This window comes from Aeromonas sp. 160P, assembly GCF_055193095.1.
In genome coordinates this window covers 3886933-4552216 of record NZ_JBUXKV010000001.1, presented here as the reverse complement: position 1 = coordinate 4552216, position 665284 = coordinate 3886933, and the positions used below count along the sequence as shown (strand labels likewise).

Genomic DNA, 665284 nt, shown 5'->3' with positions numbered 1-665284 from the left:
AAAAAAGCCAATAAAAACAATGCCAGTCAGGCTTAACTGACTGGCATTAGGCCAATCGGCCTCCCTTTTTTGATGCAAGTGTTCAGTTATGAGATATGTGCACGACCCAGGTAGCGCAACAACCCGGGATGATTGCTGTTTTGCAGGATGTCGGGTTTGCCTTGCAGGGCGATGTGTCCCTCATCGACGAACAGCACCTGATCGGCGATGAGCTGGGCATCTTCCGGCATGATAGGGGAAGACCATCAGCTTGTTGGCCATTCACTGTGGTGCTAGAGCACGACCCAGGTAGCGCAACAATCCGGGGTGATTGCTGTTTTGCAGAATGTCAGGTTTGCCTTGCAGGGCGATGCGCCCCTCATCGACGAACAGCACCAGATCGGCGATGAGCTGTGCATCTTCCGGGTTATGGGAAACCATCAACACGGTAATGCCCTGCTCGCAGGCGAGGCGAGCCACTTCGGCCAGCATTTCCCGGCGCAGGGCCGGATCGAGGGCCGAGAAGGGCTCATCCAGCAACAGCAATGGCTTGCCCCGCACCAGCGCGCGGGCCAGCCCGACTCGCTGCTGCTGGCCGCCGGAGAGCTGCTCTGGCAGGCGGTTTAGCATCTCGCCAAGACCAACCCGCCCGGCCGCATCGATCACCTGTGCCCGCTGAGCGGCACTGAGGCGCAGGCCCGGGTGCAAGCCGATGGCGATATTGTCGAACACCGACAGATGGAGGAACAGGTTGTGATCCTGAAACAGGGTGGTGACCGGTCGCTCGGCGGGGCCCAGCGGCAGCAGATCTTCGCCAGCGAAACTGAGGCGCCCTGACTCCACCGGCACGAAGCCGGCGATCATCCCGAGCAGGGTCGACTTGCCTGCGCCACTTGGGCCGATCAGCGCGGTGATCTCCCCCTTGGGTAGGGTCGCACTGAAGCTGACGCGCCAGTCAGGGTAGCTGGTCACCAGTTCATCAATATTCAGCATCTTTTCCTCCTCAAAGGGTCTGTTCCACCAGCCAGAACAGCCGCAGAAACGCTAGCGCAGGGACACAAGGCTTTTTGTAGCTCAATGATGCTCGCCATTCTCTCCTCCAAGCCCCCGTTCCACCAGCCAGAACAGGGAGAAACAGAGCATGAGCAGCAGCAGGGCGGTGGCGGCCGCCTCGGTCAGCCGGTAACTGCCGAGCTGTTGGTAGAGCAGCCAGGGCAGAGTGGTGAGCTCCTGACTGCCAAACATGGCGATAGCGCCGAGATCCCCCAGCGAGAGGATCATCGACAGCGCCATCGCCAGTGCCAGCGGGCGGCGCAGCAGCGGCCACTCCACCAGTCGCAAGCGATGCAGACCGCGCACCCCCAGACTGTCGGCCAGTCGATCATATTGGCGAACCACCAGTTGCATGGGGGCAGAGAGGGTGCGCAGCACATAGGGCAGCGCCATCAGGGCGTTGACCAGCACCACCAGCCAGGGACCGAGGGCAAAGACATCGGTGAATGGCATAAACAGGATAAAGAGACCGGTGGAGAGCACCACCGCCGGGATCATCAGGATCACCGACCCGCTGGCCTCCCACATGGCCGCAGCTCGCCGTTGACGAGTGCGTACCTTGAGGTGGCGACTGGTGAGCAGCAGGCCGCTGCCGAGCAGAGTCGCAAGGGTGCCTGCCGCCAGCGCAATCAGCAGAGACTGGCCGCTCGCCTGCCACAGCTTGCTTGAGCTGAGCGCTGTCAGCAGGCCGGGGTGAAGACCGGCTACCACTATGGCCAGCAGGGGCGGCAGGAAGATGGCTAGCCCGATGCCGAGCGAGAGCAGATCCACCACGGCCGTACCCGGCTGATGGCGATCCGGCCGCAGACAGGGGCGACGGGGCGTCACCCTACTGGCTGGGGTGCTCTGTAGCTTGTGCTGCAGGGCGAGCAGGGCGGCGGTCAGGATCAGCTGTACCAGTGCCAGTCCGCCAGCAGTGGCGAGATCGAAGTCAAAGCGCAGCGCCTGATAGACCGCCACCTCCAGCGTGGTGGATTTCGGCCCGCCTCCCAGCGCCAGCACGGTAGTGAAGCTGGTGAAACAGAGCATGAAGATGAGGCTGGCCAGTCCCGGCAATATGCCGCGAATAAGCGGCCACTCCAGCAGCCGGAAGATGTGGGACGAGCGCATGCCGAGCTGGCTGGCAAGGCGCCAGCTCGATTCGGGAATGCTCTCTATGCTCTGCAGCATCAGGCGGGCCGCCAGCGGCATGTTGAAGAAGACGTGGGCCAGCAGGATGCCGAACAGGCCGTAAAGATAGTTGCCGGGATCCAGCCCCAGTGATCGCAGTAGCTGCGGCAGCCACCCCTGTTTGCCGTGAACCGCCACGATACCGAAGATGGCGATAATGACCGGCAGTACCAGCGAGAGGCCAAACAGCTTGATGAGCAGGGTGCGGCCAGTGAAGCGTCGCCGTGCCAGCGCGCGGGCTACCGGAATGGCCAGCCCGAGACTGAGCAGGGTGGAGAGCAGCGCCTGCCCCAGACTGAAGCCCAGCACATGACGCAGATAAGGGTCTGCGAGCAGGGTGCGTGGCGCCAACGAACCGGCCTGCCACAACAGGGCCGCGAGCGGCCCGAGGGACAACAACAGGATCAACAGGGTGGCTGCACTGCCCGGCAGCCACCAGAGGGGACGAGTCTGTAGTTTCAGGGCGTTACGGCTCACTGGGTGACGGCTTGCAGCCACTCGCGGATCCACCCTTTGCGATTGGCGGCCACCTCATCGGCGCTGAAGGCCAGCGGTTTGCTGACGGTGATCATCTGCTCGAAGCCCTTGGGCAGTTGGGTGTCGATCACCGGATACATCCAGTTGCCGGTAGGGATCTCGTTCTGGAAGGCGGGGCTCACCATAAATTGCAGGAACTGATCGGCCAGCTTGCCCTGAGTGGCACTGTTCAGCTTGGCGGCCACTTCTACCTGACGGTAGTGACCCTCTGAGAAGGCGGCAGCCTGATACTGGGGCTTGTTCTCGCCAATCAGGTGGTAAGCGGGGGAGGTGGTGTAGGAGAGCACCATGTCCGCCTCGCCATCGAGGAACATGCCATAGGCCTCTGACCACCCCTTGGTGACAGTGACCGTTTTCTTGGCAAGCTCGGCCCAGGCGGCGGGCGCCTTGTCGCCATAAACGGACTTCATCCACAGCATCAGCCCCTGCCCCGGGGTGGAGGTGCGGGGATCCTGATAGATCACCTTGAGGTCGGGCCACTCCACCAGCTCTTTCAGGCTCTTGGGGGGCTGCTTGAGCTTCTCCTTGTCATAAACAAAGGCGAAGTAGCCGTAGTCGTAGGGGACGAAGGTCTTATCCTGCCAGCCACCCGGCACCTTGATGCCGTCGAGCTTGGCGGGATGGGGGGCGAACAGGCCGCTCTGCTTGGCTTCGCTAATGAGAGCATCATCGAGCCCCAGCACCAGATCGGCCTTGCTGTGTTTGCCCTCCAGCCGCAGCCGGTTGAGGATGGCCACGCCATCTTCGAGGGAAACCAGATTGAGGGTGCAGCCGCACTCTTTCTCGAAGGCTTGCTTGATCTTGGGGCCCGGGCCCCACTCGGCAGTGAAGGAGCTGTAGGTGTAGACGGTGAGGGTGTCGGCGGCGAACGCATTGGCCGACAGCAGGCCGGTGGTGACCAGCAGCAGGGTTTTCATTGGTGGCACTCCCTATTACTTGTTAATAATGAGGTGCCAGCGGGTGAGGGCGCAAAAAATGAGCGCCATGCCTCAAATTCCTCCGCCAGCATTATCTGGATCAGGTTCACGGGTATAATCTCAGCGGTAAACCGCACCCCGTTTGAGAAACGAACCGCATTGTATTAACGTTCTTTTGGGTAGACCAGCACAATTGTGCAATACCCCTGAGATGACGCCCACCAAACAGAGGATGTTCGCGTGCTTACCAACACCAAGGAAAGGCGTGCCTTTGCACGCATGGTTATCAATGCTCCGGTCACTGTCTATCAGCAACAGCAGGTGCTGGAGGGGGTCTGTCGGGATCTCAGTGCCAACGGCATGGGGATTGCGGTATCTGAACACCAGCTCGACATCAATCTGCCGATCCGGGTTAGCCTGGCCACGCACAACAACCTGCTGCCCCCTTTCGAGGCGCAAGCCCGCATCATTCGGGTACTGGATGAGGATGATGGCTTGCTGTTGGCGATAGAGTTTTTACCCGTGGCTTGAGCTAGCGATCTAATCAATCGGTCGTCATGGGTCACAGTGTGAGCCTGAGATAGACAGGCTCACTTGTTGGCTTTAACCGGTTGCACACTGATTTGTTTACTATCGACCAGCGTTTTGCTGGTCGATGCTATTTGGCCGGCTGGCAAGGTGGCGGGGCCTGTGGGCTCGAGCAGCAGATAGGATTGCCCTTGCCAGCTGATGGTGGCATCCCCCGGTTTGGCGGGCAGATCAACGGCTAGCAGGGCATGGCCGGGGACGAATACCATGGCCTGTTTCAGCTCGGGAAAGAGTTGCGCCAGCATGGCGGCCATCAGGGCCACCTTGCTGTCGCAATCGCCCCGATTCTGCTCCAGCACCTGGCGAGGCGCGAGAAACCCCTTGCCCTGCCGTCCATTGAGATTATCCAACTGCTGGTAGGGGATGCTCTGGATAAAGGTGAGCATATGGGCCACGGTTTTCTGGCGCGCTTCCGTCTCGGTGCTGCCCTGCTGTTTGAGTTGACCCGCCAGCGGTGCCAAGGTGCTGCGGCTCTCCAGCGCAATGCGCGGATGATCTTGCTTGACCGCAAGTTGTCCGTCAGGGGCTGTGAAGTACTGGAAGTAGTGCTCGGTCAGCCACGCCAGCTCCTCTTTGCTGCGCTGTGATTCCAGCCAGGCCATCGCTTCACGCGCTTTATCCTGATTGCGACTTTTCAGATGCAGCTCCAGCGTGGGGCGGGTGAGGGTGAACTGCACATCGGGGTAGTTCTGGCGCACCTCCCGCAGCAATACCTGCAACACCTCCTCCTGCATTCTGGCCGGGCGATAGGCGATAAGGGGCGGCAGCTTGCTCTGTTCCAGCCGGTAGGTGAGCTGCTGGGGCTTGCCTTCGCTATCCCGCCAGCCGACGTTGATCTGACCGAGGCTGTTGTTGAAGCTGGTTTGGCTGGCGCCCGCAGGCAGGGTTAGCAGCAGGGCACAGAGTAGAGGGATTGCCGTCGGTCTCTTCATCATCCTTTCCTGTGGCACGGGCCAGTTCCGGTGGCCCAAAGTGGGAAGCGTAGCGGACAGTAAAACAGGGAGCCGAAGCTCCCTGTTGATTCTACTCGTTTTTTTGCAACTGGCGCGTTAAATCCAGCTTGGCTGCTTCGCCTCAAAGGCGCTGATGGCGGCTTTGTGTTGCAGGGTCAGGCCGATGGCATCCAGCCCGTTGAGCAGGCAGTAACGGCGGAACTCGTCGATCTCGAAACCGAAGCTGAGCTCACCGGCACGCACCTGATTGGCTTTCAGATCCACTTCAATTTCGATGCCCGGCTTGGTAGCGACCAGCTGGAACAGGGCGTCGACCTCCTCCTCCTTCAGGCGTACCGGCACCATGCCGTTGTTGATGGCGTTGCCGTAGAAAATGTCGGCAAAGCTCGGGGCAATGATGGTCTTGAAGCCGTAGTCGGCCAGCGCCCAGGGGGCGTGCTCGCGGCTCGAACCACAGCCGAAGTTCTCGCGGGCCAGCAGGATGCTGGCTCCGGCGAATTGCGGTTGGTTGAGCACAAACTCGGGGTTGGGCTGCTGTCCAGCATCGTCAAGAAAGCGCCAGTCGTGGAACAGGTGTTTGCCAAAACCGATGCGGTTGACCTTCTGCAAAAACTGCTTGGGAATGATGGCGTCGGTGTCGACGTTGGCGCTGTCGAGGGGGGCGACGATCCCTTTGTGTTGCTTGAATCCTGTCATCGTAATGTCCTCTTACAGTGCGCGAATGTCGGCGAAGCGGCCGGTGACGGCGGCAGCGGCGGCCATGGCCGGGCTCACCAGATGGGTGCGGCCGGCGCGGCCCTGACGCCCTTCGAAGTTGCGGTTGCTGGTGGAGGCGCAGCGCTCCCCCGGTTGCAGCCGGTCGTTGTTCATCGCCAGACACATGGAGCAGCCGGGCAGGCGCCACTCAAAGCCGGCCTCGATGAAGATCTTGTCCAGCCCCTCGGCTTCGGCCTGCGCCTTAACCTGCTCGGAGCCCGGCACCACCAGCGCCTGCACGCCAGCTGCCACCTTGCGACCGCGGGCGATGGCGGCGGCGGCGCGCAGATCCTCGATGCGGCTGTTGGTGCACGACCCGATAAACACCTTGTCGATGGCGACATCGGAGAGCTTCTGGCCCGGCTGCAGATCCATGTAGGCGAGCGCCTTGCGGGCGGACTGCTGCTCCATCAGATCGCTGAAGGATTCCGGTGCCGGAATCGGTTCATTGACGGCAATCACCTGACCCGGGTTGGTGCCCCAGGTGACCTGCGGGGCGATATCGGCGGCGTCGAGCACTACTTCGGCATCGAAGCGGGCACCTTCGTCGCTCTTGAGGCTCTGCCAGTAGGCGATGGCCTGCTCCAGTGCCTCGCCCTTGGGGGCAAACTCCTTGCCACGGATGTAGTCGATGGTGGTCTGGTCGGGGGCAATCATCCCCGCCTTGGCACCCAGTTCGATGGCCATGTTGCACACCGTCATCCGCCCTTCCATGGAGAGGCTCGCAATGGCCTCGCCAGCGAACTCCACCACGTAGCCGGTACCACCGGCATGGCCGACCCGACCTATGATGGCCAGCACCACGTCCTTGGCGCTGATGCCTTCGGCCAGCTTGCCGTTGACCGAAATCCGCATGGTGTTGGCGCGGCCCTGTTTCAGGGTCTGGGTGGCCATCACATGTTCCACTTCCGAGGTGCCGATGCCGAACGCCAGCGAGCCGAAGGCGCCATGGGTGGCGGTGTGGGAGTCGCCGCAGACGATGGTGGTGCCGGGCAGGGTAATGCCGAGCTCGGGGCCCATCACATGGACGATCCCCTGATATTTGTGGTTGAGATCGTAGAGGCGAACCCCGAACTCTTTGCAGTTGTCGGCCAGCGTCTCCATCTGGATGCGGGCCATCTCGCCGGAGGCGGCGATGTCCTTGCTGGTGGTGGAGACGTTGTGATCCATGGTGGCCCAGGTCAGATCCGGGCGGCGCAGCTGGCGGTTCATGGCGCGCAGGCCGTCGAATGCCTGCGGGCTGGTTACTTCATGCACCAGATGGCGGTCGATGTAGATGAGGGGCGTTTCCCCTGCCACTTCCCGTACCACATGGGCGTCGAATACTTTCTGATAAAGGGTCTTGGCCATTGCTTCTCTCTTCCTTGTTATGTGGCTCAGAGTTATCTGTTATGCGGCTCAGATCCGGGCTGCGATCTGGCTGCCCATCTCGGACGTGCTCTGCACCGGATGGCGGGCACTGGCCTGATGCAGGTCGGCGGTGAAGTAACCCTCGGCCAGGCTCTGGGCTACGGCTTGCTCGATGGCCTGGGCGGCAGCTTCCTGACCCAGGCTGTAACGCAGCATCAGGGCGGCGGAGAGGATCTGGGCGATGGGGTTGGCAATCCCTTTGCCAGCAATATCGGGGGCCGAGCCACCGGCCGGTTCGAACAGACCGAAACCCGATTCGTTGAGGCTGGCGGAGGGGAGCAGCCCCATGGAGCCGGTGATCATGGCGCACTCGTCGGAAAGAATGTCACCAAACAGGTTGGAGCAGAGCAGCACGTCGAACTGGGACGGATCCTTGATGAGCTGCATGGTGGCGTTGTCGATGTACATGTGGTTCAGTGCCACGTCCGGGTAGGATTTGGCAACCTGAGTCACCACCTCGCGCCACAGAATGGAGGAGGCGAGCACGTTGGCCTTGTCGATCGAGGTGACCTTGGCTTTGCGTACCCGGGCCGACTCAAAGGCAATCTTGGCGATGCGCTCGATCTCGAAGCGATGGTACACCTCGGTGTCGAACGCCTTCTCGTTCGCCCCTTCGCCCTCTCGCCCCTTGGGCTGGCCGAAGTAGATGCCGCCGGTCAGCTCGCGCACGCAGGCGATGTCAAAACCGCGATCGGAGATGTCGGCGCGCAGTGGGGAGAACTGCTCCAGACCGGTGTAGATGCGGGCCGGACGCAGGTTGCAGAATAGCTTGAAGTGGGCGCGCAGGGGCAGCAGGGCGCCGCGCTCCGGCTGGTCGTTCGGTGGCAGATGCTCCCATTTCGGGCCGCCGACCGAGCCAAACAGCACGGCGTCGGCCGCTTCGCAGCCTGCGATGGTGCTTTGTGGCAGCGGGGTGCCGTGGTTGTCGATGGCGATGCCGCCTACGTCGTGGCGATCATATTCGAAGGCGAAGCCGAACTTGGCCTGCACCTTTTCCAGTACCTTGACGGCTTCGGCCATCACTTCCGGGCCAATGCCGTCACCCGGCAATACTGCGATCCGATAACTGCTCATACACTCTCCATCCTGATATTGTCTTTGAGATCCCTCTGGCCGCTTTCCCCGACGCTGCGCGCGGTTGCCGGTTCAGACGCTCCCCGTCCTGATGTTGTCATTCCATGCCGTCTGTGTGGCTCCGGGCCCTGCTCAGACGGTTTCCGATTTGATGCTGTCATTCCATTCCATCTGTTTGGTTCCGAGTCCTGTTCAGACGGTTTCTGATTTGATGCTGTTATTGCGTTCCATCTGCTCGGCCACCTGATCGGCGCGCCAGATGCTGTTGATCACATGGAGCAGGGCATGGGCCGAGGATTCGATGATGTCGGTGGCCAGCCCCATGCCGTGGAATTTGCGGCCTTTGTATTCGGCGACAATATCGACCTGACCGAGGGCATCTTCCCCCTCCCCCTTGGCTTTGAGGGCGTACTTGTCGATGCGGATCTGGTAGCCGGTAATGCGGTTGATGCACTGGTAGACCGCATCCACCGGGCCGTTGCCGGTGGCCGCTTCACACACCAGATCTTGCCCCACCTTCAATTTGACCGAGGCGGTGGCCAGTACCGAGCTGCCGCTCTGCACCCCGAGGTATTCGAGCTTGAAGTGCTCCGGCTCTTCGTGGATCTGGCTGAAGAAAGCCAGTGCTTCGAGGTCGTAGTCGAATACCTGTCCTTTTTTGTCGGCCAGGGTCAGGAACTTGCCGTAGAGGTGGTCGAGGTCGTAGCTACTCTCGGCATAACCCATGGACTCCATCCGGTGCTTGATGACGTGGCGGCCGGAGCGGGAGGTCATGTTGAGGTTGTTCTGGGTCAGGCCAATGCTCTCGGGGGTGATGATTTCGTAGGTATTTTTCGCCTTCAATACCCCATCCTGATGGATGCCGGAGCTGTGGGAGAAGGCGTTGGCCCCGACGATCGCCTTGTTGGGCTGCACCGGCATGTTGCAGAGCTGGCTCACCAGCGTGCTGGTACGATGAATTTCGTTGTGGCGGATGTTGGTATGCAGCCCGAGCAGATCGGCGCGGGTCTTCAGGATCATCGCCACCTCTTCCAGCGAGCAGTTACCCGCCCGTTCGCCGATACCGTTGATGGTGCATTCGATCTGGCGGGCCCCCATCTGCACGGCGCCGATGGAGTTGGCGACCGAGAGCCCCAGATCGTCGTGGCAGTGCACCGAAATGATGGCCTTGTCGATGTTGGGCACCCGATTGAACAGGGTGTGGATGATGCCGGAGAACTCGGTCGGCACCGTGTAGCCCACGGTATCCGGGATATTGATGGTGCGGGCGCCCGCCTTGATGGCGGCCTCGACCATGCGGCAGAGATTATCAATCGGCGTGCGGCCCGCATCCTCGCAGGAGAACTCCACATCGTCGGTGTAGCGCAGGGCGTGCTTGATGGCGCTGGTGCCCATCTCCAGTACATCCTCGAAGCTCTTTTTCAGCTTGCTCTCTACATGGATGGAGGAGGTGGAGATAAAGGTGTGGATACGAAAGGCGTCGGCGACCCGCAAAGCTTCACCGGCGGCATCGATATCCTTGGGCAGGGCGCGGGCGAGGGCGCAGACCCGGCTGTGCTTGATGTGGCGGGCGATGGTCTGCACCGATTGAAAATCCCCGGGAGAGGAGACCGGGAAGCCCACTTCCATGACATCGACACCGAGCCGCTCGAGTGCCAGTGCGATCTGCAGCTTCTCCTTGACTGTCAAACTGGCCGCCAGGGCCTGCTCACCATCGCGCAAGGTGGTGTCGAATATGATGACCCTATCTGACATGTGACTTCCCTCTTCCTAAGTTCGGTAACGTGCATCCTGCTGCGGCATAAAAAAACCCGTGCAGGGTGCACGGGTTTTTGTAAATTCCGGCTATGCCTTAGCCCGGCTACAAGGATCCCGCGCGAGTTAACGCGATTAGGGAAAGTAGTAGTAGCGGGGTGGCGATATGCATGACGTTGTTATTCCTTCCAGTCGATAACGCTTTTACCAATATCGAGATTTTTATGCTGTGTCAACCTGGATTGTCAGGAGCAATCTGCTGAGATATTTAATCGGATTGTAAAGGACTGCAAATTTCCTTGTCCCATATTCGGCCTATGACCGATTATCTGGTCATTCCTGCTGTGCTCGATTATTTGCACAACCAGATCGACTTATCAGCATTGACTGCATTATCTGAGGTGTTTCATGGAAAAACGTAGACCTGGTCGTCCGGTCGGACGTTCTGACATTCGTGACAAGTTGCTTGCTGCTGCCCGTGAGCGTTTTCTCAATACTCCCTATAGCAAGGTGACTACCCGCGAAATAGCGGAGCTGGCTGGCTCGAATCTGGCCATGATCCACTACTACTTCGGCAGTAAAGAGGGTCTTTACAAAGCTGTGCTGGGCGATGTGGCCGAGCCGCTTGATCACGCCTGGCAAGATGAGCAGAGCAATCACAGCATCAATGAGATGCTCAATACTTACTATCAGGTGATGGCGCCCAACAGCGAGCTGACTTCCGCTATCTCCAGTGCATTGTCTAGTGAGAAGAGTCCTGGTCGGGATTTTGTGCTGAATCGCCTGCTGGAACGTCAGCTACCGCAGTTCGACGCCCTGCTGGAAACCATGAAGTCCAACGGCGAGCTGGCTCATAACCTGGATCCCGAGATGCTGAAGATCTCCTTCCTCAGCATGATGTGGCAGCCGTTCGTGATGAAAGATCTCTACGAGCAGGTGTTCGGCCTCAAGGTTGATGAGAATTTCATGACCCGTCTGGCGGATCACAACTGCCGTATGATGGAGACCGGTCTGCGCGGCAGCCACTGATCCCGCTGTTAGTCGAGATTAAAAAGGGCCATTCGGCCCTTTTTTCATAAATCTGTTATCCCCCGTTCAACGGAACGTCATCCCTCGGCTGCATGCTGCCAAGAGATTTCAGGGACGGAGGGGTTATGAACAAGATCCAGCAATGGGATCAGCAGGTATGCAGGGTTTGCCTGCTTCACGCCTACAACCGGCCGCAGGCGAGGATTAGCCGCCTTGTCTCCCGTACAGGTGATGGCCCGCTCTATGCCGTGCTAGCCGCCCTGCTCTGGTGGCAGGGGCAGGCAGAGCGGGAACTGGTGCAGTTGGCTCTGCTCGCCTTTGCCATTGAGTTACCCCTCTATCTGCTGCTGAAAAACAGCCTGAAACGGCAACGGCCAGTCGGTTTGCCGGTCTTTATCACCCCCTCCGATCGTTACAGTCTCCCCTCCGGCCACACCGCCGCCGCTTTTCTGATGGCCACCATACTGGCCAGCGGCTTTCCGCTCTGGGCGCCGCTGCTGTTTGGTTGGGCGGCGTTGGTGGGGGCATCGCGGCTGCTGCTCGGGGTCCACTACCTGAGCGATCTGGTGGCGGGGGCCCTGCTGGGTGGCGGCTGCGCCGTGTTGGCGCTCGGTTGGAGCCATCCATGAGGATACTGTTTGGGGTGCAAGGCACCGGCAACGGCCATATCAGCCGTAGTCGCACCCTGGCACGGGCGCTACGCACGGCCGGAGTCGAGGTGGACTATCTCTTCAGCGGCCGCCCTGCCGACCGCTATTTCGACATGGAGGAGTTCGGCGCCTACCGCACTTTTGCCGGGCTCACTTTTGTCAGCCACGAGGGGCGGGTCTCGCCGTGGCGTACCCTGCAGGCCGCCTCGCCGCTCACCTTCTGGCGGGATCTGCGGGCCCTCGACTGCAGCGAATACGATCTGGTGGTGAGCGATTTTGAGCCGTTGACCGCCCACTCCGCCCGCCGTTATGGCAAGCCGAGTCTTACCATCAGCCATCAAGCCAGTTTCAATTGGCCGATCCCGCGCTGGGGGGAGGATGGTGTCAGCCGTCAGCTGATGCGCCACTTTGCCCCGGTGGATCAGCCACTCGGGCTGCACTGGTTTCACTTCGGCCACCCCTTGTTGCCGCCGGTGATCGACCCCATCGCACTTGCGCCGGATAACGGCGAGATCCTGGTCTATCTGCCGTTCGAGCAGACCGAGGCGATCGCCGCCCTGTTGTCGCGCTTTGGTCAGCAGCGCTTCGTCTGTTTTCACCCCGCCATCCGCTCCCCCAGCCAGTGGCGCAACCTGCGCTTCGAGCCCCCGTCGCGGCAGGGGTTTATCGCCGTGTTGGCCGGTTGTCGCGGCGTCATCTCCAACGCGGGCTTTGAGCTCGCCTCCGAGGCACTCACCCTCGGCAAGAAGCTACTGGTCAAACCCCTTGGCGGGCAGTTTGAGCAACTGACCAACGGCAAGACCCTCGAGATGATGGGGCTGGCGACCCTGATGGACTGCCTTGATGCCAATCTGGTGCGCGGCTGGCTCGACAGCCCTGCGCCGGGGGCGATCAGCTACCCCGATGTGGCAGGGGAGCTGGCCCGCTGGCTGGCGGCCGGTGCCGATGAGAGCGTGGCGTCGCTGTCACGTCGGCTCTGGGCCCGCACCCTATTTCCGGAAGAGGTGAGTGATCGTTTGAGCGAGCTGGATGGCGGGGACTGTTTATCCAGTTGCTGGTTATCGCAAGTGAGCGTTGTTGACTAGACTGAAAGGCGATCCCACCAAGGAGAGGACGGAACACATGCGCTTTACCAATGAGAATGGCGAAACCATGACGCTGGCAGATAATCTGACCCTGCACGAACTGCTGGATATGGGCGTCAGCATTTCGGTCAGTGAAGAGACAGATCCGGATCAGCAGATCTGGCTGGCTGAGCCGGATCAGGACAACTGAGTCGATCATCCGGCATCAAGCCCACCGCTGACTGGTGGGCTTTTTTGTGGCCGCTGTTCCCCTCGGCGGGATGATTTGCTGGCCATTACCCGACTTGCTTCCCTTTTATCTCATGACTGCGATGCCAACTCTTTGAATGTTAATAGTGGGTTGAAATGTATGACTGTTCTGGTCAGGAAAAGCCGTGGACAACCGTTATGAAGCGGGTTAAGTTGGTTTTTCACCCGATTTTCGGGTGAATGATTGAAAAATCCTTTTTTTCACCGGTCAACGGGGCGGAATTAGCCCGATCTGCATTCAGATAACAACAAGAAACGGGTCGGGTTGTGCCGGGAAGCACTGCGCCGTTGACGGGATTCGCAAAACGGAGCAAAGCCTGGAGGGCTTTATCATGGAGATGTTATCAGGCGCCCAGATGGTGGTTAGAGCGCTGGAAGATCAGGGAGTGGAGCACGTCTTTGGCTACCCTGGTGGCTCGGTGCTCGACATCTATGACGCACTCTTCGAAAACGGCAAGATGGAGCATGTGCTGGTGCGCCACGAGCAAGCCGCGGTTCACATGGCTGACGGCTACGCCCGCTCCACCGGCAAGGTGGGGACTGTGCTGGTGACCTCCGGTCCCGGGGCGACCAACTGCATTACCGGTATTGCCACCGCCTATATGGATTCCATTCCGCTGGTGATCCTCTCCGGCCAGGTGCCGACCACCATGATCGGTGAGGATGCATTCCAGGAGACCGACATGATCGGTATCTCCCGCCCGGTGGTGAAGCACAGCTTCCTGTGCAAGAAGGCGAGCGATATTCCCGAGGCCATCAAGAAGGCCTATTACATTGCCGCCAGCGGCCGCCCGGGGCCTGTGGTGGTGGATCTGCCCAAAGATGTGCAGAACCCGAAAGAGAAATTCCCCTACCAGTATCCCGAGTCGGTGAGCATGCGCTCTTACAACCCGACCAAGTCCGGTCACAAAGGCCAGATCAAGCGGGCTGCCAAGCTGCTGGTGGATGCCCAGCGCCCGGTGATGTACGTGGGCGGTGGTGCCATCAACGCCAATGCGGATCATCTGGTGACCAAGCTGGCGGAGCTGCTGAACCTGCCGGTCACCACCACTCTGATGGGGCTGGGGGCCTTCTCCGGTATTCATCCGCAATTTATCGGCATGCTGGGGATGCACGGTACCTTCGAAGCCAACAAGAGCATGCACAATGCGGATCTGATTTTTGCCGTGGGTGCCCGCTTCGATGACCGTGTCACCAACAACGTGGCCAAGTTCTGCCCCAATGCCACCATAGTGCATATCGATATCGACCCGACATCCATCTCCAAGACGGTGCAGGCTCATGTGCCCATCGTTGGCTCGGTAGAAACCGTGCTGGAACAGATGCTGGAGGTGATCCGCGAGTGTGGCTTTGCTAACGATCATCAGGCAATGACGGATTGGTGGAGCCAGATCAACCAGTGGCGCTCCCGTCACTGCCTCGCCTACGAAAAGTCGGCCACCCAGATCAAGCCGCAGCAGGTGATCGAGACCCTCTACAAGGTGACTCAGGGTCAGGCGTTCGTCGCCTCCGATGTAGGCCAGCACCAGATGTTTGCGGCGCTCTACTACCCCTTTGCCAAACCGCGTCAGTGGATCAACTCTGGCGGCCTCGGCACCATGGGCTTTGGTATTCCTGCCGCCATGGGGGCCCAGTTTGCCAACCCGGATGCCGTGGTCTGCTGCGTCACCGGTGATGGCTCGGTGCAGATGAACATTCAGGAGCTCTCTACCTGCTTACAGTACGGGGTACCCATCAAGATCATCTCCATCAACAACCGAGCGCTGGGCATGGTCAAGCAGTGGCAGAAGATGTTCTACGGCGGTCGTCACAGCCACTCCTACATGGAGTCCCTGCCGGACTTCGTCAAACTGGCGGAAGCCTACGGCCACGTCGGTATCGCGGTGAGCGATCCGGCCGAGCTGGAGAGCGCCATGGAGAAGGCCTTCGCCATGAAGGATCGGCTGGTGTTCATGGATATCTCGGTCGACCCGGATGAGCACGTCTATCCGATGCAGATCAAGTTTGGTGCCATGGATGAGATGTGGCTGAGCAAGACGGAGCGAACCTGATGAGACATATAATATCCGTTCTGCTGGAGAACGAATCCGGCGCCCTGAGCCGTGTGGTGGGCCTCTTCTCCCAGCGCGGCTACAACATCGAGACCCTGACGGTGGCGCCCACCGAGGATCCCACCCTGTCGCGCATGACCATAGTCACCATGGGTGACGAGCGGGTGCTGGAGCAGATCCAGAAGCAACTGCACAAGCTGGTGGATGTGCTCAAGGTGTGTGACTTGAGCGAAGGGGAGCATATCGAGCGGGAGATCGCGCTGGTCAAGGCGCGTGCCGCCGGTGGAGCCCGTGACGAGCTGAAACGGCTGGCGGATATCTTCCGTGGCCAGATTGTCGACGTTACCCCCGAGCAGTACACGGTGCAGTTGGTGGGCACCAGCGAGAAGCTGGATGCCTTTATCAAGACCGCCGCCCAGACTAACGAGATCATCGAAGTGGTGCGCTCCGGGGTCTGCGGCATCTCCCGGGCTGACAAGGCGCTACGCCCTTAAGGTAGGGATACCGCTGCGGCTCGGTCAGACGGGTTGAAAATAAGATGGAAGGGGGCTCTGCGGAGCCCTCTTTGTTTGGTTTTCCTATACGAGGATGGAGTCTATGTTCGGTATTCATGATCTGGCGCTGTTTGTGGTCTCGGGGCTGCTGCTCAATATCATGCCGGGGCCGGACTCCCTGCTCATCATGCTGCGCAGCGGTTCGCAAGGGTGGCGTGCCGGTTCGGCGGCCGCGTTGGGGATAGGAACCGGCACCATGATCCATGTGCTGGCTGCCGCCCTCGGTCTGTCGGCGCTGCTCAGCGCCTCGGCCGAGCTGTTTACGGTCATCAAGCTGGCTGGCGCCCTCTACCTTGTCTATCTCGGCGTTTCCCTGTTTCGTCAACCGGCGGCGAATAGCGCAGCAGGTGCTGCAGCCACGCTGCCCGCCCTCTCCTATGGCCGGATCTACCGGCAGGGGGTGCTGACCAATGTGCTCAACCCCAAAGTAGCGCTCTTTTTCCTCGCCTTCGTGCCCCAGTTCATTGCGCCGGATGCTCCCGACAAGGCGTTCGCCTTTATCCTGCTCGGCTGCATCTTCAACCTGAACGGGATGATCTGGTGCCACTTGCTGGTCTTCAGCACGGCCTACGCCCGCAACAAGATAAAACTGCCTGCCCGGATTGGCCGCTGGCTCAACCGGGGCATCGGCACCCTGTTTGTCGGACTCGGGATCAAGCTCGCCAGCGACTAGCGCGCCGCTTTCTGACCTGGGGCAGGTTATCGTGCGCGGCGCTGTGGTATGGTCGGCGGCCAGGCGCGGGGTCAGCCCCGCGCTCTCTTTTTCAGGCCAGCCTCACTGGCCGCAGCAGCGAGATCCCTTGCCCAGATGAACATCGCCCGGCTCAAGAACTTTACCGAGATCGTGAAGAACAACTTCAACATCTCGGCGACGGCGGAGAAGCTCTACACCTCCCAACCGACCCTCAGCAAGCAGATGAAGATGCTGGAAGATGAGCTGGGGCTCGCCCTCTTTACCCGCAAGGGGAAGAATCTGGTCGGCTTGACCAGTGCGGGGGAAAAGGTGATGGAGCTGGCCAAGGGGGTGGTGGCGCAGGTGGAGCAGATCAACCAGTTGTCGCTGGGGGAGCAGCTGGCCACCAGCGGGGTGCTGCGTATCGCCACCACCCACACCCAGGCGCGTTACAAGCTGCCAGCGGTGATCACCGAGTTCAGCCGCCGCTATCCCGATGTGGCGATCCATCTCCATCAGGGGGCACCTGCCCAGCTGGCCCAGATGGTACAAAGTGGCGATGTGGATATGGCGATCGCCACCGAATCCATGTATCTGTTCGACGAGCTGGCCGCCGTCCCCTGCCATCGCTGGGGCCGCAGCGTGGTGGTGCCCCACGGTCATCCGCTGCTCGACTGTCAGCCGTTGTCGATGGTGGATCTGGCTCGCTATCCCCTCATCACCTATGTGTTCGGCTTTACCGGTCGCTCCAAGATGGACAAGGCCTTCAGTCGCCACGGCCTCTCGCCGAAAACCGTGCTGACCGCCACCGACACCGACGTGATCAAGCACTACGTCCGGCTCGGGATGGGGGTCGGGGTGATCGCCAGCGTGGCCTTTGACGAGGGGGACAGGGAGGATCTGGTGAGCCTCAACATCGACCACCTGATCGCCTCGAGCGCCACCCACATCTGTCTGCGCAAACATGCCCATCTGCGCGACTACATGTACGACTTTATCCACCTCTACGCCCCCCATATCAGTCGGGAGACAGTGCAGTTGCACCTTATCAACCAGCCGCCCACCGCCAATATGGCGGAGCTGCCCTGGCTGTAGGCTTCGGTTGCTTGCCGCGCAGAGATAGAGATAGAGCGCGGGGATAAAAAACGCAGAGACAAAAAAAGAGAGGCAGCGGCCTCTCTTCTGCTTTTTCAGGATGCGGGATTAAGCGCCGCGGGTCGCCAGATTGATAAAGATCTGGGCTCCCACTAACAGGCAGTCATCATCCAGATAGTAGGGATTCGCATGCAGGTAGTTGCAGATCCCCTTGGCCTGACAGCCGCTGCCGAGGAAGAACATGGCGCCCTTGCGGCCACGGCAGGCGTTGACCATGTAGCTGAAATCTTCGCTGCCGGTCATCGGCTGACCCTGAGGGTTGATCCCCTCGCCGGGCAATACGTCGGCGGCCGCTTGCAGCAGACGGGCGCAGGCATCGGCGTGGTTCTCCACCGCCGGATAACCGGCATAGACCATCTTGGTCTTGAAGCCGCGCAGTTCGCTCTGGGCCACGATCTCCTTGAAACTGTTCTTCAGGATCTGGTCGGTCTCGGCATCCATGGCGCGGATGGTGCCGCGCGCCTGCACATGGTCAGCGATGGCGTTGGGGATGGTGCCGCCGTTGATCATGCCGCAGCCAAACACCGCCGGGCTGAACGGACTGGTGCGCTTGGCGACGATGTAGTCCATATCCTCGATGATCCGCACCGCTTCACGGATGGCATCCAGCCCCTTGTGGGGAGTAGATCCGTGGGCGGAGATGCCGTGCACATCCAGCGTCCAGGCGGAGCCCCAGGAGGACATGACACCGTTGTTGAACTTGATGGTGCCGGTCTCCATGGCGCCGTCGTTATGGAGGGCATAGACCACGTCCACCCCCTTCATGCAGCCCAGTTCGACCATCTTCTCGGCGCCCGGCACCCGCATATCCTCTTCCGCCATCTGGAAGATAAAGCGGACGTTGTACTGCAGGCGCGCTTTGTTGGCGGCCAGAAACTTGGCGGCGGTCAGGGCAATCGCCATATGGGAATCGTGACCGCAATTGTGGGCCATCCCCTCGTGGCTTGACTTGAACGCAACTTCGCTCATGTCGTGCATCTCAAGGCCATCCATGTCGGCACGGAAGGCGATGGTCGGCAGTACTGGGTCAACCACCAGATCCCCGTGAAAACCGGTGAAGCCCGGGTAGTCGGTGAGGCGATAGCCGAAGCCCGTCATCAGCTCGCGGCAGTAGGCCGAGGTCTTGAACTCGACGCCGGAGGCCTCCGGAATGGTATGCAGGTGGTGGCGCACTTCGTGACTGAAGTCGCGCAGGGCCAGCAGGGCCGGTTCAATGTGGATGTTGCTCATCAGATGATCCCTTGCATGGTGAAGCCGATCTGGGCAACCAGCGAGGCGCCGAAGAAGCAGCAGGTGGAGACGATCATGAAGATCAGGATCACTTTCCAGGACATCTTCTTCAGCTCTTCCAGCTGACCGCCCACCGAGAGACCGGCAAAGGCCAGCAGCGGTACGCAGCAGGAGAGGAAGGAGATCTTGGCAACGGCATCAATAAAGAGGCCGCGCACCGGGGTCTCCGGCAGGCAGATCAGAATGCCGATGATGGTGGCATAGGCAAACGCCGGCAGGGAGGAGGGCAGGTAGCGCTTGGCAATCAACGAGGCGAACACCACCAGCGACATGGCGATAAAGCTGTCACTCATCAGCCAGAGCGGGGTGCCGGTGGTCAGGGTCTGGGTAAACATGGCCAGCAGGATCGCCAGAAAGACGAACCGCATATCCATTACGATGCTTTTCATGCTTTCTCTCCTTTGGAAGTCAGGGCATAGATTTTTTCAGCGAGTGGCAGACCCAGATAGGTGAGGGAGAGGGCGCCGAGGGCAGACGAGAGCAGATTCGAGGCAGCCGCGATACTCAGCACCTGCTGAGCCAGTGCTTCATCGAGACCGTTGATCAGGGCGCCGGAGGCGGCACTCAGCATGGAGCCTGAGCCCACGCCGGAACCTGCGGCCAGCGCCAGCGGATGCAGACCGGTGAGCGGGGCGATGCTACCCAGCACGCTGAACCAGAGGGTGCCGATGACGGAGCCGCACAGGTAGATGGCCAGCACGCCGATGTACTCCTGGGAGCCGGTGCCGAACTTGCCCTGAATGACCGCGACGGACGGCTCACGGCTGATGGAGGAGCAGGCCCCGATGGCGCGACGGCCAAAGCCGAACTTCACCGCCAGCGGAATGGCGATCAGGATCGGCAGCAGGTTGCCAATCTCCTGCAGGAACAGCGGCACGCCGACGCTCAGGATCATCTTCAGGTTGGGGATGATCATCCCGGCATACTGGGTGCCCAGGATCAGCAGGCTGAAGCCCACCATCTTGCCGCAGAAGCCCTCCTCTTTTTCGGTGAAGAGCGTCTTCCAGCCGGGGATGCGATCCTTGACCGGCTTGGCGGAGACGATCATGCCGATGATGACGGCAAAGAGCATCGGCAGGATCGGGATGATGGCGATGCCTATCTTGATCTCCTGCTTGTCTATCAGGTACTGGGCCACAAAGATCAGCATGGCGGTTGCCAATATGCTGACCGTGACCGTCTTGAGGGTGCTGGTTTGCTGCATGGTGTGTTCTCTTGTTATTCGTGAGTGTTCCACTTAGTGCCATCGCCAACTTGACGGGCTGGCGGATGATAGAGGAATGATAGGGAGGGTCGCGGGGGAGGAATGTGACCTCCATCAAGCTGGCCATATGGCATTTTTTCATGGGGTATGCCCTTTAACCCTGTGGATACCAAGGGTTAAATGCCGTTAACAGATTGCCAGCAATCCGGCGATATGGCGGCTGGTCTGGCCGTTGGTGGCCGCGTTTTGGTGGTGTTCTGCGGTGCTTTGCTTATCCAATCACACTTGGCAAGCGACCAGCCCGTGGCGATGCCCATACCTTGCAAGTAAAACGGGCCGGTCGCAAGGGCTGGTCGAGCACCCCACGGATCTTGATCCTGCCCACAGTTGAGGGGGCCCCTAGGCTGCGGTTGTTGTGCTGGGGAACAAAAGGGCGGCCTGTGGCACCATAACTTGTATCATCACGAACATGCCAAAACCCTTTATTGACCAGTCAGGTGGCCGTGCCCGATATGACATCCGATAGCGACATGCTCGAACAGTTGATCCGCCTCGCTAGCACCCATGCCCAGGTGCAGGTACTTTGGCTGTACGGTTCTCGTGCCAAGGGGACGGCTGGCCCTGCCAGCGACTGGGATCTGGCGGTGGCCTTCGATCCGGTCAAACAGAGTGGGCCGCTGGGTGCTGCACTGGAGAGCCGGCTGCGGCCCGAACTGCTGGCGCTGGAGTGGCAACGCGCCTTGGGGCTGGCGGAAGGGAAACTCTCGGTCGTCGATATCAATCAGGCCCCGATCCCGTTGGCTTTTGCGGTAGTCGATGCCAATCGCCCTCTCTATAGCCGTGATGAGGGGCGGCGCTTGCAGGAAGAGGCGCGGATCATGTCGCAGATGGAACTTGGTTATCCCCGTCGCCAGACAGATATCAGCAAGCATCAATCAAAGGAGTAGAGATGAGCGATAACGCCTATATCGGCGCTTTGCGCATCAGCCTGTCGCGCTATCAGGCCGAGCGGTCAGAGATCCGGGCTATTCTGGCGCAACGTGCGCTATCCAATCTGGAGTACCGGGCCGCCGAGCGAATCCTGCAGGTTTCTATCGAAGCGTGTATCGGGGTGGCAAAACACTGGGCCAGAGCGCTGGCGGGCCATACCCCGCAAGATGCCTATCAGGCATTCGAAATTCTGGCCCAGCGTGGCGAGCTATCTCCCGACACGCTGAGCGGCTGGCGCAAGATCATTGGCCTTCGCAATGCGCTGGTGCACGACTATCTCAATATCGACCCCGAGATTATTCGTAGCATGATTGGCCAGGGGTATAGCGACCAGCTGTTCACCTTCGGCAATCAGGGATTGGAGTGGTTGGCGTCCAGGCTGGATTAAGCCGCCGCGCCCCGCGTCCGCGTCGTGGTAATGCAACAGAGGGGCCTGCAACTGCAGGCCCCTCTGTTTTGGTTTTGTTCACCTGATCTGTGGTGTTTGCAGTGGGCGCCTAGTGAGCCGGTTTTAGCCTGCGGCTGCGCAGCAGCAGGGGGAGCTGGTAGAGCACCAGCGCACCGAGCACCAGTCCGGCTCCGGCCAGTTTGGCGCCGCCGAGGGGTTCGTTATATACAAGAGTGCTCAGCATCAGGGTCCAGACCGGTTCCAGCAGCATCATCAGGGCGGCGTGGGCGGTCGTCATCTTGCTCAATGCGTGGGTAAGCAGCCAGTAGCGCAGGGTGGTGGCGATCAACACGCTCGCCGCAAACCAGCCCCAGATGCCGTGGCTGACCCCGGCCTCGGGCCACTGTTCGGTCAGCAGGGAGAGCAGGGTGCCGAGCAGGCCGGTCATCGCCAGCTGGATGCAGGTAAGCCAGGTGGGGGGAATGGATTGGGCAAAGTGGCGATGGACGGCGAGCTGGATACCCAGCGACGTTGCGGCCGCCAGAAACCAGAACAGCGATAGCGAGACTCCCCAATGGGTGCTGCTGGAGAGTAACAGCAGGCCCGCGATGGCGATGGGCAGGGTGAGCCAGTAGTGGCGACCGGGTTTGGCTCTGAAGGCGGCCCAGGCGGCCAGCGGCGCCATCAGGGTGGCGACGCTCATGATAAAGGCGCCGCTGCCCAGCGCATCACTCTGGCTGATGGCGGTGACCCACAGCAACAGACTGGTGCCAAGCAGAGTGCCGCAACCAGCGGCACGCAGCAGCTGGGCGCGAGTTGGCGGCGGTTCGCGCAACCAGGCCAGCGGCAGCAGCAATAAGGCAGCCAGCAGGAAGCGGCTGCCGATAAAGGCGGCGGGGGGCAGTTCGTGGATCGCCTCTTTGGAGAATATCCAGCCAGCGGCGGCCAGCAGGGTGACCAGTACCATTAGCAGCAGGGGTGTGCGGTTCATTGGGGGCAGAGTAGTGAAATGGAGGGGAGAGCATAAAGGAAAGGCGCCAGGTATTGCTACCGGGCGCCTTTCATATCAATGGCTGACAGCCAACAATCAGTTCATGCCGTAACGCTTGAGCTTCTTGCGCAGAGTGCCACGGTTGATCCCCATCATCACGGCAGCGCGAGTCTGGTTACCACGGGTGTACTGCATGATCACGTCCAGCATCGGCGCTTCAACTTCGGAGAGAACCATATCGTACAGTTCAATCACTTCCTGACCGTTCAACTGGGCCAGGTAGTTACGCAGGGCCTGTTGCACAGAGTCACGCAGGGGGCGCTGGGTTGGCTCGGCGGCGTGATTGTGAGTAGTTGTTACCAATGCATCAGAAGTCAGGGTTTGTTCGAACATATTCGGTCGGCTCTTTAGTTATCTTGTTAACCTAATCCATCGAAATACGCTTCGAGTGCCTCTAGTTGTGCGTCTGCACAATCCAGGGCATTGAAGTGCTTGCGGAATTCTCGGCCCGTCTCTTCTTCATCCAGATACCAGCCCACGTGTTTACGGGCAATGCGCGCTCCCAAATAGGCACCATAAAAGCGGTGCAGGTTGGTTACATGCTCGTTCATCAGGGTGCGAACCTCTTCCCTTTCGGGAGGCGGCAGCTTGGTGCCCGTCTCAAGAAAATGACGGATTTCCCGGAAAATCCAGGGTCGTCCTTGCGCTGCGCGGCCGATCATCACGGCGTCGACACCGGTATAGTCGAGGACATACCGGGCTTTCTCCGGGCTGTCTATGTCGCCATTGGCGACAACAGGAATCGATACGGCCTGCTTAATCGCCCTGATTGTGTCGTACTCCGCTTCGCCCCGATAAAGGCAGGCACGGGTACGACCATGCACGGCGAGGGCCGCGATACCACAATCTTCGGCGATTCGGGCGATCTCCACGCCATTGCGGTTATCCGGATCCCATCCTGTGCGGATCTTCAAGGTGACAGGGACCTCTACTGCATCCACCACGGCCCGGCAAATTGCTTTGACCTGATCGGGTACACGCAGCAGGGCTGAGCCTGCCAGCTTCTTATTCACTTTTTTTGCCGGACACCCCATGTTGATGTCGACGATCTGTGCGCCCTGCTCCACGTTGTAGCGGGCAGCAAACGCCATCATCTCTGGGTCGGCCCCGGCAATCTGGACCGATCGCAAACCGCCTTCTGCAGAGTGATCCATCCTCATCCTGGTTTTCTGGGTATCCCAGACATCCGGGTTGGCCAGCAGCATCTCGGAAACGGCCATGCCAGCCCCCAATCGTAAACAAAGTTCACGAAACGGTCGGTCTGTTACACCGGCCATGGGAGCCACAATCAAGGGTGTTTCAAGCGTGTGGGGACCTATCTGCATTCCACGGTTACCATCGGCTTAGGGCGGCGTATATTACGCATTTTTTAGGCAGGAGAAAAGGTTAGTATTTGAGCGTCAGCCATTTTTTTCTGAAAAAAACGTCGCGCCAAGGCTTGCAAATTCTGGAGTTATTGAAAAACGGCCAGATTGCACATGCGGGATGGCTGTACTAGCTATGTCGGTTGTCTGCATAATTGACAGTCCACTTGTGGGCCTGCTTTGCGTTATGATAGCCGGCTAAAGTCGAGCAAATGCTCCAAACATTTATGCAACATATGCGCGTATGCAACAAAAGCGGATTGGGGAACTATGACGTCAAGGTTCATTAAATCACTCTGGCCGTGTCTGATGGGAGCCGTGCTGGGATCGGCGCAGGCACAGACCATCAGCTTCGGCGAAGCCTGGACCCGGGTCATCCAGCAGGATGAAGGGTTGGCCGCCGAGCAGGCAGGGGTGGACCGGGCCAAGCAACTGCGCGAGGCCGCCAAGGATATGTATCTGCCCAAGGTGGATTTGGGGGCCAGCTATACCCACCTCGATCAGCCGGTGGAACTGGATATGATGGATCTCAACCCCATTGCCAGCCATCCGGAGCTGGGTGCGGGTCTGAGCAAAATTCTTGGGAGTATGGGGGTGCACCTCAGCCCTGATGATTTCGTCACTCCGCTGACCAAGCAGAACGTGGTAACCAGCTCGGTCAAGATGCTGTGGCCGCTCTTTACCGGTGGTCGCATCGATGCAGCGCAGGATATCCGCCAGGCGCAGGTGAGCGAGGCGCAGCAGTTGCTGGTGCTCAAGCAGCAAGCCACTTTCGAGAGCCTCTCCCAGACCTATTTCGGGGTGGTGCTGGCCGCTCAAGTGGTGATGACCAAGCAGGAGATCGAGGAGGGGTTGGCCCACCATCTGGATCATGCCAAAAAGCTCGAGGCTCAGGGCCAGATCGCCAAGGTGGAGCGTCTCTCTGCCCAATCGGCTTATGACAGAGCCCGTATTGATACCCAGAAGTCCCGCCGTGGTCTCGAGATTGCCGAGCTGGCCCTCGGCCATATGCTCAAATTGCCGAGGGCAGAGCCGGGCAGTGGCCTGTTCGTCAATAAAGAGTTGCCCGGACTCGATGGGCTGGTAAGTCAGACGTTGGAGGTGCACCCCGGTCTCAAGCTGCTCAGCGCCAAGCAAGAGCAAGCCAAGGGGATGATCCGGATGGAGAAGGGCAAATATGCTCCCGAAGTGTTCATGTTCGGCAACTACAACCTCTATGAAGATGATTCGCTGGCTTCCAAGACCGCCCCGGACTGGCTGGTGGGGGTAGGCGTCAGCATGCCGCTGATCAGCCGCGATGGCCGCTCCGAGACGGTGCAGGCCGCCAAGAGCGCCGAATTGCAGGTCAATCTGCTGCAAGCAAAGACCCGCCAGGATCTGGAGTTGCTGGTAGAGAAGACCTGGCGCGAAGCGGCACAAGGGCTGGAGGAGTATCAGTCCCTCTCGTCTACCCAGGCGCTGGCAGAGGAGAACGTGCTGCTGCGGGATAAAGCCTTCGGGCAGGGGCTCTCTACCTCCCTTGATGTGGTGGATGCCCGTAACCAGTTGGCGGGGGTCAAGACCCAGCGCGCGGCGGCGGCTTATCAATATGTGGTGTCGCTGGCCCGTCTGCTGGCCCTCTCCGGCCAGATGAACAGTTTCAATCAATATCAGCATGGTCAGGTGATCGAGGTGAACTCGTGATCCCGGCCCTGTCTGTTCCTTTTTTCATGTCTGTTTCGACCGTCAAGGGTCGCCAGTTTGTCGAGGTGAAGTGATGAGCCATCCCCCCATCAAAAAGAAGATGAGCCAGGGTAAACCGCTGTTGTTGCCATTGGCGTTGGTGATCCTGGTGGTATGGCTGGGCTGGCGTTTCTGGCTGGCCTATCAGCCCGAGCCGGTGCATCTGCAAGGGCAGATCGAAGCGCAGCAATATTCAGTCTCCTCCAAGGTGCCGGGGCGTATTGACGAGGTGCTGGTGAAAAAGGGCGATCAGCTGAGTAAGGATCAGCCGGTCTTTACCCTGGCCAGTCCGGAAATTGAGGCCAAGCTGAGCCAGGCCAAAGCCGGTGAAGCGGCCGCAGGTGCCATGGCACAAGAGGCTGAAAAAGGGGCGCGTTCCCAGCAGATCGCCGCCGCCAAGGATCAGTGGCAGAAGGCCAAGGCCGCCGCCCAGCTGCGTGGCAAGACCTATGAACGGATCGCCAGCCTGCACCGCGACGGCGTGATGCCGCTGCAAAAGCGTGATGAGGCCTGGACTGCCTGGCAAGCCGCCAAGTACAGCGAAGGGATGGCGTGGCAGCAATATCAGATGGCGCTGGAAGGGGCGCGGGAAGAGACCAAGGTCGCCGCCCGTGAGAAAGCCAATATGGCGGCAGGCTCGGTGGCCGAGGTGGAGGCTTATCTGGCCGATACCCGCATCAATAGTCCCCATGGCGGCGAAGTGAGCCAGGTGCTGCTGCGCAGCGGTGAGTTGGCGCCACAAGGTTTTCCGGTGGTGACCCTGCTCGACATGAACGATGCCTGGGCCCAGTTCCATATTCGCGAAGATCTGTTGCCGCGCTTCACTGTGGATACCGAGTTTGATGCCCGTATCCCGGGCCTTGGCGACCAGATGGTGCGCTTCAAGGTGACCCATGTGGCTGTGATGGGGGATTTCGCTACCTGGCGTGCCACCGATACCCGTCAGGGCTTTGACATGAAGAGCTTTCAGGTGGAGGCCCGCCCGCTGCAACCGGTTGACGGGCTGCGGGTTGGCATGAGTGTGCTGGTCGAACTCTGATGGGACGTGAATTTCGGCTGCTGTGGCAGGACCCGTTCAGCCGCGCCCTGATGAGCTGGGTGCCGCTGCTGCTGATGGGGATCCTCTGCTGGATCTTCTCGGCAGGGCTGGCCCGCGACCTCAAGGTGGGACTGGTGGATCTTGACCGAAGCGTGCTGTCGCGCCAGCTCGCCTTCTCGCTGGATGGCTCGGCCGGGCTCAAGGTGGCCCGGCAGTTTGACTCCATCGATGCGGGGGCGCACGCCCTGCGCGGCGGCGACATCTATGCGCTGGTGGTGATCCCCAACCATCTGGAGCGGGATGCCCGTCAGGGCACCCAGCCGCAGGTGACGGTGTTCAACAACGGCCAGTTCATCCTCATCGCCAAGCTGGTCAACTCGGCGCTGGCGCAGGTGGTGGGCACCCTCAACGGCCAAGTGGGCGTGCTGGAGGCGATGGCCGATGGCAAGGCGCTGCCCGGGGCGCTCGGACAGTCTGTGCCCATCAGCAGTCAGATAACGGCGCTCTACAACCTCAACTCCAGCTACGCCCAGTTTCTGCTGAGCGCCATTTTGCCCGCGGTGTGGCAGATCCTGGTGGTGCTGTTTGGCCTCAATGCGCTGGCCCGCACCGATCGGCTGGGGCTGGACTGGACCACCCGCGGTGTCTGGTTCGGCCTGTGGCGCACCCTGCTGCCCCATGTGCTGATTGGCTGGGGCTGGGGGTTGGCCTGGACGCTGCTGCTGTTCAAGGGGTTCTCCTATCCCATGCACGGCAGCTGGCTGGTGCTGGTGGTGGGGCTGGGTCTCGCCTCGGCCGCCTGCGTTACCATGGGGGCCTTTTTCTACGGCATCATTCGGGATCCGGCGCGCGCCCTGTCGTTGGCGGGTGCTTACACGGCGCCCGGTTTCGCTTTCATGGGGGTTACCTTTCCGGTGAGCGCCATGGGGGATTTTGCCCAATTCTGGCGCAGCCTGTTGCCGGTCTCCCATTATGTTGAATTGCAGATTGGCCAGAGCAACTACGGTTTGCCGCTCGCATCGGCGCTGCCGCAACTGGGGGCGTTATTGCTGTTCCTGCTCCCCCTGCTGCTGGTGGTGCATCGCTATAAACAGCAGGCAGAGCTGGCCCGTCAATCAGCCGTAGTTGCAGTAGCAGAGAAGGAGCCGCAGTGATGCTTGGATTTGTTGATCTGTTGCGTTTAGAGCTGCGCACCCTGCTGGCGGATCGCGCCATCATGCTGACCCTGTTTGGCGGTGTGTTTTTCTACTCGTTCCTCTATCCCCAGCCCTATCTGCATCAGTTGCCGCGGGAAGAGGCGGTGGTAGTGGTCAACGAGGATGGCAGCCAGCTCTCACGTCAGCTGGAGTTTATGGCCGATGCCACGCCGCAGGTGAAGCTGGTGGCGCGGGCCCATTCGCTGGCCGAAGCGCGCCAGCTGATGATGGCCGGGGAGGCGAGCGGGATCCTGCACATCCCCAACCACTTCTATCGGGATCTGATGCAGGGCAAGAGCGTCACCCTGAGCTATGCCGGTGATGCCTCCTACTTTCTGGTCTACGGCACCATTGCCGAAGGGCTGGCGCAGGCCGGTGGCACCCTCGCCGCGCAGGTTAAGGTGGCGCGCTTGCTGAGTCATGGCGAGGCGCTGCCGCAAGCGACCATGGGCTGGAATGCGGTGGCCCTCAATGTGGTGCCGGTGTTCAACCCCACCATGGGCTACGTCAACTACGTGGTGCCGGCGGTGTTTGTGCTGATCCTCCATCAGGTATTGCTGATGGGGGCGGGGATCCTGGGGGCGACCCATAACCAGCGCAGTGGTCGTGGCGAAGCAGGTTACTGGCAAAGCGCGCCGGTACTGCCGCTGCTGCTGGCCAGAACGCTGGTAGTGGGGGGGCTTTTTGTGCTGCCAATTACCTACTTCCTCGGCTTCTGTTTCGATCACTACAATATCGCCCGTCATGCCGACCCGCTGGAGCTGTGGTTGTTCGCCCTACCGTTCTTGCTGGCGACCTGCTGGCTCGGGGTGGTGCTGGGGGCCCTGTTTACCCGCAGGGATCTGCCCACTCAGGTGGTGCTGCTCTCCTCCCTGCCGCTGGTCTTTCTGGCGGGCTTTATCTGGCCGCTGGAGCTGATCCCGGCCCCCCTCAACTGGCTGGCTCAGTGGGTGCCCACTATCCCGGCCATCGAGGGTTTTCTGCGCCTCAACCAGATGGGAGCGGGCTTTGAGCAGGTGGCACACTACTGGTGGCAGCTGTGGGGACTGGCGCTGCTCTACGGCGTGCTGGCCTGCCTGTTGTTGCGCTGGCGGCAGCAGTCGCTGCCGGTGGCCAGTCAGCCAGTCGTGCAGAGTGAATCGACCTCCGGTTAAGCTGCATGGTGCCAGCGCGCGTGAGATGGCGTGCGCAATAAAACGAGAAACGGTCAGCCGAAAGGCTGACCGTTTTGTTATGCGCCGGATCTGTGAAGATGGTGTTGATTCAACCGCGCTGGAGCTCGGGATCGCCGATGGCATAGATCTGCCCCACCGCCATCTCATCCGCCAACAGGCGCAAGCCTTGGGCGGCTACATCGGCGCGGCGCACCAGTCCGTGCACCTCCTTACCCTGACTCAGCTCGGCGCGGCCGGTGGCTTCGCCATCCTGCAGGCCCGCCGGGCGCAGAATGGTCCATGCGAGGCAGCTGGTCTGCAGCCAGCTCTCCGCCAGACTCTTGAGGCGCACCTCGTGGCCGAAGGCGGCGCGGGCCCGCTCCGGCAGATATTGCCAGCTGTCACCGCAGCCGAGGGAGGTGACCAGCAGCAGTCGCTTGAGGCCTGCCTGCTCCATGGCATCGATCACATGACGATTGCCTTGATAGTCCACCGGTGCTGTCTGGCGGAAGCTGCCAAGGGTGGAGACGACCTGTGCATCTTGCCCTGCCGCAATGCAGGCCTGCTGCACCGCAGCCAGATCCAGCGCATCCCCTTCGATCACCAGGGCTCCCAGCGCGCGCAGTTCGGTGGCCATCTCGGGGCTGCGTACCAGCGCCACCACCCGCTGACCCTCATTCAGGGCGTGGTGAGTAAAGGCGCGGCCCAGCCCGCGGCTGGCTCCGAAAATCAGTGTGGTTGGCATAGCTGAGCTCCCTTGGCAAAAGGGGTTAGCCTAGTGGCTTGATCGCTCGCTGTAAATGAGAGTTGTTTCTATTTGTGAGCTGACAGGGAGGAGAGAGTGCGAGCCGCCAGCGACTCGCACCCGATGGCAAGGGCATCAGCCGTTGTAGTTGCCGATGCTGGGGCGACGGCTGGGGCCGCTCAGGTGGATATCCACCGGGTTGAAGGCCTTGATCGCCTCGTAGCTGAAATCACCGATCGCCTGATGCAGGCTTTGGGGCGTATGGTTGGTGATGATGATGACGCTCTTTGACAGGTTGCGACGGCGGCGCAGCAGGTGGCCGAGGAAGCTGGACTGGCTCTCCGCCATCTTGGCGCGGTTGGCCGATACCTCGTCGATGATCAGCAGATCCACCTCTTCCAGCGCGCGGCGGTACTGGTTGCGCTCATCCTGATCGGGGATCACGTTGAAGAACAGCCGATCGACGATGGAGGCCCACTGCTGGAAGATCACCGATTTCTGATGCAGTGCGATCAGTTCATTGGCGACTGCGCCAGCCAGGGTTGATTTGCCGGTGCCGTAGTCGCCATAAATCAGCATGCAGCCGCCGCCGCTCTTCTCCCAGTGCTCGAAGCCGCTGATAAAGTAGCGGGCTGTCTCGATCGGATATTGCAGCGCGGGATCGTTGGCATCCATCTTGGCGAACACCCAGTCCGGGTTGAGGTCAGCCTGGGCAATCAGCTTCTGGATCCGCTCCTGACGGGCGGCCTTCTGCAGTTCGCGCACCTCGGCGTTGGCCTTGGCGTCGTACTCTTTACGCAGGGTCTCGTAATCATACTGGCCGCCACCGGTCTCGGCCTGCAGGCGACGAATGCGCTCCAGCAGGCCGCCAACGTGCTGGCTCAGCTCGGGATCGTGAATGCGATGATCCTGCTTGGCCTTGGCGATTCGCTTGCGCTTGGCTTCGATCTCTTCCAGCTCCTGGCGCAGGGGATCTTGCGGGTCAGTCATGGAATGCTCCTTCTGCTCGGTCAGGGATGGGTAGACAGGGGGTTGATTTTGCCTGCAGGCAGGGGCCGCTATCAATCATTATCCGGCTCCTGTTGCGGCGCTTGTTCCTGCGTTTGCTGTTGGGCCAGCCGCTTGGCCTCTTCGATCATCTGCTGGGCCCGTTTGCTCGGGCCCGCCTCGGCAGGGGCCGGCGTCACCTGCTGGTAACCCTGCTCCTCCATCGGCTTGCGGCGGGTATAGCGGCGGGTCTTGAGGGCCCGAATGAACTTGAGCATCCATTGATGCTGGGAGTCGAACACCTCGGGGCGCCCCAGCCAATAGGCGATAAACTCCCCCAGATCCTCTTCGCTGTAGCTGGCATCGATCACCCCGCACAGGCGGGCGAGGGCGGGCAGCTCCTCATCCGGTCGCCACTGCAGGTGCATCTGGAAGGGGCGCTCCGGTAGCGGGCTGCGCAGTTTCTGGACCAGTAGCGGCAGCAGAAACGGGCACTGATGGTAGTGCTCACTCTCTGCCTGTGCTTCGACCTGCAACAGCCCGGCCTCCATCAGCTCGTCGAACAGCTCGGTCAGCTGGCGGGCATTGACCTGAAACGAGAAACCGCTGGGATCACCCGGGTCGACCACCGCCAATGCGCGGCCAAGCTCGGGGTAGTTGAGCCGGGCCAGCTGATTTTCCTGCACCAGTCTGCGCAGTTGCAGGGTATAGAGGCTGCGCGCCGGATGGGACAATCTGGGGTGGGTAAGGGCGCTGTATTCGGCTGGGGTCATGGTGTTCTTTGTGATCCTACGTGGGGGCATTATCCCTTAAGGCGCCCACTTGCACAATTCAGATGGCGGTCTGAAGGGGTTGGATCACATCGCAAATGAACCGCTCGTGAACAGGGTTCTCCATTGAGCCATAACTGGATCCAGGTCTATTTTTGACGCAGGGTTTCCGCGCTGACCGCACTTTTGAGCTAGTCTTAGTATCTAAATAACCAGTTGACTAATAAGGTTTTTATCAAGATGCCAAAAGCCGGGCTACGGATCCTGGTGGTGGAGGACGAGGCCGTTTTTCGCCACTCGTTAGTGAGTTACCTCGCACGGGACGGGGCCACAGTATTTCAGGCCGAAGATGGCATTGAAGGGCTATCGGCGGCGGCGCTCTACCATCCCGACGTGGTGCTGTGCGATCTCAATATGCCCAATATGGATGGCCATGAGGTGATCGCCTGTCTCGCTGCTCGCTATCCCCATATTCCGGTCATTGTCATTTCTGCCCAGAGCACCATGGAGGCGGTCGCCAGCGCCCTGCGCGCCGGTGCGCGGGACTATCTGCTCAAGCCGCTTGAGAATTTCGCGCTGGTCGAGCGCAGTATCGAGCAGTCCCTTAACGGCAGCGCCAACCGGGCGCAGCAGCTGGAGCTGATGGATCACATCGATTATTTCAGTGCCCATGACAAAGCCGCCAGCCGTCTGCTGGCAGGGCTGAAACCGCCTGGTTTGCAGGAGTGGGGCCCCTGGCAGGTCACGTTCAAGGGGTTGGGTCACCTGTTTATCCCCGATACCTTCAAGGTGGAGGACAAGCTGCTGGTGCTGGTGATGGAGCTGCCCATCATGGGAACGGATGCGGCATTTTGCGGGGCGCTGGTGCGATCTCTGATGAATGTGCCCTATCGCCAGTTTCAACAGCACCAGAGTCGTTTGCTGAGCCAGCCGCACCGGTTGCTCGACTACCTTAACCATCAGCTGATGGCATCCGGTTTGCGCCACTCTTTTGCCATGGCGGCGCTGTTGTTTGATCAGCACGATGGCCTGGTGTTCGCTAATGCCGGACTCACCTCTCCCCACTGGTTGATGCGCTCCGGCGGCTTGCCCCTTGGCTTGATGCGCAGCAGCCACTACGCCCTGCACAAGCGCAGCTGGCATGAGCCCTTTGCTCTGCAGTTTCGTAGCGACAGCGGCGGATCGCTGGATGTGCAGGTACGCCATCACTGATGCCGCCTGACCACAGGCCAAAACAAACAGGGCGCCTATCGGCGCCCTGTTTGTTATTTACAATCCTGACCGTGTTAGACGGCGGCGGACTGCAGTTTCTTGTCGTGCGCTTGCGGCTCTTTGGCCGGGCCTTCGGCACCGTGCATCCAGTAGACCAGGCGGTTGGCCATGGTCAGCAGGATCAAGGCGCTCAGTACCGCCGCCAGGGCGATGCCACCGAAGATGGCAATCGGACCCGCTTCACCGACGAAGGAGCCGATAAAGCCGGCTGCATAGTTAGCCAGAGCAACGAAGCCGAACCAGGCACCCATCATCAGGGAGGCCAGACGCAGCGGAGCCAGCTTGGTCACCATAGACAGACCGATCGGGGAGAGGCAGAGCTCGCCCAGGGTGTGGAACAGATAAGCACCTACCAGCCAGAACATGGAGGTCTTGACTGCTTGATCGCCACCTTGCTGCAGCACTGCGCCGATCATGAACAGGAAGCCGACAGCCAGGAACAGCAGACCCATGGCAAACTTGACCGGAGAGTTCGGCTCTTTCTTGCCGAGCTTGATCCAGATGGCTGCCACGATCGGGGCCAGAGTGATGATAAAGAACGGGTTCAGGGACTGGAACCAGGCGGTCGGCACTTCGAAGCTGCCGATCATCCGGTCGGTATACTCCTGGGTGTAGAGGTTCATCAGACCACCGGCCTGCTCGAAACCAGCCCAGAAGATGATGGTAAACAGGCCCAGTACCAGAATAACTTTGATGCGATCCACCTCCTGCTTGGTCAGTGGCGCTTTTTGCTCATGGGTACGCAGGGCTGCAGCACGCTGGGCGGCGGTGACGCGACCTATGTTGCCGAGGAAACGCTGGGCCATGGTGGCCTGGATCACCAGAGAGAGCAGCATGCCGATACCGGCACCGACGAAGGCAGCTTGCCAGCCGTAGGCAGTGGCGGCAGCACCACAGATCACGCCTGCCAGCAGGGAACCCAGGTTGATGCCCATGTAGAAGATGGTGAAGGCACCATCACGGCGGTGATCGCCCTCTTCATAGAGGTCACCCACCATGGTGGAGATGTTCGGTTTGAACAGGCCGTTACCCACGATCAGCAGCGCGAGGCCGGCGTAAAACATGGTGTTGACCATATCCGGGAACATGGCATGGGGCAGTGCCAGAGTGAATTGACCCGCCGCCATCAGCACGGCACCGATCAGGATGGCGCGACGTTGACCCAGGAAGGTGTCTGCCAGCCAGCCGCCAATCAGCGGAGTGATATAAACCAGACCGGTATAGATACCGTAGAGTTTGAGGGCATCTGCCTGACTCCAGCCCAGACCGCCGTTGGCAGTCAGGTCAGTCAGATAGAGCACCAGCACGGCACGCATGCCGTAATAGGAGAATCTCTCCCACAGTTCGGTACTAAAGAGCAAAAAAAGCCCTTTAGGGTGACCTAAAAAGGTCCCTTTTGACGGGTTATTCATTGGAACTTCCACCTGTGTCTTATATTTTTTTGAGTTTTTTATGCAAGGGCGAGAAACACGCCTCAATCCTTATAGAACATGTGTGAATAAATTACAACATTATGATTTGCTGAGAATTTATTTGTCAGAGATTGATAAGATGTTGCATAAATGAAAAAGGAGCATCGAATGATGCCCCTTGAATACCTCTATAAAAAACAGATTTTTCAGCTATTACAACTGTTTGACGAACTGCTTCAGCCAATCGGTAAATTCACCATTCAGTTCGGCATGACGTACCGCATACTGCACATTGGCTTTCATATAGCCGAGCTTGCTGCCGCAATCGTGGCTCTTGCCTTTCATGAAGTAGGCGTTGACCTGTTCTTGCTCCATCAGCATGGCGATGGCGTCAGTTAACTGGATCTCGTCGCCAGCACCGGCCGGGGTTTTCTCCAGCAGTGGCCAGATATTGGAAGAGAGCACATAGCGGCCCACTACCGCCAGATTGGAAGGGGCTTCGTCCCGGGGCGGCTTCTCGACAATGGCTTGCATCGGCAGCGACATCCCCTCGCTCAGAACCTCGCCCCTGATGTCGGCAATGCCGTACTTGTCCACTTCGCTCGCGGGCACCGCTTCCACCATGATCTGGCTGATCTGGTTCTCTTCGAACATATGCACCATCTCGGCCAGATTGTCCTGCTTGAGGTTGCTGGCAACCTCGTCGATCAGCACATCCGGCAGCAGCACGGCGAAGGGGTTGTCACCGATCAGCGGACGGGCGCAGAGGACCGCGTGGCCCAGACCTTTGGCCTCGCCCTGGCGGACGTGCATGATGGTGACGTCTTTCGGGCAGATCTGTTGCACCTCTTCCAGCAGCTGGCGCTTGACCCGCTTCTCGAGGGTCGCTTCCAGCTCGAAGCTCTTGTCGAAGTGGTTTTCGATGGAGTTCTTGCTTGAGTGGGTGACCAGAATGATCTCCTTGATCCCGGCCGCGATCGCTTCGCGCACCACATACTGGATCAGCGGTTTGTCGACTACCGGCAGCATCTCTTTCGGGATGGCTTTGGTGGCTGGCAACATGCGGGTACCCAGACCGGCTACCGGGAGCACGGCCTTGCGAACAACAAGAGGAGTCTTTTTCATGGAAAACTATCCAGAGAGATGAAAGTGCCGCCATGATACTCCAAGAAAAATGGGGCAGCCACCGGCTGCCCCATTTGCAGCTGATCCATTCGACATTATTTGACGACAATCATCTCCCTGTTTGCATCTAGCGTGGCCGGACCTATGCCATTGACATCTGCCAGCTGATCGACCGAGGTGAATTTTCCCTGTTTATCACGGTAATCGATGATGGCTTGCGCCTTTTTGTCACCAATGCCTTTGAGGTTGGTGAGTTCGGCAAGGGTCGCCGTATTGATATTCAGTTTGCCGTCCTCCTTGGCGACAGCGGTTGTAGTGGTCTGCTTGGGCGCAGTTTTCTCCGCTGCCAGCACGGGTTGGCTGAACAGGGGCAAGCAGGCCAGCAGCATGACTGCAGAGAGCTTCTTCATCAGCATTTCCATTCCTCCTTGATGTGGATGTTGCCGAGCGGCACATTGAGAAATAGCGTATCGAACGGGTCTTTTTTACTGCAATTTCTGACAGGTCAGATCGCCATGCCGATGGTGGAAGATTTGCTATAAGCGCTCCGCTATGAATGCCCTCATACGTTCAACCTTATGATATTGAATGTATTTAATGTACATCTTTAATGTGGCGAGCACGCTTCCCCGAGATGCTCTGCTCAAGTCGTTGCTGGTGCGTCGGATGAGATTATTCTGCGCAACACTGCGCTGATGGCATGTATCACTGGTGTTCCAGTGATACTTAATAAAAAAGGCTGCTCACCAACGGTGAGCAGCCTTCGAGATCGGTTTTTTCAGGTAACGGGCTGATTACTCAGCCTGGGCAGCCTGAATACCGGTCAGGGCGATGGTGTAGACGATGTCGTCAACCAGGGCGCCGCGGGAGAGGTCGTTGACCGGCTTGCGCATGCCTTGCAGCATCGGGCCGATGGAGACCAGGTCAGCAGAGCGCTGTACCGCCTTGTAGGTGGTGTTACCGGTGTTCAGGTCAGGGAACACAAACACGGTAGCTTTACCCGCAACCGGTGAATTCGGCGCCTTGGACTTGGCCACGTTCTCCATGATGGCCGCGTCATACTGCAGCGGGCCGTCGATGATGAGGTCCGGGCGCTTGGCTTTAGCCAGCTCGGTCGCGGCACGAACTTTCTCTACATCAGCACCGGCGCCAGAGGTACCGGTAGAGTAGGAGATCATGGCTACGCGCGGCTCGATGCCGAAGGCGGCAGCGGAGTCAGCAGACTGGATGGCGATCTCGGCCAACTGCTCGGCAGTCGGATCCGGGTTGATCGCGCAGTCACCGTAGACCAGCACCTGGTCAGGCAGCAGCATGAAGAAGATGGAGGAGATCAGTGAGGCGCCCGGAGCGGTCTTGATGATCTGCATCGGCGGACGGATGGTGTTGGCAGTGGTGTGCACCGCGCCAGAAACCAGGCCGTCAACTTCGTTGCGCTCCAGCATCATGGTACCCAGTACCACGTTGTCTTCCAGCTGTTCGCGGGCAACCACTTCGGTCATGCCTTTGCTCTTGCGCAGCTCGACCAGACGCGGCACATAGCGCTCACGCACCATCGCCGGATCGATGATCTCGACACTGCTGCTCAGCACCACGCCTTGCTGTTCAGCAACGCGACGGATCTCTTCCGGGTTGCCCAGCAGTACCGGACGGGCGATGCCACGCTCGGCACAGATGGCGGCAGCCTTGATGGTACGTGGCTCTTCACCTTCCGGCAGCACAACACGCTTGTTGGCCTGACGGGCCAGCTCGGTCAGTTGATAACGGAATGCCGGCGGGCTCAGACGACGGGAGCGGGTAGAGCTGACAGTCAGCGACTCGATCCAGTGCTTGTCGATGTGGCCAGCCACATAATCCTGCACCAGCTCGATACGCTCGCGGTCATCTTCCGGAATATCGACGTTGAAGTTCTGCAGGCTGACTGCGGTTTGCCAGGTGTTGGTGCCGGTGATCATGATCGGCAGACCGGTGGCCATGGCCTGTTGACACAGAGCCATCACTTGCGGTTCCGGATGGTAGTTACCGGTCAGCAGCAGGGCACCCAGCTTGACGCCGTTCATGGCGGAGAGGCAGGCAGAGACGATGACGTCAGAGCGGTCGCCAGAGGTCACCAGCAGGCTACCCGGACGGAAGTGCTCAACCATGTTGTGGATGGAGCGGGCACAGAAGGTCACGGTCTGCAGACGACGGCTGTCCAGTTCACCCTTGTGCAGGATCTTGGCTGCCAGATGCTTGGCGAGATCCTTGGCACGGGGGGCGATCAGCTGGGTATTCCAGGGAATGCAACCCAGAATGCGCAGCGGGCTCTTGCCAAATACCTGCAGCACTTCCAGATTGTGGGCTGCTTCAGACATGTGGTGATGAGCTTCGAACATCTCGGTCAGGTCAGGGCGGGTCACGCCATGCTCGTCAACCGGGGCGCCGACTTTGTTGATGACGCAACCGACGATACGGGGGTTGTTGACACCACCGAAGTTGGAGCAGGCCAGCTCGATACGCTCTTTCAGCTTCTGGCTGGAGTCATGGCCCGGGTGGGTCACGAATACCATGTCAGCGTCCAGCGCTTTAGCGACGTCGTAGTTCAGCTTGTTGGCAAAGGGCTGCTTGTCGGTCGGCACCATACCTTCGACAACCAGCACTTCGGCACCACTGGATTTTACGTGCTCTTCGAAGCGAGCAACGATCTCTTCCAGCAGGATATCGGTATTGCTGGAGCTGATCATGTTCTCGGCATAGGAGAGAGTGAACGGCTCGGGCGGGTTGATGTTGGCAGCTGCACGGATAACGGCGGTGGAGCGCTCGGTACCGGTTTCACCCGGACGCGGCTGGGCGACCGGTTTGAAGAAGCTGACATTGACACCGTGACGTTCCATAGCGCGAACCACGCCAAGACTCACGGAAGTTACGCCGACACCAGTGCCGACCGGGATAAGCATAATAGTGCGTGCCACTTTATACCCCTTGTTCATTTTTGGGATCAGGAAAAGGCCGCCCTGGGGCGGCCTCGAGTTACTGCATCAATTAAGCGCCAATCAGTTCCAGCGCATCGTGGGCAATGACCCACTCTTCATTGGTCGGGATAACCAGGGCCTTGGTGGAGCCAGCCTTGGTGATCTCGCCACCCTTGCCGAAGCGGGCAGCCAGGTTGGCGTCGTGATCAACGTCAAAGCCCAGCAGACCCAGCTTGTTCAGGGTGATTGCACGGATCGGTGCGGAGTTTTCACCGATACCACCGGTGAAGACTACGGCATCCAGACGACCGTCCATGGCGGCGGCGTAAGCACCGATGTACTTGGCCAGGCGGTAGCAGTAAACATCCATGGCACGCTTGGCTTCTTCTTTGCTGTCGTAGTTGTCTTCAACGAAACGGCAGTCGGAGGTCACTTCGGTCAGACCCAGCAGGCCGGACTCTTTGGTCAGCATGGTGTTGATATCAGCAACGCTCATGCCCAGCTTGTCGTGCAGGAAGAAGATGATGGCCGGGTCCAGATCGCCGGAGCGAGTGCCCATCACCAGGCCTTCCAGTGGGGTCAGACCCATGGAGGTATCAACAGACTGGCCATTCTTGATGGCGCAGACGGAACCGCCGTTGCCCAGGTGGCAGTTGATGATGTTCAGCTCAGAAACCGGCTTGTTCAGCTGCTTGGCAGCTTCCAGGCTGATGTAGTAGTGGCTGGTGCCGTGGGCGCCGTAGCGACGGATGCCGTTCTCTTTGTAGAGCTTGTACGGCAGAGCGTACAGGAAGGCCTCTTGCGGCATGGTCTGGTGGAACGCGGTGTCGAATACGGCAACGTTCTTGTCAGCCAGCGCCGGGAATACACGGCGAGCTTCACGGATACCGATCAGGTGAGCCGGGTTGTGCAGCGGTGCGTACGGCACGGCGGCTTCGATGCCAGCGATGACGTCTTCGCAGATGACGACGGAGGAGGTGAAGCGCTCACCGCCGTGTACTACACGGTGACCGATAGCGATCAGGTTTTTGGCCAGTTCCGGATTGAGCGGCAGGATCTTGTTGACGATGAAGTCCAGCGCTTCCTGGTGAGCGGCACCAGCGCCCAGATCGGCACTGCCTTTCTCGCCATTCAGTTTCCACTTGATGCGGGCGTCGTCGAGGCCGAAGCACTCAGCCAGGCCGGACAGCAGGTCATCACCGGTGGTTGCGTCAATGACAGCAAACTTCAGGGAAGAGCTGCCACAGTTAAGAACAAGAACCAGCTTACTCATGAATAAATCCTATCGCAGATTGGGGGGTGTAGGCGGATGCGTTGGACGTTGTGCGTCCAAAAAATTTCAACTAATCCTTATGAGGGTTGGCAATCTATTGCTTGCCCCTTGTATAGTGATACAAGACCCGAAATCCAGACGTCCCTGACAGGTCAATAGCGAGATGCTTTTGACGCAAAAATGGGCGTACAAAGGATAACCCGATTGTTGAAAAATAACAAAGTCATCCTCAACCTTTGTTATTTTGCATCAAATTTTGTCGCGGTTTTGCCGTTGTTACGTTCAAAAAGCGCTCGGAGGTAGTATGAGCATGAACATTTTTGGAACCAAGTTACAGCAAGGGCGTCATTATATGACGCTTTGGCCGCGCCGTCCCGAGCTCAATTCGATGTTTCCTGAAAATCGGGTGATCAAGGCTACCGAATTTTCCCTCAAGGTTATACCTGCCTTGGCAGTGCTCAGCGTGATGCTGCAGTTCCAGTTTGGCGAGCTGCACTACTGGCCCTCCGTCATCACCTCAGTGCTGTTTCTGCTCAGCTTGCCGCTGCAGGGCTACTACTGGCTCGGGCATCGAGCAGATACTCGTTTGTCCCCTTCTCTTGCCAGCTGGTATCGGGAGATCAACGGCAAGATGAACGAGCAGGGGGGGCGCCGTCCGCTGGTCTCCCAGCCGCGCTATGAGGAGCTGGCCGATACCCTCAAGGCCGCCTTCCAGCAACTCGATAAATCCTTTCTCTACGAATAAACCCCCTTCTTATACAAAAAGGCGCCGCTGGCGCCTTTTTTGCTGTTTGGTGATGGCGTGAGGATCAGGCCGCCAGCACCTTGCGGATCTCTTGAATGGAGAGCTTGTACTGGCGCGGGCACTGACGCCATACCTGCAGCATCCGCTGGTATTTGTCGCGCATGGCGATGTCGCTGGAGAGTTCGTCGCACGGGCACTTGAGCTCTGGGAAGCGCTTGTCTACCTCCAGCAGGAAGCAAACATAGTCGGCCAGCTCACGCTCCTGGCTGCGGCTGTAGCCATTGAATTCCAGACGGCTGGCGTTGATTTCACCCTGATCGGCCCCATCCAGATTACCCCATGAGATAGCCAGCGCGTGGTGCAGCTCCAGGGTATCGATTACCTCCTGGCAGGTCGCCAGATCCAGATGGCTGAAGCTCTTCTCCAGCTCGAGGATCTGCAGGCAGTAGCCGCGCTCAATGATGGTGCTGGCACGTTGATAGAAAGCCGCTTTTTCAGGATTGAGTTTCGCCAGAATTTCGTACTGGTTGCTCAGGATCAAACGCTCGGTGTTGCTCATGTTCATGGGGTATCTCGCTGGAAGATGATTCTGGGGTCACGTTAACCCATATATAAAATGAATTTTTTGATCTGGGCGGGGATTGGTGAGAAAAATCAGCGGGCAAGAGGCTATTCGCCAGACAACAAAGGCCCGCGTGGCAGGCCTTTCAATGACGCAGGGGAGGGTTATCCCTTGAGGAAATTCAACACCACCTGATGGTGATCACTGGTTTTGAACTTGTCGAAGTGGTGGGCAATCTTGCCCTCTTCGTCGATCAGGAAGCTCTGGCGGTGAATACCGTCATACTCCTTGCCCATAAATTTCTTCGGGCCCCAGACGCCAAACGCATCGGCCACGGCGTGATCCTCATCGGCCAGCAGGGTGAAGTTGAGCTGGTCCCGCTCTTCGAACTTCTTAAGCCGTTTGGCTGGATCCGGACTGATGCCAAGTACCACCACATTAAGGGCGGCCAGCTCGGCGTTCACATCGCGCAGGCTGCAGGCCTGGGTGGTGCAGCCAGGGGTCATCGCCTTGGGATAGAAGTAGACCAGTACCTTCTTGCCGCGCAGGCCAGCGAGACTGACCTGATTGCCATTCTGGTCGGGCAGGGAGAAATCGGGGGCGGGGCTGCCAGCTTGTAATGGTTGCATGGGGTCTCCTCGGGTAAAACGCCCTCAGGCGTGTTTGCGATTGACGATAAACTCGAACGATTCGGCACCCAGTACACCACAGAATGCCGCGAAGGCGGTTTGTGAACCCTCGACTTCCCCTGCTCGGGCCAGATTGAGCTGAAAACTGATCTTGAGCAGGTTGAACGGCTGCTGCTCCAGGGTCATGGATTGCATCGCCTGGATGTTCCAGCCATGTTCGCTGAAGAACTGGGTGCACTGGCTTACGATGCCGGGCTGGTCGCGGATCAACAGCTCGGCACTGGCGCCGATATCATACTGCAGGGAGTGGTGGCGCTCGGTGCGCTTCATCATGGTGATGAGGTCCCACTCCTGGCTGCGCAGGGGCAGGCTGATCTCGAGTTGCATCATGCTGTTCCAGTCGCCCGAGAGCAGCATGATAAAGGTAAATTCATTGCCGAAGATGCCAAGGCGGCTGTCGACGATGTTGCAACCACAGCCACTGACGTGGCGGGTCACTTCATTGACGATGCCAGGCCTGTCCGTGCCGATGGCCGTTACGACCAGGTAATGAGTCATAAATCTTCTCTCGTCCATTATTTTGTTGCGAAAGCGACCGTGGCAAGCCAACCCTCTGGCCGTGATGACCACTCCCTGATGGGCGCTGCCGACTTTCGTTCATTACTTTTTGTGGCGGATGGTATCACGGCTTATCCCCTCTCTCCCTTGTTTTTAAAAGGGGGCAGCTTTACCATTACGCCCCTGAAAATCGGGAGAAATATCCATGTTACGCGGTAGTATTGTTGCGCTCGTTACCCCCATGCTGGCTTCAGGTGAAGTCGACTGGGCCAGTCTGGCCAAGCTGGTCGACTATCATGTCAGCGCCGGGACCAGCGCCATTGTTGCGGTGGGTACCACCGGGGAATCGGTGACCCTGAGCGAGCAGGAGCATATCGCCGTTGTTGAAAAGACCGTTGAGTATGCCGCCGGTCGCATCCCCGTCATCGCCGGTTGCGGCTCCAATAATACCGCCCATGCCATTGAATTGACCAAACGGCTGGCCAAAACCGGTGTAGTGGCAGGTCTCTCGGTTACCCCTTACTACAACAAACCTACCCAAGAGGGCCTCTATCGCCACTATTGTGCGATCGCCGAGGCTAGTGGTCTGCCCCAAATTCTTTATAATGTGCCCGGTCGCACCTGCTGCGATCTCAAACCGGAGACCGTAGCCCGTCTGGCCAAGGTTCCCGGCATTATCGGTTTGAAAGAGGCGACCGGTGATTTGAGCCGCACCCCGTTATTGCGTGAGCTGTGCGGGCCGGCGTTTGCCCTTTACAGTGGCGACGATGCCACTGGTTGTGATTTTATGCTGCAAGGTGGCGATGGTGTTATTTCGGTTACCACCAATATTGCAGCGGCCCAGATGGCCGACATGTGTCGTGCTGCGCTGACCGGTAATGCCGGACAGGCCCATGACATCAACAATCTCTTGATGCCGTTGCATCAGACTCTGTTCTGCGAACCGAGTCCTACCCCGGTGAAATGGGCCTGTGCCCAGCTGGGGTTGATTGCAACAGCAACCTTGCGTTTGCCGCTGGTTGACCTCACTGCCGAGGGCGAACAAGCGATGGCGCGAGCACTGACCACTGCGGAGTTGATGGCGAGTGTTTAAATCAAATGGAAAGGGAAATAGAGCCCGTCTGGTGCTGAGCGTTGCGACCGTAGCCGTATTGGCTGGTTGCAGCACCCCCCAGGATCGCAAAATGGCCAACCGGGGCTTCGAATATGAAGATGCTCGCCTCGAGGGCCGTGCGTTCTTGATCCCCGCAGGATTGAGCGCCCCCACTTTCAATAGCCAGTACGACATTCCGCCGTTGCCCGAGAGCAGCCGTGAAGGTGCCCTCGGCGCCAAGATTGACGTGCGTCCGCCAGCCCAACTATTGACCGTGGTACCGGGCAGTCAGGTGGTGCAGGCTGCAGCCGAACCGACCGTTGCCTTCTATGCCCTGAGCACCAGCCAGAGCGTGGAGCGCGATACCTGGTCGTTCCTGATGAACTTCCTGGCCAAATACAAGGTGACCACCGAGAAGCTGGATCAGCAAGATGGCGTATTGCAAACCGGTTGGTTTGACAACACGGTTGCCCTCGATGGCTGGGGTGAAGATGACGAAGATTTCAAAATCCGTCAGCGTTACCAGTTCACTTTGCGCAACGATGTGCAGCGCCATGCCGTCAACATGTCGGTACGGGTGCTGGATCATGAAGAGACCATTGATGGCGAGACCAGCAACAAGCTGACCCCTGCCGATGCCCAGCGCTATGCCGCCCGGGTGCTGAACCAGTTCTCCCTCTATTACGACCAGCAGTTGAAAGCTCGCGAACAGCACAAGTCCAACGATGGCATGGCGCTGCAACTGGGGCTGGACAACAACGAGCTGAGCGCCTGGATTGCTGAAGGCTCCTTTGATCAGGTGTGGCGTCGCCTCAATCAGGTACTGCCCGCTTACGGTTTCATCATCAAGGACACCCAGCAGTCACTGGGCTGGATCGACGTCGAGTACGAAGAGCCGGGCGCCAAGTTCTGGAAAGAGAAGGGCAGTGAACCGTTCAAACTGGAGGAGGAGAAGTTCCGCTTCCAGCTGGGCGAGATGGCGGGAGGCAAGACCTCCATCACCTTGTTCGACAAGGATAAGAAGCCGGTCTCGTCAGGGGTCATCTCCCAGATGTATATCAGCCTGTCCGAGGCGTTCGCCAAAGGGCTGGCCGATCAGGCAGCAGCAAAAGCAGAATAAATACAGGGGCCTTGTGCCCCTGTTTTTATATCGGGATCCCTCTGCAAACGAGGGCGAATGGTGCATGTTTTCAATGATGTGAGCCCCCTTGCCATCACGTGGTAACCCGTTGATGGGAAACGTGGCTTGCGATGTTTACCCCCCACAAACAGGAAGAGTTATCAGCCATGAGTCTTGCAGATCAAGTATTGGCGGTGAATGACGATTTGCCGATCCGTACCGATAAACCTGTCCATTCCGGTAAAGTGCGCAGCGTCTACTGGTTGACCCCGGCCGACAGTGCCCGGCTCATCAAAGAGAAAGACTATGATGTGCCAGCCGATGCGCCGCTCGCCCTCATGGTGATCAGTGACCGCATCTCGGCCTTCGATTGCATCTGGCAAGGTGTGGATGGCCTGAACGGCGTACCGGGCAAAGGGGCGGCGCTCAACGCCATCTCCAGCCACTGGTTCAAGCTGTTCAAGGAGAAGGGACTGGCCGATAGCCACATTCTGGATATACCGCACCCCTTCGTCTGGATCGTGCAAAAAGCCCGTCCGGTGATGATCGAGGCCATTGCCCGCCAGTACATCACTGGCTCCATGTGGCGTGCCTACAAGGATGGCGAGCGCGAGTTCTGCGGCATCACTCTGCCAGAAGGGCTCAAAAAGGATCAGAAACTGCCGGAGATCCTCATCACCCCCTCCACCAAGGGTGTGCTGACAGGGCTGGATGGCGTGCCGGAAGCCGATGACGTCAACGTCTCCCGTGCCGATATCGAGCGCCACTATAAAGGCTTTAACTTCAGCAAACCGGCCGACATCGACCGCTACGAAGTACTGCTCAAAGAGGGCTTCAACGTCATCAGCGACGCGCTGACCGCGCTGGATCAGATCTTCGTCGATACCAAGTTCGAGTTTGGCTACGTTCACGATGCGGCGGGCAACGAGAAGCTGATCTACATGGATGAAGTGGGTACCCCCGACAGCTCCCGTATCTGGGACGGCGCTGCCCTGCGCGATGGTCAGATTGTCGAGAAGTCCAAAGAGGGTTTCCGCCAGTGGCTGCTCAACCACTTCCCGGATCCGGACATCCTGCTCAACAAGAACCGCATGCCGGAACGTTTCGCCCTGGCCCGTGACAACAAGCTGCCCACCGAAGTGATGATGGATATCTCCAACACCTACGTCGGGATCGCCGAGAAGATCATCGGCCACAAGCTGGTGCGCTCTGCCAATCCCAAGCAGGAGATCATCGAGGTGCTGCGCGAACAGTACGGTCTGATCGACTAAGGGTTGCCCTCTTTTTTTGCCATCGAAAAACAAACGTTTGCTGGTGGCGAAAGAGAGAGGCAGAGAAACAGACGGGCCCCGCTGCGGGGCCCGTTTTTATTGCTGATCTGGCGGCAAGCGAGCGGCGATCAGCCGTTGACCCTGAACACCTGACCGGTCTGGATGCCCAGCACCGACTTCTTGTAAGCCTGCGCCACCTTGGCGGCGGGCACCGGCACGAAGCCCGGGAAGAAGTCGGCGTATTTGTCCATCGACTCCTCCAGCACGGTGGGGCTCACCACATTGATGCGCAGGCCGTGGGGCAGCTCGCAGGCGGCGGCTTTGACAAAGTGATCGATGGCACCGTTGACGGTGCTGGCGCTCACTCCCCAGTTGATTGGCTCCTCACTCAGGATGCCGCTGATCAGGGTGATGGAGCCCTTGTCATTCAGATAAGGGATGGCGGCGCGGGTCAGGTTGATCTGGCCCATCAGCTTGCTCTCCACTCCCACTTGCCACTGCTCGTCGGTCATCTCGGTCAGGCCGTTGAAGGCCACGCTGCCGCTGGCCACCACCAGTGCATCAAACTGGCCCACCCGGGCAAACAGCGCCTTGATGGAGACGGGATCGCGCATGTCGACCGTGGCATCGCCACGGCTGTGGCCGACCCGGATCACCTGATGATCTTTGGCAAGCAGTTCACTGACCGCGGAGCCGACGGTGCCGGAGGCACCCACAATCACAATTTTCATCTGCATCACTCCTGGTTGGGATGTATTGATTCTAGCGCAACAAAAAATGCGAAAAAGCGCATAAAATAAACCCATTGTTTCCATATTGGAGCTAATGATGGATATCGCCCATCTGGCCAGCTTTTATGAAGTGGTGCTGCGAGGCAGTTTCTCGGCTGCGGCCGATACGCTGGGGGTCAGCAAGGGGATGCTGAGCCGCCACGTCAGCGCGCTGGAGTCCTCCCTCAATGCGCAACTGTTGCAGCGCACCACCCGCCGCCTCAGCCTGACCGAGGCGGGCAAGACCCTCTATCAGCAGGCGGGAGAGATCTTCGCGCTGGCACGGCAGGTGGAACAGGATATTCAGGCACTGACCGAAGAGGATGGCGGCCGTCTGCGTTTTACCTGCCCGGTCAGCACCGGCGATCGCATGGTGAGCGAGCTGCTGACCAGCTTTGCCGCGCTCTGCCCGGGGGTTGAGGTGGAACTCAATTTCACCAACCAGATGGTCGACATGAGTCAGGGGGAGAACGACATCGCCCTGCGCGCCATGAACGAGGTGCCGGACAATCTGGTGGCCCTGCCGCTGGGTCGGCTCAAGGATGTGGTGGTCGCCAGTCCCGCACTGGTGGCGCGCGAGGGGCGTCCTGTCACTCCCTATGAGCTGAGTGGCCGCAGCTGCCTGTTGCAGGGGCACAATCCAGCTTGGGAGCAGTGGCACTTCATCCGCGAAGGGGAGGAGGCCCACATTCTGGTGCAGGGCAAGGTGCGGGCCAACCACTACAGCACTGTGCTGCAGTTGGCGCGCGCCGGTATGGGCTATGCCAAGTGCCCGTTGATGCTGGTGGAGCCCGCGCTGGCAACGGGAGAGCTGGTGACCGTGCTTGACGAGTGGCAGAGCGGCCTGCATCAGCTCCATGTGCTGCATGCCCAGCAGCGGCGGGTGCCGCGCAAGATCCGGCTGTTCAAGCAGGTACTGGCCCAGTGGTTTGCCGAGCGGCCCCGCTATCTGCTTTGAGCCACGTTATTTTTCTGTCATCTTCGACTGTTACCCTGCGCCCATCATCGGCATCAGGAAGATCAGCGGGAATGAAGAGCAATAGAGGGTTGACCGGGTTTGTGCTGCTCTGTGCAGTCTTGGGGGCAGGCAGTGTGCAGGCCATGGTGGAAGTGAAGGTGCCGGACAATTTCCGCATCCTCGCGGTGAGCAACGGCACCTTACAGGATGAGCAGCATGCCACCCTGGCGGATGGCGAGCAGCAACTGCTGGTGCGCTTCGAAGGGGTGATCCCCAGTCGCAGCAGCAGCGAGAATGATCGGCAGGTGCGCTCCGAGCCGCAGGTGGTGCGCTATCAGGCGAGTAATCAGCGGTTGCAACTGGTGGCGAGCGTACCGACCGATGAGCGGGGGATGCAGGCCTATGCCAAGGCCCCGGTGGTAGGGTTGCAGGATAATGGCCGGGCGCTTGCCATCCAGCAGGATGCGCTGGTGACTAGCGGCATGCTGCTTGGGGTTGACTGGAACGGCAAACTGGCGGAATACAACCGCAGCGGTGGCAAGGCGGCGCTGACGGCAGTCGCCCTTGCTGCGCAGCCAACGGCCACGGTCGCCAGTGGTGCTCAACCCGTTGTGGCAGCCAGCGAGCTGGAAGGGCAGTTGCAGCAGCTGTTCCTCAAGGCCGATCCGGCTCTGCGCAAGCGCTTTATCGGTTGGGCCGTGCCGCAGCTTTAAGTTTGTTGCCCGTTGCAGTAACGTGGACACGCCTTTTTCAGGCGCTCTGTTCATCGTACTCAACGAGGTTTTCATGTTTGAATTGCATTCACGCCTGCAGGCAGATACCCGGTTGCTCGGGGATCTGCCCCTCTGCCGTGTCTTGCTGGCCAAAGATAGCCAGTACCCTTGGCTGATCCTGGTGCCACGGGTCGCCAACTTGCGGGAAATTCACCATCTGGCACCGGAGCAGCAGCAACAGCTGATGCAGGAGTCCTGCGCCGTCGCCACCCTGATGGAACAGGGCCTCAGCCCGGACAAGATCAACATAGGGGCGCTGGGCAATCTGGTGCCGCAACTCCATCTTCACCATGTCGCCCGTTTTGCAACGGATCGCGCCTGGCCAGGCCCTATCTGGGGAGCTCATCCGACCGTGCCTTATGAGCCACAAGAGTTGGCTGAACAAGCCGATAGATGGCGTACCCGGCTCGCCAAGCTAAGCGGTTTCACCCCCTGTGGCTGCTGATAGCGGAGTCAACTGAGAGGCGTGTCGCTATTTCAGTCTCCGGGCCGCGCCATCTGTTAGAGTTATGGTATAGATAAGCCCATTTTCGATGTTCAGGAAGGTCCCATGATAGTAACAAGATCCGATGATGAAGCCGTATTGACCACTGAGGATGTGCTGCTCAGCCTGTGCAACTCGGTGACTCAGGTACTCAGTGCTGCAACGCAGAGTCAGGTTCGTTTTTCTGGCATGGTACAGCGGATCAGCAAGACCTGCCTCAAGCCGGATATCGGCTGCTTTGTGCTGTTTGATGGCGGTTTTTCCGGTCTGGTGGTGATCAACTTTTCCGCCGCCGCTGCCATGGAACTGTACGAGAGCTATATGCTCAGCATGGGGCTATCCAAGGAGGATCTTGCCATCTCTCACACCTCGGATGAGGTGAGCAACGTGATGGGCGAGCTGATGAACCAGATCGTCGGTAGCTTTACCGTCAAGGTGGGGCGTGATCTGCAGACCCATATCACCCAGAACCAGCCGAAAATGTTGGCCTTGAACAAGCAGGTGATGCTGAGTGTCGATACCAACCTCGATAACCCGGAAGCGCGCCGCGTCACCTTCTTCACCGCCCGCAACAACATCTTCTATCTGGAGCTGGCGATGGACAAAACTGAGTTCATCCGCATTCACAGTGAGGGGATGGAGCACGAGGAGCTGGATCCTGATGCCCTGATCGCCCAAACCAAGCTGGATGCAGCCAAGCCGGTTCAGGCTGCGGCTCCGGTCGCCAACGACCACGACGATCTGCTCGACTCTTTAGGGATTTGAGACGCAAGCAGACAGCAGCAAGGCCACTCTCGAGTGGCCTTGCTCTTTTTTGGCGGGTAACGCGTACTGCGCACTAGAAGTTGTAGAGCAGGCCGGTGCTGAAGCGGGTGGCTTGTGCATCATAGAAGCTGATATCGGAGCTGGATTTGGCATACGCCGCACTGGCGGTGGCCGAGAGGGCGCTGATGCCAAACAGGTTATGCCAGAAAAAGATGACGTTTGCGGCAAACTCGTCGGCATCGGCGTACTGATTGAAGAGGGGATTGGCCTCGTCATAGTTGCTTTGGCCGAGGTAGAGGTTACTGACCAGTGACCATTGGGCGCCCCGCTTGGCATAGGTCAGCTGCATGCCGCTCTGTTTGTAGCGCTGGGCGCTGCCATCAAGGTCTGCGTCGCGATAGATCAGCGCAGGTTCAAGCACTTGGCCGGGGGCAAAACGCCACTGATAGGAGAGTTCGAGAGCGTGGATCTTGCCATTGCGATCCAGCTTGGCTGCTGTCTCGGCACCATATTGGCTACCGCTGCGCTCTTCATCGACATCGATATTGCGGGTAGTCAGGCTAGCGTTGAAGTTGCTGCCCCAGATTTTGTCCCAGCTTGCCCGTGCCCCCGTGGAGTTGATATCGGTCGAGCTGCGGTCTACCCCCACGGCGAATGGATCGCTCCACTGCTCGGTTGGCATGGCGCTGAATACCAGCGAGCCACCGACAATCCCCTTGTCTCCCAGCTCCTGCCGCAGTCCCAGTTGCTGGGTGAAGTCGAAACGAATGGCATCCTGGATCAGGTTGCCAAGGAAGAGTTGGGTGCGCGTATCGGCAAAGGTGTAGCGGATATCGGCGTTGAGCAGTGGCGCAACGGTGGAGCTGCTTTGTGGGCCATTCAGACCGGCGATCGTGCTGTGGTCATCGTTGCCGCTATAAAAATTGGATTGGTAGTCAATGACATTGATGCCACCCAGCAGAAAACCGGACCAGCCGGACTGCTTGGGGATGGCACCCAAATCGGCGTAGGCACTGTTGGCAGCCAGCAGACCTAGGCCAAGTAGCGGAAGATGACGCATGGAATTGTGCTCCTGAATGCTGTGTATGGCGTACAGACTGGCGTTATGCCTGCGGTATTCGCCTATCAGCTCACACAATCGAGAGGTCGTTGTATGAGATTAAGAAGAGTTCACTCGGTTGTGCTGTTATTCTGTACCGCGAATATCGGGGGAAAACAACAAGATGAAGCAGATTAAATCCTGGGCGCAATATTACGTCGACTTGATGACCAAGCTGGGACTGGTGCGATTCAGCATGTTTTTGGCGGCGGGAATCATAGTGTTGGCGGTCGCCATCCAGATGGGGGTGACCCTGTTCCTGCGCGGCAATATCGATGTGATCGACTTCGTTCGCTCGGTGTTCTTTGGCCTGCTGGTAACCCCCTGGGCGGTCTATTTTCTCTCCATCGTGGTGGACCAGCTGGAGGACTCCCGCCAGCGCCTGACCAGAATGGTGCGCAAGCTGCAAGATATGCGCGAGCGGGATCTGGAACTCAATAGCCAGTTGCAGGAGAACATCAGCCGCCTCAATACCCAGATTGCCGAGACCAACCGGGCCGAGGATCTGCGTCAGCAAGCGATCGATGATTTAGAGAACGAGGTATTTCAGCGCGAGAAGGCCCAGTTGCATCTGGGGGAACGCACCGCGTTGCTGCGCTCCTTCATCGACTGCTCCCCCGATCTGGTCTACTACCGCAACGAGGATGAGCAGTTCTCTGGCTGCAACCGCGCCATGGAGGAGCTGACCGGCAAGGTGGAGGCCGAGTTGATCGGTCTGACCCCGTTCGATGTCTACAAGCAGGAGATTGCCAACAAAATAGTCGAGACCGACCGTCAAGTGTTCAGCAGCAACGAGCCGCTTACCTACGAGCAGTGGCTTGAATATCCGGATGGCCGCAAAGCCTACTTCGAGCTGCGCAAGGTGCCCTTCTTCGATCGTTTCGGCAAGCGGTTGGGTCTGCTCGGTTTTGGCCGCGACATCACCGAGCGCAAGCAGTATCAGGACAAGCTGGAGAAGGCGAGCCGCGACAAGACCACCTTCATCTCCACCATCAGCCACGAGTTGCGCACCCCGCTCAACGGTATTGTGGGCTTAAGCCGGATGCTGATGGATACCCCTCTCGATGCCAAACAGCATCAGCAGCTCAAGATCATCCATCTGAGTGCGGTCACCCTTGGCAATATCTTCAATGACATCATCGATCTCGACAAACTCGATCGCCGTCGCCTCGAGATTGCGCCGACCCGCATCGACTTGCCTGCGTTTCTCGACGAGCTGGAGACCCTCTCCCGCATTCAGGCGGAGCAGAAGGGGCTCTATCTCCATTTCGATCGCGATGGCGACATGCCGCAATTTGTGATGGCCGATGGCACCCGCTTGCGTCAGGTGCTGTGGAATCTGGTGGGCAATGCAGTCAAGTTTACCGATGAGGGAGGCGTGACCGTGCGTTGCCTCTCCCATCCCGCTGACCAGCCAGGCAAGCTGGCGCTGCACTTCGAGGTAGAGGATACCGGTGTCGGCATCCCGCGCGCCCAGCAGGAGAAGATCTTCGCCATGTACTATCAGGTGCAGGGCAAGAAGCACGCCACCGGCACCGGCATTGGCCTCGCGGTTTCCCGCCAGCTGGTGCAGGCGATGGGTGGTCAGCTCTATGTCGATAGCGATCCGGGCGAAGGCTCCTGCTTCACGGCCGAACTGGAGGTGGCCTGCGCCGAGCCTGTGCTGCCGGAGCCCGCTGATGAGATGCCCTCCCTCGATATCCTGCTGGTGGAGGATGTGGAGCTCAACGTGACGGTGGCCTGCGCTTTGCTTAACAAGCTGGGTCATCAGGTGCAGGTGGCGCGGGACGGTACCCAGGCGTTGGCGATGGCCAATCCGGATGATTTCGACCTCATTCTGCTCGATATCCAACTGCCGGATATGACCGGCTTCGATGTGGCCGCAAAACTGCTGGAGCGTTATGGCGACAGCCTGCCGCCCATGGTGGCGCTCACCGCCAATTCCACCGGCGATCGCCAGTATTATCGGGATCACGGCATGCAGGATGTGATCAACAAGCCGCTCGGCTCCAAAGCGGTGCGGGAGGTGATTGGTCACCTGTTTGCCGATCTGGCCGAGGATGAGGCAGACGAGCAGGCGGATGCGGGCAATCAGGATGCGCTGCTGGATCTACCCTTCCTCACCGACTACGCCGATACCGTGGGCAAGCCGGTGCTGCTCTCTAGCGTCGATCTGTTCGAGAAGATGCTCCCCGACTATATGGCAGTGCTCGACTCCAACATGATTGCCAAGGATCAGGCGGGGGTGGTGGAGGAGGCGCACAAGATCAAAGGGGCGGCAGGCTCCATCGGCCTGCGTCGGCTGCAGCAGACTGCCCAGCTGATCCAGAGCCCGGATCACCCCGCCTGGTGGGAAAACGTAGAGGATTGGATTGAGACGCTGCGCCGCGAATATCCCGGCGATATCGCCCGTCTGCGGCGCTGGTTGTTGTCTTGAGGCTGGAGGTTGTCTTGAGTCTGAGGGAAGTTGCTGGCAAGGAGCTGCAAGATGTATAGCCGTTTGATTACCCCCGAGCGCATCCACCCCTGGGGGGATGAGGATCTGCTGGAGGCGACCGAGCAGGATCGCGCCCGCATAGTGCAAGCGGCGCCGGTGCGCCGGCTGCAGCAGAAGACCCAGGTTTTTCCGCTCGATGTGAAAGCCTCGGTGCGCAGCCGCCTCACCCACTCGCTGGAGGTGCAGGAGACCGGCCGCCAGATCAGCCGTCGCATTCTGGCCAGCTTGCCGCCCGGTGAGGTCTGCGCAGGGGCTTTTATCAATCTGGTGGAGATGTCCTGCCTACTGCACGATGTTGGCAACCCGCCGTTTGGCCACTTTGGCGAGCAGGTGATGAGCCAGTGGCTTGGCGAGATGCTCGATCCCCTCTATCAGCAGGCGCTGGCGCAGCCTCCCTCGGCCCAGTGGGCGGAATTGCGTCACGATCTGCAGCTGTTTGATGGCAATGCCCAGAGCCTGCGGCTGGTACACAGCCTGCACGAGCTCAACCTGACCCTCGGCCAGCTGGGGGCGTTGTGCAAATACCCCCAGCAGCCCCAGCCCGGAGTGAGCTACGGCCAGCATCATGGCTGGAGCAGCAAGCGCGGTATCTTCTTTAGCGAGCAGCCGCTCTACCGCGCCCTCGGCCAGAGTCTGGGGTTGGCTCCCGGCTGTCGTCACCCGCTCGCCTATATCATGGAGGCGGCCGATGACATCTCCTACTGCATCGCCGATCTGGAGGATGCGGTCGATCGGCGGGTCCTGACGCTGGGCGAACTGCTGGCTGCGCTGCGAGGGGTCGATCAGAGCGACTACATGGGCACCTTGCTCGATGACGCGCTGGCCTCCAGCCGGGGCTTTTTCCCCCATTTTCGCCAACAGTTGACCCAGGATCTGGTGGCGCTGGCGGCGCAGAGCTATGTCAGCGAGCATCAGGCCATTTTGCAGGGCTCCTATCCGCAAGCGCTGCTTCACGGTCAGGCACCAGCGGCGCGGGTGCTCGATATCCTCAAGCGGGTGGCCCGCGAGCTGGTCTTTCTGCGCCCCGAGGTGGAAGCCCTCGAACTGGAAGGCTATGCGGCGCTGCGCGGGGTGCTGGCAAGCTATGCCTGCCTGCTGGCGCTGCCGGCGCCACAATTTGCCCGCCTGCTGGCCGGGGAGGGGAGTCCGGCGCTGTTCTTTGCCCGGCGGCTCTATCACCGCCTCTCAGCCCGTCACCTCAAGGCCTACCGGCTGGCGATCGCCACCCCTGATCCACGCTTTGCCTGTCACAACGAGCAAGAGTGGTATTACCGGGTGCGGCTGCTGCTCGATTACGTCAGCGGCATGACAGATACCTATGTATTGGAGGAGTACCGGCTGCTCTCGGGGATCTGATGCCCCGGGGTTGCTTCACGGGCAGCATAAAATGCCGCAAAAACGGTTAAAAAGGAGTCGGGAGAGGCTTGTTTTAAATTCGGATATTTTTTAGACTTCTGCAATCTGTTCAGCTTTCATCCGGTAAGGAGACGAATATGCAACATCTGATGCTCAATATTGCATTCTCTCGCGGCACTGCGTGCGGCGTGAAATCTCGTGCTCTTTTACCGCGTGGCGTAAACAGGTAACCCCTGTCTTTTTATCACCCGCGGTTCGTCCCGCAGGGTGATATCCACTTTCTCCGGGAGAACCGCATGTTCAACTGGAGAATGTCATGTCTATCGAACTGGTTTTACTGCGTAGTGTTGAATCCCTGGTCCAGCGACGGATCGCGCGGGTCGAGCGTCGTCTCGTGCAGGTCAATCTGTCCCCCGCCCTGCTCAAAGATATCGGGCTGGAAGGATATCAGGGTCAAATCGCCCTTGTTCGCGAGCGGGAGTATCAAACCGGCTTCCGGCTTGGGAATCGAATAACCTGATGAAAGGGGTCTGTATGACCCCTTTCCTGGTGCGAATGGCAGACCCTGGTCTGCCATTTTTAGTTGGTTAAGCTGGGGTTAAGTTAAAACGCGAATATCTATTCGCGAATTTTGCGGAAATCTCTATTATTTGCGGCCTATTTTTCTTTGGAGCGAGTTGATGAGCCGCCGCAGTTGCCGTCTATTCCAGTTTTTATTGCTGCTGCTATGGAGTGTGGTGGGTCAGGCGAGTACCAGTTTGAATACAGGTTTACTGAATGAAGCAGAGCGTGAGTGGTTATCCACACATCATGATCTGATCATTGGTATGCCGATGATGGGGTCTCCCCCCTATAGCTTCAAGGATGCGGTTCAGGGATTCAACGGTCCGGTGCCCGAGACGGCGCTATTGATCGCCAGAGCCCTGGGGGTCACCCTGCACTACAAGGAGTTTACCTCCTATGATCGTGCGCTTGACGCGTTGCGCGATGGCGAGATCCATGTGGTCATCAACTTTCCCCCCGGTGATCAGTGGCAGAATCACATCGCCTCGATTCCTCTGCCGTTCGCCATTCCCCGTGGGGTGCTGCTCAGTAGCGGCCGCACGGAGTTGTCACTGAGTGACGCGAAAAAAATGCGCTGGGTTTGTGTGGTGGGGGCCGACTCCTGTGATCAGCTCAAGGCGCTGGGGCTATCGCAAGTCACTGCGGCAGAACGCCGCAGTGAAGCCGTCTTTATGCTCAAGCAGCAGCTGGCTGATGCCTATCTGGCCGACATGCCCTCAATACTATCAGAGCTGGATCAGCACCCGAGTGCGGGGCTCACCATCCTCACGCCTGCGTGGGCGCCGGTCGCCTCGCTCTCGGTCAGTATCAACCGTGCTGACAAGGCGCTCATCAGCTTGATAAATAGCTTGATGCCCGAGCTTCCTATCTCTGACTTGCGTCCTATTCTCGAAACCATTAATGGGGGGCAGGCGACGGCATCGGGGCAGATCACTACCGTCAAATTTACCCCTGAAGAGCAGGAGTGGCTGCGCACGCATCAGACCTTGCGGTACGGCGTCTCGCCTCACTGGGTCTCGATGAGCGAGTTCAATTACCGTGGCCGACTGATAGGTTTCGTACCCGATATGGTGGCCCTGCTGCGTCGCTACTCCGGTCTGGAGTTCTCGCTGGTGCGCACCGACTCCTGGCGAGAGACCCAGGATCTGCTCAAACAACACGTAATCGACTTTATTCCAGTGATGACCCCGTCGGCAGAGCGCGAGCATCTGGGTTTTTATACCCCCAACTACATGTTTGTCGATCGCGTTATCGTCGGTACCAAGCAAAGTAAAAACCTGCCTAATATCGAATTGTTGCGCGGCTCGCGGGTCGGCATTGTGGATGCGTCCATTGACGAGGAGCTGTTGGCCTCGCTAGGCGCATACCCGGTAGCAGTTAAGGATGACAGTCGTCTGCTGCCCCTGCTTGATGATGGGCGGGCTGATTATGTGCTGCTCACCATGACCACCCTGCCTGCCGCACTGGGACGGGGCTTTGAAGATCGCTACCGGGTGGTCTACTCCGGGCAAGACTTGCGTATTCCCGGTGCCATGGGGATATCCCCTGCCGACCCTATGCTGCAGCAGGTCCTGACCAAAATTCTCTATGCCATCCCCCAGCACGAGATTAGCAAGCTTGAAGCTCGTTGGCTGACGATGCGACTGCAAACCGGCCTGGAGACCCAAACTGTGGTGCTGTGGTTTGTGGTTGGCTGTTCAGTATCTATGCTGTTTTTTGCCCTGTTCTGGGTCTGGAACCGTACCTTGCAGCGGCAGATCGTCCAGCGGCGCATGGCACAGAAGCTGCTCAATGAGCAGTTGGCATTTGTTCAGACCTTGCTCGACTCGTTGCCGAGCATGGTGGCGCTGCGGGATCGTCAACAGAACCTGACCTTGTGTAACAAGGCATACCGGGAGGCCTTTATCGGGGCCGAGTCCGGCGGGGATGGCTGGAGTTACATGTCGCCCGAGGAACGGGAAAAGATGTTGCTTGAGGAGCAGTCTGTTTGGGCTACCTCCTGCCTGCTGGAGGGTTCCGGCTATACCCGGCGGATCGATAACTCCCAGTTTCATGTGGTCTACGTCAAGCTGCCTTACCTGGGCCCCGACGGTGACATTCATGGTGTATTGACCGTGCTGACCGATGTCAGTGCCCTGAAAGCGGCAGAAAACAAGGTGCGGGAAGTGGAAGCCATGCTGCGGGATATGACCGACAGCATGCCGGGGGTGGTGTACCAGTATCAGTGGCATCGCTCCGGTCATGGCGCATTTCTCTATATCTCGCAAGGGGCGGGGGAGACCCTGGGTGTCTCTTCGCTGGCGCTGATGTCTGACTGCTCCGGGAGGAACGAGTTTGGTGTCAGCGAGGAGGTGCTGCAGGAGTTTGTCTGCAGGGTCGCTGCCAGTGCGCCGACCATGACCCCGATCGATTGGGAGGTCAAGGTGCCCCGTTCCGGCGGAGATCGCTACTTGCAGGTGCGTGGCACCTTTGTGGCACAAGGGGAGGAGACCCTGCTGCTCAATGGCATGGTGCAGGATATTACCGCCCTCAAATTGCAGCAATATGAGCTGCGCGAGGCTCGCATCCATGCGGAACAGGCTATGCAAGCTCGCAGCCGCTTTTTGGCCACCATGAGCCATGAGTTGCGTACGCCCATCTCGGGGATGCATGGCATGCTGGAGCTGCTGCGGATGAGCGACGTGGATGATGATCAACGTTACCTGCTGCGCAATGTAGTCACCTCGACCAATAACCTGCTCTATCTGGTGAACGATATCCTCGATTTTTCCAAAATCGAGGCAGGTCAGCTGCATATAGATTGTCATATGAGCCACCTTCAGACGGTGATATGCGATGCGATCCGCGGACATGCTACCCAGGCCCATGGCAAGGGGCTGCATGTTGACCTCTGCTGGGCGGGACATGTCCCGGATCGGGCTGATATCGATGCCGTCCGGGTGGCGCAGGTGGTTTCCAACCTGCTCAATAATGCGGTCAAGTTTACCGAGATCGGGGTCATTGCCATCAAGGTGGATTATCACGGTCAGCAGCTGGTGGTGACGGTGACGGATTCCGGGATCGGGATCGCGGAGGAGAAGCAGGCGCTGCTGTTTACCCCATTCGAGCAACTGGAATCGGATATCAATCGCCGCTTCGGCGGCACCGGGCTTGGGTTGGCTATCTGTGATCAGTTGGTCCGCAAGATGGGCGGTAGCTTGACCCTCAAGAGCCGTGCCGGTGAGGGGGCCAGCTTCAGCTTCACGATCCCCATTACCAAACCCAGGTGGGATACCCCCGTGCTGGCAGACAGTGAGTGGTGGTACTTCGGTGATGATCCGCAGTTACACGCAATGATGAAGCGCTTTGGTGCCACCTTGCAGCCGGTCAATGCTGCGTGCCTGAGCAGTGGCATCAGCGGGTTGCTGCTGGCCGATGAAGATCAGCTAGAGCGCGCGCTGGGCAGTGACTGGTTAGCGCAGATACAAAAGCCTGACCTCAAGGGGATCATCTTCTCTTCCCGCGAAGTGCTGCGCTCACGGCTGGGACCCGATCGCTGGTGGCGGCTTGGCCAGTCACCGCTCTATCCGGATTTGTTGCTCGAAAGTTGCCGCGAATTACTTGGCGGATCGGTGCATACCGTGATGGTAGAAAGCGAGCAAACATTGAGTGGTCGGGTGCTGGTGGCGGATGACCACCCGGTCAATCGTGCCTTGTTGATGCGCCAGTTGACCCTGCTGGGAGTCGATTGCGAGGTAGTAGAAGATGGTGAGAAGGCACTGAAAGCGTGGCAAGAGCAGCGTTTTTCATTGCTATTGACCGACTGCCACATGCCGGTAATGGATGGGTTTACCCTGACTCAGCAGCTACGGGCGCAAGGAGAGTCGGCACCCATCATAGGTGTCACCGCGGATACCTCGGAGGCATCGTCAGCCCGCATGGCGGCCGTGGGGATGAGTGGCATGCTGCTCAAACCTTACTTGCTGGAGGCCTTGCGCCAGACCTTGCTGCAGTGGCTGCCCGCCTCGCAACTGGCAGTGCCCGAGCCGATGGCTGAGAGTGCTGACAGCGAGTTAGCCGAGCGCTGGATCGCCCTGTTTAGTGATGAAGCGACTGGCCGTGCGATGGCCGGGGAGTATCTGGCCTCTAACCAGCAAGATGGCGAAGAGATGTTGGCGGCGCTCGCGACCCGTGATGCAGAGGCCTTGCTGGAGATTGCCCATCGTATCAAGGGCGCAGCCCGCATTGTCGGTGAAGACGAGCTGGCGGAGCAGGCTGAAAGCCTTGAGTCGGCAGCACGATTAGAGCAATGGGGGGCGCTGGAGGGCTTGGTCCAGCGCGTTGATGAGTGGATCGCTCGGGTAACCCATAAAACGAGGTTATGGCTAAATGCATAAAACAGAACACAACCCGGTCATCATGGTGGTAGAGGATCACGCTTTTCAGCGCAAGACTCTGCTGCACCAGATCCGTGGGCTGGGTCATCAGCAGTTGCTGGAAGCCAAAGATGGCCTGGAGGCGCTGGAGCTGTGTCAGCTGCACAATATCGATATCCTGTTTTGTGACTTGCGAATGCCTGGCATGGATGGCATGGGCTTGCTCCGTCGTCTCTCGTTGGCAGGGTTTCGTGGTGGCATTATTCTCTCCAGTGCGCTGGGGGGGGATGTGGTTGATGCGGTGCTGAGAATGGGCTCAGCCTATGGTTTGCAGGTGCTTGGCCGCATTGAAAAGCCCTGTCGGCCGGCGCAGCTCAAGCAGTTGATCGATGCCTGGTCTCCCGCGCTACCCCTTGCTCGCAGAGAGGAAGCCTACCGCCTGGATGTCGATGATTTGAAGTTGGCCCTTGATCGTGACCAGATTGTGCCCTGGTATCAGCCCAAGGTCAGTTTTGCGACCGGTCATTGGGTGGGGATGGAGGCGTTGGCCCGCTGGCAGCATCCGGAGTTCGGGCTGATCTCCCCGGGGCTCTTTATTCCGATGGCGGAGGAGCACGGCCTGATCGACCCGCTGACTGACCTCATCATCAGCAAGTCGCTGAGTGATGCCCATTTTTGGGGGAAAACCGGGTTATCGATCAATCTGTCGATGAATCTGTGTGTCAGTTCGCTCCATGAGGGAGGCGTGTGCCAGACCCTGGTTGAGCAATGTCAGCGCTGGAGCGTTGATCCTGAACTGATCACCCTGGAGGTGACCGAGAGTGCCTTTATTCGAGATATTGGTGCCATGCTGGAGGTGCTGACCCGGCTGCGGATGCACGGCTTTGGCCTCTCCATCGATGACTTCGGCACCGGTTACTCCTCAATGCAACAGCTGGCCACGCTGCCCTTTACCGAGTTGAAGCTGGATCGCTCCTTCGTCCATCGTTGCTATGCCGATCCGGCTCGTTTGGCTATTATCGAATCCAGTATTGAACTGGCCCGCAAATTGGGACTCAAATCGGTGGCAGAAGGGGTGGAAGACGAGGTGACCTGGCAGCTGCTGGCCAAGCTCGGCTGTGATCTTTGTCAGGGATTTTTCTCCGCCAAGCCGATGCCGCGCAGTGAATTGCAGCATTGGCACCGGACTTGGCAAGATAGATTGCCTACACTGATATCTATCTGAATCTTTAGGTCAAATCAGTCACGCTGAACAAGGATGTTCATGAAAATATCAAGCAAGTTGCTGCTCAGCTTCGGTTTTATCAACCTGCTGATCCTGCTCTCATCGACCCTGGTCTATTACCGGCTGACCCAGATCAATCAGGCCCAACAAACCCTGCTGGAGCAGGCGCTGCCCGCTCTGCAGCGGGATGAGGCGAGCCAGAAGGCGCTGGTTGCCACCGTTTCTGCCCTGCGTGGCTATCTGATCCTCGGTAAAGACCCTGCCCAGGCCTCCCGGCTTAAGCAGGAGTGGCAGTCGGCCTGGCAAGCCATTGCCCATCAGGCGTTCAGCCCGGCGCTCACTCAGTCCCTCGATACCTTCAAGCGCCATCAGGAGCAGGTCTGGACCCTGGCCCAGAGTGAAGAGAATCTGCCTGCCCATACCCTGATGCTGCAAGAGGCGGGGCCGCTGGCGGAGGCGGCGCTCGATCAATTGCAATCTTTTGCCAATGAGGAGGTCGCTACCCCGCAGGAGCAGCTCACGGGCGATCGCCGCATGCTGCTCAAGCAGGTGGGGGATGCCTACAACAGCCTCGCCAATGCGCTATCCGCTTTGCGGGACTTTCTTATCTCCGGCGATCCCGAGTACCGCCGCAAATATCAGGATTACTACCAGTTTCACCAGCAGCGGGTCGCCGAGGTGAAACAACAAGCCGCGCTCTTTACCGAGACCCAGCGCAGCCTCTGGCAGTTGTTTGAAGAGATGGCGACCCCTTTCTCAGAGCTGGTGGATCAGGTGATCAGCAAGCGGCAGGCGCCGGATTGGGATCAGGCTAATTTTCTGATGGCCACCGACATCGAGCCCATGCAGTCCCGTCTCAGTGAGCAGCTGGTACAGCAAATTACCAAAACCGGGGCCGAAGTGGAGGCGATCTCGCTCCAGATGACCCAAGCCGGGCAAACCATCAGCCAAACCCTGCTGCTGGCAAGCGGCAGTGCCATTGTGCTTGGCATGGCGGTCGCCTGGCTCTTTAGCCATCGTCTGACCCGTGACATCGCCAGTCTGGTGACCCGGGCGGGACAGGTCGCGGATGGCCGACTGGCAGCCGAGCCCCTGCCGATCACGGGGCAGGATGAGCTGGGGGTGTTGACCGGCTCCATCAATCGGATGTCTGCCCAGTTGCGTCATCTGGTCGGGGAACTGCAAGGAGCCGTGGGGCAGGTTGAGACCGCGTGCCACGATGTGGGCAGCACCACAGGTGCCATCGTGCGTGACTTAACTGCGCAAGATCAGCAGGTCGATGCGGTGGCAGTTGCCATCGATCAGATGTCGATGCGTGCCCGTGATGTGGTGGATAATATTGCCAGCGCGGCTGATAGCGCTCATCAGGTGCAGCAGCAGACCCGGCAAGGGCAGATCACCCTGGAGCGCATGACCGACACCATGCAGCAGATTGCCGCCATGATTGGGCAGGCCAACGAAGCCATGGGGCTGCTGGAGCAGCAAAGTGAGCAGGTGGGGCAGATCACCGAGGTGATTGCCACCATTGCCGAGCAGACCAATCTGCTGGCACTCAATGCGGCAATCGAGGCTGCGCGGGCGGGGGGGCAGGGGCGCGGTTTTGCGGTGGTGGCCGACGAGGTGCGCCAACTGGCGACCCGCACTCATCAGTCGACCGCCGAGATCAGCCAGACCATTGCAGCTATCTCCCAGCAGACTCGCCAGACGGTGCTCACGGTGAGCGGGGGTACTCGATTGGTTGAACAGGGGCGAGATGCGGTGGGACTGGTGACCGACACCCTGAGCGCCATGAACCAGCTGGTGCAGTCGCTATCGGGTCAGCTGGAGGCGATCACTGTGGCTAGCGAGCAACAATCCCGGGTTGCTGCGGAGGTGGCTGGCACCGTGGACCATATCGCCGGGCTCAGCCGTCAATCCTGCCAACGCAGTCAGCAGGGGGAGGAGATAGTTGCCAGGCTGGCTGGGGATACCGGCAAGCTGACGGCAGTGATCGCCCGCTTCGATCTCAAGGCGTGACATGGCGGGATGATCCCGCCGTTTTCCTTAATCGAGCCGTCTGAAGGTGTGGTTATCGAAGCTGCTGGTGGTCTCCTGATTGAGCAGGGTGACCAGCAAAATAGCCCGTTTTTCCCCATCCGGTTCCATATAGATGGCTTCAAATCCTGCCAGCGGCCCCTCTTCAATCAGTACCTTGTCACCCGTGATGGGCAGGTTGGCGTAGCAGGCTCTTGCCTCGTCGCTGTCATCACGACTCATCAACTGATAGACCAGCTTGCTGTTGATCGGGGTCCATTCACTGCCAAAGTGGATGATCCGGCTGATGCCGCGGGTCGATTTCAGGGTGATCGGTGTCACCTCTTCCAGATCGACGAAGATAAACAGATAGTTGGGAAACATGGGTTCCCGTACAGGGACTCGCTTACCCCGGCGTAGCTTCTCGATCTCCACCATGGGGTAATAAGATTCGATACCCTGGGCATCGAGGTGGGCGCGGGCGCGGGCCTCTTCTTTTGGCTTGCAGTAGGCCAGATACCATTTTTTCATGTTATGAGTATGTTCGTGTTGCCGTGCTCGCGGATATGATAGCGGCGTCAATAAAAAAGGCCACGCATTGCGTGGCCTTTTTTGCCAAGTGAGCAATTACCAACCTTTGACCAGGCCGCCTTTGAACAACTCGACACCCTTTTTGTAGACCTCGTCGGTCTGATAGGCCTGAACGAACTGTTTGACCTTCTCGTCATCCTTATTGTTGTCCCGTGCCACGATCAGGTTGACGTAGGGGGACTCTTTATCTTCAACAAACAGGCCGTTTTCGGTCGGGGTCAGACCAATCTGACCGGCAAAGGTGTTGTTGATGATGGAGAGATCCACATCTTCCAGTGAGCGGGGCAACTGGGCTGCTTCCAGCTCGACAATCTTGAAGTTGCGCGGGTTGCTGGCGATATCCAGCACAGTCGCTTCCAGACCGGCGCCATCCTTCAGGGTGATCAGACCCTGTTTGGCCAGCAGGATCAGCGAGCGACCCAGATTGGTCGGATCGTTCGGTACTGCGATCTGGGCGCCATCTTTCAGCTCGCTCAGCGCCTTGATCTTCTTGGAGTAACCGGCAATCGGGTAGACGAAGGTGTTGCCGACCGGGATCAACTTGAAGTCGCGATCACGTACCTGCGCATCCAGGTAAGGTTTGTGCTGGAAGGCGTTGACGTCGATGCTGCCATCGTTCAGCGCCACGTTCGGGGTGACGTAGTCGGAGAAGTTGACGATCTCGACGGTCAGACCGTATTTCTCTTTGGCTACCTTGGCAGCCATTTCAACCAGCTCGGTCTCGGGGCCCGCAATGGCGCCCACTTTCAGAACCTTGCTCTCTTCTTTTTGACCGCAACCGGTCAGAACCAAGCCAGCCAGCAACGCTGCCGCAACGGATTTGATGCCAAATTTCATAAAACCTCCTGTCAGAAATCGACGATTAACGATGATCATATTTGTGAACCAGGCGCTCACCTGCGCTCTGGATGAGTTGAACCAGTACTACCAGGATAACCACGGTCACCAGCATGACTGTGGGGTCAAAGCGCTGATAACCATAACGAATACCCACATCGCCCAGACCACCGCCACCGATGGCCCCGGCCATGGCCGAGTAGTTCACCAGGGTGACGAGGGTGATGGTGACGCTGTTGATGATGCCGGGCAGGGCTTCAGGCAGCAGCACCTTGGTGATAATTTGCAACGGCTTGGCGCCCATCGCCTTGGCCGCTTCCAGCAGGCCATCCGGCACCTCCATCAGGGCCCCTTCTACCAGTCGGGCGATAAAGGGCACTGCGCCAATGGTGAGCGGCACGATAGCGGCGATAGTGCCGATACTGGTGCCGACAATCAAGCGGGTGAGAGGGATGATCGCCACCAGCAGGATGATAAAGGGCACCGAGCGGCCCACGTTGACCACCATGCCGAGGCTGCGGTTGAGCAGCGGGTTGGCCAGGATTTGGCCCCCCTTGGTCACATGCAGCGCCACGCCGAGTGGCAGGCCCAGCAGGCAGCCAAACAGGGCGGAGCCTGCGACCATCAGCAAGGTGTTGCCCAGCTCGATAATGAGCAGATTAATCATGGCTTCGGACATAACCCATTACCTCCAGCTGAATATGGTTGTCAGTCAGGAACTGCTGGGTTGCCGCGCACTGGGCTTCATCCCCGAACAGCTCTGCCAGCAGAAAACCGAATTTAACGCCACCGGCGTACTCGATATCCGCGCTCAAAATACTGATGTCGATGTTGAAACGGCGGCTCGCCTCGGAAATCAGCGGGGTATCGACTGTGCTGCCGGTAAAACCGAGCTTCACCAGTGGATAACTGCCTGCTACCCGCTCGCTACTCATCCGATCCTGATACTCCTGCGGTACCTCCAGATGGATGGTGGAGTGGATGAAATCACGGGCCAGCTGGGTCTTGGCATTGCTGAAGAACCAGGCCACTTCACCTTGCTCGATCAGGCGGCCGTCACTGATGATGGCCACTTCGTCACAGATCCCCTTCACCACATCCATTTCGTGGGTGATCAGCAGTATGGTGAGCCCCAGCTTGACGTTGATCTCCTTGAGCAGGGTCAGGATCGAGCGGGTAGTCTGCGGGTCGAGGGCCGAGGTGGCCTCGTCACACAGCAGTACCTTGGGCGCCGGTGCCAGTGCCCGGGCGATGGCGACTCGCTGTTTCTGACCGCCGGAAAGCTCGGACGGATAGGCGTGGGCACGGGCTTCCAGCCCGACCAGCGCCAACAGCTCTTCGACCCGGCTTTTTATCTGTTCTTTGCTCCAGCCGGCCAACTCCAGCGGAAAGGCGATGTTGGCAAATACGGTGCGGGAGGCGAGCAGGTTGAAGTGCTGGAAAATCATCCCGATCTGGCGGCGGGCTTGGGTCAAATCCCGCTCACTCAGGGCGACCAGATCCTGGCCTGCGACGATGACGTGTCCCTCTGTCGGGCGCTCCAACAGGTTGACACAGCGAATGAGGGTACTCTTGCCGGCACCAGAGGCACCGATCACCCCGAATATTTTGCCTTGGGGTACATGCAGACTCACGTCACGCAGGGCGTGCACGGCGTCACTGCCGGTACCGTAGACTTTGTTGAGACCGTTCAACTTAATCATGGATTATTCCGTGCTCACAGCCTTACAGCACAGGGCGCTACAGGCGGGTAAATTGGGCAGAGGTTCCACTGGGTTACTCTGTCATCATGGAGGATGATGCTAAGATGTCTGGATGGCCGTGTCAACGCATGTTTTTACGTCTAGACGTCTAAAAAAGTGATAAGGATTTCTGTCTGGTAGATAACGAACAGGGTGGATAGGTTGCGCATCCAGATCCTGTTTCGCCTGTGCGGCATATAGCCGAATTAAAGATGGGTTATATCGGGTAAATGCTGGTTTTATTAGTGTGTCAGCCCGATTTTACTCATGTCAGCTGTCGAGCCTGACGCTTCTTCATAGTTGCACAAATATTTGCACAAATATTTGCACAAATAGCTGCACAAATCGTTCCCTCTTCGTGACCGGATCACTTGCCCGCCCTTTTGTCGTCGTCAACCTTGATGCAGCGCAAGGGCGGCTCGGATAGGGATTGGGTTACTGGTGGTTGTTTTTTATACTGGCGGTGTCGACAAACATAGAGGGCAGGGCGATGAGATTCCAACAGATCAAAGAGTTGCTGCACTATCTTGAGCAGGTTCATCACCAGCTCGGGCTCTGTTACGGGCGAATGGCCAGCCAGGTGGACAGCGAACGCAGCCGGATGTTGCTGGTCTATCTGCAAGGTCGCGAGGATGCGGCCAGCGCCCATCTGCACGAATATGCCGCTCAGTTGGGGGAGTCGGTGCGGGAGACCTGGCTGAACCAGAGTTTCAGCGAGGATATGCTGCCTGCCATCACCCGCTTCGAGATACAGGCCTCGGCCCAGACTCAGGATATCGTCACTCAGGTGTGCCGCTGGGAGGAGCAGTTGGTGGGGGAGCTGGGCCATCTGGCCCGGGAGTGCCCGACATCGGCCACCACCACGCTACTCGACAATCTGGCCGGGCTGGAGCAGACCCGCCTGACCCGATTGGTACATGGGGTGCATCGATTGGATGATATGTAACGGGTGATGGCGGTCAAACACACAAGATGGCCGACAAACAAAAGGGCCCGGCAGCAGTGCCGGGCCCTTTCCATTTGATAGCTGCTGATTTGCAGTGAGTGTCGGTCAGCCCTGCTGCTCGGCCGCGTAGAGGGCGGCCCCGATAATGCCCGCCTGATTGAGGCTGGCCGCCGGAATGAGCGGTGCCCGGGTCTCGATACGATCGACAAACTTCTCCAGCTTGGACGCGCTGCCACCCCCCAGAATGAAGATATCGGGGGAGAAGAGAAACTCGAGGCGCGCCAGATACTTGTTGAAGCGCTTGCCCCAGCGGTTCCAGGAGAGATCTTCCCGCTTGCGCACCGCATCTGAGCAGTAGTGCTCTGCCACCATCCCTTCCAGCATCAGGTGACCCAGCTCGGTATTGGGTAGCAGCTGGCCGTTGACGAACACGGCGGTGCCGATGCCGGTGCCGACCGTGATGAGGATGATCACCCCCTTGCGATCTTTACCGGTGCCAAAGCGCATCTCGGCCAAACCCGCCGCATCGGCATCGTTCAGCACATAGCAGGGCTTGCCGGTGACATCGGCAAACAGATGCTCGGCATCGGTCTCAATCCAGCTCTGGTCGATATTGGCGGCACTCTTGGCTACCCCGTTGTGGATGGTGGCGGGAAAGCCGCAACCCACCGGCCCTTTCCACTCGAAGTGTTCTACCAGCGCCTTGAGGGTATGGGCGATGGCGGCCGGAGTGGCCGGTTGCGGTGTGGCAATGCGATGGCGCTCGCCGATCAGTTCGCCGGTTTCGGTATCCACCAGACAGCCCTTGATCCCAGAGCCGCCAATATCCACTCCCAACATTTGCATCTGTGTTGTCCTTGTTGTGTGCCGACCAGCTGGTACTGATTACGGTGTGCTGGTTACTGCGGGTCGGCAGAGCATGAAAAAAGTGCAGCAATCCGGCAAGGGGCAGATCACTTATGCGTGATCCGGCAGACCTTTTTCGATGCAGCGGATCAGCAAACGGGTTTTCTTGTTCTCTTCATCCTGACGCCGGGCAAGGGTGGCCAGCGCCCATTCGATATGTTCGGCCACCATGGGCTCGGCGGTGGTCAGCCCCAATTGCAGGGCGGCGATGACCTCGGGCGTCGCCGGACCATTGCCGAGGGCAACCGCCAGATTGCGGCGCCAGCGTTGATAGCCGATGCGGCGGATCGGGCTCCCCTCGGTCTGTTTGAGAAAATCGCGCTCGCTCCAGCGCCACAACGCCAGCAGGGGCGGGCGGTGCAGGCTGGGGCGCGGGCTGAAGTCGGGCTCCGGGCTGGCATCGGCGTAGCGATTCCAGGGGCAGATAAGCTGGCAGTCGTCGCAGCCGTAGATGCGGTTGCCCAGCAAGGGCCTGAACTCTTCCGGGATCGGGCCGTCGTTCTCGATGGTGAGGTAGGAGATGCAACGGCGGCCATCCACCACATAGGGGGCGACAATGGCGCCGGTCGGGCAGATGTTGATGCAGGCGACGCACTTGCCGCACTGCGCCTTCTCTACCGGCTGGTCGAGCGGCAGCGGCAGGTTGAGCAACAGCTCACCGAGAAAGAAGAAGGAGCCGGCCGATTCGTTGAGCAGCAGTGAGTGTTTGCCAACCCAGCCGAGCCCCGCCTTGGCTGCCAGCGGCCGCTCCAGGATGGGGGCGGAGTCGACGAAGGGGCGCCACTCACCCAGGGTGTCAGGGGTGCCTTGAAACAACTCGGCGCAGCGCGCTTCGATGCGATCTCCCAGCTGTTTGAGCCGGTTGCGCAGCACCTTGTGGTAGTCGCGGCCGAGGGCATAGCGGCTGATATAGCCGAGGGTCGGATCGCGCAGGGTAGCGGCGAAGCCTGCCTCGAACGGCAGGTAGTTCATCCGCACCGACAATACCCGCACCGTGCCCGGCAGCAGCTCGTGGGGGCGTGCGCGCATCATGCCGTGACGGGCCATGTAATCCATGCTGCCGTGATAGCCCGCATCCAGCCAGGCCTGCAATCTTGGCTCTTCGCTACGCAAATCGGTGTCGGTGATGCCCGCCAGGTCAAATCCTAGCTCCCGTGCCCAGAGCTTGATATCGTGGGCCAGCTGGTGGAAGTCAGGTGCGCTCATGCGGCTTGGCCTGGCAGGCGTTTGCTGGCGAGGGCCGGTTGATAAGGGGCAGGAGCCGTCATGGTAGAGATCATCAGGGGCGCGTTGGGCATAAAAGAGGGGGGCAGTTTACCACAGGGGCTGTGGCAGACTGAACAGATCCGCGCACTGGAGCGCAACTGGGCCGCGCGCGAGGGGCAACCCCTCTATGCCCTGATGGAGCGAGCCGGTGCCGCGCTGCGCACCTATGCCACCCTGCATTGGCCCGACAGCCGCTGCTGGTGGATCTACGTCGGCCCTGGCAATAACGGCGGTGATGGCTATGTGCTGGCCCGTCTTGCCCGCCAGATTGGTATCGAGGTGGTGGTGATTGCCGCCAGAGCTGCTGACCAGCTGAAGGGGGATGCCAGACGGGCCGCAGATGAGTGGCAGGCGGCCGGTGGCCGGGTCTGGTTGGCCGAGCAGTTTGATGATGCCCAGCAGCCCGCCCCGGATCTGGTGGTCGATGCCCTGCTTGGCACCGGCGTCAACACCCCCCTCTCGCCGTTACTGACAAAGATCGTCGCAACAATCAATGGTTTGGCTGCCCCCGTGCTGGCGGTGGATCTCCCCTCCGGCCTCAATGGCGATACCGGCCGCGCCATGGGGGCCGTGGTGCAGGCTACTCGCACCCTCACCTTTATCGGTATCAAGCAGGGGATGCTCACCGGCGACGGGGTGGATTGCGTTGGCCAGCTCGACTGTGACCCCCTTGGCGTCACGCCGGATGACGCTATGTTGCCTGCCGCCTGGCGTATCGATTATCCACTCCTTAGCACGCAGTTGACCCCGCGCCAGCGCGCTTCCCACAAGGGCTGTTATGGCAAGGTGCTGCTGGTGGGAGGCAATCGTGGCATGCAGGGGGCCATAGTGCTGGCTGCCCGCGCCTGCCTGCGGGCGGGGGCCGGGCTGGTGCGGGTGTGTCAGCATCCGGAGCACCCGCCGGTCAGCCTCTATCAACCTGAGCTGATGAGCCTTATCACCGCAGATGACGAAGGGTGGGCGTCGGTGCGGGTCATCGGCCCCGGCCTCGGTCAGGATGAGTGGGGAAGGGGGCAAATTGCCCGTTATCTCACCGATCGGCTGCCACTGGTTTTGGATGCCGATGGATTGAATTGGCTGGCGCAATCCCCCCGCCATCAGGATAATTGGGTGCTCACGCCCCATCCCGGCGAAGCGGCGCGGCTGCTGGGATGCACCATTGCCGACATTGAAACCGACCGGTTTGCCGCCGTGCAGGCGCTGCAGCGGCGCTATGGCGGTGTGGTGATGTTAAAAGGGGCGGGGACACTTATTTATGACGGCGAGCGGGTCGCTCTCTGTTGTGAAGGCAATCCCGGCATGGCAAGTGGCGGCATGGGCGATCTGTTATCTGGTATAATCGCCGCCCTTTTGGCTCAGGGCTGCTCTGCCACCATGGCAAGCTGGCTGGGCGCCGTGATCCACGGCGAGGCTGCCGACTTGGCCGCCACCGACGGCGAGCGGGGCATGCTGGCGTCAGATCTGCTGCCGCTGATCCGCAAACTGGTTAATCCCGACACCATAACAAGTTAACAAGAAGAACATGGCAAAACAGTTGATGATGACACTGCCGGATGAGGCAGCAACAGTGGCTCTAGGTGGTCGTTTGGCACAAGCTTGCCAGCAGGCGACCACAGTATTTCTACATGGCACGCTGGGTGCAGGTAAAACCACCCTGACCCGCGGCTGGGTACAGGGCCTTGGCCATCCGGGCAAGGTAAAAAGCCCGACTTATACCCTGGTCGAGCCCTACGAGCTGGATGGCTGGCAGGTCTACCATTTCGATCTCTATCGCCTGGCTGATCCGGAAGAGCTGGAGTTCATGGGCATTCGGGACTATTTTGCCGCCAACACCCTTTGTCTGGTGGAGTGGTCCGAGAAGGGCGAGGGTTGGTTACCGGCCCCCGACCTTGAAATTACCCTCACTTATGTAGGCGAGCAGCGTGAGGTGCTGATAGAGGCCCGCACTGCTATTGGCGAAGCCATTCTGGAACGGTTGTCATCTACGTGCGCTTGATCCTTGTTTTTGCTCTCTCTTTGATGGCGTTACCCTCTTGGGCGAATCAGCTCAAGAGCGTACGAATCTGGCCATCACCGGATAACACCCGGGTGGTGCTCGATATGAGCAGCGCCCCCAATTTCAACTATTTCACCCTGAACGGCCCGGATCGGCTGGTGATCGACCTGAAAGGGGCGAGCAACGCCGCCAATCTGGCCCGGGTCGAGAACAACAGCGAGCTGGTGCGCAAGATCCGCCAGAGCACCCCGCTGGAGAAAGGGGGCTTGCGTCTGGTGCTGGATCTCAGCTCCACCATCAAGCCGGTGGTATTTCCGCTGGCGCCAGCCGGGCCCTATGGCCACCGTCTGGTGATTGACCTGCCTTATGAAGAGAAGCGATCCGCCGCTGCCGCGCAACCGGTGCCGGTGAGTGGCAAGCACCGCGGTGTGGTGATTGCCATTGACCCGGGTCATGGCGGGGAAGACCCCGGCTCCATCGGGCCGCGCCGTACCTACGAGAAACGGGTCACCATGGCCGTCTCCCAGAAGCTGGCTGCGCTGATTGATCGCGAGCCGGGCATGCGGGCGGTGCTGACCCGCCGTGGCGATTACTTCGTCGATCTCAACAAGCGCTCCGAGATTGCCCGGAAAGCCAAGGCGGACCTGCTGGTGTCGGTGCATGCGGACAGCTTCCACAACTCGACCCCGCGTGGCGCCTCGGTCTGGGTCTTGTCGACCAACCGCGCTAACCGCGAGATGGGCAGCTGGCTGGAAAAGCAAGAGAAGCAGGGCGAACTGCTGGGCGGAGTGGGTAAGGTGTTGGCTGAATCCGATCCCAATCCCTATCTGGCGCAAACCTTCCTTGATCTGTCCATGGATAAGTCCCGTGCCGAGGGTTACGACGTGAGTCGCCAGATCCTGCGTTCCATGGGCAAAGTCGCCAAGTTGCACAAAAGAGAGCCGGAACACGCCAGTCTGGCGGTGCTCAAGGCGCCTGATATTCCCTCTGTGCTGGTGGAGACCGGATTTATCTCCAACCATGCGGAAGAGAAGCTGCTGGCTACCGCCAGTTATCAGGACCAGCTGGCTCGCGCCATCTTCGAGGGGATCCGCAACTACTATCGTGTCCACCCGACCAAGGGGGCCATGTTGACCGGCAAGGGACAGGCCAGCCAGCCAGCCGCCGTTAGTCGGCCAGTCGCCCCCAAGCAACCGGTGAGCCGGCCACAACAGGCGCAATCGCAGCCGGTGGTGACCAACAAGATGCCAGCGACGACCGTGCGCGACGGCGGGGCGCCAGTCAGCAGTGTCAGCAGTGGCTCTGGTGCTGGGGTGATCAAACCCTATTCGGCTGCAACCGCATCACCGACCGCCCCGGTCAGCTCTGTTGGCGCCAATGACAAAGCGGGCATGACCCGCCACGTGGTCACCCGAGGTGAAAGCCTCTCTCGGTTGGCTGAAAAGAACGGGGTGAGTCAGGCGCGCTTGGTGGAGATTAACAATCTCAAGAGCCGTGATGTCCAGATTGGTCAGGTGCTTTATATTCCCCGTGCCGGGCAACCGGCTCAGGCGACTCGCACCCAGAGCAATAATCAGTCGCAGATGATCCGTCATGTGGTCGCGCGGGGTGAGAGCCTCTCCCGCCTGGCCGAGAAACATGGGGTGAGTCAGGCGCGACTGGTGGAGATCAACAAGCTCAAGTCGCGGGATATTCAGGTAGGCCAAGTGCTCTATATCCCCCAGAACTAACGCGCGGGAGCTGGCGATGCGGCTCCCCGTGTTGGCGCACACCATCTGCAAGATTGAAATTCAGGAGTAAGTGATGCCGACCTGTATTTTGCCACCCATTCTGGCCAACCAGATTCCTGTTGGTGGAGAGGTGGTGGATCTGCCCTCCTGGATGGTTAAGAGGCTCATCATCCGCAAGATTGAAATTCAGGAGTAAGTGATGCCGATCCGTATATTACCCCCGATCCTGGCCAACCAGATTGCTGCCGGAGAGGTGGTGGAACGGCCCTCTTCGGTGGTGAAAGAGCTGGTGGAAAACAGCCTGGATGCCGGTGCCGACCGGGTCGAGATCGACATCGACAAGGGGGGCGCCAAGCTGATCCGTATCCGGGACAACGGCTGTGGTGTTGCCAAAGAGGAGCTGGTGCTGGCGCTGTCGCGTCACGCTACCTCCAAGGTTGCCACGCTGGATGATCTGGAAGGGATCAACAGCCTCGGTTTTCGTGGCGAGGCGCTCGCCTCCATCAGTTCGGTCTCCCGTCTCACCTTTACCTCCCGCACCGCAGAGCAGTCCGAAGCCTGGCAAGCCGAGGCGCAAGGGCGCGAGATGAGCGTCACCATCAAGCCGGCGGCCCATCCGGTGGGCACCACGGTGGAGGTGGTGGATCTCTTCTTCAATACTCCGGCTCGGCGCAAGTTCATGCGCAGCGAAAAGACCGAGTTTGCCCATATCGACGAGCTGGTGCGGCGCATTGCCCTCTCCCGCTTCGACGCTACCTTGATCCTGCGCCACAACGGCAAGGTGGTGCGCCAGTACAAGGGCGCCAATACGGTGCAGGAGCAGGAGCGCCGCCTCGCTGCCGTCTGCGGCACCCCCTTTATGCACCATGCGCTGGCGGTGGAGAGCGAGCACAGCGATGTGCGGCTGTGGGGCTGGCTGGCGACCCCGGAGGGGGCAAGACCGCAAAACGATCTGCAATACACCTATGTCAACGGCCGGATGATGCGCGACAAGCTCATCAACCACGCCATTCGTCAGGCCTATGACGAGCTGCTGCCTCCCGATCGCTTCGCCGCCTATGTGCTCTATATCGAGCTGGATCCCCGTCAGGTTGATGTCAACGTCCATCCGGCCAAGCACGAGGTGCGCTTCCATCAGGCGCGGCTGGTGCACGACTTTATCTTTCAGGCGCTGTTTACTGCACTGCGCCGCGAAGGGGCCAGTGCCGCTCATCAGGAAGCGCCGTTGGCCGAAACCCAGGTCGAACTGCCGGTCAGCCCACAGATTGAATATCCCGGTCAGGCGCCACGGCCTGAATGGTACGGCGCCGAGCACAGCTATCGGGCGCCTGCGCAAGTGCGGGAAGGGGGAGCTGCGCGCGCCAGCAACTACCAACCGCCCGAGCCGCCAAGTCGCGAGGCGATGCGTGGCATGGGGTCGCTGTTAACTACCCTGCCCATCGCAACGGCAACGGCGGCTGAGCCAGACACCACCACGGTGACTCCGTCAAAACAGGGGGGATGCCGCGCGCTGACGTTGGTTGATCAGGCCTACCTGTTGATCGAGCGGGATAGTCAGCTGGCGCTGCTCTCGCTGGTGCGCGCCGAGCGGGTGTTGCTGCGAAGCTGGTTGCTGGATGCCTGGGGCCAGGGACTGGCGGCCCAGCCACTGCTGCTGCCGGTCTCCTTCAAATTACCGAAGAATCTGATTGCGCTGGTGAGCGAGCAGGAACGTTTGCTGAAACGGATGGGGCTGGAGTTGAAAAGCGGGGGGCGCGACACCATGATCCTGACTCGGGTGCCGGCCCTGCTGCGCCAGACTGATCTGGTGCGGCTGTTACCCGAATTGTTGCAACTCATTGAGGGCGGATCTGACAGTGATGCTGGTCAGCAGGCTGAAGTATTATGCCAATGGCTGGTGGAGCAGGGGATAAGCCGCGAGAAGATATACGATTTTTCAACTGCCAGTCGTCTGCTGACGGAACTTGTGGCCGATTTCAGTGACCAACTGGCAGACATTCGCATGGTGCGCCCGCTGTCGCTGGCGACCGTGCTGGAGGAGTTTAAACATGGCGAGTGACTTGCCGACCGCAATTTTTCTGATGGGGCCGACGGCCTCCGGCAAGACGGATCTCGCCATTGAACTGAGCCAGGCGCTGCCTTGCGACATCATCAGCGTCGATTCGGCGCTGATCTATCGCGGCATGGATATAGGTACGGCCAAGCCGACCGCCGATGAACTGGCACGGGCCCCGCACCGGTTGATCGATATTCTTGACCCCGCCATGAGCTATTCGGCGGCCGATTTCTGTAAGGATGCCCTGCGGGAGATGAAAGAGATCGCCGACCGTGGTCGCATTCCGCTATTGGTGGGCGGCACCATGCTCTATTTCAAGGCGCTGCTGGAGGGATTGTCCCCGCTGCCCTCCGCCGATCCCGCCATTCGTGCCGGGATTGAGGAAGAGGCTGCCCGCCTCGGTTGGCAGGCGCTGCACGACGAGCTGGTGCGGATCGATCCGGTGGCCGGGGCGCGGATTCACCCCAATGACCCGCAGCGGCTCAGCCGGGCGCTGGAGGTCTACCGCATCAGCGGCAAGACCCTCACCGAGTTGACGCAAGTGCAGGGGGAGGGGTTGCCCTATCGGGTGCAGCAGTTTGCCATTGCTCCCAGTGATCGCGCTGTGCTGCACCAACGTATCGAAATGCGCTTCGACAAGATGCTGCAAGGTGGTTTCGAGCAGGAGGTGCGAGCGCTGATGATGCGCGGCGATCTGCACCCGGATCTCCCCTCCATTCGCTGCGTGGGTTATCGCCAAATGTGGGACTACCTGTGCGGCGAAGTGGAGTATGATGAAATGCGTTATCGTGGCATTGTTGCCACACGCCAATTGGCAAAACGACAGATGACCTGGTTGCGCGGCTGGCCCGAGGTGACCTGGTTGGAATCTGGAGAGTCCGGCAATCTCGACCGTGTGCTTGCGCACGCTGGTGCGGCTTGACACTCCCTGTATAATCAGGTTGTTATATTGATATCCGGTGTTTAAAAACAACAAACTATAAGGAAAAGAACAATGGCTAAGGGGCAATCTCTCCAAGACCCGTTTTTGAATGCGCTGCGCCGTGAGCGGATTCCTGTTTCTATCTATTTGGTGAACGGCATCAAACTGCAAGGTCAGATCGAGTCTTTCGACCAGTTTGTCATTTTGCTGAAAAACACCGTGAGCCAGATGGTTTACAAGCATGCTATTTCGACTGTGGTTCCCGCGCGTGCCGTTAACCACCACCAGCCAATGCCTGATGGTGCGGCTGATGCACAGGATGAAGCTGAGGCGTGATATCCCCGGGTGAGTCGACTCGCCGATTCGGATTGGTCATGATCCCTGTTAAGGAGCAAGCGCTTGTTTGACCGTTATGAAGCTGGCGAACAGGCCGTTCTGGTGCATGTGAACTTCAGTGATGAAGGTGAGCGCGAGGATCTGGAAGAGCTCAAGATGTTGGTGAGCTCTGCCGGCGTCAATGCGCTAGGGGTTGTTACCACCAGTCGCAGTGCCCCCAGTGCCAAGCTGTTTGTCGGTAGCGGCAAGGCTGAAGAGATCGCGTCCCAAGTCCAGATGCTGGGTGCCGACGTGGTGATCTTCAACCATGCCCTGAGCCCTGCCCAAGAGCGTAACCTGGAACGTCTGTTCCAGTGCCGGGTGGTCGACAGAACAGGTCTTATCCTCGATATCTTCGCCCAGCGCGCCCGAACCCACGAAGGTAAACTGCAGGTCGAACTGGCCCAGTTACGCCATCTTTCCACTCGTCTGGTACGAGGCTGGACCCACCTTGAGCGTCAGAAGGGCGGGATCGGTCTGCGTGGCCCGGGTGAAACCCAACTTGAAACTGACCGACGGCTGCTGCGGGAACGGATCAAGGCGATTTTGCGTCGGCTCGACAAGGTAGCCAAGCAGCGGGAACAGGGCCGTCGCGCCCGTAATCGTAATGAAGTGCCAACGGTGTCACTGGTTGGTTATACCAACGCCGGAAAGTCTACTTTGTTCAACCAACTTACAGCTGCCAGTGTGTATGCTGCCGATCAGTTGTTTGCAACTCTGGATCCCACCCTGCGTAAACTGGTGATCCGGGATGTGGGTGATGTGATTTTGGCAGATACAGTTGGATTTATTCGACACTTGCCCCATGATCTGGTCGCAGCCTTCAAGGCGACCCTGCAGGAGACCCGCGAAGCGGATCTGTTGCTGCATGTGGTGGACTGTGCCGATGAGCAGATGCAGGAAAATATCGATGCCGTGCAGCAGGTGCTCGCCGAAATCGAAGCGGATGACCGCCCGCAGCTGATGATCTGCAACAAGATCGACAAGCTGGCGGATCGCCCTGCGGGTCTGGAACGTAATGACGAGGGGCGCCCGGTGCGTGTCTGGTTATCGGCCCAGACCGGCGAAGGCTGTGAATACCTGTTTATGGCGCTGACTGAATTGCTGGCTGGCTCCATGGTGCATCACACCCTGCAGTTACCCCCCTCTGCTGCTAGATTGCGCAGTGCGCTCTATCAGCTGAAAGGGATTGAACGGGAAGGTTTTAGCGAGGAGGGGGATTTTGTACTGGAAGTCCGCTTGCAAGTGGCTGACTGGAACCGCCTTGTAAAACTGGAAGGTGAGAGTTTACAACGCTTTATCCGACATTGATTGGTCGATGAAGATGAATGCTTAATGGCTTCATCAACGATTGATGGTCAGATAGAGATGATATCCATCTGCATGTATTAATGGAGACGCTGATGGCTTGGAATGAGCCTGGAAATAACGGCAAAGACCGTGACCCTTGGGGGAATAACGGCAAGAATCAGGGACCCCCTGATCTGGATGCGATGCTGCGCAAGGTGACCAGCCGGTTTGGTGGTCTGTTTGGCGGTGGCAAGTCTGGTGGTGATGTGGGTCGGTTTGGCCTATCCATCGCGCTGGTTGTGGCGGTGGTGGTGTGGGTCGTCAGTGGCTTCTATACCATTCGCGAAGCTGAGCGAGGCGTGGTGCTGCGTTTTGGGGAGTATTCCCATAACGTCGATCCGGGCCTGCGCTGGAAGCCGACCTTTATCGATCGGGTAATCCCGGTGGATGTGGAGTCCGTGCGTTCCTTGCCAGCGTCAGGTTTCATGCTGACTCAGGATGAAAACGTGGTGCGGGTCGAAATGGACGTGCAATACCGTGTCGTCAATCCCGAGCAGTATCTGTTCAGTGTGACCAATGCCGACGAGAGTCTGAGTCAGGCAACCGATAGCGCCCTGCGTTATGTGGTGGGCCATACCCGCATGGATGATGTACTGACCACTGGTCGGGAAAAAGTGCGTCAGGAAACCTGGCAGGTTGTCGATAGCATCGTCGAACCTTACCAGATGGGCCTGCAAATCGTCGACGTCAACTTCTTGCCGGCTCGTCCGCCGGAAGAGGTGAAAGATGCCTTCGATGATGCCATCTCCGCTCAGGAAGATGAGCAGCGCTTTATCCGTGAAGCCGAAGCTTATGCTCGTGAAGTTGAGCCAAAAGCACGTGGCTCGGTCAAGCGTCTGGAACAGGAAGCCGAAGGTTACAAGTCCCAGATCGTGTTGAAGGCCCAGGGTGAAGTTGCTCGCTTCAACGAGTTGCTGCCCCAGTATCAAGCAGCGCCTGAATTGACTCGTGAGCGTATCTACCTGGAAACCATGGAAGAGCTCTATCAGCAGACTAACAAGGTGGTTGTGGACATGCCTGCTGGCAACAACAGCATGATTTATCTGCCGCTCGACAAACTGTCTGGTAAAGCGAACGCGGTACAACCGGCTCGTCCGGCAGGCACGCCAGCTGTTGAATCGACCCCACCTTCCAACGAAGGGGCCAACTCTACACCGACCCCGCTGCGTGGCGGTGACCGTTTCAGCTCAGGGAGAAACTAATAGATGAAAAAAATAGCTATTGGTGTCATCGCTGTAGCGGCCATGTTCTGCTTCTCTTCTGTTTTCATCATTGATGAAGGTCAGAAAGGGATAGTGGTGCAGTTTGGCAAGGTGAAGCGGGTTGAGTCCGGTGAGCCACGGCTCTATGAGCCTGGTCTGCACTTCAAGGTGCCGCTCATCGATCAGGTTCGCAAGATGGATGCCCGCATCCAGACGCTGGAAGGCCAGGCAGATCGCTTTGTTACCTCCGAGAAGAAAGACCTCATCATCGACTCCTACGTGAAGTGGAAGATCGAGGACTTCTCCAAGTACTACCTGGCAACCGGTGGTGGCAACAAGATCCAGGCTGAAGACCTGCTCAAGCGTAAAATCAACAACGGTCTGCGTTCCGAGATCGGTAACCGTACCATCAAAGACATCGTCTCTGGTGAGCGCAGTACCGTGATGGAAGATGCGCTGATGAAGATGGCGCGCTCTTCCGAGCTCGGTATCAAGGTAGTTGATGTGCGGATCAAGCAGATCAACCTGCCGGTGGAAGTCTCCAGCTCCATCTATCAGCGGATGCGTGCCGAGCGGACTGCTGTAGCCCGTGAGCATCGCTCCCAGGGTCGTGAGCAGGCTGAAATCCTGCGTGCAGACATCGACCGCAAGGTGACCGTGATGATCGCCGACGCCGAGAGTAATGCGCGGCAACTGCGTGGTGAAGGTGATGCTGAGGCAGCCAAGATCTATGCCGACAGCTACAAGAAAGACCCCGAGTTTTTCAGCTTCGTGCGTAGTATGGAGGCCTATCGCAAGAGCTTCGCCGGTGGCAACGACCTGATGGTTCTGAAGCCGGACAGCGAGTTCTTCCGCTACCTCAAATCTCCTAACGGCACCAAGTAATTATCGCCGCGAGGTTATCTCAAAAGGGTCTGACACATCAGACCCTTTTGTTTTGAGTGCTAAAGCCACCTGTCGATGCGGGTGGCTTTTTTATTTAAGGGGACAAAATGCTGACATCTATGCTGGCAGGATTGGGGCTGTTATTGCTGTTTGAAGGGCTGGGTCCGCTGCTGGTCCCAAAAGCATGGCAACAGATGCTGCGTCTGCTGAGCGAGCTACCTCCGGAGCAGTTGCGCCGCATCGGAGGGTCCCTGGTGGTGGCTGGGCTGGTGATCCTCTGGATGTTGAACCACTGAGCCTTGATAGCTGGCGCTGGCCGTCGAATGACAGGCAAGTAAAAAAGAGGCGTGCGCCTCTTTTTTATTTGCCAAGGGAGTTGCAGGCTCAGGCGCTGCGTTGTACCGCCATGTGAGCCAGGGTTTCCAGCGCCTGCTTGTGGCGGGAGTCCGGCAGGATGGCGAGGGCGGCAATGGCCTTGTCAGCCTCCTCCCGGGCACGCATGCGTGAGTACTCCAGCGCACCGGTACGGTCGAGAATCCCGAGGATCTGGTCGAGATGCTCCATACCATTGCGGTGCTCGATGGCATCGCGCACCAGCTGGCGCTCTTCCGCACTGCCTACAGCCATGGCCCGCAGTAGCGGCAGGGTAGGCTTGCCTTCGGCCAGATCGTCACCGACGTTCTTGCCCATCTCCTCGCTCTGGGAGCAGTAATCCATCACGTCATCGATGATCTGGAACGCGGTGCCCAGATACTTGCCGTAATCGGTCATCGCCTGCTCGATGGGCTCGGGCTGATGGGTCAGTACGGCGGCGAGGCGAGTGGCGGCCTCGAACAGCTTGGCGGTCTTGCAGTAGATGACCGTCATGTAACTCTGCTCGGTGGTATCCGGGTCGTTACAGTTCATCAACTGCAACACTTCCCCTTCCGCAATGGTGTTGGTGGCATCCGACAGGATCTCCATCACCCGCAGGTTGGAGAGTTCGGCCATCATCTGGAAGGAGCGGCTATAGAGATAATCACCGACCAAGACGCTGGCGGCATTGCCAAACATGGCATTCGCCGTTTCACGGCCGCGACGCAGATCGGATTCATCGACCACGTCATCATGCAGCAAAGTGGAGGTGTGGATAAATTCGATGATGGCGGCCAGTTTCAGGTGATCCTCACCCTCATAGCCGAGCGCGCGGGCGGCCATCACTGTCAGCATGGGGCGCATTCGCTTGCCGCCGGCACTGACGATGTAGAAACCCAGCTGATTGATCAGACTAACATCGGACTGGAGTCGGGCCAGGATCAGTTCATTGACCGCCGTCATGTCGGCGGCACAGAGCGCACGGATAGTCTGTTGGTCCATAAGTCTCGTAACGTGACAGCAGCAATAACTGCGATTTTAGTAATGGCGGGGATTCTACACGATTTCACAATGGGTTACAGTTAGGTGTTTATCCACGGCGGCAGATATGCGCACAAAATAAACTTTTTGCTAAATTGGCCTTGCCTGAGCAAATCGATTTGCGTAGAATGCCCGCCCATTGTTATAGGTTTTTGCGCATGTCTAGCCTTGAGCAAAAGACATGCCTTTACGGAGTTAATCAAATGTACGCGGTATTCCAAAGCGGCGGAAAACAACACCGTGTGGCCGAAGGTCAAATCGTTCGTCTGGAAAAGCTGAACGTTGAGACTGGCGCTACCATCGACTTCAACGAAGTTCTGATGGTTGCTGCAGGCGACACTTTTAAAGTAGGTGCTCCTTTTGTTGAAGGTGGCAAGGTTGTAGCTGAAGTTGTGGCTCACGGCCGTGGCGAGAAAGTGACTATCGTCAAGTTCCGTCGTCGTAAGCACCATCGCAAGCAAGCGGGCCACCGTCAGTGGTTCACTGAAGTCAAAATCACTGGCATCAGCGCTTAATTAGAGGAGTCCGATAGATGGCACACAAAAAAGCTGGCGGTTCATCCCGCAACGGTCGCGATTCTGAAGCTAAACGCCTTGGCGTGAAGCGTTTCGGCGGCGAAACAGTTCTGGCTGGCAGCATCATCGTTCGTCAGCGTGGCACCAAGTTCCATGCTGGTACTAACGTTGGTCTGGGAACAGATCACACCTTGTTCGCGAAAGCGACTGGTAAAATCCTGTTCGAAGTTAAAGGTCCGCTGAATCGTAAATACGTAAGCATCATTGCTGAGTAATTACGGACCGCAAGGATCCGAAGCCCCGCCAACAGGCGGGGCTTTTGTTTTTCTGAATTGTTGACGAAAAAACGGAACGCAGATGACCCGTGCCTCGACAGAGGTGTGGATTGCCAAGATGCGTATCGCCCGCAGGGGTCTGTACCACTATAATCGCGTATCGGTTTTTCGAATTAAGGTGACGGTGCCTATGAAGTTTGTTGATGAAGTCCAGATTCGAGTCGATGCCGGCGATGGTGGTAACGGTTGCGTAAGCTTTCGCCGGGAATTGTATATTCCGAACGGTGGACCCGATGGTGGTGATGGTGGTGACGGTGGTGATGTTTATCTGCTGGCAGATGAGAACCTCAATACCCTGATCGACTACCGTTTCGAGCGCTTCCATGCTGCCGAGCGTGGGGAAAATGGTCGTAGTGCCAACTGTACTGGTCATCGTGGTAAGGATCGGGTGCTGCGCGTGCCGGTCGGTACCCGTGCCAGTGACGAAGATACCGGTGAGCGACTGGGTGACTTGACCAGTCATGGCCAGAAGCTGATGGTTGCCAAAGGTGGTTTCCACGGTTTGGGTAACACCCGTTTCAAGAGTTCCGTTAACCGTGCTCCCCGTCAGAAGAGTAATGGTACTCCGGGCGAAGTACGTACCCTCAAGCTGGAGCTGCTGCTGCTGGCCGACGTTGGCATGCTGGGTCTGCCCAACGCAGGCAAGTCTACCTTTATTCGCGCGGTCTCTGCTGCTCGTCCCAAAGTAGCCGATTATCCCTTCACCACCCTGGTACCGAATCTGGGTGTGGTGCGTGGTGAGAACTCCCGCTCTTTCGTGATCGCCGATATTCCGGGCCTGATCGAAGGTGCTGCTGACGGTGCAGGTCTCGGTATTCGTTTCCTGAAACACCTTGAGCGTTGCCGTGTATTGCTCCATCTGGTTGATATTTGCCCGGTCGATGGTTCTGATCCTGCGCAAAATGCCGTCACCATTGTGGGCGAGCTGGAGAAGTACAGCCCCGAGCTGGCAGGCAAACCGCGCTGGTTGGTGTTCAACAAGATGGATCTGATCCTGGAAGAAGAAGCCCAGGAAGTGATGGATCGCGTCAAGGCGGCCCTGAATCATGAAGGTCCGGTCTACGCCATCACCGCCATCAGCAAGGAAGGTACCAAGAAGGTCTGCTACGACATTCTGGACTTGCTGGACACCATGCCTCGTCAACTGGCGCAAGATGCGCAAGATGCTATCGAGAAGGTTGAGTTCAAGTGGGACGATTACCACAAGAATCAGCTGGCTCAAGCTGAAGCTGAAGCGCTCGCCGCTTCTGTGGCCTTTGACGAAGGGCTGGATGACGACGATTGGGATGACGACGAAGATGATGGTGTTGAAGTCATCTACGTGCGTGACTGATCCCCGTTACTGTCACTGAAAACCGGAGCCTTCGCAGGCTCCGGTTTTTTTATACCTGTCGAGCAACCACTCATTCGATGAGTCTGTTACATCAGCTATTGCCGAGCCTTTGGTACGGGTTATATCGCCCATAAAATTCAACAAAAATGAAACAATAATCTGGCGATGTCGATTGAATCGATATGCGTTGCCGTATCTGGTTTTTTTGATGAAAGGTTTACCTGTGGAAATATTTATGCGTAATTCACGCGACTAAGGGCTTGTTTGGGCATTTTTTTAGAGTATTCTTGCGCCCGCTATTGCTGGTCAATGGGTGAATATGCAGGTTGGCCACGCCAGGTAAATGTAACATTAGGGCTGTCATATCATGTTGGAAAAGAGTCTCGAAGCACCCGCGGTCAATACCCGCCGTAACTTGTTGATGTTTTTGGTTCCTTCACTTATCGGGATCCTACTGTTCATGACGCCGGTCGTCTATGACGGTAATGTCACCATCCCGGTTGCCGTGTTGGCCAAGCTGGTGCAGCGGGTGTTTGCCGATTATCTGGTGGCCATGGTCAGTGCGGTGATCACCACCACCATGCTGATGACGGTGATTGCCTGGTTGTTCAAACCGGCGATCCTGGTGCGCCGCCCTTTCCTCAACAGCCTGTTCAATGTCTCCCCTTTCTGGGCCTGTGTGCGGGTGTTGGGCGGTATCTTTGTGCTGCTGACCTTCTTCCAGGTGGGGCCCGAGTTGCTCTATTCCGGCGCAACCGGTGGTCTGGTGCTGCACGATCTGCTGCCGGTGCTGTTTTCGGTCTTCCTGTTCGCGGGTTTGTTACTGCCCCTGCTGCTCGATTTCGGGCTGCTGGAATTTGTCGGCACCATGATGACCCGTATCATGCGCCCGGTATTCCGCTTGCCGGGTCGCTCTGCAGTGGACTGCTTTGCCTCCTGGCTCGGTGATGGCAGCGTTGGCATCCTGCTTACCAGCAAGCAGTATGAAGGGAAGTTTTATACCCAGCGTGAAGCCGCTGTGATTGGTACCACCTTCTCTGCTGTTTCCATCACCTTCTGTCTGGTGGTGATCTCCCAGGTGAAGCTGGAGCACATGTTCGTCCCCTTCTATCTGACCGTCTGCCTGGCCGGTGTGGTTGCCGCCATCGTGGTGCCGCGTTTGCCACCACTGTGCTGGAAGAAAGATATCTATGCCGATGGCACGCCCTTGTGCCGCAAGCAAGAGGCCGTGCCACACCAGCACAGCGTGATGAGCTATGGCTTCGAGCGGGCCTTGACCAAGGCTGATAATGTGAGTGACCTGGGCGCGGTAGCACGGGAAGGGGTGAAGAATGCGCTGGATATGATATTTGGCGTATTACCGGTGGTGATGGCGATCGGCACCTGTGCTCTGATACTGGCCGAACACACCCCTGTCTTCAACTGGCTGGGCGCCCCGTTCGTCCCTTTGCTGGAGCTGCTGCAACTGCCGGAGGCGGAAGCGGCCTCCAAGACCATCATGGTCGGTTTTGCCGACATGTTCATTCCGGCGGTGCTGGCCTCGACCATCGAGAGTGAAATGACCCGCTTCGTGATTGCCGCCATGTCGGTGACCCAGCTGATCTATATGTCGGAAGTGGGCGCCCTGCTGCTGGGCAGCAAGATCCCGGTCAAGCTGTGGGAGCTGTTCGTCATCTTCCTGCTGCGCACCCTGGTCACTTTGCCGGTTATCGCTGCTGTGGCGCACCTGCTGTTCTGATCATGCCGTAGTGCTGAAAAAGGCCATCCCGCTTGCGGGGTGGCCTTTTTGCATCTGGCGCGTGCGCCCCTGCAGGGCAGATGTGTTCCGTTCGAACATCTCATGCTAGAGTGCCCCTCTGTTAGCAAATTGTGATGCAATGGAGTGTATTTATGTCTGCCATCCCTTATTCCGTGCTCGATCTGGTGCCTGTTGCCGAAGGTTCTGTGCCTGCCGAGTCGTTTCGCCGTTCGCGGGATCTTGCCCGCCATGCCGAGGGCTGGGGCTACCGGCGTTACTGGCTGGCCGAGCATCACAACATGCCGGGCATTGCCAGTGCCGCTACCTCGATCCTGATCGGTCATCTGGCCGAGGCCACCACCACTTTGCGGATTGGGGCGGGCGGCATCATGTTGCCGAACCACTCGCCGCTGGTCATTGCCGAGCAGTTTGGCACGCTAAGCTCTCTTTACCCTGACCGCATCGATCTTGGTCTTGGCCGTGCGCCCGGGACCGATCAGCGCACCATGCGGGCGCTGCGGCGTATGCGCAGCGGCGAGGTGGACGATTTCCCGGCCGATGTGCGCGAGCTGATGAGTTACTTTGGCGACGAGATCGGCGCGGTGCAAGCAGTGCCAGGTCAGGGGCTGCATCTGCCGATCTGGCTGCTGGGTTCCAGCCTCTATAGCGCCCAGCTGGCGGCGGCGATGGGCTTGCCGTTTGGCTTTGCCTCCCATTTCGCCCCTGCCATGTTGCTGCAAGCGCTGGAGATCTACCGCAGCCAGTATCGTCCCTCTGCTCGCTGGCCCAAGCCCCATGCGGTGGTCTGCATCAATATGATCGCCGCCGACAGCGAGCGGGAGGCCCGCTTCCAGTTCACCACAGTACAGCAGCAGTTCTTGCGCCTCCATCGCGGTGATGCGGGCAAGCTGCCCGCGCCGGTCGTCCAGCTTGGCGATGAGTGGGCACCCCGTGAGCTGATGGCGATGGAGAAGACCCTGGCCCGCTCTCTGGTGGGGGATCCGGAGCAGGTTCGTCACGGTCTCAAGGCGCTGCTGGCGGAAACCCGTGCCGATGAGCTGATGTTCAATGGCCCCATCGTCGATCATCAAGCCCGGTTGCGCTCTTTCGAAATCGCCGCCGAGCTGATGCAGAGTCTGTAAGCTGATTGTTTGAGCCGTGATAAGCACTATCTTGAAGAGAACGTGGTTGTTGGCTCGCTGTCGGGTGAGCGACACCAGCTTGTAGTCGCTACCAAGACGTTTGCACAATAGCGGTGCATACAAAGTTAATGTATTGATTTAAAAAGAAAGTCAGGTTGGTGTCAGGCATCTGTCGTGTCACCTTGCGCTGCGCAAGCCCTATGCTGGCCCTGTCAATTACCACAAGGAGTTCGCGATGATCGTCAGGAAGTTGAGATTGCAACGGGGTTGGTCCCAGGATCAGTTGGCGACGATGACTGGCTTGAGTGTCCGCACTATCCAGCGGATCGAGCAGGGGCAGCAACCCGGACTGGAATCTCTCAAGGCCCTGGCCTCCGTCTTTGAACTCGATGTGGCTCAACTGGATGGGTCAGAGCAACAGGAGCGCGAGATGAGAGGAAGTGACGCTATGGATCGGGATGCGGTGCAGGTATCGGCAGAAGAGCGGGAGGCCATGCGCTATGTGGAGGGGCTCAAGGGCTTCTATCACCATGTCGCCAGCTATGTGGTGGTGATCTGCGGGCTGTTTGTCATCAACTACCTGAGCAATCCGGAGTACATCTGGGCTTGGTGGCCAGCGCTGGGGTGGGGGTTGGGGCTTGCCTCCCATGCTGTTCGGGTGTTTCAGCCCTTCAAGCTGTTTGGCCCGGAGTGGGAGCGGCGCCAGATCGAGAAGCGGTTGGGGCGCAAGTTGTAACCTCATCCGCCCAGAAAACAGAAAACAAAAAACAGAAAGCCCGGCAGCTTGCCGGGCTTTGTTATTGATGCGGTTCTTGGCAATTAGTGCGGCAGCGACCGGCTTATTACAGCACCGCCCCTAGCTGGCGTGAACCGGGCAGGGGGTGGTGATCAACTCATCATCTTCGTAGCGCCACAGGGTGAGGCTGTTGCCCCAGACGCAGCCGGTATCGAGCGCCTTGATATCCTGTTTGCCGGTGTTGCCCATCAGGGCAGCCCAGTGGCCGAACACCAGAACGGGGTCATCCACGTGGTGCTCCCGCTGTTCGAACCAGGGACGCAGCCCCGGGGTCGACTCCTTGGGCCCCTTCTTGCATTTGAAGTCGAGACGACCGTCGAAATAGCAGAAGCGCATTCGGGTGAAGGTGTTGATGATGTAGCGGTAGCGGTCGATCCCGACCAGATTATCTTGCCAGCCATCGGGCTGATCGCCATACATGTTGTGCAGCAGCCACTGGTACTGATCGCCGCGCAGCAGGCTCTCTACCTCGCGGGCGCAGTTGCGGGCGGTACGGGCATCCCAGGCCGGGGAGATACCGGCATGCACCATCATGATGGGCAAGTCCGGATGCTCGGCCAGCAGCGGGCGGTAGCGCAGCCAATCCAGCAGTTCATCCCGATCAGGGGCATCCATCAGGCTCTGCAGCTTGTCTTTCTTCTTGAGCGGCGCAACGCCATTGGCGACCGCCAGCAGGTGCAGGTCGTGGTTGCCAAGGACGGTGACGGCGCGGTTGCCCAACCCTTTGACGAAACGCAGGGTATTGAGGGAGTCCGGGCCGCGGGCGACCAGGTCGCCGCAGAGCCAGAGTGTGTCATTGCCCGGATCGAACGCGGCAAGATCCAGCAGACGGCGCAAGTCGTCGTAACAGCCCTGGATGTCACCGACAAAATAGTTCGCCATGAAACCTCAGTTGATAATATTGGGGATGGCCAGCGTGAAGGGGGCTATGGGCGCCTCGAACTGCTGACCAGAGCCATCTTGCAGGGTATAGCTCCCTTCCATCACCCCAAGCGGGGTCGCCAGCGGCACGCCGCTCTGGTAGCGGTAGGTCTCACCTTCGGCGATGACGGGTTGTTCCCCGACCACGCCAAGGCCTGCCACTTCCTGCATCTTGCCATTGGCATCGGTGATGAGCCAGCGCCGGTGCAGCAGTTGCACCGGGCCGGGCCCCAGATTCTCAATCTCGATCAGATAGTGAAACTGGTAAGGGTCTTTGGACTCCGCCACATACACGGGGTATGGGCGGATCTCGATGTGCGGGTGAGTCACAGGATCAGGCCTGTTGCTGATCCGCCAGCCAGTTGGCGATCATGACAAACTGCTCGAGGGAGAGGTTCTCCGGACGCAGGTTGCCATCGATACCAAGCTCGGTCAGCTGGGCGTCGGTAATGAAGTTGGAGAAGCTGTTGCGGATGGTCTTGCGACGCTGGCCAAAGCCCTCGGTACAGACGCGGCTGAGGCAGCGAATGTCTTTGGCGACTATGGTCGGGTTTTTGTGCGGCATCAGGCGCACTACGGCAGAGTCGACCTTGGGGGCGGGTTTGAAGGCGCCCGGGCCCACTTCCAGCACCGGCACTACCTGGCAGTAGTACTGAACCATCACGCTCAGGCGGCCATAGGCTTTGCTGCCAGGACCGGCACACATCCGCAATACCACTTCCTTTTGCAGCATGAAGTGCATGTCTTCAACCCGGTCGGCGAACTCGCACAGGTGGAAGATCAGCGGAGTGGAGATGTTGTAGGGCAGGTTGCCGAAGATCCGCAGCGGCCCTTTGCCTTCACCCATCAGGGTGCCGAAGTCGAACCGCATGGCATCGGCTTCGATGACGGTCAGCTTGTCTTTGAGGGTCGGGTGCTCGCGCAGGCGCGCCGCCAGATCCCGGTCCAGCTCGACCACTGTCATCTTGTCCATCTGGGAGGCGACCGGCTCGGTCAGCGCAGCCAGACCCGGACCGATCTCCACCAGATTCTGACCCGGTTGCGGGTTGATGGCGGCGACGATCTGGTCGATCACATAGCGATCGTGCAAGAAGTTTTGACCGAATCGCTTACGGGCGGTGTGACCCATATGCACTTTATTGCTCTGCGCCTTACTGCTCATATCTTTTTTTCTCTACCATCTTGATGGCGTGGTTAATCGCGGTGATCAGACTGCCCGAATCCGCCAGGCCTTTGCCTGCCAGATCCAGTGCGGTGCCGTGATCCACCGAAGTGCGGATGAAGGGAAGCCCCAGAGTGATATTGACCGAACTGCCAAAGCCCTTGTATTTGAGCACCGGCAGCCCCTGGTCGTGGTACATGGCGAGTACCGCATCCGCATCCTTGAGGTATTTTTCCTGGAACAGGGTGTCGGCCGGCAATGGGCCGACCAGATCGATCCCCTCCTGGCGCAGATTGGCCAGAGCGGGTTCGATCACGTCAATCTCTTCACGTCCGAGGTGGCCACCTTCCCCGGCATGGGGATTGAGACCGCAGACGTAAATTCGGGGTTTGGCGATGCCAAACTTGGTGGTGAGATCCTCGTTGAGGATCCTGATCACCTTGCCGAGGCGATCCTCGGTGATGGCCATCGCCACGTAGGCGAGGGGGATGTGAGTGGTCGCCAGTGCGACCCGCAGCCCCTCGGTTGCCAGCAGCATCACCACATCGGCGGTATTGGACTGCTGGGCAAAGAATTCGGTGTGACCGCTGAACGAGACACCGGCCTGATTGATGATCCCCTTGTGCACCGGTCCGGTCACCACGGCGGCAAATTCACCGCTGAGGTTACCGTCACAGGCGCGTTGCAGGGTCGCCAGCACATAGGCGCCATTGCCTTCGTTCAGTTCGCCCGGCACCACGGGGGCACCGAGGGTGACCGGACAGATGGTCAGGGTGCCCGCCCGCTGCGGATGCGCAGGGGCGGTAGCGTCATAGAGTTCAAGCTCGACGCTGAGCCCCAGTAGGGCTGCCCGCTCGCGCAGCAGCAGCGGATCGGCGATCACCACCAACTGGTGTGGCCAATCCTGCTGGGCAATCTGCAGCACCAGATCCGGGCCGATCCCGGCCGGTTCGCCCGGGGTAACGGCAAGACGACGGCAGCTCATCAGCTGCTGGCGCCTTCGATCTGGATGTAGGCCTCGTCACGCAGCTCGTCCAGCCATGCCTGGGACTCTTCCACGAAGCGGCGGTTGTAGATCAGCTGGTAGGCACGCTGCTCCTGAGCCTTGTCGGTGGCATCCTGACTGCGGCGATCTTCCACCTGAACGATGTGCCAGCCATGGCTGGTACGGAACGGGGCGCTGATCTGGCCCGGTTGCAGGCGGTTGACCATGTCGCGGAACTCCGGCACATAGACGTTGGGATCAGACCAGCCCAGTTCGCCACCCTGCACCGCAGAGCCCGGATCTTCGGAGTGCTTCTCTGCCATGCTGGCGAAGCTGGCCTTGCCGCTCTTGATGTCGTGCAGAATACCGTCCAGCATCCCCTTGGCTTTCTCTTCGCTCAGGATGATGGAGGGCTTGATCAGGATGTGACGGGCCTTCACCTCGGTCTGCATTACTTGCTGCTGACCCTTGGTATCGAACACCTTGACGATGTGCAGGCCGGCACCGGAGCGCAGCGGGCCGACGATGTCACCTTTCTTGGCGCCCTGTACTGCTTCGGCCATCAGGGTCGGCATCTCTTGCGGGCTCATCCAGCCCCAGTCACCCCCTTCCAGTGCCTTGGGGCCGTTACTCTCGGCAATGGCTAGCTTGCGGAAGTCAGCACCTTGCTTGAGGGCGGCCAGAATACGGTCAATCTTGCTCTTGGCGGCATCCAGCTGGGCAGCGGTAGGGTTGTCCGGCAGGGCAATCTGGATATGACCGACGTGATATTCGTTCTGCTGTTGGCCCTGTTTTTTCAGAACCTCGACTACCTGCTTCACCTCCTGTTCGGAGATGTTGATGCGACGGCGCACCTGATTGCGGCGTACCTCGTTCATCAGGATTTCGCGGCGCACCTCTTCCCGATACTGGGCATAGGTCATCCCTTCACGGGCGAGTTGAGCACGCAGCTGCTCCAGGGTCATTTTGTTATCTGCCGCGATCCCCTGAATAGCTTGCTCCAGCTGGGTATCACTGATTTTCAGTCCCTGACGATCCGCCAGTTGCAACTGCAAGCTCTCCTGGATCAGTCGATCCAGCGCCTGTTTGCGCAGGGTGGCATCGTCAGGCAGGGATTGGCCACTCTCCTGAGCGGAGAGTTTTACCTTGTTGACCAGTGCGTCCTGTTGACTGGACAGCACCACGTCCTTGTTGACCACGGCCAGTACCTTGTCCATCAGCTCGGGCGCCGCTAGGGCAGCCTGACTCATGGCACCAAACATTCCCGCGGTCAGCAGGGCAATCAGGGTCTTTTTCATATCCATCTCTCAAGGCTGGACCAGCATCATTGCTGGTCTTTCAGATTAAACGGGCGAACATAGGGCAACAGCTCGGTATCCATGGTGACGCTGCGGCCACCGGTACCGACACTGCCAAGTCCCTTCATCTCGAACTGCAGACCAATGACTTTTTCCGAGCGCGACATTAGAACATTATTTTCCCACTGCGGCTGGTTGTGCCACTCCAGGCTCATATTGATGCTCCAGCAGCAGGAGTCATATTTGACACCAATCATCCGGTCAATGTTCACATCCTGCTTGATATCACGATAGTAACCGCCATACATCTGCCACTGATCGGCGATCGGCGCCATCATTACCAAACCTGCCTGGCTCAGATCTTCGGTAAGGGCGGAGTTGTTCGGGTCTCTGTAATCCCAGTTGCCATCCTTGATATAGCGGTAGTTGAGCTGGGTGGTCAGCTTGCCAGTCCGGTATTCCACTGCGCTGTTACCGGCGGTGAACTCCCCTTCCGCTGTGTCGTATTGGGCACCCGCATGGGCAAACCACTCATCGGTTATACGGGCATCCCCCTCGAACGAGAGCAGGGAGCGAGAGTTGGTGCTCTCTGGGTCGGACGGGTAGAGGCGCACCTTGGGCGGCGTCATTTCGAAGGCTTGCGCCACTGCCAGACGTAGCCGCTCATCACCGACATTGTCATAGACCCGGCTGGTCAGGCCAACGGTGATCCTGTTGGCATCGCTGATGCGGTCGAGACCGGCGTAGCGGCGATCGCTGAACAGGCTGTAGTAGTCCTGACGGGTGGTAGTGGAGTCATAGATCCCGATATCATCCTGATCCCGATAGGGAACATAGAGGTATTGGAACTCGGGCTCCAGGGTCTGGGTCCCTTTGCCATCATACCAGTTGAGCGGGCGGTCGAAGTTGACCCCCCCTTTGAGACGGAAGGAGGGCAAGGTACGGGTAACTGTGCCGTCTTTGAGGGTTAACTGCTTGGTATCCGCGTCGGTGAAACGGCTGCGATCCGTGTAGATTAGATCCTTGGGTACCTCCTGGTTGTAGGAGGTAAACATTAGCTTGTACTGGCTGGTCAGGTAGTAACCCGGCGCGTCCACTAGGGGGACGGTCAGAGTCGGTGCCAGATGCAGACGGGTGGCAGTGTAGCGCTCACCGGCTTGTTGAGTACTGGCGCTGCCGCTGTCGTAACCAAACTTGGTCAACTCGCTGTTCCAGGCCAGATCGAACCATTTTCCCTGCTGGAAGTAGTTGTAGTCGATACGGGGCAGCATTTCGTGGGGCAATAAAGCGGTTGGGCTAAGGATCTGGTAGCGGCGCACCTCAGAGGTGAGGTTCCAGTTGTGCTGGTAGTAGCCAGCGGTAAAAGATTGTTGCAACTGGCTGTCGACCTGGGTGCCCACTTGCGGGCTGAAGTCGTTGAAGTAGTTGTAGTCCTTGTCCCGCACCTGGGTGTAGTCGATACCGAAGCGCAGGGAGCCATCCATCAGGGCTGAACCATGACGGAGGTTCATCAGATAACGATGGCCATCTGAAAGATTGGGATCGCTTGGCTTGTACTGCTTGTCATCCGCCAGATTTTCAAAATAGAGGGTGCCGGTATGGGCGGGGTCCGGCATGTAGCGGAACTCCACCTGCTCCATCAGGCCGCGCTTGTCCATAAAGCGGGAGGTGATGGTGGCATCATAGTTGGGGGCAATGTTCCAATAAAATGGCTGGGTGATCTCCATGCCGTTGCTGGAACTTTGCTTGTAACCCGGGTAGAGCAGACCGGTTTTGCGCTCATCTTTGATGGGGAAGTTGATGTACGGGAAGTAGAACACCGGATAGTCATAGAGCCAGAGGCTGGCATTCCAGGCTTCACCGAACACCTCTTTCTGGTCGATGTCGATGCTGCCCGCCTTGAGGGTCCACACTTCCTGACCGGGGGGGCAGGTGGTGTACTGGGCCCCCTCCATGGTGATGTTCTGATTGTTGTTGGTCATCACCACGCGCTTGGCAAAGCCGCGCACCGGTGAGCCATGCACCTGATAATTGCCCTCTTCCAGCTCGGAATTTTTAGTATTGAGGTTGGATTTAAGGGTCTTGTCGCTGGTGACGGTCACTTGACCGTCGTTGTAATAGATGTTGCCGATGGCGATGACATCCCGGCTCTGCTGATCGAGCTGGGCATAGTCGGAGTCAAACTTGCGAACGCCTTGACGCACCTTGACGTCACCTTCGTAGACGGCGGTGCCGCCCTGTTTGGCCTCGAGACGGTCGGCATCCACCTCTACGGGCAGCGCGTTGGCCTCCTGATCAGATGCAGGCTTCACGATTTTGGGAACATAGTCATAGCAAAGACTATCGAGGATCCCGGTGGCTGGCGGCGGATCGAACGGTGCCGCCTGTACCATCATGGATGTCAGGGCGGGTGCCAGGCTGATAGTCAGGGCGATGGGATAGCCGTACCCCAGTGTCCATTTTTTCATGTGAAAGACTCGTGCAATCCGTGATAGATACGGTTGATCCAAGGCATGCATTTTACGACAGGTTTCATCGAGTTGACATTGCATGTCATTGCTTTATGTTAGCCGGCAATGATAAAGCATTATTGCAGCCAGGGCTAACAGCCAAGTGCTGCTTTCCACCTTGGTCCCCGACTTATGCACGATCGCGATTCCCTGCTTTTGCAGTGGGCACGCCATGTTTCTGGTGATGCCAACCTTCAGTTGACCCTTATTTCCGGTGATGCCAGCTTCCGCCGCTACTCCCGTGGTGGTGGGCTGGTATGGGTAGATGCCAATCCTAAAACCGAAAAAAATCATGAGTTTGTTCGTAACTCCGCCGCCTTGCTGGCGCGTCAGCTGCTGGCGCCAGAGGTCAAGGCGGTGGACTACGAACAGGGCTTGCTGGCGGTCAGCGACCTTGGCGATACCCAGCTGATCAGCTGTCTGAACGCGCAAACGGTGCAGGCCTGGTATGGTAAAGCCATTGATCTGTTGCCCCGATTGGGGGCGGTCGATCTGGTGCTTGAGCCGTTCGATGCGGCCTTTATGGCGCGAGAAAACAGCATCTTCCCCGAGTGGCTGCTGGGGCATCATCTGCAGTTGACCCTGAGCAATGAAGAACAGTTGTTGCTGGATGAGACCTTTGCCTGCCTCACCGCCTGCAATCTGGCCCAGCCGCAAGGGGTGATGCACCGGGATTTCCACAGTCGCAACCTGATGGTGTGTGGCGGTGATACTCCCGAGACCAGCACCCTTGCCATCATCGATTTTCAGGACATGGTGATCGGGCCCCTTAGCTATGACCTGGTCTCCCTGCTCAAAGATTGCTACGTGCGCTGGCCGGATGAGGTGATCGATGAGGGGATGCGACACGGCTTTGCCACCCTGCAACAGGCGGGGCTGCTTGGCGAGCTCGATTATGCCAGTTTCCGTCGTGATGCCGACCTGACCGGCATGCAGCGCCACCTGAAAGCGGCGGGGATCTTCACCCGCCTCTATCATCGTGACGGCAAGTCCGGTTACCTCAAGGATATTCCCCGCACCCTCGGCTACGTGGTGGATGTCTGTCGCACTCACGGTAGCGCCTATCCGGTGCTGGCCCGTTTTGGTCAGTGGCTGGAGCAGGTGGTGTTGCCTGGGATGGCTAACGCCGGGGTGACACCATGAAGGCGATGATCCTGGCCGCTGGCCGTGGCGAGCGGATGCGCCCGCTCACCGACTTGCTGCCCAAACCGCTGCTGGCGGTGGGGGGCAAGCCGCTCATCGTTCATCACATCGACAAGCTCAAAGCCGCCGGGGTGACCGAGCTGGTGATCAACCACGCCTGGCTCGGCCACAAGCTGGTCGAGAGCCTTGGTGATGGCAGTGCGCTTGGCGTGACCATCCACTGGTCGGCCGAGGAGAGTGCGCTGGAGACCGCGGGCGGCATAGTGCAGGCGCTACCGCTACTGGGCGCAGAACCTTTTCTGGTGATCAACGGCGATACCTGGCTCGATCTGGATTATCGCTCTCTGGTCAGCCAGCCCCTTGGCGATGATCTGGCCCATCTTTGGCTGGTGCCTAATCCACCCCAACACCCTACCGGCGATTTTGCCCTGCAACAGGGGCGGGTCATGGATACGCCAGCATTTACCTTCAGCGGGGTCGGACTATATGATCCGGCAGCCTTTGCCGGTCTCGCTGGCGGCGCGCACAAGCTGGCGCCGCTGCTGCGGGAGTGGATGGCACAAGGGCGAGTGGGCGGCAGCTTGCTCGCTGGCGAGTGGCGCGATATTGGCACGGTCGAGAGACTGCGCGAGCTGGACGACCAGCTCCAGGCTCGCACTCATTAACATCAAGAGGTCTTGAACCATGCGTATTTGGGGTAAGGTGCTGGGCGCCTTCTTCGGTTTTCTGCTCGGCAATATCATTGGCGCCCTGATTGGTCTGTGGATCGGCCACCGTTTTGATCGGGGTATGGGGCTGCAAGGGGCGTTTCGTCGCGGCCCGAACCCGCAACAACAAGCGGTCTTTTTTCATGCCACCTTTTCAGTCATGGGCCACATCGCCAAATCGAGCGGTCAGGTAACCGAGCATGAGATCCGGGTTGCCTCCAACCTGATGGATCGGATGCGGCTGGCCGGTGATCAGCGTGCCCGGGCGCAGGAGTCGTTTCGTCTAGGTAAAGAGGCCGATTTTCCGCTGCGCGAGACTCTGGCCGAGTTCCGTCGCGCCAGTCTGGGGCAGCGCGATATATTGCGCTTCTTCCTCGAGGTGCAGCTACAGGCCGCCTTTGCCGATGGGCGGGTAGAGGAGGGCGAGCGCGCCATTCTTCATACCATCGCCGACGAGCTGGGTTTCAGTCGCATCGAGCTGGCCCGCATTCTGGCGATGGCCGAGGCGCAGATGAACTTCTTCAATCGTTCTCATGGCCAATATCAGGGCGGTGGAGCGGGTGGCCAACAGTACCGGCAGGAGGCGCCCTCTGCGGATCGGCTCAAGGATGCCTACCAGCTGCTGGGGGTGAGCGAAAGCGACAGCGATCAGGATATCAAGCGCGCCTATCGCAAAGAGATGAGCAAGCACCATCCGGACAAGCTGGCCGCCAAAGGGCTGCCGCCGGAGATGATGGAGATGGCCAAGGAGAAGACCCAGGAGATCCAGCAAGCCTGGGAGTGGATCCGCGAGGCGCGCGGCATTCGTTAAGTGCCAAAGCCTGCCATACCGGTACAGCAGACAATAAAAAGCCCCGCAGCAATGCGGGGCTTTTGTTTTTGCCGTGTGGCGTCACGCCGGGTTATTTGGCCGGAATGGCTTCCAGCACGTGCACCAGCAGTTGCCAGAAACGCTCGACCGCCGGGATGTGCACCTTCTCGTCAGGGGAGTGGGCACCACGGATGGTCGGGCCGAAGGAGACCATGTCCCACTTTGGATAGGCGCTCTTGAACAGACCGCACTCGAGACCGGCATGGATCACCATCACGTTGGGCATGGTGCCAAACAGCGATTGGTAGCTGCTCCGTACCAGCGCCATCACAGGGGAGTCCACATTCGGCGCCCAACCCGGGTAGGCACCGGTGAATTCGCAGCTGGCGCCCGCCAGGGTGAACAGGGAGCGGGTCATCTGCTCGATGCTCTCGCGGCCGGAGTCGATCAGGGAGCGGATCAGGCACTGGACGTACACTTCGCCATCCCGAGTCTTGATGACCCCCAGGTTGGTAGAGGTTTCGGTCACGCCGGGCATGGCATCGCTCATGCGCATCACGCCGTTCGGGCAGGCCAGTAGGGCATCCAGCAGGCGCTGCTGCAGGGAGACGCTCATCAGCTTGGCAGGCTTGGCTGCACCATTGACCAGCAGGGTCAGGTTTGGCTCGGTGGCGGCCAGCTCGGTTTGATAGATACCGGTGTAACGGTCAACCAGCGCGTTGAACTCACTCACGCTGGCAGCGGGCACCAGCAGGGTGGCGCGGGCTTCGCGCGGGATGGCGTTGCGCAGGGTGCCGCCGTGGATCTCGGCCAGACGGATACCCAGCGGCTCAGCTGCTTTGAGCAGGCGCACCAGCAGCTTGTTGGCGTTACCACGGCCGCGATGGATGTCGCAACCGGAGTGGCCGCCACGCAGCCCTTTGACCGCCAGCTCGACAGCTTCGCCTTCGCTGGCGTCAACCAGCTCGAGCGGGAAGCGGATATTGGCATCCACACCGCCCGCGCAGCCCATGTAGACTTCGCCATCTTCTTCGGAGTCGGTGTTGAGCAGAATTTCGCCCTCCAGCCAGCCTGCTTCGAGGCCGAAGGCGCCGGTCATGCCGGTCTCTTCGTCGGTGGTCAGCAGCACTTCCAGCGGGCCGTGTTTGATGGTCTTGTCGGCCAGCACCGCCAGACAGCCTGCCATGCCGACGCCGTTGTCGGCACCCAGAGTAGTGCCACGGGCAGTGACCCACTCACCATCTATATAGGCATCGATAGGGTCGGTCGCGAAGTTGTGTTTGGTGTCGGCATTGGCCTGCGGCACCATGTCGATATGGGCTTGCAGCACCACGGCTTTGCGGTTTTCCATTCCCGGGGTGGCCGGCTTCTTGATGATGATGTTGCCGACGTTATCTTGCTTGACGGTCAGCCCTTCCCCCTGGGCCCATTGGATGATCCAGGCACTGAGTTTGGCTTCATGCTTGGAAGGGTGGGGAATGGAGCAGATCTGTTCGAAGAAATGCCAAATCAGTTGGGGGGTCAAGGAACTTAGTTGTGCCACGTCGGGACTCCTTACCAGCACGGAAAAAAACAGGGCCCCATCAGCGGGCCGAGGAAGAGGCTAACGATAATACAGTCAATCGCACAAAAATGTGAGCCGTCAGCGCAAATCGCAGGCTGATTGTGCTGGTGTATGACAACTGGACAGTACGATCGTCAGGTAAGAGCGATGCTGCGTGGTGCAAAAGAAATTTTTGTGACCGATCTCACAAAAAAGTTGAATTTACGGTGTCGACTGGTACATTAGCTCCCGTGGTTCGCCACCCGTCAGGATGACGATGAAAGCCTCCAGGGAACCGAAGCAAAGCAAGTGCGCCTCCATGGAACCGAGTGTTTGTTCAAGGATTTGAGCCCGCATAAAGGTACGTAACTTGTTAAGCAATCAGGAGTTTTAATATGCCAGGCAGCAACTCAACCTATTGGTTTGCCCCTTCTTTGTATACCCAGGGTTTCAGCTACCCTAACCCCTTCGTCACTCGTCGCTAAGACGAGTAGCCTGATTAGGCGGGGACGAGAAAGCAGCAGGTGCGTGAGGTCAAACCTCCCCCTGCTATTTTTTTATCTGCGATTTACCGCTGTGCCCTTTTTGGTGTCAGCAGCAGGGATGACAGGTTGGCCGTTTGGCTCTCAGGATCTGCCGAATGGAGAGGGTGATGCCGATTTTTCCTGTTTTTGGCATACGTTTGCCAGGCATTTTCTCTGCAAACGGTGCTATCATCTCGGCCCAACAGCTTGTCCGCGGTTTCGGCACTCTCTCTCTGGCCGATCGCCGGATATGTCAGTTTTGCTTCCATTGTATCCAGATCCGCTGCCGAGGCTTAGTCCTGAGGCAGCCGAAGTGCAATCTGAATTCAGTTGGGCGCGAGCCACATTTTCTGATCTCCGACAGATTTCTAGCGGGGGTCTTGCTTTAAGTCATTGTTTTTATATAACTATTCGAGATAGATAACATGCCGAAAAAGTTCTATGTGTCGTGGGATAACCTGCAACGTGAAGCTCGCCGTCTGGCCCGTCGTCAGCTGCCTGTCAGCCAGTGGAAAGGTATCATCGCGGTCAGCCGTGGTGGTCTGGTACCCGCAGCCCTGATGGCTCGTGAACTTGGCATCCGTAACGTAGAAACCCTCTGCATCTCCAGCTATGACCATAACAGCCAGCGCGAGCTGGTAGTGGTCAAAGGCGCGACGACTGCCGGTGATGGTGAAGGTTGGCTGGTGGTGGAAGATCTGGTGGATACCGGTACTACCGCCAAGGCAATCCGCGACCTCTACCCGAAAGCCAAGTTCATCGCGATCTTCGCCAAGCCGATGGGTGAGGCGCTGTTGGACGACTTCGAAGTGGCCATCCCGCAGGACACCTGGATCGAACAGCCGTGGGATATGGCGCTGGAGTTCGCCACGCCGATTTGTGAAGAAGAGTAACACCACGTTAGTGTGTCGCATTTCACAGTTATGGTTGCACTGGGCCCCAATTTGGGGCCCAGTTTTTTGTGTATCAATCTGTTGCAGGGTGGCTGATCGGCGTTAAAAGTGGTTAAGATGGACCATTGCCTGATTCTTAATGGGACATCATCTTGGACTTGAACGACGACCTAAACCTGACTGACAAGTTATTTACCCGCGTCAAGAAGGTATTGGAAACATCCGAGATTTCCAACTCCAGTGTGGCTGACGTGGCTGAGGCCCAGTCAGACCAGATGTTTATCGACGGCTCCATGTCAAAGAGCTGGTATCGTCTGTTACGCCGCCCTTCCTGGGCTTGGCAGGGTGCCGATCCCGTCGAGGTAGAGCAAACCCTGGCCCAGATTGCCATGGCAACCGGTGAGCGTACGCACGACTGCTATCTCGATACCATCAAGGGATACGTACCTGGCAACTGGATCTATGAGTGGAGCCAGCTGGCCGGGACTTACTTCAAGCGAGGCCGTGAACTGTGTGAGCAAGGTGACCCCAAGGGGGCGCTCAAACAGCTGCTGAAGGCCGTGCGTTACTACTCCATCGCCAGCTACCCCCACCTGAAAGATGACGAACTGGCCGATCAGGCCCAGTTGCTTGGCAACATGGCCTATCGTGAGGCGGGCAGGCTGTTCAAAGTGCCACTCAAAGAGATCCAGGTGCCCTTTCGCGGCAAACAGATTCAGGGTTATCTCCATCTGCCGACCACTGACAAACCGGTGCCGCTAGTGATCATCAGCGGGGGGATCGACTCCCTGCAGCTCGATTTTCTCAGCTTTTATCTCAAGCGGCTGGAGCCCAACGGCATCGGCATGCTCTCTCTTGATATGCCGGGGATCGGCTATGCCGAGCATTGGCCGCTGGTACAAGACACCAGTCGTCTCCACCAGGCAGTACTGCACCATCTATCCGATGTAGCCTGGGTCGATCACCAGCGCATTGCCATGGTCGGTTTTCGGCTGGCAGGCAATATTGCAGCCCGGCTGGCCTTTATCGAACCCTTCAAACTGCGCACCGTGGTCTGTGTCGGGGCCGGGGTCAATCAGTTATTTACCAATCAGGAGTTGTTTACCAAGTGTCCACGCATGATGCGTGATAGCTTGGCTAACCGGTTGGGGGCCGATGCGGCGCAGTGGGATGCCATGCGCACCAAGTGCCAGGTATTTTCACTTAAAACCCAAGGATTACTGGGGAGTCGCACCTCGGTGCCGATATTAAGTATCGGACACAAGAAAGATTTTATTTGTCCCGAGCAGGATGTACGGGCATTGGCGGCAGCCAGTCGTAATGGCAAGGCCATCGTATTCGATAAACAGCCTTTGCTGGAGGTGTATGACAAGGCATTGGACGAAATAGTCCAGTGGTTGAAGCAACATTTGTGTACCTGACATTGCGCTAAAAAACTGACGCCCTCATAAGATGGCGTGGCTTGTTTAACAGGGAGGTTAACATGTCTGAAAGAGTGACCTACAAGCGGCTGCTGAGGCAGTTTGCGGCTCTCGGCCCCTATTTGCGTGAGGATCTCTGCGAAGAGGGGCGCTACCGTTTTGACAGCCTTTCCGTTTGCGTCAGTGCCAAACCGGCGCCGGACAAACGGGAGTTCTGGGGCTGGTGGCTGGTGCTGGAGCAGGACGATCACCATTTCCGTTACCACTATGAGCTCGGTTTCTACAATGCCGAGGGTGAGTGGATCAATAAGGCGATCCCCAAGAAGCATCAGGCGGAGGTTGACCGAACCCTTAACCGCTTCTACAAGCTCATCAGTGACAAGTTGGCGGCGCTGGAGTGCCAGTTAGCACCCGCTGATCAGGTCACCAATGAATTGACCGTGACAGCTGCCTGAATCCTGATGCCCGGCGAGGAGAACCGACCCTTTCGCCGGGCTATCAGTTAACCCTTCGTCCAACCCTGCGAGCCACCTGAGCCGCGCATTTTCCCGCATCCCTTCGCTCCGGCGTTAATTGCCTTGCAGGCCACTATGGCCGTGGGTATAAAGATATTCCTTACTTTTTTAGCCTTTATGCTCCCATGGAAAACAAAACCATAGTCGTCAAGTTGGGCACCAGCGTGCTCACAGGGGGGTCTTCCCAGCTCAATCGTGCCCATATGGTCGAGTTGGTCAGACAGTGTGCGGCCTTGCACCGTCACGGCCATCGGGTCGTGGTCGTTACATCGGGGGCTATTGCCGCCGGGCGTGAACATCTGGGGCACCCGCCACTGGCGCCAACCTTGCCCAACAAGCAGATGCTGGCGGCAGTTGGCCAGACCCAGCTGATCCGGGTATGGCAGGATCTGTTTAACCTTTATGGCGTGCATATCGGGCAGATGCTGCTGACTCGCGCCGACCTGGAAGATCGGGAACGCTACCTTAATGCCCGTGATACCCTGCGCACCCTGCTTGATCACCACATCATTCCGGTGATCAACGAGAACGATGCGGTGGCGACCGCCGAGATCAAGGTGGGCGACAACGACAACCTCTCGGCCCGCGCGGCCATTCTGGCCGATGCAGATCTGTTGATCCTGCTCACCGACCAGAAGGGGCTTTTTACCGCCGATCCCCGTACCAATCCCGATGCCCAGCTGATCGAAGAGGTGCAGACCATCGACGATACCCTGCGCTCGCTGGCGGGTGACAGCGTCAGCGGCCTCGGCACCGGCGGTATGGCCACCAAGCTGCAGGCCGCCGATGTGGCGCGCCGCGCCGGTGTCAATGTGGTGATTGCTACCGGCCAGATGCCGGAGGTGATTGGTCGCCTCGCCAAGGGCGAGCGGATCGGCACCCTGTTCCCGGCGTTGGCTTCGCCGCTGGAAGGGCGCAAGAGCTGGATTTTGGCTGGTCCACCGCCTCACGGTGAAGTACATGTGGATCAGGGGGCTGTAGCTGCGATTCAGGAGAAAGGCTCCAGTTTGTTGCCCAAGGGCATAGTCGCGGTCAAGGGTGACTTTATTCGGGGCGATGTGGTGCGCATTCTCGATCCCAAGGGGGTTGAGCTGGCCCGCGGCATCTGCCGTTACGACCATCTGGAGCTGGAGAAGCTGCGCGGTGTTCACTCGGATCAGATTGAGCTGGTATTGGGCTATGGCTATGGCGCCGTCGCGATCCATCGAGATGACATGGTGCTGCTCTGAGTGGGTTTGTATTACTAACCCGGTGCCAACGATGGCTACGGGATCTGTGGGCGATCCATCGAGACGACATGGTGCTGCTCTGAGTGGGTTGGTACTACTAGCCCAGAGCCAACGATGGCTACGGGGTCTGTGGGCTATCCACCGGGATGATATGGTGCTGCTCTAATCAGGGCGGCACAGCATGAACAAAAGGGAACTGAGATGAGTCTGGAGAAAATGGGGCAGGCGGCCCGTGAAGCCGCCTATCAGCTGGCCACCATCAGCACGGCGCAGAAGAATCGGGCGCTGGCCGCCATCGCCGACGAGCTGGAGGCGCACAGCGAGCAGATCCTGGCTGCCAACGACAAGGATATCGCGGCAGGCCGTGAGGCGGGCCTCTCCGAGGCGATGCTGGATCGGCTGCAGCTCAATCCGGCACGGCTGGGCGGGATTGTGGCCGATGTGCGCAAGGTGATCACTCTGGACGATCCGGTCGGCGCTGAAATCGACAGCCGGGTGCTGGAGAACGGCCTGCGGCTCTCCCGTCGTCGGGTACCCATAGGGGTTATCGGCGTCATCTACGAGGCGCGCCCCAACGTCACCATCGACATCGCCAGCCTCTGCCTCAAGACCGGCAACGCCAGCATACTGCGCGGCGGGCGCGAGACCTTCCACTCCAATCTGGAGCTGGTGCGGGTGATCCAGCGTGCGCTAGCCGCCTCCGGTCTGCCTGCCGAGGCGGTACAGTACATCGACAACCCGGATCGGGCGCTGGTCGGCGAGTTGCTGCGCCTCGATCGTTATGTGGACATGATCATCCCCCGCGGCGGTGCCGGGCTGCACAAGATGTGCAAGGAGAACAGCTCCATCCCCGTTATCATCGGCGGCTTTGGCATCAGCCATATCTTCGTCGATGCGAGCGCCGATCTGGTGCGATCCCTGGCTGTGATCGACAACGCCAAGGTGCAGCGCCCCTCCGCCTGCAACGCTCTCGATACCCTGCTGGTGCACGAGAAGGTGGCTGCCACCTTCTTGCCGCAGCTGGTGGCGCTGATGAATGAACGCAAGGTGACACTGGTCGGTGCGGCCAATGCCATGGGGCTGCTGGTGGGCGCCGACAACCTGTGCGAGGCGGGGCCGGAAGATTTCGATACCGAGTGGCTGGGTCTGACCCTGGGGGTCAAGTTGGTGGCGGATGTCAACGAAGCGCTGGCCCATATGCGCGAGCATAACGCCGGTCACTCCGATGCCATCCTCACCAACGATCTGGCCAACGCCGAGCGTTTCGTCAACGGAGCCGGTTCGGCGGCGGTTTACGTCAACGCCTCGACCCGCTTTACCGATGGCGGCCAGTTTGGTCTGGGGGCCGAGGTGGCGGTTTCGACCCAGATGCTCCATGCCCGTGGCCCCATGGGGTTGACCGAGCTCACCAGTTACAAGTGGGTGGGGCAGGCGGATTACCTTATTCGCGCCTGATAACGCCATGTTTACCTGCAAAAATGCCGACCACTGGGTCGGCATTTTGTTTGGCTGGTATCGCGCAGATACCACGCAGTGCGCTATCCCTTGGGGTTATTCCCCCTGATAAAGCACCTTGTCACCGGACTTGAGCACATAACCCTTCCAGATAAAGAGGGTGTAGTCGCCGCCCAGCCAGGACCAGTTGCCTTCTGCACCCTGACGGGTCAGAGCAAGCATCTCGCCGCTGGGCAGATGCAACTCGGCCAGCGTCTGGTCGGCATTGAACAGCACGAAGGCGCTGCTGGTCTGGCTGGTGTCGGTCGGATTGAGCCGTACACCCTGTTCAAACAGGCGCACGCACTGGTTGGCCAGTGGTGACCACTGGTAGCCAGCACTGGCAAGGCAGCCGTGATTGTCGTGATCATTACCTACCATAGATGGCTCCGGTGCGCTGCAGGCAGCCAATAAGAGAGAGGCGGTCAGCAGGGTCAAGGTTCGCATGGTTACTCCTGATTATCTCGTTCAATGACGATGTTGGAAAATCCCAACTCTTTGAAGTAGTTCTCCTGGTAATCCTTTACGCTTTTCTTGTCACGACGACAAACCTGAGCCAGTTGGGCCTCCATGGCGTGGAAACTGGCGAGATCCAGCCCTTCGGCAGCGGCAATGGCATCGTAGATGCTGCGGAACTTGTCGTTCGCGTAGCCGAGCTCTTTAGCCTGTTTTTTATAGGTATAGGTAATCTTAAACGCCATCTGGCCCTTCCTTCTTCGATTTGGCTTGCTTGCGCTGGACGTAGAGGTAGAGGCTCTCCACCTTTTCCCGTGCCCACGGGGTCTTGCGCAAAAACTTCAGGCTGGACTTGATGCTGGGATCTTCAGTGAAACAGCGGATATTGACTTGCTGCCCCAGCTCTTCCCAGCCGTAGTATTCGACCAGTGCGGTGACGATTGCTTCCAGCGTCAGCCCGTGCAGCGGGTTGTTTTTCTGCGCAGAGCCTGGCTGTGCAGGGGGTTGCTGCTCGCTCATGCGTGCTCCGTCAGCTTGGCAAAGGGTTGACCCATGCGAGTGGTCACACCGTTGGTCAAGTGGGATTCAAAGCCAGCCAGCATCCCGGGGCCAAACAGACAGACCACGGTACTGCCCAGTTTGAACAGGCCCATCTCGGCGCCTTTTTGCAGAGTGATAGCCTCATCACCGCTGTAATCCCAGCGCACCACTTCCTTCTGGCCACACACACCTTTCTGCTTAGCCGGCGCAATGTTGCCGGCCCAGATGGTTTCGATGCTGGCGACGATGGTGGCACCGACCAGCACCAGTGCCATCGGGCCGTGCGGGGTGCGGAAAGTAGCAACCACCCGCTCATTGCGGGCGAACAGGTTAGGCACGTTCTCGGCAGTGAGCGGGTTGACGGAGAACAGATCCCCCGGCACAAACACCATGCTCTCCAGCACGCCATCGAGCGGCATGTGGATACGGTGGTAATCCTTGGGCGCCAGATAGATGGTAGCGAAATCGCCGCCTTGGAATGGTGCCACCAGATCCTGATAACCGCCCAGCAGCTCACGGGCGCTGTAGTCGTGGCCCTTGGCCTGAATGATGCGGCCCTGATGGATCGGGCCGAGCTGGCTGACGGTGCCATCCACCGGCAGCGCCAGGGTCATGGCATCTTCAACTATCGGGCGGATACCGGGCTTGAGCTCACGGGTGAAGAACTCGTTGAAGCTCTTGTAATGGGCCGGACTCTCGTGCAGCGCTTCACTCATATCGACCTGATACTGCTTGATAAAGGTCTCGATGACGCGGGTGGTCAGGTTACCGGCTTGCGCAGCCGCAAACTTGCCGACCAGACGGGAGAGGGCATGCTTGGGCAAACAGTATTGACCGGCAATTTTAAGGTTGTCAGTAATGCTCATGTTGATCATCAGCTCTTAGTCAAAAGAGGGGGTGAATAGCGGGTCACAGTCGGGCCTGTTGCCGACCGTGACGGGCTTCCTGCATGGTTTCCAGGATGCGGTGATAATTGTAGAATCGATCGGCACTGATTTGGCCGCTATTGACGGCACCACGCAGTGCGCAGCCTGGGTCATCTTTGTGGGTACAGTCGCGAAAACGGCACCCCCCCAGATAGTCGCGAAACTCGATAAAGCACCAGGTGATGCGATCGGCTTCCAGATGCCAGAGGGCAAATTCGCGGATCCCCGGGGAGTCGATCAGATCGCCACCGCTCGGGAAGTGATAGAGTCGGGCCGTGGTAGTGGTGTGCTGGCCGAGCCCCGAGTTTTCCGAGACCTCGCCAGTGAGCACTCCCAGCCCCGGCATCAAGGCGTTGGTCAGGGACGATTTACCTACCCCTGACTGGCCGACGAAGATGCTGATCTTGCCTTCGAACTGGGCCTTGAGCTCGTCAAGCCCTTCGCCGCTCTCGCAACTGACCAGGATCACTTGATAGCCCAGCTTGCGATAGGGGGTCAGCTGCTGCTCAATACGCAGACGCGCTGCATCATCCAGCAAATCGACTTTGTTCAGCACTATGAGTGGCTGGATCTCCACATCCTCGGCGGCCACCAGATAGCGGTCGACGATGTTGGTGGAGAACTCGGGTAACACCGCCGAAACGATGATGATCTGGTCGATATTGGCTGCGATGGGCTTTACCCCGTCGTAGAAGTCCGGCCGGGTCAGCACTGAATGACGGGGATGAACCGCCTCGATGACCCCGGCGGTCGCGGCATTGAGGCCGGGACGCCACACCACCTTGTCGCCACACACCAGGCTGCTGATGCTGCTGCGCCGCAGATTGCTGCGATGGATGGTGCCGTCAGTCGCTTCGACGTCTGCATGCTGACCGAAACGACTGATCACCATCCCTTCAATAGCCGGGCCAAACAGGGTGTCATCCACCACTGTGGTGTGATCTTTTTGCAGTCGCCGCTCGCGGTTAGCCTGGACGCGCCTTTGTTGACCCAGATTGAGTTTTGCTTTCTTTGCCACTCGATTCGCCAGTTTATGAACAGATCCAAAGCCAGTATGATACATGCAAATTGGCAAAATTCCGCCATTCCTCCCATATAGAGAGAGTAATCATGACAGTCAGCGCGCAGAACCTGGTATGGATCGACATGGAAATGACGGGTCTGGACCCTGAAGAGTGTGTCGTTCTGGAGATTGCCACCATAGTCACCGACAAGGATCTGAATGTGCTGGCACAAGGCCCGGTCATCGCCATTCACCAGAGCGATGAAGAGCTGGCCAAGATGGACGACTGGAACGTCAATACCCACACCAAGAGCGGTCTGGTGGCCCGGGTCAAGGCGAGCCAGCATGATGAAGCCAAGGCGGTTGCCGAGACCCTCGAGTTTATTCGTCAGTGGGTGCCGGAGCGTACCAGCCCGCTGTGTGGCAACAGCATTGGTCAGGATCGCCGCTTCATGGTCAAGCACATGGCCGAGCTGGAAGCCTTCTTCCACTACCGCAACGTCGATGTCAGTACCATCAAGGAGCTGGTGCGTCGCTGGCAGCCGGAGTTGCTGGATCAGTTCACCAAGAGCGGCTCCCATCAGGCACTGGATGACATTCGTGAATCCATTGCAGAATTGCAGTTCTATCGCAGCCACGTCTTCAAAATCTGAGTACCAGGTAAGGAGTTAGCCTGGTTTGGTTGCTAAAAGCGGCAGTTCGGCCAGCTTTTGAGCGAACGCGCGCAACCAGATAAAAAAGCCCTTGCAATTGGAACGACTGCTCTTATAATTCGGCTCCCGTACAGTAGCGCAAGCAACCAAATGCTGTACGACCTGTTTTAAGGTAGTTGCGGGAATAGCTCAGTTGGTAGAGCACGACCTTGCCAAGGTCGGGGTCGCGAGTTCGAGTCTCGTTTCCCGCTCCAAAAAGTGATGATGAAACTGGTTCAATCCAGCCCGATGCGGGAATAGCTCAGTTGGTAGAGCACGACCTTGCCAAGGTCGGGGTCGCGAGTTCGAGTCTCGTTTCCCGCTCCAATCATCATTGCACCTTCGAACACAATTTGTTGCGGGAATAGCTCAGTTGGTAGAGCACGACCTTGCCAAGGTCGGGGTCGCGAGTTCGAGTCTCGTTTCCCGCTCCAATACATGTATTGCCGGAGTAACAGAGTTGGTAGAGCATGATCTGTGCTTGCCAAGGCTGGGGTCGCGAGTTCGAATCTCGTTTGCCGCTCCAATCTATTTGCAAATGACATTCCGTTGCGGGAATAGCTCAGTTGGTAGAGCACGACCTTGCCAAGGTCGGGGTCGCGAGTTCGAGTCTCGTTTCCCGCTCCAAATTATTTGCAAGTGACAATCTGTTGCGGGAATAGCTCAGTTGGTAGAGCACGACCTTGCCAAGGTCGGGGTCGCGAGTTCGAGTCTCGTTTCCCGCTCCAATACGTTTTGCCGGAGTAGCCAGGTTGGTAGAGCATGATCCGTGTTTGCCAAGGCTGGGGTAGCGAGTTTGAATCTCGTTTCCTGCTCCAAAGAGTTTTACTAGATATGTGTAAGTGATATTCCGTTGCGGGAATAGCTCAGTTGGTAGAGCACGACCTTGCCAAGGTCGGGGTCGCGAGTTCGAGTCTCGTTTCCCGCTCCAATCACTTGCAAATGACATTCTGTTGCGGGAATAGCTCAGTTGGTAGAGCACGACCTTGCCAAGGTCGGGGTCGCGAGTTCGAGTCTCGTTTCCCGCTCCAATCTCTCTCCTCGAAGTACATCCATCCAATATCTCAAAACACTCACTGCCACATCCAGTTGGTAGAGCATGATCCGCGCCTTGCCAAGGTTGGGGTCGCGAGTTCGAGTCTCGTTTCCCGCTCCAATCTCTCTCCTCGAAGTACATCCATCCAATATCTCAAGACACTCACACCAATCCTTCTCTCTTCGTGGTTGCATTATCTATTTGAATTGCCCGTCACATCGCGCTGCGATGCTTTGTCGTATCTGGCGTTTACCCAGTGCGTCTCTGCCGCCTCCTGCAAACAGGGAGGGGATGGGGGCTCACACAGTGGGTTGAACGGGACAAGTGGTTGTGACCGAAGAGGGCAAATTGCGGGCAAAAAAAGAGGAGGGGCCTTGGCTCCTCCTGCATATTCACTGGCGTGGCTTAGAGCAGGGTAACGTTCTCAGCCTGAGGACCTTTTTGGCCCTGAGTCACAGTGAACTGGACTTTCTGACCTTCAGCCAGGGTTTTGAAACCAGTGCTCTGGATGGAGGAGAAGTGAACGAAAACGTCCGGTCCTTGGGATTGCTCGATAAAGCCAAAACCCTTGGTTTCGTTGAACCATTTTACCTGGCCGGTGCGAATGTCAGACATGTGCTAAATCCTATCAATTACGAAATGAAACTAAGCCCGAGGTGGGCTGCATTTGCCTTGCAAGCAGGGGTTGGCTCATGACTGACCACGTCTCTTTGTCCCAGTAGCACGTAGAACAATCCCCGTTTAAAGCACAAACGATTGTACGTTAGCGCAGATCCTTGTCAATTTGCCCTCTTTCGTTTTTCGAACAAGCTAAAAATATTGTGAAGTCAGTAGCTTATTTGAAGGCAATTGACCAAAAAACGGGAGGCCAGCGCCTCCCGTTTTGTTATTCCTTGAGGGCGAACCCTTCGCCCTGCCGGTCGTAGCGGTAGACCGCCTGACCGTAGGAGCGGATCTCTACCCGCTGGATGCGGCGAGTGTCGTCCACCAGGATGAAGATGGCGCGGCCCGATTGCAGGCGGGTCAATGGCCGATCTGGCCCCTCGATGGCGATCAGGCGGCTCAGCTCCGCACCCGGCAACTCGAATTTGCGCCAGATGGAGTAGAGGGTCTCGCCAGCCTTCACCTCATGTTGCAGCCAGGTACCGTTGACCTTCTCCTCGACCACGGGTTTGGCCGCCGCGGAGGTAACGTTACCGGCAGTCAGTGCTTGCGCCGGTACCGCCAGCGGCACATCAAGCGAACCGGATGGGGCCGCTTGGGGGGCGGTCGGGGCCGGCTCCCAGGCCAGCACCAGCAGCCAGAGCGGGAGCAGGATCAACAGCCCTATGGTGTTTTTGCGCGGCAGCGGGCTGGACAGCTTGAATTTGCCCGCTTTGGCATCCTGGCGACGTTGGCCCAGGCTGCTCATCCCTTGGCCAAAACGTTGGCGCAGGGACAGAGTCACGGCATTGATGCGATGGAGCAGGGATCCTTGAGATTCGTCTTGGCGACGCAGCTGGGCTCGTCTGTTATGGCCTCGTGGGCGACGGTCCGGGGTGGGCACGGCATTTACCTCTCACTACATTGCCTGCCATCAGGCAAATTCGTTGCCTATGGTAAACGTACTCGCCCCCGAGGGGGAGAGTACCGGAGAGGAAAATTATCAGCTGAGACGAAATTGTCCCAATAATTGCTGCAATTGATCGGCTGCCTGACGCAATGCCTGACTGGCTTTGGCCGTATCGGTTGCATCCTGAGCAATGTCGTTGGCCAGTGCATTGGTTTTTGACAGGTTGCCGGAGACAGTCTCGGAGACCGAGCTCTGCTCTTCGGCAGCGGAGGCGATCTGGTAGGTCATGTCGTTGATAGTGGCAATGGCCTTGTAGATGGTGCCCAGCGCCTCTTCCGCCAGATCCGCTTCGCTCACCGCCTGATGGGTCAGCTGCTGGCTGTGGGTGATGGTGTTGACCGCATTGGCGGAGCTCAAGCGAATTTTTTCGATCAGCTCCTGGGTATTTTGTACTGCTTGCTGGGTGTTACCCGCCAGTTTGCGCACCTCGTCAGCCACCACCGCAAAGCCGCGTCCCTGTTCACCCGCCCGCGCCGCCTCGATAGCTGCGTTGAGCGCCAGTAGGTTGGTCTGGTCGGCAATCCCCTGAATGACGGTGAGGATGCTGGTGATCTGGGTGCTGTCATGGGCCAGCCCTTCGACTACCTCCGCCCCTTTACCGGCTTCTGCCGCGACCTTGTGCATCGACTGGATCACCTGCTGGAAGCGTACCTTGCCCTGTTCGGCTGCGCTTTGCGCCTGTTTGGCCGAGTCGGCGGTGTTGTTGGCATGGGTAGCCACCTCCTGACTGACATAGGACATCTCCTGCACTGCGGTCAGCATCTGCTCCATCTCTGCCTGGTGATGCTGCAAGTTATTGTCGGTTTGACCGGCGATGCGGTCGGTATCGCTGGCGTGGCGGTTCACCTCGCTGGCCGTGTTCAGCACCTCCCCGAGCAGCCCCTGCAGCTTGTCGATAAAGCGGTTGATCCCTTTGGCCAGATCCCCCAGCTCGTCCACCGAGCGGGTCGCGAGGCGCTTGGTGAGGTCACCTTCACCATCAGCAATATCATCCACCAGGCTGACCATCTGACGGATGGGGCCTGTGATGCTGCGGGCGATCACCAGCATGGTGGCCAGTGCCAGCACCAGCACGATAACGGCGCCGACCAATTGCTGGGTCATGGCAGCCTGGTTCATGTCACTCAGCTGGCTCTCCAGTTGATCGGCCCCCGCCAGTACCACCTTGTAGGGCAGGGTGACGATGATGGCCCAGTTACGGCTCATCCCCGGCACCATGATAGGCACCGAGATGCGGAACGACTCGTCCAGCTCCTGACGCTGCACTTCCGGTTTAAGGTACTGCTGCCACTGGTTGCCAAGCACCTTCTCTGCGCTACTGCCAAGCAGGCTGGCATCGCCGCTGGTGCCGGTGATGACGCCGGCGGCGCTGACGATCAGCGTCTCGCCCTTGCCGTCATAGATGTTGCTGTTGAGGGACTGGGCCTGACGGCTGATGGAGTCCACCGCCAAGTCCAGCGCGGCGATCCCCTTGAACTGACCGCCCACCAGAATGGGGGTGGTGATGGTGCTCACCAGCACCTGTTGACCGTTGATATCCACCTTGAAGGGATCGATAAGGCAGGATTGCCCTTCCCGTTTCGGGCAGGAGTAGTAGTCATTGGCGGGATTGCCAAATTGGTCCGGATCAGTTTTTTCGATGGAGAGCAGCAGGTCGGTGCCGATTTGATCCTTGTCGCGATAGAAGTAGGGGACGAAGCGACCCTTGCCGTCACTGCCGAGTGCATTCTGGCCGGCGAAGGCGGCATCCTGACCGTCGAAGCCGTTTGGTTCGAAGCCAGCAAAGGCGCCGTAGAGCTGGGGTTCCAGCGCGAGCTGTGCCTTGAGCAGATCGATAGCCTGCTGGCGATCCAGTGGCAGCTTACCCTGTTGCTGCAACGCGAGGGCGCTGGCCATCTGCTGGGTATAGGAGAGTCCTTTTTGCAACAATTGGGTGATGGTGGCCGCCTCGGCGCGGGCGTTGGCGCTCACTTTTTGCCATGCCTCCTGCTGCAGCGCTGCGCGGCTGGAGCTGATGGTTATCTTTTGGGTCTGTTGGCCGGAGTATTGGTTGAGCAGGATCAGGATGACCAGGGCTGCGGTCATGGCGATCCCGGCCATCACTAGAATGCGATTCTGGATAGAACGAAATTGCATCGTCTCTTCCTTGTGCGTGAGATGTGTGGTGAGCGTTATTTGGGTATCGGCTGAAGGAGGCAGCTCTCCAGCGCGATGCATAGCAAATCTGAAACAGCACTTCTGTTTTGCGATCCCCTTCAAATATCAGGCGGTAAGCGAGCGGAGCACACATTTAATCCCGCTACTTTGGCCCACAACGGCTTCATGGTTTTCCCATCCGCGATGGTCGGTGCTAAAATGCGACGGTTTTTTCTAACGAATTGGCCCAAGGCCCTCTACACAAGGCTTAAAGATGAAAGTCAAAACCCGTTTTGCTCCCAGCCCGACCGGCTTTTTGCATGTCGGCGGTGCCCGTACCGCACTCTATTCCTGGTTGTTTGCAAAGAGCCAGGGCGGTGAGTTCGTGCTGCGTATTGAGGATACTGACCTGGAACGTTCCACTCAGGAGGCGATCGACGCCATTATTGAGGGAATGGGCTGGTTGGAGCTGAACTGGGATGAGGGCCCCTACTACCAGACCAAGCGTTTCGACCGTTATAACGCCTTGATTGACGAGATGCTGGCCGATGGCCGCGCCTACAAGTGCTACTGCTCCCGCGAGCGGCTTGACGAATTGCGCGAAGGCCAGATGGCCAATGGCGAGAAGCCCCGTTATGACGGTAAGTGCCGCGATCACGCTCACGACCATCCGGCCGATGCGCCGCACGTTATTCGCTTCCGCAACCCGACTGAAGGCTCCGTGGTGTTCGACGACCACGTCCGTGGCCGTATCGAGTTTGCCAACACCGAGCTGGACGATCTGATCATCCGCCGTACCGATGGCGCGCCGACCTACAACTTCTGCGTCGTGGTCGATGACTGGGATATGGAGATCACCCACGTGGTGCGTGGCGAAGACCACATCAACAACACCCCGCGCCAGATCAACATCTACAAGGCGTTGAACGCGCCGGTGCCGGAATTTGCCCACGTCTCCATGATCCTGGGCGACGACGGTGCCAAGCTCTCCAAGCGCCACGGTGCAGTCTCCGTGATGCAGTATCGCGATGACGGCTACCTGCCGGAAGCGCTGCTGAACTATCTGGTGCGTCTGGGCTGGTCCCACGGCGATCAGGAGATCTTCACCCTGGACGAGATGATCAAGCTGTTCAGCCTGGATGCCATCTCCAAGTCCGCCTCTGCCTTCAATACCGACAAGCTGCTGTGGCTCAACAATCACTACATGCGCACTCTGGATCCGGCCCGTGTTGCCACCTTCCTGGCATGGCACATGGAAAACCAGCAGATTGACACCCGCAATGGCCCGACCTTGCCAGAAGTGGTGACCCTGCTGGCCGAGCGCTGCAATACGCTCGTTGAGATGGCCGCCCAGAGCCGCTATCTGTTCGAAGAGTACGAAGCCATTGACGAAGCCGCTGCCAAGAAGCACCTGCGTGGCGTCGCGGCCGAGCCGCTGGCGCTGGCAAAGGCCAAGCTGGCTGCACTGGATAGCTGGACCACCGAAGCGCTGCACGAGCTGATTGAAGCCACTGCCGCTGAACTGGGTCAGGGCATGGGCAAGGTCGGCATGCCGCTGCGCGTTGCCGTGACCGGTCTGGGTCAGTCACCAGGCATCGACGCCGTGATGGCGCTGGTAGGCAAAGAGCGCGTTCTTGCTCGTATCGATCGTGCGCTGGCGTATATCGAAGCGCGCATGGCTGCTGAGTAAGCTCTGCCGATGTGGCAGGCGAGGGGATAACCCGGCTCTGCCATTCGCCGAATAGAAAAAATCCGAAACCACTGGTTTCGGATTTTTTTATGGCTGCGATTTGCCCTCCTATTGGGGCTCGGCGGCTGTTATGCCCGGTCAGTGAGCGCTGTCAGATGAGCTTGAAGGAGTGGATCTGGCTGTCGAGCTCCTTGCTGTGCTGCTCGACCAGTTCCGAGGCTTCCTGCAGTTCACGGAAAACCACCACGGATCCTTCCGCGATCTGTTTGACCTGCTCCAGATTGCCGCGCATCTCTTCGGCGACCGCGATCTGCTGTTCGGAGGCGGTGGCGATATGGCGATTCATGTCGGCCACCCCCAGTACCCGCTCCACTATGGTAGCGAGCTGGGTGCCTGCCTGTGTCACCTGTTCCACCCCCTTGTCGGCCTGGCGCACGCTCTGGGCCATCAGCTCGGCGGCCTGAGCGGCATTGCCCTGCAACTGTTCGATCATCTTCTGGATCTCGACAGTGGCGGCCTGAGCCCGGTTGGCCAGCTCGCGCACTTCGGAGGCCACCACGGCAAAACCGCGGCCGGCTTCCCCGGCGCGGGCCGCTTCGATGGCGGCGTTAAGGGCCAGCAGGTTGGTCTGTTCGGAAATACTGCGAATGGTATCGACCACTGAGCCGATCTGCTCGACCCCCTGTTCTACCTGATTAACCACGCTCGCCGAGCGTTGGATGTTGCCAGAAAGGGTGTCGATGGTGCTGACGGTGTCGGCGACGCAGCGGCTGCCTTCGTGTGCCAACTGGCTGGTTTCTGCGGTGGCACGGGAGGCCTGATCCGCATGGGCTGCGACCTCGCGAATAGCGCCCACCATCTGGCTCATGGCACTGGCCAGTTGCTCAATCTGGGTGAACTCTTCGCTGATCGCTTCGTGGGCTTCTTCCATGCAGAGGGTCACCTGGGAGGCGATGTCGTTGAGCTCCTTGCAGGCGATACGCTGATTGCCGAATACCTCTTTGAGGTTCTCTTGCGAGTGGGAGACCGCCTTGGCGATGTCACCGAACTCATCACGGGATCTGAGCAACACCTTGTGGCTGAGATCCCGCTTGGCAAAGCGCTCCAGCAGACCGACCAGATAGTTCACCTGTTTGACCATCAGCCGGGAGCCGGTGAGCAGCAGGATCACGAACAGCAACCCCATGATGGCTGTCTCCATCAAACCGGTCCAGAGCAGGCGATTGGAGATGGCGTCCGCTTTGGCAGGATCGAGCCCTTCGGCGAGCAGGGTCATCTCGAGATTGTTGGCATCAAACCAGAGTTTGGTCAGTAGCATCAGGGTACTGAACACCATCAGCAGCACCACTTTGGGTACCAGACGGATGTTGCTCATTCGCTTTTCCAGCAGGTTCAACTGCATTATCATTCTCCTTTTAAAATCTGCTTATCCTTTCCCGTCAGGGCTATCGGCATTATCTGCTTTTTTATTAATCCGTAATGTATTCAACATTGGAAAATGTATGCGAAGTCACTTAACTCATCTGCGGGCGATGGATCTGCTGATGGCATTTTTGTCTATTGTGTCGGTATTGCTGGTGACGGCCCGCTGGTGGGGGCACCAGAGTGTCACCCCGCAGACCTTGCAGCTCTTCTATGACATCGACAGCCTGATCTGCTACTTCTTCCTCGCTCACTTTGCCTATGGCTGGGTGCGGGCCAGCGACAAGTGGGCATTCTTCAAGGCCAACTGGATCTATCTGCCGGGCAGCCTGCCGATGGCGGAGCAACTGCGCTGGGCGCGGTTGATCCAGTTGTGGCGGGTCTATCAGCTGATCCGCGAAAACCCGGATATCTGGGGCATGTTCCGCCGCGAGCGCAACGAGACCACCATATCTGGCATCCTGTTCCTGTTCTTCCTGCTGCTCGGGGTGGGCTCCGGCGTCATGTACTGGATTGAGTCTGGCCAGCCTGGTAGCCAGATAGAGACCCCTTACGATGCCTTCTGGTGGACGCTGGTCACCCTCTCTACCGTGGGATATGGCGATCTGGTCCCCAAGACCGAGCAGGGGCGTTTCGTTGCCAGCCTGCTGATCCTGTTTGGGGTCGGTCTGTTCGGTGCCATCAGCGGTTTTATGGCCAGTTTGTTCCTGCAGCCCAACAAGGGGGATGGCGAGACCGACAAGTGGCGCCATCACTACAACAGCCAGCAGGAGCAGCTGTTGCAGGAGATCCGCGCCCTGCGCAGCGAGGTGCGGGAGCTGAAAAACAAGTAAGGCCACGGGCGGGTAAGTTGCGAGCTGACTCGCAACTCTGCGCGCTTTATTCGGGGGCAGGTGCTTTTTCTTTGCTTGTCCTTTAACCTGCAGGCGGCTTAACATTCAACCTCTTGTCCAAACCTGAAAAAGAGAACCGATCGACCATGCGCGCCCTTCTCGGGATTTTGATCTGCTTGTGTGCCCAACAGGCACTGGCCGATACCCGTTATGTTTCAGACAACATTTTTACCTTCATCCACAACGGTCCGGGCACCCAGTACCGGATCCTTGGCAGCATCAAGGCTGGTGAACCGCTGGAGGTAAAAGCGGTGAACAGCGAGGCCGGTTTCACCCAGGTGGTGGACAGTCGTGGTCGCGAGGGATGGATCAAAAACAGCGAACTGCAGAGCCAGATCAGCCTGCGTGAGCGGCTGCCCCAGGTGGAAAAAGAGCGCGATGAGCTCAAAGACCGCCTGCAGAATCTCAACGGTGACAACGAGAAACGCTTCACCGAGAAGGATGGCCAGCTCGCTGCCCAGAGCAAGGAGATTGCTGCCCTCAAGGCCCAGCTGGTCAGTCAGGGTGAGGAGCTTGGCAATCTCAAAGAGCAGAATGACGCTTTGACCCAGAGCTACGACAACCAGGAACACGACATGCAGATGGACTGGTTTATTCGTGGTGGTGCCATGGTAGGGGCGGGGATCCTGCTCGGCATTCTGCTGCCGATGCTGCCCCGTCGTCGCAGCCGCGGCGATCGCTGGATGAATTGACCGCACAGGTCTGAATAAACTGAAGGGTCGCCGTGGCGGCCCTTCTTTTTATCTGCCTTTTGCTGGCACCGGTTGCTGTCGCCTGCGCTCGGATAGCGAAAAGCAACGGCACAAGATCGTATACAAAATGATGCCAGTTGACCCTCTTCATAGTCGGAAGGGGGACTCGTAGAGGGAGAACAAGGCAGAATTAGCGATCTTTGTTAAAGAGTAGAAACAAATTCATTTCATATAGGGTGCAACATTGTATACATTATCGGCGTTTCGGCGGCGCGTCCGCCTTTGTCGATATCAGCCTTCGGGCGTACAGGAAGACCCCCTATGTTCAAAGCGACTCACGTGCTTGCTGCTGACTACATTCCCTCCGATCTGACCGCCCTGCGCGAAGCCATCACCCAGAACTATGTGGTGGATGAAAATACCTATCTGGCCGAGTTGTCGGCCATGCTGGCGGTGGATGGTGCCGCGCTGGAGCAGGTGACCCAGCGCGCCCGCATGCTGGTGACCAAGGTGCGCAAAGAGAGTGGCTCCGGTGACGGTATCGATGCCTTCCTGCAGGAGTACAGCCTCGATACCCAGGAGGGGATCATCCTGATGTGTCTGGCCGAGGCGCTGCTGCGCATTCCCGATGCCGAGACCGCCGATGCCCTGATCAAGGACAAGCTCTCCGGCGCCAACTGGTCATCCCATTTCCGCAAAAGCGACTCCACCCTGGTCAATGCTTCCACCTGGGGGCTGATGCTGACCGGCAAGATCATCAAGCTCGACAAGAAGCTCGACGGCAACCCGGCCAACCTGCTGGGGCGCATGGTCAACAAGCTGGGGGAGCCGGTGGTGCGCTCCGCCATGTACGCCGCCATGAAGATCATGGGCAAGCAGTTCGTGCTGGGTCGCGACATGAAAGAAGCGCTCAAGGCGAGCCGCAAATCCCGCGAGCTGGGCTACACCCACACCTACGACATGCTGGGTGAATCGGCGCTGACTTTGCAGGATGCCGACAAGTATCTGACCGATTATCGCAACGCCATCGAGGCGGTGGGCAACGAGCGGATTAGCGATGGCGGCCCGGCCCCCTCCATCTCTATCAAACTCTCGGCCCTTCATCCGCGCTATGACGTGGCCAACCGCGAACGGGTGCTCGGCGAGATGTGCGAGCGGCTGGTGGGTCTGGTGCGCCTCGCCCGCGACAAGGATGTGGCCATCAGCATCGATGCCGAGGAGATGGACAGACTTGAGTTGTCGCTGGATCTCTTTGAGCAGCTCTACCGCTCCGACGCCAACCGTGGCTGGGGCAAGCTCGGCATGGTGGTGCAGGCCTACTCCAAGCGCGCCCTGCCGGTACTGTGCTGGCTCACCGCACTGGCCCGCGAGCAGGGTGACCTCATTCCGGTGCGACTGGTAAAAGGCGCCTACTGGGACAGCGAGCTGAAATATGCCCAGCAGGCGGGTCTGCCCGGCTACCCGCTGTTTACCCGCAAGGCGGGCACCGATATCTCTTACCTCGCCTGCGCCCGCTACCTGCTGAGCGAGCCGACCCGCGGCTTTATCGCCCCCCAGTTCGCCACCCACAACGCCAATACCGTGGTCAGCATTCTGGAGATGGCCGGCGATCGCCAGTTTGAATTCCAGCGCCTGCACGGCATGGGGGAGGAGCTGCACAACGCCGTGCTGAACGACAATCCTGGTCTGCACTGCCGCATCTATGCCCCGGTCGGCGCCCACAAGGACTTGCTGCCCTATCTGGTGCGCCGCCTGCTGGAGAACGGGGCCAACACCTCCTTCGTTCACAAGCTGGTGGACCCCAACACCCCGGTGGATTCGCTGGCCGAACACCCGCTGCGTACCCTCAAGCGCTACTCCGGCTTTGCCAACGACCGCATTCCGCAGCCAGTGAACCTCTTCAGCGACCGCAAGAACTCCAGCGGCGTCAATATGAACATCCTCTCCATCCAGCGCCCCTTCTTCGCCCGCTTGCAAGAGCTGGAGAGCAAGCAGTGGCTGGCAGGCCCCATCGTCGATGGCGAGACCCTCAAGCGCAGCGAAGCGCGCACCGTGCTGAGCCCGCAGGATGTGAGCCTCACTGTCGGCAAGATCCACTGGGCCGACGAGCAGGCGGTGGAGCAAGCCTTGGCATCCGCCCACACCGCCTTCCCGCGCTGGCGCGCAACCCCGGTGAGCGAGCGTGCCGCTGCGCTGGAGAAGCTGGCGGATCTGCTGGAAGCGAACCGCGAGCAGTTCGTCTCCCTCTGTACTCGCGAGGCGGGCAAGCTGCTGCAAGATGGCATCGACGAGGTGCGCGAAGCGGTGGATTTTTGCCGCTACTACGCGGTGCAGGCCCGCAGTCTGATGGGGCAGGCCACCCTGCTGCCGGGTTATACCGGCGAGCAGAACGAGCTGTTCCTGCAGGGGCGCGGGGTGTTTGTCTGCATCAGCCCGTGGAACTTCCCGCTGGCGATTTTCCTGGGCCAGGTTGCTGCGGCGCTGGCCACCGGCAACACAGTTATCGCCAAACCGGCGGAGCAGACCGGCCTTATCGCCCATCTGGCGGTGACCCTGGCCCATCAGGCCGGTATTCCGGGCGATGTGCTGCAACTGCTGCCCGGTGACGGTGCCACCGTCGGCGCCAAGCTGACGGCGGACTCGCGCATCGGCGGTGTCTGCTTCACCGGCTCCACCGAGACCGCCAAGCTGATCAACATGACCCTGGCCCAGCGCGATGGCGCCATCCTGCCGCTGATCGCCGAGACCGGCGGCCAGAACGCCATGATTGTCGACTCCACCGCCTTGCCGGAGCAGGTGGTGCGCGATGTGGTGAGCGCCGCCTTCCAGAGCGCCGGTCAGCGCTGCTCGGCCCTGCGGGTGCTCTATCTGCAGGAGGAGATAGCCCCGCGGGTGCTGGAGATCCTCACCGGCGCGATGCAGGAGCTCAAAGTCGGCAATCCGGCCGAACACAACACCGATGTCGGCCCGGTGATCGATGTCGGTGCCAAGTTGGGGCTGGATGCCCATCTGGCCCGGATGATCCCGCGCGCTCGCCTGATTGCCCAGGCGCCGATGCCAGCCGCGACGATGGAGGGGCACTTCGTCCAGCCAACCGCGCTGGAGATCGGCTCCATCCGCGAGCTGGTGAAGGAGCAATTCGGCCCCATCCTCCATGTGGTGCGCTACGCCACCCGGGATCTGGACAAGGTGATCGCGGATATCAACGGCACCGGCTACGGCCTGACGCTGGGGATCCACAGCCGCAACGAATCCCATGCCGAGGAGCTGGCAAGCCGCATCAATGTCGGCAACGTCTACATCAACCGCAACCAGATCGGCGCCATGGTCGGGGTGCAGCCGTTCGGCGGGCAGGGGCTCTCCGGCACCGGTCCCAAGGCGGGCGGCCCCCACTACTTAAGCCGCTTCGTCACCGAGAAGACCCGCACCATCAACACCACGGCGGTGGGCGGCAACGCCTCCCTGCTGGCGATGGGCGATGCCTGATCCGCGTCGATAGAGGCCGGATACTGGATGCCGGATAACAGCGGGCCGCCTTCGGGCGGCCTCTTTATTTGCACCATCCGTTTTTTACGAATGGGACAATCGGCCACGGTGGGGTCGTCAGCGACCCGTGCTGGTCGTAAGATGGGAGCCATTCGCGCGGCGTTTGCCCCTTGGTCGGCCAGCCGTGGCCAGGGTTCTGTGTAACTGGACTTTGTGTAATTGGACTTAAGTGAGAGTGTTCATCTGATGTCATTAACCGAACAAGCCCGCTGGTGCGTGCTGGGGGGCGATCATCTGGTACTGCTCGATCAGCAGGGAGAGGTACCACAAGGAAGTAAAGCGTGCCTGCCCGCAGCGCTGGCTGACGCCCATTTCGAGCGTTTTGACGAGTGGCAGGGGCTGCCCTGTTATCTGCTGGATCTGGGGGCTGAGGCCGACACGAGCGCCATGAGTCCGCTGCGCCAGCTGATGGTGGCGGGAGACGAAGAGGGCTTTCGCCTCGCGGGCCGCGCCTGGCAGCTCGCCACCTTCCGCCGTACCCACCGTTTCTGCGGCGAGTGCGGCGCCCCCATGACCCCGAAGGCGGGGGAGTGGGCGCAGGTGTGCCACCACGGCCATACGGCCTATCCGCGCATCTCCCCCTGCATCATAGTGGCGGTGCGCAAGGGGCCGGAGATCCTGCTGGCGGCTCATCGCCGTCACTATCAGGCCGACGATCCCATGTATACCGTGCTGGCCGGCTTTGTGGAGGCGGGGGAGAATCTTGAGCAGTGCGTGGCGCGGGAGGTGTTCGAGGAGAGCGGCATCCGGGTGTGCAATGTGCGCTACGTGGCGAGCCAGCCCTGGCCCTTCCCCCACAGTCTGATGATGGGCTTTACCGCCGACTACCAGAGCGGCGAGATCAGGGTGCAGGATGACGAACTGGTCGCTGCCGATTTCTTTGCGGCTGATAGGCTGCCGCGCTTGCCGCCCCACGGCACCATTGCCAGGCGGCTGATCGAGTTGTCACTGGCTGGCGAGGGGTAACGAGGCGCTTATCTTTTCGCCAACCTTTTTGCTCTTCTTTTTACAAACGGGGCGATCTGGTTTGCGCCCCTTCACATCTTTGCAACCGCGTGCCCATTTGCCACGTTTGGGGCAGTCCGCTTGGCCGGGCAAAGTGGTATTATGGCCGCCATTTTATGCGTGATACGAACTCAGGAACTGGGATGAAAGAGCTGAAGAACGATCGATACCTGCGTGCCCTGCTGCGCCAGGACGTGGATATGACCCCGGTATGGATGATGCGCCAGGCTGGCCGCTATCTGCCGGAATACAAGGCGACTCGCGCCCAGGCGGGGGATTTCATGTCCCTGTGCCGCAACGCCGAACTGGCCTGTGAAGTCACCCTGCAGCCGCTGCGCCGCTACCCGCTCGATGCCGCCATCCTCTTCTCCGACATCCTGACCGTGCCCGATGCCATGGGGCTGGGTCTCTACTTCGAGCAGGGCGAAGGCCCGCGCTTCGAGCGCCCGATTAAATCCATGGCTGACGTGCAGGCACTGCCCATTCCGGATCCGGAAGATGAGCTGGGCTACGTGATGAACGCGGTGCGCACTATCCGCCGCGAGCTGAAGGGCGAAGTGCCGCTGATCGGCTTCTCCGGCAGCCCCTGGACCCTGGCCACCTACATGGTGGAGGGGGGCAGCTCCAAGGCGTTCACCAAGATCAAGCAGATGATGTATGCCGAGCCGCAAACCCTGCATCTGCTGCTGGACAAGCTGGCCGACAGCGTCATCAGCTACCTCAACGCCCAGATCATGGCGGGTGCCCAATCCGTCATGGTGTTCGACACCTGGGGTGGTGTGCTCACCCCGCGGGATTACCGCGACTTCTCCCTGCAGTACATGCACAAGATTGTCGATGGCCTGATCCGTGAAAATGAGGGGCGCCGCGTGCCGGTGACCCTGTTCACCAAGAACGGTGGTCAGTGGCTGGAGCAGATCGCCGCCACCGGTTGCGATGCGCTGGGGCTGGACTGGACCACCGATATTGCCGATGCCAAGCGCCGGGTCGGCGACAAGGTGGCGCTGCAGGGCAACATGGATCCCTCCATGCTCTACGCCAATCCGGCACGCATCCGTGAAGAGGTTGCCTCCATTCTGGCCGGTTTCGGTCAGGGCAACGGCCACGTATTTAACCTGGGTCACGGCATCCATCAGGATGTGAACCCGGAGCACGCTGGCGTGTTCGTCAACGCGGTGCACGAGTTCTCTGCTCAGTACCACGGCCGCTAAGGCTGGGTGAGCGAAGAGAGACTGATTGATATCCGGGGCCGCAAGGCCCCGTTTTACATTAAAAAAGGCACCGCGACGAAAAGAGCGTGGCGCCAGCGCAGGAGGCAAGATGAGCAGCAAATCACTGGATTGGGGTATCGATCTTGGCGGTACCAAGTGTGAGTGTGTGGTGCTGGATGGCGACGAGGTGCTGTTGCGCCACCGCATCCCCACCGAGCGGGCGGGCGGTTATGACCATATGATTGGCCAGATCGCCAAGCTGGTGGCGCAGTGTGTCGAGAAGGTTGGCCAGCGTCCGACCGTCATAGGCATGGGCACCCCGGGGGCGCGGGATCCGCAAACCGGCCTGATGAAAAACTGCAACACCACCGAGCTCAACGGCAAGCCGTTCAAGGAAGATCTGGAGCGCAAGCTGGGCGTGCCGGTGCTGATTGCCAACGATGCCAACTGCTTCGCGCTGGCAGAAACCCACCTCGGCGCAGTGCGTCAGCACCATCCCGATGCGAAAGTGGTGTTCGGCATCATCATGGGCACCGGGGTCGGCTCCGGCATCGTCATCAATGGCCAGATCCTCAATGGGCACCACGGCATCGCCGGTGAGTGGGGCCACAATGTGCTCGCCCCCGATGGCCCCGAGTGCTACTGCGGCAAGCGCGGTTGTGTCGAGACCCTGATCAGCGGCCCGGCGCTGGAGGCCTGGTACGAGGCCAAGGCCAAACGTCGCCTCTCGCTCGCTCAAATCGCGGCCGCCACCGCTCACGATCATGTGGCCAAGCTCACCATCGACCGGCTGCACCTGCTGTTTGGTCAGGCGCTGGCCAACGTGGTCAACATTCTCGACCCGGACGTGATCGTCATCGGCGGTGGGGTGGGTAACGTACAGAGCCTTTATAGCGTGGGACGGCAGACAATTTTGCCCTTCCTCTTTAATCCCCGCTTCGCAACCCCCATTATTGCTCCAGCCCTTGGTGACAGTGCCGGGGTATTCGGGGCGGCGTTGCTGGCTCGCGGTGAATTCAAGGAGGCCCTGCTGTCGTAGCCGGGGCTCCCGGGCGGCCGGTGCGCCGCCCTGTTGCTGGTTCAAGGAAACGGATTCTCGATGATCAAGATTGCCATCAATGGTTACGGACGGATCGGTCGCAATGTGTTGCGAGCCCTCTATGAAAGCGGGCGCGACAAGACCATCAAGATCGTCGCCATCAATGAGCTGGCGGCCCCCGAGGCCATGGTGCACCTGACCCGTTACGATACCAGTCACGGTCGCTTTCACCATCCGGTACAACTGGCGGGCAACAGCATGCTGGTGGGGGAGGATCTCATCTCCCTGTTTGCCGAGCGGGATCCGGCTAAGCTGCCGTGGCGGGCGCTGGGGGTGGATGTGGTGCTGGACTGCACCGGGGTGTTCGGCTCGCGGGCCGATGCCGAGCTGCATCTGGCGGCGGGGGCGGGCAAGGTGCTCTTCTCCCATCCGGCCGATGCGGATGTGGATGCCACCGTGGTCTACGGGGTCAACCATCAGGTGCTGACCGGACGGGAGCGGATCGTCTCCAACGCCTCCTGCACCACCAACTGCGTGGTGCCGGTGATTGAAACATTGCATCGAGAATTCGAGATAAATTGTGGTACTATTACGACAATTCATTCGGCCATGCATGATCAGCAAGTCATCGATGCCTACCACAGTGACTTGCGCCGAACCCGCGCTGCCAGCCAGTCCATCATTCCGGTGGATACCAAGCTGGCAAAGGGGTTGGAGCGTATCCTGCCCCACTTCGCCGGCAAGTTCGAGGCGATTGCGGTACGGGTGCCGACCATCAATGTAACAGCGATGGATCTCAGTATTACTGTTCGTAAAAAAGTGACAGTTACTGACGTAAATCAAGCCCTGCAACGGGCGTCCAGAGGTACATTACAAGGTATTCTGGATTACACGGAAGAGCCTTTGGTCTCCGTAGACTTCAATCATGATGCACACTCCTGCATCATTGATGGTACCCAGACCCGGGTGAGCGATGCCAACCTCGTCAAGATGTTGATGTGGTGTGATAACGAATGGGGCTTCGCAAACCGGATGCTGGATACCACCCGGGCCATGATGGCCGCAGGCTGAGCCTGCCCCGGGCGAATAGGTTACTGTTTTTAACATTACCTGAAAATATAGAGGACTGAATATGTCTGTTATCAAGATGACTGACCTGGATCTGGCGGGTAAACGCGTTCTGATCCGTGCTGACCTGAACGTACCGGTAAAAGACGGTAAGGTCACTTCCGATGCACGTATCGTGGCGACGCTGCCGACCATCAAGCTGGCTCTGGAAAAGGGCGCCAAGCTGATGATCACCTCCCACCTGGGTCGTCCGACCGAGGGTGAATACAACGAAGAATTCTCCCTGGCTCCGGTTGTTAACTATCTGAAAGACGCTCTGTCTTGCCCGGTTCGTCTGGCCAAAGATTACCTGGATGGCGTAGACGTCGCCGCCGGTGAACTGGTTGTGCTGGAAAACTGCCGTTTCAACAAAGGCGAGAAGAAGAACACCGAAGAGCTGGCCAAAAAATACGCCGCCCTGTGTGATGTCTTTGTAATGGATGCGTTCGGTACTGCTCACCGCGCCGAAGGTTCTACCTACGGTGTTGCCCAGTTTGCTCCTGTTGCTTGTGCCGGTCCGCTGCTGGCAGGTGAACTGGAAGCCCTGGGTAAAGCCATGCTCAAGCCCGAGCGCCCGATGGTTGCCATCGTTGGCGGCTCCAAGGTCTCCACCAAGCTGACCGTGCTGGAATCCCTCTCCAAGATCGCTGACCAGCTGGTGGTTGGTGGTGGCATCGCCAACACCTTCATCGCTGCTGCCGGTCACAACGTCGGCAAGTCCCTGTGCGAACACGACCTGCTCGACACCGCCAAGAAGCTGGCTGCCGAGACCAACATTCCGGTCACCACTGACGTGGTTGTAGGCACCGAGTTCTCCGAGTCCACTCCGGCCACCATCAAGTCTGTTGCTGACGTGACCGACGGCGACATGATCTTCGACATCGGCCCTGACTCTGCCAAGGCCCTGGCTGACATCATCATGAACGCCAAGACCATTCTGTGGAACGGCCCGGTCGGTGTGTTCGAGTTCGATCAGTTCTCTGCTGGCACCAAAGTGATCGCTGAAGCCATCGCTGCTTCTCCGGCCTTCTCCATCGCTGGCGGTGGTGACACCCTGGCTGCCATCGACAAGTTTGGCATCGCCGACAAAGTCTCCTATATCTCCACTGGCGGCGGCGCCTTCCTGGAGTTCGTAGAAGGCAAGGTACTGCCGGCTGTTGCGATGCTGGAACAGCGCGCCAAAGCCTAATTGACCCGAGACGGGGGGCAAACGCCTCCCGTTTCGTTTATCATGTGGCCGCTGTGCCGGTTCATGATGAACCTCCCATTTTTTATTAACGGCATACGAGACAGGACGATTAAACATGTCTAAGAAAATTTTCGACTTCGTAAAACCCGGCGTGATCACTGGTGATGACGTTCAGAAAGTGTTCGCCATCGCTAAAGAGAACGGCTTTGCTCTGCCAGCAGTTAACTGTGTTGGTACCGACTCCGTTAACGCTGTGCTGGAAGCTGCTGCCAATGTTAAAGCGCCGGTAATCGTTCAGTTCTCCAACGGTGGTGCCGTGTTCACCGCCGGTAAGGGTCTGAAGATGGAAGGCCAGAAAGCCGCCATCCTGGGTGCCATCTCCGGTGCCAAGCACGTTCACGCTGTTGCCGAAGCCTACGGTATTCCAGTTATCCTGCACACCGACCACGCTGCCAAGAAGCTGCTGCCGTGGATCGACGGTCTGCTGGAAGCGGGCGAGAAGCACTTTGCTGAAACCGGCAAGCCGCTGTTCTCCTCCCACATGCTGGATCTGTCCGAAGAGTCTCTGGAAGAGAACATCGACATCTGCTGCGAGTACCTGACCCGCATGGCCAAGATGAACATGACTCTGGAGCTGGAACTGGGTTGCACCGGTGGCGAAGAAGATGGCGTAGACAACAGCCACCTGGATCAATCTTCCCTGTACACCCAGCCGGAAGATGTTGCTTACGCTTACGAGCGTCTGTCCAAGATCAGCCCGCGTTTCACCATCGCTGCCTCCTTCGGCAACGTACACGGTGTATACAAGCCGGGTAACGTCAAGCTGACCCCGTCCATCCTGGACGCGTCCCAGAAGTACGTTTCCGAGAAGTTTGCGCTGCCAGCCAAGTCTCTGGACTTCGTATTCCATGGTGGTTCAGGTTCCACTCTGGAAGAGATCCGCGAGTCCATCTCCTACGGCGTAGTGAAGATGAACATCGACACCGACACCCAGTGGGCAACTTGGGAAGGTCTGCTGAAGTTCTACCAGAAGAACGAAGCTTACCTGCAAGGCCAGCTGGGCAACCCGGAAGGCGCTGACAAGCCGAACAAGAAGTTCTACGATCCGCGCGTATGGCTGCGTGAAGGTCAGACTTCCATGATCAAGCGTCTGGAACAGGCTTTTGCCGATCTGAACGCCATCAACGTACTGTAATTCGTTACAGCACCTTGATTGCATGAAAAGGCGCCCTTCGGGGCGCCTTTTGCATTTCTGTGATCCGCACCGGTTGGTGAGTGGAGGCGGAACTGGGTATTATCGAAACAACTTTGCTTATTTTATTAAACAATTTGCAACCAAAGCAGGATGCTGAGTATGCAGGCAGGAAAGCACAATGGACATCAGGAGCACGTCGCCTCCTACTACGCGGCCACTCGCAACGATCCGCAGCAGTGGCCGGAGCTGGAGGGGGAGCACAAGGCTGACGTCTGCATCATCGGCGGCGGCTTCACCGGCCTTAACACCGCCATCAATCTGGCGGATGCCGGTTACAAGGTGGTGTTGCTGGAGGCCAATCGCATCGGCTGGGGGGCGTCGGGGCGCAACGGTGGTCAGCTTATTCGCGGTATCGGCCACGATACCAGCCAGTTTGCCCGCTGGATTGGCGAGCAAGGGGTACGCGAGCTCGATCTGATGGGGCTGGAGGCGGTGCAACTGGTGCGCGAGCGGGTCGAGCGCTTCAATATCGACTGCGATCTCAGCTGGGGCTACTGCGATCTGGCTACTCGTCAGCGTCATCTGGCAGGTTTTGAGGAGGATCTCGACCATCTGGCGAGCCTCGGCTATGAGCATGAGCTGAAACTGGTCCCACGGGAAGATATCCATAGCGTGGTGGGGTCGGATCGCTACATCGGCGGCCTCATCGACATGGGCTCCGGCCACCTGCATCCCCTCAATCTGGCACTGGGGGAGGCGCGCGCCGCCGCCAGCCTTGGGGTTGCCCTGTTTGAACACTCTCGGGTGACCCATATCGACTATGGCAAGCGGGTCGAGGTGACCACCGCCCACGGCCGGGTCACTGCCGATTATCTGGTGATCGGCTGCAACGCTTACCTCAACGACCTCAATCCCGATCTGGGGGGCAAGGTATTGCCTGCCGGTTCTTACATCCTCGCCACCGAGGTGCTCGATCGCCGCTTGCGCCAGCGGTTGCTGCCACAAAACATGGCGGTGTGCGATCAGAATGTGGCCCTCGACTACTACCGTCTCTCCGCCGACGGCCGCCTGCTGTTTGGCGGCGCCTGCAATTACTCGGGGCGAGACCCGAAGGATATCAAGGCGTTCATGTTGCCCAAGCTGCTGCGGGTCTTCCCCGAGCTGGCCGAGACCGCCATCGAGTTCCAGTGGGGCGGCATGATCGGGATCGGTGCCAACCGGCTGCCGCAGATTGGCCGCCTCAAGGAATACCCCAACGTGCTCTACGCCCAGGCCTACTCGGGTCACGGTCTCAACGCTACCCACATGGCGGGCAAGCTGGTGGCCGAGGCGATCAGGGGCGAGAGCCGGGGTTTCGATCTCTTCGCCAGCGTGCCCCATATGACCTTCCCGGGTGGCCCGGCGCTGCGCTCCCCGCTGCTGGCACTGGGAATGCTGTGGCACCGGATGAAGGATATCTTCTGACCCGCCTTGTCAGCCGGTGTGGTGATGGCTGAAAGCACCCCTTGTACCGGCCCCTTGTTTATAGCGGGTTGGCACTATCGTTCCGCCTGATAGACCAAAAAATGCATCCGCGCCAATCCCTTCTGGTTGGCGCTATCTTTTAGGTGTGAGAGCGGTTATCTGCCAAGGGGACGAGGGCGTGTCCGCTTGCCGCAATACTTGCCGAAAAAGGGCAGAGGACGGAGAGAGAGGAGGGCTGAGATGGAGATGAATGTGGTAGCGTCAGGCGGGCTCAGCCCGCTGGCGCAACGGCAAGGGGCTCCCGCTGCGCAGGCACCGGAGGGGGCCACGCCGTCGCCATCGACAGGTAGTGATAGCCGGATGGTGCGCGACCTTAGCGCTGTGCTGGACGAGCTCGGGCTGTCGCCGCAAGGGGAGGATGGCGGCGGGAGCAGTGCTTCAATCAGGGATTCGATGGAGGCATTCATCAACACCATGATGGGGGCTCTGCAACAGCAGCAGGAGCAACAGCTGGCGTTGCAACAACAACAGCGGCAAGAGCAGGAACAGCGCAAGCTTGCCCTCGAAGCCAGCAGCGAGAACCCGCTGAAGCGGGATCTGGAGCGCCTGCTGGAGCAGCTGGATCAACCGGGCGAACAGGGAAGAGCGCGCGCGCAAGGATCAGAGAACGGGCAAGTTACAGAGAACGAGCAAGTCGCAGAGAACAAAGAGCTGAACCCCTTGCAGAGCCAGCTGACCAAATTGCTGGAGAGCAGCGGTGCGGCAGAGAGCGGGGTCACTCTCAAGGAGGTGTTGTCGGGGTTGGCCAGCAAGTTGCCGAACGAACCCGCTGAGCGGAAAGGGTATCGGGTCGATACCCAGGTCTGAACTGGCTGGCAACGGCAGGCCCGTCGTTGCAGAGAGTGAGGGTAGCCCTTTATTGAGCCGGTTCGGCCAGTCGCCACCCCTGTTCGTCCTTCATCATCCACACCTCTGCCTCTTGCGGCAACACCTGACCCGCCTCGAACGCGCCATATTTACGCTCCAGCTCCATCAGCCCCATCTCTTGCTGAAAGGGGCCGACCCGGTCATAAATCAGATCTTCGTCGTGTAACACCTGCAGCTGATCGATCCCCTGCTTGAAGTGGAGCTGGTAGCTCACCTTGACCAGATAGACCCCCTCCATCCGCTCCTCCTTGTCGAGGATAGTGAAGTCGCTGATCTCGAACAGGTTGGCGTCTGTCTCGGCCAGCAGCCTGGCGGTAACCTGCAGGCGGATATCCTCTTCACCGGGACCTGCACTGCAGCCATAGAGCCAGAGGGCTAGCAGGGGGATGAACCACTTTTTCATCAAAACTCCGGACGGGCGAGACAATGGAGGGGCAAATTCTGCCATGCTGCCGTTCATATACAAGGGATTGCCAGAAAAATCAGCGCGTAATGCATGAGGCGGCCCCTGTCTGCCGACAAGGGACGCCGTTGCTCAGCGTAGCTGATCAAGCTTGCCCAGAAACTCGGCAGGCCCCATAAAGCCGGTGACCCGCTGCCCGGTCAGCTCCTTGCCCTCGCGGTCGAAGAAGATAAGGGTCGGCAGCCCCAGCACATTGAGGCTGTTGAGCAGCGCGATATCGGCATCGTCGTTGGCGGTGACATCCGCCTGCAGCAGCACCATCTGGCCGAAGCGCTCCCGCACCGCGGGGTCGCTGAAGGTCTTGTGCTCAAACTCCTTGCAGGCGACGCACCAGTCGGCGTAGAGGTCGAGCAGCACCGGCTTGCCGCGGGCGGCGGCCAGCTGCACCTTGAGATCATCCAGCGTCTTGATGCGGATAAACTGCGGAGCGCTTTGGCTGGCGCCCGCCGTGACGGCGGCAGGGGCGGCTGGTTGCAGCAGATCCTTGCCCACCACCACGGCGCTGATCATCGCCAGCAACAGCACGAAACCGCGCACGCTTTTGGCCACCGAGTGGGGCTGGTGCTGGTTGTGGTGATAGAGGTAGCCGCACAGCAGCAGACCCCAGCCGAGCCAGGCGAGGGTGGCAAGCTGATCGCTCCAGAGTCGTGACAGCAGCATGATGGGCACCGCCAGCAGGGCGAAGCCAAACAGCTGCTTGATCACATCCATCCAGGCACCCGCCTTGGGTAGCAGCTTGCCCCCCGAGGTGCCGAGCAGTAGCAGCGGCAGACCCATACCCAGTGACAGCGCATAGAGCGCCGCACCACCAAGCCAGAGATCGCCGCTCTGGGCCACGTAGATCAGCGCCCCCGAGAGCGGCGCCGTGGTGCAGGGGGAGCAGACCAGCCCGGAGATCATCCCCATGATGGCGACCCCGACTACCGAACCGCCCTGCTGGCGGTTGGAGAGGCCGGAGAGGCGAGTTTGCAGGCTGCTCGGCAGTTGAATGGTGTAGAGCCCGAACATGGAGAGGGCCAGCAGCACGAACATCGCCGAGAGGCCGATCAGCACATAGGGGTGTTGCAGCGCCGCCTGGAATTTCAGTCCCGCTGAGGCGACCACCAGTCCCAGTAATGTGTAGGTCACCGCCATCCCCTGCACATAGACCAGGGAGAGCAGGAAGGCGCGGCCGGTGGAGAGGCGATGACCGGCACCGGCGATGATGCCGGTCAGGATCGGGTACATGGGGAAGACGCAGGGGGTAAAGGCGAGCCCCAGCCCCAGCGCGAAGAAGGCGACGATGCTGAGCCAGAATCCCTGATGGCCGAGGGCGGCGGCCAGCTGATCCTGTTGGCTCACTGCTGCGACGCTTTGTGCCGTTTCAGTAGTCGCTTTACTCGCTGTGGTCGCAGTAGTCGCGGCGGCCAGCGGGGCCACATCGATCAGCTTGTCGGTCGGCGGGTAGCAGAGGCCGTCGGTACAGCCCTGATAGCGCACCCGCAGGGTAGCGCCGTCGCCCACCTCCTTTAGCGGCACCGCGATGCTCACCTGCTGGTAGTAGACCCGGGTCTTGCCGAAGAAGTCATCCTGGTGCTCGGTGCCTTCTGGCAGGGTTGGCTCGCTGAAGCTGAGGTTGTTCCCCTTGAAGCGCAGGCTGTGGCGATAGAGGTAGTAGTCATCGGCGATGTGGAGGGTCAGCAGCAGCTGATCGCCGCGCTGTTCGCTCTCGACCTGAAAGGCCTCATCGGCCTGCAAAAACTTGGGTTTGGCATTGGCTGCAATGCCCAGCGAGCTGAGTAGATCGGCGCCGTTGGCCTGGGCCGAGGGGCTGCCCACCGCTGTCATCAGCAGGGTACAGAGTAGCAGCAGGGGAGAGAGCAAGCGGGTGCGGATCATGAGGTCTCCCCATTCAGCCAGTCGAGATAGGCGGGCAGACCGGCACTCACCGGCAGGGCCAGCAGCTCGGGCACCTCATAGGGGTGATGGGCTTGAATGCATGCCTGCAGCTCGGCAAAGAGTGGCTGGCGAGATTTGATGATGAGCTGGATCTCGGTGGCACGCTCCACCTTGCCTTGCCAGCGATAGATGGAGGTGACTCCCGGCAGCTGATTGATGCAGGCGGCCAACCGCTGGTTCAGCAGCTGTTCGCAGACGAGGTCGGCACTGGTTTGATCTGGGCAGGTGCAGAGCACCACAATGGCGTCGGTCATAAAGCGGATCTTCACCTCGTTGGGGTAAACCGGGCAGGCGCCCTTGCCGTGCCATCCCGGCTTGGCAGATGAACGTGAAAAAGCGCCCGAAAATCAGCGGCTACTATACCCCAGAGCCGCTTCAAATAGCATCTGTAGCCATTTGTGAGCCAGCGCCAAAAATTAGTGGGGGGCATGAGATAGACGCTGTCATGGGGACAGGGCAGAATGAGCGGGCTTGTTCCCAATTGACGTAAGGAAATGTATGACCCAACAGAATGAGCAGCAGAGAAACCGCATGTTGAGCCTGCTGCGCGAAGGTGAGCGCCGCATGTTGGTTCAATTGGCCGGGCTGCTGCGCACGACCGCCGATGAAATCAATGCCGAGCTGGAGAAAGAGGAGCTGATGGCCACCCTGGAGCAGCCCATCACGGTGGAGTATCTCAACGGCGTGGTGCAGCACCATCTGTTCGAGCGCAAACACAAGGGAGATATGGCGGTTGCCCAGCAGATCCTGAGCGATTATCAGAGCGAGCTGGAAGCACAGCAGGCCGCTCAGGCCCAGCCTGAAGAGGCTGCCGCTGCCGACGAGAGCGGCGAAGAGCTCAAGGCACAGGCCTGAGCGACGGGCAGGCCTGAATCCTTACCTCTGAATCAGCCGGCCTGCCAGCGCTGATCCCTCTTGCGGCACCATCATGTCTGCCATGATGGTGCCGTGTCGTTACTTCTGTTGCCCTCACTTGTCGACCTTCACCTTCCAGTTCCGGCCCACTCGATTCGAGCCTTAGTTTGCCCCTTGTGGCATGCCGTGCGGCACTGCGCGGGGGATGGGGAACACCTTGTCATAACCCCAGTTGTAGACGAAGGCATAGATCAGGTAGAAGGCGACGAAGCCCAGATCCAGCACCAGCGCCTCCAGCATGCTGACGTTCAGCCACCAGGACATGACTGGCAGCGCGACGATCAGCAGACCGCCCTCAAAGCCGAAGGTATGCAGCACCCGTTGCCACAGGGTCTTGTGGGTGTGGCCCTGATACTTCAGCAGCAGCTTGTCGACCCCGATGTTGTAGATGTAGTTCCAGACGGTGGCCAGCAGCGAGAAGAACAGTGCCAGCGGGCCCATATGGTTGAGCCCGACCCCGGTGACCCAGCTGGCCAGCGGGGCGGCAATCAGCAGACCAATAAATTCAAAGCCAATGGCATGGCGCAGGCGATCGTTACGGGTACGCATAAGTCACTCTCTCAATCAGGTTTATTCACGAATTGCTGGCTAATCTATAGATCTTTTGCGATAGATTCATGTTGGTATCCATCGCTAAAATAGATAGATGAACAGAGGCTTGCCGGAGGGCCATAAGATGACGCCATCACTGGAACAACTGAGGATCTTGCTGGCCGCCGCCGAAACCGGCTCGTTTTCTGCTGCCGCCCGCAAGCTGGGCAAGGCGCAGTCGGTGGTGAGCAGCGCCATCGCCAATCTGGAGATCGATCTGGCGCTCACCCTGTTCGACCGCAGCGGCCGCTATCCGCAGCTGACGGAGGCGGGGGCCCGCATGGTGCAGGAGGCGGGGATCCTGCTGGCGCAAAGTGAACGGCTTCAATCCATTGCCGGGGAGCTGGCGGCGGGGGTGGAGACGGGCCTCACCCTGGCCATCGATGATGATTCTCACCTCCCCTGGCTTGGCACCCTGCTGGAGGAGTTTGCCACCCGCTACCCGACCGTGGAGCTGGAGCTGCTCTTTCCACTGATGGAGGATGTGACCGAGCTGCTGGTGACCGGCCGGGCCCAGCTCGGCATCAGTTACCAGAAGGTGCATCCCCAGCGGGAGATCGTCGCCCGTTCGTTGGGGGAGGTGACCATGCCGCTGGTGGTATCACCGGCTCATCCGCTGGCCCGTAAGCAGCCGCTGCGAGAGGTCGATCTGCAGGGGGCGCGTCAGCTGATGGTGACCGGACGACGGGAAGGGAGCGAACGTCAACGTTTTCGCATCTCGGCTCAGGTGTGGTGGGTCGAGGGGGATCTCGGGGTGCTGGAGCTGGTCAAGCGGGGCCTTGGCTGGTCCGCTATCCCGGAATTTCTGCTGCATCAGCCGTTGGCGCGGGGCGAAGTGGTGGTGCTGGAACCGGATTTTATTGCCAGCCATGCGCTGGCGCTGGAGCTGCAGTGGCATCGCGCCCGCCCGCTGGGGCAGGCGGGGCGCTGGCTGAAGGAGGCACTGCTGGCGCGGGTGCCTCGCTAGCCGACCTTACTCGGTCAGTGCGTAAGGCAGGGGTTGCAGGGTGAGGCGGGAGCCTTCGTCCTGCTTGAGGCGGAATTGGGCGTCAGCCTCGGTATCTTTCGGCAATACCGCGGTGAGCCACACCTGCCCGGCCTGTTGCCAGGCGTTGAGCACCATGCCGCTGCGGCGCCAGTTGTCACCCAGTTGCAGCTCAAGGGTATCGCCGCTGGCGACTGGCTCGCCGCTGGTGCCCGCCAGCAGGAACAGGGCGCGGTTGTTGGCGCCGCGATACTTGGCGCGGGCTACCGTCTCCTGCCCCATGTAGCAGCCCTTGTTGAAGCTGATGCCATCCAGTGCCTGCAGGTTGAGCATCTGCGGGATGTACTCCCCCTGATGCACAGCTTCCATGTGCGGCAGACCCGCCTTGATCTCGAGCCCCCACCAGAGTGACTCGTCGCCCTGCGGCAGTGTCTCGGCTTGCTGATTGCTCACCAGCAGCCAGCGATCCTGTTCGATCTTCACCGCCATGCCGCCGTCGATGAGACCGCTCTGCGCCAGATCAAACTGCGTGGCGATCCACCCATCACTGCCCGCACCGGCGATCCCGGTGGCGTGGCGCTCATCGGCACAGATCTCCACCTTGGAGAAGACTGCGAACTTTTTCAGCTCCGGCAGTTGGCGCTCCAGCACCGAGGGGGTGGTCAGCATCAATAGGGACTCTTCCAGGCAGAGCAGGCGAAAATCACTCCATAGCTTGCCCTTGGGATCGCAATGACCACCCGGGGTCTGTTGCCCCGGCTGCAGGGCATTCACATCACAGGTGACCTGACCTTGCAGAAATTTTGCGCGATCCGGGCCACTGAGGCGGGTGATGGCCAGCTTGGTCAGGGGGAAACGGGTCGGTTCGGCAGGAAAAGCAGGTGGTTGCAGACTCACGATGGTATTCCAGAGAGAAAGTATGTGAGCTGCATGGTAAAGACGTAACTAATGTTTGTCAGCCGGAAAATCCTGCTGGTACCATCCCCCGGGTCTATGTAAGGAGAGTGCCATGTTGAGCCCAGTTGAAAAATCCCGTCTGAAATGGGCCTGCCGTCGCGGCATGCTGGAGTTGGATGTGATCTTTATGCCGTTTTATGAAAACGAGTTCGACGCCCTGAGCGACGCCGATCAGCAGACCTTTATCCGCCTGCTGGAGAGCGATGATCCGGATCTGTTCCGTTGGACCATGGGCCACGCCGTACCGGCCGATCCCGCTTTTGTCGCCCTGATCAAGATGATCCTGGAGCGTAATCAGGCCCGCCACGACCGTCAGTTGTAACGCTGTGGCGCGGGTGATCATCCAGGTTCACCCCTCCCGCCATCAGCAGATGTTGCTGGTGGCCCTCTTTCTGTTGCTGCTTTGGCCGGTGGCTGGTCTGATTGCCGGCTGGCAGTGGGCGCTGTTGCTGCCCGTCTGGCTGGTGGCGCTCTGCTTTAGCTGGCGGGCACTCGCCGCGCCCCCGTTTGAACTGATCTGGGATGGCCAGTGGCTGCAGTGGCAAGGGTGCCGCTACCAGCTTGGCAAGCAGAGCCGCACTCTGCCAGGTGTGCTGCGATTGTCCCTGTTCCCCGATCCGCAAGGCACTGGATCGGCGTCGCCACGACAACTGTGGCTCTTCTCCGATGCCCTTCCCCCTGAACACTACCGTCTGTTGGCCCGTGCCATTCACTTCCTGCCGTCTGGCCATCGAGGCTGATCCCCTTTTAGTGAGTAAGGCGCCAGATGATCGCCAGTGTTGGCGTGTCTGGCTCAGGCAGTGATCAATAGGCGGTAAGGGTGATCAGCCTTTCTGGCGACCAAACGCTTGAATCCCCCGCACCAGTACCAGCCAGCCGAGCAGATGGAAGGGCAGGGCCAGCAGGTAGAGCAGCAGAAAGTGTGACTCGTTGCCGCTGCTGTTGATGAAGTCGATCCAGGCGGCCAGCAGGGCCAGCATACCGGCGATCTGAAAACGGCGGCGCAACACCACTTCCACACCGAGGTTGGCAAGATAGAGGGTGAGCAGAATACCGGCAAAGCCGGTGAGCTGGGCGGTGCCATACAGCTCGCGATCCGGGTTGAACAGCAGCGTGACCAGTGGGGTAAGGCCCTGATCCAGCGGGATCAGGGCCAGCAGCCAGCATGCTATCAATAGCAGCGCTGTTCTCACTGCGTCAACCGGCCGGTTGGGTCGGCTTCACCAGACTCAGATAGTTGGCATCCATGGTGAGGAAGACCCCCAGCAGGCGCGCACAGGCGCCATAGAAGCCAAACTGGTCGGCAGCGCGACAGGCGGTTTCGAACTTGGCGAACCAGCCCAGCAGATGGGTGTGCAGCAGCGCCTCCTGTTCGTTCAACCAGCTTTCCCGCTCGGCAGCGCTCTTTGCTTCCGCCGCGCGGATGATGAGATTGCCCATCAGATCCAGCTCGATGGCCAGATGGTCGGCAGGCTCTTTGTATTTGTCGCTGACATTGATGCCGAGGCGATCGAGGCGGGCCTGCATCTCGGTCATCGGGGCTTGCATCATCAGCTTGGCATCGCCGCGGTAGAGCGATTCGTAGGGCAGGGCGCCCTGCTTGGGATCCACCAGAAACAGGCCGGCGAAGTCGGCGGCCAGCTCCAGCTGGCGATCCGGGCGCACCAGCAGGCGAGCGATGGCGTCGTTGAGTTCCGCCACGGCGTCGCGCATCGGGTCGAGGGTCGAGAGGCTTTTCAGGAAGCTTCGCACATCATAGGTGTCATATTCGGCGATCTGCTCATCGCTGAGCTCGGCGGCGAACAGGGTGGAGAACCACCAGTAGAGTTCGGCCCGGCGTTCGCTGGTAGCCATAAATTCCTGCATTTTTCCTCCGTGGATGGCAATCGGGAGCCTTGATGGCTCCCGATTCTAACGACTTTAAAAATAAAGGAAACTCAAGGGGGCGCTTTCGTCCCCCAAGGGTCAGAGAGCCGGGAACATGGGGTCGATGCCCTTGGCTGATTCCGGCGTGCCGAAGGCAGTGACAGCCGGTGCCTGCCCGCGGAACTTCTCGATCTCCACCAGCGCGGTGTGGGCCGTGGTGGCCTGCGCCAGGCTGGAGGAGCCGATGTCGGCAGTCAGCACGTTGGGGTCACCATAGGTACAAAGGGTGCCGACCTTGCCGCCCTCTTGCGGGCCATACCAGGCACCTTCCTGAATGCGCACCACGCCGGGGGCGTAGTCATCGCTTACCACCAGACCGGCCAATACCTGACCGCGGCCGTTGAACACCCGCACCAGATCGCCGTCCTTGAGACCGCGGGATTTGGCATCTTGCGGATTCATATAGACAGGCTCGCGCCCCTGCACCGTGTAAGTGGCACGGTAGTTGTCAGAGGAGCAGAGCTGGCTGTGCAGCCGCTTGTCCGGGTGGCAGGATTGCAGGTGCAGCGGGTACTGCTTGCTGCCCGGCCCGCCGTGGGAGCGCTCGTAGGGTTCGATCCAGACCGGGTGGCCCGGGCAATCCCCATAGCCGTAGTCGGCGATAGTCTTGGAGTAGATCTCGATAAGGCCAGACGGGGTGCCCAGCGGCTCCAGATCCGGCTCCTGACGGAACGATTCGTGGCGTACCCAGGGCTGGCCCGCCGGGAAGGTGACGAACCCTTCGCCATGCCAGAACTGGCTGAAACGGGGCAGACGAATACCGATGCCGCGACCCTGCAGGCGGGCGTCGTCATAAATGCTCTGGATCCACTCCAGCTTGCTCTTGCCGCCGGTGAACTCGGCCTCGCGACCGAAGCGACGGCAGAGATCGGCGAAGATGTCGTAGTCATCGCGCGCCTCGAACAGCGGCTCAACCACCTTGTGCATGGCCAGAATGCCCGCGTTGGAGTGGGAGCCCCACTGCTCGATGTCATCCCGCTCATAGGTGGTGGTGGCGGGCAGCACGATATCGGCAAAGCGGCAGCTGGCGGTCCACTGGTGATCGATGCTGACCACGGTTTCCAGCTTGCGCCAGGCGGCGACCATCTTGTTGCGATCCTGCTGGTGGTGGAACGGGTTGTTGCCGCAGAACACCGCCATCTTCATGTGGGGGTAGGTGATGGTCTGGCCGTTGAAGGCGATCTGCTTGCCCGGATTGAGGATGCAGTCGACGAAACGGGCCACCGGAATGTATTTGGAGTAGCCTTTCCAGTCGCCGTCATGGAGCGGCTTGACCCCGGGAATGACCGAGCTGAAACCGGACATGATGGGGCCGCTGGAGGTGATGGTGCCCGCACCGTTGTAGTGCCAGCCAAAGCCGTAACCGCCGCCTGGCAGGCCAATCTGGCCAATCATCGAGGCCAGTACCACCAGCATCCAGGCGTACTGCTCGCCGTGGTGCATGCGCTGGACACACCAGCCGCCGATGAGTTGGGTACGGCCGCTGCTCATGGCGCGGGCCAGCTCGCGGATGGTCTCGGCAGGTACGCCACAGATGGCGGCCGCCCACTCGGCATCCTTCACCTGACCATCGCTGGTGCCCAGCAGGTAGGGCAGGAACTTGTCAAAGCCGGTGGTGTAGTTCTTCAGGAACGCCTTGTCGTGGCGCTTCTCGCTGTAGAGGGTGTGGGCGATGCCCAGCATCAGCGGCACGTCGGTCTGCGGATTCAGAGTCACCTGATCGCAATTGAGGTACTTCTGGGTCTTGGATTTGACCGGATCGACGCTGATGACCCGGATCTCGCCCTTGGCCACCTTATCTTTCAGCTGCGCCCAGTAGTCGTAGACGCTGTGATCCGGCACCAGCCAGCCCACTTGCAGGTTCTTGATGGGATCGGAGCCCCAGATGACGATGGTCTTGCTGTGCTCCAGCACCAGCGGCCAGGAGGTCTGCTGCTCATACACCTCCATGGCGCCCGCCACGTGGGGCAGGATCACCTGGGCGGCGCCGGTGGAGTAGTCACCGGCTTTGGCCAGATAGGTGCCGTGCAGGTTCATGGCGCGTCCCAGCATGGCGCCAGCGGAGTGCAGCTTGCCCACCGACTGCCAGCCGGAGTGACCCGCATAGAGGGCGCTCGGGCCATGGTTTTTCTGCACCCGCTCCAGCTCGTGATAGAAAAAATCGAGCGCCTGGGACCAGGTCACCCGCACAAAGCGGTTCTGGCCACGTTCGCTGGTGTCGGACTGATGGCCTTTGCGCAGCCAGTCCAGTCGCACCATGGGGTAGCGAATACGAGACGGGTTATAAACCACTTCGCTCAAGGCTTTGAGCATGTCGGTGGGGTGCTTGTCATGCTGGAACGGCAGGGTATCGACCCAGCGGCCATCGACCACCCGGGCGCGGAAGGCGCCCCAATGGGAGCCAGATTGCACCAGCTTGTCGCCAGACTCGGCGGCCATCACGGCACGACCGAGCAGGGAGGGGCCGATCAGGGCGGAAGCACCGCCAGCCAGCAAGCCACCCAGAAAACCACGACGGGAAATATTGATCATCTTGTTATTCCTCTCTCGGATCCGGAACTCGAATCCGGAATTAGTGGCTACCCTGACCACCAGTATCGGCGGCATGGTTCTGCAGGTATTTGAGCAGGGTGCGCTCCTCTTCCTTGCTCAGGCGATAGTAGGCAGACATCGCCTTGAGTCCCGAGATCCAGCCGTTGGCAGTGAAGTGAGCGGGATCCGGCGCGCCGTGGCAGGAGTTGCAGGTGGATTTGTACATCTCGCCGGCGTAATCCCAGATCGGCTTGAGTGAGGATTCAAAGCCCTTGTTGTCGACCCAAGCCTGTACCTGTACCTGCTCCCAATTGATATGGGTGGCACTGTCGGTCTCTTTTTTCAGGATCTGTTCGCTGGCTTTCAGCTCGTCACGGATGGTGGCGACAAAGACCCGCTTGCCCATGTATTCGCTCAGCACCCGGCCCTTGCCGTCGCTCTCGCGCCACCCTTCGATGGTCACTTTGAGGCGATCGCCGCTACGTGCCACTACCTCGATGCGGGAGGCGGGCAGCAGTTTGCCGACCGGCTCGCTACTTTGTTCGCTGGCATAGAGATCTTTTTCACCCAGGTTGTAGAGGGTCTCGGCGGCTGGCGCCTCTTGCGCGTCGTTGACCAGGGTGGCGTAAGTGGCCCGGAAGCCGCCCGCCATGTTGGGCAGTTCGTGGGCGATGCCCTTGTGGCACTCGATGCAGTTCATGTTCTTCGCTGCCGCATCTTTCATCGCCAGCGCTGCCGCCGGGGACTGCTTGGCGTGATCCATGTTGTCGTAGCTGTGGCAGGACTTGCAGGTCTTGGAGTTCTGGCTGCTCATCCGGGCCCATACCTTCTCGGCCAGATGCAGGCGCCGGTCCTCGAACTTCTCCTGGGTGTCGATGCTGTGGCCGATGTACTCCTGATAGAGGTCGTTGGCCGCCTCCATCTTGCGGGCCACCTTGCCAACGAAATCCTTCGGCTGGTGACAGTCGGTACAGACCGCCTGTACGCCGGAAGCATTCTTGAAGTGGATGGACTCCTTGTACTCCGGATAGACGGTGTCTTTCATGGAGTGGCAGGAGATGCAGAATTCGAGGCTGCTGGTTTTCTCAAAGCCATAGTGCAGGCCGACGGTGCCCGCGAGGGTGACGCCGACGCCCACCAGAAGCAGCGCCAGTACCGACCAGCGACGGCTGGGGGTGCGCAGGAAGTGCCACAGTTTTTTCATCATGCTCTCTCACATCACTTTTTTGATGGGAGCCATGATAGGGCGGCGTTGTGAACAGGGCTGCCGCTACAAATTAATGAAATAGGGGTATTTATGACAAAATGTGAATAGAATAATCCTCCCTTGTCGACCATCGTGAACCCTGCCCATGAGCTACCACATTCTGGTTGTTGAAGATGATGCTGTTACCCGCGAGAAGCTGACCGGCTATTTCGAGCGGGAGGGCTATCGGGTGACGGCGGTCGAAAACGGCCAAGAGATGCGGGCCGTGCTGGCGGAGCAGACGGTCGATCTGGTGATGCTGGATATCAACCTGCCGGGGGAAGACGGCCTGCTGCTGACCCGTGAACTGCGGGCGCGCAGCACGGTGGGGATTATTCTGGTCACCGGCCGCAGCGATGCGGTGGACCGGATTGTCGGCCTCGAGATGGGGGCCGATGACTATGTCACCAAGCCGTTCGAGCTCCGGGAGTTGCTGGTACGGGTCAAAAATCTGCTGTGGCGGATCTCGCTGGCTGCCGCCACCCCAAGCGAGCCAGCGGAGGCTGACGATGCGGTGCGCTTTGGCCCCTGGCGTTTTGATATACCCCGCCGCCAGCTCAGCAAGGACGGAGTGCCGGTGCGTCTGACCAAGGCGGAATATGAAGTGCTGGTGGCCTTTGTCGCCCATGCCGGGCGGGTGCTGAGCCGGGAGCGGATCCTGACTCTCATCAGCCATCGTGGTGATGGCCCGAGCGATCGCACCATAGACGTGCTGATCCGGCGGCTGCGCGGCAAGATGGAGCCGGATCCGCGGGATCCCCAGCTGTTTGTTACCGTCCACGGTGAAGGCTATCTGTTTGCTGGCGAGATAGTCTCCTGACTCCGGCGTGGTAGCTTTGGCCTGTGTAAGGGGCGAGGATCAGACTGGTGGGCGGGTATCAAATTGCGGGCAGTCGTCGCCAATCTGGTGCCAGGGCGCCTTGGAGCCGACAAAGATGTGAAACGCGGGCCGCTGGCTTGGCACATCGTCCAGCACTCCGAGGCGCAGATTGATCTTGCCGCTGCTGCTCTTCTGGCTAAACAGGCTGGAGCCGCAGTGACGACAGAATGCCAGGGTGGTCTCTGCCGATTTCCGGTAGCGGCCGATGGCCTCTTCTCCCTTAACAATGGTGACCTTGTTGCCATCCAGTCCGCCGACCGAGGCGTAATCTCCCCCTGAAAACTTGCGGCATTCGCTGCAGTGGCAGTTCCCCATATAGTCGAACTGATCCGGCAGGGTCAGGGCGACGGCGCCGCACAGGCAGCTGGCATGTAACTCTTTCATCTCTTCTCCTTGAGTGTGTTAATCGGATTTGGGACGGCTATTCGACCCGATAGACGGGACGAAAAGCGCCATCCGAGAGGGAATCGACGGGGTCGGCCAGCGGTGCAGAGAGGGTCAGAATGGGTGGCCCCATCACCCGCGGGCACTGCTCGGCACTGGCATCCGGGTGTTGCAGCAGGCAGACCGCCTGAGCCACCGCAAGGCGCCCCTGCAGCCGCATCTGATCGCTGTTGGCGGCCAGGATCTTGCCCCGGCGCAGGCCGCGCTGTACGCCGTGGCTGAAGTAGGTGCTCAGCACTTGGGGCCTGTCGAGATGGCGCTGCGCCAGCTCGTTGACCGCCACTTCGGCGGCGATAGCGCCTCCCACCAGATAGTCGAGCGCTGGATAGCGGGCCAGGGTCTGCTGCACCAGGGTACGCTGGATTTCCCGGCTGTTGTCGCCGCGCTCGGTAGTGACCAGCTCGATGGCGCTCCCCTTGATGGCGTCGGCAAAGCCCGGTTCCACGAAGTTGTTGCCGCCGCTCGCTTGCGGGCCGGGGAAGAGGGCGACCGAGACCTGTTTGCTGCCGGCGGGGTGGCGCTGCGCCAGCCAGTGGCCAATCTGCCAGCCCATCTGGTACCAGGAGACTCCCACCTTGGCCTGCACCAGACCGCTGGGCAGATCGTTGACCAGACCAAAGACCGGCAGCGGCGTGACCTTGATGGCCTCGTGCAAGCCCTGATAGCTCACGGCGCCGAGCAAGATGGCGTCGCTCCCTTCCTGCGCGCATCGCTGCAACTGCTGGCGCTGCTCGGCGAGGGCGCCGTAGCCCCCCGCTTCGTGGATCTGCAACTTGACTCCCAGCCGCTTCGCCTCGTCCACCATGCCCTGATTGACCGACAGCCAGTAGGCGTCGCGCAGATGGGGGTAGAGGGCACAGAGGGTCAGCGGTTTGGTTGCGGCGGTGGGTTCCGGCCACTGCTGGCGTACCGGCTGGCCGCTGAATTCGCCGCCTCGCCAGATATCGACCGCAAAGGCGAGGGCGGCGCGGGGAAGCATTAGCAACCAGATCAGCAACAACGGGGAGAGATAGACGCTTCGCATAGTCAGGGGTTTTGTTAAAGTGTTGGGCCATATTATCCGGTCAAAGCCGACCACAACCAAGGGACTTCCCGTGAGAATCTTTTCCGGCCTGGGTGGCAAGTTGCTGCTGGCCTTCTCCCTGATGGCATTACTCACACTGAGTGCCTCCCTGCTGGGCTGGGTAGGGCTTAGCCATCTGCGCCAGCTGGAACAAGGGGTACAGCAGACTCTGGCCGATCAGGAGCTGGCACGCACACTCTCTCGCCTCAGCGGCGAGATCCAGAGCGCGTCACGGCTGCTGGCCACCGCGACCAGCGAGCAGGAGCGGGAGCATCAGGGACGTTTGCTCACCTTGCAGGGACAACAGCTGCAACAGGTGCTGGCGCAACTTGGCCGTGGTGGCCAGCCGCAGGGCCCGGCCACCCTCGATCAGCTCAGCCAGAGCATCATCGGCAATCTGGGTCAGCAGGGCTGGCTGGTGGGGGAACGGTTGACCCTGATGGCACAGGGTGAGGCGCAGCGGGCCCGTCTGGTGGCGGCTGCCGGGCAGATCGCCGAGTTGGCGCGCAGCCAGATGGAGAACGCCGAAACCGTGATGGTGGCGGGATTGGGTTCCCTCTACCAACAGCAAGGTGCGCAGGCGACCCGGACGCTGGACCGCCTGCTGGAGCAGGATCTCGACTGGCTGGAGCAGATGACCGAGTTGCGTCACCGCACCCTGATGCAGCAGCAGCGCATTGAGGAGATGTGGCGCAGCGAACAGCAGGGGCAATTGCAGACGCTGTTGCAGGAGGGGCTGCGGGAGCTGGCGATTTTGCAACTGCGGGCCGGGGCGGTGACCGATCCGGCCCGCCGTCAGGCGGTGGAGCAGGCGCTGACCGTGCTGGCGCAGAGTGAGAAGCTGGTGCAACTGCGCAGCGACTGGCTCGGCAAGGGGGAGGCGCTGAGGGTGCTGGCCAATGCCAATGAGGCCCTGATGAGCAGCCTCAACCAGCAGGTCGGTGAGCTGGTCAGCCGTGCCCGCGATTCGCTGGGGCAGAGCCAGCAGGCGCTAAGTCAGCGCCTCAGGCTGCTGGAGCAAGCGCTGATGGGCATTGGCCTGCTCACCCTGCTACTACTGATGCTGCTGATGTGGCGTATGGTCTACGGCCGGATCGTCTGGCCGCTGCAACGGGCGGTGGCGGGGATGAGTCGTTTGGCGCGCGGGGATTTGGCCCCCCTTGACCCGATTGCCAATGCGGGGCGCGATGAGCTGGCGGAGCTGGGGCGGGCCCTGCAGGTGTTTCGTGACAATGCGGTGGAGTTGGGCCGCTATCAGCGCGAGCTGGAGTCGCGGGTCGAGGAGCGCACCGGCCAGCTCAGCCACGCCAACGAGCGGCTCAATGAAGAGGTGGAGAAGCAGCGACAGGCCCGTGACGAGGCAGAGCAGGCCAACCGCGCCAAGTCGGTTTTTCTCGCCACCATGAGCCACGAGATCCGCACCCCTATGAACGGCATTCTGGGTGGCCTGACGCTGCTGGAAGATACCCGGCTGAGCGATACCCAGCAGCGCTATCTGGCCGCCATCGAGCACAGCGGCGAATCCCTGCTGGAGATCCTCAACGACATCCTCGACTACTCCAAGATAGAGGCGGGCCATGTGGAGGCGCGCCGCGAGCCCTTCCCCCTGTTCCAGCTGGTGGATGAGCTCAGCGCGTTGTTCCGGCCAAGGGCGGCGACCAAGGGGGTGACCTTGGCGCTGGAATATGCGCCCGAGCTGGCGCCAGTGGTCGAGGGGGATCTGGGCAAGCTGCGGCAGGTGCTCGGCAATCTGCTCGGCAATGCGGTCAAGTTTACCGCCCGCGGCCAGATTACCCTGGCGGTGGCGCCCCTTGTTTGTCACGGCCCTTGCGCCGAGCCCTGCATCCGCTTCGTGGTGCGCGATACTGGCCTCGGCATTCCGGCCGATGAGCAGGAGGCGGTGTTCGAGGCGTTTCGCCAACGCTCGCGGGACGTGGGTCATCAGGGAGGGACAGGGCTGGGGTTGGCGATCAGCCGCAAGCTGGTGGCCGCCATGGGGGGCGAGCTTATCCTTGCCAGCGAACCGGGCAAGGGGTGTGAATTCAGCTTCAGCCTGCCGTTGCAGCGCTCGAGCGCCCAACTGCCCGCCGAGGCGCAGCCGCTGCACCTTGGCCAGTCTCGCGACATCCTGCTGGTGGAGGATAACGAGATCAACCGGCTGGTGGCGCACGGCATGCTGACCCGCCTCGGCCATCGGGTGACTCTGGCCGAGGATGGTCGCAGTGCGCTGGCGCTGGTGACCGAGCGCCCCTTCGAACTGGCGTTGCTCGATATCAACCTGCCCGATATGGACGGCATGACTCTGCGCGAGGATTTGGCCGCTATTAGTGAGGAGATGCATGAGCGGCCGTTGCCCGCCATCGCCATCTCGGCCCAGATGTATCCGGAGGATATCCGCCACTGCCTCGCCGCCGGTTTTGTCGATTTTGTCGGCAAGCCGGTGCGGCTGGCGGTGCTGGCGAACGCCATCGAGCGGCTGTTTCGGCAGGAGGTTACCTCCATCGAGCCTCCCACGCAGTTATCTGTTGCCGCCTCTGCTAATCGGCCCGAGTGGGCCAATCCGGTGCTGGATGCCGATCTGCCCCTGCTCGGCATGGCGCGGATCTGCCAGCTTGTCGGGCTGTTTGAGTCGCAAGGGCGGGTGTTGGTGGACGAGTTGGCCAAGGGGGAGGTGAGTGAGCAACGTCAGCTGGCGCACAAGCTCAAGGGAAGTGCCCTGGCGCTGGGGCTGACCGAATTTGCCAGCCACTGTGCGGCCCTTGAGGCGGGAGGCGGGGAGCCTGCGGCAATCGGGCCGCAATTTGAAGCGGCGGTGAGCGGGTTACAGCAGTGGCTGGCGGCCAATAGGGATGCGCCGTCTTGATCCCTGCTGGCTATGCACAACGTTCAGAGGTGGTGGCCAGTCCCTGCGCCGTTATTCGATTTCGCGAAACAGCACCTGCTTGCACTTGGCGCAGACCCATTCACGGCGAAAATCGGCCAGATGCACCAGACCCACTTCCCGCAACTCGTGGTGGCCGCAGTGGTGGCAGAAGATGATGTCGCCATCGACCGCCTCCGGGTGGGCCGCCAGATATTGTGCCTTGGTGGGGAGATCCTCCCACGGGCAGGTGGCAATATGTTTGCGCTGGCTGGTGTAGTAGACCCAGTAAAACAGAAAAAAAATAGCCAGGATCGCGAATGTCAGCAGATGGTCCATCTTGAGTTCCTCCGGTCAGATGCCGCCCTTCGGGCGGGTGCGGCAATCAGCTCCATCATCATTAAATTTGTTTCGAATGAATATGTTACAGGATGGATCACCATGACGTTGTGATCCCCTTCGGGTTTTGCCCGCCCAACAGCGGGATGACAAATGTCTCTTTTGGCGGAGCGGCCAGGGTATTGAACGGGGAGGAAATCTTGTTTTTTACAACATAAAATCAACATTTTTTTAGGTTGTTGGACTGTCTCTTTGACCCAGCTCACGTTACAATGCCACGCCCATTACACCTACCGCGCAAACGATTTTCAGGAGAGAAACGGATGTTGAAACGTGACATGACCATCGCCAGCTATGACCCCCAGCTGTGGCAGGCCATCACAGACGAGACCCGTCGTCAGGAAGAGCATATCGAGCTGATTGCGTCTGAGAACTACACCAGCCCCCGTGTCATGGAAGCCCAGGGCTCCCAGTTGACCAACAAGTACGCTGAAGGCTATCCGGCCAAGCGCTACTACGGTGGTTGCGAGTATGTGGATGTGGTCGAAACCCTGGCCATCGAGCGCGCCAAAGAGCTGTTCGGTGCCACTTACGCCAACGTGCAGCCGCACTCCGGCTCCCAGGCCAACAGCGCTGTCTATATGGCTCTGCTGCAGCCGGGCGATACCGTGCTGGGTATGAACCTGGCCCACGGTGGTCACCTGACTCACGGCTCCCCGGTCAACTTCTCCGGCAAGCTTTACAACATCATCCCTTACGGTATCGATGAGTCCGGCAAAATTGACTACGACGAGATGGAGCGTCTGGCCGTTGAGCACAAGCCGAAGATGATGATCGGTGGCTTCTCCGCCTACTCCGGTATCGTTGACTGGGCCCGTATGCGTGAAATCGCTGACAAAATCGGTGCTTACCTGTTCGTCGACATGGCTCACGTAGCCGGTCTGATTGCCGCAGGCGTCTACCCGAACCCGGTGCCCCACGCCCACGTGGTGACCTCTACCACTCACAAGACCCTGGCCGGTCCCCGTGGTGGTCTGATCCTCTCCGCCGCTGACGACGAAGAGCTCTACAAAAAGCTCAACTCCGCCGTCTTCCCGGGTGGTCAGGGTGGCCCGCTGATGCACGTCATCGCTGGTAAAGCCGTTGCCTTCAAAGAGGCGCTGGAGCCCGAGTTCAAGACCTATCAGGCTCAGGTAGTGAAAAACGCCAAGGCGATGGCTGCGACCTTTATCGAGCGCGGTTACAAGATCGTCTCCGGCGGTACCGACAACCATCTCATGTTGGTGGATTTGATTGGCCGCGAGCTGACCGGTAAAGAGGCTGATGCCGCGCTGGGCAAGGCCAACATCACCGTCAACAAGAACTCGGTGCCTAACGACCCGCGCTCCCCGTTCGTCACCTCCGGTGTGCGGATCGGTACCCCGGCCATCACCCGCCGTGGTTTCAAGGAAGCCGAGTCCATCCAGCTGACCAACTGGATCTGCGATGTACTGGACAACCACGACAACGATGCCGTGCTGGCCACCGTACGCGAGCAGGTGCTGGACATCTGCCGCCGCTTCCCGGTTTATGCCTGATAACGGCGTTAATCCGGTTTGAGACCAATGCCACCTTCGGGTGGCATTGTTTTTTCTGGCATTTGGCAAGAGGTGAGGGCGGATGACGCTGAACAACGACGCACAAAGGTGCGATGAAAGGGGTGATGAGGTGTGGGAGGCGGCGCTCAAGCTGGCGATCCGCGCCCAGTATCACTTTCGTACCAGCGAGCAGGGGCTGCAGGCCTGGGATGTGCGCCGACTGGTGCGATTGAGCCGCGACCTGCCGCTGCAGGCGGTGGCCCTCGGCCGGATTGCTGAACTTGACCGGGTGCACTGGTACGGCCATGACGGCGCCAGCCCCACGGTGCGCAGCGTGGTCGAGCATTGCCAACTCATCATGGCGGCGGATCTCGCCTATCCGATCATTCTCGACAGCGCAGGGCGGGTGATGGATGGCATGCACCGGATCGGCAAGGCACTGCTGCTGGGTCATGACCATATCGACGCGGTGCAGTTTACGGTCGATCCTGCCCCCGATTATCTGGGTTGCGATCCCGATAGCCTGCCTTACGACGACTGAGCTGCCCCTTGGTGATAACGGACAGAAAAATCACGCTTTTGCGCTTTTTACCGCCCTTGTATGGCCGTGCTACACTGGCCGACCTAGATCCTGGCCCGCCGGGCCGGTACCTGTTCCATTAACGCCGGAGGTCCGATGCATTGCCCATTCTGTAGTGCGGTTGATACCAAGGTGATCGATTCCCGTCTGGTGGCAGAAGGCCATCAGGTGCGCCGCCGTCGTGAGTGTCTGCTTTGTCACGAGCGCTTCACCACCTTCGAGATGGCCGAACTGGTGATGCCCCGCGTCATCAAGTCCAATGGCTCCCGCGAGCCGTTCAACGAAGACAAGCTGCGCGCCGGCATCCTGCGGGCGCTGGAGAAGCGACCGGTGAGCATGGAGGCCATCGAAAAGGCGGTCAACCACATCAAATCCCGGCTGCGCGCCACCGGTGAGCGCGAAGTCGCCTCCGAGCTGGTGGGCAATCTGGTGATGGATGAGCTCAAGAGTCTGGACAAGGTGGCCTATATCCGCTTTGCCTCCGTCTATCGCAGCTTCGAAGATATCCGTGAGTTTGGTGAAGAGATCGCCAAGCTGGAAAAATGAACCTTCCCGGACGCAGGTTCGATTAGCGAAGCGTAACCGGACGCGGTAACGCAGTCAGTTACGTGATCGGATGCGGCTTGGGTGTTGTTGAAGACAGGAGTCCTGATGTTTAGTCAAGATGATTACCAATGGATGAGTCGGGCCCTCGAGTTGGCTCGCCGCGGCCGCTACACCACAGCCCCCAACCCCTGCGTGGGTGCCGTGCTGGTCAAAGATGGCGTGGTGGTTGGCGAAGGGTGGCATCAGAAGGCGGGCGAGCCCCATGCGGAGGTCTATGCCCTGCGCGCCGCCGGTGACAATGCCTGTGGCGCTACCGCCTATGTGACCCTCGAACCCTGCTCTCACCATGGCCGTACTCCCCCCTGCGCCGAGGCGCTGATCAAAGCCGGTGTGGCCCGGGTGGTGGCGGCCATGGTCGATCCCAATCCCGAGGTGGCCGGGCGCGGTCTGCGCATGCTCTCCGAGGCGGGTATCAAGACAGATTTTGGCCTGCTGGCCAGCGATGCCGAGGCGCTCAATCCGGGCTTTTTCAAGCGGATGCGAACCGCTTTTCCACGGACCACAATCAAGCTGGGTGCCAGCCTCGATGGCCGCACCGCCATGGCGAGCGGCGAGAGTCAGTGGATCACCTCCCCCGATGCGCGCCGCGACGTGCAGCGGCTGCGGGCTCGTCACGATGCGGTGCTCTCCAGCGCCGAGACGGTGCTGGCCGATGGCGCCTCCCTGACTGTGCGTTGGGATGAGCTGCCCCCGTCGGTCAAGGCCAGCTATTCCAAAGAGACCCTGCGCCAGCCGCTGCGGGTCATCGTCGATTCGCAAAACCGGCTCACCCCCGACTTGCCGCTGTTCCAGAGCGAAAGCCCGGTGCTGCTGGCCCGTCACAAGGCATCCGGCGAGTGGCCCGAGTGGGTGCAGCAGTTGGAGCTGCCGCTGCTGGATGGCAAGCTGGATCTGGTCAGCCTGTTCATGCTGCTGGCTAAACGGCAGATCAACTCGGTGCTGGTTGAAGCGGGGCCACGGCTGTGCGGCGCGCTGCTGGATAAAGGACTGGTGGATGAGCTGGTGCTCTATCAGGCACCAAAACTGATGGGTGATGAGGGGCGCGGCCTGTTCCATCTGCCCGGGCTGAGCCGACTGTTCCAGGCGCCCAAGCTCAACATCAAGGATGTGCGCATGGTCGGGCTGGATATTCGCATTACCGCCAAAATAGCCTGATTTATCAATGTTAAAGGGGGCAGTATCTGCCCCCGTCATCAGCAAGGTGATCTGCATGTTTACCGGAATTATCGAAGCGGTGGGAACCCTGGCCGAACTGCGCCGTCAGGGCGACGACATGGCCCTCACCGTCCATGCGCCGGATCTGGATTTTAGCGACGTCAAGCTGGGTGACTCCATCGCCACCAACGGCGTCTGCCTCACTGTGGTGGCGCTGGGCGACCAGCGCTATACCGCCGATGTGTCGCTGGAAACCCTGTCGCGCAGCGGCTTTGCCGCAGCCAGAGTGGGCGATCGGGTCAACCTCGAGAAGGCGCTGATGCCGACCTCCCGCCTCGGTGGCCATCTGGTCTCTGGCCATGTGGATGGAGTGGGGGAAGTGAAAAGCGTCTCCAGCAGCGGCCGCGCCATCGAGTACTGGATCAAGGCGCCGGGCGAGCTCTCCCGTTACATCGCCGAGAAGGGGTCGATTGCGGTGGATGGCATCAGCCTCACCGTCAACGCCGTGCAGGGGGATCTGTTCCGCCTGACGATCGTGCCCCACACCGCACAGGAGACCACCATCGCCAGCTGGAAGCCCGGCCACAAGGTCAACCTGGAGGTGGATCAGATCGCCCGCTATCTGGAGCGGCTGATGATGGGCAAACCTCAGGAGAGCAGCGCTTCGACCCTGACCATGGCGACCCTGGCCAAGGCCGGTTTTCTCTAACGGTGTGCGCTAAATCTGGCCACCAAAACGATTTTCTGTGATCCCGCTCTGATTGAAATGGGGCCGTGCGCCCCCATCTAGAGCAACATACACTCGCATTTTTATTGAGCCTGCGGGCTCAATTCCCAAGCACATTGATGGAGTAACCCATGGCGCTGAGCACAACCCAGGAAATCATTGCCGATATCAAGGCTGGCAAGATGGTGATCCTGATGGATGACGAAGACAGGGAGAATGAAGGTGACCTCATCATGGCCGCCTCCTGCGTCCGTCCTGAGGATATCAACTTCATGGCCCGCTACGGCCGTGGCCTCATCTGTCTGACCCTGACTCAGGATCGTTGCAAGCAGCTGGCGCTGCCGCTGATGGTTGATCGCAACAATGCCCAGTTCTCTACCGCCTTCACCGTGACTATCGAAGCGGCCGAAGGGGTGACTACCGGTATCTCAGCTGCCGATCGCGCGGTGACCGTGCAAGCTGCAGTGGCGCCCAATGCCAAGGCGGCCGATCTGGTACAGCCGGGCCACATTTTCCCGCTGATGGCGCAGGATGGTGGCGTGCTGACCCGTGCCGGTCACACCGAGGCGGGCTGCGATCTGGCTCGTCTGGCCGGTTACGAGGCGGCCTCCGTCATCGTCGAGATCCTCAACGAAGATGGCTCCATGGCCCGCCGTCCGGATCTGGAAGTGTTCGCCGAGCAACACGGTATCAAGCTTGGCACCATTGCCGACCTTATCGAGTACCGCAACCAGCATGAGACCACGGTCGAGAAAGTGGCCGAGTGCAAGCTGCCTACCGAATATGGCGAGTTCGACCTCATCACCTTCCGCGACACCATCGACAATCAGGTTCACTTCGCCCTGAAAAAGGGTGAGGTGCAGGCCGACCAGCCGACGCTGGTGCGGGTGCACCTGCACGATGTGTTGGGGGATCTGTTGCTGACCGACCGCCACGCTGCCCGCAGCTGGCCGCTGCCAAAATCCATGGCGCGTATCGCCAGCGAGGGTGGGGTGCTGGTGATTTTGGGTGCCGAGTCTCATGGTGATGAACTGCTGGCCCGGGTCAAGGGCTTTGAAGCCGCCGACAAGGGGCTGGCACCGGAAGGGGCCAAGTGGCAGGGTACCTCGCGCCGGGTTGGCGTGGGCTCCCAGATCCTCAAAGCCCTTGGCGTGAGCAAGATGCGCTTGCTGAGCTCGCCGAAGAAGTACCACGCCCTCGGTGGTTTCGGTCTTGAAGTGGTTGAGTACGTCAGCGAGTAAAGTTCTACCAGAGAAGTACCATCCCCTTCCGGGCGGTTTCGGTCTGGAAGTAGTGGAATAAGTCGGCGAGTGAGCTCGCCGGACTGGTTAAATCGCGATCATGGCTGTCTATTGCAGCCATGGTTTTTGTCGTGGGTCTGTTGTGCTAGAATGTGCGCACTTTTGACTCCGGCTCTTTTGATTGCACAGATACAGGATTTCCAATGAAAGTTATCGAAGGAAATATCGCCGCTCCTGAGGCGCGCGTTGCTATTGTTGTTGCCCGTTTCAACAGCTTCATCAACGACAGTCTGGTGAACGGTGCGGTGGACGTACTGAAGCGTCAAGGTCAAGTGCAGGACAGCAACCTGACACTGGTAAAAGTGCCGGGCGCGATGGAAATGCCATTGGTCATCAAAAAGTTGGCCAAGAGTGGTCAATACGACGCCATCGTGGCGGTCGGTACTGTCATCCGTGGCGGCACCTACCACTTCGATCTGGTGGCAAACGAGAACAGCAAGGGCATGGCTCAGGTAATGATGGAGTATGAAATTCCCGTTGCCTTCGGCGTGCTGACCACTGAAAACATTGAACAAGCCATCGAGCGTGCAGGTACCAAGGCGGGTAACAAGGGTGCAGAGGCTGCACTGGCAGCGCTCGAAATGATCAACGTCCTGAAAGAACTGGACGTGTAACGAGGAGAAGTACATTGAAACCGTCCGAGCGCCGTAAAGCCCGCCATTGCGCCACCCAGGCCATCTACCAGTGGCAGATGACCAAGGCTAACGTGGGTGACATCGAAGAGCAGTTCAAGATCGATCAGGACACCAAGGGTGTAGACCTGAGCTATTTCCGCGATCTGCTGTTTGGGGTAGCCCTCCACTGCAACGAGCTGGATAAGGTATTTGCACCTTTCCTCTCCCGTCCGCTGGAAGAAGTGGACATGGTGGACAAGGCGATCCTGCGTCTGGCGACCTATGAGCTGACCCGCCGTGATGATGTGCCGCCCCGTGTGGTGATCAACGAAGCGATCGAGCTGGCCAAAGCCTTTGCTGCCGATGACAGCCACAAGTTTGTCAACGGTGTATTGGACAAAGTGATCAAGACGCTGAGCAAGCGTTGATCCTGCTGTCCGTCAGCATTAAGAGAGGAGCCAGCCTAACCGCTGGCTTTTTACTGTATGGGTGAATTTGAGCTGATTGATAAGTACTTCAAGGTTCCTCACGCCCGCAAGGACGTGGTGATGGGCCCTGGAGATGACTGTGCCTTGCTGACCCTGCCGCCCGATACCCAGCTGGCTGTGAGCACCGACACCCTGGTGAGCGGCGTACACTTCTTTCCCGACATGGATCCGGTGGATCTCGGCTACAAGGCGCTGGCGGTCAATCTCTCCGATCTCGCTGCGATGGGGGCCGAGCCGCGCTGGGTGTCGCTGGCGTTGACCTTGCCTGCCATCAACGAGAGCTGGGTTGCCGGTTTTGCCGAAGGGTTCCTCGAACTGGCCGAGTACTACAATGTGGCGCTGGTGGGGGGGGATATGACCCGCGGGCCGCTCTCCATCACCATCTCGGTCAAGGGATCTGTGCCTGCCGGTCGTGCCCTGCTGCGCAGCGGTGCCAAAGCCGGTGATGGCATCTATGTGACCGGTACTCTGGGGGATGCGGCGCTGGCACTCTCTCACCTGCTTGGCAAACGCACCCTCAACGAGAACCAGCTGGCTGCGGTATTGCCCAGACTCGAGCATCCTCATCCCCGCATTCTGGCTGGACAGGCCCTGCGCGGGCTGGCGGGCAGTGCGCTGGATCTCTCCGATGGTCTTGCATCGGATCTTCGTCATATTCTCAAGGCCTCCGGGGTACGGGCCCAGATCGATCTCGATCTGCTGCCGCTCTCGCCAGTGCTGCGCGATGCAGTGAGCGATCAGGTAGCGTGGCAACTGGCGCTGGCCGGTGGCGATGACTACGAGCTCTGCTTCACCGTGCCACAGGAACATCACGGTGCGCTGGATACGGCGCTGGCCCACAGCGGGGTCAAGTTCACCCGCATCGGCCGCATCCTGGCGGGTGAGCCGGGTATCGATTATCTGCGTGGCGAACAAGTGGTGGAGCTGCAATTGAAAGGGTGGGATCACTTCGCATGAGCTTTTTTATGATAAAGCCCGAGTTGAAACGACTGAACCTGAAGAACCCGCTCCACTTGCTGGCGGTGGGGTTTGGCTCCGGCCTCTCCCCCAAGGCGCCCGGCACCATGGGCACCCTGGCGGCCATTCCCCTCTACCTGCTGGTGAGCGGTCTGCCGACCCACTGGTTTATCGCCTTGCTGGCGGTGGGGTTTGTGGTAGGGATCCGTATCTGCCAGAGCGCCACCGATGCCATCGGCATGGCAGATCATGGCGCCATCGTCTGGGATGAGGTGATCGGTTTTGGTGTCACCATGATTGCCGCCCCGGCTGGCTGGGAGTGGGTGTTGGCCGGCTTCGTGCTGTTCCGGCTGTTCGATGTGCTCAAACCCTGGCCCATCTGCTGGTTTGACCGCCGGATCCACGGCGGCCTCGGCATTATGCTGGACGATCTGATCGCTGGCCTGTTCGCCCTGTTTTGTATGCAATTACTGGCGTTCTGGCTCGGCTGAATGCTGCCTTCCGGGGGATGACCGTTCTGGCATCCCCCGATTTATATCTGCTTAATTTTCATTCACCGGCATATGCTGCCGTTTATCACCCATTTCACATAAATATTCACTACTCATTCGGGACCTGCACTCGCGTTTTAAATAGTGATAAATGCTACTTGTTGCGTTGTTGTTGAAATTAAAGTAATGATACCAATAGATATGCGGACGGACAGGCCATTTTTGTGATGATAGTCATCATTTGTTGCTATTGAACGGGTGGTTATCTGCACAAAACATTGCGGGATTGTATAACGCAAGCATTTACACCCGAGGTTAAACCGTCTAAGTTACTCGCGGGTTATTCCAAAAAAATGCAAAAAACCCGCCCGGATCGCTGGTTTCGCTGCCTCATGGATTGAGCGTTTTTTATTCTATAAACACTCAATATCAACTGCCCAAGGTAACAACCGGCATCTGCGGCTGATTTACGGACGAATTATTTGGGACGGATGTCCCCCGCAGAGGTAAACATGTCCTTGCTCGAAGTGAAAAACTTGCGGATCGAGTACCCCTCCCGCTACGGGGTGCTGGCCGCGGTGAAGGATCTCTCTTTCTCCATCGAAAAGGGTGAGATTGTCGGGGTAGTCGGAGAATCCGGCGCCGGCAAGTCCACCATCGGCAACGCCGTCATCGATCTGCTCAGTCCCCCCGGGCACATTGCCCGTGGCGATATCTACCTCAATGGCGAGCTCATCTCCGGCAAGAGCCAGAACGAGATGCGGGCCATTCGTGGCTCCCGGATCGGATTTATCTTTCAAGATCCCATGACCTCCCTCAACCCGCTGTTTACCGTTGAACAGCAGTTGGTGGAGACCATGCTGGCCAATACCAAACTCTCCCGCGAAGCAGCCTTTGCCAAGGCACTGGAGCTGATGGGGGCGGTGGGGATCCCGCAGCCGGAACTGCGCATCAAGCAGTATCCGCACCAGTTCTCCGGCGGTATGCGCCAGCGGGTGGTCATCGCCATCGCCCTGTCGTGCGATCCTGAGTTGATCATCGCCGACGAGCCGACCACGGCCCTCGATGTCTCCATTCAGGATCAGATCCTCCAGCTTATCCGCAACCTCTGCAAAGAGCGTCAGGTGGGCTGCATGCTGGTGACTCACGACATGGGTGTGGTCTCCAACGTCACCGACAAGGTGGCGGTGATGTATCGCGGCGATCTGGTTGAGTTCGGCCTGACCGAACAGGTATTGGGTCACCCCAATCACCCTTATACCCGCAGCCTGATCTCGGCGGTGCCGCGCTCCGACGTCAAGCTGGTGCGTTTCCCGCTGGTCTCCTATATCGAGGATGCCAGTGCGCCGGATACCAATATTGACCTCAAGACCCACTGGCTCGGCCAGAGTCAGGATGAGCGTGCCTATGAAGGGGCGCTGCTGCGGGTGGAGAACGTCGATCTGAAGTTCGTCACCAAGGACTCCATCTTCCCGAGCCGCCGCCAGTATGTGCGCGCCTGCAACAACATCAGTTTCGAGATCTTCGAAGGGGAGACCTTCGGTCTGGTGGGGGAGTCGGGCTCCGGCAAATCGACTATTGCCCGCGCCATCACCGGCCTCTATCCGCCTGATACCGGCCAGATCTTCTTTGAGGGGATCGACTTGACCGCCCTCAAGAGCGAGCGTGAGCGTCGCCCACTGCGTCGCCAGATGCAGATGGTGTTCCAGAACCCCTATTCGTCAATGAACCCGCGGATGAAGGTGCGTGACATCATTGCCGAGCCGATCCGCTTCCACAAATTGGCCCAGAGCGAGAGCCAGATCGAGGGGATCGTCAATGATCTGCTCGATCACGTCGGCCTTGGCCGTGGTGCCGGGGTCAAGTATCCCCACGAGTTCTCCGGCGGGCAGCGCCAGCGCATCTCCATTGCCCGCGCTTTGGCCACTCGTCCGCGCTTTCTGATCTGCGATGAGCCGACCTCGGCGCTGGATGTGTCGGTGCAGGCCCAGATCCTCAACCTGCTCAAGGATCTGCAGCAGGAGCTCAAGCTCACCATGCTGTTCATCAGCCACGATCTGCCGGTGATCCGCCAGATGTGCGACCGCATCGGGGTGATGCAACACGGCCATCTGGTGGAAGTGGCCGATACCGAGAAACTCTTTACCAATGCCGAGCATGAGTACAGCCGCAAGCTGATCTCCCTCATGCCTGCATTTAAAGGCATGTCCCGTGAGGGGCTGGAAATCGCCAGCTAGTAACGCGCCGGTTCGCCGGATGGTGAGTTAAGTACCTTGTCATTTAATAAAAAAGCCAAAAGCATGGAGAAAACGATGAAGAAAGGATTATCCAAAATTGCCCTGGCGCTGTTTGCCGCCGGTTTCGCCTTCAGTGTTTCAGCCGCTGATATCAAGGTCGGTGTCGCCTCTGACGCCACTTCGCTGGATCCGCAGGAGCAGCTCTCCGGTCAGACTCTGGAGATGTCGCACCTGGTATTCGATCCCCTGATGCGTTACACCCAGGATCTGAAATTCGAGCCCCGTCTGGCCGAGAAGTTTGAGCGTGTCGATGACAAGACCGTTCGCTTCCACCTGCGCAAAGGGGTCAAGTTCCACTCCGGCAACGACTTCACCGCCGACGACGTGGTGTGGACCGTCAACCGCCTGAAATCCTCCGTCGACTTCAAGGCGATTTTCGACCCGATCAGCGAAGTGAAGAAGGTCGATGACTACACAGTCGATCTGATCACCGCCAAGCCGTTCCCGCTGGTGCTGCAGACCGTCACCTACATCTTCCCGATGGACTCCAAGTTCTACACCGGCAAGACCGAAGCAGGTAAAGACAAGGCCGAGATCGTCAAAAATGGCGACTCCTATGCTTCAACCAACGTGTCTGGTACTGGTCCGTTTATCGTCAAGTTCCGCGAGCAGGGTGTGAAGCTGGACTATGCCCGCAACGCCAACTACTGGGACAAAGCCTCCAAGGGTAACGTCGAGAACCTGACCGTAGTGCCGATCAAGGAAGATGCGACCCGTGTGGCAGCCCTGCTGGGTGGCGACGTGGACATGATCTATCCGGTTGCCCCCAACGATCTGGAGCGCGTCAAGAATGGCAAGGATTCCCAGCTGGTGACCCTGTCCGGTACCCGCGCCATCATCATCGAACTGAACCAGAACACCAACCCGGCGCTGAAAGACAAGCGGGTGCGTCAGGCGATCAACTACGCCATCAATCAGGTGGGTATCGTCGAGAAGATCAACAAGGGCTTCGGGACTCCCGCAGGTCAGCTGAGCCCGAAAGGCTATGCCGGTCACAACGAGGCGCTGGTGCCTCAGTATGATCTGGCCAAGGCCAAGGAGCTGATGAAAGAGGCCGGTTACGAGAAAGGCTTCAAGATGACCTTCATCGCCCCGGCTGCCCGCTACGTCAACGACGTCAAGATTGCCCAAGCTGTCTCCGCCATGCTGGCCAAGATCAACATCAAAGTGGATCTGAAGACCATGCCGGTGGCCCAGTACTGGCCGGAGTTTGACAAGTGCGCCGCGGACATGCAGATGATCGGCTGGCACTCAGATACCGAAGATACCGCGAACTTCTTCGAGTTCCTGACCTTCACCAAGGATGCCAAGACCGGTATGGGTCAGTACAACTGCGCCGGTTATGCCAACGCCGAGGCTGACAAGCTGATCGAGCAGGCCAATGCCGAGACCGATCCGGCCAAGCGTGCCGAGATGCTGAAGAAGGTCGAAGCCATGGTGATCGAAGATGCTGCCTACGTGCCGTTGCACTGGGAAGATCTGGCTTATGGCGCCAAGAAAAACGTCGACATCAAGCCGGTGGTCAACGTGATGAACTTCCCTTACCTGGGTGACCTGGTGGTCGGCAAGTAAGCGAAGCACCAAGGAAGGACCGGGCGGGGTGGTCAGCTGGCCATTCCGCCCACTAACAGAAGCCTGTGCCAAGACACAGGCCACGTAGAAGGACAAGCATGTTTACATTCCTGCTGAAACGGTTCTATCAGGCCGTGATAGTGATGTTCGTCATCAGCCTGGTCGCCTTCTCCATCCAGGACAACCTGGGTGACCCGTTGCGCGAGATGGTGGGACAATCGGTCTCCGAAGCCCAGCGTCACGAGTTGCGTGAGAAGATGGGCCTCAATGATCCCTTCCTCATTAAATACAGCCGCTTTTTGAAAAATGCGGTGCACGGGGATTTGGGCACCTCCTATTTCTTCAAGCGACCTGCTCTCGAGGTGATCCTCGACAAGCTGGTGGCTACCCTTGAGCTGGTGTTTGCCGCTGCGTTGATCATAGTAGTGGTATCCATTCCGCTCGGTGTTTACTCGGCGATCCACCCGCGCAGCATTGGCACCAAGATCATCATGGCGGGGAGCAGTATCGGCATCTCGATCCCGGTGTTTTTGACCGCCATCATGCTGATGTATCTCTTCTCCATCCAGCTGGGTTGGCTGCCGGCCTATGGCCGTGGCGAGACTTATAACCTGCTGGGCTGGGAGTCGGGCTTCTTCACCTGGGATGGTATCTTGCACCTGATCCTGCCTGCGGTGTCGCTCTCCTCCATCATGCTGCCGCTGTTTATCCGGCTGGTGCGCTCCGAGATGCTGGAGCAGCTCTCCTCCGAGTACGTCAAGTTCGCCCGTGCCAAGGGGCTGGACAACAACAAGGTCTACTACAGCCACGCCCTCAAAAACACCATGCTGCCGGTGATCACCGTCGGTGGGGTGCAGATCGGCACCATGGTGGCTTACACCATCCTGACCGAGAGCGTGTTCCAGTGGCCGGGGACCGGTTTCCTGTTCCTCGAGGCGATCCACCGGGTCGATACTCCGCTGATCACCGCCTACGTCATCTTCGTGGGGCTGATTTTCGTGGTGACCAACACGCTGGTCGACCTGCTCTACGGGTTTATCAACCCTACCGTCAACCTGACCGCCAAGGGGTAACAGATGACTAATGCTGTAACTGCACGCCCAGGCCGTTGGGCGCGCTTCAAGAATTCTGACATCGTCTACTACTTCCTGCGGGACAAGGTAGCCATGTTCAGCTTTGCCATATTCGTGCTGTTTGTGCTGGCGGCGTTGCTGGCGCCCTGGCTGGCACCGCACAACGTCTATGACCAGACCAGTTTTGATCTGATGGATGCCGAACTGCCACCCTCCTGGCTGGAAGGGGGCGATGCACGTTTCTGGCTTGGTACCGATAACCAGGGCCGCGATATCTGGAGCACCATCCTCTATGGTGCCCGTATTTCACTCTCCATCGGTCTGTTTGCGGTGGCGCTGCAGCTGGTGCTCGGCATCGTTATCGGTCTGATCGCCGGTTACTTCGGCGGTCGCATCGACAACCTGCTGATGCGCTTTGCCGACGTGCAGCTGTCGTTCTCCACCATGATGGTGGCGATCATCATCTCCGCCATCTTTCAGGCAACCTTTGGCTCCGAGTTCTACTCGAAGTTCGCCATTATGATGCTGGTGGTGATCATCGGTGTCGCCGAGTGGCCACAGTACGCCCGCACCGTGCGCGCCTCTGTGCTAGCGGAGAAGAAGAAGGAGTATGTGGAAGCGGCCAAGGTGATGGGATTTCGTGCCCCGCGCATCATGTTCCGCCATATTCTGCCGAACTGTCTGTCGCCCATTCTGGTGATCTCCACCGTGCAGGTGGCCAACGCCATCATGAGCGAGGCGGCACTCTCCTTCCTCGGTCTCGGGATGCCGGTAGACCAGCCGTCACTGGGGTCGCTGATCAGCGTCGGCTTTAACTACATCTTCTCCGGCTCCTGGTGGATCACCGCCTTCCCGGGGATCTGTCTGGTGGTGCTGGTGCTGGTCATCAACCTGTTGGGCGACTGGCTGCGGGATGTGTTTAACCCGAAGATTTACAAGGGTTAACTCGGGTCAGAAGTGAAGATACAAGAAGGGCGCCATCAGGCGCCCTTCTCTTATTTACTCTTTAACTCGCAGCAGGTCAGGCTTGCAGCCAGCTTTCGATGCTGCGCTGGATGCCAGCATCGTCCAGACCGAGCAGGGTATAGATCTCCTGCTGGGTGCCCTGTTCCACGAAGCGATCCGGCAGGCCGAGGTTGAGCACCGGCTTGCACTGTTTATTGCGCATCAGCAACTCGTTCACCGCCGAACCGGCGCCGCCCATGATGGCGTTGTCTTCGAGGGTGACGAAGTGATCGTGGCTTGCCGCCAACGACAGCAGCAGCGCCTCGTCCATCGGCTTGACGAAGCGCATGTCCACCAGAGTGGCATCCAGTGCCTCGGCAGCTGCTTTTGCAGCGTGCAGCAGGGTGCCAAAGGCCAGAATGGCGGTGCCCTTACCCTCTCGCACTATGCGGCCTTTGCCGAGTTCCAGCGCTTGCATCTCTGACGAGACAGGGGCATCACTCAGGCTGCTGCCGCGGGGGTAACGCACGGCGGCAGGGCCCTGATGGAGATAGCCGGTATAGAGCATTTGACGGCATTCGTTCTCGTCGGACGGCGTCATCACCACCATATTGGGTACGGTGCGCAGGAAGCTGATATCAAACGCCCCCTGATGGGTCGGGCCATCAGCGCCCACCAGACCGGCCCGGTCAATGGCGAACAGCACCGGCAGACCTTGCAGCGCCACATCGTGGATCACCTGATCGTAGGCGCGCTGCAGGAAGCTGGAATAGATGGCGACCACCGGCTTCTTGTCGGCGATGGCAAGACCGGCGGCAAAAGTGACCGCATGCTGCTCGGCAATGGCCACATCGAAGTAGCGATCCGGATATTGCTGGCTGAATTTCACCAGCCCGGAGCCTTCACGCATGGCGGGGGTGATCCCGACCAGCTTCTCGTCTTTGGCTGCCATGTCGCACAGCCACTGGCCAAAGATGGCGGAGAAGGTGGGTTTGGCACCGCTCGCCTTGGGCAGGGAGCACTCATCCGGGTTGAACTTGGGTACAGCATGATAACCGATGGGGTCTTTCTCCGCCGGCTCGTAACCCTTGCCCTTCTTTGTCTTGACGTGCAGCAGCTGCGGGCCCTTGAGGTTGCGCATGTTGCGCAGGGTCTCGACCAGCGCCTCGATATCGTGACCGTCGATGGGGCCGATATAGTTGAAGCCGAACTCCTCGAACAGGGTGCCGGGCACCACCATCCCCTTGAGGTGCTCTTCGGCCCGCTTGGCCAGCTCCTTGACCGGTGGCAGACCCGCCAGCACCTTCTTGCCGCCTTCGCGGATGGTGGTGTAGAGCTTGCCGGACATGACCCGGGCCAGATGGTTGTTGAGTGCGCCAACATTCTCGGAGATGGACATCTCGTTGTCGTTGAGGATCACCAGCATGTCTTTGTGCACATCACCGGCGTGGTTGAGCGCTTCAAACGCCATCCCCGCAGTAATGGCTCCATCCCCGATCACCGCCACCACCTTGCGACCCAGCCCTTCGCTCTCGGCGGCAACCGCCATGCCGAGCGCCGCACCGATGGAGGTGCTGGAGTGGCCGACGCTGAGTACGTCGTACTCGCTCTCGCCACGCCAGGGGAAGGGGTGCAGACCATCCTTCTGACGGATGGTGTGGATCCGGTCACGGCGTCCGGTCAGGATCTTGTGGGGATAGGCCTGATGGCCCACGTCCCAGATCAACCGATCAAACGGCGTGTTATAGACGTAGTGCAGCGCCACGGTCAGTTCGACCGTGCCGAGACCGGAGGCAAAGTGTCCGCTGGATCGGCTGACCGAGCGCAGCAGATATTCGCGCAGCTCGTTGCACAGCGCCGGCAGCCGATCTTTGGGCAAGGAACGCAGCTCGATTGGCGTGTCCGCCAGGGCCAGGTTGGGGAAATTGCTAATATCAACGCTCATATTGTTACTGTTATCCAGCGTTTAGTGGGTTCGCTCGATGATGTAATCGGCAAACGCTTCCAGAATGTCGGTATTGTAGGGCAAGGATTGCAGGGCTGTTAAGGCTTTGCCGTGCAGTTCGCGAGCCAGCTCACGGGCATTTTCAAGACCGAGCAGGGCCGGATAGGTACTTTTCTCCAGCGCCAGGTCAGAACCTTGCGGCTTGCCGAGGGTGGCGGTATCACCGGTGATATCGAGGATGTCATCCTGCACCTGAAAGGCCAGCCCGATGGCAGCGGCGTAGCTTTGCAGCGTGGCCAGGGTAGCGTCATCCACATCAGCCTTGCACAAGGCACCGAGCGCCACGGCGCACTCAATCAGCGCGCCGGTCTTGTGGCGGTGCACCTGCTCCAGTTCGGCCAGCGAGATCTGGCGCCCTTCGGCCTGCAGATCCAGCGCCTGACCGCCACACATGCCGAGATAACCCGAAGCGTGGGCGAGGGTACTCAGCATCCGCACCCGGTTGGCCATCAATGTATCTGGCATGGGGTGGTCGGCCAGAATGGAAAACGCCAGGGTCTGCAGCGCATCACCGGCCAGAATGGCGGTGCCTTCATCAAACGCCTTGTGGACGGTTGGCTGGCCGCGACGCAGGTCGTCGTCATCCATGGCGGGCAGGTCATCGTGCAGCAGGGAGTAGGCGTGGATGCACTCCACGGCAGCGGCGGGGCCATCCAGCAGATCGCTCTTTACCCCAAGCATTTCGCCGACCGCGTAGACGAGAAACGGGCGAACCCGCTTGCCGCCCAGCAGCAGGCCGTAACTCATGGCATCGCGCAGCCGCGGCGCCATGGCGGGCAAGGATTCAAGTTGTGCTGACAGACAGTCGTCAATACGCTGACGATGCAGACGGGAAAAATGGTCCAGCGCCACTCACTCCTCTCCTTGTTCTGGCTGGAAGGGGGCAAGCTTATCACTGCCATCGGCTTGGCTGAGCAGGATCTGGATCTTCTGTTCGGCCAGTTCCAGCTTCTGCTGACCGGCCCGCACCAGATGGACTCCTTGCTCGAACTGTTTGAGCGCCTCTTCCAGGGGTAGGGAACCTTGTTCCAGCTGATGAACGATGGTTTCCAGCTCTTCCAGAGTGGCATCAAAACTCAGACGGTCGATTTTTTTACTGGCCATGTCCATCCTCGGGGATTGAAAAAACGGCTTATATTAACATCGACCGTCCGCAGGGGGGAGGCAGAAAAGCACTGGCCCCTCAAACTCTCGCTAAACTGGCCGATAATGAGCCATCATTCTCTGTGGGTTGAGGCTTGCTGCGTGGGACGCAATAGCAGAAAATTCAACAGACTATAATAGACATAAGAACGGGTGACAGGAGTAGGAACGTGGATCTAGGCAGTCTGATCGGGATAGTGCTGGGTTTCGGGGTGGTGGTTTACGGCATGCTGCTGGGCGGCCCCATGAGCATGTATGTGGATATGCCATCGGTCTATATCACCATTTTTGGTTCAATCTTCATCGCCATGATGAAGTTCAACATTGGCCAGTTCTTTATGGCATTCAAGGTTGGCGGCAAAGCCTTTATGTACAAGGGCGACAAGCTGGATGATTTAATTACCAAGGCGGTCGAACTGGCTGATGCTGCTCGCAAAGGGGGCTTTCTGGCACTGGAAGCGGCTGAGATCCCCAACCCTTTCATGAAAAAAGGGATCGATATGCTGGTGGATGGCCACGATGCCGATGTGGTGCGCAGTGTGATGGAAAAAGATATCGAGTTGACTGCCGAGCGTCATGTCACCGCCATCAAGGTTTTTCGTGCTTTGGCCGATTTGGGGCCAGCCATGGGGATGATAGGTACCCTGGTGGGGCTGGTGGCTATGCTGGCAAACATGAGCGATCCCAAGTCCATCGGCCCGGCGATGGCGGTTGCCTTGTTGACCACCCTTTATGGTGCGATTTTGGCAAACATGGTCGCGATTCCCATCGCGGACAAGCTGGAGCTGCGTAGCGGCGAGGAAAAACTGTGTCGAGCGTTGATTCTGGACGCCATTATGGGGATTCAGGATGGCCAGAACCCGCGGGTGATCCAGTCGATGTTGCAAAACTATCTGAATCAATCCAAACGTAATACCGGCACCGAGTAGGGGGCAGTATGTCCGATTGCAAATGTCCGCCGCCCGGCCTGCCCGCGTACATGGGCACGTTTGCCGACTTGATGTCACTGTTGATGTGTTTCTTTGTGTTGTTGCTCTCCTTTGCCGAGATGGACGTCCAAAAATTCAAGCAAATCGCGGGTTCCATGGAAAAAGCCTTCGGGGTGCAGAATATTCTCGAGGTAAAAGATATTCCCAAAGGTACCTCGGTGATTGCCCAGGAATTTCGGCCTGGCCGGCCAGAGCCAACGCCGATTGATACGGTGATGCAGCAGACCATCGACATGACCCAGACCGAACTGGAATTTCTGCCCGGTGAGTCGGATCAGGCTGGTGGTCAGGACAAGAGTGATGGCAAACAGACAGGGGGGGACACGGCTCAGGATGCGCAAAAAGCACAGCAGCAGTCCAATACCTTGGCTAAAGCGCTCGCCGAACAGATGAAAGATCAGATTCAGGACGGAGCCATCGAGATCGAGGCGTTGGGCCAACAGATCGTTATCCGGATCAGGGAAAAAGCGTCGTTTCCTGCCGGATCCGCTTTTTTGCAACCCCAGTTCTGGCCGGTTATTCGCAAGGTTGCGGCGTTACTCAAGGATGTACCGGGTGAAATAACCATTTCTGGTCACACCGACAACGTCGCAACCGAAGATGAGCTGTTCCAGTCCAACTGGGAGCTCTCCTCCCTGCGGGCGGTGGCGGTGGCGCATCAGATGGTCAAGGAGCCAGGTTTCGATGGTCAGCGGCTGGTGGTGCAGGGGATGGCAGATTCCCAGCCGCTGGTGCCAAACACTACCCCCGAGAATCGCCGGATGAACCGTCGGGTAGAGATCTCTATCCTGCAGGGTAAACCGACAGTATCGGCGCCTATCTCGGTACCGGAAGGGAAGTAAGTATTGCCGATGCAGGGCAACCAAGGCGGACTGGCTGCAGGGCGCTGACGTGGATTTTGTGTTGGCTTCATATTAAGATGCCTCATCCGAACCGATTGCTGCGGCTTCCTAGCAGATAGCCGCAGTGTCTATTTTCAAGCAACCCAGGTTTCGACTATGAATCATACTCCGATGACTGTTCGCGGCGCTGAGAAGCTGCGCGCAGAGCTCGACCATCTCAAGACCGAGCTTCGTCCCCAGATTATCGAAGCGATTGCCGATGCGCGTGAGCATGGCGATCTGAAAGAAAATGCCGAATACCACGCTGCCCGTGAGCAGCAGGGGTTCTGCGAAGGCCGCATCCAGGAGATTGAAGCCAAGCTCTCCAATGCTCAGGTGATCGATGTCACCAAGATCACCAATAATGGCCGTGTCATTTTTGGCGCGACCGTGACGCTGCTCAAGAGCGAGACAGAGGAAGAGGTCATCTACCGCATCGTGGGTGATGATGAGGCTGATATCAAACAGAACCTTATCTCTGTCAACTCACCGATTGCCCGTGCGCTGATTGGCAAGGAAGTAGACGATGTCGCCATCGTCAAGACTCCTGCCGGTGATGTGGAATACGAAGTGCTGAACGTAGCTTACGTTTAAGCGACGTCAGGTTATGACGAAACAGGGGGGCTGGTGCTCCCCTGTTGTATTTGGCTAAGGCTGAGATACTTGCTAGGACAGATAAGCCTCGGTAAAAGCATCCTGATGGCGCAGGAACAGCCACTGGCGTAGCCGTTCGATATCGCTTTCGCTCATCTGAAAGCTCAGTGCCCAGGTTGCATGGTTGGCATCAGATTTGATGCGCCGAACCAATCTGGCATCAAGGGGGAACCAAGCCTCTTGTGCGATGCAGAGTTCTCCACGGAGTGAGTCATCGGCTAGCATATCGGTTGGCAAATTTTCGACGATGAGGCCGTTCAGTGAGAGGCTTAATACTTGAAAGAGTCCTTTACTGCTGTGCAATTTGGCTTTTTGTTCGAGACGCCAGGCCCGTGGCTGGGTAAAGCCAAGCTCCCTGATCACTGGTGCGGCCAGACGTGGTTCGACCACACCCTCAGCGGCTTCGATAAAGGTAAGCGGAAAGCGTAACTGATGGCCTGCAAAGCGCGCTTCGAGTACCAGGTGTTCGGCTTTGTGCAGCAAGCCAAGCATGGGGGCATCAAGGTGACCACTCAGGACATGGGTGTCCTGATTGCTCCCCAAGTCCCGCAGCATGGCCAGCTCATCTTCAGTGAGAATTTGACGGTGAGCCATAATGCGTATCCAAAAGTATTCATCGCAGGTTAAGGGCTTTGCGACTACTTTGGCAAGCGACTCGGGAAGAAGTGGAATAAGGAAAGAGCGATGCTCTTTCCTTTTACTTGCGGGGCAGCTGGATTTTTGGCTCGGTGGCTTGACGATAAATAGTCAGCACGTGGCCCATGCTTTGCACCTTGATTGCAGCGGTTTCACGGACGATTGCATCCATAACCAGTTGCTTCATCTCGCGATCTTCAGCGGCAACCTTAACCTTGATCAGCTCGTGATGGTTCAGTGCCAGATCGATTTCAGCCAGTACACCTTCGGTCAGACCATGCTGACCCAGCAGGACGACGGGTTTGAGGCTGTGAGCAAGGCCCTTGAGGTACTGTTTCTGTTTATTGTTGAGAATCATCGCAATTTCTTCATAAGTCAGGGTTGAAAGGGGCGTATTCTAACCCCACTTAGCCCTTAATACTAATAACCCTTGTGGTTTTTTAAAGTCGATTATCATGACCCAGAAAAAGCGTTCCCCCAGTTCTAGTCGCTGGTTAAAAGAACATTTCGACGATCAATACGTCAAAAAAGCTCAAAAATTGGGCCTGCGTTCCCGTGCTGTTTTCAAGATTGACGAGATTCAGGGCAAGGATCGCTTGCTCAAAAACGGCATGACAGTTGTGGATTTGGGGGCGGCTCCTGGTGGCTGGTCCCAGTTTGCGGTTGAACAGGTTGGTGACTCGGGTCGCGTCATCGCATGTGATATTTTGCCTATGGATCCCATTGCCGGTGTCGATTTCCTGCAAGGGGACTTTCGGGAGGATGCTGTGCTCAGTGCCTTGCTGGGAAGAGTAGGTCCCGATAAGGTCGATGTTGTGATGTCTGATATGGCACCTAACATGAGCGGTACCCAGCAGGTGGATCAGGCGCGCGCCATGTATCTTGTCGAGCTGGCACTGGACATGTGTAATCAGGTATTACGCAGTGACGGCAGTTTCGTAGTGAAGGTGTTCCAGGGGGAGGGGTTTGATACCTATCTCAATGAAATACGTAAACTTTTTTCAGCTGTTAAAATTCGTAAACCAGACTCATCCCGTGCCAGATCTCGGGAAGTCTACATTGTGGCTACCGGTTTTAAACTGTAGTACCCTACCCTTCATCGTTAACTGTCAGTCTGCGAGGTTACTGATTTGAGTGACATGGCGAAAAACTTAATCCTGTGGCTGGTCATCGCCGTCGTATTGATGTCGGTGTTCAATAGCTTCAGCCCCAGCGATACCACCAGTCGCCAGCTGGACTATTCCAGCTTCGTTAAAGAAGTGACCCAAGAGCAGATCCGTGAAGTGCGGATGGATGGTAAGGTCATTAATGGCGTCAAGCGCACTGGTGAAAAATTCACCACCATCATCCCTGCACCGGATCCCCAGCTGCTCAATGATATGCTCAATCACAACGTTAAAGTGATGGGCGAGAAGCCGGAAGAGCCGTCTCTGTTGACCTCTATTTTCATCTCCTGGTTCCCGATGCTGTTGCTGATCGGTGTCTGGGTCTTCTTCATGCGTCAGATGCAGGGCGGCGGTGGCAAAGGTGCCATGTCGTTCGGCAAGAGCAAGGCTCGCCTGATGAGTGAAGACCAGATCAAGACCACCTTTGCCGATGTCGCAGGTTGCGATGAGGCCAAAGAGGAAGTGAAGGAGCTGGTCGACTATCTGCGTGATCCGAGCAAGTTCCAGAAACTGGGTGGCAAGATCCCGACTGGTGTGTTGCTGGTTGGCCCACCCGGTACCGGTAAGACCCTGCTGGCCAAGGCCATTGCTGGTGAAGCCAAGGTTCCGTTCTTTACCATCTCCGGTTCCGATTTCGTGGAGATGTTCGTTGGTGTCGGTGCCTCCCGGGTGCGTGACATGTTCGAGCAGGCCAAGAAGTCCTCCCCTTGCATCATCTTCATCGATGAAATTGATGCGGTAGGTCGTCAGCGTGGCGCGGGTCTGGGTGGTGGTCACGATGAACGTGAGCAGACTCTGAACCAGATGCTGGTTGAAATGGATGGTTTTGAAGGTAACGAAGGCGTCATCGTCATCGCTGCAACCAACCGTCCTGACGTACTGGATCCGGCATTGCTGCGTCCGGGTCGTTTCGACCGTCAGGTTGTGGTCGGTCTGCCAGATGTCCGTGGTCGCGAACAGATCCTGAAAGTACACATGCGCAAAGTTCCGTTGGCGGATGACGTCAATCCGGCGCTGATTGCTCGTGGTACCCCCGGTTTCTCCGGTGCTGACTTGGCCAACCTGGTCAACGAAGCGGCCCTGTTCTCTGCCCGTGAAAGCCGCCGTGTGGTTTCTATGGCTGAGTTCGAGAAGGCCAAGGACAAGATCATGATGGGCGCTGAACGTCGCTCCATGGTGATGAAAGAGTCCGAGAAGGAGATGACTGCATACCATGAGGCGGGTCACGCCATCATTGGTCGTGTGGTACCGGATCATGATCCTGTCTACAAGGTCTCAATCATTCCCCGTGGTCGTGCGCTGGGTGTCACCATGTATCTGCCGGAGCAGGATCGCTGGAGCCACTCCAAGCAGCATCTGGAGTCAATGATCTCCAGTCTGTATGGCGGTCGCTTGGCAGAAGAGCTGATCTACGGCGCCGAAAAGGTCTCGACCGGTGCGTCCAACGACATCGAGCGTGCGACTGACATCGCTCGCAAGATGGTGACCCAGTGGGGCATGTCCGAGCGTCTTGGTCCCATGCTCTATGCCGAAGAGGACGGTGAAGTGTTCCTCGGCCGCAGCATGGCCAAGGCCAAGCATATGTCTGACGATACCGCCCGCGTCATCGATGCCGAGGTCAAGCTGGTGATTGATCGCAACTACGCCCGCTCCAAGCAAATCTTGCTGGATAACATGGACGTGTTGCACACCATGAAAGATGCGCTGATGAAGTACGAAACCATCGACGCCAAGCAGATTGATGATCTGATGGCGCGCCGCGAGGTCCGTGCTCCGAGCAACTGGCATGACGAACACGGTGATACTCCGCAAGGTGGTTCTACCGTGGCAGCCGAGGCCAAGCCGGCCGATGAGGCAGCACCGGTGGCGGATGTCACTATCGACAAAGCCAACGACGCTCCGGCCAAATAATCGTGACTCTCCAAACCCCGGGCTTGCCCGGGGTTTTTCTTTATGCAAATGGACGCGAAGATGCAGTTAATCAGCAAGGGGCTCAGCCTCTCCCTCGATCGCCCCCATGTGATGGGGATACTCAACGTAACCCCTGACTCCTTCTCCGATGGTGGCAATTTCAATCAGATTGAACGGGCGATGGCCCATGCGCGTCAGATGGTCTCTGATGGTGCCACGCTGATCGATATCGGCGGCGAGTCCACTCGCCCCGGCGCGCCGGATGTGAGCGAGCAGGAGGAGCTCGACAGAGTCATTCCCGTGATCAAGCGAATAGCCGCAGAGCTGGAGGTGATGATCTCGCTCGACACCTCCAAGGCGGGGGTGATGCGGGAAGGCTGCCAGGCGGGTGCCCATCTGATCAACGATGTGAGGGCGCTCCAGGAGGAGGGGGCACTGCTGGCTGCCGCCGAAGCCCGGGTACCTGTTTGTCTGATGCATATGCAGGGGCAACCGAGAACCATGCAGGTCGAGCCACACTATGATGATCTGCTGGGGGAGGTGCGTGGCTTTTTTGATGAGCGGATCACGGCTTGCATGGCTGCCGGTATTGCGCGTGAACAGCTGCTGCTGGATCCCGGCTACGGTTTTGGCAAGACGCTGGCGCACAACTACCAGCTACTGGCGGCCCAAAAGGAACTGCTCGATTATGGCTTGCCGCTCTTGGTGGGGATGTCGCGAAAGTCTATGATAGGCAACCTGCTGGGCCGTCCGGTTGACGAGCGCCTGGCGGGCAGTCTGGCATGCGCCCTTATCGGGATGCAGCATGGGGCACGGATCATCCGGGTGCATGATGTGCGGGAAACCATGGATGCACTGCGTGTGGGCTGGCAGGCAATGACGGGACAAGATTTTATTTCCAGATAATAAAGAGAACAAACCATGGCAAGAAAGTATTTCGGCACCGATGGTGTGCGCGGCAAGGTTGGCGAGTATCCGATCACCCCTGAATTCGTGATGAAGTTGGGTTGGGCGGCTGGCAAGGTGCTCTCCAAGAAAGGCACCAAGAAGGTGCTGATTGGCAAAGATACACGTATCTCCGGTTACATGCTGGAATCTGCTCTGGAAGCGGGTCTCTCCGCCGCGGGTCTCAAGGCCATTCTGATGGGCCCCATGCCCACGCCGGCGGTTGCTTATCTGACGCGCACCTTCCGTGCCGAAGCCGGTATCGTCATCAGCGCCTCCCATAACCCCTTCTATGACAACGGCATCAAGTTCTTCTCCGCCGATGGCACCAAATTGCCGGATGATGTCGAGATGGCCATCGAGGCCGAACTTGATCACGAGCTCACTTGTGTCGAGTCTGCCCTGCTTGGTAAAGCGATGCGTATTGATGATGCGGCCGGTCGCTATATCGAATTTTGCAAGAGCACCTTCCCCTCTCATATGAACCTTGATGGCGTCAAGATGGTGGTGGATTGTGGTCATGGTGCCACTTATCACATTGCTCCGTCCGTTTTCCGCGAATTGGGCGCCGACGTGATCACCATGGGCTGTGCTCCGGATGGCCTCAATATTAACGATGGCGTCGGTTCTACCGCGCCTGAGGCGCTGGTTGCCAAGGTACTGGAGTGCAAGGCCGATCTGGGGGTTGCATTTGATGGTGACGGTGATCGCCTGATCATGGTTGACCATACCGGTTATCTCATCGACGGTGACGAAATCCTCTATATCATTGCCCGCGATGCCTTGCGCAACGGTCGCCTCAAAGGTGGCGTAGTCGGCACCTTGATGGCCAATATGGGTCTGGAGCTGGCCTTGCAGACCTTGGGTATTCCGTTTGCCCGTGCGCAGGTGGGTGACCGCTATGTGCTGGAGATGATGGAAGAGAAAGGCTGGCGTATCGGTGGTGAGAACTCAGGCCACATCATCTGCCTGGATCAAACCACCACAGGTGATGGGATCGTAGCCGCCTTGCAAGTGCTTACTGCCATGCGCAGTGCCGAGATGCCGCTGGCCAAGTTGCGCTCCGGCATGAGTAAGTTCCCGCAAGTGCTGGTGAATGTCCGCTTTGCCGAAGGCAATGATCCGTTGGCGGCTGATGCTGTTATGGAGGAGGTCGCCAAGGTAGAGCAGGAGTTGGCTGGTCGTGGCCGTGTTCTGTTGCGCAAATCCGGCACCGAGCCTCTCATCAGGGTGATGGTGGAAGGAGAGCATGAGCAGCAGGTACGTGACATGGCTCAGCGTATCGCACAACAGGTAAAGTCGGCGTTTTAATGAGCGCAAGGGGCGGCTTTTTAGCCGCCCTGGTTGTATCTTGTTCAAACGATTCAAAAAATTAAAAATAGCACTTGTCAGCTGAGCATCCTCTGGATATTATCAGCCCCGCTTTCGCAAGGGAGTTGCCGATGGGAAACCGCAAGCCGTTTGTAGCAGCCAATTGGAAGTTGCACGGTAGTAGGTCGCAGTTAGAGCAGTTTACGAGTCACTGCCTGAAAGGTGTTGATGAAAAAGTAGATGTAGTTCTCTGTCCTTCCCATGTGCATCTCGACTTTAGTGCTTCACTGCTCAATGAGCAGAAAGTAATAAGGTTGGGGGCTCAGAATGTGAGTCAGCACGGTGCTGGCGCTTACACCGGAGAAATCTCGTGTCAGATGCTGGTAGAGGCAGGGTGTCGTTACGTATTGGTAGGGCACTCCGAGCGCAGGCGTCTCTTTGGTGAGACCAGTTTTATCGTCGCAGAGAAGTTTGCGGCTGCCAGAGCGGCAGGCTTGATTCCCATCCTCTGTTTAGGTGAATCAGGTGCAGCGAGGCAGGCGAGAAGAGCCTTTGAGGTGATCGCTGAAGAACTGGATATCGTCATAGAGAAAAATGGCGCGATGGCTTTCGATAATGCTATCATCGCCTACGAGCCGATTTGGGCTGTAGGTACAGGTAAGTGCGCCACACCCGAGCAGGCACAAGAGGTTCATTCCTTTATACGCGGTCGCTTGGCGGAGGATACTCCGGTAATAGGTGAAAAAGTTAGAATCATCTATGGTGGGAGCGTAACGCCGACCAACGCAAGAGATTTGTTTGCCCAGCCCGACATTGATGGCGGTCTGATTGGTGGTGCAAGTCTTGATAGCGACACGTTTTTAGGAATTGTTGAAGCGGCAAAGGGTGCAAGTTAAATGTACGAAATTCTTTTAGTCGTTTATCTGTTGGTGTCACTGGCTCTGATTGGTCTGGTGATGATTCAGCAAGGTAAAGGGGCTGACATGGGCGCCTCCTTCGGCGCAGGGGCATCGAATACTGTATTCGGCTCCGGTGGTTCAGGTAGTTTCCTGACCCGAACAACAGCAATTTTGGCTACTCTGTTTTTCATTATCAGTTTGGTGCTCGGATCTATGTCCACACACAAGGTGAAGCAGGGTAGTGAGTGGGAAAATCTGCAACAAACCGAACAGGTTGAGCAGACTAAAGCGCCAGTGAACAAAGACACTGACGTTCCCCAGTAAGAGAGTTTTGCCGTGGTGGTGGAATTGGTAGACACGCTATCTTGAGGGGGTAGTGCTCTAGGGTGTGCGGGTTCGAGTCCCGCCCACGGCACCAATTAAGCAGTGAGCTCGGGTGACCGAGTATATTATAGTCAGTCTGTCTCTTGTACCAAGATGCTAGAGTGGCTATAATCTCGCACGATTCGGACGCGGGGTGGAGCAGCATGGTAGCTCGTCGGGCTCATAACCCGAAGGTCGTCGGTTCAAATCCGGCCCCCGCAACCAAATTTCACGCATTTCCTACGCTCAGGAAAGCGGTCGCTGCGAGGCGACAGTCAGGGTAAAGCGCCAAGCCCCGATTTGACATCGGGGCTTTTTGTTACGTGCGATTTACTCTGAATCGATATCTATCTGGGCTCTATGCCCTTTTTTTGTTTTTCGGAGGGTGACTTTGGCTACGTTGGAACAACGTTTGACCGATCTGCTCGAGGCTCCGGTCGTTGCCTTGGGTTTTGAACTTTGGGGTATTGAGTTTACCCGTGCGGGTAGCTACTCCACCTTGCGTGTCTACATCGATAGCGAGCAGGGTGTGACTGTCGAAAGCTGTGCAGCAGTCAGCCATCAGGTTGGCGCCATCATGGATGTCGAAGATCCCATTACCGAGGAGTATTACCTCGAGGTGTCCTCCCCGGGTCTGGATCGCCCCCTGTTCAAGGTTGCCCAATTCGAAAAATACGTTGGCCAAGAGGCGGCGGTTTCGCTTCGGATGGCAACAAATAACCGCCGCAAGTTCAAAGGCGTAATCAAAGCTGTGCAAGGCGACATGATCACCCTGACAGTAGATGGTAAGGACGATGTGTTGGCTTTCACCAATATCCAAAAAGCGAACATAGTGCCGAACTTTGGTTAACGAGGCTATCGGATATGAATAAAGAGATTTTGCTGGTCGTTGACGCAGTATCCAACGAGAAGGCGGTACCCCGCGAGAAGATCTTCCAGGCTCTGGAAACTGCGCTGGCGACTGCGACCAAAAAGAAATATGAAGGCGAGATTGAAGTTCGGGTTGAAATCGATCGCAAGACCGGTGACTACGACACCTATCGCCGTTGGGTAGTGGTTGCTGATCAAGCATCCATGGAAAACGCCTACGGTGAAATCACCCTGGAAGCTGCGCAGATTGATCAGCCGGAAATCCAGATCGGTGAGTATGTTGAAGACCAGATCGACTCTGTTACTTTCGACCGTATCACTACCCAGACCGCCAAACAGGTTATCGTGCAGAAAGTGCGTGAGGCCGAGCGTTCCCAGGTAGTTGATCAGTTTAAAGATAAAGAAGGCACCATCATCAGTGGTGTGGTCAAAAAGAGCAGCCGCGACAACGTGGTTCTCGATCTGGGCAGCAATGCCGAAGCCGTGATCTTCCGTGATGACATGCTGCCGCGCGAGACCTTCCGTCCGGGTGACCGCATTCGTGGCCTGCTCTACGCAGTTCGCCCGGAAGCCCGTGGTGCCCAGCTGTTCGTCAGCCGCTCCAGCCCTGATTTCCTGAAAGAGCTGTTCCGCATCGAAGTGCCAGAGATCGGCGAAGAGATGATCGAAATCATGGGCGCCGCCCGTGATCCGGGCTCTCGCGCCAAGATCGCGGTGAAGACCAACGATCGTCGTATCGATCCGATCGGTGCTTGTATCGGTATGCGTGGTGCCCGTGTGCAAGCTGTTTCAGCCGAGCTGAACGGTGAGCGTGCTGACATCGTGCTGTACGATGACAACCCGGCCCAGTACGTGATCAATGCCATGGCGCCTGCCGATGTGGCCTCCATCATTGTTGATGAAGATAACCACACCATGGATATCGCCGTGGAAGCTGCCAACCTGGCTCAGGCTATCGGTCGCAATGGTCAGAACGTGCGTCTGGCATCCCAGCTGACCGGTTGGGAACTGAACGTGATGACCGTTGAAGACATGCGCTCCAAGCATCAGGCTGAAAACGACCGCATCATGAACCTGTTCACCAGCACCCTGGATATCGACGATGAGTTCGCCGGTCTGCTGATGGAAGAGGGCTTCTCGACTCTGGAAGAGATCGCCTTCGTACCGGTTAACGAGTTGCTGGCTGTCGATGGTCTGGATGAAGACATGGTCGAAGAGCTGCGCAACCGTGCCAAAGATGCCCTGACTACCAAGGCACTGGCTAAAGAAGAATCTTTTGATGGCGTTGAGCCTTCTGAAGACCTGCTCAATCTGAATGGCCTGAGCCGTGAAATGGCTTACGCTCTGGCGGGCCGTGGTGTTGGCACTCTGGAAGATTTGGCTGAGCAAGGTATTGATGACCTTGCTGATATCGAAGAGTTGACTGCCGAGAAGGCTGGTGAGCTCATTATGGCTGCTCGTAATATCTGTTGGTTCGGAGAAGAGCAGTCCGAGTAAGATCAAACGGAGGAAAATGAATGGCAGAAGTATCAGTCAAACAACTTGCCACTGACATCGACACACCGGTTGATCGTCTTCTCCAGCAGTTTGTCGATGCCGGTATCAGCAAGAGCAAGGCCGACGACATGGTTAGCGAGTCTGAAAAGCAGACCCTGCTGGCACACCTGAAGAAACAGCATGGGGGTGACGAGGTCGCCACTCCTGCCCGCATGACCTTGCAGCGCAAGACCAAGAGCACCATCAGTGTTCAGGGTACTGGCGGCAAGAACAAGGAAGTGCAGGTAGAAGTGCGTAAATCTCGCACCTATGTAAGACGCTCGGCGCTGGAAGATGAACAGCGTCAGGTGGAAGCCGAGGAAACAGCGCGTTTGGAAGCAGAAGAAAAAGCTCGTTGCGAGGCCGAGAATAAGGCCCGTCTCGAAGCTGAAGAGAAGGCTCGCCGTGAGGCTGAGCAGGCTCGTCGTGACGCTGAGGAAAAGGCGCGGATCGAGGCACAATCAAAGGCTCGACAGGCTCCACAGCCCGCCAAAGCAGCCAGTAGCACAGCTCAGCAAGAGGCAGAAAAGATGGCCAAGCGCGAAGCAGAAGAACTGAAGCGCCAACAGGAATTAACCGCTTTGCAAAAAGCAGAAGAACTCGCCGCAAAGAAAGCCGAAGAGGCTCGTCTTATGGCAGAACAGAATGGCCCTCGCTGGGCTGAAGAAGAAGCTGCTCGCGCCAAAGAGAGCAGTGACTATCATCTGACCACCAACAAGCATGCGCAAGCCGCAGAAGATGAGTTGGACCGGAAGGAAGAGACCAGCCGTCGTACCGCTGCAGCTGCTGCGGTCAAGGCCCCGAAAAAGCCGGGTCGTCGTGAAGATGATCGTGACTCACGCAACCCGCGTGCCCGTAAAGGCAAGCGTGGCAAGGTGGCTACTCCTAACGCGATGAAGCATGGCTTCAACAAGCCCGCGGTAGTGGTAAACCGTGACGTGGTCATTGGCGAAACCATCACTGTAGCCGAACTGGCTAACAAGATGGCCGTCAAAGGCGTGGAAGTCATCAAGGCGATGATGAAGATGGGCGCCATGGCGACCATCAACCAGGTGATCGACCAGGAGACCGCTCAGCTGGTCGCCGAGGAGATGGGTCACAAGGTAGTGTTGCGTCGTGAGAACGAGCTGGAAGAGGCGGTACTGTCCGATCGTGACGAGACCTCCGAAGCCAAGCCGCGCGCTCCGGTCGTGACCATCATGGGCCACGTTGACCACGGTAAAACCTCGCTGCTCGACTATATCCGTAAAGCCAAGGTTGCTGCTGGCGAAGCCGGTGGTATTACCCAGCATATCGGTGCTTACCACGTCGAAACTGACAGTGGCATGATCACCTTCCTGGATACTCCGGGTCACGCTGCGTTTACCTCCATGCGTGCTCGTGGTGCCAAGTCCACTGATATCGTGGTACTGGTTGTTGCTGCCGATGACGGCGTCATGCCGCAGACCATCGAAGCGATCCAGCACGCCAAAGCGGCTGGGGTACCTATCGTTGTTGCAGTTAACAAGATCGACAAGCCTGAAGCAGATCCGGATCGCGTCAAAACCGAACTGTCCCGTTACAACGTGATGTCTGAAGATTGGGGTGGCGATAGCCAGTTTGTTCATGTCTCTGCCAAGTCTGGCGAAGGCATCGACGATCTGCTGGAAGCCATTCTGATCCAGTCCGAAGTACTGGAACTGAAAGCCGTCGTTGATGGTATGGCAAGCGGTGTGGTTGTTGAATCCTTCCTCGACAAAGGTCGTGGTCCGGTTGCAACTGTACTGGTTCAGCAAGGTACCCTGCGTCAGGGCGACATCGTCCTGTGTGGTCTGGAGTACGGCCGTATTCGTGCGATGCGTGACGAATTGGGTCGCGACATCAAAGAAGCAGGCCCGTCTCTGCCGGTCGAAATCCTCGGTCTGTCCGGGGTGCCGTCTGCCGGTGACGAAGCCACTGTTGTACGTGACGAGAAGAAAGCCCGTGAAGTGGCACTCTATCGTCAGGGCAAATTCCGCGACGTCAAGCTGGCTCGCCAGCAGAAGGCCAAGCTGGAAAACATGTTCGCCAACATGACCGAGGGCGAAGTGTCCGAAGTGAATGTGGTGATCAAGGCCGACGTACAGGGCTCTGTGCAAGCTATCTGCGATGCGCTGGTTCAGCTCTCTACCGACGAAGTTAAAGTCAAGATCATCGGCTCAGGTGTTGGTGGAATCACCGAAACTGACGCCACTCTGGCTGCCGCTTCCAGCGCCATCCTGGTTGGTTTCAACGTCCGTGCTGACGCATCTGCGCGCAAGGTCATCGAAGCCGAGAGCCTGGATCTGCGTTACTACTCCGTCATCTATGATTTGATCGACGAAGTGAAGCAGGCCATGAGCGGTAAGCTGGCTCCTGAATATCGTCAGGAGATCATCGGTCTGGCTCAGGTGCGTAGCGTCTTCAAGTCACCCAAGTTCGGCGCTGTTGCTGGCTGTATGGTCACTGAAGGTATCGTCAAGCGCTCCAACCGTATCCGTGTTCTGCGTGACAACGTGGTTATCTATGAAGGCGAGCTGGAATCCCTGCGCCGCTTCAAAGATGACGTTAACGAAGTCCGTAACGGTTACGAGTGTGGTATCGCGGTCAAGAACTACAATGACGTGCGCGAAGGCGACCAGATCGAAGTTTACGAGACTGTTGAAATTCAACGGACACTGTAAGCCGAGAGTCAGACAAAATAGGGGGCCACGGCCCCCTTTTATCGCAGGATAGAATATGGCCAGAGAATTCAGCCGGACCCGTCGGGTCGGACAGCAGATCCAGCGTGAAATCGCGCTGATCCTGCAGCGTGAGGTGAAAGATCCCCGCATTGGCATGGTGACAGTTTCCGATGTGGAAGTGTCCAAAGATCTTAACTATGCAAAAATTTACGTTACTTTTCTGCAGTTGGAGAATGACGGCGATCGCATCAAGGAAGGCCTGTTGGGTCTGACTGAAGCTGCCGGTTATATCCGCAGCCTGCTTGGCAGCGCCATGCGTCTGCGGGTAGTGCCTGAGCTGCGTTTCTACTACGACCAGACCCTGGTCGAAGGGATGCGTCTCTCCAACCTGGTGACCAACACTGTGCGCGAAGACAAGCGTCGCATGGCCGAAGCTGGCCGTGACGAAGAGACGGATGCCACACCCGATGACACAACAGAGGATAAAGCCTGAGATGTCACGCAGACGTCGTTTCAAGGGCCGTGATGTGCACGGCATCCTGCTGCTGGATAAGCCAACCGGTCTGACCTCCAACGATGTGTTGCAGAAGGTCAAGCGGATCTACAACGCAGCCAAGGCTGGCCACACTGGCGCCCTGGACCCGTTGGCGACCGGCATGCTGCCGATCTGCCTCGGTGAGGCCACCAAGTTCTCCCAGTATCTGCTGGAGGCGGACAAACGCTATGAGGTGACCGCCAAGCTGGGCGAGCGCACCAATACCAGCGACTCCGACGGCGAAGTGGTGTCCACTCGTCCGGTGAACGTGGCTATGGGTACCCTGATTGAGTCGCTGGATCAGTTCCGCGGCCCGATCATGCAGGTGCCGTCCATGTATTCTGCGCTCAAACACAATGGTCGTCCGCTCTATGAGTATGCCCGTGAAGGCATCACCATCGAGCGTGAAGCCCGTCCCATCACGATATTCGAACTCAAACTGCTGAGCTTCGAAGGTGATGAAGTGCGCCTCGAAGTGCACTGCAGCAAAGGCACCTACATCCGCACGCTGGTCGATGACCTGGGTGAAGTGCTGGGTTGTGGTGCTCATGTCACCCAGTTGCGTCGTACTCAGGTGGCCAGCTATCCCTATGATCGGATGCTGACCCTGGAGCAGCTGGAGTGCATTCTCGAGCAGTCCAAGGCCGAGAGTACCCCGCCGCGCGAGCAGCTCGATCCGCTGCTGTTGCCGATGGATACCGCAGTGGCATCTTTGCCTGAGGTGAACATGCTGGCGGTGGTCGCTGCCTATGTGAATCAGGGCCAAGCGGTACAGGTGCCTGGCGCACCGGCCAGCGGTCAGGTTCGCATGACAGTCGGCCCTGAGCGCGAGTTTATCGGCGTGGGTGACATTGATGCTGATGGTCGGGTTGCGCCCAAGCGATTGGTGCGTTATCACGACGATAACATCGAGGAGTAATCCTCTGGCGGTATCGGCGCGTCTTTCCCGTTGCGAAAATAGCCGGGGACGATTATGATACCGCCCTCATTTCACGGCTGAATTAGAGATTGGCTGTGAACCTTTAAACACTCTACTGGAGTACACACATGTCTCTAAATGCTGAGATCAAAGCGTCCATCGTTGCTGACAACGCTCGTTGCGCTAACGACACTGGTTCCCCCGAAGTGCAGGTTGCCCTGCTGACTGCCCAGATCAACCATCTGCAAGGTCACTTCAAGGAGCACTCAAAGGACCACCACGGTCGTCGCGGTCTGCTGCGCATGGTTTCCCAGCGTCGTAAGCTGCTGGACTACCTGAAGCGTAAAGATGTTCAGCGTTATGCTGCTCTGATCGCCAAGCTGGGTCTGCGTCGTTAATCGACCATCAGATTTCGCGAAAAAGGGGAACCGTGAGGTTCCCCTTTTTTATTGCTCTTCAAGTCGTTGCCTGCTTCACAGAATTCGTGTCCCCGCTTACCTTTTGCAGTGAATCAAGTATACTTGTGCGCGAATTTAAAGAGCCAAATTGTAAAAAAGGAAATTCACGTGAATCCTATTGTAAAGTCATTCCAGTACGGTCAACACACCGTCACGCTGGAAACCGGTGTGATGGCCCGTCAAGCCACTGCGGCCGTTATGGTCAGCATGGACGATACCTGCGTATTTGTGACCGTAGTTGGTAAGAAAGAGGCCGATCATGGCCGTGATTTCTTCCCGCTGACCGTCAACTACCAGGAGCGTACCTATGCTGCTGGTCGTATCCCGGGTGGTTTCTTCCGTCGTGAAGGCCGTCCGAGCGAAGGTGAGACCCTCACTTCCCGCCTGATCGACCGTCCTATTCGCCCGCTGTTCCCGGAAGGCTTCCTCAATGAGGTTCAGGTGGTTGCCACCGTCATGTCCGTGAATCCGCTGGTTTCTCCGGACATCGTTGCCATGATCGGTGCCTCTGCTGCGCTGGCCATCTCCGGTATTCCGTTTGGTGGCCCGATTGCAGCTGCTCGCGTGGGCTACATGAACGGTCAGTACATGCTGAACCCGACTACCGCTGAACTGCCGCAGAGCGATCTGGACCTGGTGGTTGCCGGTACTGCCAACGCGGTACTGATGGTTGAGTCTGAAGCGGCCATCCTCTCTGAAGAGGTGATGCTGGGCGCCGTGGTATTTGGTCACGATCAGATGCAGATCGTCATCAATGCGATCAACGAGTTTGCTGCCGCTGTTGGCACCAAGCCGTGGAACTGGACTGCGCCTGCCGTTAACGAGCCGCTGAAAGCCAAGATCGCCGAGCTGGCGACTGCCGAACTGGGTGAAGCGTATCGCATCACTGAGAAAGCAGTACGTTACGAAGCCATCGGTGCCATCAAGGCGCGCGTGGTTGAGCAGGTCATTGCTTCCGGCGTTGCCGACGATGCCAAGAAGATCGGTGAAGAGTTCCACAGCCTGGAAAGCCGCATCGTCCGTGGCCGGGTAGTGCGTGGCGAGCCGCGCATTGATGGTCGTGATCCGGAAATGATCCGCGCCCTGTCTGTCGGCACCGGCATTCTGCCCCGTGCTCACGGTTCTGCCCTGTTCACCCGTGGTGAGACTCAGGCCATCGTGGTTGCCACTCTGGGTACCGAGCGTGACGCTCAGAACATCGACGAGCTGGCTGGCCATCGCGCCGACCGCTTCATGCTGCACTATAACTTCCCGCCGTACTGCGTCGGTGAGACTGGCATGATGGGTAGCCCCAAGCGTCGTGAAATTGGTCACGGTCGTCTGGCCAAGCGTGGCGTTGCTGCCGTAATGCCGAGCGCCGCCGAGTTCCCGTACGTGGTGCGTGTGGTGTCTGAAATCACCGAATCCAACGGCTCTTCCTCCATGGCTTCTGTCTGTGGTTCCTCCCTGGCGCTGATGGATGCGGGTGTGCCGATCAAGGCCTCTGTTGCCGGTATCGCCATGGGTCTGGTGAAGGAAGAAGAAGGTTTCGTCGTGCTGTCCGACATCCTGGGTGACGAAGATCACCTGGGTGACATGGACTTCAAAGTAGCCGGTACTACCGAAGGTATCACCGCGCTGCAGATGGACATCAAAATCGAAGGCATCACCAAAGAGATCATGGAGATTGCCCTCAAGCAAGCTCGTGGCGCTCGCCTGCACATCCTTAAAGTGATGGATGAAGCCATCCAGGCTCCGCGCAGCGAAATCTCTGATTTTGCCCCGCGTATCCACACCATCAAGATCAATCCTGAGAAGATCAAGGACGTGATCGGTAAGGGTGGTTCAGTGATCCGTGCGCTGACCGAAGAGACCGGCACCAACATCGAGTTGGATGATGACGGTACTGTTCGCATCTCCGCCGTGGCCAACGAAGCTGCCATGGAAGCGATCCGTCGTATCGAAGCGATCACCGCCGAGATCGAAGTGAACCGCATCTATGAAGGTAAAGTGGTACGTCTGGCTGACTTCGGTGCCTTCGTCAACATCCTGCCGGGTAAAGATGGTCTGGTACACATCTCCCAGATCACCGACGCTCGCGTGCAGAACGTGGCTGACCACCTGACCATCGGTGACGTGGTCAAGGTGAAGGTACTGGAAGTTGACCGTCAGGGCCGTGTACGTCTCTCCATCAAGGAAGCGAACGCCCCGACTGAAGCTGCACCTGCCGCTGATGCTGCTCCGGCTGCTGAAGAAGTGCCTGCCGCAGAGTAATCTGCCGCTCTGATACCGGACTGGTTTCGGTTGACGTAAAAAGTCCGGCTCCCCTTGGGGAGCCGGACTTTTTTATGATCAAAATGCGCGCGGGAGAGCTTACTTGCCAAGGATGGCATATTGCATCTCTTGCAGAGGGAGCACATGGCGAGCGGCCCCCAGCTTTATCGCTTCTTTGGGCATGCCGAAGACCACGCAGGAGGCCTCATCCTGGGCATAGGTATTGGCACCGGCTTCCAGCATCTCGCGCAATCCCCGCGCACCATCATCCCCCATGCCGGTCATGATGATACCGGTGGCGTTCTTGCCGGCATATTTGGCGACGGAGCGAAACAGCACATCCACCGAGGGTCGATGGCGATTGATGAGCGGCCCATCGACCACCTCGACGTGATAGTAGGCACCGCTGCGCTTGAGCAGCATATGTTTCCCGCCGGGAGCAATCAGCGCGAGTCCGGGGATCACCCTGTCGTTGTTTCTCGCCTCCCGCACTTCTATCTGGCAGACCCCGTTGAGCCGCTCGGCAAACATGGCGGTAAATTTTTCCGGCATGTGCTGCACAATGACAATACCGGGACTGACCCGGGGCAGGGCAGTCAGCACCACTTCCAGTGCCTGGGTGCCGCCAGTGGAGGTTCCGATGGCAATGAGCCGTTCAGTGGTTTGTGCCATGGCATCTTGGTTGGGTGGCAGCATGGCATCCGCACTGAGTTTGGTGCTGCTCGTTGAGGGGGCAGGCTTGCCAACACGTTTAAGATTGGCCTGGGCGGCCGCCCGCACCGCCATGGCCAGATCGTGGGCGGATTCTTGCAGAAAGCTTTTTAATCCCATGGTTGGCTTGGTGATGATATCCACTGCACCTGCAGCCATCGCTTGCAGTGTGGTTTCCGCTCCCTTTTCGGTGAGAGATGAGCAGATCACCACTGGTGTCGGGTGTTCAGCCATGATTTTGGTGAGAAACGTGATGCCGTCCATGCGTGGCATTTCCACATCGAGCACGATGACGTCAGGCCACTCTTTCTTCAGTTTTTCCTGAGCAAACAGGGGATCCGATGCCGTGGCGATCACCTTGATGTCAGGCTCCTGCTCCAGCACCGCTTGCAATACCTGTCTGACGACGGCGGAATCATCCACCAGCATGACCCGGATCTGCTTCATTCTCGCGACTCCCGTTGATGTGGCAGACGATGATGGCGGAGCCAGACACTGCCGTTGCTGAGCTCAAAGAGCAAGCTTCGGTGGCCGCTATGGCCAAGATGATGAGCCTTGATATCAAGGCCAAGGTCTCTGGTCAGCTGCCAGGCTGCCTGAATATTTTTGATGGCGACATTGTTGTCGCTCTGTGCGTATTGCTGCTCGGTGAACATGTTGCCTCCCCCGAACAGCTTGGCTTCGTACTCATGAATGGGGGCGGGATAGTGACCTGCAGCCTGCACTAGCAAGGCGAGGGCCTCATCGGCATAGCGTCCATCAAGCCCGGTCGAGGGGTTGCCTCGCGTGGGTAACATGTAGTGACACATGCCCCCCTGTTTTTGCTCGGGATGCCACAGGGTAATGGCGATACAGGACCCCAGCAGGGTTTTGACCACCACATCCTCCTTGCCAAAAAAGAGTTCGCCCGGTTGCAGGATCACCTCCCGTGCCATGGTTCATCTCTTCTGATAAATGGAAGGGGACACCAGCTGCAGGCCGTGAGGCAAGCCGTGCAGGCTTTCAGCGTGGCTGACCAGCAGATAGCCGCCGGGTTTGAGCCTAGGTACCAGTCGCTGCAACACTTGCCCTTTGGTCTCCTTGTTGAAATAGATCATCACGTTCCTGATGAAGATCACGTCGAACATCCCCAGATCCGGCAGCTCCTGATTGAGGTTGATCTGCATGAAATTGACTTTGTCCCGTAACTTGCGGTCGATGATGAAGATACCCTCCTGCAAACCGATCCCCTTGAGGCAGTACTTCATCAAAAAGGGCAGCGGAATGTTGTGTGCCCGTTCGATCAGATAGCGCCCGCTTATGGCCTGTTCCAGCACCCGTGACGAAATGTCTGATGCCACGATTTCCCAGTTGAGGGTGCCGCGCTTCTCTGCCAGCGTCATGGCCAGACTATAAGGCTCTTCTCCCGATGAGCTGGCGGCACTCCAGATCCGTAAGGTGCGTTCTGTCGGGAAGTGGGCAAGTACTTGCCTGGTCAGAAACTCGAAGTGTTTGGGCTCCCTGAAAAAGTAGGTTTCATTGGTAGTGAGCAGATCGAGCGCCAGCTGTAGTTCGCTGCTACGGTCGTTCATGATGAGCTGGAAATAGTCGTCATAACTATCCAGCTCGTAGTGGCAGAGTCGTTTCGCCAGCCGGCTGGCAACCAAAGCCTTTTTGGCTGGAGACAGCTCTATTCCCGCCGTTTGATGAAGCCAGTGCTGGAAACGGGAGAACTCATCATCATGCAACTGGGTTTGATACAAAATCCTGCCCCTCTACCAGTGACGTCGGATGCAGGAGAGGCAAAGCCTCTCCCGTAGCTAGAATCGGACAAAATCGGCGTCGTTGAGCGGTGGTCGCGACTGACTTGATGGTCGTTCATTACCAGAGGCGTTGCCCTCGTTGATGAAACGCCCCTTGGTTATCGCATTGCGTGTCGTGGCGTGGGCCCGGCTATCCTTGCGCACTTCCTCCAAAGTGAAAAACTCCATGGCCAGCTGTAGCTGCTCGGCCTGGCTGCTCATCTCCTCGGCAGTGGCTGCAAGCTCTTCGCTGCAAGAGGCATTCTGCTGGGTGACCTGGCTTAATTGGTTCATGGCCAGGTTGATCTGGCTGACCCCTGTCGATTGCTCATTGGAGGCTGCGCTGATCTCCTGTACCAGGTCAGAGGTTTTGTTAATGGACGGCACCATCTGATCCAGCAAGCGACCTGCTTTTTCTGCCATCTCCACACTACTGGAGGCGAGCTCGCCAATCTCCTGTGCTGCAATTTGGCTGCGCTCTGCCAGCTTGCGTACCTCTGCTGCTACGACCGCAAAGCCTTTGCCATGGTCACCTGCCCGTGCCGCTTCAATGGCCGCGTTGAGCGCCAGCAGATTGGTCTGGTAGGCGATGTCGTCGATGATGCCAATTCGTTTGGCGATCTGTTTCATCGCATCGACGGTGAGTTTGACGGCTTCCCCTCCCTCGACGGCCTCTTTGGCGGCCTTGCTGGCCATGCCATCGGTGACTTGAGCGTTGTCGGTATTCTGGTTGATGCTGGCGCTCATCTGCTCGATGGAGGCGCTGGTCTCTTCCATACTGGAGGCCTGTTCACTGCTGGATTGGCTGATGGACTGGGCTGTCGCGCTTACCTGCTCGGCGGCGCTGGATAGGTTGTCAGAGGCGCTGCGAACTTCGGTGACGATTTTGGTCAGCGAGGTGATCGTGATGTTGAGTGAATCCTTGGTGGTACCAAAAATACCGGGATAGTCAGCCTCTATCTGTTGGGTCAGATCCCCTTTCGCCAGACATTGCACGACCCGGATAACCTCGTTGAGGGTGCGGTCGATCACTTCGGCAATCTGGTTGATCCCTTCACCCATCGCCTGAAAGAAGCCGCTCTTGCCAGCAAGCTCCATCCGGCGGTGCAGTTCACCATTGATCACTGCCTGCACGATGTCGGACATCTCTTTCTCTATCATCACCTCCTTGGTTCTGTCTGCCCATTCGACGACTGAGCCCATGCGCTCGCCGCTATCGCTGAAGACCGGATTGGCAATCAGGGAGAAGGTTCGTCCTCCCAGCTGGATCTGGGTTCGGAAGGTGTTGTTGAGTTTGGCCAGCATAGCCCGTTGATGGCTGGGATTTTTATGAAAACTGTCGATATTGGCGCCCATCAGCTGATTGGCATTGAAGCTGTAGAGCTCTTTTTTAATGTCCGTTTCAGCCTGATTAAGCATGCCGGTCACGGCCTCGTTCATATAGATAATGTCGAGATTGGTGTCGGCGATCATCACGTTGGTGCTGGCGCAGTCCAGTGCCTTGCGAACCAGTCTGTTCTCATGGAGCAAGGCCTGGCTGCTCCTGACTTCATCCCGGCTCTGCTCCAGCTTGTCGCTGAGCAAGGTCACCACGTCGTTGACGGCATTTCCTATCGTGCGCAGGGCATTATCCAATCCGGAAAGGTCGATCGGGACTAGGGGGCGATCTTCCACGATGGCGCGCTGGAGTTGCCCGATAGCATCGAGTAACAGGGCCTGTTGTCTTGCTTCTGCGGCATCGTTCCCGAAGAGTTTACCTAAGAGTGACTGGGTCATGAGCGTTTCCTTATGCTGCATGTCGTGGAGTATGTGGGCCTGTTCAGGAGTGCTGCAGATTGCCTTGCGGTAACCTTGCCTGTGGCTGGGCCAGTTCGTTGAGTTGTGCCATCTCATCGAGTGACAACACTTTTTCGGTATCGATGAGGATGACGAATTTACCGCTGACTTTGCCCATGCCGCTGATAAAGTCAGCCCTGATGCGGGCGCCAAAACTTGGCGGTGGTTCAATATCAGCTTGTGGAATACCTAACACCTCCGACACTGAATCCACCACGACACCTATATCCTGGCTGACAGGTTCATCACCCTGCTGCGCCATCCCCTCAATGATGATGATGCAGCTGCGGCGGGTAATATTTGAAGGGGTATTGCCAAAGCGCGCACTGAGGTCAACGACCGAGACAACCGCTCCTCGCAGATTGATGACGCCACGAATAAAGCTCGGCATCATCGGGATGGGAGTGATATTGCCGTATTCAATGATCTCTTTGACCCCCAGAATATTGATGGCGAACATCTCGTTGTTGATCAGAAACGTCAGGTACTGGGCATCGCCGCTGCTCTCGCCAGCGGCCAATAATGGCAGCGTGATGTCAGTGGATGTATGCATGGTCGCCTCCGGTTAGAAACGGACAAAATCCGCTTCAGCAATGGAATGGGATGATGGTTGATTGGGCTGACTGGCCCGTTGTGGCGGTGCGATGAAACTGCCTCTGGGAGGCATCCCCTTGTGGCTGGTTTCATGGGGCCTAGAGTTGAGCTGCACACTTTTTTCCAGAGCGAAGAAGGCCATGGTTTGTTGCAGTTCGCTGGCTTGCGAGCTCATCTCTTCGGCGGTGGCCGCCAGCTCCTCGCTACTGGCCGCATTCTGTTGTGTCACCTGATTGAGTTGGCTCATAGCCAGACTGATCTGGTTGGCTGCACTGGCCTGCTCACCCGAAGCGGCATTGATCTCTTGTACCAGATCAGAGGTCTTGCGAATGGAGGGGACGATCCTCTCCAGCAGGTTGCCGGCTCGCTCTGCCTTACTGACGCTGTCGGAGGAGAGCTCGCCAATCTCTTGCGCCGCGATCTGGCTGCGCTCCGCCAGTTTTCTCACCTCTGCGGCAACTACCGCGAAGCCTTTGCCATGTTCTCCGGCGCGAGCTGCCTCAATAGCCGCGTTGAGCGCAAGCAGGTTGGTCTGGTAGGCGATGTCATCGATGATGCTGACTTTCTTGGCGATTTGCTGCATGGCGGTAACCGTCTGTTGTACGGATTGGCCCCCTTCGCTGGCCTCCAGCACCGAGTTGCTGGCCATGCTGTCGGTGATCTTGGCGTTCTCGGTGTTCTGGTTGATGCTGGCGCTCATCTGCTCGATAGAGGCGCTGGTCTCCTCCACACTGGCCGCCTGCTCGCTAGTGGCCTGACTCAATGCCTGCGCCGTATTGCTCACCTGATTGGAGGCATTGGTCAGGTTGTCGGCGGCGTTGCGAACCTCTTCGATGATATTGGTTAGTGCGGTAATGGTCTGGTTGAGACCGTCTTTGGTCTGGCCAAAAATACCGGGGTAGGGCTCATCGATCCGCTGGGTCAGATCCCCCTTGGAGAGTGCGGTGGCGATGCGCATCACATCTTCCAGGCTGGTATCTGTCACATTGGAGAGGCGATTCAGTAGCTCGGATACCCGCTTGATATAGCCCTGGCGATTCTCCAGTGCAATCTTGTGGCTGAAGTCTCCCTGCTCGACGGCGGCAGTGACCAGGGTCTCGATATCCGTGATCAAAGCCCCCAGTTTTTTGACCATGTTGTCCATCGCCATCAAGAGCTGGCCCGCCTCGTCGTTGGATTCGATCTTGATTGAGACATCCAGATTGCCTTCGGCCAGGCTATTGGCCACGCGCAGGGCCTGTTCGATCGGGGTGATGATGCTCTTGATCAACATGGTGCCAAACCAGGCTGCGAGCACGATGCCGACCGCGATAACCACCGCCATGGTTATCAGCATCACGTCATACCAGGATTGCGCTGCGGTATATTCCGACTTGGCCACGTTGAGCTGCAGGTTGACCAGCTCGGTGATTTTGTTGCCTATCGGGTCGATGGAACCATACAGAGTGCCGTCAAAATTGCTCAGCATGCCGGCAATCATGCCGTGCTGGGTGGCGAGGAATTTCTCCAGTTTGCCAATATCGGTATCGGCCGCGTTGAACAGGGTTGTTGCCTCGGCTGACAAGCGCTGCTCATCGGGGGTGAGGGTGGTGGACTGGTAGTTATGCCACTCGTTCTTGATCGTCTGTTGGGCCTGTTTAATTTGAGTCAGGGCCTCTTCTGCCGGGATCAGCCCCGCATTGGCCTTGTTGAGGTTGTCGATGATCGACACGGCATAGCTGTCGGAGATGGTCTTCAGCTGCTTGAGAGGAACCACCCTGTCGTTGTAAACACGCTGCAACCCGGTATTGCTGCTCTGCATGTTGTATAACCCGAGGCTGCCAACGGCCAGCAGCAGCAGGCAGAGCATGCAGAGCAGCACGATGAGACGCAATTTTATGGTGGAGTTTTTGAACATGATGGTCCCCTCAGTTGATGCTGGATTGAGGCAGGTTGCGTGATACGGTCAACCTGTTGAGCTGACTGGATTCTTGAGTTATCGCGTGCTGGATCAGCGAGGGAATGTCGAGGATCAGGGCGACCTCTCCTCCCCCCAGAATGGTTGAACCACTGATGCCCTGCAGGCGCTGGAATAATTTCCCCAACGGCTTGATGACGGTCTGGAATTCTCCCAGCAGTTCATCCACCACCAGGCCGGATTTTTTGCCTGCGTGGCTGACCACGACAATGTTCTCGCGCCGCCCCTTGCTGCCATTGGTATCGAAGTAGTGTTGCAGGCGGATAAAGGGCAGCACCTCGCCACGCAAATTGATGTAATTGCGCCCTTGGGTGTCGGCCAGTGCACTCTGGGTCAATTCCACGCACTCGATCACCATATCGAGCGGAATGACGTAGTGGGTGTCGCAGACCCGCACCAGGAAGCCGTCGATGATGGCAAGGGTAAGCGGCAGGCGGATCTGCACGCGGGTTCCTTTTCCCGGGATGCTGTCCAGATCGACCGTGCCGCGCAGGGCTGTTATGTTGCGTTTGACGACATCCATCCCTACCCCGCGACCGGAGAGGTTGGTGACTGCCTCTGCGGTGGAGAACCCCGGCTCAAAGATCAGGTTGTATATCTCCTGATCCGTCAGCGTGGTGGTGGCGTTGATCAGACCGCGCTCGATGGCTTTTTGCTGGATCCTGGCTTTGTTGAGACCGGCACCGTCATCCCGAATTTCGATGACGATGCTGTTGGAGTCGTGATAAGCATTGAGATTCAGGGTGCCGCGGGGGGATTTGCCTGCCAGCAGCCGTTGCTCTGCCGATTCGATACCGTGATCCATCGAGTTTCTGACCAGATGCATCAGTGGGTCACCGATCTTCTCTACCACCGACTTGTCCAGTTCGGTCTCGGCTCCGGAGATCACCAGCGTAATATCCTTGTTCAGCTCCTGACTGACATCGCGCACCACTCGCTGGAAGCGGTTGAAGGTATCGCCGATAGGCACCATTCGCAGGCGCAGCGCACTGTCACGGATCTCTTCCACCAGCATGGCAATGACCGAGGTGGCTTCTTGCAGCTGGCTCTCCCGGGTGCGCTGGGCTAACAGGTTGGCCCCTGAGCTGGCGACCACCAGCTCCCCAACCAGATTGATCAGGTCATCCAGCTTGTCGGCATGCACCCTGACGTAACGACCCTCTTTACTCTTGCTCTCCTTGGTCTGGTTCTGTTTTTTCAGGGCGGCATCAACCACGGCTTCGTTGACGGCACCCTGCGCAATCAGGATCTCCCCGAGTTTGGTCGCTTGCTCTGGCGGGGTTGCTTGTTGTGCCTGCAGACCGTTGGCCAGCTCCTCTGCGGTCAGGGCACCGGTGTTGACCAGCAACTGCCCCAGCATGGCGTTATCTTCCGGCAGTGACTCGATCAGGTTGATAAACTCGGCGATCTTGCTGTGGGGCGGCAAGATGGTGATCTGGCAGTCATCTCTGACAAATTCAAAAACATCGCTGATGGCCGCCTTGTCTACCTGCGAGTCGAAGTCTATCTCGTAGCCGAGGTAGCAATTTTCCGGATCGAACTGTTCCCAATCCGGTAGCGCCTGCTGGATGGTCTCCATCGAGCAGATGGTGCCGAGTGTGCCGAGATAGCGCAGAAAGGCGGCCGGATCCATGCCGTTGCGCAGCACGTCGGGGCCAAAACGCAGGGAGATATGCCACAAGGAGGCGGAGCTGGTAATGCCGCCCTCTTTTTCGATCTTGGGTTCAGGTGTATGCACCCTATCTGGCAGCGTGGCATGGGGGACGCACTGATGACGGGTGAGGGCGAGCCTCAGCCGTTCATCCTGACAGGCATCGTTTTCGCTCAGTGCATCGCCCTGTTCTGCAACGACGCTGATAAGCATCTGGATGTGGTCGCAGCTTTCCAGCAAGTCTTTGATCAGCATGGAGGTGACGGTGAGCTGCTGATTGCGGATCTGGTCGAGCAGGTCCTCGATGATGTGGGTAAACCCGACGATTGGCTGCAGACCAAACAGGCCCGCAGAACCCTTGATGGTATGGGCTGCGCGGAAGATGGCGCCTATCAGCTCGCTATTGTCCGGGTCAGCCTCCAGTGAAAGCAGGGCTGACTCCATCTCTTCGAGCAACTCCCGTGCCTCGGCGATATAGGTGTGTAAAGCCTGATCAAGATCGATGCTCACGGTGACTCCTTGTCATGGTGGCTCAAGGCCGTTCGCCATGGGTGATGAGGGTAGGGTCGCCAAAAAAGGCCTCGAGCTGGCACAGCTCCAGCAGCTCCAGCACAACGTTGCTGTGCCAGATCAGTGCCAGGGATGAACCTTGCTGTAGTGCAGCTTTCTTTGCCGCCAGCAGCAGTTGCAGCCCGGCGCTGTCGATCTCGGATACCGCGGCCAGATTCAGCTCCAGTTCGCGCCCCTGATGCAGCAAGGGCGAGAGGGCATCTTTCAGCTCGCTGACCGTATAGATGGTGATCTCGTCCGGCATGGTCACCACCACCTTGTGGTCGAGCTGCTCACTCTGTAGTTGCATGATGTGCTCCGGATCAGGGCATGATGAGCTTGGCGACTGCGGCCAGCATCTGCTCGGGCTGGAAGGGCTTGACCACCCAGGCTTTGGCTCCTGCGGCTTGTCCCTCCTGCTTCTTGCTGTCTTGCGACTCGGTGGTCAGCATGATGACGGGGGTGAATTTGTAGCTGGCCAGCTTTTTGGCCTCTTTGACGAAGGTGATGCCATCCATGTTCGGCATGTTGACGTCACTGATGATCAGGTTGATCTTCTTGCCATCAAGCTTCTTGAGCGCATCTTTGCCGTCGTTCGCCTCCATTACTTCATAACCTGCTCCCTTGAGGGTCATGCCTACGACTTGGCGAATGGTTGCCGAGTCATCCACGATCAGGATCGTTTTGCCCATATCTCTCTCCTAGAAAAATGTGATGTCGGCGCTACTTGGCTGCGCTTTGACAGAACGGGTGGTGCGACCATGGTGAATATTGCGCTGCTCGTCAGTGGCATATGAGAGCTCCATCTCTGCCAGCCAGCGATTGGCATCGATCTGGATTGGTCCCCCTGCCTGGCTGTTCTGCTCGGAAGCAACGAGGTGGTTGGCGAGGCTCTCCATGTTTTGTCTGACGTGGCTGAGGATCTGGCTGACCCTGTCTTGGAATTGCAGCGAGACAATGACATTGGATATTTCGAGGTGGATCTCCGTGCTTTCGTTTTGCAGCAGGGACGCCGATTCCGCCAGGCTATCGGTGGCATGACGAAAACGCGTCAGCACTTGCTCTATGGTCTGCTCCGAATTGAGCGCCGAGGCGTGATCCCGAGCCGCCGCATTCTCGGCAATCTGGAAAGCACGGCCGATAGCGGTGTTGATGGTATCGACCTTTTCGGTCATCTTCTGGGCGGTCTCGCTGGAGAGGCGCGAGAGGTTGCGAACCTCATCGGCGACCACGGCAAAGCCACGACCGGCTTCGCCAGCGCGAGCCGCTTCAATGGCAGCGTTGAGAGCCAGCAGGTTGGTCTGGGAGGCGATTTTGGCCACATCCATGGCCATGGTGTTGAGCTCTATGGTGTAGGTGGTCAGGCTCTTGATTTCGGCCAGCATGGCATCACGGTTTGCCTGGGCAGAGTGCAGGATGGCAACCACCTCATTGAGTTGTTGCTGGCTCTCGCTCAAGACCCCGGCCATGCCACGGGAATTGGCATCACCCAGTTCACCAGCGGCCAGATGGGAGGCACTGACAGCCTCTTCCAGCTTGCTGGCCAAGCCGCTGAAGCGTTGAGTCAAATCGATCATCGCCGCTTCGGTCTGTTGGCGAGAGTTTTCAATCTGTTGTGACCAGATGGGCAGTGCTTTCTCGCACACCTGTTCGAGCCCGACGATGGAGTGGGCGAGGGTATTGGTTGTGGTGGGCTCTTCCCGCTCGGCACAGTTTCGTTGCAAGTGCCGGTGGAAGTGGCTTGATGTCCAGAGGGCGGCTGCAATGGCAACCAGCACATTGAGCAGCAGATAGAGAGGTGACAGCGCATCGGCGAGTTGCAGCAACAGGCAGCTCAGCAGAGCAAGCCCGATGCAGCAAATCCAGCAAACCGGTTCCCAAAGCGGTGTGTTCACGCCACTTTTGTGTTGTGCCATACGTAGCTTATCCCTGTGCAAGTATCTGGTAAGAGGTCAAGGAGCGGGACTGCGAGAGTCATGGTGTCCCTTGAAGCTCTTTTCTTTATTTATAGTTGGCTCAGTAAGGTTAGCGGAAAAAAATAAATTGGCTGCAAATCGGATTTGTTTGCATCAGCGATAGCACTATCGGGGGATGGCAAAGAGGATGGCGGGAGGCGAGAGCTGCGGGCAAGGAAAGAGAGAGGCGGGCAAGGAAAGAGAGAGAAGGAGCCTGATGATTCAGGCTCCTGATGAGGATCAGGCCTGGTTGACGTGGGCCTTCTTGCATCCTTCAACGGCGTGGGCAATCAGTTCCAGCGCACTCTGGTCGCAGGGGGGCAGTTCGGCATCGCATGAGTTGATGGGGGTGACGCGATCGCCCCACTTGATGATGGCTGCGCCCCAGGTCAGTCCTGCTCCGAAGGCGGCGGTCAGCAGATAGGAGTTCGGCTTGACGCGGCCCTGCTCCAGCGCCTCGCACAGGGCGATAGGGACGGTAGCTGCGGAGGTGTTGCCGTAGTTTTCGATGTTGACCATCACCTTGTCCATCGGGGCATTCATCCGCTTGGCCAGGGTCTCAATGATGCGAACATTGGCCTGATGGGGCACGATGAGATCGATCTGCTCAGGGGTGATACCGGCCTGGGTGAGTGCGCTCGTGGTAGCCTCGCCCATCCCGCGCACCGCGCGTTTGAAAATCTCCTGGCCTTCAAAGTTGAAGGTAAACAGACCGTCGATATCGGCGAAACGCACCCGATCGGTACCAAAGTTCGGTACGTGCAGGATTTCCCTTGCTTCGCTGTCACAGCCGAGTTTGTTGGCAATCAGGCCACACGCATGCTCGCTCGCCTCGATCACCACTGCCCCCGCACCATCACCAAACAGCACCGCGGTATCGCGACGGGTCCAGTCCAGCAGGTAAGTCAGACGCTCGGCACCGATCACCAGTACCTTCTTCATCATGCCGGTTTGTACCAGGGATGTGCCGACTGACAAGGCGTAGACAAATCCGGTACAGGCGGCATTGAGGTCGAACACGGCGGCGTTGACGGCCCCCAGTTTCTGCTGCACCGCAGAGGCTGCGTTGGGCGCGAGGGTATCCGGGGTTGCTGTCGCCAGTATGATGCAGTCGATATCGGTGGCATCCAGCCCGGCACAGGCCAATGCCCGGCGACTGGCCAAGGTGGCGAGATCCGAGGTGCTGACGTGGGAGATCCGGCGAGCCTTGATGCCGGTACGCGGATAGATCCACTCGTCTGATGTATCCATGATGGTGCTGAGGTCATCGTTGGTCAGCACGGAGGGAGGCAGGCATTTGCCCCAGCCGGTGATATTGGCGTATTTCATCTTGTTACCGCTTCTCAAAGTGGATCGCCCGCGGGCGGAAAATCGTGCGATTATGCCGTACGAGACAACCACTGTCATCTTGTGGTCATGGCTATGCGCAGGGCGAGCAGCGGCGCCATCTGGCCCGAAAGGATGGCAAGGTGCTGAACATGGCAGGAAATTTTGCTTAAAACGCGGGCCTCGGCTGCCCTAAGATAGGCGCTTCCCCACCGATGAGGGTATCCCTTGCACAGAGCCAATCTCAACTTGCTACCCACCCTCAAGGTGCTGCTGGAGACCCGCAATATCAGCCGCGCCGCCGAGCTGCTGCACCTGAGCCAGCCTTCCATCAGCAAGCAGCTTGCCCAGTTGCGCTGCGAGTTTGACGACGAACTACTGGTGCGGGAGGGGCAACGCTGGCTGTTGACGCCACGGGCCGAACTGCTGGCCGCCCAGCTGGCGGATTCTCTCGGGGCGCTGGAGCGGCTCTACGAGGCCCCCGGGTTTGACCCGAGCTGCTGCGAGCGGGTATTTCGGCTCGCTTCCTCTGATTATGTGGCCCAGCATATCCTGCCCGATATCTGCGCCGCGCTCGCCAAAGAGGCGCCGTTGGCGGCGCTGGAGTACAGCCTGTGGGATAAGCGTCAGTTGCCGCAGCTGTGGCAGTCCGAGCTGGATCTGGTCTCCACCATTACCGAGCAGGTACCGGATCAGATCCGCGGACTGCATCAGGGGGAAGATCGGCTGGCGGTGCTGATGGGAAGCCACCATCCGTTGGCGGGCAAGGCGCTGAGTCTTGATGACTATCTCGCATGGTCTCATCTGCAGGTGAGCGGCGGTGGCGACAAGGACAGCCCAGTAGAGCAGGTGCTGGCGCCGCAGGGGCTGAGTCGGCGCTGGTTTGCCAGAGTTCCCTTCTTTCAGGCGGCAGTGGAGGTGTTGCTGCGCACCGATTGCCTGATGACCACCCCGGCCCATATCGCCTGGCAGCTCTCCTGCGGCCATGGGCTCACCTTTGTCGATCTGCCGTTTGCTACCCGTGACCAGCAGTATCATCTGCTGTGGCACCAGCGCCACCATCAGGAACCGGCCCACCGCTGGTTTCGCGAGCTGGCCTACCCCTTCCTGCGGGATCACCTGCAACGCACCGTCGGCGAGAGTCGCAAGCAGCTCGATCACACAGGTTAGTCCCGGTCAGTTGTGTCGCACTATAGCCATTAGCTATGGAATCTATTCATAACTTTCACTACTGGCATAATGGCTCACCCCGTACCCTGAGTGCAGGTCGTCATATCGCGCACAAAAGAGGAAAAGCATGGAACTGACGAGTTGGCTGGCACTGGCCGCAATCTGCGTGATGGGCGCCATTAGTCCAGGGCCGAGTCTGGCGCTGATCATCCGCAACACGGTGCAGGGGGGGCAGGGGCACGGCGTCGCCACTGCGCTCGGTCACGGCCTCGGGGTTGGTATCTATGCGCTGGTCACCGCGCTTGGCCTCTCCATCTTGATCACCCAGACCCCGATCCTGTTTGACGTCATTCGCTATGGCGGCGCCGCATTTCTTGCCTGGCTCGGGGTGAAAGCCCTGTTGGCAAAACCAGCCAGTAGTGAAGCGAATGAAGAGGTACACCAGCTGCGTGGTCGGCAGGGGGCCTTTGAAGGCTTTATGGTGGCCTTTCTCAATCCCCAGCTGGCGGTGTTCTTTATCGCCCTGTTCAGCCAGTTTGTGCGGGCCGATACCGGCTGGAGCGAAGGGGGCATCATGATGCTCACCGCTGGCGGGATTGATGCCGTCTGGTACGTGCTGGTGGCGCTGGTGCTCTCCCGTGGTCCCGTACTGGCGTGGCTCAAAGCCAAATCCTTCGTGATCGACAAGGTCAGCGGGCTGGTACTGCTGGGATTGGCTTTGAAGGTGGTGCTTTAGTCCTGCAGTCCTCTTGTGGACGATCCGTTATTGGGGCTGGCACTCAAGGTAGTTATCTAATCCTGCATTTCGCAGATACCTTAAGCGGGATCAAGGCACGTGGGTGGTGAATGGGCTAGAGTAGCGCCCATTTGCTGTCCGCCCTGATCCCGAGACCATGCACCAGAACAAGCACCCGTTAAGCCACAACAACCGGTTGGAGCTGCTGGCTCCGGCCAAGAACCTCGCCTACGGCATCGAAGCCATCAACCATGGTGCCGATGCCGTCTACATGGGCGGCCCTGCCTTTGGCGCCCGCAGTGCGGCGGGCAACTCCCTCGAAGATATCGAAGCGCTGGCGCGCCACGCCCACCGTTTTGGCGCTCAGGTGTTTGTCGCCTTCAACACCCTGCTGCACGATCACGAGCTGGAGCAGGCCCAACGGCTGACCCACCAAATTTACGAAGCCGGTGCCGATGCGCTCATCGTGCAGGATATGGGGCTGCTGGCGCTCGATTTGCCACCCATCGCGCTCCATGCCAGTACCCAGACCGACAACCGCACGCCGGAAAAGGTGAAGTTTCTGCAGGATGTGGGCTTCTCTCAGGTGGTGCTGGCGCGCGAATTGTCGCTCCAGCAGATCCGCGAGATCAGTGCGGCGACCAACGTGCAGCTGGAGTTCTTTATCCACGGCGCGCTCTGTGTCTCCTACAGCGGTCAGTGCAACATCAGCCACGCCCGTACCGGCCGCAGCGCCAACCGCGGTGAGTGTGCCCAGCTCTGCCGTCTGCCCTGCTCGCTGCAAAAGCCGGACGGTGAAGTGCTGGTGGCCGACAGTCACCTGCTGTCGCTCAAGGATATGGATCAGACCGACAATCTGGAGGCGCTGATTGCCGCAGGCATTCGCTCGTTCAAGATTGAAGGGCGCCTCAAGGGGCTCGATTACGTCAAGAACGTCACCGCCTGGTATCGCAAGAAGCTCGACGCCATTCTGGAGCACCGCTCCGATCTGGTGGCCGCCTCTGCGGGCCGTTGCAGCTACAGCTTCGAGCCGGATCCGAAAAAGAGCTTCAACCGCGGCAGCACTGACTACTTCCTCAATGGCCGAAAGCCTGGGATCGACTCCACCAAGAGCCCGAAATACGTGGGCGAGCCGCTGGGCCGCGTTACCAAGGTGACCAAGGATGGCATCGAGATCGACGGCAAGCAGGTGACCCTCAACAACGGCGACGGTCTGGGCTTCTTCAAGCCGAACAACGAGCTGGTGGGGATGCGCCTCAACAAGGTCGAAGAGAAGGCAGAGAGTAAGCTGTTACTCCTGTCAGAACGTATGCCGGGGCTAAAAGTAGGCACCGAGCTCTATCGCAACCACGATAGTGCGTTCAGCAAGATGCTGGAGAAGGCGAGTGCGGATCGCCGCATCCGGGTCGATATGCAGCTCTCTGAATGCGATGAAGGCTTGTGCCTTACCCTCACCGACGAGCAGGGCATCAGCGCTGCGGTGACCCTGCCGTGCGACAAGCAGCCGGCTGACAATCCGGAGCGGGCGCTGCAACAGGCGCGGGATCAGCTTGGCAAACTCGGCAATACCCTGTTTGTGGCGCGCAAGATTGAGTTGGTGGTAACGAGGCCGCTATTTATTGCGGCATCACAGCTTAACGGGCTGCGCCGGGATGGCATTGCCGCGCTGGAGGCCGCACGTGTGGCCAGCTACCAGCGCCCCGAGCGACGCATCGCCCTGCGGGATATCAGTTATCCCCAGCACCGCCTCTCCTACCTTGGCAATGTGCTCAACAGTGCCGCCGAGCAGTTCTTCCGCGAACACGGGGTCGAGCGCATCGCTCCCGCCTATGAGGCGAACAAAGAGGAGGGGGAAGTGGTGCTGATGATCACCAAGCACTGCATCCGCTACAGCCAGAACCTCTGCCCGAAAGAGGTGCCCGGTCTCAAGGCCGAGCCGCTGGCGCTCAAGATGGGTAAAGACACCTTCCGCCTGCGCTTTGACTGCAACCGCTGCGAAATGCAGGTGATGGGGAGCCTGAAACGCTGATCAAACAGCCCCTTTCTCCGTCTGGAAAAGGGGCAACTTTTTATCGCAGGTTCTCTGTCCACCCTCCTTTAATTGCCAACCTCCCTTTAATTGCCCCTCTCCAGCGCCAGCAGCGCCTTTTTAATCTCCAATCCCCCCGCATAGCCGGTCAGGCTGCCGTTTTGGCCGATCACCCGATGGCAGGGGACGATGATCGAGAGCGGATTGCGGCCATTCGCCGCGCCCACTGCCCGCACCGCATTCGGTTTGCCGATGGCGCGGGCAATATCGCTGTAGCTGCGGGTCTCGCCATAGGGGATGTCGCACAGCGCTTGCCACACCGACTGTTGAAAGGCGGTGCCACGGGCGGCAAGGGGCAGGGAGAACCGCTGCAAGCGACCGGCAAAATAGGCGTCAAACTCGGCGAGGAAGGGGGCCAACGCCCCATGGTCTTGCTGCCAGCCACTCATATCGGGCAGTGCCCGCAGGCCCGCCACAAAGTCCACGTGCACCAGACCACATTCATTGATGGCGACCAGCAGGTCGCCGCAGCGGGTCGGCAGGATATCGTAGCGGATCATGGGGTTATCTCCTGTTGTCGGTTATCTGGCTGTTTTTCGTTGCCGGTGGAAGGGGGCCGCAAATTGGGTGCTTCGCTCATGGCGTGCCACAGCCAGCTGGCCGCATAGCTGCGCCACGGTTGCCATGCTGCGCTTTGCGCCAACACCTCCTTCACCGGCAGCTTGGCGCCGCCCCCCAGCGCTTTTTGCAGCACCAGATCGGAGGTGGGGAAAGCATCGGTATCCAGCCCGCAGCGCAGTCGCCAGTACGAGACCGTCCAGGGGCCTATGCCCGGTAGCGCCAGCAACTGCTCGTCTGTGGCCGTCGTGAGGGTCAGCTCGCCGCTGGCCAGTGCCTGCGCCACTCCCCGCAGGGTGCGAATGCGGCTGCCGGGCATGCCGATGCCGTCGAGATCGAGTTCGCACAACTGGGCGGGGGTCGGCAGTTGCGCCACCCCGAATTGCGCCTCGGTGCGTGCCACCAGCCGCCCGAGTATGGTGATGGCCCCCTTGACCGACACCTGCTGGCCGACGATGGCGCGCAACATCACCTCGTATTCGTCCCAGCCCCCCGGCAGCCGCACGCCGGGCCAGCGCCCCTGCAAACGGGCGAGCAGCGGGTCCTGACCAAGCAGATCGCCGATCCGCTGCATATCGGCGTCGAGATCCCACATCCGGCGCACCCGATAGAGCAGATCGGGCAGCGCCGCGAGCGGCAGATCATGGACGGTGAGCTGCAGGCTGTGCCCCTTGCCCTGTGCGATGCGCACCAGCGCGACCTGACCGCCGACCCGGTAGCGCCGCTCATATACCTCACCATCCACCCGCTCCAGCCCCGGGATCGCCCGTAGTCGATAGAACGCCAGCATGGCCGCCACGTCATAAGGGGGGCGATAGGGTAGTTGCAGGGTCAGGGTTGCGCCACGCGGCGCCGAGCCCATGTGGTCTGGCGCGTCATCGTGTGCCTCTTGTTGGCGCAGGGTGCGCGGGGCCAGCCCGTAGGCGTTGAGCCAGGCATCGTTGAAGCGGCGGATGCTGGCAAAACCTGCGGCAAACGCGATGTCGGTGATGGACAGCCCGGTTTCGGTCAGCAGCCTTTTTGCTAGCAGCAGGCGACGCGTCTGTTCCACCTGTTTTGGCGAGGCGCCAAGGTGCTGCTCGAACTGGCGGCGCAGCGTGCGTTCGCTTATCCCGGCCTCTTTAGCCAGTTCGGCGAGCGTGCCGTCTGCCAGCTCGCCGCGATCGATCCGCGTCAGCAAACGGGCGAGTTCGGGCGGCAGATCGCCACGGGCTGCGGGGGCCAGCTCTGGGCGGCAGCGCAAACAGGGGCGCAGGCCATGTTGCTCGGCGGCCGCGGCGCTTTGGAAGTAGCGCACATTGTGCTCGTGCGGTGGCCGTGCCGGGCAGACTGGCCGGCAGTAGATGCCGGTCGAGATGACGCCGGTAAAAAAGCGGCCATCGAAGCGGGCATCGCGGGCGAGTCGCGCGGCATGGCACTGTTCGCGGCTGAGGGTGTTGATCACCTCATCCGGTGACGACTCTGGGCTTGGCTTTGCATTCATGGCGTGGCGGCTTTGCTGGAATTGATGGCAAGAGAGTAAGGGCGCGCGGGGGCTATGACTAGCCAGAAACGGACAGGGACAGCAAAAATCGGTCGCACTCTTTCCTTTTATCTTGTGTGGCTCGGCGGGGCAATTTGGCAGGGCAGCTCGGTAAGCCATATGCACCGGATCTATCGAGTTGGTCGGCTACAGCCACTGCTACTGCATTGCTACCGCGCATCACCACTGACGAGTACCGCTTTCATCGCCGCGCTCATCAGTGTGCCCCGGATGATATAGTCACTGTCAGGATCCGCATTCAAGGAGCTTGTTGTGAAGAAGATCATCTACATAGTGTTGGGAGTGGTGGTCGCCGCCGTGGTTGCTATTGCCGCCCTGGTCAGTCTGATCGACCCGAATCAATTCAAACCCCAATTGGCGGAGCAGGTGCGCAACAGCACGGGCCGCGAGCTGGTGATGACGGGAGCGATTGGCTGGCGCTTCTGGCCGAGTCTCGGCCTCTCGCTGGAACAGGTCGCTCTGCGCAATCCGGCCGGTTTTGCCGAGCCGGATCTCGTTCGCTTCAAGCAGGGGGAGGCATCGGTGGCCCTGTTGCCGCTGCTCTCTCATCGACTGGAGATCGGCAAGGTGACCTTGAGTGGCGCCCATCTCTTTATCCAGACCAAAGCGGATGGCAGCTCCAATCTGAGCGGCCTGCTCAAAGACGCTGCTGCCTCAACGGCGACAGCAACGAGCGAGCCTGCAACTCCCGCTACCTCGCCCGCCCCGACAGGTGACAAGCAACCTTGGCAGATCAGCTTGCAGGGTGTCGCGCTGTCTCAGGCCAGTGCATTGGTGCAGGACGATCGCCGAGGTACTTCACTGCGGCTAGCGCGTCTCGATCTCGATATCGGGCAGCTGATTACGGGGCAGTGGGTTCCCGTGACCCTGGCCGCCAAGGGGAGTGCCGACAAGCTCGATTTCGATATCAAGGGTCAGACCCAAATCAAGCTGGCGCAAGAGGTGATGGCCAGTGAACTGAAAGATCTGGATCTAGGCGGTAGCCTGAGTGCACCAGCCCTGCGGCTCGATAGCTTCTCCATCAAGGGGGATCGGCTTGCTCTTGGCGAGTGGAGCAATCTCACTCTGGCGTTCAAAGGGGCCAAAGGTGATGCGCTGGCTGGCTCAATGGAAGGGACGCTCAAGGGGCGGCTCGACAAGGAGCTGAAGCTGGCAGAGCTCTCCGATGCGGTGCTGACCGCCGCGCTGGAAGGGGATGAGCTACCGCGCCCGCAGATGAAGCTGAAACTGGCCGGTTTTGCCCGCGCCGAGCTCGACAAGCAGCTGATAACCCTGAGCAAACTGGTGATGAGTGCCGATGAGGCGCTGCTGAGTGGCGATGGTGCCGTGCAGCTTGGTGCTGTTCCCGCGATCACCTTCGATCTCAAGGGGGAGAAGCTGGATCTCGACAGCTGGCTCGCCAAGCCGACACCGGCCACGACCGCACAGGCGAAAGAGGCCAAACCGGCGGCCAGTGCCGCCAACGCCGCGGCAAGCGGCAATAAAGCGGCAACCGGTAATACGGTAACCGGTAATAGTGAAGCCCTCTCTGCGGTTGAACCGGATCTGAGCGCGCTCAAGGGGCTGGATCTGGATGGTCGCTTGCAGCTCGGCAGCCTGCGCCTGAAAGGGCTGGATCTGGGGAGCGTTGACCTACAAGTTGCGCTGGCCGAGGGGCTGCTCACGCTCAAACAGTTCAGCGCTACTGTGGCTGGCGGTCAGGTGACGGTGAACGGGGTACTCGATGCACGGCAGCAGCCAGCCAGCTATCAGGTGCACAAGCAGATGGCCGGGGTGAACATTCGTCCCTTGCTGCAGACGCTGGCTCACAGCGATCTGCTGGAGGGCAAGGGTGATCTCGATGTGCAGGTGCAGGGCAGTGGTCTCTCTGCGCTGGCGCTGCGCAACCGGATGCAGGGCAAAGTCACATTGAAACTGAGCGATGGTGCCCTGCACGGCATCAACTTGCCGGAGATGATCCGCGAGGCGCGGGCTACCCTCACCGGCAAGGGGACCGAGCAGGTGAAAGAGGCGCGCAAGACCGACTTCAGCGCCCTGACCGCCAGCTTCCAGATTGCCGATGGCATCGCCCGCAGCAAGGATATCCAGCTCTTTGCACCGGCCTTGCGGGTTAAGGGGGAAGGGCAGACCGCGCTGGTGCCACAGAGCCTCGACTTCCTGTTCCTCACCTCCATCGTCGAGAGCAGCAAGGGGCAGGGGGGCAAGGATCTGGATGAACTGCAAGAGATCACCATTCCGGTGCGGATCGGTGGTCACTGGCAGGCGCCCAGCTATCAGCTCGACGTGAAGACGCTGCTCAGCAACAACAAGCTGCTGGAGGAGAAGGCGCGCAAGGAGGCCGAGCGCGGGCTCAAGAAGTTGCTCGGCGACAAGGCCGACAATGAGGCCATCAAAGGGGTGGCCGATCAGCTGCTCAAGGGGCTGTTCAAATAGGTGACGGTTCGCATGGGCTGGCGGGAGCTGCGCCACGGTTTCGACCGGCGGCTCTCTTTCGCCTAGCAGAGCGTGGGTCAGTTGCCAGGCACTGTTCGCGGCTGAGGGTGTTGATCACCTCATCCGGTGACGGCTCTGGGCTTGGCTTCGCATTCATGGCGTGGCGGTTTTGCCGGGATAGTTTGCTGGAATAGATGGCAAGAGAGTAAGAGGGCGTGACTCGCCAGAAACGGACAGGGATAGCAAAAATCGGCCGCATTTTTCTGTTCACTTTCTCTTTTCAGTCTCTCTTTTTAATCTCTCTTTCCGCGATTTCGTTTCACTCTTAGTCTCACTCTCCTCCTCATTCTCCGTCTCACTTTTATCCATTTGGCGCGGTTCCGGCAGGGGCGTGTAGAGCGAATGGGTCGGGGGCACTATTGGCTCAACTTTATTTGTTTGGCGAGATTAGTGGCAGTGCAAACTGCTTAAAAACTAATAACAGATCACATAATTATCTTTTTGTCGTTGAGTGAGGTGGCGTTGTATTGTTCAATCGAGTCAGTTAATTTTTTATGATTATTAAGTTAACTGTTTCGCGGCCCAAGGCCGACCAATAACAACAACACTTGCCAAGGATGATAAGTGAGCGACTGTACGGCATGGCCCCATTGCCGGGGCTTTAGTCTGATCGAGTTGCTGATCGCCATGACGGTTGTCAGTATTCTCGCGGCCATCGCGCTGCCAGCGTATCAGGGTTATCTGCAACAGGGACGTCGCTACGACGCGCAGCAGCAACTGCTGGAGCAGGCGCTCGCCCTCGAGCGTATTTATACCCAGCAGGGCCGTTATCCCGACAAGTTTGTCACCCCTTCCAACACTGATTTCTACCAATTCAGCTACAGCCAGCAAGACGCTGGCGACTACCTGCTCAAAGCCATTCCAACGACGCGACAACAGGATGAGTGCGGCACTCTGACCCTCGATCAAACCGGTTATCGCGCGGCCAATCGTCATGACTGCTGGGGATCATAAGATGAACGTGCGCGGATTTACCCTGATTGAGTTGATGATCACGGTCGGCATTGCCGCCATCTTGCTGCTGGTCGGGGTGCCCTCCATGAGCCAGCGCCTCGCGGCCGAGCGGCTCGATCGCAGTGCGACCGAACTCGCTTCCGCCTACCGTTTTGCCCGTAGCGAAGCGGTCAAACTGACCCTGCCGGTGGTGCTGCAGGGCACCGAAAACGGTGGCTGGGAGGTGATGGCCGACAGCCAACTGCTGCGTCAGGCGGCGGCGCCCGGTGGCGGTGTAGTGATCCAGCCGTTTGAGCCCATCCAGATCGCGCCAACCGGCAGCAGCAGCCACGCCGAGATCACCCTGGCCAATCGCCTCGGTGATCAGCGGGTGCTCTGCGTGGCCCCGAGCGGCCAGCTGTTGCAAGGGAGCTGCTCATGAGACACGCCGCGCCTGCCCGCCAGCAGGGCTTCAATCTGGTGGAGATCATGGTCTCCATGGTGCTGGCGGTGATGGTGTTTCTCGGTCTCGCCAAGGGGCAGGTGGTCTCGTTGCAGCAGGCGCACTACAGCTTGCAAAGCACGCTGGCCACTATCGAGGCGAGCAACAGCGTGGAGCAGATCTGGAGTTCGCTGTGCGAAGTGCAGCGCAAGCCGGAGCGGTTCACCCAGTCTGATTTTCTCAAGCGTTTCACCCTGCAGGATGGCCACCGGCTGGTGCTGCCCAACCGCTACAGCGACAACTTTGTGGTCGCCATCGAGTGGCAGGATGAGCGGGTCTCTGGTGCCAAGCGGGTGGAGTTGAACGCAGGATTCCCCCCCCTATGCTGAGCGCTCCCTCCCGACAGCGAGGCGTCAGTCTGGTCGAGCTGATGATCTCCATGGTGCTCGGTTTGATGCTGATGCTGGCGATTTTTGCCGGTTACGCCCCGATCAAGAGCACGGTCGAGCAGAGCAAGGCGCTGGAGCAGGCGAACGAGGTGCTGCGCTTTGCCACCCTCACCTTTACCAACAGCATCAAGCAGGCGGATCAGCTGATTGCCGTCACCCCTGATCGCCTGACGCTGGCCTTCAAGGTGGAGGGGGGCAGCCAGGTGCTCTCCTGCCTTGGCAACCAGAAAACTGCCGATTTTACCGAGCAATACCGCTTCACGCCGCCGGTACTCAGTTGTGATGATGGGGACGGGCCGCGCCTGTTGCTGGCGGATCTTCAGGATCTTGAATTCGGCCAGCAGGGTGTGCTGGTCAATATCCGCATCTTGCCCGAAGGGCTACCCAGCTATCTGGAGCCGGGGGTAGAGGTGCAGGTGGCCCGCCGCAAGGCGGTCTGGGCGGCAGCGCTGGCCACATCCGGTGCCAATGCCACTACAGGAGGTGCGGGATGAACAAGGGATTGCAGGGGCAGCGGGGAGCTGTGCTGCTGGTGGTGTTGGTGGTGAGCCTGCTGTCGAGTCTGCTGGTGTTTACCAGCATTCAGGAGAACCAGTTACAGACTCGCCTGAGCGGTAATTTTCACAAGAAGATCAATGCGCAACTGAGCGCCGAACAGGGGATGAACGACAGTTATCGCGCCCTGCATCAGGCGCTCGGCGCCGAACCGCGCATCGAGTGGGATCAACTGGTGCAGAAGGTGCCGGGCAAGGGCGAAGGGGCCATGGCGGGCAGCCGCTTCAGCATCGATCAGCTGAATGCCTCCACCGACAGCAAGCTGGCGTTGCAGAGCAATGGCCGCTATCTGGAGGGAAATTCCAGTCTCAACGCGCTGTTTGCCCTCAAGCGTGAGCCCGGCAATCTGGTCTTTCAGGATTCGGTGGTGGCGTGCGAGGGGCTAAGCCTCTCCGGCAGCGGTTTGATCGACAGTTACGATTCGCGCAAGGGCAAATATGGCGGCAGCAACATCAACCAGAATGCCAAGGTGGCGACCGTCAGTGACAAGGCCAATGTGGTGCTCGATGGCAATTCGCCAATTTGGGGAGATGTGCGAGCGACCGGGGCCGTGACGCTTAACGGCTCCTCACCCATCTCCGGCAACGTGAATGCCGGGAGCGATGTCATTATCTCCCCCTCTTCGGACAAGATTGTCCGGGTCTCCGGCAATGTGAAAGGGGGCGGCAGTTTGACTCTGAAAGGGGGGCGCATCGGTGGCCAGGTGGCGGTCAATGGCAATGTTGCCATGGATTGGGGCACCAGCATCGACAGCGGCAAGCTCAGTTATGGCGGCGCGGGCCTGTTTAAAGATCCGGTAAACCAGAAATATCTGGATCCCCTGTACCGTACTGACCCCAAGTTGCCACCGGTGGCCGGGCAGGTGTGTGACCCGCTCAATGTGGCGGCGCTGCCCAAATCCCCCAAGCTGGCCAATCTGCCGCCTAATGGCCCGCTGACGCTGGGGGCGACCCAGCAGATGGTGCTGACCACGGATCCATCCACCGGTTCGGTGACCAGCAGCAACCAGAGCAAGCCCGGGCTGCCGCTGCCCGGCAAGGGGGAGCTATTTGGCAAAGAGCAGACCGTTTACAAGCTCGACAGCCTCAATATGGGGTCGGACGCCACGCTCACCATCAAGGGGGATGTGGTGCTGCTGATCGGCAAGGATTTCACCATGGGCGGCAGCAACCAGTTAACGGTCGCGCCCGGCAGCAGCCTGACCCTGATCGTCAGCGGCAAGATCGATCTCGGGGCCGGTGCCGAGGTCACGGCGGCCAAGCAGGGGCTGACCCCGGCAGGCAACCCGGCCATCGCCATCTATTCCGCTTACAACGGTAAGGATGGGGTCAAGTTGTCGGGCAATACCCCGCTCTATGCCGCCCTCTATGCGCCGCTCACCGAGATGAAGATCGCCGGCAGTGGTGGCCTCTATGGTGCGGTACGCGCCAAACATCTGACCGAGAGCGGTGCCGGTGGTGTCCACTACGACGAGGCGTTGGGCATGGCAGACATGGGGGAGGATCAGGGGCCAGCTCCTACGCTGGCGCTGCGTCAGTGGCACTTTGTGCAGTGAGGCTGGCGAGCCGCTAACAAGGAGCGAACGGGGCGACCGACTGTCTACGATGCAGATCTAGCGGCGTCGCCCGCAGCAAGGATATCCCGTTCTTTGCGCCCGCCTTGCGGGTCAAAGGCGAGGGGCAGGTGGCACTGCTGCCAGCTCGACGTGAGTGACGGTTCAAATGATGTGGCGGGAACGGCGCCAATGCCGTTAGCGGTTGACCGGATGTCAGTGCCATTGAAGAATGGCGCTGACATTTTTTCTTGGGGCTAAGCATTTTTTTGTGTCGCCGCCTTCTATTGTACCTCTCCTATCCGGAGCCATGCCGAGTTGAACCCATGCGCCTGATCCTGCTGCTCTGCTCCCTGATCTGCTACGGCATGGCCTGTCCCGTGTTGGCCGGGCCGCTGGCGGATCGTCTGGCGGGTGAGCTGGTCAGACAGGCTCCCGAACAGGCGCTGCCCCTTGACGAGGTGCAGCGGCTCGACCGCCGCCTGATTGTTCCCGACTCTCTTCATCCCGGCTGGCAGCGCTATCCGCTGCGCCAGTTGCAGGCCATCTATCGCTATCAGCAGGAGTGCGGGGCGGATAATGCCTTGCCCGCCGAGTGGTTGCCGTTGCTGCGGGCGCTTTGCAAAGAGGGGCCTATGCCCTCGGCCAGCTGGTTCGTTACTCACCCCGTCTATCCGCTGGGCGGCTCCAGTGCCGCCCGCTGGCTGGCTCGCCATCCGGCGGCGGGGCTCGACGATCTGCGCCATGTGCGTGAGCGGCGCGATCAGCTGGGGCTGCTTGGGGAACTTGATGATGACAACCTCGACGCCCTGCTGCGGGGGGATCGCTGGCTGCTGCAATCCGGCCAGCTTTGGCTGCTTGCCGATGGGCAGTGGCGTCGCTATGGCACCGGCCAGTGGCAACCGCTGGCCGAGCGGCTTGGGGTGATGCTGGATAGCCGGGTTGATGGCCCCTGTCAGGAGTTGGTCGGCGTGCTCTGCTTCAACGAGCGCCCCACGCTGCATTGGCAGTGGCTGGCGCTGGCCAGCTCGCTCGGATTTATCCTGCTGCTGGGGTGGGCCAGCTGGCAGCGCTGGTGCCTGCTGCGGGAGCGGCGCGTCGCCTTGCAGATGCTGACCCATGAGCTGCGCACCCCCATCATGGCGCTCTCCGGCATCAGCGAGGAGCTGCGCCACGATTTCGACCGGCTGCCCCCTTCTGCCCAGCAGAGCGTGGGTCAGCTGCTCGGCAGTGTCGCCCGTCTGCATCAACTGGCGCAGGCGAGCCGTCACTATCTGGCGGCAGAGACTCTCAAGGATGAACGGGTGGCGGTCAGTCTGGCCGAGTGGCTCACCCGTGCCTGCGAGCGGCACGACGCCATCTTCTGCCTTGAGCGGGAGATGACACTGGCGCTCCCCTTCTACTGGCTCGATCTCGCCCTCGACAACCTGCTGCGCAACGCCAGCCAGCATGGCCGCGCGCCGGTTCGGGTCAGTGCCCGCTGGCAGGCGGGGCGGTTGATTCTCGCAGTCAGCGATGGTGGCGAGCTGCCGAATTACCGGCTCGCTACCCTGTTACGCCGTGGTGCCCGTGCCGACGGCCTGGGGCTGGGACTTGCCATCGTGCGCCATCTGCTGCGCCGTCTTGGCGGGCGCCTCGCCCTATCCGGCCCACCGACTACCTTCACCCTGACACTGCCCTGCCAACTCTGGAGCGACACCGAATCATGAAGACCATCTTGCTTGTCGAAGACGAGGCGCTGCTGGCGGAGAACCTGCAACGCTATCTGATCCGCGAGGGGTATCGCTGCCTCTGGTGCGACACCCTGACTGCGGCGGAGCAGCAGTGGCTGGCGGCAGATCTGGTGCTGCTGGATCGCACCATGCCGGAGGGGGATGCCCTCGACTGGCTGCCCCAGTGGCTGGCCCGCAAGGCGTTGCCGGTGATCGTGCTGACCGCAAGGGTGGAGGTGAGCGATCGGGTGGCCGGGCTCGATGCGGGGGCGCGCGACTACCTGACCAAGCCCTTCTCCCACGACGAGCTGCTGGCGCGGATCCGGGCCCAGCTGCGTCAGCTGGGGGATGGCACTCAGGTGGTGGGTGGCTTGCAGCTCCATCCTGCCCGAATGCAGGCAAGCTGGCAGGATGCGGAGGTGAGCTTCACCCCCACCGAGTTTGCCCTGCTCACTCTGTTGGTGCGGATGGCGGGGCGGGTGCTGAGCCGGGAGGAGATCCTCAATCGGGTGTGGGGCTATCAGGCGTTTCCCTCCACCCGCACGGTTGATACCCATATTCTGCAACTGCGTCAGAAGCTACCCGGGCTGGCCATCGAGACGGTGCGCTGCATCGGCTACCGACTCGAGGTGACAGCGTGAAGCACGTAACGCTGGCTACGCTGCGGTTGGCTCTGGGCGTTGGCCTTCTGAACATAGGCCTTCTGAGCGCAGGCAGCGTGATGGCAACCGATCGCCTCTTGGAAACCGAACGCACTGATCCGCTGCAACCGGCCACCCTGGCGCTGTTGCAGGGGGATAACCGGCACGGCTGGCAATCTTTACAGCAGGCGTGGCCCGCCCTCAACAGCGATGCCGAGCGCCGTAGCTGGCAGGGGATGCTGGCCGCGCTAAGTGCCCAGCACTGCGGCAAGGATTTCCCGCTCACTCTGCCCGATGGGGTGAGCGAGCTGCGCCTTGAGCTGATCCAGCGCGATGCGCCGCTGCTGCGGGACTATCGGGTGCAGCTGACCGGAGAGGGATTCATCAGCGCCGCTGAACTCATCGATCCTGCTGGCCGTAACCGGCTGGCAGGTGCTCAGTGGGAGGCCGAGGGGAGCAAGGGGGTCAGGGTTGTAGGCGCCGATCTGCCGACGCCCTTGCCAGCCGGACTTTATCAACTGCGGCTGGCGGTGGCGGGCAAGCGCTGGCAGGTGGCATTGCCGTTGCCTGCGGTGCAGGATCTGGATTGGCTCTCCCGCTCGCCGCAGGCGGTGGCCAATCCCCCCGTCAATCCCGCGTCCTGTACGCCGCTCTGGCTCGATCAGGCGGTGCTGGCCCGCCCGCAATACTCCCTGCTGTGGTGGCACCGCATTGCGCCCGATGAGCCGGTGAGCTGGCCTGCCGCCACCCCCGACAGCTGGCGCACCCTCTCGCTGGTGCAGACCAGCCAGCGCGGCCAGCTGGTGTTGCAGTTAAGCCACAGTCAGGCGGGGCCAGTGGACTAATGGCCATCATGATGGTCAGGTGCCCGCAATCCTGACATTGGCCTGACAATCGCAGTCCGCCGATCTGCTGAAATGGCGATTCCCGTGTGTTATCAGGAATCACAGATCATGACTCTTCTCCCCGAATTCGCGAGCCGGATCCGCCCGCTGCTGCTGTTGGCGCCGCTGTTCTCACTGCTCTCACTGCCTGCGGAGGCGCTGACCCTTGCCAACGAGCAGTGGCGTATCGAGCTGGATCCCGCCACCCTGGCGGCCGAGGCTGTGCTGCCCTCGGGCCAGCACCTTGCCATCTCTTCCCCCGGCCCGCGCCAGCCGGTCACAGCCCTGCAGCAGGAGGGGGAGCGTGCCAGCTGGCTGACCCGCGCCGATGGCGAGGTGCGAGCCTTGGCTCGTCTCGAGGGCAACCGGCTGATCCTCACCCTGAGCCGCGCGAGTGTTGGCGAGCTGGTATGGCCGCGAGTACCGGCAGGGGCGCAAGCGCTGATGCTGCCGATCCACGAAGGTTTTCGCATTCCGGCTACTCACCCCGCGTGGCGCAAGGCGCTGGCGCAGGAGTATCAGGGGATCAATACCACCGAGGATCTCACCCTGCCGCTGCTGGGGCTGGATCACGGGGATCAGCAGCTGGCGATCCTCTTTGCCAACCCCTTCAACAACCGCCTTGCCTTTACGCCCAAACCGGACGGCATAGCCATCACCGCGACCCACAGCGTCAACCGTCTTAATCAGGCCGACCCCTATGAGGTGGAGGTGTCGCTGCAACCGGGCAACGACTGGCTGGCGGCGGCCAAGGTCTATCGCAGCTGGCTGCAAGCGCGGGGCGAGCTGGTGTCGCTTGAGAGCAAGCTGGCAGCTGTGCCGGATGGCAAGCGGCTGATCGGCGCCTCTCACCTCTATCTCTGGGGTGAGCGACTGCTGGTGCCACAGGATGTGAAGAGCTGGTCCGCGCTGCGCCGCCTGATGCCCGCTGACTGGCTCAAGGGGGAGAGCAAGTTGGCGCTGCAGGCCCCCGATCTGGCCCGTAATCGTTATCTGCAGGAGCGGGTACTGCAAGGCCTGGAGGTCGCGCTGCGCCAGCGCCATCCGGGGCAGCGTCCCGAGTCGTTTATTGCCCCTCGTGAACTGGCTCGAGAGTTGTTGGGCCCGGCATTGAATCAGCCTGAAAGCTGGGGCGATGGCAGCTCCAGCAAATTGGTCAATGCCCTCAAGCAGGCTGGATTGCCCAAGCTCTGGCTGGGGCTGCCCCAGTGGACCGCCGGTTTTGCCGCGCCACAGGGGATTGAACTCGCCAAGCAGGCGGGTTATCTCATCGCCCCTTATGACTCCTACGACACCGCCCTGCCCGATGGTAATGAGCAGCAGAGCTGGCTCACCGCCCAGATGGGGCAGGATATCTACCTGCGCTGCGGCATCATGCAGGAGAACGGCCAGCGCAAGAGCGGCTTTCAAAACCGCGGCGTCTACACCAATCAGGCCTGCGTACGGCCGGTGATGGAGCAGCGCGTGCCCTGGTTGCAGCAGGCGAGCCACTACAACAGCTGGTTCCTCGATGTGGCGGCGACCGGCATGGTGTTTGACGACTTTGATCCGGCCAAACTGACCACTCAGGCGCAGGATGCGCAAAACCGGATAGATGGCATGGCGTGGATTGCCAAGAGTCAGGGGATCCTGGTGGGCTCGGAGGTGGGTGGGGCAGTGGCCAACCGCACTGCGGCCTTTGCCCACGGCACCCAGACCAGCGGCTTTGGCTGGCGAGATCCTGATATGCGCAGTAACAAGCGATCTCCCTACTATCTGGGGGCCTGGTATCCCGAGTCGCAACCTGCATATTTCTTTCGCCAGAGTCACCTCAAGCCCGAGTATCAGGCGCTCTACTTCGATCCTGCGCTGCGGTTGCCGCTGTTCCAGAGTGTCTTTCACGACAGCATAGTGACCACCCACCACTGGACGGTGGACAGCCTCAAGTTCAAGGAGAGCCGTCAGGTCACCGAACTGTTGCAGCAGCTCTACAACGTGCCGCCGCTGCTTAACCTCAGTCTGGATTCTGCCAGTGCACGCATTCCCTACCTCAAGAGGCTCGATGCCTTCTTCCGCCCACTGCACCAACGGCTCTACAACCAGCCCCTCACCGGTTTTCGCTGGCTCGACAAGAAGGGAGAGGTGCAGCAGAGCGAATTTGCCGATGGCACTCGACTGATAGCCAACTTCGGCCCGGCCACCGAGCTGGCAGGGATAACGCTGGCTGCCCAGAGCGTGCTGGCACTGCTGCCCGATGGCAAGCAGCTGCAGTTTGTCTCGCAAGCTGATGGTGCGCGTTGAAGTTGGATCTGGGTGGTTTGGGTACGTACTATCGTGGCGGGTAGCGATCGTGAAACTGATAGTGGAATAACAAGGATGCTAAATGAACAAAAATGTGCTGATCACCGGAGGTAGCAGAGGAATTGGTGCTGCCACTGCCCGCTATCTGGCGGGACAGGGGTATAACCTCTGCCTTAACTATCGATGTGACCGACAGGCCGCCGATGCGCTGGTGGCTGAGATCAAGGCTAACTTTGCAGTCTCCTGTATATCCGTGCAGGCGGATATCAGCATTGAGGCTGAGGTGGTGCATCTGTTTGAGGAGATGGACGAGCGACTCGGGGTGATCACCCATCTGGTCAACAACGCCGGCATCTTGCAGCCACAGATGAAGGTGCTGGAGATGAGCGCCGAGCGGATCAACAAGACACTGACCACCAATGTGACCGGCTATTTTCTCTGCTGCCGTGAGGCGGTGCGCCGCATGACGGTGGGTTGCGCCATCGTCAATGTCTCCTCGGCTGCCGCTCGTCTGGGCTCGGCGGGTGAATACGTGGACTATGCCGCCTCCAAGGGGGCCATAGACGTGCTGACCAAGGGCTTGTCGCTGGAGGTGGCGGCGCAGGGGATCCGGGTCAACGGGGTACGCCCTGGCTTTATCTACACAGAGATGCATGCCGACGGTGGTGAACCCGACCGAGTGGAGAGGGTGAAAAACCAGATCCCGCTGCAGCGGGGCGGTCAACCAGCCGAGGTGGCCGCCGCCATTGCCTGGCTGCTGTCGGATGAAGCCTCCTACGCCACCGGCACCTTTATCGATCTTGCCGGGGGGCGATAGCGCTTAATGCTACCGCTTATATCTGGATGAAGAAGGGGCGCCCAAGCGCCCCTTTCTCGTTGATCCTGCGGTGCTTTACCTTACTCCCCCAGCTGTTGTTGCCAGACCGCCAGCACATGGCTGCGTTCGTTTTGCAGCTGATCGTCGTTCACCTTGCGGGAGATCTCCGAGAGGTTGAGGCGATGGCCGAGGTTGCGGATCTCCAGATAGGCGTGCTTGAGCCCCTCAGCCTGCTCCAGCGTCAATACCCCCGCCATCACGCACTCATCGAAGATGCGCACGTTATCGGTCCAGCGGGTGAGGGCATCCGGTTCGCTAGCTGCGTAGGCCAGCACCAGATACTGGGCGATAAATTCGATATCCACCATGCCACCGGCGGATTGCTTGAGGTCGAACTCCCCAGCGCCCGCTTTGAGCAGGTGATCCCGCATCTTGTGGCGCATCTCGCGCACCTCGCGGGCCAGGGTCGGCAGTTCCCGCACTTTGGCCAGCACATCGCGGCGGATGCGGGCAAATTCGGCTTTGATCGCATCATCGCCATAGATGGGGCGGGCCCGCACCAGCGCCTGATGCTCCCAGGTCCAGGCTTCTTTTTGCTGGTACTGCTCATAGGCCGACAGGGACGAGACCAGCAGCCCCGAGTCGCCGGAGGGGCGCAGCCGCATATCGATCTCGTAGAGGATCCCGGAGGGAGTGCGGGTGCTGAACAGGTGCAGGATCCGCTGGGCCAGGCGCAGGTAGAACTGGCGGCTGTCGATGGGTTTGCGCCCGTCTGTGTAGCTGTTGGGGTCGCCGCCGTGCAGGAACACCAGATCGAGATCCGAGCCGTAACCGAGCTCGATGCCACCCAGCTTGCCGTAGGCCACCACCGCAAAGCCCCGCTGGCCGCTCACAGCCACCTCGGGCGGCACCCCGTAGCGCTCGCTCATCTGGGCCCACGCCTGATTGACCACCTCCTCGGTGATCGCCTCCGCCAGCCAAGTGAGGTGGTCGCTCACCTTCATCAGCGGCAGGGCGCCAGCGATGTCGGCCGCCACGATGCGCAGCAGCTGCACCTGCTTGAACTGACGCAGCGCCTCCATCTGCTGCTCCACGTCCTCTTCGGGGATGCGCAGCAGGAACTGGCGCAGCTGGGGCTTGTACTGGTCGAGCGGGGTGGGGTGGTAGAGGTGCTGGGGATCGAGCAGCTCATCGAGCAAAATGGGGTAGCGGGCCAGCTGTTCGCTCACCAGATGGCTGGCGTCGCACAGCCGCACCAGCTGGCGCAGGGCGCCCGGGTTCTCCGCCAGCAGTTGCAGATAGGCGCTGCGGGTGAAGATGCGAGTCAGCAACTCGCACACCCGCTCGAACAAGCGGGCGGGCTCACGGCTTGCCACCACCAGTCGCAGCAGCTCCGGCATCAGCCAGTCCAGCGCGATGCGCCCCTGCGGCCCCACCTGACGGCGTTTGTACTCCTCCTTGAAACGCAGCAGGGCGGTGCAGAGCGGGGCGGGCTCGGCCACCCCCTGCGCGGTCAGCAGTTTTTCCAGCTCGGCGGCGTCGAGCTCGGTGCGCCACAGATCGAGCCAGAGTTGCTCGAGATGGGCGGGGGCCTCTTTCTCTTCCCCCACCACGGCGGCGAACTCCTGATGGACGGCGGCCATCTCCTCGTCCAGATGAGCCATAAAGGCGCCCCAGTCAGCAAAGCCGAGGGCAGCGATCAGCCGCTGGCGATCCCGCGCCTCGGTGGGCAGGGTCTGGGTCTGCTGATCGCCGATCTCCTGCAAGATGTTTTCGACCCGGCGCAGGAAACGATAGGCCGTCAGCAAGCGGTCGCAATGGGCGGATTCGAGGGCGCCACATTGGGCGATGGCGGCCAGCGCTTCGGGCAGGTGGCGCACCCGCAGCGCAGGTTCACGGCCGCCGCGAATAAGTTGCAGCGCCTGGGCGATAAACTCCACCTCGCGAATACCGCCAGCCCCCAGCTTGATGTTGCCCTCCAGCCCCTTGCGGCGCACCTCGGCGGCGATCATCGCCTTCATCTGGCGCAGGCCGTCGATAACGCCAAAGTCGATATAGCGGCGAAACACGAAGGGGCGCAGCATCTCGGCCAGTTCCACTGCGTGTTCGCATTGGGGCCCCAGTACCCGCGCCTTGACCATGGCGTAGCGTTCCCAGTTGCGACCGTGGTGCTGGTAGTAATCCTCCATGGCGGCAAAGGAGATGGCGAGTGGCCCCGCATCGCCAAAGGGGCGTAAGCGCATATCGACCCGGAACACCTGACCATCCTGGGTGGGCTGGTGGAGGGCGTTGATGATGCGCTGGCCCAGCTTGATAAAGAACTGCTGGTTGGCCAGCTCGCGCCGCCCGCCAACCGTGTAGCCATTCTCGGGGAAGGTGAAGATAAGGTCGATATCCGATGAGAAATTGAGCTCGCCACCGCCCAACTTGCCCATGCCGAGGATGAGCAGCGGCTGCGGGTTGCCGTCGCCATCCATCGGGGTGCCCAGCTCGCTGCACTGTTTGGCGTAGAGCCAGTCGCGGGCGGAGCAGATCAGGGCATCCGCCAGCTTGGTGAGATGGATAAAGCTCTCTTCCACCGCGGAATGGCCCAGTAGCTCGCGCCAGGCGATCACCAGCATGCGGCTGCGGCGGAACTGGCGCAGGATGCGCTTGAGCGCCTCTTCATCACTCACCTCGGCGAGCAATGTGGTCAGATCGCACTGGTAGGCGGGCCAGCGCTCGGCCCGCTCCAGTTCCCCGGAGGCGAGCAGCTCGGTCAGCAATTCGGGCTGTTTGAAGAGGGAATCGGCGACAAAATCGGAGAGGCCAAGCAAGGTCATCAGGGTCTGGCGAACCGGCTCGGACAGGTCGCCATAGTCAGGGGCCAGCTCGACCAGCCGCTGCCACTGGCGCTCGGCCTGATCTTGCAGCAAGGGCGGGAAAGCGGTGATAGATGGGGAGATTGATGTTGAGGGAGAAGCAAAATGCTGGGCCACGGTTGCCGTCCTTGTGGTTCACGACAGGTGGTTAACGACACGGGGTTAACGAAACTGCCGGTTCAAAATGGTGGCTGCCAATCTAGCACTGTCAGGCCCCCGCGTCACAGCGCAGGGGAAGGAAGCCGGATGTTGGCCACAAAAATGGGCCCCCGATATCGGAGGCCCATTGTATTGGTGGAACAGCAGCTTAGTGGCTGTCGACCCAGACGAACTTGAGCACGAACAGCAGGGCAACCACCAGCACGCAGGGGTTGATCTCGCGCCAGCGGCCAGTGCCTGCCTTCATCACGCAGTAGGAGATAAAACCGATGGCGATCCCCTCGGTGATGGAGAAGCTGAACGGCATCATCACCGCGGTCATGAAGGCCGGTACCGCTTCGGTCAAATCTTCCCACTTGACCCGGGTCAGCTCGGAGCACATCAGCACGCCCACATAGATGAGGGCGCCAGCGGCGGCATAGGCCGGCACCATGGCGGCAACCGGGGAGAAGAAGATCGCCAGCAGGAACAGGACGCCAGCCACGATAGCGGTGAGGCCGGTGCGACCGCCGACGGCGACGCCGGAGCTGCTCTCGATAAAGGCGGTAACCGAGGAGGTGCCCATGAAAGCGCCGCCGACCGAGCTCACGCTATCCACCAGAAGCGCCTGCTTCATGCGCGGGAAGTGGCCACGATCATCGGCCAGCTTGGCGCGGTTGGTGACGCCAATCAGGGTGCCGGAAGAGTCGAACAGGTTGACCAGCATGAAGGAGAAGATGATCCCGGCGAGGCTGATATCCAGCGAGCCCATCAGATCTAGCTGGCCGAACACCGGCTCTATGCTGGGGGGCATGGAGACGAAGCCCTTGAAGGAGACATCGCCAAACAGCCAGCCCAGACCCGTGGTCACCACGATGGCGATCAGTACCGCAGAGTGAACGCCACGGGCGGAGAAGATACAGATGATAAAGAAGCCAAGCAGCCCCAGCAGGCAGGGCAGGGAGGTGAGGTTGCCCACGGTCACCATGGTGGCCGGGCTGGCCACCACGATCCCTGCGTTGTGCAGGCCGAGCAGGGCGATCAGCAGACCGATACCGGCGGTGATGCCGACCCGCAGGGTGAGCGGGATGTTGCCGATCAGCCAGTAGCGTACCCGCAGCAGGGTGAGGATCAACAGACCCATGGCACCCCAGAAGATGGTGCCCATGCCCACTTGCCAGGAGTAACCCATACCCGCGACCACCACGAAGGCGAAGAAGGCGTTGAGGCCCATGGCGGGGGCCAGGGCGATGGGCAGGTTGGCCAACAGCCCCATCAGGATGCTGCCGATACCGGCGATCAGGCAGGTAGTGACGAACACCGCCTGGGTGTCCATGCCCGCCGCAGAGAGGATCTGCGGGTTGACGAACACTATGTAGACCATGGTCAGGAAGGTGGTGCACCCGGCGATGACCTCGGTGCGGGCATTGGTGCCATGGCCCTTCAGAGCAAACAGGCGCTCAAGCAATCCTTGCCCGGCGGCCTGATTGGCAGCTTGGTGTTGTTGATTCATGTTGGATTCCAATAGATGACGTGAAATAAGCAGCAGGGGAACGGGCTATCCCATCCATGCGGGGTAAATTGCCCTGTTTCTGGTGGTTAAGTAACCAGACCCGTCCTGATACCGTGACAGCGCGCACATTTTCACACAGGCCGCCTCGTTTACAAACCCTGGATCTGCGAGGCAGATCAATGAATAGGGCAAAAATTAAAACGTTTGCTTTATGAGCAACAAAAAAGGTTCTCACCAGAGAACCTTTTATCGCCAACTTGCTATCGAGAATTTGATATCGAAAGCCAAGGCCGGGGATCAGAGGGTTTTGAAGTAACGCTCCACCAGCTGGGCCAGCACAGAGTCGAGCCGGTCTTGTACCTCACCCAGCTCCCGCCCGACGCGGCGCAGAAACAGGCTGGCCTGCTCCCCGGTCAGCTTGCGCCCCTCGATAAAGAACTCCTGCTCCGGCAGTTGCTTGTCGTAGCGGGGGATCAGTATCCAGCTCACCAGTTCGGGCTCCACGGCGGCAAAAATCTTGGCGGCAGCGGCACAGAAGGTCTCTATGTGCTCCTTGCCATCCGGCCCGAGGCAACCCGGTTCAACCCGGATCTGGATGGTCAGTTTTTTCTCTATTGGGGTCGTCATCGTGCTACATCCATGCAAAGGCATCCGTCTTGGATTGTAAGCTAAAAGGAAATAGAAAGGGGAGCCGAAGCTCCCCTTGTGACGCAGTCAGCCTTATTTGGTGATGCGTTTGTACTTCGCACGGTGGGGCTGGATAGCCTCGGCGCCGTAGGTCTTCTTCTTCCACTCTTCGTATTCGGTAAAGTTACCTTCGAAGAAGGCAATATTGCCCTCGTCCTGATAATCCAGAATGTGAGTGGCGATACGGTCGAGGAACCAGCGGTCGTGGGAGATGACCATGGCGCAACCCGGGAACTCCAGCAGGGCGTTCTCGAGGGCGCGCAGGGTTTCGATATCCAGATCGTTGGTCGGTTCATCCAGCAGCAGTACGTTGCCGCCGGTCTGCAGCAGCTTGGCCAGATGCAGACGACCACGTTCACCACCGGAGAGCTCGCCAACCCGCTTCTGCTGGTCGGAACCCTTGAAGTTGAAGCGGCCGATATAGGCCCGGCTCGGGAACTCGTAGTTGCCGATGCGCAGGATATCCTGACCGTCAGCGACCTCTTCGAATACCGTCTTCTTGTCATCCATGCTGTCGCGGAACTGATCCACGGAAGCCAGCACCACGGTTTCACCCAGGGTGATGGCGCCGGAATCCGGCTGCTCCTGACCTGACATCATGCGGAACAGGGTCGATTTACCGGCACCGTTCGGGCCGATGATGCCGACGATGGCACCTTTCGGAATGGCAAACGACAGATCGTCGATCAGCACCCGATCACCGTAGGATTTGCGCAGGTTGGCCACTTCCAGCACCTTGTCACCGAGGCGCGGTCCGGGCGGAATGAACAGCTCGTTGGTCTCGTTGCGCTTCTGGTAGTCGTTGGTGTTGAGCTCTTCGAAGCGAGCCATACGGGCCTTGGACTTGGCCTGACGCCCTTTCGGGTTTTGACGCACCCACTCCAGCTCTTTCTCGATGGACTTGCGACGGGCCGCTTCGGAACTTGCTTCCTGCGCCAGACGGGCGTCCTTCTGCTCCAGCCAGGAGGAGTAGTTGCCTTCCCACGGGATACCCTCGCCGCGGTCCAGCTCCAGGATCCAGCCCGCTACGTTGTCGAGGAAGTAACGGTCGTGGGTGATGGCGACCACAGTGCCTTCGTAGTCGTGCAGGAAGCGCTCCAGCCAGGCCACGGATTCCGCATCCAGGTGGTTGGTCGGTTCGTCCAGCAGCAGCATGTCCGGCTTTTCCAGCAGCAGACGGCACAGTGCCACACGGCGGCGCTCACCACCGGAGAGGTGCTGGATCTTGGCGTCCCAGGCTGGCAGGCGCAGGGCATCGGCCGCACGCTCCAGCTGGTTTTCCATGTTATGGCCACCCTGAGCCTGGATGATGGCTTCCAGCTCGCCCTGTTCGCGGGCCAGTTTGTCAAAATCCGCATCCGGATCGGCGTAGGCCGCATAGACCTCGTCGAGACGGGCCATGGCGCGCTTCACCTCGCCGATCGCCTCTTCGACCGCTTCGCGCACGGTCTGCTCCGGATCCAGCTTGGGCTCCTGGGGCAGGTAGCCGATCTTGATGCCGGGTTGCGGACGGGCTTCCCCTTCAATATCGGTGTCGATGCCCGCCATGATGCGCAGCAGGGTGGACTTACCGGCACCGTTGAGACCCAGTACGCCGATCTTGGCGCCCGGGAAGAAGCTCAAGGAGATGTTCTTGAGGATATGACGCTTGGGCGGCACAACCTTGCCAACCCTGTTCATGGTGTAAATAAATTGAGCCATTGGCTAATTCTCTTCCTTTTCAGCAGGTTAATGTCTTGGCACTAACAGACTGATGTCGTGGTGGGGCCAGGTCGACACGCCGTCAACCCGGTTCCAAAAAACCCGTCGATTGTAAACCAATGGACAGGGGTGGGCAAAGGTGGCGCCCGGTTGGCGCTCCCCTTTGCCGCCGCGGTCACGTCTTGCTGCATCAGCCGGACAATCTTGGCATGATGTGGCCTGCTGTTTTGTCCTGGAGCCATCATGACCCCATCCCCTCAGGCACCCACTCTGGCCGCCTTTCTCAGTGCCATGGGATTGGATGCCGCCCTGAGCGCATCCCTCTGCCTGCGCTTGCCACGGCTGATGTTGCGCGCCGGTCAGGCGCTGTTGGCGCAAGGGGCGGAGCAGGATTCGGCGTTTTATATCGAAGCGGGCATCGCCCGTGCCTGCCACTACACCCGGGATGGCCAGGAGCGCTGCAAGGAGTTCTACTTCGAAGGGGAGCTTTGCCTGCTCTATGACAGCTGGCTCACGGGGTCGCCAGCTCGCTATCAGCTGGAGGCGCTGACGGAACTGCAAGTGGTGCGGGTGCCGCTCGCCCTGCTCGACGAGCCCGTCTGGCAGCCAGTCTGCATGGCCCTGTTGCGCCAGCAGCTTGGTTACAAGGAGCGCAAGGAGGCTTTTTTGCTGCTCCACTCCCCCGAGGAGCGCTATCGGGAGCTCTGCCACACCTTCCCTCACTGGCCCGCGCGGCTCACTCAGGTGCAGCTCTCCAATTACATCGGTATCAGCCCGGTCACCCTGTCGCGGATCCGCCGCCGCATTAACACGGGTTAATGCCGTCTGCTGGTTGCCACTTCATGCTGCGCCATCCAAACGAAGGATGAGGTGTGGATGATGTCGCTGTTTCTGTGGTCGCAACTGGTGGTGAGTGTGGCGCTGCTGCTTGACCTGGCCTCTTTTCAATTGCGGGATCGTCGGGGGATATTGGCCTGTCTGGCCCTCTCCTGCGTGCTCAATGCTGGTCACTTTGCCCTGCTCGGGCAGTGGTCAGCCGCCAGCCTGTTGCTGTTGGCCAGCGTGCGCTTTCTGGTCAGCATCTGGCTGGTTCGCAGCATCTTGATGTGGTTTTTCATGGGGTTGGCCTGTGCGGCCGTGCTGGCGACCTATCAGGGGCCGCTGGCGCTGCTGGGCCTGTTGGGCAGCCTGCTGCAAACCCGGGCCGCTTTTTGTCCCGACGATCGCCTGCTGCGGCGCTGGATGCTGCTCGGTACCCTCTGCTGGCTGGCCAACAACCTGTTGGTGGGCTCACCGGTGGCGGCACTGATGGAGGGGCTGTTTCTGGTCAGCAATCTGGTGGGTTACTACCGCCACTACGGGCGCAAGGTGGCTGTCTGTTGATGATCGTTGCTGACTGATTTGAGAGGTATCTGGAGGATTGCGCTCTGGTTGGGCGGGTGGGGTGACCAGACAGAGAGGCCGCCATTGCGGCGGCCTCTCTGGCACTATCAAGCCTTGTTAAAGCTGTTGATCAGGGCGTTGGTGTAGTCGATGACGAATTGCTGGCAGTGGATAGCGGTCTGCGGATCGAACTCCTCGCCATGGAGGTCGGTGTTGGAGAGCACCCGGATCCCGACAAAGGGGACCTTGTAGGCTTCGGCGACCAGTGCGGCAGAAGAGGTTTCCATCTCCTCTGTGGCGGTGTTGTAGGTCTGGTGCAGCCAGTTGATACGCGCCACTTGGCGGTTCCACTCATCGGCAGTGCCGATGATGCCTGCCACCACGCGACCGTGCTGATAACGGTCAGCCATACCCAGGGCGCGGCCAACCAGCTCGGGGTCGCCCGCAAACGAGGTGTGTTCTACCAGCTTGCCGTTGTCGCGCAGCCGCATGGTCACATCGAAGTTGTGCCATTTACGCGAGTCAATCCCTTGATCTGCCGGGGTAAAGTCACTGCGATAGGCCCCCATGTTGAAGCTCTTGGTACCGATGACGATGTCGCCGCGATGGAGCGCCGGATCATGACCGCCTGAGGTGCCCTGATTGATGATGAGGCGCGGCTTGAAGCGTTCGATAGCCAGCGTGGTGGCTGCCGCCGCATTGGCCAGACCCACTTCAGTGCGGGAGATAACCACCGGATAGCCCGCCAGCGTGCCCTGCCAGAATGTCCATGCGCCGACAGTCAGCTCCTGCTTCTCTTGCAGGGCGGCGATCATGGTGTCCACTTCCACCTCCATGGCCCCCTGGATCAGGATGGGCGCGGCAGGGGTGTTTGGCGTGTTGGCGGCAAATAGCGGTGCGCTTACCAGAGCGATCAGACACGCCAAGGATTTAAAGAAATTCATGTTTTACCTGTCAGGGCTACGGGAAAGCGCCGGATTCTACTCGCAGGAAAACGATTGCGCAATTTTATTAATCAGTTTGTGATTAGAGCGATTTGTCTGGCTCCCCCGGTAGGGATAACTGCATCAGGGTTACTTGTGGCCGGCGAAATAGAGCACCCGTTTCACATACTGCTGGGTTTCGTCATAGGGCGGGATCCCGCCATAGCGCTCCACCGCTTTTTCCCCTGCGTTGTAGGCCGCCGAGATCAGCACCCAGTCGCCATCGAAGCGGCGATCGAGCCACTTGAGATAGGTGACGCCGCCCTTGATGTTCTGGGCCGGATCAAACGGTCGGGTTACCCCGAACCGCTGCTGGGTCTCGGGAATAAGCTGCATCAGTCCCTGGGCATTCTTCGGTGAAACGGCGCGGCTGTTGAGGTTGGATTCGGCGATGGCAATCGCCAGCACCAGCCGGGCATCCACCTTGTGGTGCTTGGCGGCGTGGCGCAGCATGGAGACCAGCTTCTGTTTGGCGGGTGGCTGGCGGGCAACCCAGGAGTCGACATTGAAGGGGGTGGCGGGGATCTGAGCCAGATAGCCACCCTGACCGCCACGGATCCCGATGCCGCACTGATCCCCCATTGGCGCATTGCCGATGCGGGCATTGTAGTAACGGGCGGCCTGCTGGTTGCCAAGGCGCATCGCCATGGCGAGGTAGCTGTTGGCCAGTTTGGCGCTGCGAAGCGAGGTGGGGCCGGTGGCGAGCAGGCGACCGATCCGGAAATACCCTTCAGGGTTGCCGGTGCTGGCGGCGACACAGTAGAGAGCGATGGCCTTTTGCAGGTTGCCGCTGTGTTGGGCGTTCTGGCCCTGCTTGAGCGCCGTCAGCGCTTTGGGGGCCTGTCTGAAATCCCTGCCTTGTGCCATCGCCCGCGGCGTACCTGCCAGTAACAACGACAAAAAAAGCAGCAAAAACAGTCCGTTTTCGCTGATGTCCCGCATGGGTTATCTCCTGTTTGAGTACAGAAGATATAGAGGAACATGGCTGCTATCGCCACGAACCCAGTGGATCCTGTTGTTATAGCCCGGAGATTTCAGAGATCAAAACGGTATGGAACTAATGGCAAAGGAGCCGTTTATCGAGGTTTTTCGGTCCCTTAGAAGTGGTGGTGGTACTCCTGTTCATCTGTGTTGGCATCGGAGAGGTCACGATAGAATTGGCCAACTTCGCTCACGACCCAGAGCGAGAGCAAAGTCAGCAGGCTGAGCAGTGGCAGCAGGGTATGGCTCTGTAGCAGGGCATAGGCCGCGATGGCGGCGCCGGTCAAAAGCAGGGTTCGGATCATTGTGGCTCCTTGTGGTCATGGGGCTGTTTCGTGGCCACGGACCGCTTGCCCGGTGTCGCTCCCGAGTAGCGCGAGGCGAGTATATCGCGCGGCGCCGCTGCCGATCCGTGGTGTTATCACACTTGTCGTCGTCATTTCGGCTCGTTGGGCGGGTTATTGAAGTGGGTGATCGAATCATCCGGTGTCGCTGTTCGCCCCCTGTTCACTACATCCAATCACCCCGCAAACCCATGCTGCCAGTGCGTTCAGCCATCCTAAAACCCATGGCACGACAGTGATATCGGATTAACCCATCAATGACCGAGGGGCGGCCCTGATCTCGTCAGGGGGCAGGCCGGTAGTAGTCGAGATACCAGCGGACAAACTCGGCGACCCCCTGCTTGAGGGGCGTGGCGGGGCGCAGGCCGGTAAGGGTATGCAGCGGCTCGCTGTCGGCCCAGGTGGCGTGCATGTCGCCCGCCTGCATCGGCAGCATCCGCTTGATGGCGGGCTGGCCGATGGCCTCTTCCAGCGCCTTGATAAAATCGAGCAGCCGTACCGGCTGGCCGTTGCCGATATTGAGGATGCGGTAGGGGACGGCGCTCTCGGCCGGGTTCTGTTCGCTGGCCTGCCAATCGGGATTGGCGCTGGGCGGCTGGTCGGCCACGGCGAGGATCCCCGCGACTATGTCATCTATGTAGGTGAAGTCGCGGCTGAGATCGCCGTGGTTGTACACCTCGATGGGCTCCCCCGCCAGAATGGCGCGAGTGAATTTGATGATGGCCATATCGGGGCGACCCCAGGGGCCGTAGACGGTAAAGAAGCGCAGCCCGGTGGTGGGCAGGCCATAGAGCGCCGAATAGGCGTGGGCCATCAACTCGCCGCTCTTCTTGGTGGCGGCGTAGAGGGAGACGGGGTGATCCACCTGCTGCGCGGTGGAATAGGGCATCTGATCCCCCATGCCATAGACCGAGCTGGAAGAGGCGTAGATCAGATGCTGGATACCGTGGTGACGACACCCTTCCAGCACCGTCAGCATGCCGGTGAGATTGCTGTCGGCATAGGCGAACGGATTGTCGATGGAGTAGCGCACCCCCGCCTGCGCCCCCAGATGGATCACCCGCTCGAAGTGGTGGCTGGCAAACAGGGCTGCCATCGCCTCGCGATCCGCCAGATCCAGCCGCTCGAAGCGAAAATGGGGGAAACTGGCCAGCTTTGCCAGCCGCGCCTCTTTGAGGCTCACCTCGTAGTAGTCGTTGAGGTTGTCGATCCCCACCACCTGATGGCCTGCGGCGCACAGCTGGCTGGCTACATGAAAACCGATAAAACCGGCGACACCGGTGACCAGATAGATCATGGTTGGGTCTCCGGGTTGCAGTTCGCGTGGGCGGGCCGCTTTTTGGCAGGTAGATGTGGCCGCCCGATGGCGTGATAGTCAAACCCGAGCTCGCTGAGCTGGCGCGGGTCATAGAGGTTGCGGCCATCGATGATGGCGGGCTGCTTGAGCAAGGCCTTCAACTGCTGGAAATCGGGGGCACGAAACGCCTGCCACTCGGTGCAGATCAACAGGGCATCGGCCCCTTCCAGTGCTGCTTCCTGAGTGGGGCAGAGCAGCAGATCCGGCCGCTGGCCGTAAAGCTCATGGGCACGCTCCATCGCCTTGGGATCAAAGGCCTGCACCCTGCCACCGGCAGCCCAGATGGCGGCCAGCAGCGGGCGACTCGGCGCATCGCGTATGTCGTCGGTGCCGGGTTTGAACGCCAGCCCCCACAGGGCGAAGGTGCGGCCACGCAGATCCGGCCCGAAGCGGGTCAGCAGGGTTTGCGCCATCTTCTGTTGCTGGCGCTGGTTGACCTGCTCGACCGCCGCCAGCAGCGGGGCGTCGCAGCCGACACTCGCCGCAGTATGGCGCAACGACTTGATATCCTTGGGGAAGCAGGAGCCGCCGTAGCCGCAGCCCGGGTAGATAAAGTGGTAGCCGATGCGAGGATCGGCCCCCATCCCTTGGCGCACCGCCTCGATATCGGCCCCCAGCTGCTCGGCGAGGGCCGCCATCTCGTTCATAAAGGAGATCTTGGTGGCCAGCATGGCGTTGGCGGCGTATTTGGTGAGCTCGGCGCTGCGCAGGTCCATCACCACGATCCGGTCGTGATTGCGGTTGAAGGGGGCATAGAGGGCGCGCAACTGCTCAAGCGCCCGCTCGCTGTCACAGCCGATGATGATGCGATCCGGCCGCATGCAGTCGTTGACCGCCGCCCCCTCCTTGAGAAACTCTGGGTTGGCCGCCACCTCGCAGGCGAGGGTTAGTCCACGGGCGGCCAACTGCTGCTCAATGTGCTCTCGTACTTGCTGCGTTGTGCCGACCGGCACAGTGCTCTTGGTCACCACCAGCTTGGGGCGGCTCATCAGTCGGCCTATGGTATCGGCCACCGCCAGCACATGTTGCAGATCGGCCGAGCCATCCTCGTCAGCGGGGGTTCCTACGGCGATCAGCAGCAGATCGGCGTGTGCCACGCCAATGGCGGGATCGACCGTAAAGCTCAGGCGGCCGCTGGCCAGATGGCTCTCGACCAGCGGGGTCAGCCCTGGCTCATAGAAGGGGATCTGCCCCTGCCTGAGGGCGGCGATCCGCTCATCATCCACATCCACGCAGCAGACCTGATGGCCCACCTCGGCCAGAACGGCGGCCTGCACCAGCCCGACATAGCCTGTGCCAAAAATGGTGACCTTCATGAAAAGTGCCTCGTGCAGTGAATGGGGTGATGGCGCGGTTAAACCGCGGCATGCTGCATCTTGGTGCAGCGAGTGTCAATGCCAGATGACAGGCACCAGAATGGGGCGTTCAGCCCGACTGTTGTGATCCTTTTCACAAAAAATAGACTGGACCCCATAACGAAGCCCTGTGGACAGGGCTCGCAGCCCGCCCGCAACGGCAGGCGACAGACACTCTCTCTTTACTTCGCTTGGATACAGGTTATGGACAACACCTCGATTCGCACTGCCCATCCTATTTATGAGGATGTGCTGGCCCTGCTGACGGCGGCCGGCTTTGTTTCCCTCGGCATCTTTCTGTTTCATCAGGTTGGCCTGCTCACTGGCGGTACCGCCGGGCTGGCGCTGTTGCTGCAAAAAGTGACCGGCATCAGCTTCGGCCTGCTGTTTTTCGGCATCAACCTGCCCTTCTATGCGCTGGCATGGCTGCGGATGGGGCCACGTTTTACCTTCAACACCTTCGTCTCGGTGGCAGCGGTCTCCTACATGACCGATCACCTCAACGGCGTGCTGCAGATCGGCAAGATAGAGCCACTCTATGCGGCGCTGATCGGCGGTACCCTGATCGGTATGGGGCTGCTCATCATGTTTCGCCACAAGTCGAGTCTGGGGGGCTTCAACATTCTGGCGCTCTTTATTCAGGATCGCTTTGGCATCCGGGCAGGCAAGCTGCAAATGGGGCTCGATTGCGCCATTGTTGTCGCCTCATTTTTCGTGGTTCAGCCTTGGATCCTGGCGCTCTCCATCGTGGCGGCGGTCATCTGTAATCTGGTGTTGACACTCAACCACAAGCCGGGCCGCTACCAGATCGCCTGACGGGCTTTATATCAGTGGAACAGGGAGTGCAGATCCTCATCTTTACGTGGCGAGGATATGCCCCAACGCACTCTATAAGTAAGCAAAACGCCCTCATTTTCCAGTCGCTCCAGGATCTTGTTAAATGCCATCAGCTGGTCCTGGTTAACCATCTGCTTGTTGAACGCTATGTAGTAGTTACCAACGTGACTGATTTTCAATAACTTGAGCTGGTGATTGCCGCTTTGCTCCATATAGTGAAGGGCCACATCGACATTGGAAAAATAGAACTGGTAGCGTGAGTTTCGCCGCAATTTTTCCAGACTGCGCATCGAGTCGGTGACGTTAGCGTCAATTTGCAACGGTTTTGCGCCCTGCAACTGGAGTTGCTTATCAAGCTTTAACAGCAAGTATTCGCTGAATGAATTTTGAGTGACGCCGACACTCGCACCGGAAAGCGCCTTGAAGGTCAGGTCGGTTTGTGGATTATCTGTATGGGAAAAAAATCCCCAAGCAGTACGACTCAGTGGGCGGCTAAACCAGAGTTCTTGGCTACGTTCCGGGTTTTTGGACAAGGGAAACATGCCATCAACCAGGCCTTTTTGCAGCATCTTGCGAGCTCGCAGATTGGGCAACTGAATAATGTCGCACCCGTCAGGCCACTCCTTGCAGGCAGCTTTCACCATCTCGGTATATGCGCCGGTGATGTTATTGTTTTTGTCAGTAAAAGTGTAAGGGGGGAATTGTTGTACTACGAATCGCAGAGGTTTTGCATTCGGAGCCAGGCTGACTATGAGTGCCAATATCGCAATGAGCCTGAGCATCTGAATCCCCGCGTGTTTTGGTCATGGGATGAGTATGGCAGTGCGGCTGCGGTTTTATAACTTCTGATTTAGCACCAAGCTTGCCTTCTTCTTCGTGGTGCAGCCCTGGATTTTGGCGTTATCCATCGTGGCGGCGGTTATCTGTAATCTGGTGTTGACACTCAACCACAAGCCGGGCCGCTACCAGATTGCCTGACGAGCGGCCGCCGTGACGCGATAAGAGAAGAGTGACCCGATAGCACGAGGCGGCCTGATGGCCGCCTCGTCTGTTTCTACCCTGATGCTTGTTCGCTGCGCCTAGCTCGCCTGCTCCAGCCTGTTGCCGCCGCTCATAGCGTTGCCACTGATGGAACTGCCGCTGATGGCGTGACTGCCGACGGCGAGCGGGGTGTGGCAGGCCACCTGATGATGGGCCTCGTCGCACACCTCAAGCCTTGGTGCCTTGCTCTTGCACAGCTCGGTGGCATAGGGGCAGCGCTGGTGGAAGTGGCAGCCGCTTGGCGGCGAGATGGGGGAGGGCACATCGCCGGTCAGCAGAATGCGCTGGCTGCGCTTGCGCGGATCCGGCACCGGAATGGCGGAGATCAACGCTTGGGTATAGGGATGGCGCGGCGCCAGATAGAGCGACTGGGCATCCGCCAGTTCGACGATCCGTCCCAGATACATCACCGCGATGCGATCCGAGATGTGTTTGACCACCGACAGATCGTGGGCGATGAAGATGATGGAGAGATTCATCTCCCGCTGCAGGCTGAGCAGCAGGTTGACGATCTGCGACTGCACCGAGACATCGAGGGCCGAGACCGCCTCGTCGCACACCAGCAGCTTGGGCTTGAGGGCGATGGCGCGGGCGATGCCGATGCGCTGGCGCTGACCGCCGGAAAACTCGTGGGGGTAGCGATCCACCGCGCTGCCCGGCAGACCCACTTTTGCCAGCAGCTCCTGCACCCAGCCGCGCCGCTGCTCAGTGTTGCCTTTTCCGTGGATGATAAAGGGCTCCTCCAAAATCTGGCCCACGGTGTGACGGCTGTTGAGGGATTCTGCAGGGTCCTGAAACACCATCTGCATCTCTTGGCGCAGGGAGCGCATCTCCTTCGGGCTGAGGGCGGTGATATCGCGCCCCTCGAAGGTGATGGTGCCCGCGGTCGGCTCGAATAGCTTGAGCAGGCTGCGCCCGAGGGTGGATTTGCCGCAGCCTGACTCACCCACCAGCCCCAGCGTCTCCCCCTGTTTCAGGTCGAAGCTGATGCCATCCACCGCGTGAACCGTATATTGCTTGCGCAGGAACCCGCCTCCCAGCCGGAAGTGCTGTTTCAGATCCCTGACCGATAACAGAGTGCTCATACGGTCAACTCCTTCCAGTAGTGACAGGCGACACGTGTTGAATGAGGGGGATTGAGCTGCACCATGGGCAATGCTGCCTGATTGCCCCAGAATAGCGGTCGCACATTTATGACCCGAGCAAGCGCGTTCATACGGTCAACTCCTGCCAATAGTGGCATGCAACATGGTGGCGCGGGTTTAGCTGCTCCACCGCCGGAATGGCGCTGATACAGAGATCGGTCGCGTGGGGGCAGCGGTTGGAGAAGCGGCAGCCAGCGGGCATTTCGTGCAGGGCTGGCACCTGTCCCTTGATGGTCTTGAGCAGGCTCTTGGGCTCATCCTCAAGACGCGGGATCGAGCTCATCAAGCCGTGGGTATAGGGGTGACGGGGGTGATCAAACAGCTCGAACACGTCGGCCTGCTCTACCGCCCGCCCGGCGTACATCACCACCACTTCGTCGCACAGCTCCGCCACCACCCCCAGATCGTGGGTAATAAAGATGATGGCCATCCCGGTCTGGGCCTGCAGCTCTTTCATCAGTTCGAGGATCTGGGCCTGAATGGTGACATCCAATGCCGTGGTCGGCTCGTCACAGATCAGCAGGTCTGGCTCGCAGGAGAGCGCCATGGCGATCATCACCCGCTGGCGCATACCGCCGGAGAGGTTGTGGGGATAGACCGCAAAGCGCTGGGCCGGTTCCGGGATACCCACCTTCTGCAGCATGGCGATGGCCGCGGCTTTGCGCTGGGCCTTGTCATACTCGGGGCGGTGGAGGCGAAACACCTCCATCAGCTGTTCCCCCACCGTCTGCACCGGGTTGAGGGCCGTCATCGGCTCCTGAAAGATCATCGAGATGCGGTTGCCGCGCACCTTGTACATCTGATCCGGCGCAAGCGACAGCAGCTCCTCCCCCTGAAAGCGGATGGAGCCGGCTACCACCTGACCGTGGGGTTTGGGCAAGAGCCCCATGATGGCGAGCGAGGTGACACTCTTGCCACAGCCGGACTCGCCGACGATCCCCAGCGTCTGACCCGGGGCCACCTTGAAGCTGACCCCGTCGAGCACCTTGATCTTGCCGTCGTCGACGCTGAACTCCACCTCGAGATCGCGCACTTCGAGGATCGGGGTCTGGTGCTGGCCGTTATCAGCGGCGAACTTCCCCCCGTTATCCGGTACGTCGAGGATCGAGGCCTGGTGCTGGCCGTTATCAGCGGCGAACTCCCCCCCGTTATCCGGTACGTCAAGAATGGGGGCCTGGGTGTTGGGCATAACCGCTGCTCCCTTCGCAATGGCCTGAATATCAATGACGTGCATAGGTCTTGTCGAGCAGGTTGATGGGCGCTATCGCTTCCCCTGCTTCCTTGGCGTTGCGGGTCTCTTCCTTCACCTTGGGATCGAGCCAGAGCAGACCGCCACTACTGTGAGGATAACCATCCATCGGCCAGTAGAGCAGATCCGGCGTGTTCTTGGTGGCAGGCACCTCCGGCAGCATCACATAACGCCAGCTGCTGGCCCGCACATAGTTGAGCTGCACCCCGGGCACGAAGATGGCGAGATCATAGATACGCTGCTGGATCTGCTGTGAGAGCGTGGCTCGCTTGGCCGTGTCGAATTCGACGTTGTAGGCATCGATCAGCGCGTCCAGCTCCTTGTCAGCCACGTTGAACAGGTTGTTGGTCTGCGGTTTGTTGGCGTTGGCGGAGTGGAACGACTCCCAATATTGCGGATAGAGACCACCGCCACCCCAGCCGAGCCAGGCCGCTTCGTGTTTTTTCTCCAGCATCACTTTGAAGCCGGTGGCGCCATCCACCAGGTTAAGCTCCAGATCCAGACCCGCTTTCTTGGCTTCTTCCCTGAGCACTGTCAGTCGCTTGGAGTGCTCCTGACTGGTGTAGGTGAGCGCCAGCGTCAGCCGCTCCCCCTTCTCATTTTGCAAGATGCCGTCCGGCCCCGGCTTGTTGTAGCCGCCCTTGGCAAAGTACTCCCGCGCCTTGGCGATATCGTAAGCCCGCTCCGGCAACGTGATATCGGTGAACTCGCCAAAGCCCGAGCCAAAGGTGGTGGCTCTGTCGTAGTCGCCGCGCAGCACGGTTTCGATCATCTTGTCGATGTTGAAGGCGTGCTGGATGCCGAGCCGCATGTTCACATCCGCCAGCTTGGGGTTGGCCACATTGAGGTGAACCCCCTGACCGCCCTGTTTGGTGTCGGTCATGGCCATCACCTTCTGCACGTAGCCTTTTTTGTACTCCGGGGTGACCGCTTTTTCATGCCACCAGTTGGGGAGGATCATCTCGAAGGCATCGATCTCCCCTTTCAGGAAGTGCCGGAAGGCGATGTTGTGGTCGCGGATCACCTGCACCTTGATGGTGTCGATGTTGAATCTGTGCTGGTTGTAGCGATCACTCTTTGCCCACCAATCCTTCTGTTTGCTGAAGGTGACCGACTTGCCCTTCTTGACGTTGCTGATCACGTAGGGACCGGTAGTGGGCACCACGGCCCAGTTGTACTGCTTCACCCAGTTGGGGGTCAGCTTGTAGTAGTGCTTGGGCTGTGGCCACAGCTCGGTGGTGTTGAGCAGATCCAGCTTGGCCTTGCGGTTGCCTGCTTTGACCAGAATGGTGTGGTCGTCGATCTTCTCTACCGCTACCACTTCAGTGGTGTAGTAGTTGTTGAACCAGGGCCCCTTGATGTCTTTTGATCGCATCATCTGGTAGCCGAAGGTGTAGTCGTCGGCATTGACCGGCTTGCCATCCGACCATTTGGCGCGCGGATCCAGCTTGAAGTAGACGGTCTGGCTGTCTGGCGCGATGGCCCAGTGGGTCGCCAGCGAGGGGATGGGGTTGCCTGTATTGGGGTGAAAGCTGATAAGCCGCAGCTGGTTATCGAGAATGAAGGAGCGAAACGATCCGTTGGAATCTGGCCCCACGGTGCGAAACGTCAGCGGAAAGCTGTCGACAAACATATTGAGGCTACCGCCCGGCAGCGCCTTGGGGGAGGCGAACACCGGATCCGTGTCGTTGGTCTCCCATTTGAGATCTGCGGGCAGGCTGGCCGCCCACACCCAGGATCCGTTCACCAGCACAAAGAGAGCACCTATCCATTTGATTTTATTTTTCATGTTTGACTTCCAGGTCTGGCCCCTGCACCGGGGGTCTTGATTGATAACGGGATTATCCCTTGCTCCCGGGACCGCCGATGGCGGCGGCCCGTCCTTCATTAAACTGTTGGTTAACCGACGCCTGCCGATGCACTGGCACCGGCTGGCTTATTGGTAACGGGTAAATTTGCGCGGATCGAACGCCTCGCGGATCGCCTCGCCGATAAAGGAGACCATGATCAGCACCAGACTCACCGCCGCCACCACCGAGCTGACGATCCAGATGGCATCCAGATTGTTGATGCCCTGGGAGAGCAGCTCGCCCCAGCTCGGGGTTGGCGGCGCCAGCCCGAAGCCCAGATAGTCGAGGGCCGTTAGGGTGGAGATATTGCCCACCACGGCGAATGGCGCCAGGGTGACGATCATCATCAGGGTGTTGGGCAGGATATGGTTGAAGATGATCCGCTTGGTGGTGGCCCCTTGCGCCCGCGCCGCCATCACATAGTCCCGCGCCCGCTCCTTGTAGGTGAGGGTACGCATATACCAGGTGATGCCCATCCAGCCGAACAGCACGTTGATGCCAACAAACAGGCCAAAGTTGGGCTTGGCCAGCGACACCAGGATCATGATGACGTAGAGAAACGGCACTTGGGACCAGATCTCGATAAAGCGTTGCAGGATGAGGTCAAAGCGGCCGCCAAGAAAGCCCATCAGGCAGCCGATGGTGACCCCGATGGCGTAACTGGCCGCCAGCGCGATAAAGGCAAAGCCGATGGCGATGCGAAAGCCGTAGACCAGCCGCGCCAGCACATCGCGGCCGCTGGTGTCGGTGCCGAGGAAGTGGCGCTCAGCCGCGCTGGGGGCGTAGGGCGGGTAGGCATCCTCTTTGAAATCCTGCTCGTAGGGGTTCCAGGGCACCGGCGGCAGCAGCACCCAGTCGCCCTTGCCCTCTGCGGCAAATTTGGCCTTGAGCTGGCGGTAGTTGGTTTCGTACTCGTAATCGAGTCCGAACTGCTGACCGGGGATCACATCGCCATAGGTGGGGAAGTGCAGCTGGCCCTGATAGCTCACCATCAGCGCCCGGCTGTTGACCAGCAGCTCCGCCAGCAGGGAGAGCAGCACCAGGGTGGCGAATATGATGAAGGAGTAGTAACCGCGCTTGATCGACTTGAAGCGCTTGAGTTTTTTCAAGGTAACCGGATTGAGCTTCATGGTCAGTCTCCAAACCGTACGCGCGGATCAACAGGAGGTGCAACGCAGATATCAGAGACGATATGGCGTGATATCAGCATCGGCATGGCAAGAGGGCTCTGGTTCATGGTCACTCTCCAAACCGTACGCGGGGGGCAACAGAAGGTGCAACGCAGATATCGGAGACGATATGGCGTGATATCAGCATCGGCATGGCAAGAGAGGTTTGGTTCATGGTCACTCTCCAAACCGTACGCGGGGATCGACAAGGGCGACACAGATATCGGAGACGATATTACCTATCAGCATCAGCATGGAGGTGATGGCCAGAATGCCCATGACGGTGGGGTAATCCCGCTCGACGATCGCCTCGTAACCGAGCAGGCCTATGCCGTCGATGTTGAAGATGGTCTCGATGAGGAAGGAGCCGCCGAAGAAGACGGTGAGCACAGACCCCAAGTGGCTGGCGATGGGGATCAGGCTGTTGCGCATGGCGTGGTCGGTGACCGCCTTGCGAAACGGCAATCCCTTGGCCACGGCGGTACGCACATAATCTGCCGACAGGTTCTCCATCAGGCTGTTTTTCATGGTCATGGTGAGGATGGCGAAATCCCCGATGGCATAAGCGATGAGCGGCAGCAGGGCGTGGGCAAAGACGGTGCGGATCTGATCCCAGCTGCTCTCCATGTACTCAAAATCATCCCCCGGAAAACCGCCCATGGGCAGCCACTCCAGATGGAAGGCGAAGACGGTGATGAGGAAGATCCCCACCACGTAGGCGGGCAGGGCATAGGCCATGTAGATGAGCATGGAGCTTAACGAGTCGAAGCGGCTGTTGTGCCTGAGCGCTTTCGCCACCCCGAGCGGGATGGAGACCGCATAGCTCAGCACAAAGGTAGCCAGCCCGAAGAAGGCGGTGACGGGGAGCTTGTCCTTGATGAGATCCCATACCGGTTCGTAGTAGCGGGTCGATTCGCCAAGATCCAGCACCGCCAGTTTTTGCAGCCACTCCCAATAGGCGACCAGCATCGGTTTGTCGAGGCCATAGAAGGCCTTTAGTTCCTCGATCTGTTCATCGGAGAGCGCCTGCGCCCCCTTGCTGCCGCTGGATCGGCCAGATTCATTCTGGGACACCTGGGCCTGCAGCAGCATACGTTCGACCGGCCCGCCCGGCACGAAACGGGTGATGGTGAAGACGAGCAGGGTGATACCGAGAAACGTCGGGATGATAAGAAGCATCCGGCGTAGGAAATACGACAGCATGGTGGAACCTCGTCCTTGTTGTTCTTTTTTGCGACCAGTCAAATCCGGTGACGGGCCTATCCTTCCTGGCATTACGCGCTGGATTGGTTGCCAAACAGCAGACAATCAGCCTGGCCACTGTAAAAGCTCTGCAACAAAAATCAAGTACAAGGAAATGGAAAACTGGGACAAATGACCCGCTGAGACCAAAAACGCAGAAAAATGATGTTTTTTATCTGAAAAGTGAAAATCAAAACAAAACGCTACTACTCAACATAATTTGAAAAAATATAAACAGCTGTTTTTAAAAGTCTGCTTTTTGTTTATGTAATTGAATTTATAGGTTTTTGTTGGTGTAGCTGAAAATGGGGAAAACGATATCATCTCGATGGTTTTATCTATCATCCCCATCAGTCGGTCAGGTTCAATCATCATGAAGTTAGTGTTTTATTCTTATTAAGGCCGATAAACCGAAATAAGATATAAGCGGACAGTACACCAACTAATAAGTTCATCAACTTTTAATTCAGCGCCATTTACATTCATTAACAATGTTTTCACATTGCATTGGTTGTTTTTGGCAGAGCTATTCACTAATTATGCCGGTAAAAATTAATACACTCCGCTTATTCTACGCCCGACCTTGCCACACCCCTACTCCATTGACGCCGCCAGTCAAAGATTGATAAGCCTTACACATCGCTCCAAAGAGGGCGGTATCAGGAAGCAAACAATAAACAACCAGGAAGGATATAAGCGATGCTTAGGAAGAGCAGAATCTCTGCTGCGATTGCGTTCGCCTTGGCGAGCCTTGCGGCGGCCCCATCCGTATCTGCCGAAGAAGGGCAGAACGTCGAAAAACTGCAGAAAATCAAAGTCACTGGCTCCCGTATCTCCCGTGTTGAAGTTGAGACCGCGCAACCTGTACAGGTGATGAGCAAAGCCGATATCGAACGAAGTGGTTTAACTTCAGTTGGCGATATTCTGCAGCGCATTCCAGCTATTTCTGGTCAGGCGCAAAGTACATCTGTGAACAACGGTGGCAATGGTACTGTTACCGTAAACCTTCGAGGTTTGGGCACTCAAAGAACGTTGGTGTTGGTGAATGGCAGAAGAATGGTGTATGGCGGGTCGGGCGCGAACTCGTCTGTTGATCTGAATACTATTCCTGTTGCGATTATTGAGCGTGTTGAGATCCTTAAAAATGGAGCATCTTCCATTTATGGTGCTGATGCTGTGGGCGGTGTGGTGAACATTATCACCAAGACTGGATTTGATGGATTTGAGCTGAATGGGCAAATTGGTCAAACTAGTAAGTCAGATGCAGAAGCGCATGATGTGAATATGGTCGCAGGTGGCTCAACTGATGTTTCCAACTATGTTTTCTCAGCAGGTCTCGTTGAAGAAAAAGAAGCGATGGCCGGAGCTCGCTCTTTTTCCAATGTCGATTATGAGCATGATGGTGCAGGAGGCCAGTATATTGGTGGTAGTAGTCGTGTGCCTTGGGGCTACTTCAAAACAAGTCAGGGGGTTCTGACAAAGGGGCCTGAAGGTAGCACTAACCTTCGGCCATATGATTCTGTCGCGGATGCCTACAATTATGCTCCGGAGAATTATTTAAAAACGCCAAGCAAGCGTTGGTACACATCCTTCTTCGGAGATCGTTCTCTGGGGCAATTGGGTGTACTGGGTGAAACAAGATTTTTCTCTGAGGCATCATATTTAAATCGTCAGTCAGATTATTTGTTGGCCGCGACACCATTGGCTTCTGGCACTGATGGTTTGAATCCAATCTCGAAAGATAATGCATTCAATACAACTGGTGAAGATATAGCTGATTGGCGGTATCGCACTATTGAAGCTGGTGGTCGAAATCGGATGTTTGACTCATCGACTAGCCGATTGGTATTAGGTTTTGATGGGCAACTTGAAAACTCCTGGACTTGGGATACCGCGTTTGTGTATGGCAAGACCAAAACCACCGAGTCTGAACAAAATGTATTCATGAAGGACCGCATTAATAATGCCATCGGTGCAACATCTGCGGATGGCAAGCAGTGCCTTGACTCCGGTGGAAAAGTGATTGCTGGTTGTGTGCCCTGGAACTTGTTTGGGGGTGGTGGCCTAAGTCAAGACGCGATCAAGTATGCGAGTTTTACCCGTAATGACAATGGTTCAAATGAGCAGCAGTCATTGGAGTTTAACTTGTCTGGTGATTTGCTCGAGTGGCAAGCAGGCACTATCGGGTTTGCTACCGGCTATCAGGTACGCAAGGAAAGTGGTGAAACTAATCCAGATGCATTGGTATCCCTGGGTAATGCAACTGGTAATGCAGAAACCGCCACCAAGGGGAGCTATGATGTTAACTCTTTGTATGGCGAGTTGATCCTTCCACTGTTGTCAGATAAGCCTTTTGTAGAGTCCTTGGAAGCGAGTGTATCTTCACGCTATGATAATTACAGTTCATTTGGTGACAATATCGCAATGGGTTATAGCATTACCTATCGTCCATATAGTGACCTGATGTTGCGTGGTACTTATTCTGATGTGTTCAGAGCGCCGACAATCTCTGATTTGTATAGCGGTAAATCACAGAGCTTTGATCCATTGACTGATCCTACAGGGCAAGATGATGACCCGCAAAAACCAGTTTACTACGGTGGAAATAGCGAGCTAAAACCAGAGCAAGGATATAGTACCTCTTTGGGAGCGGTATATTCCCCTTCGTATATAGAAAATGCATCTCTGACAGTCGATCTCTGGTCGGTTAAACTGGATGACGTCATTGATGTTGTTAATCCTCAGTATATGTTGGATCAGTGTTTTTCTAGTGGCCAGTTCTGCGACAAGATAGACCGAGCGCCAGATGGAAAAATAATGGGGATTGATGCCACCTATGCAAATTTGAATTCGTTGGAAACCAATGGCGTAGATTTTAATGTTAAATATGCCTACGATTTCGATTTTGCAATGCTTGCTGCTAACTGGGAAAACTCATATTTAAAGAAATATGAGGTGACTCAGCCAAATGGTGAAACACTGGATTATGCGGGCACATTTGTTAGCGACCAAATTGGCAACTATTCAAAGTGGCGCTCAACAATGTCACTGGATCTGTTTAATGAAAAAGTGGGAGGGAGTTGGTCTGCTCGTTATATTAAAGGTGTTACTTATACGGCAGATGACATAGATTTTAATGTCCCGAGTATGGTTTACCATGATTTGAATGCGCGTTATCAGGTGACTAAAGCCTTGCGTTTGACCACCGGGATTAATAACGTGTTTGACAAAACACCACCACTTATCTTGAATGCGCTGTCAGCGAATACCGATACCGTTACTTATGATGTGCTCGGTAGAACTTATTACCTGAGAGCGAACTACAAGTTCTAATCAACCCCGTTGATATACAACCTCAGCCGGCCCGGTCGGGCCGGTTGTGCCCAACGTCCAAGGAAGTTACGGAGATAGGGTAATCCTATGAAGACAAGGACCATTACAATGAAGAAAGCGCTTCTTGGCAGCCTGGTTTCGGCCGCCTTGTTGACCAGCTTCAATCTGAGTGCCGCTACTGCCGGTCAGGCCGTGGACGCTCAAGCCGCCACCAATAATGCATCCAAAGTTTCCCAGCAGAAGATCGACAGCTATGCCGACTCTGCCGAATCTGCGCTGGCCCAGTACAAGGCTGCCCTGCGTCAGGTTGACAGTCTGCGCAGCTACAACGAGCAGGTAGGCAAGATGGTCGATTCCCAGACCACCGAGCTGGCGTCGATGCAAAAGCAGATCGCCCAGATTGACCAGACCAGCACCGAAGTGGTGCCCTTGATGCTCAAGATGATCGACTCCCTCGAGCAGTTCGTGTCACTGGATCTGCCGTTCCAGAAGGGTGAACGCGAAGATCGGGTTGCCGCGCTGACCGACCTGATGAACCGGGCCGATGTCACCATCTCCGAGAAGTACCGCAAGATCCTCGAGGCTTACCAGATCGAGGAGGGCTTCAGCCGCACCATCGAGTCCTACAAGGCAAGCCTGGACAAGGATGGCAGCGAGAAGACCTACGAGTTCCTGCGGGTAGGCCGCATCGCGTTGCTCTATCAGTCTCCGGATGGCAATGAGACCGGCATGTGGAACAAGAAGACCCGCCAGTGGGAAGAGTTGTCCCAGGACTATCGCAGTGCGGTTGAGCAGGGTCTTCGCATCGCCAAGAAGCAGGCGCCTCCTGCGCTTATCAAGCTGCCGGTTCAAACTGCGGAGAAAGCATCATGAAAGGAATCAAACTTGCTATTGCCTCCCTGATTGCGGGAGCAACCCTGATCACCCTGCCGGTGACTGCCGCCGAAAAACCGGTGGATCTCAATGCGCTGCTCAATCAGGTCAAGGCCTCCAGCCTGAGCGAATCCGAGCTTAACAAGGAGCGGGAAGCCCGCTTCCTGGCTGACAAGAACGAGCAAGGGGCGTTGCTGGCCAAGGCCAAAGCGGATCTGGCTGCTGAAACCGCCAAGGGCGAGCAGCTCAAGGCGACCTTCGATGCCAACGACAAGCAACTGACCGAACTGACTGAAACCCTGCGCCAGCGTTCCGGCAACATGGGCGAGATGTTTGGTGTGCTGCGACAGTTTGCCGGCGAGTTCAAGGGGATCTTCAACGCCTCTGCCCGCCGGGTCGAGCATCCGGAGCAATCCGCCCTGCTGACCCGTCTGGCCGAGAGTAAAGAGCTCCCCTCCAGCGAGGATCTGGAAGCGTTCTGGACTACCACCCTTGGCCGCATGGTTGACGGTGGTAAGGTGAGCCAGATCCCGGCGACCGTGGTCTATGGCGAGGGCAACCAGGCCGAGAAAACCGTCACCCAGATCGGTGAGTTCAACACCGTCTCCGAAGGCAAGTACCTCACCTTCGTGCCGGAGACCGGCAAGTTCGAGCAGCTCTCCCGTCAGCCTGATAACGGGATACTGGAGCCGATCGCCGAGTTTGAACAGGGCGGTGACGGGGTCAAACCCATCTTTATCGACCCATCTCGCGGGGTGATCCTCTCCTTGCTGGTGCAGTCACCGACCTTCAAGGAGCGCGTCGATCAGGGTGCAGAGGTTGGGTATGTCATCATGGTGCTCGGTGTACTTGGAACCATATTGGCGATTTTCAGTGGTGTGCGTCTGTCGCTGATCGGTTCGTCCATGCGCAAGCAGCTCAAATCTGACGAGATCATCAAGGGTAATCCGCTTGGCGAGATGTTGACGGTCTATCAGGGCCATCGCGGTGACAACATCGAGGATCTGGAGTCCAAGCTCGACGAGATCATCCTGCGCAACGTGCCCAAGTTCGAGAAGGGCATCAGCATCATCAAGCTGATCGCCTCGGTCGCACCGCTGCTGGGCCTGCTCGGTACTGTGGTGGGGATGATTGCCACCTTCCAGGCCATCACCCTGTTCGGTACCGGCGATCCCAAGCTGATGGCGGGCGGTATCTCCGAGGCGCTGGTGACCACCATGCAGGGTCTGGTCGTGGCGGTGCCCATGCTGTTCCTCTACACCATTGTGCAGACCCAGAGCCGTCGTCTGATCCAGGTGCTGGAAGAGCAGAGCGCCGGTTTCGTCGCCCGTTATCAGGAACGTCTGCACGCCTCCAAAGCCGCAGCGTAAGGAGTCATCCATGTGGTTCTGGTTGATTGAAGAAGTTGAGTCGGTCCGCCGGTTTTTGGGATTGGGGGGCGACGTGCTGGTCGCCCTGTTCTTCCTGACCCTGATGATGTGGGCCCTGTTGCTGGAGCGCTGGATCTACTTCATGGCGGTCTATCCCAAGCAGGTGAAGCAGACCAAGGCCACCTGGCTGGCCCGCAGCGATCATCTCTCCTGGTCTGCCAAGCAGATCCGGCGTGAGCTGGTCTCTCGGGTTGCCATGGCGGTGGACAAGGGGATGCCGGTCATCAAGGTGTTGATCGCCCTCTGTCCACTGATGGGGCTGCTCGGCACCGTGGTGGGGATGGTGCAGGTGTTTGACACCCTGGCCATTACCGGCACCGGTTCGCCGCGAGCGATGGCATCGGGGATCTCCAAGGCGACGGTACCGACCATGGCGGGCATGATTGCCGCCCTTTCCGGCCTGTTTTTTGTCAATCAGCTCGATCACAAAGCCAAACTGGCGGTGCAAAAGCTGGAAGACAACCTGAAACACGGCTGATGCAGGATGCATACCCCGGCGAGGCCTGGCCTGCCGGGGGCACAGAACAAGCAAGGAGTTTCTGCTATGAGAAAACGTTACAGCGACAGCGGTGCTGATGAGGCGGCTATCGATTTGACCCCCATGCTGGACATAGTGTTCATCATGCTGATCTTCTTTATCGTCACCACCTCCTTCGTCAAGGAGTCCGGTGTCGAGATCAACCGTCCCAGTGCCAGCACGGCCGAGACGGTGAAGAAGGGCAATATCATGGTCGCGGTGCGCGAAAACGGTCAGGTCTGGGTCGACAAGCGCATCGTGGAAGTGGGGGCGGTACGTGCCAACATCGAGCGGCTGCGGGCCGAAAACCCGGAGAGCGCCGTGGTGATCCAGGCCGATACCGAATCCCGTTCCGGTCTGGTGGTGCAGGTCATGGATCAGATCCGCATGGCCGGTGTCCAGAACATCTCCATCGCTGCCAGCAAGAGCAGCTGATGCTGGAGAGAGACCTATGAGATACCTGATATCGTTAACGGTCTCCTGTGTGGTGGTGTTCTTTCTGTTTTTGGGAATGAACAAGCTGATCACACCGGATCACCGGGAGCTGGTGGAGAAGGATGATATCGCCATGACCGATTTCATTCGCATCAAGCCCCAGGAGACCCTGCAAGAGAAGCAACGGGAGCTGCCCAAACCGCCGCCGCCGAACCGTCCGCCGCCCCCTCCCGAGATGGAGGTGGCCAGCACGGATCGGCCGCAGATGGAGAGCTCTCCCATGGACATGCCCAAGCTCGACATCCCGGTCAACATCGGTGGTGGCAACGCCCTCGGTGCCTACAGCACCGGCGGTGGTGGTGGCGGAGTCGGTGGCAACAACGGTGCCATTCCGCTGGCAACCTTTGAGCCCATGATGCCCCGCAAGGCGGCACTGGCGGGTCTGGCCTCCGGCAAGGTGCTGGTGGAGTTCACCGTCACCGAGCGTGGCACCGTCAGCAACGTGCGGATCGTCAAGGAAGAGCCGCGCAGCTATGACCTCGGCAAAGAGGCGCGCAAAACCATCGCCAAGTGGACATTCAAGCCGTCCATGGTGGATGGCAAGCCGCAAGCGAGCCGGATGCAGCAAGAAATCGAGTTTGCGGTCAACTAAGGAAGGTGGCGATGAACAAGTTACACAAGATGATCCTCGCCCCGGTCGCCATGGCGGTGCTGCTCAGCACCGCCAGTTGGGCCGCCGAGCAGCCGGCCCTGTCGGATCGGGCCTATCGGGCGGTCAACAAGGCGCAGGAGCTGATCACCGAGAAGAAGTACGGCGAGGCCAATGCCAAGTTGCAAGATGCACTCTCCGGTGCGGGTGATCGGGTCTACGACAAGGGGGTCATATTGCAGACTCTCGGTTTCGTGGCCGCCCAGCAGGAGAAATACGGTCAGGCGACCAAGTACTTTGCCGATGCCATCGCGACCGGCGGCTTGCCGCCACCGGTGGCCCAGCAGGTGCGCTACAACCTGGCCCAGCTCTATATGGCGGAGGGCAACTACCAGGGGTCTATCAAGACCATGAAGGAGTGGTTTGCCAACCAGGGCAAGGATGACAAGCCCAACTCCCATGCCTATATCACCCTGGCTAACGCCCACGTGCAGCTCAAGCAGTACCGTGACGCGATCCCGGCGGTGGATCAGGCAATCAAGCTCTCGGCGGGTAAAGCGCCGGAGTCCTGGTATCTGCTGAAGATGGGGGCTCACTATGAGCTGAAACAGTACAAACCGGCGACCGAGGTGTTGACCTCCCTGGTCAACATGTTCCCGGAGAAGAAGAAGTACTGGACCCAGCTGTCGGCCATGCATATGCAGGCAGGCAACGATGCCAAGGCGCTTGCTGCGCTGGAGTCAGCCTACAACCTCGGCATGCTGACCGAGGCCGCCGAGCTGCAGCGGCTGGCCAACTACCTCGCCTTCACCGGCATTCCCCATCGCGCAGCAAGGGTGATGGAGAAGGGGATGAAGGAGGGGGTGATTGAGCAGAGCGCCAGCAACTACAAAACCCTGGCTAACTACTGGCATCAGGCCAAGGAGCTGGATCCGGCCATCGACACCCTGGCCAAATCCTACCTGCTGGCTCCGAACGCCGACTTGCAGCTGAAAATGGCGCGTATGATGATCCAGAGCAAGCGCTATCAGGATCTGGTGGCGCTGGCCACCAAACCGGCGGCCAATGCCAATGGTGAACAGCGTGCGGATCTCAAGTTCCTGACCGGAGTCGCCTATTTTGAGCAACAGAAGCCGAAGGAGGCCCTCAACGCCTTCACCCAGGCGGCTCAGAATGGCAACGTCAGTGGTCGGGCATCCCCCTGGATCAGCTTCCTCAAGGAGCAGAGTGGCGCAGGGGAGGCGACCGTCCAGTAATTCCAATGACAACACCTGTAGTCCCTTTTATGGTTGCCTGGTGGCTCCATTAACCGCTCTTCGGAGCGGTTTTTTTATCTCAATGGCAGCAAGCGCCTGCTGGTGGTCGATGCGCTGTTTCACCCTTTTTCACGCCAATAAGGCGCTACCGTCGACATTGGCTTATCTACTTGGGGGTGACAACCGTTTTGGCCTCTGCTTCCACCGTGACATCAGGTGGCGCAGTGCCCTGGTTGATGGAGGAGTGGGTGGCCGCTGGCAGTGGATCGGTGCTGTTCATCTTGCTCTCAGCGGCGACTTGCCAGGGTAGCTTTTGCCCTGTTGATAAGAGTCACACCGAAAACGGCCACTTTTAACAAGAAAAGCAACATATCGAAGTTGAAATTTTGGCCGACTCAGGAAAGAATGCGCGCTCGGTTATTGGCGCCGTGGTGCAGGTTTACCCGCCACCGGCAGACCGAGGATGAGACGGCCCACGGCCCATTTGGTACAGGAAACCACACAGGAATTTTATGAATCCCCTTCGCACTGCCGCTTCGGCCCTTTTATGCACATTTGCGCTGGTCAGCCAGCAGGCTGCCGCCGTCGAGTACCGTCTGCCTGCGGCCAACAGCCGCCTGATCGGTGAAAACCAGCAATACGTGGTGCCTGCGGACAACCGTCCGTTGGAGCAGATCGCTGCTGACTTCCAGCTGGGTCTGACCAACATCATGGAAGCCAACCCGGGCGTTGATCCCTATCTGCCGAAGGCGGGTAGCACCCTGATCATCCCCCACCAGCTGATCCTGCCCAACGCACCCCGCGAAGGGATCGTCATCAACGTCGCCGAGATGCGTCTCTACTACTACCCGAAAGGGAAAAATGTGGTGGAAGTGCTGCCCATCGGTATCGGCCAGCTGGGGGTAAACACTCCGGAGAACTGGATCACCAAGGTAGAGCGCAAGCGCGCCAACCCGACCTGGACCCCGACCGAGAACATCCGTCGCCGCTATGCCGCCCAGGGCAAGACCCTGCCAGCAGTATGGCCAGCTGGCCCGGATAACCCCATGGGTCTGCACGCCCTCTACATCGGCAACCTCTATGCCATCCACGGCACCAACGCCACTTTCGGCATCGGTCTGCGAGTGAGCAGCGGTTGCGTGCGTCTGCGTGCCGACGACATCAAGTATCTGTTCGACAACGTGCCGGTCGGTACTCGCGTCCAGTTCGTCAACCAGCCGGTCAAGACCTCGGTCGAGCCGGATGGCGGTCGCTATATGGAAGTGCACGAGCCGCTATCGCGCAACGAGGAGGAGTTCAACTCCACTGCCTCTGTGCCGCTCCCGATGACCCAGGCTACTACCCGCTTCATCGCCCACGCCGAGTCTGACTCGAACGTGGTCAAGCAGGTGCTGGAACAGCGTACCGGTATGCCGACCCGCCTCAATCCCTGATTGAGGCAGTTGGCAGTGCCGAGTGCACTGGCAGGATAAAGAAAACGGCGACCATCTGGTCGCCGTTTTTTTAGCTCGATTCAGCTCTTTATCAGAACAGGGTTACTGCACGCAGACCGGGCAGAAAGCGTAAGTGCCTTGCGGGTCGTTGAAGCGGGTGAGCGGGTCGAGGCTGCGATTCATCTCCAGCAGAGCCTTGCCAAGCCCGGTGGGCAGCCAGCTTTGCACCTGCGGAGCCAGCACTTGGGCGCTGCTGTCAAACAGCTGACGCAGGAACCTGTCTCTGGTTGACTCCTCCTGCTCGATGGGGGTCACCTGCCACTCTTTAAGGTTGGCCAGTTCGGCTGCGGCCTTGATGGCGTCATCCAGATTGCCGAACTCGTCCACCAGACCGAGGTTCTTGGCATCTTCACCGGTCCAGACCCGGCCTTCGGCCGCTTTTTCGGCCTCTTGCGGGCTCAGGCCGCGGCCCTTGCTGACCAGACCGATGAAGCGCTGGTAGGTATCTTCCACACTCAGCTGGATAGCCTGACCGACGTGATCCGGCAGGGCGCGGGTCGGGCCAACGCCAACGTAATCGGTAGTGCCGACCCCGTCGGTGTGGACACCGAACTGGGCCAGCGCCTTGTCGATGGTGGCGAACATGCCGAATACCCCGATGGAGCCGGTGAGGGTAGTGGGGGAGGCGAAGATCTTGTCCGCATCGGCAGAGATCCAGTAGCCACCGGAGGCGGCATAGCTGCCCATGGAGATGACCACCGGCTTGCCAGCCTGTTTCAGGGCCAGCAGCTCGGCGCGGATCTGCTCGGCGGCGAAGGCGCTGCCACCGGGGCTGTCGACCCGTAGCACCACAGCTTTAACCTTGTCATCGCGGCGGGCATCGGCCAGCAGGTCGGAGAGGCTATCACCGCCGATGGTACCGGCAGGCTGCACGCCATCCATGATGGCGCCGCTGGCGACCACCAGACCTACTTCATCCTTGCCACTCTGGGGATACTGTTCGGGTGCGGCGGCCAGATACTCTTTCAGGCCGACCCCTTTCCAGCCGTGATCGTCCGCTTCACCAACCTCTTTAATGACCGCCTGGGTCATCTCGTCGCGGGTGGCCAGTTGATCCACCAGACCGTTGTCGAGGGCGTAGTTGGCGGCATTGCCACCGGCCTTGCGCAGCAGCTCGAGGAAGCGCTCCTTGCCCGGCGCGACGGCATCGGGTTCGATCTCCCGCTGCTCGGCGACATCGGCCACATAGGATTGCCACAGCTGATCCAGCCAGCGCTGGTTCGCCTCTTTGCTTTCGGGGGACATCTCGTCGCGGGTATAGGGCTCGACGAAGGATTTGTAAGTGCCGACCTTGAACACGTGCGGGGTGATGTTGAGCTTTTCCAGCGCCGACTTGAAGTAGGTCTGGTAGACGCCGAGCCCCTCGATCACCACAGCGCCACTCTGGTTGAGCAGCACGTGATCGGCGTGGGCTGCCAGCAGGTAGGGGCCCTGCGCGTAGAAGTCCGCCATGGCGATCACCGGTTTGCCGCTCTCCTTGAACTGGTCGATGGCGTTCGCCACCTCCTGCAGTTTGGACAAGCTGGCGCCCTGCAGCCCTTGTGGCTTGATCACCAGCGCCTTGATGCGCTCGTCATCCTTGGCGCTCTTGATGGCCCACAGCAGGTCGGAGAGGACGATCTCGCTCGGCTGCTCGTCGCTGCTGTCCATCTGGCGCAGCAGCTGTACGGTGGGATCGGTCTGGGAGCGTTGCTCCACCAGTACGCCGTTGAGATTGATGGTCAGCGCCCCTTCGATGGGGGTCTCCGGGGCCTCTTTCTGGCTGACGCTGAAGACGATGACCAGCACTACGATGAGAAACAGCAGATTGACCAGCATCAGCCGGGTGAAATTGAGCAGGCGCCACATGCTGCGGAACAACCAACCCAGACCTTTGAAAATAGACATAGTCGCGTTATCGCCCTGTTAATGGGTAGAGAAGGGTCATTATTAACCAGTTGCGGGCGAAATTGCCATTTCCGACTGGCGGATCCCGGCTATCTTCGTTCAGGGCACGGCTGTTCGCTGAAAAATTGTCCAAACATTTGTTTGAAAAAGGATTTTCGATTCTTTACTCTAGCTTCAGTTTGATAACAAAAAATTAACTGGAGGCCTTGTGAGTCTTTACCCTACTTTGCTGACCCCCCTTGACCTCGGTTTTACCCAGCTGCGCAACCGGGTGTTGATGGGTTCCATGCACACTGGTCTCGAAGAGGAGAAGGGCGGTTTTGACAAGCTGGCCGCCTTCTATGCCGAACGAGCCCGTGGCGGTGTCGGTCTTATCGTCACCGGCGGCATCGCCCCCAACCTGCGCGGGCGGCTGGTGCCTCACGGTTCCCAGCTGAGCTTCCCCTGGCAGGTAAGCAAGCACAAGAAGGTGACCAGCGCCGTGCATCAGGAGGGGGGCAAGATCGCGCTGCAGATCCTCCATGCCGGTCGTTATGCCTACCATCCGTTCAGTCTGGCGCCGAGCGCCCTCAAGGCCCCCATCTCCCCGTTCAAGCCGCGCGCCATGAGTGAGCGGCAGATCCGCGGCACCATTCGTGACTTCGCTTCAACCGCTGCGCTGGCCAAGGCGGCCGGTTATGACGGGGTCGAGGTGATGGGCTCGGAAGGCTATCTCATCAACCAGTTCATCTGCGAGCGCACCAACAAGCGCACCGATGGCTGGGGTGGCAGCAATGAGAACCGCATGCGCTTCCCGGTGGAGATTGTTCGCGCCATCCGCGAGCGGGTCGGCATCGACTTCATCATTATCTTCCGCCTCTCCATGCTGGATCTGGTGGAGCAGGGCTCGACCCTGGAAGAGGTGATCGCCCTTGGCAAAGCACTGGAACAGGTCGGCGTGACCCTGATCAATACCGGCATCGGTTGGCACGAAGCGCGCATTCCCACCATCGCCACCAGTGTGCCGCGCGGTGCTTTTAGCTGGGTCACTGCCGAGCTGAAAAAGCACCTCACAGTGCCACTTATTACCACCAACCGGATCAATACCCCCGAGGTGGCCGAGCGCATTCTGGCGGGCGGTGAGGCGGACATGGTCTCCATGGCGCGCCCCTTCCTGGCGGATCCCGAGTTTGTCATCAAGGCGGCCGAGAACCGGGCGGATGAGATCAATACCTGCATCGCCTGCAATCAGGCCTGCCTTGACCATGTGTTCAAGCAAAAGCGCGCCTCCTGTCTGGTCAATCCCCGCGCCTGTTTCGAGACCGAGCTGACATTTGGTCGCGTGCCTCAGCCCAAAAAGCTGGCTGTGGTGGGGGCGGGCCCAGCCGGTCTGGCGTTTGCCTGCTACGCTGCCGAGCGCGGCCATCAGGTGAGCCTGTTTGATCAGGCGCCGATAATCGGTGGTCAGTTCAACTTCGCCAAGCAGATCCCGGGCAAGGAGGAGTTTCACGAGACCCTGCGCTATTTCGCCAAGCGACTGGAGAAGTGTGGCGTCGAGCTCTACCTCGGCCAGCGCCAGAGTGCCGAGAGCCTGCTCGGCGGCGGTTTTGACGAGGTGATCCTCGCCACCGGCATCCGCCCGCGCTCTCCAAACATTCCGGGCATTGAGCATGCCAAGGTGATGAACTACCTCGATGTGTTGCGGGATCACAAGCCGGTCGGCCAGAAGGTGGCGGTGATCGGCGCAGGCGGCATCGGCTTCGATGTGGCTGAATACCTTGTGGAGAACAAGGTGGCGATGGATGCCGACGGTCATCGTGATCACTGGCTCAAGGAGTGGGGCATCGACAAGCAGCTTGGCGAGCGTGGCGGCCTGATCACGCCGGAGATCGACGCCCCCGAGCGCCAGGTCTGGCTGCTGCAGCGCAAGGAGAGCAAGGTGGGTGACGGACTTGGCAAGACCACCGGCTGGATCCACCGTACCGTGCTCAAAAACCGCAAGGTGCAGATGCTCTCCGGGGTGCAATATCTGGGGATCGATGACGAGGGCTTGCACATTCAGGTGGGCGAGACCAAACAGTGTCTGCCGGTGGATCAGGTGATCATCTGCGCTGGGCAGGAACCCCTCAAGGAGCTGCAGGCCGGGTTGCAGGCGGCAGGCAAGCCGGTGCACATCATCGGCGGTGCCGACGTGGCGGCCGAGCTGGATGCCAAGCGCGCCATCCGGCAAGGGGCCGAGCTGGCTGCTGTTATCTAGCCAGCCATACCCCCTGACCCTCTATCGTGCGATAAACCCCTGAGCCTCAGGGGTTTTCTTCATTCGGTGCTGTGCTAAGGTAGCGCCATCATTGCCCCAGAGAAGGAATTGCCCATGGATGCCCTCACCCTGTTGCTCAACCGCCACTCCTGTGGCCGTCTCGCCGACCCCGCCCCGAGCGGTGAGGTGCTCGACAATATCCTCAAGGCGGGTCTGCGCGCGCCGGATCACGGCACCCTGACTCCCTGGCAGTTCATTCTGTTTGAAGGGGAGGGGCGTGAGCGGTTGGGTAAGCTGCTGGCAGAGGCGGCTCGCGCCCGTGGCGAGGATGACGATAGCGTCAAGAAGTGTAGTGAAGCGCCGCTGCGCGCCCCCTTGGTAGTCGCTGTGGCAACCCGTTATCAGGATCACCCCAAGGTGCCGAAGCTGGAGCAGGAGCTCTCTGCCGGTTGCGCGCTGATGGCGATGCAGATGGCGGCGCAGGCACAGGGTTTCAACGGCATCTGGCGCTCCGGCTGGTTTATCTTCGATGAGCAGATCAACAAGGGATTGGGATTGGCGGCAGAGGATCAGCTGGTGGGCTTCCTCTACCTCGGCACCCCCATGCTGGAAGCACGCAAACTGCGCGAACTGCCGCTCGATGAGTTTGTCCGCCGTTTCTGACGCGTCGGTCACATTGCGGTTGAGAAAAGCAAAGCCTCGAGAAATCGGGGCTTTGCTTTTTAACCGTGAATAGTAACCAGAGTGGTTGGGGAAAATAAATGGGTCAAAGGGGCTTCGCGCGCCGTAGCAGGTAATTATTTAAATAGTGCGATGTACCTCGCAATCCTGTTGTTTTTCACTACGTAAAACGTTTGCGCATTCGTTAATATCTCTCTCGCCAGTTTAGAAGGGTATCCCTTCTAATTTTTCTGCGATGAGAGTCGCAATTCCGTAGCACCTTTTAACAGCCCAACGTCTTCGTGACATTGGGCTTTATTTTTATGGGGTGTCGGGGCGGCTGGTGACCTGATGGCGGCATCGGCATACAACCCTGTTAGGTACCTTATGCCCTGTTTTTGGCTGGCAGGATCCGGGCCGGGTTGCCCGCGACTCTGACTCCGGGCGGTACATCTTTGGTAACGACAGCGCCGGCTCCGACGATCGCCTCCCGCCCAATGGTGACGCCGGGCAGCAAGATGGCGCCGCCCCCAATCCAGACCTTCTCTTCAATGGTGACCGGCAGCGCCGTCTCAGCTCCCTTGATCCGTTCATCGGCCTCCAGCGCATGAGCTGCGGTATAGATCTGCACATTTGGCCCAATCATCACGTTGGCGCCGATGCGGATGGGGGCATTGTCCAGCAGGGTCGCCCCCATATTGATGTAGGAGTCCTTGCCCAGCTGGATGTGGCGGCCATAGGTGCAGTAGAGGGGCGGGCAGATAAAGGCGTTCTCTGCCAGTTCGCCAACCAGATCCGCCAACAGCGCCCGCTGCTCTGCTTCCTCTTCCGCCTGATTGAAACGGCGATAGCGCCGTGCCGCTTCCCGGCGCAACAGTGCCAGCTCGGGTGCCATGCAGTTGTAAGGTTGGCTGCTGATCATCTTCTGGTATTCGCTCATGGCAGGGCCTCAATGATGTGGAAGAGCGATGTTAATCCCTCATTGGCCAGAGAAGCGTGAACCGTCCCCCAGAGTGGGCAAGGGGAGAAACAACAAGAGCACCCTCAGGTGCTCTTGTTTGATAGCGATAATGGCTTGCTGCTCTCGCAGCGGCCCGCGCTTAGCCGTGCTTGCGGCCAGAGAGGCGGCACCACTCTTCCTTGACTGCGGTCGGGTCCATGTCGAACCACTGGCCGTAGATGGTTTCCAGCTCTGGCGCCTGGCTCTCCAGCACGCCGGAGAGGGCCATCAGGCTGCCCGCCTTGCCGTGACCGGCGATAAGCGGTGCCAGTTCGCGTAGCGGGCCGGCCAGAATGTTGGCTACCACCACGTCCGCTTCGACGTCTTGCGGCTGGTCGGCAGGCAGGTAGAGTTCGATCTGGCCCGCCACGCCGTTACGCTCGGCATTGTCGCGGCTGGCCTGGATGGCTTGCGGGTCGATGTCGATGCCGATGACGCGGGCGGCACCCAGTTTCAGGGCGGCGATGCCGAGAATGCCGGAGCCACAGCCAAAATCGACCACGGTTTTACCGGTCAGATCCAGCCCGTCCAGCCACTGCAGGCAGAGTGCCGTGGTGGGGTGAGTACCGGTACCGAAGGCCAGACCCGGATCCAGCATGACGTTGACCGCATCGGGGTTCGGCACATCGCGCCAGCTCGGGCAGATCCAGAGCCGCTCGCCAAACTGCATGGGGTGGAAGTGATCCATCCACTCGCGCACCCAGTCCTTGTCTTCCAGCTGCTCAACCTTGTAGCCGACCTCTTCACCGAAGATCTGCTGGAAGAAGGCGATGGTGGGGGCCGGATCGGTTTCGGCATCGAACAGACCCATCACTTCGGTCTCACCCCAGAGCGGCGTTTCACCGGGCAGCGGCTCATAGACAGGGACATCCTGGGCATCCATAAAGGTCACGGCCTGGGCTCCACGCCCCAGCAGCATGTTGCTCACCTTGTCTGCGGTCTTGGCAGTGGCGTTGATTCGAATTTGTATCCAGGGCATGGCGTCGACTCTTCATAAATGTGAAACCGCGAGATTCTACCATCATGGGGCAGTGCTGTCGTGGTTTGCCCATGGCGTGGGGTGATATGGGGGCTTTTACCGGATTGGCACGGTTCCTGTATTGCTCTATGCAGGCGAAGACGACCGGTTTTCGCTGAACGCTTTGCTCAAGTTCCGTCATCTTTCACTGCCACCCTCGGGTGGCATTTTTTTATCTGCACTTGTTTGCCTGGTAAATAATCTGCCAGACAAAAAAAGAGCAAGGTCGACACCTTGCTCAAGGACGGGCTGACGCCGGTTTGGCGCAGTCATGCTGCTGTTGGCACGCCAGATGCAAAGACTAATGTGTCCTGCATAAGGATATGTGTGTGATTGTTACCCCAATGTTCAGGTATTCAGGCCATTTCTCGCGAAATGGCCTCTTTTTTGGCTGATTGTCGGACGTTGCCCTGCCACTGGTGGGCATGAGTGTCGGTTGCTGTGCCCGTTTGGGGCATCTCCTTGGTGAACTTATCCCATCATGGTGCGTTTGAGGGCTTAGTTGGCGAAGTTGCTCATGTCGATCACCAGCTTGCCTACCATGCGGCCCGCCTCCACCTCGGCATGGGCCTGAGCCAGCGTGACCGGGGTCAGCGAGGGGATGGTGCTGGTCAGGGTGGTCTGCAGTACTCCTTCATCGACCAGTGCTGCCACCCGGCCGAGCAGGCGGTGTTGCTCGATCATGTCCGGCGTCTGGAACAGGGATCGGGTGAACATGAACTCTTGGCTGAAGGTGACGCTCTTGCTCTTGAGCAGGGAGAGATCCCACGGCTCGTTCGATTCGGCGATGGTACAGATATGGCCGAACGGGCGGATCAGCCCGGCCATGGTGGCCCAGTGCTCGGCAGTGGCGTTGGTGCAGAAGATGGCATCGACCTGAGTGATGCCAAGAGCGGTCAGCTCCTCCTGCAACTTGTGGTGATTCACAACCTGATGGGCCCCCATCTCGAGGCACCACTCACGGCTCTCGGGGCGGGAGGCGGTAGCAATCACCTCCATGCCGGTGAGCTGGCGGGCCAGCTGGATGGCGATGGAGCCCACGCCACCGGCGCCGCCGATGATCAGCAGCTTGCCACGACTTTCGCGGGTGAGGGCGAAGCGCTCGAACAGGGTCTCCCAGGCGGTGATGGCGGTCAGCGGCAGGGCGGCGGCCTCCACATCGCTCAAGCTAGTGGGGGCGATCGCAGCGATGCGCTCATCCACCCGTTGCAGGGCGCTGTTGCTGCCGGGGCGGCTGATGTCGCCAGCATACCAGACCCGGTCGCCCGCCTTGAACAGGGTCACTTCGTTGCCGGTGGCGATCACTTCCCCTACCGCATCCCAGCCCAGCACCCGGGGTGTGGCTTCAATTTTGGCCTTGGGGGATCGCACCTTGGTATCCACCGGATTGACCGAGGTGGCGGTGACCCGCACCAGCAGATCCCGCGGGCCCGGGGTGGGATCGGGCAGGTTGGCGGCGATAAAGCAGTCGGGATGGTCACTTGGCAGGTAGTGAGTCAGGGCAATGGCTTTCATGGTTATTCCTTCAAATCGCTGTGTTCGGGATTGCCACTCACTCTAGTCTGGTTGATTATCAAGATTAAGATGGGTAATCGGTAAAGACTGTTTGAATATATGAACAATGTCGATCTGGAGTTGATGGGACTGTTCGCCACCGTGGTGGAGCAGGGGAGCTTTACCCGGGCCGCCGAGCTGCTTGGCATGCCCAAGTCATCGGTGAGCCAGAAGATCTCGCGACTCGAAGCCCAGCTCGGGGTGCGGCTGTTGCAGCGCACCACCCGCAAGTTGAGCCTGACGCCGCAGGGGGAGCTCTATGTGGAGCACTGTCAGGGGCTGCTGGCGCTGGCCCGCAGCGCCAATCTGGCGATGGCGCGGCTGCGCTCGGCTCCGGCGGGGCGGGTGCGGATCACCGCCCCCGAGGCGACCGGCACCCTGCTGCTTGGCAAGATCCTCGCCGAGTTTCGCGCCCTCTATCCCGAGGTGGTGCTGGAGCTCACCCTGAGCGATGAGCAGGAGGATCTGGTGGGGGAGGGTTACGATCTGGCGCTGCGGGCGGCGCCGCTGAAAGACTCCAGCCTCATCTGTCGGCGCATCGGTCAGGTGGCGCGTCATCTGGTAGCAGCGCCCGCCTATCTGGCGGCTCACGGTATGCCGCAACAGCTGAGTGAGCTGGGCCGTTATGCCTGTCTGGTGCACTCGGCCATGCCGGTGTGGCCATTGCAGGAGGGGGGCTGGCGGCCGCAGGGGGCCTGTGTCAGCAACAGCTTGTTGGCGCTGCGGGAGATGGCGATCCATGAAGGGGGAATCGCCCTGTTGCCCCACCATGTCTGTGCAGGGGATTTGGCGGCGGGGCGGCTGCAGAAAGTGTTGCCGGATCAGCCCATTCCGGCCAACCCGTTTTACTTGATCTATCCCAGTCGGGAGCATCTGGCCCCCGCCCTGCGTACCCTGATGGATTTTGTGGCCGAGCGGCTGCCGTTCGCCTGAGTTACCAGCTGCTTTCGCTGGCTGACTCCTGATTGGGTTTGAGGCCGAGGGGCACTGACTGGCGCTCCGCCAGCATGCGGATCTGCCCTTCGATCAGACTGGCGCTGGGACCCAGTACCAGCACCAGCTGGTGGTCGTTGAGCTCGATCCAGGAGAGGCAACCCAGCCCCAGCAGGCGGGATTGATCCACCAGTGAAATATCGCGCACCCGCAGGCTCAGACGGGTGAGGCAGACGCTCATCGCTTGCAGGTTGTCCATCCCGCCCAGCACCTTGAGGTACTGGATCGCTAGCATCTGCGGATCAGAAGGGGCGACGTTTGCCAGCCGTGGATGCTCTTTGGCAATGGGCTTACTCGGCATGCTGAGGGGGGCGCGCTCCAGCAGCTGATAGAACAGCAAGGTGTAGGCGACGAAGAACAGGATACCGACCGGAATCAGCCAGAAGCTGCGCTCACCGTACTGATAGCTCAACACCAGATCGAGCAGACCGGCGGAGAAGTAGCTGCCGACCTTGATCCCGAGCCCACTGCAGACCGCCAACGACAATCCGGTTAGCAAGGCGTGAGCCAGAAACAGCCAAGGGGCGGTGAAGGCGAACAGAAACTCGATGGGCTCGGTGATGCCCAGCAGTGCTGAGGTGAGCGCCAGGGTGAGCAGCAGTCCACCCTGTGGCAACCGCTGCATCCGTTGGCGGTGCAGCCAGATGGCAAAACAGGCGCCGGGCAAGCCGAACATGATGATGGGGTAGAGACCGGCTACATACCCTTCATGGAGCGGCTTGGCGGCGGCCAGTGCCTGCAGGTTGCTCTCGCCAAGGCCGATGACACTGCCCAGCACCTGATGCAGCCCGAGCGGGATCAGCAGCCGGTTGAGGGTGCCGTAGCAGAAGGCACCAAACGGCGTGGTGAGCAGCTCAGAGGTGAGCAGGGTCAGCCCCCGTTCCAGTGGCGGCCACAACAACGAGAGGGGGATGGCGATCAGCAGGCAGGCGAGTGCCGAGATCAGCAAGCTGGGGAACTCCCCCTTGGCGATCTGCAGCCTGCGGGGTAGTTTTTGCTGATGTACCCAGGGATAGATAATGGCGGTGGTGAGCCCTGCCAGCAGGCCGCAGATCATCTCTGCGTGCAGGTTGGGGGCCAGGGTGTTGAAGGCGGTACTGAGCAGCAGAAAGTTGACGGCTCCCGCCAGTGTTTGCCCGCCCAGCTCCTGTCGACTGAGGCCAAAAGCAATTGCCACCGCATAGATAAGCGGCATCTGGCTGAAGATCGCCTGCCCGGTGAGGGAGAGGATCGCCATATCCAGCACATCGGGTTGCCCAAGTCGGAAGATCAAGGCCGCCATCGGCAGGATGGAGACCGGCAGCAGCAGGGCATAACCGAGCCGCTGCAGGGCTTGGGTAACTAGGTGTCGAGTGGCTTTTACGGGCATACAGCGGCAACTTTTTGTGACTTGGCGCACAGTTTACCCGTAAAACACCTCTTTGGGGATAGTATTGAAACCCCTAATTTATCTTTTTGTTATTTCTGCTCGAAAAGCTCCTGCACTTCCTGCGATGGCGGCGCAGTCAGCAGGCTTACCACGATGAAGAGACCCAATCCCACGCCCAGACTCGGCACTATGGCATGCAGGCCTGCCAGCTTGATCCCCCACTGGCTCAAGATGCCATAGCTGACGATACCGCTGATCATGCTGGCCAGCGCGCCCGGGCCATTAGCCCGCGACCAGTAGAGACCGAGCACCAGCGGCCAGAGGAACACTGCCTGCAGACCGCCAAAGGCGAGCAGGTTGAGCCAGATGATCATCTCGGGCGGTTGCAGCGCCGCCAGCAGCACCAAAGTGCCGAGGATCAGGGTGCAGAGCAGGGAGAGGCGGGGGATGCGCACCTCCAGCTTTTCTTGCTTCGGATTGAGGTAGTTGAGGTAGAGATCCTTCACCAGGGTGGCGGAAGCCTGGATCAGCTGGGAATCGATGGTGGACATGATGGCCGCCATCGGCGCCGCCAGGAAGACCCCGGCGAGCCAGGGAGGCAGCACCTCCATCATCAAGGAAGGCATGATCTTGTCCGGGCTATCCATACCCGGCAGGATGGCACGGCCCAGCGCACCGGCCAGATGCATGCCAAACATCAGCAGGGCGCTCACCACAGTGCCGATCAACATGCCACGATGGAGCGCCTTGCTGTCGCGATAGCCAAAGCAGCGCAGCGCCGAGTGGGGCAACCCCACCACGCCGATACAGACCAGGATCCAGAAGCTCAGCATAAAGGGCTGGGTCAGCATGTCATCGGCCCCTTGCGGGCTGACCAGCTTGGGGTCGATCTCCTTTAGCTGATGGATAAGATTGGGCAATCCATCCCCTGTAATCAGGATCCCTGCCAGCAGGGCACCGGTGCCGATCAGCATGATGATCCCCTGCAGCGCATCGGTCATCACCACTGCCCGAAAGCCGCCGATCACCGTGTAGAGCAGCACGCAGCTGGCAAACAGCATCAGCCCGTGGTGGTAGGAGAGGCCAGTGGCGGTCTCCAGCAGGCGGGCACCGCCGATAAACTGCACCACCATGGTGGCGATAAAGGCCAGAATGATGGTAACGGAGCCGAGGATCACCACCGCCTTGCTCTGGTAGCGGGCCCACAGCATGTCGTTGATGGTCACCGCATTGACCCGGCGGGCGATGATGGCGAACTTTTTACCCAGCACACCCAGGGTGAGCCAGACGGTGGGCAGCTGGATCATCGCCAGCAACACCCAGCCAAGACCAATCTTGTAGGCCGCCCCCGGCCCGCCGATAAAGGAGGAGGCAGAGGTGTAAGTGGCCACCAGGGTCATTGCCAGCACCAGCCCGCCCATGCTGCGGTTGCCGATGAAGTACTCCTGTACGAAGTTGCCTTCCGCCCGATGACGGCTGGCCCAAAAACCCACGCCCAGCACCAGCACCAGATAGATAAAGAGCGGCAGCATCAGCTCAAGATTCATGGGATGACCCCTCGTTTTGGTGGGGCAGGGTATCGAGGGGGATCTCTATAAACAGCCGGTTCACCATCAGCGCACACAGCACGATGAACAGCAACGGCATCACCATGCAGCTGAGCAGGAACCACAGTGGCAGCCCCCAGAGCTCCAGTTGGAGGGGGGTAAAATAGGCTGTGCCATACCAGGCAAAGAAGTAGAGCAGGGTCAGCAGCAGGCAGAAAGCGGCTTCCCGGCGGGCGAGAGCAAAACGGTTCACCTTGGCCTCCGACGAATTTGAGGGGCGCAAGGATAACAAAAAAGGGCCATGTCGCCATGGCCCTTTTTCAGCAGAGGCTCCTTGCGGAGCTGACTTCTAACGGAAGTCCTATATCTATCAGCGATCCTTACAGACCCAACTTCTTGTGCAGGTAGTGGATATTGGTGCCACCGTGCTGGAAGTTTTCGTCTTTCATGATCTCTTTTTGCAGCGGTACGTTGGTCTTGATCCCTTCCACCACCAGCTCGTCCAGCGCATGACGCATGCGGGCGATGGCAATGTCACGATTCTCGCCGTAGCAGATCAGCTTGCCGATCATTGAATCGTAGTAAGGCGGTACCTTGTAACCGGCATAGATATGGGAATCCCAACGCACACCCAGACCACCCGGCGCATGGAAGCGCTGTACCAGACCCGGAGAGGGCATGAAGGTGGCCGGATCTTCGGCGTTGATCCGGCACTCGATGGCATGGCCATGGATGCGGATATCCTGCTGGGTGATCGACAGGGGCTGACCGGCAGCGATGCGCAGTTGCTCCTTGATGAGATCGATACCTGTGACCATCTCGGTAACCGGATGCTCAACCTGAATACGGGTGTTCATCTCGATGAAATAGAACTCGCCGTTCTCGTACAGGAACTCGAAAGTACCCGCACCGCGGTAGCCGATCTCGACACAGGCGCGTACGCAACGCTCACCGATGAACTTGCGCATTTCGGCAGTGATACCCGGCGCAGGTGCTTCTTCCACCACTTTCTGGTGGCGACGCTGCATGGAGCAGTCACGCTCGCCCAGATAGAGGGCATTGCCCTGGCCATCTGCCAACACCTGAATTTCGATGTGGCGCGGGTTTTCCAGGTACTTCTCCATGTAGACCATGTCGTTCTTGAAGAACTGGCCTGCTTCGGATTTGGTCAGGGCGATGGCCGCAGCCAGCTCGGCTTCGTTGCGCACTACGCGCATGCCGCGACCACCACCGCCACCGGCGGCTTTGATGATCACCGGATAGCCGATGCGCTTGGCAACGGCAGCATTGTGCTTGGCATCGCTGTCAACCGGGCCGTCAGAGCCTGGTACGCACGGTACACCCGCCTTCTTCATCGCTTCGATGGCAGAGACCTTGTCACCCATCAGGCGAATGGTCTCGGCACGGGGGCCGATGAAGACAAAACCGGATTTTTCGACCACTTCGGCGAAATCGGCGTTCTCGGAGAGGAAGCCGTAACCCGGGTGGATGGCCACGGCACCGGTTACCTCGGCGGCGGCGATGATCGCCGGAACATTGAGGTAGGAGTCGGTACTGGCCGGTTTGCCGATACAGATGGATTCGTCGGCCAGCAGCACATGTTTGAGCTCCCGGTCGGCGGTGGAGTGAACGGCCACTGTCTTGATCCCGAGCTCTTTACAAGCACGCAGGATCCGCAGGGCAATTTCACCGCGGTTGGCGATGACTACTTTGTCCAACATGGGTGGCAATTTCCCTTATTCGATGATGAACAGCGGCTCGTCAAATTCGACGGCCTGACCATTTTCAACCAGGATCGCTTTGATCACACCGGCCTTGTCAGACTCGATTTGGTTCATCATTTTCATGGCTTCGATGATGCACAGGGTATCACCGACGTTAACCTGTTGACCCACTTCTGCGAATGGCTTGGCTTCAGGGCTGGAGGAGCGGTAGAAGGAGCCAACCATTGGCGAGCGCATCAGGTGACCGCTCGGGGCGGCATCGGCGGCCGGTGCGGCGGCAGCAACAGGTGCGGCGGCAACCGGAGCGGCTTGCTGCATCATCATCTGCGGCATGGCGGTGGTCACCTGACCGGAGAAGTTGCGGCTGATGCGAACGGACTCTTCACCTTCGGAGATCTCCAGTTCGGCAATGCCGGACTCTTCAACCAGTTCAATCAGCTTCTTGATTTTGCGGATATCCATTAGCATTCTCTTTCTTCTTTATCTGATCAGTGATTAACAAGCCGCGCGCAGATGGTGCACGGCCGCGGTTAAAGCGAATTGGTAGCCATCGGCCCCCAGACCACAAATGACCCCTTTGGCGACATCAGACAGATAGGAGTGATGACGGAACGGCTCCCTGGCATGGACGTTTGACAGGTGAACCTCGATAAAGGGGATCGCCACACCCAGCAAGGCATCGCGGATGGCGACGCTGGTGTGGGTGAAGGCGGCTGGATTGATAATGATGAAATCCACCACGCCCATGGCCTGATGGATGCGGCTGACCAACTCATGTTCGGCGTTGGATTGCAGGTGTTCCAGAGTGACACCGAGTTCGCTGGCGTTTAGCTTCAGATCGGCGACGATCTCATCGAGCGTCTTGCTGCCGTAGATGCCCGGTTCCCGTTTGCCCAACAGGTTCAGGTTTGGCCCGTTGAGCAGAAGAATTCGGTGATTTTGCGACATATTGAGTACATCCTCGATGATAATGCTGCGATCTATCAGCTATCTTGTGGACTACCAGAAATCTAGCCATTTTCTGCGCAAATCGGTGTGCCCTGGCACACAGATTTCGCAATTATATTGATTTCGTGAAAATTAGCAGCATTTTACTGGTCTAATCTCTACATCTGCCTGTTTATTGCCCAATTCTGCTTGCTTTGCATATCCACGACAGCGTTTGCTTTTGCGGCTTCCTGAAAAGAGTAAAGCCGGCACAATGCCGGCTTTACGCAGTTGCAAAGGAAGCGGGATCAAGCTGCTTCCGACTTCTCGCGGATGAGTTTGTCCACGACTCCGGGATCCGCCAGGGTGGAGATATCCCCCAGACTGTCGGTCTCGCCGGTGGCGATTTTACGCAAGATACGACGCATGATCTTGCCGGAGCGGGTCTTCGGCAGTCCCTCGGCCCAGTGGATCACATCCGGGGTGGCGATGGCACCAATCTCCTTGCGCACCCACTCTTTCACCTCTTTGTGCAGCTCGCGGCTTGGCTCTTCACCGGAGATCAGGGTGACATAGGCATAGATCCCCTGACCCTTGATCTCGTGGGGTACCCCCACCACCGCAGCTTCGGCGATCTTGGGATGGGAGACCAGCGCCGATTCAATTTCGGCGGTGCCCATGCGGTGGCCGGAGACGTTGAGTACATCATCCACCCGACCGGTGATCCAGTAGTCGCCATCGGCGTCGCGACGGGCGCCGTCGCCGGTGAAGTAGCGGCCGGGGAAGGTAGAGAAGTAGGTCTGCTCAAAGCGCTCGTGATCGCCGAACACGGTACGCATTTGGCCCGGCCAGGAGTCGGTGATCACCAGGTTGCCCTCGGTTGCCCCTTCCAGCGGTTCGCCCATGTTGTCCACCAGCGCCGGTTGCACCCCGAAGAAGGGTTTGGTGGCTGAACCCGGTTTCAGGTCGGTAACGCCGGGCAGCGGGGTGATCAGGATGCCGCCGGTCTCGGTCTGCCACCAGGTATCGACGATGGGGCAGCGCTCGTCACCAATGGTGCGGTAGTACCACTCCCAGGCTTCCGGGTTGATGGGCTCGCCCACCGAGCCCATGATGCGCAGGCTCTGGCGCGACGTGTCGGTGACCGCTTCGTTGCCCTTGGCCATCAAGGCGCGGATGGCGGTGGGGGCGGTATAGAGAATGGTGACCTGGTGCTTGTCCACCACCTGGCTCATGCGGTTGGTCGCCGGGTAGTTGGGCACCCCTTCGAACATGATGGTGGTGGCACCATTGGCCAGCGGGCCATAGACCAGATAGGAGTGACCGGTGACCCAGCCCACGTCGGCGGTACACCAGTAGATATCCTGCTCGTGGTAGTCGAACACATATTTGAAGGTGAGGGTGGCGTAGACCAGATAGCCGCCGGTGGTGTGCAGCACCCCTTTGGGTTTGCCGGTGGAGCCGGAGGTGTAGAGGATAAACAGCGGATCTTCGGCGTTCATCGCCTCGGGCGGGCAGTCGCTGCTGACGGCGGCAGTTGCTTCATGCCACCAGACATCGCGGTGATTGTGCCAAGCGACGTTGCCGCCGGTGCGTTTGAGTACGATCACCTTGTTGACCTGGGTATCCGGGTTGGTGAGCGCTTCATCCACGTTTTTCTTGAGTGGCACCGGACGGCCGCCCCGCAGCCCTTCGTCGGCGGTGATCACGATGCGGGAACCGGAGTCGATGATGCGACCGGCCAGCGCTTCCGGCGAAAAACCGCCGAATACGATGCTGTGTACCGCGCCGATACGGGTACAGGCCAGCATTGCGATGGCCGCTTCGGGCACCATGGGCATATAGAGGCAGACCACGTCGCCGCGGTGAACCCCTTGTGCTTTCAAGACGTTGGCAAACTTGCACACTTCGCTGTGCAGCTCGCGGTAAGTGAGTTTGCGATCTTCGGCGGGGTTGTCCCCTTCCCAGATGATGGCGACCTTGTCCCCCCGTTCGGCGAGATGACGATCGAGACAGTTGGCCGAGACGTTGAGCTGGCCATCTTCAAACCATTTGATGGAGACATGGCCCGGATCGTAGGAGGTGTTTTTAACCTTGCTGTAGGGCTTGATCCAGTCGAGAATTTTTCCCTGTTCGCCCCAAAAGGTATCGGGATCCTCGATGGAGGCCTGATACATGGCGGCATAGTCGCCCTTGTCGAGCAGGGCGTTGTTGCTGATATGGGGCTTTACCGGGTAGACCTTGCTCTCGCTCATTGCTCACTCCTTTGCATACATTCCCTTAATGATTAAGTAACAACTTATACCTTTGGTTGATGGGGGCAATTAGACTTTTGGATAGGCGGCAACAGTTGGTTACAGGGCAAAGAGTGACAATTAATCGGTGAGCGGGTAAAAGGGGGCGTGTTGATTAATAGGAGGTGATTATGTTTTCCCTGTTGCTCTGTGCATCCCTCTGGCAGTTTGATGCGCCAGTTCCTGCTGGCGAACCAGTGAAAGAGTTTGCGATCACCCATCAGGAAGCCTCGCCCGCGCTGCGGGATCAGGTTGCCGATCAGCTTGGTCATGCATGGCAGGCCAAAGAGCCCACCACCAAACTTACCTTCAGCGAGCCTGCCCCCCGTTATGCTGGCGAATCACCGCTGACGCGCATGCTCAATGACCGTGATGATGGTTGGGAATCCCGCTTGCAGATTGAGTGGTAATCCGCTTGGTAGCCAGGAGGCGGATGCCTCCCGGCTGATGATGAGGATTGCCTACAGCTATGAGACATAGCGCTGATGCAGCCGATCCCCCATATGTTCGACATGCAGTGGTTTGCTGAACAGATAGCCCTGTCCTTCGCCGCAGTTGAGTGATTGCAAGAAGGCATGTTGTGCCCGGGTTTCAATCCCCTCGGCGGTGACCTCCATATCCAGACTGTCGGCCAGATTGATGATAGTGCGACAGAGCTCCCGACTGTTCTTGTCTTCCGGCAATGCCTGCACAAACGCCCGGTCGATCTTGATGCGATCAATCGGCAGGGTCTTGAGCAGACTCAGTGACGAGAAGCCGGTGCCAAAGTCATCGATGGCAATCTGAACGCCGAGACTTTTCAGGCGGGTAAAGAGATCCAGACTCTGTTCGACCCGCTGGATAATGCTCTCCGTCACCTCTATCTCCAGCCGCTCTGGCGGAAATCCGGTCTCATCCAATATGGCGGCGACCCGCTCAACGTAGCCGGGGGAGCGCATCTCCCGCACCGACACATTGACCGACAAGCGGGGCACCGGCAGCCCTGCGGCCAACCAGTTTTGCCCCTGCTCGCAGGCGTTGCGCATCACCCACTCGCCAATCTTCTCGATCAGGCCGCACTCCTCTGCCACCGGAATAAAGCGGGTCGGCGCTATCATCCCCTCACTTGGATGCTGCCAGCGCAGCAGCGCTTCCAGCCCGCTCAGGTGGCCGTTAGCCAGATTGGTCATGGGTTGATAGAAGATGCAGAGCTGTTCGAGCTCAAGGGCCTTGAGCAGTCCCTGCTCAATCTGCATCCGCTCACGAGCCTGTGCCGCCATGCCGGAGTTATAGAACTGGAAGCCGTTGCGCCCCTGATTTTTCGCCTCGTACATGGCGCTGTCAGCGGCGCTGACCAGGGTTTCCGGGCTATCTGCATGATCCGGATAGATGGCGATACCTATGCTCGCCGAGATAGCCACCAGTTCATGTGCCAGCTCAACCGGTTCACGCAACACTGTCAGCAGGGTATTGGCGAGGGTTGCCAGCTCGTCCGGTTCCTCCAGATAGGGGATCAGCACCAGAAACTCGTCGCCACCCAAGCGGGTTGCCAGATCATTGTGCTGCAGACAGCCACGGATCCGCTCTGCCAGCCGCTTGAGCAGCTCATCGCCGACCCCATGGCCCAGACTGTCGTTGATCAGTTTGAAGCCATCCAGATCGATAAAGAGCAGCCCCAACCGTTTGCGATTGAGCTGCGCGGTTTTCAGCTCAAGGGCCAACCGCTCCTGCAACAGATGACGATTGCCCAGCTCGGTCAGGGGATCGTGATAGGCAAGATGATTCAGCTCGGCCTCCACCTTGCGGATGGCGCTGATGTCGGAGAGGGCGATCACATAGTGGGTGGTGTTGTTGAAGTTGTCATAGACAGCGCTGATCTGCTGCCAGGAGGAGAAGTAGCTACCATCCTTGCGCAGGCAGACCATCTCGCCATGCCAGGCGTTGTTGCCGGGGCGCAGGTGATACCAGGGATAGTCGAGGTCGGTGTAGCGCTTGGGGTGCATGATGATATCCGGGGTGCGGCCGATCACCTCCTCGGCATTGTATTGGGTCAGCATGGTGAAGGCCGGGTTGACCGACAGAATATGGTGTTCGCTGTCGAGGATGATGATCCCCTCGGCCGTGGTATCGAATACCACGTTGGCCTGATGGAGTCGCTCCTCCTGACGGCGGCGGGCGGTGGCATTGTGAATGACCCCCATGACCCGGTGGCCGACCGACTCGGTGGCGGGCACATGGTCGGCATGAATATCGACCCAGTGCCGCTCTTTGAGGGGGGTGAGGTAGCTCAGGGTGAGATGGATGGGGTCATGGCTTTGCAGGGCAGCCTTGAGCTGGCTGCCTGCTCCCGGTTCAAAGCAGTCGACGAACGCTTGCAGTCCGCCGTGGAACTGGTTGGCCTCGATGCCCAGTAGGGGTTCAATCTGGCCGTCGAACAGCAATCTGTCCTCCGCCACATGCCACTCCCACACACCGATTTGGGCCGCTCGCATCGCCAGCTGCAGCCGTTGTTCGGTTTCGTACTGCTCGGTGATGTCCCGCACGATGGCGAGGATGCCGTTGAGTTCCCCCTTGTCATCACGCATCGGGCTGTAGGTGGCCTGAAAGCGTCGGGAGCTGCTGTCGTATGCTGCCGTTTGACCGGTGATGGCGATATCCACGTAGGGAATGCCGCTGCGCATGATCTGCTGAAACATGGGCTCCAGAGTCGGGGCCAGCTTGGGCAGCACCTCTCTGAGGTGCTTGCCCTGATGCTCCTCGATACTTTTGCCGTTGATGTCGGCCAGCACCTGATTGACTTTGCGGTAGCGAAATTCGCAGTCAAAGACGCCGATACCCAGAGGAGCGTTATCCATCAGCTGTTCCAGGACAGTGTGATCTGACAGCTGGCTCAACATTGCCTCGGCGTCGGCGTTGAAAAGCTTCCCATCCATGATGACCTCTGCATTGATTGTTTTATCACTTGCATCAGTTGTCAGTATGGCACGAGCTGTTTAGAAGGGAGTCAAGCGGAGTTATCTGGTTGTTATGTTGAACAAATGTTGCGCGACGTGTGGCCATTTGCTGCGTGCTGCCACAGAGTCGCAGCATCTAAAAGACCCCGCCGAAGCGGGGTCAGGTTTACTGCCAAACAGTGCAATGGAAGAGGGCTTAATCCCGATCCGGGGTCAGCACGGTCGGTTTGGAATCCGGCAGCATATCCGGATGATCCAGGTTGTAGTGCAGGCCGCGGGACTCCTTGCGCAGCAGGGCGCAGTTGACGATGAGCTCGGCCACTTGTAGCAGGTTGCGCAGCTCCAGCAGGTTGTTGGAGACGCGGAAGTTGGCGTAGTACTCCTGCACCTCCTGCTTGAGCAGGTCGATGCGGCGCTTGGCACGGGCGAGGCGTTTGTTGGTACGCACTATTCCCACGTAGTCCCACATCATCAACCGCAGCTCGTGCCAGTTGTGCTGGATCACCACCAGTTCGTCGGAATCGTCCACCTTGCTCTCGTCCCACACCGGCAGGCGCGGCGGCTCCACGCTCATCGGCAGCTTGGCCAGAATGTCGGCCCCTGCCTGATGGGCATAGACCACGCATTCCAGCAGGGAGTTGGAGGCCATGCGGTTGGCGCCGTGCAGACCAGTGTAGGTCACTTCGCCGATGGCGTAGAGGCCGGGAATATCGGTCTGGCCGTTGTTGTCGATCATCACGCCGCCACAGGTGTAGTGGGCGGCAGGCACGATAGGCATCGGCTCCTTGGTAATGTCGATACCGACCGCGAGGCAGCGCTCATGGATGGTCGGGAAGTGTTTGATGATGAAATCTGCCGGCTTGTGGCTGATGTCCAGATACATGCAGTCGGCGCCGAGCCGCTTCATCTCGTGGTCGATGGCGCGGGCGACGATATCCCGCGGGGCCAGCTCGGCCCGCTCGTCAAACTCCGGCATAAAGCGGCTGCCGTCGGGGCGGCGCAGATAGGCACCTTCCCCGCGCAGCGCTTCGGTCAGCAGGAAGTTGGGGTCGTCCGGGTGGAACAGGCTGGTGGGGTGGAACTGGTTGAACTCCAGATTCGCCACCCGGCAACCGGCCCGCCATGCCATGGCGATACCATCGCCAGAGCTGACATCCGGGTTGGAGGTGTATTGGTAGACCTTGGAAGCGCCACCGGTCGCCAGCGCCACGAAACGGGCGCGGATCACCTCGACCTGCTCGGCGTTGCGGTTCCAGACGTAGGCACCCAGCACCTTGTTGCCCGGCAGGTTGAGCTTGCGGGTGGTGATGAGATCGACCGCGTTGAAGCGCTCCATCAGCTGGATATTGGGGTGGGCACGCACCTGATCGATCAGGGTGAGCTGCACCGCCTTGCCGGTGGCGTCGGCCGCGTGGAAGATGCGGCGATGGCTGTGCCCCCCCTCGCGGGTCAGGTGATAGTGGGATTCTCCATCGGCGTCCTGCTCTTGATCGAAGGGAACTCCCTGCTGGATCAACCACTGGATGGATTCGCGGGCGTGGCGAGCGGTGAACTCCACCACGGCCGGATCACACAACCCTGCCCCGGCGTTGAGCGTGTCGCTCACATGGGATTCGATGCTGTCGGTTTCGTCGAAAACGGCAGCGATGCCTCCTTGCGCATAGAAAGTGGCCCCCTCACTGATGGGCCCCTTGCTCAGAACCAGGATTTTGGCGTGGTCTGCCAATCGCAACGCGAGAGACAGACCAGCGGCACCGCTGCCAATGATCAGTACATCGCAAAGGTATTCAACACTTGCTTTCATAAGTATCATTGGCCTGGATTAAGAACTGGCACCATGGTAGCCCAAGCGAGGGCGAGGATGCAGCCTGCGTCACATTTTTTTCAATTGAAGCGAACTTTCTCTGATTCTCCCTGTCTGAACTTGTGCGCTTAGGAAGGGCCGGAAAAGAAGAACGATAACCTGATGGGGGTTTTACGGCTCTGATGAGCGACCAGAATCTACTGGACGAACAGCTGGTTGAACGGGTCCAGCGCGGCGATAAAGCAGCATTCAACCTGTTGGTAAAAAAATACCAGCATAAGGTGGTCAACCTGGTGGCCAGGTATGTCAACAATCCCGGTGATGTGCCCGACGTGGCGCAAGAGGCCTTTATAAAAGCCTACCGGGCATTGCCGACATTCCGTGGCGAAAGTGCTTTTTACACCTGGTTGTACCGTATTGCCGTGAATACGGCGAAGAATTATCTGACCTCCCAGGGGCGCAGGCCGCCCAGCAGTGATGTGGAGGCTGACGACGCAGAGTCTTATGGTGGCGGTGAAGCCTTGCAAGAGGTGGCTACCCCTGAAAACCTGGCGCTGACCGACGAGATCCAGCGTACAGTGTTTGCCGCTATCGAGGCCTTGCCGGAAGACCTGAGGACAGCGATCACCCTTCGTGAGTTGGAAGGGTTGAGCTATGAAGAGATTGCCGAAATCATGGATTGCCCTGTGGGTACGGTCAGATCCCGTATCTTCCGGGCGAGGGACGCAATCGATAAAAAGCTGAAACCTCTGATCGAGAATTAACTGGGGAAAGACGGGTTAACTTATGGCAAATAAAGAGCAAATCTCTGCCCTGATGGATGGTGAACTGAGTGATGCCGAGGTGTTGAACGAGTTGGAGATGGATTCCGACTTGCAAGATACCTGGGGTCGTTACCACCTGATAGGCAATGCCATGCGGGGTGACCTGTCGGTCAATCTGCAACTGGATCTCAGCACCAGCATCATGGCTGCGCTGGAAGATGAGCCAACCATACTGGCACCCAAGCCGGTTGAGGCGGCTCCTGTGCTGCAACCGGTCGTTGCACCGGTCAAGACAGATTCCAATGTAATACCGCTGTTCCGTCGGGTCTGTCAGCAGCTTGGTCAATATGCCATTGCCGCTTCCGTTGCTGCCGCCGTTATCTTCGGGGTGCAGCAGTATCAGGGGCAGGATGGTCTACCAACCAACCCGGTACTGAATACTATTCCTGTTGGTGGTAGTGCTACGCCGGTGAGCGTTCACTATCCGCAACAAGACGGTACTCGTGCTCGTCAGCAAGGGCTGACCGAACAGCAAATGCAGGAGCAGCGGGAGCGCGTCAATGCCTTCCTGCGTGACCACCAGTTGCAGCAACGCCTGTTGCAAGACAGACAGATTCAACAATAACGTATTGTCAGGGATCACATCGTGCGCCAGTCCAGCCGTATTTTGCTGGCCTCTCTCCTGCTGATCAGTGCCAAGGCCTCGGCCGACGATAAGTCGGCCGAGGCCTTGTTGCAGCAGATGCAGAGTGCCGTGCAGCAGCAAAACTTTGAGTTATCCATGGTCAAGGCCCGTCAGGGGCGTCTTGAACCGATCCGCATCAGCCATGCGGTGATCGATGGCCAGGAAGTCGCCCATCTCAGTTACCTCGATGGCAAGGCGATCGAATATCTGCAGCGTCAGGATGAATACACCTTTTTCGAGAACAGCCACGAGCCTTATACCCTGAAAGATGCCCGTTTTCCCGGTGTCTGGTCGACCCTGGTGAATATGCCAATCGCGCGGGTGCTGGAGAGTTATGATCCGGTGCTGGCTGGCCGTAGTCGCGTTGCCGGTGTGGTGGCGCAGGTGGTCAGATTGGTGCCCAAAGAGGCAGACAAGTACGGCTTCGTGCTATGGATTGATGAGCAGAGCAATCTGTTGCTGCGGGTCGACATGGTGGAGCGGGAAGGCAATCTGGTGGAGCAGGTGTTGGGGGTTGAGCTGGCGCTGCAGAGCAAACCTGCCCCCTGGCTGGTGACCCTGGCCAAGAGCAAACAGCCTGCCGCCTTAGCGCTGGAAGATGCCTATCCTGCCCCCCAGCAAGCCCTGAACTGGCAGATTTCCTGGCTGCCAGATGGCTTCAAGATCCTGTCGCAAGACCGACATCAACTGGTGACCACCAGTATGCCGGTGGATTACATGATGCTCTCTGACGGGCTGGTGGATTTGTCGGTCTATGTCTCCCGGGTTGACCCCAAACAGGCGGTGCGTCAGCAGCTGATCCGTCAGGGCGCCACCTCGCTGGTGAGCTATGTCAACGATGTGGGGGTCGAGATCACCGTGGTGGGTGAAGTACCAGCCGAGACGGCCAAGCGAATTGCCGAGTCGGTCCAGCCGTTGGCCCGTAACGAAGCAATCCCCTGATGGGCGATGACCGGAACATCCCGGCTTGCCGGGCGCGGCGTGTTGTCTTCAGGTATCTTTATGCTTTTCCAGATCCCTTTGTTGAACCCGAGGTCTTGCCGTGAATGAGATGAGTGAAGAGTTGGCGACCGTGGTGGCCATCGAGGGAGACCATGTCTGGGTAGAGTGCGAGCGGCGCTCTGCCTGCAGTGGTTGCCAGCAACAGTCCAACTGCGGCACTGGCACCGTGGCCAAGGCATTTCCTCTCAAAGTACAACGCTTGCGGGTCAAAATGACCACCGAGGTAGGGGTTGGTCAGCAAGTTCGGCTGGGTATCCCGCAGCAGAGCTTGCTGCGTGGTGCCGCCCTGGTCTACGTCTTGCCGCTGTTTTGCCTGCTGGCAGGCGCTCTGTTGGGGCAGCTGTGGTTGGCACCGCTACTCTTGGGCGGGGAGGGGATCACCATTCTCTGCTGCCTGTTGGGGGGAGGGCTGGGTTTTTTACTGGTTCGTTACTTTTCCAACCGCCTCGATCAGGGCTGCTACGGCCCGCAGATGCTTGGCGTGGTGGTTCCTGTCCATATCCTCTCCTGACCGAACTCGCGCTATTTCACGGGTGCTGGCGACTAAAGAATGGCCGTCAGCCGGGTTATCCAGTAAAATCGCGCCTCCATAACTGACCTTAACTAATTTTGAGTGACTCTTGCTCGATGAAACACATTCGTAACTTTTCGATTATTGCGCACATCGACCACGGTAAATCGACCCTGTCGGACCGTCTGATCCAGACTTGCGGTGGCTTGTCCTCCCGCGAGATGCAGGCTCAGGTGCTTGACTCCATGGACCTGGAGCGCGAGCGCGGCATTACCATCAAAGCACAGAGTGTGACCCTGAACTACCAGGCACAAGACGGTAACACCTATCAGCTGAACTTTATCGACACCCCGGGCCACGTAGATTTCTCCTACGAAGTCTCCCGCTCGCTGGCGGCCTGTGAAGGGGCGCTGCTGGTGGTGGATGCCGGTCAGGGGGTTGAGGCACAGACTCTGGCCAACTGCTACACCGCCATGGAAATGGCGTTGGAAGTGGTGCCGGTGCTGAACAAGATTGACTTGCCTGCGGCCGAGCCGGAGCGGGTTGCTGAAGAGATCGAAGATATCGTCGGTATCGATGCGATCGATGCGGTGCGTTGCTCCGCCAAAACCGGTCTCGGTGTTGATCTCGTGCTGGAAGAGATCGTAGCGCGTATCCCGCCACCGGAAGGTGATCCGGATGCCCCGCTGCAGGCACTGATCATCGACTCCTGGTTCGACTCCTATCTGGGGGTTGTGTCTCTGGTGCGGGTCAAGAACGGCTCGCTCAAGAAGAACGACAAGATCAAAGTGATGACTACCGGCCAGGTATGGGGTGTCGATCGTATCGGTATTTTCACCCCCAAGCAGGTGGATACTCAAGGACTGGGTTGTGGCGAGGTAGGTTGGGTTGTCTGCGGTATCAAAGACATCCATGGCGCACCGGTGGGCGATACCCTGACCCAAGCCAAGAACGGTGCCGACAAGCCGCTGGCGGGTTTCAAGAAGGTCAAGCCGCAGGTTTATGCCGGTCTGTTCCCCATCTCCAGCGATGACTACGAGTCGTTCCGTGACGCCCTCGACAAGCTGTCACTCAATGATGCCTCCCTGTTCTTCGAACCGGAGAGCTCCACAGCGCTGGGCTTTGGCTTCCGTTGCGGCTTCCTCGGTATGCTGCACATGGAGATCATCCAGGAGCGTCTGGAGCGGGAATACGATCTGGATCTGATCACCACTGCGCCGACTGTGGTTTACCAGATTGAGTTGAATAATGGCGAGACTATCCACATCGATAGCCCGTCTGCGATGCCGCCGGTTAACAACATCAAAGAGATGCGTGAGCCGATCGCCGAGTGCAACATCCTGCTGCCGCAAGAGTACATGGGTAACGTCATTACCCTCTGTATCGAGAAGCGGGGCGTGCAGACCAACATGGTCTACCACGGCAATCAGGTTGCATTGACCTATGAAATCCCGATGGCAGAAGTGGTGCTCGACTTCTTCGACCGCCTGAAATCCACCAGTCGTGGCTACGCCTCGCTGGATTATGGCTTCAAGCGTTTCGAAACCTCCGAGATGGTTCGTCTGGATATCATGATCAACGGTGAGCGGGTTGACGCGCTGGCCATCATCACCCACAAGGAGAACGCCCAGTATCGCGGTCGCCAGGTGGTTGAGAAGATGCGTGAGCTGATCCCCCGTCAGATGTTTGATATTGCCATTCAGGCATCCATCGGCAACCAGATCATCGCGCGCAGCACCGTCAAGGCACTGCGTAAGGACGTAACCGCCAAATGCTACGGTGGTGACGTGAGCCGGAAGAAGAAACTGCTGAACAAGCAGAAAGAAGGTAAGAAGCGGATGAAGTCTGTTGGCCGTGTCGACGTGCCACAGGAAGCCTTCCTCGCGATTCTCCATGTCGGAAAGGACTAAAAATAGATGGCAAGCACGTTTTCCCTGATCCTGGTGGTGGTCTGTGTGATCACCGGTTTTATCTGGTGTCTGGACAAGATGATCTGGTCCAAGCAGCGCGCTGCCAAGATTGCCGTGGCCCGTGCCCATGGCGGTGCCCACCTGGATGAAAAAACGCTGGCCAAGGTTGCCCCCGTGCCGGTCTGGATTGAGCAGACCGCCGGGATCTTCCCGGTGATCACCTTTGTGCTGATCCTGCGTTCGTTCATCTTTGAACCGTTCCAGATCCCGTCAGGTTCCATGATGCCCACCTTGCTGGTGGGCGACTTCATCCTGGTGGAAAAGTTTGCCTATGGCTTGCGGGATCCGGTGACCAACACCAAATTCCTCGAAACTGGCGAGCCGGTGCGTGGCGATGTGGTGGTGTTCAAGTATCCCCTTGAGCCGCGCGTTGACTACATCAAGCGGGTGGTTGGCATGCCGGGTGATCGGATCATCTATCGCAACAAAGAGCTGATGATCCGGCCACGCTGTGCTGAAGCGGGTGGCGAGGAGCAGGAAGGGAAAACGTGCCCGGGCTTTACCAAGCTCGACATCAAGTTTGAACAAAGAGGCGAATTTACCCAGATGGGGATCCCCCTTGACCGCTATACCGAGCAGTTGGGTGATGTTGCTCACGAGACCCTGCGCAACCCGCTGATGCCGGATCTGGTTGGTCGTTACTATCGCCAGCCCGGCACTTATCCTGATGAGTGGGTGGTACCGGAAGGGCAGTACTTCGTGATGGGCGATAACCGTGACAACAGCACCGACAGCCGTTTCTGGGGCTTTGTGCCCGAGCAGAATCTGGTCGGCAAGGCGGTCGCTATCTGGATAAGTTTTGAATTTGAGCGCGAAGAAGGCTCCCTGCTGCCAAGTTGGGTACCGACAGGGGTGCGCTTCAACCGCATTGGCGGAATTAAGTAAATGAATATCAAGATGAACAGACTGCAGTCCCGTCTCGGGCATGTCTTTCAGGATCAAGAGTTGCTGACCCGCGCATTGACACATCGCAGCGCCGGTTCTCGTCACAACGAGCGACTGGAATTTCTGGGTGACTCCATTTTGAGCCTGGTGATTGCTGATGCGCTGTTCCACCGCTTCCCGCAAGCGGCAGAAGGGGATCTCAGCCGCATGCGTGCCACTCTGGTGCGTGAGAAAACCCTTGCCGAACTGGGCCGGGAGTTTGACCTCGGGGATCACCTGATCCTCGGGCCAGGTGAACTCAAGAGCGGTGGTTTTCGCCGTGAATCCATTCTGGCCGACACGGTCGAGGCGGTGATTGGCGCCGTCTATCTGGATACTGATCTTGAGGTGGTGCGGACACTGCTGCTGAGCTGGTACGCCAGCCGTCTGGACGAGATCAAGCCAGGCATTGAGCAGAAAGATCCCAAGACCCGCCTGCAAGAAATTTTGCAGGGAACCCGCAAATCCCTGCCAACCTACACAGTGACTAACGTCAAGGGTGAGGCCCACAACCAGGAGTTCACCGTCCAGTGCGACGTGGAAGGTCTGGATGGTCCGCTCAAAGGGGTCGGCACCAGCCGCCGCAAGGCCGAGCAGGCCGCGGCGCAGCAAGCGCTGGACAAGTTGTCATGACAGGTACGTCTGATTCAAAAAGGCGCTGTCTTTTAACACCACAAGCATTGGAACAACTGTCATGACAGATACTACCTACTGCGGCTTTGTCGCCATTGTGGGCCGCCCTAACGTGGGCAAGTCCACTCTGCTCAACAAGCTGCTTGGCCAGAAGGTCAGCATTACCTCGAAAAAACCTCAGACCACCCGTCACCGGATTTTGGGGATCGATACCGACGAGAACTATCAGACCATCTTTGTTGATACTCCGGGTCTGCACATCGAAGAGAAGCGGGCCATCAACCGTTTGATGAACCGTGCCGCCACCAGTTCGCTGGGAGATGTGGCCATGGTGGTATTCATGGTTGACGGTACCCACTGGACCAAGGATGACGAGATGGTGCTTGGCAAGTTGCGCCACTTGCCTTGCCCCGTGGTGCTGGCGGTCAACAAGGTCGACAACGTCAAAGAGAAAGAAGACTTGCTGCCCCACCTCGAGTGGCTGGGTCAGCAGATGAATTTCTCCCACATCCTGCCCATCAGTGCCGAGAAGGGCACCAACGTGGAGAAGATCCGCGAGTGGGCCAAGGATCTGCTGCCGGAGAACAACCACTTCTTCCCGGAAGATTACGTGACCGATCGTTCGTCACGCTTCATGGCCTCCGAAATCATCCGCGAGAAGCTGATGCGTTTCACCGGTGAGGAGCTGCCCTACTCGGTGACGGTGGAGATCGAACGCTTCAAGGTGGAAGAGAACGGCCTCTACCACATCCACGGTCTGATCCTGGTTGAGCGTGATGGCCAGAAAAAGATGGTCATCGGCAACAAGGGCGAGAAGATCAAGACCATAGGTACCGAAGCACGCCTCGACATGGAACGGCTGTTCCAGAACAAGGTGCACCTCGAGCTGTGGGTCAAGGTCAAGTCCGGCTGGGCTGATGACGAGCGCGCCCTGCGTAGTCTCGGGTATGGTGACGACTGATTGCTGAGCCCGGCTTTCGTCATCCATAGTCGGCCCTATCGGGAGACCAGCCAGCTGGTCGAGGTATTCACCCAGGATAGTGGCCGCTTTACCCTGGTGGCTCGCGGTTCTCGCGGGCCACGCTCCCCCCTCAAGGGGCTGCTGCAACCCTTTACCTTGCTCACCATCGCCTGGCGCGGCAAGGGGGATCTCAAGAACCTCACCCAGGTCGAATGCCCGGATCACTCCCTGCGACTCGGTGGCGACCGCCTCTTCTACGGCCTCTATCTCAACGAGCTGGTCTACTACCTGCTGGAAGCGCATACCCCGTTCCCCGAAGTGTTTGACGCCTATGCCCGTGCCATCATGGCGCTGGCAGATGGCGAGACGCCGGAGCTGCCGTTGCGCCGCTTCGAGTTCCTGCTGCTGCAGGCGCTCGGTTATGCGGTGGATTTCGAATACACGGCGGACGATGAGTCGGCCATCGAGCCAACCCTGCTCTATGGCTTCGAGCGTGAATTGGGCTTTGTCGCTTGCGAGCGGGCGCCAGATCCCCGTACCCTGTTTCTCGGTGCCCACCTGCTCGCCTTTGCCGAGGGGCGTTTCGATACCCCTCCCTTGCTGCAGGCGGCCAAACGTTTCAGCCGACTGGCGCTGCAACCCTATCTGGGCAAGCGCCAGCTAAAGAGCCGGGAGCTGTTTTTAAAACGTAAAGCCAGCATGCAAGGCTGACACACATTACAGACATACGGATATTGGCGCGGGGTGATTTGCTGACCGCGCAGTCAACAGATGAAGAGTTTCAAGGAGTTCTCAATGAGTGAAATCTATCTGGGTGTGAACATCGACCATATCGCGACTCTGCGCAACGCCCGTGGCACCCAGTATCCGGATCCGGTGCAGGCTGCTTTTGTCGCTGAACAGGCGGGTGCTGATGGCATTACCGTTCATTTGCGTGAAGATCGCCGCCACATCACCGATCGCGACGTGGAGATCCTGCGCCAGACTATCCAGACCAGAATGAACCTGGAGATGGCGGTGACCGAAGAGATGATCGGCATCGCCTGCCGCATCAAGCCGCACTTCGTCTGTCTGGTGCCGGAGAAGCGCACCGAAGTGACCACCGAGGGCGGTCTGGATGTGGCTGGTCAGCTGGCCAAGGTGACTGACGCCGTTGCTCGTCTCTCCGCTGTGGGAGCCCAGGTTTCGCTCTTTATCGATGCCGATCCCCTCCAGATCGATGCGGCAGCCGAAAGCGGCGCCCCCTTTATCGAGATCCACACCGGCCGTTACGCGGACGCCACCACTGATGCCGAGCGCAACGCCGAGTTCAAGCGCATCGCCGCCGGTGCCTCCTATGCTGCTGGCAAAGGCTTGAAGGTCAATGCTGGCCACGGCTTGCACTACCACAACGTCAAGGCCATCGCCGCCATCCCAGAGCTCTATGAGCTCAATATCGGCCACGCCATCATCGGCCGCGCCGCCTTCGACGGTCTGGCCAAGGCGGTCAGTGACATGCGCCTGTTGATGCAGGAAGCCCGTCAGGGGATCTGATCCGCCAGACTGGCCGCCAAAAATAACAAGGGACGCCACGGCGTCCTTTGTTGTTGCTGGCCCTATTCAAGTGGGGGCAATGGGCTTAGCGGCTCCCGCGCCGTAATAACCCAGTACAATCGGCTATAAGCAGTTGATGTCAAAAGGGTTACACTGGTTGACCCTGTGAGTTGGACGAGATTGTTATGGATCACCCCCTGTACCACCCTGATATCACCGACCTGGAACCTGTCGCCCGTGCTGCGGGGGCGGCCATCATGGCGATCTACCGCGAGCCCTTTGCGGTGGAGTACAAGAGCGACGAGAGTCCGCTCACCGCTGCCGACAAGGGGGCTCATGAGGTGATTGTGCAGGGGTTGGCGCGGCTGACCCCCGATATCCCTGTGCTGTCGGAAGAGTCGGGCCCCGAGGTGATGGCGGCCCGTCACGGCTGGTCACGCTACTGGCTGGTGGACCCCCTCGATGGCACCAAGGAGTTTGTCTCCCGCAATGGCGAGTTCACCGTCAATATCGCGCTGATTGAAGAGGGGGTACCGCGTTGGGGACTGGTCTATGCCCCTGTGCTGGACAAGCTCTGGTATGGCGGCAAGGGGCTCGGGGCTTGGCGCATTGCCGATGGCAAGCGCGAGGCCATCCAGACCCAGCCTCATCGGGAAGGAACGGCGTGGCGGGTGGTGGGCAGTCGCAACCACCTTTCGCAGGAGACCCTCGATTATCTGGCTCGCTTCGGGGATATGGGGCGGGGCGAGATTGAGCTGGTCTCCATGGGCAGCTCCCTCAAGTTCTGCATCATTGCCGAGGGGGGCGCCGAGCTCTATCCGCGCCTTGCTCCGACTTGCGAGTGGGATACCGGCGCCGCGCAGGCGGTGCTGGAGGGGGCGGGTGGCAGCGTCACCCAGCTCGATGGTTCCCCCCTTGCTTATAACAAGCCCGACATCCTTAACCCCTGGTTTGTCGCCAGGGGGGGACCTCGTCGGTGAGCTGAGCATCGCTCACATCGCCCAATAAAAAGAGGCCGGAGCGGGTTGCACACCCGCTCCGGCCTCTTTGCATCTGGCACTGTCTTAAAAGACTTTCTTGAACGGCTTGATGGTGACCTTGGCGTAGACACCGGCGGTCACATAAGGGTCGGCATCAGCCCAGGCTTTGGCGTCCGCCTGCGAGGCAAACTCGGCGATGACGGTGCTGCCGGTAAAGCCCGCATCGGCCGGATCTTCTGCATCGATAGCCGGGTTGGGGCCGGCGGTCAGCAGGCGCCCTTCATCCTGCAGCGCTTGCAGCCGGGCCAAGTGGGCAGGACGAACCTGCTTGCGCAGTGGCAGGCTATTGGGGACATCTTCGGAGTAGATGAGATACCACATGAGAGGATCCTTTTCTGATGAGGGTTATTTTTTCAGCTCGTTCTTTTGTTCGGCAGGGATGTGGCGGTAGAGATAGACGCCGCTCAGCAGGGTAAAGACCAGCGTCATCCCCAGCAGGCCGAACACCTTGAAGTTGACCCACATCTCTTGCGGCAGGCTAAACGCCACGTAGAGGTTGAGCAGGCCACAGACGGTAAAGAAGCCGACCCAGCCGAGGTTGACCTTGTCCCAGACGGCATCGGGGGCTTGCAGCTCTTTGGCCAGCATCTGTTTGATCAGGTTTTTGCCAAAGCCGTAGCGGCTGATCAGCAGGCCCAGCGCGAACAACACATTGATGATGGTCACTTTCCACTTGATGAAGGTGTCATCGTGGAAGAACACGGTGAGCCCGCCGAAGAAGCCGACCAGGATGAAGGTGAACAGCTGCATCTTCTCGACCTTGCGGTAGCGCACCCAGCTGTAGAGAAGTTGCAGACCGGTCACCACCACCAGTGCGCCGGTAGCCATGTAGATGTCGTAAAATTTGTAGACCGCGAAGAAAACGATAAGTGGAATAAATTCAATAAATTGCTTCATGTTTGGCGCATAGCCCTCAGAAATAGACCGCAAAATTTTGTCCAGTTTACCTGCAAGGTAAACAACGGCAAATGAATAAGACCTGCCATTTGCCGTCCAGCTTCCCGTCGCAGCGCTAGCCAAATAGCTGGCGGGCAAGGGGCTCGCCCAACCGTTTTTGATCCGCCAGCAGCTCGCGGATGTGGTGCTCTTCGATAAGGGGGTTGAGCAGCACAGCGCGCAGCAGGGTGAGCGGCTGGGCACCGTAGCACACCACCGCCCGCTGGGTGCGAGAGACAAAGCTGTGCCCCTCGGCCCGCTGGGCTTTTTGCAGGGCCACGTTGAAGTCGTTGATCTGCACGTTGGCCGCTTCGTCCAGCGCTTTGCCCTGCAGGTGGGGCGGGATGCAGCGGTAGGAGAGCAGGTTCATCACCGGCGCCGACATCAGCTCGAAGGCAGGATCGCTTTCGATGAGCTTTGCCATCAGCCGGGCACGGTCGTAGTTGGCCTCGATGAGGCGGGCGTAACCCTGCTGGCCAAACAGCTGGAAGGCGGCATCCAGATAGAGGGCGTTGGCCGGGCGGGTGCCCTCCAGCGTAAAGCGCCCCTGATCGAACGAGGTGGCACGAATGGCGTAGGGGGCTTCGCGCTTGACCGCCATCATAAGGTCTGGCTGGCGGCAGAGCAGCATGCCGGTACCGAGCGGCACCAGCAGTTGCTTGTGGCCATCCAGCGTGACGGTGTCGGCCCGCTCAATGCCGGTCAGCAGGTGTTGATAGCGGGGGGAGAAGAGGGTCGGGCCGCCCCAGGCGGCATCCACATGAAAATGGATCTGCTCGCGCTCGGCGATGGCTGCCAGCTCCGGCAGCGGATCGATGGAGCCAAAGTCGGTGCTACCCGCCACGCCGACCAGCGCCAGCACTTTGAGCTTCTGTTCCTTGCATTGAAGCAACGCTTGCTCCAGCGCAGCCAGACTGAGCCGGTTCTGCTCGTCGGTCTCAAGACGCCAGACGCTGCGGGCGCCCAGCCCCAGCAGATCCATCCCCTTGTCGAAGGAGTAGTGCATCAGCCGCGAGCCCAGAATGACTGCGCCGCGATAGCCTTGCTCATAAAGGGCGAACAGGTTGTCGCCGCAGGCGCGGTTGCGGGCCAGCCACAGCGCCGTGACGTTGGCGATGGTGCCGCCGCTGGTCATAACGCCGAGAGCGGCATCCTTGGCATGCATCTGCTCGCCGTAGAAGGCATCGTCCCTGCCATAGATGAGGCGGTGCAGCTTGGCCAGCACCTCCCGCTCCAGAAAACTGAGCAGGCGGGAGGACTCCATCTTCATCGGATTCTGGTTGAGCATCACCAGCAGGCGCGACAGCTCGGCGGTATAGGCCGGTAGTGGCGCCGTCATGTGGCCCATGTAGCGTGGCGAGGTGAGATGAGAGGCGCCGGGCACCAGGGTGGCCAGCCGCGCCAGATAGTGCTCGATGGAGAGGCCGACTGCAGGCATGCGGGATTGATCAAGCTGGTGGGTGAACTGGTCGCGCTGGTAGGGGGCCTGACTGTCATCCGAGTGGTGAAAATGTGCCAGCATGGCGCTCATCGCGTCGCCAAAGGCGGCATCCGGTTGTGTAAACAGCTCAGTCAACTTCATCAGGTTCTCCAGACCAGGTCACCGGGTAGGTGTCTATGCCGCTTGTCTCGGGCATCGGCGGCAGAGCATACACCAAAGGTTGGCTGGTGGCAGCCACCCCATTTTTTAAGCGAACACTTGTACTCTGAAATGGTGCTGGGTAGAGTGAGCCCATCAAAGCTGGAGTAAACGATATGAGTGGCGTGACAGATTATTCTCCCCGTGAAGAGTTAGCCAACCGGCTCAGCCACGGATTGGGATTGTTGCTGGGGGGGATCGGCCTGGTGCTGCTGCTCATCAAGGGATGGGGGCAGGGCACGCAGGCGCTGGTGAGTTACAGCCTCTATGGTGGCAGTCTGGTGCTGCTCTATCTGGCATCAACCCTCTATCACAGCATGGCTGAAGGACGGGCCAGACGCTGGTGCAAGGTGTTTGATCACTGTGCCATCTATCTGCTGATTGCCGGCACCTACACCCCCTTCCTGCTGGTGGCCCTCGATACGCCGCTGGCGAACGGCTTGATGATGGTGATCTGGGGCCTGGCGCTGGCCGGGGTGGTGTTCAAGCTGGTGTTCATCAACCGCTTCAAGAAGTTGTCGCTGTTTACCTACCTGATGCTGGGCTGGTTGTCGCTGGTGGTCATCTATCAGCTCTACATCCATCTGGCCGGAGAGGGGCTGCTGCTGCTCGGACTCGGCGGTCTTATTTACAGTCTTGGGGTCATTTTCTATGTGGCCAAGCAGATCCCCTACAACCACGCCATCTGGCACCTTTTTGTGCTGGGCGGCAGTGTTTGTCACTTTATGGCCATTTATGGCTATGTCGCTTGAATAGCCCTTAATTGGTATTTTTAGCGCGAAAAAGGATAAATTCGTGCGGTATCACACAGTTGGCTTCAGCGTTTGCTGACAAGCTAATGTCAGTTGAATTTGCAAAGGATGCACGAAATGAGTGATATCGCGCTTTCCATCAGCATGTTGTCGCTGGTGGCAGTGCTAGGGCTCTGGCTGGGAAACTGGCGAGTCTATGGCGTTGGTTTAGGGATAGGGGGGGTGCTGTTCGGTGGCATCATTGTGGGTCATTTCGCTGGTGCTTCCAATCTTGCGCTGGACGCGCAAACCCTTCACTTCATTCAAGAATTTGGTTTGATCCTGTTTGTTTACACCATTGGCATCCAGGTCGGCCCGGGGTTTTTCTCTTCGCTGCGCAGTTCGGGCCTCAAACTCAATGCCTTTGCCGCCCTGCTGGTGCTGCTTGGCTGCGTGGTGGCTGCGGGATTGCATCAACTGTTTGATGTGCCGCTGCCAGTGATCTTGGGGGTGTTCTCTGGCGCGGTGACCAATACGCCATCCCTCGGTGCGGGCCAGCAGATCCTGGCCGAGCTGGGGGCCGATCCTGGTTCGACCGGCTTGATGGGGATGGGCTATGCGGTCGCCTATCCCTTCGGGATCTGCGGTATCTTGCTCACCATGTGGCTGGTCAGGCTCTTCTTTCACATCAAGATCGACGAAGAAGCCGCCCAGTTCGAGCAACAAAGTGGCAAGGCCAAGGAGAGCCTACAAACCATCAATATCGCGGTGCGCAACCCCAATATGCATGGCTTGATGCTGCGTGAAATCCCCAGCCTCGACGAGTCGGACGTGATCTGCTCCCGCCTCAAGCGCGGCGAGGAGTTGATGGTACCGCGGCCGGATTCGCGCATCGAGCTTGGTGACCTGCTCCATCTGGTGGGTGAACGCCATGCCCTGCACAATGTGCTGCTGGTGTTGGGGGAGGAGGTGGCAACATCGCTCTCGACCCGTGGCACCGATCTGCGGGTTGAGCGGGTAGTGGTGACCAACGAGCAGGTACTTGGCAAGAAGATCCGCGATCTTGACATTAAACAGCGTTATGACGTGGTGATCTCCCGTCTTAACCGCGCCGGTATCGAGCTGGTGCCAACCAGCCAGACCAGTTTGCAGTTTGGTGACATCCTTAATCTGGTGGGACGCCTGGAGGCGATCGAGGCGGTTACCAATGTAGTTGGCAACGTGCAGCAAAAACTGCAACAGGTGCAGATGTTGCCGGTATTTATCGGGATCGGCCTGGGTGTGTTGCTCGGCTCCATTCCCTTCTATCTGCCAGGTTTCCCTGCTGCACTCAAGTTGGGTCTGGCTGGCGGCCCGCTGGTGGTGGCGCTGATCCTGTCGCGGATTGGCAGCATCGGCAAGCTCTACTGGTTCATGCCCCCCAGTGCCAACCTGGCGCTGCGGGAGATCGGTATCGTGCTGTTTCTGGCGGTGGTGGGCTTCAAATCGGGGGCTGGCTTTATCGATACCCTGATCAACGGCGATGGTCCGGCCTGGATGCTTTATGGCATGGCTATTACCCTGATCCCGCTGCTGGTGGTCGGTGTGCTGGCGCGCCTCTACGGCAAGATGAATTACCTCACCCTGTGCGGCTTGTTGGCCGGTTCCATGACTGATCCTCCCGCGTTGGCGTTTGCCAATGGCATGCACCCGACCAGTGGTGCCAGCGCGCTCTCATACGCGACTGTCTACCCGCTGGTGATGTTCCTGCGGATCATCTCGCCACAGCTGCTGGCTATCATCCTCTGGGCTGGCGCTTAGGGTTAATCTGAACAGGAGTATGCCTTGTCATGCTCCTGTCATTTTTTTGTAATGTATTGATAAGTTAGGTTTTTACCCTTCTGGCCTTGCCATTTCATATCCTCCTGCCTGGCTGAACGATTCAGCCTCAAATCAGTCTATCCTTTCGAATTTTCGAGCTGGTTATTTGCTCCATCTGTATGCACAGTAGGCTGTGGCTTATTGCATTCAAATCAGGATTCAGGAGAGAACATGATTACTAACACCGTTACCATGGAACAGGGCATCACCATTACCCAACTCAAAGGGCAGGCTTATCAGATTGCTGCCGATGGCAGTCAAAAATTGTTGGCTGAAGGTGATGTATTGCCGAAAGGTGCAGTGATCATGTCGCCAGATGGTGCCAGCTTTATGGGTGGCGGGCAGCCATTCAATGTGCAACCGGCCAGCGAGCAGAGTGAGCCCGCCGAAGAGGGGGATGCCCCCCAGCTGGCGCAAAACGGTGCAGCCGGTACTCCTGATGAGATTAATGCCTTGCAACAGGCGATTTTGGGTGGCGCCGACCCGACCCAGGCCTTTGAAGCCGCTGCAGCAGGTGGTGCACCTGCCGCCGGTGGTGGCGGTATTGGTGGTGTCGCCGGCGCCAGTGGCAACGGCGGGTTTGTCACCATCGACCGTACCGGTTCTGCAACTATTGCCGAAGCCACCTTCGATACCACCTACAACGCCAATGGTGAACCGCCGCTTGAGGCCGCTGGTGAAGATGATCCTCTGTTTACATCCGCCAACCTTGTCTTGAGTGCAGATACACAGGTGAGCGAAGGTGGACTTATCACCTTTACCGCGACACTTGATGAACCTGTTTTTGGTTCTGACTTGGTTATTCAGCTGTCCAATGGTGCAGTGATCACCATTCCCGTCGGTCAGAGTTCCGGTTCAGTCACTGTTGCTGCTCCGGCAGACAGCCCTTATGTCGATCCGTCAACGATCACCGTTTCGATTACCGGTACTCAGGGCGGTGGTTTCAACCAGATCATCACCAGCCCTTCAACGACCACCCAGATTAACGACACTGTCGACACCACCACTGTGACCCTGAGCGCTCCGGCGCAGGTCAACGAAGGGGGCCAGATCACCTACAGCGCCAGCGTCAACAACGCACCACAGAGTGATCTGGTCCTGACCCTGTCCAACGGTTCCAGCATCACCATCAAGGCGGGCGAGCTGAGCGGCAGCGTTACGGTCGATGCCCCAAGTGACGATGTGTACAAGGATGGCAGCAGCCTGACGGTGAGCATCACCGGCAGCAGCGGTGGCAACTACGAGCAACTGGACACCAGCAGCACTGTGGCCACCGGGGTGGCTGACACCGTGGACACCACCACGGTGACCCTGAGCTCGGCCACCAATGGCCAGACCGTGACCGAGGGTGGCAGCATTGTCTACACCGCCAGCGTCAACAACCCAGTGACCGGCAGCCCGCTGAGCGTGACCTTGAGCAACGGGGTGGTGATCACCATTCCGGTGGGCAGCAGCAGTGCCAACAGCGAGCCTGTGCCGGTGCGCGGTGATGACATTTATCAGCAAGGTGAAGAGTCACTGAGTGTCACTATCGACAAGACCAGTGGCGGCAATTACGAGAATGTGGTTACCACTGGCACCATCACCAATACAGTGGTTGATGATCAGGATGCCCCGACCCTGACCATGACCGGCGATGCCAATGTGGTCGAAGGGGGCAAGGCGAGTTACACCCTGACCATCAGCGACGCCCCGAAAACCGATCTGACCGTCAAGGTGGTGGTGGGCCACATCACCACCGACAACGGTGACGTGCAGGCGGTGACCCGTGATGTGGTCATCAAGGCGGGCGAGACCAGCGCCAAGTTTGATGTGGCGACTCTGGACGACGTCTATGCCGAGCCGGCCGAGAAGTTCGAGGTCAGTGTGAGCGGCAGCAGTGGCGGTGGCTACGAGAAGGCCCCGGCATTGCCGGTGGCGGTGACCACCACCATCACTGACGAGGATGGCAGCACTGACCAGCCGAAAGATGCCCCGACCCTGACCCTGACTGGCGATGCCAATGTGGTCGAAGGGGGCAAGGCGAGTTACACCCTGACCATCAGCGACGCCCCGAAAACCGATCTGACCGTCAAGGTGGTGGTGGGCCACATCACCACCGACAACGGTGACGTGCAGGCGGTGACCCGTGATGTGGTCATCAAGGCGGGCGAGACCAGCGCCAAGTTTGATGTGGCGACTCTGGACGACGTCTATGCCGAGCCGGCCGAGAAGTTCGAGGTCAGTGTGAGCGGCAGCAGTGGCGGTGGCTACGAGAAGGCCCCGGCATTGCCGGTGGCGGTGACCACCACCATCACTGACGAGGATGGCAGCGATCCGAAGAACCCGCTGGATGGCGTCACCGCGCAGATAGTGGTGGACAAGTCCAGCGTGGCCGAAGGTGGCCAGCTGAAGTACACCGTGAGCTTGGTGGACAAGGATGGCAACGTCGTAGCCCTGCCGGCAGGTAAGGCAGTGACCCTGAACCTGGCGTGGAGCGGCGACGCGGCCAACGACGGTGACACCAGCACCCGCCCGACCAGCGTGACCATTGGTAGTAATGGCAAGGCCGAATTTACGGTTACTACAGTAAACGACACCATTTATGAGGTGGATGAAAAGCTTGTTGTATCTATCAGTGGTGTGAAGAACAATTCAGCATTTGAAGCTATAGCGATAGCAAATGGAAAAGGTAGTGCTGAGTCCATCATTATGGACAACGATGCACCTCCTTCTGTGGTGATCAATAAGCCGGCAGTCGTGTCTGAAGAGGGACTGGCAAACGGATTGCGGGATGATGTAGGTAATTCGGATACCACCAATGCGAAGGCTGCTAGCGGCACTATTACTGTGGGGGATGTTGATAGTAGTAGCGTGACGGTCAGCCTCTCTGGCCCATCAGGGCTCAAGTCTGGTGCAGTGGATGTGAAGTGGAGCTGGGATCCTTCAGCCAAGGTGTTGACTGGGTATACAGGTACCTTGGGTGGTGCGGATTACAAAGCTGTGCTGGATGTCACACTGACGGCTCCGACTAATGGTACTAAAGGTGATTGGGGTTATGTGGTTACCCTGAAAGGTCCCCTTGATCACCCGACTGCCGATGTTGAGGATGTATTGCGCTTCAATATTGGTGTCTCTGTTTCTGATGGCCAGAGCACGACCGTCGGCTCACTGCCCATCACGGTCGAAGACGATGCCCCCATCGCTGGCGATGCTGCTGCGGTTTCGCTGGTGAAAACCAGTATTCCTGATGTATTGACCGGCAAGTTCAGCATGACCGGCTATAGCGGGAATAGCACCAGCATTGATGGTGGCAAGTTCACTATTACTGCTAAAGGGTTCCTCTCTTCAACATCTACGGCTCTGACTGATGCGTTGGTTAATGGCTCGGGCTACGGTATTGGTGTCAAGAGCTCGACAGCTCCATATCACAATATTGAAAACGAGGTCGATTTCCGCAAACTGACCGATGGTTCAGCTGTATCTGAAGAGTTAGTGATCAAGCTGGATGCTGGCACTGTGGCTTACGGTGCCAAGATCGAGTTCAGCAAGATGTTCGGTGGTGAGCTGGAGAGTGGCGTGGTCGAGTTCTACCGTGACGGGGTACTGATCTCAACACTTCCATTTAGGTCAGATGCCGCAGGGGGTGAGTACAACCAGAACTTCCAGGTTCAGCAGGGCGGTTTTGACACCATGGTGATCAAGGCAACCGATAACGGTAAATCGGCAAGCTGGGGTGACAACAGCGACTTTACCGTCAAGTCAATTGAATTCCTCGGTACGACCACTCCACAGGCTATTGCCTATGGCTCGGGGACTGTTGCACCGCAATGGGGGGCTGATGGCAAGGGGCATATAGATCTTTTGGGTTCCAATGAAGTGGGATTGATGACGGCTACTGGTAAAGAGATCTCAATTTCCAGCAAAGCTGGGTTGCCCAATACCCTGTATGGCGAAGCCAGTGATGGCTCTTTGGTGTTCCGTTTGGAATTTACCCCGGCCACCGGCAAGTGGGAGTTCTTCCAATACCAGAATATGTCCAAGCCTCTGGGAGACGGTGACATCGACTTCCAGATCAAGGTTGTGGACGCCGACGGTGACTACAGTGTGGGTTCTTTCGCAACCAAGCCGCTCTTTACGCCCATCGTTCAGGGGATTTCTGTCGACAGCGTGACCGAAGGCGGTAGCCTGGAACATACGGTGACCCTGTCCGACGCGACCCAGGAGGCGACGCAATATGACTTCGGCATCAAGGGCAGCGGCGCCAACCCAGCCTCCATTTTTGACTGGGGAGTGGCCCTGTTCAGTAACGGGGTAACCTACAACAGCACAACCGGCAAGATCACTGTTCCTGCCGGGGTATCCGGTTTCACCGTGACCATTCCGACGGTGAACGATCGTCTGGTCGAGGCGAATGAGACCCTGACCGTGACTGTTGGCGGCCAGAACGGCACCGGCACCATTATCGACAACGATCGTGCGCCAGTGACCACGGGTGGCTACAGTACTGGCTCGGAAGATGTCCCACAAATACTGAAGTGGTCTAATTTTGGCGCAAGCGATGATCAGGCTGCATCTGATCTGAGCGTGAAGATCAATACCTTGCCGCAAAATGGCAAGCTGGAGTATCTCAATGGAGCTGGCCAGTGGATTGCGGTGAAGGCGGGTGATCTCATCTCCTATACGGATATTGATAGTGGTCACCTGCGCTTTGTACCGGGACTCAATGAGTCGAGTTCCAGTGTCACCAATGGCAATGGCATCGAGATTGGTAACAAGCTGGGAGATTATTCCACTGTTGGTTATCAGATCAGCGACGGTGCCAACCTAAGCAATGGCAGCAAGCTGGTGATCGACGTGGCTGCGGTGGCCGACAAGCCCATGGTCAACGTCACCCTGACGGGGAATGGCATTCCGTCTTACAGCCCGAGTTTCCCGAGTGCGAGCGTCACCACGGAGCAGTTCCAATCCGGCAACTTCAACAAGACGGCCTTTGGCATCACCAACTCGCTGGCGGATAGCAGCAGTGGCCAGGAGCAGGTGCTTGGCAATAGTGGAAACGACTATATCGTCAGCACCCACGGCGGTGGCGATCTGCTCTATGGGCAGGGAGGGAACGATATCCTGGTCGGCGGCAATGCGACCCAAGGGGATTCACTCTACGGCGGTGATGGCAACGATGTGTTGGTATCCGGTCTTGGCAGCGACGGCCTCTATGGCGGTGCCGGTACCGATATCGCCGTGCTGACCGGCAACCGCGCCGATTACGCCATCAAGAAGGGAAGTGGATATTCGGTCAATGATCGCTGGTTCGACTTCTCCGTCACGGAAAAGGGCGCTGGCATCACCAAGGCGCTGCATGACGTGGAGTATGTCCAGTTCGCCGACGGCATCTACCAGCTCAACCAGAGCACCGGTGAGCTGACCCTGGTGCAGCCGGTGGTGGTCGATTACCCGCTGGAGCTGAGCGCCTCCTTGAGCGATCGGGATGGCAGCGAAGTACTCGATAGCCTGGTACTGAGTGGCATGCCGAAGGGGGCCGAGCTCTACAGCGGCAACCAGCTGTTGGGTACCGTCGGGGTTGATGGAAAGCTCACCCTCATCGCCAGCAGCGGCCTGTGGAGTGCGAGTGCACTGGATGTGAAGCTGAGCGGGCTGACCCTGCGAGTCCCCGGCAGCAGTGCCGGCCAGGTCGATCTCAAGGTTGAGGCTATCGCCAAGGAGGTGGAGACCGATCAGACCAGCTCCGCCACCGACGATGACAGCATCCGCCTGAGCTACTTCAACGCCACTGAAGGGGAGCCGGGCGATCAGAACCGCACCTATGGCAACGAGCACAATATCGTGGTCGGGGATCTGGATGGCAGCGTGGTACTACCGGGCCAGAACTACAACATCGCCTTTATGGTCGACAGCTCGGGCAGTATCGGCACCAGCGCCATGAACACCATCAAGAGCCAGCTGGCACAGGTGTTTGCAACCCTCAAGACCAGTGCCGGTACTGAGGGGGCAGGCAAGGTCAATATCTTCCTGGTGGACTTCGACAGTCAGGCCAACAAGTCCATCAGCGTGGACTTGAAGGACCCCAATGTACTGACCAAGTTGCAGTCCGTGCTCGACAGCATGGACGGCAGTAACTGGAACGGTGGGGCGACCAACTACGAGGATGCGCTCAAGACTACCTCCAACTGGTTCAACAGCGACAACGCCAAGAACAACACCAACGCGAAGAACTTGGCGTACTTCATTACCGATGGGGCACCAAACACCTATTACGACTATGAACAGATCAACCCTATCGTGAATACGAAGACCAACGAACGTCTCGATTCGTTTGTCAACGTCAACAACTATGTGGCAGGGGAGGCCTTCTACGCCAACATAGGTGGTACCAACAGGGTGCTGATCGATGCTAGTGGCAGGGTTCAACAGTGGTCGCAAAACAGCAATAACAAGTGGAGCTCGACCACCATCGGGACCTTGAAGGCACAGGGGGATGGTACCTTCGAGCTCTCCACCTCCTATGACAGCAACTACTGGGCATTGCAAAACGCTCTGGCTGTTCTGCCACTTCTGCTGGCCAATAACGTGACGCTGGAAGCGATCGGCATCGGCAGCAACGTCTCCATCGATACCCTGAAGCTGTTCGACAGTGATCAGATTGTGCAGTCCAACGTGTCAGCCAACGATCTAGCCAACGCCATCTTGGGCACCTCGGTGAATAACCTGCCGGGCAGTGACCGGATCGACGGCGGTGCTGGCGACGACATCCTGTTCGGGGATGCCATCCACTTCGCTGGTATCAACGGTGAAGGCTACGCGGCCATCAAACAGTATGTGGCCGGCAAGCTGGGCGCAGGCTCGGTGACCGATGCCCTGGTCCATGACTACATCACGGACCATGCCAGCGAGTTCGATCAGTCCTCCAGCAATGACAAGGCGGACGTGCTGATTGGCGGGGATGGCAACGACATCCTGTTCGGTCAGGGTGGTGATGACTTCCTGTTCGGTGGTGCCGGCAACGACATCCTGTTCGGTGGTGCCGGCAACGACACCCTGTATGGCGAGAGCGGCAACGATACCCTGTACGGTGGCAGCGGCAACGATACCCTGTTTGGTGGTATTGGCGACGATAACCTGATCGGCGGTCTGGGCAATGACATCCTGGTCGGCGGGCTTGGCAATGACATTCTCAAGGGGGATAGCGGTGCCGATACCTTCACCTGGCTGCAGGGCGATACCGCCGCAGGCAGCGTTGCCAAGGATTACGTGGTCGACTTCTCCAAGGCGGAAGGTGACAAGCTGGATCTGAGCGATCTGCTGGATCACGATGGTTCTCACAGTACGACTGATCTGAAGAGTCTGCTCTCGGTGTTCCAGGACAATGAAGGGGTGCACCTGCAGGTCAAGGAGAGCAGTACTGCGCCGGTGACTCAGGAGATTGTGCTGATGAACCATACCTTCGACAGTCTGACGGGCGGTTCTGGCACCACGGCCAATCAGGTGATCGATTACATGTTGACCAACAACATGCTCGATATCGACAAGTAAGCCCTCTTCGGGCAATAAAAAAGCGGCAGAGCAATCTGCCGCTTTTTTTATCTTTGCGGGGAAGCGAAATCAGTTGCCGAGGGTGGCAAACAGACTCTGCTCCAGAGAACCGCGGGAGACGCAGACCGGTTTGATGGAAGGGGCCGCTACCCGCTCGCCTGAGGATTCAACGAAGAACAGCTCGGTGTTGCCCTTGACGTTGACGGTGGCCACGCTGCTGTTGCCGCTCTGGGTGATGATCAGGTTGATCTGCAGGTTCGGGTTGCCCAGTGCAACTTTGGAACCCATGGTACCGCAATCGAGCCACTCCAGCCCATCGGCGGAGTGGTTGACGTTAGCGGTCATCAGGCCGGCACCACGCTGGCTGTTTTCGATGGTGAGGCCATGATCAGTGAACCACTTCTCGGCACGTGCCCACACCAGATCTACCGGGATCGCCATCTCCTGAGTGTTGTTGGTTGCCTTGGCAATCGGCGGGTTGTAGCGATACTCTTCACCGCCGTTATTGTCACCTGCACAACCAGCCAGCAGCAGCGCCAGCGCACTTCCCATTATTTTTTTCATTGTGTATCTCTCGTCCATATCACCTGGCCATAGGCCAACCGGCGCCTATTATCGCCGGAGCGACAACCTCTGTCAGCAAGCATCCTGAAACGGATGTCATGGGGGGGATCGGGGTGCTTTACAAAATAGGTTTGCTATCATAGATTTGCTCGAAATTCCTCCATAAGCGCCGCCGTGACCAACATGCTCACTCCAGATCTGCTGCAGCAGATCATCGACCAATTGCCAATGAGTATTTTTTGTCGGGATAGCCATGGGCGCTATCTGTTCGCCAATCGAATGTTTGTGCTCGAGGCGCAAATGGACTCCTCTGCCGAGGTGGTCGGCAAGACGGATGCGGATATGCCTTGGGGGGATGTCTTTCGCGGCGAGGATGAGCAGCTGCTGGCAGGTAGAGTCCCCTTGCTCTATCAGCAGTTGCACTGCAAGAGTGGCGGCAATACCTGTTGGGTCGAGATCCACAAGGTGCCGCTTTATAACACCCAGGGAGAGGCATATGCGGTGTTTGGGGTGGTCAACGAGATTGCCCAGCGTAAAAACCTCGAGCAGAGAGTCAAACAGCAGCAGCTACTGCAGCGTTTTCTGCTCGATGCCATTCCTGATCTGATCCGTTTCGATGATCACAACGGCATCTTGCTGGAGTGCAATCAGGCATTCCTCGACTTTATCGGTCAGGGGGTGGATGAGGTGCTTGGTCGGCAGCTGCCGTTCCGGCTGGCAGCGCCGCAGGGGATGGGTAATGGCGAGTGTTGTCTGCTGGATGCCAGAGGGCAGGGGCGACACATGGAGATCACCCGAGTCGATGTGCCTGATGGTGATGGCCACTCCCTCGGGGTTTTGACGCTGGGCCGCGATATCACCGGCCTGCGAACAACTCAGGCCCAGTTGCAACAGGAGCAGCACTACGACAGCTTGACCGGGCTGCTCAAACTCTCCCGCTTCTTGCAGACCTGTCGTCATCTGGGGGGACGCAACGCCACCCTGGTGCTGGTCGATCTGCACCATTTTCGCGAGATCAATGATCGCTTCGGGATCCGGATTGCCGATCGCCTGCTCAGTCAGGTAGCCAAGCGGTTGCAGCAGTTGGTTCCGCCGCGCTCCCTGCTTTGCCGGGTGGCAGCCGATGATTTCAGTCTGTTACTGCCAGACTTGAATGAACCGCTTCAAGACTGGAGCCAGCATCTGCAGCAGCAGTTGATGGAGCACTATCAGGTGGAAGAGCATCGTATCCAGATCCCGGTATTTTTGGGACTGGCGCAGGGGAAGGCAAGCGATGCCGAACGGTTGCTCAGCCATGCCGAGGCGGCGCTGGCGCAGGGCAAGCGGCAGCAGCAGTACTGCACTTTGTTTGATCCCGCGCTGCATGCCCGGCTCAAGCGGCGTCAGCTGATCACTGCCCAGTTGCCGCTGGCCATCAAGTCCGCCCAGTTGGTTGCCGTCTATCAGCCCATCATCTGTACTCGCACTCACCGGCTGCATGGTGCCGAGTTGCTTTGCCGCTGGCCTCATCCTGAGCTGGGGATGATCTCCCCCGAGGAGTTTATTCCGCTGGCGGAAGAGATGGGGGTGATTGGTCAGCTGGGTCAGCTGATGCTGGAGCAGGGGTGTGCCCAGTTAGCGCAGTGGCAAAATATCCAGCCAGAGATGGTGCTCTCCATCAATCTCTCTCCTTTGCAGTTTCGCGATCCGGCGCTCTGTGAGCGGGTATCCGCTTGTATCGCCCAGCATGGGCTCAAGGCTAGTCAGCTGGAGCTGGAGATCACCGAAGGGGTGTTGATGGAAGATGCCGACCAGATTGAGACCAACCTCGACAACCTGATCGCAGCGGGTTTTCAGTTGGCCATCGATGATTTCGGTACCGGCTACTGCTCGCTGGCCTATCTGCCACGTTTGCAGGTGGCGACTCTAAAGCTGGATCGCAGCTTTACACAGGGGCTGGCCAGCAATACCGCGACCACCGCCATCGTGCGTTCGGTGATCGGTTTGGGCCACGAGTTGGGGATCTGCATCACGGCCGAAGGGGTGGAGACGCCAGAGCAGCAGCAGTGGCTGACCGAGGCGGGTTGTGATCGGTTGCAGGGCTATCTGTTTAGCCGCCCGCTGCCACCTGCCGAGTTTGCAGCCAGTTATCTGGTGTGAGGGGGTCGCCGTGCTGAGGTGTGCAACCGAGGTGCGCAACTTGAAGGGTGAAAAACAATGAGGCCACCGAATAAGGTGGCCTCATTGTTTATTGCAGCAGCGGATCAATCCTGGAAGTAGGTGCCCCAGCCATCGTAATCCACCCCGTATTTTTCGAGGATAGGCAGCATCTTGGCGATATCGGCAACGATAGCATCGACATTCAGCTTGCACTCGATGGTGGCGTCGAAGCAGAAGATAGTTGCGCCGTCATCCAGCTCCATCTCTTCGGCATCAGTCACTTCAAAACCCGCCTTGAACAGGTCAACCGCGGCTTTCTCCAGACGGTCGAAGTCCTGGCAGGCGAAGTGGTGTTCAATTTCGTAATCTGCGTCAGGATTGCTACCATCGGCCAGCAGTTCGTTAACGATCTCGGCGGCTTCGTCGCGCCACTCTTGCATATTCAGACTCATGTTGCCTCCAGGCGGTATCATTGCGGCAAAGCATACTCGCAGAGTGGATTTGGCTCAATGCGGCTGAGCGACAGAGCGGCTATTTTCCATGAGATTGGCGGGGTATAAATACCGGATAACCATAGCTAAGGCTGTGAAATGATAAGGTTTTGGTGAATAAATGGCCTTGGCGTTCAGTTGTTGAGCGAACGCATTTTTTATCGTGGCATCTTGTTGACACCGTACCGCAGAAAGGGTTTAATGCGCGCCGTTGCCCAGATAGCTCAGTCGGTAGAGCAGGGGATTGAAAATCCCCGTGTCGGCGGTTCGATTCCGTCTCTGGGCACCAAAATTCCTCCTTAGTTCAGTCGGTAGAACGGCGGACTGTTAATCCGTATGTCACTGGTTCAAGTCCAGTAGGAGGAGCCAAATTCGAAAAAGCCCGCTCAATCGAGCGGGCTTTTTTTCATCTGTTAATTCCCGTTGCAGGCAGCTAAAAACACGGTCGCGCCGCAGGTGGCGCTGAACAGCAACATACCTGTTTGCAACATGCTGCCTGGGCATGCTTTTTTCTCTCTCTTTCTGGCCCTGACCCACTTTGGCTTCATCACATTCCCTTATCCGTTTTATGGCCTGAATACCTGAACTCCTGTTCAGGCAGGCCATCTTTGTTGAATGGCTGCATGGCGTCAATATCTCCCGAGAACAATTAATTCAGCAGCCGCGAACCGCAGTTTGTCAGGCCCCATGTTGGTATTTAAACCCTTGTTAATAATTTGAAAAACCGGAGTGACCCCGCTTTTGGCCAAGGTTATGATGGGGTGAGAGATGTTCCCATCCTGACGGAGAGATCCCTGATGAACAGCCCCTTGCGCTATGTACTGGACGGCATCCACTGCGAGCCGCACTTTTTTACCGTCCCCCTCGATCATGATGATCCGGATGGTGACAGCATCACCCTGTTTGCCCGCACCCTCTGTCGCAAAGACAAACTCGATGAGTCGCTGCCCTGGCTGCTGTTTTTACAAGGGGGGCCGGGGTTTGGCGCTCCGCGTCCGACCGCCAACAGTGGCTGGCTCAAGCGAGCGTTGCAGGAGTTCAGAGTATTGCTGCTCGATCAACGTGGCACTGGCATGTCGAGCCCCATTCACGCCCATGTGCTGGCCAAGATGACCCCCGTTGAGCAGGCGGATTACCTCAGCCACTTTCGCGCCGACAGCATAGTGCAGGATGCCGAGTTCATTCGACAGGAGCTCAGCCCCAAGCATCGCTGGAGTCTGTTGGGTCAGAGCTTTGGCGGGTTCTGCTGCCTCACTTATCTCTCGCTCTATCCCGACAGCTTGCGGGAGGTCTATATCACCGGCGGGATCGCTCCCATCGGTCGCAGCGCAGAAGAGGTTTATCGCGCCACCTATCAGCGAGTAGCAGACAAGAATCGCGCCTTCTTTGCCCGCTTTCCCCACGCCCAGGCCATCGCTAACCGGCTGGCCAACCATCTGCACTTGCATGATGTTCGGCTGCCCAATGGACAGCGGCTGACGGTGGAGCAGTTGCAGCAGCAAGGAGTGGATCTGGGGGCCAGCGGTGCGTTTGATGATCTTTACTATCTGCTGGAGGGGGCATTTATGGGCGACAAGCTGAACCCGGCCTTCCTCTATCAGCTGCAGAGCATGCAGCCATTCAATACCAACCCGCTGTTTGCCATCCTGCACGAGGCCATTTACGCCGAAGGAGAGGCAACCCGCTGGGCTGCGGCGCGGGTCAGAGGGGAGTTCCCGGCGGTTAACTGGACGGCGGGCAAGGATTTTTCCTTCACCGGCGAGATGATTTTCCCCTGGATGTTCGAGCAGTTCCGCGAGCTGCTCCCCTTGAAAGAGGCGGCCCATTTGCTGGCCAACAAGGCGGACTGGGGGGCGCTCTATGACCCGGCCCAACTTGCTCGCAACAAGGTACCGGTGGCCTGCGCCGTCTATGCCGAGGATATGTATGTGGAGTTTGACTACAGCCGGGAAACCCTGCGTGGCCTTGGCAACAGTCGCGCCTGGATCACCAACGAGTACGAGCATAATGGCTTGCGCGCCGATGGTGAGGTGGTGCTCGATCGACTGTTCGCCCTGAACCGGGACCGCTGAGGCACTGCTCGAATTTGCCAGGCAGGGGCTGTGGTCATGAGATGACGGCCCTTTGCCATTGGGCGCACACCATCTGCCAGATAGCCACAATCGACGATAGACATGACCGGGGATGAAATGAGAAGAGGCGGCCGATTGGCCGCCTCTTGCGTTATTACAGACCGATGGGCATGAAGCCTTACAGCTGCTCGATACCTGCGATATGCCAAGGTGCATTATCTTTGGCCAGATTACGCTCGAGGTGCCATACCTCTTTGATATCATCTTCGACCTGCTCCTGGCGGTCCATGTAGCGGCCGCTGAAGCGAACACTCACCTGGGCCCAGTCGCTGCCATAGTCAGCACGTACCAGCTGGGTATCCACATACATCACTTCGGTGTGCTGGTCGCCGCTCAGTTCGGCGCGCTCGGCTTTGAGCTGTTCAAACAGCTCCGGGCTCACGTACTCGCGCACCTTCTCCAGATCGTTCTTGTTCCAGGCTTCTTGCAGGGTGCGATAGTGATCGCGTGCCCCGGCCAAAAAGCCGTTCATGTCAAAGCCGGGCGGCAAGCGGAACGGCACATCGCTGTCAGCAAAGCCGGTGGCTTGCGGTGCGCTGTTGCTCTGCTCGAACTGCTGCGGGGCAGCGGATTGCGGTGGCTGATAACCCGCATAGGCTGCCTGCTGCGGCTGTGGCGTCGCGACCTTGCCCCGGCGCATGGCGCGGAACAGGAACACGGCACCCAACGCCAGTGCGGCGATCAGCAGCATATCCATGCCTTGCAGACCTTCAAAGGCACCGCTGCCCAGCAGGTAGGCAAACAGACCACCGGCCAACAGGCCACCCAGCAGGCCACCCATCATGCCGCTCTTTTTCGGCGGAGTTTGGGCGCCCAGGGTCGGATTCTTGTTGTCGACCGGTTTGGCCGCTGGTTGGGCCGGCGCAGTTTTGTAACTTTTACCAAAGGATTTGCCGCCACCAAATTTCTTGGCTTCGGCGTGAGGTGCCCCCAGGCCAATGGCCAGGATCATGGCAAACAGGGTCAGCATCTTTTTCATTTTGACTCTTTTCACTCTCGTCTGTGGGTGGGGCATGCTCTGCTTTGGCAAGCTCAGCAAGGCGCATTGCAGGCTGCCTGTCCCTAAATATGTCGCAGCCTGTATTGATCAATATCACCATTGGCATGAATTATTCATGAACGAGATCGTTTGGGATTGGCGTCAACGATAGGGAACACGCAGCATGAAAAACAGACGATTGAGTCGCAAGGCGCGCAAAATGCGTAGCAAAATCAAAACCGCTAAAGAGGAACAAGCCCTCATTTGGCCCTTTATGATGGTATGAGCCGCCAGATAGGGCTCGCCGTCTCTGGCTTTCTTTTGTAAAATTCCCGTCCCCTTCCCGCTGCGGTTTTTATGTGTATGGCAGAGCAAGTGACGGCGAAAAAAGACGCCAAGACACAACAGCTGAAAGTTCCTCCCCACTCTTTTGAGGCCGAGCAGTCAGTTCTGGGCGGTTTGATGCTGGATAACGACGCCTGGGATCGGGTCGCAGAGCGGGTGATCGACAAGGATTTCTACAGCCGTCCGCACCGGTTGATCTTCCAGGCCATGACTCGCCTCTCCAATGTGGGCAACCCCATTGATCTCATCACTCTGCAGGAGGAGCTGGAGCGCTCCGAACAGCTGGAGGAGTCAGGTGGCTTCGCCTATCTGGTGGAGATCGCTAAGAACACCCCGAGCGCCGCCAATATCAACGCTTACGCCGAGATCGTGCGTGAGCGGGCGGTAGTACGGGAGATGATCTCGGTCGCCAACGAGATAGTCGAAGCCGGCTACGAGCCCCAAGGGCGCACTTCAGGTGACCTGCTCGATCTGGCCGAGAGCAAGGTATTCAAGATTGCCGAGCAGCGCACCAGCGCCAATGAAGGGCCCCAGCCCCTCAAGGTCATTCTCGAGCAGACCGTCGACAAGATTGAAGAGCTGTTCAAGACCCCCCACAACGGCGTGACCGGGGTGTCGAGCGGTTACGGCGATCTCGACAAGATGACCGCCGGTTTGCAACGTTCGGATTTGATTATCGTGGCGGCCCGTCCCTCCATGGGCAAGACCACTTTTGCCATGAACCTGTGCGAACATGCAGCCCTCACCGCCGACAAACCAGTGCTCATCTTCTCGCTGGAGATGCCCTCCGAGCAGATCATCATGCGTATGCTCGCCTCGGTCGGTCGTATCGACCAGACCAAGGTGCGTACTGGTCAGCTCGACGACGAGGATTGGGGGCGGCTCTCTTCCACCATGGGCTTGCTGCTCGAGAAGGGCAAGATGTATATCGATGACGCCTCCGGCCTCACCCCGACCGATGTGCGCTCCCGCGCCCGCCGGATTGCCCGTGAGCACGGTGGCCTCTCGATGATCATGATCGACTACTTGCAGCTGATGCGAGTCCCTGCATTGTCTGATAACCGGACCCTGGAGATCGGCGAGATCTCCCGCTCCCTCAAGGCATTGGCGAAAGAGCTGCAGTGCCCGGTAGTGGCGCTCTCCCAGTTGAACCGAAGCCTGGAACAGCGGGCCGACAAGCGTCCGGTCAACTCGGATCTTCGTGAATCGGGCTCCATCGAGCAGGACGCGGATTTGATCATGTTTATCTATCGTGATGAGGTTTATCACGATGACAGTCCGGACAAGGGGATTGCCGAGATCATCATCGGCAAGCAGCGTAACGGCCCGATAGGAAGAGTTCGGCTTACATTCCAGGGGCAGTTCTCCCGGTTCGACAACTATGCCGGCCCGGCGTTTGACGACGACTATTGATGTAAACCCAAGGTGATGGCGGCTTAGCCATCACCACAACTGCCCTGACCGCTAGCCAACGTAGATAGTGGCCAACCGTCAGGGCCTGTTTTCCCGGTTCGACAATTATGCCGGTCCGGCCTTCGACGACGATAAGTGAGTGGCGGTCTTCGGCCCGATGAGGGGGAGACCATTTGTGCCCTCGTAAGGGAAAACCATGAAAGCGGCTACTGCCCAAATCAACACTGCGGCCTTGCGCCACAACCTCGCCGTGGTCAAGCGCCACGCTCCCGCTTGCAAGATCATCGCTGTGGTCAAGGCTAACGCCTATGGCCACGGACTGCTGCCGGTCGCCCGCACCCTGGTGGATGCGGATGCCTATGCGGTGGCCCGTATCGAAGAGGCGCTGATGCTGCGCTCCTGCGCCGTGGTCAAGCCTATCGTGCTGCTGGAGGGCTTCTTCTGTGCCGATGATCTGCCGGTGCTGGCGGCCAACAATCTGCAGACGGCGGTTCACACCTGGGAGCAGCTCGAAGCGCTGGAGCAGGTCGAGCTGCCAGCCCCCGTGGTGGCCTGGCTCAAGCTCGACACCGGCATGCACCGCCTCGGGGTGCGCGCCGACGAGATGCCCGCCTTTATCGAGCGCCTTGCCAAGTGCAAGAATGTGGTGCAGCCGTTCAACATCATGACCCACTTCAGCCGCTCCGATGAGCTGGAGCAACCCACCACCCGCGAGCAGATCGACTTGTTCAGCAAGTTGACCGCGCCGCTTCTGGGCGAGCGGGCCATGGCCAACTCGGCGGGCATTCTGGCCTGGCCGGATTCTCACTGCGACTGGGTGCGCCCCGGTGTCATCCTCTATGGCGTGTCACCCTTCCCCAACACGGTGGCGGCCGATTACGACTTGCAGCCGGTGATGACCCTCAAAACACAGCTGATTGCGGTGCGGGATCACAAGGCGGGCGAGCCGGTGGGCTACGGCGCCAACTGGGTGTCGGATCGTGATACCCGGCTCGGGGTGATCGCCATCGGCTACGGTGACGGCTATCCGCGCATGGCGCCCAACGGCACTTCCGTGCTGATCAACGGCCGCATCGTGCCGTTAGTGGGACGTGTCTCCATGGATATGAGCACCGTCGATCTTGGGCCCGGTGCTACCGACAAAGCGGGTGACGAGGCGGTGCTGTGGGGCGAGGGGCTGCCGGTGGAGCGGGTGGCCGACGAGATTGGCACCATCCCCTACGAGCTCATCACCAAGCTCACCTCCCGCGTCTTTATGGAATACGTCTGATGTGGCAGCAGTGCCTGTTGACGTTGAAGCCCCGTTCGCGGGGCTTTCATCTGGTGACAGACGAGTTGGTGGCCAAACTGCCGATGCTGGCGGATTACCGGATCGGCATGGCCCATCTGCTGCTGCAACACACCTCCGCCTCGCTCACCCTCAACGAGAACTGCGACCCGAGCGTGCGTAGCGATATGGAGGCCCATCTGCACCGGCTGGCGCCGGAGGATGCCCCCTACTATCGCCACACCTATGAGGGGGCGGATGACATGCCCGCCCACATCAAATCCTCCCTGCTCGGGGTGAGTCTTCTACTGCCAATCCGCGATGGTCAGCTGGCGCTCGGCACCTGGCAGGGGATCTGGCTTGGCGAGCATCGTGTCGATGGCGGCGCCCGCAAGGTGCTGGTGACTCTGCAGGGTGAGTAATCAGGCTGCAACCAGCTAACAGGCAAGGATAAAAAAGAGGGATGGCGCCGAGCCATCCCTCTTTTATTTCTGCGGTTTCATGAGCTATCCGCTTGCCGGTGGCGCTCAGCGCACCTTGAACGGCGTCAGCTCGGCCAGCGGGCTCGCGTCCATAAAGGCTTGCGGCTCCTGGCCATGTTTGAAGATCTTGAAGTCCTGATCGCGGGCGCTCCAGTACTCAACGGTGTCGCCGCTGATCTGCAACAGGCTCGCTTCGCGCAGGGCCACCACATATTCGCTCTGGTTGATGGCGCAGAATTCGGCCAGACGCTCGTCGCGGGTCTCGCCCATGTGGCCGCTGATGCTGGCGTCCAGATAGTGGGGGTTGATCTGCAGTGGGAACAGGCCCAGCGCAGGCAGCACGGCTGCGTTGCAGACCGGCATGTCGTTGGTGGTGCGGATGCTCGGGGTCGCCACGTTGCAACCGGCGCTCCAGCCCACATAGGGGACGCCCCGTTCGCGCACGGCACGCTGGATCGGCACGATCAGGCCATTTTCATGCAGCAGCTGGTTGAGGCGCCAGGTGTTGCCACCGCTGATAAAGATGGCGTCGGCCTGATTGATGGCATCGACCGGATCATCGAAGTGGTGAATGCTGATGGTCTCGATCCCGAGGCTCTCGGTGAGATCGTTGGCGCGGGCATCCCAGTCGCTGCGGATCACCGCATAGGGGATGAGCAGAATGCGCTTGACCGGTTTGCGGGCCAACAGGCTCTGTACCCGGTCGCGGGCCCAGCCGAGCAGACCCGGAAATTCATTGGCTTTACCATTGCTAAGCAGAAGCAGTTCCATCAAATCGTTCCTCAAAAAGTGAAAGCGGAGGAGGGAGGGCCACCGGATCCGCCGTGCGGCCGGATGGCAAGAGGGGGCATGCTACCACCATTGGCGCGGCGGTTCTGTGATCGAGAGGCCCATTCAACGGCTATGGATGGGTGATGGATGGATAACCCAATGCCAAACGGTGGATTAATGAGCCGTGGTCAACGCGCCAGCCAACGCCAATAAAAGACCCCGCCGCAGCGGGGTTATGTCAGGGGGAAAGCCACTTGCCTATCAGGAGGCGGTTGCTTCCACCACCTTGTAGGAGGGCTGCTGACGCAGCTTCCACAGCTCGCTCCATTTGCGCAGGGCGGAGAGCAGGATCAGCATCCCCAGCACCAGCATGATGAGGGAGATGATGCCGTTCATCGGGTTGTAGCCCTTGGCCGCGGTGTTGAAGTAGACGTTGCTCATCATCCAGTAACCGGCGTAGTTGACGGTGACGAACAGGTAGGCCAGCGGGATGAGGCAGGTCAGCATGTAGCGACGCTTGCTGGCCAGTCGCAAGATGATGGTGGCACCGATGATCAGGCCCACCGAGGCCATCAGCTGGTTCGATACCCCGAACAGCGCCCACACCGAGCCGATATCGCCGGACATCAGCAGATAACCCCACATCACGCAGGCGAGCACGCTGGCACCGATGGCGCCCGGCATCCAGTCGATGCGCTTGAGGGGCGGGTAGAACTCGCCGAAGAAGTCCTGAATGAGGTAACGGGAGACCCGGGTGCCGGAGTCAACGGCGGTCAGGATAAAGACCGCTTCAAACATCACCACGAACTGGAAGAAGTAGGAGGCGAGGTTACTGAACCAGGGCACCTTGGTGAAGATGTAGGACATGCCCACCGCCAGGGTGACGGCACCGCCGGTGCGACCGTTCAGATCCATGCCGATCTCCTGGGAGAGGAATGGCAGATCCACCACCTGCATCCCCAGTTTGGCGAAGGCTTCCGGGGTGGCGTTGATGGCGAAGTAGTCAGCCGGATGAAGGGCGGTGGCGGCGATCAGCGCCATCACGCCCACCACGCACTCGGCCAGCATGGCACCGAAGGCGACCGGCAGGATGTCGTTCCACTTGTCCACCAGTTTCGGGGTGGTGCCGGAGCCGATAAAGGCGTGGAAGCCGGAGATGGCGCCACAGGCGATGGTGATGGAGATAAAGGGCCAGACCGGGCCACCCAGTACCGGGCCGCCGCCGTGGACAAACTGGGTCATGGCGGGGAACTGGATCTCCGGGTTAATGCAGATAACGCCGATGACCAGCGCGCCAAACACACCGATCTTCATAAAGCTGGAGATGTAGCCGCGCGGGGTGAGCAGCAGCCAGACCGGCAGCGCGGTAGCGAAGAAGGCGTAGATGGGCAGCGCCAGACTGATGGTCTCGGCACGCAGGGTCAGCCAGGCACCGAAGGCGCTCTCCTGCACGTAGGGGCCGAAGAAGACGCAGGCCAGCACGGCGGCAAACCCGACCCAGGAGGCAGCTTGCAGGTTGCCGGTCAGCTTGTGCCAAATCCCCACCACCATGGAGATGGGGATGGTCATGAACACCGCGAACACGCCCCAGGCGTTACGTTCCAGCGCGTGTACCACCACCATGGAGAGACCCGCCATGGTGATGGTGATGATGAACAACATCGCCAGACCGGTACACCAGCCAGCGATGGGGCCAAGCTCGGCCTTCGCCACCTCGGAGAGAGACTTGCCCTGATGCTTCATAGAGGCGAACAGCACCACGGTGTCGTGCACCGCGCCGCCGATGACGCAGCCGATCAGCAGCCAGAGAAAGCTCGGCAGGTAGCCGTACTGGGCCGCCAGAACCGGGCCGACCAGCGGGCCAGCGGCGGCGATGGCGGCAAAGTGTTGACCGAAGTTGACCCACTTGTTGGTCGGCACATAGTTCTTGCCATCTTCCAGTTGGTGGGAGGGGGTGACTAGCTTGTCGTCGGCCATCAGCACCTTGCGCACGAAAAATACGCCGTAGAGGCGATACGCGATGGCGAGGATGCAGAGGGCCGCAATGACGAAGGTGATTGCGTGTTGCATGGGGGAGTTTCCTTTTCCTGTGGCCAGTCTGGCCGGGCTCAGGCTGCACTCTACCCATGCGGTGGGGAAAGGGGAGCGAAGAAAAGGTCAGTGGCCGGGTTCTGCCCGCGAGTGGCAGAAAAGCGACCCCGAGTGGTTTGGCGGGGGGGCCGACGGCCGTGGTAAGCAGGTGAGTGGTGGCTGGCAGGGCAGGAGCGGGGTGAAGCGCCCCGCCCCATCAGGGAATATCGAGCAGCTCCTTGAGAGGTTTGAGGTAGCGGCGGCTCACCGGTACCTTGTGGCCGCCCTGAGTGACCACCTCTGCCAGCCCGCCCTCCAGCAGCAGGATTTCGCGGATCTGCCCAGGGTTGAGCAAGTACTGGCGGTGGCAGCGCACGAAGCCGGTTTTCTCCTCCAGCGTGCGCAGGGTCAGCTCAGTGGTGCCCTGCTGCTGGCCGCTGATCACCCGGTTGCCGGTGAGGTCGCTGTGGATGAACTCCACCTCACCAAGGGGGAGCAGCAGAATGCGGTTGTGGCCGGTGCAAGGGATACTGCGCAGGGGCTGGGCGATGCGGGTCGGATCCGGCAGCGGCTGGCCAGCTAATTCACCTTTTGGGGAAAGCAGCCGCTGGATGCGCTCCAGCGCCCGGTTCATCCGTTCGCTGGTGACCGGTTTGAGCAGGTAGTCGAGGGCGTTTTCCTCAAACGCGCGCAGGGCAAACTCGTCGTAGGCGGTGATGAAGACGATGTGGGGGCGCAAGTCCGGATCCAGCATGCTCACCAGCTCCAGCCCGTTGATGCGCGGCATCTGGATGTCGAGAAACAGCAGATCGGGTTTGAGACGGTGGATGGCGGGCAGCGCCTCCATGGCGTGGGCGCACTCTCCCAGCAGGCGGATATTGCCCGCCTGCTCCAGCAGCAGGCGCAGCTCCTCGCGGGCGAGGGGTTCATCGTCAACGATCAGGGCGGTCAGCATGGGCTCTCCTGCAGGGGAAGGGTGATCCTCACCCGGGTTGATTGATGGGGGATGCAGTCGATGGCGACCCCGTACTCGGCGCCGTAACGGGCCTTGATGCGCCGATCCACTATGTTCATGCCAAGGCCGCTCCCCTCCTGTTTCGTCTGATAGAGCCCGGCGTTGTCGCACACCTCCAGCACCACCCGCTGGGCCTCAACCCAGGCGGTCAGGGTCAGCAGGCCGGGTTCGAACATCTGGGAGATGCCGTGCTTGACCGCGTTCTCGACGATGGGTTGCAGGGAGAAGGTGGGCAGCCGGTACTCCAGCAGCGGATCGGGAATGTCGATCTGCACGCTCAGGTGCTCGGCGAAACGGGCCTGCTCGATATGCAGGTAGGCGTTCACATGCTCCAGCTCATCGGCCAGGGTCACTTCATCCCCCTGCCGTTTGAGGTTCTTGCGAAAGAAGGTGGAGAGGTTGTGTACCAGGGTGCGGGCGCTTTCGGGATCGCGCCGGATCACCGCCGACAGGGTGTTGAGGGCGTTGAACAGAAAGTGCGGATTGATCTGCGCCTGCAACAGCTTGATCTCCGACTGGGCCAGCAGTCGCTTCTGCTCGTTGTATTTGCCCGCCAGGATCTGGCCGGAGAGCAGCCGGGCGATCCCCTCTCCCAGGGTGCGGTTGATGGAGGAGAAGAACTTGCGCTTGGGCTCGTAGAGTTTGATGGTGCCCACCACCGAGCCTTCTTCCCCCCGCAGCGGAATGACCAGCGAGGAGCCGAGCTTGCAGCCGGGGTGAAGGGTGCAGCTGTAGGGGATGAGGTTGCCGTCGGCATAGACCACCTCGTTGTGCTGGATCGCCTTGAAGGTGTGCTGGGAGTTGATAGCGGTGCCCGGCAGGTGGTGATCCTCGCCGATGCCGATAAAGGCGAGCAGCTTCTCCCGATCGGTGATGGCCACCGCGCCGACCCCGGTCTCCTCGTAGAGAATGCGCGCCATCTGCTGGCACGCCTGCTGGGTGAACCCCTTGTCCAGTACCCGCATCGCCCGCTCGGCAATCTTGAGGGCTCGGGCGGAGAAGGCGACCGAGTACTTCTCCAGCATGGCGCGGTGATCGAGGATCATCCGCATGAACATGGCGGCCCCCAGGGTATTGGCGATCAGCATGGGGGCGATGATGTTCTCGATAAGGTGGATGGCGTCATCGAGAGGGCGGGCCACCAGCAGGATGATCCCCATCTGCATCAGCTCGGCGACCAGCGCCACCGACCCCACCACCCAGGGGCTGAACAGCAGATCGAGCCGGTGGCGGGCGACGAAGTGGCGGTGCACCAGGCCGCCGAGCAGCCCCTCTGCGATAGTGGAGAAGGTGCAGGCCAGCGCAGTGAAGCCCCCCAGCGAGTAGCGGTGAATGCCGCCGGTCAGCCCCACCAGCAGCCCCACGGCCGGGCCGCCGACTATGCCCCCCAGCACGGCGCCGATGGCGCGGGTATTGGCGATGGAGTCCTCGACCCTCAGGCCAAAGTAGGTGCCCATGACGCAGAAGCCGGAGAAGATGAGGTAGCAGAGGAGCTTGTGGGGCCAGCTCAGGGTCACCTGAGTGAGCGGCATGAACAGCGGCGTCTTGGAGAGCAGCCAGGCGATCACCAGATAGACGCAGAGCTGCTGGAACAGCGAGATCACCAGAGTGAATTGTTCAAATGCCACGGCTCATTGCCCCGGTAATAGTTGGTCATTTAATGGACGCGGAGTATTAGCAAACCCCATACCCCCTTGCAAGGCAGGGTTATCGGAATGGTGGCGTAGCGCACGATTTGCAGAATCATCTGACGCAGTGGCGGGCGCTAAATGTCTGGTTAATCAGTATGGTGGCGGTGATGGCGGCTGCGAGGGGCTTATTGCGGCAACAAGAAGGGGGCCAAGAGGCCCCCGAATTGGCAGTCAGTGGGTGGCTCAATCGAGTTTGAAATCGACCCAGACCAGACGGTGATCCGAGCTGACCCCCTTGGCGATGCCGAGTTTCGCATCGTACACCAGGTGATAACCGGCTTCGAAGCTGGCAGGCCAGAAGATGCCACTTTTGACCGCATTGAGGTTGGCGGAGGGGATCACGTGATCCAGCTGCAAGCCGCTGCTGCTGGTGATCCGCTCCGGGTTGGGACGATTGTTGTTACGTGAACAGAGTTTGGGCTGAGTGGCCAGGCATTCGGGACCCCCTTCGCTCACCGGGATCAAGGTGCCATTGGTGACGGCCTGGTTCATCAAGGCATTATCCTGCAGCGCCTGGATGGCGGTCAGATCGCCGTCGCCGGTTTGCGGGTCTGCGTTGAGGTCGCCCGCGATGACGAACTTGGCGTTTTTGGCCAGTCCACCCTTGGTGCCCTTGTCATCGGTCATGTAGCCAAGACCCTTGACGTAATCGTTCCAGAAGGCGATCTCGGCGCGGTTGTGCTTGACGTTGTGGCGGGCTGCATTGCCGAAGATGGGGGGCGTCGGGTGGGAGATCAGGAAGTGAATAACCTCTTCACCCTTGTCGGTTTTGATTAGCACCGGCACATCGGCGTGGTTCTTGGAGGAGAGCGGGAACTGCTGCCAGGCCGCATCGTCATACCAGGCATCGCCACACTGGCGGCTGGCCGGGATCTTGGCCTTGGGGTTATTGCAGTCATCGATGATGGGGTTCTGCTCGCCCGGCATATCCTTCCACTTGAACTTCTGGAAGGTACGGATCTGCTTGGTATCAATCGGATATTTGGACATCACCGCAAAGGCGTACTGGCCGTGGTAGTTGCCAAAGCCCCAGGCATCGTCGCCAGTGGTCTTGCCGTCGAGATTGAGGTCATAACCGCTTTGCAGGCCGGTGTTGGTGGCGAAGTTCTGCATCACCGGATAGCTGATGGCAGTCACTTCACTGTGCTGGGCGTGGGCCAGATAGTTGTCGTTGAAGGCTTTCAGATCGGCGGTGCTTTCGCCTTTGCCGTCGTTGTCGAACTCGTTGAGCAGGAACACATCCGGCCGAGTGCGTTGGATGATCTCGGCAACATTGCGGATCTGCTGCACATTTTTGGCTTTGGTGATTTCTGCTGGGATCAGGCTGCTATCGCCATCTTTGTAGCGGGTCAGCAGGGCATCCTGCGCGGTGCGGGTCAGTGCCAGCTCACCGGTCAGCATACCGGCGGCGGTGCGGTCAAAAGCGACATTAAACGTGGCAAAGCGGATCATGATGACACCTGCGTCGGTTAACAGGCTGCCATTATAGGGTTGCGGTGGCCCGATCGAGCATCTCGTATCAGAAATAACGATTACACCACCATCGGCAGGCCGCTCTCGGGGTGGTGGATCACCTGAGCCGGGTAGTCATAGAGGCGGGCGATAAGTTCAGGGGTCAGTACTTCGCCCGGCGTGCCATCAGCCATCAGCTTGCCGCGCTCCAGCATCACCAGTCGATCGGCATAGCGCGCCGCCAGATTGAGGTCGTGCAGCACCACCAGCACCGCGGTATTGCGGCTGGCCAGGGCGCGCGCCATGGTGAGCAGCTGATGCTGGTATTTGAGATCCAGCGCCGCGGTGGGTTCGTCGAGCAGCAGCAAGCGGGGTTGCTCGGCTTGCGCGGCCGGGGAGGGGGCCTGCCAGATCTGCGCCAGCACCCGGGCAAACTGCACCCGCTGCCGCTCGCCGCCGGAGAGTCCCGGATAGAGCCGTTTGGCCAGATGCTCGACCCCGGCATGGGTCATGGCCGCCGCCACAATCTCGTCTCGCCGGGTTGCCGGTTCGCTGTGGGGCAAGCGTCCCATGGCGACCACCTCCTCGCAGAGAAAGGGGAAGTTGAGGGAGGAACTTTGCGGCAATACCCCGAGCCGGTGGGCCAGCTGCTTACCGCTCCACTGCTGGCGATTTTCGCCAAACAGGGTGATGGATCCCTCGTATTCCAGCTCGCCGGTCAGGCACTTGAGCAGCGAGCTTTTTCCCGCCCCGTTGGGGCCGAGCAGGGCGGTGAGGGTGCCGCACTCAAGGTTGAAATCGAGCCCATCCAGGATCTGGCGCTGGCCACGGCGCAGGCTGAGCCGTGAGCAAGCCAACAGGGGGGAGGAGAGTGAGGATGAGAGTGAGGATAAGAGAGGTTGCATAACAGTCCGTATCAGAGGGCGCGGCGGCCGGTGACCAGCAGCCAGATAAAGAAGGGGGCACCGATCAAGGCGGTGATAATACCCACCGGCAGTTCGGCCGGGGCCAGCAGGGTGCGCGCCAGCATGTCGGCCGCCAGCAGCAGGGCTGCACCAAGCAGGGCCGAGAGCGGCAGCAACCGGACATGGTTGGGGCCTGCCAGCAAGCGCACCAGATGGGGCACCACCAGCCCGACGAAGCCGATCATCCCCGATACCGCCACCGCCACCCCGACGCCCGCTGCAGTGAGCAGAATAAGGCGGCGCTTGAGGGACTGCACATTGACCCCCAGATGGCGGGCCTCTCCCTCGCCCAGCAACAGGGCATTGAGGGGATTGGCATCGCGCATAAAGAGCCACAGCAGCGCCGCCAGGGTGAGCAGGGCCAGTGCCACATCGGCCGGTTTGCCTGCCGCCAGCGTCCCCATTTGCCACAGGCTCAGGTTGCGCAGCATCTGATCGTCCGCCAGATAGGTGAGCAGGCCGATCACCGCACCGGAGAGCGCCGTGATGGCGACCCCCGCCAGCAGCATGACGGTGACCGAGGTGCCCCCTTCACGGGTGCCGAGCAGATAGACCAGGGTGGTGGTGAGCGCGCCGCCGAGAAAGGCGAGCAGCGGCAGCAGACCAACCCCTATGGTGGCTTGCAACTGCTGGCCATATTGTGGTGCAAGAGGGGCCAGCAGCACGATGGCGAGCGCAGCCCCCAGCGCCGCACCGCCGGAGACTCCTATGATGCCGGGGTCGGCCAGGGGGTTGCGAAACAGCCCCTGCATCACGGCGCCACACAGACCGAGAATGCCCCCTACCGCGATGCAAAGCAGGGTGCGTGGCAGGCGGATCCCCTGCACGATCAGCAGCTTGTGCGCTTCAATCCCGCTCTCCTGCCCGGCAAACAGCGCCCGCAGGCTTTCGCCAAAGGTGAGCGTCATGGGGCCGGTGGCCAGTGAACCGAGCAGCAGCAGCGCCAGTGCGGCCGTGGTGAAGGCCAGCAGCCAGGAGAGGGGCAAGCGCATCATGAACCCTGCTTGATCCACTGGGCGATCTGGTTCGCCTGTTGCAAGGATTTGAGGCTCAGCCCCCCTTGCAGGGCGTGGCCGTTGATGGCGTGAATGGCGTTGAGCTTGCCAGCCGGGGTGGCAGCCAGTGCGGGCACTTCTGCCAGCACCTTGGCTGGATCGGCATATTGCTGCCAGTCACGGCCGCTGACCAGCACCAGATCGGGTTGCATCTCGATGAGGGATTCGGCGGATACCGGCTTGTAGTCGCGCAACTCGGCGACCGGATTGATGCCCCCTGCCAGCGCTACCAGCGCGCTGGCGGTGGTGTTGCCCCCGGCGATGCTGGTGGGCTGACCCTTGTGCAGCAGCAGGAAGGCGACCTTGAGCGGTTTGTTCAGTTTGGCTTGCGCCGCCAGCTGATCGGTCTGGGCCTGGATCTCCGTCTTCAGGCGATCTCCAGCCGTTTTTTCGCCCAGCAGGCTGGAGAGGGTATCGATACGTTGGTTGAGGTTGGCGAGGGTCGGCGCAGTATCCAGCACTTCAACTTTTACGCCAGCACGGCGCAGCTGATCCAGCGTTGGGGCTGGGCCCATCTCGTCGCTGCCCACCAGGCGGGTGGGGGAGAGACTCAGGATCCCTTCGGCGGCCAGGGCCCGGTGATAACCCACCTTGGGCAGCCCTTTTGGCAATGGGCTGCTGACATCGGTGGCGATCAGGCTCGATTCACCACCAAGGGCCAGAATGAGTTCTGTGGTGGCCGGGCCGATACTGACGATACGCTCTTTCTGTCCCTCAGCCGCAACGGCAGAGAAGGGGGGCAATGCGCTGCAGAGCAGGGTGATGACGAGGGCAAAACGACGGCCCATGCTAACCTCCGAAAAGGGTGAATGTAACGGGTGTGCCGCCGAGAATATCAAGGCTTTAAATAAATTGCACTGATAATGATAGCAATTATCAATTGCATTGGTGTCGGTGCTTTATTAGAGTAGCGACCATGATAAACAGCGGGACGACCTGGTCTCGCAGAGGGAGAAAACATGAGCATTGCACAACGCATTCACGCGCTGCTGGAGCAGGATCCCGGCGCTCATCCGTCCACCCTGGCGGCCCAGCTTGCCATCAGTGAATGGGAGGTGGTTCGCCATCTGCCCGCCGAGCTGGTGACCCTGCTGCCCGCCGATCGCGCGCAAGGTCTGTTGGAAGATTTGGCCGACTGGGGCCCGGTAACCACCATAGTTGAATCTGATGGTTCTATCTTCGAGGTGAAGGCCCCCTTCCCGAAAGGTAAAGATGCGCGCGGCTACTACAACCTGATGGGCCGTGACGGCGAGCTGCATGGCCACCTCAAGCTCGACAACGTGGCGGGCATTGCGTTGGTCAGCAAATTGTTCATGGGCAAGGAGGGGCACTCCTTCCAGTTCTTCGGTCACTCTGGTCGCTGCATCTTCAAGGTCTATCTGGGTCGTGACGAGAAACGCCAGCTGCTGGCCGATCAGGTCACCCGTTTCATGGCCCTGCGCCAACAGTCTCAAGAGGAAGTCAAAGCATGAGTGAACGTCAGGAACGTCTGCAGAACCGTCTGCAACCGGAGATCCGCGAGTTTCGCGACAGCTGCCGTACCCTGCAGCTTGCCACTGTCGATAGCGAAGGTAACCCCAACGCCAGTTACGCTCCGTTCGTGCTGCAAGAGGATGGCTACTATGTGCTGATCTCCGAGATCGCTCGCCACGCCCGTAACTTGCAACAGGTGTCCAGGGTCTCCTTGATGCTGATCGAGGATGAGACCGGTGCTCGTGAACTGTTTGCCCGCAAGCGGCTGACCTTTGATGCGGTAGCTGAAGTGGTCGCCCGTGATGACGCCCGTTGGGGCAAGGCGGTGGCGGCGCTGGAAGGGCGTTTTGGCGAGATCGTCAAAGGACTTTCCAACCTCAAGGATTTCAAGCTGTTCCGCCTCAAGCCGGAGCAGGGGCTGTTCGTCAAAGGTTTCGGGCAGGCGTTCGCGGTCTCTGGTGACGAGCTGGTGGATTTCGTCCATCTGGTGGAAGGGCACAAGCGCATCGACAACGGTGCCGAGCTCACCAGCCCGGCCGATGCGCCGGTCTGACGATCCCCTGTCGATAACGACACCAACCATAACAAAACGGGCAGCCACTTGGCTGCCCGTTTTTATTGCGCTATCTCGTTTGGCTTGCGCTATCTCGTCGTCTGGTTTGCTTAATCTTGCCAGGAGGCCTTGTTGGGAAAGGTGCGGCGATCCGCATCAATTGCCGTCTCGTTACACTCGCCCCGCACTTTCCATGAGCTCTGGCTCAGCACTATGTACCCTTCCCGGCAATATTGCTTGCTCGCCAGGGTCTCGGTCAGCAAGTTCTCTTGTAGCGCCTCCCGTTGTTCCAGTAATCGCTGGCTCTGAACCGCAGATAGGCCGCGGGGCAAAGTATCGTTGGGCGCGGCTTCAAAGGTAAACCGCTTGCTTCCCTCCTCGTTGATGTGAGTCAGAAACAGTGGTTCGGGGCCATCATAGGCTTGCCCCGGCAGGCTGCTGCAACCATTGAGCAGCGGAAACAGCAACAACAGGCTAGCGGGCAACAAACGCACGACAGACTCCAGTGAAAAATGCAGCAAGATTAGTAGATTAACATGGCTGCAGGGCAGGAGTGACTGCCAGCAGCTCGTCGGTGGTGAGCAGGGTCACACGTCGCCCCTCCGGCAGGCTGAGGTGGCGCCACATCCAGTGATGATGCTCGACAATCAGGGCGGCGCTCAGGTGCGGGCGATCGGCGGTGGAGTGGCCATCGCTCAATACCAACACCTCGAAGCCATGGGTAGCAGCACTGCGTACTGTGGTATCGACACAAAAATCGGTGGCACAGCCACAGATAATGAGCCGATCGACCGGCTGCTCGGCTAGCAGGAAGGCTAGCTCGGTATCGAGAAAGCTGTCGCTCGCCGTCTTGCGCACCCGGCTATCTCCCTTGGCGGGTTGCAGTTCAGAATGGAGCTGCCAACCCGGCGTGCCGGGCTCCAGTTCGGTGCCGGGTGGCGAGTCATGTTGGATATAGATGACGCGTCCCTGTTGCTGTCTGATATGGGCCGCAGTCCGGTTGATATTGGCCAGCACTTGCTGTTGCTGGTAGTTGGTCGCTTTCAAAACCCCTTGCTGCACATCGATGATCAGTAATACATCCATATTTTACCCGCCGTATCCTGGAAAATTAGGGTTGTAGCCACTGGCTACAGTCACGACTGCGGGATTGATGCAGCGCACTCATATCTTGCTTCATTTCCGCATCGCTTTGCCAGCGCTGTGGCAGCGGCATCAGGCTAACCCGCACATCGGTTGCGCGATCTGCAACAGAGGTCTCATCTATCCGGGGAACCACCAGCGCGACTTTGAGTGACGGATTACGACTGGCGATGCGACTGGCCAGTCCAAGCCCCCCTTCGACATGGAAGTTGCCTGCAATGTGCATGATCTGCTGGCCCGGGTGCGTGGCGAGGTAATCCACCATGCTCTCGGCCATGGTGTCGTCCCAACTGGTCTGGGCGGCGAAGCGGCGAGCATTGCTGTCGGCATCGCCGTGGTGCATTGAGGCCATGAACTTCTGGCGATAGGGGTCATCCCCCAGGGTCAGTTGGCGGGCCAGTTGGCTGCGGCGAGTGACCGGCAGCTTGTCGAGCCACTCAGGCCCCTCCTGACCGACGCAGCTCACCAGCGGCTTGGGGGCGTTGGCGGCGATCACCGGCATCCGGTGTGCTTTGGCAAACTCTATCAGCGGGCGGTAGTCGCTGGGGTAGTTGGGCCAGGCGTTGCCGTCACGGATCAATGCCGCTTCGCCAATCTTGTTGGCGAGATAGGCATCCAGCGTGCCCTGATCGGCGCGGCTGAACTGCTCCATGGACAGTGCCAGCGGCCGCCCGTTTTGTTGACTGACGGTATGAAGTTCGGTCAATAGCCGTGATTGCAGCAGGTGCACACCGGGATGGCTGTGCAGCTCCCCTACTAGGATGATATCGGCGTCGGCAATAGGCGAGATCGCTTGTGTCAGCGTCAGATCCTCTTGGCGGTCATTGCTCAGCCGGTAGTCATAGAGCGTCTGTAGCTGTGAGGAAACGGTCGGTTGGGTGTGGGTAGCGCAGGCGGTCAGCAACAGCGGCAGGGCAAGCAGGGGAAGTCGTTTAATCATGGGATCTCACTGCTGATATGTCCGGATGCCGGTGCATCGCGGGGGCTAAACAAGAATATAGGGACAATACACGGCGACAGTGTAAAACCAATTCAGTTCAAAACAAAATGAGAATGATTTCGTTTATTGTTGACCTTTGTCGAGAGCTGGGTAATATGCGCTCTGTTTGATAACAGTTCTCAATAAGGATTCGCTGTGACCCATCAAAATGCACTCTCTCTGGTCGCCCTTGCCGTCGCTGCCAGCCTCTCTTCCCAAGCCTTTGCTGCCAGTCACAAGGCAGATGAAGTCATGGTCGTCAGCGGCTCACGGATGGAGCAAAAACTGGAAGATGTCTCCGGCCCCATCTCGGTGATCACCGCCAAGCAGATTGAAGAGCAGGTCGTCACCAATGTCGCCGATCTGTTCCGCTACGAGCCCGGTGTGGCCGTGCTCGGCGGTCAGGGTGATGCCCAGACCTTCGTCATCCGCGGCATGGGTGAAAATCGGGTCAAGGTGGTGCGCGACGGGGTTCGCCAGAACGATGCCTACAGCAAGGGCGGGGTCGGTCAGAGTTACTTTGATACCGACATGATCAAGCAGATAGAAGTGGCCAAGGGGCCAGCTTCTGCCGCCTATGGCTCCGATGCGCTGGGTGGCGTTATAGCCATCACTACCAAGGATGCCAGCGACTTCCTCAAGGGCAAGGATAGCTATCTGGATGTGACCAGCGGCTATGCCTCCAGCAGCCACCAGAAGATGGCGGGCTTTACCGGCGCCCTGCGCACCGGCGAGGTAGAGAACCTGCTGCGCTACACCTGGCGCGATGGTGGCGTGACCCAGAATTTCGACTCCAGCAAGAGCGACTTCGATATCGGCACCCACGCCCTGCTGCTCAAGAGCAAGTGGAACCTCTCTGATGAGCAGTTCCTCAAGCTGACCGTCGACTACCTGACCGATGGCGAGGAGCCGGATGCGGTCAAGTTGAACAAGGTTGGTAGCAGGATGGCGCAGGTCTTTGAGCAGCCCATTACCGACAAGCAGACCGACAACCTGTCGCTGGTGCTGGATCACGGTATCGCGCTCAATCAAAGCTGGGCCGATCGGATGGATTCCAAGGTCTACTTCGCCCGCACCAAGCAGACACTGGATCAGTACGCCTCATCCAAATATCCGGTTAACCCGAACAACCCCTATGTGACCAAAAATTCGCTGGATCACAACGTGTTCGATCAGAAGAACATCGGCGCCCAGCTGCAGTTCCACAAGGCCGTGGCCAACCACCGTCTGGCCTGGGGCGCTGAATACGAGCACACCGACAACGAACGTACCCGCTACAAGGGGCCGACCACCCCCGGTGATTTTGCTGGCTACAACGAGCTGAGCTTCCCGGCCACCACCAGCGAGCGCAGCGCCCTGTGGGCCTTTGACGAGATCAAATTTGGTGAGCGCTGGGTGCTGACCCCGGGTGCCCGTTACGACTACTACCGGATGACCCCGGACAACGATCCTGCCTACACTGGCGACCAGTTGCACAAGTTCTCGGAAGGGGAGCTGTCACCCAAGCTGGGTCTGGTGTTCAAGGCCCACGAGGCGGCCAACCTGTTTGCCCAGTACAGCCACGGCTTCAAGACACCCATGTATGACAGCGCCTTCTCCACCTTGAACCATCAGGCCTATGGCTACCGTATCGAGCCCAACCCGAACCTCAATCCGGAGAGCAGCGACGGCATCGATCTCGGCGTACGTGGCAACAGCAACGGCTTCAGCTATGAAGTGGCCAGTTTCTACAACAAGTTCGAAGACTTTATCGAGATGGTGGAAGTGGGCCAGCAGGGGCGCACCGCCGTCTACCAGTACCAGAACCTGAGCAAGGCGACTACCAAAGGGGTCGAAGCCAAGGCGGATTACTGGCTCAACGACATCGTCAATGTCTGGGGAAACCTCGCCTACATCGAAGGCAAGGATGGGGATGGCAACTACATCAACAGCCTGAGCCCGCTCAACGGCTCAGTCGGTGTGCGTCTGGAACAGTCCCAGTGGAACTTCAACACCGCCCTGCGCTTTGCCGACGACATGGACAAGGTGCGCAAGGATGCCAAAGGCAACGATTACGTGAAGGCGGCCGGTTGGGGTGTGGTGGATATGTATGCCCAGTTCAACCCGATGACCGATCTGCAGCTTAACGTCGGGGTCTTCAACCTGTTTGACAAGGAGTACACCAGCTACGAGCGCATCGCCGGTCGTGCCGAGGGTTCCGATAACAGCTTGATGACCGAACCGGGCCGCAACCTGAGTGCACGGGTTAAATACGTATTCTAAAGAGACAACACGCGCAGTGATTGAGGGCTGTTGCCCGAACCGGATCCCCGCCCTGACAGGCGGGGATTTTTCCATTCTAAAGTTGTCTGTTTGCAGAGGGCGCTGGGATGGGTAGGAAATATTTTACTGAAACTTAATGGAGTATACAAAAAAGGCCTCAAAAGAAGAGACCTTAATATATGTGGTTATAGATTATATAACTATCATGCTAAATAATTATATTTTATTGAAGTAGGAGTTGTCATCCGGGTTTTTAACTTTCCACTTGTTATATGCAAACATACAATAACCAAACACCGCGATGATACTAACAGGGCCAAGAATAAGTTGTATCAAAGACCCAACAAAATTCTCATCCCAGCTTGCAGGTCCAGGTACTAATGCTGCAATAGTCGATGCGATGAAAATAATGGCAATCGGGACGATAGATAGCAATGACCAGGTTCGACTCTTGCCAAGAAAGTGAAAATCACGTTCAAAATCAGGATTGTTGGATTTCCAGCGGAGCTTTACATAACCAACAATCATGAAGATAACCGGTAAGGTTGCAGCTCCACCATCAAGATTTCTTACTGCAATTAAAATCGAATTCATGCCAGAGTTGAATTGGCCAAGCATAAACAAAATGATGATGATTGTTACTACAACGCCTTGCATTTTCAATGCGTTTATTGGTGTGCCTTCACTGTTTACCTCGGAGAGTTTATGTCCAAAGATGCCTTTTGGTGCATCAACAAATAGCATTTTTACCGGGGCAGATGTCCACAGCATCAAAGATCCACATAATGTAGTTATCATGAGGAATAGCGCAATGACATTTGTCCACCAGATAGGGAAGTCCAACTGTTGAAAAGCGACATAAATAGCGGATAACAATCCAAGCTTTGATGCCTCTTCAGCAGGTAAAATCATATTCATTAGCAAAGAAGATGTGATAATTATTATTGAGAAAATAAATACATTAAGAATAAGTCCTATTTTGAAATTACGTTCACCACCTCGAATGTTTCGCTTATAGGCAGCAAGAGCTTCTAACCCTCCTAATGATTGCAAGGCCCAGGACATGGATGCAATTTTAGACCAAGATAAATCTATATGATGGACATACTCAGGAATGATTGGCGCGCCATTAAACATCACTGTGCCAGATGATAATTTATACACAGCGGATATGATAAAAATCATAGTTAATGCAAAACCAGCATACCCAGCAAATGACAGCAACCTAGATAGCCATTTTGGACCTTTCATAGAAACCCATGTTGCCAACCAAAAGAGAGCAATAGAGGCAATGCTTATAATTGGTTTAAACCAGGTTTGATTCAATAGTCCGCTAACAAAATCTACGTCGCTGGAGAAGGTATATATGAAATATGTAATGACATTAGGCAGTAAATCAACAAAATAAAATATATTAACGTAAAAGTAGAAGAACCCGGCAATGAACCCCATTTTTCTTCCTAACACGAGGTTTAGCCATGATTGATAACCACTTTCTGATTCACGTAATTTTTTTATTGATGAAAATTCAATGATCATGAATGTATAGGGTATTGCATATAATAATGATGCAAAGGCATACAGTAGCCAAGAGTTGCCACCCCATTCAGTATATTGGCTCACTACACCTTTAAGAACAAAACCACCTCCGGCTATGGAAAAAAACAAAAATGTCATTAATGACATTTTGTATCTTGAATCGGTATTTTCAGACATGTTACTACCACCTTTATCTTATATACAGTCGTTTTAATTTAGAGTGCTTAGATATAAGCACTCTAAATCACATATTTTAAATGGTGCTATGTTAACTTGTTCTTACTGGTCTAATATAAAATGCATAATGATATTTCTTTGCTGGTAGTTGATATTTTTCTGGTGGCAATGAGCGCCAAGAGTTTTGCCCGCCGGTGCCCATTTGAGTTAGATCTATATTCCAGGTGGTGATATTACCTGGTTGTACATCTACGCCATGTTTGCATGACATTGGTGTCAAGCCGGATGCACTGTTACTGTCAGTATCCGGGACAAAATCAAGTTCACTAGCCATAAATGGCCAAGCGCTAGAATTTAACAGATCATTTTCTGCGATAGCCTCAAGACCAAAGCCATCACGATTTAACAAGCGTACCCAACGAATGTCTGTTTTATTTCCGCTCTCTTGAGGTCTTGGATAAGGATGAAATTGTTCCCAAGTTGTACCACCATAGATTCCAACCTTTGCTCCTTTTCTATCAGAATAGGTTTCCACGGGGCCACGGCCAAACCATTGCATATATCTGTATTCAGCAGGTAATGTTAATTGTGTCCCCATACGCATCATGAGGGGTAACTCTTTATCTCCAGGGATGAAATCTACACTAAGATGTATTTCTCCATTGCTCTTAATGGAATAAGTTAACGTATATTTACTGGCGATAGTAGGCAGATCAAATGTAGTGGTGACTACGACATTGTCATTAGATGATTGTTCTATTTCAAGACTTGAGAGAATCCTTTCTTGGCTTGCACTCTGCCATACTTTACCCCACTGGAAAACTCTAGCCCCCAGATCATTATCTGTTAGTCCGCGCCAGAAGTTAGGTTCAAAACCTGTAATAATTAACTCTTTATTATCTACTATAAAATGATCCATTCGTCCATTATTGCGATTGAATGAAATTGAGAAAAATTCACCTTGCAAATGGATATCACTGCTGTCTTTTACCACTTCGATCGCTGAATAATTTTCAGTGCTGGAATGTGTGAATGTTGCTGGTGGAGTCAGGTTAAACTGATCCCAAGCAACCTCGTATCCTATACCAACTAAAGGCATGTCATTTTTAGTTAATGCACTTAGAGTGATGAGGTATTCTTTGCCTTTATTTATTTCAATCTTTTCAAGAGGAATGCTGATTGCTGTTCTCTGTGCAGGAGATACGGTGATAGAGCCCAGATTTCCTGAAGCAAAATCGTGACCATCTACAGATATATTATAGTGAATATCAAGATGTTCTAAATTGATAAAATCATAACGATTTTCAATTTCAAACAATCCTCTTGAGATATTCACAGGATGAAATCTAACCGGTTGGTAAACCTTCTTTACTTCGGCCATATGGGGATGAGGTGTCCGATCAGGAGCAACCAGGCCATCATTCATGAAGTTTCCGTCACTTGGTTGGTCGGGATGATAATCTTTACCATAACCCCAGAATTTTTCTCCCCTGTCATTGACGAGCTCCAGAGCATGATCCATCCACTCCCATATAAATCCACCCTGTAAATTACTATTCTTATCAATTATTTCCCAATAATCATTAAGAATGCCAAGGGAGTTTCCCATTGCATGAGCATATTCAATCATGATCATCGGGCGTTCACTGCCTTGCTTGGCAAACTCTTCTAAACGTTCGAGGGATGGATACATCGGGCAGACAATATCAGTATAAAATTCCTCACCTGCGGGTTCATACTGAATGGGTCTACTATTATCTTTAGTCTTGATCCATTTATATAATGTTTCAAAAACACAGCCAGTACCTGCTTCATTTCCCATTGACCATATAATGATACAAGCATGATTTTTATCTCGTTCAACCATTGCTTGAACACGGTCTAAATGTGCAGGAATCCAGGATTCATCATCACCAATTTGAGTCTCTGGTGTTAACGCTAAGGGATGTGACTCAATATTAGCCTCATCAACAATGTATAGGCCATATTCGTCACATAATTGGTACCAACGTGAATGACATGGAAAGTGACTAGTGCGCACGGCATTAATGTTATGTTCTTTCATTAGGCGAATGTCAGTCAGCATATTTTCTTCTGTAGGAACATGACCTAATGTGGGATGGAGTTCGTGGCGGTTTACTCCTTTTATTTTTATAGCTTTACCATTTACTCTTAATTGGCCATCTACAATTTCAATATGTCTAAAACCGATCTTATGGCTTGTGGTTTCTACAATCTCACCCTGCTTGTTAGTTAACGTGAGCAGCAGTGTATACAAGTCGGGTGTTTCCGCACTCCAGAGATATGGTTTTTCCACATATTCTGAAAAATGAAAAGATTGATTTATACCACTCTTTTCAAAAGTTATTTCTTTATCAATTAATACTTTGAAATCATCTTTATCATCAAGTAACTGGCAGCTTAATGTTAGATCATTTTGTTGATGATTATAGTGTTTAACATCAACATTGAGATCTAGAGTTCCTTTTGTGAAGGTACTATCAAGCAGCGGTTTGCAATGAAAGTTGTAGATCCGAGATGTGCCAGTCGCATAGATGAAAACTTCTCGTTCCAGTCCTGACATATCAAGCATATCTTGCTTTTCTACATAGCTGGCATTGGACCATCTGTAAATTTCAAGGGAAATGGAGTTTTCACCGGGCTTTACATAGGGTGTTATATTAAATTCAGCTGGATTTTTTGCATTTTGGCTATAGCCTACACGTTGACCATTTATCCAGATGAAAGATGCTGTTCTTGCACCGGCTAATTGTAGAAAAATTTGTTTTCCAGACCAACCTTGATCTAAACAAAAGTTACGGCGATATGAACCAACAGGATTATAATCACGCGGGACTTCGGGCCAGTTTGTAACAAAAGGAAAACGCTCGTCAATGTAAATTGCCTTGTCAAATCCTTGCGCCTCCCAGTTACCCGGAACTTGGATGGTAGCCCAATCAGAGACATCATAGGTTTCTTGATAAAAATTCTTTGGTCTCAATTCTGGATTTAGAGCACAATTGAACTGCCATAGTCCATTTAGTGAAAGGTAATTACTTGATTCATGAGGGGTGTTTTTTATAGCAAGATACTTGTTGGTGAACGGAAATATGTGTGGCCGTGGTTCTTCTTTGTTAATACCATTAATCCGATGATTTTCCATTACCATGGGAACATGATTATGTTCCTCATATAATGATATGATTTCTTGCTTGTCGAAAACTACAGCGCTCATGGTTGGTATCCTGTTTTATGAAGGTTTATAAATCTAGGTTGCAGAAAATGTAGTTAAGGAGCTAAACGACATGTAAAACTCTCTGCTGAATACCAACCAGTAGAATTCAGTATCAGCATCATTGATATTTGTGGTTGTCGTTTACATGATCTAATAAGTATCTGTCATCACTATTAAGGAGCTAAAAATAAAGATACACGGACACCATGTAGTGCACTGCATATGCTCGCCTCCTCAAGGTAAAGTTTGGTGTTATCTGGATTTGGTAAATCTTTACCTGTTATTTAAGTAAAATTTACCACTTGCAGTGGGTTGATTATGCGTGTCGTGTCACAAATTTTGAGTTTGTGCTTATCCAAGGGCGGTGTTGTTCGAATCTTTCGTAGATAGGCTGCGGGACGGCAGATAAAAAGAAACCCGCCATGGGCGGGTGGAAGGATTGCAACACTAACCAGGAGGAGGTGTTACCAAGTAGACCCAGCTTCTTCGGTAATAGTTCAATTTTATTGAAGTTTTTCATTTTCTTCGTGGGGTTTCCATCGGGATCTGCGGGGGAGGATGGGTTATCATTCTGCTCCCGTCATCCGGTTGCAGAGGATCTATGCCCGCGTTCTCCTGGTTAGCGCTCTTTTTCGGCGCCTTCTATTTTGTCTACGGCGCTTACTTGCCGTTCTGGTCGCTCTGGCTGGAGGGGGTGGGCGTCAGCGCCGAGATGATAGGGCTCCTGCTGGGGGCGGGGATGGCGATCCGCTTTGCCGGCAACCTGATGGTGATGGGGCAGATCAAGGGGGCTGGCCATCTGCTGCCGGTTACCCGATTGCTCTCCCTGCTCAGTCTGCTGGCGTTTCTCGGTTTCTATCTCAGTCATAACCTCTGGTGGCTGGTGGGCTTGACCCTGCTGGCGAACTTTATCTATCCGACCCTGATGCCGGTGGGGGAGGCGCTGGCGACCCGTATGGTGGTGCAGGCCCACCTCGATTACGGCAAGGTGCGGCTGTGCGGTTCCTTTGCCTTTATTGTCGCCTCGACCCTGGTGGGGGCGCTGGTGGGCAATTTTGGCAGCGAGTGGATTTTGCACACCATGGTGGCGGGGCTGGTGCTGATGCTGCTGCTCAGCTGGCTGCCGCTCTATCCGGCGCCACAAGATAGTCAGGGCGAGCGGACCAAGGCGTCCTTGCTGGTAACCCTGCGCAGCGCACCGGTGCGCCGTTTCCTGCTGCTGACCGCTCTGCTGCAGGGGAGCCACGCCGCCTATTACGGTTTCAGCGCCATCTATTGGAAGGCGCAAGGGTATAGCGGCACCATCATCGGCTATTTGTGGGCGCTCGGAGTAGTGGCGGAGATCTGCATGTTTGCCGCCGACAAGCGTTTCTTGCAGCGCTTTGGCGCCCAGAGCCTCTTTATCGCCGGTGCCATCGGTTGTGTGGTGCGCTGGGTATTGCTGGGGGCCTCGACCGAGCTGTGGGTACTGGTGCTGGGGCAACTGCTCCACGCGGTCACGTTCGGTATGAGCCATCTGGGGGCGGTGCGCTTCATGACTCGCCAGCTGCCCGCCGAGCAGTTGATCCCGACCCAGGCGCTCTATGCGGCCCTTGGCCTGGGCATGACGGTGGCGGCTTTGATGGCAGTCTGCGGCGTGCTGTTCGAGCCCCTCGGCGGCGGCATCTTCTTCCTGATGGTGCTGGTGGTGTTGCCGGTGTTCTTCCTGCGGCTGCGCCCCTTTGCGCAGTCTGCGCAGGAGAGTGCTCCGGCCTGATACCGGTCTATCTGAATCATCACCTAGCAACAGGGAGAGCCATGGCTCTCCCTTTTTCGTTGTCGCGGTTTGCGGCGTTACTGCTGCTCGCCAAGATAGTGGCGGCTGAGGCGGCGCCAGGTATCAGAGCCTATGGTGCCTGCAAGCAGCTCATTGGCGGCGGCATCAAAGCGGCCATCTGGCAGCCAGCCCAGTTGGGGTATCAGTCGCGCCAGGGTGGCGCCATTGTGTTGCAGCTCCCGCTCCAGCGCTTCCCAGAAGGCGCTCCCCTTGACGTAAAAGAGCGGGTAGTAGGAGCGATCGCCAGCCATCACCTCGCGAGCCGCCCGATAGAGGCCGCTCTCGTTATGGGGCAGTTGTTTGCCCCGCTCGGCCAGCTCGTTGACCGCTGTGACCTGATGCAGCCGAAAGCGGCGCAGTGCCTTGATGGCGAGGTACTCGGCGAGGCTCTCGTTGACCCAGGTGGGCTGTGGCGCAGCGTGGCGAGCGCTGAGGATGTGCACCGCCTCGTGGGCCGAGGTGCGCAGCAGGCGCAAGGGGGCCTGTGGCGTCGGTTTGCCAGCATCGGTGGGGTAATTGGCGACAAATACCTGTTCCCCGGCGGCGCCGCCGAGGGAGCGGGTCGCCACATCCCGCCCCAGCCACACCAGTTGCCACGGGTGAGTGGGTGGATCCACATCGAGCTGGAAGGCCAGATAGTCGATGATCTCATTCAGTTGCTGCTGCAAGGCCGGCAGATCGAGCTGATTGGCGGTCTCGTCATGGCTGAGCACCAGCCTCGGGTCCGGCTTGGTGACGGGCACTGTTTCCAGACCAAATGGCAGGATCAGCGGCGGCTGGTTGAGATCCGGCAACGGCTGGCAGCTGCTATCCGGCAGACAGATCTCCCCTCGGTGGCTCCCCTGCTGGCGCACCAGATTGCCCCACTCGGTCAATAGCCACTGGTTGGGGGCAAACAGCAGCGACTGTTGGGCCGAGGCATCAGCACCCACTGTCGGAGCGGGTGTGAGCGTGATCTGCCAGCCGATCTCTTTGCAGGATAAGGGTTGGTTGAGGGCAACCGGCTGGTTGTCTGCAAGGCAGACCAGCGCGGGGGAAACCGGCGCGGCACTGCTCGGCAACTGGCGAGCGGGGAGCAGGGTAAAAGGGGGCTCGCCCTGCATGGTGAGGCGCACTCGCAGCACATTGGCGTTGGCGCCCTGCTCGATAAGGTAGCGGGGGCCTTGCGTGCCATCGGCGGCGCAGGCCCATCGTGGCAGCAACCACTGTGGCAGCAGCCACAGGGCAAGCAGGGTGATATGACGGCTCATAAGGGGGTTAGCGCTCCTGCTCGTAGCCCAGCAGATCGCCGGGCTGGCATTTGAGTTCACGGCAGATGGCCTCCAGGGTGGAGAAGCGCACCGCCTTGGCGTGGCCATTTTTGAGGATCGAGAGGTTGGCCTCGGTGATGTCGATGCGCTGGGCCAGTTCGCGGGCGGTCATCTTGCGTTCGGTCAGCAGGGCATCGAGCCGGATGATAATGGGCATAGGATCCTCACACCGTCAGTTGCTGTTCGTCGGCCAGCAGTTTGGCCTCGCGCATCACCAGTGCCAGCGCCAGTACGATAAGTCCCGCCAGCAGTACCCGAAAATCGGAGGTACTCAGAGAGATGGTACCGAGTACTTCTGGGCCTCTCATGGTGAGCACCGTATCCAGCAGGGGGAGGTGGATCAACTCGACCACGAAGCTTGCACAGAGCAGCAGCCCGATCTGCCGGTAGCGACGGATCTGCTCGAAGGTGAACAGCAGACCGGCGCGGTAGCTGCGAAACAGCTGACGCAGTTGCCACAGCATCAGCATGAAGACCAGATCCGGCAGCAACTGCACCAGGGTGCCGAGCAGCCGGGTGGGGAAGTGAAGCGGATAGTCTGCAGGATTGATGCCGGGACGGTTCAAGATGGTATTGAGCTTATCCTGCAGCAAATCGGCGCCACCGAAGGGGGTCCACACCTCCAGCAACGTGATCAAAGGGGTAGCCAGCAGTGCCAACAGCAGCAGCCATTCGATCAGCATGCTCGAGCGTTCGAGTTTGTTGGATATCATCTCATTCCTCGCCGTGATGTTTTTATCTGAAAGGTAAAGTTTATCGTTTATCAATATTCACATCGGCGATGTTTATTGTTTTACGATATACAGTCAAGGCAAAACTTATTGAAAAACGATAATTTCGATCTGTCCGAAGGGGATGACTTTTGGCTGCCGCCTCTCTAGACTGGCGAGGTTGTATACAAAAACTCAACATGGACAAGGAGTTATCGATGCACCAGGGATGGCTGCTGATCGGATTGTCGCTCACCTATCTGGGGCTGCTGTTTCTGATCGCCTTCGTGGCAGACAAGCACAAACGGCACCGTCTCAAGGGGCAACCGCTGCTCTACAGTCTGTCGCTGGCGGTCTACTGCACCTCCTGGACCTTCTTCGGCACCGTGGGGCAGGCGAGTGAATCCCCCTGGTCGCCGGTGCCCATCTACCTTGGCCCCATGCTGGTCTTTCTGTTTGGTTGGCGGCTGCTGGCCCGCCTCATTCTGGTGGCCAAGCGCGAGCACATCACCTCCATCGCCGACTTTATCGCCGCCCGTTACGGCAAATCCCAACGGCTCGCCATGGTGATCTCCCTCATCGCCATCATGGGGATCCTCCCCTATCTGGTGTTGCAGCTCAAAGCCATCGTCACCGGGCTAGATCTGCTGATGGTCAACAGCGGCGGCATCAGCCCGACCAGCAATACCAGCGAGCTGGCGCTCGGGGTCACCCTGCTGCTGGCGCTGTTCAGCATCCTGTTTGGTACCCGCCATCTCGATGCCACCGAGCACCACAGGGGGATGGTGGTAGCCATCGCCTTCGAGTCGGTGGTGAAGCTGCTGGCCTTTATCGCGGTGGGGGGCTTTGCCCTCTGGCTGATCTTGAGCAAACCCGGCGTTGCCCACGAGCAGGTGACCCGCGACTTCTTTGCACAGGTGATGGCGGTGAGCCCCGGCAATCTGCTGGAGCTTGCCATCTATACGGTGCTGGCGATGTGTGCCGTTATCTGCCTGCCGCGCCAGTTTCATGTGACTGTGGTGGAGAACAATCAGGGCCAGGATCTCCACTGGGCGCGCTGGATCTTCCCGCTCTACCTGTTCGTGATGGGACTCTTTATCTGGCCGCTGGCGCTGGCGGGCAAGCTGTGGCTGGGGGCTGAGGTGGCTTCCGACACCTATGTGATCAGCTTGCCGATGGCCCTCGGTTTTGATGGCATGGCGATGCTGGCCTTTCTCGGCGGCACCTCGGCGGCCACCGGCATGGTGATCGTCTGCACCATCGCGCTGGCGATCATGGTGAGCAACGATCTGGTGCTGCCGGTGCTGCTGCGTCGCTTCTGGCGCCAAGGGCGTGACGAGCGGCTGGTGCGGCTGCTGCTGCAGGTGCGCCGTGGCGCCATCCTGCTGATCTTGCTGGCGGCCTGGGGGCTCTACCTCTGGCTCGGCGATCTCACCAGTCTCTCCCGCATCGGCTATCTCTCCTTTGGCGCGGTGGCCCAGTTTGCGCCGGCCTTGCTGCTTGGCCTCTACTGGCGCCACGGCAATCGCAAAGGGGTCTATCTTGGTCTTTTCCTCGGGGTGAGCCTCTGGTTCGTGACCCTGCTGGTGGAGAGCGGATTGCTGGCCGGTTCACCGTTGGCTGCGCTGCTGGCACCGCCGGACTGGCCCGCCTTTCGCGATCTCAGCCTGGGCGCCTGGTGCATCTTCCTGAGTCTCGTGCTCAACCTGCTCGGCTACGTGGTTGGCTCGCTGCTGTCGCGCCCGGCGGTGAGCGAGCGGTTGCAGGCGGCCAACTTCGTCGGCAAGCCGAGCCGTGATACCGCCGCTCTCTATCAGGCGCGGGTCTCGGTCAAGGAGCTGGAGATGCTGGCGGCCCGCTTTGTCGGTTCGAGCCGGGTCAAGCGTGCCTTTGGCCGTTTCGCCGGTGAGCGGGGCGGCACCCTTGCGCCGCAAATGCAGGCCTCGGCCGAATTGATCGCTCACACCGAGCGGCTGCTGGCGGGGGTGTTTGGCACCTCGTCGGCGCGGCTGGTGCTCGCCTCTGCCCTGCAGGGGCGCAACATGCAGCTTGAGGAGATCGCTACCATAGTCGATGAGGCCTCTGACGTGTTTCGCTTCAACCGCGGCCTGCTGCAGGGGGCGATCGAGCATATCGGGCAGGGGATCTCGGTGGTGGACAGGGAGCTCCGGCTGGTGGCCTGGAATCGCCGCTACATCGAGCTGTTTCACTATCCGCCGGGGCTTATTCAGGCGGGGCGCTCCATCGAGCAGATCATCCGCTACAACGCCGAGCAGGGGCTCTGTGGCCTCGGTGATATCGAGGATCACGTAGCGCGGCGGGTCGCCTTTATGAAGCGCGGCAGCGCCCATATCTCGGCGCGGGAGCGCCCCGATGGGCGGGTGATCGAGATGCAGGGCAACCCCATGCCCGCCGGTGGTTTCGTCATGACCTTTACCGACATCACCCCGTTTCGCGATGCCGAACGGGTGCTGCGCGAAGCGAACGAACATCTGGAGGCGCGGGTGGCCGAGCGTACTCACGAACTCTCCGAACTCAACCGCCAGTTGCTGCTGGTGAACCAGCAGGTGGAGCGGGCCAACCACTCCAAGAGCCGTTTTTTGGCGGCGGTCAGCCACGATCTGACCCAGCCTCTCAATGCCGCCAAGCTGTTTACCTCCTCCCTGCTGGAGATGTTGCCGCCATCTGGCGAGCAGGCCCGCATCGCCCGCCATATCGACGATGCGTTGGGGGCGACCGAAGATCTCATCACCGATCTGCTCGATATCTCGCGGCTCGAAGCGGGCAAGTTCAAGGCCAAGAAGATCGACTTCGCCCTGCGCGATCTGTTCGACAACCTCAAGGCTGAGTTTGGCGTACTGGCGCAGGCGGGGGGGATCCACTTCTCGGTGGTGGAGAGCAAGCATGCGGTGCACAGCGATGTGCGGCTGCTGCGGCGAGTGCTGCAGAACTTCCTCACCAATGCGTTTCGCTATAACCCGGCTGGCCGGGTGCTGCTCGGTTGTCGCCGGATCGGGGAGAAGATCCGCATCGAGGTGTGGGACAACGGCCCCGGCATCCCGCAGGACAAGCAGGAGGCAATTTTCGACGAGTTCTCCCGCCTCGATCACTCCCGCACCGCCAAGGAGCAGGGGCTGGGTCTGGGGCTCGCCATCGCCCGTGGCATTTCGCAGGTGCTCGGTCATCAGCTCACCCTGCAGAGCTGGCCGGGCAAGGGCTCGGTCTTTGCGGTGACCCTCACGCTTGCCACCCGCCCGGTCGTGCCCCATCAGTTGGCCGCGCCTGCGGTGCGCGATAGCCAGCTGGAGGGGGTGACCGTGCTCTGCATCGATAACGAGCGGGACATTCTGACCGCCATGAGCACCCTGCTCGGGCGTTGGGGCTGCGAGGTGCAGTGCGCCGTCGATCTGGTCGAAGCCGAGGCGCTGCTGGCAGAAGGGTTTGTGCCGAGACTGGTGCTCTCCGACTATCACCTTGACGACGGCAAGACCGGGCTGGAGGCGCTGGCTGCGCTGCAGCAGGTGTGTGGCGACGAGCTGGGGGGCATCATCATCAGTGCCGATCGCAAGAGCGAGTTGCAGGGGCAGATCCGCGAGAAGGGTTACGGCTACATCAGCAAGCCGGTCAAACCGCTCAAACTGCGGGCCCTGATGAACAGCCTGTTGCTGCGGTAGCAGCGCCCGGGGCAGCAAGCCGTGAACCGGCTCACAAAACCGTGCAAATATGGCGACAGCCATCGTCATGATGGCTTGTCATACATGGCCCCGGATTGGCGATGATCCCTTCACTATTTCGTGTGATAACGACCGATTGCCACTCTGGTACGCCACTTGTTGTGAAAGTCGACAGTAGCGCGGCAAATCCGCTCACTCTATAGTCGGGATGCGATTTTTTTTATCGCGAATGAAGTAGCTAAAGGGCAAACCGATTGTGAGGTCGGGACGCAAAGCTTCCGGTCCAGGGATGAGCCGTACTGAGATAGCGGGGTCACCACAGGTTGTTGTTGTGCACCTTTGCCAAGAGGCCGCACTGCAGTCTGCGTTACCTGTCAGACGCGTTGTCCTTTTTCGTTGTCCACATAACGAAATAGGGAAATATAAAAAAATGCCAAGTCCAAAACCTACCATGCTGGCCCTCGCGGTCGGTCTATGTTGTGCCTCGTCCGCTTATGCTGCGGCGCCCGGCAAGCCGACCATCGGCTGGGGCCCCACCAAGTTTTCCATCGTTGAAGTCGATCAGGCGGCCACTGCCTACAACAATCTGGTCAAGCGGAAGGATGCCGCCGATGTGGAGGTGAACTGGAACCTCTGGAGTGGCGATCTGGGCCAGAGTGCCAAAGTGTTGCTCAATGGCCTGGAGGTGTGGTCCGGCCCCTCGGCCGCGGCGGGGAGCGCCAAATTCAAGGTGAAGAAAGGGGGGCGTTACCAGATGCAGGTGGCGCTGTGCAACGCCGATGGCTGCACCCTGTCTGATGCCAAGGAGATCGTGGTCGCCGATACCGACGGCAGCCACTTGGCGCCACTCAAGGCCGCGCTGCAAGAGAACAACAAGCCCTACGCCAACAAGTCCGGCAAGGTGGTGGGGACTTATTACGTGGAGTGGGGGGTCTATGGCCGCAAGTTTACCGTCGACAAGATCCCGGCCCAGAACCTGACCCATATCCTCTATGGTTTCACCCCCATCTGCGGCGGGGATGGCCTCAACGACAGTCTCAAAGGGATCGAAGGGAGCTTCCAGGCGCTGCAGAAGGCGTGTGCTGGCCGCGCCGACTTCAAGGTGGCGATGCACGATCCCTGGGCTGCCATCCAGATGCCGCAAGGCCGCCTTACCGCCCATGACGAGCCTTACAAGGGCAACTTTGGCAACCTGATGGCACTCAAGCAGGCCTATCCGAACCTCAAGATCCTCCCCTCGGTCGGTGGCTGGACTCTCTCCGACCCCTTCTACTTCCTCGGTGACAAAACCAAGCGCGATGTGTTCGTCGGCTCGGTGAAGGAGTTCCTGCAGACCTGGAAGTTCTTCGACGGTGTGGATATCGACTGGGAGTACCCGGGCGGACAGGGCGCCAACCCGAAACTGGGCAGCCCGAGCGATGGTGCCACCTATGTGACCCTGATGAAGGAGCTGCGGGCCATGCTCGACGAGCTGGAGGCCGAGACCGGTCGCCAGTATGAGCTCACCTCGGCCATCGGGGCAGGGGGCGACAAGATCCAGGATGTGGACTACAAGGCGGCCCAGCCTTACATGGATCACATCTTCATGATGACCTACGACTACAACGGTGGCTGGAGCAACACCGAGCTGGGTCACCAGACCAACCTCTATGCGGCGAGCTGGGATCCCAATACCAAGTACACCACCGACAAGGCGGTCAATCAGCTGCTGGCGCAGGGGGTTGACCCCGGCAAGCTGGTGGTCGGGGCCGCTATGTATGGCCGTGGCTGGACCGGGGTGAGCGGTTATCAGGGCAACAACCCCTTCACCGGCAAGGCGACCGGCAAGGTGAAAGGCACCTGGGAAGATGGGGTGGTGGATTACCGCGACATCGTCAACAACCGGATGGGGGCTGGCTGGGAGCAGGGTTACGACGAAGTGGCCGAGGGGCCCTATCTGTTCAAGGCGGCGACCGGCGATCTCATCACCTATGACAACGAGCGTTCGGTCAAGGCCAAGGGGCAGTATGTGCTGGCCAACAAGCTCGGTGGCCTCTTCTCCTGGGAGATCGATGCCGACAACGGCGACATCCTCAACGCCATGCATGAAGGATTGGGCCACGGCAGTGGCATCACGCCGCCGGTCAACAAGCCGCCATTGGCCAACGCGGGCAGTGACCTCAAGGTGACCGGCCCGGCCGAGGTGACGCTGGATGGTTCGGCCTCTCACGATCCGGAGAACAGCGCTCTCAGCTACAGCTGGAAGCAGATCTCCGGGCCGCAGGCTGGCTTGCTCGATGCCACTCAAGCCAAGGCCCGCGTGGTATTGAACGCCGTGGCAGCCGACATCAATCTGGTGTTCGAGCTGACGGTGACCGATGACCAGCAGTTGAGTGCCAAGGATCAGGTGGTGGTGACCAACAAGGCGCCGCAAGCCAACCTGGCGCCGGTGGTGAGCGTGCCAGCCACGGCATCTGTAGAGTCGGGCAAGCAAGTGACCATCAAGGCCACCGCCTCCGATCCGAACGGTGATCCCCTGACCTATCAGTGGAGCGTGCCGGCAGGCCTCACCGCGACAGGCCAGAACAGCGCCACCCTGATAGTGACCGGCCCGAGCGTGACCAGCGACACCGGCTATGACCTGAGCCTCACCGTCTCCGACGGCGGGCTGGATGCCAGCGCGGCAACCCGTCTGACGGTCAAACCGGCCAGCGGCGGTGGTGGCTGCACGGCGACCGATCCGGATGCAGTCAATTGGCCAGTCTGGAAAGCGGCAACCACCTATAACAGCGGTGACAAGGTGAGCCACAACCAGCTGGTGTGGCAGGCCAAGTACTGGACTCAGGGCAACGAGCCGAGCCGCACCACGGATCAGTGGCTGCTGGTGAGCAAGGTGCAACTGGGTTGGGATGCCAATGTGGCCTACAACGGTGGCGAGATCACCACTTATAACGGCCGTCAGTGGAAGGCGCAGTACTGGACCAAGGGCAGCGAGCCCGGCAAACACGACGTCTGGCAGGATGTGGGGGCCGCCAGCTGTAAATAAGAGTTGAATGGTCACGGGGCATGCCAGTCATGCCCCGTTTTTTTTGTCTGGCAATCAGTGCCAGCGCCTCTTTACCCCACCGCGCTCTGACATTCAGTGGGCCACCACGCCACTTTTTGGTTAGGGGCGGTACTGGCGACCCCGGGCGTAAAGTCAAACGAACAATTTTGTCGTATCTGAATGGTCAATTGGGTGGGGGGAGGCTGCGGGGCCGGTGACAAAAGCGCGCTGATAAAACCATTATTAATTCATGTTCAGGGTGGTATTTCGTAAATGACACTTTTGTTAGTTATTGTTTTTTATCGGTTTATTTTATGGCTCGATCCATGGCCAAGCCATGGCCTCTGTTGTTGTGAACAAAGTGTATGTTTCAATCATCTGGCTTTAAACAATTAACCCTTAAAAATTAAACACTTGTGGCGTTTCTTTTCGAGGGAAAAGGCAATGGTCGGATTTGTTTAATCCCTTGAATACCCATATAGTCAATCAGTGATTATTTATCGCCGAGAATAAAGTTGTGCTAAGGGCAAACCGATTGAAAAGTCGGGACGCAAAGCTTCCGGTTTAAGGGACATGTTTACCTAAGATAGCGGGGCCACCACAGTGTTATGCAGACTGCCTTTGCCAAGGGGTGGTCATCTTTGTGTTACCTGTCGTGTTGCGTTGCCCTTTCGTTTTTCAATAACGTAAAGGAAAGCAATATGCTAAGTCCAAAACCTGCGTTGCTGGCCATGATGGTCGGTAGCCTGCTCGCCTCATCGGCCGCCTATGCCGCCGCTCCCGGTAAACCCGCCATTGGTTGGGGCCCTACCAAGTTTGCCATTGTCGAAGTCAATCCCTCCGCGAGTGCATACAACCAACTGGTGACCCGCAAAGACGCCGCCGATGTCACCGTTACCTGGAACATCTGGAGTGGCGATATTGGCCAGACCGCCAAAGTGCTGCTGGATGGCAAGGAAGTGTGGTCAGGTCCCTCTTCTGCGGCCGGCACCGCCACCTTCAAGGTGAACAAAGGTGGTCGCTATCAGATGCAGGTCGCGCTGTGCAACGGCGATGGTTGCACCCTGTCTGATGCCAAAGAGATCCTGATTGCCGATACTGATGGTAGTCACCTTGTTCCGCTCAAGCCGACTCTGCAAGAACACAACAAGCCCTATGCCAACAAATCCGGCAAGGTTGTCGGTACCTACTTCGTTGAGTGGGGCGTTTATGGTCGAAATTTCCCGGTAAACAAGATCCCGGCACAGAACCTGACCCATATCCTCTATGGCTTCACCCCTATTTGCGGCGGTGATGGCATCAACGACAGCCTCAAAGAGATCGAAAACGGCAACAGCTTCCGAGCGCTGCAAAAATCCTGTGCCGGTCGCGAAGATTTCAAGGTTGCGATCCACGATCCTTGGGCTGCGATACAAGCGCCACAAGGCACGCTGGGTGCCTGGGACGAGCCCTACAAGGGCAACTTCGGTAACCTGATGGCCCTCAAGCAGGCCTATCCGGACCTGAAGATCCTCCCTTCCGTCGGCGGCTGGACTCTCTCCGACCCCTTCTACTTCATGCATGACAAGGCAAAGCGTGACGTGTTCGTCGCCTCGGTCAAAGAGTTCCTGCAGACCTGGAAGTTCTTTGACGGCGTCGATATCGACTATGAGTTTCCGGGTGGTGACGGCGCCAACCCCAACCTGGGCGACAAGACCAAGGATGGGGCTACCTATGTGCTGATCATGAAAGAGCTGCGCGCCATGCTCGACGAGCTGGAAGCAGAGACCGGTCGCACCTATGAGCTGACCTCTGCCATCGGTGCCGGTTATGACAAGATTGAAGATGTGGATTACAAGGCTGCCCAGCAGTACATGGATTACCTCTTCGTGATGAGCTACGACTACAACGGTGGCTGGAGCAATACCCAGCTGGGTCATCAGGCCAACCTGTATCAAGCGACCAATGGCTCCGCCAACAAGCGTTACAACACCAATGAAGCGGTCAATCTGCTATTGGCACAAGGTGTCGACTCCGAAAAACTGGTGGTCGGTGCGGCGGCTTATGGCCGTGGCTGGAAAGGGGTGAGCGGCTATCAGGGCAACGATCCCTTCACCGGTACCGCAACTGGCAAGATCAAGGGTACCTGGGAAGATGGCGTGGTCGATTATCGCCAGATCGTCAATAACCACATGGGTGCGGGTTGGGAATACAACTACGACGAGACCGCAGAAGCGGCGACCCTGTTCAAGCCCTCCACTGGCGAGCTGATCACTTATGATGACGATCGCTCCGTCAAGGCCAAGGGCCAGTATGTGCTGGCCAACAAGCTGGGTGGCCTCTTCTCCTGGGAGATCGATGCCGATAACGGCGACATCCTCAACGCCATGCATGAAGGCCTCGGTCATGGTGAAGGGATCACCCCGCCAGTCAACAAGCCGCCGGTAGCCAATGCGGGCAGCGATGTGGCGGTGACCGGCCCGGCCACCCTGATGCTGGATGGTTCCGCCTCCCACGATCCGGAAAAGGGTACCCTGACCTACAGCTGGAAGCAGATCTCCGGTCCGCAGGCCGTACTGGGTGATACCACGCAAGCCAAGGTTCGGGCCGATGTGAACGCCGTCAGTGCCGATACCCAACTGGTATTCGAGCTGACCGTGACCGATGACCAGCAACTGGCTGCCAAGGATCAGGTGGTGGTGACCAACAAGGCACCGCAACCCAACCTGCCTCCGGTCGTTACGCTGCCTGCCAGCTTCAAAGTAGAAGAGGGCAAGCAGGTGAGCATCACTGCCAAGGCATCCGATCCCAATGGCGACGAGCTGATCTACCAATGGCAAGTGCCTGCCGGGATCACGGCCACCGGCCAGAACAGCGAGACTCTGGTCGTCACTGGCCCCGCAGTGGATGTCGAGACTGGCTATGACCTGACCCTGACCGTCTCCGATGGCGCACTCGACGCCAGCGCAGCAACTCGTCTTACCGTTACGCCGATTAACGATGGCGGTGAAGGTGGCGACAGCTGTACCACCACAGACCCTGAAGCTGCCAACCAGCCTGCATGGCAGGCCAGCAAGGTCTACAACGGTGGTGACAAGGTCAGCCATAACCAGCTGGTATGGCGTGCCAAATACTGGACCCAGGGCAATGAACCGAGCCGCACTGCGGATCAGTGGTCACTGGAGAGCCAGGTTGATCTGGGCTGGAACGCTGCTGTTGTCTACAACGGTGGGGACCTGACCAACCACAACGGTCGTCAATGGAAGGCCAAGTGGTGGACTCAAGGTAATGAGCCGGGCAAGCACGATGTCTGGGTTGATGTCGGTGCAGCAAGCTGCCGTTAAGTTGAGATCATTATGATTGTGGCGGGGTCTGTTCAGACCCCGTTTTTGTCTGCTAATAAAGTTAAGAGAGCAACAATAATGAAAAAAAATCGCATCACCCTTCTGCTTGCCGGCTTGATGCTGAGCGGCCACCTGTGGGCGGCCGAAGCATACGACATCAACAAATCCTATCCGGGCGGTAGCCAGGTCAACTACAACGGCCAGGTGTTCGAGGCCAAGTGGTGGGTCAACCCGGGCCAGACTCCCGGTATGGCGGCTGCCAACGAGTGGGATACCCCGTGGAAGCTGATCGGCGAAGGTGAAGTGACCCCGCCGGACAATGGCGACGGTGACGACAAGCCCACTCCGCCCACACCAACACCTACGCCGCCGGATGGCACCACAGCTCCTGTCTATATGAGCCAGGCAGAGCTGGATGCCAAAGAGCAGACGCTGACTGACTTCCCCGGAATGGAAGCGGTCAAGACATCTATCGCTACCCGCGACAATCTGGTGGTGGAAGCGGTGCAAGCGGGCCGTGCCGACAACCCGGATAACGTCAAGCTGGTGGAGAGCCTGCTCAGCGAGAGCCAGTTCAACTACCTGTTCCCGCTGCGTGCCCCCGAGTACAGCTATCGTGGTCTGCTGCAGGCGGCTGCCAAGTTCCCGGCCCTGTGCAGCAACTACAGCGATGGTCGCGATGCCGAGGCTATCTGTCGCAAGACCCTGGCGACCATGTTTGCCCACTTCGCCCAGGAGACCGGTGGCCACGAGAGCTGGCGTCCGGAAGCCGAATGGCGTCAGGCGCTGGTCTATGTCCGTGAAATGGGCTGGACCGAAGCGATGCGCGGCGGCTACAACGCCGAGTGCAGCCCCAGCGTATGGCAGGGTCAGCAGTGGCCATGCGGCACCTTCGACAATGGCGAGTTCAAGAGCTATTTCGGTCGTGGTGCCAAGCAGCTCTCTTACAACTACAACTACGGCCCCTTCTCCGAGGCGATGTTTGGCACGGTGCGCACCCTGCTCGACCAGCCGGAGCTGGTGGCTGACAGCTGGTTGAACCTTGCCAGCGCGGTGTTCTTCTACACCTATCCGCAGCCGCCCAAGCCTTCCATGTTGCACGTCATCGACGGCACCTGGCAGCCGAACGAGCATGACAAGCAGAACGGTCTGGTACCCGGTTTCGGGGTGACTACCCAGATCATCAACGGTGGCGTTGAGTGTGGCGGCAATGCCGAGCATGCCCAGTCCCAGAACCGTATCAACTACTACCGCGAGTTTGCCAACTACCTCGCCGTGCCGGTACCGGCTGACGAAGTGCTGGGTTGCAAAGGGATGAAGTACTTTGACAACGAAGGCGCCGGTGCCCTGCCTATCTATTGGGAGCAGGACTGGAGCTATGTGGCCGAGAATCCGAACGGCGGCAAGAGCTATGCGTGCAAGCTGGTGGGTTACCAGACCCGTTTCAGCGCCTTCAAGGAGGGGGATTACACCCGCTGCGTCCAGCACTTCTATCCCGAGCTGGTGATTGAAGATAATGGCGGTGGTACCAACCTGCCACCGGTGGCCAGCATCACAGGCCCGGCGCAGGCCGAAGGCGGCAGCAAGGTAACCCTGTCGGCGCAGCACTCCAGCGATCCGGAAGGCAAGCCGCTGGCGTATGCCTGGACCATTCCGGCTGGTGCTTCTGCCCCGGCACTGGATCAGGTCACGCTGGAGCTGACCCTGCCCAAGCCGGCCAGCGATACCAAGCTGGATATCAAGCTGATGGTGACCGATGAAGGGAACCTGAGCCGCAGCGCTAACCACGCTCTGCTGGTCAAAGGGGAAGAGGGGGGCGTAACCCCACCGGATGGTGACTACCCGGCCTACAAAGCGGGCACTCCCTATAAAGCGGGCGAGCGCGTCAGCAATGGCGACGCCAGCTACGAGTGCAAACCGCATCCCTACACCGGCTGGTGTTCCGGTGCAGCCTGGGCTTATGAGCCCGGCAAGGGAACCGCATGGAGCGATGCCTGGATTAAGTTGTGATCCGGCAATAAGCCAATGCAATAAAAGATGGGGCCTGCGGGCCCCATTCTTGTTTGGTGGAGTTCAGGTTTGGCCGAGGACTCTCTCTGGCCGGGACAGGACAGCACCTGATGGCGCTGCGATAGGATGTGTGATGTAGTTTTATTACTGTTATTTATGAAACACTTTCACGACTCACTTGCCGTAGCGAAAGTAGTATTCACGGGTGGACGGGGCATAGGCATCTTTCTCTACAATGCCGCTCTTGGTGGTTGCGCCCTTGAGGCGGAACAGGACTGCCAGATTCTCAAACATAGATTACCTCATCGCTCTGTCATTTATGGTTATGGTGTGTGATCTGGATCACGGTTTGATCCTATGGCTATCTGTGAGCTGGATCAACTTTTTATGTTGTAAATTTACCGAAATCATAGAAAGGGTTTTCAAATGCAACATTCTTTATGGAAAGGGTTTCTTGTTCATGGAGAGGGTTTATTGGGGTGATGAGGGCGAGTTTGTTGGCGCACCTGCAATATAAGGCAAGAGAACGGAAGCGTTGCATCGGAAAGGGGCCGGCTGCATAGGCTGCACTCTATCGCGGCTTGAGATCGGAGTTTGAGCCGATTTGTGACATAAAACAGAGAGATAGCATGCTCCTTGCTGGTAAAAACAGCGGACTGCTGCAATTTTGACTAAACGAATCAATGGCGGTTATTTTAGGGTTGACAGCAAAGCTCACGATGCCTATCATCCGCCTCCGTTGCCGGAGATAACTTCGTCAGCGCCGAGGTGAGTTGGGGTTATAGCTCAGCTGGGAGAGCGCTTGCATGGCATGCAAGAGGTCCGCGGTTCGATCCCGCGTAGCTCCACCAAATTCTCCTCGAACAATCTGGAATCAAAGGGGTTATAGCTCAGCTGGGAGAGCGCTTGCATGGCATGCAAGAGGTCCGCGGTTCGATCCCGCGTAGCTCCACCAGGTTCCTGATTGAAATGAAGTACCCAGGGCAGTGCGGTGTGTATCACCCAAGCCGACCTTTGTGGGGTTATAGCTCAGCTGGGAGAGCGCTTGCATGGCATGCAAGAGGTCCGCGGTTCGATCCCGCGTAGCTCCACCACTATTTGCAGTAACAGATGACGGGCCGCCAGAACCCGCTGTCTGAAAAAGAATTTGGGGTTATAGCTCAGCTGGGAGAGCGCTTGCATGGCATGCAAGAGGTCCGCGGTTCGATCCCGCGTAGCTCCACCAAATTCAGAATGACTTTAGGTCATTCACACAAATCGGGGTTATAGCTCAGCTGGGAGAGCGCTTGCATGGCATGCAAGAGGTCCGCGGTTCGATCCCGCGTAGCTCCACCAAATTCTTGTGACAAGAAACAAAAAGGCCACCGCATCGCGGTGGCCTTTTTGTTGTACGAAAATTTTATTTCTCCAGCCGAACAGTGTGGCCGCAGTGCTACCATATTGCATTCACACGTTCAGGAGGGCGGGTATCAATTATGGCAATTATCTCTAAGCACTATGCGCAGTTGGAAAGCGGCTACCGTGAAAAAGCCCTGAAACTCTATCCCTGGATATGTGGACGCTGCTCTCGGGAGTTCGTGTACTCTAACCTTCGCGAACTGACGGTTCATCACATCGATCACGACCATACCAACAATCCTGAAGATGGCAGTAACTGGGAACTGCTTTGTCTGTACTGTCACGATCATGAGCATTCAAAATACACCGAAGCTTATCAATATGGGTCAACGGTCGTTGCTGGCGAAGATGCCAAAAATGCTGCCGGTGGTGCGACCCATAACCCCTTTGCTGATTTAAAAGCGCGGATGAATAAGAAGTCGTAGAGGGATTGCTGACAGAATGGATTCATACCCCTTTGCGGGTCAGCTCCCTGTGGGTGGTGTAACAGGGACGCAGATGTTCCTGGCGTATGATTGAGCTAGGTGACCTAATTGTTATGCTGGCCGGCATCGTGTCTTCATCGGTTTCGAATGGAACTTTTCTATGCAGCGCATTCTTTTTGTTGAAGATGATCCCGAGATAGGCCAACTCATCAGCCGTTGGCTTGGTCGCCACGATATGGAGGTGATCCTCGAACCCAGAGGGGATATGGCACTGGCCCGGGTCGAGGCCGAACAGCCCGATCTGGTGCTGCTCGATATCATGCTGCCGGGGCAGGATGGCATGTCTCTCTGTCGGGATCTGCGGCCGCGCTTTGACGGCCCCATAGTGATGCTCACCTCGCTGGACAGCGACATGAACCAGATCTTGAGTCTGGAGCTTGGCGCCAACGATTACATCCTCAAAACCACCCCACCGCCGGTGCTGCTTGCCCGCCTGCGGGTGCAGTTTCGCCAGCACCAGCAAACATCAACCCAACCCGTTGCCATCAGCAGCGTTCCTCAGCAACTGCAATTTGGCCGATTGCACGTCGATGGACCGGGTCGGGATGTGCGGCTTGATGGCGAGAGCATTGCCCTCTCGACCGCTGACTTTGATCTGTTGTGGGAGCTCACTTGCCACGCTGGCCAAATATTGGGACGGGAAACTCTCTTTCGCAGCCTGCGCGGTCGGGAGTATGACGGCCAGGATCGCAGCATGGATGTGGCCATCTCCCGCCTGCGCCGCAAGCTCGGGGATGACCCCGACAACCCGACCCGGATCAAGACGGTCCGCCAGAAGGGCTATCTGTTCGTTCCCCACGCCTGGGAATAAACCTCTTTCGGGAGCACCGCCATGCGCCGTCTCTTTATCCAGTTCTATCTGTTGCTGATCGGCTGTTTTACCCTGGCCATCCTGCTGGTGGGCGTGGTCTATCAGGTGACTGCCGAGCGGGCGGGTGACCGCTACCTCGAGCGGATGTTGCAAGGTTCCCTTGGCCTGTTGACCAGCGAGTTAGCGAGAACTCCGCCACAGCGCTGGCCGGAGCGGCTGGCCGAGCAGAGCCGCCAGTTTACCCTGCCCCTCAAGGTCGGCAAACTGGCGCACCAACCACTGGCCAGCGAGGATCAGGCCTTTCTGGCCGCAGGGAACATCGTCATCGTCGAAGAGGATGACACCTTCCTGCAGCGTGTCCCCGATACCGATCAGGTGCTGATCGTTGGCCCGGTTCCTTATCTCTCCTATCTGCACGAACTCCACTGGGTCGATGTGGGGCTGCTGCTGGTGATCGGCCTCTCCCTCGGGCTGCCACTGCTGCTTTGGCTGCGCCCCCACTGGCGCGGCTTGCTCCAGCTCGAGCAAATCGCGCGCCGGGTGGGAGATGGGGATCTCTCCTGTCGTACCAACCTGCCGCAAGGCAGCAGCCTGGCCCGGGTCGGACGCACCTTCGATCAGATGACCGCCCAGTTGCAAGCGATGCTCGCTAGCCGCAAGCAGCTGACCGATGCCATCGCCCACGAGTTGCGCACCCCGCTGGTCAGGTTGCGCTATCGGCTTGCCATGCTTGACCCCCAACCCTCGGAGACCGAGCAGCAGGCACTGGAGCGGGATCTGGGGGCGCTGGACTCCCTTATCGAGGAGATGCTCACCTATGCCAGGCTGGATCGGCCCGAGCTGCCACTCAAGCTCGATGAGCTGGAACTGGTGGAGTGGGCGGAGCTCCACTTTGGAGACTGGCAGGCACTGCGCCCGGAGAAAGCACTGGCTTTGCAACTACCGCCCATCCAGATGCCCTGGTGCGGCGATCAACGGCTGTTGACGCGCGCCGTGGAGAACCTGATCGGCAACGCCCTGCGTTATGCCGAGAGTCGGGTCACCCTCTCGCTCTCCCGGTTGCAGGATCACTATCTGCTGGAGGTGAGTGACGACGGGCCGGGGATCGATCAGGCACTGGCCCCCCAGATCTTCGAGCCGTTTGTGCGCCTTGATCAGAGCCGGGATCGCCGCACCGGCGGCACCGGACTGGGGTTGGCCATCGTACGCAGCATTGCCCGTCATCACGGGGGCGATGTGGCGCTGCTGGCCAGTGACCGCGGCGCCCGCTTCTGCATCACCCTCCCTGTACATTTGGATACAAACCGTCACCAACCGCTCACTGAAGGACAGCCGCAACAGTCATAGGATGAAGTCATGGAGAAACGCTCCATAACATCAACCCGAATAAGGAAATTGAACATGAAAAAAATTATCCCCCTGACTTTGGCTGCCGTCTTCGCCCTCACCTCCGGTTTCACCATGGCAGCCACCCCGACCAAAGCAGCTGCACCGCAAGCCACCCAGACCAAAGTGGTGAAGAAACATCATAAAACCACTCACGCCAAAGCACCGGCGGTCAAAGTGGCTCCGAAAACCAAATAACAGCCCACCGCTCCCTGAAAGACGATCTGATCGGCACAGTAAGTAGTTAAGCGGAGAGATGACAAAGGGAGGCCTGATGCCTTAATGCCGATCAGTTAAGGATCCATTGACCGATCCTTCTGATGTGTGAAAATCCGAAACCTGTTGATTGGTTTCGGATTTTTTATGCGTATCGCTCAAGCTCTCGACTTCCTCCACGCCAGTAATGCCGCTCAGTTTGAGTCACTCTCCGACCTCATTCCCAACGAGCTCATCACCACTCTGCTCGGCGAAGAGGGCGTCGCTACCCTCCGCCGTCGCCGTATGCCCATGGAGCGACTGGTCTGGGCCATCATCGGCATGGCCATCTTCCGCAACGTCCCCATGACCCAGCTGGTCAATCAGCTCGATATCCTGTTGCCCGGTGACCGCCCCTTTGTCGCCCCCAGCGCCTTCCTGCAAGCTCGCCAAAAGCTCGGGGACAAGAGCATTGAGCGGTTGTTTCACGAGACCGCCTCGCTCTGGCACCAGCAGGCCAATCACCCCGGCTGGGCCGGGCTGCAACTGCTCGCCGTCGATGGCGTGATGTGGCGAACTCCCGATACTCCGGACAATGCCGCTGCCTTTGCCAAGCCCGGCACCCAGCATGGCGAGACCGCTTATCCGCAGGTACGCATGCTCTGCCAGATGGAGCTCACCAGCCACCTGCTTGTTCAGGCGGTCATGGAGAGCTGCGCCGTCAACGAGATGGTGTTGGCCGAACAGCTGGTCGCGCGTACGCCGAACCACTCGCTGACCCTGTTCGACAAGGGGTTTTACTCCCTCGGTTTGCTCCATGCCTGGCAGACCGCTGGCAGCGAGCGGCACTGGCTGCTGCCACTCAAAAAGGGCACGCAATACGAGGTGGTGCGCAAACTGGGGCGTCAGGATGTGCTGGTGCGTCTCAAAACCAGTCCACAGGCGAGAAAGAAGTGGCCGCAACTGCCAGAGGCGCTAGAAGCCCGCTTGCTGACTCGCACTATCAACGGCAAAGAGCGGCAAGTGCTGACCTCAATGGTCGACCCGATGCGCTTTGTGGGCGCCGATATCGTCGAACTGTATGGCCACCGCTGGGAAATCGAGTTGGGCTATCGGGAGATGAAGCACAGCCTGCAACAGCACCGGCTGACCCTGCGCAGCAAGAAGGCGGCGGGGATACGGCAAGAGCTATGGGGTGTGCTGCTGGCGTACAACCTGTTACGCAGCCAGATGGTAAAAATGGCGGCGAGCCTGAAGGGATACACGGCGAGTCAGCTGAGTTTTCACATGGCCTCGGTGTACCTCATCCATGAACTGAGCTGCATGTCGTATGTGTCGCCGGGGAATATCCCAGGACGCGTTGCGGAGCTGGAGAAACAGGCGGGCCAGTTTGTGTTGCCGGCCCGAAGGGATCGAAGTTACCCCCGCTGCGTGAAGCCAAGGCCACAGAAGTATGGAGTTAAAAAAACCAATAAAAACAATGCCAGTCAGGCTTAACTGACTGGCATTAGGCCTGATGCCTCCCTTTTCATCTTCTGCAACGACATCATCAGCCTCGTATACCGGGTTTGTTCCATGAAAAACATGATCGATATTCCATCTTGCGGCCCCCGAATCGACCATCTGGCACAGCGACACACCGCACCTTATCCCATATTGCCATGCATTACCGTAACGCTATAAAAATCAACTATTTGAATTAACAATAGGAACATGGAATGTGGCGTCATCTCGTTAAATGGTTAGGCCCTTTGTGCAGCTTGCTGCTGCTGGGCACCGCACTGACCGTGCTTTATCACCTGACCCATTCATGGCACTGGCATGATATTCGTGTCGCTATCTGGTCGCAGCCACTGCCCCTGTTGGCAGCCGCACTGCTATTGACCCTGTTCAGTTATGGCTGCCTCTGCTGCTACGATCTGCTGGCGCTCCACGCGCTGGGCAAGCAGCTCCCCTGGCAACAGGTCGGAATCACTTCGTTTATTGCCTACACCTTCTCCAACACCCTTGGCTTTGCCCTGCTGACCGGCACCTCGGTACGCTACCGGATCTACTCAAGCCTGGGGCTCGCCACCGGGGAAGTGGCCCGCGTGGTGCTGTTCTGCTCCATCACCTTCTTCCTCGGCTTGCTGGCTTGGGGAGGCGGCTCCCTATTGACCTGCGATGTGTCACAGTTGCTGCCAGAGTGGCCACTGTGGGCAGATACCTTGCTCAAGCTGGCTGGCGCCATGGCGCTGTTGCTGGTGGTGGCCTATCTCTGCTGGCCCCAACCCCGACTCTGCTGGCGGGAACACACCCTGACCCTGCCCGGATTCAAGGTGCGCTTGCTGCAACTGCTGGTTGCCCTGATCGACTGGATGGCAGCGGCCGCGGTGCTGTTTGTGCTGTTACCCGCCCAGAGCGTTCCATACCCCGTGCTGCTCAGTGCTTTCGTGCTGGCCAGCTTCCTTGGGGTGATGGCTCACGTGCCCGGCGGGATCGGGGTCTTTGAAGCGAGCATGAGTCTGCTGCTGGCCAATTATCTGCCAGCCGACAAGCTGCTCGCCTCGCTGCTGCTCTATCGCTGCATCTACTACGTGATCCCCTTTCTCTGCGCCTTGTTGCTCTTTACCAGTCAGGAGATGTTGCAGCAGAAAGTGCGCTGGCAACGGTTGCAGGGGATCATGAGTGCAGTGCGCGAGTTTCTGCCCGCCCTCATCAGCCTGGGCACTTTTGCTGCTGGCAGCCTGCTGCTCTGCTCGGGGATGATCCCCACCATGCGCAGCCGCATCGAAACGCTGCTGCAGGTGTTGCCACTCCATCTGCTGGAGCTCTCCCACATACTCGGCAGCGTGAGCGGGGTGCTGTTGATCCTGCTGGCCCGCAGCCTCTATCGCCGCCATGATGCCGCGTTTCGCATCAGCCAGTTGCTGCTGGTACTGGGGATGACCTTCTCCCTGCTCAAGGGGGGAGGCTGGGAGTCCACCCTGCTGCTCGGCAGCTTTCTGTTGATCATGACGCCCTGCCGCCCGCTGTTCTATCGCAAGGGATCCCTGCTGCATGCCCAGTTCACCCCGGGCTGGCTTGTCTCGGTCGGCGCCGTACTGCTGGGGGCCCTCTGGTTGCTGCTTTTTTCCTACCGTCAGGTGGAGTATGACCACGCCCTCTGGTTCCACTTCTCTCCCCACGGCGGTGCCGCTCGTGGCCTGCGCGCCATGGGCAGCGTGGTCGCCGTGCTGGCGGTGGTCGGGGTTGCACAGTTGCTGGCGCCGCTGCGCATCGTGGGCAACAAGCCGGATAAAGAAGCGCTGGCCCGCGCCCACGAGCTGGTGGTACGTGAAGGGGGGAACCACGGTTATCTGGCCCAGCTGAAAGATAAATCCCTGCTGTTCCACCCCGCCGGTGACGCCTTTTTGATGTATGGCATCGAGGGCAGCAGCTGGATTGTGATGGGGGATCCGGTCGGTCGCCCAGAGCTGATTGAGGAGCTGCTCTGGCAATTTCGGGAGCTGTGCGACGAGCACGACGCCAACCCGGTCTTCTATCAGGTCTCGGCCCGCTATCTTCCGCTCTATCTGGAGCTGGGGCTGATCCCCTTCAAGCTCGGTGAAGAGGCGATGGTGGATCTCACCACCTTCGATCTGGCGGGCAGTCGGCTGCGCAACCTGCGCCAGAGCCACGCCAAGGGCAAACGGGAGGGGCTGACCTTCGAGGTGGTCGAGGCGAGCGACGTGGCCGCACTGCTACCCAGACTGCAAACAGTCTCCGATAGCTGGCTGCAGAGCAAGATGGGCAAGGAGAAGGGCTTCTCGGTCGGCCGATTTGATCCCGACTACCTCACCCTGAGCCCGGCAGCGCTGGTGCGGTACGAGGGGCAGATCGTCGGCTTTGCCAACCTCTGGGTCAGCGATAACAAGGAGAGCCTCTCTATCGATCTGATGCGTTACAGCCTGGATAGCGGCACCGCTCCCATCATGGATTTTCTCTTCGTCGAGCTGCTGCTGTGGGGCAAGGCGCAGGGGTATGCCAGCTTCAATCTGGGGATGGCCCCCATGTCCGGTTTCAATGACCACCCGCTCGGCAGCTACTGGGATCGCCTCGGTAACACCCTGTTTATGCGTGGCAGCCGCTTTTACAACTTTCAGGGGCTGCGCCGTTACAAAGAGAAATTTTCGCCCCACTGGGAGCCACGCTATCTGCTCTGCAGCAGCAAGCTGGCGCTGCCCAGAACCCTGACTCACCTGATCACCCTGATTAGCCGCAGCCCGCTGGGGCTGATCAAAAAATAGGAGCATGGCCCATGAGAGCCTTGATTTTGCTGTTACTCAGTCTCGTACTGCCCATCTCGTCATTTACGGCGCAGGCCGCCCCGGTCAAGGATGATCTGAGCCTGATTGAACTGCCGGTTGGCCACCCCTCCGGCGCCCCGCTGGTGGTGTTTCTCAGCGGTGATGGCGGCTGGGCGGCCCTCGACAAGGGGCTGAGTACCCAACTGCAACAACACGGCATGCCGGTGGTGGGTTGGAGCTCCCTCAGCTACTACTGGAAGAAGAAAACGCCGGAGCAGGTGACCGCCGATCTGGCGCGGATCCTCGACGATTACCAAGCTCGCTGGCAACGCCCGCGCTGGCTGCTGGTCGGTTTTTCGTTTGGTGCCGAGATAGTCCCCTTTGTCATCAACCGGCTGCCGGAGCGCTATCGCCAGAGCCTGGAAGGGGCTGTGATGCTCTCCCCCTCTACCAGTTCGGACTTCGAGATCCACGTCAGCGACATGCTCACCCACAAGGCTCGCAGCTACCCGACCGAGCCGCAGGTCCAGACCATCCGTGGCCTGCCGATTCTCTGCCTGCAAGGGGCTGACGACGATGATGGCGACCGCCTCTGTCCGCGCCTCAACCAGGCCAATGTCACCACCGTCACGCTACCGGGAGGCCACCATTTTGAAGATGACTACCCTCAGCTCTATCAGGCCATCACCAAGCACCTCGCCCTGACGACACCCTGATCGGCAACCATGAAGAGGGGCGGCACTTGGCCGCCCCTCTTGCTATCTGGCAGTTGGCAAACGCCGCACGCCCACTCCCTTACCACCACCCAAGCAGGTTGCGCCCGGTTAGTGCGCCCCACACCAGCGCATTGAGCGCCAGTGCAATGAAAACGGCAGCGGAGCCCATGTCTTTGGCACGGCCGGAGAGTTCGTGATGCTCAGAGCCAATTCGATCAACGACCGCTTCAACAGCAGAGTTGAGGATCTCCACAATTAACACCAGCCAGCTGATGACGATCAGCAGCAATATTTGGTTAAGGCCGTCGCCAACGAAAAAGGCCAGCGGCATCAGTAACAAAATGAGCAGCAACTCCTGGCGAAAAGCCGCTTCATGCTGCCAAGCCGACGAGAGCCCTTTCATGCTGTAGTTGGTTGCATGAATGATGCGAGTGATCCCTGTTGCACCGGGTTTTGCCATTTCCTTTTCCTCTTTTCATGGTGAACACGCCCCTGCTGTATAGAAAACCTGAACCCTGGCAGGGGTGTTTACGTGACAAATTAAACAAATAGGGGGATGAAAAGGGGCGCATGATCGCCCCTTACAGGGTTTATTGCACTGTCCGGCACTGGCTGAAGATATCCAGCCCCTGATCGTAGACCGCCGTTTTGACATCCCAGATCCCCAGTACGGACGAGAAGAGATTGTCGTGGGAGTAGCGGGTATCAGTAGCCTTTTGCTGCAAACAGCTCATGTCCAGTCCCTTCTCTTTGGAGAAACCGGGAGACATCCAGACCTGCATCGGCACCCGGGTCTGGTCATCGGGGGCGAATTTGTAGGGTGTACCGTGCAGGTAGAGCCCCAACGCCCCCAGTGATTCGCCATGGTCGGAGACATAGATCAGCGCCGTGTTGTACTTCTCTTCATAGGTTTTCAGTTTGGCAATCAGCTCTGCGATCACGAAATCGGTGTAGCGGATGGTGTTGTCGTAGGTATTGACCAGCTCCTCATCCGTGCAGTTTTCGATGTCGCTGCGCGGGCAATCCGGCAAAAACTGACGATGGATATCCGGGTAACGTTTGTAATATGTCGGGCCATGGCTGCCGATCAGGTGGAAACCAACCAGCTTGTCTCCTTTCATCTGTGCCACTTCATCATCGAGGTTTTGCAGCACCACCTCGTCATAGCAGGTGGTATGGAATTTTTCCTGTGGTACTCCAAGCTAAAAACGACCAAGGGGTTGGCACCATGACGATGCCAACCCCTTGTTTTATATGGTGCTCCCGACTGGAGTCGAACCAGTGGCCTGTCCCTTAGGAGGGGACCGCTCTATCCTACTGAGCTACGGGAGCGTTGTGTGCCGGGCATTATACAAGAAGCAACTCCCTTTTAAACCCTTGATTCTTATTCCAATACTGCCAAATCCCCATTCTGGATGTTAAACGGCGAATATTTGTTCTGGCTGCTGATGATGGCGCCATCGTCGAATACCTGTACCACCTCGAACAGGCCGTCGGCCGGATTGCGCATCATGCGCGACTTGCCGTAGGGGTCGATGAAGTCGGCGTTGTGCTGGATGCGGAACTGGTCGCCGAGCTTGACGCCGTTGCGCCGTCCCAGATTGATGTAGGGGCCGCGCTCGTTCTGGCCGACCACCCGGGCGGTGACCGGGGCGCAGGTGAGCTGGGCCACCAGGTTCTGAGCGGCTTGCTGCAACTGGTAGTTGACCTCCTGGCCGTAGCTTGACTGCCAGAACTGGCCGCTGCTGCTGCCCACTTGCTCCCGCTTGCCAAAGGTCCAGGTGGCGCGCCCTTCGTAGACCTTGCGGTTGACCAGGCTGCCGTTGATGCCGTCGAACAGGTAGAGCTGCATGCGAAAGTTGCGCACCGGATCCTCATACCAGCTGGTCAGCTGGTTGCCCTGGGGCTCGATGGAGAGATCGTCGATGCTGCCGAGTACCAGATACTGGCTGTCGGTACGCAGGCTGAGCGCCTTGATCTCCTCAAGGGCGCTGCGATCCCCCTGTTGCAAGTGGAGCGGGTCGATGCGTAGGTTTTCATCCAGCCACTGGCGCACCGCGACCCCTTGCGGCGCATTGGCGAGGGTTTCGAACAGCCGGCGTGAGAGGTTTTCCGGCATGTCGTCCATGGCGCCATAGCTTGCCTGATCCGGATAGCGCATCCGCAGCCTGACCAGTGTCAAATCCTTGGCGAAGTGCTGGGTCTGGCAGATCTGGCGCTCGGCCTGAATGTCGGCCATCAGCGTGATGTACATGCGGCCGTTGCGCACCTCTTCCCGTTTGAGCCGGTACTGGCGAATATCGCCGCCGGAGCGGATCTGGATCTGCTCGGAGCGTAGGCTGCCATTTTCCAGCCGCTGAACGCTGGAGACAGCCGCACCGCTGGCCAGCAGGGCCTGACGCAGGGCGTCGCGGGTTGCCTGCTCGCGGGCATAGACTTCATCGCCCCCGATAATTGCGGCGCTGCCCTGCGCTTCGATAAGCTCGGCGCGGGCGCTCAGGCTGGCCAGCAGCAGGGTCAACAGCAGCGGTAATTTCATAGCAGATACCTTGAGTTGGCGGGCAGCCGCGCCACTTCCTGAGGAGATGACACCCACTGGCCGACATGGATCACAACACTTGCCGGGTGGCAGCGCACGGTTGCGCTGACGATGCTCATTAAAAAAGCAAGAATCATGCCTCATTCCTGACTCAAGCTTTGTCCGGCCGGTCCGATAACAAGTCAGGTGCAGATACAGGAAAGGTATCCATGAACAAACTCATCACGGCGTTGGCGCTTGCTCTGGCATTGACCGGGTGTGGCTCCGACCCTATCAATCGGGAGCAGGGTGACCCGCGCCAGGCGGCGCAGGGGATGGAGCTCAACTGGCTGGTGGCGCGCATGACCGATCAGCTGATGGAGCGCAAATCGCTTACCACCCTGACCGAGCCTATCGCGGTAGCCTCTTTCGTCGATCTCGATACCCTGCAGGACACCAACTGGATGGGTCAGCAGATTGAGGAGAGCTTTATCTACGAGCTTAACCGTCGCGGCGAGGTGGTGGTGGACTTCAAGCTGACCGGCAGCATCAAGGTGACGCAGCAGGGGGATTTCGTACTGAGCCGCAACTATAAGGAGCTCTCTTCCCGTTTGCCGATCTCCCGTATTCTGGTCGGTACGTTCAGCCGCAACAGCAAGGGGATCCTGGTCAACGCCCGCGTTATCGACATGCGCACCAAGATGGTGGAGACCACGGCCCAGAGTCTGATCCCGCAAAAATATCTGTTCGGCGCCAACAACTCGTTTGGCCGGGCATCGATCAATCGCGGTTATCTGATGCGTGACAGTCAGGCGAGGCCAGGCGGTCATCTGGTTAACCTGACCCCGTAAGGAGCGAGTCATGAAGATCCTGTTTGGTTGCCTGTTGGCCCTCTTGTTGACGGGTTGCAGCTACAACCGGGTGGTGGATTACACCCAGGGTGGCAAGCCCGATGATTTTCCGGTGCTCAAGGCGGTGGGCTATGCGGTGATCGACATCCAGCCCGGCCCCTCCCAGTCGGAGAAGATGCTGCAAGCCATTCGCGCCTCCAAGATGGATGCCTATCGTGAGCTGGCCGAGCAGCTCAATGGCCAGCAGGTGCGTGGCCAGAGCAGCTACCGCGATCTGACCCAGACTTCCAACTCGCTCGATGTGTCGGTGGCCGGTATGGTGCGTGGTGCCCGGGTGGTCGCTTCCTATCCGCGCGGCAACACCTACGCCACCGAGATGGAGCTCGATACCCGCGCTCTCTACAACATCAACCAGTTGATGGCCGGTCAGTTCTGAGTTGATTGCCTGACCTGAAAACAGGCATCAAAAAAAGGCGAGCATGGTGCTTAATGCCAGTCAGTTAAGCCTGACTGGCATTGTTTTTATTGGCTTTTTTAACTCCATACTTCTGTGGCCTTGGCTTCACGCAGCGGGGATAACTTCGCTCCCTTCGGGCCGGCAACACAAACTGGCCCGCCTGTTTCTCCAGCTCCGCAACGCGTCCCGGGATATTCCCCGGCGACACATACGGCATGCAGCTCAACTCATGGATGAGGTAGACCGAGGCCATGTGAAAACTCAGCTGACTCGCCGTGTATCCCTTCAGGCTCGCCGCCATCTTTACCATCTGGCTGCGCAGCAGGTTGTACGCCAGCAACACACCCCATAGCTCTTGCCGTATCCCCGCCGCCTTCTTGCTGCGCAGGGTCAGCCGGTGTTGTTGCAGGCAGTGCTTCATCTCCCGATAGCCCAGCTCGATTTCCCAGCGATGGCCATACAGTTCGACGATATCTGCGCCAGGGAAACGCATCGGGTCGACCATCGAGGTCAGCACCTGCCGCTCTTTGCCGTTGATAGTGCGAGTCAGCAAGCGGGCTTCTAGCGTCTCTGGCAGTTGCGGCCACTTCTTCCTAGCCTGTGGACTGGTTTTGAGACGTACCAGGGCATCCTGACGCCCCAGCTTGCGCACCACCTCGTATTGCGTGCCCTTTTTGAGTGGCAGCAACCAGTGACGCTCGCTGCCAGTGGTCTGCCATGCATGGAGCAAGCCGAGGGAGTAAAACCCCTTGTCGAACAGGGTGAGCGAGTGGTCTGGCGTACGCGCGACAAGCTGTTCGGCCAACACCATCTCGTTGACGGCGCAGCTCTCCATGACCGCCTGAACAAGCAGGTGACTGGTCAGCTCCATCTGGCAGAGCATGCGTACCTGCGGATAAGCGGTCTCCCCATGCTGGGTACCGGGCTTGGCAAACGCGGCGGCATTGTCCGGGGTATCGGGCGTGCGCCACATCACGCCATCGACGGCGAGCAGTTGCAGCCCGGCCCAGCCGGGGTGATTGGCCTGCTGGTGCCAGCCTGCGGCGGTCTCGTGAAACAGCCGTTCGATGCTCTTGTGGCCAAGCTTTTGGCGAGCTTGCAGGAAGGCGCTGGGGGCGACGAAGGGGCGGTCACCGGGCAAGAGGATATCGAGCTGATTGACCAGCTGGGTCATGGGGACGTTGCGGAAGATGGCCATGCCGATGATGGCCCAGACCAGTCGCTCCATGGGCATGCGGCGACGGCGGAGGGTAGCAACGCCCTCTTCGCCGAGCAGGGTGGTGATGAGCTCGGTGGGAATGAGGTCGGAGAGTGACGCAAACTGAGCGGCCTTGCTGGCGTGTAGGAAGTCGAGAGCTTGAGCGATACGCATAAAAAATCCGAAACCAATCAACAGGTTTCGGATTTTCACACATCAGAAGGATCGGTCAATGGATCCTTAACTGATCGGCATTAAGCATGGTGCTCGCCTTTTGTCATTCTGGTTTTGTCATTCAGGGCGGTTTAGCTCCCCATCAGCACCGGCGGCACTGCGGTGGGTTTGACATCCTCGCTCGGGTAGCAGCCAAGCACCTTGATATAGCGGGTGATCTTGGTCAGCTCCACCAGTGCGGCCTGCATCGCCGGGGTCTGCAGGTTGGCGGAGACATCGAGATAGAACATCTCTTCCCACGGGTTGCCCTGCACCGGACGGGATTCCAGCTTGGTCATGTTGATCTCGTGGCTGCGCAGCACCAGCAGCGCCTCGACCAGCGAACCCGGTTTCTGGGAGGTTGACATGATGAGGGTGGTCTTGGCAGGGATCTGCGGCGCCACGTCGATGGGCTTGCGTGCCACCACGATAAAGCGGCTGTAGTTCTCTTTCTGGTTTGCAAGATGTTCAGCCAGTACGTCCAGGCCATAGAGCTCGCCACCGGCGGCGCTGCCGATGGCGGCGGCCTCGGGGCTGGCCAGTTCTTTCACCTTCATCATGGCGCTGGAGGAGGAGTCGCAGATCTCGTGGCGCGCCCCTTCCAGCTTGCTCAGGTAGTGGGAGCACTGCTGGAACACCTGCGGGTGGGCATAGAAGGTCTTGATGCGACTCAGCTCGGTCGGCACGGCGGTGAGGATGCAGTGCTCGATGGGGTAGGTGAGCTCGCCAACGATGGAGAGGCTGGTGTGCTGCATCACGTCATAGACTTCGTTGATAGAGCCCGAGCTGGTGTTCTCGATGGGCAGCACGCCAAAGGCGGCGCGGCCTGACTCCACCGCATCCAGCACTTCGCGAAAATTTTGGCAGTTCACCTCGATCACCTGATCCTTGTAGCGGGCCAGATATTTGCGGGCGGCGAGGCTGGAGTAGGAACCGCGCGGCCCCAGATAGGCGACGCTGGTCATCGGCTCCTGCTGCTCCGGGTTGAGCAGGCTCTGCAGATAGGCCTGCTGGGAGAGTACAGAATCTTCGATGATGGTGTGGTAGATGCGGGTGATGTATTGGGCATCCAGCCCCAGCACGCGCCCTTTCTGGATCAGGGCGACCAGCAACTCCTGCTCCCGCTGGTGGTCACGGATGGGGCGGGGATTGGCCTGTTTGGCACGGGCCACCTCGATGCTGAGGGTCTTGCGTTTCGCCAGCAGGGCAAGCAGCTCCTGATCCAACCGGGTGATGTCTTGTCTGATCTCGTCGAGCGTTGCCATGATTGTTCCCTATCCAAGTAATCGATTGATATTAATGCAAAAAAAAGCCTCCGCTAAGGGAGGCTCGATTCGTCTTTGCTTGCTGCTCACATGACGACAGGCCTTCCCTCAAGTGGGCCGGATAAACGAGAAAGCAAAGAAGAATGTTGGCTGCATGGTCAGAATCCTGATTGTAACGCCCTAACCATTAAGGGATTTGTCGGTCTGATGCAAGTAAAACTTGCCCACGGGCGGGGATGGGGGCAGGGTATCCGGTTAAGAACGCGGCGTGTAAACGGGATATATCGATTCCGTTTGAATAACATTCAGAGGGTGAGGGAGGGGAAGCGGATGACCATTATTTTCGATCTGGGGCGGGTGGTGGTGAGCTGGGATCCGGTGGGCATAGTGCGTTCGGTGCGTGGCCCGCAAGGTGCCGAGCAGCTGGCGGAACAGCTCTTTAACCACCCGGACTGGCTGGAGGTGGACAGAGGCACCATGTCGCTGCATACCATGGCCCGGGAGGCGCAAGCGCGTACCGGCCTCTCGGCGGCGGAGAATCTGGCCATTTTACAGGCGGTTCCCGCATCGCTCTTGCCAGATCCCGCTATGCTGACCCTGATAGCCGGGCTGCACGGGGCGGGGCACACCCTTTATGCCCTCTCCAACATGGGTCACGCCAGCATCGATTGGCTGGAGCAGCATCAGGATTTCTGGCGCTTCTTCAGCGGCAAGGTGGTATCGGCGCGGGTGCGGATGATGAAGCCTGAGCCGGATATCTATCGCTATCTGCTGGTATCGTTCGATCTGACACCGGCAGAGTGCATCTTCATCGATGACAGTCCCGCCAACATTGCGGCCGCCGCGGCCCTCGGCATCAGGGGGATCGTCTTCACCGACGCGGCGAGTTGCCGCCAGCAACTGGGTGAGCTGGGCTGTTTGCCCACCACCGGCAAGGGGTGATGCCCCTGTGGGAGCACTATGGAGCATGGCCGGTTTCGCAACTGGTTGAGTCACTATCCCGAGGCGACCTTGATCATCGCCTGCAAGGATGGCAGCGGTTATCAGCTTTGCATCGAGGCGGAAGGGGAGAGCCTCTGCCTGACCGACAGCGAGGGAGGGCACCTGACCTTCACCTCGCTGGATCAAGCTCAGGGTTTTTTGCGGGCTCATCAGGTGTATCAGGCTCGTTTGCGAGTTTATGACGCTCAAAATGAAGATTTAGCGGCAGAATCACAGGAAATAACCATCAAGTTTTAATTTTAACCAGACTCTTTAAGGGTCTATTCAGCTAGTTTCCCCCACAATCGCGCACCTGTTCATCATCCGGAGCTGTTTAATGGGTGCCAATGTTGTTGTACTGAATCAGGGATATGATCACTCTTTTCAAGCCAGGGAACAGCTATTGATTGAGCGACTGGCGGGTTTTGACGAGCTGGTTGTCTCTTTTTCGGGACGGTTGGAATCCTGCTACAGCATCGATCTGTGCCGCGCCGCTGGCGTCAAGATCCACGCCATTACCCTCGATAATCCGACTCGCAGTCGCAGCGAAGTGGCCCGTGCCCGGCGTTATTGCCAGCGCTATGGCATCGACCACTGGATCGTCAAGAGCGATGAGATTGTCTTCTGTGATCGCCTGCCACACATGGAAGGATTGATCGATCCGGTTCGCCGCATTTATGAGCATGTGCAGACCCGTGCAGAGTGGTCTCACCTGCCGCTGCTGATCCCCGCTGCGGTGGAGGAGCGTGACGACTATCTGGCCCAGTTCGGTTCCCTGCCTGCCAATACCATCTGGTTCTTTGCTGACAACGGCTTGATGCGTCGCGATTATCGCTACGGCTTCAACAAACGCCAGCTCGGTCGCTGGGGCAAGGGGAGCAACGGTTGCCTCAGTAATCGCTTCGCCAATCCACGGCTGCTGGAGCAGCGCTATCTGCGGATGGTGGATCAGGCCGAGCAGATGCTGGCCGACATGGGGCTGGACGAGGCGCAGGTCTTTTTCCATACCCTGTGCGACTGCACCACCACCTTGGCCCGGGTGCGCCTGCCCGAGCATCAGCGTGCCCAGGCCTTTGATATGCAATCGGATATTCTGTCTGCCCTCAAGGGGACCGAGTTCGATCTGGTGACCCTGGATATGGCGCAGCAAGAGCGGCACGAGATCGCCATCTAGCCTGCAGGCGAGCGATGGGGGCGTCAGAACGTGAGTGCTGTCATAGGCAAGGGGCGACGGGACTGTTTATACTGTCGCCCTTTCACCCGTTACCGAGCTTCGCCCTATGAAACCCTTCTCCCGTCTGCTGATTGCCCTGTGCCTCTCACCCGTGCTGGTGCAGGCCGCCCCTCTATCTCAGGTGACGCTGCCCGATGGCCGGCAGGTTCAGCTCAACGATGACTTTACCTGGGAGTATTTGGTGGTCAAACCGGCAGACCCCGTGCAAGGCGTAGCGGCTGATGGGAAGGTAGGGGCCGTGGTCGCGGTAGCTGCCCCGGTACTGACCGATCAGGCCAAGGCCAATCCGGAACTGCTTGCCCAGATGGCGCGCGACGGCGTGCTGGTCAAGCTGGACAAGATCGAGGGATCTGACCCGCTGGTGCTGACCTTTATGGTGAGCAATAGCGGCAACCGCAATGTGGTTGGCGTGCGCGGCATGGTGACCCTGTTCAGCGCTGACGGTGTGCAGCTGAGCCGTCAGGAGGCCCGCTTCTGGGTCGCCGAGAACCGCCTGCCGGAGACCTATCTGCGCAAGGGGCAAGCCCGTCCGTCGCTGGCCATCGAGATCCCCCGTCCTGCCGGATTGACCGGTCAGCCGCTGGTGCGGGTCGAAATTGACGAGGTAGTCTTCCGCTGATTTTTTGCTGTTCCGGCCCATGCAAACCGTTTGGGCCGGCAACTTGTTGCCGCTGACACCCGCTGCAATATCTGCTTACATCTGACATGGTTCTGCAACAGCTTGCAGCTCGGCAAGCCGGGAACCTGGCCGCACAATGACTCCATACCAGCTCGCTAGCAACGGGCCCAATCACATGGAGTTATTATCATGAAAAAAGCAACAGTCTCTCTTCTGGTTCTGGCCGGGTTTGCCTCTACTTCCGCCATGGCGCAGGATGCCTTCAGCTATGCCAAGGGTTCCGCCACCTGGGCGCACACCAAATCCGACTATCTGAACAACAGCGTGCTGTTCCCCCGTGATGCCAGCAATCAGGGCACTCGCGATTTTGGCGGCGTGACGCTGGATCTCTCCAAATCGTTCGCCAACAACTTCTACGGCCGTCTGCTTTCAGAGGGCACCTCTGCCCAGCACGGCAATGACAGCATGGGGATCGGCAGCCTGGGTATCGGTGTCTTCACCCCGCTCAGCACCGGCCTGAACCTCTACGGTGAAACCGGTCTGATGGGTTACACCATGGAGCGCGAGCAGGCCTATGACGTCAAGGGCTGGGATCTGGTGAGCCGCAAGAGCAGCGGCAGCATGTACGGTGAAGTGGGTCTGCGCTACGACATCGGCGCCATCGAGCTCTCCACCGCCTATCGCTACGCCAACATGACTGACGATATGCACGACTTCAAGGTGGGCGGTGCCTACAAGCTCAACCAGAACTGGGCGCTGACTGCCGACTACACCTATCGCAACTGGGATCTGCAAAAAGGCTCCATCTCCAGTCTGGGTGTGAAGTACAGCTTCTGATTTTCCTTCCTGTATTCCGTAGTGTCTTGATGTTTACCCATGGCGTTTGCCATGGGTTTTTTCTTTTTCCGGTGATCCCTTTTTTCTCCTTGTGTCGTATCAGTCGCAAATAGTTATACAACTTCCATTTCTTTGTATAACTGCTATAACTGAATCAGTACTTATACAAGGAGTGTCATCATGTACAAGATTAAAGTCGGTATCAGTGCCTGCCTGCTGGGACAAGAGGTGCGTTTCGATGGGGGCCACAAGCGCTCCAGCTTCTGCGAACGGGATCTTGGCGCTCACTTTGACTATCACCCCGTTTGTCCCGAGATGGCCATTGGTCTGGGGGCGCCCCGTGCCGCCATCCGGCTGGTCAAGCGTCACGGCGAGATCCGCGCCGAGGCGAGCAATGGCAGCTTCGATGTCACCGAAAAGCTGATTGCCTTCAGCGAGCAGAAAGCCCGCCAGCTCGACTTTATCTCCGGCTATATCCTCTGCGCCAAATCCCCCAGCTGCGGCATGGAGCGGGTCAAGGTTTATGGCGCCAACAACGAGGGGAGCGCCAAGGAGGGGATCGGCCTGTTTGCCAAGGCGTTGATGGAAGCCAACCCCCTGTTGCCGGTCGAAGAGGATGGCCGCCTGTGCGACCCTATCCTGCGGGAGAACTTCGTGCTGCGGGTCTTTGCCTACCACGACTGGCAGCAGCTCTGCGCCCGTGGCATCACCGCCGCTGCGCTGGTTCGCTTCCACTCCCGCTACAAGTATCTGGTGCTCTCCCACGCGACAACTCATTACCGGGCGCTCGGCAAGCTGCTCGGTAATCTGGGCAAGGCCACCAATGTGCAGGAGGTGGCCGACAGCTACATCAAGGGATTGATGACGGCGCTGACCCTGCGGGCTAACCGCCGCAGTCATACCAATGTGCTGATGCACCTGCAGGGCTACTTCAAGCGGGTGCTGACCCCGGCCCAGAAGCAGGAGCTTGCCGATACCATCGACAAGTACCGCACCGGCATCTTCCCCTTGCTGGTGCCGCTCACCCTGATCCGTCACTACCTGCGCGAGTACCCCAATCCCTATCTCGCCGAGCAGGTGTACCTCAATCCGCACCCCGATACGCTCAAATTGCGCTACGGGCTCTGACAATACTGTTTTGTGCGGCCGAGCAGGTCTATCTCGACCTTCATCCCAACACGCTCAAGCTGCGCTACGGGCTCTGAGAATGCTGTTTTGTGCGGTCGAGCAGGTCTATCTCGACCTTCATCCCAACACGCTGAAACTGCGTTACGGGCTCTGAATCTGTTCTGTTACCCCGGTGCAGGCCCTGCACCGGGAAGCTCCACCCCTCTGTTTGATGGACGTTGTCATGTCTGATTTATCGCAAGAAGTTGCTCCTCTGGCTGATGAGGGGATCCACCCCATTCGCGAGGTCTCCCGCCTCACCGGCGTCAACGCCGTGACCCTGCGCGCCTGGCAGCGCCGCTACGGTCTGGTGCAACCGGCCCGAACCGAAAAGGGCCACCGCCTCTACAGCGAGCAGGATATTCGCCAGATCGGCGAGATCCTGAGCTGGCTGGATCGGGGGGTGAGCATCGGGCAGGTGAAGGGGCTCTTGAGCGAACCCCACGCCGAGCCGGTGAGCGATCACTGGCAGCAAACCCTGGAGCAGTTCAGTCAGGCGCTGCTCGCCTTTAACCAGCGCAAGGCAGAAGCCGAGCTTAACGATCTGCTGGCGAGCTACCCGTTCGAGCTGGTGCGCAGCCGGATTCTACAACCGCTGCTGGAGCGGCTGCAGGGGCTGTGGCGCGAGCGGCCCGATGGCGAGCTGCTGCAACAGGTGTGGCTGGGCTGGCTCCATACCCGCTTCGCCCGCCACCTGATTGAGCAGGAGAAGGGCGTGCCAGTCACCTTGGCAAGCTGGGGACAAGTCGGCCCCCTCGATCTGGTCTGGGCCGCTTACGAGCTGATCGGTCAGGGCTATGAGGTGCAACTGCTGGGAGCGGCCCTGCCGCACCATGCCAGCTTGCTGGAGGGGCGCGCCGTCACTCCCTGGCTGGTGCTGCTGGGGGCGGGGCTCGGCAAGCAGGAGCTGGCCGCCGGGTGGCCCGCCGGCACGCATCTGTTTGGCGAGCTGGGGCGCCTCTACGATGGTGATTGGCTGCAAGCCCACGGCTGGCAGGCGAGCCTTGCCGAGCTGATGGCAGACGTACCTGCTGCGGCTGGCGCCAGCGCACGCGGGAGGAAAAAGTCATGAAGCTGGTCTGGTTGCGCAATGATTTGCGCCTTGCCGACAACCCGGCGCTGCGTGCTGGTTGTGGCAAGAGTGCCTGCGCCGGTGATGAGCCGGTCGCCGCGCTCTTTATCATCTCCCCCACCCAGTGGCGACAGCACAAGATGGCACCCATCCGTCAGCGCTTTATGCTGGCGCAGGTGGATGAATTGGGCCGTGAGCTGGCGGTCCTCGGCATTCCGCTTCATCTGCTGCGAGTGGAGACCTTTGCCGAGGTGCCCGCGGTGCTGGCAGACCTCTGCCGCGAGCAGGGGGTGACCCGGCTCTATGCCAATCAGGCCATCGAGATCGACGAGCAGCGCCGCGACCACGCCGTCACCGCCGCGCTGGCTGAGCAGGCGGTGAGTTGCCACTGGCTCAACGGCTGCTGCGTGTTACCGCCGGGGCGGGTGCTGACCGGTTCGGGGGAGATGTTCAAGGTCTTCACCCCCTTCAGCCGCGCCTGGATCAAGGCTCTCGATGAGGAGGGGTTTGTCATTCATCGCGCCCCTGCGTCCCGTGGCGAGCCGTTACCGTGGCAGCCGCTGGCCGAGCGGGCGTGGGTTGATGAAGCGCTCGGCGAGCTGACGGCAGATCCCCGCTGGCCGGTGGGGGAGGCGGAAGCCTTGCGCCGTCTACACGCCTTTTTGGAGCAGGCGGTGCTCGACTATGGCGAGACCCGGGATTTTCCTGCCATCGCCGGCACTTCCGTACTCTCCCCCTATCTGGCGGCGGGCATCATCAGTCCCCGTCAGTGCGTGGCGGCGCTCCAGCAGCGGCTTGGCTATCGACCCCAGACCAAGGCCCAGCCAGGTTTTGTCTGGCTCAACGAGCTGGTCTGGCGTGAGTTCTATCGCCACCTGCTGGTGCTGATCCCTACCCTCTCGATGAATCGTCCCTTCAAGCCCGAGACGGCGGCGCTGCCGTGGAGCTGGGATCCGGATGCCTTTGCCGCCTGGTGCGAAGGACGCACCGGCTACCCCATCGTCGATGCGGCGATGCGCTGCCTCAACGCCACCGGCTGGATGCACAACCGGCTGCGGATGATAGTGGCGAGCTTTCTCACCAAAGATCTGCACATTCACTGGCGGCTGGGGGAGGACTACTTCATGAGCAGGCTGATTGACGGGGATCTGGCGGCCAACAACGGTGGCTGGCAGTGGGCGGCGGGTACCGGCGCCGATGCGGCGCCCTATTTTCGGGTCTTCAACCCCACCACTCAAGGGCAACGATTTGATCCACAAGGGGAGTTTATCCGTACTTGGGTAACTGAACTTGCCGATACTCCCCCGCCTTATGTGCATCAGCCCCATGACTGGCTACGACTCAAGGGGCGACAGGATTATCCGGCACCCATGGTGGATCACGCGGTTGCCCGGGTGAGAGCCATCGAGATGTTTCGAAATCAGGAGAAATAGGATGAAGGATCCGCTGGCCAGCTTTATTGCGCTCTATCAGCAATTGGACAAGCAGCAACTGCACCGCTTGCCAGAGGTCTATGCCGAGCAGGTCATTTTCGTCGATCCGGCGCATCGTATCGACGGGCTGGCAGCGCTTACTGACTATTTTGCTGCTATGTATCAGCGCCTCGCATACTGCCGCTTCGAGATCACCAGTCAGCAGCAGCAAGGGCAGGAGGCATGGATCAGCTGGATAATGCGTTTTTCTCATCCGCGGCTGGCCAGCGGTCAGACAGTCACGGTAGAAGGTGCCACTCGACTCACCTTTGACAAGCTTGGTAAGGTAGTGATGCACCGTGATTATTTTGATCTTGGCGCCATGCTCTACGAGCAGTTGCCGCTACTGGGCTCAGTGGTACGAGCGATCAGAGGGAGATTGGGTTCATGAATGGACGCGTATTGATCACCGGCGCCAGCTCAGGGATCGGTCGTCAGCTGGCGCTGGATTACCAGCAGGCCGGGTGGCAGGTGTGGGGCTGTGGTCGGGATGGTGAGCGGTTACAGGAGTTGGCGCAAGCGGGTATCACCCCGCTGCAATTTGATGCCCGTGACCTGGCTGCCATGAAAGAGCTGGCTAGCAGTTTGCCGCCACTGGACTTGCTGATCCTCAATGCTGGAAATTGTGAATACATGGATGTTGCCGAGGGCTTTGACAGCGCCCTGTTTGCCCGGGTGATCGAGACCAATCTCATTGCTACCGGCTATGCGCTTGACGCTTTTTTACCGCTGCTGCATCGGGGAGCGCGGCTGGCGCTGGTCAGCTCCTCTGTCAGCTGGTTGGCCTTGCCAAGAGCACAAGCCTACGGCGCCTCCAAGGCGGCGATTGATTATCTGGCCGCCACCTTGCGCCTGGATCTTGCCGTGAGGGGGATCGGCGTGACCCTGATCCGCCCCGGTTTTGTCAAAACCCCCCTCACCGCGAAGAATGATTTTCCCATGCCCTGTCTGGTGTCGGCGGCGCAAGCCTCCCGCATCATCATGACCGGGCTTGCTGCGGGTCACCATCAGATCCATTTCCCCCGTCGTTTCATCTGGTTGCTGCGCCTGCTTGGGGCGCTACCGGTGGGATTGTGGCTGCGTTTCGGTGGTTCGCTTACTTCGAAAGGACACCATAAATGAAGAAAAGGATAGCCATCATAGGCTCCGGAATTTCCGGTCTCTCCGCCGGTTTTCTACTGCACAAGTTGCACGATGTTACGTTGTTTGAGGCAGCGCCAACCCTGGGTGGCCATACCGCGACCGTTGATGTGAGTCTGGCGGGTCGTAACTACGCCATCGATACTGGCTTTATTGTGTTTAATGACCGTACTTATCCCCATTTTTTGAAGTTGCTGGCCCGGATCGGGGTAGAACGGCAACCCGCCGAGATGAGCTTTTCAGTCAAAAGCCCGGAGGGGCTTGAGTACAACGGTCACAACCTCGACACCCTGTTTGCCCAGCGCAGCAATTTGCTGAGCCCGCGTTTTTACCGTTTTGTTGGCGAGATCCTGCGGTTTAACCGGGATGCTCGCGCCTGGTTGGCCGATTCGCAACTTGAAGGGAATAGCGATCAGCTGACTCTGGGGGATTTTTTGCTGGCCGGTGATTTTAGCGATTACTTCGCTCGTCATTACATCCTGCCCATGGGGGCGGCGATCTGGTCTTCGACACTGGCGGATATGCGCGCCTTTCCGTTGGGTTTCTTTTTGCGCTTTTTTGCCAACCACGGCTTGCTGGATGTGGCAAATCGCCCCCAGTGGTATGTCATTCCGGGCGGTTCGCGGGAATACATTGGCCCGCTCACTGCCGGTTGGCAGCAACAGATCCGGCTCGCTTGTCCGGTGCAGAGCGTGCGGCGGGACGCGGACGGCGTGGTGATCCTGAGTAGTTACGGTGAGGAGCGGTTTGACGAGGTGATCTTCGCCTGTCACAGCGATCAGGCGCTGGCCCTGTTGCAAGATGCCAGTTCAGGGGAGCAAGCCATTCTCGGTGACATGACTTATCAGGCGAACGATGTCTGGCTCCACACCGATGCGAGCTGTTTGCCGAGCCGCAAGAAAGCCTGGGCCAGCTGGAATTATCAGCTCGATGGCAATGACGAGGCGCGGCCGCTGGTGAGCTACAACATGAACATCTTGCAGAGTGTTGAATCCCCGGAACCCTTTTGTGTCAGCCTCAACCCGCAGGGCAAGGTGGATGAGAGCAAGGTGCTGCGTCGCTTCGTCTACCACCATCCGGTGTTCAATCAGGGGTCCATCGCCGCCCAGCAGCGGCGCGCCGAGATTTGCGGTCAGCGCCACACCCATTTTTGCGGCGCCTATTGGTACAACGGCTTTCATGAAGACGGGGTGCATAGCGCGCTGGATGTAGCCGAACGCTTTGGGGCCAGTTTATGAGTACCGCTGCGGCTGAACAGACCATCAGTGCCATTTGGCAGGGGTCAGTGCGCCATCGCCGTTTTGCACCACGGGCGCATGCCTTCTCCTATAGCTTGTTTATGTTGGGGCTGGATCTGGACGAGGTCGCGGCGCTGGATCAGGGGCGCTGGTTCGGCGTGGAGCGGGCGGGGCTGCTCTCCTTTCATCGTGATGATTACCTCAAAGGCAGTCAGGGTAACCTCAAACAGGCGGTGTGGCAGAAAGTGGCAGAGTTAGGTGGCACTGCAGAGCCCGATGAGCGGGTGCTACTGCTTGGCAATGTGCGCTGCATGGGTTTTTACTTCAGCCCGGTCAATTTCTACTTCTGTTACCAGCAGGGAGAGGCGCGTTATCTGCTGGCGGAGGTCTCCAATACTCCCTGGAACGAGCGCCACTACTATCTGCTGGATCTGGCGGCGCTGGCCCCCCACGATAAAGATTTTCATGTCTCCCCCTTTATGGGGCTGGCCATGCGTTATCACTGGCGTATTCGCCCCCCGGTACAAGAGACGCTGATCCACATCGAGAGTCATCCCCAGTCTGGCGAGGCAAAGTTGTTTGACGCGACCCTGGCCCTGAGCCGTGAGCCGCTGTCACGCAAGGGGCTGATGGCGCTGCTGGTGCGCTGGCCGTGGATGACCCTGAAGGTGCTGCTCGGGATCTACTGGCAAGCCCTGCGTCTTTTTATCAAACGAACCCCCATTTTTAGTCATCCGGAGACTCGCTAATGGAATTAGTGCAAGCCACACAATCCGCCTCTTTCATTGAAAAAGGGGCAAAGCAGTTGCTACTCAAGCTGCTGGTGCGCCTCGGCCATGGTCAACTGATCCTGCGAGACGGTAGCGAGCGCCACAGCTTCGGGGTAGCAGGCACCGATCTGCATGCCGAGCTGGTGGTGCAGGATCCCGCCTTCTATCGTCGCCTGTTACTGGGGGGCAGCATAGCGGCTGGTGAGACCTGGGTAGAGGGGCTGTGGACCAGCCCGGATCCGGTAGCGCTGGTGCGGTTGCTGGCCCGTAATATGTCTCTGCTGGACAGCCTGGAGCGGCGCTTGAGCTGGTTGAGTTTCCCCTTCAACAAGGCGCGCCACTGGCTCAATCGCAATACCTTGACTGGATCGCGCTCCAATATCGCCGCCCACTACGATCTGGGCAACACCCTCTATCAGGGCTTTCTCGACAGCCATATGCAGTATTCGAGTGCCATTTATCCAACCGCCGAGGCCACCTTGGAACAGGGGCAGCAGGCCAAGCTGCATACCATCTGCGAGCGGCTCGAGCTGGGGCCGCATGATCATCTGCTGGAGATCGGTACCGGCTGGGGCGGCTTGGCAGTCTATGCCGCCCGTCATTACGGCTGCCGGGTGACTACCACTACCATCTCTCAGGCCCAGCATGACTATGCCAAGGAGTGGATCGCGCGGGAGGGACTGGGGGATCGCATCACCCTGCTGCTGGAGGATTACCGCAAGCTGGAGGGCAGCTATGAAAAGCTGGTCTCCATCGAGATGATCGAAGCGGTGGGCCATGGCTTCCTGCCCGACTATTTCCGCCAGCTGTCACGGCTGCTCAAGCCCGGCGGTCGCCTGCTCATTCAGGCCATCACCATTGCCGATCAGCGTCATGCCCAGTACCTGCGCAGCGTGGATTTCATCCAGCGTTACATCTTCCCCGGTGGCTGTTTGCCGAGTGCATCCCAGATGGCGGGCTTGATTGCCAAAGAGACCGACATGCAGCTGGTGCGGTTGCACGATCACGGCCATCACTACGCTCGTACACTGGCCCACTGGTGCGAGCGCTTTCTGGCGCTGGCACCCGAGCTGCCCAAGTTGGGCTATAGCCAGGATTTCATCCGGTTGTGGCACTTCTACTTCGCCTATTGCGAGGGGGGATTTTGGGAGCGGGCGATCAGTCTGGTGCAGCTGGAGGCGGCCAAGCCGGGGCCGTCTGGTTGGTCAGGTTCACTGCCAGTGAGCGGTCACTAATCATGTGGCAGTGGGCCCACCTGTTGGGGTTCAACCTCTACTGGTTGCTGGCGGTAAAATGGCAGCAACCGGGCCCGCTGCTGGTGATCTTGCTGCTGCATTTTCTCTTCTCACCCAGCCGCAAGGATGATGTGCGGCTTTTGCCCCTGGCGCTTGCCGGGTGTCTGCTTGATCTGCTGCTATGGCAGATCGGGCTGTTCCAGTTTCCTGCCGGTTTTCCAGTTTGGCTGGTGCTGCTCTGGCTCGGTTTCGCCCTCTCCTTGGCTCATGGTATGCGTTGGCTGCTGCGCTTGCCCCTCTGGCAGCAGGCGCTGTTTGGCATAGTGGGGGGCGCCTTCTCCTATGTGGCGGGTGCCGCCATGGGGGCAGTACACTTACCCTGGGGCATCTGGATTAGCGCGGCAGTGCTGACAGTGATCTGGATGTGGTGGTTACCCGTACTGCTGTGGGTAATGGTCAAACTGGAGGGTGAGCCAACATGAACACCTTTTCGAGCGACACTTTGTTGTTTTCCAAATGGACCAAAGAGAGCCAGCATGAGCTGACCGATCGCCACTATCTGGTCGTTGCCTGCCAGCGTGACGCGCAAGGGCAGCTGGTGCAGGTGGTGGTGCTGGATATCAACACCTTGCAAGAACAGGAGATGGACTGGCATGAACTGGAAGACCCCAACCATTGGCATATGGGGTGGAATTAGCCCACTGCTTGCGGCGCTGACTTTACTCATTGCAACGACCGTGCAGGCTTCTGCGGCCCCCTGGCAACAGCTGCGCCCGGTCGGACAGGGCGAGATGAACTGGCTCTGGTTCAAGCTCTACGATGCCACCCTCTACAGCCAGAGTGGCCGCTATCTGCCAGGGGAGTATCCACAAGCTATCACCCTCACTTATGCCAGATCTATTGCGCGAGGCGATTTGCTTAGCGCGACCGCCGAGGAGCTTGCACGGCTGGGGGCGGGTAACAAGGAGCAACGTCAGCGCTGGCTAGAGCAGCTGACTGCTTTCTGGCCCGATGTCGGCGCGGGCGACCAGCTCACCTTCTATGTCGACAAGGGCGGGGCAGGCCAATTCTGGTGGCACAACAAGCCCCTCGGCACCCTTGCCGATCCGCAATTCTCGGCTGCCTTCCTCGCCATCTGGCTGGCTGACAACAGTCGCGATCCTGCACTCACTCGCCGCCTGCGCGGTCAACTCTGAATATGGAGTCTCTGATGTCTTTCTACCGTGCGTACCGCTGGTTACTGTTGCTGCCCCTGTTGTTGCTGAGCGGATGTGGCGCCAGTCTCGATGATTATCGTGGTCAGGGGCCAAACTGGGATCTTGCTCGCTTCTTTAATGGCAAGCTGGTGGCACATGGTCTGGTGACCGACCGTAGCGGCGAAGTGAACAGCCGCTTTCGGGTTGAGATGGTGGGGCGTTGGCAAGATGGCAAGGGGGAGCTGTTCGAGCAGTTCTACTTTGACGATGGTCGTCAGCAGACCCGCACCTGGTATTTGAGCAAGGGCGCTGATGGTCACTGGCGTGGCACAGCTGCCGATGTGGTGGGGGAGGCGGTAGGCAAGACGGAAGGGTTTGCCCTCAACTGGCGCTATCAGCTCGATTTGGTGCTGCCGGATGGCGAGACGGTGCGGGTGAGTTTCGATGACTGGATGTATCTGCTGGATGAGGACCGTCTGATTAATCGTGCTGCAATTAGCAAATTTGGTATCCACCTTGGTGAGGTTATCCTCTACATCGAGCGCCAGCCCTGACGATTCAGGAACGTTACCTCAATGAAAAAGCGCGCCGATGGCGCGCTTTGTGTTTCGCATGGAAGGCCGGATCAGATGATGCGGTTATCTTCCAACATCTTGCGACGGGCCTCTTCTTTGGCCATCTTCTTCTTGCGGTTATCGCAAGGCTCGGGGCAATCGCACTCTTTCTCGATGCCGACCGTACCCAGGCCACCACAGGAGCCGGAGATGGTCTTCTTCTGGAAGATGTAGCCGATAGCCATGGCGGCTATCACCAGCATGAATACCCCGAAGGTGATCAGAAAAATCTGCATCTGTACCTCTTACTTCTTGACCAGATAGGGCTTGAAGGCATCGGAGTAGGCCTCTTCAAAGCCGTCGTCCGTTTTGGTGATCACGAAGATCGCCAAGCCCCGCTCTTTGGCATATGCCAGGCTCTTCTCGGTTCCCATTACCATGAATACGGTCGCCAGCCCATCTGCGGTCATGCAGGAGGGGTGGATGACGGTGACCGATACCAGCCGGTGCTGGATCGGCTTACCGGTGCGTGGGTCTATGGTGTGAGAGAAGCGCTGGCCATCGAGCTCGTAGTAGTTACGGTAATCACCCGAGGTAGCCACGCCGTTATGACCAGGAATGATCACCTCTTGCACCGTGCCGGAGCCCGCAGTGGGCTTCTCGATGGCGACGCGCCAGGGGTGTCCCTTGCTGTTGACACCACTGATCCGCAGTTCACCACCAATTTCTACCAGATAGTTGCGGCTACCGAGGAGTTCCAGATACTCGGCTACCTTGTCTACCCCAAAGCCTTTGGCAATAGAGGAGAGATCGACGTAGAGGTCCGGAATATCTTTTTGCAGGGTGTCGGCATCCACCGAGGTCACTACATGCAGATTACCCAGACCGGTCTTTTGACGGGTTTGGGTGATCAGCTCGTCAGACGGGATCTTGGTTGGCTTTTTGTCCGGGCCAAAGCCCCACAAATTGACCAGCGGGCCAACGGTGACGTCTAGCGCCCCCTGGCTCTCACGGCCAATGTGAATCGCCTCTGTCACCACTTGCGCCGTATCACGGGAGACCACGATCGGGGTGGCACTGCGATGCTGGTTAAAGCGCGACAGCTCGGAATCGGGGCGATAGGTCGACATCTGGTCGTTGACCCGCTCCAGCAAGACATCGACTTCAGCCTGTAATTTGGCGGGATCACTGATGATGCCATCAGCCACTTTGATCGAGTAGTAAGTGCCCATGGTGCTACCGGTGATGTGGATCTCCGGTTTGGTTTGGACCGTTTCCTGACCGCACCCAGTCAAGAAAAAGGCTAGCCCGAAGGCTAGCCAGGTCTTTACAACACTGTGCATGGATTAACCACCAAAGTCATCCAACAGGATGTTTTCGTCTTCAACGCCCAAATCTTTGAGCATGTTGATGACGGCAGCGTTCATCACCGGAGGTCCACACATGTAGAACTCGCAATCTTCCGGTGCCTCGTGGTTCTTGAGATAGCTCTCATAGAGCACGTTGTGGATGAAGCCGGTGTAGCCGTCCCAGTTGTCTTCCGGTTGCGGATCAGACAGAGCGACGTTCCACTTGAAGTTGTCGTTCTCGGCCGCGAGCATGTCGAAATCTTCGACATAGAACATTTCACGCTTGGAACGGGCACCGTACCAGAAGCTCATCTTGCGCTTGGAGTTCAGGCGACGCAGCTGGTCGAAGATATGGGAACGCATCGGCGCCATACCTGCACCACCACCGATGAACACCATCTCGGCATCGCTCTCTTTGGCAAAGAACTCACCGAACGGACCGGAGATGGTCACCTTGTCACCCGCTTTCAGGCTGAAGATGTAAGAGGACATCTGTCCCGGAGGGGCAGTCCAGTTGCTGGGCGGCGGAGTTGCGATCCGCACGTTCAGCAAGATCAGACCGTACTCTTCCGGATAGTTGGCCATGGAGTAAGCGCGGATGATCGGCTCATCGACCTTGGACTCCAGTTCAAAGATCTTGAAGCGATCCCAGTCACCGCGATACTCCTCGGGAATATCGAAGTTTTTGTAGCTCACATGGTGAGCAGGGGCTTCGATCTGGATATAACCACCGGCACGGAATGGTACTGTTTCACCATCCGGGATCTGCAGTTTGAGCTCCTTGATGAAGGTGGCCTTGTTATCGTTGGAGATAACAGTACATTCCCACTTCTTCACCCCGAAGATCTCTTCCGGCAGTTCGATATCCATGTCAGAGCGCACTGTGACCTGGCAGGCCAGACGTTCGCCATGACGAGCTTCGCCCTTGCTGATGTGATCCAGTTCGGTCGGCAGAATGTCGCCACCACCAGATTTCACCCGGACTTTACACTGGCCGCAGGAGCCACCACCACCACAGGCAGAGGAGACAAAAATACCGCTACCGGCCAAAGCGCCCAACAGTTTGCCGCCAGCAGGGCCTACAACAGCCTTGGCAGGGTCACCGTTGATGCTGATTGTCACATCGCCCGCAGTCACCAGCTTGGACTTGGCGAACAGAATGACTGCCACCAGTGCCAGCAGGATCACGGTAAACATGACCACACCCAAAATAATTTCCATCTATCGTTCCTTTCTGATTGCAGGAAAGCCGATTACAGGGAGATACCAGAGAAGGACATGAAGCCCAGAGCCATCAGGCCAGCGGTGATGAAGGTAATGCCCAGACCACGAAGACCGTGCGGAACATCAGAGTACTTCATCTTCTCGCGAATACCTGCCAGCGCAACGATTGCCAGCATCCAGCCTGCCCCTGACCCTACACCGTAAACCACAGACTCGACGAAGTTGTAGTCACGCTGCACCATGAAGGAGACGCCACCGAAGATGGCGCAGTTCACGGTGATGAGTGGCAGGAAGATGCCAAGCGCGTTGTAGAGCGCAGGGAAGTACTTGTCCAGCGCCATTTCCAGGATCTGTACCAGTGCCGCAATCACACCGATGAAGGTGATGAAGCTCAGGAAGCTCAGATCCAGACCGGATACCAGAGCACCATCTTTAAGCACGTAGTTGTAGATCAGGTTGTTGGCCGGAACCGCGATGGTCTGCACCACAATAACAGCAATGCCAAGACCCATAGAGGTCTTTACCTTCTTGGACACCGCCAGGAAGGTACACATCCCCAAGAAGAAGGAGAGTGCCAGGTTTTCGATGAAGATCGATTTAATCAACAGACTCAGATAGTGTTCCATACCTTAATCCTTCGCCTCCACCTGCTTGGGATCCTTGGTGCGAACGCCCCAAATGATCAGACCAATGATGAAGAATGCACTCGGCGGCAGCAGCAGCAGGCCGTTTGGCACGTACCAGCCACCATTGTTCACCAGCGGCAGCAGTTCGAAACCGAACCAGGTACCGGAGCCCAGCAGTTCACGGACGGTGGCGACGCTCAGCAAAATAGCGCCATAACCCAGACCGTTGCCGATACCATCCAGGAAGGAGGGCAGCGGGGCGCTCTTCATGGCGTAGGCTTCGGCACGACCCATCACGATACAGTTGGTGATGATCAGACCCACGAATACCGACAGCTGCTTGGAGATGTCATAGGCGTAAGCCTTGAGCACCTGGTCAACCACGATAACCAGTGAGGCGATGATCGCCATCTGGACGATGATCCGGACACTGTTCGGGATGTGATTGCGAATCAGAGAGATAAACAGGTTTGAGAAGGCGGTGACCGCCATGACCGCCAGGGTCATTACAAACGCTGTCTTCATCTGGCTGGTAACCGCCAGTGCAGAACAGACACCCAACACCTGCAAGGCGATGGGGTTGTTGCCAAGCACCGGCGTCAACAGCAACTTCTTCATTTCGCTCTTGTCAGCCATTGTTGATTTCTCCTGCACGAACCTTGGCCAGGAAAGGACCAAAGCCCTTGGGACCCATCCAGAAGTCGAAGGTATGCTGAACACCGTTACCGGTCAGGGTAGCGCCGGACAGACCATCGATATCATGCTCGGAACCTTCCGGAGCATGGCCCTTGATGACGCGCAGCGCCGGTTCGCCACTTTGGTTGAACAGCTTTTTGCCGACAAACAGTTCGCGCCAAGCCGGGTTTTCGATCTCGCCACCCAGACCCGGGGTTTCACCATGGTCATAGTAGGTGATGCCTTTGATGGTCTGGCCATCAGCAGCTATTGCAACGAAGGCATACATGGTCGACCACAGACCCTGACCGTAGACGGGCAGGATGATGCTGTCGATCTTGCCTTCGCTGTCTTTGGCGAAGAACACCGGGATCTGTTGGGAGATCTGGCGCAGGCTGGCTTTGTCGTCAGCGGCAGCAAGACGAATGCTGGTCGCTGGATTTTTGGCGGCCAGCTTGGTGTCGAAGTTGTCGGCATCCTTGCTGGTCTTACCTTCAACAAAGTTACCGGTCGCGAGGTCGACCAGACGAGCTTCGATATTGTTACCGTATAGCTTGGCGATATCACGCTTGGCTACATCGTTCACATTCACACCCGCTACCGCGAGAATGTTGCTCTGCTTGTCGATCGCCTTATTCTCTTCCTGAGTAGAGCGCAGGCCAACAGCGGCAACGGATACCACGATGGAACAGGCCAGACACAGGCCGGTAACCACGCTGATGGTGCCGAGGGTTGAATCTTTATTAAACGCCACGAGCAATCCTCCGCTTGATGTTTGCCTGAGCGACGAAGTGGTCCATCAGGGGAGCAAACAGGTTCGCAAACAGAATGGCCAGCATCATACCTTCCGGGAATGCCGGGTTGACCACACGAACCAGCACCACCATGACGCCGATCAATGCGCCATACCACCACTTGCCCTTGTTGGTAAAGGCAGCGGAGACAGGGTCGGTCGCCATAAAGGCCATACCGAAGGCGAAGCCACCCAGTACCAGATGCCAGTGCCACGGCATGCTGAACATGGGGTTGGTATCGGAACCGATGACGTTAAACAGCAGGGAGGTAGCGATCATACCGATCATCACACCGGCAATGATGCGCCAGGAGGCGATCCGCATGTAGACGATCATGGCGGCACCCAGCAGGATCATCAGGGTAGAGACTTCACCGATGGAACCTGGCAGGTTACCAAGGAATGCGTCCATCCAGCTGATAGCCTGGCCGGTTGCACCGTGGATCAGTGCCATCTGGCCGCCTTGAGCCCACTGGCTCAGGGCGGTAGCGCCGGAGAAGCCGTCAACGGCAACCCAGACTGCATCACCGGAGATCTGGCCCGGGTAGGCGAAGAACAGGAACGCACGACCCGCAAGAGCCGGGTTCAGGAAGTTCTTGCCGGTACCACCGAACACTTCTTTGGCCATTACCACACCGAAAGTGATACCCAGCGCAGCTTGCCACAGGGGCAGCTCTGGCGGCACGATCAGGGCAAACAGGATCGAGGTGACGAAGAAGCCTTCGTTGATCTCGTGTTTGCGCACCATGGCGAACAGCACTTCCCAGAAGCCACCGACCAGGAATGCGGTCAGGTATATAGGGAAGAAGTGGGTAGCGCCGATCAGCATCTTGCTGCCGATACCGGCGACAGCCGGATCGAGGGAGGCGCCCAGCATGGTCGCCAGCGCATATTGCCAGCTGCTGGCACCAGCAGCCGAACCCATATGGGCAATGGCGGCAATCGCCTGGTTACCTACGTTGAACATGCCCCAGAACATCGCCGGGAACACGGCCAGCCACACCATGATCATCATACGCTTCAGATCGAGCGCATCACGGACGTGGGCAGCATTACGGGTAACGGTACCCGGGGTGTAGAACAGGGTGTACGCCGCTTCGAACAGGACGTAGTACTTGGCGTACTTGCCACCCGGCTCGAAGTGGTGTTCCATATTTTCAAGAAGTTGCTTGAAACTCATTGCTTAACCTTCCAGTTCAATCTTGGTCAGGCACTCACGCAAGACTGGGCCGTACTCTGTCTTGCCAGGGCAGACAAAGGTACAGAGCGCCAAATCTTCCTCATCCAGCTCCAGGCAGCCCAGTGCTTGCGCACCATCGCTATCGCCAGAGATCATGTCTCGCAGCAGCAAGGTTGGCAGGATGTCGAGTGGCATCACCCGCTCATAGCTACCAATCGGTACCATGGAGCGGTCACTACCGTTGGTAGTGGTGGTGAAGTTGATCAGCTTGCCTTTCATCAGGTGAGAGAGGGTGGTGCGGGTGATGGAGAACTTGTTGGCGCTGGGGTTGATCCAGCCAAGGAACTCTTTCTCGCGACCTTCGCCCAATGCACAGACCTGATTGTGATAACGGCCGAGGTAGTCGTGAACCCCTTCGGCTTTGGCACCACTGAGGATAGATCCGGAGATGACACGGTTTTCGTCGGCACGCAGCTCATTGTTGGTCAACTGGCTGATGCAGGCACCCAAACGGGTACGCAACAAACGAGGTTTGAGCACGTTCGGACCGGCCAGCGCGATCACCTTGTCGGTGCAGATCTGACCGGTGGTGAACAACTTGCCGAATGCGATCACATCCTGATAGTTGATGTGCCACTGCACCTTGGTGCTACTGACCGGATCCAGGAAGTGGATATGGGTACCTGGCAAACCGGCAGGGTGTGGCCCGACGAAGATCTCTTCCTTGACCTGAGCCAGCGGAGAGTGGGGCAGACTGCCTTCGCCTTTACAGACATAGACGGTGCCGTCGGTCAGGCGGGTCAGGACGGCCAGACCATCGAGGAATGCCTGGGGCTGTTCCTTGATAATCAGCTCGGCACTGGCGGCCAGCGGGTTGCTGTCCATTGCAGTAACAAAGATGGCGCGCGGGGCAGAGCCTACCGCCGGCACTTTGCTGAATGGACGAGTACGCAATGCAGTCCATTGACCTGATGTGATCAGGATATCTTGCACCTTGCTGCGCTCGAGCTTGGCCAGCTCGGCAGAAGCAACATGCTCAAAGGTCACCTGTTCATCAGATCCGTCGAGGTCGATGACCACAGACTGGAGAATACGTTTGGCACCACGGTTGATTTCTGAAACCACACCGGTTGCGGGAGCTGTGAATTTAACGCCCGGATTCTTCTTGTCTTCAAAAAGATCCTGACCTTTGATGACGCGATCACCTACTTTGACGAACATAGTAGGTCGCATCCCCACGAACTCCTCGCCCAGTGTCGCAACACGGGTGATGGCGGGGCCATCGTAGATTACTTGCTCTGGCGCACCCAGCACGGGGATGTCCAGTCCTCTTTTGATTGTAATCATACTCAATTGCACTACCGTTACGGGAAGAGAGGTTGGTTAGCGCCGAGAAATACATCACGACGGGTGGTTGAATGAGTCGCTGCTGTGGTCACGCCAAATATTCCGGCCTAACAATTATTCAACATGCAAGGTCACTCAAAAGCGCTTGAGTTTACCACTTAAGGTGCATTTTCTGCCATGCCAAATGGGTAAAATCCCCGTGCCATCACAAAATTAACCTGCAATGAATAACCCTCTAACGCCTTGTAAGTCGTGGTTTTAAAGGTTTTTTTATTTGAGTACCTCGATAGGGGTATTTGTTGTTATCTCAGCTATCAACAAAAGTGATCACCCTGCAAAATATCCCTTTGGATGTAGCCTTTTACGGTCTAATTGGGGAAGATTGTTGCATTTTTGTGTGGCGACCCCCGGTGGGTGGATGAGGGCAGCGCTTTGCTCAGGAGAGGGACGGCTTGCCAATACAGCTTGGGGTGCGGGGGGCATTACCCTTCTCCTGCCACTCGTTCTCTGTGTAGGTATGCAGAGCCAGTGCATGAACAGCGCCTGCCAGCTCATCGGCCAGAATGGCATTGACCTGGCGATGGCGAGCCAGCAGCCGTTGCCCTGCAAATTGCTCGCTGACGATCACCACCTTGAAGTGGCTCTCTGAACCCGGTTCCACACGGTGCATGTGGCTTTCGTTGATCACCTCCAGCAGAGTCGGGGAGAGGGCGGTGGTCAGCTTGGCTGCAATCAGTTGTTGGATAGTCATCGGGTCTGCTTCCAGAGTGAATGTCGGGCCATTCTAGCGACAGTTGCGGTATGGAATAAGCCCCCGAAAGGGAGAAATCGCCGTCGTTCGCCCGCTTGATGCGCATCGAACTGGTGAAATTTCTGCTCCTCGCTAGAATAGCGCCACTTTGCGTCACCCCTGGCGCCTGTATACACGAACCAAGCCGAGGTTGGACTCTTCCTATGCAAACCCTTCTCGACACTCCCCACTGCCAGCTCATGCTCTACCGCTATCCGCGCCAGAGTCAGGAGACCCTGCAAGCCTGGGATGCGGCTGACGAATATCTGATCAACACCCTGGCTGAATCTCCCCTCGAGCAGGCGGGTCCGGTGATCATCATGAATGACGGCTTCGGGGCGCTGGCCGCCTATCTGCATCCTCACTCCCCCTGCTGCGTCACCGACTCCTATATCAGCGAGCGGGCAACCCTGGCCAATCTGGCCGACAACGGGCTCGATGCTGACGGAATAACGCTGCAGGATGGACTGGCGCCGCTGCCGAATGCCCCCGTGCTGGTGGTGATCAAGGTCTCCAAATATCAGGCGCTGCTGGAGCAGCAACTACTGGCGTTGCGTCAGGTGGTGACACCTGCAACCCGCGTCATCGCCGCTGGCAAGGCGAAGGATATTCATACCTCCACCCTCAAGCTGTTCGAGAAGTATCTGGGGCCTACCCGCACTTCGCTGGCCTGGAAAAAGGCGCGCCTCATTCACTGCGAGCCGCAGGCAGAGCAACCCGCGCTGGCCAATCCGTTCCCGACCGTATGGCCGCTGGAGGGGACCGACATGCTGATCCACAACCATGCCAACGTCTTCTCGCGCACCAGTCTCGATATCGGTGCCCGCTTTATGCTGGACAATTTACCGGTCAACAGTGCGCGGAAAGTGATCGATTTGGGTTGTGGTAACGGGGTGCTGGGCCTCTCGCTGCTGGCAAAAGACAGTGAGGTCGAGGTGACCTTTATCGATGAATCCTATATGGCGGTTGCCTCGGCACAGCTCAACGTCGAGCACAATCTGCCCGATGCACTGCCGCGCGCCTGCTTTATGGTCAACAACTGTCTCGATGGCGTGGCGGTCGGCTCGGCGGATCGGATCCTCTGCAATCCCCCCTTCCATCAGTTGCAGGCGATCACCGATCATATCGCCTGGCAGATGTTCAGCGATGCGCACCGGGTGTTGCCTCAAGGGGGTGAACTCTGGATAGTAGGCAACCGTCATCTGGACTATCACAACAAACTCAAGCGCTTGTTTGCCAACGCACAAGTCGTTGCGTCGAACAGCAAATTCGTTATTTTGAAAGCCATCAAACGCTAAAGCCAAAGGAAACCATGATGAAAAAGTCACTCTTGCTGCTGGCCGCCCTGATGCTGGGCGGGTGTGCCACTCATTGGCCGGAGACGGCGCTGCTCAATCCGCAGGTGATCCCCGCCAACCAGCAATACTACTCTGGCAATCGCATCACCATGGAAGGGGTAGACAAGCGTGAGGCTGCCTATGTCTTCTCCATCAAACATAAAGAGAAAGCGCCGGTGCTGGTCAATAGCGAGCGCCCGCTCAATCTGCTGATGGCCGAGCGGCTGGCCGAAGGGCTGCGCAGCCAGGGTCTGGAAGTGGGCAACAGTGGTACCACTAACCTGACACTGGTGATCTCCAATGCGGCGGTCAACGTGGAAGAGAAGACCTTTACCTATGTCACCAAGTCCCGCGTCAGCCTGCAGGTTATCGCCGATTTCCAGGGCAACCGTCTGACCAAGCAGTTCAACATGTCCTCCAGCAAGGAGAGCCCGAGCGAACCGGGCATGGCCGATCTGGAATCGACCCTGAACTTGCAACTGGGCAGCGTGCTGCAACAGATCATGGCGGATGACGCGCTGCGTGGTTACCTGAAAGGTCAACCGAACGGTGCAGGGGTCTGATGATGAAAAAACTCTGGTTACTGGCCATGTTGATCGCCCCGTTGGCATTTGCTGGCCCGAAAGTGAGATTGGAGACCAACCACGGCAATATCGTGGTGGAACTGGCGTCCAAACAAGCCCCCCAGACGGTGAAGAACTTCCTGCGTTATGTGGCTGATGGCAGTTACGATGGCAGCCTGTTCCACCGGGTGATCCAGGACTTTGTGGTGCAGGGGGGCGGCTACAACCAGCAGTTCCAGCAACTGCCCACCTTTGACCCCGTGATCAACGAGTCTCGTGGCGGTCTGCCCAACAAACGCGGCAGCATCGCCATGGCCCGTACTCAGGCAGTTGACAGTGCCACTCGCCAGTTTTACTTCAATCTGGTCGACAACAATAACCTCAACGCCGGTGGCGCAGCCGGTTATACCGTGTTTGGGCAGGTGGTACAGGGGATGGATGTGCTGGACAAGCTGGCTCAGGTACAGACCGGTTACAGCTCCATTCTGCGTGCCAACGATGTGCCAACCAGCCCCATCATTCTGAAGAAGGTGGTGCTACTGGCTGAAACCGCCGCAGACAAGAAAGCGAGCAAATAACCTCGCTGGAGGCTGCGAGTCACCGCGCTCTTGTCACGCACTATGCAAGGCACATCCCGCTTGGGATGTGCCTTTTTTCTATTCAGGCTTCTTTGCGCCTATCTCTTTGCTCGCCTTGGCTATCTGCCATCAACCTGCCAAAATGGCGCACTTTTCTAAAGTCGTCAGGTAGTTGAACATGGTCCGTAAGCCAAGTTGGAGAGAGTCCCTCGCCGTTTATCTCGAATTTCGGGTGTTTATTCTCTTTGCCATGGGATTCTCATCGGGCCTGCCGCTGTTGCTGGTGTTCGGTACCCTCTCATTCTGGTTGCGCGAAGCAGACGTCAGCCTGACCGATATCGGTTACATGAGCTGGGTGGCGCTGGCCTATGGTTTCAAGTGGTTGTGGTCACCGCTGGTGGATCGCATGCCGCTGCCACTGCTCTCGAGACTGCTGGGTCGTCGCCGTAGCTGGATGTTCTTCTCCCAGTTGCTGATCGCCGCGGCGCTGGTGGGCATGGCCTTTTGTGATCCCAAGACCGGGTTGGCCCAACTGGCGATGTTTGCCCTGCTGGTGGCCTTTGCCTCTGCGACACAAGATATTGTCATCGATGCCTATCGCATCGAATCCGCCCCCGAGCGGCTGCAGGCCGCGATGGCGGCCTCTTATATGACCGGTTACCGGCTGGCGATGATCATGGCAGGCGCAGGTGCGTTGGCGCTGGCGGCCTTATTTGGCAGCAATAGCGGTTATGACTATCGTGGCTGGCAAATTACTTATCTGGTGATGGCGGGCCTGATGTCCCTTGGGGTCATCACCACCCTGTTTTGTCACGAACCGGATATTGATCTGGCGGGGCAGGGCGAGCAACAGGCCGAACGCAAGGCGCTGCTGCTGGAGAAGGGGTGGCCAACGCTGTTGGCGAGTGCGGGGGCCTGGGGCTACGAAGCGGTCTGGTGTCCGTTTGCCGATTTTTTCCGTCGCTATGGTAGCTCGGCGCTGCTTATTTTGGCGCTGATCGCCTGTTACCGGGTGGCTGATGTGGTGATGGGGGTGATGTCCAACAGCTTTTACGTGGATATGCAGTTCAGCAAAACCGAAGTGGCCAGTATCACCAAGGTATTTGGCGTCATCATGACCCTGGTCGGTGCCGCGCTGGGGGGAATACTGGTGATGCGTTTTGGTACCTTGCGTATTCTGTTTCTCGGTGCATTGCTCACCGCCAGCACTAACTTGCTGTTCGCCCTGCTGCATCAGGTGGGCCACAACCTGGAGCTGCTGACCCTGATCATCTCGCTGGATAACCTCAGCGCGGGTATTGCAACCGCCGCTTTCGTGACCTATCTCTCCAGCCTGACCAATGTGGCGTTTTCAGCGACCCAGTACGCCTTGTTCAGCTCGGTGATGTTGCTATTGCCCAAGTTGCTGGCCGGTTTCTCGGGGCAGGTGGTGGAGCAAATTGGCTACAGCACCTTCTTTGTCGCGACCAGTGTGCTCGGCTTGCCGGTGCTGCTGTTGATTGTTTTGGTGGCCAGAAAGGGGAATCAGTTGCTATCCGCTGCTGACAAATAGCAAGCGTTTGCGTAAAATGCGGGGTGATTAGATTCACACTTCCGGATAAAGTTCCCGAGAAGTTGTTTCTACCCCTATTTTATTTGATTAGAATTGCTCTCGCTCCTTGTGGGCAGGCTACGGAAAACCTCAACTAACGTACAAGAGACCAATAAAATGGCCAAATTTACCAAGACTCTTATCGCTGCCGGTCTGCTGGCTGCTGCCGCTACCCCTGCCTTTGCTGCTGATTACAGCGGTGATATCCACAAGAATGACTACAAGTGGATGCAGTTCAACGTAATGCATACCATTGACCAGAAGCCTCATGGTCCGGATGGTTACAACGATACTTATTTCGAAATGGAATTCGGTGGTCGTTCCGGTATTTTTGACCTGTATGGTTATGTCGATTACTTCGATATCTTTGATTCCAACGACAGCGACAAACACAAGCAAGAAAACCTCTTCATGAAGTTTGCTCCCCGTGTATCGCTGGATGGATTGACTGGCAAAGATCTCTCTTTCGGCCCAGTGCAGGAAGTGTATGTTGCCACACTGTTCAACATCGGTGGTGTACAGGGCTTGAACGATGCATTCGTTGGTCTGGGTGCTGATGTGATGGTGCCGTGGTTCGGTAAAGTGGGTATGAACCTGTACAAGCGTCATGCTAATGAAACCTTCGATTTTAGTCCTGAAGCAAAGGGCTGGAATGGTCAGCAGTTCTCCATGAACTGGTTCAAACCTTTCTACACCTTCTCCAACGGCAGCTTCGTCTCCTACCAGGGTTATCTGGATTACACTTGGGGCATGAAAGAGACCACCCATTCCGATGGTCTGGGCACCTTCCACGGTATCTACTGGCACTCCGACCGCTACGCTGTTGGTTACGGTCTGAAGTACTTCAACGAAATCTACGGTATCGACAACTCCGATAGCCTGAAGTCTACCGGTTTCGGTCACTACTTCTCTGTTACCTACAAGTTCTAATAAAACTTGGGGTACAAAAAACCGGAGCATTTGCTCCGGTTTTTTTATGGCCGCGATTTATAGCGTGGCACGAGTCAATGAGTGCGCCACGGCTGAGTGGATAAATCAGTCGCGGAAGTTCTGGAACTGCATCGGTTGACCCAGCTCGGCGCCACGCACCAGTGCCATGGCTTCTTGCAGATCGTCACGCTTCTTGCCAGTGACGCGCACTTCATCACCCTGGATGGCGACCTGCACCTTGATCTTGGAGTCTTTGATCAGCTTGACCAGCTTCTTGGCGATCTCTTTTTCGATCCCCTGCTTGAACTTGACGGTCAGGTGGAAGCGCTTGCCGGAGTGAACGCTGTCCCCAGCTTCCATCGAGCTGTTCTCAATATTACGCTTGAGCAGGGCGGCGCGCAGGATCTCGACCATCTGCTTGAGTTGGAAGTCGGCATCAGCCTCCAACTTTACTTCTTCTTTGTTCAGCTCGAAGCTGGCTTCAACACCACGAAAATCGAAACGGGTCGCCAGTTCACGATTGGCGTTCTCGACGGCGTTCAACACCTCGTTCATTTTGACTTCTGAGACAATATCGAATGACGGCATGTCAGGGCTCCTCATGTTGCGCTATAGGTGGGCAAATCTACCAGAAAATCGGCAAATTTGCTGATTTTGATAGGGCCGCTCTGCTAGAATCCCCTGCGCACAGAACGGGTGGACCCGTTAGTGTCCATTCATGATATCTTCAATTTCCTTCGGTAACAGGTTGAGAGGAATGCAACCCTTACCCTGACAGAGTCACATCATGCCAAGCGGATTTAAGAGTTCCCGACAGCTTGCTATCCCTGCTGTTATTCCACCTGTTATCCCGCAGTGGTCACTGTTGGGATGCGGCGCCCTCGGCGGCGTGGTTGCCTCCCTGTTGACCATCAGCGGCCAATCAACCCGTGTCTTGTTGCGCGAGCACCATCAGTCCACGCTCCATCCGGGTACCGATTTCACCTCGCTGGAAGGGCAGGTGCAACTGCTCAATATCGAGCGCGGATTTGTCAGCAAACCCGGCAAGATCAAGCGTCTGCTGGTGATGACCAAGGCTAGCCAGGTTATTGCCGCTCTGACGCCGCTGGCAGGTAAACTGGACGCCGCGGTACCGATTGTGCTGCTGCACAACGGGATGGGGATTGCCGAGCAGGTAGTCGAGATGTTCCCGCACAATCCGGTGATTGCCGGGGTGACCAGCCATGGTGCCATGCGCTGCGGCCATTTTGTCTTCCGCCATACTGGCAAGGGTGAAACCTGGCTTGGCCCGATCAATGAGGCTGCCAAGGCTTATGCCGGATTGGCGGATGATCTTGCTGTTGCCCTCGGCCAGGCCGGCTGGGATGAGCATGTTTTGGCACGTCAGTGGCAAAAGTTGGCGATAAATTGTGCTATTAATCCGCTTACTGCGCTCTACAAGCTGAAAAACGGCGAGCTGGTTGGCCCCCGTTTTGCTGATGTCCTGCAGCAGATCTGTGTGGAAGTTGCAGATGTGATGTGCGCCGAAGGTATTGCCACGACCGCTGAAGAGCTGCAGCGCCGGGCGATGACAGTGGTCGAGTTGACTGCCGACAACTACTCCTCCATGTATCAGGATATGGAGCTGGGACGGGAGACCGAGATCGAGGCCATCACCGGCTTCCTGCTGAGCAAGGCGGCCAAACATGGTATCGCCGCACCGGTCAATCAGGGGCTCTATCAGGCGATCAAAGAGAAGAGTCAGAACGTCTGAATCCTGGCTATGGCAGGCAAGAAGCGAGGAGGCATAAATGAGTGTACTGGTGCTGGTGGCCCCCGGGTCTGAAGAGATTGAGACAGTTGCCATCGTTGATACCCTGGTGCGTGCTCGCATCGAGGTGCTGTTGGCCTCTTGTTGTCCTGCCGGGTTGCGGCAGATCCGCGCCTCGCGCGGAGTACAACTGGTGGCGGATTGCCATATCGACGAGCTTACCGGTCGGGACTTTGAGGCCATAGTGGTGCCGGGTGGCTTGCCCGGCAGCGAAGTGATCCGCGATACCCCGCTGGCTATCGATCTGCTCAAAGAGCAGGCCGCCCTTGGCCGATGGCGTGCTGCCATCTGTGCCGCCCCCGTGGTGGTGTTGCAACATCACGGCCTGCTGGATGGCGCCATCGTCACCTGCCACCCCGTCTTTCAGACGCAATTGCCCGCGTCGTTGTTGTCCCGTGAGCGGGTGGTCAGGGATGAGGCCCATCGCCTTATCACCAGTCAGGGGCCGGGCAGCGCCATCGAGTTTGCTCTCGAACTGGTACGAGTGCTGCGCGGGGATGAGCTGGCGCTGGCGGTGGCAGGCCCCATGGTGCTGCCCTGACCGCACTCTGCTGATGAATCAAGCTAGCCATGCTTTGAAAAACGGGCCCCGGTCATCTTGACCGGGGCCCGTTTGTTATCAGCTGTTGTCGATCACGCCACCTTGCCCGGCTCAGTAGTCGTACTGTTTGCACTCCTTCTTGCTAAACTCTGCGCGCCAGCGTGATAACTCCTGCTCTGTGCCCAGCGTGTCCCCTTTCTTGATCGCCTGTTCCAGTATCTCAATCCGGTCGTAGAGCCAGCGGCACTCTGCCGTCGGGTTGTTCTTGCTGATGCCGGCCATCGGCAGCAAACAGAGTCCCAGCCAAACATATTTCATCCCGAACGCTCCTTGTCATTGTGATGGTTAAGGTCTCCTTGGAGTCTATTATTCTAGCCACAATGAGAGAGATAGAGCTACTGCTATCCTTGGGGTAAGATGATGCCATGTCTGTTTATTTATACAGTGGTATGCGCAAGATCATCCATATCGACATGGACTGCTTTTTTGCCGCAGTAGAGATGCGGGACAACCCCGCACTGCGGGAGGTGCCGCTGGCCATCGGTGGTGCCTCCGAGCGGCGTGGCGTCATCTCGACCTGCAACTATGTGGCGCGCCGCTTCGGGGTGCGCTCCGCCATGCCGAGCGCACTGGCTAAAAAGCTCTGTCCGCCGCTGGTGCTGATCCCCGGGCGAATGGCGGTTTACAAAGATATCTCCCGCCAGCTGAGGGCTATTTTCCTCCGTTATACCGATCTGGTGGAACCGTTGTCGCTGGACGAGGCTTATCTCGATGTGACTCATAGCACCTGCTGCGGCGGCAGTGCCACCTTGATGGCCCAAGAGATCCGTCAGGCCATCGTCAGCGAATTGGGCCTGACCGCCTCGGCCGGGGTGGCACCGAACAAGTTTCTGGCCAAGATCGCCTCGGAGCAGCGCAAGCCGGACGGTTTGTTTGTCATTCGCCCCGATGAGGTGGCGCAATTTGTCTGCCAGTTGCCCCTTGGCAAGCTGCCCGGGGTCGGTCGCAAGACTGCCGAGCGGCTGGAGGCGCAGGGGCTTTATACCTGCGAGGATGCACGCGCCTTGCCTGCCGACGAGCTGTGCCGCCGTTTTGGCAAGTTGGGCGAGATGCTGACGAGCCGGATCTGGGGTCTGGATGAGCAGCCGGTGCAAGCGCACCGGATCCGCAAAACCATCGGAGTGGAGACCACGCTGGCGAGCGATCTGTCGAACGAGGAGGCTTGCCTGACGGTATTGCAGCAGTTGCTGCCGGAGCTGGAGCGGCGTTTCCAGGCGGCCTGTTGTGCCGAGCAGGTGATGGGGCAGGGGATTAAAATCAAATTTGCCGACTTCCATCAGACCACTGTCTATCGCAGCCAGGGCGGCTATCAGGCCAGCCTGTTTATCCCTTTGCTAAAAGAGGGTCTGCTGCGTGCGGAAGGGCGTTCAGTGCGCTTACTGGGGTTGGTGGTGGGGTTGCCAAAAGAGGGGGAGGTTAACCAGCTATCACTGGATTTGCTGTGAGATGGTTAAGTTTTTGTTTATAAAGTCGATAATCTACCCATATCGCTGTTTTACATAGGAACATTGGCATGAGCGTACTTTCTGTCCAGGGCCGGATTACCCTGATCGCTGGCTGCTGTCTGTTGGTCACCGCTGCCGCGCTGGTTGCTTCCTCGATTTATAACGCGGACAAGATGCAGCAGCAGGTGCGACAAGCCACCATGCAGGAGGCTCAGCAGTCAGCCGAGAACTGGATGAAGGCGATGGGCTCGGAGCAGGCGGCCAAGGTGACCAGCTATCTCGATGAGGCCTATTTCCGGGCCAGTTTGCTGGCCGAGAGCGTGTTGTTCCAGCGCAAGAATGCGGCCGACAACTTTGTTCATTCAGAGGCGCTGCGCAGTGCCATCAATCAGCAGTTACACGATGCTGCCGCCTCATCCACCAATTTGCTCGGGGTATACGCGGTGTTCGAGCCTGACCAGCTGGATGGAGAGGACAGCAATTATCAGGGGTCGACCGAGCTTGGCGCCAACGACAAGGGACGGTTCTCCTCCTACTGGGCCTATGACAATGGCAAGCTGGTTGCCGAGGTGCAGAACGAGGATGTGCTTGCTGACGAGACACCTACCGCTGCTGGCGGGGTCGAAAACGAATGGTATCGCTGCAGTATCCGCTCCCGCGGACTCTGTTTGCTGGAACCCTATCTGGACGATGTTGGCGACAAAAAAGTCTTGATGACCTCGGTCACTGCACCCTTGCTTGATCAGGGGACATTGCTGGGCATGGTCGGGGTCGATATCTCCCTGAGCACTTTGCAAAATCTGGTTTCAGCGATGGATAAGGAGCTCTATGACGGCCAAGGCAAGATATTGCTGGTGAGCCATGAGGGGCGAGTGGCGGGGGCGGATCAGTTTGAAGTGACCCTGGGGCGCGGATTGGGTCAGCAGTATCAAGGGCTGGCCACCGAGCTGCAAGGGTGGCTCAGCCAGGGACAAGAGTTGAGTCGCTGGAGCCGCGATGGTGCCCTGTTGCAAACCTTTATGCCGGTATCGATGCGGGGTACCGACGGTAAATGGGGTATCTACATTGAATTGCCACGGGCTGTGGTGCTCGCCTCGGCCCAGCAACTGCAGGATGATCTTGCCAGTGAAGCCCGCCGTAGCGTGGTCTCGCAGTTGATGATCGGGGTGCTGATTTCACTGGTGGCGTTGATTTTTATCTGGCTGATGGCACGCCAGATAGTGGCCCCTATTCGCGCAGTGGTGGCCCGCCTCAAGGACATCGCCACTGGCGAGGGGGATCTGACCCAGCGTATCGAGATCCAGCGACAAGACGAAATTGGCGAGTTGGCCAAGTGGTTCAACAGTTTCCTCAACAAGCTGCAATCCACCATCAGTCAGGTGATTGATACGGTTGCCGGCACCCGCAGCAGTGCCGAGCAGGCGGCGCAAGTTGCCGAGCGCACCAGCAGTGGTATGCAGGCCCAGTATCAGGAGATCGATCTGGTGGCAACCGCGTTTGAAGAGCTCAGTGCCACGGCGCTGCAGGTCTCAGGTAATGCCAGCTCTGCGGTCGCGGCGGCCAATACCACAGATGCTGCGGCGCAAGAGGGGAAATATGTGGTCGCAGATACCCAGGCAGCGATGCGCGAGCTGATGACCATCATCAACGATGCCCAGCCGGTGGTGGAACGGCTTGCCGCCAACAGTGGCAACATCAATGACATCCTTATCGTGATCCAGGGGATTGCCGAGCAGACCAATTTGCTGGCATTGAATGCGGCGATCGAGGCGGCGCGGGCCGGAGAGCAGGGCCGTGGTTTCGCGGTAGTGGCTGATGAGGTGCGTAATCTGGCTGGCCGCACCCAGAATGCCATCATCGAGATCCAGAATCTAATCAGCCAGCTGCAATCCGGTACCGGCGCCGTGGTCAAGGCGATCCGTGATGGCCATGGTCAGGCGGACGAGACCCTCGCCAAGGTGGATCTCTCGGTGCAGGTGCTGGAGCAGATCATCCAGTCGGTCTCCACCATCCATCAAATGAACGAGCAGATTGCCCGTGCAGCTCAAGAGCAGAGCCGGGTGGCAGACGAGATCAATCGCAACGTCAGCAATATTCGCGATGTGAGCCACATCATCCGTGCCGAAGCGGCGACCTCTGCCGAAAATGGTCGGGAGTTGTCGCTACTGGCAGATAAACAGCAGCAGTTGGTGGGGCAGTTCAAAGTGTAAAGGGATGAAAAAAGGCGCCATCCGACTGGAGGCGCCAAACACATTCAGATGACAGACGGGGTCAAATCGATAAGATTTGAGCCCCCCTTCCCGCAGAGGAAGTAACACAACACCACAATCACAGTCGAAAGAGTCACTAAAAACACATGTAAACCAACATGTAGTAGAAAATGTGAGCCATATGACGACTGATTGCTGGGCGAATTATGTTTATTCACTGGTCGGCCCGCAACCGACAAATTATAATGCGCCCCATTAGAAAAACTCATCGTCGGCTGGTGTCATGTCTCGTCGTTTACCACCGCTTAATGCCCTCAAGGCGTTTGAAGCAGCGGCTCGTCACTTAAGCTTTACCCGCGCAGCAGAAGAGTTGTTTGTGACTCAAGCTGCCATCAGTCATCAGATCAAGGCGCTGGAGGAGTATCTTGGTATCAAGTTGTTCCGCCGTAAAAATCGCTCCTTGTTGCTGACCGAAGAGGGGCAGGGCTATTTTCTCGACATCAAAGATATTTTTACCTCCATCTCGGAGGCGACCGACAAGTTGCTGGCCCGCAGCGCCAAGGGGGCGCTGACCGTCAGTTTGCAGCCGAGTTTTGCCATCCAGTGGCTGGTGCCACGACTGGTGCGCTTCAGCGAGCGTCACCCGGATATCGATGTGCGGATCAAGGCGGTCGATCTCGATGAAGGGGCGCTCACTGACGATGTGGATGTCGCCATCTATTACGGGCGCGGCAACTGGCCCGGCCTGCGGTGCGACAAATTGCATACCGAATACCTGATCCCAGTCTGCTCCCCCTTGCTGCTGACCGGGCCCAAGCCGCTCCGGACACCGGATGACCTGGTCCGTCATACCTTGTTGCACGATACCTCACGCCGCGACTGGAAGGCCTGGTTCCGCCAGCTCGATATCGATGCCCCCAACGTCAATCAGGGGCCTATTTTCAGCCACTCGACCATGGTGATCCAGGCCGCTATCCACGGTCAGGGGGTGGCGCTTGGCCACAGTGTGCTGGCGCAACCTGAGATCGAAGCGGGTCGTCTCATCTGCCCGTTTGAGCAGGTGCTGGTGAGCAAGAATGCCTTCTATCTGGTGTGTCAGGAACAACAGTCTGATCAGGGCAAAATCGTCGCCTTCCGTGACTGGATGCTGGAGCTGGTGGAGCAGGAAGAAGCCCGGCGCAGGGCGTTGCTCGGCGATGATTGATGTGCTGAGGGAGGGGGCAGTTGATGCCCCCGTTCGCATTTTGCTGGCCCACGGTGCGGGCGCCGGGATGGATCACGCCTTTCTTGCTGAGTTGTCACGCCTGCTGGCGGGGCCCGAGATTGAAGTGGTGCGCTTTAACTTCCCCTACATGACCAAACGGGCACAAGATGGCAAGCGCCGCCCGCCGGACAGGCAGCCGCTGTTACTCGAGCATTGGCGCCAGATGGTGCGGGAGTTTGCTCATCCGCGGCTATTTTTGGCAGGTAAGTCGATGGGGGGGCGGATGGCCGCCGAGTTATATCATGACGGTGGCGATGCGATGAATGCTGCAGGATTGCTCATTCTCGGGTATCCTTTCCACCCCCCGGCCAAGCCCGACAGTTGGCGGGGGGACGTGCTCAAGCAAATAAAGGTACCTACTCTGCTGCTGCAGGGAGAACGCGACACCTTCGGCAGTCGCGCCGAACTGGCAGAATTTCCCTTCTCACCCAACGTATCGGTCCATTGGTTGACCGATGGCGATCATGGTTTCAAACCACGAAAAGTCAGCGGTGTGAGCGAGCAGGAAAACATGCAGTATGCCGCGGATACCATCAAGCACTTTGTTGCCCTGCGCGGGTAGCCAAGTGGTGATGGCTGATGTGCCGGGCCTGACAAGACAGGAATAATGAGGATGCAGATCCACCGACATTGGCTGGTGCTGGCGGGCTTTTTTGGCCTGACCGGGACCATGCTGGGCGCTTATGGTGCTCACGGTCTGGCGGCGAGTGGTGTTACCCCCGCGCTGTTGGCCGCATTCAATACCGCCGTGCAATACCAGTTTTTTCACACATTGGCCCTGCTGGTACTGGGCTTTTGTGGCGTGCGCAGCAAGGTGATTAACCTGGCTGGCACCGCATTTGTGCTGGGGATCTTCGGATTCTCCGGCAGTATTTACGCCATGGTGCTGCTTGGCAGCAAAGGGTTGGGGCTTATCACCCCGGCTGGTGGCCTCTGTTTTATGTTGGGATGGGTAGCTCTGATATGGGCTGGCTGTCGTCTTGGAGGAAAAAATGAATAATCTGCTGCTTTATTGCCGCCCCGGTTTTGAGAAAGAGGCGGCGGCAGAGATCACCGAGCGTGCCAGTAGCATGCAGTGCTACGGTTTTGCCCGGGTCAAGGACGACAGCGGTTATGTGATCTTCGAGTTGTATGATGAGGAGCAGGCCGATCTGTTGGCCCGCAAACTGCCATTCAAAGAGCTTATCTTTATTCGTCAGATGCTGGTGGTGACCCACGAGCTGAAGGATCTGGATGTCTCCGATCGGATTTCACCGATCATTGAAGCGACCAGTGAGTACACCATTTGTGGTGATGTGCGGGTTGAGACCGCTGACACCAACGAAGCGAAAGAGCTGTCGGCTTTCTGCCGCAAGTTCACTGTGCCGCTGCGTCAGGCGCTGCGTAGCAATGATCGCCTGACCAAGAAGGAGACGCCGCACCGTCCGGTGTTCCACGCCTTCTTCATGGCTAACGATCACCTGTTGCTGGGTTACTCCTACTCGTTTAACAACTCCGAATTCCACATGGGGATCCCGCGTCTGCGTTGTCCGCCGGATGCACCGAGTCGCTCCAGCCTCAAGCTGGAAGAGGCGTTTTACGTCTTTGTTCCCCGTGAAGAGTGGGAGTTGCGCCTCTGCTCCGGCCTGAAGGCGGTGGACTTGGGCGCTTGCCCGGGTGGCTGGACTCATCAGCTGGTACGTCGTGGCATGATGGTAACCGCAGTGGATAATGGCACCATGGCCCAGTCCTTGATGGATACAGGTCAGGTCAAGCACCTGCGCGATGATGGTTTTGTCTGGCGTCCGAGCAAGAAGAATACCTACTGGCTGGTGTGCGACATGGTTGAGAAACCGGCGCGGGTCGTCCACATGATCGCGGACTGGTTCCGTGAGAATGATTGTCAGGAAGCGATGTTTAACCTCAAGCTACCGATGAAGAAGCGCTATGCCGAAGCGGTACACAACATTGAGGTGTTGCGTGGCATGCTTAAAGAGATCGATAACGCCTTTGTGATCCAGGCCAAGCAGCTCTATCACGATCGTGAAGAGATCACCGTACACGTTTATAACAAGTACTGGATCTCCAAGCTGCAAGCCAAGGAGTAAGCTCCTTCGCGAGAGGCTGATCAAAAAAACCGACCGCAGTGATGCGGTCGGTTTTTTTTGCTTGGCGGGATGGGCGAATCGTCAGAAGCGGTAATCTAGGCGCAGGGATGATTCATCATCGGTCAGCTTTAACTCTATTTGTAGCGGAATGGTCTTATCGAGCGGGCTGAACTGCATTTTGAGCCCATCACCGCGTAATCTGACGGAAGTATGCATCCCCCCTGCCTTGAATTTGACCTTGGGTCGAAAGCGCTCGACTGACAGGCTGACACTCTTTTCCGGGGTCAGATTAAGTTGCGGGTAGGAGGTAATCTTCTGATTACCAACGCTATCGGTAGACACCTCGATACCAAACGAGAGGGCTTTGGGGGCCTTGAGCAGGTCGTTGGTATCCAGGCTGGAACGCCAGACTTCGGTAGCGGCCCGTTTATCTTGCAGTGGCAGCCTGGCGCTTTGACTCTTTTGAGTCAATTCGAATGCCCCGACACCGCTACTGAGCAGTAGCCAAACCGGGATCAGATAGAGCCCACCTCCGTTCATAAACAAGCCTCCTTGCTATCCGTATCTTTAGAACATAGTTGCGGTCCAGTCTTCGGGAAAGGGGTAGGAGATATAAAAAAGGGAGCCGAAGCTCCCTTTTTAAATCAATGGATTAACTCACAGTCGATCGATGATCGCCTGGGTGAATTCGCTGGTGGAGGCGCTACCGCCCAGATCGCGGGTCACCCGATCACCGGATTCGATGGTTGCTCGTACTGCCTCGCGGATCCGCTCTGCTTTATCCTGCATGCCGAGGTACTCCAGCATCTGGATGGAGGCGAGGATCACCGAGGTCGGGTTGGCAATGTTTTTGCCCGCGATGTCGGGAGCAGAGCCATGCACCGCCTCGAAGATGGCGGCGCCATCGCCGATATTGGCACCCGGTGCCATACCCAGACCGCCCACCAGACCGGCGCAGAGATCCGAGAGGATGTCACCAAACAGGTTGGTGGTGACCATCACATCGAAGCGCTCCGGATACATCACCAGATTCATGCAGGCGGCGTCGACGATCATCTCTTCGCTCTGGATATCCGGGTAGTGGCCGGCGATTTCACGGGCCACTTCGAGGAACAGGCCAGAAGTCGATTTGAGGATATTGGCCTTGTGGATAATGGTGACCTTTTTGCGTCCCTCTTGGCGGGCCAGCTCGAAGGCGAACTTGACGATGCGCTCGGCTCCGTCGCGGGTGATGATGCTCATCGCCTCGGCGCTCTTGTTGTCATCGCTGCGCTTCTGACCGGCACCCGAGTACATACCCTCGGTGTTCTCGCGCACCGTGATGATATCGATGTTCTCGTAACGGCTTTTGGTGCCCTTGAAGGAGATAACCGGACGCACGTTGGCGTAAAGGTTGAACTTCTTGCGCAGGGAGACGTTGATCGAGGTAAAACCGCCACCGACCGGCGTGGTCAATGGCCCTTTCAGGCTGACTTTGTTCTTCTCAATCAGATCCAGGGTTGCCTGGGGCAGCAGCTCACCATGTTTTTCGAGGGCAACCAGACCGGCATCCGCATATTCGTATTCAAAATCGCAGCCCGCATGGGTCAGGATCTGGATGGCTGATTCGATGATGCTGGGGCCGATGCCATCGCCGGGGATCACGGTAATTTTTCTTTTGGACATGAGAGGGTTCCACTTCCAGGGTATAGGGGAGGATGGGGCTGCTTTATAGCATTTACTCAGCAAACCAACCACATTCCTTTACATTCTACTCACTTTCATCAACAGCGAGGGTGAGTCTCGTCATGGTTCGCGCCCTTGCCTGTATTTTTCTTCGGTGATTCACCCTGGTTGAGGCGGGTAACGGATGTCCCGCAGGTTGAACCCCAGCACGATATCCCGTTGCAAGCGCACCAGCCGCTGGGCTAGCAAGGCATCCTCCTGATGCTGGCGGAGCTTGAGCAGGGGCTTGCTGGCGTCCTCTTGCTGGCAAGCGGCCAGCATGGCCGTTAAATTCCCGTATTGCTGCACCAATTGTGTGGCGGTTTTGGGGCCAATACCGGGCACCCCCTTGATATTGGAGCCATTGATACCGGTCAGGGCCCAGAAGTCGACCAGTTGAGCGGGCGTTACCCCATATTGCTGCTGGACGAAGGCGGCATCCAGCCAGCGTTTGTTGAAGTAGTCGCGAACCTGGATCTGCGGGCAGATGAGCTGGCAAAACCCCTTGTCGGTGGAGATGATGGTCGCCTGATGGCCGTGACTGGCGATGCCGCTGGCGAGAGTGGCGATGAGGTCATCCGCCTCATCGGTCTCGGAGAGCAGGGCATCGACCCCGCACTCCCAGAAGGCATCCTGCAGGGTCGCCAGCCCTTCACGCAGCTCGGGGGGCATGGGCGTGCGCCCCTCTTTGTAGGCCGGATAAACCCCTTTGCGCCAGCTGTGTATCTCCCCATCGAACACGGCTATAACATGGGTCGGTTCGCTATTGGCGAGCAGCTTACGGCAGGTGTTGATCAGGTTGGCACGGGTAGCAACCAGCGCCTGGGCCGGTGTCAGTGCCTGCTGGGTTTGCACCGCATGCAGACGGCGAATGAGGTTGAGGGCATCGATGATAAGCAGATGTGGCATGGGGCACTCTTGGCTGTCAGGACGCGCTATTGTAGCAACTGCTTGGCTTGATGGGAGTTTTTCGGTGTAATCCGCACGCCAGAGAGTAAAAAGGGAGGGGCGCCAGTGCGCCCCTCCCTTCGTATTACGATGCCTGCTTGCTGACGATCGTCAGCGCACGATCTCGTAGCAGGGCACATACTGGCTACCCGGCAGCTTCATCCGCTGCTGTTTAACGAAGCTTTCCAGCAGCTTGTCCATCAGGTGCATCAGCTCCTTGTCGCCATGCAGCTTGAAGGGGCCCTTTTTCTCGATGGCGCGAATGCCCCCTTCCTTGACGTTGCCAGCGACTATGCCTGAGAAGGCCCGACGCAGGTTGGCGGCAAGCAGTTGCGGCGGCTGATTGCGATGCAGATCCAGGCTGGCCATGCTGGCGTGATCCGGCTCAAACGGTAGCTGGAATTCCGGTTCAATCTTGAGCGACCAGTTGAAGGAGTAGGCATCACCGACCGATTTGCGATATTCACGGATCTTCGGCATCGCCTCTTTCATGGTGCGAGCCACTTCCGGTGCATCGCCCACGATAATCCGATACAGCTTGGTCGCCGGTTCACCCAGGGTGGCCTTGATGAAATCATCGATAGCACGGAAGTAATCTTCGCTCTCTTTCGGGCCAGTCAAAATAATCGGGATCGGCTGCCGCTCGTTGGCTGGGTGCATCATGATGCCAAGCAGATAGAGCAGCTCTTCGGCGGTACCGACCCCACCCGGGAAGATAATGATGCCATGGCCCAGACGGACAAAGGCCTCCAGCCGTTTTTCAATATCCGGCAGGATCACCAGCTCATTAACGATGGGATTGGGCGGTTCTGCGGCGATGATCGACGGTTCGGTCAGACCTATGTAGCGACCGTTACGTACCCGTTGCTTGGCATGGCCAACCGTTGCCCCCTTCATCGGCCCTTCCATGGCGCCGGGGCCACAGCCGGTACAGATGTTGAGTTCGCGCAACCCCAGCTCGCTGCCCACTGCACGGGTGTACTGATATTCGATCTGATTGATGGAGTGACCACCCCAGCAGACGATCAGGTTGGGATCGGCACCCGGCAGGATCACCTTGGCGTTGCGCAGGATAGCGAACACCACGTTGGAGATATGGGTAGAGTTGGTCAGGTTGACCAGGCGGTTGGATTCGAGCTGATTGGAGACATAGAGAATATCGCGCAGTACCGAGAACAGATGCTCTTGAATGCCGCGGATGATCTCGCCATCGACGAAGGCGTGCTCGGGAGCATTAAACAGCTCCAGCTTGACCCCGCGTTCGCGCCGGATCACATGAATATCGAACGATTTGAAGCGCTCCAGGATCTCCTTGGAGCTGTCGGTATGGCTACCGGAGTTGAGCACTGCCAGCGAGCAGTTGCGAAACAGTTGATAGATATCGCTGGAGGCAGTTTGCTTGAGGCGATCCACCTCAAGCTGCGACAGCAAGTCCATGCTGCCGACGGGATTGATGTGCGTAATCATAGGTTCCCCTTACTCATCTTGTTATCGTTGTGTTTTTCCCTGGGGAGAAAAGGGGACGCCATGTTGCATCCCCTGAGGTTGATAGTAGTGGCAAGGATAGGGTGAGGGAAATAGGGGGGTGACTGATCGCTGTTTTTTTAGTCACCAATCAGGCCAGTGTCACTTGGTCTCGTCCGCCGTGTTTGGAGTGATAGAGCGCCTGATCTGCTCGCTCAAATACATCGGACGGATTATCACCCTCCTTGAACAGGGTGGCACCGATAGAGATGGTGATCTCTACCTTGGCATCACGAAAACGGAACGGGATGCTCTTGATGGTCTGGCGCAAGGTTTCAAGGGGAGTTTGAAATTTGTCAGGATTGATGTTGGGCAGCAGCACGACAAATTCTTCTCCACCAAAGCGGGCAATAAAATCGGTATCACGCAGGGCGCTTTGCAGGGCCTTGGCGACCACTTTCAAGGCTTTATCGCCGGCCAGATGGCCGTAGTTATCATTGATGTTCTTGAAGTGGTCGATGTCGATGATCGCCATGCAGAGCGGGCTGCCGTAACGTAGCCAACGTTTGTATTCCTGCTCAAGCCGTTCATCTAGTGCTGCCCGGTTGTGGACCTGAGTCAGGCTGTCGAGGAACAGTTTGTGTTTTTGGATGGTCAGCCGCTTTTTGTATTCGGCAGTCTCGTCCTTCATCAACCGCAACTTGGATTCCATGCTCGAGAGGCGGGTGAGCAGATGGCGCTCTCTGGTCGCTGTGTTATCGCGATCTTGCAACAGCAAATTGATGGCACCCATATGGCCGGAGATGGCCTGTTTGAGTGCATCGATGGAGTTATGGCTGGCCAGGGAGTGATCGATGGCCTGCAGCTGGTTGACCAGCGCTTTGCGCGTTTCCGTGGTTTCATTTTGCAGCGCTCGGCCTTCATCGAGTGATTCGGTAAACCCGATGTGGACTGCTGACAGACTCTCGTTGAGGGAGCTCAGGAACGCGCGGGAAGCGGTGCGCTCCTCACGGGTGCCTTCGATGATAAGCTCGATCACCTGCAAACAGGTTTCGGCCAACAGACCGGGATTGACCCCGACCAGCAGTTGGCGGCGGATATCCGCCAGGCTCTCACCGATGGATCCGGCAAAATCGAGTTCGGTGATCAGTCGCTGCAGCTCATCGGCAATGCGGGCGTGATCCTTGAGATCAAAGGGATCCGGATCTGGCTTGATGTCGTTACCGGAGGGATGACTGGCGGCTGATGGTTCGGTAGCGGAGGGCTGTAGCGGCTTGCTCGGCAGCAGCTGGATCTTGATTGCCTGCTGGTAAAACTCCAGCAGTTTGATCACCTTGCGCTGATGATCGGCAATGCCATAGCCCGTAGGGCTGGCCAGAAATTCCTTGAGGGATTTGCGGGTATCTTCGGGGAAGCCCTTGATGGTTTTCAGCTGTTTGGAGCCAAGTTCGATGGCGCTCTGGGTCAGGGTTATCGACTCTTCTAGCGCATTACTGTGTTGTTGCAGCAATTTTTCAATGGCCAGCAGATCGGTTTCTAACGCGGTGAAGGCCGGATTGCTATCGAGTTTGGATTTGAGTTTGGCGAAACGGTTGTCCAGCTCACGATCGAAGCCACGGCAGGAGAGCATCAACTTGTTGATAAACAGGATGCCGCGAGCCCGCTCAGCATCGGAGAAAGAGAGAACACCGTCTAGTTCCAGCTGTTTTTGCTGAAGGGATTCCCTGAGCCTGGCCAATTGTCCTGCTACGGCAGCGATGTCATTCATTATCAGGTCGCCCTGTTGTCATTATTGTTTTTGGTGTTTGATAGCAACAGTAGTAAAACCCGGTGTCGAGCTCTGGCTGTTATCTATATTGCTGGTCGGTCATCAATGACTTGCTTCCTTGCAAGCTGATGCCAATTAACCCATTGCTTTTCATGAGAAGAATTGACTTTTACCAGCCCCTTGTCAATTGCCATCAGGCCGCATTGCCACACATCCCCATTAAAAAATGCCGCCTGTTGACAATCGATGGCGGCGAGCTCCAGCCAGGCGTTTTGCTGGTGTTTTTCACTGAGCTGAATGGCTCCCGACAGGGCCAGGTAACAGAGATCAAACAGCCCATTATGATCAAGCGCTGTTGCCGCCTTGGGCAGGAAGGGGTGACTGACAATCCCCAGGCTTACCCGGCGATCGAGTAGGTACTGACACGGGAAGGCTGCGATAGCGAGTAGCAGGTCACTGGCCAACTGATGCAGGTTGGCGACATGGCGCTGTGGTACGACATAAAGGAGGTGCCCTTCCCGCAGGTCATAGATACGGCCATCTTGCGGGGTTAAGGTATCGACATAGGCCCCAAACGCCAGCTCAATCTCGCTGCTGGCCTGATAACCATGCTGCTCGAGCGTGTTGCTCAGAAAGGGGACGCGGAACAGCAGATAATGCAGCTTGTCATCAAACTCGCTGGAGGGCTGTTCACTGAGATACCAGCGATCTGATTTCAGCTGGCGTTTGGCCATCTCCCTCGGCCAGCGGTTCATCAATCGTTGCCAGTTGGCTAGTCCGGATCGTGGCTCGATCAGCAAGGCCTCACCGGTTCGTTTCAGTTGCAGGCGGGTGGTACGCAACTTGAGCCAGAGGGTGAAGAAGAGGTAGATAAAGAGTGCCAGTAGCAGGCTGGTGGTGATGCTTGACCAGAGATAGCGTTCCTGCTGGTGCTGGCTGTGGTTAAGCTGTTGCTCAAGTTCTTTGATATGTTGCACCCGCTCGACCTGGACATAGTTGTCACGGATTGCGGCTTGTTCCAGGGCAATCTCTTGCTGGCGCACCTCTTCACCCAGCCGGTGGAAACGTTTGTAGCTGTCGAGGGCCTGGCGCACATACCCTTTCTGTTCATATGCCAGCGAGAGCAGGCGGAATACCTCGAACTGACGACGGGTATCGCCAATCTGCTTGGCCAGCGCCCGCGCGTTTTCCAACTGCAAGATGGCGATGGCCGCTTCCTGCTTCTTGAGATAGAGCTCACCGAGTAATAGCAGCGTGTCGATCAGTGGTTCTTTGGCATCATTGAGCTCATGGGATTGACGCGCGGCGTTGAGGTAGTTGCTGGCCAGCGAGAGATTGCCACTTTGCAGATAGGTTTTGCCGATCTCGTATTTGAGCAGCGAGCTTTTGGACCGACTCGTCTCGTCATCGAGCAAGTCCAGCGCATTGAAAAAATAGACCAGCGCCATATTGAGGTCGCCCTGATCACGATTAAGTCGTGCCAGCACCATCAGAGAGTCACAAAGCAGCGACGGGTTGCCGATGGAGTGAAAATAGTTGGCGGCCTCATTGGCATATTGCAGCGCTTTCTGCGGTTCATGCTCCTGCTGATAGAGTTTGACGATCTGGTTCGATAGCAGACCGAGAAATAGCGGATCACTGAGGTTCTTGGCCTGCTGCAGGGCATCGATATATTCCCCCAGCGCCAGTTGTGGCTGTTGCAGCGAGCGATAAAGGTCACCACTGATGGCACTGACCCAGGCGCTGGCAAGGGGATCGGGGGTTTTGGCTGCCCAGATCCGCGCTTCGGCCAAATGGGCTTTGGCATCATCAAAATGTTGAGTGTCGATATCGTAGCTGGTGCGTTGCAGGCGGCTATACACCTGCAACCGACTCTGTTTTAGATTGGGTTTCGCCAGCAGGGTTTCCAGTTCGGCAAGTAAGCTGTGGCTGGTGCTTTGGCTATTTTGACGGAGTCCCTGACTGCGAATTTTCAGGTAGAGGCCGTGGGCCTTGAGCTCTGGTTGCTGCTCCTTGTCAGCCAGTGCCATCGCTTGATCGAGTGCCTGCTGGGTAGCCTGGTACTGGCCCAGTTGCAGCAGACACTCCCCCCTGAGCAGGTGAGCCCCGATAGTCTGAGCCACGGTGCTATAGCTCAGGATCGGCTCTCGATAGCCAAACTCCTGGCGATTATTGATGATTTGCTGAGAATTATTGGCCGCGCGGGTCAGGAAGGCTGAGGTGATCTGGACACATTTGGCTGGGTCGGTCAGTACCATTGATTGTGCTTGCTGCAGATCGATAGATAGCTGTTCTCGGTCCAGGTCCAGATTGGGGGCGGACAGAGAAGACATCATCATGGCCAGAAAAAACAGTTGATTCATTGGATTATGGACGGCGCGGAGGTGAAGGCATGTTATCCAAGCCTCCCCCTGCGAGTCCAGTGTTTACTGTGGGCAGGTTGTGGTTGCATCTGTCACTGTTCGCCCGGCGTGACGGGGGCACCTGGGGGATAGAGGGGCCAGTATCTGGCCCCATCCGCGCAGTCAGTGGTTACTGACGGATCAGGCGCAGGTTGGCAGGCACCGCTTCAAAATCGGAGCGGAACGGGTTGATGTCGAGACCACCGCGACGGGTGTAGCGGGCATAGACGGTAAGCTGCGCTGGCTGGCAGTAGTGCTTGAGGTCGATAAAGATCCGCTCGATACACTGCTCGTGGAACTCGTTGTGCTGGCGGAACGAGATGAGGTAGCGCAGCAGCTTCTCCCGATCGAGTTTGGGCCCCTTGTAGCGGATCACCACAGATCCCCAGTCTGGCTGGCTGGTCACCAGACAGTTGGACTTGAGCAGGTGGCTGTGCAGGGTCTCTTCTACCTGCTCGTTGCCCGCCGCCCCTTGCAGCAGGGCGGCATCAAACTGGTAGTTGTCTACCTCGATATCTTGCTCATCGATGCACTCGCCGGGCAGCAGGGCGATCTGATGCGGTGCCTGCTCGAGGGGGAACAGGGTGACCTTGACGGTTTCGCCGGCACAGGCGCTCAGATCCTTGGTCAGCATGGCGGCCACCGTATCGATGGAGTCGCAACGGGTCTGGTTGAAGGAGTTGAGGTAGAGCTTGAAGGATTTTGACTCGATCAGATTCGCGCTGGTGGCCGGAATGGTCACCTCACCGAGCGCAACCATCGGCTTGCCCTTGGCATTGAGCCAGGAGAGTTCGTAGAGAGTCCAGACATCGCAGCCGCTAAAGGGCAGGGCATCGCCCAGCTGGAGGTCATCCCGGTTCAGGCTGCGGGGCACCGGCTGCAGCAGGGAGGGGGTGTATTGGCTGATGTAGTCGGCTTGCTGGCCCAGGCTCAGGCCGGTCAGGGCGCTGGCCCCGGCGTATCTATCTTGTTTGTTCACAGATTTACTCACGTAATGTGCTCATAAAGAGTGGATGAACGGAAGGTGAAATGGGGCTATTGCACTGATACCTAGCGATTTTGAGCTGGCAAGGGATGAAGCCTGCCCCGTTATCGGGCGTCGAACGACTGTGGTCGGGCAGCCTTGTCTGTCACCCTGATTGATGGTGCAATAGCGGACTTTGCCAGCAATTGTGGGGATTTTCGATGTCGGATCAAGTTTTGTCTGCCCTGGAGCACTTTTTGGCCCGCTGGCAACGGGATGGCGAGGCCAGAAGAGGCCTGCCTCTGTGCGAGTGGGAGGCGGACTGGCGTTCTCCGTGCCAGCTTGGTGAGCCCGCTGATGGTCGAGTGGCCTGGCGCCCGTACCATCGCCCCGAGCCCGCCGATTTTACCGCCATGGCCGATGCCCTTGAGTTGACGATTCACCCCGGTGCCATCGCCCTGTTTGGGCATTGGTTCAGCCGCCCCATCCCCTGCCTTTTCAAGGGGCTGCGTCTTGAACTGATCCTGCCGTGGAACGAAGCGGATCTCGACCTGCTCAGGGAGAACCTCATCGGCCACCTGCTGATGTTGCGCAAGCTCAAGCGCACCCCCTCCATCTTCATTGCTACCACCCGCAACGAGATGACGCTCATCTCGCTGGATAACGAGAGTGGTCAGGTGTGGCTGGAGTGGCTCGACTCTGGCCGCCGTCTGCCGCTGGCCCCCTCTTTGCCCGCGTTTCTGGAACGGTTGGAAACCTTGCCGCAATAAGCACCCCGTCCAGCAGGAGTTGAGAGCAAGGGGTTGGTTAGATTAGCGAAGCGTAATCGGACATTTGCCATCTCAATTAGCGAAAGCAGCCTTCAAGTGAAGCCTCAATCCTTGAAATCCCAAGATAGATTAGAGACCAGGCGACAGCGGTCGCACTTGAAGTCGAAGATCTCGTGCAGCGGCGTTGCCAGCGCCCACTCACCGCCACAGCCGGGGCAGGGGCGCGCCTGCTCCTCGGCGGCGCTCAGGCCACCGACCCGGTAGAGGTAGTAGTAGGTGGGGATGCCGCTCAACACTTCCAGCCGTTTGGCGAGATCGCTACCGCGCCGGTAGAGGCGGCTGCCCACCTCGCCAATCTCGTGCAGCGCCGCATGCTCGGCGATGGAGCCGTTCATCTGCAGCTGATCGCACGCTTCCCAATCCTCTTGCCACTTGATGATCTGCTTCTGATCGCCATTGGCGACGGCGGGCAGTTGGTAGAGCGGAATGGGGGCGAAGTGGTCGCCACAGCGCAGCGGTGAGCAGGTGTGCAGAAAGCTGGTGTAGAGCAGCATCCAGCTCGGCCGCTCACCCAGCTCGCCGCAAGGGTCGGTACTGTCTGAAAGTAAATCTGCCCCCTGCAACTGCAGTTTCGGCGCCAGCAGTCCGGCCTGATTGAGCTGCTGTTCGGCCAGTTTTACCTGATCGCTCTGGTTGTCCGGGTGCAGGCTATCTTGCTCCGGGCAGACCACCTGGCTGACGAAATAGCCTTCTTGCATGCTGGTGGGGAACTCCCGCCCGAGGATCTGGCCCTGATAGCGCAGCATGTCGAGGTAGTTGACGATGGCCCGCTCGGCCTCGCCAAGGGAGGTGTCGCGGTAACATTCAAAGCAGAGTTCGACGATATACATGGCTCAGCGCTGCCCCTGCTGGATGAGCAGGTCGGTCAGCCGATCCACCTTCTGTTCGATGCGCGCGAGCTGCTCGGCGAGTTGCTGCAGGGTGAGCTCAGGCGCGGGCTGGGGGGCCACTTCCGGCAGGCGCTCGCGCTCGTGAGATGCGGTTGGCTGCTGCTTCCACTGGCTCAATACTTTCAGCAACTCGGCCATCGGCACCGGTTGGCTGAGGCGCGCTTTGACCATTGCGGTGGTGGGGGTGAACCCTTTGGCGGCTAACTCGTTGGCAATTCGGATGATCTCGTGGGCGGACATAAGCATGCTCTGGGTGAGAAGGGGAGGGCGATATCGGGGCGGGATCTTAACCAAAGCCGGCAGGGGAGGAAAGAGGCGGGCGGCTTAGCGGGGCTGGCGCAGCATCACATCAAGCAGGTCGATCGCCTCGCACCAGTCGGAATCGTGCCACAGGGCATCGCGCAGAAAGCTGGCCTGAGCGGCGCTCCAGAAGGTCGCCTCCGGCAGCAGGGTTTGATTGTCGAGGTGATGGTCATGCACAAAGCGGTGCAGGCTCAGCTCGTCGTTGGCCATCCCGAGCTGGGCAAACAGGGCTGGCAGATCGTGGACAAGGGGTTCCATCTCGTCTCTCCCTTAACTCATTGCTGAGATTATAGTCAGGCGCGCCCCCTTGGCGCAGAGACGAGACGGGGGATCAGACAGAGGGCATGCGATGGGGTGGTAGATCGACTCCCACGACGTGCAGACCTTGCATCTTGAGGGTGCCCTGATAGTGGCTCTCGCCATCGCTGGAAAATTCAAACTGGTAGTGGGTCAGCAGCCGCAGGGGATTGCGCGCCAACTCACGACGGCTGCGGGCCAGCGACAGCAGTTGCAGATCATGGTGCTGGCAGTAGCGGCGCATATATTGCCAGGCCAGTTCAGCCTGACGGCGTTGCAGCCAGAACAGACCGGCAACGGCAATCAGCAACAAAATGGCGAGCATATCTCCCATAGGCGGGCTTCCTTATCGTGATGTCGATAACCGGGAGGCCTGCTTGGCACACCCGGTTTCCTTGTTTTTTATTCCGCCGCTATTCCCGTGGTGCCAGGGGATCAGGCCGAAGCAAACAGGCGGCCAATGGCTTTGCCCAGCGCATCGCTGCGGTCGGGGTCGCGCAGTCTGGCCAGCATATCATTGCGCAGGGCCGGTAAAGTGACCAACTCGGCAAAAACCTGATTGAAGAACTGGGTCGGTTGCAGTGCCAGCTGTTCCAGATAGTCGCTGAGCAGATTGGCATCTTTCAGATCGGTCCAGAGCCGACCGGCAATGGCGAGCAGCAGTGCCGGGCTCGGCTGGGTTTGCAGCAGGGTCAGCAGTTTGTTACTGCGCAAGGTGCTGCCGGGGCAGGATGCCATGGCGCGGCACAGATAGGCCAGGGTCTCCGGGTTGGGGGCGGCGCACTCTTGTTCCTTGCCGATCCGCTCAAGCAAGGCCCCTTGTACTGCCGGTGGCAGCGGGGCGTTTTCAAGGCTCTGGCAGAGGGCATAGAGCGGCTCTTGCGGCAGTTTGGGCAGCGCTTTGCAGATCAGCGCCAGATTGCGTTCGTCATGCAGTCGTTCGGCCAGATCGGCAAAGCCCTGCAGCCCCAGCGCTTGCCAACCGCTGTCGTTGGGGGCGGCCAGATAGTGGCAGAGGGCATCGAAATAGGCAGAAGGCGCCTGCTCCAGCTGGCGGGCCAGCTTGGCGTGCAGACTGGCCATCTTGGCCTCCGCCGGGCGGAAGGTATAGGGATTGTCAGCCAGGCGCTGGGCCTTCTCTTCATCCAGCTCGCCGGTGAGCTGGTAGCCTAGGGTCTCCACCACCTGATCCATGAACAGCTTGGGGCCGTTTGACATCAACAGGCCGCGCTCATCGAGGGCAAACTTGAGGAACCAAAGGTAGTGGCGCGATTCGCTCGGCTGGAAGAAGTGCACGCCCAGCCAGGCGTGCTGCTGCAGCGGCCAGGGGTAGGGCTCCTGCTGCTGTTCGATGCGGACAAAGGTATCGCTTGCCAGTGGCCGCACCTGGCGGCCCATGTCAAACAGCTGGAACTGGGTGCCAGCCTGGGTCAAAAATTCGGTCAGAGTATTGATGGGGGTATTGATGGGCGTTGGCGTCGCAGACATGGTGAGATCCAGCTAATGGTGATGCGGGCCGATTATAAGGCCCTTGCCGTGGATAGCCAGTGGCAGCACTAGCTGGATACGGCAGAGATCAGCATGGCAGCGCTGCGGGGGGCGGTGTATAGTAGCGCCCTTTTTTACCGGCAGCTGGCCACCAAGGTCGTCGCTTGAGCTGGCATCTTACCAGCCATACCGGATCACTCTGTGGTAATGAGGATGAGTACGAGATGAATCAATATTTGCTGGTAGCCGGCCTGTTGGGGGAACTCACCGCCGAATTGCAACGCCTCGAACGCTGGCAAGCTGAACATCCCACTGACGATGCGTTGGCAAGCACTCTGCCGTTTTGTGTCGATACCCTGAGCTTTGACCAGTGGCTGCAGTTTGTGCTGATCCCGCGTATGGAGCAGTTGGTGATGTTGCAGGCCCCGTTGCCTACCAGCGTCTCCCTCTATCCCATGGCAAGCGAAGTCTATAAAAACGATCTGGTCGAGGCAGAAGCGCTGCTGCGCCTGATCGCCCGGTTTGATCTGCTTCTATCCGGCAAAGTGGCTGAGCAATGAGTGTTGCAGCCGTCACCGCTGAGCCAGTCGTGGAAGAGCCATCACTCAAGTTAACCCTGCTCTATCAGGATGAGTGGCTGGTGGCCGTCAACAAGCCCTCTGGTCTGCTGGTGCACCGCAGCTGGCTCGACAAGGCGGAGACCCGTTTTGCCATGCAGATGACCCGGGATCTGATCGGCGGTCGCCATGTCTATCCAGTGCACCGGCTCGATCGCCCCACCTCCGGGGTACTGCTGTTTGCCCTCAGTCCCGCGGTGGCGCGAACCCTGACCGAGGCGTTTACCCATCGTCAGGTACACAAAGAGTATCTGGCGCTGGTGCGGGGTTGGGCACCCGAGCAAGGGGTGATCGACTATCCCCTCAAGGAGCAGCTCGATAAAATTGCCGATGCCATGAGCGCCCCCGATCGTCCGGCGCAAGATGCCGTCACGACCTTCCGACGCCTGCATCAGGTCGAGCTGCCCCACGCGGTCTCCAAAAAGCACCCCACCAGTCGCTACAGCTTGGTCAAATTGTTCCCGAAAACCGGCCGCAAGCATCAGCTGCGCCGCCACATGGCTCACCTGTTCCATCCCATTGTTGGCGACACCAGCCACGGTGATGGCCGGCATAACCGTTTCTATCGCGAGCAGTATGGCTGTGAGCGACTGCTGCTGGTGGCCCGCACCTTAAGTTTTACCCATCCGGTGCTCAAGGTGCCGATGCGTATTCAGGCCCCCCTTGGCCCGCAGCTGTTGCAGCTTTTTGCGGAACTGGGCTGGCCCGCCAGCGAGAGCGATTACTAAGCCCCTGTTACTCGGGCCCTTATCGGGTGGCATCTGACGCCAGCTTGCTGATAGAGTTGCTCAAGAGAGTTGCTCAAGATAGCGACTAAAGCAGGGGGCAGAAAATGGCACAGATCGATATCGTGGTAGGGAGTGTCTATGGCGCAGCCATGCTGGTGGCCGAGACGCTGGCAGATGAGCTGGAACGCAAGGGCCATCACTGCACTCTGTATGAAGAAGCACGGCTGGCGGACATCGACCCCAGCCGTTTTTTATTGCTGATCAGTGCAACGACCGGGCAGGGGGATATTCCCCCCAATCTGCAACCCTTTGCCACTGAGCTCGCTGACAAGACGCCCTGGCTCAAGGGGTTGCGGTATGCCCTGATTGCCATGGGGGACAGCAGCTACACCCATTTTTGCGGCGCTGGCCGCCACCTCGACGGGCTGCTGCAGGAACTGGGGGCCGTACGGGTTATCCCCCCACTGGAACTGGATGCCACCTTGCACGATGAACCCGAACGGGTGGCTCTCGGCTGGTTGCAAAACTGGGATATTCAGCCCTGAATATTCTTTGAAATAGAGCCATATCAATCCCCTGATCTTTACCCGGCAGGGGATTGTTATTTGTACGATCTCTGCGTCTTGTATCCCGTATATTTCCCCCCTGATAGAGGAATATTCCCCTCACTCGGCATCCTGTCACAGGAATGTTTGCCAGCGTGTAGCGGACTAGTCATCTAAATAAAAGTTCAATCTTGAAAGCGATCTCAGTCATGTTTTTGTCATTGAATCGTAAAATAACAACTTATGTTCTATCGCGAATTAATGACTGACAACGGTTTCAGCGTGCCTTTTTGTGCGTTGAAGGCTTTTTTTTGGGGTTTTTATTGCGCCTAGGTGTGTTTTTTTGTTTGTTGTTGTTGCCTTGTCTGTATGGTGAGCTATTTGTCGCCATTTTGTGAGTCTGCTCATATTTGTGGTGTACCCCACTCCCTATAATCGACCTCGGTTATCACCAACAGGATTACGTGGTGATAAGAAGTTAAATATTAAGGATCACACTCCTCACTGCGGGAAATAAGGAATATGACAATGAAAATGAAGTGGCTCCCGATTGCAGCAGCTGTTACTGCCGCCCTGGCTTCCCAAGCCGCCTTTGCCGTAGATTTCCACGGTTACATGCGTTCCGGTGTCGGTGTTTCCGATAACGGCGATATGCAGACCATGAGCCAGAATCGTGTGGGTCGTCTGGGTAACGAGAGCGATACCTATGGTGAAGTTCAGTTGGGCCAAGAGGTCTACAACAAGAACAACCAGACCTTCTATGTAGATTCCATGATTGCCATGAAGGCAGGTAAACAAGGTCGTGACTGGGAAAATGCGAACGATAAGACTGCTGACTTTGCCTTGTCCCAATTTAATGTGCAGGCCAAGAATTTGTTTGGTGGCAACGAAACCTTGTGGGCAGGTAAGCGTTACTATCAGCGTCACGATATCCATATCACCGACTTCTACTATTGGAACGTCTCGGGTGCCGGAGCTGGTGTAGAAAATATCGAAGTAGGCCCAGGCAAGCTGTCTGTCGCCGTGGTTCGTAATGATCCGTGGGATGCTATCTATTCAGAGAATGATCCTCAATATAGAAAGGACTCTAACGGAAAGCAGGTGTTGGATGAAAATGGTGATCCGATCAGAATTGATGATCGTGTAAATACCAATACCTTTGATATCCGTTATGCCGGTATTCCGCTTTGGACCGATGCCTCTCTGGAAGTAGGTTATGACTATGCCATGGCAAACTTGACCGATGAGCAAGAGCGTCAGAATCCTGATTACAAAGATGGTCATATGTTCACCGCTGAGCTGACTCAGTCTATGTTGGGCGGTTTCAACAAAACAGTGGCGCAGTATTTTATTGACGGTTTGGCTGCCCAAGGGGTTGATTATGGTGCTGGTTCAGGTAGTAACCTAAGCCAAGCCGCATCCAGTGGTAATGGCTTCCGTTTGATTAACTGGGGTGTACTGCCCATTGGTGACAAGGTTGAGTTTGGCCACCAGATCCTCTACGCACAGGCTAATGGTCTGGATAAAGATACAACAGATAAAGATACTTTCTCCATTGTCGCTCGTCCGATGTACAAGTGGAACGATGTGATGAAGACCATCGCAGAAGTTGGCTACTTCAATGACAATAAAGATGTTAATGGTGTGAAAACCAGCACGGATGGCACTAAATACACCTTGGCGCAGGCTTGGTCTGCGGGTTCTGGCTTCTTTGCTCGCCCAGAGATCCGTGTATTTGCCTCCTATGTTCAGCAAGACGGCAACTTCCGCGAAAACAGCAACGGTGTTAAGCAAGATGATGCTTTGAACTTCGGTGTACAAGCGGAAGCTTGGTGGTAATCTCACCATCACCTGATACCAAGTCGCCCCCGCTTGTCGGGGGCTCTTTTTTTCAAGATGGCGCGTAGGGCTTGCAGATGAAATATACCAAGATAGCGTTGACGGTTTTGTGTTCCACCCTGATGACGGCATGTGCGTCTCTTGAGGCAACGGTGGCTCCCACTCAGGAGTACAAGAGCATCCTCGATAGTCGTGCCAGTGCACTGCAGCAACTCGGTACCGCGACTGTATGTTGCAGCAGTATCAGTGAGTTGCGCTATCAGTCGTTGGCTGCTGAGCAGAAAAAAGTGATCGCCATTGATGGCAGCTCAGCAGTGTTCAACTTCCCGGAAGGAAAGAGCTATTACGCAGCCTTCAAGCTGCCGACCAACTCCGGCGATCTCAAGATTACGGTCGCAGGTCTGATCGACAAGACGCTGTTTAACCCCACCGTGTTGCTGCTGGATTCCCAGTTCAAGCCGACCCGTACCATTGGTGCCGACATCATCGCTTACAAGCCAGCACGCATGCTGGATGGGGATCGGGTAGAGGGTGTCTTTACCATCGATCGCTCCTACGTGGGTAACCCGAACAACGAAACCTACATGGTGATTTACACCGCCGAGGCCACCCTGAGCCAGACAACTCAAGCCATGAGCCCTTCCAAGATGATGGCCAAGTCTTTGAGCGTACAGGATTATGGTGCCAAGGATCCGCTGATCCCGCACTCCGCATGGGGTGTCGTCAAAATTGATGTGGAAGATATGAGTGCCAGTGTGCTGGGCGATAACTTCTACAAACCGGTTTACCAGGAAGCGATCGATGCTAACGCGCCTATCGTTGACCTTACCCCAAATAAACTGACGGTGCCTGTTGCCACGGCAGCAACTGCCGGTGTGGTGGTAGCCAGTAAGCCTGCTCCGGTCATGCTGAATGAAACCGAAGCCTTCTATCAGAGCCAGATCGAAAAAGCGGTCAAGGCGAGGGATATCGACAAGGCGATGAAGCTGGTTAACGAGGCCGAGCGGGCCGGTTCAACCAAAGCGAAAACGGTGTTTGTCGATGCGGTAAAACGCTCGCAAAAATAGTGTTGTAGTGCTCGCTGTTGGCACAATATATTTATGAAGGCCTCCCTTGTTGGAGGCCTTTTTAATCGGTAAACTGTAATAAATAAAACCACTCAGTTACCTTTTGTTACGTTTTGAATTATTAAGATTTAATTGGTTTAAGTAAAATACAATCAGAAACTGTAGTTTATGTTTATTTGTAATAGAGTGACGATGAGAGCTTTTAACTTATAAACTCATGGTTATTTAGCCTTTAGACAAGTTGTGATCTCCCCTCCAAATTCAATATTCCCCCTTCTTCGAAAGCAGCAATTTACGACTCGCTGGGTTATATTCTGATGGTCAAAATAAACAAACCCGACTCGAAGATGTTTGGATGTAAATATTGCTATCTCATCCAGATCAATCGTTCAGGGAAGACGATCCATTCAGGAGCATACACACATGATGAAAAATGCGTTTTCTAATCTGCAAAAGGTTGGTAAATCGCTGATGTTGCCGGTATCCGTATTGCCAGTAGCAGGTATTCTGCTCGGCGTCGGTGCTGCAAACTTCAGCTGGTTGCCAGAAATTGTTTCCCATTTGATGGAACAGGCCGGTGGCTCTGTTTTCGGTCAGATGGCCCTGTTGTTCGCCGTCGGTGTGGCCCTCGGCTTTACCAATAACGACGGTGTTTCCGGTCTGTCAGCCATTGTTGGCTACGGTATCATGACCGCCACCCTGTCCGTGATGGCGCCAGTGATGGGTGTTGACAAGATCGACACCGGTGTCTTGGGCGGTATCCTCGCCGGTGGTGTTGCCGCCTGGGCGTTCAACCGTTTCTACAAGATCCAGCTACCAGAGTATCTGGGCTTCTTCGCGGGCAAGCGTGCCGTACCCATCATCACAGGTTTCGTCTCTATCGGCCTGGGTGTGATCCTGTCGGTAATCTGGCCGCCAGTTGGCGCTGCCATCGGTGCCTTCTCTGACTGGGCTGCCAACCAGAACCCGGTACTGGCTTTCGGTATCTACGGCGTAGTTGAGCGCTCACTGATCCCGTTCGGTCTGCACCACATCTGGAACGTGCCTTTCTTCTATCAGGCAGGTACCTGTGTTAACGCTGCCGGTGAAACTGTTCACGGTATCATGACCTGCTTCCTGACTGCTGATGACGCTTCCCGCGCTGCCGGTAACGGTTTTGGTCAGCTGGCTGGTGGCTACCTGTTCAAGATGTTCGGTCTGCCTGCTGCTGCGTTTGCTATCGCTCACGCTGCCAAGCCGGAAAACCGCGCCAAGATCGTTGGTATCATGGCCTCTGCCGCCTTGACCTCTTTCCTGACCGGTATCACCGAGCCGATTGAATTCTCCTTCTTGTTCATCGCTCCGGTACTGTACGCAATCCACGCTGTACTGGCTGGTCTGGCTTATGTGCTGACCAACTCCCTGGGCGTGGTACATGGTCACACCTTCTCCAACGGCTTCATCGACTTCGTGGTGCAATCTCCACGTGCCGACAACATGCTGCTGCTGGTAGGTCTGGGTCTGGTTTACGCGGCCATCTACTACGTGGTATTCAGCTTCGTTATCCGTGCCATGAACCTGAAAACCCCGGGTCGTGAAGACGAGACTGCTGAAGAGACCGTTAGCCAAAGCAAAGACGAGCTGTCTGCTGCACTGGTTGCCGCCTTCGGTGGTAAAGAGAACATTGCTTCTCTGGATGCTTGCATCACCCGTCTGCGTGTTGGCGTGAAAGACGTTGCCAAGGTTGACCAGGCTGGTCTGAAGAAACTGGGTGCTGCCGGTGTGGTCGTGTCTGGTTCCGGCGTACAGGCCATCTTCGGTACCAAGTCCGACAACCTGAAAACCGACATGGACATCTGGATTAAGAGCAACTAATCCTGTTGCCTAAATATCTGCGTGTTTGAAGAGGGAGGCGAAAGCCTCCCTCTTCTATTTCTGTCGCCCACCGATTTGGCGCTGTTCGATCTGCACAGAGGCAAGAATTGGCGTGGCAACAACTGATCTTATGATTCTGGGAGACTGGTGCAGGGGTGTTGTAGCTGGCTTATCCTGTTGGTCACGAGCTTGCAAAGGCCGTCTCTGCCAATAAGGTGCCCGCCAATAAAAAGAGCGCCAGGGTGGCGCTCGGATAATCGTGGGGCAGGGGTTAGAGTTTCTCCAGATCCCGTTCGATTTCGCTGATCTTGTTTTGTACCACTTTTTCCAGATGGCGCAGGTCGCGCAGGATCTTTTGCTTGATGTCCGGGTCGGCCTGCTGATGAACGCCCTGGGTCAGGTTGTCCAGCTCATCCACCACGTACTTGAGGTTGGCGTTGATCTCGGTGACATCTTTGTACTCATGGGTACCGGAGTCGACCAGCATGGTTTTGCGCTGGCGGGGGTACTTGAATTTGACACTCTTGGCGAAGAACTCCCCTTTCTGCTTCTTGAAGTAGATCTTGAGGATGTCGTGGTTGGCCTCCTGGCGCAGGGTATAGCTGTCGACGGAGGTGGGCTCCTGGATCCCCAGGCTCTTCAGATTCTCGTACATCAGGCTTCCTCGGTTGAAACGATCCTGTCCCGTCAATCTTAACCGAAGCCTGATGGCTTGCCTGTGACAGGGGCGCCAAAATCAAAAGGGCGCCATCAGGCGCCCTTTTATCACCGCAACGCTGATTACTCGTCGATGGAGCGCAGCAGGGCGTTGATGCCGACTTTGGCGCGCGTCTTGGCATCGACCTTCTTGACGATCACCGCCGCGTAGAGGCTGTACTTGCCGCACTTGGAGGGCAGGGAGCCGGAGACGACCACTGAGCCCGCCGGTACGCGGCCGTAGTGGATCTCGCCGGTTTCGCGGTCATAGATGCGGGTGGATTGGCCGATGAAGACGCCCATGGAGATCACGGAACCTTCCTCGACGATCACCCCTTCAACCACTTCGGAGCGGGCACCGATAAAGCAGTTGTCTTCGATGATGGTCGGGTTGGCTTGCAGCGGCTCCAGTACGCCGCCGATGCCGACGCCGCCGGAGAGGTGGACGTTCTTGCCGATCTGGGCGCAAGAGCCGACGGTGGCCCAGGTATCGACCATTGTCCCTTCATCAACGAAGGCGCCGATGTTGACATAGGAGGGCATCAGCACGGTATTGGGGGCGATAAAGGAGCCTTTGCGGGCCGTTGCCGGCGGCACCACGCGCACACCAGCTTCCTTGAACTGCTCGGCGGTGTAGTTGGAGAACTTGAGGGGAACCTTGTCGTAGTACTGGGCATCGTCGCCCTTGATGATGCCGTTGTCGTTGATGCGGAAGTAGAGCAGTACCGCTTTCTTCAACCACTGATGGACAACCCACTCACCGGCGATCTTCTCGGCAACCCGCGCCTTGCCGGAGTCCAGCAGGTCGATGGCTTGCAGGATGGCGGACTTGGTGGCGCTATCCACGGAGCCCGGAGTAATGGTGTCGCGGCGCTCGAAGGCCGCTTCAATGATCTGTTGCAACTCGGTCATGACAGGTTTCCTTTAAAAAATTCTGTTTGTTGTATCACACTTTTCCGACTGTTTTTAAGGGGTTGACCGGAATTCTTCCGGCCAGCGACCATTTCTTCAGCCGGTGTGCGCCAACCATTTGTTTAGCATGGCAAAAAACGCCCGATAAACAGCCTCTTTCGAATCACACTTCGCTTAATCCAGCACCGACTGCTGGGGATTGAGCTGGTGTACCAGCCGCTCTTCCAGCTGCTGTTGCTGCTCGGTGGTCAATGGCTCGCCATCGAGGCTGGTCAGGCTGAAAAAGTCTTCGACCCGCTCGCCGAAGGTGGCGATTTTGGCTGCGTGCAGCGACAGCCCGCACTGCTGGAATACCGCGCCGATCCGGGCCAGCAGGCCGGGGGTGTCGAGGGCGGTCAGCTCCATCAGGGTGTGGCGGCTCTCCCCTTTATGAGGCAGGAAGACCACCCGGGTCGGCACGCTGAACTGGCGGTGGCGCCGTGACAGTGGCTTGTTGCGCAGCACCAGCTTGCCCGGCTCCTGCAGCGCCTTCTCCAGCGCCTTCTTGATGGTGGCGGTGCGGTTGGGGCTGATGGGTTCGCCGCTCGGCTCCAGCACTACGAAGGTATCGAGCACGAAGTTGCTGCGCGAGTTCATGATCTGGGCGTCGTGGATATTGAGGTTCTTCTGATCCAGCGCCGACGCCACGGTCGCAAACAGATTCGGGGTATCGCGGCAGTAGATAAACACCTCGCTGCCACCACGGGTCGGGTGTTTGCCGATGATCACCAGCGGCGCCGGGTTGTCGCCATGTTCGATGATGTGGCGGCAGTGCCAGGCGATCTGCTCCGGGCTGTGGCGCAGGAAGTAATCTGCCTTGAAGTCGGCCCAGAGCAGGTTGATCGCCGCTTCCGATACATCCCGCTGTGCCATGAACTGCTTGGCCAGACGCTGGTTTTCGCGAATACGCAGCCGCATGTCGGGCGGATTTTCCAGCCCCTGGCGCAGCGCCTTCTGGGTGGCGAAGTAGAGCTCCCGCAGCAGGGTGCCCTTCCAGTCGTTCCACAGGGTGTCGTTGGTGGCGCAGATGTCGGCCACAGTGAGGCAGTAGAGCAGGTCGAGATGCTGCTCGTCGCGCACCTTCTGGGCAAAATCGGTGACCACGTCGGGGTCGTAGATATCACGGCGCTGGGCGGTGACCGACATCAGCAAGTGATGGCGCACCAGCCAGGCGACCAGTCGGCTCTCGTAGCGATCCAGCCCATGCAACTGGCAGAACTCCAGCGCATCGACGGCGCCGAGTTCCGAGTGATCGCCGCGCCGCCCCTTGGCGATGTCGTGGAACAGGGCGGCGATGCTGAGCAGCTCCGGTTTGCGCAGCCTAGTGAATACCTCGTGGCAGAGCGGGTGGCTCTGGCGACTGGCCGGATTGGGGAACTGGTGAATGTTCTTGAGCAGCCGGTGGGTGTGCTCATCTACCGTGTAGGCGTGGAACATGTCGAACTGCATCTGGCCGACAATCAGGTTCCACTGGGGCAGATAGGCGGCGAGGATGCCGTATTTGTGCATCAGAGTGAGCGGCAGGCCGATGCCGTTGGGGTGGCGCAGTAGCGCCATAAACAGGCGGCGGCAATCAGGCAAATCCTGTAGCCAGTTGTTGAGCTTGCGCCGCGCCTCGCGCAATTGGCGCAAGGTGGCCGAGTGAATGCCCGCTATCTCGGGATGCTGGGCCATCTGGTAGAAGAGGCGCATGATGGCGGCCGGTTCACGGCTAAACAGCTCCGCATCCACCGCATCGATGAGGCGGCCACGGATCTGGAACTCGTCGGAGAGGCGGCGCACATCCATGGCGGTGTTGCCGAGGATCGCCTCGTCAAACAGCTGCAGCAGCATCTCGTTAAGCTCGGAGACCCGCCGCACCGTCTGGTAGAAGCGCTTCATCATCTGCTCAACCGGGCTGTTGCCTTCCCCCTCGAATCCCAGCATCTGGGCCACGGTGCGCTGGCGATCGAACAGTAACCGGTTATCCCCCTTGTTGATGGCCATGTGCAGGGCAAAGCGCACCTTCCACAGGAAATTCTGGCAGTCGAGCAGCTCGCGGTACTCGGCGCGGTTGAGAAAACCGTGGCTGGTCATCTCGAACAAGGTGGTGGCGCCGAAATGGCGGCGGGCGACCCAGGCCAGGGTCTGAATGTCGCGCAGGCCGCCCGGATTACTCTTGAGATCGGGCTCCAGCTTGTAGGCGGTGCCGAGAAATTGCCGATGACGCTCCGCCTGCTCCTGGCGTTTGGCGCGAAAAAAAGCTTCGCTCGGCCAGAAGTGCTGCGGTTTGGTCGCCTGTTTGAGCTGCAAAAAGCCCTCTTTGCGGCCGGTAATGTAACGGGCCTCAATCAGGTTGGTGGCCACAGTGATGTCGGCGCGGCCCTGTTCAAGGCACTCCGCCACGTTGCGCACTGCCTGACCCACCTCCAGCTTGAGATCCCACAGCAAGGTAATGAACTCACCGATCCGCAAGCCCAGCACCTCGTCCAACTCCTCTTCTTGATAGAGGAGTAGCAGGTCGATGTCGGAGTGGGGGTGCAGCTCACCGCGGCCATAGCCCCCCACCGCGATCAGGGTCAGCTCGCTTTTGTCGAAGCCGAACTTTTGCCACAGCCGAATGAGCAGCTGATCCATATATTCGGAGCGGGTCGCGACCAGCTCGATGATATTGTCACCGGCATCGAAACGGGCGTGCAGCCAAACGAGAAAGCGGCTCAGGTACTCTTTGCAGTTGTCACGGGTGAGTTGGTCATCGGGCAACAAATGGGGGGAAAGCAGGCTGGCGTCCATGGCATCTCACACGCAAGTGGCAGGCATTGGGCTAAAACAGTCAACAAAAACCCCGGCGCTTGGGGATGTCAGGGCCGGGGTTCGATGTTAGCTGTGTTTGATGATGCGGTCGATAGTGTCATCGGGGCGCAGGGTGAGCACCTCGCAGCCATCCTCGGTCACCAGCAGGGTGTGCTCCCACTGGGCGGAGTCGCCGCCATCCTTGGTGGTCACGGTCCAGCCATCCTTCGGATTGACCTTGCAGTGATACTTCTTGCTGTTGACCATAGGCTCGATGGTGAAGCACATGCCTGCTTTCAGCTCCAGCTTGCCGCTGTTGCGGTAGTGAAGGATCTGCGGCTCTTCATGGAAATCGCTACCGATGCCGTGGCCACAATAGTCACGTACCACCGAGAAACCAGCCTGCTCGACGATAGGCTGGATCACTGCACCCAGCTCGGTGATGCAGGCACCCGGACGCACCTTCTTGATGGCAGCGTACAGACTCTCCTGTGCGACCTTGCACAGTTTGTTGCGTAGCGGGGTGGTCTCTCCCACCACAAACATGGCCGAGGTATCACCGTGATAGCCATCCTTGATGACAGTGATATCCAGGTTGATGATGTCGCCATCACGCAATTTTTTGTGGTTCGGAATGCCGTGACAGATCACATCATTGACCGAGGTGCAGATGGATTTGGGGAAGCCGTGGTAGTTGAGCGGGGCCGGAACCGCCTGCTGCACGTCAACCATATAGTCATGGCAAATGGTGTTCAGTTCGTCAGTGGTGACGCCAGCTTTGACATGGGGCGCAATCATGACCAGCACATCGGCGGCCAATTGGCCGGCAACGCGCATCTTTTCAATCTCTTCCGGTGTCTTGATTTTAATGGACATGGGATCTCTCTTGCGGCCTGCCGCTGCTGCCGAACACGGCAGACAGGACAGGTAATGAAAAATAGATGCGTTTGCAATCAGGGCAAAATTTTATCCGCAACCCCCGCGTACTTCCAGTGTGATTGTCATCACAACGTCAAATCGGCACCGCAGCCTGTTCGGGCGGGATCCATTTTTACACCTGTTTTGGTGGTCACTTGGTGGTGTCTCGAGCAAAGTTATGGTATAAAGCGCGCCGGAATGGGGAACTTGCGTCCGCATTTCATCACCCTTAATCAATAACACACACACATCGACACATATACCGGGGTGCCTTAACGGGTCGGTTATATGGGATGTGTGGAGGCCTAACCCCAATACAGAGGTATAAAATGGCTAAAGTTTCTATGCGCGACATGCTGCAAGCCGGCGTTCACTTCGGTCACCAGACTCGTTACTGGAACCCGAAAATGAAATCCTACATCTTCGGTGCCCGCAGCAAGGTTCACATCATCAACCTGGAAAAAACCGTTCCGTTGTTTGACGATGCCATGAACTTCATCAGCTCCGTAGCTGCCAAGAAAGGCAAGGTACTGTTCGTTGGTACCAAGCGTGCCGCCGCTGAAGCCGTCAAAGATTCCGCTGAGCGTTGCGACCAGTTCTATGTAAACCACCGCTGGTTGGGCGGTATGCTGACTAACTGGAAAACCGTTCGTCAGTCTATCAAGCGCCTGAAAGATCTGGAAATCCAGAGCCAGGACGGTACCTTCGAAAAGCTGACCAAGAAAGAGGCGCTGATGCGTACTCGCGAAATGGAAAAGCTGGAGAAGAGCCTGGGTGGTATCAAGAACATGGGTGGCCTGCCTGACGTTCTGTTCGTTGTCGATGCCGACCACGAGCACATCGCTATCAAAGAAGCCAACAACCTGGGTATCCCGGTCGTTTCCATCGTTGATACCAACTCCAACCCGGACGGCGTTGATTATGTCATCCCGGGTAACGACGACGCTATCCGTGCCGTACAGCTGTATCTGAATGCTGCTGCTGACACCGTACTGGAAGCTCGCGAGCAGGACATCGTTGTTCAAGCTGAACAAGATGGCTTCGTTGAAGCTCAGTAAGTGATAAGGACTGTAAAGCCCTTATTAACCAAGCTGATGTAAATTGGTTAGCAGGGGCCCTTGTGGCCCCTGTTTCTTGTCAATTGAAGACCGAGGAAACTGGAATGTCTATCGTTACCGCCGCCCTGGTAAAAGAACTGCGCGAGCGCACCGCCGCTGGCATGATGGATTGCAAAAAAGCACTGACTGAAGCCAATGGCGACATCGAGCTGGCAATCGAAAACATGCGTAAATCTGGTCAGGCCAAAGCCGCCAAGAAAGCCGGTCGTATCGCTGCTGAAGGCGTTATTTTCGCCCGTACCGAAGGCAACATCGCTGCCATGATCGAGCTGAACAGCGAAACTGACTTCGTCGCCAAAGATGCCAGCTTCATGGCAATGGGCCAGAAGATCGCTGATATCGCTGCGACCCAGAAAATTTCTTGCATCGATGCCCTGAAAGCGGCTGACTTCGGTAACGGCGAATCCGTCGAGCTGACCGTTACCAACCTGATCGCCAAGATCGGTGAGAACATGAACCTGCGTCGCGTGATGCTGGTTGAAGGTGACAACCTGGGTACCTATGTTCACGGTTCCCGCATTGGTGTTATCACCAAGCTGACCGGTGGTTCCAGCGAGCTGGCCAAAGATCTGGCCATGCACGTTGCTGCCAACAGCCCGCAGTTCGTCAAGCCTGAAGACGTGTCTGCTGAAGTCGTTGCCAAAGAGCGCGAAATTCAGATCGACATCGCCATCAACTCCGGCAAGCCGAAAGAGATCGCCGAGAAGATGGTTGAAGGCCGCATGAAGAAGTTCACCGGTGAGGTTTCCCTGACTGGTCAGCCGTTCGTGAAGGATCCTTCCATGACCGTTGCCGAGCTGCTGAAGAAAGAAGGCGCTGACGTTGTCTCCTTCACCCGTTTCGAAGTGGGCGAAGGCATCGAGAAGCAAGAGAACGATTTCGCTGCTGAAGTAGCAGCTCAAGTCGCGGCCGCTCAGAAGGCTTAATCGAACCGGTTTTTCCGTTTCCCCAGACCGCGACTTATGTCGCGGTCTTTATATGACCAGGAATCAGTGACATGAGTACCAATCCCAAGCCTGCATACAGACGTGTTCTTCTGAAGTTGAGTGGTGAAGCCCTGCAAGGATCCGAGGGTTTTGGCATTGATCCAGCGGTGCTGGAGCGGATGGCCCAAGAGATCAAGGAACTGGTTGAGTTGGGTGTTCAGGTCGGTCTGGTCATCGGTGGTGGCAACCTGTTCCGTGGTGCCGGTCTTGCCAAAGCGGGCATGAACCGCGTGGTGGGCGACCACATGGGTATGCTGGCTACCGTGATGAACGGTCTGGCCATGCGTGATGCCCTGCATCGTGCTTATGTGAATGCCCGTCTGATGTCGGCCATCTCCCTGCAGGGCGTCTGTGATTCCTATAGCTGGGCCGAGGCTATCAGCCAGCTGCGCGCCGGCAAAGTGGTGATCTTCTCTGCCGGTACTGGCAACCCCTTCTTTACCACCGATTCTGCGGCTTGCCTGCGTGGTATCGAGATCGAAGCTGACGTGGTGCTGAAAGCCACCAAGGTCGATGGTGTATACAACGAGGATCCGGTTAAGAATCCGGATGCCGTGCTGTATCATGAACTGGGTTATGATGAAGTTCTTGAAAAAGAGCTCAAGGTAATGGATCTTGCTGCGTTTACCCTGGCGCGTGACCACAATTTACCGATCCGGGTGTTCAACATGAACAAACCGGGTGCGTTGCGTCGGGTTATCATGGGTGAGCCGGAAGGCACGCTGATCCACCACGTTGGTAAGTAAGATAACGGCAAGCCACCAGGCGCTCTTATCCTATCCATCACGTCAGTAAATAAGATAGACACGAGCCGTGTGACGGCTCGTTCGCCAAAAGGAAAATCACTGTGATCAACGAGATTAAAAACGATGCCAAGGACCGTATGGGCAAGAGCGTAGAGTCGCTCAAGACCCAGATGTCCAAGATCCGCACTGGCCGCGCTCATCCAAGCTTGCTGGATGGTATTCAGGTTGAGTACTACGGTTCTGCCACTCCGCTGAAGCAGTTGGCCAACGTGGTTGCGGAAGATGCTCGCACCCTCTCCATCTCCATTTTTGACCGCTCGATGATCCAGGCGATAGAGAAGGCAATTCTGACCTCCGATCTGGGCCTGAATCCGTCCAGCAATGGCCAGACCCTGCGCGTTCCCTTGCCTGCTCTGACAGAAGAGCGTCGTCGCGACCTGACCAAGATCGTTCGTGGCGAAGCGGAAAATGCCCGTGTTGCGGTACGCAACATCCGTCGTGATGCCAACGCTGATCTGAAAGCGCTGCTGAAAGACAAAGAGATCTCCGAGGATGACGACCGTCGTGCCCAGGAAGAGATCCAGAAGCTGACCGACTCCTACGTCAAGCTGGTCGATGAGGCCCTTGCCGTAAAGGAGAAGGAGCTAATGGAAATCTAAGCCTTCGAAAGGTATATTACGAGCGCCGTGTAGTGCCCCTGCACGGCGCTTTTGTCTTTGTAGGAGAATTACATGTCACTTTTGGCTGCGTTGGGTGATTGTGCCAACTCGTCTTTGCCCCGTCACGTGGCCATCATCATGGACGGTAACGGCCGCTGGGCCCAAAACCGTGGCAAGATGCGGGTTTATGGCCACAAGGCGGGAGTCAAGTCGGTGCGTGAGGCCGTCACCTTTGCCGCGCGGGCCAAAATAGATGCGCTGACCCTGTTTGCCTTCTCCAGCGAAAACTGGCGTCGTCCGGCGGGGGAAGTGAGTGCCTTGATGGAGCTGTTCATCGCGGTATTGAGCCGGGAAGTGCAGAAACTGCACAACAACGGGATCCGGCTCAAGGTGATTGGTGATACTGCTCGCTTTAGTGAGCGGTTGCAGGCCAAAATCGCCAAGGCAGAGGCCCTGACCGCCAATAACAAGGGCTTGACCCTGAATATTGCGGCCAACTATGGCGGCCAGTGGGATATCGCTCAAGCGGCCCGCCGGCTGGCAAAGGCCGTGGCAGCCGGTGAACTGGCTGCCGATGATATTGATGAGTCCATGTTGACCCGTGAGGTTTGCATGGCCGATTTACCGCCGGTGGACCTGTTGATCCGTACCGGTGGTGATCATCGCATCAGCAACTTTGTGTTATGGCAGCTCGCTTATGCCGAGCTCTATTTTACCCCGGTATTGTGGCCTGACTTCAACGAGGCCGAGTTCAGTGAGGCAGTTGCCTCCTTCGTGGCCCGCGAGCGTCGCTTTGGCTGTACGGGTGAACAGATACGGGAATTGATCGCCGAGCAGCAGACCGGCTAAACCCCGCTCCCAAGAGAGAGGTTTCTTTTGCTAAAACAACGAATTATTACTGCTTTGATGTTGATCCCCCTGGTGTTGGGGGCGCTTTTCTTTCTGCCATTGAAATTTTTTGCCCTGTTGGCTGCGCTGGTGTTCTTGTTGGCCAGTCGTGAATGGAGCGGGTTTGTCTTTGCTACCCCGCAGCAATGGTTACCCATAGTGTTTTGCCTGTTACTCGGTGCCAGTCTGTTCTGGCTGCCGGTGGAGCAGCTCTGGACACCCCACCTGCACCCGTTGGTGATGGGGGTGCTTTGGACCGCGGTGAGCTGGTGGTTGCTGGGTCTGCTGTTGGTGCTGCGCTATCCCCAGAGCGCCAAACTGTGGAAAGAGTCGATTTGGCTCAAGTCGTTGTTTGGTCTGGTGACCCTGGTGCCCTTCTTTTGGTCGCTGGTCGCCATTCGTGGTTACAACTTTTACCATGACCCCATGATGGGCGCCTGGATCCTGCTATTCGTGATGGGACTGGTCTGGGCGGCAGATTCTGGCGCGTATTTTTTCGGCAAGGCGTTTGGCAAACACAAGCTGGCACCGGCCGTTAGCCCGGGTAAAACCATTGAAGGGATGTGTGGTGGCCTCTTCACCGCCAGCCTGCTGGCCATCGGTGTCACCTGGTGGATGGGGTTTGTGCCTGCCAAGATGGGGATTATTCTGTTTTGCTCCCTGCTGGCAGTGTTGGCGTCGGTGCTCGGCGATCTGACGGAAAGTATGTTCAAGCGGGAAGCGGGCATTAAAGATTCTGGCACCTTGCTGCCTGGTCACGGCGGTATTCTCGATCGGATCGACAGCCTGACTGCTGCCCTGCCGGTATTTCTGCTCAGTTATCTGCTACTTGGTCAGGAGTTTTGATGTTCAGCTTGCTGATGGTGTCGCGTGCACAGAGCGCTATTGAACTGTTATTGACGCAGGAGTGTTGATGCGCAACCTGGTGATTCTGGGAGCTTCCGGCTCCATCGGTCAGAGTACCCTCAAGGTGCTGCGCCATAATCCGGGCAGTTGGCAAGTGCTGGCGTTGACCGCTGCCCGCAGCGTGGATGCCATGCTGCGGGATTGTCTCGAATTTGCTCCCCGTTTCGCGGTGATGGTCGATGAAGAGGCTGCCCGTGAACTGGCCAGTCGCCTCAAGACCCACGGCAGTGCCACCCGGGTGATGTCAGGCGCTGCTGCTCTTTGCGATGTGGCGGCTCACCCCGATGCCCACAGCGTGATGGCGGCCATCGTCGGTGCTGCGGGTTTGGCGCCCACCATGGCGGCGGTGCGGGCTGGCAAGCAGATCCTGCTCGCGAATAAAGAGGCGCTGGTGATGTCCGGTGCTTTCTTTATGAACGCTGTGCGTGAGTACGGTGCTGAACTGCTGCCTATCGACAGCGAACACAATGCAATTTTTCAGTGCCTGCCGACGGCAGTGCAGCGTGAACCCGGTTTTTGCGATCTGGCGGCGGCAGGGATCAGCAAGATCCTGCTGACTGGTTCCGGCGGCCCGTTCCGGTACACCGAGATCGGCGAGCTGGCCAAGGTGACGCCGGCGCAGGCCATCGCGCACCCCAACTGGTCGATGGGGGCCAAGATTTCGGTGGATTCCGCCACCATGATCAATAAGGGGCTCGAATATATCGAGGCGCGCTGGCTGTTCAATGCCGCCCCCGAGCAGATCCAGGTAGTGATCCACCCGCAGTCGGTGATCCACTCCATGGTGCAGTACAAGGATGGCTCTGTGCTGGCCCAGCTTGGCAACCCTGACATGTGCACCCCCATTGCCCATGCACTCGCTTACCCCAATCGCATCCCCTCCAGTGTGGAACCTTTGGATTTCTTCAGTGTCGGAGAGTTCAGCTTTATCCGGCCTGATTACGATCGCTACCCCTGTCTGGCGCTGGCCATCAATGCCTGCCAGAAGGGGCAAGCGGCGACTACTGCGCTCAATGCCGCCAACGAAGAGGCTGTTGCCGCCTTCCTGGCCGGGCGTATCGGTTTTATGGAGATAGCCCGGATCAACGAAACCGTCATGCTGGCGCTGGAAAGCAGTGCCGTCAGTTCGCTCGATGATCTGTTTGCCCTGGATGGTGCGGCCAGAGCCCGTGCTCACAACCTGATTGAGGAGCTTGGCTGATGGGCGGAGTTTTGTGGAATATTGGTGCTTTTGTTATCGCCCTTGGCTTATTGGTTGCGGTTCATGAGTTTGGCCATTTCTGGGTTGCCCGCCGTTGCGGTGTTCGGGTTGAGCGCTTCTCCATCGGCTTTGGCAAGGCTATCTGGCGCCGGATGGGCAAAGATGGCACCGAATATGTGCTGGCACTCATTCCCCTTGGTGGCTACGTCAAGATGCTCGATGGCCGGGTCGATGAGCTCAAGCCCGGTGATGAGCAGTACGCCTTCAATCACAAGAGTGTCTGGGCGCGGATGGCGATTGTCGCGGCAGGCCCGTTTGCCAACTTTGTGTTTGCCCTGTTTGCCTTGTGGCTGATGTTTCTCATCGGGGTGCCGAGTGTCAAGCCGGTGATTGGCGAGGTTCGCCCTGCCTCCATCGTGGCCGAGGCTGGCGTGTTGCCCGGGATGGAGATTGTCGGGGTCGGCGATGAGCAGACCGGTGACTGGGAGAGTGTGACCTATGCCCTTATCAGCCATCTTGGGGATGATGCTGTCACTCTCAAGGTGCAGTCACCCGATACCAGCTATACCACTGACAAAGTGTTGTCACTGGCGAGCTGGACCTTTGATCCGGATAAAGAGTCTCCCATTGGCAGCCTAGGGATAGTCCCCCTCAGTGGCAAAGTGCTGCCGGTGGTCGCCGCCGTGGTGGCCAACAGTGCCAGTGAAAAAGCGGGGCTGCAGGTCGGCGATCGCATCAAACAGGTTGGTGATGAGCCGATCACTGCTTGGGCCCAGTTTGTCGAACGGGTGCAACAGGCACCGGGTGAACCGTTGCAAGTGGTGGTCGAGCGCAATAACAGTGATCTGGCCGTGACCGTGACCCCGGATACCAAGAAGGTACAGGGTCAAATGGTCGGCTTTGTCGGTCTCTCGCCGCAACTGGTTCCATTACCGGATGAATATCGAATTCTGTTACAGTATGGGCCGTTAGAGGCGCTGTGGCAGGGGGCTGACAAGACCTGGAGTCTGATCACCCTCACCTTTGACATGATTGGCAAGCTGGTTGCTGGCATAGTGTCGCTGGATAACCTCAGTGGTCCCATCTCCATTGCCAAAGGCGCTGGTAGCAGTGCCGATTATGGTCTGGTCTATTTCTTGAGTTTTCTGGCGCTGATCAGCGTCAATCTGGGGATCATCAACTTGTTCCCCTTACCGGTACTCGATGGTGGTCATCTGGTCTATTTCCTGATCGAAGCGGTCACCGGCAAGCCGGTATCAGACAAAATACAGGAAGTGGGTTTCAGGATTGGCGCCGCCATTCTGATGTTATTGATGGGCATTGCGCTGTTTAACGATTTCGCTCGCCTCTGAGGCCAGAGCATCAACAAGGACACATAAGAACAAAATGGCTGTTAAAAAAGCATTGGTGTTGAGTTGCCTGCTGGGTGCCAGTTTCCTGGCCCAGGCGGCCCCTGCCTCTTTTGTGGTGCAAGATATCCAGGTCGACGGTTTGCAACGGGTGACTCTGGGTGCCGCACTGTTGAATCTGCCGATCCGGGTCGGCGATACCGTCGATTCCATGGCCCTGGCCAGCGCCATCAAAAAACTCTACTCCTCTGGTAACTTCGAGGATGTGAAGGTTTATCGGGATGGCCAGGTATTGCAGGTGATGGTCAAGGAGCGTCCAACCATCTCCAGCATCGAGTTTGCCGGCAACAAGGATATCAAAGAGGAGCAACTGACCCAGAGTCTGGAGTCCTCCAGTATCCGTGTGGGTGATCCGCTGGATCGCACCGTGCTCACTTCACTCGAGAAGGGGCTGGAAGATTTCTACTACGGCGTGGGCAAATACTCCGCCAAGGTCAAGGCCATCGTCACCCCGTTGCCGCGCAACCGGGTCGATCTCAAGTTCACCTTCGTGGAAGGGGAAGCGGCCAAGATCGAACAGATCAACATCGTCGGTAACAGCGCGTTTGCAGAAGAGCGGCTGATTGCCCAGCTCTCCCTGCGCGACGAAGTGCCCTGGTGGAACTTCACCGCCGATCAGCGCTATCAGAAGCAGAAACTGGCCGGTGATATCGAGACCCTGCGCTCCTACTACATGGATCGTGGCTATATCCGCTTTAGCCAGGAGTCCACCCAGGTCTCCATGACCCCGGACAAGAAGGGGGTCTACGTGACCCTCAACATCAAGGAAGGGGAGCAGTACAAGGTCTCTGGCGTGCAAATCAAGGGTGATCTCATCGATCGCGGTAGCGAGATGAAAGGGTTGATCCCAATCACTGCTGGCAGCACCTACTCCGCCAGTCAGGTGACTCACACCGAAGAGGTGCTCTCCAAGTTCCTCGGCCGTTATGGCTATGCCTATCCGAAAGTGGTTACCTTCCCGCAAGTTAACGACCAGACCAAAGAAGTGGAGCTGATCGTCAACGTGGAGCCGGGCCCCCGTGTCTATGTGCGCAATATCAACTTCAACGGCAACGCCACCACTGAAGATCAGGTGCTGCGCCGCGAGATGCGCCAGATGGAAGGCACCTGGCTCTCTTCCGACAACATCGAGCAGTCCAAGAGCCGTCTCAACCGTCTTGGTTACTTCGAGAGTGTTGAAGTAGATACCAAACGGGTACCGGGCAACGACGATCTGGTAGACCTGGACTTCAAGGTCAAAGAGCAGCCAGCCGGTTCCATCAACGCCGGTATCGGTTACGGCACCGAGTCGGGTCTGAGCCTGCAGGCGGGGATCTCCCAGGACAACTTTATGGGGACCGGCAAAAAGGTCTCTATCAACGCCAGCACCAACGACTACTCCAAGAACGTTGATCTGAGCTACAACGACCCTTACTTCACCGTGGATGGTGTCAGTCTCGGTGGTCGGGTTTACTACAACCAGTTCCGTGCTGACGATGCGGATATCGTCGATTACGAGAACGAAACCATCGGTTTCCGTCTCTCCAGCGGCTTCCCGGTCAACGAGTTCAACCGTCTCGACTTCAGTACCGGTATTGAGAGCTCCAAGCTGAGTCGTCCCTCATTCAACGCCCAGAACTATCAGGATTGCTTGAAGGATAACCCGGAGTCAGACGGTAATACCTACTGCTGGGATCAGTGGAACGACAACCGTCAGTCGGTGCAGATGGATCAGTTTTGGGATGTCTACTCTCAGGATGGCTCCAACCTTGACTTCGTAACCGTCGATGTGACCGCTGGCTGGACCCGCTCCACCTTGAACAAGGGGATGTTCCCGACTTCCGGTGATCGTCAGCGGATCAATGCCAAGGTGACAGTACCGGGCATGGAGTTGCAGTACTACAAGCTCTCCGCCGAAGATGCCCACTACTTCCCGCTCGATGCAGATCACAACTGGGTAATGATCGGTAAGGGGCGAGTCTCCTACGGTAATGGCTATGGCGATGACTCCATGCTGCCGTTCTTCGAGAACTACTATGCCGGTGGTTTCGATACGGTGCGGGGCTTCAAGAGCAATACCATTGGTCCCAAGGCGATCTACAAGACTTACAGCAAACCGGGAACGCCAGGTTGTACCGGTGATCAACCGTGTGAAACCGGCAGCTATGAAGGTTCTGATACCTCGGTCGGTGGTAATGCGCTGGCGGTTGCATCGTTCGAGTTGGTGTTCCCGACCCCGTTCGTTTCCGAGACCTATCGCCCGCAGATCCGTTCCACGGCCTTTATTGATGCAGGTACTGTCTGGAGCACTGACTTTGCCAACGGGGCATACCCTTGCGCAGCAGGTGCTGATTGCAACTATTTGAGTCAGGACTACTCTAACCCGGGCAACATCCGGGTCTCTGCCGGTGTCTCCCTGCAGTGGTTGTCGCCGATGGGCCCGTTGGTATTCGCCCTGGCTAAACCTATCAAGAAATACGAGGGGGATCGCACCGAAGTCTTCTCCTTCAACATCGGTCGTACCTTCTAAATCGTGTATCGCCCCCAGCCATGGGGTGGGGGCAGGTAATGATGGGACGCGCGCTATGCGTGCCTCAGCAGGTAACAAGACGGTCTTAACGCCGCTTGCATAATCAGGTAAATCAGGTAGCCCTCACCATGAGGGAACAAGGAGTAAGTGTGAATAAAGCGTTGAAAGTAGCTGGTTTGAGCTTTGCACTGATGGCTGCCGGCATGGGTTCTGCCTTCGCTGAGACCAAGATCGCCGTGGTTGATATGGGTGAAGTTTTCCAAAAGCTGCCCCAGCGTGAAGCGGTAGCCGCCAAGCTGAAAGGCGAATTCGAGCCGCGTATGCGTGAGCTGCAAAAACTGGAACAGGATGGCCAGAAGTTGGTTGAAAAGTTCCGTAAAGATGAAGCCTTCATGAGCGCCGAGCAGAAGAAGCAGAATCAGGAGAAACTGGCCAAGCTGCAGATGGAGTTCAACCAGAAGCGTCAGGCGTTTGAACAGGACAACGGTCGCCGTCAGTCTGAAGAGCGCAACAAGATCCTGACCAAGGTACAGGCTGCCATCGATTCCATCGCCAAGAGCAATGGTTACGATCTGGTGCTGGAGCGCAATGCCGCCCCGTTCGCCGCCAGCAAGCTGGACATCTCTGGTCAGGTTATTTCTCAGGTAAGCAAGAGCAACTAATTGATGGCATTCACTCTCGCACAGCTGGCCCAGCAACTGGGGGCCGAGATCCATGGCGATGGAACCGTGGAAATCCGCAAGGTAGCGACACTGGAAAAGGCCGGGAAGGGTGAGATTACCTTCCTCTCCAACACAAAATACCGGCATTATCTGGAGCAGAGCAAGGCGAGCGCCGTGCTCATTACAGAGGCGGATTTGCCATTTTGTCCCACCCATGCACTGGTGCTCAAAGACCCTTATGTGGGCTTTGCCAAGGTAGCCCAATTGCTGGACACCACCCCGCAACCGGCCACGGATATCCATCCGAGCGCGGTGATTGCGGCGGATGTGCAGCTGGGCGAGAGAGTGGCCATCGGGGCCAATGCAGTGATCGAATCTGGCGTGGTGCTGGGAGATGATGTCCGCATTGGTCCGGGTTGTTTTGTTGGTCAACAGACCCGGCTGGGAGCGCGCTCCCGGTTATGGGCCAATGTGACCCTCTATCACAATGTCACCATGGGCACCGACTGTCTGGTTCAATCCGGCACAGTGATCGGCGCCGATGGTTTCGGCTATGCCAATGAACGTGGCGAGTGGATCAAAATCCCCCAAATCGGTGGTGTGACCATCGGCAATCGGGTCGAGATTGGTGCTTGTACCACCATTGACCGCGGTGCGCTGGAAGATACCCGCATCGCCGATAACGTTATCATCGACAACCAGTGCCAGATCGCTCACAACGTCGAGATCGGTTACGGTACCGCCATCGCAGGCGCGACCACTATGGCTGGTAGTCTCAAAGTCGGCAAATACTGTATCATTGGCGGCGCTGCTGTCTTTAACGGGCATATGGAGATCTGCGACCAGGTGACCGTGACCGGTATGTCCATGGTAATGCGACCCATCACTGAGCCCGGTGTCTACTCCTCAGGTATTCCTCTGCAACCCAATAAAGAGTGGCGCAAGACCGCCGCCCGGGTGATGCGTATCGAAGAGATGCACAAGCGGTTAAGCAAGCTTGAGAAGAAGCTGGTTCAAGAATAATCACGATTGGCATAGGGTGCTGTTTTGACTACTGAAAAGAAGAGCCTGGGGATCCAGGAAATTATGGAATTGCTGCCCCACCGTTATCCATTTTTGATGGTGGACAGGGTTGACGATTACGAAATCAGTGATGAGCGCAAAACCTTGCGTGCCATCAAGAACGTCTCGTTCAACGAGCCGATCTTCCAGGGACACTTCCCGGCCAAACCGGTATTCCCCGGGGTATTGATCCTGGAAGCGATGGCACAAGCCACCGGTATTCTGGCCTTTACTATGGTGGGGAAGCCGTCGCCCAACGAACTCTATTACTTCGCCTCAATCGATAACGCTCGCTTCAAGCGTCCGGTCGGCCCCGGTGATCAGCTGGTGCTCGATGTGGTGTTTCTGAAAGAGCGTCGCGGCATTGCCAAGTTCACCGGTGTTGCCACCGTTAATGGTGAAGTGGTCTGTACCGCCGAACTGATGTGCGCAAAACGCGAGGTTTAATACACGTGATCGACCAGACTGCCATCATTCACGATACTGCTATCGTCCATGAGTCTGCCGTGATTGGTAAAGGGGTTGAAATTGGCCCCTTTTCTGTCATCGGCGCCGAGGTTGAAATCGGCGATAACACCTGGGTCGCTTCCCATGTGGTGATCAAGGGCCCGACCAAGATTGGTCGCGGTAACAAGATCTTCCAGCACACCTCCATCGGTGAGGATTGCCAGGACAAGAAGTACGCTGGCGAGCGCACCTTTCTCGAGATTGGCGACAACAACGTTATTCGCGAGAACTGCACTTTCCACCGTGGCACCATTCAGGATCAGTGTCTGACCAAGGTGGGCAGTGGCAACCTGTTTATGGTCAACGTGCACGTTGCCCATGACTGCATCATCGGTGATAACTGCATCTTCGCCAACAACGCCACCCTGGCGGGCCATGTGGTGATCGGTGACTTCGTGATCTTTGGTGGGCTTTCTGCCATCCACCAGTTCGGCCGTGTTGGCTCCCACGCTTTTGTCGGTGGCTGCGCCGCCCTGAACAAAGACGTACCGCCTTATGTGATGGCGGCGGGCAACTATGCCAAGCCGTTTGGCGTCAACTCCGAAGGGTTGCGTCGCCGTGGTTACTCGCCAGAGGCGATCTCCGCCGTCAAGCGCGCCTACAAAGAGATCTTCCGCTCTGGCAAGACCGTCGAAGAGGTGCTGCCGGTGTTGATCGAGATGGCGGCCAGTGAACCGGCGGTTCAGCTGTACGTTGATTTCCTCAAAGATAACGAGCGCGGGATTATCCGTGCCTGATCCGGTTCGCATCGGTATCGTCGCCGGAGAAGTCTCCGGCGATATTCTGGCCGCCGGTCTGGTGCGCGAGTTGCAAGCGCGCTATCCGGATGCGCAGTTCGAAGGCATTGCCGGGCCGCGGATGCAGGCCCTCGGCGTCAAAGCGCTGTTCGAGATGGAAGAGCTCTCCGTCATGGGGATCACCGAGGTACTTGGCCGTCTGCCACGCATCCTCAAGGTTCGCCGTGAACTGCTGCGCCACTTTATTGCCAATCCGCCCGATATCTTCATCGGCGTGGATGCACCGGATTTCAATATCGGGGTGGAGCTGAAACTGCGCCGCGCCGGTATCAAGACGGTTCACTATGTCAGCCCCTCTGTGTGGGCCTGGCGTCAGAATCGCATTCACAAGATCAAGGCTGCCACCGACATGGTGCTCGCCTTCCTGCCGTTCGAGAAAGCCTTCTACGACCGTTTCGATGCCCCTTGCCGCTTTGTTGGCCACACCATGGCGGATGATATTCCGCTGGTGCCGGATCAGGCCGCCGTGCGTCGCAAGCTGGGTATCGATGCCAATTGTCGTTGGCTGGCGGTGCTGCCGGGTAGTCGCAGCGCCGAGGTGGGCTTTATGTCCCCCCTGTTTCTTGAGGCGTGCAAGCACCTGACGGTGCGTTACCCTGATCTCGGTTTTCTGGTGCCACTGGTCAATCAGCAACGACGTGAGCAGTTTATGGCCATCAAGGCCGAGCTGGCGCCGGATCTCGACATGGTGTTGTTAGAGGGGCAGGGGCGCGAGGCGATGATCGCCGCTGATGTGGTGATGCTGGCCTCCGGCACTGCCGCGCTCGAAGCCATGCTGGTGAAAAAGCCGATGGTGGTGGGCTACAAGCTCAAACCGTTCAGCTACTGGCTGGCCCAGCGCTTGGTGAAAACCGAGTTTGTCTCGCTGCCCAACCTGCTGGCGGGTCGCATGCTGGTGCCCGAGTTGCTGCAGCACGAGTGCACCCCTGAAAATCTGGTGGTTGAAGTGAGCAAGTTGTTTGAGCATGACAATAGCCAACTGGTCAATACCTTCACCGAGTTGCACCAGCGCATTCGCTGCAATGCGGATCTGCAGGCTGCCGACGCGGTAGCCGACTTGCTCGGTAGATAACCCTCTCCCGGACGGCCGATTGTGCTGCGCGTCGCAGCGGCACATCGTCGACGTTATGCCAGGCCCTGCGGGGCCTGTTTTGATTCAAGGTGGCAAGATGATGATCGATATTCCTGACGACAAGCTGGTTGCCGGTGTGGACGAAGTGGGCCGCGGCCCGCTGGTGGGTGACGTGGTGACCGCTGCGGTCATTCTTGATCCGGCCAATCCGATCATCGGGCTGGCTGATTCCAAGAAGCTTTCCGAGAAGAAACGTCTTGCCCTGTTTGACGAGATCAAGGAGAAGGCGCTGGCTTGGGCCATCGGTCGCGCCAGCCCGGAGGAGATCGACCAGCTCAACATCCTGCACGCCACCATGCTGGCGATGCAGCGCGCCGTGGCGGGGCTGAACGTGACGCCCGAACTGGTCTTTATCGATGGCAACCGCTGCCCGGCATTGCCGATGGAAGCGCGCGCCGTGGTCAAGGGAGATAGCCTGGTGGCCGCCATCAGCGCCGCCTCCATTCTGGCCAAGGTGACCCGCGATGCGGAGATGACCGAGCTGGACAGCCGTCATCCCGACTATGGTTTTGCCCGCCACAAGGGGTACCCTACCCCTGAGCACCTCGCCATTCTGGCCAGGCTTGGCCCTTTGCCGCAATATCGTAAAAGTTTTAAACCGGTGCGCCGCGCACTGGGGATCGAGTAGACCATGCAATTTAGCTTGAGCAACGAGAAGGTATGACGATGGCTGAACCCCGTTTTATCCACCTGCGGGTCCACTCCGACTTCTCTATGGTCGATGGGCTGCAGAAGATAGGCCCCATCGTCGGGGCTGCTGCGGCCAATCACATGCCGGCACTGGCACTGACCGACCAGATGAACATGTGTGGTCTGGTGCGCTTCTATGGCTCGGCCCACGGCAAGGGGATCAAACCAATCGTCGGTGCCGAGTTCCTGGTGCAGAGCGATGAGCTGGGTGATGAGCTGTTTCGTCTGACCCTGCTTGCCATGAATAATGACGGTTACCAGAACATCACCTTGCTTATTTCCCATGGCTATCAGCGTGGTCATGTGCAGGGGCGTCCGGTCATCGACAAAGCCTGGCTGGCCGATCACGCGAAGGGGGTTATCGTCCTCTCCGGTGGCCGCGAGGGAGATGTAGGCAAGTTCATGCTCAAGGGCAACCGGCAGATGGCCGAGTCGTCGCTGGCTTTCTATCAAGCCCATTTCCCCGATGCTTACTATCTTGAACTGTTGCGTACCGGTCGCCCCGACGAAGAGGCCTATCTGCATATGGCGGTGGCCCTTGCCACCGAGTTCGCCTTGCCGGTGGTGGCCACCAACGAGGTGGTGTTCCTCAACGCCGAGGACTTCGATGCCCACGAGATCCGGGTTGCCATCCACGATGGCTACACCCTGATGGACAAGCGTCGCCCGCGCCGTTATAGCCCCCAGCAGTACCTGCGTAGTCAGGAGGAGATGTGCGAGCTGTTTGCCGACATCCCCGAGGCGCTGGCGAACACGGTCGAGATCGCCAAGCGTTGTAACGTAACGGTGCGTCTGGGCGAATACTTCCTGCCCAACTTCCCGACCGGCGACATGACCACCGAAGATTTTTTGGTGGCCAAGTCGCAAGAGGGGCTCGAGGCGCGTCTCGAATTTCTGTTCCCGGATCCCGCAGTACGGGCCGCCAAGCGCGGCGAGTACGATGAGCGTCTCGATATCGAGCTGAAAGTGATCAACCAGATGGGCTTCCCGGGTTACTTCCTCATCGTGATGGAGTTTATCCAGTGGTCCAAGGACAACGGCATTCCCGTGGGGCCTGGCCGGGGCTCGGGTGCGGGTTCCCTGGTGGCCTACGCCCTCAAGATCACCGACCTCGACCCGCTGGAATTTGACCTGCTGTTCGAACGTTTCCTCAACCCCGAACGGGTATCCATGCCCGACTTCGACGTCGATTTTTGTATGGATCGGCGCGATGAGGTGATTGAGCACGTCTCCGAGATGTATGGTCGGGATGCGGTGTCGCAAATCATCACCTTCGGCAGCATGGCGGCCAAAGCGGTGGTGCGGGACGTGGGCCGGGTGCTGGGCCACGCCTACGGCTTTGTCGATAGGATCTCCAAGCTGATCCCGCCAGATCCGGGCATGACCCTGGCCAAGGCGTTCGAGGCTGAGCCCAAACTGCCCGAGCTTTATGAGCAGGACGAGGAGGTCAAAGACCTCATCGACATGGCGCGCCGGCTGGAAGGGGTGGTACGTAACGCCGGCAAGCACGCTGGTGGTGTAGTAATTGCGCCCACCAAGATCACCGATTTTGCACCGCTCTATTGCGATGACTCGGGCAATCATCCGGTTACCCAGTTTGACAAGAACGATGTGGAGTACGCCGGACTGGTGAAGTTCGACTTCTTAGGTCTGCGTACCCTAACCATCATCGACTGGGCTTTGGGGATGATCAACCCGCGCCTTGCCAAAGAGGGCAAGCCGCCAGTTGATATCGCCGCCATTCCCATCGATGACAAGAAGTCGTTCGCCCTGTTGCAGCGGTTCGAGACCACAGCGGTATTCCAGCTCGAATCCCGCGGCATGAAGGATCTGATCAAGCGGCTGCAGCCAGACTGTTTTGAAGACATGATCGCTCTGGTGGCGCTGTTTCGACCGGGCCCGCTGCAGTCAGGCATGGTGGATAACTTCATTGATCGTAAGCGCGGTCAGGAAGCTATCTCTTATCCCGATGAAAAATGGCAGCACGAGAGCCTCAAGCCGATACTCGAGCCCACCTATGGCATCATCGTCTATCAAGAGCAGGTGATGCAGATTGCCCAGACGCTGGCGGGTTATACCCTGGGGGGCGCCGACATGTTGCGCCGGGCCATGGGTAAGAAAAATCCGGCCGAGATGGCCAAGCAGCGCGCCGGTTTCGAGGAAGGGGCCATTAAACACGGCGTTGATGGCGAGCTGGCGGTCAAGATCTTCGATCTGGTGGAGAAGTTTGCCGGCTACGGCTTTAACAAATCCCACTCCGCCGCCTATGCGCTGGTCTCTTACCAGACCTTGTGGCTCAAGACCCACTTCCCGGCCGAGTTTATGGCGGCGGTGATGACCGCCGACATGGACAACACCGACAAGATAGTGACCCTGGTAGACGAGTGCCAGCGGATGGGGCTGACCGTGATCCCGCCGGATGTGAACACCGGTCGCTATCGCTTTAGCGTCAACGAAGATGGCCATATCGTCTACGGCATCGGTGCGGTGAAAGGGGTCGGTGAAGGCCCTATCGATGCCATTCTCAGTGCCCGGGATCAGGATGGCCCGTTTCGCGATCTGTTCGACTTTTGTAATCGGGTCGACATCAAGAAGATCAACAAGCGGGTGATGGAAAAGCTGGTCTACTCTGGCGCCATGGATCGGCTCGGCCCCCACCGCGCTGCCCTGATGGCGACGCTGGAGGAGGCGATGCGCGCTGCCGAGCAACACGCCAAGGCGCAAGCGGTTGGTCAGGTCGATATGTTCGGCGTGCTCACCGAAGAGATTGACGACGTCAAGAAGGCGTTTGCCAACGTGCCGCACTGGCCTGACAAGGTGTGGCTGGAAGGGGAGCGCGAGACCCTCGGGCTCTATCTCACCGGCCACCCGATCAACCAGTACAGCAGTGAATTGCGGCGTTATACCTCCGGTCGCCTGTGCGATCTGCATCCCACCTCCCGCGATACGGTTACCACGGCGGCGGGGCTGGTGATTGCGGCCCGTAGCATGGTGACCAAGCGTGGCAACAAGATGGGGATCTTCACCCTGGACGACCGTTCCGGTCGTCTCGATGTGACCCTGTTCAGTGAAGCGCTGGAAAAATATGAAGAATTGATGCAAAAAGACCGTATTTTGGTGGTTTCTGGACAGGTCAGCTTTGATGACTTCTCCGGTGGCCTTAAAATGTCGGCCCGTGAATTACTGGATATCAACGATGCGAGGGAGCGTTTTGCCAGAGCAATTCGCATCTCCCTCGATGAACAGCGAATTGATGATCGCTTTTTCCCGCGTTTGTGCGAGATTTTGGAGCCCGCCCGTGCCGGAGTCTGTCCGGTTCAGGTAAACTATCGTCGCCCCGGTTCCCGGGTGCGATTGACGCTCGGTACCGAGTGGCGGGTGACGCCCACCGATCAACTGATAGATGACTTGCGCGTCCTGCTTGGACGAGAGCGGGTGGAATTGGTTTTTGATTAGAGGATCTATAGGCCCTATGAGTCTTTTTCTGGATTTTGAACAGCCGATTGCCGAGCTGCAGGCGCAGATTGATGAACTCCGTCATGTGAGTGAGCACAACAGTGCTGTCGATCTCAACGACGACATTCGCCGGCTGGAGAAGAAAAACGAAGAGCTGACCAAGAAGATCTTCAGCGATCTGGGGGCCTGGCAGGTATCCCAGATGGCGCGTCATCCTCAGCGTCCTTACACCCTCGATTACATCGAGCACATCTTCACTGACTTCGATGAGTTGGCTGGTGATCGCGCCTATGCCGACGACAAGGCTATCGTTGGCGGCATCGCCCGTCTCGATGGCGAGCCGGTGATGGTGATTGGTCAGCAGAAAGGTCGCGAGACCAAAGAGAAGATCAAGCGTAACTTTGGTATGCCGCGTCCGGAAGGGTACCGCAAGGCCCTGCGTCTGATGGAGATGGCCGAGCGCTTCAAGATGCCGATCATCACCTTTATCGACACCCCGGGTGCCTACCCGGGTGTGGGTGCAGAAGAGCGTGGCCAGTCCGAAGCGATTGCCCGCAACCTGAAAGTGATGGCCGGTCTGACTGTGCCGGTGGTCTGCACCGTGATCGGTGAAGGTGGATCGGGTGGTGCCCTGGCTATCGGCGTGGGTGATCGCGTCAATATGCTGCAGTACTCCACCTACTCGGTCATCTCGCCGGAAGGGTGCGCCTCCATTTTGTGGAAGAGCGCCGACAAGGCGTCGGTGGCGGCTGAAGCCATGGGCATTACTGCCCCGCGTCTGAAAGAGCTCAAGCTGATCGACCATGTGATCGATGAGCCTCTGGGTGGTGCTCACCGCGATGTGGCAAAGATGGCCAAGAATCTCAAGGCGCGCATCAAGCAGGATCTGGATGCCCTGCGTCCGCTCGATACCGAGCAACTGCTGGAGCAGCGCTACCAGCGCCTGCTGGGCTACGGTTACTGTTAAGCTCTGCCGTTAGCGCATCAAGCACTGGAACCCCCGTTATCAACGGGGGTTTTTTATTACTGGCAGCGCCCATCCGGCCTAATGCTGCGGGTGGCTTGTCACCCGTTTTGTCAGTGTTTCATGACAGCTGTAGCAGGCTTGCGTGAGAGGGATTGGATGTTACCCAGCAGACATAAAAAAGCGCCCCGTTGATTGGGGCGCTTTTGTCGGTGTCAGGTGCTGTTACAGTTGAAACTCGTCTGTCAGACCTTCATACGCGATATCAATAGATTGCAGCTCCTTCTGCAAGCGCTGTTTGTCTTTGAGCGCTTCGATTTCACGCCATTTACGTTTCTTTCCCGTTGTCCCGCGGCTACGTGAACCGAGCTCAACTACCTCGTCATAATCGAAGTTGAACATTTCCATGGCTCCCTCCTTGGTTTTTATCGTTTTCATCACCCGTATAACATAACGAAGTTGAAAGTAAAACGTTTTCTTTACAGGGTTATGACAAGGCTGGAAAAGTCGATAAAAAAAACCGGGCGCCTTATCAGGCACCCGGTTTTACCAGAAAAATGAACCGATTACAGGCGGCTTGCCAGCATGGTTTCCAGCTTGCCCTGGTCGATGGCAAACATGCGAATGCCTTCACCCAGTTTCTCGTGAGCCATGGCGTCCTGGTTCAGTTCCCAGCGGAAGTCGGCTTCGGTCATCGGGGTCGGTTTCGCCTTGCGCTCACCGGTGTAGTTCAGCTTGCGTACCACGGCGCCTTCGGCTTTGCTCAGCTCTTCCAGCAGCGCTGGGCCAATGGTCAGGCGGTCGCAACCGGCCAGTTCCAGGATCTCGCCGGTGTTGCGGAAGCTGGCACCCATTACCACGGTCGGGTAGTCGTGCTGTTTATAGTAGTCGTAGATGGCGGTGACAGAGACCACGCCCGGATCTTCGCTTTGGGTGTAGTCACGGTTGTGCTTGGCCTTGTACCAGTCGAGGATGCGACCCACGAACGGGGAGATCAGGAAGGCACCGGCTTCGGCACAGGCACGGGCCTGAGCGAAGGAGAACAGCAGGGTCAGGTTGCACTGGATACCCTCTTTCTCCAGTACCTCGGCGGCGCGGATCCCCTCCCAGGTGGAGGCCAGCTTGATCAGAATGCGGTCGTTGCTGATACCCGCTTCGTTGTAGAGACGGATCAGCTTGCGTGCTTTGGCGATGCTGGCAGCGGTATCGAAGGAGAGACGGGCATCGACTTCGGTAGAGATACGGCCCGGAACGATCTTCAGCACTTCCAGACCGATGTTGACGGCCAGCTTGTCGCCCGCGTCGATGATTTGCTGTGCCTTGTCCTGGCTCTGGGCTTTGGCCCACTTGATGGCGTCTTCGATCAGCGGAGCATACTCGGGGATCTCGGAGGCCTTCAGAACCAGAGAGGGGTTGGTGGTGGCATCGATGGGCTGATAGCGTTTGATGGCTTCGATATCACCGGTGTCGGCAACAACAGTGGTCAGGGCTTTCAGCTGGGTTAATTTATCGGCCATAGCGAATATCATCTCTTAATGAGGGAGTCATCCCTGGGTTGCGGGCTTGAGACGGTGGTTCTGAAATAAAATTACAGGATCTTGATGCCTCAGGCTCAGAAAAGCGCGATGGGGGTGACCCATCGTCATTGCCTGCCTAATTAATACTTATGTGGTGCATCCTGCAATAGGGGCACTTGGCTGTTAAATATCCAAGCGCTCGGGTCATACCGTTTTAGTGCTAGAAACTATATGATTAATAAGGTTTTTTGTATTTTTCTGCGGGGCTTTTCCGGTTTGCTTGCAGATCAACTTTTTTAGCCAATATTCATATTTGTGTCGCCGATCACATAAATTACTGCATCACCTACTTGTAATTTTATTACTAGGAAAACGTTTGGCAAAATATCCCCATTTGAAAGCCATTTCAGGCAAGCGTTTGCCTTTGCAAATAACTCATCAGCGCGAGATAAAATGGTTTTCTTATGAGACTCCACCCTGGCGTGCCTGATTAAATTATTGGATTTGTTGAAAGTTTGCGATTTAAATGGCGCTTTATGAGCGTTTACCGTTCGTTTTTTGTGTCCACAGTGATCGGGATCACTATTCTGGACTCCTTCGCTATGCTAGATTCCGCCCCTTTAGCGAAACGCTAATTAAACAACAGACAGAAAACGGTCAGCGCAGACTGACCATGGATGTGAATAACAACGAGAGAATTATGGACACCTTGATTGCGATGCTAAACGACCTGATGTGGGGAGCTGTGCTCATCTACCTGCTGATCGGGGTCGGGATCTTTTTCACTTTCAGACTGGGTTTTATCCAGATCCGTCACTTTGGCCACATGTTTTCCGTGCTGAAAAACAGCCGTAAATCTGATAATGCTGGCATCTCCTCTTTTCAAGCGCTCTGCACCAGTCTTGCCGCCCGCGTGGGCACCGGCAACCTGGCCGGTGTGGCTGTTGCCATCTATCTGGGTGGCCCCGGTGCCATCTTCTGGATGTGGCTGATCGCCTTTATCGGCATGGCAACTGCCTTCGTCGAAAGCACCCTGGCCCAGCTTTACAAGGTTAAGGATGAGGATGGCAACTACCGTGGCGGCCCGGCTTATTACATGGAGAAGGGCCTGGGTATGCGCTGGATGGGGGTGCTGTTCTCGCTCTGTCTGATCCTCGCGTTTGGTCTGGTATTCAATGCGGTGCAGGCCAACTCCATCAGTCTGGCGATGAAGGTGGCGTTCGGTATTCCTGACTGGGTCAGCGGTCTGGCGCTGGTGGCGCTCTCCGGCCTCATCATCTTCGGTGGCATTCGTGGCATTGCCCGTTTTGCCGAGCTGGTGGTGCCGGTGATGGCGCTTGCCTACATCCTGCTGGCGCTGGTGATCGTAGCGATGAATATCACCGAGCTGCCCCATGTCTTCATGTTGATCATCAAGTCCGCTTTCGGGATTGAGCAGGCTGGCTCAGGCGCCATGGGTTACGCCATCTCCCAGGCGATGATCAACGGCATCAAGCGCGGTCTCTTCTCCAACGAGGCGGGGATGGGGTCTGCCCCCAACGCCGCCGCGACTGCGACGCCCTATCCGCCGCACCCGGCTTCTCAAGGGTATGTGCAGATGCTGGGGGTCTTTATGGACACCATCGTCATCTGTAGCTGTACCGCCGCCATCATCCTGATGTCCGGTCAGTTTGAGCCGGGTTCCGGTGTGACAGGGGTGGAGCTGACCCAGCGGGCACTCTCTTCCCAGATTGGCAATGGCGGCAATATCTTCATTGCGGCCGCTATCTTCTTCTTCGCGTTCACCTCAATCGTGGCGAACTACTCCTATGCCGAGACCAATCTGGTGTTCCTTGAGCACAACCACAAGGGCGGCCTGATGCTGTTCCGGGTGTTCGTGCTGGGTATGGTGATGTTCGGTGCCGTGGGTGAGTTGCCGATTGTGTGGGCCATGGCCGATGTCTCCATGGGATTGATGGCTATCGTCAACCTGGTGGCGATCTTGCTGCTGTCAGGGGTAGCGATCAAGCTGGCCAAGGATTACAACGATCAGCTCAGATTGGGTAAGGTACCGACCTTCGATGCCAACAAGTACCCGGAGATCCGCTCCCAGCTGGAAGCGGGGATTTGGGACAATTCACCCCAAAAATAATAATCTGCAAAGTCGATGAAAGGGGGGTGCGGATGGCGCCCCCTGTTTATTGGCTATGTTCCGATTAGCTGGGTGGTTGCAAGGGCTGAGTGCAACAGGTAATGGGGGCATAGCGATCAATATGCTCATGAAAAAAGCGCCACTCGGGCGCTTTTTTGTTGCTCGCAATCCATGCCGCCTAGCCAGCAGCCAGCGTACTCAGTGGGTCGCATACTGGTAGTTGAAGGTTGGCAGTCCCCACTTGAAACGTACCGCCAACAGTCGCAGCACAAAGCCGATACCGATGGCACCGAAAGCCGCCCAGTTGGTCGGCAAGCCCTGATCCAGCGCCAGACAGTAGAGCGCGGCAGTGATCAGCGAAATGGCCGCATAGAGCTCGCGGCGAAACACCAGCGGAATCCGCTGGCAGAGCAGGTCACGCAGCACTCCGCCAAATACCCCGGTCACCACCGCCATGATGCAGGCAATACCGGCGCCGTGGCCCATCTCTAATGCACGGGCAGCGCCAAAGATAGAGAACACCACCAGTCCCAGCGCATCGAGGGCCAGAAACAGCTTGCCGAGATAGCGCATCAAGGGGGCCGAGATCACTCCCGCCATCGCTGCGGCGGCAACCAGCAGCACATATTCCGGGTGTTCAATCCAGAGCAGCGGATAGTGGCCCAGCAGCACATCGCGAATGGTACCGCCACCGATGGCGGTCGCCGAGGCGATGATCACCACACCAAACAGATCCATCCGTCGCCGACCTGCGGCCAGCGCGCCTGTCATCCCTTCGGCTACCAGGCCGATCAAGAAGAGAGCATGTAACATGAGATATTCCAGGGTACGAGAAAGGCCCGTATCCTACCTACTCGGGTTATATGGGACAAGTAATCCAACCTATACATGAATTTAATTCATGCTAAATAGTAAAAAGGCACCGTTTCGGGTGCCTTTTTCTAATCAATGTTCAAGGGTTAGCGTCCCAACTGCTCCTGCCGGTAGTGATCGACCCACATGGCGGTGGCGCCACAGATGGCGACGGGCATCACAAACAGGTTTACCACCGGAATGGCGGAGAAGAGGGTGACCAAGGCGCCGAAGCTCAGGCTCTTGCCACGGCGCTGCTTGAGGGCGTCACGCATGGTGATGAAGTCGATCTTGTGGTTGTCGAACGGATAATCCACATACTGGATCGCCATCATCCAGGCACTGAACAGGAACCAGAGCACCGGTGCCAGGGTCTGGCCGACCACCGGGATGAAAAACAGGATCAGGCAGCCGATGGCCTTGGGCAGGTAATACTTCAGCTTGGTCCATTCGCGGCCGAAGGTGCGCGGCACATCCTTGACGATATCCAGCATGCCGCTGTCATTGGCGGGCTGGCCGGTGAGGATCTGCTCCACTTTTTCCGCCAGCAGGCCGTTGAAGGGGGCGGCGATCCAGTTGGTGACCGAACTGAAGATAAACGAGAAGACCACCAGTATGGTGATGAGCGCGATGGGCCACAGCAGGTAATCGAGCCAGTCTAGCCAGGCCGGGATCTGCTGATGGATCCAGGCGAACAGACCGTCAAGTTGCAACAGGAGGGCATAGAAGGCCCCGGCAAACAGCACGAAGTTGACTAACAGTGGGATCAACACGAAGGTGCGGATGCCCGGTTGGCGGATCAGGGAAAAACCGCGCAGGAAGTAGTCTGCACCACTGATTGACTCTTTGACCATATGGGGGGATTGGCTCATGTGAGCTCCATCTATGCATGGGAGAACAGCCAGCATATTACAAACATCCCTTTGATTTGGTAAAGTCGCCTGCCCGCCTTCCTTTTATTTCGCCACTGATACAGGTCGCCATGCGTCTGAAACTGATCAAACTCGCCGGCTTCAAGTCGTTCGTCGAGCCGACCCGCATTGAATTATCGGCAGACATGACTGCCGTGGTGGGCCCTAACGGCTGTGGCAAATCCAACGTGATCGATGCGGTGCGCTGGGTGCTGGGAGAGAGCTCTGCCCGCCATCTGCGTGGCGAGAATATGACCGATGTCATCTTCAATGGCTCCATCAATCGCAGCCCCCATGGTCGCGCCTCGGTCGAACTGGTGTTCGACAATCCCCATAACCGGGTCCCCGGTGAATTTGGCCGTTTTACCGAAATTTCGGTGCGCCGCGAAGTGCTGCGTGACGGCTCCAACTATTACCAAATCAACGGCCAGAAGTGCCGCCGCAAGGATGTGACCGACCTCTTCCTTGGCACCGGTCTTGGCCCCCGTAGCTACGCCATCATCGAGCAGGGCACCGTGAGTCGATTGGTGGAGTCGCGCCCTGCCGACCTCAAGCTCTTTATGGAAGAGGCGGCTGGCGTCTCTCGCTACAAGGAGCGACGCCGCGAAACCGAACAGCGGATTCGCCACACTCGCGAGAATCTGGAGCGGCTCGGCGATATTCGCGGCGAGCTGGGTGCTCGTCTCGATCACCTTAAATCCCAGGCCGAAACGGCCGAGCGCTACAAGCAGCTCAAGAGCCGTTCACGCGCCGCGCGCGCCGAGCTTATCGGCTCCGAGTTGTGGGCGCTGGAAACCCGTCTGGGCGAGGCGAAAGCCGAGCTGGCGCAGGCCGAGCAGGCGTTGGCCGCATTGGATGCCAAACGTACCGCCGACGAGGGGCGCCACGTTACCCTGTCGGTAGCCAGACAAGAGGCGCAAGCCGAGCAGGCGAGTCGCCAGCAACAGATTTTTCTCGGCGGCCAGGCTATCGCTCGGCTGGAACAACAGCAACTGCACCAGAGCGAACTGGGGCGTGACTGGCAGGCCCGCACCCAGGCGCTGGGCGAGCGGATCGCCACCCGCAAAGAGCAGCTTGCCAGCCAGCAGGAGCAGTTGACCGAAGGGGTATTGCGCGGCGAGCAGGAAGACGCTCGGCTGGAGCAGTGTGAGCAGTTGCTCACCGAGCAGCAGGAGACCCGCCAGCAGGCCAGCGAGGGACTGGAGCAGGCCCGTCAATGCCAGCAGCAGTGGCAGCAGCAGGTGACCCTGTTACAGGGCCAACTTAACCAGACTCGTGCCCGGTTGGGGGGTCTGCAGGAGCTGCAAGCCAAGACCCGGCTGGCCCGTCTCAAACTGGAAGATGAGCGCTCCGGCCCCCTTGGCGCAGAGGCCAACGATCTGCAACCGGCCCTCGATGCACTGAGTGGTGAGCTGGAGCTGACGCGGGCCGCCACTGGCGAGTTGACCGAGCAGCTGGGCTTGGCCGTCGAAGCCCATGAACAACTCAAGCTGCAGCATGGCCAGCAGCTAGGCCTGCAACGGGAGCTGCAGACGCGGCAGGGGACGCTGGATCAGATCCTCGGCGAGCAGATGGAGGGGGCGACCCTGGCCGATCGGCTGCAGGTTGCCCCCGAGTGGGCACCGGCGCTCGACAAGGTGCTTGGCCGCTGGCTGACCGCCACCCCTGCTGACGAGTGCAATTTGGCTCAAGAAGGTCTCTGGATTGGCCCGGCGCAACCGGCGGTTGCCGGCACCCTGGCGGCGCAACTGGGCGGCGAGCACACTCCCGCCTTCCTCAATGCCATCTGGCTGGTCGAAAGCCGCGAGGCCGCATTGGCCCGCCAGCATACCCTGGCCGCCGGTGAGTCACTGCTGACCAGTGCGGGCGACTGGTTCGGTCCCAACTGGGCAGATCTGGGGCAGGGCGCGGCGCTCGGCACCATGGCGTTGCTGGGGGAGCGTGAGCGGTTGCATACCGAGCAGGAGAGGGTTGCCGCGGGGCTGGCGCAACTGACTGAGCAACTTGTCACAGCCGATGCTTGGCGCGCGCAACACGCCAGCGCCCAGGAATTGTCGCAGCGAACCCTGCGCGAGCAGGAGCAAAAATGGCAACAACTGCGCGAAGCCTGGAGCCTGCAACAAGGCCAGCGGCAGGAGCGGTTGCAGCGGTTGGGCCAGCTTGGCGAAGAGCTGATCCGGCTCGATCAGGAACAGGCCGAGGAGGCAGATCGGCTGGCCAGCGCCCATGAACAACTGGAACTCGATGAGGCGCGCCTTGCCGAGTTGCAGGAGCAGGGGGAACCGCTGACCCAAGGGTTGCAGGCCGCCCAGGAGCGGCTGACCCGCTGCGAGCGGGCGGTGGAGGAGGCGCGTTTGCGCCGCGAACAGCAACAGGCTGCCAGCCAGCGTTTGCAACTGGAGCTGGTTAACTTGCGCCAGTTGCTCACCTTGGGCCAAGAGGAGCTGGCAAGGCTTGGGCTGGATCTGGCCGGGCTCAAGGGGCCTGCGAGTGATGCGGGGCCTGATCTGGGCCCGCTGCTGGCAGACCAACGCAGCCTGGAAGCGCTGCAACTGGCTTGCCAGCAACGCTTGACCGAGCTGGAGCGTCAGCTGAGCGAGCTGGAGCAGGCCAGAAGTGCCGATCACAAGCAGCTGGTGACCCTGCAGGAGAAGCTGGCGACCCTGCGTTTGGAGCGAGAGCGCAACCTCACCCGTCGGCAGGGGCTGCACGAACAGTTTGAAGAGCTGGGCGTCCGGCTGGTGGATCTCGATCAGGCGGTACTGATTGCCGCCGATCGGGGCAAACTGCGTCAGGAGATCCAGACTCTGGAGGCGCAAGTGGAGGCACTTGGCGCCATCAATTTGGCGGCGCTGGCGGAGTATGAAGAGGCGAAAACCCGGGCGACTTACCTGGAAAACCAGTGTCAGGATCTCGAGCAAGCGCTGGAAACCCTGAGCCAAGCCATTAAAAGAATTGATAAAGAGACACAAATACGGTTCCGGGATACTTTCGATAAGGTCAATGAAGATTTAAAATCCCTGTTTCCGAAAGTGTTCGGTGGGGGCAGTGCCTGGCTTGAGTTGACCTCCGATGATCTTTTGGAGGCCGGAGTGAGCATCATGGCGAGACCTCCGGGTAAGAAGAATGCTACCATTGCCCTGCTTTCCGGGGGGGAGAAGGCGTTAACCGCGCTTGCGCTGGTTTTTGCCATCTTCAGACTCAACCCAGCACCATTTTGTTTGCTGGATGAGGTGGATGCACCGCTCGATGAAGTGAACGTCGGTCGCTTCTGTTCTCTTGTCAAAGAGATGTCGAGCACAGTACAGTTCGTTTACATCAGTCATAATAAGGTCTCCATGGAGATGGCTGAGCAGCTGGTTGGCGTCACGATGCAAGAGCCCGGGGTTTCTCGCATTGTGTCGGTCGATATTGGTGCCGCCGTCGCTTTGGCTGAGCAAAACTAGAAAGAGAAGCAGCTAATGCAGGAATTGCGTTACATCTTGGTTGCCCTGGGCGGTATTGCTATTGCGGCATTGCTCATTCACGGGTTGTGGAGCAACAAAAAGAATCGTCAGGCGCCGATCAAAGAGAAACCGGCCGGACGAATGGACTCGAAATCGCGGGATCGTGATAACGACAGCTTCGACAGCGATGGCATCGGCCAGGTGCGCGTGGTCGCTGCTGGCCGTCGTGCCGAACCCAAATTGCACAACGAAGAGAGCCGCCAGCCGGAACTCGCTCGTCGTGCCACTGTTCCTGCGTTTGATGATGAAGACGAGGAAGAGGATCTGCCGCCGCCAGTGCTTCGCAAGCCTGCTGCCCGTCCGGTTCCACCGCCCCCTGTCTATCAGGAAGAAGAGGACGAATTTGACGAGCCTCTGCCAGAGCTTGCCGACGAGGTGCCTGCAGCCCCGGTGCGCAAGCCCGCTCAGGTGATCCGCCGCACCCCGGTACACCGTACTCGTCCCCAGCGCGAACCGATGATCCAGTCACTGGATGACGAACCGCTGGTCGAGCCTGCTTATGCTACCGCCCCGACCTTTGGGGTTCGTAGCGAGGCAGCCAGAACCGATACTGCCCGTAGCGAGACTGCCCGTAGCGAGAGTGTACGCAGCGAAACTGTGCGTGCAGAACCGGTCCGTGCCCCCGAGCCGCAATATCAGCCGCAGCCCCGTTATGTGGCGCCTGAGCCGGTATATGAAGAGCCGGTTTATGTGGCTCCTGTTCCCATGGTCGAAGAGCCGCGCATGGCGCCGCAACCGGTTGAGAAGATTTGGCAGGATGTCTATGTCATCAACCTGATGGGCCGTCCGGGTCATGATCTGCAAGGGGCAACCCTGTTGGCCTCTTTGATGGCGTTGGGCTTCAAATTCGGCGAGATGGATATTTTCCACCGTCACGAAGATCCCAATGGCAAGGGTGAAGTGCTTTTCTCGATGATCAATATGGTCAAGCCGGGTACCTTCAATCCGTATCGGATGGAGCAGTTCACCACACCGGGCGTGTCGCTGTTCATGCAACTGCCGCTGCGTAGCAATACCGCCTTTGCGTTCGAAGATATGCTGCAGGCGGCTGACCAGCTGGCCAGCGATCTCGATGCCATGCTGACGGATATGCATCGTAGCCCGTTGAGCGATGAGACCATCGCCCGCTACCGTCACGAACTGGCTACCTATGAGGCCAGTCGCGACTAATACGCCATGCGGGTCGAATGAATAAAAAATGCGGTACCCAGGTGCCGCATTTTTATTTCTACCCCTGGCCGGATTTTCAATCACACCTCGAGACTTCTCCATGAGCGAAACCCTCTCCCGCCACCGTCAATTGTGTGAACTGCTTACCGAATATGGTCATCAGTACTATGTGCTGGATAACCCCACAGTACCGGATGCCGAATACGATCGCCTGATGCGCGAACTGCTCGAACTGGAAGCGGCTCACCCCGAGCTGAAAACCCCGGCATCACCCAGCGTACGGGTCGGCGGCAAGCCGCTGACAGCCTTTAGTCAGGTGCGCCACGAGATCCCCATGCTGAGTCTGGACAACGTATTTAGCAGCGAAGAGCTGCAGGCGTTCGAGCAGCGGATGAGCGATCGCTTGAAGCGTGACGTGCGCTTCACCTTCTGCTGCGAGCCCAAGCTCGATGGTCTGGCGGTGAGCCTGCTCTATGTGGATGGTCAGCTGGTGCAGGCTGCCACCCGGGGTGATGGCGCTACCGGTGAGGAGATCACCGAGAACGTGCGTACCATCAAGGCGATCCCGCTGGTCTTGCGTGGCTCTGGCTGGCCTGCCCGGCTGGAAGTGCGTGGTGAAGTCGTTATGCCCAAGGCGGGTTTTGACGCGATGAATGCCAAGGCGCTGGCTGCTGGCGAGAAGGTGTTCGTCAACCCGCGTAACGCGGCTGCTGGCAGTCTGCGTCAGCTCGATTCGCGCATTACCGCCAGCCGTCCCCTGAGCTTTTATGCCTACGGGGTCGGCGTGGGTGGCGATCAGCTGGGGGATTCCCACTTTGGTCGTCTCAATCAGCTCAAAGCATGGGGGCTGCCACTCAGCCTTGAGGTGAAGCTCAACGAGGGGGCTGCCGGTTGTCAGGCGTTCCACGACGACATTCTGGCCCGTCGTGGCGAGCTCCCCTATGAGATCGATGGGGTGGTCTACAAGGTCGATGCTATCGCCCTGCAAGAGGAGCTGGGCTTTGTCGCACGCGCCCCACGTTGGGCGACTGCTCACAAGTTCCCGGCTCAGGAGGAGATGACGGAGCTGGAGAACGTCGAGTTTCAGGTCGGCCGCACCGGCGCCGTGACCCCGGTGGCCAAGCTCAAACCTGTGTTCGTTGGCGGCGTCACCGTCTCCAACGCCACCCTGCACAATGCCGACGAGATTGAGCGCCTTGGCGTGATGATCGGCGATACGGTGATCGTGCGCCGTGCCGGAGACGTGATCCCGCAGATCGTGGCGGTGGTGGAGGCGCAGCGCCCAAGCGACGCCCGCGCGATCCTGTTCCCGACCGAGTGTCCGGTTTGTGGCTCGGCGGTGGAGCGGTTGGAAGGGGAAGCAGTTGCTCGCTGCTCCGGCGGCCTGTTCTGCGAGGCCCAGCGTGCGGCGGCCCTCAAGCACTTCGCGGCGCGGCGCGCCATGGATGTCGATGGCCTCGGCGACAAGATTGTCGATCAATTGGTGGACAAGGAACTGGTGAAGACCCCGGCCGATCTGTTCAGCCTCAACGCCATCCAGCTGGCCGGTCTTGAGCGGATGGGGCAAAAATCGGCCCTCAATCTGGTGGCGGCTATCGACAAGGCGCGCAGCACTACCCTGCCGCGCTTCCTGTTTGCCTTGGGGATCCGCGAAGTGGGGGAGGCGACCGCCCTCAATCTGGCCAATCACTTCCTCACCCTGGATGCCTTGCGCGCAGCCTCGGTGGAGCAGCTGTTGACGGTGGCAGATGTGGGGGACGTGGTAGCCAAGCATGTTTACTACTTCTTGCGCCAACCCCACAACGTGGAGGTGCTGGAGGCCCTGCTGGCCGCAGGCATCCACTGGCCAGTGATCGAGCAGAAAGAGGCAAGCGAACAGCCCTTTGCTGGCAAAACCTTTGTACTGACCGGTACCTTGACCATCCTCTCTCGCAACGACGCCAAGGCGGCGCTGCAGGCGCTGGGTGCCAAGGTGGCGGGATCTGTGTCTGCCAAGACCGATGTGCTGGTAGCGGGGGAAGCCGCTGGTTCCAAGCTGATCAAGGCTCAGGAGCTGGGGATCACCATCTGGACCGAAGAGCAGCTGCAGCAGGCATTGCAGGGCTGAATCGCCTTCGCCCAGCCTGCTTACCGCAGCACCCGATAAAAGAGAACCCGGCATGGCCGGGTTCTCTTTTTGTTTCTGGGCCGTAACTCACTCACGCCAGAGGATCTTGTGGCGCCACTTGTCGGGCACGGTGAGTTGCCAGCGGGCCAGCTCGCTCTTGCTGAAGACATACTCGCCGCGCAGTGCCGCTCGTGGGGAGAGGGTGCGGGGCAGGGTGCCTGCCAGTATGCTGTTGATCAGGGCGGCTGCCTGATGCCCCTGATCGTTGCCGTCCAGCACCAGTCCACCGATAGCCATCCCCTTGCCGACGCTAAACTCCCAGAAACAGAACAGTGGCAGCGGGCTGTTGGCGCTGGTCCACGCCAGCACCGTCTGTTCGCTGACATGCTGGCCCTGCGCATCGACCAGCGCGTGGTAGAGACCGAGGAAAATGGCCTGATAGCCGTTCTTCTTGGCGTTGAGCACCGCCTCCTGCCAAAGGCCATAGTCACCCATCAGTTGACTATTGATCAGGGTTTGGCCAACCCGCAGTTGGGTCTGGGTTTTGAACTCATCCTCGATGGCAGTGAGCGCGACATTGCTGGAATCAAACAGCACCAGCGCCTTGTCGAGCCCCCCCATCAGCTGGCTTATCTCGCTGATGTTGCGTTTGAGCAGGGGCCGCTCCAGCACCCCGGTGATCTTGGGATGGCCGACAAAGCCCTTGAGGCGCGGATTCTCGTTCATGCCGAGAAAGACCACTGGCGTCCCGAGGGCGGCGATCTCATTGGCCAGATAGTTGATGGCGTTGTCATCCCCCAGCACTACCAGATCCGGTTTGCTCTTGAGATAGAAGGCGATTGCCCGTTGGGCGATGTCGTCGAACTCCTCCCGCTGATAGCGTTTGGTATCCATATAGAAGTGAGAAATCTGGTGTTCCCCGTGTAATCCATTGAGCAAGCCTTTGTTGTAGCTCTTGTCCCACAGGAATTCGGGATGGTAACTGCTGATCACCAGAATATGGGCGGCATAGAGCGGTAAAGATAGGCTGGTCAGCAGCAATAACAGCAGCGACTTGAGCATAACGGCTCCGGTATCAAGGGATAGTGTGTACCTGCTCAGTATGTGTGGTTTTGACTGGCACTGTCATCCCGAAATCGGTGCGGCGAGCCGCGATTTATTTTCAGGTATCAGGATCGGACGCCAGCCCGCACTACGCCTGATTTTGGGTTTATTTGGAGCTTGTTATGGTTGGTCGTGAACTGTCCCGCTAGCTGAAAAACCTGTTCTGGATCAAGAAATGAGGACGCGCTTTGGTGCCTAATAGACACCACATATGGGCATGCATTCGTTTTTAATCCCTATATGTTGTGTTATTAAGCTGTGCATAAGCTGTTCCCTTCCTATCTTCAGCCCGGGTTTGTCAAGCCTCGGCTGAATTTATTTGTGTCCAGGATGAGACGCCGGGAGGGGGGCCTAACAAGGGTGAGCCAAGGGCAGATTGCCTGGCCTTTTAACGGGGAAATTCGATGAAACCGGTTGTGATCAAACGTGACGGATGTCGCGCACCATTCAATGCCCAGCTGATTGCAGAGGCGGTCAGCCGTGCGGCGGAAGCGGTCAGTCAGGCCAGTTCGGCGCTGGCACTGCGTATCTCAAGCGCGGTCAGTCAGGAGCTGGAAGGGCGTGGTGAAGTCGATATCCACGAGATCCAGAACCGGGTCGAAAACCACCTGATGGCGTCCGACGACAAGGCCATCGCCCGTGCCTATATCGAATATCGCCACGATCGGGATCAGGCTCGCGAGGCGCGCGGTCGTCTGGCGCAAGAGATCCGCGGTCTGGTCGAGCAGACCAACGCCGCCCTGCTCAACGAGAACGCCAACAAAGACTCCAAGGTGATCCCGACCCAGCGCGACCTGCTGGCCGGTATTGTCGCCAAGCACTATGCCACCAGCCACATGCTGCCCCGTGATGTGGTACAGGCCCATGAGAGCGGTGATCTGCACTTCCACGATCTCGACTACTCTCCCTTCTTCCCGATGTTCAACTGCATGTTGATCGATCTGAAAGGGATGCTGACCCACGGCTTCAAGATGGGCAATGCGGAGATCGATACCCCGAAATCGATCAGCACCGCCACCGCCGTGACCGCCCAGATCATCGCCCAGGTGGCGAGCCATATCTATGGTGGCACCACCATCAACCGCATCGACGAAGTGCTGGCACCCTATGTGACCATCAGCTGGCAGAAGCACCGTGAAGTGGCCGAAGAGTGGGGGATTGCCGATGTGGACGCCTACGCCATGGCCCGCACCGAAAAAGAGTGCTACGACGCCTTCCAGTCACTGGAGTACGAAGTAAACACCCTGCACACCGCCAACGGCCAGACCCCGTTCGTCACCTTCGGCTTTGGCCTGGGCGACTGCTGGGAGTCGCGGCTGATCCAGCGCGCCATCCTCAGCAACCGCATCGCTGGCCTTGGCAAGAATAAGAAAACCGCGGTGTTCCCGAAACTGGTGTTCGCCATCAAGGATGGCCTCAACCATAAGGTCGGGGACCCCAACTACGACATCAAGCAGCTGGCGCTGGAGTGTGCCTCCAAGCGGATGTATCCGGACATCCTCAACTACGACCAGGTGGTCAAGGTGACCGGCTCCTTCAAGACCCCCATGGGTTGCCGCTCCTTCCTCGGCGCGTACGAGGAGAATGGCGAGCTGATCCACGAAGGCCGCAACAACATTGGCGTGGTGAGCCTCAACTTGCCGCGTATCGCCCTGAAATCCCGTGATGAAGCGGACTTCTGGGATCGTCTGGATGCCGCCCTGCGGGTGGCCAAGAAGGCGCTGATGTACCGTATCGAGCGGCTCGACGGGGTCAAGGCCCGGGTTGCGCCGATCCTCTATATGGAAGGGGCCTGTGGCGTGCGTCTGAAAGCAGACGACAACGTCAGCGAGATCTTCAAGAACGGCCGCGCTTCCATTTCGCTCGGTTATATCGGGGTGCACGAGACCATCAACGCCCTGTTTGGCGGCGACACCCATCTGTTTGATAGCGAGATGCTGCGCCAAAAGGCGATCGCCATCATCGAGCGCCTCAAGGCGGCGACCGATGCGTGGAAGGACGAGACCGGCTACGGTTTCAGCCTCTACTCCACCCCGAGCGAGAACCTCTGCACCCGTTTCTGCCGCATCGATGCCAAGGAGTTTGGTGTAGTGGCCGGCGTGACCGACAAGGGTTACTACACCAACAGCTTCCACCTCGATGTGGAGAAGCAGGTCAACCCGTACGACAAGCTGGACTTCGAGGCGCCCTATCCGCCCATCGCCAGCGGCGGCTTCATCTGCTACGGCGAGTACCCCAACATCCAGCACAATCTGGAAGCGCTCGAAAACGTCTGGGATTACAGCTATGACAAGGTGCCCTATTACGGTACCAACACCCCCATCGACGAGTGCTACGACTGCGGCTTTACCGGCGAGTTCGAGTGCACATCCAAGGGCTTTACCTGCCCGCGCTGCGGCAACCACGACCCGGCCAAGGTGTCGGTGACCCGCCGTGTCTGCGGCTATCTTGGCAGCCCGGATGCGCGCCCCTTCAATGCGGGCAAGCAGGAAGAAGTGAAGCGTCGCGTCAAACATATGTAAACGCACAAGCGATGAAGAGCTGGCCCCTGACCCAAGGGGCCATTTTCATTGGAGGGCGGCAGCCATGCCGCTGTGCCATGAGCGAGGCAGGAAACAAGCGATGCACTACCACCAGTACTACCCGGTCGATGTGATCAACGGCCCCGGCACCCGCGCCACCCTGTTTGTCTCCGGCTGCGAGCACCAGTGCCCGGGCTGCTACAACCAGAGCACCTGGCGGCTCGATGGCGGCCAGCCGTTCGATCAGGCGATGAGCGATCGCATCATTGCGGATCTCAATGACACGCGTATTAAACGGCGAGGTCTGTCGCTCTCCGGTGGCGATCCGCTCCACCCCGCCAACGTGCCCCAGGTGCTGGCACTGGTGAAGCGGGTGCGCGCCGAGTGTCCCGGCAAGGATATCTGGTGCTGGACCGGTTATCGGCTGGGCGAGCTCTCTGCTGCCCAGCGCGAGCTGCTTGCCTTGCTGGATGTGCTGGTGGATGGCCGGTTTGAAAAAGCGCTGGCGGACCCCGGTCTGCTCTGGCGTGGCAGCAGCAATCAGCAGATCCACGACCTCAATGGCTGGCGCGAGAGTGGAGAGCGGATCCCCTGTCTGGTTTGCAGTTGAAGCCCGGGATGTTTATGGTTAGCCCATCCCTATTTCGACGACATCATTGACGAGGAGAGCCGAGATGAACAATCTGCTCAAGATCCTGCTGGCCATTTTCCTGCCCCCTGTGTGCGCTTTTATTCAGGTGGGTTTTAGCCTGCACTTTTTAATCAACATTGTGCTGACCCTGCTGGGCGGTCTGCCGGGCATGGTCCATGCGCTCTGGCTGGTGGTGAGTGACAAGCGCGGCTGATGCCACCGGCTGACTAATGAGCTTATTGACGACAAAAGGGCCAACCTCTCGGGGTTGGCCCTTTTGTTCATGTTCATACGAATACTTTTTCGTTAGGATGGGTGACTGACCAATTGGGGCGCGCGTTGAGCGTCCTGCAGTCCGGCAACAAGCGCCGGCAAAGAACAGGGAGCGTTATATGAAGTGGAAAGTCGCAGTATGGTCAGGTCTGGCAGTGACACTGTTGTTGGGGTGTTCATCCCGTCAGGAGGTGGCGCGCGAGCGCGCTCCGATCGTTATCCCCCTTGAGCAGTTGTCCAGCTACTGGATTCAGGAAAATAAGTGGTCATGGTTCGGTGATGATCAACCGGTATTGCCTGCCAAACCGGTCAAGGGGTTCGTGGAAGTGCGTTACCAGATTGACTCCAACGGTACGCCAATCAAGCCGGAAGTGGTGGCCGCTGATCCCCCCGGCGAGCTGGAGCAGAGCGCGTTGGCGACCCTCTCGCGGATCCGCTATAGCCCGGCAGAGGGCAACCCGGATGCCATTCCGGTCGAGGTGATCAACCGCTTCGACATCGAGATCAACTGATCCCCTCCCGGCACTCTGATGCCAGCGAAATAGAGACCCCGGCCAGGCCGGGGTCACGTTTATTGCTGCTTGCAGTCACGATAGACGGTCTGCCACTCACCGTTTTTGTCACGCATCTCGACAAAGCCCTCACTCCCCTTGTTCCACCAGACGGCCTCATGCTCGTCCGTATAGCGGGCACCGGAGGCCGAGACGGCCTGGGGCAGGGTGTAATCTTTGCCGTCCGGCAGCGACAGCTTGATAAAGCTGAGGCTCTCGTCGGAGAGGGAGAAGTAGCGCACCTGCACCTTCTTGCCCTGCTCGCACTGGTAGCTGACCGCTTCGCCACCGGTGATGGAGAGGGAATTACCCTGATTGCAGCCCGCGAGCCCCCCCATCGCCAGCATGCCGATGGTCATCATATGAGCTTTTTTCATGATTGCAGTCCCATTTATGTCATCCGAGCATGAGACTAACAGCTTGATGATGATCTGCAATGGCTGGTCTGGCGTCTGCGTCGGTAGTTGTCCGGAACCTCATGCCAGCGCAGGCTCGGCTCGGGCGGTATTTGCCAGCGGTTGTGCCAGCACCCCTTCCAGAATGTCGAGGATCTGGCTGTCGATGGTCTCATCGAACTTGCGAGCGAACAGATGATCGCTTTGCAGCAGCGCCGTGGCATCTTCCGCCAGATAGTCCCGCGGCCTTAGCTTGATGTCTCCCATGGGGATCCAGTCGATGGCCCGCTTGTCGTCGTTGACGATGCGGCCCTGATAGCTGGTGTTCATGATCACTGTCTGGAAGAACCCCTCATCGGCGATCAGGGTGTTTTGATAGAACGTTTTGAAGCGATCCACCTCGGGGCTGTGACTGACAAATTCACAGAAAGCGCGGCTCAGGATCATCCACTGGTTGCCAATGTAGGGGATGACTCCCTCCAGATAGGGGCGGGTGGCGACCTGTTCACAGATCAGTTCCCGCTCAGTCTCGGTCACATAGTGATCGATGCGGTGCAGCGTATCGGGGCGTAGCTTGCGCTGATCGAGCACTTTGAGGAAATCTTTGCCGCTGTGGTCGCGCAAGAAGCTGTGGATCTGCTCCTGAGTGCGCAGCGGAAAGTCCTGAGCGCTCAGATTGATGAAAAACTCCCATTCCACCCCCTGCTTCAGCAGTGCCGCTATGCCGCGCAATTCGGCATCTACCAGGCTGTATCCTCCCCACAGCGCATTCTTGCTCGCGAGCAGCGAGGCATTGGGATAATCGCTGAGGAAGCTGGCGATCTCCTGCTGCAGCTCCGGGCCCGAGCTTTTATCGACGTGGATCAGGTAGTGATTACTGTCGTGGTAGATCGCCTTGAACAGGCGCTTGAACTGGTCGGGATAGCGATGAACCAGAATGAAGTAGGCAATCATGGCTGTGTGTCCTGTGTTGGCGGCAGGGCAGCGCCAAACAGCAGGCAGCTTCAGGCGGATGGCTTGAAGCGGGTTCCCGTCGGGCTGACCATTGTCGCAATAAAAGAGAGTGAAACGCATATGGCAACAGTGAGAACAAGCTGCGACAGGGGGAGATGCGCCTTATGGCATCGGGTCAATACAGCCGGTCTGGCAACGTCAGGTTGAGGATGAGAGGGGGGCAAGGGGTGCCCAGGCGGGTGACTCTTTTGCATGACAAGCCTGTCATCAGGTGCAGAGCGCAAGCAGCCGGTAAGTGAGGGGGCACAGTAGCACGGTTCGGGCAGGCGGCGTCATATATCGCCGCCGCCGGATAAAAACTGTTCAATGGAGTCCGAGTTTGGCCTCAAAATCTCGCACCAGCCACTCATAGGTGCCGTTGTTCTTGATCTTCTGCAACCCCTGTTCGAACCGTTTGGCCAGCGCTTCCCCTTGCGGATGGTGGCGGGAGAAGGCGAGCCAGAAGCCATCGGTGGAGAGCTTGCCAACCTTGATCACCTTGCCGGTCAGCAGCTTCTGCTGGATCTTGAGATAGCCCGGCATACCGTTCATCAGGATGTAGTCGACCCGGCCACGCACCAGCATCTCGAGGATCTGGGCATCTGATTTGGCCTGAAAGCGGGTGATCCTGGGGTTCTCCATAAAATCGGTGGGATAGGTGTAACCGAGCGTGATACCCACCCGCTTGCCCTCCAGCGAGGTGAGCTTGAGATCCCGTTGCGGGTCGCTGGCAAGGGCGAAGATGGCGAGATCCTCCTCGAACATGGGGGTATCGTGCCAGTGGTACTGGTAGCGGTTCTCTTCGATGATGGTGGCGTTGAAGCACCCCGCAAGTTTGCCATTTTTTGCATCGTGCATGCAGCGGGCGAAGGGGAGGGTGCGAAACACAATCTCGATCCCTTCGGCTGCGAACACTGCCTTGACCAGCTCCGGCGTCAGTCCGCGGGGCTGGCCATCCTCCTTGTTGCGCTCGCAATAGGGGGCCCAGTCATCTTCGGCACCAATGAGCAGCGGGGCGGCCCCGAGTGGGCTGGTGGCCAGCAATACCAGACAAACCAACCATTTTTTTAACAACGGAACCATAGGTACACCTCATCGACAGCAGCCTTACAAGCATAGCCACACTTCTGCGCTGACCTGTGGTGGCAGGAGGATTGGTGAGGGAGGTAAACGAGGGAGAGAAAAAACGCCCCGGCAGGCGACGGGGCAAAAACGAGCTCATCCATGGGCTGACAATAGTGTTTACAACAGGAAATCAATAGCCAAAGCGGGTCGCCTCGCAGCGGTTGAGCAGCCGGTGGACGAGGTAGCAGGCCAGCAGGGTGACCACGATGGCAAACAGGATGCTGCTCACCCGGTAGAGGGCGCTGAACACCAGATCGTTACCCGGGGTGAGGTATTGGCCAAACAGGATACCGAGGGTGGTGAGGGCGCCAAAGCCGACCCCCGAGCCGCCCGCCTCCTTGACGTGGGCATGGCTGAACAGCATGGCGCCGAGCCACAGCAGCGGGGCGACCAGCAGCAGTTGCCCTGACCAGTCATAAAGCACCAGCTGGCCGAGCAGGCCGAAAGTGACCCCCAGCAAGGTGCCCATCGCCCGTTTGCGGGCATAACTCAGCGCGCCATTCCAGTGCATGGGAAACAGCACCAGCAGGGTGGTGGCCTGAGCTGACATGGAGTCACGCAGATCAAACACCTGAAACACCAGAAACGACAGGGTCGCCACCGTGGCACCCAGCAGGGCTTCATGGCGCATCCGGTGTGGCGCTTTGGGGGTCGATACGGGTTTGGGTCTGGTTTCCACATCCGGGATCAGCATGGTCATCAGATAGGCGATCAGCACTGACAGCACATTCGCCCAGAGGTTGTTGACGATCAGATCGTTGAGGTCGGTCTGCGGATAGCTGGCAAAGTGCAACATGATGCTGAGGCTCAGCACCCCGTTGGCCCCGAACAGAAACAGGCTGCCCCGCGACATGGCGGCGAAGCGGTAGAGAAACAGCAGAAAGGCGATGGGGGTCATCAGCGCCGGATGGCCGCCAAACAGCCCCCCCAGCAGCCCGACTTCCACCCCACAGACCACCGCCGCCGCGATCAGCTGGCGCGCGGCATGGCCATTCATCACCGGCACCATCCCCAGCAGCAGCACCGGTGTGACCGTGTAGAAGACCCCGTAACTCCAGCCAAACAGCTTGCAGAGCAGAAAGCCCGTGGTGCAGCCAAAGGCGATGCGCAGGCACTGGCGCAGCTCGTTGCCGGTGAGGGGCCGATACCAGAGGTGGGTGGTTGTCCCGCCGCTGGGGTGGGCCGCGGCGGTATTGGCCGACGGGTGAGTGGCGTGGTTAGTAGACATAATGGAGCAGGCTGAGCAGGTGGATCTGGCCCCGTGCCAGCATGGCGGTCAGGGCATTATCCGGCAGCAGTTGCACCGTGGCCCGCGCACCGGCTGGCAGATGGTCGGGTAGCTGGTCCAGCTCGAGGTGCAGCCGCATCCGCTGGGCATCCCGAACCCAGCGATCCGACTCCACCGGCGCGGCCAACCGACCATTGGCATCAAACTGACCGGCACTCACCCCGGCATCCAGACTGCTCACCCGGGCAGGATAGAGCTGACCCGGCTCGCCATCGAAGGCGACCAGGGCGCGGGTGTGCTCGCCGACATGGCGCAGGCTCTTCTCCCGAAAATCGGCAATGACATCCACCTGTTCCGATACCAGCGCCAGCAGCGGGCTGCCCGCGCTGGCGATACTGCCCGGCTTGAGCTGCAGGTTGGTGATGGTGCCATCCTGATCCGCGTGGACCCGGCTGTAAGAGAGGGCCAGCTCCGCTTGCGCCAGCTTGTTGCTGGCCTGGCGCAGCAACAGATTGTCCTCACCGGTCACGCCACGGCTGGCCTTGATCTGGGCCAGTTTGGCCTGACTGGCCCGCAGGTTGGCCTGAGCGCTGCGCAGGGCGCTGTCAGTCTCATCTTTTTGTTGTAGCGAAACCATGTGGCGTTGAAACAGCGCATCGGTGCGCTCAGCCTCGCGCCACTTCTGGCTAGCCAGCGTCTCTTTGGCGTTGATGTCGGCAACGGCAGCGGTCAGCGCCGCATCCAGCTCGTTGTTCTGTTGCTCTGCCTGTGCCAAGGCCAAGCGGGCTTGCTCCACCGCCAGTGCGAAGGGCTCGGGATCGAGCGTAAACAGCAGATCCCCTTTCTTGACCTGCTGGTTGTTGTGCACGGCGACCTCGATCACCTTGCCGCTGACCTGGGGGGCCAGCTTGGTCACCACCCGGGTCGCCATCGCCTGAGGGGTGAGGGGCATCAGCAGGTCGGCTATCAGAAAATAGGCAAAAAGGGCGGCAAAGCCTGCCATGGACCATTTGATCCAGCGGGTAAATTGTTGATCCGGGGTCATCTTATTCTCTCTGTAGCATCGGTCTCGGGAGGGCTTGTATCGCCTCCGGCCTATCGGTCGTGGTGCTGTTCAATTTTGCTGAGGGCGTTGGCCGAGATCCGCTGCACCGTGGCTTCAAACAGTTGCAGGGTCTGTTCGTCGATGCCCCCCAGCAGCTCCCGGCGGATATTCATGATGCGGTCGGCGATCTGATCGAGCAGGGTCTGGCCAGCCGGGGTCACGCAGACGATGCGGGCCCGCTTGTCCTGACTGCAGCAGTGACGTTCGATCAGCCCCTGCTCTTCCAGCTGGCCCAGAGTGCGCATCAGGGAGGGGAGCTCTATCTCGAGGGCCTCGGCCAGGGTCTTCTGGCTGACATGGTTTCCCATGCGGGAGAGCTTCCACAGCGCGGTCCAGCGGGGATGGGTGAGGCCAAGGGGGGCCAGCTCCAGATCGGCGGCAGTACGCCATAGCCGGTGCATCCGCGCTATCTGCTCGGCGAGCGACAGCTCGCGCAACCTTTCCAGATCCGTCATCTTCTCATCCTCAATGTACTTAGCCTGCTAAGCATTCTACTTGTTTAGCAGGCTAAGTAAATAGTGTGATTCGGATCATATTTTTGGTCGGATCTTTCGTTGGTACGAGTAAGCAGCATTCGAGCCCCTGATATTATTTGCGGCACTGATCCGCTTGTGGCTCTTTTATCGCGCCGGAGATGGCGCCGTGAATGGAGGATATCCGGCGGATATTTTCATGAAATTTTCAGCTTCAGCGAGCAGCGCTTTTTTTATCCGCTAATATTGATTGGGTTATAAAATAAGGGGAAACCGGTTGTGGATGGATATGACAGTGGATGTGTGTATCTGGCAATTGAAACGCTGTTGAGTGATGGGGAATATGGTGCAGAGTCACATCATGGGGTGAATCGGGAGGGCGCTGTCAGAAGTACCGATATCAGTCATGATTTTGACCCCGCCAATATTTCTGTGTTATTGGCAGAATAGAGCTGATCGTGTGTGATCCTTGTGAGTTCAAGCCAGTGCTGTGGTGTTCGCTGGCTTGACTCATCGTTATTTTAATTATCTCCATTTGTTCTCATCTCCCGCCGCAATGCCCCCTCTTTGCCTTAAAAATCCAGTGTAGCCTGCGGTTACCGTCACTTCGCTCTTATGGTTAAACCTGCTGAATGGCACTCATGATGGGTGATAGGAGGGTATGGGCGCGAGGCTTTTCATCTGGCTCTGTTATTGCGTCAACATAACCCGTTCATTCTGGCGCTATTAGTCCTTTGCAATAAAACAACGGTCATTCAAGTCGCTCGATTTATCCCCCAAGCCCTTTGCCGGGTATCGCTGCCGTGACTTGCAGGGTATTGGATTACGAGCTGGGGTGGCACCATGATGTTTAAGTTTTTAATGTTTTTATATGGCTTTGCAGTCTGGCTAACCGACAGCGGGACGGGGGATCAATAAAGTAGCGGCCACAATCACACGCAGAGCACATAACAATGAAAAACCTCTCGACCCTACAAACCACACAAGAAAAGGCCGCCCTGCTGGGCGGCCAACAAATTGCCGGTATGCCGCTCTTTATATTTCTCGGGCTGGCGACCTGCGTTCTATTTTCCGGCTGGAATGGCTCCTTGCCCCTTGGCATGGTTGGTGCGCTGGCACTGATGTTCGTGCTGGGCACCCTGCTGACTGAGCTGGGTGAGCGAATCATGCCGATCCGCGAATATCTGGGGGGCGGCACCATTCTCGCCATCTTTGGCGGCGCCGCCCTGTTTGAATATCAGCTGCTGCCGGTGCAGGCGGGGCAGGTCATCACCAACTTCATGAAGGAGGGGGGCTTTCTCAACTTCTTTATCGCCAGTCTGGTGACCGGCTCGGTTTTTGGCATGAGCAGTGCTCTGCTGAAAAATGCCGCCATGCGCTATCTGCCGGTGATCCTCGGCGGCGTGACATTGGCCTTGCTGAGTGTCGGCTTGGTCGGCTCCCTGATGGGTTATGGCTTCAAGAATGCCGTGCTGCTGATTGGCCTGCCGATCATGGGCGGTGGCATGGGGGCGGGGGCGGTGCCACTGGTCGAAATCCTCTCCGGCCCGATGCAGATGTCCAGCGCCGATCTGTTGTCACGGATGGTGCCAGCGGTGGTGATCGCCAATACCCTGGCGATTCTGGTGGGCTCCCTGCTGGCACGGCTCGGTCGCCGTTACCCCTCCCTGACCGGCAACGGCAAGCTGATGATCAAGGATAATGGCGAGAGCCTTGCTGACGAGCAGGTGGAAGCACCGACCCTGCAGAGTCTGGGGATGGGGCTCTTTATCAGCTCCAGCATGTTCGTGTTGGGCTCCCTGCTCGGCAACTTTATCCCCATGCACCCCTTCGCCCTGATGATCCTGGCAGTTGCCTTTATCAAGGTGAGCGGCGTGCTGCCGCGCCGTTATGAGCAGGCGGCGGCCGACTGGTATCAGTTCGTGGTGAGCAACCTTACCCCCTCCCTGCTGGTGGGGATCGGTGTCGCCTACACCAGTATTCCTGAGCTGATTAGCGCCTTCTCCATCAGCTACTTCGTGCTGGTCATGGTCACCGTAATTGGTGGCGCCCTCGGTGCGGCGCTGGTGGGCCGGATAATCGGTTTCTATCCCATCGAGGCGGCCATTACCGGCGGACTCTGCATGGCCAACATGGGCGGCACCGGTGATGTGGCGGTGCTCTCGGCGGCCCAGCGGATGAAGCTGATGCCGTTTGCCCAGATCTCCTCTCGTCTTGGCGGTGCCGTGATGCTGATTTTAGCCACCGCCCTTATCTCTCTTCTCGCGTGATCCCCGGATACAGGAAACAGACATGAACGACATCATGATGGGCACCAGCCTGCCTTATGCAGAACGCAAGCGCCAAGGTGTGCGCGGTCGCATGCCCCACAAAGAGGAGTCCCTCTCCCAGCAGCGGCGCCGGATCTACCGCTTGGTCAGCGCCATGCAGAGCCCGTTCGATCAGCACCTGCTGCTGCGCCAGCTACAGGAGGACAACCCGGTGCTGTTCTACGATCTGGTGCGCCACCACCTGCCGGAACTGCTGCCGATCATCTACACCCCGGTGGTGGGGGAGGCGTGCCAGCGTCACAGTGACCTCTATCTGCGCAGTCACGGCCTTTATCTCTCCTGGCATGATCGGGACGATCTCGACGACATCCTCGAGTCGGTGGAGCAGGAGGTGGACGTGATCGTCATCTCCGATGGCGAGCGGGTGTTGGGGCTCGGCGATCTCGGTATCGGCGGCATGGGGATCTGCATCGGCAAGCTGGCGCTTTACTCCGCTGCGGGCGGCATCAACCCGGCGCGCACCCTGCCGCTCTGTGTCGATGTGGGCACCAACAACCCCGAGCTGCTGGAGGATGACTCCTACCTTGGCTGGCAATCCCAGCGGATCGACGGCGAGAGCTATTACCACTTCATGGACCAGGTGGTGGCCGCCATTCGCAAGCGCTGGCCGCAGGTGGTGCTGCAGTTTGAAGATTTCGCCGGCAAGCACGCCGCCAACCTGCTGACCCGCTATCGGGACGAGCTCTGCATGTTCAACGACGACATTCAGGGCACGGCGGCGGTGGCTTCTGCCTGCGTGCTGGCCGGCTTGCAGCAGGCGGGCACCTCGTTGAGTGATGCCCCTGTGTTGATTGTGGGCGCAGGCTCTGCCGGTTGCGGCATCGCCGCCATGCTGGCCCAACTGGCGGGCAGTAGTGATGGGGTCTGGCTGTTTGATCAGGATGGGGTGGTTTGTGGCGATCGTCCCAACCTGACCCGCGCCCAGCAGCCCTTTGCCCGTGCCGTGCACGAGGCCAACAGCTCGCTGCTGGAGACCATCCTGCAGGTGCGTCCGGCGGTGCTGATCGGAGTGAGTGGCCAGGGCGGCCTCTTTACCCGCGAGGTGTTGCAGGGGATGGGGGAGGTGTGCGAGCAGCCGGTGATCCTGCCGCTCTCCAACCCGACCCGCAGCGCCGAGGCAACACCCGAGCAGGTGTGGGAAGCCACCGCAGGCCGCGCCCTGCTCGCCACCGGCAGCCCCTTTGCGCCGGTGACGGTGGTAGGTGAGCGACGGGTGGTCTCCCAGTGCAACAACGTCTATGTCTTCCCGGGCATTGGTCTGGGGGCCTGCGCGGTCAAGGCGCGCCGCATCAGCGATGGCATGTTGCTGGCCGCAGTGCGGGCGGTCGGCGCCTATCCGTTGCTGGCGGGCCGACTGCTGCCCCCCATCGAACAGGTCGGGGAGGTGGCCCGGGCGGTCGCCAGCGCGGTGGCGCTGGTTGCCCGTGAGGAGGGATTGGCCGATTTTAGTGGCGATCCGGCACCTTTGATTGACCAGACCTGGTGGCATCCGCACTATTGGGTTGCATCCTGACGTTTTAAGGTTCTTGCATGAAACTTCGCCATCAGCTGGTCGCCCTTTCGCTCGGGCTCTCCCTGCTGCTGATCCTCATTTTGGGCAGCCTGCTGGCCCTCTTTATCCGCCATCTGCTGGAGAGCAACCTGCAGGAGAAGGGGAGCGATCTGGCCCGGATCATGGCGGCCGACAGCCGGGTGGTAGCCGCCTTGCGCGAGGGCGGTGATCCTACTCTGCGGGATTATATAGAGGGCGTAAGTAGCCGCACCGACGCCACCTATATGGTGGTGACCGACGAACATGGTCGTCGTCTCAGCCATCCCAATGCCGAGTTGGTGGGGCTGAAATTCCGTGGTGAGGATATCTGGCCTGCACTGCATGAGCGGAGCAGTTATTGCTCCAAGGCTCGGGGCACCATGGGGCTGGCGATCCGCTGCTTCTCGCCGGTGCTGGGGGCGGATGGCCGCACCATGGGGGCTGTGGTGGTCGGCTATTTGATGCAGCAGGTAGAGGGCATCTACATGGAGCGGGTGGCCCTGCTCATCAGCGCCATAGTAGCGGTGCTGGGGTGTGGCCTGTTGCTGGCGCTCTGGGTGCAATACCTGCTGCGCAAGACCCTGCTCGATCTGGAGCCAGAGACCATTGTGCGCCGCTTCACCCTGCAGGATCTGGTACTGGAGCACATCACCGAAGGGGTGATTGCCCTCGATAGTCGCGGCAACATCAACATGATCAACAGTACCGCCAGCTATCAGTTACGGCTGCCGGCCACCGGGCGTCACGCTCTGCAGGGGCAGTCGCTGGCGGAGCTGGTGCCGCCGCTCGCCCCCTGTCTGGATCAGGAAGCCGGGGAGGTGAGTTTCACCATTCAGGGGGAATCCTTCGTTGGTCGCTGGCAGGCGGTGCAGGGCAAGGTACCGGGTCGGCTGTTGATCTTCAGCCGTCCGGAGGTGGCCGCCAGTCTGGGGGTGCAGGTGACCCACTTGCGTCAGTATGCCGAGATGCTGCGGATGCAGAGCCACGAGTTTGCCAACAAGCTGAGCAGCCTCTCCGGCTTGTTGCAGCTGGGTCACGTAGATCAGGCGGTAGAGCTGATCCAGCAGGAGAACGAAGCGTGCCAGACCATGCTGCAGGAGTTGCTGCGGCTGATCGACAACAAGCCGGTGGCAGGGCTTATTCTTGGCAAGTTCAGCCGGGCCCGCGAGCTGGGGGTGACCCTGGAACTCGATCCCGATTCGGCGCTGGCGGAGTATCCGGCCTCGGTCTCGGCCGATCTCATCACGCTCATTGGCAACCTGCTGGATAACGGCTTGCAGGCGGCCTGGCGTAATCGGCAACAGCGGCCGCCCCGGGTGTTGTTGTCCCTCTGCGATGTGGGGCGACGGCTAGTGATCGAGGTGGAGGACAGCGGCGAGGGGGTTGACGAGGAGCTGGCTGATCATCTGTTTGATTACGGGGTGAGCCGCCAGAGCGGTGATCACGGGGTTGGCCTGTTCCTGGTCAAGGAGACCGTGGGGCGACGTGAGGGTGTGATAGAATGGCGACGAACCGCCGAGCAGACCACCCTGTTTGGTATCTACTTGAATAAAAACCAATTAATGTGAGCCATGGACCCAATAATCACGCTTGTTATTGAAGATGACGATCGGATCGGTGCCATCTTGGCAGAGTTGGTGGCGGCTACGTCAGGCTTCGCGCTGCTGGGCCGGGCCGGTACCTTGGCCCAGGCCGATGCCATGATGGCCGGTGCGGTGCCCCAACTGCTGCTGGTGGATGTCTCTTTGCCCGACGGCTCCGGCCTTGAGTGGGTGAGCCGTCTGCGCAGCCACAACCGCGAAGCCTACGTCATCATGGTGACCGCCTCGCGGGATGTAGAGACCATCCAGCAGGCCCTCAATCTGGGGGTTCATGACTACGTCATCAAGCCGCTGCGGCTGTTTCGCATCCAGCAGAGTCTGGACGAGATCCTGCAACTGCACCGCAAGCTGGGTGAACGGGGACGGCTGGAGCAGGAAGATCTCGACAAGCTGTTGGGCAAAGGTGGCCGCTCCCAGCCCAAGGAGGTGCGTATCACCCCCAAGGGGATCGACAGCATCACCCTGCGGCAGGTGCTGGATCTGCTGGCCGGTGAGCCGGACAACGTCTTCTCCACCGACACGGTGGCGCTGCGACTGTCCCTCAGTCGCACCACGGCGCGCCGTTATCTGGAGTATCTGGAGTCGGAAGACCGGGTCGATGTGGATCTCAACTACGGTCAGCGGGGGCGGCCGGAGCGGCGCTATCGCTGGCGTCGGGCGGGTTGAGTCGCCATATAGAAACAACAAGGGAGCCAGTGGCTCCCTTGTTGTTTTCAGCGGTTTGCCGATCAGGCGGCATGCCGCACCGGTTGAGGGGCGCGTTTTTTCAGCTGAGAGATCATCACTCCGCCCAAAATGAGCCCGCCACCCAGCAGATGGTAGCCATGGATTGGCTCCCCCAGACTGATGACGGCGATCAGTGCAGTACAGAGTGGCAACAGGTTCATAAAGACCGAAGTCCGCTCAGCCCCCATACAAGCGAGGCCGCGCATCCAACAATAAGCCGCCAGCAGGGACGACGCGAGCCCGGCAAACAGCACCAGTCCCCACCCTTGGGCCGGTACAACCAGCGAGTCGGCGCTGAGGGCCACCGGCACCAGCAGTAACACCGCCAGCAGGATCTGCATATAGAGGTTAAGCCAGGGGCCGAACGGCAGTTGCCAGCGGCGGATCAGCAGGCCGTAGAGGGCATAGCTGGCAGCACCGAGCAGCATCATGCCATCCCCCGGGTTGATGCCGTTGTGCAGCAGTGCCAGCGGTTGCCCCTGACCGAGCAGCCAGAGCACGCCGAACAGGGAGATGACCATGCCCAGCAGGGCTTGCTTGCCGGGGCGTTGACCGAAGAAGAGGGCACTCAGTAACAGGGTGAGCAGCGGCACCAGCGAGCCGATCACCCCCATATTGGTAGCCGAGGTGCTGTGGGCGGCGTAATAGGCCAGACACTGGAACAACACCATGCCGAGCGCCGCCAGCACCAGCAGTTTGCCAAACCAGGGGCGGATTTCGCTGCGGCGGCGCCACAGTTGGGGCAAACAGAAGGGGGTCAGTACCAGCGCGGCGATCACCCAGCGGTAAAAGGAGATGGCGGCGGGATCGAGCACGCTGGCGGCGGCCTTGGAAACCACGGTATTGGTAGCCCAGATCAGCACGGCCGTCAGCGGAAAGAGAAGGGGGGAAAAGATTCGCATCAGAGGCTCCTTATAAACAGGGAGCCAAGTCTACCCTTGTCTTTATATTATCAAGTAGCGTAAAACAGACAGATGACCCAGCAGAAAAGACAACTCTTTCTGATGCACCCTAGTTCGGCCCAACAGCATTGGTTTTGCCCGCAGCTTATTGCTGCCTGTTATCTGTGCCAGAGCCTGTGCCAAGAGGGATTTGTATCGCGCTCTCTATCCCTCTCGCTGGTAAGGAACACTGATGGCAACCCACCACTTTAATCCGGCAAATGTCGATCTGCCTGAGCCCAATCCGCTTTATTTCAGTTACCAGCAGATGTTGGCTGACAGCGCGACCGTGCTGCACTCCCACCCCTGGGGCCAGCTCAACATGATCAGCTTGGGGATCATGGAGATAGTGCTGGGGGAGCAGCGGCTGGTGGCGCCGGCCGACTACCTGATCTGGGTGCCGGCGGATCTGGAGCACACCTCCTACAACGAGCAGGCCCTCGACTACACCTCCATCTATGTCAGCCACCAGCTGGCGGCCAAGTTGCCGCCAGAGCCAAGATTGCTGCTGCTCACCCCCCTTATCCGCGCCCTGCTGGCCGATTTTTGTGAACGCCAGATAGGCCATATGGGGGATGCCTGGGATCAGCATCAGGCCGAGTTACTGGTGGAGCGGCTGGCGCGCACCCGCTGTCAGGAGAGCTACCTGCCGATGAGTCAGGACAAGCTGCTGGCGCCCATGCTGGCGGTGCTGCACGGCGATCCTGCCGATCCCCGCACCTTAGCGCAGTGGGCCGGGCAGTTGCATACCACCGAGCGCACCTTGGCGCGGCGCTGCCTGCGGGAGCTGGGGATGAGTTTTGGCCAGTGGCGGGTGCGCTTGCGACTGCTCAAGGCGCTGGCCTGGCTCAAGGGAGACATGCCGATTCAGGAGATCAGCTGGCGGCTCGGTTACAGCTCTACCTCGGCCTTTATTGCCATGTTCAACCGGGCGCTGGGGTGCTCGCCGCAACGTTATCGCCTACAGTCTGCCGGGCGCCATCCACAGGTAGTGGTGGGTAAACCCGCAGATGGGATGCTAACATATTGATGCTATTAATATTTGATTGAGGTTAATGGTTCTTTCAGGTTCCTTCATGATGGCTGGCACAGCTCATTGCGGGTCAATAATGAAGGGATGCATCCATAAAGGTGTGATGGGGTCAGCATGGCCAGGTTCAGTTCCCGTTTTACCGATTCATTGTTCTGGTCTCTGCTGATGCTGACCGGCTGTTGTATCTTGCTGTTCGAGTTTGGTCCGGAGCGGGTACTGGATATCAAGGCGTGGCCACTCTCGATCACAGTGCAGCAGGACGCGGACGCTGCGCCGGGGTCGGCCCGTTATGCGCCGTCTGCGGCTGGCCATCCCGGGGTGGAATGTCTCTTGTCTGCCCGCCAGGAAAGCTATCCTGGCTGCGGCCTTATCCTCACACTGACCTCCCCGGCGCAGGGGATCAATCTTGCCCGGTTTGGCACGCTGCGGGTGCGTCTGGGGTTTACCGGGAAGGGTGAGCAGGATTGGCGTTTTTACCTGCGCAACTATAGCCCGGAGTACAATCCTCCCGGTGATCCGTTGGCACCCAAATTCAACGAGATCATCTTCCGTCAGGCGGATTACGGTAAGACCCATGAGGTTCCGCTGGATGTCTTTACCCCGGCGACCTGGTGGATCAAGCGTTACAATGTGCCACTGCATCAGCAGGGGGCGAATCTGAATCGGGTCTATGCCATCGAGGTGGTCGCGGGTTCAGATATGCTACCTGGCAAGCACGGGGTAGTGGTCGAAGAGCTGCAGTTTCATGGCCCCTGGCTTGATGCCACCCTCTTTTACCGGCTGATCCTGCTGGTCTGGTTTCTCTATGGCTGTGCGGTCTTTGTCATCCATCACCTCTCGATGACCCGGCGCTTGCAGCATGAACATCAGGCCCGACTGGAGATGGAGGCCCTTAACCTCACCCTGAGCGAAGAGAGCCGCAGATCCCGTGAGGCGGCCTGTTATGATCCGCTGACCGGCGCGCTCAACCGGTTGGGTGGTGAACGTTTGTTAGCCGAGATAGACGAGCTGGCCTGCTCCTTTATCTATCTCGATGTGGATCACTTCAAGCAGATCAACGACACCCATGGCCACCCGGTGGGGGATGAGGTGCTCAAGCATCTGGTGAGCGAGATCCTGCGTCACTGTGATGCACTCTGCCATCTGGTGCGCTGGGGTGGGGAGGAGTTCGTGCTGGTCTGCTTCCATTACGATAGACTGCGAGCCGCCAGCTTGGCCGAGCGGCTGCGGGTCGTGCTGGCCGCCTATCCCCATTGGCCTTCAGGCTTGCGGGTCACCGCTTCGTTCGGGGTGGCCGAGCGTGCAGGGGATCCGCTGGAGCTGTTACTCAAGCGCGCCGATGAGGCGCTCTATCAGGCCAAAAAGCGGGGCCGCAACCGGGTGGAAGTGAACTGACCGCAGTGCCGCCAACCGCCGAAAAATCAATGAATGCGAGAGAGCAAGATGACAAAACAATCGATCGGGGCGCTGACCCTGCTGGTGGCCGACTACGACCAGGCCATCGGCTTTTTTACCGAAGGGCTCGGCTTTGAGCTACTGGAAGATACCCGCCTTGATGAGCCGGGCAAACCGGGCAAGCGCTGGGTGCGGGTTGCCCCCAAAGGCGCCCCCGGCTCTGCACTGCTGCTGGCTCGCGCTGCCAACCCGCAGCAGCAGGCCGCCATCGGCCAGCAGGGCGGCGGCCGGGTCTTCCTGTTTCTCGAGACCGATGACTTCTGGGGGGATTACCAGCGGATGCAGGCGTACGGTGTTCATTTTTGTGAACAACCCCGCGACGAGCCCTACGGCATGGTGGTGGTGTTCGAGGATATCAGTGGCAACCGCTGGGACCTGCTGCAACTCACTGCTGCCAACTGAATCTGAAAACCTTTATCATCCCGCCTGTCATAAAGTCATAAAAGTGTCACAGAAAGTTCTAATAATTGGCGCACCCATCTTCACACAGGAGAGAGAAGGGATATGGCTAAGCGAATTCTGGTGGTCGAGGACGAAGCACCGATCCGCGAAATGCTCTGCTTTGTGCTGGAGCAGAAGGGATATGAGACGATTGAAGCGGAAGATTACGCTGATGGACTGGCGAAGGTGTGCGAACCCTACCCCGAACTCATCGTGCTGGACTGGATGATGCCGGGCGGCAGCGGCATCCAGTTTATCAAGCAGCTCAAGCAGGATGAGGTGACTCGCCAGATCCCGGTGGTGATGCTCACCGCCCGTGGTGAAGAGGAGGACAAGGTACGTGGTCTGGAGGCCGGTGCCGACGACTACATCACCAAGCCGTTCTCTCCCAAGGAGCTGACCGCTCGCCTCCATGCGGTGATGCGCCGCGTGTCGCCCACTTCGGTGGACGAGGTGATCGAGGTGCAGGGGCTGAAGCTGGATCCTGTCTCCCACCGGGTCAGTGCCGAAGAGAAGGCGCTCGACATGGGGCCGACCGAATTCAAGCTGTTGCACTTCTTCATGACCCACCCCGAGCGGGTCTACAGCCGTGAACAGCTGCTCAATAATGTCTGGGGTACCAATGTGTACGTCGAGGACAGAACCGTGGATGTGCATATTCGTCGCCTGCGCAAGGCGATCGAAGAGACAGGGCACGACAGATTGATCCAGACGGTGCGTGGAGCCGGATACCGCTTCTCAACCCGTCTCTAGGGGCAGTTATGTTGCAACCTTACGCCTGGCGGCGACAGTTGTGGCGGGTGGTGTTCTTCTATACGCCGTTCGCATTGGTTGGTTGGTTGATTGATCACCTTCCGCTCTGCTTGCTGGTAGCCGCTGTGCTGCATCTGGGCTGGCACTACCGTTTCCAGAAGCGGCTATCTGACTGGCTGTGGCACGATCGCAGCCTGGTGCCCCCCAGCGGCAGTGGCAGCTGGGAGTACATCTTCAACGGTATTTACAAGTTGCAGCAGCGTCACCGCGCCCGACGCCGCGAGCTGGCGGGGTTGATCCGCCGCTTTCGGGAGGGGGCCGAGGCCTTGCCCGATGCCGCCGTGGTGTTTCGCACCGACGGCAGCATCCTCTGGTGCAACCGGTTGGCGGAGCAGCTGCTCGGTTTTCGCTGGCCGGAGGATTCTGGTCAACATATCGGCAACCTCATTCGCAATCCGGCCTTTAACGCCTATCTGGGCAAGGGGGCGTATGACGAGCCGCTGGAGATGCACTCCCCGATTAACGAGGAGAAGTTTCTCGAGTTTCGGATCATGCCCTACGCCTCGGATCAGGCGATGCTGGTGGTGCGGGATGTCACTCGCTTGCGCAGCCTCGAGAAGACTCGCAAACACTTTGTCTCCAACGTCTCCCACGAGTTGCGCACGCCGCTTACCGTGCTCAAGGGGTATTTGGAAATGACGGCGGAGATGGCCGAGGAACCGCTCTCGCCCGCCATGTGGGCCAAGGCACACCGGGTGATGATGGAGCAGACCATCCGGATGGATAATCTGGTCAATCAGCTGCTGATGTTGTCGCGCATCGAGGCCGCGCCCACCGTGGATCTCTCCCATCTGGTGGACATGCCCGCCATGCTGGGGCTGCTGGAGCAGGAGGCGCGGGCGCTGTCGGGGGATCGGACCCACCAGATCGAATTTATGGTACAGCCTGACCTGCTGGTGCGCGGGGATCAGGAGCAGATGCGCAGCGCCGTCTCCAACCTGGTCTACAACGCCATTCACTACACCCCGGCGGGGCGCAAGATCACGGTGGAGTGGCGCAAGCAGGGGGCGATGGCGCTGTTTGCCGTGAGCGATGAGGGGGAGGGAATCGCCCCCGAGCATCTGGCGCGGCTGACCGAGCGTTTTTATCGGGTCGACAAGGCCCGTTCCCGCCACACCGGTGGCTCCGGGCTCGGTCTTGCCATCGTCAAGCACGCCCTCAGCCATCATGACTGTCAGCTCGATATCGAGAGCCGGGTCGGCCTTGGCAGTCGCTTCAGCTTTCTCATTCCGGGTCGCATGGTGGTGATCAAATAGTCTTTTATGGCAATGGGTTAGCTTCAACAAGAGGGCCACTGAATGTGGCCCTCTTTTCATTTGTTCGAATCTGTCGCTATGTCATTAAAGTGTCACATTAAATCCATAAATTTGTCACTGCCAGGTCAGATACTGGCGCCGTCTTAAGAGCAGACCTTCTGCCATGTTGGCCAGAGGAGCCTGAATGAAACGCAACGATCTGATTGACTGACTCAGTCGGGTTGACCATCACAAGACAGTGTTAATCGGCGCCATGTATTGGCAATAACCTTCTGTCATTTTTGATAGAGGGGACAGAATGAAACTCAAGGCAGTCGCCTTCTGTAACTTTGGAGAGATTGGATGAAACTCAACAAACTGGCTGGTGTAATCGGATTCACCGCAGCAACCCTGTTTTCTGTCAGCGCTCTGGCTGCCGGTGTGGATAAAGATCTGCCGGATTACACTCCAACCAGCGGTATTTCGGGCAACCTATCCTCTGTCGGATCGGACACCCTGGCCAACATGATGACCTTTTGGGCCGAAGAATTTAAGCGTGTTTACCCCAACGTTAACGTGCAGATCCAGGCCGCCGGCTCTTCTACTGCGCCGACTGCCCTGACTGAAGGTGTTGCCCAGTTTGGCCCGATGAGCCGTGCCATGAAGGCCGGTGAAGAGGAAGCTTTCGAGAAGCGTTACGGCTACAAGCCGACCGCTATCCGCGTCGCGGTCGATGCGCTGGCGGTGTTCGTCAACAAGGACAACCCCATCAAAGGGCTGACCATGCAGCAGGTTGACGCTGTCTTCTCCAGCACTCTCAAGTGCGGCGAAGCCAAGGCAGCCACCAAGTGGTCTGATCTGGGTCTGGATGGCAACTGGTCTTCCAAGGATCTGCAACTGTTCGGTCGCAACTCGGTATCCGGCACCTACGGTTACTTCAAGGAGCACGCCCTGTGTAACGGCGACTTCAAGAGTGGCGTGAACGAGCAGCCGGGTTCTGCCTCCGTGGTGCAGTCTGTTTCTGCTTCCCTGAACGGCATCGGCTACTCAGGTATCGGTTATGTCACCTCCGGCGTGCGTGCAGTCCCGCTCTCCAAAGATGGCAAAACCTTCATTGACGCGACCTCTGACAACGCCATCACCGGCAAGTATCCGCTCTCCCGTTTCCTGTACGTTTATGTGAACAAGCATCCGAACAAGCCGCTTGCCCCGATGGAGCAAGAGTTTGTCAAAATGATCCTCTCCAAGGCGGGTCAGACCATAGTCGCCAAAGATGGCTATGTACCGGTGCCAGCCAAAGTGGTGCAGGCTGACCTGAAAAAGCTGGGCATCATCTAAGCGTCAGTTGCCTGCATGTTGTGATAAAGCGAGCCCCTAGCGGGCTCGTTTTGTTTTTGGCGATTATCATTTTTGTTAATAGCGTGAGCTGGCGGTTTTTACACCGGACGGGGGCGGGTTCTCTTGCGTCGCAGGGCGGCATTTCCGAGAATAGGACAACGTCACGGCAAAGGATCCCCTCATGATTGCGTCTCTCACCAAGTTTGGCCTGGTTGCCCTCTGCAGCTCCTTGCTGGTTGCCTGCGCCCAGTCACCCACCGGCCGCAGCCAGATGTTGCTCTACTCCCCCCAGCAGATGAGCCAGCTGGGCGCTGACTCCTTCGAGCAGATGAAGAAGCAGGAGAAGGTGAGCAAGGATGCCAAACTCAACGGTTATGTCTCTTGTGTCGCCAAGGCGGTGACCGCCCAGGTGCCTGCCAGCTACGGTATCACCAGCTGGGAAGTGGTGGTGTTTGACTCCAAGCAGGTCAACGCCTTCGCCCTGCCCGGTGGCAAGATCGGGGTCTACAGTGGCTTGCTCAAGGTGGCCAAGAATCAGGATCAACTCGCCACTGTTATTGGCCACGAGCTGACCCACGTATTGGCCCAGCACTCCAACGAGCGGCTATCTCGCAGCCAGCTGGCAGGTATTGGCTTGGCGGCAGCTGACATCGCCATGGGCACCAGCGAGTATCGCGGCGCCACCATGGCCGCTCTTGGCCTTGGGGTCGAGGTGGGGGTGATGCTGCCCTATGGCCGCACTCAAGAGAGCGAAGCCGACCGTTTGGGGCTGGAGCTGATGGCCCGTGCTGGTTTTAACCCTGCACAAGCGGTTCCCCTGTGGCAGAACATGAGTGCTGCTGCCGGTGGCAACGCGCCGCCACAGTTGCTTTCTACCCACCCCAGCAACGAGAACCGTATCGCGGAACTGCAGGCACAACAGGCGCAAGTGCAGCCGCTCTATGAGCAGGCTCGAGCTAACGGTCTGGTACCCCAATGCAAGGCATAAGCTTGCGCATGGCGCGCAGTGAAGATGCCGCCGCCATGACGGTGATGCAGCGAGCCAGCTGGCTCGCGGCTTATGGTCAGGTGCTCGGCGCTGACATGCTGGAGCAGCTCGATGTCACCGCTCATCTGCAGATCTGGCAGAGCCGTCTGGCAGAGTCGGGCCCAAGGCCCATGCTGCTCTGTCTCGATGAGGTGGTGGTTGGCCTGCTCTATTGGCAACCGCTGCAGGAAGCGGGGCAGACCCGTGCCCTGATCCGCGCATTTTACCTTCACCCTGATCACTGGCGGCAAGGCTACGGCAAGCGGCTGTGGCAGACGGTGGCGATGCAGATGCGCCGCGCCGGTTGCCATAGCGTCAAGTTATGGCTGCTCGACGGTAACCACATTGGCGAGGGGTTCTACCTGCGCCGCGGTTTCGTCTTTGACGGTGAGGAGCGCACCCTGACAAGCCTCGGGCACGCTTGTCTGCAGCGACAAATGAGCCGTTTGCTCTGAGCACTCTCCTGTTTTTCGCCCCCGGTCACTTTATTTTTTTTGCGAATTAATACAATGTCACCCCAGAACAGATCGGGATAAACACGGGCTGACAAGGGAGTGCTGGCATGTATTACGGCTTTGATATCGGTGGAACCAAGATTGCCTTTGCGGTGTATGACGGCGGGTTGAACCTCTGCCATGAAGAGCGCATGAGCACCCCGGGCAACGATTACGAAGGGTTGCAGCAGCTGATCCACTCTCGGGTCGAGCAGGCAGATACCCGCTTCGGCGCCAGAGGCTCGGTTGGCATCGGTTTTCCAGGCATCATCAACAGTCATGACCACAGCATAGTGGCGGCCAATTTGCCCTCCATCAATGGTCGTCATCTCGGCGCCGACTTGGCGGAGCTGCTAGAGCGACCGGTCAAGGTTGAGAACGATGCCAACTGCTTCCTCTGGTCCGAAGTGCATCAGGGCGCTGCCGACGGTGCAGGCAGTGCGCTCGGTGTCACCATCGGCACCGGGATCGGCGGCGCCGTCTATCTGGCAGGCACGCTGATCCAGGGCCGCAACTGGCTGGCTGGCGAGATTGGCCACTACCCCTTGCCCGCCACCATGCTGATGAAGTATCCCGACTTGCCCCGTCCCCGTTGCGGCTGCGGCCGTCTGGTCTGTTTTGAAACCTATGCTTCCGGCACCGGTCTGGAGCGTCTCTATCACCATTTTCATGGCCAGCGTGCCACGGGTCACCAGATTGTGGGGCGTTTCGAGGCCCATGAGCCCCATGCGGTCGCGACCGTCGATTGCTGGCTAGAGATCATGGCCGCCGGGCTTGCCACCGCTATCTCGGTGATTGATCCCGAGGTGGTGGTGTTGGGGGGTGGCCTGAGCGGCCTGCCCGCCCTCTATGAACAGTTGCCGCTGCGCCTGCCGGGCCATTTGCTGCCCGGTGTTGCCCTGCCCGAAATCCGCCAGGCCCGCTTTGGCGGCGCCGGTGGTGTGCGCGGCGCAGCCTTGCTCAATCTATGAGATCAGATGTGGGGTCTGATCTCCCCGAAAAAGGAGTCCTCATGACCCGTCTTGAAATCTGTATCGACAACCTGGAATCCCTGTTCACCGCCCAGCAATCCGGGGCGGATCGCATCGAGCTCTGCTCTGCACTGGGTCTGGGTGGCCTGACCCCCTCTTATGGCTTTATGCAGCTGGCAGCCCGCCACGCCAGCGTGCCGGTGTACGCCATGATCCGCCCCCGCGCCGGGGATTTTTGCTTCAGCGACGGCGAGTTCGAGATGATGCTGCTGGATATCGCGGCGGCGCGCGCTGCCGGCCTGCAAGGGGTGGTGGTCGGTCTGCTGGATGAGGAGGGGCGGGTACCGGCCGCCAAACTCAAACAGCTGGTGGATGCAGCAGGCCCCTTGGGGGTCACCTTCCATCGTGCTATCGATCTCTCCTCCGACTGGCGCCTCGATCTGGAGACCATAGTCTCTGCCGGTTGCGAGCGCATTCTGAGCTCGGGCCATGCGCCAACCGCGCTGGCGGGGCTGGAAACCCTGCAGGCGATGCAGCAGGCGCTGGCGGGGCGCGCCAGCCTGATGCCGGGGGCCGGGGTCAATGCCGACAACGTGCGCACCATCATCGAGTTCACCGGGGTGAGCGAAGTGCATATGTCCGGCATGGGCTGGCGTGGTGGCATGGTGCCCCATGGTGTGAATATGGGCACCTCGGATGACGGTCGGGTCAATATCACCGATGGTGCCAAGGTGGCGGCAGTATGTGCTTTGTTGGACAAGGCCTGATACGGGCCGCGCGGTGGCATGGTGTCTCTCCATACGGCGTCAATATGGGCACTTCTGACGATGGTCGGGTCAATATTACCGATGGCGCCAAGGTCGCAGCGGTAAGAGCCTTGCTGGACCGCAGTTAAGCAGGATCGCCGCCGATAGGCGGCGATCCTGCTCTTCTTGTGTGAAGTTCCTCCCACTGACGGGGAAATCAGGGGCGCCGCCGGCAGCACCCCGGCCAAAAGTCTGATATTATCCCGCCTCTTTACTACATGGATCTGGAGCAACATCTCAATGTCCCAATACGACTCTATCGAACAGAAGGCCAGCTATGGCATCGGCCGCAACATGGGTGAGCAACTGGCGCAGCAAGCGTTCGCCGGTCTGGATATCCCGGCCCTGCAACAAGGTCTGGCAGATGCCCTGAATGGTCTGGAGTTCGCGGTTAGCCGTGACGATGTCAATGATGCCTTCCAGGTGATCACTGCACGCATGCAGGAAGAGCAGGAAGCCGTTGCCAAGGCCGCAGCTGCCGATGGCGAAGTTTTCCTGGCTGACAACGCCAAGCGCGCCGAAGTGAACGTGACCGACTCCGGTCTGCAGTACGAAGTGATGGTTGAAGGCAACGGTGCCGTTCCGGTAGCCGGTCAGTCCGTGCGTGTGCATTACCACGGTACCTTCACCCACGGTGGCGTATTCGACAGCTCAGTCGCCCGTGGCCAGCCAGCTGAATTCCCGGTAACTGGCGTTATCGCTGGCTGGGTTGAAGCACTGCAGATGATGCCGGTTGGTTCCAAGTGGAAGCTCTACATCCCCCACGATCTGGCCTACGGTGCCCGTGGTGCCGGTTCCATCCCGCCCTACTCTGCACTGGTATTTGAAGTCGAACTGCTGGATATCCTGTGATCCTGCTAGTTTGATGCAAACGGCGACCTTCGGGTCGCCGTTTGTTTTTGGTGCGATTTGATAGACAACATTTGTCGCGGCCAGCGGGCTGGAGAGCAGAAATTGGCAGCTCTTTTGCGCCATTGACTGGTTTTTTCAGCAACGGGAACAGGCATACTGCGACTCATTCGACAGGATAAGGAGAACCCGATGAGCAAGAAGATGAAGAAGGTAGCGGCACTCACCCTGCTGCTGTTGAGTATTCCGGCCAGTGCCGATGCCATGCGCTGCAAGAACGCCCTGATCACCGAGGGTGACACTACCGCCGAGATGTTGCTCAAGTGCGGTGAGCCGATGTTGCGTGAAGAGCTCAACCGCAACGAGGAGAACCAGTTTGGCAACATGGTGCAGGTCAGATATGGCGAACGCTGGACCTACAACTTCGGCAAGAACGAGTTCATGCGCTTCGTCACGGTGCGCAACGGCATCATTACCGACATCGAAAACGGCCCGCGCGGCGACTAGCCGGCGGGCAAAGCATGGATGCACAACAGACAGTAGGGCAAGACCCTTTGACTCACATGTCCAGCAAGGGCTCGTTGTGACCAAGTTGGCTGACGGCCTGATTGATCTGGCGAGCCAGCCTTAACCGCTGGCGGCAGGTCAGGCCATGGATGCTGATCCTGCCGGCGCTGAATTCAAATGTCCCCAGCGACTCGATGGCAAAATAGCCTCGGTGAAAGCTCTTGATGTAGCGAGCGATCTGCCGCGGGGATAACTGCTTGAACACCTTCATCACACGGTTCCCTCATTGCTTGGACAGGGCACACTATGGTGTCAGTCGATGACACTGAGATGACGGTTTGTAAAGATTTGCATGAATCCTCATTCTGGCGACGGGAGCCAGAAAAGGGCTGCCCCGACAGAAAAAGTAGTGCCATGACAACGGGCTGCACCGATATACTGCGGGTTTGAATGGAACGAACAAAAGGGTCTGCGCGTGGAATGGGTTGATGTGGTGGACGGCAATAACCGGGTGATTGGCGTGGCCGAGCGAGCCAAGGTGCGGCGGGAGAATCTCTGCCATCGCGCCAGCTATATTCTGGTGCTCGACGACGCGGATCGGATCCTGGTGCAGCGACGCACCCTCAGCAAGGATTTCTGCCCCGGCATGCTGGATGCCTGCGCCGGTGGTGTGGTCACTACCGGTGAGGAGATGGAGCTCTCCGCCCGGCGCGAGCTGGCCGAGGAGCTGGGGATTGCCGATGTTCCCCTGCAGGGATTTGGCAGCTTCTACGCCGAAGGGGAGGGTTATCGGGTTTGGGGCGGCCTTTTCAGTTGCCGCTATCAGGGGCCGGTGCAGTTGCAGGCCGAAGAGGTGAGTGCGGTGCACTGGATGAGCCTGGCCGAGATTGCCGAGCGCGCCGCTGAATTTACCCCAGACTCCCTGCTCGCCATCGCCAGCTGGCAGGCGAGACGCTGATACGATTCAGATAGTCTCCTCGCCAGAGACAAGACGGGCAGCCTGATGGCTGCCCGTTTGCATTTTTGCATCTGTGCATGTCTGCATCGCTGTGGGTTGCTACACCAGCTTGAGGCACCGGTTGGTGCGCCCGCACCCGCTGGGTTTGGCGAGCCAATGGCCTTGCCAGTCGGTGACCAGCCGCAGCAGGGGGTACTCCAGATCGAGCCTTGTCACCACCAGTTGGCCGATTTCGTCGCCGCTCACCGGTTCGCCGCTAGCCAGATCGACTATCTCGACGATGCAGCTCTCGTTGACGATAAAGCCCTGACCGGGTTGGCTCTCGTAGGCCACCACCCCCACATCCTGCCATACCAGACAGTTGAGGGCCGCGATGCCGTGAATGGCGCGCAGCGGCGCAGTTTCAGGATGGGTGGCCTCGCACAGCAGGGCGCGGCGCAGCGAGTCGCTCGGGATCTCCGCCGCTTCGGCCGCCTCCAGCAGGTCGAGCAGGGTCACCAGCGGGCCGACGTAGCTGGTGGGCTGATAGCGCAACAGCGCTTCCAGCTGGCGCTGGGTATCGTGTGGCCCGCAGGGCACCACGGGAGCCCCCAGCTGACGGGCACCGTTATCGAAGATAAAGGCGGTGGGGCCAGCGTGATAGTCGTGGCCGTTGAGCATCACCTCCCCCGCCTTGAAACCGGCGGCAAACAACGCCCGGGCGGCGCCCCACCAGTCTGCCCCGGCATACTCGGGGATGGCCAGCTGGCCCGGACAGGAGAAGACCCGCAGCGCCTGACTGGCCGGACGGCCGGTGAGACCGGCAAAGGGGGGATGAGCCTGCTGGGCAGCAAACAGCTCTTTGCTGTCGAGCAGCGGCAGGGTGGCCAGCTCTGCCAGATCCTCGAGGCGACACTGGCGATAGGCGCTGGAGTAACCGGCGCAGTATTGACTGACATGGGTAAGCTGATGATTGAGCTGGTCCAGTTGCTGCTGTTCGCGCATGGTGGTGGGGCGAATTTCCAGACCATCGTAGTAGTGTTGCATGGGGCCTCCTGGCGCCGTGAAACCTGCTCAAGAGTAGTCTGCCCAAGGGAAAAATGCCTGCCGCCATCCGTGGCCCTGCTCCGTGTACCGGTTAGGCGGCGTCATCACGCTGAGATAAACTGGCCACTTTCCACCACGACTCAGGACGAGAACCCATGATTGCTGTAGGACAACCCCTGCCTGCGGGCGAATTTACCTTTATCACCGCCGAGGGCAAGCCGCTGCGGGATAGCCACACGCTATTTGCCGCTAAAAAAGTGGTGCTGTTTGCGGTACCCGGCGCTTTTACTCCGACCTGCTCCAATGCCCATCTGCCCGGCTATGTGGTGCTGGCCAATCAGTTGATGGCCAAAGGGGTGGATGCTATTTGTTGCCTCTCGGTCAACGACGCCTTCGTGATGCGGGCTTGGCAAGCGGCCCAGAATGCCGAGGCGATCACCATGTTGGCGGACGGCGATGGCAGCTGGACCCGGGCGTTGGGTCTGGCCAAGGATACCGGCGCTTTTGGCGGCATCCGTGCCCAGCGCTTTGCGTTGATCGCCAACGATGGTGTGGTCGAGCAACTGTTTGTGGAGGCGCCCGGCAAGTTTGAGGTCTCAGATGCCGCGAGCCTGCTGGCTGCGCTGTGAAATGTTAATCGTGGTTTGATTTTTCCTTGAAATGGGAGATCTGCCCGTTACACTGGGCCACATGTGTGAAAGGAGCCAGGCCAAGAGTCTGGCTCTGCTATTTTCTGGCGATGGGATGGAGAGATTATGACCCTGGCTTTTGTTGCCCTGATTGCCGGACTGGCGCTGCTGGTCTGGAGTGCTGACAAGTTTGTGGATGGCGCTGCGGCGACCGCCCGTTATGCGGGTATGCCGCCGCTGCTGATCGGCATGGTGATCATCGGTTTTGGCACCTCGGCCCCCGAGATGGTGGTCTCGGCACTGGCCGCCTCACAGGGTAATCCCGGGTTGGCGCTCGGTAATGCCTATGGTTCCAACATCACCAATATCGCGCTGATCCTGGGTCTGACTGCCCTGATCAGCCCGATCGCGGTCGCCTCTCAGGTGGTGCGCAAGGAGATCCCGATCCTGCTCGGCATTACCCTGCTCTCCGGCGCCCTGCTGCTCGATGGTCATCTGGGGCGGATGGATGCGGCCATTCTGGGTGTGGCGTTTGTTGGTCTGATGGGCTGGTCAATTTGGGCTGGCATGAGGGGCAAGGGGGATGCGCTGGACGCGGAGACCGCCGAGGATATCGAGAGCGAGGGGATGTCCCTCAAGCGCGCCATTGTCTGGCTCATTGTCGGGTTGGTGCTGCTGATCGGCGCCTCCCGTTTGCTGGTATGGGGCGCGGTGACCATCGCTCAGGCATTTGGCATCAGTGATCTGGTGATTGGTCTCACTATCGTTGCCATCGGTACCTCGCTGCCAGAGCTGGCCTCATCGCTGATCGCTATTCGCAAGAACGAGCACGACCTGGCGCTGGGCAACGTGATCGGTTCCAACCTGTTCAATACCCTGGCGGTAGTGGGGATTGCGGCGGGTATTCACCCGCTCGACGTGGCACCGGAGGTGCTGACTCGTGACTGGACCGTCATGATGGGGCTGACCCTGTTGCTGCTGGTGATATGTCTGGGCCGCAAGGGACAAGGCCGCATCAACCGGCTGGAGGGGGGCGTGCTGCTGAGCTGCTTCGTCGCCTATACCGGCTGGCTGCTGACCAGTCAGTTTATCTGACCGGTGCCGATGAAATGAGAGAGGGGGAAGCTCAAGCTTCCCCCTCTTGTTTTTGCTCGGTGAGCGGGTTAGTTGGTGAGCTGCTCGCTCAGGCAACCGCCACCAGCTTTTGCCCCTTTTGGCTGCTGTCCAGAATCAGGATGCTCGCCTTGGGGAAGAAGTTGAAGGTGGATGCCGATGCCCAGGTGTAGGCACCCATCACACGGCCAATCACCAGCTCGCCGATAGCCAGATCCGGCAGCATGATGCCATCGCGGATCACATCCACGCTGTCGCAGGTGGGGCCGGAGAGCACCGAGTTGTGCTGCTCGCCACTGGCATAGGGGGTGCTCACCGGATAGGTGACGTGGTCATAGAGCTGGCCGTTGTAGCTGCCGTAGAGGCCGTCATCCAGGTAGTACCAGATCTTGTCGCCGCGGTGGGCCTTGCCCATCACGCTGGCCACCGAGGTCATGGCCGGTGCGCTGATAAAGCGGCCCGGCTCGGCAATTTTCTGCACGGTTGCGGGCAGCTTGGCCAGCGCCTCGCGGATCGGCGCGCAGAAGCCGTCGATATCAAACTCGCCGCCATCATAGTCGACCGGGAAGCCGCCGCCGATATCCAGTACCCAGGGCTTGAGCCCGAGATCCCAGGCCTGCTCCATGATCTCGCGGCAGGCATCGATAGCCTGTACATGGCGCCGTGAGTGGGGCACCTGAGAGCCGACGTGGAACGACAGTCCCATCACCTTGAGCCCCTTGGCGTGAGCCAGCTGCAACAGTGGCAGGGCTTGCTCCGGGGTGCAGCCGAACTTCTTGGAGAGATCGACCTTGGTTTCCGGGTTGGGGAAACTGACCCGCAGCAGCAGTTTCACTTCGTCCTTGTAGGGAATGAACTTCTCCAGCTCCAGCGGGTTGTCGTAGACAAATACGGTACAGCCGAACTCCAGCGCATAACGGATATCGCTGTCGCGCTTGATGGGATGGGTATGAATGCAACGTCCCGGGCGAACCCCCTGACTGCGCACCAGATCCACTTCGCCATTGGTGGCGAGATCGAAACAGGCCCCCTCTTCTTGCAAGACAGAGACCACCGCCTCGTGGGGAAGGGGTTTGAGCGCATAGTGCAAGCGCACATTGGGCAGGGCAGCAGCCAGCGCCCGATACTGTTTGCGGACCGCTGCCTTGTCGAGCAGCAGCAGGGGGGAGCCGAATTGTTCAACCAGCTGACGGTAATCTTGTGCGACCACATCTTTTGCAACCACATCTTTTGCAACCAGAGTCTCGTTCATTCTCTTTTGGTCATCCTTAGGGGGCGTGATATGCCCAAGCCATATGCGATTGAACCGGCGACGGCCGGGTCAGGCGAGTGGTCCGGTGGGACCAACCGAACACAGTGCATAAATAGATGGCAAAGTGCTTGGTTATGCGCCGAATTATCGGCTTATTGATTCTGTGTGCAAGCATTTTGATTGGATATGTCGGCAAGATTTTCTTGGCGAAACGAGAGAGCGCACTGCTCTCTATCCGGCAGGATTCCCATTCGGAGCACGCATCACTCATTTACCCTTAACCTATTGATAGTTAACTAAGGTTTAACATTTTTGCCGGGGCTCAGCCTGCCGCTTAAAAAATACCAGTGGGGGTTTTCAAGTGCGAGACAGCTCACATTTTTTGGATTAACATGCCCGCTTCCTAATCCAAACTAGTTCGGATGAAGGTAGCAGGAGAGCGATGGGGGACCATCCACCGAAGAAGTAAATCTTTCAGGTACCGGGCAACCGGTGTGGACTGCTGCTGGACGATACTCTGGAGAGACCCGTTAGATCGGGCGCCGAAGGAGCAAGGCACCATGACGACCCGCAAGGGCAGACTGGTGTCGGAAACTCTCAGGCAAAAGGACAGAGGGGATGGGATGGTTGTACCTGAGCTTGGAACTGTTCACGATCTGTAACGAGAGGTCGTCAGCAAGGTAAAGAGCAGCGCAGGAACCGGAGTGTATGTGAATACATGAGCCTCTTGGTCCCACATAAGCGAGCTGCACATGAGCCTTGATCAGTAAGAGTGTGAACAAGTTCCTGGCCTGCATCCGATCGCCTCTGGCCGATCGCGACACCTATGGGAAGATCATCCTTCTCCTCCTTAATCTTTGTTTTTTAAGGAGGATGCATGTCATCAATTCAATCGGCGTTAACCGCCATCGATAGCTTTATCTGGGGTCCGCCCCTGCTGATCCTGCTGGTCGGGACCGGTATCTATCTCACCCTGCGTCTGGGTCTGCTTCAGGTAGTGCGCTTGCCGCTCGCCCTGCGGTTGGTGTTTGGCCGCGATCAGGGTCAGGGCAAGCAGGGGGATGTCTCCAGCTTCGGCGCCCTGTGCACCGCCCTCTCTGCCACCATAGGTACCGGCAACATTGTCGGGGTTGCCACCGCCATCAAGCTGGGGGGCCCGGGTGCCCTGTTCTGGATGTGGATGGCGGCGCTGTTTGGCATGGCCACCAAATACGCCGAGTGTCTGCTGGCGGTCAAATACCGCGAACAGGATGCCAACGGCCAGATGGCGGGCGGCCCCATGTACTATCTGGAGAAGGGGCTGGGCTCCAAGCCGCTCGCCAAGCTGTTTGCTCTGTTTGGCATCGGCGTGGCCTTCTTCGGCATCGGTACCTTCCCGCAGGTCAACGCCATCTCCGACGCCATGAGCCTCTCCTTCTCGGTGCCCCGTGAAGTGACCGCCGTGGTGCTGACCCTGATCGTGGCGCTGGTGACCCTGGGGGGGATCAAGTCTATCTCCAGCGTGTCGAGCAAGGTGGTGCCCTTCATGGCCATCTTCTACATCGTCGCCTGTCTGGGGGTGCTGGTGAACAACGCCAGCGCCTTGCCCGATGCCGTTATGCTGGTGATCGAGAGCGCCTTTAGCGGCCATGCGGCGACCGGCGGCTTCGTCGGCGCCAGCATCATGCTGGCGATCCAGTCCGGGGTGGCGCGGGGGGTCTTCTCCAACGAGTCGGGTCTGGGATCTGCGCCCATCGCGGCGGCGGCGGCCAAGACTGACTCCTGCGTCGAGCAGGGGCTGGTCTCCATGACCGGCACCTTCATCGACACCATCATCATCTGCACCATGACCGGCCTGACTCTGGTGGTGACCGGGGTATGGGGTGGTGACTTGAGCGGCGCCGCCATGACCAGCGCCGCTTTTGCCCAAGGATTGGATGCCCATGTCGGCCAGTATCTGGTGAGCATTGGTCTGCTGTTCTTTGCCTTTACCACCATCCTTGGCTGGAACTACTACGGCGAGCGCTGTACCGAGTACCTGTTCGGGGTAAGGGCGATCAAGCCCTACCGCTTTATCTATCTGGCACTGGTGGCGAGCGGTGCTTTTCTCCATCTGGATATGATTTGGTTGCTGGCCGATATCGTTAACGGCCTGATGGCGGTGCCCAACCTCATCGGCCTGATTGGCCTGCGTCATGTGGTGATCGCCGAGACCCGCGCCTACTTTAGTCGCGAACAAGATGGTGAAGCCGAACCGGAGCCGCAGACGGCCTGAACGCCTCAGCCCGTTTCACGTTCGCCTTGAAAAGAACAAGCCACGACTCCGGTCGTGGCTTTTTTGTGCGCTATCTCTGGATGGGTACTTTCCCTCTTCCTTAGGGATAAGATCAGGATGAGGAGGATAGCCCCTCGCTCAGCAGGCTATCCAGACGTGCTCGCACTTTCTCTACCAGTGCCTGATCGCTACCGCGCCAATCGATGCAGCTTGCCAGCGTGGTGGAGGTGCCGGGGACAAAACGGAGTTCGCCGCCCGCCAGCTCGTAGAAGCGGCTCGCCATTCTGGTTCCCTCATCCACATCACCCGCCACCAGCAGCATGGCTTGTGCCAGCACGGCACCCTGGTGATCCTGCCCCGGCGCCCCCAGCAGCCGGTAGTAGTGGGCGAGATCTGTGGTGGTACGGGGCAGCAGCAGGGATAGGTTGAGAATGCCCGCGCCGTGGGGCACGGCGGTGCCGCCGCTGTCGCGCACATGCACCGGCCAGCCTTCGGCTGCCAGCTGTTTGCAGGCGGCTGCGTAACGGGGCAGCCGGGTGTCCTTGCGGGTGACAATCAGGCATCGGGGTGCCTGCCAGAGGTGAGCGCGGGGCTGGCCGTCACGGGCACAGTCGCGCAGCCAGTGCTGCTCCCCGGCCAATATCTGGGCGGGGGAGCAGGTGTTTGGGAGGGTGGGGAGCAGGGCATAGGGCATGGTGACATCCTCGGGCAAGCGCTGCCAGCACACTACCCGTGGCCGTAGGCAAGGTAAAGCCCGCCGCGTGCCTGTCTGTTGATCATCATTGGCGTTTAAGAGACCGGCTGGGGGGCAGAACGGGCGATACAGCAAGGTGCCCCGCTACGATGCAGACCACCTGGATTGACCAAGAAAAGGGTGTTTGAATGGCGATCTGCCCTATCCCGAGCAATGCACTCGCGCAAAAAAAAACTCCCCACCGAAGGGGTGGGGAGTTGGGTATAAGCGACAGCGCCGAAGCGGGGTTGCTGATTAGTTGCGGTTGCCGCCAAGCAGGCTCAGCAAGCTCAGGAAGATGTTGTAGATAGAGACATACAGGGTGACGGTCGCAGAGATGTAGTTGGTCTCGCCACCGCGCACGATCTGCTGGGTAGTCAGCAGGATGGCACCAGAGGAGAACAGCATGAACATGGCAGACAGCGCCAGGCTCAGGGCACTCATCTGCAGGAAGATGTTGGCAACCATGGCCACCAGCAGCACCCAGAAACCGACGAACAGCATGCCGCCGATAAAGGAGAGGTCACGCTTGGTAGTCAGGGCATAAGCCGACAGACCGAAGAAGGTGAGCGCGGTGCCGCCAAGGGCTGTCATCACGATTTCGCCACCGCCATTGTTCATGTACATGTTGATGATCGGGCCCAGGCTGTAGCCCATCAGACCGGTCAGGGCGAAGGTGAATACCAGACCCATGCCGTTATTCTGGTTTTTCTGAGTCAGGAACATCAAACCGTAGACGCCGATCAGGAATACGGCCCAATGCAGCGGCGGCATGTTCATCACAGTAGCGACCCCTGCCACTACGGCAGAAAAGCCCAGAGTGAGGGAGAGCAGCATATAGGTGTTACGCAGCACCTTGTTGGTATCACGTACGGCACTTTGGGTGCCAGTGAAGATAGAACGGGTATCCATCTTGGGTGTCCTCTTGATGTCCGGGTGAGGCGGCGAGCGGCCGTCTCGTGATCGCTGTTTGTTACCGCTTGTTATACGCATTGTATGTAGAACAAATAGGGATGACGAGGAACAATTTCAAGCCACCTGCCATTTTGCTCCCGCACACTATCCCATAGGAAATATGTATTGCATATGAACGGGCCATTGACGTAGTATGCACGCCGTTCGGAGGGGTGGCAGAGCGGCTGAATGCACCGGTCTTGAAAACCGGCGATGGGTGACCATCCGTGGGTTCAAATCCCACCTCCTCCGCCATCTTAAGAGAAGGCCCAAGCGATTCAATCGCTTGGGCCTTTTCGTATCTGCAATTTGGCACATTCTGATGCTTGCCGGTTCAGCTGATGGCGTGCGGGCTATTGCCACTCCCGGTAGCTGGTAAGGCGGTAGCCGTGCTCGGCGATAAGGGCGGGCAGGGACGGGTCGGTCAGGATCGCCAGTTCGTTGAGGCGGGGCTGGCAGTAGGAGCTGCCCTGCATCTCCAGATCGATAAAGGAGGGGTGGCACATGATCTCAAGGGAATTGGCCCCCTGTTCACTGGCTTCATCGAGCAGTTGCAGCAGGTCGGCCCGGGTCAGCTGCGCGCCGTAGAAGCGGTCGTCAAACCGATCGCAGCTTTGCGGGTAGTTGACGGTCAGGCCGTGGCGGGCTATTTCGCCCCTGTCGATGCGAAGGGGCAGGTCATGGGCTTTGGCGAAGGCCTCCACCAGCGGGTAGATAGTCGGCAGCATATGAACATGGTGGTGGCTGTCGATATGGGTCGGTTTTCTGCCTAAGATCGCGACAAAGCGCTGATATTGACTCGCCAGCTCGCCGGATATCTCGGTCAGATCCAGCTCTCCCGCCTCGCTCTTGTGCCAGATCCCCTTGTTGAGCTCGCCCCGTTCGTTCACCAGCGAGGTGAGCGGCGTGAGCGGCTTTCCCCAGCTGAGCATAAAGTGCAGACCGACCGGCAATTCGGGGAATCGCCCGGCCAGCCAGGCGGCGTGTTCGATGGCGGGGGAGGTGACAATTGCAGTGGTGGAGCTGACGACCCCGTGCTCGAACGCCTCCACGATGCCGTAGTTTTGGGCGCGACAGAGGCCGAAATCGTCGGCGTTAATGATCAATCTCTTGCTCATGAGGGTTCCCTTGCGGTTAAGCGCCCCGCCGGTTCGGGCGGGGCGTGTTGGCCTCAGGCGAGGGCGTCGATGGCGGCGGCGAAGTTGGGCAGGTGTTCGCGGTGGGCCAGCAGCAGCTCGCGGGCGACGATGCGTGCATCGTTGTCGGAGTGGATCAGCGGGTTGAGGTTCATCGCCAGCAGCAGGTCGTCAAAGTCACCGCTGATGGCAGCCTTGGCGGCGGCGATCTCGAAGCTCTTGATCAGGTGCACCAGCCCGTTCACCTTGTCGTCAAAGCGGGTGAGACGCGGATGGGGAATAGCGCCGTCACGTCCGATCAGGCAGCTCATCTCCACTGTCCAGTCGGCCGGGATATTGGTGACATGGCCCTGATGGGGCACGATGACGTAGTGCTCGCTCTGCTTGTCGTTGTAGATGGCGCTGATCACCTCGCAGGCCGCATCGGAGTAGTAGGCGCCGCCACGCAGCTCCAGCTCCTTGGGCTTTTCGCACAGCTCGGGGTTCTGATAGAGCTCGAACAGCTTCTTCTCGACCTGTTGCACGACTTGAGCCCGGGCGCCGCCCTTGTAGAACTCGCCCATCTCGATCCCCAGCATCTCTTTCTCCTTGAAGTAGTAACGCAGGTAGGAGCAGGGGAGCAGGCGCAGGCCGCGGATAAAGCCGGGATCGAACGGCAGGCCGAAGATGTTTTTGACCGAGCTGGCACGGGTCAGGCTGCCATCGGCGATCCCTTCCAGCAGCTCGTCAAAGCGGGATTCGCCGTTGACCAGCACATCGCCGATAAAGACCAGATGGTTGAGGCCGAACAAGTCCATGGAGAGGTGATCCCGCTCGGTGAGCTGGAGGGCATCGCGCACAAACATCTGCATGCCGACCGGAATGTTGCACACCCCGATAAAGCGACGGAAGTTGGTATGACGGTGCACCGCTTCGGTCACCATGCCAGCCGGATTGGTGAAGTTAATCAGCCAGGCATCCGGGCAGAGCTCCTCCACATCGCGGATGATGTCGAAGATCACCGGAATGGTGCGCAGCCCTTTGAACAGGCCGCCCGCGCCGTTGGTCTCCTGACCCAGCATGCCGTGGCTCAAGGGGATGCGCTCATCCTTCTCCCGCGCCTGCAACTGGCCGACCCGCAGCTGAGTGGTGACGAAGTGGGCGCCCACCAGCGCCTCGCGGCGATCCAGCGTCTTGTGCAGGGTCATGGGGATGCCTGCCTGGCGGATCATCCGTTGGCAGAGGTCGAAGATGATGTTCAGTTTCTCTTCGCCAGCGGGAATATCCACCAGCCACAGCTCGCTGATGGGCAGCTCGGCATACCGCTTGATGAAACCATCGACCAGCTCGGGGGTGTAGCTGCTGCCGCCGCCTATGGTGACTACCTTGATCTTCTCGCTCATAAATCCCTCTTTCATCGATCTCTATCAGTTTGATGGTGGCCGCTCTGTCATCAGGGTGAGAGGGGCCGCAGCCGCCTGTGGCAGGGGCTGGTCAGGTTCTGTTCTCGGTATTGCAATCTGTTCTATTTACATGGCATTCACTGCCGGCATCAGGCCGGGCTTTCAAATTTCGGGTAGAGGTATTTGCGGTAACTGCCCGGGGTAAACGAGGTGAGCTTCTTGAAGTTTTTGATAAAGAGGCTGACGTCGTTGTAGCCGGTCTCGAAGGCGATATCGGCCACCGAGTTGTTGGTCACCTCCAGCTGCATCTTGGCGTAGTTGATCCGGATCTCGTTGATGATCTGCATCGGCGTCTTGTTGTAGTAACGCCGGGTGGCCCGGGTCAGATACTCCTGGCTCTTGCCACAGAGGGAGACCATGTTGGCCAGCGCATCCTCGGCAAAGAGGGGGCGATCGTGCATCCTCTCCACGGTTTCGTGGAGCCAGAGCGGCAGATCGTCGCTGGCGGAGGTGTCTTTGTAGTGACGCAGCCGGTTCATCACCGCATAGGTCACCACTTCGAGAAATTCGGTCAGTGCCTCTTCCCGAAACCCCGGCGAGACCAGCACCGACTCGATGTAGCTGAGGAACTCGATCTTGAGGGGATAGGCCTGGGAGGCGATAAAGTGTTCCGGCAGCAGGTATTTGAAGTGCTCGTCGAAATAGGTGCGGCTGATCCCGACGTTGAAGATGCGGGTGGTGCCGAACTCGTAGAAGCTCTGATGGCGCGAGCCGATAGGGATAAACACCAGATCCCCCCGTTCCAGCAGCACTCGCTTGCCGTTGACCTCCTGATAGTAACGACCGGTCAGTACCAGGGTGAACTCGTAAAAGTCGTGCTGGTGCAAACCGGTTCCGCTCACCTGTTTGTTGTAGATGAACATTTGGAACGGTTTGTTGTTAAACAGTTCGGTTTCCCGGATTGTTTTGACGCTCATGAGTCGCTTCCTGATCTTCGGGCCGATGACGGGGCCTTGCGCCCCGTCCGGAGGTCATTTGTTCTGCAGCTTTTCGTGCAACTCAATCAGCTCGCTGATCAGCTCACGGGCCAGCATGGAGGTCATCAGGTGATCCTGGGCATGGACCAGCACCAGGGTGACCGGGATCTTGCCTTCCCCCTGATCGTCCTCGATCAGCTGGGTCTGTACCAGATGGGCGGCATTGAGTGCCTCGCGGGATTGGGCCATCAGCTGGTGGGCGGCGGCGAGATCCCCCTCCTTGGCTTTTTTCAGCGCTGTGTAGGCCAGACTGCGCGCCTGCCCGGAGTTGATGATGAGCCCCATCACCACCTCTTCCAGATCGGTACAGGTGGTGGCCTCTTCAGTGATGTTGTCCAGATCGAACATGTGTCGTTCCTTACGTAAATGCGTTAATTGAAACCGTTAATTAAAACCATGGTTGCGCGCCACCTCGGCAAACCAGTAGCCGCTCTTCTTGATGGTGCGTTGCTGGCTCTCCAGATCGAGGCGGACAAAACCGTAACGGTTCTTGTAGGCGTTGAGCCAGGACCAGTTGTCGATAAAGGTCCACATGTGATAACCACGGCAGGCACTGCCCTCTTCCAGGGCGCGATGCAGCCACTCGAGGTGCTCGCGAATGAACTGGATGCGGTAGTCATCCTCCACCCGCCCCTCGGGGCCGATAAAGCGCTCTTCCCCCTCGACCCCCATGCCGTTCTCCGAGATGTAGCAGGGCAGGTTGCCATAGTTGACCCGCAGCTCGGTGAGGATGTCGTAGATCCCTTGCTCGTAAATCTCCCAGCCGCGGTGGGTGTTCATCTTGCGGCCTGGCATCTGGTAGTAGTCGAACAAGTCGTCTGGCGTGCGTGGAACTCCCTGCCACGCCACCTCTTTGGCTTTTATCCGGCGCGGTTGGTAGTAGTTGATGCCGAGGATATCCACCTTGCCGGCAGCGAGCAGCGCCTTGTCTCCCTCCTCACGCTGCGGCAGCAGGTCGTACTGTTCTAGTAGGGCGACCAGCTCGGGGTCATAGCACCCCTTCAGGGCTGGATCGAGGAAGCTCTTGTTGAGCAGCAGATCCGCGATGCGGGAGGCGGCGAGATCTGCCGGATCCTGCGAGCGGGGATAGGTCGGGCTCAGGTTGAGGATGATGCCGATCTCGCCATCATGCTGGCAGGCGCGATAGGCCTGCACGGCACCGGCATGGGCCAGCGCTGTGTGGTAGGCGACGGTGGCTGCCCGGCCAAAATCGATTACACAGGGGTAGTGGTAGTGGCCAAGGTAGCCGCACTCGACCGGCACGATCGGTTCGTTGAAGGTGAACCAGTGCTTGATGCGACCGCCAAACAGGTCGAAGCAGCGGGTGGCGTAGCGCACATAGGCGGCGACCACTTCCCGGCTCTCCCAGCCACCGCGCTCCTGCATGCACATCGGCATGTCGAAGTGGTAGAGGTTGATAAGCGGGGTGATCCCCTCCGCCAGCAGCCGGTCGAAGACGGCATTGTAGAAGCTGACCGCCTCCTGGTTGATTTCACCCACCCCGTCCGGGATCAGTCGTGACCAGGAGATGGAGGTGCGGAAACTGTTGTGCCCCAACTGCTTGAGTAGCTTGATGTCGCTCTCGAAGTTGTCATAGAAGGTGGATGCATCGGTTGGACCGACCTCGTTGTGAAAGCGAGTTGGTTCGGTGGCAAACCAGTGGTCAAAGATATTGGCAGATTTGCCGCCGCGGTTGGCGGCCCCTTCCATCTGCGGGGCGGAACTGGCGCTGCCCCACCAGAAGTTATCCGGAAAACGATACTGCATGGGTTACTTCTCCAGGCTGGTGGGGGAGGAGTCTTGCTCCTCCCTTGTTGTGATCGGAGTGGCGGTCATCGCAATGGTGACCATCAGAACGGTTGTCATCAGAACTTCAGGGCCAGAGCGATATCTTCTTCGCTCTCCTCTTCTTCCTCGATAACGTTCTGTGCCTTGTTGGCTATCAGCACGAAGGGCATATACATCAAGGTGGCGACCCCCAGGTTGAATATCGCCAGACAGAAGGCGGCCACGCTTCCGTTGGTGGTGAAGAAGGCCATCAGACCGGTAGGCATGGTCCATGGTGCTGTGTTGGTGATGGGTGGAATGATCCCGGCGTAGTAGGCCGCCATGGTGATCCCCATCAACACCGGGTGTACCAGCAGGAAGGGCACCATCAGCACGGGGTTCATGATGACCGGCAAGCCGAACAGGATGGGCTCGTTGATCTGAAACATACCAGCAGGCAGACCCAGCTTGGCGACCTGACGGTAGTCATCGCGACGGGAGACCATAAAGATGGCGATGATGAGGCCCAGGGTTGCGCCGGTGCCACCGAGGAAGACGAAGGAGTCGGTGATCGGCTTGGCCCAGAAGTGGAACTGATGGCCTGCAGCAATGGCCGCATCCACTGAACCATACCGGTTGAAGAGATCTATGTTCTCGAGGGTGAAGGGGCCCAGTACGCCAGACTCCAGGGCGGTGAGCGCCAGCATGCCGTGCACCCCGAAGAACCAGAGGAAGGAGGAGAAAATCACATAGATCCAGCCCACCAAGTCACTCATGTTGGACAAAGGTTTGGAAATATTGTCCATGATCAGCTGGTGGAAGTTGGTACCGACGCCGTTCAGCAGATAGGCAATTACCCCCATGATGGAGAGGATGATAAAGCCCGGGATCAGTGCCGAGAAGGAGCGGGAGACCGAGGCTGGAACACTGTCGGGCAGAGTGATGACCCAGTTGCGACGGACGATAAAGGCGAATACCTCAGCCACGACGATACCGATCAGCATGCCAGAGATGACGTTGGTGCCACCAAGCCAGTTGGCGCCGACCGCATAGGCGTCGCCCACGCTGAACGGGGTCACTGTCATAAAGGCAGCTATCGAGAGCAGACCAGCGGCTAGCGGATCGGTCTTACGCTCTTCGGCCATCGCCATACCGATAAAGAAGGGGGTCATCAGGGACATGATCCCCATGGTGCCGTTATAGACGTTACCACCAATTCCTTTGAGCCCGTCCAGAATGGCAATGGTGGCGGGATCGAGCCGTATCCCGATGGAGTAGAAGAAGGAACCTTCGCCAAAGCTCAGAAAGACACTATTGATGAGGATAAACATGGCCCCAACCAGAGAGAGGGGCATCATCTTGATAAAGCCGTTCTTGATGGCGTTGACATGAGGTTGTTTGCCCATCTTGACGGCGATGGGCAGGACAACCTTCTCCAGCGATGCGATGATGTTGTTCACAGGGATCTCCTTAACCTATGGGTTACCTATGCGAGGCTCTTCTTGATGGAGGCGACCGCCGCCTTCAGTACGCCGAGGCCATCGACCTTGCCGTAGAGCAGGTTGTCAATCACTTCGACCGGCTTGCCCGGCAGCAGTTGCTGGATCTCTGGCAGCATGTAGGCGATTTGTGGCCCCAGCAGCACCAGATCGGCATCCTGCCCCTTCTCGCCTGCCAGGGTCTCCGGGTAGGCATCGATCAGCACCGGCACATCATATTTTTCCGCCTGTGCCTTCATCTTTGAAACCAGCAGTGAAGTAGACATCCCGGCAGAGCAAAACAGGTAAATACGCTTCTTTTCCATAACCTTTTCCTCAACGCTTGAAAACCAAATGAACAGACCGGTCGAGATAGTTGCCTGTCGCGCAATCAAGACAAGATAGGCAATCATCCCTAATTGACCATATTGTAACTAACAGTAGGTTCCATCTGGTATTTCGCAGGTTAAAAGTATTGTTTTTTATTGACCATGTGTTTTGCCATTGCTCACATTTTTGGTGGGGGATTACAGGGTGATTGAGCTAAAAATAGACGGTGAGGCGACTTTGTTTTTTTATTTATTCTTATTTTTCAGTTATTTATAATTCTACATTGCTAATGGGGCTATAATTTTTCTGGAAAAAACAAATAACTAGCGCTAGCTCACACTTATAAGTTAATGCAACCAAATTGACCCTCTACCTTCTTGGTAAAACACCTCATTTTAAATTTATTGTATGCGCTGATTGACCTGCCACCCTGTGCCTGATGTTTAACGCAAACGCTCCCACCTGTTCTTCCGGGTGCACTTCCTGCCCCAGGATATTCCCTGAGGGCACATAGGCATGCAGCTCAGTTCATGGATTAAATGGTGGTCTCCCCATGTTGAGTGCAGTGCTTGGTAAACTCGGCGCCATTCTCGGGGGGATCGGGTGCGCTCTACATCACACTATTGATGGCGAGCAGTTGCAATTATGCCAAGCCAAGGTGGTTGGCATGTTGATGCCAGCAGGCTGCAGTGATGTGAAATATACGGGCGGCACTATTGTTTCCATGTTTTGACGAGCATGCTGGAAGGCGCTGGATAACAACGACCTCCTCGTTGAGCAGGGTAGTAATGAACTAGGGGGAATCAGGTCGAAAAGTGACTACTGGCCAACATGAGTGGCGTAAAGGCAGTCGAGAGCCTATTCGATTCACATAAATAATCCGAACCTAATCAATAAGATTCCGATTTTTGCACATCAAAAGGATCGGTTAATGGCCTCTTCACTGACTCGCTATGCCCTGCCAGAAGCAATAGCGCTGACAGCAGATCGACAGACATGATCGAGCTATTAGGCGAACGTTATCGGCAAATTCATTCCGCAATCAGGCACGGAATGTCGGATAACAAGCAAGACATATTTTGATTTGGCGGTAGCTGTAATCAAGTGATACTTCATGGTTGATGTCGTGATGCTTATCACGAAAAGTTAGGATTTTATGGATTACGATAGTCGAAAATGCAGTCATGTATCAGTTGATTGCTTCGTTCTTGTTTAGTAACTCAGGGATCGCAGATGAAAAGCGTGGTCGGATTGATAGAAAGTAAATTGATGCCGCTGGCAGGGCGTCTTGCTCAACAGCGTCATTTGGGGGCAATTCGGGATGGCTATATCTCGTTTATGCCATTCATCATCGTTGGTTCGATATTGTTGGTTATCTCATCGTTCCCCAGTGACAGTTATAAAGCTTTCATGGCATCCATATTTGGTGAACAGTGGGGGAGCACGATTGAGATCCCGTTCAATGCCATCTTCTCGACCATGGCTCTGTTTATCTCTTATCTGGTGGCCTATCGTCTGGCAGAGCGTAATGATATCGATAAGAGTTCTGCCGGGATCCTGTCTCTCTCCTGTTTCCTGATCCTGACACCATTTAGCGTGGATGCGCATGGGGCAGCAGTGATTCCGATGGAGTGGATTGGTTCCAAAGGGCTGTTTGTTGCCATGTTGGGGGCCATTGTCTGGACCGAGCTATTCACCTTGTTCCTGCGTCGCAACATAGTGATCAAAATGCCAGAGGGGGTACCACCAGCGGTACAGAAATCATTTGCTGCCCTGATCCCGGCTCTGATCATTCTCTCTATGGCGCTGGCTATCCGGATCTTCTTTGCATCCACCGCATATCACACCATTCATGAATTTATCTATTCCGTTATTGCCATGCCGGTTCGCCATTTTGGTACTTCCTATTTTGGCGCGGTTTTGACGGTGCTCAGCATCAGCTCACTGTGGTCGGTCGGGATTAACTCCGGTTCCATGATTAACGGGATCTTGCGTCCCTTCTGGATGGACAATCAGGCAGAAAACCTGGCAGCGACTCATGCCGGCTTGATGCCCCCTCACGTTGTCACAGAGCAGTTTTACGACATGATCTGGATGGGGGGATCAGGGGCGACCTTGTCGCTGGTCTTGGCGATGCTGATTTTTGCCCGTAGCCAACATATCAAGAAAATGACCCGATTAGCCGCGGGCTCTTCCATCTTCAATATCAATGAACCCATCCTGTTTGGTCTTCCGGTCATCATGAACCCCATCATGTTGATACCGTTCAATCTGGTGCCTGTCGTACTGGTGACCATCCAGTATGTCGCGATGGCATCGGGTCTGGTTGCAACGACAACCGGGGTTTATATCCCTTGGACACTTCCGGCTGTCATCAGTGGTTTTATTGTTACTGGCCATCTGAGCGGAGCGCTTATTCAGTTATTCAATCTGGTGATTGGCGCCATGATTTATCTGCCTTTCCTCAAGGTTCTGGATCGCCAGTATCAGGCGACAGAGAGCCCAGTAGAGAGTCATGGGGAGCCGTCACATTCACAGCAATCACATAAGAAGGTAAGCAATGGTTAATCATCAATGGGGCATTATCGCCACCTGGCGGATGGCTTACGAAGGTCTGAGTGCAAGTGCCAGACAGCTGGCTGACAACGGCGATGCCCGTTCCGCGGTATTACAAGCAGTCAAGCAGGTAGAGGATTACCCTCTCTACAAGTCAGTCGGGTACGGTGGCCTGCCAAATCAGAATGGTGAAGTTGAGCTGGATGCTGCCTTCATGGATGGCGACTCATTGGCTATGGGGGCTGTAGCTGGGGTACGTAATTTGGCCAACCCGGTTTTGATTGCTGCGGCGCTGAGCGAAGAACGATTCAACAGTTTCATGGTGGGGGGCGGTGCGGAACAGTGGGCTATCCACAAGGGCTTCGAGCAAAAGCAGATGTTGACCGAGCGGGCGATGCAACACTATCGCAAGCGCTGCCGAGAAACGCTTGCTCGTGGTCTAAACCCTTACACCGGGCATGACACTGTCGGCATCATTACTCTGGATCAAAGTAGCAAGATCTGTGTGGCAACTTCAACCAGTGGGCTTTTCATGAAACGGCCAGGTCGTGTGGGGGACTCTCCAGTTTCCGGTAGCGGTTTTTATGCTGATAGTACTATGGGGGCCGCGACGGCTACTGGTCTGGGTGAAGATTTAATGAAGGGCTGTATCAGCTACGAGATTGTTCAGCGCATGGGGCGGGGGATGACGCCGCAGATGGCGGCAGAATCTGCAGTTTATGAACTGGAAGCCCGTCTGCTGGCCCGTTATGGGCGAGCCGGAGACCTTTCGGTTGTATGTATGAACCATGAAGGTGAGTTTGGTGCAGCGACCAACATCGACAGCTTTTCTTTTGTTGTTGCAAACCACTCCCTCGCGCCGACGGTTTTTCTGGCTCGGCGTGAAGGCAATCATACCCTCTACAGTGAGGCGGATGAGACTTGGCTGAATGCATATCTTGCCCGTATCAGTGCCCCCGTGGAGGAACCTCATCATGCTTGATGCGTCAGTAGCACTTTGGTCAGCACACTTACCTGCGACGACGCATTTGCTGCTGTGGCAGAGCGGGTTACAAAGCTATAGGGATCAACCTGCCTTACAACCCATAGCGGCACTATTGGCTGAATTGAGCTGTCGTCAGAACACCACTGTTGATGTCGGGCTGGCGGGGTTGTGTCAACGTCTCACCTGGCTGGCAGCTGACCATCAGAAGTTGCTGAAATCTGCTGGATTGCGCGAGGTGACCGAGGCATTGATCCGTGCTGTACCTGGTGACGGAACCGATTGTATTGCCCTTGACATCACCCCCTTTTCGCTGGAAAACCCGGCGCAACGGGCTGCGCTGCGCCACTGCATCGTCACGTTGCAAAACCAGTTCTACCAACTGCCTTTGCTCGGTTATCGATCCGTCCCCAGCCATGCAGAGCCGGCACTGAGGCTACTGGCAGCACCAGAGCAGTATCCATTGGCCGAGGCGCTGTTGAAGGAGTCTTGTGCCATCAGCTGCGGGATGCGACTTGCCCGGCGCATGGCTGATCGGCCAAGCCAGGATTGTACGCCTGTGAGTGTTGCCGATGAATTAGCGAGCTATGCCGCGCAACATGACGAGGTCAGCTGTGAAATTCTCGATGAGGAGGCGATCCGTACCTTGGGATTTGGGGCATTGCATGCGGTTGGCAAAGGGAGCTTGAATCCGCCCCGGCTGGTCTTGCTGCGTTATCGGGGGGGCGGTGATGCCCAACCTTACGCGGTAGTAGGCAAGGGGATCACCTTTGACAGCGGCGGCCTCTGGCTCAAAGAGGGTGAGGGCATGCGCACCATGAAGTACGATATGTGCGGTGCTGCCGTGGTATTCGGACTGATTGATACCGTACGACGGTTGAAGTTGCCGCTCAATCTGGATGCTGTACTGGTATTGGCTGAAAATATGCCAACGGATCGCGCCATGCGGCCCGGCGATGTGGTCACAACCTATGCTGGCCACACGGTCGAGATCATCAACACCGATGCCGAGGGGCGGCTGGTATTGGCGGATGGAATCGCGTTTGCGGATCGTCAGCTATCTCCTCGTTGCATTATCGATGTGGCAACGCTCACTGGCGCCGTCGTCAAGGCGCTCGGTTATGACATGAGTGGCTTGATGAGCAATGACCCCGCGTTGGGTTCGGCCCTGACCCTGGCTGCTGAGTCGAGTCGAGACCGATTATGGGCGCTGCCGTTTGACGACAGTTTTGAACCGCAAATCAAGAGCTACATTGCGGACTTCACCAATACCCCCCCTAACAACGCAGCCATTGCTGTTTCTGCTGGCTATTTTCTGAGTAAATTCTGTGGCAACCGTCCATGGGCTCATTTGGATGTAAGTGGTACCGCTCTGCGCCGTGGTGACTATACCCAGGCCAGTGGTCGTCCTATCCCCTTGTTGACGGAATTTCTAATCCAGCAAATCGCTCCCGCCATTAATGGGTGAGCCGAAGGAGTTAATAATGAAAAAGATCCTATTGGTATGTGATATGGGCATGTCTACCAGCCTGGTAGTAAAAAAAATGCAGGATGTGGCTGCCCGTCGTCAACTTGAGGTCGACATTCAGGCCAAAGGTATGCAGGAGTTTAAAGAGGCCATACAGTCTTTTGATTGTGCGCTGCTGGGGCCGCAAATTAGCTACAAGTTGGCAGCCTGCAAGGAGCAAGCTGCGCAATATGGTAAACAAGTCGAATCAATCAATATGATGCACTACGGCATGCTGGATGGAGAAAAGATCCTCGACCATGCGTTGACACTGATATAAGGAGCAATAATGGAACTCGAAGAACAGGTAATGACCCTTATTGTCAGTGCCGGTAGCTGCCGCAGCATGTTGATGGAGGCCATGAGGCATTCGCGTAACGGAGAATTTGAACAAGCCGAGCAGTTGGTCGAGCAGGCTCGTTGTGCACTCCATGCCGCACATGCGGTGCAAACGCAACTGATTGAAGCAGATGCCGGAGAGGGAAAGTTGCCAGTCCAGATCGTGATGGTACACGCTCAGGATCATGTGATGAATGCGGTCTTGCTGATGGATCTGACCCAAGAGATGATTGCGATCCATCGTCGTTTACCCCCTGTGGCGACAAGCTGCAGCCAATCAGCTGCAATGGCCTGCTAAGGCATTTCTATTCTCAGGCCAAATGTTAAAAGAGGGAGGCGTTATGCCTCCCTCTTCTCATTACCGGCTACAGCAAGCTCGGACGGTTGTTGCTTGAAAGGCAACGTTAGCCTTTTTGTTGCAATTGGCGGATGTAGGCGCTAGGCGTAAGGTTTTTCAAGCGATTACGTAATACCCTGTGGTTAAGGATATCTTCGTACTCAAGTAACACAGCGCCCAGACTAAGGCGTTTGTCAAAACGCTCCCCAGCCAGAATGTCCGCCAGTGATTTAGACAATGTGGTCGAGCCGATCAACTCATTTGATACTGGTAGGGGGGTGAGGGTGACTTGTTTACATAGTCGGCTTGCCATTGCCTGCACTTCGGGGAGTGGACAGGTTACCTCAATGCTCTTGATCGCGTAGGGCAGCCCTTCTTGCAGATAATTGGCAAAGCCATTCAGGGTCTGTTCCTGCTCTTCCGGAGCGCAGAGGGCAAATGAGATATGGCCGGTAAATTGCTCCGTGAGCATCAGCAGCAAAGGCTGACTGGCTGCCAGATCGGCTGGAAGATGGAGCGCATCGAGCCACATAAGTCCCAATCCAGAGACCAGACCAGGCTTTTTCAACCGTTCTTGTTGATGCTTTTGCAGGCAGCGGCTCAGGCCTGCCCGTGAGACATCTGCGCGGATCAGTAAACGTGTGACTTCAAGCAGCTCATCGAGAGATAGGTGTAACCGATGGCGGAGAAACAACACCAGCCACTCTTGCTCCGGCTGCAGCTTGCGATGGATAGTGCGCGGTCTATGGGATTTGTCATAGCAATCATCACGATTGCGCCAGCGTCTCACTGTATCAATCGAGATGCTCAGCTCTTCGGCAAGAGCGGCATCGGATTTGGTGGAGGTCTGGATATATTTACGGGTCCGGGGCGTAGTGGTTGCGTTTTGGTGCAGCTTTATTTCCATCTTGTGTACTCTTGGGCTAACCGTGCGGGCCGGGCGAAAAGGGTAATGATTATATCGTAATAAACAGTGCCTGGCATATTGGCTACAGAATGGTCGGTGCAGCGGCACATAGCTTGGATATAAAAATCAATAACTGGCAGCGCTCACTCTATAAATAATGCAACCTGATTGATGTTCGGCTTGCTGGTGATGATCTGCGGGTTTCATTCATTGGTACGTGCTTATTGACCATGTGCTACGGATAAAAAGCCGGCGAGGCACCTCGTTGACGTTTCGACCGTGCTGATGGGGGGAGGCAGGGGCAATCGCAAGCATGGGTGGTGAGTGGCGAGGGCAATAAGGGTAGAGGGCACAAAGGGGTAAAAAAACCGACCCCGGAGTGGCTCCGGGGTCGGCAGGAAGGGCGTTAGATCTGCCCCTGATAGCGCAGGGGGAAGCGGCCCTGACTGTCGGGCTGGCCGAGGAAAGAGAGTCCTTGCTGCATCTGCTCTGGCAGCTCGGGGCCCGGCTTCAGGGTGCCCTGGAACAGGTACTGGCCATTGGGTTGCAGCTCGAGGCGACCCATGGTCTGCACCGCATCGGAGCCCTGCTTGAGTTCGGCCACCAGTTTGGAGTCGAGGCAGGTGAGTTTCACCTCGGGGTCTGCCAGATCCAGCTTGCCCGCCGGGGTATCGGCGCTGGCGTTGTACCAGTCTAGGTTGCCGTAGAGGTTGTCACACCAGGGGTTGCCCTGGGCAAACTGATCCACTTTGAGCTGTAGCTGACCGGTGACGGTGATCGGGATCGGCAGGCGCATCGGCACCCGGCTCAGCAACCAGGGGGCGGGGGCGTTGAGGGTCAGATCCCGGCCGAAGGCGGCGCCATTCCAGCCGACAATGCCCTGACCGTTGAGGCCGTTGCGATCACCAAAGCGAAGGGTCACTTCGGGGGCGAAGCGCAGCAGCGACCAACCGTTGAGATCCCAGCGCAGCTGGCTCACCGATTCGCTGGCATATTGCAGCCGGGCTGCCTGACCGCTCCAGAGAGTACCGCTTACCCCTTCCAGTTTCAGCAGGTTGGCAATGTTGGCAGGCAGCGGCAGATAGCGCGCCACCAGCGCTGCAGGCAGGGTGGCCAGCAGAAACACCAAATAGGCCGCCAGAAAGAAGCTGGCAATCAGGATGCGTTTTTTCATTGGGGGCGGCTCAGCTGCAAACGTCTGACTTTGACCAGACCGGGGGCCAGCCCTTCGCGGGCGATCTCGATGATTTGCACTTGAATGCCGTGTTGCTCCACCAGGGTGGCGAGCCACAGCAGCAGATCATCGAACGGAACCGTGTCGATCCACACCTGCAGCTCCTGCGCCTGGGGTTGCAGCCGGGCAATCTTGATCTTGTGGTTGAAGGCAGTGCGGTTGACCACCCCTTCCAGGGTGCCGCTGGTGTCAATCTGGCGACCAGATCCACCCTGCATGGCCAGTACCTCTTCACCTTTTTCCTTGAGCCAGGCCAGGGTCTGCTGCTGGTTCTGCACTTGCCGCTCCCGCTCGGCGATGCGGTTGGCGATGGGCTGCCAGACGCTCCAGTAGCAGAGGCCGACCAGCAGCAGGGCACCGCCCACGCCCACCAGCCGTTGTTCCCGTGCGCTGATGCCCTGCCACCAGTTCTGCAATTTTTCCATCATGATGATTTACCTTTGAGCACCAGTGAACCCTCTACCTTGCCCTCGGTGCTACGCACCTCCCCCTGCTGTACCTCGAATTGCTTGCCTGCCAGCTCGCGGAACCGCTCGATCTCGGCAAAGCCGGGGGCGGTGACCTGCAGTCGCAGCTCGCGGCGGCTGGCGTCAAAGCGCATCACCTGCGGTTTCAGACCGGGGATTTCGGCAAAGGTGGGGGCCAGCTCGGTGAGCATCAGCAGCACCCCGTTTTGCGGTGTTTGCCCCATCAACTTGAGGTGCTGGGCCATCTGGCTGCGCACGTTGACGATGCGACTCTCGCCCGGGAAGATGCGGGTGTAGACCTGACGGATCTCCGCTTTCAGCGCCTTGTCCTGCTCGGTGAGCTGATAGAGCTGCACCCCGCGCTGGCCGAGGGCCACCAGCAGCAACAGGCCAGCGGTGATGGCCACCTTGCGCCACTGCAACCAGTAGCGGGCATATTCGGTCTGCGGCCGGTAGGGGCCGCTCAGCAGGTTGGCACGACAGTTGAGCGCCCCCTTGGCCAGCAGCAGCATCGGCAGTTCGGGCTCCGCCGCCTGCCAGTTGGCGGCCGTAATGGCGGGCACCTGGGTGTGGCTGTGGATGGTGACCGGTTCGGCTTCGGTTGCCAGCAACATGGCCAGCAGCGGTTCGTCGGCGACGATCCCCTGACAGGGGCCCTGGCGCACCAGCCATTCGCTGCCGAGCTGCAGGGCAGACCAGCCATCAGCGGCCGGTGGCAGCGCCAGCACATCGGGCAGCAGTTGCAGGCTTTTGAGGCCGGCAGCCTCGAGCCAGCCGAGCCACGCGTTCATCTTTTGCTGATCCACTGCCATCAGATCGACTTGTGGACCGTCATGGGCCAGCACCACCAGATGCAGGGTCTCCACATCGGAGGCGATCTGCTCTTCCAGCAGGTAGGGGAGGGCCGCCGCCGACTGATTGTTGTAACGGCCCGGCAGGGTAACACGCCGGAACACCAGATCGCTGCCCGGCACCAGGGTGACCACGGGGCGGCCACCGGCCCGCTCCTGCAGCTCGCTCAGTGCATCGGCCGAGGGCAGGGTGCCGGAGGCGATGATCTCCTGCTCCTGACCGGACCAGACCAGCCAGGCCACGGGTTGTTGTTTATTGGTCCCCAGTCGGATGACCAGACTTTCGCTCACGCATCTCTCTCCTGCGATACTGTTCGGCCTCAAGGGGACGATCAGTGCGCAGCCCGCAGGCTGCAGCCAAAACCTCTTGTACCCGCGACCAGATGCCCGCAGATACGCTGTTTATTCGGCGCCACCATTGAGGCGGCGCAGCATCACCAGTTTATTGTCCTTGCCCCGCTGGAACAGGGTCTCGAGCCAGGCGCGGTTATCGCCCACTTCCGCCACCATCCGGGCTTCGAAGAAGTCGCTTTTCACCACCAGCGCCTCTTTAAGTCCTTTGACTGTATCGGCCGGGGCGAGTTGATCCGTCATCAGCTTGGGCTCTTTCCACCCCTTCTGTGGCCGCTCGGTCAGCACCCGTTTGGCATCATTCAAGCCAATCTTGCCAAGATAGAGGGCGACCAGTAACTCGGGGCGCTCGGGGGCCAGGGTATTGATATTGATCTTCAACTTGTCGTTCGGCAGGGCGCAGACGTAAGGGGCCAGTTTGGCATAGACCCGGGCCGTCACCCCGCGCACTGCTCGCAGCTCGTCCTTGCCCAACATCAGCTGGTTGGCGGTCAGATAGGGGGGCTTAAGCCCCTCGTAGTAGGCATCTTCGGCGCCGAGGCTCGAGACCAGCGCGGTATCCTTGTCGGTCCAGTCACGAATGGCATCGGTGAGCTGGGCCGCCTCATACTCCTCCATCGCCAGTTGCTTGAGCAGTTCGCGAAACACCTGTACCGGATAGGGTTGTTGCTCCAGATCTTCGCCACTGCTGCCCTCCTTGGGGGGCACGCTCAGGCTGTTGAGATTGAAGCAGGATTGCAGGTCGGTCACTTCCCCCTTCAGCTGGCCATCATCTACCGGAAACACCGTATTCTTGCGGGCCCAGTTCTGACTGAGATTAACCACTTCCGGGTTATCTTTGAAATCCTGCGCCAGCACCTTGCTCACCAGCGCTTCCGCCGACAGGGCATACCACCACGCCTGTTTGCCGGTGGTAATGTTGGCGGTGCGGCGCAGCTCAAGCTGCAGGCGGCCACTCATGTTGCTGGCGATGATCACCATAATCGAGAGGATCAGCAGCACCACCAGCAGGGCCATGCCGCCCTGGCGGCGGGGTGGTGAGAGGCGCTTAGTTCGCATTTTCGACTCGCTGGCCACCGGCCCCAATCAGGAATTGACGGCGAATGGTGCCGTAATCCTCCAGATCCAGCTCCACCGCCAGCCCGTAAGGCAGCACGCTGCGCTGGGTCCACTCCTCCTTCCAGCTCCCCTTGTCGTAGAAGTAGAGACGCAATGCCGTGACCCCTTCCAGCACCGGCTGGATCCGTGGCTCGGTGCCGATCACCGGATCCGGATAGAGGTAGCTGAGTCGTTCGAGCTTTTGATCCTTGAGACGCCAGCCGACCCGCTGCAGCTGGGAGCGGGGCAGCATGCCATCGGGATTGAGCCAGCCGCTACGCATAAAGGCCATGCCCCAGTCATCGCTCTGCTGGCCGAAACGGGATGCCGCCAGCAGCACCTTGTTGTTCTCCCCCTCGATGCGACCGCTGCGCGGCACCATCTGGGTGACATCGCGCTCCAGCAGGGTGAAGGCGAGCTGCAATTCGTTGAGGCGGGCCTCCTTGCGTTTGGCCACCTCGTCGCTGGTGAGCACCCCCTGCAGCACCTGATAGGCGCCCATGCTGAGGCTGGCGAAGATGGCGATCGCCACCAGCATCTCAAGTAGGGTAAAACCGCCCTGACGATCTGGCCGGCCGTGCGGCGAGCGCACTATCGGCGTCGCGAGCAGGGTAAAACCGGCGTGACGGGCGGGGTGAGTCGTACGGATAGGGTGTTGAATCATCGGCTGATATAAGTCCGCATCATGGCGACCGGGCTGTCGGCTTTGGCCTCGGTGCGCACTTCCATATCGAGCGCGCGAAAATTGTTGTCACTGGTGGCCACGCCGCGATAGCGCCAGTACCAGGTGCTGCCCGCCATCTGCTCATCCCCTTCCACCCAGCTGTCGCCGGGCCACTTGTTTTCGAGCTTCTGTTGCACCAGCTGGTTTTCCACCACCCAGGTGGCCAGGGTCTTCTGCTCCAGATAGTTGAGGGCAGAGAGGTGCTCGCTAGCGGTTTTCATCACAGCAAGGCCCGCGATGGCAAATATCGCCAGCGCTACCATCACCTCGAGTAAGGTCATGCCACGGGCGTTCATCGCGCCACCTGTTGCGCGGGTTGTTGGCACAGAGGCGGCGCCACCATGACTCCTTTCTCAAACAAGGTCATGCCGCGGGGGTTCACTGGCTCACCTCTTCGTCTTCATCGCCGGTGAGCAGGGTCAGGCGGCCGAACTCGTCCCCCTTGACGATGCGGGTGTAGCGCACATCGTCATCCTGTTGGGTGAAGGTGAGTACGAACGGGCTCAGCTCGCCGCCGGGGAAGAGCAGCAGTTGCGGTGTGCGCTCTTTCTCATCGCGCTGCTGTTCGGTTTTCTCGTCGGGGTCCGGCTGCCAGCCAAAGCCTTCCAGCTCCAGTGCCAGCGTCATGTTCTCGGTCAGTTGTACCGGCCCAAGCTGCTTGTCGCCGGTCAGGGCCAGCCACTTGCGATCCTTGGCCTGACGCTGCATAAATTGCCAGCCGTTATCCTCGATGCGAATGCCCACCAGCCGACCATCCATCACCGCATACTCCTGTGCCAGCTGCAGGGTCGCCATCAGGCGGCGCGCCTGCTTGTCCAGCTCTCTATCCCCTCTGGCGCCCCCCATGCTGAGGGTGATGGCGGTGGCCACCAGCCCCATCAACATGGCGACCAGCAGTACCTCCAGCAGGGTAAAACCAGCTTGGCGAGCATGCTTCATCGCGCACTCCTTGGCCGCATTGTGGCGATATGGTGCCACCCCGTCAGCATGGCGGCACCACGCAACAGCACCTCCAGCAGGGTAAAGCCGGATTGACGACGAGCAGATGGGGCAGCCCTCATTCAGGCTGCTCCAGCAAGGCGGGGTGAATGCGGGGGCGGCAAATCACTTATTGGAAATCCTTCAGGTTCCAGTTGCCGATATCGTCATCGGTACCGGCTTCACCATCCAGACCCATGGAGAAGATGTCGAGCTTGCCAAACTGGCCCGGGCTCAGCAGCTGGTACGGGTTGCCCCAGGGATCTTGCGGCAGGCGCTTGATGTAGCCGCCGTCGCGGTAGCTGCGCGGCGCCGGATCGATGGAGGGTTTGGTCACCAGCGCGTCCAGACCCTGTTCGGTGGTCGGGTAGCGGTTGTTGTCCAGCTTGTACATGTCGAGGGCGTTTTCCAGCGCCACGATATCGGAGACCGCTTTCTGCTGGTCAGCCTTCTCCTTGTTGCCCATCAGGTTGGGCACCACCAGACTGGCCAGAATGCCGAGGATCACGATGACCACCATGACTTCCAGCAGGGTAAAACCGGATTGACGACGCTTTTGCATTGCTATGACTCCCTAACGAAATGAGATGGGATAGCCCATCAGAAATTGAAATGGGTGGGTTCGACAGGCCGCCAGCGGGGCAGTCGAACGCCGGAAAATTACATATTCACCATATTGTTGAGCTCGAGGATCGGCTGCAGGATCGACATCACGATAAACAGCACCACGCCAGCCATGGAGACCACCAGCAGCGGCTCGAATACCCCGAGGGCGATATTGACCTGGGATTCAAACTCCCGATCCTGGTTGTCCGCTGCCCGTTCCAGCATGCTGTCGAGCTCGCCGCTCTGCTCGCCCGACGCGATCATGTGCAGCATCATGGGCGGGAAGATTTTGGTCTCGGTCAGCGCCTTGCGCAGGCTGGTTCCTTCGCGCACCCGCTCCGCAGCCTCACCAATACGGGTGCGGGCAAAGTCGTTGGAGAGCACTTCGCCGGAGATCTTCATCCCCTCCAGTAGCGGCACCGCACTGGCGTTGAGAATGCTCAAGGTTCGGGCGAAGCGGGCGGTGTTGAGACCGCGGCTGACCCGACCAATCACCGGCAGACCAAGGATCACCTGATGCCAGTGGCGGCGGCGTTTTTCATCGGTCAGCCACCAGCGCCAGACAAAGCTGCTGAGGAAGATCAGCAGCAGGAACCAGAGGCCGTAGTGCTGCATCAACTCGCTGGTGCCAATGAGAAAGCGGGTGGTAGCCGGCAGTTGTTGGCCCATGTGTTCAAATTGGGCCACTACCTTGGGCACCACGGCGGTGAGCAGGATCGAGATCACCCCGACCGCCACGCAGGTGAGCACGATCGGGTAGATCATCGCCTGCAGCAGCTTGGTGCGCATGTGCTGGCGCTGTTCGGTGTAATCGGCTAGGCGGTTGAGCACTTTTTCCAGATGGCCCGATTTTTCACCGGCCGCCACCATGGAGCGAAACAGCTGGTCGAATACGTGGGGGAAGGCCCCCAGCGAATCGGCCAGCGAATAGCCTTCCACCACCTTGCTGCGCACTGTGGCCACCAGACTGCGCAGGTGAGCCTTCTCGCACTGCTCGGCCACCGCCCGCAGCGCCTCTTCGATGGTGAGACCGGCACCGACCAGGGTCGCCAGCTGGCGGGTGATCAGGGCCAGCTCGGCGGTGCTGGCGCCACGGCGGAACAGGGCAAAACGGGTCGCTTCCCGTTTCGCCTTCTCGGTGGTCTCGTTCACTTCAAGGGGGGTGAGCCCCTGCTCGCGCAGCAGCTGGCGTACCTGACGGGCCGAGTCGCCCTCCATCACCCCGCTCTTGCTGCGCCCCTTGTTGTCGAGGGCCTTGTATTCGAATGCCGCCATCTCAATCTTCCCGGGTCACGCGCAGTACTTCCTCAAGGCTGGTCTGCCCCTTGAGCACCTTGTCGATGCCGTCACGGCGAATGCTGGGGGTGTGGCCCCGGATCAGCCGCTCGATGGCCAGCTCGCCGCTGGCGCTGTGGATCGCCTCGCGCACCGCTTCGTCGATCACCACCAGCTCGTGGATACCGGTCCGGCCACGGTAGCCGGTGTGGTTGCACTGCTCGCACCCCACCGGGCGCCACACCTGCTGATCGGGGGCCAGCTCGATACCCATCGCCAGCCGCTCCTGCTCGGTGATGGGGCGCGGGGTGCGGCAATCGGGGCAGAGGGTGCGCACCAGCCGCTGGGCCAGCACCGCCAACAGGGAGGAGGAGAGCAGGAAGGGCTCGATCCCCATGTCCCGCATCCGGGTGATGGCGCCGATGGCGGTGTTGGTGTGCAGGGTCGACATCACCAGGTGACCGGTGAGCGATGCTTGTACCCCAATCTGGGCGGTCTCCAGATCCCGGATTTCCCCCACCATCACCACGTCCGGGTCTTGGCGCAAGATGGCGCGCAGGCCACGGGCGAAGGTCATGTCCACCTTGCTGTTGACCTGGGTCTGGCCCACCCCTTCAAGGTCATATTCGATGGGGTCTTCCACCGTCAGGATGTTGCGATCCCGCGAGTTGATCTCCGAGAGCGCCGCGTAGAGGGTGGTGGACTTGCCTGAACCGGTCGGGCCGGTCACCAGAATAATGCCGTGGGGCTTGCGAATGAGTTCGCTGATGATGGTGCGGTTGGGCTTGGTCATGCCGAGCTGTTTGAGCTCGAGGCGCACGTTGTTTTTGTCCAGCAGGCGGAGCACCACTCGCTCGCCGTAGCTCGACGGCATGGTCGAAACCCGCACGTCGACGGCGCGGCCGCCGATCCGCAATGAGATGCGGCCATCTTGCGGTACCCGCTTCTCGGCGATATCCATCCGCGACATGACCTTGATCCGCGATACCAGCAGTGAGGCCAGTTTGCGATGGGGGCGCAGGATCTCCCGCAGCACTCCATCGATGCGAAAGCGGATCACCAAGGCTCGCTCGAAGGTCTCGATATGGATATCGGAGGCCTCTTCCTTGATCGCTTCGCTCAACATGGCGTTGATCAGGCGAATGATGGGGGCGTCGTCATCGGCGTCCAGCAGATCCTCGCTTTGCGGCAGCTCTTCGGCCAGCGCAAAGAAATCCATCTCGTTGCCGAGATCTTCCATCAACTGGCGTGCCTCGGAGGAGTCGCGCTGGTAGTGGGCCATCAGCAGCTCTTCAAAGGTGTCGTTGTCCAGTTGCTCTACCGTGAAGGCACAGCCCGCCACCCGCCGCACTTCCAGCAGGGCTTGCGGGGTGACGCCGGGGCGGCACTGCAATATCGCCAAGCCCGCCCGCTCCATCAGGATCACCCCGAAGTTGCGGGCAAAGGCAAAGGGCAGCTCGGGCAGGGGCGCAGGGCCTACCCCCCCATCGAGATGATAAGCACTCATCAGGGCTTACCCTGCAAAAATGGCGTGGCGGTATCGACGTTGTGCTGGGGCTGTTGCAGCTGTGGTTGTGGCTGAACTTGCATCTGCTTGAGTCGCTGTTCTACCTCTGGCGAGAGCATCACATCTTGTCCGTAGGTGGGTAACACCTGACGGGTAGGTGACGTCAAATAGCTATCCTGGGCGGCAGCATTGAGCTGTTCGGCGCGGAACAGGGAGTACTTGTTGCTGGAGATGCCGGAGTAGACGTTGGCATCGCGCAAAATGGTCGGGCGGATAAAGACCATCAGGTTACGCTTTGAGGTGGTGTTGGAGGTGGAGCGGAACAGGTAGCCCAGCACCGGAATATCCCCCAGCAGCGGCACCTTGGAGATCTGCTCCTTGGTCTGCTCGTCCATCAAACCACCCAGCACTACGGTTTCTCCACTCTTCACCATTACCGCGTTTTTGACGATGCGGGTGTCAAAGGTGGGGCCAAGGTTGGCGGTGCCGGTCGCCTGGGTCTGGGCGACGCTGGAGACCTCCTGCTCGATATTGAGCAGCACTGAATCCCCTTCGTTGATCTGCGGCGTCACCGTCAACTTGGTACCGACTGTCTTGCGCTCTATGGTGTTGAACACCTGATCGCTGGTGGTGGAGCTTTGCGAACCGCTCTGGACCGGCACCTCCTGTCCGACGTTGAAGGAAGCCTCCTTGTTGTCCATGGTGACGATACTCGGAGTAGAGAGAATATCGTTCTTGGTATTGGTCGACAGTGCCGTGACCAGCATGGCCCAATCACCTTTATAGAAACCGGCTGCCATGCCGTTGAAATCTTTCAGCAGATTGGCAGCGGTGTCAGTCTTGCCCTTGTCGTAGTCCTTGCCTGCGGCGATAGCGCCACCGAGGGGCAGCCCGCTGTTGGTGAACTGGGTACCGCCGCCGTTGGCGTTGCCCCATTGCACCCCGAGGTTTAGGCCGTCACCATCCTGCATTTCGACGATGATCGCCTCCACCAGCACCTGGGCACGGCGAATATCGAGCTTGGCGACCACCTGCTCAAGCTCGGACATCACATCCGGCTGAGCGGTGATGACCAGCGCATTGGTGGTCTCATCGGCAGAGATGGCCAGCTTGCCACCACCGATGCTGGCGCCACCCGTGGTTGCGCCACCGCCCCCTTTCTTGTCGGCTTCGATGCTGGTGCTGACCCCCTTGAGCACCTCGACCATGTCTTTGGCCTTGCCATATTTGAGGTAGAAGACCCGGGTATTGCCCTGGCTTTGCAGGTCGCGGTCGAGCTGGCGCACCATCTGGATGATGCGGGCGCGCGCTTTCGGTTCACCACTCACCACCACCGAGTTGGTGCGCTCGTCGGCCACCACCTTGGGGGAGAGCAGCAGGGAGGCGGTGCCACCCTGGGGGTTGCCATCCTTGTTGAGGTTGGTCACCAGCCGCACCATCTCGCCAGCCGAGGCGAACTTGAGCTTGATGATGTCCACATCCTGATCGCCGGCGCGGTCAACCCGGTTAACCACTTCCACCAGCCGATTGACCACGGCGGCGCGGCCGGTGATCAGCAGCACGTTGGAGGGCTCGTAATGCACCACGTTGCCACCACCGGCGTTGTCGTTGAGCTGGCGCAGCAGGGGGGCGAGTTCACGGACCGAGACGTTGCGCACCGGCACTACCCTGGTCACCATCTCGTCGCCCACCCCCGGGTTGCTGCCATCCACCACCGGAATGGCGGAGGTCTTGGCATCCCGCGAGCGCAGCACCTTGAGCACCCCGTTGTCCATCGGCACCACGGCGAAGCCGTAGACGTCGAGCACGCTCAGGAAGAACTGGTAGTACTGCTCCTCATTGAGCAGATCGTAGCTGCGCACGTTGATCTTGCCGCGCACCGAGGGCTCTATGATGATGGTTTTATTGAGGTTCTTGCCCACCGTATTGATGAACTCTTCAATGTCGGCATTCTTGAAACTGGCCGAGTATTCGGTAGCCCAAGCTGAGCCCGCCATCATCAGTGCCGCTGCGATAGTGGCCAGACGCCAGCCTTTTCCTTTAGTGGTCATTCTTGGTACGACTCCAAATCATTATTCTGACAAGCGCACATAGACGTCGAACTGCTCGCCCTGCCGCTCAACGGTCACTGTCAGTTCGGTGGCGCCCGCCATCTGCTGCATGGCCTGCATGGCTTGCATGTTGTCCCGTAAATCCAGCCCGTTGATGCTGATGGCCAGGTCATTGGCCTGCAGCCCGCTCTGGTTGAAAAGTGCCGGATTGTTGCCCGGGTTGAGGCGATAGCCGGTCATGCGGCCATCTATCTGCACCGGTGAAATATTGAGGTAATCGGTGATCTTGCCCGGATCGGCCATCAGCTCGCTGCGCAGGGCGCTGAGAGGGGCGGCGTTACCGGTTTGCGGCAGCGGCTTACCGTACTCCTCGCCGTCCAGCATCAGGGTTTCGTCACGGCCATCCCGCTCGATGATCACCCGATCGGAGAAGACCTGGCGGATCCTGGCCTGAGTGCCGTCAATCATGTCACCGACACCATAGGAGTTTTGAATGCCGGACATGGCGATGATGGCGATGGATTTGGCGGGATCGGAGCTCGCCAGCACCCCGTTGAGTTGGGCATTGAGCTGGGTGCGCGGGGCATTGGCCGCCACTGTTGCGGCTTTGGCCTGCGCCTGTTGCAGGGCTTTGCCAAACAGCGCCAGACGGCTTATCTCTCCCAGTTCAAGGCGTGGGCCGCTCTGGCTGGCAGCGGCTACCGGTACTGGTTGCCACGGCTGGCTGGTTTGCGGGCTTGCCAGGGTGAGCAAACGCCAGGTCAGTGCGGCGCTCTGTTGCGCCAGCATCAGCAGCAAAACCAGAAAAATCACCTGGGTGACTCTGGTCATGGGGAGCCGCCGGCACTGGGCCAGCAGCAGGGGCAAAATCTCATCCCTGAATCGTAATGTCATATTAATCAACAAATTCCAGGTTCTGGGGGCAGCTGCGTATTGTGTACGGCCGCTGGCCGCGACACAACGGCACTGAGCACACCAATCAGCAAAAATGAATATTTCATCACACTAAGCCTGAATGGGTGCTGATAAAAGTAACAGCCTGCGTCACTACTGCCCTGCATGATGCTCGCCAAGATGGCGCCAAAGATGACGCTGTGTAATTTATGCGTTATCCGCGCCAATCCTGTAGCGCCTTGAGGGTGACGCTCTGTCCACCCACATCCAGCACAATGTACTGCTGCTCTATGGTGGCAAGGTGCACGCCGGGTGCCACTTCGTTGCCCTCACGGTATTCGCGGCCATTGAGCACGACAGCCCGCTTGGCCGCATTGGATGAGAACAGATGGGAGCCGTAGCTCAGTGTCGGCACTTGCTGGCGTATCGACTGTGGAGCAGCAGCCAGTGCCATCAATTGAGCCGGTTGTACGTTCTGAGCGGATGCCCCGGGGGTCTCTTGCAACGGGGTGTCGTTGAGGGCCCGCATCAATTGCTCGGCCAGACTCAAAGAGGGGGCCTGGCCATGGTTGGCTGCGTCGTTTCTGGCCACCGCGCTAGGTTGTACCACCGGCTCAGGCAAGGGTGGCGGCAGTGGCCGAGTGATCATCGCCTTGGGTTCGACCCGCACGAAAGGAGGGGTAATTACCTCCTTTACTTCCACTTTTTCTTCAATGGGGCGATTGTGCAGCAGATGCCAGCCATAGTTGGCGGCCATACCCAGCAGCAGCGCCAAGGGTGCGAGCAGCCAGCCGATGCGGCGGGGGTTGCGCTCTTCTTCACGGGGCATTGGCAAGCCCATGGCGGGGATATGGGTGCTCTGTTGCGGTTGCTGTGCGCGGTGCAGCGCTTTGAGCAGGGTAGACATCAGGAGGCATCCTCCAGTCTGGGCATGGGTTCACCGGAGTGGACATTGAGGCGCAACAGGGTATTGCTGCCTGCAATGCCGTCGGGGGTCAGTCCCTGATCTTGCTGGAACCGCTGCAGTTTGCTTTTGAGCTCGCCATCGAAACGGCGCACCTTGCGTTCGGGCTGTTGCAGCGCCCGGCTCAGGGCGTTGTCGAGCCACTGGATCTGGGTTTGTCCGGCATTGCTGGCAATCAGGCTGACACCCCCTTTGGGCATGCGCCAGAGCAGGGTGTAGCTGCCACCCCAGTTGTCGGTGAGCCACTGCCGCTCCACCTGCCAGCTTTGGCTGCCGATCATCAGGCTGGCCTTGCTCGGCCCCAGATTGACCAGGGTCGCGTAATAGATACCACCAGTCTCGTCGGTCAGGGTGATCATGGCGGGATGTTGCAGGGCACGCAGTTCATCGAGACTTGCCTCTCCCTCCTGACAGCGCAGGCCAGCACGGGGGGCGTTGTCACAGGTCGCCTCGAAAGAGTCGACCTCATAGCCCCAGACTTTGTACAGATTCTGCATGGCGCTATCGGGATCGATGGCCTGATTGATTGCCTCGGTCAGTTGTTCCTGCTGCTCGTCGGTTTCGTCGATGGTGACTGGCACCTCGACCTTGACCACCGGGCGCTCGGGCAATACGCCAAACAGTTGCCAGCCCCACCAACCTGCGGCCACCAGCAGGGCGCCCGCCAGCGTTATCATCAGACCTGAGACCCAGCTCCCCTCGTCTCGCACCCCGTTTACTTCAAATGCGGCCTGACTGATATCGCTATGCACTATTTTGTAGCTGCCACGGGAGAAGGCGGCGATCAGCGCGCGATCGCAGATGAGGTTGATAAAACGGGGGATGCCGCCACTCAGGCGGTGGAGTGTCTTGATGGCTCTGGGGGTAAAAATCGGTTGCACGCAGCCAGCCACCTGCAGGCGAAAACGGACATAGGCATCCACATCAGGGTGTGACAGGGGCAACAGGTGATAGCGGGCGGTAATGCGCTGGGCCAGCTGACGCAGCAGGGGTTGGCGCAGCATCTGCTGCAGCTCGGGCTGGCCAATCAGCACCACTTGCAGCAGTTTTCGTTCGTCGGTTTCCAGGTTGGTGAGCAGACGCAACTGCTCCAGCACCCCGGGCAGCAGGTGCTGGGCCTCATCCACCAACACCACACTACGCTTGCCTGCTGCCAGGTTGGCCAGCAGGTGATCGCGGATCAGGTCAAACAGCCGCTTGATCCCGGCATCGTCAGGGTAGGGGAGTTGAAACTCGTCGCAGATGGCGGCCAGCAGATCCCGCTCGGTCAGAGAGGGGTTGAGGATATAGGCGATCTCGGTCTCTGCCGGCAGTTGCTGCAGCAGGCAGCGGGAGACGGTGGTCTTGCCGGTGCCGACTTCACCGGTCAGCAGTACGAAGCCGCCGCCATCTTGCAATCCATAGTTGAGGTGAGCAAGGGCTTCGCCGTGGCGCTCGCTCATATAGAGATATTTAGGATTGGGCGAGATGGAAAACGGATGTTCCGAGAGGCCGAAGAACTGTGTGTACATGAGGGTATTCTTTTGTAGCCGGCGACAGATGAAAAATGTCTCCGGATGATAGCAAACCTCGCTTTCATTGGAAGCCATCATTGACGCCGGATGGCTAATGTCGCGATGTTCCTGCCATCTTGTGATCCCGGTTGTGCCATCGGCACGAACCCGGATCACAAAATGACAAAAAACATCTGTAAATAAAGGGAAATATCAATATGCCCGGTGTGGCACATGCCGCTTGTGCGCATTTTTATGACGCAGGTTGCCCTGTCAGCCACCACGGCAAAGGGTCGGGATGCGCCTGCTCAGTGGTGATCCTGAAACTGCGCGGCAATTTCCCTGAACTGCGCCTCGCAGGCGAGAAAAGCCGCGACGATGCCGGGATCAAAATGGTTGCCGCTCCCTTTCACGATGATGGCCTTCGCCTCGTCATGGCTGAAGGCAGGTTTGTAGACCCGCTTCGAGATGAGCGCATCATAGACATCCGCCACCGCCATCAAGCGCCCGGAGAGAGGAATATCCTCACCCGCCAGCCCTGCTGGATAGCCGCTGCCATCCCACTTTTCGTGATGGGTGAGGGAGATCTCCCTGGCCAGTCGCAGGAAGGAGTTGGAGCCCAGCTGCGCCTCGGCACTGGCCAGCGCATCGGCGCCGATCTGCGGGTGGCGCTTCATGATGGCGAACTCCTCATCGGTCAGCTTGCCCGGTTTGAGCAGGATGGCGTCGGGAATGCCCACCTTGCCCACATCGTGCAGGGGCGCCGATTTGAACAGCAGGTCGATGGTGGCGTCATCGAGCGGGTAGCGATCCCGCTCGTTGCGACTGAGGTATTGCGCCAGCGCCTTCACATAGTGTTGGGTGCGGATGATATGGGCGCCGGTCTCGTTGTCCCGGGTCTCTGCCAGCGAGGCGAGGCCGAGGATGGCAACGTCACGGGTCAGGTTGAGCTCGTCGCTGCGGGATTTCAGCTCGCCGATCATCTGATTGGTGCTGGCGGCAATCAGGCCGAACTCGTCATCCCGGGTGACCGGTACCCGTGCATCGAAGTCACCGCACTGCACTCTGGCCATGGTGCGGGTCTGCTGGCGCAGGGAGAGGCCGAGATTGCGGCCATAACCGTGAATGATCAGGGCGAGATAGCAGAAGGTCACCGTCATCACGAAGGCGATCTCCCACAGGATGTAGTGCTGGGCATCGGCCCTCGGCAGGCTGCGCTCCACGGTCACCAACCACTCCAGATCCTTGTTGAACAGCAAGAAGAAGACGCTTCCCAGCAGAGTGAGGGTCGCCAGGGTAAAGAGGGTGAACTTGCGTGGCAAAGGCATGGCCAGCGGGTGGCTCAGCGCCAGGCTCTGCTCGGCTTGCCGCTCTCTGGCCCGATGCCAGCCCCGCTCCAGGGTCAGATCGGCTGCGACCAGAAAGCCGAGGGTAGTCATTCCCAGCAGCACCTTGAGATGGCTCTCCAGCGGAAAGTCGTGGTTCAGGGCGTGGTAGCACGAGAGCAGCAGCGCCCCTAGCAGGTAGAAACCCACCTCTAGGCCGAACCCGTTCAGCTCGTTGCGCGGCAGGGGCCGCCTTGAGAGCAGCCGGTTGCGCACGGCGAACATGATGGCGAACGTCACCAGGGTTGGCCCCAGCAACTGGGGCAGGGTGAGGCTCTCGAGAAACGGGCAGACCTGCCAGCCATAGAGACAAAATAGTGACAGGGTTACCCCGTAGTGCAGGGCGCAGCGCCCCGTGATCCTCTGCATATTCCCACCCATGTTGCTGGTTATTGTTATGTCGGCGGGAGGCCCGCCATTACAGGCGCCGCAGCAGCAGGCTACCGATCGAGTAGCCAGCGCCAAATGAGCAAAGTACACCGCGGGCCCCCGCAGCAAGGTCGCGATTGTACAGATGAAACGCGATGATGGAACCCGCCGAGCTGGTATTACCATAGCTATCAAGAATGACCGGCGCCTCCTGCTGGCTGGCATCGTGGCCCAGCAGCTTGCGGCCGATGAACTGGTTCATGGTGAGGTTGGCCTGATGGAGCCAGAGTCGGCTCAGGCTTTCGGTGGGCCAGCCTTGCTCATCGAGCTGGCTGGCGATCTGGTCGCACACCAGCGGCAACACCTCCTTGAACACCTTGCGCCCCTGCTGGCGGAACAGCTTGTCATCGCCGTAGCGGGTACGCGGGCTGAGCCGGTTCAAAAAGCCGAAGTTGTTGCGGATGTTGTTGGAGTACTGGGTCACCAGCTTGCTGGCCACCAGTTGCCACGGATTGGCCACCTTGCAATCGGCTTCCCGCTCCAGCAGCACAGCAGTGCAGGCATCGCCGAAGATAAAGTGGCTATCCCGATCGCGAAAATTGAGGTGCCCCGAGCAGATCTCCGGATTGACCACCAGCGCCAGTCGGGCGGTGCCTGCCGCCAGCATGTCTGCGGCTGTTTTGATGCCGAAGGTGGCGGACGAGCAGGCCACGTTCATATCAAAGGCCATGCCGCTCGCCCCCAGATAGTGCTGCAGCTCGATGGCCAGCGCCGGATAGGGGCGCGGCATGTTGGACGCCGCCACTATCACCAAATCGATCTCCCCCGGCTCGCGGCCAGCGGCGATCAGCGCCTGTTCGGCGGCGGCCACCGCCATCTCCACCATGATGGAGGGCATTTCATCGGGCCGCTCCACCAGCAGCGGTTGCATGATGTCGGGGTTGAGCACCCCTTCGCGGCTCACCAGATAGCGGCTCTTGATGCCGGAGGCCTTCTCGATGAAGTCGCTGCTCGAATGCTGCTTGGCAGGGAGCTGGCCAGCATCGATGGCGGAGGCGTTCTCCTCGTTGTAGAGATCCACATACTGGTTGAAGGCTGCCACCAGCTCTTCATTGCTGACGGCAAAGGGTGGGGTATAGAGGCCTGAGCCACTGATCACGATAGAGGTCATCTTTGCTCCTCGCCGGGTGCGTTCCCGGCTTGTCGGTTTATAGGGTAGAGAGGGTTACAGCTGGTCGATCGCCGCAGCGAGACCCGCCAGGGTCAGCGGATGCATCCGCCCGCCAACCACGTCATTCATCAGCTTGATGGAGGGGTGCCAAAGCCACTCCCGCCGCGGAATAGGGTTGATCCACACCAGCTTGGGAAAGTGCTGCTGCAAGCGGGTGAGCCATACCTGACCCGACTCCTCGTTCCACTGCTCGACACTGCCGCCGGGCCAGCTGATCTCATAGGGGCCCATCTTGGCATCCCCCACCAGGATCACCCGGTAGTCGCTGCCATAGGTGCGCAGTAGCCGCAGGGTGTCGAACCGCTCATCAAAGCGGCGCTCGTTATCTTTCCAGACGAAGTCGTAGAGGCAGTTGTGAAAGTAGAAGTACTCCAGATGCTTGAACTCGTGGCGCAGGGCAGAGAAGAGGCGCTGCACCTCGGCCACGTGGGCATCCATGGAGCCTCCCACATCGAAAAAGACCAATAGCTTGACCCCGTTGTGGCGCTCGGGCCGTAGCTTCACATCGAGCCACCCCTGCCGGGCCGAGCTTTTAATGGTGTCGTCGAGATCCAGCTCGTCGGGATTGCCCTGGCGCACCCAGCGTCTGAGCTTGCGCAGCGCCAACTGGATGGCGCGCTGGCCGAGCGGCGAGTCGTCGCTGAAGTTGCGATAATGTCTGGCCTCCCACACCTTGACCGCCTTGCCGTGCTGGCCCTCTCCACCCATGCGAACCCCCTCGGGGTGAAAACCGCCATGGCCAAACGGGCTGCTGCCACCGGTTCCCACCCACTTGTTGCCACCGGCATGGCGCTCTTTTTGCTCGTTCAACCGCTGGTTGAGGGTCTCCAGCAGCTTGTCGAGTCCGCCGAGGGATGTAAGCAACGCTTTCTCCTCGGGGCTCAGCAGTCGCTCGAACTCCTTGCGCAGCCACTCCTCGGGCAGGCTCTCCGGCAGCAGGGGAATGGCGTCCAGCCCCTGATAATATTCGGCAAAGGCGCGGTCGAAGCGATCGTAGTGGGCCTCGTCTTTCACCAGCAGGCAGCGGGCGAGCTGGTAAAACTCATCCATATCGACAGTGACCAGCCGGGCGGCCAGCGCGGCGTGCAAGTCCAGCAGCTCGCGCAGGCTGCACGGGAGCTTGTGACGGCGCAGATGGGTAAAAAAGTCGATCAGCATGGGTCAGCTGCCGCGCCGAGCCAGAAAGGCGAGCTTCTCAAAGAGATGCAGGTCCTGCTCGGTCTTGAGCAGGGCGCCGTAAAGCGCGGGCACCAGCTTGCCCGGCTCGCGGGCGCGCATCGCCTCGGGGGCGATATCGTCGGCCAGCAACAGGCGGATCCAGTCCAAGAGTTCTGAGGTGGAGGGCTTCTTGCGCAGCCCCTCTACCTCGCGCAGCTCGAAGAAGAGATCCATCGCCTCGCCGAGCAGGCTCTCCTTGAGGTTTGGGTAGTGGAGTTTGACGATGGCCTGCATCTCGGCCTTGTCGGGGAAGCGGATGTAGTGGAAGAAGCAGCGGCGCAAGAAGGCGTCCGGCAGCTCTTTTTCGTTGTTGGAGGTGATTATGACCACCGGCCGCTGGCGCGCCTTGATTCGCTCGCCGGTCTCGTAGACGTCGAACTCCATCCGATCCAGCTCCAGCAGCAGATCGTTGGGGAATTCGATATCGGCCTTGTCGATCTCGTCGATCAGCAACACCGGCCGCTGCTCGGCGCTGAAGGCCTGCCACAGCTTGCCCTGGCGAATGTAGTGGCTGATATCGGCCACTTTAGGGTCGCCGAGCTGGGAGTCGCGCAGCCGGGCCACCGCATCATATTCGTAGAGCCCCTGCTGGGCCTTGGTGGTGGACTTGATATGCCAGGCGATCAGATTGGTGCCGAGATGGTCGGCGACCGCTTCGGCCAGCACTGTCTTGCCAGTGCCCGGTTCCCCTTTGATCAGCAGCGGCTTTTCGAGGGTGATGGCGGCATTGACCGCCATCCTCAATGCATCGGAGGCGAGATAATCGCTGCTTCCTGAAAATCCCATAACGTCGGTTCCTTTGACGATTGGCGCCCGGAATCAGGGGCCAGAGAGAATAAGCTCTATATGTTGTAATGCCATATGGTTATAACGAATAGTCACTTCTCATTCAGAAACCACAGGGTAATCTTGTTTCATCGTCGTAACAAACACAGGGATAGCACCATGAGCAAAATTTTTGAGGACAACAGCCAGACTATCGGTCACACCCCGCTGGTTCGCCTCAACCGTGTTACCAAAGGCCGCGTGCTGGCCAAGATCGAGAGCCGTAACCCCAGCTTCAGCGTCAAGTGCCGGATCGGTGCCAACCTGATCTGGGATGCTGAGAAGCGCGGCATCCTGACCAAGGGTAAGGAGATTATCGAGCCCACCAGTGGTAATACCGGTATTGCTCTGGCGTTTGTTGCGGCGGCTCGCGGTTATGCCATTACGTTGACCATGCCCGCCACCATGAGTCTGGAGCGCCGCAAGCTGCTCAAGGCGCTCGGTGCCAATCTGGTGCTGACCGAAGGGCCGCTCGGCATGAAGGGGGCCATTGCCAAGGCCAACGAGATCCTCGAATCCGAGCCGGGCAAGTATGTGTTGCTGCAACAGTTTGAAAACCCGGCCAACCCGGAGATCCACGAAAAGACCACAGGTCCTGAGATCTGGGATGCCACCGATGGTGAGGTGGATGTGTTCGTGGCCGGGGTCGGTACCGGTGGCACCATTACCGGTGTCTCCCGTTATCTGAAGCAGACCCAGGGCAAGGCGGTGGTCTCTGTTGCGGTCGAACCGGCCGAGTCGCCGGTCATCAGCCAGAAGCTGGCCGGTGAAGAGATCAAACCGGGCCCCCACAAGATCCAGGGGATCGGCGCTGGCTTTATCCCGGGCAACCTGGACTTGTCCCTGATTGATCGGGTTGAGCAGGTCACCAGCGACGAAGCCATCGAGATGGCTCGCCGCCTGATGGAGGAAGAGGGCATTCTGGCGGGTATCAGCTCGGGTGCCGCGGTAGTGGCGGCCAGTCGTCTGGCAAAACTGCCAGAATTCGAAGGAAAAACGATTGTCGTGATACTGCCGAGCGCGGCGGAGCGTTACCTCTCCAGCGCCCTGTTTGCCGGGGTATTCAGCGAGCAAGAGCTGCAACAGTAACTGATCGTATTTTGTCAAAGAAGCGGCGCTCTCAGGAGCGCCGCTTCTTTATGGGCTAGACTCAGCGCCAGTTAGTGTCACTTGTTTCTTATTTTTTGGGGTAAAATAACAAGTTCCTGCATGAGAAAAAAAGCAGACATCGTGCGGCAAATCTCATATCCTGTGCGGCGTCACGCGGTGTTTGCTGGCTTGGTATCACAAAGTAACAAAGTGTTATTTTTCGTTATAAAATAATTTCAGGCCAGTCCTGATGCGGCTTGTAGCCCAATAACTGAAAATTGCCAACCAGCGCGCCGATTACTGCACAGAAACTTGACCTGGATTAAGCTATTGCGGGTCTGCTTTCGTTACTTTACAACATATCCATACTGACACGGTGGGTCAGGGCGCTTCAAAACCGACCAATCCACTAAAAAATATCAATAATATGGGGTGAAACCATGTACGAGAAGTCTGTTGTTATCACTGCTGAAAACGGCCTGCACACCCGTCCGGCAGCTCAGTTCGTGAAAGAAGCCAAAGAATTCCAAAGCGAGATCACTGTGGTCTCCGGTGGCAAGTCCGCCAGCGCCAAGAGCCTGTTCAAGCTGCAGACCCTGGGCCTGACCAAGGGCACCAACGTGACCATCCAGGCCGATGGTCCGGACGCTCAACAAGCAGTTGAGAAGCTGGTTGCCCTGATGGACGAGCTGGAGTAATCCAGCTTTATTCCTCCCCCACAGTCGTTTTAATAGGAAGGATTATGATATCTGGCATTCTTGCGTCCCCCGGTATCGCATTCGGTAAGGCGCTTCTTCTTAAAGAAGATGAAATCGTTATCAATCAGGGCAAAATTTCTGCCGAGCAGATTGATGTCGAGATCAACCGTTTCCTCGAAGCTCGTACCAAGTCAGCTGCTCAGCTGGAAGCCATCAAAACCATGGCCGGTCGCACCTTCGGTGAGGAAAAAGAGGCCATCTTCGAAGGCCACATCATGCTGCTCGAAGATGAGGAGCTGGAAGGGGATATCAGATCCTTCATCAAAGACAACAAGGCTTCCGCTGACAAAGCCGTTTATGAGGTGATCGAACAGTACGCCAAAATGATGGCTGATCTGGATGACCCTTATCTGCGTGAGCGCGCCACCGACTTCCGTGACATCGGTACTCGTCTGGTGAAGAACGTACTGGGCATCGCCGTTGTCAACCTGAGCACCATCGACGAAGAGGTTATCCTGGTCGCCAAAGACCTGACCCCGTCTGAAACTGCTCAGATCAATCTGAAATATGTGCTGGGTTTTGTCACCGATATCGGTGGCCGTACCTCTCACACCTCCATCATGGCCCGCTCTCTGGAGCTGCCAGCCATCGTAGGCACCAACGACATCACTGCACGTGTCAACAATGGTGACCTGCTGATCCTGGATGGGATCAACAACCAGATTATTGTCAATCCGACCGCTGAACAGCTGACCGAGGCCAAGAAGTTCCAGGCCCAGTTCCAGGCCGAGAAAGATGAGCTGGCCAAGCTGAAAGACTTGCCTGCCATCACCCTGGATGGTCATCAGGTCGAAGTGTGCGCCAACATCGGTACCGTCAAGGATACCGAAGGTGCCATCCGCAATGGCGCCGAAGGCGTAGGTCTGTACCGTACCGAGTTCCTGTTTATGGATCGTGATGCGCTGCCGACCGAAGACGAGCAGTTCAAAGCCTATAAAGAAGTGGCCGAAGCGATGCCGGATCAGCCGATCATCGTGCGTACCATGGATATCGGCGGCGACAAAGAACTGCCGTACATGAATTTCCCGAAAGAGATGAACCCTTTCCTGGGCTGGCGTGCCGTGCGGATCTTCTTTGACCGCGCAGACATCATGAACGCTCAGCTGCGGGCCATTTTGCGTGCGTCTGCCTTCGGCAAACTGCGCATCATGTTCCCGATGATCATCTCTGTCGAAGAGTTCCGTAGCCTGAAAGCAACGGTAGAGACGCTGAAAGCCGAACTGCGTGCTGAAGGCAAAGCCTTTGATGAATCCATCGAAGTGGGTATCATGGTCGAGACCCCGGCTGCGGCCGTGATGGCTCACCATCTGGCCAAGGAAGTGGATTTCTTCAGTATCGGTACCAACGACCTGACCCAGTACACTCTGGCTGTCGATCGTGGTAACGAGATGATTTCCGCCATGTACAACCCGCTGTCGCCCTCCGTCCTGACTCTGATCAAGATGGTTATCGATGCGTCCCACGCCGAAGGCAAGTGGACCGGTATGTGTGGTGAACTGGCCGGTGACGAGCGCGCCACCCTGCTGCTGCTGGGTATGGGTCTGGATGAGTTCTCCATGAGCGCCATCTCTGTACCGCGTATCAAGAAGCTTATCCGCAACACCAACTTTGAAGATGTGAAGGCAATGGCCGAGCAGGCACTGAGCTTTGCCACTGCAGCTGAAATCGAAGCTTGCGTAGATAACTTTATTAAGCAAAAAGCAGTCTGCTAACATCGGCTGCAAGCAGCGACAAATCATCTCTAGGAGCTTTACTATGGGTCTGTTTGATAAACTGAAGAAACTGGTTTCCGATGATAGCTCTGATACCGGTGGCATTGAGCTGTATGCCCCGCTGTCAGGTGAAATCGTACCGATCGAAGATGTGCCTGATGTTGTCTTCGCCGAGAAGATCGTGGGTGACGGTATTGCCATCAAGCCAACCGGCAACAAGATGGTTGCTCCGTGCGATGGTACCATCGGCAAGATTTTCGAGACCAACCATGCGTTCTCTCTGGAATCTGACTCAGGTATCGAGCTGTTCGTTCACTTCGGTATCGACACCGTTGAACTGAAGGGTGAAGGTTTCACTCGTATCGCTCATGAAGGCCAGCAGGTCAAGCGTGGCGACACCATCATCGAGTTCGATCTGGCCATTCTGGAAGCGAAAGCCAAGTCTACCCTGACGCCGGTTGTCATCTCCAACATGGATGAGATCAAAGAGCTGATCAAACTGACTGGTACAGTGACTGTGGGCGAGACCCCGGTTATCCGTATCAAGAAGTAATGCCCGGCTGGCGCAAGCCAGTTGCTGCAATAAAAAACCGAAGCCTGGTGCTTCGGTTTTTTTATGGCCGCGAGTCGGCTTCCCCTTCTGGTCACCACTCTATTGTGCCGAGATGACAACCCGATTACGCCCCTGTGCCTTGGCTTGATAGAGGGCCCGGTCGGCCATCATCAGCAGATTGTCGAGGCTCTCCTGGCTCTTCATGCTGGCACAACCCAAGCTGATGGTGATCGAGAGCTGCTCCCCTTGCCACGGTAAGCGGGTGGCACAGACCTGTTGTCGCAGCTGTTCGGCACGTAATGCGGCCCGCTCTATGGTGCAACCTGGCAAGATCAGCAAAAACTCTTCCCCGCCCCAGCGGGCCAGAGTCTCTCCTGGCTGCAGTTGGCTGGTCATGGCGTGAGCGACGGCACAGAGCACGGCATCGCCTGCAGGATGACCATAACAGTCGTTGATCAGCTTGAAATGGTCGATATCCCCCAGTACCACCGCCAGGGTCTCATCCTGCAACCAGTGGGCCTTTAGCTGCTGTTGTGCCCCGCGCCGGTTGGTCAGTTCGGTGAGGGGATCGGTACAGGAGAGGCGACTCACCTCTTCCACCATGCACTGGAGATGGTGAATGTCGCGAAAGGTAATGATATGGCAATCAGGGATGGCATCCGCCCCCAGTTGTGCGGTGGCGACAAATCAACGGGACTGACCGTTCTTGCAGCGGATCAGCGCAGGCATTTCGGCTACCTCCAGCCCTTGTGCCAGGCTCTGCTCCACCTGGGTATGCCAGGCATCGATGATGGTGCGACGATACCCTTCATCCGGGTAGGCGAGTCGAAACCAGGAGGCCATGTCCGGCAGATCAGCAAGGTCGTAACCCAGTTGTTCAAGGAATGCCTTGTTGATAAAACGGTGGAGCCGTTGTGGAAGCGGGTCCGGTGAGGTGCTATCGGGTCGCGTAATGGCTTCCGACACCAGAATAGGCAGCGGTATTACATCGAAGGAGCGAAACAGGATCTGTTGCAGTTCTAGGTCATTCATCGGGAACCTGGCTCCTTGATGCATAGATTGCATGCTTTACCATAGGTCAGAGCCTAGTGGTGGTAAACCGATTTATAGCGGCTGCGGGATGGGGTTTTCTGATCTGTCTGGTGGTGCTCGCAGGAGGATGAGACAGCCTGAACATGTTTGGATTGAACTCTGCTGACAAAGGTCTTTGTAGATACCGGCAACCGGTATTGAAAGGCTGAGATATCCATGATGGTAGGCCTGAAACGGATGTTCTATGCCAAGATTAGCCTTTCAACAGGTCATTGAGAGATAGCCATGAAAAAGCCGCTCACCTTGGGTGAGCGGCTTTTGTCATCAAGTCATTGCAGCTGGGCTATCAGGCTGGCTGCTTGCCATCTTCTGTGGGCGGCGGCAGAGCGGCGGAGTTGGACTCCACCTTCTGCTCTTCGCCCTGCATGTTCTTGATATAGACATCCATCTGGTTAAAGGCGATCTCGATGCCATTCTCGCGGAACAGCTGATCGATCTTGCGGTTCAACTCGTCCACCGCCGGGTTGCGATCACCCAGTTCGCTCACGAAGAAGCGCAGCTCGTGATCCAGGGTGCTGGCGCCAAAGGTGAGGAAGTAGACGATAGGTGACGGGTCTTTCAGCACACGGCTGTTCTCATCCGCGGCCTGTTTGAGCAGGGTGCGGGTCAGCTCCAGATCTGAACCATAGGCCACACCGACTCGCACAATCACCCGGGTGACGGTATCACTGAGGGACCAGTTGATCAGCCGTTCGGTCATCAACTGCTGGTTGGGGATGATCACCTCTTTGCGGTCGAAGTCGGTCAGGGTGGTGGCGCGGATACGGATCTTGGAGACGGTACCGGAGAAGGAGCCGATGGTGACGGTGTCACCGATCCGTACCGGACGTTCAAACAGGATGATGATGCCGGAGACGAAGTTGGAGAGGATCTCCTTCATACCGAAACCGATACCGACCGACAGACCACCCGCGACCCACTGCAGTTTGTCCCACTGCACGCCCATCATGGAGAGGGCGGTCAGGGTGCCCACCCCAATCAGCAGGTAGTTGAGCATGGTGGTGAAGGCGTAGGCAGTACCCTGGGCCAGGCGCAACCGTGAAAGCACCAGTACTTCCAGCAGACCCGGCAGGTTGCGGGCCAGTGACCAGGCACCACCGAGCATGAGGAAGCCGATCAGCACATCACTGAGGCTAACCGGGAAGAGAAGGGCATTGGCGCCGGTTCCTTCGCTCTTGTGCCACAACACCATGCTATCGAGGTAGGAGAATACCGCCACCAGATCAGACCAGAGCCAGTAGAAGGCCACGCCGAAGATCACCAGCAGCACGGTACGGGTCAGGCGCAGGGATTGCTGGCTGACATCCTCCAGATCCATCGGCTGTTCTTCAATGGATTCGCCACCTTCTGCATCTTCCTGAGACTTGTGATCACGTTTGGCGACTGCACGGCGATAAGCCAGGCGACGGGCAGCCAGCTCCAGACCACGCAGGGCGGTACGGTAGATCAAACCCCAGGTGATCAGCAGGTAGAAGGATTCGATCAGGCGACCGGTCAGCTTCAGCGCTGTGTAGTAGTAACCAAGCATCGCCAACACGATGAGTGCCACTGGTGCCAGTGCCAACGCGATTGCGATGATCGACTTCTGCATGCTCGCCTCGCCCTTGATGCGGGCGCGGGAGATGGGGAACACCAGATAGGCGGCCAGTCCCAGCAAGGAGAGGGTCATGGCCTGGCCAATCACGTCGTTGCCAAGCGTTGAGGGTTCAACCACCGCCTTGGTCGCGAGCATGATCAGTGGCAGCAGTGGCAGCCAGAGGTAGCGCATGCTGGTGTGTGTGGCCTGCAACTCCGCCTTCGGGATCCGGAAGTGGGATTCGGCGATGCCGCCCGGACGCATCACGGCCAGATAGACACTGAATACCAGATAACCGAGGGCGAGGTTGAGGGTGATCTGGAACGTCAGTTTCGGGCTGAGCAGACCGCAGTAAGTGACTAACAGGCCGCCAGCCAGAATGAACAGGCTGCCCGGCAGGCGATGCAACAGAGTGAACAACAACGCCTTGGGGGTGTGCCACTGGCTGTCTTGACGGAAGCGACCCAGATCTTTGGTGATCCGCTTCTGCTGTTCGATAAGGATGGGGCGCTTCCACATCAGCAGCCCCCCGATCAGCAACAGCGGGAAGGCCAGTATGGAGACCGCCAACAACTGGGAGCGCCAGTGCTTCCAGTCGGGCTTGAGCACCCAGTCTGAGGCTTGTTTGTAAGCCTGGGTGGGCCAGTTGATAAACCACTTGCCGTCGATAGGCTTGTTGCTGCTTACCCAGAAGATGTGCTGCTGCAGGGTAAACTCGATAGCGTCGTGGGTACGGGCCAGCTGCTGCTGGGTCAGCTGCAGGCTGATGGCGTTGGTGAGCTGGCTGTCGAGTTGGCGGTTGAGCTGGTCGAGCAGGTTGATCCGGGTGTCGAGCAGCTTGGCAAGGCTGGCCTTGTCCTCCTCGCTGACCGGATCCTTGCTGCCGGCAATCAGGTTGTCCAGATAGAGGTTTTTCTGGAACAGTTGGTCACGCTGCTGGCTCAGTTCGAACTGGGCCATATGTAGATCGGCGATCTGCTCTTCCAGATTCTTGACGGCGATTGCGGGGGCCGCCTCCAGTTGCTGGTAGAGCTGATAGAGGATACGAGAGAGCAGCAGATTGCCTTTGAGCATCTGCACCTGTTCGTTCAGGTTACGCTCGGTCTGGATGCCGCGTTCTAACCAGGTCTTGGCTTGCAGGTTTTTTTGTACCAGCGAGTTGAGGTTGCTGGTGGCGTTGACCAATTGCTGACTCAGCTGGTGGTTGAGTTCCTGCTCTTTTTGCACCAGCGGGTTATCTTCGCTGGCGACCAGTTCACCGGTCTGTTCGGCTGTTTTTTCGGTGTCGCCAAGGCGCTTGGCACTGCTCTGCTCCTGCAGCAGTTGCAGCTTCTGCTCTTCGCTGGCGAGACGGGCACTTTGATAGTCGCGCTGTTTGACCGCCAGATCCTGCATGCTGGTACGGTTATCCAAATCCTTTTGCAGGATCGCCAGTTGCAGATCCAGCAGTGCGGATTCGGCGTTCAGCTTCATCTTCTCGGCACTGCTGACCGTTTCGCCTGCATTGAGACGGCTGCGGATCTCCTGGCTGCGCTGGTAGGCGCGGCTCATGCTGGTCTGAGCCCGTTCCGGCAGGGTCTGCAGAGTGGTCAGCTGACTGCCAATGGCGCCGAGCGCCTCCTGGGCTCCCTGCATATTGGCCAGTACTTCCGGCTGGCGGCTGTCGAGCTCCGCCAGACTCATGCTGGCGTATTCGCTCTTGATCTGCTCGACGCTCTTGCCCTTGGTCAGGGTATCGATCTTGGCACTGATCTCGTTGAGCTCGGTGGGCAAGCTGCGGATGCGCTGGGCCTGGGTTTTAGCTTTGGCCTCTTCCTTGTCGATGCTGTCGAGCAGGGCGAGGGTTGCGGTCAGCAACTTCTGATCCTCTTGCTGGCTGACCGTCGGTGTTTCTGCTTTCGCCAGGCTGTCCAGCGTGCGCTGAACAGTGGCTCGAGAGGGCACATCTTGCGCCATGGCGAGCGGGGTGCAGAGACTGGATATTAGACAGAGCAGCGGCAACAGGGTGGCCGAGACTCTTTTAAAACGTATTGAGGGCATATAACTTCCGGGTTATTACACGGGGTATGGGAAACTTCCCACATAGATTAAATTGGCGTGGATTCTAACACCGGGATGGTCTGGTAAGCAGGGGGCGGGATAAAAAAAACGGCGCCTGAAGGCGCCGTTTTCAAGTTGTTCAGCTCTGATTAAAGAACGTGAACAGAAGCGGTGTTGGTAGTGCCGCTCGGTACCAGCGCACCGGAGACCATGACAACTACGTCACCCTTCAGGCCCATACCGCTTTGCAGCGCAGCTTCTTTACCGATGCGATAGAAATCGTCGGTAGAGGCGATGCTGTCAACAACATGAGCAACCACACCCTTGGTCAGAACCAGTTGGGCTGCGGTTTTCTTGTTGGTGGTGATGGCCAGGATCCAGGCTTGCGGGAAGTACTTGCGAATGGCTTTGGCAGATTTGCCGCCTTCGGTAGCAACCACGATCAGCGGGGCGTCCAGCTTCTCGGAGGTCTCTACGGCACCTTTACAAACGGCTTCGGTGATGCGCAGCTTGTTGCTGTCATTGGCAGCAGACAGGTTGGATTGCATCACGGCATCGGTACGCTCGCAGATGGTGGCCATGATGGTCACGGCTTCCAGCGGGTACTTACCCTTGGCGGACTCACCGGACAGCATCACTGCGTCGGTACCATCCAGCACGGCGTTAGCCACGTCGCCAGCTTCGGCGCGGGTCGGACGCGGGTTCTTGATCATGGAATCCAGCATCTGGGTGGCAGTGATAACCACTTTACGTGCCTTGTTGCACTTGGAGATGATCATCTTCTGGGCGAAGATAACTTCTTCAACCGGAATTTCTACACCCATGTCGCCACGCGCAACCATGATGCCGTCGGAGACAGCCAGGATCTCGTCGAAGTTGTCCAGGCCTTCCTGGTTTTCGATTTTGGAGATGATCTGGATGTTCTCGCCACCGTGGGCTTTCAGGTGCTCACGGATTTCCAGTACGTCTTCTTTCTTACGGATGAAGGAAGCAGCAACGAAATCAACGCCTTGCTCGCAACCGAAGATCAGGTCGCGCTTGTCTTTCTCGGCCAGGGCCGGCAGCTTGATGGAGACGCCCGGCAGGTTAACGCCTTTGTTCTCGCCCAGATCACCGTTGTTCAGCACTTTACAGATAACTTCGCGCTCGGTGATTTCGATAACGTCCAGACCGATCAGGCCGTCATCAACCAGGATGCGGTTGCCGACGCGCAGGTCGTTGGCGAAACCGGCATAGGTCACAGCTACTTTGTCTTTGTTACCAACCACAGTCTGGTCGGTGGTGAAGGTGAAAGTCTGGCCAGCGACCAGCGCGACGTCATTGCCGCCTTCCAGCTTGATGGTACGGATTTCCGGACCTTTGGTGTCCAGCAGGATAGCTGCGTGGGTGCCGGTCTCGGCCATGACAGCGCGCAGGTTGCTGATACGACCGCCGTGTTCGGCGTAGTCACCGTGGGAGAAGTTCAGGCGCATGACGTTCATGCCGGCATCCAGCATTTTGGCCAGCATTTCTTTGGATTCGGTCTTAGGACCGATGGTGCAGACGATTTTGGTCTTTTTCATGTCAATCTTCATGGTTAAGGAATTTCCGCCGAGCAATATACACCAGTTTTTGGAATCTTTTTATGATCCAGAAACAACGTTTTGACCAGATAACGTTTTCTTTTAAGGGATAACGTTTTCCTATTGGTCACTATTTAGGATATACGGCCACTGATCCGGACTGACGGGACACAAATGTTACCACCTGTGGTGGTTTGGCCCGGTTGAGGTTCAGATGTTGTAAAATGACCACCCGCCCACTGTCACCGTCTTGTCACCAGCTTGCGCAAAAATGTTAGTTCATTGGCGCTCAGGTGAAGGAGGTCGGGATGAAAAACAGCCATGAAACCGGATTGGCCCTGCTCTTGTTAGGCACTGCCTTGCTGCTGGTTCAGGCACTGCCTAGTCACTGCTGGCCTGACAACCCTCGTTTGCTGGCGATCTTCTCCCATCCGGTGACAGGGAAGGTCGCCGCCGAGGGGCTGGCATGGCGGGAGTGGCGGGATTATGGCGCCGCGACCCGGATGGCGCTTCGCGCTTCCCGACCGCAGCCGGACGCGCTGCAGCCTTGATATATATTGCCGCTTCCCGGTCGTGAAGTAGTGAAGGAGTGAAGGGGTAAAATTATCAACCATTGGTTGATAGTGCTTATCTATCTTGCTGGATTGTTCACCTTAAGTGGCGGGGTGATAATCGATTCCAACAGCGATATCCCCTCCGGTGTCGCCCCCTGATAGCTTGTTGGAGTTCGCTTTATGTCTCTCGCCCCCGTCTGGTTTATCTCTCACGGCGCACCGGATCTGGTGCTGCGTGAGCAACCCGCCACCCGTTTTCTGCGTACCCTGCGTCTGGGTGAGCTCAAGGGGCTGGTGGTCATCTCCGCCCACTGGTTCAGCCGTGAGCTGCAGATCAACGTCGAGCCCAAACCGGCGCTGATGTACGACTTCTACGGCTTTCCCGAGCCCCTCTATCGGATGCGCTGGCCTGCCAGCAGCCCGGCGTGGTTGCAGCAGGGGGTGAGCGATCAGCTGGCGCTGGCCGGATTGACCGCCACCCCGGTGCGGCGCGAGCTGGATCACGGGGTCTGGTCGCCGCTCTCCCTGATCGACCCCGCCAGCGAGATCCCGCTGGTGCAGATCTCCATCCCCACCAGTTTCACTCCGGCCCAGTTGTGGCAGCTGGGGGAGGTGCTGGGGGCGCTGCGCAGTCAGGGGATTGGCATCCTCGCCTCCGGCGCCATCACCCACAACCTGCGGGCGCTGGGGCCGGAAGGTTCGCCGGTGCCAGAGTGGGCCAGCCAGTTTGTCGGCTGGCTGGAGCAGAAGATGGCCGAGGAGGATCAGCTGGCGCTGCTCGACTATCGCCAGCGGGCCCCCGGGGCGGTGGAGTCCCATCCCCACGACGACCACCTGCGCCCACTCTTTGTTGCGCTGGGGGCGGCTGATGGCGTGGCACCCACCCGGCTGCACGAGAGCTGGGATGGCGGCAGCCTCTATATGGGCGCCTACCGCTTCGGTTGATAGCCTCTCTGACAGCAAGACCCCGCCAATTGGCGGGGTCTTGCTGTTTATGGCGTGGTGATTGAGCCGATGGAACTGGTGATTGAACTGATGCTACTCAGGGGACCCGCACCCGGCTCTCGCCGCCGCCAAGGGCTTCGACTCGTATCTGCACGCCGATCCGCTCCACCAGAGTCTGGACGTGGGAGATGACCCCGATCTGGCGGCCTGCTGCCTGCAGGGAGTCGAGGCTGGAGAGCGCCAGATCCAGACTGTCCGGATCGAGGGTGCCGAATCCTTCGTCGATAAACAGCGACTCGACCTGGGTCTGGCGCGACGAGAGGCTGGAGAGGGCCAGCGCCAGCGCCAGCGACACCAGAAAACTCTCGCCGCCGGAGAGGGAGTCCACCGATCGCACCTCGTCCCCCATGTCGAGATCCACCACCTGCAGCGCCAGATCGGTGCCGGGCACCCGCTCCAGCCGGTAGCGGGGTGACAGCTCGGCGAGCTGGGCGTTGGCTTCCAACAGCAGGCGCTCGAGGGTGAGGCTCTGGGCAAAGGTGCGGAACTTGGCGCCGTTAGCTTGCCCTATCAGATCGCACAGCTGCTGCCAGTGGTCGGCCACCGCCTGTTGGGCGGCCAGCTCCTGTTGCAGGCTGCCCGCCTTGAGCGCCGCGGCTTCGGCTTGCGCCAGCTTGCTCTTGCACTCGAACAGCTGCTCTTCAAGGGCGCGGCAGCGGGCATCGAGTGCCGCCAGCTGCTCGCTCAGCTCTGTATCTGGCAGGGCGGCCAGCTCGGGATGGTGTTCCCGATAGCGATCCCGTTTGCTCTCTTCCAGCGCCAGCGCCCGTTGCCGCTCGGCAAGACGGGTACGGGCCTCGCCAAGGGCATCTTCCAGCCCCTGCAGGGCAGTGCGGCGTGCCTTGAGCTCATCGGGGGTGATGGCGAGCAGGCGGCGCAGGTCGTACTCGGCGATGCCAAGGGTGCTGGCATGGGCAGCCCAGCGCCCCAGCACCTCCCGCTTGCGGCGGCTGCTGGTCTGCTTTTCTTGCTCCACATGGGTGAGGCGGGTCTTGAGCTCGGTCTGCCGCTCCCGCAGAACGCGGGCGCCGCTCTGCATCAGATCCAGTTCGCTGGCGAGCTGTTGCAGTCGCTGTTGCCAGCGGCTTTCGACCTGCGGGATCTCCTCGCCACCGAGACAACCGCTGCGGCTGGTGAGCAGCCCCTGCCGCTGCTGATCATGCTCCTTGTAGTCCCGCTCCAGCTTGTGCAGCAGCTCGCGCTGGGTCTGCAGGCGCGCCTCCTGCGCGCTCAGGGCCGGGGTGAGGCTGGCGATCTCGCTGGCCAGCCGCTCCCACTCGCTCTGGCCGTGCAGCCAGGCTTCGCAGGTTCGCTGCCACTCGTGCCACTGCTGGCTGCCGAGCCACTGGCGCCACGGTTGGCCGCCCATCTGCTCGTCGAGGCGGTGGGCGCCTTGCTCAAGGCGCTGGCGCAGGGTCGCTTCCTGCTCGCCCATTGCCTTCACTTCCCCTTCCAGCGTGATGCGCTGGCGATCGGCCTCCTGCCACTGCTGGTCAAACTGCTGGTGCTGGGCCGCCAACTGACTCAGTTGCTGACGCACCCCTTGCAGCTGCTGCTGACCGAGCTGGGCTTGACGCAGCTGCTGCTGGCTTTGGGCCCGCCCCTGCTCCAGCGCCTGGCCACGGCCGAGCAGGGTGCTCATCAGCTCGTTCCACTCTATCGGACTTTGGCGCAGTGGCAGCGGATGACCGAGCAGGATATCCCCCCCCAGCTGTTGCCAGCGTTGGGTCAGCTGCTCGGCGCGCGCCTCCAGCTCCGGCAGGTGCTGCTGGCGCACCGCCAGCTGGCGGGCCAGCTCCTGACGCTCGCTCTCGCACTGAATGTATTGATGGTTGAGCCGCTCCCACTCCAGCTCGAGGCTGCGGGCCCGCTCCGCCAGTTGGCCCAGAATGCCTGCTACTTGCGGCTGGCTCTGGCTGTAGGGATGCTCCTTGGCGCCGCACAGCGGGCAAGGTTCGTCATCGCTCAGGATGTGGCGATGCTGCTCGAAGCTGGCGATGGCGCGGGACTGCTCCAGCGCGTGGCGCGCCTCATCCCGCTGCAGGGCGAGCCGCTCGCGAGCTGGCGCCAGCTCTTCGCCGAGGATGGCCAGCTTGCCGAGTGCCTGCTCCAGCTGGGCAATCTCCTGCTGCAGGCGGCCATGCTGCTCGCCGTGGTTGCGGCCATAATCGGCCAGCTCCAGCAGCTGGCGTAGCTGGCCCAGCTGTTCGGTCTGCTGCTGCCACTGCTCCTGCGCCTTGGCGAGGCGGCTCTCCCACTGCTGCTCCTGCAGTTCGTGCTGATGCTGTTGCAGCCGCGCCTGCTCCTGTTGCCAGTAGTCACGATCCTGCTGTGCTTGAGCCAGCTGGCGTTGCAACTGTTGCAGGGCGCGCAGCTGGTGATCCCGCAGGGTGAGCAGCTGTTGCAGCTTGTCGGCATCATCGGCCCAATCCTGCATGGCGGTGAGCAGGGGCTGCCACTGACGGGCCACCGGGGCCAGCCCCTTGTGCTCTTCGAGCCAAAGCCCCCATTGCTGGTGTTGCTGCTTGAGCAGCTCTACCTGTTTGCTCTGCTCGCGCCAACCCTGCTCGAGGGTAAGCTGGACTTCCCGCTCCTGTGCCCCCTCCTGCTGGATCTTCTGCAGCTGCTGTACTTTTTCCCGGATGCGGGTATCGAGCTCCTGTGCCCGTTTCAGTTCCGGTTGCAGGGCGCCCCATTCGCGCTCGGCGGCGATCTTCTCCGCCAGCAGCTGCTGCTCGGTCAGCGCGCTCTGCTGGGTCTGCTCCTCGAGTTTGGCCAGCTCTGGGCCAAGTTCGGCGATCACCATCTCCTGTTGTTGCACTTCCAGAGTGAGGCGGGCCAGTTCGTCGTGATCGGCGCGGGCCACCTGGGCCTGTTCGGCGCGGGCAAACTCGTCGCGCTCGGGGGCGGCGGCGCCGTGGGCTTGCAGGGCAGCATCGAGCGCTGCCTGTCCCTCGGCGCAGCCCTGCAGCTGGGCGGCAATGCGGCTGTTGAGGTCGCGCAAGTCCTGCATCAGCTGCTGTTGCTGCTGCTCGTGCTTGAGGGTGGTAGAGAGGCTTATCTGCTGGCTCACCCACTGTTCGCGGGTCGCCTCGTCCATCAGCGCCACGTCGCCGAGGCGCTGGGCAATGGTGGTCAGCTTCTGCTGCTCTTCTCGCGCCCGCTCATAGGTCTGGATGGAGATGGTGGAGTAGAGCTCGGTGCCGGTCATCCGTTCGAGCAGGGCGGAGCGCTCGTTGGCGTCTGATTTGAGGAAGGCGGCAAACTCCCCCTGCGGCAGGATCACCGCGCGGCGGAACTGCTCCCAGGAGAGACCCACCAGCTCGTCGATGCGATCTTGCAGCTCCCGCTTGCTGCCGGAGAAAACCTGCCCCGACTCGACATCGGTCAGGGTGCGCTCTTGCGCCTGAAAGCGCCCCTCCGAGCGGTTGCGCGCCCGACGCACTGCCCAGCGGGTCAGCCAGATGCGGCCATCGCAGCCGCGAAACTGCACCTCGGCAAAGCCGCTGGCGTGGCCGCGACTGAGAATGCCCCGTACGTCATTGGCCTTGAGTTTCTCTTCATCATCCATGCGGCCCACTTCGGCCACGTTCTTGCGATTGGCGATAAAGCGCGGCATCTCGTCGTAGAGAGCCAGGCAAATGGCGTCGAGCAAGGTGCTCTTGCCTGCGCCGGTATTGCCGGTGATGGCAAACAGGCCCGCGGCGCCAAGTGCCCCCCTGGTAAAGTCGATGGTGAAGGGGCCGGTCAGACTGGCCAGATTCTCACCAGACAGAGACAAGATTTTCATTGGTTAGACTCCTTCACCTGCTCCAGGATCTCTTCAAACGAGGCGACCAACTCGGCCTCGGGCTCCCCTTCAAACTGGCGCTGATAGCAGAGGCGAAACACCTCGGTGGGGGAGAGTTCATCCAACCTGCGCCGCTCGCGGCCATCGGCCAGCCCTTCCCCCGAGCCTTGATACTGGGTGCTGATGCGGGCCAGACGCAGCGGTTTGTCGGCGATGGCCGCCAGAATGCGCTCGCGGATGCGGGCTTCGGGTTTGGGCAGCAACAGCCGCACTTCGAGGAAGGGTTGTGCCTCTTGTGGACAAGCAGGCAGCTCGAGCGATGCGATGGCTTTGAGTGCGTCGTCGAGGGTGCTCTGGGGCAGGCGGATCATCTCCACCGCGCGGGGTACCGGGATCCGCTCCAACCCGGCCAGTTTCCCCCCCGCAAAGGTCACTTCCAGCACCTGATGGTTGTAGTTCGCCTCGGCCAGCGACAGGGGCAGCGGCGAGCCGCTGTAGTGCACCCCCTCGGCCGGACTCTGGGCCAGATGGAGGTGGCCGAGCGCCGTGTAGTCAGCCGCGGCGAAGAGATCAGCAGGCAGGGCGTGCTGGTTGCCGCCGAGCACCCGCCGCTCTGAAAGCTCCGAGAGCTGGCCCGCCGCCAGATAGGCGTGGCCCATGGCGATCAGCGGCAGATCTTGCCCGCAGCGGGCACGCCCTTCGGCCAGCACCTCGGCGTAGACCTGCCGTACCCCTTCGATCAGCCTGTCCTGCCCCTCTGCCAGCTGCTCCACCCGCAGATCGCTGCTGCGCAGGAACGGCACGGCGGCGCACCAGGCGGCAATGTTGCCCTCCTTGTCTTGCAGCGGCACCAGCAGGCGGTCGGTCTCGAGCTTGCCTTCACTGTCGCGGCTGATGCTACCCACCAGATGCAGGTCAAAGGCCCGCAGCAGCTCGTGGGGGGCATCCAGCTTGGAGGGGGAGTCGTGGTTGCCGCCGATCAGCACCATGTTGAGGTGGGGCATCTCGGCGCGCAGCCGCGCCAGAAAACGGTAGAGCTGTTGCCAGGCACTGGCGGGAGGATTGGCGGTATCAAACAGATCGCCCGCCACCAGCAGGGCGTCGATCTCGCGCGCCTTGAGGGTGTCGCTCAGCCAGTCGAGAAAGGCATCGTGTTCAAAACGGCGGTCGTGACCATGAAGTTGATGGCCAAGGTGCCAGTCGGCGGTATGGAGGATTTTCATTGGAAAGCAGCCCGGTTGCAGGGAAGGTGCCTGGGGCACCCGATGGAGACAAGATGAGGATGCCCGGTGCTTTTTTCAAGTAAAACAGCGGGCTGGCATCGATTCAGGCTGGTTCACAGCACATCCGGTATTGGGGGTGGCCGGTGAGGGGATCGGACTCCTCGGCCTCGATAACGAAACCGTGGCGGCGATAGAAACGCACCGCCTGATCGTTCTCGACAAAGACGCGGGCGTGGAGCGACGCCCCCTGACGCTTGGCCTCCTGCAGCAGGGCGTGGCCGACGCCACGTCCCTGGCGGTCGGGGCGCACGAACAGGGCGGCGAGGTAGTTGTCCACCAGCGCCATGAAACCGAGCAGGTCGCCGCGCTCCTCGAATACCCAGATGGCAGCGCGATCGAGGTAGCGAATGCGAAGATCCTCCTGAGCCCGCCACCAGCAAGAGGCATCGACGAAATCGTGGGCCTGCAGGGAGGCCAGCAACCAGATTTCGACGATCTCTTCCATGTCTTCCGGGCGACTGGGCCGTAACATAATTTCATCCTTGTTAACAACTTGCACAACTCGCAGTCTAGGGGAACTTGGTGACCGCTCAGGTGATATAAATGAGACCCTGTGAGGTCGATCGCCCTTTATTTAGCGAGAATGATTGGCTGATCACAAAGCGCCTCTCTAGTACAATGCCCGCCGGACAATCTAGAGACCGAGGACGCCATGTGGTTTAAAAACCTGCAGATTTATCGCTTTACCCGCCCCTTTGACCTGACCGTGGATCAGCTGGAAACCCAGCTGGAAGCCTGTGCCTTCACCCCTTGCGGCAGTCAGGACATCTCCCGTTTCGGGTGGGTCAAGCCCCTTGGCAAATTCGGCTCAACCCTGACCCACTCTGCCTCCGGCCACATCCTGCTCTGCGCCCGCAAAGAGGAGAAGATGCTGCCCGGTAGCGTGGTCAAGGAGATGCTGGCCGAGAAGGTAGAGGCGATCGAGTTCGAACAGGGACGCGCCCTCAAGAAAAAAGAGAAAGAAGCGCTCAAGGAGGAGATCCTCCACACCCTGCTGCCTCGTGCCTTCAGTCGTACTAGCCAGACCTTCGCCTGGATCAATCCGGCCGACAATTTGATGGTTGTAGACGCAGGTTCTGCCAAGAAGGCAGACGATCTGCTGGCGCTGCTGCGCAAATCCATCGGCTCCCTGCCGGTGGTGCCGGTGGCCCTCAAGAACCCGCCCGAGATCACCATGACCGAGTGGCTGAACGAGGGTAACCTGCCGTCTACCTTCACGCTGGAAGACGAAGCCGAGCTGCGCAGTGCCATGGAGCACGGCGGCATCATTCGGTGCAAACAGCAGGATCTGATGAGTGAAGAGATCAAAAACCACCTGGCCAACGACAAGCTGGTGACCAAGCTTGCCCTCAACTGGGGCGAGACCATCAGTTTTGTGCTGGGGGACGATCTCTCCATCAAGCGGCTGAAGTTCAGCGAAGAGCTGCGCGAGCAGAACGACGACGTTACTAGCGAAGATCCGGCCGCCCGTCTGGATGCCGATTTCGCCCTGGTCACCTCCGAGCTGGCCCAGTTTATCCCGGCGCTGTTTGCCGTATTGGGTGGCGAAGAGCAGTCCATCTAACCGGACTGGCGGCTGTGTAGCCTCAGCTATCCCATTGTAAAAACCGCCTTCGGGCGGTTTTTTTGTATCTATAGCGAATAACCATTATTGATAGATGAGTAAGATATTGATCTTGCTCAATAACTTGAGCTACCAGCGCCAATCGTGACATAGTCCCTCTTCATGGTCATAAAACAGACAAGGAGAGTGTCATGTTGCGCAAACCTCTGGGGCTGGCTGTCGCCCTTGCCCTGCTGGCCGGTTGTGCCAGTGACAACGGCTTTCACTACGCCCCGCCACCCCAGACGCTGATCGCGCCGGAAGCGGCCAGTGGCTGGACCGACAAACAGGGCTGGCAGGGCCATGACTTCATGGTGGCGGCTGCCAACCCGCTGGCGGTGGATGCGGGCTACCAGATCATCAAGGCCGGTGGCAGTGCCGTTGATGCCGCCATGGCGGTGCAACTGGTATTGACGCTGGTAGAGCCGCAATCCTCCGGGATCGGTGGCGGGACGCTGCTGCTGGTATGGGATGGCCGCAAGGTGAGTGCGGTGGATGGCCGCGAGACGGCGCCGGCGGCCGCCACTGACCAGCTGTTTATGCAAGATGGCAAGCCGCTGGCATTTTATGACGGGGTGGTAGGGGGTCGATCGGTCGGGGTTCCCGGCACCCTGCGTGCGCTGGCGCTGGCCCATCAGCGTTATGGCAAGTTGCCCTGGGCTGCGCTGTTCGAGCCTGCCATCACCCTGGCAGAACAAGGATTTGTAATAAGCCCCCGGCTGGCAACCTTGCTGGCCAAGGATCCCTATCTGGCCCGCGACCCGGAGGCGCGCGCCTACTTCTATCAGGCCGATGGCAGCCCCAAAACGGCAGGAACCCGGCTGACCAATCCGGCGCTGGCCAAGGTGTTGCGCACTCTGGCCACCGAGGGGGCGGATGCCTTCTATCGGGGGCCGCTGGCGGATGCCATGGTGGCCAAGGTGCGCCAGCACCCGACCAATCCCGGGGTACTCAGTGCCGCCGATCTGGCTAGCTATCAGGCCAAACTGAGGGATGGCCTCTGTTTTGACTATCGCCAGAGCGAGATCTGCGGCTTCCCCACTCCTTCATCCGGCACTCTGGCACTCGGCCAGATCTTCGGCATGCTGGAGAGTCGCGATATGGCGGCCCTCAAACCGATCACCACCAAGGAGGGGGGATTGGCCGCATCCAGCGAGGCCATCCACCTCTACAGCGAAGCGGCGCGCCTGGCCTTCGCCGATCGCAATCAGTACGTCGCCGACAGTGATGTGGTCAGCGTGCCGGTGAAGGGGTTGCTGGATAAGGGCTATCTGGCCGAGCGCGGCAAGCTTATCGGTGAGCATTCCATGGGGATTGCCAAGCCCGGTACGCCGCCGCTGGCGCTGGCGCGCGGCAAGGATGCGACCCCGGAACTCCCCTCCACCAGCCATGTCTCGATCGTCGACCAAGCGGGGATGGCGATCTCCATGACCAGCTCCATCGAGGATGGTTTTGGTTCGCGCCAGATGGTCAACGGCTACCTGCTCAACAATCAGCTGACCGACTTCTCCTTCACCTCGGTGGATGCCGCGGGTCTGCCGGTGGCAAACCGGGTGGAGCCGGGCAAACGGCCCCGCTCCTCCATGTCACCGCTGCTGGTGTTTGACAAGCCAAGCAGCGAGCTGACCATGACGCTGGGCTCGCCGGGCGGCTCCGCCATCATCAACTACGTGGGCAAGACTCTGCTCGGCACCCAGGATTGGGGCTTGAATCTGCAACAGGCCATCAATCTGCCCAATTTCGGCAGCCGCAACGGCCCCACCGAGCTGGAGGCGGGACGCACCCCCATGTCGGTGGTCGAGGGATTGAAGGCGAGGGGGCACGAGGTGGTACTGAACGAGCAGACCTCTGGCTTGCAGGGGGTTGAGCGCAACGCTGGCGGCTGGTTTGGCGCAGCGGATCCGCGCCGGGAAGGGATCGCCAAGGGGGAGTGAGGTTCCCATAGCAACAAGGCCAGCATGATGCTGGCCTTGTTGCTGATGGTGCATGGCAGAGCGAGTTACTGGATACCCAGCAGCTCCACGTCAAAGATCAGGACTGATCCCGGCGGGATTTTGCCCGCGGCGCGGTCGCCGTAGGCGAGGTTGGCGGGGATGTAGAAACGGGTCTTCTCACCTTCCACCATCAGCTGTACCCCTTCGGTCCAGCCCTTGATCACCTGATTGAGGCCGAACTCGATGGGCTCGCCACGGGCGACCGAGCTGTCAAAGACGGTGCCGTCCAGCAGCTTGCCCTCGTAGTGCACCTTCACCTTGCTGGTGGCGGTGGGGTGAACTGTGCCGGTGCCCGGGATCAGCACTTCGTACTGCAGGCCGGAGGCAGTGGTGGTCACCAGCGGTTTGTCCTTGTTGCTGGCGAGGAATTCGGCGCCAATCCGCACGTTGTCGGCTGCCAGCTTTTTGTTGTTGCTGCTGGAGTAGAAGTAGTAGGCGACACCGGCAACCAGCAGCGCGATCAGTATGAATTTCATCGGTTTTTCCTGTTCCATGAAATGTAAAAAGTGCAATGAGGGCGCCATCTTATCGCGCACCGCCCCTGATGGCGAGCCACAGGGCGGGAGGATGTGAGCAGGCAGGCAAAGCACAGTGACGCAGATGTAAAAAGGGGCGAGTCGGTGACTCGCCCCTTGTCATGGCGGCAGCGATTATTTGGCCGCCACCATCATCAGGGCGGGCAGGGCGAAGAAGAGACCCGCCACATAACCGAGAGCCAGCAGCTTGTTCTCGCTGCCAACCCGGGCCAACCCCTCGGCGGCGCGCACCGGCAGGTCACGCAGCAAGGGGATGCCATAGATGAGCACCACGGCGAAGACGTTGAACAGCACGTGTACCAGCGCTATGGTCAGTGCCAGCTGGGCACCGGCTCCGCTGATGGCGGTGGCAGCCAGCAGGGCGGTGATGGTGGTGCCGATGTTGGCCCCCAAAGTGAAGGGGTAGAGCTGACGGGTGCTGAACACGCCGCCGCCAGCCAGCGGGATCATCAGGCTGGTGGTGGTGGAGGAGGACTGCACCATGATGGTCACCAGCGCACCCGAGGTGATGCCGGTCAGCGGGCCACGGCCCAGCGCTTTGTGCAGCAGCTCTTTGGCACGGCCAACCAGCACCTGTTGCAGCACTTTGCCGAGCCAGGTGACACATGCGAGGATCAGCAGGATACCGATGACGATAGTAGCGATGGCAGCACCCTTGCCCGGCAGCAAGGCAACGGCGCTGTCGATCAGCTGCTGGGCCGGTGCGGTCAGCGGCTTCATGAAATCCATCCCCTTCATCGACATGTTGGCGGAGCCCACCAGCAGGTTGGCCAGCCACTCGGCGCTGTGTTGCAGCAGGCCGAACATCAACTCCAGCGGCAGGAAGATGAACACCGCCAGCAGGTTGAAGAAGTCGTGCACGGTGGCGGCGGCGAAGGCGCGGCGGAACTCGGCGCGATCCCGGATATGACCCATGGAGACGATGGTATTGGTGATGGTGGTACCGAGGTTGGCACCCATCACCATGGGGATGGCCATGCCGATGGGCAGGCCGCCCGCCACCAGACCGACGATCACCGAGGTGACAGTGCTGGAGGATTGCACCAGGGCGGTGGCCAGAATGCCGAGCATCAGCGCGACAAAGGGGTTGTTGGCAAAGGCGAAGATCTGGGCTGCGCCCTCGGCACCACCGGAGAAATCTTTGAAGCCGTGGGAGATGGCGCCCACGGCTACCAGGATCAGGTAGACCAGTACGATGACACTCATCCAGTTGAACAGGGCGCGGGTCGCCGGCGGCTGTGGCAAGGAGTGATGGTGTTGCATAAAGCCTCTTGGGACGGTGGTTCCGTCTTGGGTAGTTGATGACCCGCGCATTTAAGCAGTGGTAAATGACAGAAATATGACAAAGTGACACTTTTATGATGTTTTTATGACTGTCAGGGAGGGCGGCTTGCCTAGGCAGTGTTTGACGGAACAGGAGGACATTCCGGCCACCAAGTGGCTATCGGCACAATAAGGCTTGTGATCCCGGCACGGGGCGCTATGCTGCGGCGTTTCTTTTTAGTCTTGGAGTAATAAGCGTGATGCGAGCATGGGTTCTCTCTCTTTCCCTCGGGTTGTTGTCGGTCGGTGTGCAGGCCAAGTCAGTGCTGCAGCCGGATTGTAATTTGGACAAGGCACTGAAAAACGAGGCGATGGGTGCCTCCGTCGGCGTCAAGGGACGCTGTGATACCGAGATGCTGATGCGTCAGCAGAAAGAGAAGGCGAAGGATGAGCTGAAAAATGGCACCGCCGATCTGCGTGACAAGGCAAGTGACAGCGTGCAAGGTGCCCGTGATGACGTCAAAGCGACCCAGCGCCAGGCCGACAAGGCCCAAGATCAGCTCAAGCAAGTGAACAAGGATATTAAAGCGGTTGCCAATGATCCGCTCAAGGCGGCAGCAACTGCGGTGATCAACAAGAGTTGATCACGCTCTCCCCTTACGCGCTGTAGCGAGTAAGGGCAGTCACTCGGTGAGCTAGCGCCGGTGAAATAACAGAAGGGGAGCCATGGCTCCCCTTCTGTGTATCCGATATCCGTAGAGGATCAGGCGTCAGCCGCTTCCTCGTACTGACGGAACGGGATGCGGAACACCGCCAGACGCAGGAACAGATAGGTCACACCCAGACCGGCCCAGATCAGACCCAGCTCCAGGGAGCTCTGCTCCAGGTTGATCCACAGGGCGCCGATGGTGGCAGCGCCGAGCAGCGGCAGCAGCAGGAAGACCACGTGATCCTTGAGGGTCTTGTTGCGCTTCTCGCGTACCCAGAACTGACCGATCACCGACAGGTTGACGAAGCTGAACGCTACCAGCGCCCCGAAGTTGACCAGCGCCAGCGCGGTATCCAGATCAAACGACACGGCGGAGAGCGCCAGACCGCCCACCATCAGCACGTTGATGGCCGGTGTGCGGTATTTCGGGTGGATGTAGCCAAACACCCGCTCCGGGATCATCCGGTCACGCCCCATCACGTAGAGGATGCGCGAAACCCCGGCGTGAGCGGCCATGCCGGAGGCCAGTACCGCGACCGTGGTGCAGACCAGTACCACGGACTGGAAGAAGGTGCCGCCAACGTAGAGGGCGATCTCCGGCAGTACCGCATCCGGATGCTGGAAGCGGGCAAGGCTCGGGAAGTAGAGCTGCAGGCAGTAGGAGACCACCACGAAGATGATGCCGCCGATGAGGGCTGTCAGCACGATCGCCTTGGGGATCACCTTGCCGGCGTTCGGGGTCTCTTCGGAGAGGGAGCTCAGACCGTCAAAGCCGAGGAATGAGAAGCAGAGGATGGTCGCACCGGTAAAGAGTGGCACCATCTGGGCTGACTCGACGTGGAACGGACGGCTGCTCATCAGGGTGCCAGCACCCTCACCATGATAGATGCCCCATGCCATCAGGCCGATGAAGAGGGTGATGATGGCGAGCTGGATCACCACGATCAGCCCGTTGAAGTTGGCCACCAGATTGATGCCGCGCAGGTTCAGCAAGGTCATCACGGTCACCAGACCGAAGATGAAGATCCAGGGCTCGACGCCCGGGAACATGGCGGTCAGGTAGATCTTGGCCAGCAGAATGTTGATCATCGGCATGAACATGTAGTCGAGCAGGGATGACCAGCCGACCATGAAACCGACGTAGGGGTTGAATACTTTCTGGGCATAGGTGTAGGCAGAACCCGCAGAAGGGAACTTGCGTACCAGATGACCATAGCTGAGGGCGGTGAGCAGGATGCCACCCAGTGCCAGTAGATAGGCGGTGGCGACCCGGCCATCGGTGATGTCACCGACGATGGCGAAGGTGTCGAACACAGCCATGGGGGTCAGATAGGCCAGACCCATCACAATCACTTGTGTCAGGGTAAGGGTCTTGAGCAGCTTGGCGTTTTGCGATGCCATTACGCTTTCTCCTCAATCAGTGCCGCAGCACGTGCTTGCAACGAGCGCAGGGATACGATGAATTCGCACACCTGTACATCAAGGGCGCCGGGGTGGCGCATACCGGGCTGTACCGGCAGGAAAGCATTAAAACGCCCCATGGTTATCCTCTCAACGTCGGGAGATTGTTTGGCAATCTCGAATATCACTTCCGGAAATGTTCCGGCCTCTTGTGGTGGGTTTGTACTGCACTTCAAAAATACAAAAACCGATGTCGCAGTGAACATCGGTCCTTTATTGGCGGCGTATTTTGCATTCGTGATGCCCCCTTGACAAGCAATTAAAGGCACTAAAACGCATTTATTTGCATAAAGGGGGGGCAGGTAAGTGATCACTATCCCGCTGTGGCTGCCGGTGCGCCTTGCGGCTCTTTTGGGGGTAAAAACAGGATGGTCAGAGAGGGGATGAAAAACCGGCAAATCGTCGCTGCAGGGTGCATTACGCCTGAATATTGATCCGGATCATATTTGCCATGCCCCCCTGATATGTGAGTCCCGTTATCGAGTGGTCGGGCAGGGTCAGCCAAGGGGGATAAAGGGCGCATAAGAAGCCTGAATAGTTAGTCACATTAGTGACTGCGTATATGGCATGCTGCTGCCAAAACCCGCTAATAACGAGACGGAGCAACGGGCTGTTATTTGAAATAAGTCACACTTTTGCGACAAACCCAAAGAGCCTGCCGGCTCTTCGGGAGTCGCGATGACCCCATAGCTGGCCATGGGGAGCTGAGCTGAGCGGAGCATGGCCATTCAAGTCGGCGATGCTGGCCGTCTCTCCCGTCAGGCCATGATATCCAGCTGGGAGCCTTTGCGTTTGTCTTCACCAACCATACTACCCATCTGTTGACCGAGGGGGCTCTGCTGGAATTGCAGATAGCCGGTCAGGTTCTGCTGGCGCTGGTAGCGATTTGCGCTCTGATAGATATCGCCGGTGCTCGGGGTTGCGCTGTCGCCGGTCTCTTGTCCGCTTGCTTGCAAGTAACGATCTATCGCCGCTTTATCCTGCTGGTGGGCGGTATAGGAGACGGCCATGGTTCTGCGGGCGGTTGCCTGCTCCTCGCTCTGCGCCTTCACCTCATCCTTTTTGGCCAACGCTTCATTGCGGGCTTTATTGATCTGCTCGGGTGTCACATCGGGGTAGGAGGGGTATTTGCTGTAATCGGGCAGTGACATGGGCTGGGAGGTGATCTGCATGGTGGCTCTTCTCTTCTGAACAGGAACGGCCGCATGATACGTGGCCGGTTTCGTTCAACAAAGCACCACTTGCCGCTTCATCAAGAGTAGGTTCAGCTTCGCAAATAGATTGTTAATTGAACAGCTACGGAGCAAGAAAAAAGGCGCCAAAAGGCGCCTTTCATATGGTTCAACCACAGCCTGATCAGCTAAAGAACCAGTAACCGCGATTAACCAGACGGGTCAGCAGTTGCAGGAAGCCAGCTTGATCGGCCAGTTCAACCATATCAGCCTGAGTGATGATGTCCTTGTCACACAGCAGGGAGATGGCAGCTGCATCTTCGCTCGGCAGAGTCCAGGCTTCGCCATCGATATAGCACTGCTGGCTCTCGCCGCTGAACCAGACGCTGCGCAGGCCCGGCACCTTGATGGCAGGCTCGCCCTGGGTCAGCAGGTCGGCTACCTCCTCGGCGCTGTAGTCCGGCTCGACCGGATTGACGTCCAGATCATGCTTGGCCTCGGAGATCATGGCGCCGAACCACTCCTTGAACAGGGTCTCGTCATCAAGGGCCTGTTGCATCAGCTCGCGCAGACGGTGCAGTTCATGGGACTGGATCTCGCCATGACGGGCACGGGGCTTGAGGTCCGGGTCGCTGTAACGCTCGGTACGCACCTCGTTGTCGATCAGGTGATCGGCAAAGGAGGAGATCAGCGCCTTGGCGTCCGGCGCGCGGAAACCGACCGAGAAGTTCATGGAGGGCTCGATGGCGTAGCCTTCGTGGGGGAATCCTGGCGGAATGTAGAGGATATCGCCCGGCTCCATGATGACGTCGATGATCGCCTCGAACGGCTCGCAGTGCAGCAGGGCGGCGTGGGCGGCAAATTCGTTCAGCGGCAGCGCATCGCCAACCCGCCAGTGACGCTTGCCCAGACCCTGGGTGATAAATACATCGTAGTGATCGATGTGGGGGCCGACACCCGCGTGGGGGGTGGAGAAGCTCACCATCACATCATCCAGTCGCCAGCCGGGGATGAACTGGAACGGCACCGCCAGCTCGTTTACCTCGGGGGCCCAATGGTTGCAAGCCTGTACCAGAATGGTCCAGTTCTCTTCACCCAGATGGTCGTAGGATTCGAAGGGGCCGTGGGCGGCATCCCACTTACCGTCGAAACGGGTAACGAGGCGGGACTCTACCACCTCTTCCATGGCCAGACCTGCCAGCTCGTCCGGGCTGATGGGATCCTGAAAGTCTTTGAAGCCGCCCTTGATAAGGAGTGGGCGCTTCTGCCAGTAGTGCTCAAGGAAGTGAGCGATATCCAGATTGAGTTCGTACATAGATCTTCTCGTCAAAGGGTTCGACAAAGGGTAAGAGAGGTCTTGCCAGAGGCGGCTGCCGACCTCGGGCAAGCCCTCTTGCAAACTGTGTATAGGGTGCCACATAAAATAACCGGGGCCCTGTTGCAGATCATGCACAGGGCCCCGGTCGTGTTACTTATCCGCTTATTTCAGCAGATCAACCAGACGCTGGGCGTCACCAATGTAGTTGGCCGGGGTCAGCTTCTTCAGCTCCACCTTCACGGCTTCCGGCAGTTCGAGGGTGTCGATAAAGGTACGCATCCCTTCGGCATCAACGCGGCGACCACGGGTCAGCTCTTTGAGCTTCTCGTAGGGCTTCTCGATGCCGTAGCGGCGCATCACGGTCTGGATCGGTTCGGCCAGCACTTCCCAGTTGGCGTTCAGGTCAGCGGCCATGGCATCGCTGTTGGCTTCCAGCTTGGAGATACCCTTGAGGGTCGCCTGATAGGCGATAAGCGAATAGCCCACTGCCACACCCAGGTTGCGCAGCACGGTCGAGTCGGTCAGATCACGCTGCCAGCGGGAGATAGGCAGCTTGCTGGCCAGATGCTGGAACACGGCGTTGGCCAGACCCAGATTGCCTTCGGAGTTTTCGAAGTCGATGGGGTTGACCTTGTGCGGCATGGTGGAGGAGCCAATTTCGCCCGCGATGGTGCGCTGCTTGAAGTGACCCAGCGAGATGTAACCCCACACATCGCGGTCAAAGTCGATCAGGATGGTGTTGAAGCGGGCCATGGCGTCGAACAGCTCGGCGATGTAGTCGTGCGGTTCGATCTGGGTGGTGTAGGGGTTCCAGGAAAGGCCCAAGGAGGTCACGAACTCCTCGGAGAACTGGTGCCAGTCCACGTCCGGGTAGGCGCTGATGTGGGCGTTGTAGTTGCCGACCGCACCGTTGATCTTGCCGAGGATCTCCACCGCCATGATCTGCTTGTACTGGCGCTCCAGACGGTAGGCGACGTTGGCCATCTCCTTGCCCATGGTGCTCGGGGTTGCCGGCTGGCCGTGGGTGCGGGAGAGCAGCGGCATGTCACGATACTCGTGAGCCAGACGCTTGAGCTCGCTGATCAGCTTCTCGCAATAAGGCTTGATGACCTCTTCGCGGGCGGTTTTCAGCATCAGACCGTGGGAGTTGTTGTTGATGTCTTCCGAGGTGCAGGCGAAGTGGATGAACTCGCTGACAGCCGCCAGCTCAGGGGTCACTTCGACCTGCTCTTTGAGGAAGTACTCCACCGCTTTCACATCATGGTTGGTGGTGCGCTCGATCTGTTTGATACGGGCTGCGTCACTCTCGTTGAAGTTGCTGACGATGCCATCGAGCAGGGCATTGGCGGCCGAGCTCAGGGCAGGGACTTCCGGGATCCCGGCGTGGCTGGCCAGTTTTTGCAACCAGCGCACCTCGACTTCGACGCGAAAACGCAGCAGGCCGAATTCGGAGAAGATAGGGCGCAGGGCATCGGCCTTGTCGCCATAACGACCGTCAATCGGGGAAACAGCAGTCAGCGCGGACAGCTCCATGGGGTGAACTCCTGATGATTTGTGTGGGGGATTCATATCAACTCGTGCGCTTGCCAGTGGTGTTATCAAGGTTGCTGTGCGGCAGTACACCTTGATCTCTCCCGCTGGCCCGGGCACGAGCCGATTTTTTAGTAACGTTTGGCCAGCTCCACCATCTTCTTGCGCGCGAAGATGATCTGGGTGCGGCTGCCACCGAGCTGACGCCACAGCACGCAGGCACGAATGCCTGCCAGCAGCAGGGCGCGTACCTTGTGCTGTACCAGCGGCTGCTGCAGGAACAGCGGGGTACCCGCCACCTGAATGCGCGGCCCGATGGGGCTGATGAGGTCGCTGTAGATGCTCGCCATGTTGGCCATGATCTGCTCATCCAGCAGATCGAAATGCTGTTGCTGGCGGCCAATCTGGCTGATCCGCTCACCCAGCAGGTTGAGAATGTCCTTGCGCTTGGCCAGCTTGCGCTCCAGCGCAATCAGGCTCACCACATAACGGGTCAGCTCGGCGTTCTTCTGGCTGCCGTCGGCTCCCAGCTGTTCGACCAGCGCGCGATAGCCATCGCGGATCGCCAGATGGCTGCCAAACACTTCCAGCGGTTGCTTGGGATCGGTCACCAGTACGCTCGAGAGGCTCTCGCGCAGGGAGGCTTCGTCGCAGTTGCCGTCACGGGCCACCTTCTGCACCAGAAAGGCGGCCTGGCAGATGCCGGCAAAGGCCATTGTTCTGTCTTGGAATTTATCGCTCACGTCTGCTGCCTTGTGTTAAGGATTCAAACCGGATGGCTGAAACGTTGCTCAATGATGCCACCGCCCAGGCACTCTTCCCCGTCATAGAAAACGGCGGATTGGCCCGGGGTGACCGCAGCCTGTTTCTCGTCGAAGATGACACGGATGGTCAGATCGTCGATGGGCTGGATCAGGCAGGGAATATCCTGCTGGCGGTAGCGGGTCTTGACGGTGCAGCGGCGCGGCTCGCGGATCGGAGTGCGATCCACCCAGTGCAGCTGGCTGGCAATCAGGCCGTCGGAGTAGAGGCGGGGATGCTCACCTTGCGCCACCACCAGCACATTGCGTTCGACCTCTTTGTCGACCACATACCAGGCCTCTTCGGTAGCGTCTTTGCGACCACCGATGCCGAGCCCCTTGCGTTGGCCCAGGGTGTGGTACATCAAGCCCTGGTGCTCGCCGATCACCTTGCCGTCCACGGTTTCGATGGGGCCGGGCTGGGCGGGCAGGAACTTGGCCAGGAAGTCCTTGAACTTGCGCTCACCGATAAAGCAGATACCGGTGGAGTCTTTCTTCTTGGCGGTGATGAGATCGAGCTGCTCGGCGATGCGGCGCACCTCGGGCTTTTCCAGATCACCCACCGGGAACAGGCTCTGACCCACTTGGCTTTCGCTCAAGGTGTAGAGGAAGTAGCTCTGATCCTTGTTGCTATCGAGGCCACGCAGCAGGCGTGGGTGGCCGGTGCTGTCGTCACGGCGCACATAGTGGCCGGTGGCGATGTAGGTGGCACCCAGCTCTTCGGCGGCAAATTCGAGGAACGCCTTGAACTTGATCTCCTTGTTGCACAGGATATCCGGGTTCGGCGTGCGGCCAGCCTTGTACTCTTCGAGGAAGTGCTCGAACACGTTGTCCCAGTACTCGGCTGCGAAGTTGATGGTGTGGAGTTTCATCCCCAGCTTGTCGCAGACGGCCTTGGCATCAGCCAAATCCTGGGCGGCAGAGCAGTACTCGTCCGTGTCGTCTTCTTCCCAGTTCTTCATGAACAAGCCTTCGACCTGATAACCCTGCTGCTGGAGCAAGTAGGCCGAGACGGAAGAATCCACGCCGCCGGACATGCCGACGATCACCTTGATTTGGCTGTTGTCTGTCATTAGTCGAAGTTACCAGTTCGTTTAAACGGGGCGTATTCTACCAGAGTTTTGCGCCCCCGGTCACATCTCCATGCGGTAGTTCCCATCAGGAGTCTGACAGCAGGAAATCGTTTTTCTGTTTGTCGGCACCATGATGAAGAAATGGTGCCAAACGATATCGGATAGCCTGTTCACGATCTGTCACGAGAGGCCGTCAGCAAGGTAAAGAGCAGCGCAGGAACCGGAGCGTATATACATACGTGAGGATTCCGAGCAGCACATGAGCCTTGATCACGGCCTCGCAGTAAGATCGTGGACAGGTTCTCAAATAAAGGCCTTGAGCGCCGACAGCGGCAGGCGGGTGCCCGCCAGATAGTCCTGAATGCACTGCCATACCAGCGGGCTGCGCAGGGCAGGTTTACACTCGGCGATCTCCTCCAGGGTGAGCCAGTGGCAAGCCAGCACATCGCCATCAGGATCCTCTGGATGGTGCTGACCGGGCGCTTTTTCAAGGTCGAAGATCAAGGCAGTCCGGACAAAGGTGGCCTCGCTGTCAGCCGGTTTGAACAGATAGGTGCCAAGCCAGGCGGTCGGCGTGGCGGTGAGCCCCGTCTCCTCTTTCAGTTCGCGGCAGGCCGCTTCAAGCAGGTTTTCCCCTGGCTCCACATGGCCTGCGGGCTGGTTGAAGCGGCGCTGACCCTTTATCTCCTCTTCCACCACCAGAAAGCGGCCCTGCCACTGCACCACGGCGGCGACCGTCAGGCGCGCCTCCATGGGGGCATGGCTGCTGGTCGATTGCTCTGCCTGATTGCTCATCATGACTCCTTGTCGTTGCTATTGGGATTGCCCGCGCGGGCGGGTCTGCGCATTGTGTTGCGACTGCCACCGCGCCCGCTGCTGCGGGGTTTGCCGTCAGTCGGGCTCTCGGTCGAGCTTGCAGTCGAGCTTGCAGTTGAATGAGTGCTGCGGGGACGATCTTCACGTTTCGGCTGGCTTACCCGCCGTGGCGCCTCTCCTGCCGGTTTGGCATTTCCGCCTGAGCGGGATGAGGGCGGACGCCGGCGGCTGGCCGACGCTGGTGCCAGCTCGGGGGCGGGCAGGCTGCGGCTCTCACCGGGGGCCAGACCATCGAGGGTCCAGTCGCCGATGGCGTAGCGAATAAGGCGCAAGGTGGGGTGGCCGATATGGGCGGTCATCCGCCGCACCTGCCGGTTGCGCCCCTCGATAATTTTGATCTCCAGCCAGCGGGTGGGGATCTCCTTGCGCTCGCGAATGGGCGGATTGCGCGGCCACACGGCAGGTTCATCCATAATGCGCGCCCCGGCGGGCAGGGTCATACCGTCATTGAGCTCCACTCCGGCGCGCAGGGCGGCCAGTTTATCTTCGCTGGGGATGCCTTCCACCTGTACCCAGTAGGTCTTGGGGGTCTTCTCCCCCGGCTGGGTGAGGCGTGCCTGCAGCTTGCCGTCGTTGGTGAGCAGCAGCAATCCCTCGCTGTCGCGGTCAAGCCGGCCAGCGGCATAGATGCCGGGCTCGGTGATGTAATCCTTGAGAGTCTCCCGGCCCGCCTCGTCGGTAAACTGGCACAGCACCATGTAGGGCTTGTTCAGCAGCAGCAACTTGCGATCTGCCGCTGCCAGCTCAGGTTTGCGGGGGGCGGCTGGGCGCGCCATTGTGGTGGTGCGCGCGGCGCCATCACGGGGCGGACGGTTAGGGAGAGAGAGACGGGAACGGGGAGATTTCATCGGATACACACTTCAGACTGTCGATGGCAGCGAGTGTATCACAGGGGGCTGACGGCGGGATGAATGGCAGAGGCCGCGGTGAGACCAAGATCGCAGACCGGCTCTTCAGTTGGCAACAGCTCAGTTGGCAACAAGGGGCAAACCGGCTTAGCTCAGCAAGCTCTCAATCACGATAGCCTGACGGGCGGGGGCCGAGCCTGCCTGCAGCAGGGCGTGGCTGACCACATCATCGATCATCGCCTGCGCCAGTCGGGTGAGGGGCCGCAGGGTCTCCCGTCCGCAGCCGACCGGTACTGCCAGCAAAATGATGGTCTGCACCGGCCCAATCCGGGAGCCCCACTCGATGGGGTCTGCACAGTTGAGCAGACTCAGCGCCGGTTGGCTTATCCCTTCGCACAGTACATGGGGCATGGCAAGGCCCGGGCGGATAATGGTGGCGGAGACCTGCTCGCGCCGCTCCACCGCTGCGGTCAGTTTGGTGCGGTCGGTGACCAGCTCGGCGGGCAGCAGATCGATCAGATGTTCGAGGGCCTCGGCCTTGGTCAGCGGTTCGGGGCTGTGGGCCAGCTGGCGCAGGGCAAAATGGTAGTCGGGCAGGGCGCTCGCCAACCGTAATTCGGCCAGTGCGGCGGTCAGCGGGCGCACCAGCGGTTGGCCCAGTTCGCCGCACCAGCAGGTAAACGCCATGTGGGCCAGCTCGGCATCACACCCTTCTATCTGCAATTGGCAGAGGTCGCCGGGTTGGGTGGCGAGGGTCAGCAGAGATAGCTGGTTGCTGGCGATGACAGTCTGGCGCCGGGTGAGGTTGGCGCAACAGATGGAGGATTTGAACATCCCCGCCAGCCGGTTCAACTGTTTGGCCTGGGTGATGCTCATTCCCTGCTGGCAGTAGAAGGTGATCTCGCGGGTCAGCATCAGGCCGGGATCGGCAATCCCTTGAGTACGCCCATGGCATCCAGCAGCACTGTCTCCAGGGTCACTTGATGGATGGCGCAGCCGAGAAAGCGATCTTTCTGCTCAATCTCGATATCGGAGGCAATCAGCACCAGATCGGCGCTGGCAATATCGCGGGCGGTCAGCATGTTCTCCATGCCCATGGCACCTTGAGTTTCGACCTTGATCTTGAGCCCCAGGGTGGTGGCAGCTTTTTGCAGGGCATCGGCAGCCATATAGGTATGGGCAATACCGGTCGGGCAAGCGGTGATGGCAACGATCTTCATCAGATATCTGTGATGCAGGCAAGTGGGAGCAACAAGATAGCGCTGGCGGGCTGGCTTTACCAAATGTCCATACAAAAAGTGAGATCTTGATGGGGATATGCCTGCCCCTTGAGCGGCAGCGCGGGCTGATATCGGGCCCGTCGGGTGTCTGGCCTTGCCAAACAACAAGGGCCACCGGTGTGGGTGGCCCTGAGCAATTAGCGACAATCTAAAGGGGATCAGGCGGTCTGGGCGGCCAGCGCTGCGGCTTTCAGCTCGCGCTTGATGCGGCGGATCTTGCGCTCTTCGGCCACAGCCACACAGGCCATCAGCACCAGACAGGCGGCAGCAGCCATGTCGAGGGCGGCGAAGGTGCCTGCCCAACCGGTCAGACCGAAGATGGGGGTGCCATCGGCAATCATGCCCAGACCCAGTTTGGCGAAGCTGTCACCGATCAGATAAGCAAAGGTGCCCTTGACGCCATCGGCTACGCTGATGCCCTGCTTGGGGACGAAGCCCACGGCGGCGACGCCGATCAGCAGTTGTGGGCCAAACACCAGGAAGCCCAGCAAGAACAGCGAACCCAGGAACATGAACGGGGTAGTGGCATGCTGATAGAGACCCAGGGTGGCGATGATCAGCGCCAGGGCGACGCAAGCGACCAGACCACGGCGGCCATTGGCCAGATCGGAGAGGTAACCCCACATCAGGGTGCCGACCAGTGCGCCCACTTCAAAGAAGGTAAAGCCCTGAATCGCCACCTCTTTGGAGAAGCCCAGCTCCTGGTGAGCGTAGACGGTGGACCACTGGTCGATACCGATGCGCACCACGTAGAGGAAGATGTTGGCAAAGCAGAGCAGCCAGATCACCTTGTTCAGCAGCACGTACTTGACGAAGATCTGACCCTTGGTCAGCTGCTGCTCTTCGGTGGCGATATCTTCTTCGCTCGCCACTTCGTCAAACAGCTCTTCCACCTTGCCCAGACCGTAGGCTTCCGGTGAATCGCTACCAAAACGCAGGCCGATAAAGCCGACGATCAGCGCGATGATGGACGGGAAGATAAACATGCCGAGCACATTGCCATCAAACAGGTAGTTGGCACCGAACAGCGCCACACCGGCCGCACCGGCACCGCCGACGTTGTGGGAGAGGTTCCACATGCCGAGGTAAGTGCCGCGCTTGTTGCGAGGGGTCCACTTGGTGATAGTGGAGTAGCTGCAAGAGCCACCGCAGCTCTGGAAGAAACCGCTGGCTGCGTAGAAGAAGATCATCAGGTAGAGGCTAAAACCTGTGCCACCCATGCTGGCACTGAAGCCCAGCATGCAGAGGGCGGAGAGGATCAGCATCAGCGGCAGGAACTGCTTGGTGTTCTTGCCATCGGCGTAGTAGGAGACGACTGTCTTGCCCACCCCGTAGGTGATGGAGAAACCAAGGCCGATCATGCCAAGCTCGGTCATCGACAGACCGTACTCCTGGATCATGTCATTTTGCGCAATGTTGAAGTTCTTGCGGATCAGATACATGGTCAGATAGCCAATAAATACAACCAGATAGGATTGCATAAACGGCTTGAACCAGAGCTTGCGCCGGGCTTCGACCGGCAGGTCGAGGGTCGGAACCCGGACCTGTTGGAGCAATTTCAACATCTTCGTTCATCCTCTGCGAGATAGACGGTATTTCCGCCGCGCCCCTCATTTGTAGATAAATTGTTCGAGGTCACGCCACGGAAGGGGGAACGGAAAGTCAGGGGCTGCCAGCGGTTGCTGCGCTCGACTCTCCATCCATATAAACCCGGGCCCGGCACAGGATGACGGGGCTGGTTGCCCATCGTGGTGCGGGTCACGACATCAGGTGGGGTGACTCTAATCAGAGGGGCAGAAAATGGCTTGAGAGCCATCCCTAGTGGCACTAGGAAATTTTCCTAGTTTTTGCGCTTTCGCGGAAAAAGCGTGAGAAACATCACACAGTGAACGCCAAATTGCGGCCATCTCAGCCAGTTTGCCGCGCCGTGCGAGCCCTTGGTTACAAGAGGTGAGGGAGCGCGGCAAGGAGAGGAGGACGAAGCGAGAAGTGAGAAGTGAGAAGAGAGAAGTGAGGAGAAAAGCGAGGTAGGCGGGGCTTATCGACCCCTGTTTCGTGGAGGGGCGCCGGGGAAAATGGCCCGCCAGCCGCCGTGAAAAACCAAGAGGCCACCCCGTGGGGTGGCCTCCTTTTATGCGTTACGAGCCGCGATGGCGAGGGGGACTCAGGCCGCCTTGGCCAGGGTCACCTCGTCACTCTTTTTGACCCGCAGTTTTTTCAGGGCGACCGCCACCACGCCGGTGACGATGGCACCGCAGACCATGCAGAGCAGCGCCAGCAGCGGCTTGTTGACCGCACCCAGCAGGGCCACGATGGGGCCACCGTGGGCGACGCTGTTGGTGATGCCGAACAGGAAGGCCATCACAGCGGCGGTCATGCTGCCCAGCACGTTGGCCGGGATAACGGCCAGCGGATCACGGGCGGCGAACGGAATCGCCCCTTCGGAGATCCCCACCAGGCCCATGGCACCGGCAGCTTTGCCCGCTTCGATTTCAGAGGCATCGAAGATACCCAGCTTGCGACCGAGCACGGTAGCCAGCGACATGCCGAGCGGCGCGGCCGGGATGGCGCAAGCCATGGCACCCATAAACTGGGTCTGACCGGAGGCAATCATGCCGACCGAGAACAGGAAGGCCACCTTGTTGACCGGGCCACCCATATCAAAGCCAGCCATACCACCGAGTACGATACCCAGCAGCACCAGACTGCCGCCGCTCATGGAGAGCAGCATGGCGTTGAGGCCAGTCATCATGTCGGCAATCGGGGCGCCGATGATGAAGATGAAGACCGCAGCGATAAACAGGGAACCGACGATGGGGGCGATCAGGATCGGCACCAGCGGCTGCACCATCTTGTGGTAGTGACGGGTGGCAATCCAGCGCACCAGATAGCCGACCAGCAGGCCCGCGATGATGGCACCGATAAAGCCGGTTCCGGCATCCGCGCCGTAGAAGCTGCCGTTGTTGGCGATCCAGCCGCCGATAAAGCCCGGCGCCAGCGCCGGACGGTCACCGATGGCGTAGGCGATATAGCCTGCCAGAATAGGGATCATCAGGGTAAAGGCAGCCACGCCCACGTTGAGGATCTGGTTCCACATGCTCCCTTCCGGGATCTGCATGCCACTCGGGGTCGGGTTGCCGCCGATGGCCAGTGCCAGCGCAATCAACAGACCGCCGGTCACCACGAACGGGATCATGTGCGATACACCGTTCATCAGGTAGCGATAGAGATCGGAACTGCCGCCGGTGCTCTTCTCTTCACCCTTTTTATCTTCTTTGCCAGCCACATAGGCCGGGGCTTTCAGAGCTTGCTCAATCAGACCCTTGCCATCCTTGATGGGGGCTTTGACGCCGGTCTTGATCAGTGGCTTGCCAGCGAAGCGGGCCATCTCCACCTGCTTGTCACAGGCGACCACGATGGCGCTGGCACGGGCAATCTCGTCCGCAGTCGGGCTGTTTTTGACGCCGATGGAGCCGTTGGTCTCCACCTTCACCTCATAACCCAGCTCGCGGGCGGCGCGCTCCAGCGATTCGGCCGCCAGATAGGTGTGGGCGATACCAGCCGGGCAGCCAGTGACACCGATGATGAAGCCTTTGCTGGTGGTCGGGGCAGCGCTCTGCTCCTCTTTCTTGGCCAGCAGCAGCGCCAGCGCATCGGCGGGGGTTTTGGCCGCCAGCAGCTTGGCGATAAAGCCCTCTTCGATCAGCTTGCCGGAGAGCTCGGCCAGCACCTCGATATGGTGATTGGCGCCACCATCGGGGGAGGCAATCATGAAAAAGAGGTGGGACGGCTTGCCATCTTCGGCGCCGTACTCGATGCCGTTGCGGCTGATGCCGATGGCGACCGCCGGGTTGCTCACCGCCGCGCTCTTGGCGTGGGGCAGGGCCACACCCTCTTCAAAGCCGGTGTTACCCAGCTCTTCGCGGGCCCACAGATCCTTGATAAAGGCCTGCTCGTCGCTGACCCTGCCTTGCGATGCCAGCAGGCGGGCCATCTCGGTGAAGACCTCTTCTTTTCGCGTCGCTTTCAAATCGAGGTTGATCAGATGTTCATTGATCAAGGTGGTGATCATGGCGCTCTCCCCGCTTCCGGTGACGGAAGCTATGCGTGAGTACGTATCGACGTACTGGATAAAAATGACCTGACTATTATCGCGGTTCGTCCGCCCCCTCCCTATCGGACAAATGTGCCAATCACTGGATTTTTGTGCGCAGCAAAACACGGCGTGATGCAGATCCCGTTTTTCGGCAGGACTCGCTATTTTCAGTGGGTAGTTATTTTTCTATTTAAAAACAATAAATTGATGCTGTTCCTGGCATGTCTGGAGGTTTGTTGTGGGTAATATCAATAAATTAATCCCTACCTGGTGATGGATTTATATGTGGTGAACCAGAGTGAAGTAGTGTGATCTTTATCACGCTAACCCCTGATTTTTTCGACGTGACTAGGATTTTTATGCGCCTGATGGCATGGGGAGGGAGGTAAGCGCTATCTATCAGATTTTTCGTCTAAAATCGGTACAGACGTAACGTAACTGCAGGTATCTACCGGGAGCTGGGCTGATGTTTAACTTTAAAATCAAAGCAGAATTACTCGCATGTCAAACGCAGTTGGCCCAGGCCCACGCCTTTATTGATGCCGTCAAAAAGGGGGTGGCAACCATCAGTTTTACCCCGCAAGGGGTTATCCTCGAGGCTAATCCGCTGTTTTTAAGTGTGGTGGGTTATAGCGAGCAGGAGGTGGTTGGCAAACACCACCGGATGTTTTGTGACGCTCACTATGCACAGTCGGCCTCTTACTCGCAGTTTTGGCAGCAGTTGGACCATGGCGAGACTCACAGCGGTATTTATCAGCGTTTTGATAAGCAGGGGCGAGAGTTGTGGTTAGAGGCGACCTACTTCCCGGTCAAGGTTGAGGGCAAGGTGATAAAAGTGGTCAAGATCGCCGCCGATATCACCGAGAGTTACATCCAGCTCAGCCGTCAGAAAGCCATCGCCTCAGCCCTCGACCGTTCGCTGGCCATTATCGAATTCACCCCCAAAGGCGACATCATCACGGCCAATCAGAATTTTCTCTCCTGCGTTGGTTACTCGTTATCACAACTCAAGGGGCAGCATCACAAGCTGTTTTGTGACGACAGCTTTTATCGGGAACAGCCCCATTTTTGGGAGGATTTGGCCCATGGCCAGCTCAAGTCCGGTCTTTTTTTACGCCGGGACAGTCATGGTAACGAGCTCTGGCTGGAGGCAACCTATAACCCCATCAAGGATGAGTCGGGCAAGGTGATCAAGGTGGTCAAGTTTGCCAGTGATGTGACGGAACGGATCAAACGGGCCCAGGCGGTCAGTGAAGCGGCCCGTATCGCTCACACTATTTCTAAAGAGACCACCCAGGCAGCATCGACCGGTGCTGATCTGCTCAATGCCTCGGTCGCTCTCTCGAGTGCGATTTCGGAGCAGGTAAGCAAAACCTCAGATTTGATTGGGCAGTTAAATGAGCAGTCAAAAAGCATAGAGGCGATCGTTTCCACCATTAGCAGCATTGCGGAGCAGACCAACTTGTTGGCACTGAATGCGGCCATTGAAGCCGCGCGGGCCGGAGATCAGGGCCGTGGTTTTGCGGTGGTGGCCGACGAAGTACGGCAACTGGCGGCTCGCACCTCGCTCTCTACCGGCGAGATTGCCGCAGTGGTGCAGAAAAACCGCGAGTTGACCGCCCATATCACCAGCAATATCGATGAAGTTGCCAGTAGAGCATTGCGTGGCAAGGAGCAGATTAGCGAGGTGAGCAGTGTGATGGCCCAGATTGAGCAGGGGGCCATCAGTGTCACCGAAACCGTATCCAACTTGGCCATAGATTCTTGAGTGGTATTGGTTGTTGAGTAAAGGCACCGTTTGGATTATTACGCCATCGGTGCTTATTTATTGTGCACTTGGTATGTGAATCTGAACCCCTCCTGTATCGTCCCTCCATTGTGAATTGTTCTGGTTTGACCTCTTGATTAGGCTTGCCGCCTCATTAATTTTGGAGCAGGAACAGAACAAGATGGCATTACAACAGAAAGGGCGGGCAATGGCCCTGCTGGTTATGGTCGCGAGCATGGGTCTGGGCGGCTGTATGGGGCAGATGGGGCTTTCTGGCATGGTCACCAAGGGCAACCTGAGCGTGGTGGATAACCGCTACGGCCGTGCCGGGGTCTTCGTGTTGCTCGCCCCTGTCTATGGTCTGGCGGCCACCGGCGATCTGTTCGTATTCAATACCATCGAATTCTGGACTGGCAAAAACGTCATCACTGGCAAGTCGCCAGCGCTGGTCGACATGCGTGCCAACTCGGTGATCAAGGTGAATCAGCATCTGGACCCGGCGCTTAAAAAGGTGCCGTTGGCCATGCTGCCGCAGGGTGTGCGCGAAGTAGAAATCAGCTACCCCAACGCACAGAGCGCCGAAATGAAGCTGCATTATCTGGATGGCAGCATCGGCATGATGCGCGGCGAGAAGCGTGGTGAGATGCTGGATATCTATTTCGATGGTCAGCTGGTCTCTACCATGACCCAGGATCAACTTGAGCAGATCCGCACCGCCGCGTAAACGGCTGCGATCCTCAGGTTGGTACTCAAAACGCCCCGCAACTGCGGGGCGTTTTGCATTGGTTTTAGTCCGGTTGCTTGCGATGGGGCGGGGTGAGGATCAGCCCCAGCAGGCGGCGCAGGTGGGTGAGCTGCTCGGTCAGCTGGACGTTGAGCCAGAGGTAGCCATTGATGGCCGCCTCGGTGTTGGGCGGCAGGGTAACCTGAGTCGCCACCTCTTGCAGGCGGGCGATGGCGGCATCCGCCCCGCGCCCGTCGCCGGTTTGCATCATCAGGGCGAGCTGGCTTATCACCTCCTCGGTGGCCTGATGGCAAGTGTGCAGCTCGCGGGTGCTCTGCATCAGGAAGTGACTCTGGCGATCGTTCCAGTAAGTGTTGGCCAACATCTCCAGGGTGCAGAGGGTGTTGCGCATGGTGACCTGCACCGCATCAAACAGCGAGATACTGTGGCGAGTCTCCTTGGCTGCCGGGGCCAGCAGGGCCCGCAGTTTGCCGGTCTGGGCCAGCAGTTGGGAGAGATTGTGTTTGAGCCGCGGCCGCTCCAGCACATTGGGGGAGAGGTGGGTGTGATAGAGCCGGCCCGACTGTTGCAGGATCTGGTGCAGTTGCAGCCGCCAGTGGCTGTAGGCCCGCTGGGGATAGATGCTGCAAAAGAGTAGCGCCAGCAGGGAGCCGAGGATCACATCAGCACTGCGCCACAGCGCCATCTTGATGTCCCCCGGCATGGCTCCCATGGTGATGCCAAGGGTGATACCGATCAGCAGCCCCACATAAGGGCGCTTGCCGAGTGCCAGATAGCCGCAGAGGAACATGATGCAACCGCACCAGATCAGGGTGAGCGGCATGGAGTAGATCTCGAGATAAAGCGCTACCACCCCGCAACCGGCGCCGAAGATGGTGCCCACCACCCGCTGCAGGGCGCGGGAGAGCACATTGCCCCAAAACGAGATGGGCCCCATCACCACCACTAATGTGATCAGCGGCCAGGTGCTTTCCGGCAGTTGCAGTTCCCGGGTCAGCAAGAATGTGAGCATAAAGGCGAGCGCAATGCGCAGGCCATGGACGATCCGGTAGTGGCCATAGACCAGCAGATCGAGTCGGGAGAGAGGGGCATCAAGACGCACAGTTTGCCTCGTATCAGGTTGCCGATCAGGTGTGTGACGGGGCGTAGTGCATCCGGCCGACGCCCCGTGCCGGTATCAGGCCAGTCGTCCTTGCAAGGGGTGGATCCAGACCCGCTCGCCAACGGCGATGCCGGGTTGGTCCGGCACGATTTCGATCAGGCAGTTGGCATCGGCCATGGAGCTCAGAATACCGGAGCCTTGCGGCCCTGTGGTGCGCACCCGCAGCTGGCCGTTACGGTCCTGATGGAAGATGCCGCGCAGAAACTCGGTGCGCCCCGGGCGGCTCTTCATCTTCTCGTCTGCCAGTGCCGACAGGCGCAGCGGCTGCCAGACCCGGCCTTGCAGGCGGGCGATGGCGGGCTCGACAAACTGCAGCACGCAGATCATCGCCGCCACCGGGTTGCCCGGCAGACCGAAGAAGGGGGTTTGTCCCAGTTTGCCAAAGGCGAGCGGGCGGCCCGGCCGCATCTGGATGCGCCAGAAATCGATCTGGCCGAGCTCAGCCAGCACCAGCTTGATAAAGTCGGCATTGCCCACCGAGACCCCACCCGAGCTCAGCACCAGATCGGCGCTGGCGGCGGCCTGCTCCAGCTGCTGGCGCAGTATGGTCTTGTCATCGGGAATGATGCCAAGGTCCATCACCTCGCAACCGGCGGCGCGGATCAGGGCCATCAGGGTGAAGCGGTTGCTGTCGAATATATGGCCGGGGGCGAGCTGCTCGCCCGGCGCCTGCACCTCGTCGCCGGTACTGAACAGCGCTACTTTCAGCGGGGTGCGCACAGTGAGACTGGCTTGACCGAGGGATGCCGCCAGCCCCAGCTGGGGGGCGCCAAGCCAGGTACCGGCCGGGATGGCGACCGCGCCCTTGGCGAGATCTTCACCGGCCAGCCGTACATTCTGCCCCGCCCGGATCGGGGCGGTGACGGTGACCCACTCACCTTCAATCAGCGTCTCTTCCCGCATCACCACGGTATCGACGCCGGGGGGCAGCGGGGCGCCGGTCATGATCTGCACCGCCTGACCGGCCAGCACCGGTTCATGGCGCTGTTGACCCGCCAGCACTTCACCCACCAGTTGCCAGCGACCGGCGGCGAGATCGTCGCCGCGCAGGCCAATGCCATCCATTGCCGAGTTGGCGTGGGGCGGCACATTGATGGGGCTCACCAGATCGGCTGCCAGCACGGCGCTGTGGCACTGGGCCAGCGGTTTGTCGGAGCAGGCTGTGCTGGGGGTGAGGGCTGCCAGAATGGCGCTGCGGGCCGCCTCTACCGAGAGAAATCCTTTGCCCGCCTCCGGCTCCTTGCTCTGGCAGCCGTCAAGCCAGCGGCAGACGAAGTCGGCGATGGCCGCCAGATCGTTGATATCGAGCCGGGGCAGGCTTGTCTCTACCGGCTGATCGCTGGCCAGCGCTATGATGTCGCCATCGTCTGGAAAGAGCAGCGGTTTGCCAATCTCGGCGCGGTGCAGCTCGATTTTCGGGAAGTGTTCATGCTTGAACCCCTCCACCAAGAGCAAGTCGAGGCTGGTTTGATCGAAGCTGGCCAGCAGCTGGCGAAAATCGGCTTCGGCCAGCTCTGTTTCGCCGTGCGTTGTTTCAGTAATGCGTGCATGGCGGCGGCGGGAGGCCACCATCATCTGTTGGGCTCCGGCCTTGCGTAGGCGATAGCTGTCCTTGCCCGGCTGGTCGATGTCAAAGTCGTGGTGGGCGTGCTTGAGCACCCCGATGCGCAGGCCGCGATCTACCAGCAGGGGGATCAACTGCTCCAGCAAGGTGGTCTTGCCGGTGCCGCTCCAGGCGGCAAAGCCGAGCAGGGGAAGAGTGGGGGCCGGGGTCATGAGGTGACTCCTTGTTGGGGGTCGATAGCCGGGGCAAGCAGACGGGCCTCGTAGGCGGCCAGCTCGGCAGGGCTGTTGAGATTGATAAAGGCATCCGGCTGATCGGCAAAGCTCACCACCGCCATATTGTGGCGGGCAAACCAGATATCGATCTTGCGCTCACCCTCGGCCAGCGCGGCGCTGAGGGAGGGGAGCAGGGATTTGTGCAGCAGGGCCACCACGGGCTGCAGCCAGTCGCCGTCGTGGGCCACCACCAGCTCGGTATCCGGGGTCAGGGCGGCGCGAAAGCGGCTCATCAGATCCGTTGGCAGGGCGGGGCCGTCACAGGGGACAAACAGCACCCAGTCGTGACGGGCGGCGGCAAGGCCCGCCTGCATGCCCGCCAGCGGGCCGAGGTAGTCGTTGTTGTCATCGCTGATGACCGGGGCCAGCGCCTGATAGCGGGCCTGACTGCGGTTGGCGTTGATCATCACCTCATCCACCTGGGGGTGCAGGCGCGCCAAAACGTGGTTGATAAGGGGGCGTCCCGCCAGTGCTACCCATCCCTTGTCTTCGCCCCCCATCCGGGTGGCGCGGCCTCCTGCCAGGATCACTGCTGATACGGCAACGGGATCAGAGTGGCTGTCGCTTTTTGAAGTCATGTCGCTCGATGATTTTTAAAGGGGTCGTCTCTTGCAGCTGGCCACGGGCGAGGGTCCATTGCCGCTCGCACAGGTCGGTCAACCCGTTGCTCTGGTGGCTGATGACCACCAGGCCGCTGCCATGTTCACGCAGATCTTGCGCCAATGCGGCCATCAGGGCAACCGAATGTGTGTCCAGATTGGCGGTGGGCTCATCCATCAGCAAAAAGGCCGGTTGCAGCGCCCAGGCGCGGGCCATGGCAAGCCGTTGCCGTTCGCCACCGGACAAAATGCTGATGTGCTCCCGCGCCAGCCCCTCCAGCTCGACCCGGCGCAACGCTTCGAACACCCGGATCTCGCTGCCGAGCTGTTTATCCAGCGCCCAGGCCACGTTGTCGTGCACGGTGCGATCAAACAGATAGGGGGTCTGGTGCAGATAGGTGACCCGGCCCGGCCCCAGATCCCGCTTGAGCAGCCGGTTGAGCCGTCGTTGCCAGCGCCCCGGCAGATTGGTGTGGCCACCGGTGGGGGCGAGCAGCCCCGCCAGGATCTTGAGCAGGGTAGTCTTGCCCACCCCGTTGGCCCCGTGCAGCCAGATGGAATCCCCCGGTGCGATGGCGAGCTGGTCAATCTCGAACAGCTGGCGCTCGCCAAAGCGCATGGTGAGGTGCTGGGCGGTCAGGGCCATGGGGTACTCCTGTTGATACACAGTGGGGGCATGGTCAGTTCTTCAGATAGCTGTGGCCACGGCAGGCCGTCAGCAGCAGGTTGAGCAGCAGGGCCAGGGTGAGCAGCACTATGCCAAGCGCCACCCCCTGGGTGAAGGCCCCTTTCTGGGTCTCCAGCGCGATGGCGGTGGGGATGTTGCGGGTGAAGTGCAGGATATTGCCCCCCACCATCATGGAGCAGCCCACTTCGGTGACGATGCGGCTGAAGGCGCCGATGATGGCGGCCAGCAGGCCAAAGCGGCACTCGTGCATCAGGCCGATCAGCGCCTTGGGCCAGGAGACGCCCAGGGTCAGGGCTGTCTCCCAGGCGCGCCTGTCACTCTGGACAAACGCCGCATGGGCCATGGTGGCGATGACCGGAAAGGCGATCAGCATCTGCCCCACTACCATTGCCTGCTGGGTAAACAGCAGCTTCCAGTCGCCAAAGGGACCAGCCCGCGACAGCAGCATATAGAGCAAGAGGCCAATCACCACGGTCGGCACCGACTGCAGGGTATTGATGCAGGAGAGCCACAGCCAGCGGCCGGGCAGCGGCAGATAAGCCAGCGCAAAGCCCAGCAGCAACGCGGGCACCAGCACCAGCAGCAGGGCGATGCAGGAAACGGAGAAGGAGACCCCCACCACCTGCCACAGTTCGGTGTCACCACTGAACAGCAGGGCTAGGGCCGCCAGCGTTGTATCGAGCAGGGTCGGCATCAGACCTCTCTCTCCTCTCTCATAGTGCAGGGCGAGTAGTGCAGGGCGAGGGCCGTCAATACGGTAGTGTCGAGCAGGGTCGGCATCAGGCGCCTCCCTCAGCGAACTGGGGGAGGGCCATCAGCGTCATCGCAGGGGTCAGGGTTGCCATTATTTCCCGTTGGCATCCGCCACAAACAGCGCCTGACCGGCCACCTTGAAGTTGCCGATCAGGGTCTGGCCATGCTCGGAGACCAGCCAGTTCTTCAGAGTGCGGGCCCCTTCGGTGTTGAGATCCGGGTAGCGCTTGGGGTTGACCAGGATCACCTGATAGGGGTTGAACAGACGCTTGTCGCCTTCCAGCAGTACGGCGAGATCCAGCTTGCTCTGATAAGCGAGCCAGGTGCCGCGGTCGGTCAGAGTGTAGGCACCCAGCTCGGAGGCCATGGTCAGGGTCGGGCCCATCCCCTGGCCGATGGATTTGTACCCGGCAAACTCGGGTTTGACGTCAGCGGCTTGCCACAGGGTATTCTCCTTGATGTGGGTGCCGGACTCGTCACCGCGGGAGATAAAGGTCTGGCCCTGATCCTTGATGGCTTGCAGCCCCTTGGCCGCGTCGTGCAGCTTGGCCAGACCCGCCGGGTCTTTCGCCGGGCCGACGATAACGAAGTCGTTATACATCAGGTGCACCGGCTCGATGCCAAAGCCCGCGTCAACGAACTTCTTCTCGGCAGACGGCGCGTGGGTCATCACCAGATCCGCGTCGCCATTTTCGCCCATCTTCAGGCTCTGGCCGGTACCGGCCGCCATCACCTGCACCGGATAACCGGTCTCTTTGGTGAACTGGGGCAGCAGCCAGCCCAGCAGACCGGACTGCTCGGTGCTGGTGGTGGTGGCGAGGCGAATTGGTGCTTTCTCGGCCTCAGCATGGGCAGCCCCGGCGATCAGCAGGCTGGCGGCGAGGGAGAGCGCAAAACGTTTGAAATTGGTTTTTATCGTCATCTTGATGCAACTTTTTTTCAGGGTGGATGAGGAGAGGGTAAGAGTAAGCAAGCAGGGTGCCAAACTGTTCCGTTGCCGTTGCATTCAGGGTTTGCCGTTTAAAAACAGAAGCTTATTAGCATCAATCAGGTGAGCTTGTTATCGTTTTTAATGATTGGTGTTGGTGCTTTTGATACGGGAAGGACAAAATGTCCCACTAAAGTTCCGGTTATCGGGATATTATCCGACCTTACGTGTATCCAAGGTACTTTTTTCCATGACTGCATCCGTTAGCCGCTGGTCTGCCCTCTCCCTGCTCATCGTTGATGATGAGCCCGGCATGCGCAGCTTTCTGGCCAAGGCGCTGGCCAAGCGCTTCGCCCAGATAGAGACTGCCGCCAGCGTGGAAGAGGCGGAAGCCCTGCGCTGCCGCCTTCACTTCGATCTCATCATCGCCGACATCCGGCTGCCGGGGCGCTCCGGCATCGAGTGGCACGAAGCCATCGACCCCGCCACCCGCCGCAGCGACATCATCTTCATGACAGGTTTTGGCGACATGGATACCGCCCTTAAGGCGCTGCGCCTCGGCGCCAGCGACTTTATCCTCAAGCCCTTCAATCTCGATCAGATGGTGCAGGCGGTGGACAGAGTCATCGAGCGCCGCCAGATGGAGCGGGAGAACCTGTTGCTGCGCCGGGAGGTGAGCAAGTTGTTCCCCCCCACCCTGATTGGCGACAGCGCCAAGACCCGCGAGCTCAAGACCCTGATTGCCAGAGTTGCCCCCTCCAACGCCGCCGTGCTGGTGGAGGGGGAGTCCGGCACCGGCAAGGAGTTGGTGGCCCGCGCCCTGCACCAACTCTCCGGCCGGATGGGGGCCTTTGTGCCGCTAAACTGCGCCTCCATCGCCCCCGAACTGCTCGAAAGCGAGCTGTTCGGCCACGTACAAGGGGCCTTTACCGGTGCCCGCAAGGGGCGTGACGGCCTGTTTCGGGTGGCCCATCAGGGCACCCTGTTTCTCGACGAGATCGGCGAGATGCCGCTCGCCATGCAATCCTCCCTGCTGCGGGTGCTGGAGCAAAAAGCCATCCGTCCGGTCGGTGCCGAGCGCGAGCTGGCGGTGGATGTGCGCATCGTTGCTGCCACCAACCGCAACCTCAAAGCCGAGGTGGAGGCGGGCCGCTTTCGCGAAGATCTCTTCTATCGCCTCAACGTGGTGGCGTTGCCGGTGGCGCCGCTGCGGGAGCGCGTCGACGACATCCCCGCGCTGGTGCACCACTTTACCCGCCAGCTCACCGCCGAGATGGGGATGGGTTCGTTAAGCTGGACCCACGAGGATGTGGTGGCGATGCAGGCTTATCCCTGGCCCGGCAACGTGCGGGAGCTGCGCAACCTGATTGAACGCTGCCTGCTGCTGGGCAAGCCCCCCGCCGATTATTGGCAGAGCAGCAAACCCGCCGAACAGGATGCGAGCGAGGAGGGCTATCCGCTGGCGTGGCCGCTGGCGGAGGTGGAAAAAGCCCACATCCTGCAAGTGGTGGCGAGCCATGATGGCAACAAGTCGGCCGCCTCCCGGGTGCTCGGGGTGGCGCGCAAGACCCTGGAGCGCAAATTCAAGGAGTGGGCTATCGAATGAGGAAGGTTGATTGGATGGGGTGGCGATGAAACTGACCCTGCTCGCCCGCTGCATGCGCGCCCTGTTGCCTCGCTGTGTGCGCACAAAAGTGCGCTGGCGTCTGCTGCTGCTCACCTCGGTGCCCATCATGCTCACCCTGGCGGGCATGATAGCGCTCACCCTCTACTGGACCCTCACCTACAGCTGGCAGAACCTGCTCACCACGGTGCGCAGCGATCTCGGGGTGGCCCATCACGCCATCACGGTGCAGCAGCAGCGCCAGACCGAACATCTGGAGCATCTGCGCGATGCCTGGGCCTTTCAGCTGCGGTTGCGGGAATCGCCGGATCAACTGCAGGAGTGGGTGATGCCGCTGGCGGCCAACTATGGCCTCGACTTTCTGCGGCTGCGCCGTGGCCCCGAGCTGGATCAGCTGACGGCGCAGGAGCGCGCCGTCCTCACGGCCGGACGCAGCATCAGCCACTTTGTGGTCTGGTCGCAGCAGCAGATGGGGGCGCTCTCCCCGTTGTTGGCCAAGCGGGCGGTGCTGTGGCAACAGGATGGCAGCAAGGCGGTGGAGAACCGGGGGCTGATCAGCCTGGCGCTGACGCCGGTGATGGGCCGCGACGGCTCCCTCTGGGCCGTGCTGGAGGGGGGCGAGCTGATCAACGGCAGCACCCGGCTGGTGGATGAGCTCAAGGGGCAGGTGTTTGCCAAAAACACCCTGCCGGATGGCAGCGTCGGCACCGTCACCCTGTTTCTCGACGATCTGCGGGTGAGCACCAATGTGCCGGTCAGCAGCAGTCGTCAGGTGGGCCGGGCGGTGGGCACCCGGGTCTCGCCGCCGGTGCGCGAGCAGGTGCTGGGGCGCGGCGAGATGTGGGTTGATCGCGCCTTCGTCCACGACGCCTGGTATGTCTCCGGCTACGAGCCACTGCTGGGGGCCCGGGGCGAGCGGCTCGGCATGCTCTATGTCGGCTTTCTCGAGTGGCCCATCATCCGCACCTACCTCACCAATCTGGTGGAGCTGGGCTCTGGCGTGGTGCTGCTGTTGCTGCTCTCCGGCCTGCTGGTCTATCGCGGCGCGCGGGATCTCTTCTCCCCCATCGAGCGGATGCACAAGGTGGTGCGGCAGGTGCAGGCGGGCCATTCGGCTCGCATCGGCCCGCTGGCCCTCGACCCCGACCACGAGCTGGCCCAGCTCGGTCGCCAGTTTGACGCCATGCTGGACCGGCAGGAGGCGCATCAGCAACAGATGGCCCGCAGCGCCGACGAGCTGGAGCAGAAGGTGGCTGATCGCACCCAGAGCCTCAAGCTCAAGACCGCCGAGCTGGAAGATCATATCCATATGCTGACCGAGGCGCGCCAGCAGCTGCTGATCAGCGAGAAGCTGGCGGCCCTTGGTGAGCTCTCGGCCGGGGTGGCTCACGAGATCAACAACCCCTTGGCGGTGATCCTCGGTAACGTGGAGCTGATGAAGCTGGAGCTGGGGGAGGCGGCCGAGCCGGTCAGCGAGGAGCTGGCGCTGGTGCTGGCCCAGATCGAGCGCATTCGCGCCATCACCCGCAGCCTGCTGCAATATTCGCGCCCCGGCGACTACGAGACGGCGCCGGTGTGGCAGCACCTCACCCCCATCATCGAGGAGAGCCTGACTCTGGTGCGTTCCGCCCTGCGGCAGCAGCAGGTGGCGCTGGTGGCCGATCTCAGGGCCCAGCAGCCCATCGAGGCGGATCGCCAGCAGCTGTTACAGGTACTGATAAACCTCTTGGTCAACGCCAGCCACGCGCTGGGAGAGCAGGGGGAGATCCGGGTCGAGAGCCGCGACTGGTTCGATGAACTGGGTCAGTTGCGCGGGGCCGAGGTGCGGGTGATCGACAACGGCAGCGGCATCGAGGCGGCCATTATCGACAAGATCTTCGACCCCTTCTTCACCACCCGGGCCACCGGCACCGGGCTGGGGCTAGCCCTGAGCCACCGCATCATCAGCCGCTGGGGCGGGGAGCTGCTGGTGGACTCCACCCCGGGGCAGGGGAGCTGCTTTACCATCCGGCTGCGCAGCCACGCCCTGCTGCCCAGCGGTGGCGAGCCGGCGAAACTGGAAGGGTGGCGCATCGCCCTCAATGCCGAGGGGCGTGAGACAGGCGAATAATCCCTTTATCAAGAAGCCCGTTATAAAAACAGCCCGTCAACATGGTTGGCGGGCTGTTTTGTCGGTGGGTGAGTGGTTATTTACTGCGGGCTCCACACCAGCTTGCCGCTCTGGGTCAGGTCATAGCCGCCGAGGCGGGCCGCCAACTCGCGTCCTTCGGGGGATTGCAGCCAGCCGATCAGCTGTTGCAGCAGGGTGCGAAAGAAGACCCCCTGCGGCATCACCAGATCGAAGCACTCTTGCGACAAGGGCATAAAGCCGAGGCCAAACTCGGTGGCGGTGCTCTGGGCGCCGGGCCCGACATCCGCATCGCCGCGGCTGATGGCGGCGGCCAGCTCCCGCTCGCTATTGACCTCGAGGGTGCGCTCCAGCCGGGTCAGCGACTCCCCCTGGGTTTGCAGCCACTCCTGCAGGGCGCGCTGGCTGCCAGCCCCCTCCTGACGCATGGCCCAGCGCCAGTCGAGTGCCTCTTTCGCCTCCTTGGGTTGCAGCCCCTGCCGCAGCACCAGCCCCTGTACCCGGCGAAAGCCATGAACGATCACCCATTGCCGGTGGCCCTGATACTGCTGTACCAGCGCCGGGTGGCGCAGGTGGGCCTCCTCGGCCTGCCCCCAGTGGATGGCGCACAGATCCACATGGCCGCGCGCCAGCATCGCCAGCCCCTGACGGGTACCGCACGGGGTGTAGCCCACCAGCGCCTGGGTGCCGAGCTGCTGGGCCAAGCGGCTGCTGGCGTAGTGCAACAGCACATCGTCCGAGCCTGCCAGCAGCAGCCGGTCGTTCATCACCCCCTCGTGGCAACTGCCGAGCAGCCAGCGGTCGAGCAGGGAGCGGGGAAACAGCCACTTGCCGGTCGCCTTGGTGGCGGGGATGCGCGCCTCGTTGGCGAGCTGGTAGACCTTCTTCTCGTTGAGATCGAGGTACTCGGCCACCTGCTTCACGTTCATAAATTCATTCATGGCTTAATCCCGCATCCCGCATCCCGCATCCCGCGACCAGTCGAACCGGGCGCCAGCACCGGCGGCTTCTCGTCCAGTACCAACTGGTCGTGGCCGCTGAATACCTCGAAGTGACGCCCCTTGGCGCGGGCAATCATGGTGATGCCGAGCTGACGGGCGAGATCCAGCCCCATCTGGGTGACGCCGGAGCGCGACAGCAGCACCGGAATGCCCATCTGCGCCACCTTGATCACCATCTCCGAGGTGAGCCGCCCTGTGGTGTAGAAGATCTTGTCGTGGCCAGCCTCGCCGCGCATCCAGAGCTCGCCCGCCAGAGTATCCACCGCATTGTGGCGCCCCACGTCCTCGACAAAGGAGAGGATCTCAGCGCCGCGACAAATGGCGCAGCCATGCACGGCCCCCGCCATCTTGTAGGTTTCGTTATGGGCCGACAGCGCCTTGAGCAGGGCGTAGAGGGTGCTCTGTTTAAGCTCCGGCGCTGCTAAGACCACTCCTTCGAGCTTCTTCATCACGCTGCCATACATGGTGCCCTGACCGCAGCCGGAGGTGACCGTCTTCTTCTCCAGCGACTGGTCGAGATCGGCGGCCTGCTGGCTGCTCACCACGGCGGCGGCCTCGCTCTCCCAGTCGACGATCACCGACTCGATGGCCGAAATATCCTCGATAAAGCCCTGATTTTTCAGATAACCCAGCACCAGCGCCTCGGGGCGGGCCCCCAGCGTCATCAGGGTTACGATCTCCTTCCAGTTGAGGTAGACCGTCAGTGGCCGCTCACAGGCGATTTGGCGGGTTTGCAGCGTGCCCTGTTCATCCATCACCTCGACGGCCATGGTGAGCTGGGCTGCTGCATTGCTTTTGATAAAGGTCGGTGTCATGGGCCCCTCGCGACCGGTTGCCGGGATCTAAGGGGAGGGATACAGCAAGATTTGTTCCAGATTACTTTTGGGTGAGGTTCTCTTTTTATGGCGTTGAGTAGGTTCGAATACGCTTCGCTATTCGAACCTACGGCCCTGATGGCGTGTATTCAAAAGTTGATTGTCAGCCGACTTGAAACACAAACTCTCGTATGAGTAATTAAACAAGATGGTTGCAAGCAAATGCCAATGTCAAGTAGATAAATGTTGGTCATATCACAAAAACAACATTAATTGGCATGTACAATGGTTCAATTGATGAGTTTCTTACGGAGGTTGATTATGACTATAGCTGATTTTAGATTAAAGGCTGCAGATGCGTTAAATTCATTCAATGTTGATTTGTCAATAAAAGAGCTGCAGTCTGCACAATTTGAAAAAAATGAACAAAGCATTTAATTTACCGAATCTTACCATATCTGAAGTTCTTAACTGTAAGAGCGAGGATATTTTTGGTTTAATTGAATCAAAATATAAGTTACTTGGTAATGACTTGGAGCCGACACCGGCAGAGGCGGAGCAATATTTTTTGCAATGTATGGAAAGATTTAGGGTTGTAGGGGAGAGAAACATTTATGGAAATAAATGTACTGTTTTTACACCTCCATCGGGGTATCCATTTAATGAAAAAGTTTCAGATACCTATTACTATATGTATGATAACACCCTTGATGGTTCTAAAGCTTTGGCTTTATGGATAACTTTTATTGAAAAATCTGCAGGTTATGCGATAAAAGGTGGGCCATTAAGTATGTTTCGGTGGATAAAAGAGGTAGCGGTTCCGGTTGCATATAAAGAATGGGAAATGGAGCAGGCTGATGAGAAAGATATTTTGAACCCAACATTGACATACCTATCTAATCAGAGCTATCAAAGCCCATTTTTTGTTGCGTATATCTTCGGATAGTTATGAATAAAATATCAATCATTTGTTTTTTGATTTTGATGGCTGTAACTCTATATATTTATAATCGTCATGCTGCTGAGCTAAAACAAGGGCGTTGGGAATCTGGGTTTGCTTTGTTTTATTTAACGGAACAGGAAGGGTGGCTATCTGGAGGAGAGCAGTTGGATGCAATAAATAAAAACCAGCTCACTTCTAAAGCCACATTTACTGGAAGTGATTCTTTATATTTTATCGCAATTGGTACTATCGCGTTTAAACCCAAAGGATTATGTAAAAAAGTTGAATATAAATGGCCCAAAGGGAAGGCTATCAATGTGACGCTAATTAATGTCCATAACTGTTAATGTCGTATGAGGGGGTAAATCGTGGGTTCTCTCGTGTATCGGGGCTGAACGAAGTGAAGCCCAATATTTACCGCGAATATTTCAAAAGGCAATAATCGGATGATTTGGTGTTATTCGATTATTGCCATCCCCTCGATCAAGCACTAGCGGATTGGTTTTACGCCGCATGTTGGGCTTCGCTGCGCTCTGCGCCAACCCATGTCCCGCACTATGCCCAGCTTGTATATCAAAACTTCCCCAAGGGGCCACCAAACCGGCCTTGGCCCCACTCTTGCTATGTCTTCTGTCATTGATGGCCGTGGCCGCCCTGAATGTCCTGCCGTGATCCGCCCCGAATGGGGTGGATCACGGGGGAGGGCGGCCCGGCAGGGACCTTCTGATGGGAGCCGTGACAGTGCAAGACACAACCAATACCTTGCCCCCGCAGCGCTGGCTGCAGTTGGAGTTAAAGGCCATCGACAGCCAGGTTGGCCGCTGGCAGAGCCGCCGTTTCGAGATAGCGGCGCTCCATCCCGCCGAACCTGAGGCTGCCGGTGCGCTGCCCCTTACCCTGTTTCGCGATGAGCGGGGGGATTATCGCTTCAATCTGAGCTCCGGCTCGCCCCGACTCTTTGTCACCGGAAGCCGCGTGGACAGTGGCTTTGTGGCCGATGGCCTCACCTTGAGCCAGACCGTGGCCGCCGCCTATATGGATGGCGAAAGGCAGGTGCTCTCCTGCCCACTTCCCGAAGCGCTGCAAGCCTGGGTGGAGGCCTTTATCGGCCGCCACGGCGAGCTGCTGGAGGCCCGTCGCAAGGGCAAGAAGGGCAAGGGACGGGCGCAGGATCAGCTGGGTGTCGATGCCGCAGAGCCCGCCAATTGCGGCGCCGTTAAAGCCACCGGCCCCGATGGCCGCGAGCGTGGCTGCAATGCTGGAAACAGTGCCGGAAACAAGGCCGGAAACAACGCCCATGAGTGAGTTTCTCAAGCGCTGGTCGTCTCGTAAGAGCGAGGCTCGCAAGCATCAGGCATTGCAGCCGAGGGAAGAGGTTATCCCCGAGGCGGTTGCCGCCCCCATCGAAGGCAGTGGTGAAAGTGAAACTCCAGATACCTCGCTGGATAGCCCCGTAGTCAGCACTGACAAGGGGAGCTGTGAATCCCTTGCTGTTAAGGGGGCTGAGAGTGGCGATCCGCAGCTAACAACGGCCCCGCCGGACAAAGCCAAGCTCCCCGACAAGGAGGCGCTGCGGGCTATGTTTCGCACTCACAAGCCCGATGGGCTCGACGACTACACCCAGGATTTCAGCCAGCCCGAGCTGCTGCCTGCAGCCCTGATCGCCGGGCTGCGCAACTGGCTGGTGGAGCAGGTGACCGCCCCTGACAGCGAGACGGCCAATCCGGCCAGCGGATCCGCTGAACCGGCCGCGGTTGCCAACGTTGCTGCCGCCGACAAGCCGCAGGGGCTGGCTGATAACCATTCTCAAACCCCCACCGACGATCGGGACATTTTGGTTTCCCGTGACGGACAAAATGTCCCAACCAAGGGTGAGGGAATGGAACCTTCAGGATCCTGACTCCCTGTCAGTCACTTTTTTTCCGGGGGAGTTGGCTCGCCTCTTGCTCTCTCGGCTTACCAACAAGCGCCCATCCCATGAGGTGGCGCGCACAGGAGCGTATGTGAGCACTGAACAAACATTGCCAAATCTGACCTCAAATCTGGCCCACGGGGCGGGGGCGGCCGAGCATAACGCGCGCGCGCGCGCCTATGCGCTGCAGCATACGGTCAAAACCGACAACCTGATCCCGGCCACTGTCTCTTACCAGAGTCAGGGGCGCCTGCTGCTGGTCGGCCCGGAAGATTGCATTCGCCGCGCCGCCAGCCTGCTGCCCACCGGGGTGAAGCCCACTCTGCTGGTGACCGAAGCGGTCCACGATGCCGAGGCGGCAGATCTCGAAGCCATTTTCGATGCCACTGCATCTCTCGCGGCCCTGACCCTGCGCGAGCCGAGCCTGACGGGGTATCTGGGGCAGTTCCAGCTCTCCGGCTTCAACGGTCAGGGGGAGCGGGTTAATCTGGCGGCGCTCTGCTTTCCACAACAAGCGGCTGCTGTTAGTGAACAGCCACGCGAGCCGCGCTTCGATCTGGTGGCCGATCTGGGCCGCATGCCGCTGTTTGCGCTGGAGCGCCCGCCGGTCGGTTATCTGCATCTCTTCGATGACGCTGACCTAGCCGAACGGCTCGCCGAGCTCTGTGCTCTCACCGGTATCTTCGACAAGCCGCGCTATTTTCGCCTCGACCCCGAGGCCTGCGCCTTTACCGCCCGCGGCGTGCCCGGTTGCAGCCGCTGTCTCGATGTCTGTCCGACCGATGCCCTCAAGCCCATCAATGGTCGCATCCAGATCGATCCCCATCTCTGTCAGGGTTTTGGCAGCTGTGCCACTGCCTGTCCGACTGGGGCCATCGCCTATCACCAGCCCGATGCCAACACCAGCGGCGACTACCTGTTCCGCCTGCTCAAGCACTACCGGGAGGCGGGGGGCGAAGCGCCTCGACTGCTGATCGCCGGTGAAAACGAGCGCGAATGGGTGGAAGCCGAACTCACCCGCCTGCCCGCCAACTGGTTGCCGCTCTGGGTGGAGGAGAGCGCCAGTTTAGGCATCGAAAGCTGGTTCGCCGCACTCGCCTATGGCGCCAGCGCGGTGCGCATTGCGCTGAGTGACTATGCTCCCGCCAGTGTGCGGGCATTGGTTGCGCGAGAGCTGGCAAGCGCTGCCGTATTGCTGGCGGGCGCCGGTCTCTCTGCCGATCGCATTGCCCTGTTTGACGTAGATGCTGGTGAGCCTGTTTCCGACCAGCCAGCCGTTGCTCTGCTGGAGAAGCCGCTGAAAGGGGAGAAGCGGGAGAACCTGTTTGCCGCCTTCGATGCCCTCTGGCTGGCCAACGAAGGGAGCCGTGAGCCGCTGGCAGTGCCCCACGGTGCCCCTTACGGCAGCGTGGAACTGAAAGACGCTGACTGCACCCTCTGCATGGGCTGCGTGGCGGTCTGTCCGAGCCGCGCCCTGCATGCGGTGGGGGATGCGCCCGGCCTCAACTTTATCGAGCAGGATTGCATCCAGTGCGGCATGTGCGAAAAGGCGTGCCCCGAGCAGGCCATCGTGCTGGTGCCCCGCCTGCAACCTGTGCCCGAGACGCGCCGCGCCGTGCAGAGCCTGAAAGCCGAAGAGGCCGCCTGCTGCATTCGCTGCTCCAAGCCGTTCGCGCCCGCCTCGATGATCCGCCGCATCCAGCAGAAACTGGCCGGTCACTCCCACTTCCAGAACGAGGCCGCCCAGCGGCTGCTGATGTGTGAGGATTGCCGGGTCAAGGATGTGTTTACGGCGCTGGCGGCGGATCCTGCCGCCCAGCTCAAGATATGAGGGGCCAGTGATGAGTGAACAACCGAATAGCCATACCGCACTGAATGCAGGCGAACTGACCATGACCGAACTGGAACAGAGCAGTGCCGATATGTATGCCCTGCTGGCGAGTCTCTGGCGCGCCGCCCCCCGTGGCGAACAGCTCGGCTGGTTGCAAGGGTTGCAGGCTATGCCGGGCCCCTTTGCCAGAGCGTTGGGGCTGGTGCAGCTGGCTGCCAGCAGCCACCACGAAAACGAGCTTGCCGAAGAGTATCAGGATCTCTTTATCGGGCTGGGGCGCGGGGAGATAGTGCCGTTTGCCTCCTGGTATCTCACCGGTTCATTGATGGAGCTGCCGCTGGCGGTGCTGCGCGCAGATCTGCAGTCGCTGGGTTTCGAGCGCCAGAGCGGAGTGTGCGAGCCGGAAGATCATCTGGCCGCCTTGTGCGAGGTGATGGCGGTACTGATTGCCGAGCAACACCCGGAGCGCAACCGCTTCTATGAACGCCACCTTGCCCCCTGGGTACTCGCCTGCTGCCGCGATCAGCAACAGGCGAAGGGGGGCAGCTTCTACCGGGCGGTCGGGGCCCTTGCCGAAGATTTCTTCAAGCTGGAAAACGAATTGCGTCTGCCGTTTGGCGCTTGCGTGGTGACGGGCTGAACGCCCCTGTCTGTGCACAACAAGAGCTGTGCATAACAAGAGCTGCGCGCAACAAAACGAGCAGATGAGATATCCCATTGGACGCGAAGCTGGCGCGCAGGCGCCGGTAAGTACAAAAACAGAGGTCACAAGAATGAGCGATGAAAAGCTGAAAGACCCGTCCCGCCGCAATCTGATCAAGGGTGTTGGCGTGGTCGCCACTATCGGCGTATTGGCCGGAGCCACCGGTCGGGTGGTGGGCAAAGAGGTGCTGACCCACGACACCGAGCCTGATAAGGGCTATCGGGAGACACCCCATGTTCACGACTTTTATCGCACCCTGCGCGGCACCGACTGAGCCGGATCAGTGCCGAACATAGCGAAGGATAACTTATGAAACTGACAAAACGTGCCGAGCAGCCCCAAGTGGGCGAGCAGGGCCACTTGCAGAATAATGCGGCCGCTCGCGGCCAGGGGCTGACCCGCCGTGCCTTTATGGTCAACTCAAGTCTGGTGGCCGGTGGCGCCGTGGCAGCCGGTTGGCTGGCCCCTGCCATGATGCAGCGGGCCGAGGCCAAAACCGTGGCGGCCGGGGTGCCGGTCGAGGTGAAGCGCACCATCTGCTCCCACTGCTCGGTGGGTTGCGGCGTTTATGCAGAGGTGCAAAACGGCGTCTGGACCGGTCAGGAGCCGGCCTTTGATCACCCCTTCAACCTTGGCGGTCACTGCGCCAAGGGAGCGGCCCTGCGCGAGCACGGCCACGGTGAGCGTCGCCTCAAGTACCCGATGAAACTGGTGGGCGGCAAGTGGCAGCGCATCAGCTGGGATCAGGCCATCGAAGAGGTGGGTAACGAGGTGCTGCGCCTTCGCAAGGAGTCCGGCCCCGACAGCGTCTACTGGCTCGGCTCCGCCAAGCACTCCAACGAGCAGGCCTACCTGTTTCGCAAGATGGCGTCCCTGTGGGGCACCAACAACGTGGATCACCAGGCGCGGATCTGCCACTCCACCACGGTCGCTGGCGTAGCCAATACCTGGGGCTACGGCGCCATGACCAACAGCCTGAACGACATGCACAACAGCAAGTCGATCATGTTTATCGGCTCCAACCCGGCGGAGGCCCACCCGGTCGCCATGCAGCACATCCTGCTGGCGAAAGAGCGCAACGGCTGCAAGATCCTGGTGGTTGACCCGCGCCGCACCCGCACCGCCGCCAAGGCGGACATGTACCTCTCCCTGCGTCCGGGCACCGACGTCGCCTTTATCTGGGGCATGCTGTGGCACATCTTCAAGAACGGCTGGGAAGATAAAGAGTTCATCCGCACCCGCGTCTACGGCATGGACGAGGTGCAAAAAGAGGTGGCGCGCTGGACCCCGGCCGAAGTGGATCGGGTGACCGGTCTTAACGAACAGCAAGTGCACGATGCTGCCAAGCTGCTGGCCGACAACCGCCCCGGCTGCGTGGTTTGGTGCATGGGCGGCACCCAGCACACCACCGGCAACAACAACACCCGTGCTTATTGCATCCTCGAGCTGGCCCTTGGCAACGTGGGCAAGAGCGGGGCGGGCACCAACATCTTCCGTGGTCACGACAACGTGCAGGGAGCCACCGACTTTGGCGTCACTTCCGACTCCCTGCCCGGTTACTACGGGCTGGAAGAGGGATCCTGGAAGCACTGGGCCCGGGTGTGGGACGTCGATTACGAGTGGATCAAGGCCCGTTTCGACAACAAGGCCTACAACGGCAAGCTGCCGATGAACAACAACGGCATTCCGGTCTCCCGCTGGGTGGATGGTGTGCTGGAGAACGCCGATCTCATCGAGCAGGGCTCCAACATCCGCGCCATGTTCTACTGGGGCCATGCGGTCAACTCCCAGACTCGCGGCCCGGAGATGAAGAAGGCGATGCAAAAGCTCGACATGATGGTGATTGTCGACCCGTATCCCACCGTTGCCTCGGTGATGAACGATCGTACCGATGGCGTCTACCTGCTGCCAGCCACCACCCAGTTCGAGACCTATGGTTCCGTCACCGCCACCAACCGCTCCATGCAGTGGCGTGACAAGGTGATAGAGCCGCTGTTCGAATCCAAGGTCGATCACGAGATCATGTATCTCATGAGCAAAAAGCTCGGTTTTGCCGACCAGCTGTTCAAGCACATTAAGGTAGAGAACAACCAGCCGCTGCTGGAAGATATCACCCGCGAATACAACCGCGGCATGTGGAGCGTGGGCTACACCGGCCAGAGCCCGGAGCGGCTCAAGGCGCATCAGCAGAACTGGCACACCTTCCACAAGACCAATCTCAAGGCCGAAGGTGGCCCGGTCAGCGGCGAGATCTATGGTTTGCCGTGGCCCTGCTGGGGCACCCCGGAGATGAAACACCCCGGCAGCCACATCCTCTACGACACCAGCATTCCGGTATCGGAAGGCGGCGGCGGTTTCCGTGCCCGTTTCGGCATCGAGTATCAGGGCGTCTCGCTGCTCGCCGAAGACTCCTGGCCGAAGGGAAGCGAGGTGGAAGATGGTTATCCCGAGATCACCGCCGACCTGATGAAACAGCTCGGCTGGTGGGATGAGCTGACCGAGGCCGAGAAGAAAGAGGCCGAGGGCAAGAACTGGAAGACCGATCTCTCTGGCGGCATCCAGCGGGTGGCCATCAAGCACGGCTTCGTGCCCTACGGCAACGCCAAGGCGCGCTGCGTGGTGTGGACCTTCCCGGATCAGGTGCCCAAGCACCGCGAGCCGCTCTACACCCCGCGCCGGGATCTCTTGGCCGACTACGCCACCTGGCCCGATTCAAAGAGCCTGTGGCGCCTGCCGACCCAGTACGCCTCGGTGCAGGAGAAGGACGTCAGCAAGGAGTTCCCGATCATCCTCACCTCCGGCCGTCTGGTGGAGTACGAGGGAGGCGGCGACGAGACCCGTTCCAACCCCTGGCTCGCCGAGTTGCAGCAGGAGATGTTCGTCGAGATCAACCCGGCGGATGCCAACGATGTCGGCGTGCAAGATGGTCAGGATGTGTGGGTCGAGGGGCCGGAAGGGGGCCGGGTCAAGGTAAAGGCGCTGGTGACCCCGCGGGTCAAACCGGGGCTCGCCTTTATGCCGTTCCACTTCGGCGGCCACTTCGAGGGCAAGGATCTGCGATCCAAATATCCGGAAGGGTCTGACCCTTATGTGCTGGGGGAGTCGGTCAACATAGTCACCACCTATGGCTATGACCCTGTCACCCAGATGCAGGAGACCAAGGTCACCCTGTGCCGTTTTCGCAAAGTAGGAGCTTAGATTTCATGGCCAGAATGAAATTCATGTGTGACACCAAGCGCTGCATCGAGTGCAACGGCTGTGTGACGGCGTGCAAGAACGAGAACGACGATGCTCTCGAGTGGGGCATCCAGCGCCGCCGGGTGGTGACCCTCAACGACGGCCTGCCGGGTGAGACCTCCATTTCCGTCGCCTGCATGCACTGCACCGACGCCCCCTGCATGGCGGTCTGCCCGGCCGACTGCTTCTATCACACCGACGACGGCATAGTGCTGCACAACAAGGATCTCTGCATCGGTTGTGGCTACTGCCTGTTTGCCTGCCCGTTCGGTGCGCCCCAGTTCCCGAAAACCGCCGCCTTTGGCGATCGGGGCAAGATGGACAAGTGCACCTTCTGCGCCGGTGGCCCGGAAGAGGATCACAGCGAAGCTGAGCGCCAGAAGTACGGTGCCAACCGCATCGCCGAGGGCAAGCTGCCGATGTGTGCCGAGCTTTGCTCCACCAAGGCGCTGCTGGCAGGGGATGCGCAGGTGATCTCCGACATCTTCCGTGAGCGGGTCGCCTATCGCGGTGCCAAGGATGCGGCCTGGGGTAACGGCGATGAGCTGTTCCATGATGCCAGCAAGGCGGGCAAGGGAGGGGCGGCATGAAAACCTGGCTAATGGCCCTGTTTGCTGCCCTGCTACTGGTGAGTACCGCAAGTTTCGCCGATGCCGAGAAAGAGGCGGTCGGCTTTGCCGGCGCCGATTACTGGCGGGCGGTGAAGGATGGGCAGGAGGGGGTGACCACCTCCCGCTCGCCGGAACACGGGGTGCTGATCTCGGTGCCTGGCCAGCTCTGGTTCGAGGTTAAGACCAAGTGGGTGTCGCCGCTCGGCGCCATCGCCATCTTCGGATCGCTGGCCATGTGCGGCCTGATGTACCTGGTGGTGGGGCAGACCAAGCTCTCCAAACCGCGCACCGGGCGCAAGCTCAAGCGCTGGAGCAGGCTGGATCGGGCGCTGCACTGGACCACGGCGGGCATGTTCCTGACTCTTTCCGGGTCGGGGCTGGCCATCATCTATGGCAAGTACTTCATCAAGCCGGTGGTGAGCATCGGGGTGTGGGAGAACTGGATCTGGTTCGCCAAGGTGTTCCACAACTACGTGGGGCCGCTGTTCTTCCTCTGCCTGATGGGGGTGCTCATCAAGTGGTTCCGTCACAACATCGTCAACATGGTGGATGTGAAGTGGTTCATGAAGGCGGGTGGCATGCTGGGGCCCCACAAGGGCAGTCACCCCTCGGCGGGCTTCTCCAACGGCGGCGAGAAGGCGATCTTCTGGCTGCTGATCTGGTTTGGCGGCATAGTGGTGGCGACCGGGCTGTTCCTCGACTTCCCCATCTTCGGCCAGCTGCGCCGCCAGATGGAGTGGGCCAGCTTTATCCATATCGTCGGGGCGCTGATCCTCATCTGCGGTTTCATCTTCCATATCTACATGGGCTTGTTCCAGCTGGAAGGGGCGCTGGAGGGGATGGTGACCGGCGAGGTGGACGAGACCTGGGCCAAGGAGCACCACGACCTCTGGTATGAAGAGGTAAAACACACCCTCGATGAGCCCAAGGCGGGTAAGTCAAGCTGACCGTCGATGGCACGGAAAACATAAAGGGAAGGGGCGCTGAGGCGCCCCTTGTTGTTGTGTCATTTCCTCTGTTGTTCACTCGCTCTGTTTGATGTGTCAGCCCGCCGGTTTGAGCGGGAGGCGGATCTCGTAGCAGAGCCCTTCACCCGGTGGGCTGGTGACATTGATCGAGCCGCGCAGGTTGTTCTCGACCAGATTGTGGATCCGGCAAGCGCTTAATCCGCAGTGATTGGCGTTGCCGCGCAGGGTGGTGAAGAAGGGTTCAAACAGCCGGGGTAACTTGTCGGCGGGCATGCCGGGGCCGGAATCCTTGTAGGTGAGCAGCAGTGAGCCCTCATGCTGCCCGATATGGATGGTGAAACTGTGCTCACCGGTGCCCTGAAAGGCGTGATCCAGACTGTTCTTGATCAGCTCCTGGATCAGATCCAGAAACAGGGATTCGGGGGCAGTTATGGTGACCTTGTTGCCGTCCAGATGGTAACTGACCTTGGCGATCTGCAGTTCTGGGGAGAAGGCCTGCAGCAGCTGCTGCACACTCTCCTGCACTGAAAAGGTATTGGCATCCAGCTCGGTCTGATCCCGGGTCAGCTCCTTGAAACGGGTGACCAGCACTGCAACCCGGCGCAGGCTAGATTCAACCAGCTCGGTGCCCTCTTTGATATCGGTGAGTTGCTGATGGAGCAGGCGTTGACCCAGCACGCCGCTTTTCACCGCATTGGCCAGCAGGTCGCCAGCGCCCTGGATCAGGCTGGAGGCGGTAATGCCGACTCCCAGCGGGGTATTTATCTCATGGGCAATCCCGGCGGTGAGCTGGAACAGGCTTTGGTAGAGTTGCACTCTGGCCTGCTGGCGCCCCAGCTCCTTGAGGCGTAGCTGGTTTTGCACCCGGGCCAGCACTTCGAGCTGATGAAATGGCTTGGAAACATAGTCACAGCCACCGGCCTGAAAGGCTTGCTCAAGGGCGCTGACCTCGCTGTTTGCACTGATAAAGATGATGGGCAGTGCCCATTGCCCCTGTTGTTGCTGGATCCGCCGACACGCTTCGTAGCCATCCATCACCGGCATATTGATGTCCATCAGGATCAGATCGGGCGTGGCCTGCGCTGCGGCATCAACGGCCTGCTGGCCATCTGTCGCTTCTCGCACCTGATAACCAGCCTCTTCGAGCAGGCTGCGCAGGATATAGCGATTGGAGGCCATGTCATCGACGATCAGTATGTTGCTCATGGTGTTGCTGTTTGGCATACCGCAGTGCAGTTCCGTGCTATGGGTCCAATCTTCAGCATAGTTGTTCATCCCCTTTATCGGTTTACAAATAAGGGGGGGAGTGATTCAAACGGGTTTTGTGCGCCGACGGTGCACGGAAAATGTGCAATAGTAAGCGTGCGACATTACACGGGCATGGTTTCAATGGAGAGGAGTGTGAAGATGAACAAAGCGTTATTGGCAGCGGTATGGTCGGTCGGGTTGTTGGGCGGGTTCTCGGCCTGGTCTGTGCAGGCAGCTGACGGGATCAAGACCCAGCAGGTGCAGTTCAAGAAGGGGGAGTCAGGGGCGACAATCAACGGCACCATTCAGGGTAGCCAGACCCTCGATTACAAGCTGACCGCCAACAAGGGCCAGAGCATGGTGGTGATCCTGACCGGCAAGCCCTACTTCAATATTTTGCCGCCAGGCAGCAAGGGGGAGGCGATCTTTATCGGTTCCAGTGAAGGGAACAACTTTGAGGCAACACTGCCCGCCAAGGGCACCTACACCATTCGTGTCTACCAGATGGGGGCGGCTGAAAGTAGCAAGGCCAAGACGCCATTCAAGCTGGAGCTGGGCATCAGCGGTTAATACCAGCTGCTGACAAGCATCACGGCGGTGGCGGCCACAAGAGGCCATCGCCGTTGTTTTTTCCCTCGCGTTTACTTCACGACGATCAATAGGCGCCCCGGGCCAGCCGGTTGAAGTAGGTCTGATAGCGCCCGCTGGCGATGGCCTGCTGCAACTGCTGATTGAACTGATCCCGCAATCTGGCCGAATCCGGCATCTTGCGCGGGAACATCACGAAGCTATCGTTGCGCAGAAAAGGGGTCTGGCTGTGGGTGATGAGGGCTGCGCTGGCGGGGTCTAGCTGGCTGCGCAGCTCGGCCAGACCGACTTGCAGTTCTTGCGGATAGAGATCGATCCGCCCGCGCAGCAGCTTGCCGAAGTTCTGCTTCACGTCGGTGACTTTCTGCTGGGTCACCTTGCCGTCGGCCACCATCTTGTCTAGCTCGGGCCCGTAGCTGTAGGCGATATCGCCCCCCAACCGCATACCGACGATCTGCTCAAGGCGTTCGGCCCGTAGTTGCCGCGCCGTGAGGGAGAAGAAGACAAACTGCTCCTGCAGCACAGCTTCGCTGAACAGGAAATCCTGCTCCCGCTCCGGTTTGTGCATCCAGACGGCGGTGGCGTCATAGAGCTGGCTGTTGGCTGCCAGCGAATAGACCCGGCCCCAGGGGGCGAAGTGGAACTTCACCTCATAGCCCGCCGCCTTGAACAGATCGCCGATGAGATGGGCCACCGGGCCGTGCTGTTTCGACTGCTCAGAGACAAAAGGGGGCCACTCGCCGACGATGATGTTGAGCACCCGGCCTTGTGCGGCCAGTGCCGACTGGCAGGTCAGAAACAGCCACAGAGCAAGCAGCGGGATCAGGCGCATGGCAAGAAGAAGGGGGCGCAGGCTGGCAGAGTCGAGGGCATCAGGGTTACTCCCGGCTGGGACGCTGTGAAGGGTGGCTGGGTTGCTCGTAATGCTAACATGAGTCTCATTCCTTACCGTGGATATTTGTCTCGCCGGGGCCGCCGGGGGCCTATTTTGGCCGCAGGGTATGCCCAAGCTCACAAAACTGATCGAATAAACGTCATATGATTGATTTCATTATGAGTCTTGCTCTCCTGCCGAATGGCAATTTCACGTAAATCAAAGAGAATGACTATGGCTACCGGACAATATCTGCTGTGGAAAGATGCACAGGGACAGGATTTTCGCCCCGTTGCACTGACAGGTACCAACCTGCTCAATGATCGTAATCTCAACAAAGGCACTGCCTTCACCGAACAGGAACGTGCCGATTTCGAGCTCGATGGCTTGTTGCCGCCTCAGGTACAAACGTTTGAAGCCCAGCTCGAACGAGTTTATGAAGGGTTCAAGAGCGCGAGCAGCGACATCGAGAAGTACCAGAACCTGCGCGCCCTGCAGGATCGCAACGAAACCCTCTTCTATGCCTTGCTCTCCCGCCACGTTGAGGAGATGACCCCCTACATTTATACCCCGACCGTCGGCAAGGCGTGTCAGGAGTTCAGCCACCGTTTCCAGAAGCCGCGCGGCCTCTATATCACCCCGAAAAATGTTGAAGACATGGACTCGCTGGCCCGTCATATCGATGCCAAATCGATCCGTATCATAGTAGTGACCGACAGCCAGGGGATCTTGGGGATTGGCGATCAGGGGGTGGGCGGCATGGGTATTCCCATCGGCAAACTCTCCCTCTATACCCTGGGGGCCGGTATTCACCCCGCCTGCTGTCTACCCATCGCGCTGGATGTGGGCACCGACAACCAGAAACTGCTCGATGATCCCATGTATCTGGGTCAGCCCCACAAGCGCATTCGCGGCAAGGAGTACGACGACTTCATCGACAAGTTTGTCGCCGGGGTCAAGCGCCACTTCCCCAACGCCGTGCTGCAGTGGGAAGACTTCAGCAAATCCAACGCCTTCAACAATCTGGCCCGCTACCAGCAGGCGCTGCCGTCATTCAACGATGACATTCAGGGTACTGGTGCCGTGGTGCTGGCCGGTATCATAGGCGCGGTCAAGGTCAAGGGGGAAACCCTCGGCCAGCAGAACTATCTGGTCTATGGCGCCGGTGCTGGCGGGGTCGGGGTGGCGGATCAGATCTGCGCGGGGATGATCCGCGAGGGGATGGATCCGCAGGCGGCGCGGGATCGCATCTACATTCTGGATACTCAGGGGCTGGTGTGTGACAACCGGGAAGGGCTTGACGAGTACAAACGCCGTTACGCCAAACCGGGGCTGCTGCTGGCAGGCTGGGATACCGAGGTGCCCGGCAAGGCTAATCTGACAGATGTGCTGCGCCATGTGCCCATTACTGTGCTGCTGGGAACCAGTGGCTCGGGCGGTGCCTTTCAGGAGGAACACGTTCAGTTGCTGCAGCAGCATTGCGAGCGCCCCATGGTGTTCCCGCTCTCCAACCCGACCGCCAACTGTGAAGCGCTGCCGGAGGATATCTACCGCTGGAGTCAGGGCAAGGCCATCGTTGCCACCGGCAGTCCGTTCAAGGATGTGAGCTACGAGGGGCAGGATTTCCGGGTCGGGCAGGGCAACAACGTCTTTATCTTCCCCGGGGTGGGTCTGGCGGCCATCGTCAGTCAGCTTCACGAGTTAAGCCCCGATATCTTCACCACCGCCGCCTTTGCGTTGGCCGAGTGCGTCAGTGAGGTGGACTTGGCGAAGGGTGCCGTTTATCCGCGTATTCGCGAGCTGCGCAGCATCTCTGTGCATGTGGCGACTGCTGTGCTGAAAGATATAGTGCGGCGAGATCCCTCCCATCCACTGATCGGTCAGGATCTGCAGCAGCATATCCTCAACCACATGTGGGAGCCGGTTTATCTGCCTTATCGTCGGGTATAACCGCGGATCCACTGCCCGGATAACGGGTTGGTAAAGATGACAAGGGGGTAGCGCTGCTACCCCCTTTCGTTTATTACCCGTGGCATGCGCTAAGTGCGCAAGGGCCGCCAGAGACCGTCCTGATTGCGGCAGGCGGTATCCTGCCACTGCTGGCTGGCCTTACCGATATAGAGTTGCTCGCGATAGTCGCGGCACCACTCCCCGCTGGTATGGCGGAAGGTACGCAACGGTGTAACGCTGCCCGAGTGACGGCTGGCCGGATTGAACCAGGTGAGGCTCTGCCCTTTGGTGCGAGTTTCCAGCGCCTTGGCGAGGGCCTGATTGGCCAGTTGAACATCTGCCTTATCCATCTGATGGTAAAGCGGCGGAGTGTCGACCGTGGCGCAGCCAGCGAGGCCGAGCAGGAGGAGTGGTAACAGATAGCGCATCATGGTTGCCCCTGTTGGCGAAAACCGTTGTTGAGCAGAGCACGCTCCTGCTCATCGGTAAGCACTTGCTGGCGATCATCGACCGTGCCATCACCCCTGAGTTTGTTGCCATTGGCATCGACGGCGTCTACACCGTTGTCATCGATAGTGCCGTCACCTCTGAGTTTGTTGCCATTGGCATCGACGGCATCCACACCGTTGTCATCGACCGTGCCATTGCCCCTGAGTTTGTTGCCATTGGCATCGACGGCATCCACACCGTTATCATCGACCGTGCCGTCACCTCTTAGTTTGTTGCCGTTGGCATCGACGGCATCCACGCCGTTGTCATCGACCGTACCGTCACCTCTGAGTTTATTGCCGCTGGCATCGACGGCGTCCACACCGTTATCATCGACCGTGCCATCACCCCTGAGCTTGTTGCCGTTGGCATCGACGGCGTCCACGCCGTTGTCATCGACCGTGCCATCGCCTCTGAGCTTGTTGCCGTTGGCATCGACTGCATCTACGCCGTTGTCATCAATGCCATTGCCAAACCCGCGGCCGCCATGACGCTCGCCACCTGCGTGTTGTTCACTACCGCCATGTCGCTCACCGCCAGCATACTCGCCCTGGCCGCCACTATCATCGCTGCCGCCGCTATCGTTGCCTCCGCCGCTGTCGCTGCCTCCGCCGCTATCGCTGCCTCCGCCGCTATTGCTGCCTCCGCCGCTGTCGCTGCCTCCGCCGCTATCGCTGCTTCCGCCGCTATCGCTGCCTCCGCCGCTATCGCTGCCTCCGCCGCTATCGCTGCCTCCGCCGCTATCGCTGCCTCCGCCGCTATCGCTGCCTCCGCCGCTATCGCTGCCTCCGCCGCTATCGCTGCCTCCGCCGCTATCGCTGCCTCCGCCGCTATCGCTGCCTCCGCCGCTATCGCTGCCTCCGCCGCTATCGCTGCCGCCACCCCCGTCGCCATCTTTGTTGTGAACGATCAGCTCATTGGCGATATAGCTGTGGCTGCCATCGAGCAGCAGATTGAAGAGCGCGGTAGTGGGAGGCGCCTCGATCCAGCAGAGAGATTCAACCAGCAGTAGCTCAGGTTGGGGTTGCAGGGCCAGATTGCCCGTCACCATGCCAGGTGCCGGGCGACACACTATCTGCATGCCGGTAAATAGCGGTAGCACCGTCAGCTGCGGGTTTTCGGTTCGGGTCATGGCGGGTGAGATGGCCGCCCAGCCGCGAGTGGTCAGCAGAGGATGCTCTGCGGTAAAGAATGGGGCCAGATGGTTGATCCCGTAGAGTCTGCGTTTGCCCAGTATTACCTGTTCGACAGCCAGGATCCGGTTGCTGCCGCCGTGCTGATCCAGCACCTGTTCACCGGCCCGCAGTGTCTCTATGGGGCGGATGGAACCATCTGCCATCGTGATGCGGGTGCCGGCGATAAAGCAGGACTTGGCATAGGCCTGATTCATTTGCCACTCATTGTGGGTGAAATCATAACTGAACGGGTTCGCAAACAGGGCGAGTGCGATAGCCGAGCCGATCAGTAGTCTGCGCTGGCTGGCCTTGAGTGGGGGCTGTGACATGGGGACTCCTTGTCCATCTTGATTCACAGGATCCATTATAGAGCGCCCTCTGATGGTGGCATTTTTGAGCATGAACACAATAAACATGATGGAAAAACGATTGGCGTTCGCCACAATAATGCGTAAAATCGCATACTCGATGCTTGTAGCAACGAATCCCGCCTAAAAAGCCAGTTTCATGCCCTCCCCAAGCAGTAAAAGGTAACAAGTGGCGCTTTTGTGTTCATTCTGTGCCTTGAAAAAGTCTTGTGATAACTGAAAAGTGATAAATATCCCCATCAGTTATCAAAAAATTAAGGACATCCATGTTTTCCTTAGTCAAGCAAAGTGTCGCCGGGCTGCAAATCCTGTTTGTCGCCTTCGGTGCCATGGTTCTGGTGCCCCTGCTCACCGGATTGAACCCCTCCATGGCCCTGCTTGGCGCTGGTGTGGGAACCTTGTTGTTCCAGCTCTGCACCCGCCGCCAGGTCCCGATTTTCCTCGGTTCCAGCTTTGCCTTCATCGCCCCCATCATCTACGCCACCCAAACTTGGGGATTGCCATCCACCATGTTTGGCCTGTTTGCCGCCGGTTTTATGTATTTTATTCTGGCTGCGCTGATCCGGGTAAAAGGGATGGGTTTTGTCCATAAGTTGTTGCCGCCGGTCGTCATCGGCCCGGTGATCATGGTGATCGGCCTGTCGGTTGCTCAGGTTGCCTGCAACATGGCGATGGGGCGTGCGGGGGCCGAACAAGTGATTCCGGCCGGTGCAGCGCTGACTCTGGCGGGGATTTCACTGGCGGTGACCCTGATTGCTGCCGTGTTCTGCAAAGGTTGGATCAAGCTCATCCCGATCCTCAGTGGTGTGGTCGTCGGCTATACCTCGGCAATATTTATGGGGCTGGTGAGCTTTGAGGGGATGGTCACTACCCCCTGGCTGGCGCTGCCTCACTTTGAAACCCCCGAAATCAACTGGGCTGCGGCCCTGTTTATGCTGCCGGTGGCCATCGCCCCTTGTATCGAGCATATCGGTGGCGTGCTGGCCATCGGTGGGGTGACGGGTCAGGATTACACCAAGAATCCGGGTCTGCACCGCACTCTGGCCGGTGACGGCATCGGCGTCTGCTTTGCCGGTTTCATCGGTGGCCCACCCGTGACCACCTACGCCGAAGTGACCGGCGCTGTGATGATTACTCGTAACTTCAACCCGGTGACCATGACCTGGGCGGCCGTATTCGCCATCATTCTGGCGTTCTTCGGCAAGTTCAATGCACTGCTCACCTCCATCCCGATGCCAGTGATGGGCGGTATCATGCTGCTGCTGTTCGGATCCATTGCTGCTATCGGCCTCAAGACGTTGGTGGAGTCCAAAGTTGATATGGGGCTGTCGCGTAACATCGCTATCGTGGGTGTGACGCTGACGGTTGGTGTGGGTGCGCTGGAGATGAAGATCGGTGACTTCGCATTGGCCGGTGTCGGTCTGGCATCAGTGGCGGCCATCCTGCTCAATCTGATCCTGCCTGCTCACTCTGAAGAGGAAGTGACTGAAGCCGCCAAGGATTAAGCCCCGGCATTACACAGGTTGTTGATCTGCAGGAGGCCACCTTGGGGTGGCCTCCTTTTTTGACTGGATCCTGCAGCGAAATTTCATTGTCACACCGCAGTTCGGTGATGGATGAGCGGTTTAGCCTTGTCATTTGACGTATCTGTTTTCGTGACCTTAGCTAAAGGGCAGGTATGGCTCTGATGTTGTCTTGAGCAGGATGAGAAAATGGATGTTGGTGTTTTCGATCATTTTTCTTCCAAGCCGTCGCCCTGTATCGATGCGCCTCTCTTTTGCCACGGCGCTGTTGCACGTCATCGGTCTTATCCGCCCCCATCCAGCATTTTTTCATCTTGCTTTGGCTTGTTTCCCCTCTCTTTGACCGTGAGCCTGTCTTGCCGGTTGCGCTTAATCGCGTGCTGGCGAAATCGGAATTTGTTTGCTGCTGCACATCGGGTGGGCGGCGAGCCGTGAAAGCCGGCATGACCCGTATCGGGTCAGGAGTGCACCGCCAGCCAACAGGGGTGGGTGTTCAGGGATGAATGGCAAGTAAGGCGAGGTTGCAATGAACTATCAACAGCTGTGGAAAAGTGCAATTTTTTCAGTCTCTACCGTGATGACGATGAGCGTGGCTCAGGCTGTGCCATTGAATGTGATGACGGAGGATTATCCTCCATTCAACATGCAAGGGGAGGGTGGCAAGATTGTCGGGCTATCCACCGAAGTGGTTGAAGAACTGCTCAAGCGCGCTGAGGTTGAATACAAACTGACGCTGATGCCCTGGAAGCGGGCTTATGAAGATACCCTCAGCACCCCCAACACGGCGCTCTATTCAACAACGCGCACTCCTGAGCGGGAAGCGCTGTTCAAGTGGGTCGGGCCGCTGGTAAATAACAACTGGGTCTTTTTCTCCAGCGCGACGGCCAATATTGCGGTGACGTCACTCGAAGATGCCAAGCAGTATTCGGTGGGGGGCTATAACGGTGATGCAGCTGCCGAGTACCTCAAGGCGCAGGGTTTCACCAAGTTGCAGCTGGCCGCCAATGACACCGCCAACGTGAAAAAACTGGAAGCGGGTCGCATCGACTTATGGGCAACCGGTCAATATCTGGCCCCCTATCTGGCCACCAAGGAGAAGGTTGCCAACCCCAAGTCAGTGTTTGTGTTCAAGGAAACCCAGATGAGTTTGGCGTTTAACAAGGAGACGCCCGATGAGCTCATCACCAAGCTCAACGAGATCCTGGCCGCCATGAAAGCGGATGGTACCATCGACAAGATCAACGCCAAGTACCAGTAACAGTACCTGTAACAAGTGCCAGTAAATGGCACTGCTCCGGCTGCCGTAAACCGGGAGGAAACCATGGATTGGAAAAGTCTGACGTTCAGGATCGCCGTGTTGACCTCTCTATCGGTGAGTCTGTTGCTGGTGTTGTTTGGCGGTTACAACTACAACGCTGCCAGGGCGGAGAGCTACAGCAAGCAGAGCGTGCTGGTCGAACAGGCCATCGGTCGGCTGCAGCTCTCCCTGCCCGGCCCGCTGTGGAATTATGAATCGGCCTTTATCGAGGCATCGCTCAAGTCCGAGCTGGCGGCCGATATCCTCAGTGCGCTGCTGGTGGTCAACAAGGAGAAGCTGGTAGCCGGGTTTGCCCGTGACACTGCGGGCACCATTGCCCCCGTGACTGCCATTCCTGCCGATACCGCTGCCTACGGTGGTTACGATCTGGTCTATGACGACAGCGGTCAGAAAAACACAGTGGCCAGATTGTTGGTGCAAACCAGCGATGCTGCTATTCAGGCCCACTTGCGTCAGCAGTTGATCACCACCGTCTGGCAAATCGTGGTGCTCGATCTTTGCATCATTGTGCTGCTGATGGTGCTCATTCACCGCAATGTGCTGAGGCCACTCCATCAGATGAATCAGGCGGTGTTCGATCTGGCCAAAGGGGAAGGAGACCTGACCAGACGTCTGAAGATCCGCCGTCAGGATGAAATGGGGGCGCTGGCCACCAACATCAACCTGTTCATTGCCAAGTTGCAGGAGATGGTGGCAGAGATTAATGAGCTTTCTGCCGGGGTGCTGCAAAACGCCGAACGCTGTGATGCCCTCTCGGCAGATACTCGTGTTGGCAGTGACGCCCAGCAATCCGAGCTGGATCAGGTCGCCACCGCCATTACCGAGATGAGCCAAGCGGTGCAGGAGGTTGCGGGTAATGCGGGGAGGACTGCCACCGCGACAGATGAGGCCAATCTCTATGTGGAGCAGGGCTACAATCTGGCGGGGCATGCCAATGAGGCCATTCATCAATTAGTGGGTGAAGTGGAACGGGTGGCCATCTTGATGCGCTCCCTCTCGACCGAGAGCAGCAGCATTGGCAATATCATTGAGGTGATCAACGGGATTGCCGAACAGACCAACCTGCTGGCCCTCAATGCAGCCATTGAGGCTGCCAGAGCCGGGGATCAGGGCCGGGGTTTTGCGGTGGTGGCGGATGAAGTTCGTACCCTGTCAGGGCGCACTCGTCAGTCAACAGAAGAGATCAGTGCCAGCATCAAACGGCTGCAACAGGCCACCCAGAATGTCGGTGTGGGCATGCAGCAAAGTCAGGAGAAAGCATCCCGTGCGGGTATCGAGGCGGCAGATGTGCAGAACTCGGTGGAGAAGATAAAAAGTCAGGTTAGTTTGATCCGCGAGATGAATATCTACATTGCCCAGGCATCGGAAGAGCAGCATTCGGTGGCAGAAGGTGTAAGCCACAGCGTCAACCGGATTGCCACACTCAATAGCGAGAGCGCAGCGCGAGTGGCACAAGTTGCCGAAGCCAGCAGCGACCTGCGTCAACTATCGGCCCAGCTGGATGGCCTACTCAAGCAGTTTCGGGTTTAAGGTCCTGTCATATCAGCCCCATTGGATACGTTGCTGTCCATTGGGGCATCATAGATATTCGCTATAAGCAGGGGATATTCAGCGTGGAGCCGCTCAGTCCGACCATTCTGGACGCATGGGTCTATTTTCTCTGGCGATGCTAATGCTCATCTATTGTGCGGTGGATCCTGACTCATTAGAATTTCGCCTAATTTCAGCAAGCCCTGAGTCGTCATTGGCATTATCAGGCGTGGGATCCCCTTTTTCATGATGATGCAGATAACAGGTGGTTGGTATGACGGGGATTACGGCAGGCAATAGTGTATCTGCCTACCACTTTGGTGATTATGTCTTTGATGTCAAAAGACGAGAGCTGATTTTTGGTGCCGACAAGGACAAGGTGCAAAGCGCCAGGGTAGTGCGCTTGTCATCGGCTGAGAGCCTCATTTTCAGCTATTTGCTCGATCACCATGACGAAGTGTGCGACAAGGATCTGCTGCTCGATATTGGCTGGTTGGGCCGCCCCATCAGCCCCAACTCACTTAACGTGGCTATCGCCAATATTCGCCGCCACGTCGCATCATCCCCTCAGACGTTGGATATCAGAAGCACTCCGAAAAAAGGCTACGCCTTGCATCTCAACTGCCAGGTGAAAACCTATTATGGCAAGCTGGCACCCATAGAGGCGATTCCACAGTCCGAGCCTGTTGCCGGGAACGAGCCGCCTGTTTTGATGCCCACAGAAGCAATGCCATCGCTTCAGCCTGTCAATGAGGTTACTGGCGAGATCTCCTCTGTCACTTCCCGTTCGATAGGGCAGCGTCTCAAGCTTGCATTGTTAAGCTGCATTGGTCGGCCGCTGTTGGCCAAGGGGCTGAGATACATCAATCTGGCTCTAGTTGTGCTGGTGTTGTTTGCTGTCGGTTATCTGAATTTTGAGTGGCTACATGTGCGTTGTGCTGATTCGCCGACGGGCGTCGTTTGTCAGATGGAAGCTAAGAGTGAAGTGCCGACGGTCAAGCCTGCATCGCTGGTGCTGGTCTCCGGCCACAAAGTGCGTGTGCTCACCTATAAAGAGCTCGAAAAAACGCTGTAAGGGAGGTCTGATGAAACGAACGCTGAAAAATACCTTGCTGCTGTTGCCACTGCTTTTCGTGCTGCTGTTTATGGTCGGGATGTTTATCAACAGTCTGGGCTGTCATTACGATCTGAAAATGTCGGCCAACGGGGTCAACTATCACGGGGTGTGTCGCTGGGGCAAAATCACCGTGATTGAAGAGGAGGAGGCGACCAAGGAGAAGTGGCGGGTGACCGGTTTTCAATTCACCTTCTTCAACCAGCTTGTTTACCTCATAGACAGTCGTACCCAGCTGCACGAGTCGGGCAACGATGACTCCTATCTCAATGAGTACAACCTGATCCAGTCGCAATATGCGTTGGTCAATTATGCCTGGGTGTCGCTGACCGAAAACAAGGTGGCGATCTTCCAGCGTGATCCGGTGCATGAGGTGGTGATTGCCCAGCGAGATGGCTGGTTCGATCTCTACCGCTGGTTCTTCCCCCCGGCACCGCTGGTGCCTGCTCAGCCGTAAACTGCAGGTGCAGGGAGACCCGCTAGTTTCTGATCAACTTGCACCAGGGACCGGTGACGTTACAGTGACCGGTCTCATCGCTGTTTATCCAGCCGAGGCGATGATAAAAAGCCAACGCTGCGGTATTAAGGGTCGCGACCTTGAGCGAGCCGGGTTTAGCGGTATCGGCCAACCCGTGTTCGAGCAGCGCTCGCCCAATCCCCTGGCCATGCCAGTCGCTTGAAACATACAGATGATGGACGAAGTTGTCAGGCTGCCAGATGGCAATAAAGCCACAGATGTTTGCCCCATGCTCGGCTACCCAGACACGTTCGCCTTCGGTCTGCTTTGCAAAATCATCAAGTTGAAATTGGGCGGGTTCGACCCAGTGAAAGGTTTGTCGCCGGATCTTTAAAAACAGCTGGGCCAGTTGGGGAATATCCTGTTCTACCATGAGTCGGATCATGATGAGCTCCCGGGTTCAGTGATTGTTAGCTGATGTTATTGCACAGTGACACGTCAACTTGATGTAGGTGACAAGGGTGTGATTAACCACTGTCCATTATATTTGGCATGGGGCTATACTGCCGGAAGCTCTTGTATGGATGGCTTGAGGATCGCTGATTTATGGACAATAAACAGATTGAAGGCAATATTTTTGTGCCGGCACACATAGACGATGTCTGGCATGCCTGGACGACAGAAAGCGGTCTGCGCAGTTTTCTGGCTCCCGAGTGTTTGATGGTGGCCGAACCGAATGGCCCATTCGAGATCTATTTCAGGCCCGATGCCCCGCTGGGCGAACGGGGCAGTGAAGGGTGCCGGGTCATGGCGGTGATGCCTTATGATTTACTCAGCTTTAGTTGGAATTTTCCGCCCACCTTCCCCCATATTCGCTTGCAGAAAACCCATGTCTGTTTGCATTTTGTGCCTGAAGGGCAGGGGACCCGGCTGCACTTTTTGCAAACCGGCTGGGCCAATGATCCTGATTGGAATCAGGGTTTTGCCTATTTTCGGGAAGAGTGGCTTGAGATCAGCTTGCCGCGTTTGCAGTACCGTTTTACCCACGGCCCCATCGATTGGAACAATCCCCCCGATAAGTCACAATTGAAGGCGCTGGCACAGTAGCTGCGGAATTGAAGATAAAAAAAACCGGCCAAAAGGCCGGTTGAAACAGTTCAGGCTTGTCAGGTGACAAACGTATCCAGCGGATGAGAGTCGCTTTCCACTCCTTGTGAAGTACAACCCTCTTGGTTACGTGCAGCTACTTTATGCCATTCACACTGAATCGAGGCTGAACCAGCGATGATCCCGCCTCGTACCACAGGTTAATCAGATAGAGATCCCCATCGACTGGCGCAGATAAGCACCAGCACCGAGCAGCCCCGGCCCTTCGTGCGTGATCAGGAATACCGGGATCTCTTTGAGGTAGGATTTGAAGCGTCCCTTGTCTTCAAAGGCCACTCGAAAACCCGAGCTGATGAAGAACTCCTGAAAGCGCGGGACTATGCCGCCAGCAATATAGATGCCACCAAAGGTGCCCATATTGAGGGCCAAGTTACCGGCGAAGCGCCCCATCAACACGCAGAACAGACTCAATGTGCGACGGCAATCCAGACATTCGCCACTCAGTGCGCGCTCGGTAATGTCTTTGGGGGCGAACGGTTCAGGCTCACGGCCATCGGATTTCACCAGCCCACGATAGATGTTGACCAGACCAGGCCCGGATAGCAGTCGTTCGGCCGAGACATGGCCCAGCTCTCCCCGCATCACCTGCAGCACCGCATCTTCCTCTTCGGTGTTGGCGGCGAAATCGACATGGCCACCTTCACCCGGCAGGCTCAGCCACTGCTCGCCCGCCCTCACCAGATGAGCCACCCCAAGGCCGGTGCCCGCGCCATAGATGGCGATAGGTTTGCCAGATACCGGTGCCGAGCCGCCCAGTTGGATACGATCCGTTGCTGCCAGTACCGGCACCGCCATGGAGACGGCAGTAAAGTCATTGATCACCTGCAGGCGATCCAGCCCCAGATTGCTCTGCATCTCGCTGATAGAAAATTCCCAGCTGTGGTTGGTCATGGCGACCCAGTCACCGTTGATGGGGCAGGCGATGGCGATGCAGGCTTCGCTCACCTGTGCGTGGTGTTCGTCCAGATAGAGGCGTACCACGGCTTCAAGGCTGGGATGGGCCAGACCAGAGTAAGTCTTGGCTTGCGAGATAGTACCGGTGGCCAGCTCACACAGAGCCAGGCGTGCATTGGTTCCGCCGACATCGCCGACCAGCGCGTGGGTATGCTGCATAACTACTCCTTCGTTACAGGGTTGGGACGACCGTTGCATCCCGAGATTATTGTTAGAGGGTGACTGTATATTCTATCCGAGCTTGGGCTGCGCTAACGCGCTGGATCGACACAAACGTGCGGCTGCTCACAGTGTTGTTGCTTTGCAACATTTGTAAGCGTTTTCATGGTGAGGTGACGTTTTGTAACGAAAAGTACGAAATAATTAGAGATGAGTCATACTTTGTATGGCAGGTGTTAGTTGCGATAACCGCTTGTCTTGTATAGTCCTTAGCTTGATTGGCAGCATGCTTAGTCGTAGATTCAGTGCAGAGACATTGAAGCTAAATTACAAAAACGCCTGGTGGTGATGATGAATACCCTTGATAAAATTACGAACAACTTGGAAAGTTTCAGTAAATCGGAACGCAAGGTTGCCGAGGTGATCCTGGCCTCTCCCCAGACGGCCATTCACTCCAGCATCGCCACCCTGGCCAAGATGGCCGACGTCAGTGAACCGACCGTCAACCGTTTTTGCCGTCGTCTCGATACCAAAGGCTTTCCCGATTTCAAACTCCATCTGGCCCAGAGCCTGGCCAATGGCACCCCTTATGTTAATCGTCATGTGGAAGCGGAAGATGGCCCGGATACCTACACCGCCAAGATCTTCGAATCCACCATGGCCTGTCTGGATGCGGCCAAGAACAGCCTGGATATCTCCGCCATCAACCGCTGCGTCGATATCCTGACCCAGTCCAAGAAGATAAGCTTCTTTGGTTTGGGGGCTTCTTCTGCCGTTGCCCGCGATGCCCAGAACAAATTTTTTCGCTTCAATATTCCCGTGGTGAGCTTTGAAGATATCGTCATGATGCGGATGAGCTGTATCAACGGTAGTGAAGGGGATGTGGTGGTGCTGATCTCCCACACTGGTCGCACCAAAGCGTTGGTCGAGATCGCCGCGCTGGCACGCGAGAACGATGCCACAGTGATCGGCATGACCGCCAAAGATTCCCCGCTGGCCCGTGAGTGTAATCTGGTGCTCTCCATGGATGTGCCGGAAGATACCGATGTTTACATGCCGATGGCTTCTCGCATCGCCCAGCTGGCGCTGGTTGATGTGCTGGCGACCGGTTTTACCCTGCGCCGTGGGATGAAATTTCGCGAAAATTTGAAAAAAGTAAAAGAGGGATTGCGTGAATCCCGCTTCGAAACCCCGCACTCTTCCTGAATCGGCGGGGGCGTTAGCCCCCGGCTGTCACTGCCCCGCGCAGTGGTGTAGTATTGTAATTTAATAACAAAAACCACCCAGATGGTTTGCAAACGGGTGCATCGAGCCATGGGCTCGATAGGGCAGAATCTCAAGTTATATCCACTTCACATTGGAGTTTTTCATGCCTAGACGTACAAAAATTGTTACCACACTTGGTCCGGCTACCGACCGCGAAGGGATCCTTGAGGGGATCATTCTTGCCGGTGCCGACATGGTGCGGATGAACTTCTCTCATGGTACTGCGGAAGACCATATTCTGCGTGCCAATCAGGTGCGTGAGATTGCTGCCAAGCTTGGCCGCCACGTTGCCATCATGGGTGACCTGCAAGGCCCGAAAATTCGGGTATCCACCTTCAAGGATGGCAAGGTCTATCTGGCTATCGGTGACAAATTCATTCTCGATGCAGCCCTTGGTAAGGGCGAAGGGTGCCAGGAGCAGGTCGGCATTGACTACAAGAGTCTGCCTGACGATGTGATCGCCGGTGATATCCTGCTGTTGGACGACGGTCGGGTGCAGCTGAAAGTCGAGCAGGTTGAAGGTTCCCGCATTCATACCACTGTGACTGTGGCCGGGCCGCTCTCCAACAACAAGGGCATCAACAAAAAAGGCGGTGGTCTCTCCGCGCCAGCCCTGACCGAGAAAGATAAAGAAGATATCAAGACCGCTGCGTTGATGAACGTGGACTATCTGGCCGTCTCCTTCCCCCGCTGTGGCGATGACTTGCGCTATGCTCGCGAGCTGGCCCGCGAAGCCGGTTCTAACGCCAAGATTGTGGCTAAAGTGGAGCGCGCTGAAACCGTCGCTACCGATGAGGCGATGGAAGATATCATCCTCGGTTCCGATGCCGTGATGGTCGCCCGTGGTGATCTGGGGGTCGAGATCGGTGACCCCGAGCTGGTTGGCGTGCAGAAAAAGCTGATCCGTTATTCCCGTCGTCTGAACCGGGTGGTGATCACTGCGACCCAGATGATGGAGTCGATGATCAATGCTCCGTTGCCGACCCGTGCCGAAGTGATGGACGTTGCCAACGCCGTGCTGGATGGTACCGATGCGGTGATGCTCTCCGCTGAAACCGCCGCTGGTCAGTTCCCTATCGAGACCGTCACCTCCATGGCGAGCGTCTGTGTCGGTGCCGAGAAGCACCCGAGCCTGAACGTTTCCAATCACCGCATGAGCTATACCTTTACCTCGGTGGAAGAGGCGTTGGCCATGTCGACCATGTATGCCGCCAACCACCTGGAAGGGGTCAAGGCGATCGTGGCGCTGACCGAATCTGGCACCACCCCGCTGCTGATGTCCCGTATCAGCTCCGGTCTGCCGATCTTCGCCATGTCTCCCCACAACAAGACCCTGGCCTGGACCAACCTCTACCGTGGCGTCACCCCGGTGATGTTTGACGGCGACGAGACCAAGCCGGTCTACGAAGTGTGCCGTGACGCGCTGGACGTACTCAAGGCCAAAGGCCTGGTGCAGAGTGGCGACATGGTGCTGCTGACCCACGGTGACAAGATGGAAACCGTGGGCAGTACCAACACCTGCAAGGTGATGATGGTCGAATAACGGCTGCTATCTACTGTGTTATCAAAGCTGCTCGCCACTGGCGGGCAGCTTTTTTTATGACTGTTACTGGGGAACTCTGCCGTCAGCATCGGGTGGTGAAGGACTCAATGATTGCTTCGATCACCGGTCCTCCTGATAATGCAGACATGAACCGGATAAAAAGCACACCGGATGGCGGCCGCATAGCCATGTGCCGGATCGCGGGTGTGCCACAAGGTCCCTCACTCTGAACGGGAGCAAGAAGATGAAAAAGCGTAACTGGTTGCTGGCCTTATCACTGAGTCTGGCATTTTCGCCCTGCTATGCCGATTGGGCAAAACTCAAGGCTGCAGCCTCTGATCTGGGGGCCGCGGTGAGTGAAACGGGCAAAGAGGTGTGGCAGGACGTCAGCGATTTTTCCAAGAAGAGCTGGGATTCTATCTCGGCCTGGGGTGAGGATGCCTTCAATACCGCCGGGGTCTGGACCGACAAGAGCATCGCGACCGGCAAGGAGTGGTTGAAGGCCGCCGATAAAGAGCTCAACGAGATGCTCAACCCCAAGACGGCGAAAGAGGCGAGAGTCGCGCTCAATACCATGGCCGACACTGCGCTGATCCGGTTGTTCAACGAGCAGCCATCAGCCAAATTGCTGTTTGACAAGGCTTATGGTTATGCGGTGTTTGATTCGCGCAAGTTCTCCCTGATGCTGCATACCAATCAAGGGGCCGGAGTGGCGGTCAATCGCAAAAACGGCAAGCACACCTATATGAAGATGTTTGGCGCTGGCTTGGCGGCCGGGATTGGCGGCAAGTTCTATCAGCAGGTGATCCTGTTTGAAGACAAGGCCAGATTCGATGCCTTCGTGACCCAGGGCTGGGAAGCCACCTCCGAAGTGGGGGTAGTGGCTGGCAAGGAGAGCGCCGAGCTGACCGCCAAATACAACGGCGGCATGGCGATCTACCAGATTGGCGAGAAGGGGCTGCTGCTCGATGCCAATATCTCCGGCTCCAAATACTGGATTGACAAGGACTTGACTGAAACGAGCCGCTAATCTCGCCGTTATAGGTTGCTCACTGCACGCCATAAGCTTGCCGTGATCCCGCCAACAGGCCCGCAATGCGGGCCTGTTGGTTTTCTCGGGGTCAGTGGGCTACATAGACCTGCTTGCCCTTGAACATGGTCCAGAGCACCTTGGTCTCCTTGATCTGCTCGCTCGCTACCTGCTCCAGATTGCGATCCAGCAAGATCAGGTCAGCACTCTTGCCTGCGCTGATGGAGCCAATCTCTTTCTCCTGCCCAATCACCTTGGCTGCATTGAGGGTATACGCCTGCAAGATAGCCTGACGGCTGATCTGTTCGCTGGCTGGTGGCAGCAAGCCAAGCTCACCCTGGCGGGTGATCGCGGTATACATGGCGAGGAAAGGGCTGGGGCTGGAGACCGGCCAGTCACTGGCACCGGCGATAATGGCGCCGCTTTGCAGCAGACTGCCTGCCGGATAGAGGCGGGCCAGCAGGGCCGGGGGCACTTTCCCCTCCAGCAGCATGGTGGTCGCTACGTTTTTCCCGGCCCACAGCAGTTGCATCGACGCGGCCACATTGAGCGGTTTGAAACGGGCGATGCTGGCCGGGCTCACCACCTCCAGATGGGTGATGCTGTGCAGCAGGCGGTGATCCCGGTTGTGGGCCCGGGCATAGGCGATGGCATCGAGGGATTCACGGACGGCCCGATCGCCGATGGCATGAAAATGAGCGATCAGTTGATGGGCATCCGCGGTGCGGATCAGCTCGTTGAAACGCTGCTTGTCCAGATCGTCTTTGCCGCTGTAACCGGGGCGGTTGAGGTAGGGTTCGCTCAACTTGGCGGTCTGGGATGGAAACTCGATGACGCCGTCTTGCAGGATCTTGATCCCCACCAGTTTGACGTCCGGGGCGTCTTGAAACTGCTGTTGCAGCGCCAATACGTCATCAATGATGGCGGGCGAGGCATGGATCCCCACCAGTGCCAGCGCGGACACATGGCCGGTCAGCTTGCCTTCTCGGGAGAGCATGCTGTACGCCGGCAGCAGGCCGGTGTCGCGGCGATCCGGCTCGGCATTAAAGATGGGCGCGAGGGGGCGAATGTTGCTGATAGGGTCCATCCAGGCGGTGATACCCACCTGATTGAGCTGTTTGGCGGCGGTCATGATGGCATTGGCAATCGTCTCGTCGCTGACAGGTGGCAGCGCCTTGAGGATGGCATCCCAGCCGCCTTCCGAGGCAAAGCCATTCAGCTGGCCGGATGGGGTGAGGCCAAAATTGCCTTTCAGCGGGGCATAACAACCGGCAAGGGCCTTGGCATCAATGCCTGCCTTGCGCAGCATGGCCTGATTGGCCCAACCGGTGTGGGCATCCGAACCGGCCAGCACTACGGGGATCTGCCGGTATTGCGGACCATTGAACACCTGATCGAGCAGGGGAAGCTGATGCCAGTAGTCGAGGGAGACATTACTGTATAGCTGCACATCACCCAGTGTCAGGCGGGGATCATCCTTGCTGCGGGTCAGAAATTGTTGCAGCTGCTCAACCTCATTCATGGCATCGGGAAAGTTAACCGTCATCCCCTGAAAACCGGCAAATGCCGCGTGAACATGGCTGTCGATAAGCCCTGGCATCAGATACTTTCCTTGCAGATCAAGGCGTTTGGCGTGGCTGCCGAGGCGGGTGCTGACCTCCTGATAGCTGCCGACCGCCACGATCTTTTTACCTTCAATGCCGACCGCTTCCGGATGAGGATTCGCCGGATCGCCGCTGTAGATGGTGCCGCCAAAGATCAGGGTCTGGCTCTGTGACTGGGCATTGGCGGCAGCCGGAAGCGTCACCAGCAGGCTGGCGAGCAACAGCGTTTTGATATTCATGGGCATGACTCCGTCGCTTCGGCGCCCGCAGGCACCGAAGTGGGTAAATGGAAATGAGGTATCGGCTTATCGGTTGATCAGCGGGATACAGATATCAAACACGTAATGATCCCGGTCAGGGTCAGTGCCCCCATGGTATTGCTCGTAACACGGGCGATCGTCGCAGTTCAGCCCTTTGCTCACCAACCAGCGAAACGCCGTCTCCCAGCTGGCGACCAGTTGATCGCCGCGAGCGATAAACTGACACACCGCATAGGGGCCAGCGGCGATGGTCTGGGTGGTTAACTGGCGCCCAGCGGGGATCGTTGGCCCCAGCTCGATGCAGACGTCAGTACGGCAGCGCGTCTCATCGGTGATATCGGGGATATCCCAATAGAGACTCAGGGTGCCCGCCGGTGTCATCGCCTGGTCTGAGGCGAACAGCGCGAGCAAATCCCGATGGGCTTGTTCGCAGGTCTCCTTGCCATAGGGGCCCAGGCGGCGCATGTACGCCACGCGCCGGGCGGGCATCTGCTTGACGCTTGCCCCCTGCAACAGACCCGGGTGTTCGGTGACCGGGTGCATGACCAGGCCATCATAGGTTTGAAAGGGCAGGGGATCGTTTCCAATCTTGCTTTTCCAGTTTCCCCCTTGTTGCTGGCGGTATTCCGAGGGGCTCATGGCGAAGTGCAGGCGAAAGGCCTTGGCGAAATTCTGGGAGCTGGAGAACCCGGCGGCCAGCGCGAGGGTGGTGATGTCACTCTGGGGGGAGGCCAGCAAACGACGGGCGGCGCGCTCCATCCGCAGGCGCCGGGTAAAGCCGGCAATGGTCTCGCCGACCATCGCCTTGAAAATGCGGTGGAAGTGAAAGGTGGAGATGGCGGCCGCGGTCGCGACCTCATCCAGGCCAGGGTTGTCATCCAGATGGTGGCTGATGTAGTCCATCGCCTTGAACACAGGTTTGCGATAATCCAGAGCGGACTCCTTGCCAGCCAGCAAAAGTGGGCGTCAGAGTCGGATTTAATCAGAGCCACCTGCCGTTGTCGAACCCGTCCGGCCTGGTCTGGCCACTCATCCTCGCCGCACTATTAACGCATTGGCACTCTAATTGCTTATTGGCTGTCAGCGTCAATGATTTGTCTGGGGATGGAAAATGGAAATAAGTGCAAGCAGCCTGATGCAAGAGATGCAGGCGCTCAAGATCGAAGCTGGCGCAACGCCGCTGGCACAGCCCGGTCGTCCGGTCACCTCCGACTTTGGTCAGCTGCTGCAACAGGCGCTCGGCAACGTCAACGAGCTGCAAGGCGCCGCCAATGATCTGCGCACCCGTTTCGATATGGGCGACAAGTCGGTGGATCTGGCCGAGGTGATGATCGCTGGCCAAAAATCGTCAATCGCCTTTGAAGCCACAGTACAGGTGCGCAACAAGATGGTCGATGCCTACAAGACCATCATGAACATGCCGGTATAAGTGATTACTGAACATCATGAACATGTCAGCAATAAGGACATAAATCGTGGCTACTGACCAAAACGGCGATCTGCTGATGAACGATGAGGGCACTGCCGCCCTCGATGAAAATGAGCAGAAAAGTTCGGCGCTGGGCTTCCTGTCCAACACCGATGTGCTGCGGCAAATCACCCTGATCCTGGGGCTTGCCATCTGTCTGGCCATTGCCGTCTTCATCCTGTTGTGGGGCAAGGAGCCGGACATGCGTCCCCTCGGCACCTACAGCACCCAGGAGCTGGTGAAGACCCTCGACTTCCTCGATCAGCAAAAGATCCCCTATGAAGTGGATGGCAAGAGCGTACTGGTTAGCGCTGAAAGTTACCCCACTATCCAGCTGGCCCTGACCCGTGCCGGTCTCGCCAATGTCGTTGATGCCACCAATGGTGGTGAAGATATCCTGCTGAAAGATTCCAGTTTCGGCGTCAGCCAGCGGATGGAGAGCGAGCGTCTGAAGCTGAGCCGCGAGCGCCAGTTGGCCAGCGCCATCGAGCAGTTCCAGAATGTGGCCAAGGCGCAAGTGCTGCTGGCTATCCCGAAAGACAACGTGTTTGCCCGCAATGAGCGCAAACCCAGTGCCACCGTGGTGCTCAACCTGAAAGGGGCGGCGCTGGGGCAGGGTGAGGTGGACTCCATCGTCGATATGGTCGCTTCTGCCGTGCACGGCCTTGAGACAACTCGCGTCACCGTCACCGATCAGAATGGCCGCTTGCTCAACTCCGGCTCGCAAGACCCGGTCTCTGCCCAGACTCGCAAAGAGTTTGCCATGCAGCAGAAGCAAGAGATTGAGTACAAGCAAAAAATTGACGCGATTCTGATCCCGGTGCTGGGTGCCGACAACTATACGGCGGAAGTGGATCTCTCCCTCGACTTCTCCCAGCAGGAGCAAACCCGCAAGACTTACAACCCGGATCTGCCTGCGGTGCGCTCCGAAATGACCATGGAAGAGAACAGCGCCAATGGTAGTAGCGGCGGAGTGCCGGGGGCACTCTCCAACCAGCCGCCTGCCGCGTCCAACATTCCCGAGCAGGCGGCCACTGCTGATGGTGCCAGCGCTGCAGCCTCTGGCCGCTCGCGCAAAGAGGCGACCCGCAACTTCGAACTGGATACCACCGTCAGTCACACCCGTCGCCAGATGGGTGGCATTCGCCGCATGACCGTTTCGGTGGCGGTCGATTACAAAGCGGTGCCCGGAGCGGATGGTGCTGTGACCCGTGAGGCCCGTAGTCAGGCCGAAATCGATACCCTGCGCCGTCTGCTGAGTGGCGGCCTTGGTTTTGATGTGACCCGGGGTGATACCCTTGAAGTGGTCGCCATTCCGTTTAATCGCCCCGAGCTGGAAAGTGTCGCCGACCTGCCGATCTACGAACAGCCCTGGTTCTGGCGTGCGGTACGCATAGCTGCGTCAGTGCTGGTGATTATCGTATTGATTGTCACCGTGGTTCGCCCCATGCTCAAGCGACTGCTCTACCCGGATGCCAAACCGGAAGGGGAAGTAGATTTTGACAACCACACTGTGCTGGGGGGCGATGACGAGCTGAGCCTGCTGTCCGCTCAAGTGGAGGGCGATCAGGTATTCGGTGTGCGCGATGGTCAGCTGAAGCTGCCTGATCTGCACCGCGATGAAGACTTGCTCAAGGCGGTGCGTGCGCTGGTGGCGAACGAACCGGATCTGGCCGCTCAGGTCATTAAAGAATGGGTAACCAACAAAGATGCCTGAAGAAAAGAAGACTCAAGTCATCGGTAATGACATCACCGACGGCCAGCGCCAGATCCTCGATCAGATGTCCGGCATAGAGATGGCTGCGGTACTGATGTTGAGCCTCAATGAAGAGGATGCCGCCCAAATCTTTCGCCATCTCGAGCCAAAGCAGGTGCAGCGGCTCGGTATGTCGATGGCCTCCATGTCTGACTTCAGTCACGATCGGGTAGCGGCGGTGCACCGTCAATTCATCGACGATATCCAGAAGTACACCAACATCGGTATCGGCAGCGAAGATTTCGTGCGTAAGGCGCTGGTGGCGGCCCTTGGCGAGGACAAAGCCAGTAATCTGGTGGATCAAATCATATTGGGTTCAGGCTCCCGCGGCCTCGACTCCCTCAAGTGGATGGATGCTCGTCAGGTGGCCAGTATCATCCTGAACGAACACCCGCAGATCCAGACTATCGTGCTCTCCTATCTGGAGCCGGAGCAATCCGCCGAGATCCTGAGCCAGTTCCCGGAGCAGGTGCGGCTGGATCTGGTGATGCGGATCGCCAACCTGGAAGAGGTGCAACCGGCGGCACTGCAAGAGCTGAACGACATTATGGAGAAACAGTTTGCCGGTGCGGCGGGTGCTCAGGCTGCCAAGATGGGTGGCCTGAAGGCAGCAGCCAACATCATGAACTATCTGGATACCAACATCGAAGGCCAGCTGATGGACTCTATCCGCGAGTCGGATGAAGAGATGAGCCAGCAAATTCAGGATCTGATGTTCGTGTTCGAAAACCTCATCGATGTGGACGACCGCGGTATCCAGACCATGCTGCGGGAAGTGCCGGGTGAGTTGCTGCAACGGGCGCTCAAGGGCTCCGACGATCAGATGCGCGAGAAGATCTTCAAGAATATGTCCAAGCGTGCGGCGGAAATGCTGGCGGACGATCTGGAGGCCATGGGGCCGATCCGGGTCTCCGAAGTGGAAGCCGCCCAGAAAGAGATCCTCTCCATCGCCCGTCGTCTTGCTGATGCTGGCGAGATCATGTTGGGTGGCGGTGGCGGTGAGGAGTTCCTCTAAACCATGGGTCATCAAGGGTACGGTTGTGCAGATGCGGCATCAGGCTGTGACAAGGGGTACCTCAAGCAATGAATAACAAACTGCGTGGCTACGTGCGTCCTGACGGGGAAGATGCTCCGGTAGAGGCGTGGGGCTGGCCACAGATGGAGGTCGAAGCGGCGGTCGAGACCAATGCCCTCGGTTTTGCGCCTGACTGGTATCAGCAGGAGGAGGAGGTCGTTGAGCCGGAGCCAGAACCGGAGCCGCTGCCGAGTATTACCGCTCAAGAGCTGGAGGCGATCCGCCAGGCTGCCTGGGAAGAGGGTATGGCCGAAGGTCATGCCGCTGGCTTTGCCAAGGGACAAGAAGAGGGCAAGCTGGAAGGCCTGCAACAGGGGCACCAGGTTGGGCTGGAGCAGGGCAAAGAAGAGGGGCTTGCCATGGGGCGCGACCTGGTTGATCAGGAGATCGCCCACTGGCAGGGGCTGGTCTCCCGCCTTGCCACTCCGCTGAGTGAGCTGGATCAAGCGGTGGAGCAGCAGCTCATCTCGCTGGTGATGCAACTGGCACGTACACTTATTCGCCATGAAGCAGAGACCTCCCCCCGCATCTTGCTGGAAGCGCTGAAACAGGGGTTGGCGCTGCTCCCTGCCGCCGAACAGGGGGTGACCCTGATGCTCCATCCCGATGACCTCGCCCGGGTTGAGCAGGCATTCGGAGCGGAAGAGTGTGCCAAGCGCCAGTGGCGATTGCAGAGCGATCCCACTCTCTCCCCCGGTGATCTGCAGCTGGCAACGGTACTCTCCAGCATCGACTTGACCCTCTCGGGACGCATCGAACAGCTGCTGCGCAACTTTTTGCGGGACAATTCGTCATCGCAAAATCCGGTCTCGCAGGACGCTCGTCCATAACGAAGGCCGGACTCTTGTCCGGCTGAATCTTTTATCTCTCAGGAGGCCAGATGAGCGGCTCGTTACTCACCAGATTGCAAGGGTATCGGGTGCGCGGTATTGCCCCCAAGCCCCCCGTAGCCGGTAAATTGACCCGGGTAGTGGGTCTGACGCTGGAAGCCATCGGCTGTAGTGCGGCGATCGGTGCCCTTTGCCGCATCGATACTCAAGATGGCGAGCTGGAGGCCGAAGTGGTGGGTTTCTCCGGTGATCGGCTGTTTTTGATGCCGAGTGAACAGCTCAAGGGGGTTATTCCTGGCGCCCGGGTGGTGCCGATGACCGAGGAGCATGGCATTCCGGTTGGCATGAATTTGCTGGGCCGGGTCATCGACGGTATCGGACAGCCGCTGGATGGTCTCGGCCCCATTCTCTCCTCTCAAACGGTGCAGTTTGCCCAGCACCGCATCAACCCGCTCTCACGCCGCCCGATCCATCAACCGATGGACGTAGGGGTGCGCGCCATCAACGCCGTGTTGACGGTAGGACAGGGCCAGCGGATGGGGCTGTTTGCCGGTTCAGGCGTCGGCAAGTCGGTGCTGCTCGGTATGATGACCCGTGGCTCGGTAGCCGACGTGGTCGTGGTGGGGCTAATCGGTGAACGGGGCCGGGAAGTGAAAGAGTTTATCGAAGACATTCTGGGTGAGGAGGGGCGAGCCCGCTCTGTGGTGGTGGCGGCGCCAGCTGATGCCTCGCCGCTGATGCGTCTCAAGGGGTGTGAAACGGCGCTGGCCATTGCCGAGTATTTTCGCGATCAGGGGCTCAACGTCTTGCTGCTGATGGATTCGCTGACTCGTTACGCTCAGGCTCAGCGTGAAATCGCGCTGGCGGTGGGCGAGCCGCCAGCAACCAAGGGCTACCCGCCCTCGGTGTTTGCCAAATTACCGGCGCTGGTGGAGCGGGCGGGGAACGGCAGTGATGGCCAGGGCTCCATCACCGCCTTCTTCACCGTACTGACCGAGGGGGATGACCTGCAAGACCCCATCGCCGATGCGGCGCGGGCGATCCTTGATGGTCACATAGTGTTGTCGCGCGAATTGGCCGATGCGGGCCACTATCCGGCCATCGATATCGAAAAATCAATTAGTCGGGTCATGCCCATGGTCACCTCGCCGGAACATATGGATTTGGCGCGTACCCTCAAGCAGTTCTACTCCCTTTATCAGCAGAACCGGGACCTCATCACCATCGGCGCTTACAGCCAGGGATCCGATCCCCGCATCGACCGCGCCATCATTCAAAAACCCTATCTGGATCAGTTCTTGCAACAGGGAATGCGCGAGGTCATTCACTATGATGATGGCCTGCAAGCCTTGCAGATGGTGGCCATGCCACTGATGCGTTGATAACGGCGTTGATGGAGGAGGTCGGCCATGAGTAAAGGGTTGCTATTGTTGGCTGATCGGCTGGTGGAGGCGGAGCAGCAGTGTGCGCTGGCGCTGGTGAAGGCGCAGCAGGATCTCAAGCTGTTCATGGATCAGCAAAACGCCCTTAACCAATATCGTCAGATCTATCACCAGCAGTGGACCGATCGCGGTCTGCAAGGGATCACCGCCCAGCAAAACACTCAGTATCACGCTTTTATCAGCAAGCTTGAGCAAGCGGCTACCCAGCAGTACGAAGGGGTGCTGCAGGTGCGTCAGGCGCTGGAGTTGCGCCGTGAAGAGTGGCTGGCGGCCCAACAGCGGCGTAAGGCTGTCGAGTTGTTGTTGAAGAAGCAGGCGGGCCGCGAGCAGCAGAAAGCCCAGCGTCAGGAGCAGAAAATGCTGGATGAATACGCCATGCTGCGCCGCTTTCATCAAGCTGGCCTGTAACTTGCTTTGATCTGGACATAGTCGGGGGCCATCGCTTTGGGGGCCGCCAGAATTCAGGGATCCCATCATGATGCAGACACTGTTGACACAAGCTCCCCCAACTGTGGCTAACGGTTTGGATAAAGCGCCTTTGAGCGGTTCCGTCGAGAGCAAAAGCATCGATGGGGGAACCAGCAGCGACAGCAAGGGTGATTTCGCTACCCTGATTGCCAAGGCCCAGAACAGTGAACAGGGCGCCGCCGAGGCCACTCAGGGCGGTAACAATGCCCGATCAGCCAAATCTTTGGCGACCGAGAGCACCTCTCCCAAAGAAGAGACCAGCAAGGAGCAGGATCCTGACGCCGACAACAAGGTGGAGGAGGTCCCAGCCACCGACTTTCTGCTGCGTCTGCAAGACTCCCTCAAGCTGGATACCTCGCTAGTGACGCCCCAGCTGGCGGTGGCGCCCCAACAGAGCGCCACTGCGGTAGACGGCAATCCGTTGCCGCAACAGGGTGAGCAGGAGGGCATTGCGCTTGATGAAAGCGAACAGGCCCCTGCCGCAGCAAGGATTGCCCGCCAGCTTGCCAGTCAGGCCGAGGCGCAATCGCCGCTGACAACGACCGGAAAATCGACTCTTGATACCACGGTATCGCCCTCTGCGGCGCGAGGGGTGGCGCAGGGCGATGCCTCTTCCGCCACCCTCCCCTCTGAGGGGGAAGATGCCGCAACCACCCCGGATGGGCAGTCCGGGGAGAAAGCCTCTGCCAAGGGAGAAACCCTCGGGGCAGATGGCAAGCACACCAAGCCTCTCACGGTGGCAGAGCGGATGGCCCAGCTGGCCAAGGTGTTGCCGGTCGATGAGTCGACAAGCACCACCAAACCCGGTGAGTCACCCGCAGCGAAAGACGCTGGCGACAGCAGATCCGACCCCGCAGCCAGCAACGCCGTGACTGGCAAGGGACAGACTGCGCAAGCAGCGACTCAGGGGGCAGCCCTCAAGGCATTCAGCGAGGGGGTCAAGCAGCCTGAGGCGGGTGCTGCTACCGCAGAGGGCAGTGGTGCAGCTGGCAAGGGGACAGAGAAGAGTGCTGCCGAGGGTAGCCCGCAGCCAGCCACTGCCGCATCAGCCAATCAAGGGGCGACGGCGCAAAGTACTGCAGCAAGTGCCGCAGCCCAGAGCAGTGTGACGCCCAATGTTACGGCCCAAACCGATAGCGCCGCCGCGCCGGTGATGGTAGCGCCGCAGCAGGTGTTGGCACAGGCCGAATCCCAGGGGCCGCAAGCGCCGCTGTCGACCATTTCAGCTGGCATCAAGCAGATGGAAGTGACGGGCACCGACGAGGTACGCAAAGCGGTGCAGCTGGAGGTAAAACCGAAGGCTGCTGAGGTGGACAAGAGCCTCCTTGCCACGGCATCGAGCAGCGAAAGCAGCCAGAGCCAAACGGTACAACATAGTCAGCACACCCAGACCCAGGCTCAGGTGGCCGACAGCCGGACTCCCGCTGCAGAGGGCACATTACGCCGTGAGCCAGCACAATTACCTCATCTGAAGTTGGCCGGCCAGGAGGCACCCGCCGAGTTGCACCAGAAGGTCAACGTGATGCTGGCGGAAAAACTGCAGCAGGCGGAGATCCAGCTCGATCCCCTTGGCCTTGGCAAGATGAAAATCCAGATCCAGATCGGTGCCGACAGCCAGGCCAACGTGCATTTCGTGGTACAACATGGGCAGACTCGCGAGATGCTGGAGCAGTCGATGCCCCGGCTGCGGGAGATGCTGGCAGGACAGGGGATCCAGCTTGGCCAGACCCAGGTTCAACAACAGTCACAACAGCAGCAACAGCAACAACAGGGACAGCCAGCCTTTACCGGACAGGGTCAGCAGGGGCAGGGTAGTGGTCAGTCGAGCTCAGGTAACAGGCAAGATGAGGGAAATATTACAACGTCGACCCTGAGTGTGCTGGTGGGATCGGAAAACAGCAGCGCAATTGATTTCTATGCTTGATGCAATCCCGAGTAAGTTTATGATATCGAACAAGTTTGAGACTAGGGTGGACAAGGGATGGCAGACGATACCGAATTGACGCTAAAAGACCCGGCTGCGGGTAAAAAAAAGAAGCTGATCATTATCATTGCTCTGGCGGTCATTTTGCTGGGCGGTGGTGGCGCGGGTGCCTTCCTGATGCTCTCCGGCTCGGAGAGACCACCAGCAGAAGCGGCCGAAGGAGAAGGGGCCAAGCCCAAGGTAGAAGCACCTCAACCCTCCCTCTATGTAGGAATGCCACGCCCCTTCGTATTCAACGTTGCGGGTGCCCAACGGGATCGGCTGGTGCAGATCAAGATCCAGCTGATGGTGCGGGGCACGGCCGACGAGGCCTTGGCCAAACAGAATATTCCCCTTATTGAAGGTACTTTGCTGCGGGTATTCAGCGCGGCCAGTGCCGAGCAGCTGATGACCTTTGAAGGCAAGGAGAAGCTGCGTAAGGATTCACTGGAAGAGTGCCGTCGGGTGCTCAAGGACCTGGTCTCTTCCCCCGTTATCGAACAAGTGCTGTTTACCGGCTTTGTGATGCAGTAGGTGGAAGCGTGAGCGATCTGTTAAGTCAGGACGAAATTGATGCCCTCTTGCACGGTGTCGATGATGTCGAAGAGGAGGAGATAGGCTCGGCGGGGGATCCCGGCGTTGCCCAGTTTGACTTCTCCTCCCAGGACCGCATCGTCCGTGGTCGCATGCCGACGCTGGAGCTGGTGAACGAACGTTTCGCCCGCCACATGCGGATCAGCCTGTTCAACATGATGCGTCGTACCGCCGAGGTCTCTATCAACGGGGTGCAGATGCTCAAGTTTGGCGAGTACGTTCACACCCTGTTCGTGCCGACCAGTCTCAACATGGTGCGTTTTCGTCCGCTCAAGGGCACGGCCCTGATCACCATGGAAGCCCGCTTGGTCTTTATCCTGGTGGAGAACTTCTTCGGCGGCGATGGCCGTTATCACGCCAAGATCGAAGGGCGTGAATTTACCCCCACCGAGCGGCGCATTATCCAGATGCTGCTCAAACTGGTGTTCGAAGATTACAAGGATGCCTGGGCACCGGTGATGGATGTGGGCTTTGAGTACCTCGATTCTGAAGTGAATCCGGCGATGGCCAACATCGTCAGCCCAACCGAGGTGATTGTGGTCAGTTCGTTCCACATTGAACTCGATGGTGGTGGCGGCGACTTCCACGTGGCGATGCCTTACTCCATGCTGGAACCGATCCGCGAACTGCTTGATGCCGGTGTGCAGAGTGACAAGGGCGACACTGACGTGCGCTGGAGCAAGGCACTGCGCGACGAGATCATGGACGTCAAGGTCGAGATGCGGGCCAAGTTGCTGGAAACCGAGCTGACCCTGCGCGAACTGATGGAGCTGCGACCTGGCGATATCATCCCGGTCGATATGCCGGAAAATCTGCTGGTCTATGTGGAAGACTTGCCGACCTTCCACGCCAAGATGGGTCGTACCAAGGACAATGTGGCACTCAAGATCACCGATAAACTCAAGCGCCCGGAAGGGGTAAAGACCGAGATGCATCTGGTGACCCGGGGCGGTGTACGTATTGATGGCGAGGCCGAGCTGGAAGAGCTCGAGCGCAGTATCGAAGATCAACAGCGATAATCGACGGTTTATTGCGATAAACGGTCACGAAGTAGCATAAGGAAACAAGATGAGCGGAACTGAGGAAGAGGATTTGATGGCTGATGCCTGGGCTGCGGCACTGGAGGAGCAGGTCATTGCAGAAGCCAAACCGGCCCCGCTGGAAGAGCTGAAAGATGATGCTCCCATCAGTGCTGAGGAGCGGCGCAAGCTCGACACGATTCTCGATATTCCGGTGACCATCGCCATGGAGGTGGGCCGTAGCCAGATCAGTATTCGCAACCTGCTGCAGTTGAACCAGGGCTCGGTAGTGGAGCTGGATCGCGTCGCGGGTGAGCCGCTGGACGTGCTGGTCAACGGCACTCTGATCGCCCACGGCGAGGTGGTGGTGGTGAATGACAAGTTCGGTATCCGTCTGACCGACGTTATCAGCCAGATTGAAAGGATCAAGAAGCTCAAATGATGCGCCTCCTGTTGTTACTGCTGCCGGTACCGGCCTTTGCCGAGACTGGGGCATCAGCCAACGCGCCCAGTTTGAGTTCCTGGCTGCTCTCCAGCTTGATGGTGATTGGCCTCATTTTGGTGCTGGGTTTTCTGCTCAAAAAGAGCAAGCTTGCCACTGCCATGGGTGGCGGGCAGATGAGAGTCATCGCCTCGTTGCCGGTGGGTTACAAAGAGAAGCTGCTGGTGGTCAAGGTGGGTGAACAGCAACTGCTGGTCGGAGTGACGCCACAACAGGTTAACTTCCTCTGTCGGCTGGAGGAGCCGCTGGACGAGAGCCAGCCACAGGCGTTTTCACAACAGCTTGGCAAATTGATGGGCAAGCATGAAAAAAGCTAACGGTTTATTGCTGAAAATGGGGCTGCTGGTCAGCTTGCTGATACCACTGTTCTGCTCTTGGCCCGCGCTGGCGCAAGACGCCATGTCGGCGGTGACCGTCAAGACCATGGGGGATGGCTCCCAGGAGTACAGCCTGACCCTGCAAGTGCTGGCGCTGATGACCGCGCTCTCTTTCTTGCCTGCCATGGTGATCATGATGACCTCGTTTACCCGCATCATAGTGGTGCTGGGTATCTTGCGTCAGGCGATCGGTTTGCAACAGAGCCCCTCCAACCAGGTGCTGATCGGCATTGCGCTGTTTATGTCGTTCTTCATCATGTCGCCGGTGCTGGACCGGATTAATGATGAGGCGCTGCAACCCTATCTGGCCGAGACCATTCAAGCCAAGGAGGCGCTGGAGCGTGCTACATTGCCCATCCATCAGTTCATGCTGGCCCAGACCCGGATCAAGGATCTCAATACCTTTATGGAGATCGCCAACGTGCAGGTGGAGAAGCCTGCCGAGGTGCCACTGCGGGTGCTGATCCCGGCATTTGTGACCAGCGAGCTGAAAACCGCCTTCCAGATTGGCTTTATGCTGTTTTTGCCATTTCTGGTCATCGATCTGGTGGTGGCCAGTATCCTGATGGCGATGGGGATGATGATGCTCTCGCCGATGATCGTCTCGCTGCCCTTCAAACTGATGCTGTTTGTGATGGTGGATGGCTGGAACCTCATTCTGGGGTCACTGGCTAACAGTTTCGGACTGGGTGCCGGTTAGCCGGTGTGGAGCAAGGAGCCCGAACATGAGTCCTGAAACCTTTGTCGACGTTTTTCGCGAGGCACTCTGGCTGGTGACCATCATGGTATGTGCCGTGATCCTGCCCAGTCTTGCCATCGGGCTAGTGGTCGCCATCTTCCAGGCGGCCACCTCCATCAACGAACAGACCCTGAGTTTTCTGCCCCGTCTTATCGTGACCCTGTTTGCGCTGGGAGCGGGTGCTCACTGGGGCTTACAGAGTCTGATGGAGTTCTTCGTGTTGATGGTGAACCAAATCCCCGAGGTGGTGGGATGACCTATACAACCGCTCTGATCATGGAGTGGTTGTCTTCCATTCTCTGGCCGCTGGCACGAGTAAGTAGTCTGCTGATGGTGATGGCGGTATTTGGCAGCCGCCTCGCCCCTGCGCGAGTACGGATGGGGCTGGCCCTTGCCATCACTTTTCTGATTGTCCCGCTGTTGCCGAAAATGCCCCCCATCGAACTTTTCTCTGCCGGCAGCTTTCTGGTATTGGGCCAGCAGTTGCTGATCGGTATTGCCCTCGGCCTGATGACCCAGTTTCTGATGGAGAGCTTCGTGATGGCCGGTCAGGTCATTGCCATGCAGACCAGTCTGGGTTTTGCCACTCTGGTGGACCCGATGAATGGCCAGTCGGCCCCCGTGGTGGGTCAGTTCTATCTGATGTTGGCAACCCTGGTGTTTCTGGCGCTGGATGGTCATCTGATCATGCTGCGGCTGGTGATCCTCAGTTTTGAGACGTTACCAGTATCGGACAGTGGGCTGTCTCTGCCAGCCATCCGCACCCTGATCGGTTTTCTCGGGGTGATGTATCAGGCATCGCTGGTGATGTCGCTCTCCGCCATCGTTGCGCTGCTGCTGATCAACTTTGCTTTTGGCGTCATGACTCGGGCCGCGCCGCAACTCAACATCTTCAGCATCGGTTTTGCGGTCAGCATGATGTCGGGTCTATTGATCCTCTGGCTCACCATTGGTGGTTTCCTCGGCCATTTCGACATGATGTGGGAGCGGGTACAAGAGGTCAGCTGCGAGCTGATCAACACCCAATGCTTTGGTGGTGCCCATGGCTGATACCGATCAGGAACGTACCGAACAACCCACGGGCAAACGACTGCAACAGGCCCGTGATAAAGGGCAGATTGCACGTTCAAAGGAGCTGGGCACCGCCAGCGTCCTGCTGTCAGCAGTATTCGGCCTGCTGATGCTCAAGGGCTCGCTGGCGACCGCAATGATCAAAGTCGTCACCATGGGCTTTACCCTGGATCGGGAGCAGGCGTTTGATCCCAACGCCATGATCGCCATGGTGCCCGCGCTTCTGGCGGAATTGGTCCTTCCGCTGGGGCTGTTGTTCGCCCTGGTGGCCGTTGCCGCCTTTATCGGTAACACCCTGATGGGAGGGATGAATTTTTCGACAGAAGCTATGCTGCCAAAATGGAGCAAACTGAGCCCGCTCAGTGGCTTGAAACGGATGTTCGGGGTGCAGTCGCTGATTGAGCTGGTCAAGTCCATCGCCAAGGTGGTGTTTATTACCCTGTTTGCCTGGTGGATGCTCTCCAGCCAGTTCAATCACCTGCTTAACCTCTCCATGGAGGGATTCCCCGGCGGCATCATAGACGCCCTTGAGCTGTTTCTCTGGATGTTGATCATCCTCTGTTGTGCCCTGCTTCCGATTGTTGCCATCGATGTGCCGTTCCAGCAGTGGAACCACATGCGTCAACTCAAGATGACCAAGCAGGAGGTGAAGGACGAGTTCAAGGACAGCGAAGGCAAGCCCGAGGTAAAGAGCAAGATCCGCCAGTTGCAGATGCAGATGGCGATGCGCCGGATGATGGGGGATGTGCCCAAGGCCGATGTGGTGATCACCAACCCGACCCACTACTCGGTGGCGCTCAAGTATGATGCAGGCAAACCCGGAGCCGCACCCAAGGTAGTGGCCAAGGGCACTGATGAAATCGCAATGAAGATCAGGGAGATAGCCAGGGAATACGAGATCCCGATTATGCCCTCACCTGAGTTGACCCGGGCTATTTATCATTCCACCGAGATTGGCCACGAGATCCCGGAAGGGCTGTTTGCGGCGGTTGCCCAAGTGCTTGCCTATGTCTTCCAACTGAAAAAATTCCGCCGTGGTCAGGGACGCCGTCCTCAGACGCTGGCCAAAGACCTCCCCATCCCGACCGAATACCGAAAATGACAAAGTTCTGACGCAATAATAATAAAATCATTTAACTTCAATGGCTTGGTGTTTTGGCTTGATGCTTGCATTAATCTGACACCAGCACGTTGAAATTGAGAAAGACGATGGAATTCAAGGCATCTTTGGGCCGCTTGAAAGAGTACAGAGGGTTACTGACCACCGGGTTCGGTACTCCGTTACTGGTACTGGCCGCCTTGGGTATGGTGGTGTTGCCCATTCCACCTTTGATGCTGGATGTGCTCTTCTCGTTCAACATTGCGCTCTCCATTGTGGTGTTGCTGGTCGCCGTTTACACCCGCCGTCCCCTCGAATTTGCCGCCTTTCCCACCGTGTTACTGCTCGCCACCCTGCTGCGGTTGGCGCTTAACGTTGCGTCAACCCGGGTGGTGTTGCTGGAAGGTCATAATGGCACCGCGGCGGCGGGCCATGTGATCGAGGCGTTCGGTAAGGTGGTGATCGGTGGTAACTATGCGGTCGGTATCATCGTCTTTACCATCCTGATCATCATCAACTTTGTGGTCATTACCAAGGGTGCGGGGCGGATCGCGGAGGTGAGCGCCCGGTTCACCCTGGATGCGATGCCGGGCAAGCAGATGGCCATCGATGCCGACTTGAACGCCGGGCTCATCAATCAGGAAGAAGCCAGGAAGCGTCGGCAAGAGGTCACGCAGGAGGCCGACTTCTACGGCTCGATGGATGGTGCCTCCAAGTTTGTCAAAGGGGATGTCATCGCGGGCATCATGATCCTCTTTATCAACATCATCGGCGGCTTCATCATCGGGATGATGCAGCACCAGCTGACCTTCGCGGAATCGGCAGAGATTTACACCTTGCTGGCCATCGGTGATGGCCTGGTGGCGCAGATCCCCTCGCTGTTGCTCTCTATCGCCGCCGCCATCATAGTGACCCGGCAAAATACCGATCAGGATATGGGCACTGCGGTGCTGGGTCAGTTGTTTGACAATCCCAAAGCACTGATTATCTCTGCCGGCATTCTGCTGATGATGGGTCTGGTGCCGGGTATGCCTCACTTGGCATTTTTGGGGTTGGGGGCGGTATCTGCAGCAGGCGCCTGGTGGTTGTTGCGCCGCGAGAAGCTGGCAGCGGCCAAAGTCGCCAAGGGTGAGCTGATGCCTGCTACCAACGAACAGCCTCATGAGCAGAAAGAGCTGAGCTGGGACGATGTGATGCCGGTCGATATCATTGGCCTTGAAGTGGGTTATCAGCTGATCCCGCTGGTGGATCGCAACCAGGGTGGGGAATTGCTCAACCGGATCAAAGGGGTGCGCAAGAAGCTCTCGCAAGAGTTGGGATTTCTGGTGCCGGCCGTGCATATTCGCGACAACCTGGATCTGGCGCCTAACCAGTACCGCATCACCTTGATGGGGGTCAGCACCGGCGAGGCCAATGTTTACCATGACAAAGAGATGGCTATCAATCCGGGTCAGGTGTTTGGTCAGCTGCAGGGGATTGCCACCAAGGATCCCGCCTTTGGACTGGAAGCGGTCTGGGTTGCCAAAGATCAGGTGTCCCAGGCACAGACACTGGGTTATACAGTCGTGGATACTGCCACTGTAGTGGCAACCCATATGAGCCAGATCCTCACCAACCATGCGGCTTTGTTGCTGGGTCATGATGAGGTACAACAGCTGCTCGATATGATTGGCAAACACCAGAGCAAGCTGGTGGAAGGGTTGGTGCCGGAAGTGATTAGCATGGGTAACCTTGTGAAGGTATTGCAGAATTTGCTCAATGAAGGCGTGCCAATCCGCGATATGCGCACTATCCTGCAGACCCTGGTTGAATACGCGCCGCGCAGCCCGGATCCGGAAGTGCTTACAGCGGCCTGCCGGATTGCCCTGCGCCGCCTGATTGTGCAGGAGATTGCCGGCCCTGATCCCGAGTTGCCGGTGATTACCTTGGCGCCGGAATTGGAACGTATATTGCATCAATCTCTGCAGGCAGGTGGCGGTGATGGTGCCGGTATTGAACCTGGCCTGGCCGAGCGGATGCAGCGATCACTGGTGGAAGCCACGCAACGACAAGAACTGGAAGGCCAGCCAGCCGTGCTTCTGACATCGGGGATCTTGCGTAATACCTTGGCGAAATTTGTCAAGAATGCCATTCCTGGATTGCGCGTTCTGTCTTATCAGGAAGTGCCCGACGACAAGCAGATTCGCATCGTCAGCGCAGTAGGGCAGAACTAGTTAGCGGAGATGACGGGTGAAGATTAAGCGGTTTTTTGCCAAGGACATGCGAACGGCTCTGGCCGAGGTCAAGGAGACTCTCGGGCCAGATGCGGTGATCATGTCCAACAAGAAGGTCACCGGTGGGGTCGAGATAGTCGCCGCAGTCGATTATCAATCCCAGGTCCCGGGGCCTAAAGATGCGCCGGTTCGCCGTCAACTGAATGACGAGAGCGTCAATATTTCGTCTGCCGGACGGCAGATGACTCGCCCTGAACCGACTCAGGCGAAGGAGCAGAACGAACATTATGCCGATACCCTGGCCGCATTGCTGGCTCGCCAGCAAAAGCTCAAGCCGGGCAACGCTGCCGCCATGAGCAGCACTCAGTCAGCTGGCCTGGCGGCAGCCAATACCGCGCCCAGAACATTGGCCGAACAGGGGCAGTGGGGCGCAGCCCCTGAGCCCGCCAAGCCAAAAGCCCGGGCTGCAACGCTGGGGCGGCCCGCGCAGCCAGCACCTCGCGAACAAGAGATGGAAGGGATGCGCAAGGAGATGGCCAGCATCCGAAAGTTGCTGGAACACCAGATTTCCGGGCTGATGTGGCAAGAGGTAGAGCGCCGTGAGCCAATGCGGGCATTGCTGATCAAAGAACTCAAGAAGATGGGCTTTGATGATGCGTTTGCCGATCAACTGGCGGGGCTTATCCCCGAGGATATGTCCATCCACCAGGCCATGGCACAGCTGGCAGAGGTATTGACGGGTCAGCTCAAGATCAGTGAAGACGAGATTTTACGTCAGGGGGGGGCGGTGGCGCTGCTAGGCCCGACCGGGGTAGGCAAGACCACCACCATCGCCAAGCTGGCGGCACGTTTTGCCATGAAGTATGGCGCCGAGCAGGTGGCGCTGATCACCACCGACAACTACCGGATCGGTGCCCATGAACAGTTGCAGACCTATGGTCGGATCATGGGTTGCCCGGTGCGGCAGGTGCGTGATGCCGAAGAGCTGGCTACCGCACTCTATCAGTTCCGTCATCGGCGTCTGGTGCTCATCGATACGGCCGGGGTTGGCCAGCGGGATATCCGCTTGACCGAGCAGCTCGATACCCTGGTCAAGAATGCCAAGGTACGGATCCGCAGCTATCTGGTGATGTCTGCGACCTCCCAGCGTCGGGTGATGCAGGAAGCGGTGGACCATTTCCGGCGGATCCCATTGAGCGGCTGCATACTTACCAAATTGGACGAGAGTCTGAACCTGGGCGAAGTGATAAACGTGTGTATCCAGAATGCCTTGCCAATCAGCTATATCACTGACGGGCAAAGGGTTCCGGAAGATATTCAGGTTGCCAATGCGGCGCAGCTCGTCGGAGCGGCCATGGGCTCGCTGGAGCGAGAAACAGAAGAGCCCTATTTCTGGGGCGCAGGCTTTGGCGAGGCCGAAGATTCGGAGTTTTATGAGTAACATACATATGGATCAGGCGAGTGGTCTGCGCAAAATGCGTCAAAACAATCGAGTAAAAGTAATCGCCGTGTCCGGTGGCAAGGGTGGCGTGGGCAAGACCAACGTGACCCTGAACGTGGCGGGAGCCATGGCGGCCCAAGGTAAACGGGTGCTAGTGCTGGATGCTGACTTGGGGTTGGCCAACGTCGACGTCATGCTGGGGCTACGGGTTCATCGTAACCTCTCTCATGTACTGGCTGGCGAATGCACCATAGATGACATCATTGTCGAAGGCCCTTATGGCATGATGATTGTACCCGCGACCTCGGGCACCCAATCGATGGTGGAGCTCTCGTCAGTGCAGCATGCCGAGCTTATCAGGGCGTTCAGCGAGATGAAGACCCAGGTCGATATCCTGATGGTGGATACGGCGGCGGGGATCTCCGACATGGTGCTGAGTTTCACCCGTGCCGCTCAGGACATCATGGTGGTGGTGTGTGATGAGCCGACCTCTATTACCGATGCCTATGCCCTGATCAAGATCCTCTCCAAGGATCACGGCGTGTTTCGCTTTAAAGTTGTGGCCAACATGGTGCGTAGCCTGCGTGAAGGGCAGGAGCTCTTTGCCAAGTTGACCAGGGTGACAGACCGCTTCCTCGACACCTCCCTGGAGCTGGTTGCCTGCGTGCCTTACGACACGAATTTACGTGCGGCAGTACGTAAACAGAAACTGATTGTTGAAGCGTTTCCCAAGTCGCCGGCTGCGCTGGCATTTAGGGCGCTGGCCAACAAGGCGGCGAGCTGGCCGGTGCCAAACCAGCCAGGTGGTCACCTGGAGTTTTTCCTGGAAAACTTGTTGCAAAAACCGGCCACGACACAGGAAGGTTCCCGTGAATAAAGCCCAAGCGTACTTGCGTCATCAGGATTCCTATGTGCTGGTGGAGCGCCATGCTCCTCTGGTCAAGCGAATTGCCCAGCATTTGTTGGCTCGCCTGCCCAGCAGTGTCTTGCTGGATGACCTGATCCAGGCAGGTATGATTGGGTTACTCGAAGCTTCTCGCAATTTTGACGGTAGCAAGGGCGCCAGCTTCGAAACCTACGCCGGGATCCGCATCCGTGGCTCCATGCTCGATGAAATTCGTCGTGGCGACTGGGTGCCGCGCTCTGTCCATCGCAACAGTCGCGCTATTGCCGAGGCTATCGAGAATGTCGAACAGGCTCATGGACGGGATGCTCGGGATACCGAAGTGGCGGTCCAGATGGGGGTCTCCATCAATGACTATCACGCCATGCTGCAGGATGTCTCATGCGGCAAGATTATCGGTATCGAAGATCTGGGGATCAGTGAGGATGTGATCGGGCACCCTGATGATGGGCCTGCAGGCACCGGATTTGATGAATTGGCAGCGGAGCGATTTCAAATTGCATTATCTGAGCAAATTGGTCGCTTACCCGAGAGAGAAGCGTTGGTTCTCTCTCTTTACTACGATGAAGAGCTAAATTTACGCGAGATTGGCGACGTTTTGAACGTGAGTGAGTCCCGTGTCAGCCAGATCCACAGCCAGGCAATGCACAGATTACGTGCTCGTTTGAGAGATTGGCATCTATAAGTGTTTGTACTGGCTACACTGAGATGAAACTCTAGGGCATAATCCGCACGACACAACCCGTCTTTAGCATCATGTAAGTGAGCCACTCTGGTGGCTATTTAGGAGGGAATTTTGGACAAGAACATGAAAATCCTCATTGTTGACGATTTTTCAACGATGCGCCGGATTATCAAGAACTTGCTGCGCGACTTGGGGTTCAACAATACCCATGAAGCGGACGATGGCAATACAGCGTTGCCGATGCTGAAAAACGGTGATTTTCAGTTTGTGGTTACCGACTGGAATATGCCCGGCATGCAAGGGATTGACCTGCTTAAGGCCATTCGCGTTGATGACAAGCTCAAGCATTTGCCGGTACTGATGGTCACGGCGGAAGCCAAGCGTGAGCAGATCATCGAAGCCGCACAGGCTGGCGTTAACGGTTACATCGTCAAGCCTTTCACCGCAGCAACGCTCAAAGAAAAGCTCGATAAAATTTTTGAACGTATCGGCTAAGGAGCTGCAGGGATGATGGCCAAAACGAGAGCAATGATTTCGCTCGACCAGGCAAGGATGCTTGTTGCTCATTTAGAACAGGATGAATTTGAGCTGGCCGATGAACTGCTTGCCGATGTGTGTGCCCCCAACGCAGCCGATCTGTTTGACAAAGTAGGTCAGCTGACCCGACAACTACATAATTCACTGCAAGAATTTCGTCTCGACCCCCGTATTCCCGATTTGGCTACGCATGAGATCCCTGATGCGCGGGAACGCCTCAGCTACGTTATAGATATGACGGACAAGGCTGCTAACCGAACCATGGATGCAGTGGAAGCGAGTCTGCCGATAGCGGATCGCCTTAATGACAATATTCAGCTGGTGCTGCCGAACTGGAATGCGTTGATGTCCCGCGACATGAGCCTGGGACAGTTCAAAGCGTTATGTCACCAACTCGATGATTTTATTAAGGCTTCAGCCACAGATGCCGATAAATTAAGACAACTGCTGACAGAGATCCTGATGGCGCAAGATTTTCAGGATTTGACTGGTCAGATGATCCGCAAGGTCATCAAACTGGTTCAGGAAGTTGAAACAAAATTAATTGAAATGCTGACCATGTGTGGTGAAGCCTCTGCAGAGCATTCAACTCGCAGCCTTCCTGTTAACGGGATTGAAGCAGAAGGCCCCATCATGAACCCTGAGACGCGTGCCGATGTGGTTAATGGTCAGGATGATGTGGACGATCTGCTGTCTAGCCTGGGATTCTAATGGAGTGACGCATGGCCTTCGAAGTTGATGAAGACATACTGCAAGACTTTCTGGTCGAAGCATCCGAAATATTGGAACAGTTGTCTGAACAACTGGTCGACTTGGAAAAGCGGCCTGATGACAAGAACCTGTTAAATGCCATCTTTCGTGGTTTCCATACCGTAAAAGGTGGAGCAGGCTTTCTGTCGTTGGGTGAACTGGTTGACGTATGCCACGGCGCGGAGAACGTGTTCGATATCTTGCGCAATGGTAAACGTTCAGTCACCGCTGAGTTGATGGATGTAATCCTGCAAGCGCTGGATGCCATCAACGTCATGTTCGCCCAGGTTCAAAACCGCGAACCGCCAAGCCCCGCTTCTGCTGAAGTCCTGCATGACTTACATGAACTCTGCAAGCCAGAGGGCGAGGAGCAGTTGCTAACTGCTTCGGCGAATAATAGTTCGCCAGCCGAGAGCACTGGATCAGCGGAGATCGTCGAAGCGGCTGTCGAGCTAGAGGTGATCGCTGAACCCTTGCCTGTTAATGGCGGTGGCTCTATCGATGAAATTTCAGCGGATGAATTTGAACGTCTGCTGGATGAGTTGCATGGTGCCGGAGGCGCGCCAACTCCGGTTGCTGCGGTATCGGCTCCTGTTGCCGGTGGTACCGGTGATATTACTGATGATGAGTTTGAAGCACTCTTGGATCAGCTCCATGGTCAAGGCGCACATATTGGGGCGCCAGAGGTTAATCCATTGGCATCGGTGCAAAAAGAGGTTGATGCACTGATCGATGATGATGAGTTCGAACGTCTGCTTGATGAGTTGCATGGTCGTGGTCAGGCACCTCAAACCACAATGGCTGCTGCACAGCCTCCCGTTGCGGTTACGCCACCGGCACCACCTAAGCAGGCCGCGCCTATCCCACCTGCAGTGCCGGTCAGTAAACCGGCGCCCGTTTCCCCTGCCAAACCCGTAGAGGCACCCGTAAAAGCGCCAGCCCCGGTCGCCAAGGCCGCGCCCGCCGAAAATGCAGTACAAAGCGATACCACTGTACGTGTAGATACCAAGACCCTGGATGTCATCATGAACATGGTGGGTGAGTTGGTACTGGTGCGTAACCGCTTGGTGAGCTTGGGGATTGCGAGTAACGATGAAGATATGTCAAAGGCGGTCGCCAATCTGGATGTGGTGACTGCTGACCTGCAAGGTGCGGTGATGAAAACCCGCATGCAGCCAATCAAGAAGGTATTTGGTCGCTTCCCGCGCGTGGTGCGCGATCTGGCGCGTACTCTCAAAAAGGATATTGAGTTGGTCATGGTCGGTGAAGAGACCGATCTGGATAAGAACCTGGTGGAAGCACTGGCAGATCCGCTTGTTCACCTGGTGCGCAACTCTTGCGATCACGGGGTCGAAATGCCGGATGTGCGCGAAAAGGCAGGCAAGCCTCGGCAGGGGACTATTACCCTGAGTGCTTCCCAGCAAGGCGATCATATTCTGCTCTGCATCGAAGATGATGGGGCGGGAATGGATCCTGAGAAGCTCAAGTCCATTGCCATCAATCGTGGTGTACTGGATGCAGATAGTGCTGCTCGGATGAGTGACAATGATGCCTACAACCTGATTTTTGCTCCGGGTTTTTCGACAAAATCAGAGATCTCGGACATCTCCGGCCGTGGTGTCGGGATGGACGTGGTAAAAACCAGCATTGTCAGCCTCAACGGTTCGGTGCATATCGATTCAACTTGGGGTAAAGGCACCCGTCTTGAGATCAAGGTTCCCCTGACTCTGGCAATCCTGCCGACCCTGATGGTGGAAGTGGGTGAGCAGACCTTTGCGTTACCTCTTGGCTGCGTGAACGAGATTTTTCACCTGGATCTGAAAAAGGCCAACATGGTTGATGGTCAACTCACCATCATTGTGCGTGACAAGGCGATACCGCTCTTTTATTTGCATAAATGGTTGATCCGCGGCTCCAACAAGCGCTCTCGTCAGGATACTGGTCATGTGGTGATCGTGCAGATCGGCACTCAGCAAATTGGCTTTGTCGTCGATAGCCTGATTGGCCAGGAAGAGGTAGTGATCAAGCCCCTGGATAACCTGTTGCAAGGCACGCCCGGTATGGCTGGCGCAACTATTACCAGTGATGGCGGGATTGCCCTGATTTTGGATGTGCCGAGTCTGCTCAAAGCATATGCGCGTAGACATTAATAGCTCAGGCCCAAGGAGTTAGAAAAATAACAATGGCAGTCAAGGTATTAGTTGTCGACGACTCGAGCTTCTTTCGCCGTCGGGTAAGTGAAATCATCAATCAGGATCCTATGCTGACGGTGATCGACACGGCTCAGAATGGACGGGAAGCGGTGGACAAGGCGATCTTGCTGCGCCCTGATGTGATCACCATGGACATCGAGATGCCCGTGATGGATGGCATCAGTGCGGTGCGGGAGATCATGGCAAAGTGTCCGACACCCATTCTGATGTTCTCCTCCCTGACCCATGAGGGGGCTAAATCAACCCTTGATGCGCTGGATGCCGGAGCTCTCGACTTTTTGCCCAAAAAGTTTGAGGACATCGCCAGAGACAAGGACGAGGCGGTCAAATTGTTGCAGCAGCGGGTGAAGGAGATCTCCCGCAAGCGCTTCTTGATGGCTCCGTCTGCTCGTCCCAAAGCTCCGGAGCCTGTTGCTCGCACTCCATTGGGTAGTGCCGCGCCCAGGGCTACGGAGCGTCAAGCTGATTCGCTGCGCCCTGCTACAACAGCGTCATTCAAGCGCAGTGGCAAGACATACCAGCTGGTGGCGATTGGTACTTCTACCGGTGGGCCTGTGGCACTGCAAAATGTGCTGACCAAGTTGCCTGGGGATTTCCCTCATCCGATCCTGCTTATTCAGCATATGCCCGCGACCTTCACGGCTGCGTTTGCTGCTCGGCTCAATGGTCTGTGCCAGATTGGCGTCAAGGAAGCCGAGGATGGTGATGTGCTCAAACCAGGTCATGCCTACCTGGCTCCCGGTGGCAAGCAGATGTTGCTAGAGGGACGTGGCGCCGGTGCCCGCATCCGGATCATTGATGGCAATGATAAGGTGAACTACAAGCCTTGCGTGGATATCACCTTTGCTTCTGCCGCCAAAACCTATGGCGATAAGGTGCTAGCCATAGTGCTGACGGGAATGGGGGCTGATGGTCGTGATGGTGCTCGACTGCTGAAAGAGCAGGGCTCTACCATCTGGGCACAGGATGAGGCTTCCTGCGTGGTGTATGGCATGCCGCAGGCTGTTGCCAAAGCGGGTATTGCCAGCGAATCACTTCCTCTGGACAAAGTGGCCCAGCGTATTCTGGTTGAGTTGGGGCGCTAATCATGGGGTTGCTTGGTCTGCTCCTGGCGTTGGGGGCTATGGCTATTGCCCAGCTGTGGCATGGCGGCTCACTGCTGACTCTGGTGGATGGCCCTGCCTTCCTGATTGTGCTGGGCGGCACCTTCGGCGCCGTGATATTGCAGACTCCCGCCAAATATATCCTGCTGGCTCTGCGGCAACTGTTATGGATTGTTACCCCCCCGCGACAAGATCTTTCTGTGCAAGCCGAGCGGCTGCAATCCTGGGCTGTCTTCGCTCGCCAGCAGGGGTTGCTGGCGCTTGAGAACCAAGCCGAGCAGGAAGAGGACAACTTTACCCGTCAAGGGCTTGGTATGATTGTTGATGGTGTATCTACCGACGATATTCGTATGTTGCTCGAAGCAGACATCGATATCGAACAAGAGCGCAATGAGCATGCTGCCAGGGTATTCGAGTCAATGGGCGGATACAGTCCGACCATCGGGATCATCGGTGCCGTGCTGGGCTTGATCCAGGCCATGTTTCATCTGGAAGATCCTTCCGTCTTGGGGGCTGGTATCGCAGTGGCATTTGTAGCAACCATTTATGGTGTGGGGTTTGCCAACCTGATTTATCTGCCCATCGCCAACCGGTTACGCGCCTTTCACTACCATTACGGACTGTTTCAGGAGATGACTCTCGAAGGGCTGTTGGCCATCGCTCATGGGGAGAATGGTATGCAGGTTGAACGTCGGCTCAGGGCCTATCTGAAGGGAGAGTAACCATGCGTAAGCGCTATCGGTTGCACTTGCAGGGCGGTGATCATCTTGATCGCTGGTTGGTCTCCTATGCCGATTATATGACGCTGATCTTTGCTCTTTTTGTGGTGCTCTATTCCGTGGCGCTAGTAAATAAGGACAAATATCGTGCAGTCATTGATGGCATGAGCCAGGCATTTAATGTTGTCCCCTCCCATAACGCCGGTTTGTTGGACGGCCAAGGCAATACACTGCTAAACAATGCTGTTTCTGCTGAACCTTCGCTATTGGACGGACCTACAGCGCAGGCCCCTTCACTTGCCCCTATTTCTGGTATCCCTATTCAACAAGATGGCACCACTCTGGCCACACTCGATGTACAGTTGCAACAGAGCATGGGATCGTTGGTGGACGCAGGGATAGTCAAACTGACGCAAGATGAAAACTGGTTGACCATAGAACTGAGCTCCGGATTGCTGTTTAGCAGCGGTAGCGCCTTCATGGGACCAAATGCAGCGCCCATCATTAATACTCTTTCAAGTATTTTAAAACCGGTCGATAACTATGTAAGAGTCAGGGGCTATACAGATAACCAACAGATTAATAATGAAATTTATCGCTCGAATTGGGTGCTTTCTGCCGCGAGAGCAGAGGCTGTGCTCAGTGGCTTGGTCACAAATGGCATTGCCCCCCAGCGGCTGGCTTTCGAGGCGTATGGTGAGTTTTCCCCCTTCGCAGACAATGGTAGCGAGCAGGGGCGGTTACAGAATCGCAAAGTGGTGGTCGCTATTTCGAAGTTTGCCTGGGTGCCCCCTGCTCCTGCCGTTGTCAGCCCGGTGGCTGCTGAACCGGCACCAGCAGTGAACAATGCAGTGGATGTGGGAAAGATCAAGGTGATCTCCTTGCCCGGTGGTGGCATACGCATAACAACAAGGCAGGATTGATAACGTGATTGTTTGGACGGTTGCCAACCAAAAGGGGGGAGTGGGTAAAACCACCACAGTGGTCTCGATTGCCGGGATCCTGGCCCAACGTGGCCAACGGGTGCTGTTGATAGACACTGACCCTCATGCATCCCTGACCGCTTATCTTGACTTTGATTCGGATCGGCTGGACGGCACCCTCTATGAGTTGTTTCAAGCGGTTAAACCGACCGCCGAGCTGGTCAATAAACTCACACTGAGAACCCAGTTCGAGCATATTCATCTATTACCGGCCTCAATAACCCTTGCCACGCTCGATAGAGTGATGGGTAATCGGGAGGGGATGGGACTGGTTATCAAGCGAGCGCTGCTACGGATTCAAGATCAGTACGACTATGTATTAATCGATTGCCCGCCGGTACTGGGGGTGATGATGGTCAATGCGTTGGCCGCTTGTGATCGCATTCTAGTGCCTGTCCAGACCGAATTTCTGGCTCTGAAAGGGCTGGAAAGAATGATGAAAACATTCGAGATTATGCAGCGTTCCAAGCGGGACAAGTTTCGTTATACCGTCATCCCGACCATGTTTGATAAACGAACTCGAGCCTCTCTGATGACCTTGAAATCGATCAAGGATCAATACGGTGACTCGGTATGGAATGCAGTGATCCCGATTGATACCAAGTTTCGCGATGCCAGCTTGCTACATATTCCACCGTCCATTTACTCTCCCGGGAGCCGTGGGACTTATGCCTACGAGACACTGCTCAATTATCTCGACTCCCTCGAGCGGCAGCGAATGCATGAGGTAATGCCATGAGCGATACCATTCAAGTGCGGGCGATGGATGACTATTTTCACTCCTTGCTACTCGACGAGCCGCTGGCTCTGGATGAGGTGGAGGAGGAGCCACCGACACCAGTACTGCAGATGCAGCGCAAGAGCATACCTGATCTGGTGGTGGCCCCCTATCTGGAGAATGACCCGCGTCTTGCCCAGTTGGGGGAGTTGCTTGCACAGGTTGGGCAAGTTCAGTTCGAAAATGATCTGTTTACGCATGAGGTCACAGTTACAGCTCCGCTGGAGATAGTGGCTGAAGAGTCATTGTTACCGGTAGAACAGGAATGGCCTGCAGAGATCATGTCTCCTGCGATCGTGGAACCACATACCACAATCCTGACCGAGACTGTGTTGGAGGTAGCTCCGATAGAAGCTAGCGCTCCGGTTGCCTGGGAGAATATCGATACCGGCAAAGAGTTTCAGGCGCTATTTTTTGAAGTCGCTGGCGTTACTTTCGCTGTTCCTCTGACCGAACTTGGCGGGATCCATCAGTTGGGCGAGATCACCTCCCTCTTCGGCCAACCAGCTTGGTATAAGGGGCTCATGACTTCCCGCGAGCAGAAGATGAATGTGGTAGATACAGCCCAGTGGGTCATGCCCGGCCAGCATCTGGAGATGGATAGTTACAAATATCTGATTATGCTCGGTGAATCCCCTTGGGGATTAGCCTGCCATCATCTTAAAGGAACCGAATTATTACACCGAGACCAGGTGAAGTGGCGACATCAGGAGGGTAAGCGCCCCTGGTTGGCTGGCATGGTCAAAGAAAAAATGTGCGCCCTGCTGCATGTTCGTGAACTGCTCTTGTTATTGGAGCGTGGGGTTAACATAGAAGGTCGCTGATAACTTCTGCAATCGAGCTGTTTTATTGCTAGTTTTAGCAGTAGACATTTTCATAAAAGGAATAAAAACATGACAGGAAAGCGCAATATCGCACAGAATCTGGCCGAAGATGAAGTGCTGCAATGGGTAACCTTTCAACTGGAAAACGAAACCTATGGCATCAATGTGATGCAGGTTCAGGAAGTGTTGCGCTACACCGAAATCGCGCCTGTTCCTGGTGCGCCCGAGTACGTGCTAGGGATCATTAACCTGCGTGGCAATGTGGTGACTGTCATCGATACGCGCTCCCGTTTTGGCTTGCCATCCGGTGATGTCAGTGAAAATTCTCGCATTGTGATCATCGAGGCCGAAAAGCAGGTCATCGGCATCATGGTGGACAGTGTGGCGGAAGTTGTTTATCTGCGTTCCTCCGAAATTGATGCAGCACCCGCTGTCGGGACCGAGGAGAGCGCCAAGTTCATTCAGGGGGTCAGTAACCGTGATGGGCAACTGTTGATCCTGGTTGACTTGAACAAGCTGCTCTCTGATGAAGAGTGGGAAGATATCGGTTCCCTCTGATGAATAAGGTGATGTTTTGATAATCGAGATAGTTGCCTTGGGGTTGTCCCTGATTGCCTTGCTGTTTGCTTTTTATATCTGGTTCCAAAGCAAGCGTAGCAAACAGGAGTCCGAGGCGAGCGTGACGACCCTGCAGGGTCAACTGGAGAGCTTGCGCAAGCAGATGATGGAGCTTCATACCGGGGCGATAGGCATGGGGCAGCGCTTGCAGTCAGTAGAAGGGACAATGCAGCAGGTCAATGATCGTCAGCAAGAGCTGACAATGCAAGATCCCGAGCGACGGCTTTACAGTCGCGCAGCCAAGATGGTCGAACTGGGCGCTGATCTGGATGAGGTCATGAGTGAATGCGAGTTGCCAAAGGCAGAAGCAGAGCTCTTGATATCGTTGCGCAAAGGTCGCTCTTGAGGATTCAGGAAGGCAATCGCCTTCCTGAACTTTATTGGGCCGGTTGTGTTCACATGTATGTGTAGAAACGTGCAGAGATATTGATGCAGTACCTGTAGTGGTATTGGAGTGGCATGGTGAATGTAGCTAACTGGTTCGCCGCACTTTTCTCATGCTGTATGGTGCAACATCAGAATATAAAAAAGCGCCCGCAGGCGCTTTTTTGATATTTCCAGTGGCTTAACTGATCAGGCTCGCCCACAGATCGTATTCGTCAGATTCATCAATCCGCACCTTGACTATATCACCAGGCTTTAGGCTGGTTTCACCGTTGAGGTAAACCAGACCGTCTATTTCCGGTGCGTCAGCGAAGGATCGGCCGGTTGCGCCCTCTTCGTCAACTTCGTCGATAAGTACCATCATCTCTTTACCGACTCGGCGGGCCAGCTTGCGGATGGAGACCTGCTGTTGCAGTTCCATAAATCGCTGGAAGCGCTCTTCCTGAACCTCTGCTGGCACCGGGTCTGGCAGCTCATTGGCCAGCGCCCCTTCAACCGGGCTGTATTTGAAGCAGCCGACGCGATCCAGCTCTGCCTTGTCGATGAAGTCCAGCAGCATCTGGAACTCTTCCTCGGTCTCGCCCGGGAAGCCGACGATAAAGGTAGAGCGCAGGGTGATCTCGGGGCAGATCTCGCGCCACTTCTGGATACGCTCCAGAGTGCGCTCGACAGTACCCGGGCGCTTCATCAGCTTCAGGATGCGCGGACTGGCGTGCTGCAACGGAATATCGAGGTAGGGCAATACCTTGCCATCGCGCATCAAAGGGATGACGTCATCCACGTGCGGGTAGGGGTAGACGTAGTGCAGACGCACCCAGATATCGAGTTTGGCCAGCTCTTCGCACAGGGCGAACATGCTGGTCTTGACCGGCATACCGTCGTAGAAACCGGTGCGGTGCTTGACGTCGACGCCATAGGCGGAGGTGTCCTGGGAGATGACCAGGATCTCCTTCACGCCCGCCTCTTTCAGGCGCTTGGCTTCCGCCAGCACTTCGCCGATGGGACGGCTCACCAGATCCCCGCGCATGGAGGGGATGATGCAGAAGGTGCAGCGGTGGTTGCAGCCTTCGGAAATTTTCAGATAGGCGTAGTGGCGCGGAGTCAGTTTTACACCGTGAGCGGGCACCAGGCTGGTGAAGGGGTTGTGCTCCGGCTTGGCCACATATTTGTGGACGTGGCTCAGCACCTCTTCATAGGCGTGGGGACCAGTAATCTCGAGCACCTTGGGGTGGATCTCGCGGATCTGGTTCTCTTTGGCGCCGAGGCAACCGGTAACAATCACCTTGCCGTTTTCGGCCAACGCTTCACCGATCGCTTCCAGCGACTCTTGCACCGCGCTGTCGATAAAGCCGCAGGTGTTGACGACGACCAGCTCGGCATCGTCATAGCTGGGCACCACATCGTACCCTTCGGTACGCAGCTGGGTCAGGATGCGTTCTGAATCGACCAGATTTTTGGGGCAACCCAAGGAGACGAATCCTACTTTGGGGGCCTGTTTTGTGTTGGACATCGCTCAATCACTCTTAGGTGGCTCTTCTTTAAGGGCGCGAATTTTACCGGAATGGTTAACCAAAAACTATACAGCCAGCATGGCAGAACCGAACAATATCTTCGATAAGGTCAAATCGTACCGGCTAATGCCAATGATGGCGCGATGTGAGGAGGATTAGTCCTGCTGTGCACCCCACTACTATTGATTTCGTGGTTAATATGGCAGGTCCGCCAGGATGGGGGTCACTATACTCCTATCAAAGCTGCACGGATGGAGATGGGGATGGAACATTCATTTGACGAGAGAGTGCAGAATCTGCACGCCACGCTCAGGCAGCGCTTTGACAAGTTGGGTCGGGTGGCCATCGCGATTTACGACCAGCATACGGATCAGCTCAAGACCTTTGCCCACAGCACCGAGGGGCACTCGCCGCTGGTGCAGTATGAGGTGAAGCTGAGCGATGTCCCCTCCCTGCGCTATCTGGCGGAGCACAAGCAGCCCCGGGTGCTCGGCAATCTGGATGCACTGCGCGGCTCAGCATCGGAGCACAGCCGCAAGCTGCTGGAAGCGGGTTATGCCTCCAGTTATACCGAGCCACTGCTGTTCAACAGCAAGCTGTTTGGTTTTCTGTTTTGCGATGCAATAGAACCGGGTTATTTCGATGAGCCGATCCGCAGAGAGCTGTCAGCCTATGCCCAGGTGCTGTCTGCCATCATCGCAGTAGAGTTTGGTTCAATTCATACCCTTGGTGGTGTGCTGGCGACTGCCCGTGAGTTCAGTCGTTATCGGGATGAGGAGACCGCCAACCATCTGCACCGGATGTCGGCTTATTCCAGGCTGATCGCCAAGACGCTGGCCCCGACCTGTGGGCTGAGCGATGAGGAGGTAGAGTTTATCTATCTCTTCTCCGAGCTGCACGACATCGGCAAAATTGCGGTGCCGGATGCCATCCTGCTCAAGCCGGGCAAGCTGACGCCAGAAGAGTTCGAGACCATGAAGATCCATCCCGGCAAGGGGCGGGAGATGATCAGCCTGATGATCAACGAGTTTGGCCTCGATGGCATTCATCACACCGACATGCTGAGCAATATCATCACCTTTCATCATGAGCGCTTTGACGGCACTGGCTATCCGCAGGGGCTGGCGGGGGAGGCTATCCCGCTGGAGGCCCGTATTGTGGCTGTGGCTGATGTGTTTGATGCCCTGGCTAGCGGGCGTCCCTACAAGCAGCCCTGGCCATTCGAGACGGCGTTTGTCTATCTGGAGGAGCATGCCGGTAGCCAGTTTGATCCTGTCTGTGTCGCAGCAGCAGTGCACAACAAGGCCGCCTTTCACGCCATCTATCTGCAGTACCAGGATCCGGTTGCCTCAACGGAAGTCGGTGCCGGGGAGGATTGACTCACCTTGGTAAAGAGTGCGGGCTAACAGGTAACGTAAAACAGAGTGGGTAAGGTTGTCGGGGGGATTACCGTCGGAAAAGTAGATTGAGGGCGAGCTGTGATAAACAGCTGCTTTTAAGTAAAGGGGACGCGAGCAGGCGTCCCCTTTACTTATTGGTTTTGTATCAGTGGCCGTGCCATTGAGCGCACCATTAGCCGCCTGCTTATGGCTTGGGCGGCGGCTCGTTGATTTGGTAGAGATGATCCGCGCAGGCGCTGGAGCAGCCGCAGGGGCGCACCTCTTTATCTGCCCGCTTCTGGGCCAACCGGTATTGGCGCCACCAGATGATGGTGCCCATGGCCAGGATCAGCACGAACGAGGCGAGCAGACTCAACAACCAGATGGACATGATCTCTGCTCCTTGTTGGTGATGGCATTCGCGGTGATGGCATTAATGCTGATGACAGCAACCGCCCGGTTGATTGGCGCCCTCACTGCCGTGGCAACAAGTATGGCCTTGCCGCGGGCTATCTGCCTGATTGCCAACACTGGCGCAACAGTGATCGGATCCACTGTTGCAGCCACCATGGCAATGCGCAGGGCTCTGGCCCGCGCTAGCGGGCTGGATGGCACGGATCGCCGACTTGCTCTGATGACGGCGAGACGGGCGGCCCTGACTGGCCTCGGTGAGTAGTTGCAGATTGGCGGGGGCCAGCAGGGCGGGCAGCGGCAGGCGGGCAGAGTGGCACTGCAGTACCCGGATATTGGCCGCCAGCAGGCGCCCCAGCATCCGTTCGCCGATATTGCGCACCACCACCTGACCCACTTGATAATGGGCGAGGGCGTCGAGCAATCCCTGCTTGCCGTGACAGCCTTCGGCGGCGGCCGGGTTGGCAAGGGTGGCGATGACGCTCCCTTCGGGGCTCAGGATCTGCAACTGCTCGGCACGAGTAAAGTGCCCGGCTAGCATGCCCTGACTCAGCATCAGGGCGCTGTTGCAGGGGGTGGTGGTTATGGTTGTTACTGCATTCATGTCGGCTCTTCTCCACTGGCTTGGTGGTCGGGCCCGGCGGGTTGCATCATCAACGCCTTGCCCAGACTCAGACACTCCACCACCTTGTAGCGCCCTTTTTTCAGGATATTGGCCAGGGTCTGACGGGAGACTCCCATCACCAGGGCGGCCTCCTGCTGCTGCATTCCTTGAAGGTCGACGAGGCGCAGCGCCTCGAACTCGTCAGGGGCCAGCGTGACCTGCTCCAGTTGATGCATGGGGCGGCCGTTGGGTTTGAAGCAGCTGTTGGCGGGGCGGCCACAGATCTGGCGGGCAATCTTGGGTCTTGACATGGTGGCTCCTAATTGGCATATGCTATTTATACGCCTGTATCTGGCATATGCCAATATTTTGTTGGGTGCAGGGGGCTTCGCGAGTGCTGTTTACGGCAGAGAGAGGGGTAAAGGGGGGAAGAGAAAGACAGAGAAGAACCGGGAAGAGAAGGAGGCCGAAACGACACAGGCCCGAACATGGTTCGGGCCTGTGGTTTTTACAGCGGATGGCGGCCGCCTTCCCGGCGAGCTTACGCCTGTTCGGCCTCGGCCACAGGGGCTGCGCTCTCGCTGCCGTTGGCGAAGCGATCCGCCCACAGGGCAATCACGCCGTCACCGGTGACGTTGCAGGCGGTGCCGAAGCTGTCTTGCGCCAGATAGAGGGCGATCATCAGGGCGATGGACGCTTCACCGAAGCCCAGCATGGAGGTGAGCAGGCCCAGCGCCGACATCACGCCACCACCCGGGGCGCCCGGGGCGGCAATCATGATCACCCCCAGCATCATGATGAAGGGCAGCATGGTTTCGATGCCCGGAATGGCCAGATGCTCGGAGAGGAACATCACCGCGGTGGCGCAGGTCACCAAGGTGATGGTGGAGCCGCAGAGGTGAATGGTGGCACACAGCGGCACGGTAAAGTTGGCGATGCCGTCACTCACCCCGTTGTTCTTGCTCGATTGCAGGGCGACCGGAATGGTGGCGGCGCTCGACATGGTCCCCAGCGCGGTGAAGTAGGCGGGCAGCATGTTCTTGATGAGCTGGGCCGGTGAGCGGCCAAGGGCCAGACCGGTGCCGATAAACAGCACCGAGAGCCAGATCCAGTGCATCAGGATCGCCATCACCAGCACCACACCGAAGGTTTTCAGGGTGGCGAATACGGTGCCTTCTACCGTCATCTCGACAAAGACGCCAGCGATATAGAACGGCAGCAGCGGGATGATCACCTTGGCCAGCAGGCGGTCGATGATGTCACGGCCCTGATCGGCGACCCGGCGCAGATCGGTGGCCTGGGTGGCGCTGATGCCGATACCGAACACGAAGGCGGCGGCCAGTGCCGACATCACGCCAAACAGCGGCGGGATCTCCAGATTGACGTAGGAGGCGAGCTTGATAGCCGTGGCCGTGGTGGGCTCGGCCGCGGTGGTGAGCTGCGGGATCAGGTGGCTCGCCACGGTAAAGGCGAACAGCCCCGCCAGAATGGTGGAGCAGTAGGAGAGGGCCACGGTTTTGCCCAGCAGCTTGCCGGAGTTTTTCGGCAGGCTGGCGATGCCGCTCATGATAAAGAACAGAATGATGAGCGGAATGGTGAAGGTGATCAGCTGACCTATCACCGTCTTGGCCGTAAACAGCACGCGCGCCACCCACTCAGGGGCGTAGAGACCGAGCAAGAGACCGGCAAGGATGCCAGCAATGAGTTTCAGGACAAGTTTCATAAGGAAATCCGGAGTTGGTTGTATTGTCTGTTTTGTTATTAAATTTTGATATTAATCACACTTTCTAACACATAAACCGTGTTATGTCTGCCTTTGCTGCGTTAACGCCGAGTTAAATATTGTCGATAGCCAAGATCGCCGACTGGCTGTCGGTTTGGCGTTGAACTGAAAAATTCGTGATGAATTAGCCCGTTAGATGGCCGGATGATCGCCACGCAGCAACATGACGTAGTGGCTGGCGTGTTGACTGGCGTATGGCTGTGTGCTGGCAGATACGGTTTCCATCGGCGCCAGTTGCAGCGGTATCCCGGATGTGGTGACCAGTCGCAGCATATGCAGCGTTAGCTGGTCGTGGCTCATCTCGCCGGTTGGCTGCAGGGGGAAGCAGAGCGGGGCGCCCGCTTTGAGCAGGGTCGCCAGCTGTTGCAACAGGGGGGCGAGGGTGGCCGCTTCGCTATCAAGGGGGCGACTCAGCCAGATGCCATCGTAAGGGAGCACCGAGTGCATCCGCGCCAAGGTGCCGACCCGCACCGCTTGTCCGGATTGCTGCGAGGCGATTTTGGCGTCGGCCAACCCCTCTTCACAGGCAGTGACCACACATCCTTCTGAACGCAGCCAGCGCAGATCCTCCCCCGTGCCGCATTGACCATTGAGCAGGTGAGCGCCGGGTTTGAGGCGCGCCATAAAGGTGGCCCGAGCGTGGGCGTGCTGGTCGTTCAATGGTTGGGAAGCGGGGATGGCGTCAGAGTGCGGCACAGGGGTTACCTCAAGCAGGGGGGGGCACACTTTAACAAATCGGGGCCTGACTGCCAAAGTGCGCACTCAGGCCCCAATTTATGGGGGAATATTGGGGTTGCCGGTTGCCGGTTGCCGGTTGCCGGTTGCTGTTAGCGGCCGCAGGCAGGCCCGTTGGGCTGGGCCAGCATGGTGAACATGCTCTCTATCAGGAAGGCTGATTCGCCATGCAGGTCGATCCGCCCCGGAAAGTGGAGCCAGTTGATGATGTAGCCATCTAGGGTGCAGTGGAGCAGGGTGGCGGCGCGCTGCAGATTGAGGTTGGCAGGCAGCTGGCCCCGTCGTATCGCATTGGCCAGGGTTGTCTCCAGATCCTGAAAAAAGTGGCCGGACTGGCTGCGGATATGTTCACGCAATGAGATGGCTTCCCCTTCCAGCGATTCGAGATTGAACAGGATGGTGAACATCTGCCGCTGGGCCGGATTGTGGATGAAATTGTGGAGCACCCCTTCGAAGAAGAGACGCAGTTGTCCCAGCGGATCCGGCTCATCGGTATTGAGGCAGGCATCGAGCTGGTGGGCGAGGGGGCTGCAGAGCTCTTCCCAGAGCGAAATGAAGAGCTCGTCCTTGTTCTTGAAGTGCCAATAGATGGCTCCGCGGGTCAGGTCGGCCGCCCTGGCGATGTCGGTCAGGCTGGTCTTGGCCAGGCCCTGAGAGCAGAACAGATCCAGCGCCGTGTTCATGATATGGCCGCGGGTCTGCTGCGCCTCTTCTTTGGTTCGTCTGGCCATTGAAATCTGTGCCTCATGTAAGCAAAAAGTCACTTACATACATTTATGAATGTATGTATATTGCCTCAACTTTAGACTATTTACCAACAGGGCCCATGCGGCCCTGATTGTTCATTGACTGGCAAAGGCTCAGGTGTTTTATGCATAAACATATTCTTGCTCGTTCAGTTGGTCTTGCCTTGCTGGCTACAGGCTTGCTGGCAGGTTGTGGTGACAAGGGCGGCGCGCCCCAAGGACAGGGCGGCATGCCCCCCGCTGCGGTCAATGTGGTGACCCTGCAGAGCGGCCCGCTGATGTTGACCACCGAATTGACCGGCCGCAGCGCCCCGCTGCGGGTGGCCGAAGTGCGTCCGCAGGTGAGCGGCATTATCCTCAAGCGCCTCTTTACCGAGGGGAGCGATGTGAAGGCGGGCGATCTGCTCTATCAGATCGATCCAGCTGTCTATCAGGCGGCGGTCGCCAGCGCCAGGGCCAATGTGGCCAAGGCCGAGGCCAACGAGCAGAGTGCCCGCTTCAAAGCCAAACGTTATCAGGAGCTGCTCAAGGTTAACTCCATCAGCCGTCAGGACTATGACGACGCCGATGCCAGCTGGAAGCAGGCCAAGGCGGAGATCATGGCGAGCAAGGCTGCCCTGCGCACCGCCGAGATCAATCTCGGTTACACCCGCATCACCGCCCCCATCAGTGGTCGCATCGGCAAATCCGCGGTGACCGAGGGTGCGCTGGTGACAGCCCAGCAGGCGGATAGCTTCACTGCCATCCAGCAGCTCGACCCCATGTATGTGGATGTGCGCCAGTCCACCGCTGATCTGCTGCGCCTCAAGCGACTGGTCGCCGAGGGCAAGCTGACCCAGGACGAGCAGAAAGGGGCCAAGGTGACCTTCCAGCTGGAAGATGGCAGCACCTATGGCGAAGAGGGCTCGTTGCAGTTCTCCGACGTGACCGTGGATGAGACCTCCGGCATGGTGACCCTGCGGGTGATTGTGCCCAACCCTCATCAACTGCTGCTGCCAGGCATGTTTATGCGTGCCACCCTGCAAGAGGGTGAGCGGGCGCAAGGGCTGCTGGTGCCGCAAACCGCGGTCTCCCGTACCCCCAATGGTGGCGCCACCGTGATGGTAGTGACCACTGACAACAAGGTGGAGCTGCGCAACGTGCAGCTGAGCCGGGTCGTCGGCAGCAACTGGGTGGTAGAGTCAGGGCTCACCTCCGGCGAGCGGGTGATCGTGGCTGGCTTGCAGAAAGTACGACCGGGCGCCGTGGTCAATCCCGCTGAGCAGGGTGCTGATGCACCGTCTGCTCAGGCGTCTTCCAACACCCCGGCCAACAAGTAGGATGGAGTAGTCGCCTCATGGCTCGATTTTTCATAGACAGACCCATTTTTGCCTGGGTGATCGCGCTGGTGATCATGCTGGCGGGCAGCCTGGCGATCATCAAATTGCCGGTCGCCCAGTATCCGAGCATTGCGCCGCCGGCTGTCAGTATTTCTGCCAGCTATCCGGGCGCCTCTGCCAAAACGGTAGAAGACTCGGTAACCCAGATCATCGAACAGAACATGACCGGGCTGGATCACCTGCTCTACATGTCCTCCCAGTCTGACTCTGCGGGTCGGGTGTCGGTGACCCTCACCTTCCAGCCGGGGACCGATCCCGATATCGCCCAGGTGCAGGTGCAGAACAAGCTGCAGCAAGCGATGTCACTGCTGCCGCAAGAAGTTCAGCAGCAGGGGATCCGGGTACAGAAGACCTCCAGCAGCTTCCTGATGGTGGCCGCCTTCATCTCCAGCGATGGCAGCATGAAGAACGACGATCTGGCGGATTATGTGGTCTCCAACATCAAAGAGCCCCTGAGCCGTCTGGATGGAGTGGGCGAGATCACCCTGTTCGGCAGCCAGTACTCCATGCGGGTGTGGCTCGATCCCAACAAGCTCAACCGGGTGCAGATGACCCCTGTGGATGTGCAGGCCGCCATCAAGGCGCAGAACGCCCAGGTGGCGTTCGGCAAGCTGGGCGGCACACCATCGGTGAAAGATCAGCAGTTCACCGCCACTATCATGGGGCAGACTCGTCTCTCTTCCGTGGAGCAGTTCAACGACATCCTGCTGCGGGTGAATCAGGATGGCTCCAAGGTACGGCTCAAAGACGTGGCACGGGTCGAGCTGGCGGGCGAAAGCTATGATGCCGAGGCGCTCTACAACGGCCAGTCCACTGCTGCAGTCGCCATCAAGCTGGCCACCGGCGCCAACGCGCTGGATACCGCCGAGAAGGTGCGTGCCAAGCTCAATGAGTTGTCGGATTACTTCCCGGCCAACATGGAGATCGTCTACCCCTACGACACCACGCCGTTTGTGCAGATCTCCATCGAGGAGGTGGTGCAGACCCTGATCGAGGCGATCTTCCTGGTGTTCTGCGTTATGTACCTGTTCCTGCAGAACTTCCGCGCCACCCTGATCCCGACCATTGCGGTGCCTGTGGTACTGCTCGGGACCTTCGGGGTGATGGCGGCGTTCGGCTTCTCCATCAACACCCTCACCATGTTCGGTATGGTGCTGGCCATCGGCCTGTTGGTGGATGACGCCATCGTGGTGGTGGAGAACGTGGAGCGCCTGATGAGTGAGGAGGATCTCTCCCCGCTGGAAGCGACCCGCAAGTCGATGACCCAGATCACCGGCGCGCTGGTGGGGATCGCGTTAGTGCTTTCTGCCGTGTTTGTGCCGATGGCCTTCTTCGGCGGTTCGACCGGCGCCATCTATCGCCAGTTCTCGCTGACCATCGTCTCGGCCATGGTACTGTCGGTGTTGGTGGCGTTGATCCTGACCCCGGCGCTCTGCGCCACCCTGCTTAAGCCGATGAAACATGGCGAGTTTGGTGCCAAGCGTGGCTTCTTCGGCTGGTTCAACCGCGCCTTTGATGCCGGTACCAACCGCTATCAGAGCGGCGTGCGCAAGGTGATCAAGCAGGGCGTGCGTTACAGCCTGATCTACGGCGCCATGCTGGCGGTACTGGCGGTGCTGTTCATGCGGATGCCCACCTCCTTCCTGCCGGAGGAGGATCAGGGGGTCATCATGTCCATGGTGCAACTGCCGGTAGGTGCCACCAAGCAGCGCACCGAGGTGGTGCTGGCGGACATGCGCGACTACTTCCTGAAAAACGAGAAGGATAACGTTGACTCCGTACTGACCGTATCCGGCTTCAGCTTCGCCGGTAGCGGCCAGAACGCGGGCATGGCCTTTATCAAGCTCAAGGACTGGAGCGAGCGCAAGAGCCCGGATCGCAGCGCTAATGCCATTATCGGCCGCGCCATGGGCTATCTGTTCAGCATCAAGGAGGCGCAGGTGTTCGCCTTCAACCTGCCTCCGATCCCGGAGTTGGGGACTGCGACCGGCTTTGACTTCTTCCTGCAGGATCGCGGTGGCATCGGCCACGACAAGCTGATGGCGGCGCGTAACCAGCTGCTCGGCATGGCGGCGCAGGATCCCACCCTGGTGCGGGTGCGCCCGAACGGGATGGAAGATACGCCGCAGCTCGATATCAAGATCGACTACGAGAAGGCGCTGGCGCAGGGGCTCTCCATCGCGGATATCAACAACACCCTGGCCGCAGCCTGGGGTTCGTCCTACGTCAATGACTTTGTCGATCGTGGCCGGATCAAGAAGGTCTACCTGCAGGCGGATGCCCCCTTCCGGATGAACCCGGAAGATCTGAAGCTCTGGTATGTTCGCAACAGCGCTGGTCAGATGGTGCCTTTCTCTGCCTTTGCCAGCACCGAGTGGAGTTTTGGCTCGCCGCGTCTGGAGCGGTACAACGGCGTACCGGCGATGGAGATCGTCGGGGAAGCTGCGCCCGGCAAGAGTACCGGTGATGCGATGGCTGCCATCGAGCAGATGGTGAAACAGCTGCCGGAGGGGGTGGGCATCGAGTGGACCGGGCTCTCCTTCCAGGAGCGTCAGGCCGGCTCACAGGCACCTGCGCTCTACGCCATCTCCTTACTGGTGGTGTTCCTCTGCCTGGCGGCCCTCTACGAGAGCTGGAGCATTCCGTTCTCGGTGATGCTGGTGGTGCCGCTCGGGGTACTGGGGGCCATTGTGGCTGCCACCCTGCGCGGGCTGGAGAACGACGTCTACTTCCAGGTGGGCCTGCTGACGACCATCGGCTTGTCGGCGAAGAACGCGATTTTGATCGTGGAATTTGCCAAAGAGCTCTATGACAAGGGGATGGGGCTGGGTGAGGCGGTGGTGGAAGCAGCGCGCCTGCGCCTGCGGCCAATCCTGATGACTTCGCTCGCCTTTATCCTTGGGGTACTGCCGCTGGTGATCAGCTCCGGCGCGGGAGCCAGCAGCCGTAACGCCATCGGTACCGGCGTGATGGGGGGGATGATCAGCGCAACCGTGCTGGCCATCTTCTTCGTACCGCTGTTCTTCGTGCTGGTGATGCGCTACTTCACCAAACACAGCAGCCAAGAAGAGCGCCTGACCCATGCCCATGAGTCAAAACATGACTGATGGCATGCAGGTTGAGTTAATTTGAACAGAGTTCAATCAATCGCCAGTCAGCTTTGGTCTGGCTGACAATCAAACAGGGCAACCCTATGGGTTGCCCTGTTTTTTCTGAGCTTGCCGAGAGGTTCGTTTTACCAATTGTTCGAGTAAGTAGCAGAACGTACGAGCTGGCTGTGATCGGCCTCGTGTTCAGCTTCAAATTGACCCCCAATGAGGTAGTTTTTGCTGTTCATATGGGGGGGATACGAGATAGAATCCGCCATCAAATCGGGTCTGTGTGGTGTGCAATATCACGATAAATCTGTGATCGCCTAGCGATGCATAGCGCCAAAAATACAATTAAATGCTGGAGGACATGATGACCAACAGCTTGAGCAATGTGGTTAAATTCAGCGAACTGGGGGCTGCAACTCAGTGCGGTAGCCATAGCTCTCGTCTTTTCAGCTCAAATATTGAGCGCTAAACTATGTTCGTCTGCATGTTTTGGAGAGCGAATATTAGAGTGTTTTTTGAGCATTTAATTCGTATTATCCCAGATTTATCACAGATTTATCCCATCCGAATTAACCAAACTACAACTTCTGTAAGAGCGTCCTATATATGAAAATTCTCGTTACCGGTGGTGCAGGCTTTATCGGCTCTGCCGTGGTGCGCCATATCATCCGTGATACCCATGATTCCGTTATCAATCTCGATAAACTGACCTATGCTGGCAATCTGGAATCCTTGGCTAATGTATCGATCAGCGATCGTTATGCGTTTGAGCAAGTGGATATCTGCAATCGCGGCGAGCTGGATCGGGTATTTTCCCTGCACCAACCGGATGCGGTGATGCATCTGGCTGCCGAGAGCCATGTTGACCGCTCCATCACTGGGCCTGCTGACTTTATCGAGACCAATATCGTCGGCACCTATATATTGCTGGAAGCGGCTCGCGCTTATTGGAACGGTCTGGATGAGGTGCGCAAGGCGGCCTTCCGCTTCCACCACATCTCCACCGATGAGGTGTATGGCGATCTGCCCCATCCAGATGAAGTGGCTGCCGGTGAGGCATTGCCGCTCTTTACAGAAACTACGCCTTACTCCCCGAGCAGCCCCTATTCTGCCTCCAAAGCTTCCAGTGACCATCTGGTGCGTGCCTGGCGCCGTACTTACGGCCTGCCGACCATCGTCACCAACTGCTCCAACAACTACGGCCCATATCACTTCCCCGAGAAGCTGATCCCGCTGGTGATCCTCAACGCGCTGGATGGCAAACCGCTGCCGGTCTATGGCAAGGGCGACCAGATCCGTGACTGGCTCTATGTGGAAGATCACGCGCGCGCACTCTACAAGGTAGTGACTACTGGCGTGGTAGGGGAGACCTACAACATCGGCGGTCACAATGAGAAGCAGAATCTGGATGTGGTACACACCATCTGCGATTTGCTGGATGAGATGGTGCCGAAGGCGGGCTCTTACCGCGATCAAATCACTTATGTGGCGGATCGCCCCGGTCACGATCGCCGTTATGCTATCGATGCCAGCAAGATGAGCAGTGAGTTGGATTGGCAGCCAGAGGAGACTTTCGAGTCAGGTATTCGCAAAACTGTGCAGTGGTATCTGGATAACCAGCAGTGGGTCAACAACGTTAAAAGCGGTACCTACCAATCTTGGATTGAACAGAATTACGGTGAGCGTGCTTGATGCATATTCTGCTGTTTGGCAAGAACGGGCAGGTAGGTTGGGAATTACAGCGTTCGCTTGCTCCGCTCGGAAAATTAACGGCGCTGAGTCATGATTCTAAAGATTATTGTGGTGATTTTTTGAACCCTCAAGGGTTGATTGAGACGATAAAGACACTAAAGCCTGATGTTATTGTCAATGCTACAGGTTACACCGCTGTAGATCTTGCTGAAAAAGAGCAGGATATAGCCATGAAAATCAATGCCGAGAGTGTCGAAGTACTAGCTAAAGAAGCAAATAAGTTAGGCTCTTTACTGGTTCATTACTCAACCGACTATGTATTTGATGGTAGTGGTGATCAACCTTGGAATGAAGCAGATAATCCTTCCCCTGTAAATATTTATGGGAATACTAAGTTATCTGGTGAGCAGGCAGTAAAAAAACATTGTGATAGACATCTTATCTTTCGTTCTAGTTGGATTTATTCAACATATGGCGATAACTTTATCAAGACTATTCTTCACCTTGGCTTAGAACGAGAAAAAATCTCAATTGTTAATGATCAGTTTGGTGCTCCTACAGGTGCTGATTTGTTAGCTGACTGCACTGCACATGCAATTAAATTGGTTTTAGATGATATATCAAAGTGTGGTTTATATCATGTGGCTGCTAGCGGATTTACTAGCTGGTATGAATATGCTTTGTTTATATTCGATTTCGCGAAGGAAAAAAATAAAAAAATCAGACTGAAGGAAGTAAGTGCAGTTCCATCTACATCATTTTCTCGTGAGGCAATCAGGCCTATGAATTCAAGATTCAACACTGAGAAATTCCAACGTGAATTTAATCTTGTCTTACCAGAGTGGAAAAATGGTGTGGAGCGAATGTTAACTGAGTTCACGGCGAAATAAAACTTAATTGACAATAGGTTATGTAAATATGAAGAATCGTAAAGGTATTATATTAGCTGGTGGCTCTGGCACCCGTCTCTATCCGGTCACCATGGCGGTGAGCAAGCAGTTGCTGCCCATCTATGACAAGCCGATGATCTACTACCCGTTGAGCACCCTGATGCTGGCCGGAATTCGCGATATTTTGATCATCAGCACCCCGCAAGATACCCCCCGCTTTGAGCAATTGCTGGGTGATGGCAGCCAGTGGGGTCTGAACTTGCAATACAAGGTGCAGCCAAGTCCGGACGGGTTGGCACAAGCCTTTGTTCTGGGTGAGGAGTTCATCGGTTCAGACCCCTGTGCGCTGGTGCTGGGCGACAACATCTTCTACGGCCACGACCTGCAGAAACAACTGGAAGCTGCTGCGGCCAAAGAGAGCGGCGCCACCGTCTTTGCCTACCACGTGCACGACCCTGAGCGTTATGGGGTGGTGGAATTTGATAAGCAGGGCACCGCTATATCTCTGGAAGAGAAGCCACTGGAGCCCAAGAGTAACTATGCGGTCACCGGCCTCTATTTCTACGACAACAGTGTGGTGGAGATCGCCAAGAGCCTGAAACCATCACAGCGTGGTGAGCTGGAGATCACCGATGTGAATCGTATCTACCTGGAGCAAGGCAATCTGTCGGTGGCGATGATGGGCCGTGGTTATGCCTGGCTTGATACCGGCACCCATGAAAGCCTGATTGAAGCGAGTAACTTTATTCAGACCATCGAAACCCGTCAGGGGTTGAAAGTGGCCTGCCCGGAAGAGATCGCCTATCGCCAGAAGTTTATCAATGCTGAACAAGTTCGTAAGCTTGCAGAACCACTAGCCAAAACTTTGTATGGCCAGTATCTGTTGAAAATGGTTGAGAATGTTTGAGGTAAAAAGTGAGTGAGTACCCTTCTTCCTGTCGTGGGAGAAGGGGTTGGGAATTTATAGTGTTACCTAAATTACTTGGTGACAGATGGTTGCCGAATTAAAATTTAAAATAAAGAGCTCAATATGAATATCATCGATACTAAAATACCCGAGGTTAAAATCATTGAACCTCAAGTATTCGGGGACGAACGTGGTTTCTTTTACGAGAGTTTTAACCACAGAAAATTCGAAACTGCTATCGGAAGGAAAATAGAATTCGTACAAGATAATCACAGTAAATCAGTTAAAGGTGTCTTACGAGGGATGCACTACCAGATTCAGCATCCGCAAGGTAAACTTGTTCGGTGCACGCGTGGTGAAGTTTTTGATGTCGCAGTCGACCTGCGCCAATTATCTCCTACTTTTGGTCAGTGGGTTGGGGTGACCTTAAGTGAGGAGAACAAACGTCAATTATGGATTCCAGAAGGCTTTGCTCACGGTTTTGTAGTGGTGAGTGAGGTCGCTGAGTTTTTGTATAAAACGACGGATTACTGGTTTCCTGAATTTGAACGTAGTTTGTTATGGTGCGATCAGGACGTTGCAATTAGCTGGCCAGAAACAGGGGGGTCTCAACTGTCTCATAAAGATTCGATTGCTAAAACATTAAAATGTGCTGAGGTTTTTAATGCAGCAGTTTGACACTTCACCATGGTCGTTGCTCAGTTCAGGTTTAAAACATCGTAACTTATTGTGGATGATGATTTCTAGAGAAATATCCAGTCGTTATAAAGGGTCAGTTGTTGGTGCTCTGTGGTTAATTCTAATTCCACTAATGATGCTTTTTGTGTATTCATTTGTTTTTGGTGATATTTTAAATGCACGTTGGAGTGATGGAAGTTCATCATCACAGAAAGGTGATTTTACACTCGCATTATTTGTTGGGCTGATCGTATTTGGTTTTTTTGCTGATTGCATAAACAGAGCTCCAAGTTTAATCGTTTCTAATGTTAATTATGTAAAAAAAGTGGTTTTTCCTCTTGAGATCATGCCTGTTGTGAGTGTTATATCCTCGGTCATTAATATGTCTATTGGATTTTTAATCTGGACATTTTTTCACTTTTACCTGTATGGTTCTGTAAACTTAATTTTTGTTTTTTTTCCAGTCATTTTACTGCCATTTATTATCTTTACCTTGGGCTTAGTTTATTTACTATCGGCACTAGGCGTTTTTCTAAGGGACATTAACCAAGTAATTGGTGTTGTTGTTTCTGGCTTAATGTTCCTTTCACCTGTTTTTTATGAGGCCGATCGATTTCCTGAGCAATATCGAATTTATATTGATATAAATCCGTTGACAGCACCAATAGAAAGTATGCGGTCTCTACTAATGCAGGGGATTTTTCCTGAGTTATCGAGTTGGATGATATATCTTTTATTTTCGTTAGTCATCTTTAGCTTGAGTTATCTATTGTTTCAAAAAGCACGAAGAGGTTTTGCTGATGTCTTGTAACTATGCCATTGAGGTGACAGATGTTTCAAAGTCATTTAGAACATATGCAAAGCCAAGTGATAGGCTGAAGCAGTTTATCTATGGAAGGTTTGAGTTTATAAAAAAACAAGGTGAGAAATATTATAGAGATTTTTTTGCTTTGAAGTCTGTTTCGTTATCAATTAAAAAAGGTGAAACTGTTGGTATTGTAGGAAGGAATGGATCGGGAAAATCAACAGTACTACAAATTATCTGTGGCACGCTCAATCCAGACTCTGGAAAGGTAGTGGTTTCAGGCAAGATTGCTGCTTTGTTAGAACTGGGGTCAGGATTCAATCCTGAATATTCAGGTCGTGAAAATGTTTACCTCAATGCAGCCGTTTTGGGGTTGACCAAAGACGAAACGGATAGAGTTTTTTCGAAGATCCATGATTTTTCTGGTATCGGAGATTTTATAGACCAGCCAGTGAAAACTTATTCTAGTGGTATGGTGGTACGGCTTGCATTTTCGGTTGCTATAAATATAGATCCGGATGTTTTAATCATCGACGAAGCATTGGCTGTTGGTGATGAGTTGTTCCAACGGAAATGTTATTCACGGATTGAAGAAATTAAAAGAAATGGCGCAACAATTCTTTTTGTATCGCATTCTGCATCAGCAATCGTAGAACTATGCGATCGCGCTATATTATTTGACCAAGGTGAAATTCTTGGCACAGGGGACCCGAAGGTAGTTGTTAGCAATTATCAAAAGTTGCTCTATGCGCCCATGGAAAAAAGTCACGGATTGCGCAAAGAGATAAAGTTAGCTTTGAGTGAATCTTCCCTGCCTGTGGTACATGAACATTCAAATGCATTACCACAACATAAAACTGCAAATCCATCACAAGTAGTATCTTTTTATGATCAGAATTTGCAAACCACGTCAATTGTTGAATTTAATGGTGAGTATGCCAAAATATATGAGCCAAAGATATTCAATAACCAGGGTGAACAAGTCAATAACTTGGTGCATGGTGAAGAATATACATATTGTTATAGTGTGAATTTTCATGCGGATGCACAATACGTTCGCTTTGGTATGTTGATAAAAACAATGACCGGCTTTGAGTTGGCGGGGGCCTGCACATCATTGCCCAGCGATTCAATTGAAATGGTTGCTGCAGGTAAAAATATATCGGTTAAATTTAAGTTTCGTTGTTTGGTAAATACAGGAACCTATTTTTTAAATGCCGGCGTTTTGGCTGAGCGAGACGGTATTGAAACATATCTGCATCGATTGGTCGATGCCTGTCCATTCCGTGTTATTCCAGAACCCTGCCAATTAGCGACAGGCTTGGTCAACTTTGATGTTGAATCTGAGATTGTACTGTTATGAAAAATATCATATTAGTTTTAGGAATGCCGCGTAGCGGTACAAGTTTGGTAGCAAAATCCCTTGAAGTATTTGGCGGTGAATATGGAGATAATCTACTACCGGCTGTAAAAGGGGTGAACGATCGTGGCTACTGGGAAGATAGAGACATTCTGGCACTTAATGAAGATTTGTTGCGAGTAGCGAAATGCGGTTGGAATGACTTACAGTCAGTTTCACTAGACAAAATTGATACTGAAACGCTGCAAAAATTTCAGCAGCGTGCAGTCCTTCTGATTGAAGAAAAAGTAAAAAATACAGACTTGCTCATCATAAAAGAGCCAAGAATTACAATACTACAAGACTTTTGGACTGGCGTATTTCAGCTATACCCCGTGAATGTACAATGCGTTGTTGCATTGCGAAATCCAATCAGTGTTTATCATTCTTTATCTCGATTGATTGGTAAGATGATCACTCGTGATGATGCTGAACCAGATTATATATATTGGTTATGGGTGCGCTATATGTTGAGTTGCAAGGTGCACTTGCAATCATTAAATTCAATTGTTGTTGACTATGATAGTCTCCTCTCAAATCCTCGTGCTGAACTTGAGCGGATCGCTGAGCGTTTTAAACTGAAAATTAATGAAGATAAGTTTATTGAATTTTCGGAAAATTTTATTTCTCATGATCTAAGACACTCAACTTCTGCTGCTGAAGATGTCTTTGCATTGCCTGGCGCAACCATGCTGATAGATGTATATTCTACATTTCTTCGAGCTTCACAAATGAGTCCAGATGAAGTTATAGAAAATGACGTTTATGAAAAAATTCAATTGCTTTCTAGTCAATATGAGTCAATGGATAGCTTGTTGCGGGTGATGGACTTACTTAGATTTAAAAATAATCATACTAAAATGCTCATTCAAGAGATGAATGGCAAGTTAATTTGACATAGAGGATGAGATGAAAAGAATAGCGTTTTACCTATTTTATGATAAAGATGGTGTGGTCGATCAATATATTCAATTTAAATTATCAGAGCTGAAAAAAAGCGTAGAAAAGATAGTCGTTGTTTCTAATTCGCCACTGACTAATCTCGGTCGAGAAACATTGGAAAATATTGGCTGTGATGTGCTGTGTCGTGAAAACATAGGCTTTGATGTCTGGGGCTATAAAGAAGGCATGGAGTATATTGGGCAAGATAAATTGAGTCAATATGACGAACTTATTATGCTCAATTATACATTTTTTGGCCCTATATTTCCATTTGAAGAAATGTTCAGCTGGGCAGAACAGCAGCCTCAGCTTGGCTTCTGGGGCTTGAGTGATCATGCAGAAAAAACACCGAATCCATTTACTGGAACCGGGACCTTGCACAGACACATTCAATCGCATTTTATTGCAGTACGAAAAAAATTGTTTCAAAGCCCTGAATTTATCGCATATTGGAAAAATATGCCGATGATTAATTCCTACCAGGACTCAATACTAAATCACGAGTCAAAGTTTACTCATTATTTTGAACAGCGTGGTTTTTCATATGCGGTCTATATTTCTACTGAAGATTATCAATCAGAATATCCAACTTTTTTTGAAGTTGCGGAAGTATTAAAAAATAGGTGCCCAATTATTAAGCGCCGTCCATTCTTTCATGAACCACTCTGGCTGGATAAGTGTTCAATCGATTTACCCGCAGCCTTGCAGATAGCGAAAGAACAGTCTAATTATGATTTAAATTTTATTTATCAAAATTTAGCAAGAACCACAAAGCCTAAAGATTTGGCTTCGAATTTAGAGCTGTTAAAGGTTTTCTCTACCGAGGGTGATGTTCCTTTTGATTGTAATGTAAAGATTGCTGTTATTGCGCATGTATATTATCCTGATATGCTTCAAGAAATTATTACTTATGCTAATAATATTCCAGCAGCTTACGACTTGTACATATCAACGGGTTCGCTACAGAGTAAGCTTGAAATCGAACGTGAAATCGAAAATATACCAAATAGTGCAAAGAATATAGAGGTGCGAGTTGTTGAATATAATAGAGGGCGTGACATTAGCTCTCTATTGTTGACAATGCGCGATGTTATACTCAAGCAAGATTATGAATTCATTCTTCGTTTGCATTCCAAGAAATCACCGCAAAATGATGCTCGACAAGCCGAACACTTTAAGCAACAAATGTATGATAATCTAGTAGCTAGCCGTGGTTATGTTTCTAGGTTGCTGAGTTTTATGCAGGAAAATCCTCAAGTGGGATTTTTATGCCCATCAATGGTGCATATTGGCTACCCAACGTTGGGGCATGCATGGTTTTCCAATAAACCCGGAGCTGAGGCGCTAGCCAAACGATTGGGAATTAAAGTGCCATTCGATGAAATATCACCATTTGCAGCATATGGTACGATGTTTTGGTTTAGGCCTGATGCCCTGAAGCGTTTATTTGAGGAAAACTGGCGCTGGGACGAGTTTAGTGCTGAGCCAGCGCATTATGATGGTTCATTGGCACACCTCATTGAGCGGTTATTAGTGTATACAGTGCATAACGCAGGCTATATTGCATATAATATCATGTCGACCATGATGGCTGAAAAAAATTATGCCAAACTTGAATACAAAATGAATCGGGTAATGGCTTGTTTGCATAATGGTGATGTTCAGTGGCAAGTCTATGATATGCAATTACCCCGCCAAAATGGTGAACCGCCAAGCTCAGTAAAACGTAATTTTAAAATTCTTATTAGATCCATCGGCAGATCAATTACTTTCCGATATCCGCGTTTAGCGACGTTATTAAAAAAACCTTATTTTCTCATTTTTGGCCATTGAGGTTATAATTTATGCATGTTATTGTGACTGGTGCAAATGGTTTTATTGGGCGCCGTTGTATTGAAAAACTACTGAATCATGGGCATCAGGTTACGGCAATTCTGCATCCTTCAGATATGCCTCATCCTCTATTAACAGAATGTAAGATCGTAAAAGTAGATTTATTTAATTTGAGTCTTGATGAAATTGATGATGTTTTTTCATCTGCAGATGCTTTGCTGCATTTAGCATGGCAAGCTGGCTTTAATCATTTTGACCCTTGTCACATAAAGAATGTTTTAATGCATTATGATTTTATTGAAAAAGTAGTAAAATCGGGCGTTAAGAAAATTTCGGTGGCCGGTACCATGCATGAAATTGGTTATCATGTTGGTGCTGTTGATGCATTGACACCTTGCAATCCGTTAAATCCTTATGGGGTTGCCAAAAACTTTTTACGTCAAGCGCTGTTTGTTTTAGCTAAAAGCGAAAGTTTCGATTTACAGTGGCTACGTTTTTATTATATTACTGGTGATGATGAGTTCAATAACTCTATTTTCACAAAAATATTAAAAGCAGATGTTAGGGGAGAAAAAACTTTTCCACTAAATAGTGGGGAGATGCTTTATGATTTTATTGATATTCAAGACTTAGCTGAAAAAGTTGCATTAAAAATTGAAGGTGAAAATAGTGGTATTTTTAACTGCTCTAGTTGCAAACCTGTTAGTTTGCGCACCGCTGTTGAACGCTTTATTGCAGATAAAAACTTAAGTATTATTCCTGTTTACAATGTATTTCCATCGAGAGAATATGATTCTGTAGCAATTTGGGGGGCATGTTAATAAGTAAGTGCTGATGTCGTTCTGCGGTGATTTTAGATCCGAAGGCAACATACACGGAATAAAGAAACAAGTTGTCTTGTGCAACATATTAGACTTTGCTTGAGGTTGTTTTTATTTTAAGTGTATATATCATGCTGATCTTAAATTTAAGAACATACAATAAAATATCTGTTGCTCAACAACTTGTTTCAAACTATATTTCATTTTTGGTGGAAAAGCAGCCGAATTGATGGTTTATTTAGTTCTGTTATTTATCAATGTTTTCTTTAGAGACGTTGCAATGATATCGTTGGTAAAATTCCGCCTAGGCTTATTAATAAGGATTTGTTATGTTTTTTAACAATATACAGGCGATGCGGGGGATTGCGTCCATCATTGTATTTTTCGTCCATTTATTAAGTACTCGCCCAGGTATGGTTCCTAGCTGGCTTGAAAAGGGGGTCTACGCATTTGGCCCTGGCGGCGTAGACATTTTTTTTGTAATTTCTGGATTCGTTGTAACTCTTGCTGCCGCTAAAGCAGCGGGGGTATCAAACTCCAGAAATACCGCTATTACATTTATGGTAAAGCGAATATTCAGAATTTACCCTGCTTATTGGATAGTATTCGCCGTAGCTACATTATTTCTGCCTTATGTATGGTTGGCTCCTGAATGGCTACCAAAAGCATCTGACTTTTCACTGCTCACTCTAACATATACATATAATTACAAGGTTATGGTAGCGTGGACATTGGTGTATGAAATGTTTTTTTATGTTGTTCTCTCTATCCTCGTGCTTACTGGAACGCGTTTTTGGCATGCGTTGTTTATTTGGATTTTTATTGAGATCATAGCCATTGCCGCTTCTAACACATACGATAAAAGCTTGGCTGGTTTCGTGCCATTAAATCCTCAAATTATTCAGTTCGTAGCTGGTTGTATTGTTGCTTTTATCTGTACTAAATTTGAGTGCCGATTCGGTAATGAAATTCTTCTTGCCGGAGCAGTACTATTTGCGGTGATGTGTGTTGTGAATATTAATCTTGGTAATTGGGACCCATGGCATCGAACCCTAACCCTAACCCTACCTTCTGCATTGATGATCTATGGAGCAGCGGTTTCAGAGCGTGAGAAACGTTTTGCATTCGGGGCGCCTTTATTGTTCCTTGGTAATATATCTTTTTCTCTTTATTTGTGGCACCAGTTGACCTTCCAGTCAATGTTAGCATGGTTTGAACACACTGGTTTGTTGCAACAGTTTCCATATTTTCTCAGTCTTGTTATCTGGGCTACTTGTGGGATTGCTGTTGGCTACACAAGTTATGTTCTCATTGAAAAGCCGTCTGTTAAATTTATCAATAGAATTCTGCGGCCTAAGCCAGCTTCACTTCCTGGAGTGTGATTTTCAACATAATTAACACTATTTGTTGTCTATATTTTAGCTAAATAACGGATCCTAATAGTGCTACACCTTCGCTGTGCCATAGCCATTCCCCGGAAAAGGAGACACGGTATCCATGAAGTGTTTCACTCGAGCCAGCAGGTTGGCCATTCCTCTGCATTGATGATTGCGTGTGATGGTTTCATGTAACTTGTGCCACAGCCGTTCGATGTGATTAACCCAAGGACTGTAAACTGGCTGGAATACCAGGCAGAACTTGGGATTCTTCTTCAACCATCGCTCGGTCTGCTTGCTTTTGTGAATGATGTAGTTATCGAGGATCAGCGTGATGGTTTTGGCTCGTCGGTAGTGGTGACGCAGCTTTTCCAGCATGGCGATAAACAGCGATGAGTTTTTCTTTATCCCGCTGACGTAAAGCACTCTTCCGTTGCCTGCATGGAGAACGCCTGCCAGGTAATGTTTGGCGTTCTGTCCCGGTGTGACAACCCGCTTTTGCTGCGCTCTGAACATCCAGTCGGCCCCTAATTTGGGATTGAGGTCTATATCGACTTCATCCTCATAAAACACCGGATTAGCGGCATCACAGCGGGCCAGCGCCAGACAATGCCCATACGAGGTAGCCATCGACGAAGTGTGGAGGCTGCCATATTGAGCCCTGTTAACCGATTGATTTTGATAGCCAATAGCTCAGTACACCAACGGCTGCGCTGATAACCAAAATCTTGCGGAGAAAACTGCATGAGCAGCACCAGTAAGGTGACTATCTTGGCTATAGGTAGGACTGGGGCACGGCCAGCCGATAAGGCTTCTAGCGCATCTATGCCTTCATCTCGATACCACCGAAGCCAACGACCGATGGTCGAGCGCGCAGCGCCGGTAAGGTGATGAACATCGGTGACCGTACGTCCTTCATGTAACAGCAAGATGGCCATCAAGCGACGAGCATGTCCTTTATCACGGGTGGCATGGATGATTTTGTGAATGCGGCGCCGTTGTGACCGTGGCAGGGGTGGTAGGATAGGGATCAACTCAGTCCTTTGGGTGTGGCTTGTTTTGTTTGGCGACTAATGAGATCGCACAAACTGGACTGAGTTCCCTTCCTCCGGTGATCTACTATTCAGAACAGCTATTTAGTTTTTATCTAGATAAAGCTAAAACTAAAGAAGTCTCTCCTTTAGTTAGTGAATTTAGCTGTTTCCTAAAGTTAAATCAAAAATATATATTTCGGTGCTATATGTATGCATGTAAAACACTAGTTTGCTCTTACAACGGTGAACAGTACATCGCAGAACAAGTCTTAAGTATTGAGTGTTCGTTCAAATCTGCGGGTGTTCAAAATCATTTAATTGCAGTCTTTGACGATGGTTCTATTGATAAAACAAACCAAGTAATTATTGCGTTAAAGAATCAACTTTCTGATGGAAAGTTAAGTTATCAGACTGGTGCCAATAAAGGTGTTGTAAGTAACTTCATTAATGCTATTTTATCTGCCGAAACACCAGAATTAGATTGGTTGTTTTTGGCTGATCAAGATGATGTTTGGCATGAAGATAAAGTATCTGAGTATTTTAATGTTTTTCAGAATATACCTGTGGAGTCGGCAACCATAGTATTCAGTGATGCAGCTTTGATCGATGAGGAGGGTACTGTATTTAGTACCAGTTTTTTTCACTACCAAGGTTTATCGACTGATGTATTAAGGGATGACTCTATTTTATTCAAAAATTGTGTTCAAGGTGCAACTATTGCTTTGAACAAACCAATGATCACGCTATTAAGAGATTCTTTAAATTACATCGATATCACGCAGATGGTAATGCATGATTGGTGGTTAGCTATTTTGGCAAAATATTATGGACAGTATGTTTTTATAAACAAGCCATTGATTAAGTATCGTCAACATAATCAAAACCAAATTGGTGCGCAAAGCAATAACAGATTAATGGCCTTTATAAAGAGTCCAAATCAATATTATGCTTCTTATGTAAGGATCTTGAATCAAGCTAGAGTTTTTATCAGCATGGATGCTGTTATAAAACCTGAGCGAAATCTTCATCAAGCCAAGCAGTTTTCCATACAATATTGCGGTTTTTTGAAACGGTTTTTAGTTTTTTTTTGCAAAAGCACTTTGTTTAAAAAGAAACTTTAAATCAGTTGTTAATTTGATTCGGATTGCTGCTTCGCAGAGAGCAGCAAAGATGAAATAAATAAGTTGATGCTACATTTTTTGCCTGCAGCATCATCGTGTTGAAATTTAGCATGTTAGGATGCTCTCTAAGTTTGGCAATATTTTTGTGTGGTCGGTGTTTCACAAAAATATAATGTCGTCTTACGATTGAACCTGATACGCTCAGAAATCGTGGTTGAAAATGAAATCAAATATTAATGCACTCGAGTCTGAATCAATCGCAATTTTTAGAGAAGTTGTTGCTCAATTCGAAAACCCAGTGATGCTTTATTCCATTGGGAAAGACTCTTCCGTGCTATTGCATTTGGCTCGTAAAGCTTTTTATCCAGGCAAAATCCCATTTCCTTTATTACATGTGGACACCGGGTGGAAGTTTCGCGAGATGATAGAGTTTCGTGAGCGTATGGCAACCGAGTATGGTTTTCAGTTATTGGTACATACCAATGAAGAGGGGCGCGCACAAGGGATTAACCCTTTTGAGCATGGCTCTTCTTATACCGATATCATGAAAACTGAGGCTCTCAAGCAAGCTCTGAATAAGTACCGTTTTGATGCAGCTTTCGGAGGGGCGCGACGGGACGAAGAGAAAAGTCGAGCCAAAGAGCGGGTCTTTTCATTTCGAGATGTGCGACACCGTTGGGACCCAAAAAATCAGCGTCCCGAACTATGGAGTCTTTACAATACCCGTGTCAATTCAGGCGAGAGTATCCGGGTATTTCCGCTCTCTAACTGGACCGAGCAGGATATCTGGCAATACATCTACCGAGAGAAAATAGAAATAGTCCCGCTCTACTATGCAGCACCTCGTCCCGTGGTCAAACGTGGCGGTACCCTCATCATGGTCGATGATGAGCGGATGCGCTTGCTTCCTAACGAATCCCTCACCTTAAAAAAGGTACGTTTTCGTACCTTGGGCTGTTATCCACTTACTGGTGCGATAGAGTCTGATGCGGATACTCTGCCGACCATCATTGCCGAGATGATGCAAGCGAGAACGTCGGAGCGGCAAGGTAGATTGATTGATTCGGATCAGTCCGCTTCGATGGAAAAGAAGAAAATGGAAGGATATTTCTAGAATGGCTGGGGGAGCTATCGTGAACGAGTTTGATGCCTATCTGGCAGCCAATGAGCATAAATCACTGCTACGTTTTCTTACTTGTGGCAGTGTGGATGATGGCAAGAGTAGCCTCATTGGTCGTCTTCTGCATGATTCAAAGTTGATCTATGATGATCAGTTGGCCGCAATACAACGGGATTCGCGCAAGTTTAATACTACGGATCAGGGAATAGATCTGGCTTTATTGGTTGATGGGCTGCAGGCTGAGCGTGAGCAGGGGATAACGATCGATGTTGCCTATCGTTATTTTTCTACCAACAAACGAAAATTCATTATCGCAGATACGCCGGGCCACGAGCAATACACGCGTAATATGGTAACCGGAGCCTCTCACTGCGAGCTAGCAATCATTCTGGTTGATGCCAAGGGGGGGGTAAAAGCACAGACCCGTCGTCACAGCTTTATTTGTTCTTTGCTAGGGATTCGGCATGTTGTAGTCGCCATTAATAAAATGGATCTGGTTGCATATGACGAGACCCGTTTTAACCAGATTCGCGATGATTTTTTAGCTTTCTCCACGGAGCTGGGATTTGGGGATATCACTTTTATTCCGCTCTCTGCCTTGCGTGGCGACAATGTCGTCGAATCCGGTAACAAGATGCCTTGGTATCAGGGGCCTTCTCTGCTCTCTTGGCTCGAAACGGTGCACATCGCCCCGCTCGACATGGGATCGTTTCGCTTTCCGGTACAGTATGTGAACCGTCCTGATGCGGATTTTAGGGGCTACTGCGGCACGGTGGCTCGGGGACAAATCGGTGTCGGTGATCCTGTGCGGGTATGGCCGTCCGGCAAAGCGAGTCGGGTCGCTCGTATTGTCACTTTTGATGGTGATAAGAGGAGCGCCATCATGGGCGAGGCGGTGACGTTGACGCTGGATGATGAAATTGATATCAGCCGGGGGGATATTCTGGCGCCAGCCAATGAGCATTGGCATTCAGCAGAACAGGTCAGCGGTATGTTGGTGTGGTTACATGAAACACCGCTGCAGCCCCATCGGCAATATGAGATAAGAATTGGTACTCGTACTCTTACCGGATTTGTGGAGAGCATTGATTATCGGGTTGATATCGAAGATTTTTCCCATCATCCAGCGGTGCATTTGCAGCTTAACGAAATAGCGCACTGCCAGATCCGGTTCACTATGCCAATACCGGTCGATTCCTATGCCACATGTCACGAAACGGGAGCGTTGATTTTGGTTGACCGTCTGACAAATGCCACTATGGGGGCCGCCATGATCGTGCAGGCGCACAGTGAAGAACCTCAAACGAGACATCCCTTCAGTGAATTTGAAATTGAGCTTAATGCATTAATTTGCAAGCACTTCCCCCATTGGGGGGCAAAAAATCTGAAGGATTTGATCTGATGACAATGATGGCATGGTGGGTGTTGCTGGTTTTTGTTGGCTCACTTATGGCGCTTGCCCGTTGGCAGGGCAAGGCTGATCGTATTTTCGGGCTGGTGTTGATGCTGCTCTATTTGCCAGGTGCCATCAGCAGTGAGGCATTACTGGCCTGTGCCGCGAACAACGGCCTGATCACCTTGGTGTTGTTGATTTGCACAGCATTTGTACTGGAAAAAACGCTGCTGTTACAACGTGCTGCTGCCTGGATGTTGACACTGGGCTTTGAACGTTGTTGGTGGCGAGTGATGCTGAGCAGCATTGCCAGCTCAGCCTTGTTGAACAATACCGCGATTGTATCAATTCTGCTCGGCCCTCTGCGTTCCGTCACTCATCATCCCGCTCGTCGATTAATCCTGCCGATGACTTATGCCGTGTCGATGGGGGGAATGCTGACACTGGTTGGTACTTCGACCAACCTGATTGTTAATTCAATGATGATTGAGGCGGGGTTACCCGGCTTTCATCTGACGGATTTTTTTCCGGTCGGCGTGGCCGTGGCAATTGTGGGTATTATCTGGTTGTGGTGGCGTCGTGACCAACTTCCTTCCGCACCATTGAATGCGGAGTCGGTGGAGCACTATCTGGTGGAAGGCCATATCGAACCAGATTCGCCACTGATTGGCAAGACGATTGCTCAAGCTGGGTTACGTCATCTGCAGCGTCTGTTTCTGGTCGAAATTGTCAGATCTGGTGAAAAAATCTGTCCCGTACCACCACATGCTCAATTGGTGGTAGATGATCGGCTCCTTTTTTCGGGAGAGCCGGCCTCGATTGGCTTATTGGCCCGTTTTAAAGGGTTAGCCAGTTATGCGCAACGACAGGGATTGAATGCTGGCGAATTGACTGAAGTATTAATTTTGCCAGATTCTCCCCTTTGTGGATTGCGTCTAAAGGAGTCCGACTTTCGGGCCAAATTTGATGCTGCCGTGGTGGCTATCCGTCGTAACGGAGACGCGCTTAGCGGTGTAATCGGCGAGCAGATATTATGTGGTGGCGATTTTTTGGTACTGGCAACCGGGAAGGATTTTTTGGGGCGTGCCAATTTGACCAAAAATTTTCTGATTATACGAGGTGCCAAGCCGGCTGCGGCGATTAAACCATTAACCGAATGGTTGATGATTGGCGGATTCTTACTGGCGATTACCCTTTCCGCATTGGGATTGGTATCTCTGTTTAAATCCATGGTGTGTTACCTGAGCATTTTGCTTTTGTCAGGTACTTTGACGTTGAATGAACTGCGGCGACGTTTTCCTTTGGGGCTTTGGTTGATCGTGATGTCAGCATTGGCACTGGCAAAAGCGATGGAAACTAGTGGCTTGATGGGGGTCGTGACCGATTTGGTCAAGGTTCATCTGGAAGGTGCTTCACCTCATTGGGCATTAGTAGGTATGTTGGTGGCAACATGGTTGGTGACGGAGATAATAACCAATAATGCTACTGCTGCCATGATGATACCTCTTGCCTTGGCATTGGCGCAGGGATTGGGCGTCTCGCCACTCCCGTTTGCGATGGCGGTAGCATTTGGTGCCAGTTGTAGTTTTGTCAATCCTTATGCCTATCAGACCAATCTGATGGCTCTGAATGCGGGTGAATATCGGCTAGTTGATTTTTTACGATTGGGGCTGCCTTTGGCTTTGCTCTATCTTGCTGTGGTTGCTGCATGTGTTCCTCTCTTTTTTCCATTTTTACCCAGATGAGGCTAGTTTCTTATGAATGATCTGACCTGGCATGGTCATCATGTATCGCCATCACAACGAGCACAACAAAAGCATCAGTTACAAACAGTGCTCTGGTTTACCGGATTAAGCGGTTCGGGAAAATCGACCATTGCCAATCTGGTTGATGAAAAACTCTATGCCATGGGGTATCACGGATTTGTGTTGGATGGGGATAATATTCGCCATGGGCTGAATGGAGATCTGGGATTCAGTGATGCAGAGCGGGTGGAAAATATTCGGCGTATTGCTGAAGTCGCTGTTCTCATGGCCGATGCCGGTCTGATTGTTTCAGCAGCGTTTATTTCTCCTTTTGCCAATGATCGGGCTTTAGTCAGAGAACGATTGGGTGCCAGATTGATTGAAATTCATGTCAGCACTCCCCTTTCAGTATGTGAACAGCGTGATCCCAAAGGGTTATATCGGAAAGCAAGGACTGGCAACATCCTGCATTTTACCGGTATCGATTCACCTTATGAGGTTCCATTAAATCCGGATCTCGTATTAGATGCTGGTGAACTTTCCGCAGAAGAGTGCGCCAGCAAGGTCTTGGATTTTCTGAGCAATGGTGGATGGTTACTCAAGGATGGTAATAAGTGAGCTCGGTTTTACTTTCGATAAGCCTTGTGACCTACAAGCCTGATAAGGTTTTATTAGCGTCAACGCTATTGGTGATGTCTAAGGCTGCTATTGATGCTGGTGTAAATGTGCGACTAACGCTGGTAGATCATACGCCGTTGGCACGGATGAATATTGATCGACAATGGTTGACTGGGGTTTGGCATCATTCATTTGAATTGATTCAGCATGGCGATAACCCGGGTTTTGGTTGTGGGCACAATCTGGCTTTGCAAAGAGAGACGTCTGACTATCATCTGATTCTTAATCCCGATTTGGGCATCGCAGCGGATGGTTTGGTGTGTGGATTGGAATTCATGGCACAAAATCCGGATTGCGGATTATTGACGCCTTTCGCTACATGGGAAGATGGTGAGGTACAACGGCTTTGCAAACGCTATCCAACCGTATTTGATTTACTATTGCGTGGTTTTGCTCCCGCGTTTGTGAAGAAGTTATTCCAGACGCGCTTGGCAAAATACGAGATGGCAGATCAGCTCAACAATCATGACGTGCTGTGGGATCCTCCGATTGTCAGTGGTTGTTTTATGCTGTTTCGCACAGATGTTCTACAGCAGCTCGGAGGGTTTGACTCTCGCTTTTTCCTCTATTTTGAAGATTTTGACATCAGTTTGCGGGCAGGAAAGATCAGCCGGATTGCCTATGTCCCTCAGGTGAAGGTTGTCCATCACGGTGGTCATGCATCGCGCAAAGGCTGGCGCCATATCTGGATGTTTGGGCGTTCCATGGTGACTTTCTTCAATATTCACGGTTGGCGTTGGTGGTAATGGCAGATATTAAAAGTACAGTCTTGGTCACAGGTGCTAACGGATTTGTAGGCAAGGCGGTCTGTGAACACCTGATTATATGTGGAGCCAATGTGAAAGGCGCGGTGCGAAGTCACCCGCTGGCTTCTTACCATGTTCAGGCTCCCTCTTTGACTGCCGATGCAAACTGGAAAGCCCAATTGCAACAGGTGGATGTGGTTGTTCACTGTGCTGCCAGGGTGCATGTGATGTCGGATACCGCGACAGATCCACTGGCTGCGTTTCGAGCGGTGAATACAGAGGGTACCCTCACTCTTGCTCGACAAGCGGCTGAGGCTGGGGTGAAGCGCTTCATCTTTATCAGCTCGATCAAAGTGAATGGCGAGCAGACCGAGCCAGGTAAGCCATTTGATGAGAATGTACAGAGTCCGCCAGAAGATCCCTATGGACGCTCGAAGTATGAGGCGGAACAGGGGCTGATGGCGCTCGCGAAAGAGTGTGATATGGCTGTTACCATCATTCGTCCTCCTCTTATTTATGGGGAAGGGGTGAAGGCTAACTTTGCCAGCATGATGAAGTGGGTGCGCAAAGGGATCCCGCTACCTTTTGCCCGTTTGACCAATGCTCGCAGCCTGCTGGCGTTGCCTAATCTGTGTGACTTCATTGCCAATGCGATGAAACACCCTGCCGCAGTGAACCAGGTCTTTCTGGTTGCAGATCCGGTCGCGGTGTCGACATCGCAGTTGTTGGCAGCGATTGCTGATGCAGAAGGGGTTGTCTGTCGGCTGTTTTATCTCCCACCAGGAGTGATAAGAGGGCTTGGCCGTTGTTTGGGGATTGATGCCAAGCTACAACGGATTTATGGCTCTCTGGAAATGGATACCGGTAAGGCTCAGAGCCGATTACAATGGTCGGCACCCTATTCGCTCTCTCAGACCCTATCTCTGATGGCATCTTCCCATAGTGAGTCGTCTTGATGCTGGCATTTGTTTTGTTGTTGATGTTTTGTCTTGTCCTTTCAATCACCATGACCGGCCTGCTCAGGCGCTACGCCCAGACCCGCTTGCTTGACCAACCCAATCATCGCAGTTCGCATCAGGTGCCTACCCCGAGAGGCGGTGGCATGGCTATCGTGACGACCTTTCTGCTGGCAGCCCCTTTGTTTGTCGCCCTTATCCCACTGCCCTATGGCATATCCAAGAGCAGCTTCGCATTGATATGGGCTGCGGCTCTTGGGATTGCACTGGTTGGTTTTATCGATGACCACATCTCTCTCAAGCCTCTAACCCGCCTGATTGTGCAGAGCATTGCGGCAGCCTTGGTGGTATCTGCTGTCGATGGTTTGCCTGAGCTGACTTTCTTTGGCTGGCCGCTGGATCTTGCCTGGTTCGGTTATCTACTGGCCTGGCTGGGGGTGATCTGGTTTATCAATCTGTACAACTTTATGGATGGCATCGATGGCTTGGCGGCAGGCGAGGCCGTTGTCGTCTGCCTGTTCATGGCGTTATTTCATTATCTGGTTGGGGGTGAGTGGTCGTCTGCTAGCTTGACCTTGCTACTGGGGATTTCGGCTGCGGGCTTCTTGTGCTGGAATTTTCCACCCGCCAGGATTTTTATGGGGGATGGTGGCAGTGGCTTTCTTGGCTTGATGCTAGCTGCCCTGATGCTGCTGGATGCCACTTCTGCTCCCCAATTCCTGTGGGCATGGCTCGTCATGCTAGGGGTATTTGTGGTTGATGCCACCTGGACCTTGCTAAATCGCTATCGCCTGAAGTGTCGCCTGAGCGAGGCTCATCGTACTCATGGCTATCAATATCTGGCAAGACGCTGGCAGAGCCATCGAAACGTGACATTGGCTGTGTTTCTTATAAATAGCCTATGGCTTGCGCCGATCGCCGTCATGATTGTATTGGGCCAGCTCGATGGCGTGATCGGTCTGGTCATTGCCTACTTGCCGTTAGCTTATCTTGCGTATCACCTGAATGCAGGAGTACCAGAATGAGAAATGCGCTTTTACCCGGTGGTAGCTGGCTACTGACCAGCCTGGGTGCCCTGTCACGTGCCAGCAAGCGTGCCGTCTCTGTCGCCGTTGATATGATCCTGATCACCATGACCTATTGGGGGGCGTATTGGATCCGGCTTGAACAGCGCTGGCCTATTGATAGCCCCCATCACTGGGCACTGCTCGGCGCAATTATCATCGTCAGCATCAGCTTGTTTGTGCGACTGGGGCTGTATCGCGCGGTGTTGCGATATGTCAGCTTTCGAGTGCTCTGGACAATCTTGCTCGGTGCATGCCTTTCAACCTGCTTCTTCGTTATCTCTGCGTTTTACTTCGATATCTTCCTGCCTAGAACGGTATCAATTATCTACCTCTCCTTTCTGGTGTTACTGGTCGGTGGTGTGCGGCTGTTTTTCCGTGCGCTGCTTAATACTACCCGCTTGGCACGTACCCAGGTGTTGATCTACGGCGCGGGCTCTTCCGGTCGACAGCTGCAAATGGCCTTATTGCAAGGTAATGAGTTTTATCCTGTCGCCTTTGTCGATGATGACCCGGCAAAACAGGGCTGTGTGATCCAGGGATGCACCGTTTATCACAGTGCTCAGCTGCCAACCCTGATTGACCACCATGGGGTAAAGAAGATCTTGTTGGCCATGCCGAGCAGCACCAGGGCTCGTCGTCAGGAGGTGATCAATGCACTTGAGCCCCTCTCTTGCGAAGTGCTCTCTATCCCGGGAATGGCTGACCTGGTCAATGGCTCGGCTCGCATTGATCAGCTCAATGAGGTTTCCATCGACGATCTGCTGGGTAGAGATCCGGTAGAGCCGGTGACCAGATTGATGGAAGCCAATATCACAGGCAAAGCGGTCATGGTGACCGGTGCCGGTGGCTCTATTGGTTCTGAGCTCTGTCGCCAGATCTTGCGGTGCCGACCATCCACCTTGGTTCTGTTCGAGCTTTCTGAATATGCCCTCTATGTATTGCACAAGAATTTGCGTGAACAGTGTCAGCGTGAAGGAATCGAAACAGATCTGGTGCCGTTACTGGGATCAGTACAGCGCCAACATCGCCTCAAGACAGTGATGCAGAGCTTCAGGATCCAGACCGTCTACCATACCGCAGCTTACAAACATGTTCCGCTGGTTGAGTTCAACATCATTGAAGGGGTGCGTAATAACGTATTCGGCACTCTTTATGCGGCGCAAGCGGCCATTGAGGCAGGGGTGGAAACATTCGTGCTCATCTCTACCGATAAAGCTGTGCGGCCAACCAACACCATGGGGGCCAGCAAGCGTCTGGCCGAGTTGATCTTGCAAGCCTTGACCCGCGAGAAGCACAATACCCGTTTTTGTATGGTGCGCTTTGGCAATGTGCTCGGCTCGTCCGGTTCAGTGGTGCCGTTATTCAGACAGCAGATAGATAAAGGGGGGCCCATCACCCTGACCCATCCCGACATCATCCGTTACTTCATGACGATACCTGAGGCTGCCCAGCTGGTGATCCAGGCGGGCGCAATGGGGGAGGGCGGCGACGTCTTTGTGCTCGATATGGGGCAACCAGTACGGATCATGGAGTTGGCCAAACGCATGATCCGCCTGAGCGGCCTGACACTGCGTGATGAGCAGCGGTCCGATGGTGATATTGCCATCGAGGTGACGGGTTTACGGCCGGGTGAAAAGCTCTACGAAGAGTTACTGATTGGTGATGATGCCAGAGGAACCGAACATCCCAGGATCATGGTGGCACAAGAGAGCTGGCTGCCCTGGTCAAGGCTGCGGCCTTTACTGGCGTCACTGGATGAGGCTTGTCACCGTTTTGATCAACAGCAAGTGCGTGAAATTTTGATGCATGCGCCTGCCGCCTTCGAACCAACGGATGGTATCTGTGATCTGGTGTGGCTGGCCAAGCAGCAACTACCACCAAGTGACAATATTGTACAACTGCCATCTCATAACATAGATTTTTTGCTTGCCAATCATTGATTTTTTATATATCAGGGCGCCCACTCTTGGGCGTTTTTTTTGGTTCCTCTGTTTTTGTTGTGTTTTTTTTAATCGATCGAGCCAGTTTTGGACTAGATTGACTACTTATTTCTCCAAACCGCAGGTAGAATCCACTTCCGTCATTTCTGAATAGTCCTACATTTTTTGCGTGAAAAAATGCGCATTATAAGCGGAGCTATAACGAATTGCAGGAATAGCGACTTGTTATGTCGCCCTTCTTGCTGGCGATAAGGTATCGAAAATGACACGTTTATTTACTGATGCCTTTCACAATATAAAGGAACTACATGCACACTGGGAGCTGTAACTCAGGGGCGGTAGCCATTGTTTTTTTTGTAAATTGGTTGGTTTTTTAGCCTCTAATTGACACTTTTGTGGTCATTTTAGTGCTAGTGATAGTGATAGTGATGATATCAATAATAGAAGGGACTGTTAGTAGTCCCCTGATATGTGGTACGGGATAGAGAGTATGGTAATGCTGAGGTGTGTTCACCCAAGTGAGCGCTACTGGTTGGCAATCGATTGAAATCGTGCTTTGTTACAGTGCGCTCACTCAAAATCAATGGATTGTCCGCACAACTCCAATTCAGCCCTTCACTTTCAATGAAAATCAATCTCTTTTCTTGGTTCGTGTGGCTCTGAAACCTGCAATAGCTGGTTTCAAGGCGGTAAAAAACAATAAATCTACGGCACGTGGCAGTCGAATGCCGATGAGACACACCTCAATGGTTGTTTCTCAGGGCATCGACATGAAGAGAGCTTATGGGAATGCATAATAAAATTGACAGTAGTGCAGCCTTCGGGATTGCTGCGAATGAACAGTTGACGGCCAAGAGCCATTCGCTGGATATTGGTAATTTGGTGTATGAGCTTAAGCGGGTTCACATGAAAAGTGATGAGCTTTATGTTTACTGCAGTGACAATGACAAAAAGCTTATTGAACGGGTGCTTGCTGATTATCCGTTCAAATTGAACTTCAATGTGACAGATCTATCGGACCTGAAAGGCAAAACCCTTGTGCATTACAAGAGTGGTGACCTTACCGATGAACTGGCCGCAATGTTGGTGCTGGCCACCAAATATGGCGCCTACGTTGAACCGCTGGTCAGTTATCTGGACCGCCGTTTCGGCCGCACTGAAGTGGAGTTGCTGCACAGCGGCTACTTCCTGCACATGAAATCTTTTTCCATCCTCTCCCGTCCATCCAATCGCATTGCCAAGCGAGCGCTGGATCTGGTCTCTGCCATTGTGCTAAGTCTGGTTGCCATTCCCATTGGCATTCTTGCTGCGCTGGCCATCAAACTGGAATCACCTGGTCCCATCTTTTATCGTCAAGCCCGGGTTGGTCGGTTCAACCAGGAATTCGACGTAATCAAGTTCCGCTCTATGCGAAACGATGCCGAAAAAAATGGTGCTCAATGGGCTAGCAAAAACGACGCCCGTGTTACTCGTGTTGGCCGTTTTATTCGCAAGACCCGTATTGATGAACTGCCGCAACTGATCAACGTCTTTAAAGGCGAAATGTCACTGGTTGGCCCAAGGCCTGAGCGGGAAGTGTTTATCAAAGAGCTGGAAACCGTCATTCCATTTTATCGCTTCCGCCATGCGGTCAAGCCCGGTATTACCGGCCTGGCCCAGGTCAAGTATCCCTATGGGGCATCAATTGAAGATGCGGTGTGGAAGCATAAATACGATATCTTCTATATCAAGCATCAAAGCCTGATGTTGGATATCAAGATCCTGATATTGACTGTTAAGACTGTACTGTTTGGCATGGGGCGGTAATTATAGTGTGCTCCGGCTATGTCCAACTACCTATGATGCCTTATTAAGTCGATAACATTTACTGAGTTTGTTGATAACTCTTTTGGTTTTGATGCATTTATTTTAAATAAAGTAGGATTTATATGTCTGGAAAAGTTCTTAATGTTGGTGTTGTAACAATGCATAGAGTTGTTAACTATGGCTCATTTTTACAAGCTTATGCAACACAGAACGTTATAGAAAATTGTGGGTGTAAATGCGAAATAATAGATTATATGTTTCCTAATGAATGGCATTATGCAAGAGGTATTGAGGGGCAAAGTTTTCTCAAGAAAAAAATTTCTGATATTATCTATAAATTAGGGATCAAGGCTGGTCATCGTAAAAAGTTAAAGCTTGAAAAAGCTGTGAATAAATATCTAAATTTATCAAAGCCTTATTCGAGCCCAGATGAGATAAGTAAAAATCCTCCATGTTATGACGTATATCTAACCGGTAGCGATCAAACTTGGAATCCAAAGCATACCAAGGGTGATCCAACATTTTTACTATCGTTTGCACCAGAAAAGGCAAAAAAAGTGTCTTTTTCTGCGAGTATTGCTGGGAATAGTATTAGTGATGAATACAAGTCTTCATATACTACTGGATTAAAAAAATATAACAGCGTATCGATTAGAGATTCTGGTGGAAATCATGTAGTTCGGCAACTTATTGGCCATGAAGTTGACGTGACGTTAGATCCAACGTTAATGATGAATAAAGAACAGTGGGGTGTTTTTTCAAAAAATGAGAAATCAATATATCCTGATGATGGATATATTATATTCTATCTCATAACCCATTCATTTGATGTGACCCCATATATATATAACATTCTCAAATCGTTGCAAAATAAAACTGGTTTGAAAGTGTTCTCATTTTGCCCAATACCTGAAGATTTTAATATCAGCTATGAGCTTTGTAGTGATATTGGCGCTGAGAATTTTATTGAACTATTTGAAAAATCATCATACGTAGTGACATCCTCATTCCATGGCACAGCATTCGCTGTAAATTTTGGCATTCCACTTTATTCTGTAGTAAATAATATAAATAATTCTGACGATAGACAAGCATCGCTTTTAACAAAGCTTGGTATTGAAAATTGCTTAGTTCTGATAAATACTCCATTCGACGCTATTTCCCCTACTTACAATGTTGAGTTAGAGCAGAAAAAACTTGATGAATTAAGAGCTGAGTCAATGCATTTCATTCGTGAAGCATTGCGCTAGTGTAAAATTACATGTCGTGATTTTAGGTGTAATTTTAAAATCACGACATTTTATTGTTTTTATGTAACTAGAATTTCTAATAAAGACTTATTTCTTTATCTCACCATCCTTTTCGATAAATAAAAAGGCTGTTTATATTAAATAGGGGTGGAGTTTAATCTTCTCAGCCACATGTAAATTATGGTTATGCATTAATACCATTAGGTGTATTAAATGACGAAAAATAAAAATGAAAATATCACAATAGTAAAAAACACTGTCATCTCATACTTGAGAATTATATGCACAACCGTCTGTT

Annotated in this window: 597 protein-coding genes, 18 tRNA genes, 6 pseudogenes, 5 riboswitches and 1 other annotated feature (1 of these 627 cut by a window edge); of the genes and pseudogenes, 366 read left to right on the top strand and 255 right to left on the bottom strand. The window is 57.9% G+C overall.

Going from position 1 to position 665284, the window contains the following annotated elements; translation table 11 throughout:
• Positions 1 to 86: 86 nt before the first annotated feature.
• The 4 genes and pseudogenes from ACY8FN_RS21110 to thiB all read right to left on the bottom strand — a co-directional run.
• Positions 87 to 227: pseudogene (locus tag ACY8FN_RS21110) on the bottom strand (thiamine ABC transporter ATP-binding protein); the annotation flags it as partial.
• Between the two features lie 34 nt (positions 228 to 261).
• The gene (gene thiQ, locus ACY8FN_RS21105; RefSeq protein WP_463101110.1) at positions 262 to 972 is read right to left on the bottom strand and encodes a thiamine ABC transporter ATP-binding protein; all 711 of its coding nucleotides are present in this window, start codon (positions 970 to 972) and stop codon (positions 262 to 264) included.
• Between the two features lie 81 nt (positions 973 to 1053).
• Positions 1054 to 2700, bottom strand: a complete 1647-nt coding sequence (gene thiP, locus ACY8FN_RS21100) for a thiamine/thiamine pyrophosphate ABC transporter permease (RefSeq protein WP_463101109.1) — start codon at positions 2698 to 2700, stop codon at positions 1054 to 1056.
• Positions 2676 to 3656 carry a thiamine ABC transporter substrate binding subunit gene (thiB, locus tag ACY8FN_RS21095; protein WP_463101108.1) on the bottom strand — a complete coding sequence of 327 codons (981 nt, stop codon included), beginning with the start codon at positions 3654 to 3656 and terminating at the stop codon, positions 2676 to 2678. Before thiB ends, thiP begins: the two co-directional genes overlap by 25 nt.
• Before the next feature lie 60 nt (positions 3657 to 3716).
• Positions 3717 to 3807: riboswitch (TPP riboswitch) on the bottom strand.
• An 89-nt stretch (positions 3808 to 3896) separates the two neighbouring features.
• On the opposite strand from thiB, the gene ACY8FN_RS21090 reads away from it, so the two are divergent.
• The gene (locus ACY8FN_RS21090) at positions 3897 to 4187 is read left to right on the top strand and encodes a PilZ domain-containing protein (protein WP_042018611.1); all 291 of its coding nucleotides are present in this window, start codon (positions 3897 to 3899) and stop codon (positions 4185 to 4187) included.
• A gap of 59 nt (positions 4188 to 4246) precedes the next feature.
• Here the strand turns inward: ACY8FN_RS21090 and ACY8FN_RS21085 are convergent, their stop codons facing one another.
• The 5 genes from ACY8FN_RS21085 to leuA form a co-directional block, all read right to left on the bottom strand.
• A complete protein-coding gene (locus ACY8FN_RS21085) occupies positions 4247 to 5176 on the bottom strand; it encodes a transglutaminase domain-containing protein (RefSeq protein ID WP_463101206.1) in 930 nt (309 codons plus the stop codon).
• Between the two features lie 117 nt (positions 5177 to 5293).
• Positions 5294 to 5893, bottom strand: coding sequence for a 3-isopropylmalate dehydratase small subunit (leuD, locus tag ACY8FN_RS21080; RefSeq protein ID WP_463101107.1), 600 nt, complete (start codon positions 5891 to 5893; stop codon positions 5294 to 5296).
• A 12-nt stretch (positions 5894 to 5905) separates the two neighbouring features.
• Positions 5906 to 7303, bottom strand: a complete 1398-nt coding sequence (gene leuC, locus ACY8FN_RS21075) for a 3-isopropylmalate dehydratase large subunit (RefSeq protein ID WP_463101106.1) — start codon at positions 7301 to 7303, stop codon at positions 5906 to 5908.
• A gap of 48 nt (positions 7304 to 7351) precedes the next feature.
• Positions 7352 to 8437 (bottom strand): 3-isopropylmalate dehydrogenase, encoded by a 1086-nt coding sequence (gene leuB / locus ACY8FN_RS21070; RefSeq protein ID WP_463101105.1) that lies wholly within the window; start codon positions 8435 to 8437, stop codon positions 7352 to 7354.
• Between the two features lie 192 nt (positions 8438 to 8629).
• A complete protein-coding gene (leuA, locus tag ACY8FN_RS21065; protein ID WP_463101104.1) occupies positions 8630 to 10192 on the bottom strand; it encodes a 2-isopropylmalate synthase in 1563 nt (520 codons plus the stop codon).
• A gap of 408 nt (positions 10193 to 10600) precedes the next feature.
• Here leuA and ACY8FN_RS21060 point away from each other — a divergent pair, with 408 nt between their 5' ends.
• From ACY8FN_RS21060 to ACY8FN_RS21025, 8 genes are all read left to right on the top strand, one after another.
• Positions 10601 to 11221, top strand: coding sequence for a TetR/AcrR family transcriptional regulator (locus tag ACY8FN_RS21060; RefSeq protein ID WP_463101103.1), 621 nt, complete (start codon positions 10601 to 10603; stop codon positions 11219 to 11221).
• Between the two features lie 125 nt (positions 11222 to 11346).
• Entirely contained in the window at positions 11347 to 11850 is a 504-nt protein-coding gene (locus ACY8FN_RS21055) for a phosphatase PAP2 family protein (protein WP_463101102.1), read from the top strand.
• On the top strand, positions 11847 to 12956 hold the full coding sequence (locus ACY8FN_RS21050; RefSeq protein ID WP_463101101.1) for an MJ1255/VC2487 family glycosyltransferase: 1110 nt from the start codon (positions 11847 to 11849) through the stop codon (positions 12954 to 12956). Before ACY8FN_RS21055 ends, ACY8FN_RS21050 begins: the two co-directional genes overlap by 4 nt.
• A 37-nt stretch (positions 12957 to 12993) precedes the next feature.
• Positions 12994 to 13146, top strand: a complete 153-nt coding sequence (locus ACY8FN_RS21045) for a hypothetical protein (RefSeq protein ID WP_098972262.1) — start codon at positions 12994 to 12996, stop codon at positions 13144 to 13146.
• A 391-nt stretch (positions 13147 to 13537) separates the two neighbouring features.
• Positions 13538 to 15256, top strand: a complete 1719-nt coding sequence (locus ACY8FN_RS21040) for an acetolactate synthase 3 large subunit (protein WP_139717419.1) — start codon at positions 13538 to 13540, stop codon at positions 15254 to 15256.
• Entirely contained in the window at positions 15256 to 15750 is a 495-nt protein-coding gene (gene ilvN / locus ACY8FN_RS21035; protein WP_005311605.1) for an acetolactate synthase small subunit, read from the top strand. The genes ACY8FN_RS21040 and ilvN overlap by 1 nt, the downstream gene beginning before the upstream one ends.
• Before the next feature lie 103 nt (positions 15751 to 15853).
• Positions 15854 to 16483 carry a LysE family translocator gene (locus ACY8FN_RS21030; protein ID WP_463101100.1) on the top strand — a complete coding sequence of 210 codons (630 nt, stop codon included), beginning with the start codon at positions 15854 to 15856 and terminating at the stop codon, positions 16481 to 16483.
• A gap of 135 nt (positions 16484 to 16618) precedes the next feature.
• Entirely contained in the window at positions 16619 to 17578 is a 960-nt protein-coding gene (locus ACY8FN_RS21025) for a LysR substrate-binding domain-containing protein (RefSeq protein WP_463101099.1), read from the top strand.
• Between the two features lie 108 nt (positions 17579 to 17686).
• Here ACY8FN_RS21025 and ACY8FN_RS21020 read toward each other — a convergent pair whose 3' ends face one another.
• Genes ACY8FN_RS21020 through ACY8FN_RS21010 form a run of 3 tightly spaced genes read right to left on the bottom strand, consistent with a single transcriptional unit; the run spans position 17687 to position 20132 of the window.
• Positions 17687 to 18868: a M20 metallopeptidase family protein gene (locus tag ACY8FN_RS21020; protein ID WP_463101098.1), complete on the bottom strand. Its 1182-nt coding sequence runs from the start codon at positions 18866 to 18868 to the stop codon at positions 17687 to 17689.
• Entirely contained in the window at positions 18868 to 19317 is a 450-nt protein-coding gene (locus tag ACY8FN_RS21015; protein WP_101323735.1) for a hypothetical protein, read from the bottom strand. Before ACY8FN_RS21015 ends, ACY8FN_RS21020 begins: the two co-directional genes overlap by 1 nt.
• Positions 19314 to 20132 carry a DUF3100 domain-containing protein gene (locus ACY8FN_RS21010; RefSeq protein ID WP_463101097.1) on the bottom strand — a complete coding sequence of 273 codons (819 nt, stop codon included), beginning with the start codon at positions 20130 to 20132 and terminating at the stop codon, positions 19314 to 19316. Before ACY8FN_RS21010 ends, ACY8FN_RS21015 begins: the two co-directional genes overlap by 4 nt.
• A 512-nt stretch (positions 20133 to 20644) precedes the next feature.
• Between ACY8FN_RS21010 and mntA the strand changes: the two genes are divergently transcribed.
• Both mntA and hepT read left to right on the top strand, forming a co-directional pair.
• Positions 20645 to 21079, top strand: coding sequence for a type VII toxin-antitoxin system MntA family adenylyltransferase antitoxin (gene mntA, locus ACY8FN_RS21005; protein ID WP_463101096.1), 435 nt, complete (start codon positions 20645 to 20647; stop codon positions 21077 to 21079).
• A gap of 2 nt (positions 21080 to 21081) precedes the next feature.
• Positions 21082 to 21510, top strand: a complete 429-nt coding sequence (hepT, locus tag ACY8FN_RS21000) for a type VII toxin-antitoxin system HepT family RNase toxin (protein WP_463101095.1) — start codon at positions 21082 to 21084, stop codon at positions 21508 to 21510.
• A 109-nt stretch (positions 21511 to 21619) separates the two neighbouring features.
• On the opposite strand, the gene ACY8FN_RS20995 is transcribed toward hepT, so the two are convergent.
• The 3 genes from ACY8FN_RS20995 to dusB all read right to left on the bottom strand — a co-directional run bounded on the left by ACY8FN_RS20995 (position 21620) and on the right by dusB (position 23886).
• Positions 21620 to 22501, bottom strand: coding sequence for a DMT family transporter (locus tag ACY8FN_RS20995; RefSeq protein WP_463101094.1), 882 nt, complete (start codon positions 22499 to 22501; stop codon positions 21620 to 21622).
• Positions 22502 to 22597: 96 nt separating this feature from the next.
• Positions 22598 to 22894 carry a DNA-binding transcriptional regulator Fis gene (gene fis, locus ACY8FN_RS20990; protein WP_005906654.1) on the bottom strand — a complete coding sequence of 99 codons (297 nt, stop codon included), beginning with the start codon at positions 22892 to 22894 and terminating at the stop codon, positions 22598 to 22600.
• Between the two features lie 26 nt (positions 22895 to 22920).
• Positions 22921 to 23886 carry a tRNA dihydrouridine synthase DusB gene (dusB, locus tag ACY8FN_RS20985; RefSeq protein WP_101323741.1) on the bottom strand — a complete coding sequence of 322 codons (966 nt, stop codon included), beginning with the start codon at positions 23884 to 23886 and terminating at the stop codon, positions 22921 to 22923.
• A 309-nt stretch (positions 23887 to 24195) separates the two neighbouring features.
• On the opposite strand from dusB, the gene ACY8FN_RS20980 reads away from it, so the two are divergent.
• From ACY8FN_RS20980 to ACY8FN_RS20965, 4 genes are all read left to right on the top strand, one after another.
• A complete protein-coding gene (locus ACY8FN_RS20980; protein WP_463101093.1) occupies positions 24196 to 25608 on the top strand; it encodes a TolC family protein in 1413 nt (470 codons plus the stop codon).
• Positions 25609 to 25681: 73 nt separating this feature from the next.
• The gene (locus tag ACY8FN_RS20975; protein WP_101318056.1) at positions 25682 to 26686 is read left to right on the top strand and encodes an HlyD family secretion protein; all 1005 of its coding nucleotides are present in this window, start codon (positions 25682 to 25684) and stop codon (positions 26684 to 26686) included.
• Positions 26686 to 27840: an ABC transporter permease gene (locus ACY8FN_RS20970; protein ID WP_463101092.1), complete on the top strand. Its 1155-nt coding sequence runs from the start codon at positions 26686 to 26688 to the stop codon at positions 27838 to 27840. The genes ACY8FN_RS20975 and ACY8FN_RS20970 overlap by 1 nt, the downstream gene beginning before the upstream one ends.
• Positions 27840 to 29036, top strand: coding sequence for an ABC transporter permease (locus ACY8FN_RS20965; RefSeq protein ID WP_463101091.1), 1197 nt, complete (start codon positions 27840 to 27842; stop codon positions 29034 to 29036). Before ACY8FN_RS20970 ends, ACY8FN_RS20965 begins: the two co-directional genes overlap by 1 nt.
• A gap of 109 nt (positions 29037 to 29145) precedes the next feature.
• Here ACY8FN_RS20965 and ACY8FN_RS20960 read toward each other — a convergent pair whose 3' ends face one another.
• The 3 genes from ACY8FN_RS20960 to ACY8FN_RS20950 form a co-directional block, all read right to left on the bottom strand.
• The gene (locus tag ACY8FN_RS20960; RefSeq protein ID WP_463101090.1) at positions 29146 to 29781 is read right to left on the bottom strand and encodes an SDR family oxidoreductase; all 636 of its coding nucleotides are present in this window, start codon (positions 29779 to 29781) and stop codon (positions 29146 to 29148) included.
• A 135-nt stretch (positions 29782 to 29916) separates the two neighbouring features.
• Positions 29917 to 30771, bottom strand: a complete 855-nt coding sequence (locus ACY8FN_RS20955; protein ID WP_101318064.1) for a DnaA ATPase domain-containing protein — start codon at positions 30769 to 30771, stop codon at positions 29917 to 29919.
• 71 nt (positions 30772 to 30842) lie between these two features.
• Positions 30843 to 31541 (bottom strand): DnaT-like ssDNA-binding domain-containing protein, encoded by a 699-nt coding sequence (locus tag ACY8FN_RS20950; RefSeq protein WP_463101089.1) that lies wholly within the window; start codon positions 31539 to 31541, stop codon positions 30843 to 30845.
• Positions 31542 to 31778: 237 nt separating this feature from the next.
• Between ACY8FN_RS20950 and ACY8FN_RS20945 the strand changes: the two genes are divergently transcribed.
• Positions 31779 to 32750 (top strand): response regulator, encoded by a 972-nt coding sequence (locus tag ACY8FN_RS20945; protein ID WP_139690827.1) that lies wholly within the window; start codon positions 31779 to 31781, stop codon positions 32748 to 32750.
• 74 nt (positions 32751 to 32824) lie between these two features.
• Here the strand turns inward: ACY8FN_RS20945 and ACY8FN_RS20940 are convergent, their stop codons facing one another.
• The 5 genes from ACY8FN_RS20940 to ACY8FN_RS20920 form a co-directional block, all read right to left on the bottom strand.
• Complete coding sequence (locus ACY8FN_RS20940) at positions 32825 to 34222, bottom strand: peptide MFS transporter (protein WP_101318070.1); 1398 nt, start codon at positions 34220 to 34222, stop codon at positions 32825 to 32827.
• A 213-nt stretch (positions 34223 to 34435) separates the two neighbouring features.
• Complete coding sequence (gene galU / locus ACY8FN_RS20935) at positions 34436 to 35347, bottom strand: UTP--glucose-1-phosphate uridylyltransferase GalU (protein ID WP_303847123.1); 912 nt, start codon at positions 35345 to 35347, stop codon at positions 34436 to 34438.
• Between the two features lie 95 nt (positions 35348 to 35442).
• Positions 35443 to 35763 (bottom strand): ComEA family DNA-binding protein, encoded by a 321-nt coding sequence (locus ACY8FN_RS20930; RefSeq protein WP_463101088.1) that lies wholly within the window; start codon positions 35761 to 35763, stop codon positions 35443 to 35445.
• 378 nt (positions 35764 to 36141) lie between these two features.
• On the bottom strand, positions 36142 to 38313 hold the full coding sequence (gene pta, locus ACY8FN_RS20925; protein ID WP_042018566.1) for a phosphate acetyltransferase: 2172 nt from the start codon (positions 38311 to 38313) through the stop codon (positions 36142 to 36144).
• Positions 38314 to 38365: 52 nt separating this feature from the next.
• Entirely contained in the window at positions 38366 to 39568 is a 1203-nt protein-coding gene (locus ACY8FN_RS20920) for an acetate kinase (RefSeq protein WP_042018565.1), read from the bottom strand.
• A gap of 304 nt (positions 39569 to 39872) precedes the next feature.
• Between ACY8FN_RS20920 and yfbV the strand changes: the two genes are divergently transcribed.
• Positions 39873 to 40313 carry a terminus macrodomain insulation protein YfbV gene (gene yfbV / locus ACY8FN_RS20915; protein WP_042018563.1) on the top strand — a complete coding sequence of 147 codons (441 nt, stop codon included), beginning with the start codon at positions 39873 to 39875 and terminating at the stop codon, positions 40311 to 40313.
• A gap of 64 nt (positions 40314 to 40377) precedes the next feature.
• Here yfbV and ACY8FN_RS20910 read toward each other — a convergent pair whose 3' ends face one another.
• From ACY8FN_RS20910 to ACY8FN_RS20900, 3 genes are all read right to left on the bottom strand, one after another.
• Entirely contained in the window at positions 40378 to 40878 is a 501-nt protein-coding gene (locus ACY8FN_RS20910; RefSeq protein WP_042018561.1) for a YfbU family protein, read from the bottom strand.
• Between the two features lie 161 nt (positions 40879 to 41039).
• Entirely contained in the window at positions 41040 to 41504 is a 465-nt protein-coding gene (bcp, locus tag ACY8FN_RS20905) for a thioredoxin-dependent thiol peroxidase (protein ID WP_042018559.1), read from the bottom strand.
• Between the two features lie 24 nt (positions 41505 to 41528).
• A complete protein-coding gene (locus ACY8FN_RS20900) occupies positions 41529 to 42062 on the bottom strand; it encodes a glycine cleavage system transcriptional repressor (RefSeq protein ID WP_101346335.1) in 534 nt (177 codons plus the stop codon).
• Between the two features lie 205 nt (positions 42063 to 42267).
• Between ACY8FN_RS20900 and dapA the strand changes: the two genes are divergently transcribed.
• From dapA to ACY8FN_RS20885, 3 genes are all read left to right on the top strand, one after another.
• The gene (gene dapA / locus ACY8FN_RS20895; RefSeq protein ID WP_463101087.1) at positions 42268 to 43155 is read left to right on the top strand and encodes a 4-hydroxy-tetrahydrodipicolinate synthase; all 888 of its coding nucleotides are present in this window, start codon (positions 42268 to 42270) and stop codon (positions 43153 to 43155) included.
• Positions 43148 to 44275, top strand: a complete 1128-nt coding sequence (gene bamC, locus ACY8FN_RS20890; protein WP_463101086.1) for an outer membrane protein assembly factor BamC — start codon at positions 43148 to 43150, stop codon at positions 44273 to 44275. The genes dapA and bamC overlap by 8 nt, the downstream gene beginning before the upstream one ends.
• Before the next feature lie 167 nt (positions 44276 to 44442).
• The gene (locus tag ACY8FN_RS20885; protein WP_463101085.1) at positions 44443 to 45546 is read left to right on the top strand and encodes a phosphoribosylaminoimidazolesuccinocarboxamide synthase; all 1104 of its coding nucleotides are present in this window, start codon (positions 44443 to 44445) and stop codon (positions 45544 to 45546) included.
• 128 nt (positions 45547 to 45674) lie between these two features.
• Here the strand turns inward: ACY8FN_RS20885 and ACY8FN_RS20880 are convergent, their stop codons facing one another.
• Positions 45675 to 46277, bottom strand: coding sequence for a short chain dehydrogenase (locus tag ACY8FN_RS20880; protein WP_463101084.1), 603 nt, complete (start codon positions 46275 to 46277; stop codon positions 45675 to 45677).
• Between the two features lie 97 nt (positions 46278 to 46374).
• On the opposite strand from ACY8FN_RS20880, the gene ACY8FN_RS20875 reads away from it, so the two are divergent.
• The 4 genes from ACY8FN_RS20875 to ACY8FN_RS20860 all read left to right on the top strand — a co-directional run bounded on the left by ACY8FN_RS20875 (position 46375) and on the right by ACY8FN_RS20860 (position 49296).
• Complete coding sequence (locus tag ACY8FN_RS20875) at positions 46375 to 47274, top strand: LysR family transcriptional regulator (protein ID WP_463101205.1); 900 nt, start codon at positions 46375 to 46377, stop codon at positions 47272 to 47274.
• 71 nt (positions 47275 to 47345) lie between these two features.
• On the top strand, positions 47346 to 47987 hold the full coding sequence (locus ACY8FN_RS20870) for a DUF2057 domain-containing protein (protein ID WP_463101083.1): 642 nt from the start codon (positions 47346 to 47348) through the stop codon (positions 47985 to 47987).
• A gap of 73 nt (positions 47988 to 48060) precedes the next feature.
• Positions 48061 to 48492: an HIT domain-containing protein gene (locus ACY8FN_RS20865; RefSeq protein WP_463101082.1), complete on the top strand. Its 432-nt coding sequence runs from the start codon at positions 48061 to 48063 to the stop codon at positions 48490 to 48492.
• 105 nt (positions 48493 to 48597) lie between these two features.
• On the top strand, positions 48598 to 49296 hold the full coding sequence (locus tag ACY8FN_RS20860; RefSeq protein WP_042018548.1) for a DUF3334 family protein: 699 nt from the start codon (positions 48598 to 48600) through the stop codon (positions 49294 to 49296).
• Positions 49297 to 49369: 73 nt separating this feature from the next.
• Here the strand turns inward: ACY8FN_RS20860 and ACY8FN_RS20855 are convergent, their stop codons facing one another.
• A complete protein-coding gene (locus ACY8FN_RS20855; RefSeq protein ID WP_463101081.1) occupies positions 49370 to 50356 on the bottom strand; it encodes a DUF2860 family protein in 987 nt (328 codons plus the stop codon).
• A gap of 163 nt (positions 50357 to 50519) precedes the next feature.
• Here ACY8FN_RS20855 and arcB point away from each other — a divergent pair, with 163 nt between their 5' ends.
• From arcB to ACY8FN_RS20825, 6 genes are all read left to right on the top strand, one after another.
• Complete coding sequence (gene arcB, locus ACY8FN_RS20850; protein ID WP_463101080.1) at positions 50520 to 52832, top strand: aerobic respiration two-component sensor histidine kinase ArcB; 2313 nt, start codon at positions 50520 to 50522, stop codon at positions 52830 to 52832.
• Between the two features lie 51 nt (positions 52833 to 52883).
• A complete protein-coding gene (gene dgt / locus ACY8FN_RS20845; RefSeq protein ID WP_463101079.1) occupies positions 52884 to 54248 on the top strand; it encodes a dGTPase in 1365 nt (454 codons plus the stop codon).
• Between the two features lie 316 nt (positions 54249 to 54564).
• The gene (locus tag ACY8FN_RS20840; protein WP_101318093.1) at positions 54565 to 54768 is read left to right on the top strand and encodes a hypothetical protein; all 204 of its coding nucleotides are present in this window, start codon (positions 54565 to 54567) and stop codon (positions 54766 to 54768) included.
• 160 nt (positions 54769 to 54928) lie between these two features.
• Positions 54929 to 59188, top strand: coding sequence for an ATP-binding protein (locus tag ACY8FN_RS20835; protein ID WP_463101078.1), 4260 nt, complete (start codon positions 54929 to 54931; stop codon positions 59186 to 59188).
• Entirely contained in the window at positions 59181 to 60392 is a 1212-nt protein-coding gene (locus tag ACY8FN_RS20830; protein ID WP_463101077.1) for an EAL domain-containing response regulator, read from the top strand. The genes ACY8FN_RS20835 and ACY8FN_RS20830 overlap by 8 nt, the downstream gene beginning before the upstream one ends.
• Positions 60393 to 60431: 39 nt before the next feature.
• A complete protein-coding gene (locus tag ACY8FN_RS20825; RefSeq protein ID WP_463101076.1) occupies positions 60432 to 62408 on the top strand; it encodes a HAMP domain-containing methyl-accepting chemotaxis protein in 1977 nt (658 codons plus the stop codon).
• A gap of 27 nt (positions 62409 to 62435) precedes the next feature.
• Here ACY8FN_RS20825 and rfaH read toward each other — a convergent pair whose 3' ends face one another.
• The 4 genes from rfaH to metN form a co-directional block, all read right to left on the bottom strand.
• Positions 62436 to 62936 (bottom strand): transcription/translation regulatory transformer protein RfaH, encoded by a 501-nt coding sequence (gene rfaH, locus ACY8FN_RS20820; protein ID WP_162515479.1) that lies wholly within the window; start codon positions 62934 to 62936, stop codon positions 62436 to 62438.
• A 96-nt stretch (positions 62937 to 63032) separates the two neighbouring features.
• Positions 63033 to 63833, bottom strand: a complete 801-nt coding sequence (metQ, locus tag ACY8FN_RS20815; RefSeq protein WP_463101075.1) for a methionine ABC transporter substrate-binding lipoprotein MetQ — start codon at positions 63831 to 63833, stop codon at positions 63033 to 63035.
• A gap of 25 nt (positions 63834 to 63858) precedes the next feature.
• Positions 63859 to 64512 carry a methionine ABC transporter permease gene (locus tag ACY8FN_RS20810; protein ID WP_042018533.1) on the bottom strand — a complete coding sequence of 218 codons (654 nt, stop codon included), beginning with the start codon at positions 64510 to 64512 and terminating at the stop codon, positions 63859 to 63861.
• On the bottom strand, positions 64493 to 65536 hold the full coding sequence (gene metN, locus ACY8FN_RS20805) for a methionine ABC transporter ATP-binding protein MetN (protein ID WP_101346349.1): 1044 nt from the start codon (positions 65534 to 65536) through the stop codon (positions 64493 to 64495). The genes ACY8FN_RS20810 and metN overlap by 20 nt, the downstream gene beginning before the upstream one ends.
• Positions 65537 to 66065: 529 nt before the next feature.
• On the opposite strand from metN, the gene ACY8FN_RS20800 reads away from it, so the two are divergent.
• The gene (locus tag ACY8FN_RS20800; protein WP_463101074.1) at positions 66066 to 66521 is read left to right on the top strand and encodes a hypothetical protein; all 456 of its coding nucleotides are present in this window, start codon (positions 66066 to 66068) and stop codon (positions 66519 to 66521) included.
• Between the two features lie 105 nt (positions 66522 to 66626).
• Here the strand turns inward: ACY8FN_RS20800 and ppgK are convergent, their stop codons facing one another.
• Together ppgK and queG are read right to left on the bottom strand one after the other, a co-directional pair.
• Entirely contained in the window at positions 66627 to 67367 is a 741-nt protein-coding gene (ppgK, locus tag ACY8FN_RS20795) for a polyphosphate--glucose phosphotransferase (protein WP_463101073.1), read from the bottom strand.
• A gap of 111 nt (positions 67368 to 67478) precedes the next feature.
• The gene (gene queG, locus ACY8FN_RS20790; protein ID WP_463101072.1) at positions 67479 to 68633 is read right to left on the bottom strand and encodes a tRNA epoxyqueuosine(34) reductase QueG; all 1155 of its coding nucleotides are present in this window, start codon (positions 68631 to 68633) and stop codon (positions 67479 to 67481) included.
• 60 nt (positions 68634 to 68693) lie between these two features.
• Between queG and ACY8FN_RS20785 the strand changes: the two genes are divergently transcribed.
• The 11 genes from ACY8FN_RS20785 (at position 68694) to ACY8FN_RS20735 (ending at position 79505) form a co-directional block, all read left to right on the top strand.
• Positions 68694 to 70205 carry an NAD(P)H-hydrate dehydratase gene (locus tag ACY8FN_RS20785; protein WP_463101071.1) on the top strand — a complete coding sequence of 504 codons (1512 nt, stop codon included), beginning with the start codon at positions 68694 to 68696 and terminating at the stop codon, positions 70203 to 70205.
• 10 nt (positions 70206 to 70215) lie between these two features.
• The gene (tsaE, locus tag ACY8FN_RS20780; protein ID WP_042018522.1) at positions 70216 to 70689 is read left to right on the top strand and encodes a tRNA (adenosine(37)-N6)-threonylcarbamoyltransferase complex ATPase subunit type 1 TsaE; all 474 of its coding nucleotides are present in this window, start codon (positions 70216 to 70218) and stop codon (positions 70687 to 70689) included.
• Positions 70690 to 70712: 23 nt separating this feature from the next.
• A complete protein-coding gene (locus ACY8FN_RS20775) occupies positions 70713 to 72419 on the top strand; it encodes an N-acetylmuramoyl-L-alanine amidase (RefSeq protein ID WP_463101070.1) in 1707 nt (568 codons plus the stop codon).
• A gap of 73 nt (positions 72420 to 72492) precedes the next feature.
• Positions 72493 to 72615: a hypothetical protein gene (locus tag ACY8FN_RS20770; RefSeq protein ID WP_463101069.1), complete on the top strand. Its 123-nt coding sequence runs from the start codon at positions 72493 to 72495 to the stop codon at positions 72613 to 72615.
• Positions 72616 to 72618: 3 nt separating this feature from the next.
• Positions 72619 to 74478 carry a DNA mismatch repair endonuclease MutL gene (gene mutL / locus ACY8FN_RS20765; protein ID WP_463101068.1) on the top strand — a complete coding sequence of 620 codons (1860 nt, stop codon included), beginning with the start codon at positions 72619 to 72621 and terminating at the stop codon, positions 74476 to 74478.
• On the top strand, positions 74468 to 75397 hold the full coding sequence (miaA, locus tag ACY8FN_RS20760; RefSeq protein WP_463101067.1) for a tRNA (adenosine(37)-N6)-dimethylallyltransferase MiaA: 930 nt from the start codon (positions 74468 to 74470) through the stop codon (positions 75395 to 75397). Before mutL ends, miaA begins: the two co-directional genes overlap by 11 nt.
• Positions 75398 to 75469: 72 nt before the next feature.
• Positions 75470 to 75733: an RNA chaperone Hfq gene (gene hfq, locus ACY8FN_RS20755; protein WP_042018518.1), complete on the top strand. Its 264-nt coding sequence runs from the start codon at positions 75470 to 75472 to the stop codon at positions 75731 to 75733.
• A gap of 63 nt (positions 75734 to 75796) precedes the next feature.
• The gene (gene hflX, locus ACY8FN_RS20750) at positions 75797 to 77083 is read left to right on the top strand and encodes a ribosome rescue GTPase HflX (protein WP_101318116.1); all 1287 of its coding nucleotides are present in this window, start codon (positions 75797 to 75799) and stop codon (positions 77081 to 77083) included.
• A 92-nt stretch (positions 77084 to 77175) separates the two neighbouring features.
• A complete protein-coding gene (hflK, locus tag ACY8FN_RS20745) occupies positions 77176 to 78324 on the top strand; it encodes an FtsH protease activity modulator HflK (RefSeq protein WP_042018513.1) in 1149 nt (382 codons plus the stop codon).
• A 3-nt stretch (positions 78325 to 78327) separates the two neighbouring features.
• Positions 78328 to 79209: a protease modulator HflC gene (hflC, locus tag ACY8FN_RS20740; protein WP_101323772.1), complete on the top strand. Its 882-nt coding sequence runs from the start codon at positions 78328 to 78330 to the stop codon at positions 79207 to 79209.
• Between the two features lie 107 nt (positions 79210 to 79316).
• Positions 79317 to 79505, top strand: coding sequence for a DUF2065 domain-containing protein (locus ACY8FN_RS20735; RefSeq protein WP_139690846.1), 189 nt, complete (start codon positions 79317 to 79319; stop codon positions 79503 to 79505).
• Positions 79506 to 79593: 88 nt separating this feature from the next.
• Here ACY8FN_RS20735 and ispB read toward each other — a convergent pair whose 3' ends face one another.
• Positions 79594 to 80565: an octaprenyl diphosphate synthase gene (gene ispB, locus ACY8FN_RS20730; protein ID WP_101323774.1), complete on the bottom strand. Its 972-nt coding sequence runs from the start codon at positions 80563 to 80565 to the stop codon at positions 79594 to 79596.
• Between the two features lie 242 nt (positions 80566 to 80807).
• Here ispB and rplU point away from each other — a divergent pair, with 242 nt between their 5' ends.
• The 6 genes from rplU (at position 80808) to ACY8FN_RS20700 (ending at position 86403) form a co-directional block, all read left to right on the top strand.
• A complete protein-coding gene (gene rplU, locus ACY8FN_RS20725) occupies positions 80808 to 81119 on the top strand; it encodes a 50S ribosomal protein L21 (protein ID WP_005304210.1) in 312 nt (103 codons plus the stop codon).
• A gap of 17 nt (positions 81120 to 81136) precedes the next feature.
• On the top strand, positions 81137 to 81394 hold the full coding sequence (gene rpmA / locus ACY8FN_RS20720; RefSeq protein WP_042018503.1) for a 50S ribosomal protein L27: 258 nt from the start codon (positions 81137 to 81139) through the stop codon (positions 81392 to 81394).
• A 190-nt stretch (positions 81395 to 81584) separates the two neighbouring features.
• Positions 81585 to 82787, top strand: coding sequence for an Obg family GTPase CgtA (cgtA, locus tag ACY8FN_RS20715; protein ID WP_101323775.1), 1203 nt, complete (start codon positions 81585 to 81587; stop codon positions 82785 to 82787).
• Positions 82788 to 83154: 367 nt separating this feature from the next.
• On the top strand, positions 83155 to 84525 hold the full coding sequence (locus ACY8FN_RS20710) for a YjiH family protein (RefSeq protein ID WP_463101066.1): 1371 nt from the start codon (positions 83155 to 83157) through the stop codon (positions 84523 to 84525).
• A 152-nt stretch (positions 84526 to 84677) separates the two neighbouring features.
• A complete protein-coding gene (locus ACY8FN_RS20705) occupies positions 84678 to 85667 on the top strand; it encodes a luciferase-like monooxygenase (RefSeq protein ID WP_463101065.1) in 990 nt (329 codons plus the stop codon).
• A 235-nt stretch (positions 85668 to 85902) separates the two neighbouring features.
• Positions 85903 to 86403, top strand: coding sequence for a 2TM domain-containing protein (locus tag ACY8FN_RS20700; protein ID WP_101323778.1), 501 nt, complete (start codon positions 85903 to 85905; stop codon positions 86401 to 86403).
• 120 nt (positions 86404 to 86523) lie between these two features.
• Here the strand turns inward: ACY8FN_RS20700 and ACY8FN_RS20695 are convergent, their stop codons facing one another.
• Genes ACY8FN_RS20695 through lptD form a run of 6 tightly spaced genes read right to left on the bottom strand, consistent with a single transcriptional unit; the run spans position 86524 to position 93297 of the window.
• Positions 86524 to 87345: a symmetrical bis(5'-nucleosyl)-tetraphosphatase gene (locus ACY8FN_RS20695; protein ID WP_463101064.1), complete on the bottom strand. Its 822-nt coding sequence runs from the start codon at positions 87343 to 87345 to the stop codon at positions 86524 to 86526.
• Positions 87346 to 87351: 6 nt separating this feature from the next.
• On the bottom strand, positions 87352 to 87714 hold the full coding sequence (gene apaG / locus ACY8FN_RS20690; protein WP_139728519.1) for a Co2+/Mg2+ efflux protein ApaG: 363 nt from the start codon (positions 87712 to 87714) through the stop codon (positions 87352 to 87354).
• Positions 87715 to 87718: 4 nt separating this feature from the next.
• Positions 87719 to 88546 (bottom strand): 16S rRNA (adenine(1518)-N(6)/adenine(1519)-N(6))-dimethyltransferase RsmA, encoded by an 828-nt coding sequence (gene rsmA / locus ACY8FN_RS20685; RefSeq protein ID WP_139692975.1) that lies wholly within the window; start codon positions 88544 to 88546, stop codon positions 87719 to 87721.
• A complete protein-coding gene (pdxA, locus tag ACY8FN_RS20680) occupies positions 88536 to 89531 on the bottom strand; it encodes a 4-hydroxythreonine-4-phosphate dehydrogenase PdxA (protein ID WP_463101063.1) in 996 nt (331 codons plus the stop codon). Before pdxA ends, rsmA begins: the two co-directional genes overlap by 11 nt.
• Positions 89531 to 90829: a peptidylprolyl isomerase SurA gene (surA, locus tag ACY8FN_RS20675; protein WP_463101062.1), complete on the bottom strand. Its 1299-nt coding sequence runs from the start codon at positions 90827 to 90829 to the stop codon at positions 89531 to 89533. Before surA ends, pdxA begins: the two co-directional genes overlap by 1 nt.
• 26 nt (positions 90830 to 90855) lie before the next feature.
• Complete coding sequence (lptD, locus tag ACY8FN_RS20670; RefSeq protein WP_463101061.1) at positions 90856 to 93297, bottom strand: LPS assembly protein LptD; 2442 nt, start codon at positions 93295 to 93297, stop codon at positions 90856 to 90858.
• Between the two features lie 174 nt (positions 93298 to 93471).
• Here lptD and ACY8FN_RS20665 point away from each other — a divergent pair, with 174 nt between their 5' ends.
• The 3 genes from ACY8FN_RS20665 to djlA are packed head-to-tail and all read left to right on the top strand — an operon-like array spanning position 93472 to position 96000.
• A complete protein-coding gene (locus ACY8FN_RS20665) occupies positions 93472 to 94482 on the top strand; it encodes an aminoglycoside phosphotransferase family protein (protein WP_463101060.1) in 1011 nt (336 codons plus the stop codon).
• Complete coding sequence (murU, locus tag ACY8FN_RS20660) at positions 94479 to 95147, top strand: N-acetylmuramate alpha-1-phosphate uridylyltransferase MurU (protein WP_463101059.1); 669 nt, start codon at positions 94479 to 94481, stop codon at positions 95145 to 95147. The genes ACY8FN_RS20665 and murU overlap by 4 nt, the downstream gene beginning before the upstream one ends.
• 19 nt (positions 95148 to 95166) lie before the next feature.
• Positions 95167 to 96000, top strand: a complete 834-nt coding sequence (djlA, locus tag ACY8FN_RS20655; RefSeq protein ID WP_042018483.1) for a co-chaperone DjlA — start codon at positions 95167 to 95169, stop codon at positions 95998 to 96000.
• A 91-nt stretch (positions 96001 to 96091) separates the two neighbouring features.
• Here the strand turns inward: djlA and ACY8FN_RS20650 are convergent, their stop codons facing one another.
• Both ACY8FN_RS20650 and ACY8FN_RS20645 read right to left on the bottom strand, forming a co-directional pair.
• Entirely contained in the window at positions 96092 to 97543 is a 1452-nt protein-coding gene (locus ACY8FN_RS20650; RefSeq protein WP_463101058.1) for an aminoacyl-histidine dipeptidase, read from the bottom strand.
• Positions 97544 to 98111: 568 nt separating this feature from the next.
• Positions 98112 to 98336 carry a hypothetical protein gene (locus ACY8FN_RS20645; RefSeq protein WP_463101057.1) on the bottom strand — a complete coding sequence of 75 codons (225 nt, stop codon included), beginning with the start codon at positions 98334 to 98336 and terminating at the stop codon, positions 98112 to 98114.
• 156 nt (positions 98337 to 98492) lie between these two features.
• On the opposite strand from ACY8FN_RS20645, the gene gpt reads away from it, so the two are divergent.
• From gpt to ACY8FN_RS20620, 5 genes are all read left to right on the top strand, one after another.
• Positions 98493 to 98960: a xanthine phosphoribosyltransferase gene (gpt, locus tag ACY8FN_RS20640; protein WP_101323788.1), complete on the top strand. Its 468-nt coding sequence runs from the start codon at positions 98493 to 98495 to the stop codon at positions 98958 to 98960.
• Positions 98961 to 99112: 152 nt separating this feature from the next.
• Entirely contained in the window at positions 99113 to 100381 is a 1269-nt protein-coding gene (frsA, locus tag ACY8FN_RS20635; protein WP_463101056.1) for an esterase FrsA, read from the top strand.
• A 62-nt stretch (positions 100382 to 100443) separates the two neighbouring features.
• Positions 100444 to 100836, top strand: coding sequence for a sigma factor-binding protein Crl (gene crl / locus ACY8FN_RS20630; RefSeq protein ID WP_101323790.1), 393 nt, complete (start codon positions 100444 to 100446; stop codon positions 100834 to 100836).
• 185 nt (positions 100837 to 101021) lie between these two features.
• On the top strand, positions 101022 to 102125 hold the full coding sequence (gene proB / locus ACY8FN_RS20625) for a glutamate 5-kinase (protein WP_139728512.1): 1104 nt from the start codon (positions 101022 to 101024) through the stop codon (positions 102123 to 102125).
• A 165-nt stretch (positions 102126 to 102290) separates the two neighbouring features.
• Entirely contained in the window at positions 102291 to 103580 is a 1290-nt protein-coding gene (locus ACY8FN_RS20620; protein WP_463101204.1) for a glutamate-5-semialdehyde dehydrogenase, read from the top strand.
• 96 nt (positions 103581 to 103676) lie between these two features.
• Here the strand turns inward: ACY8FN_RS20620 and ACY8FN_RS20615 are convergent, their stop codons facing one another.
• Genes ACY8FN_RS20615 through rsgA form a run of 5 tightly spaced genes read right to left on the bottom strand, consistent with a single transcriptional unit; the run spans position 103677 to position 106559 of the window.
• A complete protein-coding gene (locus tag ACY8FN_RS20615; RefSeq protein ID WP_101321334.1) occupies positions 103677 to 104066 on the bottom strand; it encodes a hypothetical protein in 390 nt (129 codons plus the stop codon).
• Between the two features lie 2 nt (positions 104067 to 104068).
• Positions 104069 to 104320 (bottom strand): DUF2960 domain-containing protein, encoded by a 252-nt coding sequence (locus tag ACY8FN_RS20610; protein ID WP_042018474.1) that lies wholly within the window; start codon positions 104318 to 104320, stop codon positions 104069 to 104071.
• Positions 104310 to 104594, bottom strand: coding sequence for a VF530 family protein (locus ACY8FN_RS20605; protein ID WP_042018472.1), 285 nt, complete (start codon positions 104592 to 104594; stop codon positions 104310 to 104312). Before ACY8FN_RS20605 ends, ACY8FN_RS20610 begins: the two co-directional genes overlap by 11 nt.
• Entirely contained in the window at positions 104591 to 105481 is an 891-nt protein-coding gene (asd, locus tag ACY8FN_RS20600) for an archaetidylserine decarboxylase (RefSeq protein WP_463101055.1), read from the bottom strand. The genes ACY8FN_RS20605 and asd overlap by 4 nt, the downstream gene beginning before the upstream one ends.
• Positions 105482 to 105524: 43 nt before the next feature.
• Positions 105525 to 106559, bottom strand: a complete 1035-nt coding sequence (gene rsgA, locus ACY8FN_RS20595) for a small ribosomal subunit biogenesis GTPase RsgA (RefSeq protein ID WP_042018620.1) — start codon at positions 106557 to 106559, stop codon at positions 105525 to 105527.
• A gap of 92 nt (positions 106560 to 106651) precedes the next feature.
• On the opposite strand from rsgA, the gene orn reads away from it, so the two are divergent.
• The 8 genes from orn (at position 106652) to ACY8FN_RS20555 (ending at position 108267) form a co-directional block, all read left to right on the top strand.
• On the top strand, positions 106652 to 107197 hold the full coding sequence (gene orn, locus ACY8FN_RS20590; RefSeq protein ID WP_438538483.1) for an oligoribonuclease: 546 nt from the start codon (positions 106652 to 106654) through the stop codon (positions 107195 to 107197).
• Between the two features lie 178 nt (positions 107198 to 107375).
• Positions 107376 to 107451, top strand: a tRNA-Gly gene (locus ACY8FN_RS20585).
• A 36-nt stretch (positions 107452 to 107487) separates the two neighbouring features.
• Positions 107488 to 107563 (top strand) — tRNA-Gly (locus ACY8FN_RS20580).
• Positions 107564 to 107594: 31 nt separating this feature from the next.
• A tRNA-Gly gene (locus ACY8FN_RS20575) sits at positions 107595 to 107670 on the top strand.
• A 117-nt stretch (positions 107671 to 107787) separates the two neighbouring features.
• Positions 107788 to 107863, top strand: a tRNA-Gly gene (locus ACY8FN_RS20570).
• Positions 107864 to 107888: 25 nt separating this feature from the next.
• Positions 107889 to 107964 (top strand) — tRNA-Gly (locus ACY8FN_RS20565).
• A gap of 127 nt (positions 107965 to 108091) precedes the next feature.
• Positions 108092 to 108167, top strand: a tRNA-Gly gene (locus ACY8FN_RS20560).
• Between the two features lie 24 nt (positions 108168 to 108191).
• Positions 108192 to 108267: transfer RNA gene (locus ACY8FN_RS20555), tRNA-Gly, on the top strand.
• 410 nt (positions 108268 to 108677) lie between these two features.
• On the opposite strand, the gene ACY8FN_RS20550 is transcribed toward ACY8FN_RS20555, so the two are convergent.
• From ACY8FN_RS20550 to ACY8FN_RS20540, 3 genes are all read right to left on the bottom strand, one after another.
• Positions 108678 to 108887: a cold-shock protein gene (locus tag ACY8FN_RS20550; RefSeq protein ID WP_005317918.1), complete on the bottom strand. Its 210-nt coding sequence runs from the start codon at positions 108885 to 108887 to the stop codon at positions 108678 to 108680.
• A 271-nt stretch (positions 108888 to 109158) separates the two neighbouring features.
• Positions 109159 to 109818 carry a LysM-like peptidoglycan-binding domain-containing protein gene (locus tag ACY8FN_RS20545; RefSeq protein ID WP_463101054.1) on the bottom strand — a complete coding sequence of 220 codons (660 nt, stop codon included), beginning with the start codon at positions 109816 to 109818 and terminating at the stop codon, positions 109159 to 109161.
• 99 nt (positions 109819 to 109917) lie between these two features.
• Positions 109918 to 112020 carry a methyl-accepting chemotaxis protein gene (locus ACY8FN_RS20540; RefSeq protein ID WP_463101053.1) on the bottom strand — a complete coding sequence of 701 codons (2103 nt, stop codon included), beginning with the start codon at positions 112018 to 112020 and terminating at the stop codon, positions 109918 to 109920.
• Positions 112021 to 112294: 274 nt separating this feature from the next.
• Between ACY8FN_RS20540 and gltX the strand changes: the two genes are divergently transcribed.
• Positions 112295 to 113710 (top strand): glutamate--tRNA ligase, encoded by a 1416-nt coding sequence (gene gltX, locus ACY8FN_RS20535; RefSeq protein WP_068977804.1) that lies wholly within the window; start codon positions 112295 to 112297, stop codon positions 113708 to 113710.
• Positions 113711 to 113861: 151 nt separating this feature from the next.
• Here gltX and ACY8FN_RS20530 read toward each other — a convergent pair whose 3' ends face one another.
• Entirely contained in the window at positions 113862 to 115112 is a 1251-nt protein-coding gene (locus tag ACY8FN_RS20530) for a methyl-accepting chemotaxis protein (protein ID WP_139728505.1), read from the bottom strand.
• A 100-nt stretch (positions 115113 to 115212) separates the two neighbouring features.
• Between ACY8FN_RS20530 and ACY8FN_RS20525 the strand changes: the two genes are divergently transcribed.
• The 11 genes from ACY8FN_RS20525 (at position 115213) to ACY8FN_RS20475 (ending at position 129340) form a co-directional block, all read left to right on the top strand.
• Positions 115213 to 115965 carry a potassium channel family protein gene (locus ACY8FN_RS20525; RefSeq protein ID WP_162515575.1) on the top strand — a complete coding sequence of 251 codons (753 nt, stop codon included), beginning with the start codon at positions 115213 to 115215 and terminating at the stop codon, positions 115963 to 115965.
• Between the two features lie 146 nt (positions 115966 to 116111).
• Positions 116112 to 116717, top strand: a complete 606-nt coding sequence (locus ACY8FN_RS20520) for a TIGR04211 family SH3 domain-containing protein (RefSeq protein ID WP_101323797.1) — start codon at positions 116112 to 116114, stop codon at positions 116715 to 116717.
• Positions 116718 to 117038: 321 nt separating this feature from the next.
• Complete coding sequence (putA, locus tag ACY8FN_RS20515) at positions 117039 to 120203, top strand: bifunctional proline dehydrogenase/L-glutamate gamma-semialdehyde dehydrogenase PutA (protein WP_463101052.1); 3165 nt, start codon at positions 117039 to 117041, stop codon at positions 120201 to 120203.
• A 246-nt stretch (positions 120204 to 120449) separates the two neighbouring features.
• Positions 120450 to 121229: an NAD(+) diphosphatase gene (gene nudC / locus ACY8FN_RS20510; protein WP_463101051.1), complete on the top strand. Its 780-nt coding sequence runs from the start codon at positions 120450 to 120452 to the stop codon at positions 121227 to 121229.
• A 182-nt stretch (positions 121230 to 121411) separates the two neighbouring features.
• Complete coding sequence (gene hemE / locus ACY8FN_RS20505; RefSeq protein ID WP_463101050.1) at positions 121412 to 122479, top strand: uroporphyrinogen decarboxylase; 1068 nt, start codon at positions 121412 to 121414, stop codon at positions 122477 to 122479.
• 109 nt (positions 122480 to 122588) lie between these two features.
• Positions 122589 to 123518: an ROK family protein gene (locus ACY8FN_RS20500; protein ID WP_101325718.1), complete on the top strand. Its 930-nt coding sequence runs from the start codon at positions 122589 to 122591 to the stop codon at positions 123516 to 123518.
• Between the two features lie 60 nt (positions 123519 to 123578).
• A complete protein-coding gene (gene epd / locus ACY8FN_RS20495) occupies positions 123579 to 124589 on the top strand; it encodes an erythrose-4-phosphate dehydrogenase (protein ID WP_101321310.1) in 1011 nt (336 codons plus the stop codon).
• 61 nt (positions 124590 to 124650) lie between these two features.
• Complete coding sequence (locus ACY8FN_RS20490) at positions 124651 to 125814, top strand: phosphoglycerate kinase (RefSeq protein ID WP_042018236.1); 1164 nt, start codon at positions 124651 to 124653, stop codon at positions 125812 to 125814.
• A 115-nt stretch (positions 125815 to 125929) separates the two neighbouring features.
• Positions 125930 to 127009, top strand: coding sequence for a class II fructose-bisphosphate aldolase (gene fbaA, locus ACY8FN_RS20485; protein ID WP_042018234.1), 1080 nt, complete (start codon positions 125930 to 125932; stop codon positions 127007 to 127009).
• A gap of 159 nt (positions 127010 to 127168) precedes the next feature.
• Positions 127169 to 128473, top strand: a complete 1305-nt coding sequence (locus ACY8FN_RS20480; protein WP_463101049.1) for an NAD(P)/FAD-dependent oxidoreductase — start codon at positions 127169 to 127171, stop codon at positions 128471 to 128473.
• 240 nt (positions 128474 to 128713) lie between these two features.
• On the top strand, positions 128714 to 129340 hold the full coding sequence (locus ACY8FN_RS20475; RefSeq protein WP_463101048.1) for a hypothetical protein: 627 nt from the start codon (positions 128714 to 128716) through the stop codon (positions 129338 to 129340).
• Between the two features lie 49 nt (positions 129341 to 129389).
• On the opposite strand, the gene ACY8FN_RS20470 is transcribed toward ACY8FN_RS20475, so the two are convergent.
• The 3 genes from ACY8FN_RS20470 to cutA form a co-directional block, all read right to left on the bottom strand.
• The gene (locus ACY8FN_RS20470) at positions 129390 to 129803 is read right to left on the bottom strand and encodes a hypothetical protein (protein ID WP_463101047.1); all 414 of its coding nucleotides are present in this window, start codon (positions 129801 to 129803) and stop codon (positions 129390 to 129392) included.
• A 132-nt stretch (positions 129804 to 129935) separates the two neighbouring features.
• Positions 129936 to 131741 carry a protein-disulfide reductase DsbD gene (locus tag ACY8FN_RS20465; RefSeq protein WP_463101046.1) on the bottom strand — a complete coding sequence of 602 codons (1806 nt, stop codon included), beginning with the start codon at positions 131739 to 131741 and terminating at the stop codon, positions 129936 to 129938.
• On the bottom strand, positions 131738 to 132055 hold the full coding sequence (gene cutA / locus ACY8FN_RS20460; RefSeq protein ID WP_463101045.1) for a divalent-cation tolerance protein CutA: 318 nt from the start codon (positions 132053 to 132055) through the stop codon (positions 131738 to 131740). Before cutA ends, ACY8FN_RS20465 begins: the two co-directional genes overlap by 4 nt.
• Before the next feature lie 244 nt (positions 132056 to 132299).
• Here cutA and ACY8FN_RS20455 point away from each other — a divergent pair, with 244 nt between their 5' ends.
• Complete coding sequence (locus ACY8FN_RS20455; protein WP_162517193.1) at positions 132300 to 132656, top strand: hypothetical protein; 357 nt, start codon at positions 132300 to 132302, stop codon at positions 132654 to 132656.
• 162 nt (positions 132657 to 132818) lie between these two features.
• On the opposite strand, the gene ACY8FN_RS20450 is transcribed toward ACY8FN_RS20455, so the two are convergent.
• On the bottom strand, positions 132819 to 133265 hold the full coding sequence (locus ACY8FN_RS20450; protein WP_101325710.1) for a PACE efflux transporter: 447 nt from the start codon (positions 133263 to 133265) through the stop codon (positions 132819 to 132821).
• A gap of 127 nt (positions 133266 to 133392) precedes the next feature.
• Between ACY8FN_RS20450 and ACY8FN_RS20445 the strand changes: the two genes are divergently transcribed.
• Positions 133393 to 134274 carry a LysR family transcriptional regulator gene (locus ACY8FN_RS20445; protein WP_139717221.1) on the top strand — a complete coding sequence of 294 codons (882 nt, stop codon included), beginning with the start codon at positions 133393 to 133395 and terminating at the stop codon, positions 134272 to 134274.
• Between the two features lie 6 nt (positions 134275 to 134280).
• On the opposite strand, the gene ygfZ is transcribed toward ACY8FN_RS20445, so the two are convergent.
• Positions 134281 to 135189 carry a tRNA-modifying protein YgfZ gene (gene ygfZ / locus ACY8FN_RS20440; RefSeq protein ID WP_463101044.1) on the bottom strand — a complete coding sequence of 303 codons (909 nt, stop codon included), beginning with the start codon at positions 135187 to 135189 and terminating at the stop codon, positions 134281 to 134283.
• Between the two features lie 112 nt (positions 135190 to 135301).
• Between ygfZ and ACY8FN_RS20435 the strand changes: the two genes are divergently transcribed.
• The gene (locus ACY8FN_RS20435) at positions 135302 to 135571 is read left to right on the top strand and encodes an FAD assembly factor SdhE (protein ID WP_098968575.1); all 270 of its coding nucleotides are present in this window, start codon (positions 135302 to 135304) and stop codon (positions 135569 to 135571) included.
• Positions 135572 to 135590: 19 nt separating this feature from the next.
• Positions 135591 to 135989 carry a protein YgfX gene (locus tag ACY8FN_RS20430; RefSeq protein WP_463101203.1) on the top strand — a complete coding sequence of 133 codons (399 nt, stop codon included), beginning with the start codon at positions 135591 to 135593 and terminating at the stop codon, positions 135987 to 135989.
• 84 nt (positions 135990 to 136073) lie between these two features.
• Here ACY8FN_RS20430 and ACY8FN_RS20425 read toward each other — a convergent pair whose 3' ends face one another.
• From ACY8FN_RS20425 to torC, 4 genes are all read right to left on the bottom strand, one after another.
• Entirely contained in the window at positions 136074 to 136442 is a 369-nt protein-coding gene (locus ACY8FN_RS20425) for a hypothetical protein (RefSeq protein WP_101321296.1), read from the bottom strand.
• Between the two features lie 4 nt (positions 136443 to 136446).
• Positions 136447 to 137115 carry a molecular chaperone TorD gene (gene torD, locus ACY8FN_RS20420; protein WP_101325707.1) on the bottom strand — a complete coding sequence of 223 codons (669 nt, stop codon included), beginning with the start codon at positions 137113 to 137115 and terminating at the stop codon, positions 136447 to 136449.
• A 99-nt stretch (positions 137116 to 137214) separates the two neighbouring features.
• Positions 137215 to 139707: a trimethylamine-N-oxide reductase TorA gene (gene torA / locus ACY8FN_RS20415; protein WP_463101043.1), complete on the bottom strand. Its 2493-nt coding sequence runs from the start codon at positions 139705 to 139707 to the stop codon at positions 137215 to 137217.
• A 40-nt stretch (positions 139708 to 139747) separates the two neighbouring features.
• On the bottom strand, positions 139748 to 140914 hold the full coding sequence (gene torC / locus ACY8FN_RS20410) for a pentaheme c-type cytochrome TorC (RefSeq protein WP_463101042.1): 1167 nt from the start codon (positions 140912 to 140914) through the stop codon (positions 139748 to 139750).
• A 145-nt stretch (positions 140915 to 141059) separates the two neighbouring features.
• Between torC and torR the strand changes: the two genes are divergently transcribed.
• Complete coding sequence (gene torR / locus ACY8FN_RS20405; RefSeq protein ID WP_463101041.1) at positions 141060 to 141773, top strand: two-component system response regulator TorR; 714 nt, start codon at positions 141060 to 141062, stop codon at positions 141771 to 141773.
• Between the two features lie 39 nt (positions 141774 to 141812).
• Here torR and ACY8FN_RS20400 read toward each other — a convergent pair whose 3' ends face one another.
• Positions 141813 to 142217, bottom strand: coding sequence for a GFA family protein (locus tag ACY8FN_RS20400; RefSeq protein WP_005338893.1), 405 nt, complete (start codon positions 142215 to 142217; stop codon positions 141813 to 141815).
• Positions 142218 to 142254: 37 nt separating this feature from the next.
• On the bottom strand, positions 142255 to 143301 hold the full coding sequence (gene torT, locus ACY8FN_RS20395; RefSeq protein WP_463101040.1) for a TMAO reductase system periplasmic protein TorT: 1047 nt from the start codon (positions 143299 to 143301) through the stop codon (positions 142255 to 142257).
• Positions 143302 to 143371: 70 nt separating this feature from the next.
• Between torT and torS the strand changes: the two genes are divergently transcribed.
• Entirely contained in the window at positions 143372 to 146203 is a 2832-nt protein-coding gene (gene torS / locus ACY8FN_RS20390; RefSeq protein ID WP_463101039.1) for a TMAO reductase system sensor histidine kinase/response regulator TorS, read from the top strand.
• Positions 146204 to 146254: 51 nt separating this feature from the next.
• Here the strand turns inward: torS and ACY8FN_RS20385 are convergent, their stop codons facing one another.
• Positions 146255 to 146539 (bottom strand): hypothetical protein, encoded by a 285-nt coding sequence (locus tag ACY8FN_RS20385; protein WP_101347952.1) that lies wholly within the window; start codon positions 146537 to 146539, stop codon positions 146255 to 146257.
• Between the two features lie 323 nt (positions 146540 to 146862).
• On the opposite strand from ACY8FN_RS20385, the gene glyA reads away from it, so the two are divergent.
• From glyA to ACY8FN_RS20315, 14 genes are all read left to right on the top strand, one after another.
• Positions 146863 to 148116 (top strand): serine hydroxymethyltransferase, encoded by a 1254-nt coding sequence (gene glyA, locus ACY8FN_RS20380; RefSeq protein ID WP_068977825.1) that lies wholly within the window; start codon positions 146863 to 146865, stop codon positions 148114 to 148116.
• 82 nt (positions 148117 to 148198) lie between these two features.
• Entirely contained in the window at positions 148199 to 148657 is a 459-nt protein-coding gene (locus ACY8FN_RS20375; protein WP_463101038.1) for a hypothetical protein, read from the top strand.
• 135 nt (positions 148658 to 148792) lie between these two features.
• On the top strand, positions 148793 to 149242 hold the full coding sequence (nrdR, locus tag ACY8FN_RS20370) for a transcriptional regulator NrdR (protein WP_005338880.1): 450 nt from the start codon (positions 148793 to 148795) through the stop codon (positions 149240 to 149242).
• A gap of 105 nt (positions 149243 to 149347) precedes the next feature.
• Positions 149348 to 150457 carry a bifunctional diaminohydroxyphosphoribosylaminopyrimidine deaminase/5-amino-6-(5-phosphoribosylamino)uracil reductase RibD gene (gene ribD / locus ACY8FN_RS20365; RefSeq protein ID WP_463101037.1) on the top strand — a complete coding sequence of 370 codons (1110 nt, stop codon included), beginning with the start codon at positions 149348 to 149350 and terminating at the stop codon, positions 150455 to 150457.
• Positions 150458 to 150512: 55 nt separating this feature from the next.
• Entirely contained in the window at positions 150513 to 151166 is a 654-nt protein-coding gene (locus ACY8FN_RS20360; protein WP_463101036.1) for a riboflavin synthase, read from the top strand.
• A gap of 149 nt (positions 151167 to 151315) precedes the next feature.
• Positions 151316 to 152425 (top strand): bifunctional 3,4-dihydroxy-2-butanone-4-phosphate synthase/GTP cyclohydrolase II, encoded by a 1110-nt coding sequence (gene ribBA, locus ACY8FN_RS20355; RefSeq protein ID WP_101325697.1) that lies wholly within the window; start codon positions 151316 to 151318, stop codon positions 152423 to 152425.
• Positions 152426 to 152628: 203 nt separating this feature from the next.
• Positions 152629 to 153099, top strand: coding sequence for a 6,7-dimethyl-8-ribityllumazine synthase (gene ribH / locus ACY8FN_RS20350; RefSeq protein ID WP_042018201.1), 471 nt, complete (start codon positions 152629 to 152631; stop codon positions 153097 to 153099).
• Between the two features lie 14 nt (positions 153100 to 153113).
• Positions 153114 to 153527, top strand: coding sequence for a transcription antitermination factor NusB (gene nusB, locus ACY8FN_RS20345; protein ID WP_042018200.1), 414 nt, complete (start codon positions 153114 to 153116; stop codon positions 153525 to 153527).
• 57 nt (positions 153528 to 153584) lie between these two features.
• A complete protein-coding gene (thiL, locus tag ACY8FN_RS20340) occupies positions 153585 to 154544 on the top strand; it encodes a thiamine-phosphate kinase (protein WP_463101035.1) in 960 nt (319 codons plus the stop codon).
• Positions 154541 to 155035 carry a phosphatidylglycerophosphatase A family protein gene (locus ACY8FN_RS20335; protein ID WP_101321274.1) on the top strand — a complete coding sequence of 165 codons (495 nt, stop codon included), beginning with the start codon at positions 154541 to 154543 and terminating at the stop codon, positions 155033 to 155035. The genes thiL and ACY8FN_RS20335 overlap by 4 nt, the downstream gene beginning before the upstream one ends.
• A 512-nt stretch (positions 155036 to 155547) precedes the next feature.
• Complete coding sequence (locus ACY8FN_RS20330; protein WP_139717188.1) at positions 155548 to 157272, top strand: ABC transporter ATP-binding protein; 1725 nt, start codon at positions 155548 to 155550, stop codon at positions 157270 to 157272.
• 75 nt (positions 157273 to 157347) lie between these two features.
• The gene (locus tag ACY8FN_RS20325; RefSeq protein ID WP_101321271.1) at positions 157348 to 158904 is read left to right on the top strand and encodes an ABC transporter substrate-binding protein; all 1557 of its coding nucleotides are present in this window, start codon (positions 157348 to 157350) and stop codon (positions 158902 to 158904) included.
• A gap of 98 nt (positions 158905 to 159002) precedes the next feature.
• A complete protein-coding gene (locus ACY8FN_RS20320) occupies positions 159003 to 159977 on the top strand; it encodes an ABC transporter permease (RefSeq protein WP_101347947.1) in 975 nt (324 codons plus the stop codon).
• Positions 159978 to 159980: 3 nt separating this feature from the next.
• Entirely contained in the window at positions 159981 to 160922 is a 942-nt protein-coding gene (locus tag ACY8FN_RS20315) for an ABC transporter permease (protein ID WP_101321267.1), read from the top strand.
• A 76-nt stretch (positions 160923 to 160998) separates the two neighbouring features.
• Here the strand turns inward: ACY8FN_RS20315 and dxs are convergent, their stop codons facing one another.
• The 3 genes from dxs to xseB are packed head-to-tail and all read right to left on the bottom strand — an operon-like array spanning position 160999 to position 164031.
• On the bottom strand, positions 160999 to 162867 hold the full coding sequence (dxs, locus tag ACY8FN_RS20310; RefSeq protein ID WP_463101034.1) for a 1-deoxy-D-xylulose-5-phosphate synthase: 1869 nt from the start codon (positions 162865 to 162867) through the stop codon (positions 160999 to 161001).
• Positions 162868 to 162888: 21 nt separating this feature from the next.
• Positions 162889 to 163779, bottom strand: a complete 891-nt coding sequence (gene ispA / locus ACY8FN_RS20305) for a (2E,6E)-farnesyl diphosphate synthase (protein ID WP_463101033.1) — start codon at positions 163777 to 163779, stop codon at positions 162889 to 162891.
• The gene (gene xseB / locus ACY8FN_RS20300) at positions 163780 to 164031 is read right to left on the bottom strand and encodes an exodeoxyribonuclease VII small subunit (protein WP_042018186.1); all 252 of its coding nucleotides are present in this window, start codon (positions 164029 to 164031) and stop codon (positions 163780 to 163782) included.
• A gap of 209 nt (positions 164032 to 164240) precedes the next feature.
• On the opposite strand from xseB, the gene pomA reads away from it, so the two are divergent.
• From pomA to greA, 3 genes are all read left to right on the top strand, one after another.
• Entirely contained in the window at positions 164241 to 164999 is a 759-nt protein-coding gene (gene pomA, locus ACY8FN_RS20295) for a flagellar motor protein PomA (protein WP_287977427.1), read from the top strand.
• An 8-nt stretch (positions 165000 to 165007) separates the two neighbouring features.
• Positions 165008 to 165901: a flagellar motor protein MotB gene (locus tag ACY8FN_RS20290; RefSeq protein ID WP_101325688.1), complete on the top strand. Its 894-nt coding sequence runs from the start codon at positions 165008 to 165010 to the stop codon at positions 165899 to 165901.
• A gap of 156 nt (positions 165902 to 166057) precedes the next feature.
• Positions 166058 to 166534: a transcription elongation factor GreA gene (gene greA, locus ACY8FN_RS20285; protein WP_042018182.1), complete on the top strand. Its 477-nt coding sequence runs from the start codon at positions 166058 to 166060 to the stop codon at positions 166532 to 166534.
• Positions 166535 to 166606: 72 nt separating this feature from the next.
• On the opposite strand, the gene ACY8FN_RS20280 is transcribed toward greA, so the two are convergent.
• Positions 166607 to 167188: a PilZ domain-containing protein gene (locus ACY8FN_RS20280; RefSeq protein ID WP_463101032.1), complete on the bottom strand. Its 582-nt coding sequence runs from the start codon at positions 167186 to 167188 to the stop codon at positions 166607 to 166609.
• A 103-nt stretch (positions 167189 to 167291) separates the two neighbouring features.
• The gene (gene yhbY, locus ACY8FN_RS20275; protein ID WP_042018180.1) at positions 167292 to 167588 is read right to left on the bottom strand and encodes a ribosome assembly RNA-binding protein YhbY; all 297 of its coding nucleotides are present in this window, start codon (positions 167586 to 167588) and stop codon (positions 167292 to 167294) included.
• Between the two features lie 97 nt (positions 167589 to 167685).
• Here yhbY and rlmE point away from each other — a divergent pair, with 97 nt between their 5' ends.
• The 15 genes from rlmE to pnp all read left to right on the top strand — a co-directional run bounded on the left by rlmE (position 167686) and on the right by pnp (position 183077).
• Positions 167686 to 168315, top strand: coding sequence for a 23S rRNA (uridine(2552)-2'-O)-methyltransferase RlmE (gene rlmE / locus ACY8FN_RS20270; protein WP_068977837.1), 630 nt, complete (start codon positions 167686 to 167688; stop codon positions 168313 to 168315).
• 45 nt (positions 168316 to 168360) lie between these two features.
• Positions 168361 to 170307 carry an ATP-dependent zinc metalloprotease FtsH gene (ftsH, locus tag ACY8FN_RS20265; protein ID WP_042018176.1) on the top strand — a complete coding sequence of 649 codons (1947 nt, stop codon included), beginning with the start codon at positions 168361 to 168363 and terminating at the stop codon, positions 170305 to 170307.
• Between the two features lie 60 nt (positions 170308 to 170367).
• Positions 170368 to 171213, top strand: a complete 846-nt coding sequence (gene folP, locus ACY8FN_RS20260) for a dihydropteroate synthase (RefSeq protein ID WP_463101031.1) — start codon at positions 170368 to 170370, stop codon at positions 171211 to 171213.
• Between the two features lie 15 nt (positions 171214 to 171228).
• Positions 171229 to 172563: a phosphoglucosamine mutase gene (gene glmM, locus ACY8FN_RS20255; protein ID WP_042018173.1), complete on the top strand. Its 1335-nt coding sequence runs from the start codon at positions 171229 to 171231 to the stop codon at positions 172561 to 172563.
• 131 nt (positions 172564 to 172694) lie between these two features.
• Positions 172695 to 173459: a triose-phosphate isomerase gene (gene tpiA, locus ACY8FN_RS20250; RefSeq protein WP_463101030.1), complete on the top strand. Its 765-nt coding sequence runs from the start codon at positions 172695 to 172697 to the stop codon at positions 173457 to 173459.
• Positions 173460 to 173786, top strand: coding sequence for a preprotein translocase subunit SecG (gene secG / locus ACY8FN_RS20245; RefSeq protein ID WP_438579625.1), 327 nt, complete (start codon positions 173460 to 173462; stop codon positions 173784 to 173786). It abuts the gene before it with no gap.
• A 9-nt stretch (positions 173787 to 173795) separates the two neighbouring features.
• Positions 173796 to 173880 (top strand) — tRNA-Leu (locus ACY8FN_RS20240).
• 93 nt (positions 173881 to 173973) lie between these two features.
• Positions 173974 to 174050: transfer RNA gene (locus tag ACY8FN_RS20235), tRNA-Met, on the top strand.
• A gap of 166 nt (positions 174051 to 174216) precedes the next feature.
• A complete protein-coding gene (rimP, locus tag ACY8FN_RS20230; RefSeq protein WP_042018169.1) occupies positions 174217 to 174675 on the top strand; it encodes a ribosome maturation factor RimP in 459 nt (152 codons plus the stop codon).
• A gap of 14 nt (positions 174676 to 174689) precedes the next feature.
• On the top strand, positions 174690 to 176192 hold the full coding sequence (nusA, locus tag ACY8FN_RS20225; RefSeq protein ID WP_042018167.1) for a transcription termination factor NusA: 1503 nt from the start codon (positions 174690 to 174692) through the stop codon (positions 176190 to 176192).
• 20 nt (positions 176193 to 176212) lie between these two features.
• Entirely contained in the window at positions 176213 to 178912 is a 2700-nt protein-coding gene (infB, locus tag ACY8FN_RS20220) for a translation initiation factor IF-2 (RefSeq protein ID WP_068977841.1), read from the top strand.
• A 55-nt stretch (positions 178913 to 178967) separates the two neighbouring features.
• Positions 178968 to 179405, top strand: coding sequence for a 30S ribosome-binding factor RbfA (rbfA, locus tag ACY8FN_RS20215; protein ID WP_042018165.1), 438 nt, complete (start codon positions 178968 to 178970; stop codon positions 179403 to 179405).
• A 1-nt stretch (position 179406) separates the two neighbouring features.
• Positions 179407 to 180366 (top strand): tRNA pseudouridine(55) synthase TruB, encoded by a 960-nt coding sequence (truB, locus tag ACY8FN_RS20210; protein ID WP_042018162.1) that lies wholly within the window; start codon positions 179407 to 179409, stop codon positions 180364 to 180366.
• A gap of 128 nt (positions 180367 to 180494) precedes the next feature.
• Positions 180495 to 180764, top strand: a complete 270-nt coding sequence (gene rpsO / locus ACY8FN_RS20205) for a 30S ribosomal protein S15 (protein WP_005326646.1) — start codon at positions 180495 to 180497, stop codon at positions 180762 to 180764.
• Positions 180765 to 180932: 168 nt separating this feature from the next.
• Complete coding sequence (gene pnp / locus ACY8FN_RS20200) at positions 180933 to 183077, top strand: polyribonucleotide nucleotidyltransferase (protein ID WP_463101029.1); 2145 nt, start codon at positions 180933 to 180935, stop codon at positions 183075 to 183077.
• A 99-nt stretch (positions 183078 to 183176) separates the two neighbouring features.
• On the opposite strand, the gene ACY8FN_RS20195 is transcribed toward pnp, so the two are convergent.
• The 11 genes from ACY8FN_RS20195 to ACY8FN_RS20145 all read right to left on the bottom strand — a co-directional run bounded on the left by ACY8FN_RS20195 (position 183177) and on the right by ACY8FN_RS20145 (position 195440).
• Positions 183177 to 184235, bottom strand: coding sequence for a protein-glutamate methylesterase/protein-glutamine glutaminase (locus ACY8FN_RS20195; protein WP_463101028.1), 1059 nt, complete (start codon positions 184233 to 184235; stop codon positions 183177 to 183179).
• A complete protein-coding gene (gene cheD / locus ACY8FN_RS20190; RefSeq protein ID WP_139690531.1) occupies positions 184232 to 184723 on the bottom strand; it encodes a chemoreceptor glutamine deamidase CheD in 492 nt (163 codons plus the stop codon). Before cheD ends, ACY8FN_RS20195 begins: the two co-directional genes overlap by 4 nt.
• A gap of 3 nt (positions 184724 to 184726) precedes the next feature.
• Positions 184727 to 185530, bottom strand: a complete 804-nt coding sequence (locus ACY8FN_RS20185; RefSeq protein ID WP_101325681.1) for a CheR family methyltransferase — start codon at positions 185528 to 185530, stop codon at positions 184727 to 184729.
• Between the two features lie 57 nt (positions 185531 to 185587).
• A complete protein-coding gene (locus ACY8FN_RS20180; RefSeq protein ID WP_463101027.1) occupies positions 185588 to 187345 on the bottom strand; it encodes a methyl-accepting chemotaxis protein in 1758 nt (585 codons plus the stop codon).
• 43 nt (positions 187346 to 187388) lie between these two features.
• A complete protein-coding gene (locus ACY8FN_RS20175; RefSeq protein ID WP_068977845.1) occupies positions 187389 to 187958 on the bottom strand; it encodes a chemotaxis protein CheW in 570 nt (189 codons plus the stop codon).
• A 12-nt stretch (positions 187959 to 187970) separates the two neighbouring features.
• The gene (locus ACY8FN_RS20170) at positions 187971 to 189896 is read right to left on the bottom strand and encodes a HAMP domain-containing methyl-accepting chemotaxis protein (protein WP_463101026.1); all 1926 of its coding nucleotides are present in this window, start codon (positions 189894 to 189896) and stop codon (positions 187971 to 187973) included.
• Positions 189897 to 189906: 10 nt separating this feature from the next.
• Positions 189907 to 192117 (bottom strand): chemotaxis protein CheA, encoded by a 2211-nt coding sequence (locus tag ACY8FN_RS20165; protein ID WP_463101025.1) that lies wholly within the window; start codon positions 192115 to 192117, stop codon positions 189907 to 189909.
• Positions 192118 to 192139: 22 nt separating this feature from the next.
• The gene (locus ACY8FN_RS20160; protein ID WP_463101024.1) at positions 192140 to 192466 is read right to left on the bottom strand and encodes an STAS domain-containing protein; all 327 of its coding nucleotides are present in this window, start codon (positions 192464 to 192466) and stop codon (positions 192140 to 192142) included.
• A 13-nt stretch (positions 192467 to 192479) separates the two neighbouring features.
• Complete coding sequence (locus ACY8FN_RS20155) at positions 192480 to 192848, bottom strand: response regulator (protein WP_068977849.1); 369 nt, start codon at positions 192846 to 192848, stop codon at positions 192480 to 192482.
• 9 nt (positions 192849 to 192857) lie between these two features.
• On the bottom strand, positions 192858 to 194072 hold the full coding sequence (locus ACY8FN_RS20150) for a methyl-accepting chemotaxis protein (RefSeq protein ID WP_463101023.1): 1215 nt from the start codon (positions 194070 to 194072) through the stop codon (positions 192858 to 192860).
• A 279-nt stretch (positions 194073 to 194351) separates the two neighbouring features.
• A complete protein-coding gene (locus ACY8FN_RS20145; RefSeq protein WP_463101022.1) occupies positions 194352 to 195440 on the bottom strand; it encodes a beta-ketoacyl-ACP synthase 3 in 1089 nt (362 codons plus the stop codon).
• 225 nt (positions 195441 to 195665) lie between these two features.
• On the opposite strand from ACY8FN_RS20145, the gene ACY8FN_RS20140 reads away from it, so the two are divergent.
• The 3 genes from ACY8FN_RS20140 (at position 195666) to ACY8FN_RS20130 (ending at position 199372) form a co-directional block, all read left to right on the top strand.
• Positions 195666 to 196607, top strand: coding sequence for a LysR family transcriptional regulator (locus ACY8FN_RS20140; RefSeq protein WP_463101021.1), 942 nt, complete (start codon positions 195666 to 195668; stop codon positions 196605 to 196607).
• A gap of 127 nt (positions 196608 to 196734) precedes the next feature.
• The gene (locus tag ACY8FN_RS20135) at positions 196735 to 197343 is read left to right on the top strand and encodes a LysE family translocator (RefSeq protein WP_068977853.1); all 609 of its coding nucleotides are present in this window, start codon (positions 196735 to 196737) and stop codon (positions 197341 to 197343) included.
• A gap of 157 nt (positions 197344 to 197500) precedes the next feature.
• On the top strand, positions 197501 to 199372 hold the full coding sequence (locus ACY8FN_RS20130; RefSeq protein ID WP_463101020.1) for a peptidase U32 family protein: 1872 nt from the start codon (positions 197501 to 197503) through the stop codon (positions 199370 to 199372).
• An 86-nt stretch (positions 199373 to 199458) separates the two neighbouring features.
• On the opposite strand, the gene ACY8FN_RS20125 is transcribed toward ACY8FN_RS20130, so the two are convergent.
• Both ACY8FN_RS20125 and ACY8FN_RS20120 read right to left on the bottom strand, forming a co-directional pair.
• Positions 199459 to 199932 (bottom strand): methylated-DNA--[protein]-cysteine S-methyltransferase, encoded by a 474-nt coding sequence (locus ACY8FN_RS20125; RefSeq protein ID WP_463101019.1) that lies wholly within the window; start codon positions 199930 to 199932, stop codon positions 199459 to 199461.
• Positions 199929 to 201473 carry an AlkA N-terminal domain-containing protein gene (locus ACY8FN_RS20120; protein WP_463101018.1) on the bottom strand — a complete coding sequence of 515 codons (1545 nt, stop codon included), beginning with the start codon at positions 201471 to 201473 and terminating at the stop codon, positions 199929 to 199931. Before ACY8FN_RS20120 ends, ACY8FN_RS20125 begins: the two co-directional genes overlap by 4 nt.
• Positions 201474 to 201785: 312 nt before the next feature.
• On the opposite strand from ACY8FN_RS20120, the gene ACY8FN_RS20115 reads away from it, so the two are divergent.
• The 11 genes from ACY8FN_RS20115 to ACY8FN_RS20065 all read left to right on the top strand — a co-directional run bounded on the left by ACY8FN_RS20115 (position 201786) and on the right by ACY8FN_RS20065 (position 214291).
• Positions 201786 to 203966, top strand: a complete 2181-nt coding sequence (locus ACY8FN_RS20115) for an AsmA family protein (RefSeq protein ID WP_463101017.1) — start codon at positions 201786 to 201788, stop codon at positions 203964 to 203966.
• A 624-nt stretch (positions 203967 to 204590) separates the two neighbouring features.
• Positions 204591 to 204980: a type IV pilin protein gene (locus tag ACY8FN_RS20110; RefSeq protein WP_463101016.1), complete on the top strand. Its 390-nt coding sequence runs from the start codon at positions 204591 to 204593 to the stop codon at positions 204978 to 204980.
• 1 nt (position 204981) lies between these two features.
• On the top strand, positions 204982 to 205401 hold the full coding sequence (locus tag ACY8FN_RS20105) for a GspH/FimT family pseudopilin (RefSeq protein ID WP_139728460.1): 420 nt from the start codon (positions 204982 to 204984) through the stop codon (positions 205399 to 205401).
• Positions 205398 to 205790 carry a type IV pilus modification PilV family protein gene (locus ACY8FN_RS20100; protein WP_139728459.1) on the top strand — a complete coding sequence of 131 codons (393 nt, stop codon included), beginning with the start codon at positions 205398 to 205400 and terminating at the stop codon, positions 205788 to 205790. Before ACY8FN_RS20105 ends, ACY8FN_RS20100 begins: the two co-directional genes overlap by 4 nt.
• A complete protein-coding gene (locus ACY8FN_RS20095; protein WP_463101015.1) occupies positions 205784 to 206344 on the top strand; it encodes a PilW family protein in 561 nt (186 codons plus the stop codon). Before ACY8FN_RS20100 ends, ACY8FN_RS20095 begins: the two co-directional genes overlap by 7 nt.
• Positions 206341 to 207960 (top strand): DUF7305 domain-containing protein, encoded by a 1620-nt coding sequence (locus ACY8FN_RS20090; RefSeq protein WP_463101014.1) that lies wholly within the window; start codon positions 206341 to 206343, stop codon positions 207958 to 207960. The genes ACY8FN_RS20095 and ACY8FN_RS20090 overlap by 4 nt, the downstream gene beginning before the upstream one ends.
• A 323-nt stretch (positions 207961 to 208283) precedes the next feature.
• Complete coding sequence (locus tag ACY8FN_RS20085; RefSeq protein ID WP_463101013.1) at positions 208284 to 209666, top strand: ATP-binding protein; 1383 nt, start codon at positions 208284 to 208286, stop codon at positions 209664 to 209666.
• Positions 209663 to 210310, top strand: a complete 648-nt coding sequence (locus tag ACY8FN_RS20080) for a response regulator transcription factor (protein WP_463101012.1) — start codon at positions 209663 to 209665, stop codon at positions 210308 to 210310. Before ACY8FN_RS20085 ends, ACY8FN_RS20080 begins: the two co-directional genes overlap by 4 nt.
• Before the next feature lie 80 nt (positions 210311 to 210390).
• The gene (locus ACY8FN_RS20075) at positions 210391 to 211155 is read left to right on the top strand and encodes a DUF2861 family protein (RefSeq protein WP_463101011.1); all 765 of its coding nucleotides are present in this window, start codon (positions 210391 to 210393) and stop codon (positions 211153 to 211155) included.
• A gap of 108 nt (positions 211156 to 211263) precedes the next feature.
• Positions 211264 to 213474, top strand: a complete 2211-nt coding sequence (locus ACY8FN_RS20070; protein ID WP_463101010.1) for a glycoside hydrolase — start codon at positions 211264 to 211266, stop codon at positions 213472 to 213474.
• An 82-nt stretch (positions 213475 to 213556) separates the two neighbouring features.
• Complete coding sequence (locus ACY8FN_RS20065) at positions 213557 to 214291, top strand: SDR family oxidoreductase (protein WP_101321215.1); 735 nt, start codon at positions 213557 to 213559, stop codon at positions 214289 to 214291.
• A gap of 80 nt (positions 214292 to 214371) precedes the next feature.
• Here the strand turns inward: ACY8FN_RS20065 and glnE are convergent, their stop codons facing one another.
• From glnE to ettA, 4 genes are all read right to left on the bottom strand, one after another.
• Positions 214372 to 217269, bottom strand: coding sequence for a bifunctional [glutamate--ammonia ligase]-adenylyl-L-tyrosine phosphorylase/[glutamate--ammonia-ligase] adenylyltransferase (glnE, locus tag ACY8FN_RS20060; protein WP_463101009.1), 2898 nt, complete (start codon positions 217267 to 217269; stop codon positions 214372 to 214374).
• Positions 217270 to 217459: 190 nt separating this feature from the next.
• Complete coding sequence (locus tag ACY8FN_RS20055; protein WP_463101008.1) at positions 217460 to 218803, bottom strand: NCS2 family permease; 1344 nt, start codon at positions 218801 to 218803, stop codon at positions 217460 to 217462.
• Between the two features lie 297 nt (positions 218804 to 219100).
• On the bottom strand, positions 219101 to 219430 hold the full coding sequence (locus tag ACY8FN_RS20050; protein ID WP_463101007.1) for a hypothetical protein: 330 nt from the start codon (positions 219428 to 219430) through the stop codon (positions 219101 to 219103).
• 93 nt (positions 219431 to 219523) lie between these two features.
• Positions 219524 to 221191, bottom strand: coding sequence for an energy-dependent translational throttle protein EttA (ettA, locus tag ACY8FN_RS20045; RefSeq protein ID WP_042018107.1), 1668 nt, complete (start codon positions 221189 to 221191; stop codon positions 219524 to 219526).
• Between the two features lie 243 nt (positions 221192 to 221434).
• Here ettA and ACY8FN_RS20040 point away from each other — a divergent pair, with 243 nt between their 5' ends.
• Complete coding sequence (locus ACY8FN_RS20040) at positions 221435 to 222010, top strand: Crp/Fnr family transcriptional regulator (RefSeq protein WP_101321207.1); 576 nt, start codon at positions 221435 to 221437, stop codon at positions 222008 to 222010.
• A 57-nt stretch (positions 222011 to 222067) separates the two neighbouring features.
• Positions 222068 to 222574 carry a YgjV family protein gene (locus ACY8FN_RS20035; RefSeq protein WP_198559691.1) on the top strand — a complete coding sequence of 169 codons (507 nt, stop codon included), beginning with the start codon at positions 222068 to 222070 and terminating at the stop codon, positions 222572 to 222574.
• Positions 222575 to 222681: 107 nt separating this feature from the next.
• Here ACY8FN_RS20035 and mtnN read toward each other — a convergent pair whose 3' ends face one another.
• The 5 genes from mtnN to ACY8FN_RS20010 all read right to left on the bottom strand — a co-directional run bounded on the left by mtnN (position 222682) and on the right by ACY8FN_RS20010 (position 227555).
• Entirely contained in the window at positions 222682 to 223518 is an 837-nt protein-coding gene (gene mtnN / locus ACY8FN_RS20030) for a 5'-methylthioadenosine/S-adenosylhomocysteine nucleosidase (protein ID WP_101321205.1), read from the bottom strand.
• 129 nt (positions 223519 to 223647) lie between these two features.
• Positions 223648 to 224499 carry a lytic transglycosylase domain-containing protein gene (locus ACY8FN_RS20025; RefSeq protein ID WP_463101006.1) on the bottom strand — a complete coding sequence of 284 codons (852 nt, stop codon included), beginning with the start codon at positions 224497 to 224499 and terminating at the stop codon, positions 223648 to 223650.
• A gap of 155 nt (positions 224500 to 224654) precedes the next feature.
• Positions 224655 to 224843: a hypothetical protein gene (locus tag ACY8FN_RS20020; protein WP_463101005.1), complete on the bottom strand. Its 189-nt coding sequence runs from the start codon at positions 224841 to 224843 to the stop codon at positions 224655 to 224657.
• A 322-nt stretch (positions 224844 to 225165) separates the two neighbouring features.
• Positions 225166 to 226179: an NAD-dependent epimerase gene (locus ACY8FN_RS20015; RefSeq protein ID WP_463101004.1), complete on the bottom strand. Its 1014-nt coding sequence runs from the start codon at positions 226177 to 226179 to the stop codon at positions 225166 to 225168.
• On the bottom strand, positions 226176 to 227555 hold the full coding sequence (locus tag ACY8FN_RS20010) for a UDP-glucose dehydrogenase family protein (RefSeq protein ID WP_463101003.1): 1380 nt from the start codon (positions 227553 to 227555) through the stop codon (positions 226176 to 226178). Before ACY8FN_RS20010 ends, ACY8FN_RS20015 begins: the two co-directional genes overlap by 4 nt.
• Before the next feature lie 243 nt (positions 227556 to 227798).
• Here ACY8FN_RS20010 and ACY8FN_RS20005 point away from each other — a divergent pair, with 243 nt between their 5' ends.
• Complete coding sequence (locus ACY8FN_RS20005; protein ID WP_005349421.1) at positions 227799 to 228410, top strand: YitT family protein; 612 nt, start codon at positions 227799 to 227801, stop codon at positions 228408 to 228410.
• An 11-nt stretch (positions 228411 to 228421) separates the two neighbouring features.
• Here ACY8FN_RS20005 and ACY8FN_RS20000 read toward each other — a convergent pair whose 3' ends face one another.
• Entirely contained in the window at positions 228422 to 229213 is a 792-nt protein-coding gene (locus ACY8FN_RS20000; protein WP_101321196.1) for a substrate-binding periplasmic protein, read from the bottom strand.
• A gap of 79 nt (positions 229214 to 229292) precedes the next feature.
• On the opposite strand from ACY8FN_RS20000, the pseudogene ACY8FN_RS19995 reads away from it, so the two are divergent.
• A pseudogene (locus ACY8FN_RS19995) lies at positions 229293 to 229409 on the top strand (YitT family protein); the annotation flags it as partial.
• Between the two features lie 101 nt (positions 229410 to 229510).
• Here the strand turns inward: ACY8FN_RS19995 and ACY8FN_RS19990 are convergent.
• The 5 genes from ACY8FN_RS19990 to ACY8FN_RS19970 form a co-directional block, all read right to left on the bottom strand.
• Positions 229511 to 230557: an ABC transporter ATP-binding protein gene (locus tag ACY8FN_RS19990; RefSeq protein ID WP_463101002.1), complete on the bottom strand. Its 1047-nt coding sequence runs from the start codon at positions 230555 to 230557 to the stop codon at positions 229511 to 229513.
• Between the two features lie 127 nt (positions 230558 to 230684).
• Positions 230685 to 231806 carry an ABC transporter ATP-binding protein gene (locus tag ACY8FN_RS19985; RefSeq protein ID WP_463101001.1) on the bottom strand — a complete coding sequence of 374 codons (1122 nt, stop codon included), beginning with the start codon at positions 231804 to 231806 and terminating at the stop codon, positions 230685 to 230687.
• A gap of 31 nt (positions 231807 to 231837) precedes the next feature.
• Positions 231838 to 233655: an extracellular solute-binding protein gene (locus ACY8FN_RS19980; protein ID WP_463101000.1), complete on the bottom strand. Its 1818-nt coding sequence runs from the start codon at positions 233653 to 233655 to the stop codon at positions 231838 to 231840.
• Positions 233656 to 233802: 147 nt separating this feature from the next.
• Positions 233803 to 234846, bottom strand: coding sequence for an ABC transporter permease (locus ACY8FN_RS19975; RefSeq protein WP_463100999.1), 1044 nt, complete (start codon positions 234844 to 234846; stop codon positions 233803 to 233805).
• A 216-nt stretch (positions 234847 to 235062) separates the two neighbouring features.
• On the bottom strand, positions 235063 to 236088 hold the full coding sequence (locus ACY8FN_RS19970) for an ABC transporter permease subunit (protein WP_101321189.1): 1026 nt from the start codon (positions 236086 to 236088) through the stop codon (positions 235063 to 235065).
• A gap of 738 nt (positions 236089 to 236826) precedes the next feature.
• Between ACY8FN_RS19970 and ACY8FN_RS19965 the strand changes: the two genes are divergently transcribed.
• The 8 genes from ACY8FN_RS19965 (at position 236827) to ACY8FN_RS19930 (ending at position 246053) form a co-directional block, all read left to right on the top strand.
• The gene (locus tag ACY8FN_RS19965) at positions 236827 to 239460 is read left to right on the top strand and encodes a TonB-dependent receptor (RefSeq protein WP_463100998.1); all 2634 of its coding nucleotides are present in this window, start codon (positions 236827 to 236829) and stop codon (positions 239458 to 239460) included.
• A 108-nt stretch (positions 239461 to 239568) separates the two neighbouring features.
• Complete coding sequence (locus tag ACY8FN_RS19960) at positions 239569 to 240333, top strand: DUF3450 domain-containing protein (RefSeq protein WP_463100997.1); 765 nt, start codon at positions 239569 to 239571, stop codon at positions 240331 to 240333.
• Positions 240330 to 241703: a MotA/TolQ/ExbB proton channel family protein gene (locus tag ACY8FN_RS19955; RefSeq protein WP_463100996.1), complete on the top strand. Its 1374-nt coding sequence runs from the start codon at positions 240330 to 240332 to the stop codon at positions 241701 to 241703. Before ACY8FN_RS19960 ends, ACY8FN_RS19955 begins: the two co-directional genes overlap by 4 nt.
• A 10-nt stretch (positions 241704 to 241713) precedes the next feature.
• Entirely contained in the window at positions 241714 to 242241 is a 528-nt protein-coding gene (locus tag ACY8FN_RS19950) for a MotA/TolQ/ExbB proton channel family protein (RefSeq protein WP_042018091.1), read from the top strand.
• A gap of 66 nt (positions 242242 to 242307) precedes the next feature.
• Positions 242308 to 242715, top strand: coding sequence for an ExbD/TolR family protein (locus ACY8FN_RS19945; RefSeq protein ID WP_033137735.1), 408 nt, complete (start codon positions 242308 to 242310; stop codon positions 242713 to 242715).
• A gap of 16 nt (positions 242716 to 242731) precedes the next feature.
• Complete coding sequence (locus ACY8FN_RS19940; protein WP_101347899.1) at positions 242732 to 243367, top strand: energy transducer TonB; 636 nt, start codon at positions 242732 to 242734, stop codon at positions 243365 to 243367.
• Between the two features lie 11 nt (positions 243368 to 243378).
• Positions 243379 to 244620 (top strand): tetratricopeptide repeat protein, encoded by a 1242-nt coding sequence (locus ACY8FN_RS19935; RefSeq protein WP_463100995.1) that lies wholly within the window; start codon positions 243379 to 243381, stop codon positions 244618 to 244620.
• A gap of 512 nt (positions 244621 to 245132) precedes the next feature.
• Entirely contained in the window at positions 245133 to 246053 is a 921-nt protein-coding gene (locus tag ACY8FN_RS19930) for a L,D-transpeptidase family protein (RefSeq protein WP_101321187.1), read from the top strand.
• 102 nt (positions 246054 to 246155) lie between these two features.
• On the opposite strand, the gene sppA is transcribed toward ACY8FN_RS19930, so the two are convergent.
• Positions 246156 to 248000 (bottom strand): signal peptide peptidase SppA, encoded by a 1845-nt coding sequence (gene sppA / locus ACY8FN_RS19925; protein ID WP_463100994.1) that lies wholly within the window; start codon positions 247998 to 248000, stop codon positions 246156 to 246158.
• A 208-nt stretch (positions 248001 to 248208) separates the two neighbouring features.
• Here sppA and ACY8FN_RS19920 point away from each other — a divergent pair, with 208 nt between their 5' ends.
• A complete protein-coding gene (locus tag ACY8FN_RS19920) occupies positions 248209 to 250236 on the top strand; it encodes an oxidoreductase (RefSeq protein WP_463100993.1) in 2028 nt (675 codons plus the stop codon).
• A 114-nt stretch (positions 250237 to 250350) separates the two neighbouring features.
• The gene (locus ACY8FN_RS19915; RefSeq protein ID WP_463100992.1) at positions 250351 to 250899 is read left to right on the top strand and encodes an NAD(P)H nitroreductase; all 549 of its coding nucleotides are present in this window, start codon (positions 250351 to 250353) and stop codon (positions 250897 to 250899) included.
• A gap of 382 nt (positions 250900 to 251281) precedes the next feature.
• Here the strand turns inward: ACY8FN_RS19915 and ACY8FN_RS19910 are convergent, their stop codons facing one another.
• From ACY8FN_RS19910 to ACY8FN_RS19900, 3 genes are all read right to left on the bottom strand, one after another.
• On the bottom strand, positions 251282 to 251836 hold the full coding sequence (locus ACY8FN_RS19910) for a sugar O-acetyltransferase (RefSeq protein WP_463100991.1): 555 nt from the start codon (positions 251834 to 251836) through the stop codon (positions 251282 to 251284).
• Positions 251837 to 251996: 160 nt separating this feature from the next.
• Positions 251997 to 252875, bottom strand: a complete 879-nt coding sequence (gene prmA / locus ACY8FN_RS19905) for a 50S ribosomal protein L11 methyltransferase (protein ID WP_101325635.1) — start codon at positions 252873 to 252875, stop codon at positions 251997 to 251999.
• A 537-nt stretch (positions 252876 to 253412) separates the two neighbouring features.
• Positions 253413 to 254429 (bottom strand): zinc-binding alcohol dehydrogenase family protein, encoded by a 1017-nt coding sequence (locus ACY8FN_RS19900; RefSeq protein ID WP_463100990.1) that lies wholly within the window; start codon positions 254427 to 254429, stop codon positions 253413 to 253415.
• 99 nt (positions 254430 to 254528) lie between these two features.
• On the opposite strand from ACY8FN_RS19900, the gene ACY8FN_RS19895 reads away from it, so the two are divergent.
• Positions 254529 to 255401 (top strand): LysR family transcriptional regulator, encoded by an 873-nt coding sequence (locus ACY8FN_RS19895; RefSeq protein WP_463100989.1) that lies wholly within the window; start codon positions 254529 to 254531, stop codon positions 255399 to 255401.
• Position 255402: 1 nt separating this feature from the next.
• Here ACY8FN_RS19895 and ACY8FN_RS19890 read toward each other — a convergent pair whose 3' ends face one another.
• The 7 genes from ACY8FN_RS19890 to acs all read right to left on the bottom strand — a co-directional run bounded on the left by ACY8FN_RS19890 (position 255403) and on the right by acs (position 263283).
• Positions 255403 to 256830: a PTS transporter subunit EIIC gene (locus ACY8FN_RS19890; protein ID WP_303847270.1), complete on the bottom strand. Its 1428-nt coding sequence runs from the start codon at positions 256828 to 256830 to the stop codon at positions 255403 to 255405.
• A gap of 89 nt (positions 256831 to 256919) precedes the next feature.
• Positions 256920 to 258377, bottom strand: coding sequence for a sodium/pantothenate symporter (gene panF, locus ACY8FN_RS19885; RefSeq protein WP_463100988.1), 1458 nt, complete (start codon positions 258375 to 258377; stop codon positions 256920 to 256922).
• Positions 258367 to 258630: a YhdT family protein gene (locus ACY8FN_RS19880; protein WP_101321169.1), complete on the bottom strand. Its 264-nt coding sequence runs from the start codon at positions 258628 to 258630 to the stop codon at positions 258367 to 258369. The genes panF and ACY8FN_RS19880 overlap by 11 nt, the downstream gene beginning before the upstream one ends.
• Before the next feature lie 127 nt (positions 258631 to 258757).
• Complete coding sequence (gene accC / locus ACY8FN_RS19875; RefSeq protein WP_042020951.1) at positions 258758 to 260098, bottom strand: acetyl-CoA carboxylase biotin carboxylase subunit; 1341 nt, start codon at positions 260096 to 260098, stop codon at positions 258758 to 258760.
• A gap of 15 nt (positions 260099 to 260113) precedes the next feature.
• Positions 260114 to 260563, bottom strand: coding sequence for an acetyl-CoA carboxylase biotin carboxyl carrier protein (gene accB, locus ACY8FN_RS19870; protein ID WP_042020950.1), 450 nt, complete (start codon positions 260561 to 260563; stop codon positions 260114 to 260116).
• A gap of 33 nt (positions 260564 to 260596) precedes the next feature.
• Positions 260597 to 261049 (bottom strand): type II 3-dehydroquinate dehydratase, encoded by a 453-nt coding sequence (aroQ, locus tag ACY8FN_RS19865; RefSeq protein WP_101321167.1) that lies wholly within the window; start codon positions 261047 to 261049, stop codon positions 260597 to 260599.
• 287 nt (positions 261050 to 261336) lie between these two features.
• Complete coding sequence (gene acs / locus ACY8FN_RS19860; protein WP_463100987.1) at positions 261337 to 263283, bottom strand: acetate--CoA ligase; 1947 nt, start codon at positions 263281 to 263283, stop codon at positions 261337 to 261339.
• A gap of 170 nt (positions 263284 to 263453) precedes the next feature.
• Here acs and ACY8FN_RS19855 point away from each other — a divergent pair, with 170 nt between their 5' ends.
• Complete coding sequence (locus tag ACY8FN_RS19855; protein ID WP_101347890.1) at positions 263454 to 263732, top strand: hypothetical protein; 279 nt, start codon at positions 263454 to 263456, stop codon at positions 263730 to 263732.
• A gap of 57 nt (positions 263733 to 263789) precedes the next feature.
• On the opposite strand, the gene ACY8FN_RS19850 is transcribed toward ACY8FN_RS19855, so the two are convergent.
• On the bottom strand, positions 263790 to 266234 hold the full coding sequence (locus ACY8FN_RS19850) for a sensor domain-containing protein (protein WP_463100986.1): 2445 nt from the start codon (positions 266232 to 266234) through the stop codon (positions 263790 to 263792).
• 217 nt (positions 266235 to 266451) lie between these two features.
• The gene (gene nadB, locus ACY8FN_RS19845) at positions 266452 to 268059 is read right to left on the bottom strand and encodes an L-aspartate oxidase (protein ID WP_101325627.1); all 1608 of its coding nucleotides are present in this window, start codon (positions 268057 to 268059) and stop codon (positions 266452 to 266454) included.
• A 182-nt stretch (positions 268060 to 268241) separates the two neighbouring features.
• Between nadB and rpoE the strand changes: the two genes are divergently transcribed.
• From rpoE to cysQ, 11 genes are all read left to right on the top strand, one after another.
• Entirely contained in the window at positions 268242 to 268823 is a 582-nt protein-coding gene (gene rpoE, locus ACY8FN_RS19840; RefSeq protein ID WP_042020941.1) for an RNA polymerase sigma factor RpoE, read from the top strand.
• 22 nt (positions 268824 to 268845) lie between these two features.
• Positions 268846 to 269448: a sigma-E factor negative regulatory protein gene (locus tag ACY8FN_RS19835; protein WP_463100985.1), complete on the top strand. Its 603-nt coding sequence runs from the start codon at positions 268846 to 268848 to the stop codon at positions 269446 to 269448.
• Between the two features lie 21 nt (positions 269449 to 269469).
• Entirely contained in the window at positions 269470 to 270450 is a 981-nt protein-coding gene (locus ACY8FN_RS19830; RefSeq protein WP_101325625.1) for a MucB/RseB C-terminal domain-containing protein, read from the top strand.
• A 109-nt stretch (positions 270451 to 270559) separates the two neighbouring features.
• Positions 270560 to 271021, top strand: a complete 462-nt coding sequence (locus ACY8FN_RS19825; RefSeq protein ID WP_463100984.1) for a SoxR reducing system RseC family protein — start codon at positions 270560 to 270562, stop codon at positions 271019 to 271021.
• Positions 271022 to 271137: 116 nt separating this feature from the next.
• On the top strand, positions 271138 to 272931 hold the full coding sequence (gene lepA / locus ACY8FN_RS19820) for a translation elongation factor 4 (RefSeq protein WP_098968646.1): 1794 nt from the start codon (positions 271138 to 271140) through the stop codon (positions 272929 to 272931).
• A gap of 6 nt (positions 272932 to 272937) precedes the next feature.
• Positions 272938 to 273876 (top strand): signal peptidase I, encoded by a 939-nt coding sequence (gene lepB, locus ACY8FN_RS19815; protein WP_463100983.1) that lies wholly within the window; start codon positions 272938 to 272940, stop codon positions 273874 to 273876.
• Positions 273877 to 274548: a ribonuclease III gene (gene rnc, locus ACY8FN_RS19810; protein WP_042020934.1), complete on the top strand. Its 672-nt coding sequence runs from the start codon at positions 273877 to 273879 to the stop codon at positions 274546 to 274548.
• A 61-nt stretch (positions 274549 to 274609) separates the two neighbouring features.
• Complete coding sequence (gene era, locus ACY8FN_RS19805) at positions 274610 to 275509, top strand: GTPase Era (RefSeq protein ID WP_042020933.1); 900 nt, start codon at positions 274610 to 274612, stop codon at positions 275507 to 275509.
• Positions 275510 to 276220, top strand: coding sequence for a DNA repair protein RecO (gene recO, locus ACY8FN_RS19800; protein ID WP_101321151.1), 711 nt, complete (start codon positions 275510 to 275512; stop codon positions 276218 to 276220).
• A gap of 84 nt (positions 276221 to 276304) precedes the next feature.
• A complete protein-coding gene (gene pdxJ, locus ACY8FN_RS19795; protein WP_098968648.1) occupies positions 276305 to 277042 on the top strand; it encodes a pyridoxine 5'-phosphate synthase in 738 nt (245 codons plus the stop codon).
• A 185-nt stretch (positions 277043 to 277227) separates the two neighbouring features.
• A complete protein-coding gene (gene cysQ / locus ACY8FN_RS19790; RefSeq protein ID WP_463100982.1) occupies positions 277228 to 278022 on the top strand; it encodes a 3'(2'),5'-bisphosphate nucleotidase CysQ in 795 nt (264 codons plus the stop codon).
• Between the two features lie 84 nt (positions 278023 to 278106).
• Here the strand turns inward: cysQ and ACY8FN_RS19785 are convergent, their stop codons facing one another.
• From ACY8FN_RS19785 to ACY8FN_RS19775, 3 genes are all read right to left on the bottom strand, one after another.
• Positions 278107 to 278403 carry a YciI family protein gene (locus ACY8FN_RS19785; RefSeq protein ID WP_068979247.1) on the bottom strand — a complete coding sequence of 99 codons (297 nt, stop codon included), beginning with the start codon at positions 278401 to 278403 and terminating at the stop codon, positions 278107 to 278109.
• Between the two features lie 24 nt (positions 278404 to 278427).
• Positions 278428 to 278979: a septation protein A gene (locus ACY8FN_RS19780; RefSeq protein WP_098968651.1), complete on the bottom strand. Its 552-nt coding sequence runs from the start codon at positions 278977 to 278979 to the stop codon at positions 278428 to 278430.
• 115 nt (positions 278980 to 279094) lie between these two features.
• Positions 279095 to 280600: an aminotransferase class V-fold PLP-dependent enzyme gene (locus ACY8FN_RS19775; RefSeq protein ID WP_463100981.1), complete on the bottom strand. Its 1506-nt coding sequence runs from the start codon at positions 280598 to 280600 to the stop codon at positions 279095 to 279097.
• Between the two features lie 173 nt (positions 280601 to 280773).
• On the opposite strand from ACY8FN_RS19775, the gene trhA reads away from it, so the two are divergent.
• The 3 genes from trhA (at position 280774) to ACY8FN_RS19760 (ending at position 290778) form a co-directional block, all read left to right on the top strand.
• On the top strand, positions 280774 to 281409 hold the full coding sequence (trhA, locus tag ACY8FN_RS19770; RefSeq protein WP_101320127.1) for a PAQR family membrane homeostasis protein TrhA: 636 nt from the start codon (positions 280774 to 280776) through the stop codon (positions 281407 to 281409).
• 117 nt (positions 281410 to 281526) lie between these two features.
• The gene (locus ACY8FN_RS19765) at positions 281527 to 283188 is read left to right on the top strand and encodes a putative transporter (protein ID WP_101347869.1); all 1662 of its coding nucleotides are present in this window, start codon (positions 281527 to 281529) and stop codon (positions 283186 to 283188) included.
• A gap of 231 nt (positions 283189 to 283419) precedes the next feature.
• The gene (locus tag ACY8FN_RS19760) at positions 283420 to 290778 is read left to right on the top strand and encodes a retention module-containing protein (protein ID WP_463100980.1); all 7359 of its coding nucleotides are present in this window, start codon (positions 283420 to 283422) and stop codon (positions 290776 to 290778) included.
• 69 nt (positions 290779 to 290847) lie between these two features.
• Here ACY8FN_RS19760 and ACY8FN_RS19755 read toward each other — a convergent pair whose 3' ends face one another.
• Positions 290848 to 291342: a hypothetical protein gene (locus ACY8FN_RS19755; protein WP_042021746.1), complete on the bottom strand. Its 495-nt coding sequence runs from the start codon at positions 291340 to 291342 to the stop codon at positions 290848 to 290850.
• A 183-nt stretch (positions 291343 to 291525) separates the two neighbouring features.
• Here ACY8FN_RS19755 and ACY8FN_RS19750 point away from each other — a divergent pair, with 183 nt between their 5' ends.
• Entirely contained in the window at positions 291526 to 293481 is a 1956-nt protein-coding gene (locus ACY8FN_RS19750) for a sensor domain-containing protein (protein ID WP_463100979.1), read from the top strand.
• A gap of 104 nt (positions 293482 to 293585) precedes the next feature.
• Here ACY8FN_RS19750 and rraB read toward each other — a convergent pair whose 3' ends face one another.
• Positions 293586 to 293921, bottom strand: coding sequence for a ribonuclease E inhibitor RraB (gene rraB / locus ACY8FN_RS19745; protein ID WP_068976903.1), 336 nt, complete (start codon positions 293919 to 293921; stop codon positions 293586 to 293588).
• 264 nt (positions 293922 to 294185) lie between these two features.
• Here rraB and ACY8FN_RS19740 point away from each other — a divergent pair.
• From ACY8FN_RS19740 to ACY8FN_RS19730, 3 genes are all read left to right on the top strand, one after another.
• Positions 294186 to 294261 (top strand) — tRNA-Phe (locus ACY8FN_RS19740).
• Positions 294262 to 294265: 4 nt separating this feature from the next.
• Positions 294266 to 294341: transfer RNA gene (locus ACY8FN_RS19735), tRNA-Asn, on the top strand.
• A 428-nt stretch (positions 294342 to 294769) separates the two neighbouring features.
• A complete protein-coding gene (locus ACY8FN_RS19730) occupies positions 294770 to 296044 on the top strand; it encodes an alpha/beta hydrolase (protein WP_463100978.1) in 1275 nt (424 codons plus the stop codon).
• Between the two features lie 178 nt (positions 296045 to 296222).
• On the opposite strand, the gene ACY8FN_RS19725 is transcribed toward ACY8FN_RS19730, so the two are convergent.
• Complete coding sequence (locus ACY8FN_RS19725; RefSeq protein ID WP_139730170.1) at positions 296223 to 297083, bottom strand: Tim44 domain-containing protein; 861 nt, start codon at positions 297081 to 297083, stop codon at positions 296223 to 296225.
• A 363-nt stretch (positions 297084 to 297446) separates the two neighbouring features.
• On the opposite strand from ACY8FN_RS19725, the gene dnaB reads away from it, so the two are divergent.
• From dnaB to ACY8FN_RS19710, 3 genes are all read left to right on the top strand, one after another.
• Positions 297447 to 298841, top strand: coding sequence for a replicative DNA helicase (gene dnaB, locus ACY8FN_RS19720; protein ID WP_042021740.1), 1395 nt, complete (start codon positions 297447 to 297449; stop codon positions 298839 to 298841).
• A 196-nt stretch (positions 298842 to 299037) separates the two neighbouring features.
• Positions 299038 to 300111, top strand: coding sequence for an alanine racemase (alr, locus tag ACY8FN_RS19715; RefSeq protein ID WP_463100977.1), 1074 nt, complete (start codon positions 299038 to 299040; stop codon positions 300109 to 300111).
• The gene (locus tag ACY8FN_RS19710) at positions 300111 to 300530 is read left to right on the top strand and encodes a secondary thiamine-phosphate synthase enzyme YjbQ (RefSeq protein WP_033114624.1); all 420 of its coding nucleotides are present in this window, start codon (positions 300111 to 300113) and stop codon (positions 300528 to 300530) included. The genes alr and ACY8FN_RS19710 overlap by 1 nt, the downstream gene beginning before the upstream one ends.
• A gap of 105 nt (positions 300531 to 300635) precedes the next feature.
• Here the strand turns inward: ACY8FN_RS19710 and pepE are convergent, their stop codons facing one another.
• From pepE to ACY8FN_RS19670, 8 genes are all read right to left on the bottom strand, one after another.
• On the bottom strand, positions 300636 to 301361 hold the full coding sequence (gene pepE, locus ACY8FN_RS19705) for a dipeptidase PepE (protein ID WP_042060919.1): 726 nt from the start codon (positions 301359 to 301361) through the stop codon (positions 300636 to 300638).
• A gap of 261 nt (positions 301362 to 301622) precedes the next feature.
• Positions 301623 to 303431: a carbon starvation CstA family protein gene (locus ACY8FN_RS19700; protein WP_463100976.1), complete on the bottom strand. Its 1809-nt coding sequence runs from the start codon at positions 303429 to 303431 to the stop codon at positions 301623 to 301625.
• Positions 303432 to 303648: 217 nt separating this feature from the next.
• Positions 303649 to 304386: a two-component system response regulator BtsR gene (gene btsR / locus ACY8FN_RS19695; protein ID WP_463100975.1), complete on the bottom strand. Its 738-nt coding sequence runs from the start codon at positions 304384 to 304386 to the stop codon at positions 303649 to 303651.
• Positions 304380 to 306074 (bottom strand): LytS/YhcK type 5TM receptor domain-containing protein, encoded by a 1695-nt coding sequence (locus ACY8FN_RS19690; protein ID WP_463100974.1) that lies wholly within the window; start codon positions 306072 to 306074, stop codon positions 304380 to 304382. The genes btsR and ACY8FN_RS19690 overlap by 7 nt, the downstream gene beginning before the upstream one ends.
• A gap of 246 nt (positions 306075 to 306320) precedes the next feature.
• Entirely contained in the window at positions 306321 to 307589 is a 1269-nt protein-coding gene (locus ACY8FN_RS19685; RefSeq protein WP_463100973.1) for an endonuclease/exonuclease/phosphatase family protein, read from the bottom strand.
• Between the two features lie 80 nt (positions 307590 to 307669).
• Entirely contained in the window at positions 307670 to 308494 is an 825-nt protein-coding gene (locus ACY8FN_RS19680) for a heme ABC transporter ATP-binding protein (protein WP_463100972.1), read from the bottom strand.
• Positions 308495 to 308505: 11 nt separating this feature from the next.
• A complete protein-coding gene (locus tag ACY8FN_RS19675) occupies positions 308506 to 309549 on the bottom strand; it encodes a FecCD family ABC transporter permease (RefSeq protein ID WP_463100971.1) in 1044 nt (347 codons plus the stop codon).
• Complete coding sequence (locus ACY8FN_RS19670) at positions 309546 to 310397, bottom strand: heme/hemin ABC transporter substrate-binding protein (RefSeq protein ID WP_463100970.1); 852 nt, start codon at positions 310395 to 310397, stop codon at positions 309546 to 309548. The genes ACY8FN_RS19675 and ACY8FN_RS19670 overlap by 4 nt, the downstream gene beginning before the upstream one ends.
• Positions 310398 to 310568: 171 nt before the next feature.
• On the opposite strand from ACY8FN_RS19670, the gene hutX reads away from it, so the two are divergent.
• Together hutX and hutZ are read left to right on the top strand one after the other, a co-directional pair.
• The gene (hutX, locus tag ACY8FN_RS19665; protein WP_438579176.1) at positions 310569 to 311081 is read left to right on the top strand and encodes a heme utilization cystosolic carrier protein HutX; all 513 of its coding nucleotides are present in this window, start codon (positions 310569 to 310571) and stop codon (positions 311079 to 311081) included.
• The gene (hutZ, locus tag ACY8FN_RS19660) at positions 311078 to 311635 is read left to right on the top strand and encodes a heme utilization protein HutZ (protein ID WP_101347854.1); all 558 of its coding nucleotides are present in this window, start codon (positions 311078 to 311080) and stop codon (positions 311633 to 311635) included. The genes hutX and hutZ overlap by 4 nt, the downstream gene beginning before the upstream one ends.
• A 110-nt stretch (positions 311636 to 311745) precedes the next feature.
• Here the strand turns inward: hutZ and ACY8FN_RS19655 are convergent, their stop codons facing one another.
• From ACY8FN_RS19655 to ACY8FN_RS19645, 3 genes are read right to left on the bottom strand one after another with little or no spacing between them, the layout of a single operon-like run.
• The gene (locus ACY8FN_RS19655; RefSeq protein ID WP_042021714.1) at positions 311746 to 312129 is read right to left on the bottom strand and encodes a hypothetical protein; all 384 of its coding nucleotides are present in this window, start codon (positions 312127 to 312129) and stop codon (positions 311746 to 311748) included.
• Positions 312130 to 312166: 37 nt separating this feature from the next.
• On the bottom strand, positions 312167 to 312721 hold the full coding sequence (locus ACY8FN_RS19650; RefSeq protein ID WP_139730159.1) for a cysteine hydrolase family protein: 555 nt from the start codon (positions 312719 to 312721) through the stop codon (positions 312167 to 312169).
• Positions 312722 to 312746: 25 nt separating this feature from the next.
• A complete protein-coding gene (locus ACY8FN_RS19645; protein ID WP_463100969.1) occupies positions 312747 to 313718 on the bottom strand; it encodes a ChaN family lipoprotein in 972 nt (323 codons plus the stop codon).
• Positions 313719 to 313913: 195 nt separating this feature from the next.
• On the opposite strand from ACY8FN_RS19645, the gene ACY8FN_RS19640 reads away from it, so the two are divergent.
• Complete coding sequence (locus tag ACY8FN_RS19640) at positions 313914 to 316019, top strand: TonB-dependent hemoglobin/transferrin/lactoferrin family receptor (protein WP_463100968.1); 2106 nt, start codon at positions 313914 to 313916, stop codon at positions 316017 to 316019.
• 216 nt (positions 316020 to 316235) lie between these two features.
• Here the strand turns inward: ACY8FN_RS19640 and ACY8FN_RS19635 are convergent, their stop codons facing one another.
• Positions 316236 to 317735, bottom strand: coding sequence for an APC family permease (locus ACY8FN_RS19635; protein ID WP_139693827.1), 1500 nt, complete (start codon positions 317733 to 317735; stop codon positions 316236 to 316238).
• 91 nt (positions 317736 to 317826) lie between these two features.
• A complete protein-coding gene (locus ACY8FN_RS19630; RefSeq protein ID WP_463100967.1) occupies positions 317827 to 320970 on the bottom strand; it encodes a glycoside hydrolase family 2 TIM barrel-domain containing protein in 3144 nt (1047 codons plus the stop codon).
• A 601-nt stretch (positions 320971 to 321571) separates the two neighbouring features.
• Here ACY8FN_RS19630 and ACY8FN_RS19625 point away from each other — a divergent pair.
• Positions 321572 to 322726 (top strand): 3-phenylpropionate MFS transporter, encoded by a 1155-nt coding sequence (locus ACY8FN_RS19625; protein ID WP_463100966.1) that lies wholly within the window; start codon positions 321572 to 321574, stop codon positions 322724 to 322726.
• Between the two features lie 77 nt (positions 322727 to 322803).
• Here ACY8FN_RS19625 and ACY8FN_RS19620 read toward each other — a convergent pair whose 3' ends face one another.
• From ACY8FN_RS19620 to ACY8FN_RS19610, 3 genes are read right to left on the bottom strand one after another with little or no spacing between them, the layout of a single operon-like run.
• A complete protein-coding gene (locus tag ACY8FN_RS19620; RefSeq protein WP_463100965.1) occupies positions 322804 to 324036 on the bottom strand; it encodes a hypothetical protein in 1233 nt (410 codons plus the stop codon).
• Positions 324037 to 324043: 7 nt separating this feature from the next.
• Entirely contained in the window at positions 324044 to 324253 is a 210-nt protein-coding gene (locus ACY8FN_RS19615) for a helix-turn-helix domain-containing protein (RefSeq protein WP_101316315.1), read from the bottom strand.
• Between the two features lie 7 nt (positions 324254 to 324260).
• Positions 324261 to 324809, bottom strand: coding sequence for a DUF2975 domain-containing protein (locus ACY8FN_RS19610; RefSeq protein WP_463100964.1), 549 nt, complete (start codon positions 324807 to 324809; stop codon positions 324261 to 324263).
• Between the two features lie 215 nt (positions 324810 to 325024).
• On the opposite strand from ACY8FN_RS19610, the gene ACY8FN_RS19605 reads away from it, so the two are divergent.
• From ACY8FN_RS19605 to ACY8FN_RS19530, 16 genes are all read left to right on the top strand, one after another.
• Positions 325025 to 328480, top strand: coding sequence for a hybrid sensor histidine kinase/response regulator (locus tag ACY8FN_RS19605; protein WP_463100963.1), 3456 nt, complete (start codon positions 325025 to 325027; stop codon positions 328478 to 328480).
• 234 nt (positions 328481 to 328714) lie between these two features.
• Positions 328715 to 328801, top strand: a riboswitch (cyclic di-GMP riboswitch).
• A 109-nt stretch (positions 328802 to 328910) separates the two neighbouring features.
• Positions 328911 to 331505: a glycosyl hydrolase family 18 protein gene (locus ACY8FN_RS19600; RefSeq protein WP_463100962.1), complete on the top strand. Its 2595-nt coding sequence runs from the start codon at positions 328911 to 328913 to the stop codon at positions 331503 to 331505.
• 515 nt (positions 331506 to 332020) lie between these two features.
• A riboswitch (cyclic di-GMP riboswitch) is annotated at positions 332021 to 332108 on the top strand.
• A gap of 98 nt (positions 332109 to 332206) precedes the next feature.
• On the top strand, positions 332207 to 334828 hold the full coding sequence (locus tag ACY8FN_RS19595) for a glycosyl hydrolase family 18 protein (RefSeq protein ID WP_463100961.1): 2622 nt from the start codon (positions 332207 to 332209) through the stop codon (positions 334826 to 334828).
• 78 nt (positions 334829 to 334906) lie between these two features.
• On the top strand, positions 334907 to 336838 hold the full coding sequence (locus ACY8FN_RS19590; protein ID WP_463100960.1) for a glycoside hydrolase family 19 protein: 1932 nt from the start codon (positions 334907 to 334909) through the stop codon (positions 336836 to 336838).
• Between the two features lie 775 nt (positions 336839 to 337613).
• Positions 337614 to 337689: transfer RNA gene (locus tag ACY8FN_RS19585), tRNA-Ala, on the top strand.
• Positions 337690 to 337717: 28 nt separating this feature from the next.
• A tRNA-Ala gene (locus ACY8FN_RS19580) sits at positions 337718 to 337793 on the top strand.
• Between the two features lie 63 nt (positions 337794 to 337856).
• Positions 337857 to 337932 (top strand) — tRNA-Ala (locus ACY8FN_RS19575).
• A 55-nt stretch (positions 337933 to 337987) separates the two neighbouring features.
• Positions 337988 to 338063: transfer RNA gene (locus ACY8FN_RS19570), tRNA-Ala, on the top strand.
• Between the two features lie 34 nt (positions 338064 to 338097).
• Positions 338098 to 338173: transfer RNA gene (locus ACY8FN_RS19565), tRNA-Ala, on the top strand.
• A 140-nt stretch (positions 338174 to 338313) separates the two neighbouring features.
• Complete coding sequence (gene yajD / locus ACY8FN_RS19560; RefSeq protein ID WP_042021689.1) at positions 338314 to 338661, top strand: HNH nuclease YajD; 348 nt, start codon at positions 338314 to 338316, stop codon at positions 338659 to 338661.
• A gap of 160 nt (positions 338662 to 338821) precedes the next feature.
• The gene (gene rstA / locus ACY8FN_RS19555; RefSeq protein WP_463100959.1) at positions 338822 to 339532 is read left to right on the top strand and encodes a two-component system response regulator RstA; all 711 of its coding nucleotides are present in this window, start codon (positions 338822 to 338824) and stop codon (positions 339530 to 339532) included.
• A gap of 21 nt (positions 339533 to 339553) precedes the next feature.
• On the top strand, positions 339554 to 340879 hold the full coding sequence (gene rstB / locus ACY8FN_RS19550; protein WP_463100958.1) for a two-component system sensor histidine kinase RstB: 1326 nt from the start codon (positions 339554 to 339556) through the stop codon (positions 340877 to 340879).
• A gap of 54 nt (positions 340880 to 340933) precedes the next feature.
• A complete protein-coding gene (locus ACY8FN_RS19545) occupies positions 340934 to 341116 on the top strand; it encodes a hypothetical protein (RefSeq protein ID WP_162515534.1) in 183 nt (60 codons plus the stop codon).
• Between the two features lie 165 nt (positions 341117 to 341281).
• A complete protein-coding gene (locus ACY8FN_RS19540) occupies positions 341282 to 342610 on the top strand; it encodes an IS4 family transposase (RefSeq protein ID WP_463100957.1) in 1329 nt (442 codons plus the stop codon).
• A 221-nt stretch (positions 342611 to 342831) separates the two neighbouring features.
• Complete coding sequence (mprF, locus tag ACY8FN_RS19535; protein WP_463100956.1) at positions 342832 to 345381, top strand: bifunctional lysylphosphatidylglycerol flippase/synthetase MprF; 2550 nt, start codon at positions 342832 to 342834, stop codon at positions 345379 to 345381.
• A gap of 11 nt (positions 345382 to 345392) precedes the next feature.
• A complete protein-coding gene (locus ACY8FN_RS19530; RefSeq protein ID WP_463100955.1) occupies positions 345393 to 346097 on the top strand; it encodes an AcvB/VirJ family lysyl-phosphatidylglycerol hydrolase in 705 nt (234 codons plus the stop codon).
• A 79-nt stretch (positions 346098 to 346176) separates the two neighbouring features.
• Here ACY8FN_RS19530 and ACY8FN_RS19525 read toward each other — a convergent pair whose 3' ends face one another.
• From ACY8FN_RS19525 to ACY8FN_RS19505, 5 genes and pseudogenes are all read right to left on the bottom strand, one after another.
• Positions 346177 to 346557, bottom strand: coding sequence for a diacylglycerol kinase (locus tag ACY8FN_RS19525; protein ID WP_463100954.1), 381 nt, complete (start codon positions 346555 to 346557; stop codon positions 346177 to 346179).
• A gap of 130 nt (positions 346558 to 346687) precedes the next feature.
• A pseudogene (locus ACY8FN_RS19520) lies at positions 346688 to 347269 on the bottom strand (phosphoethanolamine transferase); the annotation flags it as partial.
• Between the two features lie 83 nt (positions 347270 to 347352).
• Positions 347353 to 347429 (bottom strand) — tRNA-Arg (locus ACY8FN_RS19515).
• Between the two features lie 52 nt (positions 347430 to 347481).
• Positions 347482 to 348636, bottom strand: coding sequence for a flagellar assembly protein FlgT (locus ACY8FN_RS19510; protein WP_463100953.1), 1155 nt, complete (start codon positions 348634 to 348636; stop codon positions 347482 to 347484).
• Positions 348633 to 348773 carry a hypothetical protein gene (locus ACY8FN_RS19505; protein WP_463100952.1) on the bottom strand — a complete coding sequence of 47 codons (141 nt, stop codon included), beginning with the start codon at positions 348771 to 348773 and terminating at the stop codon, positions 348633 to 348635. Before ACY8FN_RS19505 ends, ACY8FN_RS19510 begins: the two co-directional genes overlap by 4 nt.
• Positions 348774 to 348845: 72 nt before the next feature.
• Between ACY8FN_RS19505 and ACY8FN_RS19500 the strand changes: the two genes are divergently transcribed.
• Positions 348846 to 349466 (top strand): FlgO family outer membrane protein, encoded by a 621-nt coding sequence (locus tag ACY8FN_RS19500; protein WP_162517171.1) that lies wholly within the window; start codon positions 348846 to 348848, stop codon positions 349464 to 349466.
• Positions 349467 to 349476: 10 nt separating this feature from the next.
• Positions 349477 to 349902: an LPP20 family lipoprotein gene (locus ACY8FN_RS19495; protein ID WP_101316234.1), complete on the top strand. Its 426-nt coding sequence runs from the start codon at positions 349477 to 349479 to the stop codon at positions 349900 to 349902.
• Between the two features lie 64 nt (positions 349903 to 349966).
• Here ACY8FN_RS19495 and ACY8FN_RS19490 read toward each other — a convergent pair whose 3' ends face one another.
• On the bottom strand, positions 349967 to 351295 hold the full coding sequence (locus tag ACY8FN_RS19490) for an IS4 family transposase (protein ID WP_463100951.1): 1329 nt from the start codon (positions 351293 to 351295) through the stop codon (positions 349967 to 349969).
• A gap of 131 nt (positions 351296 to 351426) precedes the next feature.
• Positions 351427 to 352599, bottom strand: coding sequence for a prephenate dehydratase (gene pheA / locus ACY8FN_RS19485; RefSeq protein WP_098968738.1), 1173 nt, complete (start codon positions 352597 to 352599; stop codon positions 351427 to 351429).
• A 38-nt stretch (positions 352600 to 352637) separates the two neighbouring features.
• Positions 352638 to 352759, bottom strand: a sequence feature (Phe leader region).
• A gap of 170 nt (positions 352760 to 352929) precedes the next feature.
• On the opposite strand from pheA, the gene ACY8FN_RS19480 reads away from it, so the two are divergent.
• From ACY8FN_RS19480 to ACY8FN_RS19400, 17 genes are all read left to right on the top strand, one after another.
• On the top strand, positions 352930 to 353541 hold the full coding sequence (locus tag ACY8FN_RS19480) for an HAD family hydrolase (protein ID WP_463100950.1): 612 nt from the start codon (positions 352930 to 352932) through the stop codon (positions 353539 to 353541).
• Between the two features lie 18 nt (positions 353542 to 353559).
• Positions 353560 to 353838 carry a DUF6482 family protein gene (locus ACY8FN_RS19475; protein ID WP_139691393.1) on the top strand — a complete coding sequence of 93 codons (279 nt, stop codon included), beginning with the start codon at positions 353560 to 353562 and terminating at the stop codon, positions 353836 to 353838.
• 79 nt (positions 353839 to 353917) lie between these two features.
• Entirely contained in the window at positions 353918 to 354754 is an 837-nt protein-coding gene (locus ACY8FN_RS19470; RefSeq protein ID WP_139691394.1) for an adenine nucleotide alpha hydrolase family protein, read from the top strand.
• Positions 354755 to 354860: 106 nt separating this feature from the next.
• Positions 354861 to 355433, top strand: a complete 573-nt coding sequence (locus tag ACY8FN_RS19465) for a DUF3157 family protein (protein WP_139691395.1) — start codon at positions 354861 to 354863, stop codon at positions 355431 to 355433.
• 189 nt (positions 355434 to 355622) lie between these two features.
• The gene (locus ACY8FN_RS19460; RefSeq protein ID WP_101346380.1) at positions 355623 to 356270 is read left to right on the top strand and encodes an autotransporter; all 648 of its coding nucleotides are present in this window, start codon (positions 355623 to 355625) and stop codon (positions 356268 to 356270) included.
• A gap of 180 nt (positions 356271 to 356450) precedes the next feature.
• Positions 356451 to 357398: a YbgA family protein gene (locus ACY8FN_RS19455; RefSeq protein WP_463100949.1), complete on the top strand. Its 948-nt coding sequence runs from the start codon at positions 356451 to 356453 to the stop codon at positions 357396 to 357398.
• Positions 357399 to 357621: 223 nt separating this feature from the next.
• Positions 357622 to 358509, top strand: a complete 888-nt coding sequence (locus tag ACY8FN_RS19450) for a MerR family transcriptional regulator (protein WP_463100948.1) — start codon at positions 357622 to 357624, stop codon at positions 358507 to 358509.
• Positions 358506 to 359942, top strand: a complete 1437-nt coding sequence (gene phrB, locus ACY8FN_RS19445; RefSeq protein ID WP_463100947.1) for a deoxyribodipyrimidine photo-lyase — start codon at positions 358506 to 358508, stop codon at positions 359940 to 359942. Before ACY8FN_RS19450 ends, phrB begins: the two co-directional genes overlap by 4 nt.
• Position 359943: 1 nt before the next feature.
• Positions 359944 to 360372 carry a nuclear transport factor 2 family protein gene (locus tag ACY8FN_RS19440; RefSeq protein WP_139691399.1) on the top strand — a complete coding sequence of 143 codons (429 nt, stop codon included), beginning with the start codon at positions 359944 to 359946 and terminating at the stop codon, positions 360370 to 360372.
• Complete coding sequence (locus ACY8FN_RS19435; RefSeq protein ID WP_463100946.1) at positions 360369 to 361103, top strand: SDR family NAD(P)-dependent oxidoreductase; 735 nt, start codon at positions 360369 to 360371, stop codon at positions 361101 to 361103. The genes ACY8FN_RS19440 and ACY8FN_RS19435 overlap by 4 nt, the downstream gene beginning before the upstream one ends.
• Entirely contained in the window at positions 361100 to 362359 is a 1260-nt protein-coding gene (locus ACY8FN_RS19430) for an NAD(P)/FAD-dependent oxidoreductase (RefSeq protein WP_463100945.1), read from the top strand. The genes ACY8FN_RS19435 and ACY8FN_RS19430 overlap by 4 nt, the downstream gene beginning before the upstream one ends.
• The gene (locus ACY8FN_RS19425; protein ID WP_463100944.1) at positions 362356 to 363108 is read left to right on the top strand and encodes a DUF1365 domain-containing protein; all 753 of its coding nucleotides are present in this window, start codon (positions 362356 to 362358) and stop codon (positions 363106 to 363108) included. Before ACY8FN_RS19430 ends, ACY8FN_RS19425 begins: the two co-directional genes overlap by 4 nt.
• Positions 363108 to 364364 carry a class I SAM-dependent methyltransferase gene (locus ACY8FN_RS19420; RefSeq protein WP_463100943.1) on the top strand — a complete coding sequence of 419 codons (1257 nt, stop codon included), beginning with the start codon at positions 363108 to 363110 and terminating at the stop codon, positions 364362 to 364364. The genes ACY8FN_RS19425 and ACY8FN_RS19420 overlap by 1 nt, the downstream gene beginning before the upstream one ends.
• Before the next feature lie 2 nt (positions 364365 to 364366).
• Positions 364367 to 364846 carry a DUF2878 domain-containing protein gene (locus tag ACY8FN_RS19415; protein ID WP_463100942.1) on the top strand — a complete coding sequence of 160 codons (480 nt, stop codon included), beginning with the start codon at positions 364367 to 364369 and terminating at the stop codon, positions 364844 to 364846.
• On the top strand, positions 364843 to 365061 hold the full coding sequence (locus tag ACY8FN_RS19410; protein WP_463100941.1) for a TIGR02450 family Trp-rich protein: 219 nt from the start codon (positions 364843 to 364845) through the stop codon (positions 365059 to 365061). The genes ACY8FN_RS19415 and ACY8FN_RS19410 overlap by 4 nt, the downstream gene beginning before the upstream one ends.
• On the top strand, positions 365018 to 365560 hold the full coding sequence (locus ACY8FN_RS19405) for a chalcone isomerase family protein (RefSeq protein ID WP_463100940.1): 543 nt from the start codon (positions 365018 to 365020) through the stop codon (positions 365558 to 365560). The genes ACY8FN_RS19410 and ACY8FN_RS19405 overlap by 44 nt, the downstream gene beginning before the upstream one ends.
• A 14-nt stretch (positions 365561 to 365574) precedes the next feature.
• Positions 365575 to 366114 carry a DUF3833 domain-containing protein gene (locus tag ACY8FN_RS19400; RefSeq protein WP_463100939.1) on the top strand — a complete coding sequence of 180 codons (540 nt, stop codon included), beginning with the start codon at positions 365575 to 365577 and terminating at the stop codon, positions 366112 to 366114.
• Between the two features lie 71 nt (positions 366115 to 366185).
• Here ACY8FN_RS19400 and nqrM read toward each other — a convergent pair whose 3' ends face one another.
• The 9 genes from nqrM to ACY8FN_RS19355 form a co-directional block, all read right to left on the bottom strand.
• Positions 366186 to 366410: a (Na+)-NQR maturation NqrM gene (gene nqrM, locus ACY8FN_RS19395; protein ID WP_042019960.1), complete on the bottom strand. Its 225-nt coding sequence runs from the start codon at positions 366408 to 366410 to the stop codon at positions 366186 to 366188.
• A gap of 9 nt (positions 366411 to 366419) precedes the next feature.
• Entirely contained in the window at positions 366420 to 367457 is a 1038-nt protein-coding gene (locus ACY8FN_RS19390) for an FAD:protein FMN transferase (protein WP_139717753.1), read from the bottom strand.
• A gap of 3 nt (positions 367458 to 367460) precedes the next feature.
• The gene (nqrF, locus tag ACY8FN_RS19385; RefSeq protein ID WP_101316197.1) at positions 367461 to 368684 is read right to left on the bottom strand and encodes an NADH:ubiquinone reductase (Na(+)-transporting) subunit F; all 1224 of its coding nucleotides are present in this window, start codon (positions 368682 to 368684) and stop codon (positions 367461 to 367463) included.
• Positions 368685 to 368716: 32 nt separating this feature from the next.
• Positions 368717 to 369313, bottom strand: a complete 597-nt coding sequence (gene nqrE, locus ACY8FN_RS19380) for an NADH:ubiquinone reductase (Na(+)-transporting) subunit E (RefSeq protein ID WP_042019965.1) — start codon at positions 369311 to 369313, stop codon at positions 368717 to 368719.
• Positions 369314 to 369316: 3 nt separating this feature from the next.
• Positions 369317 to 369949 carry an NADH:ubiquinone reductase (Na(+)-transporting) subunit D gene (locus tag ACY8FN_RS19375; RefSeq protein ID WP_042019967.1) on the bottom strand — a complete coding sequence of 211 codons (633 nt, stop codon included), beginning with the start codon at positions 369947 to 369949 and terminating at the stop codon, positions 369317 to 369319.
• On the bottom strand, positions 369942 to 370742 hold the full coding sequence (locus ACY8FN_RS19370; RefSeq protein ID WP_101316196.1) for a Na(+)-translocating NADH-quinone reductase subunit C: 801 nt from the start codon (positions 370740 to 370742) through the stop codon (positions 369942 to 369944). The genes ACY8FN_RS19375 and ACY8FN_RS19370 overlap by 8 nt, the downstream gene beginning before the upstream one ends.
• Complete coding sequence (locus ACY8FN_RS19365) at positions 370732 to 371961, bottom strand: NADH:ubiquinone reductase (Na(+)-transporting) subunit B (RefSeq protein WP_463100938.1); 1230 nt, start codon at positions 371959 to 371961, stop codon at positions 370732 to 370734. Before ACY8FN_RS19365 ends, ACY8FN_RS19370 begins: the two co-directional genes overlap by 11 nt.
• 3 nt (positions 371962 to 371964) lie before the next feature.
• Positions 371965 to 373308: a Na(+)-translocating NADH-quinone reductase subunit A gene (locus ACY8FN_RS19360; protein ID WP_101316194.1), complete on the bottom strand. Its 1344-nt coding sequence runs from the start codon at positions 373306 to 373308 to the stop codon at positions 371965 to 371967.
• A 436-nt stretch (positions 373309 to 373744) separates the two neighbouring features.
• Positions 373745 to 374059, bottom strand: a complete 315-nt coding sequence (locus tag ACY8FN_RS19355) for a BolA family protein (protein ID WP_463100937.1) — start codon at positions 374057 to 374059, stop codon at positions 373745 to 373747.
• Positions 374060 to 374262: 203 nt separating this feature from the next.
• Between ACY8FN_RS19355 and ACY8FN_RS19350 the strand changes: the two genes are divergently transcribed.
• The 5 genes from ACY8FN_RS19350 to ACY8FN_RS19330 all read left to right on the top strand — a co-directional run bounded on the left by ACY8FN_RS19350 (position 374263) and on the right by ACY8FN_RS19330 (position 379097).
• Positions 374263 to 375396 carry a methyltransferase gene (locus ACY8FN_RS19350; RefSeq protein WP_463100936.1) on the top strand — a complete coding sequence of 378 codons (1134 nt, stop codon included), beginning with the start codon at positions 374263 to 374265 and terminating at the stop codon, positions 375394 to 375396.
• Positions 375397 to 375413: 17 nt separating this feature from the next.
• Complete coding sequence (locus tag ACY8FN_RS19345; protein WP_042058358.1) at positions 375414 to 375998, top strand: YajG family lipoprotein; 585 nt, start codon at positions 375414 to 375416, stop codon at positions 375996 to 375998.
• A 2-nt stretch (positions 375999 to 376000) separates the two neighbouring features.
• Complete coding sequence (locus tag ACY8FN_RS19340) at positions 376001 to 376576, top strand: peptidylprolyl isomerase (RefSeq protein ID WP_101323855.1); 576 nt, start codon at positions 376001 to 376003, stop codon at positions 376574 to 376576.
• A gap of 172 nt (positions 376577 to 376748) precedes the next feature.
• Complete coding sequence (locus tag ACY8FN_RS19335) at positions 376749 to 378128, top strand: AmpG family muropeptide MFS transporter (protein ID WP_139728152.1); 1380 nt, start codon at positions 376749 to 376751, stop codon at positions 378126 to 378128.
• A gap of 156 nt (positions 378129 to 378284) precedes the next feature.
• A complete protein-coding gene (locus ACY8FN_RS19330; protein ID WP_463100935.1) occupies positions 378285 to 379097 on the top strand; it encodes a nucleoside-specific channel-forming Tsx family protein in 813 nt (270 codons plus the stop codon).
• Between the two features lie 105 nt (positions 379098 to 379202).
• On the opposite strand, the gene ACY8FN_RS19325 is transcribed toward ACY8FN_RS19330, so the two are convergent.
• On the bottom strand, positions 379203 to 379685 hold the full coding sequence (locus tag ACY8FN_RS19325; RefSeq protein WP_042019988.1) for a YajQ family cyclic di-GMP-binding protein: 483 nt from the start codon (positions 379683 to 379685) through the stop codon (positions 379203 to 379205).
• A gap of 199 nt (positions 379686 to 379884) precedes the next feature.
• Between ACY8FN_RS19325 and ACY8FN_RS19320 the strand changes: the two genes are divergently transcribed.
• Both ACY8FN_RS19320 and ACY8FN_RS19315 read left to right on the top strand, forming a co-directional pair.
• Positions 379885 to 380850: a ketopantoate reductase family protein gene (locus ACY8FN_RS19320; RefSeq protein ID WP_463100934.1), complete on the top strand. Its 966-nt coding sequence runs from the start codon at positions 379885 to 379887 to the stop codon at positions 380848 to 380850.
• Between the two features lie 37 nt (positions 380851 to 380887).
• Positions 380888 to 381448, top strand: coding sequence for a DJ-1 family glyoxalase III (locus ACY8FN_RS19315; RefSeq protein WP_139718719.1), 561 nt, complete (start codon positions 380888 to 380890; stop codon positions 381446 to 381448).
• Positions 381449 to 381559: 111 nt separating this feature from the next.
• Here the strand turns inward: ACY8FN_RS19315 and ACY8FN_RS19310 are convergent, their stop codons facing one another.
• Positions 381560 to 381766, bottom strand: a complete 207-nt coding sequence (locus tag ACY8FN_RS19310) for a hypothetical protein (RefSeq protein WP_101323859.1) — start codon at positions 381764 to 381766, stop codon at positions 381560 to 381562.
• Positions 381767 to 381897: 131 nt separating this feature from the next.
• Here ACY8FN_RS19310 and dinB point away from each other — a divergent pair, with 131 nt between their 5' ends.
• The 6 genes from dinB to rlmM all read left to right on the top strand — a co-directional run bounded on the left by dinB (position 381898) and on the right by rlmM (position 388514).
• A complete protein-coding gene (dinB, locus tag ACY8FN_RS19305) occupies positions 381898 to 382953 on the top strand; it encodes a DNA polymerase IV (protein WP_463101202.1) in 1056 nt (351 codons plus the stop codon).
• 68 nt (positions 382954 to 383021) lie between these two features.
• Positions 383022 to 385163: a methyl-accepting chemotaxis protein gene (locus tag ACY8FN_RS19300; protein WP_463100933.1), complete on the top strand. Its 2142-nt coding sequence runs from the start codon at positions 383022 to 383024 to the stop codon at positions 385161 to 385163.
• A 283-nt stretch (positions 385164 to 385446) separates the two neighbouring features.
• Positions 385447 to 386367, top strand: a complete 921-nt coding sequence (locus tag ACY8FN_RS19295; RefSeq protein WP_101316175.1) for a transcriptional regulator GcvA — start codon at positions 385447 to 385449, stop codon at positions 386365 to 386367.
• The gene (locus ACY8FN_RS19290; RefSeq protein ID WP_101316173.1) at positions 386360 to 386989 is read left to right on the top strand and encodes an alpha/beta fold hydrolase; all 630 of its coding nucleotides are present in this window, start codon (positions 386360 to 386362) and stop codon (positions 386987 to 386989) included. The genes ACY8FN_RS19295 and ACY8FN_RS19290 overlap by 8 nt, the downstream gene beginning before the upstream one ends.
• 51 nt (positions 386990 to 387040) lie before the next feature.
• Positions 387041 to 387427: a DUF423 domain-containing protein gene (locus ACY8FN_RS19285; protein WP_303843800.1), complete on the top strand. Its 387-nt coding sequence runs from the start codon at positions 387041 to 387043 to the stop codon at positions 387425 to 387427.
• On the top strand, positions 387420 to 388514 hold the full coding sequence (gene rlmM / locus ACY8FN_RS19280; RefSeq protein ID WP_101323863.1) for a 23S rRNA (cytidine(2498)-2'-O)-methyltransferase RlmM: 1095 nt from the start codon (positions 387420 to 387422) through the stop codon (positions 388512 to 388514). The genes ACY8FN_RS19285 and rlmM overlap by 8 nt, the downstream gene beginning before the upstream one ends.
• 81 nt (positions 388515 to 388595) lie before the next feature.
• On the opposite strand, the gene ACY8FN_RS19275 is transcribed toward rlmM, so the two are convergent.
• The 7 genes from ACY8FN_RS19275 to queF form a co-directional block, all read right to left on the bottom strand.
• Positions 388596 to 389054: a hypothetical protein gene (locus ACY8FN_RS19275; protein WP_101323864.1), complete on the bottom strand. Its 459-nt coding sequence runs from the start codon at positions 389052 to 389054 to the stop codon at positions 388596 to 388598.
• A gap of 117 nt (positions 389055 to 389171) precedes the next feature.
• Complete coding sequence (locus ACY8FN_RS19270) at positions 389172 to 390179, bottom strand: isocitrate dehydrogenase (protein ID WP_042020006.1); 1008 nt, start codon at positions 390177 to 390179, stop codon at positions 389172 to 389174.
• Positions 390180 to 390338: 159 nt separating this feature from the next.
• On the bottom strand, positions 390339 to 391127 hold the full coding sequence (xni, locus tag ACY8FN_RS19265) for a flap endonuclease Xni (RefSeq protein WP_101323865.1): 789 nt from the start codon (positions 391125 to 391127) through the stop codon (positions 390339 to 390341).
• 150 nt (positions 391128 to 391277) lie between these two features.
• Entirely contained in the window at positions 391278 to 392633 is a 1356-nt protein-coding gene (ppnN, locus tag ACY8FN_RS19260) for a nucleotide 5'-monophosphate nucleosidase PpnN (RefSeq protein ID WP_042020010.1), read from the bottom strand.
• A 148-nt stretch (positions 392634 to 392781) separates the two neighbouring features.
• Positions 392782 to 394398, bottom strand: coding sequence for a GGDEF domain-containing protein (locus ACY8FN_RS19255; protein ID WP_463100932.1), 1617 nt, complete (start codon positions 394396 to 394398; stop codon positions 392782 to 392784).
• Between the two features lie 83 nt (positions 394399 to 394481).
• Complete coding sequence (locus ACY8FN_RS19250) at positions 394482 to 396761, bottom strand: tetratricopeptide repeat protein (RefSeq protein ID WP_463100931.1); 2280 nt, start codon at positions 396759 to 396761, stop codon at positions 394482 to 394484.
• A gap of 169 nt (positions 396762 to 396930) precedes the next feature.
• Positions 396931 to 397779, bottom strand: coding sequence for an NADPH-dependent 7-cyano-7-deazaguanine reductase QueF (gene queF, locus ACY8FN_RS19245; RefSeq protein ID WP_463100930.1), 849 nt, complete (start codon positions 397777 to 397779; stop codon positions 396931 to 396933).
• Positions 397780 to 397985: 206 nt separating this feature from the next.
• Between queF and syd the strand changes: the two genes are divergently transcribed.
• Positions 397986 to 398534, top strand: coding sequence for a SecY-interacting protein (gene syd / locus ACY8FN_RS19240; protein ID WP_463100929.1), 549 nt, complete (start codon positions 397986 to 397988; stop codon positions 398532 to 398534).
• A 104-nt stretch (positions 398535 to 398638) separates the two neighbouring features.
• Here the strand turns inward: syd and ACY8FN_RS19235 are convergent, their stop codons facing one another.
• The 5 genes from ACY8FN_RS19235 to ACY8FN_RS19215 form a co-directional block, all read right to left on the bottom strand.
• On the bottom strand, positions 398639 to 399424 hold the full coding sequence (locus ACY8FN_RS19235; protein WP_463100928.1) for a Zn-ribbon-containing protein: 786 nt from the start codon (positions 399422 to 399424) through the stop codon (positions 398639 to 398641).
• A gap of 3 nt (positions 399425 to 399427) precedes the next feature.
• Entirely contained in the window at positions 399428 to 399724 is a 297-nt protein-coding gene (locus tag ACY8FN_RS19230; protein ID WP_463100927.1) for a hypothetical protein, read from the bottom strand.
• Between the two features lie 84 nt (positions 399725 to 399808).
• Entirely contained in the window at positions 399809 to 400045 is a 237-nt protein-coding gene (locus tag ACY8FN_RS19225) for a DUF2789 family protein (RefSeq protein WP_101316155.1), read from the bottom strand.
• Positions 400046 to 400118: 73 nt separating this feature from the next.
• Positions 400119 to 400418, bottom strand: a complete 300-nt coding sequence (locus tag ACY8FN_RS19220) for a DUF3301 domain-containing protein (protein WP_101323873.1) — start codon at positions 400416 to 400418, stop codon at positions 400119 to 400121.
• A gap of 101 nt (positions 400419 to 400519) precedes the next feature.
• Complete coding sequence (locus ACY8FN_RS19215; protein WP_463100926.1) at positions 400520 to 401572, bottom strand: DUF3549 family protein; 1053 nt, start codon at positions 401570 to 401572, stop codon at positions 400520 to 400522.
• Between the two features lie 224 nt (positions 401573 to 401796).
• Here ACY8FN_RS19215 and ACY8FN_RS19210 point away from each other — a divergent pair, with 224 nt between their 5' ends.
• From ACY8FN_RS19210 to ptsG, 6 genes are all read left to right on the top strand, one after another.
• Positions 401797 to 402132, top strand: coding sequence for a YqcC family protein (locus ACY8FN_RS19210; RefSeq protein ID WP_463100925.1), 336 nt, complete (start codon positions 401797 to 401799; stop codon positions 402130 to 402132).
• Entirely contained in the window at positions 402129 to 402917 is a 789-nt protein-coding gene (truC, locus tag ACY8FN_RS19205; protein ID WP_068976809.1) for a tRNA pseudouridine(65) synthase TruC, read from the top strand. Before ACY8FN_RS19210 ends, truC begins: the two co-directional genes overlap by 4 nt.
• A gap of 104 nt (positions 402918 to 403021) precedes the next feature.
• A complete protein-coding gene (locus ACY8FN_RS19200; RefSeq protein ID WP_463100924.1) occupies positions 403022 to 403462 on the top strand; it encodes a flavodoxin in 441 nt (146 codons plus the stop codon).
• Between the two features lie 528 nt (positions 403463 to 403990).
• On the top strand, positions 403991 to 405301 hold the full coding sequence (locus ACY8FN_RS19195; RefSeq protein WP_139720530.1) for a maltoporin: 1311 nt from the start codon (positions 403991 to 403993) through the stop codon (positions 405299 to 405301).
• Positions 405302 to 405453: 152 nt separating this feature from the next.
• Positions 405454 to 406368: a MalM family protein gene (locus ACY8FN_RS19190; protein ID WP_463100923.1), complete on the top strand. Its 915-nt coding sequence runs from the start codon at positions 405454 to 405456 to the stop codon at positions 406366 to 406368.
• Between the two features lie 423 nt (positions 406369 to 406791).
• Positions 406792 to 408222 carry a PTS glucose transporter subunit IIBC gene (gene ptsG, locus ACY8FN_RS19185; RefSeq protein WP_463100922.1) on the top strand — a complete coding sequence of 477 codons (1431 nt, stop codon included), beginning with the start codon at positions 406792 to 406794 and terminating at the stop codon, positions 408220 to 408222.
• A gap of 271 nt (positions 408223 to 408493) precedes the next feature.
• Here ptsG and ACY8FN_RS19180 read toward each other — a convergent pair whose 3' ends face one another.
• From ACY8FN_RS19180 to map, 4 genes are all read right to left on the bottom strand, one after another.
• The gene (locus ACY8FN_RS19180) at positions 408494 to 408877 is read right to left on the bottom strand and encodes a DUF3461 family protein (protein WP_463100921.1); all 384 of its coding nucleotides are present in this window, start codon (positions 408875 to 408877) and stop codon (positions 408494 to 408496) included.
• 125 nt (positions 408878 to 409002) lie between these two features.
• Positions 409003 to 409830: a 2,3,4,5-tetrahydropyridine-2,6-dicarboxylate N-succinyltransferase gene (gene dapD / locus ACY8FN_RS19175; protein WP_005338581.1), complete on the bottom strand. Its 828-nt coding sequence runs from the start codon at positions 409828 to 409830 to the stop codon at positions 409003 to 409005.
• A 174-nt stretch (positions 409831 to 410004) separates the two neighbouring features.
• Entirely contained in the window at positions 410005 to 412641 is a 2637-nt protein-coding gene (gene glnD / locus ACY8FN_RS19170; protein WP_463100920.1) for a bifunctional uridylyltransferase/uridylyl-removing protein GlnD, read from the bottom strand.
• A gap of 87 nt (positions 412642 to 412728) precedes the next feature.
• A complete protein-coding gene (gene map, locus ACY8FN_RS19165) occupies positions 412729 to 413517 on the bottom strand; it encodes a type I methionyl aminopeptidase (RefSeq protein ID WP_042020066.1) in 789 nt (262 codons plus the stop codon).
• Between the two features lie 371 nt (positions 413518 to 413888).
• On the opposite strand from map, the gene rpsB reads away from it, so the two are divergent.
• From rpsB to accA, 17 genes are all read left to right on the top strand, one after another.
• A complete protein-coding gene (gene rpsB, locus ACY8FN_RS19160; protein WP_042020069.1) occupies positions 413889 to 414617 on the top strand; it encodes a 30S ribosomal protein S2 in 729 nt (242 codons plus the stop codon).
• Between the two features lie 104 nt (positions 414618 to 414721).
• Positions 414722 to 415603, top strand: coding sequence for a translation elongation factor Ts (tsf, locus tag ACY8FN_RS19155; protein WP_101319760.1), 882 nt, complete (start codon positions 414722 to 414724; stop codon positions 415601 to 415603).
• Positions 415604 to 415674: 71 nt separating this feature from the next.
• Complete coding sequence (gene pyrH / locus ACY8FN_RS19150) at positions 415675 to 416409, top strand: UMP kinase (RefSeq protein ID WP_042020071.1); 735 nt, start codon at positions 415675 to 415677, stop codon at positions 416407 to 416409.
• Between the two features lie 101 nt (positions 416410 to 416510).
• On the top strand, positions 416511 to 417068 hold the full coding sequence (gene frr / locus ACY8FN_RS19145) for a ribosome recycling factor (RefSeq protein ID WP_042020072.1): 558 nt from the start codon (positions 416511 to 416513) through the stop codon (positions 417066 to 417068).
• A gap of 72 nt (positions 417069 to 417140) precedes the next feature.
• Positions 417141 to 417917, top strand: coding sequence for a polyprenyl diphosphate synthase (gene uppS / locus ACY8FN_RS19140; RefSeq protein WP_068976803.1), 777 nt, complete (start codon positions 417141 to 417143; stop codon positions 417915 to 417917).
• A 27-nt stretch (positions 417918 to 417944) separates the two neighbouring features.
• Positions 417945 to 418802, top strand: a complete 858-nt coding sequence (locus ACY8FN_RS19135; protein ID WP_463100919.1) for a phosphatidate cytidylyltransferase — start codon at positions 417945 to 417947, stop codon at positions 418800 to 418802.
• Positions 418803 to 418869: 67 nt separating this feature from the next.
• Positions 418870 to 420063, top strand: coding sequence for a 1-deoxy-D-xylulose-5-phosphate reductoisomerase (gene ispC / locus ACY8FN_RS19130; protein ID WP_463100918.1), 1194 nt, complete (start codon positions 418870 to 418872; stop codon positions 420061 to 420063).
• Positions 420063 to 421415 (top strand): sigma E protease regulator RseP, encoded by a 1353-nt coding sequence (gene rseP / locus ACY8FN_RS19125; protein WP_068976801.1) that lies wholly within the window; start codon positions 420063 to 420065, stop codon positions 421413 to 421415. Before ispC ends, rseP begins: the two co-directional genes overlap by 1 nt.
• A gap of 34 nt (positions 421416 to 421449) precedes the next feature.
• Positions 421450 to 423981, top strand: coding sequence for an outer membrane protein assembly factor BamA (gene bamA, locus ACY8FN_RS19120; protein ID WP_463100917.1), 2532 nt, complete (start codon positions 421450 to 421452; stop codon positions 423979 to 423981).
• A gap of 149 nt (positions 423982 to 424130) precedes the next feature.
• Positions 424131 to 424643: an OmpH/Skp family outer membrane protein gene (locus ACY8FN_RS19115; RefSeq protein WP_042020080.1), complete on the top strand. Its 513-nt coding sequence runs from the start codon at positions 424131 to 424133 to the stop codon at positions 424641 to 424643.
• Positions 424644 to 424646: 3 nt separating this feature from the next.
• On the top strand, positions 424647 to 425666 hold the full coding sequence (lpxD, locus tag ACY8FN_RS19110; RefSeq protein ID WP_101319773.1) for a UDP-3-O-(3-hydroxymyristoyl)glucosamine N-acyltransferase: 1020 nt from the start codon (positions 424647 to 424649) through the stop codon (positions 425664 to 425666).
• A 24-nt stretch (positions 425667 to 425690) separates the two neighbouring features.
• Positions 425691 to 426152 (top strand): 3-hydroxyacyl-ACP dehydratase FabZ, encoded by a 462-nt coding sequence (gene fabZ, locus ACY8FN_RS19105; RefSeq protein ID WP_042020081.1) that lies wholly within the window; start codon positions 425691 to 425693, stop codon positions 426150 to 426152.
• A 5-nt stretch (positions 426153 to 426157) separates the two neighbouring features.
• A complete protein-coding gene (lpxA, locus tag ACY8FN_RS19100) occupies positions 426158 to 426949 on the top strand; it encodes an acyl-ACP--UDP-N-acetylglucosamine O-acyltransferase (RefSeq protein ID WP_101319767.1) in 792 nt (263 codons plus the stop codon).
• Positions 426942 to 428081 carry a lipid-A-disaccharide synthase gene (gene lpxB, locus ACY8FN_RS19095; protein ID WP_463100916.1) on the top strand — a complete coding sequence of 380 codons (1140 nt, stop codon included), beginning with the start codon at positions 426942 to 426944 and terminating at the stop codon, positions 428079 to 428081. The genes lpxA and lpxB overlap by 8 nt, the downstream gene beginning before the upstream one ends.
• A gap of 97 nt (positions 428082 to 428178) precedes the next feature.
• On the top strand, positions 428179 to 428769 hold the full coding sequence (gene rnhB / locus ACY8FN_RS19090) for a ribonuclease HII (protein ID WP_101319770.1): 591 nt from the start codon (positions 428179 to 428181) through the stop codon (positions 428767 to 428769).
• 38 nt (positions 428770 to 428807) lie between these two features.
• The gene (dnaE, locus tag ACY8FN_RS19085) at positions 428808 to 432287 is read left to right on the top strand and encodes a DNA polymerase III subunit alpha (RefSeq protein ID WP_463100915.1); all 3480 of its coding nucleotides are present in this window, start codon (positions 428808 to 428810) and stop codon (positions 432285 to 432287) included.
• Between the two features lie 16 nt (positions 432288 to 432303).
• Positions 432304 to 433254, top strand: a complete 951-nt coding sequence (gene accA, locus ACY8FN_RS19080; protein WP_042020086.1) for an acetyl-CoA carboxylase carboxyl transferase subunit alpha — start codon at positions 432304 to 432306, stop codon at positions 433252 to 433254.
• A gap of 222 nt (positions 433255 to 433476) precedes the next feature.
• Here the strand turns inward: accA and ACY8FN_RS19075 are convergent, their stop codons facing one another.
• Both ACY8FN_RS19075 and tal read right to left on the bottom strand, forming a co-directional pair.
• Positions 433477 to 433659 carry a DUF3545 family protein gene (locus tag ACY8FN_RS19075; RefSeq protein WP_042020087.1) on the bottom strand — a complete coding sequence of 61 codons (183 nt, stop codon included), beginning with the start codon at positions 433657 to 433659 and terminating at the stop codon, positions 433477 to 433479.
• A 158-nt stretch (positions 433660 to 433817) separates the two neighbouring features.
• On the bottom strand, positions 433818 to 434768 hold the full coding sequence (gene tal / locus ACY8FN_RS19070) for a transaldolase (protein ID WP_068976798.1): 951 nt from the start codon (positions 434766 to 434768) through the stop codon (positions 433818 to 433820).
• A 700-nt stretch (positions 434769 to 435468) separates the two neighbouring features.
• On the opposite strand from tal, the gene ACY8FN_RS19065 reads away from it, so the two are divergent.
• The gene (locus tag ACY8FN_RS19065) at positions 435469 to 436899 is read left to right on the top strand and encodes an alanine/glycine:cation symporter family protein (RefSeq protein WP_463100914.1); all 1431 of its coding nucleotides are present in this window, start codon (positions 435469 to 435471) and stop codon (positions 436897 to 436899) included.
• A 198-nt stretch (positions 436900 to 437097) separates the two neighbouring features.
• Here the strand turns inward: ACY8FN_RS19065 and ACY8FN_RS19060 are convergent, their stop codons facing one another.
• Together ACY8FN_RS19060 and cysZ are read right to left on the bottom strand one after the other, a co-directional pair.
• Positions 437098 to 437712 (bottom strand): trimeric intracellular cation channel family protein, encoded by a 615-nt coding sequence (locus ACY8FN_RS19060; RefSeq protein ID WP_101323888.1) that lies wholly within the window; start codon positions 437710 to 437712, stop codon positions 437098 to 437100.
• Between the two features lie 146 nt (positions 437713 to 437858).
• Positions 437859 to 438623, bottom strand: a complete 765-nt coding sequence (gene cysZ / locus ACY8FN_RS19055; protein ID WP_042020093.1) for a sulfate transporter CysZ — start codon at positions 438621 to 438623, stop codon at positions 437859 to 437861.
• 110 nt (positions 438624 to 438733) lie between these two features.
• On the opposite strand from cysZ, the gene ACY8FN_RS19050 reads away from it, so the two are divergent.
• The 3 genes from ACY8FN_RS19050 to ligA all read left to right on the top strand — a co-directional run bounded on the left by ACY8FN_RS19050 (position 438734) and on the right by ligA (position 445445).
• Positions 438734 to 442108: an AAA family ATPase gene (locus ACY8FN_RS19050; protein WP_463100913.1), complete on the top strand. Its 3375-nt coding sequence runs from the start codon at positions 438734 to 438736 to the stop codon at positions 442106 to 442108.
• A gap of 15 nt (positions 442109 to 442123) precedes the next feature.
• Positions 442124 to 443338: a cell division protein ZipA gene (gene zipA, locus ACY8FN_RS19045; RefSeq protein WP_463100912.1), complete on the top strand. Its 1215-nt coding sequence runs from the start codon at positions 442124 to 442126 to the stop codon at positions 443336 to 443338.
• Positions 443339 to 443438: 100 nt separating this feature from the next.
• Complete coding sequence (ligA, locus tag ACY8FN_RS19040; RefSeq protein ID WP_463100911.1) at positions 443439 to 445445, top strand: NAD-dependent DNA ligase LigA; 2007 nt, start codon at positions 443439 to 443441, stop codon at positions 445443 to 445445.
• Between the two features lie 87 nt (positions 445446 to 445532).
• Here ligA and ACY8FN_RS19035 read toward each other — a convergent pair whose 3' ends face one another.
• Entirely contained in the window at positions 445533 to 446507 is a 975-nt protein-coding gene (locus tag ACY8FN_RS19035) for an ABC transporter substrate-binding protein (protein ID WP_463100910.1), read from the bottom strand.
• Between the two features lie 446 nt (positions 446508 to 446953).
• Between ACY8FN_RS19035 and nrdD the strand changes: the two genes are divergently transcribed.
• From nrdD to ACY8FN_RS19015, 4 genes are all read left to right on the top strand, one after another.
• A complete protein-coding gene (nrdD, locus tag ACY8FN_RS19030) occupies positions 446954 to 449071 on the top strand; it encodes an anaerobic ribonucleoside-triphosphate reductase (RefSeq protein WP_139728193.1) in 2118 nt (705 codons plus the stop codon).
• A 100-nt stretch (positions 449072 to 449171) separates the two neighbouring features.
• Positions 449172 to 449681, top strand: a complete 510-nt coding sequence (gene nrdG, locus ACY8FN_RS19025; RefSeq protein ID WP_463100909.1) for an anaerobic ribonucleoside-triphosphate reductase-activating protein — start codon at positions 449172 to 449174, stop codon at positions 449679 to 449681.
• Between the two features lie 64 nt (positions 449682 to 449745).
• The gene (locus ACY8FN_RS19020; RefSeq protein WP_005343870.1) at positions 449746 to 449916 is read left to right on the top strand and encodes a YqaE/Pmp3 family membrane protein; all 171 of its coding nucleotides are present in this window, start codon (positions 449746 to 449748) and stop codon (positions 449914 to 449916) included.
• Positions 449917 to 450094: 178 nt separating this feature from the next.
• Entirely contained in the window at positions 450095 to 450487 is a 393-nt protein-coding gene (locus tag ACY8FN_RS19015; protein ID WP_139720571.1) for a TonB family protein, read from the top strand.
• A 59-nt stretch (positions 450488 to 450546) separates the two neighbouring features.
• Here ACY8FN_RS19015 and ACY8FN_RS19010 read toward each other — a convergent pair whose 3' ends face one another.
• The 6 genes from ACY8FN_RS19010 to ACY8FN_RS18985 all read right to left on the bottom strand — a co-directional run bounded on the left by ACY8FN_RS19010 (position 450547) and on the right by ACY8FN_RS18985 (position 455827).
• Positions 450547 to 450903: an MliC family protein gene (locus ACY8FN_RS19010; RefSeq protein ID WP_463100908.1), complete on the bottom strand. Its 357-nt coding sequence runs from the start codon at positions 450901 to 450903 to the stop codon at positions 450547 to 450549.
• Between the two features lie 99 nt (positions 450904 to 451002).
• Positions 451003 to 451875 (bottom strand): beta-1,6-N-acetylglucosaminyltransferase, encoded by an 873-nt coding sequence (locus tag ACY8FN_RS19005; protein ID WP_101319125.1) that lies wholly within the window; start codon positions 451873 to 451875, stop codon positions 451003 to 451005.
• A gap of 363 nt (positions 451876 to 452238) precedes the next feature.
• Positions 452239 to 452997 carry a substrate-binding periplasmic protein gene (locus tag ACY8FN_RS19000; RefSeq protein WP_463100907.1) on the bottom strand — a complete coding sequence of 253 codons (759 nt, stop codon included), beginning with the start codon at positions 452995 to 452997 and terminating at the stop codon, positions 452239 to 452241.
• Positions 452998 to 453169: 172 nt separating this feature from the next.
• Complete coding sequence (locus ACY8FN_RS18995; RefSeq protein WP_463100906.1) at positions 453170 to 454267, bottom strand: DUF2955 domain-containing protein; 1098 nt, start codon at positions 454265 to 454267, stop codon at positions 453170 to 453172.
• The gene (locus ACY8FN_RS18990; RefSeq protein ID WP_139720581.1) at positions 454257 to 455312 is read right to left on the bottom strand and encodes an HlyD family secretion protein; all 1056 of its coding nucleotides are present in this window, start codon (positions 455310 to 455312) and stop codon (positions 454257 to 454259) included. The genes ACY8FN_RS18995 and ACY8FN_RS18990 overlap by 11 nt, the downstream gene beginning before the upstream one ends.
• A gap of 50 nt (positions 455313 to 455362) precedes the next feature.
• Entirely contained in the window at positions 455363 to 455827 is a 465-nt protein-coding gene (locus tag ACY8FN_RS18985; protein WP_101319129.1) for a MarR family transcriptional regulator, read from the bottom strand.
• Positions 455828 to 456798: 971 nt separating this feature from the next.
• On the opposite strand from ACY8FN_RS18985, the gene ACY8FN_RS18980 reads away from it, so the two are divergent.
• From ACY8FN_RS18980 to ACY8FN_RS18965, 4 genes are read left to right on the top strand one after another with little or no spacing between them, the layout of a single operon-like run.
• Positions 456799 to 458115, top strand: a complete 1317-nt coding sequence (locus ACY8FN_RS18980) for a 2-hydroxycarboxylate transporter family protein (RefSeq protein ID WP_101323899.1) — start codon at positions 456799 to 456801, stop codon at positions 458113 to 458115.
• Positions 458116 to 458137: 22 nt separating this feature from the next.
• Positions 458138 to 459688 carry an oxaloacetate-decarboxylating malate dehydrogenase gene (gene maeA, locus ACY8FN_RS18975; RefSeq protein WP_463100905.1) on the top strand — a complete coding sequence of 517 codons (1551 nt, stop codon included), beginning with the start codon at positions 458138 to 458140 and terminating at the stop codon, positions 459686 to 459688.
• A 17-nt stretch (positions 459689 to 459705) separates the two neighbouring features.
• Positions 459706 to 461274 carry an ATP-binding protein gene (locus ACY8FN_RS18970; RefSeq protein WP_101319135.1) on the top strand — a complete coding sequence of 523 codons (1569 nt, stop codon included), beginning with the start codon at positions 459706 to 459708 and terminating at the stop codon, positions 461272 to 461274.
• Positions 461275 to 461277: 3 nt separating this feature from the next.
• Positions 461278 to 461973: a response regulator gene (locus ACY8FN_RS18965; RefSeq protein WP_042020115.1), complete on the top strand. Its 696-nt coding sequence runs from the start codon at positions 461278 to 461280 to the stop codon at positions 461971 to 461973.
• A 62-nt stretch (positions 461974 to 462035) separates the two neighbouring features.
• Here ACY8FN_RS18965 and ACY8FN_RS18960 read toward each other — a convergent pair whose 3' ends face one another.
• On the bottom strand, positions 462036 to 462935 hold the full coding sequence (locus ACY8FN_RS18960; RefSeq protein ID WP_463100904.1) for a DMT family transporter: 900 nt from the start codon (positions 462933 to 462935) through the stop codon (positions 462036 to 462038).
• Between the two features lie 232 nt (positions 462936 to 463167).
• Here ACY8FN_RS18960 and ACY8FN_RS18955 point away from each other — a divergent pair, with 232 nt between their 5' ends.
• The 13 genes and pseudogenes from ACY8FN_RS18955 (at position 463168) to ACY8FN_RS18895 (ending at position 473943) form a co-directional block, all read left to right on the top strand.
• Positions 463168 to 464004, top strand: coding sequence for a helix-turn-helix transcriptional regulator (locus ACY8FN_RS18955; RefSeq protein ID WP_463100903.1), 837 nt, complete (start codon positions 463168 to 463170; stop codon positions 464002 to 464004).
• Positions 464005 to 464121: 117 nt separating this feature from the next.
• Positions 464122 to 465402: a GGDEF domain-containing protein gene (locus ACY8FN_RS18950; RefSeq protein WP_463100902.1), complete on the top strand. Its 1281-nt coding sequence runs from the start codon at positions 464122 to 464124 to the stop codon at positions 465400 to 465402.
• Between the two features lie 48 nt (positions 465403 to 465450).
• Complete coding sequence (locus ACY8FN_RS18945) at positions 465451 to 465864, top strand: VOC family protein (RefSeq protein WP_463100901.1); 414 nt, start codon at positions 465451 to 465453, stop codon at positions 465862 to 465864.
• Between the two features lie 102 nt (positions 465865 to 465966).
• Positions 465967 to 466656, top strand: a complete 690-nt coding sequence (phoB, locus tag ACY8FN_RS18940; RefSeq protein ID WP_042020121.1) for a phosphate regulon transcriptional regulator PhoB — start codon at positions 465967 to 465969, stop codon at positions 466654 to 466656.
• Between the two features lie 8 nt (positions 466657 to 466664).
• Positions 466665 to 467972 carry a phosphate regulon sensor histidine kinase PhoR gene (phoR, locus tag ACY8FN_RS18935; RefSeq protein ID WP_303845797.1) on the top strand — a complete coding sequence of 436 codons (1308 nt, stop codon included), beginning with the start codon at positions 466665 to 466667 and terminating at the stop codon, positions 467970 to 467972.
• Positions 467973 to 468314: 342 nt separating this feature from the next.
• Positions 468315 to 469289, top strand: coding sequence for a PstS family phosphate ABC transporter substrate-binding protein (locus ACY8FN_RS18930; protein ID WP_101319145.1), 975 nt, complete (start codon positions 468315 to 468317; stop codon positions 469287 to 469289).
• 181 nt (positions 469290 to 469470) lie between these two features.
• Positions 469471 to 470277 carry a M48 family metallopeptidase gene (locus ACY8FN_RS18925; protein WP_068976776.1) on the top strand — a complete coding sequence of 269 codons (807 nt, stop codon included), beginning with the start codon at positions 469471 to 469473 and terminating at the stop codon, positions 470275 to 470277.
• Positions 470265 to 470771, top strand: coding sequence for an N-acetyltransferase family protein (locus ACY8FN_RS18920; RefSeq protein ID WP_463100900.1), 507 nt, complete (start codon positions 470265 to 470267; stop codon positions 470769 to 470771). Before ACY8FN_RS18925 ends, ACY8FN_RS18920 begins: the two co-directional genes overlap by 13 nt.
• A gap of 107 nt (positions 470772 to 470878) precedes the next feature.
• The gene (locus ACY8FN_RS18915) at positions 470879 to 471781 is read left to right on the top strand and encodes an ROK family protein (RefSeq protein WP_463100899.1); all 903 of its coding nucleotides are present in this window, start codon (positions 470879 to 470881) and stop codon (positions 471779 to 471781) included.
• Positions 471782 to 471822: 41 nt separating this feature from the next.
• Positions 471823 to 472548, top strand: a complete 726-nt coding sequence (locus ACY8FN_RS18910; protein ID WP_463100898.1) for a copper homeostasis protein CutC — start codon at positions 471823 to 471825, stop codon at positions 472546 to 472548.
• A 20-nt stretch (positions 472549 to 472568) separates the two neighbouring features.
• Positions 472569 to 472676: pseudogene (locus ACY8FN_RS18905) on the top strand (copper homeostasis protein CutC); the annotation flags it as partial.
• Between the two features lie 151 nt (positions 472677 to 472827).
• Positions 472828 to 473439: an FKBP-type peptidyl-prolyl cis-trans isomerase gene (locus ACY8FN_RS18900; RefSeq protein ID WP_101319157.1), complete on the top strand. Its 612-nt coding sequence runs from the start codon at positions 472828 to 472830 to the stop codon at positions 473437 to 473439.
• Between the two features lie 189 nt (positions 473440 to 473628).
• The gene (locus ACY8FN_RS18895) at positions 473629 to 473943 is read left to right on the top strand and encodes a DUF2845 domain-containing protein (protein ID WP_101319159.1); all 315 of its coding nucleotides are present in this window, start codon (positions 473629 to 473631) and stop codon (positions 473941 to 473943) included.
• Between the two features lie 52 nt (positions 473944 to 473995).
• On the opposite strand, the gene ACY8FN_RS18890 is transcribed toward ACY8FN_RS18895, so the two are convergent.
• Entirely contained in the window at positions 473996 to 474214 is a 219-nt protein-coding gene (locus ACY8FN_RS18890; RefSeq protein WP_101323911.1) for a DUF1107 family protein, read from the bottom strand.
• Positions 474215 to 474418: 204 nt separating this feature from the next.
• Here ACY8FN_RS18890 and yfcD point away from each other — a divergent pair, with 204 nt between their 5' ends.
• The gene (gene yfcD / locus ACY8FN_RS18885; RefSeq protein ID WP_240038562.1) at positions 474419 to 474901 is read left to right on the top strand and encodes an NUDIX hydrolase YfcD; all 483 of its coding nucleotides are present in this window, start codon (positions 474419 to 474421) and stop codon (positions 474899 to 474901) included.
• Positions 474902 to 475000: 99 nt separating this feature from the next.
• On the opposite strand, the gene ACY8FN_RS18880 is transcribed toward yfcD, so the two are convergent.
• Complete coding sequence (locus ACY8FN_RS18880) at positions 475001 to 475927, bottom strand: phenylacetate--CoA ligase family protein (RefSeq protein WP_463100897.1); 927 nt, start codon at positions 475925 to 475927, stop codon at positions 475001 to 475003.
• A 155-nt stretch (positions 475928 to 476082) separates the two neighbouring features.
• Here ACY8FN_RS18880 and ACY8FN_RS18875 point away from each other — a divergent pair, with 155 nt between their 5' ends.
• Positions 476083 to 476556, top strand: coding sequence for a redoxin family protein (locus ACY8FN_RS18875; RefSeq protein ID WP_463100896.1), 474 nt, complete (start codon positions 476083 to 476085; stop codon positions 476554 to 476556).
• A 126-nt stretch (positions 476557 to 476682) separates the two neighbouring features.
• A complete protein-coding gene (locus ACY8FN_RS18870; protein ID WP_463100895.1) occupies positions 476683 to 477651 on the top strand; it encodes a calcium/sodium antiporter in 969 nt (322 codons plus the stop codon).
• Positions 477652 to 477739: 88 nt separating this feature from the next.
• Here ACY8FN_RS18870 and ACY8FN_RS18865 read toward each other — a convergent pair whose 3' ends face one another.
• Complete coding sequence (locus ACY8FN_RS18865) at positions 477740 to 478921, bottom strand: type III PLP-dependent enzyme (RefSeq protein WP_463100894.1); 1182 nt, start codon at positions 478919 to 478921, stop codon at positions 477740 to 477742.
• 422 nt (positions 478922 to 479343) lie between these two features.
• A riboswitch (glycine riboswitch) is annotated at positions 479344 to 479423 on the top strand.
• Between the two features lie 5 nt (positions 479424 to 479428).
• A riboswitch (glycine riboswitch) is annotated at positions 479429 to 479544 on the top strand.
• 254 nt (positions 479545 to 479798) lie between these two features.
• On the opposite strand from ACY8FN_RS18865, the gene ACY8FN_RS18860 reads away from it, so the two are divergent.
• A complete protein-coding gene (locus tag ACY8FN_RS18860; RefSeq protein WP_463100893.1) occupies positions 479799 to 481175 on the top strand; it encodes an alanine/glycine:cation symporter family protein in 1377 nt (458 codons plus the stop codon).
• 112 nt (positions 481176 to 481287) lie between these two features.
• Here ACY8FN_RS18860 and ACY8FN_RS18855 read toward each other — a convergent pair whose 3' ends face one another.
• Both ACY8FN_RS18855 and ACY8FN_RS18850 read right to left on the bottom strand, forming a co-directional pair.
• Positions 481288 to 481869 (bottom strand): lipoyl protein ligase domain-containing protein, encoded by a 582-nt coding sequence (locus ACY8FN_RS18855; protein ID WP_463100892.1) that lies wholly within the window; start codon positions 481867 to 481869, stop codon positions 481288 to 481290.
• A gap of 294 nt (positions 481870 to 482163) precedes the next feature.
• Positions 482164 to 482820, bottom strand: coding sequence for a Bax inhibitor-1/YccA family protein (locus ACY8FN_RS18850; protein WP_042020141.1), 657 nt, complete (start codon positions 482818 to 482820; stop codon positions 482164 to 482166).
• A gap of 209 nt (positions 482821 to 483029) precedes the next feature.
• On the opposite strand from ACY8FN_RS18850, the gene ACY8FN_RS18845 reads away from it, so the two are divergent.
• A tRNA-Ser gene (locus tag ACY8FN_RS18845) sits at positions 483030 to 483117 on the top strand.
• A gap of 98 nt (positions 483118 to 483215) precedes the next feature.
• On the opposite strand, the gene chbG is transcribed toward ACY8FN_RS18845, so the two are convergent.
• The 7 genes from chbG to ACY8FN_RS18810 form a co-directional block, all read right to left on the bottom strand.
• A complete protein-coding gene (chbG, locus tag ACY8FN_RS18840; RefSeq protein ID WP_463100891.1) occupies positions 483216 to 483980 on the bottom strand; it encodes a chitin disaccharide deacetylase in 765 nt (254 codons plus the stop codon).
• A gap of 53 nt (positions 483981 to 484033) precedes the next feature.
• Positions 484034 to 485380: a 6-phospho-beta-glucosidase gene (locus ACY8FN_RS18835; RefSeq protein ID WP_463100890.1), complete on the bottom strand. Its 1347-nt coding sequence runs from the start codon at positions 485378 to 485380 to the stop codon at positions 484034 to 484036.
• Positions 485381 to 485529: 149 nt separating this feature from the next.
• Complete coding sequence (chbR, locus tag ACY8FN_RS18830; protein WP_303843973.1) at positions 485530 to 486357, bottom strand: transcriptional regulator ChbR; 828 nt, start codon at positions 486355 to 486357, stop codon at positions 485530 to 485532.
• Between the two features lie 54 nt (positions 486358 to 486411).
• Positions 486412 to 486765: a PTS N,N'-diacetylchitobiose transporter subunit IIA gene (gene chbA, locus ACY8FN_RS18825; protein WP_463100889.1), complete on the bottom strand. Its 354-nt coding sequence runs from the start codon at positions 486763 to 486765 to the stop codon at positions 486412 to 486414.
• Positions 486766 to 486801: 36 nt separating this feature from the next.
• A complete protein-coding gene (locus ACY8FN_RS18820; protein WP_463100888.1) occupies positions 486802 to 488184 on the bottom strand; it encodes a glycoside hydrolase family 1 protein in 1383 nt (460 codons plus the stop codon).
• A 98-nt stretch (positions 488185 to 488282) separates the two neighbouring features.
• Positions 488283 to 489644, bottom strand: a complete 1362-nt coding sequence (gene chbC, locus ACY8FN_RS18815) for a PTS N,N'-diacetylchitobiose transporter subunit IIC (RefSeq protein ID WP_463100887.1) — start codon at positions 489642 to 489644, stop codon at positions 488283 to 488285.
• Positions 489645 to 489670: 26 nt separating this feature from the next.
• Positions 489671 to 489988 (bottom strand): PTS sugar transporter subunit IIB, encoded by a 318-nt coding sequence (locus ACY8FN_RS18810; RefSeq protein ID WP_139690920.1) that lies wholly within the window; start codon positions 489986 to 489988, stop codon positions 489671 to 489673.
• 557 nt (positions 489989 to 490545) lie between these two features.
• Here ACY8FN_RS18810 and ACY8FN_RS18805 point away from each other — a divergent pair.
• The 6 genes from ACY8FN_RS18805 (at position 490546) to ACY8FN_RS18780 (ending at position 495674) form a co-directional block, all read left to right on the top strand.
• Entirely contained in the window at positions 490546 to 490725 is a 180-nt protein-coding gene (locus ACY8FN_RS18805; RefSeq protein ID WP_139690921.1) for a hypothetical protein, read from the top strand.
• A gap of 500 nt (positions 490726 to 491225) precedes the next feature.
• On the top strand, positions 491226 to 492560 hold the full coding sequence (locus ACY8FN_RS18800) for a PTS sugar transporter subunit IIC (protein WP_463100886.1): 1335 nt from the start codon (positions 491226 to 491228) through the stop codon (positions 492558 to 492560).
• Positions 492553 to 493530 carry a N(4)-(beta-N-acetylglucosaminyl)-L-asparaginase gene (locus tag ACY8FN_RS18795; protein WP_101347635.1) on the top strand — a complete coding sequence of 326 codons (978 nt, stop codon included), beginning with the start codon at positions 492553 to 492555 and terminating at the stop codon, positions 493528 to 493530. The genes ACY8FN_RS18800 and ACY8FN_RS18795 overlap by 8 nt, the downstream gene beginning before the upstream one ends.
• On the top strand, positions 493523 to 494998 hold the full coding sequence (locus ACY8FN_RS18790) for a leucyl aminopeptidase family protein (RefSeq protein ID WP_463100885.1): 1476 nt from the start codon (positions 493523 to 493525) through the stop codon (positions 494996 to 494998). Before ACY8FN_RS18795 ends, ACY8FN_RS18790 begins: the two co-directional genes overlap by 8 nt.
• Before the next feature lie 16 nt (positions 494999 to 495014).
• Positions 495015 to 495317, top strand: coding sequence for a PTS sugar transporter subunit IIB (locus ACY8FN_RS18785; RefSeq protein ID WP_101347633.1), 303 nt, complete (start codon positions 495015 to 495017; stop codon positions 495315 to 495317).
• A gap of 9 nt (positions 495318 to 495326) precedes the next feature.
• Entirely contained in the window at positions 495327 to 495674 is a 348-nt protein-coding gene (locus tag ACY8FN_RS18780; protein ID WP_303843969.1) for a PTS lactose/cellobiose transporter subunit IIA, read from the top strand.
• A 106-nt stretch (positions 495675 to 495780) separates the two neighbouring features.
• On the opposite strand, the gene ACY8FN_RS18775 is transcribed toward ACY8FN_RS18780, so the two are convergent.
• From ACY8FN_RS18775 to ACY8FN_RS18680, 20 genes are all read right to left on the bottom strand, one after another.
• Complete coding sequence (locus ACY8FN_RS18775; RefSeq protein ID WP_139690925.1) at positions 495781 to 496620, bottom strand: helix-turn-helix domain-containing protein; 840 nt, start codon at positions 496618 to 496620, stop codon at positions 495781 to 495783.
• A 406-nt stretch (positions 496621 to 497026) separates the two neighbouring features.
• The gene (gene exeN, locus ACY8FN_RS18770) at positions 497027 to 497794 is read right to left on the bottom strand and encodes a GspN family type II secretion system protein ExeN (protein ID WP_463100884.1); all 768 of its coding nucleotides are present in this window, start codon (positions 497792 to 497794) and stop codon (positions 497027 to 497029) included.
• Complete coding sequence (gene exeM / locus ACY8FN_RS18765; RefSeq protein ID WP_101323934.1) at positions 497791 to 498282, bottom strand: GspM family type II secretion system protein ExeM; 492 nt, start codon at positions 498280 to 498282, stop codon at positions 497791 to 497793. Before exeM ends, exeN begins: the two co-directional genes overlap by 4 nt.
• Entirely contained in the window at positions 498279 to 499463 is a 1185-nt protein-coding gene (gene exeL / locus ACY8FN_RS18760) for a GspL family type II secretion system protein ExeL (RefSeq protein ID WP_463100883.1), read from the bottom strand. The genes exeM and exeL overlap by 4 nt, the downstream gene beginning before the upstream one ends.
• Positions 499464 to 499574: 111 nt before the next feature.
• On the bottom strand, positions 499575 to 500582 hold the full coding sequence (gene exeK / locus ACY8FN_RS18755) for a GspK family T2SS minor pseudopilin variant ExeK (protein ID WP_438579922.1): 1008 nt from the start codon (positions 500580 to 500582) through the stop codon (positions 499575 to 499577).
• Positions 500572 to 501285 carry a type II secretion system minor pseudopilin GspJ gene (gene gspJ, locus ACY8FN_RS18750; RefSeq protein WP_463100882.1) on the bottom strand — a complete coding sequence of 238 codons (714 nt, stop codon included), beginning with the start codon at positions 501283 to 501285 and terminating at the stop codon, positions 500572 to 500574. Before gspJ ends, exeK begins: the two co-directional genes overlap by 11 nt.
• Complete coding sequence (gene exeI, locus ACY8FN_RS18745; protein WP_139690930.1) at positions 501282 to 501641, bottom strand: GspI family T2SS minor pseudopilin variant ExeI; 360 nt, start codon at positions 501639 to 501641, stop codon at positions 501282 to 501284. Before exeI ends, gspJ begins: the two co-directional genes overlap by 4 nt.
• An 82-nt stretch (positions 501642 to 501723) precedes the next feature.
• A complete protein-coding gene (gene exeH / locus ACY8FN_RS18740; protein WP_438579925.1) occupies positions 501724 to 502284 on the bottom strand; it encodes a GspH family T2SS minor pseudopilin variant ExeH in 561 nt (186 codons plus the stop codon).
• Positions 502281 to 502406, bottom strand: coding sequence for a type II secretion system protein (locus ACY8FN_RS18735; protein ID WP_463100881.1), 126 nt, complete (start codon positions 502404 to 502406; stop codon positions 502281 to 502283). The genes exeH and ACY8FN_RS18735 overlap by 4 nt, the downstream gene beginning before the upstream one ends.
• Positions 502407 to 502453: 47 nt before the next feature.
• Complete coding sequence (gene exeG / locus ACY8FN_RS18730; protein ID WP_101323939.1) at positions 502454 to 502885, bottom strand: GspG family T2SS major pseudopilin variant ExeG; 432 nt, start codon at positions 502883 to 502885, stop codon at positions 502454 to 502456.
• 98 nt (positions 502886 to 502983) lie between these two features.
• Positions 502984 to 504204, bottom strand: coding sequence for a GspF family T2SS innner membrane protein variant ExeF (gene exeF / locus ACY8FN_RS18725; RefSeq protein ID WP_463100880.1), 1221 nt, complete (start codon positions 504202 to 504204; stop codon positions 502984 to 502986).
• A 1-nt stretch (position 504205) separates the two neighbouring features.
• Positions 504206 to 505711, bottom strand: a complete 1506-nt coding sequence (exeE, locus tag ACY8FN_RS18720; RefSeq protein ID WP_139718293.1) for a GspE family T2SS ATPase variant ExeE — start codon at positions 505709 to 505711, stop codon at positions 504206 to 504208.
• Positions 505711 to 507762, bottom strand: coding sequence for a GspD family T2SS secretin variant ExeD (gene exeD, locus ACY8FN_RS18715; RefSeq protein WP_463100879.1), 2052 nt, complete (start codon positions 507760 to 507762; stop codon positions 505711 to 505713). The genes exeE and exeD overlap by 1 nt, the downstream gene beginning before the upstream one ends.
• 21 nt (positions 507763 to 507783) lie before the next feature.
• On the bottom strand, positions 507784 to 508629 hold the full coding sequence (gene exeC, locus ACY8FN_RS18710) for a GspC family type II secretion system variant ExeC (RefSeq protein ID WP_463100878.1): 846 nt from the start codon (positions 508627 to 508629) through the stop codon (positions 507784 to 507786).
• Between the two features lie 241 nt (positions 508630 to 508870).
• Positions 508871 to 509563: a GspB family T2SS assembly factor variant ExeB gene (gene exeB, locus ACY8FN_RS18705; protein WP_463100877.1), complete on the bottom strand. Its 693-nt coding sequence runs from the start codon at positions 509561 to 509563 to the stop codon at positions 508871 to 508873.
• Positions 509563 to 511131, bottom strand: coding sequence for an ExeA family protein (locus ACY8FN_RS18700; RefSeq protein WP_139690937.1), 1569 nt, complete (start codon positions 511129 to 511131; stop codon positions 509563 to 509565). The genes exeB and ACY8FN_RS18700 overlap by 1 nt, the downstream gene beginning before the upstream one ends.
• Before the next feature lie 290 nt (positions 511132 to 511421).
• The gene (locus ACY8FN_RS18695; RefSeq protein ID WP_463100876.1) at positions 511422 to 512867 is read right to left on the bottom strand and encodes an HD domain-containing phosphohydrolase; all 1446 of its coding nucleotides are present in this window, start codon (positions 512865 to 512867) and stop codon (positions 511422 to 511424) included.
• A 49-nt stretch (positions 512868 to 512916) separates the two neighbouring features.
• On the bottom strand, positions 512917 to 514038 hold the full coding sequence (locus ACY8FN_RS18690; protein ID WP_463100875.1) for a beta-ketoacyl-ACP synthase III: 1122 nt from the start codon (positions 514036 to 514038) through the stop codon (positions 512917 to 512919).
• Between the two features lie 54 nt (positions 514039 to 514092).
• On the bottom strand, positions 514093 to 515256 hold the full coding sequence (locus ACY8FN_RS18685; protein ID WP_463100874.1) for a vWA domain-containing protein: 1164 nt from the start codon (positions 515254 to 515256) through the stop codon (positions 514093 to 514095).
• Positions 515257 to 515259: 3 nt separating this feature from the next.
• Complete coding sequence (locus ACY8FN_RS18680) at positions 515260 to 516102, bottom strand: AAA family ATPase (RefSeq protein WP_101347616.1); 843 nt, start codon at positions 516100 to 516102, stop codon at positions 515260 to 515262.
• A 159-nt stretch (positions 516103 to 516261) separates the two neighbouring features.
• Between ACY8FN_RS18680 and cysK the strand changes: the two genes are divergently transcribed.
• From cysK to crr, 4 genes are all read left to right on the top strand, one after another.
• Positions 516262 to 517230 carry a cysteine synthase A gene (gene cysK / locus ACY8FN_RS18675; RefSeq protein ID WP_463100873.1) on the top strand — a complete coding sequence of 323 codons (969 nt, stop codon included), beginning with the start codon at positions 516262 to 516264 and terminating at the stop codon, positions 517228 to 517230.
• Between the two features lie 440 nt (positions 517231 to 517670).
• On the top strand, positions 517671 to 517928 hold the full coding sequence (locus ACY8FN_RS18670) for an HPr family phosphocarrier protein (RefSeq protein ID WP_005338266.1): 258 nt from the start codon (positions 517671 to 517673) through the stop codon (positions 517926 to 517928).
• A 44-nt stretch (positions 517929 to 517972) separates the two neighbouring features.
• Entirely contained in the window at positions 517973 to 519700 is a 1728-nt protein-coding gene (ptsI, locus tag ACY8FN_RS18665) for a phosphoenolpyruvate-protein phosphotransferase PtsI (RefSeq protein WP_042020188.1), read from the top strand.
• Positions 519701 to 519743: 43 nt separating this feature from the next.
• On the top strand, positions 519744 to 520253 hold the full coding sequence (gene crr / locus ACY8FN_RS18660) for a PTS glucose transporter subunit IIA (RefSeq protein WP_463100872.1): 510 nt from the start codon (positions 519744 to 519746) through the stop codon (positions 520251 to 520253).
• A gap of 99 nt (positions 520254 to 520352) precedes the next feature.
• Here crr and ACY8FN_RS18655 read toward each other — a convergent pair.
• The 3 genes and pseudogenes from ACY8FN_RS18655 to pykF form a co-directional block, all read right to left on the bottom strand.
• Positions 520353 to 521285 (bottom strand): annotated as a pseudogene (locus ACY8FN_RS18655) (GGDEF domain-containing protein).
• Between the two features lie 346 nt (positions 521286 to 521631).
• On the bottom strand, positions 521632 to 524961 hold the full coding sequence (gene mscK / locus ACY8FN_RS18650; RefSeq protein ID WP_463100871.1) for a mechanosensitive channel MscK: 3330 nt from the start codon (positions 524959 to 524961) through the stop codon (positions 521632 to 521634).
• Between the two features lie 149 nt (positions 524962 to 525110).
• Positions 525111 to 526523: a pyruvate kinase PykF gene (pykF, locus tag ACY8FN_RS18645; protein ID WP_101323961.1), complete on the bottom strand. Its 1413-nt coding sequence runs from the start codon at positions 526521 to 526523 to the stop codon at positions 525111 to 525113.
• Positions 526524 to 526831: 308 nt separating this feature from the next.
• Here pykF and ACY8FN_RS18640 point away from each other — a divergent pair, with 308 nt between their 5' ends.
• Both ACY8FN_RS18640 and ACY8FN_RS18635 read left to right on the top strand, forming a co-directional pair.
• The gene (locus tag ACY8FN_RS18640; protein ID WP_463100870.1) at positions 526832 to 527074 is read left to right on the top strand and encodes a hypothetical protein; all 243 of its coding nucleotides are present in this window, start codon (positions 526832 to 526834) and stop codon (positions 527072 to 527074) included.
• Between the two features lie 183 nt (positions 527075 to 527257).
• Complete coding sequence (locus tag ACY8FN_RS18635) at positions 527258 to 528022, top strand: DODA-type extradiol aromatic ring-opening family dioxygenase (RefSeq protein ID WP_463100869.1); 765 nt, start codon at positions 527258 to 527260, stop codon at positions 528020 to 528022.
• A gap of 97 nt (positions 528023 to 528119) precedes the next feature.
• On the opposite strand, the gene ACY8FN_RS18630 is transcribed toward ACY8FN_RS18635, so the two are convergent.
• The 3 genes from ACY8FN_RS18630 to ACY8FN_RS18620 form a co-directional block, all read right to left on the bottom strand.
• Positions 528120 to 531872: an AAA family ATPase gene (locus tag ACY8FN_RS18630; protein ID WP_463100868.1), complete on the bottom strand. Its 3753-nt coding sequence runs from the start codon at positions 531870 to 531872 to the stop codon at positions 528120 to 528122.
• Positions 531869 to 533095 carry an exonuclease SbcCD subunit D C-terminal domain-containing protein gene (locus ACY8FN_RS18625; protein ID WP_463100867.1) on the bottom strand — a complete coding sequence of 409 codons (1227 nt, stop codon included), beginning with the start codon at positions 533093 to 533095 and terminating at the stop codon, positions 531869 to 531871. The genes ACY8FN_RS18630 and ACY8FN_RS18625 overlap by 4 nt, the downstream gene beginning before the upstream one ends.
• A 103-nt stretch (positions 533096 to 533198) precedes the next feature.
• Positions 533199 to 533627, bottom strand: coding sequence for a GNAT family N-acetyltransferase (locus tag ACY8FN_RS18620; protein WP_042020205.1), 429 nt, complete (start codon positions 533625 to 533627; stop codon positions 533199 to 533201).
• 180 nt (positions 533628 to 533807) lie between these two features.
• Between ACY8FN_RS18620 and rdgC the strand changes: the two genes are divergently transcribed.
• Complete coding sequence (gene rdgC, locus ACY8FN_RS18615) at positions 533808 to 534719, top strand: recombination-associated protein RdgC (protein ID WP_463100866.1); 912 nt, start codon at positions 533808 to 533810, stop codon at positions 534717 to 534719.
• 191 nt (positions 534720 to 534910) lie between these two features.
• On the top strand, positions 534911 to 536692 hold the full coding sequence (gene ggt, locus ACY8FN_RS18610; RefSeq protein ID WP_463100865.1) for a gamma-glutamyltransferase: 1782 nt from the start codon (positions 534911 to 534913) through the stop codon (positions 536690 to 536692).
• A 65-nt stretch (positions 536693 to 536757) separates the two neighbouring features.
• Here ggt and ACY8FN_RS18605 read toward each other — a convergent pair whose 3' ends face one another.
• Both ACY8FN_RS18605 and ACY8FN_RS18600 read right to left on the bottom strand, forming a co-directional pair.
• A complete protein-coding gene (locus ACY8FN_RS18605; RefSeq protein ID WP_463100864.1) occupies positions 536758 to 537228 on the bottom strand; it encodes an FKBP-type peptidyl-prolyl cis-trans isomerase in 471 nt (156 codons plus the stop codon).
• A 174-nt stretch (positions 537229 to 537402) separates the two neighbouring features.
• The gene (locus ACY8FN_RS18600) at positions 537403 to 538551 is read right to left on the bottom strand and encodes a Na/Pi cotransporter family protein (RefSeq protein WP_463100863.1); all 1149 of its coding nucleotides are present in this window, start codon (positions 538549 to 538551) and stop codon (positions 537403 to 537405) included.
• A gap of 260 nt (positions 538552 to 538811) precedes the next feature.
• Here ACY8FN_RS18600 and ACY8FN_RS18595 point away from each other — a divergent pair, with 260 nt between their 5' ends.
• A complete protein-coding gene (locus ACY8FN_RS18595) occupies positions 538812 to 539195 on the top strand; it encodes a hypothetical protein (protein ID WP_463100862.1) in 384 nt (127 codons plus the stop codon).
• A 119-nt stretch (positions 539196 to 539314) separates the two neighbouring features.
• On the opposite strand, the gene ACY8FN_RS18590 is transcribed toward ACY8FN_RS18595, so the two are convergent.
• The 13 genes from ACY8FN_RS18590 to ACY8FN_RS18530 form a co-directional block, all read right to left on the bottom strand.
• Positions 539315 to 540661, bottom strand: coding sequence for an APC family permease (locus tag ACY8FN_RS18590; RefSeq protein WP_101347604.1), 1347 nt, complete (start codon positions 540659 to 540661; stop codon positions 539315 to 539317).
• Complete coding sequence (locus tag ACY8FN_RS18585) at positions 540661 to 541119, bottom strand: hypothetical protein (RefSeq protein WP_463100861.1); 459 nt, start codon at positions 541117 to 541119, stop codon at positions 540661 to 540663. The genes ACY8FN_RS18590 and ACY8FN_RS18585 overlap by 1 nt, the downstream gene beginning before the upstream one ends.
• A 360-nt stretch (positions 541120 to 541479) precedes the next feature.
• The gene (locus ACY8FN_RS18580; RefSeq protein WP_463100860.1) at positions 541480 to 541893 is read right to left on the bottom strand and encodes a hypothetical protein; all 414 of its coding nucleotides are present in this window, start codon (positions 541891 to 541893) and stop codon (positions 541480 to 541482) included.
• A gap of 184 nt (positions 541894 to 542077) precedes the next feature.
• On the bottom strand, positions 542078 to 543208 hold the full coding sequence (locus ACY8FN_RS18575; RefSeq protein WP_042020215.1) for a ribosomal protein uL16 3-hydroxylase: 1131 nt from the start codon (positions 543206 to 543208) through the stop codon (positions 542078 to 542080).
• Positions 543209 to 543373: 165 nt separating this feature from the next.
• Complete coding sequence (purB, locus tag ACY8FN_RS18570; protein ID WP_463100859.1) at positions 543374 to 544744, bottom strand: adenylosuccinate lyase; 1371 nt, start codon at positions 544742 to 544744, stop codon at positions 543374 to 543376.
• Positions 544745 to 544872: 128 nt separating this feature from the next.
• Entirely contained in the window at positions 544873 to 545484 is a 612-nt protein-coding gene (gene hflD / locus ACY8FN_RS18565) for a high frequency lysogenization protein HflD (RefSeq protein WP_042020217.1), read from the bottom strand.
• A 23-nt stretch (positions 545485 to 545507) separates the two neighbouring features.
• Positions 545508 to 546614, bottom strand: coding sequence for a tRNA 2-thiouridine(34) synthase MnmA (gene mnmA / locus ACY8FN_RS18560; RefSeq protein ID WP_101323974.1), 1107 nt, complete (start codon positions 546612 to 546614; stop codon positions 545508 to 545510).
• 303 nt (positions 546615 to 546917) lie between these two features.
• Entirely contained in the window at positions 546918 to 547409 is a 492-nt protein-coding gene (locus ACY8FN_RS18555; protein WP_198559628.1) for an NUDIX hydrolase, read from the bottom strand.
• Positions 547409 to 548338, bottom strand: a complete 930-nt coding sequence (rluE, locus tag ACY8FN_RS18550; RefSeq protein WP_463100858.1) for a 23S rRNA pseudouridine(2457) synthase RluE — start codon at positions 548336 to 548338, stop codon at positions 547409 to 547411. Before rluE ends, ACY8FN_RS18555 begins: the two co-directional genes overlap by 1 nt.
• Positions 548339 to 548485: 147 nt before the next feature.
• Complete coding sequence (locus ACY8FN_RS18545; RefSeq protein WP_463100857.1) at positions 548486 to 549253, bottom strand: PTS sugar transporter subunit IIA; 768 nt, start codon at positions 549251 to 549253, stop codon at positions 548486 to 548488.
• A complete protein-coding gene (locus ACY8FN_RS18540) occupies positions 549253 to 549558 on the bottom strand; it encodes a PTS fructose transporter subunit IIB (protein WP_042020223.1) in 306 nt (101 codons plus the stop codon). Before ACY8FN_RS18540 ends, ACY8FN_RS18545 begins: the two co-directional genes overlap by 1 nt.
• 218 nt (positions 549559 to 549776) lie before the next feature.
• Positions 549777 to 551183, bottom strand: coding sequence for a hexose-6-phosphate:phosphate antiporter (uhpT, locus tag ACY8FN_RS18535; protein WP_101319256.1), 1407 nt, complete (start codon positions 551181 to 551183; stop codon positions 549777 to 549779).
• Between the two features lie 599 nt (positions 551184 to 551782).
• Positions 551783 to 553690: a PTS fructose transporter subunit IIABC gene (locus tag ACY8FN_RS18530; RefSeq protein ID WP_463100856.1), complete on the bottom strand. Its 1908-nt coding sequence runs from the start codon at positions 553688 to 553690 to the stop codon at positions 551783 to 551785.
• A 490-nt stretch (positions 553691 to 554180) separates the two neighbouring features.
• Between ACY8FN_RS18530 and ACY8FN_RS18525 the strand changes: the two genes are divergently transcribed.
• Both ACY8FN_RS18525 and ACY8FN_RS18520 read left to right on the top strand, forming a co-directional pair.
• The gene (locus tag ACY8FN_RS18525) at positions 554181 to 555482 is read left to right on the top strand and encodes a methyl-accepting chemotaxis protein (protein WP_101319259.1); all 1302 of its coding nucleotides are present in this window, start codon (positions 554181 to 554183) and stop codon (positions 555480 to 555482) included.
• Positions 555483 to 555663: 181 nt separating this feature from the next.
• Complete coding sequence (locus tag ACY8FN_RS18520; protein ID WP_042020227.1) at positions 555664 to 556206, top strand: DUF3332 domain-containing protein; 543 nt, start codon at positions 555664 to 555666, stop codon at positions 556204 to 556206.
• 64 nt (positions 556207 to 556270) lie between these two features.
• Here ACY8FN_RS18520 and ACY8FN_RS18515 read toward each other — a convergent pair whose 3' ends face one another.
• The 6 genes from ACY8FN_RS18515 to ACY8FN_RS18490 all read right to left on the bottom strand — a co-directional run bounded on the left by ACY8FN_RS18515 (position 556271) and on the right by ACY8FN_RS18490 (position 562190).
• Positions 556271 to 557329, bottom strand: a complete 1059-nt coding sequence (locus ACY8FN_RS18515; RefSeq protein ID WP_101319264.1) for an FUSC family protein — start codon at positions 557327 to 557329, stop codon at positions 556271 to 556273.
• Positions 557330 to 557404: 75 nt separating this feature from the next.
• Positions 557405 to 559165, bottom strand: a complete 1761-nt coding sequence (locus ACY8FN_RS18510) for a bifunctional molybdopterin-guanine dinucleotide biosynthesis adaptor protein MobB/molybdopterin molybdotransferase MoeA (RefSeq protein ID WP_463100855.1) — start codon at positions 559163 to 559165, stop codon at positions 557405 to 557407.
• Positions 559162 to 559806, bottom strand: coding sequence for a molybdenum cofactor guanylyltransferase MobA (gene mobA, locus ACY8FN_RS18505; protein ID WP_463100854.1), 645 nt, complete (start codon positions 559804 to 559806; stop codon positions 559162 to 559164). Before mobA ends, ACY8FN_RS18510 begins: the two co-directional genes overlap by 4 nt.
• Positions 559778 to 560473: an energy-coupling factor ABC transporter ATP-binding protein gene (locus ACY8FN_RS18500; protein WP_463100853.1), complete on the bottom strand. Its 696-nt coding sequence runs from the start codon at positions 560471 to 560473 to the stop codon at positions 559778 to 559780. Before ACY8FN_RS18500 ends, mobA begins: the two co-directional genes overlap by 29 nt.
• 34 nt (positions 560474 to 560507) lie before the next feature.
• A complete protein-coding gene (locus tag ACY8FN_RS18495) occupies positions 560508 to 561209 on the bottom strand; it encodes an ABC transporter permease (RefSeq protein ID WP_159157364.1) in 702 nt (233 codons plus the stop codon).
• A 150-nt stretch (positions 561210 to 561359) separates the two neighbouring features.
• Positions 561360 to 562190 (bottom strand): ABC transporter substrate-binding protein, encoded by an 831-nt coding sequence (locus tag ACY8FN_RS18490; protein WP_303846988.1) that lies wholly within the window; start codon positions 562188 to 562190, stop codon positions 561360 to 561362.
• Positions 562191 to 562446: 256 nt separating this feature from the next.
• Between ACY8FN_RS18490 and ACY8FN_RS18485 the strand changes: the two genes are divergently transcribed.
• Together ACY8FN_RS18485 and ACY8FN_RS18480 are read left to right on the top strand one after the other, a co-directional pair.
• Positions 562447 to 563802, top strand: a complete 1356-nt coding sequence (locus tag ACY8FN_RS18485) for a sigma-54-dependent transcriptional regulator (RefSeq protein ID WP_463100852.1) — start codon at positions 562447 to 562449, stop codon at positions 563800 to 563802.
• A gap of 25 nt (positions 563803 to 563827) precedes the next feature.
• Positions 563828 to 565930 carry a sensor histidine kinase gene (locus ACY8FN_RS18480; protein ID WP_463100851.1) on the top strand — a complete coding sequence of 701 codons (2103 nt, stop codon included), beginning with the start codon at positions 563828 to 563830 and terminating at the stop codon, positions 565928 to 565930.
• An 80-nt stretch (positions 565931 to 566010) separates the two neighbouring features.
• Here the strand turns inward: ACY8FN_RS18480 and ACY8FN_RS18475 are convergent, their stop codons facing one another.
• Positions 566011 to 566877 carry a helix-turn-helix transcriptional regulator gene (locus tag ACY8FN_RS18475; protein ID WP_013723539.1) on the bottom strand — a complete coding sequence of 289 codons (867 nt, stop codon included), beginning with the start codon at positions 566875 to 566877 and terminating at the stop codon, positions 566011 to 566013.
• Positions 566878 to 566885: 8 nt separating this feature from the next.
• Positions 566886 to 567764 (bottom strand): formate dehydrogenase accessory sulfurtransferase FdhD, encoded by an 879-nt coding sequence (locus ACY8FN_RS18470; RefSeq protein ID WP_463100850.1) that lies wholly within the window; start codon positions 567762 to 567764, stop codon positions 566886 to 566888.
• 421 nt (positions 567765 to 568185) lie between these two features.
• Between ACY8FN_RS18470 and ACY8FN_RS18465 the strand changes: the two genes are divergently transcribed.
• From ACY8FN_RS18465 to ACY8FN_RS18420, 10 genes are all read left to right on the top strand, one after another.
• The gene (locus tag ACY8FN_RS18465; RefSeq protein WP_463100849.1) at positions 568186 to 568710 is read left to right on the top strand and encodes a hypothetical protein; all 525 of its coding nucleotides are present in this window, start codon (positions 568186 to 568188) and stop codon (positions 568708 to 568710) included.
• A gap of 2 nt (positions 568711 to 568712) precedes the next feature.
• On the top strand, positions 568713 to 569054 hold the full coding sequence (locus ACY8FN_RS18460; RefSeq protein ID WP_463100848.1) for a hypothetical protein: 342 nt from the start codon (positions 568713 to 568715) through the stop codon (positions 569052 to 569054).
• 379 nt (positions 569055 to 569433) lie between these two features.
• Positions 569434 to 570012: a DUF3305 domain-containing protein gene (locus ACY8FN_RS18455; RefSeq protein WP_463100847.1), complete on the top strand. Its 579-nt coding sequence runs from the start codon at positions 569434 to 569436 to the stop codon at positions 570010 to 570012.
• Positions 570005 to 570607 carry a DUF3306 domain-containing protein gene (locus ACY8FN_RS18450; RefSeq protein ID WP_463100846.1) on the top strand — a complete coding sequence of 201 codons (603 nt, stop codon included), beginning with the start codon at positions 570005 to 570007 and terminating at the stop codon, positions 570605 to 570607. The genes ACY8FN_RS18455 and ACY8FN_RS18450 overlap by 8 nt, the downstream gene beginning before the upstream one ends.
• A 103-nt stretch (positions 570608 to 570710) precedes the next feature.
• Entirely contained in the window at positions 570711 to 572450 is a 1740-nt protein-coding gene (locus ACY8FN_RS18445; protein ID WP_463100845.1) for a 4Fe-4S dicluster domain-containing protein, read from the top strand.
• Positions 572451 to 572460: 10 nt separating this feature from the next.
• Positions 572461 to 573090, top strand: coding sequence for a TorD/DmsD family molecular chaperone (locus tag ACY8FN_RS18440; RefSeq protein ID WP_463100844.1), 630 nt, complete (start codon positions 572461 to 572463; stop codon positions 573088 to 573090).
• A gap of 133 nt (positions 573091 to 573223) precedes the next feature.
• Positions 573224 to 573427: a transcriptional initiation protein Tat gene (locus ACY8FN_RS18435; RefSeq protein ID WP_021229865.1), complete on the top strand. Its 204-nt coding sequence runs from the start codon at positions 573224 to 573226 to the stop codon at positions 573425 to 573427.
• A 35-nt stretch (positions 573428 to 573462) separates the two neighbouring features.
• A complete protein-coding gene (locus ACY8FN_RS18430) occupies positions 573463 to 576351 on the top strand; it encodes a formate dehydrogenase subunit alpha (protein ID WP_463100843.1) in 2889 nt (962 codons plus the stop codon).
• A gap of 5 nt (positions 576352 to 576356) precedes the next feature.
• On the top strand, positions 576357 to 576980 hold the full coding sequence (gene fdh3B, locus ACY8FN_RS18425; RefSeq protein ID WP_042020245.1) for a formate dehydrogenase FDH3 subunit beta: 624 nt from the start codon (positions 576357 to 576359) through the stop codon (positions 576978 to 576980).
• The gene (locus ACY8FN_RS18420; protein WP_463100842.1) at positions 576977 to 577948 is read left to right on the top strand and encodes a formate dehydrogenase subunit gamma; all 972 of its coding nucleotides are present in this window, start codon (positions 576977 to 576979) and stop codon (positions 577946 to 577948) included. The genes fdh3B and ACY8FN_RS18420 overlap by 4 nt, the downstream gene beginning before the upstream one ends.
• 96 nt (positions 577949 to 578044) lie before the next feature.
• Here the strand turns inward: ACY8FN_RS18420 and ACY8FN_RS18415 are convergent, their stop codons facing one another.
• Entirely contained in the window at positions 578045 to 579175 is a 1131-nt protein-coding gene (locus ACY8FN_RS18415) for a response regulator (protein WP_463100841.1), read from the bottom strand.
• 201 nt (positions 579176 to 579376) lie between these two features.
• On the opposite strand from ACY8FN_RS18415, the gene ACY8FN_RS18410 reads away from it, so the two are divergent.
• Complete coding sequence (locus ACY8FN_RS18410; RefSeq protein ID WP_139692327.1) at positions 579377 to 579787, top strand: DNA breaking-rejoining protein; 411 nt, start codon at positions 579377 to 579379, stop codon at positions 579785 to 579787.
• An 85-nt stretch (positions 579788 to 579872) separates the two neighbouring features.
• Here ACY8FN_RS18410 and ACY8FN_RS18405 read toward each other — a convergent pair whose 3' ends face one another.
• The gene (locus tag ACY8FN_RS18405) at positions 579873 to 580637 is read right to left on the bottom strand and encodes a substrate-binding periplasmic protein (protein WP_463100840.1); all 765 of its coding nucleotides are present in this window, start codon (positions 580635 to 580637) and stop codon (positions 579873 to 579875) included.
• Between the two features lie 276 nt (positions 580638 to 580913).
• On the opposite strand from ACY8FN_RS18405, the gene ACY8FN_RS18400 reads away from it, so the two are divergent.
• On the top strand, positions 580914 to 582629 hold the full coding sequence (locus ACY8FN_RS18400; protein ID WP_463100839.1) for an NAD-dependent malic enzyme: 1716 nt from the start codon (positions 580914 to 580916) through the stop codon (positions 582627 to 582629).
• Positions 582630 to 582718: 89 nt separating this feature from the next.
• Here the strand turns inward: ACY8FN_RS18400 and ACY8FN_RS18395 are convergent, their stop codons facing one another.
• Together ACY8FN_RS18395 and ACY8FN_RS18390 are read right to left on the bottom strand one after the other, a co-directional pair.
• Positions 582719 to 583060, bottom strand: coding sequence for an RT0821/Lpp0805 family surface protein (locus tag ACY8FN_RS18395; protein ID WP_463100838.1), 342 nt, complete (start codon positions 583058 to 583060; stop codon positions 582719 to 582721).
• Positions 583057 to 584622 (bottom strand): hypothetical protein, encoded by a 1566-nt coding sequence (locus tag ACY8FN_RS18390; RefSeq protein ID WP_463100837.1) that lies wholly within the window; start codon positions 584620 to 584622, stop codon positions 583057 to 583059. Before ACY8FN_RS18390 ends, ACY8FN_RS18395 begins: the two co-directional genes overlap by 4 nt.
• 305 nt (positions 584623 to 584927) lie before the next feature.
• Here ACY8FN_RS18390 and ACY8FN_RS18385 point away from each other — a divergent pair, with 305 nt between their 5' ends.
• The 5 genes from ACY8FN_RS18385 (at position 584928) to ACY8FN_RS18365 (ending at position 590603) form a co-directional block, all read left to right on the top strand.
• Positions 584928 to 586166 carry a uracil-xanthine permease family protein gene (locus ACY8FN_RS18385; protein ID WP_463100836.1) on the top strand — a complete coding sequence of 413 codons (1239 nt, stop codon included), beginning with the start codon at positions 584928 to 584930 and terminating at the stop codon, positions 586164 to 586166.
• A gap of 544 nt (positions 586167 to 586710) precedes the next feature.
• Positions 586711 to 587442, top strand: coding sequence for a substrate-binding periplasmic protein (locus ACY8FN_RS18380; protein WP_463100835.1), 732 nt, complete (start codon positions 586711 to 586713; stop codon positions 587440 to 587442).
• Positions 587443 to 587505: 63 nt separating this feature from the next.
• On the top strand, positions 587506 to 589032 hold the full coding sequence (locus ACY8FN_RS18375) for a methyl-accepting chemotaxis protein (RefSeq protein WP_463100834.1): 1527 nt from the start codon (positions 587506 to 587508) through the stop codon (positions 589030 to 589032).
• Positions 589033 to 589306: 274 nt separating this feature from the next.
• A complete protein-coding gene (locus ACY8FN_RS18370) occupies positions 589307 to 590107 on the top strand; it encodes a winged helix-turn-helix domain-containing protein (protein ID WP_303844818.1) in 801 nt (266 codons plus the stop codon).
• 10 nt (positions 590108 to 590117) lie between these two features.
• Positions 590118 to 590603, top strand: coding sequence for a hypothetical protein (locus tag ACY8FN_RS18365; RefSeq protein WP_303844816.1), 486 nt, complete (start codon positions 590118 to 590120; stop codon positions 590601 to 590603).
• A gap of 22 nt (positions 590604 to 590625) precedes the next feature.
• Here ACY8FN_RS18365 and ACY8FN_RS18360 read toward each other — a convergent pair whose 3' ends face one another.
• A complete protein-coding gene (locus tag ACY8FN_RS18360) occupies positions 590626 to 591048 on the bottom strand; it encodes a GNAT family N-acetyltransferase (RefSeq protein ID WP_463100833.1) in 423 nt (140 codons plus the stop codon).
• A gap of 161 nt (positions 591049 to 591209) precedes the next feature.
• On the opposite strand from ACY8FN_RS18360, the gene ACY8FN_RS18355 reads away from it, so the two are divergent.
• Positions 591210 to 591710 carry an SRPBCC family protein gene (locus ACY8FN_RS18355; RefSeq protein WP_098969923.1) on the top strand — a complete coding sequence of 167 codons (501 nt, stop codon included), beginning with the start codon at positions 591210 to 591212 and terminating at the stop codon, positions 591708 to 591710.
• A 204-nt stretch (positions 591711 to 591914) separates the two neighbouring features.
• Here ACY8FN_RS18355 and glk read toward each other — a convergent pair whose 3' ends face one another.
• A complete protein-coding gene (gene glk / locus ACY8FN_RS18350) occupies positions 591915 to 592922 on the bottom strand; it encodes a glucokinase (protein WP_463100832.1) in 1008 nt (335 codons plus the stop codon).
• A gap of 312 nt (positions 592923 to 593234) precedes the next feature.
• On the opposite strand from glk, the gene ACY8FN_RS18345 reads away from it, so the two are divergent.
• From ACY8FN_RS18345 to befA, 3 genes are all read left to right on the top strand, one after another.
• Positions 593235 to 594089: a MurR/RpiR family transcriptional regulator gene (locus ACY8FN_RS18345; RefSeq protein ID WP_172954099.1), complete on the top strand. Its 855-nt coding sequence runs from the start codon at positions 593235 to 593237 to the stop codon at positions 594087 to 594089.
• Positions 594090 to 594252: 163 nt separating this feature from the next.
• Entirely contained in the window at positions 594253 to 595692 is a 1440-nt protein-coding gene (pyk, locus tag ACY8FN_RS18340; protein ID WP_042020263.1) for a pyruvate kinase, read from the top strand.
• A 244-nt stretch (positions 595693 to 595936) separates the two neighbouring features.
• A complete protein-coding gene (gene befA / locus ACY8FN_RS18335; RefSeq protein ID WP_101319315.1) occupies positions 595937 to 596722 on the top strand; it encodes a beta cell expansion factor BefA in 786 nt (261 codons plus the stop codon).
• A 91-nt stretch (positions 596723 to 596813) separates the two neighbouring features.
• On the opposite strand, the gene ACY8FN_RS18330 is transcribed toward befA, so the two are convergent.
• Together ACY8FN_RS18330 and ACY8FN_RS18325 are read right to left on the bottom strand one after the other, a co-directional pair.
• Positions 596814 to 598565, bottom strand: coding sequence for an amidohydrolase (locus ACY8FN_RS18330; RefSeq protein WP_463100831.1), 1752 nt, complete (start codon positions 598563 to 598565; stop codon positions 596814 to 596816).
• Positions 598566 to 598631: 66 nt separating this feature from the next.
• The gene (locus ACY8FN_RS18325; protein ID WP_463100830.1) at positions 598632 to 599543 is read right to left on the bottom strand and encodes an AraC family transcriptional regulator; all 912 of its coding nucleotides are present in this window, start codon (positions 599541 to 599543) and stop codon (positions 598632 to 598634) included.
• A gap of 154 nt (positions 599544 to 599697) precedes the next feature.
• On the opposite strand from ACY8FN_RS18325, the gene fliE reads away from it, so the two are divergent.
• The 29 genes from fliE (at position 599698) to ACY8FN_RS18180 (ending at position 627103) form a co-directional block, all read left to right on the top strand.
• Positions 599698 to 600015 carry a flagellar hook-basal body complex protein FliE gene (fliE, locus tag ACY8FN_RS18320; RefSeq protein ID WP_033135920.1) on the top strand — a complete coding sequence of 106 codons (318 nt, stop codon included), beginning with the start codon at positions 599698 to 599700 and terminating at the stop codon, positions 600013 to 600015.
• 46 nt (positions 600016 to 600061) lie between these two features.
• Positions 600062 to 601771, top strand: coding sequence for a flagellar basal-body MS-ring/collar protein FliF (gene fliF, locus ACY8FN_RS18315; RefSeq protein WP_463100829.1), 1710 nt, complete (start codon positions 600062 to 600064; stop codon positions 601769 to 601771).
• Positions 601764 to 602825, top strand: coding sequence for a flagellar motor switch protein FliG (gene fliG / locus ACY8FN_RS18310; RefSeq protein ID WP_042020268.1), 1062 nt, complete (start codon positions 601764 to 601766; stop codon positions 602823 to 602825). Before fliF ends, fliG begins: the two co-directional genes overlap by 8 nt.
• A 68-nt stretch (positions 602826 to 602893) precedes the next feature.
• The gene (gene fliH / locus ACY8FN_RS18305; protein WP_438578566.1) at positions 602894 to 603715 is read left to right on the top strand and encodes a flagellar assembly protein FliH; all 822 of its coding nucleotides are present in this window, start codon (positions 602894 to 602896) and stop codon (positions 603713 to 603715) included.
• A gap of 50 nt (positions 603716 to 603765) precedes the next feature.
• Positions 603766 to 605097 carry a flagellar protein export ATPase FliI gene (gene fliI / locus ACY8FN_RS18300; protein ID WP_042020271.1) on the top strand — a complete coding sequence of 444 codons (1332 nt, stop codon included), beginning with the start codon at positions 603766 to 603768 and terminating at the stop codon, positions 605095 to 605097.
• Positions 605098 to 605124: 27 nt separating this feature from the next.
• Positions 605125 to 605565 (top strand): flagellar export protein FliJ, encoded by a 441-nt coding sequence (fliJ, locus tag ACY8FN_RS18295; RefSeq protein ID WP_042020272.1) that lies wholly within the window; start codon positions 605125 to 605127, stop codon positions 605563 to 605565.
• Between the two features lie 67 nt (positions 605566 to 605632).
• Complete coding sequence (locus ACY8FN_RS18290; RefSeq protein ID WP_463100828.1) at positions 605633 to 607549, top strand: flagellar hook-length control protein FliK; 1917 nt, start codon at positions 605633 to 605635, stop codon at positions 607547 to 607549.
• Positions 607550 to 607606: 57 nt separating this feature from the next.
• Entirely contained in the window at positions 607607 to 608122 is a 516-nt protein-coding gene (gene fliL, locus ACY8FN_RS18285; RefSeq protein WP_463100827.1) for a flagellar basal body-associated protein FliL, read from the top strand.
• Positions 608123 to 608130: 8 nt separating this feature from the next.
• Entirely contained in the window at positions 608131 to 609201 is a 1071-nt protein-coding gene (gene fliM / locus ACY8FN_RS18280) for a flagellar motor switch protein FliM (RefSeq protein ID WP_042020276.1), read from the top strand.
• Between the two features lie 49 nt (positions 609202 to 609250).
• Positions 609251 to 609643 (top strand): flagellar motor switch protein FliN, encoded by a 393-nt coding sequence (fliN, locus tag ACY8FN_RS18275; RefSeq protein ID WP_042020278.1) that lies wholly within the window; start codon positions 609251 to 609253, stop codon positions 609641 to 609643.
• Positions 609640 to 610020 (top strand): flagellar biosynthetic protein FliO, encoded by a 381-nt coding sequence (fliO, locus tag ACY8FN_RS18270; protein WP_042020280.1) that lies wholly within the window; start codon positions 609640 to 609642, stop codon positions 610018 to 610020. Before fliN ends, fliO begins: the two co-directional genes overlap by 4 nt.
• Positions 610007 to 610780, top strand: coding sequence for a flagellar type III secretion system pore protein FliP (gene fliP, locus ACY8FN_RS18265; protein ID WP_042020282.1), 774 nt, complete (start codon positions 610007 to 610009; stop codon positions 610778 to 610780). Before fliO ends, fliP begins: the two co-directional genes overlap by 14 nt.
• Positions 610781 to 610805: 25 nt before the next feature.
• The gene (fliQ, locus tag ACY8FN_RS18260; RefSeq protein ID WP_068976691.1) at positions 610806 to 611075 is read left to right on the top strand and encodes a flagellar biosynthesis protein FliQ; all 270 of its coding nucleotides are present in this window, start codon (positions 610806 to 610808) and stop codon (positions 611073 to 611075) included.
• Positions 611072 to 611869 carry a flagellar biosynthetic protein FliR gene (gene fliR / locus ACY8FN_RS18255; RefSeq protein WP_463100826.1) on the top strand — a complete coding sequence of 266 codons (798 nt, stop codon included), beginning with the start codon at positions 611072 to 611074 and terminating at the stop codon, positions 611867 to 611869. The genes fliQ and fliR overlap by 4 nt, the downstream gene beginning before the upstream one ends.
• Complete coding sequence (flhB, locus tag ACY8FN_RS18250; protein WP_463100825.1) at positions 611862 to 612992, top strand: flagellar biosynthesis protein FlhB; 1131 nt, start codon at positions 611862 to 611864, stop codon at positions 612990 to 612992. The genes fliR and flhB overlap by 8 nt, the downstream gene beginning before the upstream one ends.
• A gap of 107 nt (positions 612993 to 613099) precedes the next feature.
• Positions 613100 to 615202 (top strand): flagellar biosynthesis protein FlhA, encoded by a 2103-nt coding sequence (gene flhA / locus ACY8FN_RS18245; protein WP_101324033.1) that lies wholly within the window; start codon positions 613100 to 613102, stop codon positions 615200 to 615202.
• 16 nt (positions 615203 to 615218) lie between these two features.
• On the top strand, positions 615219 to 616643 hold the full coding sequence (gene flhF, locus ACY8FN_RS18240; RefSeq protein WP_042020290.1) for a flagellar biosynthesis protein FlhF: 1425 nt from the start codon (positions 615219 to 615221) through the stop codon (positions 616641 to 616643).
• Complete coding sequence (locus tag ACY8FN_RS18235) at positions 616636 to 617520, top strand: MinD/ParA family protein (protein WP_042020291.1); 885 nt, start codon at positions 616636 to 616638, stop codon at positions 617518 to 617520. The genes flhF and ACY8FN_RS18235 overlap by 8 nt, the downstream gene beginning before the upstream one ends.
• Positions 617513 to 618232: an RNA polymerase sigma factor FliA gene (locus ACY8FN_RS18230; protein ID WP_101324034.1), complete on the top strand. Its 720-nt coding sequence runs from the start codon at positions 617513 to 617515 to the stop codon at positions 618230 to 618232. The genes ACY8FN_RS18235 and ACY8FN_RS18230 overlap by 8 nt, the downstream gene beginning before the upstream one ends.
• Positions 618233 to 618355: 123 nt before the next feature.
• On the top strand, positions 618356 to 618727 hold the full coding sequence (gene cheY, locus ACY8FN_RS18225) for a chemotaxis response regulator CheY (protein WP_005298814.1): 372 nt from the start codon (positions 618356 to 618358) through the stop codon (positions 618725 to 618727).
• Positions 618728 to 618739: 12 nt separating this feature from the next.
• Entirely contained in the window at positions 618740 to 619480 is a 741-nt protein-coding gene (locus ACY8FN_RS18220) for a protein phosphatase CheZ (RefSeq protein WP_101319331.1), read from the top strand.
• A gap of 11 nt (positions 619481 to 619491) precedes the next feature.
• A complete protein-coding gene (locus ACY8FN_RS18215; protein ID WP_463100824.1) occupies positions 619492 to 621669 on the top strand; it encodes a chemotaxis protein CheA in 2178 nt (725 codons plus the stop codon).
• 32 nt (positions 621670 to 621701) lie between these two features.
• Entirely contained in the window at positions 621702 to 622817 is a 1116-nt protein-coding gene (locus ACY8FN_RS18210; protein WP_139728381.1) for a protein-glutamate methylesterase/protein-glutamine glutaminase, read from the top strand.
• Positions 622818 to 622819: 2 nt separating this feature from the next.
• Positions 622820 to 623557: a flagellar motor protein gene (locus ACY8FN_RS18205; protein ID WP_162515848.1), complete on the top strand. Its 738-nt coding sequence runs from the start codon at positions 622820 to 622822 to the stop codon at positions 623555 to 623557.
• A gap of 2 nt (positions 623558 to 623559) precedes the next feature.
• The gene (locus ACY8FN_RS18200) at positions 623560 to 624477 is read left to right on the top strand and encodes a flagellar motor protein MotB (protein ID WP_139692371.1); all 918 of its coding nucleotides are present in this window, start codon (positions 623560 to 623562) and stop codon (positions 624475 to 624477) included.
• Between the two features lie 4 nt (positions 624478 to 624481).
• Positions 624482 to 625276 (top strand): ParA family protein, encoded by a 795-nt coding sequence (locus ACY8FN_RS18195; protein ID WP_463100823.1) that lies wholly within the window; start codon positions 624482 to 624484, stop codon positions 625274 to 625276.
• Positions 625273 to 626139, top strand: a complete 867-nt coding sequence (locus ACY8FN_RS18190) for a chemotaxis protein CheW (RefSeq protein WP_463100822.1) — start codon at positions 625273 to 625275, stop codon at positions 626137 to 626139. The genes ACY8FN_RS18195 and ACY8FN_RS18190 overlap by 4 nt, the downstream gene beginning before the upstream one ends.
• Before the next feature lie 69 nt (positions 626140 to 626208).
• Positions 626209 to 626697 carry a chemotaxis protein CheW gene (locus tag ACY8FN_RS18185; RefSeq protein ID WP_042020306.1) on the top strand — a complete coding sequence of 163 codons (489 nt, stop codon included), beginning with the start codon at positions 626209 to 626211 and terminating at the stop codon, positions 626695 to 626697.
• Between the two features lie 19 nt (positions 626698 to 626716).
• The gene (locus ACY8FN_RS18180) at positions 626717 to 627103 is read left to right on the top strand and encodes a DUF2802 domain-containing protein (RefSeq protein WP_098972595.1); all 387 of its coding nucleotides are present in this window, start codon (positions 626717 to 626719) and stop codon (positions 627101 to 627103) included.
• Between the two features lie 219 nt (positions 627104 to 627322).
• Here the strand turns inward: ACY8FN_RS18180 and rimO are convergent, their stop codons facing one another.
• Positions 627323 to 628651: a 30S ribosomal protein S12 methylthiotransferase RimO gene (rimO, locus tag ACY8FN_RS18175; protein WP_463100821.1), complete on the bottom strand. Its 1329-nt coding sequence runs from the start codon at positions 628649 to 628651 to the stop codon at positions 627323 to 627325.
• A 264-nt stretch (positions 628652 to 628915) separates the two neighbouring features.
• On the opposite strand from rimO, the gene ACY8FN_RS18170 reads away from it, so the two are divergent.
• Positions 628916 to 630031, top strand: a complete 1116-nt coding sequence (locus tag ACY8FN_RS18170; protein ID WP_463100820.1) for an HD-GYP domain-containing protein — start codon at positions 628916 to 628918, stop codon at positions 630029 to 630031.
• A 205-nt stretch (positions 630032 to 630236) separates the two neighbouring features.
• Here the strand turns inward: ACY8FN_RS18170 and ACY8FN_RS18165 are convergent, their stop codons facing one another.
• The 6 genes from ACY8FN_RS18165 to ACY8FN_RS18140 all read right to left on the bottom strand — a co-directional run bounded on the left by ACY8FN_RS18165 (position 630237) and on the right by ACY8FN_RS18140 (position 634295).
• Entirely contained in the window at positions 630237 to 630422 is a 186-nt protein-coding gene (locus tag ACY8FN_RS18165; protein WP_101319340.1) for a hypothetical protein, read from the bottom strand.
• A 42-nt stretch (positions 630423 to 630464) separates the two neighbouring features.
• Complete coding sequence (locus ACY8FN_RS18160; RefSeq protein ID WP_463100819.1) at positions 630465 to 631046, bottom strand: NifB/NifX family molybdenum-iron cluster-binding protein; 582 nt, start codon at positions 631044 to 631046, stop codon at positions 630465 to 630467.
• Positions 631043 to 631357 carry a DUF134 domain-containing protein gene (locus ACY8FN_RS18155; RefSeq protein ID WP_463100818.1) on the bottom strand — a complete coding sequence of 105 codons (315 nt, stop codon included), beginning with the start codon at positions 631355 to 631357 and terminating at the stop codon, positions 631043 to 631045. Before ACY8FN_RS18155 ends, ACY8FN_RS18160 begins: the two co-directional genes overlap by 4 nt.
• A 230-nt stretch (positions 631358 to 631587) precedes the next feature.
• A complete protein-coding gene (locus ACY8FN_RS18150; protein WP_068976677.1) occupies positions 631588 to 632769 on the bottom strand; it encodes a dicarboxylate/amino acid:cation symporter in 1182 nt (393 codons plus the stop codon).
• Between the two features lie 192 nt (positions 632770 to 632961).
• Positions 632962 to 633525, bottom strand: coding sequence for a methyltransferase domain-containing protein (locus tag ACY8FN_RS18145; RefSeq protein WP_463100817.1), 564 nt, complete (start codon positions 633523 to 633525; stop codon positions 632962 to 632964).
• Between the two features lie 131 nt (positions 633526 to 633656).
• Positions 633657 to 634295 (bottom strand): TetR family transcriptional regulator, encoded by a 639-nt coding sequence (locus ACY8FN_RS18140; RefSeq protein ID WP_463100816.1) that lies wholly within the window; start codon positions 634293 to 634295, stop codon positions 633657 to 633659.
• A 140-nt stretch (positions 634296 to 634435) separates the two neighbouring features.
• Between ACY8FN_RS18140 and ACY8FN_RS18135 the strand changes: the two genes are divergently transcribed.
• The 12 genes from ACY8FN_RS18135 (at position 634436) to ACY8FN_RS18080 (ending at position 650136) form a co-directional block, all read left to right on the top strand.
• On the top strand, positions 634436 to 635629 hold the full coding sequence (locus tag ACY8FN_RS18135) for an efflux RND transporter periplasmic adaptor subunit (protein ID WP_139692390.1): 1194 nt from the start codon (positions 634436 to 634438) through the stop codon (positions 635627 to 635629).
• Positions 635630 to 635646: 17 nt separating this feature from the next.
• Positions 635647 to 638796, top strand: coding sequence for an efflux RND transporter permease subunit (locus tag ACY8FN_RS18130; RefSeq protein ID WP_463100815.1), 3150 nt, complete (start codon positions 635647 to 635649; stop codon positions 638794 to 638796).
• A gap of 597 nt (positions 638797 to 639393) precedes the next feature.
• Positions 639394 to 640479 carry a dTDP-glucose 4,6-dehydratase gene (gene rfbB, locus ACY8FN_RS18125; RefSeq protein WP_463100814.1) on the top strand — a complete coding sequence of 362 codons (1086 nt, stop codon included), beginning with the start codon at positions 639394 to 639396 and terminating at the stop codon, positions 640477 to 640479.
• The gene (gene rfbD, locus ACY8FN_RS18120) at positions 640479 to 641369 is read left to right on the top strand and encodes a dTDP-4-dehydrorhamnose reductase (protein WP_463100813.1); all 891 of its coding nucleotides are present in this window, start codon (positions 640479 to 640481) and stop codon (positions 641367 to 641369) included. The genes rfbB and rfbD overlap by 1 nt, the downstream gene beginning before the upstream one ends.
• Before the next feature lie 28 nt (positions 641370 to 641397).
• The gene (rfbA, locus tag ACY8FN_RS18115) at positions 641398 to 642276 is read left to right on the top strand and encodes a glucose-1-phosphate thymidylyltransferase RfbA (RefSeq protein WP_463100812.1); all 879 of its coding nucleotides are present in this window, start codon (positions 641398 to 641400) and stop codon (positions 642274 to 642276) included.
• Positions 642277 to 642399: 123 nt separating this feature from the next.
• Positions 642400 to 642954 (top strand): dTDP-4-dehydrorhamnose 3,5-epimerase, encoded by a 555-nt coding sequence (rfbC, locus tag ACY8FN_RS18110; RefSeq protein WP_463100811.1) that lies wholly within the window; start codon positions 642400 to 642402, stop codon positions 642952 to 642954.
• Complete coding sequence (locus ACY8FN_RS18105) at positions 642941 to 643765, top strand: ABC transporter permease (RefSeq protein WP_463100810.1); 825 nt, start codon at positions 642941 to 642943, stop codon at positions 643763 to 643765. The genes rfbC and ACY8FN_RS18105 overlap by 14 nt, the downstream gene beginning before the upstream one ends.
• Positions 643755 to 645122 (top strand): ABC transporter ATP-binding protein, encoded by a 1368-nt coding sequence (locus tag ACY8FN_RS18100; RefSeq protein ID WP_463100809.1) that lies wholly within the window; start codon positions 643755 to 643757, stop codon positions 645120 to 645122. The genes ACY8FN_RS18105 and ACY8FN_RS18100 overlap by 11 nt, the downstream gene beginning before the upstream one ends.
• Positions 645119 to 646054: a sulfotransferase family protein gene (locus ACY8FN_RS18095; RefSeq protein ID WP_463100808.1), complete on the top strand. Its 936-nt coding sequence runs from the start codon at positions 645119 to 645121 to the stop codon at positions 646052 to 646054. The genes ACY8FN_RS18100 and ACY8FN_RS18095 overlap by 4 nt, the downstream gene beginning before the upstream one ends.
• Before the next feature lie 13 nt (positions 646055 to 646067).
• Complete coding sequence (locus ACY8FN_RS18090; protein ID WP_463100807.1) at positions 646068 to 647933, top strand: rhamnan synthesis F family protein; 1866 nt, start codon at positions 646068 to 646070, stop codon at positions 647931 to 647933.
• A gap of 11 nt (positions 647934 to 647944) precedes the next feature.
• Positions 647945 to 648754, top strand: coding sequence for an NAD-dependent epimerase/dehydratase family protein (locus ACY8FN_RS18085; RefSeq protein WP_463100806.1), 810 nt, complete (start codon positions 647945 to 647947; stop codon positions 648752 to 648754).
• A gap of 329 nt (positions 648755 to 649083) precedes the next feature.
• Positions 649084 to 650136 (top strand): acyltransferase family protein, encoded by a 1053-nt coding sequence (locus ACY8FN_RS18080; RefSeq protein WP_463100805.1) that lies wholly within the window; start codon positions 649084 to 649086, stop codon positions 650134 to 650136.
• Positions 650137 to 650199: 63 nt separating this feature from the next.
• Here ACY8FN_RS18080 and ACY8FN_RS18075 read toward each other — a convergent pair.
• Positions 650200 to 651161: pseudogene (locus ACY8FN_RS18075) on the bottom strand (IS630 family transposase).
• A 32-nt stretch (positions 651162 to 651193) separates the two neighbouring features.
• On the opposite strand from ACY8FN_RS18075, the gene ACY8FN_RS18070 reads away from it, so the two are divergent.
• The 13 genes from ACY8FN_RS18070 to ACY8FN_RS18010 all read left to right on the top strand — a co-directional run.
• Positions 651194 to 652285 carry a glycosyltransferase gene (locus ACY8FN_RS18070; RefSeq protein ID WP_463100804.1) on the top strand — a complete coding sequence of 364 codons (1092 nt, stop codon included), beginning with the start codon at positions 651194 to 651196 and terminating at the stop codon, positions 652283 to 652285.
• A gap of 220 nt (positions 652286 to 652505) precedes the next feature.
• A complete protein-coding gene (gene cysD / locus ACY8FN_RS18065; protein ID WP_463101201.1) occupies positions 652506 to 653399 on the top strand; it encodes a sulfate adenylyltransferase subunit CysD in 894 nt (297 codons plus the stop codon).
• A 1-nt stretch (position 653400) separates the two neighbouring features.
• The gene (cysN, locus tag ACY8FN_RS18060) at positions 653401 to 654807 is read left to right on the top strand and encodes a sulfate adenylyltransferase subunit CysN (protein WP_463100803.1); all 1407 of its coding nucleotides are present in this window, start codon (positions 653401 to 653403) and stop codon (positions 654805 to 654807) included.
• Complete coding sequence (locus ACY8FN_RS18055) at positions 654807 to 656543, top strand: SLC13 family permease (RefSeq protein ID WP_463100802.1); 1737 nt, start codon at positions 654807 to 654809, stop codon at positions 656541 to 656543. Before cysN ends, ACY8FN_RS18055 begins: the two co-directional genes overlap by 1 nt.
• 12 nt (positions 656544 to 656555) lie before the next feature.
• Positions 656556 to 657161: an adenylyl-sulfate kinase gene (gene cysC, locus ACY8FN_RS18050; protein WP_463100801.1), complete on the top strand. Its 606-nt coding sequence runs from the start codon at positions 656556 to 656558 to the stop codon at positions 657159 to 657161.
• The gene (locus ACY8FN_RS18045) at positions 657158 to 657967 is read left to right on the top strand and encodes a glycosyltransferase family protein (RefSeq protein WP_463100800.1); all 810 of its coding nucleotides are present in this window, start codon (positions 657158 to 657160) and stop codon (positions 657965 to 657967) included. Before cysC ends, ACY8FN_RS18045 begins: the two co-directional genes overlap by 4 nt.
• On the top strand, positions 657967 to 658923 hold the full coding sequence (locus tag ACY8FN_RS18040; RefSeq protein WP_463100799.1) for a UDP-glucose 4-epimerase family protein: 957 nt from the start codon (positions 657967 to 657969) through the stop codon (positions 658921 to 658923). The genes ACY8FN_RS18045 and ACY8FN_RS18040 overlap by 1 nt, the downstream gene beginning before the upstream one ends.
• Positions 658923 to 659948: an MraY family glycosyltransferase gene (locus ACY8FN_RS18035; protein ID WP_463100798.1), complete on the top strand. Its 1026-nt coding sequence runs from the start codon at positions 658923 to 658925 to the stop codon at positions 659946 to 659948. The genes ACY8FN_RS18040 and ACY8FN_RS18035 overlap by 1 nt, the downstream gene beginning before the upstream one ends.
• Positions 659945 to 661930, top strand: coding sequence for a polysaccharide biosynthesis protein (locus ACY8FN_RS18030; protein ID WP_463100797.1), 1986 nt, complete (start codon positions 659945 to 659947; stop codon positions 661928 to 661930). The genes ACY8FN_RS18035 and ACY8FN_RS18030 overlap by 4 nt, the downstream gene beginning before the upstream one ends.
• A gap of 506 nt (positions 661931 to 662436) precedes the next feature.
• Positions 662437 to 662727 carry a hypothetical protein gene (locus tag ACY8FN_RS18025; protein WP_463100796.1) on the top strand — a complete coding sequence of 97 codons (291 nt, stop codon included), beginning with the start codon at positions 662437 to 662439 and terminating at the stop codon, positions 662725 to 662727.
• Positions 662714 to 663736: an exopolysaccharide biosynthesis polyprenyl glycosylphosphotransferase gene (locus ACY8FN_RS18020; protein ID WP_463100795.1), complete on the top strand. Its 1023-nt coding sequence runs from the start codon at positions 662714 to 662716 to the stop codon at positions 663734 to 663736. Before ACY8FN_RS18025 ends, ACY8FN_RS18020 begins: the two co-directional genes overlap by 14 nt.
• Positions 663737 to 663858: 122 nt before the next feature.
• A complete protein-coding gene (locus ACY8FN_RS18015; protein ID WP_463100794.1) occupies positions 663859 to 664986 on the top strand; it encodes a polysaccharide pyruvyl transferase family protein in 1128 nt (375 codons plus the stop codon).
• A 213-nt stretch (positions 664987 to 665199) separates the two neighbouring features.
• Positions 665200 to 665284 carry the beginning of a lipopolysaccharide biosynthesis protein gene (locus ACY8FN_RS18010; protein WP_463100793.1) on the top strand. The gene runs 1451 nt beyond the window's last position, so only the first 85 of its 1536 coding nucleotides appear in the window; its start codon is at positions 665200 to 665202; its stop codon lies off the right edge, out of view.

Bases quoted from the DNA above. Each gene is read 5' to 3' on its own strand.
- thiQ (WP_463101110.1), bottom strand. From the start codon at position 972: ATGCTGAATATTGATGAACTGGTGACCAGCTACCCTGACTGGCGCGTC.
- thiB (WP_463101108.1), bottom strand. From the start codon at position 3,656: ATGAAAACCCTGCTGCTGGTCACCACCGGCCTGCTGTCGGCCAATGCG.
- ACY8FN_RS21085 (WP_463101206.1), bottom strand. From the start codon at position 5,176: ATGAAGAGACCGACGGCAATCCCTCTACTCTGTGCCCTGCTGCTAACC.
- leuD (WP_463101107.1), bottom strand. From the start codon at position 5,893: ATGACAGGATTCAAGCAACACAAAGGGATCGTCGCCCCCCTCGACAGC.
- leuC (WP_463101106.1), bottom strand. From the start codon at position 7,303: ATGGCCAAGACCCTTTATCAGAAAGTATTCGACGCCCATGTGGTACGG.
- leuB (WP_463101105.1), bottom strand. From the start codon at position 8,437: ATGAGCAGTTATCGGATCGCAGTATTGCCGGGTGACGGCATTGGCCCG.
- leuA (WP_463101104.1), bottom strand. From the start codon at position 10,192: ATGTCAGATAGGGTCATCATATTCGACACCACCTTGCGCGATGGTGAG.
- ACY8FN_RS21060 (WP_463101103.1), top strand. From the start codon at position 10,601: ATGGAAAAACGTAGACCTGGTCGTCCGGTCGGACGTTCTGACATTCGT.
- ACY8FN_RS21055 (WP_463101102.1), top strand. From the start codon at position 11,347: ATGAACAAGATCCAGCAATGGGATCAGCAGGTATGCAGGGTTTGCCTG.
- ACY8FN_RS21050 (WP_463101101.1), top strand. From the start codon at position 11,847: ATGAGGATACTGTTTGGGGTGCAAGGCACCGGCAACGGCCATATCAGC.
- ACY8FN_RS21045 (WP_098972262.1), top strand. From the start codon at position 12,994: ATGCGCTTTACCAATGAGAATGGCGAAACCATGACGCTGGCAGATAAT.
- ACY8FN_RS21040 (WP_139717419.1), top strand. From the start codon at position 13,538: ATGGAGATGTTATCAGGCGCCCAGATGGTGGTTAGAGCGCTGGAAGAT.
- ilvN (WP_005311605.1), top strand. From the start codon at position 15,256: ATGAGACATATAATATCCGTTCTGCTGGAGAACGAATCCGGCGCCCTG.
- ACY8FN_RS21030 (WP_463101100.1), top strand. From the start codon at position 15,854: ATGTTCGGTATTCATGATCTGGCGCTGTTTGTGGTCTCGGGGCTGCTG.
- ACY8FN_RS21025 (WP_463101099.1), top strand. From the start codon at position 16,619: ATGAACATCGCCCGGCTCAAGAACTTTACCGAGATCGTGAAGAACAAC.
- ACY8FN_RS21020 (WP_463101098.1), bottom strand. From the start codon at position 18,868: ATGAGCAACATCCACATTGAACCGGCCCTGCTGGCCCTGCGCGACTTC.
- ACY8FN_RS21015 (WP_101323735.1), bottom strand. From the start codon at position 19,317: ATGAAAAGCATCGTAATGGATATGCGGTTCGTCTTTCTGGCGATCCTG.
- ACY8FN_RS21010 (WP_463101097.1), bottom strand. From the start codon at position 20,132: ATGCAGCAAACCAGCACCCTCAAGACGGTCACGGTCAGCATATTGGCA.
- mntA (WP_463101096.1), top strand. From the start codon at position 20,645: ATGACATCCGATAGCGACATGCTCGAACAGTTGATCCGCCTCGCTAGC.
- hepT (WP_463101095.1), top strand. From the start codon at position 21,082: ATGAGCGATAACGCCTATATCGGCGCTTTGCGCATCAGCCTGTCGCGC.
- ACY8FN_RS20995 (WP_463101094.1), bottom strand. From the start codon at position 22,501: ATGAACCGCACACCCCTGCTGCTAATGGTACTGGTCACCCTGCTGGCC.
- fis (WP_005906654.1), bottom strand. From the start codon at position 22,894: ATGTTCGAACAAACCCTGACTTCTGATGCATTGGTAACAACTACTCAC.
- dusB (WP_101323741.1), bottom strand. From the start codon at position 23,886: ATGCAGATAGGTCCCCACACGCTTGAAACACCCTTGATTGTGGCTCCC.
- ACY8FN_RS20980 (WP_463101093.1), top strand. From the start codon at position 24,196: ATGACGTCAAGGTTCATTAAATCACTCTGGCCGTGTCTGATGGGAGCC.
- ACY8FN_RS20975 (WP_101318056.1), top strand. From the start codon at position 25,682: ATGAGCCATCCCCCCATCAAAAAGAAGATGAGCCAGGGTAAACCGCTG.
- ACY8FN_RS20970 (WP_463101092.1), top strand. From the start codon at position 26,686: ATGGGACGTGAATTTCGGCTGCTGTGGCAGGACCCGTTCAGCCGCGCC.
- ACY8FN_RS20965 (WP_463101091.1), top strand. From the start codon at position 27,840: ATGCTTGGATTTGTTGATCTGTTGCGTTTAGAGCTGCGCACCCTGCTG.
- ACY8FN_RS20960 (WP_463101090.1), bottom strand. From the start codon at position 29,781: ATGCCAACCACACTGATTTTCGGAGCCAGCCGCGGGCTGGGCCGCGCC.
- ACY8FN_RS20955 (WP_101318064.1), bottom strand. From the start codon at position 30,771: ATGACTGACCCGCAAGATCCCCTGCGCCAGGAGCTGGAAGAGATCGAA.
- ACY8FN_RS20950 (WP_463101089.1), bottom strand. From the start codon at position 31,541: ATGACCCCAGCCGAATACAGCGCCCTTACCCACCCCAGATTGTCCCAT.
- ACY8FN_RS20945 (WP_139690827.1), top strand. From the start codon at position 31,779: ATGCCAAAAGCCGGGCTACGGATCCTGGTGGTGGAGGACGAGGCCGTT.
- ACY8FN_RS20940 (WP_101318070.1), bottom strand. From the start codon at position 34,222: ATGAATAACCCGTCAAAAGGGACCTTTTTAGGTCACCCTAAAGGGCTT.
- galU (WP_303847123.1), bottom strand. From the start codon at position 35,347: ATGAAAAAGACTCCTCTTGTTGTTCGCAAGGCCGTGCTCCCGGTAGCC.
- ACY8FN_RS20930 (WP_463101088.1), bottom strand. From the start codon at position 35,763: ATGCTGATGAAGAAGCTCTCTGCAGTCATGCTGCTGGCCTGCTTGCCC.
- pta (WP_042018566.1), bottom strand. From the start codon at position 38,313: ATGAACAAGGGGTATAAAGTGGCACGCACTATTATGCTTATCCCGGTC.
- ACY8FN_RS20920 (WP_042018565.1), bottom strand. From the start codon at position 39,568: ATGAGTAAGCTGGTTCTTGTTCTTAACTGTGGCAGCTCTTCCCTGAAG.
- yfbV (WP_042018563.1), top strand. From the start codon at position 39,873: ATGAGCATGAACATTTTTGGAACCAAGTTACAGCAAGGGCGTCATTAT.
- ACY8FN_RS20910 (WP_042018561.1), bottom strand. From the start codon at position 40,878: ATGAACATGAGCAACACCGAGCGTTTGATCCTGAGCAACCAGTACGAA.
- bcp (WP_042018559.1), bottom strand. From the start codon at position 41,504: ATGCAACCATTACAAGCTGGCAGCCCCGCCCCCGATTTCTCCCTGCCC.
- ACY8FN_RS20900 (WP_101346335.1), bottom strand. From the start codon at position 42,062: ATGACTCATTACCTGGTCGTAACGGCCATCGGCACGGACAGGCCTGGC.
- dapA (WP_463101087.1), top strand. From the start codon at position 42,268: ATGTTACGCGGTAGTATTGTTGCGCTCGTTACCCCCATGCTGGCTTCA.
- ACY8FN_RS20885 (WP_463101085.1), top strand. From the start codon at position 44,443: ATGAGTCTTGCAGATCAAGTATTGGCGGTGAATGACGATTTGCCGATC.
- ACY8FN_RS20880 (WP_463101084.1), bottom strand. From the start codon at position 46,277: ATGAAAATTGTGATTGTGGGTGCCTCCGGCACCGTCGGCTCCGCGGTC.
- ACY8FN_RS20875 (WP_463101205.1), top strand. From the start codon at position 46,375: ATGGATATCGCCCATCTGGCCAGCTTTTATGAAGTGGTGCTGCGAGGC.
- ACY8FN_RS20870 (WP_463101083.1), top strand. From the start codon at position 47,346: ATGAAGAGCAATAGAGGGTTGACCGGGTTTGTGCTGCTCTGTGCAGTC.
- ACY8FN_RS20865 (WP_463101082.1), top strand. From the start codon at position 48,061: ATGTTTGAATTGCATTCACGCCTGCAGGCAGATACCCGGTTGCTCGGG.
- ACY8FN_RS20860 (WP_042018548.1), top strand. From the start codon at position 48,598: ATGATAGTAACAAGATCCGATGATGAAGCCGTATTGACCACTGAGGAT.
- ACY8FN_RS20855 (WP_463101081.1), bottom strand. From the start codon at position 50,356: ATGCGTCATCTTCCGCTACTTGGCCTAGGTCTGCTGGCTGCCAACAGT.
- arcB (WP_463101080.1), top strand. From the start codon at position 50,520: ATGAAGCAGATTAAATCCTGGGCGCAATATTACGTCGACTTGATGACC.
- dgt (WP_463101079.1), top strand. From the start codon at position 52,884: ATGTATAGCCGTTTGATTACCCCCGAGCGCATCCACCCCTGGGGGGAT.
- ACY8FN_RS20840 (WP_101318093.1), top strand. From the start codon at position 54,565: ATGTCTATCGAACTGGTTTTACTGCGTAGTGTTGAATCCCTGGTCCAG.
- ACY8FN_RS20835 (WP_463101078.1), top strand. From the start codon at position 54,929: ATGAGCCGCCGCAGTTGCCGTCTATTCCAGTTTTTATTGCTGCTGCTA.
- ACY8FN_RS20830 (WP_463101077.1), top strand. From the start codon at position 59,181: ATGCATAAAACAGAACACAACCCGGTCATCATGGTGGTAGAGGATCAC.
- ACY8FN_RS20825 (WP_463101076.1), top strand. From the start codon at position 60,432: ATGAAAATATCAAGCAAGTTGCTGCTCAGCTTCGGTTTTATCAACCTG.
- rfaH (WP_162515479.1), bottom strand. From the start codon at position 62,936: ATGAAAAAATGGTATCTGGCCTACTGCAAGCCAAAAGAAGAGGCCCGC.
- metQ (WP_463101075.1), bottom strand. From the start codon at position 63,833: ATGAAATTTGGCATCAAATCCGTTGCGGCAGCGTTGCTGGCTGGCTTG.
- ACY8FN_RS20810 (WP_042018533.1), bottom strand. From the start codon at position 64,512: ATGTCCGAAGCCATGATTAATCTGCTCATTATCGAGCTGGGCAACACC.
- metN (WP_101346349.1), bottom strand. From the start codon at position 65,536: ATGATTAAGTTGAACGGTCTCAACAAAGTCTACGGTACCGGCAGTGAC.
- ACY8FN_RS20800 (WP_463101074.1), top strand. From the start codon at position 66,066: ATGAGATTCCAACAGATCAAAGAGTTGCTGCACTATCTTGAGCAGGTT.
- ppgK (WP_463101073.1), bottom strand. From the start codon at position 67,367: ATGCAAATGTTGGGAGTGGATATTGGCGGCTCTGGGATCAAGGGCTGT.
- queG (WP_463101072.1), bottom strand. From the start codon at position 68,633: ATGAGCGCACCTGACTTCCACCAGCTGGCCCACGATATCAAGCTCTGG.
- ACY8FN_RS20785 (WP_463101071.1), top strand. From the start codon at position 68,694: ATGGTAGAGATCATCAGGGGCGCGTTGGGCATAAAAGAGGGGGGCAGT.
- tsaE (WP_042018522.1), top strand. From the start codon at position 70,216: ATGGCAAAACAGTTGATGATGACACTGCCGGATGAGGCAGCAACAGTG.
- ACY8FN_RS20775 (WP_463101070.1), top strand. From the start codon at position 70,713: ATGGCGTTACCCTCTTGGGCGAATCAGCTCAAGAGCGTACGAATCTGG.
- ACY8FN_RS20770 (WP_463101069.1), top strand. From the start codon at position 72,493: ATGCCGACCTGTATTTTGCCACCCATTCTGGCCAACCAGATTCCTGTT.
- mutL (WP_463101068.1), top strand. From the start codon at position 72,619: ATGCCGATCCGTATATTACCCCCGATCCTGGCCAACCAGATTGCTGCC.
- miaA (WP_463101067.1), top strand. From the start codon at position 74,468: ATGGCGAGTGACTTGCCGACCGCAATTTTTCTGATGGGGCCGACGGCC.
- hfq (WP_042018518.1), top strand. From the start codon at position 75,470: ATGGCTAAGGGGCAATCTCTCCAAGACCCGTTTTTGAATGCGCTGCGC.
- hflK (WP_042018513.1), top strand. From the start codon at position 77,176: ATGGCTTGGAATGAGCCTGGAAATAACGGCAAAGACCGTGACCCTTGG.
- hflC (WP_101323772.1), top strand. From the start codon at position 78,328: ATGAAAAAAATAGCTATTGGTGTCATCGCTGTAGCGGCCATGTTCTGC.
- ACY8FN_RS20735 (WP_139690846.1), top strand. From the start codon at position 79,317: ATGCTGACATCTATGCTGGCAGGATTGGGGCTGTTATTGCTGTTTGAA.
- ispB (WP_101323774.1), bottom strand. From the start codon at position 80,565: ATGGACCAACAGACTATCCGTGCGCTCTGTGCCGCCGACATGACGGCG.
- rplU (WP_005304210.1), top strand. From the start codon at position 80,808: ATGTACGCGGTATTCCAAAGCGGCGGAAAACAACACCGTGTGGCCGAA.
- rpmA (WP_042018503.1), top strand. From the start codon at position 81,137: ATGGCACACAAAAAAGCTGGCGGTTCATCCCGCAACGGTCGCGATTCT.
- cgtA (WP_101323775.1), top strand. From the start codon at position 81,585: ATGAAGTTTGTTGATGAAGTCCAGATTCGAGTCGATGCCGGCGATGGT.
- ACY8FN_RS20710 (WP_463101066.1), top strand. From the start codon at position 83,155: ATGTTGGAAAAGAGTCTCGAAGCACCCGCGGTCAATACCCGCCGTAAC.
- ACY8FN_RS20705 (WP_463101065.1), top strand. From the start codon at position 84,678: ATGTCTGCCATCCCTTATTCCGTGCTCGATCTGGTGCCTGTTGCCGAA.
- ACY8FN_RS20700 (WP_101323778.1), top strand. From the start codon at position 85,903: ATGATCGTCAGGAAGTTGAGATTGCAACGGGGTTGGTCCCAGGATCAG.
- ACY8FN_RS20695 (WP_463101064.1), bottom strand. From the start codon at position 87,345: ATGGCGAACTATTTTGTCGGTGACATCCAGGGCTGTTACGACGACTTG.
- rsmA (WP_139692975.1), bottom strand. From the start codon at position 88,546: ATGAGCAGTAAGGCGCAGAGCAATAAAGTGCATATGGGTCACACCGCC.
- pdxA (WP_463101063.1), bottom strand. From the start codon at position 89,531: ATGAGCTGCCGTCGTCTTGCCGTTACCCCGGGCGAACCGGCCGGGATC.
- surA (WP_463101062.1), bottom strand. From the start codon at position 90,829: ATGAAAAAGACCCTGATTGCCCTGCTGACCGCGGGAATGTTTGGTGCC.
- lptD (WP_463101061.1), bottom strand. From the start codon at position 93,297: ATGAAAAAATGGACACTGGGGTACGGCTATCCCATCGCCCTGACTATC.
- ACY8FN_RS20665 (WP_463101060.1), top strand. From the start codon at position 93,472: ATGCACGATCGCGATTCCCTGCTTTTGCAGTGGGCACGCCATGTTTCT.
- murU (WP_463101059.1), top strand. From the start codon at position 94,479: ATGAAGGCGATGATCCTGGCCGCTGGCCGTGGCGAGCGGATGCGCCCG.
- djlA (WP_042018483.1), top strand. From the start codon at position 95,167: ATGCGTATTTGGGGTAAGGTGCTGGGCGCCTTCTTCGGTTTTCTGCTC.
- ACY8FN_RS20645 (WP_463101057.1), bottom strand. From the start codon at position 98,336: ATGGAAGCAAAACTGACATATCCGGCGATCGGCCAGAGAGAGAGTGCC.
- gpt (WP_101323788.1), top strand. From the start codon at position 98,493: ATGCCGAAAAAGTTCTATGTGTCGTGGGATAACCTGCAACGTGAAGCT.
- crl (WP_101323790.1), top strand. From the start codon at position 100,444: ATGTCTGAAAGAGTGACCTACAAGCGGCTGCTGAGGCAGTTTGCGGCT.
- proB (WP_139728512.1), top strand. From the start codon at position 101,022: ATGGAAAACAAAACCATAGTCGTCAAGTTGGGCACCAGCGTGCTCACA.
- ACY8FN_RS20615 (WP_101321334.1), bottom strand. From the start codon at position 104,066: ATGCGAACCTTGACCCTGCTGACCGCCTCTCTCTTATTGGCTGCCTGC.
- ACY8FN_RS20610 (WP_042018474.1), bottom strand. From the start codon at position 104,320: ATGGCGTTTAAGATTACCTATACCTATAAAAAACAGGCTAAAGAGCTC.
- ACY8FN_RS20605 (WP_042018472.1), bottom strand. From the start codon at position 104,594: ATGAGCGAGCAGCAACCCCCTGCACAGCCAGGCTCTGCGCAGAAAAAC.
- asd (WP_463101055.1), bottom strand. From the start codon at position 105,481: ATGAGCATTACTGACAACCTTAAAATTGCCGGTCAATACTGTTTGCCC.
- orn (WP_438538483.1), top strand. From the start codon at position 106,652: ATGACAGTCAGCGCGCAGAACCTGGTATGGATCGACATGGAAATGACG.
- ACY8FN_RS20550 (WP_005317918.1), bottom strand. From the start codon at position 108,887: ATGTCTGACATTCGCACCGGCCAGGTAAAATGGTTCAACGAAACCAAG.
- ACY8FN_RS20540 (WP_463101053.1), bottom strand. From the start codon at position 112,020: ATGCAATTTCGTTCTATCCAGAATCGCATTCTAGTGATGGCCGGGATC.
- gltX (WP_068977804.1), top strand. From the start codon at position 112,295: ATGAAAGTCAAAACCCGTTTTGCTCCCAGCCCGACCGGCTTTTTGCAT.
- ACY8FN_RS20530 (WP_139728505.1), bottom strand. From the start codon at position 115,112: ATGCAGTTGAACCTGCTGGAAAAGCGAATGAGCAACATCCGTCTGGTA.
- ACY8FN_RS20525 (WP_162515575.1), top strand. From the start codon at position 115,213: ATGCGAAGTCACTTAACTCATCTGCGGGCGATGGATCTGCTGATGGCA.
- ACY8FN_RS20520 (WP_101323797.1), top strand. From the start codon at position 116,112: ATGCGCGCCCTTCTCGGGATTTTGATCTGCTTGTGTGCCCAACAGGCA.
- putA (WP_463101052.1), top strand. From the start codon at position 117,039: ATGTTCAAAGCGACTCACGTGCTTGCTGCTGACTACATTCCCTCCGAT.
- nudC (WP_463101051.1), top strand. From the start codon at position 120,450: ATGTCATTAACCGAACAAGCCCGCTGGTGCGTGCTGGGGGGCGATCAT.
- hemE (WP_463101050.1), top strand. From the start codon at position 121,412: ATGAAAGAGCTGAAGAACGATCGATACCTGCGTGCCCTGCTGCGCCAG.
- ACY8FN_RS20500 (WP_101325718.1), top strand. From the start codon at position 122,589: ATGAGCAGCAAATCACTGGATTGGGGTATCGATCTTGGCGGTACCAAG.
- epd (WP_101321310.1), top strand. From the start codon at position 123,579: ATGATCAAGATTGCCATCAATGGTTACGGACGGATCGGTCGCAATGTG.
- ACY8FN_RS20490 (WP_042018236.1), top strand. From the start codon at position 124,651: ATGTCTGTTATCAAGATGACTGACCTGGATCTGGCGGGTAAACGCGTT.
- fbaA (WP_042018234.1), top strand. From the start codon at position 125,930: ATGTCTAAGAAAATTTTCGACTTCGTAAAACCCGGCGTGATCACTGGT.
- ACY8FN_RS20480 (WP_463101049.1), top strand. From the start codon at position 127,169: ATGCAGGCAGGAAAGCACAATGGACATCAGGAGCACGTCGCCTCCTAC.
- ACY8FN_RS20475 (WP_463101048.1), top strand. From the start codon at position 128,714: ATGGAGATGAATGTGGTAGCGTCAGGCGGGCTCAGCCCGCTGGCGCAA.
- ACY8FN_RS20470 (WP_463101047.1), bottom strand. From the start codon at position 129,803: ATGAAAAAGTGGTTCATCCCCCTGCTAGCCCTCTGGCTCTATGGCTGC.
- ACY8FN_RS20465 (WP_463101046.1), bottom strand. From the start codon at position 131,741: ATGATCCGCACCCGCTTGCTCTCTCCCCTGCTGCTACTCTGTACCCTG.
- cutA (WP_463101045.1), bottom strand. From the start codon at position 132,055: ATGACCGACGCCATTGTGGTGCTCTGCACCTGCCCAGATCAAACCAGT.
- ACY8FN_RS20455 (WP_162517193.1), top strand. From the start codon at position 132,300: ATGACCCAACAGAATGAGCAGCAGAGAAACCGCATGTTGAGCCTGCTG.
- ACY8FN_RS20450 (WP_101325710.1), bottom strand. From the start codon at position 133,265: ATGCGTACCCGTAACGATCGCCTGCGCCATGCCATTGGCTTTGAATTT.
- ACY8FN_RS20445 (WP_139717221.1), top strand. From the start codon at position 133,393: ATGACGCCATCACTGGAACAACTGAGGATCTTGCTGGCCGCCGCCGAA.
- ACY8FN_RS20435 (WP_098968575.1), top strand. From the start codon at position 135,302: ATGTTGAGCCCAGTTGAAAAATCCCGTCTGAAATGGGCCTGCCGTCGC.
- torD (WP_101325707.1), bottom strand. From the start codon at position 137,115: ATGCAGGAATTTATGGCTACCAGCGAACGCCGGGCCGAACTCTACTGG.
- torA (WP_463101043.1), bottom strand. From the start codon at position 139,707: ATGATCAATATTTCCCGTCGTGGTTTTCTGGGTGGCTTGCTGGCTGGC.
- torC (WP_463101042.1), bottom strand. From the start codon at position 140,914: ATGATGAAAAAACTGTGGCACTTCCTGCGCACCCCCAGCCGTCGCTGG.
- torR (WP_463101041.1), top strand. From the start codon at position 141,060: ATGAGCTACCACATTCTGGTTGTTGAAGATGATGCTGTTACCCGCGAG.
- ACY8FN_RS20400 (WP_005338893.1), bottom strand. From the start codon at position 142,217: ATGAAAGAGTTACATGCCAGCTGCCTGTGCGGCGCCGTCGCCCTGACC.
- torT (WP_463101040.1), bottom strand. From the start codon at position 143,301: ATGCGAAGCGTCTATCTCTCCCCGTTGTTGCTGATCTGGTTGCTAATG.
- ACY8FN_RS20385 (WP_101347952.1), bottom strand. From the start codon at position 146,539: ATGGACCATCTGCTGACATTCGCGATCCTGGCTATTTTTTTTCTGTTT.
- glyA (WP_068977825.1), top strand. From the start codon at position 146,863: ATGTTGAAACGTGACATGACCATCGCCAGCTATGACCCCCAGCTGTGG.
- ACY8FN_RS20375 (WP_463101038.1), top strand. From the start codon at position 148,199: ATGACGCTGAACAACGACGCACAAAGGTGCGATGAAAGGGGTGATGAG.
- nrdR (WP_005338880.1), top strand. From the start codon at position 148,793: ATGCATTGCCCATTCTGTAGTGCGGTTGATACCAAGGTGATCGATTCC.
- ribD (WP_463101037.1), top strand. From the start codon at position 149,348: ATGTTTAGTCAAGATGATTACCAATGGATGAGTCGGGCCCTCGAGTTG.
- ACY8FN_RS20360 (WP_463101036.1), top strand. From the start codon at position 150,513: ATGTTTACCGGAATTATCGAAGCGGTGGGAACCCTGGCCGAACTGCGC.
- ribBA (WP_101325697.1), top strand. From the start codon at position 151,316: ATGGCGCTGAGCACAACCCAGGAAATCATTGCCGATATCAAGGCTGGC.
- ribH (WP_042018201.1), top strand. From the start codon at position 152,629: ATGAAAGTTATCGAAGGAAATATCGCCGCTCCTGAGGCGCGCGTTGCT.
- thiL (WP_463101035.1), top strand. From the start codon at position 153,585: ATGGGTGAATTTGAGCTGATTGATAAGTACTTCAAGGTTCCTCACGCC.
- ACY8FN_RS20335 (WP_101321274.1), top strand. From the start codon at position 154,541: ATGAGCTTTTTTATGATAAAGCCCGAGTTGAAACGACTGAACCTGAAG.
- ACY8FN_RS20330 (WP_139717188.1), top strand. From the start codon at position 155,548: ATGTCCTTGCTCGAAGTGAAAAACTTGCGGATCGAGTACCCCTCCCGC.
- ACY8FN_RS20325 (WP_101321271.1), top strand. From the start codon at position 157,348: ATGAAGAAAGGATTATCCAAAATTGCCCTGGCGCTGTTTGCCGCCGGT.
- ACY8FN_RS20320 (WP_101347947.1), top strand. From the start codon at position 159,003: ATGTTTACATTCCTGCTGAAACGGTTCTATCAGGCCGTGATAGTGATG.
- ACY8FN_RS20315 (WP_101321267.1), top strand. From the start codon at position 159,981: ATGACTAATGCTGTAACTGCACGCCCAGGCCGTTGGGCGCGCTTCAAG.
- dxs (WP_463101034.1), bottom strand. From the start codon at position 162,867: ATGAGCGTTGATATTAGCAATTTCCCCAACCTGGCCCTGGCGGACACG.
- xseB (WP_042018186.1), bottom strand. From the start codon at position 164,031: ATGGCCAGTAAAAAAATCGACCGTCTGAGTTTTGATGCCACTCTGGAA.
- ACY8FN_RS20290 (WP_101325688.1), top strand. From the start codon at position 165,008: ATGTCCGATTGCAAATGTCCGCCGCCCGGCCTGCCCGCGTACATGGGC.
- greA (WP_042018182.1), top strand. From the start codon at position 166,058: ATGAATCATACTCCGATGACTGTTCGCGGCGCTGAGAAGCTGCGCGCA.
- ACY8FN_RS20280 (WP_463101032.1), bottom strand. From the start codon at position 167,188: ATGGCTCACCGTCAAATTCTCACTGAAGATGAGCTGGCCATGCTGCGG.
- yhbY (WP_042018180.1), bottom strand. From the start codon at position 167,588: ATGATTCTCAACAATAAACAGAAACAGTACCTCAAGGGCCTTGCTCAC.
- rlmE (WP_068977837.1), top strand. From the start codon at position 167,686: ATGACCCAGAAAAAGCGTTCCCCCAGTTCTAGTCGCTGGTTAAAAGAA.
- folP (WP_463101031.1), top strand. From the start codon at position 170,368: ATGCAGTTAATCAGCAAGGGGCTCAGCCTCTCCCTCGATCGCCCCCAT.
- glmM (WP_042018173.1), top strand. From the start codon at position 171,229: ATGGCAAGAAAGTATTTCGGCACCGATGGTGTGCGCGGCAAGGTTGGC.
- tpiA (WP_463101030.1), top strand. From the start codon at position 172,695: ATGGGAAACCGCAAGCCGTTTGTAGCAGCCAATTGGAAGTTGCACGGT.
- secG (WP_438579625.1), top strand. From the start codon at position 173,460: ATGTACGAAATTCTTTTAGTCGTTTATCTGTTGGTGTCACTGGCTCTG.
- nusA (WP_042018167.1), top strand. From the start codon at position 174,690: ATGAATAAAGAGATTTTGCTGGTCGTTGACGCAGTATCCAACGAGAAG.
- infB (WP_068977841.1), top strand. From the start codon at position 176,213: ATGGCAGAAGTATCAGTCAAACAACTTGCCACTGACATCGACACACCG.
- rbfA (WP_042018165.1), top strand. From the start codon at position 178,968: ATGGCCAGAGAATTCAGCCGGACCCGTCGGGTCGGACAGCAGATCCAG.
- truB (WP_042018162.1), top strand. From the start codon at position 179,407: ATGTCACGCAGACGTCGTTTCAAGGGCCGTGATGTGCACGGCATCCTG.
- rpsO (WP_005326646.1), top strand. From the start codon at position 180,495: ATGTCTCTAAATGCTGAGATCAAAGCGTCCATCGTTGCTGACAACGCT.
- ACY8FN_RS20195 (WP_463101028.1), bottom strand. From the start codon at position 184,235: ATGAAGCAGATCCGGGTCATGCTGGTGGATGATTCCGCCGTCGTCAGA.
- cheD (WP_139690531.1), bottom strand. From the start codon at position 184,723: ATGGCACGGGAGGTGATCCTGCAACCGGGCGAACTCTTTTTTGGCAAG.
- ACY8FN_RS20180 (WP_463101027.1), bottom strand. From the start codon at position 187,345: ATGACCCAGTCACTCTTAGGTAAACTCTTCGGGAACGATGCCGCAGAA.
- ACY8FN_RS20175 (WP_068977845.1), bottom strand. From the start codon at position 187,958: ATGCATACATCCACTGACATCACGCTGCCATTATTGGCCGCTGGCGAG.
- ACY8FN_RS20170 (WP_463101026.1), bottom strand. From the start codon at position 189,896: ATGTTCAAAAACTCCACCATAAAATTGCGTCTCATCGTGCTGCTCTGC.
- ACY8FN_RS20160 (WP_463101024.1), bottom strand. From the start codon at position 192,466: ATGCAACTACAGAGTGAGCAGCTCGACCACAAGGTGGTGGTGACCATG.
- ACY8FN_RS20155 (WP_068977849.1), bottom strand. From the start codon at position 192,848: ATGGGCAAAACGATCCTGATCGTGGATGACTCGGCAACCATTCGCCAA.
- ACY8FN_RS20150 (WP_463101023.1), bottom strand. From the start codon at position 194,072: ATGGCACAACACAAAAGTGGCGTGAACACACCGCTTTGGGAACCGGTT.
- ACY8FN_RS20145 (WP_463101022.1), bottom strand. From the start codon at position 195,440: ATGAAATACGCCAATATCACCGGCTGGGGCAAATGCCTGCCTCCCTCC.
- ACY8FN_RS20135 (WP_068977853.1), top strand. From the start codon at position 196,735: ATGGAACTGACGAGTTGGCTGGCACTGGCCGCAATCTGCGTGATGGGC.
- ACY8FN_RS20130 (WP_463101020.1), top strand. From the start codon at position 197,501: ATGCACCAGAACAAGCACCCGTTAAGCCACAACAACCGGTTGGAGCTG.
- ACY8FN_RS20125 (WP_463101019.1), bottom strand. From the start codon at position 199,932: ATGATCCGCTACGATATCCTGCCGACCCGCTGCGGCGACCTGCTGGTC.
- ACY8FN_RS20120 (WP_463101018.1), bottom strand. From the start codon at position 201,473: ATGAATGCAAAGCCAAGCCCAGAGTCGTCACCGGATGAGGTGATCAAC.
- ACY8FN_RS20105 (WP_139728460.1), top strand. From the start codon at position 204,982: ATGAACGTGCGCGGATTTACCCTGATTGAGTTGATGATCACGGTCGGC.
- ACY8FN_RS20100 (WP_139728459.1), top strand. From the start codon at position 205,398: ATGAGACACGCCGCGCCTGCCCGCCAGCAGGGCTTCAATCTGGTGGAG.
- ACY8FN_RS20095 (WP_463101015.1), top strand. From the start codon at position 205,784: ATGCTGAGCGCTCCCTCCCGACAGCGAGGCGTCAGTCTGGTCGAGCTG.
- ACY8FN_RS20090 (WP_463101014.1), top strand. From the start codon at position 206,341: ATGAACAAGGGATTGCAGGGGCAGCGGGGAGCTGTGCTGCTGGTGGTG.
- ACY8FN_RS20085 (WP_463101013.1), top strand. From the start codon at position 208,284: ATGCGCCTGATCCTGCTGCTCTGCTCCCTGATCTGCTACGGCATGGCC.
- ACY8FN_RS20080 (WP_463101012.1), top strand. From the start codon at position 209,663: ATGAAGACCATCTTGCTTGTCGAAGACGAGGCGCTGCTGGCGGAGAAC.
- ACY8FN_RS20075 (WP_463101011.1), top strand. From the start codon at position 210,391: ATGGCAACCGATCGCCTCTTGGAAACCGAACGCACTGATCCGCTGCAA.
- ACY8FN_RS20070 (WP_463101010.1), top strand. From the start codon at position 211,264: ATGACTCTTCTCCCCGAATTCGCGAGCCGGATCCGCCCGCTGCTGCTG.
- ACY8FN_RS20065 (WP_101321215.1), top strand. From the start codon at position 213,557: ATGAACAAAAATGTGCTGATCACCGGAGGTAGCAGAGGAATTGGTGCT.
- ACY8FN_RS20055 (WP_463101008.1), bottom strand. From the start codon at position 218,803: ATGAATCAACAACACCAAGCTGCCAATCAGGCCGCCGGGCAAGGATTG.
- ACY8FN_RS20050 (WP_463101007.1), bottom strand. From the start codon at position 219,430: ATGACGACCCCAATAGAGAAAAAACTGACCATCCAGATCCGGGTTGAA.
- ettA (WP_042018107.1), bottom strand. From the start codon at position 221,191: ATGGCTCAATTTATTTACACCATGAACAGGGTTGGCAAGGTTGTGCCG.
- ACY8FN_RS20040 (WP_101321207.1), top strand. From the start codon at position 221,435: ATGACCCCATCCCCTCAGGCACCCACTCTGGCCGCCTTTCTCAGTGCC.
- ACY8FN_RS20035 (WP_198559691.1), top strand. From the start codon at position 222,068: ATGATGTCGCTGTTTCTGTGGTCGCAACTGGTGGTGAGTGTGGCGCTG.
- mtnN (WP_101321205.1), bottom strand. From the start codon at position 223,518: ATGAATTTCTTTAAATCCTTGGCGTGTCTGATCGCTCTGGTAAGCGCA.
- ACY8FN_RS20025 (WP_463101006.1), bottom strand. From the start codon at position 224,499: ATGCGGGACATCAGCGAAAACGGACTGTTTTTGCTGCTTTTTTTGTCG.
- ACY8FN_RS20020 (WP_463101005.1), bottom strand. From the start codon at position 224,843: ATGATCCGAACCCTGCTTTTGACCGGCGCCGCCATCGCGGCCTATGCC.
- ACY8FN_RS20015 (WP_463101004.1), bottom strand. From the start codon at position 226,179: ATGATCTATCTGGTCACCGGTGTCGCCGGTTTTATCGGTTTTCATGTA.
- ACY8FN_RS20010 (WP_463101003.1), bottom strand. From the start codon at position 227,555: ATGAAGGTCACCATTTTTGGCACAGGCTATGTCGGGCTGGTGCAGGCC.
- ACY8FN_RS20005 (WP_005349421.1), top strand. From the start codon at position 227,799: ATGGACAACACCTCGATTCGCACTGCCCATCCTATTTATGAGGATGTG.
- ACY8FN_RS20000 (WP_101321196.1), bottom strand. From the start codon at position 229,213: ATGCTCAGGCTCATTGCGATATTGGCACTCATAGTCAGCCTGGCTCCG.
- ACY8FN_RS19990 (WP_463101002.1), bottom strand. From the start codon at position 230,557: ATGAGCACTCTGTTATCGGTCAGGGATCTGAAACAGCACTTCCGGCTG.
- ACY8FN_RS19985 (WP_463101001.1), bottom strand. From the start codon at position 231,806: ATGCCCAACACCCAGGCCCCCATTCTTGACGTACCGGATAACGGGGGG.
- ACY8FN_RS19980 (WP_463101000.1), bottom strand. From the start codon at position 233,655: ATGAAAAATAAAATCAAATGGATAGGTGCTCTCTTTGTGCTGGTGAAC.
- ACY8FN_RS19975 (WP_463100999.1), bottom strand. From the start codon at position 234,846: ATGAAGCTCAATCCGGTTACCTTGAAAAAACTCAAGCGCTTCAAGTCG.
- ACY8FN_RS19970 (WP_101321189.1), bottom strand. From the start codon at position 236,088: ATGCTGTCGTATTTCCTACGCCGGATGCTTCTTATCATCCCGACGTTT.
- ACY8FN_RS19965 (WP_463100998.1), top strand. From the start codon at position 236,827: ATGCTTAGGAAGAGCAGAATCTCTGCTGCGATTGCGTTCGCCTTGGCG.
- ACY8FN_RS19960 (WP_463100997.1), top strand. From the start codon at position 239,569: ATGAAGAAAGCGCTTCTTGGCAGCCTGGTTTCGGCCGCCTTGTTGACC.
- ACY8FN_RS19955 (WP_463100996.1), top strand. From the start codon at position 240,330: ATGAAAGGAATCAAACTTGCTATTGCCTCCCTGATTGCGGGAGCAACC.
- ACY8FN_RS19950 (WP_042018091.1), top strand. From the start codon at position 241,714: ATGTGGTTCTGGTTGATTGAAGAAGTTGAGTCGGTCCGCCGGTTTTTG.
- ACY8FN_RS19945 (WP_033137735.1), top strand. From the start codon at position 242,308: ATGAGAAAACGTTACAGCGACAGCGGTGCTGATGAGGCGGCTATCGAT.
- ACY8FN_RS19940 (WP_101347899.1), top strand. From the start codon at position 242,732: ATGAGATACCTGATATCGTTAACGGTCTCCTGTGTGGTGGTGTTCTTT.
- ACY8FN_RS19935 (WP_463100995.1), top strand. From the start codon at position 243,379: ATGAACAAGTTACACAAGATGATCCTCGCCCCGGTCGCCATGGCGGTG.
- ACY8FN_RS19930 (WP_101321187.1), top strand. From the start codon at position 245,133: ATGAATCCCCTTCGCACTGCCGCTTCGGCCCTTTTATGCACATTTGCG.
- sppA (WP_463100994.1), bottom strand. From the start codon at position 248,000: ATGTCTATTTTCAAAGGTCTGGGTTGGTTGTTCCGCAGCATGTGGCGC.
- ACY8FN_RS19915 (WP_463100992.1), top strand. From the start codon at position 250,351: ATGGATGCCCTCACCCTGTTGCTCAACCGCCACTCCTGTGGCCGTCTC.
- ACY8FN_RS19910 (WP_463100991.1), bottom strand. From the start codon at position 251,836: ATGAGCGAATACCAGAAGATGATCAGCAGCCAACCTTACAACTGCATG.
- prmA (WP_101325635.1), bottom strand. From the start codon at position 252,875: ATGCCCTGGATACAAATTCGAATCAACGCCACTGCCAAGACCGCAGAC.
- ACY8FN_RS19900 (WP_463100990.1), bottom strand. From the start codon at position 254,429: ATGAAAGCCATTGCCCTGACTCACTACCTGCCAAGTGACCATCCCGAC.
- ACY8FN_RS19895 (WP_463100989.1), top strand. From the start codon at position 254,529: ATGAACAATGTCGATCTGGAGTTGATGGGACTGTTCGCCACCGTGGTG.
- ACY8FN_RS19890 (WP_303847270.1), bottom strand. From the start codon at position 256,830: ATGCCCGTAAAAGCCACTCGACACCTAGTTACCCAAGCCCTGCAGCGG.
- panF (WP_463100988.1), bottom strand. From the start codon at position 258,377: ATGAATCTTGAGCTGATGCTGCCGCTCTTTATCTATCTGGTGCTGGTG.
- accC (WP_042020951.1), bottom strand. From the start codon at position 260,098: ATGTTGGACAAAGTAGTCATCGCCAACCGCGGTGAAATTGCCCTGCGG.
- accB (WP_042020950.1), bottom strand. From the start codon at position 260,563: ATGGATATCCGCAAAATCAAGAAGCTGATTGAACTGGTTGAAGAGTCC.
- aroQ (WP_101321167.1), bottom strand. From the start codon at position 261,049: ATGTCGCAAAATCACCGAATTCTTCTGCTCAACGGGCCAAACCTGAAC.
- acs (WP_463100987.1), bottom strand. From the start codon at position 263,283: ATGAGCGAGAGCAAGGTCTACCCGGTAAAGCCCCATATCAGCAACAAC.
- ACY8FN_RS19855 (WP_101347890.1), top strand. From the start codon at position 263,454: ATGTTTTCCCTGTTGCTCTGTGCATCCCTCTGGCAGTTTGATGCGCCA.
- ACY8FN_RS19850 (WP_463100986.1), bottom strand. From the start codon at position 266,234: ATGGATGGGAAGCTTTTCAACGCCGACGCCGAGGCAATGTTGAGCCAG.
- nadB (WP_101325627.1), bottom strand. From the start codon at position 268,059: ATGAAAGCAAGTGTTGAATACCTTTGCGATGTACTGATCATTGGCAGC.
- rpoE (WP_042020941.1), top strand. From the start codon at position 268,242: ATGAGCGACCAGAATCTACTGGACGAACAGCTGGTTGAACGGGTCCAG.
- ACY8FN_RS19835 (WP_463100985.1), top strand. From the start codon at position 268,846: ATGGCAAATAAAGAGCAAATCTCTGCCCTGATGGATGGTGAACTGAGT.
- ACY8FN_RS19825 (WP_463100984.1), top strand. From the start codon at position 270,560: ATGAGTGAAGAGTTGGCGACCGTGGTGGCCATCGAGGGAGACCATGTC.
- lepA (WP_098968646.1), top strand. From the start codon at position 271,138: ATGAAACACATTCGTAACTTTTCGATTATTGCGCACATCGACCACGGT.
- lepB (WP_463100983.1), top strand. From the start codon at position 272,938: ATGGCAAGCACGTTTTCCCTGATCCTGGTGGTGGTCTGTGTGATCACC.
- rnc (WP_042020934.1), top strand. From the start codon at position 273,877: ATGAATATCAAGATGAACAGACTGCAGTCCCGTCTCGGGCATGTCTTT.
- era (WP_042020933.1), top strand. From the start codon at position 274,610: ATGACAGATACTACCTACTGCGGCTTTGTCGCCATTGTGGGCCGCCCT.
- pdxJ (WP_098968648.1), top strand. From the start codon at position 276,305: ATGAGTGAAATCTATCTGGGTGTGAACATCGACCATATCGCGACTCTG.
- cysQ (WP_463100982.1), top strand. From the start codon at position 277,228: ATGGATCACCCCCTGTACCACCCTGATATCACCGACCTGGAACCTGTC.
- ACY8FN_RS19785 (WP_068979247.1), bottom strand. From the start codon at position 278,403: ATGTGGTATCTCATCTACTCCGAAGATGTCCCCAATAGCCTGCCACTG.
- ACY8FN_RS19780 (WP_098968651.1), bottom strand. From the start codon at position 278,979: ATGAAGCAATTTATTGAATTTATTCCACTTATCGTTTTCTTCGCGGTC.
- ACY8FN_RS19775 (WP_463100981.1), bottom strand. From the start codon at position 280,600: ATGAAGTTGACTGAGCTGTTTACACAACCGGATGCCGCCTTTGGCGAC.
- trhA (WP_101320127.1), top strand. From the start codon at position 280,774: ATGAGTGGCGTGACAGATTATTCTCCCCGTGAAGAGTTAGCCAACCGG.
- ACY8FN_RS19765 (WP_101347869.1), top strand. From the start codon at position 281,527: ATGAGTGATATCGCGCTTTCCATCAGCATGTTGTCGCTGGTGGCAGTG.
- ACY8FN_RS19760 (WP_463100980.1), top strand. From the start codon at position 283,420: ATGATTACTAACACCGTTACCATGGAACAGGGCATCACCATTACCCAA.
- ACY8FN_RS19755 (WP_042021746.1), bottom strand. From the start codon at position 291,342: ATGAAAAAAATAATGGGAAGTGCGCTGGCGCTGCTGCTGGCTGGTTGT.
- ACY8FN_RS19750 (WP_463100979.1), top strand. From the start codon at position 291,526: ATGCTCACTCCAGATCTGCTGCAGCAGATCATCGACCAATTGCCAATG.
- rraB (WP_068976903.1), bottom strand. From the start codon at position 293,921: ATGCAAGAGTGGCGCGACGAAGCCGCCGAGATCGTTAACGAACTGCTG.
- ACY8FN_RS19730 (WP_463100978.1), top strand. From the start codon at position 294,770: ATGAACAGCCCCTTGCGCTATGTACTGGACGGCATCCACTGCGAGCCG.
- ACY8FN_RS19725 (WP_139730170.1), bottom strand. From the start codon at position 297,083: ATGAAAAAGATGCTGACCCTGTTTGCCATGATCCTGGCCATTGGCCTG.
- dnaB (WP_042021740.1), top strand. From the start codon at position 297,447: ATGGCAGAGCAAGTGACGGCGAAAAAAGACGCCAAGACACAACAGCTG.
- alr (WP_463100977.1), top strand. From the start codon at position 299,038: ATGAAAGCGGCTACTGCCCAAATCAACACTGCGGCCTTGCGCCACAAC.
- ACY8FN_RS19710 (WP_033114624.1), top strand. From the start codon at position 300,111: ATGTGGCAGCAGTGCCTGTTGACGTTGAAGCCCCGTTCGCGGGGCTTT.
- pepE (WP_042060919.1), bottom strand. From the start codon at position 301,361: ATGGAACTGCTTCTGCTTAGCAATGGTAAAGCCAATGAATTTCCGGGT.
- ACY8FN_RS19700 (WP_463100976.1), bottom strand. From the start codon at position 303,431: ATGCAACACGCAATCACCTTCGTCATTGCGGCCCTCTGCATCCTCGCC.
- btsR (WP_463100975.1), bottom strand. From the start codon at position 304,386: ATGCTGACCGCCCTGATCGTTGACGATGAACCCCTCGCCCGCGAGGAG.
- ACY8FN_RS19685 (WP_463100973.1), bottom strand. From the start codon at position 307,589: ATGATCCGCTTTGCCACGTTTAATGTCGCTTTTGACCGCACCGCCGCC.
- ACY8FN_RS19680 (WP_463100972.1), bottom strand. From the start codon at position 308,494: ATGCAACCTCTCTTATCCTCACTCTCATCCTCACTCTCCTCCCCCCTG.
- ACY8FN_RS19675 (WP_463100971.1), bottom strand. From the start codon at position 309,549: ATGATGCGCTTGCCCCTCTCCTGGCTGCTGGCCTTCACCACGGCCGCA.
- ACY8FN_RS19670 (WP_463100970.1), bottom strand. From the start codon at position 310,397: ATGGGCCGTCGTTTTGCCCTCGTCATCACCCTGCTCTGCAGCGCATTG.
- hutX (WP_438579176.1), top strand. From the start codon at position 310,569: ATGAGCATTGCACAACGCATTCACGCGCTGCTGGAGCAGGATCCCGGC.
- hutZ (WP_101347854.1), top strand. From the start codon at position 311,078: ATGAGTGAACGTCAGGAACGTCTGCAGAACCGTCTGCAACCGGAGATC.
- ACY8FN_RS19650 (WP_139730159.1), bottom strand. From the start codon at position 312,721: ATGGATGTATTACTGATCATCGATGTGCAGCAAGGGGTTTTGAAAGCG.
- ACY8FN_RS19645 (WP_463100969.1), bottom strand. From the start codon at position 313,718: ATGATTAAACGACTTCCCCTGCTTGCCCTGCCGCTGTTGCTGACCGCC.
- ACY8FN_RS19635 (WP_139693827.1), bottom strand. From the start codon at position 317,735: ATGTCTGAAAATACCGATTCAAGATACAAAATGTCATTAATGACATTT.
- ACY8FN_RS19630 (WP_463100967.1), bottom strand. From the start codon at position 320,970: ATGAGCGCTGTAGTTTTCGACAAGCAAGAAATCATATCATTATATGAG.
- ACY8FN_RS19625 (WP_463100966.1), top strand. From the start codon at position 321,572: ATGCCCGCGTTCTCCTGGTTAGCGCTCTTTTTCGGCGCCTTCTATTTT.
- ACY8FN_RS19620 (WP_463100965.1), bottom strand. From the start codon at position 324,036: ATGAGCCGTCATATCACCCTGCTTGCCCTGTGGCTGCTGCCACAGTGG.
- ACY8FN_RS19615 (WP_101316315.1), bottom strand. From the start codon at position 324,253: ATGCCCATTATCATCCGGCTCGATGCCCTGCTGACCGAACGCAAGATG.
- ACY8FN_RS19610 (WP_463100964.1), bottom strand. From the start codon at position 324,809: ATGATATCCAACAAACTCGAACGCTCGAGCATGCTGATCGAATGGCTG.
- ACY8FN_RS19605 (WP_463100963.1), top strand. From the start codon at position 325,025: ATGCACCAGGGATGGCTGCTGATCGGATTGTCGCTCACCTATCTGGGG.
- ACY8FN_RS19600 (WP_463100962.1), top strand. From the start codon at position 328,911: ATGCCAAGTCCAAAACCTACCATGCTGGCCCTCGCGGTCGGTCTATGT.
- ACY8FN_RS19595 (WP_463100961.1), top strand. From the start codon at position 332,207: ATGCTAAGTCCAAAACCTGCGTTGCTGGCCATGATGGTCGGTAGCCTG.
- ACY8FN_RS19590 (WP_463100960.1), top strand. From the start codon at position 334,907: ATGAAAAAAAATCGCATCACCCTTCTGCTTGCCGGCTTGATGCTGAGC.
- yajD (WP_042021689.1), top strand. From the start codon at position 338,314: ATGGCAATTATCTCTAAGCACTATGCGCAGTTGGAAAGCGGCTACCGT.
- rstA (WP_463100959.1), top strand. From the start codon at position 338,822: ATGCAGCGCATTCTTTTTGTTGAAGATGATCCCGAGATAGGCCAACTC.
- rstB (WP_463100958.1), top strand. From the start codon at position 339,554: ATGCGCCGTCTCTTTATCCAGTTCTATCTGTTGCTGATCGGCTGTTTT.
- ACY8FN_RS19545 (WP_162515534.1), top strand. From the start codon at position 340,934: ATGAAAAAAATTATCCCCCTGACTTTGGCTGCCGTCTTCGCCCTCACC.
- ACY8FN_RS19540 (WP_463100957.1), top strand. From the start codon at position 341,282: ATGCGTATCGCTCAAGCTCTCGACTTCCTCCACGCCAGTAATGCCGCT.
- mprF (WP_463100956.1), top strand. From the start codon at position 342,832: ATGTGGCGTCATCTCGTTAAATGGTTAGGCCCTTTGTGCAGCTTGCTG.
- ACY8FN_RS19530 (WP_463100955.1), top strand. From the start codon at position 345,393: ATGAGAGCCTTGATTTTGCTGTTACTCAGTCTCGTACTGCCCATCTCG.
- ACY8FN_RS19525 (WP_463100954.1), bottom strand. From the start codon at position 346,557: ATGGCAAAACCCGGTGCAACAGGGATCACTCGCATCATTCATGCAACC.
- ACY8FN_RS19510 (WP_463100953.1), bottom strand. From the start codon at position 348,636: ATGAAATTACCGCTGCTGTTGACCCTGCTGCTGGCCAGCCTGAGCGCC.
- ACY8FN_RS19505 (WP_463100952.1), bottom strand. From the start codon at position 348,773: ATGATTCTTGCTTTTTTAATGAGCATCGTCAGCGCAACCGTGCGCTGC.
- ACY8FN_RS19500 (WP_162517171.1), top strand. From the start codon at position 348,846: ATGAACAAACTCATCACGGCGTTGGCGCTTGCTCTGGCATTGACCGGG.
- ACY8FN_RS19495 (WP_101316234.1), top strand. From the start codon at position 349,477: ATGAAGATCCTGTTTGGTTGCCTGTTGGCCCTCTTGTTGACGGGTTGC.
- ACY8FN_RS19490 (WP_463100951.1), bottom strand. From the start codon at position 351,295: ATGCGTATCGCTCAAGCTCTCGACTTCCTACACGCCAGCAAGGCCGCT.
- pheA (WP_098968738.1), bottom strand. From the start codon at position 352,599: ATGGCAACGCTCGACGAGATCAGACAAGACATCACCCGGTTGGATCAG.
- ACY8FN_RS19480 (WP_463100950.1), top strand. From the start codon at position 352,930: ATGACCATTATTTTCGATCTGGGGCGGGTGGTGGTGAGCTGGGATCCG.
- ACY8FN_RS19475 (WP_139691393.1), top strand. From the start codon at position 353,560: ATGGAGCATGGCCGGTTTCGCAACTGGTTGAGTCACTATCCCGAGGCG.
- ACY8FN_RS19470 (WP_139691394.1), top strand. From the start codon at position 353,918: ATGGGTGCCAATGTTGTTGTACTGAATCAGGGATATGATCACTCTTTT.
- ACY8FN_RS19465 (WP_139691395.1), top strand. From the start codon at position 354,861: ATGAAACCCTTCTCCCGTCTGCTGATTGCCCTGTGCCTCTCACCCGTG.
- ACY8FN_RS19460 (WP_101346380.1), top strand. From the start codon at position 355,623: ATGAAAAAAGCAACAGTCTCTCTTCTGGTTCTGGCCGGGTTTGCCTCT.
- ACY8FN_RS19455 (WP_463100949.1), top strand. From the start codon at position 356,451: ATGTACAAGATTAAAGTCGGTATCAGTGCCTGCCTGCTGGGACAAGAG.
- ACY8FN_RS19450 (WP_463100948.1), top strand. From the start codon at position 357,622: ATGTCTGATTTATCGCAAGAAGTTGCTCCTCTGGCTGATGAGGGGATC.
- phrB (WP_463100947.1), top strand. From the start codon at position 358,506: ATGAAGCTGGTCTGGTTGCGCAATGATTTGCGCCTTGCCGACAACCCG.
- ACY8FN_RS19440 (WP_139691399.1), top strand. From the start codon at position 359,944: ATGAAGGATCCGCTGGCCAGCTTTATTGCGCTCTATCAGCAATTGGAC.
- ACY8FN_RS19435 (WP_463100946.1), top strand. From the start codon at position 360,369: ATGAATGGACGCGTATTGATCACCGGCGCCAGCTCAGGGATCGGTCGT.
- ACY8FN_RS19430 (WP_463100945.1), top strand. From the start codon at position 361,100: ATGAAGAAAAGGATAGCCATCATAGGCTCCGGAATTTCCGGTCTCTCC.
- ACY8FN_RS19425 (WP_463100944.1), top strand. From the start codon at position 362,356: ATGAGTACCGCTGCGGCTGAACAGACCATCAGTGCCATTTGGCAGGGG.
- ACY8FN_RS19420 (WP_463100943.1), top strand. From the start codon at position 363,108: ATGGAATTAGTGCAAGCCACACAATCCGCCTCTTTCATTGAAAAAGGG.
- ACY8FN_RS19415 (WP_463100942.1), top strand. From the start codon at position 364,367: ATGTGGCAGTGGGCCCACCTGTTGGGGTTCAACCTCTACTGGTTGCTG.
- ACY8FN_RS19410 (WP_463100941.1), top strand. From the start codon at position 364,843: ATGAACACCTTTTCGAGCGACACTTTGTTGTTTTCCAAATGGACCAAA.
- ACY8FN_RS19405 (WP_463100940.1), top strand. From the start codon at position 365,018: ATGAACTGGAAGACCCCAACCATTGGCATATGGGGTGGAATTAGCCCA.
- ACY8FN_RS19400 (WP_463100939.1), top strand. From the start codon at position 365,575: ATGTCTTTCTACCGTGCGTACCGCTGGTTACTGTTGCTGCCCCTGTTG.
- nqrM (WP_042019960.1), bottom strand. From the start codon at position 366,410: ATGCAGATTTTTCTGATCACCTTCGGGGTATTCATGCTGGTGATAGCC.
- ACY8FN_RS19390 (WP_139717753.1), bottom strand. From the start codon at position 367,457: ATGCACAGTGTTGTAAAGACCTGGCTAGCCTTCGGGCTAGCCTTTTTC.
- nqrF (WP_101316197.1), bottom strand. From the start codon at position 368,684: ATGGAAATTATTTTGGGTGTGGTCATGTTTACCGTGATCCTGCTGGCA.
- nqrE (WP_042019965.1), bottom strand. From the start codon at position 369,313: ATGGAACACTATCTGAGTCTGTTGATTAAATCGATCTTCATCGAAAAC.
- ACY8FN_RS19375 (WP_042019967.1), bottom strand. From the start codon at position 369,949: ATGGCTGACAAGAGCGAAATGAAGAAGTTGCTGTTGACGCCGGTGCTT.
- ACY8FN_RS19365 (WP_463100938.1), bottom strand. From the start codon at position 371,961: ATGAGTTTCAAGCAACTTCTTGAAAATATGGAACACCACTTCGAGCCG.
- ACY8FN_RS19360 (WP_101316194.1), bottom strand. From the start codon at position 373,308: ATGATTACAATCAAAAGAGGACTGGACATCCCCGTGCTGGGTGCGCCA.
- ACY8FN_RS19355 (WP_463100937.1), bottom strand. From the start codon at position 374,059: ATGACTATCCAACAACTGATTGCAGCCAAGCTGACCACCGCCCTCTCC.
- ACY8FN_RS19350 (WP_463100936.1), top strand. From the start codon at position 374,263: ATGCAAACCCTTCTCGACACTCCCCACTGCCAGCTCATGCTCTACCGC.
- ACY8FN_RS19345 (WP_042058358.1), top strand. From the start codon at position 375,414: ATGAAAAAGTCACTCTTGCTGCTGGCCGCCCTGATGCTGGGCGGGTGT.
- ACY8FN_RS19340 (WP_101323855.1), top strand. From the start codon at position 376,001: ATGAAAAAACTCTGGTTACTGGCCATGTTGATCGCCCCGTTGGCATTT.
- ACY8FN_RS19330 (WP_463100935.1), top strand. From the start codon at position 378,285: ATGGCCAAATTTACCAAGACTCTTATCGCTGCCGGTCTGCTGGCTGCT.
- ACY8FN_RS19325 (WP_042019988.1), bottom strand. From the start codon at position 379,685: ATGCCGTCATTCGATATTGTCTCAGAAGTCAAAATGAACGAGGTGTTG.
- ACY8FN_RS19320 (WP_463100934.1), top strand. From the start codon at position 379,885: ATGCCAAGCGGATTTAAGAGTTCCCGACAGCTTGCTATCCCTGCTGTT.
- ACY8FN_RS19315 (WP_139718719.1), top strand. From the start codon at position 380,888: ATGAGTGTACTGGTGCTGGTGGCCCCCGGGTCTGAAGAGATTGAGACA.
- ACY8FN_RS19310 (WP_101323859.1), bottom strand. From the start codon at position 381,766: ATGAAATATGTTTGGCTGGGACTCTGTTTGCTGCCGATGGCCGGCATC.
- dinB (WP_463101202.1), top strand. From the start codon at position 381,898: ATGCGCAAGATCATCCATATCGACATGGACTGCTTTTTTGCCGCAGTA.
- ACY8FN_RS19300 (WP_463100933.1), top strand. From the start codon at position 383,022: ATGAGCGTACTTTCTGTCCAGGGCCGGATTACCCTGATCGCTGGCTGC.
- ACY8FN_RS19295 (WP_101316175.1), top strand. From the start codon at position 385,447: ATGTCTCGTCGTTTACCACCGCTTAATGCCCTCAAGGCGTTTGAAGCA.
- ACY8FN_RS19290 (WP_101316173.1), top strand. From the start codon at position 386,360: ATGATTGATGTGCTGAGGGAGGGGGCAGTTGATGCCCCCGTTCGCATT.
- ACY8FN_RS19285 (WP_303843800.1), top strand. From the start codon at position 387,041: ATGCAGATCCACCGACATTGGCTGGTGCTGGCGGGCTTTTTTGGCCTG.
- rlmM (WP_101323863.1), top strand. From the start codon at position 387,420: ATGAATAATCTGCTGCTTTATTGCCGCCCCGGTTTTGAGAAAGAGGCG.
- ACY8FN_RS19275 (WP_101323864.1), bottom strand. From the start codon at position 389,054: ATGAACGGAGGTGGGCTCTATCTGATCCCGGTTTGGCTACTGCTCAGT.
- ACY8FN_RS19270 (WP_042020006.1), bottom strand. From the start codon at position 390,179: ATGTCCAAAAGAAAAATTACCGTGATCCCCGGCGATGGCATCGGCCCC.
- xni (WP_101323865.1), bottom strand. From the start codon at position 391,127: ATGCCACATCTGCTTATCATCGATGCCCTCAACCTCATTCGCCGTCTG.
- ppnN (WP_042020010.1), bottom strand. From the start codon at position 392,633: ATGATTACGCACATCAATCCCGTCGGCAGCATGGACTTGCTGTCGCAG.
- ACY8FN_RS19255 (WP_463100932.1), bottom strand. From the start codon at position 394,398: ATGAATGACATCGCTGCCGTAGCAGGACAATTGGCCAGGCTCAGGGAA.
- ACY8FN_RS19250 (WP_463100931.1), bottom strand. From the start codon at position 396,761: ATGAATCAACTGTTTTTTCTGGCCATGATGATGTCTTCTCTGTCCGCC.
- syd (WP_463100929.1), top strand. From the start codon at position 397,986: ATGTCGGATCAAGTTTTGTCTGCCCTGGAGCACTTTTTGGCCCGCTGG.
- ACY8FN_RS19235 (WP_463100928.1), bottom strand. From the start codon at position 399,424: ATGTATATCGTCGAACTCTGCTTTGAATGTTACCGCGACACCTCCCTT.
- ACY8FN_RS19230 (WP_463100927.1), bottom strand. From the start codon at position 399,724: ATGTCCGCCCACGAGATCATCCGAATTGCCAACGAGTTAGCCGCCAAA.
- ACY8FN_RS19225 (WP_101316155.1), bottom strand. From the start codon at position 400,045: ATGGAACCCCTTGTCCACGATCTGCCAGCCCTGTTTGCCCAGCTCGGG.
- ACY8FN_RS19220 (WP_101323873.1), bottom strand. From the start codon at position 400,418: ATGGGAGATATGCTCGCCATTTTGTTGCTGATTGCCGTTGCCGGTCTG.
- ACY8FN_RS19215 (WP_463100926.1), bottom strand. From the start codon at position 401,572: ATGTCTGCGACGCCAACGCCCATCAATACCCCCATCAATACTCTGACC.
- ACY8FN_RS19210 (WP_463100925.1), top strand. From the start codon at position 401,797: ATGAATCAATATTTGCTGGTAGCCGGCCTGTTGGGGGAACTCACCGCC.
- truC (WP_068976809.1), top strand. From the start codon at position 402,129: ATGAGTGTTGCAGCCGTCACCGCTGAGCCAGTCGTGGAAGAGCCATCA.
- ACY8FN_RS19200 (WP_463100924.1), top strand. From the start codon at position 403,022: ATGGCACAGATCGATATCGTGGTAGGGAGTGTCTATGGCGCAGCCATG.
- ACY8FN_RS19195 (WP_139720530.1), top strand. From the start codon at position 403,991: ATGAAAATGAAGTGGCTCCCGATTGCAGCAGCTGTTACTGCCGCCCTG.
- ptsG (WP_463100922.1), top strand. From the start codon at position 406,792: ATGATGAAAAATGCGTTTTCTAATCTGCAAAAGGTTGGTAAATCGCTG.
- ACY8FN_RS19180 (WP_463100921.1), bottom strand. From the start codon at position 408,877: ATGTACGAGAATCTGAAGAGCCTGGGGATCCAGGAGCCCACCTCCGTC.
- dapD (WP_005338581.1), bottom strand. From the start codon at position 409,830: ATGACCGAGTTGCAACAGATCATTGAAGCGGCCTTCGAGCGCCGCGAC.
- glnD (WP_463100920.1), bottom strand. From the start codon at position 412,641: ATGGACGCCAGCCTGCTTTCCCCCCATTTGTTGCCCGATGACCAACTC.
- map (WP_042020066.1), bottom strand. From the start codon at position 413,517: ATGTCCATTAAAATCAAGACACCGGAAGAGATTGAAAAGATGCGCGTT.
- rpsB (WP_042020069.1), top strand. From the start codon at position 413,889: ATGGCTAAAGTTTCTATGCGCGACATGCTGCAAGCCGGCGTTCACTTC.
- tsf (WP_101319760.1), top strand. From the start codon at position 414,722: ATGTCTATCGTTACCGCCGCCCTGGTAAAAGAACTGCGCGAGCGCACC.
- pyrH (WP_042020071.1), top strand. From the start codon at position 415,675: ATGAGTACCAATCCCAAGCCTGCATACAGACGTGTTCTTCTGAAGTTG.
- uppS (WP_068976803.1), top strand. From the start codon at position 417,141: ATGTCACTTTTGGCTGCGTTGGGTGATTGTGCCAACTCGTCTTTGCCC.
- ispC (WP_463100918.1), top strand. From the start codon at position 418,870: ATGCGCAACCTGGTGATTCTGGGAGCTTCCGGCTCCATCGGTCAGAGT.
- rseP (WP_068976801.1), top strand. From the start codon at position 420,063: ATGGGCGGAGTTTTGTGGAATATTGGTGCTTTTGTTATCGCCCTTGGC.
- bamA (WP_463100917.1), top strand. From the start codon at position 421,450: ATGGCTGTTAAAAAAGCATTGGTGTTGAGTTGCCTGCTGGGTGCCAGT.
- lpxD (WP_101319773.1), top strand. From the start codon at position 424,647: ATGGCATTCACTCTCGCACAGCTGGCCCAGCAACTGGGGGCCGAGATC.
- rnhB (WP_101319770.1), top strand. From the start codon at position 428,179: ATGATGATCGATATTCCTGACGACAAGCTGGTTGCCGGTGTGGACGAA.
- dnaE (WP_463100915.1), top strand. From the start codon at position 428,808: ATGGCTGAACCCCGTTTTATCCACCTGCGGGTCCACTCCGACTTCTCT.
- accA (WP_042020086.1), top strand. From the start codon at position 432,304: ATGAGTCTTTTTCTGGATTTTGAACAGCCGATTGCCGAGCTGCAGGCG.
- ACY8FN_RS19075 (WP_042020087.1), bottom strand. From the start codon at position 433,659: ATGGAAATGTTCAACTTCGATTATGACGAGGTAGTTGAGCTCGGTTCA.
- tal (WP_068976798.1), bottom strand. From the start codon at position 434,768: ATGGCCGATAAATTAACCCAGCTGAAAGCCCTGACCACTGTTGTTGCC.
- ACY8FN_RS19065 (WP_463100914.1), top strand. From the start codon at position 435,469: ATGGACACCTTGATTGCGATGCTAAACGACCTGATGTGGGGAGCTGTG.
- ACY8FN_RS19060 (WP_101323888.1), bottom strand. From the start codon at position 437,712: ATGTTACATGCTCTCTTCTTGATCGGCCTGGTAGCCGAAGGGATGACA.
- cysZ (WP_042020093.1), bottom strand. From the start codon at position 438,623: ATGAGCCAATCCCCCCATATGGTCAAAGAGTCAATCAGTGGTGCAGAC.
- ACY8FN_RS19050 (WP_463100913.1), top strand. From the start codon at position 438,734: ATGCGTCTGAAACTGATCAAACTCGCCGGCTTCAAGTCGTTCGTCGAG.
- zipA (WP_463100912.1), top strand. From the start codon at position 442,124: ATGCAGGAATTGCGTTACATCTTGGTTGCCCTGGGCGGTATTGCTATT.
- ligA (WP_463100911.1), top strand. From the start codon at position 443,439: ATGAGCGAAACCCTCTCCCGCCACCGTCAATTGTGTGAACTGCTTACC.
- ACY8FN_RS19035 (WP_463100910.1), bottom strand. From the start codon at position 446,507: ATGCTCAAGTCGCTGCTGTTATTGCTGCTGACCAGCCTATCTTTACCG.
- nrdD (WP_139728193.1), top strand. From the start codon at position 446,954: ATGAAACCGGTTGTGATCAAACGTGACGGATGTCGCGCACCATTCAAT.
- nrdG (WP_463100909.1), top strand. From the start codon at position 449,172: ATGCACTACCACCAGTACTACCCGGTCGATGTGATCAACGGCCCCGGC.
- ACY8FN_RS19020 (WP_005343870.1), top strand. From the start codon at position 449,746: ATGAACAATCTGCTCAAGATCCTGCTGGCCATTTTCCTGCCCCCTGTG.
- ACY8FN_RS19015 (WP_139720571.1), top strand. From the start codon at position 450,095: ATGAAGTGGAAAGTCGCAGTATGGTCAGGTCTGGCAGTGACACTGTTG.
- ACY8FN_RS19010 (WP_463100908.1), bottom strand. From the start codon at position 450,903: ATGAAAAAAGCTCATATGATGACCATCGGCATGCTGGCGATGGGGGGG.
- ACY8FN_RS19005 (WP_101319125.1), bottom strand. From the start codon at position 451,875: ATGATTGCCTACTTCATTCTGGTTCATCGCTATCCCGACCAGTTCAAG.
- ACY8FN_RS19000 (WP_463100907.1), bottom strand. From the start codon at position 452,997: ATGGTTCCGTTGTTAAAAAAATGGTTGGTTTGTCTGGTATTGCTGGCC.
- ACY8FN_RS18995 (WP_463100906.1), bottom strand. From the start codon at position 454,267: ATGTCTACTAACCACGCCACTCACCCGTCGGCCAATACCGCCGCGGCC.
- ACY8FN_RS18990 (WP_139720581.1), bottom strand. From the start codon at position 455,312: ATGACCCCGGATCAACAATTTACCCGCTGGATCAAATGGTCCATGGCA.
- ACY8FN_RS18985 (WP_101319129.1), bottom strand. From the start codon at position 455,827: ATGACGGATCTGGAAAGGTTGCGCGAGCTGTCGCTCGCCGAGCAGATA.
- ACY8FN_RS18980 (WP_101323899.1), top strand. From the start codon at position 456,799: ATGAAAAACCTCTCGACCCTACAAACCACACAAGAAAAGGCCGCCCTG.
- maeA (WP_463100905.1), top strand. From the start codon at position 458,138: ATGAACGACATCATGATGGGCACCAGCCTGCCTTATGCAGAACGCAAG.
- ACY8FN_RS18970 (WP_101319135.1), top strand. From the start codon at position 459,706: ATGAAACTTCGCCATCAGCTGGTCGCCCTTTCGCTCGGGCTCTCCCTG.
- ACY8FN_RS18965 (WP_042020115.1), top strand. From the start codon at position 461,278: ATGGACCCAATAATCACGCTTGTTATTGAAGATGACGATCGGATCGGT.
- ACY8FN_RS18960 (WP_463100904.1), bottom strand. From the start codon at position 462,935: ATGCGAATCTTTTCCCCCCTTCTCTTTCCGCTGACGGCCGTGCTGATC.
- ACY8FN_RS18955 (WP_463100903.1), top strand. From the start codon at position 463,168: ATGGCAACCCACCACTTTAATCCGGCAAATGTCGATCTGCCTGAGCCC.
- ACY8FN_RS18950 (WP_463100902.1), top strand. From the start codon at position 464,122: ATGGCCAGGTTCAGTTCCCGTTTTACCGATTCATTGTTCTGGTCTCTG.
- ACY8FN_RS18945 (WP_463100901.1), top strand. From the start codon at position 465,451: ATGACAAAACAATCGATCGGGGCGCTGACCCTGCTGGTGGCCGACTAC.
- phoB (WP_042020121.1), top strand. From the start codon at position 465,967: ATGGCTAAGCGAATTCTGGTGGTCGAGGACGAAGCACCGATCCGCGAA.
- phoR (WP_303845797.1), top strand. From the start codon at position 466,665: ATGTTGCAACCTTACGCCTGGCGGCGACAGTTGTGGCGGGTGGTGTTC.
- ACY8FN_RS18930 (WP_101319145.1), top strand. From the start codon at position 468,315: ATGAAACTCAACAAACTGGCTGGTGTAATCGGATTCACCGCAGCAACC.
- ACY8FN_RS18925 (WP_068976776.1), top strand. From the start codon at position 469,471: ATGATTGCGTCTCTCACCAAGTTTGGCCTGGTTGCCCTCTGCAGCTCC.
- ACY8FN_RS18920 (WP_463100900.1), top strand. From the start codon at position 470,265: ATGCAAGGCATAAGCTTGCGCATGGCGCGCAGTGAAGATGCCGCCGCC.
- ACY8FN_RS18915 (WP_463100899.1), top strand. From the start codon at position 470,879: ATGTATTACGGCTTTGATATCGGTGGAACCAAGATTGCCTTTGCGGTG.
- ACY8FN_RS18910 (WP_463100898.1), top strand. From the start codon at position 471,823: ATGACCCGTCTTGAAATCTGTATCGACAACCTGGAATCCCTGTTCACC.
- ACY8FN_RS18900 (WP_101319157.1), top strand. From the start codon at position 472,828: ATGTCCCAATACGACTCTATCGAACAGAAGGCCAGCTATGGCATCGGC.
- ACY8FN_RS18895 (WP_101319159.1), top strand. From the start codon at position 473,629: ATGAGCAAGAAGATGAAGAAGGTAGCGGCACTCACCCTGCTGCTGTTG.
- ACY8FN_RS18890 (WP_101323911.1), bottom strand. From the start codon at position 474,214: ATGAAGGTGTTCAAGCAGTTATCCCCGCGGCAGATCGCTCGCTACATC.
- ACY8FN_RS18880 (WP_463100897.1), bottom strand. From the start codon at position 475,927: ATGCAACACTACTACGATGGTCTGGAAATTCGCCCCACCACCATGCGC.
- ACY8FN_RS18875 (WP_463100896.1), top strand. From the start codon at position 476,083: ATGATTGCTGTAGGACAACCCCTGCCTGCGGGCGAATTTACCTTTATC.
- ACY8FN_RS18870 (WP_463100895.1), top strand. From the start codon at position 476,683: ATGACCCTGGCTTTTGTTGCCCTGATTGCCGGACTGGCGCTGCTGGTC.
- ACY8FN_RS18865 (WP_463100894.1), bottom strand. From the start codon at position 478,921: ATGAACGAGACTCTGGTTGCAAAAGATGTGGTTGCAAAAGATGTGGTC.
- ACY8FN_RS18860 (WP_463100893.1), top strand. From the start codon at position 479,799: ATGTCATCAATTCAATCGGCGTTAACCGCCATCGATAGCTTTATCTGG.
- ACY8FN_RS18855 (WP_463100892.1), bottom strand. From the start codon at position 481,869: ATGCCCTATGCCCTGCTCCCCACCCTCCCAAACACCTGCTCCCCCGCC.
- ACY8FN_RS18850 (WP_042020141.1), bottom strand. From the start codon at position 482,820: ATGGATACCCGTTCTATCTTCACTGGCACCCAAAGTGCCGTACGTGAT.
- chbG (WP_463100891.1), bottom strand. From the start codon at position 483,980: ATGAGCAAGAGATTGATCATTAACGCCGACGATTTCGGCCTCTGTCGC.
- ACY8FN_RS18835 (WP_463100890.1), bottom strand. From the start codon at position 485,380: ATGAGCGAGAAGATCAAGGTAGTCACCATAGGCGGCGGCAGCAGCTAC.
- chbR (WP_303843973.1), bottom strand. From the start codon at position 486,357: ATGAGCGTCAAAACAATCCGGGAAACCGAACTGTTTAACAACAAACCG.
- chbA (WP_463100889.1), bottom strand. From the start codon at position 486,765: ATGTTCGATCTGGACAACATCACTGAAGAGGCCACCACCTGTACCGAT.
- ACY8FN_RS18820 (WP_463100888.1), bottom strand. From the start codon at position 488,184: ATGCAGTATCGTTTTCCGGATAACTTCTGGTGGGGCAGCGCCAGTTCC.
- ACY8FN_RS18810 (WP_139690920.1), bottom strand. From the start codon at position 489,988: ATGGAAAAGAAGCGTATTTACCTGTTTTGCTCTGCCGGGATGTCTACT.
- ACY8FN_RS18805 (WP_139690921.1), top strand. From the start codon at position 490,546: ATGTTGAGTGCAGTGCTTGGTAAACTCGGCGCCATTCTCGGGGGGATC.
- ACY8FN_RS18800 (WP_463100886.1), top strand. From the start codon at position 491,226: ATGAAAAGCGTGGTCGGATTGATAGAAAGTAAATTGATGCCGCTGGCA.
- ACY8FN_RS18795 (WP_101347635.1), top strand. From the start codon at position 492,553: ATGGTTAATCATCAATGGGGCATTATCGCCACCTGGCGGATGGCTTAC.
- ACY8FN_RS18790 (WP_463100885.1), top strand. From the start codon at position 493,523: ATGCTTGATGCGTCAGTAGCACTTTGGTCAGCACACTTACCTGCGACG.
- ACY8FN_RS18785 (WP_101347633.1), top strand. From the start codon at position 495,015: ATGAAAAAGATCCTATTGGTATGTGATATGGGCATGTCTACCAGCCTG.
- ACY8FN_RS18780 (WP_303843969.1), top strand. From the start codon at position 495,327: ATGGAACTCGAAGAACAGGTAATGACCCTTATTGTCAGTGCCGGTAGC.
- ACY8FN_RS18775 (WP_139690925.1), bottom strand. From the start codon at position 496,620: ATGGAAATAAAGCTGCACCAAAACGCAACCACTACGCCCCGGACCCGT.
- exeN (WP_463100884.1), bottom strand. From the start codon at position 497,794: ATGAAAAAACGCATCCTGATTGCCAGCTTCTTTCTGGCGGCCTATTTG.
- exeM (WP_101323934.1), bottom strand. From the start codon at position 498,282: ATGATGGAAAAATTGCAGAACTGGTGGCAGGGCATCAGCGCACGGGAA.
- exeK (WP_438579922.1), bottom strand. From the start codon at position 500,582: ATGCGAACTAAGCGCCTCTCACCACCCCGCCGCCAGGGCGGCATGGCC.
- gspJ (WP_463100882.1), bottom strand. From the start codon at position 501,285: ATGATTCAACACCCTATCCGTACGACTCACCCCGCCCGTCACGCCGGT.
- exeI (WP_139690930.1), bottom strand. From the start codon at position 501,641: ATGAACGCCCGTGGCATGACCTTACTCGAGGTGATGGTAGCGCTGGCG.
- exeH (WP_438579925.1), bottom strand. From the start codon at position 502,284: ATGAAGCATGCTCGCCAAGCTGGTTTTACCCTGCTGGAGGTACTGCTG.
- ACY8FN_RS18735 (WP_463100881.1), bottom strand. From the start codon at position 502,406: ATGAGGGCTGCCCCATCTGCTCGTCGTCAATCCGGCTTTACCCTGCTG.
- exeG (WP_101323939.1), bottom strand. From the start codon at position 502,885: ATGCAAAAGCGTCGTCAATCCGGTTTTACCCTGCTGGAAGTCATGGTG.
- exeF (WP_463100880.1), bottom strand. From the start codon at position 504,204: ATGGCGGCATTCGAATACAAGGCCCTCGACAACAAGGGGCGCAGCAAG.
- exeE (WP_139718293.1), bottom strand. From the start codon at position 505,711: ATGAGTGCTTATCATCTCGATGGGGGGGTAGGCCCTGCGCCCCTGCCC.
- exeD (WP_463100879.1), bottom strand. From the start codon at position 507,762: ATGACCACTAAAGGAAAAGGCTGGCGTCTGGCCACTATCGCAGCGGCA.
- exeB (WP_463100877.1), bottom strand. From the start codon at position 509,563: ATGTCTACCCTGCTCAAAGCGCTGCACCGCGCACAGCAACCGCAACAG.
- ACY8FN_RS18700 (WP_139690937.1), bottom strand. From the start codon at position 511,131: ATGTACACACAGTTCTTCGGCCTCTCGGAACATCCGTTTTCCATCTCG.
- ACY8FN_RS18695 (WP_463100876.1), bottom strand. From the start codon at position 512,867: ATGCAGAGGATCACGGGGCGCTGCGCCCTGCACTACGGGGTAACCCTG.
- ACY8FN_RS18690 (WP_463100875.1), bottom strand. From the start codon at position 514,038: ATGACCTCTATCGTGATCAGTGGCTCAGGCCTCTATACCCCACCCTTT.
- ACY8FN_RS18685 (WP_463100874.1), bottom strand. From the start codon at position 515,256: ATGCTGATCGACTTTTTTACCCATCTGCGCCGTCACAAGCTCCCGTGC.
- ACY8FN_RS18680 (WP_101347616.1), bottom strand. From the start codon at position 516,102: ATGGGATTTTCAGGAAGCAGCGATTATCTCGCCTCCGATGCATTGAGG.
- cysK (WP_463100873.1), top strand. From the start codon at position 516,262: ATGAGCAAAATTTTTGAGGACAACAGCCAGACTATCGGTCACACCCCG.
- ACY8FN_RS18670 (WP_005338266.1), top strand. From the start codon at position 517,671: ATGTACGAGAAGTCTGTTGTTATCACTGCTGAAAACGGCCTGCACACC.
- ptsI (WP_042020188.1), top strand. From the start codon at position 517,973: ATGATATCTGGCATTCTTGCGTCCCCCGGTATCGCATTCGGTAAGGCG.
- crr (WP_463100872.1), top strand. From the start codon at position 519,744: ATGGGTCTGTTTGATAAACTGAAGAAACTGGTTTCCGATGATAGCTCT.
- mscK (WP_463100871.1), bottom strand. From the start codon at position 524,961: ATGCCCTCAATACGTTTTAAAAGAGTCTCGGCCACCCTGTTGCCGCTG.
- pykF (WP_101323961.1), bottom strand. From the start codon at position 526,523: ATGAAAAAGACCAAAATCGTCTGCACCATCGGTCCTAAGACCGAATCC.
- ACY8FN_RS18640 (WP_463100870.1), top strand. From the start codon at position 526,832: ATGAAAAACAGCCATGAAACCGGATTGGCCCTGCTCTTGTTAGGCACT.
- ACY8FN_RS18635 (WP_463100869.1), top strand. From the start codon at position 527,258: ATGTCTCTCGCCCCCGTCTGGTTTATCTCTCACGGCGCACCGGATCTG.
- ACY8FN_RS18630 (WP_463100868.1), bottom strand. From the start codon at position 531,872: ATGAAAATCTTGTCTCTGTCTGGTGAGAATCTGGCCAGTCTGACCGGC.
- ACY8FN_RS18625 (WP_463100867.1), bottom strand. From the start codon at position 533,095: ATGAAAATCCTCCATACCGCCGACTGGCACCTTGGCCATCAACTTCAT.
- ACY8FN_RS18620 (WP_042020205.1), bottom strand. From the start codon at position 533,627: ATGTTACGGCCCAGTCGCCCGGAAGACATGGAAGAGATCGTCGAAATC.
- rdgC (WP_463100866.1), top strand. From the start codon at position 533,808: ATGTGGTTTAAAAACCTGCAGATTTATCGCTTTACCCGCCCCTTTGAC.
- ggt (WP_463100865.1), top strand. From the start codon at position 534,911: ATGTTGCGCAAACCTCTGGGGCTGGCTGTCGCCCTTGCCCTGCTGGCC.
- ACY8FN_RS18605 (WP_463100864.1), bottom strand. From the start codon at position 537,228: ATGAAATTCATACTGATCGCGCTGCTGGTTGCCGGTGTCGCCTACTAC.
- ACY8FN_RS18600 (WP_463100863.1), bottom strand. From the start codon at position 538,551: ATGCAACACCATCACTCCTTGCCACAGCCGCCGGCGACCCGCGCCCTG.
- ACY8FN_RS18595 (WP_463100862.1), top strand. From the start codon at position 538,812: ATGCGAGCATGGGTTCTCTCTCTTTCCCTCGGGTTGTTGTCGGTCGGT.
- ACY8FN_RS18590 (WP_101347604.1), bottom strand. From the start codon at position 540,661: ATGGCATCGCAAAACGCCAAGCTGCTCAAGACCCTTACCCTGACACAA.
- ACY8FN_RS18580 (WP_463100860.1), bottom strand. From the start codon at position 541,893: ATGCAGATCACCTCCCAGCCCATGTCACTGCCCGATTACAGCAAATAC.
- ACY8FN_RS18575 (WP_042020215.1), bottom strand. From the start codon at position 543,208: ATGTACGAACTCAATCTGGATATCGCTCACTTCCTTGAGCACTACTGG.
- purB (WP_463100859.1), bottom strand. From the start codon at position 544,744: ATGGAGCTGTCCGCGCTGACTGCTGTTTCCCCGATTGACGGTCGTTAT.
- mnmA (WP_101323974.1), bottom strand. From the start codon at position 546,614: ATGACAGACAACAGCCAAATCAAGGTGATCGTCGGCATGTCCGGCGGC.
- ACY8FN_RS18555 (WP_198559628.1), bottom strand. From the start codon at position 547,409: ATGAGCAATCAGGCAGAGCAATCGACCAGCAGCCATGCCCCCATGGAG.
- rluE (WP_463100858.1), bottom strand. From the start codon at position 548,338: ATGAAATCTCCCCGTTCCCGTCTCTCTCTCCCTAACCGTCCGCCCCGT.
- ACY8FN_RS18545 (WP_463100857.1), bottom strand. From the start codon at position 549,253: ATGCTGACCCGCGAGATCACCTTCTACTGCCAGCAGGGAATGAGCATC.
- ACY8FN_RS18540 (WP_042020223.1), bottom strand. From the start codon at position 549,558: ATGAAGATCGTTGCCATCACCGCTTGCCCGACCGGTATTGCCCATACC.
- uhpT (WP_101319256.1), bottom strand. From the start codon at position 551,183: ATGTTGAAATTGCTCCAACAGGTCCGGGTTCCGACCCTCGACCTGCCG.
- ACY8FN_RS18530 (WP_463100856.1), bottom strand. From the start codon at position 553,690: ATGATCACCACCTTGATCAATGAACATCTGATCAACCTCGATTTGAAA.
- ACY8FN_RS18525 (WP_101319259.1), top strand. From the start codon at position 554,181: ATGTTTAACTTTAAAATCAAAGCAGAATTACTCGCATGTCAAACGCAG.
- ACY8FN_RS18520 (WP_042020227.1), top strand. From the start codon at position 555,664: ATGGCATTACAACAGAAAGGGCGGGCAATGGCCCTGCTGGTTATGGTC.
- ACY8FN_RS18510 (WP_463100855.1), bottom strand. From the start codon at position 559,165: ATGACCCCGGCCCCCACTCTTCCCCTGCTCGGCTTTGCCGCCTGGAGC.
- mobA (WP_463100854.1), bottom strand. From the start codon at position 559,806: ATGACTTCAAAAAGCGACAGCCACTCTGATCCCGTTGCCGTATCAGCA.
- ACY8FN_RS18500 (WP_463100853.1), bottom strand. From the start codon at position 560,473: ATGGCCCTGACCGCCCAGCACCTCACCATGCGCTTTGGCGAGCGCCAG.
- ACY8FN_RS18495 (WP_159157364.1), bottom strand. From the start codon at position 561,209: ATGCCGACCCTGCTCGATACAACGCTGGCGGCCCTAGCCCTGCTGTTC.
- ACY8FN_RS18490 (WP_303846988.1), bottom strand. From the start codon at position 562,190: ATGACGATAAAAACCAATTTCAAACGTTTTGCGCTCTCCCTCGCCGCC.
- ACY8FN_RS18485 (WP_463100852.1), top strand. From the start codon at position 562,447: ATGACTGCATCCGTTAGCCGCTGGTCTGCCCTCTCCCTGCTCATCGTT.
- ACY8FN_RS18480 (WP_463100851.1), top strand. From the start codon at position 563,828: ATGAAACTGACCCTGCTCGCCCGCTGCATGCGCGCCCTGTTGCCTCGC.
- ACY8FN_RS18475 (WP_013723539.1), bottom strand. From the start codon at position 566,877: ATGAACGTGAAGCAGGTGGCCGAGTACCTCGATCTCAACGAGAAGAAG.
- ACY8FN_RS18470 (WP_463100850.1), bottom strand. From the start codon at position 567,764: ATGACACCGACCTTTATCAAAAGCAATGCAGCAGCCCAGCTCACCATG.
- ACY8FN_RS18465 (WP_463100849.1), top strand. From the start codon at position 568,186: ATGAACAAAGCATTTAATTTACCGAATCTTACCATATCTGAAGTTCTT.
- ACY8FN_RS18460 (WP_463100848.1), top strand. From the start codon at position 568,713: ATGAATAAAATATCAATCATTTGTTTTTTGATTTTGATGGCTGTAACT.
- ACY8FN_RS18455 (WP_463100847.1), top strand. From the start codon at position 569,434: ATGGGAGCCGTGACAGTGCAAGACACAACCAATACCTTGCCCCCGCAG.
- ACY8FN_RS18450 (WP_463100846.1), top strand. From the start codon at position 570,005: ATGAGTGAGTTTCTCAAGCGCTGGTCGTCTCGTAAGAGCGAGGCTCGC.
- ACY8FN_RS18440 (WP_463100844.1), top strand. From the start codon at position 572,461: ATGAGTGAACAACCGAATAGCCATACCGCACTGAATGCAGGCGAACTG.
- ACY8FN_RS18435 (WP_021229865.1), top strand. From the start codon at position 573,224: ATGAGCGATGAAAAGCTGAAAGACCCGTCCCGCCGCAATCTGATCAAG.
- ACY8FN_RS18430 (WP_463100843.1), top strand. From the start codon at position 573,463: ATGAAACTGACAAAACGTGCCGAGCAGCCCCAAGTGGGCGAGCAGGGC.
- fdh3B (WP_042020245.1), top strand. From the start codon at position 576,357: ATGGCCAGAATGAAATTCATGTGTGACACCAAGCGCTGCATCGAGTGC.
- ACY8FN_RS18420 (WP_463100842.1), top strand. From the start codon at position 576,977: ATGAAAACCTGGCTAATGGCCCTGTTTGCTGCCCTGCTACTGGTGAGT.
- ACY8FN_RS18415 (WP_463100841.1), bottom strand. From the start codon at position 579,175: ATGAGCAACATACTGATCGTCGATGACATGGCCTCCAATCGCTATATC.
- ACY8FN_RS18410 (WP_139692327.1), top strand. From the start codon at position 579,377: ATGAACAAAGCGTTATTGGCAGCGGTATGGTCGGTCGGGTTGTTGGGC.
- ACY8FN_RS18405 (WP_463100840.1), bottom strand. From the start codon at position 580,637: ATGCGCCTGATCCCGCTGCTTGCTCTGTGGCTGTTTCTGACCTGCCAG.
- ACY8FN_RS18400 (WP_463100839.1), top strand. From the start codon at position 580,914: ATGGCTACCGGACAATATCTGCTGTGGAAAGATGCACAGGGACAGGAT.
- ACY8FN_RS18395 (WP_463100838.1), bottom strand. From the start codon at position 583,060: ATGATGCGCTATCTGTTACCACTCCTCCTGCTCGGCCTCGCTGGCTGC.
- ACY8FN_RS18390 (WP_463100837.1), bottom strand. From the start codon at position 584,622: ATGTCACAGCCCCCACTCAAGGCCAGCCAGCGCAGACTACTGATCGGC.
- ACY8FN_RS18385 (WP_463100836.1), top strand. From the start codon at position 584,928: ATGTTTTCCTTAGTCAAGCAAAGTGTCGCCGGGCTGCAAATCCTGTTT.
- ACY8FN_RS18380 (WP_463100835.1), top strand. From the start codon at position 586,711: ATGAACTATCAACAGCTGTGGAAAAGTGCAATTTTTTCAGTCTCTACC.
- ACY8FN_RS18375 (WP_463100834.1), top strand. From the start codon at position 587,506: ATGGATTGGAAAAGTCTGACGTTCAGGATCGCCGTGTTGACCTCTCTA.
- ACY8FN_RS18370 (WP_303844818.1), top strand. From the start codon at position 589,307: ATGACGGGGATTACGGCAGGCAATAGTGTATCTGCCTACCACTTTGGT.
- ACY8FN_RS18365 (WP_303844816.1), top strand. From the start codon at position 590,118: ATGAAACGAACGCTGAAAAATACCTTGCTGCTGTTGCCACTGCTTTTC.
- ACY8FN_RS18360 (WP_463100833.1), bottom strand. From the start codon at position 591,048: ATGATCCGACTCATGGTAGAACAGGATATTCCCCAACTGGCCCAGCTG.
- ACY8FN_RS18355 (WP_098969923.1), top strand. From the start codon at position 591,210: ATGGACAATAAACAGATTGAAGGCAATATTTTTGTGCCGGCACACATA.
- glk (WP_463100832.1), bottom strand. From the start codon at position 592,922: ATGCAACGGTCGTCCCAACCCTGTAACGAAGGAGTAGTTATGCAGCAT.
- ACY8FN_RS18345 (WP_172954099.1), top strand. From the start codon at position 593,235: ATGAATACCCTTGATAAAATTACGAACAACTTGGAAAGTTTCAGTAAA.
- pyk (WP_042020263.1), top strand. From the start codon at position 594,253: ATGCCTAGACGTACAAAAATTGTTACCACACTTGGTCCGGCTACCGAC.
- befA (WP_101319315.1), top strand. From the start codon at position 595,937: ATGAAAAAGCGTAACTGGTTGCTGGCCTTATCACTGAGTCTGGCATTT.
- ACY8FN_RS18330 (WP_463100831.1), bottom strand. From the start codon at position 598,565: ATGAATATCAAAACGCTGTTGCTCGCCAGCCTGCTGGTGACGCTTCCG.
- fliE (WP_033135920.1), top strand. From the start codon at position 599,698: ATGGAAATAAGTGCAAGCAGCCTGATGCAAGAGATGCAGGCGCTCAAG.
- fliG (WP_042020268.1), top strand. From the start codon at position 601,764: ATGCCTGAAGAAAAGAAGACTCAAGTCATCGGTAATGACATCACCGAC.
- fliH (WP_438578566.1), top strand. From the start codon at position 602,894: ATGAATAACAAACTGCGTGGCTACGTGCGTCCTGACGGGGAAGATGCT.
- fliI (WP_042020271.1), top strand. From the start codon at position 603,766: ATGAGCGGCTCGTTACTCACCAGATTGCAAGGGTATCGGGTGCGCGGT.
- fliJ (WP_042020272.1), top strand. From the start codon at position 605,125: ATGAGTAAAGGGTTGCTATTGTTGGCTGATCGGCTGGTGGAGGCGGAG.
- ACY8FN_RS18290 (WP_463100828.1), top strand. From the start codon at position 605,633: ATGATGCAGACACTGTTGACACAAGCTCCCCCAACTGTGGCTAACGGT.
- fliL (WP_463100827.1), top strand. From the start codon at position 607,607: ATGGCAGACGATACCGAATTGACGCTAAAAGACCCGGCTGCGGGTAAA.
- fliN (WP_042020278.1), top strand. From the start codon at position 609,251: ATGAGCGGAACTGAGGAAGAGGATTTGATGGCTGATGCCTGGGCTGCG.
- fliO (WP_042020280.1), top strand. From the start codon at position 609,640: ATGATGCGCCTCCTGTTGTTACTGCTGCCGGTACCGGCCTTTGCCGAG.
- fliP (WP_042020282.1), top strand. From the start codon at position 610,007: ATGAAAAAAGCTAACGGTTTATTGCTGAAAATGGGGCTGCTGGTCAGC.
- fliQ (WP_068976691.1), top strand. From the start codon at position 610,806: ATGAGTCCTGAAACCTTTGTCGACGTTTTTCGCGAGGCACTCTGGCTG.
- fliR (WP_463100826.1), top strand. From the start codon at position 611,072: ATGACCTATACAACCGCTCTGATCATGGAGTGGTTGTCTTCCATTCTC.
- flhB (WP_463100825.1), top strand. From the start codon at position 611,862: ATGGCTGATACCGATCAGGAACGTACCGAACAACCCACGGGCAAACGA.
- flhA (WP_101324033.1), top strand. From the start codon at position 613,100: ATGGAATTCAAGGCATCTTTGGGCCGCTTGAAAGAGTACAGAGGGTTA.
- ACY8FN_RS18235 (WP_042020291.1), top strand. From the start codon at position 616,636: ATGAGTAACATACATATGGATCAGGCGAGTGGTCTGCGCAAAATGCGT.
- cheY (WP_005298814.1), top strand. From the start codon at position 618,356: ATGAAAATCCTCATTGTTGACGATTTTTCAACGATGCGCCGGATTATC.
- ACY8FN_RS18220 (WP_101319331.1), top strand. From the start codon at position 618,740: ATGATGGCCAAAACGAGAGCAATGATTTCGCTCGACCAGGCAAGGATG.
- ACY8FN_RS18215 (WP_463100824.1), top strand. From the start codon at position 619,492: ATGGCCTTCGAAGTTGATGAAGACATACTGCAAGACTTTCTGGTCGAA.
- ACY8FN_RS18210 (WP_139728381.1), top strand. From the start codon at position 621,702: ATGGCAGTCAAGGTATTAGTTGTCGACGACTCGAGCTTCTTTCGCCGT.
- ACY8FN_RS18205 (WP_162515848.1), top strand. From the start codon at position 622,820: ATGGGGTTGCTTGGTCTGCTCCTGGCGTTGGGGGCTATGGCTATTGCC.
- ACY8FN_RS18200 (WP_139692371.1), top strand. From the start codon at position 623,560: ATGCGTAAGCGCTATCGGTTGCACTTGCAGGGCGGTGATCATCTTGAT.
- ACY8FN_RS18190 (WP_463100822.1), top strand. From the start codon at position 625,273: ATGAGCGATACCATTCAAGTGCGGGCGATGGATGACTATTTTCACTCC.
- ACY8FN_RS18185 (WP_042020306.1), top strand. From the start codon at position 626,209: ATGACAGGAAAGCGCAATATCGCACAGAATCTGGCCGAAGATGAAGTG.
- rimO (WP_463100821.1), bottom strand. From the start codon at position 628,651: ATGTCCAACACAAAACAGGCCCCCAAAGTAGGATTCGTCTCCTTGGGT.
- ACY8FN_RS18170 (WP_463100820.1), top strand. From the start codon at position 628,916: ATGGAACATTCATTTGACGAGAGAGTGCAGAATCTGCACGCCACGCTC.
- ACY8FN_RS18165 (WP_101319340.1), bottom strand. From the start codon at position 630,422: ATGTCCATCTGGTTGTTGAGTCTGCTCGCCTCGTTCGTGCTGATCCTG.
- ACY8FN_RS18160 (WP_463100819.1), bottom strand. From the start codon at position 631,046: ATGAATGCAGTAACAACCATAACCACCACCCCCTGCAACAGCGCCCTG.
- ACY8FN_RS18155 (WP_463100818.1), bottom strand. From the start codon at position 631,357: ATGTCAAGACCCAAGATTGCCCGCCAGATCTGTGGCCGCCCCGCCAAC.
- ACY8FN_RS18150 (WP_068976677.1), bottom strand. From the start codon at position 632,769: ATGAAACTTGTCCTGAAACTCATTGCTGGCATCCTTGCCGGTCTCTTG.
- ACY8FN_RS18140 (WP_463100816.1), bottom strand. From the start codon at position 634,295: ATGGCCAGACGAACCAAAGAAGAGGCGCAGCAGACCCGCGGCCATATC.
- ACY8FN_RS18135 (WP_139692390.1), top strand. From the start codon at position 634,436: ATGCATAAACATATTCTTGCTCGTTCAGTTGGTCTTGCCTTGCTGGCT.
- ACY8FN_RS18130 (WP_463100815.1), top strand. From the start codon at position 635,647: ATGGCTCGATTTTTCATAGACAGACCCATTTTTGCCTGGGTGATCGCG.
- rfbB (WP_463100814.1), top strand. From the start codon at position 639,394: ATGAAAATTCTCGTTACCGGTGGTGCAGGCTTTATCGGCTCTGCCGTG.
- rfbD (WP_463100813.1), top strand. From the start codon at position 640,479: ATGCATATTCTGCTGTTTGGCAAGAACGGGCAGGTAGGTTGGGAATTA.
- rfbA (WP_463100812.1), top strand. From the start codon at position 641,398: ATGAAGAATCGTAAAGGTATTATATTAGCTGGTGGCTCTGGCACCCGT.
- rfbC (WP_463100811.1), top strand. From the start codon at position 642,400: ATGAATATCATCGATACTAAAATACCCGAGGTTAAAATCATTGAACCT.
- ACY8FN_RS18105 (WP_463100810.1), top strand. From the start codon at position 642,941: ATGCAGCAGTTTGACACTTCACCATGGTCGTTGCTCAGTTCAGGTTTA.
- ACY8FN_RS18100 (WP_463100809.1), top strand. From the start codon at position 643,755: ATGTCTTGTAACTATGCCATTGAGGTGACAGATGTTTCAAAGTCATTT.
- ACY8FN_RS18095 (WP_463100808.1), top strand. From the start codon at position 645,119: ATGAAAAATATCATATTAGTTTTAGGAATGCCGCGTAGCGGTACAAGT.
- ACY8FN_RS18090 (WP_463100807.1), top strand. From the start codon at position 646,068: ATGAAAAGAATAGCGTTTTACCTATTTTATGATAAAGATGGTGTGGTC.
- ACY8FN_RS18085 (WP_463100806.1), top strand. From the start codon at position 647,945: ATGCATGTTATTGTGACTGGTGCAAATGGTTTTATTGGGCGCCGTTGT.
- ACY8FN_RS18080 (WP_463100805.1), top strand. From the start codon at position 649,084: ATGTTTTTTAACAATATACAGGCGATGCGGGGGATTGCGTCCATCATT.
- cysD (WP_463101201.1), top strand. From the start codon at position 652,506: ATGAAATCAAATATTAATGCACTCGAGTCTGAATCAATCGCAATTTTT.
- cysN (WP_463100803.1), top strand. From the start codon at position 653,401: ATGGCTGGGGGAGCTATCGTGAACGAGTTTGATGCCTATCTGGCAGCC.
- ACY8FN_RS18055 (WP_463100802.1), top strand. From the start codon at position 654,807: ATGACAATGATGGCATGGTGGGTGTTGCTGGTTTTTGTTGGCTCACTT.
- cysC (WP_463100801.1), top strand. From the start codon at position 656,556: ATGAATGATCTGACCTGGCATGGTCATCATGTATCGCCATCACAACGA.
- ACY8FN_RS18040 (WP_463100799.1), top strand. From the start codon at position 657,967: ATGGCAGATATTAAAAGTACAGTCTTGGTCACAGGTGCTAACGGATTT.
- ACY8FN_RS18035 (WP_463100798.1), top strand. From the start codon at position 658,923: ATGCTGGCATTTGTTTTGTTGTTGATGTTTTGTCTTGTCCTTTCAATC.
- ACY8FN_RS18030 (WP_463100797.1), top strand. From the start codon at position 659,945: ATGAGAAATGCGCTTTTACCCGGTGGTAGCTGGCTACTGACCAGCCTG.
- ACY8FN_RS18020 (WP_463100795.1), top strand. From the start codon at position 662,714: ATGGGAATGCATAATAAAATTGACAGTAGTGCAGCCTTCGGGATTGCT.
- ACY8FN_RS18015 (WP_463100794.1), top strand. From the start codon at position 663,859: ATGTCTGGAAAAGTTCTTAATGTTGGTGTTGTAACAATGCATAGAGTT.